The organism is Bradyrhizobium sp. YCK136 (genome assembly GCF_044570075.1).
GTDB classification, from domain to species: domain Bacteria; phylum Pseudomonadota; class Alphaproteobacteria; order Rhizobiales; family Xanthobacteraceae; genus Bradyrhizobium; species Bradyrhizobium diazoefficiens.
In genome coordinates this window covers 2750155-3657659 of record NZ_CP172424.1, presented here as the reverse complement: position 1 = coordinate 3657659, position 907505 = coordinate 2750155, and the positions used below count along the sequence as shown (strand labels likewise).

At 63.9% G+C, this 907505-nt stretch carries 823 protein-coding genes, 6 tRNA genes, 50 pseudogenes and 2 riboswitches; of the genes and pseudogenes, 386 read left to right on the top strand and 493 right to left on the bottom strand.

Features of this window, described 5'->3' with window-relative positions:
- Positions 1-105: 105 nt before the first annotated feature.
- Positions 106-804, bottom strand: a complete 699-nt coding sequence (locus ACFLEY_RS17290; RefSeq protein WP_060907983.1) for a histidine phosphatase family protein — start codon at positions 802-804, stop codon at positions 106-108.
- A 133-nt stretch (positions 805-937) separates the two neighbouring features.
- Here ACFLEY_RS17290 and ACFLEY_RS17285 point away from each other — a divergent pair, with 133 nt between their 5' ends.
- On the top strand, positions 938-1723 hold the full coding sequence (locus tag ACFLEY_RS17285; RefSeq protein WP_028171367.1) for an SDR family NAD(P)-dependent oxidoreductase: 786 nt from the start codon (positions 938-940) through the stop codon (positions 1721-1723).
- 901 nt (positions 1724-2624) lie between these two features.
- On the opposite strand, the gene ACFLEY_RS17280 is transcribed toward ACFLEY_RS17285, so the two are convergent.
- A complete protein-coding gene (locus ACFLEY_RS17280) occupies positions 2625-4436 on the bottom strand; it encodes an AraC family transcriptional regulator (protein ID WP_211434199.1) in 1812 nt (603 codons plus the stop codon).
- On the opposite strand from ACFLEY_RS17280, the gene ACFLEY_RS17275 reads away from it, so the two are divergent.
- Positions 4384-5703, top strand: coding sequence for a YadA-like family protein (locus tag ACFLEY_RS17275; protein WP_211434198.1), 1320 nt, complete (start codon positions 4384-4386; stop codon positions 5701-5703). The genes ACFLEY_RS17280 and ACFLEY_RS17275 overlap by 53 nt on opposite strands.
- Before the next feature lie 97 nt (positions 5704-5800).
- Here the strand turns inward: ACFLEY_RS17275 and ACFLEY_RS17270 are convergent.
- Positions 5801-6541: pseudogene (locus ACFLEY_RS17270) on the bottom strand (IS630-like element ISRj1 family transposase); the annotation flags it as partial.
- Positions 6542-6687: 146 nt separating this feature from the next.
- On the opposite strand from ACFLEY_RS17270, the gene ACFLEY_RS17265 reads away from it, so the two are divergent.
- Complete coding sequence (locus tag ACFLEY_RS17265) at positions 6688-7254, top strand: hypothetical protein (RefSeq protein WP_249163296.1); 567 nt, start codon at positions 6688-6690, stop codon at positions 7252-7254.
- Between the two features lie 126 nt (positions 7255-7380).
- Positions 7381-8553, top strand: coding sequence for an acetylornithine deacetylase (gene argE / locus ACFLEY_RS17260; RefSeq protein ID WP_060912584.1), 1173 nt, complete (start codon positions 7381-7383; stop codon positions 8551-8553).
- A 123-nt stretch (positions 8554-8676) separates the two neighbouring features.
- Here argE and ACFLEY_RS17255 read toward each other — a convergent pair whose 3' ends face one another.
- From ACFLEY_RS17255 to ACFLEY_RS17245, 3 genes are all read right to left on the bottom strand, one after another.
- Positions 8677-9303 carry a LysE family translocator gene (locus ACFLEY_RS17255; RefSeq protein WP_060907988.1) on the bottom strand — a complete coding sequence of 209 codons (627 nt, stop codon included), beginning with the start codon at positions 9301-9303 and terminating at the stop codon, positions 8677-8679.
- Positions 9304-9523: 220 nt separating this feature from the next.
- Positions 9524-10582 (bottom strand): phosphotransferase family protein, encoded by a 1059-nt coding sequence (locus ACFLEY_RS17250; RefSeq protein ID WP_028171363.1) that lies wholly within the window; start codon positions 10580-10582, stop codon positions 9524-9526.
- A 139-nt stretch (positions 10583-10721) separates the two neighbouring features.
- Positions 10722-11957, bottom strand: a complete 1236-nt coding sequence (locus ACFLEY_RS17245) for an acyl-CoA dehydrogenase family protein (protein ID WP_060907989.1) — start codon at positions 11955-11957, stop codon at positions 10722-10724.
- A 325-nt stretch (positions 11958-12282) separates the two neighbouring features.
- Here ACFLEY_RS17245 and ACFLEY_RS17240 point away from each other — a divergent pair, with 325 nt between their 5' ends.
- Entirely contained in the window at positions 12283-12954 is a 672-nt protein-coding gene (locus ACFLEY_RS17240) for a TetR/AcrR family transcriptional regulator (protein ID WP_011088204.1), read from the top strand.
- A 3-nt stretch (positions 12955-12957) separates the two neighbouring features.
- Here the strand turns inward: ACFLEY_RS17240 and ACFLEY_RS17235 are convergent, their stop codons facing one another.
- The 7 genes and pseudogenes from ACFLEY_RS17235 to ACFLEY_RS17205 all read right to left on the bottom strand — a co-directional run bounded on the left by ACFLEY_RS17235 (position 12958) and on the right by ACFLEY_RS17205 (position 19800).
- Positions 12958-13350, bottom strand: a complete 393-nt coding sequence (locus ACFLEY_RS17235) for a RidA family protein (RefSeq protein WP_028171361.1) — start codon at positions 13348-13350, stop codon at positions 12958-12960.
- A 95-nt stretch (positions 13351-13445) separates the two neighbouring features.
- Positions 13446-13661 (bottom strand): hypothetical protein, encoded by a 216-nt coding sequence (locus ACFLEY_RS17230; RefSeq protein ID WP_028171360.1) that lies wholly within the window; start codon positions 13659-13661, stop codon positions 13446-13448.
- Between the two features lie 157 nt (positions 13662-13818).
- Entirely contained in the window at positions 13819-14694 is an 876-nt protein-coding gene (locus tag ACFLEY_RS17225) for a 3-keto-5-aminohexanoate cleavage protein (RefSeq protein ID WP_060907990.1), read from the bottom strand.
- A 4-nt stretch (positions 14695-14698) separates the two neighbouring features.
- Positions 14699-15928, bottom strand: coding sequence for a CaiB/BaiF CoA-transferase family protein (locus ACFLEY_RS17220; protein WP_060907991.1), 1230 nt, complete (start codon positions 15926-15928; stop codon positions 14699-14701).
- A gap of 183 nt (positions 15929-16111) precedes the next feature.
- Complete coding sequence (locus tag ACFLEY_RS17215) at positions 16112-17317, bottom strand: MFS transporter (protein ID WP_028171357.1); 1206 nt, start codon at positions 17315-17317, stop codon at positions 16112-16114.
- A 134-nt stretch (positions 17318-17451) separates the two neighbouring features.
- Positions 17452-18278 (bottom strand): annotated as a pseudogene (locus ACFLEY_RS17210) (3-keto-5-aminohexanoate cleavage protein).
- Positions 18279-18402: 124 nt separating this feature from the next.
- Positions 18403-19800, bottom strand: a complete 1398-nt coding sequence (locus tag ACFLEY_RS17205; RefSeq protein WP_011088210.1) for an MFS transporter — start codon at positions 19798-19800, stop codon at positions 18403-18405.
- 120 nt (positions 19801-19920) lie between these two features.
- Between ACFLEY_RS17205 and ACFLEY_RS17200 the strand changes: the two genes are divergently transcribed.
- On the top strand, positions 19921-20271 hold the full coding sequence (locus tag ACFLEY_RS17200; protein ID WP_179883825.1) for a hypothetical protein: 351 nt from the start codon (positions 19921-19923) through the stop codon (positions 20269-20271).
- A 34-nt stretch (positions 20272-20305) separates the two neighbouring features.
- Here the strand turns inward: ACFLEY_RS17200 and ACFLEY_RS17195 are convergent, their stop codons facing one another.
- From ACFLEY_RS17195 to ACFLEY_RS17180, 4 genes are all read right to left on the bottom strand, one after another.
- Positions 20306-20509 (bottom strand): hypothetical protein, encoded by a 204-nt coding sequence (locus tag ACFLEY_RS17195; protein WP_060907992.1) that lies wholly within the window; start codon positions 20507-20509, stop codon positions 20306-20308.
- A 152-nt stretch (positions 20510-20661) separates the two neighbouring features.
- Positions 20662-21615 (bottom strand): GDP-L-fucose synthase, encoded by a 954-nt coding sequence (locus ACFLEY_RS17190; RefSeq protein WP_028171353.1) that lies wholly within the window; start codon positions 21613-21615, stop codon positions 20662-20664.
- A complete protein-coding gene (gmd, locus tag ACFLEY_RS17185; RefSeq protein ID WP_011088213.1) occupies positions 21596-22666 on the bottom strand; it encodes a GDP-mannose 4,6-dehydratase in 1071 nt (356 codons plus the stop codon). The genes ACFLEY_RS17190 and gmd (ACFLEY_RS17185) overlap by 20 nt, the downstream gene beginning before the upstream one ends.
- A gap of 503 nt (positions 22667-23169) precedes the next feature.
- Positions 23170-23490, bottom strand: coding sequence for a hypothetical protein (locus tag ACFLEY_RS17180; RefSeq protein ID WP_049832405.1), 321 nt, complete (start codon positions 23488-23490; stop codon positions 23170-23172).
- A gap of 564 nt (positions 23491-24054) precedes the next feature.
- Between ACFLEY_RS17180 and ACFLEY_RS17175 the strand changes: the two genes are divergently transcribed.
- The 4 genes from ACFLEY_RS17175 (at position 24055) to ACFLEY_RS17160 (ending at position 30732) form a co-directional block, all read left to right on the top strand.
- Positions 24055-25773 (top strand): TolC family outer membrane protein, encoded by a 1719-nt coding sequence (locus ACFLEY_RS17175; protein WP_060907993.1) that lies wholly within the window; start codon positions 24055-24057, stop codon positions 25771-25773.
- Between the two features lie 191 nt (positions 25774-25964).
- The gene (locus ACFLEY_RS17170) at positions 25965-28220 is read left to right on the top strand and encodes a type I secretion system permease/ATPase (RefSeq protein WP_060907994.1); all 2256 of its coding nucleotides are present in this window, start codon (positions 25965-25967) and stop codon (positions 28218-28220) included.
- A complete protein-coding gene (locus ACFLEY_RS17165; protein ID WP_011088217.1) occupies positions 28210-29460 on the top strand; it encodes an HlyD family type I secretion periplasmic adaptor subunit in 1251 nt (416 codons plus the stop codon). The genes ACFLEY_RS17170 and ACFLEY_RS17165 overlap by 11 nt, the downstream gene beginning before the upstream one ends.
- 234 nt (positions 29461-29694) lie before the next feature.
- Positions 29695-30732, top strand: coding sequence for a transglutaminase-like cysteine peptidase (locus tag ACFLEY_RS17160; protein ID WP_028171350.1), 1038 nt, complete (start codon positions 29695-29697; stop codon positions 30730-30732).
- Between the two features lie 60 nt (positions 30733-30792).
- On the opposite strand, the gene ACFLEY_RS17155 is transcribed toward ACFLEY_RS17160, so the two are convergent.
- Positions 30793-42306 (bottom strand): immunoglobulin-like domain-containing protein, encoded by an 11514-nt coding sequence (locus ACFLEY_RS17155; protein ID WP_060907995.1) that lies wholly within the window; start codon positions 42304-42306, stop codon positions 30793-30795.
- Between the two features lie 345 nt (positions 42307-42651).
- On the opposite strand from ACFLEY_RS17155, the gene ACFLEY_RS17150 reads away from it, so the two are divergent.
- Both ACFLEY_RS17150 and ACFLEY_RS17145 read left to right on the top strand, forming a co-directional pair.
- The gene (locus ACFLEY_RS17150; protein ID WP_028176019.1) at positions 42652-43071 is read left to right on the top strand and encodes a hypothetical protein; all 420 of its coding nucleotides are present in this window, start codon (positions 42652-42654) and stop codon (positions 43069-43071) included.
- A gap of 122 nt (positions 43072-43193) precedes the next feature.
- Entirely contained in the window at positions 43194-43574 is a 381-nt protein-coding gene (locus ACFLEY_RS17145) for a hypothetical protein (RefSeq protein ID WP_249163624.1), read from the top strand.
- A gap of 52 nt (positions 43575-43626) precedes the next feature.
- Here ACFLEY_RS17145 and ACFLEY_RS17140 read toward each other — a convergent pair whose 3' ends face one another.
- The gene (locus ACFLEY_RS17140) at positions 43627-43881 is read right to left on the bottom strand and encodes a hypothetical protein (protein ID WP_028176017.1); all 255 of its coding nucleotides are present in this window, start codon (positions 43879-43881) and stop codon (positions 43627-43629) included.
- Positions 43882-44119: 238 nt separating this feature from the next.
- Here ACFLEY_RS17140 and ACFLEY_RS17135 point away from each other — a divergent pair, with 238 nt between their 5' ends.
- The gene (locus tag ACFLEY_RS17135; RefSeq protein ID WP_028176016.1) at positions 44120-44434 is read left to right on the top strand and encodes a hypothetical protein; all 315 of its coding nucleotides are present in this window, start codon (positions 44120-44122) and stop codon (positions 44432-44434) included.
- 115 nt (positions 44435-44549) lie between these two features.
- Positions 44550-44672 carry a hypothetical protein gene (locus ACFLEY_RS17130; RefSeq protein WP_256380430.1) on the top strand — a complete coding sequence of 41 codons (123 nt, stop codon included), beginning with the start codon at positions 44550-44552 and terminating at the stop codon, positions 44670-44672.
- Positions 44673-44689: 17 nt separating this feature from the next.
- Here ACFLEY_RS17130 and ACFLEY_RS17125 read toward each other — a convergent pair whose 3' ends face one another.
- The 10 genes from ACFLEY_RS17125 to ACFLEY_RS17080 all read right to left on the bottom strand — a co-directional run bounded on the left by ACFLEY_RS17125 (position 44690) and on the right by ACFLEY_RS17080 (position 53906).
- A complete protein-coding gene (locus ACFLEY_RS17125) occupies positions 44690-45703 on the bottom strand; it encodes a formate dehydrogenase subunit gamma (RefSeq protein ID WP_028176015.1) in 1014 nt (337 codons plus the stop codon).
- Between the two features lie 43 nt (positions 45704-45746).
- Positions 45747-46343, bottom strand: coding sequence for a formate dehydrogenase FDH3 subunit beta (gene fdh3B, locus ACFLEY_RS17120; RefSeq protein WP_011088224.1), 597 nt, complete (start codon positions 46341-46343; stop codon positions 45747-45749).
- A gap of 12 nt (positions 46344-46355) precedes the next feature.
- Entirely contained in the window at positions 46356-49298 is a 2943-nt protein-coding gene (locus tag ACFLEY_RS17115; RefSeq protein WP_060912586.1) for a formate dehydrogenase subunit alpha, read from the bottom strand.
- Positions 49299-49300: 2 nt separating this feature from the next.
- On the bottom strand, positions 49301-49519 hold the full coding sequence (locus tag ACFLEY_RS17110; protein ID WP_060907997.1) for a twin-arginine translocation signal domain-containing protein: 219 nt from the start codon (positions 49517-49519) through the stop codon (positions 49301-49303).
- A 29-nt stretch (positions 49520-49548) separates the two neighbouring features.
- Positions 49549-50328 (bottom strand): molecular chaperone TorD family protein, encoded by a 780-nt coding sequence (locus ACFLEY_RS17105; protein WP_011088228.1) that lies wholly within the window; start codon positions 50326-50328, stop codon positions 49549-49551.
- Between the two features lie 132 nt (positions 50329-50460).
- A complete protein-coding gene (locus ACFLEY_RS17100; protein WP_060907998.1) occupies positions 50461-51087 on the bottom strand; it encodes a DUF3306 domain-containing protein in 627 nt (208 codons plus the stop codon).
- On the bottom strand, positions 51084-51602 hold the full coding sequence (locus tag ACFLEY_RS17095) for a DUF3305 domain-containing protein (RefSeq protein WP_028176013.1): 519 nt from the start codon (positions 51600-51602) through the stop codon (positions 51084-51086). The genes ACFLEY_RS17100 and ACFLEY_RS17095 overlap by 4 nt, the downstream gene beginning before the upstream one ends.
- The gene (locus tag ACFLEY_RS17090) at positions 51599-52606 is read right to left on the bottom strand and encodes a DUF6352 family protein (RefSeq protein WP_060907999.1); all 1008 of its coding nucleotides are present in this window, start codon (positions 52604-52606) and stop codon (positions 51599-51601) included. The genes ACFLEY_RS17095 and ACFLEY_RS17090 overlap by 4 nt, the downstream gene beginning before the upstream one ends.
- Positions 52603-53142 (bottom strand): DUF6505 family protein, encoded by a 540-nt coding sequence (locus tag ACFLEY_RS17085; protein WP_028176011.1) that lies wholly within the window; start codon positions 53140-53142, stop codon positions 52603-52605. Before ACFLEY_RS17085 ends, ACFLEY_RS17090 begins: the two co-directional genes overlap by 4 nt.
- Positions 53143-53150: 8 nt before the next feature.
- Positions 53151-53906, bottom strand: coding sequence for a biotin/lipoate--protein ligase family protein (locus tag ACFLEY_RS17080; RefSeq protein WP_249162882.1), 756 nt, complete (start codon positions 53904-53906; stop codon positions 53151-53153).
- Between the two features lie 151 nt (positions 53907-54057).
- On the opposite strand from ACFLEY_RS17080, the gene ACFLEY_RS17075 reads away from it, so the two are divergent.
- Both ACFLEY_RS17075 and ACFLEY_RS17070 read left to right on the top strand, forming a co-directional pair.
- Complete coding sequence (locus tag ACFLEY_RS17075; protein WP_211433597.1) at positions 54058-56028, top strand: 4Fe-4S binding protein; 1971 nt, start codon at positions 54058-54060, stop codon at positions 56026-56028.
- Positions 56029-56077: 49 nt separating this feature from the next.
- A complete protein-coding gene (locus tag ACFLEY_RS17070; RefSeq protein WP_249162881.1) occupies positions 56078-56326 on the top strand; it encodes a hypothetical protein in 249 nt (82 codons plus the stop codon).
- 49 nt (positions 56327-56375) lie between these two features.
- On the opposite strand, the gene ACFLEY_RS17065 is transcribed toward ACFLEY_RS17070, so the two are convergent.
- Entirely contained in the window at positions 56376-57668 is a 1293-nt protein-coding gene (locus ACFLEY_RS17065; protein ID WP_060908000.1) for a c-type cytochrome, read from the bottom strand.
- A 295-nt stretch (positions 57669-57963) separates the two neighbouring features.
- Here ACFLEY_RS17065 and ACFLEY_RS17060 point away from each other — a divergent pair, with 295 nt between their 5' ends.
- Positions 57964-58203: a hypothetical protein gene (locus ACFLEY_RS17060; protein WP_038967506.1), complete on the top strand. Its 240-nt coding sequence runs from the start codon at positions 57964-57966 to the stop codon at positions 58201-58203.
- A 111-nt stretch (positions 58204-58314) separates the two neighbouring features.
- Here ACFLEY_RS17060 and ACFLEY_RS17055 read toward each other — a convergent pair whose 3' ends face one another.
- The 3 genes from ACFLEY_RS17055 to ACFLEY_RS17045 all read right to left on the bottom strand — a co-directional run bounded on the left by ACFLEY_RS17055 (position 58315) and on the right by ACFLEY_RS17045 (position 61709).
- Positions 58315-58524: a hypothetical protein gene (locus ACFLEY_RS17055; protein WP_082755207.1), complete on the bottom strand. Its 210-nt coding sequence runs from the start codon at positions 58522-58524 to the stop codon at positions 58315-58317.
- A gap of 386 nt (positions 58525-58910) precedes the next feature.
- Positions 58911-58984, bottom strand: a tRNA-Gly gene (locus tag ACFLEY_RS17050).
- Positions 58985-59303: 319 nt separating this feature from the next.
- Complete coding sequence (locus ACFLEY_RS17045) at positions 59304-61709, bottom strand: ATP-binding protein (protein ID WP_060908001.1); 2406 nt, start codon at positions 61707-61709, stop codon at positions 59304-59306.
- Between the two features lie 335 nt (positions 61710-62044).
- Here ACFLEY_RS17045 and ACFLEY_RS17040 point away from each other — a divergent pair, with 335 nt between their 5' ends.
- Positions 62045-62758 carry an ABC transporter substrate-binding protein gene (locus ACFLEY_RS17040; RefSeq protein WP_060908002.1) on the top strand — a complete coding sequence of 238 codons (714 nt, stop codon included), beginning with the start codon at positions 62045-62047 and terminating at the stop codon, positions 62756-62758.
- A gap of 9 nt (positions 62759-62767) precedes the next feature.
- Here the strand turns inward: ACFLEY_RS17040 and ACFLEY_RS17035 are convergent, their stop codons facing one another.
- Both ACFLEY_RS17035 and ACFLEY_RS17030 read right to left on the bottom strand, forming a co-directional pair.
- Positions 62768-62971 (bottom strand): hypothetical protein, encoded by a 204-nt coding sequence (locus tag ACFLEY_RS17035; protein WP_060908003.1) that lies wholly within the window; start codon positions 62969-62971, stop codon positions 62768-62770.
- Positions 62972-63010: 39 nt separating this feature from the next.
- Positions 63011-63196, bottom strand: a complete 186-nt coding sequence (locus ACFLEY_RS17030; RefSeq protein ID WP_027549099.1) for a hypothetical protein — start codon at positions 63194-63196, stop codon at positions 63011-63013.
- A 201-nt stretch (positions 63197-63397) separates the two neighbouring features.
- On the opposite strand from ACFLEY_RS17030, the gene ACFLEY_RS17025 reads away from it, so the two are divergent.
- Complete coding sequence (locus tag ACFLEY_RS17025) at positions 63398-63772, top strand: YciI family protein (RefSeq protein WP_028176003.1); 375 nt, start codon at positions 63398-63400, stop codon at positions 63770-63772.
- Between the two features lie 14 nt (positions 63773-63786).
- On the opposite strand, the gene ACFLEY_RS17020 is transcribed toward ACFLEY_RS17025, so the two are convergent.
- Positions 63787-64377: a TMEM175 family protein gene (locus ACFLEY_RS17020; RefSeq protein ID WP_060908004.1), complete on the bottom strand. Its 591-nt coding sequence runs from the start codon at positions 64375-64377 to the stop codon at positions 63787-63789.
- Between the two features lie 124 nt (positions 64378-64501).
- Between ACFLEY_RS17020 and ACFLEY_RS17015 the strand changes: the two genes are divergently transcribed.
- Positions 64502-66556: an ATP-dependent helicase gene (locus ACFLEY_RS17015; RefSeq protein WP_396604975.1), complete on the top strand. Its 2055-nt coding sequence runs from the start codon at positions 64502-64504 to the stop codon at positions 66554-66556.
- Positions 66557-66562: 6 nt separating this feature from the next.
- Here ACFLEY_RS17015 and ACFLEY_RS17010 read toward each other — a convergent pair whose 3' ends face one another.
- From ACFLEY_RS17010 to ACFLEY_RS17000, 3 genes are read right to left on the bottom strand one after another with little or no spacing between them, the layout of a single operon-like run.
- Positions 66563-67810 (bottom strand): amidohydrolase family protein, encoded by a 1248-nt coding sequence (locus tag ACFLEY_RS17010; protein WP_060908005.1) that lies wholly within the window; start codon positions 67808-67810, stop codon positions 66563-66565.
- A 13-nt stretch (positions 67811-67823) separates the two neighbouring features.
- A complete protein-coding gene (locus tag ACFLEY_RS17005; RefSeq protein ID WP_060908006.1) occupies positions 67824-68327 on the bottom strand; it encodes a GAF domain-containing protein in 504 nt (167 codons plus the stop codon).
- Positions 68324-69682, bottom strand: coding sequence for an MFS transporter (locus ACFLEY_RS17000; RefSeq protein ID WP_060908007.1), 1359 nt, complete (start codon positions 69680-69682; stop codon positions 68324-68326). The genes ACFLEY_RS17005 and ACFLEY_RS17000 overlap by 4 nt, the downstream gene beginning before the upstream one ends.
- A gap of 114 nt (positions 69683-69796) precedes the next feature.
- Between ACFLEY_RS17000 and ACFLEY_RS16995 the strand changes: the two genes are divergently transcribed.
- Both ACFLEY_RS16995 and ACFLEY_RS16990 read left to right on the top strand, forming a co-directional pair.
- Positions 69797-70720, top strand: coding sequence for a LysR family transcriptional regulator (locus tag ACFLEY_RS16995; RefSeq protein WP_028175997.1), 924 nt, complete (start codon positions 69797-69799; stop codon positions 70718-70720).
- A 140-nt stretch (positions 70721-70860) separates the two neighbouring features.
- The gene (locus tag ACFLEY_RS16990) at positions 70861-71892 is read left to right on the top strand and encodes an LLM class flavin-dependent oxidoreductase (RefSeq protein ID WP_060908008.1); all 1032 of its coding nucleotides are present in this window, start codon (positions 70861-70863) and stop codon (positions 71890-71892) included.
- A gap of 121 nt (positions 71893-72013) precedes the next feature.
- Here the strand turns inward: ACFLEY_RS16990 and ACFLEY_RS16985 are convergent.
- Positions 72014-72099, bottom strand: a tRNA-Tyr gene (locus ACFLEY_RS16985).
- A gap of 207 nt (positions 72100-72306) precedes the next feature.
- Between ACFLEY_RS16985 and rlmB the strand changes: the two genes are divergently transcribed.
- Entirely contained in the window at positions 72307-73137 is an 831-nt protein-coding gene (rlmB, locus tag ACFLEY_RS16980) for a 23S rRNA (guanosine(2251)-2'-O)-methyltransferase RlmB (protein ID WP_060908009.1), read from the top strand.
- Between the two features lie 115 nt (positions 73138-73252).
- Here the strand turns inward: rlmB and ACFLEY_RS16975 are convergent, their stop codons facing one another.
- Both ACFLEY_RS16975 and ACFLEY_RS16970 read right to left on the bottom strand, forming a co-directional pair.
- Positions 73253-73732 carry a hypothetical protein gene (locus ACFLEY_RS16975; protein WP_060908010.1) on the bottom strand — a complete coding sequence of 160 codons (480 nt, stop codon included), beginning with the start codon at positions 73730-73732 and terminating at the stop codon, positions 73253-73255.
- 44 nt (positions 73733-73776) lie between these two features.
- Positions 73777-74262, bottom strand: a complete 486-nt coding sequence (locus ACFLEY_RS16970) for a hypothetical protein (RefSeq protein WP_011088249.1) — start codon at positions 74260-74262, stop codon at positions 73777-73779.
- Positions 74263-74568: 306 nt separating this feature from the next.
- On the opposite strand from ACFLEY_RS16970, the gene ACFLEY_RS16965 reads away from it, so the two are divergent.
- Positions 74569-75021, top strand: coding sequence for a hypothetical protein (locus ACFLEY_RS16965; RefSeq protein WP_011088250.1), 453 nt, complete (start codon positions 74569-74571; stop codon positions 75019-75021).
- Positions 75022-75184: 163 nt separating this feature from the next.
- A tRNA-Thr gene (locus ACFLEY_RS16960) sits at positions 75185-75259 on the top strand.
- A 19-nt stretch (positions 75260-75278) separates the two neighbouring features.
- Here the strand turns inward: ACFLEY_RS16960 and ACFLEY_RS16955 are convergent.
- From ACFLEY_RS16955 to ACFLEY_RS16935, 5 genes and pseudogenes are all read right to left on the bottom strand, one after another.
- A complete protein-coding gene (locus ACFLEY_RS16955) occupies positions 75279-75692 on the bottom strand; it encodes a GFA family protein (RefSeq protein WP_038967514.1) in 414 nt (137 codons plus the stop codon).
- Positions 75693-75968: 276 nt separating this feature from the next.
- Positions 75969-77807 carry a PQQ-binding-like beta-propeller repeat protein gene (locus ACFLEY_RS16950; protein ID WP_060912589.1) on the bottom strand — a complete coding sequence of 613 codons (1839 nt, stop codon included), beginning with the start codon at positions 77805-77807 and terminating at the stop codon, positions 75969-75971.
- A gap of 99 nt (positions 77808-77906) precedes the next feature.
- Positions 77907-78620, bottom strand: coding sequence for a class I SAM-dependent methyltransferase (locus ACFLEY_RS16945; RefSeq protein WP_060908019.1), 714 nt, complete (start codon positions 78618-78620; stop codon positions 77907-77909).
- A gap of 80 nt (positions 78621-78700) precedes the next feature.
- Positions 78701-79420, bottom strand: a complete 720-nt coding sequence (locus ACFLEY_RS16940) for a bifunctional 2-polyprenyl-6-hydroxyphenol methylase/3-demethylubiquinol 3-O-methyltransferase UbiG (protein ID WP_011088254.1) — start codon at positions 79418-79420, stop codon at positions 78701-78703.
- A 245-nt stretch (positions 79421-79665) separates the two neighbouring features.
- Positions 79666-80010: pseudogene (locus ACFLEY_RS16935) on the bottom strand (methyl-accepting chemotaxis protein); the annotation flags it as partial.
- Positions 80011-80247: 237 nt separating this feature from the next.
- On the opposite strand from ACFLEY_RS16935, the gene ACFLEY_RS16930 reads away from it, so the two are divergent.
- Positions 80248-80436 (top strand): hypothetical protein, encoded by a 189-nt coding sequence (locus ACFLEY_RS16930; protein ID WP_306421876.1) that lies wholly within the window; start codon positions 80248-80250, stop codon positions 80434-80436.
- 3 nt (positions 80437-80439) lie between these two features.
- On the opposite strand, the gene ACFLEY_RS16925 is transcribed toward ACFLEY_RS16930, so the two are convergent.
- On the bottom strand, positions 80440-80619 hold the full coding sequence (locus ACFLEY_RS16925; RefSeq protein ID WP_028175886.1) for a hypothetical protein: 180 nt from the start codon (positions 80617-80619) through the stop codon (positions 80440-80442).
- Positions 80620-80722: 103 nt separating this feature from the next.
- Here ACFLEY_RS16925 and ACFLEY_RS16920 point away from each other — a divergent pair, with 103 nt between their 5' ends.
- Together ACFLEY_RS16920 and ACFLEY_RS16915 are read left to right on the top strand one after the other, a co-directional pair.
- Positions 80723-81112: a hypothetical protein gene (locus ACFLEY_RS16920; RefSeq protein ID WP_182872004.1), complete on the top strand. Its 390-nt coding sequence runs from the start codon at positions 80723-80725 to the stop codon at positions 81110-81112.
- 305 nt (positions 81113-81417) lie between these two features.
- Entirely contained in the window at positions 81418-81672 is a 255-nt protein-coding gene (locus ACFLEY_RS16915; protein ID WP_011088256.1) for a hypothetical protein, read from the top strand.
- A 21-nt stretch (positions 81673-81693) separates the two neighbouring features.
- Here the strand turns inward: ACFLEY_RS16915 and ACFLEY_RS16910 are convergent, their stop codons facing one another.
- The 4 genes from ACFLEY_RS16910 to ACFLEY_RS16895 form a co-directional block, all read right to left on the bottom strand.
- Positions 81694-81936: a DUF6719 family protein gene (locus tag ACFLEY_RS16910; protein WP_011088257.1), complete on the bottom strand. Its 243-nt coding sequence runs from the start codon at positions 81934-81936 to the stop codon at positions 81694-81696.
- A 254-nt stretch (positions 81937-82190) separates the two neighbouring features.
- On the bottom strand, positions 82191-82898 hold the full coding sequence (locus ACFLEY_RS16905) for an outer membrane protein (RefSeq protein ID WP_060912591.1): 708 nt from the start codon (positions 82896-82898) through the stop codon (positions 82191-82193).
- Positions 82899-83184: 286 nt separating this feature from the next.
- A complete protein-coding gene (locus ACFLEY_RS16900; RefSeq protein WP_171901102.1) occupies positions 83185-83619 on the bottom strand; it encodes a hypothetical protein in 435 nt (144 codons plus the stop codon).
- A gap of 196 nt (positions 83620-83815) precedes the next feature.
- Positions 83816-84172, bottom strand: coding sequence for a His-rich protein BRANT (locus ACFLEY_RS16895; protein ID WP_060908021.1), 357 nt, complete (start codon positions 84170-84172; stop codon positions 83816-83818).
- A gap of 251 nt (positions 84173-84423) precedes the next feature.
- On the opposite strand from ACFLEY_RS16895, the gene ACFLEY_RS16890 reads away from it, so the two are divergent.
- The gene (locus ACFLEY_RS16890) at positions 84424-84966 is read left to right on the top strand and encodes a lipopolysaccharide assembly protein LapB (RefSeq protein ID WP_028175881.1); all 543 of its coding nucleotides are present in this window, start codon (positions 84424-84426) and stop codon (positions 84964-84966) included.
- Between the two features lie 108 nt (positions 84967-85074).
- On the top strand, positions 85075-86460 hold the full coding sequence (locus ACFLEY_RS16885) for a serine hydrolase domain-containing protein (protein ID WP_396604701.1): 1386 nt from the start codon (positions 85075-85077) through the stop codon (positions 86458-86460).
- Here the strand turns inward: ACFLEY_RS16885 and ACFLEY_RS16880 are convergent.
- Positions 86450-88012, bottom strand: coding sequence for a S10 family peptidase (locus ACFLEY_RS16880; protein ID WP_060908023.1), 1563 nt, complete (start codon positions 88010-88012; stop codon positions 86450-86452). The genes ACFLEY_RS16885 and ACFLEY_RS16880 overlap by 11 nt on opposite strands.
- Before the next feature lie 247 nt (positions 88013-88259).
- Between ACFLEY_RS16880 and ACFLEY_RS16875 the strand changes: the two genes are divergently transcribed.
- The 3 genes from ACFLEY_RS16875 (at position 88260) to ACFLEY_RS16865 (ending at position 90300) form a co-directional block, all read left to right on the top strand.
- Positions 88260-89039: an NAD kinase gene (locus ACFLEY_RS16875; protein ID WP_060908024.1), complete on the top strand. Its 780-nt coding sequence runs from the start codon at positions 88260-88262 to the stop codon at positions 89037-89039.
- A 109-nt stretch (positions 89040-89148) separates the two neighbouring features.
- Positions 89149-89694, top strand: a complete 546-nt coding sequence (locus tag ACFLEY_RS16870; protein WP_008549760.1) for a response regulator — start codon at positions 89149-89151, stop codon at positions 89692-89694.
- A 27-nt stretch (positions 89695-89721) separates the two neighbouring features.
- Positions 89722-90300: an Hpt domain-containing protein gene (locus ACFLEY_RS16865; RefSeq protein WP_011088266.1), complete on the top strand. Its 579-nt coding sequence runs from the start codon at positions 89722-89724 to the stop codon at positions 90298-90300.
- Positions 90301-90477: 177 nt separating this feature from the next.
- Here the strand turns inward: ACFLEY_RS16865 and ACFLEY_RS16860 are convergent, their stop codons facing one another.
- From ACFLEY_RS16860 to folE, 4 genes are all read right to left on the bottom strand, one after another.
- Positions 90478-91653, bottom strand: a complete 1176-nt coding sequence (locus ACFLEY_RS16860; protein WP_211433595.1) for a DUF2336 domain-containing protein — start codon at positions 91651-91653, stop codon at positions 90478-90480.
- Positions 91654-91824: 171 nt separating this feature from the next.
- The gene (locus ACFLEY_RS16855; RefSeq protein WP_060912593.1) at positions 91825-92904 is read right to left on the bottom strand and encodes a transglycosylase; all 1080 of its coding nucleotides are present in this window, start codon (positions 92902-92904) and stop codon (positions 91825-91827) included.
- Positions 92905-93090: 186 nt separating this feature from the next.
- Positions 93091-93513 carry a phosphoribosyl-AMP cyclohydrolase gene (gene hisI / locus ACFLEY_RS16850; protein ID WP_060908026.1) on the bottom strand — a complete coding sequence of 141 codons (423 nt, stop codon included), beginning with the start codon at positions 93511-93513 and terminating at the stop codon, positions 93091-93093.
- A gap of 27 nt (positions 93514-93540) precedes the next feature.
- Positions 93541-94230, bottom strand: a complete 690-nt coding sequence (gene folE, locus ACFLEY_RS16845; protein WP_011088270.1) for a GTP cyclohydrolase I FolE — start codon at positions 94228-94230, stop codon at positions 93541-93543.
- Positions 94231-94471: 241 nt separating this feature from the next.
- Between folE and ACFLEY_RS16840 the strand changes: the two genes are divergently transcribed.
- Positions 94472-94927: an iron-sulfur cluster assembly scaffold protein gene (locus ACFLEY_RS16840; RefSeq protein ID WP_060908027.1), complete on the top strand. Its 456-nt coding sequence runs from the start codon at positions 94472-94474 to the stop codon at positions 94925-94927.
- A gap of 118 nt (positions 94928-95045) precedes the next feature.
- Here the strand turns inward: ACFLEY_RS16840 and ACFLEY_RS16835 are convergent, their stop codons facing one another.
- Positions 95046-95945 carry a hypothetical protein gene (locus ACFLEY_RS16835; RefSeq protein WP_060908028.1) on the bottom strand — a complete coding sequence of 300 codons (900 nt, stop codon included), beginning with the start codon at positions 95943-95945 and terminating at the stop codon, positions 95046-95048.
- A 248-nt stretch (positions 95946-96193) separates the two neighbouring features.
- Here ACFLEY_RS16835 and yidD point away from each other — a divergent pair, with 248 nt between their 5' ends.
- Both yidD and ACFLEY_RS16825 read left to right on the top strand, forming a co-directional pair.
- Positions 96194-96532: a membrane protein insertion efficiency factor YidD gene (gene yidD / locus ACFLEY_RS16830; protein WP_060908029.1), complete on the top strand. Its 339-nt coding sequence runs from the start codon at positions 96194-96196 to the stop codon at positions 96530-96532.
- Positions 96533-96622: 90 nt separating this feature from the next.
- Positions 96623-96835 (top strand): hypothetical protein, encoded by a 213-nt coding sequence (locus tag ACFLEY_RS16825; protein ID WP_038967523.1) that lies wholly within the window; start codon positions 96623-96625, stop codon positions 96833-96835.
- A gap of 1 nt (position 96836) precedes the next feature.
- Here ACFLEY_RS16825 and ACFLEY_RS16820 read toward each other — a convergent pair whose 3' ends face one another.
- From ACFLEY_RS16820 to ACFLEY_RS16810, 3 genes and pseudogenes are all read right to left on the bottom strand, one after another.
- A complete protein-coding gene (locus ACFLEY_RS16820) occupies positions 96837-97793 on the bottom strand; it encodes a PDR/VanB family oxidoreductase (protein WP_060908030.1) in 957 nt (318 codons plus the stop codon).
- Positions 97790-98311, bottom strand: a complete 522-nt coding sequence (locus tag ACFLEY_RS16815; protein ID WP_011088276.1) for an MOSC domain-containing protein — start codon at positions 98309-98311, stop codon at positions 97790-97792. Before ACFLEY_RS16815 ends, ACFLEY_RS16820 begins: the two co-directional genes overlap by 4 nt.
- A 55-nt stretch (positions 98312-98366) precedes the next feature.
- Positions 98367-99679 (bottom strand): annotated as a pseudogene (locus ACFLEY_RS16810) (MFS transporter).
- Positions 99680-99804: 125 nt separating this feature from the next.
- Here ACFLEY_RS16810 and ACFLEY_RS16805 point away from each other — a divergent pair.
- A complete protein-coding gene (locus ACFLEY_RS16805; RefSeq protein WP_396604700.1) occupies positions 99805-99999 on the top strand; it encodes a hypothetical protein in 195 nt (64 codons plus the stop codon).
- Between the two features lie 36 nt (positions 100000-100035).
- On the top strand, positions 100036-100599 hold the full coding sequence (locus ACFLEY_RS16800) for a helix-turn-helix domain-containing protein (RefSeq protein WP_027549058.1): 564 nt from the start codon (positions 100036-100038) through the stop codon (positions 100597-100599).
- Between the two features lie 21 nt (positions 100600-100620).
- Here ACFLEY_RS16800 and ACFLEY_RS16795 read toward each other — a convergent pair whose 3' ends face one another.
- Positions 100621-101832, bottom strand: a complete 1212-nt coding sequence (locus ACFLEY_RS16795) for a hypothetical protein (RefSeq protein WP_011088279.1) — start codon at positions 101830-101832, stop codon at positions 100621-100623.
- Positions 101833-101834: 2 nt separating this feature from the next.
- Positions 101835-103202, bottom strand: a complete 1368-nt coding sequence (locus ACFLEY_RS16790; protein WP_060908032.1) for an amino acid permease — start codon at positions 103200-103202, stop codon at positions 101835-101837.
- Between the two features lie 328 nt (positions 103203-103530).
- Here ACFLEY_RS16790 and ACFLEY_RS16785 point away from each other — a divergent pair, with 328 nt between their 5' ends.
- Both ACFLEY_RS16785 and ACFLEY_RS16780 read left to right on the top strand, forming a co-directional pair.
- Positions 103531-104856, top strand: a complete 1326-nt coding sequence (locus ACFLEY_RS16785) for an alpha/beta hydrolase (RefSeq protein ID WP_211433593.1) — start codon at positions 103531-103533, stop codon at positions 104854-104856.
- A 75-nt stretch (positions 104857-104931) separates the two neighbouring features.
- On the top strand, positions 104932-105354 hold the full coding sequence (locus tag ACFLEY_RS16780; RefSeq protein ID WP_244651789.1) for a GrlR family regulatory protein: 423 nt from the start codon (positions 104932-104934) through the stop codon (positions 105352-105354).
- Between the two features lie 18 nt (positions 105355-105372).
- Here ACFLEY_RS16780 and ACFLEY_RS16775 read toward each other — a convergent pair whose 3' ends face one another.
- The gene (locus ACFLEY_RS16775) at positions 105373-105762 is read right to left on the bottom strand and encodes a hypothetical protein (RefSeq protein ID WP_011088283.1); all 390 of its coding nucleotides are present in this window, start codon (positions 105760-105762) and stop codon (positions 105373-105375) included.
- Positions 105763-105852: 90 nt separating this feature from the next.
- Positions 105853-107022, bottom strand: a complete 1170-nt coding sequence (locus tag ACFLEY_RS16770) for an MFS transporter (RefSeq protein WP_060908033.1) — start codon at positions 107020-107022, stop codon at positions 105853-105855.
- A gap of 186 nt (positions 107023-107208) precedes the next feature.
- Between ACFLEY_RS16770 and thrS the strand changes: the two genes are divergently transcribed.
- The 5 genes from thrS to ACFLEY_RS16745 all read left to right on the top strand — a co-directional run bounded on the left by thrS (position 107209) and on the right by ACFLEY_RS16745 (position 114144).
- The gene (gene thrS, locus ACFLEY_RS16765) at positions 107209-109251 is read left to right on the top strand and encodes a threonine--tRNA ligase (protein WP_060908034.1); all 2043 of its coding nucleotides are present in this window, start codon (positions 107209-107211) and stop codon (positions 109249-109251) included.
- A 476-nt stretch (positions 109252-109727) separates the two neighbouring features.
- Positions 109728-111782, top strand: a complete 2055-nt coding sequence (locus tag ACFLEY_RS16760) for a YadA-like family protein (protein ID WP_171901103.1) — start codon at positions 109728-109730, stop codon at positions 111780-111782.
- 14 nt (positions 111783-111796) lie between these two features.
- Complete coding sequence (locus tag ACFLEY_RS16755) at positions 111797-112150, top strand: hypothetical protein (protein ID WP_171901104.1); 354 nt, start codon at positions 111797-111799, stop codon at positions 112148-112150.
- A gap of 98 nt (positions 112151-112248) precedes the next feature.
- On the top strand, positions 112249-112812 hold the full coding sequence (locus tag ACFLEY_RS16750; protein ID WP_060908037.1) for a nitroreductase: 564 nt from the start codon (positions 112249-112251) through the stop codon (positions 112810-112812).
- 63 nt (positions 112813-112875) lie between these two features.
- Positions 112876-114144 (top strand): serine hydrolase, encoded by a 1269-nt coding sequence (locus ACFLEY_RS16745; protein WP_060908038.1) that lies wholly within the window; start codon positions 112876-112878, stop codon positions 114142-114144.
- Here the strand turns inward: ACFLEY_RS16745 and ACFLEY_RS16740 are convergent.
- Together ACFLEY_RS16740 and ACFLEY_RS16735 are read right to left on the bottom strand one after the other, a co-directional pair.
- Positions 114130-116592, bottom strand: a complete 2463-nt coding sequence (locus ACFLEY_RS16740; protein WP_396604699.1) for a putative bifunctional diguanylate cyclase/phosphodiesterase — start codon at positions 116590-116592, stop codon at positions 114130-114132. The two genes, ACFLEY_RS16745 and ACFLEY_RS16740, sit on opposite strands and share 15 nt — an antisense overlap.
- Before the next feature lie 405 nt (positions 116593-116997).
- On the bottom strand, positions 116998-117849 hold the full coding sequence (locus ACFLEY_RS16735; RefSeq protein WP_028175857.1) for a LysR family transcriptional regulator: 852 nt from the start codon (positions 117847-117849) through the stop codon (positions 116998-117000).
- A 103-nt stretch (positions 117850-117952) separates the two neighbouring features.
- Here ACFLEY_RS16735 and ACFLEY_RS16730 point away from each other — a divergent pair, with 103 nt between their 5' ends.
- Positions 117953-118945, top strand: a complete 993-nt coding sequence (locus ACFLEY_RS16730) for a zinc-dependent alcohol dehydrogenase family protein (protein ID WP_306421875.1) — start codon at positions 117953-117955, stop codon at positions 118943-118945.
- 58 nt (positions 118946-119003) lie between these two features.
- On the opposite strand, the gene ACFLEY_RS16725 is transcribed toward ACFLEY_RS16730, so the two are convergent.
- Together ACFLEY_RS16725 and ACFLEY_RS16720 are read right to left on the bottom strand one after the other, a co-directional pair.
- Complete coding sequence (locus ACFLEY_RS16725) at positions 119004-119198, bottom strand: hypothetical protein (RefSeq protein WP_018322145.1); 195 nt, start codon at positions 119196-119198, stop codon at positions 119004-119006.
- 299 nt (positions 119199-119497) lie between these two features.
- On the bottom strand, positions 119498-120481 hold the full coding sequence (locus ACFLEY_RS16720) for an aldo/keto reductase (protein WP_028175855.1): 984 nt from the start codon (positions 120479-120481) through the stop codon (positions 119498-119500).
- 101 nt (positions 120482-120582) lie between these two features.
- On the opposite strand from ACFLEY_RS16720, the gene ACFLEY_RS16715 reads away from it, so the two are divergent.
- Positions 120583-121476: a LysR family transcriptional regulator gene (locus tag ACFLEY_RS16715; RefSeq protein WP_060908041.1), complete on the top strand. Its 894-nt coding sequence runs from the start codon at positions 120583-120585 to the stop codon at positions 121474-121476.
- A gap of 192 nt (positions 121477-121668) precedes the next feature.
- On the opposite strand, the gene ACFLEY_RS16710 is transcribed toward ACFLEY_RS16715, so the two are convergent.
- On the bottom strand, positions 121669-122742 hold the full coding sequence (locus tag ACFLEY_RS16710; protein ID WP_211433592.1) for a hypothetical protein: 1074 nt from the start codon (positions 122740-122742) through the stop codon (positions 121669-121671).
- Positions 122743-122990: 248 nt separating this feature from the next.
- Here ACFLEY_RS16710 and ACFLEY_RS16705 point away from each other — a divergent pair, with 248 nt between their 5' ends.
- Positions 122991-124019 (top strand): patatin-like phospholipase family protein, encoded by a 1029-nt coding sequence (locus ACFLEY_RS16705; protein WP_028175852.1) that lies wholly within the window; start codon positions 122991-122993, stop codon positions 124017-124019.
- A gap of 6 nt (positions 124020-124025) precedes the next feature.
- Here ACFLEY_RS16705 and ACFLEY_RS16700 read toward each other — a convergent pair whose 3' ends face one another.
- The 5 genes from ACFLEY_RS16700 to ACFLEY_RS16680 all read right to left on the bottom strand — a co-directional run bounded on the left by ACFLEY_RS16700 (position 124026) and on the right by ACFLEY_RS16680 (position 129188).
- Positions 124026-124454: a CBS domain-containing protein gene (locus ACFLEY_RS16700; protein WP_011088299.1), complete on the bottom strand. Its 429-nt coding sequence runs from the start codon at positions 124452-124454 to the stop codon at positions 124026-124028.
- Positions 124455-124644: 190 nt separating this feature from the next.
- Positions 124645-125460 (bottom strand): rhomboid family intramembrane serine protease, encoded by an 816-nt coding sequence (locus tag ACFLEY_RS16695; protein WP_060908042.1) that lies wholly within the window; start codon positions 125458-125460, stop codon positions 124645-124647.
- 1461 nt (positions 125461-126921) lie between these two features.
- Positions 126922-128121: a hypothetical protein gene (locus tag ACFLEY_RS16690; protein WP_396604698.1), complete on the bottom strand. Its 1200-nt coding sequence runs from the start codon at positions 128119-128121 to the stop codon at positions 126922-126924.
- A 17-nt stretch (positions 128122-128138) separates the two neighbouring features.
- Positions 128139-128888: a hypothetical protein gene (locus tag ACFLEY_RS16685; RefSeq protein WP_211434510.1), complete on the bottom strand. Its 750-nt coding sequence runs from the start codon at positions 128886-128888 to the stop codon at positions 128139-128141.
- 90 nt (positions 128889-128978) lie between these two features.
- The gene (locus ACFLEY_RS16680) at positions 128979-129188 is read right to left on the bottom strand and encodes a hypothetical protein (protein WP_060908044.1); all 210 of its coding nucleotides are present in this window, start codon (positions 129186-129188) and stop codon (positions 128979-128981) included.
- 521 nt (positions 129189-129709) lie between these two features.
- Here ACFLEY_RS16680 and ACFLEY_RS16675 point away from each other — a divergent pair.
- Entirely contained in the window at positions 129710-129862 is a 153-nt protein-coding gene (locus tag ACFLEY_RS16675; RefSeq protein ID WP_396604697.1) for a hypothetical protein, read from the top strand.
- A 649-nt stretch (positions 129863-130511) separates the two neighbouring features.
- Here the strand turns inward: ACFLEY_RS16675 and ACFLEY_RS16670 are convergent.
- Positions 130512-131681, bottom strand: a complete 1170-nt coding sequence (locus tag ACFLEY_RS16670; RefSeq protein WP_060908045.1) for a sensor histidine kinase — start codon at positions 131679-131681, stop codon at positions 130512-130514.
- Between the two features lie 303 nt (positions 131682-131984).
- Between ACFLEY_RS16670 and ACFLEY_RS16665 the strand changes: the two genes are divergently transcribed.
- The 4 genes and pseudogenes from ACFLEY_RS16665 to ACFLEY_RS16650 all read left to right on the top strand — a co-directional run bounded on the left by ACFLEY_RS16665 (position 131985) and on the right by ACFLEY_RS16650 (position 134285).
- On the top strand, positions 131985-132194 hold the full coding sequence (locus ACFLEY_RS16665) for a hypothetical protein (RefSeq protein WP_014494388.1): 210 nt from the start codon (positions 131985-131987) through the stop codon (positions 132192-132194).
- Positions 132195-132317: 123 nt separating this feature from the next.
- Positions 132318-133400 (top strand): annotated as a pseudogene (locus ACFLEY_RS16660) (IS630 family transposase); the annotation flags it as partial.
- A 124-nt stretch (positions 133401-133524) separates the two neighbouring features.
- A complete protein-coding gene (locus tag ACFLEY_RS16655; RefSeq protein WP_025576412.1) occupies positions 133525-133980 on the top strand; it encodes a YidB family protein in 456 nt (151 codons plus the stop codon).
- 41 nt (positions 133981-134021) lie between these two features.
- Positions 134022-134285: a GlsB/YeaQ/YmgE family stress response membrane protein gene (locus ACFLEY_RS16650; RefSeq protein WP_060912595.1), complete on the top strand. Its 264-nt coding sequence runs from the start codon at positions 134022-134024 to the stop codon at positions 134283-134285.
- Positions 134286-134396: 111 nt separating this feature from the next.
- Here the strand turns inward: ACFLEY_RS16650 and ACFLEY_RS16645 are convergent, their stop codons facing one another.
- The 5 genes and pseudogenes from ACFLEY_RS16645 to ACFLEY_RS16625 form a co-directional block, all read right to left on the bottom strand.
- The gene (locus ACFLEY_RS16645; RefSeq protein WP_060908048.1) at positions 134397-135131 is read right to left on the bottom strand and encodes a hypothetical protein; all 735 of its coding nucleotides are present in this window, start codon (positions 135129-135131) and stop codon (positions 134397-134399) included.
- Positions 135128-135544: a phage holin family protein gene (locus ACFLEY_RS16640; RefSeq protein WP_060908049.1), complete on the bottom strand. Its 417-nt coding sequence runs from the start codon at positions 135542-135544 to the stop codon at positions 135128-135130. The genes ACFLEY_RS16645 and ACFLEY_RS16640 overlap by 4 nt, the downstream gene beginning before the upstream one ends.
- Positions 135541-136221 carry a hypothetical protein gene (locus tag ACFLEY_RS16635; protein WP_082755221.1) on the bottom strand — a complete coding sequence of 227 codons (681 nt, stop codon included), beginning with the start codon at positions 136219-136221 and terminating at the stop codon, positions 135541-135543. Before ACFLEY_RS16635 ends, ACFLEY_RS16640 begins: the two co-directional genes overlap by 4 nt.
- A 16-nt stretch (positions 136222-136237) precedes the next feature.
- Positions 136238-137197 carry a hypothetical protein gene (locus tag ACFLEY_RS16630; protein WP_060908051.1) on the bottom strand — a complete coding sequence of 320 codons (960 nt, stop codon included), beginning with the start codon at positions 137195-137197 and terminating at the stop codon, positions 136238-136240.
- Between the two features lie 615 nt (positions 137198-137812).
- A pseudogene (locus ACFLEY_RS16625) lies at positions 137813-138482 on the bottom strand (transposase); the annotation flags it as partial.
- A gap of 125 nt (positions 138483-138607) precedes the next feature.
- On the opposite strand from ACFLEY_RS16625, the pseudogene ACFLEY_RS16620 reads away from it, so the two are divergent.
- Positions 138608-138751 (top strand): annotated as a pseudogene (locus tag ACFLEY_RS16620) (transglutaminase N-terminal domain-containing protein); the annotation flags it as partial.
- A gap of 598 nt (positions 138752-139349) precedes the next feature.
- Here the strand turns inward: ACFLEY_RS16620 and ACFLEY_RS16615 are convergent.
- On the bottom strand, positions 139350-139547 hold the full coding sequence (locus tag ACFLEY_RS16615) for a hypothetical protein (protein ID WP_060908052.1): 198 nt from the start codon (positions 139545-139547) through the stop codon (positions 139350-139352).
- Positions 139548-139900: 353 nt separating this feature from the next.
- Between ACFLEY_RS16615 and ACFLEY_RS16610 the strand changes: the two genes are divergently transcribed.
- From ACFLEY_RS16610 to ACFLEY_RS16600, 3 genes and pseudogenes are all read left to right on the top strand, one after another.
- Positions 139901-140263 carry a hypothetical protein gene (locus tag ACFLEY_RS16610; RefSeq protein WP_060908053.1) on the top strand — a complete coding sequence of 121 codons (363 nt, stop codon included), beginning with the start codon at positions 139901-139903 and terminating at the stop codon, positions 140261-140263.
- Positions 140264-141260: 997 nt separating this feature from the next.
- Positions 141261-141449, top strand: coding sequence for a hypothetical protein (locus tag ACFLEY_RS16605; protein ID WP_129557332.1), 189 nt, complete (start codon positions 141261-141263; stop codon positions 141447-141449).
- A gap of 59 nt (positions 141450-141508) precedes the next feature.
- Positions 141509-141826, top strand: a pseudogene (locus ACFLEY_RS16600) (DNA ligase); the annotation flags it as partial.
- On the opposite strand, the pseudogene ACFLEY_RS16595 reads toward ACFLEY_RS16600, so the two are convergent.
- A pseudogene (locus ACFLEY_RS16595) lies at positions 141805-142431 on the bottom strand (IS5 family transposase); the annotation flags it as partial. The pseudogenes ACFLEY_RS16600 and ACFLEY_RS16595 overlap by 22 nt on opposite strands.
- A gap of 312 nt (positions 142432-142743) precedes the next feature.
- Between ACFLEY_RS16595 and ACFLEY_RS16590 the strand changes: the two are divergent.
- From ACFLEY_RS16590 to ACFLEY_RS16580, 3 genes are all read left to right on the top strand, one after another.
- Positions 142744-143091 carry a VOC family protein gene (locus ACFLEY_RS16590; RefSeq protein WP_082755224.1) on the top strand — a complete coding sequence of 116 codons (348 nt, stop codon included), beginning with the start codon at positions 142744-142746 and terminating at the stop codon, positions 143089-143091.
- Complete coding sequence (locus tag ACFLEY_RS16585) at positions 143055-143315, top strand: VOC family protein (RefSeq protein ID WP_060908056.1); 261 nt, start codon at positions 143055-143057, stop codon at positions 143313-143315. The genes ACFLEY_RS16590 and ACFLEY_RS16585 overlap by 37 nt, the downstream gene beginning before the upstream one ends.
- Positions 143316-143506: 191 nt before the next feature.
- Positions 143507-145573, top strand: coding sequence for a GAF domain-containing protein (locus ACFLEY_RS16580; RefSeq protein ID WP_082755226.1), 2067 nt, complete (start codon positions 143507-143509; stop codon positions 145571-145573).
- 161 nt (positions 145574-145734) lie between these two features.
- Here ACFLEY_RS16580 and ACFLEY_RS16575 read toward each other — a convergent pair.
- Positions 145735-145935: pseudogene (locus ACFLEY_RS16575) on the bottom strand (RraA family protein); the annotation flags it as partial.
- A gap of 109 nt (positions 145936-146044) precedes the next feature.
- Here ACFLEY_RS16575 and ACFLEY_RS16570 point away from each other — a divergent pair.
- A pseudogene (locus ACFLEY_RS16570) lies at positions 146045-146770 on the top strand (alpha/beta fold hydrolase); the annotation flags it as partial.
- A 275-nt stretch (positions 146771-147045) separates the two neighbouring features.
- Positions 147046-147396: an adenylate/guanylate cyclase domain-containing protein gene (locus ACFLEY_RS16565; RefSeq protein WP_309142177.1), complete on the top strand. Its 351-nt coding sequence runs from the start codon at positions 147046-147048 to the stop codon at positions 147394-147396.
- A 72-nt stretch (positions 147397-147468) separates the two neighbouring features.
- Here the strand turns inward: ACFLEY_RS16565 and ACFLEY_RS16560 are convergent.
- A protein-coding gene (locus ACFLEY_RS16560) for an IS3 family transposase (protein ID WP_244433177.1) occupies positions 147469-148682 on the bottom strand; the annotation gives its coding sequence in 2 pieces (ribosomal slippage) (positions 147469-148406 and positions 148406-148682; 1215 coding nt in all).
- 339 nt (positions 148683-149021) lie between these two features.
- On the opposite strand from ACFLEY_RS16560, the gene ACFLEY_RS16555 reads away from it, so the two are divergent.
- From ACFLEY_RS16555 to ACFLEY_RS16545, 3 genes are all read left to right on the top strand, one after another.
- Entirely contained in the window at positions 149022-149423 is a 402-nt protein-coding gene (locus tag ACFLEY_RS16555; RefSeq protein ID WP_060908058.1) for a cytochrome c family protein, read from the top strand.
- Positions 149424-149616: 193 nt separating this feature from the next.
- A complete protein-coding gene (locus tag ACFLEY_RS16550) occupies positions 149617-150960 on the top strand; it encodes an IS1380-like element ISBdi2 family transposase (RefSeq protein ID WP_060907971.1) in 1344 nt (447 codons plus the stop codon).
- A 994-nt stretch (positions 150961-151954) separates the two neighbouring features.
- Positions 151955-152320, top strand: coding sequence for a hypothetical protein (locus tag ACFLEY_RS16545; RefSeq protein WP_249163595.1), 366 nt, complete (start codon positions 151955-151957; stop codon positions 152318-152320).
- A 178-nt stretch (positions 152321-152498) separates the two neighbouring features.
- On the opposite strand, the gene istB (ACFLEY_RS16540) is transcribed toward ACFLEY_RS16545, so the two are convergent.
- The 5 genes from istB (ACFLEY_RS16540) to ACFLEY_RS16520 all read right to left on the bottom strand — a co-directional run bounded on the left by istB (ACFLEY_RS16540) (position 152499) and on the right by ACFLEY_RS16520 (position 158270).
- Complete coding sequence (istB, locus tag ACFLEY_RS16540; RefSeq protein WP_038952109.1) at positions 152499-153266, bottom strand: IS21-like element IS1631 family helper ATPase IstB; 768 nt, start codon at positions 153264-153266, stop codon at positions 152499-152501.
- 4 nt (positions 153267-153270) lie between these two features.
- Positions 153271-155028, bottom strand: a complete 1758-nt coding sequence (gene istA, locus ACFLEY_RS16535; protein ID WP_100214066.1) for an IS21-like element IS1631 family transposase — start codon at positions 155026-155028, stop codon at positions 153271-153273.
- A gap of 139 nt (positions 155029-155167) precedes the next feature.
- Positions 155168-155986 (bottom strand): methyltransferase domain-containing protein, encoded by an 819-nt coding sequence (locus ACFLEY_RS16530; RefSeq protein ID WP_249163605.1) that lies wholly within the window; start codon positions 155984-155986, stop codon positions 155168-155170.
- 299 nt (positions 155987-156285) lie between these two features.
- The gene (locus ACFLEY_RS16525; RefSeq protein WP_396604696.1) at positions 156286-156978 is read right to left on the bottom strand and encodes a Crp/Fnr family transcriptional regulator; all 693 of its coding nucleotides are present in this window, start codon (positions 156976-156978) and stop codon (positions 156286-156288) included.
- A 1055-nt stretch (positions 156979-158033) separates the two neighbouring features.
- A complete protein-coding gene (locus ACFLEY_RS16520; protein ID WP_060910328.1) occupies positions 158034-158270 on the bottom strand; it encodes a DUF6894 family protein in 237 nt (78 codons plus the stop codon).
- Between the two features lie 279 nt (positions 158271-158549).
- On the opposite strand from ACFLEY_RS16520, the gene ACFLEY_RS16515 reads away from it, so the two are divergent.
- From ACFLEY_RS16515 to ACFLEY_RS16500, 4 genes are all read left to right on the top strand, one after another.
- Positions 158550-158942 (top strand): response regulator transcription factor, encoded by a 393-nt coding sequence (locus ACFLEY_RS16515; protein ID WP_211434651.1) that lies wholly within the window; start codon positions 158550-158552, stop codon positions 158940-158942.
- 604 nt (positions 158943-159546) lie between these two features.
- Entirely contained in the window at positions 159547-160995 is a 1449-nt protein-coding gene (locus ACFLEY_RS16510) for a LamG-like jellyroll fold domain-containing protein (protein ID WP_211434557.1), read from the top strand.
- Between the two features lie 90 nt (positions 160996-161085).
- A complete protein-coding gene (locus tag ACFLEY_RS16505; RefSeq protein WP_211434556.1) occupies positions 161086-161529 on the top strand; it encodes a hypothetical protein in 444 nt (147 codons plus the stop codon).
- 372 nt (positions 161530-161901) lie between these two features.
- A protein-coding gene (locus ACFLEY_RS16500) for an IS3-like element ISRj2 family transposase (protein WP_129557650.1) occupies positions 161902-163031 on the top strand; the annotation gives its coding sequence in 2 pieces (ribosomal slippage) (positions 161902-162154 and positions 162154-163031; 1131 coding nt in all).
- A 144-nt stretch (positions 163032-163175) separates the two neighbouring features.
- On the opposite strand, the gene ACFLEY_RS16495 is transcribed toward ACFLEY_RS16500, so the two are convergent.
- Positions 163176-163553, bottom strand: a complete 378-nt coding sequence (locus ACFLEY_RS16495) for a PRC-barrel domain-containing protein (protein ID WP_211434555.1) — start codon at positions 163551-163553, stop codon at positions 163176-163178.
- A 344-nt stretch (positions 163554-163897) separates the two neighbouring features.
- Between ACFLEY_RS16495 and ACFLEY_RS16490 the strand changes: the two genes are divergently transcribed.
- From ACFLEY_RS16490 to ACFLEY_RS16475, 4 genes and pseudogenes are all read left to right on the top strand, one after another.
- The gene (locus ACFLEY_RS16490; RefSeq protein WP_396604695.1) at positions 163898-164332 is read left to right on the top strand and encodes a hypothetical protein; all 435 of its coding nucleotides are present in this window, start codon (positions 163898-163900) and stop codon (positions 164330-164332) included.
- Positions 164333-164532: 200 nt separating this feature from the next.
- Positions 164533-165562, top strand: a pseudogene (locus ACFLEY_RS16485) (IS110 family transposase).
- Between the two features lie 359 nt (positions 165563-165921).
- Positions 165922-166986, top strand: a complete 1065-nt coding sequence (locus ACFLEY_RS16480) for an IS630-like element ISRj1 family transposase (protein ID WP_026192128.1) — start codon at positions 165922-165924, stop codon at positions 166984-166986.
- A gap of 131 nt (positions 166987-167117) precedes the next feature.
- A pseudogene (locus tag ACFLEY_RS16475) lies at positions 167118-167486 on the top strand (IS110 family transposase); the annotation flags it as partial.
- Between the two features lie 231 nt (positions 167487-167717).
- Here ACFLEY_RS16475 and ACFLEY_RS16470 read toward each other — a convergent pair.
- Both ACFLEY_RS16470 and ACFLEY_RS16465 read right to left on the bottom strand, forming a co-directional pair.
- Positions 167718-168365, bottom strand: coding sequence for a LysR substrate-binding domain-containing protein (locus tag ACFLEY_RS16470; protein ID WP_249163568.1), 648 nt, complete (start codon positions 168363-168365; stop codon positions 167718-167720).
- A 130-nt stretch (positions 168366-168495) separates the two neighbouring features.
- Positions 168496-168630: pseudogene (locus tag ACFLEY_RS16465) on the bottom strand (LysR family transcriptional regulator); the annotation flags it as partial.
- A 108-nt stretch (positions 168631-168738) separates the two neighbouring features.
- On the opposite strand from ACFLEY_RS16465, the gene ACFLEY_RS16460 reads away from it, so the two are divergent.
- From ACFLEY_RS16460 to ACFLEY_RS16450, 3 genes are all read left to right on the top strand, one after another.
- Positions 168739-170115: an FAD-binding oxidoreductase gene (locus tag ACFLEY_RS16460; protein WP_211434563.1), complete on the top strand. Its 1377-nt coding sequence runs from the start codon at positions 168739-168741 to the stop codon at positions 170113-170115.
- Between the two features lie 458 nt (positions 170116-170573).
- Complete coding sequence (locus ACFLEY_RS16455) at positions 170574-171638, top strand: IS630-like element ISRj1 family transposase (RefSeq protein ID WP_026192128.1); 1065 nt, start codon at positions 170574-170576, stop codon at positions 171636-171638.
- A gap of 132 nt (positions 171639-171770) precedes the next feature.
- The gene (locus ACFLEY_RS16450; RefSeq protein WP_211434379.1) at positions 171771-172460 is read left to right on the top strand and encodes a hypothetical protein; all 690 of its coding nucleotides are present in this window, start codon (positions 171771-171773) and stop codon (positions 172458-172460) included.
- Here the strand turns inward: ACFLEY_RS16450 and ACFLEY_RS16445 are convergent.
- Positions 172427-172588, bottom strand: coding sequence for a hypothetical protein (locus tag ACFLEY_RS16445; protein ID WP_211434380.1), 162 nt, complete (start codon positions 172586-172588; stop codon positions 172427-172429). The two genes, ACFLEY_RS16450 and ACFLEY_RS16445, sit on opposite strands and share 34 nt — an antisense overlap.
- 135 nt (positions 172589-172723) lie before the next feature.
- On the opposite strand from ACFLEY_RS16445, the gene ACFLEY_RS16440 reads away from it, so the two are divergent.
- Complete coding sequence (locus tag ACFLEY_RS16440; protein ID WP_396604694.1) at positions 172724-177634, top strand: beta strand repeat-containing protein; 4911 nt, start codon at positions 172724-172726, stop codon at positions 177632-177634.
- Between the two features lie 29 nt (positions 177635-177663).
- Here the strand turns inward: ACFLEY_RS16440 and ACFLEY_RS16435 are convergent, their stop codons facing one another.
- The gene (locus tag ACFLEY_RS16435) at positions 177664-177861 is read right to left on the bottom strand and encodes a hypothetical protein (RefSeq protein ID WP_211434382.1); all 198 of its coding nucleotides are present in this window, start codon (positions 177859-177861) and stop codon (positions 177664-177666) included.
- Positions 177862-178313: 452 nt separating this feature from the next.
- Here ACFLEY_RS16435 and ACFLEY_RS16430 point away from each other — a divergent pair.
- Positions 178314-179443, top strand: a protein-coding gene (locus tag ACFLEY_RS16430; RefSeq protein WP_396604974.1) for an IS3-like element ISRj2 family transposase whose coding sequence is annotated in 2 segments (ribosomal slippage) — positions 178314-178566 and positions 178566-179443 — 1131 coding nt in all. Because the reading frame shifts where the segments join, the coding sequence is not laid out codon by codon here.
- Positions 179444-179793: 350 nt separating this feature from the next.
- On the opposite strand, the gene ACFLEY_RS16425 is transcribed toward ACFLEY_RS16430, so the two are convergent.
- Entirely contained in the window at positions 179794-180006 is a 213-nt protein-coding gene (locus ACFLEY_RS16425) for a hypothetical protein (RefSeq protein WP_211434383.1), read from the bottom strand.
- Between the two features lie 162 nt (positions 180007-180168).
- Entirely contained in the window at positions 180169-180300 is a 132-nt protein-coding gene (locus ACFLEY_RS16420; protein ID WP_396604693.1) for a hypothetical protein, read from the bottom strand.
- 312 nt (positions 180301-180612) lie between these two features.
- On the opposite strand from ACFLEY_RS16420, the gene ACFLEY_RS16415 reads away from it, so the two are divergent.
- Positions 180613-180918 (top strand): hypothetical protein, encoded by a 306-nt coding sequence (locus ACFLEY_RS16415; protein ID WP_060908064.1) that lies wholly within the window; start codon positions 180613-180615, stop codon positions 180916-180918.
- 34 nt (positions 180919-180952) lie between these two features.
- Here ACFLEY_RS16415 and ACFLEY_RS16410 read toward each other — a convergent pair whose 3' ends face one another.
- Positions 180953-181159: a cold-shock protein gene (locus ACFLEY_RS16410; RefSeq protein WP_060912597.1), complete on the bottom strand. Its 207-nt coding sequence runs from the start codon at positions 181157-181159 to the stop codon at positions 180953-180955.
- A 387-nt stretch (positions 181160-181546) separates the two neighbouring features.
- Between ACFLEY_RS16410 and ACFLEY_RS16405 the strand changes: the two genes are divergently transcribed.
- The 3 genes from ACFLEY_RS16405 (at position 181547) to ACFLEY_RS16395 (ending at position 182416) form a co-directional block, all read left to right on the top strand.
- The gene (locus ACFLEY_RS16405; RefSeq protein WP_373565440.1) at positions 181547-181750 is read left to right on the top strand and encodes a hypothetical protein; all 204 of its coding nucleotides are present in this window, start codon (positions 181547-181549) and stop codon (positions 181748-181750) included.
- Between the two features lie 183 nt (positions 181751-181933).
- Positions 181934-182146, top strand: a complete 213-nt coding sequence (locus ACFLEY_RS16400; RefSeq protein WP_060908066.1) for a hypothetical protein — start codon at positions 181934-181936, stop codon at positions 182144-182146.
- An 81-nt stretch (positions 182147-182227) separates the two neighbouring features.
- Positions 182228-182416 carry a hypothetical protein gene (locus ACFLEY_RS16395; protein ID WP_060908067.1) on the top strand — a complete coding sequence of 63 codons (189 nt, stop codon included), beginning with the start codon at positions 182228-182230 and terminating at the stop codon, positions 182414-182416.
- 710 nt (positions 182417-183126) lie between these two features.
- Here ACFLEY_RS16395 and ACFLEY_RS16390 read toward each other — a convergent pair.
- Positions 183127-183408 (bottom strand): annotated as a pseudogene (locus ACFLEY_RS16390) (transposase); the annotation flags it as partial.
- A gap of 976 nt (positions 183409-184384) precedes the next feature.
- Here ACFLEY_RS16390 and ACFLEY_RS16385 point away from each other — a divergent pair.
- Positions 184385-184645, top strand: a complete 261-nt coding sequence (locus ACFLEY_RS16385; protein ID WP_060908068.1) for a hypothetical protein — start codon at positions 184385-184387, stop codon at positions 184643-184645.
- Between the two features lie 858 nt (positions 184646-185503).
- Here the strand turns inward: ACFLEY_RS16385 and ACFLEY_RS16380 are convergent.
- The 6 genes from ACFLEY_RS16380 to ACFLEY_RS16355 all read right to left on the bottom strand — a co-directional run bounded on the left by ACFLEY_RS16380 (position 185504) and on the right by ACFLEY_RS16355 (position 191141).
- The gene (locus ACFLEY_RS16380; protein WP_129557335.1) at positions 185504-186100 is read right to left on the bottom strand and encodes a hypothetical protein; all 597 of its coding nucleotides are present in this window, start codon (positions 186098-186100) and stop codon (positions 185504-185506) included.
- Between the two features lie 714 nt (positions 186101-186814).
- Complete coding sequence (locus tag ACFLEY_RS16375; RefSeq protein WP_396604692.1) at positions 186815-187588, bottom strand: DUF5906 domain-containing protein; 774 nt, start codon at positions 187586-187588, stop codon at positions 186815-186817.
- Between the two features lie 230 nt (positions 187589-187818).
- A protein-coding gene (locus tag ACFLEY_RS16370; RefSeq protein WP_129557324.1) for an IS3-like element ISRj2 family transposase occupies positions 187819-188948 on the bottom strand; the annotation gives its coding sequence in 2 pieces (ribosomal slippage) (positions 187819-188696 and positions 188696-188948; 1131 coding nt in all).
- A 37-nt stretch (positions 188949-188985) separates the two neighbouring features.
- Positions 188986-190467 (bottom strand): hypothetical protein, encoded by a 1482-nt coding sequence (locus ACFLEY_RS16365; protein ID WP_396604691.1) that lies wholly within the window; start codon positions 190465-190467, stop codon positions 188986-188988.
- Positions 190464-190844, bottom strand: coding sequence for a hypothetical protein (locus ACFLEY_RS16360; protein ID WP_060908071.1), 381 nt, complete (start codon positions 190842-190844; stop codon positions 190464-190466). Before ACFLEY_RS16360 ends, ACFLEY_RS16365 begins: the two co-directional genes overlap by 4 nt.
- Positions 190845-190847: 3 nt before the next feature.
- Positions 190848-191141, bottom strand: coding sequence for an AlpA family transcriptional regulator (locus ACFLEY_RS16355; RefSeq protein WP_060908072.1), 294 nt, complete (start codon positions 191139-191141; stop codon positions 190848-190850).
- 375 nt (positions 191142-191516) lie between these two features.
- On the opposite strand from ACFLEY_RS16355, the gene ACFLEY_RS16350 reads away from it, so the two are divergent.
- On the top strand, positions 191517-192860 hold the full coding sequence (locus tag ACFLEY_RS16350) for an IS1380-like element ISBdi2 family transposase (RefSeq protein WP_039183842.1): 1344 nt from the start codon (positions 191517-191519) through the stop codon (positions 192858-192860).
- A 157-nt stretch (positions 192861-193017) separates the two neighbouring features.
- On the opposite strand, the gene ACFLEY_RS16345 is transcribed toward ACFLEY_RS16350, so the two are convergent.
- Complete coding sequence (locus tag ACFLEY_RS16345; RefSeq protein ID WP_211434218.1) at positions 193018-194229, bottom strand: integrase family protein; 1212 nt, start codon at positions 194227-194229, stop codon at positions 193018-193020.
- 327 nt (positions 194230-194556) lie between these two features.
- Between ACFLEY_RS16345 and ACFLEY_RS16340 the strand changes: the two genes are divergently transcribed.
- Entirely contained in the window at positions 194557-195111 is a 555-nt protein-coding gene (locus ACFLEY_RS16340) for a PAS domain-containing protein (protein WP_028175850.1), read from the top strand.
- A 232-nt stretch (positions 195112-195343) separates the two neighbouring features.
- Positions 195344-196135, top strand: a complete 792-nt coding sequence (locus tag ACFLEY_RS16335) for a Crp/Fnr family transcriptional regulator (protein ID WP_011088302.1) — start codon at positions 195344-195346, stop codon at positions 196133-196135.
- A 279-nt stretch (positions 196136-196414) separates the two neighbouring features.
- On the opposite strand, the gene ACFLEY_RS16330 is transcribed toward ACFLEY_RS16335, so the two are convergent.
- Positions 196415-196900, bottom strand: a complete 486-nt coding sequence (locus tag ACFLEY_RS16330; RefSeq protein WP_060908074.1) for a phasin — start codon at positions 196898-196900, stop codon at positions 196415-196417.
- A 508-nt stretch (positions 196901-197408) separates the two neighbouring features.
- Here ACFLEY_RS16330 and ACFLEY_RS16325 point away from each other — a divergent pair.
- Positions 197409-197837 carry a cupin domain-containing protein gene (locus tag ACFLEY_RS16325; protein ID WP_011088304.1) on the top strand — a complete coding sequence of 143 codons (429 nt, stop codon included), beginning with the start codon at positions 197409-197411 and terminating at the stop codon, positions 197835-197837.
- A 34-nt stretch (positions 197838-197871) separates the two neighbouring features.
- Here the strand turns inward: ACFLEY_RS16325 and ACFLEY_RS16320 are convergent, their stop codons facing one another.
- On the bottom strand, positions 197872-198678 hold the full coding sequence (locus tag ACFLEY_RS16320) for a transglutaminase family protein (RefSeq protein WP_011088305.1): 807 nt from the start codon (positions 198676-198678) through the stop codon (positions 197872-197874).
- Positions 198679-198877: 199 nt separating this feature from the next.
- On the opposite strand from ACFLEY_RS16320, the gene ACFLEY_RS16315 reads away from it, so the two are divergent.
- Positions 198878-199294 carry a GFA family protein gene (locus tag ACFLEY_RS16315; RefSeq protein WP_060908075.1) on the top strand — a complete coding sequence of 139 codons (417 nt, stop codon included), beginning with the start codon at positions 198878-198880 and terminating at the stop codon, positions 199292-199294.
- Between the two features lie 82 nt (positions 199295-199376).
- Here ACFLEY_RS16315 and ACFLEY_RS16310 read toward each other — a convergent pair whose 3' ends face one another.
- Positions 199377-199766, bottom strand: a complete 390-nt coding sequence (locus ACFLEY_RS16310; protein WP_038967889.1) for a hypothetical protein — start codon at positions 199764-199766, stop codon at positions 199377-199379.
- Positions 199767-199904: 138 nt separating this feature from the next.
- On the opposite strand from ACFLEY_RS16310, the gene ACFLEY_RS16305 reads away from it, so the two are divergent.
- Positions 199905-200426, top strand: coding sequence for a GNAT family N-acetyltransferase (locus ACFLEY_RS16305; RefSeq protein ID WP_028175844.1), 522 nt, complete (start codon positions 199905-199907; stop codon positions 200424-200426).
- Between the two features lie 124 nt (positions 200427-200550).
- Positions 200551-200853, top strand: a complete 303-nt coding sequence (locus tag ACFLEY_RS16300) for a hypothetical protein (RefSeq protein ID WP_060912598.1) — start codon at positions 200551-200553, stop codon at positions 200851-200853.
- A gap of 78 nt (positions 200854-200931) precedes the next feature.
- Here the strand turns inward: ACFLEY_RS16300 and ACFLEY_RS16295 are convergent, their stop codons facing one another.
- The gene (locus ACFLEY_RS16295; RefSeq protein WP_060908076.1) at positions 200932-202869 is read right to left on the bottom strand and encodes a DEAD/DEAH box helicase; all 1938 of its coding nucleotides are present in this window, start codon (positions 202867-202869) and stop codon (positions 200932-200934) included.
- Positions 202866-203210 (bottom strand): hypothetical protein, encoded by a 345-nt coding sequence (locus tag ACFLEY_RS16290; protein ID WP_129557336.1) that lies wholly within the window; start codon positions 203208-203210, stop codon positions 202866-202868. Before ACFLEY_RS16290 ends, ACFLEY_RS16295 begins: the two co-directional genes overlap by 4 nt.
- A gap of 160 nt (positions 203211-203370) precedes the next feature.
- Here ACFLEY_RS16290 and ACFLEY_RS16285 point away from each other — a divergent pair, with 160 nt between their 5' ends.
- Entirely contained in the window at positions 203371-203727 is a 357-nt protein-coding gene (locus ACFLEY_RS16285) for a cupin domain-containing protein (protein ID WP_060912599.1), read from the top strand.
- Positions 203728-203750: 23 nt separating this feature from the next.
- On the opposite strand, the gene ACFLEY_RS16280 is transcribed toward ACFLEY_RS16285, so the two are convergent.
- Together ACFLEY_RS16280 and ACFLEY_RS16275 are read right to left on the bottom strand one after the other, a co-directional pair.
- The gene (locus ACFLEY_RS16280; protein ID WP_028175839.1) at positions 203751-204263 is read right to left on the bottom strand and encodes a hypothetical protein; all 513 of its coding nucleotides are present in this window, start codon (positions 204261-204263) and stop codon (positions 203751-203753) included.
- A gap of 207 nt (positions 204264-204470) precedes the next feature.
- Positions 204471-205622 carry a zinc-binding dehydrogenase gene (locus ACFLEY_RS16275; protein ID WP_060908077.1) on the bottom strand — a complete coding sequence of 384 codons (1152 nt, stop codon included), beginning with the start codon at positions 205620-205622 and terminating at the stop codon, positions 204471-204473.
- A gap of 390 nt (positions 205623-206012) precedes the next feature.
- On the opposite strand from ACFLEY_RS16275, the gene ACFLEY_RS16270 reads away from it, so the two are divergent.
- The 4 genes from ACFLEY_RS16270 to ACFLEY_RS16255 all read left to right on the top strand — a co-directional run bounded on the left by ACFLEY_RS16270 (position 206013) and on the right by ACFLEY_RS16255 (position 210578).
- Positions 206013-207203 carry an MFS transporter gene (locus ACFLEY_RS16270; RefSeq protein ID WP_060912600.1) on the top strand — a complete coding sequence of 397 codons (1191 nt, stop codon included), beginning with the start codon at positions 206013-206015 and terminating at the stop codon, positions 207201-207203.
- A 227-nt stretch (positions 207204-207430) separates the two neighbouring features.
- Positions 207431-208774, top strand: a complete 1344-nt coding sequence (locus ACFLEY_RS16265; protein WP_060907971.1) for an IS1380-like element ISBdi2 family transposase — start codon at positions 207431-207433, stop codon at positions 208772-208774.
- 238 nt (positions 208775-209012) lie between these two features.
- Positions 209013-209624, top strand: a complete 612-nt coding sequence (locus ACFLEY_RS16260; protein ID WP_028176079.1) for a PilZ domain-containing protein — start codon at positions 209013-209015, stop codon at positions 209622-209624.
- Between the two features lie 330 nt (positions 209625-209954).
- Positions 209955-210578: a transglutaminase-like cysteine peptidase gene (locus ACFLEY_RS16255; protein ID WP_038967896.1), complete on the top strand. Its 624-nt coding sequence runs from the start codon at positions 209955-209957 to the stop codon at positions 210576-210578.
- Positions 210579-210700: 122 nt separating this feature from the next.
- Here ACFLEY_RS16255 and ACFLEY_RS16250 read toward each other — a convergent pair whose 3' ends face one another.
- The gene (locus tag ACFLEY_RS16250; RefSeq protein ID WP_060908078.1) at positions 210701-212056 is read right to left on the bottom strand and encodes an amidohydrolase family protein; all 1356 of its coding nucleotides are present in this window, start codon (positions 212054-212056) and stop codon (positions 210701-210703) included.
- A 398-nt stretch (positions 212057-212454) separates the two neighbouring features.
- Between ACFLEY_RS16250 and ACFLEY_RS16245 the strand changes: the two genes are divergently transcribed.
- Positions 212455-212664: a hypothetical protein gene (locus ACFLEY_RS16245; protein WP_028175399.1), complete on the top strand. Its 210-nt coding sequence runs from the start codon at positions 212455-212457 to the stop codon at positions 212662-212664.
- 17 nt (positions 212665-212681) lie between these two features.
- Here ACFLEY_RS16245 and ACFLEY_RS16240 read toward each other — a convergent pair whose 3' ends face one another.
- A complete protein-coding gene (locus ACFLEY_RS16240; protein ID WP_060908079.1) occupies positions 212682-213389 on the bottom strand; it encodes a GntR family transcriptional regulator in 708 nt (235 codons plus the stop codon).
- A gap of 270 nt (positions 213390-213659) precedes the next feature.
- Here ACFLEY_RS16240 and ACFLEY_RS16235 point away from each other — a divergent pair, with 270 nt between their 5' ends.
- The 6 genes and pseudogenes from ACFLEY_RS16235 to ACFLEY_RS16210 all read left to right on the top strand — a co-directional run bounded on the left by ACFLEY_RS16235 (position 213660) and on the right by ACFLEY_RS16210 (position 219230).
- Positions 213660-214646: an ABC transporter ATP-binding protein gene (locus ACFLEY_RS16235; RefSeq protein WP_060908080.1), complete on the top strand. Its 987-nt coding sequence runs from the start codon at positions 213660-213662 to the stop codon at positions 214644-214646.
- A gap of 42 nt (positions 214647-214688) precedes the next feature.
- Entirely contained in the window at positions 214689-215978 is a 1290-nt protein-coding gene (locus ACFLEY_RS16230; protein ID WP_028175401.1) for a PotD/PotF family extracellular solute-binding protein, read from the top strand.
- A gap of 4 nt (positions 215979-215982) precedes the next feature.
- Complete coding sequence (locus ACFLEY_RS16225) at positions 215983-216942, top strand: ABC transporter permease (protein WP_060908081.1); 960 nt, start codon at positions 215983-215985, stop codon at positions 216940-216942.
- A gap of 2 nt (positions 216943-216944) precedes the next feature.
- Positions 216945-217822: pseudogene (locus ACFLEY_RS16220) on the top strand (ABC transporter permease).
- 4 nt (positions 217823-217826) lie between these two features.
- Positions 217827-218558: an aspartate/glutamate racemase family protein gene (locus ACFLEY_RS16215; RefSeq protein WP_060908082.1), complete on the top strand. Its 732-nt coding sequence runs from the start codon at positions 217827-217829 to the stop codon at positions 218556-218558.
- Positions 218559-218735: 177 nt separating this feature from the next.
- The gene (locus tag ACFLEY_RS16210) at positions 218736-219230 is read left to right on the top strand and encodes a hypothetical protein (protein ID WP_028175404.1); all 495 of its coding nucleotides are present in this window, start codon (positions 218736-218738) and stop codon (positions 219228-219230) included.
- 189 nt (positions 219231-219419) lie between these two features.
- Here the strand turns inward: ACFLEY_RS16210 and ACFLEY_RS16205 are convergent, their stop codons facing one another.
- Positions 219420-219818 carry a hypothetical protein gene (locus tag ACFLEY_RS16205; protein WP_060908083.1) on the bottom strand — a complete coding sequence of 133 codons (399 nt, stop codon included), beginning with the start codon at positions 219816-219818 and terminating at the stop codon, positions 219420-219422.
- A 216-nt stretch (positions 219819-220034) separates the two neighbouring features.
- Between ACFLEY_RS16205 and ACFLEY_RS16200 the strand changes: the two genes are divergently transcribed.
- Entirely contained in the window at positions 220035-220265 is a 231-nt protein-coding gene (locus tag ACFLEY_RS16200; RefSeq protein ID WP_038967754.1) for a hypothetical protein, read from the top strand.
- Positions 220262-220426, top strand: coding sequence for a hypothetical protein (locus ACFLEY_RS16195; protein ID WP_165448165.1), 165 nt, complete (start codon positions 220262-220264; stop codon positions 220424-220426). Before ACFLEY_RS16200 ends, ACFLEY_RS16195 begins: the two co-directional genes overlap by 4 nt.
- 2 nt (positions 220427-220428) lie before the next feature.
- Here ACFLEY_RS16195 and ACFLEY_RS16190 read toward each other — a convergent pair whose 3' ends face one another.
- Positions 220429-220959 (bottom strand): gamma carbonic anhydrase family protein, encoded by a 531-nt coding sequence (locus tag ACFLEY_RS16190; protein ID WP_011088329.1) that lies wholly within the window; start codon positions 220957-220959, stop codon positions 220429-220431.
- 86 nt (positions 220960-221045) lie between these two features.
- A complete protein-coding gene (locus tag ACFLEY_RS16185) occupies positions 221046-221375 on the bottom strand; it encodes a DUF6949 family protein (RefSeq protein ID WP_011088330.1) in 330 nt (109 codons plus the stop codon).
- A 222-nt stretch (positions 221376-221597) separates the two neighbouring features.
- Between ACFLEY_RS16185 and ACFLEY_RS16180 the strand changes: the two genes are divergently transcribed.
- Both ACFLEY_RS16180 and ACFLEY_RS16175 read left to right on the top strand, forming a co-directional pair.
- The gene (locus tag ACFLEY_RS16180) at positions 221598-222305 is read left to right on the top strand and encodes a hypothetical protein (protein ID WP_211433758.1); all 708 of its coding nucleotides are present in this window, start codon (positions 221598-221600) and stop codon (positions 222303-222305) included.
- 167 nt (positions 222306-222472) lie between these two features.
- A complete protein-coding gene (locus ACFLEY_RS16175; RefSeq protein WP_060908084.1) occupies positions 222473-222892 on the top strand; it encodes a PaaI family thioesterase in 420 nt (139 codons plus the stop codon).
- 50 nt (positions 222893-222942) lie between these two features.
- On the opposite strand, the gene ACFLEY_RS16170 is transcribed toward ACFLEY_RS16175, so the two are convergent.
- Both ACFLEY_RS16170 and cysE read right to left on the bottom strand, forming a co-directional pair.
- Positions 222943-223161: a DUF3126 family protein gene (locus tag ACFLEY_RS16170; RefSeq protein ID WP_007602550.1), complete on the bottom strand. Its 219-nt coding sequence runs from the start codon at positions 223159-223161 to the stop codon at positions 222943-222945.
- 125 nt (positions 223162-223286) lie between these two features.
- Complete coding sequence (gene cysE, locus ACFLEY_RS16165) at positions 223287-224111, bottom strand: serine O-acetyltransferase (protein ID WP_028175407.1); 825 nt, start codon at positions 224109-224111, stop codon at positions 223287-223289.
- A 275-nt stretch (positions 224112-224386) separates the two neighbouring features.
- Here cysE and ACFLEY_RS16160 point away from each other — a divergent pair, with 275 nt between their 5' ends.
- Entirely contained in the window at positions 224387-225757 is a 1371-nt protein-coding gene (locus tag ACFLEY_RS16160; RefSeq protein ID WP_028175408.1) for a hypothetical protein, read from the top strand.
- Here ACFLEY_RS16160 and ACFLEY_RS16155 read toward each other — a convergent pair.
- Together ACFLEY_RS16155 and ACFLEY_RS16150 are read right to left on the bottom strand one after the other, a co-directional pair.
- Positions 225743-226498 carry an alpha/beta fold hydrolase gene (locus tag ACFLEY_RS16155; RefSeq protein ID WP_028175409.1) on the bottom strand — a complete coding sequence of 252 codons (756 nt, stop codon included), beginning with the start codon at positions 226496-226498 and terminating at the stop codon, positions 225743-225745. The two genes, ACFLEY_RS16160 and ACFLEY_RS16155, sit on opposite strands and share 15 nt — an antisense overlap.
- A gap of 35 nt (positions 226499-226533) precedes the next feature.
- Positions 226534-227670: pseudogene (locus ACFLEY_RS16150) on the bottom strand (hypothetical protein).
- A gap of 305 nt (positions 227671-227975) precedes the next feature.
- On the opposite strand from ACFLEY_RS16150, the gene ACFLEY_RS16145 reads away from it, so the two are divergent.
- On the top strand, positions 227976-228221 hold the full coding sequence (locus tag ACFLEY_RS16145; protein ID WP_007602543.1) for a zinc-finger domain-containing protein: 246 nt from the start codon (positions 227976-227978) through the stop codon (positions 228219-228221).
- 19 nt (positions 228222-228240) lie between these two features.
- Positions 228241-229443 carry an FAD-dependent monooxygenase gene (locus tag ACFLEY_RS16140; protein WP_060908085.1) on the top strand — a complete coding sequence of 401 codons (1203 nt, stop codon included), beginning with the start codon at positions 228241-228243 and terminating at the stop codon, positions 229441-229443.
- A gap of 25 nt (positions 229444-229468) precedes the next feature.
- Here ACFLEY_RS16140 and ACFLEY_RS16135 read toward each other — a convergent pair whose 3' ends face one another.
- Complete coding sequence (locus ACFLEY_RS16135; protein ID WP_060908086.1) at positions 229469-229891, bottom strand: hypothetical protein; 423 nt, start codon at positions 229889-229891, stop codon at positions 229469-229471.
- Between the two features lie 173 nt (positions 229892-230064).
- Here ACFLEY_RS16135 and ACFLEY_RS16130 point away from each other — a divergent pair.
- Positions 230065-230153 (top strand) — tRNA-Leu (locus tag ACFLEY_RS16130).
- Positions 230154-230248: 95 nt separating this feature from the next.
- On the opposite strand, the gene ACFLEY_RS16125 is transcribed toward ACFLEY_RS16130, so the two are convergent.
- Positions 230249-231205 carry a hypothetical protein gene (locus ACFLEY_RS16125; protein ID WP_038967760.1) on the bottom strand — a complete coding sequence of 319 codons (957 nt, stop codon included), beginning with the start codon at positions 231203-231205 and terminating at the stop codon, positions 230249-230251.
- A 278-nt stretch (positions 231206-231483) separates the two neighbouring features.
- On the opposite strand from ACFLEY_RS16125, the gene ACFLEY_RS16120 reads away from it, so the two are divergent.
- Entirely contained in the window at positions 231484-232734 is a 1251-nt protein-coding gene (locus tag ACFLEY_RS16120; protein WP_211433759.1) for a multidrug effflux MFS transporter, read from the top strand.
- A gap of 201 nt (positions 232735-232935) precedes the next feature.
- On the opposite strand, the gene ACFLEY_RS16115 is transcribed toward ACFLEY_RS16120, so the two are convergent.
- Both ACFLEY_RS16115 and ACFLEY_RS16110 read right to left on the bottom strand, forming a co-directional pair.
- Positions 232936-234531, bottom strand: coding sequence for a glycosyltransferase family 39 protein (locus ACFLEY_RS16115; RefSeq protein ID WP_347341930.1), 1596 nt, complete (start codon positions 234529-234531; stop codon positions 232936-232938).
- Between the two features lie 221 nt (positions 234532-234752).
- Positions 234753-236363 (bottom strand): ABC transporter substrate-binding protein, encoded by a 1611-nt coding sequence (locus ACFLEY_RS16110; protein WP_396604690.1) that lies wholly within the window; start codon positions 236361-236363, stop codon positions 234753-234755.
- 270 nt (positions 236364-236633) lie between these two features.
- On the opposite strand from ACFLEY_RS16110, the gene ACFLEY_RS16105 reads away from it, so the two are divergent.
- From ACFLEY_RS16105 to ACFLEY_RS16070, 8 genes are all read left to right on the top strand, one after another.
- Positions 236634-237764, top strand: coding sequence for a M20/M25/M40 family metallo-hydrolase (locus ACFLEY_RS16105; RefSeq protein ID WP_060912602.1), 1131 nt, complete (start codon positions 236634-236636; stop codon positions 237762-237764).
- Between the two features lie 218 nt (positions 237765-237982).
- Positions 237983-238924: an ABC transporter permease gene (locus ACFLEY_RS16100; RefSeq protein ID WP_028175416.1), complete on the top strand. Its 942-nt coding sequence runs from the start codon at positions 237983-237985 to the stop codon at positions 238922-238924.
- 19 nt (positions 238925-238943) lie between these two features.
- Positions 238944-239831, top strand: coding sequence for an ABC transporter permease (locus ACFLEY_RS16095; protein WP_011088345.1), 888 nt, complete (start codon positions 238944-238946; stop codon positions 239829-239831).
- 157 nt (positions 239832-239988) lie between these two features.
- Positions 239989-241638, top strand: coding sequence for an ABC transporter ATP-binding protein (locus tag ACFLEY_RS16090; protein ID WP_097532376.1), 1650 nt, complete (start codon positions 239989-239991; stop codon positions 241636-241638).
- 251 nt (positions 241639-241889) lie between these two features.
- Positions 241890-243395, top strand: a complete 1506-nt coding sequence (locus ACFLEY_RS16085) for a M81 family metallopeptidase (RefSeq protein ID WP_396604689.1) — start codon at positions 241890-241892, stop codon at positions 243393-243395.
- 13 nt (positions 243396-243408) lie between these two features.
- A complete protein-coding gene (locus tag ACFLEY_RS16080) occupies positions 243409-244572 on the top strand; it encodes a M20 aminoacylase family protein (RefSeq protein WP_060908089.1) in 1164 nt (387 codons plus the stop codon).
- 2 nt (positions 244573-244574) lie between these two features.
- Entirely contained in the window at positions 244575-245996 is a 1422-nt protein-coding gene (locus ACFLEY_RS16075; protein WP_060908090.1) for an amidase, read from the top strand.
- 149 nt (positions 245997-246145) lie between these two features.
- Positions 246146-247036: a crotonase/enoyl-CoA hydratase family protein gene (locus ACFLEY_RS16070; protein ID WP_011088350.1), complete on the top strand. Its 891-nt coding sequence runs from the start codon at positions 246146-246148 to the stop codon at positions 247034-247036.
- Positions 247037-247142: 106 nt separating this feature from the next.
- On the opposite strand, the pseudogene ACFLEY_RS16065 reads toward ACFLEY_RS16070, so the two are convergent.
- The 3 genes and pseudogenes from ACFLEY_RS16065 to ACFLEY_RS16055 form a co-directional block, all read right to left on the bottom strand.
- Positions 247143-248117, bottom strand: a pseudogene (locus tag ACFLEY_RS16065) (NADPH:quinone oxidoreductase family protein).
- Positions 248117-248725 (bottom strand): 2-hydroxychromene-2-carboxylate isomerase, encoded by a 609-nt coding sequence (locus ACFLEY_RS16060; RefSeq protein ID WP_060908091.1) that lies wholly within the window; start codon positions 248723-248725, stop codon positions 248117-248119. Before ACFLEY_RS16060 ends, ACFLEY_RS16065 begins: the two are co-directional and overlap by 1 nt.
- Before the next feature lie 159 nt (positions 248726-248884).
- Positions 248885-249586 carry a glutathione S-transferase N-terminal domain-containing protein gene (locus ACFLEY_RS16055; RefSeq protein WP_060908092.1) on the bottom strand — a complete coding sequence of 234 codons (702 nt, stop codon included), beginning with the start codon at positions 249584-249586 and terminating at the stop codon, positions 248885-248887.
- Between the two features lie 109 nt (positions 249587-249695).
- On the opposite strand from ACFLEY_RS16055, the gene ACFLEY_RS16050 reads away from it, so the two are divergent.
- Complete coding sequence (locus tag ACFLEY_RS16050) at positions 249696-250718, top strand: methionine synthase (RefSeq protein ID WP_011088354.1); 1023 nt, start codon at positions 249696-249698, stop codon at positions 250716-250718.
- An 18-nt stretch (positions 250719-250736) separates the two neighbouring features.
- Here ACFLEY_RS16050 and ACFLEY_RS16045 read toward each other — a convergent pair whose 3' ends face one another.
- The 3 genes from ACFLEY_RS16045 to ACFLEY_RS16035 all read right to left on the bottom strand — a co-directional run bounded on the left by ACFLEY_RS16045 (position 250737) and on the right by ACFLEY_RS16035 (position 252763).
- The gene (locus tag ACFLEY_RS16045) at positions 250737-251354 is read right to left on the bottom strand and encodes a hypothetical protein (RefSeq protein ID WP_060908093.1); all 618 of its coding nucleotides are present in this window, start codon (positions 251352-251354) and stop codon (positions 250737-250739) included.
- Positions 251355-251459: 105 nt separating this feature from the next.
- Positions 251460-251987, bottom strand: a complete 528-nt coding sequence (gene gpt / locus ACFLEY_RS16040) for a xanthine phosphoribosyltransferase (RefSeq protein ID WP_028175425.1) — start codon at positions 251985-251987, stop codon at positions 251460-251462.
- Positions 251988-252025: 38 nt separating this feature from the next.
- A complete protein-coding gene (locus ACFLEY_RS16035; protein ID WP_011088357.1) occupies positions 252026-252763 on the bottom strand; it encodes a molybdopterin-binding protein in 738 nt (245 codons plus the stop codon).
- A gap of 277 nt (positions 252764-253040) precedes the next feature.
- Here ACFLEY_RS16035 and ACFLEY_RS16030 point away from each other — a divergent pair, with 277 nt between their 5' ends.
- From ACFLEY_RS16030 to ACFLEY_RS15995, 8 genes are all read left to right on the top strand, one after another.
- Entirely contained in the window at positions 253041-254459 is a 1419-nt protein-coding gene (locus ACFLEY_RS16030) for a circularly permuted type 2 ATP-grasp protein (RefSeq protein ID WP_028175426.1), read from the top strand.
- A 4-nt stretch (positions 254460-254463) separates the two neighbouring features.
- Entirely contained in the window at positions 254464-255408 is a 945-nt protein-coding gene (locus tag ACFLEY_RS16025) for an alpha-E domain-containing protein (protein WP_011088359.1), read from the top strand.
- 128 nt (positions 255409-255536) lie between these two features.
- Positions 255537-256379 (top strand): transglutaminase family protein, encoded by an 843-nt coding sequence (locus ACFLEY_RS16020; protein ID WP_038967763.1) that lies wholly within the window; start codon positions 255537-255539, stop codon positions 256377-256379.
- A 148-nt stretch (positions 256380-256527) separates the two neighbouring features.
- Positions 256528-257373, top strand: coding sequence for an acyl-CoA dehydrogenase family protein (locus ACFLEY_RS16015; RefSeq protein WP_249163007.1), 846 nt, complete (start codon positions 256528-256530; stop codon positions 257371-257373).
- 6 nt (positions 257374-257379) lie between these two features.
- Positions 257380-257727 (top strand): hypothetical protein, encoded by a 348-nt coding sequence (locus tag ACFLEY_RS16010; protein ID WP_309142093.1) that lies wholly within the window; start codon positions 257380-257382, stop codon positions 257725-257727.
- 54 nt (positions 257728-257781) lie between these two features.
- On the top strand, positions 257782-258189 hold the full coding sequence (locus ACFLEY_RS16005; RefSeq protein ID WP_028175429.1) for a carboxymuconolactone decarboxylase family protein: 408 nt from the start codon (positions 257782-257784) through the stop codon (positions 258187-258189).
- A gap of 106 nt (positions 258190-258295) precedes the next feature.
- Positions 258296-259054 (top strand): proteasome-type protease, encoded by a 759-nt coding sequence (locus ACFLEY_RS16000; protein WP_011088363.1) that lies wholly within the window; start codon positions 258296-258298, stop codon positions 259052-259054.
- 25 nt (positions 259055-259079) lie between these two features.
- Positions 259080-259838, top strand: coding sequence for an SDR family oxidoreductase (locus ACFLEY_RS15995; RefSeq protein ID WP_011088364.1), 759 nt, complete (start codon positions 259080-259082; stop codon positions 259836-259838).
- Positions 259839-259843: 5 nt separating this feature from the next.
- Here the strand turns inward: ACFLEY_RS15995 and ACFLEY_RS15990 are convergent, their stop codons facing one another.
- Positions 259844-260578, bottom strand: a complete 735-nt coding sequence (locus tag ACFLEY_RS15990; RefSeq protein ID WP_038967765.1) for a hypothetical protein — start codon at positions 260576-260578, stop codon at positions 259844-259846.
- Between the two features lie 382 nt (positions 260579-260960).
- Positions 260961-262199, bottom strand: a complete 1239-nt coding sequence (locus ACFLEY_RS15985; RefSeq protein WP_211433765.1) for an MFS transporter — start codon at positions 262197-262199, stop codon at positions 260961-260963.
- Between the two features lie 161 nt (positions 262200-262360).
- On the opposite strand from ACFLEY_RS15985, the gene ACFLEY_RS15980 reads away from it, so the two are divergent.
- The gene (locus ACFLEY_RS15980) at positions 262361-263611 is read left to right on the top strand and encodes a NupC/NupG family nucleoside CNT transporter (RefSeq protein WP_060908094.1); all 1251 of its coding nucleotides are present in this window, start codon (positions 262361-262363) and stop codon (positions 263609-263611) included.
- A 150-nt stretch (positions 263612-263761) separates the two neighbouring features.
- Here the strand turns inward: ACFLEY_RS15980 and ACFLEY_RS15975 are convergent, their stop codons facing one another.
- Entirely contained in the window at positions 263762-264289 is a 528-nt protein-coding gene (locus ACFLEY_RS15975; RefSeq protein ID WP_060908095.1) for a cupin domain-containing protein, read from the bottom strand.
- 217 nt (positions 264290-264506) lie between these two features.
- Between ACFLEY_RS15975 and ACFLEY_RS15970 the strand changes: the two genes are divergently transcribed.
- Both ACFLEY_RS15970 and ACFLEY_RS15965 read left to right on the top strand, forming a co-directional pair.
- The gene (locus ACFLEY_RS15970) at positions 264507-265028 is read left to right on the top strand and encodes a tetratricopeptide repeat protein (protein WP_396604688.1); all 522 of its coding nucleotides are present in this window, start codon (positions 264507-264509) and stop codon (positions 265026-265028) included.
- Positions 265003-266631: a tetratricopeptide repeat protein gene (locus ACFLEY_RS15965; RefSeq protein ID WP_396604687.1), complete on the top strand. Its 1629-nt coding sequence runs from the start codon at positions 265003-265005 to the stop codon at positions 266629-266631. Before ACFLEY_RS15970 ends, ACFLEY_RS15965 begins: the two co-directional genes overlap by 26 nt.
- Positions 266632-266639: 8 nt before the next feature.
- Here the strand turns inward: ACFLEY_RS15965 and ACFLEY_RS15960 are convergent, their stop codons facing one another.
- Complete coding sequence (locus tag ACFLEY_RS15960; RefSeq protein WP_011088370.1) at positions 266640-266927, bottom strand: usg protein; 288 nt, start codon at positions 266925-266927, stop codon at positions 266640-266642.
- A 378-nt stretch (positions 266928-267305) separates the two neighbouring features.
- On the opposite strand from ACFLEY_RS15960, the gene ACFLEY_RS15955 reads away from it, so the two are divergent.
- Both ACFLEY_RS15955 and groL read left to right on the top strand, forming a co-directional pair.
- Positions 267306-267620: a co-chaperone GroES gene (locus ACFLEY_RS15955; protein ID WP_011088371.1), complete on the top strand. Its 315-nt coding sequence runs from the start codon at positions 267306-267308 to the stop codon at positions 267618-267620.
- Positions 267621-267662: 42 nt separating this feature from the next.
- Positions 267663-269303: a chaperonin GroEL gene (gene groL, locus ACFLEY_RS15950; protein ID WP_011088372.1), complete on the top strand. Its 1641-nt coding sequence runs from the start codon at positions 267663-267665 to the stop codon at positions 269301-269303.
- Positions 269304-269482: 179 nt separating this feature from the next.
- Here groL and ACFLEY_RS15945 read toward each other — a convergent pair whose 3' ends face one another.
- From ACFLEY_RS15945 to ACFLEY_RS15915, 7 genes are all read right to left on the bottom strand, one after another.
- The gene (locus ACFLEY_RS15945; RefSeq protein WP_011088373.1) at positions 269483-269770 is read right to left on the bottom strand and encodes a GIY-YIG nuclease family protein; all 288 of its coding nucleotides are present in this window, start codon (positions 269768-269770) and stop codon (positions 269483-269485) included.
- 64 nt (positions 269771-269834) lie between these two features.
- Complete coding sequence (gene lepB, locus ACFLEY_RS15940; protein WP_011088374.1) at positions 269835-270581, bottom strand: signal peptidase I; 747 nt, start codon at positions 270579-270581, stop codon at positions 269835-269837.
- 163 nt (positions 270582-270744) lie between these two features.
- Positions 270745-271896 (bottom strand): slipin family protein, encoded by a 1152-nt coding sequence (locus ACFLEY_RS15935; protein ID WP_038967581.1) that lies wholly within the window; start codon positions 271894-271896, stop codon positions 270745-270747.
- A gap of 339 nt (positions 271897-272235) precedes the next feature.
- A tRNA-Asn gene (locus ACFLEY_RS15930) sits at positions 272236-272301 on the bottom strand.
- A 4-nt stretch (positions 272302-272305) separates the two neighbouring features.
- Positions 272306-272375: transfer RNA gene (locus tag ACFLEY_RS15925), tRNA-Phe, on the bottom strand.
- A gap of 203 nt (positions 272376-272578) precedes the next feature.
- Positions 272579-272866 (bottom strand): GIY-YIG nuclease family protein, encoded by a 288-nt coding sequence (locus ACFLEY_RS15920; protein WP_060908096.1) that lies wholly within the window; start codon positions 272864-272866, stop codon positions 272579-272581.
- Between the two features lie 142 nt (positions 272867-273008).
- Positions 273009-273842 (bottom strand): LysR family transcriptional regulator, encoded by an 834-nt coding sequence (locus ACFLEY_RS15915; RefSeq protein WP_028175438.1) that lies wholly within the window; start codon positions 273840-273842, stop codon positions 273009-273011.
- Positions 273843-273970: 128 nt separating this feature from the next.
- Between ACFLEY_RS15915 and ACFLEY_RS15910 the strand changes: the two are divergent.
- The 4 genes and pseudogenes from ACFLEY_RS15910 (at position 273971) to ACFLEY_RS15895 (ending at position 277576) form a co-directional block, all read left to right on the top strand.
- A pseudogene (locus tag ACFLEY_RS15910) lies at positions 273971-274563 on the top strand (cysteine hydrolase family protein).
- Positions 274564-274575: 12 nt separating this feature from the next.
- A pseudogene (locus ACFLEY_RS15905) lies at positions 274576-275209 on the top strand (glutathione binding-like protein).
- Positions 275210-275319: 110 nt separating this feature from the next.
- Positions 275320-276669 (top strand): caspase family protein, encoded by a 1350-nt coding sequence (locus ACFLEY_RS15900; RefSeq protein WP_211433766.1) that lies wholly within the window; start codon positions 275320-275322, stop codon positions 276667-276669.
- Positions 276670-276751: 82 nt separating this feature from the next.
- On the top strand, positions 276752-277576 hold the full coding sequence (locus ACFLEY_RS15895) for an SDR family NAD(P)-dependent oxidoreductase (RefSeq protein WP_060908099.1): 825 nt from the start codon (positions 276752-276754) through the stop codon (positions 277574-277576).
- A 73-nt stretch (positions 277577-277649) separates the two neighbouring features.
- On the opposite strand, the gene ACFLEY_RS15890 is transcribed toward ACFLEY_RS15895, so the two are convergent.
- The gene (locus ACFLEY_RS15890) at positions 277650-278750 is read right to left on the bottom strand and encodes a DUF2778 domain-containing protein (protein WP_038967584.1); all 1101 of its coding nucleotides are present in this window, start codon (positions 278748-278750) and stop codon (positions 277650-277652) included.
- 479 nt (positions 278751-279229) lie between these two features.
- Here ACFLEY_RS15890 and ACFLEY_RS15885 point away from each other — a divergent pair, with 479 nt between their 5' ends.
- The 3 genes from ACFLEY_RS15885 (at position 279230) to ACFLEY_RS15875 (ending at position 283526) form a co-directional block, all read left to right on the top strand.
- On the top strand, positions 279230-280573 hold the full coding sequence (locus ACFLEY_RS15885; protein ID WP_039183842.1) for an IS1380-like element ISBdi2 family transposase: 1344 nt from the start codon (positions 279230-279232) through the stop codon (positions 280571-280573).
- A 488-nt stretch (positions 280574-281061) separates the two neighbouring features.
- Positions 281062-281583, top strand: coding sequence for a FecR domain-containing protein (locus tag ACFLEY_RS15880; RefSeq protein WP_028175444.1), 522 nt, complete (start codon positions 281062-281064; stop codon positions 281581-281583).
- Between the two features lie 56 nt (positions 281584-281639).
- Complete coding sequence (locus tag ACFLEY_RS15875; protein ID WP_060908100.1) at positions 281640-283526, top strand: CHASE2 domain-containing protein; 1887 nt, start codon at positions 281640-281642, stop codon at positions 283524-283526.
- Positions 283527-283570: 44 nt separating this feature from the next.
- On the opposite strand, the gene ACFLEY_RS15870 is transcribed toward ACFLEY_RS15875, so the two are convergent.
- The 4 genes from ACFLEY_RS15870 to ACFLEY_RS15855 form a co-directional block, all read right to left on the bottom strand.
- Positions 283571-285073: a glycosyltransferase family 39 protein gene (locus ACFLEY_RS15870; RefSeq protein ID WP_060908101.1), complete on the bottom strand. Its 1503-nt coding sequence runs from the start codon at positions 285071-285073 to the stop codon at positions 283571-283573.
- Positions 285074-285091: 18 nt separating this feature from the next.
- Positions 285092-286225 carry a glycosyltransferase family 2 protein gene (locus ACFLEY_RS15865; RefSeq protein ID WP_028175447.1) on the bottom strand — a complete coding sequence of 378 codons (1134 nt, stop codon included), beginning with the start codon at positions 286223-286225 and terminating at the stop codon, positions 285092-285094.
- Between the two features lie 244 nt (positions 286226-286469).
- Positions 286470-286673 (bottom strand): hypothetical protein, encoded by a 204-nt coding sequence (locus ACFLEY_RS15860; protein ID WP_110116501.1) that lies wholly within the window; start codon positions 286671-286673, stop codon positions 286470-286472.
- 88 nt (positions 286674-286761) lie between these two features.
- Entirely contained in the window at positions 286762-287142 is a 381-nt protein-coding gene (locus tag ACFLEY_RS15855; RefSeq protein ID WP_011088386.1) for a hypothetical protein, read from the bottom strand.
- 124 nt (positions 287143-287266) lie between these two features.
- On the opposite strand from ACFLEY_RS15855, the gene ACFLEY_RS15850 reads away from it, so the two are divergent.
- From ACFLEY_RS15850 to ACFLEY_RS15840, 3 genes are read left to right on the top strand one after another with little or no spacing between them, the layout of a single operon-like run.
- Positions 287267-288331: an IS630-like element ISRj1 family transposase gene (locus ACFLEY_RS15850; RefSeq protein ID WP_026192128.1), complete on the top strand. Its 1065-nt coding sequence runs from the start codon at positions 287267-287269 to the stop codon at positions 288329-288331.
- 37 nt (positions 288332-288368) lie between these two features.
- The gene (locus ACFLEY_RS15845; RefSeq protein ID WP_011088387.1) at positions 288369-289205 is read left to right on the top strand and encodes a DUF72 domain-containing protein; all 837 of its coding nucleotides are present in this window, start codon (positions 288369-288371) and stop codon (positions 289203-289205) included.
- A 9-nt stretch (positions 289206-289214) separates the two neighbouring features.
- Positions 289215-289676, top strand: a complete 462-nt coding sequence (locus ACFLEY_RS15840) for a DUF488 family protein (RefSeq protein ID WP_211433944.1) — start codon at positions 289215-289217, stop codon at positions 289674-289676.
- Positions 289677-289798: 122 nt separating this feature from the next.
- Here ACFLEY_RS15840 and ACFLEY_RS15835 read toward each other — a convergent pair whose 3' ends face one another.
- The 10 genes from ACFLEY_RS15835 to ACFLEY_RS15790 form a co-directional block, all read right to left on the bottom strand.
- Positions 289799-290713, bottom strand: coding sequence for a PhzF family phenazine biosynthesis protein (locus ACFLEY_RS15835; protein ID WP_060908102.1), 915 nt, complete (start codon positions 290711-290713; stop codon positions 289799-289801).
- 123 nt (positions 290714-290836) lie between these two features.
- Positions 290837-291730 carry an amidohydrolase gene (locus ACFLEY_RS15830; protein ID WP_060908103.1) on the bottom strand — a complete coding sequence of 298 codons (894 nt, stop codon included), beginning with the start codon at positions 291728-291730 and terminating at the stop codon, positions 290837-290839.
- Between the two features lie 22 nt (positions 291731-291752).
- Positions 291753-292994 (bottom strand): MFS transporter, encoded by a 1242-nt coding sequence (locus ACFLEY_RS15825; RefSeq protein ID WP_060908104.1) that lies wholly within the window; start codon positions 292992-292994, stop codon positions 291753-291755.
- A 50-nt stretch (positions 292995-293044) separates the two neighbouring features.
- A complete protein-coding gene (locus tag ACFLEY_RS15820; protein WP_011088392.1) occupies positions 293045-293776 on the bottom strand; it encodes a GntR family transcriptional regulator in 732 nt (243 codons plus the stop codon).
- 130 nt (positions 293777-293906) lie between these two features.
- Positions 293907-294113 carry a hypothetical protein gene (locus ACFLEY_RS15815; RefSeq protein WP_082755240.1) on the bottom strand — a complete coding sequence of 69 codons (207 nt, stop codon included), beginning with the start codon at positions 294111-294113 and terminating at the stop codon, positions 293907-293909.
- Between the two features lie 155 nt (positions 294114-294268).
- Positions 294269-295576 (bottom strand): adenylate/guanylate cyclase domain-containing protein, encoded by a 1308-nt coding sequence (locus ACFLEY_RS15810; RefSeq protein WP_011088393.1) that lies wholly within the window; start codon positions 295574-295576, stop codon positions 294269-294271.
- A gap of 105 nt (positions 295577-295681) precedes the next feature.
- Entirely contained in the window at positions 295682-296845 is a 1164-nt protein-coding gene (locus ACFLEY_RS15805) for an ABC transporter permease (RefSeq protein WP_060908106.1), read from the bottom strand.
- Complete coding sequence (locus ACFLEY_RS15800) at positions 296842-297774, bottom strand: ABC transporter ATP-binding protein (protein WP_011088395.1); 933 nt, start codon at positions 297772-297774, stop codon at positions 296842-296844. The genes ACFLEY_RS15805 and ACFLEY_RS15800 overlap by 4 nt, the downstream gene beginning before the upstream one ends.
- Entirely contained in the window at positions 297771-298559 is a 789-nt protein-coding gene (locus tag ACFLEY_RS15795; RefSeq protein ID WP_060908107.1) for an HlyD family secretion protein, read from the bottom strand. The genes ACFLEY_RS15800 and ACFLEY_RS15795 overlap by 4 nt, the downstream gene beginning before the upstream one ends.
- Positions 298556-299236 carry a TetR/AcrR family transcriptional regulator gene (locus tag ACFLEY_RS15790; RefSeq protein WP_082755241.1) on the bottom strand — a complete coding sequence of 227 codons (681 nt, stop codon included), beginning with the start codon at positions 299234-299236 and terminating at the stop codon, positions 298556-298558. Before ACFLEY_RS15790 ends, ACFLEY_RS15795 begins: the two co-directional genes overlap by 4 nt.
- A gap of 108 nt (positions 299237-299344) precedes the next feature.
- Here ACFLEY_RS15790 and ACFLEY_RS15785 point away from each other — a divergent pair, with 108 nt between their 5' ends.
- The 3 genes from ACFLEY_RS15785 to ACFLEY_RS15775 are packed head-to-tail and all read left to right on the top strand — an operon-like array spanning position 299345 to position 300561.
- On the top strand, positions 299345-299680 hold the full coding sequence (locus ACFLEY_RS15785) for a helix-turn-helix transcriptional regulator (protein WP_011088398.1): 336 nt from the start codon (positions 299345-299347) through the stop codon (positions 299678-299680).
- Positions 299677-300135, top strand: coding sequence for an SRPBCC domain-containing protein (locus ACFLEY_RS15780; RefSeq protein WP_060908108.1), 459 nt, complete (start codon positions 299677-299679; stop codon positions 300133-300135). The genes ACFLEY_RS15785 and ACFLEY_RS15780 overlap by 4 nt, the downstream gene beginning before the upstream one ends.
- A gap of 12 nt (positions 300136-300147) precedes the next feature.
- A complete protein-coding gene (locus tag ACFLEY_RS15775) occupies positions 300148-300561 on the top strand; it encodes a GFA family protein (RefSeq protein ID WP_060908109.1) in 414 nt (137 codons plus the stop codon).
- A gap of 119 nt (positions 300562-300680) precedes the next feature.
- Here the strand turns inward: ACFLEY_RS15775 and adhP are convergent, their stop codons facing one another.
- The 3 genes from adhP to ACFLEY_RS15760 all read right to left on the bottom strand — a co-directional run bounded on the left by adhP (position 300681) and on the right by ACFLEY_RS15760 (position 302726).
- The gene (gene adhP / locus ACFLEY_RS15770; protein ID WP_060912605.1) at positions 300681-301721 is read right to left on the bottom strand and encodes an alcohol dehydrogenase AdhP; all 1041 of its coding nucleotides are present in this window, start codon (positions 301719-301721) and stop codon (positions 300681-300683) included.
- 84 nt (positions 301722-301805) lie between these two features.
- Positions 301806-302216, bottom strand: coding sequence for a DUF2000 family protein (locus ACFLEY_RS15765; protein WP_060908110.1), 411 nt, complete (start codon positions 302214-302216; stop codon positions 301806-301808).
- Positions 302217-302336: 120 nt separating this feature from the next.
- Complete coding sequence (locus ACFLEY_RS15760) at positions 302337-302726, bottom strand: DUF4189 domain-containing protein (protein WP_011088403.1); 390 nt, start codon at positions 302724-302726, stop codon at positions 302337-302339.
- A 187-nt stretch (positions 302727-302913) separates the two neighbouring features.
- On the opposite strand from ACFLEY_RS15760, the gene ACFLEY_RS15755 reads away from it, so the two are divergent.
- The gene (locus ACFLEY_RS15755; RefSeq protein WP_060908111.1) at positions 302914-303405 is read left to right on the top strand and encodes an avidin/streptavidin family protein; all 492 of its coding nucleotides are present in this window, start codon (positions 302914-302916) and stop codon (positions 303403-303405) included.
- 140 nt (positions 303406-303545) lie between these two features.
- Here ACFLEY_RS15755 and ACFLEY_RS15750 read toward each other — a convergent pair whose 3' ends face one another.
- The 8 genes from ACFLEY_RS15750 to ACFLEY_RS15715 all read right to left on the bottom strand — a co-directional run bounded on the left by ACFLEY_RS15750 (position 303546) and on the right by ACFLEY_RS15715 (position 310414).
- Positions 303546-305150, bottom strand: a complete 1605-nt coding sequence (locus tag ACFLEY_RS15750; RefSeq protein ID WP_060908112.1) for an NTP transferase domain-containing protein — start codon at positions 305148-305150, stop codon at positions 303546-303548.
- The gene (locus ACFLEY_RS15745) at positions 305147-305848 is read right to left on the bottom strand and encodes an XdhC family protein (protein WP_028173410.1); all 702 of its coding nucleotides are present in this window, start codon (positions 305846-305848) and stop codon (positions 305147-305149) included. Before ACFLEY_RS15745 ends, ACFLEY_RS15750 begins: the two co-directional genes overlap by 4 nt.
- A gap of 2 nt (positions 305849-305850) precedes the next feature.
- Complete coding sequence (locus ACFLEY_RS15740; protein WP_396604686.1) at positions 305851-306174, bottom strand: XdhC family protein; 324 nt, start codon at positions 306172-306174, stop codon at positions 305851-305853.
- Between the two features lie 11 nt (positions 306175-306185).
- Positions 306186-307388, bottom strand: coding sequence for a VWA domain-containing protein (locus ACFLEY_RS15735; protein ID WP_060908114.1), 1203 nt, complete (start codon positions 307386-307388; stop codon positions 306186-306188).
- Between the two features lie 144 nt (positions 307389-307532).
- The gene (locus ACFLEY_RS15730) at positions 307533-308441 is read right to left on the bottom strand and encodes a MoxR family ATPase (protein WP_011088409.1); all 909 of its coding nucleotides are present in this window, start codon (positions 308439-308441) and stop codon (positions 307533-307535) included.
- A 62-nt stretch (positions 308442-308503) separates the two neighbouring features.
- On the bottom strand, positions 308504-309310 hold the full coding sequence (locus ACFLEY_RS15725; protein ID WP_028173408.1) for a xanthine dehydrogenase family protein subunit M: 807 nt from the start codon (positions 309308-309310) through the stop codon (positions 308504-308506).
- Between the two features lie 36 nt (positions 309311-309346).
- Complete coding sequence (locus ACFLEY_RS15720) at positions 309347-309832, bottom strand: (2Fe-2S)-binding protein (RefSeq protein WP_027560187.1); 486 nt, start codon at positions 309830-309832, stop codon at positions 309347-309349.
- A gap of 135 nt (positions 309833-309967) precedes the next feature.
- Complete coding sequence (locus ACFLEY_RS15715) at positions 309968-310414, bottom strand: carbon monoxide dehydrogenase subunit G (RefSeq protein ID WP_011088412.1); 447 nt, start codon at positions 310412-310414, stop codon at positions 309968-309970.
- 172 nt (positions 310415-310586) lie between these two features.
- On the opposite strand from ACFLEY_RS15715, the gene ACFLEY_RS15710 reads away from it, so the two are divergent.
- The 3 genes from ACFLEY_RS15710 to ACFLEY_RS15700 all read left to right on the top strand — a co-directional run bounded on the left by ACFLEY_RS15710 (position 310587) and on the right by ACFLEY_RS15700 (position 313318).
- Positions 310587-311942, top strand: a complete 1356-nt coding sequence (locus tag ACFLEY_RS15710) for a 3-carboxy-cis,cis-muconate cycloisomerase (protein WP_060908115.1) — start codon at positions 310587-310589, stop codon at positions 311940-311942.
- Between the two features lie 72 nt (positions 311943-312014).
- The gene (gene pcaD / locus ACFLEY_RS15705; RefSeq protein WP_396604685.1) at positions 312015-312797 is read left to right on the top strand and encodes a 3-oxoadipate enol-lactonase; all 783 of its coding nucleotides are present in this window, start codon (positions 312015-312017) and stop codon (positions 312795-312797) included.
- 128 nt (positions 312798-312925) lie between these two features.
- On the top strand, positions 312926-313318 hold the full coding sequence (locus ACFLEY_RS15700; protein WP_011088415.1) for a carboxymuconolactone decarboxylase family protein: 393 nt from the start codon (positions 312926-312928) through the stop codon (positions 313316-313318).
- Here ACFLEY_RS15700 and ACFLEY_RS15695 read toward each other — a convergent pair.
- Entirely contained in the window at positions 313280-313804 is a 525-nt protein-coding gene (locus ACFLEY_RS15695) for a hypothetical protein (protein ID WP_060908117.1), read from the bottom strand. The two genes, ACFLEY_RS15700 and ACFLEY_RS15695, sit on opposite strands and share 39 nt — an antisense overlap.
- A 278-nt stretch (positions 313805-314082) precedes the next feature.
- The gene (locus tag ACFLEY_RS15690; RefSeq protein ID WP_028173403.1) at positions 314083-314268 is read right to left on the bottom strand and encodes a hypothetical protein; all 186 of its coding nucleotides are present in this window, start codon (positions 314266-314268) and stop codon (positions 314083-314085) included.
- A 277-nt stretch (positions 314269-314545) separates the two neighbouring features.
- Here ACFLEY_RS15690 and ACFLEY_RS15685 point away from each other — a divergent pair, with 277 nt between their 5' ends.
- The 5 genes from ACFLEY_RS15685 to ACFLEY_RS15665 all read left to right on the top strand — a co-directional run bounded on the left by ACFLEY_RS15685 (position 314546) and on the right by ACFLEY_RS15665 (position 319636).
- Positions 314546-315463 carry a branched-chain amino acid ABC transporter permease gene (locus tag ACFLEY_RS15685; protein WP_060908119.1) on the top strand — a complete coding sequence of 306 codons (918 nt, stop codon included), beginning with the start codon at positions 314546-314548 and terminating at the stop codon, positions 315461-315463.
- A gap of 59 nt (positions 315464-315522) precedes the next feature.
- Positions 315523-316800 (top strand): high-affinity branched-chain amino acid ABC transporter permease LivM, encoded by a 1278-nt coding sequence (gene livM / locus ACFLEY_RS15680; protein ID WP_373565361.1) that lies wholly within the window; start codon positions 315523-315525, stop codon positions 316798-316800.
- Positions 316797-317630: an ABC transporter ATP-binding protein gene (locus ACFLEY_RS15675; RefSeq protein WP_011088419.1), complete on the top strand. Its 834-nt coding sequence runs from the start codon at positions 316797-316799 to the stop codon at positions 317628-317630. Before livM ends, ACFLEY_RS15675 begins: the two co-directional genes overlap by 4 nt.
- A complete protein-coding gene (locus ACFLEY_RS15670) occupies positions 317627-318367 on the top strand; it encodes an ABC transporter ATP-binding protein (RefSeq protein WP_060908121.1) in 741 nt (246 codons plus the stop codon). The genes ACFLEY_RS15675 and ACFLEY_RS15670 overlap by 4 nt, the downstream gene beginning before the upstream one ends.
- A 150-nt stretch (positions 318368-318517) precedes the next feature.
- Positions 318518-319636: a branched-chain amino acid ABC transporter substrate-binding protein gene (locus tag ACFLEY_RS15665; RefSeq protein WP_060908122.1), complete on the top strand. Its 1119-nt coding sequence runs from the start codon at positions 318518-318520 to the stop codon at positions 319634-319636.
- A gap of 92 nt (positions 319637-319728) precedes the next feature.
- Here the strand turns inward: ACFLEY_RS15665 and ACFLEY_RS15660 are convergent, their stop codons facing one another.
- Positions 319729-320115, bottom strand: a complete 387-nt coding sequence (locus ACFLEY_RS15660; RefSeq protein WP_038967598.1) for a response regulator — start codon at positions 320113-320115, stop codon at positions 319729-319731.
- 225 nt (positions 320116-320340) lie between these two features.
- On the opposite strand from ACFLEY_RS15660, the gene ACFLEY_RS15655 reads away from it, so the two are divergent.
- Together ACFLEY_RS15655 and ACFLEY_RS15650 are read left to right on the top strand one after the other, a co-directional pair.
- Positions 320341-323166 (top strand): PAS domain S-box protein, encoded by a 2826-nt coding sequence (locus ACFLEY_RS15655; RefSeq protein ID WP_011088423.1) that lies wholly within the window; start codon positions 320341-320343, stop codon positions 323164-323166.
- 59 nt (positions 323167-323225) lie between these two features.
- Positions 323226-324224 (top strand): P1 family peptidase, encoded by a 999-nt coding sequence (locus ACFLEY_RS15650; protein ID WP_060912606.1) that lies wholly within the window; start codon positions 323226-323228, stop codon positions 324222-324224.
- Between the two features lie 157 nt (positions 324225-324381).
- Here the strand turns inward: ACFLEY_RS15650 and ACFLEY_RS15645 are convergent, their stop codons facing one another.
- Positions 324382-325167: an EF-hand domain-containing protein gene (locus ACFLEY_RS15645; RefSeq protein ID WP_060908123.1), complete on the bottom strand. Its 786-nt coding sequence runs from the start codon at positions 325165-325167 to the stop codon at positions 324382-324384.
- 254 nt (positions 325168-325421) lie between these two features.
- On the opposite strand from ACFLEY_RS15645, the gene rpe reads away from it, so the two are divergent.
- The 3 genes from rpe (at position 325422) to ACFLEY_RS15630 (ending at position 326823) form a co-directional block, all read left to right on the top strand.
- A complete protein-coding gene (gene rpe, locus ACFLEY_RS15640; RefSeq protein WP_060908124.1) occupies positions 325422-326123 on the top strand; it encodes a ribulose-phosphate 3-epimerase in 702 nt (233 codons plus the stop codon).
- Positions 326124-326427: 304 nt separating this feature from the next.
- The gene (locus ACFLEY_RS15635) at positions 326428-326607 is read left to right on the top strand and encodes a hypothetical protein (RefSeq protein WP_028173399.1); all 180 of its coding nucleotides are present in this window, start codon (positions 326428-326430) and stop codon (positions 326605-326607) included.
- 24 nt (positions 326608-326631) lie between these two features.
- On the top strand, positions 326632-326823 hold the full coding sequence (locus tag ACFLEY_RS15630; protein WP_028173398.1) for a hypothetical protein: 192 nt from the start codon (positions 326632-326634) through the stop codon (positions 326821-326823).
- Between the two features lie 26 nt (positions 326824-326849).
- Here ACFLEY_RS15630 and ACFLEY_RS15625 read toward each other — a convergent pair whose 3' ends face one another.
- The 5 genes from ACFLEY_RS15625 to ACFLEY_RS15605 form a co-directional block, all read right to left on the bottom strand.
- Entirely contained in the window at positions 326850-328283 is a 1434-nt protein-coding gene (locus tag ACFLEY_RS15625; RefSeq protein ID WP_396604684.1) for a serine/threonine protein kinase, read from the bottom strand.
- Positions 328284-328289: 6 nt separating this feature from the next.
- Positions 328290-329030 carry a metallophosphoesterase gene (locus tag ACFLEY_RS15620; RefSeq protein ID WP_011088429.1) on the bottom strand — a complete coding sequence of 247 codons (741 nt, stop codon included), beginning with the start codon at positions 329028-329030 and terminating at the stop codon, positions 328290-328292.
- Between the two features lie 117 nt (positions 329031-329147).
- Positions 329148-329753 (bottom strand): hypothetical protein, encoded by a 606-nt coding sequence (locus ACFLEY_RS15615; protein ID WP_396604683.1) that lies wholly within the window; start codon positions 329751-329753, stop codon positions 329148-329150.
- Positions 329746-330417, bottom strand: a complete 672-nt coding sequence (locus tag ACFLEY_RS15610) for a hypothetical protein (RefSeq protein ID WP_011088431.1) — start codon at positions 330415-330417, stop codon at positions 329746-329748. The genes ACFLEY_RS15615 and ACFLEY_RS15610 overlap by 8 nt, the downstream gene beginning before the upstream one ends.
- Positions 330414-331184: a MotA/TolQ/ExbB proton channel family protein gene (locus tag ACFLEY_RS15605; RefSeq protein ID WP_060908126.1), complete on the bottom strand. Its 771-nt coding sequence runs from the start codon at positions 331182-331184 to the stop codon at positions 330414-330416. The genes ACFLEY_RS15610 and ACFLEY_RS15605 overlap by 4 nt, the downstream gene beginning before the upstream one ends.
- Before the next feature lie 198 nt (positions 331185-331382).
- On the opposite strand from ACFLEY_RS15605, the pseudogene ACFLEY_RS15600 reads away from it, so the two are divergent.
- The 3 genes and pseudogenes from ACFLEY_RS15600 (at position 331383) to ACFLEY_RS15590 (ending at position 333824) form a co-directional block, all read left to right on the top strand.
- Positions 331383-332752: pseudogene (locus ACFLEY_RS15600) on the top strand (histidine kinase).
- 7 nt (positions 332753-332759) lie between these two features.
- Complete coding sequence (locus tag ACFLEY_RS15595; RefSeq protein ID WP_011088434.1) at positions 332760-333413, top strand: response regulator transcription factor; 654 nt, start codon at positions 332760-332762, stop codon at positions 333411-333413.
- A 105-nt stretch (positions 333414-333518) separates the two neighbouring features.
- Positions 333519-333824: a hypothetical protein gene (locus ACFLEY_RS15590; RefSeq protein ID WP_038967604.1), complete on the top strand. Its 306-nt coding sequence runs from the start codon at positions 333519-333521 to the stop codon at positions 333822-333824.
- A gap of 15 nt (positions 333825-333839) precedes the next feature.
- Here ACFLEY_RS15590 and ACFLEY_RS15585 read toward each other — a convergent pair whose 3' ends face one another.
- Positions 333840-334427, bottom strand: coding sequence for a TetR family transcriptional regulator (locus tag ACFLEY_RS15585; RefSeq protein ID WP_028173393.1), 588 nt, complete (start codon positions 334425-334427; stop codon positions 333840-333842).
- Between the two features lie 543 nt (positions 334428-334970).
- Between ACFLEY_RS15585 and purB the strand changes: the two genes are divergently transcribed.
- Both purB and ACFLEY_RS15575 read left to right on the top strand, forming a co-directional pair.
- Positions 334971-336278: an adenylosuccinate lyase gene (gene purB / locus ACFLEY_RS15580; protein WP_060908128.1), complete on the top strand. Its 1308-nt coding sequence runs from the start codon at positions 334971-334973 to the stop codon at positions 336276-336278.
- Positions 336279-336407: 129 nt separating this feature from the next.
- Positions 336408-337624 (top strand): annotated as a pseudogene (locus tag ACFLEY_RS15575) (M20 aminoacylase family protein).
- A gap of 55 nt (positions 337625-337679) precedes the next feature.
- Here ACFLEY_RS15575 and ACFLEY_RS15570 read toward each other — a convergent pair.
- Positions 337680-339533, bottom strand: a complete 1854-nt coding sequence (locus ACFLEY_RS15570; RefSeq protein WP_211434282.1) for an ATP-binding protein — start codon at positions 339531-339533, stop codon at positions 337680-337682.
- Between the two features lie 202 nt (positions 339534-339735).
- Here ACFLEY_RS15570 and ACFLEY_RS15565 point away from each other — a divergent pair, with 202 nt between their 5' ends.
- A complete protein-coding gene (locus ACFLEY_RS15565) occupies positions 339736-341097 on the top strand; it encodes an ABC transporter substrate-binding protein (protein WP_060908129.1) in 1362 nt (453 codons plus the stop codon).
- Positions 341098-341102: 5 nt separating this feature from the next.
- Here ACFLEY_RS15565 and ACFLEY_RS15560 read toward each other — a convergent pair whose 3' ends face one another.
- The 4 genes and pseudogenes from ACFLEY_RS15560 to ACFLEY_RS15545 form a co-directional block, all read right to left on the bottom strand.
- The gene (locus ACFLEY_RS15560) at positions 341103-342428 is read right to left on the bottom strand and encodes an LVIVD repeat-containing protein (protein ID WP_060908130.1); all 1326 of its coding nucleotides are present in this window, start codon (positions 342426-342428) and stop codon (positions 341103-341105) included.
- A 341-nt stretch (positions 342429-342769) separates the two neighbouring features.
- A pseudogene (locus ACFLEY_RS15555) lies at positions 342770-344516 on the bottom strand (caspase domain-containing protein).
- A 104-nt stretch (positions 344517-344620) separates the two neighbouring features.
- Positions 344621-346423, bottom strand: a complete 1803-nt coding sequence (locus ACFLEY_RS15550) for a caspase family protein (RefSeq protein WP_060908132.1) — start codon at positions 346421-346423, stop codon at positions 344621-344623.
- 209 nt (positions 346424-346632) lie between these two features.
- Complete coding sequence (locus tag ACFLEY_RS15545; protein WP_396604682.1) at positions 346633-348540, bottom strand: acyl-CoA synthetase; 1908 nt, start codon at positions 348538-348540, stop codon at positions 346633-346635.
- 247 nt (positions 348541-348787) lie between these two features.
- Here ACFLEY_RS15545 and ACFLEY_RS15540 point away from each other — a divergent pair, with 247 nt between their 5' ends.
- The gene (locus ACFLEY_RS15540) at positions 348788-349870 is read left to right on the top strand and encodes a SecDF P1 head subdomain-containing protein (RefSeq protein WP_060908134.1); all 1083 of its coding nucleotides are present in this window, start codon (positions 348788-348790) and stop codon (positions 349868-349870) included.
- A 252-nt stretch (positions 349871-350122) separates the two neighbouring features.
- Positions 350123-350929 (top strand): Crp/Fnr family transcriptional regulator, encoded by an 807-nt coding sequence (locus ACFLEY_RS15535; protein WP_060908135.1) that lies wholly within the window; start codon positions 350123-350125, stop codon positions 350927-350929.
- A 7-nt stretch (positions 350930-350936) separates the two neighbouring features.
- On the opposite strand, the gene ACFLEY_RS15530 is transcribed toward ACFLEY_RS15535, so the two are convergent.
- Positions 350937-351578, bottom strand: coding sequence for a glutathione S-transferase family protein (locus ACFLEY_RS15530; protein ID WP_396604681.1), 642 nt, complete (start codon positions 351576-351578; stop codon positions 350937-350939).
- A 171-nt stretch (positions 351579-351749) separates the two neighbouring features.
- Positions 351750-352301 carry a cytochrome b gene (locus ACFLEY_RS15525; RefSeq protein ID WP_039185539.1) on the bottom strand — a complete coding sequence of 184 codons (552 nt, stop codon included), beginning with the start codon at positions 352299-352301 and terminating at the stop codon, positions 351750-351752.
- A 173-nt stretch (positions 352302-352474) separates the two neighbouring features.
- Between ACFLEY_RS15525 and murI the strand changes: the two genes are divergently transcribed.
- The 5 genes from murI to rpsD all read left to right on the top strand — a co-directional run bounded on the left by murI (position 352475) and on the right by rpsD (position 356332).
- Complete coding sequence (gene murI / locus ACFLEY_RS15520) at positions 352475-353272, top strand: glutamate racemase (RefSeq protein WP_060908137.1); 798 nt, start codon at positions 352475-352477, stop codon at positions 353270-353272.
- 99 nt (positions 353273-353371) lie between these two features.
- Entirely contained in the window at positions 353372-354106 is a 735-nt protein-coding gene (locus ACFLEY_RS15515; RefSeq protein ID WP_396604680.1) for an HpcH/HpaI aldolase/citrate lyase family protein, read from the top strand.
- Between the two features lie 67 nt (positions 354107-354173).
- On the top strand, positions 354174-354557 hold the full coding sequence (locus ACFLEY_RS15510) for a cupin domain-containing protein (RefSeq protein ID WP_060908139.1): 384 nt from the start codon (positions 354174-354176) through the stop codon (positions 354555-354557).
- Positions 354558-354663: 106 nt separating this feature from the next.
- A complete protein-coding gene (locus tag ACFLEY_RS15505; protein ID WP_211434180.1) occupies positions 354664-355431 on the top strand; it encodes an acyltransferase in 768 nt (255 codons plus the stop codon).
- Between the two features lie 283 nt (positions 355432-355714).
- Positions 355715-356332: a 30S ribosomal protein S4 gene (rpsD, locus tag ACFLEY_RS15500; protein WP_011088452.1), complete on the top strand. Its 618-nt coding sequence runs from the start codon at positions 355715-355717 to the stop codon at positions 356330-356332.
- 19 nt (positions 356333-356351) lie between these two features.
- Here the strand turns inward: rpsD and ACFLEY_RS15495 are convergent, their stop codons facing one another.
- Complete coding sequence (locus tag ACFLEY_RS15495; protein ID WP_157839436.1) at positions 356352-356669, bottom strand: hypothetical protein; 318 nt, start codon at positions 356667-356669, stop codon at positions 356352-356354.
- Here ACFLEY_RS15495 and ACFLEY_RS15490 point away from each other — a divergent pair.
- Positions 356668-357735, top strand: a complete 1068-nt coding sequence (locus tag ACFLEY_RS15490; RefSeq protein WP_028173379.1) for a low specificity L-threonine aldolase — start codon at positions 356668-356670, stop codon at positions 357733-357735. The genes ACFLEY_RS15495 and ACFLEY_RS15490 overlap by 2 nt on opposite strands.
- Before the next feature lie 16 nt (positions 357736-357751).
- Here the strand turns inward: ACFLEY_RS15490 and ACFLEY_RS15485 are convergent, their stop codons facing one another.
- The 4 genes from ACFLEY_RS15485 to grxD are packed head-to-tail and all read right to left on the bottom strand — an operon-like array spanning position 357752 to position 361230.
- A complete protein-coding gene (locus ACFLEY_RS15485; RefSeq protein WP_211434179.1) occupies positions 357752-359014 on the bottom strand; it encodes a serine hydrolase in 1263 nt (420 codons plus the stop codon).
- A gap of 1 nt (position 359015) precedes the next feature.
- Positions 359016-360302 (bottom strand): serine hydrolase, encoded by a 1287-nt coding sequence (locus ACFLEY_RS15480; protein WP_060908141.1) that lies wholly within the window; start codon positions 360300-360302, stop codon positions 359016-359018.
- Between the two features lie 46 nt (positions 360303-360348).
- The gene (locus ACFLEY_RS15475) at positions 360349-360900 is read right to left on the bottom strand and encodes an O-acetyl-ADP-ribose deacetylase (protein ID WP_060908142.1); all 552 of its coding nucleotides are present in this window, start codon (positions 360898-360900) and stop codon (positions 360349-360351) included.
- Between the two features lie 3 nt (positions 360901-360903).
- Positions 360904-361230 (bottom strand): Grx4 family monothiol glutaredoxin, encoded by a 327-nt coding sequence (gene grxD / locus ACFLEY_RS15470; RefSeq protein WP_027548651.1) that lies wholly within the window; start codon positions 361228-361230, stop codon positions 360904-360906.
- A 239-nt stretch (positions 361231-361469) separates the two neighbouring features.
- On the opposite strand from grxD, the gene egtB reads away from it, so the two are divergent.
- Both egtB and egtD read left to right on the top strand, forming a co-directional pair.
- Positions 361470-362768 (top strand): ergothioneine biosynthesis protein EgtB, encoded by a 1299-nt coding sequence (gene egtB / locus ACFLEY_RS15465; protein ID WP_028173375.1) that lies wholly within the window; start codon positions 361470-361472, stop codon positions 362766-362768.
- A gap of 50 nt (positions 362769-362818) precedes the next feature.
- Positions 362819-363790: an L-histidine N(alpha)-methyltransferase gene (gene egtD / locus ACFLEY_RS15460; RefSeq protein ID WP_060908143.1), complete on the top strand. Its 972-nt coding sequence runs from the start codon at positions 362819-362821 to the stop codon at positions 363788-363790.
- 260 nt (positions 363791-364050) lie between these two features.
- On the opposite strand, the gene ACFLEY_RS15455 is transcribed toward egtD, so the two are convergent.
- On the bottom strand, positions 364051-365244 hold the full coding sequence (locus tag ACFLEY_RS15455) for a low temperature requirement protein A (RefSeq protein WP_028173373.1): 1194 nt from the start codon (positions 365242-365244) through the stop codon (positions 364051-364053).
- A gap of 23 nt (positions 365245-365267) precedes the next feature.
- A complete protein-coding gene (locus ACFLEY_RS15450) occupies positions 365268-365504 on the bottom strand; it encodes a BolA family protein (RefSeq protein ID WP_011088461.1) in 237 nt (78 codons plus the stop codon).
- Between the two features lie 195 nt (positions 365505-365699).
- Here ACFLEY_RS15450 and ACFLEY_RS15445 point away from each other — a divergent pair, with 195 nt between their 5' ends.
- Positions 365700-366059 (top strand): DUF427 domain-containing protein, encoded by a 360-nt coding sequence (locus tag ACFLEY_RS15445; protein WP_028173372.1) that lies wholly within the window; start codon positions 365700-365702, stop codon positions 366057-366059.
- Positions 366060-366149: 90 nt separating this feature from the next.
- Here the strand turns inward: ACFLEY_RS15445 and ACFLEY_RS15440 are convergent, their stop codons facing one another.
- Positions 366150-366323 carry a DUF1328 domain-containing protein gene (locus tag ACFLEY_RS15440; RefSeq protein ID WP_007612121.1) on the bottom strand — a complete coding sequence of 58 codons (174 nt, stop codon included), beginning with the start codon at positions 366321-366323 and terminating at the stop codon, positions 366150-366152.
- A gap of 176 nt (positions 366324-366499) precedes the next feature.
- Here ACFLEY_RS15440 and ACFLEY_RS15435 point away from each other — a divergent pair, with 176 nt between their 5' ends.
- The gene (locus ACFLEY_RS15435) at positions 366500-367690 is read left to right on the top strand and encodes an acyltransferase (RefSeq protein ID WP_060908144.1); all 1191 of its coding nucleotides are present in this window, start codon (positions 366500-366502) and stop codon (positions 367688-367690) included.
- Between the two features lie 120 nt (positions 367691-367810).
- Here the strand turns inward: ACFLEY_RS15435 and purL are convergent, their stop codons facing one another.
- Positions 367811-370021, bottom strand: a complete 2211-nt coding sequence (gene purL / locus ACFLEY_RS15430) for a phosphoribosylformylglycinamidine synthase subunit PurL (protein ID WP_060908145.1) — start codon at positions 370019-370021, stop codon at positions 367811-367813.
- 183 nt (positions 370022-370204) lie between these two features.
- Between purL and ACFLEY_RS15425 the strand changes: the two genes are divergently transcribed.
- Positions 370205-370684 carry a PaaI family thioesterase gene (locus ACFLEY_RS15425; protein ID WP_060908146.1) on the top strand — a complete coding sequence of 160 codons (480 nt, stop codon included), beginning with the start codon at positions 370205-370207 and terminating at the stop codon, positions 370682-370684.
- Positions 370685-370759: 75 nt separating this feature from the next.
- Entirely contained in the window at positions 370760-371725 is a 966-nt protein-coding gene (locus ACFLEY_RS15420; protein ID WP_060908147.1) for a DMT family transporter, read from the top strand.
- Between the two features lie 9 nt (positions 371726-371734).
- Here the strand turns inward: ACFLEY_RS15420 and ACFLEY_RS15415 are convergent, their stop codons facing one another.
- The 3 genes from ACFLEY_RS15415 to ACFLEY_RS15405 form a co-directional block, all read right to left on the bottom strand.
- Positions 371735-372709 (bottom strand): tripartite tricarboxylate transporter substrate binding protein BugD, encoded by a 975-nt coding sequence (locus tag ACFLEY_RS15415; protein ID WP_060908148.1) that lies wholly within the window; start codon positions 372707-372709, stop codon positions 371735-371737.
- Entirely contained in the window at positions 372706-373407 is a 702-nt protein-coding gene (gene purQ / locus ACFLEY_RS15410) for a phosphoribosylformylglycinamidine synthase subunit PurQ (protein ID WP_060908149.1), read from the bottom strand. Before purQ ends, ACFLEY_RS15415 begins: the two co-directional genes overlap by 4 nt.
- 251 nt (positions 373408-373658) lie before the next feature.
- Positions 373659-374723, bottom strand: a complete 1065-nt coding sequence (locus ACFLEY_RS15405) for an IS630-like element ISRj1 family transposase (protein WP_026192128.1) — start codon at positions 374721-374723, stop codon at positions 373659-373661.
- Here ACFLEY_RS15405 and ACFLEY_RS15400 point away from each other — a divergent pair.
- Entirely contained in the window at positions 374697-375695 is a 999-nt protein-coding gene (locus ACFLEY_RS15400) for a magnesium and cobalt transport protein CorA (protein ID WP_060908150.1), read from the top strand. The genes ACFLEY_RS15405 and ACFLEY_RS15400 overlap by 27 nt on opposite strands.
- Before the next feature lie 148 nt (positions 375696-375843).
- On the opposite strand, the gene purS is transcribed toward ACFLEY_RS15400, so the two are convergent.
- Together purS and purC are read right to left on the bottom strand one after the other, a co-directional pair.
- Entirely contained in the window at positions 375844-376083 is a 240-nt protein-coding gene (gene purS / locus ACFLEY_RS15395) for a phosphoribosylformylglycinamidine synthase subunit PurS (protein WP_060908151.1), read from the bottom strand.
- Positions 376084-376096: 13 nt separating this feature from the next.
- Positions 376097-376864 carry a phosphoribosylaminoimidazolesuccinocarboxamide synthase gene (purC, locus tag ACFLEY_RS15390; protein WP_008974302.1) on the bottom strand — a complete coding sequence of 256 codons (768 nt, stop codon included), beginning with the start codon at positions 376862-376864 and terminating at the stop codon, positions 376097-376099.
- Positions 376865-377173: 309 nt separating this feature from the next.
- Here purC and ACFLEY_RS15385 point away from each other — a divergent pair, with 309 nt between their 5' ends.
- Positions 377174-377497 carry a DUF1476 domain-containing protein gene (locus tag ACFLEY_RS15385; protein ID WP_060908152.1) on the top strand — a complete coding sequence of 108 codons (324 nt, stop codon included), beginning with the start codon at positions 377174-377176 and terminating at the stop codon, positions 377495-377497.
- 116 nt (positions 377498-377613) lie between these two features.
- Here the strand turns inward: ACFLEY_RS15385 and cynS are convergent, their stop codons facing one another.
- The 4 genes from cynS to ACFLEY_RS15365 form a co-directional block, all read right to left on the bottom strand.
- Positions 377614-378102: a cyanase gene (cynS, locus tag ACFLEY_RS15380; protein WP_011088475.1), complete on the bottom strand. Its 489-nt coding sequence runs from the start codon at positions 378100-378102 to the stop codon at positions 377614-377616.
- A gap of 15 nt (positions 378103-378117) precedes the next feature.
- On the bottom strand, positions 378118-379041 hold the full coding sequence (locus ACFLEY_RS15375; protein ID WP_011088476.1) for an ABC transporter ATP-binding protein: 924 nt from the start codon (positions 379039-379041) through the stop codon (positions 378118-378120).
- Positions 379042-379047: 6 nt separating this feature from the next.
- Positions 379048-379887, bottom strand: coding sequence for a nitrate ABC transporter permease (ntrB, locus tag ACFLEY_RS15370; protein ID WP_060908153.1), 840 nt, complete (start codon positions 379885-379887; stop codon positions 379048-379050).
- Between the two features lie 145 nt (positions 379888-380032).
- Positions 380033-381412, bottom strand: a complete 1380-nt coding sequence (locus tag ACFLEY_RS15365; RefSeq protein WP_060908154.1) for a CmpA/NrtA family ABC transporter substrate-binding protein — start codon at positions 381410-381412, stop codon at positions 380033-380035.
- A gap of 159 nt (positions 381413-381571) precedes the next feature.
- Here ACFLEY_RS15365 and ACFLEY_RS15360 point away from each other — a divergent pair, with 159 nt between their 5' ends.
- Positions 381572-383500 carry a sigma 54-interacting transcriptional regulator gene (locus ACFLEY_RS15360; RefSeq protein ID WP_060908155.1) on the top strand — a complete coding sequence of 643 codons (1929 nt, stop codon included), beginning with the start codon at positions 381572-381574 and terminating at the stop codon, positions 383498-383500.
- A gap of 20 nt (positions 383501-383520) precedes the next feature.
- Here ACFLEY_RS15360 and ACFLEY_RS15355 read toward each other — a convergent pair whose 3' ends face one another.
- From ACFLEY_RS15355 to ACFLEY_RS15345, 3 genes and pseudogenes are all read right to left on the bottom strand, one after another.
- A complete protein-coding gene (locus tag ACFLEY_RS15355; RefSeq protein WP_211433998.1) occupies positions 383521-384399 on the bottom strand; it encodes a sulfurtransferase in 879 nt (292 codons plus the stop codon).
- Positions 384400-384447: 48 nt separating this feature from the next.
- Positions 384448-385580: pseudogene (locus tag ACFLEY_RS15350) on the bottom strand (acyl-CoA dehydrogenase family protein).
- Positions 385581-385615: 35 nt separating this feature from the next.
- Positions 385616-386158: an OsmC family protein gene (locus ACFLEY_RS15345; protein ID WP_011088482.1), complete on the bottom strand. Its 543-nt coding sequence runs from the start codon at positions 386156-386158 to the stop codon at positions 385616-385618.
- A gap of 203 nt (positions 386159-386361) precedes the next feature.
- Here ACFLEY_RS15345 and ACFLEY_RS15340 point away from each other — a divergent pair, with 203 nt between their 5' ends.
- Positions 386362-387054 (top strand): TetR/AcrR family transcriptional regulator, encoded by a 693-nt coding sequence (locus tag ACFLEY_RS15340; RefSeq protein ID WP_396604679.1) that lies wholly within the window; start codon positions 386362-386364, stop codon positions 387052-387054.
- A gap of 106 nt (positions 387055-387160) precedes the next feature.
- On the opposite strand, the gene ACFLEY_RS15335 is transcribed toward ACFLEY_RS15340, so the two are convergent.
- On the bottom strand, positions 387161-388702 hold the full coding sequence (locus ACFLEY_RS15335) for an alpha/beta fold hydrolase (RefSeq protein WP_060908157.1): 1542 nt from the start codon (positions 388700-388702) through the stop codon (positions 387161-387163).
- Positions 388703-388841: 139 nt separating this feature from the next.
- On the opposite strand from ACFLEY_RS15335, the gene mddA reads away from it, so the two are divergent.
- From mddA to ACFLEY_RS15315, 4 genes are all read left to right on the top strand, one after another.
- Complete coding sequence (mddA, locus tag ACFLEY_RS15330; RefSeq protein WP_060908158.1) at positions 388842-389621, top strand: methanethiol S-methyltransferase; 780 nt, start codon at positions 388842-388844, stop codon at positions 389619-389621.
- The gene (locus tag ACFLEY_RS15325; RefSeq protein ID WP_396604678.1) at positions 389618-390595 is read left to right on the top strand and encodes an NADPH:quinone oxidoreductase family protein; all 978 of its coding nucleotides are present in this window, start codon (positions 389618-389620) and stop codon (positions 390593-390595) included. Before mddA ends, ACFLEY_RS15325 begins: the two co-directional genes overlap by 4 nt.
- Positions 390596-390627: 32 nt before the next feature.
- Positions 390628-391380, top strand: coding sequence for a PaaI family thioesterase (locus ACFLEY_RS15320; protein ID WP_060912607.1), 753 nt, complete (start codon positions 390628-390630; stop codon positions 391378-391380).
- 335 nt (positions 391381-391715) lie between these two features.
- On the top strand, positions 391716-392636 hold the full coding sequence (locus ACFLEY_RS15315; protein ID WP_211434000.1) for a hypothetical protein: 921 nt from the start codon (positions 391716-391718) through the stop codon (positions 392634-392636).
- Positions 392637-392657: 21 nt separating this feature from the next.
- On the opposite strand, the gene ACFLEY_RS15310 is transcribed toward ACFLEY_RS15315, so the two are convergent.
- The 3 genes from ACFLEY_RS15310 to ACFLEY_RS15300 all read right to left on the bottom strand — a co-directional run bounded on the left by ACFLEY_RS15310 (position 392658) and on the right by ACFLEY_RS15300 (position 396300).
- Entirely contained in the window at positions 392658-393287 is a 630-nt protein-coding gene (locus ACFLEY_RS15310; RefSeq protein ID WP_060908160.1) for a hypothetical protein, read from the bottom strand.
- The gene (locus ACFLEY_RS15305; protein WP_211434001.1) at positions 393242-394942 is read right to left on the bottom strand and encodes a patatin-like phospholipase family protein; all 1701 of its coding nucleotides are present in this window, start codon (positions 394940-394942) and stop codon (positions 393242-393244) included. The genes ACFLEY_RS15310 and ACFLEY_RS15305 overlap by 46 nt, the downstream gene beginning before the upstream one ends.
- Before the next feature lie 161 nt (positions 394943-395103).
- A complete protein-coding gene (locus ACFLEY_RS15300) occupies positions 395104-396300 on the bottom strand; it encodes a TrmJ/YjtD family RNA methyltransferase (protein WP_060908162.1) in 1197 nt (398 codons plus the stop codon).
- Between the two features lie 337 nt (positions 396301-396637).
- Between ACFLEY_RS15300 and ACFLEY_RS15295 the strand changes: the two genes are divergently transcribed.
- Positions 396638-397852 carry an NADP-dependent isocitrate dehydrogenase gene (locus ACFLEY_RS15295; protein ID WP_011088491.1) on the top strand — a complete coding sequence of 405 codons (1215 nt, stop codon included), beginning with the start codon at positions 396638-396640 and terminating at the stop codon, positions 397850-397852.
- Positions 397853-397978: 126 nt separating this feature from the next.
- Positions 397979-398449, top strand: a complete 471-nt coding sequence (locus tag ACFLEY_RS15290) for a DUF3455 domain-containing protein (protein WP_060908163.1) — start codon at positions 397979-397981, stop codon at positions 398447-398449.
- A gap of 4 nt (positions 398450-398453) precedes the next feature.
- Here the strand turns inward: ACFLEY_RS15290 and ACFLEY_RS15285 are convergent, their stop codons facing one another.
- Both ACFLEY_RS15285 and alaS read right to left on the bottom strand, forming a co-directional pair.
- Positions 398454-399680, bottom strand: coding sequence for a cyclic nucleotide-gated ion channel (locus ACFLEY_RS15285; RefSeq protein WP_028173348.1), 1227 nt, complete (start codon positions 399678-399680; stop codon positions 398454-398456).
- Between the two features lie 4 nt (positions 399681-399684).
- A complete protein-coding gene (gene alaS, locus ACFLEY_RS15280) occupies positions 399685-402363 on the bottom strand; it encodes an alanine--tRNA ligase (RefSeq protein WP_060912608.1) in 2679 nt (892 codons plus the stop codon).
- Positions 402364-402583: 220 nt separating this feature from the next.
- Positions 402584-402674: riboswitch (glycine riboswitch) on the top strand.
- A gap of 145 nt (positions 402675-402819) precedes the next feature.
- Here alaS and gcvT point away from each other — a divergent pair.
- The 3 genes from gcvT to gcvP all read left to right on the top strand — a co-directional run bounded on the left by gcvT (position 402820) and on the right by gcvP (position 407372).
- A complete protein-coding gene (gene gcvT / locus ACFLEY_RS15275) occupies positions 402820-403965 on the top strand; it encodes a glycine cleavage system aminomethyltransferase GcvT (protein ID WP_060908164.1) in 1146 nt (381 codons plus the stop codon).
- A gap of 11 nt (positions 403966-403976) precedes the next feature.
- Positions 403977-404345 (top strand): glycine cleavage system protein GcvH, encoded by a 369-nt coding sequence (gcvH, locus tag ACFLEY_RS15270; protein WP_011088496.1) that lies wholly within the window; start codon positions 403977-403979, stop codon positions 404343-404345.
- Positions 404346-404507: 162 nt separating this feature from the next.
- Positions 404508-407372, top strand: coding sequence for an aminomethyl-transferring glycine dehydrogenase (gene gcvP / locus ACFLEY_RS15265; protein WP_060912609.1), 2865 nt, complete (start codon positions 404508-404510; stop codon positions 407370-407372).
- A 138-nt stretch (positions 407373-407510) separates the two neighbouring features.
- Here gcvP and ACFLEY_RS15260 read toward each other — a convergent pair whose 3' ends face one another.
- The 3 genes from ACFLEY_RS15260 to ACFLEY_RS15250 form a co-directional block, all read right to left on the bottom strand.
- Positions 407511-408443 carry a hypothetical protein gene (locus ACFLEY_RS15260; protein ID WP_249163205.1) on the bottom strand — a complete coding sequence of 311 codons (933 nt, stop codon included), beginning with the start codon at positions 408441-408443 and terminating at the stop codon, positions 407511-407513.
- A 169-nt stretch (positions 408444-408612) separates the two neighbouring features.
- The gene (recA, locus tag ACFLEY_RS15255) at positions 408613-409701 is read right to left on the bottom strand and encodes a recombinase RecA (protein WP_011088499.1); all 1089 of its coding nucleotides are present in this window, start codon (positions 409699-409701) and stop codon (positions 408613-408615) included.
- A gap of 620 nt (positions 409702-410321) precedes the next feature.
- Entirely contained in the window at positions 410322-410531 is a 210-nt protein-coding gene (locus ACFLEY_RS15250) for a hypothetical protein (RefSeq protein ID WP_211434002.1), read from the bottom strand.
- A 1268-nt stretch (positions 410532-411799) separates the two neighbouring features.
- Here ACFLEY_RS15250 and ACFLEY_RS15245 point away from each other — a divergent pair.
- A complete protein-coding gene (locus ACFLEY_RS15245) occupies positions 411800-412042 on the top strand; it encodes a DUF6894 family protein (protein WP_060908167.1) in 243 nt (80 codons plus the stop codon).
- A gap of 214 nt (positions 412043-412256) precedes the next feature.
- The gene (locus tag ACFLEY_RS15240) at positions 412257-412424 is read left to right on the top strand and encodes a hypothetical protein (protein ID WP_171463785.1); all 168 of its coding nucleotides are present in this window, start codon (positions 412257-412259) and stop codon (positions 412422-412424) included.
- A 773-nt stretch (positions 412425-413197) separates the two neighbouring features.
- Here ACFLEY_RS15240 and ACFLEY_RS15235 read toward each other — a convergent pair.
- Both ACFLEY_RS15235 and ACFLEY_RS15230 read right to left on the bottom strand, forming a co-directional pair.
- Positions 413198-413437 carry a DUF2798 domain-containing protein gene (locus ACFLEY_RS15235; protein ID WP_060908168.1) on the bottom strand — a complete coding sequence of 80 codons (240 nt, stop codon included), beginning with the start codon at positions 413435-413437 and terminating at the stop codon, positions 413198-413200.
- Between the two features lie 101 nt (positions 413438-413538).
- The gene (locus ACFLEY_RS15230; protein WP_249162900.1) at positions 413539-413790 is read right to left on the bottom strand and encodes a hypothetical protein; all 252 of its coding nucleotides are present in this window, start codon (positions 413788-413790) and stop codon (positions 413539-413541) included.
- Between the two features lie 520 nt (positions 413791-414310).
- Between ACFLEY_RS15230 and ACFLEY_RS15225 the strand changes: the two genes are divergently transcribed.
- A complete protein-coding gene (locus tag ACFLEY_RS15225) occupies positions 414311-414499 on the top strand; it encodes a hypothetical protein (RefSeq protein ID WP_060908170.1) in 189 nt (62 codons plus the stop codon).
- A gap of 142 nt (positions 414500-414641) precedes the next feature.
- On the top strand, positions 414642-414875 hold the full coding sequence (locus ACFLEY_RS15220; protein ID WP_011088507.1) for a DUF6894 family protein: 234 nt from the start codon (positions 414642-414644) through the stop codon (positions 414873-414875).
- A 9-nt stretch (positions 414876-414884) separates the two neighbouring features.
- Here ACFLEY_RS15220 and ACFLEY_RS15215 read toward each other — a convergent pair whose 3' ends face one another.
- Positions 414885-415139: a hypothetical protein gene (locus ACFLEY_RS15215; RefSeq protein ID WP_038967182.1), complete on the bottom strand. Its 255-nt coding sequence runs from the start codon at positions 415137-415139 to the stop codon at positions 414885-414887.
- Positions 415140-415240: 101 nt separating this feature from the next.
- Positions 415241-415540 carry a hypothetical protein gene (locus ACFLEY_RS15210; protein WP_028173335.1) on the bottom strand — a complete coding sequence of 100 codons (300 nt, stop codon included), beginning with the start codon at positions 415538-415540 and terminating at the stop codon, positions 415241-415243.
- 355 nt (positions 415541-415895) lie between these two features.
- On the opposite strand from ACFLEY_RS15210, the gene ACFLEY_RS15205 reads away from it, so the two are divergent.
- Positions 415896-416360, top strand: coding sequence for a PaaI family thioesterase (locus ACFLEY_RS15205; protein WP_028173334.1), 465 nt, complete (start codon positions 415896-415898; stop codon positions 416358-416360).
- Positions 416361-416480: 120 nt separating this feature from the next.
- On the opposite strand, the gene ACFLEY_RS15200 is transcribed toward ACFLEY_RS15205, so the two are convergent.
- Positions 416481-416774: an HdeA family protein gene (locus ACFLEY_RS15200; protein ID WP_028173333.1), complete on the bottom strand. Its 294-nt coding sequence runs from the start codon at positions 416772-416774 to the stop codon at positions 416481-416483.
- 184 nt (positions 416775-416958) lie between these two features.
- On the opposite strand from ACFLEY_RS15200, the gene ACFLEY_RS15195 reads away from it, so the two are divergent.
- Positions 416959-417201 carry a PilZ domain-containing protein gene (locus ACFLEY_RS15195; protein ID WP_060908171.1) on the top strand — a complete coding sequence of 81 codons (243 nt, stop codon included), beginning with the start codon at positions 416959-416961 and terminating at the stop codon, positions 417199-417201.
- A gap of 57 nt (positions 417202-417258) precedes the next feature.
- Here the strand turns inward: ACFLEY_RS15195 and ACFLEY_RS15190 are convergent, their stop codons facing one another.
- Positions 417259-417486 carry a hypothetical protein gene (locus tag ACFLEY_RS15190; protein ID WP_060908172.1) on the bottom strand — a complete coding sequence of 76 codons (228 nt, stop codon included), beginning with the start codon at positions 417484-417486 and terminating at the stop codon, positions 417259-417261.
- Between the two features lie 170 nt (positions 417487-417656).
- Complete coding sequence (locus tag ACFLEY_RS15185; RefSeq protein ID WP_028173331.1) at positions 417657-417890, bottom strand: hypothetical protein; 234 nt, start codon at positions 417888-417890, stop codon at positions 417657-417659.
- A 153-nt stretch (positions 417891-418043) separates the two neighbouring features.
- Here ACFLEY_RS15185 and ACFLEY_RS15180 point away from each other — a divergent pair, with 153 nt between their 5' ends.
- Both ACFLEY_RS15180 and ACFLEY_RS15175 read left to right on the top strand, forming a co-directional pair.
- Positions 418044-418448, top strand: a complete 405-nt coding sequence (locus ACFLEY_RS15180; RefSeq protein ID WP_038967179.1) for a hypothetical protein — start codon at positions 418044-418046, stop codon at positions 418446-418448.
- 385 nt (positions 418449-418833) lie between these two features.
- Complete coding sequence (locus tag ACFLEY_RS15175) at positions 418834-419166, top strand: hypothetical protein (RefSeq protein WP_038967178.1); 333 nt, start codon at positions 418834-418836, stop codon at positions 419164-419166.
- Between the two features lie 80 nt (positions 419167-419246).
- On the opposite strand, the gene ACFLEY_RS15170 is transcribed toward ACFLEY_RS15175, so the two are convergent.
- The 4 genes from ACFLEY_RS15170 to ACFLEY_RS15155 all read right to left on the bottom strand — a co-directional run bounded on the left by ACFLEY_RS15170 (position 419247) and on the right by ACFLEY_RS15155 (position 424253).
- Positions 419247-419603 carry a carboxymuconolactone decarboxylase family protein gene (locus ACFLEY_RS15170; RefSeq protein WP_011088514.1) on the bottom strand — a complete coding sequence of 119 codons (357 nt, stop codon included), beginning with the start codon at positions 419601-419603 and terminating at the stop codon, positions 419247-419249.
- A gap of 10 nt (positions 419604-419613) precedes the next feature.
- On the bottom strand, positions 419614-422838 hold the full coding sequence (locus ACFLEY_RS15165) for an efflux RND transporter permease subunit (protein WP_396604677.1): 3225 nt from the start codon (positions 422836-422838) through the stop codon (positions 419614-419616).
- A complete protein-coding gene (locus tag ACFLEY_RS15160; protein WP_396604973.1) occupies positions 422835-423824 on the bottom strand; it encodes an efflux RND transporter periplasmic adaptor subunit in 990 nt (329 codons plus the stop codon). Before ACFLEY_RS15160 ends, ACFLEY_RS15165 begins: the two co-directional genes overlap by 4 nt.
- Positions 423825-423953: 129 nt before the next feature.
- Positions 423954-424253, bottom strand: coding sequence for a helix-turn-helix transcriptional regulator (locus ACFLEY_RS15155; RefSeq protein WP_236842090.1), 300 nt, complete (start codon positions 424251-424253; stop codon positions 423954-423956).
- 117 nt (positions 424254-424370) lie between these two features.
- On the opposite strand from ACFLEY_RS15155, the gene ACFLEY_RS15150 reads away from it, so the two are divergent.
- The 6 genes from ACFLEY_RS15150 to ACFLEY_RS15125 all read left to right on the top strand — a co-directional run bounded on the left by ACFLEY_RS15150 (position 424371) and on the right by ACFLEY_RS15125 (position 429557).
- The gene (locus ACFLEY_RS15150) at positions 424371-425657 is read left to right on the top strand and encodes an NAD(P)/FAD-dependent oxidoreductase (protein WP_060908175.1); all 1287 of its coding nucleotides are present in this window, start codon (positions 424371-424373) and stop codon (positions 425655-425657) included.
- A complete protein-coding gene (gene trxC / locus ACFLEY_RS15145; RefSeq protein ID WP_060908176.1) occupies positions 425654-426103 on the top strand; it encodes a thioredoxin TrxC in 450 nt (149 codons plus the stop codon). Before ACFLEY_RS15150 ends, trxC begins: the two co-directional genes overlap by 4 nt.
- Positions 426104-426120: 17 nt before the next feature.
- Entirely contained in the window at positions 426121-426324 is a 204-nt protein-coding gene (locus ACFLEY_RS15140) for a DUF2892 domain-containing protein (RefSeq protein ID WP_011088520.1), read from the top strand.
- Positions 426325-426366: 42 nt separating this feature from the next.
- Positions 426367-426756 (top strand): DUF302 domain-containing protein, encoded by a 390-nt coding sequence (locus ACFLEY_RS15135; RefSeq protein ID WP_011088521.1) that lies wholly within the window; start codon positions 426367-426369, stop codon positions 426754-426756.
- A 28-nt stretch (positions 426757-426784) separates the two neighbouring features.
- The gene (ccoG, locus tag ACFLEY_RS15130) at positions 426785-428224 is read left to right on the top strand and encodes a cytochrome c oxidase accessory protein CcoG (protein ID WP_060908177.1); all 1440 of its coding nucleotides are present in this window, start codon (positions 426785-426787) and stop codon (positions 428222-428224) included.
- A 163-nt stretch (positions 428225-428387) separates the two neighbouring features.
- The gene (locus ACFLEY_RS15125; RefSeq protein WP_211433586.1) at positions 428388-429557 is read left to right on the top strand and encodes a GNAT family N-acetyltransferase; all 1170 of its coding nucleotides are present in this window, start codon (positions 428388-428390) and stop codon (positions 429555-429557) included.
- A 7-nt stretch (positions 429558-429564) separates the two neighbouring features.
- On the opposite strand, the gene ACFLEY_RS15120 is transcribed toward ACFLEY_RS15125, so the two are convergent.
- The 6 genes from ACFLEY_RS15120 to xylB form a co-directional block, all read right to left on the bottom strand.
- Positions 429565-430230 carry a DsbA family oxidoreductase gene (locus ACFLEY_RS15120; protein WP_060908178.1) on the bottom strand — a complete coding sequence of 222 codons (666 nt, stop codon included), beginning with the start codon at positions 430228-430230 and terminating at the stop codon, positions 429565-429567.
- Positions 430231-430301: 71 nt separating this feature from the next.
- Positions 430302-431123 (bottom strand): helix-turn-helix domain-containing protein, encoded by an 822-nt coding sequence (locus ACFLEY_RS15115; RefSeq protein WP_060908179.1) that lies wholly within the window; start codon positions 431121-431123, stop codon positions 430302-430304.
- Positions 431124-431364: 241 nt separating this feature from the next.
- Entirely contained in the window at positions 431365-432312 is a 948-nt protein-coding gene (locus ACFLEY_RS15110) for an ABC transporter substrate-binding protein (RefSeq protein ID WP_060908180.1), read from the bottom strand.
- A 121-nt stretch (positions 432313-432433) separates the two neighbouring features.
- On the bottom strand, positions 432434-433474 hold the full coding sequence (locus ACFLEY_RS15105; RefSeq protein ID WP_060908181.1) for a ribose ABC transporter permease: 1041 nt from the start codon (positions 433472-433474) through the stop codon (positions 432434-432436).
- Positions 433467-434990 (bottom strand): sugar ABC transporter ATP-binding protein, encoded by a 1524-nt coding sequence (locus ACFLEY_RS15100; RefSeq protein WP_060908182.1) that lies wholly within the window; start codon positions 434988-434990, stop codon positions 433467-433469. Before ACFLEY_RS15100 ends, ACFLEY_RS15105 begins: the two co-directional genes overlap by 8 nt.
- A gap of 126 nt (positions 434991-435116) precedes the next feature.
- Entirely contained in the window at positions 435117-436562 is a 1446-nt protein-coding gene (gene xylB, locus ACFLEY_RS15095; protein WP_060908183.1) for a xylulokinase, read from the bottom strand.
- Positions 436563-436761: 199 nt separating this feature from the next.
- On the opposite strand from xylB, the gene ACFLEY_RS15090 reads away from it, so the two are divergent.
- Complete coding sequence (locus tag ACFLEY_RS15090; RefSeq protein ID WP_082757092.1) at positions 436762-436992, top strand: hypothetical protein; 231 nt, start codon at positions 436762-436764, stop codon at positions 436990-436992.
- A gap of 52 nt (positions 436993-437044) precedes the next feature.
- Entirely contained in the window at positions 437045-437443 is a 399-nt protein-coding gene (locus ACFLEY_RS15085; RefSeq protein ID WP_060908185.1) for a hypothetical protein, read from the top strand.
- A gap of 131 nt (positions 437444-437574) precedes the next feature.
- Here the strand turns inward: ACFLEY_RS15085 and ACFLEY_RS15080 are convergent, their stop codons facing one another.
- A complete protein-coding gene (locus tag ACFLEY_RS15080) occupies positions 437575-438135 on the bottom strand; it encodes an SET domain-containing protein (protein WP_011088531.1) in 561 nt (186 codons plus the stop codon).
- A gap of 163 nt (positions 438136-438298) precedes the next feature.
- Here ACFLEY_RS15080 and ACFLEY_RS15075 point away from each other — a divergent pair, with 163 nt between their 5' ends.
- Complete coding sequence (locus ACFLEY_RS15075) at positions 438299-438904, top strand: hypothetical protein (RefSeq protein WP_038967175.1); 606 nt, start codon at positions 438299-438301, stop codon at positions 438902-438904.
- 11 nt (positions 438905-438915) lie between these two features.
- Here ACFLEY_RS15075 and ACFLEY_RS15070 read toward each other — a convergent pair whose 3' ends face one another.
- Together ACFLEY_RS15070 and ACFLEY_RS15065 are read right to left on the bottom strand one after the other, a co-directional pair.
- On the bottom strand, positions 438916-439770 hold the full coding sequence (locus ACFLEY_RS15070) for a hypothetical protein (RefSeq protein WP_129557338.1): 855 nt from the start codon (positions 439768-439770) through the stop codon (positions 438916-438918).
- A 128-nt stretch (positions 439771-439898) separates the two neighbouring features.
- Positions 439899-440630 (bottom strand): TetR/AcrR family transcriptional regulator, encoded by a 732-nt coding sequence (locus tag ACFLEY_RS15065; protein WP_211433587.1) that lies wholly within the window; start codon positions 440628-440630, stop codon positions 439899-439901.
- Positions 440631-440735: 105 nt separating this feature from the next.
- Between ACFLEY_RS15065 and ACFLEY_RS15060 the strand changes: the two are divergent.
- From ACFLEY_RS15060 to ACFLEY_RS15035, 6 genes and pseudogenes are all read left to right on the top strand, one after another.
- Positions 440736-442132: pseudogene (locus ACFLEY_RS15060) on the top strand (carotenoid oxygenase family protein).
- Between the two features lie 144 nt (positions 442133-442276).
- Positions 442277-442531, top strand: a complete 255-nt coding sequence (locus ACFLEY_RS15055) for a hypothetical protein (RefSeq protein WP_060908188.1) — start codon at positions 442277-442279, stop codon at positions 442529-442531.
- A gap of 76 nt (positions 442532-442607) precedes the next feature.
- Complete coding sequence (locus tag ACFLEY_RS15050) at positions 442608-443183, top strand: hypothetical protein (protein ID WP_060908189.1); 576 nt, start codon at positions 442608-442610, stop codon at positions 443181-443183.
- A gap of 12 nt (positions 443184-443195) precedes the next feature.
- Positions 443196-443750 carry an inner membrane-spanning protein YciB gene (locus ACFLEY_RS15045; protein WP_060908190.1) on the top strand — a complete coding sequence of 185 codons (555 nt, stop codon included), beginning with the start codon at positions 443196-443198 and terminating at the stop codon, positions 443748-443750.
- Between the two features lie 106 nt (positions 443751-443856).
- Entirely contained in the window at positions 443857-444153 is a 297-nt protein-coding gene (locus tag ACFLEY_RS15040) for a hypothetical protein (RefSeq protein WP_011088538.1), read from the top strand.
- Positions 444154-444165: 12 nt separating this feature from the next.
- Positions 444166-445086, top strand: a complete 921-nt coding sequence (locus ACFLEY_RS15035) for an SH3 domain-containing protein (protein WP_060908191.1) — start codon at positions 444166-444168, stop codon at positions 445084-445086.
- Positions 445087-445267: 181 nt separating this feature from the next.
- Here the strand turns inward: ACFLEY_RS15035 and ACFLEY_RS15030 are convergent, their stop codons facing one another.
- A complete protein-coding gene (locus tag ACFLEY_RS15030) occupies positions 445268-446923 on the bottom strand; it encodes a fumarate hydratase (protein ID WP_060908192.1) in 1656 nt (551 codons plus the stop codon).
- A 248-nt stretch (positions 446924-447171) separates the two neighbouring features.
- Between ACFLEY_RS15030 and ACFLEY_RS15025 the strand changes: the two genes are divergently transcribed.
- The 3 genes from ACFLEY_RS15025 (at position 447172) to ACFLEY_RS15015 (ending at position 448907) form a co-directional block, all read left to right on the top strand.
- The gene (locus ACFLEY_RS15025; RefSeq protein ID WP_011088541.1) at positions 447172-447651 is read left to right on the top strand and encodes a hypothetical protein; all 480 of its coding nucleotides are present in this window, start codon (positions 447172-447174) and stop codon (positions 447649-447651) included.
- A 291-nt stretch (positions 447652-447942) separates the two neighbouring features.
- Complete coding sequence (locus ACFLEY_RS15020; protein ID WP_165448166.1) at positions 447943-448116, top strand: hypothetical protein; 174 nt, start codon at positions 447943-447945, stop codon at positions 448114-448116.
- Between the two features lie 116 nt (positions 448117-448232).
- Positions 448233-448907: an isoprenylcysteine carboxylmethyltransferase family protein gene (locus ACFLEY_RS15015; RefSeq protein WP_060908193.1), complete on the top strand. Its 675-nt coding sequence runs from the start codon at positions 448233-448235 to the stop codon at positions 448905-448907.
- 304 nt (positions 448908-449211) lie between these two features.
- Here the strand turns inward: ACFLEY_RS15015 and ACFLEY_RS15010 are convergent, their stop codons facing one another.
- Both ACFLEY_RS15010 and ACFLEY_RS15005 read right to left on the bottom strand, forming a co-directional pair.
- Positions 449212-449919: a glutathione S-transferase gene (locus tag ACFLEY_RS15010; RefSeq protein ID WP_060908194.1), complete on the bottom strand. Its 708-nt coding sequence runs from the start codon at positions 449917-449919 to the stop codon at positions 449212-449214.
- Positions 449920-449997: 78 nt separating this feature from the next.
- On the bottom strand, positions 449998-450672 hold the full coding sequence (locus tag ACFLEY_RS15005) for a hypothetical protein (RefSeq protein WP_028173306.1): 675 nt from the start codon (positions 450670-450672) through the stop codon (positions 449998-450000).
- Positions 450673-450988: 316 nt separating this feature from the next.
- On the opposite strand from ACFLEY_RS15005, the gene ACFLEY_RS15000 reads away from it, so the two are divergent.
- The 4 genes from ACFLEY_RS15000 (at position 450989) to ACFLEY_RS14985 (ending at position 454495) form a co-directional block, all read left to right on the top strand.
- Complete coding sequence (locus ACFLEY_RS15000; protein ID WP_060908195.1) at positions 450989-451990, top strand: NrtA/SsuA/CpmA family ABC transporter substrate-binding protein; 1002 nt, start codon at positions 450989-450991, stop codon at positions 451988-451990.
- Positions 451991-452004: 14 nt separating this feature from the next.
- Complete coding sequence (locus ACFLEY_RS14995) at positions 452005-452931, top strand: ABC transporter permease (protein ID WP_396604972.1); 927 nt, start codon at positions 452005-452007, stop codon at positions 452929-452931.
- On the top strand, positions 452840-453679 hold the full coding sequence (locus ACFLEY_RS14990; protein WP_060912610.1) for an ABC transporter ATP-binding protein: 840 nt from the start codon (positions 452840-452842) through the stop codon (positions 453677-453679). Before ACFLEY_RS14995 ends, ACFLEY_RS14990 begins: the two co-directional genes overlap by 92 nt.
- Positions 453680-453769: 90 nt before the next feature.
- A complete protein-coding gene (locus tag ACFLEY_RS14985; protein ID WP_060908196.1) occupies positions 453770-454495 on the top strand; it encodes a Crp/Fnr family transcriptional regulator in 726 nt (241 codons plus the stop codon).
- Between the two features lie 10 nt (positions 454496-454505).
- Here ACFLEY_RS14985 and atzF read toward each other — a convergent pair whose 3' ends face one another.
- The 9 genes from atzF to flgB form a co-directional block, all read right to left on the bottom strand.
- A complete protein-coding gene (atzF, locus tag ACFLEY_RS14980) occupies positions 454506-455891 on the bottom strand; it encodes an allophanate hydrolase (protein ID WP_211433588.1) in 1386 nt (461 codons plus the stop codon).
- Positions 455892-456060: 169 nt separating this feature from the next.
- Positions 456061-457062 (bottom strand): Tim44 domain-containing protein, encoded by a 1002-nt coding sequence (locus tag ACFLEY_RS14975; RefSeq protein ID WP_060908198.1) that lies wholly within the window; start codon positions 457060-457062, stop codon positions 456061-456063.
- Between the two features lie 471 nt (positions 457063-457533).
- Positions 457534-460119, bottom strand: coding sequence for a cell cycle histidine kinase CckA (gene cckA, locus ACFLEY_RS14970; RefSeq protein WP_060908199.1), 2586 nt, complete (start codon positions 460117-460119; stop codon positions 457534-457536).
- A 154-nt stretch (positions 460120-460273) separates the two neighbouring features.
- The gene (gene flhB / locus ACFLEY_RS14965; RefSeq protein WP_028173299.1) at positions 460274-461353 is read right to left on the bottom strand and encodes a flagellar biosynthesis protein FlhB; all 1080 of its coding nucleotides are present in this window, start codon (positions 461351-461353) and stop codon (positions 460274-460276) included.
- Between the two features lie 7 nt (positions 461354-461360).
- Entirely contained in the window at positions 461361-462131 is a 771-nt protein-coding gene (fliR, locus tag ACFLEY_RS14960) for a flagellar biosynthetic protein FliR (protein ID WP_011088554.1), read from the bottom strand.
- A gap of 17 nt (positions 462132-462148) precedes the next feature.
- A complete protein-coding gene (fliQ, locus tag ACFLEY_RS14955; protein WP_011088555.1) occupies positions 462149-462412 on the bottom strand; it encodes a flagellar biosynthesis protein FliQ in 264 nt (87 codons plus the stop codon).
- Positions 462413-462529: 117 nt separating this feature from the next.
- Positions 462530-462838 carry a flagellar hook-basal body complex protein FliE gene (gene fliE, locus ACFLEY_RS14950; protein ID WP_011088556.1) on the bottom strand — a complete coding sequence of 103 codons (309 nt, stop codon included), beginning with the start codon at positions 462836-462838 and terminating at the stop codon, positions 462530-462532.
- A 16-nt stretch (positions 462839-462854) separates the two neighbouring features.
- A complete protein-coding gene (flgC, locus tag ACFLEY_RS14945; protein ID WP_007602149.1) occupies positions 462855-463280 on the bottom strand; it encodes a flagellar basal body rod protein FlgC in 426 nt (141 codons plus the stop codon).
- A 39-nt stretch (positions 463281-463319) separates the two neighbouring features.
- Positions 463320-463724, bottom strand: a complete 405-nt coding sequence (flgB, locus tag ACFLEY_RS14940) for a flagellar basal body rod protein FlgB (RefSeq protein WP_060908200.1) — start codon at positions 463722-463724, stop codon at positions 463320-463322.
- A gap of 351 nt (positions 463725-464075) precedes the next feature.
- Here flgB and ACFLEY_RS14935 point away from each other — a divergent pair, with 351 nt between their 5' ends.
- On the top strand, positions 464076-465056 hold the full coding sequence (locus ACFLEY_RS14935) for a flagellar biosynthetic protein FliO (protein WP_060908201.1): 981 nt from the start codon (positions 464076-464078) through the stop codon (positions 465054-465056).
- Positions 465053-465805 carry a flagellar type III secretion system pore protein FliP gene (gene fliP / locus ACFLEY_RS14930; RefSeq protein ID WP_011088559.1) on the top strand — a complete coding sequence of 251 codons (753 nt, stop codon included), beginning with the start codon at positions 465053-465055 and terminating at the stop codon, positions 465803-465805. Before ACFLEY_RS14935 ends, fliP begins: the two co-directional genes overlap by 4 nt.
- Before the next feature lie 54 nt (positions 465806-465859).
- Here fliP and ACFLEY_RS14925 read toward each other — a convergent pair whose 3' ends face one another.
- The 3 genes from ACFLEY_RS14925 to ACFLEY_RS14915 form a co-directional block, all read right to left on the bottom strand.
- Entirely contained in the window at positions 465860-469627 is a 3768-nt protein-coding gene (locus ACFLEY_RS14925) for a hypothetical protein (RefSeq protein WP_060912611.1), read from the bottom strand.
- Between the two features lie 306 nt (positions 469628-469933).
- The gene (locus ACFLEY_RS14920; RefSeq protein ID WP_038967162.1) at positions 469934-470797 is read right to left on the bottom strand and encodes a tetratricopeptide repeat protein; all 864 of its coding nucleotides are present in this window, start codon (positions 470795-470797) and stop codon (positions 469934-469936) included.
- 53 nt (positions 470798-470850) lie between these two features.
- Positions 470851-471690, bottom strand: a complete 840-nt coding sequence (locus ACFLEY_RS14915) for a FecR domain-containing protein (protein WP_249162901.1) — start codon at positions 471688-471690, stop codon at positions 470851-470853.
- 198 nt (positions 471691-471888) lie between these two features.
- On the opposite strand from ACFLEY_RS14915, the gene ACFLEY_RS14910 reads away from it, so the two are divergent.
- Positions 471889-477159, top strand: coding sequence for a DUF5801 repeats-in-toxin domain-containing protein (locus ACFLEY_RS14910; RefSeq protein WP_396604676.1), 5271 nt, complete (start codon positions 471889-471891; stop codon positions 477157-477159).
- Positions 477160-477181: 22 nt separating this feature from the next.
- Here the strand turns inward: ACFLEY_RS14910 and ACFLEY_RS14905 are convergent, their stop codons facing one another.
- The 5 genes from ACFLEY_RS14905 to fliL form a co-directional block, all read right to left on the bottom strand.
- On the bottom strand, positions 477182-477382 hold the full coding sequence (locus ACFLEY_RS14905) for a hypothetical protein (protein ID WP_039185590.1): 201 nt from the start codon (positions 477380-477382) through the stop codon (positions 477182-477184).
- 661 nt (positions 477383-478043) lie between these two features.
- A complete protein-coding gene (locus ACFLEY_RS14900) occupies positions 478044-478805 on the bottom strand; it encodes a MotE family protein (protein WP_011088566.1) in 762 nt (253 codons plus the stop codon).
- Positions 478806-478815: 10 nt separating this feature from the next.
- Complete coding sequence (locus ACFLEY_RS14895; protein WP_060908203.1) at positions 478816-479262, bottom strand: DUF6468 domain-containing protein; 447 nt, start codon at positions 479260-479262, stop codon at positions 478816-478818.
- Positions 479259-480461 carry a flagellar motor switch protein FliM gene (gene fliM / locus ACFLEY_RS14890; RefSeq protein WP_011088568.1) on the bottom strand — a complete coding sequence of 401 codons (1203 nt, stop codon included), beginning with the start codon at positions 480459-480461 and terminating at the stop codon, positions 479259-479261. The genes ACFLEY_RS14895 and fliM overlap by 4 nt, the downstream gene beginning before the upstream one ends.
- Positions 480462-480490: 29 nt before the next feature.
- On the bottom strand, positions 480491-480991 hold the full coding sequence (gene fliL, locus ACFLEY_RS14885) for a flagellar basal body-associated protein FliL (RefSeq protein WP_011088569.1): 501 nt from the start codon (positions 480989-480991) through the stop codon (positions 480491-480493).
- A gap of 385 nt (positions 480992-481376) precedes the next feature.
- Here fliL and flgF point away from each other — a divergent pair, with 385 nt between their 5' ends.
- The 4 genes from flgF to flgH are packed head-to-tail and all read left to right on the top strand — an operon-like array spanning position 481377 to position 484864.
- Positions 481377-482138 (top strand): flagellar basal-body rod protein FlgF, encoded by a 762-nt coding sequence (gene flgF / locus ACFLEY_RS14880; protein WP_011088570.1) that lies wholly within the window; start codon positions 481377-481379, stop codon positions 482136-482138.
- 16 nt (positions 482139-482154) lie between these two features.
- Positions 482155-482943, top strand: a complete 789-nt coding sequence (flgG, locus tag ACFLEY_RS14875; RefSeq protein ID WP_011088571.1) for a flagellar basal-body rod protein FlgG — start codon at positions 482155-482157, stop codon at positions 482941-482943.
- 10 nt (positions 482944-482953) lie between these two features.
- Positions 482954-484096, top strand: a complete 1143-nt coding sequence (gene flgA, locus ACFLEY_RS14870; RefSeq protein ID WP_028173290.1) for a flagellar basal body P-ring formation chaperone FlgA — start codon at positions 482954-482956, stop codon at positions 484094-484096.
- 3 nt (positions 484097-484099) lie between these two features.
- Positions 484100-484864 carry a flagellar basal body L-ring protein FlgH gene (gene flgH, locus ACFLEY_RS14865; protein ID WP_011088573.1) on the top strand — a complete coding sequence of 255 codons (765 nt, stop codon included), beginning with the start codon at positions 484100-484102 and terminating at the stop codon, positions 484862-484864.
- A 275-nt stretch (positions 484865-485139) separates the two neighbouring features.
- Here flgH and ACFLEY_RS14860 read toward each other — a convergent pair whose 3' ends face one another.
- Positions 485140-485919, bottom strand: a complete 780-nt coding sequence (locus tag ACFLEY_RS14860; protein ID WP_011088574.1) for a 2-keto-4-pentenoate hydratase — start codon at positions 485917-485919, stop codon at positions 485140-485142.
- Between the two features lie 108 nt (positions 485920-486027).
- Positions 486028-487056, bottom strand: a complete 1029-nt coding sequence (locus ACFLEY_RS14855) for an aldehyde reductase (protein ID WP_060908204.1) — start codon at positions 487054-487056, stop codon at positions 486028-486030.
- A 96-nt stretch (positions 487057-487152) separates the two neighbouring features.
- Here ACFLEY_RS14855 and ACFLEY_RS14850 point away from each other — a divergent pair, with 96 nt between their 5' ends.
- Both ACFLEY_RS14850 and ACFLEY_RS14845 read left to right on the top strand, forming a co-directional pair.
- A complete protein-coding gene (locus tag ACFLEY_RS14850; RefSeq protein ID WP_171901106.1) occupies positions 487153-487551 on the top strand; it encodes a helix-turn-helix domain-containing protein in 399 nt (132 codons plus the stop codon).
- 144 nt (positions 487552-487695) lie between these two features.
- Positions 487696-488760 carry an IS630-like element ISRj1 family transposase gene (locus ACFLEY_RS14845; protein ID WP_026192128.1) on the top strand — a complete coding sequence of 355 codons (1065 nt, stop codon included), beginning with the start codon at positions 487696-487698 and terminating at the stop codon, positions 488758-488760.
- A gap of 152 nt (positions 488761-488912) precedes the next feature.
- Here ACFLEY_RS14845 and dksA read toward each other — a convergent pair whose 3' ends face one another.
- Positions 488913-489278: an RNA polymerase-binding protein DksA gene (dksA, locus tag ACFLEY_RS14840; RefSeq protein WP_008554760.1), complete on the bottom strand. Its 366-nt coding sequence runs from the start codon at positions 489276-489278 to the stop codon at positions 488913-488915.
- Between the two features lie 215 nt (positions 489279-489493).
- Positions 489494-490105: an NAD(P)-dependent oxidoreductase gene (locus ACFLEY_RS14835; RefSeq protein WP_211433590.1), complete on the bottom strand. Its 612-nt coding sequence runs from the start codon at positions 490103-490105 to the stop codon at positions 489494-489496.
- A 149-nt stretch (positions 490106-490254) separates the two neighbouring features.
- Between ACFLEY_RS14835 and ACFLEY_RS14830 the strand changes: the two genes are divergently transcribed.
- On the top strand, positions 490255-490626 hold the full coding sequence (locus ACFLEY_RS14830) for a helix-turn-helix domain-containing protein (protein WP_028173285.1): 372 nt from the start codon (positions 490255-490257) through the stop codon (positions 490624-490626).
- A 157-nt stretch (positions 490627-490783) separates the two neighbouring features.
- Here ACFLEY_RS14830 and ACFLEY_RS14825 read toward each other — a convergent pair whose 3' ends face one another.
- Entirely contained in the window at positions 490784-491197 is a 414-nt protein-coding gene (locus ACFLEY_RS14825) for a flagellar assembly protein FliX (protein WP_028173284.1), read from the bottom strand.
- Between the two features lie 270 nt (positions 491198-491467).
- On the opposite strand from ACFLEY_RS14825, the gene ACFLEY_RS14820 reads away from it, so the two are divergent.
- The 4 genes from ACFLEY_RS14820 (at position 491468) to ACFLEY_RS14805 (ending at position 493989) form a co-directional block, all read left to right on the top strand.
- On the top strand, positions 491468-492592 hold the full coding sequence (locus ACFLEY_RS14820; RefSeq protein ID WP_028173283.1) for a flagellar basal body P-ring protein FlgI: 1125 nt from the start codon (positions 491468-491470) through the stop codon (positions 492590-492592).
- On the top strand, positions 492592-492960 hold the full coding sequence (gene flgJ, locus ACFLEY_RS14815) for a flagellar assembly peptidoglycan hydrolase FlgJ (RefSeq protein ID WP_038967161.1): 369 nt from the start codon (positions 492592-492594) through the stop codon (positions 492958-492960). The genes ACFLEY_RS14820 and flgJ overlap by 1 nt, the downstream gene beginning before the upstream one ends.
- A gap of 11 nt (positions 492961-492971) precedes the next feature.
- Positions 492972-493469 (top strand): hypothetical protein, encoded by a 498-nt coding sequence (locus ACFLEY_RS14810; RefSeq protein ID WP_011088582.1) that lies wholly within the window; start codon positions 492972-492974, stop codon positions 493467-493469.
- 160 nt (positions 493470-493629) lie between these two features.
- Entirely contained in the window at positions 493630-493989 is a 360-nt protein-coding gene (locus tag ACFLEY_RS14805; protein ID WP_060908205.1) for a hypothetical protein, read from the top strand.
- A gap of 223 nt (positions 493990-494212) precedes the next feature.
- On the opposite strand, the gene flaF is transcribed toward ACFLEY_RS14805, so the two are convergent.
- The 5 genes from flaF to ACFLEY_RS14780 all read right to left on the bottom strand — a co-directional run bounded on the left by flaF (position 494213) and on the right by ACFLEY_RS14780 (position 504914).
- Complete coding sequence (flaF, locus tag ACFLEY_RS14800) at positions 494213-494581, bottom strand: flagellar biosynthesis regulator FlaF (protein ID WP_008554779.1); 369 nt, start codon at positions 494579-494581, stop codon at positions 494213-494215.
- 294 nt (positions 494582-494875) lie between these two features.
- Positions 494876-497167 carry a DUF1522 domain-containing protein gene (locus ACFLEY_RS14795; RefSeq protein ID WP_011088584.1) on the bottom strand — a complete coding sequence of 764 codons (2292 nt, stop codon included), beginning with the start codon at positions 497165-497167 and terminating at the stop codon, positions 494876-494878.
- 217 nt (positions 497168-497384) lie between these two features.
- On the bottom strand, positions 497385-499673 hold the full coding sequence (locus tag ACFLEY_RS14790; RefSeq protein ID WP_060908206.1) for a DUF1522 domain-containing protein: 2289 nt from the start codon (positions 499671-499673) through the stop codon (positions 497385-497387).
- A gap of 324 nt (positions 499674-499997) precedes the next feature.
- Positions 499998-502277, bottom strand: coding sequence for a DUF1522 domain-containing protein (locus ACFLEY_RS14785; protein ID WP_060908207.1), 2280 nt, complete (start codon positions 502275-502277; stop codon positions 499998-500000).
- A gap of 357 nt (positions 502278-502634) precedes the next feature.
- A complete protein-coding gene (locus tag ACFLEY_RS14780) occupies positions 502635-504914 on the bottom strand; it encodes a DUF1522 domain-containing protein (protein ID WP_396604675.1) in 2280 nt (759 codons plus the stop codon).
- 321 nt (positions 504915-505235) lie between these two features.
- Here ACFLEY_RS14780 and flbT point away from each other — a divergent pair, with 321 nt between their 5' ends.
- Complete coding sequence (flbT, locus tag ACFLEY_RS14775) at positions 505236-505676, top strand: flagellar biosynthesis repressor FlbT (RefSeq protein WP_396604674.1); 441 nt, start codon at positions 505236-505238, stop codon at positions 505674-505676.
- 103 nt (positions 505677-505779) lie between these two features.
- Here the strand turns inward: flbT and ACFLEY_RS14770 are convergent, their stop codons facing one another.
- From ACFLEY_RS14770 to ACFLEY_RS14730, 9 genes are all read right to left on the bottom strand, one after another.
- Positions 505780-507279: an aspartate aminotransferase family protein gene (locus ACFLEY_RS14770; RefSeq protein WP_060908209.1), complete on the bottom strand. Its 1500-nt coding sequence runs from the start codon at positions 507277-507279 to the stop codon at positions 505780-505782.
- Entirely contained in the window at positions 507276-508529 is a 1254-nt protein-coding gene (locus ACFLEY_RS14765) for a RimK family alpha-L-glutamate ligase (RefSeq protein ID WP_038967751.1), read from the bottom strand. The genes ACFLEY_RS14770 and ACFLEY_RS14765 overlap by 4 nt, the downstream gene beginning before the upstream one ends.
- 1 nt (position 508530) lies before the next feature.
- Positions 508531-510174 (bottom strand): hypothetical protein, encoded by a 1644-nt coding sequence (locus ACFLEY_RS14760; RefSeq protein ID WP_060908210.1) that lies wholly within the window; start codon positions 510172-510174, stop codon positions 508531-508533.
- On the bottom strand, positions 510164-510946 hold the full coding sequence (locus tag ACFLEY_RS14755) for a hypothetical protein (RefSeq protein ID WP_060908211.1): 783 nt from the start codon (positions 510944-510946) through the stop codon (positions 510164-510166). Before ACFLEY_RS14755 ends, ACFLEY_RS14760 begins: the two co-directional genes overlap by 11 nt.
- 71 nt (positions 510947-511017) lie before the next feature.
- Positions 511018-512901, bottom strand: a complete 1884-nt coding sequence (locus tag ACFLEY_RS14750) for a flagellar protein (RefSeq protein WP_060908212.1) — start codon at positions 512899-512901, stop codon at positions 511018-511020.
- Positions 512902-512922: 21 nt separating this feature from the next.
- Entirely contained in the window at positions 512923-514806 is a 1884-nt protein-coding gene (gene flgK / locus ACFLEY_RS14745; RefSeq protein ID WP_060908213.1) for a flagellar hook-associated protein FlgK, read from the bottom strand.
- Between the two features lie 34 nt (positions 514807-514840).
- The gene (locus tag ACFLEY_RS14740; RefSeq protein WP_011088595.1) at positions 514841-517105 is read right to left on the bottom strand and encodes a flagellar hook-basal body complex protein; all 2265 of its coding nucleotides are present in this window, start codon (positions 517103-517105) and stop codon (positions 514841-514843) included.
- 270 nt (positions 517106-517375) lie between these two features.
- Positions 517376-517888, bottom strand: coding sequence for a peptide-methionine (R)-S-oxide reductase MsrB (msrB, locus tag ACFLEY_RS14735; protein WP_038967753.1), 513 nt, complete (start codon positions 517886-517888; stop codon positions 517376-517378).
- Between the two features lie 83 nt (positions 517889-517971).
- Positions 517972-519429, bottom strand: coding sequence for an FAD-binding oxidoreductase (locus ACFLEY_RS14730; protein ID WP_211434299.1), 1458 nt, complete (start codon positions 519427-519429; stop codon positions 517972-517974).
- A gap of 195 nt (positions 519430-519624) precedes the next feature.
- Here ACFLEY_RS14730 and ACFLEY_RS14725 point away from each other — a divergent pair, with 195 nt between their 5' ends.
- Positions 519625-520161: a histidine phosphatase family protein gene (locus ACFLEY_RS14725; RefSeq protein WP_028173270.1), complete on the top strand. Its 537-nt coding sequence runs from the start codon at positions 519625-519627 to the stop codon at positions 520159-520161.
- 65 nt (positions 520162-520226) lie between these two features.
- On the top strand, positions 520227-520652 hold the full coding sequence (locus ACFLEY_RS14720) for a universal stress protein (protein ID WP_011088599.1): 426 nt from the start codon (positions 520227-520229) through the stop codon (positions 520650-520652).
- Positions 520653-520956: 304 nt separating this feature from the next.
- Here the strand turns inward: ACFLEY_RS14720 and ACFLEY_RS14715 are convergent.
- From ACFLEY_RS14715 to ACFLEY_RS14700, 4 genes and pseudogenes are all read right to left on the bottom strand, one after another.
- Positions 520957-522086, bottom strand: a protein-coding gene (locus tag ACFLEY_RS14715; RefSeq protein ID WP_129557650.1) for an IS3-like element ISRj2 family transposase whose coding sequence is annotated in 2 segments (ribosomal slippage) — positions 520957-521834 and positions 521834-522086 — 1131 coding nt in all. Because the reading frame shifts where the segments join, the coding sequence is not laid out codon by codon here.
- Positions 522087-522506: 420 nt separating this feature from the next.
- Positions 522507-523585: pseudogene (locus ACFLEY_RS14710) on the bottom strand (PLP-dependent aminotransferase family protein); the annotation flags it as partial.
- Between the two features lie 328 nt (positions 523586-523913).
- Positions 523914-524513, bottom strand: coding sequence for a YdcF family protein (locus ACFLEY_RS14705; RefSeq protein ID WP_060912613.1), 600 nt, complete (start codon positions 524511-524513; stop codon positions 523914-523916).
- 62 nt (positions 524514-524575) lie between these two features.
- Positions 524576-525163 (bottom strand): hypothetical protein, encoded by a 588-nt coding sequence (locus ACFLEY_RS14700; RefSeq protein ID WP_060912614.1) that lies wholly within the window; start codon positions 525161-525163, stop codon positions 524576-524578.
- Between the two features lie 91 nt (positions 525164-525254).
- On the opposite strand from ACFLEY_RS14700, the gene ACFLEY_RS14695 reads away from it, so the two are divergent.
- Positions 525255-525689 (top strand): hypothetical protein, encoded by a 435-nt coding sequence (locus ACFLEY_RS14695; RefSeq protein ID WP_211433839.1) that lies wholly within the window; start codon positions 525255-525257, stop codon positions 525687-525689.
- Positions 525690-525694: 5 nt separating this feature from the next.
- Here ACFLEY_RS14695 and ACFLEY_RS14690 read toward each other — a convergent pair whose 3' ends face one another.
- The 3 genes from ACFLEY_RS14690 to ACFLEY_RS14680 all read right to left on the bottom strand — a co-directional run bounded on the left by ACFLEY_RS14690 (position 525695) and on the right by ACFLEY_RS14680 (position 530343).
- A complete protein-coding gene (locus ACFLEY_RS14690) occupies positions 525695-528094 on the bottom strand; it encodes an EAL domain-containing protein (protein WP_060908216.1) in 2400 nt (799 codons plus the stop codon).
- Between the two features lie 113 nt (positions 528095-528207).
- Positions 528208-529617 (bottom strand): MFS transporter, encoded by a 1410-nt coding sequence (locus ACFLEY_RS14685; protein ID WP_211433840.1) that lies wholly within the window; start codon positions 529615-529617, stop codon positions 528208-528210.
- 219 nt (positions 529618-529836) lie between these two features.
- Positions 529837-530343, bottom strand: coding sequence for a ferritin-like domain-containing protein (locus ACFLEY_RS14680; RefSeq protein WP_011088607.1), 507 nt, complete (start codon positions 530341-530343; stop codon positions 529837-529839).
- Positions 530344-530771: 428 nt separating this feature from the next.
- Here ACFLEY_RS14680 and ACFLEY_RS14675 point away from each other — a divergent pair, with 428 nt between their 5' ends.
- From ACFLEY_RS14675 to garD, 8 genes and pseudogenes are all read left to right on the top strand, one after another.
- Complete coding sequence (locus ACFLEY_RS14675) at positions 530772-531854, top strand: YbhN family protein (protein WP_060908217.1); 1083 nt, start codon at positions 530772-530774, stop codon at positions 531852-531854.
- A 101-nt stretch (positions 531855-531955) separates the two neighbouring features.
- Positions 531956-533908 (top strand): hypothetical protein, encoded by a 1953-nt coding sequence (locus ACFLEY_RS14670; RefSeq protein ID WP_211433841.1) that lies wholly within the window; start codon positions 531956-531958, stop codon positions 533906-533908.
- 326 nt (positions 533909-534234) lie between these two features.
- Positions 534235-535575 (top strand): MFS transporter, encoded by a 1341-nt coding sequence (locus ACFLEY_RS14665; protein WP_028173261.1) that lies wholly within the window; start codon positions 534235-534237, stop codon positions 535573-535575.
- 123 nt (positions 535576-535698) lie between these two features.
- A pseudogene (locus ACFLEY_RS14660) lies at positions 535699-536570 on the top strand (LysR substrate-binding domain-containing protein).
- A gap of 123 nt (positions 536571-536693) precedes the next feature.
- On the top strand, positions 536694-537638 hold the full coding sequence (gene kdgD / locus ACFLEY_RS14655) for a 5-dehydro-4-deoxyglucarate dehydratase (protein WP_011088612.1): 945 nt from the start codon (positions 536694-536696) through the stop codon (positions 537636-537638).
- Between the two features lie 24 nt (positions 537639-537662).
- Positions 537663-539021, top strand: coding sequence for a glucarate dehydratase (gudD, locus tag ACFLEY_RS14650; RefSeq protein ID WP_396604673.1), 1359 nt, complete (start codon positions 537663-537665; stop codon positions 539019-539021).
- Positions 539022-539044: 23 nt separating this feature from the next.
- Positions 539045-540493, top strand: a complete 1449-nt coding sequence (locus ACFLEY_RS14645) for an aldehyde dehydrogenase family protein (RefSeq protein WP_060908218.1) — start codon at positions 539045-539047, stop codon at positions 540491-540493.
- 113 nt (positions 540494-540606) lie between these two features.
- Entirely contained in the window at positions 540607-542148 is a 1542-nt protein-coding gene (gene garD / locus ACFLEY_RS14640) for a galactarate dehydratase (protein WP_060908219.1), read from the top strand.
- 3 nt (positions 542149-542151) lie between these two features.
- Here the strand turns inward: garD and ACFLEY_RS14635 are convergent, their stop codons facing one another.
- Positions 542152-542892, bottom strand: a complete 741-nt coding sequence (locus ACFLEY_RS14635) for a hypothetical protein (RefSeq protein WP_211433843.1) — start codon at positions 542890-542892, stop codon at positions 542152-542154.
- 5 nt (positions 542893-542897) lie between these two features.
- On the bottom strand, positions 542898-543791 hold the full coding sequence (locus tag ACFLEY_RS14630) for a MipA/OmpV family protein (protein ID WP_060908221.1): 894 nt from the start codon (positions 543789-543791) through the stop codon (positions 542898-542900).
- Positions 543792-544131: 340 nt separating this feature from the next.
- Here ACFLEY_RS14630 and ACFLEY_RS14625 point away from each other — a divergent pair, with 340 nt between their 5' ends.
- From ACFLEY_RS14625 to ACFLEY_RS14610, 4 genes are all read left to right on the top strand, one after another.
- Positions 544132-544812 carry a response regulator transcription factor gene (locus ACFLEY_RS14625; protein ID WP_060908222.1) on the top strand — a complete coding sequence of 227 codons (681 nt, stop codon included), beginning with the start codon at positions 544132-544134 and terminating at the stop codon, positions 544810-544812.
- Positions 544809-545420, top strand: coding sequence for a hypothetical protein (locus ACFLEY_RS14620; protein WP_249163072.1), 612 nt, complete (start codon positions 544809-544811; stop codon positions 545418-545420). Before ACFLEY_RS14625 ends, ACFLEY_RS14620 begins: the two co-directional genes overlap by 4 nt.
- An 86-nt stretch (positions 545421-545506) precedes the next feature.
- A complete protein-coding gene (locus tag ACFLEY_RS14615) occupies positions 545507-546172 on the top strand; it encodes a HAMP domain-containing sensor histidine kinase (protein ID WP_249163073.1) in 666 nt (221 codons plus the stop codon).
- 190 nt (positions 546173-546362) lie between these two features.
- Positions 546363-546632, top strand: a complete 270-nt coding sequence (locus ACFLEY_RS14610; RefSeq protein ID WP_028173252.1) for a hypothetical protein — start codon at positions 546363-546365, stop codon at positions 546630-546632.
- A gap of 176 nt (positions 546633-546808) precedes the next feature.
- Here the strand turns inward: ACFLEY_RS14610 and ACFLEY_RS14605 are convergent, their stop codons facing one another.
- On the bottom strand, positions 546809-547165 hold the full coding sequence (locus tag ACFLEY_RS14605; protein WP_028173251.1) for a hypothetical protein: 357 nt from the start codon (positions 547163-547165) through the stop codon (positions 546809-546811).
- A 401-nt stretch (positions 547166-547566) separates the two neighbouring features.
- On the opposite strand from ACFLEY_RS14605, the gene ACFLEY_RS14600 reads away from it, so the two are divergent.
- Positions 547567-548667, top strand: a complete 1101-nt coding sequence (locus tag ACFLEY_RS14600; RefSeq protein WP_236842093.1) for a hypothetical protein — start codon at positions 547567-547569, stop codon at positions 548665-548667.
- A gap of 290 nt (positions 548668-548957) precedes the next feature.
- Here the strand turns inward: ACFLEY_RS14600 and ACFLEY_RS14595 are convergent, their stop codons facing one another.
- Positions 548958-549593, bottom strand: a complete 636-nt coding sequence (locus ACFLEY_RS14595; RefSeq protein ID WP_211433844.1) for a DUF2147 domain-containing protein — start codon at positions 549591-549593, stop codon at positions 548958-548960.
- Between the two features lie 106 nt (positions 549594-549699).
- Entirely contained in the window at positions 549700-550728 is a 1029-nt protein-coding gene (locus tag ACFLEY_RS14590) for an NAD(P)/FAD-dependent oxidoreductase (protein WP_011088624.1), read from the bottom strand.
- 178 nt (positions 550729-550906) lie between these two features.
- Between ACFLEY_RS14590 and ACFLEY_RS14585 the strand changes: the two genes are divergently transcribed.
- Entirely contained in the window at positions 550907-551374 is a 468-nt protein-coding gene (locus tag ACFLEY_RS14585) for a thioesterase family protein (protein ID WP_060908223.1), read from the top strand.
- Between the two features lie 18 nt (positions 551375-551392).
- Here the strand turns inward: ACFLEY_RS14585 and ACFLEY_RS14580 are convergent, their stop codons facing one another.
- Together ACFLEY_RS14580 and ACFLEY_RS14575 are read right to left on the bottom strand one after the other, a co-directional pair.
- Complete coding sequence (locus ACFLEY_RS14580) at positions 551393-551713, bottom strand: 2Fe-2S iron-sulfur cluster-binding protein (protein ID WP_011088626.1); 321 nt, start codon at positions 551711-551713, stop codon at positions 551393-551395.
- A 170-nt stretch (positions 551714-551883) separates the two neighbouring features.
- Positions 551884-552258 carry an Hpt domain-containing protein gene (locus tag ACFLEY_RS14575; protein ID WP_028173247.1) on the bottom strand — a complete coding sequence of 125 codons (375 nt, stop codon included), beginning with the start codon at positions 552256-552258 and terminating at the stop codon, positions 551884-551886.
- A gap of 399 nt (positions 552259-552657) precedes the next feature.
- Between ACFLEY_RS14575 and ACFLEY_RS14570 the strand changes: the two genes are divergently transcribed.
- Complete coding sequence (locus ACFLEY_RS14570; RefSeq protein ID WP_060908224.1) at positions 552658-558369, top strand: negative regulator of septation ring formation; 5712 nt, start codon at positions 552658-552660, stop codon at positions 558367-558369.
- Between the two features lie 68 nt (positions 558370-558437).
- Here the strand turns inward: ACFLEY_RS14570 and ACFLEY_RS14565 are convergent, their stop codons facing one another.
- The 7 genes from ACFLEY_RS14565 to ACFLEY_RS14535 all read right to left on the bottom strand — a co-directional run bounded on the left by ACFLEY_RS14565 (position 558438) and on the right by ACFLEY_RS14535 (position 567485).
- Positions 558438-559091, bottom strand: coding sequence for a response regulator transcription factor (locus tag ACFLEY_RS14565; RefSeq protein ID WP_011088629.1), 654 nt, complete (start codon positions 559089-559091; stop codon positions 558438-558440).
- Positions 559088-562660, bottom strand: a complete 3573-nt coding sequence (locus ACFLEY_RS14560; protein WP_396604672.1) for a NahK/ErcS family hybrid sensor histidine kinase/response regulator — start codon at positions 562658-562660, stop codon at positions 559088-559090. The genes ACFLEY_RS14565 and ACFLEY_RS14560 overlap by 4 nt, the downstream gene beginning before the upstream one ends.
- Positions 562661-562786: 126 nt before the next feature.
- Positions 562787-564277 carry a monocarboxylate uptake permease MctP gene (gene mctP / locus ACFLEY_RS14555; protein WP_028173244.1) on the bottom strand — a complete coding sequence of 497 codons (1491 nt, stop codon included), beginning with the start codon at positions 564275-564277 and terminating at the stop codon, positions 562787-562789.
- Positions 564267-564443 (bottom strand): DUF3311 domain-containing protein, encoded by a 177-nt coding sequence (locus ACFLEY_RS14550; protein ID WP_082755272.1) that lies wholly within the window; start codon positions 564441-564443, stop codon positions 564267-564269. Before ACFLEY_RS14550 ends, mctP begins: the two co-directional genes overlap by 11 nt.
- 225 nt (positions 564444-564668) lie before the next feature.
- Complete coding sequence (locus ACFLEY_RS14545) at positions 564669-565547, bottom strand: MlaD family protein (RefSeq protein WP_011088633.1); 879 nt, start codon at positions 565545-565547, stop codon at positions 564669-564671.
- Positions 565548-565566: 19 nt separating this feature from the next.
- The gene (locus ACFLEY_RS14540; protein WP_028173242.1) at positions 565567-566349 is read right to left on the bottom strand and encodes an ABC transporter ATP-binding protein; all 783 of its coding nucleotides are present in this window, start codon (positions 566347-566349) and stop codon (positions 565567-565569) included.
- Between the two features lie 2 nt (positions 566350-566351).
- Positions 566352-567485, bottom strand: coding sequence for an ABC transporter permease (locus ACFLEY_RS14535; RefSeq protein ID WP_060908225.1), 1134 nt, complete (start codon positions 567483-567485; stop codon positions 566352-566354).
- A 134-nt stretch (positions 567486-567619) separates the two neighbouring features.
- Between ACFLEY_RS14535 and dgcA the strand changes: the two genes are divergently transcribed.
- Positions 567620-568615 (top strand): N-acetyl-D-Glu racemase DgcA, encoded by a 996-nt coding sequence (gene dgcA, locus ACFLEY_RS14530; RefSeq protein ID WP_211433846.1) that lies wholly within the window; start codon positions 567620-567622, stop codon positions 568613-568615.
- On the opposite strand, the gene ACFLEY_RS14525 is transcribed toward dgcA, so the two are convergent.
- Positions 568585-569781, bottom strand: a complete 1197-nt coding sequence (locus ACFLEY_RS14525; protein ID WP_060908227.1) for a major facilitator superfamily domain-containing protein 6 — start codon at positions 569779-569781, stop codon at positions 568585-568587. The genes dgcA and ACFLEY_RS14525 overlap by 31 nt on opposite strands.
- Positions 569782-569856: 75 nt before the next feature.
- Between ACFLEY_RS14525 and ACFLEY_RS14520 the strand changes: the two genes are divergently transcribed.
- Entirely contained in the window at positions 569857-571266 is a 1410-nt protein-coding gene (locus ACFLEY_RS14520; protein ID WP_060912615.1) for a hypothetical protein, read from the top strand.
- Between the two features lie 277 nt (positions 571267-571543).
- On the opposite strand, the gene ACFLEY_RS14515 is transcribed toward ACFLEY_RS14520, so the two are convergent.
- Positions 571544-571939 carry a hypothetical protein gene (locus ACFLEY_RS14515; RefSeq protein ID WP_082755274.1) on the bottom strand — a complete coding sequence of 132 codons (396 nt, stop codon included), beginning with the start codon at positions 571937-571939 and terminating at the stop codon, positions 571544-571546.
- Positions 571940-572050: 111 nt separating this feature from the next.
- Positions 572051-572494 (bottom strand): RbsD/FucU family protein, encoded by a 444-nt coding sequence (locus tag ACFLEY_RS14510; protein ID WP_060908228.1) that lies wholly within the window; start codon positions 572492-572494, stop codon positions 572051-572053.
- A gap of 187 nt (positions 572495-572681) precedes the next feature.
- Between ACFLEY_RS14510 and ACFLEY_RS14505 the strand changes: the two are divergent.
- Both ACFLEY_RS14505 and ACFLEY_RS14500 read left to right on the top strand, forming a co-directional pair.
- A pseudogene (locus ACFLEY_RS14505) lies at positions 572682-574489 on the top strand (caspase family protein).
- A gap of 194 nt (positions 574490-574683) precedes the next feature.
- A complete protein-coding gene (locus ACFLEY_RS14500) occupies positions 574684-575748 on the top strand; it encodes an IS630-like element ISRj1 family transposase (protein WP_026192128.1) in 1065 nt (354 codons plus the stop codon).
- 183 nt (positions 575749-575931) lie between these two features.
- Here the strand turns inward: ACFLEY_RS14500 and ACFLEY_RS14495 are convergent.
- The 5 genes and pseudogenes from ACFLEY_RS14495 to thiD all read right to left on the bottom strand — a co-directional run bounded on the left by ACFLEY_RS14495 (position 575932) and on the right by thiD (position 581828).
- Positions 575932-577274, bottom strand: a pseudogene (locus ACFLEY_RS14495) (IS1380 family transposase).
- Between the two features lie 604 nt (positions 577275-577878).
- Positions 577879-578862: a threonine/serine dehydratase gene (locus tag ACFLEY_RS14490; RefSeq protein ID WP_060908229.1), complete on the bottom strand. Its 984-nt coding sequence runs from the start codon at positions 578860-578862 to the stop codon at positions 577879-577881.
- Between the two features lie 63 nt (positions 578863-578925).
- Positions 578926-579999 carry a glycosyltransferase family 1 protein gene (locus ACFLEY_RS14485; RefSeq protein ID WP_060908230.1) on the bottom strand — a complete coding sequence of 358 codons (1074 nt, stop codon included), beginning with the start codon at positions 579997-579999 and terminating at the stop codon, positions 578926-578928.
- Positions 579999-580811 (bottom strand): UDP-2,3-diacylglucosamine diphosphatase, encoded by an 813-nt coding sequence (locus ACFLEY_RS14480; protein ID WP_060908231.1) that lies wholly within the window; start codon positions 580809-580811, stop codon positions 579999-580001. The genes ACFLEY_RS14485 and ACFLEY_RS14480 overlap by 1 nt, the downstream gene beginning before the upstream one ends.
- Before the next feature lie 216 nt (positions 580812-581027).
- A complete protein-coding gene (thiD, locus tag ACFLEY_RS14475) occupies positions 581028-581828 on the bottom strand; it encodes a bifunctional hydroxymethylpyrimidine kinase/phosphomethylpyrimidine kinase (protein WP_011088646.1) in 801 nt (266 codons plus the stop codon).
- Between the two features lie 310 nt (positions 581829-582138).
- Between thiD and ACFLEY_RS14470 the strand changes: the two genes are divergently transcribed.
- From ACFLEY_RS14470 to ACFLEY_RS14460, 3 genes are all read left to right on the top strand, one after another.
- Positions 582139-584118 (top strand): PAS domain-containing sensor histidine kinase, encoded by a 1980-nt coding sequence (locus tag ACFLEY_RS14470; protein ID WP_244651813.1) that lies wholly within the window; start codon positions 582139-582141, stop codon positions 584116-584118.
- A 42-nt stretch (positions 584119-584160) separates the two neighbouring features.
- Positions 584161-585225, top strand: a complete 1065-nt coding sequence (locus ACFLEY_RS14465) for an IS630-like element ISRj1 family transposase (protein ID WP_026192128.1) — start codon at positions 584161-584163, stop codon at positions 585223-585225.
- A 137-nt stretch (positions 585226-585362) separates the two neighbouring features.
- Positions 585363-585608: an Lrp/AsnC family transcriptional regulator gene (locus ACFLEY_RS14460; protein WP_014493934.1), complete on the top strand. Its 246-nt coding sequence runs from the start codon at positions 585363-585365 to the stop codon at positions 585606-585608.
- 3 nt (positions 585609-585611) lie between these two features.
- Here the strand turns inward: ACFLEY_RS14460 and ACFLEY_RS14455 are convergent, their stop codons facing one another.
- The gene (locus ACFLEY_RS14455) at positions 585612-586535 is read right to left on the bottom strand and encodes a cytochrome c (protein ID WP_060908233.1); all 924 of its coding nucleotides are present in this window, start codon (positions 586533-586535) and stop codon (positions 585612-585614) included.
- Between the two features lie 154 nt (positions 586536-586689).
- Here ACFLEY_RS14455 and ACFLEY_RS14450 point away from each other — a divergent pair, with 154 nt between their 5' ends.
- Positions 586690-587109: a CHRD domain-containing protein gene (locus ACFLEY_RS14450; protein WP_011088650.1), complete on the top strand. Its 420-nt coding sequence runs from the start codon at positions 586690-586692 to the stop codon at positions 587107-587109.
- Positions 587110-587185: 76 nt separating this feature from the next.
- Here ACFLEY_RS14450 and ACFLEY_RS14445 read toward each other — a convergent pair whose 3' ends face one another.
- Positions 587186-587437 (bottom strand): hypothetical protein, encoded by a 252-nt coding sequence (locus tag ACFLEY_RS14445; RefSeq protein ID WP_171901080.1) that lies wholly within the window; start codon positions 587435-587437, stop codon positions 587186-587188.
- Between ACFLEY_RS14445 and ACFLEY_RS14440 the strand changes: the two genes are divergently transcribed.
- Positions 587420-587650 carry a VF_A0006 family four-cysteine protein gene (locus tag ACFLEY_RS14440; protein WP_231166541.1) on the top strand — a complete coding sequence of 77 codons (231 nt, stop codon included), beginning with the start codon at positions 587420-587422 and terminating at the stop codon, positions 587648-587650. The genes ACFLEY_RS14445 and ACFLEY_RS14440 overlap by 18 nt on opposite strands.
- A 9-nt stretch (positions 587651-587659) precedes the next feature.
- Here the strand turns inward: ACFLEY_RS14440 and ACFLEY_RS14435 are convergent.
- The 12 genes and pseudogenes from ACFLEY_RS14435 to ACFLEY_RS14380 form a co-directional block, all read right to left on the bottom strand.
- Positions 587660-588941: pseudogene (locus ACFLEY_RS14435) on the bottom strand (cystathionine gamma-synthase family protein).
- 148 nt (positions 588942-589089) lie between these two features.
- Positions 589090-590379 (bottom strand): serine hydroxymethyltransferase, encoded by a 1290-nt coding sequence (gene glyA / locus ACFLEY_RS14430; protein WP_060908234.1) that lies wholly within the window; start codon positions 590377-590379, stop codon positions 589090-589092.
- A 34-nt stretch (positions 590380-590413) separates the two neighbouring features.
- A riboswitch (ZMP/ZTP riboswitch) is annotated at positions 590414-590499 on the bottom strand.
- 196 nt (positions 590500-590695) lie between these two features.
- Positions 590696-591145 carry a cytochrome c gene (locus ACFLEY_RS14425; protein WP_028173227.1) on the bottom strand — a complete coding sequence of 150 codons (450 nt, stop codon included), beginning with the start codon at positions 591143-591145 and terminating at the stop codon, positions 590696-590698.
- A 125-nt stretch (positions 591146-591270) separates the two neighbouring features.
- Positions 591271-593580: a xanthine dehydrogenase family protein molybdopterin-binding subunit gene (locus ACFLEY_RS14420; protein ID WP_060908235.1), complete on the bottom strand. Its 2310-nt coding sequence runs from the start codon at positions 593578-593580 to the stop codon at positions 591271-591273.
- Positions 593581-593809: 229 nt separating this feature from the next.
- On the bottom strand, positions 593810-594019 hold the full coding sequence (locus ACFLEY_RS14415; protein WP_060908236.1) for a hypothetical protein: 210 nt from the start codon (positions 594017-594019) through the stop codon (positions 593810-593812).
- A gap of 10 nt (positions 594020-594029) precedes the next feature.
- A pseudogene (locus tag ACFLEY_RS14410) lies at positions 594030-594176 on the bottom strand (hypothetical protein); the annotation flags it as partial.
- A 207-nt stretch (positions 594177-594383) separates the two neighbouring features.
- Positions 594384-594518, bottom strand: a complete 135-nt coding sequence (locus ACFLEY_RS14405; RefSeq protein ID WP_373565261.1) for a DUF1127 domain-containing protein — start codon at positions 594516-594518, stop codon at positions 594384-594386.
- Positions 594519-594920: 402 nt separating this feature from the next.
- Positions 594921-596450, bottom strand: a complete 1530-nt coding sequence (murJ, locus tag ACFLEY_RS14400) for a murein biosynthesis integral membrane protein MurJ (RefSeq protein ID WP_060908237.1) — start codon at positions 596448-596450, stop codon at positions 594921-594923.
- Positions 596451-596637: 187 nt separating this feature from the next.
- Positions 596638-597789 carry a DegT/DnrJ/EryC1/StrS aminotransferase family protein gene (locus ACFLEY_RS14395; protein ID WP_039185625.1) on the bottom strand — a complete coding sequence of 384 codons (1152 nt, stop codon included), beginning with the start codon at positions 597787-597789 and terminating at the stop codon, positions 596638-596640.
- Between the two features lie 51 nt (positions 597790-597840).
- Positions 597841-598845, bottom strand: coding sequence for a Gfo/Idh/MocA family protein (locus ACFLEY_RS14390; RefSeq protein WP_028173222.1), 1005 nt, complete (start codon positions 598843-598845; stop codon positions 597841-597843).
- A 185-nt stretch (positions 598846-599030) separates the two neighbouring features.
- The gene (locus tag ACFLEY_RS14385; RefSeq protein ID WP_060912617.1) at positions 599031-600443 is read right to left on the bottom strand and encodes a mannose-1-phosphate guanylyltransferase/mannose-6-phosphate isomerase; all 1413 of its coding nucleotides are present in this window, start codon (positions 600441-600443) and stop codon (positions 599031-599033) included.
- Between the two features lie 7 nt (positions 600444-600450).
- Positions 600451-601440 (bottom strand): SDR family NAD(P)-dependent oxidoreductase, encoded by a 990-nt coding sequence (locus ACFLEY_RS14380; RefSeq protein ID WP_060908238.1) that lies wholly within the window; start codon positions 601438-601440, stop codon positions 600451-600453.
- Between the two features lie 220 nt (positions 601441-601660).
- Here ACFLEY_RS14380 and ACFLEY_RS14375 point away from each other — a divergent pair, with 220 nt between their 5' ends.
- Both ACFLEY_RS14375 and ACFLEY_RS14370 read left to right on the top strand, forming a co-directional pair.
- Positions 601661-602620 (top strand): lysylphosphatidylglycerol synthase transmembrane domain-containing protein, encoded by a 960-nt coding sequence (locus ACFLEY_RS14375; protein ID WP_060908239.1) that lies wholly within the window; start codon positions 601661-601663, stop codon positions 602618-602620.
- Positions 602617-603636, top strand: coding sequence for a glycosyltransferase family 4 protein (locus ACFLEY_RS14370; protein ID WP_060908240.1), 1020 nt, complete (start codon positions 602617-602619; stop codon positions 603634-603636). Before ACFLEY_RS14375 ends, ACFLEY_RS14370 begins: the two co-directional genes overlap by 4 nt.
- Here ACFLEY_RS14370 and ACFLEY_RS14365 read toward each other — a convergent pair.
- The 6 genes from ACFLEY_RS14365 to rfaD form a co-directional block, all read right to left on the bottom strand.
- Positions 603624-603833: a hypothetical protein gene (locus ACFLEY_RS14365; RefSeq protein WP_244651815.1), complete on the bottom strand. Its 210-nt coding sequence runs from the start codon at positions 603831-603833 to the stop codon at positions 603624-603626. The genes ACFLEY_RS14370 and ACFLEY_RS14365 overlap by 13 nt on opposite strands.
- Before the next feature lie 119 nt (positions 603834-603952).
- Positions 603953-604168: a hypothetical protein gene (locus ACFLEY_RS14360; RefSeq protein ID WP_396604671.1), complete on the bottom strand. Its 216-nt coding sequence runs from the start codon at positions 604166-604168 to the stop codon at positions 603953-603955.
- Positions 604169-604285: 117 nt separating this feature from the next.
- On the bottom strand, positions 604286-606199 hold the full coding sequence (locus tag ACFLEY_RS14355) for a nucleoside-diphosphate sugar epimerase/dehydratase (RefSeq protein WP_060908241.1): 1914 nt from the start codon (positions 606197-606199) through the stop codon (positions 604286-604288).
- An 85-nt stretch (positions 606200-606284) separates the two neighbouring features.
- Positions 606285-607571, bottom strand: a complete 1287-nt coding sequence (locus ACFLEY_RS14350; protein ID WP_060908242.1) for an O-antigen ligase — start codon at positions 607569-607571, stop codon at positions 606285-606287.
- Positions 607568-609052: a D-glycero-beta-D-manno-heptose-7-phosphate kinase gene (gene rfaE1, locus ACFLEY_RS14345; protein WP_060908243.1), complete on the bottom strand. Its 1485-nt coding sequence runs from the start codon at positions 609050-609052 to the stop codon at positions 607568-607570. Before rfaE1 ends, ACFLEY_RS14350 begins: the two co-directional genes overlap by 4 nt.
- 12 nt (positions 609053-609064) lie before the next feature.
- On the bottom strand, positions 609065-610045 hold the full coding sequence (gene rfaD, locus ACFLEY_RS14340) for an ADP-glyceromanno-heptose 6-epimerase (protein WP_060908244.1): 981 nt from the start codon (positions 610043-610045) through the stop codon (positions 609065-609067).
- Positions 610046-610204: 159 nt separating this feature from the next.
- Here rfaD and waaF point away from each other — a divergent pair, with 159 nt between their 5' ends.
- Positions 610205-611275, top strand: a complete 1071-nt coding sequence (gene waaF, locus ACFLEY_RS14335) for a lipopolysaccharide heptosyltransferase II (protein WP_060908245.1) — start codon at positions 610205-610207, stop codon at positions 611273-611275.
- Between the two features lie 178 nt (positions 611276-611453).
- On the opposite strand, the gene ACFLEY_RS14330 is transcribed toward waaF, so the two are convergent.
- Positions 611454-612491, bottom strand: coding sequence for a glycosyltransferase family 4 protein (locus ACFLEY_RS14330; RefSeq protein WP_060908246.1), 1038 nt, complete (start codon positions 612489-612491; stop codon positions 611454-611456).
- A gap of 127 nt (positions 612492-612618) precedes the next feature.
- Between ACFLEY_RS14330 and galE the strand changes: the two genes are divergently transcribed.
- The 3 genes from galE to ACFLEY_RS14315 all read left to right on the top strand — a co-directional run bounded on the left by galE (position 612619) and on the right by ACFLEY_RS14315 (position 616290).
- A complete protein-coding gene (gene galE, locus ACFLEY_RS14325) occupies positions 612619-613632 on the top strand; it encodes a UDP-glucose 4-epimerase GalE (RefSeq protein WP_028173210.1) in 1014 nt (337 codons plus the stop codon).
- Between the two features lie 118 nt (positions 613633-613750).
- Positions 613751-615553 carry an ABC transporter ATP-binding protein gene (locus tag ACFLEY_RS14320; RefSeq protein WP_060908247.1) on the top strand — a complete coding sequence of 601 codons (1803 nt, stop codon included), beginning with the start codon at positions 613751-613753 and terminating at the stop codon, positions 615551-615553.
- 35 nt (positions 615554-615588) lie between these two features.
- Positions 615589-616290 carry a fumarylacetoacetate hydrolase family protein gene (locus tag ACFLEY_RS14315; RefSeq protein WP_011088674.1) on the top strand — a complete coding sequence of 234 codons (702 nt, stop codon included), beginning with the start codon at positions 615589-615591 and terminating at the stop codon, positions 616288-616290.
- A 65-nt stretch (positions 616291-616355) separates the two neighbouring features.
- On the opposite strand, the pseudogene ACFLEY_RS14310 reads toward ACFLEY_RS14315, so the two are convergent.
- The 4 genes and pseudogenes from ACFLEY_RS14310 to ACFLEY_RS14295 form a co-directional block, all read right to left on the bottom strand.
- Positions 616356-616815: pseudogene (locus tag ACFLEY_RS14310) on the bottom strand (YybH family protein).
- Positions 616816-616827: 12 nt separating this feature from the next.
- Positions 616828-617757 carry an aspartyl/asparaginyl beta-hydroxylase domain-containing protein gene (locus ACFLEY_RS14305; protein WP_028173206.1) on the bottom strand — a complete coding sequence of 310 codons (930 nt, stop codon included), beginning with the start codon at positions 617755-617757 and terminating at the stop codon, positions 616828-616830.
- 146 nt (positions 617758-617903) lie between these two features.
- A complete protein-coding gene (locus ACFLEY_RS14300; protein ID WP_165448167.1) occupies positions 617904-618059 on the bottom strand; it encodes a hypothetical protein in 156 nt (51 codons plus the stop codon).
- A gap of 145 nt (positions 618060-618204) precedes the next feature.
- Complete coding sequence (locus ACFLEY_RS14295) at positions 618205-619128, bottom strand: LysR family transcriptional regulator (RefSeq protein WP_028173205.1); 924 nt, start codon at positions 619126-619128, stop codon at positions 618205-618207.
- Between the two features lie 212 nt (positions 619129-619340).
- Here ACFLEY_RS14295 and ACFLEY_RS14290 point away from each other — a divergent pair, with 212 nt between their 5' ends.
- From ACFLEY_RS14290 to ACFLEY_RS14280, 3 genes are read left to right on the top strand one after another with little or no spacing between them, the layout of a single operon-like run.
- On the top strand, positions 619341-620051 hold the full coding sequence (locus ACFLEY_RS14290; protein WP_060908248.1) for an SDR family NAD(P)-dependent oxidoreductase: 711 nt from the start codon (positions 619341-619343) through the stop codon (positions 620049-620051).
- A gap of 19 nt (positions 620052-620070) precedes the next feature.
- Complete coding sequence (locus ACFLEY_RS14285; RefSeq protein WP_171901107.1) at positions 620071-620307, top strand: 4-oxalocrotonate tautomerase family protein; 237 nt, start codon at positions 620071-620073, stop codon at positions 620305-620307.
- 32 nt (positions 620308-620339) lie between these two features.
- The gene (locus ACFLEY_RS14280) at positions 620340-621572 is read left to right on the top strand and encodes a YbfB/YjiJ family MFS transporter (protein WP_038967043.1); all 1233 of its coding nucleotides are present in this window, start codon (positions 620340-620342) and stop codon (positions 621570-621572) included.
- Between the two features lie 25 nt (positions 621573-621597).
- On the opposite strand, the gene ACFLEY_RS14275 is transcribed toward ACFLEY_RS14280, so the two are convergent.
- From ACFLEY_RS14275 to ACFLEY_RS14245, 7 genes are all read right to left on the bottom strand, one after another.
- Positions 621598-622239, bottom strand: coding sequence for a phasin family protein (locus ACFLEY_RS14275; protein ID WP_244651819.1), 642 nt, complete (start codon positions 622237-622239; stop codon positions 621598-621600).
- On the bottom strand, positions 622208-622870 hold the full coding sequence (locus tag ACFLEY_RS14270) for an AAA family ATPase (protein WP_060912618.1): 663 nt from the start codon (positions 622868-622870) through the stop codon (positions 622208-622210). Before ACFLEY_RS14270 ends, ACFLEY_RS14275 begins: the two co-directional genes overlap by 32 nt.
- Positions 622871-623012: 142 nt before the next feature.
- Positions 623013-624479 carry an NAD(P)/FAD-dependent oxidoreductase gene (locus tag ACFLEY_RS14265; RefSeq protein ID WP_060908251.1) on the bottom strand — a complete coding sequence of 489 codons (1467 nt, stop codon included), beginning with the start codon at positions 624477-624479 and terminating at the stop codon, positions 623013-623015.
- Between the two features lie 51 nt (positions 624480-624530).
- Positions 624531-624950, bottom strand: coding sequence for a nuclear transport factor 2 family protein (locus tag ACFLEY_RS14260; protein WP_060908252.1), 420 nt, complete (start codon positions 624948-624950; stop codon positions 624531-624533).
- Between the two features lie 169 nt (positions 624951-625119).
- Complete coding sequence (gene ahcY / locus ACFLEY_RS14255) at positions 625120-626541, bottom strand: adenosylhomocysteinase (protein ID WP_011088685.1); 1422 nt, start codon at positions 626539-626541, stop codon at positions 625120-625122.
- Positions 626542-626664: 123 nt separating this feature from the next.
- The gene (metK, locus tag ACFLEY_RS14250) at positions 626665-627861 is read right to left on the bottom strand and encodes a methionine adenosyltransferase (protein WP_011088686.1); all 1197 of its coding nucleotides are present in this window, start codon (positions 627859-627861) and stop codon (positions 626665-626667) included.
- Between the two features lie 63 nt (positions 627862-627924).
- Positions 627925-629280, bottom strand: coding sequence for a hypothetical protein (locus ACFLEY_RS14245; protein ID WP_211433456.1), 1356 nt, complete (start codon positions 629278-629280; stop codon positions 627925-627927).
- 166 nt (positions 629281-629446) lie between these two features.
- Here ACFLEY_RS14245 and ACFLEY_RS14240 point away from each other — a divergent pair, with 166 nt between their 5' ends.
- Positions 629447-631165 carry a caspase family protein gene (locus ACFLEY_RS14240; RefSeq protein ID WP_060908254.1) on the top strand — a complete coding sequence of 573 codons (1719 nt, stop codon included), beginning with the start codon at positions 629447-629449 and terminating at the stop codon, positions 631163-631165.
- Between the two features lie 125 nt (positions 631166-631290).
- Here ACFLEY_RS14240 and ACFLEY_RS14235 read toward each other — a convergent pair whose 3' ends face one another.
- From ACFLEY_RS14235 to ACFLEY_RS14210, 6 genes are all read right to left on the bottom strand, one after another.
- A complete protein-coding gene (locus tag ACFLEY_RS14235; protein ID WP_011088689.1) occupies positions 631291-632409 on the bottom strand; it encodes a cobalamin-independent methionine synthase II family protein in 1119 nt (372 codons plus the stop codon).
- Positions 632410-632430: 21 nt separating this feature from the next.
- Positions 632431-633147: an ABC transporter ATP-binding protein gene (locus ACFLEY_RS14230; protein WP_060908255.1), complete on the bottom strand. Its 717-nt coding sequence runs from the start codon at positions 633145-633147 to the stop codon at positions 632431-632433.
- Positions 633140-633895, bottom strand: a complete 756-nt coding sequence (locus ACFLEY_RS14225) for an ABC transporter ATP-binding protein (protein ID WP_060908256.1) — start codon at positions 633893-633895, stop codon at positions 633140-633142. The genes ACFLEY_RS14230 and ACFLEY_RS14225 overlap by 8 nt, the downstream gene beginning before the upstream one ends.
- Positions 633892-634920 carry a branched-chain amino acid ABC transporter permease gene (locus tag ACFLEY_RS14220; RefSeq protein WP_060908257.1) on the bottom strand — a complete coding sequence of 343 codons (1029 nt, stop codon included), beginning with the start codon at positions 634918-634920 and terminating at the stop codon, positions 633892-633894. The genes ACFLEY_RS14225 and ACFLEY_RS14220 overlap by 4 nt, the downstream gene beginning before the upstream one ends.
- An 8-nt stretch (positions 634921-634928) precedes the next feature.
- Positions 634929-635798, bottom strand: a complete 870-nt coding sequence (locus ACFLEY_RS14215; RefSeq protein WP_011088693.1) for a branched-chain amino acid ABC transporter permease — start codon at positions 635796-635798, stop codon at positions 634929-634931.
- Between the two features lie 196 nt (positions 635799-635994).
- Positions 635995-637173 carry an ABC transporter substrate-binding protein gene (locus ACFLEY_RS14210; protein ID WP_060908258.1) on the bottom strand — a complete coding sequence of 393 codons (1179 nt, stop codon included), beginning with the start codon at positions 637171-637173 and terminating at the stop codon, positions 635995-635997.
- Between the two features lie 528 nt (positions 637174-637701).
- Between ACFLEY_RS14210 and ACFLEY_RS14205 the strand changes: the two genes are divergently transcribed.
- Positions 637702-637986, top strand: coding sequence for a hypothetical protein (locus tag ACFLEY_RS14205; protein ID WP_060908259.1), 285 nt, complete (start codon positions 637702-637704; stop codon positions 637984-637986).
- A gap of 161 nt (positions 637987-638147) precedes the next feature.
- Here the strand turns inward: ACFLEY_RS14205 and purU are convergent, their stop codons facing one another.
- Positions 638148-639011 carry a formyltetrahydrofolate deformylase gene (gene purU / locus ACFLEY_RS14200; protein ID WP_060908260.1) on the bottom strand — a complete coding sequence of 288 codons (864 nt, stop codon included), beginning with the start codon at positions 639009-639011 and terminating at the stop codon, positions 638148-638150.
- Positions 639012-639170: 159 nt separating this feature from the next.
- On the opposite strand from purU, the gene ACFLEY_RS14195 reads away from it, so the two are divergent.
- A complete protein-coding gene (locus ACFLEY_RS14195) occupies positions 639171-640010 on the top strand; it encodes a uroporphyrinogen-III synthase (protein ID WP_060908261.1) in 840 nt (279 codons plus the stop codon).
- A gap of 17 nt (positions 640011-640027) precedes the next feature.
- Here ACFLEY_RS14195 and ACFLEY_RS14190 read toward each other — a convergent pair whose 3' ends face one another.
- Both ACFLEY_RS14190 and ACFLEY_RS14185 read right to left on the bottom strand, forming a co-directional pair.
- On the bottom strand, positions 640028-640708 hold the full coding sequence (locus ACFLEY_RS14190) for a redoxin domain-containing protein (RefSeq protein ID WP_060908262.1): 681 nt from the start codon (positions 640706-640708) through the stop codon (positions 640028-640030).
- Positions 640709-640729: 21 nt separating this feature from the next.
- Positions 640730-644050 (bottom strand): adenylate/guanylate cyclase domain-containing protein, encoded by a 3321-nt coding sequence (locus tag ACFLEY_RS14185; RefSeq protein WP_060908263.1) that lies wholly within the window; start codon positions 644048-644050, stop codon positions 640730-640732.
- Positions 644051-644552: 502 nt separating this feature from the next.
- Here ACFLEY_RS14185 and ACFLEY_RS14180 point away from each other — a divergent pair.
- The gene (locus ACFLEY_RS14180; protein ID WP_028173190.1) at positions 644553-645803 is read left to right on the top strand and encodes an MFS transporter; all 1251 of its coding nucleotides are present in this window, start codon (positions 644553-644555) and stop codon (positions 645801-645803) included.
- Positions 645804-645812: 9 nt separating this feature from the next.
- Here ACFLEY_RS14180 and ACFLEY_RS14175 read toward each other — a convergent pair whose 3' ends face one another.
- The gene (locus ACFLEY_RS14175; protein ID WP_011088702.1) at positions 645813-646487 is read right to left on the bottom strand and encodes a Crp/Fnr family transcriptional regulator; all 675 of its coding nucleotides are present in this window, start codon (positions 646485-646487) and stop codon (positions 645813-645815) included.
- A 337-nt stretch (positions 646488-646824) separates the two neighbouring features.
- Here ACFLEY_RS14175 and ACFLEY_RS14170 point away from each other — a divergent pair, with 337 nt between their 5' ends.
- From ACFLEY_RS14170 to ACFLEY_RS14145, 6 genes are all read left to right on the top strand, one after another.
- Entirely contained in the window at positions 646825-647646 is an 822-nt protein-coding gene (locus ACFLEY_RS14170) for an ABC transporter ATP-binding protein (RefSeq protein WP_011088703.1), read from the top strand.
- The gene (locus ACFLEY_RS14165) at positions 647643-649574 is read left to right on the top strand and encodes a long-chain fatty acid--CoA ligase (RefSeq protein WP_060908264.1); all 1932 of its coding nucleotides are present in this window, start codon (positions 647643-647645) and stop codon (positions 649572-649574) included. The genes ACFLEY_RS14170 and ACFLEY_RS14165 overlap by 4 nt, the downstream gene beginning before the upstream one ends.
- Positions 649575-649654: 80 nt before the next feature.
- A complete protein-coding gene (locus ACFLEY_RS14160; protein WP_011088705.1) occupies positions 649655-650548 on the top strand; it encodes a branched-chain amino acid ABC transporter permease in 894 nt (297 codons plus the stop codon).
- Positions 650549-650551: 3 nt separating this feature from the next.
- Positions 650552-651625: a branched-chain amino acid ABC transporter permease gene (locus ACFLEY_RS14155; protein WP_028173188.1), complete on the top strand. Its 1074-nt coding sequence runs from the start codon at positions 650552-650554 to the stop codon at positions 651623-651625.
- Between the two features lie 46 nt (positions 651626-651671).
- Positions 651672-652955, top strand: coding sequence for an ABC transporter substrate-binding protein (locus ACFLEY_RS14150; RefSeq protein ID WP_060908265.1), 1284 nt, complete (start codon positions 651672-651674; stop codon positions 652953-652955).
- 152 nt (positions 652956-653107) lie between these two features.
- A complete protein-coding gene (locus ACFLEY_RS14145; RefSeq protein WP_028173186.1) occupies positions 653108-653947 on the top strand; it encodes an ABC transporter ATP-binding protein in 840 nt (279 codons plus the stop codon).
- Here the strand turns inward: ACFLEY_RS14145 and ACFLEY_RS14140 are convergent.
- Positions 653944-655098 (bottom strand): AGE family epimerase/isomerase, encoded by a 1155-nt coding sequence (locus tag ACFLEY_RS14140; protein ID WP_060908266.1) that lies wholly within the window; start codon positions 655096-655098, stop codon positions 653944-653946. The genes ACFLEY_RS14145 and ACFLEY_RS14140 overlap by 4 nt on opposite strands.
- An 86-nt stretch (positions 655099-655184) precedes the next feature.
- Between ACFLEY_RS14140 and ACFLEY_RS14135 the strand changes: the two genes are divergently transcribed.
- Positions 655185-656408, top strand: a complete 1224-nt coding sequence (locus ACFLEY_RS14135; protein ID WP_028173184.1) for a phenylacetate--CoA ligase family protein — start codon at positions 655185-655187, stop codon at positions 656406-656408.
- A 271-nt stretch (positions 656409-656679) separates the two neighbouring features.
- Here ACFLEY_RS14135 and ACFLEY_RS14130 read toward each other — a convergent pair whose 3' ends face one another.
- From ACFLEY_RS14130 to ACFLEY_RS14110, 5 genes and pseudogenes are all read right to left on the bottom strand, one after another.
- Positions 656680-657576, bottom strand: a complete 897-nt coding sequence (locus ACFLEY_RS14130) for an NAD(P)-dependent oxidoreductase (RefSeq protein WP_049832474.1) — start codon at positions 657574-657576, stop codon at positions 656680-656682.
- 907 nt (positions 657577-658483) lie between these two features.
- Positions 658484-659044, bottom strand: coding sequence for an HAD-IIIA family hydrolase (locus ACFLEY_RS14125; protein WP_039185975.1), 561 nt, complete (start codon positions 659042-659044; stop codon positions 658484-658486).
- A 347-nt stretch (positions 659045-659391) separates the two neighbouring features.
- A complete protein-coding gene (locus ACFLEY_RS14120; RefSeq protein WP_028173183.1) occupies positions 659392-659595 on the bottom strand; it encodes a hypothetical protein in 204 nt (67 codons plus the stop codon).
- Positions 659596-659718: 123 nt separating this feature from the next.
- Positions 659719-660852, bottom strand: coding sequence for an acyltransferase family protein (locus ACFLEY_RS14115; protein ID WP_082755281.1), 1134 nt, complete (start codon positions 660850-660852; stop codon positions 659719-659721).
- 200 nt (positions 660853-661052) lie between these two features.
- Positions 661053-661489: pseudogene (locus ACFLEY_RS14110) on the bottom strand (cupin domain-containing protein); the annotation flags it as partial.
- A gap of 232 nt (positions 661490-661721) precedes the next feature.
- Here ACFLEY_RS14110 and ACFLEY_RS14105 point away from each other — a divergent pair.
- Positions 661722-662202: pseudogene (locus tag ACFLEY_RS14105) on the top strand (UPF0104 family protein); the annotation flags it as partial.
- Between the two features lie 26 nt (positions 662203-662228).
- Here ACFLEY_RS14105 and ACFLEY_RS14100 read toward each other — a convergent pair.
- The 5 genes from ACFLEY_RS14100 to rfbG all read right to left on the bottom strand — a co-directional run bounded on the left by ACFLEY_RS14100 (position 662229) and on the right by rfbG (position 666651).
- A complete protein-coding gene (locus ACFLEY_RS14100; RefSeq protein WP_049832473.1) occupies positions 662229-663140 on the bottom strand; it encodes a glycosyltransferase family A protein in 912 nt (303 codons plus the stop codon).
- A gap of 57 nt (positions 663141-663197) precedes the next feature.
- On the bottom strand, positions 663198-663461 hold the full coding sequence (locus tag ACFLEY_RS14095) for a hypothetical protein (RefSeq protein WP_129557340.1): 264 nt from the start codon (positions 663459-663461) through the stop codon (positions 663198-663200).
- 233 nt (positions 663462-663694) lie between these two features.
- Positions 663695-664609, bottom strand: coding sequence for an alpha-1,2-fucosyltransferase (locus tag ACFLEY_RS14090; protein WP_063824236.1), 915 nt, complete (start codon positions 664607-664609; stop codon positions 663695-663697).
- Positions 664610-664616: 7 nt separating this feature from the next.
- Positions 664617-665558: an NAD(P)-dependent oxidoreductase gene (locus ACFLEY_RS14085; protein WP_028173177.1), complete on the bottom strand. Its 942-nt coding sequence runs from the start codon at positions 665556-665558 to the stop codon at positions 664617-664619.
- Positions 665545-666651, bottom strand: a complete 1107-nt coding sequence (gene rfbG, locus ACFLEY_RS14080; protein ID WP_039185634.1) for a CDP-glucose 4,6-dehydratase — start codon at positions 666649-666651, stop codon at positions 665545-665547. The genes ACFLEY_RS14085 and rfbG overlap by 14 nt, the downstream gene beginning before the upstream one ends.
- Before the next feature lie 137 nt (positions 666652-666788).
- On the opposite strand from rfbG, the gene ACFLEY_RS14075 reads away from it, so the two are divergent.
- A complete protein-coding gene (locus ACFLEY_RS14075) occupies positions 666789-668042 on the top strand; it encodes a polysaccharide biosynthesis protein (RefSeq protein WP_231166544.1) in 1254 nt (417 codons plus the stop codon).
- Here the strand turns inward: ACFLEY_RS14075 and ACFLEY_RS14070 are convergent.
- The 17 genes from ACFLEY_RS14070 to ACFLEY_RS13990 form a co-directional block, all read right to left on the bottom strand.
- Entirely contained in the window at positions 668039-668899 is an 861-nt protein-coding gene (locus ACFLEY_RS14070) for an NAD(P)-dependent oxidoreductase (protein WP_028173174.1), read from the bottom strand. The two genes, ACFLEY_RS14075 and ACFLEY_RS14070, sit on opposite strands and share 4 nt — an antisense overlap.
- Positions 668896-669597, bottom strand: a complete 702-nt coding sequence (locus ACFLEY_RS14065) for a nucleotidyltransferase family protein (protein ID WP_028173173.1) — start codon at positions 669595-669597, stop codon at positions 668896-668898. Before ACFLEY_RS14065 ends, ACFLEY_RS14070 begins: the two co-directional genes overlap by 4 nt.
- A complete protein-coding gene (locus ACFLEY_RS14060; RefSeq protein ID WP_129557341.1) occupies positions 669594-671144 on the bottom strand; it encodes a glycosyltransferase family 4 protein in 1551 nt (516 codons plus the stop codon). The genes ACFLEY_RS14065 and ACFLEY_RS14060 overlap by 4 nt, the downstream gene beginning before the upstream one ends.
- 114 nt (positions 671145-671258) lie before the next feature.
- Positions 671259-672197, bottom strand: a complete 939-nt coding sequence (locus tag ACFLEY_RS14055) for a glycosyltransferase family 2 protein (protein WP_396604670.1) — start codon at positions 672195-672197, stop codon at positions 671259-671261.
- Between the two features lie 58 nt (positions 672198-672255).
- Positions 672256-673521, bottom strand: a complete 1266-nt coding sequence (locus ACFLEY_RS14050) for a class I SAM-dependent methyltransferase (protein ID WP_039185636.1) — start codon at positions 673519-673521, stop codon at positions 672256-672258.
- Between the two features lie 5 nt (positions 673522-673526).
- Positions 673527-674300: a glucose-1-phosphate cytidylyltransferase gene (gene rfbF, locus ACFLEY_RS14045; RefSeq protein ID WP_060908272.1), complete on the bottom strand. Its 774-nt coding sequence runs from the start codon at positions 674298-674300 to the stop codon at positions 673527-673529.
- Positions 674301-674311: 11 nt separating this feature from the next.
- Positions 674312-675400, bottom strand: coding sequence for a glycosyltransferase family A protein (locus ACFLEY_RS14040; RefSeq protein ID WP_060908273.1), 1089 nt, complete (start codon positions 675398-675400; stop codon positions 674312-674314).
- Between the two features lie 7 nt (positions 675401-675407).
- Complete coding sequence (locus ACFLEY_RS14035) at positions 675408-676358, bottom strand: glycosyltransferase family A protein (RefSeq protein WP_049832467.1); 951 nt, start codon at positions 676356-676358, stop codon at positions 675408-675410.
- Positions 676359-676383: 25 nt separating this feature from the next.
- Positions 676384-677505 (bottom strand): acyltransferase, encoded by a 1122-nt coding sequence (locus ACFLEY_RS14030; RefSeq protein ID WP_060908274.1) that lies wholly within the window; start codon positions 677503-677505, stop codon positions 676384-676386.
- 12 nt (positions 677506-677517) lie between these two features.
- Positions 677518-678276 carry a cephalosporin hydroxylase family protein gene (locus tag ACFLEY_RS14025; RefSeq protein ID WP_028173171.1) on the bottom strand — a complete coding sequence of 253 codons (759 nt, stop codon included), beginning with the start codon at positions 678274-678276 and terminating at the stop codon, positions 677518-677520.
- Positions 678273-679094: an NAD(P)-dependent oxidoreductase gene (locus tag ACFLEY_RS14020; protein WP_049832465.1), complete on the bottom strand. Its 822-nt coding sequence runs from the start codon at positions 679092-679094 to the stop codon at positions 678273-678275. Before ACFLEY_RS14020 ends, ACFLEY_RS14025 begins: the two co-directional genes overlap by 4 nt.
- Positions 679095-679128: 34 nt before the next feature.
- Complete coding sequence (rfbC, locus tag ACFLEY_RS14015) at positions 679129-679671, bottom strand: dTDP-4-dehydrorhamnose 3,5-epimerase (RefSeq protein WP_028173170.1); 543 nt, start codon at positions 679669-679671, stop codon at positions 679129-679131.
- 27 nt (positions 679672-679698) lie between these two features.
- Positions 679699-681030, bottom strand: a complete 1332-nt coding sequence (locus ACFLEY_RS14010; protein WP_082757094.1) for an ABC transporter ATP-binding protein — start codon at positions 681028-681030, stop codon at positions 679699-679701.
- 5 nt (positions 681031-681035) lie between these two features.
- Positions 681036-681977: an ABC transporter permease gene (locus tag ACFLEY_RS14005; protein ID WP_049832464.1), complete on the bottom strand. Its 942-nt coding sequence runs from the start codon at positions 681975-681977 to the stop codon at positions 681036-681038.
- 106 nt (positions 681978-682083) lie between these two features.
- Positions 682084-682599: a transcription termination/antitermination protein NusG gene (locus ACFLEY_RS14000; protein WP_060908275.1), complete on the bottom strand. Its 516-nt coding sequence runs from the start codon at positions 682597-682599 to the stop codon at positions 682084-682086.
- Positions 682596-683240: a winged helix-turn-helix transcriptional regulator gene (locus ACFLEY_RS13995; protein WP_060908276.1), complete on the bottom strand. Its 645-nt coding sequence runs from the start codon at positions 683238-683240 to the stop codon at positions 682596-682598. Before ACFLEY_RS13995 ends, ACFLEY_RS14000 begins: the two co-directional genes overlap by 4 nt.
- Before the next feature lie 394 nt (positions 683241-683634).
- Entirely contained in the window at positions 683635-684084 is a 450-nt protein-coding gene (locus ACFLEY_RS13990; protein WP_396605015.1) for a hypothetical protein, read from the bottom strand.
- On the opposite strand from ACFLEY_RS13990, the pseudogene ACFLEY_RS13985 reads away from it, so the two are divergent.
- From ACFLEY_RS13985 to ACFLEY_RS13950, 8 genes and pseudogenes are all read left to right on the top strand, one after another.
- Positions 683990-684469, top strand: a pseudogene (locus ACFLEY_RS13985) (hypothetical protein); the annotation flags it as partial. The gene ACFLEY_RS13990 and the pseudogene ACFLEY_RS13985 overlap by 95 nt on opposite strands.
- A gap of 37 nt (positions 684470-684506) precedes the next feature.
- On the top strand, positions 684507-685220 hold the full coding sequence (locus ACFLEY_RS13980; RefSeq protein ID WP_396604669.1) for a hypothetical protein: 714 nt from the start codon (positions 684507-684509) through the stop codon (positions 685218-685220).
- Positions 685183-686718 carry a hypothetical protein gene (locus tag ACFLEY_RS13975; RefSeq protein WP_309142071.1) on the top strand — a complete coding sequence of 512 codons (1536 nt, stop codon included), beginning with the start codon at positions 685183-685185 and terminating at the stop codon, positions 686716-686718. Before ACFLEY_RS13980 ends, ACFLEY_RS13975 begins: the two co-directional genes overlap by 38 nt.
- A gap of 237 nt (positions 686719-686955) precedes the next feature.
- Entirely contained in the window at positions 686956-688038 is a 1083-nt protein-coding gene (gene gmd / locus ACFLEY_RS13970) for a GDP-mannose 4,6-dehydratase (protein ID WP_028173166.1), read from the top strand.
- The gene (locus ACFLEY_RS13965; protein WP_396604668.1) at positions 688019-688975 is read left to right on the top strand and encodes a GDP-L-fucose synthase family protein; all 957 of its coding nucleotides are present in this window, start codon (positions 688019-688021) and stop codon (positions 688973-688975) included. The genes gmd (ACFLEY_RS13970) and ACFLEY_RS13965 overlap by 20 nt, the downstream gene beginning before the upstream one ends.
- Before the next feature lie 17 nt (positions 688976-688992).
- Complete coding sequence (locus ACFLEY_RS13960) at positions 688993-690177, top strand: glycosyltransferase family 4 protein (RefSeq protein WP_060908278.1); 1185 nt, start codon at positions 688993-688995, stop codon at positions 690175-690177.
- A 209-nt stretch (positions 690178-690386) separates the two neighbouring features.
- On the top strand, positions 690387-691451 hold the full coding sequence (locus tag ACFLEY_RS13955) for an IS630-like element ISRj1 family transposase (RefSeq protein WP_026192128.1): 1065 nt from the start codon (positions 690387-690389) through the stop codon (positions 691449-691451).
- A 355-nt stretch (positions 691452-691806) separates the two neighbouring features.
- Entirely contained in the window at positions 691807-693000 is a 1194-nt protein-coding gene (locus ACFLEY_RS13950) for a CaiB/BaiF CoA-transferase family protein (RefSeq protein WP_060912619.1), read from the top strand.
- A 94-nt stretch (positions 693001-693094) separates the two neighbouring features.
- On the opposite strand, the gene ACFLEY_RS13945 is transcribed toward ACFLEY_RS13950, so the two are convergent.
- From ACFLEY_RS13945 to ACFLEY_RS13930, 4 genes are all read right to left on the bottom strand, one after another.
- A complete protein-coding gene (locus ACFLEY_RS13945; RefSeq protein WP_231166545.1) occupies positions 693095-693862 on the bottom strand; it encodes an outer membrane protein in 768 nt (255 codons plus the stop codon).
- Positions 693863-694090: 228 nt separating this feature from the next.
- Positions 694091-695608: a tripartite tricarboxylate transporter permease gene (locus ACFLEY_RS13940; RefSeq protein ID WP_028173162.1), complete on the bottom strand. Its 1518-nt coding sequence runs from the start codon at positions 695606-695608 to the stop codon at positions 694091-694093.
- A gap of 12 nt (positions 695609-695620) precedes the next feature.
- Complete coding sequence (locus ACFLEY_RS13935; protein ID WP_028173161.1) at positions 695621-696163, bottom strand: tripartite tricarboxylate transporter TctB family protein; 543 nt, start codon at positions 696161-696163, stop codon at positions 695621-695623.
- Between the two features lie 224 nt (positions 696164-696387).
- On the bottom strand, positions 696388-697362 hold the full coding sequence (locus tag ACFLEY_RS13930; RefSeq protein WP_162603672.1) for a tripartite tricarboxylate transporter substrate binding protein: 975 nt from the start codon (positions 697360-697362) through the stop codon (positions 696388-696390).
- A 147-nt stretch (positions 697363-697509) separates the two neighbouring features.
- Here ACFLEY_RS13930 and ACFLEY_RS13925 point away from each other — a divergent pair, with 147 nt between their 5' ends.
- The gene (locus ACFLEY_RS13925) at positions 697510-698853 is read left to right on the top strand and encodes an IS1380-like element ISBdi2 family transposase (protein WP_060907971.1); all 1344 of its coding nucleotides are present in this window, start codon (positions 697510-697512) and stop codon (positions 698851-698853) included.
- Between the two features lie 1469 nt (positions 698854-700322).
- Positions 700323-700697, top strand: coding sequence for a hypothetical protein (locus ACFLEY_RS13920; RefSeq protein ID WP_060908279.1), 375 nt, complete (start codon positions 700323-700325; stop codon positions 700695-700697).
- A gap of 87 nt (positions 700698-700784) precedes the next feature.
- Here ACFLEY_RS13920 and ACFLEY_RS13915 read toward each other — a convergent pair whose 3' ends face one another.
- From ACFLEY_RS13915 to ACFLEY_RS13900, 4 genes and pseudogenes are all read right to left on the bottom strand, one after another.
- A complete protein-coding gene (locus tag ACFLEY_RS13915) occupies positions 700785-701582 on the bottom strand; it encodes an enoyl-CoA hydratase/isomerase family protein (RefSeq protein ID WP_060908280.1) in 798 nt (265 codons plus the stop codon).
- Positions 701583-701623: 41 nt separating this feature from the next.
- On the bottom strand, positions 701624-702823 hold the full coding sequence (locus tag ACFLEY_RS13910) for an alanine--glyoxylate aminotransferase family protein (RefSeq protein ID WP_028173158.1): 1200 nt from the start codon (positions 702821-702823) through the stop codon (positions 701624-701626).
- A 116-nt stretch (positions 702824-702939) separates the two neighbouring features.
- Positions 702940-704123, bottom strand: a pseudogene (locus ACFLEY_RS13905) (MFS transporter).
- A 55-nt stretch (positions 704124-704178) separates the two neighbouring features.
- Entirely contained in the window at positions 704179-705381 is a 1203-nt protein-coding gene (locus ACFLEY_RS13900; protein ID WP_028173157.1) for an alanine--glyoxylate aminotransferase family protein, read from the bottom strand.
- A 133-nt stretch (positions 705382-705514) separates the two neighbouring features.
- Between ACFLEY_RS13900 and ACFLEY_RS13895 the strand changes: the two genes are divergently transcribed.
- From ACFLEY_RS13895 to ACFLEY_RS13885, 3 genes are all read left to right on the top strand, one after another.
- Positions 705515-706252 (top strand): GntR family transcriptional regulator, encoded by a 738-nt coding sequence (locus ACFLEY_RS13895; RefSeq protein WP_060908281.1) that lies wholly within the window; start codon positions 705515-705517, stop codon positions 706250-706252.
- A 103-nt stretch (positions 706253-706355) separates the two neighbouring features.
- Positions 706356-709331, top strand: coding sequence for an FAD-binding and (Fe-S)-binding domain-containing protein (locus ACFLEY_RS13890; RefSeq protein ID WP_211434354.1), 2976 nt, complete (start codon positions 706356-706358; stop codon positions 709329-709331).
- Positions 709324-709752 carry a heme-binding protein gene (locus tag ACFLEY_RS13885; RefSeq protein ID WP_060908282.1) on the top strand — a complete coding sequence of 143 codons (429 nt, stop codon included), beginning with the start codon at positions 709324-709326 and terminating at the stop codon, positions 709750-709752. Before ACFLEY_RS13890 ends, ACFLEY_RS13885 begins: the two co-directional genes overlap by 8 nt.
- Before the next feature lie 748 nt (positions 709753-710500).
- On the opposite strand, the gene istB (ACFLEY_RS13880) is transcribed toward ACFLEY_RS13885, so the two are convergent.
- Together istB (ACFLEY_RS13880) and istA (ACFLEY_RS13875) are read right to left on the bottom strand one after the other, a co-directional pair.
- Entirely contained in the window at positions 710501-711268 is a 768-nt protein-coding gene (istB, locus tag ACFLEY_RS13880) for an IS21-like element IS1631 family helper ATPase IstB (RefSeq protein WP_038952109.1), read from the bottom strand.
- A gap of 4 nt (positions 711269-711272) precedes the next feature.
- Entirely contained in the window at positions 711273-713030 is a 1758-nt protein-coding gene (gene istA, locus ACFLEY_RS13875; protein WP_100214066.1) for an IS21-like element IS1631 family transposase, read from the bottom strand.
- Between the two features lie 428 nt (positions 713031-713458).
- Here istA (ACFLEY_RS13875) and ACFLEY_RS13870 point away from each other — a divergent pair, with 428 nt between their 5' ends.
- The 4 genes and pseudogenes from ACFLEY_RS13870 (at position 713459) to ACFLEY_RS13855 (ending at position 716152) form a co-directional block, all read left to right on the top strand.
- Entirely contained in the window at positions 713459-713833 is a 375-nt protein-coding gene (locus ACFLEY_RS13870) for a hypothetical protein (RefSeq protein WP_244651824.1), read from the top strand.
- A 330-nt stretch (positions 713834-714163) separates the two neighbouring features.
- A complete protein-coding gene (locus ACFLEY_RS13865) occupies positions 714164-714556 on the top strand; it encodes a hypothetical protein (protein ID WP_028173152.1) in 393 nt (130 codons plus the stop codon).
- A 518-nt stretch (positions 714557-715074) separates the two neighbouring features.
- Positions 715075-715364, top strand: a pseudogene (locus tag ACFLEY_RS13860) (hypothetical protein); the annotation flags it as partial.
- Positions 715365-715561: 197 nt separating this feature from the next.
- A complete protein-coding gene (locus ACFLEY_RS13855) occupies positions 715562-716152 on the top strand; it encodes a hypothetical protein (protein WP_129557345.1) in 591 nt (196 codons plus the stop codon).
- A gap of 1105 nt (positions 716153-717257) precedes the next feature.
- Here the strand turns inward: ACFLEY_RS13855 and ACFLEY_RS13850 are convergent.
- Positions 717258-717584: pseudogene (locus ACFLEY_RS13850) on the bottom strand (hypothetical protein); the annotation flags it as partial.
- Positions 717585-717861: 277 nt separating this feature from the next.
- Between ACFLEY_RS13850 and ACFLEY_RS13845 the strand changes: the two are divergent.
- From ACFLEY_RS13845 to gspG, 3 genes and pseudogenes are all read left to right on the top strand, one after another.
- Positions 717862-718062 carry a hypothetical protein gene (locus ACFLEY_RS13845; protein ID WP_129557346.1) on the top strand — a complete coding sequence of 67 codons (201 nt, stop codon included), beginning with the start codon at positions 717862-717864 and terminating at the stop codon, positions 718060-718062.
- A gap of 240 nt (positions 718063-718302) precedes the next feature.
- The gene (locus tag ACFLEY_RS13840; protein ID WP_231166547.1) at positions 718303-718701 is read left to right on the top strand and encodes a MarR family winged helix-turn-helix transcriptional regulator; all 399 of its coding nucleotides are present in this window, start codon (positions 718303-718305) and stop codon (positions 718699-718701) included.
- A 199-nt stretch (positions 718702-718900) separates the two neighbouring features.
- Positions 718901-719364 (top strand): annotated as a pseudogene (gene gspG / locus ACFLEY_RS13835) (type II secretion system major pseudopilin GspG).
- Between the two features lie 980 nt (positions 719365-720344).
- On the opposite strand, the gene ACFLEY_RS13830 reads toward gspG, so the two are convergent.
- Both ACFLEY_RS13830 and ACFLEY_RS13825 read right to left on the bottom strand, forming a co-directional pair.
- A complete protein-coding gene (locus ACFLEY_RS13830; protein ID WP_249163360.1) occupies positions 720345-720815 on the bottom strand; it encodes a hypothetical protein in 471 nt (156 codons plus the stop codon).
- Between the two features lie 33 nt (positions 720816-720848).
- Positions 720849-721076: a hypothetical protein gene (locus tag ACFLEY_RS13825; RefSeq protein WP_129557348.1), complete on the bottom strand. Its 228-nt coding sequence runs from the start codon at positions 721074-721076 to the stop codon at positions 720849-720851.
- Positions 721077-721140: 64 nt separating this feature from the next.
- Here ACFLEY_RS13825 and ACFLEY_RS13820 point away from each other — a divergent pair, with 64 nt between their 5' ends.
- Together ACFLEY_RS13820 and ACFLEY_RS13815 are read left to right on the top strand one after the other, a co-directional pair.
- On the top strand, positions 721141-721473 hold the full coding sequence (locus tag ACFLEY_RS13820) for a hypothetical protein (protein ID WP_129557349.1): 333 nt from the start codon (positions 721141-721143) through the stop codon (positions 721471-721473).
- A 397-nt stretch (positions 721474-721870) separates the two neighbouring features.
- Complete coding sequence (locus ACFLEY_RS13815; RefSeq protein ID WP_257787575.1) at positions 721871-722002, top strand: hypothetical protein; 132 nt, start codon at positions 721871-721873, stop codon at positions 722000-722002.
- A gap of 270 nt (positions 722003-722272) precedes the next feature.
- Here ACFLEY_RS13815 and ACFLEY_RS13810 read toward each other — a convergent pair whose 3' ends face one another.
- From ACFLEY_RS13810 to ACFLEY_RS13785, 6 genes are all read right to left on the bottom strand, one after another.
- Positions 722273-722668: a DUF433 domain-containing protein gene (locus tag ACFLEY_RS13810; RefSeq protein ID WP_396604667.1), complete on the bottom strand. Its 396-nt coding sequence runs from the start codon at positions 722666-722668 to the stop codon at positions 722273-722275.
- 232 nt (positions 722669-722900) lie between these two features.
- The gene (locus tag ACFLEY_RS13805; RefSeq protein ID WP_028173145.1) at positions 722901-724463 is read right to left on the bottom strand and encodes an AAA family ATPase; all 1563 of its coding nucleotides are present in this window, start codon (positions 724461-724463) and stop codon (positions 722901-722903) included.
- The gene (locus ACFLEY_RS13800) at positions 724460-724939 is read right to left on the bottom strand and encodes a hypothetical protein (protein WP_249163359.1); all 480 of its coding nucleotides are present in this window, start codon (positions 724937-724939) and stop codon (positions 724460-724462) included. The genes ACFLEY_RS13805 and ACFLEY_RS13800 overlap by 4 nt, the downstream gene beginning before the upstream one ends.
- Positions 724940-725162: 223 nt before the next feature.
- Positions 725163-725987 (bottom strand): metallophosphoesterase, encoded by an 825-nt coding sequence (locus ACFLEY_RS13795; RefSeq protein WP_039186016.1) that lies wholly within the window; start codon positions 725985-725987, stop codon positions 725163-725165.
- A 1-nt stretch (position 725988) separates the two neighbouring features.
- The gene (locus ACFLEY_RS13790) at positions 725989-726180 is read right to left on the bottom strand and encodes a hypothetical protein (protein ID WP_039185643.1); all 192 of its coding nucleotides are present in this window, start codon (positions 726178-726180) and stop codon (positions 725989-725991) included.
- 150 nt (positions 726181-726330) lie between these two features.
- Positions 726331-727182 (bottom strand): hypothetical protein, encoded by an 852-nt coding sequence (locus tag ACFLEY_RS13785; protein WP_179883768.1) that lies wholly within the window; start codon positions 727180-727182, stop codon positions 726331-726333.
- A gap of 148 nt (positions 727183-727330) precedes the next feature.
- On the opposite strand from ACFLEY_RS13785, the gene ACFLEY_RS13780 reads away from it, so the two are divergent.
- On the top strand, positions 727331-727624 hold the full coding sequence (locus ACFLEY_RS13780) for a ribbon-helix-helix domain-containing protein (protein ID WP_060908288.1): 294 nt from the start codon (positions 727331-727333) through the stop codon (positions 727622-727624).
- Here the strand turns inward: ACFLEY_RS13780 and ACFLEY_RS13775 are convergent.
- The 8 genes from ACFLEY_RS13775 to ACFLEY_RS13740 all read right to left on the bottom strand — a co-directional run bounded on the left by ACFLEY_RS13775 (position 727621) and on the right by ACFLEY_RS13740 (position 734417).
- Positions 727621-728064 (bottom strand): hypothetical protein, encoded by a 444-nt coding sequence (locus tag ACFLEY_RS13775; RefSeq protein ID WP_211434249.1) that lies wholly within the window; start codon positions 728062-728064, stop codon positions 727621-727623. The genes ACFLEY_RS13780 and ACFLEY_RS13775 overlap by 4 nt on opposite strands.
- 13 nt (positions 728065-728077) lie before the next feature.
- Positions 728078-728299: a DUF4357 domain-containing protein gene (locus ACFLEY_RS13770; protein WP_060908289.1), complete on the bottom strand. Its 222-nt coding sequence runs from the start codon at positions 728297-728299 to the stop codon at positions 728078-728080.
- Positions 728296-729012: a hypothetical protein gene (locus ACFLEY_RS13765; RefSeq protein ID WP_060908290.1), complete on the bottom strand. Its 717-nt coding sequence runs from the start codon at positions 729010-729012 to the stop codon at positions 728296-728298. Before ACFLEY_RS13765 ends, ACFLEY_RS13770 begins: the two co-directional genes overlap by 4 nt.
- Before the next feature lie 198 nt (positions 729013-729210).
- Positions 729211-729423 carry a hypothetical protein gene (locus ACFLEY_RS13760; RefSeq protein WP_060908291.1) on the bottom strand — a complete coding sequence of 71 codons (213 nt, stop codon included), beginning with the start codon at positions 729421-729423 and terminating at the stop codon, positions 729211-729213.
- Positions 729424-729659: 236 nt separating this feature from the next.
- A complete protein-coding gene (locus tag ACFLEY_RS13755; RefSeq protein ID WP_129557351.1) occupies positions 729660-731762 on the bottom strand; it encodes a MobA/MobL family protein in 2103 nt (700 codons plus the stop codon).
- A gap of 219 nt (positions 731763-731981) precedes the next feature.
- On the bottom strand, positions 731982-732773 hold the full coding sequence (locus ACFLEY_RS13750; RefSeq protein ID WP_082755288.1) for a DUF3102 domain-containing protein: 792 nt from the start codon (positions 732771-732773) through the stop codon (positions 731982-731984).
- Between the two features lie 96 nt (positions 732774-732869).
- A complete protein-coding gene (locus ACFLEY_RS13745; RefSeq protein WP_039185647.1) occupies positions 732870-733232 on the bottom strand; it encodes a hypothetical protein in 363 nt (120 codons plus the stop codon).
- Positions 733233-733946: 714 nt separating this feature from the next.
- A complete protein-coding gene (locus ACFLEY_RS13740; RefSeq protein ID WP_129557352.1) occupies positions 733947-734417 on the bottom strand; it encodes a hypothetical protein in 471 nt (156 codons plus the stop codon).
- A 283-nt stretch (positions 734418-734700) separates the two neighbouring features.
- On the opposite strand from ACFLEY_RS13740, the gene ACFLEY_RS13735 reads away from it, so the two are divergent.
- Complete coding sequence (locus tag ACFLEY_RS13735) at positions 734701-735117, top strand: hypothetical protein (RefSeq protein WP_129557353.1); 417 nt, start codon at positions 734701-734703, stop codon at positions 735115-735117.
- Between the two features lie 203 nt (positions 735118-735320).
- Entirely contained in the window at positions 735321-736385 is a 1065-nt protein-coding gene (locus ACFLEY_RS13730) for an IS630-like element ISRj1 family transposase (RefSeq protein ID WP_026192128.1), read from the top strand.
- An 889-nt stretch (positions 736386-737274) separates the two neighbouring features.
- Here ACFLEY_RS13730 and ACFLEY_RS13725 read toward each other — a convergent pair.
- The 3 genes from ACFLEY_RS13725 to ACFLEY_RS13715 form a co-directional block, all read right to left on the bottom strand.
- Positions 737275-738488, bottom strand: a protein-coding gene (locus ACFLEY_RS13725) for an IS3 family transposase (protein ID WP_396604971.1) whose coding sequence is annotated in 2 segments (ribosomal slippage) — positions 737275-738212 and positions 738212-738488 — 1215 coding nt in all. Because the reading frame shifts where the segments join, the coding sequence is not laid out codon by codon here.
- A 512-nt stretch (positions 738489-739000) separates the two neighbouring features.
- Entirely contained in the window at positions 739001-739783 is a 783-nt protein-coding gene (locus ACFLEY_RS13720) for an enoyl-CoA hydratase/isomerase family protein (RefSeq protein ID WP_028173134.1), read from the bottom strand.
- Positions 739784-739913: 130 nt separating this feature from the next.
- Positions 739914-742001 carry a molybdopterin-dependent oxidoreductase gene (locus tag ACFLEY_RS13715; protein WP_060912620.1) on the bottom strand — a complete coding sequence of 696 codons (2088 nt, stop codon included), beginning with the start codon at positions 741999-742001 and terminating at the stop codon, positions 739914-739916.
- Between the two features lie 251 nt (positions 742002-742252).
- Between ACFLEY_RS13715 and ACFLEY_RS13710 the strand changes: the two genes are divergently transcribed.
- From ACFLEY_RS13710 to ACFLEY_RS13690, 5 genes and pseudogenes are all read left to right on the top strand, one after another.
- Entirely contained in the window at positions 742253-743209 is a 957-nt protein-coding gene (locus ACFLEY_RS13710) for a tripartite tricarboxylate transporter substrate binding protein (protein WP_171901297.1), read from the top strand.
- Between the two features lie 15 nt (positions 743210-743224).
- Positions 743225-743692, top strand: coding sequence for a (2Fe-2S)-binding protein (locus ACFLEY_RS13705; protein WP_060908296.1), 468 nt, complete (start codon positions 743225-743227; stop codon positions 743690-743692).
- Positions 743689-745814 (top strand): annotated as a pseudogene (locus ACFLEY_RS13700) (molybdopterin cofactor-binding domain-containing protein). The gene ACFLEY_RS13705 and the pseudogene ACFLEY_RS13700 overlap by 4 nt, the downstream one beginning before the upstream one ends.
- On the top strand, positions 745811-746509 hold the full coding sequence (locus ACFLEY_RS13695) for a substrate-binding domain-containing protein (RefSeq protein ID WP_060908297.1): 699 nt from the start codon (positions 745811-745813) through the stop codon (positions 746507-746509). Before ACFLEY_RS13700 ends, ACFLEY_RS13695 begins: the two are co-directional and overlap by 4 nt.
- Positions 746510-746828: 319 nt before the next feature.
- Positions 746829-747254 carry a CBS domain-containing protein gene (locus tag ACFLEY_RS13690; protein WP_060908298.1) on the top strand — a complete coding sequence of 142 codons (426 nt, stop codon included), beginning with the start codon at positions 746829-746831 and terminating at the stop codon, positions 747252-747254.
- A gap of 331 nt (positions 747255-747585) precedes the next feature.
- Here ACFLEY_RS13690 and ACFLEY_RS13685 read toward each other — a convergent pair whose 3' ends face one another.
- The 8 genes from ACFLEY_RS13685 to ACFLEY_RS13650 form a co-directional block, all read right to left on the bottom strand.
- The gene (locus tag ACFLEY_RS13685; RefSeq protein ID WP_396604970.1) at positions 747586-747711 is read right to left on the bottom strand and encodes a hypothetical protein; all 126 of its coding nucleotides are present in this window, start codon (positions 747709-747711) and stop codon (positions 747586-747588) included.
- 57 nt (positions 747712-747768) lie between these two features.
- The gene (locus tag ACFLEY_RS13680; RefSeq protein ID WP_060908299.1) at positions 747769-748833 is read right to left on the bottom strand and encodes an IS630-like element ISRj1 family transposase; all 1065 of its coding nucleotides are present in this window, start codon (positions 748831-748833) and stop codon (positions 747769-747771) included.
- 578 nt (positions 748834-749411) lie between these two features.
- Positions 749412-750521 (bottom strand): IS630 family transposase, encoded by a 1110-nt coding sequence (locus ACFLEY_RS13675; RefSeq protein WP_060908300.1) that lies wholly within the window; start codon positions 750519-750521, stop codon positions 749412-749414.
- 82 nt (positions 750522-750603) lie between these two features.
- Positions 750604-751410: an SDR family NAD(P)-dependent oxidoreductase gene (locus tag ACFLEY_RS13670; protein WP_060908301.1), complete on the bottom strand. Its 807-nt coding sequence runs from the start codon at positions 751408-751410 to the stop codon at positions 750604-750606.
- A gap of 78 nt (positions 751411-751488) precedes the next feature.
- The gene (locus ACFLEY_RS13665) at positions 751489-752781 is read right to left on the bottom strand and encodes a TRAP transporter large permease (RefSeq protein WP_060908302.1); all 1293 of its coding nucleotides are present in this window, start codon (positions 752779-752781) and stop codon (positions 751489-751491) included.
- Entirely contained in the window at positions 752772-753320 is a 549-nt protein-coding gene (locus tag ACFLEY_RS13660; RefSeq protein WP_011088798.1) for a TRAP transporter small permease, read from the bottom strand. The genes ACFLEY_RS13665 and ACFLEY_RS13660 overlap by 10 nt, the downstream gene beginning before the upstream one ends.
- 64 nt (positions 753321-753384) lie before the next feature.
- Positions 753385-754356 (bottom strand): TRAP transporter substrate-binding protein, encoded by a 972-nt coding sequence (locus ACFLEY_RS13655; RefSeq protein ID WP_060908303.1) that lies wholly within the window; start codon positions 754354-754356, stop codon positions 753385-753387.
- 22 nt (positions 754357-754378) lie between these two features.
- Positions 754379-754537, bottom strand: a complete 159-nt coding sequence (locus ACFLEY_RS13650; RefSeq protein ID WP_161534105.1) for a hypothetical protein — start codon at positions 754535-754537, stop codon at positions 754379-754381.
- 436 nt (positions 754538-754973) lie between these two features.
- Here ACFLEY_RS13650 and ACFLEY_RS13645 point away from each other — a divergent pair, with 436 nt between their 5' ends.
- Positions 754974-755750 carry a cyclase family protein gene (locus ACFLEY_RS13645; RefSeq protein ID WP_060912622.1) on the top strand — a complete coding sequence of 259 codons (777 nt, stop codon included), beginning with the start codon at positions 754974-754976 and terminating at the stop codon, positions 755748-755750.
- A 10-nt stretch (positions 755751-755760) separates the two neighbouring features.
- Here ACFLEY_RS13645 and ACFLEY_RS13640 read toward each other — a convergent pair whose 3' ends face one another.
- The 3 genes from ACFLEY_RS13640 to ACFLEY_RS13630 form a co-directional block, all read right to left on the bottom strand.
- Positions 755761-756489: a Crp/Fnr family transcriptional regulator gene (locus tag ACFLEY_RS13640; protein WP_011088801.1), complete on the bottom strand. Its 729-nt coding sequence runs from the start codon at positions 756487-756489 to the stop codon at positions 755761-755763.
- A gap of 282 nt (positions 756490-756771) precedes the next feature.
- Positions 756772-756900 carry a hypothetical protein gene (locus ACFLEY_RS13635; protein WP_283822461.1) on the bottom strand — a complete coding sequence of 43 codons (129 nt, stop codon included), beginning with the start codon at positions 756898-756900 and terminating at the stop codon, positions 756772-756774.
- 92 nt (positions 756901-756992) lie between these two features.
- Entirely contained in the window at positions 756993-757706 is a 714-nt protein-coding gene (locus ACFLEY_RS13630) for a helix-turn-helix domain-containing protein (protein WP_028174478.1), read from the bottom strand.
- 156 nt (positions 757707-757862) lie between these two features.
- On the opposite strand from ACFLEY_RS13630, the gene ACFLEY_RS13625 reads away from it, so the two are divergent.
- Positions 757863-758180, top strand: coding sequence for a cytochrome c (locus tag ACFLEY_RS13625; RefSeq protein ID WP_060908304.1), 318 nt, complete (start codon positions 757863-757865; stop codon positions 758178-758180).
- A gap of 6 nt (positions 758181-758186) precedes the next feature.
- On the opposite strand, the gene ACFLEY_RS13620 is transcribed toward ACFLEY_RS13625, so the two are convergent.
- Genes ACFLEY_RS13620 through ACFLEY_RS13610 form a run of 3 tightly spaced genes read right to left on the bottom strand, consistent with a single transcriptional unit; the run spans position 758187 to position 761212 of the window.
- Positions 758187-759290 (bottom strand): ABC-type transport auxiliary lipoprotein family protein, encoded by a 1104-nt coding sequence (locus ACFLEY_RS13620; protein WP_011088804.1) that lies wholly within the window; start codon positions 759288-759290, stop codon positions 758187-758189.
- A gap of 3 nt (positions 759291-759293) precedes the next feature.
- Entirely contained in the window at positions 759294-760073 is a 780-nt protein-coding gene (locus ACFLEY_RS13615; RefSeq protein WP_060908305.1) for an ABC transporter ATP-binding protein, read from the bottom strand.
- 2 nt (positions 760074-760075) lie between these two features.
- The gene (locus ACFLEY_RS13610; protein WP_060908306.1) at positions 760076-761212 is read right to left on the bottom strand and encodes an ABC transporter permease; all 1137 of its coding nucleotides are present in this window, start codon (positions 761210-761212) and stop codon (positions 760076-760078) included.
- A gap of 174 nt (positions 761213-761386) precedes the next feature.
- Between ACFLEY_RS13610 and ACFLEY_RS13605 the strand changes: the two genes are divergently transcribed.
- Both ACFLEY_RS13605 and ACFLEY_RS13600 read left to right on the top strand, forming a co-directional pair.
- A complete protein-coding gene (locus ACFLEY_RS13605; protein ID WP_011088807.1) occupies positions 761387-761662 on the top strand; it encodes a hypothetical protein in 276 nt (91 codons plus the stop codon).
- Positions 761663-762151 (top strand): phage holin family protein, encoded by a 489-nt coding sequence (locus ACFLEY_RS13600; protein WP_028174474.1) that lies wholly within the window; start codon positions 761663-761665, stop codon positions 762149-762151. It begins immediately after the preceding gene.
- 110 nt (positions 762152-762261) lie between these two features.
- Here ACFLEY_RS13600 and ACFLEY_RS13595 read toward each other — a convergent pair whose 3' ends face one another.
- The gene (locus ACFLEY_RS13595; RefSeq protein WP_060908307.1) at positions 762262-764955 is read right to left on the bottom strand and encodes a bifunctional acetate--CoA ligase family protein/GNAT family N-acetyltransferase; all 2694 of its coding nucleotides are present in this window, start codon (positions 764953-764955) and stop codon (positions 762262-762264) included.
- Positions 764956-765025: 70 nt separating this feature from the next.
- Positions 765026-765865: a universal stress protein gene (locus tag ACFLEY_RS13590; protein WP_060908308.1), complete on the bottom strand. Its 840-nt coding sequence runs from the start codon at positions 765863-765865 to the stop codon at positions 765026-765028.
- 193 nt (positions 765866-766058) lie between these two features.
- On the opposite strand from ACFLEY_RS13590, the gene ACFLEY_RS13585 reads away from it, so the two are divergent.
- Genes ACFLEY_RS13585 through ACFLEY_RS13575 form a run of 3 tightly spaced genes read left to right on the top strand, consistent with a single transcriptional unit; the run spans position 766059 to position 769589 of the window.
- Complete coding sequence (locus tag ACFLEY_RS13585; protein WP_028174471.1) at positions 766059-767042, top strand: zinc-dependent alcohol dehydrogenase family protein; 984 nt, start codon at positions 766059-766061, stop codon at positions 767040-767042.
- 24 nt (positions 767043-767066) lie between these two features.
- Positions 767067-768599 carry a bifunctional aminoglycoside phosphotransferase/ATP-binding protein gene (locus tag ACFLEY_RS13580; RefSeq protein ID WP_060908310.1) on the top strand — a complete coding sequence of 511 codons (1533 nt, stop codon included), beginning with the start codon at positions 767067-767069 and terminating at the stop codon, positions 768597-768599.
- Positions 768600-768614: 15 nt separating this feature from the next.
- Complete coding sequence (locus ACFLEY_RS13575) at positions 768615-769589, top strand: CHAD domain-containing protein (protein ID WP_060908311.1); 975 nt, start codon at positions 768615-768617, stop codon at positions 769587-769589.
- Here the strand turns inward: ACFLEY_RS13575 and ACFLEY_RS13570 are convergent.
- Positions 769586-771427 (bottom strand): alpha/beta hydrolase, encoded by a 1842-nt coding sequence (locus ACFLEY_RS13570; protein WP_060908312.1) that lies wholly within the window; start codon positions 771425-771427, stop codon positions 769586-769588. The genes ACFLEY_RS13575 and ACFLEY_RS13570 overlap by 4 nt on opposite strands.
- A 210-nt stretch (positions 771428-771637) precedes the next feature.
- On the opposite strand from ACFLEY_RS13570, the gene ACFLEY_RS13565 reads away from it, so the two are divergent.
- The gene (locus ACFLEY_RS13565; RefSeq protein ID WP_060912623.1) at positions 771638-772366 is read left to right on the top strand and encodes a CBS domain-containing protein; all 729 of its coding nucleotides are present in this window, start codon (positions 771638-771640) and stop codon (positions 772364-772366) included.
- 28 nt (positions 772367-772394) lie between these two features.
- Here ACFLEY_RS13565 and ACFLEY_RS13560 read toward each other — a convergent pair whose 3' ends face one another.
- From ACFLEY_RS13560 to ACFLEY_RS13550, 3 genes are all read right to left on the bottom strand, one after another.
- Positions 772395-772853, bottom strand: coding sequence for a RidA family protein (locus ACFLEY_RS13560; RefSeq protein ID WP_060912624.1), 459 nt, complete (start codon positions 772851-772853; stop codon positions 772395-772397).
- Positions 772854-772875: 22 nt separating this feature from the next.
- Positions 772876-774567, bottom strand: coding sequence for a benzoate-CoA ligase family protein (locus tag ACFLEY_RS13555; RefSeq protein WP_060908313.1), 1692 nt, complete (start codon positions 774565-774567; stop codon positions 772876-772878).
- A gap of 149 nt (positions 774568-774716) precedes the next feature.
- Positions 774717-775208 (bottom strand): MarR family winged helix-turn-helix transcriptional regulator, encoded by a 492-nt coding sequence (locus ACFLEY_RS13550; protein WP_060908314.1) that lies wholly within the window; start codon positions 775206-775208, stop codon positions 774717-774719.
- A gap of 278 nt (positions 775209-775486) precedes the next feature.
- Here ACFLEY_RS13550 and ACFLEY_RS13545 point away from each other — a divergent pair, with 278 nt between their 5' ends.
- Together ACFLEY_RS13545 and ACFLEY_RS13540 are read left to right on the top strand one after the other, a co-directional pair.
- Positions 775487-776662 carry an ABC transporter substrate-binding protein gene (locus tag ACFLEY_RS13545; protein WP_211433875.1) on the top strand — a complete coding sequence of 392 codons (1176 nt, stop codon included), beginning with the start codon at positions 775487-775489 and terminating at the stop codon, positions 776660-776662.
- 27 nt (positions 776663-776689) lie between these two features.
- A pseudogene (locus ACFLEY_RS13540) lies at positions 776690-777144 on the top strand (cupin domain-containing protein).
- Positions 777145-777240: 96 nt separating this feature from the next.
- Here the strand turns inward: ACFLEY_RS13540 and ACFLEY_RS13535 are convergent.
- From ACFLEY_RS13535 to ACFLEY_RS13525, 3 genes are all read right to left on the bottom strand, one after another.
- Positions 777241-778491 carry a flavin-dependent oxidoreductase gene (locus ACFLEY_RS13535; protein WP_060908315.1) on the bottom strand — a complete coding sequence of 417 codons (1251 nt, stop codon included), beginning with the start codon at positions 778489-778491 and terminating at the stop codon, positions 777241-777243.
- A gap of 188 nt (positions 778492-778679) precedes the next feature.
- Complete coding sequence (locus tag ACFLEY_RS13530) at positions 778680-779516, bottom strand: enoyl-CoA hydratase family protein (RefSeq protein ID WP_028174463.1); 837 nt, start codon at positions 779514-779516, stop codon at positions 778680-778682.
- A gap of 43 nt (positions 779517-779559) precedes the next feature.
- The gene (locus ACFLEY_RS13525; RefSeq protein ID WP_060908316.1) at positions 779560-780321 is read right to left on the bottom strand and encodes an SDR family NAD(P)-dependent oxidoreductase; all 762 of its coding nucleotides are present in this window, start codon (positions 780319-780321) and stop codon (positions 779560-779562) included.
- Positions 780322-780517: 196 nt separating this feature from the next.
- Between ACFLEY_RS13525 and ACFLEY_RS13520 the strand changes: the two genes are divergently transcribed.
- From ACFLEY_RS13520 to ACFLEY_RS13500, 5 genes and pseudogenes are all read left to right on the top strand, one after another.
- Positions 780518-781336: an alpha/beta fold hydrolase gene (locus tag ACFLEY_RS13520; protein ID WP_060908317.1), complete on the top strand. Its 819-nt coding sequence runs from the start codon at positions 780518-780520 to the stop codon at positions 781334-781336.
- Between the two features lie 7 nt (positions 781337-781343).
- Positions 781344-782598, top strand: a pseudogene (locus ACFLEY_RS13515) (acyl-CoA dehydrogenase family protein).
- A gap of 2 nt (positions 782599-782600) precedes the next feature.
- Positions 782601-784136: a class I adenylate-forming enzyme family protein gene (locus tag ACFLEY_RS13510; RefSeq protein ID WP_060908319.1), complete on the top strand. Its 1536-nt coding sequence runs from the start codon at positions 782601-782603 to the stop codon at positions 784134-784136.
- The gene (locus tag ACFLEY_RS13505) at positions 784133-785221 is read left to right on the top strand and encodes an NAD/NADP-dependent octopine/nopaline dehydrogenase family protein (protein WP_060908320.1); all 1089 of its coding nucleotides are present in this window, start codon (positions 784133-784135) and stop codon (positions 785219-785221) included. Before ACFLEY_RS13510 ends, ACFLEY_RS13505 begins: the two co-directional genes overlap by 4 nt.
- A 3-nt stretch (positions 785222-785224) precedes the next feature.
- Positions 785225-786217, top strand: a complete 993-nt coding sequence (locus ACFLEY_RS13500; protein ID WP_211433874.1) for a 3-hydroxybutyryl-CoA dehydrogenase — start codon at positions 785225-785227, stop codon at positions 786215-786217.
- Here ACFLEY_RS13500 and ACFLEY_RS13495 read toward each other — a convergent pair.
- The 6 genes and pseudogenes from ACFLEY_RS13495 to ACFLEY_RS13470 form a co-directional block, all read right to left on the bottom strand.
- Positions 786214-787260 carry a peptidase M29 gene (locus ACFLEY_RS13495; protein WP_060908321.1) on the bottom strand — a complete coding sequence of 349 codons (1047 nt, stop codon included), beginning with the start codon at positions 787258-787260 and terminating at the stop codon, positions 786214-786216. The two genes, ACFLEY_RS13500 and ACFLEY_RS13495, sit on opposite strands and share 4 nt — an antisense overlap.
- Positions 787261-787298: 38 nt before the next feature.
- Positions 787299-788066 carry an ABC transporter permease gene (locus ACFLEY_RS13490; RefSeq protein WP_060908322.1) on the bottom strand — a complete coding sequence of 256 codons (768 nt, stop codon included), beginning with the start codon at positions 788064-788066 and terminating at the stop codon, positions 787299-787301.
- The gene (locus ACFLEY_RS13485) at positions 788063-788848 is read right to left on the bottom strand and encodes an ABC transporter permease (protein ID WP_028174454.1); all 786 of its coding nucleotides are present in this window, start codon (positions 788846-788848) and stop codon (positions 788063-788065) included. The genes ACFLEY_RS13490 and ACFLEY_RS13485 overlap by 4 nt, the downstream gene beginning before the upstream one ends.
- Positions 788845-789690, bottom strand: a pseudogene (locus ACFLEY_RS13480) (ABC transporter ATP-binding protein). Before ACFLEY_RS13480 ends, ACFLEY_RS13485 begins: the two are co-directional and overlap by 4 nt.
- Before the next feature lie 124 nt (positions 789691-789814).
- Entirely contained in the window at positions 789815-791509 is a 1695-nt protein-coding gene (gene ilvD, locus ACFLEY_RS13475; protein WP_161534077.1) for a dihydroxy-acid dehydratase, read from the bottom strand.
- 77 nt (positions 791510-791586) lie between these two features.
- Positions 791587-792570 carry an ABC transporter substrate-binding protein gene (locus ACFLEY_RS13470; RefSeq protein ID WP_060912626.1) on the bottom strand — a complete coding sequence of 328 codons (984 nt, stop codon included), beginning with the start codon at positions 792568-792570 and terminating at the stop codon, positions 791587-791589.
- Between the two features lie 177 nt (positions 792571-792747).
- Between ACFLEY_RS13470 and ACFLEY_RS13465 the strand changes: the two genes are divergently transcribed.
- Positions 792748-793656 carry an NAD(P)-dependent oxidoreductase gene (locus tag ACFLEY_RS13465; protein WP_179883811.1) on the top strand — a complete coding sequence of 303 codons (909 nt, stop codon included), beginning with the start codon at positions 792748-792750 and terminating at the stop codon, positions 793654-793656.
- A gap of 25 nt (positions 793657-793681) precedes the next feature.
- Here the strand turns inward: ACFLEY_RS13465 and ACFLEY_RS13460 are convergent, their stop codons facing one another.
- From ACFLEY_RS13460 to ACFLEY_RS13440, 5 genes and pseudogenes are all read right to left on the bottom strand, one after another.
- Positions 793682-794245, bottom strand: a complete 564-nt coding sequence (locus ACFLEY_RS13460) for a flavin reductase family protein (RefSeq protein ID WP_011088836.1) — start codon at positions 794243-794245, stop codon at positions 793682-793684.
- A gap of 9 nt (positions 794246-794254) precedes the next feature.
- On the bottom strand, positions 794255-795484 hold the full coding sequence (locus tag ACFLEY_RS13455; RefSeq protein WP_060908323.1) for an acyl-CoA dehydrogenase family protein: 1230 nt from the start codon (positions 795482-795484) through the stop codon (positions 794255-794257).
- 185 nt (positions 795485-795669) lie between these two features.
- Complete coding sequence (locus ACFLEY_RS13450; protein ID WP_060908324.1) at positions 795670-796932, bottom strand: CaiB/BaiF CoA-transferase family protein; 1263 nt, start codon at positions 796930-796932, stop codon at positions 795670-795672.
- Positions 796933-797142: 210 nt separating this feature from the next.
- A pseudogene (locus ACFLEY_RS13445) lies at positions 797143-797577 on the bottom strand (GNAT family N-acetyltransferase).
- Positions 797578-797655: 78 nt separating this feature from the next.
- Entirely contained in the window at positions 797656-797955 is a 300-nt protein-coding gene (locus tag ACFLEY_RS13440) for a hypothetical protein (protein ID WP_396604666.1), read from the bottom strand.
- 710 nt (positions 797956-798665) lie between these two features.
- Here ACFLEY_RS13440 and ACFLEY_RS13435 point away from each other — a divergent pair.
- Together ACFLEY_RS13435 and ACFLEY_RS13430 are read left to right on the top strand one after the other, a co-directional pair.
- Positions 798666-800261 carry an FAD-dependent monooxygenase gene (locus ACFLEY_RS13435; protein ID WP_082755298.1) on the top strand — a complete coding sequence of 532 codons (1596 nt, stop codon included), beginning with the start codon at positions 798666-798668 and terminating at the stop codon, positions 800259-800261.
- Between the two features lie 251 nt (positions 800262-800512).
- A complete protein-coding gene (locus ACFLEY_RS13430; RefSeq protein ID WP_396604665.1) occupies positions 800513-801376 on the top strand; it encodes a Crp/Fnr family transcriptional regulator in 864 nt (287 codons plus the stop codon).
- A 35-nt stretch (positions 801377-801411) separates the two neighbouring features.
- Here the strand turns inward: ACFLEY_RS13430 and ACFLEY_RS13425 are convergent.
- Positions 801412-802541, bottom strand: a protein-coding gene (locus tag ACFLEY_RS13425; protein WP_129557324.1) for an IS3-like element ISRj2 family transposase whose coding sequence is annotated in 2 segments (ribosomal slippage) — positions 801412-802289 and positions 802289-802541 — 1131 coding nt in all. Because the reading frame shifts where the segments join, the coding sequence is not laid out codon by codon here.
- Positions 802542-802784: 243 nt separating this feature from the next.
- On the opposite strand from ACFLEY_RS13425, the gene ACFLEY_RS13420 reads away from it, so the two are divergent.
- Positions 802785-803222 carry a PaaI family thioesterase gene (locus tag ACFLEY_RS13420; RefSeq protein ID WP_060912627.1) on the top strand — a complete coding sequence of 146 codons (438 nt, stop codon included), beginning with the start codon at positions 802785-802787 and terminating at the stop codon, positions 803220-803222.
- A 205-nt stretch (positions 803223-803427) separates the two neighbouring features.
- Here ACFLEY_RS13420 and ACFLEY_RS13415 read toward each other — a convergent pair whose 3' ends face one another.
- The 6 genes from ACFLEY_RS13415 to ACFLEY_RS13390 form a co-directional block, all read right to left on the bottom strand.
- Entirely contained in the window at positions 803428-803847 is a 420-nt protein-coding gene (locus tag ACFLEY_RS13415) for an NUDIX domain-containing protein (RefSeq protein WP_249163489.1), read from the bottom strand.
- 356 nt (positions 803848-804203) lie between these two features.
- A complete protein-coding gene (locus tag ACFLEY_RS13410) occupies positions 804204-805181 on the bottom strand; it encodes a peptide ABC transporter ATP-binding protein (RefSeq protein WP_060908327.1) in 978 nt (325 codons plus the stop codon).
- Positions 805178-806206: an ABC transporter ATP-binding protein gene (locus ACFLEY_RS13405; RefSeq protein WP_396604664.1), complete on the bottom strand. Its 1029-nt coding sequence runs from the start codon at positions 806204-806206 to the stop codon at positions 805178-805180. Before ACFLEY_RS13405 ends, ACFLEY_RS13410 begins: the two co-directional genes overlap by 4 nt.
- Before the next feature lie 18 nt (positions 806207-806224).
- The gene (locus tag ACFLEY_RS13400; protein ID WP_060908329.1) at positions 806225-807136 is read right to left on the bottom strand and encodes an ABC transporter permease subunit; all 912 of its coding nucleotides are present in this window, start codon (positions 807134-807136) and stop codon (positions 806225-806227) included.
- On the bottom strand, positions 807133-808143 hold the full coding sequence (locus ACFLEY_RS13395) for an ABC transporter permease subunit (RefSeq protein WP_060908330.1): 1011 nt from the start codon (positions 808141-808143) through the stop codon (positions 807133-807135). The genes ACFLEY_RS13400 and ACFLEY_RS13395 overlap by 4 nt, the downstream gene beginning before the upstream one ends.
- 86 nt (positions 808144-808229) lie before the next feature.
- Positions 808230-809831 carry an ABC transporter substrate-binding protein gene (locus ACFLEY_RS13390; RefSeq protein WP_060908331.1) on the bottom strand — a complete coding sequence of 534 codons (1602 nt, stop codon included), beginning with the start codon at positions 809829-809831 and terminating at the stop codon, positions 808230-808232.
- Positions 809832-810182: 351 nt separating this feature from the next.
- Here ACFLEY_RS13390 and ACFLEY_RS13385 point away from each other — a divergent pair, with 351 nt between their 5' ends.
- The 5 genes and pseudogenes from ACFLEY_RS13385 to ACFLEY_RS13365 all read left to right on the top strand — a co-directional run bounded on the left by ACFLEY_RS13385 (position 810183) and on the right by ACFLEY_RS13365 (position 814234).
- The gene (locus ACFLEY_RS13385) at positions 810183-810428 is read left to right on the top strand and encodes a hypothetical protein (RefSeq protein WP_143279781.1); all 246 of its coding nucleotides are present in this window, start codon (positions 810183-810185) and stop codon (positions 810426-810428) included.
- Between the two features lie 128 nt (positions 810429-810556).
- A complete protein-coding gene (locus ACFLEY_RS13380) occupies positions 810557-811009 on the top strand; it encodes a hypothetical protein (protein ID WP_060908333.1) in 453 nt (150 codons plus the stop codon).
- Positions 811010-811051: 42 nt separating this feature from the next.
- A pseudogene (locus ACFLEY_RS13375) lies at positions 811052-812115 on the top strand (IS630-like element ISRj1 family transposase).
- Positions 812116-812316: 201 nt separating this feature from the next.
- Positions 812317-812892: a lytic transglycosylase domain-containing protein gene (locus tag ACFLEY_RS13370; RefSeq protein ID WP_309142163.1), complete on the top strand. Its 576-nt coding sequence runs from the start codon at positions 812317-812319 to the stop codon at positions 812890-812892.
- 400 nt (positions 812893-813292) lie between these two features.
- On the top strand, positions 813293-814234 hold the full coding sequence (locus tag ACFLEY_RS13365; RefSeq protein ID WP_211434368.1) for an ABC transporter substrate-binding protein: 942 nt from the start codon (positions 813293-813295) through the stop codon (positions 814232-814234).
- 99 nt (positions 814235-814333) lie between these two features.
- Here ACFLEY_RS13365 and ACFLEY_RS13360 read toward each other — a convergent pair whose 3' ends face one another.
- The 4 genes from ACFLEY_RS13360 to ACFLEY_RS13345 form a co-directional block, all read right to left on the bottom strand.
- Entirely contained in the window at positions 814334-814975 is a 642-nt protein-coding gene (locus tag ACFLEY_RS13360) for a hypothetical protein (RefSeq protein ID WP_129557354.1), read from the bottom strand.
- 78 nt (positions 814976-815053) lie between these two features.
- The gene (locus ACFLEY_RS13355) at positions 815054-815284 is read right to left on the bottom strand and encodes an isoprenylcysteine carboxylmethyltransferase family protein (protein WP_370204558.1); all 231 of its coding nucleotides are present in this window, start codon (positions 815282-815284) and stop codon (positions 815054-815056) included.
- Positions 815285-815680: 396 nt separating this feature from the next.
- Positions 815681-815905 (bottom strand): DUF6894 family protein, encoded by a 225-nt coding sequence (locus ACFLEY_RS13350; protein ID WP_129557355.1) that lies wholly within the window; start codon positions 815903-815905, stop codon positions 815681-815683.
- Between the two features lie 461 nt (positions 815906-816366).
- A complete protein-coding gene (locus tag ACFLEY_RS13345; RefSeq protein WP_082755302.1) occupies positions 816367-819705 on the bottom strand; it encodes an adenylate/guanylate cyclase domain-containing protein in 3339 nt (1112 codons plus the stop codon).
- A gap of 395 nt (positions 819706-820100) precedes the next feature.
- Between ACFLEY_RS13345 and ACFLEY_RS13340 the strand changes: the two genes are divergently transcribed.
- Together ACFLEY_RS13340 and ACFLEY_RS13335 are read left to right on the top strand one after the other, a co-directional pair.
- Complete coding sequence (locus ACFLEY_RS13340) at positions 820101-820340, top strand: hypothetical protein (RefSeq protein WP_162603685.1); 240 nt, start codon at positions 820101-820103, stop codon at positions 820338-820340.
- 570 nt (positions 820341-820910) lie between these two features.
- Entirely contained in the window at positions 820911-821654 is a 744-nt protein-coding gene (locus ACFLEY_RS13335; RefSeq protein WP_060908339.1) for a Crp/Fnr family transcriptional regulator, read from the top strand.
- A 264-nt stretch (positions 821655-821918) separates the two neighbouring features.
- Here the strand turns inward: ACFLEY_RS13335 and ACFLEY_RS13330 are convergent, their stop codons facing one another.
- A complete protein-coding gene (locus ACFLEY_RS13330) occupies positions 821919-822677 on the bottom strand; it encodes a hypothetical protein (RefSeq protein ID WP_171901111.1) in 759 nt (252 codons plus the stop codon).
- A 100-nt stretch (positions 822678-822777) separates the two neighbouring features.
- Between ACFLEY_RS13330 and ACFLEY_RS13325 the strand changes: the two genes are divergently transcribed.
- Positions 822778-823842, top strand: coding sequence for an IS110-like element ISBj4 family transposase (locus tag ACFLEY_RS13325; protein WP_060908341.1), 1065 nt, complete (start codon positions 822778-822780; stop codon positions 823840-823842).
- 616 nt (positions 823843-824458) lie between these two features.
- On the opposite strand, the gene ACFLEY_RS13320 is transcribed toward ACFLEY_RS13325, so the two are convergent.
- The gene (locus tag ACFLEY_RS13320; protein ID WP_244647628.1) at positions 824459-824683 is read right to left on the bottom strand and encodes a hypothetical protein; all 225 of its coding nucleotides are present in this window, start codon (positions 824681-824683) and stop codon (positions 824459-824461) included.
- A gap of 214 nt (positions 824684-824897) precedes the next feature.
- On the opposite strand from ACFLEY_RS13320, the gene ACFLEY_RS13315 reads away from it, so the two are divergent.
- Positions 824898-825401 (top strand): pilus assembly protein N-terminal domain-containing protein, encoded by a 504-nt coding sequence (locus ACFLEY_RS13315; RefSeq protein WP_060908343.1) that lies wholly within the window; start codon positions 824898-824900, stop codon positions 825399-825401.
- A 1551-nt stretch (positions 825402-826952) separates the two neighbouring features.
- On the opposite strand, the gene tnpC is transcribed toward ACFLEY_RS13315, so the two are convergent.
- Positions 826953-828497 carry an IS66 family transposase gene (tnpC, locus tag ACFLEY_RS13310; protein ID WP_224517700.1) on the bottom strand — a complete coding sequence of 515 codons (1545 nt, stop codon included), beginning with the start codon at positions 828495-828497 and terminating at the stop codon, positions 826953-826955.
- Positions 828498-829067: 570 nt separating this feature from the next.
- Here tnpC and ACFLEY_RS13305 point away from each other — a divergent pair.
- Positions 829068-831152 (top strand): recombinase family protein, encoded by a 2085-nt coding sequence (locus ACFLEY_RS13305; protein WP_396604299.1) that lies wholly within the window; start codon positions 829068-829070, stop codon positions 831150-831152.
- Here the strand turns inward: ACFLEY_RS13305 and tnpB are convergent.
- From tnpB to ACFLEY_RS13290, 3 genes are all read right to left on the bottom strand, one after another.
- Positions 831127-831432, bottom strand: coding sequence for an IS66 family insertion sequence element accessory protein TnpB (tnpB, locus tag ACFLEY_RS13300; RefSeq protein ID WP_396604300.1), 306 nt, complete (start codon positions 831430-831432; stop codon positions 831127-831129). The genes ACFLEY_RS13305 and tnpB overlap by 26 nt on opposite strands.
- The gene (locus ACFLEY_RS13295) at positions 831429-831827 is read right to left on the bottom strand and encodes a transposase (protein WP_082757112.1); all 399 of its coding nucleotides are present in this window, start codon (positions 831825-831827) and stop codon (positions 831429-831431) included. Before ACFLEY_RS13295 ends, tnpB begins: the two co-directional genes overlap by 4 nt.
- Before the next feature lie 934 nt (positions 831828-832761).
- Positions 832762-833700, bottom strand: coding sequence for a metallophosphoesterase (locus tag ACFLEY_RS13290; RefSeq protein ID WP_097532616.1), 939 nt, complete (start codon positions 833698-833700; stop codon positions 832762-832764).
- A gap of 214 nt (positions 833701-833914) precedes the next feature.
- Between ACFLEY_RS13290 and ACFLEY_RS13285 the strand changes: the two genes are divergently transcribed.
- Positions 833915-834313 (top strand): CDP-archaeol synthase, encoded by a 399-nt coding sequence (locus tag ACFLEY_RS13285; protein WP_211434592.1) that lies wholly within the window; start codon positions 833915-833917, stop codon positions 834311-834313.
- Positions 834314-834391: 78 nt separating this feature from the next.
- Here the strand turns inward: ACFLEY_RS13285 and ACFLEY_RS13280 are convergent.
- Together ACFLEY_RS13280 and ACFLEY_RS13275 are read right to left on the bottom strand one after the other, a co-directional pair.
- Positions 834392-835521, bottom strand: a protein-coding gene (locus ACFLEY_RS13280) for an IS3-like element ISRj2 family transposase (protein WP_085967151.1) whose coding sequence is annotated in 2 segments (ribosomal slippage) — positions 834392-835269 and positions 835269-835521 — 1131 coding nt in all. Because the reading frame shifts where the segments join, the coding sequence is not laid out codon by codon here.
- A 256-nt stretch (positions 835522-835777) separates the two neighbouring features.
- Complete coding sequence (locus tag ACFLEY_RS13275) at positions 835778-836716, bottom strand: metallophosphoesterase (protein WP_211434543.1); 939 nt, start codon at positions 836714-836716, stop codon at positions 835778-835780.
- Positions 836717-836990: 274 nt separating this feature from the next.
- On the opposite strand from ACFLEY_RS13275, the gene ACFLEY_RS13270 reads away from it, so the two are divergent.
- From ACFLEY_RS13270 to ACFLEY_RS13260, 3 genes are all read left to right on the top strand, one after another.
- The gene (locus tag ACFLEY_RS13270) at positions 836991-837197 is read left to right on the top strand and encodes a hypothetical protein (protein ID WP_060908345.1); all 207 of its coding nucleotides are present in this window, start codon (positions 836991-836993) and stop codon (positions 837195-837197) included.
- Between the two features lie 163 nt (positions 837198-837360).
- Entirely contained in the window at positions 837361-837552 is a 192-nt protein-coding gene (locus tag ACFLEY_RS13265) for a hypothetical protein (RefSeq protein ID WP_082755303.1), read from the top strand.
- Between the two features lie 717 nt (positions 837553-838269).
- The gene (locus ACFLEY_RS13260; protein ID WP_060908346.1) at positions 838270-838572 is read left to right on the top strand and encodes a hypothetical protein; all 303 of its coding nucleotides are present in this window, start codon (positions 838270-838272) and stop codon (positions 838570-838572) included.
- 139 nt (positions 838573-838711) lie between these two features.
- Here ACFLEY_RS13260 and ACFLEY_RS13255 read toward each other — a convergent pair whose 3' ends face one another.
- Entirely contained in the window at positions 838712-839446 is a 735-nt protein-coding gene (locus ACFLEY_RS13255) for a choice-of-anchor tandem repeat GloVer-containing protein (protein ID WP_129557357.1), read from the bottom strand.
- 39 nt (positions 839447-839485) lie between these two features.
- A pseudogene (locus ACFLEY_RS13250) lies at positions 839486-839548 on the bottom strand (hypothetical protein); the annotation flags it as partial.
- Between the two features lie 183 nt (positions 839549-839731).
- Between ACFLEY_RS13250 and ACFLEY_RS13245 the strand changes: the two are divergent.
- Positions 839732-840760: an IS110 family transposase gene (locus ACFLEY_RS13245; protein ID WP_060908347.1), complete on the top strand. Its 1029-nt coding sequence runs from the start codon at positions 839732-839734 to the stop codon at positions 840758-840760.
- Between the two features lie 262 nt (positions 840761-841022).
- Positions 841023-841692: pseudogene (locus ACFLEY_RS13240) on the top strand (SOS response-associated peptidase).
- A gap of 98 nt (positions 841693-841790) precedes the next feature.
- Here ACFLEY_RS13240 and ACFLEY_RS13235 read toward each other — a convergent pair.
- Positions 841791-842039 carry a hypothetical protein gene (locus ACFLEY_RS13235; protein ID WP_027545907.1) on the bottom strand — a complete coding sequence of 83 codons (249 nt, stop codon included), beginning with the start codon at positions 842037-842039 and terminating at the stop codon, positions 841791-841793.
- 347 nt (positions 842040-842386) lie between these two features.
- Here ACFLEY_RS13235 and ACFLEY_RS13230 point away from each other — a divergent pair, with 347 nt between their 5' ends.
- Entirely contained in the window at positions 842387-843409 is a 1023-nt protein-coding gene (locus ACFLEY_RS13230) for a methyltransferase (RefSeq protein WP_060908348.1), read from the top strand.
- Positions 843410-843504: 95 nt separating this feature from the next.
- Here the strand turns inward: ACFLEY_RS13230 and ACFLEY_RS13225 are convergent.
- A pseudogene (locus ACFLEY_RS13225) lies at positions 843505-844939 on the bottom strand (IS1182 family transposase).
- A 144-nt stretch (positions 844940-845083) separates the two neighbouring features.
- Between ACFLEY_RS13225 and ACFLEY_RS13220 the strand changes: the two are divergent.
- The gene (locus tag ACFLEY_RS13220; protein WP_060908349.1) at positions 845084-845317 is read left to right on the top strand and encodes an integrase core domain-containing protein; all 234 of its coding nucleotides are present in this window, start codon (positions 845084-845086) and stop codon (positions 845315-845317) included.
- Between the two features lie 201 nt (positions 845318-845518).
- Here ACFLEY_RS13220 and ACFLEY_RS13215 read toward each other — a convergent pair whose 3' ends face one another.
- Positions 845519-846085, bottom strand: a complete 567-nt coding sequence (locus tag ACFLEY_RS13215) for a hypothetical protein (protein WP_060908350.1) — start codon at positions 846083-846085, stop codon at positions 845519-845521.
- Between the two features lie 551 nt (positions 846086-846636).
- Here ACFLEY_RS13215 and ACFLEY_RS13210 point away from each other — a divergent pair.
- Positions 846637-847701 (top strand): IS110-like element ISBj4 family transposase, encoded by a 1065-nt coding sequence (locus ACFLEY_RS13210; protein WP_039184009.1) that lies wholly within the window; start codon positions 846637-846639, stop codon positions 847699-847701.
- A 532-nt stretch (positions 847702-848233) separates the two neighbouring features.
- Here the strand turns inward: ACFLEY_RS13210 and ACFLEY_RS13205 are convergent.
- Both ACFLEY_RS13205 and ACFLEY_RS13200 read right to left on the bottom strand, forming a co-directional pair.
- Complete coding sequence (locus tag ACFLEY_RS13205) at positions 848234-848707, bottom strand: GNAT family N-acetyltransferase (protein WP_171901112.1); 474 nt, start codon at positions 848705-848707, stop codon at positions 848234-848236.
- A gap of 309 nt (positions 848708-849016) precedes the next feature.
- On the bottom strand, positions 849017-849211 hold the full coding sequence (locus ACFLEY_RS13200) for a hypothetical protein (RefSeq protein ID WP_161534046.1): 195 nt from the start codon (positions 849209-849211) through the stop codon (positions 849017-849019).
- A gap of 331 nt (positions 849212-849542) precedes the next feature.
- On the opposite strand from ACFLEY_RS13200, the gene ACFLEY_RS13195 reads away from it, so the two are divergent.
- Positions 849543-849728 carry a hypothetical protein gene (locus ACFLEY_RS13195; protein ID WP_028174439.1) on the top strand — a complete coding sequence of 62 codons (186 nt, stop codon included), beginning with the start codon at positions 849543-849545 and terminating at the stop codon, positions 849726-849728.
- A 66-nt stretch (positions 849729-849794) separates the two neighbouring features.
- Here the strand turns inward: ACFLEY_RS13195 and ACFLEY_RS13190 are convergent, their stop codons facing one another.
- The 3 genes from ACFLEY_RS13190 to ACFLEY_RS13180 all read right to left on the bottom strand — a co-directional run bounded on the left by ACFLEY_RS13190 (position 849795) and on the right by ACFLEY_RS13180 (position 850821).
- A complete protein-coding gene (locus tag ACFLEY_RS13190; protein WP_011088855.1) occupies positions 849795-849968 on the bottom strand; it encodes a DUF3606 domain-containing protein in 174 nt (57 codons plus the stop codon).
- 97 nt (positions 849969-850065) lie between these two features.
- Positions 850066-850257: a DUF3606 domain-containing protein gene (locus tag ACFLEY_RS13185; RefSeq protein ID WP_060908352.1), complete on the bottom strand. Its 192-nt coding sequence runs from the start codon at positions 850255-850257 to the stop codon at positions 850066-850068.
- A 159-nt stretch (positions 850258-850416) separates the two neighbouring features.
- On the bottom strand, positions 850417-850821 hold the full coding sequence (locus ACFLEY_RS13180; RefSeq protein WP_347341931.1) for a phytanoyl-CoA dioxygenase family protein: 405 nt from the start codon (positions 850819-850821) through the stop codon (positions 850417-850419).
- Between the two features lie 360 nt (positions 850822-851181).
- On the opposite strand from ACFLEY_RS13180, the gene ACFLEY_RS13175 reads away from it, so the two are divergent.
- Entirely contained in the window at positions 851182-852534 is a 1353-nt protein-coding gene (locus ACFLEY_RS13175) for an NRAMP family divalent metal transporter (RefSeq protein WP_082755304.1), read from the top strand.
- A 153-nt stretch (positions 852535-852687) separates the two neighbouring features.
- Here the strand turns inward: ACFLEY_RS13175 and ACFLEY_RS13170 are convergent, their stop codons facing one another.
- Positions 852688-852876: a hypothetical protein gene (locus tag ACFLEY_RS13170; RefSeq protein WP_028174437.1), complete on the bottom strand. Its 189-nt coding sequence runs from the start codon at positions 852874-852876 to the stop codon at positions 852688-852690.
- A 175-nt stretch (positions 852877-853051) separates the two neighbouring features.
- On the opposite strand from ACFLEY_RS13170, the gene ACFLEY_RS13165 reads away from it, so the two are divergent.
- Complete coding sequence (locus ACFLEY_RS13165) at positions 853052-854266, top strand: mandelate racemase/muconate lactonizing enzyme family protein (RefSeq protein WP_060908353.1); 1215 nt, start codon at positions 853052-853054, stop codon at positions 854264-854266.
- 6 nt (positions 854267-854272) lie between these two features.
- Here ACFLEY_RS13165 and ACFLEY_RS13160 read toward each other — a convergent pair whose 3' ends face one another.
- The 4 genes from ACFLEY_RS13160 to rocF form a co-directional block, all read right to left on the bottom strand.
- Positions 854273-854557: a hypothetical protein gene (locus ACFLEY_RS13160; RefSeq protein WP_011088860.1), complete on the bottom strand. Its 285-nt coding sequence runs from the start codon at positions 854555-854557 to the stop codon at positions 854273-854275.
- A gap of 113 nt (positions 854558-854670) precedes the next feature.
- On the bottom strand, positions 854671-855213 hold the full coding sequence (locus tag ACFLEY_RS13155; protein ID WP_060908354.1) for a c-type cytochrome: 543 nt from the start codon (positions 855211-855213) through the stop codon (positions 854671-854673).
- On the bottom strand, positions 855200-856468 hold the full coding sequence (gene soxC, locus ACFLEY_RS13150) for a sulfite dehydrogenase (RefSeq protein WP_060908355.1): 1269 nt from the start codon (positions 856466-856468) through the stop codon (positions 855200-855202). The genes ACFLEY_RS13155 and soxC overlap by 14 nt, the downstream gene beginning before the upstream one ends.
- 164 nt (positions 856469-856632) lie before the next feature.
- A complete protein-coding gene (gene rocF, locus ACFLEY_RS13145; protein ID WP_028174433.1) occupies positions 856633-857610 on the bottom strand; it encodes an arginase in 978 nt (325 codons plus the stop codon).
- Positions 857611-857887: 277 nt separating this feature from the next.
- Between rocF and ACFLEY_RS13140 the strand changes: the two genes are divergently transcribed.
- A complete protein-coding gene (locus tag ACFLEY_RS13140; protein ID WP_060908356.1) occupies positions 857888-858148 on the top strand; it encodes a hypothetical protein in 261 nt (86 codons plus the stop codon).
- Positions 858149-858175: 27 nt separating this feature from the next.
- Here ACFLEY_RS13140 and ACFLEY_RS13135 read toward each other — a convergent pair whose 3' ends face one another.
- Entirely contained in the window at positions 858176-860914 is a 2739-nt protein-coding gene (locus ACFLEY_RS13135) for an EAL domain-containing protein (RefSeq protein WP_211433425.1), read from the bottom strand.
- A 61-nt stretch (positions 860915-860975) separates the two neighbouring features.
- A complete protein-coding gene (locus ACFLEY_RS13130) occupies positions 860976-862223 on the bottom strand; it encodes a FecR domain-containing protein (RefSeq protein WP_211433426.1) in 1248 nt (415 codons plus the stop codon).
- A 130-nt stretch (positions 862224-862353) separates the two neighbouring features.
- Between ACFLEY_RS13130 and ACFLEY_RS13125 the strand changes: the two are divergent.
- Together ACFLEY_RS13125 and ACFLEY_RS13120 are read left to right on the top strand one after the other, a co-directional pair.
- Positions 862354-864149 (top strand): annotated as a pseudogene (locus tag ACFLEY_RS13125) (ShlB/FhaC/HecB family hemolysin secretion/activation protein).
- A gap of 152 nt (positions 864150-864301) precedes the next feature.
- Positions 864302-864814: pseudogene (locus ACFLEY_RS13120) on the top strand (alpha/beta hydrolase); the annotation flags it as partial.
- Positions 864815-864969: 155 nt separating this feature from the next.
- Here the strand turns inward: ACFLEY_RS13120 and ACFLEY_RS13115 are convergent.
- Positions 864970-865113: a hypothetical protein gene (locus ACFLEY_RS13115; RefSeq protein WP_171901299.1), complete on the bottom strand. Its 144-nt coding sequence runs from the start codon at positions 865111-865113 to the stop codon at positions 864970-864972.
- 97 nt (positions 865114-865210) lie between these two features.
- On the opposite strand from ACFLEY_RS13115, the gene ACFLEY_RS13110 reads away from it, so the two are divergent.
- On the top strand, positions 865211-865372 hold the full coding sequence (locus ACFLEY_RS13110; protein ID WP_156149853.1) for a hypothetical protein: 162 nt from the start codon (positions 865211-865213) through the stop codon (positions 865370-865372).
- Positions 865373-865409: 37 nt separating this feature from the next.
- On the top strand, positions 865410-865724 hold the full coding sequence (locus ACFLEY_RS13105; protein ID WP_011088869.1) for a cytochrome c: 315 nt from the start codon (positions 865410-865412) through the stop codon (positions 865722-865724).
- A 194-nt stretch (positions 865725-865918) separates the two neighbouring features.
- On the opposite strand, the gene ACFLEY_RS13100 is transcribed toward ACFLEY_RS13105, so the two are convergent.
- The 3 genes from ACFLEY_RS13100 to ACFLEY_RS13090 form a co-directional block, all read right to left on the bottom strand.
- Positions 865919-866260, bottom strand: coding sequence for a phasin (locus tag ACFLEY_RS13100; RefSeq protein ID WP_011088870.1), 342 nt, complete (start codon positions 866258-866260; stop codon positions 865919-865921).
- 138 nt (positions 866261-866398) lie between these two features.
- Entirely contained in the window at positions 866399-866584 is a 186-nt protein-coding gene (locus ACFLEY_RS13095) for a hypothetical protein (RefSeq protein WP_028174427.1), read from the bottom strand.
- 387 nt (positions 866585-866971) lie between these two features.
- Positions 866972-867436 carry a hypothetical protein gene (locus tag ACFLEY_RS13090; RefSeq protein WP_011088872.1) on the bottom strand — a complete coding sequence of 155 codons (465 nt, stop codon included), beginning with the start codon at positions 867434-867436 and terminating at the stop codon, positions 866972-866974.
- Between the two features lie 196 nt (positions 867437-867632).
- Between ACFLEY_RS13090 and ACFLEY_RS13085 the strand changes: the two genes are divergently transcribed.
- Complete coding sequence (locus ACFLEY_RS13085) at positions 867633-867989, top strand: hypothetical protein (RefSeq protein ID WP_028174425.1); 357 nt, start codon at positions 867633-867635, stop codon at positions 867987-867989.
- A 50-nt stretch (positions 867990-868039) separates the two neighbouring features.
- Here the strand turns inward: ACFLEY_RS13085 and ACFLEY_RS13080 are convergent, their stop codons facing one another.
- Complete coding sequence (locus tag ACFLEY_RS13080; RefSeq protein ID WP_028174424.1) at positions 868040-868615, bottom strand: hypothetical protein; 576 nt, start codon at positions 868613-868615, stop codon at positions 868040-868042.
- A 46-nt stretch (positions 868616-868661) separates the two neighbouring features.
- Positions 868662-869189, bottom strand: coding sequence for a GcrA family cell cycle regulator (locus tag ACFLEY_RS13075; RefSeq protein ID WP_060908359.1), 528 nt, complete (start codon positions 869187-869189; stop codon positions 868662-868664).
- 166 nt (positions 869190-869355) lie between these two features.
- On the opposite strand from ACFLEY_RS13075, the gene ACFLEY_RS13070 reads away from it, so the two are divergent.
- Entirely contained in the window at positions 869356-869964 is a 609-nt protein-coding gene (locus ACFLEY_RS13070; RefSeq protein WP_060908360.1) for a S24 family peptidase, read from the top strand.
- Positions 869965-870065: 101 nt separating this feature from the next.
- Complete coding sequence (locus ACFLEY_RS13065; protein ID WP_060912630.1) at positions 870066-870341, top strand: hypothetical protein; 276 nt, start codon at positions 870066-870068, stop codon at positions 870339-870341.
- A 39-nt stretch (positions 870342-870380) separates the two neighbouring features.
- Here ACFLEY_RS13065 and ACFLEY_RS13060 read toward each other — a convergent pair whose 3' ends face one another.
- Entirely contained in the window at positions 870381-871355 is a 975-nt protein-coding gene (locus ACFLEY_RS13060; RefSeq protein ID WP_060908361.1) for a quinone oxidoreductase, read from the bottom strand.
- Between the two features lie 223 nt (positions 871356-871578).
- On the opposite strand from ACFLEY_RS13060, the gene ACFLEY_RS13055 reads away from it, so the two are divergent.
- From ACFLEY_RS13055 to ACFLEY_RS13045, 3 genes are all read left to right on the top strand, one after another.
- The gene (locus tag ACFLEY_RS13055; RefSeq protein ID WP_060908362.1) at positions 871579-871779 is read left to right on the top strand and encodes a hypothetical protein; all 201 of its coding nucleotides are present in this window, start codon (positions 871579-871581) and stop codon (positions 871777-871779) included.
- Positions 871780-871926: 147 nt separating this feature from the next.
- Positions 871927-872874 carry a MoxR family ATPase gene (locus tag ACFLEY_RS13050; RefSeq protein WP_060912631.1) on the top strand — a complete coding sequence of 316 codons (948 nt, stop codon included), beginning with the start codon at positions 871927-871929 and terminating at the stop codon, positions 872872-872874.
- Between the two features lie 5 nt (positions 872875-872879).
- Positions 872880-874256: a VWA domain-containing protein gene (locus tag ACFLEY_RS13045; RefSeq protein WP_396604663.1), complete on the top strand. Its 1377-nt coding sequence runs from the start codon at positions 872880-872882 to the stop codon at positions 874254-874256.
- Between the two features lie 26 nt (positions 874257-874282).
- On the opposite strand, the gene ACFLEY_RS13040 is transcribed toward ACFLEY_RS13045, so the two are convergent.
- Positions 874283-874465: a hypothetical protein gene (locus tag ACFLEY_RS13040; protein WP_025576443.1), complete on the bottom strand. Its 183-nt coding sequence runs from the start codon at positions 874463-874465 to the stop codon at positions 874283-874285.
- 353 nt (positions 874466-874818) lie between these two features.
- Here ACFLEY_RS13040 and ACFLEY_RS13035 point away from each other — a divergent pair, with 353 nt between their 5' ends.
- Positions 874819-875040, top strand: coding sequence for a hypothetical protein (locus tag ACFLEY_RS13035; protein ID WP_060908363.1), 222 nt, complete (start codon positions 874819-874821; stop codon positions 875038-875040).
- Positions 875041-875048: 8 nt separating this feature from the next.
- Here the strand turns inward: ACFLEY_RS13035 and ACFLEY_RS13030 are convergent, their stop codons facing one another.
- Genes ACFLEY_RS13030 through ACFLEY_RS13020 form a run of 3 tightly spaced genes read right to left on the bottom strand, consistent with a single transcriptional unit; the run spans position 875049 to position 878995 of the window.
- Complete coding sequence (locus ACFLEY_RS13030; protein WP_060908364.1) at positions 875049-876440, bottom strand: NCS2 family permease; 1392 nt, start codon at positions 876438-876440, stop codon at positions 875049-875051.
- A gap of 12 nt (positions 876441-876452) precedes the next feature.
- A complete protein-coding gene (locus ACFLEY_RS13025) occupies positions 876453-878318 on the bottom strand; it encodes an adenine deaminase (protein ID WP_038966716.1) in 1866 nt (621 codons plus the stop codon).
- An 8-nt stretch (positions 878319-878326) separates the two neighbouring features.
- Positions 878327-878995 (bottom strand): TetR/AcrR family transcriptional regulator, encoded by a 669-nt coding sequence (locus ACFLEY_RS13020; RefSeq protein WP_028174416.1) that lies wholly within the window; start codon positions 878993-878995, stop codon positions 878327-878329.
- Positions 878996-879192: 197 nt separating this feature from the next.
- Here ACFLEY_RS13020 and ACFLEY_RS13015 point away from each other — a divergent pair, with 197 nt between their 5' ends.
- Positions 879193-880206, top strand: a complete 1014-nt coding sequence (locus ACFLEY_RS13015) for a formamidase (RefSeq protein WP_011088885.1) — start codon at positions 879193-879195, stop codon at positions 880204-880206.
- 86 nt (positions 880207-880292) lie between these two features.
- Entirely contained in the window at positions 880293-881612 is a 1320-nt protein-coding gene (locus ACFLEY_RS13010; protein ID WP_060908365.1) for a dicarboxylate/amino acid:cation symporter, read from the top strand.
- Positions 881613-881622: 10 nt separating this feature from the next.
- On the opposite strand, the gene ACFLEY_RS13005 is transcribed toward ACFLEY_RS13010, so the two are convergent.
- A complete protein-coding gene (locus ACFLEY_RS13005; protein ID WP_060908366.1) occupies positions 881623-882996 on the bottom strand; it encodes a hypothetical protein in 1374 nt (457 codons plus the stop codon).
- 96 nt (positions 882997-883092) lie between these two features.
- Entirely contained in the window at positions 883093-884367 is a 1275-nt protein-coding gene (locus tag ACFLEY_RS13000; protein ID WP_060912633.1) for an allantoate amidohydrolase, read from the bottom strand.
- A gap of 408 nt (positions 884368-884775) precedes the next feature.
- Here ACFLEY_RS13000 and ACFLEY_RS12995 point away from each other — a divergent pair, with 408 nt between their 5' ends.
- The 6 genes from ACFLEY_RS12995 to ACFLEY_RS12970 are packed head-to-tail and all read left to right on the top strand — an operon-like array spanning position 884776 to position 890611.
- A complete protein-coding gene (locus tag ACFLEY_RS12995) occupies positions 884776-885888 on the top strand; it encodes a BMP family ABC transporter substrate-binding protein (RefSeq protein ID WP_060908367.1) in 1113 nt (370 codons plus the stop codon).
- Positions 885885-886997: an ABC transporter permease gene (locus ACFLEY_RS12990; protein ID WP_060908368.1), complete on the top strand. Its 1113-nt coding sequence runs from the start codon at positions 885885-885887 to the stop codon at positions 886995-886997. Before ACFLEY_RS12995 ends, ACFLEY_RS12990 begins: the two co-directional genes overlap by 4 nt.
- 1 nt (position 886998) lies before the next feature.
- Positions 886999-887922, top strand: coding sequence for an ABC transporter permease (locus ACFLEY_RS12985; protein ID WP_060908369.1), 924 nt, complete (start codon positions 886999-887001; stop codon positions 887920-887922).
- Positions 887923-887947: 25 nt separating this feature from the next.
- A complete protein-coding gene (locus ACFLEY_RS12980) occupies positions 887948-888631 on the top strand; it encodes a cysteine hydrolase family protein (RefSeq protein WP_396604662.1) in 684 nt (227 codons plus the stop codon).
- Positions 888628-890163: an ABC transporter ATP-binding protein gene (locus ACFLEY_RS12975; RefSeq protein ID WP_060908371.1), complete on the top strand. Its 1536-nt coding sequence runs from the start codon at positions 888628-888630 to the stop codon at positions 890161-890163. The genes ACFLEY_RS12980 and ACFLEY_RS12975 overlap by 4 nt, the downstream gene beginning before the upstream one ends.
- Positions 890164-890176: 13 nt before the next feature.
- Entirely contained in the window at positions 890177-890611 is a 435-nt protein-coding gene (locus ACFLEY_RS12970; RefSeq protein ID WP_060908372.1) for a nucleoside deaminase, read from the top strand.
- Positions 890612-890806: 195 nt separating this feature from the next.
- Here ACFLEY_RS12970 and ACFLEY_RS12965 read toward each other — a convergent pair whose 3' ends face one another.
- Positions 890807-891913 (bottom strand): hypothetical protein, encoded by a 1107-nt coding sequence (locus ACFLEY_RS12965; protein ID WP_060908373.1) that lies wholly within the window; start codon positions 891911-891913, stop codon positions 890807-890809.
- A gap of 582 nt (positions 891914-892495) precedes the next feature.
- Here ACFLEY_RS12965 and ACFLEY_RS12960 point away from each other — a divergent pair.
- The 4 genes from ACFLEY_RS12960 to ACFLEY_RS12945 all read left to right on the top strand — a co-directional run bounded on the left by ACFLEY_RS12960 (position 892496) and on the right by ACFLEY_RS12945 (position 897201).
- Entirely contained in the window at positions 892496-894067 is a 1572-nt protein-coding gene (locus ACFLEY_RS12960; protein ID WP_060908374.1) for an ABC transporter ATP-binding protein, read from the top strand.
- Positions 894051-895142, top strand: coding sequence for an ABC transporter permease (locus tag ACFLEY_RS12955; RefSeq protein ID WP_060908375.1), 1092 nt, complete (start codon positions 894051-894053; stop codon positions 895140-895142). The genes ACFLEY_RS12960 and ACFLEY_RS12955 overlap by 17 nt, the downstream gene beginning before the upstream one ends.
- Positions 895129-896046 (top strand): ABC transporter permease, encoded by a 918-nt coding sequence (locus ACFLEY_RS12950; protein ID WP_028174404.1) that lies wholly within the window; start codon positions 895129-895131, stop codon positions 896044-896046. The genes ACFLEY_RS12955 and ACFLEY_RS12950 overlap by 14 nt, the downstream gene beginning before the upstream one ends.
- Positions 896047-896124: 78 nt before the next feature.
- Positions 896125-897201 carry a BMP family ABC transporter substrate-binding protein gene (locus ACFLEY_RS12945; protein ID WP_060908376.1) on the top strand — a complete coding sequence of 359 codons (1077 nt, stop codon included), beginning with the start codon at positions 896125-896127 and terminating at the stop codon, positions 897199-897201.
- 106 nt (positions 897202-897307) lie between these two features.
- On the opposite strand, the gene ACFLEY_RS12940 is transcribed toward ACFLEY_RS12945, so the two are convergent.
- Positions 897308-898657 carry an 8-oxoguanine deaminase gene (locus ACFLEY_RS12940; RefSeq protein WP_060908377.1) on the bottom strand — a complete coding sequence of 450 codons (1350 nt, stop codon included), beginning with the start codon at positions 898655-898657 and terminating at the stop codon, positions 897308-897310.
- 153 nt (positions 898658-898810) lie between these two features.
- On the opposite strand from ACFLEY_RS12940, the gene ACFLEY_RS12935 reads away from it, so the two are divergent.
- Genes ACFLEY_RS12935 through ACFLEY_RS12925 form a run of 3 tightly spaced genes read left to right on the top strand, consistent with a single transcriptional unit; the run spans position 898811 to position 903778 of the window.
- Entirely contained in the window at positions 898811-899638 is an 828-nt protein-coding gene (locus ACFLEY_RS12935) for an FAD binding domain-containing protein (protein ID WP_060908378.1), read from the top strand.
- The gene (locus ACFLEY_RS12930; RefSeq protein ID WP_060908379.1) at positions 899635-902358 is read left to right on the top strand and encodes a molybdopterin cofactor-binding domain-containing protein; all 2724 of its coding nucleotides are present in this window, start codon (positions 899635-899637) and stop codon (positions 902356-902358) included. The genes ACFLEY_RS12935 and ACFLEY_RS12930 overlap by 4 nt, the downstream gene beginning before the upstream one ends.
- 22 nt (positions 902359-902380) lie before the next feature.
- Positions 902381-903778 carry a nucleobase:cation symporter-2 family protein gene (locus tag ACFLEY_RS12925; RefSeq protein WP_060908380.1) on the top strand — a complete coding sequence of 466 codons (1398 nt, stop codon included), beginning with the start codon at positions 902381-902383 and terminating at the stop codon, positions 903776-903778.
- Here ACFLEY_RS12925 and uraD read toward each other — a convergent pair whose 3' ends face one another.
- The 4 genes from uraD to ACFLEY_RS12905 form a co-directional block, all read right to left on the bottom strand.
- Positions 903779-904666, bottom strand: coding sequence for a 2-oxo-4-hydroxy-4-carboxy-5-ureidoimidazoline decarboxylase (uraD, locus tag ACFLEY_RS12920; RefSeq protein ID WP_060908381.1), 888 nt, complete (start codon positions 904664-904666; stop codon positions 903779-903781).
- Positions 904667-904673: 7 nt separating this feature from the next.
- Positions 904674-905609: an allantoinase PuuE gene (gene puuE, locus ACFLEY_RS12915; protein ID WP_396604661.1), complete on the bottom strand. Its 936-nt coding sequence runs from the start codon at positions 905607-905609 to the stop codon at positions 904674-904676.
- A complete protein-coding gene (locus ACFLEY_RS12910; RefSeq protein WP_011088906.1) occupies positions 905610-906023 on the bottom strand; it encodes a DUF3830 family protein in 414 nt (137 codons plus the stop codon). It abuts the gene before it with no gap.
- Positions 906024-906113: 90 nt separating this feature from the next.
- Complete coding sequence (locus tag ACFLEY_RS12905; protein ID WP_038966722.1) at positions 906114-906392, bottom strand: hypothetical protein; 279 nt, start codon at positions 906390-906392, stop codon at positions 906114-906116.
- A 2-nt stretch (positions 906393-906394) separates the two neighbouring features.
- On the opposite strand from ACFLEY_RS12905, the gene ACFLEY_RS12900 reads away from it, so the two are divergent.
- Positions 906395-906853 carry a hypothetical protein gene (locus ACFLEY_RS12900; RefSeq protein ID WP_249163045.1) on the top strand — a complete coding sequence of 153 codons (459 nt, stop codon included), beginning with the start codon at positions 906395-906397 and terminating at the stop codon, positions 906851-906853.
- Positions 906854-907505 lie beyond the last annotated feature (652 nt).

The window sequence follows — 907505 nt, the reverse complement described above, 5'->3', positions numbered from 1 at the left end:
GTTCCGAGGCGATGCGAAGCATCGAACTATGGTGCGCGGTTGCGCACCTGAGAATCTCGAGATTCCGGGTCCGGTCCTGCGGACCGTCCCGGAATGACAGCTTGCTCAGGCGAGCTTCTTGACTTCCGGGCCCGCCAGTTGATGCATCGCCGCGTGCGCATCATCCGCGATCCACGGCTGCTGATTGACCATCGGCAGCCGCCAGACCGTGCGCTCGGGACTCGCAAAATAGTCGAGCCGCGTCACCGAGCAATTGTCGATGTCGAACGACAGCCCCCGCTCCGGCTGGCCGTCGAGCGCGAGTCCCAGCGCGGCCTTGATGGTGCCGCCATGCGCGACCGCGATGATGTCCAGCCCCGCCGCCTCGCTGTTGATCCGCTCGATGGTGCGGCGCGTGCGGTGGTAGAGATCCATGAAGCTTTCGCCGCCGGGCGCGGGCTCATTGATGTCGGCGAACCAGCTCGTGCCGACCGGACGGCTGGCGATGAACTGGGCGCGGTTCATGCCCTGCCAGCGGCCGAGATTCTGCTCGGCGAGGTCCGCTTCCCACGTCATGGACGCAGGCCTTGGAAAGCCGGCCGCCCAGATCGCTTCGGCCGTTTGATGCGTCCGCATCAGATTGCTCGAATACCAGACCGCCTTGCGTGGCAGCACCTTGGCGACAGCATTGAACACGTAGGTATCGCTGGTGTCGCAGGCGATGTCGCTCTGACCGTAGATATTGCCGCCGTCATTGCGCACCGGCGCGTGACGGACCCACCACCACCGTGTCGTGACCACATTCGGCTTGTCTGCGCCTGCCATCGAAACCCTTCCATCCCGTGTGATGTCGCTGTACGTCAGGTGTGAACGTGTCTCAAGACACTTTACCGTTTGAAATCTTGTTTGAAATTCCGTCGCGCGGCAAGCGTCGCGCACGCGTCAAAGGGAGAAACGCATGGGCCGTCTGCAAGGCAAATCCGTCATCATCACCGGCGCCGGCAGCGGCATCGGTCGCGCCGCTGCGCTGCTGTTCACCAGGGAAGGCGCCAGGCTGATTGCGGTCGATCGCACCGAGGCGGTGAAGGAGACCGTCGAGGAGGTGAAGAAGGCCGGCGGTGCCGCGGAAGCGATGGTCGCGGATGCGGGTTCCGAGAAGGACGTGATCGCCGTCATCGACAGGGCGGTGAAGACGCACGGCCGGCTCGACGTGATCTGGGCCAATGCCGGCGTCTCCGGCGGGCTCATCCCGCTCGGCGAGCAAACCGTGGAACACTGGCAGGAGGTGCTGCGCGTCAACCTGATCGGTCCGTTCCTCGCGGTGAAGCACGCGATGCCGCACATGGTGAAGCAGCAGTCCGGCGCAATCGTGCTGACGGCGTCGGTCGCCGGCCTCAAGGCCGGCGCCAGCGGTCATCCCTATGCCGCGAGCAAGGCCGGCGTGATCAGCCTGGTGCAGACCACGGCCTATTCGCTCTCCGGCACCGGCGTGCGCATCAACGCGGTCTGCCCCGGCCTGATCGAAACCGGCATGACGAAACCGATCTTCGACCGCGCCAAGGAGCGCGGCACCGCCGACAAGATCGGCCAGCTCAACCCGCTGAAGCGCCCCGGCCAGCCGCACGAGCTCGCGGCGATGGGATTGTTCCTGGCCAGCGACGAAGCCTCGTATGTCAACGGCCAGGCGTTCCCGGTGGACGGCGGCCTGACGGCATCGATGCCGTATGCGGGCAAGCCGGTTTAGCAAAGTCGTTCTCTACGTTGAAAATGGCCGGGCGAGCCCGGCCATTTTCGGACCGGCGTTTTGCGCAAGACCGCGGCAACACCCTCGCTGTCGTCCTGGCGCAAGCCAGGACCCATAGCCGCCGAACTTGGTTGCTGCGAACGCTGGTGGCCACATCGCGCTTCGGCAACGCTGACCGGGGTGCGGAGGGATTCTGGATTGCTTCGCTGCGCTCGCAATGACGGAGTGTGGGAGACGGCGTCGCTCTTTCAACTCGCATTCCCATCGCAGACACACTTTCGCATCCTCGCGGCCTGTTTCGCCCGAGCTTTGCTTCGTCGCGTCACGCCCAATGAAAGAGGGCGCAGGGAAGACCGGGAGCCGGCTGGCTCCCATTGACCGCCATGCGAGGTGCAGATTGCGCTACGATGCACAGCGGGGAAACAGGGCAACCGGAGACATCCCGGCCTTCCCTGCGCAGTGGTTGGAACGGCTTATGTCGTGCTCTCCCCGGGGAGCGATGCACTATTGCCCCCGTCGCCCTGCGGATGGCTGACACGCGCGGTCCGGTCGGGCCGCACACATCACCGCAGAACTTGGCGCACAGACCCCGGGCGCCAGGACGACACGATTTGGCCGTACGCCGATCACACCGGTCGTGCGCGCGACGTCCTCGCTCACGGTTGCCCGCCCTGCGAAACCCCTCGCGCCGATGCAACTAGCGTCCACCGCCGCCCGGCCCGCGTTCGTGACGATCGCGATACGCCCCTCTTCCTTGGGCCGGAGTGAGGCGACACATACGCCGCTTCCGAATTTCGGTAAAGTAGAATATTTTCGACAAGGCGCGTTGACCGGCATCTTGGGTGTCTTGCCCGACGGGCAACGCAAGGTCTTGTGGCCCGGTTGGCGCCGGCGGCCCGCCTCATTCCGGTGGAATCGTCCCGGCCTGCTCGCGCAGCGATTTCGGCGTGACGTTATAGGCGGCGCGAAACGCGCGGTAGAAGCTCGAGACGTCGAGAAAGCCGCAGCGGAACGCAATGTCCGCGACCGACAGATCGGCGTAGACGGGATCGAGCAGATGGACGCGGGCCCGCCGCAGCCGCGCCGCCATCACCACCTGCGAGAAGCTCTCGCCGGCCTTCGCCAGCATGTGCTGCACGGTGCGCGAGGGCATGCCGAGCCGCCGCGCCACCCGCTCGAGGCTGACCTCGGGATCGAACGCCTGCTTGCTGATCGTCTGCCGAACCAAGGCGAGCCGCGCGCGGTAGACGGCCTCCTCACCGTCCACTCCCTGCACGCCGTCCCTGGCGCCGAGCCAGCGGCCAGTGAGCTTGATCAGGTGCTGCGTCGCCTCCGCGACGCCGCCTTCGTCCAGCCCCGCCCCGTTCGCGATCAACAGCCGCGCATAACCGGTCAGGAGCTGATAGTCGGCACCGGTGCAATCGAGCGGGCGGCAGGCCAGGTCGACCGGGGACAGGCCCCACTCCCTGAAGATCGCGTTCGGCAATTTCAGGCTGATGCAATGGCCGCTGTTCGGGGCAATGGCCTGTGTGCTCGCGTCCAGTACGAGCAGCCCCGCCTGTCCCGGCTGGACATCGATCTCGCGCCCGAGCTGGCGGCCGATATGAGTTGTCGCGCCGATGTTGAAGCTCAGATAGACGTGGTCCTCGTCGTCGCGGTTGATGTGCTTTTTGGTCCGCGCGCCGATAAAGGAGGAGCTGAACATCTCCCCCAGCGCGACCGTCTCGTTCATGAGGAATTTGTGCGTCCCGATGATGCGGGCATCCCCCTCGGCAAACCCCATGTCCATACCGGTGACGATCTGCTCGAAACACTCGGCCCACACGCGAGCGCGAATGGCGGGATCGGTAATGCCGTCAAGCACAGTCGTATCGAAAATCAGGCTCTGAAAGACCGACATCCCCCCGCCCCACAGTTGCAAACGAAAAAATAACACGGAAGAAGAAGAACGGCGCATCTTCCGGCAATAATTTGCAATAGACGCAATGTGGTTGCGTGCCAAGCGGTAGAGGCGGACCGGCCGGGGCGATAATTTCGTCAGCCACAAATCATTGCAGTCGTAGGCCTCGGCCCGATGCGACATGATGTTGAATTGGGCGGGGCCGACAGCGTATCGATCAACCGAGGATCGCAGGTGGCGCGCATCCAATGCCCGAGGCCGATCCTGCCCGGTCCGCATTGTGCGCCTGGTCGCGGTCTTTGCTTTGTCGGCGCTTTGTCTGCTGTCCGGAAAACGGCCGGCGACAGCGCAGTTCGTCTGCGCCACGTCCGGCGGTGCGACGATGGGCGCCTCCGCGGGCGGTCTCGCCAGCACCAACTTCGCCTGTGGACCGAACGCCAACGCCTTTGGCCTCGTCAGCGCCAATTTCGCCGCCGGCGTCAACTCCGACGGCAGCGGAGACGCCAGCTCGAACTTCGCCGCGGGCGTGAATGCAAGCGCGACCGGCGACAACAGCAACAACGTCGCAATCGGCAACGGCGCCAGCGCCGCCGGCGATACCGGCGCGAACGTGGCGACCGGCTTCGGCTCCAACGCCGCCGGAATCGGCGGAAAGAACGTCGCCACGGGCGACCATGCAAATGCCAGCGGCAACAATGCGACCAACATCGCAATCGGCGTGAACGCCGCCGCCAATGGCAACAACATGAGCAATACGGCCGTGGGCTCCAATTCAATCGCCACCGGCACGAATTCGTCGGCGTTCGGCGCCAATGCCCACGCGTTCGGCAGTCAGAGCAGCGCATTTGGCCTCGGCAACACCGCCAACGGCGGCAACAGTGCCGCGCTCGGCACCAACAACACCGCCAGCGGCAACAACAGCGCCGCCGTAGGCTCGACCAACGCCGTCAACGGCGACGGCAGTGCGGCCTTCGGCTCCGGCAACGCCATCAACGGCACCAACTACGCGGCCGTCGGCTCCAACAACGTCGTCGCCGGCAACAACGGCGCGGTTGTCGGCTCCGGCAATGGCGTCACCGGCGACAACACCGCGGCCTTCGGCTCCAGTATCGGCATCGCCGGCGGCAACAACGCGGCTGTCGGCTCCTTCAGCACCGTCACCGGCAGCAACAGCGCGGCTGTCGGCTCCTTCAACAACGTCAGCGGCAATAACAGCGGCGCCTTTGGCACCGGACAGAACGTCCGCGGTAACGGCACGTTCGCCATCGGCGATCCCAACATCGTCAACGGCAACAACAGTTTGGTGTTCGGCGACAACAACACGGTGAACGGGTCCAATGTGGCGGGTCGCGGCGACAACATCCAGCTGGTCGGCTCGAACAACACCATTGCGGCAACGTCCAGCGCCGCCGGCTCATCCGTGTTCGGCAGCGGCAACACCGTCAACGCCACCAATGCCGTGGTGATGGGCAACAACAGCACCGTCTCCGGCGCGTCCTCTGTCGCGATCGGCAATGGCACGGCCGTTACCGGCATCAACGCGATCGCGATGGGCACCGGCGCCGGCGCGAATTTCGACAACTCGGTCGCGATCGGCAGCGGCGCGACCACGACGCGCGCCAACCAGGTCGCAGTCGGCACCGCCAGCAGCACCTACACGATGAGCGGCATCACCTCGGCTGCGAGCAAGGCGGCGCAGTCGGGACCGACACAGCTCGTCACATCGGACGCGGCCGGCAATCTGGCGACCACCTCGCTGGCTGGCCTCGGACTTGCCTCCGCCGGCGACATCAACGGAATCAACTCCCAACTGGCCGCCCTCAACGGCCGCGTCGACAACCTGACACGGGAGTCGCGCGGCGGCGTGGCGTTGGCGCTCGCGGCGTCCAGCCTGCAATTCGATCCTCGCCCCGGCAAGATCTCGGTCTCCGGCGGCTTCGGCAATTTCCAGGGACAATCTGGCCTCGCGGTCGGCCTCGGCTATTCCTATTCGGACGCCATGCGCTTCAACGCGGCATTCACGGCCGCACAGCAAGGCGCCATCGGCGTCAGGGCCGGCGCGTCGTGGACGCTGAACTGAGGATGATGTTACCGACCGATCTTGCGGGCCGCGACAACTTCGAGTGTCCGGATGTTGCCGGACGGTGACAGATTCCGTTTGATCGAACCGCTAGTACCGTGACGCTGTTCATGAAATCGAGAAACTCGACGCGGCGCCGGCGTTTTGAATGGGTCGCGATGATCTTTCCGGTGGCGACTTCGAGCGCCGCAAACAATGTTGTGGTGCCATGCCGCTTGTAATCGTGGCTTTGGCCGGTCAAGGCGCGGCCATTGGGCAACTTCAGATAACCCTGCGCTCGCTCCAAAGCCTGGATCGAGGGCTTCTCGTCCACGCACAGCACAATGGCCTTCGCCGGCGGCGCGACATAGAGGCCGACAACATCGGCGGCTTTGGCCGTAAAGTTCGGGTCGTTGCTCTCGCACCAGGACTTGCGAGCCACCAGGTCAATCTTGTGGCTGCGCAGGAACCGCCAGACATATTGGACATCGACATCGCCCAGCGCCTCGGCCAGCAGGGGGCCGGTCCAGCGCGCAAACCCTTGCGGTGGCGGCTTATCCAGCAGCTTCAGAATCCGCTTGTCGGTCGTCTTCGTATAGATCGGCTGCTTGCCAGGCCGCGGCTTGTCTTGCAGCCCTTCAAGGCCATGGTCGGCATAGCGATGCCGCCAAAGGCTGACAATCCGCGGCTGGACCCCAACTTCCTTGGCGATCGACCGGGTGCTGCGCCCATCCGCCGCCAACAGAACTATCCGCGCCCGCTTCAAATCGCGCTGCAACGTCACCGGTGAGCGACAGCACGCCTCAAGCACCTTGCGATCTTTCCTCGAAAGGTGGACTTCTCTTGCTTCGGGTATCATCCCGACCTTGAATCACGACTCACGTTCCAATAGTGTCGTTGGGCTCGGTTGGTCTGAGGAATAGCGATGCATGTTTTTATTGGCTCGGGTGTGGGAGCCCGACCTGGATCGATGGGATTCGGCGCGCGTGTCGGGGTCAGGCCCGGATGGTGAGGCTGGGTTGGGCCGTGCGCTCGCGGAAATATCTCGGCCTCGCTTTGGGCGTGGTGGTCGCCTTGTCGCCGATCGTGATGAACCCGATCAGCGCCGAGGACGACAAGGCCGCCGCCAAGCAGCCACAGCTTCCCGTCAGCGCCGAGCAGGCGCTGTACCTGATCCGCTCGACGCTGCTGACGCTGAACGATGCCAACCGCTCCGGCAACTATTCGGTGCTGCGCGATCTCGCCGCGCCCGACTTCCAGGCCAGGAACAGCGCCGCCGACCTCGCGCTGGGATTCACCGACCTGCGGCGACGGAATTTCGACCTGTTCTCGGTGGCGCTTGCCGCGCCGCAGCTCTCGACGCCGCCTTATCTCGATCCCAACAAGATGCTGCGGCTGACAGGGTTCTTTCCGACCCGCCCGCTCCAGATCAATTTCGACCTGACGTTCCAGAACGTCGGCAATCAATGGCGGCCCTACGGCATTTCGGTTGCGACACCGCAGGCGCCGCCGGAAACCGCCGCGGCGCCGGCGCCCGCGCCGGCCAAGAAGAACGCGACCCAGAAGAACTGAGCGCATTCGGACGGCCGAGCGGGCTCGCCCCCTGCCCGGCGGGTTTGCACGTCGTGCCGTTCCGTTGGTATGGTTCGTGCAGGCGGCAGAGCCGACCACGATCCCTCCCATCACATGATCCCGAGAATGCTGGACACAAGACCCGACCGGATTCGCAAGCTCCTCGCCGACCTCGTCGGCTTCGACACCATCAGCGACCGCACCAACCTGCCCCTGATCGCCCATATCGAAAGCTATCTCGCGGCGCTCGGCGTCGGCTTTGAGCGCATCGTCGACGAGACCGGACAGAAAGCCTCGCTGTGGGTCACGATCGGGCCGGAGGACCGCCCGGGCCTCGTGCTGTCGGGCCATACCGACGTCGTTCCGGTCGTGGGCCAGGACTGGAGCCACGATCCGTTCAAGCTGGTCGAGCGCGACGGCAGGCTCTACGGCCGCGGCACCACCGACATGAAGGGTTTTGTCGCGGTGTGCCTCGCCATGGTGCCTGACATGGTGGAGGCCAGGCTCAAGACGCCGATTCATCTGGCGATCTCCTATGACGAGGAGATCGGCTGTGTCGGCGTGCGGCCGATGCTCGGCGAGGTCGCCAGGAAGAAGGTCAGGCCGCTCGGCGCTTTCATCGGCGAACCGACGCAGATGCAGGTCATCATCGGCCACAAGGGCAAGCACGGCGTACGCGCCACCTTCCGCGGTCTTGCCCGCCACTCCTCGATCGCGCCCGACGGCGTCAACGCAATCGAATATGCCGCCGAGCTGATTGTCGAGATCCGCCGCCGCGCCGTGCTGCTCGCTGGCAAGAGATCGACGGACAGCCTCTACGACGTTCCGCACTCGACGCTGCTCACCAGCATCGTCCATGGCGGCGCTGCGCTGAACATCGTGCCCGATACCTGCACGGTGGATTTCGAATGCCGCGGCATCGGCATCACCGAGTCGCGCGAGGTGACGGATGCGATCGTCGCCTGGGCCAAGGCCGAGATCGAGCCGGCGATGAAGGCGCGGCATCCGGAATGCGGCATCGATTTCGAGGAGATCCTCGACTATCCCGCGCTCGACACCGCCGCCGATGCGACAATCGTCACGCTGGCCAAGAGCCTCGCGGGGCGCAACGACCACGCCAAGGTCGCCTTCGGCACCGAGGCGAGCCTGTTTGCCAGCATGGCCGGTATCCCCTCGGTCGTGATCGGCCCCGGCGCGATCGCACAGGCGCACACGCCGGATGAGTTCGTGGAGATGTCGGAGCTGTTGAAATGCGCGGGGTTCGTCGAGAAGCTGATCGCGCATTGCGCGAAGGGGTAAGCGACGCTGCCGTAGGGTGGGCAAAGCGGTAGCGTGCCCACCAATGTTACCGCGATCGCGGCAAGATGGTGGGCACAGCGCTGCGCGCTTTTGCCCACCCTACGAGAGCTGGCGCGGGCCACCTCATCTTTCCTGCAACGCCAGCCGCACGCCGACGGCGCAGTAGATGGTCCCAACCACCTTGCCCTGCCACTTCACGACGGCCGGATGGCGGCGCAGGAAATTGCCGAGACGACCGGCACCCACGGCGAACACGACGGTGCTCAACAGGCCGAGCAGCACGAAGACAATGCCGAGGACCGCAAGCTGAAGCGCGGTCGCGCCGTGTTCCGGCCGGACGAATTGCGGCAGGAAGGCGAGGAAGAACAACGCGGTCTTGGGATTGAGCACCTCGGTCAGCACGGCCTCGCGGAATGCGCGACCAGCGCTGATCGTGGGCGCTCCGCCATTCAGCTCGATCGGTGCCTTGTCGAGCATGGCGCGAATGCCGAGATAGATCAGGAACGCGGCCCCAGCATATTTGACGATGCTGAACAGGAGCGCCGAAGTGGCGATGATCGCCGAGAGGCCGACGATCGCCATGCTGGTGTGAATCACGTCACCCGCCGCAATCCCCGCGCCCGTCGCGATACCCACCTTCGCTCCGGAGCTTGCGGCCCGCGCCATGGTGAGCAGCGTGGCCGGGCCGGGAATGAAGACAAAGCCGAGTACGATGAGGACGTAGGTGACGAGGGTGGTGTGGTCGATCATGTAGCGAGCTTACGTCACCGCAACATCGCTGTCATGCCCCGGCTTGACCGGGGCATCCAGTACGCCGCGGCGGCCCGGTTCAGGCACTGCCGGCTCTGGAATACCGGATTGCCCGCCCCAGTGCGCAATTGCGCACAAGGCGGGCAATGACGCGGAGCGTGTCGAGGAATGTGAACCACAAACAAAAAGGCGCGGCCATCGACCGCGCCTTCATAGCTCCTCAGACCGCCCCCGCCTTCTGCGCGTATTCCCATGACGCCTGCGACAGCGGCACGGTGCGCTTGGCGGATTCGAGCGCCTTGGCGTTGGCGGCGGTGCCGTCGCGGATGCGCCCCGCAATGCCTTGCGTGATGCCGGCGAGACGGAACAGGTTGTAGGAGAAGTACCAGTTGAGATCCGGCACGCTCATCCCGGTCGCGTTGCAATAGATCTGCGCGGCCTCCTCCAGGCTCGGTATGTTCAGCGCCTTGAGATCGACGCCCTGCAGGCCCGGCATGATCCACTGCATGAGCAGATAGGTGAAGTCGGCCATGGGATCGCCGAGCGTCGACAGCTCCCAATCCAGCACGGCCTGCACGCGCGGTTCCGTCGCGTGGAAAATCATGTTGTCGAGCCGGTAGTCTCCGTGCACGATCGAGACGCGCGCCTGTTCCGGCACGGTCTTGGGCAGCCATTCGGCGACCTTCTCGAACTCCGGAATGTGCTGGGTTTCGGAGGCGCGGTATTGCTTGGTCCAGCGGTCGATCTGGCGCGCGAAATAGTTGCCGGGCTTGCCGAAGTCGCCAAGGCCGATCGCGACGGGATCGTACATGTGGAGTTTCGCCAGCGTCTCGATCTTGCTGGTGAAGATCTTTCGCCGCGCGTCGGCATCCTGGCTCGGCAGCGCCGGATCCCAGAACACCCGGCCCTCCTCCATCGACATGATGTAGAACGCCGCGCCGATGACGCCGTCGTCCTGGCACAGCGCATAGGCGCGCGCGACCGGAAAGCCCTGTTTTCCAAGGGCCGCGATCACGCGATACTCGCGATCGACCGCATGCGCCGACGGCAGCAATTTGCCGAACGGCTTGCGGCGCATCACGTAGGAGCGCTTCGGCGTGTTCAGCCGGTAGGTCGGGTTGGACTGGCCGCCCTTGAACTGGAGGACGACCAGCGGTCCCTCATAGCCTTCGACGTTGTCGCGCATCCACGCCTCGAGGCGCAGCTCGTCGAAACGATGCCGCTCCTCGACCGGCTTGGTGCCCGAGAACTCCTCGTCTTTCCTGACGCCGTCGGCCACGATGACGCTCCCTCAATTCTTTTGTCCGTCATTCCGGGGCGCCTCGAAGAGGCGAACCCGGAATCTCGAGATTCCGGGTCTGGTCCTTCGGACCATCCCGGAATGACGGCGTGGAGAGCGGCTTGTGCCCTCCCCCATTTTAGTGCGTGGAAGAGTTTGCATACTTCCGAACTTCAAGTCTGGCAATGGCGCGGTTGTGCACCTCGTCCGGACCGTCAGCGAGACGGAGCGTGCGGATGTGGGCGTAGTCCTTGGCAAGGCCGGCCTCGTCGGAGACACCGGCGCCGCCAAAGGCCTGGATCGCCTGATCGATGATCTTCAGCGCCATGTTGGGGCCTGCGACCTTGATCATGGCGATCTCGAGCTGCGCCGCCTTGTTGCCGACCTTATCCATCATGTCGGCGGCCTTGAGGCACAGCAGACGGTTCATCTCGATGTCGGTGCGCGCCTCGCCGATGCGCTGCTCCCACACCGAATGCTCGATGATCTTCTTGCCGAACGCGGTGCGCGAGGAGAGCCGCTTCACCATCTTCTCCAGTGCCTCCTCGGCCTTGCCGATGGTGCGCATGCAGTGATGGATGCGGCCGGGGCCAAGGCGGCCCTGCGCGATCTCGAAGCCGCGGCCTTCGCCGAGCAGGATGTTCTCCTTCGGCACCCGCACATTGTCGAGCAGCACCTGGGCGTGGCCGTGCGGCGCGTCGTCGAAGCCGAAGACGGGGAGCATCTTCTCGACCTTGATGCCTGGCGTGTCGAGCGGAACCAGGATCTGCGACTGCTGCTGGTGCTTGGCCGCCTTCGGATCGGTCTTGCCCATCAGGATCGCGATCTTGCAGCGGGGATCGCCGACGCCCGACGACCACCATTTGCGGCCGTTGATGACGTAGTGATCGCCGTCCTTCTCGATGCGGGTCTCGATGTTGGTGGCATCGGACGATGCCACAGCCGGTTCCGTCATCAGGAACGCCGAGCGGATCTCGCCGTCCATCAGCGGCCGCAGCCATTTCCGCTTCTGCTCCTTGGTGGCATAGCGGATGAACACTTCCATGTTGCCGGTGTCGGGCGCGGAACAGTTGAACACTTCCGAGGCCCAGGTGACGCGGCCCATCCCTTCCGACAGCAGTGCGTATTCGAGATTGGTCAATCCCGCGCCGCGGAATTCATCATCCTCATGCTCGGACGGCGGCATGAACATGTTCCAGAGGCCTTCGGCCTTCGCCTTCTTCTTGAGGTCCTCCAGGATCGGGATCACCTTCCAGCGCTCGCCGCTGCGATCCTGCTCGTCATAGACCGGCACCGCGGGACGTACGTGCTTGGCCATGAAGGACCGCACGCGGTCGAGCCATTCCTTCTGCTTGGGGGACAGATCGAAATCCATGGGACGCTCCTCGTTTTCTCTCGTTCGAACCGGTTTTGCGCCGGACTGTCCTCCCGCTGCATACGGCCCGCAAGCGCGAATGCGCGGCTTGCGAAGCGCACCGGAACCAGATCGCAGTTGCGAACGAGTCCCGATTGCGGATTGACTTTTCCCGGCCTTCAAACGATAGTTTCATACAACTGTTTGAATTGCAACTCCCTCGGCCCTTCGCGCCCACTCGTCATTCCGGGGCGACGCGAAGCGTCGAACCCGGAATCCAGAAGTTGCGGCGCGAGATTCCGGGTTCGCGACGATGTCGCGCCCCGGAATGACGGGATAAAGAGTCATGGCCAGCGATCATACGAGGTCTGCCATTCTCGCCGCAGCCGAACGGCTTTATGCCGATCGCGGCTTCGGCGACGTGACGCTGCGGGACATCGTCGCGGAGGCCAATGTCAACCTCGCGGCGGTGAACTATCATTTCGGCTCGAAGGACGAATTGATCGCGGAACTGTTCGTCTCCCGCTCGATCGCCACCAACCGCGAGCGCCTGCGCGAATTGAAGGCGGCGGAAGAAGAAGGCGGCGGCCGCGCGCCGATCGAGGTGATCCTGCGCGCCCTCGTCGGCCCGACCTTGCGCGGCTGCCTCGGCCCTGAGAACCAGCGCTCGACGGCGGCGCGCTTCATGATCCGCGCCTCGATCGAATCCGTGCCGCCAATCCGCCGCATCAAGAACCGCGAGATCGACCATCTGCGCAAATTCGCCGGCGCGATGCGAAGATCCCTGCCCGATCGCAGCGACGTCGACATCTACTGGGGCCTCAACTTCGCGCTCGCCATGGCCCACCACACCATCCGCGAGAGCGAGCGGCTGACGAAACTGTCCGAAGGCAAATGCGATCTCGACGACGTCGAGGACGTGGTCGCGCGCGTGGTCAGCGTGGCGACGATGGCGCTGACGGCGGGAAAGGCGGAGACGAAGGCGCCGGCACGCGCGCTGGCGAGGGACGCGCGCTAGCCTTCACATCATCGCGATGCAGTCGATCTCGACGTCGAAGGGGGCGAACCATTCCGGCGTGCAGACGAAGATCCGCGCCGGCGGATCGACCGGGAAATAACGCGCATAGACCGCGTTGAACGCGGCGAAGTGCTTCGTCGAGGTGCAGTAGACGTTGCACTTCATGACGTTGTCGAGGGAGGCGCCGGCCGTCTCCAGGCACAGCTTCATCTGTTCCATGATGATCTCGCTCTGCCGCTCGATCGGCGCGGAGGCGATCTCGCCGGTGTCAGGATCGAATGGCGGCAGCCCGGCGACGAAGATCATGTTGCCGGCGCGCGTCACCGGCGAGGTCGGCGCTTTCCAGCGGTCGAGAAACGACGAGATCGGTTCGACGCGGAGCGCTTCGCGTTTCATGGCGGCCACCTTAGGTTCGAGCGAGACTGGCGCCTTGCTACATTATATTGCAGCCGGCATGTTTCGCTTCTGATCGAAGTGTGGTCGTAGCGGGATCAGGCCCGCTGCGGCATCTCCTCGGCCTCTTCCTTGGCGAGCAGCAGCAGCATCTCGATACCCATCTCGCCCTCCTGCGGCGAACGGATGAACTTTATTTCGTCGGCGCTTTGCCGCAGCGCGGCAATGATAGCGACGGCCTGATTGGCGGTTGCCGCCTCGGTCGCCAGAACGGCCTTCTGGTTCTTGGACTGAAACCCGATCGTATAGGACATGCACTTCCCCTCCCGGAACTCGCAGGGAGATCGAATCAGAGTCGCGCGCGGAGCGGAAGCCTGTGTAAGTACGGACCGGGTTTATCTGGGGATTGCGCGCAAGCCTCACGCAAGGCCAGCAAGCGTCACGCTGCGGTCACTTTTGGTTCGACGGCGCTCAGCCGAGCCCAAGCATCGCACGCGCCTCCGCCGCAGTTGCGACGCTCGCACCCAGGCTCTTCAAAATGCCTGTGGCATGCGCGACCAGCTCGGCATTGGTCTTGGCCAGCACGCCCTTGGACAGATAGAGATTGTCCTCCATGCCGACGCGGACGTGGCCGCCCAGCAGATACGCCTGCGCCACCATCGGGAATTCGGCGCGGCCGATGCCGAAGCCTGACCAGACCGCGCCCGGCGGCAGCAGGCCGCGGGCGTAGAACATCGTCTCCGGCGTCGCCGAGAAGCCGTATTTGACCCCGAGCACGAGCGAGAACAGGCCCGGCCCCTTCAGCGTGCCGTCGGCGAACATATCGCGCGCCAGGTGGCAGTCGCCGGAATCGAACAGCTCGATCTCCGGCAGCACGCCGGCCGCCTTCATGCGCTCGGCCATGATACGGACGTTGCGCGGCGTGTTGATCACGACCTCGCCGCCGGAGTTCATGGTGTTGAGGTCGAGCGTGCAGATGTCGGGCTTGAGCAGCTCGACATGCTCGACGCGCTTTTCGGGAGGAAGCAGCGTGGTGCCTGCAGCGGCGATGCGGGGATCCTCGATTGAAGGCACAAAGCGTCCGCCCGGGCCGGTCGTGAGATTGATGACGAGGCTCTTGTTGCGGGCGCGGATTTTTTCCACCACTTCGCGATAGAGGTCGATCGCCATCGACGGCCGACCGGTCGCGGGATCGCGCACGTGGATATGGGCGATGGCGGCACCGGCGTCAGCTGCCTCCAGTGCAGATGTCGCGATCTGCTCGGGCGTGATCGGCAGATACGGCGACTGCTCGGGCTTGGTCAGGTTGCCGGTGATGGCGCAGGTGATGATGGTTTTGCCGGTCATGAAATCAGATAATGCCCTGCTGCTTCAGCGCTTCGATCTTCCCGGCATCATAGCCGAGCTTGCCGCCGAGCACCTCCTTTGTGTGCTCGCCGAGCAGCGGCGGGGCGCGGTAGTTCTTGATCGGGGTCTCCGAGAAGGTCAGCGCGTTGCGGATCAACGACAGCTCCGGCTCGAACTTGTGCTCGGTCTTCACCCGCATGCCGCGCGACTGGACGTGCGGATCGGAAAATACCTGCTCGAAATTGTTGATCGGACCTGACGGCACGCCGGCCTCCTCCAGCCTGTCGAGCCAGTAGGCCACCGGCTGCTTCAGGAACAGGCCGGCGAAGATCGCCATGATCTCCTTGCCGTGCACGACGCGGTCGTTGTTCTTGATGAAGCGCTTATCGTTGGCGAGCTCGGGCTCGCCGAGCACCGCACAGGTGCGCTGAAACTGACCGTCATTGCCGACCACCAGCATCAGCTCGCCGTCGGTGCAGCGGAACACGCCGGCCGGCATGCCACCATTGCCCCAGGTGCCGCGGCGCGGCGGCGTCTTGCCGTTGACGAGGTAGATCTGGAGCCAATGGCTGAGCGAGGCAATCACGGTGTCGAGCAGGCAGACGTCGAGATGCTGTCCGACACCGCCATTGGCGTCGCGATGGTAGAGCGCCGAGAGAATGCCGATCGAGGAATTCATGCCGGTCATGTAATCGACGATCGACGGGCCGACCTTCATCGGGCCCTCGCCCGGCTCGCCGTCGATATGGCCGGTGACGCTCATCAGGCCGCCCATTGCCTGCAGGATGGCGTCATAGCCGGCGCGCGGCGCGTACGGGCCGGTCTGGCCGAAGCCGGTCACCGAGCAATAGATGATTCCGGGGTTGATCGCCTTGATGGTCTCGTAGTCGAGGCCGTAGCGCTTGAGATCGCCGACCTTGTAGTTCTCCATGAAGACGTCGACGTCCTTGGCAAGCTCGCGAATGATCGCCTGGCCCTCGGGCTTGGCGATGTTGACCGTGACCGACTTCTTGTTGCGGTTGGCGCACAAGTAGAACGAGTTGTTGTTGTTCGCCTTGCCCTCGGGGTCGGTCAGATAAGGCGGGCCGAAGGCACGCGCGTCGTCGCCGGTGCCCGGCCGCTCGATCTTGATGACCTCCGCACCGAGATCGCCCAGCATCTGGGCCGACAGGGGCCCGGCGAGCACGCGGGTAAGGTCAAGGATCTTGATGCCTGAGAGCGGCAAGGCCGACATGTCGGTTTCCTCCGGGGAACTGGTGTTGGCGCGGCGGCCCGAGTGCTGAGGTTCGGCCGTGACTGCGCTCCCTGCGGATACACCATTTTCGGGCCTTGAGCACTGCACTCCGGGCATACGGCCATCCCTGCCCCGGCGGCCGGACCGGCCATCGAGAGCGAATTCCGCGCCGTGAATATTGCCTCAGGTTACGGCAGCCGCAGCCACCTGCGGCCGGCGGCGGCCGAGCAGGACCAGGATCAGCACGGTCGCGCAGGAAAACACCAGCGTCAGGCCCAGCGCGCCGCGGCTGCCGAACTGGGTGAGCAGAGCTGCAAGGAGCGGCGGCGAGATCGCGGAAGCGAGATTGAGCGGCAGCGCGATCATCGACATCGCCTTGGCGAACTCGGCCTGGTCGTAGAAGACGAGCGGAATCGTCGCTCGCGCCACCGCCATGGCACCGCTGCCCGCGCCATAGAGCAGGATGAAGGCTGCGACCGCCCAGGTCGCCCCCTCGCTCAGCATCAGCAGCAGCATGGCGACGGGGAGCGCCGTGCCGGCGACAAGCCCGGTCGTGATTCCGTCCCATCGTCCCCCGCCGAGGAAGTCCAGCCCGCGGGCGCTGACCTGGATCACGCCGAGCATCGAACCGAAGGCGATGGCCTGGGCCGGCGCCAGCCCTTCCGCCCGCAGCAGCTCGATGAGCACGGCGCCGAGACCAAAATTCACGAAGGCGTTCAGCGTGATCGCGATGACGACGAGATTGAAGGTGCTTCGCGGAATCGCGGGCGCATCGGAAGGTCTTGCAGCCGAGCCGCCGTCGTCCTTCATGATATTCCGGCGCGGCGCACCAAAGGCATAGAGCGGAAGCGAGACCAGGATCAGCATGGCGGCGTAGACGAGGCAGGTGCCCCGCCAGCCGAAATGGCCGCTGAGAAACGAGGTGGTCGGCCAGAAGATGCTGCTGGAGAGGCCCGTCACCAGCATCAGCGCGCCGATGGCGTTCTTGGCCTGGCGTCCGGCAACCTCGTTGAGCATGATATAGGCACCGGTCGACAGTGTGGCGCTGCCGCCCATGCCGAGAATGACCCAGGCCACGAAATAGAGCAGCGGCTCGCGCGCGAAATACAGAACGACATAGCCCGGCACGGCAACGACGGTGCCCACCATCATCACCTTGCGTGCACCGTGCCGCGCAAACGCCTTGGCGAGCCAGGGCGCGCACAGCCCCATGGTGACATAGAGCGTGGAGGTGCCCGCAAACACCATCGGCAGGCTCATGCCGAGATCGGCCGCAAGGTCGCGGCCGACGATCGGCGGAAGACCGATCGTTCCCCATCCGATGAGCTGGGTGATTGCAAGCACCAGCAGGACCCCGATGAGCCTGCCGTCAGTCTTCAAGAACCGCATTCCAAACGTCGCCTGCCCGGCAGGCGCAGATCGCGCCTGTGGCACTCGTCTTACCCGGAGACTCAGCGCACGGGAACGCCGGCCGCCGAATGGCAGAAGGCAGCCGGGAGCATGTCAGGCGGAGGCAGTAGCCCCTACCGCGCGATCCCGAGCACGGATCGCGCTCGACTGCGGTCGCGACGCGCCGGCCGTGGCGCGCGACAGCCTCGCCCGCGATGGTCACGAGCTCCGCGTTGCTGGCGGCGAGGCGCGTCTTGTCGACCCTGATATTGTCCTCGAGCCCGGTGCGAACCGCGTCGGCGCCGCGCGCGAGCGCCCAGCCCATGACCTCGGCTTGGTGGCGCCCGATCCCGGCCGCGGTCCACGTCGCTTTCGGGATCAGCCGCCTGAGCTCTCCCAGGAGGATATCGAGGACATGCTCGTCCGCCGGCATCGCGTTCTTGACGCCCATGACGAACTGCACGTGTGGACGAGGGTCGATCAGCCCCGCCTCGATCAGGCGGCGGGCGCCATGCAGATGCGACAAATCGAAGATCTCGATCTCCGGCCGGATGCCACCTTCCTTCATGCTGGTGGCGAGGGTCTCGACCAGGGCAGCGCTGTTCTCGTAGACAATCGTCGGAAAGTTCACCGATCCCGTGGACAGCGAGGCCATGTCCGGCCTCAGATAGAGCGATGATCCCCGCGCCGAGGGATCGCGGCCCCGCCCGCCGGTCGAGAACTGAACGATCATCCCTGGGCAGTGCTTCCTGATGCCTTCCTGCACCAGGGCAAAGCGCTCCGGGTCGGAGGACGGCGTCTCGTCATCGTTGCGAACATGGATATGGGCAAGCGTGGCGCCGGCCTCGAAGGCTTGTTGCGTCGACTCGATCTGCTCGGACGGCGAGATCGGCACCGCGGGATTGTCCTTCTTGCGCGGAACGGAGCCGGTGATAGCGACGGCAACGACAACGGGGTTCATCCTGCAACCTCATGATGATCGCGCTCACGCGCACATATTCTGGATCGGCAGCCACGCAGTGCTGCGAAACCCTGCCGCTGCGACAATCATCGATCGCAGCGGCAATCGCCTCATACCATACCCGTCAGGTCGGAACTGCGGCAGCCCCGCTCGCCGCTCCGGCACGCTGCCGCTCATAGTCTGCGCGCGCCATCGGAACGGCTTCGGGATTACCGAGATCCTCAATGTTGATCCGGTAGGTCTCCCGGGCCGTGACGGCCGCCAGCGCGGCGATGATCGTGATGCCGAAGGCGATCGCCCCCACCGTCAACGGAATGTTGGCCGAGCCGGGAGGCGCCACGGTCGCAAACAAAGCGGGAAGCAACGCGGTGATGGTCGTGCCGATGTTCTGCGAGATCGCCATTGCCGACACACGGGTGCGCGTCGGAAAGAGCTCCGGGTAGAAACTCGGGAAGATCGCGTTGTAGCCCTGGTAGACGACGCCCCACATCAGGAGGGACAGCAGGATCGCCAGCGGCACATTCCGGATGCTGATGGCATAGAGATAGCCGAAGGCGAGCAAGCCGGAGAGCAGCGCGCCCACGATGATCGGAGGCTTGCGGCCGACCTTGTCGGAGAGATGGCCGACGAAGGGAATGACGAACACGGCCAGCATGTTTCCGAGCACTGGGATCCAGAGATAGACGTCCTTGGCAAAGCCGATGCCATAGGCGGGCTGGACCGCGTAGGCCGCACCGAAGATGGTCGCAACGACGGGGATGACGTTCATCAGAGCCATGCAGATGACCCTGAGCATGTCGCGCCAGCTCAGCTTGATGGCCTGGACAATGGGCGCCCGCGGCGTTTCTCCCAGCTCGCCTTCGCGGGCAAAGGCGGGGGTTTCGTCGACTTCGCGGCGAATGATGTAGCCTGCGACGATGACGAAGAAGCTGAGCAGGAAGGGAATCCGCCAGCCCCAGCTATTGAAGGCGTCGGTCGGCATATAGGCCGCCAGCGGCAGGAAGACCGCGGCCGCGAGAATTTGTCCGGCCTGCACGCCCTGAAGGGCGAAGCTTGCATAGAAGCCGCGCCGGCCGAACGGCGCATGCTCCAGAATCATCGAGCTTGCGCCGGAGATCTCACCGGCCACGGCAAATCCCTGCACGAGGCGAAGGATGACGAGCAGGATCGGCGCCAGGATGCCGACTTGCTGATAGGTCGGCAGGATACCCACCGCCATCGTCGAGATGCCCATCAGGAACATGCAGACGATGAGAACAGTCTTGCGGCCATGGGTGTCGCCCCAATGTCCGAGGACGAAGGCGCCGATCGGCCGGGCCACGTATCCAACACCATAGGTCGCCAGCGATGCGACGATGGCGACGGTGGGATTGTCCGACGGAAAGAAGATCTGCGGGAAGATCAGCGACGCAGCGGTCGCGTAGATGAAGAAGTCATAATATTCGAGAGCCGACCCGATCCAGCCGCTGGCAGCAGCCTTCCTCGACTGACTCATGTGGTGCATCGCGCGAGTCGTGACCATTTCAAAATTCCTCCCTGGTTTTCTGGCGTCCCGTTGGCGGGCTTCGTTGAAAATTGAGCAGCAATCTCCGGGCGTTCTGCGAAGCTTCGCGAGCGCTGGTCACTGCCGACGGGTGTCTGATTGATCGCGACAATAGGCTTTCGCTGGGCTAACACAATTACCCAGTTATGCGATAAACCTAACATGATGTTATTTGCGTCGGAGCGCGAACGTCGGGCAGCGGGCTCGCGGACCGCGGCTCGGCATGCCGCCGCGGGAGAGCATCGTCACCGGCTCGCTTGCGATCGCCAGCAGCTTTGGTCAGCCCTCCCCGCCAACTCGCCCCCCGCTGAACAATTGCGCATCCGCTCGCTGATGTCGGAAAACGGCGCCATCTTCAGCGGCGGCGTCGAAGCCGACCGCCTCTATTCCAATGCGGGTGCCGAGGTCACGATCGGAATTGCCGCGCGGCGCGGGCGATTGATCGTTTGATGCGGCGCGCAAGAGGCCCACCACACTGACGATGCTAGCTCCCGAGGTCAGCCTCGCCGTCTTCGCGGCCGGGCGCACTGACATGGACCTCGTGCCCCTGCCGGAGTGCCAGCGAGGCGGCGACCACGGCCGCTTCGAACGCCGATTCCTTGGTCGCATATTTGCCGTTGACGTTGCCGTCGTGCAGCACACCCCATTGGTCCCGGACCGGCACGATGGCGTATTGAGCAAGGCCCATTGTCCAAATCCTGTCGCTGCCCGGGTTGCGGCCGCGCGCGAGTTAGCCGTCACCCCCTCCGACCAGCCAACTCGTGCTTGCGGTGAAGGTTCCCATGGGGATTTGTTCTGATCTCCCCCTGCATCGAACAACGCGGGCGAGCAGTCGCTGGATTATTGCGCAGCTAGCTGCGCGGCTTGATACGCCGCATAGGCGCGCTTCAGGCCGTCCTCGAGCGAGGTGGTCGCGCGCCAGCCGAGTCCTGCAAGGCGGCTGACGTCGAGCAGCTTGCGCGGCGTACCGTCGGGCCGCGAGGTGTCGAAAGAGATCTCGCCGCTGTAACCAACGACCTCGGCAACGACGCGCGCGAATTCGGCGATGGTGATGTCCTCGCCGGTGCCGATGTTGATCAGCCCGGCACCGGAATACGTCTTCATCAGGTGCACGCAGGCATCCGCCATGTCGTCGACATAGAGGAACTCGCGCCGCGGCGTGCCGGTGCCCCACACGACGACGCCCTTGGCGCCCGAAACCTTCGCCTCGTGGAAGCGGCGGATCAGCGCGGCGACGACGTGGCTCATCTCAGGGTGATAATTGTCGCCGGGGCCGTAGAGGTTGGTCGGCATCACGCTGATGAAGTCGCATCCATATTGGCTGCGGTAGGCCTCGGCCATCTTGATGCCGGCGATTTTTGCAATTGCATAGGGCTCGTTGGTCGGCTCCAGCGGGCCGGTCAGCACGGACTCTTCGCGCAAGGGCTGCGGGGCCAATTTGGGATAGATGCAGGAGGAGCCGAGGAACATCAGCTTCTCGGCGCCGTTCCGATGCGCGGCGTGGATCACGTTGGCCGCGATTGCGATGTTGTCGTAGATGAACTCGGCACGCAGCGTGTTGTTGGCGACGATGCCGCCGACTTTCGCCGCCGCGAGGAACACGACCTGCGGCCGCACCTTTGCGAACCAGTCGAACACCGCAGCCTGGTTGCAGAGATCGACCTCGCGACGGTCCGCGGTGACGAGCTTGACATCCTCTCCTGCGAGCCGGCGCACCAGCGCGCTGCCGACCATGCCGCGATGGCCGGCGACGTAGACGCTTCTGCCCTTCAGCTCAAACGGAGCGTTTGTCATGGGCAGCGTCCCGTTTCGCCTGTGCCAGATCGCTCGCCATCATCTCCTCGACAAGCTGGGCAAAGCTCCGCTTCGGCTTCCAGCCGAGCACCTCGCGCGCCTTGCTGGCATCACCGATGAGGAGATCGACCTCGGTCGGGCGGAAATAGGTCGGATCGATCTTCACCACCGTCTTGCCGCTCTTGGCATCGACACCGGTCTCCTCGACGCCTGCGCCACGCCACGCGATGCGCCGGCCGACCTGCGCGAACGACAATTCGACCATCTCCCGCACCGAGCGCGTCTCACCGGTGGCGAGAACGAAGTCGTCGGGCTTGTCGGCCTGGAGGATCATGTGCATGCCCTCGACGTAGTCCTTGGCATGCCCCCAGTCGCGCTTGGCCTCGAGATTGCCGAGATAGAGCGTGTCCTCCAATCCCACCTCGATGCGGGCGACGCCGCGCGTGATCTTGCGCGTGACAAAAGTCTCGCCGCGGATCGGGCTCTCATGGTTGAACAGGATGCCGTTGGACGCGAACATGCCGTAGGCCTCACGGTAGTTCACCGTGATCCAGTAGCCGTAGAGCTTGGCGACGCCGTAAGGAGAGCGCGGATAGAACGGCGTCGTCTCCTTCTGCGGGATCTCCTGCACGAGACCGTAGAGCTCGGAGGTCGAGGCCTGGTAGAACCGTGTCTCCTTCTCCATGCCGAGGATGCGGATCGCTTCCAGCAGCCGCAGCACGCCGATCGCGTCGGCATTGGCGGTGTATTCCGGGCTCTCGAAGCTCACGGCGACGTGGCTCTGGGCGGCGAGATTGTAGATCTCGGTCGGTCGGATCTGCTGCACCAGGCGGATCAGATTGGTCGAGTCGGTCATGTCGCCGTAATGCATCAGGAACGGCACGTTGCCGACATGGGGATCCTGATAAAGGTGATCGACCCGCGCGGTGTTGAACGAAGACGAGCGCCGCTTGATGCCGTGCACGACATAGCCGAGCGACAGCAGATATTCGGCGAGGTAGGCGCCGTCCTGGCCGGTCACGCCGGTGATGAGAGCGATCCGCTCGGTCATAGCTATCCCGATCTCCTGGTACCCATTGGCGGGGCGGTCCGCGCGTTCGTGGCCGTCGATGTGACGCCCTTCTTTGACAGAACGGCCGCCCCGGTCAACACGTACGGGACGCAATGGAGATTGAAGCGGGTGAAGCGCTCCGACTCAGAATCTCTTTCCCGTTTTTATACGTAATTCCAAGAAGTTACATCATCCCCAAGTTTCGTGTTGGACGTTCCAGCCGCGGCTCACTTTGGCGCGTGTGCTGCGCAAGACGGCCGGCACCCATGACGCGGCGGGGGGCGCTCGCCGGCGCAGGTTCTGCTCAAACCGGCCATTGTCGATCGCTCGCGGCCTCTGTCCGGATAGCGCCGCACGCATGCCAAGGATGTCGAGCGCTTCACCCACCCAACACGCCGCTTTGAAGTTTCTTCATTCTGCGGCGATGCAGCCGGCGTCAATCGACGTCAGGGAAACCGCATTTCATGCTCGGCACGGATCCTCGAATGAACGGATTTCAGGACCTATTCGTCGTCCGAAGGCTTCACGCCGGCCCCCTCGCCTCGACGGAGCTTTCTGACGAATGCCGCGATCGCATCATAAGCTTGCAGCAACGGCGGGCTCAGAGAAAAGAAGGCGCCGAGCGCGACTGCAATAATCGCGTGACGAAGCGAAAAACCCTCGTCCTCTTCCAGCCGGCTTTTCGGATCGATCAATGCAGGCGACAGGCCGCTCTGTCCTCGCTCGCCATTCGACCTCCGCGACTTCCGCGGGGGGATCATGATCACGGCGAAGAGAACATTGATGAGCAGCCAAATGCCAAGAATAATGAGCAGAGTTCGCATCGAAAATCCGAAAAATATCAATCGAAAAAAAATCAGTCACGTCATTTCTGCGAATATTCGTTCACGCTTTCCGTCACAATCACTAGGTGCCTTGCCGGACGCAAGCAAAATGCGCGCCCTCCTCGCCTAAAGGACCGTGCAGTGTTACCAGCGCCGACGCTCTGCATCGGCGACACCCGCATGCAACGATGGCTGTGATGACAGGCGCCGAAGCCGGCCCGCGTGTCGGCCGCGACCTGTCCTCGCGCTGTGGCAGCGGGCTCCTTCGGACGATCGGTTGAGCGTGAAGCCCGGTTTCTGTTCGCCAATACAGAATGGTCCGCTGGCGGAACAGTACGGGCATCGTGGATCGACAACAGGCTGAGAGGTAAAGCGGCACAGCGGAATCTTGCGCTTCGTCACACCCAGGTTTGGCGCCGCCCTCCACTCCGAAGATAGAGGTATTATTAAACCTCCGCTCTGCCTCCGACGTGGCAGAAATGCGACAACCCGGTACAATTGCTCAATTTTCCCGCATTGCGCCTAGCTTGTCGGTTCAGTCCTTGCGAGACTTGAGGCAATTTCATGGGGGACCCCGCGACCGAATTTCGGAAACGGGCGGAGGTAAAATTGCTCAAGTACATTTTCGTTTTCACAGCATTGGCTGTGGTTCCATGCGGCGGCGCATTAGCCGAACCGTTCTCGATCAATGACGCGTTGAAACAGGCCGTACGTACCAACCCTGGAGTTGGTGAAGCCTCGGCCAACCGCCGCGCTACCGAGAGCGAGCTTCGCCAGACCCAGAGCACGCTGCTTCCGCAGGTTCGCGTGGAAGCGCGCTGGGGTCCCGAAAAATTCGACCAGAGTGCTGCCGTATCAACCGGCACCGCCCTGCCCGTCCCGATCGTCGGAAATGGCTCGTGGCGAAACGGATCGCAGGAATCCGTCGTCGTCCGGCAGATCTTGTTCGACGGCTTCGCCTCGATTCACGACATCTGGCGGCAGACGGCGCGCGTCAACGCAGCGGCTTTCCGCGTTCGCGAGCGGACCGAGTTGATCGCTCTGGACGCAGCGGAAGCCTATGTCGACGTCGTGCGCTATTTGCGGTTGGTCACGCTCAGCGAGCAGAACGTCGTCACCCACGAGAAGATCTTCAGCAACGTCAACACGCGCTTTTCCGGCGGACGCGCCGGTGAAGGCGATCTCGAGCAGGCCCGCGAACGGGTTGAAAATGCGCGTGCGACGCTCGCCGAATTCCGCCGGAGCCTGGAAGAGTCCCGCGCCAGATTCCGCAAGGTCGTCGGACTTGAACCCATCAATCTTCGCTTCCCGGGACCACTGGGCGGCTTGCCCACGACCCGCGACGAGGCCCTTGCCACCACGGTACGGTTCAACCCCACCATTCAGGCCGCGCAGGCCGACGCCGATGCGGCAAAGCATGCGTTTCGCGTGACGGACGGCGCTTTTGTTCCGACCTTCTCGCTCGAGGGCCGGGCGACGCACAACGACAACACCTACCCCTATCTTGGGGTTACTCACGACGACTACAGCGGCAAGGTTGTCATGTCCTGGGATGTCTTCCGCGGCGGTCAGGATGTCTGGCGGCGGTCGGAGATGTCCGAACGTTACGTCGAAAGTACCGCGCGGCATGCACGCCTTCAGCGCGATGCAATCGAATCCATCGACAAGGCTTGGGCAGCGCGGACGGTCACCGTGACACGAATCGCCGCGCTGACGCGGCAACTCGAGGCTGATCGCAAGACGATTGCGGCCTTCCAAAAGGAATATGAGCTGGGCCAGCGTTCGCTGATCGACCTCTTGAATGCCCAGAACCAGTATTTCAACGCATTGGTTTCGTTGACCTCGGCTCGTGGCGTCGTGGTATTCGCCGACTATCAACTTTTGGCGGCCATGGGCACGCTGCTTGAATATTTGAAATCTCCGCCGCCTGTTGACGCAGCGCCGGTGGATCTTGGGGTTTTCGGAACGCCCGACTACAAGGCGCCGACGCTCCGCGTGAAGCTGCCCCAGACCGGTTCCGAACCGCTGAACGTCCCGGTGCCTGCACCGGAACGAGTTACCGCCCGTCTGGGCTACGCGAGCGAAGCGCCCGAACCTGATGCGTTCAAGGATAGATGGCCGACACGATCCAATCTGCCGACCATGGTGGGAGCATCCGAATGGATCACGCAGCGGCGAAGCACCGACGATCCGGTCATATTCAACACCTCTCCCGCTACCGCGTACGCGGCCGATAGAAAGCCGCACTGGCTAGCGACGGCATTCGAGCCGGTTCAGAGATAGTTCCAACTCCGCGAGCGCGTCCGTGATCGGCGAAAGGCGGTTCGAAGATTAACCTTTAGTTGCGCTTTTGCCGATTAACCAAATGATTTCGTGCGTTTTCCGCTATGCTGGAATGACGGTTCGCTTTTCGCTCCGCATCATTTCATTTTGGACATTCGCATTTGTTGTTTCGAGCATCCGAGTCAACGCACATGCATGGCCACTTCGTCGCGGAGCAAGCCGTTGCGTCTGAACCGAAGCAAGCGACAGGTCGCCTCGAAAGCGACGACCCACTTGCATCATCGCTCATTTTCCTGGCGTCGTACCACGGCCGCGCTGTTAGTCGCGAGGCATTGCTAGGCGGCCTGCCGATCCTCGACGGCCGGTTGTCAGTTCCCCTCTATGACCGTGCGGCTCAGCGCGCGGGCCTCCAGACCGAAGCGGTCAAACGGGACATTGCCGATATTCCCGCGCTGGTGCTGCCGGCCGTCCTTATCATGAAGAATGGCACGACGCTGATCCTGCTGGGGTTCGACAAATCCGGAAGCAGTGTCAAAGTCCTCAATCCGTCCCTCAAGGCCGGCATCCCTGAGCTTCACGCGATCCAGACCATCTCGGCCGGCTACACCGGATACGCTTTCTTCGTCAGGGCTACGGTTGAGAGCAACGCACGCGCCGTCGCTGCCGGCGATCTGCCGCGAAGCCATTGGTTTTGGTCGGTGGTCAAGCTGCATTGGCGCGGCTACGGTCACATCGCGCTTGCAGCCTTCCTGATAAATATGCTCGCGCTGGCGACGCCCCTCTTCACCATGAGCGTCTACGACCGCGTCGTCCCCAATGGCGCGCTTCCTTCGCTGATCGCCCTGTCGATCGGAATGGGGTTGGCGATTGCGTTCGACTTCATCTTCCGGACGGTTCGCAGCCGTATGATCGATGTCACCGGCAAGACGATCGACGTCATCCTCGCTGCCAACATTTTCGAGCACGTGATGGGCGTGAAGATGGCGCAGCGTCCCGCGTCGGTGGGCATCCTCGCCAATCAGTTGCGCGACTTCGATTCAGTTCGCGAGTTCTTCACGTCCGGCAGCGTCGTATCCGCGACGGATCTGCTGTTCGCGATGCTGTTTGTCGGGATTCTCTTTGTCATCGCAGGGCCGCTGGCCTGGATACCTCTGGTGATGTTGCCGGTCATGCTCCTGATCGGCCTGGCCTTGCAGCGCCCGCTGGACCGGGCCATGAAACGCCAGCAGGCTGAAGCTGCGGCACGTCATGGCGTGCTGGTCGAATCGCTGTCCGGCCTCGAGACGATACGCGCGACCGGCGCCGAAGCGCGCATGCAAACGGCCTGGGAGCGATCCGTCGCGGCAACGGCCCGCTCGGGCGAAGACGTCCATTTCTGGGCCTCGCTCGCGCTGACGAGCGCCAATACGGCCCAACAGCTCACCAGCCTCGCCCTGATCGTCGTCGGCGTATTCCTGATACTCGACGGCAAGCTCACGGTCGGAGCGCTGGTCGCGGCAAACATGCTGGCGGGGCGCGTTCTGGCACCGATCGCCGGGATCGCTTCGGTGATCACGCGCGGAACGCAAACGCTGAGTTCGCTAAAGGCCATCGATCGCATTATGTCGCTGGAGCGCGAGCGATCCCCTGCGCGTGCCTATGTCTCTCGACAGATCCGTGAAGGCGCGATCGCTTTCGACGGCGTCAGCTTCACTTACCCCAACGCGCCCGGCAAGGCCCTCGACAAGGTATCCTTCAAGATCGAAGGCGGCGAGAAGGTCGGCATCATCGGACGCATTGGATCCGGCAAGACGACTGTGGGGCGGCTTCTGCTCGGCTTCTATGAGGCGCAGGAGGGCCGCATCCTCGTCGATGGTGTCGACTCGCGGCAATACGATCCGTCCGACCTGCGGTCCGGGGTTGGCTTTGCGATGCAGGACACCGAGCTGTTCTTCGGAAAGCTGCGCGACAACATCGCGCTGGGCAAACCCGAGGCAACCGACGAGGAAGTCCTGGCCGCGGCACGGCTGGCCGGCGTCGAGACGTTCGTCGCGGGCCATCCCATGGGCTACGACATGCCCATTTCGGAAGGCGGCCGGAGCCTCTCCGGCGGCCAGAAGCAGGCCATCGGCCTTGCGCGGGTGCTCATCAGGAAGCCGCGGATATTGTTTCTGGACGAACCGACAGCCCATTTCGACATTCGCAGCGAAGCCGAATTTCTCGAGCGCCTGAGGGCGTTGCGCGAAGAGCAGATCACCATTCTGATCTCGACGCATCGGCTCTCACTGCTGAATATGGTCGACCGCCTGCTGCTGTTCGACAACGGCCGACTGATCGCCGACGGCCCCCGCGACAAGGTTCTCGCGCTCCTGCAGGGCAAGCCGGCGCCATCGACGCCGAGCCAGACCCCGATGCCGGCGGCTGCCGAGCACCCCGTCTCACCCATGGCCAGAACCAATGTCGTCTGATTTCGCGTTTGCCAACGATGTTCGGGCTGCCGCCGCGCTTCGTGCGCCGCGGACCTCCCGCATGCTGCTTGTAGCGTCCCTTGCCCTGCTCGCCACGTTCCTGACCTGGGCTCATTTCGCCGTGCTGGATGAAGTCAAGCGAGGCAACGGCCGCGTCGTACCCGCGCGCCAGATGCAGGTGGTGCAGTCGCTCGAAGGCGGGATCGTCGGCGATATCCTCGTCCAGGAGGGATCGATCGTCCAGCAGGGACAATCCCTGATGCGCATCGACGATACAAAGTTTGCATCCGAATTCGGCGAGATCAGGGAACGGCGGGCTGCGATGGCGGCCCGTGTCACCAGACTAGAGGCCGAAGCCAGGGGAAAGGGCGAGCTGATCTTTCCCGATCAGCTTGATCAGGTGGTGCCGTCGGCCGTGGCTACGGAAAGCAGCGTGTTCAAGATGCGCGCGCAGAAACTGGCGCAGGATGTCGACGTCCTGAACCAGCAGGTCGCCCGGCTCGGCGGCACGCTCAAATTGCTGGATCGGGAGCTGGCGTTGACGCGCAAGCTGTACGAGCAAAAGGTGGTGCCGGAAATCGAGATGCTGCGGCTCGACCGCCAGGCGACCGAGATGAGAGGACAACTCGCGGAGGCCCAATCCAAGATCGCGAGCACGGTCTCCTCCTTCCGCTCCCAGGCGGACGAAGATCTTGCGAAGTCCAAGGGCGACCTGGCCGTGCTCGATGAAAATATCAAATCGGCGCAGGACCGGGTCCGGCGAACCGACCTCAAGGCACCCGTGCATGGGATCGTCAACAAGTTGAACGTGACCACCGTGGGGGCAGTCGTGCAGCCCGGCGCCAACGTGATGGACATCGTCCCCCTCGACGACACGCTGCTGGTCGAAGGTCGCATCAAGCCCCAGGACATCGCCTTCATCCGGCCCGGCCAGGACGCCGTGGTGAAGATCTCGGCCTACGATTCCTCCGTCTACGGCTCGCTGAAGGGCAAGGTCGAGCGCATCAGCGCCGATACGATCGTCGACGACAAGGCCGAAAAGACCCCGGATCGCCAGGAGAGCTTCTACCGCGTCATGGTGCGGACAGAGAAGAACCACCTGGGCACGGAGCAGAAGCCGCTCCCGATCATTCCCGGCATGATCGCGACGGTCGAGGTGCTGACCGGCGAGAAATCGGTTCTCGATTATCTGGTGAGGCCGGCCCGCACACTGCGCGACGAAGCCCTGCGCGAGCGTTGAGGCTTCGACAAGGTTAACAGGGCGCAAAGGTCGCGGCGACAATTTGCCGGTCGCTCGAAGCGCGCGATTGACCGCCTTTGCGACAAGGCTGCCGCCCTCCCCCCGCTTTAACCTCACCTAAGCGTCGCAGACCTCAGTCTCGATCCGACAACAGGATCGGGGCGTGGATCGACGCAATAGACGTTGACGACGCTCCCGGCGCAGGGGACGTCGTCTATGACACTGCATTGGGAATTGCAGCGCAAAGGCCTGTGCGCGCTCGGCGTGGGGCTGGTTGCATTGGTCGTTGCCGGCGTGACATCGCCCGCCCGGGCCGATGACGCCCTGGCTCGGGACGTCTTGACTCAAGACGCCCTGACTCAAGACGCCCTGGCTCAGGACGCCCAGGACACTCTCGCTCCCGGCATTGACGCGGCAACGCGTGCGCCGGCGACGTTCTTCCGCATCAACGACGTGCTGGCGAAGCTCGATGCCATGCGCGGCCGCGGGCCGAATGCCGTCCGTCTCGCGGCGCTGACACCTTCCAACATCGCGACCGACGCGGCCCCGGAGCCCAGGCCCGTGCCGGCGAAAGGCGACGAGCCGTTCGGCCTCTTCACCTTCCGCGCGCCCGAAGGCCTGTTGTGGCAGAAATGGCGGGGCCTCGAGACCAGGCTGGTCAGGGACGCAGAGACCCTGAAGCGGTGCGAGTCTGACGCCGCCAATTGCCCCTCGAACGCAGCGCAGTTCCTGCGATTGATCGGCGCCGCGAAAGCGAAATCGGGACGCGCAAGGCTCGACGAGGTCAATCGCGCGGTCAACATGGTCGTCCGCTACGTCAGCGACTATGCGCAGCACGGCGAAGCCGATCGCTGGAGCTCGCCGCTCGAGACCTTCGCCACGGCGAAGGGCGACTGCGAGGATTATGCGATCGCGAAATATGTCGCGCTCCACGAAGCCGGATTTCCGCGCGAGGATCTGCGGCTCGTACTGGTCCGCGACCGCGCGGTGCGGCAGGACCACGCCGTGCTCGCCGCGCGCCTCGAGGGACAGTGGCTGGTGCTGGACAACCGGCGCTCCGAGCTGATCGAGGATTCAGGGGCGACGAACCTGGCCCCGCTGTTCGCCATCGACCACGCCGGCGTCCACCTGTTCGCCGCGCCCTACGCCCAGCACCGGTTCGCCGGTCCCACAGAGGCCGCGCCGGCAGCCAACAATGAAGGCGCCGAATGGGGCGACACGGACGTCGCCGCGGGCGGTGCCTGGCCGGGCGCGCTCCCGCTGCTGATGTGAGACAGAAAGAAAGCGGCTCTCATCGAGCCGCTTCCGGTATCGTCGGCACCTGCCTGTCGGCTAGGCCTGCGCGGCGTGGTTCACCTGCAGATCATTGTCGATGAACAACGTGGCCGCTGGGCCGCTGGTCGAGACCCATTGGTGGAAGACCTGCCCGCCCGCCGAGGTGTAGGTCGCTGCGGTCTCGGAGAAGCCGGTCAGCTCGACGTCGTCGCCCGCCGATCCGATCACGAACAGCGTATTGGCCGTGCCGGTCTGGCTGTTGATCGCGCCTGCCCCGCCGGTGAAAGCCACCACATTGGAAGCCGTCAGACCGTGCAGCTCGGTGCCAAACAAGCTGCTGGCGGAAGCCTCCGCCGTGAGCTGGATGGCTTCCAGGTTGGTCAGGTTTTCGGTCGACAAATCGACGTCATACAGCCGGACGCCGCCGGTGACGTGCGAATTGGCGGCGGAGAGACCGCCGGTCGGCGCGCCACTTACCTGGAACGAGCTGTTGTAGATCGCGCCCTCGTCGATACGCAGGATGTCGAAGCCGGCGCCACCGTTGACGCTGGTATCGTTCGTATCGAACACGATGACGTCGTTCTTGCTGCCGCCCGTGATGACGTCGGCGCCGGCACCGCCGTTCAGGAACGTATTCCCGGTCCCGCCGACCAGAGTGTCATCGCCACTGAAACCATAGACATAGTTGCCGTTGACGCTGGTCCCGGTCAGCGGATTATTGCCGGCACTGGATCCATCCTGCGAGTTCACATAGGTGTCCGCGTTGTGAGCGCCGTCGGGAACGATCTCTGATGTCAGCGCTTCCGCGGTGCTGCCGCTCAGCAGATATTCGATCTTGGTTGTGACACCAGACCCGCCCTTGTCCATCGTAACGTTGTTCAACGTGAAATCGGTTACGTTGACCTGGCTCGTGGCGGTAAAGGCGGCTTCCAGGACGACCTCAAACGTATGCGAGCCGGTGATATTGAAACCCGCATCGCCTGCGAAAGTGGAAGCCTGGCCGGTGCCCTGGAACGTCATAAGCTGCGCGAATGCATCCAGGGGCTGCGCTTCGTCGACAAAGCTGAGAATCGCCTCCTGCACATTGCTGTTCGTGTTGGTCTTGAAGGCACCCGACAGCAGCCTGGCGGCCGGAATGGCCGTGCTGTCGAGGAACGTGGCCACGTTATCGGTGGTCAGGTCGGCGTTGGCAGCGCCCACGCCGCCACCGGACAGGGTCGCTTCCGTCGAGGTTGCCGTGATGCTGAAGTTCAGGTTGTCCGGCAGCGTGCCGGTCAATGGCGCCGTCACGGCGAAGCTCAGATCGATCGTGGCGGTCTGGCCTGTGTTCTGGTTCAGGGCCGTATCGTTGGGAACGATGATGTGGATATCCCCGGTCCCGCTGCTGTAGGTGTAGCTGAAATTCGTGCCGACACCGTTGTAGGTCCCGGCGATGGTGCCGCTGGCGGCAAGGGCGGCCGTAAAGCCGGTCTGCAGGTGGATGTCCAGCACGTGGGTCTCCGACCCGTCGTGCACGTCCCCGAGCGTCGCCTTGACCTGCAGCGACCCGGTCTCGCCATTGCTGAATGCCGAGTTGGTGTCGCTGGCCGAGTCCTTGACGAAAATGATGTGGCTCTGGCCGGTCACCGGTGCGGGCGCATCCGCGACGGCGTCGACGTAGATCGTGCCCGGGGTTGCGGCGCTGGTGGACGTCGTCGCCCCCTGCGCGGCCGTCGCCGTCATCGACACCGTTGCGTCAACGTCGCTGTTGAGCGGCGGCGACATCAGCACCGCAGCCGTCACGGCCGCACCATCGGCGGCACCGGTGATATTGATGGTCAACACACCACTGTTGAACGAAGCGCTGTTGACCGAGGCAGTGCCACCGCCTCCCGTGAGCGCAATGTTGGCCGCCGTCGCATCCACGTTCCATCCGGTGAGACCGGAGACCACGATCTGCGTGACGTGCGAGCTGCCGCCGACGGTCGCCGTGAACTGGATTCCCTCCTGCGTGTCTTCGGGCAAGCCGTTGTTCGGCCCGACGGCAATTGTCGGCGAATAGACGACCGGGACGATCGTCGATCCCGTCGTCAGCAACTGCTCATATTGCGCGCCGTTACTGACACTGTTGATGGAATCGACGATCGAGACCTGGCTGGTAATCTCGGCGTCAGTGTACGCCCTGGTGACAGAACCGCTGCTCGCGTTCGCGGCAATGATGACGTGCTCGCCATTGCTCAACAGGACATCCAGCGGCGACTTCGGCGTGAACGGGCTCAGCCCGCTCGACAGCGTCACTGTATAGGTGATCGAACCGCCGTACTCCGAGATGGTCGTGGTGGAGGTCGTCAGGGTGGCGGTGACCGGGTTGATCGTGTCGGTGATCTGCGTCACCGCGGGCGTGCTGTTCACGACCAGGTGCTCGAAATTACCGCCGCTCGCCGTGCTGATCGTCGCGCTGACCGAGGTCGGGTCGAGATAGACGTCCTCGTTCGGCACGACCGTGTGCACCACCGAGCCGCTGCTGGCGCCGCCTGCGATCGTGATGACGTCGCCGGTCGACAGCGTCACCGTCACCGGCTGGCCGGCCTGCGCCGGATGGCTCAGCGTCGCCGTGTAGGTGATGCTGGTGTCCGCTTCCGTGATGCTCGGCGTCGCCGCCAGGCTCACCGTGGTGTCGTCGATCGTGTCGGTGATCTGCGTCACCGCGGGCGTGCTGTTCACGACCAGGTGCTCGAAATTACCGCCGCTCGCCGTGCTGATCGTCGCGCTGACCGAGGTCGGGTCGAGATAGACGTCCTCGTTCGGCACGACCGTGTGCACCACCGAGCCGCTGCTGGCGCCGCCCGCGATCGTGATGACGTCGCCGGTCGACAGCGTCACCGTCACCGGCTGGCCGGCCTGCGCCGGATGGCTCAGCGTCGCCGTGTAGGTGATGCTGGTGTCCGCTTCCGTGATACTCGGCGTCGCCGTCAGGCTCACCGTGGTGTCGTCGATCGTGTCGGTGATCTGCGTCACCGCGGGCGTGCTGTTCACGACCAGGTGCTCGAAATTACCGCCGCTCGCCGTGCTGATCGTCGCGCTGACCGAGGTCGGGTCGAGATAGACGTCCTCGTTCGGCACGACCGTGTGCACCACCGAGCCGCTGCTGGCGCCGCCCGCGATCGTGATGACGTCGCCGGTCGACAGCGTCACCGTCACCGGCTGGCCGGCCTGCGCCGGATGGCTCAGCGTCGCCGTGTAGGTGATGCTGGTGTCAGCCTCCGTGATGCTCGGCGTCGCCGCCAGGCTCACCGTGGTGTCGTCGATCGTGTCGGTGATCTGCGTCACCGCGGGCGTGCTGTTCACGACCAGGTGCTCGAAATTACCGCCGCTCGCCGTGCTGATCGTCGCGCTGACCGAGGTCGGGTCGAGATAGACGTCCTCGTTCGGCACGACCGTGTGCACCACCGAGCCGCTGCTGGCGCCGCCTGCGATCGTGATGACGTCGCCGGTCGACAGCGTCACCGTCACCGGCTGGCCGGCCTGCGCCGGATGGCTCAGCGTCGCCGTGTAGGTGATGCTGGTGTCCGCTTCCGTGATGCTCGGCGTCGCCGCCAGGCTCACCGTGGTGTCGTCGATCGTGTCGGTGATCTGCGTCACCGCGGGCGTGCTGTTCACGACCAGGTGCTCGAAATTACCGCCGCTCGCCGTGCTGATCGTCGCGCTGACCGAGGTCGGGTCGAGATAGACGTCCTCGTTCGGCACGACCGTGTGCACCACCGAGCCGCTGCTGGCGCCGCCCGCGATCGTGATGACGTCGCCGGTCGACAGCGTCACCGTCACCGGCTGGCCGGCCTGCGCCGGATGGCTCAGCGTCGCCGTGTAGGTGATGCTGGTGTCCGCTTCCGTGATACTCGGCGTCGCCGTCAGGCTCACCGTGGTGTCGTCGATCGTGTCGGTGATCTGCGTCACCGCGGGCGTGCTGTTCACGACCAGGTGCTCGAAATTACCGCCGCTCGCCGTGCTGATCGTCGCGCTGACCGAGGTCGGGTCGAGATAGACGTCCTCGTTCGGCACGACCGTGTGCACCACCGAGCCGCTGCTGGCGCCGCCCGCGATCGTGATGACGTCGCCGGTCGACAGCGTCACCGTCACCGGCTGGCCGGCCTGCGCCGGATGGCTCAGCGTCGCCGTGTAGGTGATGCTGGTGTCCGCCTCCGTGATGCTCGGCGTCGCCGTCAGGCTCACCGTGGTGTCGTCGATCGTGTCCTTGAACGTGACCGTGGCATTGCCGTAGGTCGTGGTGTTCACCGCCTCGAAATTGCCGCCGGACGTGCCGGCGATCGAGACCGGGATGACCTGGCCGTCCACATAGACGTCTTCGCCCTGTGCCGCCTGCGGAGCCGACATTGCGGTAAAACTACCGGCCGCAAAGGTGATGTCCACGCCGTTGTTCAGCGTCACCGTGAACGGCGTCAGCGAGGCGTAGTCCATGTGCGCCGTGTAGACGAACGTCTGGTTCTCGAACACCACGACGTTGTCCAGCGTCACGAAGTTGGTGGTGATCGTGTCGTTGACCGTCACCGTCGCCGTGTCGGTGGTGTCAAGGAGCTCATAATTGCCGCCGGTCGCGCCGGTGACCGAGACGGGATAGGTCTCGTGATCGACATAGGGGTCGTCGCCCTGCACCGCGAACGGCGTCGAGGTGCCCGTCGTCTGGCCATTAAGGATCGTGATTGTCGCGCCGTTGCTCAAGGTCAGCACGAGATTGCTGCCCTGCGGCGCATGGTCCACGCTGGCCGAGATCGTCGCCGTGCCGACGCCCTCGTTCACCGTCACGTCGTTCAACGTCACCTTGGTCGGGTCGATCGTGTCCTTGAACGTGACCGTGGCATTGCCGTAGGTCGTGGTGTTCACCGCCTCGAAATTGCCGCCGGACGTGCCGGCGATCGAGACCGGGATGACCTGGCCGTCCACATAGACGTCTTCGCCCTGCGCCGCCTGCGGAGCCGACATCGCGGTGAACTGACCGGGCGCAAAGGTGATGTTCACGCCATTGTTCAGCGTCACCGTGAACGGCGTCAGCGAGGCGTAGTCCATGTGCGCCGTGTAGACGAACGTCTGGTTCTCGAACACCACGACGTTGTCCAGCGTCACGAAGTTGGTGGTGATCGTATCGTTGACCGTCACCGTCGACGTGTCGGTGGTGTCAAGGAGCTCATAATTGCCGCCGGTCGCGCCGGTGACCGAGACGGGGTAGGTCTCGTGATCGACATAGGGGTCGTCGCCCTGCACCGCGAACGGCGTCGAGGTGCCCGTCGTCTGGCCATTAAGGATCGTGATCGTCGCGCCGTTGCTCAAGGTCAGCACGAGATTGCTGCCCTGCGGCGCATGGTCCACGCTGGCCGAGATCGTCGCCGTGCCGACGCCCTCGTTCACCGTCACGTCGTTCAACGTAACCTTGGTCGGGTCGCTGTCGTCGGTGACCACGAACGATACCGTCGATGCCGACGTATCGCCGTCACCATCGGTCACGGTGTACGTGAAGTTCGCCGGCCCGCCGGTCTTGTAGACGTCGTCGGGCTGCGCAACGAACTTGTAGGCGCCGTCCGCCGTGACCTGGAGACTGCCATGGGCGAGCGCGATCGCCTGGGAATACCCGTCCACACCGAAGGACAAGTTCACCCCGTTGATCTCAGTGACGGTCGCGCCGTCAGCGCCCGGATCGAAGTCGAGCTGTCCGGTGACCGGCGCGGAACCTTCGAGGACATCTTGCGGCGCTTCCGCAAATGCATGCGGACCATCGTCCTGGAAATTGATGTGAAGCCCGGCCGGCGAAACGGCATGGGCGGTGTCGCCATCACCGTCGGTCGCGGTGGCCGAGATGTACACGAGGCCGTTGGTGATCGAGACCTCGTCGTCATAGGCGGCGGGCGTCGAGCCATCGACATTGTGCGCGATCGCCGCGAACTGTGCGACCCACAGATGCCCGTCGGTGTCGACATAAAGCGCGAACACCTTCTCGCCGGTCTGGAGGTTGTTGCTGTCGACGCCCCAGACGATGTTCGGGTTGGCGGAATCCGTGAACAGGAAGATGTCGCGGTTGCCGACCGTGGTGTTCAGCCCGGAATCCTGGCCGGTGAACCCGCCACCGGTGGAATTCGTCAGTTGATAGGACACACCTCCGGCCGGGCCGGGTCCATCCGTGCCGAAATCGGGCGTCGTGAACAGAGTGTTGGCGGCGCCGGTCGACTCGGCGTAGCCGAGAACCGTACCGATCTGGGCGCCGGCAATCGCGACTGTCAGCACGCTCGGAGCGGTCGCGGGATCGACGTCGTTCTCCGGGTTCGGGCCGGACTGCGGAGCGAATCCCGCGCTCTCGTCATGGGTGACGCTGAGCGTGGCGGGCGCGCACACCACGGACGAAATGCCGCTCACCGAGAACGGATGACCGACATTGAGCTCTTGCGAATCGTTCGGGTCGACCGGAAGGGTCGGCGCGCCGTTCGGCGTGCTCGAGAAGGCGACATTGTCGTAATTGGAAATGACGAGACGATTGAAATCGTTCGACGTGTCAACCGTGACGGTGGCACCCTCGTTCAGGCCGACGATGACGACGCCGACCAGCGTATTGCCGTCATACACCGGAATTTTGGTGTAGCTGGCATCCCCGGTCACGGTGACGTCGTTCAGCGTGATCGGCAGCGGATTGCCGTCATCGGTGAAGTCGTTGTTGTCATTGGCATTGAAGACCTGGACGAAAACCGTCGCCGTATTGCTCGGATTGCCCTGGATCTGGTGGATCGTGAACGAGGCCGCATCAACCTCATAGTGCCCATTATAGGCGAAGGTATTGGCAGGGAACGTGACATTGTTGACGAAGTCGAGCCGCAGTATCTCCGCAGCCAGGTCGTTGCCTCCGTGGACCTCGTGGCCCTCGATCGACTGGTTGCCGACGCCAATATCGCTCCCTGTCGTGTTGATCGTGTTCGCGTTCGGGCTATTGCCCTGGCCGACGCCGGACATCAGCACGTCCTGATCGCTCGGACCATCGAGACCGCGCTCGTCGACGTTGCCCGCCTTGATGCCGACATAGCTGAGCGGCGTATCGACGCAATCCTGCGAAGCGGAGATCGTCGGACCAGAATCGTCGATCGAGACGATGGAATTGCTATGGTCGATGACAGTCGCGGTGGCCGATTTCGTGACATGGTCACCATCGCCGTCGGTCACCGTCACGGTCAGCTTCACGCCGACGCTCTGGCCGGCAATCGCCGTGAGCAACGAGATCGACTCGTCGAACAGCGAGGGATTCTCGGGCAACTGGGCCCCGGCAGGCTCCGACGCGTCGTGATCGATCGGCAGGAATTGATCGACCACGAGCTGTGCCGTGGCCGGATCGGTCGAATTCAGGGAGATACGCAGCACGACGAAATCATCGGCCGTGGACAGCGTATCATGACCGACGCGGCCGACGATCTGACCGCCCTCGATCGTCAGCCAGACGGTCCGATGCTCCTGCGACGTGCCTTCGAGCAGGCTATCCGCCAGCGCGGTCGCGACAAGGTTGGTCTTGATGCCGCCCGCCTCGGGCGCGCCCGTCAGGACGAGGCTGAGCGCGGACGTGACGGGATTGACCAGGGCGGGACCATCAGCCCCGTAATCGATCACCGCATTCGTGAACAACGGCGCCAGCAGCCCCGCGCCCGTCATCAGCTCGCCGATCTGAGCCGTCGAGGTCGCGTCCGTCGTGAACGTGACTGTGGCGTTGCCGGTGTCGTCGGCCGTTCCGTTCGGCGCTCCGCCGCCCGACTCGCCCTCGCCGATGTTGTATTGATCCGGCGGCGACCCGTCATGGCCGATCGTCTCGTCCAGATTCAGTGCGAGCGCGACAAGTTCCGGCGTGGTCACGCCGGTGCCGATGGTCAGCGCCGGACCGTCGTCGTTGAAGTGGATCTTGCTCGAAATATCCGCCGACGCGGACGCCGTGTCGCCATCGCCATCCTTGATGGTTACGACGGCGGAAATCGAGCCAGCAGCGAGCGAAACCTGATCGTTCGGATTGGACGAATCGGAGTGATGCAGCGAGAGATATTCGACCACCGACACCTTGCCGGAGAGCGGATCGATGGCCACGGCAAAGGCGGTGGTGCCGCTCAGCTCGGGATGCACGTTATCCGTACCCACCGTGCCGATCACCCGGCCGGCGCTGTCCAGCGACAACGAAATCGCCGTTCCGTCCGTCAACGTCACGCCGGAGTTTGAAGACTTCAGTTCGAGCGAATAGGTGATCGCCGCAGCCGGATCGGGTCCGTCGACGCCGAAGTACGGCAGGATGCTCAGGGCTGCGCCACTGCTGGTCGCGTAGGCGAGCGGTGTTCCGGGCTCATCCGGATCAACGCCGGGGTTGGCAACGTCCGCGAAGACCGCCAGAGGACCCGTGACGTCATTGGCCTGGTTGCCCGGTGTCTCGTCCGCCGTCACCCCGAAATTGCGAGACAGCGTCGCCGCCACCAGCGGGCCGTCGTCTTCGAACTGGATACCACCGCCAATGTTGGCGGACGCCGAAGCGTGGTCGCCGTCGCCGTCGGTGACCGTCACGGTCGCCTTGACCTGGCCGAGGGCGCCTCCAAGCGAGACCGCCTCATCGATATCGCCGCCGATATCAGCGCTGTTATGGTGAAGCGAGACATACTGGACGACGGACACCTTGCCGTTCACCGGATCGATCGCAATCGCAAACGCGGCCGGATCGTTGGTGCTGGTCACGTCATTGCCGGGATCGCCCCCGTCGTAACGGCCGACGATCAGGCCGTTCTCGAGGAACAGGAAGATCTCTTTCCCTTCCGTCGTGGCGAGATTCGAATCGATCGGGCCGGTCGTGCTCTGACCCTGCGCGTCGGTCAGCGTCAGCGAGAAGAGTTGGGCGCCCGTCTTGGCCGCGCCGTCGGTGCCGAAATCCACATTGTCGATGGTGAGCGCGGCGACGTTGCTCTGCGCGTACCCGATCGGAAGGCCAAAGAGAACCTGCGGATCGTGTCCGGGATTGCTGACGCCGTTGAACACGGGCGTGAACAGAATGTCATTGTCGTCGCCGAACGGCGGGCTCTGCAGCAGCAGGGTCTCGTCGTGAACGACCTGGAAAGCCGAATTGGCGGAAACCGAGACCGCGGGGCCGTCGTCCTGGAAGCTGATGCTGGAGTCCTCGGTACCCACGATCTCGATCGTGGCCGAGGACGTCGCGGTATCATTGTCGCCGTCGGTGATGGTCGCGGTCAGCGTAATGCCGAGGCTCGCGCCTTCTCCGACCAGATTGAGGAACTGCGTCGAATCGAAATTGTTGAGGTCCGCGCCATGGTCGATCGCCATGTACTGGTCGACGACGAGCTGGCCTCCCGAGAGGCTGCCTGCGTTATCCAGCGTGATGCGGATCGCGACCGGGCCGTTCGGATCGTCGCCGACATGGCCCACGATCTCGGTGTCGCTGACCTTGAACAGATAGATCGTGTCGTCAGAATAGGTGTGGTTCGGGTCCGTCACCTTCAACGTGGTGGCGAAGCCGCCGTTCTCCGCTTCTTTGGCGCCCGAGAGCGCGAACGAATAGGCATAGTCGGTCGACTTCTCGCCGTCGGTGCCGGCAATCTTGGTGACGTCGAACAGCGCCTCCAGATCGCCCTTCAGCTCGCCTTCGCCGGCCACCGTCTTCAGCTCGCCGATCGGATTGGTGCCGGTCGGATCCGGGCCCGTGTTGCCTGAGACGTCGTCGACCGTGCCGTCAGGAAGACCGTTGGCGCCGCGATCGCCGCCGATCGATTCGTCGAGCGACAGTGTGGCTAGATGGGCCGAACCCTCCACCGGCTGATGCACGGTCACATCAATCGACGGGCCGTCATCCTGGAAGCCGATGCTTGACTGTTGGGGCCCCGCGATCTCGATCGTGGCCGAGGACGTCGCGGTATCATTGTCGCCGTCGGTGATGGTCGCGGTCAGCGTAATGCCGAGGCTCGCGCCTTCTCCGACCAGATTGAGGAACTGCGTCGAATCGAAATTGTTGAGGTCCGCGCCATGGTCGATCGCCATGTACTGGTCGACGACGAGCTGGCCTCCCGAGAGGCTGCCTGCGTTATCCAGCGTGATGCGAATCGCGACCGGGCCGTTCGGATCGTCGCCGACATGGCCCACGATCTCGGTGTCGCTGACCTTGAACAGATAGATCGTGTCGTCAGAATAGGTGTGGTTCGGGTCCGTCACCTTCAACGTGGTGGCGATGCCACCCTTCGATTCCTCCGAGAAGCCGGCGGCGTTGAGAGTAAACGAATAGGCATAGTCGGTCGTCTTCTCGGTGTCCGTGCCGCCATCCTTGACGACATTGAACAGGGCTGCCAGATCGCCCGGGCTTTCGACATTGCCGACATCGGTCTTCATCGTGCCGATGGGATGGGTGCCGGTCGGATCCGGACTCGTATTGCCCGAGACGTCGTCGAACGTTCCGTCCGGGAAGCCGTTCGCGCCGCGGTCACTGGCGATCGATTCGTCTAGCGACAAGGTTGCAAGACGCGTGGGTCCTTCGCTTCCGTCAGCCACCGTCACCAGGATCGTCGGACCATCGTCGAGAAATGACACGCCGAGCGAGCCGGTCGACAGCGCGGTCGCCGTGTTGCCGGAGCCGTCCGTCACCGTCTGCTGCACGAAAACGACATGGCCAAGCTGCGCGCCTTCGCTCGTGTCGGGGGCGGACGCGGTGCCGTGCTTGATGGCTTCATACTGGGCCACGTCAAGCTTCAGGCTCGCAGGATCGAGGTAGAGCTGGAAGGCGACCGCACCGTTCGGATCGGCCACGCCGCCGGCGCCCTCACGTCCGACGACCAGATTGCCCTCGGTGAACAGGAAGATTTCATTGCCGGTGACCGTGGCCTGCAGACCGGAATCGACGCCGGCGAACGCCGCGCCGGTCGAGGTCGTCAGCGCATAGGCGATCGTTCCGGTCCCGCCGCTGCCGAAACCGGCGCTCGACGACGCGATCTCCGAAACGGCGCTTTGGGCCCATCCGATCAGTCCGACGGCGGAGAAGACTGCCGGCAGACCAGCACTGGGCTGATCGTTCGCGCCGTTCAGAATCTGTACATCGACGGTTTCATCGTGGATGACGATCGTATCCGAGAGCGTAAAGCCTGCACTCGGCGGAGTCGTTGCAGGCAGTCCGGCGAATGTCTCGGGATTGAGGGCGAAATTGCCGAGCTGTTCCTGCCCGAGCAGGTCCAACGGATTGCCGGCGTTTAGGGTATCGACCGCAGCATTGGAGAAGTTGGCGCCGCTTCCCTGGGCGTTGCCGTTGCCATCACCGGCTGCAGGCAGCACGGACTGGTCTGTGGTGATGGGGAAGAGGCTCGCGAATTCCTGCACGTTGACGTCGCGTCCGGGCGCCAGCTCGATGGACAGCAGGTGCTGATCGTCGTGTCGGGAATCGAAGACCGGATCGACCGTGATCGTCGATTTGTTGTCGAACAGAATGATCAGCTTCTCGCCGACATGGACGAGCGTGATCTTTTCGTTGGCTATCGCCGAAAAATCGAGCTTGACCTTCTGGTCATATCCGAGATGTACGACCACCGCCTGATCTGTTAGCGGCTTTGCCAGCGTGAAAGTTCGAACTGGAGTTGTGTTGGTAGGAATAGCCGTGCCGGTAGCCTGCGCTACCTGAAATTGTGCGTTCATTATCTGCCCCTGCCAAAACTCTATGCAGTTCAAATCAAGTCTTTAGAAAGCAATCCGAAAAATTTCGCTATTAAGCTATTGTTAACCGAGGCGGGGGTCAACGAAATCAACTAGTTAACGAGGGGTTTTTGGTGCGCCGTGGTAAATTGGCTAATCGGGACACCGGGCGCCGAAAAGGCATTTAGATTGAGCATCTTGCAGCGAACTGACCGGGAAAACCCGGTAAGCGGGAGAGCACCAATGAGGGTATTATTGTCCGCAGGCATCGCAATGTTGTCTGGGTTCGTCGCACCAGCCTTGGCCGAGGACGCATTGTCTCCCGTCGAGCGAACGGTCAAATCCGCCCCCAATAAGGACACGCGGGTCGGCGTCTTCATCAACGTACTACCCGATTGCACGTCAGGTCCCCTGCCGACGATCCGCCTGGTCAATGCGCCCGCATCCGGGAAGGTGACGGTCAAGTCGGCGAAGGTGAAAGCCACCAACTACAAGTCATGCCTCGCGCTGGAGGTGCCCGCCTATGTCGCGTTCTACAGGTCGCAGCCCGACTTCATCGGCGACGACGTTCTGACCATCGAGGTCAAATATGCCGGCGGTCGGACGGAAATTCAGAAGATCACGATCAACGTTGCCGGCCCCGGAGCGCAGCAGAAGATCTAGGCGCGCGACCTCTTCACGATGCTGATCAAGCCGCCGGCCGTGTTGCCATTCATTGCGGTTTGACGCTGTTAGGGATTTTTGCTCTGTTAGCCGGTGATTTTAAGAATCCATTGGGGGCAACGATGCGCAATTTGATGGCCAAGAGTCTCACTGCAGCCATTCTCATCGGAGGTGGCTTGGCCGCCAATCCCGGCGCAGCCACCGCCGCCGATATGGCCCTGCGGGCTTCACCGAGCGCGATCGGCAGCTGCTCGGAACTCGTCTTCACCTGCGAGAACGGCAGGCAATACCCCCTGTGCCCGATCGCGGTGTCCATTGCCGGTGAGGTTGTGACCGCATCGCTGCATACGAGCCACTCCGGCAGCGTGCATGTGCGCCTGGTCCCGATGGGAGTCGGATACCGCTATGCCGGTCCCGGCGTCTGGGTCGACGGCTTCCGCGGCAATGCCTTGCTCAATTTCGGCAAGCACAGCCAGATCGCCTGCACGATCGAGAACTACTGATCGATAGGACCGAGCGGCGCCTCCGCAAGGCGCCGTGCACCGGCCTCGCCCGTTAGCCCTTCGCGCGAACGGCCACCGCCCGCGCTCGCGGGTACATGTAAGCCTTGGGACGGACGTAGACCGGACAATAGTTGTCCCACTGGTATTGCTGCCAATTCCATTTCCAGCAGCCAGCCGCGATCTCGGGATCGGGATACCAGTTCAGCCGATACGGTTCATCACCGAAGGGGTACGGCCCCTGAGCGCTGACGGGCGATGCGTACAAGCAGACGGCGGTTGCGATCGCAACAAAACATGACTTGTACATGACTTTCTCCGAATATGTCGGCATAGTGTCAAACTGGCAGGTCGGGATCAAGCTTGGAAACTTCGGTCGTCCCGGCATTCCCCTCCTCGGCAAGCGGCCAGCCACGATATCACGAGGCCATTCGCCTGGTGCGTGGGCCTCTTTTGGAAATTGTTGACCGGACGCGTCGATCGCAAGCGCGTTCAGAGCATTGCATTCGAAGTGATTTGCCCACTCGCCCTACACACAAGCATTGTTCATGAAACAATCTATTTCCCTCAATGCCAAGCTTCGGTGGCCGGACGTCAAGGACCACTACGTCGTCATCTACGAGGGGCATGTGATCGGCAACGTACATCGGTCCGGAGACAGCTGGTCCTGGTCGATAAGCGTTCCCATGGGCTTGCCTGATTGGTCGGTCGGAAACGCTGCCAGTCTGCACGACGGCATCAAGGCACTCGGCAACGCTTGGGCCGGCATATTGAAGTCGACAAGCGCCGAGCGCCTGCAGCGGGCGTGGGATCTCGAACGAGCCGCGGAGACACGAAACACCGGTTTCGAATCCAACATCTAGTATCAAGACGCCGCGAGCGTTTTGGGGTTCTACAGGTGAACAAGGCGAACCTGCCCAACCACAGCGTTTATTCGCGGCCAGACGTCCTGTATAATACTCGCGAGGAGGGATCGCGATGAAGGCTTTCATCCTTGCCTGTGTTGCGACGATCGTAATCGCGGCGGCTGGAGTTGCCGTTCTCGACAGCATACAGCAACCCGTCGCAGAGGCCTTTGCGACGACAGGCGTGCGTCTCTAAGCAATGCTCCGTCAGCTCTATTCGGCTGCCGACGCAGCAGGGCGAGGCCGCGGCTGAGAATCGTTCGGTCCGCTCCGTGCCAACTCCTGGTCGAGCCACAGGCTATGGTGCTCGCGCGCCCAGTTGACATCCACCTCACCTGATCCCATCGCCTCGAAAGCCCCCTCCATCCCGATTGTGCCGATGTAGATGTGAGCGAGCATCGCGGCGATAAACAGCACGGCCACGACGGAGTGAACGATCTGGGCAATCTGCATGCCCTCGATTCCCGACACGTAGAATGGGAACATGAGCTGATACCCGGTCGCGGCGACGAGACCACCGCCGATCACAACAATCCAGTAGATCCCCTTTTGCCCCGCGTTGAAGCGGCGAGCCGGCGGATGATCGTGACCGATCAGGCCGCCGCCGCGCTTGATCCACTCCAGATCCACCTTGTTGGGGATATTGCCGCCGATCCACATCAGAAAGATCAGCACGACGCCAATCGTGAAGGGAAAGCTCAGGTAGTTGTGCGCGAATTTCGCCCATTGCGACCAATCGGAGAAGGCGTCAAATCCGATCAGCGGAAGCAGCAGCGGCCGCCCGAACGTGATGTTCAGCCCCGAGATCGCCAGGATAACGAAGCAGGTCGCGGTCATCCAGTGCACGAAGCGCTCAAAGGTGTTGAACCGTACGATGGTGCGGCCGGATCGTCCGCTTTCGAGGCGGATCATGCCGCGTGTCAAATAGAAGATCACCAGCACCGCCAGCATGCCGAGCACAGCAACGCCGCCGATCCACCGCAGCACAACGTTGCGGAATTCACGCCACTCACGGCCAGCAGGTTGTATCAGCACGCTGGAGCGCTGGTCGGGGATGCTGACGCGTCCCTGGATCCGATCCATCTCCTGGAGCAACTGGCGCTCGTTGACCGAGCTCGCCGTCGGATTGATCTGCTGGGCCAGCGACGGTGCCGGAGCTGCCATGATCAACAGAAGCAACGCCCACGCGCCGATGGTTGGTCGAATGAACCTTGCAAATGAGGACATGGACTTCTCCCCGGCATCTGTGCCGCGTCGCCCGCGGCCTGCTTCAGGACTCGATCGTCTCGCGATAGGCGGTCTTCCAGCCCCACGCTCCTGAGCCGTAGCCGCGCTTCAGCACGCGCTCCTTATAGATCTGGGCGATGATCTCGCCGTCGCCGGCGAGCAGCGACTTGGTCGAGCACATCTCGGCACACAGCGGCAGCTTGCCCTCGGCCAGGCGGTTCGCACCGTATTTCTCGTATTCCTCCTTGCTGCCATCGGCCTCGGGTCCGCCGGCGCAATAGGTACATTTGTCCATTTTTCCGCGCGAGCCGAAATTGCCGACCTTCGGATATTGCGGCGCGCCAAACGGACAGGCGTAGAAGCAGTAGCCGCAGCCGATGCAGAGATCCTTGGAGTGCAGGACCACGCCATCGGCGGTGGTATAGAAACAGTTCACCGGGCACACTGCCGCGCACGGCGCATCCGTGCAGTGCATGCAAGCCATCGAGACCGATCGTTCGCCCGGCTTGCCATCGGCGATGGTGACGACCCTGCGGCGGTTGATGCCCCAGGGGACCTCGTGCTCGTTCTTGCAGGCCGTGACGCAGGCGTTGCACTCGATGCAACGGTCGGCGTCGCAGAGAAACTTCATACGTGCCATCGTCGTTGCTCCTTATGCCGCCGCGATCTGGCAGAGAGTGACCTTGGTTTCCTGCATGTTCGTCGCGGGATCGTATCCGTAGGTGGTGATCGTGTTGGCGCTTTCGCCGAGCACGATCGGGTCGGTACCCTTCGGGTAGTTGCCGCGGAGATCCTTGCCGGCAAGCCAGCCACCGAAGTGGAAGGGCATCCAGGCAACGCCCTTGCCGACGCGCTCCGTGACGAGCGCCTTCATCCTCGCCCGGGAATTGTTCTCGGCACCCGTGACCCAGACCCAGCCGCCGTCCTTGACGCCGCGCTCGGCGGCGTCGGCAGGATTGATCTCGATGAACATGTCCTGCTGCAATTCGGCGAGCCACGGGTTGGTCCTGGTCTCCTCGCCGCCGCCCTCATATTCGACCAGGCGGCCAGACGACAGGATGAGCGGGAATTGTTTTGCAGTTCCCTTCTCCACCGCAGCCTTCTGCACGGAGAAGCCGATATTGGGCATCCGGAACTGCTTGGCGTCGGGCAGCGTCGGGTATTTGGCGACGAGATCGACGCGCGGCGTGTAGATCGGCTCGCGGTGAACCGGGATGGGATCGGGCAAGCCGAAGGCATTCATGCGCGCCTTGCCGTTGCCATAGGGAACGCAGCCATGCGCCAGCGCGACGCGCTGGATGCCGCCCGACAGGTCGAGCGACCACGACACCGCGTCCGGAGTGGCGGGGTTGACCTTGTTGATCACGGCCATTTCCGCTTCGGTGAGCTCGGTGTCCCAGCCGAGCTTCTTCAGGCTCGCGAGCGTGAATTCCGGATAGCCGTCCTGGATGCCCGACCCCAGCGAGTACGAGCCGTCCGCGAGCAGGCTCACCTTACGCGTCGTGCCGTCCGGCAGCTTCTCCTCGCGCTCGATGCCGAACCGCGGCCGGAACGTGCCGCCGCCATCCATCACGTGCAGATTGGTATTGTAGAGCAGCGGCGTTCCGGGATGCTTGACCTCCGGTGATCCCCAGCATGGCCAGGGCAGGCCGTAATAGTCGCCGCCGACCTCGGGATCGTCCTTCGGCGCCCGCATCGTCAGCATGTCGAACTTCGCCTGGTTCTTCATGTGCGCCTTGAGGCGCTCGGGCGATTGCCCGCAATAGCCGGTCGACCAGCTGCCGCGGTTCATCTCGCGAAGTACATCCTCTGCTTCAGGAAGATTGTTCTCGACCTTGATCTTCTTGAACATCTGGTCGGCGAAGCCGAACTTCTTGGCCAGCAGGTAGATGATTTCGAGATCATCCTTCGACTCGAACACCGGCTTCACAATCTGCTCGCCCCATTGCAGCGAGCGGTTGGAGGCGACGCGCGAGCCCTTGCACTCAAATTGGGTGGCGACCGGGAGAATGTAGACACCATCCTTGCGTCCCGCCTCGACTGCGAGCGAGGCCCAGGTCGTCGGATGCGGATCGGCGATGACGAGCAGCTCCAGCGCCTTCAGGCCATTGAGGGATTCAGGGATACGGGTGATGCTGTTGGAGGCGTGTCCCTGCACGAACACCGCCTTCACATTGTCCTTCTGCGCGACCTGATCCTTCGGCAGCGTCACCGCCTCGAACCAGCGGGTCAGCGGGATGCCGGGGGTTTCCATGATCTGCTTGGAATCGAACCGCGACTTCAGGAAGTCGTAGTCGACCTCCCAAACCCGCGACCAGTGCTTCCAGGCGCCCTCGGCGAGGCCGTAGTAGAACGGCAGCGTGACGATATCGAGCCCAACGTCGGTCGCGCCCTGCACGTTGTCGTGGCCACGGAAAATGTTGGCTCCCATGCCCGCGCCGCCGACATTGCCGGTCATCAGCAGCAGGATGCAACTGGCACGCACGTTGGCGGTGCCGACGGTCTTCTGGGTCTGGCCCATGGCCCAGATCAGCGTGGCCGGCTTTTCGGTGGCAAACATCTTGGCGACGCGCTTGAGCTGCTCGCCGGGAATGCCGGTGACGCGCTCAACTTCTTCCGGATTCCACTTTTCCACCTCCTTGCGGAGATCGTCGAACCCGTAGACCCGCTGCCGGATGAACTCCTTGTCCTCCCAGCCGTTCTGGAGGATGTGCCACATCATGCCGTAAAGCACGGGGATGTCGGTGCCCGGCCGCATCCGCACATATTCCGTCGCGTGCGCGGCGGTGCGCGTCAGGCGCGGGTCGATGACGACGAAGTTGGCCTTTTGCAGTTCCTTGCCCTCGAGCAGGTGCTGCAGCGAGACCGGATGCGCCTCTGCCGGATTCCCGCCCAGGATGACCTGCGTCTTCGCATTGCGGATATCATTGAAGCTGTTGGTCATCGCGCCGTAGCCCCAGGTGTTGGCGACGCCGGTGACGGTGGTCGAATGGCAGATGCGGGCCTGGTGATCGGTATTGTTGGTTCCCCAGAATGCGCCAAGCTTGCGGAACAGGTAGGCGCCTTCATTGGTCATCTTGGCCGAGCCAAGCCAATAGACGGAATCGGGGCCCGACTTCTCACGTACGGATTGAAGCTTGTCGCCGATCTCGTTGATTGCGGTATCCCAGGACACGCGGGTCCACTGCCCTCCGACGAGCTTCATCGGATAGCGCAACCGTCGCTCGCTGTGCACGAGCTCGCGCACGGATGCGCCCTTGGCACAATGCGAGCCGCGATTGATCGGAGAATCCCAACTCGGTTCCTGGCCGATCCATACCCCGTTCAGGACCTCGGCAGTCACCGTGCACCCAACCGAGCAATGCGTGCAGACGCTCTTGCGGACGCTCGCACCCGCGGTGAGCGGACCGGCCATCGCCGCCTCCGCCTTGCGCACGCCGCCGACCGGCAGCGTGCCGAGCACGGCGAGCGCGCCACCGGCGAGACCGGATTTGCGCAAGAAGCTGCGGCGGTCGAGACCGCCGCCCTGCCCTGCAAGGGACTCGGCAACGGAACCATGGCGCAGGGAACGCTGGTTTGCTCGCTTGATCAGCACGGTCAACCTCCCTTGGCCGGATAACGATTGACGCGATAGAAAGCCTTGACGTGATCAGTTTCCTTGTAGCGCGCCTTGCGCTTCTCATCGTTGGTTTCGCTATCGGCCTGCGCGGACCCGACCAGCGGTGTCGCGAGCGTCGCGCCGGCGCCCAACGTGCCGGCGCCGACCTTGCGCAGGAAATCGCGACGCCCGACTGTGGCTTTCGTGTCTTCACTCATCGCATCTCTCCTGGACCCGCCGGTGCAGGTCAGTTGGCGAACGTGAATGCCTCCGCCTCGATCTCGATAAAGGCGCGACCGAGCGCGCCGACCGCACGATAGAAGACGGCGCTCTCCGCGCCCTCGATGTCGGCGAACAGCCGCCCTATCCAGGGCTCGACGTGTTTGACAAAGAATGCGCGCTGCGCCTCGAACGACGTAGGGAAGCGGCCTCCCGCGAAACCTGCCATGATCTCGCACAGGATGGCGGCGTGATCTTCCGGCTCCGAATTATTCGCGGCGCGCTCGATCCCGGACGCGGCGAGATCGGCGCGCAGGCGCGACAGCGGCCGTTCGTTGAGGAATCCGGTCAGATAGTAGGAGGCATAGGGCAAGAGCTCGCCGCGGCCGAGACCGACGAACAGATCGAAATATTCGCGTTCGACCTGCGTTGCGACTGCATTGGCGGCGGCCGCGGCCAGCCCAGCATGCGCGCGCCCGAGTGGCGTCGCATCACCGGTCAATGCGGCCAGTTGATCGAGCAGCCTTCTTGACGGTGCTGCAGACAAGAGCGTCGCGAGCAGCAGATATTCCTGCGCACGCGCCGCATCGACGGGTTCAATCAGCTCATTGGACACAAACGGCTCGCCGTACAGATCAGGCCGCAAGTCTTTGCGCGATACGCCGGTCGCCGCTTCGACCGCAATCACCCGTTGCGCGGGCACCTGGTTCCAGTTCGAAACGGAGGGTTGGCTAATGCCGATTTTGCGCGCAAGCCCAGCAACGCCGCCGGCGGCGTCAATGGCTCGCTCAAGGCCATCATCACGCACGTGGACCTCCCATCCAAGTCCCGGGTGCTGATTTTGCTTTTGCTACAAAGCGCTAGACCAAGCGTAATCCCGGCCCAGCGGAGGGTCAATCGCATCACATAGTCTGAGGCTATGGCCTTTCGTCGGGGAGCCCTAGCGGGGCAGCGCGCCGCCATGCGGGCGACGGGGAAGCGACAGGTGTTCGCCTTCAGTGCTTTCAGGGACCGTTAGTTGCGCTGCAGCAGGAACAGGTGCGGGCTTGGTGGGCGCAGCTTCTTCGGCGACGACCTCGACATTCGATCTCTCGGCCTGGCGCAATTCCCGCGAAGAATCCGTGACTTCAACCGGAGTCTCGGACAGCGCCTCGGCTGACTTGCGGAGGCCGCCGACGATTCTGTCCACGAACGCGGCCAGTTCTGCTTCCGAACAATCCAGCGGACCAAAGCCCGGCATCGCGGTCGGATCGTTGAAGTCCCACGCGCTTTCGGCAAGCCCCACGAAGTCGCGAATGGCGGGATCAGCGCTCCAGGCGCGACGAAGCGCCGCACGCGTCAGCTCCTGCGGAATCCCTTTGCGCAAGAACGCCTTGATGTCGGTCGCCGACGTAATCAAGTCGATCGAAGGCAGGCTCGAGGGGTCGAACTCCGCTTCGTCATCCTTCGCGGCGGGCGGCAGTGCCGACTGCATGTCGTCGCGCTTTGCCGGATCCGATTGCGTCGGGTTCGCCTTTGCGTGCTGCTTGCGACGGGACCAGCGCGTCAGGAACCTATCCTCACTCATTCGTGTCCGCCTTCATGCTGCCGGCGCGCCAGCGCCTCCGGATCGGCCTGCCGCCGCTTCCGTTTGAAGAACTCCCGTTCGACGTGGTGCTCGGCAACGAAGCTTTCAATCTGCTCACGCAGCACGTCCGGCATGGGAACGGCCTCGACCAGATTCGCAGCGGCCCCGGTGAACGCCTCGCCTTCCGCAGGATCGGCGGTGGCGGCAGCCACCGAATAGGGCCAGGTGCCTTCCGCAGGCGACAACACTGTCCAGATGCTCGGACAACCCGAAGCAAGATTGTCGCGATAGCGCGCCGTCTCGGAAATGTAGAGATCGACCATAGTGCTGCCGGCATAGAACAGCGTCGTCCCACCGCCCTCGTCACGGAGCACCGTCCAGGACTTTGTGTCCGGCTCGTCCGGCAGCACGGCGACGGCGCGCCAGACAAAGTCGGTCCACGGCGAGTCCGCCTTGTACCGTCCGACCACGATACCGACGGGGATGCGCACAAGTGGCAGCGCAGCCGGGCTCATGTCACCCTCTCCAGGTGCTTGATCGGCAGCCCCGTCAGCAAATTCTGCGGCTTCATCCGGAGCTTCTGATCGGAGTTCATCGACAGGATGAGATAGACCGGCTCGCCCTGCATCTCGTCTGCGACCGCACTCGCATCTGCAAACGTCAGGCGGAACAATGAAAGCACGCGGCCGGCGCTGCGGTCGTCGAGTTGCTCGCCATGCCAGAGATGGTCGCCGAGCCTGGTCGCATCGGCGTCGAGCCCGACATACCAGGTGAGCCGCGCATCACGCAGTTCGCGCAGCGGCTCAATGCCGACGTCGATCCCGAGCAGATGGGAGATCCAGCGCGCCATCGCCTGCGCCAGCGCCCTCGGCCCGCGCCCGCCCGCGGTGAGATCGAAAGCCATGTCGAAATGGTCGCTTCGGTGCCAATAGTCGTCGGCGTTATCCTCGTTCAAGACGTCCAGCTCGGCATCGGTCACGGCCCCGAGCATCGACATCAGCGAGAGCACCGGGGTCGGGCTCTGCCCACCGACGACCTCCTCATCGCCGAGCAGCAAGGCCCGTTCATGCGGCAGGATGCGCTGTGGGCGGAAGAACAGCTCGGCGGCGCGCAGCACGAACGGGTCATCGCAGCCATCCAGCGCATTGCGCAGGATGACATGCACGAGTTGATTGACGAACAGCGGCGGCAATCCGTTTCCCCCCGACCGGACGGTCGCAAGATAGGCAGCCTCCAGGGTCGGATGCCGCACCAGGAGATCGCGAACGGCAAGCACGAACTGCCAGTTCTCCCGGGCATCCGCATCGACAATCGCTGCGATCTCGTCCGCACTGACCGCCCGGCGGGGAGCGGCAAGCAGCTCGCGGTGCAGCCGCCGCTCGACCGGGCATGCTTCGTCCGGCGGAATCAGCTCGGGCCGGGCGAAATAGACCTTCAGGAACTCATCGGTGACGCACAGCCCGCCGCCCGCCTCGCGATCGAGCAGATGGTGGCCGCATGCGATCCAGAAATCATTCATCGATGCTGCGGCTCCTGGCTCATATCGGCAAGCCTGACATTGCTGTCGGGTTCGACATCATCCTCGGCTTCCATGAACGAGAACGCCTTGCCGTGCCCTTGCCCTTGCCGCAGCTGCAGCCTGCGGAACGACTCGCGGACTTCGCCGTCGCTTACCGAGCGGTGGACGGCAATGAGCGAACTGATCGGATGCGTGCAGAGCGACCGCACGAAGGCGACCTCCTCTTCGGCGGCCGTCCGCGCGGTTGCCGGATCCGGCGCGCCGAAACGATCGATGAGTTGTCCGGCGAGGAGCTCGATCAGCGCCCGGCAATCGCTCTCCGTTGCCGGCACGATCTGCACCAGCGTCGACCAGCCCCAGGATTGCACCCCGAGGAAGCCGCTGCGGAACGCCGCGCGCGCCTTGCCGCTCAACGTCGCCGGATCCTGGTCGCAGAAGCGGAACGCGCCGGAGACGGCCCATTCGCCGGGCTCTGCCGCCGCGTCGAACACGAAGGTGTCGGAGGGATCGAGCGCGATGGCGCGCAGCAGTTTCACGGCACTTGTCACGTCCTTGGCCCTCCGAGCTTCGGATCGAGCCAGGATGGCTTGGCGAGCGCCTTGACGAGCTCGCTCCGCTCAACCTTGCCGGTACCGACGTGACAGGTGAGGAGATCGCCGCTCTCGTCGATGCTGAGGACGGTTCGCCGCTCACGGGGAACCCGGCTGAGATAATCGCGTGCGACGCTGTCAAAGCCATCGACCTGCCAACGATCGATCGCCCGCATCAGGTGCCGCGCAAAACTCTCGGTAACCTGCACGGCGCCCGCTTCGCCGAACCCTTCCTCATCCAGCGCGGACGCGAGCGGATGAACGCCGGGCCCCTGATCGGCCATTGCGACCGTCCGGATCATGGCGCCGAACACCAGCCAGGCGGGCGGCTCATTCTCGCGCGCGGACGATGGCCACCCCATCCGCCCCCCGCCGACCAGCCCGCCGTCGATCTCGACGGAGCCGGGCCAGCCGATCGCAACCGTCTTGTTGGGCGGGGCATAGGCGCGAAGAGCGTCGGTCAGCGCGACCATGCCGGCGTAGAAGGCGCGCCGCGCGGTGCTCAAGAGTTCGCCTGGCTCGAGCACCACGGCGAATTCGGCGAGATCGAACCGCCCGACGCACACCAGCGTGCCGGCGCCGCACTTGGGTGCAATGCCGCAAGCGTGGGCAAAGGCGTCTCCGCTCTCCCGCAGCCGGACGAGCGTGAAGGGCGGCGGCAGCTGGATCGGTTCTACCAGGGAAACGTGGTTGATCGGGGTCGACCGCAAGGCCGTCCTCCACTTTCCTTTTCTTCCCAATAGTGAAAATCTATACGAGGTGCAGGAACGGCGCGAGTCCGGAAGTCGGCGCCGCACTGACGGAGGGATTCACCTGGAGCAGCCAGCGAAGACCGTCCTGATCTGCTCGTGTGAAGACACGATGCGCCTCGACACGGCCGCGATCCGGCGTGGATGCCCCAATTGCGAGATCAGAAGCTTTCGCCATCTCTGCGGCGCGGAGCTCGATCATTTCCGCAACGCGGCAAAGGCGGATGGCCCGCTGACGGTTGCCTGCACGCAGCAGGCTGCGCAATTCACCCATGAGATGGGCGAACGCCCTGGCGGGATCACCTTCGTCAACATCCGCGAGACGGCGGGCTGGTCGCGCGACGGTGCGAATGCGGGCGCGAAGATGGCGGCGCTGCTTGCGGCGGCCGCAATTCCCGCACCGGACTTTCCGCTGGTCACATTGTCGAGTGACGGCATCATCCTGATCTATGGCCGCGACGAGGCCGCGATCGAAGCCGGGCGGCTGCTCGCAGACCATCTCGACGTCACGGTCATGCTCATGCAGCTGGCAGACGTTACGCCGCCTGCCGCGGCAGTGTTTCCGATCGTCAAAGGCAAGATCCGTAACGCGCGGGGACATTTTGGCGCCTTCGAGCTCACGATCGACGACTATGCGCAACCGCGCCCCTCTTCGCGCGACCGCTTCGTGTTCGAGGCCCCGCGCAACGGGGCGACCTCGCGCTGCGATCTGGTGCTCGACCTCTCCGGCGAGCCGCCGCTGTTTCCGGCGCACGACCTGCGGGACGGCTATCTCCGCGCCGATCCGAGAGATCCGGCGGCGGTGCTGCGCGCTGTGCTGGCCGCCCGCGACCTCGTCGGCAGTTTCGACAAGCCGAGATATGTCGACTTCACGCCCAGCCTCTGCGCGCATTCGCGCTCGAAGCTGACCGGATGCCATCGCTGCCTTGACCTATGCCCGACCGGCGCGATTACGCCGGACGGCGACCATGTCGCTGTCAACGCGGACGTCTGCGCAGGTTGTGGGCAATGCGCGGCCGCCTGCCCCACGGGAGCTGCATCCTACGCGCTGCCGCCCGCCGACACCCAGCTGCAGATCCTTCGCGCCATGTTGCTCGCCTATCGCGAAGCTGGCGGCACGCATCCGGTGCTGCTGCTGCATGACGGCGGGCACGGCACGCCGCTGATCGATGCGCTCGCCCGTCATGGCGACGGATTGGAGGCCAACGTGCTGCCGCTCGCCGTCAACGAGTTGACGCAGGTCGGCCTGGAGGCCGTTATCGGCGCATTCGCGCATGGCGCGGCGGCCGTGCGGTTTCTCCTGCGCGCCAAGCCGCGACACGGCGTGACCGGATTGCTGCAGACGATCGTCATGGCCGAGACCATTCTCGCCGGGCTCGGATTTGAGGGCCGACGCGTGGCCACGATCGAAACTGACGATCCCGACAAGCTGGCTGACCAACTGACGGGGATTGGTCCCCTCGCCGGCCTCGACAATCCTGCGACTTTCCGGACGGTCGGCAAGCGCGGCGACCTGCTTCGCTTTGGCCTGAGTGAATTGCATCGCCTCGCGCCCAAGCCGGTCGACGTGATCGCCTTGCCCGAGGGCGCACCGATCGGTGCAATCACCGTTGACACCGGCGGTTGCACGCTGTGCTTGTCCTGTGTTTCGGCCTGCCCGACCGGCGCGCTTCGTGCCGATCCCGAGCGTCCCGTCCTCAAATTCGTGGAGGACGCCTGCGTGCAGTGCGGTCTGTGCCAGAGCACCTGTCCTGAGAAGGTCATCACGCTCACCCCGCAGATCGACTTCCGGGCAAGGCGTGCCCAGGCGCAAGTGATCAAGGAAGAAGAACCGGCCCTGTGTGTCCGCTGCGGCACGCCCTTCGGCGTGAAGAGCACGATCGATCGGATCGCGACGAAGCTCGAGGGGCACCATTGGATGTATCCCACCGGGGACCGCCGGACCGAGGCCTTGCGGATGTGCGCCGATTGCCGCGTCATTGTCATGAGCGAACAGCAGTTCGATCCGATCCAGGACGTTCCGGAACGCGCGCCACCACGGACGACGGACGACTATCTGCGTCAACGCGAGAACAAGGACTAGCCGTATGCCTCGTTTCATGATGGTTTTTTGAACATGCCTCGTCATCACAGTGCTCGCTGGCACAGCCGTCGAGGCCGCCGCCCTCGCCAAGGCGGAAAAGGTCGCGCTCAAGCAGGCGATCGTCGCCTGCAAGGCCGAGGCAAAGGGCAAGAAGATCAAGTGGCTGTCACGCCGGACATACGTCAATCAGTGTGTCGTGACGGCGCTCAAGGAACGTCCCAGCGTCAACGTGGCTCGCATGCTCGAGGAGAACCCGGATCTGACGAATATTCCCGTGGAGCGATGGCCGGGCTATTAGGGCGTTGACATCAAGACCTTGCCGCCTTCGCGCAAGGCGTTGCTGCGGGCTACTTCGACGTCGCACGCGCCAGAAAGTCCGTGAGCGCGCGGCGATCCTCGGCCGAGCCGATCCGCTGCTCCGGCATCTTGGTGCCGGGCGTGTAGGCGTTCGGCCCGATCTCGAACAGTTTTGACACGGTCTCCGGCGTCCAGACGATATCCATCGCCTTGAGCGCGTCGGTGAACCGATAGCCCGGCAGCGAGGCAATCTTCCGGCCGAAGAGCCCCGCAAGCGTCGGCCCGGCACGCTGTACCTCATTCTCCGACAATGTATGGCAGGCAACGCAGGCCCTGAACATTTCGGCGCCGTGATCGCCGACATAGGCAGCGAGCGGATCCGCCGGCGTGCCCAGCACGTTCGACCCGATCGCCGCGCCGGTCAGTGCATTCCAGCGCCTGATCTTGCCGTCAGCACCGCCCGTCAGGAGCGTCGCACCATCGGGCAGGAACGCGACCGACCAGACCGGCGCGCCGAGCCCGGCGAGCGTGCGCATCACGCTGCGCGCCTTGCGATCGACGATCGCAACGGTGCCGTCAATTGCCCCCGTGGCGATCAAAGCCCCGTCTTGCGAGATCGCCAGGGCCACGATCGGCCTGGCGCCAGCCATGACCTCGCCGTTCTCCTTGCCATCGGCGGTCATCATGCGCAGCTTCCCGTCTGCCGCGCCGGTGACGATTTCGCCATCAGGCGAGATGGCGACGGCATTCAGCGGCGCCGGCATCACAACGATCTCGGGGCTGCCGCCTGCCAAGGGCCAGATCCGCACCGTCAGATCGTAGCCAACGCTCACCAGCGATTTTCCATCGGGGGCAAAGGCCACACCGTTCACGCTTTGCGAGTGACCTTGCAGAACGCGCGTCCCACCGTCGGACAGGGATGAAATCCGCACGGTGTGGTCCCACGAGGCCGACGCGAGCTTCGATGTATCGGGCGAAACGGCGAGTCCCACAATGGGTCCCGTATGACCTTCGAGAACCTGGTCCGGCTGCAGTCCGCCCGCCGTCCAGATGGCAATCTGGCCGTCCGCACCAGCCGTTGCCATTCGTCCGTCTCCGAGGAAGGCAGCCGCGTTCACCGCACCCGAATGGAAGCGAAGGACCTGCTCGGCCGACTCGGTTGCCAGGGACCATCGGATCGCTGCCGTGTCGAAGCTCCCCGACAAAACCGTCTTACCATCGCTCGAAACGGCGATTGCGCGGACAGGCCCGCCGTGCCCCGCCAATTGCGCCTGCGCGGGCCGCAGTGGAAGAAGCAGCGATGCCGTCAGAAGGGCGGTGGCGAGACGCAAGGTCAAATCCATTGGCCGTCGGAGACACTCACAGCAAAGCACCCACCGTGCCATTTTGCCCGGCCTTTGCACCATGGCCAAATGCCGTCCCGTGACGTCCCGCGCTTCTTGCCGGCGATCGTTCTGTGGAGATCTTCCGTGGCGTGTCCGTGGCCGACTGGCCTGGCCTCTGGGCAAAAGCGCACCCATTTGATCCAGCTCAACGGGGGTAGCTCATATTCGGTTCCAGGTGCGACAAGCGGCGCCTTGATTGGCGATCGACGTGGTCGCAGTCTTGCGAAAGGCGCCTCAGAGAGCGAGGCCGGACATGCAAGTACACCCGAAAGCCTATCTGCAGCTCATCGCGCGGTTGTGGCACTTTCGCGCGTCGCCGCCGCGAAATCGCGATCCCGACAGCCAGGATGCGTCGGCACTGCTCGTCTACATCGCCGTCGTGTTAGCGCTGCTCTTGGCTGTCCTTGAAATCGACATCCACAGCGCGCAGCTTCAATCCCTGGGACTGCTCGGCGATCCCATCGGGATCAACCCGATTTTCATGGGTCCTTGAGACAGCGCCTGCGACAATTGCTGCGCTCGCGACCCGACAGCCGCTTGAGCCGTCAGAGAACATACGAACCGTCCAAGACGTCCAGCTCGACCACGATTGGTTGAGACGCGTCTACTCCTGTGTTCCCCTTGGAAACACAAGAGATCGATCTACGAAATCTTCAACCGGCAGTTTGCCTTGTTGCGCTTGTCTTTGCATCTCTTGCACCGGCATCCCTGCTACCGATGTGCGACTTACCGGTAATGGATGCGATCGCAGCATATTCGTCGCGGCCACGAAAACCGCGAGCACGGCCAAGCCAGAGATCATCAGGAGCTTCACGCGAACCTCCGTGGGTTCTGAGAGAGTCGAAGCTCTGACTAGTGCAAGACTCGAAGTTCCCGTGTGAGATCTCTCACATCTCTCTTTCTCTTGATCATCTCTTGTTCATCGCCGGGGCGGCTGTTCCTCGCTCCAGTCCTCTGGTGCGCCGTGGAAGGACTGCTGACATTTGCGTTCAATGGTCTTTCTTGACCTCTTGATGCACACGTCACGCAGCGGCCATGGCGCCTGATGTGCATGACGACGATGAAGCAAAGCAAGACGCGCAAGTGAAACGCGTCAAGCGCCGCGCAAGACAAGCGATAGGAAAGCGAACGTCTGTCAGAATGAGAATGCGCGACTTGTCAGAATGGAAAACTCTTGACGCGCTAAGCCATTGAAAACATTGGAGCGGGTGAAGGGAATCGAACCCTCGTATTCAGCTTGGAAGGCTGCTGCTCTACCATTGAGCTACACCCGCATCTCGCGTTCCCCTAACACGGCCGCGCGGCGGCCTCAACTGCCCCGGATCGGTCTTTCCCGCCTCGCGAACAGGCTTGTTCCCGGCCGCCCGCCCCACCTCTTAACGACGCGGGTATTTCGCCCTATATTGGAGTCTCCCGAAACCAACGAAAGGAGGTGATCCAGTGTCTTATCTCAAGCGCTGTCACCTCGCTGGGATCGCCCGCTAAGCTTTGAACAAGGCTTGGCATCGGGGCGCTCTCAGCCCTGGACCAGCGAGCACAAAATCGGGCGCGACGGGGCCTCCCCGCCGCGCCTTTTTCGTGGGCGGGCGCCGCTCAGGCGGCCGGCTCGCCCGCAAGCACCTCGCGAATCTTCTGCGACAGCTCCGACTTCCGGTATGGCTTCTGAAGCAGCGCCACGCCGGGATCGAGATGTCCTTCGTGGACGATGGTGTTGTCGGTATAGCCGGAGGTGTAGAGCACTCTCGCCCCCGGCCGCCGGAGCCGGACGGCTTCGGCCAGTTCCCGCCCGTTCATGCCGCCGGGCATGATGATGTCCGTGAACAGCAGATCGAAACTGGCGCCCTGGTCGACCAGCGCGAGGGCGGCTGCGCCGTCGCCGGCCACGAGCGTGCGATAGCCAAGGCTCCCGAGCTGGGCGATGACATAGCCCTGCACCAGCGGATCGTCCTCGACCACGAGTATCGTCTCGTGCCCGCGCGCCGCGGCGGGCGCCTGAGCCGATCCCGTCCTGGTTGCCGCCTCGCCCTCCGATCGCGGCAGGAACAACCGCATCACCGTGCCTTGTCCCTCCTCGCTCTCGATCGCGACGGTGCCGCCGGTCTGGCGGGCAAAGCCGTAGACCATGCTCAGCCCAAGCCCGGTGCCGCGGCCGACCCCCTTGGTGGTGAAGAACGGCTCGAACACGCGCTCGCGGATGTCGGCCGGGATGCCGTGACCTGTATCGGTCACCGCAATCATCACGAAGGCGCCGCGCATGACGTCGCCGTCGCTGCGCACGCCGTCAAGCTCCCGGTTCGCGGTCTCGAGCGTGAGCCTGCCGCCGTCCGGCATCGCGTCACGCGCGTTGACGGCGAGATTGACGATCGCTGAAGAGAGCTGCGACGGATCCGCCATCGCGGACCAGGCGTCGTCCGCGAGCCGGGTCACGATCTCGATATGCTCGCCCAGGATCGGCTTCAGCAGCTTCGCCGTCTCGACCACGAGGGCGTTGACGTCGATCTCGCGCGGCTCCAGCGGCTGGCGGCGCGCGAAGGTCAGCAGCTGCGAGGTGATCTCGGCGCCACGCGCGGCCGCATCGTCGATGAGCTGCGCGATCGCGGCGAACTGGGGCCTGTCCGCAAGCCCTTCCTGGATGATCTCGATGGTGCCGGTGATGACGGTGAGCACGTTGTTGAAGTCGTGCGCGACGCCGCCGGTGAGCTGGCCGATCGCGTCCATCTTCTGGGATTGGCGAAGCCGCTCCTCGGTCTCGTGCTGCTCGGTGAGGTCGGTGGCGGAGCCGCGATAACCCATGAAGCGTCCGTCGGCCGCGAATACCGGCTGGCCGTTGACGCTGAAATGGCGCACGCGTCCGGTCATATCGCGGCCGCGATACTCGAACTTCCGGAACGGCTCGTGGCGATCCAGCACCGCCATGTGCGCGCGCCATTTCTCCGGCTCGGCGTCGTGGTCGAAGGCGGCATCGGTGCGGCGCTTGCCGATCAGCGCCTTATGGTCCATGCCGAAGGCACCTGCGCGGTCGGATATGTAGGTGAACCGATGATCCGGCCCGGTCTCCCAGAACCAGTCGGACGCGGTCTCGGCATAGTCGCGGAAGCGCTGCTCGCTCGCGCGCGCGTCGCCTTCGGCGCGCTGGCGGATTTTCAGGTCGCGCTCGAGATTCGTATTGGCCTCACGCAGCTCGCCATAGGCCCGCTCGAGATTGGCGCACATGGCGTTGAAGGCGTCGATCACCTTGTCCAGTTCGTCCGCATCGTAGGGCGGCCGGCGCTCCAGGTGCAAAGGCGGCGGCGGCCGCACCAGGCTGTACTTGCTGACGAAGTCGGCGATGGCAACAAGGTGCCGCGTCACCAGGAGATGGAACATGTAGATGATGAACAGCGAGACGAGGAACGTCTTCGCCGCCTGGCTTGCCAGGATGATCAGGGCACGGTGCAGCAATTGCTGATAGACCTCGCTCAGCGTCGCCTCGACATGGAGCACGCCGATCGGGCGCGCGGCCCCCTGCACGGAGTAGTTCAGCGGGTAATCGCGCGTCACGATCGAACGGGTGTTCGGCTCGCCGACCGCGACACGGACCGGATTGGGGCGATCAGCGATCTCGCGCACCTCGGCGGCGCGGATGTCGGGCAGCCGCAGGATGCCGTCGAGCTGGAGCTTGAGCTGGTTCTGGTCGAGATTCCACAGGCTTTCGCCGAGGCTGCCGGTGGTGCTCCGGCCGATCTCGTCGAGCCGCGTCTCGATGACGCCGACCTCGCGGTCATAGTCGAGATAGAGCTGAAGCGCGGTCAGCATCAGCGTGACGATTGAGGAGAACAGCAGCACGGCGGCCAGGAGGCGCGGCCCGACGCCGCTGCGCGACCAGTTGAAAATCCGCGACAGCAACGCTCCGATCATCGCCGGCGCAAACGCGGCGCCGATCCCGCTCAAATCCTGCTTCGCGGCCGCCGGGGCAACGGCGCGGCCGCGCTTGGAATCCTCGTCGCCTGCGTTGCCCATGCACCACGTCCCCGGAATGGCGGCATCCTGCTCCGGCCGGCAGCGGTCGCGAGCAATTCGATCGTTGAGACTTTCCCCTCCACGCGATGCGCGTGGCGATTCCTGTCGGCCCATGGGCGGCTTGAGGTCGGCGGGGTCATATCTTGCGCCCAGCAGCAGGATTCCGGCGCAAACTATCACTTCGCGTGCTAGAATAACATCGGTTAAAGTCCGGAGTCGCCTGCATGGCGGCGAGTGATGGCCGTTGCGGCTGGCGCGCAGGCGCGCGCCACTCCCGGTAGATCGCGCGGGCCTCCGAATCCAGTGGTAGCAAGGCACGACCAAGGAGACGCGTGATGTGGCGGATGGCCATCGCCTGCCTGTCGTTGCTCGCAGCCGGTCCAACGCAGGCGCAGGAGCTGATCCGGCTGGCGCGCATCGCGGACATCCCCGATCAATATGTCGGCGGCGAGATGCTGCGGGCCGTCTACGCCAAGCTCAGCATCAGGCTCGAATTCGAGGACGTCCCCGGCAAGCGGGCACTCGCGCTGTCGAGCGCCGGCGAGGTCGACGGCGAAATCCAGCGGATCGGAACGCTCTCGCGCGACTACCCGACGCTGATCCAGGTCACGCCGGCGATCAACTACATCGAGCCCACGGTGTTCACGACGAAACTGCGTTTCGACGTCGCCGGCTGGAATTCGATCAGGGACTACAACATCGGCATCGTCCGCGGCGTCGGCTCATCGGAGGCCGGCACCCGCGACATGGCCCGTGTCACGGCGACCACCAGCCTCGAGAACATGATCCAGATGCTCGATGCCGACCGTTTCGACGTGATGGTCACCGACCTCTTCAGTGGACTCGTCGCGGTGAGGAAGCTCAATCTCCAGGCCAGGATCTACCCGCTCTCCCCGCCGCTCGAGCGCATCCACATCTACCACTACCTGCACGAACGTCATCGCGATCTGGTGCCGAAGGTCGGCAAGGTGATCGCGCAGATGGAGGCGAGCGGTGAGCTCGCGGCGCTGCGTGAGGCCCTCGTCAAGCAGGTCCTGAGCGCGCCGTAACAGCGCCGCTCAGGTCTCGCGAAGCCGTTCGCGTAACGCCACAGCAGCGATCAGCACGCCAACACACCAGGCCAAGACCGCCCGGTGAGGCTCCTCGCCAAGCAGCACTGTGAAGATGCTCGCGAGCAGGCATGGCGCGATCGCCTTGCTGCTCCGGCTCGCCAGCGAGACCAGGAACGGCAGCGCGGCAACCGATATTTGCAGGACACCCATCAGCGGAGACCGGTCTCGCCCAAAGCTTCAGAAAAGGCTTCAGAAGCCACAGACATTGACCGCGCGCGGGCGTTTGCCGCGGCGGCTCTCCACGATGCGTTCGCCGCCGTTCTCGGCCGAGCTGCCGTAATAGCGGTGATGACCGCTCTGGTCGTGCAAATCGGCGGGCTCCGATTGTGCCGCCCGCCGTGCGTCGCAGATGATCTTGATGGTGTGACCCGACATTGCCGCCTCCGATGGCCTTCCGTGTTCTTGTGGCCATCAGTCGCCTCGGCTTTGGGCAGCGTTCACACCGCAAGGCGGTAATCGGGTTTCAGGACGGTTTCGTCGAGGCCTGCACGACGCAATATTTTGCGCTCGGGGATTGTCGGCGCGGGCCGTCGTGATACGTCCTTTGGACCCGCGCAGCAAAAAAACGAGGTGACGATGCTCTACGCCATCCTGGCCTATCACGTGGAAGACGAGATCTTGTCCTGGACTCCGGAGGAGGACGCCGCGGTCGTGGCCAAGGTCATCGAGGTTCAGGCGCCCCTCAGGGCAAGCGGACACCTTGGGCCGGCCGCCCGTCTGGACGAGACCCGTAAGGCCCGCACCTTGCGCGGCCCCGGCGCGGGCGTGGTGATGGACGGCCCGTTTGCCGAGACCAAGGAGCAGCTTCTGGGCTTCCACCTCGTGGAATACGACACGGATGACGAGGCGATCGCGGCGGCACGGAAGCTGCGTCAGGTCAATCCGAGTGCGGTCTACGAAATCCGCCCGGTCAAGCTTTATGTGCCGGCCGACGGGTTCGGCGCGACATAAGGGAAGCGACCACCTTACGCATCCGGTTCGGTTTGCGCACTGTAGAAGCGCTGGATCAGCAGGCCGCCGAAGGCGATGAACCACACGAAGGGTGCGACGTGCGGCGCAAACGCCGCCACGATCGTGCCCGGGATGAACACGAGCAGCGGAAACAGCGATGCCATGATCTCATGGCGCCAGCCGCCCAGGATCGTCCACCACAGCCAGGCATTGAGGCCGGCGATCGCGGTTAGGTGCAAGCCGTAGAGCACGGCAACGGCGCTGCTCATGGCGTAGTTGGTATAGAGGCCGTTGGTCACCGGCAGCAGCACGATCGAGAGCAGGAAGAACAGGTTGAGGATCACCGCGCCGCGACTGCCCACCGGCTGGCGCGCCAGCCGCCGGTGATGGCTGATCCAGAACACCCCGGCGATGATGAAGCTGAGTGCAAAGCCGGCAAGCTTGCCGGAATAGACATGGGCGAGATCGCTCCAGCCGGGCGCGCCGGCGAACACCGCGGCCTTGGGCAGATCGTAGGCCAGGAGCGTCATGGCGACGCCGAAAATTGTGTTGCTGAGCGACTCCAGCCGCCGCATCTCGAACTGGTCGGGCCTGAGCTCAGTCATGCCGGGCGCGCTCTTCTCGGGCTGGAACCTTGGGCCGTCTTTTCCCTAGGTGTTAAATAAGGTTCCGTCCAGCCGCATTGCGATTCGCGAGCAGATCGCCGAATCTCACGGTTTCACCGGGGCGATTCGTGGCAACTATCTGGACACGCTCAATGCGGAGCAGCGCCGCGCCGTCGAGCATGGCGTGGCCGATGGCGCGACCGTCGGCGCCCCCCTGCTCGTCATCGCCGGTGCCGGCTCCGGCAAGACCAACACGCTCGCCCATCGCGTCGCCCATCTGATCGTTGCGGGTGCCGATCCGCGCCGCATCCTGTTGATGACATTCTCGCGCCGCGCCGCGGCCGAGATGGCCGGCCGCGTCGAGCGGATCGCCCGAAAGGTGCTCGGGGAGAACAACGCGGCGATCATGCGCGATGCGCTGACCTGGGCCGGCACGTTCCATGTCGGCGCGCGCCTGCTGCGCGAATATGCCGAGCGGATCGGCGTCGATCCCGCCTTCACTATCCACGACCGCGAGGATTCCGCCGACCTGATGAATTTGGTTCGGCACGAGCGCGGCCTGTCCAAGACCGAGAGCCGCTTTCCAGCCAAGGGCACGTGCCTGTCGATCTACTCCCGCTGCGTCAACGCCGAGATGGAGATCGAGAAGGTGCTGGGACAGCACTATCCCTGGTGCGTGGGCTGGGCCGCCGAGCTGAAGGGCCTGTTCGCGGCTTACGTCGAGGCCAAGCAGGCCCAGCACGTGCTCGATTACGACGACCTCCTGCTCTACTGGTCGCAGATGATGAGCGACGCGCTGATCGCCGAAGAGATCGGCCGCTTCGATCACGTGCTGGTCGACGAATATCAGGACACCAACCGCCTGCAATCCTCGATCCTGCTGGCGCTGAAGCCCGACGGACGCGGCCTCACCGTGGTCGGCGACGACGCGCAGTCGATCTACTCGTTCCGCGCCGCCACCGTGCGCAACATCCTGGAGTTTCCGCAAAGCTTTTCGCCCCGCGCCGAGATGATCACGCTCGACCGCAACTACCGCTCGACGCAAGCCGTGCTCGCGGCGGCCAACGGTGTCATTGGCCTCGCACGCGAGCGCTTCACCAAGAACCTCTGGACCGACCGCACCTCCGCGCAAAAGCCGCAGCTCGTCACCGTGCACGACGAGGCTGATCAAGCGCGCTACATCGTCGAAGCGGTGCTGGCCAACCGCGAGCAAGGCGCGCTTTTGAAGCACCAGGCGGTGCTGTTCCGGACGTCCTCGCATTCGGGGCCGCTGGAAATCGAGCTGACCCGCCGCAACATCCCGTTCGTAAAGTTCGGCGGGCTGAAGTTTCTCGACGCCGCGCACGTCAAGGATGTGCTGGCGATGCTGCGCTTCGCCGAAAACCCGCGCGACCGCGTTGCGGGCTTCCGCATCCTGCATCTGTTGCCCGGCATCGGCCCCGCGACCGCGCAGCGCGTGCTCGACCAGATGGCGGAGAGCGCCGATCCGCTTGCTGCACTCGGCAAGCTCCCGGTGCCGCCGCGCACCGGCGCGGACTGGACCGACTTCGTCCGCACGACCCAGAATCTGCGCTATTCGGAATGGCCGGCGGATCTCGAGCGCGTGCGGCTCTGGTACGAGCCGCATCTCGACCGCATCCACGAGGAGTCCGAGACGCGTCGCGCCGATCTGATGCAGCTCGAGCAGATCGCGAGCGGCTACGCCTCGCGCGAAAAGTTTTTGACCGAGCTCACGCTCGATCCGCCGGACGCGACCAGCGACAAATCCGGGCCACCGCTCCGCGACGAGGACTATCTGATCCTCTCCACCATCCATTCCGCCAAGGGCCAGGAATGGAAGTCGGTATTCGTGCTCAACGTCGTCGACGGCTGCATGCCCTCCGATCTCGGTGCCGGCACCAGCGCCGAGCTCGAGGAGGAACGCCGCCTGCTCTATGTCGCGATGACGCGCGCCAAAGACGATCTCCATCTCGTCGTGCCGCAGCGCTTCTTCACCCACGGCCAGGCCGCCAAGGGCGACCGCCACGTCTACGCCTCGCGCACCCGCTTCATCCCGGAGCAGCTGGTCTATCTGTTCGAGCGCACCGCCTGGCCCAAAGCCGCCGCCGGCGGAGCCCGTACCGCGGCGCAAGGGCCGAAGATCGACATCGGCGCGCGCATGCGCGGGATGTGGCGGTAAGGCCGACTACGCGTTCAGCCTGTCGAACTGGACCTTGCCGGCCTTCAGCACCAGCGGAATGTGCTCACCCTGGCCGAGCAGGCAGGCGACATCGCGCAGCGGGTTGCCGTCGACCACCAGCAGGTCCGCGATGGCCTCGGGTGCGATCCGGCCGAGCTTGCCCTCCATGCCGAGCACCTCGGCACCAATCACCGTGGCGCTGGCGATGACGGCGCGCGGGCCGAGAATCTCGGCGCGGATGCGGAATTCATCGCTCTGGAGACGCTGGGACGGCCCGAGCAAATCGCTGCCAAACCCCATCTTCACGCCGGCATCGCGATAGATCGCGAGCGACCGGAGACCCGCGTCGCGGACATCGGCGATTTTGGCGACGCTCTCCGGCGGCAGGCCATATTGGGCGCCCTCGTTGGCCAGCGCCTCATAGGTGACGAGCGTCGGCACCACATAGGCGCCCTTCTCGGCCATCAGGCGCGCGGTCGGCTCATCGACGAGATTGCCGTGCTCGATGGTGCGCACGCCGCAGCGAACCGCGCGCGCGATGGCGGCCGCGGTGTAGGCGTGGGCCAGCACATAGGTCTGGCGCCCGCGCGCTTCCTCCACGATGGCGCGGATCTCGTCCTCGGAGTAGCCGAAGGCGCCGACCGGATCGGTCGGCGAGGCAACGCCGCCGGAGGCCATGATCTTGATCTGGTCGGCGCCCATCTGGAGCTCCTCGCGCGCGGCCCTGCGCACGCCGTCGACGCCGTCGGCGACGCGCGCCAGTGCGCCGACCCGCACGCAGCACGGACATGGTGCGTCACTCGCCAGATAATCCGAGCGCGCCCGCATGTCGCCGTGGCCGCCGGTCTGGCTGAGCGCGCGGCCGGAGACGAACAGCCGCGGGCCGTCAGTGAGGCCGGTCTCGATCGCCTGCTTCAGCGCATGGCCGGCGCCGCCGGCATCGCGGACGGTGGTGAAGCCACGCCGCAGCATGCCGCGCAGCAGCAGCGTCGAGCGCAGCGTCACCAGCACGTTGGGCATGTGCACCTGCTGCGCCAGATTGAGCTCGACCGCCACCGCGTGCACATGCAGGTCGATCAGGCCGGGCATCAGCGTCTTGCCCTTCAGATCGATGGTGCGGTCGGCGGTGACCTGGAGCGGCCGGTCCGAGACCTCCTTGATCAAATTGTCTTCGACCAGCACGTGATGTCCGTCCATCAGGTCCGCCTGGAGCGGATCGAGCAGAGCGGCGTTCTTGAAGAGGATGCGGGGCATCGCGGGCGTCCTGTCAGAAGTGGGCCGGCGCAAGCAATGCCGGCAATGTGAGCTGAGCAAAGGGAAGGCACGCGGCGACATCATCCTCGCCGTACCAGCCCGCCTCATGAAGCAGATTGAGCGAGCCGAGCGTACGTCCGCGCCAGCGCACAGGCATGTTGAGCACGCTCTCGCAGCCGAGCGAGGCGATCAACTCGTGGTCGGAGAACACCATGCGCAGATCGGCCTGGGTCCGGCCGATATAGGCCTCGCCGCGATCGAGAACGGCCTCGGTCCAGGGGCCCGGCGCGAGGCGCTTGCGTCCTCCGGTCGGATATGGGCCGGGGAGATTGGAATAGATCCGCGCCGCTTCACCGCTGTCGCCGTCATAGGTCAGGATCGTGAACAGCTTGTGCCCGATCGCCGACTTCACGGCTTCGTCCAGCGCCGCGAACAGCGCATCCGGCTGATCGACCCTGCCCTGCGCCGCCGCGACGGCACAGAGCAACGGATCGGCCTGGCGTTTGGTCGGCGTCATGCAACTTCACCCGCCGCGATCTCTTCCAGCGAACGGCCGCGCGTCGGCACGCCCATCAGCACGACGGTCACCGCCCCGAGCAGCAGCACGGTGGTGGTGACGCCGAACACGCCGGCGAAGCCGAAATTGGGATAGAGATAGCCGACCAGGATCGGCGAGACGATCGCGCCGATGCGGCCGATCGCAGAGGCAAGCCCGGCACCGGTGGTCCTGACCGGCGTCGGGAACACCTCAGCGGTATAGGCATAGACGCCCGCATAGGTGCCGTTCATGAACAGGGACAGGAAGATTCCCGCCGCCATGATCTGCTGGTCGCTCTGCGCGAAGGCGAGCCCGAGCGCGCTGGCGCCGCCGAGCACCATGTAGGTCGCGATCGTCGCCTGCCGGCCGATACGCTCGTTGAAATACGCGGCGCTGAAATAACCGGGGATCTGCGCGCAATAGATCGCGATCGAATAGGCGAAGCTCTTGGTGATGCTCATGCCGTTCTGAACCAGCAGGCCGGGGATCCAGACGAAGAAGGAATAATAGCTGAAGGTGATCGCCAGCCACATGATCCAGGTCATGATGGTGATGCGCGCCTGCCGGCCTGCGAGGAGCGCGGCGAAATTGGCGAGCAGCGTTCCGGTCGCGCCCTGCGGCGCGACGGCTTCGACGACCGGCTGCGGCAGGACATGGCCCTGGCGCGCAAAGCCCGCCTCGATCGTGTCCAGCAAGGCTTCGGCTTCCTTCTCCCTGCCGCGGCTTTCGAGCCAGCGCGGCGATTCGGGCAAGGCCCTGCGCCACCACAACAGCATGACGACCGGCACCGCGGTGATGACCAGCACGATGCGCCAGCCGTTCTCATAGGCGGGCACGATGAAGTAGCCGAGCAGCGCCGCCGCAACGAAGCCGAAGGAGAAGAAGCCGGCCAGTGCGCCGGTGAAGCTGCCGCGGTAGCGCCGCGCGACGAACTCCGCGAGATAGGGCGCGATGATCGCGCTCTCCGCGCCGGTGCCCATGCCTGCGACGACGCGGGCGGCAAAGAAGGACGGCCATGTATCGACCATCGCGCTCACGATGGACGCCGCGCAATACAGCGCAAGCGCGGACATCATCACGGCGCGGCGGCCGATCAGGTCACCCAGCGTGCCCGCCAGCAACGCGCCGAACAGGAAGCCGATATAGGTGCTGCTGCCGAGCACGCCGATCTGCACGCTCGACAGATTCCACGCGGTACGCAGCACCGGCAGGATGAAGGCCAGCACCGCCGCATCCATCGCGTCGAACATGTAGCCGAGCCCGCCCATCAGCAGCAGATGCGTGTGGAAGCGTGCGAACGGAAGGCGCTCGATGCGCGCCGATATCATCGACATGAAAGTCCCCTCAGTCTGGCGGCCCGGCGCTCCGCGTGTCCCTGGGGGGAACCATAGACAAGGAGATATTATCGTCATAATTTATAATCATGATCTAATATATCACCATGGTGAATGTTCGTGTCGTTCCGTGCACTCGACCTCAACCTCCTGAAAGTCTTCGAGGCGCTGATGACCGAGGGCAGCGTCACGCGCGCGGCGAGCGCGCTGACGATGACCCAGCCCGCGGTCAGCAACGCGCTGGCGCGGCTGCGCGACGCGCTCGGCGATCCCCTATTCGTGAGATCCGGCACCGGCATCCGTCCCACCCAGCGCGCCGTGGTGCTGTGGGAGCCGATCGGCGAAGCGCTGGAAAGCGTGCGTGGTGCGCTCGATGAGCAGGTGTTCGATCCCGGCCGCGCGCAGACCGAGTTCAGCCTGTCGATGTCGGACTACGTCTCCTCGCTCGTGATGCCGGACCTCCTCGGCCATCTCGGCAAGGTCGCGCCCAAGGCGCGGGTCCATACCGTCCCCAACACCATCCTGGAGATCGCCGACCAGCTCGAGGACAACAGGGTCGACTGCGTCATGAGCGTCTATGTCAACGAGGCGCAACAACCGGCCGCCATTCGCTCGCGCTCGCTGTGGACCGTCGACTATGCCTGCTTCATGCGGCGCGGCCATCCGCTCGCGGGCATGAAGCGGCTCAGCACGCGCACTTTCCTCAACGCGGGCCACGTCGATGTGAGCCTCGCGGGCAAGACCATGCCGTCCTACGACCTCTTTCTCGCCTCGCGCGGGCTGTCACGCAACCTGGTCGCGACCGTCAATCACTACAGCGCCGCCTACGAGGTCGTGCGCCAGTCCGACCTGATCGCCGTGCTGCCGAGCGACCTGCGTTCGCAATCAAGGCATGCGCCGTTGCTGCACGCCATGCCGCTTCCGCTTCAGGCGCCGCCGCGCATCGTCAGCCTGTTCTGGCACCAGCGCAACGACACCGTGCCGGCGCAGCGCTGGCTGCGCGAGACCCTGGTCGAGATGTTCGCCAGATCCGATTGAACCCGCCGGCGTGATGCAAAACCGGAAACCGTGCCTTTCCCGGAGCGGCATTGCCGAAGCGGCCTCCGCGCCCTAGCTGCACGGCGAGCCATTTCCTCCCACATGACGGGCGCCGCCCGCGTCCTGCAGAGACCCGATCGATGACCGCATCGCTTCAATTCGGACTGGATACCTTTGGCGACGTCACCAGGGACGCCGACGGCGCCATGCTTTCCCATGCGCGGGTGATCCGCAACGTCGTCGATGAGGCGGTGCTGGCCGACGAGCTCGGCCTCGACTTCATCGGGCTCGGCGAACATCACCGCGCCGATTTCGCGATCTCCTCGCCCGAGACCGTGCTCGCCGCGATCGCATCGCGCACCAGGCGCATCCATCTCGGCTCTGCCGTGACGGTGCTGAGCTCGGACGATCCGATCCGCGTCTTCCAGCGCTTTGCCACGCTCGATGCGCTCTCCAACGGGCGCGCCGAGGTGATCCTCGGCCGCGGCTCGTTCACGGAATCCTTTCCGCTGTTCGGCTTCGACCTGCGTTCTTACGAAGCGCTGTTCGAGGAGAAGCTCGATCTGTTCGCGGCGCTGCTGTCGCAGAAGCCGGTGACATGGCACGGCAAGCTGCGCCCGCCACTGAAGGATCAGCTGGTCTATCCCCCCGTCGAGAACGGCCAGCTCAAAACCTGGATCGGTGTCGGCGGCAGCCCGCAATCGGTGGTGCGCGCGGCGCATTACGACCTGCCTTTGATGCTCGCGATCATCGGCGGCGATCCCGCGCGCTTTGCGCCTTACGTCGATCTCTATCACCGCGCCTTCAAGGAATTCGGCCGCCCGGCCCAGCCGATCGGCGTGCACTCGCCCGGCTATGTCGCGGAAACGGATGGAGAGGCGCGCGAGGAGCTCTGGCCCGACTACAAGGCCATGCGCGATCGCATCGGCAAGGAACGCGGCTGGCCGCCGATGGGCCGCGACGAGTTCGTGAACGAAGCCGAGCACGGCTCGCTCTATGTCGGCTCGCCGGAAACCGTGGCGCGCAAGATCGCGGCGACCGCGAAGGCGCTCGGGATTTCACGGTTTCAGTTGAAATATTCGGCCGGCCCCCTGCCGCACGAGAAGCTGATGAAGAGTATCGAGCTTTATGGGCGCAAGGTGGTGCCGATGGTGCGGGAGATGATGGGGTGACTTACGCTCCGAGGCAGTCCGCCTACGCCCTCCGGGCTACGGCGTGACAGCCTTCGCTAGCTTCGCGTGACGATGATTGGGGCTGGCTTGCCCAGCCGTAGCTCGCGAAGCGAGCGAAGGCTGGTGGGGGAGGCAGGACTCGAACCTGCGAAGCCATGAGGCGGCTGATTTACAGTCAGCTCCCTTTGCCACTCGGGACACTCCCCCGCTCGACGGCAGCACAATCGGGCCGGACCTTGCCGGCGGACCGAAGACGGCCATGGAACGTGAAGGCCGCGACAGCCCGGATGGGGGCGCGACCGGGCGCGTTTATGGGCGAAGCGGTGGGGCAAAGTCAACCGAGGCGAACAGCTAAAATCGCCCTCGGAGGCGCTCAAATTGCCATATTCCGGGACCCGTGACACAAGCGAGCCCATGAAGGATCGAAAATTCACCTCCAAGGGCTCCCGCGGCGGGGCTAAGCCCTTCAACAGGCCCGGGAAATCGGCCGGCCGGCCGGCCTGGCGCGACCGTGATTCGGCATCCGACGGGCCGGTCATCCTCTATGGCTGGCACAGCGTCACCATGGCGCTGCAAAACCCGGCGCGGCGGATCCGCAAGCTGACGCTGACCGAGAACGCCGCAAGGCGCCTCGCCGAAGAGAATATCGAGACCCGCGTCACGCCCGAGATCGTCCGGCCCCAGGAGATCGACCGCCTGCTGTCGCCCGACGCCGTGCATCAGGGCCTGCTCGCCGAGGCCGATCCCCTGCTCTCACCCGACATCGAGACCTTGACGCCGGAGGGCATGGTGCTGGTGCTCGACCAGATCACCGATCCGCACAATGTCGGCGCCATCCTGCGCTCCGCCGCGGCCTTCGCGGTGAAGGCGATCGTCACCACCGCGCGCCACAGCCCGGAAGCGACCGGCGTGCTCGCGAAAGCCGCCTCCGGCGCGCTCGAGCTGGTGCCCGTCGTGACGGTGCAAAACCTCGCCCGCGCGCTGACCGCGCTGAACGAGCGCGGCTTCCAGACCGTCGGGCTCGACAGCGAAGGCAGCGAGGACCTCTCAAACGTCGCACTGCGCGAACCGCTGGCGCTCGTGCTCGGCGCGGAAGGAAAAGGCCTGCGGCAATTGACGCGCGAGACCTGCAGCGTCGTGGCGCGGCTCGACATGCCCGGCGAGATCAAGAGCCTCAACGTCTCCAACGCAGCCGCGCTCTCGCTCTATGTCGGCGCGAGCCGGCTCGGGCTGATGAAGCGGTAGCTGCGGCCGCGGACGCAACTACGCTCCCTCGCCCCGCAAGCGAAGAGACACAAACAAGAAACGCCCGTCCGCATGACGCGGACGGGCGCTTCGAAAAACTCAACCGATCGAGTGATCAGTAGTAGCGGCGCAGCACGCGGTGGCCGCAATAGTACGGCGCGGGCGCGTGGCGATGGGCGTAACCATAGCGCGGGCCGTAGCCGTAGTGCACGCGCGGCAGATAGCCGTAGCGCGGGCCATAGCCGTAGCGATACGGACGGTAGTACGGGCGGTGATAGGGATAGGCGGCGGCGCGATAGCCATAACCATAGTTGGCGGGGGCGACGACCGCGTCCTCACGATAGGTCGGATACGGCGCGAAGGCGCCCGGGCCGGTGTAGGTCGGGCCCTGGTTGACGTAGTAATACTGCGTGGTCGGCTCGGCGAGACGCTCATAGGCGCCATAGCCATAGCCGTAACCACCGCAACCGGTGTTGCAGCCGGAATAGACGGGCGCAACCGGCTGGCACGGATTGAAGCCGCAAGCCGCGGCCGGCGCGGCCCCGACGAACATCACGGCAGCCGCCGCGACCAGTCCCGAAATCATCTGACGCATTACTCTCTCCTGTTGATTTCCGTATCTCGGATTTTTGACGTTTCTTAACCCGGCGGCTTGCCGGGCACCTCGGCACGCGGCCGGGGCCGACGATGCTGCGGATTCACATTGATCTCCGGCGCCAGGATCACCGGCGGCGGATCGGCGGGCACGTCCATCTGCGGCGGCAGCGGCGCCGATTGCGCGCCCCAGCTCTGGTGGTAGCTCTCGGCCGGCTTCGGCAATCTGCGGTTCGCGGGCGGCTCGACCTCGAGCCGGCCGTAGCCGGGCCGCAGGCCCAGTGTCGGATAATAATGGCCGACGTCGTCGGGCTGCCGCTCGGCGATATAGCGTCCGCCATAGATCGTCGGCTGCACCTGGACGTTCTTGCCGAGGCCCCAGACACCTTCGACGACGCTATAGGACGCGTCGATGCCATTGATGATGATCGGCACGCCGGGGCGGCCGGGCACGACGATATCGAAGCCGCCGCCGGCAAACGCCGTCGCGGGCAGTCCGATCAGAAAGGCTGCGAGCGCCAGAGCGCGCATGGTGGGATCCCGGTTGTCTGGAACACAACCTAACCGATCGCGGCACAGAGAGGGTTAAGGCCGGCTCACCAAATGCCGGTAAGCCTAACGCGCAAGGGGCGCGGGCCGCTCAAATGCCGCAAGCTGCGCTAGCGAAGCGTTAACGCGGCGCAAGCTCGCCGCACGTGCCGGAGCGCGCAAGGTTGCGTGGCACAAACTGCACATCCTGGGCGGGCTCACGTCGATGTGACCCCGCGTGCGAGAATCCGCGGAACGACTACCAGATGCCGCACTTAGCACAGGTCTCAACAACATGGAGAAAATGCCATGACGAGCCTGAAGCTTCTTGGCTTGGCCGCGATCGTCGCGTCCACGCTGGCAACACCGGCCTTCGCGCAAGCGACAGTCGACAATTCGGGCCGCTGCACGGGGCTCTTCCAGGATCCCAATTGCCAGAATCTCGGTCCCGGCAATGCGACCGCCGACCGCGCCTATCGCCGCCGGCACATGGCCCGCGGCCAAGTGAATCCGAATGATGGAACACAATCGGGCTTCTGGCCGCTCGATACCGCGGGCGCGGTGGCTGGTGCGGCAGTCGGCACCGCCGCAACGATTGCGGCTGCACCGTTCCAGGGCTGGGGCAATTCCTACGCGCGCTATGACAGCGGCGGCCCCGCCTGGTACGGCAACTGGGACGCCTACGCAGCCCGCAACGGCATCGTGTGCAGACCCGGCACATGGTTCAAGGGCGAAGACGGACGGCGGCACCTCTGCCAGTAAGGCCCCGGCCATCAGGCTGAAAGCTTGCAGGCGGCCCGACGGGCCGCCTGTTTCTTGCCGGCGAAACGCCACTGCCAGGTTCTGGCACTTTCCGACCAAGTCTGATATTGCGACGCCCGAGCGGGCGGACAACTCCGGCACATGCCGAGCCCTGCCCCGCGTCGCCGGCTTAGCTCAGCGGTAGAGCAGCGGTTTTGTAAACCGAAGGTCGGGGGTTCAATCCCCTCAGCCGGCACCAGCGCTCGAGGCGGGAGCACTCAGTCCGAATTCTTCTGCGCGCTGCTCTGCTGGAAATGCTGGGCGCCGGTGATTTCCACCCAGGCATGTTTCGACTGCTCGAAAACCGATCTGATCGGTGCCGGATAGTTTGGATCCGCGATGGCGCCAACGGCGACGCCGATCATCGCAGGCAGATTGTCGGGTTTCCACCAGACCGTTGAACCGCAGTCGGGACAAAAATAGTTGCGGACCTTGCCGCCGCTTGCGGCTGTGCGGACGTATTCCTTCGACGCGCCTGAGATCGTGACGGCCTCTGCCGGATAGAAGGCACCGACACCGAACGGCGCGCCTGTTCGCCGCTGGCAGTCAATGCAATGGCAGGCAGCGACGAGGCTTGATGGCCCCGGAAGCGACAGCGCAAGAGCGCCGCAATTACATCGGGCGTCGATCATCGAAATTCCTTCCTCTGGGTTGGCCGGCGGGTGCTGCGGCCCGGATGGAGTGGAGCGCAATACGGGACGGTGTTCCCGCATTCCGCTGCTTGGAGCGCGCTACGAAAGAGCTGTGCCCGTGTTTGAGATGCGAGTTGGATTGACCATGACTTCTCATCTTGCTCCGTCACTGCGAGCGCAGCGAGGCAATCCAGACTGTCATCGCGGAAAGACTTTGCGGTTGCTTCGCTACGCTCGCGATGACGAGTTGGTGGAGCGATGCACCTATGCTCGCCCTCACTCCTTCCCGACCTCGAACGCCAGCAGCACGTTGCCGGCCACGCCGCTCCACTGGCCGTAGCCGGAATTGGTGTAGAGCATGCCGCCGGCGATGACCGGCCCGGGGCCGTCGATCGCGCCGCCATGGGCGGGGACGCCGTTCACGGCCGTATAGTCTCGCGCGGTATCGAACTCCCACAGCAGCTTGCCATCGGCTGTGGCGTAGGCGCGCAGGACGCCGCTGACGCCGCCGGAGAACACGACGCCGGGGATCAGGCTGACCGCCGCCGACAGCGCGGGGCTGCATTGGAGGCGATCGCCGCAGGCGACGGGAGGCACTTCCATCGCAATCTTCCCGCTGGCGAGATCGAGACCGAACAGGCCTCCACCTTGGGTGGAATCCAGCCGCCGCGTGCCATCGTGCAGGAAACGCACGTCGGAGTTCGCGACGTAGATGCGGTCCTGATCGGCGGCCGAGCCCCATTCGCTGCCGCCGAGCGCACCGCCCTTCCCGATCCGCGTCTGCCACAGGATCTTGCCGCCATCATCCGGGTCGAGCGCATGCACGACACCGGACTTCTGCGCGATGGCAAGAACACGCCTGCCGTCGCGCAAGGTCACGAGGATCGGCGACTGGCCGAAATCGTGATCGGGGCCGTGCTCGTCAGGACAATTGGTCCTGTCCGCGCCGTAGCATGCCACGATGAAGGCGTCCTTCGGGGTCGCCTGCTGCTTCCAGAGCAGCTTTCCGGTCGCAAGCTCGAACGCGAGGATCGCATCGGCGGTTGCGGCCGGCGGATTCGAATAGGAATTGCTGGTCGCGACGTAGACGGCGTTGCGCTTCGGATCGACCGTCGGTGCCGACCACACCGCGGCGCCGGACGGGCCGAACAGCTGCGTGCCTTTCGTATTCTTGCCGGTCGGATGCGGCACTTCCGGGATCGTGTAGGCCTGCCACACCGGCTTGCCGGTCACAGCCTCCAGCGCCACCACGCTGCCGCGGAAAGTGCAGCATTCGTAACTGGCTTGCGAGCCGGCGGCCTCCTCGAGCGAGGACACCGGGACGTAGAGCACGCCGGAGTGCAGCGTCGGCGCGCCTGTGATGCGCGCGGCCGGATGCTCCTCGACCTTCGTTTTCCAGATCAGTGCACCGGTCAGCGCGTTCACGGCATAGGCATTGGCGCGCAAGTCACCGAAGAAGATCACGAACTGATCGGTGCCGGGAAGCGGCGCGAAGCTGATCGCTGCGCGCACCGCGGCATCGGTCGCGAATGTCCACAGCGTGCAGCCGCTTCGCGCATCGAGCGCGTGCACCTTGCGGTCGGTGCCGCCGATGAACAGCAGGCCGCCCATGATCGTCGGCGGCGCAAAGGACACCGAGGCGCCGGGAAAGGCGTAAGCCCATTTCAGCCGCAGGCGCGGCACCTCTTCCGCGGTCAGCCCCGCCATGTCGGCCGGCTGGAAGCGGCTGTTGCCAGCGTCGACGCCCCACCCGTTCCAGCGTGGACCGTCAAGCGGCTCTGGAAAGCCACGGACCTGCTGCGTGCAGCGTCCTTCTGCGTCGGCTGCGACGCCGCCGGTCGCAGTCTTGCCAGTGACGAAGGAAGCAATCGCGCGGCGTTCCTCGTCGCTGCGCTCCTTCGCCATCGCGGCCATGCTGCCGGTGGTCAGTGTCCCCAGCACATGATCGAACGACATTCCCTGCATGGCGCTACGGCCCGGCACACGGCTTTGGGCATCGCCGCCATCGTGGCATTGCGCGCAGTGGCTTGCGTAGAGCGCAGCGCCCTCCTGCTGCGCCAGCGCCGGCGCGCAGCACCAGATCAGCATGGCGGCAATCGCAACACTCGGTCTCATGGCGTGCTCCATCGTCACCGCAACGCGAGATGGCTTCATGCAACCCAAAGTGTAGCGCGACGGCATTCGCGGAGGCAACGGGCGTCCCGCGTGCGTCCGTCACATCCCCGTGGCAATGCGGATGCGATCAGGCAATTCATCCAGCCGCCAGAGCCCGAGGCTCTTGTCGCGCCAGCCACCGCCGCCCTCCTCGCAGCGCTCGTTGATCAGTTCGCGCGGCGCCGGCCAGTTGAACGGCGCCGTCGCCATGTTCAGCGCGCGCCAGTCGCCGTCCTCGCAGTCGCGATTTGCATCCCATTCGGGAAACGTCGTGACCAGCAGGAAGCGCGCGCCGCTCGCACGAAAGTTCGTGACGGCGCGAGCGATGTTGTCGAAGCTCAAATGAACCAGGCAGTCGCGGCACAGGATCAAGTCGGCCGCCGGCAGCGTATCGCGCGTGATGTCCGCGACGCGGAAGCGGCCGGCCAGTTCACCTCGTGCCGCGCGCTCGCTATTGGCCTCGATCAGCGACGGCACGATGTCGATGCCGGTGTAGTCGAGATCGAGCTTCATGCGGCCGATCCAGCCCGCATCGCCGCAGGGCGCATCGAGCAGCGAGCGCGCGCCGAGCCGTTGCAGCAGTGCAGGAAGCGCCTCCCGGATCGCGGCCGTGGCGGGATCCTCCGAGCCGAGGCCCGAGACCGAGCCGGCCGCGCCCCACAGGTTCGTCTTCTCGATCCGCTCGAACCGCGCGGCGAGATCGAGGGCCGCGAAATTGTCACGGTCGGCAACGAAGCGTTCGTGGGCGAGCACGGGCGGACGATTGGGGATCATCGGACGCTTCCAAATCCAGATTCCATCGCGAGCGCAGTCTACACGCGAAACGTCGCGTCAGAAATCACAGGCCTTTCCACTCAAGCCGGCTTCTGCCACTCCATCATGTGAAAGTAGGGCACCCGGCGATGAAGGTCGTTTCTGCGGGGGTCGCCGCTTGTGGGCTCCGGTTCGACAAACAGTCGCAGCTGGAGGCCGTGGTCGAGCAGCAGCGTCATGTAGGTGCCGAGCGGACGATGCCAGTTCTGGAGCCGGATGCCGCGCCAGCTCAGCCAGATCGGGCGCTCGTCCATGTAGTGATCGATGGCGAAGCGCATCTCGCCCTTGCGGTCACGTGCCCAGCCGTCGGGCTGGCCCGCGGTGTTGAAGCTGGTCAGATTGGCGATGAGCAGCGTGCCGCCCGGCCGGAGCGCCCCCACCATCTTCGCGATCGCCGTACCGAGATCGGGAATGTCAATCAGGCTGAGATAGCTGACCACCAGATCGAAACAAGCATCGATATCCATCGTCTCGGCACGACCGAGCCGATAATCCCCGCGGGGGTCGAGCTCCCTAGCGCGCGCGAGTAGCGCCTCGGTCGGATCGATGCCGGTGGTGCGGATGCCGGCGCGCTGCATGATGCGGCAGAAGCGTCCCTCCCCGCAGCCGACGTCGAGCGCATTGCGGAAACCGCGGCCCTCGATCCGCGCGCGCATCGGCGCATCCAGCACGAAGCGGCGGCCGTAGTCGCCGTCCTCACCCTGCTCGATGATCCAGGCGGCCGCGGACGCGGCCCAGCCGTCGTCGACATCGTCGGTCATGGGCTGCCTTCGAAGGGGCGCGGACGCCGAACGCCGCGGGGACGGCTACTGATCACAGATTGGATCAGAATTCAACATCAGGTAGCATGCGCACCCGATGCGCCCTACCACGCCCAAAGAGAACGCCAGGATCGCCGCCGGCGCGATTACGGCCGTCGTCATGACGGCCATGCTGTTCGTCATCGCGCTAGCGTTGCTGCTGCCGCAATAGAGACTCTTGGCGCGGCGGATGCCGCCGCGCGGACTCAGGCGGCACGCACCGTCCGGAGGAATTTTCCGACCTCGTCCTTCAGCCGGTTGCTGTCGGTCGCCAGCATCTTTGCGGTCGAGAGCACCTGCAAGGAGGCCGAGCCGGTTTCGGCCGCGCCGCGCTGCACGTCGGTGACGTTCGAGGAGACCTGCTGGGTGCCGTGGGCGGCCTGCTGCACGTTGCGCGAGATCTCCTGGGTCGCGGCGCCCTGCTCCTCGACCGCCGCGGGAATGGTCGAGGACACTTCCGAGAGCCGCTCGATCGTCGCGGAGATGTCGCGGATCGCGTTCACCGATTCCTGGGTCGCGGTCTGGATGCCGGAAATCTGCAGGCTGATCTCGTTGACCGAGGAGGGCAGCTCTTCCGTGGCGGTGGCAACCGAGTGCACGGACCATGTCGCGGCGACGCTGCTCGGCCGCCTGCTTCTCGGGCTGCGCCGCCTTGAGCCGCTCCACTTCGAGTCCGTTGGACTTGAACACTTCGACCGTCCTGGCCATGTCGCCGATCTGGTGCGGAACCAAGCACATACGTCGCTCGTTCTTGCCCCATGCGGATCGGGGCAGACCATCGAGACATATTGTTACTTGGGGCGGTGACGCTGTGCTGCGTCGTCGTGGCCGGCGCTCTTGCGCTGTACGAGCCCGTCTTTGGACAGGCTCCGGAGAGGCAGGTCGCCGACAGCAGGCCGGTCGAGGCCGCAGCCCCGGCGGCGGTCCGGGTGGTCGGTGCGCCCTTCGTGCCCAACGTCAACCCGCGCGAGCGATAGCGCTCACCTCTGGGATGTGCCCTTCGGAGACGTGCCCTCGCCCTCCCCGGGCTGGCCATGGGCCCGCGCCAATTCCTCGGCGAACGCGATCACCTCCGCCCGCTTGTCGGGCGGCAGCGACAGGAACGCGCGAACGAGCCTCAATCCTTCGGCTTCATCCGCCTGCTCTTTTCCGGCATCCATCCGCCCACTGTCGGGCGACCGGGAAAAATATGCAATCCCTCGGAGGATATCTTCTTGATTCGTCCCTCGAGCTTTGGTGGAGTACCCCTAACGGGGGTGGCCCATGAAGTGGATCCGAGAGCGCGACGCATTGATCGCGCAGACACTGGCCTTCGTCCAATCGGTAACCGGCAAGAAGGATGACCTCCATCCGCCGGAAAGCCCGCCTGCTGCATTCGCGGTGACCACGGAAATCGTGACCGTGCAGGCCATCGCGATCGAAACCGACCCGCCACCGGCCGTATCTCCGCCCGCCCCTCAAGCTCGGCCCGTCCAGGTCCCGCCGCCCCGCACGGGTGGCGATTTCCGTACCGAGATGCAGGCCAGGATCGCAAATTTCCGCAAGCATCAGGAGCGGTTCGAGCGCGAGCGCGAGGAATATTGCGCGGCGACCCTGACAAAAGTCCGCGCCGCCATCCGCGACGCCGGCCCTCGTCCACCGGCCGCCAAGTAAGGCAGGCCGTCCGTCTGGCGACCTACAGCCAGGACCAAACCAGCCAGAGATTGGCTGCGCAGGCGCCGAGCAGCGCCACCGTCAGCGGCAGGAGCATGTGCCCGCAGGAGGTTTTCAGGTCGCTCGTCATGGCCGAAAACATCCGCTGATTCCGGCCGGAGAGTCCCAGGGATTCTTTTTTTGGAGATTCAGGACTCGTTTACGACTCAAGGACCCCGGGCACCGCGATCACGGCGCCGTGATCAACCGCCGGCCGGAACCCCTCGCCATTGAAGTCGTTAACGCGCTTTCCGGGAGCGGGAAGAATGCCCTACGCCTTGTTTTGCAACGATGCCCAGATCAGCAAGGCCTATCCTGATGAGTCCGACGTCTGGAAATTGGCGCAGCGGAGCGGTCTCGTCGTGGATGTCAGCGCCGACGACAACCGTGCCGGGCCGCGGCGTGTGCTCGACAACGACTACGAGATTAAGCCCTGCCGGGCAGCGCAGGGCGAGGACCCCGCCACGAACAAGGCGGAGGCCGAGCGCCAGTCCAGGATAGAGCTTCAGTTGAATTTGTGAGGTCGGGCCGGAAGCCGGGGTTCAGGGCGTCGCGGTCGCCAGCGATGCCTGCTCGCCGGCCAGCGCCACGCAGGCCTTGCGGCGGTGCAGCCCGCGGATCGCGCCGGTGACCTTCAACACCTTGCCGGACGGACAGGACGCGTCCTTGACGAAGGCCACCTCGTAAGGTGCCAGCATCAGAGGCTCGGATTTGAGGATTGTTTGAGCAGTGCACGGCCCGCCGACGAAGCACACGAGCACCGCTGCCGACACCAAGATACGCATGACCGTCGTCCCACCAGCCCGATAATTCTCATATAACGCGTTCCGGAGCGCGAGTTCCGTAAGCGGCAAAAATTATTTTTGCTTTACGCCAGCCCCATGACACGCGTGAGAAGGCGCGCGCCGGAATGTTTGCTTGCAAATGACGCGCCAGATGGTTCACGCAAAGCAAAGAACCGGCCGCCAGCACGGGCCGGCACACGAGAAAAGGCCGGCGGGAGCCGGCCTTTGTCAGAGCTGGGATTGCCGCTGGCGGGTCAGTAGCGCGAGGCTGACGGACCACCCCAGCCGAAGCGGTAGTTCACACCGACCTTGACGGTATGCTCGTCCTCCCGGCCGCGGACGCCGACGATGTCGGCCGGCCCGGAGGTGAAGGTGGTGCTGCCGAAATTGTAGTACTGGTACTCGGCCTTGGCCGACCAGCTCGGCGCGAACATGTATTCGAGGCCGGCACCGACGGTGTAGCCGTCCTTGTTGTTACCGGTGGCGGTGAAGCCCTGCGGCACGCCGGCGACGTTGACGCCAAGGCCGCCATTGCGCCAGGCGTAACCACCCTTGGCGTAGACCAGCGCCGGACCCCAAGTGTAGCCGATCCGGCCAGTCACCGACCCGAGCTGGTCGGTATTGGACGTCACCTGCGTTCCCAGCGGGAACGTGACACCGTTGTTGTTGGTCGGCAGCCAGGAATACTGGGCCTCGACACCGACGACCCAATTGGGCGCGAACTGGTAGTCGAAGCCACCCTGCACACCGCCGAGGAAGCGGGCGTCGCTCGACTGGAAGCTGCTGTCGCCGGCGAACGCGCCGCCGACATGGCCGCCGATGTAGAACCCGGTCCAGTTGTAGATCACCTGCGGCGGCGTATAGGCCGGTGCCTTGGTATAGGCGCGCGGCTGGATGTCGGCCGCTGCGGCCGGCGCGGCCAGCGCAAGCAGAGCGACTGCGCCCAGCAAGATCGTTTTCATGATCATCCCCGTTCTTTCAAATTCGACACTCAGGAAACAACGTGGCGTGAATTAGGTTGCTTCGCGGCGATGCCGGAACGTTGATCGTTCGCTACTGTGACGGGGTGGCAACATCGCGATTTTGTTCCGTCACGTTGCCCTGCACCGGCTGTTTTGTCGCCTGCGCAAGGCTTGCCGTAACAATCTGTCGCAAGGCGAACCCGCCCCGTTCAAAGCTCGCCAAAATGTGATCCAGCGGCTCCGGCGACTGCAGTCCTAGCACCAGCCGATGAAGGCGGGCTTTGCGCTACCGCATCATCTTTTCCAGTTCCGGAAAGGGTGCGTAAACCGCACCGGTACAGAGCTCGCTGGCGCGATCGAGAACACGGTCGGCCCGTCCGTTGACGAAGACGACGGCGCGCTCGCGCATGCCCTTGTAGCTGCCGTCGGTCTCGCGGGGCGTGAAGCGCAGGCAGCTCACGTAGAACTGCCGGCCGCCGAGCTCGCGCAACACCGGCTCGGCCATGCCGGCCTCGCGCAAGCCGACCGGATTGTTCAGATAGGCGCGCATCAGGGCGAGCGTGTCACCGCGGAAATTGTCGGGAAAAGGCTGAGGACCTCCAGCCTGGGTCCCATCCATCAGGGTTGGACGGTCACCGTCGCTGCCGAAACACGCTGCGAGCGTCAGCGGCAATGCCAGGATCAATAGCAGGCTCACCGCACGTTTCGCCAATCGCCCCACAGGTCACGCTCTCCGCTCGTTCAGACTCGGAGATGTTCTAGCCCCAAGGTTGCACGAAGGGAATTCGCTTGCAGGCGCACCGGCCCGCCGCCGGTGCCTTGCGCTTTCGCGCAAGGCACCGAGACAGCGGACCGGGCCTGAATTCCGCACGCGGCGGCGGGGCAATGCCAGGGATGCCGCCGCGCGGGATCAGTCGTTAGCTGCGCTTCTCGGTCGTCACCGGCTTGGTCGCGTCCGGCTGCGCCTTCAGCGACTTCTTGGCCGACAGATGCTTGTGGTGATGGCGATGCGTCCGCACGGTCTTGTGCTCGTCGGGCGTGACCGCGGCGTTCGCATTCATCGTCTTCGACTTGGTGTCGACCTTGGCGTCCGCCTTGACGTCGGCGGCCTTGACGCCGGCATCCGGTTTCGCGGCGGTGTTCGACACCTTGGTCTGGCTCTGGTCCGCCTTGATCACCGGCGCGGTCGTGGTGGTCTTGCCGGCCTCGGCGGCGAAGGCCGGGGCTGCGATCACGGAAGCTGCGAGCAAGGCTGCGGAAATGGTCTTCAACATGGTTGGTCTCCTCTTGGAAGGATCTTCAGGCGGGCGCCCTCTCGCCAACCCTTCGATCGTAGGTGGGAGCCTAGGCCTCGCGCGCTGAACCCAGTCTGAAGCCGGTTGCAGGCTTCCGTTCATCTGGATGACAAGTTTGTCATCTGCCCAGGGCGAATAGATCGTGCGAAGCGGGAATGTTTTCGCCCGTTGGGTGTTCCGGTCTTCGGGCAATCGTGTAGGATCGCCACGTTCCATACGGGAGAACTTAGATGCGCAAACTCTCAATGCTTCTGCTGCCGGGGCTCGTTTCCATGACGCTCGCAGCCGGGCCGGTGCTGACCAGCGCCTATGCCGCGGGGAGCGACGAGCCCTCGTCGCCGCCGAAGTCGGACACTTCGACCAAGAAGGGCAAGAAGAAGAGCTCGTCCGTCAGCGATCCGAAATTCCTTGCTGCCTATCGCACCGCCTACACCACGATCTACGACAATCATGACTACACCGGCGCGATCGATCAGTTGAAGTCGCTCAAGCGCGACGACGTCGCCGACGTTGCCAATCTGATCGGCTATTCCTATCGCAAGCTCGGCGACTACCAGTCGTCGAAGGTCTATTACGAGCTGGCGCTGAAGGACGATCCGAACCACGTCCGCACCTGGCAGTATTACGGCCTCTGGCAGCTCGAGCAGGGCAACCGCGAGCAGGCGCAGTATCACCTGAACAAGATCGCCTCGCTCGCCGGCACCGACAGCTCCGAGTATCGCTCGCTTGCCGCGGCGCTGGACAAGCCGACCGGCGCGACGCTCGTCTACTAAGCCATCCCGTTTCCGAACGACGCGAACCGGCACAACCTAGGGGTTGTGCCGGTTCTGCTTTCTCGGCTAGCCTCGCGCACCAATCCTTCCCTCGCAAATCGGTGCGCAATGGACACGTGGCTGCGATCCGCGATCGACTACATCAGCTCCTGGATCGAATTCCAGCAGACGACAATCCAGCAGCCGGGCGTCATCGTCGCATTCGCCCATCGCGGCGAGGTCGTCGCCGAGCATGCATTTGGCGTTGCCAATCTCGACACCGGCGAAAAGCTCACGCCGCGCCACCGCTTCCGCATCGCCTCGCACTCCAAGAGTTTTACCTCGGCTGGCATCATGAAGCTGCGCGAGCAGCGCAAGCTTCGACTCGACGATTCCGTTGGGCAGTATGTCGGCGGCCTGCATCCGCGCGTCGCCGAGACCACGATCGCGCAACTGCTCTCGCACCGCGCCGGGCTGACGCGCGACGGCGCCGATTCCGGACAGTTCATCGATCGTCGTCCGTATCTGAACGCGGAGGAGTTGCTCGCGGAGCTGAAGCTACCGACCGCGATCGAGCCCGGCACGCGCTTCAAATATTCCAATCACGGCTTTGGCCTGCTCGGTCTCGTGATCGAAGCGGTGACGAAGGAGCCCTACACCGCCTGGATCAAGCGCGAGATCATCGAACCCGCGGGTTTGCGCGAGACCGAGCCGGACGCGCTGCTCCCCAAAGGTGCGGCGTTCGCACGCGGTCACACGCGAAAAGTGCCGCTGGGCGAGCGCTGCGTGATCCCCGGCGACAATCCCACACATGCGATGGCGTCCGCCACGGGCTTCGCCGCCACCGCCGCCGATACGGCGCGTTTCTTCGCGCAGCTCGCGCCCAACGCAAGAAAGAGCGTGCTGTCGGTCGCCAGCCGCCGCGAGATGACACGACATCATTGGCGTATCCCGCAGAGTTTCGAGGCCTATTACGGCTTGGGCATCGGCGCCGGCAAGCTCGACGGCTGGGACTGGCTCGGCCATGGCGGTCACTTCCAGGGCTATATCTCGCGGACCTGCGCCATTCCCGCCTGCGAGCTCGCGATCAGCATCATCAGCAACTCCATCGACGGCGCTGCGCCGTTCTGGATGGACGGCGCGATGCAGATCCTGCGAACGTTCAAGACCCGCGGCGCACCCGACCGGCGCGTAAGCGACTGGACCGGCCGCTGGTGGACGATCTGGGGCGCGACTGACCTCGTGCCGATGGGCGACCGTGTGCTCATCGCCAACCCGCAGTTCAACAATCCGTTCATGGATGCCGGCGAGATCGAGGTGACCGGCCGCGATACCGGCAGGATTGCCGCCGCCGCCGGCCATTCAAGTCATGGCGAGCCGGTGCGCCGCGTCCGCGATGCTCGCGGCAAGGTCAGCGACATCTGGCTCGCCGGCGCCAACGTCAAGCCTGCGAGCGTCGTCGCCCGCGAGATCGCGCGCCAATATCCACCGCGCAAGCGTCGGCCTACTCCCTGATCAATCCCTCGACCTCGCCACGAAGCGCCTGCCGCGAGCCGTCGCGCGAATAGAACATGTGGCCGCCGGGATAGACGACGAACTTGATCCGCTGCGTCGCGAAGGCCGGCAACTGGTCGAGCACCCGCTTGGATCCGAAATAGGGCGTGGCGAGATCGAACAGGCCATGCGCGACCAGCACGTTCAGCTTCGCGTCGGCGGCGAGGACCTGCCGCAGATCCGACACCGACTGCGGCGGGTTGATGCCGCGGCCGAAATCCCACTGCCCCTCGACGGCGCCGTTGAGGACTTCATAGGAGCCGTCCGGCCGCCAGTTGAGCTTGCGTGTCAGGACGTCCACCGCGGCGCTCGTCAACGGCGCCTGGAGCGCGTCGCCCGAGGGATCGCCGAAACGCGAATTGCCCGAATCCGGGTAGGGATCGAGGCCGCGGACCGAGGCATCGTAGCGTCCCGTCACCTTGCCGTTCTTGCGGTCGAACTCGCGGCGGAATTCACCGATGTCGAAGCGGCCGGCGAGCCTGCGGCTCACCGCCCGGTCGATGCCGGTGAGCTCGGCGACCTTGTCGGCAAGGCGATTGGTGGCCTCCTTGTCGGCCTCGCCCTTGACGAGGTCGGCCAGGAATTCGCCGCGCGCGTAAGCCTCCACGTCGGCGAGATCGGCGCGCTTGATCGGTCCTTTGGCCTCGCGCGCCACCGCCACATAGCTCGGCAGCGTTGCGACATATTGCAGGAGGCTGGTGCCGGTGAACTCGCGGAAGTCGAGCAGCGGCGACACCAGGATCAATCCCCTGACGCCGACGCCGTGCTGGATCTGCAGCTGGCGCACCACCTTCGGCCCGCGAATGCCGCCATAACTCTCGCCTGCAACGTATTTCGGCGAGACCAGCCGGTCATGCCTCTCGAGCCAGCGGCGGATCACCAGCGCGATCGCATTGACGTCACCGTCGACGGAATAGAAGGACTTGCGCGCGTCCTCGCCGGTCGCAACGAACCGGCTGTAGCCGGTGCCGACGGGATCGATGAAGACGAGATCGGTGAAATCAAGCCAGGTCTCCGCGTTCGGCTTCACCTCGGGCGAGGCCGATGGCGAAAGGGCTTCGCCATCGAGCGGCAGCCGCCACGGGCCCGCAGCGCCGAACTGCAGCCATGCCGAGGACGCGCCGGGTCCGCCGTTGAACAGGAACGTCACGGGACGCGTCGCGCGGTCTGAACCGTCGAGCTCATAGGATGTGTAGGCGATGTCGGCCAGCGGCTCGCCCTTGCCATCGAACACGCGGATCGAGCCGGCGGTTGCGGCGAAGTTGAGCGTGCGACCGGGCAGATCGAGCGTCTGCTTCGTGGTCGAATCCGAGGGAAGACGGTGCGGCTCGGCGGCCGACGGCGAAGCTTGCGGCGCGCTTTGCGTGCCGCCGCCGCGTCCGCCTTTCTGTCCGGCCGGCGCCGCCGTCTCAGATCGCGGCTGCGGCGGATCGTCCGCACGCGCAAGGCCCGCAAGCGCGAAGGCCGACACCGCCAGCACCAGGATCGCGCGGCTCGGCAAACTCGTGGTCATGATCGTTCTCCCTGCCGGCTGTGAGAGCCCGGCGAGCCCAAAAGACTAGCGCAAAATTGCGACGGTTTGGGGGATTGTGGACTCGAGGGCGCCCAAGGAGGCCGATCGGGCTCGAAACGACCCGGTTTCGTCCCGAATCGGCAGCCGCCCGTTTGCCTTGAAGGGCGGTCATCCTCGACAATGCAGGCCCGGGTGTATAGACGAGCCCGGCGGAACTTACTCGAGCCAGCGGCCCTGCCCGGAAGCCATGATCAAGCCAGCGCGCTACGACCGGATCGCCTTCGTCGCCAGCCCGAGCAGCGAGGCGCAGGCCGCCTTCGGCCAGCTCACCAGCGATTATGGCAATTGCGACCCGAACGAAGCCGACATCGTGGTCGCGCTCGGCGGCGACGGGTTGATGCTCCAGACGCTGCACCAGAACATGCACACGGGAAAGCCGATCTACGGCATGCACCGCGGCACGGTCGGCTTCCTGATGAACGAATACTCGACGCACGATTTGCGTGCGCGGCTCGAGGCGGCACAGGAGTCCGAGATCAATCCGCTGCTGATGCGCGCGACCGACGTCAACGACCGCGTCCACCTGCACCACGCTATCAACGAGGTCGCGCTGTTCCGTCAGACCTACCAGGCGGCACGCTTGCGGATCCTGATCGACGAGCGCGAGCGGATGCCCGAGCTGATCGCCGACGGCATCATGGTGGCGACGCCGGCAGGCTCGACCGCCTACAACCTGTCCGCCCAGGGACCGATCCTGCCGATCAACGCCGCGCTGCTGGCGCTGACCCCGATCAGCGCCTTCCGCCCCCGCCGCTGGCGCGGCGCGCTGCTGCCCAACACGGCCTATGTCGTGATCGAGGTGCTGGAGGGCGACAAGCGCCCCGTCGCCGCGGTCGCCGACCACGATGAGGTGCGCGACGTCCGCCGCGTCGAGGTGCTGTCCGACAAGACCATCTCGATGCGCATGCTGTTCGACCCCGGCCACAGCCTGGAAGAGCGTATTTTGCGCGAGCAGTTCGGGTACTGAGCCCCCTGCCCGGCGCCTTGACCGGCGCTTTGGGACGCCCGGTCGCAACCCTTCGTTAACCCCCGCCACGATATGGTTAACGAAGGTTGACCGCTCTGGCCCAGGCGTCATGTTCCGCATCGATTTCAACAAGCTGCGCTTCCTCGTCTGCGACGACAATCCGCACATGCGCCGCATCCTGCGGACGCTGCTGCATTCCTTCGGCGCGCGCGAAGTTTACGAGGCCGAGGACGGCGCCACGGCGCTGGAAATGTACAGCCACTACGTGCCCGACATCGTCATCACCGACTGGGCGATGCCGATCTTCGACGGGCTCGAGCTCGCGCAGATGATCCGGCAGCCGGAATCCAAGGGCAATCCTTACGCGCCGATCATCATGCTGACCGGCCATTCCGAGAAGCGCCGCGTCACGGTCGCGCGCGATGCCGGCGTCACCGAATTCCTGGCCAAGCCGATCTCGGCCAAGGGGCTCTATCAGCGCATCCTCAACGTGGTCGCCAATCCCCGGCCCTTCATCAAGACCAAGACCTATTTCGGTCCGGACCGGCGCCGCAACACCAACTCCGCCTATATGGGCCCTGAGCGCCGTGTCGGCGAAAAGCACGAGGTGCTGCAGCAGCCCTCGCTGCTCGACAAGGCCCGCTCCTCCATCTAGCGCAACGTCTCACGCGAGGCAGGTATCATGGCGAAGAACAGCGCAAAGGACATCGAGGTCACGGCCTTCGCCACGCATCAAATCATCACGCAGCCCAATCCGCTGCGCAGGGTTCTGCGTCGTGTCGAAGAAAAGGACCTGGACGACCCGGTCAGCCGCGCCGAGCAGGCGCTCGCCGGCCTCGCCGGCGAGTTCAAGGACTGGATGACGACAGAGGTCAACCGCCTGTCCGCCGCCTACGTCGCCATCCGCCATGACGGCTTCACCAAGGACAGGCGCGACGAGCTGTTCCGCGCCGCACACGACATCAAGGGCGACGCTGCGACATTCGGCTACCCGGCCGCGGCGGGCGTCGCCGAGAGCCTGTGCCGCGTCATCGAGCACGCGCCCGATCTCGAAAGGGTGCCGGCCGAGCTGTTCACGCACCATATCAACGCCATCCTGGCCATCGTGCACGAGAACACCAAGCTCGACAGCATCAGCGTCTCCGCCGAGCTCAGCCGGCGCCTGCGCAAGGTCGCCGACGACTACCTCGCCGACGTCAACCGCGACCGCCCCGAGCACCTTGAGGTGATCCTGGCGCCGAGCATCGTGCCGGCGGAGTAAACACTCTCGCGTCTTGTTATTGCGAGCTCAGCGAAGCAATGACGGGGCCTCAGGCTGCTCCATCGACACGACCAGAACGAAGGATGGGCAAAGCGAAGCGTGCCCCCCAATCAACATGAGCTGCGTGGAGAGATGGTGGGCACGGCGCTACGCGCCTTTGCCCACCCTACGGCGTCTCTACGCGGCGATCAGATCGTCATAAACCGGATCGACCGTGTCGTCCGCGACCAGCTCGTCGCAGAACAGCCTTGCCTCTTCGCGCGCAGATTCGGTGGCGAAGCGGCGGAGCAGGACCATCAGCGGCTCGGTGGCGCCGCGGTCGGTCTCGCAATGGGTGAGCACGCGCTCGACCATGCGCCGGCGCAGCCGCACCGCGCCGTCGTCGCTGTCGACGAAGCCCTGCTCGTGGCAGGCATCGAGCGCCACCTGGAACGCCGCAAACGTCGCCTCGGGAAGCCCGGCGCGGCGGAGCAGCGCGTGCAGGCTGTTGCCGCCGCGGTCGTGCAGCAGCGCGGTGACGCGCGCCAGCGGCAAATCGGCGAGTTCAGCCAGCGCGGCGTCGAACAGGTCGAGATTGCTCGACAGCAGCGCGCGCAGGATCAGGCCCGCGGTCAGCTGGCCGGTGACGCGCAAATGATGCACCAGCCCCTGCATGTCCTCGCCGCGCGAGCGCGCCGCGATGGTGATGGTGGAGCGGTCGCGCGCCTCGATGGTGATGCGGTCGGCGCGATCGGCACTCAGCCAGTTCCGCGCGACGACGAATTGCGCCAGCGTCTCGGAGAGCTTTGCCACCAGCGCCGCGCGCGTTGCGGCCGGCAGATCCTCCAGCACCAGCATCGCCTCGCGGATCGCGGCGAGATGGCCGTGGCGCTCGACGATGCGGTTCCAGGAGAACGGCGCGAGCTCGGCGTGGGAATTCTCGATCAGCTCGAGCGCTGCCGCCGCGCAGCCGACTTCGGCGATGGCGGCGCAGACCGACACCGGCAGCGCGATGCGGCGCGCGACCGCGCACTGCACCTCGTCGTTGCCGGTTGCGACGATGTCGACGAGATCGGCATCGATCAGCAGCGGAGAATGCTCGAGCACGGGCAGCGCGACGGTCGGCTGGTCCGCCGACAGCGCCCGCACGATCGCCGCCGGGGCATCCGTGCTGCGCGCAAAGGCCTCCGCCATCGCCTGCCGCACCAGCGGCGAGGGATCGTCGAGCAGCATCAGAAGCGCGCCTTCGGCGGCGACGCGATCGTCATGGGACAAGTCTGAGATCAGCCAGGCCCGGGCCAGTGCCCGTGTTGCCTCGGCCCGCTCACCGGCGGGCGCCGTCCTGATCCAATTGATGAACTGCCGAACAATCATGCTGCTTCCGGCTTACACAACAAACGAAAATGGTGACGGCTCGTCACCTGCAACACAAAATAAACCACGACGCTTAACAAAGCGTTCACCATAACTGGCTGGTTTTATTGACGTTTTGTTAAGGGAACCAAGGCGGCCTGTTGACGTGCCCCGGACGCGAAAGGCGAAATGTCAGCTCGAGAACGTGCCGCTGCGATCGCTGAAGAGATCGAGCGGCTGCGGCGGCCGCACATCCGGCGTCGCCGATGCGACCGAGGTCGCGGGCGCGACCGAGGTGAGCGAGGCGTTGTTGCCCCACAATTTCTGCACCGTCGTCGAGACCGGCTGCGTGGCATCGCCGGGCTGATAGATTGAACGGAAGGCCGGCGCGACCGGTGCATTGTCCGCGACTGTCGTCGAGGATGTCGCGCTCACCGGCGTCACGCCGCGCGCATCCGGAAAGGTCTGGAGATAAGCGGCGTTGTCGATCACCGGCGTGGTGGGCAGCACGGCATTTGCACTCGCGACCTGCGTCGTCGACGGCGTGGCGCCATACATCGCCATCGCGCTGCGCGTGGTCTTCGAATTTGCAGCGCTCGCATAGCGCGCGTCCAGCACCGAATAGACTTCGGAGACACTGCGGGCGCGGCCATCCCTGGCGTAGAAGATCGAACGGTTGGCGGATGCCGCGTTGGGAAACAGCCGCGCGCCGACCGCTTGCGGATTGTCCTCGGCATTGGCGATCAGTTTTGCGGCGCCGCCGACGCCCATGAAATGCGCCATGTAGAGTTCGCTGTCGGACGGCCTGCGGCCGAGCAGACCGGTGAGCTTGAAGCTGTTCGACTGCGTCAGCGCCGCCGCCATGCTCGAGGCAGCCTCCGGGTCGTCGCGCAGCTTCATGATCGACCGCTTCGTCACGGGATCGTCGACGGTGTAGGTGCCCGACGAGGTCCTGGTGATGGCGTCGGCGTAGTTGCCATAGCCGAGCTGGGTCCCCGCCTCCTTCACCGTGCCGAGCCAGGTCTGGTCGATGAACTGGTAAAGCCCGTGCGCGGACGATGTCGTGGCCCCCGCCGTCGGATCGAAATCCGATTCCATCTTTGCGGTGGTCAGCATGTATTGGAAGCTGACGCCACTGACGTTCGAGGCCTGCTTGATCGCACCGGCGACACGCGCCCGCGACGGATCGAGAACCGCCGTCTGAGAGGCACTGGAATTGTCGACCGACATGATGAAGTGCCCGCCCCGCGCGGCGTTGAGCGACGCCGGCAATTCGGCGTCCTGTCGTCTCACCGTGAGACAGGTATGGTTAATGCGGGGTTAATTCGGGGATCGCCCCCCTCCCCAAGTCATTCCGGGGCATCGCGAAGCGATGAGCCCGGAATCGATCCAACCCCGCGTGATGCCGCACGATGGATTCCGGGTTCGTGCTGCGCACGCCCCGGAATGACAGAGGGGCTACTTCTTGTAGACCGCGTCCGGATCGAACAGCCTGTCGGCGTCGACAAAGACCAGTTTCGCTCCCCCGTCCTCGGCCTCGACCTTGCGGTAGAAGCAGGACCGGCGGCCGGTGTGGCAGGCCGCGCCGATCTGCTCGACGCGGATCCAGACCGCGTCCTGGTCGCAATCGGTACGCATCTCGACCACGCGCTGGGTCTGACCCGATGTCTCACCTTTTCGCCACAAGGCATTGCGCGAGCGGCTGAAGTACCAGGCCTCGCCGGTCGCGATCGTCTTGCGCAGTGCCTCGTCGTTCATGTGGGCGACCATGAGCACGTCGCCGGTGGCGACGTCGGTCGCCACGCATGTCACGAGGCCGCTTGCGTCGAAGCGCGGCTGGAAGGATATCCCTTCCTCGATCTCATGGGAGTGAGCGGACACAGGAACCTCGCCAGTCAACTCGCGAGGTCAGCGCGTGCCTCGCACCAGGGACAGGAAACGGGCCTGCTCCGCCGGATTGTCGCGGAACATGCCGGTAAAGCGGCTGGTGAACGTGGAAGCGCCATGCTTGGCGACGCCGCGCACCGACATGCAGGTATGCTCGGCCTCGATCAGCACGGCAACGCCGCGGGGCTTCAGGACCTCGTCGATGGCCGCGGCAATCTGCGCCGTCAGATGCTCCTGGGTCTGGAGCCTGCGGGCGAAGATATCCGTCAGGCGGGCAAGCTTCGACAGGCCGACGACGCGCTCCACCGGCGTATAGGCGATGTGCGCCTTGCCGTAGAACGGCATCATGTGGTGCTCGCACTGCGAGGTGAACTCGATATCGCGCACCAGCACGAAGTCGTCATAGCCGGCGGTCTCGCCAAAGGTGCGGTCGAGCACCTCGGCCGGGCATTGGTGGTAGCCCTGATAGAGCTCGTCGAAGGCCTCGACCACGCGGCGCGGCGTGTCCAAGAGACCCTCGCGCTCGGTGTTCTCGCCGATATAGGCCAGCAGCGTCTTCACCGCCGCTTCCGCCTGCGCGCGCGCGGGGCGCGGCTGGTCGGCGCGGACGGCGGCCGCGAGGAATTCGGCAGGGTCAAGCTCGGCCGGGCGGCTCTCGGGCTGCCGGTCGGAGGGCTTGCTCGGGCGGATGGATTTGATCGTAGCGTCCATATCGACTCCGTTCGACGGCCTTGCGGCCGGAGTGTCACCGGCAGACGGGGCGGCAAGCCGCCGGACGCCTGAAGACTACAGTTTTGGCGAAAAAGGTCCGCAATCTCTGACGTCGCCCGCGTGGTCCTGGATCACCACTGCCGGGCCGCTGGACTGTTTTTCCACCCGTTCCGACCCTATATAGGACCCTGGACGGCGCCCGCCAAGGCCGATCCGGTGCGGAAGTGTTGGACTCCATCACATGCTGAACGACATTTATAACAAGCGGATCATCGAGTTGGCCGGGAATATTCCGCGCCTCGGGCGGCTGTCCGCCCCCGATGCCACCGCGACCGCCCACTCCAAATTGTGCGGCTCGACCGTGAAGGTCGATCTCAAGATGAACGGCGACACCGTCACCGACTTCGCCCATGACGTGAAGGCCTGTGCGCTCGGACAGGCCTCCTCATCCATCATGGCAAGTCACGTCGTCGGCTCGACCGCGAGTGAACTCCGTGAGTTACGCGAAACCGTTCGCAAGATGCTCAAGGAGAACGGCGCGCCTCCTGAAGGCAAATGGGAAGAGATCAAGTTCCTCGAGCCGGTGCGCGACTACAAGGCGCGACATGCCTCGACGCTCCTGACCTTCGATGCCGTCGTCGATGCCATCGGTCAGATCGAGGCCAAGGCGAAGCAGCCGGCAACGGCGCAGGGCTGAACCGCCCGCGTCATTCCGGGGCGTCGCAAAGCGACGAACCCGGAATCCGGAGATTACAGCGCGAGATTCCGGGTTCGCGCTACGCGCGCCCCGGAATGGACTGCCAAGATTTAAGATCCTACTTCGGCGAGGCCGCGCTTGGCGTCGCCACCCCACCCGTCGGCACCACGGCTTCCGCCGTCTTGGTCGACTTGGCCGGCTGCTCCGGTTCCACACCGAACCTGGCCTGCGTCTTCGGCGCCAGCTCCGCCATGGCCGGCGCTGTGACGTCCACATGCGGCAGCACGTCGGCCACCAGATCCGTCGTCACGAGATTGGTGAGCTTGAGCTCTCCGGTGTCCAGCTCATGCAGATCTTCCCAGGGCGGGACGCTGAGCGCGAGCGACAAAAGATCGCCGACGCCGCCCATGTCGAAGGTGTATTTGGCGAGCCGGCCGATGTCGCGTTCCACGATCATCAGGTCCTGCGCGCTGTAGTTCGCCGCCTTGGCATCGTCGGCGCGATCGCCCATCCAGATCTGGTGGACGCGGACATGGGCGGCGTCCGGCACGTAGCGCTTCTTGCCGGCCAGCAGCAGGAACACGCACATGGATTCGCAATAGGCCTCGGGCGCGACCGCCGGACGGGCCGACTGCCCGCCGCGGTTCTGAACGCTGATGCCGACCGTGGTCAAAAGCCCGAGATTGCGGAAGCGCCTGCCGAGCGTGATCGCGTCGTTGACCGAACCGCCGCTGGAATCGAGCACGACAGTGGCGCCGCCGAGCTGGCGCCCGCGCGAAAACTCCTCAAAGTCCTTAGGCGTATCGGCGGTGATGATGCCAACCGCACTGACCCAGCCGCGGCAGTTCGGCTCGCAGGCGACCCAGCTGAACTTCATCGGCAGCTTGCGCTCTTCGAGGGCCGCGCCAGCGTGAGCCTTGGTGCCGGTCGTAGCGACAGCTCCGGTCAGGGCGATGCCGAATGCGGCGGCCCCAAGCACCAACCAGCCGCGACGATCAAGGGAGTTCAGAAGTCTCAATCTGGTTCCTTCCCCAAGCCCCAAAGGTCCCCCAACAATCCCCGGTAGCGCCCTCTGAGTCCATCATACAGGCGTATGTTTCTACACTCGGGCGTCATAAAAATGGTATCCGGGGGAATACAGATCGTCCACAGGTACTTGCTGCACTGCTCCCAAAAAGCACGTAAAATATGGCGCGCACACAACAGCTTGCTGTTCCCTGCTCGGGAACCGCGCAACACCTCGCTTAACGTCGCAGCAAAGCGCACATGAAGCATTCAGCCTGCGAGCATTGTTCCACTCCCGTCGAGGGCGCGCTTCGCCTCCTGCGCAGATTCGGTCGCGCGCTGATCTGGCTCTACCGCCATACACTCTCGCCGCTGGTCGGCTACAACTGCCGGCATTTGCCGACCTGCTCCGTCTACGGCGACGAGGCGATCGAACGTTTCGGGCTCTGGGCCGGTGGCTGGATGACGCTCGCGCGCCTGCTTCGCTGCAATCCGTTCGGCACGTCGGGCATCGACAACGTGCCCCTCGCCGCGCCGCAAGACGCACGCTGGTATCTGCCCTGGCGCTACGGCCGCTGGCGCGGCGTCAACGCACCCTAAGTTTGTTGCGGTGCTTGCGCATCGCTGCCCTGAGTGGAACCGGAACTTTCTCCTCGCGTTGTTTTGATGCTCCCGCGGGAGGAAACAACAATGCGCTGGAAAATCAGCCCTCATCTTCACTTCAGACTTGGTCCGCATCCCAAATTCAGTCCAAGGGGGCACGATCCAAGAACAATCGATGTGCTCGCCATGGTCGCCCTGCTGGCGCTCGTGCTCGGCTCCGGCTGGTATCTGGCGACAAGCTTGGCCACGCCGCCCAGCAACACGGCGTTCATCGTGCCGAGCCAGAGCGTGCACTGGTAGCTCAGAGATCCAGCACCAGCCGCTCCGCGTCTGATCCGGCGACGCAAACCATGAGATAGCGCTCGCGCTCATATGGCGACAGGATGCGGTCGCGGTGCACGGGCTTGCCCTCGATCCATCCGACCTTGCAGGCGCCGCAGATGCCCCCGCAGCAGGAGGTTGCGATGTCGATGCCTCCTTCCTGCAACGCGGCCAGCATGGTCTGGCCGGCGCGGACCTGGATCTCGGCGCCCGAGCGCGCCAGTGACAGCGTGAAGGGCTTTGTGTCCGGATCGATGACCGGCGGCGGCGCGACGAAACGCTCGATATGGACATTGGCGGCTGGCCAGCCTGCGGTGACCTGCTCGAAATCCTCAGTCATGCCTTCCGGCCCGCAACAGGCGACCAGCGTGTCCGCCCCGCCCTCCCCGATGAGCGCAGCGAGATCAGGACGCCCGGCCCGGGACGTGCAGTGCACGACGACACGGCCCGCGTCGATCAGTGGCGCGAGATGCGCGGCGAGCGGCACCTCCTCGCGCACGATCAGATGCAGCACGAAGCCGGCATCGCCCGTCTGCACGAGGTGCCGCGCCATCGACAGGAACGGCGTCACGCCGATGCCGCCCGCGATGAACAAATGGCGCGCAATGCCTGCACCGGGATCGAGCCCGCCGCGCGGCAACGAGACGCCGATCACGTCGCCAATACCGACCTCATCGTGAAGCGCGCGCGAACCGCCACGCCCATCAGCCTCACGCTTGACCGCAACAACATAGCGCGCATTGTCGGCGGGCTCGTTGCACAGTGAGTAGGTGCGGACAAGTCCGTTCGGCAGATGCAGGTCGATATGCGCGCCGGGCTTGAAGGGCGGCAGCTCCCAGCGATCGGGGTCGGCCAGCGTGAACAGTTTTGTGCCTGCCCCCGCCTCCTCGATGCCGGTGACGATCGTCTTGATCGTCGTGATCGGACGCACCTTCATGCCGCGTTCCGCACGGTATCGCCGACCTTGACGATGCCGCCTTGCAGGATCTTGCAGTTCAGGCCGGAGCGATTGATGAGGGGATCGAAGATGGCCTTGCCGGTGATCTCCTCGATATGCCGGCACGGCACCGACAGCCGGGTTGCTTCCAGCAGGGTTTCCCCGAGCCAGAAGCGGCGGCCGACCAGATGGTTCAGCGGCACGCCTTCGACCGTGACGTTGCGCCGATGCTCCTCCGGGCCGAGCTCGATGCCGGCATCACGCTTGAGCGCGACCAGCGTCTCGAGCTCGAACAGGGTGACCTGCCGGCCTTCTTCCGGCTTGTGCGAATAAAAACCCTCCTCGTTGCCGATCATGTAGCGGTCGCCCCCGATCCCCCGGCCTGCGACGAGCGTGATCGTTTCCACTGCGCGCATCGGCAGGAACGCACGCGGGGCAAGATGGAGGAAGCGCACCACGCCGGTCCAGCCGAGCTGCGTTGTCGTCTGCGCCGAGCCGGCGCTGATGGTGTCGAGCATGACAAAATCCTTGTGAGAGGCGTTGGCGCGCCGCCGGCAGCGGCGCGCCGCGGGATCAGGTCAGTTCCTTGTTCGCCATTTCCGGCGCGAACGTGGTCGCAGTTGCCGTGATGGCCGCGCAGGCGATCAGCAGCAGCGAGACCGGCCAGGTTGCGCCGCCGCTCCAGGCCATCAGCGACGCCGCGATCAGCGGCGTCAACCCGCCGCTCAGGGCCGCGCCAACCTGAAATCCGAGCGAGGCGCCGCTGTAACGCAGCCGCGCGGAGAACAGCTCGGAGTACCAGGGCGCGCCGATGCCGAACATCACCATCTGGCCGAAGGTGATCGCGACCACGATGGTGCAGATGACGACGGCGGGATCGCGGGTGTTGAGCAGCCAGAACAGCGGAAAGGCAAACAGCGCCGAGAACAGGCAGCTCGCGTAGAACATCGTCTTGCGGCCGACGAGGTCGGACAGCCAGCCGAACAAGGGAATGGCGAGCAGCGCGACCAGCGATGCGGCGAACGCGCCGTTCAGCACCACCGTGCGCGACAGGCCGAGATTAGCCGTGGCGTAGGACATCACGAACACCCCGCCGATGCTGGCATAGGCGATCTCGGAGATCTTCAGACCAACCGCGGTGAAGAACGGCCTGCGGTGATGCCTGAAGATCTCGACCAGCGGCATGCTTGCGACGTCCTTCTTGGCCTGGACCTGACGGAAGGCCGCGGTCTCTTCCATGTTGAGGCGGATGTAGAGCCCGACGCCGACCAGGAGGATCGAGATCAGGAACGGAATGCGCCAGCCGTAAGCCATGAAGTCGCTTTCCGGCAGGCTCGCCACCAGCGCAAACATGCCGATCGCGGCGAGATTGCCGATGGGGTTGCCGACCTGCACCATGCTGCCAGCAGGCCGCGGCGGTGGGTCGGGCAGTTCTCCACCACCATCAGCACCGCCCCGCCCCACTCGCCGCCGAGACCGATGCCCTGGAGGAAACGCAGGCCGATCAGCAGCAGCGGCGCGGCGATGCCGATCTGCTGGTAGGTCGGCAGCAATCCGATCAGGAAGGTGCCGATGCCCATCACCATGATCGTGATCGCGAGCATCGCCTTGCGGCCGACCCGGTCGCCGTAATGGCCGAAGATCGCAGCGCCCAGCGGCCGCGCCAAAAAGCCGACCGCATAGGTGCCGAAGGCGGCGATGGTGGCGAGCGTGGGATTGCCGGCCGCGAAGAAGACCTTGTTGAACACCAGCGCGGTCGCCGTGCCGTAGATGAGGAAATCGTACCATTCGACCGCGGTGCCGATCACGCTCGACCACACGATCCGTCGCAAGCTCGCCGCCTCGTCCGGCGCTACGCTCAGGGTTACGTCGTCTGCTACGGTCATCGATCTCTCCAAAAGGTACCGGCGCCTGGGAAAAGCAGTTGGTTCTGTCGCGGAGCCCATCGGCAGCCGCGGCGGTAAAATCGACCATGTTTACTGTTGGAAATCAACGCCGCGGAACGCGGCAAATGCCGCCGATCGCGGCAGAGCGCATCCATTGCACCATTTTTCGGCTGATTTTCGCGATATACCAGCTTTCATGCCCACAATATCCGCGGCGCTGCTCGAAATTTCCGCGCGATAGTTTTCCTTTGGAATACACCTGGCACGTCCCCGGAACTGCCCTGCGCGCGCCACCGGGCTGGCAGTTCGGCGACATCTGATGCAAAAGAGGCATCAGCAGTTCAGGAGACTCATGCGTGCTTGACGTCAGCAAAGCGACAGCGGTCGGGGCCAATATCCGCCAGGCGCGGATTGCCAAGGGCCTGACGCTGGACCAGCTTGCCAGGCAGAGCGATCTCACGCGCGGCTACATTTCGCTGGTCGAGCGCAACCTCAAGATCCCCTCGCTCGCCGCGCTGCTGCGGATGGCCGCCGCCCTCGAGGTCAACGTCGCGAACTTCTTCGACCCGAACGCCGAGCCCGCGCCGCGCTACACGCTGTTCCGCCGCGAAGGCGGCAATGTCCCGCTGTTCCAGGACACCTTTGGCGTGGTGCCGCTGGCAACCGGCCGCACCCGCAAGATGATGGAGCCGTTCCTCCTCAGCCCGCCGCACAAATCGGCGACGCGCGCCTCGCATGCCGGCGAGGAGCTGCTCTTCGTCGTCAACGGGAAAATTGCGATCAAGCTCGACGGCGAAGAGCTCGTCCTCGGCAAGGGCGATTGTCTGTATTTTTCGGGCGAGACGCCGCACGAGGTCCGGAGCCTCGGCCGGCAGAAGGCGGAGGTTCTGGTCGTTGTCGCCCAGAACGCGACGACGTAACCCCGGACTTCGGCAAATAGCCTAGCGGAACCAGAAGAAACGCCCGGACGGCGGGACGGATTCGGGCGGACGCGGCCGCTTCGGGCGCGGTGGCTTTGGCGTCGGTTCAGCGGACGAGGTGGTCTCCGCCCCCGGCGCGGTGTCGCTTCCCGGCACCTTCACCGACAGCAGCAGATTCGATTCATGCGTGCGCCAGCGATAACCGACGCCGAAATCGATCGGCTGGGCGCGCGCGAACAGTTCGGCATAGCGCTCCTGGTAACGGCCGGGGAATTCGGCGATCGGTCCGAGGTAGCGGCCGAACGGGAAGAACCGCCATTGCCGCGCATTGTAGTTCGCGAGCGGAATGCCGGAATCGTCCTGGATGATGGTGGCGCTGTTGGCCAGTAGCCAGTCGCGGACGACGGTGAAGTTGCCAGAGTGCAAGAGATAGGACGCGCTCTTGAGCAGGCTGTTGCCGGGCCCGAGCGTCTCGCAGAACTTCAGGAATCCAGCCGCGCGCGCGCCGGGATTGGAGAGATCGGTGGAGAAATAATACAGCGTGCGCACTTCACCATCGCTGCCGGCGAAGGTGATGCGGACGCCGCGCGTCGCGTTCGGTCCCGGATTGTCGTTGCCCGCGTGAATCCCGCCCTTGTCGTCGAGCGCAATCATCTCGACGTTGCGGATGGTCTTGCCGGAGCGGGCGAGGAAGACATAGAGGATCGGCAAGGTGCCGTTGACCTGGTTGGCGTGCAGGTCGACCTTCATCTGCTTGGTGATGAAGAAGGAGAAGCTCAGGATCGAGCCGAGCGAGCGTTCGACATTGTAGAGCGCGGCGCCGACCGAACCGCGCGGCAGCCGCGTCAGGTCGGGCACGGCGCCAACCGGCTCCAGTGCACCGAGCACGTAGGTGCTGGCCTTGGAATAGAAGGCGTCGGCGTAGAGGAAGTCCGGGCCGCTGAACATGTAGAACATGGTCGGCCTGGGCGCGGCCAGGTTGACGTCGGACCAGGTGCGGATCTTCGAGAGCTGCCGCTGCTCGAGCTGGGCAAAGGCGCCGTCGAAGAATTTTGCGTGATGCTGCCAGGACGGGTCTCTGGTCAGCGCCACCAGCGGCGAGTCCGCCGATGGCTGCATGCCCGCAAGGAAGCGCGCGGTGTCGTCGAAGGTGACGTCGGCGGCCCGCACGGACGAGACGGCCGCAGCCAGGAGGGCAACAGCGACAGCCGCAATTCTCAAGGGTCGAAACATGTCTATTCGCGATTGTGTGACGTGCCAGCGGCGACCGGCCGCCTGCGGAAAACAGCATAAATCAACAGGCCCGAGAGCATGACGAGCATCCCCGACAGCGACTGCACCGGCCGCTCGGTCAAGAGGTAGTACATCATGAACGCGGTCACGAGCAGGAAAACGAGGGGGGTGAAGGGGTATCCCCAGGCGCGATAGGGCCGCGGCAGGTCAGGATCGGTGATGCGCAGCTTGATCACGCCGGCGACCGTGAAGAACGAGCAGAACAAGAGCGCGAACTGGATGAAGTCGAGCACCGCCTCGAAACTGCGCGTGAACAGCAGCAGGGTCGCGACCGCGAGCTGAAACAGGATGGCATAGGCCGGCGCGCCGCTCGTCGACTTGCGCGAGAACACGCGCAGCGCCGGAATGTCCTCCCCCATCGTCATCATCACGCGCGGACCGATCCACATCATCGCGCTGATCGAGGAGATCAGGCCGACGCAGATCATGGCGCCGACGATCCGGCCGCCGAGGCTGCCGAAGATGGCGCTGCCGGCGACACTGGCGACATCGAGCTGGCCGGCGAGCGCGCCGACCGGCGTGGAGTAGAGAAACACCGCATTCAATGCGACATACAGCACGAGCACGATCAGCGTGCCCGCTAGCAGCGCGCGCGGCAGGTTCTGCTGCGGCATGTTCATCTCGCCGATGATATAGGTCGCCGCATTCCAGCCCGAGAACGAGTACATCACGAAGACGAGGCCTATCGGGAAGGGCGCGCTGACGATATGCGCGAGGTCGCCCGGCTGCGGCGTGAAGGCGATCGGCTGCGGCACGCCGATGATGAAGCCGGCGACCAGGAAGGCGACGATCAGCACGACCTTCAGGATGGTCGAGATCAGCTGGAAGGTCGAGGAGTGCCTGACGCCGGTCAGTTGCACGAGCGAGACCAGCCACACCACGCCGATGGCGAGCGGAATCGGCGGCAGGTCGGGGACGACCGACTTGGCATATTCGCCGAAGGCCATCGCGGCGAGTGCAACCGGCGCGGCAAAGCCGACCGTCGCCGAGACCCAGCCGGCGAGAAAGCCGAAGGCGGGATGATAGGCACGGCCGAGGAAATTGTATTCGCCGCTCGAGCGCGGAAACATCGCGCCGAGCTCGCTGTAGGAGAACACCCCGCACAGTGCGACGATGCCGCCGACGCTCCACAGCAGCAGGATCGAGAAGCCGGACGGGATGTCCTTGACCTGGAAGCCGAGGCTGGTGAAGACGCCGACCCCGATCATGTCGGCAACGACGATGGCGGTTGCGACCAGAACGGAGACACCCGCCCCTCTTCCGGTCAACCGGCCAGTCCAGGGCGCAGTACCCGCATCTGATGCCGTCATCGGGGTCCTTAACCTCAGGCCTCACGTCTCGTGGGAAGCATCGTGCAGTTTGATCCAGTCAATTCAAGCAGGGTTAACAAGGGTTAAATGAGGCAAGGGAAATAGGTATCACGGCACCTTCTTAGCACGGTCCTAGGCGATAAAGCTGCGCAAACACCGGAGAATCCCGTTTCCGATCCCCACAATCACGACACGATTGCGTGGTCCTTTTGAGCGTTCCGGATGTGGGGAAGTTTCTCCGGACACTTAACGTCACCTAAACGCCAGTCGGCTCAATTATCTCAAGATTGCCGCTGGGCTTGTGGTCATGACTTGGGGTCATGGGTGGATGGTCGGGGCCGTTCCGAAAACGAGAGCTGACATTCGTGCCGATCGGACGCCGTCCGATCGGCGCGGTCGTGCGCTCCGGATCGGCATGATCTCAGCCTTGGTGCCGCTGTCGCTCACGCTGGTTCAATGCGGCCAAGCGCCGAATCCGACGGCGCTCGCAGCCAACTCGCAGGCCAATGTCCAGGTCGTCGCCAAGACCAATCCGCAAGTTGCGAGCGGCGACACGCTCGAGGATCGCTTCCCTGCCCCGCAGTTCAAGGAGCGCTTCCCCTCGGTGGGCGAGAGCTTCCTGCAACGGCAGATGTCGGACTTCTCGCCCAAGCGCGCCGTACAGCAGCAGCCGCAGCCGGAGCAGGCACCCTACAAGGTCGCTTCGCTCGCACCGCAGGCGCCCTACCAGCGTCCGCCCCGCGAAGACCTGACGACGCTCGTCAGCATGAAGTCGTCGGCCTTCCCCTATTTCGGCAACAACCCTGCCTCCGACGCGCCGTTCCTCAACATCTCCAAGGGTGACCGCCGCGGCCACCGCAGCTATTCGGGGCGCGTCTACTGGCAGGACGAGACCTACAGCGACAGCCGCGTGCTGGTGCACGTCCCCGAGCATTTCGACGCCCGCAAGCCGGGCGTGATCGTGGTGTTCTTCCACGGCAATGGCGCGACGCTCGAGCGCGATGTGCGCGACCGGCAGCTGGTGCCGCAGCAGATTACCGATTCCGGCGCCAATGCCGTCCTGCTTGCGCCGCAGATGGCCGTCGACGCCGCCGATTCCAGCGCCGGAAAATTCTGGCAGGCGGGCGGCCTCAAGCGCTTCATGGATGAATCGGCCAGCCACCTCGCCCGCCTCACCGGCGATCCCAACAGCGCGCGCGCGTTCGCCAATATGCCGATCGTCATCGTCGGCTATAGCGGCGGCTTCCTGCCGACGGCCTGGAGCCTCGAGGTCGGGGGCATCAGCGACCGCGTCCGCGGCGTCGTGCTGCTCGACGCCGTCTATGGCGAAATGGACAAGTTCGCCTCCTGGATCGCGAGCCACCGCTCGGGCTTCTTCGTCAGCTCCTACACTCACTACACGGCGCGGCGCGACCGCGAGCTGATGAGCATGCTCAGGCAGAAGGGCATCAGCGTCTCCGAGGACATGGACGGCCCCTTGCGTCCCGGCAGCGTGGTGTTCGTCGAAACCGGTGACGGCATCACCCATCGCGACTACGTGAACCGCGCGTGGACGCAGTATCCGCTCAAGGACGTGCTGGTGAAGATGTCGGCGACGCCGGCGCTGGCGCTGACGCGCGTGGCGGCGACCACTCCATCGGCATCGAACCGATAGTCCCGATATTGCGCCGGCCGGTATTTCCGTGTGCTGCCTGCAATTCTCTCAAGCCGTGATCAAAATGTGATGTTGATGGCCGACATCCCCGTGAGCCACCGGATTGTTTCCGCTGGCAACGATCATAGTTTGCCGGCCACGTTGGATTTGGAATTTCTGCGGGGACAGGTCGTGCGTCAGGGACTGTACAAGGTCGACTTCCACACGGTTCACGGAACCGGGTGCGGTGTCGTCTATGTGGTGGATGGCAAAATGCGCGGCGGCAATTCCGCCTTCGCCTTCATGGGCACCTATACGGGCGAAGGCGACGCGATCAAGGTCAAGATCTCGACCCAGCGCTACAACGACGACCCGTCCTTCAAGGGGCTGTTCGGCATCGACCGGATCACGCTGACGCTCACCGGCCGCGAGGACGGCGACGCGGCGGAATTCGAAGGCAACGCGCTGCAAGCGCCGGGCGTTGCCTTCAGGGCTGTGCTGAGCCGGATCAGCGACTAGCCGTCCGGCGTCTTGACCTTAGGTCTTGGGCAGCTTCGGAATGCTCTCGGCAAAACCGTTGAAGCAGGCCAGCCGCTCGTCCTCTTCCTTGAAGAAACGGCAATCGGCGTAGCCCTTGGCCTTCGCCGGCTTCGGCTTCGGCGCCGGCGGGATCACCGCGTCGTAGCAATTGAGGCGGTCCTTGGTGCCGTCATCGAGATCGAGGCAGGCCTGGAGCCGTGCGGCGATCGATTGCGGCTTGCCCTTCGGCGCTGCGGCCGGCTTGGCCGCTGCCTCCTTGGTCCCCGCTTTGGTCCCCTTGGGCTTGACCTGCACCAAGGGCTTGTCCCCCACCATCGGTGGCTTGTCGGCTTGCGCAAACGCGGAGGCTGAATAGAGCACCGCGGCAACCGCCAGAATCATCCTCATCTCAGTCAACTCTCTTTGGTCCCCATGACCGGCCTTCTAGCGCTCCCGCGCGCGGTTTGCCAAGCACCTTGCACGCACGAAAACGCCGGTTCAGGCGGCGGCAGCCGGCCCGGGCCGGGTCAGGATCACCAGCACCAGCGCCAGCACGACGAAGCCGACCGCAACGAAGCCGAGTGGGTGCAGGAGCTCGTGGGCGAACAGCAGCCCGCCGATGGCGGAGCCGACCGCCTGGCCGATATAGAGGACGGAGGTGTTGAGCGCGACGGTGGCGGACGCAAGCGGCGGCGCGGTCGCGACCAGCCGCACCTGCTGCATCGAATTGGTCGAGGCAAAGCCGAGGCCCCAGATCGCGACGGCACCTGCCATCAGGACGAACGTGCCGGCGCCGAGCGCCCAGCCCGCAATGCCCGCAAGCAGCAGGCAGGTGAACAGCAGCGAGGTGCGATAGGGACCCCAGGTATCGACGATGCGGGTCGCGATCACGACGCCGAGGAAACCGCAGAGGCCGTAGATGCCGAACACCATGCCGATTGCGTCCGGCCCCGCCCCGGTCAGCTTCTTGAGCAGCGGGCCCATGAAGGTGAACACCACGAACTGCCCGGACATTTGCAGCATGGTGATCGCAAGCAGCAGCAGAACCGTCCTGTCGCGGCCGACCGCGCTCCAGGTCTTCAGGTCCACCGGCGTGCCCTTCAGTCCGGCAGGCAGGCGCAGCAGCAACAACAAGAAGCTGATGCAGCCGAGCGCGCCGATCCCGCCATAGGCCGCGCGCCAGCCGTAGCGGCTGGCCATGAAGGTGATCAGCGGCAGGCCGACGGCGGCCGCCAGCGACCAGCCGAGAAAGATATAGGCAATCGTGCTGCCGCGCCGCTCCGCCGGCACGATCAGCGCCGCCGTGCCGGCCGCCTGCGGCGTATAGAGCGCGCCGACCGCGAGCATCACCAGGCGGATGACGAGGAGGCTCGCATAGTCGGGCGCGAACGCCGAGGCGAGATTGCCGAAGGCGAGCACCGCCAGCGTGGTCGCAAGCAGCGTCCGCCGTTCGATGCGGCTCGTGAGCCAGGCCGTCAGCGGCGAGCCGATGCACAGCGTGATCGCGCCGAAGGTGATCAGGAGCCCGGCCGCGTGAATGCTGATGCCGAGCCCCGCCGACAATTCCGGCAGCATCCCCGCCGGCGCCAGCACCGAGCAGCCGGTGACGAGATTGCCGAGCATGAGGGCGGTTGGCGCGAAACGGCCGGCGGCGGGGGATTTTTGCATGCAACTGCATGTAGAGCCGGCTTGCCGCCTGTTAAAGGCCGCTGCCCGAAATAGTTGGTGCAAGGCCGCAGCTTTTGCGTGCCACTTTCTTGGAAATGCCGGATTGCGCAGGCCGAATCGCCTGATATATCGCTCGTTCCCGCTTACCTGCGCTCGTTCGCAGGAGTGAGCTTCAGGAGAAAAGCAATGACCGACCAGCCCAAATCCGAATCCGGCTTCCAGTACAGCCTCTCGAATCTGAAGCCCGTGACCCCCGCAGCCAAAGTCACCCTCACCTTCCCCGACGGCGCCCGGCGCGAATACGACAAGAGCATCACCGGCCTCGAGATCGCCAAGGGCATCTCGCCGTCGCTGGCCAAGCGCACGGTCGCGATGGCGCTCGACGGCGTGGTCGCCGACCTCGACGATCCCATCGAAGCCGATGCCAAGATCGAGCTGATCAACCGCGACGATCCGCGCGCGCTGGAGCTGATCCGCCACGACTGCGCGCACGTGCTCGCCGAAGCCGTGCAGACGCTGTGGCCGGGCACCCAGGTCACCATCGGTCCGGTGATCGAGAACGGCTTCTATTACGACTTCTTCCGCAACGAGCCGTTCACGCCTGAAGACTTTGCCGCGATCGAGAAGAAGATGCGCGAGATCATCGCGCGCGACAAACCCTTCACGAAAGAGGTTTGGGATCGCGAAAAGACCAAGCAGGTGTTCCGCGACAAGGGCGAGGCGTTCAAGGTCGAGCTGGTCGACGCCATTCCCGGCAACGAGCCGATCAAGATCTACTACCAGGGCGACTGGTTCGATCTGTGCCGCGGCCCGCACATGACCTCGACCGGCAAGGTCGGCAATGCCTTCAAGCTGATGAAGGTGGCCGGCGCCTATTGGCGCGGCGATTCCAACAACCCGATGCTGACCCGCATCTACGGCACCGCCTTCGCCAAGCAGGAGGATCTCGACGCCTACCTCAAGCAGATCGAGGAGGCCGAAAAGCGCGACCATCGCAAGCTCGGGCGCGAGCTCGACCTCTTCCATTTCCAGGAGGAAGGTCCGGGCGTCGTGTTCTGGCATCCGAAGGGCTGGACCATCTTCCAGCAGCTGATCGCCTATATGCGCCGCCGCCTGACCGGCGACTACAGCGAGGTCAACGCGCCGCAGATCCTCGACAAGGTCTTGTGGGAGACCTCGGGCCATTGGGGCTGGTACCGCGAAAACATGTTCGCGGCGCAGTCGGCCGGCGACGAGGCCGAGGACAAGCGCTGGTTCGCTCTGAAACCGATGAACTGCCCGGGCCATGTGCAGATCTTCAAGCACGGCCTGAAGAGCTACCGCGACCTGCCCTTGCGGCTCGCCGAGTTCGGCGTGGTGCATCGCTATGAGCCATCCGGCGCCATGCACGGCCTGATGCGCGTGCGCGGCTTCACCCAGGACGATGCGCACATCTTCTGCACCGAGGACCAGCTCGCCGAGGAATGCCTGAAGATCAACGATCTCATCCTGTCGACTTACGCGGATTTCGGCTTCACCGGCGATCTCACCGTGAAACTGTCGACCCGGCCCGACAAGCGCGTCGGCACGGATGCGATGTGGGATCACGCCGAGCGCGTGATGGCGACGGTGCTGCGCGAGATCCAGTCGCAGAACGATCACATCAAGACCGAGATCAACCCGGGCGAAGGCGCCTTCTACGGGCCGAAGTTCGAATACGTGCTGCGCGACGCCATCGGCCGCGACTGGCAGTGCGGCACCACGCAGGTGGACTTCAACCTGCCGGAGCGGTTCGGTGCGTTCTACATCGACCATGACGGCGGCAAGAAACCGCCGGTGATGGTGCATCGCGCGATCTGCGGCTCGATGGAGCGCTATATCGGCATCCTGATCGAGCACTATGCCGGCAATTTTCCGCTCTGGCTCTCGCCGGTGCAGGCCGTGGTCACGACCATCACCTCCGAAGGCGACGAGTACGCCAAGCAGGTCCTGGAGCAGGCGCGGCGCGCGGGGCTTCGAGTCGAGATCGACCTGCGCAACGAGAAGATCAACTACAAGGTCCGCGAGCACTCGCTGGCCAAGATCCCGGCACTGCTCGTGGTCGGCAAGAAGGAGGCCGAGACGCATTCGGTCTCCGTCCGGCGGCTCGGCAGCGACGGCCAGAAGGTGATGACGACGGCGGAGGCGATCGCCGCCTTGGTCGAGGAAGCGACCCCGCCCGACGTCGTGCGGGCACGGGGCATCGTTTAGAACCTGCCACTGAACTTGACGAACAGGGCGCGCCTGCCGGCGCGCTCTGCGCGTCTGCACGTCTGCACGTCTGCACGTCTGCACGTCTGCACGTCTGCACGTCTGCACGTCTGGGCGTCTGCGCGTCTGCGCGTCTGCGCAGCAAGGTGGCCGCCCTCAGAGCGCGATACCAGCCCGACTTCCGGAGCACTACCCCATGAATTGGGGATACCGACGTACCGGGCTCCGCGCGAACATTGGTCATGTTTGGTGAACTCGATACGAATTTGCGAGCCGAGCCCGAGGCGGCCGGGTTTCGGCGGCCGGCTTCAGGTGCCGTTGTCGCTCTTGTCATGTTCGCAGTCGGGTTCATTGTCTTGCCCGAAGCTGTCTACGCCGAAACCTGCCTGCTCGATTCCGGCGGTGGCAGCGCGCCCGTTGCCGATTCATTCGCTTGTGGCAACGCTGCATCCGCTTCGGCTTCCAGCAGTACGGCGGTGGGGAACTATGCAGATGCCGCGGGAGCCTATAGTGTCGCGGTCGGTTTTCTGAGTAGTGCGTCGCAAAGCCACGCCACCGCGGTCGGAGCGACGAGCAATGCCAGCGGGACGGATTCGACGGTGGTGGGCTACGGAAGCGAGGCGACAGCAGCGCAGACTTCCGCCTTCGGCTCCTACAGCAGCGCGACCGCCCAGCAAGCCTCGGCTTTCGGTAATTCGAGCACGGCGAGCGGGACACAGTCCTCCGCCTTCGGCGCTTCAAGCACAGCAACTGGCGTAGCCTCCGTCGCCGTTGGCTACGCCGCGAGCGCCAGTGGTGATTACGCCATTGCGTTCGGCCGGCAGAGTCAGGCGACGATGCAGAGCGCGCTGGCGATCGGGCAGAGCGCCGAGGCAACCGGAGCGGACAGCGTCGCACTCGGCTCGGATGCGCTTGCCGACAATTCAGGCGCAATCGCAATCGGCAGTTCCGCGCAAGCCCATCTCGCCGGAACCGCTGTCGGACGGACGGCGCACGCCTATGGCGACTACAGTACGGCCGTCGGGCAAGCGGCGGCGGCAACCGGCCAGGGGAGTTCGGCCTACGGCTACACAAGTGTCGCGGGCGCCACAGCTGCGTCGGCATTTGGCTGGAACGCGCGCGCCAACGCCGTGGACTCGACCGCTCTTGGTTTCAATACAAATGTTTCAGCGGCGGCAATTTCGGGCGTCGCCATCGGTGAAGGTGCGCAAACGACTGCATCCAACGCGGTTGCGCTCGGTTCCAAGTCCGTCGCCAATGTCGCAAACACGATCTCGGTCGGCTCGGCCGGCAAAGAGCGCAGGATCGTCAATGTCGCCGCCGGCACGCTGTCTTCCACCAGCACCGATGTCGTCAATGGCGGCCAGCTCTACACTGCAAACCAGAGGGTCGCCGCAGCATTCGGCACAACGCTCGATGCCGGCGGACAGATGGTTGCGCCGAGCTACATGATCCAGGGCGTCTCCTATAACAACGTCGGCAGCGCGTTCTCTGCCGTGAACGCTGCGCTAAGCAGCACGGCGACCAGCATCAGCAACTTGCAGACGCAGATCGACAACGGGTCGATCGGCCTCGTGCAGCAGAATTCGTCGACTAAGGTCATCGGTATCGGCAGCAGCACGGATGGCACCGTGGTCGACGTGTCGGGCACATCGGGCAACCGCACCGTGACTGGCGTCGCCGCGGGCGCCGTTGACGCGACCAGCACCGACGCCGTCAACGGCAGCCAGCTCTACGCCACGAACCAGACCGTTGCCTCGCTGAGTGCGACGGTGGCCGGCATCGCCGGGACAACTCAGTACACCAAGGTCAACAGCGCTGGCGCAGCGGCCAACGCCTCCGGTACCGATGCGATCGCGATCGGCGGCAATGCGCAGGCCACCCAGTCCGGCTCGATCGCAATTGGGTTGAATTCCGCCTCGACCGGCACCAATGCGATTGCGATCGGCACCGGTGCGGTGGCAACCGGCTCGGTAGCCGTCGGCGCAGCAGCCTCCGCAGGCAATGGCGGCGCGGCCTTCGGCGACGGTGCGGTTGCGACGGGCTCGAACTCGGCCGCGTTGGGCACCAATGCCTCGGCAACCGCGGCCAACTCAGTGGCGATCGGTACAGGCTCGACCAACACCGTCGCCAACACCGTGTCGTTCGGCTCGGCCGGCAATGAGCGCCGCCTCACCAATGTCGCCGCCGGCGTCAACCAGACCGATGCAGTCAATGTCGGCCAGCTCCAGTCGGCTGTCGCAGGCTTCCAGTCACAGATCGGCAGCCTGCAAAGCGAGATCGCCGCCAACCAGCAGGAGGCCCGGCGCGGCATCGTCGCCGCGGTGTCAGCCGCACCGGTGCTGATGCCGTCGGCGCGTGGCAGGACCACAGTCGCAGTGAACGCCGGATATTATCGCGGCCAATCCGGCGTGGGCATCGGCATCTCACATCGCCTGGACTGGACGACGCCGACGGTGCTGTTTGGCGGCTATTCCAATGGCGGTGGAAGCGAGCATATCGGCCGCGCCGGTATGGCGGTCGAGTTCTGACGTTGGTGCCGCAGATGAAGCTTCCCTTCCCGGCCTTCGTGCTGGCCGCAGTCGTGCTCGGCTCCCCCCCTGTCGTCGCGCAACAGCCGCAACAACCGCCGCCGCAACAATTCCAGCCATCGGGCGAATGGGCCAAGCTTCCGCGCATGCAATTGGAACGGCAATTCGCCGGCCCGCTCCAGGATACGGTGGTCCAGCGCTTGCGCGATCCGGTCGACGGCACCATCTGCTATGTGTATCTGCCGATCTCGGCGCCGCACTCGCCGACGACGGCAACGGGTTTCGTACAATACGGCCCGAACGGCATCGGTAGCATCAACTGTATGCCGGGCACGCCAGCTGTCGCTGCGCCGACGAGGCACAAATAGGCCCCGATCACAATCGGTCTAAATGAGCCTGTTCAGTCTCGTGGCCGGCAGGATCGCATGCTATGCGGTGCCCAATTGGTTCCATGAGAGAGACGCCCGTGCCCGACGCCATCGAACTCCTGAAGACCCGCCGCTCGGTCAAGCCGCGCGAGATGACCGGGCCCGGCCCTTCGGAGGCCGAGCTCGAGACGATCCTCACCATCGGCGCGCGCGTGCCGGATCACGGCAAGCTCGCGCCCTGGCGCTTCATCATTTTCGAAGGCGATGCGCGCCAGCGTGCCGGCGAGGTGATTGCGAAGGTCTTTGCGCGGAAGAATCCCGGCGCGCCGGCGGCCGATGTCGACATCGAGCGGAAACGGCTCACCGATGCCCCGCTCGTGATCGGCATCGTCAGCTTCACCAGGCCGCATCCGAAGGTACCGGCCTTCGAGCAGGAACTGTCGGCGGGCGCCAGCGCCATGAACATCGTCACGGCTGCAACGGCGCTCGGCTACGGCGCATGCTGGCTGACCGGCTGGTTCTCGTTCGACCGCGACGTGCTCGACGGCCTCGGCCTCAAGCCGGACGAAAAGCTCGCCGGCTTCATCCATATCGGCACGCCGACCAAGCCGAGCGAGGACCGTCCGCGACCGTTCCTTTCGGAAATCGTGACACGATTTTGATCGATGACATGTTGACGCCCTGAATATCTTGCGGCTTTGATCCCGGCGAGGGAGGGAGCCCAGATGAAGCGGCGTGAATTTCTGGTCGGAGCCGCGCTGCTCGCCGGCACCATGGCGCGAAGCCGAGCCGCCGATATCCCTGCACCTGCGCCCGAAGGGCTCGACCGCATCACGGCGTTCTTCGACAACGAGGTGACGAGCGGCCGGTTGCCGGGCGCCGTGATCATGGTCCAGCAGCACGGCAAGCCGGTCTATCTGAAGACATTCGGCGTGCGCGACGTCAGGACGGGCCTCGCCATGACGCCGGATACGATCTTCGCCATCCACTCGATGACCAAGCCGATCACCTGCCTCGGCGCGATGATGCTGATCGACGAGGGCAAGCTTGCGCTTACCGATCCCGCATCGAAATACGTCCCCCTCTTCGCCGGCACCAAGGTGGGACTGGAGGTCACCGAGCCGGACGGCAAGCTGGAGCTGGACCTCGTGCCCCCGGTCCGTCCCGTCAACATCGAGGATCTGCTGCGACACACCTCGGGCATCAGCTACGATTATATCGGCGGCAAATGGGTCGAGCAGGCCTACAAGGCTGCCAACATTTTCGAGGATCCCTTCAACAACAGGAAATTCGCCGATCGCATCGCAAAATTGCCGCTGGCACGGCAGCCGGGAACGCTGTGGCGCTATGGCCATTCAACCGACGTGCTCGGCGCCATCATCGAGATCATCTCGGGCCAGACCCTGTACGACTTCCTGAAGCAGCGCATCCTCGACCCGCTCGGCATGAGCAGCACCAAGTTTGCACTCGCGACGGAAGACGAACTGGCTCGGATGGCGCGGCCGCTGCCGAACGATTACATCCTGCTCGCCGCCGAGCGCGACCGGCTCGACCATCCCGAATGGCAGTCCGGCGGCGGCGGCCTGCTCTCGACCATCAACGACTATCAGCGCTTCTCGCAGATGCTGCTCAACCGCGGTGAGTTCGAGGGCAGGCGTTACCTCAGCCCGGCCGCCTTCAAGGCCATGACGACCGATCACGTCGGTCCCGGATCCGGCGTCGGACGCGACTATTTCTATTTCCCGGGTGACGGCTTCGGCTATGGCTACGGCCTTGCGGTGCGCACCGATCCCGGCAATGCGAAGCCGCCGCCCCCGGGCTCGATCGGCGAGTTGAAATGGGACAGTGGCAGCGGCACCTATTTCGGCGTCGATCCCAAGCTCGACATGGTCTACCTGATGATGCAGCAGACCCAGAACGAACGCAGCCGCATCACGCCCGCCTTCAAGGCGCTGGTCTACGACTGCTTTCCACCCGCGTTACGCCGCCCGTGAGGCGCGCTGGCCGAAATCCGCCAGCAGCTTTTCGATCTCGGCGGCGGGCCGCGCCGCGCTGAACAGAAAGCCCTGCACCTCGTTGCAGCCTTCGGCGCGCAGCCAGTCGAGCTGGTCCTCGGTCTCGACGCCCTCCGCAGTCGTGGTGATGTTGAGGCTGCGGCCGAGCCCGGAGATCGCGCGCACGATCGCGACGCAATCGGGCCGCTGCGCCAAATCCTTGACGAAGGAGCGGTCGATCTTGATCTTGTCGAAGGGGAAGCTGCGGAGATAGCTGAGGCTGGAATAGCCGGTGCCGAAATCATCCATGGAGATGCCGACGCCGAGCTCGCGCAGCTGATGCAGGATCGCGAGATTGGCATCGGTCTCGGCCAGGAAGATCGACTCGGTGATCTCCAGTTCGAGCCGCTTCGGCGACAGGCCGGACTGCGCCAGCGCCGAGATCACGACCTGCACCAGGTTGCGGCTGCGGAATTGCGCCGGCGACAGATTGACCGCGACCTTGACGTCGACGGGCCATTTCACCGCCTCGGCGCAGGCCTCGCGCAGCACCGATTCGCCGAGCTGGGTGATCAGGCCGATGTCCTCGGCGACCGGGATAAACTCCGCCGGCGAGATCATGCCCTTGTCGGGATGACGCCAGCGCAGCAGCGACTCGAAGCCGGAGATGCGATCGGAGGCGATCGACACCAGCGGCTGATAGTGCAGCTCGAACTCGCCGTTGGCGAAGGCGCGGCGCAGATCGAGCTCCATGTCGCGGCGCTTCTGCGCCTGGAGATCCATCTCGCGCTCGAAGAAATGGTGCACGCCGCCGCCGTCGGACTTGGCCCGGTACAGCGCCATGTCGGCGTTGCGCATCAACTCCTCCGACGTCACGCCGTCGCCGGGCGACAGCGCGATGCCGATGCTGGCGCCGATCACCATCTCCTGGCCGTCGATCTGATATGGCGCCTTCAGCATGTCGATCAACAGGGTCGCGCAGGCGCTGGCCTCGTTCGGCGAGACATCGGCCGCCAGGATCACGGCGAACTCGTCGCCGCCGAGCCGGGCTGGGAGATTGGCGCCGCGGACCGCGGTGGTCAGGCGCTCGGCGACCTCCTTCAACAGGCGGTCGCCCGCCGGATGCCCGAAGGAATCGTTGATGTTCTTGAACAGGTCGAGATCGATGTAGAGCACGCCGACCCGCTTTCCGCCGGCCTGGTCGAGCGCCTGCTTCAGGCGCTCCTGGAAGTATTCGCGGTTCGGCAGGTCGGTGAGCCCGTCGTGGTGCGCCATGTGGGCGATGCGCGCCTCGGCCTTGCGCCGTTCGGTGATGTCGACCACCGCGACCAGATAGCCGTCGCGGTCGTCGAAGGCCACGCGGCGGCCGAAGGTGAGCACCTCGATCTCGCTGCCGTCGGCACGCAGGTGCCGCCAGTTGCGCGAGGAATGATAGGTGTCGCCGACACGATCGAGCGCTTCGGCGTGGCTGTCCCACTCGTCCTCCGGCCAGATCTCGTGCAGCTTCATGCGCAGGAAGGCGGCACGGCTGTAGCCGTAATGCTGGACCGCGGCATCGTTGACGCCGAGGAACTGCTTGGTCTCGGCGTCGAACACCCACATCGGCATCGGGTTGTTGTCGAACAGCAGCCGGAACGAGGCGTCGCGCCGCTTCAACGCGGTGACGTCGGAGATCGTCAGCGAGAGCACGTCGGCGAAGGCGGTGGCGCTGAGCCGGAGATGCCGGCCTTCGTGCTCGATCTCGAGCTGTTCGCCGCGGCCGCCGCGGACGGCCTTGAGAAGGAATTCCATGATGTCGGACGCAGCCAGCAGGGTGTTGCCCTCGCCGATCCGGCGCCACAGCAGGCCGGCACTTGCGACCTTCAGCAGCGTGGCGGCGCTCTGGTTGTGATGCACGATCTGGAGATCGAACGGCTTGCCGCCGGCATCGCGCAGCGTCGCCAGCGAGATCACCGCGTCGTCGGTCGAGGCGAAAATCGCATCCAGCAGATTGTATTGCGTGCCGCGCTCGTTGACATAGGCGCCGACCAGCGTCGCGCCCCAGCGCGAGGCGGTCGGCAGCGCCAGCACATCGTAGGTCCTGACCATGCCGTCGCGCACGCAATGCGCGCTCGCCTGATGCGGCCGTCCGTTCGCAAGCGCAATCGCCGCCGCCTCCGACAGCGCCGTGGCGCAATCGGGCGAGAGCTCGGCGACGGGGATGTCCCAGCGCTCCTCGCCGAGCCATTTCTGCACGTAGCGTCCGCTGCGCGATAGCTCGAGCGCACCGTCGTTCTTCAGCAGTGCGATATGGTCGGCGAGCCGGCCGAGGCTGCCGAGCATCACGTCCTCGTAGCGCGGCAGCCGTTCGCCCGGCTTCAACGCGGCGCGCCATTTGCGCTGAAGCACCGGGATGTCGTCAAACATTTCGGCGGCCGGTTTTCCCGGCATCTTCTTCGCGGCACTCATCGCAGTCCCCAACGCACTTTCCGAGCGCATCCAATGCAGGTGCACTTAACGGCGTGTAAAGAGCGCGCGGGCGCGGGTTCCATTCGGCGATTATGACAGTTTTAAGTCAGGCGTTGGTTAGTAGCCGTTAGAGACTATGACGGTTTTGTTTTTGCGGGCTGCGCGATGAGATGGCGATAGCGTCGCGCCACTCTCAGTGTCGTCCTGGCGAAAGCCAGGACCCATACCCACCGAACTTGGTTGCGGCGAACGCTGGTGGCCACATCGCGCTTCGGCAACGCCGACCGGGGTGATGGGTCCTGGCTTGCGCCAGGACGACATTGGAGAGGTGTGTACAAACTGCATCACCACCGTCATTGCGAGCGCAGCGAAGCAATCCAGACTGTCACCCTGGCTACGAGACCATCATCCCGCCAGCCGCTCGATCACAAGGTCGAGCATCGCGCGCAGGCGGCCAAGGCGCTTGAGGTCGCGGTGATAGCCGACGAAGGTGTCGCGACCGGGCGGCGTCGAGCCGATGTCGAGCGCGACGAGGCGGCGGTCGCGGTCGCCGAGCGGACGCGGCAGCACGGCCAATCCACCGCCGCCGGCGCAGAGTTCGGCCTGCGCCTGGCGGTTATTGCTGCGTGAGGCGATTTCCGCCCTCGGCAGCACGCGCTTCAGCCACACTGCATCGGGCATGTCGGCGAATTCTGCGTTCATGGTGACGACGCGGACGCCGCTGCCGTCGCCGGCGCGCGGCGGCTTGCTGCCCTTCTTGTCGTAAAGCGCGTAGGGAATGTGAAGCAGCTTTCGCGAGATCACCTCGGGTTCACTGAACGGCTTGATGCGGAAGACGAGATCGGCCTCGCGGCGCGGCAGGCTGTAGAGGCGCGCGTCGGTCAGGAGCTCGACAGTCACCTTGGGGTGACGCTTGCCGAAGGCCGCGATCACCGGCGAGAGCATCACCGTCCCGAACCAGTCCGACGACGAGAGGCGCAGCAACCCGTCGAGCTGCGTCTCCGCGCCGGTCGCATGCCGCTCCAATGCGAGCGCCTCCTCCTCGATCCGCTCGGCATGCCGCAGCACGGCGGTGCCCTCGTCGGTGAGGACAAAGCCGTCGGCGGTGCGCTGGAACAGTGTCTGGCCAAGCGCCGTCTCGAGCGCGCGAAGCCGCCGGCCCATCGTCGGCTGGGTCTGACCGATCTTTCGCGCGGCAGCGCCGAGCGTACCCTCGCGGGCAATCGCGAGGAAGATGCGCAGATCGCTCCAGTCCATCAAAACCCTCCCATACATAAATGCACGACAACCGTACATCTTCGTTTCTTTCCATGCAAAAAATAATGGGCATATTGGAGGCCGACAACGGAGCAAGACGATCATGACCGGACACTCGACCATGCGCGCAAGCGTCCTGGAGGCGTACAACGCACCGCCGCGCGTCTCACAGATTTCCACGCCGGAGCTTGGCACCAATCAGGTGCTGGTCCGGGTGTGCGCGAGCGGGATCAATCCGCTCGACACCAAGATCCATGCAGGCTCCGCGGCGCATGCGCGCCATCCAATGCCTGCTATTCTCGGCCTTGATCTCGCCGGCGTGATCGAACGCACCGGGCGCGACGTCACGCGATTCAAGCCGGGCGACGAGGTCTACGGCATGACCGGAGGCGTCGGTGGTGTGTCGGGATCGCTCGCCGAATTCGCGAGCGTCGATGCCGATCTGCTGGCAACCAAGCCCGCCAATCTCAGCATGCGCGAGGCGGCCGCCCTGCCCCTGATCTTCATCACGGCCTGGGAAGGCCTGATCGACCGCGCCTCGCTGAAGGCCGGCCAGAAGGTGTTGATCCATGGCGGTGCGGGCGGCGTCGGCCATGTCGCGATCCAGATCGCGCATGCGTTCGGAGCAAACGTGTTCGCGACGGGCTCAGCGTCGCAGCGCGCCACGATAGAAGGCTTTGGCGCCGTCTTCATCGACCGCGACATCGCGGTTGAGACTTACGTTGCGCAGCACACCGGCGGGCGCGGCTTCGACATCGTCTACGACACCGTTGGCGGCAAGGTGCTCGATGCCTCCTTCGCAGCCGTGCGCCGCTTCGGTCATGTCGTGAGCGCGCTCGGCTGGGGCACGCATGCGCTGGCACCGCTGTCGTTCCGCGCTGCCACCTATTCCGGCGTGTTCACACTGCTGCCGCTGCTGACAGGCGAAGGTCGCGCGCATCACGGGGAGATCATGCGCGAGGCAACACGCCTGGTGGAGGCCGGCAAGCTCGTGCCGCTGCTCGATGCAAGGCACTTCACGCTGGAGAGCGTTGGCGACGCCTACGCACTGATCAGGGATCGTGCTGCGAAGGGCAAGCTGGTCGTTGACGTCTGAGGTTGGGCTCGTAGCCCGGATGGAGCGCGCGTGTCCGGGCCACGGAACGACGGTCGCGCTAGTCCTCGCTGGACGCGGCCGAGCGGTTGCGCAAATAGGCCTGCGACAACAGGAAGAACAATGCGCGCTCGCCATGATATTTGGCGGACGGCCGGGTGCGCTCGAAGCCGTCGGCAAATATCTTGCCGGACTGGTCGCACACCTGCCATCGCCAGCCAAACCGCTTACGCCTGGTGAGGATCACTTCGAACATACCGACGGGCTTGGTCCCTGCTCCTGCCGGTCTCGCAAGCGCACACGCCTGCTCCGGCCTCCCCATTAGACGGATGCCCGACATATAACGCAGCAGGATGGTAAGAGAATAAAATTGATTATCGGAAATGCGTATCTTGCACCGGCTGTGACGAAGTCGCGACGCCCGTGGAATAAGCCGATGTTTGCGGTGTTTTGCGGCCGCTCGGGCGCCTGATAGCGCTGACAGAGGTATTCAAATCAGAACACAGGACGAGGACGCCCGGTAAGCGAACGCTCACCGGGCGTTCATGCACGATGTCAGCGGCCGACTCGCGCCTGGAGATGCGCAGGATAGCGATCGCCCTGCACCGCCACCTTGGCCAGCACGGCCGCGATGGCAGCGAGATCCGCATCCGACAGCGTCACCGCGGCCGCGCCGACATTCTCCTCGAGCCGGTGCAGCTTGGTGGTGCCGGGGATCGGCACGATCCACGGCTTCTGCGCCAGCAACCAGGCGAGCGCGATCTGCGCCGGCGTCACTTTCTTCGCTGTTGCGATCTCGCCGAGCAGATCGACCAGCGTCTGGTTCGATTTTCGTGCGCTGGATGAGAAGCGCGGTACGATGTTGCGGAAGTCGCTCTTGTCGAACGTCGTGCTCTCGGTGATCGCGCCGGTCAGGAAGCCCTTGCCGAGCGGGCTGAAGGGAACGAAGCCGATGCCGAGCTCTTCCAGAGTCGGCAGGATCTCCTGCTCCGGCTCGCGCCACCACAGCGAATATTCGCTTTGCAATGCGGTCACGGGCTGCACCGCATGGGCGCGGCGGATGGTCTGCGCGCCCGCCTCCGACATGCCGAAATGCAGGACCTTGCCGTCGCGGATCAGGTCCTTCACCGCTCCCGCGGTGTCCTCGACCGGCACATCGGGATCGACGCGGTGCTGATAGAACAGGTCGATGCGGTCGGTCTTCAGCCGCTTCAAGGCGGCCTCCGCCACCGCCTTGACGTTGGCGGGCCGGCTGTCGAGCCCGTCTTCGACCTTGCCGCCCTTGAAGCCGAACTTGGTGGCGATCACGACCTTGTCGCGGATTGGCGCCAGCGCCTCGCCCAAAAGCTCCTCGTTGACGAAGGGGCCGTAAGCCTCGGCGGTGTCGAAGAAGGTCACGCCGCGCTCGAAGGCGGTCCTGATCAGCGCGATCGCCTGCGAGGTCTCCGTCGCCGGACCATAGCCATAGCTCAGTCCCATGCAGCCGAGGCCAAGCGCCGAGACCTCCAGACCACTCTTGCCCAGTTTACGCATCTGCATCGCAGCTCTCCTTGCAATCACGTTCGGCTGCGAATTTAGGTCGCGCGCGAGCCTGCGATTAGGTGATAAAACCGGCATGTACTCATGACCCGGATTCATGAATGGCCCGCACCAACGTCAACGACCTCCTCGCCTTCCTCGCGGTCGCCCGCGAGCGCAGCTTCACCCGCGCGGCCGCCCAGCTCGGCGTGTCGCAATCCGCGCTCAGCCACACCGTGCGCGCGCTGGAGGAGCGGCTCGGCCTGCGGCTGCTCACCCGCACCACCCGCAGCGTCGCACCGACGGAAGCCGGCGAGCGCCTGCTGCGCAATATCGGGCCGCGCTTTGCGGAGATCGACGCAGAGCTGTCAGCGCTGACCGCGCTGCGCGAGACGCCGGCCGGCACCGTGCGCGTCACCACCGGCGAACATTCGGCACAGACCATCCTGTGGCCGGCGCTCGCCAAGCTGCTGCCGCGCTACCCCGATATCAAGGTCGAACTCGTCGTCGACTACGGCCTCACCGACATCGTCGCCGAGCGTTACGACGCCGGCGTGCGGCTCGGCGAGCAGGTCGCCAAGGATATGATCGCGGTGCGGATCGGGCCGGAGATGCGCATGGCGGTGGTGGGCGCGCCGGCCTATTTCGCCACGCGCGGCAAGCCGAAGCAGCCGCAGGATCTGACCGAGCACAATTGCATCAACCTCCGCCTGCCGACCTATGGCGGGCTCTATGCCTGGGAGTTCGAGAAGCGCGGCCACGCCATGAAGGTGCGGGTCGACGGCCAGCTCGTGTTCAACACAGGGCTGCTCAGGATGAATGCCGCGCTGGCGGGGCTTGGTCTTGCCTATATCCCGGAAGATCTGGTGAAGCGGGAGATCGCCGACGGGCGGCTGATCCGCGTGCTCGCCGACTGGTGCGCGCCGTTCGCGGGCTATCACCTTTATTACCCGAGCCGGCGGCAGCCGACGCCTGCGTTTGCCGTGCTGGTGGAGGCGTTGAGGTATCGGAAGTGAGGGGCCGCGCAGACGGTGTGCTCCCTCGCCCCGCTCTTGCGGGGAGAGGGTTGGGGTGAGGGGTGCCTCCGCAATCACGGTGAGAGTTGGACTCGCGGAGAGCCCCCTCACCCGGAATCCGCGCTTCCAGCGCGCATTCCGGCCTCTCCCCGCAAGCGGGGAGAGGCGAAGTAGCCGCACCGGTCGGGCTAATTAGCGCGCGACGACTTCCACTTCGCCGTCGACGCCGTTGACGACGTTGAAGCCGCGCTCGTAGACCTTGCCCTCGTTCTTGGCGATGGCGCGGTATTCGCCTTCGGAGAGCACGACGCGCGGGAAGGCGCCAATCGATTCCTTGATGACGTCGCCGCCGGGGGTCAGAACCGACCAGGCGGTGTTGGCGAGGGCCTCGCCGCCCCTGTCGCTGACGAGCTTGAGCGTGATGACTGCGGCGCGATGGGTGATGGTGACGTCGGTGAGCTTGCCGGCCTGGACGCGAATGTCCGAGCGCACCACCGAGTTGGCATCGCCATAGTTTGAGACGATGTAGTAGGTGCCCTCCGGGATCAACACGACGTCGCCGGCGGCGACGTTCGGCACCAGCGAGGCGCGCTCGCCGGATTCGAACTGGCTGCCCTTGTAGATCGCGAACGAGATCTGGTTCTGCGGGATGATGCTGGTGCCGACGCGGCCTTCGATGCGCAGGCCGCCTGCCGGCAGCACGAAGGATTCGCGGTCGGTCTCGGCCTTCAGGCTGACGGTGCGCACCGCGCTGACGAGCCCGAAGGCGACGTGCACGACGTAATTGCCGGGCGGCAGCACGATGTTGGGCGTCGCGTTGCGGTCCTCCCGGATCAGCTTGAACGTGCCGTTCTCGTCGGGACGGTCGGCGAAGACACGCCAGACCAGGCCGCTGGTGATCGGGGCCGAGTCCTTGCCGTATTTCGCGGTCAGCGATAGCACACCCTGTCCCGGCGCCGCCGCATTGAGCGGCGCGGCCGGCGGCACGGTCGTGACCGCGGGTGGCGGCATGCTGGGGGAAATCGGCTGGGTCAGGGTCGGCGGCAGGCTGGGGGGAGCCGCCCCCGGCCCGGAGGGCGGCGCCAGGCTGACGGCGCCGCCGGGGTCGGGCACCGATGCAGGGGGCACCGGCGGAGGCCGATCGGAGAAAAGCTGCGCCTGGGCAACACCTTGCCCCAGGATGACGAGGCACGCGGCAAGGATCAACGCCGGCAGCAGCGATACGCTGCGCCGCCATCCGATGATGCCGTCACCCCCGATAGTCATGCCACCTGCTTTTCACCGAAAACGCGGCAAATTCAAGCCTCTGAAACCCCAGGAAATACGGCCCCGCCACGGTTTGATGGAACCTGGTTGACGCCTGCGTGATTAGACAGGAGGCAACCGCCCCTCGCCATACTCCTGCCCAGTGCCCTTTCCAAAGCGGCATAAACCATGCTTCGCCCCGGTTCTGGCGCAGAGCAGGTGCTATGCCTAGTCTGGTGGTGCGGCTGGCCACGCGTAGGAGAGTTTTGGTGCTGGACAGATTGAAGGGCCGCGGCGCGAATGGCTCGAACAGCGAGAAGATCGGCCTCGGCAGCATCCGCCGGCCGGTCATTGGCCTTGCCCTTGGCGGCGGCGCAGCGCGCGGCTTCGCCCACATCGGCATCATCAGGACCCTGCTCGCCAACGGTATCGTGCCCGATGTCGTGGTCGGCACCTCGATTGGCGCCGTGGTCGGCGGCCTCTACGCGTCCGGCAAGCTCGATACGCTGGAGGAATGGGGCCGCGGTCTGCAAGGCATGCGCAACATCCTTGGTTATCTGGACATCCGCCTCAACGGCTCCGGTCTGATCGGCGGCGAGAAGCTGGCGACCCGGCTCGAGGCAGCGTGCGGCCAGACCTTGATCGAGGACCTCCCGATCAAGTTCGCCGCCGTCGCGACCGAGGTTCGCACCGGCCACGAGATCTGGCTGACACGCGGCCGCGTGGTCGACGCGATGCGCGCCTCCTACGCCCTGCCCGGCATCTTCTCACCCGTGCTGATCGGCGATCGCTGGCTGGTCGACGGCGCGCTGGTGAATCCGGTGCCGGTCTCCGCCGCCCGCGCGCTCGGCGCTGAAATCGTCATCGCTGCAAATCTTTCCAGCGACATCTTCACCTATTCGACGACGGTCTATTCGCACGGCGCGGCACCCGGACCGGCCGCACCTGCGGCCGAAGAGACGACGCCAAAACGGCGCTTCCCGAGATTCTTCTCGCCTGAGAAGACGGTGAAGCGCGAGTTCTTCGGCGGCGGGGACCGGCCCGGCCTCTCCTCGGTGATGGTCGATGCCTTCAACATCATGCAGGACCGCATCACCCGCGCCCGCCTCGCCGGCGATCCTCCGGACCTGCTGATCACGCCGCGGGTCGGCCAGTTCGGCTGGTTCGACTTCCACCGCACCGACGACCTCATCGCATTGGGCACCCGCGCCGCCGAGCGTGCGCTGGACTCGATCCAGGAGGCGATCCACGCGCTGGCGCCGCCGCCCGAGGGCGCGGCGCCCAAAGCCGGCGAGTGACGGCGGTCAGGCCGTCTTGATGTAGTCGCGCAGGGCTTCCTGCTCGGACTCGTATTCCTGGACGCGGCGCTTGACGATGTCGCCGATCGAGATCAGGCCGACCACCTTGCCGTTGTCGATCACCGGCAGATGGCGGAACTTGCCTGTCGTCATCGTCTCCATGAGCTCGGCGACCGTGTCGGTCTCCTTGCAGGTCACGACCTTGCGGGTCATGACCTGGGAGACCGGCTCGTCCAGCGCGCCGGCGCCGCGCTCGCCGATCACGCGCACGATGTCGCGCTCGGACAGGATGCCTTCCAGCCGGCTCTGGTTCATCACCAGCACCGCACCGATCTTCTTCTCACCGAGCAGCTTTATCGCGGCGGCCAGCTTGGCGTCGGGCTCGACGCTCATGATCTGGTGGCCCTTGGTGTTGAGAATGGAACGTACCGTCATTGTCGCCTCCCTGAATCGGAGCCGTCCGCCTTTTGGCAGTCGGGACTTGTTCCTCGAGTCTTCAACTAACAGTTTCAGCGCCGGTTTCACGCTCAGGCGCTTTACGAAGCAAAGCCGCTACCCGCTTGTCGCTTCGGAACATTCTTCACGCGAATGATGGATGAATTCGGGCCGCGCCGCAAGCGCCGCTTCAAATACGGTCTGAAACGTCCTGTGATGACGCATCCGCAGCATCGCTTCGCACGCGCGGTACCGGATCGAACAGCGCGAACAGCAACAGGCCGGCGAAGAAGCCGCCGATATGCGCCTGCCAGGCGACGCTCGTGGTCTCGGCATCGACCCCGATCGCGCCGACGCCGAAGATGATGTTGACGCCGAACCACACCGCGAGGAAGCCGACCACCCGCCCGTCGCGCAGCGCGCGCGACAGCGGCAGGGCTGGAACCTTTGCGGCGGTATCGGCGTCCGAACGGCTGAACGACAGGAAGCTGCCGCGGACGAAGGCAAAGCGGATCGCCGCCGCCATCGCGCCCGACACCGAGGCCGAAGCGCCGATCATCGGCGCCACCGCATGCTCATGGGTGACGAGATGGGCGAGCGCGCCGGCCGCCGCCGTCACCGCGAGAAAGAGGAAGAACCTGATCGCGCCAAAACGCCGCGCCAGCGCGCTGCCGAACGGCAGCAGCCACAGCACGTTGAAGCCGAGATGGGTCAGATTGGCGTGCAGCAGCGAATAGGTGACGAAGCTCCAGACCTTGGCGCCGGCGCCGCCCGGGATCTGCAGGTTGAGCAGCGAGGAATCGTAGCGCTTCGGGATGAAGCCGAAGACGTCGATGGTCCAGTTCTCCAGTTCCGGCGGCAGCAGCACCCGCAGATGGATCAGCGCCAGCAGGACGATATAGGCGGTCAGCGCGAACGGCAGCGTCAGGATCGGCTCGCGCGGAGCCGCCTCAACAAGGGCCGGTACGTCCGGCTGAGCATCGTGCGAATCTTGCGGGGAATCCAAGGCGGCTTCGCTTTCAGGCGCAATCGGAGCGATACGCTTGGAGATAGTCGCCTTTGCCGGCCTCGCGCAAGTGCACAAAAGGAAATCGTGAACGAGGGGCTCGTCTCGAACCGAGCGAGGCACTTGGTCCCGGCTCAGCAGTGCATCGCTAAGGCGCTGCCCTGCGTCCGGGGCACGGAGCCTTAGCGATCCGGACCGATCTCGTGTCCCGGACAAGGTGCGGCACGAAGTGACGCGCCGCCGAGCCGGGACCCAGATTGGCGGCGGGTTCGAATTGTACAACTTTAGGTAGCTGCAACGATCTGCCTCACGCCCATGCAAACCGCCTTCTTCGTCTATATCCTCGCGAGCAAACGAAACGGCCTGCGCTGCGTCCGGGGCACGAGAGAGTGTGCCTGAGAAAGGAAAAGGCAGGGCCCTGGGAAAGCCCTGCCTGTCCGTGTCGGACTTCCGGTACCCCCAGGGATTAAGGTGTATCCCCACCCCTCCCCGCGGCCCGTGACCAAACTGTTTGACGCCTGTGTACAGGCCCCGCCGAGAACCTGGAGAAAAGCGGCGAAGCTTGCGACCGCGGTCACCATAGCAGCGCTGCGGGAGGCGCAAAGCGCATAGTTAATTTAACGTTAACGGGTAGCCCAGCACTAACTGCCTGTAAATGCTTGCGAACCCGTTTGTTCTCCCCTGGGCTGGCTAAGGGCGGGCTAATGCGCTTGGAGCTGCGCAGATGCTTTGACGGTGCCCCGCGGTGCCTTGCACCGGCAAGCGTTGGTCAGCGCACAGGCGGAGCCGCGGCGCTCAACAACCAGCCTCTACAACGTGCCCGTTTGGCCGCTCTTATCTCGATAGATTGGAAGCGATGACACCCGTCGCCCTGCACACGGCCAACACAAAGGTATCGAGATCAGTAGCCTTGGCCTTCCACTGTTAAGCCCGCAAGATTCGCCGCGGGCTACGCCGGAAACCCGCCTTCCGTATCGCGATGCCCGTGCATAGGGCTGCACATAAGTACCATCCTTGCGGGTATAGCCCGAGACCCACTCCGTCTTTGGCCGCGATGTATCGCTACCACTGCCAACCGGTGTGCCACCTCCGCCCCCAAGGCACCCCGCCTGCTCCGCTATTATCGCGACGCTCGTCCCAGCTCGCCGGATGCCCATCGCTCAGGTCGAGCAGCGACAGGAATCCACTTACGCCCGAACGCCTGATCGTGCCACCCGGCAAGCAGTCCATGGTGATGTACGCATCGCCGCTCTACCGCATGGCTCTCGCCGCAATCCTCGACCTCAGATATACACCCGAGCCGCCCCGAGAGGGGCAGGCGCAGTATGAACTTTCGCGAGAGGTTTGGGTTAGGTCGATTCCAGCGGGACATAGAGGCGGCGCTGGCGACGATGCTTTATTCCGACGAAGAGCAGGAGGAGAGACGCCGCATCAGACCACGTCGCAGCCGCCGGGCACTCCCTAATATCCCCGAAAGTTAGCGATGTACTCCCGATACATTTCGGCGCGCTCGTCATCGAGCCCAAACCTGTTGAGCTGCACCCTGCCCCTCGTTCGATCATCTCCATGCATAATGCAACTCAGGTCGGTCGCCTGCTCATGCCGGGCCACGATGGTCTTGGCAACTTCGAGCGGAAGCTCGTTGCTGTAGGTCGGATTGCGGCCGAAATTGTTCTGCGCATGATACAGAGCCGCTCCGTAATCCTTAAGAACCTCCTTGATGTAGACCATGGCCAGGTCGTCAATCTCTCTTGGAGCTTCCTTGTTTCCGAGGATCAGCACCGAAACGAGCCGCGCCACCTTCCAAGACTCACGCTCCCACCCCTGGATCAAACGTTCTTTCAGAATGGCAAGGAAATCCGGCTTGATATATTCGAATGGGACGTGTGGCCACCCATCGAGCAGATACATATCGTACAGGCCGCGACCGAAGAGGCTCCGGACAGTATCATCTTCTAGCCAACGGGTGATTTCTATGCTGTTGACGGCCCCCACCCGGTGAGCCATGTACGCAAACATGATGTCTGTGATCTGCTTAAGGGAATAAATCCCCTGTGACGCTTCCCCCAGGATCGATGTCAGCATCGAGAACTCGGCTTTGGTCGCGTACAGCTCAAGCCACCTAGAGGAGACTCGCCTCAAGCGGACGTCGATCGGGTGCGGTGGCTGCGTCAGCTTCCTCGCGTTCTCCAACGCCACCCGATATCTGGAAACCCAGTACCGGGTCCTGCTTGGCTCCTCCAAGAACACGTCATTATAGGAAGCCTCGATCTCCTGGGCGAACCATTCCTCTTGTTGGGCCTTAACCTTGCCACTACGTGCGTCATCAAGCATCTCGCCCAAATCGCGAAGCACTGGGTGAGTGAGCGCACTTAGCCCAAAGATGACCTTTAGTCTGGCCTTCTCAGCATCTCCCTCGATGATATAGGGCGTTTGTTTGTGCCAAAATATAATCGGCGCAGGATCTCCTACGCTGAACACCCTGTCTCTGTAAGCGTCCGGGACATCACGCGTTACATCGTAGTGGTCCACATTCTCATACAGGAGGAAGGCGCTGATGTTGTAATCAGCGTCCATTTCCGGAACGTACATGGCGTTTCCGGCCTCGAATATTGGCACGCCGATAGAGTCGGCTGGAGAAAGCCGAAGAGCAGCGGTCACCCTCAACCCATCCGGGGTCAAATGTTCACTCCGGCCCTCTTGTAAATCCGTTCAACGGCATCGTAGATCGACGAGTAGTGCTGACTGAGACTCAGCGGCAGCAACCGGTAGGTCTCGATGTACTTTGTAAGCTTTAGCAACGACTCACGCACCCCCTCCGTGCGCATATACTCCTCCGGGATCACGACACCGAGCAGGTCTTCCTTGCGCAGAGGAATGTCTTCGCCGACTTGCACCTCGATGGCTGCGGCGCGGTCATCGTAGTTCCTGGTCGAACCCTCCCGATACAACTTTCCCAGAGCCAGGATTTCAGCATGGCTCATGTCGAGAACGTGCTCGTCCTTGATCCTCTCTTCGTCGACCGATTTGCGATCCACGTACCTGCGTGGGGTGTCGAAATACAGAGAGATGAGCCTCCCGATCAAAGCATCATCCGACCCAAGATCGAAATTCTGCATATCGAAGGCTGTGAGATATGAGGGCATCCTGTTGCGGTCGAAGGCGCCGGTGTCGAAGGGATAGATACGCTTGATCGGTGGCGGTGTCGCAAACCGCATGACGAACACCGACGGAAGCTGCCAGGCAAACAGGTAGCAAAGCTTTTCGCCCTTGAAGACATCGCACCTCATCGCAAGAAGCGTCTCGTCCTGGATGATTTTGATGAGCTTGCTGGATGGCGTGCTATGAACCCATGGCGGACTTTTCGGGTTGGCTAGATTCGAGTTGCTGAGAAATTCACGCAGGCGGACTTCCCGAGGTTTCATCATCTGACCTTAGAGGCTGCGGCAAATCACTACGAAAGCAATTTATCAAAACCGGATCGGACAGGTAGGAGCGTCACCCACTATCCCCACTACTCAACCGAGATGTCGGGCAATGCCGTGGGCAATCAGGAGTACCGTACCCAGAGGTACGAGCACGCCGGCCAGCACAGCTACCAGCATGAGGATAAACCCCCTGTCCCGGCCAAAGGCTCCAACAACCGTCTCCGACTGAGATAGGAGTCCGCCCAAGCCTACCGCGAACCTCGCCAGGGTCGGTTCATGCTTTTGCGTGGCTTTAGCCATGCCCGTCTCCGAAAGTGAGCCTCCGGGAGATCCCCGGCTCGTACCGTAGGACCATTTCCCAGCCGTCAACCGCTAATAACGCACCACGACGACCCCGGTCGGGTTTGCAGTTTGGAAAATCCTCTTTGACGCTTTATCCAACAGCAATGATTATTTCAGCAACCGCAACGCACTAGCCACACAGCGCCCGGAAAGCGCCTTTTTAGCTATTTCAATATGTTATGCATTGCACAGCGGCTGCGGAGCCTACCAAAACCCTCGTCCAAAATTTGGAAAAGTCGTCCGCAGCCACGGATTTGCCGGGTACGGCTGCTTTGTTTGGGCGTGTCCCGGCCCGGGCTGGACGAATCAGCGGGATGGCCCGCCAGCGGTGAACACGAAGGTCGCGCAGTTTACCCCACACCTCTTGCCCCGCCGGCACGCACCGGAAGTCGCGGGCGTACCAGTCCTGATACTCGAAGATGACGCGCTTGTGGGTCTCGTTCACTTGAGCCGGACGAGTCTCTTCGGAGATCGCTTACTTGGTAGGCTATTCCGACCAGAGCACGTTTTTCCGCGCCACCCATTGCTGGTTCGGTGAGTCACCGGGCGAATATCGCGCGCGCGTGACGGCGGGGCACGGGCGGGAGATGCTGAGACGCTCCGCAAGTAAGCTCGGCCGGCGGCACCCTTAGCGCCAGCGTATTGGCTGAAACCGCCCTCGTTGCGGCTTAGAATGGTGCCGAATGTCCGCTTTGCGTCAAAGACGGCATCGGCGAGCGGTCATTGATGTCCGCTTAGGGTCTTGGTCGTGTAAAAACGGCTTCAATGGACGTCGGTCCGGAGCTAGGGACTGCGCCCTGTCTCAAGCGCCGATCGCGGCCATCAATTGCTTGCTCCCAACGATGTTCATGACCCGCGTCAGATTATAGGCCAGGACCGAGAGTGCCATCTCGGCGGCTACTTTTGGGAGGGTTGCTCTCGTCTATGAAATCATCGAGGCATTCGGGCAATAGCGTCCACTGCCCACGATCCGCCCCTTCAATGAAGCGCCTCATCAATTCCCCCCGGAGAATCACGGGGAGAATCATACAGCGGCACGGCGTTTTCACACAGCCAGGGTCACAAGCTGCCCTTGGCAGGCTGCTTCACCTTGGTGGGCTCATCCCCCGGAAGCAGACATTTCCGCTCTCCGAGCGAAGGTCCGCGAAGGGCCACAACCGGACTACCCCACCTCGGCGACGTGTGGGGCTTTGCTTGTGGTCCGCAGGTGTACCATCGGCCGACCCCGCCCGCGATAGCTGAGGCGCAGCCTATCCCGTGCCTACCTCAGCAGGTCCCACTTTACGTTATCAAAGGGAATGTAAGCGTTGTTGTTGTACCCGCGTCGCTGCTGGTCTGATCGACGGTACCGCCAATTTGTCTCGCCAAAGAGGTCATCAGCTTAAGGCCCGATCCGTTTTCGTTTGGATGTTGAATGCCGCGACCGTTGTCGGTCACTGTCAATCGGGCCTCGCCGTAGCCGACGCCTCCCACCAAACTTACGCTGATCCTGCCTCCCTCTGCACCGAACGCATGTTTGATGCTGTTCATCGCAGTCTCATTCAAAATGAGGCCAACCGGGAGGGCGCGGTCGATCGCCAACTCGAGTTCGTCGCACTCGACGTCTACTTCAACCTCATCCACCTGATTGCGGATCGCGCTGCAAAGAGCCCGGATGTAATGGGAAAGTCTGACGATCTGCCCTTCTTGGCGAGGGGCAAGCTGATCATGTGCGAGCGAGATGGCGTTGATGCGGCTGGCCACGTGGTCTAGAGCGCGGTGTGATTCCGAGCCAAGATAGCGGCGCTTCTGGATGGAAATCGAGGACAGGACGAGTTGAAAATTGTTCTTGACCCGATGTTGCATCTCCCGAAGCAAGATCTGCCCCTTTTTAACTTCGGCGACCGCAGCCATAAGGCTTGCATGTTCGTCCGGTCGCGCATCGCGACGCAGTACAGCACCTATCAGCGCGGCGGCGGCGGTCAGAAACTCGGTCGTATCCTGCGAGAAGTCTCTCGGCTTCGTACTGTCCACCTCCAGCACGCCCCATGCGGCACCGCCGATGAGGATCGGGACGTTGCTGACAGCCACAATGCCGTGCTCCGCCAAGAACTCGGAACGAACAAATTCCTTCTGCTCGGCGAAATCTCTGATGCTGACAGGCTCGGCCGTTTGAAAGGCGCGGCCAGGCGGCGAGCGGAGGTCGGCCGACAGCGTGGCGGTGCGGACGGCGCTCTCCTTCCAGCCAACTCCCGCAATCAACAGAAGATCGGACGTGTCTGGACGATATTGAAGCACCTTAACATGGTCGATTTCCACGGCTCGGGCAATTTGCAGCACGGCTTGGTCCAAGAAGCGCTCTGTTCCGGCGTCTTCGACCGAAAGACGACCGATATCGACCAAAATGCGGATGTGGCGCCGGAGTTTGTCCAGCACATCGCCGTCAGTGTGTTCGGTCGGGTGGTCCTCCATTCGTTTCTAACATCGGGCCTCATGAATTGTGCCTAAGTAAGCGCGCCACCAATCGCCAAAGCGCACCGGAATTGCTTGCTTCCGTCGGCAGGACTGGATGGCTGCGCTCCTACGGGAGCGGCAACAGCGTCCGCAATTTAGCCCTCAACTGGTCGACCGAAAACGGCTTGCCGATCGCCAACGTACCTTTGGGGGCTCCAAAAAGAGATGGGATTTCGAGGGGGAAGGCTTGCTGAGCCGAGCTCCACAGGGAACCTCCGCTCCGATGCGGGTTGATTCTCAAGACAAACAGCGAGAGCGAAAATGGGAAACAGTGGCGTGGGAATGCTACTCGGCGATACCTCAGTGACGGCGCTCTGGATGATGTTTATCGGCGCCTTCATCTTGGGTGGCACAATTCTCTATGGCGTCATGAAGACGGGAAGGTTGCGCCGCAGCGAGCGTGCGCAGCTCGACCGAAACACAGAGATGGCGCAGCGCCGCGACGACCCGGAGAAAAGAGCCGCTCGTTAGCAATCGGCGCGTCGAACGGTCAAACGTAAGATTTAGGAACTTAGGCCGGAATGGCGCTAGTCATCTGGAACGCAAGTTCGTCACATTAGTTGATAGCTCGAATCTCTATAGAGGAGAGCGCTTGTGGCGAATGGAGTTGTGCGAGGCCGGCCGATCGCGCCGTTAGTGCTGAGTCCGCAGGAGCGCGCGTACCTAGAGAGGCAAGTTCGTCGTCATCGCGTTGCCCGATCGCTATCTGAGCGATGCCGCGCGATCCTGCGATGCGCGGATGGATTGCCAAGCAAGTCTGTGGCTGCCGAACTCGGCCTGCACGAACACACCATTGGCAAGTGGCGTCGCCGATTTTTGAAGGACCGCTGTGATGGCCTGCTTGACGAGGCACGCCCTGGCCGCCCTCGAACCATCAACGACGATCAGGTTGCTGAGGTGATCGAGCGGACGTTGCGGACGACGCCAGCCGATGCCACGCATTGGTCGATCCGCTCGATGGCTGCGGAAACCGGCTTTTCCCACACCACGATCCGCCGAATGTGGGCGGCGTTCGGCTTGCAGCCGCACCGTGGCCAGACATTCAAGCTATCGAGCGATCCGCTGTTCGTCGACAAGGTACGCGACATCGTCGGCCTTTACCTGTCCCCACCGAACCGAGCCCTTGTCCTCAGTATCGATGAGAAAAGCCAGATCCAGGCCCTGGATCGCGAGCAGCCGGTCCTGCCGATGATGCCGGGCGTACCGGAACGGCGCACACACAGCTATGTGCGGCATGGTACGACCTCGCTGTTTGCCGCGCTCGATGTCGCCTCGGGATTCGTCATCGGCAAATGTTACAAACGCCACCGGGCAATCGAGTTCTTGAAGTTCCTCAAAGAGATCGACGCTCAAGTCCCTGAAGGGATCGATGTCCATATCGTCATGGATAACTACGCCACCCACAAAACACCCAAGATCAAAGCGTGGCTCGCGCGCCGTCCGCACTATCATGTCCACTTCACGCCGACTTCCGCGTCATGGATCAATCAGGTCGAGCGCTGGTTCGCTGAGCTCACCAGAAAGCAGATCCAGCGAGGTGTTCACACCTCCGTCAGGCAACTCGAGGCCGACATCCGTACCTTCATCGATTTGCACAACAGACACCCGAAGCCCTTCAAATGGACCAAGTCCGCAGACCAGATTTTGGCGTCCGTCAAACGCTTCTGCCACAAAGCCCTAGGCCTGAATCGACGTTGCGCTTCGATCCTTCGCGTTTGTCGAGCGACCAGCGACGTTATGCCTAGGAACAGAGCCGGAGCCTCCGAGTTCGGCCTGTGCAACCTTATAACGGAGTTACAAGATGAGCCGCGGAATGCCGTCCATGACCGCACTGCTCGGGCTGCTCGCTATCGCCGGGTATCAGAATCGAGACAAGCTGGCGGAGTTGCTCAAAGGCCCGGGATCTGGATCGCTCGAGCCCGCCAATGCTCAACAGCCGCTGGGCGGCCTGCTCAGCAATCTCACAGGCATGCTGAGCGGTGCTGGTGTCGGAGGTCTACTCCAGGGAGGAATTGGCGAGCTACTGGAGAAATTCAACCAAAATGGCTACGGGGACGCGGCTCGGTCTTGGGTCAGCTCGGGGCCGAATAAGGACCTCTTGCCGACGCAGCTGCGGGAAGCAATCGGCCCCGACGTGTTGGACAAGCTTGAGAAGGAAACTGGGCTTTCTCAGGAGGAGATCCTCGCAAGGTTATCGCGTGAGCTTCCCCAGGCGATCGACAAATACACGCCCGAGGGGCGTTTACCCACCTCGTAGCCTTCCAGCTGGCGCCATTGTTTATTCAGGAGGAGTGGAACATGAGCATTATTTGGACCATCATTATCGGCTTTGTCGCGGGGGTAATCGCAAAATTCATCATGCCTGGTGACAACGAACCCTCCGGGTTCATCCTGACCACTATCCTCGGAATCGTCGGCGCCTTCGTTGCCTCTTACCTTGGCCAAGCCCTTGGGTGGTACCGTCCGGGAGAGGGCGCCGGACTCATCGGTGCCGTGGTCGGCGCGATTATCGTGCTCTTTGTGTATGGCCTCTTCGCCGGACGACAACGGCGCGCGATTTGACGAGCAGAAGACAGGGCTTTGTCCGCAGTGACCTGCGTGCGCAGCATCTGCCTGATCAAGTTCAAGCAAAGGGGGCGCGCCGTCGACTGGCAGCGTCCCCTCTTCGTCTCATCAAGGTGACTTCACCTTGGCACGGGCAGCTGCCGCGGCGTCCATGCCGGCTTGCCTAACTCGGTCCACAACTTCGGCGCTGGTGTCGCTGATTTCTGCGACGACCGTGTCCGAGGCTTCACGCAGGGCCTGCGATACCGCACCGGCCCGCCGATTGAGGTCAACTTTCACATCGTCACTGACTTCGCCGATATACTTGTTCTCGGTCTCGGACGCGCGAAACGCGCCCGCAACCGCTGCACCGATCGCGATGCCCACGACCCCAAGCACGAGGGGCTGCCGTTCAAGCATATCGGTGAGTGACGATTTCGCGCTGCTTATGGCTTCCTTGTCCGGAAACGGATTGCCAAGCTTGCTGAATTTCTCCTGCGCAAAGGCGACGCCCTCGTCGAAACGATCCCGGACGTTGTCGGCGGCTCCGGAGACCGCATCGGAAGCGGCAGCGGTCGCGCCTCGAAAGGTTTCTCCGATGCCGATCGAGCCATCGTCGTCCATTTCAGGTGCGGTCGGAGGCGCCACGGTCTGCTTGACGGCGGATGCCGCCGACCTGAGACCACTCGTCCCCATGTCGGCGACGGGTGCAACGGCCTCCACAGTCGAACGCGCCGCAGTCTTCAGCTTCTGGTCGCCGACCAACAGCCAGAGCGCTCCGCCTCCGATCAGCGCGGCTGCAAGCGGGTTTTCACGGGCGGCCGTCACCAAATTGTCCATAAAACTGGTTTTTGTGCTGCTCATCGCACCATTCCCTTCACGGTGTCCTTATCCCTTTCGAGCTGGCCGATCGTTTCCCGGAGCGCCAGATGACGGACATCAAGCCGGTTGATGCCGACGGCGACGAGCGCGGCGGCGATGGCCGCGGCGATGGCCGCCGACGTCAGATAAGAGACCGGCTGAGACCATCCCGCGGAGATTAATCCTGCGGACAGGGCGAACAGTGCCATGACGATCGCTGGGATCACCAAAATGGCGCCACCTACGATCAAGCCTAGCCCGCCGCCGATCTTCTGAAGTTTGTCGCCAACCTCCGCCTTTGCCAAGTCTATCTCGTTCTGGAAGAGCTTGGCGAACTGCGACATGGCATCGCCGAGCAGCGCCGAGATCGCACTGAACTCGCTTTGACTGGTTTTGATATCGCGCTCGATGCTCATGGTACTGTGCTGCCCTGTGTGGATGAGGTTTGTTGCGTGCTGGAGCCAGGTCGCACGGTCTCCTGAGGCCGGGTTTGTTCTCCCGCCGAAAACGAGGTCCCGCCCGGCTGCTGGGCGCTTCCCGATGACGATCTGTCCGTGGCGTCGCGCCGCTCTGGGGACGACGGATGCCCGCCCGATGCCTTCAGGAAGCGGACCGCAGCGAAGCCTGCCAGCACCGATATCCCGAGAAAGGCCGCAGGCTGACGTTTGGCGAAATCGGTTGCGCCTTCGACGAGATCTCGGAAGCTCCCCTCCCGGATCTTCTGCGCGGCGTTCTCGACATAGTCGGCGGCGGAATCGATGCCACGTGCGGCGAATGGTACGTCGGTCTCAAAAGCTCTGCCGGCTTCGCGGATGTTGCCTCCCAGGCGCGCGACGAAGTCGGCGCCCGACCGCTGCTGCTCGCGCGCCTGGCTCTGGATCTGGTCCACGGTTCCTTCGGCGACCCCCTTTGCTGCATCCGCGGCTTCACCGAATTTGTCTCGCGCAAGATCGGCCGTTGCCTGGAAAGCATCACCGGCGCGCTGCTTCATCTCCGCTCCGGCATCGCCAATCTGTTCTCTCAGATTCTTCGCGGTGCCTTTGTCCTGGTCCTTTGCGAACTGCGTCACGTTGTGCGGGTCTAAATCGCTCATGATGTTTTCCTTTCCTTCAAGTATCGGTTGGAGAGGGACTAAAGGCAGCTTTGACCACGTCGTCGGCAGCCTCTCTCAATGTGTCCGCCATCTTCTGGGTCATACCGCCAACGTGGGAGCCGAGATCAGCCTCGGCGACCTTTTGCGCCGCAACATCGACCGCCGATGTGGCCGCATCTTTCGCCGCCTCGAATCCGGGTTGCGCAGCCGCGGCCGCAGCCTGCTTCACTCCATCGCTTGCCCGCCCCATCACCTTGTCTTCGGCCCTGGTCTCGGGAAGAGCCGCAGCAATGATGGCGCCGATCGCGATGCCCAGGCCTCCGATCAGCGCTGCATTGTCGCCGATGGTCTGGCGGGCCTGGTCAGGCGCGCTCGCAGCGGCATCCTTGATTGCCTCCATGCCGCTCTTGAGTTCTTCACCCGCGATACCGGCAGCCCGAGCCGCGCCAGCGCGCATATCAGCGGCAAGACCAGCGGCCTTATCCTGCGCGTCACCAGCCATCCCGGCGGCCCGGCTTTGAGCGGAGGATAGCGTCTCCTTGGCATCGTCCTGCATGGCCCGAGCGCCCTCCGCCACCTCCTCAAGCATGCGCCCCGCTTTGTCCTTGACCGGGCCCGTCGCCTCTGCTGCGCGATCACGCACTGTCTTCGACGTCAGGGCGAGCCCGGCACCGATCATGAGAAGCGGCAACGGCACACCCCGCGCCAACCGCAGCAACGGAACGCCGACCGCGGCGCCGGCGGCCACTGCGCGCATCGGATTGTCCATGATCTGTTGCTTGAGCCCTTCGACCCAACTCTGGGTCTTGTGGCTGACGTATTCGGTGACTTCGGATTTGATGTGATGCGGCGAGACTTTGTGGCGAATGTCGTCGGCGGTGTCCGATATCTGCTCCTTTAGTCGCCCTACCGTAGTCGCCAGTTCTGCACGGCTGCGCTCGGACTCGCGTCTCAACTCCTCCACCGATCGTGACATCGCGTTACCCTCTTCCTTTATTTTATTTGTTGAGTTTGAGAACGAACTCACGCTTTGTTGAATCGTTCCTCGCGCGGCCTGGCACTTGCTGGTGACTAAAAGAGTGAGACCTTCGCAAAAGGGGGAGCAGCGGTTGACGATCGTGAATTGGGCCGGACACCCCGCTGCTGGGGCGGATCCTCCTGGGAAGAGCCGGTCGTGGGCCACGATTTCGAGTAGCCTGAGTTGCGAACGATCCTTTGGGTTTTCGCGTAGCATTCCCACGGAATGAAAAAGGCCGCTATTGAGCGGCCTGGATCATAGAATCGAGCTTACCAATAATGATGATGGTGCCTCCAGCCATAGTGATGCCCACGGCCTCTGCCCCATCCATAATGATGACCACGGCCACCGGCGATGCCCCCATCCATGGCCCCCGCCATGACCGTGCCCGCCTATCGTAAATCAGCGGGCAGCAAAAGCTGTTGGTATCACCGTACCCGCGAGCATCTTGCACGAGCAGACCGCGTCGTTGAGTAATTGTCCAAGACGATGTCGCATGTCTGTAATGGGTCTTGGTCGTGTAAAAACGGTGCCTAAGGGTATCTGGCCCGGAAGGCAGGAGACACGCAGTTCTCAGGCCGCGATCGCAGCGATCAGCGGCTTGATCCCGACGATGTTCATGACCCTTGTTAGATTGTACGCCAGAACCGAAAGAGCCATCTCGGCGGCTACTTTCGGAAGCGTTTTGGTCAGGAAGTGTGTCGCGCCCATGCGGGCCTTCATTGTGCCGAACGGATGCTCGACGGTCTCGCGACGTTGACGCATAGCCATCGGGTTCGCATCAAGGCGCTGCTGCACAGCATCGAGCAGATGCTCATGCTCCCATCGGGGAATCCGCCGCTCCGCCCCTGTCGTGCACTGAGATTTGAGCGAACAAATTTTGACAGGCTGTGGTCCAGTAGCGCCTTACCCGCTTGCCATCTTCCTCGCCAGTAAAGCGATATGGCAGTTGCTCCCCAGCCGGACAGCGATAGGCGTCTTTCTCCGGTAAATAGACAAAGTCCTGCTTGCCGAAGCGCCCTTCCGACTTGGCGCTAGAAGTCATCGGCTTGGGCAGCGTCACCGTGATGTCGGCCTCGTGGCAAGCGAGGATTTCGGAGCTGCTGAAGTAGCCGCGATCGGCAACGGCCTCGAGCCTCTCGGTCTTTAGAACAGCCTTCGCCTGCCTGGCCATATTGGCAAGCTGAGCCCGATCCGAGCCGCTGTTCGTTACCTCATGCGTGACAATCAGATGGTGCTCGGTAGAGTCACTCAAGTCGGAAACCAGACCTAACAAACGTCAAGACCTGGAGAATCCTTTTAGGGCACTGGCACGCAGCAGTGCTTCTGACGTGATATCGCGATACTCAATTTCAGCTGTAAAAAAGGCTCAGGCCAGTAAAGTTTGGCCCGCATCAAATGCTTTTTCGCCCGCGGGACAGTTTCGATCAGCGGCTGCTCGACTGCCAACTTGCGATAAAGCCGGATCCCATCGAGATCCGTTGGATACACGACGTGTTCGGCAATTGCCTACTGCCATTGCGGCCATCACGTTGCACTGAGCGCCGATCGCTGGCCCGACGATGCCCGGCTGTCAGATATCGAGCCGCGCTTCGTCTGCACCGCCTGCAGCGGGCGTGGCGCCGACGTCAGGCCAAACTTTAATTGGGTCAGGCCGCCGATGCCGGCAATGGGCTATCGATAGCGGGGAAAAACGGCCCCGGCCGTGGGGTGTCGTGGTGGGCGTTGAGGCCGGGGCCGTGGGTGCTTGGACCTTGGGGAAGCTCAAGCAGGTCCGAGCTTACTCACAGCTCTGAGCGCCGTTCTGTTCGTTTCCCAACATTGGCAGTAGTGTTCCGGACAGGAATGGCAAACTCTTGCGCAACGAACGACCGGAAGCTGGCGACCTTGCTGGACGCCGGCCTCAATGCAGCAGCCTCTGCCGGAGCTTTCTGATCATTTCCCGGAGGTCAGCAGCGTATTCTTCAACGGCCTGGCGCACCTCATCCAAGCGTGTCGGCTGAGGAGGTGGCGGCTTAGCTGAATCCGGCTTGTCGGATTGGTTCATGGTCCAGCGAATAGGCGGGACCAAGCGGGGTCATTGAGCTAAATCAAAGACCGATGGAGGCCGCTACTTCGGCGGCTGCAATCCGGGCGAGTTTAGCCACTCGCTGATATGCGCGCCGGTCTCGGCTTGCCGGGCTTTGCGGATCGCTCGCTCGCGCTCGAAACCAGGTGGAAGCGATTTGGCTTCCTCGCGGAGGCGGTGCGCCTGTTCGGCAAGGCGCTCTTCAAGGGACGAGGTTTGCTTGAGGCGGCGTCGCTGCATGGCACGGCTCCATTCCTGAGGGGAAGGCGGGAGCGCGTGATGGCGTTCTCATCATCGATAGATGCCCGAGGGACCGCGCGGTGACAGATTTTTTTTAACACCTATGGCAGGCCGAAGTCTGAGCAATTTTGACCAGCGCGCCATAAAGCGCCAGCGCTGCTGTCCTAATCAAGACACCCGCAGATGGAGCCGCGAATTACGGGTTGATATTCCTTGCAGGAACCACGCGAGCGCGCGGCATTTGAATCTCGCCGGCTCGCTGTCCGAGCTGGCGGAGCGGCCTCGGCCTACCACCGGAAGCCACCCTGAAGCCGGGGCCGTCTCTCCGCCACGGTCTGTGTTGGAGTTTGCGTATGCGTTCCTCGCCCTCGATCGTGCCGGCCGACCGCCTCGACCGCGACATCTATTTGGTCCTCGAGGACTTCGGCGGCCGCGCCGGCTGCGCCTGGCGCGAGACCGACGAAGCCGATACCGACCTCGAGACTATCCTCAGGCATCTCCTGTCCGGCCAGTACGCCTATCCGGTCCGGATTGTGTGCTTCAATCCGGGCGAAGGCTGGTCAAGGGACGCCACCTCCGACGTCGCTGACACGCTGGCGCAGCGCGCAACTGATACCGACGCAGAGGTCCCGTCCGCGCTGCAGGACTTCATTGCCGCCAACGCCACCTCCCGCTTCGACGCGCAGCTCGCGCTGCCGCTACCAGGTGCCGCGTGATGCCAGCCGGAGGAAAGCCGCACGTTGACGCGGCCGTGAAGTGCACGACCTGTGACGGCGTCGGCTGGGTTTCCGAGAACCATCTGGACCGCCCATGGGATGGCCCACGCGCATGCACCTGCGGCGGCGCCGGCGCGCCCTGCCCGGCCTGCAACGCTCCGGTCGACGGCGAGGCGCCGCGGATGCCGGGAGGCTTCCACGTCGAGGTCGACAAAGATGGCTGGCGACACTGAAGCTGCGCCCTTCGGCGCCGACGCCAAGCCGGATCGATCTGATCGAATTTTTGCCTGAATTGAGATTTTTGATTTTGTCGATTGTGAAGTTCTATCTGCCAGTCGTTGAATGATTTACCGGAAGAACGAAGCAATTGCCGTCGGTACACTTTTCAAAATGAGCGAGCTTGGTGCCGCTCGATGTCCAGACCTGGCTCATCGGAGCGGCATCGTCGTCGAAGTGGGCCACCGGACCACGGGCATCACCGTACTGTTCGATGGCGCCCGAAGACCAACTTGCCTGCCCAGAGACTTCATCGCCCCCATCTCGAATGGGACGTTCGTCGCACCTTCTGCAGACGAATGGTCACGTGAGCTTGGGCGGCCGGCGCCCGGGCGAGGTCAGCCAATCGGTAGATGCGCGCCAGTCTCGGCGAGGCGTGCCTTTCTGAGTAACTTCTCGCGCTCAGCGCCGGCAGGGAGATTTGCGGCCTGTTCCTTGAGTTTGGCAGCCTGCTCGGCCAGCCTCTCCTCAAGGGAGCGAACTTGCTTCGCCCTGCGCCGCCCAGCCATGACATGCCTCCTGACATGCTTTCACCATCTTGGAACTGCCAAGGGTAGGTACAGTTCCAAGCGGGTACACGCCCTACAGCACCAAGCTCACCAACCAAAGCGTGAGAGAGCAGCAGAACGCAATCCCAAGATACGGCAATCACTACCTATTATTTTTTTTATGCCAGAAACTCATGTCGCAGTAGCGGTAAGCTTCGCAAGGGAGTGCGACCATGACTGAATTGATCGAATTTGAGCCGCTGATACTCTGTCCAACCTGCAAGGTGGAAATGCGCCTGTTCGGGATCGAAATGGAAAGTTCGCTCCGCGATCTGTTCAGTTTTGAGTGCCCCAACTGCGGAAAGATCGTGGCGAGAAGCCTTCTGGTAGCTCTGCCCAGTGAGCCGAAGATTTCAAACTGAGACCTACTGTATTCGCCAGGGATGAGGCCCTGAATGCGAGCAATGAAGTGCTGTCCTGCCTGCTCGGTGTCGATGGCGTCTCCGACTTCAACGCCCTGCACTCGCGCCGGCACGACGACGAGGTGCAGCTCTACGCATTCGACGTCCTCGCGCTCGGCGGCGAAGATCTGCGCCAGCTGCCGCTGAGCCTGCGCAAGACCAACCTGGCGCGGCTGCTACGCGGTCGGCCGAATGGCATGTTCGTCGCGCCCTTCGAGCCCGGCGAGATCGGCACCGAACTGTTCGGCGCCGCCTGCCGCCTGGGCCTCGAGGGCCTGGTCTCGAAACGGCGCGACCGGCGCTATAGCAGCGGCCGGACGCGGTTGCGAGCTCGATAGAGGTAAGGGCTAAAGCAGATCAGATCGCTGCGGTTGCTTTTCGGCGGGATATTGGCCCACGTGCCTTTCTTCGTGGCAAGCTCCCTGATCCAGTCGGCGTCATAGCCACTGTCGGCAAGCAGCATTGATCCAGATTTGCGACGAGACAGCAGTTTTCCGGCCAGTTGAACGTCGTGCGCCTCGCCAGGGCTCAACGCAAGCCGTACCGGCAGACCATTGCCATCGACTACCGCTTGGATCTTGCTCGTCAAGCCACCGCGTGATCTTCCCATCGACTGGCGCCGGTTCCTTCCAATGCAGGCCGCCTGCTGATGCACACGGACAATCGAGGTGTCGATCATCTGGACAGCGGCATCATGGGCAGTCGCAAGCGCATCTATGATACCGCCCCAGACGCCAGCCCGCCGCCAACGGACGAAGCGGTTGTAGCACGTAGTGTACGGACCAAAGTTCTCTGGCAGGTCGCGCAATGGCGCCCCGGATCGCAAGACCCAGAAGATGCCATTGAGGACACGACGGTCATTCACTCGTGGCACGCCGCGCGACTTATTCGGCAGCATCGGCTTAATGGCAAACCACTCATTATCCGTGAGTTCGTAGCGCATGATTCGGCCCCCTTCCGTCGGATGGCTTGAATCATGGTTCGGCCGTTAGGCTCACTGGTCGCTATGTACCCGACAGCGGACCTATTATGCTCGCCTTGAGTTTTGTCGTTCATGACCCGTAGCGGTCTTAGAGCCACAGGTCGAACCGATGATGATTCAAGACAGGCAGTTTATCTTGTGCGACATTTCTTCTGACCTATTTTGCCGTGGTAGACATGCTCGTGACGATCTAGGGTAGAATTGCGAAAACGATCCTCTTCAGATTTCTGATTTTATCCATTCAACCGTTTTCAAGGGTGAGGAGCCGCTAGCATGACAGCAGCAGATTCGGCACCAGTTGCACCCATCGGGGTAAACCACATTGTGTTGAACGTCCGCAACATTGAGGAAAGTCATCAATTCTGGACGGCGGTCGTTGGCCTACGTCTTGTCGGCGAATTCAGGCAACGACCGGGTCGCAAGATGTGGTTCTATAGCGGCGTGGGTCCCGATGGCCTCCGTCACCACGATCTCGCGCTCGTTGAGAACCCGAACCTGCCGGCGCCGCCTGCCGGATGGCAAATGTGGGACTCGCCCATGGCAATCAATCACATTGTGATTCTTATCCAAACCGCGAGGCGTGGTTGCGTCAGCTTGCCTATCTCCAAAAGATGGGCGTGAAATTCGACCGTCGCATCGATCATGGCATGACGCACAGCCTCTATCTCCACGATCCCAATGGTTATGGCGTCGAGTTGGTTTACGAACTGCCACGCGAAGTCTGGGAGGGCGACATCGACGCCGCACTGAACTTTGCTGAGGTGCGGCCGCACGAAGGGGCCGAATTGCTCGTTGATCGCACCGACGTTCCGGTGTTCGGCACACAATCGAGACCATCGAACTAATCGAAGCCGCGTGTCATGTCGGCTGTCGGGGGCAAACCGGACGCCGATCCTACTTGGCGTCCACCGCTGCTTTTGACCCATCTCGGACATCGGATGGGCTCGTTAATGGCACGCAATATTTTGGAGTTTCTGCCTTCCGGCATAACGCCTTAAGCCGATAGAATGCCTGCTCCTGAGATCAGGGGCTGTATATGGCGCAACGTTCCCCGGAACAGAGTAGTGCACGCAAATTCGGCGGAAAGGCTCCCAAGGCGAAGCGCAAGCCTAAGGCGAAAACCCGGCACCCGAGCGGTCGGTCGGCTGCCGATTTGCGGCGGGAACTTAGCCGCCGTACCGTCGAGCTGGCTGAAGCACGCGAGCAGCAGGCGGCAACCACCGAGGTTCTTCAAATTATCTCGTCGTCTCGCGGCGACCTAGTACCCGTGTTCAACGCGATGCTCGGCAAGGCGATGGACCTTTGCGCTGCCGATTTCGGCGTGCTCAATACATTCGACGGCGAGCTATTCCATACTGCTGCCACGCGCGGGCTCCCTCCCGCCTATGACGAATATCGGCGCAGCCAGCCGCTGGCGTACGGCCCGGGCACGGCACCGGCCCGCCTGTTGCAGGGCGAACCGATTGTAGAAATTCTCGATCTCCGCGAGTCGGATGCCTATCGCAGAGGCGAACCCAACCGGCGCGCGCTGGTCGATCTAGGCGGTGCGCGTAGTATTCTCGCCGTTCCGCTCCTGAAGAACGATCGGGTGGTCGGCAATATCATGATCTTTCGGCAGGAGCCGGCGCGTTTCTCGGAGAAGCAGATATCGCTCTTGAAACAGTTCGCAGCTCAAGCGGTCATCGCTATCGAAAACACGAGTTTGCTTCGTGAGCTGCGCGCCAGCACCGAGGATCTACGAGAGTCGCTACAGCAGCAGAGTGCGACCGCCGACGTGCTCAAGGTCATCAGCCGCTCTGCCTTCGACTTGCAAACTGTGCTGGACACTCTCGTCGAGTCGGCGGTTCGATTGTGCGAGGCGGATATGGCGGCGATTACGCGGCAGAAAGGGAACGAATATTTCCGCGCCGGATCATACGGATTTTCGGCGGAGTTCATGGATTACGTAAAAGAAATCCCCGTCAAGCCGGAACGCTCGACCATAACCGGCCGAACCCTGCTCGAGGGAAAGGTGATCCATGTGCCCGACGTGCTTGCCGATCCCGATTACACTTTTTCGGAAGGACAGAGACTAAGCGGCAATCCCCGGACATTTCTAGGGGTACCCCTTCTGCGCGAAGGCAATCCGGTTGGCGCGCTCGTGCTGTTGCGCCGAACCATGCGGCCGTTTACTCACAAGCAGGTGGAATTGGTCACAACCTTTGCAGACCAGGCCGTGATTGCCATCGAAAACGTGCGTCTGTTCGACGAAGTTCAGGCTCGCACAAAAGAACTCGCGGCTTCCCTCGACGATCTGCGCACCGCGCAGGATCGCCTGGTGCAGACCGCGAAGCTGGCCTCGCTCGGCCAGCTCACCGCCGGTATCGCACACGAGATCAAGAACCCTCTCAACTTCGTCAATAATTTCTCAGCTCTTTCGGCGGAGCTAACGGACGAGTTGAACGACGTGCTCAGATCCGCCGCGCTGACCGACAATATCCGTGCGGAAGTCGACGAACTGACCAAGATGCTGAAAGACAACCTCGAAAAGGTTGTTCAGCACGGCAAACGAGCCGACTCCATTGTGAAAAACATGCTGCAGCACTCCCGTGAAGGATCCGGCGAGCATCGACCTACTGACATCAACGCGATAGTCGATGAGAGCCTAGACTTGGCTTATCATGGTGCTCGAGCAGAAAAGGCAGGCTTCAGTATCGCGTTCCATCGCGATCTCGACCCGTCCGTCGGTATGGCTGATGTCTATCCGCAAGAGATCACGCGGGTAATGCTCAATCTGATATCGAACGGATTCTACGCCACGACGAAACGCAAAGTGGAAGCCGATGACGGCTTCGAGCCGATGCTTTCCGCTACGACCAAAAATCTCGGAGACAAGGTTGAAATCCGTATTCGCGATAACGGCACCGGCATCCCGGAAGAGATCAAAGGGAAAATATTCAACCCGTTCTTCACGACCAAGCCTTCCGGGGAAGGTACCGGGCTTGGCCTGTCGATGAGCCACGACATTATCGTAAAGCAACACGGCGGCAGCATCGACGTCGAGACGGAGCCCGGGCTGTTCACTGAGTTCACGGTCGTATTACCGCGGACAAGCCAAAGGTAGTCTGCCAAGAACCGGTTGACCTACGTCCAATTTTGCTGCGGTGCGTGCGTCTGTTCCTGGCCCAACTCGGACCTCCGGGGAGGTCCGCTATTGCGCCGGTTTCAGGGACAGAGCGGACCTCACAAGCCCTGGCTGCGGCGCGGACTTGCCCTCTTTCGCCTTTAATGAATCTCCGCCGAGCGCATCAGCGCCGCCTTCAGCTTCTCCAGCGAGAAGTCGGGGCTGCGAGCGATCCCCAGAATCGGGGTCTCGCGGCGGCCGCAGAGTTCGGTGGCCTCCGGCAGCTTGGCGGCGACGCCGAGCGCGATCACGATCGCGCCATGGCGGTCGGCATGGATCAGGTCGTCGGACTTCGCCGTCAACGGGCGGTCGGCGGTCGAGCCCGTTAAATTTGCGACCTGATTTCGCTGGCCTGACGCGGAATGAGGTGCGACACTCGCGCCGCGCAGTCTTGTCACGCAGTAGGCCAACATGGTTGACGTCCCAGCCACTCACTACGTTAAAAGTGACGATGTCCATATTGCCTATCAGGTGATTGGCGATGGTCCGCGCGACCTGCTGTTCGTCCCGGGTTTTGTCTCCAATGTTGAAGCGCTCTGGCAATCGCCGGCGCGCACCTCCTTTTTCCGTAGGCTTGCAACATTTTCTCGAGTCATCATGTTCGACAAGCGCGGCACCGGAATGTCCGATCGCGGTTCCCAGATTTTCACACTTGAACAGCGGATGCACGACGTGCAGGCAGTGCTGGATCAGGTTGGTTCCAAGCGGGCCACCTTGTTTGGCGTGTCCGAGGGCGGTCCGATGTCGCTGCTCTATGCAGCGACCTATCCCGAGCGCACGTCGGCTCTGGTGCTTTGTGGCACGTATGCGCGGCGCTCGTGGGCACCTGACTACACATTCGGATGGACCGATGCGCAGTGGAGCACTTTCCTCGATGACATTGAGCACCACTGGGGCACGACGGATGCAATGAGTTTGCTGATGTGGGCGCCCAGTGTTGCAGGCAATAAGCAGATACTTGAGCAAATCGCCGCCTACTTCAGGGCTTCAGCAAGCCCAGGCGCGGCATCTTCGATCATGCGCATGAACCGGGAGATCGATGTCAGAGACATCCTGCCCGTCACGCGCGTACCGACTTTAATTTTGCATCGAACCGATGAGCGCGTCATTGATGTGAAGCATGCGCGTTACATGGCGCAGCAGATTCCTTGCGCCAAACTGGTTGAGCTCAGCGGTCAGGACCATACGGTCTGGTTTGGCAACCAGAACGCAATTCTTGATGAGGTCGAAGAGTTCGTCACCGGGCATCGGCATACAGCCGAGCCAGACAGGGTGCTTGCGACCGTGCTGTTTGTCGACATTGCGGGATCGACGGAACGCGCCGCCGCATTCGGCGACGGGAACGCGCCGCCGCATTCGGCGACGGCGCCTGGCGCGCGTTGCTCGACGCGTTCTATGCCAAAGTTCGGGATGTGCTCGGCCAGTATCGCGGGCGCGAAATCAACACAACCGGCGACGGTTTCCTTGCCACTTTCGACGGGCCAGCGCGCGCCGTGCGTTGCGCCAGCGCAATCGGCGATGCGGTGGGTCCGCTCGGCCTGAAGGTCCGTTGCGGTTTGCATACCGGCGAGTGCGAATTCGTCGCTCAAGATATTGTTGGCATTGCCGTTCATATTGGCGCGCGTGTTGCGGCGCTAGCTGCGCCGGGTGAAATTCTGGTATCACAGACGGTTCGCGATCTCGTAGCAGGCTCCGGATTGACGTTTGAAGAGCGCGGCCGTCACGTTCTCAAAGGCGTGCCCGACGAATGGCGTCTGTACTGAAATGGACCCGCGGAGCGGGACCGGTTGAACCGGTTTGTTAGTTGGAAACGGATCGCTCCTGATCCCTTTCTATCACGCAGCCAGAGACTCTGTCTGCTGGAATTGCTGTGGGCATGTGGTCAACGCGTCAGCGTTGTCCACCATGTCCACAGCCTGCGCGGCCTGCATCCGTTCGCGCCAGACCGCCATCGGCGTGCGATAGCCGAGGGACTGATGAAGGCGACGATCGTTGTAGAAGGCGATCCAGCTCGCGATCCCTGCCTTGGCCTCGCGGCCGTCGGCATAGCCCTTGAGATAGATGTCCTCATGCTTGAGCGACCGCCACAGCCGCTCGATGAAGACATTGTCCATCCAACGACCGCGGCCATCCATGGAGATCTTGATCCCTGCGCCCACCAACGCGCCGGTGAAGGCCACGCTGGTGAACTGGCTGCCCTGGTCGGTGTTGAAAATCTCCGGCGTGCCGTACGTCGCCAGCGCCTCTTCCAGAGCCGCCACGCAGAACGAGACGTCCATCGTATTCGACAACCGCCACGCCAGAACCGCACGGCTCGCCCAGTCGATGATGGCGACGAGATAGAGAAAGCCGCGGCCGATGGGCAGATACGTGATGTCGGCCGCCCACACCTGGTTCGGCCGGTCGATCGTCATGTTGCGCAGCAGATAGGGATAGATCTTGTGGCCCGGCGCCGGCTTTGTCGTGTTCGGCTTCGGTCCCAGCGCCGCGATGCCCATCTTGCGCATCAACCGCTGCACGCGCTTGCGATTGACCTGAAGCCCCTCAGCCTTCAGCATCGCGGTCATTCGCCGCGAGCCCAGGAATGGCCAGGCGGTGAACAGCTCGTCGATCCGCTGCATCAGGGCAAGGTCGTTGTCGTTGGCCGGCTGTGGCGGCCGGTAGACCCCAGAACGGGCGATGCCAAGCAACATGCATTGCCGGCGGATCGACAGCGCCTGGTCGGCGCGATCGAGCATTCCTCGACGGTCCGGCGTGCTCATCTTCCGGACCTCCGCGCTAAAAAATCGCGCTCGACTGTCAGTTGTCCAATCTTGGCGTGCAGCTTCTCGATCTCGCGTTCGCGCGTTTCCTCGCTCTCGCGCCCGACACCCGCGTCAAAAGCCCGGGCCGCCTGGTCCAGCAGCTGCTTCTTCCAGGCATAGATCTGGTTCGGGTGAACCTCATAGCGCTGGGCCAGATCGGCCACCGTCGCCTGCTCCCGCACCGCTTCCAGCGCGATCTTTGCCTTCAACGCCGCGTCGATCTTCCGTCGTGTCTTCTTCGTCATCATGCCCTCCGTCTATCAAACGGAGCGGCCCTTTTCCAACTTAGCCTCTGGTCCCAAAACCGGGGTCCATTTCAGTACCGCGCGGTGACCACCTAGCACGATTTCACCCGCCACGCGGTCAGCGGAATGCCCTCTTCTGGCCCGGCCGCGAAGTGGCATCATTCCTTATTGAGGTCCGTTTACTGGGGCGGAGCGGACGAGATTTGCTCACTCCGAGTTCTTCGCATTTTGACCCAGAGCCGACTGGAGGCAGATGGCCGGTTGAGGCTGGACTTCCGTTACAAGCTGGAATGACTCAGGCGGCGGTTTCTCGCCCTTCGCAGGCGACGGGAGGTTGGCATGAAGCGTATCGGCCGGCTGGACCTCGTGATATCGAGCGCAATGTTGTACCTGCTATCGTCGTCCTCGCTTTCGGCTCAGGACGTTCTCTCGAAAGGCGCAGAGCAACAGTTATTCAACAACGCTTGTCGAACTTGCCATTCGATCCAAAAGGACGACAATCGTCTTGGTCCTAATTTGCACCAGATTATTGGAAGGAAAGCGGGATCGCTGTCGGAGTACAATTACTCGTCAGCGATGAGAGACAGTGATTTCATCTGGGATGAAGCAAAACTCGCGCGCTTCATAGCCAATCCAGATGAGGTCGTTCCCGGGAATAGAATGGCTCCCTACGGAGGTCTTGCGTCCGTTGAGGATCGAAAGAAGATCGTGCGTTTTCTGCAATCGATGCGATCCCAATAAGGCTGTCGCTCACGTGCAAGCGCAAAAAACAGCCCGCCCGGAGGCGGGGCGCAAGATACTGCGTGATCCCTAGCCCGTCTTATTCGTAAGAGTGCGCCTGAGGGCTGGCGAGCGTGGTGTAAAGCGCTGATGCGGCGTAGGATTCGGTTGCGAAGCCACCCCATCACCTTCAACCGCGAACGCCACGCCCGCCATGACCGATGATACGATTCTGCCCTTCTCGTTTCCAGCCATTCACGCCAAGAAAGTCACAGCTGCCTTCGATGGTGGGCGCCTAACCTCGAACGGGGGCGTGATGCTTCTGGCGATGGCCGAGCGGCGTCTCGGCTTGGCCGACAATCTGGCCCGGGTGTTCCCGGATCGGCGCGATCCGACGCGGGTCGTGCACAGCCTGGTCGATATGTTCCGCGCGCGCATGTTCGCGATCTGCTGCGGCTACGAGGACGCCGACGACCTCGATCATCTGCGGTCCGATCCCGCATTCAAGCTGGCCTGCGGACGGCTGCCGGACACGGGCCGCGATCTGTGTTCCCAACCGACGCTGTCGCGGCTGGAGAATGCTCCGCGCCTGCGCGACGTGATCCGACTGACCTACATTTTGGTCGACGCATGGATGGATAGCTACCCGCGCGAGCCGGCATCCGTCACGCTCGACATCGATGATACCTGCGATGTCGTCCACGGCCATCAGCAGCTCTCGCTGTTCAACGCTCATTATGACGAACGCTGCTTCCTGCCGATCCACGTCTACGACACGGAGAAGAGCCGTCCCGTGGCGGTCGTGCTGAGGCCCGGCAAGACGCCGGGCGGCGTCGAGGTGCGTGCCCTTCTGCGCCGCCTGGTACGGCATATCCGGACGCGGTGGCACAACACGCGAATTACGTTCCGTGGCGACGGGCACTATGCCCGGCCGGAGGCCATGGCGTGGTGCGAGACCAACGGCATCGACTACATCTTCGGTCTGTCCGGCACCAAGCCTCTCGCCAGAAAAGTCGACGAGGTCGCCGACGACATCCGCACCCGACGCGCCATCGAGAACCTGCCGGTTCTGCGTGGCTATACCGAGACGCGCCACAAGGCAAAGTCCTGGGATCGCGAACGGCGCACCGTCGCCCGTATTGAGGCGACGATGCTCGGCCTCGACATCCGTTTCGTCGTCACCAGCCTCGATGTCGGCTCGGCCGAGTGGATCTACGACAGCCTGTATTGCGCGCGCGGCCAAGCAGAGAATCTGATCAAGCTGCATAAGACACAGCTCGCCTCCGACCGCACCAGCTGCCGTTCGGCGCTCGCCAACCAGGTCCGTCTCGTGCTCCATACGGCCGCTTATTGGCTGATGCTGACCGTGCGCGAGGCCATTCCCAAAGTCCGGGAATTGGCCGCTGCCGAGTTCGCGACGCTGCGTCTTCGGCTCTTGAAGCTCGCCGCCCGTGTGGTCGAGACCTCGAGCCGCATTCGCCTTGCGTTTGCCGCGGCATGTCCCGAAGCCGACCTGATCTGCGGCTTGCCCGGCGCGCTGCTGCCGCTCGGTCCTTGACCGGCGGGGCGTCCGCCCCCGTTCGCCCAACCCATCCCTCAAGCGCGTTGCAAAGTACCGGTCGTCAGGCGGCGAAAAGCCGAAGGCAATCCTGTGCGCCTCGTCAGACAAGATGTGCGGCCGCATCAATCGGGCCCAAAAGCCGCACTCTCACGAATAGGACGGGCTAGATCACTCTGAGCCGCACGATGCCTCTCCCGTGCTTCTGCGCGCGCTCGGTCTCGCCACACCAACGGTGAGGAGACTGGCATCTGCTGAAGCCTCGACTATTTTTCTTGTTTTCGGGCGTGGCGTCAGAATGTCAATCTGACTGGGAGAAGCCGGCATCCCAGCTAACATGAGCGTCGGTGCAGCCGCGCTCTCCTCCACCCGGGCCGAGCCCAGCACCGCTACTTGATGCCCGGAGATCGGGAAGCCTGTAACTTCAAAAGTTGGGCGCTGTAGTGCGCATCCGTTGGCGTGATTGACGGCCACGCTTCCAATGCTCGAAATGGCGGTCACCATCAGAAACATTCTCTTCATGGGATTTCCCCTCTCTTGGATTAGAAGATATTCCCACCACAAATTCCATACTCATCCTAATCTTGGCCCACTTGAAACCATGTGAACTGCTTCACTTTTGGTCCGAGGCATTCCGCAAAGGTTCAATTGCGTTGAGAAAGGTCAGCGTCGTTGCACTTCCACAGAAGGCCCGTAGCCGCGCCGAACTGACTTCAGGTTGAACTGGCGGAAAACCATTGCTACGTTTCGAGGCTCAATCATTCTTCTGGTTGTGATGGGGCGGGCGATCGGGCTTACTGACTGTCAACCCGTTCAGTTGGAATAGGGAATATTTGGGCCTTGGCGCCCCGCCTCCGGGCGCATTTCAAAGTCGGCTGGGCGATGTCGTTGATGCATTTCCCTCCGTTCCCATTGCCCCGGAGGCAAGTTTATTACTCGGCGTGATCGCGTTCAAACAATTGAATTTTGAACAGGGGCTTTTATGAGAGCCCGGTTGCAGAATACCCACACCGTAAGATCGATGATGGTGGCATTGCTGCTGATGTCCATCCCCGTGGCGGCTCGCGATCCAGAAGGCAAATACGCGCAAGTCGATCCGGAAATGCACAGATGGTTCGAGCAATTGAAATCCGAAGGAGGAGAGGCCTGCTGCGCTCTTTCCGACGGAAATACTTTGCGGGACACAGATTGGCGAAGCCAGAACGGGCATTTCCAAGTCTTTCTTGCGAACGAGTGGATTGACGTTCCGGACGTTGCGGTCGTGAAGGGACCCAACCGCTTCGGGAGAACGGTTGTTTGGCCCTACTATGAGGACGGCCATCCCACTATTCGCTGTTTCATGCCGGGTAGTATGATTTAGGGGCGCGTGGTTAGTCCGGAAATGGCCCATGGCTCAGTTAGTTCGATGCGGCGGTTTGTCTGGAGTTGGGGGGAAAGCCGATTTGCCGGCTGAGCGCCCGGACCCCCGCGGGTCACTTCAAATTCCTCCGGGTGTGGTCAGTCAAATTCCTCCACCCGCGAGGCAGGACAAGGGACTGTTAGTTTGAGTTTGTTTCCCGGGCAAGAGCTTCAGCGGCTTCTTTGAGCCGATAGCTGCGTCCGTCGAACTCAAGCAGATGGCAATGATGCATAAGGCGATCGAGGATCGTCGTGCTCATAGTGTTGTCCCCAAGGTATGCCCCCCAATCCTGCACGACGCGATTGGAGGTGACGATGACGCTGCGGCGCAGTTTGTAACGCTGATGGATCAGGGTCTGCAGCAAAGTGCCGGCGTCGTCGGGGATGGCGCGTGCGAGGAATAGATCGTCCAGCACGAGGAGATCGCAGTCGATGATGGTTCGCAGCCGGACCTCGCGTTGTGCCGGAGAGTTCAGGGCGTAGCGGTGGAAGAAGTCGTCGGTCTCAAGATACTGGACCTTGTGGCTTTGCAGGATCGCCTGATAGGCAATCGCCTTGGCGATGTGCGACTTCCCGGTGCCAGGTTTGCCAACAAGCAGAGCGTTCTCGCCAGCGGCAATGAACGCCAGGGTGTGGAGCTGGAAGCAGGTCTGACGTGGCAGTTTGGGATTGAAGGACCAGTCGAACTCGGCGAGCGTCAGCTTTTCGTCGAGCCCGGATTGCTGGTATCGCCGCTCGATAAGACGGGACTGACGACGGTCCAGTTCATCCTGCAGGATAAGGGAGAAGGTCTCGAGGAAGGGCTGGTTGGCGCCCTGCGCCTGGAGCACGCGCGTCTGCAGCGTGTCGCGGACACCCGACAGGCGCAGCTGTCGTAGGCAACGCTCAATTTCCGGCATGGTCATCATGTGGCTAGGTCTCCAGTTTAAGGTGAGAAGGTGCAGCGGGAGCGCTCGTGGCGCCGGAGTTGGCCGGGGTTGCGCAGGCGACACGAGCGCGGATTGCCGTGGCGTGATCGTCGTGAGCCTCGGCCTGCCGACCATTGTCGTCGGCGTCGCGCCGCACAGCGCGGCTGAAGAGGTCGCCGTATTCCGCGGGGGTACGGATCAGCGGATGATCCTGGGTGAGCGGCGATGCCGGCTGTGGCGTCACTCCAACCTGCTCGATCGCCTGTTCGAACAACCGCTCGACGGTCGCACGCACGTGCTTGTAGCGGTAGATGCGGTTGTCGATGGCGTGCGCGCAGGCCTGCTCGACCAGCCGCGCCGGGTACTTCCGGCCCAGCCCGACAATGCCCCACATCGCGCGCTGTCCGGGGCGCCCTTCGGTGTCGAACACCTGCTGGCACAAGGCCCTGGTCTGCGGTCCGATGCGCTCGGCGCTCGCCAGCAGCACGGCGGTTTGCCGCGACGGGTTGAACGGCCGTTCGCTGGTCGGCAGGACGACAGAACCGGGGTGCGCCATCCGGGAATGAACACGCAGCAGCGCACGGGTGTGGCGATCACGGATCTCGATCGTGGTGGTGTAGATGCGCACGACGACCTGGCTGCCGATCGGCGCGGGCCGCGCGGCGTAATAGCTGTTGTCGACGCGTACGGTGGTGTCGTCGCAGACAGTCCGGACGACTTCGGTGAAGATGCGGAAGGGAGCGACAGGCAGCGGCCGCAGGTGCGGCTTCTCTTCCTGGAACATCGCCTCGACCTGACGGCGCGTGCTGCCGTGGATGCGTTTGGAAGCCCAGTTCTCCTCCCAGTGCCTCAAGAACTCGTTTTGCGCCTCCAGCGTCTCGAAGCGCCGTCCGGCCAGCGCAGTGCCCTGGGTATGTTGAATCGCATTCTCGACGCATCCTTTCCGATTTGGATCGGCCACGCGCGCGGGATCGGCGACCACGGCGTAATGAGCCAGCATCGCGCTGTAAATCGGGTTGAGCTGGGGCTCGTACAAATCCGGCTTGAGGACGCCTTCCTTCAGGTTGTCGAGCACGACATAGCTGGGGACCCCGCCAAAATACCGGAACGCCTCTTCGTGGAGCTGCGCCCAGACTTGTTGGCTGGACTTCCAGACTACCCGCCGGAAGCTGCGCCGCGAGTAGCGTAGCGTCATCACGAACAGGCGGGGACGACGGTACCGCCCGCTCTTCGGATCAACCGTCGGCGCGCCCTCGCCATAGTCGACCTGAGCTTCCTCGCCGGGGAGGAACTCAAGACGATCAAACTGCTCAGGATCAGCGTGCCGCAACCGGCGCACAAACCGCTTGACACTCTGGTAGCTGGACGGAAAGCCAAATTGATCAACCAGGTCCTGGTAAATCGCCTGCGCGTTCCGCTTCAGCCGGACCTGTTCTTCGATCCACGTCCGATGCGCTTCGCAAGCCGAACGGGCCAGGCTGCTGGTGACCGTCGCTTCCGATGTCCCAAAAGCCGGTGGTCGGGGTGGAGGAATTTGGCCGTCCGCGCTCACCGAGCCGGTGGTCACTTCCCCGGGGGAATTTGCCTCCGCACCGGCCCGCAGCGCCTGATAACGCCGGATCGTCTTGCGATCGACACCCGTCAGCCGGTGAATCTCGCGCTGGCTGGTGTTGCGATCAAGTAATGTAAGTACGGTGCTTTGCAGATGTCGCTTCAAGACGTTCAACTCCCCGGCCCCTTGCTGGCTAAAGGGGTCGAACATAAACGTCCTGCCTGACCGGCTACTGCTGTTCAGCGGCGCTGACGGCGATCATCAGGTGGGGGAGTTTCAAGTGACCATACCCGGGGGATTTTGACCGACCCACGGGGCCCGGACTTCTCAGTTTGACCGGAAGCAGACGTCAGCTGATCGAAGCCGTTGCCACGAACGATTGCCGGGGGAATGTCAGCTTGCTCCCCGCCAGCATCGAAGGGTCGAGGCGAGAGGCGGCGTCATCGGCAATCGACATGATTAGGCGCTCACGGTCAGGCGCACTTTTGTCCTTCAAGAGCGCAGCCATCGGCGTCGCCGTGAGCTGAAAGCGGACATAATCCAACATCGAGGGGAACGTGATCTGTTTTGTGACGGTTTCCACATCAACGACATCGAATCCAGCATGCTTCGCCCAAACGCCGACCTCCTGTGCATCGCAAGAGAGATGCTCCGAACGCTTGGTTCGTGACGCCTCTGCTCCGAGGTGCTTGTCGAGAGCCTGCACAAAAACGTGGGCTCCTGGCGTTCTCTCGATCGCGCTGTAGACGCTGAACCCAGCTCGGCCTCTCGGCTTGAGGACCCGCACCATCTCCTTGAGCGCTAGCGACCGATCTGGGAAGAACTGTAGCCCGAGTTGGCAGAGCACGACGTCAAAGCTGTTTGCATTGAACGGCAGGTCCAGTGCGCTACCCTCGACCCATTCAACAGTCGCAGACTTTACCCTCGCCACCGCGAGCATCGCCGCGTTGAGGTCTATGCCGACTAGCCGACCGGCGTGCCCGCGCTGCTCAGCGAGCCTCGCCACGACGCCTGTCCCGCAGGCGATGTCGAGTATGCTTTCCCCACGCCTTGGCCCGACACGGTCAAGCAGATCATTGGCCCATATGGAAGTGATCGCTGGAACGAGGTAGCGCTCGTAAAGCTCCGGTGCGCTGGCATCCATTTGCCAATGTTCATGAGCCGACATGACTTCCCCCACCGTGTCCGGGATTGGAAAGTACAAAAGAGACGCGATTTATTGTCGATGCTACCCACTTGGCGATCCACTGCAAGGCGTCCGAAGGTCTGCTTGGGGCCCTTCGCGGACCTGAACAGCGGGTCCGGCGATGTCCGCTCACAGTGGCAGAGCAGACCATCTATCTGGACCCGCCGACTTCCGAGTTTGACCCGTAGCGGTCGTGAGGCTGTCAGGTTCACAAGCGGGCAAGATGACCCCACGCTGGTGCGGCAGCTAGACCAGAGGGGCAACGTCCGAGCAGGTTCAATTCATTTTTCCTTTTCGGCACGCCTTCTTAGGTGAGGACTGTCGTGCAAGACCACGTTCAGCAGGGAATTATGGACCTCCAGTGATCCGTTGTATTTGATGAACCCAAGCTTGCGGAACTTGTTCATGAACATGCTGACGCGCGACCTGGTGGTCCCGACCATCTCCGCGAGTGTCTCCTGGCTTATCTTCGCTATGACCGGCTCGGGCTTACTCTCCTTGCCGAAGTTCGCCATCAAGAGGAGCACCCTCGCCAGACGCTTCTCACTGGAATTAAAAAGTTGGTCGACCAAGTCCTCCTCGACTCGGGCGTTCCTAGACAACAGGTGAGCCATGAACATCTCAGAGAACTTCGGCTCGTCATGGAGCACACGCACGATAGCTGCCTTTTCGAGCCGCATGATGACGCACTCCGTCACCGTCACGACCGTCGCCACCCGCAGCGGATGCCCATTTAGGCAGCTCTCACCGAAGAAGTCCCCATTTCCGTGGAGCGCGACGACCGCCTCCTTGCCCTGCTCGGAGACGACGCAGACCTTGACCTTGCCCTCCTGAATGTAGAAGACCGCATCACCGGGGTCTCCCTGAGAGAAGACTTTCCGATTCTTCCGATAGTTTGAAACGGTCCTCCCCGAGGCCACGGTGTGGAGGAACTCCTGGACGTCGAAGGGCTGCCTCTTCGTTGCCTTGGCCACGCTTCCCGCCTTTAATTATCAACTGGCTTACATTCTAGGGCAAACCGAACATCAGGAAAACCCGGCCCGGATGTCGGTGGCAGTGTAGTGGCACGTGTCCCCGGCGGCCAAGTGAGCACTAAAGCTCAGACTTCGGCTCCAAATGTGCGCAGACTCGTTCGTTATGGAGATGCCGAACCAAGAGGCGTCCCAGTAACAGGTGTCATCCTTCCGTTCGTATCAGCCGGCGCATTCGAGCCCAACGATATTGAGGCGATGTCCCTGGCTTGTGAGGAAGTCTGCCATTACCTTCATATCAACGGCGACGCGCGGGCTCGCGAGACCATCGCCGCGAGAGTCATCGAGCTGGCCCAGCGCGGCGAACGTTGCCCCACAGTCTTGCGCGACCGGGTGCTTGCGGGAATGAACGCCGGCCCCGGACGATGGCTGATGGGGTTTGGCGTCGTCTCAGGGACGCCCGCTAATGATGATCTCAAGCTGTCCACTTCTGGGCGTTTGTGTTGAAGAAGTCGGCCTGTAGATCGAGGCGCGCCGCTCGAACGTCGCGAATGACCCAAGGAGGACATTCGACTAAGCTGGGAGTGCTGCAGCACGTAAGGTCAGTAGCGACGAGCGTCCTCGACGCGTGATCACTGGGGTTGCGAGCAATTGCCCTAATTTGAATCTAGCGGCGACCTAACTCACTAACGACGCGTTAATTTCTTTTGGCATGTGAGCAATACTGACCAGCGCCGAGCCCAGTGGCAGTTCCACAGTGGGTTCCATCACCGCCCACCACGGCAACTACCGGTGACTGAGAGTTCTGTAACGCTCCCGCCTGATCAAGGCGTGCAACATGTTCCGCCATCCCCGAACGCTATGTCCTATGTGTCGAGCAGAAGCGGTGCTGGCTCGGATTACGCCCGGCCCCTTTGGCTTCGATATCCGGACGTTTGAGTGCCCCGCGTGCAAGGACGTCCACCAACTTGTGGCCGATCTGGTTGATCCGATGAAATCCCCACGAACAACCGGCTGGCTTCACGGTCAACTGCACGCGCCGACGTAGCGGCTGCACCTTATGGGGCCGGGTTTTCGTATGACGGCCTTGAATACACGGGCACGGTGCCAATCTCACGTCCGTCATCGCTGATTATTGCGATGCGACGCTCAGGATCATCTTCGGGCTTATCAAGTGAAACGCCGATGGCCAGCACCGTCGCCCTGATGATTGCAGCGATATCGTCGTCGCAAACAAACCCCGATGAATCAAAAAGCCTGTGGCCGTCCTCGACATCAAAAAAGTACCGGGGCATTGGCAACCTCTAGTGCGCCAAGTGCTTCCAGACAGCATTGTTCCGAATAGGCTGCCGACTAGGGGCCTCAAGCAGACCATGGGAAACTGCGAGGCCGCCCAGAGAGGCATTCGCGTCCGGGCTTTGGTTCACTTTCCCCGTCTGTTCTCTCAAGAAGGGTGTTTTAACCCCTAGTGGGCCCAATTTCATTGTGAGCAATATTGCTCACTTTCCCCGGAACGATAGTCTGTTCCCCGCGTGTACCCTTGCGCTCCTATTGCGGCGCACTGAGGTCCCCGAGTGGAAAACCAACAGCTTTTTATCCTGGTCGTTGAAGACGACCAGCTTGTTCAGAACCTTGTCGAAGACTGCCTGAGCGAGGGCGGGTTCGAGACTGTAGCAACTCCGTCCGGCGAAAAGGCCATTGAGCTACTTGATGCGGCCGAGGGCAAATACCGGGCGCTCGTCACGGACATCAATCTGAAGCCCGGTGAGATCGACGGGTGGGAGGTCGCGCGACACGCCAGAGAGATCGACCCCCACTTTCCCGTCGTTTACATGAGCGGCATCGAAGCAGACGATTGGGCATCAAAGGGCGTACCTAACAGCATCATGTTGGCGAAGCCGTTCGCGCCCGCGCAGCTTGTCACTGCCATTTCTCAGCTTCTCAACGCGATCCCACCAGCCGGGTAAGTGCCGCCTTAGTTGGGCGGCTTGTTTCATTTGCCATTGTGATTCACGTCGCCTGTTGGCCCTTAGCCGAAGGTCGATTGAGCGCGTGTCATGTCGGCTGTCAGGGGCAAACCGGACGCCGATCCAACTTGGCGTCCGCCGCTGCTTTTGACCCGGAGCTGACGGCGCGCGGCTTCGACATTCTTGAACGGTATCGAATCCCTTGGTGGGGCAGCGGGAGGTAGGCGAGCGCGCATGCGGCGCGAAAGAACTCAGGACCAATTTCGCCCCGCTCGAATGGATTGATGAAGATTACCCTCGTCGTCCTGAGCAATCACACCGCCGAATCAAAGAACCCAGTAATCATCCTTGAGTACCCCATCCGCCATATTGCTTTTCTCCTAAGCCGAGAGCATACGCCCACGCCGGCAAGGCATTTCTTGCCATCTGCTGTCCGTAAAACGGCGACGTACCGAGTTCTCCGTTTGCTTCGAAGTGGCAGCGTCGGTGCCATCGGCAGGCCTTTCGAACTTCCGCCTTTCTGAATGCCTCGGCGCGCGCCCGCGTCGGCGTGCGCGTTTTGCGGGCCCACGGGCCGGATCACGCAGCGACAGGAGGAAGCACCATGGCCATCACCGACGGCTTGCTCGCCTATTGGAATTTCGACGGCACCGCCGACGACGTCTCCGGCAACGGCAATGGGCTCGTGCTGATCGGCGACGCGACCTTCGACCAGGGCCTGTTCGGCCAGGGGCTGAGCCTTGATGGAAACGGTCTCGCCCAGGAGGTCGACGCCAACCCCACCTTCGCGTTCGAATCCGGCGATTTTACGGTCCAGATCTGGGCGGAGTTCAACTTCTTCTCCGGCGAACAGACGCTCATCGAAAAGTTCACCGGGGCAGGAGGGCCTGGATGGACCTTCACCATGCCTGTAAATCTCCAATTCTATTCGTATCCAGGTCCGGTGCTGAACGGCGGTGGCGCCCCATCGACCGGGACATGGCACGAGTTCATCATTGAAAGGGCCGGAAGCGAATTCAACATGTTCTACGACGGAAGCCTGGTCGCCACCTACGGCCCCTATTCCGGCGATTTGCCGGTCTCCTCAAATCCGCTTCTGATCGGCGCTCGGACTGATGGTGATGGCGGCCAAGGTTTTCGGCTCAATGGCACGGTCGATGACGTCGCGATCTGGGGCCGGGCGCTGTCCGCGAGCGAGATAGCGGCGCTCTGGAACGACGGGGCGGGGCAGCCCGTCGGATCGGCGACGATTCCGAACAACGCAGCGCCGGCGATTACTTCGAACGGGGGCGGAGAGACGGCGGCCATTTCGATCATGGAGAACACCAGCGCCGTGACGACGGTGGAGGCGACCGATCCGGACGCGGCGCAAGCGTTGAGCTATTCGATCAGCGGCGGCGCCGACGCCTTCTGGTTCGCGATCGACCCGACCAGCGGAGCACTCTCTTTCAAAACCGCGCCCGACTTCGAGAATCCGACGGATGCCGATCCCGACAACGTCTACAACGTGACCGTGCAGGTCTCGGACGGCAACGGTGGTACCGATACTCAGGCGGTTGCGGTCACGGTGCAGAATGTTGCTGGGTCGACGATCAATGGTACCAATAAGGTAAACACACTCACCGGATCGGGCGAAGAAGATTTCCTTTACGGGAAGGGCGGTAACGACAATCTCCAGGGCCTGGGAGGAAACGACTACCTCGACGGTGGATCGGGGAAAGACACAATGAATGGAGGAGCCGGAGCCGACAGGTTTGTCTTTTCCGCCTTCGCGGACAGCACGATTGCCAACTTCGATATCGTGCAAGGTTTCGTTCATGGCATCGACATGATTGATATTGCCGGGATCGACGCGAACGCCTCGAAGAAGGGCGACCAAGCATTTGTGTTCGCCGGTCAAAACAGCAGCGCCATTGCTAACAGCGCGACTTGGTACGAGAGCGGCGGCAATACTTTCGTGCAGGCCGATGTGAATGGCAATACGACCGCGGACCTTCTGATCCAATTGACTGGCACCAATCTCGGTCTCAGCGCGTCGGATTTTTTGCTGTAAGTATATTCTGACGAAATACAGTCTGCGTTTGGTTGGACTGTGATTCCGCCTTTTCCTTTTCGAGACACAAGTCCAAGAGGAGACTGCAAAATGCGTAAGGCCCTTTTTGCTTCGATGTTGGTCGTGGGTTTGGTCGCGTCGGCATCGGCGGACGAGGTGGGCACGATCAAACTCCACAGTGGTTGGAAACTGATCCAAGAACGTGTGGACAAAGGTGTCGCCTACGGCACTCTGTGGGCGATCACGTTCAACGACACGGGCAGCGGTCCTCTGCATATGGCACCTGCTTCCGGCACCTATAATCTTGCACAGGAGACCGGCAAGGGCGAGGGCGAACTCACTTGGGGTACCGGCGACGACCAACTGAAGGGGACGTTTACCATCACGGCTGCTGATGGCAAGGCGACAGGCGAGAACATCGTCACGGGAACTGGAAAACTTGCCGGAATAACCGGCGGCCCTTTTGCGTGTGCTTTTGTGGGCAAGCCTGAAGATCAACAGGCGTGGTGTACGCAGGTGTTTCGGCGGAAATAGGCCGCACGGTTCGTTCAAGGGCAAGCCCGCTCATTGGGGCCAGCTTCCGCGCCTGGACCCTGGCGAGCCCATGTTCAGTACAGCTCTGACCGACTTCGCGATGTCTTCGTCGCAAGTCGGCTTCAAGTTCTTCGACAATGAACCCGAAGCAAACACACAGCGAGCGGGTCACTTAGCCGAAGGTCAATTGAGCGCGGGTCCCAAGGGCTGGTCGATCAGTTGTTCAGTGGGGTAGCTGGCAACACACGACTGGGAATTTTCAGAATGCGCTGCCGAGCATTATAAGAGCTGGCCCCGCAAATTCGGACAGTAGCTTGAGTGGATTTTCTGCCTGACAGCGGCGAGGATTCTTGCTGCGAATCAGGAGCGAAGATGACGAAGAAGAGCCGCCGGACGCATTCTCCGGCATTCAAGGCGAAGGTTGCTTTGGCTGCGGTCAAAGGCGACAAGACACTGGCGGAGCTGGCGCAACTGTTTGATGTTCATCCGAACCAGATCACGATCTGGAAAAACCAGCTCCTGGAAGGCGCCGCCGGCGTGTTTGGGCATGACAAGACATCGGCCGAGACGCCGGTCGATTTGAAGGCGTTACATGCCAAGATCGGCGAGCTGGCGTTGGAAAACGATTTTTTGTCCGGCGCGCTCACCAAGGCGGGCCTGCTGAGCGCAAAGCGATGATCGACCGCGGTCATGATCTTTCTATCGTGCGCCAGGCGAAGGTCCTGAAGCTGGCTCGCAGCACGGTCTACTATGAACCTCGGCCAGTTTCGGCCGAGGACCTTGCCTTGATGCGTCGGCTCGATGAGCTGCATCTCGATTATCCCTTCGCGGGAGCGCGTATGCTGCGATCGTTGCTGCGGCGGGAGGGCGTATACGCCGGTCGCCGCCACATCGCGACGCTGATGAAGCGCATGCGGATCGAGGCGGTCTATCGTCGCCCGAACACGAGCAAGCCGGCTCCGGGTCACAAGATCTACCCGTACCTGTTGCGCGGATTGAAGATCGAGCGGCCCGACCATGCGTGGGCAATGGACATCACCTACATTCCGATGCGGCGTGGCTTCGTCTATCTCGCGGCGGTCGTCGATGTGTTCAGCCGACGGGTCCTGGCCCATCGCGTCTCGATCACAATGGAGGCGGCCTTCTGCGTCGAAGCGGTCCAGGAGGCGTTGGCGAAGCACGGCAGGCCCGAGATTTTCAACACGGATCAGGGCAGCCAGTTCACCAGCCTCGAGTTCACCGATGTGCTGCTGGACGCGAAGATCGCCATCAGCATGGACGGCAAGGGCGCCTGGCGCGACAACGTGTTTGTCGAGCGGCTCTGGCGCACGGTCAAATACGAAGAAGTTTATCTCCGCGCCTACGACAGCGTGTCCGAGGCGCTAGCGTCAATTGCCAAGTATCTGGCCTTCTACAATCAGGGACGCCCTCACTCGAGCCTTGACGGGCGCACGCCCGACGAGGCTTACTTCGGCACGCAAGCTATGGTGATGGCCGCATGACCGTCGCCGACGGTTTTGTCGTCGCTCTGGTCGGGCTACGCCCTCCCGACGCAACGACAAAACCGTAAAGCCCCGCGTTCAGCATAACCCGGCAGGAATCCACTTAAATCCAGCGGGGCGCTGTCCAAACAACCGGGGCCAGCTCTATAAGCCACCGCGACGCTCCCAGTACGTCGGCGTCCCATAGTACTGGTGGGTGCGCGTTTCCCAGTCTCGATCCTGCCATGAGTCATCACTGAACTCAGGCGCGTCTCTCAGCTGTTGCTCGGTGATGTTGGTTCGAAAACCACCAAGCGACGCATCATATGTCAGAGCGGCCCACGGAATGGGATAGTGGCTGTGGCCCAAGCCAACAAATCCGCCAAAGCTCATGACAGCATAAGCCACGCGACCTGACACCTTGTCGATGATGAGGTGATCAACCTCACCGATGTTCTTTCCATCTGCTCCATAAACCTCGGTCCCTTGAACATCTTCGCTTGAGATGCATTGATGATCCGGATGGGCTGTTGCGCGGGCCATGGCTTCGTCTCCCTCACAGGTAGGTTTTGTTGGCTTAACTCGGCCGCTCCAGGGGTGTTCCTAGCTTCGGAGAACATGTCGCACGCCAATCATCAATCTATCGTCGTCGACATCGATTCAAACAACCTCCAGCTCCGATCGCATGGCGAAGACCTGTATCGGAAGGCGAAGTGGGCAAAAGACGAGGATAATGAGGCCGCCAACTGAGCGGCCTTATTTTAGGTAGGCGATTTTAGCCCCGGCGAACTCAGCCACTCGTCAATGTTGGCGCCGCTCTCGCGCGTCCGGAACGGAAGGCGCCACTCCTTTGTTCAATCGTCCAGAGAGTTCAAAGGAGAAGGGCTATGATCGCTAACAGACTTATGATCTTGAGTGCGGTGCTCGCCTTCAGCGCCAACTCCGTTTATGCCGGTCCCTGCACCACGGTGAGCCGCGATGCAGGATCAGGGAACGTTCCGGGCTATACGGGACAAACCACTGGTTCCACAGCAACTGATTCCAAGCAGCAACCGCCGACATCTTCGATGAGCAAAGCCTCGGAGAATACCGCAACGTCGTCGGAAGATGCGCAGCGCCAGATGCAGAGCCAGCCCACCGCTGCCGAACAATCAAAGGCGACCCACCCCGCACCCTCTGCGCAGTCACCGGATCGGACGGCAGGCACCGTCGAGCAGACCCGCCCTGCGCCCACTGAACAATCAAAGAAGGCAACGGCAGGCACGGCCGAGCCTGCACCGTCCCAGAAAAAGGTTACGGCGGCCGACCAGGACTGCGAGTAAGCGCGCGGGTCAATGGTTTCAAGCCCCAGGCTGGCGGGAAAGCGAGACAGTCTATGTCGCGGCTAAGGGCGTGCCGACTGGTCGACGCTCGCGCACCTAGCCTACGTCGGCTTGTGATGCTGTGGACGGCTCCTCCACGGGCACGAGAGTGCCAAGGAGTGGGCGCCGTTTGAGGCTCCCACGATTCGGAGGAGCAAGCTATGCAGTCAATTTCGACAATCGGTCTGGATATCGCGAAGTCGGTCTTTCAAGTGCATGGCGTTGATACAGCCGGCCAGGTGGTCATACGCCGTCAGTTGAGGGGTCGGCACGTCCTGGCGTTCTTCCAGAAGCTGCCGCCATGCCTCGTCGGGATCGAGGCTTGCGCGTCGTCACACTATTGGTCCCGCGAGCTGCAGGCGTTGGGGCATTCGGTGCGATTGATGCCTCCGGCTTATGTGAGACCCTACGTCAAGCGGCAGAAGAACGATGCCACGGACGCGGAAGCGATTTGTGAGGCGGTTACGAGACCCAACATGCGGTTCGTGCCGACCAAGACGGTCGAGCAACAGAGCTGTCTGATGCTTCACCGCGCGCCATCTCTTCATTCGCCAGCAGACAGCCGTGATCAACTCGACCCGCGCCTATCTTGCCGAGTTCGGGATCGTCGCCCCTGTCGGGCGCAGGGGTGTCGAGCAGCTGCTGGAAGTCGTCGTCGATACAGCCGACCGCCGGCTTCCAGAGGTCGGCCGTGCATGTCTTGCTGCTCTCGGCAGTCAGTTGCGAGCACTGAAGGCTCAGATACTGGAGTTCGACAGACGCATCATCGCCTGGCATCGATCAAATGCGACGAGCAAGCGGCTGGATGCGATCCCCGGCGTCGGGCCGGCGCTGGCCACGGCCCTTGTCGCCAGCATTGCTGACCCAGAAGCCTTCCGATCAGGGAGGGATTTCTCGGCCTGGGTCGGGCTTGTGCCGAAGCAGAACTCGAGCGGGGGTAAGGACAAGCTTGGCAGTATCAGCAAGCAAGGCGATCGCTATTTGCGCAGCCTGTTCACGGCAGGCGCACTCGCCGTGATCCGCTATGCCAAGATCCACGGCACCCAGCATCGGCCCTGGCTCACCGCGCTGTTGGCGCGCCGACCAACCAAGGTCGCCGCAATTGCGCTCGCCAACAAACTCGCGAGGATGGCATGGGCGATGATGGCGAGGAATGAAGGCTACAAGGAACCCGCCGCTCTTGCGGCGTAAACGAAATCACACCGGACAGCCCAGTGTGACGTAACGGTTGGGAGGGCGAACAGCACGTAATGCAGTGCCGGTCGATCCGGCGATCAGGACAACCCACATGGGCCACAGCATCATCGAATGCGTGCTTTTGACCGGGATCTGATCCGCGGAGGGCATTATGGCCAGCGGTCATGGGTACCGCGCGAACAGGCCGAACACATGGCTGCTCCGACCAATGCTGCAAAGTGAAGATTCTCCTTGCCAACCCGGAGCCGTCCACACATCGCGTCAGTTAGTCCGATGCAGCGGTTTGTCTGGAGTTGGGGGTAAAGCCGACCTGTCGGCTGAGCGCCCGGACCTCCTCGTGATTCAAGGTCGGGATGATACCCGAAGCAAGAGAAGTCCACCTTTCGAGGAAAGATCGCAAGGTGCTTGAGGCGTGCTGTCGCTCACCGGTGACGTTGCAGCGCGATTTGAAGCGGGCGCGGATAGTTCTGTTGGCGGCGGATGGGCGCAGCACCCGGTCGATCGCCAAGGAAGTTGGGGTCCAGCCGCGGATTGTCAGCCTTTGGCGGCATCGCTATGCCGACCATGGCCTTGAAGGGCTGCAAGACAAGCCGCGGCCTGGCAAGCAGCCGATCTATACGAAGACGACCGACAAGCGGATTCTGAAGCTGCTGGATAAGCCGCCACCGCAAGGGTTTGCGCGCTGGACCGGCCCCCTGCTGGCCGAGGCGCTGGGCGATGTCGATGTCCAATATGTCTGGCGGTTCCTGCGCAGCCACAAGATTGACCTGGTGGCTCGCAAGTCCTGGTGCGAGAGCAACGACCCGAACTTTACGGCCAAAGCCGCCGATGTTGTCGGCCTCTATGTCGCGCCGCCGGCGAAGGCCATTGTGCTGTGCGTGGACGAGAAGCCCTCGATCCAGGCTTTGGAGCGAGCGCAGGGTTATCTGAAGTTGCCCAATGGCCGCGCCTTGACCGGCCAAAGCCACGATTACAAGCGGCATGGCACCACAACATTGTTTGCGGCGCTCGAAGTCGCCACCGGAAAGATCATCGCGACCCATTCAAAACGCCGGCGCCGCGTCGAGTTTCTCGATTTCATGAACAGCGTCACCGCGGCTTTTCCGAACCGCAAGCTTCACGTCATCCTCGACAACCTCAACACCCATAAAAAGAACGAGGACTGGCTCAAGGCCCACCCCAACGTGCAATTTCATTTCACGCCGACAAGTGCGTCATGGCTCAATCAGGTCGAAGTATGGTTTTCCATCTTGCAGGGGCAGTCGCTCAGCGGCACCTCCTTCACGAGCCTCAAGCAGCTTCAGGAACACATCGATGCCTACGTCAACGCATACAACGACAGAGCCGAGCCCTTCGTCTGGACCAAGAAAAAGGTCCGTCAACGCCGTTTCAAAGGCCGCCGTATCACTCAGCTCTGATTCCGGGTACTAGTTTGATGCTGTGGACGGCTCCTCCACCCGGCACATCGGTGCCATGGATGTGGTCGCTGTTAGGGCTCCCACGATTCAGAGGAGCGAGCCATGCAGACGATAACGACAATCGGTTAGATATCGCCAAGTCGGTTTTCCAGGTCCACGGCGTTGACGCTGGCGGCCAAGCGATTGTTCGCCGGCAATTGAAGCGGCGCTACGTCCTGACGTTCTTCCAGAAGCTGTCGCCTTGTCTGGTCGGTATCGAAGCCTGCGTCTCGGCGCACCACTGGGCACGCGGGCTCCAGGCACTTGGTCACACTGTCCGGCTGATGGCGCCGGCTTACGTGAAGCCCTACGTCAAGCGGCAGAAGAATGACGCGACTGACGCAGAGGCCATTTGCGAGGCGGTCACCAGGGCCAACATGCGGTTCGTGCCGACCAAAACTCCCGAGCAGCAAAGCGGCCTGGTGCTGCACCGCACGCGCCATCTTTTCATCCGTCACAGACCTCGGTGATCAATGCACATGGCTGCACCGACTAATGCTGCAAAACGTGAAGAAAGTCCTTACCATCGTCCACACTTGCCCCTTAGCCGACTTAGAATCCACCGCCGTGCCGCGGGTATTACTATTCGTGGGCGAGGCAGGATTACTTGCCGGCGCTGGATTTTGTGCGCTCGGCGGCGAGAGCGGCTTCGACCTGCCTCTGCGCCGTTGGAGTGCGGCGTCGATCCGAGCCTATCGAACCGATAGCAACCAGGCAGAGAATGCGCGAATGACCTTTTCGCGGGGATGGCTTGGCCTGCGGACGACGTAGAACCGATATCCGGGCAAACTGAGGTCAAACGCCTTTACAAGCGCGCCGGATGCGAGTTCGGCGGCCACAAGCACATCGCTGAAAATCCCGACGCCCTGGCCAGCGACGACCGCCTCGATGGCGTGAAGCTCCTCTCGGAAACTCAGATGCTGGATGTCCGTGAAATCTGGCAGGTTGCGCCACCTGCGCTTGGCCACCGAGAACCACCGCTGCCAACTTGGAGGGTCGATGTCAGACGGAAACCAGTAGGAATGAACGAGGACCTGCTTTTGAAGATCCCTCGCATTGTTCAGCCGGCCTCCGGCGGGAAGCAGGTCCGGACTGCACATCGGCCAATACGTGTCGCTCAAAAATTCTTCTGCAATGCCCTCGCGCGGTTCTTGGCGCGACGTGGCATAGCGGATAGCGACATCCGGCGTCTCCCGCAGGTAAGTCAAGAACACTGTCAGTGCCGGTGATATCAAGCGATGCATCGGGGTGCTGTTTTCTCCATTGCGGCAAGCGCGGCACGAGCCATCGAGCGGCAAATGCGTTCGTTGTCGTGATTCGCAGGGCCTGTCGGTCGTCATTGCGCCTGATCGTGCCGAGAACGGTAGCGAAGGCTTCGAGACCGTCGCGTACGACAGGAAAGAGCCGAGCGCCGGCATCCGTCAACGACAGTGGTCTTGGCCTGCGCCGGAACAGTGTCCGCCCGCAATATTGCTCCAACAAACGGATCTGGTGGCTGATGGCAGTCGGCGTTACGCCGAGTTCGGCCGCAGCCTTCTTGAAGCTGAGATGCCGTGCGGCAGCCTCAAACGCCCGCAGTTCGATAAGCGGCGGCAACTTGGTCATGTCCCAGTCTAGATGAATGATATTCATCTGCAAACCAAATTCTTTGAATTTGCCTTTCCCGTAATGAGGATGTGACAGTCGCGAGCCACAACCAAGGGACAGCGCGCAATGACCACAGTTCGATCGGTTGCCGCTGAGGCGGCGGAGTTTGGCAAGACCTTTCGCGGCTCGCTTATGCGGCCAGGCGATGCGGGGTACGGAGACGCAAGAAGGGTCCACAACGGACTGGTCGACAAACGGCCAGCGCTCATCGCGCAATGCCGCGACACCTCCGATGTAATTGATGCGACAGTGCTCGCCCAACGGCTTGGACTCGAAGTTGCGGTTCGCGGCGGCGGTCACAACGTGGCAGGGCACGCTACGATCGACGGCGGCGTGATGATCGATCTGTCGCAGATGAAGGGAATCCGTGTCGACCCCGAACGCCGAAGGGTGCGCGCACAGGGCGGCGTCACTTGGGCGGAGCTCAATCGCGAAACGCAGCGGCACGGCCTGGCGGTCACTGGGGGCGTCGTTTCGAGCACCGGCATCGCGGGGCTGACCCTTGGCGGAGGTCTCGGATGGCTCATGGGCAAATATGGCCTGGCTATCGACAATCTTACGTCGCTCGAGTTGGTGAATGCCCAGGGCGACATGGTACGCACCAGCAAAACCAACGAACCTGACCTGTTTTGGGCGGCTCGTGGCGGCGGCGGCAATTTTGGCATCGCCACCACCTTGGAATATCAGCTCCACCCGGTAGGGCCCACCATTACAGGCGGCCTGATCGCGCACCCGTTCGATCGGAGTCGCGATGTGCTGTCGCTGTTCCGCGACAGCACATTATCGCTGCCGGATGAGCAAATCCTTGTCGGCACGTTGGCTCATGCACCTGATGGCTCGGGCATGAAACTGGCGGCGATGGTGACATGTCATTGCGGTCCACTCGCGGCCGGCGAACTGGCGTTGCGTCCGCTCAAGCAATTCGGCACCCCGGTAATGGATGGGATTGGCCCCATGGGCTACTGCGAACTCAACAGCATGCTGGACGCAGGTTATCCCAGGGGTGCGTTCAATTACTGGAAATCAACGTTCCTGCGCGAACTCAGCGACGACGCAATCGGGACAATGATCGCCTGTTTCGCGCGCTGCCCGACCCCCATGGGGCAGCTTCTCATCGAGCACGTTCATGGTGCTGCAGTTCGCGTCGGCGTCGAAGAGACCGCATTCCCACATCGACACGAGGGTTATAACTTTTTTATCCTGACTCAATGGTTGGATGCTGCGATGACCGATCGTTGCATCGCTTGGACGCGTGATACCTACGCACAGATGAAACCCTTTGCTGCGGCTGGAAGATACGTCAACTATCTCGGGGATGATGAAGGCATCGATTCAGCTCCGGCTGCCTACGGATCGAATTACCGTCGCCTTCGCGAGTTGAAGAGCAAATACGATCCCAAGAATTTTTTCCGAATGAATCAAAACATCAGGCCGTTGGCTTGATTGGCATTTGTCGTCTGTTTGCGGGCCGAGAGGGGTGATTCCGTACATGCCTGGGCGGTGGCTAATTCTGCTCGTGCTTTTTCTTGCACGCACAGCGCTCGCAATTCAATTCCAGGCGGTGGCTCCCCCCCAATCGACAAGCGCCTCGTTTGAAAATCCATAGGTCACAAATGACCGTTGGCTCAAGATCGCTCTCACTCGCGCGCGTCGAAAGGGCGGCTGACGTCGCGACGCTCCAGACGCTCGGCATTTTTTCCGGCGCAGGCTTGCTGCTCTCGTTGCTGCTCGTGATGGGCGGCTTGGTGTGAGGGTGAATCGTGGATCGATGATGCAACCTACGTCGCGGTCAATCAGCCTTGAGGTGACTTAGATGGCGAAGATTCAGTACACGCTGGTTTCGAACTCTTTCCCCCTAGTACCCACTTTTCTTGGAACGTGAGTCGTGATTCAAGGTCGGGATGATACCCGAAGCAAGAGAAGTCCACCTTTCGAGGAAAGATCGCAAGGTGCTTGAGGCGTGCTGTCGCTCACCGGTGACGTTGCAGCGCGATTTGAAGCGGGCGCGGATAGTTCTGTTGGCGGCGGATGGGCGCAGCACCCGGTCGATCGCCAAGGAAGTTGGGGTCCAGCCGCGGATTGTCAGCCTTTGGCGGCATCGCTATGCCGACCATGGCCTTGAAGGGCTGCAAGACAAGCCGCGGCCTGGCAAGCAGCCGATCTATACGAAGACGACCGACAAGCGGATTCTGAAGCTGCTGGATAAGCCGCCACCGCAAGGGTTTGCGCGCTGGACCGGCCCCCTGCTGGCCGAGGCGCTGGGCGATGTCGATGTCCAATATGTCTGGCGGTTCCTGCGCAGCCACAAGATTGACCTGGTGGCTCGCAAGTCCTGGTGCGAGAGCAACGACCCGAACTTTACGGCCAAAGCCGCCGATGTTGTCGGCCTCTATGTCGCGCCGCCGGCGAAGGCCATTGTGCTGTGCGTGGACGAGAAGCCCTCGATCCAGGCTTTGGAGCGAGCGCAGGGTTATCTGAAGTTGCCCAATGGCCGCGCCTTGACCGGCCAAAGCCACGATTACAAGCGGCATGGCACCACAACATTGTTTGCGGCGCTCGAAGTCGCCACCGGAAAGATCATCGCGACCCATTCAAAACGCCGGCGCCGCGTCGAGTTTCTCGATTTCATGAACAGCGTCACCGCGGCTTTTCCGAACCGCAAGCTTCACGTCATCCTCGACAACCTCAACACCCATAAAAAGAACGAGGACTGGCTCAAGGCCCACCCCAACGTGCAATTTCATTTCACGCCGACAAGTGCGTCATGGCTCAATCAGGTCGAAGTATGGTTTTCCATCTTGCAGGGGCAGTCGCTCAGCGGCACCTCCTTCACGAGCCTCAAGCAGCTTCAGGAACACATCGATGCCTACGTCAACGCATACAACGACAGAGCCGAGCCCTTCGTCTGGACCAAGAAAAAGGTCCGTCAACGCCGTTTCAAAGGCCGCCGTATCACTCAGCTCTGATTCCGGGTACTAGTACTAGATTGGGATCTGTCAGTTGACGGTCGATACGCCGCCAATTTTGACGGCAGCACTTATACTATTCGAGACCTTCAAATTGGCGGCACCAATTCACTCTGACAGGAAGCAATTGCCATGACGACTTTCAACGTGACCTCGCTCGGCGTTCCCAATGCCATTGTCAGCGGTTTTTCGAGCGATGGACGCTATGTGTCCTACATCGTCGAGGAAAATGGGATCGCAACTCTTTACGTACGGGACGTGACGAGCGGCGCGACCACGACGGTTGCCTCGACAACAGAGGGCATTGCCGGCGCTGCTATCTCGGCCGACGGGCGATATGTTTTTTACGGCACCGGAGGCTCGTCGACAAATCCGGACGACTCGCAGTTGTGGGTAAAGGACTTGCAGTCCGGCGCGTCGGCCACAGATGTGACGCCTTATTGTCCGCCCCAACCCTTCCCGGGCACAGATGTCGGGTTCATGCCGCTTGCCATTTCCGCAGACGGGGAGCATGTCGTTTATGACATCAGGTACATCGACAATACCCACAACACCCCAAACTTCTTTGGTCAAGCTGTACTCGATGTGACTACCCAAACGGAGACGAGGATAGAAGGTTACAATCATGAGGACTTCAGAATAACGCCCGACGGTCGATTTGTGACCTTCATAGCGGCGGGCGATGATCCTCCCAACTTGACCGTGTTCGATACACAGACGAGATCGGCAACGCATTACGGCAATTACGGCTTCTTGCCTGGTCGTTTGACTCTCGTCGAGGGGGCATCTCAGATGATGGCCGCTTCGTTGCGTTTGAACTGAATGATCAGGTTTATGTTCGCGATCGCCAAAGCTCGAACGTTCTCTGGAGCCTGGTTTCTGAAAATGCCGATGGTGTCGCGGCCGATTCCAGGAGTGAATTTCTCGCGATTTCGGGCGACGGGCGTCACGTCGCGTTCATCAGCGAGGCGAATAATCTCGTAGCCGGCGATGCGGATGGCGATGTTGACATTTTTATCAAGAATCTCGACACGGGCGTCGTTACGCGCGTCGCTTCCGGCGCTGGGGTGCTGTCGGATTTTTCCATGTCATTTGACGGAAGCCGGCTACTCAGCTCCTCAGGCAATTTCTACACTGCCGCGCCGCCTGCTTTGGCGATCACTGAGGTCAGCGGCGACAACTACGTCAACCCGACCGAGGACCTGGTCCCGGTCAAGGTCACGGGCACGTCCGACGCGATCGGCGAGACCGTGCACATCACGTCGCCGAACGGCTCGACGGCGACCGCGCTGGTACAGGCCGACGGGACATGGACGACGTTCATCGGCGCTACCAAAGTTGCGGAGGGAGTCCGCAACTTCACGGCCGACGTTTCCAACGATTTCGGCATTCACGGCACCGCGACCAAATCCGTCGATTTCGACTACACCCCGCCGGCTCTCGTGCTGGAAGCCGTCGCCGGCGACAACATCGTCGCGCGCCGAGAACTCTCGGCGATCACCATCAACGGCACCTCCGATGCCTACGGTCATCAGGTCTCGCTCTCGATCGACCATAAGTTCATTGGCAATGCGCTGGTGACGGCAACCGGCGAATGGAATTTCGTCTATGACGGCACAAACCTGGCGGACGGCCAGCACGAGATCGAATTCTCCGTTTTCGATGACGCCGGCAACAAGAACGACCGGTCGATCTTCTTCGACAAGGTGACACCGCACGATGCCGCGCCGACGTTCTTTGTCGGCGGCGGTTACGTTGTCACGCCTGTCGGCGAACCGTATGACTCAGCAGGGACGAGCCTCGCCATTGCGGTCGACGGGCGGATCGTCGTCGGAGGATGGACGAATAGTGGTGGCGAGTTGCAGAGTTTCGCGGCCGCGAGATACGAAGCGGACGGACATCTCGACGCGACCTTTGGGGACGGGGGCATCGTTATTGCCGCGGCCGGCACGGAATACGACTCTGCCCTGCAAACGGACGGCAAGACGATCCTCGCTGGCTACATTGGCCCAAGCTTCGGGCTGCAGCGCTTGAATGACGACGGCACCCTGGACACCAGCTTCGGAAGCGGCGGCACGGTCACGACCTCTTTCAATAGCGCCCTCTCCAGCGCGATTCTTAGCGTCGTGGTCGATGGCACCAAGATCATTGCTGTGGGGACAGCATTTTATGGTACCCAAAGTAATTATGCGGATTTTGCGCTGGCGCGCTATCTCGCGGACGGCTCGCTCGATCCAACGTTCGGAAGCGGCGGCATCGTCACGACCGACTTCGGGTCTCCGGCCGGGGTAGGCGAAACTGCGACAAGCGTCAAAGTGCAGACCGACGGCAAGATCGTCGTCGGTGGGCTGTCGGCTTTGAGCGACAATGAATCCGTATTTGCGCTGGCGCGTTACAACAGCGATGGAACGCTCGATTCGAGTTTCGGCACGAACGGCAAAGTCCAGACGGCAATCAATTTGTCAGGCGACTTCCTGAGTGAAATCCAGCTGCTACCCGACGGCAAGATCCTCGCCGCAGGATCGACATATGACGGCAGCCAGTTCAAGCTCGCGCTGGTCCGTTACACGTCGTCAGGCGCGCTCGATACCAGTTTCGATGGCGACGGCAAGGTCGTTACCGACCTCATCGACGCCAAGAGCCAAGCGGCGACGGACGTCGTGGTGCAGCCCGATGGCAAGATTCTCGTCGGCGGCTACACCCTCATCTCGGATCTGGACCCAAATGCCTTCAAGGAATTCGCGGTCGCGCGCTACAACGCCAACGGCACGCTCGATACGACATTCGGCGACGCCGGCGTCGTCGTGACGGAGATCCGCGACTCGTCGGTGGCGGTGAGCGTCAGGTTGCAAGCCGATGGTAAGATCGTGGTCGCCGGCGATTCCTTCGATGAAGGAACCTTCTCCCGGGCTTTTGCCGTTGCCCGCTACAACGCGGACGGCAGCCAGGATCCCGAATTCGGCGGCACGAACTCGCTCGGCAACACGGTGAGCTATACCGAGGGCGGCGCTGCCATCGTCCTCGATGCGACGGCGAAAATCTTCGATTCCGATCTTGCCGCGCTCAATGGCGGCGCCGGAAATTACGGCGGAGCGTCCGTGACGCTCGCGCGGTCTGGCGGCGCGAACGCGGAGGACGTGTTCGGCGCCTCGGGTAACCTGGCCTTTGCCGGTAGCAACGTCATGGTCGCGGGCGTCACCGTCGGCTCGTTCACCCAGTCGGGCGGGCAGCTCGTCATCACGTTCGCCGATGGCGCCACGCAGGCGCAGGTCAATGGGGTGCTCGACGCCATTACCTATGCCAACAGCTCCCATGATTTCGCCGCCGGCACGACAACGCCGATCCAGATCGCGTGGTCGTTCTCTGACGGAAATAACGGGCGTCAGGGCATCGGCGGAACGATGACAACCGCCGGCATCACGACAGTGGACGTGATCGCCGACAACAACCTCGGCGTGACGCTCGCGTTCGACAGCGGGACGCCGGATGACGGCATCACCAATGACGGCACGCTCAATGTCACGGGCCTGACGCAGGGGGCGACGTGGAGCTACTCGACTGACGGCGGCACAACCTTCACGCCCGGCACCGGGGCGAGCTTCACGCTGACCGGCGACGGCCCAGAGAATGTGCTGGTGCGGGAGATCGCCCCTGGCAACGTCATCAGCACGGCGACGCTCGCCTTCACGCTCGACACGTCGGCGGCCAAGCCTGCGCTGGCGCTGGCCACCGACAGCGGCACCGATGGCGACGGCATCACCAAAGACGGCACCGTCAACGTCTCGGGCCTCGAAGCCGGCGCAGCCGGGCAGTACTCGGTCGACGGCGGTGCCACCTTCGTCACGGGCACCGGCAGTAGCTTTATGCTGACCGGCGACGGCCCGAAGGCCGTTCTGGTGCATCAGATCGACACCGGCGGCAACATATCCGGCGACACCTCGTTCGCCTTCACGCTCGACACGTCGGCAGCGGCGGCGCCTGGGCTGACGCTGGCCACCGACAGCGGCCGCTTTGGTGACGACGGCGTCACCAACGTTGGCACCGTCAACGTGTCTGGCCTCGAAGCCGGCGCAACCTGGGAATATTCGGACAACGGCGATCCCTTCGTTGCGGGCATTGGCAGCAGCTTCACGGTGACCGGGCTTGGGTCAGGTGATGGGCAACACCACGTGGTGGTGCATCAGACCGATGCCGCCGGCAACAGATCCGCCGACACCTCGTTTACGTTCAAGTTCGACACATTTGTGCAAGCACCTCTCCTGTCGCTACCGGACAGCGGCATCCTTGGCGACGGCATTACCAAAGCCGGCAAATTCACCGTCTTTGGGCTCGAAACCGACGCAACCTGGGAATATTCGGTCAACGGCGGTCCCTACGTCGCGGGCACCGGCAGCGGCATCACCAGTTTCACGGTGACCGGCGATGGGCCGAAGACCGTGCTCGTGCGCCAGACCGATCTTGCCGGCAACACATCCGCTCCTACTTCATTTTCCTTCACACTCGACACGTCGGCGGCGGCACCTGTCCTGGTGCTTGCGACCGACAGCGGCCCGGCCGGCGAGGGCATCACCAATGTCGGCACGGTGAACGTCTCTGGCCTAGAAGCCGGCGCAACCTGGGAATACTCGATCAACGCCACTGGCTTCGTTAAGGGCACCGGCAGCAGCATCATTGTGACCGGCGATGGGCCGAGAATCGTTCAAGTGCGCCAGACCGACGCTGCCGGCAACATATCCGATCCTGCAACGCTTTCCTTCACGCTCGACACATTGGCGGCCGCGCCTGCCGTGGCGCTGGCCACCGACAGCGGCAACAATGGCAGCGACGGCATCACCAAATTCGGTACCGTCAACGTCTCGGGCCTCGAAACCGGCGCCACCTGGCAATACTCGGTCAACGGCAGCGCCTTTGCCACGGGCGCTGGCAGCAGCTTCATTCTCTCCGGCGACGGGCCGAAGACAGTGCTGGTGCATCAGACCGATACCGCCGGCAACGTCTCGACCGACACCAGCCTGACAGTGGCGCTGGACACCCAGGCGCCAGACACGACCATCACGGCAAAGCCTCCGGCCCTGATCAATGCCACCTCGGCAAGTTTCAGCTGGAGCGGGACGGATACGGCGGACGGGAGTGGCGTCGTCAGCTATCAGTATCAGCTCGACAACGGGTCATGGACTTCGACGAATTCGACCTCGCAGACATTCACTACCCTTTCCGACGGCAGCCACAGCCTCAAGGTCGTGGCGATCGACGCCGCCGGCAACATCGATGCGACGCCGGCAAGCTACGGCTGGACGGTGGATACGAAAGCGCCAACCCCGCTGATCACGTCTGAGCTAATCAACAAGAACGGATCCGCTACGCTGGGCGGAACTTCCGAGGCGAACAGTACCATCCAGATTTTTGATAATGATACTCAAATCGGAATGACGACGACTACCGCGTCGGGCGCGTGGACATTCACGACGGGTAAGGAGTCCAACGTCGTTCATACGTTCTCGGTAACCGGAACGGACGCCGCCGGAAACGTCGGCACCGGTACGGGCGCTGCAATTTACGGCAGCAACGGCAATGACACCATCTCCGGCACTAGCGGCAACGACCTGATCACCGGAGCGGCAGGGGCCGACAACCTTGCAGGAGGATTGGGCAACGACGTGTTCGCCTATGCTGCAACGGGTGATTCAAAACAAGCGAAAGCCTCGTTCGATACGATCGCCGACTTTGTATCCGGCTCAGACAAGCTCGATTTTTCGACCATCGCGGGCCTCAACACCAACAACCAGAACGTCACGATCAACATCATGAACGGCGGGCCAACGCCGCAGAGCATCGCCGCCCACACGATCGATGTCGTCATTATCGGAAACAACGCCATCATCTATGCGAACGAGAGCAGCAAATCGGAAACCATTTCCAATGGCCACGAGGACATGCAGATCAATCTGACCGGCGTGACAACCATGAGCGCGTCAGACTTCATATTGTTTCACTAACATTAGGTGCCATCTTTCCCGGCGCAGCGCTACTGCTCCACGACGCCCTTGATCGCCCACATGGCGGCTTCCTCGACCTTGGTCCTGGCGAGGTCGAGCAGCTCCCGTCGCGAAATCGCAATGTGGCGGAGTCGTCCTATGGTGAGCGAGACATTTCGGCTCCTGCTCTTCCGCGGCCGCTTGATCCCGTGCTTTCGCTCGAACGCCTTCGTGGCCTTGTCCTCCATTCGCGATCGGTAGCGCGCCAGGCGCTCGGGATAGGGATATGGGAACGGGGCGACACCCCTTCCTGAGCTTGTAGAACCGGCGCGCCCAGGGACTGCTGCTCTTCGTCGTCGAAGGGATAGAAGGGAACGTCTGGCGCGGACCACTCGGCATGCGCCGGAAGGAAGCCGGGTCGTTTGAGATCGAAGTCCCACCAAATCGCGCAGCCCGTGCGCTGGTGATGGTATTCTGTCGCTAGAGCGCCGATCGTCGCCGCACAGTACATCGGGTCGCGACCTCTGCGCGCGACCGGCGCGAGGATGCCGAGGTTGAGGAGGTCGAAGAGCTCGGATGCTCTCAGCTTCAGGCGCCTGAGCACCTGGTACTAGAGCTGGCCCCGCAAATTCGGACAGTAGCTTGAGTGGATTTTCTGCCTGACAGCGGCGAGGATTCTTGCTGCGAATCAGGAGCGAAGATGACGAAGAAGAGCCGCCGGACGCATTCTCCGGCATTCAAGGCGAAGGTTGCTTTGGCTGCGGTCAAAGGCGACAAGACACTGGCGGAGCTGGCGCAGCTGTTTGATGTTCATCCGAACCAGATCACGATCTGGAAAAACCAGCTCCTGGAAGGCGCCGCCGGCGTGTTTGGGCATGACAAGACATCGGCCGAGACGCCGGTCGATTTGAAGGCGTTACATGCCAAGATCGGCGAGCTGGCGTTGGAAAACGATTTTTTGTCCGGCGCGCTCACCAAGGCGGGCCTGCTGAGCGCAAAGCGATGATCGACCGCGATCATGATCTTTCTATCGTGCGCCAGGCGAAGGTCCTGAAGCTGGCTCGCAGCACGGTCTACTATGAACCTCGGCCAGTTTCGGCCGAGGACCTTGCCTTGATGCGTCGGCTCGATGAGCTGCATCTCGATTATCCCTTCGCGGGAGCGCGTATGCTGCGATCGTTGCTGCGGCGGGAGGGCGTATACGCCGGTCGCCGCCACATCGCGACGCTGATGAAGCGCATGCGGATCGAGGCGGTCTATCGTCGCCCGAACACGAGCAAGCCGGCTCCGGGTCACAAGATCTACCCGTACCTGTTGCGCGGATTGAAGATCGAGCGGCCCGACCATGCGTGGGCAATGGACATCACCTACATTCCGATGCGGCGTGGCTTCGTCTATCTCGCGGCGGTCGTCGATGTGTTCAGCCGACGGGTCCTGGCCCATCGCGTCTCGATCACAATGGAGGCGGCCTTCTGCGTCGAAGCGGTCCAGGAGGCGTTGGCGAAGCACGGCAGGCCCGAGATTTTCAACACGGATCAGGGCAGCCAGTTCACCAGCCTCGAGTTCACCGATGTGCTGCTGGACGCGAAGATCGCCATCAGCATGGACGGCAAGGGCGCCTGGCGCGACAACGTGTTTGTCGAGCGGCTCTGGCGCACGGTCAAATACGAAGAAGTTTATCTCCGCGCCTACGACAGCGTGTCCGAGGCGCGAGCGTCAATTGCCAAGTATCTGGCCTTCTACCATCAGGGACGCCCTCACTCGAGCCTTGACGGGCGCACGCCCGACGAGGCTTACTTCGGCACGCAAGCTATGGTGATGGCCGCATGACCGTCGCCGACGGTTTTGTCGTCGCTCTGGTCGGGCTACGCCCTCCCGACGCAACGACAAAACCGTAAAGCCCCGCGTTCAGCATAACCCGGCAGGAATCCACTTAAATCCAGCGGGGCGCTGTCCAAACAACCGGGGCCAGCTCTTACTCTTCGTACAGTGGCGGATCTGACATGGCGCTCTTCCTTCCGGAGGAAGCCGGCCACGCGCAAGCGGTGTCTGTCAAATTGTGGGAGTTGTGAGTTCTAAAGAAGAGAATTCAGCAGCTGGTTTAAAGCCGCGCCGCGAATTGTCGGGTTTGTTGAACGGCACTTTTGGTGCCGCTCATGACTCGCTTCAGCCGAGACAGACTACCCGCCGACCGGCCCCGAAAGGCTCTCAAGCCCCGCCTCAATGGCAGCGATGTCCTGCTCTACCTGCGCGATCGACGAACGGCAGTCGAAGCCTGTCCTAGCCTTAAGGTCGACAACCAATCGCCGGCGGTGCATCCGCAGATCCTCAAGCGACTGGCGATCCTTAAGCCTAGCATAGCCGTCCACAATCAACTCAATCGCACTCGACATGACCTACCCACAAAACTGGCACTTGCAATGGGGCAAGATTAGCGCCGGTCGCGCAATTGGCGCAACTCCAACATGCTGCCCCTGCGCGCTCCCTCCCCGCACTGGCCCAGGAGCGCTAGCACCATTTGGCGGTGGAGTAGATGTCCTGGCGGATCTATAACGCTAGTGCTCCGTCCGGCCAAGCTTTTGCCGCGACTTCTCCTGTTGCTTCTCGGCCTGTTCCTCCACGTACAACACCACCGTGCGCCGCGCGTCCTGGCGTGAAATTTTCTGGAAATCGATCAGGCGCAGCATCTGGGTAAGAGTTGCGACTTTTCCCCGAAAGTTTGTCAGATCTTGCTGGGCAAGGCAAGCCACCTCGCCATCTCCCGGCACCGGGAGTTGGCACGTTTTATTGCAAATATTTTTCACCCGGCGCCTGGTTGGCACACGCTGCGACGGCTGGTTTGAGCACGATTTTCGATGAATGTAACGAAATACTGAAGCCGCCTTTCGGGCAGCCTCTTTGCATGAGGTGCAGTGCGAAATTGAACTTTTTGCTGGCTTTTCCCACACGAGGGCTTCAGACTTGCTCCCATTGAGAACTCAATTTTTCAGGATATTGCGATGGGAAAACCTGCGGTTTCCCGTGATGCCTTTCGTGGGTTGTTCGCTTTCTATGCGGCGAAGGCTCATCACGACCATAAACCCGAGGGCGAACATTGCCTTTTGAAGCTGTTCGGATCTGCGGAAGACATTCCTGATAGCTTACTCCTGCAGTGGTCGGACCGAGTTGAGCTGCTCGGCTCCGAAACCGTTGGCCGCATAATGGAGCCGCGCGCCCGTCAAATCACGGATGGCAGCGCGCGTTACGACCATGCCAGCGACTTTCTCCACGCGCTCTTGAGAGACCTCGGGAAAAAAGCGCAGTGATCAAAACAGCCGCGCTAATGTTGCGGGGCAGTCGTCAAACGCGCAGATTTTCTGCGCTGCTCTTGCCGCGCTTACGATCAAGTTGGACTTCATAAGAGACCTTCTGGCCCTCAGCCAAGCCCGATAAGCCGGCGCGCTCCACTGCGCTAATATGCACGAAAACATCTTGGCCGCCGTCATCGGGCTGGATGAAACCGAATCCCTTGGTCGCGTTAAACCACTTCACAATGCCTGTCGCCACGTCGGCCTCCCGGTTGAACAATGACAACAGCCTAGGTCGAATGCGTTGGGGCTGACAAGCAAAACCCTGTTTTCTGAGCAATCATCTGATCTAAGCAATGATGAGCTATGACAGGCGATGGCCACGGGCTTGTGAAGTAGTTCACAGATCGGAACAGAAAAGCCCACTACCGTGAAACGAGAGCGCGGGGCGTCGTCCTTTCAAAGACTTCTTGTTTCTGTCATCTAAGTCCGTCAGAAATTAGACAACCGGGATTTATGCCCCGCCGGCAGAATGCCGGCTTCGCGGCGCGGAGATATTGCGACGTCTTGGAATGTTGCCTCGGGGTCGTCTCACCCCGTGAAGCACAAATGGGAATTAATTAGTATCCTTCACGGGAAGACGACGATGATGATTGACGATGAGTTGGCGCGTGCACATGGCAACAACGTTCAACGTTATCGCCGCTTGTTGCAAACCAATCTGACAGAGTTTGAACGCCAGTTTGTTGAAAGGCGTTTGAACGAAGAGCAATCGAAGCTGGAGATATTGGTCCGCTCGTTCTCAAGCGGAGAAATGCTCCGAGACCACTTACATAGCCACCTAGGCTAGGTCGCCTGAGGGGGCCGCAGGGTATAAGACATATGCCCTTCAGCGTGAACCGACGGGCGACCTAGCGTGATGAGTGAAGCTCACCCTGGGCACAGCACCTCTTCCAAGTGACATTGCCACACGATTCTCATTTTCGTCGGGTCAATTGAGCGGCCTGTTTTATAGTTTGAGAGGAAAGTATTCATGGCAAAGGAAAATTGCTTGATCGTTCAGGCAGCTGGGAAACAGTTGGATCTGCTGCGCGGCGAAGCCTCTCGCATTGCAAAAGGGAGCAAGATCGACTGGTGGATCGATCGTGCAGACGCCGGCACGCGCTTCTGCTTTGAAGATGCGAAGGCAAAAGAGATCTTCGCGAGTACTTGCGGCAGCTTCGGCATTCCGTGCCGAGACGGCTAGCCAGAGCACCGCAGGACTGCCCAACCACTTGCGCTCGCCCTTCGGTTGCGGTTGGATCATGGTTTTAGGACTATTGATCCAATGGCCATCCAATTGATTGTGGCGAAGGTTCTCAGAGACGAGCTTGCTTTGCGGGGCATTCGATCCTTAACCGCGGAAGAGTCGGAGGCGATTGCTGCTCGCATCTTTGAGCGGATCACCGAGCTCGAGCTGGAGCTTGCCGCCCGGGATTTCAACATCCCCCCGAGCGGCGGCGACGGACCAACGTGACGAGCCAGGTGTTATGTCCATTTACGATCCACTACGAAGGGAACTGGAGAGCACGAGGGAGCAAACCGTCCGGCTCACGTTCTCGGAAATTGAAGACATTCTCGGAAGGCCATTGCCGGTTTCTGCCTACAAGTTCAGTGCTTGGTGGGGAAATGAGAGCTCGCGCAAAGCGCGTCACACGCAGGCAATGGCGTGGCTGCACGCTGGGTTCGCGGCTAGGGTTTCGCTGAAACAGCGAGCGGTGGAATTTCATCGGCCCTCGGGGCCGGGGGAAACGACCCGGTAAAACCATGATTGTGACCGAAGTCTAAGACCAAGCTATAGCCGCGCGAATGGCGCTTATTGTCGGTACAGATAGGTTTGATCAGCTTCTTTCGAGCTGCCCGGTTCGACGAAGTCGATGGCGACATCCTCTACGTTTTCGCGCGAGATTAGGACGCCGCAGCCGAGATGGAAGACGAGTTCGCGTTACATATTTCGATTATTGCTTCGAAGATCCTAGACCGTGGTCCTGGTTCTGCCGAGACAGCTCATGAAAGCTGATCGATAGCTATCCACAGCGCCCCGCGGGAAGAGGTGGGCAAAGCCGACTGCCCGCATTTGCGAATCCCTGCCCTGTGTTAAGCGCCGGAACGATAAGCTTCGGCGGAGATTCATCCCGCGTCAGTGGAGTTTTGCGATGTTGATGTTCCGGGAGCGACGCCCCACCTTCACGTCGTTTCCGCCGTCATTCGACCGCGGTCCGGCATTGCCCGACCGGCCTGTTTTGTCGGCGTGTGGATGAACTCGATGCCGTCGCTGAATCCGGACACCCGCAATCACCTTGGGCAACTGATTTGTGCCTTGAGTCGCCGCCAAGTTTCGATGGGGGTGGTCGTGCGCAAGTGATTCCAATGCTCGGCCGGGAAGTCGTAGAAGGCCAGCAGCGCGTCGCGGTCCTTGGCGAGGCATTCGACCACCCGGCTGTACTTGGCGCGGTATTTCTCGGCGAAGACTAATCGGAATGGCGCCCCCGGCTCTACGACATATCCTCTCACATGCCTGACAACTCGGCCTTGACCGAGAAGGGTTGTTAGCAAGGTAGCGTGTAACCACAGGGAATTGCCGCGAAATCGGCCGCCGCCCTCACCGAGCAGATTGGATAGACCTGTCCACAATCGCCGGATGTGCCGTGCGACGAGGCTCCCTTTACGGCTGTGTATAGACTGAGGACAACCGATTCGGATTCTTTGTGAGCTTCATATGAAAGCATTCTTTGCATATGCCTCGTCTCTACCCCACGTGCGGCAGACAATCCATGCCGCCCATGGCGCTCTAGCAAGGACGACGCGCGACCCGCAACTTCACCTTTGGGAGGAGAACGATATCTCGGGTCGACCTCTAACGGACCCCATTTTCGATGGCATTGCCAACGCCGACGTTTTGATCGCTGATGTCAGCTCGGTAAGCCCAGAAGTAGGAGCGAATTTGCCAGCCTGCGGGTTAGGTCGGTACGGATGAAAACGCCGAAGCCAAAGCAATGGGCCGAGCGCGAGGTCCAGCAATTGTCCAAGCTGGCCCGGGCAGGAGCTGGCGTATCGAAGATAGCCGCCGAACTGGACCGTCGCGCCTGGTCGCTGAGGCGAATGGCACGAACGATGGGGATACTGTTGAAAAAGTAGCATCGCTGAGCATCGAGTCTGCACTCGCGAGAAACTTTGATGCTGCTTTGGATGAATCTGCGAGCATCGTGGCGAAAGAGAATTAGCCTCCCCCCGCAGAAGCATCGTGAGCAGACTAAACCTGACCAGTTCCAGAATTAACCCGCAGTGCGGACATCAATCTTAATTTGAGTCTTTGATTGCAGCTGCGCATTAGAGCGTTAGTTTTGCGTACCGGACATTGTCCCGTCCGGGTCCACCAGGCGAAGCCCTCGCGCCATCATACTCTCGCGTCGGATTCGTTCGCTGGCCACGCGCGAGTATCATTTTGAAGAGGCCGTCGAAACACGAGACACTCGATCTCGGCGAGATCCGGCGGCAGATCACGGCCCTGCGATCCCGGCACTCGGAAAATCTACGCATCACCTATCTGTTGAACAGGCTGCTGATCAAGATTGCATATCTCAGTGAACCGGAGAGCGCAGCTCACGCGGAGCAGCTGCGCGAAGCGTTCGCCAGAACGATTGCGGATATCGAGAAACGCGTCACGAACGACGTCCGCAAGCCGTCCGTTAAGACTAACAAGTAGATCATTGCGCAAGGCGAGCGCCGGGCTGAGGCTTACCTATAACCGCGGAGGTGACCCATGTATCGCGTAAACGCCGCCTTCGCAGCAACGGGCTGCCGCCGTCGCAAGCGGCGGCCCCGCCCATGAGAGGCCTAGTAAGCGCACCCCCGAGACGCCGTATGCACCCCGCTAGTCCCGCCCAGCAGGCGCGGAGCAGGCGCGTCCGCGCCGCGTGGCCCCGGCCTGCGAACTGGCGTTCGCAGCCGGGCGGGCCGTTAGGTACCGGACGGGGCGTTCGTCGCACCACCGGGGCCGGAATCGGGCTAGGCAGGGCCTCTGGCGCAAGTGGTTAGGCACCCGGTCGGCCCAGCGCCGGGCCTTTGCGGCTGCTGGGCGCTATGGCTGCTGGGCGGGCGGGCCAGAACGGGTCAGCACCAGCATCGCCTGATGCTGGAGCCACCACGGCTCCTTGGGTGCATCGGCGAACCCAGTGATGTGGAGCTTCGTCGCAGCGTCGAAATGCACAGCCTTCGCGCGATAGCCGCCGCCCCGCCTGTGCCGCGCGGCGTCGACGTTGTGACCACTTGTCGAAGATGGCTGCCGCGTGCAGTCTCAATCTGTTGCATCTGACGCTCGGGGTCGAGCGTCGACCAATTGTCGAAGACGCGAGAAATGCGAGTGGTTCTTCTGCATGGCCATTGCGAGGTGAGCGAAGGAGTGGTCGCTCTTGATTGGCGGCGCAAGCGCGCACACTGTTCATGAACGTGGGCCACGCGAAACTGGCTAAGCCCATGCCGATGCCCGAGCGTACTGCCAAACGTCCGCTGAGTTAGCCAACATATTTCGATTGATTAGGCGGTTTTTCAAGTTGCAAGCGGCCTAAACCACGTCGCCGTCAAGCAAGAACCTTCGCGGTAGCAGTGGTAGCGGACCAGCTTCGCTACGATGTATTTCAATCCTGTTAGACAGTCGTTCGTAGGTCCGCCACCGCATCCACTTCGGCTTTGGTGGCACATCCCACTCATCCGCCTCCGGCCCGGCGATGCGGTCGCAAAGCTTGTCTTTCATGTACTGTGCCCGAGCCGCTGGTGAATGGTACTGCGACACATATGCCACCTGTTTGCCCAATGACTTTCGCCCGGCGAAGAATCTTCTACCGGGGAGTGACCACAGCACGGAAACGCAGCGGTGTTGAACGGGACAAACTGCATACCACTGCAGTCCACCAAAGTGACGGGTGCAGCCGATCAGCCGGATCGTCTGATCGATCCAGCTGGCATGAATGCGCATCGTGCCGTTACGTACGTTGTCGACCTGCGTGCTTGTGAGGTCGGCTGAGATTTGCGCTGTGGCTCTCACGTCGCCTTCGTCGTTCAGCCAAGAGAAGTCTGACGGCTTAGTCACCTTTTCGGGTTGAACGAGGCCGTCACTGATTAGTCGATTTATATTGAGCTGAAGCCCCAGTTCGAGGGGCATCCGTTGCATATGTCGCGGCATGTTGTTTCCATCGATTCTGTTACTCTCTACGGAAGCTCTTGTTTCGAATGCGCTAAGCCGGTTTTGAGCTAACCGCGCAATGAGAATGCGACCCACGACGCGCCCGCACCACGGCGTCGGGGTTCGTTTAGGTTTACGACGGCCGCGGTGGTGGATGTGGTGGCGATACGGCTCGGCTCGTATATTTTGTGTACCTGTTACCCGTAACCATACATCCGGCTTCCGGTGGCGGGTAAGCTAGCGAAAAATGCCGCTATTGGCGAGGCAGAGCAGTTGACGGCAGGTGTGTGTGTGGCAATTAGGCAGGGTGTGCCGGGTGTGCCGGGCTAAAGCCGACACAGTCGCAGGGGGGTATCGAGGATTGCGCGTCGGTGGCCGCACCGCGCGTCGCCACGCGCACCCTCGGAGCTACTGGTGATCCCTCGCCCCAGGGGCGCAGAGGGCTAGGGGGGCGCGCGACCCTCTGTATGGCTCCCGCAAGCCAGGCCTGGGCATTGGCAGCGGGCAAGTGCGGGGGGAGCCTACCGGGCTGTGGATAGGCGGCCCGTGCGCGTAGTTGGGCGGGGTGTGCCGGGTGTGCCGGGCCCACGCCCATATATAAATCGCGGGAAGAAAGGGCCTGTTACTGAACACGTCCCCCTTGCAGCCCTTGGGTTAAATTGCCAAACACCCGGCACGCCCAGCCCACCGACTTCAAAACGGCAATTCTTCGTCGGCGTCCTGATCGGTCCCCAGGTCGATGCCGTACACGCTCGGCACCTGTCTCCCCCCGTCGCGCCTCTTGCCCTGCCGCACCCTGCCCTCCGCTGCCGCGTATAAGGCGGCGAAGAACTGCTCGTTACTGAGCCGGTGCAAGCCATTGCTTTGCGCATAGTCGCACCAGTGGCGGTAGATCACCGCCTTTGGCACGCTCTTGTCCGGGTGCAACTCGCAAATGGCCTCGATGAAGCCCAGCACGGGCGACCCGAGCAGCGCCAGCCGCTCCTTCGCCTGGGTGCCGAGTTCCGTCTCGGCGAAGTTACCGCGCTTGCGCAGCCGTCGAAGCCCATCAAGAGCCCAGTGGAATATACCGGGCAGTTCAGGCAGCAGCTTGTCGCGAAAGAGAAGTGGATCTTCTTGATTGTAGAACGACTGCCTCGTGTTCGAAATGATGAATCTACTGGCTAGTGCACCGGAATCGTCTGCAAGCTTCGGCATCACATTCGAGACGAATACGAGTTTAACAGGCAGCGCGCCCTCCCAAGCCGTCATAAACTTCCGATCAATGGTGAAGTGGCCGCGTCCAGTAATCTTCAGCATGTTCTCGGCTAAAAGATCGGTGTCCTTGGGAGAGCTGACCCGCAGGTCGTCCACGACCGCAACCTGCTTCCCGATCAAGGGCGCCAGACCAAATTGCGTACACAGGGACTTGAGCGTCGGTCCTGCCACGGCCGTCTTGGCGAGTAGATGTTGCAGTATTCTCATCATTGTGCCCTTGCCCGACCGCCTGGGACCAATGAAGAAGAATGCTTTTTCCAGCGATGTGTCGGCGGTGAGTAGATAGCCGAAGATAGAGCTGGCCCCGGTTGTTTGGACAGCGCCCCGCTGGATTTAAGTGGATTCCTGCCGGGTTATGCTGAACGCGGGGCTTTACGGTTTTGTCGTTGCGTCGGGAGGGCGTAGCCCGACCAGAGCGACGACAAAACCGTCGGCGACGGTCATGCGGCCATCACCATAGCTTGCGTGCCGAAGTAAGCCTCGTCGGGCGTGCGCCCGTCAAGGCTCGAGTGAGGGCGTCCCTGATTGTAGAAGGCCAGATACTTGGCAATTGACGCTCGCGCCTCGGACACGCTGTCGTAGGCGCGGAGATAAACTTCTTCGTATTTGACCGTGCGCCAGAGCCGCTCGACAAACACGTTGTCGCGCCAGGCGCCCTTGCCGTCCATGCTGATGGCGATCTTCGCGTCCAGCAGCACATCGGTGAACTCGAGGCTGGTGAACTGGCTGCCCTGATCCGTGTTGAAAATCTCGGGCCTGCCGTGCTTCGCCAACGCCTCCTGGACCGCTTCGACGCAGAAGGCCGCCTCCATTGTGATCGAGACGCGATGGGCCAGGACCCGTCGGCTGAACACATCGACGACCGCCGCGAGATAGACGAAGCCACGCCGCATCGGAATGTAGGTGATGTCCATTGCCCACGCATGGTCGGGCCGCTCGATCTTCAATCCGCGCAACAGGTACGGGTAGATCTTGTGACCCGGAGCCGGCTTGCTCGTGTTCGGGCGACGATAGACCGCCTCGATCCGCATGCGCTTCATCAGCGTCGCGATGTGGCGGCGACCGGCGTATACGCCCTCCCGCCGCAGCAACGATCGCAGCATACGCGCTCCCGCGAAGGGATAATCGAGATGCAGCTCATCGAGCCGACGCATCAAGGCAAGGTCCTCGGCCGAAACTGGCCGAGGTTCATAGTAGACCGTGCTGCGAGCCAGCTTCAGGACCTTCGCCTGGCGCACGATAGAAAGATCATGACCGCGGTCGATCATCGCTTTGCGCTCAGCAGGCCCGCCTTGGTGAGCGCGCCGGACAAAAAATCGTTTTCCAACGCCAGCTCGCCGATCTTGGCATGTAACGCCTTCAAATCGACCGGCGTCTCGGCCGATGTCTTGTCATGCCCAAACACGCCGGCGGCGCCTTCCAGGAGCTGGTTTTTCCAGATCGTGATCTGGTTCGGATGAACATCAAACAGTTGCGCCAGCTCCGCCAGTGTCTTGTCGCCTTTGACCGCAGCCAAAGCAACCTTCGCCTTGAATGCCGGAGAATGCGTCCGGCGGCTCTTCTTCGTCATCTTCGCTCCTGATTCGCAGCAAGAATCCTCGCCGCTGTCAGGCAGAAAATCCACTCAAGCTACTGTCCGAATTTGCGGGGCCAGCTCTGATCTCCTGCACCAGCTGAACTTCACTCTCATCACCCCCATAGATCTCCTCAAGGAATTGCTTGAACTGGACGGGCTCCGTTGCTTCCGCGACGTAGTCAAAGCCGAGCGCGGCAGTCGTGAAGAAAGATGGGTCCGGCGGATACAGTTTGTTGTCGCGCAGATCGAGCAGGCCATTTGGGAAAGAAATGATCTCTTCCGGCGGCAATTTTTCTCGACCGCCATCGAGCCATGACGGCGAGACAACATTAGGATCGAGAATCGACAGGGCCTTTAGCGCCGCTAGCGTCTCGGCGACCGAGCTTCGGTTCGGCTGAAACCGCACCTGTACGCGTTCTTTGCCACGAATGGTGGCCGCGCTGTCGAGAAACGTCCAAACATGAGCGTTGACCACGTCCTCGCCGACCGCCGAGTACGCCCCAGCTTGGTAATCCCAGAACGAACCGCGATAGTGCAGCAGATGCGGGCGCTGTTGCTCCCGAAACGTGCGAGCACGCGCAACGTGGTCCTTATCGGAAACTACGATACCTGTGTTGCCGTACTTCGCGATGGCAGTCGCGATGAGATTATCGAGGTATTCGTCCCCCAAATACCTCTCAATATCGCTTGGTGGTCGATCTGCCTTCTTGGGCGCGGCCCGAATGACTTCACGCAAACGCTCCTTGAGTGCCGCGCGGTCCAGCCCCTCGCCACGTAGTCGGGCGTACACCGCTGTCGCGCGCGTCAGCGGACCGTTAATGCCGTCCCGTCCTGGTCCATCGCCGACCATCGCGAGATATCCCTCGAAACCGAGGTGCCCGCCCCGCGGCTTCTCGCCCTCGCCCGAAGGCGGTGGCGGGTCGAACTGCACAAGATCGTCGCGCAGGTCAACGAAGTCCCCATCAACCACAAACGCTTTGTGGTCGGCTTCAGCGTTGCCGAGCGCCCTGCCGTAGTAGAATGATTGCGAGAGCGTGAAGGAAGCCTTATCAAACGCAATCCCCAGCGCGCCCGCAAGGCGTTTCGCATACTTCGCCCGTTCCTTGGGCGGCAGTTCCTGCGAAAATGGCGCCACGACCCGCCACTTGAACTCCGTCTTTTTATTTGACGGCGACGTGTAGGTGAGTGCGCGAATGCCTAACTTCTCGAGCTTGGCGACAACCTCTTGGATGCTGATGAGCTTTTCGTCGTAGTCGAGTTCGAGCCCCGAGACCGAGACTACATTGGCGTCGTTTCGAAGCGACCCCTTAGCAGTCTTTGTCTCACCGAACTCGGCACACTTCAACCAGGGTAATTTCTCCTTGGTATCGGCGACGGTTCGTAAAACGATGTCGCAGATTTCCGGGAGCGACCAGTGCCGCCGCTCGCTCTCCTTCGCCCGATGATCTCGAAACGTGGTAACTACGATCTTGTGCACATTGATGGTCGTGGCAGAGGTGCGAGCGTCCATCATTCGCCACCTCCCTGCGCGAGGAGCATAGCGATGAGGCGCTCGACTATGGCCCCCCAACCACTTTCCTGCAGCCCGAGTATATCCCGCAGCCATTGTTCATGGTCGCTCGGGCGAGCCGAGAGTTGCCGGGCGGCGACTTTCTGAAAGCGGTACAGCGACAATAGTTGTCGCTCCGAGATTGAGAACCTCGGGTGGCCGTTCAATTGTACTCGCAAGCGCCGCTTGCTATTGGCCGTTGGGTTCTTGCGCAGCTCGATTACGTCATGGCCCTCGCCCAATTGGCGGGGTATAAGCACCACCGCTACGTTACCATCAGCGAAGTACTTCAAGTCGGCCGGGCGTGCCGCCGGCCCGGCCGATTTGCTGTTGGGGGCCATGGTTCACGCGGCCCCCGTCAACCTACGATACACACGCGCCGGTCTAGCAAGAATCCAATCGTCGATCTCACTGCCGACCCAGAGCGTTCGCGATCCGACGGCCCGCCCCTCGGGAAATTTTCCCTCACGGATCATTTGCCAGATGAACGGGAAGGTCAGTCCGACCTTTTCGCAGAGTGCTTTCTTCGTGAGAAAATATTCGCCGACGCCACCCGGCTTGCTGATCGTCGCGGTTTCGACGAATTGCGTGAGTTCGCCGCCGTCCTGCTGAACAGCGGTGGATCTCTTCTTAAGCATAGGTGCTCCCATCAAACGGGAGCGCTGAGCGGAGCAAACACAATATGAGCCGCTCAACGCTCTAAGCGTTGAGGCGGCTCCCTTGCTTGCCTTGTTGCTGGTCGGCAGGCCGGCGAACGATTTTGGCCGGGAGAACGCAGGTTAGCGTGGCGGCCGGGAGTGGGCCTACTACAGCCAGCAATACGTAGCTCTTACCCAACCGCTATAAACAAGTGTACCCAAAAGCAAATTAATGTAAAGGCCCAGGTAACTAGCCTGTCTTATTCGTAAGAGGCGCCCGAGAGGCTGGCGAGCGTGGTGTAAAGCGCTGATACGGCGTAGGATTCGGTTGTGAAGCCAACCCCATCACCTCCAACCGCGAACGCCACGCCCGCCATGACCGACGATACGATTCCGCCCTTCTCGTTTCCAGCCATTCACGCCAAGAAAGTCACAGCTGCCTTCGATGGTGGGCGCCTAACCTCGAACGGGGGCGTGATGCTTCTGGCGATGGCCGAGCGGCGTCTCGGCTTGGCCGACAATCTGGCCCGGGTGTTCCCGGATCGGCGCGATCCGACGCGGGTCGTGCACAGCCTGGTCGATATGTTCCGCGCGCGCATGTTCGCGATCTGCTGCGGCTACGAGGACGCCGACGACCTCGATCATCTGCGGTCCGATCCGGCATTCAAGCTGGCCTGCGGTCGCCTACCGGACACGGGCCGGGATCTGTGTTCCCAGCCGACGCTGTCGCGGCTGGAGAATGCTCCGCGCCTGCGCGACGTGATCCGACTGACCTACATTTTGGTCGACGCATGGATGGATAGCTACCCCCACGAGCCGGCATCCGTCACGCTCGACATCGATGATACCTGCGACGTCGTCCACGGCCATCAGCAGCTCTCGCTGTTCAACGCTCATTATGACGAACGCTGCTTTCTGCCGATCCACGTCTACGACACGGAGAAGAGCCGGCCCGTGGCCGTCGTGCTGCGGCCCGGCAAGACGCCGGGCGGCGTCGAGGTGCGTGCCCATCTGCGCCGCCTGGTACGGCATATCCGCACGCGATGGCACAACACGCGAATTACGTTCCGTGGCGACGGGCACTATGCCCGGCCGGAGGCCATGGCGTGGTGCGAGACCAACGGCATCGACTACATCTTCGGTCTGTCCGGCACCAAGCCTCTCGCCAGAAAAGTCGACGAGGTCGCCGACGACATCCGCACCCGACGCGCCATCGAGAACCTGCCGGTTCTGCGTGGCTATACCGAGACCCGCCACAAGGCAAAGTCCTGGGATCGCGAACGGCGCACCGTCGCCCGTATTGAGGCGACGATGCTCGGCCTCGACATCCGTTTCGTCGTCACCAGCCTCGATGTCGGCTCGGCCGAGTGGATCTACGACAGCCTGTATTGCGCGCGCGGCCAAGCAGAGAATCTGATCAAGCTGCATAAGACACAGCTCGCCTCCGACCGCACCAGCTGCCGTTCGGCGCTCGCCAACCAGGTCCGTCTCGTGCTCCATACGGCCGCTTATTGGCTGATGCTGACCGTGCGCGACGCCATTCCCAAAGCCCGGGAATTGGCCACTGCCGAGTTCGCGACGCTGCGTCTTCGTCTCTTGAAACTCGCTGCCCGTGTGGTCGAGACCACGAGCCGCATTCGCCTTGCGTTTGCCGCGGCATGTCCCGAAGCCGACCTGATCCGCGGCTTGCCCGGCGCGCTGCTCCCGCTCGGTCCGTAACCGACCGGGCCTGCGCCCGCTCACCCGCCCCACTCCTCCATCGCCTACAAAACAGCTTGATGTAGAACCCGGTGAGAAAAGGCCGGACGGTCACCCACGCCAGCCGCCAGCCCCCGTCAGACGTCAAGAACGACCGTGCTCTCGTGAATAGATCGGGCTAGCTGGCGCGCTTGGCAAAATTTGGTGTTAGCACGTTGGGTTCGCTGCGCCCGAGCACCGCCATGATCCTGTCCGCCACGGCCGCCATGGCTGCGGCCCTCTCCTTTGCATAGTCGTACTTGTTGTAGTGCACCGAACCCACGTCGGTTGGCAGGTGGTTCTGGAGTCTGTTGACCAGCTCGGTGCTGAAGTTGAGCGATGATGCGATAGTCGCGAACGTCCTTCGCAAGTCGTGCGGTCGTGCCGGCTGAATGCCGCTCTCGCCCAGCTGCCTTGATATTTCGCGCATCGTTTTGTCCAGCGACCGCACGGCACCGACGCCGGTTGGTCCCGTGAAGACAAATCCTTTGGTTCCCATGCTCTCGATGATCACCCGCGCTGGCTCCGACACGAAGACCCGATGATCTTTCTTGTTTTTGACGCCGGGCCACTTGGTCTTTTCCTCGGGTTGCCCCGGCTGCTCCCACCATCCCTCCTTGTCGATGTGCTCAGTGCGCATGCGCGCCACTTCGACGGGGCGCTGCCCCGTTAGCAACAGCACCTGAAGCGCCCTGCCGGGAATGCCAGCGGTCTCGAACTCCGCCCACCACCGGGCAAGCTCCGCCTCGCTCAGGTTGCGCTCACGCGGCTTGAGCTTGTTGAGCTTCGACTCGCCCTTGGTCCACGTGAGGAAAACGGAGGCAGCATTGCGCACCGCGTTCTGCATCGCAGGCTTGCCCGCATACTTGCGCAGCAGCGACTGCATATCCGGCTCCCTAATCTCCCCCGGTCGCAGTTTGCCCCAGCTCGGCTGCACATGGTTCACAAGCAGCCGCTCCGTCTGCTTCCACGCCTTGCCCTGAGGCCCGTTCTTTCGATCTTTGACGTAGTCCGGTATCAGTTCTTCGACGGTGCCCTCCTTCCGCTGAGCCATCCGATCGGCCTGCGGATCGCCGCCGTCGTCCACCTGCACGACGAGCTTGCGGCAGAGCTTGCGCGCATCGGCCACGCCGATGTTGGGAAACGATCCGAACTTGTGCCAGCGCGACTGCCCGTGATGCTGATACACGAAGTTCCAGATCAGCCGGCCCGTCGGCGCTACCCGCAGCGCGAGATGCTCCTGGCGCTTGTCCCACAAGGCGTACCGGGGGCACTTCTGTTCGCGCGCGGTCAGGATGAGGCGGCGTAGCATCAGGTCGGTAAGCTCGACCTTGGTTGGCTGCGTGCGCACTTGCGAAATCTCCTCTGGCTAAGGTCTGGCTAAGGCAGACCACCCAATTGGGGCTTACGGCCATTAATGGCATTAAACGAAAAACCTATGTAAAATCAATATCTTGAAGCGAATTAACACGAAAACTCGAGGCGCTACAACCCCCTGTCGGGCGGCCTAGGTTAATTTAACGTTAACGACGCAAAGACCGGCTTAACAGGCGTGAAAACGCCCCTGCGGCATGGACGCTGCAAATCCCCTCCTGCACAACAACAGAAGGGATCGCGGGTGCACTGAAGCGGGACAGGTCTGTCCCACATGGTGTGGTCCCGGGGTAAGCGTTCAGTCATGAAACATCCGTCGAGCCGCGCATTCTTCGCGTATTGGGACAAGAAGCGCGGCGCTGCGCGGGCCCCCGACCGGGCCGACATCGACCCGGCCGCAGTCCGCGGCCTGCTCGGTGACATCTTCGTGCTGTCCTGCGAACAGAACCTCGGGTTTCCGTTCCGCGTCGCCGGCACGCGCGTCTGTGCGCTCGCCGGGCTCGACCTCAAGGACCAGAGCTTTGCGGCGCTGTTCACTGAGGCCAGCCGCAGCGAGATCGGGGAGATCACGACTGTCGTCGCCGACGAGACGCTCGGCGCCATCGCCGGCGTCACCGCCGCGCGCGAGGACGGCAGCAAGGCGCATCTCGAACTGTTGCTGCTGCCTTTCAACGCCCGACCGCACACCCCCGTGAGCGTGACCGGCGTGCTCGCCCCCTTCGACGACGAATGCGGCGCGCTTGGCCCGTTCACCCTCACCTCCTGGCGCTATCTGCACCAGCCGGAGAAGCTACTGCCGCGCGCCATCCGCAAATTGCAGATCGCACGCGGACTGATGGTGTATGAGGGGTTGCGGTAGGAGCAGCCCTCGTGTCGCGCGCGCAGTCTTTGCAAACGGCCGACCAAGTTTTCAGCGCGCGAGTCGATTGAAGGTCAGACCGCGTCGGCGCGCGGCGCGCGATCCGTTATTGGAACCTTACCTGCCGAAGTGCGTTTGTCCACTTGCCGTGGCAAGTGTCGGCGCGGCAACGCGGCTCGGCCGGTGACGATGCTTTCGCCCGCCGCCGAGCCTCCGTCGAGGGGCTACTCCCGTGATGGAGCGCGCGACAAGAGTTGGTAATCGCCTGTTAGCTGCGTTACCGCCGGCCGACTTCGCTTTGCTTGCACCGCATTTACGGAAAGTACCGCTCCTGCACGACGCAGTGCTCGTTCGATCGGGCGACCGGATCGAGCACCTTTACTTCCCCTGCAGCGGCGCGATCGCCCTCATCATGGAGTTGCCGAACGGACAGACGGCCGCAACCGCGGTGATCGGCAACGACGGCGCCGTCGGACTCATGACGGCGCTCGGCCCCGTCCGATCTCCCCTGACGGCGGTTGTCCGCGTGGCCGGGACCGCACTGCAGATCTCACCCGCGCGATTTCAAGCGGCGCTCGAACGCAGTCCTGCCATCGCAAACGCGGTTCAGATTGTCACCAGGGCGATGATGACGCAATTCTTGCACGTCGCGGCCTGCAACGCGCTGCACTCCGTCGAAGCGCGCCTCGCCCGCTGGCTGCTTCACATTCACGACCGGACGGATGGCGGTGACATCCTGCCCCTGACCCAGGAGACGCTGTCGGAATTGCTCGGCGTACGGCGCACCACGGTCACGCACGTCGTGAGCGCACTGCGAGCATCAAGGGCCATCAAATCCAATCGGCGCGGCCAGCTCGAGATCGACAGGCAACGGCTCGAGGTCGTCGCTTGCGAATGCTACAAGGTGATGAGCCGCAGGATCGATCGGATCGTGTCGCAGGATGCGGTAAGGCTCCTTCACGCCGCGCCGGCGCGGAATGGCTGCCCGCCCCCGGACTTCCCGTTCGCCAAGACCGACTCGTAGACCCAGGCCTCCCTGGCGAACCACTCGTGCGTCGCCGCGCACATCCGGCAATAGGTGCGCGAGAAAAAGACCGCGCTGCAGCGAAACTTGTCGCTATCCACCTCGATGCCTGTCGGAATAGCGCTCCCCGTTTCCGGGCACTTGATCATCACCATACCCATCCCTGATTTCCCTCCAGCTTGGCATCACCTCACGGCGAGGCTGGCCGCCATCGGCTGGACGGCGTCTCTTCTCGCGAAGACGCTCGTCCAGCCGATCCACGTGGCCAGTAGCTTCGATTCAAGCAGCCCTATGCAGAACCCGGTTGAAGCTGTTCTTGATCGGCTCGGCCGTCTCGGTCGCGACCTTCTGGGCCAGATCCCAAAGCTCCCGATTCTGGGCGGAAGCCGCTTCAAAGGTCTTGCGACCGTGGGCGGTGGAGAGGTTCACGAGGTCCGCAAACGACCTCGCATCCGCAAGCTGGGAGAAGAATTCCAGCGCGGAGCTGGTATTGGCGTTGGATATTTCGATGACCTTGGTGCCGTAATCGGCGGAACGCTTGGCACTGGTCGAACAGGCGTCGCAGAGTGCCGCGGTAATCTCCTCGGACGTCACCTTCATCTGCTCGAAATTTGCCTTGGCCCGTGTCGCGGCCGGCGCGGCGAGATCGCCGAAGATCGCCTGGATGTTGAAAAACGGCATGTCGAACTTGAGCTTTGTATTTCCGTTCGCCGTTCCATTCAGCGGAGCGGCTTTCGTCTCGGCTTTCATATCGGCATCACTCACGGGCTTTCATCCTTTCAAGCGAAACTAGATAATGGATTGAAGACTCCCCGACGCGTCCAGGTGCGTGCTGCAACGGGACGCCACTGCCCCTACTTTCACGATGGTGGGATGCTGCTGCGGATATTCCGCTCTCGCCCCCTGCCGGAGCCAACTATGGCCGACGACAATCGACGCTTCGGTTCGCTTTCGGACTCTCGCTTTGAATTTATTCGAATATTGCGACGAAGCGGCGCAGCGAGAATCCTGCGCCCTTAAAGTTGCGGCAATTGCATGCGCCAACTTCAGATCAGCGCCGGCGAGCTATTCAGAGGCGTCGATCCCCGGAGCCGTTTGAGCCGGAATGTTCTACCGCCTGCGCAGCCGGCAAGTTGGTCTGCAACGGACCCTGTGCGACAAATTGGCCGGTCTACGCGGGCTGATGGTGTATGAAGGGCTGCGGTAGATTTCGTTTCGACGCGAGCGAGCGCCACAATCTCGATGCAGCCTCTCTCACCTGGACGAAGCAGCCATGCCCGACATCATCAATTTCGGTACGCTCGAGCTCCGCTTCCTGCACAGCAAGGACGACACCGGCGGCAGCGTCGACATCTTCGAAATGACGTTGCAGCCGAATGCGCGGATGCCGATCCCGCACTATCACGACCGCTGGGACGAAACGATCTACGGGCTGTCCGGCGTCTCGACCTGGACGATCGACGGCCAGCAGACCGATGTTGGCCCCGGAGCCTCAGTCTTCATCAAGCGCGGCATCGTGCACGGCTTTACGAACCGTTCGACGGGGCCTGCGACATGCCTGTGCATCCTGAGCCCCGGGGTGCTGGGACCGCAATATTTCACCGAGATGGCAAAGCTCCTGTCGGCCGGCGCGCCACCCGATCCCGTGAAGATGAAAGAGACGATGCTGCGCTACGGACTGGTGCCGGCGCCGGCCGCGTGAGCCAAGCTCGCCGGCGAATGGAAATGACCGAGCATCATGCGATCTCGTCGGTCCAGACCTTGAAGCTGACCAGCTCGTTCGGGCCGAAGGTCTGCGTGATCGGAACGTCGCAGGCATCGCGCCCCTGAGCGATCAGGACGCGGCCCTGCCGCGGCACGTTGTTGCGCGGGTCGAAAGTGTGCCAGCGCCCGCCGATGAAGGCCTCGAACCAGCCGGCGAAATCGCCCACCGCCCAAGGCTGCGGCGTGCCGACGTCGCTCAGATAGCCGGTGCAATACCGTGCGGGAATGTTCATGCAGCGGCAGAACGCAATGGCGAGGTGGGCATAGTCGCGGCAGACGCCCTTGCCCTCCTGGTATGCCTCCCACGCCGTCTTGGTCGCGCGCGCATGCTCGTAGCCGAAAGCGATGTGGCCGTGAACGAAATCGCAGATCGCCTGCACCCGCGCCCACCCCGGAGGCGTCTTCTCGAACAGCTTCCAGGCGATCTCCGAGAGCCGGTCGGTCTCGCAGTAGCGGCTGCCGAGCAGATAAACCAGCGTATCGGAAGGCAGCTCTTCGATCCTGTGCTGAACCGCCGACGCAACCACCGGATCCGGCAGGCCGCTGTCGCGAACCACGCCATCTGCTGCAAGGCGCATGCGACCGGCCGGCGCGACCATGCGGCTGCACCAATTGCCGAACATGTCCCGATAGGGCGTGATCTCGACCGCAGGCGTGGTGGTCAGGAAGTCCGGCACGATGACATCGGAGGCGCGCGTGAAATGCGTGCCCAGCACCATGATCATCGGAGTCGGTTGCGGGAAATCGTAGAGCATTTCGAATCCGACACGGAATTTCATTCGAAATGCCTTTTTGCTGGGTGTCAGCTCGAAATGGCGATGAATCCGCCGATTACAAGGCATGCAGGCGAACTTGCGCGTGCTCCGCGCCATCATTGCAGTTCGCGCACGGGCTGGCGAGTTCGTTTTGACAGCTTCACCGGCGCGGCCCGCGCGGCTAAGCTGTGCGCCCCAAAAGGATTTGATCTATGGGAAGAGCATGCTGACCGGAAGTTGCCTGTGCGGCGGCGTTGCGTATGAAGTGGATGCGGAGCCCGCGCCCTTCGTGCATTGCCATTGCCAGACCTGCCGCAAGACGCACGGCTCGGCGTTTTCCAGCGTGATGCCAGTGCCACGCGCGGCGTTCCGGTGGGTGCGCGGCGACGAGCTGCTCGCCGCGTTCGAGTCCTCGCCCGGCAAATTCCGCCGCTTCTGCACCCGCTGCGGCTCGCACATCATTGCGGAACGGATCGCGCAGCCGAACGTGCTGTTGCGCATGGGATGCCTGGATACGCCGGTCGCGGGCCCCGCGCGCGCTCACATCTGGCGCTCGGACGCGGCAAGCTGGTACGACCCCAAGGAGGACGCGACGCCGGAACTGCCGGAAGCGGCCGCCAGCCCTCCCCCGGCGCGATAGAGTCCGTCGCGCGACACGCCGCCTGCGCTATCGGGCCGGACATCGCCTGCCACGGCGATCCCCGGCCCGTGCTGTCAATCGCTCACGGCATCGCCAGATGCCAGGCGCCGTTGAGGAAACCGTCGCCGGTGATGTCGCCGGGCTTGGTATCCTTGGCGAAAGTATAGAGCGGCTTGCCCTTGTAGGCCCATTGCCTGGAGCCGTCGTCGCGCGTGATGATGGTGTAGCCGTCGCCGGCGGCATCGCTGGCCTCGGCCTTCAGCACCGGCCAGTTCGTCGCACACGGACCGTTGCAGGCCGACTTGCCGTCCGCGTCCTTGTCGAAGGTGTAGAGCGTCATGCCCTTGGCGTCAGTGAGCACGCTGCCCTTGTCGGTCTTGCCGGTTTTCGTCGGCGGCGCGGCGAACGCGGCGGGAATGATTGCGAGCGACACGGCTAGCGTGAGCGCGAGGCGAATCGGGGATGTCGTCATGATCTCTCCTGTCATGCAATTGGCTTGCATGGGTAGGACGCCGCGCGAGCCGTCGTATTCCTTTGAGCGCGGCAAAGAAATTTTTCGCTGCACGCATCATTGCGCCGGAATAAACTGGAATGAGTGAGACGGACCGACATGAGCAAGCTGCATTGGCGTCCCGCGCACGCCTCCGACCTGCCCGCGATCGGCGCGATCGCAGCGCGCATCCATCCTGGTCTGCCTGAACGCCTCGAGGTGTTCGCGGAGAAGATGCGGCTCTATCCCGATGGCTGCCGTGTGCTCATCGCGGACGACGAGATCGCCGGCTACGGGATATCGCATCCCTGGCGTCGGCACCGGATTCCGCCGCTCGATGGATTCCTCGAACGACTGCCCGATGACGCGGACTGCCTCTACGTGCACGACGTCGCCGTGCTGCCGGATCATCGTGGCGGCATAGCGCGTGCCTATGTCGAAACGATCGAGAACCTGGCGCGCGCGTCGGGCATCGCGGCTCTCGCGCTGGTCTCGGTCTACGCCACGCGGCCGCTGTGGGAACGTTTCGGCTTTCGGCCCGTCACGGCGGATGCGGAGCTGCGCGCAAAGCTCGAATCCTACGGCGCCAGCGCGACCTACATGCTCCGCGATCTCACAGAGCGGTCGAGCGCCGGCACATGAGCTCGCCGTCCGATTCCCCGCTCACGCGGGCGTGAAGCCACCGGCTCGAACCGGTTTCGATCAGCTTCCGTCGAAGGTTCGTGCGAGCCGTTCCGGTCTCGCCGACCCGAGGCTGGAGAATTTCATGAGACTCTCATTGTCGAAAGTTCCTTTCATTGCATGCGTTGCGGCGACCGCGTTCACGGCGACCAGCGCCAACGCGGTGCAGTTGCGGACCTATGGCTGCGACACGGCCTTCTTCGAGGGCTGCGCCGGCTTTGTCGAAGTGCCGCAGCAGCAGGCCGGACGACGCGTCGTTCGCCTCACTCACGATACCTCGCCGATCTACATGAAGCAGACCGACCCTCGCTACAATTCGGCGATGCGTGATGCCGGCGGCGGTGGTGGTGGCGGAGGCGGCGGCGGCGGTGGTGGCGGCGGCCGCTAAGCCCACCCGATCTTGCGGGAACGCCGCTGGTTCGTGCCAGCGGCGTTCATTCGTTCCGGCCAGGACACGCGGGGTATTTCAGCCCCGATGCTTCTTCTTTGCCTTCTTTCCGGGCGCGCCCTTCACAGGCCACGCAGTGACCGCAGGCGGCTGTCCGGCGTGGCCGGGCTTGTTCTTATGCTTCTTTTTCTTCCCGAAAGCAGGAGCATCGTCGAATTTCGGCCCGCGCTCGCCGAAAGCCTTGCTGCGCGGCTTGAATCCCGCCTCGCGCGGGCGATCGTCGCGACGTTCACGATGATCACTGTCACCGCTCTCGCGCCGAGGCGGCTTTGACCGCTCTTCCGAAGGCGCTTGCCGCTGCGGCGCATCCGCCATCGGTTCGAGGCGGATATTGTCTTCCTTGTCCGGACGCTTGATCTTGGCAGCGAAGGAGTCCGCGACCCGCTCGGAAATTTCGAACTCGGTTGTCGTGTCCATGATCTTGATGGCGCCGATGTCGCCCTTGTCGATGCCGCCACGACGGCAAATCATTGGCAACAGCCAGCGTGCTTCCGCATTCTTTCTTCGTCCGATGTTGGCCCGGAACCAGACGCTGCCCTCCGCCATGCCGTGCTTCGACGACGATTTCCCCGATTTGGGGCGGGCTCTTTCGGGGCGATCATCGCTGCCCTGGGCTCGGACATTGTCGCGACCGCGATCGTCGCGCGGCCGGCCAGCCCGCTCGCCGGGATCGATGATGTCTTCGGGCGACGGCAGCCGCGCGCGATAGAGCCGCGCCAGCGCCGCGGCGATATCCTCGGGCGACCGTTCGGCCAATAGCGCCTGCGCCAGCACCAGATCGTCGGCGGTCGTCTCCTCGGTGAACAGCACGTCCTTCATGCGCTCGTGATCGAGCTTGCGGATCTCGTCCGCCTGGGGTGCCGTTCCCCAGACCGCGTCGATGCCTGAGAGATTGAGCAGCAGCTCCGCACGCCGCCGCCGTGCGGGCGGCACCAGCAGGACACTCGTGCCCTTTCGCCCCGCACGGCCGGTACGGCCCGAGCGATGCTGCATGACTTCGGCGTCGTTGGGCAGATCGGCCTGAATGACGAGGTCGAGGCTCGGCAGGTCGATGCCGCGGGCGGCGACGTCGGTTGCTACGCAGACGCGGGCACGCCCGTCCCTAAGCGACTGGAGCGCCAGGGTCCGCTCGTTCTGCGTCAATTCGCCCGATAGCGCGACGACGGAGAAGCCGCGCTCCAGCAGTGCCGCCTGCAAATGCCGGACGGCATCGCGCGTGCTGCAGAACACCAGGGCGCTCGGCGCCTCGAAGAAGCGCAGCACGTTGACCACCGCGTGCTCGACATCGGCGGGAGCGATCCGGATCGCGCGATACTCGATATCGGCGTGACCGCCTTCGTCGCCCGCGACCTCGATCCGGAACGCCTGCTGCTGATATTGCTTGGCCAGCGCGACGATGCCGCGCGGAAAGGTCGCCGAGAACAACAGGGTGCGGCGCGTCTCCGGCGTGGTCTCGAGGATGAACTCCATGTCCTCGCGAAAGCCGAGATTGAGCATCTCGTCGGCCTCGTCGAGGACGACGGCCTTCAATTCGGAGATGTCGAGACGGCCGCGGCGCAAATGATCGCACAGCCGGCCCGGCGTGCCGACGACGATGTGCGCGCCAGCGGCCAGCTCGCGCTGCTCGCGCCTCGGATCCATGCCGCCGACACAGGAGACGACGCGCCCGTCAGCATGCTCGTACAGCCAGGCCAGTTCGCGCTGAACCTGCAAGGCAAGCTCGCGGGTCGGCGCCACGATCAGGGCGAGCGGCGCGCCCGCCCGCGCGAACCGCTCGGTGCCATCAAGCAGATCCTTGGCCAGGGCCAGTCCGTAAGCGAGGGTCTTGCCGGAGCCGGTCTGGGCCGAGACCAGGAGGTCGCGGCCTGCGGCCTCCTCGGTGAGCACGGCGAGCTGAACGGGGGTCGGACGGTCGTAGTTGCGCTCGGCCAAAGCTCGGGCGAGCGGCGGACTCATGGTCGGGAATGACACGGGATAAACCTTGGTTGGTCCAGGCGCGGAACGTCGAGCCGCGCGACCTGAAGCTGCGTGCTCGGCAAATGGTCCGGCCGCACGCGTGGTGATTTGATTTGGACGCTCTTTACGCCAAGCGCGGGCAAATCACCATGCCTATGACGCATGGCTTTGGCGACATCGCGAATAAGCTCACCGGCGGTCCGACCTACTACATGCAGCGTTTCCGGGCCGTTTTGCTGCATATAGTGAGCTTTTGCTCCAAAGCGGCTGATTTTCGCGGCCGCCTCGCTTAAATTGTGCGCGATTGGACGTGCCGGGAATGCGCGCATGATCTCTTCCATCAAACGCACCTGCGGCGATTGCACGCTCTGCTGCAAGGTGATGGCCATCGAGGCGCTGGCCAAGCCCGCGAATGCCTGGTGCCGGCATTGCAAGCCCGGCCGCGGCTGCGCGATCTACGCCGAGCGGCCGGCCGAATGTGAGAACTTCGCCTGCCTGTGGCTGGTCAACGATCTCCTCGACGAGCGCTGGAAGCTCGCGACCTTTGGGGATTATTGGTCTCCGCGCACGATTACGACCTTCAACGATTGCGACGTGATGGTGGTGAAGGTGAAGGGCGAATTCACCTGGCACAAGCACGACGACACCGACGATTTCTTTCTGGTGCTGAAAGGCAATCTGGACATCGAATTGCGGGATCGCACGGTGACGCTCGGCCCGGGCGAGCTCTACGTCGTGCCCAAAGGTGTCGAGCATCGCCCGGTGGCGCGCGAGGAGGTTCACCTGATGCTGATCGAGCCGACCGGCACGCCGAACACGGGCGACAAGGCAACCGCCGCGGCGCGCAAGTTGGCATAGCGGGCAACGCGCCTGGCGCGGCCCTAATCCCTGGAGGTCGCCAGTTTGCTGAAGCTGCCAACCAGCTTGGCTCTTGCGCGCGCAACAGTGTTCTTGGCCGCGCGGGACAGGGCTCGGATGGCGCGCCAGGCTTCGGTCGCCTGCAGCCACGCCTTCGCCGCGGCGTATTTTCCGTACGTCCAGGCAAAAGCGGGAATTCGCATCAGCTTGTCGCGCGTGAGATGAAACAGGCGCTCGACCAGCACCAGCTTGAGCAATTCGCCGACAATGAAAGTCACGGCACCGCTCAGGACCTGACCGGTTGCGGCGAGGTACGCAGCAACCGGCTTGACCGGCTCCAGAAGAACGACGGGCACGGAGAACAAGGCGAGCGACGGATAAGGCGGCAGCGATTTGATCCAGGCGCGCAATCGCCTGAATTCGAAATGCCGCCCGATCCAGCGCCCAATCGGCCTCGCCACGGCCATGAAGACCGCATCCACCAGGAAGTAGATCGCAGCCAGGATGTAAGTGACAGGCTTCAGGATTTGCTTCACGGCACCTCTCCCGCGAAGTGAAAGTCGGAACTTGGGCCTAAGTTTCACCTCTGCGTGGATAGTTCGGGGATATCGGATGGAACTTTTGGGGCATCGCTCCTGCTCAGATCTCCGCGTAGCCTCCAATAGATTGCCGTCTGGGTCGCGGAAGCAGGAAATCCCCGCCAAGGCCCGGGATATCGCTTCGCTCATCCGAGCTACAGATCTTCACTCCACCAGTTCCGGCCACGGCACGATCGTCGACTTCACCGTCTTCATCGCCATCGCATCCCTCACCGCCTGCGCGACGCCCTCTTCCGTGAACGGGTAAATCGTCTGCATCTTCAGCCAGGGGTATTTGCCCGCCGTGCGGTAGAGCATGTCCACGCCGAGCGGCAGGTCGTTGCCGGTAAGGCCCCAGGAGCCGAGCACGTTGAGGTCCTTGGTGCAGATGCGATGCCATGAGGTCTCGATCGAGCCGGCATCGGTGAACTGGCCCATCTCGACATAGGTGCCGCCGTCGCGCAGCATCTCGATGCCTTCGGGGCCGGCGGTCGGATGGCCCGAGCAGTCCATCACCAGATCGGCGCCGAAGCCGCCGACGATCTCGCGCACACGCGCGATGCGCTCTTGCGGTGACTTCAGCTCGTCGATATTCACCGTCGCCTCCGCGCCGAACTCGCGCGCGAGCTTGAGCCGCGGCTCCTCCGGCGCGCCGACGCAGATCACCCGCCCTGCCCCCATCTCTTTTGCGGCCGCGACTGCGAGAATGCCGATCGGGCCGGAGCCCTGGATCACCACCGTGTCGCCCCAGGAAAAACCGCCGGCACGGCTGGCGCGGTTGAAGGCGCGGATGCAGGAAGTCAGCGGCTCCGACAGCGCGCCCAGCCGCAACGACATGTCGTCGGGCAGCTTGTAGATCTTGGTGCCCGGCAGCATGTCGAGGTCGACATAGACATATTCGGCCCAGCCGCCCCACATGTGCGGCGCCTTGTCGAAGCCGAGATAGCGGCCGTAATAGACCGGCGTCAGGCACTTGTTGGCGGTCTGCGGATAATGGATGCAGTAATAGCAGCGGCCGCACGGCATCAGCGGCGGGATCATCACTTTCGAGCCGACGGTCAGCGGCTTGCTCATGAAGTCCTCGGTGAACTCGTCGCCGCATTCGACGATGATTCCGCCGAGCTCATGTCCCAGCGTGAACGGCCAGGGCAGCGGCTTCGGCCAGTGTCCCTTGAGGATGTGCAGGTCGGTGCCGCAGACCCCGCAGGCGCCGATCTTGATCAGCGCAGCCTTGCGGCCGACCTTCGGCCACGGCACGGTGCGGATCACAGGCTCCGAGCCCGGTCCTGCGTGAGTGCAGACGCGGATGTGCTCCATGGTGTGTCCTCGATGCCCGTCTGTTATGATTGATTGGCGCGGGCTGAGGCGAAGCGTATGTGAGATGCGCAGTCGTGCCAAGCGCGAGTCTCGCAGCCCGCATGAGCAAAGCGACACGCGGGAGCAGCGGTCCCGGATTTCGCCGCGCTCCATCCGGGCTACAGCGCCTGCCTGCCACAAGCTCAACCGTCACGAGGTGCGAGCCTTGCGACGCGTCTGCGTCAGGATGACGGTTGAGCTTGCGGCCGCAGTGCATGGCTGATCTCCAAGCACACCCAAGTGTCTTGAGCGGTCGGCGCCGACCGTGTAGGGACGACTTAAGTCCCACCCAGGTGCCCCTTGAACCCCCTTCCCCAAAATCCCGTGGTCGCGTCCGGTTCGTTCGCGGCGATGAAGTCCGTGCCGTATCGTCTCCAGTTCATCGCCTACGTGCTGGCGATGATGGCCGACAATATCGAGCACGTGATCAGCTACTGGGTGGTGTTCCAGAAATTCCATTCGCCGACGCTGGGAGGCTTTGCCGTGCTGTCGCACTGGCTGCCGTTCCTGTTGTTCTCCGTCGCCGTCGGCGGGCTCGCCGACCGGTTCGATCCGCGCCGCATCATCCAGTGCGGCATGCTGCTGTTCATCGTGGCATCGAGCGGCTGGGGCTTCTTCTTCATCACCGACAGCATCCAGATGTGGCACGCGATGCTGCTGCTGGTGATCCACGGCTGCGCCGGCGTGTTGTGGCAGACGCCGAACCAGCTGCTGCTCTACGACCTCGTCGGCCCCGCCGATCTGCCGAGCGCGGTGCGGCTGAACGCGATGGCGCGCTATCTCGGCATTTTGGTGGGCCCGGCGGTCGGCGGCGTCATCATGCTGACGCTCGGCACCTCGCACGGCATTATCTTCAACACGCTGTTCTACCTGCCGATGCTGATCTGGCTGTTCTGGGCGCCGGTCCGCGACAAGAGCGTCGCGGTACGGCGCTTCGCCGTGCGCGGTCTCGCCGACATCGTGCTGACGATGCGCGCCATGGGCACCCAGCCGGTGTTGACGGCGATGACGTGGCTCGCCGGCCTCACCTCCTTCATGATCGGCAACGCCTATCACGCCCAGATGCCGGGCTTTGCCGGCGATCTCGGCCATGGCGATCCCGGCGTGTCCTACAGCGTGCTGCTCGCGGCCGACGCCGCCGGCGCGCTGCTCGCCGGCATCGCGCTGGAATCGTGGGGGCGGCTGAAGGGCACGCCGCGCACCGCGATCCTGCTGGCGATGCTGTGGAGCGCCGCGCTGCTCGGCTTCGCCGCGGTGCGGATCTATCCCATCGCGATCGTGCTGCTGTTCTTTGCGGGGTTCTTCGAACTGTCCTTCAACACCATGGCGCAGGCGCTGGTGCAGCTGAACGCGCCGTCCGACATCCGCGGCCGGGTCGTCGGCCTTTATAATATGGCCGGGCTCGGGATGCGGGCCTTCAGCGGCATCACCGTCGGGCTGTTCGGCGCGGCGATCGGCATTCACTGGTCGCTCGGCCTCTCGGCCGCGGTACTGCTGGCGCTGCTGCTGTGGCTGTATCGGCGGGGGACAAGACAGGCCTGACCGGTCGCCCTCGACCCCGGTCGCGCTGACGGTGGCCGGCCTGGCGGCCGCCGATGTGGCTTTTCGCGCGTATTGCGTGCGTCCAACATCGCTGCACCCGATCCTAACCCGTCTTATTCGTAAGAGTGCGCCTGAGGGCTGGCGAGCGTGGTGTAAAGCGCTGATGCGGCGTAGGATTCGGTTGCGAAGCCACCCCATCACCTTCAACCGCGAACGCCACGCCCGCCATGACCGATGATACGATTCTGCCCTTCTCGTTTCCAGCCATTCACGCCAAGAAAGTCACAGCTGCCTTCGATGGTGGGCGCCTAACCTCGAACGGGGGCGTGATGCTTCTGGCGATGGCCGAGCGGCGTCTCGGCTTGGCCGACAATCTGGCCCGGGTGTTCCCGGATCGGCGCGATCCGACGCGGGTCGTGCACAGCCTTGTCGATATGTTCCGCGCGCGCATGTTCGCGATCTGCTGCGGCTACGAGGACGCCGACGACCTCGATCATCTGCGGTCCGATCCCGCATTCAAGCTGGCCTGCGGACGGCTGCCGGACACGGGCCGCGATCTGTGTTCCCAACCGACGCTGTCGCGGCTGGAGAATGCTCCGCGCCTGCGCGACGTGATCCGACTGACCTACATTTTGGTCGACGCATGGATGGATAGCTACCCGCGCGAGCCGGCATCCGTCACGCTCGACATCGATGATACCTGCGATGTCGTCCACGGCCATCAGCAGCTCTCGCTGTTCAACGCTCATTATGACGAACGCTGCTTCCTGCCGATCCACGTCTACGACACGGAGAAGAGCCGTCCCGTGGCGGTCGTGCTGAGGCCCGGCAAGACGCCGGGCGGCGTCGAGGTGCGTGCCCTTCTGCGCCGCCTGGTACGGCATATCCGGACGCGGTGGCACAACACGCGAATTACGTTCCGTGGCGACGGGCACTATGCCCGGCCGGAGGCCATGGCGTGGTGCGAGACCAACGGCATCGACTACATCTTCGGTCTGTCCGGCACCAAGCCTCTCGCCAGAAAAGTCGACGAGGTCGCCGACGACATCCGCACCCGACGCGCCATCGAGAACCTGCCGGTTCTGCGTGGCTATACCGAGACGCGCCACAAGGCAAAGTCCTGGGATCGCGAACGGCGCACCGTCGCCCGTATTGAGGCGACGATGCTCGGCCTCGACATCCGTTTCGTCGTCACCAGCCTCGATGTCGGCTCGGCCGAGTGGATCTACGACAGCCTGTATTGCGCGCGCGGCCAAGCAGAGAATCTGATCAAGCTGCATAAGACACAGCTCGCCTCCGACCGCACCAGCTGCCGTTCGGCGCTCGCCAACCAGGTCCGTCTCGTGCTCCATACGGCCGCTTATTGGCTGATGCTGACCGTGCGCGAGGCCATTCCCAAAGTCCGGGAATTGGCCGCTGCCGAGTTCGCGACGCTGCGTCTTCGGCTCTTGAAGCTCGCCGCCCGTGTGGTCGAGACCTCGAGCCGCATTCGCCTTGCGTTTGCCGCGGCATGTCCCGAAGCCGACCTGATCTGCGGCTTGCCCGGCGCGCTGCTGCCGCTCGGTCCTTGACCGGCGGGGCGTCCGCCCCCGTTCGCCCAACCCATCCCTCAAGCGCGTTGCAAAGTACCGGTCGTCAGGCGGCGAAAAGCCGAAGGCAATCCTGTGCGCCTCGTCAGACAAGATGTGCGGCCGCATCAATCGGGCCCAAAAGCCGCACTCTCACGAATAGGACGGGCTAACGCGGCATTAACCCTATGCACCTTAGGGTCGTCCCGGACTCCGCCAGGCGGGGGGTCGGGTTGTGAAAATGGCGTTGGCGAACAAAAAATTTCTTCCGGCCGCCGAGGAACGTCGGCGTTTCCAGCGGGTCAAGGTGCACCTGCTCGGCCGCTACATGCTGCCGGACCGCCGGGAATTCCCTTGCCAGGTGATCAACATGTCGCCGGGCGGCCTCGCTTTGCTCGCCCCCGGCATCGGCAATGTCGGCGACCGCGTGGTCGCCTATCTCGACCATATCGGCCGCGTCGAGGGCAAGATCACCCGTATCATCGACAATGGTTTCGCCATGACGATCGGGGCGACGCCCAGGAAGCGCGACAAGCTCGCCGCCCAGCTCACCTGGCTCGCCAACCGCGACATCCTCAACCTGCCGGAGGATCGCCGCCACGACCGTATCGTGCCGCGCAACCCGATCGCGGTGCTGACGCTCGAGGACGGCACCAAGATGACCTGCCGCATTATCGACCTGTCGCTGTCGGGCGCGGCCATCGCCGCCGAGAACCGCCCGCCACTGAAATCGATCGTGCTGCTCGGCCGGGTCCAGGGCCGCGTGGTCCGGAACCTCGAAGACGGCTTCGCGCTGGAGTTCATGCACGAGCAGCCGATCGAGACACTCGAAGAGAGCGTTACCGCGCGGTAAAGCGAAAGCGCGCCAAAACCACTGATTTTCCAGCCTCAAAGGCGGCCTCCGCGATGCGGACGCCGCCTTTTTCGTGCGCGGGGACGGGTCTGTGCGGGTTAACGCGGGACCTGTTTGCGCCTCGGAACGGCCGTTCCGCCAGCGTTTCCGCGTTAATCGATAAAACTTGAATCAATTGCAGTCATTTCAAATTTTATTCGAATTCGATTCAAGTATAGATCGAATTCGCCGCTCATTTTACTTGCATTCGTCTCGACTTGACTTGGCTGACTTAGCGGCAACGCAAAAGCTCCGTGCGAAATGTGGTCCCAACAAGAAACGGGGGCCGCAATGTTTGATTTCAGGGGACAGGGGAAGAGGCTGGCGATCGCCGCCATGCTCTTCGGAATCAGCGCGACGGTGCAGGCCGGTGAGAACCGTCTGCTCTACGCGAGCCTTGGCGACACCACGCGTGCGCCGATCGGCTGGGTCGAGTTCTGTGCCGACAATGCCGCTCAGTGCCAGGGCGGGTCGACGCAACCGCGCGACATCGTGATGTCGCAGACCGCATGGCGCGACCTCGTCAAGGTCAATCGCTGGGTCAACGAGACCGTCAAGCCTTTGACCGACCAGGAGCACTGGGGCGTGATCGAGAAGTGGTCGCTGCCATCGGACGGTTACGGCGACTGTGAAGACTACGTGCTGTTGAAGCGCAAGATGCTGATGGATGCCGGCTGGCCTCGCGAGGCGCTGCTCATCACCGTCGTGCGCGACAAGAAGGGCGAAGGGCACGCGGTGCTGACGGTGAAGACCGACAAGGGCGAGTTCGTTCTCGACAATCAGAACGAGAACGTCGTTGCCTGGACGGAGACCGGCTACCGCTTCGTCAAGCGCCAGTCGCAGAGCGATCCCAATGTCTGGGTCTCGCTCGGCGATACCCGGCCGGCGGTCTCCACCGCCAGCGCCAGGGACTAGCAGTCAGGAACAAAGCGAGTTACGCGACCCGGTCACATCCCCCCCTCCCCGTCCCAGACCGGTTCGCGCGCGGCCAGCCATCCCCCAATGGCTGGCCGCAACTTTTTTGGGAAACAGGGTTTTCAGCGCGGAACGATATTCTTGTAGACCTTGCCGCCCTTCATGATCACGACGAAATTCTTCGCGGGATCTTCAACGAGGGTGATGTTGTCGAGCGGATTGCCGTCGACCAGGAGGAGATCGGCGAGCGCGCCCTCCTCGACCACGCCGAGCTTGCCGGGATAGGGGTTGCGCGGACCGGACAGGCTCAGCAATTCGGCATTGGCCGACGTCGCCATGGCCAGCGCTTCGGCCGGCGTGTACCAGCGCGTCAGTGCGGCCAGCATCGAGCCCTGTCTGTCCGCCAATGCCTTCGAGAACAGGACGTCGGTGCCGAACGCGGTCTTGATGCCGTACTTTTTCGCCAGCGCATAGACGCGGTCGGTGCCGGTGACCACCTGCCGCATCTTGTCCTGCTCCGCAGGTCCGAGCGCGGCAGCCATGGACATATCCAGGAACGGCTGGGTGCTGAGCCAGATGCCCTTCTCCGCGATCAGCTTCGCGCTCGCCTCGTCCATGAGATGACCGTGCTCGATGCATCTCACGCCGGCTGCGATCGAGCGCTGGATCGCGACCGGCGTATAGGCGTGCGTGGCGACATAGGTGCCCCAATTGTCGGCGGCCTCGACCGCCGCCCGCAGCTCCGGCTCGGTGAAGGTGGAGACATCGAGCGGGCTGAAGGGCGACGCCACGCCGCCGCCCGCCGTGAGCTTGACCTGCGAGGCGCCCTGCATGAGCTGCTCGCGCGCGCGAACACGCACCTCGTCGGGACTGTCGGCGACCATGCTGCCGCCGACCTGCTCCATGCGGCTGAGCATGCCGCCGATCGTTCGCGGCAGATCGGAGAGCTGCCGGAAGTCGCCATGACCGCTGGTGATGGTGATGATGGCACCGGAGGGATAGATGCGCGGACCGGCGACGAGGTCCTCGTCGATCGCCCGCTTGAGGCCGAAACTGGGCCCACCCATGTCACGCACCGTAGTGAAGCCGCGCATCAGCGTCGCGGTCGCCTCGCTCGCGGCGAGCAGATTGTTGTAGCCGACGTCGCCGAGGGCCGCGGCCGGCGTCGGACGGACCAGCATCGCGTGCCAATGCGCGTCGATCAGCCCCGGCATCAGCACCCGGCCGCCGCCGTCGATTGCCTGGGCGTCAGCCGTGATGTTCGCGGTCGATATCTTCTCGATCTTCCTGTTCCTGACGAGAACATTGGACGCGGCGGAGAGCGCACCGCTCTTTCCGTCGAATATCCGGACGTTGCGGAACAGAACGGCGGAGTCCTGTTGGGCCCGCGTTTGCGACGAGAGACAGAGGCTCGTTCCAACCGACATGAGCAGTGCGGCGACTCTGAAGAGTCCGGCCGGCGTGGTCAAATCCCGCATATCCAATCTCCACGCAGATACGCCGCTGCGCAGTTCTGGCCGCAAGTTGCCGGAGCGAAAATCAGCCAGTCGCGCGGTGCGCGATGTTATCTGCGGATTGATGCCCGCAAACCGCATCGAGTCAATTTGCAACCACAGGAGATTATGCAAATCAGCCATACGACGCGATGAGCGGCCTGCCCGGCGTCAAGCTCTACAGACAATGGGTAAGCGCGACTGCCGCACATGCGTCGAACTCAAATCAAAACGCGAATATCCGACCAGGCGCGTGATCAACGACAGATTGCAACGTCTTCGCTCAGGAGTACGATCCTGCGCGATCGACGCGACTGCGGGCACTTGGCAGGGGGATTTTTGGCAGAGGGGATTTTGCAGCATCTCAAATGACGAGGCGTAACATGGTGACACAAACGAGTGACGGACACGTCCTGCTGGTCAAGAAGCTCGGCGGACTCTTCGCAATCATCATCGGATGCCTGCTGACCGCGGTCGGCGTGACCTTTGAATCCAGCGGCACGACTTTCGTCGGCGTCCTCTTCCTGGTGCTTGGCGCTGGTTTGCTCGTGCTGAAGATCGTCAGGCGAAACGAAGGATCTTCGCTGCCATAGAAGACCGTGCGGCTCGCTTAGGTGCCCAGCACATCCGCGAGCCGCGTCTCGTCGGCGGCGGGATCCTTCAGGAACAGCTCGGCTTCGATCTCGTTCAGATGCGACAGCATCTGCGCGCGGGCAGCCTGCTTGTCGCGCTTGCGGATCGCCGCGACGATCCCGGCGTGGTGATCGGTGCCGCAGGCCGGCGTGTCGTGGCGGCGATAGAGCAGGATGATCAGCGAGGAGCGCGCGATCAGCTCCTTGAGGAAGCCGAGATAGATGCTGTGGCCACTCATCTCGGCGACGAGCTTGTGAAATTCGCCGGAGAGGCGGACCGAGGCGCGCGCGTCACCGCGCAGCTCCGCGTCGCGTTCCTCGGTGAGATGTCGGCCGAGGCGCTCGAGCCATGCCGGCGACGCCGCCTCACACGCGTGGTCGACGATGGTGGGCTCGATCAGGCGGCGCGCCTCGAACACTTCGCGCGCGTCGGCGGGCGTCGGGCGCGCGACGAAGGCGCCGCGGTTCTTCTCGATGTTGACGATGCCCTCATGCGCGAGCTGCTGGAGCGCGGTGCGGACCAGCGTGCGGCTCGCGCCGTAGATCTCGCCGATCTCGTCCTCGCCGAGCTTCGTGCCCGGCAGCAGACGATGCTCGAGGATCGCCGCGGTCACGCCCTCACTGATCCGGCTGACGCGATCGCTCGCGTCTGGCGCATCGGATTTCTGGCGGGTCTTGGCGGCCATCGGTTCTAGGGGCTTGGGTTTGAGGGCTCGATCGGCGACGTTCGGCCCCGCATGGTAGTCGACCAGCTGTATCCAATCACAGGCGAAACTTTATACAATCCGAGCACATTTTGTGTGCATATTACTGCCTACCCGGCGAGCCGCGCCGCTGCGCCGGATTCGATCTAACGACCTGACTCCACTGCACAGTTTTGGAATTCGGCAGTCTCCGGGCGGTTGGCACGGACCTTGCGGAGAAAGCCGGAGCATCGCCCTCCCAGCGGACACGCCATGGCCACTCCTGCCGCTCTCGAACTGGTCGCCGTCACCAAGCGCTACGACACGACGCTGGCGGTCGACGACGTCAACCTCAAGATCCCGGCCGGTACCTATTGCTGCCTGCTCGGCCCCTCCGGCTGCGGCAAGACCTCGACCCTGCGCATGATCGCAGGCCATGAGGCGGTCAGCGGGGGCGACATCATCCTTGGTGCGCAGAACGTCACCGATCTCGAGCCTGCCAAGCGCGGCACCGCGATGATGTTCCAGTCCTACGCGCTGTTTCCGCATCTGACCGTGCTCGACAACGTGGCATTCGCCCTGAAAATGCGCGGGATCGACCGGGCGACGCGGCACAAGCGTGCCGGCGAACTGCTCGAGCTGGTGGCGATGACCCCCTATGCGGCCCGGCTGCCGGCGCAACTCTCCGGCGGCCAGCAGCAGCGTGTCGCGCTCGCCCGCGCACTGATCACCGAGCCGCAGATCCTGTTGCTCGACGAGCCGCTCTCCGCGCTCGATCCGTTCCTGCGGGTGAAGATGCGCGGCGAGCTGAAGCGGCTGCAGCGCGAGCTCGGCATCAGCTTCATTCAGGTCACCCACGGCCAGGAAGAGGCGATGGCGCTCGCCGACCACATCGTGGTGATGAACCACGGCAAGATCGAGCAGCAGGGCACCGCCCGCGACATCTTCCACCACCCCCGCACCGAATTCGTGGCGCGCTTCATCGGCGGCCACAACGTCCTCAGCGACGCCGGCAACCTCATCGCCGTGCGCGCCGATCAGCTCGGCATCGTGCCGTTCGCCGACGGTGCGTACGGCGCGCCGGCGCTGCTGACCCAGACCGAGTACCAGGGCTCCTACATCGCCGTCTCGCTCACGCTCGACGACGGCACCGCCCTGTTCTCCCACCTCCCCGAGGCTGCCTTCGACGTTCACCCGTTCCGACCGGGCGATCGCGTGCTGGCCACCTGGGATCCCGCCAAGGCGCAGCGCCTGCAATAGCGCCGATCGATCACTGGAATGCGCAACAGAGGAGTGACTGATATGACCGAGACCACCAGGACAAAGGGCGTCAGCCGCCGCACGCTGCTCAAGGGCACCGCGGGTCTCGCCGGCCTTGCCGCCGGCTCCGGCGCCATCACCGGCTTTCCCTATGTGAAGTCGGCCGATGCGAAAGTGCTGCGCTATCTCGGCACCGCCGTGAACGAGGGTGACGACATCTCCAAGCAGTGCCTGAAAGACACCGGCATCAAGATCGAATACATCACCGCGACCACCGACGACGTCACCAAGCGCGTGATGACCCAGCCGAACTCCTTCGACGTGCTGGACACCGAATATTTCTCGCTGAAGAAGCTGGTGCCGTCCGGCAACATCCTTGCCCTCGACGCCAGGAAGATCAAGGAGTTCGACAACATCACGCCGGTCTTCACCAAGGGCCAGACGCCCGGCGGCAAGAAGATCGGCAACCAGGGCACCGCGCCCTGGAAGGTGCTCTATCTCGAAGGCAAGGACTCCAAGAAGTTCGCCACCTCGGCGACCGAGTTCGTCACGCTGATCCCCACCGTCTACAACGCCGACACGCTCGGCATCCGTCCCGACCTGATCAAGCGGCCGATCAGCTCCTGGTCCGAGCTGCTCAATCCCGAATTCAAGGGCAAGGCGTCGATCCTCAACATCCCCTCGATCGGCATCATGGACGCCGCGATGGTCGTCGAAGCCACCGGCAAATACAAATATGCCGACAAGGGCAACATGACCAAGGAAGAGATCGATCTCACCATGAAGGTGATGACCGAGGCCAAGAAGGCCGGTCAGTTCCGCGCCTTCTGGAAGGACTTCAACGAGAGCGTCAATTTGATGGCCTCGGGTGAAACCGTGATCCAGTCAATGTGGTCGCCGGCAGTCACGAAGGTGCGCTCGATGGGCATCCCCTGCACCTTCCAGCCGCTCAAGGAGGGCTATCGCTCCTGGGCGTCGGGCTTCTGCGTCTCCAAGGGCGTGTCGGGCGCCAAGCTCGAATGGGCCTACGAGTTCGTGAACTGGTTCCTGTCCGGCTATGCCGGCGCCTATCTCAACCGCCAGGGCTACTACTCCGCCGTGCTCTCCACCGCGAAGGCGCATATGGAGCCCTACGAGTGGGCCTACTGGATGGAAGGCAAGCCGGCCGAGAAGGACATCAAGGCGCCCGACGGCTCGCTGCTGGAGAAAGCCGGCGCGGTGCGCGACGGCGGCTCCTACGAGGACCGCATGGGCGGCGTCGCCTGCTGGAACGCGGTGATGGACGAGAACGACTACATGGTCCGCAAGTGGAACGAGTTCATCGCGGCGTAATTTGATGGACACGTCAGAGGACATCCTGCAACAGGCGTCCCCGGGATTGATCCCGGGGTCGGGCACAGCGCGCGCCGCAAAGCCGACGCGCCTGTCGCCGTCCTTCATCTCCTGGCTCCAGGCCGGGCCGATGATGCTGGTGTTCCTCGCCTTCTTCCTGATCCCGCTGGTATTCGTCGTCGTCGTCTCGTTCTGGGACTACAACGAATACCAGCTGCTGCCGGCCTTCTCGGGCCGCGGCTACACCGACACGTTCGAAGGCTGCATCGCGCAGCTCCCCGATCTCTGCACGATCGGCAAGACCTATCTGATGACGCTGAAGCTGTGCTTCCTGGTCTGGGCCATCACGCTGTTCATCGGCTTCTGGGTCGCCTACTTCCTCGCCTTCCACGTCAAGTCCAAGACCTGGCAGATGGGATTGTCGCTGCTCTGCACGATCCCGTTCTGGACCTCCAACGTGATCCGCATGATCGCGTGGATTCCGCTGCTCGGCCGCAACGGCCTCGTCAATTCCGGCCTCGTCAAGACAGGTCTCATCAACCAGCCGCTGGAATGGCTGTTGTTCTCCGAGTTCTCGGTCGTGCTGGCACTGGTGCACCTCTTCACCTTCTTCATGGTGGTTCCGATCTTCAATTCGATGGTGCGCATCGACAAGTCGCTGATCGAGGCCGCCTATGACGCCGGCGCCACCGGCTTCCAGACGCTCGTGAACGTCGTCATTCCGCTCGCCAAGCCCGGCATCGTGATCGGCTCGATCTTCGTCATCACCATCGTGATGGGCGATTTCATCACCATCGGCGTGATGGGCGGCCAGCAGATTGCGGCGGCCGGGAAGATCATCGAGACGCGGGTGAACGCACTGCAGTTCCCCGCGGCAGCGGCCAACGCCGTCATCCTGCTCGCGATCACCTTCCTGATCATCACCATGATGTCGCGCATCGTCGACATCAAGAAGGAGCTCTGAGCATGAAGGAAGGACGCCCGCGCTCTTTCTACGTGCTCGCGATCTTCTTCGCGGCCTATGTGCTGTTTCTCTACGGCCCGATGATCGCGATCTACGTGCTGTCGTTCCAGGGGCCGCAGGGCGGCCTCACCTTCCCGATGAACGGGGTGTCGACCTTCTGGATCGCGAAATTATTCCAGGGCACCGGCATCGTCGATCTCGGCGCGGCTTTCCGCCGCTCACTGCTGCTCGGTCTCATCGTGATGATCGTCACCGTCGTGCTGTCCGTCGCAGCCGGCATGGCCTTCCGCCGCAGGTTCAAGGCGCAAAGCATCCTGTTCTACTCGGCGATCGCGAGCCTCATCGTTCCCTCGATCATCACCTCGCTCGGCATCTCGCTTGAATTCCGCATCATCGACGATCTGATCAAGGCGCATTGGAACGAGAATTTCGAGACCTCGATGGGCCTGCTCACCTCCGGGCTCGGCGCGCATCTGACCTGGACGCTGCCGTTCGGGCTGCTCATCATGTTCGCGATCTTCAACCGCTTCGACCCCAGGCTCGAGGAAGCAGCGCGCGATCTCGGTGCGACGCCGTGGCAGGCGTTCCGTCATGTCGTGCTGCCGATCATCCTGCCCTCCGTGATCGGCATCGGCCTGTTCGGCTTCACGCTATCCTGGGACGAGCTCGCGCGCTCCACCAGGCGATCGGAGCGGTGAACACTCTGCCGCTCGATCTCCAGGGCCTCACCACCACCGTGACGAACCCCGACATCTACGCGCTCGGCACCGTGATCTCCGCCGTCTCGTTCACGGTGATCACGCTTGCGCTCGGCACCATCCACGTGCTGAACAAGCGGCAGGCGGCCAAGGGCTCGGACGCCGGCAAGGGGCTGGTCTGATCCGATGCGACTTCACGTCGTCAATCCCAACACCACCGCGTCGATGACGGCGAAGATCGCCGCTGCAGCGCGCAGCGTCGCCCTGCCCGGCACCGAGATCGACGCGCGCCAGCCGACGATGGGCCCGGTCTCGATCGAGGGCTTTTACGACGAGGCCTTCGCCGTGCCCGGCATGCTCGGCTGCATCCGCGAGGCCGACCGAGACGGCGCTGACGCGCACATCATCGCCTGTTTCGACGACACCGGCCTCGACGCGGCACGCGCGGTGGCGAAGGCGCCGGTGATCGGCATCGGCGAAGCGGGCTTTCACATGGCGAGCCTGATCGCGGCGCGCTTTGCCGTGGTGACGACGCTCGGTGTCTCCATCGTGCCGATCGAGGACAATCTGACGAAGTACGGTCTCGCCGGGCGCTGCGCCCGCGTCCGCGCCGCCGAGGTGCCGGTGCTCGCGCTCGAAGAGCGCAACGCCGATGCGCTCGCAAAGATCTCCGCGGAGATCACGGCCGCGATCCGCGACGACCGTGCGGAGGCTGTCGTGCTCGGCTGCGCCGGCATGGCGGATCTCGCCGCTGAGCTCGCCGCAACCCACGGCCTGCCCGTGGTCGACGGCGTCGCCGCCGCCGTGACGTTGGCGGAAGCGCTGGTGCGACTCGGCCTGAAGACGTCCCGGCTCGGGCCCTACGCTGCGCCACGATTGAAGACCTATTCCGGGCCGTTTTCGCCGTTTCAGCCCTGATGGCTGCTTCCGGCGGGGCCTTAGGAGGTCTCAAGGCCAGAAGATCGCTGGTTTTTCGCCCTCAGCCTCTTTTTGGTCCCATTTGTTGCCGAACTGTTACGTTTTCGGGACATCCCGGCGGCCCTTGGGCTGCCGGTCTTCGCCACTCACCAAGTTTCAATTTGGGTTTTGTCAGCGATGATCGATCTCGCACAGGACACACCGTCCAACCCCCTGCTTCGCCTCGGCGCCCAGCCCATCGCGCTGACCGCCGCCGCCCTTCTCCTGTTGATCGCCGGTGTGACTTCGATCGCGATCTGGCGCGCCTATACCGGCGCTGCGCCGGAGGCCGACAGGGTGGTTGCGTCACGGCAGCTCCAGGCCCGCACCGCCCAGGCCTCCGAGCAGCTGGTCGAGAAGACCAAGGGGCTGGAGGCAACCCAGCAGGAATCGATCGACCAGCTCCAGGTCGTGCAGGACCAGCTCCAGACCGTGAAGCGGCTGCTCGCAGCTCAACAGGCCGATACCAAGCGCCTGTCGGAGCAGGTGGCGACCCTGAACGAGTCCATCGACGGCCTGCGCCAGTCCTTTGCCAGCGCCCGGGCCACCGAGGCCGAAACGCCGTCGGTTACCCGCAGGAAACCGGCACGCCACCGCGTCCATGCCAGCGCGCGCAAGCGCTCGCGCGGCTGAGCGGATCACGGCCTGCGGGTTTAATTTTCTCCACTTGTGAACTGGATCACATTTGCCCGTATGATTCCACGCCATGCTCTCCGCTACCGGATGGCGTGAGCCGATTTCAATATCCGGGGCTGGCAAGGTCGTTGACGGTATACTGCGTCAACGACCTTGTTTTTTAGCAGGCTGGCAGGTCTTCCCGCCTCACTCGCAGACGTCGACGCGCCGGTATCGCCATCCCGAAGGCGTCATCACGCGCTTGCGCACGACATAGCAGCCGCCATAGCCGCCATTATCGTAGCCGGTACCATAATAATACGGGTCGCCGTAATAGGGGTACCCATAGCCGTAATAGCCGCCGTAGTAGCCGGCACCGGCAATGCCCGCGCCGATGGCGAGGCCGGGCCAGAAGCCGCCGCCGTGCCAATGGCCGCCATGGCCCCATCCGCCACCGCCATGGCCCCAGCCGCCACCACCGTGGCCCCAGCCGCCGCCATGGCCCCAGCCGCCATGTCCAAAACCGCCGCCCGCCTGGGCCGCCTGCGGCGCCGAGAGCCCGACCGCCGCGACGGTCAGCGCCGCCATCATCATCTTCCGTAGCATCTACTCGATCCTCCGCGTGGACACGCTCCACGCTTCAACGCAGGATCAAGCTAATGCTATCGGGGCACTCGTGACAGCCATCCTGACTCACTTCCGCGCGAGCATCAGCGGCCGCGGCAGATGCTCTTCATCTTCTTGTCGAGCAGACGGTCCGACCACGACCGTTCCGGAACAAATGCCGTCACATCAGCTTGAAACGAGGAGGCAGGCCCGATCATGCGCAAACTGATCGCGTTCGACGAGGACACGTTCGACAAGCTCAAGCAGCTGGGACGCGACCGGATGGCGACGTTCCAAGAGCTTGCGGATGAAGCCTTCGCCGACCTGCTGAAGAAGCATGGCATCCCCATCGATCTCCGGGACGCGTTGCGCAAGAGCGCCAGGCTCGGCGCCGAACCGGACAAGCCGGCCGCGCGTCCGAAGTCCGGAAAGGCCAAATCACGATGACCGATCGCGATCCATTTGCAGAAGGCGAGCGCGCCGCGCGCGACAACATCCCGGCCGAGGCCAATCCCTACTCGGACGGCAGCGACGAACATGCGCTCTGGGCTGCGGGGCACGAGAAGGGCGCAGGCGCGATGGAAGCGCGCGAGTCAGAAGGAAGCTGAATTCACCCGATCCGCTTCAGGCCCTTCGTGAAGCGAGGTCCGTTGGCGACGTAGAACTTCGCCGCGCTTCCCATCCTCTGCACCTGGGCATCGTCGAGCGTGCGCATCACGCGCGCGGGCGAGCCGATGATCAGGGAGCGTTCGGGAAACTCCTTGCCCTCGGTGATGACGGAACCGGCGCCGACGATGCTGTTGCGGCCGATCTTCGCGCCGTTCATCACGATCGAACCCATGCCGATCAGCGCACCCTCCTCGATCGTGCAGCCGTGCAGGATGACGTTGTGGCCGACGGTGCAGTTCTTGCCGATGACAAGCGGAAAGCCGAGATCGGTGTGGCAAGTCGAGCCGTCCTGCACGTTGGCGCCCTCGCCGATCTCGATCCATTCATTGTCGCCGCGCAGCACCGCGCCGAACCAGACGCTCGCCCCCGGCTTCAGGCGCACGCGGCCGATCACGGTTGCGGTCTCCGCGATGAAATAGTTGCCGTCGGCGGGAAGATCGGGCGCCTGCCCGTCGAGCTCGTAGATCGCCATGGAGGTCTCCTGTCACGCTGAGACTGGCATAGCGAAACGGCGGCGCGGAGGCAAAGGGCCACCCGCACCGGCAGCCCTGCAAAGCGTCAGCCCAGGACGCCGGTCGCCCGCAGCGTCATCAGGAAGAAGGTGCCGCTCATCATGCTCCAGAAGCCGGCGATGACGGTCGCCATCATCACGAATTCGAGGCGACGGCTTTCCAGCCGCATGCCGCGCAGCGTGTTGCGCATGATGATGAAGGGTGCGGCGAACACCAGGAACGGCACCGCCGCGAAGGTCTTCGGGGCCACGCCGTCCTGCAACAGGCCGAAGCCGGCGGGCCGCTGCGCGACCGCCTGGTATCCGTTCACGAGTGCGCCAGCGAGCGCGAAACCGATGCCAATCGAGAAGAAGGAATTGAGAGCTTCAGGTGTCATCGGAACGGTCCGCCCTTACGCAACGCCGGAGCTTTCCTGTGACAAATAGTGCCGGTTAACGCTACATTATCCTTAAGGGAAGGTTAACGCCGCCGGCCATCCGGCGCAGGGCCCTCCCCCTTTCCCCGCAGCCGGGGAACGCTCCGCGAAATCGCCGCCGCATGGCATATTCGCCGCTGATTCGTCGGACATCGGCCGACCACGGGCCCACGCGCGCTAGTCATGACGGTGTTTTCGGCAGCCTCCCCTCGGTCCCCCCGGACGCGCACCCGGGCGCATATCGTCCCGATCGTGCTCGGCGGCGCGGCGGCGGTGTGCGCCGTCGCGCTCGTCGCCTATCTGTTGTGGCCGACCTGGGGCACCAGCGGCGCCAACGCTCCCGACAAGCTGCCGGTGAGCGTCGGCGGCACGCTGTTCAACCTGCCGACGACGGCGATCCGGATGAAGATCCAGCGTCACTCGGGGCCGCAGGAGCGCATCGATCTCGACTTCCTCTATCCCTCGCTGGAGCCGCCCGGCACGCCGAAGCACGTCACCGCCGACACGGTGGATGCGTCGTTGCTGCCGATCGACCGCATCTTCCTGTCGATCGCGGCCCATCACGATGCGCTCTCGCCCGAGCAGCGGACCGCCACGATCTATCCGCGCTATCTCGAGCCGGGCGCGACGATGCCCGAGGACGGGCTGACGATGCGGATGTTCCGCGCCGACACACCTTACGGCAGCGAGGATCTCTATTCTGCCGCAAGCCCCGCGCTGACCGCACGCTGCACGCGCGATGCGGCGACCCCGGGCATGTGCCTCTCCGAGCGCCGCGTCGGCGGCGCCGACCTCACCTTCCGCTTTCCGCGCAGCTGGCTGTCGCAATGGCGCGATGCGGCGGAGGCGATGGACCGGCTGACGGCGCAGTTGCGCGGACCGAAGAGCTGAGCGCGACCTCTACGCCCGTGGCGAGACCAGTTTGCCGGGGCGGGCTTGGGGGCCCTCCCGATAAAAAATGTCGAAAACAACCCCATGCACAGTAGCCAAACATCGGCAGCATAGAGTGCTTTCGTATTTTTCGAAGTCGCGCTTGACCCGTCGGGCAAGACAGGGGCATGATGTCAGCATGGGGTAACCGATTGAACGATGCGGCCACACATCTCCCACCGGGCGCCCAGCTGCTGGGACGCGAATGGCTCGGCTTCGACGAGAGCGGGCATGCGCTGATCCGCTTCCAGGCTCAGCCCGCATTCACCAACAGGCACGGGACCATCCAGGGCGGATTCCTTGCGGCGATGCTGGACTCCGCCACCGGGATCTGCGCGCTCGCAGCGCTATCCCCTGACCAGACTGTGATCACGCGGAGCCTGGACACACGCTTCCTGAAGCCCGCAACGGTCGGACCGATCACGGCGCGGGCACGGGTCATCGAGCGGACGGAGCGCGACATGGTCGTGCAAGCCGACCTCGTCGATGCAGAGGACATCACTGTCGCTGATGCCACGGCGCGGCTGCGTATTCTTGCAAGGAAATAGAATGAGGGGTCGCGGTGTGCGCGGCCCCCTTGAGCGACACGATCGCCGCGCTATTCCTGATCGACGAGATCGTCCTCGAGGATCGCCATCTGAAACTGGAACGAGCGATCGTCGTCCTCGTCGTCGACGAACAGCACGCCGATGAACTCCTCGCCGATATAGACCTCGGCGGAATCGTCCTTCTTCGGCCGCGGCACGACGCGGATCTTGGGATTGCCGAATACGCGTTTCAGATACGCGTCGAGCTTCCTTACTTCCTTGACGTCCACGGCAAGTCTCCAATCGAAATCTGGGTTGGCGGGGTTTTAGGCCGAGACGCGACGAACCGCCAGCATGAATTGCCAAAGAATTTGGGGACGGACAGGGCCGGAGAATCCGGCCCCTCTTCTTGAACTCAAAGCCCCATCGCGTTGATCATCTGATCCATGGTGCGCGACGGCTCGGCGCAGCCGGCCTCGCCGACGATCTTGGCGGGCACGCCCGCGACCGTGACGTTGTGCGGCACGGGCTTGACCACGACCGAGCCCGCCGCGATGCGCGCGCAATGGCCGATCTCGATGTTGCCGAGGATTTTCGCGCCCGCGCCGATCAGCACGCCATGGCGAATCTTCGGATGACGGTCCTCGTTCTCCTTGCCGGTGCCGCCGAGCGTGACGCCGTGCAGGATCGAGACGTCGTCCTCGATCACCGCCGTCTCGCCGCAGACGAACCCGGTGGCATGGTCGAGGAAGATGCCGCGGCCGATGCGCGCGGCGGGATTGATGTCGGTCTGGAACACCGCAGAGGCGCGGCTCTGGAGATAATACGCGAAATCCTTGCGGCCCTTCAGCCAGAGCCAGTGCGCAAGGCGATGGGTCTGGATCGCGTGGAAGCCCTTGAAGTAGAGCAACGGATCGATGAAGCGGGAGGTCGCGGGATCGCGATCGTAGACGGCGACGAGATCGGCGCGGAAGGCGTTGCCGAGATCGGGATCGTCGCGCAGCGCCTCGTCATAGGTCTGGCGCACGAGATCGCCCGACAGCGCGGAATGATCGAGCCGGTCGGCGAGACGATGGATCACCGAATCCTCGAGACGGCTGTGATGCAGCACCGTCGAATAGATGAAGGTCGCAAGCTCCGGCTCGCGATGGACGATGTCCTCCGCTTCGCTCCGGATCCGGTCCCAGATCGGATCGAGGGATGCGAGCTTTCCTCCCGGATTGACCTGATGCACTGCCATGGGATCTGCTCTTTCGAATGGGCTCGTTTTGTTGGTTCTATAGCACAGTCTAGGCGACAAAGTCCTGACGGGCTTGCCTGAGAGTGAACAGCACCTTGCCCCGCGAAAGCCGCCAACGCGTTGTAACACAACAATTTCTTCTGACGCCCCCAGGCGGCAAGGTCGGCTAAAAGTGGTCAGGGTTTTGCCAAATTCAAGCCGGGCAGCGTCAAACTATTGGTGAATTCGCTCCCACCCCTTATTGCAGGCATGGTCCGGACGACGACGGAGCGGATTTGACCACCACCACCGATCATTTGCGCGCGCGCCCCGCGGGCTCGTTCTGGGTGCGGCTCGCCGCTCTGGCCCTACCCCTCCTGATGATCGCGCCGGCGTTCTGGAACGGCTATCCGCTGTTGCAGTGGGATACCGGCGGCTATCTGGCGCGCTGGTACGAGGGCTATCTCGTCCCCAGCCGGTCCACCGTGTTCGGCCTCTATCTCCACTCCGGCGAAAGCTTCGGCTTCTGGATCAACCTCGCGATCCAGTCGCTGGCGACGCTGTGGCTGTTGCAGCTCAGCTTGCGCGTCCTCGGCCTGTTGCAGACGTTCCGCTTCGTCGCGATCAGCCTGCTCCTGATCCTGTCGACCGCGCTGCCCTGGCTGGCCAGCATGCTGCTCACGGACATCTTCGCGGGACTGTCGGTGCTGTCGCTGTTCCTTCTCGTCGTCGGAGCCCAGCGCACGTCGCCGCACGAAAAAATCGCGCTGTTCGTCTTCACCGCCTTTGCCGCCGCAACCCACAGCGCCACGCTCGGCGTGCTGCTCGGACTCTGCCTCGCCGGCTGGATGGCGCGGCCGTTCGTGGGCCGCAGGCTTCCGCTCGCCGGACTGGCGCAGGCGAGCATGACCATCGTCGCGGGCGGCCTGATGCTGGTGTCGGCGAACCATGCGCTGTCGGGCAAATGGGCCTGGACGCCGGGCGGCTACGGCGTCGCCTTCGGCCGCATGATGCAGGACGGCATCGTCGCGCGCTATCTCAACGACCACTGCCCGCGCGAGAGCTTCAAGCTCTGTCCCTATCGGAACGAATTGCCGGCGACCGCCGACGAATTCCTGTGGGGCAAGAGCGTGTTCAACGCGCTCGGCCGGTTTGAGGGCATGAACGACGAGATGAGCTATATCGTCGTGCACTCGCTCGCCGACTATCCGGCCTGGCAGGCCGGCGCCGCAATGCGGGCGGTGGGCCAGCAATTGCTGCACGTGGCGACCGGCGAAGGCACCAGCGGCTGGATCCCGCACACCTACGGCATCATCGAGCGCTACATCCCCGCACAGATCGCGCCGATGCGCGCGGCGCGGCAACAGCAATGGGATGTCAATTTCGACTACGTCAACTGGCTGCATGTTCCCGTCGCGCTGGCCTCGATGCTGGCGCTGGTCGGGTTGCTCGCGCATGCGCTGGCGCGCCGCCGGCTCGACGATCTGACGTTGCTGGCGGCGACGGTGACGCTCGCGCTGCTCGGCAACGCCTTCATCTGCGCCGTCATCTCCGGTCCGCACGACCGCTACGGCGCGCGCATGGTGTGGGTTGCGACCTTCGTGGTGCTGATGGCGCTGGCGCGCGCGTTCGGCGACGAGGAACCTAAAGGCTCAGCCGCGGCGTGAGAGAAAATCGAGCACGCCGGTCTTGTAGGCCTTGTCGCCGACCGCGCGCATGTGATCGCGGCCCGGAATGTCGAGCACTTCCGAGCCCGGAATGATGGCGCCGAGCGCGCTGGCCGAGCCAGCGACGTCGTCGGTTGAGCCGACCGCGATCAGCACGGGCACGTCGATGCGTGCAGCTTCGCCCCTGGTCATGAGGTCGCGCGTGCCGCGCAGGCAGGCGGCGAGCGCCCTCCGATCAGAGCGGGTCTGATCGGCAAACGCGCGGAAGGTGCGCCCCACGGGATCGGAGACGTCGTCGAGCGCGGGGGCTTCCAGCGCCTTCGCGACATTCTCGCCGGGCCCGGTGCCCTCGATCAGGCCGCCGATGCCGATGCCGCCGAGGATCGCCGAGCGCAGGCGCTGAGGCTCGTTCAGGGAGAGCCACGCCGTCATCCGCCCACCCATCGAATAGCCCATGATGTCGGCCTGCGGGATGGCGAGATGGTCCATCAGCGCGAGCACGTCGCCGGCCATGGTCGGAATCGAGTATTGCGCGGGCTCGTAGAGCTTTGCGCTTTCGCCGTGGCCGCGATTGTCGAGTGCGATGACACGGCGGCCGTTCTTGCGCAGCTCCGAGACCCAGGTCGGATAGACCCAGTTCACGTTCTTGCTGGAGGCAAAGCCGTGCACCAGGATGATCGGATCGCCCTCGCCTTCGTCGAGATAGGCAATTTCAACGGCGCCGTTGTGAAAGCTCGGCATCAGATATTCCGCGGTGTTGAGGGGAAGGGTTGATTCTAGGCCGGACCGGCCGCACTTGCCAGAGCGGCTTCGGCGGCGACCTGCGCCCGGCGAAGCCGCCTCGCCCGTCTGCGATCGCACCAGGCCTGCGTCAGGCGCTCGGTGGTGGCCTTGATCGAAGACAATAGGCCGAACAGCGTCAGCGCCGCACCGAACAGTCAGAGCGCAAGATCGAACGCGCCGCCGACGAGCAGCAGCGCGCCGCGGCCCAAGAGCTTCATGATCGCGCGGGTCTTGCTGCCCTGCGCTTCAGCAAGCCGCGCCGCGCGCGCGACGTCCTTGGGGCCCTCGGCGATGCGCAAGCTGTCCATCGCGCCGCGCGTGCCGGTCTTCTCGGCAACGCGCGTGACGTCCTTGCCGAGCCGGACCAGGGCACCTGCCTTCTCGGCACGGAACGCGGCCTTGATCGCGCTCACGGTCTGGCCCGGCCGCAGCACCGAGCCGGACGCCACCGCGTTCTGGAGCACCGGCGTGTCGACAACCTCGCGCGCGGACCGGCCGGCCCAGGCCGCGAGGCCCTCGCCGAGCCGCCCGACTTTCCGCGCATCCTTCACCAGCGTCAGGCCGGCGCGCACGGGCGCGGCGCCGCCGATGGACACATAGGTTGCCGCCGTCACCGCAAGGCCGGCGGCTGCAAGGCCTAGCACCAGGCGGTCGGTGTCCTCGCCCATGGCGAGATGCTTGCCCTCGCGCACGACGTCCCTGACGTCGCCGATCACGAAGAGATCGCCGGCCACGGTTCCGGACAGGCTTGCGACATCGTCGGCGCTGCCGGTGACGAGACCGGTCGCGAAGCGCCTGGCGAAATGCGAGGTGGAGTTTTCGTCCTTGACCGCATCGCTCACCCTGGCGAGGAGGTCGTCGGGCAGCGCGATGTTGCGGTCACGCGCCAGCGCAACAAAACTGTCGGCGAGATCGGCATCGCCGGCGGCGAGCGCGGCCTCGATATTGTCCTGAACCAGGCGGTCGTTCTGTCGCAGTACGGCGTCGAGCTTCAGCTCGGACAGCGCGGCCGGATCATCCTGGGCGGCGAGAATCGCGCCGGCCTCGCGGGCGTGCGGCGCGACCTGCGCGAGCATGAAGCTGCATGCCGCGATGCCGGTCAACGCTGTGCTGATTCGCAGCCACTTCATGCCAAGAGCCCGGATGTTCCCAGATCGTTTGCGCCCGAAGGTTGATCTTTTGCCGCAATTCCACTCGTCCACAGATATAGTATGCCAAAATTGCGACACAACGTCCCCGACGAAAGAAGGGCTTCTCTCAGGCCGCAAGATTGTGTCGAATTTGCATGAGCAAATGAGCATGGGGCAGTTGCGAACCTTTCGGTTCCGCCGGGCTAGCAATCATCTGCACCCGCCAGTATGGTCCGCGGCGCCTCAAAGATGCCGCGTCAGTTGTGATTGTGTCTGCCGCCACTGCCACTCCAGGATGAGTTACGATGTCCGACCATGTCGTCCCGCACTTCCATAACGATGCCGGTGTTCCCGTCATCGAGATCGGCTCGCAAGAGTTCATGTGCGTGGGCGCCAACCCTCCGTTCGATCATCCTCACGTCTTCCTCGACCTCGGCAACGACAACGAGATCATCTGCCCCTACTGCTCGACGCTGTACCGCTTCGCGGCCGACCTGAAGGCCGGCGAAGCCCGTCCGCCGGAATGCGTTCTGAAGGACAAGGTGGCCTGACCGCGTCCACCGGTCAGGGGTGGCGCTCTCCCGAACGATTGTCATTGCCGGAGCCGGAATCGGTGGACTGACGGCCGCGCTTGCGCTGGCCGCCCGGGGCTTCCGTATCGTCGTGCTGGAAAAAGCCGAGCGCCTCGAGGAAGTCGGTGCGGGCCTGCAACTCTCCCCCAATGCGAGCCGCGTGCTGGTCGGGCTCGGCCTGACCGAACGGCTCAAGCTGCGTGCCGTCGTCCCGGAGGCGGTCTCGATCATGAGCGCGCGGGCGGGCGGCGAACTGCTGCGCATGCCGCTCGGCGAAGCAGCCTCGGTGCGCGCCGGCGCACCCTATTGGGTGGTGCACCGTGCCGACCTGCAATCCGCGCTCGCCGGCGCGGTCTCCGACCATCCCGACATCGACCTGAAGCTAGGTGCGACCTTCGAAGACGTCGCGCCTCATGCCAAGGGGCTGACCGTCGTCCATCGCAGCGGCACGATCCGCCGCAGCGATCTCGCCAGCGCGCTGATCGGCGCCGACGGCATCTGGTCGACGGTACGCCAGCATCTGTTTCCCGAGGTGCAGCCGCGCTTCTCCGGGCTGATCGCCTGGCGCGGTACGCTCGACGCCACGCAGCTGCCGAAGGACTACACCGCGCGCCGGGTCCAGCTCTGGATGGGCCCGAACGCCCACCTCGTCGCCTATCCGATCGCGGGCGGACGACAGATCAACGTGGTCGCGGTGCTGCCTGGCACCTGGAACAGGCCGGGCTGGAGCACGCCCGGCGATCCGCGCGAGGTGATGGATGCGTTCGCCGCGCCGCGCTGGCCGTCGCAGGCGCGGATGATGCTCGCCGCAGTCGATAGCTGGCGCAAATGGGCGCTGTTCGGCGTGCCCGACGGCTGCCCCTGGAGCAAAGGCCCGGTCGCGCTGCTCGGCGACGCCGTGCATGCGATGCTGCCGTTCGCCGCGCAAGGCGCCGGCATGGCGATCGAGGATGCCGCCGTGCTGGCACGGCATCTGAGCCCCGAGACTGCCGAGAGCACGGACGGCATCGTCGCAGCGCTGAAACAATATGGCCGTGCACGCCAGGCGCGCGTGCGACGGGTGCAGCGGACCGCACGGCAGCAGGGCCGCATCTATCATTTCAGTGGACCGCTCGCGATCGCGCGCGATGTTGCGATCCGGGCGCTCGGCCCGGAGCGCATGCTGGCGCGGCAGGACTGGATCTACGGCTGGCGCCCCTGATGCGAAGCGCTGCAGGCGCGGCGCTTCAGCGGACCGCCTTCCCGGATTTCGGCGCAGGCTTGGCGGCAGCTGCAGGCGCCGGCGCAGCAGCCGGTGCCGGCTCGGGCGGCGTTTCGCGGCACCTGTTGCGGCGCCAGGCCTCTTCGGCCAGCTGCGCCTGACCACGCACCGCGACGTACTCGTTGCGATAGGCGAGTTCGGCCACGACGGCGCCGCCGGCGCCGGTCTGCGCCTTGTCCATCAGCCTCTGCAAGTCCGCGGTGCGGCTGGCGAGCCCCTTGCGCTCGGACTCGAGCTGCTTGCAATCATACAGATCGTATCTTGCCGGATCGGCAAACGCCGGAGCGACCGTCTCGCTCATGCTCGCGCAGCCGGACAGCGCGCCGCCCGCGAGCAGCACGAAAAGCGCGCCGCAAAAGCGCAGGCGATGGGAAAGCGAAGCAACCATGCCGGATGAATAGTCCCCGTGGATTGAGAATGCCTAAAGCAGCAACAGATGTCCGGATTGAGGCTTTGCCTTGTGCGGCCGGCTCGCTTAAGGAAGAACCACCCACCCGGCCCGCGAAGCGCCAATTCCAAACGGCCGAAGGTGGACTTAAGTGTTTGATCTCGTTGGATCAAGCGGGCATGGCGGAATTGGTAGACGCAAGGGACTTAAAATCCCTCGGTGCGCAAGCGCTGTGCCGGTTCGACCCCGGCTGCCCGCACCACGAGAGTTGACGGCGCGAGGACGGCGGATGGCGCCGTCTGCAATCGCATCGCTTTCGTCCCGGTACGCTGACGTCATTTCGAGTCCCGGCGTAACTCAGACGGCGACATTCCGCTCGACCCTGAGCTCCCTGAACACCTTCGTGACCGGCAGGTGAAGCGGCAAATCCGTGTTGGTGTGGTGCCAGCTGAATGGGCACGACTTCTCGATCGAGATTCCCGGCGTCGAGTTGAGCGCGCCGAAGCCATCGATCGTGCCCATCACGTCGACGATCTTCTTGTACCGGGGCGGCATCGCGACCGCCGCAGACACCGTGACAATCCAGAACTTGTCGTCGGGAATGGTCTGTTCGATCGCCGGCTGCTCCCTCAGCTCGTACAGCGCTTCCGAGACCACGAGGTTGCCCTTGGAGTGTCCGGTCACCAGCGAAAAGCTGAAGCGATCATCGGCCAGCAAAGCCATGACCGTCCTTGTATCCAGGCTGACGCGGCCGAGTTCGAGCGGTGATGTCGGCGGACTGACGGTCTCGGGCCGGTTCAGCGCCCGGCTGACGTCGTCCAGCTCCTCGAACTGATGGCGCAGGCGGTTGAGCGTGCCGAACCAGAACCAGCCACCGAGCGCCTCGGTCAGGAGATCGGCAAGCCCGTAGCCCGACACCACGGCAGCAGCCGACACGCCAAACGCGTCGGCGACATTCCGTGCGAAGGCCGCCGCCCCCAGCGCCGAACTGCCGACGCCGGCCACCGCCAGGATACGGACATCGGCGCCGCCAGCATTGGCGAAGTCTTCCACGGTGTTGCAGAGCTTGAGCGATCCGGCGCCGGATGGCGGGACGATCAGGATCGCGCCCTCGCGCGCGAGCCAAGGCGCAGTCTCGTGGGCCTCCTCTTGGGTCACCTTGCCGATGTCGTAGAAGATTCCGTCGAGCACCGCGTTTCTGCGGCGAAACGACTCCAGGGCGGCCTCACGCAACGGCGTCCGGGACTCGAAGATCTCCTCGAAGCTGTTGCGGCCGAGCTGGGCCGTCGCGAGCGAGCGTTGCGTAGAGAGCATCACGGTTCTCCGCAGCCATTCCGGCGACGAATACCGTAGCAAGAATCCTGCCACCTTGGGTGGTATCGCCACGCCGCTTCGTCAGGCTGTTGCCCGAACGCCTTCCAGGCGGCGTGGCCGGTGCAACGGCGCTCGCGCCCCAGCCGACCTGTCCCGGAGCGACGGCGGGCCTCACCAAGCCTTGTCCGCTCCCGCTCCGCCTGACAGCCATCTCAAAACATGGGTTGTGCGCCGCAGCATGGACAATACATAAAGCCTTCCAATCAGAGGTGAGCTTCTTGTCCGACGTCAATGCCGACAGCTGGGTGTCCTCGGGACACCGGCCCATGGGTTTTCCCGAATTCGTCATCGTGATCGCGTCCATCATGGCGCTGAATCCGCTTGCGATGGACATGATGCTGCCGGCGCTGCCCAATATCGGGACCGCCTTCAAGATTCCCGTCGCCAACCATCTCCAGCTCGTGCTGTCGACCTTCCTGATCGGCTTCGGCGTGGGTCAGTTCGTCATGGGTCCGTTGTCGGACCGCTTCGGCCGTCGCCCGGTGTTGCTCGGCGGCATGGCGGTCTATGCGGTGGCGAGCGTGCTGGCGGTTGCCGCGCCCTCGTTCGAGACGCTGCTGCTGGCGCGCGCGCTGCAAGGGCTCGGCACCTCGGCAACGCGCGTGATCGCGACCTCGATCGTGCGCGACTGCTATGTCGGCCGCCGCATGGCGAGCGTGATGTCGCTTGCCATGATGGTGTTCATCGCGGTGCCCGTGATCGCGCCGTCGTTCGGACAGGCGGTGCTGCTCGTCACGCAATGGCGCGGCATCTTCGTCGTGCTGATGCTGTACGGCCTGCTCGCGCTCGCATGGTCCGTGCTGCGGCTGCCCGAAACCCTCCCTCAGTCAGAACGCAGGTCGCTGGCGCCCGTCGACGTGCTCTCGGCGTTCCGGCAGACCCTGACCAATCGCCAGACCATCGGCTATGCGACGGCCGCCGGCAGCGTCATCGGCGCACTCTTCGCCTATGTGTTCTCGGCCCAGCAGGTCTTCACCGGCGTCTATCACCTCGGCCACTACTTCCCGCTCGCCTTCGCTGCGATCGCGGCCGGCACCGCCATTGCCGGCTTCCTCAATGCGAGGCTGGTCGGGCGGCTCGGCATGCGCGTGATCTCGCACGGCGCCCTGACGCTCTATGCCGTGGTCGCCAGCGTCATGCTGGTCACCGAAATCCTGAACATGCTGCCGCTTGCTCTGTTCATGGCACTGTCGGCGCTGATGATGTTCTCGTTTGGCATGATGGTCGCCAACTTCACCGCGCTCGCGATGGAGCCGCAGGGCCATATCGCCGGCACCGCCTCCTCGCTCTACGGCTCGATCACGACGCTGATCGGCATCGTGGTCGGCATGGCGATCGGGCAGAGCTTTGACGGCACGCTGCTGCCGTTCTCGGTCGGCTTCTTCCTGTCGACGCTGGCTGCGCTCGCGATCGTGCTGGTGGTGGAGAAGGGTCGGCTGTTCAAGCCGCATCATCGCCCCACCGCATGAGGAACTTCCGGCCGGCCTCGATGTTGTAGCGCAGCAATTCGAGAGGCCGCCGCCATGGAACCGGAACACCGCGAAGACCCCACCCCGGATCGGCCTGATACGGGGCGTTCCGAGCCAGACGCCGAGCAGGCTGCGTTCAACGCGCCTTTCGCAAGCGAAGGCCTCGAGCGGCTGCGCGATAGCCATTGCTGAGCGCGCAGCCTATTCTGTCGGACGCCGGCTCGCACTGAAATCGTTTGCGCTGCTCTCGGGCGCGGCGCTGCTTCCGCGCGGCGGCACCATCAGCACGACCACCTCCCGCGTGAGACCGGGCCGGCCCCACAGCGTGGCCTGCACGGTGAATTCACGCCTGACGAACTGTCCGGCGCCCGAGGACACCCGTTCCATCCAACGGTTGCAATAGTCCTGGCCGCGGAAACAGAGCGCGGCCCAGCCGCGATCCAGCGTCCTCTTGCGCGGCAAACCCCAAATGTATTGATACGCGAGCGGCCGTGCATAATAGGGATGATCGGGGCTATAGAATGCCGCCGCAAAAGCCAGCGCATCATCGCCGCTCACGGCGCTCAGCGGCTCGCCGGTCAGCTCGCGCCACTCGCGCGTCAATTCGCCGGCCGCCTGCGCGTAGAAGTTCCGGCCCTCTTCGTAGCCGTGATTGTTGCGATAGACGGCATGGATCGGGGCCGCGACCAGGACGGCGGCGAGCGCGACGCCGGCCGCGGTCACCGCGAGGTTGACGGTGTAGAACCGCTCGATCGGATAGCGCGTGCCGCAGACCACGAGAATGACGAACAGGAACAGCCCCTGCAACGCCCACAGCGACGGCAGATCCGTCCCCACCACCAGCGACGTCAGGACCGGCAGCACGATCGTGCCGATCGCAATGTAGAAGAGAAGCCGCAGGCCCGGACTCATCGCCATGAAGTCGGCCGGAAACTGCTTCAGCCGCGTGCCGGCGATGAGCATCCAGGACACGGCCGACACGCTCATGGCCGCGGCCAGCCCCAGCAGGAAATTCTTCGCCTCACCGAGCGAGCTCACAGCGTTGCCGTTGGCGTGAGCCAGCGCATAGGTGAAGGCCGACGCGCCCGTCGTCGCGAGCCAGTAGAGGTGCGGCGACAGCGCCGCGAGCCCGACGGCGACCGAGATCCAGGGCGAAGCCGAGGTGAAATAGGCGCGCCGTGCCGGATGCGCCAGCGCGGCAAAGGCGAAGCTCGCGACGAGAAAGATCGAATAATATTTGCCGACCATCGCGAGCGCCGTCGTGCATCCCACAGCGACCGCCCACAGCTTGCCGCGCGTCTCGAATGCGCGCAGGAAGCACCAGGTCGCCAGCGGCCAGGTCGCGAGCAGCACCGCATTGGCGTTGAAGCGCTGGGCGTGGAATTGATAGGCCGGCGTCAGCATCAACAGCAGCAGCACCAGGACGCGCTTGTGCCCGGTCACGAACTGCCGCGAGATCAGATCGACGAAGAACAGCGCAAGCCCGGCATTGGCCATCGCCAACAGTTGCAGCGACCCGTCACTGAGCGGAAAGACGAAGGTCCATGCCGCCGCGACCCACCCCATCAACGGCGGATGCTTGTGATAGCCCCAGGCAAAGTTCCGTCCGAGCGTCCAGGCCTCGAGCGTATCGGGGTGCAGGCCGCCGCCGGCATAGGCGATGGCCAGATAGAGCGTCCAGATCGCAACGAAGCAGGCGATGAGAAGCGGCACGGCCCAGCCCGCTTCGACGCCGTCGAGCCAGCGCAGGAAGGGCCGGCGCCATCGCGCCGGCGCGCGATCGGACCGTTCGGCCATCGCCTGGAATGCAAAATCGACTGGCACAGGAATCAATTGGGACACGGAAAGTGATGCGCGAAGACGGCACATCTATTTCAGGTTGGAAACAAATAGCAATGATTGGAAACTGGAAGAGTTAAAGGCTCCACGGTCGTCTCGAGCCGGCAAACGACAACGGCGCCGCTGGTGACAGCGGCGCCGCGTGATAATCCGGACGAAAGGCGGAAGGACCCGCCCGCCTACTTCGACTTGTCGACGTTCCAGAACAGGGGCGTTGCGGGGCCGTCGAGCACACCGCTCAGCGATTTGCGCCAGCCGCTCGGCAGCAGATACTGCCCCAGCGGAACGTAGATCACCTGCTCATAGGCTTCTTTCTGGATGTCGGCGGCGATCTTCTTCTGCTCGTCGACCGACGGCGCGCGGACGAAAGCATCCTTGAGCTGCTCGATCTTGGGGTCTTCCGCCCAGCCGAACCAGCCGCCCTTCTTGCCCTGGCCGCCGATCGAGAGATTGGCGATCGGGTTGGAGACGTCGGCCGCGACCCAGTTGGTGAAGAACATGTTCCAACCGCCCTCCTTCGGAGGCTTCTGGCTGGCGCGGCGGCTCACCACCGTCTGCCAGTCGGTCGCTTGCAGGTCGACCTTGAAGCCCGCCTCGCGCAGCAACTGGGCCGCAACGATCGGCTGCGCCTTGAGCGTCGTCACGTCGCCGGGCGCCATCACCACGACCGGAGTGCCGTCATAGCCGGACTCGGCGAGCGCCTTCTTGGCTTCCGCCATGCCATTGCCCTTCACCAGGGTCTCGGCGCCGACGTCGGTCGCGAGCGGGGTATCGCACACGAAGAACGCGCCGCAGACCTTCTGATATTTGGCGTTGCCGACGAGCGCATCGAGAACGTCCTTCTGGTTCATCGCCAGAAAGGCAGCACGGCGCACCTTCACGTTGTCGAACGGCGGATACAGGAAGTTCATCCGGCCGAGCGTCTGGAAGCCGAGCTTGTTCGAGACCTCGATCGTGATCTCCTTGTTCGCTTCCAGCACCGGCAGCATGTCGTACGGAAGGTTCTCCACGAAGTCGATGTCGCCCGACTGCAGCGCGTTCACCGCGGTCTGCGAGTCCGGCATCGTGATCCACTCGACGCGGTCGACCTTCACCACCTTGCCGCCGGAGGTCCAGCTCGCCGGCTCCTTGCGCGGCACGTAATCGGTGTTCTTGACGTAGACAGCCTTCACGCCGGGCTGGAATTCCGACTGCACGAACTTGAACGGGCCCGAGCCGATCTGCTCGGGGATCTGCTTGTCCGGCGGCGTCTCGGCGAGGCGCTTCGGCATCATGAAGGCAACGCGCGATGACGGCTTGCCGATGGAGTCGAGCACGAGGCCGTAGGGCTCCTTCAGCTTCAACGTGATGGTCTTGGCGTCGGTCGCCTCGAGGCTCGCGGTGAAGTCCATGAGCTTCTGGCCCATGCCGTCGACCGCGCCCCAGCGCTTCAGCGAGGCAACGCAGTCTTCCGCGGTCACCGGCGCACCGTCATGCCACTTCAGGCCGTCGCGCAGTGTAAAGGTGTAGGTGAGCTTGTCGTCGGAGATCTTCCAGTCCGCCATCTGCGGCTGGATCTTGAAGTTCGAATCGGTGGCCACCAGCGTGTCGTAGACCATGTAGCCGTGGTCACGCGTGATATAGGCCGTGGTGAAGATCGGATCGATGATGCGCAGATCGGAATGCATTACCGCGGTGAGGGTCTTGCCGGCTGCAAGCACTGGCGAGGCCAGCGCGGTCGAGAGCGCGACGACCGACAGCGCAAGTTTGGAGGCGAACGCGCGAGGCGCCCGGCGCATGAAGTGGAACATAAAAAGTTTCTCCTGACGTGAAACTGTTCAAAGGCAGGTTATTGGTTGGGCATTCGGTTCGTTCTTTGGGCGAACTAACCTCATGCAATGCCTTTATCTTTTCGAGACTTGCAGACAGTGCCGAGCGCGTCAATCCGGTTTCGCTGCAGGCCCAGGCGGCGCGCGCACGGGCTCCCCAGAGATCGGTTTGGCTCTACAACGCTCTCCGCTTGTCCTGCCCCGCGCCGATGCAATGCGCGTTCCATCTTTCGAAGCTTGAGAGACATGACGATGAATCCAGCCAATCTTCCCTTCGATTCCGAGGCGATGCTCGAGGGCCTGCGCGGCTGGGTGGAATGCGAAAGCCCGACCTGGGACGCGGGCGCCGTGAACCGCATGCTCGATATCGCAGCGCGGGATATGGCAATCATGGGTGCGACGATCGAACGCATCGCCGGCCGCCAGGGCTTTGGCGGCGTGATCCGTGCGCGCTTTCCCCATCCGAAGCAGGGCGAGCCCGGCATCCTGATCGCCGGACACATGGATACCGTCCACCCGGTCGGCACCATCGAGAAGCTGAAATGGCGGCGTGAGGGCAGCAAGTGCTACGGCCCCGGCATCTGCGACATGAAGGGCGGCAACTATCTCTCGCTGGAAGCGATCCGGCAGCTGGCGCGCGCCTCCTTCACCACGCCGCTGCCGATCACCGTGCTGTTCACGCCGGACGAGGAGGTCGGCACGCCCTCGACACGCGACATCATCGAGGCCGAGGCTGCGCGCAACAAATACGTGCTGGTGCCCGAGCCCGGCCGTGCCGACAACGGCGTCACCACCGGACGTTACGCCATCGCGCGATTCAATCTCGAGGCGACCGGCCGGCCCAGCCACGCCGGCTCGACATTGTCGGCGGGCCGCTCGGCGATTCGCGAGATGGCGCGGCAGATCCTCGCCATCGATGCGATGACGACGGAGGACTGCACCTTCTCGGTCGGCGTCGTGCATGGCGGACAATGGGTTAATTGCGTTGCTACGATCGCCACCGGCGAAGCGCTTTCGATGGCCAAGCGCCAGGCCGATCTCGATCGCGGCGTCGAGCGGATGCTGGCGCTGTCAGGCACAACCAATGATGTTGCGTTCAAGGTGACGCGTGGCGTCACCCGGCCCGTGTGGGAACCCGATGCCGGCACCATGGCGCTGTACGAAAAGGCGCGCGACATCGCCAGATCGCTCGGCGCCGAGCTGCCGCATGCGAGCTCGGGCGGCGGCTCGGACGGCAACTTTACCGGCGCGATGGGCATCCCGACGCTCGACGGCCTGGGCGTGCGCGGCGGCAATGTCCACACGCTCGAAGAGTATATCGAAGTCGAGAGCCTGGTCGAACGCGGCCGCCTGATGGCAGGACTGCTGGCCACGCTGGAGTGATTAGATCGTCATTCCGGGGCGCGTCGAAAGACGCGAACCCGGAATCTCGAGATTCTTCGATGCTGGCGCGTCGCCCCGGAATGACGCCGCAAGAAAATAACTGGCCGCACTGCAAAACCTGTGGCCCTGATGGCACGGGAATTGCTCAAATGTTAGGCTGATGGCAGAACAGGCAACGACCGCTGCCGCCGATTTGACTCTAATCTGACGGATTCAACTTGCTCGGATATCTCCTTCGCCGAATCTTCGCCGCCGTGCCCGTGATGGGCGTCGTCGCGCTGTTCGTCTTCCTCCTGCTCCGCCTCACCCCCGGCGATCCCGCCGCGATCCTCGCCGGCGACAACGCGACGCCGGAACGGCTGGAGCGCATCCGGACCTCACTCGGCCTCAACGAGCCCCTGATCGTGCAGTTCATCACCTGGGTGAACAAACTGCTGCACGGCGATCTCGGGACGTCGCTGATCTCCAACCTGCCGGTGATGAAGATGATCGGCCAGCGCGTCGAGCCGTCGATCTCGATCGCGCTGTCGACCATCATCCTCGCCGTCATCGTCGCGGTCCCCCTGGGGGTGATCGCGGCGTGGAAGCACGGCACCTGGATCGACCGTTTCGTGATGGGTCTCTCGGTGCTCGGCTTCTCGGTCCCGGTGTTCGTGGTCGGCTATGTCCTGATCGAGGTCTTCGCGATCGACCTGCGCTGGGTGCCGGTGCAGGGCTTCAAGAGCATCTCGAACGGCTTCGGTCCGTTCTTCGAGCGCATGATCCTGCCGACCTGCGCCCTCTCCTTCATCTACATCGCGCTGATCGCGCGCATGACGCGCGCGGCGATGCTCGACGTGCTCGGCGAGGACTATGTCCGCACCGCGCGCGCCAAGGGCATCAATGAAGTCGCCGTGATGATGCGCCATGCGCTGCGCAACGCCGCCGTGCCCGTGATCACCGTCATCGGCACCGGCTTTGCGCTTCTGATCTCCGGCGTCGTCGTCACCGAGAGCGTGTTCAACATCCCCGGCATCGGCCGCCTCACCGTGGATGCGGTGCTGGCGCGCGACTATCCGGTGATACAGGCGATGATCCTGCTGACCTCGCTGATCTATGTCGTCGTCAATCTCCTGATCGACGTCGCCTACACCCTGCTCGATCCGCGGATCCGGTACTGAGGCAAGGATAAGGACAAAAATGTCGGTCGATACCCTTCCCCAGTCGTCCATTCCGATCACGTCGCCGCTGCGGCCGCGCTTCGGATTCCTCACCTCGACGCCGATCATCGCCACGGCGACGGTCCTGCTCGCGCTGATCGTGCTGATCTCGATTCTGGCGCCGCTGATCGCGCCGCACGATCCGATCCAGCTCGCGCCGTCGCAACGATTGAAGCCGACCTCGGCGCAATTCCTGCTCGGCACCGACGCCTACGGACGCGACCTGCTGTCGCGCGTCATCTATGGCGGCCGCATCTCGCTGCTGATCGGTGTCGGCTCGGCGATCCTGTCGATCGTCATCGGGCTGGCGATCGGCCTCGTCTCCGGCTTCTTCAAGCTGGTCGATTCCGTCCTGATGCGGGTCATGGACGGCCTGATGGCGATGCCGAGCATCCTGCTCGCGATCGCCGTGGTGTCGCTGTCCGGTGCCAGCATCTGGACCGTGCTGATCGCGATCACGATCCCCGAAGTTCCGCGCGTGGCGCGCCTGGTGCGCTCGGTCGTGCTTTCGGCGCGTGAAGAGCCCTACGTCGAGGCGGCGATCTCGGTCGGCTCATCCCTGCCGAAGATCATGTGGCGGCACTTGATGCCGAACACGATCGCGCCCCTGATCGTGCAGGGCAGTTACGTATGCGCCTCCGCGATCCTCACCGAGGCGATCCTCTCCTTCCTCGGCGCCGGCATCTCCCCGGAGACACCGACCTGGGGCAACATCATGGCCGAGGGCCGCCAGTACTTCCAGATCAAGCCGTCGCTGATCTTCTGGCCGGGCCTCCTGCTCTCGATCGCCATCCTCAGCATCAACCTGATTGGCGACGCCGCCCGCGACGCCCTCGATCCCCGCATGAAGCAGCGGGAGGGGAAGTGATGACCAAGAGTTCAGTCATTCCGGGGCGCGACGAAGTCGCGAGCCCGGAATCCATTTCACCTCATGTACTGCGGCCCGATGGATTCTCAGGTGCGCAATTGCGCACCTTAGTTCGCACTAGCGCGCGCCCCGGAATGACGAGCGAAAGTTTTGCGGCATGACCAACCCTGTTCTCGACATCAACAACCTCGTCGTTTCCGTCGGCAAGAAGCCGAAGGCGGCGAACATCATCGACGGCATCTCGATCCAGGTGCGCGAACGCGAGACGCTGTGTCTCGTCGGCGAAAGCGGCTCGGGCAAGTCGGTGACTTCGCTGACCACGATGGGCCTGCTGCCGAAGGGCACGCTGGTGCCCACCGCCGGCAGCGTCAAGCTGGTCGGCGAAGAGCTGCTCACCGCGACCGACCGCCGGCTGCGCCAGCTCCGCGCGACGCAGATGGCGATGATCTTCCAGGAGCCAATGACCGCGCTCAATCCGGTCGTGCCGGTCGGCCGGCAGATCGACGAAGTGCTGCGCGCGCACACCAATCTCGATGCCAGGGCACGGAAGAAGCGCATCCTCGACATGATGGAGCAGGTGCGCCTGCCCCAGGTCGAGCGCATCTTCGCCTCCTACCCGCACCGCCTCTCCGGCGGCCAGCGCCAGCGCATCATGATCGCGATGGCGCTGGTGCTCGAGCCGAAGCTGCTCATTGCCGACGAGCCGACCACCGCACTCGACGTCACCACGCAGAAGCAGATCCTGACCCTGATCCGTGACCTCCAGCGCGATCACGGCACGGCCGTGCTGTTCATCACCCACGACATGGGCGTGGTGGCGGAAATCGCCGACCGTGTCGCCGTGATGCGGCAGGGTCGCCTCGTCGAGACCGGTCAGCTCGACGCCGTGCTGCGCAATCCGACCATGGAATACACCCGCAACCTGCTCTCGGCGGTGCCGAGCCTCGTGCCGCGCGCGGCGCGGCCCGAGACCAAGGAACCGGTGGTGCTGGAGGCCAACGACCTCAGCAAGGTCTATAAGGAGCGCGCCTTCTTCGGCAAAGGCCGCGAGGTCGTCGCCGCCGACAAGGTGACGCTGACGCTGCGCAAGGGCCGTACGCTCGGCATCGTCGGCGAGAGCGGCTCGGGCAAGTCCACGGTGGCACGCTGCATCGTGCGCCTGATCGACCCGACCTCCGGCGGCGTGCGCCTGTCCGGTCGCGAGATCTCCGACATCTCGCGTCGCCTGCTCCAGCCGCACCGGCAGAAGATCCAGATCGTGTTCCAGGATCCCTATCGCTCGCTCAACCCGCGCATCACGGTGGGCGAGAGCATCGCGGAAGGCCCGATCAATTACGGCGTCGCGCATGCCGACGCGATGAAGCGCGCCCGCGAGCTGCTCGAGCTGGTCGGCCTGCCGGCCGATGCGGTGTCGCGCTATCCCCACCAGTTCTCCGGCGGCCAGCGCCAGCGCATCGCGATTGCGCGTGCGCTCGCGCTCGATCCGGACGTGCTGGTCGCGGACGAAGCGGTCTCCGCGCTCGACGTCTCGGTGCAGGCCCAGGTGCTGGAACTGCTCGACGAGATCCAGAAGCGGCTCGGCATCGCGATCCTGTTCATCACCCACGATCTGCGCGTCGCCGCGCAAATCTGCGACGAGGTCGTGGTGATGCAGCACGGCCGCGTCGTCGAACAGGGCCCCGCCGCCGAGGTGCTGACGCATCCGAAGGAGGCCTACACCAGGGCCCTGCTGGAGGCAGCCCCCGGCCGCGGCTGGGACTTTGCGAACTTCCGGCCGGTGTCGGAGGGCTTGGTGGCGACGGCGTAACTCCACTCTCTCCTCGTCATTCCGGGGCATCGCGAAGCGATGAGCCCGGAATCCATCAGGCCGCAGACTCTGTCGCATGATGGATTCCGGGCTCGCGCACGTTGCGCGCCCCGGAATGACTGCGGAGCAGCATTCCCAAAACGATCTGACCCTATGCACGGCGCGATTGCTTCTCACCTTGCTCTCGCCGCAAGGGCAAGGCTAACGTCGAAGGCTAGCGCGCGCACTTTCAATCGACTGGACTTGAATTGATGACACGTATCGCCGTCGGCGGCTTCCTGCACGAGACCAACACCTTCGCCCCGACCAAGGCGACATTCGCGGACTTCCAGCATGGCGGCGGCTGGCCGGCGATGACTGAAGGTGCCGACGTGCTGAAGGTAATGCGCCGCATCAATGTCGGACTCGCCGGTTTCGTCGACAGCGCCGAAGCCAACGGCTGGGAACTCATTCCGACCATCGCCTGCGGCGCGAGCCCCTCCGCACATGTCACCAAGGATGCGTTCGAGCGCATCGTGAGGGTGATGGTTGACGGCATCGCAGCCGCGGGCCCGATCGACGCCGTCTATCTCGACCTGCACGGCGCGATGGTGACGGAGCATCTCGACGACGGCGAAGGCGAAATCCTGGCACGAGTACGCCGCGTCATCGGCGAGGATGTTCCGCTCGTCACAAGCCTCGATCTTCACGCCAACGTCACGCCCGCGATGATCGGGCATGCCGACGCGCTGATCGCCTACCGCACCTATCCGCATGTCGACATGGCCGAGACGGGCCGCGCCTCGGCGCGACATCTCGCGCTGCTGTTGAAGACCAAGCAGCGCTTTGCGAAAGCCTTCCGGCAACTGCCGTTCCTGATCCCGATCAGCTGGCAGTGCACCAACGACCAGCCGACCAAGGGCATCTACGAGAAGCTCGCCGCGCTCGAGAGCGACGGGGTTCCGACGCTGTCCTTCGCGCCGGGCTTCCCCGCCGCCGACTTCCGCGATTGCGGGCCGAGCGTGTTCGCCTATGGCAAGACGCAAGCCGACGCCGATCGCGCCGCGGATGCGATCGTCAAGCTGATCGAAAGCCACGAGGACGATTTCGACGGCAAGATCTGGTCGCCCGACGACGGCGTGCGCCATGCGATGGAACTCGCGAAGGGCGCCAGCAAGCCGATCATCATCGCCGACACCCAGGACAATCCCGGCGCCGGCGGCGATTCCGACACCACCGGCATGCTGCGCGCGCTGGTGCGCAACAAGGCCAGCGCCGCGACCGGCGCGATCTACGATCCGGAATCGGCCAAGGCCGCCCATGCGGCCGGTGTCGGCGCCACGGTGACGCTGTCGCTCGGCGGCAAGTCCGGCATTCCAGGCGACGAGCCCTATCGCGAGACCTTCGTCGTCGAAAAATTGTCCGACGGCCGCTTCATTGCGCCAGGCCCCTATTACGGCGGCCGCGAGATGGAGATGGGTCCTTCCGCGGCCCTGCGCATCGGCGACGTTCGTGTCGTCGTCTCCTCGCACAAGGCGCAGCTCGCCGATCAGGCGATGTACCGCTATGTCGGCATCGAGCCGACCGAACAGAAGATCCTGGTCAACAAGAGCTCGGTGCACTTCCGCGCCGATTTCGAGCCGATCGCGGAACAGCTGATGATCTGCGCCGCCCCCGGCGCGATGCCGGCCGATACCGCCTCCCTGCCCTGGACGAAGCTGCGCCCGGGCATCCGCATCAAGCCGAACGGCCCCGCTTTCAATCCCCCTTCACGCTAACCGGACAGGACACATGCCCACGATCGACCGCATCGACGGCTATGCCGACGAACTCACCGCTATCAGGCGCGACCTCCACGCCCATCCCGAGATCGGCTTCGAGGAAGTGCGCACTTCCGGCATCGTCGCCGACAAGCTGAAGGGCTGGGGCATCGAGGTGCATCGCGGCCTCGGCGGCACCGGCGTGATCGGCGTCATCAAGGGCAAGGGGTCGAGCGGCAAGCGCATCGGCCTGCGCGCCGACATGGACGCGCTGCCGATGGAAGAGAACACCAATCTGAAATGGAGCTCGAAAATCCCCGGCCGCTTCCACGGCTGCGGCCATGACGGCCACACCACCATGCTGCTCGGCACCGCGCGCTATCTCGCCGAGACCAGGAACTTCGACGGCACCGTGCACCTGATCTTCCAGCCGGCCGAGGAAGGCCTCGGCGGCGCCCGCGCGATGATCAAGGACGGGCTGTTCGAGAAGTTTCCGTGCGACGAGCTCTACGGCCTGCACAACGCGCCCGACCTCAACCACGGCGAGATCGCGATCCTGCCCGGTCCGGCGATGGCCAGCGCCGACTTCTTCGACCTCCGCATCACCGGCTATGGCGCGCATGGCGCAATGCCCGAACGCTCCAAGGACGCGGTGATCATCGCAACCACGCTGGCGCAGGCGATCCAGACCATCGTCAGCCGCAACGTCGAGCCGCTGCAGGCTGCGGTGGTGTCGATCACCCAGATCCATGCGGGCTCCGCCTACAACGTCATTCCCGGCGACGCGCATCTTTGCGGCACCATCCGCACCTTCTCGAAAGAAATCCGCACCCTGGTCAGCGAACGCATCCGCACCATCTGCGCCGGCATCGCGAGCGCCTATCAGTGCGCGATCGACGTCGACATCCGCGACACCTTCAACGTGCTGGTCAACCAGGTCGAGCAGTCCAAGGTGGTCGAGGAGGTGGCGCGCACCGTCGTCGACCCCGCCAAGGTGATCACCCGCACCCAGCCGAAGATGGGCAGCGAGGATTTTGCCGACATGCTGGAGACCATTCCCGGCGCCTATTTCTGGGTCGGCCATGACGGCTCGGTGCCGGTGCACAATCCCGGTTTTGTGCTCGACGACAAGATCCTGCCGATCGGCGCCAGCATGTTCGCCCGCATCATCGAAACGCGCATGCCGGTCGTTTAGCAATGCATAAAAAGAGTGTCGAAGAGGCGGTCACCTCGCTGCACGATCTCTCCGCGGTCGATCTGATCGCGGGCTATCGCGCCAAGCAATTCTCGCCGAGCGAGGTGCTGGAGGACGTGCTCACGCACGTCGCCGCGTGGGAGCCGCACCTCAAGGCGCTCTATGCGTTTGACCCCGACGGCGCGCGCGAGGCCGCAAAGGCCTCGACCGCGCGCTGGACCGGCGGCGAGCCGTCCGGCCCGTTCGACGGCGTGCCTGTCACGGTAAAGGACAACATCGCGACCAAGGGCGTGCCGGTGCCGCTGGGGGCGGCCAGCGTCAAGCTCGTGCCGGCCGAGAAGGACGCCCCGCCCGCCGCGCGGCTGCGCGAGGCCGGCGCGATCATCTTCGCCAAGACTACCATGCCCGATTACGGCATGCTGTCCTCCGGGCTCTCCAGCTTCCACGCGCTCGCGCGCAATCCCTGGGATCTCAGCAAGAATCCCGGCGGCTCCAGCGCCGGTGCAGGCGCCGCCGCGGCGGCCGGCTACGGCCCCCTGCATCTCGGCACCGATATCGGCGGCTCGGTGCGCCTGCCCGCGGGCTGGTGCGGCCTCGTCGGGTTGAAGCCGAGCTTCGGCCGCGTACCGATCGACCCCACCTATGTCGGCCGCGTCGCCGGCCCCATGACCCGCACCGTCGACGATTGCGCGCTGATGATGAGCGCGATCGCAAAGCCCGACCGGCGCGACGGCATGAGCCTGCCCGCCGAACCCCTCAACTGGAAAGGGCCGGAGAAGTCTCCGCGAAAGCTGCGCATCGGCCTGATGCTCGATGCCGGCGTCGGGCTGCCGGCAGAACGGCCGGTCCGTGACGTTGCCGTGAAAGCCGCAAAGGCGTTCGAATCCGCAGGCAGCGTCGTCACCGAGGTCGACGGCATTTTGACCCGCGAGATGCTCGACGGCCTCGACAATTTCTGGCGCGCGCGGATGTGGGACGATCTGTCCAAGCTGACGCCGGCCGAGCAGGCAAAGGTGCTGCCCTACATCTTCAAATGGGGCGCATCCGGTGCAAAGCTCTCGGGTGTGGATGTCATCCGCGGCTTCAACCAGACCATGGCGATCCGCGCCGCGGCGTCAAAGCTGTTCTGCGAGCTCGACTACGTGATTTCGCCGACCGCGCCGAACGTGAACTATCCGGCCGACTGGGCGTCGCCGACCAACGATCCCATGAGGCCGTTCGAGCACATCGCCTATACCGTGCCGTGGAATATGTCGGAGAACCCTGCGGTCTCCCTCAACGGCGGCTTCGACGCCAACGGCTTTCCCATCGGCGTGCAGATCGTCGGCCGCCGCTTCGACGACATCGGCGTGCTCGGCATGGCCAAGGCCTTCGAGGGCTTGCGCGGCCCGCAGCGGCCCTGGCCGAAGCCGCCGGCACGCTGAATATCCTCCGTCATTCCGGGGCGTCGCGAAGCGACGAGCCCGGAATCCATAACCACCATCGTGAGTATGGATTCCGGGCTCGCGCCAAGAGGCGCGCCCCGGAATGACGTGCTACAGAGAGAATAAGAAACAAAGGAAGGAAATAACCCATGGCGTATGAGACGATCAAATACGAGGTCGCCGAGCAGATCCTCACCATCACGCTGAACCGGCCCGACAAGCTCAACGCCTTCAACGCGCAGATGCAAGCAGAGCTGATCGACGCGTTCGATGCCGCCGACAAGGACGACAACGTCCGCGCCATCATCGTCACCGGCTCCGGCCGTGGTTTTTGCGCAGGCGCGGACCTCTCTTCCGGCGCCGACACGTTTGATCGCGACGCGCGGCGCGGTCCCGTCAAGCGCCTCGCCGACGGCAAGGTCGATTACAGCGATCCGCAGGTGCGCGACGGCGGCGGCCAGGTGACCTTGCGTATTTTCAAATGCCTCAAGCCCGTGATTGCCGCGGTGAACGGCCCTGCCGTCGGCATCGGCGTCACCATGCAGCTCGCGATGGACATCCGCATTGCCTCCGACGCCGCCCGCTTCGGCTTCGTGTTCTCCCAGCGCGGCATCGTGCCCGAGGCCGCCTCGAGTTGGTTCCTGCCGCGCATCGTCGGCATCTCGCAGGCGCTGGAATGGTGCTATTCGGGCCGCGTCTTCCCGGCGCAGGAAGCGCTTGCGGGGCGTCTCGTCAGCAAGGTGGTGCCGCCGGATGATCTCTTGCCGACCGCCCGCGCGCTCGCCAAGGAATTCGCGGCGAAAACCGCGCCGGTATCGGTGGCGCTGATCCGGCAGATGATGTGGCGCATGATGGGTGCGGACGATCCGATGGAAGCCCACAAGGTCGACAGCCGCGGCATCTACGCCCGCGGCCGCTCGGACGACGTCAAGGAGGGCGTGGTGTCGTTCCTGGAGAAGCGTCCGGCGCAGTTCAAGAACAAGGTGTCCAGCGACATGCCGGACTATTTCCCGTGGTGGACGGAGCGGGAGTACAAATAGCGCTCTCGTAGGTCGGGCAAAGCGAAGCGTGCCCACCATTCTGGTTTCGGCTAGTGACAAAGGGTGGGCACGGCGCAAGAGCGCCTTTGCCCACCCTACGGCACCGTCACTCCATCACCAGCGCCACGCGACCGATCGCCTTGCGGTCGATCAGCAACCGCATCGCCTTCGCGTAATCCCCAAGCGGCAGGCGGTGCGAGACGTTGGGGCGCAGCTTGCCTTCCTCCGCCCACTGAAGCAGCGCCTTCAGGCGCACCTCGCCCAGCGCCGGATTTTTCCGCACGGCCTCTCCGGCGCGCACGCCGAGTACACTGGCGCCCTTGATCAGCAGCAGATTGGTCTTGGCCGAGCCGATGCCACCCGTAAAACCGATCACCAGCAGCCGCGCGCCCCAGGCGATGCAGCGCATTGAATTCTCGAACACCTCGCCGCCGACGGGATCGAACACCACGTCGGCGCCGCGGCCGTCGGTGATGCGCTTGACGGCATCGCGAAACGGCTCGCAGTCGTAACGCACGAGATGATCGGCGCCGCGTGCCTTGGCAATCGCAAGCTTCTCGTCGCTGGAGGCGGTCGCGATCACGGTCGCGCCCAGCATCTTGCCGATCTCGACGGCGGCAAGGCCGACGCCGCCACCGGCGCCATGCACGAGCAGCACTTCGCCGGGCTCGACGCGGCCGCGGTCGATCAGCGCGTGATAGGCGGTGCCGTGACCGGCGAGATAGGTCGCAGCCTCCGCGTAATCGAAGGTGGACGGCATCGGCGTGAGCTGCGACGGCGCGACGACCGCTTCATCGGTGAAAGCACCGTGGCGCATCTTCACGATCACCTTGTCGCCGACGGCACGCCCCTCGTCTCCGCGCCCACTTCGGTCACGTCGCCGGCGGCCTCCATGCCGGGCGTGAACGGCAACTCCGGCTTGAGCTGATATTCCCCGGCCGCCATCAGTACATCCGGAAAATTCAGCCCGGCGGCGCGGATCGCGACGCGCACCTCGCCCGGCTTCAGGGCACGCGAGGGATTCTTCCAGCAGCAAGCTTTCGGGCGCGCCGAACTCGCGGCAGACGACAGCGCGCACCATCAGGCCGCGCTCGCCCTGCGGCGCTTGAGCGCCTCGCGGATCAGCGGCAGGCGGTCATTGCCGAAATACATGTCGGTCTTATCGACAAAGATCGTCGGCGAGCCGAAGCCGCCGCGCGCGACGACCTCTTCGGTGTTGGCCTTGAGCTGGTCCTTGATCCCCTGCTCCGAAATGCCTGCAAAGAATTTCTGCTCATCGATGCCAACCGTCCTGCAGATCTCGGCGAGCACCGTGTCCTGCGAGATGTCCTTGTCGCCGCTCCAATAGGTCTCGAACACGGCGGTCGCGAACGGCACCATATCCCGACCCAGCCAGATGCAGCCGCGCATCGCCTTGACGCTGTTCACCGGAAACACCGTCGGCGGCATCTTGATCGACAGGCCGGCCGAGCGCGCCCAGTCCTGGAGATCCTTCTTCATGTAGCGTGCCTTCAGCGGCACCGACTTTTCCCGCTGCGCGTAGACGCTCGGGTTGACCGTGTTGAAGATGCCGCCGACCAGGATCGGCCGCCAGACGATCTCCGCGCCGAGCTCCTTGGCCAGCGGCTGGATGTTGTGAAAGGCGAGATAGGTCCAGGGGCTGGAACAGTCGAAGAAGAATTCGATCATGGCGTTTCCTTTGCTCTTGTCATTCCGGGGCGCGCCCTTTTGGGCGCGAACCCGGAATCCATTCCACCAGTTTTATTGCGGCCCGATGGATTCTCAGGTGCGCAATTGCGCACCTTAGCTCGGCGCTTCGCGCCGCCCCGGAATGACGGGTGCAGCCTACTACTTCTTTCCCAACACTTCCTTCGCACGCTGGCCGAACATGATCTTGCGTGATTCCTCGTCGAACGGCTCTTTCACGAACTTGCCGATCGCGAGCCCCGCCTGCACCGGCGGCCTGGCACGGACCTCGGCGTACCATCGCTTCACGTTCGGATAGTCCTCTAACGTAAAGCCCTGCGCCTTGTGGGTCATGGTCCAGGGGAAGCAGGCGATGTCGGCGATGGAATAGTCGCCGGCGACATAGGCGCCGGTCTTGGCCAACTGCCGGTCCAGCACGCCGTAGAGCCGCGCCGCCTCGTCGCGGTACCGCTCGATCGCGTAAGGGATCTTCTCGGCCGCATAGAGCGCGAAGTGGCCGTGCTGGCCGAGCATGGGCCCGAGCCCCGCCATCTGCCACATCACCCACTGGATGGTGGTGGAGCGGCCGCGCAAATCTCCGGCCAGGAAACGGCCGGTCTTCTCTGCCAGATAGATCAGGATCGCGCCGGTCTCGAAGGCCGAGAAAGGTGCGCCGCCATCTGCGGGTTCGTGATCGACGATCGCGGGAATACGGTTGTTCGGACTGATCGCGAGAAACTCGGGGTTGAACTGCTCGCCCGCGCGGATGTTGACGGGCTTCACGCGATAGGGGAGCCCGAGTTCCTCCAGCATGATCGAGATTTTCCAGCCGTTCGGCGTCGGCGCATAATAGAGATCGATCATCGCCTTCCCTGTCGTCGCCGCTGGAATAGAGAGCGACTTTTGTTGTTCTGTACCTCGACGTTAAGACATGGCAGGAAGAGGCGCAAGATAACCTGCCGGGAGAGCCGCCATGCTGTTTCCAACCACGATCGCCGGCTCCTTGCCGAAGCCCGAATGGCTCGCCGAGCCCAACATGCTCTGGGCGCCCTGGAAGTCGCAAGGCGATGAGCTGCTCCGCGCCAAGCGGGACGCGACACTGATCTGGCTGAAGATCCAGGAGGACGCCGGCATCGACATCGTCACCGAGGGCGAGCAGGCCCGCCAGCATTTCGTGCACGGTTTCCTGGAGAAGATCGACGGCATCGATTTCGCCCACAAGGTCGAGATGGGCATCCGCAAGGACCGCTACAAGGCGATGGTGCCGCAGGTGGTCGCGCCGCTCCGGCTCAAGGGCCGCGTCCATGCCTTTGAGGCGCGCGTGGCGCGCACGCACACGAAGAAGAAGCTGAAATTCACCCTGCCCGGCCCGATGACCATCATCGATACGATTGCCGATCGCTACTATGGCGACCGCGTCAAGATGGCCTTTGCGTTCGCCGAGCTGCTCAACGAGGAAGCCAAGGCACTCCAGGCCGACGGCGTCGATCTCGTACAGTTCGACGAGCCTGCCTTCAACGTCTACATGGACGAGGTCAACGACTGGGGCATCAAGGCGCTGGAGCGCGCCGCGCAGGGGCTGACCTGCGCCACCGCCGTGCACATCTGCTACGGCTACGGCATCAAGGCCAACACCGACTGGAAGGAGACGCTCGGCGCACAGTGGCGGCAGTACGAGCAGATCTTCCCCGCGATCGACGCGAGCCCGATCCAGCAGGTCGCGATCGAGTGCCGCAATTCCAAGGTGCCGCTCGACCTGCTGGCGCTGCTCAAGACCAAGATCGTGCAGGCCGGCGTGATCGACGTCGCCAGCGACACGGTGGAGACCGCCGAGGACGTCGTGAAGGTGATCGACGCGGTGTCGAAATTCGTGCCCAAGAGCAACATCATCGCCACCACCAATTGCGGCATGGCGCCGATGCGGCGCGAGATCGCCGAAGCCAAGCTGATGGCGCTCGGCGCAGGTGCCGCAATGGCGCGCGAGAAGCTGGGATGATGACGGTAAGCCGCTGCGCTAGCTGCGCGCTGTCGGATGCAACGCAGGCCGATAGCCGGCGACGATTGCGCGCAGCGTAGAAGGCGGCGTCAGCAGCTTGGCTTCGGCGAGCTCGCGGTTAACTGCCGCATAGCCTGCCGGCGACCACAACAGCGCCCTGCCCCGCGCCACCAGAAAGCTCTCCTCGCCCTGCTGCACCATCGCGCCGTCGGGCAATTCGGCCAGCGGCATCGGCAGCACGTGCAGCTGCTTCCTGCCGCGATCAAGCCGCTCGCGATGCAGCGCGGCGTCGATCGCCCTCGCGCTGACATCGCTTGCGGCATTCCCCGCTTCCCACGCGCTGCGAAAGCGCCTGGCATCGTCGCGGCGACAGAAGAAACACGGCCGATGGCCCGCGGCAAACGAGGTGGCTTCGTCGAGGAAGAACAGCTCGGTCCAGCTCCGGCGCGCCATCACCGGGCGCCGCCAGCCGCGGAATTCGCAGAGGCAAGTAATCCAGGCCGGCGACGACCAGCGCTTCTTCAGAAGCGTCTTCGTCGCGGGATCGTGGATGATGCCGCGATTGCCGGTGAACATGCCGCGGTGTGGGGTGGCGATGATCTCGCCGGTCGGCGTGACGCGATTTTGCAGGGGCATGGGTGCGCGCCCGTTAAACTGACGTCATTCCGGGGCGGTCCGCAGGACCGAACCCGGAATCTCGAGATTTCGATGCCTTGCATCGCCCCGGAATGTCTCCGTCCCTCACGCCGCTCCGTCGCGGAGCGGCGGGTGATAGGACAGCGCGGTGTCCCAGGGGAAGAAGATCCAGGTGTCCTGCGACACCTCCGTGATGTAGGTGTCGACCAGCGGGCGCCCCTTCGGCTTGGCGTAGACCGTGGCGAAATGCGCATCGGGCAGCATCTCGCGCACCAGCTTGCCTGTCTTGCCGGTGTCGACGAGGTCGTCGACGATCAGGAGCCCCTTGCCGGTGCCGCCGCCGAGTTTCATCGCAGCTTCTGAGATGCCCTTGAGGACCTGAAGCTCGCCCTGCTTGTTGTGGTCGTAGCTGGCGATGCAGACCGTGTCGATCACGCGCACGCCGAGCTCGCGGGCCACGATCGCGGCCGGCACCAGGCCGCCGCGGGTAATCGCGATCACCGCGTGGAACGGACCGACCTCGTTGAGCCGCCAGGTCAGCGCCCGGCAGTCCCGGTGAAACTGGTCCCACGAGACCGGAAAGGCCTTGCCTGCCCGCTCCTGCGCGCTCAGTTCCGGTGCTTCACCGCCCATCATCCTCTCCTGCAAATCGTCGTCCGGCGGCCTTTCTGCTACCGGGTGATGTTCAATCCTGCCAGCATTTCCTTCACCGCGGCCATGGCTGCGGCGAGCTTATCCGCATCCCGCGAACGCACCACCAGATTGGTGTTCGGCTTCGAGTCCTCGTCCATGAAGGGATAGCTGCCGATGATGGTGTCGGGATGAGCGGCGGCGATCGCCCGCAGCGGGCTGCCAATGTCACCTTCCCGCGCATTGGCGCGGACCGATTCGGAGAGCATGCGCACGCCCGATTTCAGCTTGGGCGAGACGATGTCCATCATCGCCTGCATGATCGAGGGCACGCCCGCCATCACGATGACATTGCCGATCTTGAAGCCGGGCGCGAGGATGGTCGCGCTCTGGATCAGCTCGGCGCCGTCGGGGATGCGGGCCATGCGCAGGCGGGCCTCGTTGAGATCCTGCTCGCTCCAGCGCTCGCGGAAACGGGCGACCACCTCCGGGTGATGGTCGATGCCGACGCCGAACGCCTTGGCGACGCTGTCGGCGGTGATGTCGTCATGGGTCGGCCCGATCCCGCCGGTGGTGAAGACATAGGTGTAGCGATGCCGCAGTGCATTCAATGCGGCGATGATGTCGTCCTCGTCGTCGGAGACGACCCGGACTTCCTTCAGGTCGATGCCGATATTGGTCAGGTATTCGGCAATGAAGCCGATATTCTTGTCCTTGGTCCGGCCGGACAGGATTTCGTCCCCAATGACCAGAATGCCCGCCGTGACGATCTCGCTCATGCCTTAAGTCCCTCACCTGTAGCGCCGACTTTGCCGAGGTAACGCGTTGAAGTCACGTGGTTTTGCTGCCGAAATAAGCAGTCCTCAGCCATTTTTTCAGGCAAGCCGCCGGCCATCCCCGGTAAATGCTGCCAGTCCATGCTTATCGCGCTGGCCCGCCCCTTGCTACCACCTGAAAGTCATGCACTCTTGCCGCATGGCCAGGACGTTGCGGTCTTCACCAAGGCCTGACGACCTGTCCAATGGCGCAACGCCTTGCGGGGACAAGTCGGGATCTATGGCAGTCGCGTTTGATGAAATGAACATTCCCGGCGGGGACCTTCGCCCCGCCTATCAGGAGCTGGCTCGCTGGCTCAAGGAGACGCCTCCCGAGGCGCTCGAATATCGCCGCCAGGAAGCTGAGCTCCTGTTCCGCCGGATCGGCATCACCTTCGCCGTCTACGGCGAATCCGAGTCGACCGAGCGCCTCATCCCCTTCGACGTGATCCCGCGGATCATGTCGGGCAAGGAATGGGCGCTGCTGGAGAAGGGCCTGAAGCAGCGCGTCCGCGCGCTCAACATGTTCCTGCGCGACATCTATCACGGCCGCGACATCCTCCGCGCCGAGGTCGTGCCCGACGATCTGATCTTCCAGAACCCGGTCTTCCGCCCCGAGATGAACGGCCAGCAGGTGCCGCACGACGTCTACGTGCACATCGCCGGCATCGACATCGTCCGGGTCGACGCCGAAGACTTCATCGTGCTGGAGGACAATGCGCGCACGCCCTCGGGCGTGTCCTACATGCTGGAAAACCGCGAGATCATGATGCGGCTGTTTCCGGATCTGTTCGCCCGCCACCGGGTGGCGCCGGTCGAGCGCTATCCGGACGAGCTGCTCGCGGCCTTGCGTTCGGTCGCGCCGCAAGGCGCTTCGGGCGAGCCGACGGTCGCCCTGCTCACGCCGGGCGTCTACAACTCCGCCTATTACGAGCACTCGTTCCTTGCCGACAAGCTTGGCATCGAGCTGGTCGAGGGCCGCGACCTCATCATCAAGAACAACGAAGTGTTCATGCGGACGACCGAGGGGCTGAAACGGGTCGACGTGATTTATCGCCGCGTCGACGATGACTTCATCGACCCCCTCACCTTCCGCCCCGATTCCGTGCTCGGCGTGCCCGGGCTGATGTCGGCCTACGCGGCCGGCAACATCACCCTCGCCAATGCGGTCGGCACCGGCATCGCCGACGACAAGGCGATCTACTCCTACATGCCCGACATCGTGAAGTTCTATCTCGGCGAGGAGCCGATCCTGAAGAATGTGCCGACCTGGCGCTGCCGCGAGCCGAAGGACCTCGCCTATGTGCTGGACAATCTGAGCGAGCTCGTCGTCAAGGAAGTGCACGGCTCCGGCGGCTACGGCATGCTGATCGGCCCCGCCGCAACGAAAGCGACCATCGAAGCGTTCCGCGAGAAGCTCAAGCGCGAGCCGGAAGGCTTCATCGCGCAGCCGACGCTGGCGCTCTCGACCTGCCCGACTTGTACGGCCACCGGCCTTGCTCCGCGCCATGTCGACTTGCGGCCGTTCGTGCTGACCGGCAGCAAGAGCACCACGATCGTGCCGGGCGGGCTCACACGCGTCGCGCTGAAGGAAGGCTCCCTGGTGGTGAATTCGAGCCAGGGCGGCGGCACCAAAGACACCTGGATTTTGGACGAGTAGTCAGATGCTGTCGCGTACCGCCGAAAACCTCTACTGGCTCGCCCGCTACGTCGAACGGGCCGAATATCTTGCGCGCACCATCGATGCGACGCTGCGCGTCACCGCGCTTCCCGCCGCCTATATCGGCAAGACCAATGAATGGGACTCGGCGCTGCTGACCGCCGGCGTCGCCGCAAGCTTCTATCAGACCTATGAGGAAGCCAACGAGCACAACGTCGTCGAATACCTCTCGTTCTCGCCGAACAATCCGTCCTCGATCAGGAACTGCATCGAGGCGGCGCGGCTGAACTCGCGCTCGGTGCGCACCGCGCTCACCAGCGAGATGTGGGACACCATCAACTCGGCCTGGATCGAATTGCAGGAGGTCTGGAGCAAGGGCACCTCCACGCGCGAGGACCTCGCAAAATTCCTGCGCTTCGTGCAGGAGACTTCGCTGCGCTTCGACGGTTCGGCCTACCGGACCATGCTGCGCAACGACGCCTACTGGTTCTCGCGGATGGGCGTGCATCTGGAACGCGCCGACAACACCGCGCGCATTCTCGACGTGAAGTACCACGTGCTGTTGCCCGAGGAAGAGCATGTTGGTGGCCCGCTCGACTTCTATCAGTGGAGCTCGATCCTGCGCTCGGTCTCGGCGCTGACCGCCTATCACTGGGTCTATCGCGAGACGCTGAAGCCCTGGTTGATCGCGGACCTGCTCATCCTCAACGACACGCTGCCGCGTTCGCTGGCCAGCTGCTATGGCAATCTCGTGCGCAACCTCGACCAGATCGGCGTCGCCTATGGCCGCCAGGGCCCGGCCCAGCGCCACGCCCGCGGCATCCGCAACCGGCTGGAACACAGCAATATGAACGACATTTTCCAGCATGGCGTGCATGAATTCATTCAGGAATTCATCGCGGACAATTCCAGGCTGGGCGAAATCATCACGAAGCAGTATTTGATCTGATACACGCCGTCATTCCGGGATGGTCCGAAAGACCAGACCCGGAATCTCGAGATTCTCAGGTGCGCAATTGCGCACCATAGTTCGGTGCTGTGCACCGCCCCGGAATGACGCCAGAACAACGGTCCACCATGCGCCTGCGAATCCAGCACACCACGACCTATCGCTACGAACCGCCGGCGACCAGCGTGATCCAGATCCTGCGCATGACGCCGTGCAGCCATGACGGGCAGTATGTGGCGGAATGGCAGATCGACGTCTCGACCGACACCAAGCTCGACACCCATGAGGACGCCTTCGGCAACGTCACCCATGTGCTGTCCTGCGGGCCCGTCGGCGATATCAAGATCACGGCCGAGGGCCTGATCGAAACCCACGACACCGGCGGCGTGCTGCGCGGCGCCGACGAGCGCTTTCCGGCCGGCATGTTCCTGCGCACCACCGACCTCACCTCCGTCAATCCGGCCATGGCCGCAGTCGCGCGCCAGTTGCGCAGCGAGGCCGAGAGCGACACGCTCGGGTTCCTGCACACGCTGATGAGCGAGATCGGCGACCACATGACGTTCGACGAGGATCCGACCAACAGCGGCACGTCGGCGGCGGAAGCCTTCACGCTCAAGCGCGGGGTCTGCCAGGACTACGCGCATATCTTCATCGCCTGCGCGCGCACCGGCGGGGTGCCGGCGCGCTTCGTCTCCGGCCACTTTTTGCGCTCGGACGGCACGGTGCACCAGGATGCCGGCCATGCCTGGGCGGAGGCCTATGTCCCCGATCTCGGCTGGGTCGGCTTCGATCCCGCCAACAGCATCTGCGCCACCGACGCCCATGTCCGCGTCGCGATCGGGCTCGACTATCTCGGCGCAGCCCCCGTGCGCGGCACCCGCTATGGCGGAGGCGCGGAGACGCTGTCGGTGGCGGTCAAGGTCGAGCAGGCCGGCCGCGGCGGGCAATCGCAGTCGCAGCGGCAGAGCTAAATCCGGCGAGATCGCGTCGCGAGACATCTGCGGCGTAATCAAGCCGCTACGTTACAGCTGTAATCCACGACCGCCGCGCTGAAACCGCCCCGTAGCACCATCTATTCAACGTCTTTCGCGATCCGTTTCCGCAACAGAGGTTGAACAGATGCAGCTTCACGAAAAAAACAAAAGCCATTCGGCGCCCCTGCGCGATCCCCACCAAGACATGCTGGTGGGCATCCGGGAGCTCGCTCCCGAGATCAAGGCACGTGCCGCCGAGATAGAAGCTGCACGCCGCATCCCGCCCGACCTGGTGGAGCGGCTGAGGTCGATCGGTCTCTTTCGGATGTTCGTGCCGCACAGCCATGGCGGGCTGGAGCTGGAGTTTCCGGCGGGACTGGAGGTCATCAAGACATTGGCCCGTCTCGACGGCTCGATCGGCTGGATCGCGGCTGTCGCCGGGGTCAGCAGCCTCTTCGTCGCCGCGTCGCCCCCGGAATTGTACAAGCGCGTCTACCAGGACGGACCTGATACGGCGATCTGCGGCTCATCCCAGCCGGGTGGAAAGGCAGAGCGCGTGGCCGACGGCTACCGCGTCAAGGGCCGCTGGCCGTTCGCCAGCGGTTGCATGCATGCGGACTGGATCGGTGGAATCTGCTTTGTCACCGAAAATGGCAAACCGGTCCCCGGCCCGCAGGGCAAGCCACTGCTTCGCGCCGTTATGCTGCCGGCTCGCGACTGGGAGATCGAGGACACCTGGCACGTGGCGGGGCTCGAGGGCACCGGCAGCCATCACGTCACGCTGCGGGAGACGCTGGTTCCCGAGGCCAATTTCTTCGATCTCGATGCTGCCCCGCGCCAATCGGGTCCGCTCTATCGAGCATTGCGGCAATTGCTGCCGTTGGTGCACGGCGCATTTGTGGTAGGCATGGCCGAGAGCACCGTCGATGAACTGCTCGCGCTGGCCAATACCGGGAGGCAGCAATTGTATGCGGCTGTCCCGATGCGGTAGTCCGAGATATTCCAGTACGAACTCGGCCGGATCTCCGCCGAGCTCGGGGCCGCGCAGGCGTTTCACGAGGTCCAGGCTGCCAGTCACTGGCGTCACGCGCTGGCCGGAACGTTGAATGACGAAGACCTTGTCGTCGAAGGGACCCGATCGGCGACCTGGCTCGCCACGACCTGCGTCGGCATCGCCGACGCCTGCTTTAGCCTGGCCGGAAGCAGTGCGGTCTACGACAGCTCGCCGCTGCAGCGGCGCCTGCGTGACCTTCACGTCGCAGCACAGCACGCCCACGCGCAGCAGCGGCAATATGTCGATGTCGGCAAGCTGGCCTTGCGCCGCTCAACTGAACATGCCGGCTGACCGCATGGGGCGTGCTATGATCGCAGGGTCAGATCAGACCCTGCGAGGCCCCCCATGGCGACTGTGAAACTGCTTTCGGACGATGAACTGTCGAGCGAGGCGCGCGCCGTTTTCGACGACATCCGCAAGGTGCGGCAGTCGGATTTCGTCAACAATTTTTGGCGCGCGCTGGCGCATGATCCGAAGACGCTGCGGCGGACCTGGGAGAGCATCAAGGAGGTGATGGCGCCGGGGGCGCTCGATCCCAAGGTCAAGGAAATGCTCTATGTCGCGGTTTCGGTGGCGCATGGCTGCAGCTATTGCATCCATTCGCACACCGCCGGCGCACGAGCCAAAGGCATGACCGAGGCCGAATATGGCGAGCTGCTCGCCATCGTCGGCATGGCTGCGGAGACGAACCGGCTGGTCACGGCGCTCGGCGTTCCCGTCGACGAGGCGTTTCTCGTCGGCGCCGCCGACTGAGGTCAGCCGTCGCGCCCGGGAATGACGACCTCATCCCGGGAATTGGGGTTGGAGCGGCCCCCGAAATTGGCTAGTAATTCCGCGCAAACGCGTTCGGGGACTGGAAATGACCTATTGTTGCGGAATCCTGGTTCGGGACGGTTTGGTGATGATCGCCGATACCCGCACCAATGCCGGCCTCGACAACGTCTCGACCTTCCGCAAGCTGCACATCTTCTCCAAGCCCGGCGACCGCATCATGGCGATCGCCAGCGCCGGCAACCTCGCCATCAGCCAGTCGGTGCTGTCCACGCTGACCGAAGGCCTCGAGGACCCCAATACGGGCGAGATCGAGACGCTGATGAACGCGCCGACCATGTTCCAGGCCGCCCAGCGCATCGGCCGGGCGATCCGGGCGGTGCATGCGACCGAAGGGCCCGCGCTGAAATCCGAGGACGTCTCGTTCGACGTCTCCTTCCTGTTCGGCGGCCAGATCAAGGGCGCGCGCATGCGGCTGTTCATGGTCTACACCGCCGGCAACTTCATCGAGTGCACTACGGACACGCCCTACCTGCAGATCGGCGAGCACAAATACGGCAAGCCGGTGCTCGACCGCGCCATGCATTACGACGTCGAGCTCTACGAGGCGCTGAAGACCGGCCTGATCTCGATGGACTCGACCATGCGCTCCAACCTCGGCGTCGGCCTGCCGATCGACGTGCTGGTGGTGCGCGCCGACGCCTGCGATGCCGATCTCAACCACCGCATCGAGGCGGGCGAGCCCTATTTCCACGATCTGCGCTCGCGCTGGTCGGCAGCCTTGCGCGCCGCGCACCAGAACATTCCGCGCCCGCCCTACAAGAACGAAAAAGAACCCAAAACCTGACAGCTTAGAGAAAAGGCAGGAAACGATGAGTGAAGCAAAAAAGATCGCAGTGGTGACGGGCGCCGGCACCGGTGTCGGCCGCGCGGCCGCGCTGGCGCTGATGAACACCGGCTTCACCGTGGTGCTCGTGGGGCGCCGCATGGAGATGCTCGAGGAAACGGCGAAGCTCGGTCCCGCAGGAAAGAGCCTCTGCGTCACCGCCGACATGACCAAGCCGGACCAGATCGCCGCGCTGTTTGACAAGGTGAAGGCGACCTATGGCCGCCTCGACGTGCTGTTCAACAATGCCGGCATGGGCGCGCCGGCGGTGAACTTCGAGGATCTCAGCCTCGAGCAGTGGCAGGCGGTGGTGAACACCAACCTCACCGGCCCGTTCCTGTGCACCCAGCACGCCTTCCGCATCATGAAGGACCAGACCCCGCGCGGCGGCCGCATCATCAACAACGGCTCGATCTCGGCGCATGCGCCGCGGCCGTTCTCGGCGGCCTACACCTCGACCAAGCACGCCATCACGGGCCTCACCAAGGCGAGCAATCTCGACGGGCGCATGTACGACATCGCGGTCGGCCAGGTCGACATCGGCAATGCGGCAACCCCGATGACCGACCGCATGGTCAACGGCCCCGGCGTGCTCCAGCCCGACGGCACCACCAAGCACGAGCCGCGCATGGACGCCAAAGCGGTCGGCGATGCTGTCGCCTACATGGCCGGCCTGCCGCTGGACGCCAACGTGCTGACCATGACGGTCATGGCGACCAAGATGCCGTTCGTTGGACGGGGCTAAGACCGTTACTGGTTCTTGCCCAGGGCTTCTGACACCAAATGAAGCCCGCGATCCTTGGCCGCGATCAACCGTCGTTGAAATGCGGCCAAGGTCGCTTCTTTGCTGTCGGGCGCAAGTTCGCTGGCCAGGGCAGCGAAGTGGCTATCGGCCTCGTCGAACCGGCCGAGACGCCGCAGCATCTCGCCGGTCAGAAGCCGATCGTCGAGGCGCGCTTCTGCGCTCCTGGTTGTGTCGGCAACGTCCACTGCCAGCCGCGCCAGCAGTTCAGTCGCATAGCGAGTGTAGCGTTCGCCGGTCGTGCCTTCCGCCATCAGGCGCCGGACGAGATCCTGAGCATCCTTGGCGGACAGGCCAGGTCTGTTCACCCGGCTCCGTTCGCCAAGCTCGGTTCGTCCCGCCTCCCACGTCGCCTGCAGCAGCAGACTGGATACTTCCGCGTGAGATGAGCCGGTGTGCTCCATGATCCAGGATGCGCGGTAATAAGGCGTCTCACTCCGGATGCCCTGAAACTCCGGTGACAGAATCAAAGGCCGAAGCCTCTCCAGCTCGTCGTCCTCGTACTTCGCCTTGACGAAGACAAATCCGTTGGTCGGGCAACTCGCGAGCGGCCAGGGGCTTTCAATCGCACCGACCGGCATCCAATCGAGCTGCTTGCCAAAGGACGTGCCGGAGTTCTGCGCGCTGTAGGTGAATTTGACGCCGTCGTAGGGACAGGTCATTTCGACGATGCTTCTGGTCATTGCATGAGCAGCGAAAGCGCCGCCGGCCAGAACGAGCCACGCCAGAACTAGCAGCCTTGATCGCCTGCCCATCTCCCCCTCTATCCTACGTGGAGACCGATCCCTCGGACTACCATGCCGTCCGGAATACGCCGTTCGTGTGGCGCCGCTGAAACGGGCCTCGCTCCTGCCTGACTCAAAAAGTGAAAAACAACCCCATGCACAGTAGGCGTCAAGGGGCGCCAGCAGGCGGTCAGCCGTGGGGGTGACGTGAACTAAAGCCCCGCGCTGCCTCCACAATCGTCATTGCGAGCGCAGCGAAGCAATCCAGACTGCCTCCGCGGTGAGATTCTGGATTGCTTCGTCGCAAGGGCTCCTCGCAATGACGTGGAGAGAGCGGAGTCTACTCCAGGCTCTCCACCCGCCGCAGGGTCGGAAACAGCTTCATCCAGAGCAGCGCCACCGCGACCGTGCAGACGCCGCCGAACACTGCCGCCGGCATAGCGCCGAGCAGCGCGGCTGCCACTCCGCTCTCGAACTGGCCGAGCTGGTTGGAGGCGTTGATGAAGAGGAAATTCACCGCGCCGACGCGGCCGCGCATCTCGTCGGGCGTTGAGAGCTGCACCAGCGAGAAGCGGATCACGACGCTGATCGTGTCGGCGGCGCCGAGGATCGCGAGCGACAGCACCGACAGCCACATCCATGACGACAGCGCGAACACGATGGTCGCGATGCCGAACACGATCACGGCCTGGAACATGCGCAGGCCCACATGCCGCGAGATGGCGTGGCGCGCCAGCACCATGGTCATCAGCAGTGCGCCAACTGCCGGCGCGGCGCGCAACACGCCGAGCCCGATCGGGCCGGTCTGGAGGATATCGCGGGCATAGATCGGCAACAGCGCGGTGACGCCGCCGAACAGCACCGCGAACAGGTCGAGCGAGATGGTGCCGAGGATCGCCGGATTGCTCCGGATGAAGCGAACACCGGCGAAGATGTTGTCGGCGTCCGTGCCCTCCTTGGCGACCGCCTGCGGGCGCGGCCGGATGAAACCGGTCAGGATCATCCCGAGAATCCAGAACAGCAGCATCACGGCATAGGCAAGATGCGGCGCGACCGCGTAGGCAAAACCGCCGAGCGCGGGACCCGTGATGGTCGCGACCTGCCCCGCACCGCTCGCGACGGCCGTTGCCCGCTGGAGCGAGCCCTGCGGCGCGATCAGCGGCAGCAGCGCCGCGGTGGTCGGGCTTTCGAAGGCGCCGGCAATGCCGAGCACGAAGGTCGCGATGAAGATCTGCACTTCGCTGACTGCGCCGAGATAGGTGATGATTGCGAGATAGAGCGCGGTCGCGGCCTCCACGAGCTGGCAGAGCTGGACCACGCGCTTGCGCTCGAAGCGGTCGGCGGCGTGGCCGGCGACGAACACGAGCAGCGCGGTGGGCAGGAACTGCACGAGGCCGACCATGCCGAGGTCGAAGGCCGAGCCGGTGAGGTCGTAGATCTGCCAGCCGATCGCGACCGCCGCGATCTGGCTGGAAAAGCGCGACAGGCTGCGCGAGAGCAGGAAGAACAGGAAGGCGCGGTGGGAGAGGAGCACGCCGGCGCTGACCGGCGGATTTTCGGATATTGGCTGCTCTGGCATCGCCTTTTGGGTCACCCTCGGACCGCTCGCCCCCTTGACGTCGACATGCCCCCGCGTGACTGAGGCGGGCCGGCTTGTCAACAGCCGGGCGTTTCCCGCATGTCCCGGCATTGCGTTTGCAACGCACGCGCGGCCATAATCACAGAGGGTTTGGGGACATCATGCTGCGGCTGCAATCGGCACTCGGCATTTTCGCATTGCTGCTGATCGCGTGGGCGTTGGCAGAGAATCGCCGCGCGGTCTCGCTGCGCCAGGCGGCGATCGGCCTTGTCATGACCTTCGTCACCGCGGCCGTGCTCCTGAAGCTGCCGGCCGTCGCCCATGCCTTCGGCGCCATCAACGACGCGGTCGGCGCGATCTCGGCGGCCTCGCGCGCCGGCTCCTCCTTCGTGTTCGGCTATGTCGGCGGCGGTCCCCTGCCCTTCGACCTGAAGGTACCGGGCGCCGATTTCATCCTGGCGTTCCAGGCGCTGCCGATCGTGCTGGTGATGAGCGTGCTGACGACGCTGCTGTTCTATTGGCGGGTTCTGCCGCCGATCGTGCGCGGCATGGCCTGGCTGCTCGAACGCACGCTCGGCGTCGGCGGCGCGGTGGGCTTGTCGACCGCGGCCAACATCTTCCTCGGCATGGTCGAGGCGCCGCTGTTCGTGCGGCCGTATCTGGCACAGATGACACGCAGCGAATTGTTCCTGGTGATGACCGGCGGCATGGCCGGCATCGCCGGCACGGTGCTGGTGCTCTACGCCACGCTCCTTGCTCCCCTCATCCCCGACGCCGCCGCGCATTTCGTCATCGCCTCGGTGCTGGGCGCGCCGGCCGCGATCCTTGTGAGCCTGATCATGGTGCCGGAGACGTCGGACAAGCGCACCGGCGGCGCGCTGGAGGATCCCGAGATGGCGGTCTCCGGCACGATGGATGCGATCGTGAAGGGCACCGGCGCCGGGATTGAGCTGCTGATCAACATCATTGCGATGCTGCTGGTGCTGGTGGCGCTGGTCTACCTCGTCAACGCCATCCTCGGCCTGCTGCCGCACATCGGCGGCGCGGCGATCTCGTTGCAGCGCCTGCTGGGCCTTGTGATGGCGCCGGTGTGCTGGCTGATGGGATTGCCCTGGGATCAGGCGGTGACGGCCGGCAGCCTGATGGGCACCAAAACCGTGCTCAACGAACTGATCGCCTATGTCGACCTGTCGAAGCTCGCGCCGGAGGCGCTGGACGCACGCTCGCGCCTGATCATGCTCTACGCGATGTGCGGCTTCGCCAACTTCGCCAGCCTCGGCATCATGATCGGCGGCCTAGGGGTGATGGCGCCGGAGCGCCGCGAGGAGATCAACGCGCTCGGGCTGAAGTCGATCGTGTCGGGGACGCTGACGACGTGCTTGATGGGAGCGGTGGTGGGGGTGTTGGCGTAAGTCTCTCCACCGTCATTCCGGGGCGCGACGAAGTCGCGAGCCCGGAATCCATTTCGCCACGCGTGATGAGGTACGATGGATTCCGGGTTCGCGCCAAGAGGCGCGCCCCGGAATGTCGAGAGAAGGGTGCAGCGTCTCCGACGGAGCGCCCTACGCCTTCAGCTCCACCGTCTTGAACTCCGCCGGCAAAATCACCTCCAGCAGTTCCACGTCGTCCGAGTAATCCAGGATCATGTGCTTGATCTTCGGCGGCTGGGTCCAGGCGCTGCCCTCCTTCATCAGCGTCTCGCCCTCGCCTTCCATGTAGGTCTTCACCCAGCCCTTGAGCACGTAGACCATCTGGAATTCGACGTCGTGGAAGTGAAGCTTCGAGACTTCTGCGGGATTGCAGGGGCCCTGCAGCCGGATCACGTGCGCTTGCGCGAGGCCGTGGCTTGCTTCGGCGATACCGAGGTCGCGGTACTTCGCGTAGGCGCGCAGGCCATCGGCCTTGAAGTCTTCCTCGCGGTGATGACTGATCGCGATGCGCTGCTTCGGACGTACGGGCTTCTTCGGAGAGGCTGTGCGCGCCTTCGCCTTGACCGCCTTGCGTGCCGAGGATCGCGCCGCGGCCTTGGTGCCGCTCCGCTTTTTCGCCGCGGCCTTCGTTGCGGGTCTTGATGCCTTTTGCTTGGCCATTGTCTGCCTCCCTGATCTGAGCCGCGCCCGCCGGATGGGTGCAACCGGACGGCAGATTAGCCAGTCCTGGACGAGGCAGCAATTGCAGGGCTTGGATCAGCAGCGCGATAATGGGATCGTTCGTAGCTTGTCCGAAGCTGTCGTCGCGAACGGCCGTCGTCTCGTATTCGTTCCCTCGCCGATTTAATCTCGCCGGGAGATTCTGGGGGATTGATTCATGAGCAACAGCGTAGGTCAGCGTGCATTTCAAAATGCCCGGCTTCAGAAGCGGCAGAAAGCCGATGTGCTGCCGTTGCTCGGGCAGGCCCTCCAGCTGCACAAGCAAGGGCTTCTCGCCCAGGCCCAGGCTGCCTACCGCCAGGTTCTGCAGCTGGCGCCCGACCAATTCATCGCGCTGCATATGCTCGGTAGCTTGGAGTCAGATACCAAAAACTATCAGCAGGCCGAAATTCTGCTGAGCCGGGCGGTTGCAGTGGATCCGCGATCTGCCGATGCTCACATGAGCCGAGGCGTCGCGCTGAACGGGCTACGACGTCACGGTGAGGCCTGTGAGAGCTATCGAAGGGCCCTCGCCTTGCGCCCCAACTTCGCCGTAGCCCTGTCCAATCTCGGTAACGCGAGCGTGACCCTCGATCTTCAGGAAGCGCTCGCATGCTTCGACAAGGCTCGCAATCGACGGAAACCTTGCCGAAGCCCACAACGGCCGGGGCTGGGTGCTCTGCCGTCTGCGCAATTATGACGAGGCCATCGCCAGCTTGAACCGCGCGCTAGCGATCAAGCCCGCCTATGCCTCGGCGCTGGCGAACCGCGCCCTCGCTTTGCAGGAGCTTCTGCGGATTGACGAAGCCATGGCGGATTGCAATCAGGCAATCGCCGTGGAGCCCAACGATATGAACGGGTGGCTCGGGCGCGCCAGTGTCTGGCTCCAGGTCCAGCACATGGCCGAAGCACTGCACGATAGCGAGAAAGCGATCGCTGTCGATCCCGATGCTGTTCAAGCTCACCTGGTACGGGGCATTTGTCTTGCCGCACTTGGGCGGGTCGACGAAGCCCTGGCCAGTTACGACAGAGCCCTTGAAATCGAGCCTGACTTCCCGAGCGCGATCTCCAACAAGATATTCACGCTCGATTTCGCGGCGGATGCCAGCGTCGAGCAGCATCAGCGAGCGCGGCAAGTCTGGTGGGAGCGGATCGGCGCGAAGTTCGCCTCAGAAGCGGCGAGACCGCACGACAACAGCCGCGATCCGGATCGCCCCCTGGTGCTCGGCTATGTCTCGTCGGATTTCAACGCGCATTCGGCCGCGTTCATATTCAAGCCGGTCCTGCAATACCGTGACCGGGCACAATTCGAGATCGTATGCTACTCTTGTTCGTCGAAAGTGGATGCGGCGACCGACGAATTTCAAAAGATCGCCGATCGCTGGCGCGACGCCTCGCAATGGAGCGACGATCGCCTCGCCGCCGAGATCCGCGCCGATGGCGTCGATATCCTGATCGATCTATCCGGCCACACCAAAGGAAACCGCCTCGGCGTGTTTGCGCGCAAGCCGGCGCCGATCCAGGCCCATGGCTGGGGTCACGGCACCGGCACCGGGCTGCCGACGATCGATTATCTGTTCTCCGACCCGGTCGCGATTCCTGCCGCGGTCCGGCATCTGTTTGCGGAAACCGTTGTCGACCTGCCGTGCTTTGTGACGCTGGAGCCGCTGCCGATCGAGCTTGCGCGGGCGTCAACGCCGGCGATCTCGAACGGCTTCGTCACATTCGGTGTCTTCAACCGCATCAGCAAGATTTCGGACCAGGCCGCGCAGGCCTGGTCCCGGATTCTCGAGCGGGTGCCGGGGTCACGACTGCTGATCAAGGATGTTGCGCTGGACGATCAACTGGTCCGCGACAATCTGCTGGCGAGGCTTGCAACTTGCGGAGTGCCGGCCGAACGCGTCGATCTGCTCGGAACCACCTTGCGAGTCGATCATCTGGCATCGTTCAATCGCGTCGATATTGCCCTCGACCCGTTCCCGCAGAATGGCGGCGTCAGCACGTTGGAAGCCTTGCAGATGGGCGTGCCCGTGGTGGCGAAGCTCGGGAACAGTCTGCCCAGCCGTGCCGCCGGCTCCATCCTCACCGCGCTTGGCCTGCCGGACTGGGTTACGGACAGCGAGGAGGCATATGTCGACATCGCGGTGAGCCGCGCGACTGAGATCGACGACCTCGACAAATTGCGCCGCGAGTTGCCCGGACAGGTCAGGGCTGCGCCCGCCTGCAACCCGGTCGCCTACGCGCAAGCGGCGGACGAGGCCTATCGCGCGATGTGGAAGCGCTATTGCAGCAGCGACGCCTGATCGCTGCGTCAATGCAGCCTGAACACGCCGTCCACCGCACGTAGCTCGGCCGGCTTGATCAGCTTGGAATGCGCGACGGTGACCGAATAGAGGGGACCGTCGAGCTTTTGCTGCCAGAACGCCAGGAAATCGGTCAGCGCCGGGAATTTCGGGAAGAGATCGTAGTTCTGCCAGACATAGGTCTGAAGCAGCGAAGGATGATCCGGCATCCGATAGAGAATTTCAGCCGTCGTCAGCCCGTAACCCAGCACCTGTTTCCGGAAGTCGTCGGAAACAACCCCAACCCGCGAGACCATGCCAACCTCCTTTGCAGGAGCGCATTCAGGGGTGGCTTGATCCGGTACGCTGCTTACGAGCCACCCGGTGGAGATGCGCTCACATGAGAGAAATGTGACGCAAACTGATAATCCATCTCAAGCCCAAAAGTTTAACAAGCTGTTGAAATTCAATGCGTTAGCAGCAGAGACGGCTCCGTGCTAATACGGTCCGGCGGACGGTTAACGATGGGAAAGAGATTCTGGCAGCCGGGCCTTCCGAGTGCTTATTTTTCTGCTAGAAGCCCTTGCCCCCGCAAAATTCCTGTCCTATTTCAGCCTCACCCGTGCTAGCACTCGCGGGCACAGACTGCTAACAATCTGAAATCATCAACCCGAGCAATTGCTTAGGAGGACTGCATGAAATTCCGTCCGCTTCACGACCGCGTCGTGGTCAAGCGCATCGACGCAGAAGAGAAGACCGCTGGCGGCATCATCATTCCCGACACTGCCAAGGAAAAGCCCTCCCAGGGCGAAGTCGTCGCCGTCGGCCCCGGTGGCCGCGACGAAGCCGGCAAGCTGATCCCGATCGACCTGAAGGTCGGCGACCGCGTGCTGTTCGGCAAGTGGTCCGGCACCGAGGTCAAGATCGACAGCGTCGATCTCTTGATCATGAAGGAAAGCGACATCATGGGCGTCCTCGACGTCCCCGCTTCCAAGAAGAAGGCGGCCTAAGAGCCCCCTCTCGCCCCCAGCCAACCTCAAGGAAAAATCCAGATGGCAGCTAAAGAAGTCAAATTCTCGGTTGATGCGCGCGACAAGATGCTGCGCGGCGTCGACATTCTCGCCAACGCGGTGAAGGTCACGCTCGGTCCGAAGGGCCGCAACGTCGTGCTCGACAAGTCGTTCGGCGCTCCCCGCATCACCAAGGACGGCGTCACCGTCGCCAAGGAGATCGAGCTCGAGGACAAGTTCGAGAACATGGGCGCGCAGATGGTGCGCGAAGTCGCCTCCAAGTCCGCTGATGCGGCCGGCGACGGCACCACCACCGCGACCGTGCTCGCCCAGGCGATCGTGCGCGAAGGCGCCAAGTCGGTTGCCGCCGGCATGAACCCGATGGACCTCAAGCGCGGTATCGACCTCGCGGTCGAAGCCGTCGTTGCGGACCTCGTCAAAAACTCCAAGAAGGTCACCTCGAACGACGAGATCGCCCAGGTCGGCACCATCTCGGCCAACGGCGACGCGGAGATCGGCAAGTTCCTGGCCGACGCCATGAAGAAGGTCGGCAACGAGGGTGTCATCACCGTCGAGGAAGCCAAGTCGCTCGAGACCGAGCTCGACGTCGTCGAGGGTATGCAGTTCGACCGCGGCTACATCTCGCCCTACTTCGTCACCAACGCCGACAAGATGCGCGTTGAGATGGACGACGCCTACATCCTCATCAACGAGAAGAAGCTCTCCTCGCTGAACGAGCTGCTGCCGCTGCTCGAGGCCGTGGTGCAGACCGGCAAGCCGCTGGTCATCGTCGCCGAGGACGTCGAGGGTGAAGCCCTCGCGACCCTGGTCGTGAACCGTCTGCGCGGTGGTCTGAAGGTCGCGGCCGTCAAGGCTCCGGGCTTCGGCGATCGCCGCAAGGCCATGCTGCAGGACATCGCGATCCTGACCGGCGGCCAGGCGATCTCGGAAGATCTCGGCATCAAGCTCGAGAACGTCACGCTCAACATGCTCGGTCGCGCCAAGAAGGTGATGATCGACAAGGAGAACACCACGATCGTCAACGGCGCCGGCAAGAAGGCCGACATCGAGGCGCGCGTGTCCCAGATCAAGGCGCAGATCGAGGAAACCACCTCGGACTACGACCGTGAGAAGCTCCAGGAGCGTCTCGCCAAGCTCGCTGGCGGCGTCGCGGTGATCCGCGTCGGCGGCGCGACCGAGGTCGAGGTGAAGGAGCGCAAGGATCGCGTTGATGACGCGATGCATGCGACCCGCGCGGCTGTGGAAGAAGGCATCGTCCCGGGCGGCGGCGTCGCTCTGCTCCGTGCTTCCGAGCAGCTCAAGGGCTTGCGCACCAAGAACGACGACCAGAAGACCGGCGTCGAGATCGTGCGCAAGGCGCTGTCGGCTCCCGCTCGCCAGATCGCGATCAACGCCGGTGAAGACGGCTCGGTGATCGTCGGCAAGATCCTGGAGAACAAGACGTACGCCTACGGCTTCGACTCCCAGACCGGCGAGTACGTCAACCTGGTCACCAAGGGCATTATCGACCCGACCAAGGTGGTCCGCACCGCGATCCAGAACGCAGCCTCGGTTGCGGCCCTGCTGATCACCACGGAAGCCATGGTCGCCGAGCTGCCCAAGAAGGGCGGCGCCGGCCCCGCGATGCCTCCGGGCGGCGGCATGGGCGGCATGGACTTCTAAGCGACGAAGTCGTCCCGGACGCGGTGCAGCGCGAAGCGATGCACCGCAGATCCGGGATCTCGCTCTACAAATACGAAGCCCCGGCAGCGATGCCGGGGTTTTTGTTTGTGGCGCAACTCTCCCCACCTCGTCATTCCGGGGCGCGCGAAGCGCGAGCCCGGAATCCATAACCACGAACCTTAGTTGGCTATCCCGGAATAGAGATCATCCCAACTCGGGTTATGCTCCTCGATCAAGCGCGTCTTCCAATCCCGACGCCACTTCTTGAGCTCCTTCTCGCGTGCGATGGCGCTCGCGGGTTCGTCGTAGATCTCGAACAAGACGAGCTTGTCGACGCCATACTTCGTCGTGAAGCCGGGGACGGCTTTGCTCCTGTGCTCGTAGACACGGCGCACGAGATCATTGGTCACGCCAATGTAGAGCGCGCCGTGCTTCCTGCTCGCGAGGATGTAGACGTAGTAGGCCATTCCATCCGCCTGGGGTTATGGATTCCGGGATCGTCGCTTCGCGACGCCCCGGAATGACAGCACCTCACCACACCTTCCCCATCCGCTCGCCTCGCAAGCGGCCGTCGGCGTCGAGCGACCAGAATATCCGCGTCACCTTGCCGACGAGATGGTCCATCGGGACGAAGCCCATCGCCGACATCATGCGGCTGTCGGTGGAGTTGTCTCTGTTATCGCCGAGCGCGAAGAAATGGCCCGGCGGCACCGTGTAGACGCTGGTGTTGTCGAGGTAGCCATTGTCGACGCAATCGTAGGTCACATAGCTCGCGCCGTTCGGCAGCGTCTCGCGCCAGCGCTTGATCTTCGTGCCGTCGTCGGTCCCGCAGACGGCCCCGCCCGCCACGCTCGCCAGCGCGACGCGGGTCACCGGCCTGTCGTTGAGGACGAGTTGCCCACCGCGCATCTGGACCCGGTCGCCCGGCAGCGCCACCACACGCTTGACGTAGTCCACCGAGGCGTCCTTCGCCGTGCGAAACACGACGACGTCGCCGTAGCCGGGATCGGCGGCAAAGAAACGGCCCGAGATCCAGGATGGCGCATAGGGAAACGAATAGCGGTCGTAGCCGTAGGCCGATTTTGCGGCGAAGACGTAGTCGCCGACCATCAGCGTCGGCGCCATCGAATTGGAGGGGATGTTGAACGGCTGGTACAGGAAGAAGCGAAACAGGAACGGCGGCGACCACAGCACCGGAATCAACAGGACCAGGATGACGATCGCCTTCCATTCCCGCGATTGCGCCGAGGGGCGGATCGTTTGCTCAAGAGTGGTCATGGGCCTGCCCTGATCAAGACCGTGATCGTCATCGTGAGATTACGCAACCCTTGCGGGCGCGCAATCCCCTCGCAGGATTTTGGTCGCACGGGCCCGCTTGCGCGTTCACCGCGACAGAGGACAACGCAGATGTGAGGGGCCGCCCGTGGGCGGCCCCTCTGCTTCACGCGCTCTCGGGCGCCTTCAGGCGCACGAGCCGGGTCAGGAGGGCATCGAGGCCCTCGCCGTTGCCGGCATGGAGGTCGATGCGGCCGACCTTCTCGACCAGCCGCTCCAGCGACTCCAGCTCCTTGAGCCGCAGCAGCAGGGGGTTCTCCTCCATCAGGCGGGCGGTGTTCAGGAGCGAACGCGTTGCCGCGGTCTCCTCCTGCCGGCGGATCAGGTTCGCCTTCGCGACCCGCTCCGCCTCCACCACCTTGTTCACCAGCTCCCGGATCTCGCCGGGCAGGATCACGTCCTTGACGCCGAGCTCGGTCACCTCGACGCCAGACTCCGCGATGCGTGCACGCACATAGTCGCGCAGCTCCGCATCCAGCGCCGCCTTCGCAGACAGCACCTCGTCCAGCGTCCGGCCGGCGACCGCCTCGCGGATCGCGAACTGCACCAGGCGGTACAGCCACGCATCCACGTCGGGAACGGTCGCAACCGTGCGCTCGGGATCGACGATCCGGCGGAACGCCGTCAGCGTCACCCGCAGCGCGATGCGATCCTTGGTCAGCATCTCCTGCGCGGTGATCTCGACCGCCTGGGGCCGCAGGTCGAGGCGCTTCACCTCGATCTTGCGGCCGACGGTCCAGAAGGCGTGCCGGCCGGGCGCAAGCCGCTCCACGAGCCGGCCCTCGACGTAGAGCAGGCCCGCCTCGTGGTTCTCGACCACCGCTTCCATCACGACGGTCGAGCGGTTGCGCTCGATCATGGTCAGGTGCCGCGCGCTAACCTTGGGATCGGCGGACACATCGATGCGCTCGACATCGATGCGGGTCGCGACCTTCCAGTAGACACGCACCTGCCAGGGCGTCATCAGATGCACGGGCCGGCCGTCGAGGCTGACGATGGCGATCTCGTCCGCCTTGGTCTCGACCGCCTCGAACAGCTCGGCGGCGAGATCAGGCCGCGCGGCCTTCAGCACCGCGTAGCGATCCGCAGAGAATTCGCTGCGAACCACGTCGAGCACCTCGGCCTTCAGCTCGTGCAGGGGATCGAACAGCCGGTGCTTGCCGGGCGCGAGCACGCGCACGAGCTGCCCGTTGCGCGTCAGCAACGCACGCTCGCCATCCTTCACCGTCACGTTCAGCATCAGCAAATGCCAGGTCATGGCACGCCTCCTTCATGTTGCCTCCGGCCGAAGGCGGCCGGACAGCGGGCTTCGTCAGCAAAGGACGTGAGGACGCGGACGACGCTTCCCGGGAAATCGGCGGGCCTGGGCTTAAGCTTGCGTGACGGCGGGCGCACGCGCGCGATCGCTCGACGCGTGTCGAGCGGTCATGCGGAGCCACCCGGCATCGGCGCAAGCGGTATCTACCCGCGGCGCAAAGCCGGTCTCACAGTGTCTAGGTTCGGACGGAAAGCCTTTCGGCAAAACGGCCGGACTGCGACTGAAGCGCGCGTCCGGTCCTCGTCAGAGGTGTCAGTTTTTCAGGCTGACCCGGAGCGATGGAGCGGGAATCGAACCCGCGACAAGATGATTAACAGTCATCTGCTCTAACCAACTGAGCTATCCTTTGTGCAAGAGACCGGAATCGAACCGATGCCTTCGGGCGTTCAGCCCAACGCTCTCCATGAGCTACGTCCTGCGTTTCTCCTTCATTCGGCGGAACACGAAACCGGAGACCGGCCCGCGCCAGTCGGGATCTCAGAGAGCCCGAACCCATGGCCTAGCGAAGGAGCGGGCTAATAGACGAGGCAGGTTCGGGTTGCAAGGGGGTGGTTAAAGATTTTTCCATTCGTCATTCCGGGGCGCGGCGAAGCCGCGAGCCCGGAATCCATAACCACAAGCCCTAACTGGAGATGCCGCTGTAGAGATCATCCCAATTCGGATTCTGTTCATCGATCAATCGCGTCTTCCAATCCCGCCGCCATTTCTTGAGCTCTTTCTCGCGAGCGATTGCGCTTACCGGGTCATCGAAAATCTCAAACAGAACCAGCTTGTCGACCCCGTATCGCTTCGTGAATCCCGGGACGACCTTGGTCTTGTGCTCGTGGACGCGTCGCACAAGGTCACTCGTTACGCCAATGTACAGCGTGCCGTATTTCTTACTTGCCAGGATGTAGACGTAGTACGCCATTCCATCTGCCTGTGGTTATGGATTCCGGGCTCGGCGCTTCGCGCCGCCCCGGAATGACGACCGGATGTTAGGGGCAGGCGAAGATAGTTTCAACCAACGGATGTGCAGCCACATTTTGCCATCGCGAGATCGAAGCGTGACGTCAACTGCGCGACATCTCCTGGAAACACGCTCTCACCCAGTCGATCGTCACGCGCGTTGCGGCGTCGCGCTTGAGGTGGTTTTGCACGAGCAGCCAGACGTCGCGCCGCTTCGGCAGCAGCGTGGCGCGCAGGCGGCGATCGCCGAGCAGGTCCGTGCAAACATGCTCCGGCAACACGCCGGCGGCCTGATGCGCGCGGATCAGGTTACGGATGACGCGAACGTTGTCGGTGACGCAGCGCGCGCGGGCTTGCTTCATTCGCAGGAATTGCATCTCGGGAATGGCACCGAGCTCGTCCGGATAGGCGCACAGCATCGGCTCGCCCTCGGTCGTAACAGGCTCGAAATAATAGAGCTTGACGTCGCCGAGCCTGGAGATCGCGAAGTCACCCTTGTCGGGTTTGCGCAGCCGGATGGCGAGATCGGCCTCCCAGCGCGAGAACTTGACGTTCTCGCTCGAGGTAAGGAATTGCAGCGTCAGGCCGGGATTGGCGCGCAGGAAGTCGCTCGCGCGCGGCGACAGCACCTCCTCGGCGACCGTGTTGGTGGAGGCGATGCGCAGGCGTCCCACCGGACCTGCCAGGCTCTCGCCGACGCGACCGATCTCGGCGGCATGTGCGGCCATCGCCTCGACATGCGCCAGCACCGCCTCGCAACTCCGCGTCGGCCTGCGGACGCCGTCGGCGGCCTCGAACAGGCGCAAACCGAGCGCACGCTCGATGCGCGACAGCCTGCGCCCGACCGTCGTCTCGTCGATGCGCAGCCGCGCGCTGGCGCCCGCGTAGGTGCCTTCGTCCCTGACGGCAGCGATGATGCGCAGATCGTCCCAGTTCATTGTTTGAGGTTATACCGGCCGGGCGCAGCCTGCAATATTGCAGCCACCCGCTGCAATATCCCTGCATATCGGCAGGCACTCCCGGGGCTATGTTCGCAGCGCCTTTTGCCCCGGAGATTTCCAAGACCATGACGACCGCAAAGACCCTGCTGCAGCTCGCCGGTGCCGATCTCAACCCGCCGCGTCTTGGCGACGCCGCGCTGGTGCTGATCGATATCCGAACGAATATCTCGCAGGCCCTCTCGCGTTGCCCGACGCCCGCGCTGCGATCGCGCGGGCGGCTGCGCTCCTGGCGCGGGCACGCGAGAGCGGAGCCGCGATCATCCATATTGCCCATCGCGGCAAGGCCGGCAGCCTGTTCGATCGCGGCACCGAGCGCGGCGCCATCGTCGCCGAGCTAAGCCCCCGTGCCGGCGAGCTGGTGATCGAGAAGGAGTTGTCGAATGCGTTTGCCGGCACGGATTTGCAGGCGCGCCTTGCCGCAACCGACAGGAAGAACATCGTACTGGCCGGCTTCATGACGCATATGTGCGTCAGCTCCACGGCGCGCGCCGCGCTCGACCTCGGCTTTCGTACGACCATCGACGCCGACGCCTGCGCCACGCGCGACCTGCCCGACGGCCGCGGCGGCACGCTGGACGCCCGGACCATCCACGAGGTTGCACTCGCCGAGCTATCCGACCGTTTCGCGATCATCGCGCGCGGCGACGCGCTGAAATAACGGAGCAACGCGATGCTGCAACTCTATTTCTCGCCGATGGCCTGCTCGCTCGCGAGCCGCATCGCGCTGATGGAAGCCGGCCTCGATGCGCACTATCGTCAGGTGCATCTCTTGACGAAGAAGGTCGTGCACGACGACAGCGACTTCCACCTCGCCGAAGGGCGCGGTGCCGGTCCTGGTCCTGGAGAACGGCGAACGGCTGACCGAGAGCGCGGCGGTGCTGCAATACATCGCCGATCCGAAGCCGGAGACGGGGCTCGCGCCGCGGTTCGCCGATCCCGATCGCTATCGCCTCCAGGAATGGCTGAGCTTCATCGACGCCGAGATCCACAAGGCGTTCCTGTTTCCGACCTTCTGGTACAAGGACGACGGCTCGCTCGCCAAGCCGCGTGCACGCATCGCGCAGACATTGTCGGTACCTGCCGCGCACCTTGCGGGCCGCGAATTCCTCGTCGGTCACAGCTTCACCGTCGCGGATGCCCACCTCACCTGGGCCTTGCTGCTGCTTCGTCCCGCAGGGGTCGACATCGCGCAATGGCCATCCCTGTCGGCCTATCTCGAACGCATGCAGGCGCGGCCCGCCGTGAGGGAGGCGATCGCAACCGAGATGGCGCTGCGCAAGACCGTGGCGGCGAACCCGGCGTGACAGGATGTCACGGCCGGCAAAATTGACGGTTCCATAGCGAGGCCATTGATGCCGGCGCGACATGCGCTAATCTGGAGGGATATTTTTCGATATTTCCCTGGAAGGCATTCATGCGTGCTCCTTCTGGAATTTTGCCTCGATTTTTCCTGGCCCTCCTCGCCTGCTGGCTGTGCCTGGGTCCCGCATCGGCGGAAACGCGGGTCGCCCTGGTGATCGGCAACGGCGCCTATGCCTCGACGGCGCAGCTTCCCAACCCGCCGCACGATGCCGAAGACGTAGCAAGCTCGCTCAGGCGCAGCGGTTTCGAGGTGCTGGAGGGTATCGACCTGCGCCAGGCCGACATGCAGGACCTGACCATCCGCTTCGCGCGCGCGGCGAGCCGGGCCGACGTCGCCATGTTCTACTACAGCGGCCATGCGATGCAGTACAACGGCGTGAACTACCTGATGCCTGTTGACGCCGTGCTGACCGACGAAGCCGACCTGAAACGCTTCGTGCGGGTCGACGACATCGTGAACGACCTGCAACAGGCCAAGAACCTGCGCATCCTGGTGCTCGATTCCTGCCGCGACAATCCGCTGGCGGAAAGCCTCAAGCGCTCCGCGACTCGCGCCGCCTCGCTCGGACGCGGTCTGTCGAAGGTCGAAGCGCCGCGCGGCACGATCGTGTCGTTCTCGACGCAATCAGGGCAGGTCGCCGCCGATGGCACCGGTCGCAACAGCCCCTACACGACGGCGTTCCTGAAGCACATCGAGGAGCCGCAGGAGATCGGCGACGTATTTCGCGACATCAGCAGCGACGTCTATGACGCCAGCGGCAAGACCCAGCTGCCGGAGCTGTCGCTCTCGATCATCGGCAAGTTCTACCTGAACGGGCCGGTGGCGGTCACGGTCGCGCCGGCGGCCCCGCAAGCCGCGCCGCGGCTCGATCCCTGCGCCGCCGCGGAGGCCCATTGGAAGGCTGCGGATGGCATCGGTACGCTGGGTGCCTACGAAGACCATCTCGCCCGATTTCCGAATTGCATCTTCGCAACCCTCGCCAAGGCGCGAATTGAAGGCCTGAAACAGAAGACGGCGCTTGCGCCGGCGGCCGGCAACGCCCGAACCGGCGGCAGCAAGGACTTCGACGGCAACTGGGACGTGACGTTGAACTGCCAGGCGACCGGCAAGGCGCAGGGCTTCACCAGGCCTCTGTCCGCCACCGTTGCGAACGGCGTGTTCCACGCCGAGGCTCAGAGCCTGAACGGCGTCAACCGGCTGGAGATCGATGGTCAGATCCCGCCGGACGGCAAGACGACATTGAGCGCGCGCGGCACGACAGGGGCGAGCACTTACACCCTCAATAACCTGCCGCCCGGCTCGCCCTACGCCTTTACGGTCGATGCGCAGTTCGAACGCACCCGCGGCAGCGGCAAGCGCAACGAGGCGCGTGCCTGCAACCTGGTTTTCGTCAAACGCTGATCGTGCGATATCGCGCAGTGCAGGCGAAGGCGATCGGCCTCGATCCCGCAGCGGACTGACACCTCACGACAGGAAGAAGATCATGACGTCGCATGACAGGGCGAAGGTTTTGGCAGGAAAGACTGCGCTGGTGACCGGGGCGGGGCGCGGGCTCGGTCGCGCCTTTGCGGAGAAGCTTGCCGCGCTCGGCGCCGACGTCGCCATCCACGGCATGCGCGAGAACGGGCCGGCGGAATATGGCGAGGGTACCACCCTCACCGCGGTCGCCGCGGAGATCGGCCGGCAATTCGGTGTCCGCACCCGGCGCGTGCTCGGCGATCTCACCAAGGGTGAGGACATCGCGCGTGTGATAGCCGAGACAGAAGACGCGCTCGGACCGATCGACATCCTGGTGCACAACGCCGGCGGCGACATCGCAGCCGCCGGCGGCAAGCCGGATCCGAACGACGCGGTGAATATCAAGGAGGCCGATGTGCGCGCGGTGCTGGAGCGCAATCTGCTCTCGACCATCCTGACCTGCCAGGCGGTCGCGCGCGGCATGATGGAGCGGCGCCGCGGCCGCATCGTCACGCTTGGCTCGGTCGCCGCCTTCAAGGGGCGCACCAACGGTGCGATCTATGCGGTGTCGAAGGCCGGCGTGACCCACTACACGCGATGCCTGGCCGACCAGCTCCGCCCCTACGACATCGCCGTCAACTGCATCGCACCGGGCGATACCCGCACCGGCCGCTTCCTCGGCACGCGCGCGGTGGACCCTGACCGGATGGTCGAGACCGGCACGCTCGACCGCATCGCGACCGTTGACGAGGTCGCGCGCGTCGTCGAATTCTTCGCCGGTCCCATGGGCGCGTTCGTCTCCGGCCAGGTCCTCAGGATCGACGGCGGCGGACAGTGCTGGCCGGGCTGAAGCGCGTCCACAACGCAGGACAAAGAAAAGGGCCGCTGCAAGCGGCCCTTTTCTCATCGGGAATGAACCGGGATCAATCGACCCGCGCCAGCACCGCGAGCTTGCGGATGCCCTTGTTGCGGTAGGCGTCGAGGAACGCGTAGTAGTCCTTGAACGACACGCAGCCGTTGGAGTCGCCGTTCGGCCCGAGCATGAAGGTGTGCGCGAGCAGGCCGTCGCGGCCGTAGATCGCGCTCTCGCCGCCGATCGGGGTCAGGCGCAGCGCCGGCACGCCGTGGAACAGCGCCTCGCGCGGCTTCAGCGTGTAGATGTGCGGCGGGGTCACGCCGCGCATGCGGACGCGCGAGGAACGGGGATCGTCGAGATTGGAGCCGAGGCCGGAATGCGCCTCGAGCTTGGTGCCGTCGGGCAGATAAACCGTCTTGGCGGTGATGTCGTAGACCGCGGTGTCGCGCTCATAGGGCGCCGAACCGCCGAGCATGGGGTTCTGCTCCCTCGGCGCGATGGACGCGGTCACGCTGGCATCGGCCGAGGCATAGGCGAGCAGTCCGCCGGAGGACTCGCGCTTGCCCCACAGCTTCTCGACCATCGACTGGCGCGGCCCGGTGATCGACATCACCGCGGCCTTGGCGCGATCGGCAAAGGATTTTGGCTTCGCTTCGGGCGCCGGCACGATCTCGGCCGGATCGGCCGAAGCCAGTTGCATCTGCGCATCCGGAGCGCGCTTGGCCTTGGCGGCATCGGCGATCTTTTCAGTGGCCTTGTCAGTGGCCTTGGCCGGGGCGGACGGCTTCAGCGCTTCGGCGACCTTCGCGATCACGCCCGGCTTCGCGGTGTCGGCGACCTTCGTCGCGGGAGCCTGAGCTACGGCACTCGCCGCATTGGATTCCACCCCTTGCGTCGCGGCCGCGGCAAAGCGCTCGTTGAACATCTCGCGCGAGATCGGCGCGGCGACCTGCAAGCGGTCCGGCAGGAGAGCGAAGGCTTCCTTGATGGCATCGCCCGCCTCGCGCAGCGCGACCTTCGGCGCGCGCTTGATCACGGGCTCGTCGTAACCGGCGCTGCCGACGGACGGGTAGACGCTGGCGGCGAAGATGTTGCTGTAGACGGTCCAGCCGGCGCCAAGCACGACGCAGCCGATCAAAGCGGCGCCAAGCACGTTTTTGGTGGTCATTTTCCGGGAAGGCTTCCGATGTGGATTCTTGCCAGGATTCTTGGACTTCCGTGCCGCGTTACTCTGCGCAGCGATACTCGTACTCATTCGCCTTGCGTCCAGGACGGTGTCACTCAGTCCCCCTTCGAAGTGCCGCTGCTGGTCAGGTTCCGGGAACAGCATCTCGCAGAGGGTCGGAGCGTCATTAAGGCGACTTTTAGTTAAATGCGGATTAAGTTCGGGCAGATATGGGGCAACTCGTTAGTGCCGTCCCATTTCGAGAAAAAAGCCCGCAGAACTACGGACTTAGACGCGTCTGTTAACTATAATTCTCGGCTGGATCGGTGCGGTCAGCGGACGTCTTTGACGGCCTCTCTAGCCTGTCTTATTCGTAAGAGGCGCCCGAGAGGCTGGCGAGCGTGGTGTAAAGCGCTGATACGGCGTAGGATTCGGTTGTGAAGCCAACCCCATCACCTCCAACCGCGAACGCCACGCCCGCCATGACCGACGATACGATTCCGCCCTTCTCGTTTCCAGCCATTCACGCCAAGAAAGTCACAGCTGCCTTCGATGGTGGGCGCCTAACCTCGAACGGGGGCGTGATGCTTCTGGCGATGGCCGAGCGGCGTCTCGGCTTGGCCGACAATCTGGCCCGGGTGTTCCCGGATCGGCGCGATCCGACGCGGGTCGTGCACAGCCTGGTCGATATGTTCCGCGCGCGCATGTTCGCGATCTGCTGCGGCTACGAGGACGCCGACGACCTCGATCATCTGCGGTCCGATCCGGCATTCAAGCTGGCCTGCGGTCGCCTACCGGACACGGGCCGGGATCTGTGTTCCCAGCCGACGCTGTCGCGGCTGGAGAATGCTCCGCGCCTGCGCGACGTGATCCGACTGACCTACATTTTGGTCGACGCATGGATGGATAGCTACCCCCACGAGCCGGCATCCGTCACGCTCGACATCGATGATACCTGCGACGTCGTCCACGGCCATCAGCAGCTCTCGCTGTTCAACGCTCATTATGACGAACGCTGCTTTCTGCCGATCCACGTCTACGACACGGAGAAGAGCCGGCCCGTGGCCGTCGTGCTGCGGCCCGGCAAGACGCCGGGCGGCGTCGAGGTGCGTGCCCATCTGCGCCGCCTGGTACGGCATATCCGCACGCGATGGCACAACACGCGAATTACGTTCCGTGGCGACGGGCACTATGCCCGGCCGGAGGCCATGGCGTGGTGCGAGACCAACGGCATCGACTACATCTTCGGTCTGTCCGGCACCAAGCCTCTCGCCAGAAAAGTCGACGAGGTCGCCGACGACATCCGCACCCGACGCGCCATCGAGAACCTGCCGGTTCTGCGTGGCTATACCGAGACCCGCCACAAGGCAAAGTCCTGGGATCGCGAACGGCGCACCGTCGCCCGTATTGAGGCGACGATGCTCGGCCTCGACATCCGTTTCGTCGTCACCAGCCTCGATGTCGGCTCGGCCGAGTGGATCTACGACAGCCTGTATTGCGCGCGCGGCCAAGCCGAGAATCTGATCAAGCTGCATAAGACACAGCTCGCCTCCGACCGCACCAGCTGCCGTTCGGCGCTCGCCAACCAGGTCCGTCTCGTGCTCCATACGGCCGCTTATTGGCTGATGCTGACCGTGCGCGACGCCATTCCCAAAGCCCGGGAATTGGCCACTGCCGAGTTCGCGACGCTGCGTCTTCGTCTCTTGAAACTCGCTGCCCGTGTGGTCGAGACCACGAGCCGCATTCGCCTTGCGTTTGCCGCGGCATGTCCCGAAGCCGACCTGATCCGCGGCTTGCCCGGCGCGCTGCTCCCGCTCGGTCCGTAACCGACCGGGCCTGCGCCCGCTCACCCGCCCCACTCCTCCATCGCCTACAAAACAGCTTGATGTAGAACCCGGTGAGAAAAGGCCGGACGGTCACCCACGCCAGCCGCCAGCCCCCGTCAGACGTCAAGAACGACCGTGCTCTCGTGAATAGATCGGGCTAGGCGCATCCAACCAAGTCATTTTCGTGGTCTTCAATGCGGCCTGACCATAGCGGTGAAGCGTTGCGCGAGGCTGGTCGCGCTAGCCATCCCTCCGTCTTTCGGCGCACCGATGTCAGCGGAATGGCGGCAACGCACACACACATCACACATCGCACTGAGCGCTCATGCAGCACGGCGCCGTGACCGAAAGTTGATCGCGCCGGTCTGGAAAAGGCCGCAGCGACGAAATAGCTGCCAGACCCGGCACTTTTCAGCAGCCTCTGCGCGTGATACGGTACCGTATCAACATCGCCTTGAACTGTGCCACGCACGCAAACGGAGGCTGGCATGAGAGGGATCGCACGTGCCGGGTTTTTCGCCCTGGCGTGGTCGTCGTTGTTGACGGGATACGTGGCCGCGCAGCCCGCCAATGCGGGCTGCACGCCGTCGCCATCCGCCGCCGGCACTCAAACCTGGCGCTGCAACAACGGCATCACCATCGTTGCGGAAAACGGCGCCAGATTTGAACTTAAGGACGCGAACCGCGACGGACATATAGACTCCGTGGAGTTGAGCAGCAAAGCGCTGCTGGTCGAGGTTCCCAAAAAGCCCGGCGGCAATCCCTTCAAGGTGCTGACACCGCAAGCGATCGCCGCGGTGCGGGGCACCAAATGGGCCGTGGACGTCGCCGATGCAAAAACCTCGGTCTTCGTCGCCGACGGCCGTGTCGGCGTCAGCCGCAGGAGCCGCGGACGCGGCGTCGTTCTGGGCCCTGGCGAAGGCGTCGATGTCGAGGCAACCGGTCCATTGACCGTCAAGACATGGGGCCAGCCGCGCGTCGACGCGCTGATGGCAAGACTGGGTCAATAAGGCCCGGACGACAAAGCGAAGAAGATTGCAGTACGTGAAGAAGATTGCAGTACGTAATGACTAGACGCGTTCAGATCCTGGTGGCACTCGTCCTCACCGCGCTGTGGGGTGCAGGCATCTATGCCGCTCACGCCAACGGCCATCTGCGCTTTCTCGACCACCTCGAAGCGACGCTGACCGACCTGCGGACGCAAATCCGCGGCGTGCAGGCTCCGCCCGATCTCGTCACCATCGTCGCGATCGACGACACCGTCGTCAAACGCGGCGGCAGCTATCCCTTGCCGCGCGCCGATCTCGCCCGGATCGTCGACACCATCGTGCAGTTCAAGCCGAAGGTCGTCGCGATCGACCTCCTGCTGGTCGACCGCAGCGCCGCGATCGGCGACGCCACGCTGGCCAACACGCTCGCCACCGGTCCCATGGTCCTCGCCGCCGCGGCGATCTTCCCGTCCGCCAGCGAGACCGTGGAGTCCAGCAGCCAGGGCCCCCTCGCCGTCCTGCCGCAAGCCGAGCGCTTCCTGCTGCCCTTGCCCGCATTTGCCGACCACGCCGAGGTCGGCGTCGTCAACGTCGCGACGGGACAATCCGGCTCGCCGCTCTCGATACCGATGCTGTTCCGGACGCACGACAAGGTCGAGCTGTCGTTCCCCTTGCGGGTCGCGACCCGCGCGCTCGACAAGCCGCTGACGATCGCGCCGGATCATCTCATGCTCGGCGATCGCGCGGTGCCGACCGACACCGACTTCGCGCTGCCGATCACCTATTACGGCCCGCGCCGCACCATCCGTACCGTCAGCGCGCAGAGCATCTTCGACGGCACGCTCAGTCGCGCCGCCATCGAGAACCGCATCGTCGTGATCGGCGCCTCGGTCGCCGGCGGCGGTGATTTCTATCCGACGCCGTTCGATTCCCTCATGCCCGGCGTCGAGGTGATCTCGACCGCAATCACCCATCTCATCGCCGGCGACGGCATCGTGCGCGACCGCAAGGTGCATATCGCCGACGCGCTTGCCGCCGTCCTGCTGCCGGTGCTGCTGGTGGGCTTGCTCGCCTGGCGGCGCAGCGCGCTCGGCATCATGGCGGCGGCGGCGGTGATGATCGCCTGGGCCGGGCTCAATCTGTTCGCGTTCACGCACGGGGTCTGGCTGAACGCCGCGACCACGCTTGCGGCCGCGGTTCCGCCCGTTGCGATCTTTGCCGGCGTGCAGCTATGGGCGGGAGGCCGCCGCACGCAGTATTTCGCCGCCAAGAGCAGGTCGCTTGCGCTCTTCCAGGCACCCGCCGTGCAGGAGTGGCTGGCGCGCGATCCGAACTTCCTGTCGAAGCCTGTCCGGCAGGACGCCGCCGTGGTCTTCATCGATCTCTCCGGCTTTACGGCGCTGAGCGAACGGACCGATCCGGACGCGCTCAGGGATCTCCTGAAGGCGTTTCACGCGTTGATCGACAGGGCGGCCGTCGATTGCGGCGGCATGGTCACCGGCTTTCTCGGCGACGGCGCCATGCTCCTGTTCGGACTGCCGCACGCCATGCCGGATGACGCGGCGCGTGCGCTGAAATGTTCGATCGACCTGAATCGCGGCGTCGAACGCTGGATCGCCTCGCTGCCCCCTGCGATCGGGGGCCAGCTCGGTTTCAAGATCGGCGCGCATTTCGGCCCGATCGTCGCCTCCCGTCTCGGCGAAAGCCACCAGCACATCACGGCGACCGGCGACACCGTCAACGTCGCAAGCCGGCTGATGGAGGTCGCCGCCCAGAACGATGCGCGGCTCGCGCTGACCGACACGCTGCTGGATGCGGCCGACTTCCACGGCACTCCCAACGGCGTCCTGACAGGCCCCCCGCTCACGCAGGTCCGCGGCCGCTCCGGCGTCGTGACCGTCTGGTTCTGGCGCGACCGGCACAGGCCCAGCCAGGCCACCGCCAAAGCCGAGATGATCGACTGAATAGCCACCGCTACCCGCCCAACACTCCGCCGGGACGACGGTGATTACCGCGCTTCCGGTGGCGGCGAACGGTCCAGCACGTCGCCCTTGGCGCCTTCGAGCAGATCGATGCCGTAGGTCTCGATCACGAGCGGCCCGCGCTTGCGCTGCAATTGCGCAACCTGCGTCACCTGCGCAAAGAGATCGTTGACGGCGGGATGGCCGCCCTCACGCAGCTCATCGACATAGAGCAGCTTGCCGGCAAGCTGCTTTGGATCGGGCTCGGGCATGTTGACCCAGCGGATGCGCTGGTTCTGCTGCACCACGCAAGTGCCGCGCGGCAGATAGAAGGCGAGCCAGCCGGTGGTGCCGTAGTCCGGCGCGAGCACGCATGTCGCACCGGTGCGGGCGCGCACGGCTTCGATCTCCGCGGCGAGCTGGCGCCAGCCGACGCCGACGCTGCGCACGGTCGCGTCACGGCGATAGCCGGACAAGATGCCCGTGTTGGCTTGCACGATCAGGGCCGCAAACATCACGATGCCGGCGGGTGCAGCCCAGCGCAGGCAAAAATCGACCAGGCGCCGCGCACGCGGCTTCCACTGCACGAGGTTGGCGGCGGCCGCAGCCGCAATCACGAAGGGCGGATAGACCGGCGCGAACCAGTTGGCCTCGACGCGCGCATGCAGCGAATGCCAGACGAAATAGGCGACAATGGTCCAGAACATCGTCTCGATCAGCACCCGCGAGGCCAGCGCGCCGGCGCGGCGCCAGGTCAGCGCGTGCAGCCCCATCGCACCAAGAATGAAGACCAGCGGGGTCGCGAACGCGATCTGGGTCGGGATCAGCTCGGCGATGAAGACGGGGCGGAAATCCTCGATCCTGGCGCGCCCGAGCTGCTTTGCGAACGAGACCCATTGATGATCCGCATTCCAGAGGATCACCGGCGAGAACAGCGCAAGGGCAACGAGGCCGCCGAGATAGGGCCAGGGCGAGAGGAACCAGCGCCTGAGCTTCGGCACGGCCGCGAGCCAGATCAGGATCGCCGGCCCGAAGAACATCGCGGTGTATTTCGACAGCAGCGCCGCACCGACGGCGGCACCGACCGCGAGCCACCAGACGCCGCGGCCGGTCTCCAGCACCTTGGCGAGGAAGAACAGCACGAAGCTGGAGGCGACCAGCAGCGGCGCATCGGGCGTGACGATCAGCGTGCCGACCGCGGCCAGCAGCGTCGCGTTGAGCAGGATGGCACTGGTGGCCGCGACGCGGGCGCCCCCGAACAGGATCGCGGCCGAGCGAAAGATCGCATAGCTCATCGGCAGCGCGAGCAGGATCGAGACGAGGCGGACGCCGAGCTCGGTGTCGCCGGCGATCATGGTGCCGGCGCGGATGACATAGGCGACCATCGGCGGGTGGTCGTAATAGCCTCCGGCGAGGTTCTTCGACCACATCCAGTAGTAGGCTTCGTCGAAGGTGATCGGCGTGAAGGCGGCAGCGACGAGCCGCAGGGCCACCAGCGCGAGAATCACCAGCGCCGTGTTGCGGACAATCCGCGCGTCAGCCCCGCCCATACCGGTTTCCTTGGCGCGCTATTTCTTGCGCCAGACGAACAGTCCGGACATCGCGTAGTTCCACACCACGCCCATCAGGGCGCCGGCCAGGCCGGCCAGCCACCAGATCGGCTCCTGGTCGTAGACCGAGAAGGCGACGCCGACATTGGCGAGCAGGCCGACGCTGCACACGATGTAGAAGGCGATCAGGCCGCGCAGCAGCGCAAAGCCCTTCAGCCGCTGATCGCGATAGGTGAGGAAGTTGTTGAGGACGAAGTTGCTGGTCATGGCGACGACGGCGCCTGCCGCCTGCGCTTCCGCGAACGGCGCCTTGAACACGTGAAGCCCGATGAACAGCGTGGCCAGGTGCACCACGAGACCTATGCCGCCGACCATCGCGAACAGGATGAAGCGCAGCGAGAGGATGTCGTTGCTCAGCTTGGCCAGCACGAGGCCCAGGAAGTCGAGCGCGACCATGGAATCCAGCTTGCTCTCACCGTGCTGGCGGGCGCCGAAGGTGTAGGGAATCTCGACGGCCCGCAAGCTGCCATGCGCGGTCGCGACCAGGTCGAGCAGGATCTTGAAGCCATGCACCGAAAGTTTCGGCGCCAATTCCTCGAAACGATCGCGGCGGACCATGAAGAATCCGCTCATGGGATCGGCGATCTCGACCCGCAGCATCTTCCTGGCGACCTCGGTCGCCAGAGCGCTGGCGCCGGCGCGCTGCTTGTTGAAACCTTCGCTCTTGTAGCCTTCGATATAGCGGCTGCCGACCACCAGATCGGCCTCGTCGCTGGCGAGCAGCAGCAGCATCTTCGGCAGCTGCGTCTCGTCGTGCTGAAGGTCGGCGTCGATCACGGCGACAAAGGGTGCGCTGGAGGCCAGGATGCCTTCGATGCAGGCGCCGGACAGGCCGCGGCGGCCGATGCGGCGGACACAGCGCACGCGGCTGTCGCGCTGGGCCAGCGCGCGCACGACGTCCCAGGTGCCGTCGGGTGAATTGTCGTCGACGAACACGACCTCCCAGGCGACGCTGGCGAGCGTCGCCTCCAGGCGCCGGTAGAGCACCGTGACGTTGTCGCGCTCGTTGAAGGTCGGGACGATGACCGACAGTTCCGGCCCCTCTTGAGCCTGGGGCGGATTGTCGGGGCCCGGTCTGATCGCTTCATTCATGACGGCAGCGTATATCCGCCGCGTCCTGCGCTGCCAAGCCGGGGTTTCCAAGGGGAAGGGCCCAAATGGGCCCTAAAATGCCAACGACCCCGGAACGGCGGGCGCGCGTACATCCGGCGCAGCCTGAGCTATTCCAAGGTCGTCCCAGCAACGGAGATCGTGACTCAACGTTGCCGTTGACAACTAAGTGGGGACGGCAAAGCCGCTTTTCAAGGGGCAAAAGCACCCTTTTTCAGGCCGACGACTAGTTCGGGACTTCCTTGATCACCGGGCCGCGCGGCGCGGGCGCGGCGGGGGCTGCCGGCGCCATGGCCGCCGGGCCCGGATCGACCTTTGCCGGCTTGGGCGGCTTGCCGTACTGGCCGATCGGCCCGAGGACGACGGCGACCGCGAGCACGACCGCCGCGACGATCGCGCCCAAAATGCCACCCACCGACTCAGACGACATGGAAGCCCATCCCTGTTCCAGATGCGATCATTGATACCACGGATGAACGCGGAGCCGGAAGGGCCACGGGACCGCGACCGCTGTCGACCTATTTCTGCGGCGGCCTATGCTTGATGAAAGCCGTCACGATGTCCTTCTGCGCCGACTCCACCGCCCTGTTCGCGGTCGCGAGATGGGCGCCGGAATCGATGTTCGGATATTGCGTGGTGAGATAGTCGAGCAATGCCACCCGGTAATATTGCCGCTCCGACGGACAGGCGCCCGCAACCGAGCGGCCAAAATCCTGTTCCGACAGGCCCTGATTGCTGTCGCGCGAATATTCCCGCGCCAGGCAATGCCAGTAATCGTCGCGGCCCTGCATGGCGAGCTTCTGCGCGCCCTTGGCGTCGTCGTCATCCGCCATGGCAGAATATGTGATGGCAGCAGACGTCATCATCATGAGCGCCGCCCCCAGCATCAGCATCCGCATCTTGTTCTCCTTCTTCGCAGATGATCTTGTCGGAAGCTTAGACGGGCCGCGGCAACTGGCCAATCACAACTCGTTTGACTAGTACCCACTTTTCTTGGAACGTGAGTCGTGATTCAAGGTCGGGATGATACCCGAAGCAAGAGAAGTCCACCTTTCGAGGAAAGATCGCAAGGTGCTTGAGGCGTGCTGTCGCTCACCGGTGACGTTGCAGCGCGATTTGAAGCGGGCGCGGATAGTTCTGTTGGCGGCGGATGGGCGCAGCACCCGGTCGATCGCCAAGGAAGTTGGGGTCCAGCCGCGGATTGTCAGCCTTTGGCGGCATCGCTATGCCGACCATGGCCTTGAAGGGCTGCAAGACAAGCCGCGGCCTGGCAAGCAGCCGATCTATACGAAGACGACCGACAAGCGGATTCTGAAGCTGCTGGATAAGCCGCCACCGCAAGGGTTTGCGCGCTGGACCGGCCCCCTGCTGGCCGAGGCGCTGGGCGATGTCGATGTCCAATATGTCTGGCGGTTCCTGCGCAGCCACAAGATTGACCTGGTGGCTCGCAAGTCCTGGTGCGAGAGCAACGACCCGAACTTTACGGCCAAAGCCGCCGATGTTGTCGGCCTCTATGTCGCGCCGCCGGCGAAGGCCATTGTGCTGTGCGTGGACGAGAAGCCCTCGATCCAGGCTTTGGAGCGAGCGCAGGGTTATCTGAAGTTGCCCAATGGCCGCGCCTTGACCGGCCAAAGCCACGATTACAAGCGGCATGGCACCACAACATTGTTTGCGGCGCTCGAAGTCGCCACCGGAAAGATCATCGCGACCCATTCAAAACGCCGGCGCCGCGTCGAGTTTCTCGATTTCATGAACAGCGTCACCGCGGCTTTTCCGAACCGCAAGCTTCACGTCATCCTCGACAACCTCAACACCCATAAAAAGAACGAGGACTGGCTCAAGGCCCACCCCAACGTGCAATTTCATTTCACGCCGACAAGTGCGTCATGGCTCAATCAGGTCGAAGTATGGTTTTCCATCTTGCAGGGGCAGTCGCTCAGCGGCACCTCCTTCACGAGCCTCAAGCAGCTTCAGGAACACATCGATGCCTACGTCAACGCATACAACGACAGAGCCGAGCCCTTCGTCTGGACCAAGAAAAAGGTCCGTCAACGCCGTTTCAAAGGCCGCCGTATCACTCAGCTCTGATTCCGGGTACTAGGATGCCGGCCTCCCCTCCACGTCGATGCGAGATCCTTCCGTGGCCAAAACAAAAACCGTGTCCAAAAAATCCGGCAATATCTTCATCGGCGTCGGCGGCTGGACATTCGAGCCATGGCGCGGCGTGTTCTATCCGGAGAAGCTGACGCAGGCGAAGGAGCTGTCCTACGCGGCCTCGAAGCTGACCTCGATCGAGATCAACGGCACCTATTACGGCTCGCAGAAGCCGGAGAGCTTTCGCAAATGGGCGAGCGAGGTGCCTGAAGGTTTCGTGTTCTCGGTGAAGGGGCCGCGCTTCGCCACCAATCGCCGCGTGCTGGCCGAAGCCGGCGATTCCATCAAGCGCTTCTATGATTCCGGCGTGCTGGAACTCGGCGACCATCTCGGGCCGGTGCTGTGGCAGTTCGCGCCGACCAAGAAGTTCGACGGCGCCGATTTCGGCAAGTTCCTGGAGCTGCTGCCGCGCAAGCTCGACGGGCGCGCGCTGCGCCACGTGGTCGAGGTCCGCCACGACAGTTTCTGCACGCCCGACTTCGTCGCGCTGATCCGCGAATTCGAGACGCCGGTGGTGTTCGCCGAGCACGGCAAATATCCCGCCATCGCCGACGTTGCCGGCGATTTCGTCTACGCGCGGCTGCAGAAGGGCAATGACGAGATCAAGACCTGCTATCCGCCGAAGCAGCTCGATGCCTGGGCCCAGCGCTTCAAGGACTGGGCCGAAGGAAGCGAACCGGACGATCTGCCGAAGGTCGACAAGGCAAAGCCGAAGAAGGAGCCGCGCGACGTGTTCGCCTACGTCATCCACGAGGGCAAGGTGCGCGCACCGCACGGCGCCATGGAACTGATCGCGCGGGTGAGTTGAGGATTGTTCATGGCAAAGGCGAAGAAGCTCTTCACCATCGGCTATGAGCAGACGCCGCCCAAGGCCGTGCTCGACGAGCTGGAGCACGCCGGCGTCAAGCTCGTGGTCGACGTGCGCGCGGTGACGTCGTCGCGCCGGCCGGGTTTTTCCAAGAAGCAGTTGTCCGCCGGGCTCGACGAGCGCGGCATCGCCTATGTCCATCTCGCCGCGCTCGGCACGCCGAAGGAGGGGCGCCTTGCCGCGCGCAGCGGCCAGTACGACGTGCTGGAGAGGATCTATTCAAGGCACCTGAAGACGCCGCAGGCGAAGGAAGAGATGGACGAGCTCTCGGCCCTGGTGAAGAAGGCCGGCCCCGTCTGCCTGCTCTGCTACGAGCGCGACCACACCCACTGCCACCGCCAGATGATCGCGGAGGTGATCGAGGAGCGGGATGGGGTGACGGTGAGGAATTTGGCGGGGCGGCAGGTTTAGCTGCGCTGTCATTCCGGGGCGCGACAAAGTCGCGAGCCCGGAATCCATCGGGCCGTAGAGCTAGTGGAGGAATGGATTCCGGGTTCGCGCTGCGCGCGCCCCGGAATGACGGGTTGATGGACCTACCCCTCCCCCACCAGCCTAAACGTCCCCTCCATCATCTGCACGCAGCTGCCGCCGACATGGGCGGAGACAATCTTGCCGTCCTGCTTGCGCACGCGCGTCAGGAGCAGGCTCGGACGGCCCATGTCGAAACCCTGGCCGATGGTGAGCTTCAACTCGCCATCGCGCGCGGGATCGAGATCGGCGAACAGCGCGGCGGCGGCGACCGTGGCGCTGCCGGTGGCGGGGTCCTCGATCAGGCCGCTGGCGCCGGGGAAGAACATCCGCGCCTGCCGCTCGCATGGCGCTTCCGCCGCCGGCACGTCGCGCGTGTAGAAATAGACCGAGAAGGCGCCATCGCGCGGCAACATCCGGCTGAACGCCGCAGCATCAGGCTTGGCCCGCCGCACGGCCTCACGCGACCCCACTTCCGCCACCACGAAGGGCGTTCCAACGCCGACGATCTGCGGGGCATGGCGATCGATCTTGATATCCTCCGCGGTCAGGGAGATGCAGGCCGCGACCTCTTCGGCGGAACATGTCGCGAGGCGGGCCAGCGGCTGCGGCGCGGTCAGCTCGGTGCTGACCACCCTTCCCTGCTCCCGTACGATCTCGACCGGCACGAGCCCCGCCTTCTCCTCGAACAGCAGGCGCGGCTTGGGCTCCCTTGCGATCGTCGCCAGCACGAAGGCGGTGCCGACATTGGGGTGACCGGCAAAGGGCAGCTCCCGCACCGGCGTGAAGATGCGCACCTCCGCATCGTTCGCCTTGTCGCGCGGCGGCAGCACGAAGGTCGTCTCGGAATAGTTGAACTCGGTCGCGATCGCCTGCATCTGCGTCGTCGACAAGCCGCCGGCATCGAGCACCACGGCGAGCTGGTTGCCGCCGAAGGCGCGGTCGGTGAACACGTCGACGGTGATGTAGCGGCGCTGCATCTTTGCTTTCCTCATGCAAATCGCAGCCGCGGGTCGGCTGCATCGCCGGCAGTCTACAAGCCGGCGACATCGTCCGTCATGCCCCAAAATTCGGAGCAATCGGAGCAATTGCGACCGGACGTGTCAGAAGCGGAAGAGCTGATACGGCGATGCCAGCACTTGCGCACGCTCGCTCTGATCAGTGATCAGCGTGTCGAGAAACTGCCGGTTCTTTTCGTAAGCCTGCGACGCCTCGAACTGCGTATGCGGCCAGTCGCTGCCCCACAACAGGCGGTCGAGGCCGTAAGCTTTGCGCAGCAGCGGATAGGCTTGCTTCGCAAAGCTCTCGCCGGCCGCGCCATTGCGATACGGCGCCGAGATCTTGACCCAGACGTTCCGCGTCGCGCCGAGCTTCAGCACAGACTGGAAGCCGGGATCGGCGACACCGAGCTTTGGATCGGGCAGCGCGTAGTGATCGAGCACGACTGCAACGCCGAGATCCAGAAGCTGCGGCGCAAGCGCGGCGAGATCGGCCGCGTTGCGCTGGATTTCGACCTGCCAGCCCATCACTTTCACGCTCGCGAGCAACGCCTTCCATTCGCCGGCAGCGAGATCGGGCAAGGGCTGGCCGACGAGATTGAGGCGAATGCCGACGATGCCGGCGCGATCGAGCATGCGCAGCTCGTCCGCGCTAACAGCGGGATCGACGACGGCGATGCCGCGCAGGCGGCCGCCCGCCTCTTTCAGGCATGCAACCAGATAGGAATTGTCGGTGCCGAGAAAGCTCGGCTGCACCAGCACGCCATTGGACATGCCGTTGCGGTCGAGCTGCTCCAGATAGAGCGACAGCGGCGCGTCGTAGTCCGGCGCGTAGCGGCGGCTAGGTGCGAGCTTGAGGCCGCGGTGAAAGACATGGGCGTGGGTATCGATCGTCGGCAAGGTCGCCTCACTGCTGGCTGTGGTCGCGGCCAGCGTCACGAGCGAGCCGAGGCCCGCGCCAAACTGGCGGCGCGTCAGGCCGCGCTGGGACAATGTCATGGTGGCTCCTCCCCATCCCGCGTCAGGCGCGCGTCGCGGCGGCTTGTTCAAAGACCTTGCCGCGGGTTTCGGGCAGCAGCAGCACCGCGATCAGCACCAGCGAATAGGCAAAGGCCGCATCGATGCCGATCGCAGGTCCAAGCCCGATATGATCGCTGAGGAAGCCGACCAGGAACGGGAATGCGGCGGAGACGATCCGGCCGAAATTGTAGCAGAAGCCGACGCCGGTACCGCGCACGCCGGCCGGATAGAGCTCGCTGAACAGCGCCGCCATGCTGGCGGGGATGCCGGCGGAGAAGAAGCCGAGCGGGAAGCCGAGCACCAGCATCTCGCCATTGGTCAGCGGCGCGAAGATGTAGATCAGCACGGTGATGATGCAGGCGCTGGCGAAGAAGGCGACGTTGACCCGGCGACCGATGCGGTCGCTGATGATGCCGCTCGCCACGCAGCCGCAGAAGAAGGCGACGATGATCACGGCGAGATAGCCGCTGGAGCCCAGCACCGACAGATGCCGCACCTCGCGCAGGTAAGTCGGCAGGAAGGTGGTGAGCGCCGCGTAGCCGCCATGGGCGCCGATGCCGAACAGGCCGCCGATCAGCGTCGCGCGCAACACGTCGCGATGGAAGATGCCCGAGAGCGTCGCGAAGAACGGCGTCTTTTCGCTGGCGATGGCGCGCGGCGGCTCCTTCAATCCGCGGCGGATGAAGATGATGAGGAGCGCGGGCAACAGCCCGAGCGCGAACAGCAGCCGCCAGGCGATGTCTGCGGGCGCATAGGTGAAGACCAGCGCCGACAGCAGCACGGCTGCGCCCCAGCCCACGGCCCAGGCGCTCTGCACCGAGCCGAGCGCCTTGCCGCGATGCTCGGGGCGGATGATCTCGGCCATCAGCACCGCGCCGCAGGCCCATTCGGCGCCGAAGCCGAGGCCCTGGACCGCTTTCAGGATCAGGAGCTGGGTGTAGGTCATCGCGAATGCGCAGGCGAAGGTCGCGAGTGCGAAGGTCGCAACCGTGATCTGAAGCGCCTTGACGCGGCCGAAGCGGTCGCCGAGCGCACCGCCGAGCCAGCCTCCGAACGCGCCGAAGAACAGCGTGACCGAGCCGAGCAGGCCGGCATCGGCCTTGCTGATGCCGAACGCCGCGATCAGCGCGGGGATGGCAAGGCCGAACATCTGGACGTCGAGCGCATCCAGCGCCCAGCCGCCAAAGCTTGCCCAGAACGTGCGCCGCTCCAGCGGCGAGCTTTCGCTGTACCAGTTCGACATTTTTCCTACCCCTGTACTCGTTTATTGCTTGGTGTCGTTGAAGAGCCGCTTCACCTGATCTCGGCGTGGTAGCGGAAGCGGTTGGCCGGCCCGCGCGAACGGCGCCATTCGATCGGCCGCCGTTCGAGGTCGAGCGCGAGACGCTCGATGACAATCAGAGGCGCATGCGCCTCGAGCCGCAGCAGGCGTGCCTGCATCTCGTTGGCGGTCTCGACCGTCAGGATTTCCTCGGCGGAGACCACGACCTCGCCGCAGCGCTCCTCGTAGAGCGGATACAGGAGGTCGCCGAACTCGGCTGTGTCGATGTCGAGGATCGGCGCGAAGCGCGATTGCTGCAGCCAGATCTCTTCGGCGAGCAGCGGGACGTCGTCGATCAGGCGCAGGCGCGACAGGCTGATCACGGGCTCGCCGACCGGGATGCGGAGTGCGGATGCGACCGCCGATGTCGCCGGCACGCTCTTGCGCCTGATGATGCGGCTCTTCGGCACGCGCCGCTCGCCGCTCTCCGACTGGAAGCGAAAGAAGCGGAACAGCGAGGAGTTGAAGCGCGCGCGGCGCACGAAGGTGCCGCGGCCCTGCTGGCGCTCCAGCACGGCATCCGCGACGAGCTGGTCGATCGCCTTGCGCACGGTGCCGATGGCAACGCCGTAATGCGCAGCCAACTCGGCTTCCGACGGGATCGGCTCGCCCGGCCGCCATTCATTGCGGTTGATCCGCGCGGCGAGGTCGTCGCGCAGGCGCTGGTAGCGTGGCAGGCGGTCGTCGAGCGGCGCTGAATTCATATAGTCATATAGATGACTAGATGATGCGAGAGTCAAGCGCTACGAAAATACCGCCGGCGGGAGGGCCGCCGCGGATGACACGAAGCCAGGCTGGCGGACTCCACCAGCCCGGCTTCGTCTGCTGTGATCGTCAGTTCATCGTCGTCGTACTGGGCAGGCAAGGCGGTTGCTTGTAGGGCGCGGAGGCATACGCGCCCACCGCCGGAGCCCTGACGCAGGAGTCGGCCGTCGCCCGGGTTGCAGCGCGCGGTGGGGCGATTTGGCGTGCGGATGCCGCCTGGGTTTGGGCAACGGCGGCGGCGATCAGGGCGGCCGCAACCAGGGTCAGTCGGGTCATTGGTTTTCTCCGGGTGACAAAGGAAAGCCGAGACGTTTCGGCTTCCACCGTGCATGACCTGAAAGCTGCCAAGGATATTTCATCACGCGCCTTCAACGAAACGCGATCCGCTTCAACGAAACGCGGCTCACATTTGAAGGCGCAGGAGGCGGCCCTCACCCCAGCTGAAACACCGCCACCTTCTGCTCGTAGCCGCGCACCTCGACTTCGCCGAGCGCGACAGCATCCTCGCCGTCATCGCCGAGCGCCTCGCGCACGGACGCCGAGATCAGCAGCTGCGAGCCGAACTCCTTGTTCAGCGCCTCCAGCCGCGAGGCAAAGTTCACGGTGTCGCCGATCACCGTGTACTCCTTGCGTCGGGGCGAACCGATATTGCCGGCGACGACCTCGCCGAAATGGATGCCAATGCCGATCCGCAGCGGCCAGCTCGTCTCCGCGTTAATGCGGTCCATCGCGGCCAGCATCTCGCGGCCCGCGGCGACCGCGCGGTGCGCGGCGTCGGAGGCCTCCAGCGGCGCGCCGAACAGCGCGAGGAAGCCGTCGCCGAGAAACTTGTTCACGATGCCGCCCTGGCGGTCGAGGATGTCGACCAGCACCGCGAAGGCGCCATCGAGCCGGTCGACCACCTCCTGCGGGGTGCGCGACTGCGCCCCGGCGGTGAAGCCGCGGAAATCGACGAACATCACCGCGACGCGGCGGAGGTCGCCGGCCGCGCTCGTCCCCTCCGCCATCAGCCGCTCCACCACCTGCGGCGAGACGTGCTGGCCGAACAGATTGGTGACCCGGTCGCGCGCGGTGGCAGCCGCAATGCTCGCGGCGAATTGCCGCCGCAGCTGCGCACCGACGGAGCCGGCGAGCACGCCGCAGACAAGAATGACCGTGCTGCGCACGGCGTGGAAGTAGATCAGGGGTTCACCGGCCTCGCTCGCCGAGTTGTAATATAGCGCGACGGCCAGGAGTTCGGCTGCGGCCACAAATCCCGTGAAGGTTGACAGCCAGAAGTCGAGCCGCAGCGTCGAAAGAATGATGAAGATGAAATAGACCAGCGGCAGCACGAAACCGAGCGCCTGGCTCGCACCCATGCTGCGGATCTGCAGGATCAGGATGATCGTCGGCAGCGACGTTTCGATAAAGGCGCCGACGTAGCGCCTGATCACCGGCAGGTCGCGATCGAGCTTGAGGTTTCGCCTGATCTGGCTGTGGATCCAGACTTCGAAGAGGATGAAACCTCCCAAGAGGATGTATTCGCGGACGAGGCCCTCCGTCCCGCGCCAGACCCGGTTCACCAGAGCGGGGTCGATCAGGAAGGTTGAGGTGAGGAACAAGATCATGACGCAGCCGGTGATGATCAGTGTCCGCACCCGCAACAGCTCGGTGCGCAGCACTTCCCGCGTCAGCTCGCGCTCGAAGTCCTCCGACAAGGCGGCGTGTTGCCGCGCTTTCCTGCTCGCAAACTTGACCATTCCATCCCCCAGTCATTCCGGGGCACGCTAGCGTGAACCCGGAATCTCGAGATTCCGGGTTCGCACGTCGTACGCCCCGGAATGACTCTCAAGGACTAGTTTGCCTCAATCTAGCGTACGGCGGAAGCGCGTCACGGCGATGGTCATAGCGATCAGCATCAGGGCCGCCAGCGCCAGCGTGTCGAACCGCAGATTCTGCATGCTCGCCCCCTTCAGCATGATGGCGCGGACGATGCGCAAATAATGGGTCAGCGGCAAGGCCTCGCCGACATATTGCGCCCAGGCCGGCATGCCGGCGAACGGGAACATGAAGCCGGACAGCAGAATGCTCGGCAGGAAGAACATCATCGACATCTGCATGGCCTGGAGCTGGTTCTGCACGACGGTCGAGATCGTGTAGCCGATCGACAGGTTGGTGGTGATGAACAGCGTCGAGAGCAGCGCGAGCAGGAACAGATTGCCAAGCACGGGCACGCCGAACAGGCCGACGCCGATGCTGATGATCAGGAAGGCCTGGACGAAGCCGACCAGTACGTAAGGGATGATCTTGCCGAACATCACCTCGACCGGCTTGATCGGCATCGACAGCAGACTCTCCATGGTGCCGCGCTCGACCTCGCGCGTGACCGAGAGCGCGGTGAAGATCAGCATGGTCATGGTGAGGATGGTGCCGACGAGACCCGGCACGATGTTGAGGCTCGACGCTGCGGCCGGATTGTAGCGCGCATGCGCCCGGATCTCGAACGGCATCTCCGGGGGATTGCCGATATAGAGATCGTGCTTGAGCGCGGTCTGCACGACCATGCCGAGCGAGCCGATCGCCGAGCTCGCCGCGACCGGATCGGTGGCGTCGGCCGCGACCAGCAGCGCCGGCTTGTCGCCGCGCCGCACCGCCCGTTCGAATCCGCGCGGGATCTCGACGCCGAACAGGACCTTGCCCGATTTCAGCAGATTGTCGAAATCGTCGACGTCGTGCACCTCGTAGATGAAACGGAAATAGGCGGTGTTCTCCAGCGCCTTCAGGATCGAGCGGGTGAGATCGGAGTCCTCCTGGAGCAGCACGGCGCTCGGCAGATGGTGCGGCGTGGTGTTGATGGCATAGCCGAACAGCATGAGCTGCATCACCGGCAGCATCACGATCATCGCGAACGAGACGCGATCGCGCCTCAGCTGGATGAACTCCTTGATCAGCATCGCATAGGAGCGTCGCAGGAAGCCGAAGCGCTCGCGGATTTCGCGTGCGGGAGCCGGATGATCGACGGTGCTCATTGGAAATTGTCCTTGGAGCGGCTCATCAGTTCGATGAACACGTCTTCGAGCGAAGGATGCGAGCTCTGCCAGTGCAGGCCGCTCTTCTCGCGCCACGGCGCGATGCTGGCTTCGAGCGCGGCGACGTCGCGCCCCGAGACGTGCAGCGAGGTGCCGAACGGTGCCACCATGTCGATTCCAGGCTTGCCGGTAAGCTCGGCGGTGAGCCCGTTCAAATCCTCACCCGTCACGGTGTAGGTCGTCAGCGCGGATTTCGCGATCACCTCCTCCACCGTGCCGTGCGCGAGCAGATGGCCGTAGGCGATATAGGCGATCTCGTGGCAGCGCTCGGCTTCGTCCATGTAGTGGGTCGAGACCAGCACGGTGAGGCCGTCGGCGGCGAGCGCGTGGATCTCGTTCCAGAAATCGCGCCGCGCCTTGGGGTCGACGCCGGCGGTCGGCTCGTCCAGCAGCAGCAATTGCGGATTGGGCAGCGTGCAGGCACCTAACGCCAGCCGCTGCTTCCAGCCGCCGGAGAGCTCGCCAGCGAGCTGCTCCTCGCGCCCCGAAAGCCCGATCCGCTTGATCATGTCGCGCGCCGCGTCGCGTGGATCGGCAAGGCCATAGAGCCGTGCCACGAATTCGAGGTTCTCGCGCACCGAGAGGTCCTGGTACAGGCTGAAGCGCTGGGTCATGTAGCCGACCTGGCGCTTGATCTTTTCGGCATCGCGCCGGATGTCGTAGCCGAGGCACGTCCCCTCGCCGCTGTCGGGCGTGAGCAGGCCGCAGAGGATGCGGATGGTGGTGGTCTTGCCCGAGCCGTTGGGACCGAGGAAGCCGTAGATCGAGCCGCGCTTCACCTGCATCGACAGATCGTGCACGACCTCGCGGCCGCCGAACGACTTCGTCAGGCCCTTGACGTCGATTGCGATGCCGTTGCCGCCGTTCATCGCTTGTCCGCCACCGGGGTTTTTGGATTGAGATAGACGTCGATCGGCTGCCCGACGCGCAAGGCATCGGGGCGCGAGGGCCGCGCCTGGATCAGGTAGACGAGCTTGTTGCGCTCATCGAGGCTGTAGATCACCGGCGGGGTGTATTCGGCCGAGGTCGCGATGAAATAGATCTTTGCGGTCAGGTCGGCCGCGCAATTGTCGCAGCCGATCCGCACCGTGTCGCCGATCGCAAGCTTGGGCAGCTCGGTCTCCGGCACGAAGAAGCGCAGCTTCATGTTGCCGGGCGGCATGATCGAGAGCACCGGCCGCTGCGCCGCCACCATCTCGCCCTCGCGGAAATAGATCTGCTGGATGATGCCGGCGACCGGCGCAAAGCCCCTGCGCCGCGCCATCCGCGTCTCCGACGTCGCCACCCGCGCTTCCTCCACGCGGAGGGCGGAGACGGCGGAATCGAGATTGGCCTGCGTGCCCGAACCGGTCTTGTTCAGCGAGGCCGCACGGTCATAGGTCTGCTGCGCGTTGGCCAGCGTCGCCTTGTTCTGGTTGAGATCGGCAAGCTGGAGATCGTCGTCGACGGAATAGAGGGCGTCGCCGATCTTGACCTCGTCACCCTCGCGGATGTTCAGCTTCGTCACGCGGCCGGCTTCGTCCGGGCTGACGAAGATCATGTCGGCCTCGACCCAGCCCTGGAAGCCGGGATCGCGCTTCTCCTTGCAAGCCGCCAGCGCGGTTGCGAAAAGGACGGCCAATGCAAATCTGAAAATTACTTGCGACGACCTCATGTCGTCCTCCGTTCGCCAAAAATCAAATCGAGATGGACGCGCAGCATGTCCCGCGCGTCGAGCGGCGCGTGGCGCTCAAACAGGCTTTGCCAGATCACCGCGATCATCGCAGGTGCGATCAGGATCTGCGGATAGCGCGCAAGGTCCTTCTCGCGGATCTCGCCGCGGGCGATGCCAAGCTCGATCAGCCCGCGCATGGCGGCAACGCCGCGCGAGACCACCTCGCGGTAGTAGAAGTCGGCGACGGAGGGAAAGCGCGGCCCCTCCGCCACGATCAGGCGCACGAGATCACCGCGCCTGGTGCCGATCACCTCCTTGAGGAAGTTGCCGGCGAAGGCTTCGATGAGGTCGCGCACCGAGCCCACCGGCGGCGGCAACGTCGTCAGCCGCGCCACCACAGGCACGATCACGACGCGCACCAGCTCCTCGAACATCGATTCCTTGTCCTTGAAGTGCAGGTAGATCGTGCCCTTGGCGACGCCGGCACGTCTGGCGATGTCGTCGAGCCGCGTCGCGGCAAAGCCGCGCGCAATGAACTCCTCCATCGCCGCCTCAACGATCGCCGCACGCCGCTCCGCCGCGCGGGTGGCACGGTTCGAGGCGGGCGCGGCTTCGAGCATTTGGCTCCCAGCCTGGGCTGCAGATGCCGCGGCGGCTTTGGTGGGCTTCTTCGTCATAGTCAATTTATGACTGACTAGTCAGTCAAAGTCAATTATTGATGCCAGCCAGAGCGGCCGAATTAAATTAGCATTGACTAATGAATTAGCCCTCACTAATTTATCGCCATGATCGAAGCCGCCCCAAACCCCGTCACCACCGTGATGCGCGCCCTCGCCGATCCGACCCGCCGCGCCGTGTTCGAACGCGTCTTCGAGAGCAAGGAGATCAGCGTCGCCGAGCTGACGCGCGGCAGTGGCGTGACGCAAGGCGCGATCTCGCAACACCTGAAGTCGCTGAAGCAGGCCGGCCTCGTTGCCGAGCGCGCGGAGGGCCGCAACGTCTACTACCGCGCCGCGCCGCAAGGACTCGAGCCGCTGGTGACCTGGATGGATCATTACGGCGTCTTCTGGCGCGAGCGCTTCCAGAACCTGCGTGACCTCTTGAAGGAGATCGATCCGTGAGTGCTGCCGAGTTGAAAGCCGAGACCAAAGACATCGTCATCGACGAGGTGTTCCCTCACGTGCCGGAGACGATCTGGAAGGCGTTGACCAGCGCCCAGCTGATCGCGCGCTGGCTGATGCCGCCGACCGGTTTTGAAGCCGTCGAAGGCAAGGCCTTCACGTTCCAGACTACCCCGGGCGGCAACTGGGACGGCGTCATCCATTGCCGGGTTCTGGAGGTCGTGCCGAACCGGCGCCTTGTCTACGCCTGGAAGGGCGGCGATGAGCGCAACACCGGCTACGGCGCGCCGCTCGACACGGTCGTGACGTGGTCCCTCACCCCGGTCGAAGCCGGCACGCGGATCCGTCTGGTTCATGCCGGCTTCGTCCTGCCCATAAACGAGTCGGCCTACACGGTGATGAGTGGCGGCTGGAAGAAGGTCGTCCGCCAGCTTGACGAGATCAGTGGCGAGTAAGGAGTTATCGCGATGGACAAGCCCTATACAGGCGGCTGCGCCTGCGGCGCGATCCGCTATTCGATTGTCGGTGAGCCCATATTCAGCAATCATTGCCAGTGCCGGGACTGCCAGCGGGAAAGCGGCAGCGGCCACGGCTCCTACGCGACCTTCGCGCGCGCCGGCGTCACCGTAACCGGCGAGGCGAAGCACTGGGACATGGTCGGCGACAGCGGCAACGTGAAGACGCGCGGCTTCTGCGCCCGGTGCGGCTTGCCGGTTTACCTGACCTTTGCAGCAATGCCCGACATCTTCACCATCCGCGCCGCAAGCCTCGACGAGCCCGCCCGCTACAAGCCGCAGGTGGTGACTTTCGTCGCGCGCGGCCACGACTGGGATCGTCTCGATCCGGACTTGCCGAAATTCGAAGGTATGCCGCCGGGGTAGGCAGCGAGAGAGCGACGTCCCTTTGATACGAAAAGCATCGCCGCAAACTCGGTGCACCTTTCCCGCTTGCGGGGGAGGGAGCGCACCTCCTTCGCGGCAACGGCGCGTTTCACAACGCACTAGCCAAAATCCAGCACCATGCGGCCTTCGATCTTGCCGGCCTTCATCCGGTCGAAGACGTCGTTGATCTCAGCGAGCGGCACCTTCGTCACTTCGGCCTTGACCTTGCCGTCGGCGGCGAATGCGATGGCTTCGTCGAGGTCGCGGCGGGTGCCGACGATGGAGCCGCGCACGGTGATGCGCTTGAGCACGACGTCGAAGATCGGCGTCGGGAATTCGCCCGGCGGCAGGCCGACGAGGCTGACGGTGCCCTTCCGGCGCACCATCTTCAGCGCCTGGGCAAAGGCGGCGGTCGAGACCGCCGTCACCAGCACGCCGTGCGCCCCTCCCCCGGTTACCGCCAACACATTGTCCACGGCATCGGCCGCGAGCGCGTTGACGGCGAGGTCGGCGCCGGTCTCGCGCGCGAGCTCGAGCTTGTCGTCGGCGATGTCGACGGCCGCGACCTTGAGGCCCATCGCCTTGGCATACTGGATCGCGACATGGCCGAGCCCGCCGACGCCCGAGATCACGACCCACTCGCCGGGCTTTGCCTCCGTCTCCTTCAAGCCCTTGTAGGTGGTGACGCCCGCGCACAGGATCGGCGCGATGCCCGCAAAATCGATCGTCGCCGGCAGTTTGGCGGCGAAGGCAGCCGAGGCGATGACATATTCGGCGAAGCCGCCGTTCACACTGTAGCCGGTGTTGTGCTGGTGCTCGCACAGCGTCTCCCAGCCGGTCTCGCAATATTCACAGGACATGCAGGCATCGTGCAGCCAGGCGACGCCGACGGCATCGCCCACCTTCAGATTTTTCACGCCGGATCCGAGCGCGGCGACGATGCCGGCAACCTCATGGCCCGGTATGAAAGGCGGAACCGGCTTCACCGGCCAGTCGCCGGAGGCTGCGTGCAAATCGGTATGGCAGACGCCGCACGCCTTGACCTTGACCAGAACCTCGCCGGGTCCGGGCTGCGGCACCGGCACGTCCTCGATCACGAGCGGCTTGCCGAATTGTCTGACGATTGCGGCTTTAGCGTCACCATGCGAGGCACCTTTGATTGGGGTCAAACAGCACAAAGTTTGCGCAAGGCTCGCGCGATCGTGACATCACGATGACGACGCGGCGCGAAGCGCGGGATCGTGTCAGCTATGGAACTTGAGGCCGTCGACGATCTTGTCGATCACCTTGCGCTCGGCGCGAACGGCGATACCAACCAGGTTGAGATCGGCACGCGCCACGCCCCTCACCGCCTCGCGATTGGCGGCATCATGCGTGGTCTTGAACATGTCCTCGGTGTAGACCGCCGGCACCACGTTGCGGGTGAGCGCACGGTCGAGCGCGCGCGACAGTGCCGGACCTTCGGCGCCGTAGATCAGGATCGGCTGGCCGATCAGCGCGTGATATGTCGTGCCCGAGGCGTCCTCATAGGGTTCACCGATGCATTCCGGAAAGGCGGCGGCGATGCCGCTGGTGAGGAAAGCCGCGACGTTGAGCTTCTGCCAGGCCTGGAGATCTCTGGGGATCACCACGGCGATCTTGGTATCGAACTGCATACATGTCTCCACAAATCGCATTCCGGGATGCGCCGTCAGGCGCAGACCCGGAATCTGGAGATTATCGCACGAGATTCCGGGTTCGTCGCTGCGCGACGCCCCGGAATGACGGAGGAGAATTCAACCCTTCGCGTCGCAGGCCCAGGCGCGGATCACGCATTCCTTGCCGCCGTATTTGTAGCATTCGCGCGTGGCGGCGTTGAGCGAGGCGGAGATCTTCGGCTTGACGGCATAGCCATAGGCACCGCAAGGATTGGACAGATCGACGGACATCGCCGCGCAGGCGCGCTTCATCGTCACCGTCGTGCAGTCGCCCTTGCACTGCTTCTGCGCCGCCGCGCGGGCCTCGTGCTCGGCGCCGTAATCGAAAGCCTGGCCATAGGCACCGCATTTGCCGACCGCAAACGCGCCGGCGGCGCGTGCATCCGTGATGTGGCGAGCGCCCGCGACACAAACAGACAACGCAAAGAAAAACATCGCGCAACGGCGCGCGACGACATTCGAAGCCATGGAAAAAACCCCTCCCCCCAAGGCAGGTGGAGGGAACTCTAAGCGCGGGACCGTTTCCAGATGGTGAACGAGTGGTTGAAAACCCTGACGGACGTACCGAGCGACCTCATACATTTTTTAGTTGTATTTGTGAAGCGCATCATTTAAAGTAGTTGACTCTCCAAGCAGAGAGCCGGAGGAAACAACCATGCGTCACTTCAACGGAATGCTCTTGGCGATGATTGCGTCGGCGTCCCTGATCGGACCCCTGCCCGCATATGCGCAGTCGGTGAACTGGACCTGGACCAACCAGTATGGCTCGACCCTGGCCATCACCAGCTTCAACTCGAACACGGGTGCTATCGCGGGGACCTATACCAACAACGCTGCAAACAGTTGCGACGAGGGCAAGCCGCAAGGTGTGACGGGTTGGCTGGCCTACGGCAACACGGGCACTGCGATCAGTTTCTCGGTGAACTTCCTCGGCTGCGGATCGACCACCGTCTGGACGGGGCAGTTGAACAATGCGTCGGGATTCCAGGGATTGTGGTATCTGTCCCTCGCCGAAGCCGTGGCGTGGAACGGCATCAGCGCGGGCGCCGACACGTTCACGTTCAGCAGCGGCGACAAGGCCCTCCTGACCAAGAGCGGCGTCGATCTGAAGGCCGGCAGCGAGAAGCTGTCGAACACCAAGAAGTAGGCGAGCGAAGCGAATCCGCTTCGTAGCGTGGGTTAGCGCAGCGTAACCCACCACGCTTCAACGAATGCGGGACCAAGTTGGTGGGGTACGCCCAGCGGACTGCGCTTGCGCGCAGCCGCAAGGCTAACCCACCCTACACACTATCCCCGTCTTGCCGCTTCCAGCGCCTGGGGCGTGTCGATGTCGAGGAACGCGCCCTCGCCGTCGACGGGCACTTCCGCAACCGCCTCGGTGTGCTTGGCGATCAGGTGGCGCGCGCCGACGTCGCCATCGAGCGTCATCAGCTCCCGGAAGAAGCGGCGCGACCACAGCACGGGGTTGCCGCGGCGGCCCTCGCTGACGGGCACGACGATGAGATTGCCGCGGTCCGGTGCGAAGCTGTCGATGAGACGGTCGATCAGGCCGGCATCGATCAGCGGCATGTCGCCGAGGCAAACCACGGCGCCGTCGCAAGCTTCGGGCACGGCCGCGATGCCGGCCTTGACCGAGCTCGCGATGCCGCCGGCGAAATCCGGATTGCGGACGAATTTCACCTTCAAGCCTTGCAGCGCCTGCTCGACCAGTTCGGTCTGATGGCCGGTGACGACGATCACCTCGGATGCCTTGGAGGCCAGCGCCTGCTCGGTCGCGATCCGCACCAGCTTCTTGCCGTCGAGCTCGGCGAGCAGCTTGTTCGGCCCACCCATGCGGGTCGAGCGCCCAGCCGCGAGCACGATGGCGGCGACCTGGCTGTTGCCCTCGATCTCGGGCCTCGCGCGCGGCTGCGGACGCGTGACGATCTCCATCAGGAGCCCGCCGACGCCCATGCCCATCAGCTCGGCGCGGGTCACCTTGATGCCGGCAAGCAGCCGCATCAGCACCCAGTCAAACCCGTTCTCGACCGGCGAGCGCGCGCAGCCCGGCGCGCCCAGCACCGGCACGCCGTCGGCGCGGGCGATCAGCAGCAGATTGCCGGGATCGACCGGCATGCCGAAATGCTCGATCTCGCCGCCGATCCCGGTGACGGCCGCCGGGATCACGTCGCGGCGATCCGCGATCGCGGACGCCCCGAACACGATGACGAGTTCCGCGCCAAGCGCGAGCAGCTCCTTGATCGCGGCCGACAGCGCGTGTTCGTCGTGCTGGACCCGCCGCTCCGCGATGATGCCGGCGCCGGCCGGCGCCAGCCGCTCGGCGGTGACGCGCAGCGTCTTGTCGATCACCTTGGAGGACAGGCCCGGCAGCAGCGTCGAGACCACGCCGACGCGCTTGATCACGTAGGGCGCGATCTTCAGGACGTCCCGGCCGGCCGCCTTCACCGCGGCGTCGCGCAAAGCGCCCTCGACGCCGAACGGGATGATCTTGACCGTGCCGACCATCTCGCCCTCGACCACCGGCTTGTAGGCGGTGAGCGTCGCAAAGGTGATGGCCTCGTCGATATTGTTGATGCGATCGACCGCGGCGCGGTCGATCACCAGCACGCCCGGGCATGCCGCGAACAGATTGGCGCGGCCGGTGAAGGCGCGCTCGACATGGATGCCCTCGCCGCCGACCGCAAGCGCGATACTGGCGGCGGCGATATCCTCGGAGACGTCGCCCTCCTCCATCCGCACCACGACGACGTCCTTGATGCCGGCGCGCTCCAGCGCCTCGACCTCGGCGGGCCCGATCGTCGTGCCCTTCTTCAGCACCAGCGGTCCCTGGCGCAGGGTGTGGACGGTCACCCCGCCGATCGCATCCTTGGGGCTCGCCGGGCCGAATTTCATGCCGCTTCTTCTTTTTCTTTGGGTGGCAGCCGAAGCACCGCCGTGATCTCGGCCATGATCGACACCGCGATCTCCGACGGCGAGACGGCGCCGATCGCAAGGCCAATGGGCGCGTGGATGCGCGCGATGTCGCTGTCCTTGGCGCCCTGCGCCCGCAGCCGGTCGCCGCGCTTGGCATGGGTCTTCCGCGAGCCCAGCGCGCCGATATAGAAGCAGCCGCGCTCGAAGGCGTGCAGCAGCGCAGGATCGTCGATCTTGGGATCGTGCGTCACCGCGACGAAAGCCGTGTAGGCATCCACGTTGAGCGGCGGCAGCGCGGTGTCGGGCCATTCGGCCACCAGCGGAATGTCTGGGAAGCGCTCTGCGCTCGCAAAGGCTGTGCGCGGATCGACGACCGTGACGTCGTAACCGAGCGAGCGCGCCAGCGGCGCCAGCGCCTGACTGATATGGACCGCGCCGACGATGACGAGCTTTGCGGTCGGCGCGTAGACGTTGAGGAACAGCTTTTTGCCGCCGACCTCGACATTGGCGCTCTTGCCCATGCGAAGCTGTTTTTCGAGCTCGACGCGCAGCGGGTCTTTCGCAAAATCCTGCGCCTTGACCAGGCGCTGCTCGCCGCTCTCGGTGTCCGTCACCAAGATCGCCGGGCGGCGCGCGGCGCGCTCGGCATTGAGTTCGTGCAAAATCGCGAGCTTCACGGCTAGTCGACCTTCTCGACGAAGACACGGATGGTGCCGCCGCAGGACAGCCCGACATTCCAGGCGGTCTCGTCGGCGACGCCGAACTCCAGCATCTTGGGCTTGCCGCTCTCGATCACGTCCATGGCCTCGGTGACCACGGCACCCTCGACGCAGCCGCCGGAGACCGAGCCTAAGAACGTGCCCTCGTCGTTGGTGACGAGGCTCGAGCCCGCCGGGCGCGGCGCCGAGCCCCAGGTCTCGACGACGGTGGCGAGCGCGACGCCACGGCCGGCCTTCTGCCAGTCCTCCGCCGCCCTCAGAATGTCCTCGTCGCGATCGAGCATGGGGTAACCTCTCAAGCTGCGGAGCGGATCAGGCTGCGGTGATGCGGCGGCAGCGGCCGGGAGAGCGTCGTGATCAGCTCCTGGATCGAACTCAAATTATGTACCGGGCGGAATTCGTCAACGTGCGGAAGCATCATTTTGATGCCCTGCGCCTTGGCCTCGAAGCCGCCGAAGCGCAACAGCGGGTTGAGCCAGATCAGCCGCCGGCAGGAGCGGTGCAGCCGGTCCATCTCGAAGGCGAGCCTGGAATCGGCCTCCCGCTCCAGCCCGTCGGAGATCAGGAGCACGATGGCGCCCTGGCTCAGGACCCGGCGCGCCCACAATTTGTTGAAGTTGTGCAGCGAGGCCGAGATCCGCGTACCGCCGGCCCAATCCTCGACCGAGGCCGAGCAGCTCGCCAGCGCCTCGTCGGGATCGCGCTGGCGCAGCGCGCGGGTGACGTTGGTGAGGCGGGTGCCGAACAGGAACACCGAGACGCGCTTGCGCGCATCGCCGATGGCATGGAGGAAATGCAGGAACAGGCGCGTGTACTCGTTCATCGAACCCGAGATGTCGAGCAGCGCGACGATCGGCGCCGGTTTCTCGATCCGCCCCAGGCGATGAATGTCGATGATGTCGCCGCCGGTGCGCAATGACGCACGCAGCGTGCGGCGCAGATCGAGGCGCAGGCCACGGGAATCGGGCCGGTGCCGGCGCGTCAGGAGCTCGGCCTGCGGCAGCCGCATCCGCTCGACGGCGCGCAGGGCCTCGCTGATCTCCGCCGCGCTCATCTGGGCAAAATCCTTCTTCTGAAGGATTTCCTTGTCGGAGACCGACAGGCGCAGATCCTGCTCCTGGTGCTGCGGCGTCTCCGTCATGCGCGGCTGCGACATCGCTTCCTGCACGCGGCGCGCACCGGCCTGCGGCTTCTTCTTGGCCTGCTCCGGCAGCGGCACCGAATCCAGCATGTGCTTCCACTCCTCCGAGGCGCGGAAGAACAGGTTGAAGGCCTGCTTGAAGATCAGCGCATGCTCGTGGCGCTTGACGAAGATCGCCTCCAGCGTGGCAAAGACATCGGCGCGGTTGCCGATGTCGATCACCTGGAGCGCGCTCATGGCATCGATCACTGCGCCCGGCCCGACCGGCATGCCCGCAGAGCGCAACGCGCGGGCGAAGCCGACGATGTTGTCGGCGAACTGCTCGGTCTGCTCGGGCGCCAGGTGGTCGATGGCCATGGGTCGTATCCATCCCCTCGTCATTCCGGGGCGCGCCTCTTTGGCGCGAGCCCGGAATCCATTCATCCACGAACTCTGCGGCCCGATGGATTCCGGGTTCGCGCTACGCGCGCCCCGGAATGACGGGCGCAATTTGACGCGAGATCAATCCTCGCTCGTCGCTTCCTTCAGCACCTTCTGCAGGGTGTCGCCCTGCATGCGGGTGATGTCGTCCTGGTACTTGAGCAGCGCGCCCAGCGTGTCGCCGACCACCTGCGGGGTCAGCGAGCGGGCGTCGAGCTCGGACAGCGCGGTGGCCCAGTCGATGGTCTCGGCGACGCCCGGCGACTTGTAGAAGTCCTGGTTGCGCAGCGCCTGGACAAAGCGCACCACCTGCTGCGACAGCTTTGTCGAGATGCCGGGCACGCGCGTCTTGACGATCGCGAGTTCGCGCTCGGCGGCGGGATAGTCCACCCAGTGATAGAGACAGCGCCGCTTCAGCGCGTCGTGGATCTCGCGGGTGCGGTTGGAGGTGATGATGACGATCGGCGGATACGGCGCCTTCACGGTGCCGAATTCGGGGATGGTCACCTGGAAGTCACTGAGGATTTCGAGCAGGTATGCCTCGAACGCCTCGTCGGCGCGATCGAGCTCGTCGATCAGGAGCACCGGCGGACCGGCGACGTCAGGCTCCAGCGCCTGGAGCAGCGGCCGCTTGATCATGTAGCGGTCGGCGAAGATGTCGCTCGACAGTTGATCGCGATCGGTGTCGCCGGCGGCTTCCGCCATCCGGATCGCGATCATCTGCGCGGCGCTGTTCCACTCGTACACGGCCGAGGAGACGTCGAGGCCTTCGTAGCACTGCAGGCGGATCAACTTCCGCCCCAGCGCCGCCGACAGCACTTTTGCGATCTCGGTCTTGCCGACGCCGGCCTCGCCTTCGAGAAACAGCGGCCGGCCCATGCGCAGCGACAGATACGTCACCGTCGCCAGCGACCGCTCGGCGAGATAGCCGCGCGACGTCAGGAGTTCGAGCATCGCATCAACCGATGCCGGCAGGGCGGCTGAAGTCATGAAAGGCCAGTCTTGGTTACGCCCTCACCGGGGCAAGTCGTTGGGCCAGTTGGTGAGGCCCATCATTCCTTGGCATTGGCGGCGTCGACGGCCCGCCGCGTCAGCACCCCGATGAGGTGCGCGCGGTATTCGGCACTGCCGTGGATGTCGCTGTTGAGACCCTCGGCCGGCACCTCGATGCCATCAAGGGCTTTCGCCGAGAAGCGCTTCTTCAGGGCTTCCTCAAACGCGGTGACGCGGAACACGCCTTCGGAGCCGGCGCCGGTGACGGCAACGCGCACGTCCGACGGACGCCGCGCCACGAACACGCCGACCAGCGCGTAGCGCGAGGCCTGGTTGCGGAACTTGATGTAGGCGGCCTTCTTCGGCAGCGGGAACATCACCTTGGTGATGATCTCGTCGGCCTCGAGCGCCGTCGTGAACAGGCCCTGGAAATACTCCTCGGCCTTGAGGCGGCGCTTGTTGGTGACGATGGTCGCCCCGAGCGCAAGCACCGCGGCCGGATAGTCCGCGGTCGGATCGTTGTTGGCGAGCGAGCCGCCGATCGTGCCCTTGTGGCGCACGGCGGGATCGCCGATTCCGCCGGCAAGGCTCGCGAGCGCCGGGATCGCTTCGCCGACGACGGCGGAGGTCGCGACCTCGGCGTGCTTGGCGGTGGCGCCGATCACCAGCGAGCGGCCCTTCATCTCGATCGCGTTGAGCCCCTCGATGTGGGAGAGGTCGACCAGATGCGGAGGGCTCGCGAGGCGCTGCTTCATGACCGGAATCAGCGTGTGGCCGCCGGCGATCACCTTGGCGTCTTCGTTCTTCACCAGGAGGTTGGCGGCCTGCCGAACGGTCCCGGGGCGATGATATTTGAATTCGTACATCTGAATGTCCTGATCGCGGGATGCGCGCGTGTCGATTTAGGCGAGGTCGGATTTCGCCATCGCCTTGGCGCCGGCGGAGATCGAGGCGACGATGTTCTGGTAACCGGTGCAGCGGCAGAGATTGCCTTCCAGCTCCTCGCGGATGGTGTGGTCGTCGACCTCGTGCCCCTTGCGATGGACGATGTCGATCGCGGTCATGATCATGCCGGGCGTGCAGAAGCCGCACTGCAGGCCATGGTGCTCGCGGAAGGCTTCCTGCATCGGATGCAGCGGCGCGCCGTCGGCAGCCAGCCCCTCGATCGTCTTGACCTCGTGGCCGTCAGCCATCACGGCAAGCGTGGTGCAGGACTTCACGGCCTTGCCGTCGAGATGCACGACGCAGGCGCCGCACTGCGAGGTGTCGCAGCCGACATGGGTGCCGGTCAGCCGCAGATTCTCGCGCAGGAACTGCACCAGAAGCGTGCGGGGATCGACGTTGGCCGTCACAGGATTGCCGTTCACGATGAGGGAGATTTTCGCCATAAGCACTCTCTATCAGCGCCCCGACGGGTCCCGTCGAAGCGGTTCTTATAATTATTCCAACCCATCATATGGGCCATTATGCCCCGGGGCAACATCACCCCGGACGCAAGGCGCCATGCCGAAAGGCGATAGCCTTCAGCCCTGTACCGCCTTGGCGAAGTTCGCGAAAAACTCGTCGGCCAGCTTCTTGGCGGCGCCGTTGATGAGGCGTTGTCCGAGCTGCGCCAACTTGCCGCCGATCTGCGCCTCGACGTCGTAGGAGAGCAGCGTGCCGCCGTCCTTCTCCGCCAGCTTGACCACGGCGCCGCCCTTGGCAAAGCCCGCCACCCCGCCCTCGCCTTCGCCGGAGATCTTGTAGCCGTTCGGCGGATCGAGATCGGAGAGCGTCACCTTGCCCTTGAAGCGCGCCGACACCGGGCCGACCTTCATTTTCGCTGTGGCGCGAAAGCCGCCGTCGTCGGTCTTCTCCAGCTCCTCGCAGCCGGGGATGCAGGCCTTCAGCACCTCGGGATCGTTGAGCTTGGCCCACACAGCCTCGCGCGGCGCCGCAAGCTGGACTTCGCCGTTCATCGTCATGGCCATGGGGTGCCTCCCGGGATCGTGCAATTATAATGCTGCTCAAGTAACGCACGTAGGCTGCAAAGGAAAGGGCGGCCTCCGGCCACGTGCAATGCATATTCGCAACTGCAAAAAATCTTGCGCGGTCGGTTTTGGATTGGCACAGGCGGGCCATGATGGTTAGGTCCCGCGCAACATGAGCACAGCCCTCTCCCCCCTGCTCGCGCCGATGCTGTCGAGCGCCGCCATGCGCGCCGTCTGCGACGACCGGTCAACGCTCCAGAACATGCTCGATTTTGAGGCAGCCTTGGCGCGCGCCGAAGCCGCCACCGGCGTGATTCCCGCGGCCGCCGTGGGCCCGATCGAAACCGCCTGCAAGGCGGATGCCTTTGACATCGCCGCGCTGGCCGAGGCCGCGACACGGTCCGGCAATCTCGCGATTCCCCTGGTCAAGGCGCTGACCGCCAACGTCGCAAAGGCCGACGCGGAGGCCGCACGCTACGTGCATTGGGGCGCGACCAGCCAGGACGTCATCGACACTGCGACCATGCTCACGCTGCGCGCCGCCATCGACGCGCTGGACGCCGACCTCAGCCGCGCCATCAAGGGTTTTGCCGCACTGGCGCGCAATCACCGCAACACCGCGATGGTGGCGCGGACATGGCTCCAGCACGCGCTGCCGATGCCGTTCGGGCTCAAGGCCGCCGAATATGCCGCGAGCCTTGCTCGCGCCCGCTGCCGCCTCAGGCGGCTCTCCCGCGAGGGCCTCGCGCTGCAATTCGGCGGCGCGGCCGGCACGCTCGCGGCCCTCGGCGACAAGGGGCTCGCGGTCGCCGAACGATTGGCGCAGGAGCTCAACCTGCCGCTGCCGGAGGCGCCCTGGCACACCCATCGCGACCGCATCGCGGAGGCCGCATCGGTTCTCGCGATTCTCGCCGGCAGCTGCGGCAAGATCGCGCGCGACGTCTCGCTGATGATGCAGACCGATGTCGCCGAGGCGTTCGAGCCGGCCGGCGAAGGCCGCGGCGGCTCCTCGACCATGCCGCACAAGCGCAACCCTGTCGCGGCCGCAAGCGCGCTGGGATGTGCCACCATGGCCCCGCAGCTCGCCGCGACGATTTTTGCCGCGCAGGTACAGGACCACGAGCGCAGCGCCGGCCCCTGGCATGCGGAATGGCCGACGCTGCCTCAACTGATGCTGGTCACTTCGGGCGCGCTCGCCGCCATCGTCGACATCGCCGAGGGCCTGGACGTCGATGCCGCGCGCATGCGCAGCAATCTCGATGCGACGCACGGGCTGATCATGGCCGAGGCGGTCACCTTTGCGCTGGCCGAGAGGATCGGCAAGAGCGATGCGCATCATCTCATCGAGGCCGCGAGCAAGCGCGCGGTCGCCGAGAAGAAGCATCTGCGCGAGGTTCTCGCGGCCGATTCGCAGGTCACAGCGCATCTTTCGCCGGAAAAAATTGCGGCATTGTTCGAGCCGATGGCCTATCAAGGGGCTTCCCAAGCCATGATCGACCGGCTGCTCGACAGCCTCGAGCGAGATTGATTGTTTGAGCATGATCCCTTCGGAAAACCGTTCCACACTTTTCCGGATCATGCTCCAGAACGGAGACGCCGCATGCCCATGATCGATGCCGACGGTTGCCTGATCAACGTCTCCGTCGAAGGCCGCGACGGCGGGCCGACCTTGATGCTGTCCAATTCGCTCGGCAGCACGCTTCAGATGTGGGAGCCGCAGATGAAGGCGCTGACACAGGTGTTCCGCGTCATCCGCTATGACCGCCGCGGCCACGGCAAGTCGAACGTTCCCCCCGGCCCTTACACGATGGAGCGCTTCGGCCGCGACGTGCTGGCGATCCTCGACGATCTCAACATCGAGAAGGTGCATTGGTGCGGCCTGTCGATGGGCGGCATGGTCGGACAATGGCTGGGCGCGAATGCGCCGGAGCGCTTCGGCAAGCTCGTCCTCGCCAACACCTCCTGCTACTATGCCGAGCCGACCAAATGGCTGGAACGCATCGATGCCGTGAAGAAGGGCGGCATCGCGGCGGTGGCCGATGCCGTGATCGCGGGCTGGCTCACCCAGGATTTCCGCGAGCGCGAGCCTGACATCACCGCCCGGATGAAAGCGATGCTGCTCGCCTCACCCGTGGAGGGCTATCTCGCCTGCTGCGAGGCGCTGTCGACGCTCGACCAACGCGAGTTGCTGCCAAAGATCAAGAGCCCGACATTGGTGATCGCCGGCCGCCACGACATGGCGACGCCGATCTCGGCGGGCGAGCTGATCCGCTCGAAAATTCCCGGCGCCAACATGACCATCATCGACGCCGCCCATATTTCCAATGTCGAGCAGCCGCACGCGTTCACCGATGCGGTGGTGGGGTTCCTGACGCAACGCTGATTGCGCCTGTCGTCATTCCGGAGCGATGCAAAGCATCGCCCCCGGAATCTCGATCGGCATTCACAACCTCGAGATTCCGGGTTCGCCTCTTCGAGGCGCCCCGGAATGACTGATCCGGAGAAACAAACATGGACGACCAGAAGCGCCGCGATGCCGGCATGAACGTGCGCCGCAAGGTGCTGGGCAATGCCTGGGTCGACAAATCAGTCGCCAATCGCAATGCCTTCAACACCGATTTCCAGGATCTGATCACGCGCTACGCCTGGGGCGAGATCTGGACGCGGCCGCATTTCGACGAGCGCACAAGGCGGGTGCTGGTGATCGGCACCATGGTCGCGCTTGGGCAATGGGACGAATTCCGCCTGCATGTGCGCGCGGCGCTCGCCGAGGGCGGCTTCACGCCCGACGACATCAAGGAAATCCTGCTCCAGCAGGCGATCTATTGCGGCGTGCCGGCGGCGAACCACGCCGTCAAGGAGGCCTCAGCGATTGTGCAGGAGCTCGGCCTGCTCAAGACCTAGCGGCGCGGCGGCCTCGGCGCTCTTGGGTGCCGCCACAGGGCGCTCGATCACCATCACGATCGCAGCCCCCAGCAGCAGCAAGAGCTCGGTCGCGTGCAGCCGGAGCGCGTCCATCTCGCCGACCTTCGAGGCCATGACCATGCTCGCAAACGAGATCACGCTGCCGATCGCCAGCGCAATGCCGAGCGCCTCGTCACTGCCGCCGTTCCTGCGGACGCGGGGAATGCACAGCAGCGCGAGGTAGATCGCGAAGAACGCCACCACGGTCAACCGTCCCAGCGCCAGCAGCCAGGCCGCGCGCACCGTGTCCATCCCCGCCATCTGGAGATTGTCGCTGAGGAACAGCGCGACCGCGACGCTCGGCCGTTCGTAGAGGCCGTGCACCGGCGCCACCATGATGTTGAAGGCGACGAGCGTCCAGGCGGGGATGAAATAGGCCGCCAGCAGCGCGCCGTTGACCGAGTCGATCCGCCAATTCCTGAACATGCCGCTTCCCGCTTCGCCTGCCACGCGCCTTCAATGGGAAGGCTTTGCCGGGAGCTAACTCGCATCAGTCCGTGGCGGCAATTTAAACCCTTTTTTTACCTTAACAGGGCACCCGCACACGTCGTCATTCCGGGATGGTGCGTCAGCACCAGACCCGGAATCTCGAGATTCCGGGCTCGGCTCTTCGAGCCGCCCCGGAATGACGCCAAGCAACGAAAAAAGGCCCCACCTTGCAGCGGGGCCCTTCTTCACTCCTGCTCACTCACTGGGCTCCCAAACTAGTTGTCCTGACCGCGCTGGCCACCATGCTGCTGGCCGGGCTTGTCACCCTGGCGCATCGGATCCTGCTGCTGCTGTCCGGGTTTCTGCCCACCGCCCTGCTGCTGCCCTGGCTGCTGACCTGGGCGCTGCTGGCCGGGGTTCTGAGTCTGCTGACCCGGATTCTGGTTCTGCTGCTTCGTCATCGGGGGGAGCTCCCTTGTTGGACGTCAGAGGGAAGCTAACAACCGCCCTCGGATTTGGTTGCCACGCGGAACCCGGTTCCTCGCAGCTGCGGAACCGGGAGACGACATCCGGAACCAAATGAGTTCTGTACAAGCCGTTATGCCTAGGCCTGCCCAGTTGCGGCCGCCAGTTCCCTCCTGTTACAAAACGAGAAGAATGCTCAAGGGCTGCCGGGGCCCAAGAACTCTCTCGAAGAGCTCCCTTTGAGCCCGCGTCAAGTTTGGGTAACGGCAGCCTGTGGATTATTTCGCCCAGCAGCTCATCAACGGCCTCGTGCTCGGCTCCATCTACGGCCTGATCGCGATCGGCTACACGATGGTCTACGGCATCGTCGGCATGATCAACTTCGCCCATGGCGACGTCTTCATGATCGGCGGCTTCATCGCCCTGATCACCTTCCTGATCCTGATCTCGCTCGGCGTGACCGCGATCCCGGTGATCCTGCTCGTCGTGCTGCTGGTCGCGATGGCGATCACGGCGCTCTATGGCTGGACCATCGAGCGCATCGCCTACCGGCCGCTGCGGCATTCCTTCCGTCTCGCCCCGATGCTGTCGGCGATCGGCATGTCGTTCGTGCTGACCAACTATTCGCAGGTGGCGCAAGGCGCCCGCGTCAAGCCGATCCCGCCCTTCATCACCGGCGGCTACACGCTGCATGAGAGCGCGGACGGCTTCGTCATCCAGCTCTCCAACATCCAGATCATGGTGGTCATCACAACCATCGTGCTGCTGGCGATCTTCACCTGGCTGGTGTCGCACACGCGGCTCGGGCGCGATATGCGCGCCTGCGAGCAGGACCAGACCATGGCGGCCCTGCTGGGCGTCGACGTCGACCGCACCATCTCCATGACCTTCGTGATCGGCGCCGCGCTCGCCGCGGTCGCGGGTTTCATGTACCTGCTCTATTACGGCCTGGTCGATTTCTTCATGGGCTTCGTCGCCGGCATCAAGGCCTTCACGGCAGCCGTGCTCGGCGGAATCGGCTCGCTGCCGGGCGCCATGCTCGGCGGCCTTGCGATCGGCCTGATCGAGACGTTCTGGTCGGCCTATTTCTCGGTCGAATACAAGGACGTCGCGGCATTCTCGATCCTGATCGTCGTGCTGATCTTCATGCCGACCGGCCTGCTCGGCCGTCCCGAAGTCGAAAAAGTCTGACGGACCGCCGCGTGACAGCCATTCCGCACGAGACCAAGCACGCAAGCCGCACCGCCGGCATCACCTATATCCTGAAGAAATCCCTGCTCAGTGCACTGGTCGCGCTGGTGCTGTTCTCACTGATGGTCGGCGTCCGGACCGAGGCCGGTTCCGACGGCCAGCTCACTTATTGGACGCGCTTCGGCGAGGTCGCAGCGCTTGTCGCCGCCGTGTTCGGCGGCTCGATCGTGATCGAGCTGCTCCGGCAATGGCTCGGCCCGACCGGCGCCGAGAAGCTGGTGCCGCCCGCAGTGCATCGCGGGATGTCGTTCGTCGGCCGCTACCTCGCGCCCGCGCTTTTGATCTTCACGCTGCTGGTGCCCGTCATCTTCTATAACCAGCGCTACATCCTCGACCTCGCGATCCTCGTGCTCACCTATGTCATGCTGGGCTGGGGATTGAACGTCGTGGTCGGCCTCGCCGGCCTGCTCGATCTCGGCTACGTCGCCTTCTATGCGGTCGGCGCCTATTCCTACGGCCTGCTCGCCACCAATTTCGGCTGGTCGTTCTGGATCTGCCTGCCGCTCGCCGGCATCCTCGCCGCGTTCTGGGGCGTGCTGCTCGGCTTTCCCGTGCTGCGGCTGCGCGGCGACTATCTCGCCATCGTGACGCTGGCCTTCGGCGAGATCATCCGCCTCGTCATCATCAACTGGCAGAGCCTGACCGGAGGCCCCAACGGCGTCTCCGGCATTCCCCGCCCCACCTTCTTCGGCATCCCGCTCGACAACAGCGACGACGGGCTCGCCGCCAAGCTCGGCATCGAGTACTCAGCGACCCACCGCATCGTCTTCCTATTCTATTTGATCCTGGCGCTCGCGCTGCTCACCAACTGGGTGACGATCCGTCTGCGCCGCCTGCCGATCGGCCGCGCCTGGGAGGCCTTGCGCGAGGACGAGGTCGCCTGCCGCGCGCTCGGCATCAACACCACGACCACCAAGCTTACCGCGTTCGCGACCGGCGCGATGTTCGGCGGCTTTGCCGGTGCGTTCTTCGCCACCCGCCAGGGCTTCATCAGCCCGGAATCCTTCACCTTCCAGGAATCGGCATTGGTGCTGGCCATCGTCGTGCTTGGCGGCATGGGCTCGCAACTCGGCGTGGCGCTCGCCGCGCTGGCCATGATCGGGGGCTTCGAGCTGTTCCGCAGCCTCGAGACCTACCGCATGCTGGTGTTCGGCATGGCCATGGTGCTGATCATGATCTGGCGGCCGCGCGGCCTGGTCGGCCATCGCGCGCCGACCGTGTATCTGACCAAGGAGCAGGCGATCTCCTCCGACCTCGTCAAGGAAGGGCACGGATGAGCGGCGACAAGATTCTCAACGTCGACCGGCTGACCATGCGCTTCGGCGGCATCGTTGCCGTGCAGGACCTGTCGCTCTCGGCCGAGCGCAAGAAGATCACCGCGCTGATCGGGCCGAACGGCGCCGGCAAGACCACGGTCTTCAACTGCATCACCGGCTTCTACAAGCCGAGCGGCGGCACCATTCGCCTCACCCATGACGATGGCCGGACGATCGCCCTGGAGCGGCTGAACGATTTCCGCATCGCCAAGCTGGCCAAGGTGGCGCGCACCTTCCAGAACATCCGCCTGTTTCCCGGCATGACCGCGCTGGAAAACCTGATGGTGGCGCAGCACAACGCCTTGATGCGGGCCTCCGGCCTCACCTTTCTCGGCCTGATCGGTGCGCCCGGCTATCGCGATGCCGAGAAGCGCGCGATCGATCTGGCCACCGATTGGCTCAGGCGGGTCAACCTGCTCGACCGCGCCGACGATGCCGCCGGCAATTTCGCCTATGGCGACCAGCGCCGGCTCGAGATCGCGCGCGCGATGTGCACCGAGCCCGCGCTTCTGTGCCTGGACGAGCCCGCCGCCGGCCTCAACGCGCGCGAGAGCGCCGCCTTGAGCGAGCTCCTGCTCTCGATCCGCAACGAGCTCGGCACCTCGATCCTGCTGATCGAGCACGACATGTCGGTGGTGATGGAAATCTCCGACCATATCGTGGTGATGGACCACGGCGTGAAGATCGCCGAAGGTTCGCCGCGCGCGGTCCGCGACGACCCCAAGGTGATCGCCGCCTATCTCGGCGCCGACGAGGAAGAAGCCGTGGCCGTGATGGAGAGCGGGTCGTGACTTCACCCACTCCCCTGCTCGCGATCCGCAGCCTTCGCGCCGCCTACGGCAAGATCGAGGCGCTGAAGGGCGTCGACGTCGAGATCAATGCCGGCGAGATCGTGGCGCTGATCGGCGCCAACGGCGCCGGCAAGTCGACGCTGATGATGACCATCTTCGGCAAGCCGCGGGCCCGTGCCGGCCAGATCCTGTACGAAGGCCGCGACATCACCGACGTGCCCACCCACGAGATCGCGCATTTGCGCATCGCGCAATCGCCGGAGGGACGGCGCATCTTCCCGCGCATGAGCGTGGCGGAAAACCTCCAGATGGGTGCCGATGCCACCGGATGCACCGATTCCGAGCGCGACGCGACGCTGGAACGCGTCTTGAATCTGTTTCCACGGCTGAAGGAACGCTACGCCCAGCGCGGCGGAACCCTGTCCGGCGGCGAGCAGCAGATGCTGGCGATCGGCCGCGCCTTGATGAGTCGTCCCCGCCTGCTCCTGCTCGACGAGCCCTCGCTCGGGCTCGCGCCGCTGATCGCGCGCCAGATTTTCGATGCGATCCGCACCCTGAACCGGCAGGACGGCCTGACCGTCCTGATCGTCGAGCAGAACGCCAACCATGCGCTCAAGCTCGCCCATCGCGGCTATGTCATGGTCAATGGCCTGATCACGCTGGCCGGGACCGGCGCCGAGTTGTTGCAGCGCCCCGAGATTCGCGCCGCCTATCTGGAAGGCGGCCGGCACGGCTGAGGCGGGCCATGTGCGGCCGAATGTGGCGAGATATCTCCGCCAATGCCCGTATTTTGCTGGTGACTTCTCCTCGAATTCATTCAAGAATGGCGCCGGTTTGGACCGGGCATGCCCGGCAACTTCCACAGGCGACCACCCGCGAGGTATCTCATGAAATCACTGAAGCTCATCGGTCTGGCATTCGGCGCGTCGATCGCGCTGTCGAGCGCGGCATTCGCGCAGGATGTCACCATCGCAGTCGCAGGCCCGATGACAGGCACAGAGTCCGCCTTCGGCCGCCAGATGAAGAACGGCGCCGAGATGGCCGTGGCTGATATCAACACCGCCGGCGGCATCAACGGCAAGAAGCTCTCGCTCAACGTCGAGGACGATGCCTGCGATCCCAAGCAGGCGCGCTCGATTGCGGAAAAGATCGCCGGCGCCAAGATCCCCTTCGTCGCCGGACACTACTGCTCGTCGTCGTCGATCCCGGCCTCGGAGGCCTATGCAGACGGCAACGTCCTCCAGATCACCCCAGCCTCGACCAACCCGCTCTTCACCGAGCGCAAGCTGTGGAACGTGGCGCGCGTCTGCGGCCGCGACGATCAGCAGGGCCTGATCGCGGCGCAGTACATCGCCAAGAACTACAAGGGCAAGAACATTGCGATCCTCAACGACAAGACCACCTACGGCAAGGGTCTTGCGGACGAGACCAAGAAGGCGCTCAACAAGGCCGGCATCACCGAGAAGATGTACGAGTCCTACAACAAGGGCGACAAGGACTTCAACGCGATCGTCTCGCGCCTGAAGCGCGACAACATCGATCTCGTCTATGTCGGCGGCTACCATCAGGAGAGCGGCCTGATCCTGCGCCAGATGCGCGACCAGGGTCTCAAGACAGTGCTGATGGCCGGCGACGCGCTCGCCGACAAGGAGTACGCCTCCATCACCGGCCCGGCCGGCGAAGGCACGCTGTTCACCTTCGGCCCCGATCCGCGCAACAAGCCGACCGCCAAGAAGATCGTCGATGCCTTCAAGGCCAAGAACATCGACCCCGAAGGCTACACGCTCTACACCTATGCGGCGATGCAGGTCTGGTCGCAGGCGGCCAAGAAGGCCGGCACCACCGACGCCAAGAAGGTGATGGAGGCGATGAAGGCCGGCAAGTGGGACACCGTGATCGGCCCGATCGAGTATGACGCCAAGGGCGACATCAAGCAGATCGACTACGTCGTCTACAAATGGGATGCCAAGGGCGGCTACGCCGAGATCAAAGGCAACGGCACCTAACGCGCTTGCCGGGCCCCAAGGCCGTTATCCAAGCATCATCACGCCCCGGCTTGCCCGGGGCGTTCTTCTTGGGCAAGCGTCCTGGACAAGGGTCAGACAGCTGCGGGCAGTTCGCCGCCCGCCGCGGCCTGGGCCTTCCGCAGCGCTTGCAGGAGATCGTTCGGCCGAAACGGCTTTTGCAGGCAGACCACGTTGGCAAGGTGAGGCGATTGTTCCATGAAATCCAGCGCCGTCATCCCGGACACCGCAATGATGGGGAGGCCCGGCGCACGCTCCCGCAGGCTCGCGATGACGTCGACGCCGCTGGTGTCGCCAAGGAAGATATCGACGATCGCCGCGTCAAACGGGCTTTCCGCGAAGGCTTTCAGCCCGGCCGCACCGCTTTCGGCCTCCGCGACCTCGAAGCGATGGACCCGAAGCACGATCGCGACCATCGCACGGACGTCCTTCTGGTCGTCGATGATGAGAACACGGGGCATAGGGAAGAACTCCCGGATATCGATCAAAATCGATGATTCAAACCTGGAACCCACTCCGGCGGGATGGCATTATGGCACCGTCCAGTAAAGCGCATCTAACCCGACCCCTATTCCGTGGTCCCACCAGAATTAAGTAATCTGTAACCTTCGGTTGAGTCGCGGTCGCAACAGTTCAAGATGTGCGCCCGTAACCCGCTACCATAGCGCCGGCCTGCGGGGATCCGAATGACGTCGATGAAAATGGCGAAGACCGGTCTGCGAGAGGTGGACGTGCCCGCGACGATCGACCGAAGCACATTCCTTTCGACCCTGCCGGCCACCTCGACCGACCGCACCGCCGCATTGGCGATCGTCGGCATATCAGCAATCCTGTTCGCATTGGCCGTCCCTTTCGCGGGTACCCCGCTCCTGCCCGTCCCGGCCTTTGTCGCGAGCTATCAATCGGCCCTCGCCGTAAGCGACATCGTCACCGCGGTGCTGCTGCTGTCGCAGTTTTCGGTCTTGCGGACCCGCGCGCTGTTGTGGCTCGCGAGCGGCTATCTGTTCACCGCCGCCGCGGCGCTGGTTCATGCCCTCACCTTCCCCGGACTGTTCACCCCGACCGGACTTTTCGGCGCGGGCGGGCAAACCACGGTCTGGCTCTACATGATCTGGCACGGCGGCTTCCCGGTGTTCGTGCTGGGCTATGCCTGGCTGAAGGAGGCCGACGGCGGCGCCAGGATCCGCGGCACGACAATCAGGGCGATCTGCGCCATCGTGTTCGGCGTCGCCGCCGCCATGGCCGTCTTCGCCTGGATCGTCACCGCCTGGCACGATCTGCTCCCGGTCCTGCTGCGCGACGGCCACTACATGCCGGCCATGATCGGCGTCGTATCCTTCGTATGGTCGCTCAGCTTTGCCGCCCTCGTCTCGCTCTGGTTCCGCAGGCCGCATTCGGTGATCGACGTCTGGCTCATGGTCGTGATGTGCGCCTGGCTGTTCGATATCGCACTCTCGGCGATCGTGAACGTCGCGCGCTTCGATCTCGGCTTCTACGTCGGCCGCCTCTACGGCCTCTGCGCGGCGACCTTCGTGCTCGCGGTGCTCCTGGTCGAGAATGTCCGCCTCCAGGCGCAGACCGCGAGCATGGTCGGCGCGCTGAAGCGCCGATCGGACGCCGAGCGCGACTATCACGCCGAGCGCGAGCGGCTGTTCACCGCCGTCGTCGAATCCTCCAACGACGCCATCATCACCAAGTCGCTCGACGGCACCATCACGACCTGGAACAGCGCGGCCGAGCGCGTCTTCGGCTACTCCGCCGACGAGGCGGTCGGCCGTTCCATCGACATCATCATGCCGGACGATCAGCGTGACGATGTCGCCGAGAATCTGGCCCGCACCCGCAACGGCGAGGTCATCGACCAGCAGGAGACCGTACGGCTGCACAAGAGCGGTCAACCCATCGACGTGGTGCTGAGCCAGGTCCCGCTGCGATCGACCGAGGGCAAGATCATCGGCGCGTCCAAGGTGGCCCGCGACGTCACCGAGCGGAAGCGAGCGGAGATGGCGCTCAATCGGGAGATCGAGGAGCGCCAGCGCATTTTCGAGACCTCGCAGGATCTGATCCTGGTCACCGATGGTTTCGGCAATTTCATCCAGGTCAGCCCCAGTGTGAAGGACATCCTCGGCTTCAGCCCGGACGACATGGTCGGGCACAGTGCGATCGAGTTCATCCACCCTGATGACCTCGAGAAAACGCGCAGCGAGATGCGCGCGGCCCGGCGCGGCGCGGTCAAGCGCAGCTTCGAGGCGCGCTACTATCACTACGATGGTCACGAGGTTACGCTGAACTGGATGGGCACCTGGTCCGAGCCGGTGCGGCGCCATTTCTTCATCGGCCGCGACCTCACCGAGAAGCAGGCCGCCGAAGCCCAGCTCCGGCAGGTCCAGAAGATGGATTCGATCGGCCAGTTGACCGGCGGCGTCGCCCACGACTTCAACAACGTGCTGACCGTCATCACCGGCACGATCGGTATTCTGGCGGATGCGGTCGCCGATCGTCCCGAGCTCGCCGCCATCACCAAGCTGATCGACGACGCCGCCGAGCGCGGCGCGCAGCTGACCAAGCACCTGCTCGCCTTCGCCCGCAAGCAGCCGCTCCAGCCGCGCGAGATCGACGTCAATGCGCTGACGCTCGAGGCCGCCAAGCTGCTGCATCCGACGCTGGGCGAGCAGATCACCATCATGCCCCAGCTCACCGAGGACGCCTGGCCGACACTGGTCGATCCCGGCCAGCTCTCCACCGCCATCCTCAACCTCGCGCTGAACGCGCGCGATGCCATGCCCGACGGCGGCACCCTGGTGCTCGAGACCCGCAACGTCTTCCTCGACGACGGTTATGCCAGCATGAATCCCGACATCGTTGCCGGCAATTACGTGATGATCGCGGTCAGCGACACCGGCACTGGAATTCCGGCCGATCTGATCGAGCGGGTGTTCGATCCGTTTTTCACGACCAAGGAGGTCGGCAAGGGCACCGGCCTCGGGCTCAGCATGGTGTTCGGCTTCGTCAAGCAGTCCGGCGGCCACATCAAGATCTACAGCGAGGAAGGCCACGGCACGAGCGTGAAGATCTACCTGCCGCGCTCCACCGGCGTGCAGGAGACCGAGTTCGAGGCGCTTCAGAACGCGCCCGTCGCCGGCGGCAGCGAGAAGATCCTGATCGTCGAGGACGATGCTCTGGTACGGCAATACGTCGTGACCCAGATCAAGAGCCTCGGCTACGCCGCGCTCGAAGCCGCCAACGCGGCCGACGCCCTCACCATCATCGACGCCGACAAGGACATCGACCTGCTCTTCACCGACGTCATCATGCCGGGCGCCATGAACGGCCGCCAGCTCGCCGATGAAGCGGCCCGCCGCCGCCCCGATCTGAAGACGCTGTTCACCTCGGGCTACACCGAGAACGCCATCGTCCATCACGGACGGCTCGACTCCGGCGTGCTGCTGCTGGCCAAGCCCTACCGCAAGTCCGAGCTGGCCAAGATGCTCAGGACGGCGCTCGCCAGTTGAGCCTGCGGCATCTCTGCGCTATCGCAGAAGCGAACTCCTCATCAGCGCGCGAGGCCATCTTGAAAAATCTGCTGACCGACATCGCCGGCGTCCGCGTCGGCCATGCCGAGGATGCCAAAGTCGCCTCCGGCACGACCGCGATCATTTTCGATTCCCCCGCGGTCGCGGCGATCGACGTCCGCGGCGGCGGACCCGGCACGCGCGAGGACGCACTGCTCGATCTCGCCAATACCGTCGAACGCGTCGACGCGATCGCGCTGTCGGGCGGCTCCGCCTTCGGCCTCGATACCGGCGGCGGCGTGCAGGCCTGGCTCGCCGAGCAGGGCCGCGGTCACCGGGTTCGCGAAGCCCTGATCCCGATCGTGCCGGGCGCGATCCTGTTCGATCTCCTCAACGGCGGCGACAAGGCCTGGGGACGCTTCTCGCCCTATCGCGACCTCGGCTACGCCGCGGCAGCCGCCGCCGGCACGGACTTCGCAATCGGCAGCGTCGGCGCGGGCTTAGGTGCCACCACCGCGACGTTCAAGGGCGGGCTCGGCTCAGCCTCGGCGGTGACGCCTGATGGCGTCAAGGTCGCGGCGATCGTCGCCGTCAACGCGGTGGGCAGTGTCACCGTCGGCAACGGGCCGTGGTTCTGGGCGGCGCCGTTCGAGGTGGACGGCGAATACGGCGGACGCGGCCTGCCCGACAAGTTCACCGACGACATGCTCCGCATGCGCATCAAGGGCGGTCCCGCCGCGAGCGCGCGCGAAAATACCACCATCGGGGCCGTCGTCACCGACGCGGTGCTGACCAAGCCACAGGCCAAGCGGCTGGCGATGATCGCCCACACCGGCTTCGCCCGCGCCATCTATCCGGTGCATGCACCGACCGACGGCGACGTGCTGTACGCGGCTGCGACCTGCGAGAAGTCGATCGAGCCGCTGGTCGGCCTCACCGAGCTCGGCACCGTCGCCGCCAACGTGGTCGCGCGCGCAATCGCACGCGGCGTGTATTGCGCAACCGCGCTGCCGTTCGGCGGCGCGCAGCCGGCATGGCGGGACCGGTTTGGTGGATAGTTGAACGCCCGTCACACATCAGGTGTCATCGCCCGGCGAAGACCGGGCGATCCAGTATTCCAGAGACGGTTGTGATTAAACCGGAAGGCCGCGGCGTACTGGATGCCCCGCTTTCGCGGGGCATGACAGCGCAATTTGGCGAGAGAGCGTTCTTAGCTCACACGCTCATCGACATCGACGAGCCGGCGGTCGCTGAGGCGCCTTGCCCCTGCCCGCCTTGCCGCTGCATCAACTGCGCGAACAGATCGTAAGCCGAATTAGCGGAGGAGTTGGAGGCGCCCGGGACCGTCGTCGACATCTTGAAGCCGTCGGCATAGGTGACGGTGGTGGTGGTCGAGCCGTCGGCGGCGGTCGTCGTGGTCGAGGTCGATCCGCCGCTCGGCTTCGAGGAGGAATCCGATCCCTCGCCGGAGCCGCTGGCACCGTGGGCATGGCCGCGATGTCCGCTCTTCAGCGCCTTCGACATCTCGTCGAGGTTGACGCTGCCGTCGGAATTCGAATCCAGCTTCGAGAACACGTCATCGGCCTGCGCGAGATTGGTGCCGCCGGCTCCCAGCGCGTTCTCGAATTCGGACTTGGTGATCTTGCCGTCGCCGTCCGCATCGATCTGCGAGAACAGGTCCTTCAGCGCAGCGTCCCGGCGGGTCGAGGACGACGAGTTCGATGAGGTCGAGGTCGTCGCGCTGCTGGTGCCGTCCGACGATTGGCTTTGCGCGGCGATCAGCGCGCTCATCGTCTCCGGCGCGATCTGCGAGCAATTGCCCGAGTTGGCCGACGAGGTCGCGCCGCTGCTCGTGCTGTTGCTGCCGCTGTCGATCGCGAACGGATTGGTCGGCGCGCTTTGCGATGATCCCGTCTTCTGTGTCGAGGACGACGATTTCGGGTTTGTCAGCGACTGGATCGCGTCGAGCGCCGTCGAGACGGCGCCAAGAGCAAACAGCATTGCACAACTCCAACCGATGCGGCATGCCGCGGTCAATGTTCCGGGGAGGAAGTCAGCAAGCGCCGTGCCAGCGCGAAAAGCTCAATGAATTCCGCTTCCAGCGCACCTGGCGCGGCCCAGCAATATCGGCAATTCGTGCCGGTGACGGCAGAAATTTCCGCCCACAGGCAGCGCGCCTGTCCTGCATTGCCCGCCACGGAGGCCCATGTTAGGCGAGACCCATTCCTCTTCCGGCCGCCACGGGAAACAGCGCCATGACCCAAGCCTTCACCCCCCGCCCCCTGGCAATCGCCCCCTCGATCCTGGCCTCGGATTTCTCCAGGCTCGGCGAAGAGGTGCGCGCGGTGGACGCCGCCGGTGCCGACTGGATCCATCTCGACGTGATGGACGGGCACTTCGTCCCGAACATTTCCTATGGCCCCGACGTCATCAAGGCGATGCGCCCGCATACCAAGAAGGTCTTCGACGCGCACCTGATGATCTCGCCCTGCGATCCCTATCTCGAGGCCTTCGCCAAAGCCGGCTGCGACCACATCACGGTCCATGCGGAAGCAGGTCCCCATCTGCACCGCTCGCTCCAGGCGATCCGCGCGCTCGGCAAGAAGGCGGGCGTCTCGCTTAATCCGGGCACGCCCATCAGTGCGCTCGAATACGTCCTCGACCTGGTCGATCTCGTGCTGGTGATGTCGGTCAATCCCGGCTTCGGCGGCCAGGCCTTCATTCCCTCCGCGATCGGCAAGATCCGCGACATCCGCGCGATGACGGCGGGCCGTCCGATCGACATCGAGGTCGACGGCGGGGTCGGTCCCGACGTCGCGGGCGCGCTCGCCGCGGCCGGCGCCAACGCCTTCGTCGCCGGCACCTCCGTGTTCAGGGGCGGCACGCAGGACGCCTACAGGACCAATATTGCCGCGATCCGCAATGCCGCCGCAGGCGCCCGCGGCGAAGCCATCTGAGCCGCATCGGACTCTGCACGAGCGGCGAAAACCTGCGGCTCTTACGGGTGCCGCAGCGCGCGATGCCTAAAATTGCAACTGCGACCCGTACTCATCCGGGCTTCACTGATTCGCGCAAATCACCGCTACTGGCTCCTGCCTGCTTTTGACGGGAGCACATCATGACGACGACCCTGGTTTGGACTGGCGTGGCGTTGTGGCTTGGTTTCAGTGCATTTGTGGTGTTTGGCCCAACGGTCGGACCGGAGAAGGTTGCGGCACGTTCCGCTCGCGTCCATCGCCTTCATCGCCGGGGCTGACGTCCATGCAGATCGCGGTCGTAAAATGTCAGCCGAAGCGCAGGTGCCGGATTCCGCGTCGCCCGCATCCGAGCCTCGATTATTTCTTCGGCCGCCTCGAGCGCGCCGACGGCGCCATGGATGACGATGCCGAGCTCGACAATTCGGAGCTCGACCATTCGTTGCCCTCGCAGCGCCGACACTGAGAACCTCCTTTCCGGATCAAATCCATGAAACCGCATTGCCCGAACTGCCTGAAGGAAATGACCAAGGCATCCGCGTCGCGTAACCTGTTCAATTGCGAGCCCTGCCGCGAGATCATCCAGTATTTCGGCGGCAGCGCGGATCACGGCGAGCCCGGTCCGCAATTCTCCTGGCCCATCCGCCGCAGGCGCACCGGCCATACCGCCCACGCGGCCTGATCTCTTCTCGGCGACGCCGGGCGCGCCTATCCCGCCGCCTCGCCGGCATCGGCCTCATCACCCGCCATTCGCGGCGGCCGCACCACGGTGACGGTGCAGGCCGCTTCCGCGGCCACCTTGGCCGAGACGCTGCCGAGCAGCGTGCGCCTGAATGAGCCCTGCCGCGCCCCGATGATGACGTGGTCGACGTGGTTGACCTCGGCGAATTCCAGGATCGCAGCGGCCGGATCGACCGCCTCCAGCACATGAGCCGACAGCCGGCTCTCGTCCAGCTTCAGCGGCGTGGCCCAATGCCGGAGCGCCACCAGCCGGTCGATATGCTTGTTGGAGCCCTGCTCGTCCAGCGTCCGGTCGATCGCGATGCGGTTGAGCTTCAGGACGTTGAGGCAGGCAAGCCGCGCCGAGGGCAGCGTGGCGAGAATGCGCTCGGCGGTGACGCGCAGCGCCTCGTTCAGCTCGGGCGCGCCTTCCGCCGTGTCGAGCGCGACCGCGAGGATCGGGCTCGATGCGATCTGGGCTGCGACATCCGATTTCGCGCGCGGCTGCATGACGCCCTGGTTGAAGCGGCGCCGCCAGGCGACGCCGAGGGGGTCGCGCTTCATCCGTTCCGAGCGTGTCGTGAGCCTGACCTGGTCCGGATGGGTCAGATCGAAGGCGAGCTGGGACGCCGTCGGATAGCGCCGCACCGGCTCGATCTCGAGACACCGCAACACCACCTCCTGGAGCCAGGGGGGATAGTCGGCGCGCAGTGCGCGCGGCGGATGCGGATCGCGCCACAGCCGGCGCCGCATCGCGCGCAGCGTCTCGCCCTCGCCGAACGGCCGCTCGCCGATCGTGAAGAAATAGAGCAGCACGCCGAGCGAGAACAGGTCGCTGCGCGGATCGTCGCGCACGCCCAGGAGCCGCTCCGGCGCCATGTAGGGCGCGGTGCCGTAAGGCAGGCGGAACTCCTCCTGCAGGAGATCGGGCAGATGGTTGTGGTGCGACAGGCCGTAGTCGATCAGCACCGCCTCGCCGCTCTCGCGGAACATGATGCTGCTCGGCTTGATGTCGTGATGGATCACGTTCTGCCGGTGCAGATCGGCGAGCGCGGTCGCGATCTTCGCAACCAGCAGCCGCGCCTCCTCGTATGGCAGCGGCAGGTCGGCCAGCCGCTTGTAGAGCGTGGTCCCGGGGATGCGCTCGATCACGACATAGGCCTGGTGGGCGAAATCGCCGGTGCCGAAACACGAGGGCACGTGCGGGCCCGCGAGCCGCGGCAGGATCATCATCTCCATCTCGAAGGAGACGATCGCGGCGGCGTCCTCACCCTCCGACACCCGCGGAATTTTCATCAGCAGCGGGACGTCGATGCCGGGATGGGTAACGGTCCACAGCGTCGCCATGCCGCCGGCATGGACGCATTCGCCGATGGTGTAGCCGTCGATCTCCGCGCCTGATTTGACCAGGGGTTTCGGCATCGGCCTCTAGCGTCCCTGCGACAGCCGGTCGGCGAGCCAGGGCGGCAGGCCGTTCTCGCGGATCTTGTTCGCCGCGCTCGCGATGTCATAGGGCACGCGGCAATAGGTGATCTGGCACGAGACCGTGTCGAACAGCACGAAGGATGCGGATGGATCGCTGTCGCGGGGCTGGCCGACCGAGCCGAGCACGGCGAGCCATTGCCGTCCGCGCAAAAGCTGCACCGGGACGTCGGTCTTCGGCACGAAGCTCGTCATCTTCGCCGTCACCGACATCGAATAGAGCGCCGGACGATGAATGTGACCACAGAACGTGACATGGGCGGGCGTCGCGATCAGGCTCTTGGCGGCATCCGCCGTCGAGCGGACGTAGTGCCAGCGCTGGGGACTGGAGGCTTCCGAATGCACGAACAGCCGGTCGCTGTCCGCCACCAGCATTGGCAATTCGGCCAGGAACCGGCGCTGCGCGGCATCAAGCCGGCCGCGGGTCCATTCGATCGCGATCTGCGCCTCGGCATTCATGGTCTCGGCCGAGGAATTGACCGCCTGGTCGTGATTGCCGCGCACGGCCACGGCGCCCCCGGCGACGAGCTCCATCGCGGTATCCACGACCCATTCCGGATCGGCGCCATAGCCGACGAAGTCGCCGAGCAGGATGAACCGCTCTGCGCCCTTCGCACGGGCAACCTTCAGGCAAGCCTCGAACGCCTGTCGGTTGCCGTGGATATCCGAAAAGACAGCGAGAAGCACGCACCCTCCACCCTCAGGTTCTTATCGAAAGCCGATAAGGCCAAATTGAGGGACGTCAAGAAGATGCGCCAGCGCGGGGCCGTTTTCCAGCGTGCCCCCGCCGCGATGGTCAAGGGTCTATTGCTCGTCCTTCGGCGGCATCCGGGGCGGCGGCAGCGGCGTGAATACCGCGCCCTGCGCACCGGCCGGCGGGGCGTTGAACTCGCCGGTCGAGGAATCGCCCCCGCTGGTCTCGAGGATGGTCTTGGGCGTCACATACTCCCGGACCATGTCGATCAGGCTGCCCTCGCCACCGCCGAAATCCGCGGCGCGGCCGCCCTGCGGATGCCCGGCCGCGATCTCGTTCTGCGCCGCGTGGGTCTTGTTGGCCAGCCGGTCGTCATAGGGCACGCGGAAGGCCCGGGGGATGCCGCTCGGACGATTGTCCTCGTCGAGCTGCTCGACCCAGAGATAGATCGAGCCTGGATCGCCCTCCAGCGAATGCGGCTCGACGATGCGGGCCTGGAGCAGCTTGAAGGCAGCAGGCAGCCGGTCGGCGCTGGCCCAGCCGAGCAGCCCGCGCATTTCGGTGAAGCTGACGACGTAGAAAGCGCTGGTCACGACCACCGCGACCGCCTTCAGCGCCCAGTGCAGCCGCGCATAGACCAGCACGGCCAGCAGCAGCGCGCCGATGACGGCATAGGCGACCGACAGCGTGAGGATGACCGTCTGCAGGTTACTCACGGCGTATCCTCACACCGGTCTTCGCATCGACGTCGGCGCCGTTGCGCCAGCTGCTGCGGAACGTCTCCAGCAGCGATTTCGGCCGCTGGTCCACATTGACGACCTTGCCTTCCGCATCGAGCCGGAACCGCACCGCGGTCTTCTCGTCGCCGGTGTGGTCGAGCGTGAACTTGTTGTCGAAAATGACCTGCGCGGTCGGATTGAGCTTCTGCACCTTCACATTGGCCGTCACAGGCTCGCCGGTCGTGGCCACGAAGTGGGAGACGTTGACGGTGTATTCGCCGGCAACGATGCCGCGCACGGTGACGATCTCCTCGCGGATGGGCGAAGCGATCTTCTTGCCGTTGACGATGATGAAATCGTTGGCCCCGCCGCGATCGTCGCGGTCGAGCGTGAGGAAGCCGGCCTCGCGATGGCGATACCAGGCGATGTTGCCGGCCGGATCCTGCACGAACAGGTCGAGATCGTCAGGGTGATTGTCCGGCCAGTCCAGCGTGATCATGAACTCGGCCTTGGAGTCGATCTTGCCGTCCTTCGCATCTGGCGAGACCGCAAGCAGCGCCAGGAAGAACAGGAACGCGATCACCTGGAGCGCCTTGAACAGCATCACGCCCAGGGGATCGAACGGCTCCTCGCGCGGATAGAGACCGAAATCGTCCATCATGACGGGATTCCGGCGCCCTTGCGTTCCAGCACCGGCGTCACGTACGTCTCGGTCAGCACCACCGCATCCGAGAACACCCGCTGGGTCGCGGCGTCCAGCATGTAGTACTGGATGCGGACCAGGATCGAGCCGACGAGGCCCGCCAGCGTCGTGTACATTGCAACCGCCATGCCGTCGCTCATCAGCCCCATCGAGGACCGCATCGCGACCTTGTCGGCGGCATCCAGCCCGGCGATCGGCGCCAGCATGATGATGAAGCCGATAATGGTACCGAGCAGGCCGAGCTTCATCAGCGTGTCCGAGACGAAGGCGCCGAAGCCGTTGGAGCCGCGCAGGCGGTCGGCCAGCGTCCGCAGCAACAGCGTCTGGTCAACCGGCCGGTAATCCTGCGCGGCGGCCTTGGTGACCAGGCTGTCGATATGATCGCGCACCAGTCCGCGCGGCAGAGCCGTCGCGCTCGCATCGAGCAGCTTGCTGCCGCCGGGCGCCGCGAGCGCCGCCCTGCAGCGCCGCGCCGCCGCCCCCTCCCGCGCGATCGTCCGCGTGCGCAGGAAGCAATGGCCGCAGGTGAGGACATAGAGCAGCGCGATCACGCTGGAAATGTAGGTCCGGTCCGAGGTCAGCATCAGGTGGATCAGGCCGAAGCGCCACAACAGCACGACGGCGAAGATCCACAGCCCGGTGAAGATCATCCAGAACAGGAGCGCGCTGCGCTCGGATGGGTCGGCAGCAGACCCTGCGATCGGTCCAATCGTCATCGAACTCATGCTGCACCGCTCCCGGCTTGCAGGATTGTCCTGCAACGATTCCACCCCGATTAGATCAAAGCCGCCACGCCCGGTCCAAAGACCCATGCCCAATCCGGCTTGGGAAATTTGCCCGAGCTGCAATCCGGCCCAAACCCTGCGATTGGCAAGGCGCGGCGGCGTTGTTAGGCTGACCTTACCAAACTTTGGGGTGATCGCATGCGCCTCGTGCTTCAGCTTGTCGCCCGTCTGCTTCTCATTGTGGCGCTCTGCCTGGGCGCGGCGACCGTATGGGCCACGTTCGACGCCTATCGCAGCGTCGACCGGGCGACTGCGGCCTCGGCGCAGCGGGTCGCGCAGGCACTTCAGGCGCTGTACTGGCACGAGCTGTTGCTGCGCAGCAGCAGGGCGCGCGAACATCTGCTGCCGGTTCCGGAGTGGCGCACGCTGGACACGATGAAACTGATCTCGCCCGGCGTCTGCGTCGAGTTCCAGCCCGCCGCCGCATTCGAAAAGCCGCTGTGCGGCCAGAGCGAGGGGCTAGGCAAGGCGCCGCCGCGCTGGTTCGCATCGATCGTGCCGATCTTCCTCGGCAGCCACGCCGAGGTGGTGCGGCCGGTCAGTCCGCGCGCCGCGGCCGCCGGCACGGTGGTTGCGACGCCCGATGCCGCGGCCGCGATCTCGCTCGCCTGGGAATACATCCTCAACGTCATCGACGTCGCGCTGCTGATGGCGACGGCGATTGCGCTGCTGGCGTCGCTTGCGATCGCGCATACGCTGGCGCCGGCACGCGCGATCGTCACCGCGCTCCAGCGCATGGCGCGCGGCCATTATCGCACCAAGCTGCCGCGCTTCCGCTCGATGGAGCTTGCAATGATCGGGGGCGCCGTCAGCGAGCTCGGCACCCGGCTGGAAGAAGCCACCGAACAGCGCGCGGCGCTGACGCGGCGGCTGATCGAGATCCGCGACGACGAACGCCGCGCCCTCGCCCGCGAGCTGCACGACGAATTCGGGCAAAACCTCGCGGCCATCCTCGCTTTCGCCGACACCATCGAGACGGCGAGCGCGAAGCAGAACAGGGAAGACGGCATCGCGCAGGACGCAAGGATGATCTCGCAGGCGACCCATCATCTGATGGCCTCACTCGCGATGCGCTGAAGCGGCTGCGCAATCCCCTGCCCGAGGAGCTCGGGCTGGAGGCGAGCCTCGTCAATCTCGTCGACAGCTGGCGCTCGCAGAGCGCGGCGCGGCCGACCATCCAGCTCGATCTGAGGGGAGATCTTACCGACATCAGCGGCCCGGCCGCCACCACCGCCTATCGCGTCGCCCAGGAATGCCTGACCAATGCGCTGCGTCACGGCGCGGCACGCGAGATCTCGTTGCGCGTCGAGCGGCGCGCCGGCGAGGACGACGCGCTGCTGATCCGGGTCGAGGACGACGGCGGCGGCGATGCGGAACGCGTGGCGCGGTCGGCGGGCTTCGGCCTCACCGGCATCCGCGAGCGCGTCGCAGCCGCCGGCGGGTCGCTGTCGATCCTGCCGGCCAGAGGCGGCCTCAGCGTCGCCGCCACCATCCCGCTCGCCGCGTGAGGCCGAGATGAGCGAGGTTGCGGCAACAGGCATCTCCGTGCTGCTGGTCGACGACCACCCCATCGTCCGGCAGGGCTACCGGCGGGTGCTGGAAAGCCAGGGTGACCTCCATGTCGTGGCGGAAGCCGACAACGCCGCGGATGCCTACGGCGCCTTCAAGGCGCACGATCCTGATGTCGTCGTGCTCGATATCTCGATGCCCGGTGCCAGCGGGCTGGAGGCGATCCGCAACATCCGCGCCCGCAGCCCGCGGGCGCGGATCCTCGTCTTCACCATGCACAACGAGGCCGTGCTGGTGAAGGCCGCCTTCAGCGCCGGCGCCTCCGGCTTCGTCACCAAGAGCAGCGAGCCGTCCGCGGTCGTGAATGCAATCCGCAGCGTCGCCCGCGGCGAGCGCGCCATGAGTGACGACATCGCGCATATCCTGGCCGACGACAGCCTGTCGCCGACCGGCTCAGTGCTGGATCAACTGGGCGAACGCGAGATCGAGATCCTGCGCCAGTTCGCCGGCGGCGCCACCACCGAGCAGATCGCGACGCATCTCAATCTCAGCGTCAAGACGGTGCAGAATTATCACTATCTGATCAAGACCAAGACCGGCGCGCGCACCGATGCGCAGCTCGTGCGGCTGGCGGCGAGTTGCGGGCTGACGAAGATCTAGCAGCGGGGCTGCCGGATTCCTCAAGCGACGTGTTGTTCTTGAATCTGCTGAGCGGGATGGAACGGAGGCCATCCAGCTCCGGTTAGTAGTAGTGGAGGAATCGCCATGAGTAAGGCTCATCACAAGGCAATCGACCATCCCCCGATCATCACCGTAGGCGAGCTTATCGACGAACTTTGCCGCTTGCCCGATACGGCCGTCGTCCACTTCCACTGCCCCATGCTCGAACAGGAACTGACATTCTACCGCCTGCGAAAGCGGTCAAAGGATGTCGTCGAAATCGCGGTCAATGCGTATCCGGAGAGCCCGCCGGTCGTTCCAGCAGCCAACGGCGCGCTTCACCCGCGCAGGCACGCAACTGCCTCGCCCTCCGTTCGCGAGGGCGCGCTTCTTCACAAGGCAAGAGGGTGAGTTAGGCGTCGCGGTCTATGCCGCCTTCAACCCGCGCAGCAGCAGCGCGAGCGTTGCATCGACGCGCGCGGGCAGATCGGCGTCCTTCCACTCGTCGGCATGGGCCGGATGGTGGAAGCGGACGGTGGCATCGAAGATCGCGCGCGCGGTGGCCTTGACGTCGTCCACAGCGAATACGCCCTGCTTCACGCCGTCGGTCAGGATCGCCGCGATCTGGTCGATCATGGTGTCCTTGTGACATTTGACGGCTGCGCAGGCCTCGCGCGCCAGCGTGAGATAGGTCTCGAACATCTCGGGATCGTCGAGCACACGCGAACGCTTGGCGGCGAACAGCGTGCGCAGCCAGCGGTCGAGCCGCACCGGCGCGGGCCCTTCCTCCCTGGCGATCTGGAGCAACGGCGCGTCGATCCGGTCAAGCCAGCGCTTGGCAACGGCCTCGCGCAGCGAGGCCTTGCTCGGGAAATGGCGATAGACGCTGCCGTGGCTCACATCGAGCGCACGGGCAACGTCGACCACGGTGGCCTTGGCAAGCCCGTAGCGCCTGAGCACGTCCTCGGTGACTTCGAGGATCCGCTCCGGCGTCAAGACAACGGCTTCATTCATGCCAGCACCATGTTCCCGCTCGGGGTTCATTTATCCGGCGATGGCGCTGCTTCCGAAGCGCCCTTGCCGGTCGTTCGGAATGCTCTCGCCTCAATGAGGCAGTTTTGCAGCCTGCGCCGCGATCTGGCGCGCCACCAGTAAATTGAGCCAATGCCCAATCGTCCCGGTCAAATTGATGATTTCGGTCGTCATTGTCGTAAGTCTCCATTCGTCCACGGTCCCCTCTCTTCAATTTCGTCCCTCGATCCGCATTTGTTTCGGACCTCAGGGCCTCCGGGGGTAGCCGCGGGACGCCCAATCGGAGCGTCCGGGAACGGATATACACGTCTCGATGACAGATTTCAATATCTGTCAGTCAATGATCCGTGATTGACAGTTACTTTTTTTGCCCCCCGCCCGGCGGGCGGGTCCGGTGGTCATCCCCCGTTACCTTGCCTCCGCCGTTTGTTTCGCCCTCCCCGCTCTGTTAAATCACGGCGTAAAAAACATTTTGGCCGGTGCCGCCCCTCAGGGCCGCCCGCCCACCTTTGCTGGAGCCGTCAGATGATCCCCCGCTATACCCGTCCGGAAATGGCCTCGATCTGGGAGCCGCAGACCCGGTTCAAGATCTGGTTCGAGATCGAGGCGCATGCGGCGGACGCCCTGGCCGAGCTCGGCACCATTCCCAAGGAGGCCGCCAGGACGGTCTGGGCGAAGGCCAAGAACGCCACCTTCGACGTCGCCCGCATCGACGAGATCGAGCGCGAGACCAAGCACGACGTCATCGCCTTCCTCACCCACCTCGCCGAGATCGTCGGCCCCGAGGCGCGCTTCGTGCATCAGGGCATGACCTCCTCGGACGTGCTCGACACCTGCCTCAACGTCCAGCTCACCCGCGCCGCCGACCTGCTGCTCGCCGACCTCGACAAGGTGTTGGCTGCCCTGAAGAAGCGCGCCTTCGAGCACAAGATGACGCCGACCATCGGCCGCAGCCACGGCATCCACGCAGAGCCCGTGACCTTCGGCCTCAAGCTCGCCTATGCCTACGCCGAATTCTCGCGCGCCAAGGAACGCCTGATCGCGGCGCGGAAGGAGGTCGCGACCTGCGCCATCTCCGGCGCCGTCGGCACCTTCGCGCAGATCGATCCGCGGGTCGAAGAGCACGTTGCAAAAGCCATGGGTCTCGTGCCCGAGCCGATCTCGACCCAGGTGATCCCGCGCGACCGCCACGCGATGTATTTCTCGACCCTTGGCGTGATCGCCTCCTCGGTCGAGCGCATCGCGGTCGAGATCCGCCACATGCAGCGCACCGAGGTGCTGGAGGCCGAAGAGTTCTTCTCCGAGGGGCAGAAGGGCTCTTCCGCCATGCCGCACAAGCGCAACCCGGTGCTGTCCGAAAACCTCACCGGCCTCTCCCGCATGGTGCGCGCCTATGTGACGCCAGCGCTGGAGAACGTCGTGCTCTGGCACGAGCGCGACATCTCGCACTCCTCCGCCGAGCGCATGATGGGTCCGGACGCGACCGTGACGCTCGACTTCGCGCTGGTGCGCCTTGCCGGCCTGATCGACAAGCTGCTGGTCTATCCCGCCAACATGCAGAAGAATCTCGACCGCCTCGGCGGCCTCGTGCATTCGCAGCGCGTGCTCCTGGCGCTGACGCAGAAGGGCGCGAGCCGCGAGGACGCCTACAAGCTGGTGCAGCGCAACGCCATGCCGGTCTGGCGCGGCGAAGGCGACTTCCTCCAGCTCCTGAAGCAGGACGCCGAGGTGAAGAAATATCTCACCGACGCCGAGATCGAGGAGCAGTTCGACCTCGGCTATCACCTCAAGCACGTCGACACGATCTTCAAGCGCGTGTTCGGCGAGAGCTGATTATTCTCGTCATTCCGGGGCACGCGAAGCGTGAAACCGGAATCTCGCGCGACGACCTCCAGATTCCGGGTTCGATGCGACGCATCGCCCCGGGATGACGAGAGAACCCAAAAGAAACGGATCCCCCTCATGCCCATCGTCAACCGCATCGCCGCCCTCTCCGACGAAATGGCCGCCTGGCGCCATGACTTCCACGAGAACCCGGAGCTGCTCTACGAGGTCCACCGTACAGCCGGCATCGTCGCCGATCGCTTGCGCGAGTTCGGCTGCGACGAGGTGGTGACGGGCATCGGCCGCACCGGCGTCGTCGGCGTGATCCGCGGCCGCAAATCGGCCTCCGGCAAGACCATCGGCCTGCGCGCCGACATGGACGCGCTGCCGATCACGGAAACCTCGGGCGTGCCATATGCCTCCAAGGTCCCCGGCAAGATGCACGCCTGCGGCCATGACGGTCACACCGCGATGCTGCTGGGCACGGCGCCAACACAAGACTGCCATTTGCCGTGCAGGACCGGACCTCCGCAAAATATCTCGCCGAGACCCGCAATTTCGACGGCACCGCGATCGTGATCTTCCAGCCCGCCGAGGAAGGCGGCGGCGGCGGCAAGGCCATGGTCGAGGACGGCCTGATGACGCGCTGGAACATCCAGGAGGTCTACGGCATGCACAACATGCCGGGCCTGCCCGAAGGCCATTTCGCCACCACGCCCGGCGCGATGCTCGCCTCCTCCGACAACATCCAGATCACGGTCCATGGCAAGGGCGGTCACGCCGGCGCGGGTCCGCACAAATCGGTCGACAGCGTGCTGATCGGCTCGCAGATCGTCAATGCGCTGCAATCGATCGTCGCGCGCAACATCGATCCGCTCAAATCCGCCGTCATCTCGATCACGCAATTCCACTCCGGCACCGCCTTCAACATCATCCCGGAGGTCGCAGAGCTCGGCGGCACCGTGCGCACGCTCGATCCCGAGGTGCGCGATCTGGTCGAACGCCGCATCGGCGAGGTCGCAGAGAGCGTCGCGCGCGCCTATGGCGGCTCGGCGGAGACGAAATACACACGGATGTACCCGGTGACGATGAACCATGCGCGCGAGGCCGGGATTGCCGCCGACGTCGCCCGCGACATCGTCGGCGCCGAGCGCGTCAACGACAAGTTCATCCCGATGATGGGCGCCGAGGACTTCTCCTTCATGCTGGAGGCGCGTCCCGGTGCCATGGTGCTGGTCGGCATGGGCGACGGCAACGAATGCCACCACCCGTCCTATGTCTTCAACGACAACATCCTCGGCCACGGCGCCTCGTTCTGGGTGCGCTTGATCGAGACGAGGATGCCGGCGGGTTAAGGCCGGCTTCGCAGCAGGCAACATTCGCGCAAAGGACCGGGCTGCGCGGAGCCCGTCATCGGGCCGCGGAGCGTTGCTCCGTCGGCTCATCCGCCTCCAGCGGGCGAGATGCGATCTCGTCTGACGCGAGAGGCAGGGTGAACTGAAAGAAGGCGCCCCGCGGCTCGTTTGCACCGGCCCACATCCGCCCGCCATGCGCCTCGATGATCGAGCGGCAGATCGCGAGACCCATCCCCATGCCCGTGGGCTTGGTGGTGTAGAACGCTTCGAACAGGCGGTCCACGTTCTTCGTATCCAGCCCCGGACCGGAATCCCGCAAGGTGACGTGGACGCCGTCCGATGCATCCCGACCGGTGCTGATCACCAACTCCCGTCCCCCCTCGCCGACCGCGGCCATCGCCTCGATCGCGTTGACGATCAGGTTGAGCACCACTTGCTGAAGTTGAACCCGATCGGCCTGAACCGGCGGCAAGCCCTCGGCAAATTGCGTTCGCACCGACACGCCGTTCTTGAACGCTTCGCTGCGTGTCAGCGCGATGACCTCAAGCACCGCCTGGTTGATCTCCAGAGTCTCCTTTTGCGGGGGCGCGTTCCTGATCAGCGCCCGGATCCGGCCGATGATATCGCCGGCTCGCATGCCGTCCTTTGTGATCCAGTCGAGCGTCTGTCGAACCCGCTCCAGATTTGGCGGTTGAGCCTCCAACCAATTCACCCCGGCCTCGGCGTTCGCCACGATCGCGGCGATCGGCTGGTTGACTTCGTGGGCGATCGAAGCGGTTAGTTGCCCCATCGTGGTGACGCGATTGGCGTGCGCGAGCTCCATCAGCGCTTCACGGTAGCGCCGCTCGTGTTCGCGGCCTTCGGCTTCCGCGCGCTTGAGCGGCGTCAGATCGAGGACAAAGCCGACGCCATTCTCCGTACCTGCTCCGAACATGGTCCCGCCGATCAGCACCGGCACACGGCTTCCGTCCTTCCGCACATACTCCTTCTCGAATGGCTGGGCCGTCCCGACCCGCTTCAGTTCCGCCACGGTTTGCACGTCGCGGGCGCGCCATTCCGGCGGCGTGAGGTCGGTCCGATGCAGGCGCCCTGCGTTGAGATCTTCCCGGTCGTATCCCACGATGCGCAGGAATGCATCGTTGGCCTCGAGAATGCGCCCCTCGACTTCCCAGATGATGATGCCGATGATGTTGGCATCGAACAGGCGTCTGATCTTGATATCCCGTGCTGCAAGATCACTCTGGAGCTGGATGTTCTCCTCGGTCGCCTCTCTCCGCCGTTTCGCTTCGAGCCGCGCGAGCGCCAGCGCCGCTGCGGCCAGCGCGACGACGAGGACAACGGCGCCGGCGATCAGCCAGGTCCAGCGTTGCTCGAATGCTTCGGCGCGCGCCTCCCGGCCGGCGAGCCGAAAGCGCTCGTGATCCACCATCTGGTCGATTTGCGAGCGGATCTCGTCCATGCTGCGGATCATTGCCAGCGCGGCGAGCCCGGAGGTACCGGCCGTCTTCAGCAGCTCGTCAATCTCGCGCAGCGTGGCTGTAACGGTCAGCGCCAGATGCCCGGCCCGAAGGCCCTGCAACGGATCGTCCGCGACCAACATCTGCAGCGCCTGAGCCTCCCGCCGCACGCTTTCGTCGGAGACGCCGTAGGCCTTGAGATAGGCGGGGTCGAGGGTCATGAGATACCCGCGCCTTTCAGTCTCCAGTTCCGCGACGATCGCCCGCAGTCGATCGAGCGTTTCGAGGACCTGGCGGCTATGTTCGATGAAGTGATGAGCTGCTTGCCGCTCCTGCCAATATTGCAGGCCGAGGAAGCTGGTCGCGGCAAACAGGGTCACAAGCACTGCGACCGCAAGGATCAGCGGACGAGCAAACCATCGCAGAGGCAGGGCCCGAACAGGAACGGACATTGGCCGTGGGTCTTCGATGCTCGTGTGACCGCGCGTGTTCTGGTGCCGACGCCAGAGCATGATAGGACAATAGCACGGATAGGGAGGTCGGGAACCCGACATTCATCGGGTACGCCAGGCGTGAAGGCCGTGATGTCGCAGGGCTGCGGCCCCGTGCGTGTGCTATGGATGAATGCCCTTGGTCGATTCAAGGAGCATCATCATGGCACAGGGTGAAAACTCACTGAGCCATCCGGCGAGCCGGCGCAGTTTCATCAAGGGACTGGGGGCGGCTGGCGCGAGCCTGACCGCGCTGCCGCGCTGGAGCTTTGCCGAGGATACCGCTGCGGCTTACGCCAACGCCGCGATCGACTGGAAGCAATTTGCGGGACAGACGATCGCGCTTTCGGGCGCGATCCATCCGTGGTCGAATGCGATCACGCCGCTGTTGCCGGAGTTCACCATACTCACCGGCATCAACGTCACCATCGATTTCCAGCTGGAGACCAGCTACCTCGGCGCGCTGCCGATCAGGCTCGCTCGCGGCAGTAGCACGCCCGACGTCTTCATGTTCACGACCTATGGCCAGGGTATCTCGAACGGATGGGTGGAGCCGCTGAACGGGTATTATTCCCAGAGGTCGCTGACCGACCCCGCCTGGTATGACGAGAGCGACCTGCTCAAGACGGCCCGAGCCTTCCCGCTGTGGTCGGACGGCGAACGGTACGCCGTCCCGATTACCTCGGAGGCAATGACCCTGTTCATCAACAGCGATGCGCTGGCGGCCAAGGACCTGCCGGTTCCCCAGACTTTTGAGGAGCTGCTCGTCACCGCCAAGGCGGTCAAGACCAACGGGATGTCGGGGATCGCGATGCGGGCTCAGGCCAGCGGCAATTCCTCCCCACCGGCCATGGGCTTCCTGTTCTCCTACGGCGGGGCCATGGTCGAGCACAACAGGGTCGCTTTCGCGAGCCCGGAGGGGATCGCGGCCATCGAGATGTACGGACAGTTGCTCGGTCAGGCCGGGCCCGCCGGCGTCGGCAGCTACGAATGGTACCACGTGCTGGACGACTTCCTGCAGGGGCGGACGGCCATGGCGATCGACAGCAGCAACTTCGCGACCGACATCTCCAATCCCGCGAAAAGCCGTGTCGCCAACCAGGCCGGGTTTGCAACTTTTCCGCATCTCGCCGGTCGCGGACCCGTCCCCTTCATGTCGCATTGGCAGGCGTGCATCAATTCCAGATCTCGAAACAAGCGGGCGGCTTTCCTGTTCCTGCTCTGGGCGACGAGCAAGGCGACCTCGCTGCGGACCGCCGCAGCGGGGCTGGCGACGACACGCGTGTCGGCTTGGTCGAGCGAGGGCTTCAAGAAGGCGTTCGGCCCGCAGGCCGCCGAGGCGGCGCTGACAAACTTGCAGAATGCCGACGTCGACCGCGCCAAGGCAGTTCTTTTCCATCCGCAGTCGAGACTGATCCTGGACGCCTTCATGATCGGCGTGAATGAAGTGGTCAACGGCGCGAAATCGGCGAAGGATGCGATGACGGGTGCTGCCGAAAGGGCCAATGCGGCGATCCGCGGGTAGCCACCTCATCCCTGATATTGCAGCACGTGCATGCCGGCGTTCCAGTCGGAGACGAACATCAGCCCGTCGGGCCGGACATAGGCGTCGCAGGTCTTAGCTGCGAGCCCGATGTTCGGGCGCGGGTCGACGAGCTTCTTCGGCGTCGGCGGCACCCAGTACGCGACCTCCTTCGGTGCGAAGGCGTCCTTGACGTCGAACACCCTGACGCCGGCATTGTTGTAGGTCGCGAAAATCGTCTCCTCGCTCTGGAACGAGCCCGGACGGTTCTCGTGCAGATTATGCGGGCCGAAGGTGCCGTTCGTGCAGAAATCACGGTCGCGCGGGGTCGGCAGGGTTGCGATCGGCACCGGATTCTCCGGCGCGCGCACGTCGAGAACGAATGTGTGGAACAGGCCCTTGGCGCATTTCTCCGCATTGGCTTCGTCTGCGACGATCGCGAGCTGTCTCTTGGGCAGCGGCAGCGGCGTATGCGTGCCGCCGGCGAAGGGAGGCGACCAGTTGATGTGGGACAACAGCTTTGGATTTGCGGGATCGCTGATGTCGTGGATGGTGAAGCCGCCATCGCGCCAGGCGGCATAGCCGCGATCACCCGCCGTGATCATGTGATGCAGCGCAAAGCGCTTGCCCTTGGGCGTCGCCGGCTCGCCGGCCGCGCGGTTCATGCCCGGCAGCCACCATTTCGCGACGATCTCCGGCTTCGTGATGGTCTTGAGATCGACCACGCACAGGATGTGGTCGGTGAACCCGTCGAAATGCGCCGACACATAGGCATAGCGGCCACCCGGCCACCATAGCCGGTTGATGCCGAAGCCGGGCATTTCGAGGAACGCGATCTCGCGCATCTCGTTCGGCTTCGAGATGTCGTGGATCGAGAGGCCGCAGCGGAATTTCTTCGCCTTGGTGATGCTGTCGACCAGCGTGTTCTCGAAATAGCCGCGCATGTTGTCGTAGGACTGCATCGCGACGATGTTGGCGCCGTTCGCAACCAGCAGCAGGTCTTCTGCCGCCTGCAAATGGTGGGTGCGGGTGTATTGCCCCGCGGTGAAGAAACTGACCGGCTTCAGCGCGCGCGGATCCGTCGCATCCAGGATCGTCACGCCGTCGCTGAACATGTGCCCGACATAGACGTGTTGCCGATTGAACATCACCTGCACGCTGTCAAGCCGGCCGCCGATGTCGCTGTAGGAGATGTGCTGGATGCCCTTGCCGATACCTTCCAGCGGAATCTCCGCCTCTGAAGCCCATGCGGACCTCGACCACCCGGACAGCGCGGCAGATCCGAACACGCCCGACAATTGCTGAAGGTGACGGCGGCGAGAGAACTGACGCATCGATTTCCCCCCAGTTTTTTGGGGGATGATGCGCGCTTGCGGCGAGGCATGCAAGCCTCGCGGTCCGCCCTCACCTCAATCGCGGACTTCTCTGGTCCGGCCAGCCATCACTGAGCTCGCATCAGCGGTGCCGGCGCGCTCTTATAGGCGGAATTGCCGATGACGAGCGCAACGCGCTTCTCGGCCTGCGCGGGCGCGCAGGCGAAGAAAGCTGCAAACATCAATGCACAAACAGATCGAATGATATTCACGCAATCACCCGCGGACCGTGATGCGCGGAATAGAACCAGTCAGACGCACAGAACGAAAAAAGTGTCGTTAGCCTCCCCTCCTGCTACCGTTCAATGGCACACCTCCACTTGTGACATGCCGGCGCTACCCGGCCTTGGATCTCGCTCAATGCGACACCCCTTGGAAACCGGCCTGCATCCAGTAGAAGTGCAGATCATCTGTCCCGAGGCTTGCGACTTTGGGGCAGCAGATTCCGCTTCCTTCCGGCCTTGGTCGCGCTTCCTCGAATCCTCGCGTGTCGCGACCGGCTTCTTCTCCTGGATCTTCTCGCACTCGTTGTCGTCGCCGACGCGATAGCCGGCGCGGCAGGTGATCTTCACGCATTGATCGCCGTCGGCCTTGAAGCCGAAATTGCACACCAGCGGACAAACTCGTCCCGGCTTCGCCTTGAGCGCATCGAGTGCGTCGACGCTCGCAAGTTTCGCGTCGAACTGGGTGCCGGCGTATTTGTTGAACAGTGCCAGCGAGCGCTGTGATGCCGCGCTCCAGTCGCCCTCCGCGGCGCCGGACAGGCAGCCGACGCGGCGCAATTCGCTTTGCACCGACTTCGTCAGATCGGCCGCCGACAATGTCGATGTCGGCGCGGGCGAAAGCGTCGCAAGTTTTTGCTCGGCCTCGGGCATCTGCCGATCGGCCGCCGGCCTTGCGGCCTGCTCCGCCTTCTCGGCGGCCTGCTTCGCGGCGAGCTCGGCCTTGACCTTCTCCGCGGCCTGCTTCTCGGCCAGCGCTTTCGCGGCCGCCGCCTCGGCCACCTTGCGCTCGCGTTCGGCCGCTTCAGCCCTCGCCTGCTCGATCTCCTTTTTCTTTTCCGCCGCGATCCGCGCCTCTTCGGCGGCCTTGGCCGCCGCGGCCGCCTTCTCCTGCTCGGCCTTCTGGGCGCGCTCGGCAATCAGCCGCGCCTTTTCCTGCTCGGCCGTTCTGGCCTTTTGTTCAGCTGCCGCGCGTCTCTTCGGCGCCGATCTTGTTCAGCTGGCCCTTGGCCAGATTCGCGTAGAAGCCCTCCGGATATTGCGCCAGGAATGCTTCCCAGCCATCCCGCGTGCCGAGCTGAAGCGCGAGTTCATAGTCGCGCCTGAGCTCAGACTGCGGATTTGCCTGCGGACCGGTTGCGGCCGGCTTGGCAGGAACCAGCGGCACGTCATCGCCGCCCAGCGAGCCATACACGAAGGGTTCCTGCTTGTTCGCGGTGCTCCTCAGCACATCGTCGCGCACGAAGCCGAACGCCTTGCGCAGGTCCAGCCCGGGCTTTGGAAGGTGGTCTGCAAGCGCCGTGGCGAACGGGCTGTTTCTGGAATCTCCGTCGGACGCCGTCGATCCGGCCTTGGCCGCGAAGGCGATCATGGTGTTGGGGCTGGTCGGCTCGACCTTGGCGAGCCCGCGGCCAATCGCCCGAGAGGCGACCGTCCGCTTCATCGTCTTGGCGAAGGGGTTGTCGCGACACGCATCGAGGATGACGAGCCGAAGCTGTTTGGCAGGCTCGATGCTCACCAGCACGCGATCGATCGGCAAAGCCTCGTCGTAGACGTCGGCGTCGGTCTCAAGAGCGGCATCGGTCGGGATCAGGTAGTTGGTGCCGTCGAGCTCGATGCCGTGGCCGGCGTAATAGATCACCGCCATGTCGGCGTCGCGGACCCTTCCGGCAAACTCACGGAGCGCCCGCCGCATCTCGGAGGCGTTCAGGTCTGTTTTGACGTCGACCGCATCGAAGCCGGCCTTCTTGAACATGTCGCCGATCAGGGCAGCATCGTTCACCGGATTGGTGAGCCGCAGCGTGTTCTTGTACACGGAATTGCCCATCACGAGCGCGACGCGTTTCTCGGCCAGCGCCGGGCTGCAGCAGAAAGCAAAATAAGCAAGAGCTCCGAGCGCGAGGGAGCAGGCCCGAAGAGTATGCTTCATCATCAGTTGCATATTTCGGCGGGTATCTTGATCGTAGGAGTGGCTGGATGATTGGTCGTTCCGAGCCGGCATCCCTTCGCAATCGGCCTGCATCCGGCGTTATTGCAGATCATCTGTCCTGAAGCCTGCGGCGCCGACGGGGCGGCCTCCGTTTGCTTTCGATCCGCGTCCCGCCTCCTCGAATCCTCCCGCGTCGCGACCGGCTTCTTCTCCGGGATCTTCTCGCATTCGTTGTCGTCACCGACGCGATAGCCGGCGCGGCAGGTGATCTTCACGCATTGATCGCCGTCGGCCTTGAAGCCGAAATTGCACACCAGCGGACAAACTCGTCCCGGCTTCGCCTTGAGCGCATCGAGTGCGTCGACGCTGACGAGCTTCACGTCGAACTGGGTACCGGCATATTTGTTGAACAGCGTCAGCGAGCGCTGCGAGGTGGCGCTCCAGTCGCCATCGGCAGCGGCGGACAGGCAGCCGACGCGGCGCAACTCGCTTTGCACGGATTTTGCCAGATCGGCCGCCGACAATGTGGATGCTGGCGCGGGCGAAAGGGCGGCAACTTTTTGCTCCGCCTCCGGTATCTGACGATCAGCCGTCGGCTTAGCGGGCTGCTCCGCCTTCTCGGCGGCCTGTTTGGCGGCGAGCTCGGCCTTCGCCTTCTCCGCGGCCTGCTTCTCGGCCAGTGCTTTCGCGGCTGCTGCCTCGGCCACCTTGCGCTCGCGTTCGGCCGCTTCAGCCCTCGCCTGCTCGATCTCCTTTTTCTTTTCCGCCGCGATCCGCGCCTCTTCGGCGGCCTTGGCCGCCGCGGCCGCCTTCTCCTGCTCGGCCTTCTGGGCGCGCTCGGCAATCAGCCGCGCCTTTTCCTGCTCGGCCGTTCTGGCCTTTTGTTCAGCCGCCGCGCGCGTCTCTTCGGCGGCGATCTTGTTCAACTGGCCCTTGGCAAGGTTGGAATAGAATCCGTCGGGATATTGCGCCAGAAACGCTTCCCAGCCATCACGCGTGGCGAGCTGGAGCGCGAGCTCGTAGTCCCTGCGCACGGCATCCTGCGGATTGGCCTGTGGACCGGTCGCAATCGGGCGCGTCGGGACCAGCGGCACGTCGTCGCCGCCGAGCGAGCCGTAGACATAAGGCTCCTGCTTGTAGCTGGTAGCCTTGAGCACGTCATCGCGCACGAAGCCGAAGGCCTTGCGCAGATCAAGGCCCGGCTTCGGCAGGTGCTCGACCAACGCGGTGGCGAACGGGCTGTTTCGGGAGTCGCCGTCGGACGCGGTCGAGCCGGCCTTGGCCGCGAAGGCAATCATGGTGTTGGGACTGGTCGGCTCGACCTTGGCCAGGCCGCGTCCGATCGCGCGCGAGGCCAGCGTGCGCTTCATGGTCTTTGAGAAGGGGTTGTCGCGGCAGGCGTCGAGGATGATGAGACGGAGCTGCTTGGCCGGCTCGACCGCGAACAGCGCACGCTCGACCGGGATAGTCTCGTCGAGAACGTCGCCATCGGTCTCCAGTGTCGCATCCGTCGGAATGAGATAGTTGTTGCCGTCGAGCTCGATGCCATGGCCGGCATAGTAGATCACCGCCATGTCCGCGTCGCGCGCCCTGCCGGCGAACTCTCGCAGCATGCGCCGCATCTCGCTGGCGCTGAGATCAAGCCTGACGTCCACGGAATCGAAGCCGGCCTTCTTGAACATGCCGCCAACCAAGGTGGCATCGTTCACGGGATTGCCGAGCTTCGGCGCGCTCTTGTAGGCGGAATTACCAATGATGAGCGCGACCCGCCGGTCGGCATGCGCCGGTCCGCAGGCTAGGCCCATCGCAAATATCAACAAAGCAAATAGCCGAAGCGGAATCACTTTGCGTCCCCCCGGATGCAATTCCATGAGACTATTCGGAGTATGGCCGAATGCCAATTCCTCCATATGTGACATTAGTCACACAGGGGCTCGAACGACCTTCATGATCGAGCGGGGGAGCGTCGCCCTTCCGGCGCGGTCAGACCGACGCCGGGCTGCGTTTGGACCTGCTACACCTGCACCACCTCGTGCCGCATCACGAACGGCGCGAGCAGGGTGTGCACCTCGCCCGCGACCGCCTCGCGCTGGTCGGCCGGCAGGCCCGCCAGCGTCACGGTGGCGATCGAGCCGTGGCTGCCATGAGCGCCGACCCTGACCTTGCAGTCGATGCCGCGCGCAGCGAGCGGCGCCAGCACCTTCGTGAACACGCGCTCGGCCGCGTCCCAGCGCAGCTGCGGCTTGAACACCTTGCCGACCCCCGTGACCGGCATCGGATCGATCGGGATGACCTGCACCGGCACGGCGGCGCGCTCCGGCGTGCGCTCGCGCACCCACGCCTCAAGCTCGCCCGGCTCGACCTTGGCACCCGGTTTCAACTGCACGTAACCGACCGGCAGTTCGCCGGCATAGGCGTCGGGCTGGCCGACCACCGCGGCGATGCCAACGGCGGGATGGCGGAACATGATCTCCTCGATCGGCGCCGGATCGATGTTGTGGCCGCCGCGGATGACGAGATCCTTGGCGCGACCGTTGATCCAGAGATAGCCGTCGGCGTCCAGCCGGCCGAGATCGCCGGAATTGACCCAGACCTCGTCGACGAAGGCGCCCTTGTTGTGCTCGTCGTTGAGATAGCCGCCGAAAACGCCGGGCCCCGCCATGATCACGACACCGATCTCGTCCGGCGCGCAGTCGCGGATCAGGCGGCCGTCGGCATCGAGCTGCACGATGCGCACGCGCGCATAGGGCATGGGCAGGCCGACCGAACCGAGCCGGATCGGCCGCGACGAATAAGCGAGCGTGTGCACGCTCGAGGTCTCGGTCATGCCGTAGACTTCGACCACCGGCAGCTTCAGTTTGTCCTGGATCGCCGAGCCGACGGCGACGGGGATCGCCGAGCCGCCGCCGGCGGCATATTTCAGGCTGGAGATGTCGGCATTGCCCGGCGGCACCGCCAGCGTTGCGGCGAGCACCGTCGGCACGCTCGACAGCGCCTCGGGCTTGAAGCGCTCGACGAGCCCCCAGATGTTCTTCACCGCATTCGGATTGCGCCAGCCGCTCGGCGACAGCACGACCAGCGAGCCGCCGCTCGACAGCGTCAGCAGCACCTGCGTCAGCGATCCGCCGACGTGAAACAGCGGCATGCCAAACAACAGGTTGGCGCCGGGCTTGGGTTTCAGCAGCAGATTGAGCGCCCAGGCCTGGTAGACTTGGTTGGCGTGGGTGTGCCGCACCAGCTTCGGCGTACCGGTGGTGCCGCCGGTATGGAAATAAGCGGCGATATCGCTGCCGAGAATCTTGCGTCCGCTGATCAGCCGGTCGGACGGCTGCTGCTTGATCAAATCGTTGAAAGCAAACACGCCGTTCGCCGGGTCGCCGCCACCGAACACCTGTACGATCGCCTTGAGATGCTTGAGCTGCGGGCGGATCTGCTCGACCTTCTGCCAGATGTCGGTGCCGGGCATCGGCCCGAGCGCCACCAGGATCTTCGTGTTCGCGGCCTCCAGGATTTCCGCGATCTGGTGCGGCTCGAGCAGCGGATTGACGGGGTTGGCGATGCCGGCGGCTTCCGCGCCAAACAGCGTCACGAAGGCGTCGGGCACCAGCGGCAGCATGAAGCTGATGACGTCGCCCTTCTCCGCGCCGAGCGCGTGAAACATGTTGGCGGCCTGCGTGACGCGCGCCACGAAGTCGCGGTACGTGACCACAACCGGCGTATCGGCCGGATCGGCGTTTTGCAGGAACTGGATCGCTGCGCCGTCCGGGTTGCGCGCAGCACCTAGCTTGATCGCGTCATAGGTGCTCTCGGCCGCGACGCGATCCGCGTAGGGGACCTGCTCGAAGGCCCGGACCTCTTCGTCAGTCGCCAGGTCCGGATAGTCGTTGCCAATCAGCCGATCGAGCGCGTGGATGCCCGCCATGGAATTCCGTCCTCCCTCAGGTGCATTTCCCCGCCTCCTGTCTTTTGACATTTTGGTCGGCGAGGCCTCGACCGATGGCCGGTCGAGCGCCAACACAATGAGGGATGATTTGCCGTTCGTCCATTGCCTAACGGCTGCAGCGACAGGGCTCATCCGGACGGAATTTGAACCTCCGCGCCCGATCCGGGGACCAAGACCATGCACAGGATTCGCCTGCCAGCGTCCTGCCGCAAGACTTGAGGTCATCATGACTATGCCCCTGCGGGATCGCATCGGACGGCTTACTATTGCGCTCGCCATCGCAGCGGCGATCGCGCTGCCCCGCGCGGGGCTCGCCGAGGACAGCCAGCTCGACAAGATGCGCGCCAAGATCACGGCCTTCATCGCGGACAAGATGGAGAAGCTGGGCGGCTCGCGCATCATCTACAAGGTGGACACCGACGGCTTGCGCGAGAGCGTCGTCACGGATTTGCGCGACGACGTCTACAAGTCATTGCGCGAGGGCAAGATCGCCTTTTCCGGTCTTGCGATCCGCGACGGCGGCGTCGAATTGAAGATCGTGGACGCCAAGGGCCGCGAAGAGCTGAAGCGCAAGCTCGCCTCAGCCGCGGAGGGATTGCCATCGCATGCGCTCGCCATGACCGACGGCGGCGACGGACTGGTCCGGCTTGCGCCGACCGATGCCGCATCCGCCGCGCGGCTGCGCGATCTCGTCGAAGACGCCATCGCCATGATCGAGCAGCGCCTCAAGGATGCCGGCATCAGGCTCGCCAGCGTCCAGCCTGACGGCACGGACCGCATCCGCATCTTCCTGCCCGGCATGATGGAGCCCGAGCAGGTGACCAGGATCTTCGCCACCAAGGTCAAGGTCAGCCTCCGCCTGGTCGACCTCTCGATGCCGGCGGAGCAGGCCCAATCCGGTGCGCCGCCCGCGGGCACAGAAGTCCTGCTCGGTTTCAAGGACAAGCAGCCCTATCTGGTTGCCAAGGAGAGCGCGCTCGACGGCGACGACATCAGCTATGCCGGTCCCGGCTTTGCGAGCGGCACGAAGGACCCGATCGCCTCGTTCCGCTTCAACGGCCGCGGCACGCGGCGCTTCGCCCACATCACCGCAGAGAACGTCGGAAGACCCTTCGCTATCGTGCTCGACGACAGGGTGATCTCCGCTCCCGTGATCCGCGAGCCCATCACCGGCGGCTCGGGCCAGATCTCCGGCAATTTCACCCTGGAGGAAGCGAGCAGCGTCGCCATGATGCTGCGCGCCGGCTCGCTGCCGGGGCACCTCGGCCTGGTCGAGCAGCAGGTGATCCAGCCCGCCAGCAAGCCGTAAGGCGAAGATCGCCTCACGCCCCCTCGTCGGGGGCCTCAGGTCGGTCAACGGCGCCGAAGTCCGCGCCCCGGGGCCGAATCACAGGTCGCCACGGCGATACGCGCAACCAACGGGCAATTGCCGAAACGCACGATCAGGCTAAAATTTGCCTCTTGCGGCATGACGGCCGAAGGCTCCATTCAAGCGGTCGTCATTCGATTTCGGCTATACGAATACCGACCAGGACTGAAGGCCTTACGCGGGGTTAGTACCATGCCGTCCGGCAGCGCAGACATTTCGTCGATCCTCGACCGCATTCTCGATGCGGCGACGGACAACCTCAGGATCGCGAAGATCCTGGTCCAGATGGGCCTCGATCCCAACAACGTCACCTACGACGCGATCTTCAATCGGATGCTGGAGATCTTTGTCCAAAACATCACCCTGGCCAATCTGTTCGCCGCGGTCGGCGCCGGCTTCTTCGTCGCCACCCTCCTGATGCGGACCATGGTGCCCCTGCGCGTCGCCAACATGGTCGGCTGCGCATTCTTCGCCGTGTTCGGCGCGCTCTCCGCCAACGTCTCGACCTTCCTGCTCTATCTGCTGCTGCTTCCGATCAACGCTCTTCGCCTGCGGCAGATGCTCAAGCTGGTCAAGAAGGCGCGACATGCGGCCGAAGGCGACATGTCGATCGAGTGGCTCAAGCCGTTCATGACCGAGCGCAAATATCGCCGCGGCGACACGCTGTTCAAACTGGGCGATCCGGCCAAGGAGATGCTCCTTACGGTCACCGGAAAATTCCTGGTCAAGGAGATCAATGTCGAGATCGGGCCCGGAGCTCTCATGGGAGAGCTCGGCTTCCTGACGCCGGACAACCGGCGCACCGGAACGATCGAATGCGTCGACGACGGCCAGGTGTTGACGATCACCTATGACCGGCTGCTCGAGATCTACTTCCAGGATCCGCAGTTCGGCTATTACTTCCTGGTGCTGACCAGCCAGCGCCTGCTGCAAAACATCGATCGCTTGCAGAAGCAGCTCGCCACGGAACGGGCGGCGACGACGAACAGGATCGCGTGACCGCCGCTCAGCTCAGCAGCAGCGCCATGCCGGGATCGCCCTTCTCCATCGCGCGCCGGTAGGCCGGCCGCGCACCGATGCGGCCGAGATATTTCACCACGTTCGGACAGCGCTGGAGATCATAGGGCTGGAAGTAGCGCATCGTGCTCAGCGAAAAGCCCATCATGATGTCCGCGGTGGTGAAGGTGTTGCCGGCGAGATATTCGGCCTCACGAACCCGCGCGTCGACCAGATCGAAGGCGCGGTCGACGCGCCCTCTGGTCGCGACCAGCATCGGATTGTCCTCGGCGGGCCTGAGCCGGTTCAGGATCATCAAGCGGCCCATGCCGGCTTGCAGCGTGCCGTTGGCGAAGTGAAACCAGTACAAAAACTGCACAAAATCAGGGTCGTCCGGGCGGAGCACGAGGCGCCCATTGCCGTATCTGGCCATGATGTAATCGACGATCGCACCGGATTCGGCGAGCACGAGATCGCCGTCGGTGATGACGGGCGCCGCTCCGATCGGGTGCAGCGCCTTGTAGTCGGGAGGCGCCAGCATGGTGACGGAATCGCGAGCGTAGCGCTTGAGCTCATAGGGGATTTCGAGCTCCTCGCACAGCCAGACGATGCGCTCGGACTGCGACTTGCCGAGATGATGGACGGTGAGCATGGCGCCTCCTGCGGCCGTGGGATGGATCGTGATGCCGCATCATAGCATCGCCGTCACCCATCGAGGCTCCGCTTGCGATGCGTGCGCATCGCAAGCCTCGCGCCTCCAGCGACAACCGCTTCGCGGTTGCGCGGGGATGACGGGATTGAGAGCAACGCGTTTGGGAAAGCCCTACCCCGCCTCGTCCGCCACCATCCGCGTCACGACACGGTCGCGGCGGATGAAGTGGTGCCAGAGAGCGGCGACGACGTGAACCGCGATCAGGGCGAGCAGCACATAGGCAAAGAGGATGTGGCGGTCCTCATAGGCGTTCGCCGCCGCACGGTCGGGAGAAGTGAATTGCGGCACGTGAAACAGGCCGAAGAAGTCCGAATAATCGGGCGCGTGCGCGCCGGAATGCGCCCAGCCAAGCATGATGACCACGATCACGGCGAGATACAGCGCGCCATGGCTGATGCGGGCGGCCAGCCTCTGCCAGGGCTGGCTGTCGGCCGGCAACGCCGGCGTCGGGTTGACGACGCGCCAGACCAGGCGCAGCACCGTGAGCAGCAGGATCACATAGCCGATATCGGCATGGATCGAGCGGTAGAAGAAGCGGTCGGGCCGCGCCGGGATGTGGTTCATCCACCAGCCGAAGCCGATCATACCGATGATCGTCAGCGCCAAAATCCAGTGCAGCCAGCGGGAAACGCTGCCCCAGCCGTTACTGGTGTTTCTGATCATGTCGGCTCCCCGGAATTCTGCGGATATGTCCCCGTCCGCAGTGCAACACCGGTGCTGATAGCGGGAACATGCGGCAATCGCGAAATTGAATCGTTCAAAATTGGCCCCAGGTGCCACCGCCGCAAAACCGCCCCAAAAACCGAATGGTAACCATGACGCTTTAAGGTAACGACGTGACCAATTCCCCGACGATCCTGGTGTTCGATTCCGGCCTTGGCGGGCTCACGGTGCTCCGTGAGGTCGTGGCCGCGCGCCCGGACGCGCATTACGTCTACGTCGCCGACGACGCCTTCTTCCCCTACGGCCACCACGGCGAGGACGAGATCATCGCCCGTGTCGTGCCGCTGATGGGGGAACTGATCGGCACCCATGATCCGGACCTCGTCGTCATCGCCTGCAACACGGCGTCCACCCTGGTCCTATCGCACCTGCGCACCGCTTATTCCCTGCCCTTCGTCGGCACGGTGCCGGCGATCAAGCCGGCCTGTGCGCAGTCGAAGAGCCGGCGAGTCTCGGTGCTCGGCACCAAGGGCACGGTGAAGCGCGAATACACCAAGGCGCTGATCCGCGACTTCGCGCAGGGATGCGAGGTGACGCTGGTCGGCTCGCCCGAACTCGCCTCGCTCGCCGAACGCGCACTCGGCGGCCATCCGATCAGCGACGACGACATCCTTGCCGAGCTCACCCCCTGCTTCGTCGGCGATGCCGCCGACGCAGGCGCGCGTACCGACACGGTGGTGCTGGCGTGCACGCATTATCCGCTCCTGCTCGACCGGCTGACCAGGCTCGCGCCCTGGCCGGTGGACTGGATCGACCCGGCACCCGCCATCGCCCGCCGCGTATCGGATCTGCTCGGCCCGGCTATCGGCGGCATCATGCAGTCCGGCGCCGAAATGATCTTCACCTCGAACCGTGTGCATGACCTTTCGGCCACGCTGACGCCGTTCTTCGGCGGCCGCGCGCTGGCCTGACTTTCGGCGCCAACGACGCGCTGCTAGGCTTCGCCGTCGTCATCTCCGCGCAGGTTTTCTCATGTCGTCCAGACCACGCCGCTCAACCGTCTCCGCCAATTGTGGCGCGAGGGCCGCCCCGCCTTCGGCGCTATCGCGACCATCCCGAGCGTGCAGACCGTGCAGATCATGGCGCGCTCGCTCGACTGGATCATGGTCGATCTCGAGCACGGGCCGATCGGCCTCACCGAAGCGCATGCGATGATCGCCGCCACGACCGGCACGCCGTGCACGCCGCTGGTGCGGATCGCGGCGAACGAACCGTGGCTTGCGAAAGCGCCGATGGACATCGGCGCCTTCGGCATCAATTTTCCGATGATCACGAACCGCAGCGAGGCGGAGAAAGCGGTGCGCAGCGTGCGCTATCCGCCGCGCGGCGATCGTCTCTGGGGTCCCTTCCACGCGCCATTCCGCTGGGGCCAGTCGATGCCGGACTACATGGCCGGCGCCGACGACGAGATGATCTGCATGATCACCATCGAGCATGTCGACGCCGTCGACCGCATCGACGAGATCATGGCCACCCCCGGCATCGACGTCGCGGTGATCGGCCCCGGCGACCTCGCCACCTCCATCAACAAGCGCGGCCAGATGGACGATCCGGAGCTCTTGGAGCTGGTCGCGCGCGCCGAGGCCGGCATCCTCAGAAGCGGCGTGCCGATCGGCGGCGTCGCCCGCACCGCCGACCAGGCCAACGCCCTGGTCGACCGTGGCTACCGCGCCATCGCGCTCGGCTTCGACTGGTCGCTGTTCCAGCGCGGCATCATGGCGGCGTTCGAGGGCATCAGGCGCTGAACAGGCCGATTGCCACCTTGCCGGGAACTGCCGCGCTGCTAGGGTCGGCCCTTCCAGGGAGGAAATAATGCTCAAAAAGACTTTGCTCGCTCTGTCCTTCGCAGGCCTTGCCTTTGCGGCCTTCGCCCAGCAGCCCGCCATCAAGCGCACCCCACTCCAGAAGACCGATTTCCCGGACGGCTACACGACCCTGACCGCCATCGCCGAAGTGCCGCCCGGCGGCGCCGCTGGCCGTCACACCCATCCCGGGATCGAGACCGGCTATGTGCTGGAAGGCGAGGCCGATCTCCTCGTCGAAGGCCAGCCTGACAAGCACCTGAAGGTCGGCGATTCCTATCTGATCCCGGCCGGCGTCGTCCACGACGCCAAGACCCACGGCGATAAATCATTGAAAATCATTGGTATTTACGTCTACGACAAGACCAAGCCGCTGGCGACCCCAGCCCCCTGATGCGGCGAACCGACCGACCCCAAGCGGGTTGGTTCGTGCTAGAGCACGCGGCGAGCGGGCGACCCGCTCGCTGCACATATTTTAGTCCGCAGGAACCGAAAGACCCATGCGCGGGACGCCCAAGACCATTTCGCTGCCGCGCCGCCTGATCTGCGACCTGATGCGCGCGTCGATGGACGTGCCCTTCGTCTCGCTGTCCCGTTCACTCAATATCCGCCCCCTGCTGGAGGCGCGCTCGGGCGCGATGGCGCCCGCCGGCTGGGCGGCGATGTTCGTCAAGGCCTTCGCCCTGGTCGCCAGGGACGAGCCGATTCTGCGCACGGTCTACGCCAAATGGCCTTGGCCCATGCTCTACGAGCTGCCGAAGAGCGTCGCGCTGGTGGCTATCGCGCGGGTCGAGGACGGCGAGGAATGCGTGCTGCCGCAGCGAATCGCAGCCCCGGAGGCTCTTTCCCTGGCCGCGGTCGATGCCGAGATCCGGCGCGGCAAGACAGCGCCGATCAACGACGTTCCCATGTTCCGCAAGATCATGCGGGCGACCCGCCTGCCGCTGCCGCTGCGGCGGCTGTCCTGGGCCATCGGGCTCAATTTCGGCCGGCAGCGGGGCAACTGGTTCGGCAGCTTCGCGGTGAGCTCGGTGGCCGCCTATGGCGGCGGCGAGCTGCATCCCGTCACGCCCGGCCCCTTCATCGTCAGCTATGGGGCGGTCGAGCCCGACCAGACCATCCATGTCGTGATCCGCTGGGACCACCGGGTCACCGACGCCGCCCCCATCGCCCGGGTCTTGACCCGGCTGGAACAGGTCCTGAACACTGAAATCGCTGCCGAATTGCGGGCGGCCGGCCCGAAGCCGATCCGGGTGGTCGGGACTTGACCGCGCAGCGGTCATCCCGGGGCGGTGCGATAGCACCGAGCCCCGGATCTCGAGATTTCCAGGTTCGCTCTTTGAGCGCCCCGGAATGACGGCTAAAGAATTGACAGCGAACCCCAAACTCCCCTAAAAGCCGCCTGCTCGCGGGCCGATTTCGGCCCGCGAAGCGTTTCGCGACCCGTGGTCCTCTCCCTTAAGCTTTGGGGATCGGACCTGTCGGTGCCGGGCTTTGGCCTGTCACACAGGAGGGCGCGTTTCCTCAAACCATGCAACCGAAGAGGACGCGATGACTAAGCGCAGTGAGGCGAAGTACAAGATCGATCGCCGTATGGGCCAGAACATCTGGGGCCGCCCGAAGAGCCCCGTGAACCGCCGCGAGTACGGCCCCGGCCAGCACGGCCAGCGCCGCAAGGGTAAGCTCTCCGACTTCGGCGTGCAGTTGCGCGCCAAGCAGAAGCTGAAGGGCTATTACGCCAACATTTCCGAGCGCCAGTTCCACGGCATCTATGTCGAGGCGAGCCGCCTCAAGGGTGACACCGGCGAGAACCTGATCGGCCTCCTGGAGCGTCGTCTCGACGCGGTCGTGTACCGCGCCAAGTTCGTCTCGACGATCTTCGCCGCACGCCAGTTCATCAACCACGGCCACATCAAGGTGAACGGCCGCAAGGTCAACATCTCGAGCTACCAGCTCAAGGTCGGCGACGTGGTCGAGGTCAAGGAAGCCTCCAAGCAGCTCGCCCACGTGCTCGAAGCCAGCCAGCTCCCCGAGCGCGACACCCCCGACTATCTCGACGTCGACCACGGCAAGATGACCGCGAAGTACATTCGCATCCCCGGCCTCTCCGACGTGCCGTTCCCGGTGCAGATGGAGCCGCATCTGGTCGTCGAATTCTATTCGCGCTGATAACTCGGCACACCAACGTTCAAAGGCCCCGGTTTTCCGGGGCCTTTTTGTTTGGTAGCATGCCATCGATGTCTCGGATGGCCGGCCAGTTCGCCAACGCTCTGCCTTCGGCACTGAAGCGGCGATTCGGGCGTGGGCGGCCCTCTCCCGCGACCAGCAGGTCTGCCGATATCGGGGGCTGTTCGCTCATCCCGATTGCAATATGTTCACAGCGGACACGCCAGACGACATCCTTCTTGCCGCGCGACACCGCATCGCTCAACGTTCCCGTGGCTGAGAAACGATGCACGCAGTACGTCGCAATTGTTCGACTAGATGAAATGACGAGACCAGCCATGCTCTACACCCCGCCCCCGATCGATCCCAAGGCGCCGCCGGTGCGCATCAATCTGCTGTCGGACACCCAGACCAAGCCGACGGCCGCGATGCGCGAGGCGATGGCGCGCGCTGAGGTCGGCGACGAGCAGGTCGGCGACGATCCGACCGTGAACGCGCTGTGCGAGCGCGTTGCGGATCTGCTCGGCAAGGAGGCCGCCGTGTACATGCCCTCGGGCACGATGTGCAACGTCACCGCGACGCTGGTGCATTGCCGGCCCGGCGACGAGATTCTCGCGCACGAGACCGCGCACATCATCGCCCGTGAGGGCGGCGCGCATGCCGCGATCGGCGGCTTCCAGGTTACGCAGCTCAAGGGCGCCGACGGCCAGTTCACGCCGGAGACGTTCCGGAAAGCTCTGCACCCGCGCACGCGCTACCAGCCGCCGCAGACCGTCGTCAGCGTCGAGCAGACCGCCAATATCGGCGGCGGCACGATCTGGAAGAAGGCCGCACTCGACGAGATCGTCGAGATCGCCAGGCAGCACGGCCTCGTCACCCACATGGACGGCGCGCGGCTGCTCAACGCCACGGTGGCGAGCGGCATTTCTCCGCGCGACATGACCGCTGGCTGGGATTCGGCCTGGATCGACTTCTCCAAGGGCCTGGGCGCGCCGATCGGCGGTGTGCTCGCCGGCTCGCGCGCCTTCATCGACGCGGTCTGGCAGTGGAAGCAGCGCCTCGGCGGCTCGATGCGGCAGGCCGGAATCTGCGCCGCCGCCTGCATCTACGCCCTCGACCACCACGTCGATCGCCTTGCCGACGATCATGCCAATGCGCGCGCACTCGCCCGCGGACTGTCGCAGATCGCAGGCATCGAGGTGCAGGAGCCCGAGACCAACCTCGTGTTCTTCAAGCCCGATGGCGCCGGCGTCCCCGGCGACAAGATGGTCGCCGCACTGCGCCAGCGCGGCGTGACGCTCGCGATGATGGACGGCCGCATCCGCGCCTGCACGCATCTCGACGTCAATGCGAGCCAGATCGAGGAAACGATCGGATACGTGCGCGAGATCGTGCGCGGGGCGTAAGTCCCGTAGCCCGCGATCAGCGCCCCATCGCCTGATAGATCAGCGTCTTCAGCGCCAGCTGGATCCGGCCGCGCTGCGACGGGGTCTGCACCATGAATATCCCGAACAGATCGTCTTCGGGATCGATGAAGAAGAAGGTGCCGCCGACGCCGTCCCAGCGATATTCGCCGAGTGGCCATGACGTACCCGCCGGCACCGACGTGCGCACCGCAAAGCCGAGGCCGTAGCCGGAGGACGAGCCCGGATAATAGTTCTGGTCGCGCGCGATTCTGGTCTCCGGTCCGATATGGTCCGACGCCATCAGCGCAATGGTCTCGGGCTTGAGATAGCGCCGGCCGTCATAGGTGCCGCCGTTCAGCAGCATCTGCGCGAAACGGGCGTAGTCGCCGACGGTGCCAACCATCCCGCCACCGCCCGGCTCCCAGGTCGCCGGCCGCCTGATATCGCGGACCTGCGTCGTCGGATTGATGTTGCGGTCCTCCGGCATCGGCTCGGCAATGCGGGGAAACTTGGCGGGATCGGCGACGAAGAATGCCGTCTCGGTCATGCCGAGCGGACCCAGCAGCCGCTCCCTCTCGAACTGGAGCAGCGTCTTTCCCGAGATCACCTCGACGACGCGTCCGAGCACGTCGGTGGAAAAGCCGTAATCCCACACCGTGCCCGGCTGCTCGACCAGCGGCAGCGTGGCGATCTTCGCGGCGAAGTCGGCATTGCTGAGATTGCGGTTGAAGAGCTTCGCCTCGGCATAGAGCTCGCGCACCGCGCCGCCGCCGTAATAGCCATAAGGCAGTCCGGAGGTGTGACGCATCAGATCCTTGATCGTCACCGGACGATCGAGCGGCTCCAGCGCCAGCCCGACCTTGCCGTCCTCGGCTTTCTTTTCGACGCCGACCTTCATGCCGGCAAAGGCCGGAATGTATTTTGAAACGGGATCGTCGAGCGCGAGCTTGCCCTCCTCGACCAGCATCATCGCCATCACGGAGGTGATCGGCTTCGACATCGAATAGAGGCGGAAGATCGTGTCCGCGCTCATCGAGATCTCGGTCGCGACGTCGCGGACGCCAAAATTCTCGTAATAGACCGGCTTGCCGTGCTGCTGGAGCAGCAGGATCGCGCCGGGTATCTTGCCGGTCGCGACCTCGTTGCGGATGTAGTCGGAGACTTTTGCCAAGCCTTCAGGCGAGAGGCTGTGCGCGGGGCGTCCCTCGTAACCTGCTCTCGCGCCGACCACACCGACCAGAACGACGAGCGCCGCGATCAGCGCGCGGCGCCCGTTCATGTCACTTCTCCATGGCTTCATAAACCAACTGCTTCAGTGTCCGCTGCACGCGCTGGCGCTCGGTCGGGGTCTGCTCCAGCAGCACGAAGAACATGTCCTGCTTGGGGTCGACCACGAAATAGCAGCCCGAGGCGCCGTCCCACTTCAATTCCCCGAGATCGCCGGGCGGCGGCGGCTTGGCATTGCCGGGGTCGGTGCGGACCGCAAGGCCGAGGCCGAAGCCAAAACCGTCGCCGGGGAAGTAGAAATAGTCGCGGTCCACGCCGGAGCCCGGGCCGACCTGATCGGTCACCATCAGCTTGAACGTCTCGGGCTTGAGAATGGTCTTGCCGTCGAGGCTGCCGCCATTGAGCAGCATCTGCGCAAAGCGCTCGTAATCGGCCATGGTCGTCACCATGCCGCCGCTGGCGAACTGGATCTTCTTGACCACCGTCGGATCGTTGATGCGGCCGACCCGGAAATCGGCATCGTTCGGCACTGGCTGCGCCAGAAGCTTCTGCTTCTCGGGGGCCGTGACGAAGAAGCCGGTATCGACCATGCCGAGCGGATCGAGCAGTTTCTCCCGCATGATATCTGTCAGCGGTTTGCCCGCCGCGATCTCCATCACCCGCCCCAGGATGTCGGTGGAATGGCCATATTGCCACAGCGCGCCCGGCTGGTTGTGCAGCGGCAGTTTCGCGATGCGCTCGGCGAACTCGGCGAGGTCGAAATCGCCGGCATAGATGTTGGCGTCGCGATAGGCCTTGCGGACCAGGCTGTCGCCATAGAAGCCATAGGTGATGCCGGAGGTATGGCGCATCAAATCGAGCACCGTGATCGGCCGCGTGGGCGGCACCAGCTCAAGCGACTTGGTGCCGTCGTCGGCCTTCTTCTCGACGCCGACTTTCACATTGGCGAAGGACGGGATGTATTTCGAGACAGGATCGTCGAGCTTGATCTTGCCGTCCTCGATCAGTCGCACCGCGACGACGGACGTGATCGCCTTGCTCATCGAGAACAGGCGGAAAATCGTCTTGTCGGTGATCGGCGCCTTGCTGGCCACATCCTGCACGCCGAAGGCTTCGTGATAGACCGGCTTGCCGTGCTGCTGGATCAGCACGGTTGCGCCGGCGATCTTGCCGGTCGCGACCTCGTTCTTGAAGAACTCGCTGACCTTGGCGAGCTTGTCCTGATTGAAATGCGCGCCGGCCGGAATCTCGTAGGTGCCCTCTGCCCGTGCGAACGACATCGCGCCAAGCGACATCAGCGCGCCGCAGGCGAGCGCACGCAGTCCAGACTGTGAAATCATATCCCCTCCCCGGAACATGGCTGGACGGAGTGTACTGACCGCGTCATCAGGCACAAGGGCTGCTGTGTCGTGCTAGCGCCTCGGCATGGAGCCTGGCGCTCGGCTCGGCGAAGCAGCAGAACACCACGCGCGCAACGGATGGCGCGGCAGGGAGCGCCTCGATCGTCGTGCGTACGGCGATCTCCGCCGCCCGGTCGGCGGGAAAGCGGAAAATGCCGGTCGAAATCGCGGGAAATGCCACCGAGGTCAGCTTGTGCTTCCCGCACAGCTCCATCGAACGGCGATAGCAGGAGGCGAGCAGACCGTCTTCGTCCAGCGTGCCGCCATTCCAAACCGGACCAACGGTATGGATCACGTGCGCGGCCTTGAGCCGATAGCCCATGGTGATCTTGGCGTTGCCCGTTTTGCAGCCGTGGAGCATCCGGCATTCGGCGACCAGATCGGGCCCGGCGGCCCGATGGATCGCCCCATCGACGCCGCCCCCGCCAAGGAGCGACGTGTTGGCGGCGTTGACGATGGCGTCAACGCTCAGTGTGGTGATGTCAGCGACAATGACCTCGAACTCAGCGCCACCAATCCGGCGCGTCAGCTGGGTCACGTATTAGGCCGCAACCGCGACGCCCTTCTCGGAGAGGAGCTGCTGCAATTCGCCGGCCTGGAACATCTCGCGGACAATGTCGCAGCCGCCGACGAATTCGCCCTTCACATAGAGCTGTGGAATGGTCGGCCAGTTCGAGAAGGTCTTGATGCCGTTGCGCAGTTCTGCGGATTCGAGGACGTTGAGGCCCTTATAGCCAACGCCGAGGTGGTCGAGGATCTGCACGACCTGGCCGGAGAAACCGCACTGCGGAAATTGCGGCGTGCCCTTCATGAACAGAACCACGTCGTTCGACTTCACTTCGTTGGCGATGAATTCCTCGATGCTCATATCCATGTCCTTCTGGGGCGGAGCCCTCAACAACCACTCCGGGCCGGCTCAGCCGATTTAACCCGATACCTTCCTATATATGTAGCCCAAACCGTTGTGCATCCAAAGTAAAATGGGGGGAAAAGGCCCTGGGCGAGCGGCCTGGGCAGCCCCGAAGCCATTGCATGATGACACGAATATCATCACCGGGGAGGACTTTCATACCGTAACGGAGCCCCTATCTAGGACGAACCTTGGTTTTGGAACCGGGCAACGCCAACAACGTTCTCTTGTCCTGTCTGGAGAAAAACGTGACGAAACAAGCTTCCGCTACGGCCCCCGCCCCGCTTTCGTCACCGTCCTCCGCCCCAGGCAAGCTCGCCCAGCGGCTTCAGGACGCCTTTCTCGCCGTCCGCAACGAGACCGAGCGCCGGGCCGCGCCGCTGTCGCCCGAGGACCAGCAGATCCAGTCCATGCCGGATGCGAGCCCCGCGAAATGGCACCGGGCCCACACCACCTGGTTCTGGGAGCAGTTTTTGCTCGGCGAGCATTGCCAGGGCTATCAGCCCTTCCACCCGGATTTCGCCTTCCTGTTCAATTCCTATTACGTCAGCGCCGGCCCCCGTCATGCCCGGAATCACCGCGGAGACATCACCCGGCCCGGTGCCAGCGAGGTCGGCGCCTATCGCAGATACGTTGATGCGGCGGTCGTCAAATTCTTCCGCGAGGCCGGTGAGGACAAGCTCCGTGCCATCGCGCCACTGGTCGAGGTCGGGCTCAATCACGAGCAGCAGCATCAGGAATTGATGTTCACCGACATCCTGCACGCCTTTGCGCAGAATCCGGTCTATCCGGCCTACGATCCGGACTGGCGCTTTCCATCCGCGACGCGCACCGGCGATGACTGGTTGATCCTCAACGAAGGCATCCACACCGTCGGCCATGTCGACGACAGTTTTCATTTCGACAATGAGAAGCCGGCGCATCGCGCCCTCGTCGGCCCGGTCAAGATCGCACGCAATCTCGTCACCAATGGCGAATGGCTCGCCTTCATGCGCGACGGTGGCTACGCGAACGCAACGCTGTGGCTGATGGACGGCTTTGCTGTGGTCAGCAAGGAAGACTGGCAGGCGCCGGGCCATTGGCGCGAGGTCGATGGCGCCTGGCAGGTGATGACGCTCGCCGGCCTCAGGCCGGTCGATCCCGACGCGCCGGTCTGCCACGTCAGCTATTACGAGGCCGATGCGTTCGCGCGCTGGGCCGGAAAACATCTGCCGACCGAGATGGAGTGGGAGGTCGCTGCGCGCGCCGGCCAACTCAACGATGCCTTCGGCATCGTCTGGCAGTGGACACGGTCGTCCTACTCGCCCTACCCCGGCTACCGCGCCATCGAAGGCGCGCTCGGCGAATACAACGGCAAGTTCATGGTCAACCAGCTGGTGCTGCGCGGCTCCTCGCTTGCAACCCCGGAGGGGCATAGCCGTATTACTTATCGCAACTTCTTCTATCCGCACCACCGCTGGCAATTCACGGGACTGCGGCTCGCCGATTACAACTAGTTCTCATCCGACGATCAATGCGCGCCGGACAGCGCGTTCAGGAGAGTATCATGAATGTGCACGCCAGCGCTTTGGCCGAAGCCCATCTTCCCGACGAGCAGACCACCGCTTTCGCCCGCGAGGCCATCGAGGACCTCTCGCAGCAGCCGAAAAAGCTGTCGCCGAAATACTTCTACGACGCGACCGGCTCGGAGCTGTTCGAGGCGATCACGCGTCTGCCGGAATATTATCCGACGCGCACCGAGCTATCGATCCTGAAGGAGCGCGGCAGCGAGATCGCAAAGATCATTCCGGAGCATGCGGCGCTGGTCGAGTTCGGCGCCGGCGCGACCACGAAGGTCCGCCTGCTGCTGAACCACTGCCAATTCGCCGCCTATGTCCCCGTGGACATCTCCGGCGACTTCCTGAACGCGCAGGCGAACGGCCTGAAGCGGGACTTCCCCTCGCTCGGCATCTATCCGGTGGCGGCCGACTTCACCACGCCGTTCGAGCTGCCCAGGGCGGTCGCATCGATGCCCAAGGTCGGCTTCTTCCCGGGCTCGACCATCGGCAATTTCGAGCCGCATGAGGCGCAGGCTTTTCTGAAGAGCGCGCGCCAGATCCTGGGCAAGGGCGCGCAGATGATCATCGGCGCCGACCTCGAAAAGGACGAGCGCGTACTCTATGACGCCTATAACGATGCTGCCGGCGTCACCGCGCGCTTCAACCTCAATGTGCTGGTCCGCATCAACCGCGAGCTCGGCGGCAATTTCGACCTCTCCGCCTTCACCCATCGCGCCATCTACAATCGCGAGCGGCACCGCATCGAGATGCACCTGATCAGCAAGAAGAACCAGACCGTGCGCCTGCTCGGCACCAGCTTCTCGTTCCGCCCCGGTGAGAGCATCCACACCGAAAACAGCTACAAATACAGCCTCGAGCGCTTCGCCGCGCTGGCCCACGGCGCCGGCTGGCAGGTGCGCGAGAGCTGGACGGATGCGGCGAAGATGTTCTCGGTGCATGCGCTGCAGGTTGCGGATTAAACGCTCTCACCGCTTCCCCCGGACAGCCGGCCTGAGGGCCTATTCAATATAGGCGGTTTCCCTGCGGCGCATCCTTCGAGACGGCCGCCTTCGGGCGGGCTCCTCAGGATGAGGACGGAGTGCGCGGCAGCAGTTTCGAGGAGCACCGAGGCCGATTAGCCTCATCCTCAGGACATCGCGGAGCGGTCGTCTCGAAGGACGAGGCGCGCGCTCGGACCGCTCCGCGAGGCCACGTACGACGCCCTCCGGCCTGCCGTGCTTCAGTGCTCCTCGGCCTCTTCGGGCTTCGATCCCAGCGACACCGATTCCCACACCGCGACCACAATCATGATCACCGTGGTCGCGACCGACAGCCATAGCGGCGAGAGCTCCGCCGCGAACCACCACAGCGCCGCGAGCAGGATGATGCCGATGCCGTGCGAGAGCTGGAGGAAGCCGCGGATCGCGTGCTTGAACAGGATCGTGCCGACCAGGAACACCAGCGGGCCGCCGATCGTGCTCACGATGGTGCGGACGTCGGAATGGCCGGTCGGATGCTTCAGCACCAGTTCGTCCGACACCGCGGTCAGGATGATGCCGGCGACGATCGGCATGTGCAGATAGGTGTAGGCGAGCCGCGCCAGCCGGCCGGATTCTGCGGATTTCGAGATGCGCTCGGAGCCGGCCTCCGCGCCCTTGTGGAAATAGATCCACCACATCGCGATGGCGCCGGTGAGCGCCGAGACGAAGGCCAGGATGTTGTCCGCGGTCCACTCCAACTCGGCAAAGGTCGCGCCGTTGACGACGACGGCCTCGCCGAGCGCGATGATGATGAAGCCGGCGCAGCGCTCGGCCATGTGGCCGCCCTCGACGGCCCAGGCTTCGACCGAGGAGAACCCCAGCTTCGGCACCCAGAATCGCACGGCGGGCGAGACGTATTCGATCGAGAGCGCCACGATCCAGAACCACAGCCTCTCCTCCCCGTGCGCGAGGCCGCCGAGAATCCAGAAGATCGCGGAGCCGGAGAGCCAGACCAGGATGCGGATCGCGTTGTGCCGCACTTCCGTGCGGTGGCGCGGGGTTGCGAACAGCCAGAACGCGGTGCGTCCGACCTGCATGGTTGCGTAGGCGATCGCGAACCAGAGACCGCGGCCATCGAAGGCGGTCGGGATCGTCGTCGACAGCACGAGGCCGCCCAGCATCATCAGGAAGATCAGGATTCGGACCGGCGTCAGATCGGGATTGAGCCAGTTGGTGACCCAGGCGGTGTAGACCCACACCCACCACACCGCCAGGAACAGCAGCGTGACCTCGACGGCGCCGAGCGGCGTGAAATGGTGCAGCAGCGTGTGCGACACCTGCGTGACGGCAAAGACGAAGACGAGATCGAAGAACAGCTCGGCATTGGTGACGCGGCTGGGCTGGTTCGGCAGGATGACGCGAAACATCGCGCCGCGCGGATTGTCCGCAGCCATCATCGGTCCCCGCTGCGATCAGGTCAGGTGCCGGGTACCCCGGTTTGCAGCGCCAGCGCATGCAGCACGCCGCCCATCTGGCCGCGCAGGGACTGATAGACGATCTGGTGCTGCTGGACGCGGGACTTGCCGCGGAAGGATTCCGAGATCACGGTCGCGGCATAGTGGTCGCCATCGCCGGCGAGGTCACGGATCGTCACCTCGGCATCGGGGATCGCTGCCTTGATCATCGCCTCGATATCGTGGGCGTCCATGGGCATTCGGGTCTTGCTCCTTATCTCGGCTGAGATCAGCCTCGTCGTCGAATCGCTGCCGGGGTCCCCGGACCGGCAGGGCCAAACTTAGCGTGAACGGCCTTCTACGTCACGCACTCAGGCACTATATCCCTGATCCCATCAGGATAAAGGCACGACAAAGTGCCGCGCGCGGCAGATTGATCGAAAAGGCGTGAAATCATGAAGCTTCCAGGGCCCGACCACCCCATCACCATCACCCCAAACCCGAAGCGCGTCCGCGTCACGGCGGGCGACATCGTGATCGCCGAGACCAGCAAGGCGCTGACGCTGAAGGAGGCCAAATATCCGGCGGTGCAATATGTACCGCGACAGGATGCCAACATGACGCTGCTGGAGCGCACCGACCGTGTCACCCATTGCCCCTACAAGGGCGACGCGAGCTATTACAGCATCAAGGCCGACGGCAAGACGCTCGACAACGCGATCTGGACCTATGAAACGCCCTTCCCCGCGATGACGGAGATTTCCGGCCACCTCGCCTTCTATCCGGACAAGGTGAAGATCGAGGAAGTGGGGTAGTCTGGAGGCGGCGTCATTCCGGGGCGCGTCGCAGACGCGAACCCGGAATCTCGAGATTCCGGGTTCGGTCCTGCGGACCGCCCCGGAAAGCTACGCCCTGAAGATCGTGAGCCCCAATATCAGCAGCACCAGGAAGATCACGACGAAGACGTAGAACAGGAAGCGGGCGATGTCGGCGGAGGCGGCCGAGATGCCGGTGAAGCCGAGCACGCCAGCCACGATCGAGACCAAGAGAAAGATCAGCGCCCATTTCAGGATCGTCATCGCCAACTCCGACTTGGGCGCCGCACCGCGGCCCTCCAATGCGCGGATGCTAACTTCGCTGCACGGAACTGGTTCCTAACGGCACAGCAGGGTCAAGGCGCAGCACAGACTGCCCTTGCTGAATCGGGTTCCCGGCGGCACAGTCTGGCCGGGACAGGAGCAAGACCGGGGCGGCCATGATGACGATGTCACATTCAGCGACGATCGGTGCAGAGGCTCACGCCGCGCCGAAGAGCAAGACGCGCAATGTGTCGCTCGATCGCGCCCGCACCTTCCTGACACTGGTGGTGCTGCTGCATCACGCGGTGATCCCCTATACTTATTTCGGTCATACCGATCCGAAGTACTTCTTCGGCTTCGACATGATCGTGCTCGCCACCGACAGTTTCTTCATGGCGATGTTCTTCTTCCTGTCGGGACTGTTCGCCTGGTCTGGTATCGCCCGGAAGGGAGCGCGGAGCTATTTGGCAGATCGCCTGCTTCGGCTGGGCTTACCCTTCGCGATCTGCGCCCTTACGGTCATTCCGCTCGCCTATTACGCGATCTCCCTGCGGCACCATCCCGAGATCGGCTTTTCGGAGTTCTGGTGGAATATGGTCACGAAGGGCCCGTGGCCGAGCGGGCCGATCTGGTTCCTTTGGGTCTTGTTCGCCTTCGACCTGGTTGCCTGCCTGTTGCACCGGCTGTCGCCCAATCTGCTCGATCCGATCAATCGCCTCTCGCTATATGGTCGCCGTCGGCCCGCCGTGTTCTTCGCGGTTATGCTTGCCGTCACCGCGGCGTTCTACATTCCCGGGCGGGTTCACTTCGGAGCAGGCAGTTGGTTCGAGTTCGGGCCGTTCTCGGTCCAGCACGGGCGCGTGATGCTCTACGCGACCTATTTCTTTTTCGGTGCCGGCATCGGCGTTGCGCAAATGGATCGCGGGCTGCTCGCTGCAGACGGCCGGATGGCGAGGGTCAGCTGGGACTGGATGGTACTGGCGATCGTTCCCTATTGCCTCTTGTGGGTGCTGATCTTCATCAAGCGCGAAATCCTGGGCAACCCGTCGCCGTTGCCGGACTGGTATGAAGCGCTCTATGCCATCTGCTTCACTGTCTTCAGCGTCGCCATCATGTTTCTGATCCTGGCCTTTTTCCAGAGGTTCAAGCAATCAGGCTCAGCCAAGCTGCTCGATCCAATGCAGAGCGACGCGTACGGCATGTTCCTGGTGCACTATCCGATCGCACTGTGGCTGCAATACTGGCTGTTCGACTACGACCTGCCGGCGATCGTCAAGGCCACGCTCGGGTTTGTACTGACAGTCGCGGCGAGCTGGGCGCTGACGCGAGCGTTGCGGCAGATCCCGGGCGCGACGAAGGTGCTTTGAGGAAACGGCACCGGCCTTCTATCGTCATTCCGAGCGCAGCGAAGCAATCCATCTCACCGCAGGCAGCAGTGTGGATTGCTTCGTCGCTTCGCTCCTCGCAATGACGGGGAGATGGCGTCGCTAGGCCGCCTTCCCGCCCATATACTCCGGCAGCCAGCGCTCGAACGAGGTGCGCAGCGTATCGATCATTACCGGCGCTTCGCCGGCGATCGCGATCGCATCGCCCCCGGTGGTGCCGATCCGCACGCAGGGCACCTCGCAGCCGCGCATCTTGGCGAGCACGCGGCCGGCCTCCGTTTCCGGCACGGTGACGAGATAGCGCGCCTGGTCCTCGCCGAACCAATAGGCCTGCGACACGAGCGCCGTCGGTGCCGCCAGCAGCTTTGCGCCGATGCCGCTCGCCATCGCCATCTCGGCGAGCGCGATCAGGAGGCCACCGTCCGAGAGGTCGTGCACGGCGGTCGCGGTGCCCGCATGGATCATGCCGCGCACGCAGTCGCCGTTGCGCTTCTCGGCAGCGAGGTCGACCGGCGGCGGCGCGCCCTCCTCGCGACCGCAGACGTCGCGCAGGTACACCGACTGGCCGAGCCAGCCATGGGTCTCGCCGATCAAGAGGATCGCCTCGCCCTCGGCCTTGAAGGCGAGCGAAGCGGACTTGGTGAAATCGTCGAGCAGACCGACGCCGCCGATCGAGGGCGTCGGCAGGATCGCGCGGCCGTTGGTCTCGTTGTAGAGCGAGACGTTGCCGGAGACGACCGGGAAGTCCAGCGTGCGGCAGGCTTCCGAGATGCCCTTCAGGCAGCCGACGAACTGGCCCATGATCTCGGGCCGTTCAGGATTGCCGAAATTGAGATTGTCGGTGATCGCGAGCGGCTTGCCGCCGACCGCGGTGATGTTGCGCCAGGCTTCCGCCACCGCCTGCTTGCCGCCCTCGAACGGATCGGCCTCGCAATAGCGCGGCGTGACGTCGACGGTCAGCGCCAGGCCCTTCGGGCCGTCCTGCACGCGCACCACGGCGGCATCGCCGCCGGGGCGCTGCATGGTGTTGCCGAGGATGACGTGGTCGTACTGCTCCCAGACCCAGCGCTTAGAGCACATGTCGGGCGTGCCGATCAGCTTCTCCAGCGCGCTACCTACGCCCATCGGTGCCGTCACCTCGCGCGCGTGCACGACCGGCAGCGCGGCGGAGGGGACATGCGGCCGGTCATAGAGCGGCGCCTCGTCGCCGAGCTCCTTGATCGGCAGGTCGGCCATGACGTCGCCGCCATGCTTGACCACGAAACGCTTGCTCGGCGTGGTGTAGCCGACCACGGCGAAGTCGAGCCCCCACTTCTTGAAGATGGCCTCGGCTTCCTGCTCCTTCTCGGGCTTGAGCACCATGAGCATGCGCTCCTGGCTCTCCGAGAGCATCATCTCGTAGGCGCTCATGCCGGTCTCGCGGGTCGGCACCGCGTCGAGATCGAGATCGACCCCGAGGTCGCCCTTGGCGCCCATCTCGACTGCAGAGCAGGTGAGCCCCGCCGCGCCCATGTCCTGGATCGCGATGACGCAGCCCTTCTCCATGATCTCGAGACAGGCTTCCAGCAGCAGCTTCTCGGCGAAGGGATCGCCGACCTGCACGGTGGGGCGCTTCTCCTCGGACTTGTCGTCAAACTCGGCCGAGGCCATCGAGGCGCCGTGGATGCCGTCGCGGCCGGTCTTGGAGCCCAGATAGACGATCGGCATGTTCACGCCGGAGGCGGCCGCATAGAAGATCTTGTCGGCATCGGCGAGGCCCACGGCCATCGCGTTGACGAGGATGTTGCCGTCATAACGGGTGTGGAAACGGACCTGGCCGCCGACCGTCGGCACGCCGAAGGAATTGCCGTAGCCGCCGACGCCGGCGACGACGCCGGAGACGAGGTGCCGGGTCTTGGCATGCTCGGGCGCGCCGAAGCTCAGCGCATTGAGGCAGGCGATCGGCCGTGCGCCCATCGTGAAGACGTCGCGCAAAATGCCGCCGACGCCGGTGGTTGCGCCCTGGTAGGGCTCGATGTAGCTCGGGTGGTTGTGGCTCTCCATCTTGAAGACCACGGCCTGGCCGTCGCCGATGTCGATCACGCCGGCATTCTCGCCGGGGCCCTGGATCACCCAGGGCGCCTTGGTCGGCAGGCCGCGGAGATGGATGCGCGAGGATTTGTACGAGCAGTGCTCGTTCCACATCGCCGAGAAGATGCCGAGCTCGGTGAAGGTCGGCTCCCGCCCGATCAGCTTCAGGATGCGCTCGTACTCGTCGGGCTTGAGCCCGTGGGCGGCAACCAGTTCGGGGGTGATCTTGGGTTCGTTCTTCATGGATTCGGGGCTTTCGACGGCGTTTTGCCGTTCTTAGGAAGATCGGGGCCTCGCGAAAAGCCCTTTATGGCGCATTTTCCCACTGTCCCACGTTTTGCGGCCGAGGGGTGCGGGAACGGGAATTGCACGGCGCGGACGGATCGGATTTAAGGGCTGAAGACCCGCAATTGAAGGCCCATTTCCTTGCACGAATTGACCAAAATGGCTGCCCCGCCCCGCCCCGAGCTGCATGTCGCGACCGAGGGTGAGTTCAAGGGCTGGCAGACCTGGATCAGGGACAGCTTTGAGAACCATATCGGCCCCTTCTGGCACCGCCTGGAGGCGGACGGCAGCGTCCGCTGCGCCTTCCGGGTCGAAAAGAAGCACCTGAACGGCTCCGGCAACGTCCATGGCGGCTGCTTCATGGCCTTCGCCGACTACTGCCTGTTCGCGATCGGCCGGAACGCGCTGAACGGCCGCGGCGTGACGGTCAATTTCGCCTGCGAGTTCCTGGATGCCGGGCATGAGGGCGAGCTGATCGAGTGCACCGGCGAGGTCACCCGCGCCGGTGGTTCGCTGATCTTCCTGCGCGGGCAGATGGCCTCCGGCGAGCGCCTGCTGTTCACCTTTTCCGGGACGATCAAGCGGGCCAAGCGGAAGTCGCTCCCTCAGCCAAACGCATAGCTCGACGCCTTCCCTTTTGGCGCCCCCTCGCCCAGACTTGCGAGAAGCGCGGTCGCGCCGGGGAGCAAGAACAAGGTGCCGCAGAGCACATCGGGGGCGGGTCGCACGACGGCGTCCGCATCAACGCCGCTGTCGTCCATGGCCGCCACCGGCGCACGCAGCTGGCGCGACTATGCGCTGCTGTTCGCGCTCGCCTGCTGCTGGAGCTCCACTTATCCGCTGGCCAAGCTCGCGCTGGACACCATTCCGCCCATCACCTTCATCTCGGCGCGTTCGCTGATCGCGGCCGCCTTCCTGTTCGCGATCCTGTGGATACGAGGCGTCAGGATCCCGACCGATGCGAAGGCCTGGAAGCTGTTCGCAACCCAGCAGCTGATCAACTCGACCTTCCCGTTCCTGGTCATCACCTGGTCGCAGCAATATGTGCCGGCGTCCAACACGGTGGTGCTGGCCTCGACTACGCCGATCTTCGCCTTCCTGATCACCTCGCTGATCACGCGGCACGAGCCGGCCACGCTGTTGAAGCTCGCGGGCGCGATCCTCGGCCTCGCCGGCACCGTCGCCATCGTCGGCCTCGATGCGCTCGGCGGCTTCGGCCGCGAGATCGTCGCGGAGATCGCGATCCTGCTCGCCACCATCTCCTTTGCCTGCGCGACGATCTTCGGCCTCCGGCTATCCGACTACGACCCGATGGTGGTGGCGGCCGGCTCGCTGCTGTTCGGCGGCCTCATCCTGCTCCCGCCCTCGCTGATCATCGATCAGCCCTGGACGCTGCACCCGACGTTTCAGGCGATCGTCGCCACCATCGTCATGGGCATCGTCTCCAGCGCGTTGGGGTTGATGCTGTTCTACGTCTGCCTCGGCCGGCTCGGCACGCTTACCACGAACGCGCAAGGCTATTTGCGCATCCCGATCGGCGTCGGCCTTTCCGTGCTGCTGCTCGGCGAAAGCGTGCCCTCGAACCTGGCGCTGGGCCTGCTGCTGGTCATGGCCGGCGTCGCCGCGATGACGGTGCCGGCGGAGCGGCTGAAGCGGCGCTAGCGCGAGGCGCTATTGCTTGGCGTCGTCCGCCAGCATCTTCCGGTATTTCTCGACGTCGCGCGTCACCAGTTGCTGAAGCAGCTCCGGCGTATGCTCGTTGTCGTCGGGCGCGACGGTCGACAGGTCGGCAAAGCGCTTCTTGACCGCATCGGTCTCGACCGCGGTGCGCGCCGCCGCATTCAGCCTGGCGATGACGGCCGGCGGCGTGCCCTTGGGCGCGAACAGGCCGTTCCAGCCCTGCGCCTCGAACTCCGGCAGCCCGGCTTCAGACGACGTCGGCAGGTCCGGCAACGTCGCGAGCCGTACGGTCGAGCCGACCACGAGTCCCCTCACCAGCTTCTCGTTGATCGACTGCGAGACCGAGGCCGCCGCGTCGCAGACGCCGTCGATCTGGCTGCCGATCGCATCGGTCAGCGCAGGGGCTGCGCCGCGATAGCCGACCAGCGTCGCGTCGATCCCGGCGGCGGTGACGAAGCTCTTGCAGATCAGATAGTTCGAGGAGCCGACGCCGGCATGGCCGAGATTGATCTTGGCCGGATTGGCCTTGGCGTAGGCGATGAACTCCTTGAGATCCTTCGCCGGAAAATCCTTGCGCAGCGCGATGATGCCGAACGTCTTCGCCACCATCGCGATCGGCACGAAGGAGTCCGGCGTAAACGGCAGCTTCGGATAGATCGTGTAGGTCGCGGCATTGGTGCCGGCATTACCGATCGCAATCGTGTAGCCGTCGGGCTCGGCGCGTGAGGCGCGCGCCAGCGCGGTCGAACCGCCGGCACCCGCAACGTTCTCGATCACGATGGTCTGGCCGAGCGCGACGCTCATCTGCTCGGCGACGGTGCGCGCGATCACGTCCGAGGTGCCGCCGGCCGCGAACGGCACGATCATGGTGATCGGACGCTTGGGGAAATCCTGGGCGAACGCGGCCGTAGCGAACGCAGCGACGGCGGCAGCGACCGACAGCCGCTTCAACACGGGTGAAATCACGCGGCCTTTTCCAGATGCTGGGCGAGACCGGCGAACAGGCCGCGGCCGTCAGTGCAGCCCATGATGTCTTCGACGTGGTTTTCCGGATGCGGCATCATGCCGAGCACATTGCCCTTGTCGTTGACGATGCCGGCGATCGAATGCGCCGCGCCGTTGATGTTGGCGACCTCGTCGACCACGCCCTCGGCCGAGCAATAGCGGTAGAGCACCCGCCCCTCGCCTTCGAGCCGCTTGATGGTCTCTTCGTCCGCCTCGTAATTGCCCTCGCCATGGGCGACGGGCACGCGGATCACCTGGCCGGCATTGTAGCCACGGGTGAACGGCGTGTCGGAACGCTCGACGCGCAGATGCACGTCGCGGCAGATGAATTTCAGCCGCGCATTGCGCATCAAGACGCCGGGCAGCAGGCCGGACTCGCAGAGGATCTGAAAGCCGTTGCAGACGCCGAGCACGAGGCCGCCCTTCGCCGCATAGTCGCGCACAGCATCCATCACCGGCGCACGCGCGGCGATTGCGCCACAGCGCAGGTAATCGCCATAGGAGAAGCCGCCGGGGACGACCACGAGATCGGTGCCTGCGGGCAGCGACGTCTCGGCGTGCCAGACCATCGCGGGCTCGCTGCCGGAGATCAGCCTCAGCGCGCGCGCCATGTCGCGCTCGCGGTTGATTCCGGGAAAGACGAGGATGGCGGCTTTCATGGCAGGGGTTCCGACGGTGACGGGAATCGGGCTGGCCAAAGGGCCAATTCGTGCAGAGACATAGCCATTTGACGGGGATTTTACCAGTGCTAGCCTCGCCGGACGGCCTTGTACACAGGCCATAGCCACGGCGCTTTTGCCTGACGATTTTGCCCGGGATTGCAGCCATGAACGTCCCGTCGCTGCCTGCATCCTCCTCCCAGCCGGTGTCCACCGAGGGCGTCGTCGCCGCGGGTGCCTATTACCCGGAATCAGAGCTGAGTGATACGGCGGCCTTTGAAACGGCGTTGACGGACCTTTTTCTTGGTCCAGACGAAGGGCTCGGCTCTGTCGTTGTATGCGTTGACGTAGGCATCGATGTGTTCCTGAAGCTGCTTGAGGCTCGTGAAGGAGGTGCCGCTGAGCGACTGCCCCTGCAAGATGGAAAACCATACTTCGACCTGATTGAGCCATGACGCACTTGTCGGCGTGAAATGAAATTGCACGTTGGGGTGGGCCTTGAGCCAGTCCTCGTTCTTTTTATGGGTGTTGAGGTTGTCGAGGATGACGTGAAGCTTGCGGTTCGGAAAAGCCGCGGTGACGCTGTTCATGAAATCGAGAAACTCGACGCGGCGCCGGCGTTTTGAATGGGTCGCGATGATCTTTCCGGTGGCGACTTCGAGCGCCGCAAACAATGTTGTGGTGCCATGCCGCTTGTAATCGTGGCTTTGGCCGGTCAAGGCGCGGCCATTGGGCAACTTCAGATAACCCTGCGCTCGCTCCAAAGCCTGGATCGAGGGCTTCTCGTCCACGCACAGCACAATGGCCTTCGCCGGCGGCGCGACATAGAGGCCGACAACATCGGCGGCTTTGGCCGTAAAGTTCGGGTCGTTGCTCTCGCACCAGGACTTGCGAGCCACCAGGTCAATCTTGTGGCTGCGCAGGAACCGCCAGACATATTGGACATCGACATCGCCCAGCGCCTCGGCCAGCAGGGGGCCGGTCCAGCGCGCAAACCCTTGCGGTGGCGGCTTATCCAGCAGCTTCAGAATCCGCTTGTCGGTCGTCTTCGTATAGATCGGCTGCTTGCCAGGCCGCGGCTTGTCTTGCAGCCCTTCAAGGCCATGGTCGGCATAGCGATGCCGCCAAAGGCTGACAATCCGCGGCTGGACCCCAACTTCCTTGGCGATCGACCGGGTGCTGCGCCCATCCGCCGCCAACAGAACTATCCGCGCCCGCTTCAAATCGCGCTGCAACGTCACCGGTGAGCGACAGCACGCCTCAAGCACCTTGCGATCTTTCCTCGAAAGGTGGACTTCTCTTGCTTCGGGTATCATCCCGACCTTGAATCACGACTCACGTTCTATGTCGACGGCCGGCGCGTCGCCAACATCGCCATCAGCGAGGCCTCGAGCTGGCGGGCCAAGCCCGGCCACGTGGTCTGGATCGGGCTGCACGAGCCGGACACGGCCCTGCTCGGCGCCGTGCAGAAGCAGTTCGACCTGCACGATCTCGCGATCGAGGACGCCGCCCACGCCCACCAGCGGCCCAAGATCGAGCAATACGGCGAGGCCCTGTTCATCGTGGCGCGGACGGCGCAGCTGATCGAGGGCCGGATCGCCTTCGGCGAGACGCACATTTTCGTCGGCGAAGGCTATCTGGTCTCGGTTCGCCATGGCGCCTCGACCTCCTACACGCCGGTACGCGAGCGCTGCGAAAGCTGCCCGCGGGCGCTCGCGCGCGGCGAGGACTACATCCTCTACGCCATCCTCGATTTCATCGTCGACAACTACTCGCCGGTGCTCGAGAGCATCCACGACGAGGTCGAGGGCATCGAGGACGACGTGCTCTCCAAGCCGATCAGCAAGGCGCAGATCGAGCGGCTCTACATGCTGCGCCGCGACCTGCTGCGGCTCAGGAATGCGATCGGCCCGCTGGTGGAGGTCTGCCGCCGTCTGGAGCATGACGAGCTGGCGATGGTGCGCGCGACAATGCAACCGCTGTTCCGCGACGTCACCGACCACGTCAGGAACATCCAGGAGCGCATCGATTCCATGCGCGAGGTGCTGGCCTTCGCCTTCGAAGCAAGCCTGCTGGTGGGCCAGGCGCAGGAGACGGCGGTCTCCAAGAAGCTCGCCTCGTGGCTCGCGATCCTGGCCGTCCCGACCGCAGTCGCCGGCATCTACGGGATGAACTTCAAGTACATCCCGGAGCTGCAGCTGGAATACGGCTACTTCATCGTGTTGGGATTGATGGCGCTCGCCTGCCTCGGGTTGTACTGGCGCTTCCGCCGCGTCGGGTGGCTGTGAGCGCGAACGTAGACGTAGCTCCTCATCCTGAGGAGCGCGCCCTCTGCGCGCCTCTCGAAGGATGAAGGCCAAGGTGCGAGAGCCGGGCCTGCATGGTTTGAGACGGCGCATTTCGCGCCTCCTCACCATGAGGGGCGACAAGGCAGGGCTAAACGATCTCGACCCGGTAGTTCTCGATCACGGTGTTCGCCAGCAGCTTGTCGGCGGCCTCCTTCAGCGCCGCCTCTGCCTTGGCCTTGTCGGCGCCGGCGAGCTCGATGTCGAACACCTTGCCCTGGCGGACGCTGGCGACGCCCTCGACGCCGAGCGACTTCAGCGCGCCTTCGATGGCCTTGCCTTGCGGATCGAGGATGCCCGTTTTCAAGGTAACGGTGACACGTGCCTTCACGTCGAAAACCCCTTTAGCTCTTCACCAGCACCGGGCCGGAGCCCGCCGGACGCTCGTTCTCCATGAGGATGCCGAGGCGCTTTGCAACTTCGGTATAGGCCTCCAGCAGCCCGCCGAGATCCCGGCGGAAACGATCCTTGTCGAGCTTCTCGTTCGACTTGATGTCCCACAGGCGGCAGGAATCCGGCGAGATCTCGTCGGCGACGATGATCCGCATCATCTCGTTCTCGAACAGCCGCCCGCACTCCATCTTGAAGTCGACGAGGCGGATGCCGATGCCGAGGAAGAGGCCGGTGAGGAAGTCGTTGACGCGGATGGCGAGCGCCATGATGTCGTCGATCTCCTGGGGCGTCGCCCAGCCGAAGGCGGTGATGTGCTCTTCCGACACCATGGGGTCGTTGAGCTGGTCGTTCTTGTAGTAGAATTCGATGATCGAACGGGGCAGCTGCGTGCCCTCCTCAATGCCGAGGCGCTGCGACAGCGAGCCGGCGGCAACGTTCCGCACCACCACTTCCAGCGGCACGATCTCGACCTCGCGAATCAACTGCTCGCGCATGTTGAGGCGGCGGATGAAGTGGGTCGGCACCCCGATGTCGTTGAGGTGCTGAAACAGGTACTCCGAGATCCGGTTGTTGAGGACACCCTTGCCCTCGATCACCTGATGCTTTTTCGCATTGAACGCGGTGGCGTCATCCTTGAAGTGCTGGATCAGGGTACCGGGCTCCGGGCCTTCGTAAAGAACCTTTGCCTTGCCTTCATAAATGCGACGCCGACGGCTCATTGGGATGTACCGTGTTTTGTTGAAATCCATGAATTTGGTGTGCTCCGGTTGACTAGGATTACGACCCACAGCGGAGCTGCCGTGAACAGCCGGGAACCCGTAGAAACAGAACGGGAACCAAGCCTTTAGGCAACCTATCCGATTGGCTGTCCGAGCACAATCGATCCGGCCGTCCGGCACCAACTTATACCGTTTTGCCTGCGGCTTAACGGCTCGTTGTTTTGCCGATTCGTGCTCCTTATCTAGGCATGCGCCGGGGCTCTCGCAACGAGGGCCGCCGGGTCCAGTCAGCAGGGAATTAAAAAAGGCATGAGCGAGATCAACAAGCGCGAGGAAGGCTTTGAGAAGAAGTTTGCCCTCGACGAGGAGCAGAAGTTCAAGGCGGAGGCCCGCCGCAACCGGCTGCTCGGGCTGTGGGCCGCGGAAAAGCTCGGCATATCAGGGGAAGCCGCCACGGCCTACGCCAAGGAGGTGGTCGCGGCCGATTTCGAGGAAGCTGGCGACGCCGACGTCCTGCGCAAGCTCATGGCCGATTTCGCCACCAAGAGCGTCGTCGTCACCGAGCAGGCGATTCGCGCCAAGATGAGCGAGTTGCTCGCTGTGGCCGCGGCCGAGGTGAAAGCGGGGAAGTAGCGCCGCGCGCGTCCCACACTCGTAGTCATTCCGGGGCGGTCCGTGAGGACCGAACCCGGAATCTCGAGATTCCGGGTCCGATGCTTCGCATCGTCCCGGAATGACGGAGCGGGAGATCACCCCTCCTTGAAGCCATACTCCGGCACGTTGCCGCTGGCGCCGTAATATTTGTACGGCAGGAACTTGCCGCTCATGGTGATCTTGACGCGGTCGCCCTTGGGGTTGGCGACGCGCTCGATCCCCATGTCGAAGTCGATCGCCGACATGATGCCGTCGCCGAATTCCTCCTCGATCAGCGCCTTCCAGGCCGGGCCGTTCACCATCACCATCTCGTAGAAGCGGTAGATCAAGGGATCGGTCGGCGGCATCGGCGTGCCAGTGCCGCGCATCGGCACCTCGTTGAGCATCGCGGTCTCGGCCTTCGACAGGCCGAACAGCTCGCCGGCGTTGGCGGCCTGGGGTTTTGTCAGTTTCATCTGGCCGAGGATCGCGCCGACGATCAGCACCTCCGCATAGCCGCCGATCTGCTCGCAAATGTATTTCCAGCTCCAGCCCTTCTCGCGCTTGATGTCGAGCAGCTTCTCGGTGAGGTCTTCGCGTTTCATGTCAGGGTCTCCTTTTTAGGCAGTGAGTCCGGGACTGGTCCCGGGTGTCCAAGTCTGTCGTTGCTCTTCGCCGCCAGTTGCGACCGTCAGTCCGGGCTTGCCGATATGCACCACGGGCACGTTGCGCGGATCGTGATCGGGCTTCTCGGCCGCGAATGTCTTGCTGCGCGTCACCAGGAAATCGATTATGTGGTTGCGCAGCGCATAGTACAGAGGATGGCGATGCAGATCGGTGCGGCCGCGATCCTTCGGCAGCGGATTTTCAACGACCTCGGCCAGCACCGCGCCGGGCCCGTTGGTCATCAGGAAGATCTTGTCGGCGAGATAGATCGCCTCGTCCACGTCGTGGGTGATCATGAACGCGGTCTGCCCGGTCTCCAGACAGATGCGCCGCACCTCGTCCTGAAGCGTGCCGCGCGTCAGCGCGTCCAGCGCCGAGAACGGCTCGTCCATCAGCATCATTTTCGGCGTGATCGAGAGCGCACGGGCAATACCGACGCGCTGCTTCATGCCGCCGGAGAGTTCCGAGGGACGCTTGTGCTCCGAACCCGTCAGGCCCACGAGATCGATGAAGGTTTGCGCATGCGCCTTGACCTTCGCCCGATCCCAGCTCCGCCATTTCGAGCTCACGGCATAGGCGACGTTGCCGAGCACGGTGCGCCAGGGCAGCAGCGCGTGGCTCTGGAAGATCACGGCGCGGTCGAGGCTGGTGCCCGAGATCGCCTGCCCGTCCACGATAACCGCACCCTCGCTCGGCGCATCGAGGCCGGCGAGAATGTTGAGCACGGTGGTCTTGCCGCAGCCGGAATGGCCGATCACGCAGCAGAACTCGCCCCGCGGCATCGACAGCCAGAGATTCTCGAACACGGTGGTCGTGGCACCGCCCGCACCCGGATAGCGTTTTGCGATGCCTTCGATGGAGATGAATTTGTCGGTCATCGGCCCCTACTCCGGAAACGTGACCATGCGCGTGAAGCGCGCGAGGATCTGGTCGAGCAGCATGCCGACGATCCCGATCAAGAGGATCGCTATGATGACGTTGGTGATCGAGAGGTTGTTCCATTCGTTCCAGACGAAGTAGCCGATGCCGGTGCCGCCGACGAGCATTTCGGCCGCGACGATCACGAGCCAGGCGATGCCGATGGAAATGCGCATGCCGGTCAGGATCGTCGGCGCCGCTGCGGGGAGGATCACCGTGAAGGCGCGCCTGATGGTGCCGACCTCGAACGTGCGCGCGACGTTGATCCATTCCTTGCGCACGCTGGCAACGCCAAACACGGTATTGAGCAGCATCGGCCAGATCGAGCAGATGAAGATCACGAAGATTGCCGAGATCGAGGAATCCTTGATGGTGTAGAGCGCCAGCGGCATCCAGGCGAGCGGCGAGATCGGCTTCAAGACCTGGATGAAGGGGTCGAGCGCCTTGCTCAGCAACGGCGACATGCCGATCAAAAAGCCGAGTGGAATGGCGACGAGCACGGCGAGCAGATAACCGGTGCCGACCCGCGCGATCGAATAGGCAAGCTGGATGCCGAGCCCCTTGTCGTTGGGCCCGTTGTCGTAGAACGGCCGCCTCAGGTGCTCCCACAGCTTGGCGCCGACATCGAGCGGCCCAGGCATGGCGGATTTGCCCTGCGTCGCGGTCAGGCCCATCAGCTTGGCGTATTCCGGGCTCATCGTGGCGACCGGCGCCGTCGAGCGCGTGGCGAGATGCCAGATGCCGAGGAACGCGGCCAGCAGCACGATCGAGACGAGGCCGGCGCGGAGGCGGAGGTTGGTGCTCATCTCCCTCTCCCCGCTTGCGGGGTTGGGGTGAGGGGGGCCCTCCGCAAGGGAGGTGAGAGTTGGACTCGCGGAGAGTCCCCCTCACCCGATCGCTTCGCGATCGACCTCTCCCCGCAAGCGGGGAGAGGTGAAGAGAGAGCGCCCATCACGACGCCTTCCTGATCTTGAAGCTCGCGAGGTAGTCCTCGGGCTTTGCCGGATCGAACGTCTTGCCCATCACCGCGAACGATTTGTACGCGGTTGCCGGCGGCGACAGGCCCATCTCGGTCATCAGCTTCTTGGTGTCGGTCGCCAGATACACCTGCTCGGCCACCGCCTTGTAGTCGACGTCGCCCTTGATCTGGCCCCAGCGCTTCATCTGCGTCAGCATCCACACCGCAAACGACTGCCAGGGGAACGGATCGAAATCGACGCGCTTGGCGTCGGTCTTCACGCCGCCGAGGCCGTCGGCATAGGTGCCGGTCAGGACCTGCTCCAGCACCGTGACCGGCGCGTTGATGTAGTTGGCGGGCGCGATGGCCTCCGCGATCTGCTTGCGGTTCTCCGCCTTCGACGCGTAGGCGGTGGCATCGACGATGGCGCGCGTCAGCGCGGCAAAGCTGTTCGGCGCCGTGGCGATGAATTCGCGGCTGGCGGCAAAGCTGCAGCAGGGATGGCCGTCCCAGATCTCCTTCGAGAGCAGGTGCATGAAGCCGACGCCGTCATAGATCGCGCGCTGGCAGATGTTGTCGGGCGCGAGGAAGCCGTCGATGTTGTCGGCGCGGAGGTTCGCGACCATCTCCGGCGGCGGCACCGAGCGCAACTGCACGTCGGTATCGGGGTCGAGCCCGTGCTCGGCGAGATAGTAGCGCAGCAGATAATTGTGCATGGAGTAGTCGAAGGGGATCGCGAATTTCAGGCCCTTCCAGTCCTTCGGATCGCGCTTGTCCTTGTGCTTGGTCGCCAGAACGATGCCCTGCCCGTTGATGTTCTCGATCGCAGGCACTGCAAACGGAATCGCGTTGGCGCCAAGCCCCAGCGAGATCGCGATCGGCATCGGCGCCAGCATGTGAGCTGCGTCGTATTCCTTGTTGATGGTCTTGTCGCGGATCACGGCCCAGCCGGCGGTCTTCACCACTTCGACATTGAGGCCGTGCTTGGCATAGAAGCCCATCGGCGCCGCCATGATGATCGGCGTCGCGCAGGTGATCGGGATGAAGCCGACCTTGAGGTCCTTCTTCTCCGGCGTGCCGGCCTGCGCGAAGACCTCGGTCGCGGTCTGAAGCGGGAAGAACTGCGACAGTGCGGCGAGTGCGGTCGATGCGCCGACCGATTTCAGGAAGGCGCGCCGGGCCACGTCCTGCGGAAACATCGCGCGCATCACGGCGGAGGCGACGATGCCCTCGTAGCGCTTCTCCTCACTCTCGATCTGCGCGCAGCGCAACGCCGTGGCCTGCTCGTGCTCCGCCGCGGACTGGTGCTGGCCGCAGGCACAGCCGGCTCGAAGGTTGCGATTGGGATCAAACGGATTGTCGAACGTGGACATCGGACCTCCTGCGCGTCATTGCAGAAGGAGTTACGCAAGGAGCATGCCATCGCCTTTCGGTCGGCCAGTGCCTTGATGACGCAGCGCTTTTCATCACACTTGGTCGCTACGAAAAATCGTGATAAACGAGAATTCGTAGTTCGATTACGAGATTTCGTGATGGCAACGACGCCAATGCTCGTTTCCGATGATACCGCCGAGGCGATCGATCCGCGCGTCGCCGCGTTCGAGTCCTCGGTCGAGGCCACGCTGCTGGTCGATCCCTATGCCGACCAGATCATCGATGCCAATCCGGCCGCCTGCGCCCTGCTCGGCTACGACCGCGCGCTGCTGCGGCAGACCAGGGCGAGCACCCTGCACGCCGGCGAGCTTCCGGCCCTGACCGTGTTCACCCAGGCCGTGCTGCACAAGGGCGCCTATTGGACCACGGTGCTCACCCCCCGCCATGCCACCGGGCAAAATCTCCGGCTGGAATATGCCGGCTGCGTGCTGCCCCATGACGGCCGCACGCTGGTGCAGCTCACCCTGACCGATCTCGACGCGCGCCGGCGCCGCAATGTCGATGCCGCCGCCGAAGACCACATGCGCAGCGGCATCTCGACCTGGCAGCGGGTCGAGCGGGTGTTCCAGGACATCGAGCGCGAGAACCAGCTGATCCTGCGCGCCGCCGGCGAGGGCATCTATGGCGTGAACGCGGAAGGCAAGACCACCTTCGTCAATCCCGCGGCCGAACGCATGCTGGGCTGGACCGCCGAGGAGCTGGTCGGCAAGGAGATCCACCCGATCGTCCACCATACCCATCACGACGGCCGGCACTATCACAACCACGACTGCCCCATTTACGCGGCGTTCCGCGACGGCGCCGTGCCTCAGGTCGACGGCGAGGTGTTTTGGCGCAAGGACGGCTCGCCGGCCTGGGTCGAATACACCTCCACCCCGATCCGCGACCGCGGCGTCGTGGTCGGCGCCGTCGTGGTGTTTCGCGACGTCAGCCAGCGCCGCGAGGCCGACGAGAAGCTGCACGCCGCGCTCACCGAGGTCGACCGCCTGCGTGAGCGGCTCGAGCTCGAGAACGCCTATCTCCAGGAAGAAATCCGCATCGAGACCAACCCGCGCGGCATCATCGGCCAGAGCGAGGCGATCCAGAAGACGCTGCGCCAGGTCAAGCTGGTGGCGCCGACCACCGCGGCGGTGATGATCACCGGCGAGTCCGGCACCGGCAAGGAGCTGATCGCCCGCGCCATCCACGAGGATTCCACCCGCAGCGACCGGCCGCTGATCCGCGTCAACTGCGCCGCGATCCCGCGCGAATTGTTCGAGAGCGAGTTCTTCGGCCATGTCCGCGGCGCCTTCACCGGCGCGACGCGCGACCGCATCGGCCGGTTCGAGCTCGCCGACGGCGGCACGCTGTTCCTCGACGAGGTCGGCGAGATCCCGCTCGAATTGCAAGGCAAGCTGCTGCGCGTGTTGCAGGAAGGCAATTTCGAGCGTGTCGGCCAGGAGCGCACCCGCGCGGTCGACGTCCGCGTCATCGCCGCGACCAACCGCGACCTCAAGCAGGAGGTCCAGCGCGGACGTTTTCGCGAGGACCTCTATTTCCGCCTCAACGTGTTTCCGATCGAGACGGTGCCCTTGCGCGAGCGGCGCGAGGACATTCCCCTGCTCGCCCAGCATTTTCTGACGCGCGAGGGCAAGGCGCTGAAATCGAATTTGCGCCTGTCGGAAGGCGATGCGCGGCGGCTCACGCGCTACGACTGGCCCGGCAATGTCCGCGAATTGCAGAACGTGATCGAGCGCGCCGCGATCCTGTCGCAGAACGGCCGCCTGCGCATCGACCTGCCTGATACCTCCGGCGCGCCAGCTCCGGCCGGCACCGCGCGCCAGAAGGCCGACGCGCGGCCCGCGGTCATGACGTCAGCGGAGATGCGCGATCACGAGCGCGCCAATATTCTCGCCGCGCTCGAGGCCTGCGCCGGAAAAGTCTTCGGCCCCGGCGGCGCGGCGGAGATGCTTGATATCAAGCCGACCACGCTGGCCTCGCGGATCAAGGCGCTGGGGATCGCGTCCCGTCCGCGGGCCTTCGGTTAGCGACAATCACGTAGCGACACTCACGCCGCCTTGGTCGTCACCTCGGATGCGATCGGCAGCCGCTGCTCGATCGGCAGCGAGGGATCGCGCGACCATTCGTTCCAGGAACCGAAATACATCCGCACGTCCTTCACGCCGGCGTTCTTCAGCGCCAGAAACGTGTTCGAGGCCCGCGCCCCCTTGAAGCAGTAGAGATAGACCGGTGTGGACTGCGAGATGCCGACGGTGGCGCATTCCGCCAAGATCTCGTCCTTGGACTTGAAGCGCGGGCCTTCGGCAGTCGGCTTCATCATGCGGTACCATTCCAGCCACACCGCGCCGGGGATACGGCCCTTGCGCGGGCAGAAATCCTTTCCATAAGGAGACGAGCTGTCGCCGATCCACTCGTCGACATCGCGCACGTCGAGGATGGCGATGCCGGGCTTGCCGACGGCGCCAAGCATGGTCTTCGCATCGATCAGGATCTCGCCCGCCTCAGGCACGATCGCGAACGAAGCCTTGGCCGGCGTCGGCACGTCCTTCGTCACCGGGAAGCCCGCGGCCGACCAGGCATCGAAGCCGCCATGCAGCACCTTGACCTTGGGATAGCCGAGCATGGTGAGCAGGTAATAGCCGCGGCAGGACTGGCCGAAGCCCGAGTTCATCGACTGCTCGTAGATCACGGCCGTCTCCTTGCCGGAGAGACCGGCGGCGCCGAACGCGTCGGCGAATTTCGTCTTCAGTTCAGTCATGCCCTCAGGCGTCGAGGTCGCGAGGAACGTGAAAATCTCGTGCACGTTGACGGCGCCCGGCAGGTGGCCTGCGGCATAGGCATCGGGGTTGCGGGTGTCGATGACGACACACGGCTCTAGCTTCAAGAGATCGGCGAGTTCGACGGCAGTAATCAGAACGTCAGTCATGGCAGCCTCTCCGTTGAGGTTGGGGGTCTTCGGGTGGACTCGCAAAGATCAGGAATCGGCGAGCATCTTGCGCAGCTGCTTGGTGGCAGGCGTGACGATCGCGACGAAATAGGCCTCGCGCAGGCGTCGCTGCGCGCGGTGGCTTTTGAGATAGCCGCGCGCGCCACAATGCAGCATCGCCGCATGCGCCGCCGCGACGCTGGCTTCGCCGGCGCGCAGGCGGAGCGCGATCACCTTGCGCCAATAGGTCTCCTCCGCATTGTAGGGATCGCGCGCCAGCGCCATGGTCTCGGCCTCGAGCTCGGCGGCGAGGTCGCGGAAGTGCACCGGCTGCTGCGGCAAATAACGGTTGATGTGGCCGAGGGGACCGCCGACCTCGTCCATGATGTTGATGCAATCCCTGATAACGCCGAGCGCCATGCCGGCCTGGAGCAGGATGAAGCCGGCGCGGATCTTCTTGACGAAGGGACCTGCGGGATCGGCGAGGATCAGCTCGTCCGGCACGAAGACGTCGCGGAACTGCACGCCATAGGTGCCGGTGCCGTCCATGGCGAGGAACGGCTTGCAGGGCGTGAGCGTGATGGCGGGATCGGAGCAGTCGGCCAGGAACATCACAGTCCCGGGCTCGCCACTTGCGATGCCCTGATCGTCCTCGCACTGGAAGATGGTGCCGAAATAATGATCGGGGCCGAGATTGGAGACCCAGGGCAGCGCGCCGCGGACGATGTAGCCGCCCTCGACCTTCCGCCCTTTCAGCTTGAGCTTCTCGATGCCGAAGAAGCTCTTCATCGGATTGGAGAGCCCGGTGCCGCCGAGCACCCGGCCGGTCGAGAAGGCATCGCCGAAGCGCCTCGCGAGCTTCATATTGGTGGAGTTGGCGGCGTACCAGACCAGCGTGTTCTGGCACCAGGCCATGAACGCCGTGGCGCGCAGACCTCGCCGATCGCCGCCATCGCCTGGATGGCGCAGCGCAAATCCGCGGGACCTTCGTGCGGCATGTGACTGCCCCACGCGCCGACCGCGCCGAATTCGCGCAGCACCTCGGCCGGATAGACCGAGCCGTCGTCGATACCGGCGGCGAGCGGCGCGAGCTGCTCGCGCGCGATCCGCGCTACCTCGCCTGCAATGGACGGTGCGGGCTGATCCAAAACGTCGACCCGCGATAAAGCCAGTGAACCCATGATCGCCTCCCGCACCTTGTCCTGTTGCCGTCAGCCTAGATGCCGACCTCGAGATTGACCGGACGGGTGAAGGTGTTGGCGACAGGCGACCATTTCTTCACATGGGCGACCAGCGCGTTGATCTCGTCCTGCGAGATGCCCTCGCACTCCATGTCGACCTTGACGCGCACGTCGGTGAAGCCAACGGGCTTGTCGGAGACATCGCCGGTGCCCCACACGGCCGTGATGTTGAGGTCGCCCTCGAGCTCGAGCTCGAGCTTGTTGACGATCCAGCCGCGATGCACGGCGTTGGCGTGCAGGCCGACCGCAAGGCAGGAGCCGAGCGCGGCGAGCGAGGCTTCCGACGGATTGGGCGCGGTATCGTCACCCAGAAGGCCCGGCGGCTCGTCGACGATGTAGGGCTGCAGATTGCGGATGTAGTTGGCGTGGCGGAATTTTCCTTCCGCGACCGTCTTGCATTTCAAGGTCTTGACGACCTTTGGATTGGCCTTGCCGCTCGCGATCAGTTGCTCGAGGCCATTCTTGTCGATGGGCGCGAGGCAACCCGTCAGCACGGTCTTTTGAACGACGGCAGTCATCAGTTTTCTCCCTGGCAGCCGAGGAAATCGGCAGGATACCGAACGGTCTGTTTCCTCGCATGGAGCGTGCCAGAGGCGGCCAAAAACAAAAGGCGAAGCATTGGAGCCGCTTAGCCGGCGCTGCCTGCGGATTGATCAGCCGCCCCTTGCTCAAAGGCGATGCAGATGGGTTGCGCTTTGCGAATCTTTTCAGCGCGGAACAGATGCGGCTTGCTGATGCGGCGTCGCTGCGGGTAAGTTTGGACTCATGGCAAAGACGTCATCGAAGAAGATCTCCGCCCCACGCCGGTGCCGGCGAAGACGAATCCGCGCGCGGGCGCCTCTTGAGCGCCGCGACGCATCTGTTCTGCAAGAACGGCATAAACGCCACCGGCATCGACGCGATCATCGAGGAAGCCGGCACGGCCAAGACCACGCTCTATAAATTGTTCGGCTCCAAGACCAACCTCGTCAACGCGGTGCTGGAGAGCGAAGGCAAGCAGTGGCGCGAATGGTTCATCGGCGCCATGGAGCAAGGCGGCGGCGACGCGCAGGCAAAACTCACGCGCATCTTCCCCGCGCTGAAGAGCTGGTTCGCCGAGGAACGCTTCTACGGCTGCCCCTTCATCAACGCCGTCGGCGAGCACGACAAGGACGCAAAACAATTCCGCAACATCGCGCTGAAGCACAAGAAGATCGTGCTCGGCCACATCGAGAAGCTCGCCGGCGAGCTCGGCTCGAGCGAGCCCGCAGTGCTCGCGCACCAGCTCGGCCTCATCATCGACGGCGCGATCGTCGCAGCGATGATCTCGCGCGACCCGGGCGTGGCGGATACGGCCGCGCTCACGGCCGGCCCCCTGCTCGGCCAGTCCAGGACGAAGAAGAAGCGCGCCGCGGATCAGCTCGAGGCGGTGTAAGCTCGCCATGATCCCGTAGGGTGCGCAAAAGGCGCAAAGCGCCGTGCCCACCAGATCTTCGCGGCCTTGTTGATCGAGATGGTGGGCACGCTTCGCTTTGCCCACCCTACAATGTCCGTTTCATAAATCCCCCGATCGCCGCCAGCACCGGCTGCTGATCGCCGGCAAAGAACCAGTGATCGTTGCCGTCGAGCTCGACGAACTCCGCGCCGCTGATCCGGCTCGCGATGTCGCGGCCGGCCGCGATCCGCACCGCCCGGTCGCCCCGCCGGTGCAACACGAGCGTCGGCACGGCGATCTGCGCCAGGAGATGCCGCACGTCGGCGTCGCGAAACGCCTCCAGCACGGCGGAGATGCCGCCGGGACTCGAGGCCGCGCGCAGCAGCCCCGCCCACCAGGCGCGCGCCTGGGCATCACGAGCCAGGCTCGGCGCAAAAGTTTCGATCCCGACCGGACCGCCCCATTGCGCGACGAGCTGCTGGCGCCAGGCGTCATACTGGCTGGCGCGCAGCGCATGCGGATAGTCCTGCGACCAGCAGCCCTTGGCCAGGGCGCCGAACAGGATGAGCCCGGCCACGAGGCGCGGCTCATCGACCGCAAATTTGATGCAGGCCGGCCCGCACTCGGAGGCGCCGAACAGCACGACGCGGCGCGCATTCGCCGCGCGCAGGACCGTGCCGATATCCTCCGCGGTGACGTCGATGCCAGGGGCCGATCCGACCCGGTCGGACAGCCCGATGCCGCGACGATCGAACACGATCAGCCGCCCGAGCTTCATCAACGACGCCAGAAACGTCCGGCTCGCGGGATGCTCCCAGGCGCGCTCCACATGCGACACGAAGCCGGGCATGACCAGGATATCGAGCGGGCCGCTGCCATAGGTCTGATACGCCAGATGCACGCCGGCGCCCTTCACATAGCGTGTCGCCGGAACGGCGAGCGCTGCCGCCGCGGGACTCATCAGCGCTTCGGTCTCGGCTTCCGGCGCAACCCCGAGCTCGTCGCGCAGCCGCTGCGTCAGCGCCGCGTGGTGCCGCTCAGCCGCGCTTCGGTCACCGGCCAGCAGCAGGCTGCGGATCAGATGGCGGCCATAGACTTCGCTGAGCGGATCGAGCTCGACCAGACGTCCCGCATGCGCTGTCGCGGCAAAATGCTCGCCCGCGGCGTTCTTGTCCTGCACCAGCCGCTCCAGCGCGTTCATGAGCCGCCCCCGCAGCGCCTCCCGGCGGAAGAACGCCCAATCGTCGAATTCGGGACAGTCGTCCAGCGCGAAGCCGGCCAGGAAGTCACTCCGGTAGATCCGGCAGGCCTGCTCAAAGTCGCCGCGGTCGCAGGCGCTCTCGAACAGATGCGTATCGACTTTCAGCGCGATCGCGGGTGACCATCGCACGCTGGCGCGATCAGTCTCGAACACCGGCTGGCCGAGCGTCTGCTCGATGCGGTGAAGCAGCCGCCGCAATCGCGCACGTCCGGTCTCGCCGGGGCTCTCGGGCCACAGCAGCGTGGCCACGACGTCCCGCGCCACAGCACCCTTGGCCTCCGCGACATAGACCAGCAGCGCAAGACCCTTGCGTAAGGCCAGCTTGATCGGGCGGTCGTCGGCATGAACCTCGGGGAAGCCAAATGTTCCCAGCGAGAAGGCCGTCATGGAAATCCTCCCTCCCCGGCCGGGGGACGCTCAGGGGACGGTCCAGCGATAACAGTCGGGTCAGATCGAGCCCGCTCGCCGGTGAGCGATTGAGGCTCCTGCATGCGGCACTGCCGCCGTCCGCACAATAGGAAAAAACATGTTCGCGCGCCTCGCAATCCTGCTCTACGCCATCGTGAGCTATGCCGTATTCACGGTCTCATTTCTCTACGCCCTCGGTTTCGTCGGCAATTATGTCGTGCCGAAGTCGATCGACGTCGGCAGCCCCACGAATCTGGGCGAGGCCATCCTCGTCAACCTGCTGCTGATGAGCCTGTTTGCCATCCAGCACAGCGTCATGGCGCGCCCGGCCTTCAAACGATGGTGGGCCAAATTCCTTCCCCTGGCCTGCCAGCGCAGCACCTACGTGCTGCTCTCCAGCCTGATCCTCCTGCTGCTGTTCTGGCAGTGGCGTCCGATCCCGACGCCGGTCTGGCAAACGAGCGGAATAGCGGCCTGGTTGCTGATCGGCGTGCATTGGCTCGGCTGGCTGATCGCGTTTGCCTCGACCCACATGATCGACCATTTCGATCTGTTCGGTCTGCGTCAGGCTTTCGTCGCGTTCCGCGGGACCGAGATATCAGGTCAATCCTTCAGGACGCCGCTGCTCTACAAGATCGTGCGGCATCCGCTCATGCTCGGCTTCCTGCTCGCGTTCTGGGCGACGCCCGCGATGACCGCCGGCCACTTGCTGTTCACGCTCGCGAACACGGCCTACATCCTGGTGGCGTTGCAGTTCGAGGAGCGGGATCTGATCGCCGAGTTCGGCGCGACCTACCAGGACTATCGCCGCCGCGTTCCCATGCTGGTGCCGCGCCTTTTCGCCCGCCGCCGGACGGACGATCGGAAATCGCCTCGTCCCGTTGGAGCACCCCGATGAAAGCGGTTCTGTGCAGCTCGTTCACCGGCCCTGCGGACTTGCGCCTCAGCGAGATCGACGAGCCGAGGCCTGCCGGCGACGAGATTCTCATCGACGTCCACGCGGCGTCCGTGAGCTTCATGGATCAGTTAATGGTCTCGGGCCTTTACCAGATGCGTCCGCCGACCCCCTTCGTGCCCGGCACGGAAGCATCCGGCATCGTCGTCGCGCTCGGCGACAAGGTCACGGCATTCGCCCCGGGCGATCGGGTGGCGTGCAGCAGCTGGACCGGCGGCTACGCCGAACGGATGACCGCGAAGGAATCGAAGAGCGTGCGTCTGCCCGACGGCGTCGCGTTCGAAGCGGCAGCGACGGTGCTGCACAATTACGGCACGGCCTATTATGCGCTGGTCGAGCGCGCACGGGCGCAAGCCGGCGAAACCGTGTTCATCACCGGCGCTGCCGGCGGCGTTGGACTAGCCGCCGTGGACCTCGGCCGCCATTTCGGCCTGCGCGTCGTCGCCGGTGTCGGCTCCGATGACAAGGCCGCCCTGGTGCGCGGTTACGGCGCCAGCGAAATCGTCAACTACCGCAGCGAGGACCTGCGCGACCGGATCAAGTCGATCACATCGGGACAAGGCATCGACGTCGGCTTCGACAATGTCGGCGGCGCGGTCTTCGAGCAGATGGCGCGGCTGATGAAATGGGGCGGACGGCTGCTGCCGATCGGCTTCGCCAGCGGCGAGATTCCACAGGTCCCGATGAACCTGCCGCTCCTGAAAAACTATTCCATCTTCGGCGTCTTCGTCGGCGCCTGGGCGGAGAGGTTTTCCGCGGAGGCCGCGCGCATGAACGTCACTCTGATGCAATTGTTGGCCGACGGACGAATCCGCCCGCATATCGACCGTGTCCTCCCTTTGGAGGAGGCCGGGGACGCCATGCGCGCCGTGGCCAATCGCACGGTTCAGGGACGAATTGTCCTCAAGATCAGGTAGAGTGTGCCGACGAGGAAGAGAGAACAAGACTGATGACCTGGATCATCATCGACAAGCGCTATTGCGGTCCTCCGAACTCCGGCAACGGCGGCTATGTCTGCGGCCGGCTGGCACGGCACATTCCCGGGGCTGCGGAGGTGACGCTGCGCGCACCGCCGCCGCTGGACCGGCCGCTCGATGCGGTCGCGACCGACGACGGCACATGGGAGCTCCGCGATGGCGCCAAGCTCGTCGCGACCGGGCGGCCGACAAATGTCGAACTGGCGCGGCTGGAGAAAGCCAGCTTCGAGGAGGCCCGCGCCGCCGAGCTGCGGACGCCGGTCAAGCCGCACGAGCACCCGTTGCCGACCTGCTTCGTGTGCGGACCCGCCAGGGCGAAGGGCGACGGCCTTCGCATTTTCGCCGGACCGCTCGGGCGTGATGTGCGGAATGCCGTTCTCGCGGCGAGCTGGATACCGGATCCGAATCTGGCCGCCGAGGACGGCCTTGTCGCGAGCGAATTTCTCTGGTCGGCGCTCGATTGTCCCACCGGCTATGCCTGCAACTACAATCAGGAGAGCGACAGCTTCGACCAGGCGCCGCTCCTGCTGGGACGGATGTCGGCACGCATCGAGGCCCGGCCGCGCCCCGGCGACCGCTGCGTCATCACGGCCTGGCCGACCGGCCGCGACGGCCGCAAGCGCACGGCCGAGGCCGCAGTGCATGATGAAACCGGGAGGTTGCTGGCCGTGGCGCGCGCGACATGGATTGCAGTGGAGCGCGAGGTGCAGCTGGGGTGCGGGTGATGCTCGGCGGGCGACGGGAGAAGCCCCCGCCCCATACCTTTTCAAGAGCAAAAGCGCCGCGGCGATGAGCTGACTTCGGCCAACCAAACGCGATGCGACCAAGCCACGCCGAACGGCCCGTGGCGGGTGTAAGCGGCTCTCCCGAGGCTGTTCACACCTCAATCGGGCATTCTTAACTACCGCAACCTGTGTTACTCTGCCGGCCGTCCGGGCTTCGGACGGCGGCTTCCGCCGCGCTGTGCGATTGCTTCGAAAATCACTTTGGTGCGCTCGCGGCTGCAGTTTCGAAATGCGCCGCCTGCAAAAATATAGTGCTTATGCGATAGGAGTGCCTGATGCGTCTTGCCCCAGCCTCTCTGCTCTTTTCGACCAGCCTGTTTGGATTTTTCCTACTGTGCGACAGTTCGGCGCCGGCGAACCCAACCTACGTCTGTCCCATTGCATCCGCCGCGCTTGAAGATGACACGCTGTACGCATTCGACGGTCGAACGATGACCCCGGTCATTTCCGCGAATGAGTTCGAGGCCCCCCAGCGAAAGTGGACAACTCTCTATTTCGTCGTCAAGACGGCCGGCGATGACCGGGCCGGTGCGATCGTGATAAAGACGGCGAGGCTTGGACCGCAACTGACCTCCGACCGGCCGGACTATGGCCGCGTCTTGTTGCGACGATCCGGCGTCGGCTCGAATTGTGGAAGCCAGCGTTCATATTTGAACAGCGTTTCAACGCTCGCATACGAGGCCTATCACGACCTGGGTTACGATCGCGGCGAGATCCTGGAGCGCCCGGACGGGAGCGACACTGGCCTCACTACTTTGCAACACTTCCATACTGGCTACGACGCAACGGACTATGCTTCTCGTGACCAGAAATGCAGGCGAACGGATGACAAAAAGCGTTACGATGGAAGCTACGAAGCGCGAAGTAACCGCTCACAATTTTCGTTTGTGACAGATATCGTCGACCACGGCATCAGCGGCGCGGCTTCGCAAGCGGCCTCGGGGGGCTTTCGGTGGGTCGCGTCCCTGATTGTTCCTCCAGCTTCTGCCAACAGAGAAAATTTGCGGGAGCGTCGGGTTGAGATCAAGCCCTATCAGACAGTTGCCGGCATCGCTTGCGTACCCTTCCGGATCAGCCCACGAGGCACCGCGCAGGTGATCCGGGTTAACGATCTCGATCGCAGGAAACAGGTTGGGTTCGACTTCGGCAGAGTGAAGGAAATCCGGCTAGGTCCGACAACCGGAGGGGAGCCTTAGAAGCGCCGGCTGCGCGACTCATCAACCAGCGGGCGCGCTCGGAGCCGGAGCAGCAAAAGGCGGGGCCCCCGTCAACCGCCGAACGAAGTCGTCTGCTGTGGCAGCGGCATCCAACCCAAATGCACTTGCCATCATTTCAACGCTGGACCAGCCCAGGTCTCGATATGCCTCGAACTGGGCCGAGTCGAAAAACTGATCGACAGTGGATTGATTCGGGAAATCAGGATATTTGGCCTTGTACCCTTTGGTGGAAAAGCTGAGCTGCTTGATCATTCCCGATTTCAGATAAACGAATGTTCCGGTCTTCGCTTGGTCCGCAATCCCGGCACGGTGCTCGGCAGGATAATCGATCGAGGCCACGAAGTAGGATTTCTTCGCGAACTTCGCGCCGGCCGGATAGCCCATGTCCCCTGCGGGCGCGATGGTATCTGCCTCTGCCTCGATCTTGATGATGACACCAAAATCTTCGCGCACTCGCTGACATACCGAGGCGAGGGCCGACATTGCCGTTGACGGGTCCTCCTCCGAGTCGAGCACGATCACCACATCGCAGCGCCTCCGGATGAGCTCGTAGGCTCCCAGATTGTCGAAGTGCCCTCCGTCGCTCAGCTCGAGAAAATCGCTGTCGCGCTGATAGCCGGACCGAAACACCCCGTACTTGAGGCCCGGCGAGAAATAGTTCGGCGTTCCCCGAGATGCGCCGGGAGCGCCAATCCAAAGGCCGAGGCGACCGTCTGATCGAGGTCGTTGACCAGAATGACGTTGGTGTTGATCAGTGGATAAGGAAGCGGACTGGTCTGTTTGGGTGGCCATATCGCCGCCAACGGCAACCGGTCCGCATCGCTATAATTTGGCGCATCCGCCGCCTTTTGCTCAATCGTCGGCATGAAGGCTTCCATCAGGCGGTCGCGATAGAAGCGATGCAGACCGAGGTAGTTGACGTTGCTCCACCATCCAAAGGCAACTGAAAACACCAGGAGCGCAGCGAAAAACTCGCGGCAATATTGTGCCTGGTCTGCGGTGAGATGTTGCGGCTGGATTAGAAATCTCACTCCAGCATAAGCGATCACGAGTATGAGATAGAGAAAGGCACCGGCCGCCAAAGTGGCCGCGACGCGGGTGGCAAGAGAGGGCGCGAGCCGCTGCGCCTGCACGAAGTGACCATAAAGACCGGAAAGAAATCCGCTGGCGACGGTGAAGATTCCGATCAGCGCCTTTCCCCCGGTTGGATAGCTCTTGGTGGAATCCGCGATTGCCTCGAACACAAAGGGAAGAGATCCGAACGTGAGGCACGCGATCAGGGTGGGAAACCACACCGTCGCGGCCAACTCGTATTTGCGCCGCACCGCATAGTTGACGCCGAACTCCAGTATCCCTGAAAGCTGCAGAATGCCGACAATAATCGCGCACGCGCCGAACAGACCGAATCCGGCGGTCGCAATCAACAGCGCCGAAGTGACGGGATCGACAGTAGCCAGATCGAAACGTGCTCCGAAGTGACCGAACGTGAAGTAGGAGACCAGCAGCCCGGCGATGCCGACGGCGGCACAACGCCCGGCCCGGGCGATGCGGTCACCGCGGTTTTCCGTGGTCTCGGGAGGAATGAGGATCGAGATGATCGCAAGGAATATCGTCCCGATCAGCGCAATCGCCAGAAGCAACACAATGGCGAAAATGAAGACACCGGCAAACGCCGAAACGCAGATGCCGATCCATGGCAACGACAGGGTCATGGCTTCCAGTTTTGGGACGGTTAGCTCTCCCATGGTCCCGTACGATTCGTAGAAGGCGTGAAAGCCGGTGGCCACGAATACGACCAGCATGAACGCGATCGCCAGTGGCAGCCAGAAGAAAACGCTGATCAGAAACGTGCGAAGCAGAACCGCGATTCCCGACCAGATCGAGATGCCGCCGCCTGGCGCGAGAAAGCTGGCGTGCCAGCGCAAATACTTCAGGCTCTCATTTTCACTTGCAAGAGATTGCGTTTGCTCGCTGCCATAGGGAAAGTTTGCGCCCGCGTCGGTGTTGGGATCGTCATGCCATTTCCACTGCACCGCCGACGCGGCATATCCGCCGCCGGACACGCTCGATATGTAGTCGAAATGCTTGAGCAAGCCGCTGTTGGCAAATCTTTGCAATGCACCGAGACAGAACGTCGCCGAGCGAATGCCTCCCCCTGACAGCGCGAGCCCAATCCAGGGGCCGGTTACAGCTCTCTTCCGGCCCACGGCCACAGCAGCGCGTTCATCCTGCAAAACGGCGGCTTCGTGCTGCCGCGCGATCGCTGTGGCCCCCGCCTGCGTCAAGCCCCTTTTTCGAAAAAGCACAGGCGCCCCCACAACCAGCGAATGAGGTGAACAAGCCCGACAATCTTAGCCGCTTGTCCGTGGACGGAAAGGCAAAAGCTGGATTTCGGAACAGTTCAGCCCGCTGAGGCATGGGCCGTGGTGGATAAGTCTTGGGTACTTCAGGTCTTGGACATCATGGACTGGAGAACCGTAAGGCCACTCTCCAGATCCCGCTCCACATCCGCCGCCCGGATCTCCAGCACGCGATAGTCGCGCGCCTCGAGCCACGTCCGCCGTCCCGCGCGGTCCGCCGCGATGGTCTCGCCCTCGCCCGGGTTCACCAACTCGATCGCGATCCGGTGCGGGAACGAGACGAAGTCCGGGATGTGGCGGCCGACCGGGGTCTGGCGCTTGAACTGGCCTGCGAAGCGGCGGTCGCGGGTCAGGGCCTGCCAGAGCAGGCGCTCGGCGTCGGTCGGGTTGCGGCGGAGCAGGCGGGCGAGCCCGCGCACGGTCGAGCCGCTGTCGGGGACACCGCCGCCCTGGCCGTGCTCGGCCAAGAGCGCGCGCAGGCGGGTTGCCTGCTCGCCGTCCAGCACGCCGCCCTTGGCCGGGCCCTTGCGCCCCTCCGCGATCGCCATGACGACGCCATGGAGGGTGTGCATGTCCTGCTTGGTCGGCTCCATCCGGCTGAAGATGTTGCGCAGGTTGACCAGCATGGTGTCGCGCTTCTCGGCCGGCCGCAGGAACTCGACCTTGTCGAGCTCGCGCACGAGATTGTCGAAGAAGGCCTGCATCTGGTGCTGCGAGGCGCGCTCGGAGCGCTCCGGCATGGCGTGTGGCAGCTCGCCGGATGTCGCCAGCTTGAACCATTCATAGCCGATCAGCAGCACGGCCTGGGCGAGGTTGAGCGAGGCAAAGCCCGGATTGACCGGGAAGGTGATGATGCGGTTAGCGAGGCCGACCTCCTCGTTGGTCAGCCCCCAGCGCTCGCGGCCGAACAGGATACCGGCCTTGCCCCCGGTCGCGACGTGCCCGGAGATCTCGGCCGCTGCGGCTTCCGGACCCACCACGGGCTTGGCCTGGTCATGGGGGCGCGCCGTGGTGGCGAACAGCAGGTCGAGATCGGCGACGGCCTCACCGACCGTGTCGAACAATTCGACCTTTTCCAGAATGTAGTCGGCGCCGGCGGCAGCGCGCTGGGCGGCGATGTTGGGCCAGCCGTCGCGGGGGTTGACGATGCGCAAGCGGCTCAGGGCGAAGTTGCCCATGGCGCGCGCGGCCATGCCGATGTTTTCGCCAAGCTGCGGCTCGACCAGGATCACGATCGGACCGTCGAGGGAAAGACCCGCCTTGCTCTTGTCAGTCCCCGACATTTCGTTTCGCTTTCACTCTTCGTCTCAAGGCCTTGGCAAGGCGCTCTCAGGAATTGATTCAAGGCCCGCCGCGAGCCGGCGCGCCCTGCCGCCTGTCGTTTGCCTGTCCTGACGAAATTCTCAAGGGAAATAACGACTTGGATTCGACTTTTGAATCTCTTCTGAAGCCTCAGGCCGGCCCTCGCCGGCGGGCCGCTCCCCGCCCCCCATCTGGGGAAGCTGGATGAGCTAAAAGTGCATAATCCCTTGGCTTTCGCCCGCCGCGCGGCGGTGCTAAGAGGCGGCGGATATTCCCGTGGCGCGCCAATAGCGCCGTTCCCAAGAGGCTTCCCCGATCATGGCAAAAATCAAGGTATCCAATCCCGTCGTCGAACTCGATGGCGACGAGATGACCCGGATCATCTGGCAGTACATCAAGGACAAGCTGATCACCCCGTTCCTGGATGTCGAGCTGATGTATTTCGACCTGGGGATGGAATACCGCGACCACACCAACGATCAGGTGACCATCGACGCCGCCGAGGCCATCAAGAAGGTCGGAGTGGGCGTCAAGTGCGCCACCATCACTCCCGACGAGGCCCGGGTGAAGGAATTCAACCTCAAGCAGATGTGGAAGTCGCCGAACGGCACCATCCGCAACATCCTCGGCGGCGTGATCTTCCGCGAGCCGATCATCTGCAAGAACGTACCGCGCCTGGTTCCCGGCTGGACCAAGCCGATCATCATCGGCCGCCACGCCTATGGCGACCAGTACCGCGCCACCGATTTCAAGTTCCCGGGCAAGGGCACCCTCTCGATGAAGTTCGTCGGCGAGGACGGCACCGTGATCGAGAAGGAAGTGTTCAAGGCCCCCGGCGCCGGCGTCGCCATGGAGATGTACAATCTCGACGACTCCATCATCGACTTCGCCCGCGCCTCGCTGAACTACGGCCTGCTGCGCAACTACCCGGTCTATCTCTCGACCAAGAACACGATTCTGAAGGTCTATGACGGCCGCTTCAAGGACATCTTCCAGGACATCTACGACCGCGAGTTCAAGAAGGAATTCGAGGCCAAGGGCCTGACCTACGAGCACCGCCTGATCGACGACATGGTGGCCTCGGCGCTGAAATGGTCCGGCGGCTATGTCTGGGCCTGCAAGAACTACGACGGCGACGTGCAGTCCGACACGGTCGCGCAGGGCTACGGCTCGCTCGGCCTGATGACCTCGGTGCTGCTCACCCCCGACGGCAAGACCGTGGAAGCGGAAGCCGCCCACGGCACGGTGACCCGCCACTACCGCGAGCACCAGAAGGGCAAGGAGACCTCGACCAACTCGATCGCGTCGATCTTCGCCTGGACCCGTGGCCTCGCCCACCGCGCCAAGCTCGACAACAACGCCGAGCTCGCCAAGTTCGCGAACACCCTCGAGAAGGTCTGCGTCGACACCGTCGAGGCCGGCTACATGACCAAGGACCTCGCGCTGCTGGTCGGCGCCGACCAGCGCTGGCTCTCGACCACCGGCTTCCTCGACAAAGTCGCGGAGAACCTCACCAAGGCGATGGCGGCGTAAGCCGACCGCAATTTCGCCCGACTGGGCCGGACATCATCACGGGCCGCGCCTTTGAGCGCGGCCCGTTTGTTTTTTGAAACCCTTTGCGGAGACCGCTATGTTCAGCAAGCTTGCCGCCCCACCCTGATGCTCGCGGCCCTGATCGGACCGGCGGGAGCTGCGGAGCCGCTTCCCGAGGCCATCGCCGCACCGGGCGAGACCGTCGTGCTGAGCGTCCACGCCGAGGGCGCGCAGGTCTATGAGTGCAAGGCAGCCGCCGACGGCAAGCTCGCCTGGTCCTTCCGCGAACCGGTCGCGACGCTGCTGTCCGAAGGCAAGACCGTCGGCCGGCACTATGCCGGGCCGAGCTGGGAGCTTGCCGACAGCAGCGCCGTGGTCGGCAAGGCCATCGGCAACGCGCCGGGCGCCACGGCCGCCGATATCCCCTGGCTGAAGCTGGAGGTCGCCTCCCGCCGCGGCAGCGGCGTCCTGACGCCGGTCACCACCGTCCAGCGCATCAACACCCATGGCGGCAAGCTCGAGGGTGCCTGCGACAAGGCCGGCGAGTTCAAGAGCGCGCCGTACTCGGCGGACTATGTCTTCCTGAAGAAGGGCTGACCGCTCAGCGGTCGGTGCCCTCGCGCTCCGCCTGCGCCAGTTCCGCCGCGGCGAGATCGCCGGTCTCTTCCAGCCGCGCCTTCGCGGTCTTGTGGACGTGGGCCGCGAGCGTCGGCATGCGCTCGATCAGGGCGTGGAAATCCTGGGCGTCGAGCACCAGCAGGCGCGTCTTGCGAGTCGCCGTCACCGTGCCGCTGCGCTTGGTCTTGTGCAGCAGCGCGATCTCGCCGAAGAAAGTGCCGTCGGTGAGCCGCACATTCTGGGTCGGCAGCGCGATCTCGACCTCGCCGGCGGTGATGAAATACATCGACGTGGCGGCATCGCCCCGCCGCACCAGGATCTCGCCCTGCTCGATGGTGCGCGCCCGCAAGAGCCGCATGATGTCGGCGATCTCCGAGGCCGACAAATGCGAGAACAGCGGCACCCGCGCCAGCATGCCCCAGGTGACGACGAAGTCGCGCCGCTTCACCTCTTCCGCGAAGGCCGTCGAGATGATCGCGACCGGCAGCGCGATCATGGCGAAGCCTGAGATGATCGCGAACACCGAGACGAACTTGCCGAGCGCCGTCACCGGCACGACGTCGCCATAGCCGACGGTGCCGAGCGTCACGATGGCCCACCACATCGCCTGCGGGATGGTGCCGAGCTTGTCCGGCTGCACGTCGCGCTCGATGGCGTAGAGCAGCGAGGCGAAGGTCAGGACCACGCCGATCAGGATGACGATGCAGCCGATCAGCGCCCGCCGCTCGGCGTGCACGGCGGCGAGCAGCGAGCGCATTGCCGGCGAATAGCGGATCAGCTTGAAGAACGGCAGCACGCCGAGCGCCGCCAGCGTCGCATGCCGGCCCGTGGCGAGCACGATTGCCGCGGGCAGGAACGCCATGAGGTCGATGATGCCGAGCGCGGAGAAGGCATAAGAGAGCCGGTCGGACAGCGCGGACGCCTTGCGCTGGGTGTGTCCGGCGACCGTCCACAGCCGCGCGGCATATTCCAGCGCGAACACGATCACGGCGAAGACCTTAATCGCCGAGAACAGCGTGCCGAACTGCGCGTCCAGATCCGGCACCGAGGCGAGGACCATCGCGACCACGTCGAGCACGATGACGCCGATGATCAGCTGGATGAAGCGCGACCCGACCGAATAGGCCAGCGGATCGTGCTCCAGCAATTCGTAGAGGCGATCCCTTAAATTGGGGTCGCGAAGCCCACGTCCTCGCGGAACGAGGCCCACGGCCTCACGCGCCCGCCATGGCTTTTTCGATCGCCGCAAGCGCCTCGGGCGCCTTGGCACCGTCGGGGCCACCGGCCTGCGCCATGTCGGGGCGGCCGCCGCCGCCCTTGCCGCCGAGCGCTTCGGAGGCGACACGCACGAGGTTCACGGCGTTGAAGCGCGCGGTGAGATCGGCGGTGACGCCCACCACGATTCCGGCCTTGCCGTCCCCGGTGACGCCGACGATGGCGACCACGCCGGAGCCGATCTGCTTCTTGCCGTCGTCCGCGAGGCTCTTGAGATCCTTCATCTCGATGCCCTCGACCGCACGCGCCATCAGCTTGACGTCGCCGACCTCGCGCACGCCGGAGGCTGCGCCATTGCTGGCGGCAGCACCGCCGCCCATCGCGAGCTTCTTGCGGGCGTCGGAAAGCTCTCGCTCGAGCTTCTTGCGCTCCTCCATCAGCGCGGTGATGCGCGCCGGCACGTCGTCGATCGAGGTGCGCAGCTCGTTGGCCGCGGTCTTCGCCAGCGCCATGGTGTCGTTGGCGTGCTTGCGCGCGTAGTTGCCCGTCAGCGCCTCGATGCGGCGCACGCCCGAGGCGACCGCGCTCTCACCGGTCAGCGTGATCAGGCCGATGTCGCCGGTGCGCCGCACATGGGTGCCGCCGCAGAGCTCGACCGACCAGCCGAGCGCGTTGGCGCCGCGTTCGCGCGCGGTCCTGCCCATCGAGACGACGCGGACCTCGTCGCCGTATTTCTCGCCGAACAGCGCGCGCGCCCCGGCCTCACGAGCTTCATCGACGCCCATGACGCGGGTCGTGACCTCGTCGTTCTCCAGCACCACGTCGTTGGCGATGTCCTCGACGCGGGCAAGCTCCTCCGCCGTGATCGGCTTCGGATGCACGAAGTCGAAGCGCAGCCGGTCGGGCGCGACCATCGAGCCGCGCTGGGCGATGTGGTCGCCGAGCACCTGGCGCAGCGCCTCGTGGATGAGATGCGTCGCCGAGTGATGGGCGCGGATCGAGGAGCGGCGCGAATGATCGACCTCGAGCTGCAGCGCGGTGCCGAGCTTCAGCTCGCCGCTCTCGACCGTGCCGACGTGGACGAAAAGATCGCCGAGCTTCTTCTGCGTGTCGGTGACGCGGAATTTGACGCCGCCCTCCCCGAGCAGCACACCGGTGTCGCCGACCTGGCCGCCGGACTCCGCGTAGAACGGTGTCTGGTTCAGCACCAGCGCGCCGGTCTCGCCGGCCTTGAGGCTGGCGGCTTCCTGGCCGTCCTTGACCAGCGCGGAGACCACGCCTTCGGCGCTCTCGGTCTCGTAGCCGAGGAATTCGGTGGCGCCGAGCTTCTCGCGCAGCGGGAACCAGATCGCTTCGGAAGCCGCCTCGCCCGAGCCCTTCCAGGACTCGCGCGCCTTGGCTTTCTGGCGCTCCATCGCATCGGTGAAGGCGGACTGGTCCACGCCGATGCCGCGCGACTTCAGCGCGTCCTGCGTCAGGTCGAGCGGGAAGCCGTAGGTGTCGTAGAGCGTGAAGGCGACGTCGCCGTCGAACATGTCGCCCTTTTTCAACGAAGCGCTCTTCTCGTCGAGGATGGCGAGGCCGCGCGTCAGCGTCTTGCGGAAACGGGTCTCTTCCAGCCGCAGCGTTTCCTCGATCAGCTTCTCCGCGCGCATCAGCTCGGGATAGGCCTGGCCCATCTCGCGGACCAGCGCCCAGACCAGCCGATGCATCAGCGGCTCTTTCGCACCCAGCAGCTGCGCATGGCGCATCGCGCGGCGCATGATCCGGCGCAGCACGTAGCCGCGGCCTTCATTGGAGGGCAGCACGCCGTCGGAGACGAGGAAGGCCGAGGAGCGTAAGTGGTCGGCGATGACGCGGAACGAGGCCACGGTCTGCTCGTTCGGCCCGCTGCCGAGCGCGGAGGCCGTCGCGTCGATCAAGTGACGGAACAGGTCGGTCTCGAACACGCTGTCGACGCCCTGCATGATGCAGGCCATGCGCTCGAGGCCCATGCCGGTGTCGATCGAGGGACGCGGCAGATCCACGCGCTCCTCCTTCGTCACCTGCTCGTACTGCATGAACACGAGATTCCAGAATTCGAGGAAGCGGTCGCCGTCCTCTTCCGGCGAGCCCGGAGGTCCGCCCCAGATGTGCTCGCCGCGATCGATGAAGATCTCCGAGCACGGGCCGCACGGCCCGGTGTCGCCCATCGCCCAGAAATTGTCCGAGGTCGGGATGCGGATGATGCGGTCGTCGGAGAAGCCGGCGATCTTCTTCCACAGCCCGGCCGCCTCGTCGTCGGTGTGGTAGACGGTGACGAGCAGCTTGTCCTTCTTCAGCCCGAACTCGCGGGTAATCAGCGTCCAGGCCAGCTCGATCGCGCGCTCCTTGAAATAGTCGCCGAACGAGAAGTTGCCGAGCATCTCGAAGAAGGTGAGATGGCGCGCGGTGTAGCCGACATTGTCGAGGTCGTTGTGCTTGCCGCCGGCGCGCACGCATTTCTGCGAGGTGGTGGCGCGCTGATAGGGCCGCTTCTCGACGCCGGTGAAGACGTTCTTGAACTGCACCATGCCGGCATTGGTGAACATCAACGTGGGGTCGTTGCGCGGCACCAGTGGCGAGGACGGCACGATCTCGTGGCCGTTCTCGGCAAAGAAGTTCAGAAAGGTCGACCTGATCTCGTTGACGCCGCTCATGTTCATCCAATCGGGTGTGTTCGGACCCGCGACCGCCGTCCAAACCGGAAATTAAGGCTGATATCTGCGGGCCAAAGCGCTTTTAGACAAGGCCAGCTTCGCTGTCCAGAAACTGTGCAGAGAGATCAGAGGGTTGCCGCAGGCGCTCAATCCCGTTGAAAGACGCCAGGTGCGCGTTGACAGGCTTGGCTGGCCTGTGGTCTGTACCCATCTGTATCGTACGGCCACGTCGGGAGAGACCGGCTTTAGGCAGCCGGCGCCGAAGGAGCAACCGCCCCGGAAACTCTCAGGCAAAAGGACCGCGTGGCTTTGACAGCATCTGGAAAGAGGCGCCGACGAGCTTGAGGCTCGGACAGCGTCCGCCGACGGGATAATACTCTCAGGCACAGCGACAGATGGGGCTTCGACTGGTTGGCTCGGGGAATCGTCCCCGGGGAACCGCCGAGGGCCCCTGTGATGCTAGCTCACGACCAAGACTCCCTGAAACGTACGCCCCTCTACGACCTTCATGTGTCCCTCGGGGGCAAGATGGTGCCGTTCGCGGGCTATGACATGCCCGTGCAGTACCCCGCTGGCGTGCTGAAGGAACACCTCCATACCCGCAGCCAGGCCGGCCTGTTCGACGTCTCCCACATGGGCCAGCTCCGCTTGCTGCCGAAATCCGGCAAGGTCGAGGACGCCGCCCGCGCGCTGGAACGGCTGGTGCCGCAGGATATCGTCGCCATTGCGCCGGGGCGGCAGCGCTACGCCCAGTTCACCAATGCCGATGGCGGCATTCTCGACGACCTGATGGTGGCCAATTTCGGCGACCACCTGTTCCTGGTCGTCAACGCCGCCTGCAAGGCAGAGGACGAGGCGCATCTGCGCGCGCATCTCTCCGACGACTGCGTCATCGATTCGCTCGCCGACCGCGCGCTGATCGCGCTGCAGGGCCCGAAGGCGGAAGCGGTGCTGGCGAAATTCTGTGCAAAGGCGCCGTCCATGAAGTTCATGGACGCCGGTCCGCATGAGGTCGCCGGCATCAAGTGCTTCGTCTCGCGCTCCGGCTACACCGGCGAGGACGGGTTCGAGATTTCGGTTCCCGCTGCGGACGCCGAGCGTCTGGCCAAAACGCTGCTGGAAAACCCCGACGTGATGCCGATCGGGCTCGGCGCCCGCGACAGCCTGCGGCTGGAAGCCGGACTCTGCCTCTACGGCCACGACATCGACACCGCCACCACGCCGGTCGAGGCCGCGCTGGAATGGTCGGTGCAGAAGAGCCGCCGCAGCGGCGGCGCGCGCGCGGGTGGTTTCCCCGGCGCCGAGAAGATTCTCGCTCATTTCGACCAGGGTGCGGCCCGCCGCCGCGTCGGCCTGCGCGCGCAAGGCCGCGCGCCGGTGCGCGAGGGCGCGCTGCTGTTTGCTGATAGCGCATCCGCCGAGCCGATCGGACAAGTCACATCGGGCGGCTTCGGCCCGAGCCTGAACGCGCCGGTCGCGATGGGCTACGTGCCCACCGCATCGAGCGCGCTCGGCACGAGCCTGTTCGCCGAGGTGCGCGGCCAGCGGCTGCCAATGACGGTCGCCGCCATGCCCTTCGTGAAAAACACCTACAAACGCTGAGGACTTCAGAAATGACCACGACGCTGTACACCTCCGACCATGAATGGCTCGCCATCGAGGGCGATGTCGCCACCGTCGGGATCACCGACTACGCGCAGTCGCAGCTCGGCGACGTCGTGTTCATCGAGCTGCCCAAGCTCGGCCGCGCGCTGAAGAAGGCGGAAGCCGCCGCCGTGGTGGAGTCCGTGAAGGCCGCCTCCGACGTCTACGCGCCTGTGACGGGCGAGGTGCTCGAGACCAACGATGCGCTCGCCGCCGAGCCGGCGCTGGTGAACTCGGATGCGCAAGGCAAGGCCTGGTTCTTCAAGATCAAGATTGCCGACAAGAGCGAACTCGGCGGCCTCATGGATGAAGCCGCGTACAAGGCACACACGGCGTGAGATGAAGCGAACTCTGACCTCACATTCGGTGTCATCGTCCGCGACGGCGGACGATCCAGTACGCCGCGGCTTCTCGGTTCTAGCCGTGATGGCTGCGTTTACTGGATGCCCCGCCTTCGCGGGGCATGACGGCGACAGCGAAATCTAAAGCGAGGACCCATGATGACCGCGCACCGCAAATCCAACGGCGACACCACCAATTTCGCTCGCCGCCACATCGGCCCGTCGGCGCGCGACGTCGCCGCGATGCTGGAGACCGTCGGCGCCAAAAGCGTCGACGCGCTGATGGCGGAGACGCTGCCGGCCTCGATCCGGCAGGCCGCCCCGCTCGATCTCGGCAAGCCGCTGAGCGAGACCGAGGCGATCGCGCATATGGGCGAGCTCGCTGCCCAAAACCAGGTCTTCACCTCGCTGATCGGCCAAGGCTATTCCGGCACGATCCTGCCCGCGGTGATCCAGCGCAACATCCTGGAGAATCCGGCCTGGTACACGGCCTACACGCCCTACCAGCCCGAGATCAGCCAGGGCCGGCTGGAGGCGCTGTTCAACTTCCAGACCATGATCTGCGACCTTACCGGGCTCGACGTCGCCAACGCCTCGCTGCTCGACGAGGCCACCGCGGCCGCCGAGGCGATGGCGCTGGCGGAGCGGCACTCGCGGGTCGAAGCAAAGGCCTTCTTCGTCGACAAGGACGTGCATCCGCAGACGCTGGCGGTGATGCGCACCCGCGCCGAGCCGCTGGGTTGGAATTTGATCGTCGGCGATCCCCTCACCGATCTCGACAGGGCCGACGTGCTCGGCGCGCTGCTGCAATATCCGGGCTCATCGGGCGCGTTGCGCGACCTCAGGCCCGCGATCGCGGCGTTGAAGGCCAAGGGCGCACTTGCGATCGTTGCCGCCGACCTGCTGGCACTGACACTGCTCGCCTCGCCCGGCGAGCTCGGTGCCGACATCGCCATCGGTTCGGCGCAGCGCTTCGGCGTGCCGATGGGATACGGCGGACCGCACGCGGCCTACATGGCGGTGCGCGATGCGCTGAAGCGCTCGCTGCCCGGTCGCATCGTCGGTCTCTCCGTGGATTCGCGCGGGATGCCGGCCTATCGCCTCGCGCTGCAGACCCGCGAGCAGCACATCCGCCGCGAGAAGGCGACCTCCAACATCTGCACCGCGCAGGTGCTGCTCGCCGTGATCGCCGCGATGTATGCGGTCTATCACGGCCCCGAGGGGCTTTCGCAGATCGCGCGCCAGGTGCATCGCCGCGCTGCGGTGCTCGCCGCGGGCCTGCGCAAGCTCGGCTTTGCGGCGCAATCGGAAACCTTCTTCGACACGCTCAGCGTCGATGCCGGCGCCAAACGCGCCGAGATCGTCGCGCGCGCGGCGGCCGAGAAGATCAATCTCGGCGTCGGTGAAACCGCGCTGCGCATCGCGCTCGACGAGACCACCACGCCGGCGACCGTCGAGGCGGTCTGGCGCGCCTTCGGCGGCCAGCTCGCTTACGCCGAGTTGGACGCGACCACGCGCGAGGCGCTGCCGGAGGCGCTGAAGCGCACGACCGCGTTCCTCACCCACCCGGTGTTCCACGCGCATCGCTCGGAGACCGAGATGCTGCGCTACATGCGCAAGCTCAGCGACCGCGACCTCGCGCTCGACCGCGCCATGATCCCGCTCGGCTCCTGCACGATGAAGCTGAACGCGACCACCGAGATGATGCCGCTGACCTGGCCGGAATTCGGCAGCCTGCACCCGTTCGCCCCGCGCGAGCAGGCCAAGGGCTATCACGCGCTGTTCGCGCGGCTGGAGAAGTGGCTGTGCGACATCACCGGCTATGACGCGATCTCGCTGCAGCCGAATTCCGGCGCGCAAGGCGAATATGCCGGGCTGCTCGCGATCCGCGGCTATCATGCTGCGCGCGGCGAGGCGCATCGCAAGATCTGCCTGATCCCCTCCTCCGCCCACGGCACCAACCCGGCCTCGGCCGCGATGGTCGGCATGGACGTGGTGGTGGTTGCCTGCGAGAAGAACGGCGACGTCGACGTCAACGATCTCCGCGCCAAGGCCGACAAGCACGCGAATGACCTCGCCGCGGTCATGATCACCTATCCCTCGACCCACGGCGTGTTCGAGGAGCATATCCGCGAGATCTGCGACATCGTCCACGGCCATGGCGGCCAAGTCTATCTGGACGGCGCCAACCTCAACGCGCAGGTCGGCCTGTCCCGGCCCGGCGATTACGGCGCCGACGTCAGCCACCTCAATCTGCACAAGACCTTCTGCATCCCGCATGGCGGCGGCGGCCCGGGCATGGGCCCGATCGGCGTGAAGGCGCATCTCGCCCCGTTCCTGCCGGGCCATCCGGCGACGCGAGGCGACGCACCGGTCGGCCCGGTCTCGGCCGCGCCGTTCGGCTCGGCCTCGATCCTGACCATCTCCTACATCTACATCCTGATGATGGGCGGCGAAGGCCTGAAGCGCGCCACCGAGATCGCAATCCTCAACGCCAACTACATCGCCGCACGGCTCGATGCGCATTTCCCGGTGCTCTACAAGAACGCGAGGGGCCGCGTCGCGCATGAGTGCATCGTCGATCCGCGTGCGCTGAAGACGACCAGCGGCGTCACCGTGGACGACATCGCCAAACGGCTGATCGATTACGGCTTCCACGCGCCGACCATGAGCTTCCCGGTGCCGGGCACGCTGATGATCGAGCCGACCGAATCGGAATCGAAGGCGGAGCTGGATCGCTTCTGCGACGCCATGATCGCGATCCGGAAGGAGATCGCCGAGGTCGAGGCCGGCCGCTTCAAGATCGAGGCCTCGCCCTTGCGCCACGCCCCGCACACCGTGCACGACATCGCGGACGATGCGTGGGCCCGCGCCTATAGCCGTGCCGAGGGCTGCTTCCCCGACGGCGTCTCGCGCACCGACAAATACTGGAGCCCGGTCGGACGCGTCGACAACGTCTATGGCGACCGCAATTTGGTGTGCTCGTGCCCACCGGTGAGCGACTACGCGGAAGCGGCGGAGTAAGACGCGACGGAAGTTTCGTAGGGTGGGCAAAGCAGAGCGTGCCCACCACATTTGTGCACATTGAGATATGGTGGGCACGGCTCTCGCGCGCCTTTGCCCACCTTACGGCTCTGCCCTCTACCCATCCTACAACCTAGCTTAAGGCGCCACCAGCGAACGACTTTGCCCGTCCCAGCGCCAGAGCCGTTCGTTGGTCAGAAGCGTGCCGCCCCACCAGCGCCGGATCGGATTGTGGCTGCGGAAGTCTTCCCGGCCCGCAAGCACCGCTTTGCCGAACTCCGTCAGCAACAGCCGGCTCCGGCGAAAGGCGGCGTTGCGACCTCGCGCATCGTGCGGGGCAAGCGTCGCGAGCTTCGGATCGAGACCGGCGACCGCCGGCATCGGACCGGACGCAAGCCCTTCGAGCAAAGGGCCGAGCTCCCACTGGTCGTACACACGTGTTTCGAGCAGGCCGCCCGGCTGAAACAGCTCCCTGGTACGGTTGTGTCCCCTCGCAATCAATTCGAGAAGCCGCGCTTCCGTCGCACCCAGTCCGGTGATTGGTGACGGCAGTTCTGCCAGCAATTCTTCCATCGCCGGCTTCAGGAAAGGTAGCCTGGGGAAATCCCTGCTCAGGAGCCCGAGACAGAGCTCAGGCGTTGGCGCGCGGTAGGCCTCCCAGGCCATGCGGGCAACCTCGAAGTCGCGCTCCGTCACATCGAGCGCCCGCACGGTACGCTCGCGGAGCCCCGCGACGTCTGCTCCGAGCAAATCGAAATCGACCAGCCGCAATCGCAGACGCTCGACCATGTAGGGTTCGGCGCGGAGATAGTCGAGGATCCAGACCAACTGCAATTGATTGTTCGGGCTGGGATCAAACCACAGCTCGATGAGCTCGACACCGCAGGTCTCGCAGAACCAGACCAGTCCGAGTTCTCGGTGCGCACGACCGGTCTGGGGCGATTGGACAACAAGATCGGACCACCGCACGTCCGGCTCGCCTCTGAAAGAGCCCCCTTTGAGGTAGTTATCGAGGTGGTGCGACGTCGGCAGCGGTCCTGACACGAACCGAAAGATGAGCGGGACAACCATGTCGGCGCGGTCCGCGTAGGTGTGAGACCGACGCCGGACGAACTGGTCAGGATCATACGCTTCATCGTCGATGCGCCCGCCCCCACACAAAACGAAACGGGCCCCGAAGACGTCGGCAACTCAACGTCCTCAGTGCCCGCTCCTCGCGAAAAACTCTCCGCGTTAAGACTTACTCGTCCGCCGGCTCCTCGCCGTCGGCGTCACGCTCGGGGGTGCCGGCCAGGATCTGCTCGGCGATCAGGCCCGAGTTCTGGCGGATCGCGGTCTCGATCTTGGCGGTGATGTCGGGGTTGGCCTTCAAAAACGCCTTCGAGTTCTCGCGGCCCTGGCCGAGGCGCTGGCTGTCATAGGAGAACCAGGCGCCGGACTTTTCGACGATGCCGGCCTTGACGCCGAGATCGAGGATCTCGCCCATCTTGGAAACGCCCTCGCCGTACATGATGTCGAACTCGACCTGCTTGAAGGGCGGCGCCAGCTTGTTCTTCACCACCTTGACGCGCGTGGTGTTGCCGACCACTTCGTCGCGCTCCTTGATCGCGCCGATGCGGCGGATGTCGAGGCGGACGGAGGCGTAGAACTTCAGCGCGTTGCCGCCGGTGGTGGTCTCCGGTGAGCCATACATCACACCGATCTTCATGCGGATCTGGTTGATGAAGATCACCATGGTGTGGGACTTGTTGATGGAGGCCGTCAGCTTGCGCAGCGCCTGGCTCATCAGGCGGGCCTGGAGACCCGGCAGCGCATCGCCCATCTCGCCCTCGAGTTCGGCCTTCGGCACCAGCGCCGCGACCGAATCGACCACCAGAACGTCCACCGCACCCGAGCGCACCAGCGTGTCGCAGATTTCCAGCGCCTGCTCGCCGGTGTCCGGCTGCGAAATCAGCAGCTCGTCGATATTGACGCCCAGCTTGCGCGCATAGACCGGGTCGAGCGCGTGCTCGGCGTCGATGAAGGCACAGATGCCGCCCTTCTTCTGCGCTTCCGCCACCGTGTGCAGCGCCAGCGTGGTCTTGCCCGAGGATTCCGGCCCGTAGATTTCCACGACGCGCCCCTTCGGCAGGCCGCCGATGCCGAGCGCAATGTCGAGCCCGAGGGAACCGGAGGACACCGCCTCGACATCCATCGACCGATCGTTCTTGCCGAGCTTCATCACCGAGCCCTTGCCGAACTGGCGCTCGATCTGGGAGAGCGCGGCGGCCAGAGCTTTACTCTTGTCCATGGAAGATCCTTCGACGATACGCAGGGCAGTTGCGGACATTGGGTCGTGCTCCTTATGGCGAGGATTCGCTAGGGGGACAAACGATTGGCGAGGCGGGCCGGCGATAAAAGCAATGTACCCTATTTGTTCCTGGTTCGCAATATGTTCTTTTGCGGACTTCGGTACTGTCCGTATTTAACCCCCAGTGTCCTAAGCTGAATTCGGAAATGTCCTAATTTGTTCTTGATCGGACACAACCTGTTCATGCGCGTTTAGGATTAACTCGTTATGGGTGTAGCGTATAAGGGCCGGGGCGTTCCGCCAGAAGAACACCCTGGCCACCAGAAGAACACCCTGAAACGTTCACTTTGGAACAGAAGGCAGGCTGACTGCATATTAAGCTCGCAAGAACTCAAACCCTGCGGTTAGGACCCGTAAAGACCAAGACGAGGTTGTGTCATGAGGCAGCGCCGTCGTTTCACGCAAACCGTCCCTCTTGAGGAGCGACTTTCCGAAGAAGCGAAACGTCTCCGCGAACGGGCCAAAGCCCTCCCCCATGGTCCTCAACGAGAGGACCTCCTGCGCAAAGCCCGCCAAGCCGAGATCGGCTCGCACATGAGCGAGTGGCTCACATCGCCGGGGCTTCAACCGCCAAAGCCAGCGTAGGCGCAAAGCACGCCTCAGGTATCGAGTTGCCCGGCATAGATCCGGATTCGTCCCGGCGTGGTCATTCGCAGCCTGCCCTGAAGAAAGACCATGTAGCTTAGCGCGATCAATCGGGCGCGATGTTTGGCAGGGATCGCAGGCGCAGCGCTATTTGCAGCCGCATGACCGACCGCGAGCAAAGAGGCGAACTCTTCATGGGTGAGCTTTTTCGCTTTTGCGGTCATGACCTCAGCATGAACCGCTTCGGCGATCCTGCATGTTCGGTTTTGCTCAGATCCCTGGAAGTAAATAAATAAAGGCCGCCTCAGTTGGCGGCCAGTAGCCCTGTTTGTCGGCGGCTCCTTCGCTGATCCCCAGTGTCCCAGGCTGAATGACGTTGGGGTCCTTCTGGAGTTCGATCGGCATTAAACCGAATTGGGTCCTGATTCCCCCTCCGCGGGTGTCCTTCTCCGGCACAATGAACCTTGGCATGGCGTGTGCAGACGAAGGATTACCGGGGTTTTGCATCATCCCCCCTGGGGCTGGAAAGCCGCCGCCCGCGCCATATTTGAGCGGGCGGCGTTTTTATTTGCGGACAGCAAAAGGCCCCAACTCAAGGGGAACGGGGAGCTGGGGCCAAGGTACTGGGCCAGCCAAGGCTACCGCCGGCCCAGGCGCATCAACATGCACCAGGGCGCCATCCCCGGGCGATGGGGCAATCGGCTTAGTCAGGATTTGCAAGCGAGTGCCCAACATGCAGCGGCCCCGCCTCGCTGGATGCGCGGTGGGGCCGCCTGCTCTCCGGACTGGGGCTGGATCCGTCCGGTGGGCCAATTCAGCCTATGCCCGTTAGCGGGAAGTCGTGACTGCTCAAAAGGGGCATCCCTCGGGTGTCCCAATTCGGTATTGCGGGTGTCCCAATTGGACAGCACCCGGATTTTGGTGCTGGCAGGAGCGGCAAGGAACCGTCCAAGCCTCTCGCCTCGAATTAAGGCCGTGGCAGTGGCCGGTCTCAGCGGCCGGTTTGAAGATCGCGGAGGCTGATTTGCTTTCGTTGACTTTTCCCGAGGTGGTCAAGATTGACCATGTGTCCGGTAGCGGACATGTCAGACTGTGCCGTCACCGCGCGCCCCCTGGCTTTGATCGGTGATGAGAACGCCACCAGCGCTCCCGTCTCCTCCGGAAAGGAGCAGCGCCATGCAGCGACGCCATGTCAAGCACACCACGTCCCTTGAAGAGCGCCTTGCCGAACAAGCGCAACGACTTCATGCGGAAGCCAGATCGCTTCCACCAGGCATCGAGCGTGAGCGTACAATCCGCAAAGCCCGGCAAGCCGAGATCGGCGCTCACATCAGCGAGTGGCTGAGATCGCCCGGACTGCAACCGCCGGATTGAAGGCTGCAACCAACTGGCAGCCAACTCATTGTCCCCCATCACCGGCCGGGGCTCTGCCGTAGGCGCCGGTGACTGAGAGAGATGCGCGCTCCCGCCTGCATTCTGGAGAGCGCCTGCGATGGCCATCTATTACTTCGACCTGCGCGACGGGGACGAGATTGTTCCCGACGAAGAAGGACTCGAATTGCGAGACCTGCTCGCGGTGCAGGAAGAAGCCGCCCGCGCGCTCGCCGGCCTCTCGTGGGACTCCGTGCAAAACTTCAAAGGCGCGCAAAGTCACAGGATGTCGATTGAAGTCAGGGACACCCATGGCCCTGTGATGCAGGTCAGGTTCGTCTTCGATATCAGCAGGCGGCAATGAGACCGCTTCGGTTGGAGGCCTCTCGGTGAGGCTCTCAGAACTTGCGCATCAACGCCTCTGATTCCGATCTCGCAGCGCCCTTCTTCGACTGAAGCTGACGTGCATCAAAGACGCATGAGCAGGGCGCCGTCATGCTTCCGCAATCTTGCGGCATCGAACCTTTTCGCGGTCTGCGGCTTCTCTGGATTGGACCGCAACAGTGGGGATCTCGGTCATGACGGAAAACACGCACCAGGATGCAACCAGGCGCAATCGCCTGCTGGAGGCGGCGCATGAGGAGATGGTCAAGTTCGAGCGGAAGGAAAACGAGTTCCGCAAGAAGGACCGCCAGGAGCGTGCCGCCGAGCTCCATTTGCCCCTGGACGTGATCAAGGTTCATTAGCGACCGGCTTTGGAGCCGACCAGGCGCGCCGGCGAAGTGACAGGCAGCGCCCGCCTCAGGGACGATCGCATGCTACAGGTACCTAAATACTACCGCCAAATCATTGATCGAACAGCAAAATCCCCGGCCCAGCTACTGTGCATGGGGTTGTTTTCCAATTTCTTGAAAGACAGTGCCAGCCGCCGGCGCATGCCGGCCTGGCCCCGCTGCCATCTCCCCACCCGCGCATGCCGGCCGGACCTACATCAGCGCCAGCAGCCCGATGCCGATCACCAGCACGACGAAGCCAATCGCCGTCGCGGCGGCGAACGACCGCTCTACGTTATCCATGATGCCACCCCGTTGCCGGCGTGCCACGTTTCCCCATGGCAGCACCGGACCTTGCGGAATCTCGCTTGCGGCTGTGGCTCGAGTGTTGCGATCGGGTGACCAAATTGGGACCGGTGCGGGGCCAGTCTGCGGCTCTCTCCCGCGCGGGCCTCGATGCGGCCGTCAGGCACCCGTAAGCCTGATCGCCTAGTGTCGTCCCGCCCGGTGGACCAACACCGGGCCTCCATACCCAACCGACGACCCCGCTCACCCCCGAGCGGGGTTTTCTGTTTGCGGGCATTGGTGGGCGCCGGCCAGGATTCGATTCGCGGACTTGTCAGGCTGTCGTAAGCTCAGCCCGCTAGGGTCGTCCGGCTTATGGTGTTGCAGCCCAGCACCTCAGCCTCCAATAACCTCTGACCCGCCTGGCTCTCCCCGGGCGGGTTTTTTTCATGCCGGCCGGTTCACGAGCCCCTCTCCTCCCGTGTCAGCCGCAGCGAGAAGGCGCGGATCGCGGGCGCCGCCAGCAGCACCACGGGCAGCATCGCGGCCCATGCGATCAGCCATGACGCCATCCAGTGCCGGGCGAACAGCATCGCGCCGTCAGCGGGCAGGCTGGCGATCCCCGCCGCGATCAGCGAGGTCAGTCCGGACTGGAGGACACCGAAGACGAAATGACTGTAGCGGCGGGGAATGCCGAGCATGACGCGCCCATGTTGCTTGCCGTCACGAGGCCAAGCAAGGCACATGCCGGGGCCCGCATCGCGGCGGGCCTGGACTCTTCCCGTTCGATCGGGATCGTCAGTCAGTGCCGCGCGTTGGACAGCGGCGCGCCCCGCATCGGCTCGGTGCGATCGGAGCAGCACGACAATCCTTCGAAGCGCCAGAAGGTGACGAGGCTGGCCTCGCCGCACTCTTCGCAGACGAGCGTCTCGTCACCGAGCATGAAGCGGCCGCGCCTGAATATCGGGGACGACGCCGGATGCCGGCAATGCGGACAGACCAGCGAGAACTTCCGTACACCCCAACGTAACGCAAGACGCCTCAGCCAGTTCACGCGGTCCTCTTCGCTGACGGCGTGCTCGTGCCGTGCTTCGATGTCAGCACAGCATAGGTGCCCGGCACGCAAAAGTGGAAATGCTTCAAGCGCACATGCTCGCTTCGAATAGCCGCGCCCGCACAGTTGCGGTTCCTCACATCTGCGATGGAGCGCAGGATGTCTCGCCACTCCCGCGTTCAACCTGGCATGTCGCCTGCGGCCATCGACGCGAAGATTCCCGGCGCTGAGTCCTGGAGCAACCGATCGTTAACCGATGACCATCGAATGGCCCCGTGGTTCTCCGACCATGAACAGAGTTCCTGAGCCGCGCACAGCTGCATCAGCGCAGCGGGCGATGGACTTGCACCGCTTGGCGGGTTGGCATCTTTCGGAATGCGATTTCGTTTGCTTCGGAGCGCGCGCGCTTTCGAAATTTCCGTGAACTGTCCAAGGCTTAACAGCTGATTTTGCTTGTCCCGGGAATATAATCACGCTCACCATGTTAGAGTGATCGAAGGTGAATCGTGGGGAGGTAACCATGAATCACAGGGGCATCGAGTTCACCGTCGCCAAGACGGCCATTCCTGGAATCTGGCAATGGCAGTTCCGAATCGGCGAGCAGGTCAAGACCGGCAAGACCGAGACCAAGATCGACCAGCTGGCGATCCGGCGGGTGCAGCTGCGCATCGATCGGGAACTGAAGGCCATCGGGCGCAAGACAGCCTGAACAACACGGCCTGAACCGGACGCACCAGATCGGCGGCGCCCCGGCGCATCCCGTAGCCGCCCGGAATTGATCTGCCTGTGGTTTGGGATTGCACTGCGCGCCACGGCCTTGGGGGCGGGGCCGTCACGCGATCGGGCCAGCCATGCCGCTCTATTTCTTTCGAATCCGAAACGGCCGCTATTCCGGCTGTGCGGACCAGGCGTCGGAATTTGCCGATCGCGATTTGGCCTGGAAGGAGATGACCAGCGCCTGCGCCGACATGGCCGCTGGCATCGCCCGCAAGCTCCAGGAAAACTCCGAATGGCACATGGAGCTCCTGGACGAGGCCAAGGAGCCGGTGTTCCGCATCCGCATCGTCGCCGAGACGCTCGACTAGACGCGGACCTCAATCGGCGCTGGGCAGCCGCCGCATGGTGAATTCGATGTCGCCGCCGGGCAGCTCGCGCCAGGTCTCGACCGCGCTCATATAGCCGGCCTTGGGGTAGCGGGCGAAGAAAGCCTGCGCCCTCGCCCGCGCCGCCGCGCGCGGCAGCGTGAAAGTCTCGCGCAGATAGCCGTCGCCGGTGCGCTCGCCCGGCTTGCCGCCGATCCTGCGCCGGCGCGCCATCCGCTCGGCGAGATCTCGCGGACGATCGGCCATGACCTGTCCTCCTCTACGCAACACCTGCCAATAATGTAGGGAACGGGCCGGACGATGAGGAGTTCCGGCCGAAAAGCGCATGCCGCCTCCGGCCGCCAGCTTCAGTTGGCGGCCGTGCCGGTCTTGGTCTTCTTCGGCGCGCCGGTGGTTGCGGCGGACGCCTTCGGCGCAGCCTGCTTCGGCGGATCGGAGCGCATGCCGCCCCAGGGGTCGTTGGACGCCTTGGCGTCCGGAATCTTCTTCAGCGTTTCCTTGTAGGCCTTGTCACGCTCGGCTTCCGCGGCCTTCTCCTCCGGGGTCTTGCCCGGGCCCTCCTGCAGCAAATTGAGATTGGGCATTTGCGCGTAGGCCGGTCCCGCCAGCACGGCCAGCAGCACCGCCGCCATACGGAAAAGCTTCATCTTTGACTCCTTAGACCATTCATGGAGGCGCGGATCGCCCGTGCCTTGTCATCCCAGTGCGGCCGCTGAGGGGCCGCAGGAACCGCTACGATCGGCACGACTTCGGCGCGTGCAGCCAGTCGTCCCAGATCGGGCCGCACCTGGTGCACCCGTTCAGCGCCAGACCAAGCGCAATCAGACAAAAGACGAGGACATACCGACGCAACATAACCCACCCTTACCCAACCAAGGCATCATATCGGGCGAAGTCGGGCATTTTCAAGCCGACCGGACCGGCATCAGACCGGGTGACTTTGCCGCGCCGATCCGCGCAGAATGGCCGAAACATCCGGCAACAATGGAGGACACGACAGCAATGCCATCGCAGCCAGAAGCCGAGTTCGGCATCACCGAGGCCAGACGCATCCTCGGCGAGGTCTTTGCACCCTGGGTCCAGGATCTCAACCTCTCGGTCGAGCGCATCGAGCACGCGCAGCCCGCGGATGTGACGGACTGGCAGCCGGGCGCGCTGCTCCGGATGGCGTTTTCGGAGCGGCTGTGCCGGAACGGCGGCGTGGTCTGCGGCCAGGCGCTGATGGCCCTCGCCGACACCGCGATGGTGATCGCAATCCTCGCCGCCAATCGCGGCTACCGTCCGATGACGACGGTCGACCAGACAACGCATTTCATGCGCGCCGCCACCTCGTCGGACGTGCTCGCAGACGCCCGCGTGGTGCGGCTCGGGCGCACCATGAGCTTTGGCCGCGTCACGCTGCTCTCGGCCGCCGACAACAAGCCGGTGGCGATGGTGTCGAGCGCGTTCGCGATGTTGCCGGGATGAGCCCCACGAAAAATGAAGAGAGCCGCGTGAACGCAAGGCGCATCGCGGCTCTCCATCACGTTCGCATCGAAGCGAGAGGCCGAAGCGCGATTGCGTCCGCACTTCAGTCCGCTTCAAGAGTTACTTGCCGAGGATCTCGTCCGCCGCGGTGACGACGCTGACGGTCGGATTCTTTCCGCAATAGGCACCGAACTTCTTGGCGTTCTCGATGAACACCTCGGTGTCGATGATCGCGTTGTCCTCGTCGCCCTTGTACCAGCCGTCCATCCAGGTCAGCACGACCGCGATGTTGTCTTCGCCGCTCTCGAGGAACTGCTTGCAGGTCATGGTCGAGAGGTCCCACTTGACGGCGTGGGCGGGCATCGACGACAGCGAGAGCGCTGCGGCGAACAGGATCGAAAGCATGGTCTTCATCGGAATCTCCATCGGCGCATAAGGCCACAAAGGAAAGGCTTGTGAGGAAAGTCGTCGGGACGTGACTGACCGCTTCAACGTCGTAAACGAAGTCTGAAGCGCTGTGCAAATAGCGCCAGTATTGAGTTTAGTTCAACGTAATTTCTATGCACTACTTCACAATCATCATTGTGGATTAACGCAGATGACCGAGAAGCGTGCAGCGCAACGCTACCGTGTTTTCAAGGGTGGAACGATCACCTTTGAAAACAACGGCATCGCGTGCACCGTGCGAAACATGTCCGCAGGCGGCGCGGCGATCGACCTCGATGGCCCCGGCACATTGCCGCAATCGTTCACACTCTCGATCGCGCGCGACAATTTCGTGCGGACTTGCCGCCCCGTGTGGCGCAGCGACAGGCGCGTCGGTCTCGCTTTCGTGCAATAGCGCGCACGATGTGAACGACTGTTCGTATCGCATCCACAATGCGGTTATGAGTGCCTGCTACGATGGCAGCGGCGCAAGGCGCAGGCCCGCCATCGCGCGTGCGATCGCCGACGATGCCGCAAACTCTTGCACTGGGACGTTCGAGATCATCGGCGGCGCCGAGCGCCGGAGAATCCTGCCGGCCGTCAGATCGACTGCAACCATCTCGCTCTCGACCGGCCACATCGGCTCGCCGGTGTCCGGGTCGAGCACGACGACAAGACCCTGCTTGGTCGGCCGGATCACGGCGTCGCGCCGACTGTCGCCAGTATCGAGGCGTGCCCGCTATCGTTCGGGCGCTTGTCGCCCCATCGCCACCCCGACGCTTCTCACGCGTTGCCCGGCCGCGACGACGACAAGAACAGCGCGATGCGAGCGGTCAAACGGCACAGGCGTGTCGCCAGTGCCCATCGCGCTCATTTGGGCTTCTTGGCAGGTTCAGGCGGACGGGCTCCGCTCCACGGATCGTACTTCTCCTTGGGCTCCGGAATGCGCTCAAGCGCGGCCTTGTAGGCCTTCTCGTCGACCTTGGGCTTGTTGTCCGTCTTCTGGGCGCCTTCGTTCGGCTGGCGTCTGCCGCCACCCATCTGCGCCTGCGCCGAGGCAACCGTCAGCGCCAGCACCGCCGCCGCTATGACCAAAATCCTCATTGGTGCAATCCCCCTCGTCTGGGATACAAACTAGCCCGCAATCCCGTAATAGCAAATGCCGGGGGTTCCAGGCCTTCAGCAAATCTTGATCGGCCGGGATTTTGCCAGATCGCATTCGTGCCTATCTGTTGGCCCGCAGGGGGACCTTCACGGATGTTGCGGATCATTGCTCATGCGGCGCTGCTGGCCGGCGCGCTCGCGCTCGGTGCCTGCGGCTTTGCCGACAGCCGCGCGCCGGTGCCCGAGTTCATGCGCATGAAGGAAACCGAGCAGCCACCGCCCGAGCCGCCCCCCGACGTCAAGCGCGTGGTGCGCGAGCAGATCGATGTCGTCTTCGTCAACACGTCCTATCCGCGCGAAGTGCACGTCGCCCCGCCGCATCGTGAGGTGCGAGGACCCGGCTGGACGGCCTGCGTCCGCGCGCAGCTCACCTCCGCAACGGGCTCCGCGCTCGGTGCCCAGACCTACATCGTGACCATCAGCGGCGGAAAGGTCGTCGATCGCCGGCGCGCAGAAGCCGACGACATCTGCGGGACCGAGACCTACGAGCCGATCTAGGAACAAGCGGCGCCGTCAGCTCTGTGTAAGGTGGAATATCCTGAGGGCATCCGAGACCAGATCGGCGTTTCCGCTCGCTCAAGCTGCATCATGAAGAGCAATCGCGATACCGGCAGTTGAGGGTGAATGTCATTTGGACGTGCGCCGTTAAGGCAGGCTTGGACGATCATGGCGGCCGTCGGCATCCAGTAGCGCTTCAGCCTCCCCCAGAAAGGAAATCGGCAAACGGCTCCAAGCAATCATGATGATTCGCCGGATTGATGGGTTTCGCCCCCGGGAACATTGCCGACGTGCCAAATCCAGTTCCGGGAAAATCCTGCATTGGGGCCGGAACGATCGCCGCCTCCCATTCTTGTTACCGCAGTGGGCAGTTTCGGAGGAGGATATGATGCGGACATTTTCGATTGCACTGCTGGCGGGCGTCGCGGCCCTCGCTGCGGCGAGCGGCGCGAAGGCTGCCGACATCTACACGACCAGCGAATACGCCAACCCCGATCTCATCCAGGAAGTCCGGCTCGTCTGCGATGACGCCGGCAATTGCTATCGTACCCGCGGCGGGGCGCGCGTGATCGTGCGCGACTCCTACAACACCATGCCGCGCGAGCGCTATTATGAGCGCCGCACCTATCGCGACTGGGACGACGGCCCGCGAGGCGGCGTCGGCATTCGCGCTCCCGGCGTCAGCGTGGGCGTCGGCGTCGGCGGCGACCGCTGGTAATCAGTAGAACCAAGACGGATGGGACCGGACGAGGCAACTCGCCCGGTCCCATCACATATGATTGCATCCGGTCACAGGCGTCAGGCGGCAACCGATTGCTGCTGAAATTGCTCGTAGGCTGCGATCGCATCGGCGGCGTACATCAGCGACGGCCCACCGCCCATATAGACCGCCATGCCGAGCGTCTCCTCGATCTCCTCGCGCGTTGCACCGAGCTTGACGAGGGCCTCGGTGTGAAAGCCGATGCAGCCGTCGCAATGCGCGGCGACGCCGAGCGCCAGCGCCATCAGCTCCTTGGTCTTCTTGTCCAGCGCGCCGTCACGCGTCGCGGCCTGGGCCAGCGCGGCAAATCCCTTCATGGTGTCGGGAATGTCACTCCGCAGCTTGCGCAGATTGGCGGAGATATTCCGGGTGATATCAACGTAGTTCTTGTCCATCAAATCCTCGCTAGCTGAATTTAGTCGTCGTGGAAGCCGCCTTGTGCGGCGTGCGCAGGGCGACGTAGATCGCAGGGATGACGAGCACGGTGAGCAGCGTCGAGGACGCGAGCCCGAAGAGAAGCGAGATCGCCAATCCCTGGAAGATCGGATCGAGCAGGATGGTCGCGGCGCCGATCATGGCGGCAAGTGCGGTCAGCAAGATCGGCTTGAAACGAACGGCGCCGGCTTCAAGCACGACCTCACGAAGCGACTTGCCTTCCCCGCCACTGTGCCGGATGAAATCGACAAGCAGAATCGAGTTGCGCACGATGATGCCGGCAAGCGCGATGAAGCCGATCATCGAGGTGGCCGTGAACGGCGCGCCCAGCAGCCAATGTCCCACCAGGATGCCGATCAGCGTCAGCGGGATCGGCGTCAGGATCACGAGCGGCAGGCGGAAGCTCTTGAACTGAGCGACGACCAGCACGTAAATGCCGAGAATGGCTGCACCGAAGGCGGCACCCATATCGCGGAACGTCACCCATGTGATCTCCCATTCGCCGTCCCACAGCAAAGTGGGACGGGATTCATCGGTCGGCTGACCGTGCAGGCTGATCGCAGGCTTCGGCAGATTGCCCCAATCATGCGCATCCACGCGATCCGCAACAGCCAGCATGCCGTAGAGTGGCGCTTCAAAACGCCCGGCAAGCTCAGCCATCACCATGTCGGCGAAGCGCCCGTCGCGGCGGAAGATCGTCGGCGAGCCCTCCTCCATGGTCGCCTTCACGACCTGGCCCAGCTCGACGACCGTCTTGCTGCCGGGCAGCGTGTTGGCCGGCACCGGTGTCGAGGCCCGAGCCTCGTCCCAGACCAAGTGGCGCTTGCCGAGATGCACCGCGATCTCGATCGGGTTGCGATCCTCGCCACGATGCGAGTAGCCGATCGAGATGCCGCCGAACAATGCCTGGATCGTGTCATAGACATCGCGCTGCTCGACGCCGAAAAACTCGAGCCGGTCCTGGTCGATCGACAGCCGCAGCCGCGGCCGCTTCTCGCCGATGGAATCGTCCACATCGACGATGAAGGGGACCTCGGCAAAGACCTTCTTCAGCTCGGCCGTCACAGCGCGGCGCGTCGCGGCGTCGGGACCGTAGATTTCGGCCAACAGCGTCGCCAGCACCGGCGGCCCGGGCGGCACTTCGACCACCTTGATGCTGGTGCCCTTCGGGATGTCAAGCGCCTTCAGCCTTTGCCGCAGCTCCAGAGCGATATCATGGCTTGCCCGATTGCGCTCGCCGCGGGCAGCCAGGTTGACCTGCAGCTCGCCCATCTCTGGCTTCTCGCGCAGATAATAGTGCCGCACCAGGCCGTTGAAATTGAACGGCGCCGGCGTGCCGGCATAGGATTGTAGCGAGGTTGCCTCCGGCAATTGCCGCGCGATCTCCGCCGCGCCGAACAGCGTGCGCTCGGTCGCCTCCAGGCTCGCCCCTTCCGGAAGGTCGACCACAACGGCGATTTCCGACTTGTTGTCGAACGGCAGCAGCTTCACCGTGACCGACTTGGTCGCGAACAGCATCATTGACAGCAGAGTCGCTATGCCGACGCCGAGCAGGAATGTCCAGGCGGCGCGCTTACTCCGAACGATGGGAGTGGCAAAACGCCGATAGAGCCGCCCCAGCCGCCCTTCCTGGTGGCCGGCCTCGATCCCTGCAACCTCAGTTTTCGGCGCCAGCTTGAGCATGAGCCAAGGTGCTACGACCATCGCTACAAAGAAGGAGAACAGCATCGCCGCCGAGGCATTCGCCGGGATCGGCGCCATGTAAGGGCCCATCAATCCAGAGACGAACAGCATCGGCAACAGCGCAGCGACCACCGTGAGCGTGGCAACGATAGTCGGGTTACCGACCTCCGCCACCGCCTCGATCGTCGCCTGCAATCTCGGCCGGCCGTCGCGCATGCCCCAATGCCTCGCGATATTCTCAACCACGACGATGGCGTCATCGACCAGGATGCCTATCGAGAAGATCAGCGCGAACAGACTGACCCGGTTGATGGTGTAACCCATCAGATTGGCCGCGAACATCGTGAGCAGGATGGTCGTAGGAATGACGACGAAGGTCACAACCGCCTCGCGCCATCCGATCGCGATCGCAATCAGCACTACGATCGAGACCGTGGCGAGCCCAAGGTGGAATAGGAGTTCGTTGGCCTTCTCGTTGGCAGTCTCGCCATAGTCGCGCGTCACCGTTACCTGAACGTCGTCGGGAATGAGGCGCCCCTTCAATCCCTCGAGGCGCCGGCCGATGTCGGCCGAGACCACGACTGCATTGGCGCCGGCGCGCTTGGCGAGCGCCAGGCTGACCGCGGGTACACGCGTCCACTGCCCCTTCTCGTCGCGCGCGTCGTTCCAGACCCGATGCTCGGCCGTATTTGGTCCGATGATGACGGAAGCGACGTCCTTGACATAGACCGGCCGACCGTCGCGCGTCGAGATCAAGAGCAATCCAATGTCGGGAATGCCCGCGAGCGTCTGGCCGGCCGCAACATTGCGCACGACGCCGGCATCGCGGACCTGGCCAGCCAGGAACGAGCGATTGGCGTCCTTCACCTTGGCCACGAGCTGCTGCAGCGTGACGCCGAACAGCGACAATTTTTCCGGATCTGGCTCGACCCTGATCTGCTGCGCTGCGCCGCCAGAGATGTAGGTCAGTCCGATGCTGTCGATCTTTATGAGCTCCGAGCGCAGCTTGTCGGCGAGCTCGAACAGGTCCTTGTCCGTCCAGCGCCCGGCCGCCTCTGGCTTCGGCGCCAGTGTCAATACCGTCACCGCGACATCATTGATGCCACGACCGACGATCAGCGGTTCGGGGATGCCGACTGGGATGCGATCGATATTGGCGCGGATCTTCTCATGGACGCGGAGGATCGCATCCTCCGACTTCGTTCCGACCAGGAACCGCGCGGTGACCATCACGCGGTCGTCCTCGGTCTGGCTGTAGACATGCTCGACGCCGTCGATGCCCTTGACGATCGCTTCCAGCGGCTTCGTGACGAGTTCAACTGCGTCGGGACCGCGCAAGCCATCGGCATTGACGCGGATATCGACCATTGGCACGCTGATTTGCGGCTCTTCCTCACGCGGGATCACCACGACGGCGATGAGGCCGACCACGAGCGCCGCGAGCAGGAACAACGGTGTCAACGGCGAGGCAATCGTCGCCTTGGTAAGCCGGCCCGAGAGTCCGAGATTCACGGCCGCACCAATTGGTCGCCGGCACGGATGCCGGACAGGATCTCAAGCCCATCGGGAAGCGCGGGCGTCGGCAGCTCGCGACCGCGCTGCACCGGCACGTCGACAACCCCGCCCGCCTTCTGAAGCCGCACGTAATCGATGCCGAACCGGGTCGTCACGTAGCCTGCCGGAATGACGAATGCCTGCCGCAAGCCGCCGGAGATCCACACCCGCAGCCGATCCCCGACGAAGTATTCGCCGAGACCCTCGACGCTGGCGTCTGCAATGACACGACCTTCCTCGATCTGCGGATAGACGAGATCGATGACGCCCCATTTGGACGCATCCTCGCCAAGCTCGGCGCCGTCGACCCGAATCCTGTCGCCGGCCTTGAGCAGACGCGCGTGCCGCTCCGGCACCCGCAACCGCAACTTGAAGTGCTGCTGCGCGACGGTGACGATCGCGTCGCCGGACATCACCACAGAGCCGACAGTCACGAGCTTTCTCAACACCCGGCCACCGGAAGGCGCCAGCACCTGACCCTCGCTGAGCTGCTGCGCGATCACGGCGCGCTCGGCGGTCTTCGCGCGCAGCCCGTTCTCGGCGACGTTCAGCGCGGTCCTCGTCTCGTCAAGCTTGACGCGCGGGAGGGTGCCGCGTTCGACAAGGCCTTCGATCCGCGAGAAATCGATCTGCGCCTGATTGGCTTGAGCCTGGAGCGCCTCGATCTGCGCATCGAGGGCCTTCATCTGAAGGGCCAGCTTCTCGACACCAATGATCGCGATCGCCTGGCCGGCAGTAACAGGATCCCCTTCCCCGACATTGAGCTGGACCACAATTCCGCCGATACGTCCGCGCGCGGGCACCACGCTGACACTCTCCACCGTTGCAAACACAGCCTTTTCGTCTGCGACGGGGTGCTGTGTCACGGTGAACGCTTCCGCAGCGGCGAGACCGGTCTGCAGGGCGGTGGCCGCAAGAACCGCCAACAATCCTAGGAGTCGCATGGGGCGTGTCCGGGCAATCATGGAACCATTACACCGCGGCGCGGTGTCCTTGTGTGTGATTTCGTTCAGCTTTATCGGGGTCGCGCGTTGATCTTGCTCAACGCGCCGCAACTTGAGCGCTCGTAGATTTCACTTCGACCTTGCGGACTTGGGTGCACAAAACACCTGATAGAGCGTCTTCAGGATCTCGCGGGCCGGCTCGCTCGCGATCGAATAGAAAATCGTCTGCGCGTCGCGACGTGATGACACAAGGCCATCCTTGCGGAGGAGCGCAAGATGCTGAGAGACCGTGGAGTCTCGCAGGTTCAGGAACTCGGCGAGTTCGCCGACCGAGCGCTCACCCTCGATGAGCTGGCAGATGATGAGAAGCCGGTGGCGGTTGGACAGCGCCTTCAACAGGTCGCTCGCCTGGTCGGCCGCCCGCTCCATGGTTTCGCTATCTATTTTCATACTTGCGTATATACGAATTTATGAATATCTTGTCAAGCGTTGCGGCAGAACAGCCAGGCCCAACTGGCGGAGCCGCTTATCCAGCGGAGGTAACCCATGGCGGAAGTTGTCGTAATTGGAGCCGGTCTTAGCGGGACGCTGATGGCCTATGAATTGCTGCCCCAGCTCGGAAAGGACGATCGTCTGAGCGTGATCTCGCAGGGCGCTATCTATCACTTTGTCCCATCGAACCCCTGGGTCGCGGTCGGCTGGCGAAAGCGCGACGAGATCGAGATCGATCTCGTTGACATCATGAAGCGCAAGGGCGTGCGGCTGCTGACGCAGGGCGCCAAGCGCCTGCACCCGACCGAGAACCGCGTCGAACTCGGCGATGGCACGTCGATCAACTACGACTATCTGGTCGTCGCGACGGGGCCCGAGCTTGCCTTCGACGAGATTCCCGGCCTGGGCCCGCAAGGCCACACGCAATCAATCTGCCACGTCGATCACGCCTCGCACGCCAAGGACGCATTCGAAAAGCTCGCAGCCCGTCCCGGCCCGGTCGTGATCGGCGCGGTCCAAGGGGCCTCCTGCTTCGGCCCGGCGTACGAATTCCTGTTCATCCTGGAAACCGAGTTGCGCCGGCGCAAGCTACGCGACCAGGTCCCCATGACGTTCGTCACCTCGGAGCCCTATGTCGGCCACCTCGGCCTGGACGGCGTCGGCGACACCAAGGGCCTTCTCGAAAGCGAGATGCGCGAGAAGCACGTCAAGTGGATTACCAACGCACGCGTCAAGGGCGTCGAGGCGGGCAAGATGGTCGTCGAAGAGCTCGGCGAGGGCGGCGCGGTGCACAAGACACACGAGCTGCCCTTTGCATATTCCATGATGCTGCCCGCGTTCCGCGGCGTCGAGGCGGTTCGCGGCATCGACAAGCTGACCAACCCGCGCGGCTTCGTGATAGTCGACAAGCACCAGCGCAACCCCGCCTTCCCAAATGTCTTTGCCGTCGGCGTCTGCGTGGCAATCGCGCCGGTCGGTGCAACGCCGGTGTCGGTAGGCGTGCCGAAGACCGGCTTCATGATCGAATCCATGGTGACCGCGACCGCGCTGAATATCGGCGCCCTGCTCCGGGGCAAGGAGCCGAGCGCCCAGCCGACCTGGAATGCGATCTGCCTTGCCGATTTCGGCGATTCCGGCGTCGCCTTCCTGGCGCAACCGCAGATTCCGCCGCGTAATGTCAACTGGTCGTCCAAGGGCGAGTGGGTGCACTACGCCAAGGTCGCCTTCGAGAAGTATTTCCTCCGCAAGATGCGACGCGGCGAGAGCGAACCGTTCTATGAACGCTTCCTGCTCGACAAGCTGAACATCGCCAAGATCAAGGAGGTCCGGACGGGCACATGAGCGAGACACGCCAGATCGTCTGTGGGCATTGCGGGCGGACCAACCGCCTGCCAGCCGAGCGTACGCCGGAAGGCGCGCGCTGCGGCGCCTGCCACCAGCCGATGTTTACCGGCCATCCCATTGAGGTGGACGAGGAAGCCTTTGGACGTCATGTCGTCAACAGCGACATTCCCGTTCTGGTCGACGTCTGGGCGCCCTGGTGCGGGCCATGCCGCGCCATGGCGCCGATGTTCGAACGCGCCGCGCAGCAACTGGAGCCGCAGATCCGGCTGTTGAAGCTCAATTCGGACAACGCTCCTGCGTTGTCGTCGCGCCTCAACATCACCAGCATCCCGACCTTGCTGCTGATGCGCGGCGGCCGCGAGATCGCCCGCCACGCCGGCGCGATGGATGCACGCAGCATTGTGGACCCAAGCCAGCCTGACCCGTTCGTAACGCCAACATAGTCAAAGAGGAGCATGCCATGAATGTCGACAAAGCCGTTCTCGCCTTCGCAGGTTTCGTCGTCCTGCTTGGACTCGCACTGGGCACCTACGTGAATGCGTACTGGTATCTGCTGACGGCGTTCGCCGGGCTGAACATGCTGCAGGCCTCGTTCACGGGCTTCTGCCCCGCTGCGATCGTGTTCAAGAAGCTCGGCCTGAGCAGCGGCTGCGCGTTCTCCTGAGCGCGACGCGGCGAAGACAGCCCAATTCCACGGAGACAGTCCATGACCTATCACTTCTCGAAAACGGTCGACCTGCCGTTCGACGCAGCGGTTGCGGCCACGACCGCAGCGCTGAAGCACCATGGCTTCGGCGTGCTCACCCAAATCGACGTCAAGGATACCCTGAACAAGAAACTCGGGGCCGAGTTTCGACCCTACCTCATCCTCGGAGCATGCAATCCCAAGCTCGCCTATGAGGCGCTGACCCTCGAGGACAAGATCGGTACGATGCTTCCCTGCAACGTCGTAGTTCAGCAGCGGGAGGGCGGCAAGGTCGAGATTTCGGCAGTGGATCCCGTCGCCTCGATGGCGGCGATCGAGAATCCGAAGCTCGGCGCCGTCGCCGGACAGGTTCGCGAGTTGCTGAAGCAAGTCGTCGCCGAGATTGCGTGAAACCATTCGCAGATTGCAGAGGCCGACCATGAGCGACGACACCTTCATCGAGGGACCTCTCTACGAGAAGCGGAAGAAGGTCTATCCGCAATCCGTCCAGGGCCCTTTCCGCCGCATCAAATGGGCGATCCTCTGCGTCACGCTCGGGACCTACTATCTCCTGCCCTTCGTGCGCTGGAATCGCGGACCCGGCCTGCCGGACCAGGCGGTGCTGATCGACCTTCCGCATCGGCGCTTCTACTTCTTCTTCATCGAGCTGTGGCCGCAGGAGGTCTACTATTTCACCGGGCTCTTGATCATCGCGGCGATGACGCTGTTTTTGATGAACGCGGTCGCCGGCCGGCTGTGGTGCGGCTACATGTGCCCGCAGACGGTGTGGACCGACCTGTTCTACGCGGTCGAGCGCTGGGTCGAGGGCGACCGGCGCGAGCGCATGCAGGGCGACAAGCGCTACTGGACGTTCGATCACATCCGGAAGGTCGCGCTGAAGCACTTTCTCTGGATCATGATCGCCTGGTGGACCGGCGGCGCCTGGGTGCTGTATTTTTCCGACGCGCCGACGCTGGTGAAGGAGCTCGCTACCTTCCAGGCCCCGTTCATCGCCTATCTCTGGATCGGCATCCTCACCGCCACGACCTATGTCTTTGCCGGTCACGCCCGCGAGCAGATGTGCATCTACATGTGTCCGTGGCCGCGCATCCAGGCGGCGCTGACCGACGAATGGGCGCTCAACGTCACCTATCGCCGCGACCGCGGCGAGCCGCGCATGTCGGTGAAGAAGGCGGACGCGGCCCGCGCGCATGGCGATCGCGCCGGTGACTGCGTCGATTGCCATCAGTGCATAAATGTCTGCCCGACCGGCGTCGACATCCGCAACGGAATCCAGCTCGGCTGCATCCAGTGCGGCCTGTGCATCGACGCCTGCGACAACGTGATGCGCGAGATCGGCCGGCCCGCCGGCCTGATCGGCTACGATACCGACATCAACATGCAGCGCCGGCGCGAGGGCAAGGCGCCGCTCTACCGCATCATCCGTCCGCGCACGCTGACCTATGCCGCGGCCATCGCCATCGTCGGCGGCATCATGCTCTATGCCCTCGCGACGCGTACGACGATGGACGTCAACGTGCTGCATGAGCGCAATCCCCTCTTCGTCCAGCTCTCGGATGGCGGGGTGCGCAACGACTACACCGTCCGTATCCTCAACAAGGGCGCGCAGCGATCGTTTGCGCTCGAGGTCTCCGGCCTGCCCGGCGCCACCGTTCGCATCGCCGGCATCGAAGCCGGCTCCGACGGCAAGCCCGTCATCGAGGTCGGGCAGGATCAGACCCGCGAGGTCAGGCTGTCGGTGCAGGTCGGTCCCGGCGACCTGCCGAAGACCTCCCGCGACGTCGGCATCGCCATCACCGACACCGCCGGTGGCGGACGCGCAAGCGCCCGCGATCATTTCGTGCCGGGCGAGCAGTAGCTCCCACATGCCATGGCGCATCCGGCGGCTGCCGCCGGATGCTGAACGAGACGTTAACACTACCGCTCGAATTGAAGCGGTATCCCAACGGGATTTTCCAATCTTTGCGCTAAGGATGACCGCGTAACCCGGGCTCAGCCCGCGTGAACGGGGACGACGGGACGTGGTCGACATCGCGCACCAGGCAGCGATCAATCCGGCATCGGCAAAGCATGCCACGACGACGCGCGCGCTCGTCCCGCTTGATGCAATTGAAGCCGGCCAATGGCGCGCGCTCGCGCAGCGGGCGGTCGAGCCGAACGGATATTACCTGCCCGCCTGGGAACTCGCCGTCAGCGCGACCGCGCGCGGCCGCACGGGGGCCTCGGCACTGCCCGCATTCGACGGATCTTCGACGCGACTGATCGGGCTGATGCCGGTGATCTCGCTGTGGCGGGCATGGAAGATTCCCCTGCCCGCGTTGGTGAGCGCGCATCCCTATGGCACGCTGTGCAGCCCGCTGATCGACCGCGACGCGCCGATCGAGGCGGCGACGCGTCTGCTGCAGCAGGCGCGAGAGACCGGCGCGCATGCGCTCGTGCTGAACGACGTCGCGCTCGACGGCGCGGCCATGGCGTCGCTCAAACAGGCTCTCAATCGCGACGGCCTGAAGCCGCGTGTTCTCAGCTCCTACATCCGCGCCGGCCTCGATGCGACGCAGGACGGCGAGACGCTGCTGCGCGAGGCGCTCGGCGCCAGGAAGCTCAAGGAGCTACGTCGCCAGCGCCATCGTCTCGAAGAGCACGGCCCCGTCGTGTTCGAGGTCGCGCGCCGGCCTGACGAGATCGGGCCCGCACTCGAAACATTCTTGCAGCTCGAAGCCAGCGGCTGGAAGGGCAAGCGCGGCACCGCGCTGATCCAGCATGCGGGCGATGCGACCTTCATCCGCCGCGCGGTGCCGGCGCTGGCAGAGACCGCGCAGTGCGAGATCGTCACGCTGCGCGCCGGCACGATTCCGGTCGCCGCCGGCATCGTGCTGCGCCATCAGGACCGCGCCTTCTTCTTCAAGCTCGGCATCGACGAACGCTTTGCAAGATATTCGCCGGGCGTGCAGCTCACGCTCGACCTCACCCGTCGCCTCTGCGCCGACCCCGCCATCGCCAGCGCGGATTCCACCGCGAGCGCCGACCACCCCATGATCAACCCGATCTGGCGCGGGCGCTTTGCGATCGGTGACGTGCTGATTCCGCTGCGGCGGAACGATCCGGTCGTGCCGCTCGTTCACGCAGCACTGGTCGGCCTCAACGCCGCGCACGAGGCCACGCGACGCGTGGTCCGCCGGGTCCGCAAATAAGCGAAACCTACTCCGCCGCCTGCGCGTTGATCTCCGCCGAGACCTGGCGGATGGCGCGGGCGAGCAGGTTCGGGTCCTGCGCGCCGGAGACGGCGTATTTCTGCGCGAAGACATAGGTCGGCACGCCGGAGATGCCCTTCTCGGAGGCTTCCTGCGCGTCGGCCGAGACGCGCGCGACGTCCTCGTCGGTGGCAAGGCGCTTGCGCACGTCGTCGGCATCGAGGCCGACATCGGCGGCCGCCTGCACCAGCACGTTGACGTCGGTGAGGTCGCCGCCATCGCGGAAGTAGAGCTCCATCAGGCGCTGCTTCATCTCGGGCGCCTTGCCGATCGCTTCCGCCCAGAGGATCAGGCGGTGACAGTCGGTCGTGTTGGGCTGACGTGCGACCAGCTCCGGCTTGTAGACGAGGCCCTCTTCGCTCGCGGCCGCGACGACGCGCCCCGCAATGCCCTTATAGGCCTCGACCGAGCCGAACTTCTGAGTGAGATAGTCCTCGCGGCTGATGCCCTCGCGCGGCACCCACGGATTGAGGAAAAAGGGGCGGAAATTCAGCTTGACCGGAACGTCGGGCACGAGCGCCAGCGCGCTTTCGATGCGATGCTTGCCGATATAGCACCACGGGCACACCACGTCGGAGACGACGTCGATCTGGAGCGGTTTCAGCGTGCTCATGTCAGGCGCCTCCTTCGGGCACTTTAAGGGTTCGCCCAAAGATAGGCCGAACCCGGCCCGAGGCAAGAGCGCTATGTCATAGCTGCTGCCATCTGCTTCAGCCGCTCCGCGGTACGCTCGTCGGCCGGAAAGAACGTCTCCAGCGCAAGCTCCGACAGGGTGATGTCCACGGGCGTGCCGAACACCATGGTGGTGGAGAAGAAACTTAGTATCTCGCCGTTGTGGCGCAGCTTGAAGGGGATGGCGACATTGTCGCTCGACAGCGGCGCCGATCGTGCCGGGATCGGGTAGCTCTTCAGGTCGTTGTAGAGCTTGATTAGCTCCGGATCGGCCGTTGCCTCGCATTGCCGGTGCAGCCGCTCCAGCAGATGCCCGCACCACTCCGCGAGATTGACCGTGCGCGGCGCCAGCGCCTCGGGATGAAACGCGAGCCGCAGCACGTTGAACGGCTGGCCGAGCAGCCGCTGCGGAATGCCGTCGAGCAGCGGCGCCACCATGCGGTTTGCGGAGACCAGGTTCCAGTGCCGGTCCACCGCGAGCGCCGGATTGGGCTCGTGTGCCTTGAGGACGAGGTCGATCGCCTGGCGGGCTGATTTCAAGGCGGGATCCTCCAGCGGGCGCTGCGGAAACGCCGGCGCAAAGCCGGCGGCGACCAGCAGCACGTTGCGTTCGCGCAAGGGCACGTCGAGACGTTCGGCGAGCCTCAGCACCATGTCGCGCGAGGGCGCGGCGCGGCCGGTCTCGACGAAGCTCAGATGCCGTGCGGAAATCTCCGCCTCGCCCGCCAGATCGAGCTGACTCATCCGGCGGCGCTGACGCCATTCGCGCAAATGGTCACCGATATGGATCGGCTGGCTGCGTTCGGCGTGCGCCGTGGATGCATGTGCGTTCATGGTCGAAAACCTAGCACGCGGATTTCAGCCCTTCCATTACCCGCGAGGTAATCGAATTGGCGCTTGAGTTCCTGAAATCGCTGGATTGCCGACGCGCGTCGATGTCCGCGCAATGGTCATGCAAGACCATTGCCGGGCATTTCCTGGGCCGTCTTCCGGCGCGCCCACGGTGGCCTCGGACGCGCAGCCTGCACCGTCCAAGCGCCACCGGCCGATAAGTCCCGCGACCGATGCAGAATGACTACTGCGACCGATCCGACGTCCACCCCTTGTACTCGGCGACATTGTCCCGGGTCACAAGTTTCGACGGCAGGAGTTCGACGGTCGATGCCGGCTTCTGGCCATTGAGAATACCGACACCGACCTGCACGGCGCGCCGCGCCATGAAGAACGGATCCTGTGACGCGGAAGCCTGGATCTGCAGCGATGCGGGATCCTTCAGCGCGGCCTCGATGTCGGGCGCGCCGTCCACCGCGGTGATGACGATGCCGGTGCGGTTTTGCTGGCGCGCTGCGAGGTCGGTGCCGATCGCCTGCGGATCGTTGATGGCGAAGATGGCATCGATCTTGGGGAAGCGGGTCAGGTAACCCTGCGCAACGGTGAGGCCGCCCTCGCGCGAGCCCTTGCCGTCCTGGTCGTTGGACAACACCTTGATGCCGGGATTCTTCGAGAAGACGTTCTTGCAGCCGACAACGCGGTCGATCACGGCGGAAACCTGCGGCCCGTTCTCGATGATGACGTCGCCCTTGCCTCCCAGCTTGTCGACGATGTACTGGCAGGAAATTTCGCCGGCCTGGACGTTGTTCGTGGTCATGGTGGCATCGGCGCCTTCGGCCGCGGTGTCGACCGCGACGACGACGATACCCGCCGCCTGCGCCTTCTTGATTGCCGGTCCGATCGCCTTGGGGTCGCCGGGGTTCAACAGGATCAGGTCGACGCCGGCGGCGATGAAATTGTCGATCTGGGTGACCTGCTTGCCGAGGTCGTATTCGAAGCCGACCGTGGTGACCTTCACATTGGGATTGGCCTTCTTGGCCTCGAACTCGGCGCCCTTCGACAGCGCGACGAAGAACGGGTTGCCCAGCGAGCCGAGCGAAACGCCGATCGACTTGAGCTCCTTGGCGAAGGACGGCGCGGTGCTTAGGGCTAGCACCGTCGCGGCGCCGGCAAGCGTGATCGTCTTCAACATTGGCTTCCTCCCTGGTCTGTCTTCATCTCCGGCACGGCTGACCAGTTGCCGTACCGGAATCTCACATCGAACCACCCGCGCTCAGCTGCGCGCCGCACCTTTCAGGTTCTGGCCGAGCCCCTTAGGTTCTGGCCGAGCCTTGCAACCGATAGCGGTCCAGCGCCACGGCGCCGATGATCACCACGCCCTTGATCACATATTGCCAAATGTCCGAGACGCCGGTGAGGATCAGGCCGTTCGAAAGCACCGCGATGATCAGCGCGCCGACCAGCGTGCCCCAGATCGAGCCGATACCGCCGACGAACGAGGTGCCGCCGAGGATCACGGCGGTGATGGCGTCGAGTTCATAGGACTGGCCGAGTTGAAGACCGTTGGCCGCATAGAGCCGCGCCGCCTGCATGGCGCCGCCAAGTCCGGCCAGCAGCCCCGACGCGCCGTAGACGAAGATCAGCACGGCCCAGACCTTGATGCCGGCAAGCCGCGCCGCGCTCTCGTTGCCGCCCACCGCGTAGATGTGCACGCCGAGCACGGTCCGGCGTAGCACCAGCCACGAGACGAGGATGACGAGCAAAGCGATCACCGAGAGCCACGGGATCGAAGCAACGCCCGGAACGAGCGTCAGCGAGCCGTTGCCGATGAAAGCGTAGGGAATGGAAGGATTGAACACCGTGGTGTCGGCGCCGAGCAGCCGCGCCAGACCGCGCACGGCGGTGAGCGAACCCAGCGTCACGATGAACGGCGGCAGGCGCAACAGCGCGATCAGCGCGCCATTGACGACACCGAAGCCGAGGCCGGTGAGAACGGCGGCAGGCAGCCACAGCGCCCCGAGCTCCGGCAGTTTCGAGATCGTCAGGCCGGCCATCGCGGACGCCGCCAGGATCGAGCCGACCGAGAGATCGATGCCGCCGGTCAGGATGACGAAGGTCATGCCCGCGGCAAGCACGGTGTTGACGGCGGCCTGCTGCAAGACGATGCCGAGATTCTGTCCGGTGAAGAAACGGCCATCCGACAGGTAGTGAAAGCCGGCGCATAGCAGCAGCAGCACCGGCAGCATGCCGGCCGCGCGGATCAGAAGCCTGATGCGCTGACGCCTGGTCTCCTGGGCGGCGGCGAGGCCGTTTGCCGTGGCGGCCTTCGCCTGCGTCGATCCGTTATCAGGCATCGAGATGCTCCATCCCCGTAGCAAGTGCCGTGATATCCTCCTGATTGAGCGGCGCCGTCTCGGTTCGGCTGACCTCGCCTGCGATATGTCCCGACCGCATCACGATGACGCGGTCGCAGATGCCGATGATCTCAGGCAGGTCGGACGAGATGACGAGGATCGCGGTGCCGGCCTTGGCGAGATTGTCGATGATCGAATAGATTTCCGACTTGGCGCCGACATCGACGCCGCGCGTCGGCTCGTCGAGGATCAGGATCTTTGGCGCGATGGCGAGAAGCCGCGACAAGAGCACCTTCTGCTGGTTGCCGCCGGACAGGCCCCCGGCCGGCACGCCGACATTGGCGGCGCGGATGCTGAGCCCCGCGAAGGCCCTGTCGGCGCGCTCGCGCGCCTTGTCACCATCCAGGAACCAGCCAAGTTTCGCATCGCGCCCGAGCACCGCGAGATTGATGTTGTCCAGGCATGACATGTCGAGAAACAGGCCGAGCGCCTTCCTGTCCTCCGTCAGATAGGCGATGCCGGCCTCGAGCGCCTCGCCGGGCGTGCGGATGTCGATCGGGCGGCCTTCGAGTTCGAGACGGCCCGACGTTTTTGCCGCCGCGCCGATGATAAGATGCGCAAGCTCCGTGCGTCCGGCACCGATCAGGCCGGCAAGCCCCACTACCTCGCCGGCATGCACGGTGAGCGAGCAGCCCTTGACGCGCTGGCCGTCAGACATGTCGATCGCACTGAGCACAGGGTGTCCCCGCCCCGCCTCCGGGTCATGGTCCTTCTTGTAGAAGGAGGAGACGTCGCGCCCCACCATCAGCCGCACGATGGTATCGGCGCGGATCTCCGGCTTGTCGAGCGAGCCCACGAGACGGCCATCGCGCAAGACGGTGACGCGGTCGCCGAGCGCGTAGACCTCGTCCATGCGATGCGAGATGTAGATGATGGCGAGCCCCTCGGCGCGGAGCTGACGGATCAGCGCGAACAGCCGTTCGCTCTCGCCGGCCGACAGCGCAGTGGTCGGCTCGTCCATGATCAGGATTTTCGACCTCGCGTGCAGCGCACGCGCGATCTCGACGAGCTGGCGCTGGCCCATCGACAGATGCGCCACCAATGTCGACGGCTGGAAGTCCGCGCCCAGCCGTTCCAGGATGGGGCCGACGCCCTGGCGCATGGCGCCGCGCGCCAGCAGGCCCGAGCGCGAGATCTCGCGGCCGAGATAAATATTCTCCGCGACGCTGAGATTGGGAGCCAAAGACAGCTCCTGATAGATGATGGAGATGCCCGCGGCGCGGCCGCCGAGCGGGCCTTCGATCCGCACCGGCCTGCCTTCGATGCGGATCTCTCCGCCCGGATCGGGTCGGTAGGCGCCGGACAATATCTTCATCAGCGTCGATTTGCCGGCGCCATTCTCGCCCATCAGGGCATGGATTTCGCCGGGATAGACGGTGAGATCGACGGCACGCAGCGCCTTGATGCCGAAGAAGCTTTTCGAGACCCCGCGCATCTCGAGGATCGGATCGTTCATCGTGCCTCCCGACGCACAATGCGTTTCCCACCCGCGTCTCGTTTTCTCAGCGCGGTTCGCGCATTAAACAAAACGCCGCGGCACAGGGCAATACCGAACAGACGGGAAAGCGAAATCGAAACGGCGCTAGCGGCGTGGCCGATACAGTTCGCGCCAGGCGGGAAGCCGATCGGCATAGGCATCGACGAGCACGCGATCAGGCTCGAACGTCTCGATGCGTCGCGGCGGCGTGCAGACGGCGTCGATTGCCTCACCCGTGACAGCAAGACGCCCCAATCTTGCCGCACCGAACGCCGCGCCGGTTTCACCGTCGGCAAAGCGATGGATCGGAACATTCAGAACGCTTGCCAGCACCGACAACCAGAACCGGGACCGTGAACCGCCTCCGATGGCATCGGCTTCCGCGACCGCAATGCCGGCATCCGCGAGCACGTCGCGGCAATCCGCGAGCGCGAAGGCAACGCCCTCGAGCACGGCCTGCACGATCGCCTCGCGATCGGTGCCGTGGCTCAAGCCATCGAGCATGCCGCGCACGGCAGGATCGTCGTGCGGTGTCCGCTCACCCGCCAGGTAAGGCAGGAAGCTCACCGGCGAGGGCATCTGCGGGCGCGACCCAAGCGGTGCCAGCAATTCCGCCTCGGCAATGCCGAACAAGCGCGAGATCCAGGCAAGACAGGAGGCCGCGGAGAGAATCGCGCCGGCCTGAATCCACATTCCGGGGATGGCGTGGCAGAACGTATGCACCCCGCGATCCGGGTTGGCAGCGATCCTGCTCGTCGGCGCCAGCAAGGTGCCCGAGGTTCCCAGCGAGATGAACGCGGTTCCCGCCCTGATCGCGCCAATGCCGACGGCACCCGCCGGATTGTCACCGGCACCGCCCGCGAAGCTCGGCCGTCTGACCATGCCCCAGCGTTGCGCGAGTTCGCTGCGCAATGTTGCCGCGGGCGCGCAGCCCTCGACCAGACGCGGCATGTGATCGCGCGACAGGCCGGTCGCGGCCAGTGCTGCATCCGACCAGTCCCTGCGCGCGGCGTCGAGCCACAGCGAGCCCGATGCGTCCGAGACATCCTCGACGGCTTCGCCCGTCAGGACCAGGCGCAAATAGGCCTTCGGAAGCAGGACGCGTTTCGTCGCTGCAAAAACCTCGGGCTCGTGCGTCGCAATCCAGAGCAGCTTCGGCGCGGTGAATCCGGGCATCGCCTTGTTGCCCGTCGTCGCGCGCAAGGCGGGCCAGCGTTGCTCCAGGATGCGGCACTCGGCGACGGACCGCCCGTCGTTCCAGAGGATGCAAGGCCGCAGCGGTCTTGCGCTCGCGTCGAGCAGCGTGGCGCCATGCATCTGGCCCGACAGTCCGATGCCTTCGACCACGGCCAACGCGCCGGCATGCGTCGCCTTCAAGGCATCCAGCGTGGCGAAGGTCGCCTCGACCCACTGCGCGGGATCCTGCTCGGAGTAGCCGGGCCGCGGCGAAGCGGTCGCGAGCGGCCGGCTTTCGCTGGCAATCACGCGCTGCGCGGAGTCGACGAGAACGGTCTTGACCGCCGAGGTGCCGAGATCGATGCCGAGATACATGGATGCGAACAATTGCCGACGCCGGATGGACGACGGCGGTCGGATGGCCCAATCAATCCAAGAAGCCTGATCGCGTCAAGGCAGGCTCTGCCATTCGTCGATCTCCAGGCCGAAAGAGCCGCAGAGCCGCCCCGCTTACCTGCGAGGTAATCGAATTCGGCGTCGCTGCGGCGCATCTTCCCTAGCACAGGAGATGACCATGATCGCGCTGCTGCTCTACCGGACCGTTGCAGACCACCTTGTTCCCTGGGCCATGGCGCTCGCCACCCGCATGCTGGCGCGCAGCCTCAACATGCCCGAGCCGCTGGTGCATTCGACCGGCGACTATGTGGTCGCACAGGTGCTCGCCTTCGAGCACGGCGTCGGAAGGAGCCTCTGCCCGTTCCGCATCGCCCGCCTGCTCAGCGCCTGGTGGCGCGGACTGCGCTGAATTCCACCCCAAGATTCCACCCCCAAGCCCAACCCAAGCAAGGAGACCTACGATGATTGACGCATCCACCTTCCTGCGTCGCGCCCTGCTCGCCGACGCGATCTTCAGCGGCGCGGCCGCCCTCGGCTTCACTTTCGGCGCAGGCGCCGTCGCAACGCTGTTCAACCTGCCCGAAGCGTTGCTGCGCGAGACCGGTCTGTTCCTGATCGCCTACACTGCGCTGGTCGGCTGGCTTGCCGCGCGCGCCGCGGTGCCGAAGCCGCTCGTCCTGCTCGTTGTGGTCGGCAACGCGGCCTGGACGGTCGGCAGCATCGCGCTGCTGCTCTCGGGCGCGGTCTCGCCGAACATCGCGGGCGAGCTCATGGTCGTGGCCCAGGCGATCGCCACCGGCGTCTTCGCCGAGCTGCAATATGTGGGATTGCGGAAGAGCGGGCGCGTCGTGGCGGCGTGAGGCCGCATCCGCTGCTGTCGTCGCCCGGTTTAGCCGGGCGACCCAGTATTCCAGAGACGCCTGAGGGATACGGAGAAGCCGCGGCGTACTGGATGCCCCGCTTTCGCGGGGCATGACACCGCGATGAACGGCTACGCCCGCGCGCTGCCGTTGGCCTTGCCGACGGCGTGGCCGTTGAGCTTCTTCTTTTTGACGGCCTTGGCGCCTGCCTTCTTGGCCTTGGCTTCCGTGCGCGCCTTCACCTTGGCGCGTTCGGCCCGCTCCTCGGCGCGCAGCTTCTTGCGCTTGGTCTCGCAGGAGGCGCATTTGCAGCCGATCGGCTTCAGATAGGCTTTGAAGTAGTCGGTGCCGTAATCGTAGTTGATCTCGTCGCCCGGCTCGATGTTCTTGATGGCACGGATGAAGACCTTGCGCTCGCGCGGGCGAACGTCGGACTCGGCGTTGGGCCGGCAGGAATGGTTGATGTAGCGGGCGAGGTTCTTGCGCACCGAGCCGTCGATGGTCCAGCGGCCGTTGAGCTCGAACAGATATTTGTTCTCGATCTCGTCGTGCGCAGGAATCCGCGAGTCCAGGATCGGTCCGAAATAACGGATGATCCGGGTCCCCTTCTTGATCGGTTTGGTGGCGAAGAGGCCGAGCCCGGTCTTGGAGCGGCCGACGCGATAAGGTTTGTTCGACGAAATGGCTGGCATGATCTGGAGAACGAGGACGCGAACAAGGCCGGACGGGCCCAAGCGAAGCCGCTCTTCTAGAACGATTCCGCGCCGCTGTCAGGTCTCAGGTAGGCCTGTTTGAACCTTGCCCACAATCAAGACGTCTGATGGTACGGAGTTCCCGATGCATCAAAGCCTCATGATGACCCGCATCACCACAACGTGCCTGGCCGTGTTGCTGATGTGCACCGTCCTTGGTGGCGCAAACGCCCAATCCGTGGGCAGCACGTACACTTCGACGGCGCCCAAGGACTGCCGCCAGCTCGGAAAGCCCAGCGAGCTCGACGGCAGCACGACGCGTATGTGTCCCGGCAAAGATGGCCTGATGGTGCTGATCGCCGAGGACGATCTTCGCGAGATCGTCTCGGTCGGGCGCAATCGCAAGGAAGCGGCCGAGGAGCCGGCGGCCAAGACCTGGTTCGCCCCGTTCAATTCATCCGAGACCACCGTCGAGTGGCACGCCGCCGGCCAAAAGCCGTTTGCGATCATCCAGCGCTGGCACATCGCCGACGGCAGCGATCCCGACAAGCAGGGACGGCCAAACACCAAGGCCATGCTGGTCGTGACACGGCTGCCGCCGGGCCCGGTCTGCCATGTCGCCTATGTCGATGCAATCGCCAACCCGAACGCCAATGAGCTCGCGCGTAAGGCCGCGGACGATTTCGCCCGCGGCTTCACCTGCGGCAAGGACGAGGTGAAGGTCATCGGCACGCGCGGCCGCGCCGTCGAGCTCGCGACGATGCGCTAGCTCTGGCTCGATCAAGCTCTCTTTTGGGTCGCACGTTTAAGGTCGTTCAGGACCTTCTCGATTTCATCAAGCGTTCCCCTCCGACTTGTATCGCCGCCAAAGCTATCCCTGAACCGGCCCAACTCGCTGACCGCGGCGTCCAAACTCGGAATGTAAGCCTTCGCATTCTTTCCCTGCATCGCGAGTAGAATGGCTACGAGGGCTTGATATTGTAGAAACGGCTTTTCCGAGCCAACGCGCTGCACCAGCCAGTCCAACATCTCGAAATCGTAACAGATCTGGAGCGTTGCAATGACCATGAGCCGCTTGCCTGGAGAGGCGACCCCAGCGAACTCGTGGCGAAGCGGAAAAAAGGCCTGACCGATTGTACGCATCTTGGAGACCACGACCTCCATAGCGCGCGTTCGGTCATTGCCAGGCGGCATCGACGCACGCACGTGCTCATAATCTGCAGCGAGGGATTCTGCTTGCGCCATGACCACGCCGCTACTTGCGTTTGCCGCCAATTTCTTGACCGTCATCGCTCGTTCGAGTTCTCCCTCCGACGGGCCCGAAAGCAGCTCGGCCTCCGATTTGTTCTGGGCTTCCTTCGCCGATTGCTCGATTTGCTTGTCTATCTTCCGGGATATTTCCGCCCCGAACACTTTGACGGTTTCCACATTACCGAGAAAGCTGGTTACCTGCTGACGGAAAAGGAGCGCGCAAAAGACAGCAGCAGCCGGCCAAGCGACCGCGTTGAGAAACTCGGTGACGCTTTTGAGCAGCTCGATCCCTGAGGGGCCTGCACCACGGGGCGCACCGCCGCTGCCGGCGGCCTTAATCAGCTCAGTAAGCTTGCTCAGTATTTCGGGAGAAATGTCTGACATGGGAAATCTACGGCTGATATGACAGAGAAAAGAACTCAGTATCAGCGAAACAATTGTCCACTTCAAGGTGTACAATTCAATAAAGTCTACCTGAGCCATGAGGCAGAGGTTACAGTCGTCCCGATCGATCAGACGGCCGGCAGTTTTCCCGGCACCGTCGACTTCAAGATCGCTTCCAGGAGTTGTTCTGCCGTCGTCCCCTCGGGCAGCCGCTCGAGGATGTCCGAGAGCCGCCCGTCGAGCAGCAGCGTGGTGAAGCCGTGCACCATCGACCAGGCGCGCGCGATCGCGGCGCCCTGGTCGAGCGTCAGCGCGTCGCCGCTGATCTGCTCCTGCCGCATCGCGCCGATGGCGTTGGCAAGTCCGGCGAAGGAGGCTTCGGCAGCCTCGTGCAGCGAGGGCCTGGAATAGTCGAGCCGCTCGGTGCGGAACATGATGCCGTACATGCCGGGATGGGCCTGCGCATAGGCGACATAGGCTTTCGGCCGCGCCAGCGCGCGCGCGAGCGGCGTGGTCGCGGTGTCGCAGGCTGACGCCATCGCCGCGTTGAACTGGCGGAAGCCGACGGCCGCGAGCTCGCTGAGAAGGCCGGTGAGATCGCCGAAATGATGGGTCGGCGCAGCATGCGATACACCCGCCTCGCGCGCCACCGCGCGCAACGTCAGGCCCGCAAGCCCGTCGCGCTCCAGCACCCGTTCGGCGGCCTGGAGCAGCGCCTCGCGCAGCGCGCCGTGATGATACGGCGCCTCCGTCTTCGCACTCGCCGCACGGCGCACCGGGCGCGATGCCGCGGTCGACGTCGTTCTTCTGGGGGCACGCGAGCTTCGCGCCGTTTCGCCTTTGGTGTCGGTCTTGGCCATTTGCAAGCTATATGACGCAATATTGACAGTGTAAAGATTTCACTTGACCAGAACTGCCGACGCGGCTAATTGATCTTTACGATGTAAAGATAAGGGGGGCACGCCGTGCAGCACGACGCCATCGCTGAGCGCCGCAACAATATCGCGCCGATTCCATTCGAGGCCGACGCGCCCTTCCTCAAGATCATCGGCGAATTGCCGCGCGAGCTGAACGGCACGCTCTATCGCAACGGCCCCAATCCGCAGTTCGATGCGCCCGGCGCGCACTGGTTCGTCGGCGACGGCATGCTGCACGCCTTCCACCTCGAGAATGGCCGCGCCAGCTACCGCAACCGCTGGGTCCGCACGCCGAAATGGCTCGCCGAGCACGACGCCGGCCGCGCGCTATTCGGCGGCTTCGGCCGCAAGCTGCCGGATGCCCCGAAAAACCTCACCGATGGCGGCGTCGCCAACACCAACATCATCTTCCATGCCGGCAAGCTGCTGGCGCTGGAAGAAGCGCATCTGCCGACCGAGATCGAGCCGGGCACGCTGGCCACGCGCGGCTATCACAATTATCGGGGCCGCATCGCCGGCAGCTTCACGGCGCATCCGAAGGTCGATCCCGTCACCGGCGAGATGCTGTTCTTCGGTTACAACGCCGCGGGACCGCTGACGCCTGCCCTCTCCTACGGATCGATCGATGCCGCCGGCAAGGCGACGCGGTTCGAACGTTTCGAGGCGCCCTATGCCAGCATGGTGCACGACTTCATCGTCACCGCGAACCATGTGCTGTTTCCGATCCTTCCCATCGCCGGCAGCATGGAGCGCGCGATGAGCGGACGGCCGCCCTATGCCTGGGAGCCGGACAAGGGCGCCTATGTCGGCGTGATGAAGCGCAACGGCACGGCCAAGGACATCGTCTGGTTCCGCGGTGAAGCCTGCTACGTCTTCCACGTCATGAACGCGTGGGAGGACAATGGCCGCATCATCGCCGACGTCATGCAGTTCGAGGAGGCGCCGCTGTTCCCGCATCCCGACGGCCGGCCGACCGATCCGGAGAAATCGCGCGCCCGCCATTGCCGCTGGACCTTCGATCTCTCGGGGAATACCGATCGCTTCCAGCAGACGTATCTGGACGACCTCACCGGCGAATTCCCGCGCATCGACGATCGCCGCGCCGGGCTGAAGAGCCGTCACGGCTGGTACGCCTGCGCCAATCCAAAACTACCGATGTTCGGCGCGCTGTCCGGCATCGTCCATGTCGACGGCAATGGCCGGCGGCTCGGCCATTATCTGCTGCCGGCCGGCGACACCATCTCCGAGCCGGTCTCGTCGAGCGATCGAGCGATGCAGCCGAAGGCGATGGCTGGCTGCTCGCCGTGGTGTGGCGCGCGCGGGAGAACCGCAGCGACCTCGCCGTGTTCAATGCCACCGACATCGAGGCCGGCCCCGCCGCATTGGTGCAGCTCGGCCACCGCGTGCCCGACGGCTTTCACGGCAATTGGGTGGGAGCGGCATAACCGTCATTCCGGGGTGCGACGAAGTCGCGAACCCGGAATCCATTTCACCGCGTGCTCTGCGGCTCGACGGATCCTCAAACACGCAATTGCGCATCGTAGCTCGACGCTTCGCGTGCCCCGGAATGACGGAAAGAGGAGTTTCCCATGCACATGCCCTCGATCACCGCCGACTGTCTCGCCGTCCTCGCCCTGGCCTGCGCCGCGCTCGCACTCCGGATGACCTGGCTGTGGCGGGGCAGCCATGGCACCTTCAACGGCGGCATCTTGCTCTCCGCCGGCTTCATGACCGGCTGCGCGCTGCCGCTCCTGCCCTGGGCGGAATTGGCCGCGGAGGCATCGGACCAAGTCGTTGCAGGCCTTCATCTTTTGGAGGTCGCCTACGTGATTTTGACACTGTAAAGATATTGCTTGACCCACGCGCGCCCCTGAAGCAGTAATCTTTCCATTGTAAAGATCGGCTCGACCGAGGCGGCCCATGACGATTTTCCTGATCCTCGCGCCCTACGGCGCCTACACCTTCCTGATGCTGGTGACGTCGGCCACGGTCAGCGTCTTCGCGGCCTCCGCGATCTGCCTCGCCACCGTGGCCATCGACGTGGCGCAGGGCCGCTCGGTGAAGATCCTGGCTGCGGGCTCGGCGATCGAGTTCGCCGCGATCGGCCTCTACCTCGCGCTGCTCGACCCCGCGCTCGGCACGCTCGGCGTCAAGCTGTCGGTCGATGTCGGGATCTTCGTCATCTCGCTCGGCTCGATGCTGGTCCGCCGACCCTTCACCCTGCAATATGCGATCGAATCGGTCCCGGCCGAGACCGCGGCGATGCCCGGCTTTCTCTATGCCAATTACGTCATCACCGGCGCTTGGACCGCGGCGGCGCTACTGATGGCGGCCGCCAATCTCGTGCTGCTCTACGTCCCCGGCCTGCCGCTCTGGTCGAGCCTTGCGGTCGCCTTCGCCGCCCGCAACAGCGCGATCTACTTCACAAAATGGTATCCCGAGTATCGCCAGATCAAGTACGGTACGCCGGCCGCCGCGCTGCCCAACGCCCGCTGAACAGGATCGACGATGAAGGACGTATTCGCCCGCCTCGCCTCCGACTTCCTCTCCGCCATCGTCTTCCTTGTCGTCTACCTCATCACCGACAACGTCGTCCTGGCAACGTCGGTGGCGATTGCCGGTGCGATCGCGCAGGTGATCTACGCCCGCGTCAAGGGGCAGCAGCTCAACTACATGACCTATGCAAGCCTCGCGCTCGTCGTCGTGCTGGGCACGGTCACGCTACTGACCAATGATCCCCGCTTCATGCTGGCAAAGCCCTCGATCGCGCATTTCGCGATCGGCGCCATCATGCTCAAGCGCGGCTGGATGCTGCGCTACATGCCGCCGATCGTCGCTGAGACCGTTCCGGAATATGTCACCGCTGCGGGCTATGCCTGGGCGGCGCTGATGTTCGTGATCGGCGCCGGCATGATCGCGGTCGCCGCTACGGGCGATCTGAAGCTGTGGGCGTTCTACATCACGGTGGTCGCGGGCGGCGCCAAGATCCTCGCCTTTGCCGTGCGGTATGTCGTGCTCCGGCTCATCGTCACCAGCCGCCGGCGCGCCGCGGCCCGCGCCTAAATGCCTCCAATGCAGCGTTAGGCAGGCGCGCCGAGTTGGGTTATAGGCTCGCTCAGGACTGGCCGCGGATCGTCGCGGCCCGCCGGGATTTGTTCGGGAGACGGGAATGGCCGTAGACGGCAACTGGAATCTGACCATGACGACGCCGATGGGCGAGCGCAACTCGACGCTCAGCCTGAAGGCCGCGGGCGGCACGCTCACGGGCGCGCAGGTTGCGGAAGGTAACTCCGCCGAGATCTTCGACGGCAGCGTCTCTGGCGACAACGTCTCCTGGAAAGTCTCGATCGACAAACCGATGCCGCTCACGCTCGAATTCAGCGGTACCGTCTCCGGCGACAGCATCAGCGGCGAGATGGGCATCGGCCCGATGGGCAGCTTCCCGTTCACGGGCGCGCGGGCGTAAGGCCACGCAGCCATGCGCGTGCTCCGTTTCATCGCGGCGGCGATGCTGTGCGTCGTCACACAAGCAGCGCGCGCGGATGACACCGAACCGGCGTGGCGCGCAAGCGCGCTCGCCATGGTGCCGGCGGGCTTTGTGGCCGGCACCGCCTATCGCACCGATGGCTCGACCGGTTACCTCGCCGTTTATCCGGCGACATCGAACGATCCGAAGACGCCCGCAAGCGTGTTCGCCGCACGCCAGGCGCTCGTGGTCACACTGACGCCGGATGCGACGCGCGCCGTCTCAGCCGAGCTGAAGCCGCGCACCGGGCCGGACCCGGACAACGACGACACCGATTTCGCAAAACTGCACGCCGATCTCGCCGCCAAGCGTTCGTCGCTGCTCGACGGCACCGAGCCCTGCGATCTCGGCGCCTGGTCGATCGACAAGGACCCGAGCGGTCTCAACGTGCGCGCCGAGCCGTCAGTGAAGGCGCGCGTGCTCGGCACGCTGCCGCCGCCCTACCGGCTCAAGCTCGGTGGCAGCGAGAACACGCCGGACGGCGGCTGGCTGACCGAATTCCGCATCATCGGATTCAAGGACGGCTGGTTTCTGATCGAAGGCGCCAAGCCGCCGGGCAAGGACTACGAGGACGACAAGAGATATCCGCGCAGCGCGCCAAAGCCCTATGCCGGGCGCGGCTGGGTAGCCTCCAACAAGGTCGGCGCCGCCTATGCCAACGGCGCCACGCGCATGGGCGGACTGTTCCAGGCGCCCTTCGTCGATGCCAAATGGATGCCCGCCCAGCGCGAGCTCGGCGGCGCGATCGATACCGACGGCGGCCCCAAGCGCCTGCTCGCTTGCAGCGGTCTCTGGGGCCTCGTCGAGAGCCACGACGGCGTCCGCGGCTGGTGGCGCTCGCTGTGCTCCAACCAGGTCACGAATTGCAGTTGAACTCTTCCCCCTCGCTCCGCTTGCGGGGACGCGACGAGCTTCGCTCGCGCTGAGAGGGTTGGAGTAAGGGGGAGTCTCCGCGAGGACGGTGACAGTTGGACTCGTGGAGAGTCCCCCTCACCCGGACTTTGCGCGACGCGCAAAGTCCGACCTCTCCCCGCAAGCGGGGAGAGGTGAAGAGCTAGCCCAGATTCAACTCCTTGAAGAAGTCGTTCCCCTTGTCATCGATGATGATGAACGCCGGGAAATCCACGACTTCGATGCGCCAGATCGCTTCCATGCCGAGCTCGGGATATTCGAGCACCTCGACCTTCTTGATGCAATGCTCGGCGAGGTTCGCCGCGGCGCCGCCGATCGAGCCGAGATAGAAGCCGCCATATTTCTTGCAGGCCTCGCGCACGGCCGGCGCGCGGTTGCCCTTGGCCACCATCACCATGGAGCCGCCCGCGGCCTGGAACTGGTCCACGAAGGAATCCATGCGGCCCGCGGTGGTCGGACCGAACGCTCCGGAGGCGTAGCCCTCGGGCGTCTTGGCGGGACCGGCATAGTAGACCGGATGGTTCTTGAAATAGTCCGGCAGCGGCTCGCCCTTCTCCAGCCGCTCGCGCAGCTTGGCATGGGCGGAATCGCGCGCCACGATCATGGTGCCGGTCATCGAGACCCGCGTCTTGATCGGGTATTTCGAGAACGTCGCCAGGATGTCCTTCATCGGCTGGTTGAGGTCGATCTTGACGACCTCGCCGCCGAGCGCCTCTTCGACCTGCGGCAGATATTGCGCCGGGTTGTGCTCGAGCTCCTCGAGATAGACGCCGTCCCTGGTGATCTTGCCGAGCACCTGGCGATCGGCCGAGCAGGACACGCCGAGCCCGATCGGGAGCGAGGCGCCATGGCGCGGCATGCGGATCACGCGGACGTCGTGGCAGAAATACTTGCCTCCGAACTGAGCGCCGACGCCGAGCGACTGCGTCATCTTGTGGATCTCTTTCTCCATCTCGACGTCGCGGAAGGCGTTGCCGTCGGGCGAGCCGTGGGTCGGCAGCGCGTCGAGATAGCGGGCCGATGCCAGCTTCACGGTCTTCATGCACAGCTCGGCCGAGGTGCCGCCGATCACGATGGCGAGGTGATAGGGCGGGCACGCCGCAGTGCCGAGCGTGAGGATCTTTTCCTTCAGGAACGCGAGCAGGCGGTCCTTGGTCAGGACGGAAGGCGTCGCCTGGAACAGGAAGCTCTTGTTGGCGCTGCCGCCGCCCTTCGCCATGAACATGAACTTGTAGGCGTCGTCGCCCTCGGCGTAGATCTCGCACTGCGCCGGCATGTTGTTGGCGGTGTTCTTCTCCTCGTACATCGAGAGCGGCGCGACCTGCGAGTAGCGCAGATTGCGGCGCAGGTACGCATCGCGCGCGCCTTCCGACAGCGCGGCCTCGTCGTCACCGTCGGTGATGACGTTGCAGCCCTTCTTGCCCATGATGATCGCGGTGCCGGTGTCCTGGCACATCGGCAGCACGCCGCCGGCCGCGATGTTGGCGTTCTTCAAGAAGTCGAGCGCGACGAACTTGTCGTTCGGGCTCGCCTCGCCGTCCTCCAGGATCGCGCGGAGCTGCTTCAAATGGCCGGGGCGCAGGTAATGGTTGATGTCGCCGAAAGCCGCCTCCGACAGCGCCCGCAGCGCCTCGCGCGACACCACCAGCATGTCCTTGCCCAGGACCTTCTCGACCCGGATACCCTCGGACGAAATCTTCTTGTAGGGCGTCTCGTCCTTGCCCAACGGGAACAGCGGGGTGTGCTTGTAGGGCGGAACGGGCTTTGCGGGGTCGGGGAAGGCGGTGGGAGCGTTCATGGAGCGAATCTCGGGGTTTTGGAGCCCTCGCGCGGGCCCCTGGCATAGAAGCGTTCTAAGCTTTTTTGCCGTAAAGGGAAGGCGTTCCGGCGCGGTCGGGGCATCCCGATTCGACGTCATGACGGTCCTTTTTCGGTCACCGTCGGCCGGACGCAGGTGGCGATGATCGTGCCCGGCAGGCCTTGCGTCCACCCCTTGCGCTCGGCGCGCGACGAAGGTTGAATGCGCGCCCAAAGGGGCTTTTTATCATGATTTTCAAACTGAACGTCCGCGGCGCGATCCTGGTCGCCGCCGCCATCACCGGCCTTGTGACCCTCGCCTCGCCTGCCCGCGCGGACCAGTGCGATGACATCGCAAAGCAGCTTGCGAGCGGCATCGACAGGCTGAAGGTCAACTTCAAGGCCGCCAACATCATCTACCTCACCCACCCGGCGGCGAAGGAGCTCTCGCTCGGCTGCCGCGCGCAGGGGCAAAACTATTCCAACGAGCTCTATGCCAAGGGCGACCGCAAGCCGACGCCGCAGTTCTATGACCTCGTCGCGTCCGCGGCCGCGATCATCTTCACGGTGCCGAAGGACGACACCGCGAAAGGCGCGACGCGCTGCCTGAAGCGCATGGGCCTGCTCCGCGGCGACAAGGTGTCGATGCGCTTCAAGCGCCTCAACATGGATTGCTCGCGCACCAAGACGGAAGCCTCGATCGCGATCACGCGTCCGAAGGACGAGTAGGCCGGCGCGTCTGCCGCAGGCCTCGCGCTTTCCGCAGGCGCGACTCGCGTGTGTCGTAACGTCGCCCGCTGCATACTCCGTCATTGCGAGTCCCTCCGCGGAGACAGACTGGATTGCTTCGCTGCGCTCGCAATGACGGATGAGAGAGTTGGCGCCCGTTGAAATTGCACAATGACAGGCGCGAAGACGCCTCCCACCGCACCAGATCCCTCGCATTTTAACGATTGGCTTGAGGGAAATTTCGCTCCTCGCAGGACAGACTCAATTGTTTCCATGTGTGAGGATTTGTGGATGAGCGTTTCTACCGTTGCGCCGCCGCCGATCGCGATCGTGGTCCCGAGCTACGACACGACCAAGCAGCAGGACGATCAGGCCAAGACCAAGGACACCGACCCGACCTACAAGCCGCAGCCGCCCGTGCCGCTGCCGCCGGGTCAGGGCACGCGGATCGATCAGCTCGCCTGATCCGGCCTGCCGAAGTTGAAGCGCCCGATCCGGTCGATCGGGCTTTTCGCGTGTCCGGCCGCATCTTTGCCGGATAGCCGGGTCAATATGGCGCGGGATTGCCCCGGGACCTGCGCATGATCGCACGGCTCTTGTTGCAGAACACGGTCTTCGTCGTCGCGACGGGCGCGCTGCTGTTCGCGTCCGCCGGCACGCTGCAGTGGCCCGGCGCCTGGGTGATGCTGATCGCCTCCGCGCTACTCGGCCCGCTCTGCGGCTGGTGGCTCTACCGGCTTGATCCGGCGCTGCTCGCCGAGCGTCTCCGTCCGGTCATCCAGAAAGACCAGCCGCCCGCCGACAAGGCGTTCATCGCCGTGTTCGTGCTCGCGATACTGGCCTGGCTGGTCGCGATGGGCCTCGACCGGCGCCAGCTTGCCTCCGGCATGCCGCTCGCTTTGCAGGTCCTCGGCCTCGTGCTGTTCCTCGCCTCGACGCTGTTCACGATGTGGGTGTTCCGCGAAAACTCGTTCGCCGCGCCGGTGGTGAAGCTGCAAGCCGAACGCGCGCAGCACGTGATCTCGACGGGGCCCTACGCGCATGTGCGCCATCCCATGTACAGCGGCATGATCCTGTTCTTCGCCGGCGTCCCGCTGCTGCTGGGCTCGTGGTGGGGTCTTGCGATGGAGCCGCTCTTCCTCGCGCTGCTAGCAGTCCGAATCCGCATCGAGGAGCGCACGCTGCGCGCGGGCCTGCCGGGCTATGCCGACTATGCGATGCGGGTGCGCTACCGTCTGCTACCCGGCGTGTGGTGAGCGCGCATCTCTGTCCCGTGCAACTCCAGGGAAAAGCGCCTGCCCTCCTCCGATCGACTGACGTCGCCGCAACCGAAGCCCGCTAGAGGGAGCCCGCACCCACGTGAACGGGAGACGCGACGATGTTCTGCAAGCCCCCCTGCCCTGACGAGCATGACCTCGCTCCCGCCCCTCATGATTCAAACGATCGATCTGGTCCGGAGCGTTCACAGATGCTCGGGAGCCACGACGCGTTCGGGCGATTGATCGCGCCCGAAACGGCCGGTCCGGAACGGGGGCTGCCGCCAGCCTCCCTCCGGACCGGCTAACTATCGAGCTCCTTGTAGCGCCGGAAGATGCCCTGCTCGTTGAAGGCAATGCGACGCTCGCTCGCAAGGTAGGCCTTGATGTTCGGTCGCGCGGCGACGCGGTCGTGCAGGCCGACGAGGCCCGGGATGTCTGCCTCGAACGCCTTCATGCGCCTGGGGAAGGCATAGCGCAGCCCGGCGACGATCTGGAACAGCGAGAGGTCGACATAGGTCAGCCGGCGGCCGGTGACGTAAGTGCCGCCATTGCCGGCGAGCAGCTGTTCGAAATAGCCGAGATATTTCGGCACGCGCTCGCTCCAGAACTCGGCCGTGCGCTTCTTCGCCGCGGGCCGCGCGTCCTCGTAATAGAGCGAGGGCCCAAGTGGATGATGGGTGTCGTGAACCTCCAGCACGAGATCGGCGATGGTGAGCTGGAGCTGGTGCACCCAGAGTTTGCCTGCTTCCGTCTTCGGCGCAAGGGCGTGGCGGGCGCCCAGATAGAGCAGGATGTTGGCGGTCTGGCCGATGACGAGCTTGCCGGCCTTGAGGAATGGCGGCGCGAAGGGCGGTGTGCCCTCATGCGCGTCCATCATCTTCATCATCGCAGCTGTTCCGCGCGGGCCGCGCGCAACGTCGACGTAGGCCGCACCCGCCTCCTCCAGCGCCAGCCGCACATATTCGCCGCGGCCCTGAATCTCGGGCCAGTAGTAAAGCTCGTACTTCATGGAAACAGTCCGTGATTGCATTGCGGCAAGTGTAGCACGCAACCACGAACTCGATGACGGTGGACGGTGTTCCGCGCCTCAATTCGCCGCGAAGCAATACAGCAGCCCGTCGCCACCCGTGCTCTTCAAATCGGCCTGCGAGCAGCCGCCATCGGGACCGCGCGAGGGGTGCGAGCTGTTCCACGATTTCGACGGCTCGTCGTCACGCAGGCCCCGCCGGTCGGCATGGCCGACCACCGCAGTACCTTGCGTGCTGGACGACCAGTTCTTGCAGGTCTTGTCGTCGCCGGCGGCAAATGCGGTGCCGTCGGGTTGCGTCCCCGTGAGAATGTCGTGGCGGTTCGGCGTATCGCCGACTCCGTTGGAGACCTCACCCTTCTCGCTGAGCGCCGTCTGCTTGGTCAGGTTGTTGGCGGGGCCATGAAGCTCGGCAACATCCTTGGCGATGACCGCGCCCTTCGCATTCTGCCACGGCCCCTTGCCGATGCGGTCGCGCGCGTTGACGGCCGGCTTGCCGTCGGCGGCCTGGGTCGAGAGATAGGCGCGCCAGGTTTTGGCGCCGGCGCCGACGGCCTGAGCGAGCTTCTGGCAGTGCGCATCGGCCCCTTCCAGGCCGCCGAGATCGGCACCCTTGCCCGGCCCGCTCGAGGTCACGAAGAAGGTCATATCGGCTGACTGCGCCAGCACCGATGGACTTGCGAAGACCGCGAGCGCAGCGCCTGCTGGTACGATGACCCTGGCAATAAAGTTCATCCTATCCTCCCGTTTGGTCCTGCGATTGCTCTTGGCTGGCCCGTCTTTGACCCTCTGACACGAACCCGTCACGACGGACATTATTCCGGCCGCCCACCGCGCGTCACCTCGAGCGGAGGCGCGGGACCGGCCGCCCCCGAAGGCCGTGTCGATTAATTGCTTCCCGGGACCGTAGCGCCGGGTGAGCATGCCAGCACGGGCCGATCCTCAAGCGATCGCCCACGGGAGGACGCGGGAGTCCGTTGCGGAGCCGTTCAGGGCGGCATCCGCGATCATATCGGGGCTGCCGCCGGGCGCGGCGCGAGGGGAGATCGTCATGCACTGGAACACCGTCCGCCCAATTGCGGCAATTGCCGGCTATGCCGCGCTTTGCTGCGTTGCCATCGGTCCGGGCTGCGCCTCGGCCGCGGAATTGCTCAAAGCCCGGCTGGCGCAGAACCTCGGACCGATCTCCGGCCTTGCGATCGTCGCCAAATCGAAGGGGATTTTCGAAAAGAACGGACTGGACATCACGGTCTCGAACTTCACGTCCGGCAAGCAGTGCCTGGACACCGTGATCGGGGGCGGCGCCGACATCGCGACGACGGCGGAGGCGCCGGTCACCGCTTCGGCGATGGCAAACCAACCCATCGCCTTCGTCGCCGGCATGGAATATTCCGACCTCAAGACGGTCGTCGCGGCCAAGGCCGGCGTCAAGACCAAGGCAGAGCTTCGCGGCAAGCGAATCGGATTCACGGCCGGCACAGGCAGCGAGGTCTACACGGCGACGTTGCTGAAGTCGGCGGGATTGACGCCCAAGGATGTCACCCTCGTCAACCTGCGGCCGCAGGAAATGCTGCCGGCACTGGCAGCCGGAAGCATCGACGCGATCGACACTTGGGAACCCCACATCGCCAACGCGAAGAAGGCCCTGGGCGAAGCCGTCGCTGAGCTCGATACAACGGGCACCTACTCCGAGACGTTCAACATCGTCGTCATGAGGACCTATCTGGATGCCAACCCTGCGGTGGTCGAGAAGTTCATCGCCGCACTGATCGATGCCGAGGTCTGGATGAAGGCACATCAGGACGAAGCGATCACGGTGGTGGCGGACGCGGTCGGCATGAAGCGGGACGACCTCGCTCCCATCTGGGCCGACTATGTCTACCGGGTGCGTCTCGACGATCGGCTGATCGAGATTCTCAAGACTCACTCCGCATGGCGCCTCGAGAGCGGCAACCATCCTCCGGGAGCGGCGATGCCCGACTTCAGCAAGGTCGTCGTCGCCGAGCCACTGAAGAAGGTCGACTCCGCACGCGTCACCCTCTCGTGGAAATAGGCACCCGCACAGCCATGCAGGACGGCACTTCAGCACGACAGGAGATTGCTCTCCGGACCGACGGTCGCGGTCGGCGGCCGGATTCAGCCCGTCTTCGCCGCCTCAACATTCTGATCGGGGCGCTTTCGCTTCCCTTGTTCGTCGGCCTTTGGGAACTGGTCTCTCGTTCCGGGGCCGTCAACATGGTGCTGTTTCCGCCGCCGACGGTGGTTGCTGCGGCGGTCCTCGAGTGGATACGAAGCGGACAGTTCCTTGGCGATCTGCTGGCCAGCCTCTTTCGCGTCACCACGGGGTTCATCGTGGGCGGCGCGCTCGGCATCCTGCTCGGCATCCTCACCGGCCAATTCCCTGTCATCTCGAGCTTGCTGTCCCCGCTATTCCATATCCTCCGGCCAATTCCGCCGATTGCCTTCGTGCCGATCGTCATCCTCTGGTTCGGCCTGTCGGAGGCGGGAAAACTGTTCCTCGTCGTATGGGGCGTGTTCTTCACGGTTTGGCTTTCGACCCACATCGGCGTGCAGAAGGTCGACCGCGGCCTCATTCGGGCGGCGTTGATGCTCGGCACGCCACGGCGGCAGATGCTCCAGGAGATCGTGCTGCTGGGCGCGCTTCCCTACATCGTGGTCGGATTGCGCACCGCCGTCAGCATCTCCTTCTACACGCTTGTCGCGGCCGAACTTGCCGGCGCTTTCGCCGGCATTGTCTACAGGATCGAGATTGCGCAGCAGAATTTGCAAACGGGCCAGGTCATGGGCGGGCTCGCAGCGCTTCGTTCATGGCCGACCGGCTGTTTTCGGCGCTTGCAGAACGTACCGTCTGGTGGCGCTGATGTCGGGACCTCGATCGATCATGAAACTGGCTCTGGCAAGCTCGCCCGCCTCCGTCGAATCGGCACGGAAACAACCGGCCATTCAAGTCTCAAACCTGAGCATCGTTTTTGACACCAATCGCGGTCAGACCATCGCGGTGGATCGCGTTTCCTTTGACGTGGCGCCTGGCGAGTTCGTTTGCATCGTCGGGCCCTCCGGCTGCGGCAAGTCGACGGTGCTCAATACGATCGCCGGACTGGAAGTGCCGTTTGAAGGCGACATCCTGGTCGAGGGCTCGCGTGTCTACAGCCCGCGCCCCGATGTCGGCATGGTGTTCCAGCAGCCGCATCTTTTCCCCTGGAAGTCTGTCCGCAGGAACATCGCCCACGGCCCCAGGATGCTTGGGAAGTCCAGGACGGAAGCGAATGCCATCGCCGACGATCTGATCGCGATGATCGGTCTCAAGCGTTTCGCCGACGCCTATCCGAACACGCTGTCCGGCGGCATGCAACAGCGCGTGGCGATCGCGCGAGCGTTGGCCAATCAGCCCCGCGTGTTGCTGATGGACGAGCCCTTCGGAGCCCTCGACGCCCAGACCCGGGCGGTGATGCAAGACAATCTGCTGGAGCTGCGCGACCGGATCAAGGCGACGATCGTGTTCGTCACCCATGACATCGATGAAGCCATCGTGCTGGCCGACCGCGTTCTCATCATGAGCGCGGGACCCGGCCGCATCCTGCGCGAAGTCGCGGTCAAGCTGCCGCGCCCGCGGTCGAGTGCCGTCATGGTCGAGCCAACCTATCTTTCCCTCAAGAAGGATTGTCTCGACGTCATCCGCGCAGAAGGGCTGCGGGCGTTCAATCAGTCGGACGCGAGCTGATCGCCCAGAACTCGGAAATCGAGCAGCAGCCGGCAGCGCGCTGGCATGGTTCTTGAATAATCGATGCCGGGTCTCACAGTGGAGCCGGCGATGCACAGGGCGAATAGCGCGATAGCGGCAGGCGTGATGCTGGCCGAGTCGGACAATCTCGTCAGGCCGCTGCCCGGCTTGCTGGACGGTCTCAGCCGGGCCGATTGCAATCGGCTGCGTGCGATCGGACGCGAGAAGGCCCTGGAAGCCGGCCAACTCGTTTGGTCTCAGGGCGACACACAGGCCGGGATCTACCTGATCAGCGAGGGACGCATCCGCAGCTACTATGCGGCGCCGTCGGGGCGCGAGGTCACGCTCGCCTACTGGTTTCCCGGCAACTTCGTCGGCGGCCCCGATATATTCGGAACGGGCCCGCACATGTGGACATCGGTTGCGGCCGAACGCAGCCGGTTGACGTTCATGCCCGGACCGGCGCTGCGGCGGCTTGCGCTCGAATCGCCGACGATCGCCGTCGCCTTGCTGGATGCCCTGGCATTCAAGGCGCGATGCTATTCGGCGATGGCCCAGATGCTCGGGACGCGCTCGGTGACCGAGCGGCTGCACAGCCTGTTGATCTTCCTGTCGCACGTCTACGGCGTGAAGCGCGGCGGCGAGATCGTCGTCGGGATGCCGTTTACCCACGGCGATCTCGCCAATCTCATCGGCTCCACCCGCCAATGGGTAACAGTACAACTCGCGCGGCTCCAGGAGGAAGGCGTGATCAGGTACGACAGATCCGTGATTTCGATCCTGGCTCTTTCGACGCTCGGGCAAGGGATGGAATAATATCCGCCCTTCAGCCGCCAGACTTCAATTCGAAAGCCGCTCGGCCTGCACTGGCCTCGAACCGCCGCGCCAGTCCGATCAGCGCGCGATCATGCCAGGCCGGCGCCAGCAGGGTCACGCCCATGGGCATGCCGTTCGGCAATGTCGCGTTCGGAACCGCCACGCCGCAGAGATCGAGCAGATTGGCGAAGTACGAGTAGTAGCCGAGGCGATTGTTGAGCGTGATCGGATCGCGATCCATCTCCTCCAGCGTGAACGGCCGCGGTGCGGTCGGGACCACCAGCGCATCGATACCCGCAAAGATCGCCTCGGCGTCGCGGCGAAGTCGGTGCAACCGGTGAATGGCACCAAACGTGTCGATCGCTGAATAGCCGGCGGCTGAGCCCAGCACGGTCCTCGTGACGTCAAGCAGGGAGCCGGAATCGATGTCCATCAGCGAAGCGATGGCCGAGTGCCGCTCCGCGACCCAGGGCCCGCTGAACATCAACTCCCCGGCCTGGCGGAACGGGGCGAAGTCCACCTCGATCGCCGTTCCTCCGATCTGCGTGAAACGCTCGCAGGCGCGCTCATAGAGCTCGCCGCATTCCGGCATGCCGAAGCATTCGAGATCGGCGGACGCGATGCGGCCGAACCGGAACGATGGCACCGTCCCTGTGGCGAAGGAAAAGGCCCTGGGCACGCGGCTGTAGGGATCTTCGAAATCGAACCCCTCGATAATTTCGATGATCGCCTCGCCGTCGCTGACGGTATTGCAGAACACCGAGACGCAATCGATCGTCGGACAATTCGGCACCAGCCCGCGTGATGACACCAGCCCAACGGTCGGCTTGATTCCGACGATGTTGTTGAAGCCGGCAGGTATGCGGCCGGATCCGCCGGTATCGGTGCCGAGCGCGAACGCGACGTGCCCGGCCGCCACGGCGACCGCGGACCCGGAACTGGAGCCGCCCGAAACATAGCGCGCGTCGGCAACCGACGCGCAGGGGCCATAGGGCGAACGCGCGCCGGACAGGCCTGTGGCGAACTGGTCGAGATTGGTCTTTCCGAGACAAATTGCGCCGGCCGCGGTGAGGCGTTCGACGCTGTGAGCGGAATGCCAGGGCGTGTAGCTGAACGCCGGGCATGCGGCGGTGGTCGGCATTCCCTCGACGTCGATATTGTCCTTCACACCGAAGGGAATGCCGAGCAGCGGAAGATTTTCGCCCGTCCGCGCGCGCGCCACCAGCTTGCGGCATTCTTCCAGTGCCTCCTTCCGCGGGCGGAGATAGATCCAGCAATTGCGGTCGCGCTCGGCCTCGATCCGGTCATACGCCGTTTCGATCGCCTCCAGCGCCGATGACGAATTCCTGGCGATGGTTTCGTGATTTGTCCTGGAGCGCGCGACAGACTGACTCACCGAATATCTCCTTCGCTGACCGGCAGGCGCGAAATTGCGGGAGCTGCGCGCGGGCAACAAGCAATTAAGTGCTTCGCCCAAATGGTCGGCCGGATCGGGGATATATGCGGCTCAAAGAAAAAGGCGCCGTACCGAAGCACGACGCCCTGATTGTTCAATTCGCTCGCGATCAGTTGGTCTGCTGGATCGCCGACAATTCCCAGGTGCCGCCCGGGCGTCGGGCGAAGGTCCAGACTTCGGTGACCTCACCCGGCTGCTCGCTGCCGGCAACCACAGCGCCGGTGTTGCGGTCGAGCGTCTTGTCGGTGAGCGCGAAGCGCAGCGCCACCGTGGCGTAGTCGGTCTCGCCCTCGCGCCAGGCTTCCGCGAGGTCGCCCTGCAACAGCTTCACGTTCGTGACCTTGTTGACGACGTTGCGCGCGCGGTTCTGGCCGAGGTCCTGCTCGAAATAGGAGACCATTTCCGGCGTCGCGAGCGTGTGCAGCTTGGCCACGTCCTCGTTCGACCATGCGGTCTGGACATCGCCGAGCAGGCGCTCGAACGCCTCATAGTCGACCGGCTTGATCTCGAGCGGCGCGTTGTTGGCGCCGAAACCGAAGCCGCCGAGACCGCCACCGAGGCCGCTGCGATAGCTCGTCTGCGGTCCCGGACCGCTACCTGCATCAGCGTTGGCATAGGCCGCCTGCGGCGTGTGGCGGCGCTGCCACCACGACATCGCCAGCCGCACCACCAACACCACGAGCACGATCTGGATGATCAGGCCCAGGATCGACGACAGGCCGCCGAGGCCGCCGAACAGGCCGCCGCCGAACAGCATGCCCAAGAGGCCTGCGCCGAGGAAGCCGGCCGCAAGGCCGCCCAGGAAACCGCCGCCGCGGCCGAACAGGCCGCCGCGCGCGGGCGCGGTCGCGGCCGAATTCATGCCTGCGCCCGGCTGGGTGTAGGTGCGGTTGAACTGCGAGGTCGAGCCCGGCGCGGTCGTGGTTGACGGCGGCGCCGAATAGGTCCGCGAGCCGCGCGAACCCGACGACATGCCGCCACCGACGCGCGCGTCGGCGGACGAGATCGCCAGCGCTGTCGGCAGCGCAAGCGCCAGCACGACGGCGATCGTCTTGAAGAGACTGCGGGAGCGTTGCGAGAAATTCATGTTCGTTTCCCAAATCCCCGGCATGGGGACGTGCCCCTAAGATGGGCAGCCGGAGCGAAAAGTGAAGCCGGTTTCGGAACTTGTAGCTGCGGCCCTCAGTCGCGGGGATGTGGCAAAAGCCCATATTTGGCGGGGGTTTGGCCGGGCCGCGCGCGAAGGGCCATGGTCGCCCGTTACCGGCGGCCTTTAGGGCTAAAATTCCGCTTTTTCCTCGTCATTGAGCCCTTGCGACAAGGCAATCCAGTCTGGTTCCGCGGAGACAGTCTGGATTGCTTCGCCACGTTCGCAATGACGGTGTTGGGACAATTGCGCGCGGTCTCCTCGATGTCGTCCTGGCGAACGCCAGGACCCATTATCCCAAGAAGCGGTTTGGCGAAGACTGGTCGTTCCGGATTGGCCCCGCGCGCAATCGATGGATCACGCGGTATGGGTCCTGACGTTCGCCAGGACGACGGCGGAGATTGCCGCGCGGTGTGTGCATCCCACGCGCAACGCTCACCCCTGCTTCGTCATCGTCTCCTTCACCGCCGCCACGAGTTGGCTGAGCGTGAACGGCTTTGGCAGGAAGTCGAACTGCTGGCCCTCGGGCAAGCTCTTCTCGAACGCGTCCTCGGCGTAGCCGGAGACGAAGATGAACTTGATATCAGGGTTCTTCTCGCGCATCGCCTTCAGCAGCGTCGGGCCGTCCATCTCCGGCATCACCACGTCGGAGACGACGAGATCGATCGCACCGCTCTGCTCCTCCAGCATCTCCATGGCCTCGACGCCGTTCTCGGCCTCGACCACGGTGTAGCCGCGCGAGCGCAGGCCGCGTGCGTTGAGGGCGCGCAGGCCTTCTTCATCCTCGACGAGAAGGATCGTGCCTTGTCCGGTCAGATCGGTGCGCGGCTTCGCTTCGGCCGTGGCGGGAACGGCTTCCTTCGCGGCGCCATTGGCCGTGCTGACCACTGCCGCGGGCTGCTCGACCTGCACTTCCGGCTCGGCATGGTGGCGCGGCAGGAAGATGTGGAACGAGGTACCCTGCCCCGGCTCGGAGTCGACATAGATGAAGCCGCCGGTCTGCTTGACGATGCCGTAGACGGTGGAGAGGCCGAGGCCGGTGCCCTTGCCGACTTCCTTGGTCGAGAAGAACGGCTCGAAGATCTTGTCGCGGATGTCGGCGGGGATGCCGGTGCCGGTGTCGGCGACCTCGATCCGCACATAGTCCGCCGCCGGCATGCCCTTGTAGGCGAGCTTGCCCGCATCCTCGGTGGCGACGTTGGCGGTGCGGATGATCAGCTTGCCGCCGTCGGGCATGGCGTCGCGGGCGTTCACCGCGAGATTGACGATCACCTGCTCGAACTGGGAGACGTCGACCTTCATCGGCCAGAGGTCGCGGCCGTGGATCAGATCGAGCTTGACCTTCTCGCCGATCAGCCGGCGCAGCAGCATGGTGAGGTCGGAAAGCGCATCGCCGAGATCCAGCACCTGCGGGCGCAGCGTCTGCCGCCGCGAGAACGCGAGCAACTGCCGCACCAGTGTCGCGGCGCGCGTCGCGTTCTGCTTGATCTGCATGATGTCCTGGAACGACGGATCGGTCGGCTTGTGCGCGTTCAGCAGGAAGTCGTTCGCCATCATGATGGCGGACAGCACGTTGTTGAAGTCGTGGGCGATGCCGCCGGCGAGCTGGCCGACCGTCTCCATCTTCTGCGACTGGTTGATCTGGTTCTCCAGCGCGCGCCGCTCGGTGGTCTCGAGCATGTGCACGATGGCGGCTTCAGCGTCGTTCTCGGCAGCGTCGACCGGCGTGACGAAGAACTGGCCCCAGCGCTCCTTGGTTCCTTCCAGCGCCACCTCGACCGGCGCGATGTCGGCCTTGCCTTCGGCGGCCTGGTTGATGGCCGTGATCACCAGGTGGCGGTCACGTGAATTGATGGCGCGGAAGATCGACTTGCTGGCGCTGTCGAGGCCGAGGCCCTGCGCGAGCTTGGCGTAGCGCGCGTTCGCGCGCACGACGTTGCCGCCGCGGTCGACGGTGGCGATCGCCATCGGCGTGTGGTCGAAGAAGCGCATGAAACGCACTTCGGCGGCGCGGTCCGGATCGCTGCGCTCGTCGCGGGCGCGGCTGATCACGAGCGTGCGCGACGGCCCCGGCGCGCCGTCGGCCCCGAAGGCGAGCTTGTGATAGAGCCGCACCGGCATGGTCTTGCCGGTGCGCATGCGCAGGTCGATATCGAAGACCTCGGTCTTCACCTCGCCCGGCACCGCCACGATCGAGCTGAGCAGCGAAGCGCCATCGCCGGAGACGATGTCGGAGAGCTTCAGCCCGCCCGAGCCGATCTCGGCGAGGTCGTAATCGAGCCAGTTCGCCAGCGTCGCGTTGACGTAAGCGAGCTCGCCGGCCGGATTGACCGAGAAGAAGCCGCAAGGCGCGTGATCGAGATATTCGATCGCATGCTGGAGCTCCTGGAACACGTCCTCCTGGCGCTCGCGGTCGCGGGTGATGTCGGCGATCGACCACACCGCGTATTTCGCCTCGCGCTTTCCGGTGCCGAGCGGGCGCACCCGCATGCGCAGCCAGCGGCCCTGGCTGCCGTCATGGCCGGAGATGCGCACCTCTTCCTGCTGCCGCTTGCCTTCCCGGGCGGCCTTCAGCAGACGGAACACGGCTTCGGAGACGTCGGGATTGCCGATGAAGACGCGCTCGACGGGGCGCACGTCCTGCGGGCCCGTGGCACCGGTCAGGGTCAGATAGGCCGCGTTGGAATAGACCACATGGCCGCGCGGATCGGTCACGGCCAGCCCGTCGAAGCCATGATCGGCGATACGACCCACGACTGGATCGTCGAGACTGCGGTCGGCGAAGCGGATGATGCCGGCAGCGAAGGCGAACAGGTTGAACAGGCCGACCATCGCCAGCACGGCGAGGATACCGAGGATATAGGGCTGCGCCTGCGCACGGCCGAGCGTCATCAGCCCGACGGCGACCGCGACCAGGCCGGCGGCCACCAGCAGCACCAGCGCAATGCTGCCCGAGCGCGGCGAAGGCTCGTGCGCCGCAACGGGCTCGCGTGTGAGGTCGTGGTCGGTCTCAGCAGTCATCTCGAGCTGGCGCAGCCTGTCGGCAGAGAATCAACGCGCTGCGGCGCGCGTGGGGTCCTCCCTGCCTGAATCGGACCCGCAGGCGCAAGGGCAGCAAGGGCGAAAGGTACGCTGATTCCCAGATTACGGCCATTTCCGGTACTTTTCGGGTATTTTATCCCCGCCCGGCGCCGAATCCGCGCTTCAGCCGCATGACGTAGCCGATGACCTCGGCGACCGCATGGTAGTGCTCGGTCGGGATTTCCTGGTCGATCTCGACGGTGGCGTAGAGCGCACGGGCCAGCGGCACGTTCTCGACGATGGGGATGTCGTGCTCGCGCGCGATCTCCCTGATCTTGAAGGCGAGATTGTCGACGCCCTTGGCGACGCAGATCGGTGCCTGCATGCCGCGCTCGTAGGACAGCGCCACCGAATAGTGGGTCGGGTTGGTGATGATCACGGAGGCCTTGGGAACCGCCGCCATCATGCGCTTCTTGGCGCGCTGCTGCCGCAGCTGCCTGATCTTGCCCTTGATGTGCGGGTCGCCTTCGGACTGCTTGAACTCTTCCTTGATCTCCTGGAGCGACATCTTCTGCCGCTGGAACCAGCTTCGGTACTGGAAGAAGTAGTCGCCTATGGCGATGATCGCGAGCGCCGCGACCACCGCGCCGAGCAGGTGAATGGTCAAGCTGGTGGTGGCGCCGAGCATGGCGGCCGGATCGAGCCTGACCATCGCCTCCATGCGATGCCGCTCCGGCCACAGGATCGTGCCCATGACCACGCCGAGCACGATCAGCTTGCCGAGGCCTTTCAGGAAGTTCGCGGCCGCCTGCTTGCCGAAGATGCGCTTGAAACCGGCCGCGGGCGAGAGCTTGCTGAATTTGGGCTTGAGGGATTCGGCCGACCAGACCAAGCGGTGCTGGAGCATGTTGCCGGCGACGGCCGCCAGCACCAGCATCAGCAGGGGCACGCCGATCGCCGCAAGCACCGCGAATTCGATCTGCTGCAGCAGCGCAAGCAGGGCCCGGCCGTCGGTCTTGATCATCCAGGAATTGGCGAGCAGGTTGCGCATCGGCGTCACCAGCCCGCTGCCCACCGAGCCCGAGAAGGTCGAGACCACGAGCGTGCCGCCAGCGATCATGAACCAGGTGTTGATCTCCTGGCTCTTGGCGACGTCGCCGCGTTCGAGCGCCTCGTCGAGGCGTTTTTGCGTCGGGTCTTCTGTTTGGCTCTCTGGATCGTTGTCTTCCGCCATCGATCACCTACTTGAGCGGCATCATCTGGTGCATGACACCGATGAAATAGTCCAGAAAGGTGCCCATCATCGCGGTGAGCACCACGGCCAGCACCAGGAAGCCGGCGAAGATCGACAGCGGCACGCCGACGAAATAGACCTGCATCTGCGGCATCAGCCGCGCCAGCACCCCGAGCCCAATGTTGAAGACGAGGCCGAACACCAGGAACGGTCCGGAGAGCTGCAGGCCGAGGCGGAACGCGGCGGCGAAGGCGCGCGTTGCAAGCGAGGCGACATCGCCGCTAGACACGGTCTCGCCCGGCGAGAAGATCGCATAGCTGTCGTTCAGCGCCGCGATCACCAGGTGATGGCTGTCGGTGGCGAACAGCAGCGTCACCCCGAGCATGGTCAGGAAGTTGCCGACCAGCACGCCCTGCTGTCCCTGCGTCGGATCGACCGAGGTGACGAAGCCGAGCCCCATCTGCTGCGCGATCACGGAACCCGCAACCTGGAGCGCCGACAGCGTCACGCGCGCGGTTGCCCCCAGCACGATGCCGATCGCGATCTCATGCAACATCAGCACCAGAAGCGGCGCCAGCGAGCCCATGTCGACGTGATAGGCGCTGCGATGCAGCGGCAGGATGATCAGCGTGAGCAGGAGCGCGATCGACAGCTTCACCCGAGTCGGGATGTTGGTCTCGCCCAGGCCCGGCAACAGCATCACCATCGCGCCGACCCGGGCGAAGACGAGCATGAAGGCCGCCGCAAGCGCCGGCAGCAGCGAGACGTCGATGCGCATAATCTACGCATCTTGCCTCAGCCGCCGATGATTCGCGACGATATCCGCAGCATGTGGGCGTGGAGCGAGTCGGCCATGAACGGCAGCGCCAACAGCATTGTGGCGAAGATGGCCAGAATCTTCGGCACGTAGATCAGCGTCTGCTCCTGGATCTGCGTCAGCGCCTGGAACAGCGACACGATCACGCCGACCACGAGGCCGACCACCATCAGGGGCGACGACACGATCACGATCGTCCAGATCGCATCGCGCGCGACGTCGAGGGTCTCGGGTCCGGTCATTTTCGATTTCTCACTTTGAGTTGTTTGTCGTCATTCCGGGGCTCGCGAAGCGAGAACCCGAAATCTCGGGATTCCGGGTTCGGTGCTTCGCACCGCGCCGGAGTGACGCGCCAAAAATCAGATCGGCATCTTCATGATGTCTTCATACGCCGAGATCACGCGGTCGCGGACCGAGACCAGCGTGGAGACGGCAACGTCGGTGTCGGCGACCGCCGTCACCACGTCCATCACGTTGGCCTTGCCGGCCGCCATCGCCACGGTCTGCGCGTCGGACTTGCGGCCGGACTCCATGACGCTGCCGACGGCGTCCTTCAGGAGCGAGGCGAAGGACTGCCCGCTTGCTTCGCTGCCCTTGCCGGCGCCGCTGTTCTCCAGCACGCGGGCAAGGTTGGCATAGGCGTTGGCGGCAATTGTCGGTGATGCCATGGCTCAAATGTCCTGTTCAGCTCTTGAGGATGTCGAGCGTGCGCTGGATCATCCGGCGCGTCGCACTGATGATGTTGAGATTGGCCTCGTAGGACCGCTGCGCGTCGCGCATGTCGGTCATCTCGACCACCGAGTTCACGTTGGGATATTTGACGTTGCCGGTCGCATCGGCGGCCGGATTGTTCGGTTCGTATTTGGTGCGGAAGTTCGACTGGTCCGGCTTGATCCTGCCGAGGGTGACGACCTGCGCGTCGAGCGTGCGGTCGAGCGCGGAGGAGAAGGTCGGCACCTTGCGCCGGTAGGGATCGCCGCCTGCGGTCTGCGACGTCGAATCCGCGTTCGCGATGTTCTCTGAGATCACCCGCATGCGCCCGGCCTGCGCGCGCAGGCCGGAGGTCGCGATCGCCATCGAGCGGGCAAAGTCGCTGCTGTCATTGGCCATGATGCGCCTCCTCTAGCTCTTCTGTTCCGGGATCATGCTCTAGCCCTTGCCGATCGCGGTCTTGAGCAGACGCAGGCTTTTCGAATAGAGCGAGGTCGCCGCCGCGTAGTCCATCTGGTTGCTGGCGGCCTTCATCATCTCCTCTTCGAGATTGACGGCGTTGCCCGCAGGGCGGGTCTCGAAGCCGGCATTCCTGTTCTGGTCGAAACCCGAGGCCGCGCCCGATGGCGTCATGTGAGACGCGCTGGTGACGGTCATTGCCAGCGGGCCCATCGACCCCGTGACCGCGCCAGCCTTGTCGAGCTTCGGCTCGACCAGGTCGCGCGGCCGGAATTTGGGCGTGTCGGAATTGGAGACGTTCTCGGACAGGACGCGCTGGCGTTCCTGATGCCACTGCATCTTGGTGCGAAGCGCCGACAGCACCGGGAGGTCGTTGATGGACATCGTCGCGGCTCCTTCCGCCTCTTCCGGACCCAGGGTCCGAAGCTAGGCAGAATTTGCCGCCTGTATGGTTAACAGGTGGTTAAGGATGTCACAGATGCATGTCCCGGGCCGGGACACGGATTCGTTCCCCCGTGATTCTACGCCTCCAAAAGTGGCATTAACCCAACCGCTTGGCGGCGCATGCACAGGCCAAGAAGTCGTTTTGGATCGGGCGATTCATAGGTTATTAAGAGTTGGGGACGGCAAAACTTGCCGTGGGACGTTAAGAGAACGCAGTTTGGGGCATCGTAGGCCGGTGGTTGGCGCGTCTGACCATTGGCACGAGAAGAGCGCCATTTCTCGGGGACAAGTATGCAAGGCAGCCCTATCACCTTCATCGTCGCGTTCATCGTCGTTCTGGCGTTGATCGGCGTCGCTGCATGGCTGGTTCGCCGATTCGCCAGCAGCCGGCTCGGCGCCAACACCCAGCGCGGCCGGATGCCCCGGCTCGCCGTGATCGATGCTGCCGCCGTCGATGGCCGGCGCCGCCTGGTGCTGGTCCGGCGCGACAATGTCGAACACCTCCTGATGATCGGCGGCCCGACCGACATCGTCGTCGAGCCCAACATCGTGCGCGCCGCGCCCGGCCGCGACCAGCTTCCGCAGCGTCCCAACGCCGCCGAACCGCCGCGCCTTGCCCCGATGCCCGATGCCGGCAGCTGGGCCGACGAAGCGCCGCGGCCCGAAATGCTCGATCATCCTGAGCCGCAAATGCCCGAGCCGCCGCCGCGGCCCGCGCGCCCGTCCTTCGCCGACGAAGTCCGCCGGCCCGCGCCCGCACTGGCCGAACGCCGCAGCGAGCCGCCGCTGGCGGGCTTTCCGCCCGAGCCGATCGCGCCGCGTCCCGAGCGCGAGCCGCGGCCTGAGCCGCTGCCGCTGCCACCGCGCGTTGCCCGCAGCGAGCCGCCGCTGATGCCGCGTCCGCCGCGCCAAAGCGAGCCGGCGAAGGTGCCGCCCGTGCGCGCCGAGCGCGCGGTTGCGCCGCCACCTCCGCCCGTGCCGCAGGCTCCGCCCGTTCCGCCGCCGCCCCCCGCTCCTGCTGCGCCCTCGAGCGCCGAACAGAATCTGGCCGAAATGGCGCAGCGGTTAGAGGCTGCGCTGCGCCGCCCGGCCGGCGAAACGGTCGCTGCTCCGGTTGCGCCGGAGCCGCCGGCCGCTCCCCCGCGCGCCGCACGCAGCGAACCGCCGGCACCCCCGGCCCCGCCGCCGAAGCCCGCCCCGGAAAAGACCAGCTTTGAGAATCTCGAAGACGAGATGGCCTCCCTGCTCGGCCGTCCGAAGCCGTCTTCGTGAGGCTGCCGGCCCTCCCGCGTAGAGTTCTTTTTCTTTCTGTCCTGATCGGCGCGGCTTCGCTCGCAGGCCTGGCGCATGCGCAGGACATCAGCATCAATCTCGGCGGCCAGGGCGGCGGCGTCACCGAGCGCGCGATTCAGCTCATCGCGCTGCTCACGGTGCTGTCGATCGCGCCGTCGATCCTGATCATGATGACGTCGTTCACGCGCATCGTGGTCGTGCTGTCGCTCCTGCGCACCGCGATGGGCACGGCGACCGCGCCGCCGAACTCGGTGATCATCGCGCTCGCGATGTTCCTCACCTTCTTCGTGATGGGGCCGGTCCTGCAAAAATCCTACGACGAAGGCATCCGTCCGCTCGTCGCCAACCAGATCGGCGTCGAGGATGCGCTCCAGCGCGCCTCGGTCCCGTTGCGCGGCTTCATGCAGAAGAACGTGCGCGAGAAGGATCTCAAGCTGTTCCTCGACCTCTCCGGCGAGCCGCCGCCGGCCACCCCCGACGAGCTCGCGCTCCGCATCCTCATCCCCGCCTTCATGATCTCCGAGCTGAAGCGCGCCTTCGAGATCGGCTTCCTGCTGTTCCTGCCCTTCCTGATCATCGACCTCGTCGTCGCCTCCGTGCTGATGTCGATGGGCATGATGATGCTGCCGCCGGCAACGATATCGCTGCCGTTCAAGCTGATCTTCTTCGTCCTGGTCGACGGCTGGTCGCTGGTGGCTGGGAGCTTGGTGCAGAGCTACGGGGGATGAGGCAAAAGCCACCCTCAGGCGACGAAGCCGGACCTGTCTCGCGTCGCGAGATTGCTACCGCGTCATCTTGATCTGCCGCAGGGCGGGGATCTTCGGCAGCGAGCCGGTGTGGTCGGTCTCTTCCTTGGCCTGCGGCCCGGCTGGCGCGCGGGCGGTGGCGTCGGGGAAGCGCTGCTTCATCTCGCGCAGGAAGCCGTCGAGCGTGTCGACGCTCGCAGCCAGCTTGGCGATCTCGGCGAATTCGGCGCTGGAGGCCGCGGCCGGCTTGCTGGCGATGTCGAAGGCGAGACGGTCGGCGCTCTCGCTCATCAGCGGCGCGTATTTCTCGCGAAAGCGCGACAGGCCGATCGAATCGTCGGCGAGCGCGTAGCCGACGGCGGCGCGGATGATGTCGCTCTTCTCCACCGCATTGAGCGGCTTGAAGTCGCGGAAGCGCTCGCCGTAATAGAGCTCGATCTGCTCGGCGGACTCGCGCCAGCGCCGCGCCGCCCAGAAGATGTCGGAGCGCAGGCGGAGCACCTCGCGTCCGGAGACGTTGGAGACGATGTCGAGCGCGAGATCGTGCCGGCCGACGTCGCTCTGCGCCCGCGCCTCCAGCAGCAGACGCTGCTGCCTGAGCTCGCCGGAGAGATCGCTGATGCGGCTCGCGCGCAGCGCCGAGATCGCCATGTCCGGCCTGCGGTTGGCGAGATAGATCATGGAAAGACGCGCGGCGACCTGGGCGCGCGCGGCGCCTTCGAGGCGGTGGTCGACCTGGTATTGCAAGAGCTCGGCGGCCTGATCGAGCAGATCGATCGAGGCGAGACGGTCGGCGAGACGGCGGATCAGCTCGTCGCCGCGGCGGCCGATCGGCGTCAGCTCGCGGAACTCGTAGAACATCCCGAGCGCCTCGACCGGCGGCAGCTCGTCACCCTTGGGCCCCAGGAAGATCTGCGTGAACAGGTCGGAGGCGAGATCCTGCGCCTGGCGCGAGGCTTCCGCATTCGGCTGCAGCTTCGTCGCGGTGCGCGCCGCCGTGAGCGCGTCCCGGTAGCGCCCGTTCTCGGCATACATCTGCGACAGCATCTGGAGCGTCTTGACCTCGATCGCGTCGCCGCGCCAGGTCATCGACAGCGTCTCGAGCTCGCGCAGCGCGTCTTCCTTGCTGATCTCGTCGCGCTTCTGCCGCAACGCGATCTCGAGCTGCTTGGCCTCGGCCGCGGCCGGCCGGTCGCTCGAGGCGACCGCGAACTTGTAGTCGTCGAGCGCATCCTTGTCGTGGCCGAGCGCCTCGGCGAGCCTGCCGCGCAAAACGGCGAAGCCGGGCGCAGCCTCGGGCGATACGCCGACGATCTCGAGCTCGCTGCGCCGCTTGGAGGCGCCGGCATAGTCCTTCACCTCGAGCGAGGCGCGCATCGCGTCCATCGTCACGATGCGCTGGATGTCGAGCGGCAGCGAGGCGATCGCGAATTCGACGTTCTTGAACTTCTCGCGCGCGTCCGCCCATTTGCCCTGACGCGCATGGGCGAGCGCCTTCCAGAGCTGGGAGTCGTGGCTGTTGCCGATCACGGGATTGGCGAGGTCCTTCAGGCCCTGCGCCGGCCGGCCGATCAGGATGCTCGCGATCGCGTGCATGATCAGCGCGCCGCTCTCCTCCTTGTTGAGCGGATCGCTCAGCATCAATTCGGTCACGGCCTTGGCCTCGTGATACATCGCGCGTGACATGTAGAACTGCGCGAGGTCGAGCCGCGGCAGCGAGCGCAGCGCAGGCTCGACGGCCGAGATCGCCATGATCAGATCGCTCTGGCGCGTCATGAAGTTTTCCGACTGCCCCTTGCGCCAGGCTTCGGGGCTGAAGATCGGGCGCACCGCGGTCGGGGCGCGCTCGGCGGAGATGTCGACCGGCGACAACGTCAGTCCGCCCTTCTTGCCGAGAATGACCTTGTCGGATCCGACCTCGACGCCGACCTCGTCGGAGTTCGGCCGGATCGCGATGCCATGGGCGGATTCCAGCAGCGAGAGATCGACGAGGTCCTGACGCTTGATGAAGCCGCGCACCGGCCGCTGCGCGGTGACAACATAGAGCATGTCGCCGGCGTCGGGATCGGTGAGCTTGTGCAGCAGGCCCGGATTGGCGAAGGGAATCGCGATGTTGGCGAGCGCGGGATCGGTGATGTTGCGCGACATCATCAGCGGCAGCGGCGTCGCCTGGATCTTGTCGGCGAGCGTCAGCAGCCAGTTGGTCTCCTTGCCGACCTCCTCGCTCGTCAGCGAGTAGACCAGCGGCCGGGTGAGACGGATGCGTACCGCCTGCCCCTTGTCGAGGGGGATGCGGCCGACCTCGCCGATCATCGCCCCGCCCTTGGTCCGGATCGCCTCGACGTCGATCGGCTTCGGCGTGTCGAACACCAGCCAGACGGTATCGCCGCGGCGGAACGCCGCCGCAGGCGTTGTGACCTGAAGCGGGAACGTCACGCGCAAGCCGTCGCTGTCGCGGCGCGCATCGACGCTTGGTGCGGCCGGCTGCGGCGCGGCCGGCGCCTCGGCGGGCGCAGCTTTGGCTGCTTCCTTGACCGGCTCCTTCGCCGCTTCCTTCACGACCTCCTTGGGCGCCTCGACCATTGCCGGCTTGGCAGCCGCGGCCGGAGCTTCGGCAACAGGCGGGGTCGGCTTCGCGGCTTCCTTCGTCGCTTCCTTCGCCGCTTCCTTCGCCGCTTCCTTGGGCGCTTCCGCAGCGTGCGCAGCTTCGGCCGCGGGAGCCGCCGCCGGTTTCGGCGCTTCGGCGGCGGGCATCGCGGCAGGCGCTTCCGGCTTCACCTCGGGCTTGATATCGATCTTGGCTTCGCGCGCGATCGTCTCGGAGGTCGGCGGTGCGATCTCGCGATGGGCGTCCTTCTTCTCTGCCGCCGGCTTTTCCGCGGCCGGTGCCGGTCCATGGCCTTGGCTGGCAGGCTTGGCCTGCGCAATCGCGGCCTCCGGCGTCGCAGCCGTCTTGCCCCTGTCCGGCTGGAAGGAGACGTCAACGACGTAGTTCTTCTCGTCGCGGAAGGAGTGCACGTCGGAATCGCCGATCAGCGCGATCTCGACATTGGTCTGGTCGATGTCGGCCTTCTGCTTGATCGAGGCAACGTTCGGCGGCGCGGCGACCACCGCGTCGGCGAGGTCGAAACTGAGGTTGGCGTTGAAGGCGAGCGTGAGCTTCTGCTCGTTGAGCACGGAAGACACGCCGACGCCGTCGGGCATCTCGAACACGAAGCGTACGAAGGTCGGCTGCACCGAAGCGCGCACACGGATCTGCGGACGCTTCCTGGTCTCGGCTGCGGCGCGCTGCGCACGCAGCGCCCGTTCGGCGACGCGCGCACGCTCGGCGAGTTCCTTGACCACGTCCATGGGCAGGCTCGGCGGCGGCCCCTTCCAGCCCTCGGGCAAGAGGTCGATGAAGGTGCGCTCGCCGGCATTCATGGTGTTGACGGTGACGCGCCGCGCCAGCGAGAGGCGGATGGCGCCGCCGTCGGGATCGCGGCGGGCGGAGTTGACGTAGTCGGGCGCCCCCTCCGGAACCCGGTCGACGGGCACGTCGACCGGCCGGTCGAAACGGATGATGAGAATGGAGCCGGCCGTCGTGACCTCGGAGGGAACACCCTCGCCGAGCCTGATCACGAGACGCGCGAAGCCGCCGGCGGCCGAAAAACTGGCCTCGCCCCGGATCGAGTCCGCCCGCGCCGGGCTTGCGGCGATCAGGAGGATGGTTGCCAGCGCAGGTGCGTTGCGGACATGACGCGACAGCCCCCACGCCAGGGCGCGGGCTCGCGACACAAATCCAGCGGCAGCCTTCTGCGCCATTGGCGGCATTTCTTCCGGTTCGACGACCCATACCGGCACATGGCGCCGGCACATGGCGTCGAATGTAGGTTTTGCCAATTAAGGACTTGTTAATGCTGTAATGGCGACTTGATCCGGCTCAGCGCGTCGCGACACCTCGCGTGTGGGCTTAGGCGTTCGCGCTCCAAATCTGGAGAGCAAGTGGTTAAGGAGACGTTAACACCACGTCGTCACCGGCGCCGGGCGGGACCGGCGCGGCCCGGGCCGCAGCCTGCCGTCTCGACAAAATCCTCCACGATGATCGACGAGCCAGATCCAGTCGTGAACTCAGTCGCGACCGACGCCATAATGCGCGAACTCGTCGCCGATGTTGCCCTGAATCGTCTTTGCAGCCGAAATGTCGGAATCTCCGCCAATCGCGTCGCCCTGCTTCAGCTTGGCAAGCCCGCGGCCAAAAAGCGCGCTCGCCAATTCCGGGGCGGCTCGCAAGGCAGAATTGTAGTCGGCGATCGCCGCACCGAACTCACCCATCTTCAGGTGAATCAGCCCGCGCGAGTCGTACACGGCAGCACTGGTCGATCCGGATTGAAGCGCTCTGTCGCAGTCCTCCAGCGCGGCCTGCCAGGCACCAAGCACCGCCCGGGTCCAGCATCGTCCGCTCCGTGCGGCCTGCGAATCCGGCTGGAGACGAATGGCCTCGTCGTAGTCATGCGCCGCGCGCTGGTGGTCATTCTTCTTCAGATAGGCTCCGGCGCGGTTGACGAAGGCAGCGACATAGTCGGGATCGAGCTTGATCGCATCATCAAAGGCTTCGATCGCGAGCTCATACTCGCCTTTCCTCAAGTAAGCCACACCGCGGTTGTTGAAGGCCTTTGCGTATGTCGGCTTGAGCGCGATCGACTGATCGAAATCGCGGATGGCTTTGTCGTAGTCGCCCTTTGCGGTGTAGGCATTGCCGCGATTGTTATAGGCGATAGCCAGAGCTGCCGTCGTACCCTGACTCGCCTCTATGAAAGCCGTGCAGGCATCGATCCGGACATCGAGCGGGGTGGCACCCACCCCGTTGCACGGTTCAATATGACTGAGATAGTTGGTCTTCACCTTGGAATTCTGGGCCGCGACTGGCAAGCCAATCAACAGCAGGACGCCAAGCGCCACTCCGCTTTTTGCGACGGACGATCTTGGTTCCATGTCAGGCCCCCGTCCCCTGAGATCTGGCGATTGCGCGGAGGCTAGAACCAGCGTTAGCACCCGCGGCAGATGTTCAGATTGAGCTTGTGCTCGGCCCTTTGCTCGGGTCGCGGCGCCCCCGTGCCGCCGGACTTCTTCAGATATTTGTTCTTGCCCTCTTCGATAAGAGTGGAAAACCTGGTGGTTCCGTCATCTGAGATTTCGACATGAGGTGTCGTGCCTCGAACGCCCATCGTGGCGACCGGCGTTTCGATCCTCATGTCGCCGGTCTTCGCAACCTGGCCGGCAACAAAGACGAACGTCCCCTTGGTCAGGTTGAAGCTCGTCGAATTGGACTTTCCAGCCGGCTCGTAGACATATTCGTCCAATTTCATGCGGGCGTTGCTCGACAAGTTGAACGAAGTTCCGTCCACGAAGTTGATGCCGACCCGACTGTCGGCATCGGTTCGAACCACATCGCCCAAATAGACCGGATCGCCAATCTTGGTCTGGATGGATTCGCCCGGGACTTTTGCCTGGACAATGACAGCTCCCACATGCTCGATGATGACCGAGCCCTCGGCTGCCACAACTTTCCCGATTGGCTTTGACGACGAATCCAGGACGGCCCGCCGCGGAGAATCGCTCTGCGCCTGGACTGGGTGGGGTGACGAGGCGGCCAGCGCAAGGGCGATACCTGTCACGAGAACAGTCGCTGCGTGAGTGCGCATGGCCCACCCCTTTTTTAAGATGTTGTTTTGAGCATCCGAACGGCTCCGACGGTGTCGGCACCACCGGGCATCATGGCAGACCAGCGGCAACAAACCACGACAGGCAAACTGGTTATTCCGGATTAATCCGAACGGCTGATCGCCGTGCCCGAAAGAGCCACTATCCGTGCCGGGCAATTTCAACGAGCTTTTCCCCCGTGCCGTCAGGCGAAGCGACAGCAATTCTGCCGTGACTGGCCTGGGCGGAATTCTCGGAAACAACGACCTTCAGCGGGCCTGGCCAAGGTTGCCGGCGCAAAATTGCTCCCGATCGCGTGACGCGGCAAGCCAGCAAAGCTACGGCGATGTCTGAGGTCGACGCTGGGCAATCGAGGTCGAACAATGTCCGTCACGCCCGCTGGAAGGCCCGGGGACGAGCGCGAAGCCGCTGCGATCAGGCGTCACCGAGTGAACGCGGCCAAGAGCGGCCCTCTTGATGGACCCGTTGCGCAGATTCGCGAGCGGGCCTCTGCCGGCGGCTTCGGGATGCTGTCGCTCACGGCAATGCTCTTCTCGATGATCAAACAGGTCAAGGCCGCAGACCCGAACGTAACGTTCCTGGATGACGACGCCATTACTTACAAGGACCTTGCGCACGGTGCATACGAGCTTGTGACCAAGGAGCCGATCCCGCGGCACATCATCGTCGAGGATCCCGGCGAAACGATCGTCGTCAAAAAGGTCGGCTCCTCGGTCAGCGTGAACCAGGTCACGAACACGGCTGCTCGCATGGAGGAGTTGCGGGCGGCACAGCAGGACGCGCTTGCCAATCTGGAAGGGCGAGACCCCCACGGGTCGGGCACACCTCCTTTCGTCAAATCCCAGCCGCTACAGCCGATCAATTTCATTCCGCCCGAGGCTCCCGCGGCGCAAGATTTGCTGGCGCCTGTCTCACCGTTTTTCCTCCCTCCGCCTCTGATCATACATCCGCCGCCGACGCTGAACACCGGAGCCGGCCCGGCCGAACTCGATACCGTGGTGTTTGACACATTCACGGCGACGAGCGGGACGTTCACCGCAAGCAGCAGCAACACTGATGCCACACTGACCTTCGGTATCAGCGGCGGCACCAACGGCAACACGGTGTTGGGCGGGGTGACGTATGATGTATCGCAAACCGGCCCCTATGGCACCCTTTACCTCAACAGCGGGAGCGGCGCCTACACCTTCGTCCCAAACAGTGATGCGATCAATGCGCTGAAGGCGCCAACGACCACAAGCTTCATTATCACAGTGGCGGATGGCTCGCTCTTGGTCAGTCAGCCCTTCCCGATCACCCTCAACGGCGTCGAAGATGCGGCCATCATTTCCGGTACGACGACCGGCTCAGCGATCGCGGCCGGTGGCGTGGTCAATGCCTCGCCCGGCACGCTGATCGCGACCGGAGCGCTCACTGATACCGATCCCGACGACCCGCCCAATACCTTTACGGCGATCGGCTCGCCGGCCGCGAGCAAGTACGGCACCTTCACGATGACATCGGCCGGCGTGTGGACCTATACGCTCGACAAGGCCAACAGTCAGGTGCAAGCGCTCCATGTCGGCGACAGTCTGACCGACAGCTTCACGGTGACCAGCATCGACGGCACCGCGCAGGTGGTCACGATCACCATCCACGGCCCGTTGGTTGAGGTGAGCGGAACGACCCCGTCGCTGACGCTCAGCGAGACGCATCTGCCCGCGACGTCCCTTGACGACAACATCGCTGGCTCGGCGCCGGACACGACGCTGACGACGACGTCAGGCGACTTCTCGACGGCGTTCACCTCGGTTCAGGGGGCGGACGGTGCGACGATCAGCTACGCGCTTTCGATCACCGGTGGCAACGGCACGGCATCGGGCCTGATCGACTCGCACACCGGCCAGGCCGACGTGCTGATCCTGAACGGCAACACCATCGAAGGCCATGTTGGCACTACCGGCGGGACGCTGGCATTCACCATCACGCTTGATCCGGCGACAGGAATCGTGACCTTCACCGAGTACCGTGCAGTGACGGAGCCTTCCGGCACCAACCCGGACGGCGGGGAAGGCGTCTCGCTGACCGAAGGGACTGTGACCCTGTCGGCGACGATCACCGAAAAGGACGGCAACTTCCAGACCGCGAGCCGTGATCTCGGCAGCCGGCTGACCATCACCGACGACGGCCCGACGATTGCGGCGACGGGAACGGCTCCGTCGTTGACGCTGAGCGAGACGCATCTGACAGCTACGGCGCTGGACGACAACATCGCCGGCGCGACGCCGGACGCGACGCTGACGACGACGTCAGGCAACTTCTCGACAGCGTTCACGTCGATCCAGGGGGCGGACGGTGCGACGATCGGCTATGCGCTGTCTGTCACCGGCGGCAACGGCATGGCGTCGGGTCTGCTCGACTCGCACACTGGCCAGGCCGATGTGCTGGTGCAAAAAGGCAATACCATTGAAGGCCATGTTGGCACCGTCGGCGGCACGCTGGCGTTCACCATCACGCTCGATCCGGCGACAGGAATCGTGACCTTCACCGAGTACCGTGCGGTGACGCAGCCTTTCGGTACCAACCCCGACGCCGGGGAAGGCGTCTCGCTGACCGCCGGGATTGTGAACCTGACGGCGACAATCACTGACAAGGACGGTGACTTCCAGACGGCGAGCCTTGATCTCGGCAGCCGGCTGACCATCACCGACGACGGCCCGACGATTGGAGGTTTTGGCATCGCAACCATCGTCGCCAAGGACGATCAAGTCGCGAACGGCACCTACAACGTGAGCTTCGGTGCGGATGGCGAGGGCGCGATGCGCGTGGCCGTCCACAATGGCACTGTTAATGGGTACGATCTGGCGACAACGGATCTGGGCGGCGGCATCACGTCGGTACACGTGACCGGGAATGGTGATGACTACACCTTCTATTATACGACCAAGGCGGTGAGCGGCGGCGTGGAGCTGGATGCGTTCTTCACCGATACAAGCGGGACGCTGAGCGATCCATACTTTAGGCTGCTGATCAATCCAGACGGAACCTACACGTTTGACATCGAGACCGTCGGCTTCTTGCAGCAGACGACGGTGACCGGCTCCGATTTCGGAGCATCCGGCAGTGGCCAGCCGTCACTCACCGCTCCGGACGGTCTGCTCGTCATCACCGGCGATTTCAATGGTGCCCCTGCTGACGTCAAAGCGTCGAGCAACGGCATCGCGGTCGGCGACACCGGACTGCAAATGGATCAACACGAAACCTTGAATCTGGCCTTCACGCCGGTGCAAACGGACGTCAGTTTCGCGCTGATGCAGTGGCAAGGAAACGGAGCTGCGGACGTCGTCTTCAAGGTCTTTGCTGGCACCAATGACATCCACGACTTCAGCATAAACATTCCAAAGCCATCGGGTGACGCCCACGTCGTGGTGAAAGAGACTTCGAATCTCGCGCTTGTAAACACTTACTCGTTTGATGGCGCAACTTCGACCTATACGCTCTACGTTGGATCGGAATTCAACCGAATAGAGGTGTCGTACGATCACGCGGTAGCCGGCAACGCTACGTTTACCGTCAACAACATCACATACAGCGAGGGATCCAGGATCCCCAGCACCGATCTGCTGTTTGACGTGACGGCCGTCGACCGTGACGGCGATGCGTCAACGACCGGCCTGCAAGTAGACCTTCTGGGCAGCACTAACGTTGCGAGTGGTGTCACCTTGAGCGATCCCCCACAGCCGGTGACGACTGCCGTCAACGGCACCAACGATGGGGCCACTCTCTCCGGGACCGCGACCGGCTCCATGATCGAGGCTGCGGGCGGCGCGCCTGGCACGCCGACCGCTTCCGGTGCGCTCGCCAACACCGACGTCAATCCGCCCAACACTTTCACGGCGGTGCGCTCGCCGACGGCGAGCGACGGCGGCTACGGTATGTTCACGATGACCGCGGCGGGCCTGTGGACCTACACGCTGGACAACAACAATAGGGTGGTGCAGGCGCTCGATGTTGGCGACACGCCGACCGACACGTTCACCGTGACCAGCATCGACGGGACGACGCAGGTCGTGACCATCGCCGCCCATGGCGCCGGCGACGCCCCCAACGGTTTCGATAACCTGGCCGCTGGACCGGCCGTGACGAGCGATCCTCCCTTCGCCCCTGTGACTCACGGAAGTGAAACCATCGCGGCCGGTGGCGATGTGGGCCAGATCATCTCCACGGGCGCCGGCAAAGATACCGTCAACGGCACTGGCCAGGCTGACATTCTTCATGGCGGCTCCGGCAACGACACGATCAAAGGCAATGACGGCGATGACACGACGCACGGTGGCGCGGGAATCGATGCGGTCAACGGCAACAAGGGCAATGAAGCGATCATCGGCGGATTTGGCGCCGACCAATTGACCGGCGGCGCCGGGAACGACCGCTTCGTCCATTTGTCCGCGGCGGATTCCAAGGCCGGCCAGTTCGGCACCATCACCGATCTCGACCCGGGGTCCGACAAGATCGACTTGACGGCTCTCGGCGGGCTTGGCTTCGTTCTCCTGGCCTTGAGCTCGGCAAGCACGTCCGTGCCGGCTCATACGATCGCCTGGCTCTACGACAGCGCGGCCAATGAAACGATCGTGTATGTCAATCCGAGCGACCAGACCCTGCACATTGGCGATTCCGGCCTGATCGAAATCCATCTGCAGGGCATTGCGACCATCGACGCGTCGGATTTCACCCTGACGCCGGCGGCGGCAGCCGTGCTGGCGGCCGGCAGCGACCCGCTCGATCTCAGCGCAACGACACAAAGCGACGCCACCGCCGTGACGACGACCAGTTCGTCCGAGACCACACTCAGCGACGGCACGCTCCTCGCTGACTGGAACGCGACGGACCGATCAACCGACCAGGCCCACAGCGTCTTTGCCAGTTCGGACCAGTTTGCATGGACCGAACATCCCAGCTTCGCCAGCTCAGACGGGGTGCAGCCGCACGCTGCAGAGATTACCAGCAGTGACGCGGTAACGCCCGCACCGAGCGGGCTGTCCACGATCTTGCACGACGAGGCCGCACCGACGGCGACCAGCTTTGTCTTCGATCAGCTAACGCTGCCCGACAGCACCGATACGACGATCGGAAACAATGACGCGATCGCCGGAAGTGCCCCCATGCCTGAGATTGCTTTCGCGGCGCTGCAAGATGCGGCCGAACAGCTCGCCCGGCACGGGCGTACGCTGGAGAAGGGCAACGAGGACCACGGTGCATCGGCTCCAGACAGCGCCCACAATGCTGCTCATGCCCACGGCGGCGCCAGTCATTCGCTTCCAAGCGAGGCAGCCGGACAGCACGATGCGCCGAAGCACGGCCCGGTGGATGTCGATCCGCCCTCTGCCGGTCATGCAGCGCACGGCTCTGCGCCTGCCGGTTCGCACCAGGTCGGCGACTCCTTTGACTTCAAGGATGGCGCTTCGCATGGCCAGGGTCCGGAGCACGGCGTCCAATTGGATGATCCCTCAGACCCGTCCGGTCATCACGAGCACGCCGGGAAAGCCCACGAATCCGAGGCGGCGTCAATGCACGAACTGTCCCCGTCGCATATTGATCCGGCTCACGGGGCAGGCACAACTGGCGCTCACGTGCTGCACGATCTGATCGTGTGACGCACACAAGGCGACCGTCTCTTCAGTGTTGCGGTCCCGCGCAATCCGGCGCGGAGGAGTTCTCTCGCTCGAGACCAGCGTCATCTTCAGCGTCGCCATCTTCCCCCTGCGGCGGCCATGCATGCTGATGGTCTAGCGCGGATGTCCAGGCGAACGTCATCGCCGCGATGAGCAGCCGATTGACGGCTTCGATTGCGCGTTCTGCTACGGACGAGTAGTTCATAGCTTCCTCCCGCGCTGCGGATTGCGAATGGCGGGAGCCTAGGACGAACTCTGCGGCGCCACTGTACTCCACTTCACATTTGTACGCGTCAACTCATCGCAGCCTCAGAAGATGCCTCTTGCTTCGGCTGCATCCGCAACGCGAGTCGACGTGCCTCGTGCGGCAAGGACGTCAAACTCGCGGCGATCACCCCACTCCCCGGCGCGTTTGATCTGCGTGCTCGGTTGCCGAACAGGCGCGCACAACCTCAGGGGTGTTGCGGTCCATCAACGACTCTGAATCAGATGTGATCATTGCGATGCGAATTCGATTGGTCAACTTTTTGGGGGAGCAATCAATGAGCGAAGAAGCCAACTGCATTGTATGTAGCCAGGCAAGAGCGGTCGTAGCCGTCTTTCCAATCGCGCGGGGTTATGCACTGAAGGTATAGAGTGCTCCTGCTGCCACAGCACCCTTCATCTCGTGACTCGAATGACGAAGGCTGCGCTGATCAAGCAGCACTGCGAGACCCTCCTTCCCGTCGAGAAACCGCTGAGCTCGGCAGGTCGCAGGGTTCAGCAGCGGTTCGCGAGCTAGACACGCAAGGCGTCTAGCCGCGTGCAGGCCGAACGACCGCGCGATTGCGCGCAGGTTGCCGTAACGCGCCGCGGCTCTCGAGCCCTCAATTCGGCTTTTGCGTCGGCTTGCCGTCGATCTTGGGCAGGTCGCCGGCCGAGGCGGATTGATCGCCGCCGCCATTAGCCCGGCGGGCCATTTCGACGGTCAGCCGCTCGGCGGCCTCCGGTGACATCAGCCCCAGGATGTCCGACATCTTTCGCGGCGCGATGGCCGAGGCGATCTCGATCAGCACGCCCATCTCGAGGCGGTCGAACACCCGCGCGGCGTCCTTCGGCTTCATGCCCTCATACATGGTGACGAGGCCCTTCATGCGCTGGGCTTCGGCGGCCTTCTGCTCGGCCTGGGTCGCTGAGATGCGGGATTCCACCGCCTTCATCTCCTCGACCTTGTTCTCGATGCGCTTCTCGGCCGATTTCAGCAGGCTCTCGCGGATGTCGATCTCGCGCTGGCGGGCCTCGATCTCCTGGCGGCGCGACTGCAACCGCTCCAGGATCGCGCGCTCCGAGGCCGAGACCTGCGGCTGGGCTTCCTCCACCTTGACCACGGTGCCTTCGGCCTTGGTCTCGGGCGCGGCCGGCTTCGGCGCCTCCTTCGGCGCGCCATGGGTCGAGCCGGTGATGTCGGGGTCTTCCCGTCCCGTCGGAAAGTTCAGATTCTCCTGCGCCCAGGACTTCTTGGCCTGGTTTGGCTGGTAGTCGAAGACATAGCCGCCATTGATCACGAGGCCCGCGACCTTGAGCGTGGCGAGACCTGCGACGGCAACCAGGACGACCGGTATGACGCGGATGTTACGAAAGGACTTCATACCCCTGACTTCATGCGGCAAGGCCGTTGGATCGTCGGCGCTCGGAGAAGGCTTCGGCCGCAGCCGCCACCGCCTTCGCCGACGAGGGCTTGGCCACCGGCACGGCAACCGGTTCCGGACTGGTCACGGGGCGCGCGGCGATCGCGATCTTGGACAGGCGCCGCACCACGTTGTCGGCTTCGCCCAGCTGCTTGTAGAGCTGGTCCGACATCTGGGTCGCCGCCGCGAGCTGGCTGCCGAGGTTCTCGTTGACGTCGCGCACGGCGAGCTTCAGCCCGCCGATCGCGCGCTCGGCGATCTCGGTCGCGGTGATCAGCTCGGCGATGACCGCCTTCAGCGAATGCTCGTCCGCCTTCAGCCGCGTCAGCCGCTTGTTCAGCAGGATGCAGTAGCCGATCGTGAGCATCAGCAAGATAGCCACAAGCGTCTCGATCGCCATTCCAAGGGAGTGGTTCATGGGGCCTCCATCATCTTGTTCTGCTCGTCCACCTTCTCGAACATCGCAAGTGTCGTACTTGGCTTGCGCAGGGGTTTCGTCACCCTGATCGCGACGCGGTCGCCGACCCGGCCCATGCGTCCTTCGGTGATTGTGACGTCGCCGCAGCGCACGGTGACATTGGCATCCGCGCGCATGTCCAGCGGCAGCGTGTCGCCGACCTTCAGCCGCATCAGCTGCTTGAGCGGGATGTCGGCCTCGTAGAGCACTGCATCGACGGAGATCTCGGCCTGGCCGATCTCGGTGGCGAAATGGCCTTCCCAGACCGGGTCGCGGCCGAACTTTTCGCCCATGAACATCTGGAGCAGGACGCCCCGGATCGGTTCGATGGTCGCGTAAGGCAGCAAGAGCTCGATATTGCCGCCGCGGTCTTCCATGTCGATGCGCAGGCGCACCAGGATCGCGGCGTTGGCGGGACGGCTGATCGCGGCGAAGCGCGGGTTGGTCTCGAGCCGGTCGATCGTGAAGGTCACCGGCGACAGCGGCCGGAACGCCTGCTCGGCGTCGGCCAGCACCACCTCGACAAGCCGCTTGACCAGCTCGGTCTCGATCGTGGTGTAGGGCCGGCCCTCGATGCGGAGCTGGCTGGTGCCGCGGCGGCCGCCGAGCAGCACGTCGATCATCGAGTAGATCAGGTTGGAATCGACCGTCGCCATGCCGAAATTGTCCCACTCCTCGGCCTTGAACACCGAGAGCACGGCCGGCAGCGGGATCGAGTTCATGTAGTCGCCGAAGCGCACCGAGGTGATGCGGTCGAGCGAGACTTCGACGTTGTCCGAGGTGAAATTGCGCAAAGACGTCGTCAACAGCCGCACCAGGCGGTCGAAGACGATTTCGAGCATCGGCAGACGCTCGTAGGAGACCATCGCCGAATCGATGATCGCGCGGATGCCGGAATGATCGTCGAGCGTGACGTCGCCGACGGTGAAGCCGAGGAGGTTGTCGATCTCCTCCTGCGACAGCACCCGCTCGCCGGAGTTCTTGCCGGAGCCGAGGTCGCGGCTACCGTCCTCGACCATGGCCGCCCATTGCAGGGCCATGGTCTCGGAGAGTTCGTTTTCGGCAGCGGCCTTCGCGGCCTCCGCGGGATCCTCGGAATCGAGCGAAGCCTCCCATTGGGCGGCAATCGCATCCTGGTCCATCTGCTCGTTGCCGGCCATGACGCTAGACCATTACCTTCCCTGAGCCGTCACTGGATCACGACTTCCTTGAACAGCACCGCGCTGACCTGGACCGGCGCGACCGCCGCGTTGACACGCTTGGTCAGCTCTTCCTTGAGGCGGAAGATGCCGGCGGAGCCGTTGAGGTCGGAGGAGCGCAGCTCGCGCACATAGGTCTGGAAGATGTCGGTGACGCGCGGCATCGCCGGCTTGATCGCCTCGATCTGCTTTTCTTCCTTCAGCTCCAGCACGATCTTCAGCTTCAGATATTGCACGCGCTCGCCCGGAGCGCCGGCGAGGTTGACCATCATGTCGGGCACCTCGACGAAGGCCGGCGGCTTCGGCGGGGGCGCCGCCTCGGCATGGTGCTCGTCGTCGCCGTGGCGGAAGAAGAAGAACCAGGTCGCCGCGCCGCCGCCGAGGACGGCGAGCAGACCGACGGCCATGATGATGAGCTTGAGCTTGTTCTTCGGGGGAGCGGCTTCAGCGCCCTCAGTGGCTGCGCCGCCTTCCGCTTCATTCTCTGCCATGGTCGCCCGGCTCGCTCATCTCTTATAGGAATCGAAAGAGCGAAGCCCCCTGGCAGACAATGACGCGATACAAATGCCCCAGCGCAATGCGCTCCTCTTGCACGCAAACGCTACGGTAATAATGGTTAACGGAACCTTTCGATTGGGCCGCCACTAGGAAAAATCTGCCGGGCAAACATGGCTAACAGAACCTTTCTGCCGCCCTCCCGCACCCTCGAAAAATCAACAAGACGTTGATATTTAACAATTTTCTACGTTGGCACGGCTTTCGCTGAGAAGGGACCGAGGCCCGGGGGTTTGGGAGAACCTGACGGTCTCGTTCACGGGGTCCGCCAACGCGCTTGGGAGAGCGAGGAGGCAGATCTCACTCAGGGGAGATCTTCCGATGCAGAACGCGCTTCTGATCGGCTTGTCACGGCAGATGACGTTGGAACGGCAGATGGATGTCATCGCCAACAACGTCGCCAATGCCAACACCAACGGCTTCAAGGCCGACCATTCGCTGTTCGAGGAGTTTCTCAACTCGAACGCGCGTGAGGACAATTTCGTCGGTTCCGACCGCCGGGTCTCCTATGTGCAGGACCGCGGCACCTTCCGCGACGTCGGCCAGGGGCCGATGGAGGCGACCAACAACCCGCTCGACATGGCGATCAACGGCAACGCCTTTTTCGCCGTGCAGGCCAATGGCGCCGAGCGTTACACCCGCGACGGCAAGTTCACGCTCAGCAGCACCGGCCAGCTCGTCACCTCCGACGGCAACCTCGTGCTCGGCACCGCCGGCCCGATCACCTTCCAGCCGACCGACCACGACATCAATATCGCCCCCGACGGCACCGTCACGGTGCTCGAGGGCACGGCCAAGACCGACTCGATCCGCGGCAAGATCCGCATGGTGACCTTCGACGATCCGGCCAAGCTCACCAAGCTCGGCGCCAACCTCTACAGCGCCGGCTCGGCCAACCAGCAGGTCGACACCAAGTCCACCGTGCAACAGGGCTACATCGAGAAGTCGAACGTCAACTCGGTCGGCGAGATGAGCCGCATGGTCGAAGTCATGCGCAGCTACACCGCCATCGCCAATCTGCTCCAGCAGCAGAGCGACCTCCACAAATCGGCGATCGAGAAGCTCGCCGACGTTCCGGCCTGATTAGGGGATCACTGACATGCAAGCGCTCCACACCGCTGCGACCGGAATGGCGGCCCAGGAACTCAACGTCCAGGTCATCTCCAACAACATCGCGAACCTGCGCACCACCGGCTTCAAGAAGCAGACCGCGGCGTTCCAGGACCTGATCTACGAGCACGTCCGCCGCGTCGGCGCGCAGGCCTCGGACCAGGGCACCATCGTGCCTGTCGGCGTCGACATCGGCGGCGGCGTCAAGACCGTCGGCACGCCGCGCAGCATGACGCAGGGCACGCTGTCGCAGACCGGCAACGACCTCGACCTCGCGATCTCGGGCGAAGGCTTCTTCAAGATCCTGATGCCGGACGGCACCTTCCAGTACACCCGCGACGGCACCTTCCAGATGGACAACCAGGGCCGCGTCGTCACCGCGCAGGGCAACCCGGTGCAACCGACCATCACCATCCCGAACAACGCCTCCGGCCTCACCGTCAACGAGCAGGGCCAGGTCTCGGTGACGCTGCCGGGTTCCTCGACGTCGGCCGTTCAGGGCCAGCTCGGCCTGACCCGCTTCATCAACAAGGCGGGCCTCCAGCCTGTCGGCAACAATCAATTCACCGAGACGCCCTCTTCCGGCCCGCCGCAGGACGGCACCGCGAACACCGAAGGCTACGGCAAGATCACGCAGGGCAGCCTGGAGCAGGCCAATGTCGACGTCGTCTCGGAGATGAGCGACCTGATCGCCGCGCAGCGCGCCTACGAGATGAACGCCAAGGTCATCAGCGCCGCCGACCAGATGATGCAATCGACCACGGCGCTGTTCCGCTGAGGCAATGACGATGATCCGCACCACCCTCGCCACGATCTCCGCTCTCCTGCTGCTGGCGCTGCCGGCGCAGGCCGCCGACGACGTCATCGCGGCGCCGACGCTGCGCGCGAGCGTCACCGTGACCTCCGACGTGGTGCGGGTCGGCGATCTCATCGACAATGCCGGCTCGGCCGCGCTGATCCCGGTCTACCGCTCGCCCGATCTCGGCACCACCGGCGCGCTGCCGGTCGCGCATGTCCTGTCGGTGTTGCGCGCGAAGCAGGTGATCGGCGTGATGACCGGCGACATCAGGGAAGTCCAGGTCACCCGCCTCGCCCGCACCCTCGCCAACAAGGACCTCGAAAACGCGGTGGCTTCCGCGCTCGAGCGCCGCTTCGGCCTTGGCGATGCCGCCAACATCACCGTCACCTTCGACCGCGGCGTCGCCGACATGCGGCTGGACGCCTCCAACACCGGCGCGCTCCAGCCGGTCGCGACGCGTTACGACGCCCGCGGCGGCCGTTTCGACATCGCCTTCGAGATCAACAACGACAACAATCCGGCGCCGACCAAGCTGCGCTTCACCGGCACCGCGATCGAGACCGTGGAAGTGGCCGTGCTGACGCGCGACATCGACCGCGCCGACCTCCTGAAATCCTCCGACGTCACGCTGGAGCGCCGGCCCAAGGCCGAGGTCACCGGCGAGGCCGCCTCGCGCGACCGCACCATCGGCATGCAGCTGCGCCGGCCGATGCGGGCGGGCACGCCGATCCGCGTCGCGGACATCGTCAAGCCCGACTTCGTGCAGCGCGACCAGAACGTCACCATCATCTACCAGGTGCCCGGGCTCTACCTCACCACGCGCGGCAAGGCGATCGAGAGCGGCGCCGAGGGTGACACCGTCAGCGTGCTCAACCTGCAATCCAAGCGCACGCTAACCGGCGTCGTCACCGGCCGCGGCCAGATCACGGTCCAGGGCGCGAGCCAGTCGCCGCCGATGGCGCCTGCAGTCGAGCAGACCTCCTCGCTCAAGCGTGACGAAACGCCTGCCCCTGCGGCTGCGGCCGCAGCGCTCGCCCAAAGCCTGATCCAGGCGCCCACGTCTCCGGCCCAGATCGCACAAGCCCAGATCCCGCAAGCCCGCGTCTCGCAAGCTCCAGCCAAGTCAGAGTAAGTCATGTCCCCGTTCAGTTCGGCTTTCCGTCCTCGTCGCATCGCGATCTCTGCCCTGCTGCTGGCCATTGGCGCGCTGGCAAGCGGCTGCTCCTCGATCGACCGCCTGTCGCAGATCGGCGAGCAACCGAAACTGTCCGCGATCGACAATCCGACGGCGCAGCCCGGCTACAAGCCGGTGCAGATGCCGATGCCGAAGCCGGAAGTCGCCTCCTACAATCCGAACTCGCTGTGGCGCAGCGGCAGCCGCGCCTTCTTCAAGGACCAGCGCGCCCACCAGATCGGCGACCTGCTCACCGTGACCGTGAACATCACCGACAAGGCCAACATCGCCAACGAAACCCAGCGCAGCCGCACCGCCAAGGAAGATTCGGGAATTACCGACTTTATCGGCAGCCAGACGGTCACGCAGCCGCTCAAGGTCCTGCCCGGCCGCCTTCTCACCACCGACTCGACATCCTCCGCCGACGGCAAGGGTTCGGTCAATCGCCAGGAAGCGTTGCAGACCAACGTCGCCGCGGTGGTCACGCAGGTGCTGCCGAACGGCAACCTCGTGGTCGAAGGCAAGCAGGAGATCCGGGTCAACTACGAGATCCGCGAGCTCGTGGTCGCCGGCATCGTCCGCCCCGAAGACATCCAGAGCGACAACACCATCGACTCCAGCAAGATCGCGCAGGCCCGCATCGCCTATGGCGGCCGCGGCCAGATCATGGACGTGCAGCAGCCGCGCTACGGCCAGCAGGTCATGGACGTGCTGCTGCCCTTCTAAGCCTCTTTAAGAGCTCCCACATCGTGTTCGCGAACCTAGGCGCGAACGACGATGTACTACGCGGCCTCCGGTAGCTCCCCTGCCGGAGGCCGCATGTATTTTGGCGTGGTGCGCCACACTCAACCAGGCCGGTCGTGCGATTATAGCGGCGCAGTTGCCTCAAATTCCGTCATTGCGAGCGTAGCGAAGCAATCCAGAAATGCGCCCGCGGAAGGATTCTGGATTGCTTCGTCGCAAGAGCTCCTCGCAATGACGGAGAAGCGCGGTTGCGCCCCTCACTTGAACTCCGCCTCCACCACGCCCAGCCCGTCCAGCTCCATCCGCACCTTGTCGCCGGCCTTCAGCCACAGCGTCTTCACCAGGCTCCCGGTGAGCACGAGCTGCCCCGCGTGAAGACCCTTGCCCTCGGCGGCGAGATGGTTGGCGAGCCAGGCGAGCGCGTTGTGGGGGTGGCCGAGCACGTCGGCGCCGGTGCCGTGGCCGACCTCCTCGCCGTTGACGATGGCGCGGCCTTTGACCGCCTTCAGGTCCGGCACCGACGAGCGCGGAACCGACGGCCCCAGCACGCAGCCGGCGGCGAAGAAATCGTCGGCGATCAGCGTCGGCGCGCCCATCGTCTCCCACTTCACATAGCGGTCGTCGACGATCTCGATCGCGGGATGATAGGCATCGACGGCCTCGCCGACCCATTCGGCCGTGAACGGCGCCTCGCCGGCGGCAAGGTCACGCTGCAGCCGCACCGCGATCTCGCATTCGACGCCGACCCGGACATATTTGGAAGCCGCGAGCTTCACCCCGCTATCGTGCACGCCCTTCTGGAACACGCCGCCGGCGCAGGGATGCGGGATGCCGATATAGTCCTGCATCACCTGGCTGGTGCAGCCGATCTTGTAGCCGACGAGCGGCCCGGCATGCGGCAGCAGGAGATCATGCAGCGCACGCTGGACCTGGTAGCCCTCGGCCTCGTCGGCTGGCGGAACCTCGAGCGCCGCAAGCGGCGCATGGTTGCGGCGCGCCAGCGCGATCGCCTTTGCGGCTTCGAGAATGTTGTCCATCGGCGCCGCCTCCCACGCTACGCATTCGAGGGCGGCACTTCAGCATCCCCGCTGCGGCCTGACAAGCGCGGCCCAAAGGACGGTCCTAAGGTCGGCCAAACAGCGGCTTCATGCCCTGACCAGGCCAAGCCGGATCAGGCTCTCGGCCGTCGCGAGGATCGCCTCATCGTTGGAACGCGGCTGCCAGCCGAGCAGCGACCGAGCCTTGGCGCTGGTGGAATGCCGCACCCTTCCGAGCATCGGCACGACCGCACGCAGCAGCGGAATCCGGTTGGCGGCCAGGCGCACCAGCCAGTCCGGCGCCTGGAGCCGTGGAACCCGGCGTGCCCTCGGTCCGAGTTCCCGCCGCAGCACCCTGGCGATATCGAGGATCGACATCGCCTCGCCGGAGACCGCGATGAAGCGCTCGCCTTTCGCCTCAGGCGCGGTCATCGCCCGCAGATGCAGGTCGGCCACGTCGCGCACGTCAACCACGCCGAAATAGACCCGCGGCACCGCCGGCATGGCGCCGTCGAGCAGCGATTTGACGATCTCGATCGAGCCGGAGAAGTCCGGCCCCAGCACGGGACCGAAAATGCCGGCTGGGTTCACGACCGAGAGCTCGAGCCCGCCGCCTTCGCGCGCCACGAAATCCCAGGCCGCCCGCTCGGCCAGCGTCTTGGATTTGATGTAAGCCTGCACGTCGGCACCTCCGAGATTGGTCCAGTCGGTCTCGTCGAACGGTTTTTCCCGCGGCTTGTGGCCATACCCGATCGCACCCAGCGACGAGGTGATCACCACGCGCCTGACGCCGGCCTCGCGCGCGGCCCGCAGCACCCGCAGCGTGCCGTCGCGCGCCGGGATGATCATCTCGTCCTCATCCTTGGGAACACTGGTCGAGAGCGGCGAGGCAACATGGAGAACGTAGTCGCAGCCCGCGACGGCCTCACGCCACCCCTCGTCCCGGACGAGGTCGGCGGTGGAGAAGGACAGGCTCTCGGGCGATGCCGCCCCGCCCTCGCGCAGCATGGCCAGCACGTCGGCCTGCCGCTCCGGCCGGCGCACCGTTGTCCGCACCGTGTGGCCGGCGGCCAGAAGTTGCAGGACGACGTGGATGCCGACGAAACCCGACCCGCCCGTGACCAGAACAATGCTCATTGCCAAATTCCCCTCGTTGCACGGGCCGGCGAATTGGTTCCATCAAGGCCCTGCTCAAGGCGGCATCTGGTCACTATGTGCTTGCGAACAAGTAGAATGGATTTCGAGACCGGTATGGAAAACCTGACCAGTGCCTGCGACGGCGACTGCGATTGCAGCCCCGACCCTGCCGTGCTCGCCGACTTCAAGCGGGCCATCCACGCGCTCGGCGGCAAGTGGAAGCTGGAGATCCTGTTCGCGCTGATGAACGGCGCGGTCCGTTTCGGCGCATTACGGCGATCGATCGGCGGCATCACCCAGCACATGCTGACCACGCAGCTGCGCGAGCTCGAGCAGGACGGACTGGTGTCGCGAACCGTCTTCGCGGAGAAGCCCTTGAGGGTCGAGTACGAGCTGACGGATGCGGCCTACGGCCTGTTGCCGGCGTTTAAGGAAATATTGAGCTGGTCCAGGCTTTATGGGGCCGCGCGCCTCGTGGCGTCGCACCAGGCCTGATTGCAGCGATGCTTGATGCAGCTGGATCGGTGTCTCAGCGTTCGAGTCGATCCCGTTGATGCGACTCGCAAAATCTCCCGCACCTGAAGTGAAGGCTGTTTCTCATCCGAACTCACGTGAGCTCGGAGGATGTGACTCTACGGGATGATACCCGAAGCAAGAGAAGTCCACCTTTCGAGGAAAGATCGCAAGGTGCTTGAGGCGTGCTGTCGCTCACCGGTGACGTTGCAGCGCGATTTGAAGCGGGCGCGGATAGTTCTGTTGGCGGCGGATGGGCGCAGCACCCGGTCGATCGCCAAGGAAGTTGGGGTCCAGCCGCGGATTGTCAGCCTTTGGCGGCATCGCTATGCCGACCATGGCCTTGAAGGGCTGCAAGACAAGCCGCGGCCTGGCAAGCAGCCGATCTATACGAAGACGACCGACAAGCGGATTCTGAAGCTGCTGGATAAGCCGCCACCGCAAGGGTTTGCGCGCTGGACCGGCCCCCTGCTGGCCGAGGCGCTGGGCGATGTCGATGTCCAATATGTCTGGCGGTTCCTGCGCAGCCACAAGATTGACCTGGTGGCTCGCAAGTCCTGGTGCGAGAGCAACGACCCGAACTTTACGGCCAAAGCCGCCGATGTTGTCGGCCTCTATGTCGCGCCGCCGGCGAAGGCCATTGTGCTGTGCGTGGACGAGAAGCCCTCGATCCAGGCTTTGGAGCGAGCGCAGGGTTATCTGAAGTTGCCCAATGGCCGCGCCTTGACCGGCCAAAGCCACGATTACAAGCGGCATGGCACCACAACATTGTTTGCGGCGCTCGAAGTCGCCACCGGAAAGATCATCGCGACCCATTCAAAACGCCGGCGCCGCGTCGAGTTTCTCGATTTCATGAACAGCGTCACCGCGGCTTTTCCGAACCGCAAGCTTCACGTCATCCTCGACAACCTCAACACCCATAAAAAGAACGAGGACTGGCTCAAGGCCCACCCCAACGTGCAATTTCATTTCACGCCGACAAGTGCGTCATGGCTCAATCAGGTCGAAGTATGGTTTTCCATCTTGCAGGGGCAGTCGCTCAGCGGCACCTCCTTCACGAGCCTCAAGCAGCTTCAGGAACACATCGATGCCTACGTCAACGCATACAACGACAGAGCCGAGCCCTTCGTCTGGACCAAGAAAAAGGTCCGTCAACGCCGTTTCAAAGGCCGCCGTATCACTCAGCTCTGATTCCGGGTACTAGCTCATTGATCGCGATTCATTTTTCGCGATTGCGGTCGCGCGTTGAAGCGCGACGGCAAGCGACGGGCAATATCCTGACCGCGGCGCGAAATGGCGCCTTGCGTCCAAAAACAAAGAGCCGCATCGCTGCGGCTCTGACTCTATTCGTCGCGATAGACCTTCTCGCGTTTCTCGTGGCGCTCCTGCGCTTCCACCGAGAGTGTTGCGATGGGCCGGGCCTCGAGCCGTTTCAACGAGATCGGCTCGCCGGTGTCCTCGCAATAACCGTAGGTGTTGTCCTCGATACGCTGAAGCGCGGCGTCGATCTTGGCGATCAACTTGCGCTGGCGATCGCGGGCGCGGAGTTCGATGGCGCGGTCGGTTTCGGACGATGCCCGATCGGCGAGATCGGGGTGGTTCACGTTCTCCTCCTGCAGGGCTTGCAGGGTGAGCTTGGACTCTTTGAGGATCTCATCCTTCCAGGCAAGGAGCTTCAACCGGAAGTACTCCTTCTGCCGGTCGTTCATGAAAGGCTCTTTTTCGGTCGGTCGGTAGTTTTTCAACTTTTCCAAGGGCGGCCTATCTGTCTAAGCAACGACTCGCAAACGGAACGGGGTCCGTTGAGCGGGGCGTTATATAGCGGCCTCCTGTGACAGACAATATTTCCCTGATCGCCCAGCCGGCGCCCCCAAGCCCTTGCACAGGAAGGTTTATCCGCAAGGGCCCGGGAGCGGCCGAAGGCCTAGTATCCGACCGTGAAACGCTGCCTCAAATGGGCCGGCCGCTCGACTTCGTCGGCAAGCGCAATGGCGTAGTCGGCGAAGCTGATCCAGCTCTTGCCGTTCGCATCTGCGAGAAGCTGATCGGTCCCGAGCCGGAACTTGGCCGTGCGCTCGCCCTCGACGAACAGCGCCGATGGCGAGATGAAGGTCCAGTTCAGTTCCTTTTCCTGCCGCAGCAGGTCGAGAAAGGCGGAGCCAGCCTCCGCCTCGGCCTTGTATTGGGCCGGAAAACCGGGAGTTGTGACCAGCTTCACGCCTGGTGCAACCTCCAGGCTGCCAGCCCCGCCAACGACGAGGTAGCGGCCGACCTTGGAGTCCTTGGCTGCCCCGATCAGCTTGAGCGCGTCGCTGGCCAAGAAGTGCACGGAACTCACGGCGACGTCGTGCCCGGCCCACAGCCTGGCGAGACCCGCCTGGTCGAGCACATCCCCCTTGGTGGGTGTGACGTTCGGCAGGGCCGCGATCTTCTCGGGGTTCCGGGCGATGGCCGTGACGCTAGGGCCGCGGCGGGACAATTCCTTGGTGATCTCCGACCCGGCCCGGCCCGAGGCGCCGGCGACTGCGATTTTCATGGAAGGTTCCTTTGCTTCTGTAGTAACTGGCAGCGACTAGATATCTCAAAGAAAGCTGGTGTTAAGAGAGCACTTTGTGCTCACCTGATTACGCAGGAGTAACCGGCAAGCGAGCCGGCAAGCGACTTCAATGGATCGAGGACCCGAAGATGAAGCCCGACGTCTATGCGGCGAACTGCCCCACGCGCCAGATTCTCGATCGCGTCGGCGACAAATGGGCGGTGCTGATCCTCCTGCTGCTGCGCGAGGAGCCGATGCGCTTCAATCAGTTGCGTCGCACGATTGAAGGCATTTCGCAGAAGATGCTGAGCCAGGTTCTCAAATCGCTCGAACGCGACGGCCTGATCAAGCGCCGCGCCATCGCGACCGTACCGGTGACGGTGGAATATTCGATCACGCAGCTCGGGCTGACACTCGCCGCGGCCGTCGATCCGTTGCGCGATTGGGCCGAGCAGAACCTGAAGGACGTGCTCGCCGCCCAGCGCCGCTACGACGCGCAGAAGGAGGAGGAAGCGGCGTAAGCCCTTTCTCAAACGTACGCGGCGCGCTCACACGAAATTCCGCTGTCATGCCCCGGCTTGACCGGGGCATCCAGTACGCCGCGGCGTCTCGATTCAAAACTACTGTCTCTGGAATACTGGGTCGCCCGGTCAAGCCGGGCGACGACAGTCTGCCCGACTACGCCTGTCCCGCCTTCGCCAGCTCGACCTCGACGCGCAGCTCGATCTCGGAGAGCACGGAGTCCAGCCCGGGATCGCCCGAGGACGATTTCAGGTTCGCCGCAGCATCGCGCAGCCGCATCACGGTGGACGCGTCGAGATTGCCGGACAAGAGGCCCATCTTGAGATCGTCGAGCACGTCGAGCGCGGTCCTGCCGCGCGCGACCGAGCGCTTGCGGCGCTCGACCGGATCCTCCTCGATGCCTTGCAACGCGAGCAGGGCATCGATGTTGGCCGCTGCTTTCGGCGCCGCAGCCGCTCGCGTCTCCTGCGCCGACGAGGTGTCGGGCAAGACGAAGGTGCCGGAGCCCGTCCGCCTGGCCTGGCTGGCCGGCGTTCCAAGCGTGGTGCCGTTCGGTCCGTAGATGCGCATCGGAAGCAATCCGGGTGATCGATGCCTCACCTTCGCTGTTTTATGGTTAACGGCGCGTAAACAGCCCGGCAAAATCTGCCGACGGGCGGCAGTTTCGCTCCTCAGGGACAACGCCCGCTGACACCGGTCGAAACAGCTTTAGTCAACCTATTCAGCGACCTACGCCCACTGCCCCGCGTTGGCACAGCACTCGCAAGGAAAGCGTCGGACCAGCTCGTCATGGGAGTGTCGAGGATGGTCCGAGATTTGAGGAGCCTCGGGGAGCAGAGGATGCCAGGCGTTCGTTGGGTGAGGATTGTTGGGGTGGCCTGCGCCGCGCTGTCAGCGCTGGCGCTGTCGGTCACGTCCGCAAGCGCGACCTCGCGCATCAAGGACCTCGCCAATATCGAGGGCGTGCGGCAGAACCAGCTCATCGGCTATGGCCTCGTCGTCGGCCTCAACGGCACCGGCGACACCCTCAACAACATCCCCTTCACCAAGCAGTCGCTGCAAGCGATGCTCGAGCGCATGGGCGTCAACATCCGCGGCGCCACCATCCGCACCGGCAACGTCGCCGCCGTGATGGTGACAGGCAATCTGCCGGCCTTCGCCACCCAAGGCACGCGCATGGACGTCACCGTTTCCGCGCTCGGCGATGCCAAGAACCTCCAGGGCGGCACCCTGCTCGTCACGCCCCTCCTCGGCGCCGACGGCAACGTCTATGCGGTCGCGCAGGGTTCGCTCGCGATCTCCGGCTTCCAGGCCGAGGGCGAAGCGGCGAAGATCGTGCGCGGCGTTCCGACCGTGGGGCGCATCGCCAACGGCGCCATCATTGAGCGCGAGATCGAGTTCGCGCTCAACCGGCTGCCGAACGTGCGCCTGGCACTCCGCAATGCCGACTTCACCACCGCCAAGCGCATCGCGGCGGCTGTCAACGACTATCTCGGCGTCAAGACCGCCGAGCCGATCGATCCATCGACGGTGCAGCTTTCGATTCCGCCGGAGTTCAAGGGCAACGTCGTCGCCTTTCTCACCGAGATCGAGCAGCTCCAGGTCGACCCCGATCTCGCCGCCAAGATCGTCATCGACGAGCGCAGCGGCATCATCGTGATGGGCCGCGACGTTCGCGTCGCCACCGTCGCGGTAGCACAAGGCAACCTCACCGTCACGATCTCCGAAAGCCCGCAGGTGAGCCAGCCCAATCCGCTGTCCCGAGGGCGGACCGTGGTCGCGCCGCGCAGCAGCGTCAGCGTCACCGAGGACGGCAGGAAGTTGGCACTCGTCAAGGATGGCGTCTCGCTCCAGCAGCTCGTCGACGGCCTCAACGGCCTTGGCATCGGCCCCCGCGACATGATCAGCATCCTCCAGGCGATAAAGGCCGCCGGCGCGATCGAAGCCGATATCGAGGTGATGTGATGCAGACGAGCATGATCAACACCCCGCGCGCCGCCGCCTCCTCGGCCTTCTCGGTGGAAAGCCGCAACGGCCGGCCCGACTTCGAGCTCGCCGCCGCGCTGCAAAAGGTCTCGCCGCAGCAGCAGGCCAAGGCGCAGAAGACCGCCACCGATTTCGAGGCGATGTTCCTCAACAGCATGTTCTCGCAGATGACCTCGGGCCTGAAGGGCGAAGGCCCGTTCGGCGACACGACGGGCACCGGCGTATGGCGCTCGATGCTGACCGAGCAGTATTCCAAGAACTTCGCCAAGGCCGGCGGCGTCGGCGTCGCCACCGAGGTCTATCGCACTCTCATCATGCAGCAGGCGAAAACCGTCCGCACGGCATAAGGTCAAACGAGATGAACCAGTTCACCGCCTCACGTCAGCCGATGCAAGCGCAGCGCCCGAACACCGCGCCCGGCAACGCCCAGGCGCGCAAGCTCGCCGAAGACCTGATGGATGCGATGAGCGCCCTGCTCGGACTGATCGAGCGTGAGACCGAACTCGTTCGCGCCGGCAACGTCCGCGAAGCGATGATGCTCGAGAGCAGGAAACAGGAGCTGTCGCGAAACTATGTCGGCGCCGTCAGCCAGTTGAAGGCCAACCAGGCCCAGCTCGCGAAATCGGCGCCCGAGCTGCTTTCGACGCTGCATCGGCATCACGATGCGTTCCGCGCGATGCTCCAGGTCAATCTCACCGTGCTCGCGACCGCGCACGCGGTCTCCGAGAGCGTCGTGCGCGGCGTCAATGCCGAGATCCAGAAGCGCAACGTGCCGAACACCTATACGGCCGCGGGACGCCGCGCCACTCCGGGCCCGCGCCACATCACCCCGCTCACCGTCAGCCGCTCGCTCTGAGCGCGCGCAGAAAACAAGCGACAATTTTACGAAAAACCGCGCGGCGATATCGTCGCGCGGTTAGTCACGTTTCCTTACCGGGTCTTCAATCCTGGTGTTCCACGGTTGCGCATTGAGAGGGGTTGGGATTTGACTCGGACGAGGCAACCAGGAGGCTGCCATGAGTACAGATTTCAGCATCAGGCCGGTGGGGATACCGGCCCCCGCGCAGATCATAACGACGTCGAATACGGCGGCGAACGAGGCCGTGCAAACTGATTTGCCGGTGAGCCAGACGGTCGCCGCGAGCGATACGAGCGCGCCCGTGCGCAATGATTTGCCGAACAGCGAGAACATCTCGCGGCAGGTGGTGTTCGACCAGGCCGCCGCATCCTTCGTCTTCCAGGTCGTCAACGACAGGACCGACGCCGTGGTCAATCAGTTCCCCGACGAAGCGATGCTGCGCCGGCGAGCTTATTTCCATGCAGAGGATCTGAAGTCCAAACCCTCGCGTCCGCTCAATACGGATGTCAGCGCCTGACGCTCAGGCGCCGCAAAGGTCTTGTCGGGAATAGGTCGAGCCGGTCGCAGGATTGGTCACGAAGATCCTGATCTGCGCCTTGCCTGTATCCGTCAGCGTGCACTTGGCAATGCCGAAGCGGAACGGGCCGCCCTCGACGAGCCCGGGATGTTGGCCCCCAATAGAACGTTCAACTGATACACGGCCAACCAATGCGCCAGAGGTCGGCCATGACGGGCCTCCATCACGGCCGTCCGGACAGACCGGCAGCGATATTGCGATTGATCTCGATCAGCGGGCGGAAGTGATCGAACTGCGGGCTCATCTGCAGCGCCGCGGTCTGGCTCAGCACGAACACGCTGATGTTGGCGATCTTCTGGCGGACATCGATCGGCTGCGGATTGTTGTCGCGCATCGCCTCGCTCAGGAAGATCGTCCAGAGCTTGCGGTTGAACATCAGCGCCTGCATGGTCTGCTCGCTGAGCGGATCAGCGTTGTTCACCGCATCCTGGAGCTTGTTGGCGGCCTTGAGCAGGGTCTGCGCCTCGATGTCGCGAGGAGATGCGGTGGTCGTTGCAACACGCGCGTAAGCCGAGGCAGCGGAATTCGACATCAATCACACCCTGGAGGTTACCTAGCCCGTTGAACGCGCTTAAGGATTTCTTTCCCAACCCTAGGCAGCACCGCTTAAGATTTGCTTACGTGTGCGCTTGGAAGCACTCCGGATAATTACGGGTCGCGGAGTTTCTTCGTCAGCGCAAAGCTAGATGCACGCACACACGCTGTAAACTTGCTTCGCGTGATGGGCATCAATCTCAGCTAATCCTGCCTTAGCGATCTCCGTAAAAAGAACGGCGGAGCGTTAGCCCCGCCGCGATATCTCGAGTAGCGGTCTTGCGCTGCGAAATTAGCGGAGCAGCTGCAGCACGCTCTGCTGCGACTGGTTGGCGAGCGACAGCGCGGAGACCGCGATCGACTGGCGGGTCGACAGCGCCTGGCTGTTGGCCGCTTCCTCATTGGTGTCGGCGAGCGTCAGGTTCGATGAGCCGGTCTGCAGCACGTTGATCAGGTTCTTGGAGAAGTCCTGACGCACCTGCACGATCGAGAGGTTCGAACCGAGCGCCGAACCTTCCGAGCGCAGCGTGCTCGAGGCCGCGTTCAGGCTGGTCAGCACCTTGTTGGTGGCGCCGTTATCGATGAAGTCGACGCCGTTGACGAGGTTGCTGAGGCCAAGACCTGCCGCGTTGAACACCACGCCGTTGATGCCGAGCGTGGAGCTGCCGGTTTCGTTGAAGACGAGCTTCAGCGTGTCGCCGTTGAGCAGGTTGACGCCGTTGAAGGAGGAGTCCTGCGACGTCGTGTCGATCTGCGCCAGAATGTTGTTGAACTGGTTGACCAGGTTCGAGCGCGCGGTCTGCGCGACGGGATCCTGGACCGGCGGCTGCGCGGTGGTGAAGGCCAGAATGCCGGTGATCGTGCCGCCGACCGTGCCGCCCGCAGTTGTCGATCCGAGCGTCGAGGAGGCATATTCATTGACGGTGGTCACCGTCAGCAAGCCATTGGCGTCGATCGTCGCCGTCAAATGGTTCGCCTGAAGCTGCGCGTTGAGCTGGTCGAGCGTCTTGACGGTGCCGTTGGTGCCGTCGCCGAAGGTGACGTTCACCGGCGTGCCGCCGTTGAAGGAGGTAAAGGTCAGGGTCTTGCCGCTGACACCGCCAACACCGGAGGTGCGCGCCGCGGTGAAGGCGGTCGCCGTTCCCGTGTTGCCGCTGAGGCCGAACGCGTGGAGCGCGTTGCCGGTGCCGGTGATCGACAAGTCGGCGTTGATGCCGGTGGAGAGCGCAAGTTGGCCGCTGCTGTTGACGGACGACGGGATCTGGCCCGCAGTGGTCGTCAGCGACGCCGCGCCGTTGAAGATGCTGGCGGTCTTGACGCCGGTGGCAAGGTCGATCGAGTTGAGCAGGTCGGTGAGCGTCGCGCTCTGGATATAGACGGTCGAGTTGCCGTTGCCGTCCGTGACGATGTTGCCGTTGACGCCACCCGAGGTCACGCTGGCCGCCGACTGTGGCGTCTGGGCGTTCTTGAAGGTGATGGTGTGACCATCGATGTTCAGCGTCGAGCCGTCCTGGACCAGGGTGCCGAGCGAGCCCGCGGTCGTCGACCGGTTCGCGGTCACGTTCGCATTGCCTGCGCCGGTCGCCGTCGTCAGACCGAGCTTGTTGAGGAAGTCAGCCTTGCCGGTCACGCTCAGATCGGCGCCGGTCGAGCTCTTCAGCGTGACCTGGCCGCCGCCCGAGATGGACGATGCCACCTGAAGCGTACCGATGGGACCGGTCGAACCGCTGACAGCGATGGCCGCCGCGCCTGCGCTGATCGTTGCGGTCTTGACGCCGCTGGCGAGGTCAATCGCGCTGAGGACGTCGTTGACGGTCGCCCTGGGCGCAACCGCGGTTCCCTCATAGACGATCGAGTTGCCATTGCCGTCGGTGGCGATGTGTCCACTGGCGTCGAGACCCCAGCCGGTCGGCTGCGTCGTCGGCGGGATACCGGTGCGGAAGGTGATGGTCTTGCCGTTCACCGTGATGGTGTCGCCGTCCGCGGGTGGCGCGCCGAAGGTGGTGGATGCCGTGGTGCCGAGCAGCGTGGCGGTACCTGACAGTACGGTGGTGCCGTCGGCGGCCGTCGCGGCAAAACCGACCGCCGAGCCCGCGTTCGAACCCAGTGAGGCGCCGAGCGCGGCAGTCCCCGTCACCGGGGTCACGCCACCGGCTGCACCGGTATACAGCACGTTGCTGTTGGCGGTTGCGCTCGCGTAGGAGGTCGTTCCGCGCAGATCGGCCGGTGTCGCACCGGGAATCGTGGTGGAGACGTTCGACTTGGTGGAGTAACCGACCGTGGTCTGCAGCGCCTGATTGGCGATCGATTTCGCGCTGTCGATCAGCTTTTGCAGCGAGGTGATGCCGGTGTTGGCGGCCTGGAGCACCTGCACACCGTTGTTGATGCCGTCGAGCAGGTTGCTGATGTCGCTCGCCCGGTTGTCCAACCCCTGCGCGGTGAAGAAGTTGGTGGGATTGTCGAGCGCCGTGTTGACCTTCTTGCCGGTTGACAGCCGCTCCTGCGTCGTGGCCAGCAAGTCGGCCGTCGACTGCAGCGACAACAGGTTCTGGCGAACTGACGCCGAGAGAACGATGTTGGACATTGGCGAGTCTTCCTCTTGAACCGGATACGAATCGGCCGCGCGGTCTCGAAAGCGGGCTTTGGTCCAGTTTTAGGAGGTGTCCTTTAAAGTATGGTTAACGCCGGTTTAAGCGATAGGGTTAATGGCGAATGAACGCCCCTGCCCGCCTCCGGACGCAAAAAAGCGGCGGGGCACAAAACCCCGCCGCTCTATTTTACCAAGTTATTTCCGCTACTTACTAGCGGAGCAGCTGGAGCACGCTCTGCTGCGACTGGTTGGCCAGCGACAGCGCGGAGACCGCGATCGACTGGCGGGTCGACAGCGCCTGGCTGTTGGCCGCCTCGACGTTGGTGTCGGCCAGCGTCAGGTTGGACGAGCCGGTCTGCAGCACGTTGATCAGGTTCTTGTTGAAGTCCTGACGGATCTGCACCACCGAGAGGTTCGAGCCGAGGCTCGAGGCTTCCGAGCGCAGCGTGCTCGACGCGGCGTTGAGGTTGGTCAGCACCCTGTTGGCCGCGGCGTTGTCGATGAAGTCGACGCCGACGGTCAGCGCAGCAAGGCCCAGACCCTTGGAGTTGTAGGTCACGCCGGTGATGTTCAGGCTCGACTTGCCGGTCTCGTCGAACACCAGCTTGAGCTGATCACCATTGAGCAGGTTGACGCCGTTGAACGAGGAGTCCTGCGAGGTCGTGTCGATCTGGTTCAGGATGTTGTTGTACTGAGACACCAGGTTCGCACGGGCCGTCTGCGCAACGCCATCCTGGACGGGGTTGGAAGCCGTCGAGAACGTGAGCGCCGATGTGAGCGTGCCGCCGATCGCTCCGCCTGCCGACGTCGAACCGAGCGTCGATGACGCATAGTCGTTGGACGCGGTGATCGTCAGCAAACCGTTGGCGTCGATCGTTGCAGACAGGTTGTTGGCCTGAAGCTTCGTGTTGAGCTGATCGAGCGTCTTGACCGTGCCGTTGGTGCCGTCGCCGAAGGTGACGTTGACCGCCGTGCCGCCGTTGAAGGAGGTGAAGGTCAAGGTCTTGCCGGCAATGCCGCCGATGCCCGAGGTGCGTGCCGCGGTGAACGCGGTTGCGCTGCCGGTGTTGCCGGCCAAGCCGAACACGTTCAACGCATTGCCGGTGCCGGTGATGGACAGGTCGGCGTTGATACCGGTCGAGAGCTTGAGCTGACCGGAGGTGTTGATCGACGAGTTCGACTGGCCGGTGGCGGTCGCAAGCGTCGCGGTGCCATTGGCGTTGATCGTCGCGGTCTGCACGCCGGTGGCAAGGTCGATCGCCTTCAGCACGTCGTTGACCGTGCCGGCCTGCAGATAGACCGTCGAGTTGCCGTTGCCGTCGGTGAGGATGTTACCGGTGGCACCGTAACCGCTCGGAACGCTCGGCGCACCGGTCGAGCCCGGGATCGGCGCGTTCTTGAAGGTGATGACGTGACCGTCGACGTTCAGCGTCGAGCCGTCCGCGATGGTCGCGCCCAGCGAGGCCGCGCTCGTGGTCCGGTTGACGTTGACGGTGGCATTTCCAGCACCTGTGGACGTCGTCAGGCCGAGAGCCTTGAGCAGGTCAGCCTTACCGGTGACGCTCAGATCCGCACCCGTCGAGCTCTTCAGCGTGACGGCGCCGGCGGCGGCGGTCGAGACCGCAGCACCTGGCTGGCTGGCGCTCACGGCGATCGTCGCAGCGCCGGAGCTGATGGATACCGTCTTCACGCCGCTGGCCAGATCGATCGCGGACAAGAGATCGTTGACGGTCGCCGCCGGGGTGCCAGCAGTGCCGAGATAGACGGTGGTGTTGCCGTTGCCGTCGGTGACGAGGTTGCCACTGACGCCCGAGCCGGACGGAACCGCAGTCGACGCCGGAGCAGCGCCGCTACGGAACGTGATGGTCTTGCCGTTCACGGTCAGCGTGTCGCCGTCGGCCGGCTGGGCGTTGCCGAGCAGGCCGGTCGCGGTCGTGCCGTTGGTGGCGATCAGGGTGATGGCGCCGGTCAGCGCCGTGGTGCCGTCACCGGCCGTTGCGCCGGTGCTTGCAAAGGAGCCGATGGACGCGCCGAGGGTCGTGGTGCCGCTCGCCGCGGTCGTGCCGCCGGCCGTGCCGTTATACAGCACGTTGCTGCTCGCCGTTGCGCTGGCGAAGCTCGTCGTGCCGCGCAGATCAGCGGCGGTCGCACCCGAGATCGTGGTGGAGACGTTGGACTTGGTGGAGTAGCCGACCGTGGTCTGCAGTGCCTGGTTGGCAATCGACTTCGCGGAGTCGATCAGCTTCTGCAGCGAAGTCAGACCGGTGTTGGCGGCCTGCAGCACCTGCACGCCGTTGGCGATGCTATCGAGCAGGTTGTTGATGTCGCTGGCGCGGTTGTCGAGCGACTGGGCGGTGAAGAAGTTGGTGGGATTGTCCAGGGCCGAGTTGACGCTCTTGCCGGTCGACAGACGGTTCTGTGTGGTGGCGAGGAGGTCGGCGGTGGACTGGAGAGAGAGCAGGTTCTGACGAACCGACGCAGAGAGAACAATACCTGACATGACTCTTACCCTTCTGGCTTACGCGTCTTCGTTCGATCGCTTCGGATCGAGTGACGGGGCCAGCGTGCCGCGACATGGCTAACAAAGGGTGAAACGAACCTCGCCTGCATAAGCGCCGGTTCACCATAAGCGGGTGGGAAGCGCGGAGTGAGATGGCAATCAGCCTGAAATCATTGGCAATTCTTTGCGCTTACGCTCCATTAACCATAACCGCTGGTTACTTTTCAGAGTGTCGCCTGCCCTCTCGAAACCTCGAGCGATAAACGAAAAAACGGCGGGGCCGAAGCCCCGCCGCCGGATCTTGCTTGCGATGTCTGCCGCCTATTAGCGGAGCAGCTGCAGCACGCTCTGCTGCGACTGGTTGGCCAGCGACAGCGCGGAGACCGCGATCGACTGGCGGGTCGACAGCGCCTGGCTGTTGGCCGCTTCGACGTTGGTGTCGGCCAGCGTCAGGTTGGACGAACCGGTCTGCAGCACGTTGATCAGGTTCTTGTTGAAGTCCTGACGAACCTGCACGATCGTCAGGTTCGAACCGAGGCTCGAAGCTTCCGAGCGCAGCGTGCTCGACGCGGAGTTCAGGTTGGTCAGCACCTTGTTGGTGGCGGCGTTGTCGATGAAGTCGACACCGCCGGTCAGCGCGGCGAGACCGAGACCCTTGGAGTTGTAGGTCACGCCCGTGATGCTGAGGTTCGACTTTCCGGTCTCGTCGAACACGAGCTTGAGCTGGTCGCCGTTCAGCAGGTTGACGCCGTTGAACGAGGAGTCCTGCGCCGTGGAGTCGATCTGGTTCAGGATGTTGTTGTACTGGGACACCAAATTGGCACGCGACGTCTGGGCAACCGTGTCCTGGACGGGGCTGGAAGCCGTCGAGAACGTCAGCGCCGAGGTGAGCGTGCCGCCGATCGCACCACCCGCGGCGCTCGAGCCGATGGTCGAGGAGGCGTAGTCGTTGGTGGTCGAGACCGTCAGCAGGCCGTTGGCGTCGATCGTCGCCGTCAGGTTGTTGGCCTGAAGCTTGGTGTTGAGCTGATCGAGCGTCTTGACCGTGCCGTTGGTGCCGTCGCCGAAGGTGACGTTGACCGCCGTGCCGCCGTTGAAGGAGGCGAAGGTCAAGGTCTTGCCGGTGAGGCCGCCGACGCCGGAGGTGCGGGCCGCGGTGAAGGCAGTCGACGTCCCGGTGTTGCCGGCGAAGCCGAGCGCGTTCAACGCGTTGCCGGTGCCGGTGATCGACAGATCGGCATTGACGCCGGTCGAGATCTTGAGCTGGCCGGAGGCGTTGATCGACGAGTTGGTCTGGCCGGTAGCGGTCGCAAGCGCCGCGACGCCGCTGGCGTTGATCGTCGCGGTCTGCACGCCGGTGGCAAGGTCGATCGCCTTCAGCACGTCGTTGACCGTACCGCCCTGCAGATAGACCGTCGAGTTGCCGTTGCCGTCGGTGACGACCGCACCGTTCGCACCATATCCGCTCGGAACGCTCGGAGCACCGGTCGTGCCCGGGATCGGCGCGTTCTTGAAGGAGATGACGTGACCGTTGACGTTCAGCGTCGAACCATCAGCGATCGTCGCACCCAGCGAGCCCGAGGTCGTGGTCCGGTTGACGCTCACGGTGGCGTTGCCGCCGCCTACTGACGAGCTCAGGCCGAGCGCCTTGAGCAGGTCGGCCTTGCCGGTGACGCTCAGATCCGCACCCGTCGAGCTCTTCAGCGTGACGGCGCCCGCAGCAACGCTCGAAGCGGTCTGGTTGAGGCTTGTCGCGATCGTCGCAGCACCCGCGGTGATGGAGGCCGTCTTCACGCCGCTGGCCAGATCGACCGCGGTCAAGAGATCGTTGACGGTCGCAGCCGGGGTGCCCGCGGTGCCGAGATAGACCGTGGTGTTGCCGTTGCCGTCGGTGACGAGGTTGCCGCTGACGCCCGAACCGGACGCAACCGCAGTCGATGCCGGAGCAGCGCCGCTGCGGAAGGTGATGGTCTTGCCGTTCACGGTCAGCGTATCGCCGTCGGCGGGCTGGGCGTTGCCGACCAGGCCGGTTGCCGTGGTGCCGTTGGTGGCGATCAGGGTGATGGCGCCGGTCAGGGCCGTGGAGCCGTCGCCGGCCGTCCCCGCGGTGCCCGTGAAGGAGCCAATGGTGGCGCCGAGGGTCGTGGTGCCGCTCGCCGCGGTGGTGCCGCCGGCCGCGCCGCTATACACCACGTTGCTGCTCGCCGTCGCGCTGGCGAAGCTCGTCGTGCCACGCAGGTCGGCCGCCGTCGCACCGGAGATGGTCGTGGAGACGTTGGACTTGGTGGAGTAGCCGACCGTGGTCTGCAGCGCCTGGTTGGCGATCGACTTCGCGGAGTCGATCAGCTTCTGCAGCGAGGTGATGCCGGTGTTGGCAGCCTGCAGCACCTGCACGCCGTTGGCGATGCCATCGAGCAAATTGTTGATGTCGCTGGCGCGGTTGTCGAGCGACTGTGCCGTGAAGAAGTTGGTGGGATTGTCCAGGGCCGAGTTGACGCTCTTGCCGGTCGACAGACGGCTCTGCGTGGTGGCGAGAAGATCAGCGGTGGACTGGAGAGAGAGCAGGTTCTGACGAACCGATGAAGAGAGAACGATACCGGACATTGAGTGTTACCCTTCTGGTACGCAACGCAACAAACTTCGATTAGGATTAATCGATGGCCGGGACGGTGAACGTTGTGGGCTAACAAAGCATGAAGCGTGTCGCTCCAATCCTTGCGCGGATTCACCATACGCACCTCCGGAGCCAAATCGTGCTCGCCGATATCGTCATGATAGGATGATGCTTTTTGGTGCAGCGACGAGGCGTTTGCGACTTGTCAACCATAACTCAGAGTGAGCAATTCGCTGCATCCGAATGCAGCGTCCTCATCGCCGGACGGCACCGCGATGCCGGCGCAAAAAGAAAGCGGCGGGGCCGAAGCCCCGCCGCCGGATCTTGCTTGCGATGTCTGCCGCCTGTTAGCGGAGCAACTGCAGCACGCTCTGCTGCGACTGGTTGGCCAGCGACAGCGCGGAGACCGCGATCGACTGGCGGGTCGACAGCGCCTGGCTGTTGGCCGCTTCGGTGTTGGTGTCGGCCAGCGTCAGGTTGGACGAACCGGTCTGCAGCACGTTGATCAGGCTCTTGTTGAAGTCCTGACGAACCTGCACCACCGAGAGGTTCGAACCGAGGCTCGACGCTTCCGAGCGCAGCGTGCTCGAGGCGGCGTTCAGGTTGGTCAGCACCTTGTTGGTGGCAGCGTTGTCGATGAAGTCGACACCGCTGGTCAGCGCGGCGAGGCCCAGACCCTTGGAGTTGTAGGTCACGCCGGTGATGCTGAGGTTCGACTTGCCGGTCTCGTCGAACACGAGCTTGAGCTGGTCGCCGTTGAGCAGGTTGACGCCGTTGAACGAAGAGTCCTGCGCAGTCGTGTCGATCTGGTTCAGGATGTTGTTGTACTGAGACACCAGGTTCGCACGCGAGGTCTGCGCAACCGTATCCTGGACGGGGCTGGAAGCCGTCGAGAACGTCAGCGCCGAGGTGAGCGTGCCGCCGATCGCACCACCCGCGGCGCTCGAGCCGATGGTCGAGGAGGCGTAGTCGTTGGTGGTCGAGACCGTCAGCAGGCCGTTGGCGTCGATCGTCGCCGTCAGGTTGTTGGCCTGAAGCTTGGTGTTGAGCTGATCGAGCGTCTTGACCGTGCCGTTGGTGCCGTCGCCGAAGGTGACGTTGACCGCCGTGCCGCCGTTGAAGGAGGCGAAGGTCAAGGTCTTGCCGGTGAGGCCGCCGACGCCGGAGGTGCGGGCCGCGGTGAAGGCAGTCGACGTCCCGGTGTTGCCGGCGAAGCCGAGCGCGTTCAACGCGTTGCCGGTGCCGGTAATCGACAGATCGGCATTGACGCCGGTCGAGATCTTGAGCTGGCCGGAGGCGTTGATCGACGAGTTGGTCTGGCCGGTAGCGGTCGCAAGCGCCGCGACGCCGCTGGCGTTGATCGTCGCGGTCTGCACGCCGGTGGCAAGGTCGATCGCCTTCAGCACGTCGTTGACCGTACCGCCCTGCAGATAGACCGTCGAGTTGCCGTTGCCGTCGGTGACGACCGCACCGTTCGCACCATATCCGCTCGGAACGCTCGGAGCACCGGTCGTGCCCGGGATCGGCGCGTTCTTGAAGGAGATGACGTGACCGTTGACGTTCAGCGTCGAACCATCAGCGATCGTCGCACCCAGCGAGCCCGAGGTCGTGGTCCGGTTGACGCTCACGGTGGCGTTGCCGCCGCCCACTGACGAGCTCAGGCCGAGCGCCTTGAGCAGGTCGGCCTTGCCGGTGACGCTCAGATCCGCACCCGTCGAGCTCTTCAGCGTGACGGCGCCCGCAGCAACGCTCGAAGCGGTCTGGTTGAGGCTTGTCGCGATCGTCGCAGCACCCGCGGTGATGGAGGCCGTCTTCACGCCGCTGGCCAGATCGACCGCGGTCAAGAGATCGTTGACGGTCGCAGCCGGAGTGCCAGCGGTGCCGAGATAGACCGTGGTGTTGCCGCTGCCGTCGGTGACGAGGTTGCCGCTGACGCCCGAGCCGGTCGGAACCGCAGTCGACGCCGGAGCAGAACCGGAGCGGAACGTGATGGTCTTGCCGTTCACGGTCAGCGTATCGCCGTCGGCGGGCTGGGCGTTGCCGACCAGGCCGGTTGCCGTGGTGCCGTTGGTGGCGATCAGGGTGATGGCGCCGGTCAGGGCCGTGGAGCCGTCGCCGGCCGTCCCCGCGGTGCCCGTGAAGGAGCCGATGGTGGCGCCGAGGGTCGTGGTGCCGCTCGCCGCGGTGGTGCCGCCGGCAGCGCCGCTAAACACCACGTTGCTGCTCGCCGTCGCGCTCGCGAACGAAGTCGTGCCACGCAGGTCGGCCGCCGTCGCACCGGAGATGGTGGCGGAGACGTTGGACTTGGTGGAGTAGCCGACCGTGGTCTGCAGCGCCTGGTTGGCGATCGACTTCGCGGAGTCGATCAGCTTCTGCAGCGAGGTGATGCCGGTGTTGGCAGCCTGCAGCACCTGCACGCCGTTGGCGATGCCATCGAGCAGATTGTTGATGTCGCTGGCGCGGTTGTCGAGCGACTGGGCGGTGAAGAAGTTGGTGGGATTGTCCAGGGCCGAGTTGACGCTCTTGCCGGTCGACAGACGGTTCTGCGTGGTGGCGAGGAGGTCGGCGGTGGACTGGAGGGAGAGGAGGTTCTGACGAACCGATGCGGAGAGGACGATACCGGACATGACTCTGTTACCCTTCTGGTAAACGACGCTACTGTTACGCGTCTGCTTGGATCGAGATTGACCCAGCGACCGGCGGACCCTGGCGTCGAGACCTCTAACGAAACATGAAATGAAACCCGTGCTTTTGCCGAACGCCGCGTGATTCGGCCGGGGGAAGCCCCGCACGTCGCCGCGCCGCCGCACGGACATGGCGTTGGGAATATTGAGTTTTTTCGCGCAGATGCGGGAGATTTACAGCTCGTTAACTAATTCCGAGCGAGAATCATGCCCTGATAAGCCGCAACGAGCGCTCGGTTACGAAAGCGTTGATGGAGAACAGGCATGGCTCTCAAGGTCGAGCTCAAACCGCACGAACGCATCATCGTCGGCAACTCGGTGATCACTAGTACGGACCAGCGCGCCCGCCTCCTGATCGACGGCGAGAACGTGCCGATCCTGCGCGAGCGCGACATCCTCACCCCGGAAACTGCAAACACGCCCGCCAAGCTCGTCTATCTGGCCGTCCAGCTCATGTATATCTCGCCGGATCCGCAGACCCAGCACGGCACCTATTTCAACCTCGTGCGGGACATCGTCACCGCGGTGCCGAGTTCCTGGCCGATCATCGAAGCCATCAACAACAACATCCTGAACGGCGACCTCTACCGGGCGCTGAAGGATGCCCGCAAGCTGATCGCCTATGAGGAGAAGCTGCGAGGCCAGTACGAGGCCACGCATCCCAAGGCGGAAGCGGACAAGGACGACGTCAGCACCGCCGCCTGATCACGGCGTTCACGCGGCCGAGCCGTGCGAACGACAACGCTGCCCAACGACAACGGCCCCGGATCGCCTCCGGGGCCGTTGTCGTTTCGGCCATGCATCGATGCTACTGCGCCGCGAGCGGCGGCGCCTCGACCTCGATCACTCCCTCGCCAACCCGCCGTGCGCCGAAATCCAGGACGGCCGCAATCAGCGCATCGATGTCCGTCTCGTCGGTGCGGTGATTGACGATCGCGGCGCGGATCGCGAACTTGCCGTCCAGCGTGGTGCCCGATGGCGCAGCGATGCCGGATTCCTGGACATCAGCGACGATCTCGCGATTGACCGTATCATTGGCGCGGTAACGGAAGCAGACGATGTTGAGGTTCACCGGCGCCAGCAACTCCAGCCGCGGCTCGGCCAGCACGCGCGCTTCCAGATATTTTGCCAGTGCGCAGCTTCGCGCGATCACCGTGCCCAGCCGGTCGGTGCCGAACGTCTTCAGCGTGAACCAGGTCTTCAGCGCGCGGAAGCCGCGCGACAGATCGGGGCCGAGATCGCAGGGCCAGACCGTGCCCGCCGCAAGCCCCCTCGCCTCGCGGCTCAGATAGGCCGCCGGCTGCGCAAAGGCCTGCCGGTGCTGCTCGCCGTCGCGCACCAGCAGGAAGCCGGCGTCGTAGGGCACCTGTCCCCATTTGTGGAAATCGAGCGCAATGGAATCCGCAAGCTCGATGCCGCCGAGCAGCGGCGCGAGCTCGGGCGCCAGGATCGCGAGCGCACCGAACGCGCCGTCGACGTGAAACCAGATTCCTTCCTCGCGGCACAGCTCCGCGACGGCCTTGAGGTCGTCGATCGCGCCGATATCGACCGTGCCTGCGGAGGCGACGACGAGGAACGGCTTGAAGCCAACCTCGCGATCGACGGCGATCTGCGCACGCAGCGCGGCGACATCGATGCGATGATCGGCATCGACGTCGATCTTGCGCAGCGCATCGGTGCCGAGACCGGCAATGTCCATCGCCCGCGAAATACAGCCATGCGCGGCACGCGACGTGTAGGCGGTGAGCAGCGCGCCGTCATTGCCGATACCGTGCTGCCGCACCAGCGTGCCGAGTGCGCTGGTACGCGCCACCAGCACCGCCATCAGATTGGCCATCGACGTGCCCGTGACGAAGATGCCGCTCGCACTCTCCGGGAAGGCGAACAGGCGGCGCATCCAGTCGACGATCTGGCGCTCGACCTCGATGGGCATGTGGTCGCGGCCGCCGAGATTGGCGTTGAGGCCAGCGGCGAGCATTTCCGCGAGCATGCCGACCGCAGTGCCCCCGCCATGCACCCAGCCCATGAAGCCGGGGTGGACGTTGCCGGTCGCATAGGGCGCGACATGCTCGACGAATTCGCGATAGACATCGGCGAGATCGCTTGCCTCGCGTGGCACGTCGGCCTTGAATGCCGCGCGGGCGTCATCGGGGATCGGCTGCCACACCGGACGCGCACGAATGTTGGCGATGCCGTCGATCGTCTCGTCCAGCATGCGATGGGCGAGCGCACGAAACGCGCTCCAGTCCTGCGGATCGAGCGAGGTGTCAGTGGCGGCGGCTTGCGTCTTGCGGACGATCTCGTTCATGCTGCACTCTCCTCGCCGGCCCTTGCGTGCCGCGACAGCATTGCCGTGAACGCGGCAAAGATCTTGCGCATCTGCGGCGGCTTGTATGGAAACACGGCCGGCGGATCCATGTTGTGCACGACGGCGGTGTTGTCGGCCTCGAACACCAGCAGCTCGCCGTCCTGATTCTCGGCGCAATCGACGATGAAATAGTCGAGGCCGACGCGCCGACTCATCTCGTCGAGCGCGTTGCGATGACGCGCGGCAAATGCATGATCAAACTCGAGCATGAAGGCGGCTTCTTCAGCTCGCTTCTCTTCACTGAACGCCATGTAGGCGTTGAGATACCAGATGTCCCAGCGGTCGGCGATCGCCATGTGGCAGGCGTAGGGTTTGCCGTCGACCATGGTAAGACGGTATTTGCGGTAAAGCCCGTCGGGGCTCGCGTAGTTGACGAAGCGCGCGACGAAGAAGTCCTGCTCCTGCCGATCAGAGAGATAGGCCGCGAGCGCCGCAGCATCGTCGATCTTCGCGAGCCCGACACCGGCATGCGTGCCGCGCGGCCGCACGATCATCGGAAAGTGCAGTTCGCTCACGATGTCCTTGCAGGCGATCTTCCCTTCCGAAATATCCGACAATTGCGCGCGCGTCACATGGACGGTCGCGGGAATGTCGAGACGGGGGATGCCCGCCAACAGCCGGTACAGCTTGTCGCGATCGAGATTGCCGATGAGCTCGGGGCGATTGAGCAACGGCCGCGGCCAGTGCGGCGCGGCCCGTTCGATGACGGCGAGCGCCTCCCGGCATTCCTCGGAATCGGATGCGACCACGATGGCGACGTCGTGATCAGGCAATGTCTCCGGCAGGCCGACGCCTTTGACCACGTAGAGCGTCAACAACTCGATATCGGAGCCTTCGAGCAGAAACTCGATCGGCGTGTTGCCACCCATGTCGATATCGGCCGCCAGCGCGAGCACGCGCAGGCGGGGCTTCGCAACCGCGCAAGGCGTACGAAACAATTGGTGGAAGGCGAGCACCTCGGTCTGGATCACGAGCCCGGCCTCCTTCTCGCCGAGAAGCTGGGCGATCAGCGACAGATCCAGGCCTTCGCCCGCCTCCGCCGTCCCTTCCGCGATCCGCGCCAGAAGCCGCTCGCGCAACGGATGCAGATCGCCGCCCTCGAAGGCCCGGCGCGTCAACTGCGCAAAGCCGATGCGGTCGGAATAGTCCGGCGCCGTCGCGCCGTTCGGCGCTGAAACAGGATGCAACATCTTAGACCTCGAACACAGGCTTTCCCGGCGCAGCCGCGGCACTGTCAAGCAGCAGCTCGATCTTCACCACAGCGTGGGCGATGCGATCGAGGATATGCTGCAAATTGCGTTGCGCTTGCGCGGCGTCCGCGGACCAGGATTCGGTGACGAGCCGCGCGCCGACGCACAGCCGCAGCGCGGCCTGCGGCTTGCCGTCCGGCTGGTCAAACCGTACTGGCTGGCCGACGAGGCAGCGTTGCGCGGCAACCTGCCGATCCGCCGCACTGCCGTCGATGTCGCCGTTCATGTCACGGGCCAGGGCGCGATGCACGGCGCCGGTCTCGGCGATGGAGACCGGCTTGCCGTCGCGCAGCAGCGTGAACGGAAAGATCGTGGCTTGCGCGAATTCCTCGTCGTCCGTCCCGGACATCCCGATCGCGGCCGGAACGGCCCGAAGCGACGGGGACAGCGCGATCATGCTGTCGATGCCGGCCGCGAGCTCGGCCAGCGCCTTGGCGCGGAATGCGCCGGGCACGGCATAGTAGCTGCCGATCTCGCTGAGCGCCGCCTCCCAGCGCAGCCATTGACCGAAATTCGGCCGGCGCTCGAAGCGCGAGCGCAGCCCCGTCCAGGCCTTCGGCCAGTCGCTGCGGCCGGCATAATCGAAGAAGCCCGGCGCGATCTCGCCGATCCGGCCGAGCGAGCGCGACAGGCCTTTCGGCACCAGCAGCGCACCGCTGAAGGCGGGGCCGCCGAAAAATTTCGAGCCCGTCATCAGCACCATATAGCCGCGGTCGAGATAGGCGCGCAGCCGGCGACGGCCGAGCCGCGCCTGACAGGCATCGACGACGATTTGGACCTTGCCGGGCCAGCGTCGCGCAATCTCGTCGAGGCAGGCCACGCTCGGCGCGCGCCAGCCGAGTTTTGAAGAATCCATGATCTGCAACAGAACGCGCCGACCTTGCGCGAGGCTGGTCTCGACCGCGCGCAGCACCGCTTCATCCGCATCCGGGCGCATCGCAATGCCGGGCGCCGTGTCGAGCAGCGGCACCGCGACGCTGTCGCCGGCGAGCCCCGCCACCGCACCGTCCTTGCGGACCGAAAAGCCGCTCGCCGTCATCGTGCTGAAATGGTGCCCGCGTGCGGTATGGGGCGTCCCGCTTCCGGTCTGATCAGTGCCGACCACGATCGTCACCGGCGAGGCGCCGAGCACCGCGCGTGCCAGAAACAGGGCGTGGAGCTGGGAGTCGGTGCCGGACGGCGAGAACACGACGTCGACGCGCGGCGAGACCTGGAGGTGTCCGCGCAGCTCGTCGCGCATGTCCTCGCAGCGCGCATCGAAGGCGACCTCGACCTCGTCGAACAGGCACTTGTGCATCAGCTCTTCGCGCGCCAGCGCAGCGCGGTCATAGGCCGATTGCGAGATCACCGACGCGGTCGAGGAGGCGAAATTCCAGATCTCCGGCTCCGGAGAGGCCGCGCAGCCATAGGCGTTGACGCGGTCCTTCGGATCGAGCGTCAGGCGCGGATCTCCGCCGCAGACCAGCAGCGTGTCGAGCGGCGTGAACAGATCGCGCAAGCGGTAGCGCGAGCCGCCGTCGGACGCTCGCTCCAGGTCTGCCAGACGGGATGCGCCGACGCTCATCCCGAGAGGCTCACGCCGCATCGGCCGCCGCCGCGGGCGCCGGCGCGAATTGCGAGGCAATGTCGCCGTGGAACACCGATGGCCCAACATGGTCGAGCGAGCTCTGGATGTCGGCCCAGATCTCGCCGCCGATATCGGTCCAGCGCTTGCAGAAGGCGAAGTCCTCGGAGAGATAGGTGCCGGTGGCCGGATCGATCATGCATTCGAACAGCGCGAACCGGTTCTGGCTCGCCGCCAGCGTATCGTGCGAGTGCTCGCGGAAGAATTGCAGGCCGGCGTAGTTCGGATGGCGGCACATCGCCTCCAGCGCGTGGCGCCGGATCATCAGGAAGCCGGTGCCGGCATAGCGCACGCGGGTGAAGCCGTTGACCACCACGATGCGGTCGGGGTCCTCGATCTCGAGCACGTAGTCGAGCGAAGCCGCCGGCACGTCGGCGCGGCCCGCCTCGACCGCGCGTTTCGCCTTGTCCCAGTTGACCCGCTTGATCGGATAGCAGCCCGCGACGACGTCGGCGCCGCATTCGATCAGCCGGAACACCTGCTCCGGCTTGAAGCCGATATCGGCATCGATGAACAGGAAATGCGTCGCCTTGGGATCGTCCAGGAACATCGCGGCCAGGTTGGCCCGCGCGCGCGTGATCAGGGCGTCGCCGTCGCGCAGCAGCACCTTGAGCTCGAGATTGGACATACCGTGCACGGCGCGCTGGAGCGCGAAGATCGAGCTCGCATAGATGCTCGACACCTGCCCGCCGAAGCAAGGCGTTGCCACCACCAGCTGCATCTTGTCCGACATCGAAAGCCCCGCCCCGCTCCAATCCTCACCAAGAGGTAAACAGGCATGGTTAACGGCGCCTTAACGCATCCCTACAGGAACTTGACGAGCGAGAGCTGCGCCAGCTTCGAGGTCACCTGGTAGGAGGCCTGGAGCGCGTTCTGGAGCGACAGGATCTCGCTCGCGACCTGGTCGGGCGGGGCCGATTCCGCCTGGTCGATGATGGTCTGGAGCTGCGCCTTGGCCTGGGTCTGGCGCGTGCTCGCGTCCTTCATCGTGTTCTGGGCCATCGCGATGTCGGTCTGGATGTCCTCGATACGCTGCTGGCCCGGCTGCTGGGTCAGCGCCTGCGTCACCCGCAGGCTCAGCGCCGAGACCTGCCCGCCCGAATACTGCCCGGTCGGCGAGGTCGAGAACGTCCCGAACACGGCGATCGCCTGCAACTGCCGCCGGATCGCATCCTCGTCGGCCTGCGCGCCATATTGCACCGTGACGGAATCGTCGACCCGCGCCATCGCGGTGGAGCGCGGCGAACCGGGCCCGTCATTGCCGAGATACCATTTCACCGTAGTGGCCGAGCCATTCACCAGCGTCGTCGCGGAACTCGCAGGCGAAGAGCCGACGCGCAGCGGCGGCTGCGTCGCGGTGACCGGCGTCGCGCTGAAACCGAGCGAACCCAGCGCCCCGGTATTCGAGCTCGTGATGTTCAGGGTCGCCGCATCGTCCGTGTTGATCGTGATCGAACCGCCATGGATCGTCGAGGGCTTCGAAGTCCCCGTGATCTGGTCGATCTTGCTCATCAGGGTCTGGATGCTGTCGCCGACATTGAGCTGGTTGCCGGTCGCACCCGAGCTGACGAAAGTGAGCGCGGTCCCGTTGACGGTGATCGTGTCGCCGGCGACGAAGCCCGGCGAGATCGAATCCGAGGGGCTCGTGCCGGACAGCGCCGTCGCCCCACTGATCGGTGCGGGTGGAGCCGCCTGGTTGCTCTTCGGAGTACCGATCGCAGAGCTGGCCGTGTTGAAGAAATTGTCGCCGGCGGTCACGGCCGACGCTGCCACAAGCGAGGTGTTGGAGAGCTTCTTGATCGCGGTGTTCAGCGCGGTGTTGAGGTTCGCCGCGGTATTGTTCGGGTTAACCGGGACGCTTGCATCGATCGCAAAGCTGCCGAGCGGCGTCGGCGTCGCCGTCGACGCCGTCAGGTCGATCTGCTCGGTCGTACCATCAGGCAGCGTGAACTGGACGCTCAGCTTGTCGCCGTTGCTGGGATTGGTTCCGTTGAGATCGACGGAGAACGACACCGGCGAGCCGCTCGGGCCGGTGACGGTCGCGCCCGTCAACGTCGAGGAGACCGCCTTGATCTTGAGCCCGAACGGCGATCCCGCGACGTCCTCCGATACCTGCACCGAGCTTGGCGTCGGCTGCGTCTGCACCAGCCGGCCCATGCCGGTGGCGCCGAGATCGGCGGCCTGGCGCTCCGCCATGACGGCCTTGAAACCCGCCTGCGTCGTGGTGCCGTTGATGATGTCGCCGGCATCCGCGACCGACTGCGTGTTGACGGCGGTTCCGGAGAACAGATAGCGGTTGCCCGTCTGCGTGTTGAGCACGCCGACCATCGAGCCGAACTGGGCGGCAGCGGTGTTCTGCGCGACCGTCTGTCCGTTGACGTTGAGATCCTGCGCGGTGTTGGCGGAGCCCGTCTGCACCGTGTTGCGGATCTTGGTCAGCGACTGCAGCGCGGTATTGGCGAGGTTGATGCTGACGTTGACGTTGGTGATGGTGTCGGTATAGGCGGCGATGTTGGAGAGCTGCGCGCGCCCGGCGATCGCAAAGCCCTCGTTGGTGCCCATGCCGGAATAGTTCTGCGACAGCTTGCCGGTCGAGAGCTGCGTCGACAGGTCGGTGAGCTGCTGATTGATGTTGCGGATCTGCGAGCCGAGAACCGACGAGGAGTAGTTGATGCTGCTGATCGACATGTTTCAGAGCCCTGTTACTTGTTACACTTGAGCCTGGATCAACGTGTTCATCATGCTCTGCACCACCGACATCACGTGAGCGTTGGCGGCATAGGCATTCTGGAGCTGGATCAGGTTCGACATCTCCGAGTCCAGGTTGACGCTGGAGGTCGAGTTGAATTTCGCCTGCAGCGTCGAGACCACGACGCTCTGGCCCTGCTGGAGCTGGGTCGCCTGGGTCGCGGCGTTGCCCTGGATGCTCAGGAACTGCTGGAGGTAGTTCGAAACGCTGCCGGTGAAGGGCTGGTTGGCCGAGCCGAGGCCGGTCGTCGGCGAATAGGAGAACACCGCGTTGGTGAGCTGCGAATAAAGATAGTCCGAACGCGTGGTGTCGCCCGCGGGCGTCACCGGCGAGGTGTTGTAGACCGACAGCCGCGTGGGATCGCTGACCAGCTGCGTGTTCACCGCGATGCGCCCGGCAAGGCCGGTCATCTGCGAGCCCGATGCGGTGATCGCGCCGGTGTAGAGCGCCTGCCCGCCGTCGGTGAAAACCGCCAGTTGCGGGTTGCCCGAGGTCAACGACGAGATCGTCTTGCTGATCGAGGACGAGTTGACCTTGGCGAGGCCGGTGTTGTCGTCGGTCACCCGCAGCGTCGTGGCGGTTGCCGGCGACGGGGCGGCGGAGAACGACAGGTGCGAGCCCGACAGCGCGGTGTTGAGCGCCGAGGCGATCGCGCCCATGCCGCCGGAGAAGTTGACGCCGATCCGCATCGGATTGGCGTTGGTCGCATTCTGAAGCGGCAGCGCCGCCGGGTCGGTCACGTTGACGAGCGTGACCTGGCGCTGCGTGTTGGTCGTCGTGTCCGTGTAGGTGATGTTGACCGTGTTGCCCGGCGCCGCCCCGGCAAGGTCCATGTCGAACCCGGCCGGCGGGCCGGAGACGGTGCTGCCGGCCGTGGTCTTGTCGGACAGCGCGCTCGACATCGTGGCGGCGAGCTGGTCGATCTGGTTCTGCGCCTGCACCAGCGTCTGGTCGCGCAGCTTGAGGTCGGCCGCGATCTGGCCCGAGGAAACCACGTTGTTGGCGACGACGTCGACCTGCGAGCCGTTCGGAAGCCTGATGTTCAACGCGCCGACACCGGACTTGGCCGGATCCATGTTGTAGAGCGAGGTCGCCGACAGCGCGCCGGCAGACGCAAAAGTAAATTGCGAGGCGAGCCCGGCGCCGACGAGCTGGATGCCTGTCGTGGTGTAGATGTTGGCCTGGTTCGAGCCGTCGGTGGTGACGCGGACGTCGACATATTTCGACAGCGTGTTGATGGCCTGGTCGCGCTGGTCCATCAGCGTCGCGGCCGAGGGGTCGTTTGCCGACAGGCCCTGGAGCTTGGTGTTGATGTCGGCGATCTGCTGCATCGACGCGTTGGCCTGCTGCGCCGAGGTGCCGAGATCCTGCTCGACGTTGGAGCGCAGCGACTGAATGCCCTTGGTGGTGACGTTGAGCTGCTGCGCCAGCGCCTGCGCCGCGCCCAGCGCAACGGTCTGCGCCGACGACGCACCCGCGCTGGTCGACAGCGCCTGCAGCGCGGTGGTGAACTTGTTCAGCGCGGTTTCGAGCGTGCCGCTGTTGCCGGGCGTGCCATAGACACTCTGAAGCTGTTTCAGGATGTTGGCCATCTGGTCGGCGTAACCGCTGCCGCCGGTCTCGGTGCGCAGCTGGTTCAGCACGTAGCTGTCGAGCTCCCGGCTGACGCCGGTCGTCATCGCCGTCGAGCCGAAGTCGCCGGTGGTGACCTCGATCTGGTTCGGCGTCTGGACGACGTAACCTGGCGTCTGCGAGTTGGCGACGTTCGAGGAGACGATCGAGAGCGCGGCCTGGTTGGCACGCAGACCGCTCATCGCACTGGCGAGGGCTGAACTCAAACCCATATCACTGGCCGCCTTTGGTTACGTCACGCGCCGATCAGCGCAATACGTTCAGGAGGTCCTGCACCATCGAATTCGCGGTCGTGATCACCTTGGTGTTGGCCGAATAGGCCTGCTGGGTCACGATCAGCTTGGTGAATTCGTCGGCGATGTCCGTGTTGGAGCCTTCCAGCGACGAGCCGCTGATGGTGCCCGATGCGCCGTCGATCGCCGGTCCTGACTGTTCGGTCGCGGCATAGGCGCCGCCGTCGAGCGCCTTCAGGTAATTGGTGCCGTTGAAGTGCGACAGCGATACCTGTGCGAGGTCAAGGTTCTGGCCGTTGGAGAAGGTTCCGACCACGAGGCCGTTGTTGTTGACGGCAACCGAGCGGAGCTGGCCCGCGGCGTAGCCGTTCTGGGTGATGGTGTTGATGGTCACCGCGCCGCTGGTGCTGGCATATTGCGTCAGCCCGCCCGAGGAGATGTTGAAGGCGACCGAGCCGAGCGCCTGTCCGCCGACGCTGACATTGTTGATGGTGATGCCCGAACCGCTCGGCGAGGTCAGCGAGCCATCGGCGGCGAAGGTGAAGGCCTGGCCGGTGTTGACCCAGCCGACCGTCGTGCCGGTCGCATTCGGATCGGTCTGGTAGAACAGGTTCCAGGTATCGGAATGGCCCGTGCCCAGCGACGCGCTGTCGGTCTTGGCCCAGCGCAATTGCAGGTTCACCGGCGTGCCCGCGGCGTTGTAGGCGGTGACCGCACCGCCGCTGATCGATTCCTTGGTGAAGGTCGCGATGTCGTTGCCGATCACGCCGCCGGTGCCGGCGGTGCCGCCACCGTCGCGGTTCTTGGTGATGGTCGAGGTGAAGCCGAGCGCGGCGAAAGCCGCACTGTTGGAGCTGGACACCGACAGGTTGGAAACGGTGCCGGTGTTCAGCGTGATCACGCCGCCGGGGCTGATCGAAGACCCCGAGGCGCCGGAGAGCGCGTCGATCTTGCCGAGCAGGGTCGTGATGTTGTCGGTGATGTTGATCTGGTTCGGACCGGAGGCACCCGAGGCCATGAAAGTCAGCGTCTGGCCGTTGACGGTGATGGTGTCGGCGGGCGGGCCTGCCGAAAAGCCGGACGAGAGCACCTCGGCGCCGCCGGCGGTCGCGCTGCCGCTCAGCACCGTGGCGCCGGTGAGCGCGGGCGAGGACAGCACGTTGCCGCCGCGCGTCACGCTGCTGATGCCGAGCGCCGTGGCTGCCGTGCCGCTGCCGATCGACACGTCGGTGCCGGTGCCGGTCGAGATCTGGATGTTGCCGCTGGCGGAGAGCGAGGCCGTAACGCCGGCGCCGCCGGCGGTCTGGATCGCGTTCAGGATGCTGGCCACCGTGGCCGTCGTGCCTGCGCCGAGACCGATCGTGGTGTTGTTGCCGACCGTCGAGACGGTGGTACCACCGTTGAAGGTGATCGTGTTGCTGCCGTTGATCGTCAGGACCTGGCCGCTCAGCGCGGTGAGAATGCTGGAGGCGAGATGCGTGCCCACGGTGTTGTCAAGGGACGTGGAGGTCGAAGCCACTGCGGACGAGTTGTTCTGGAGCGGAACCGTGCCCGTCCCCGTCGTCGACGAATAGGCCGAGCGGATGTTGCCGGTGGCGGCTGCACCGGACACCGTCGCGCTGGTATAGGGCGCGGGCGGCGTGCCCACCGGCAGCGGGTTGGCCTGGAAGTCCGACGGGTTCAGGCCGCCAGCCGCCAGCAGCGTCTTGCTGGCTGCGGTCGAGCTCGCCGCCGTGTTCGGCTGGGTCGGCAGGTTCGCCGCGTACTGGATCGAAGTGGTCGCCTGCGCCGGAATGAAGTTGTTCTGGAATTTCAGGACCGTCGCCACGTTGCCCTGAGGGTTGCCGGTCTTCGGGTCGACCGTGACGCCCATCAGGTAGTAGCCGGCGCCGTTGACCAGATTGCCGTTGGAATTGAGCTGGAAGTCGCCGCGGCGGGTGTAGTAGGTGACGCCGCCGAACTGCGGCAAGTTGTCGACGACGCTAGTCGCCTTCTGGATCGAGAAGAAGCCGTCGCCGGTGATCGCCATGTTGGTCGCGACGGAGGAGGACGAGATCGTGCCCTGGGTGGTGATGGTCGCTTTCGCGTTGGCCGTCACACCGCCCGCGACCTGCTTGCTCGGCACCGAGGCGTCCGGGATGAGATCGACGAAGCTGGTCCCGATGCCCTTGTAACCGGTGGTGGATGAGTTCGCGATGTTGCCGGAAATGTTCTGAAGCGCGTAGGACTGCGCCTGCAGACCACCCACCGAGGTGTTCATTGCATCGAAGATACCCATAACTTTGTCTCCAAATCCGATCTCGGCGGCCGGTCGACCAGGGCCGCAGTCGGGAGAGACAGTCGCAAGGGCTATGCCAAGGCGGGTATTTCTATGAAATCAATGGCTTAAATGAATGGACCCCGGTCGGATGACCGGGGCACAATTGCCGGGCCGGCAACAATTGCCGGGGCATCGGGTCATTCCGGGGCGGTCCGCAGGACCGAACCCGGAATCTCGAGATTCCGGATTCGATGCTCACGCATCGCTCCGGAATGACTCCAGCGAGAGCTACGTCGCGGACGCGGCGGCCGGGTGGAAAACCAGCCCGAAACCGTCGATGCAGTAGCGCAATCCAGTGGGCTTCGGACCGTCGTCGAAGACGTGGCCGAGATGGCCACCGCAGCGCCGGCAATGCACCTCGGTGCGGAGCATACCGTAGGTCCGATCCTCCGTCTTGCCGACATTGCCCTCGATCGGCTGGTAGAAGCTCGGCCAACCGGTGCCGCTCTCGAACTTGGTGTCGGACGCAAACAGCGGCAGGTCGCAGCCGGCGCAGGCGAAAACGCCCTTGCGGTGCTCCTTGAGCAGCGGGCTTGAGCCGGGCCGCTCGGTGCCGTGATTGCGCAAAATCTCGTATTGCTGCGGCGTGAGCTGGGCACGCCATTCGGCCTCGGTCTTCGTGATCTCGAACGTTTCCGCGGCCTTCTCGCCGGCCTCGGCAGGTGTCCCTCTCAGCCAGCGGAAGGCGGAAAGGCCGAACAGGCCGGCGACAGTCGTTAGCAGGATGCGGCGGTCAAACATCTCATTCTCCGTGCGCGAGTCCACGCCCTGAGATACGGGTTCTAACGGCCGACGTTACACGTCCAGGCGCGATTTTTCTCAACTTATTGCGAGACGCTGTCGTCGTGCGAGGCCGGTTCCAAGGCTTCAGTCGCGGGTTTCGGCGGCGGGGCCGGCCGCGGCCGTACACCCGGCGGCGGACGGCGCGGACCGGTGCCGGCAGCCCGGTTGGCTTCGGCCAGCCGCGCCTCGCGTTCCCTGTCCTTGACCCGCGCCCGCTCGCGGTAGCGGGCGAGCGTACCTGCGGCGGCGGAGCTCGTCCTGCCCCAGATCCCGACCAATTGACCCGCGACCCGTCCGGTCGCGCCGCCCGCCCAGACCAGCTCGAACGGCGAAAACAGCCGCCAGCGCTCGTCGCCCCACAGGATGCTGCGCGCGATCATCTGCCCGGCCATGGCCGAGGTGTTCATGCCCTGGCGGCCGAACCCGCTCGCCACCCACAGGCCTTTGCGCAACTGGCCGATCTGCGGCATGCCGTGCACGGTCTGGCCGGTCGCGCCGCCGAACATATCGGTGATCTCGACATTGCCGAACTGGGGGAAGATCGTCCGGATCCGCCGCCTGACGCCGCCTGCAAAGCGCTGCGGCCGTGCGGCCCAGGTGGTCTCCGGGCTCTCCCACATCAGCCGGTCGCCGTCGACGATGCGGAAATGATCGACGCCGTCGGAATCCATCACCGATCCCTTGAAGGCGATGATCTCGTGCACGCGCTCGCCGAGTGGCGCGGTGATGCCGGCATAGCGCCAGACCGGCAGCAGCGTCTCCGACAGGCGCATCAAGGGCGCGCCGAGATGGATGTTGCCGGCGAGCACGATGTGCGTCGCGCGCAGCCGCGCCGACGGCGTGACGATCCGCTTGCGGATGCCGGAATGGTCGATGCTGACCACCGGCGTATCCTCGAAGATGCGGGCGCCAGCCCGCCGCGCCAGCGCCGCAAGACCATGCACGTATTTGCGGCCGTCGACCTGGAATGCCCTCGGATAGTACACGCCGTGGAAGTAATGATCGGTCTTGAGCACCTCGCGGACGCGATCGACCTGCCAGCCCTCGACCTCGGTGTCGAAATCCTCGTGCAGCATCTGCAACCGGCTGATCAACCTGTCGCCGGTGTCGACGTTGGAGACCTCGAGCACGCCGTCGCTCGGGGCGATCCCCGGCATGTTCTCTTCGGTGGCGTTGGCGCGGACGAACTCGGCTCCCTCCTTCGACAGCGTCCACAATTCGCGCGCGTCCTCGAAGCCGATGCGCTCGATCAGCTCGGTGAGCGGCAGCGCAAAGCCCGGCATCACGGTGCCGAGCTGGTTGCCGGAGGCGTTCCAGCCGATATGGCGGCCCTCGAGCACCGCGACACTGGCCCCGAGCCGGGCCGCCTCCAGTGCAATGGAGAGCCCGGCAAGCCCTGCCCCGATCACGCAGATATCGGCGTCGAGATCGAACGACAGGCGCGCGCGCTCGCGAAAGCCGGCTTCTTCCTGGGACACGCTTGTGAAAGTCTCGCTCATATCGTTTTCTTAGAGCATGATCCGGAAAAGTGTGCAGCGGTTTTCCGAAAAGATCATGCTCAGAACAAAAATTTTAAGCGCGATGAGGGTTTGTCCAAATCTCATCGCGCTTTAAAGGACCGATCGGGCGCTTGTCACCTTGTCCTCAACCGGCGCCTGTAGATTATTCTGGACGTGCAACGATTCGAGAGTGCCATGCGCCGTTTGATGCTGCTGCGTCACGCCAAGACCGAGACTGACGCGCCGAGCGGCCGTGACCAGGATCGCCGGCTCGACGACCGCGGCCACAGGGATGCCGCCGAAATCGGCGACTGGATCGCCTCCCATCCCCCCTTCCCCGATACCGTGCTGGTGTCGCATGCCGTCCGCGCCCGGCAGACCTGGGACATCGCCTGGGCGACGATGAAGGGCCGCGTCCCCGCGCCTGAGGTCGAGGTCCTGCCGGAACTCTACGGCGCCGATCCCGCGCAGATCCTAAAATCCATTCGCACTGCAACCAACCCGGGCAACCCGAAGCGGCTGCTGCTGGTCGGCCACAATCCCGGCATGCACGAGATCGCCTTGATGCTGATGGGCGGCGGCGATCCGGCCGGCGCCAAGGCGCTCACCCACAACCTGCCCACCGCGGGGCTTGCGATCTTCGACTTTGACGTCAAGGATTGGGGGGACGTGGCCTACCGCCGCGGCAAGCTGGTGCTGTTCGTCAGCCCCAAGCTGCTTCGATCGGGATGAGACCCGCGGGTCTCGACCGGTTGATGCAGCTGATCGAGAGCTGACTGGAAGATTTGGAGGCGCAGATGTTCAAGTCCATCCTCGTGCCCATCGACCTCGCCGACACCGATCTCGCGAAGCCGGCGATCGCGACCGCGGCAACGCTGTCGCAGACCTGGAGCGGCACGGTGCGCCTGCTCAACGTGCTGCCGATGACGCCGGTGATGCTGGCAGAATACGTGCCGGCCGATTTCGACGAACAGCAGCGCCAGACCTCGGAGGAAGCGCTCGCCATCGTCGCGCGCGAATCCGGCATCGAGGCCTCCCACATCTCCAGCGTGGTCCGCCAGGGCGGCATCTACCACGAGATTCTGGAGGAAGCCGTGCACATGAAGGCCGATCTGATCGTGATGACCTCGCACCGGCCGGCGATGCGCACCTATTTCCTCGGCTCCAATGCCGGGCACGTGGTGCGCTACGCGAAATGCTCGGTGCTGGTGGTCAGGCACTGAGGGCTGCTCCGTAGCCTGTTGTTCCGGGCTACAAGCCCTTGCGTTGCCCGTCGGGCAAAACACCCAAACGACAGGTCAATTCCCGCCGCCCAAAATATTCCACTTTACCGAAATTCGGAAACGGCGTATGTGTCGCCTCACTCCGGCCCAAGGAAGAGAGAGCTGGCCCCGGTTGTTTGGACAGCGCCCCGCTGGATTTAAGTGGATTCCTGCCGGGTTATGCTGAACGCGGGGCTTTACGGTTTTGTCGTTGCGTCGGGAGGGCGTAGCCCGACCAGAGCGACGACAAAACCGTCGGCGACGGTCATGCGGCCATCACCATAGCTTGCGTGCCGAAGTAAGCCTCGTCGGGCGTGCGCCCGTCAAGGCTCGAGTGAGGGCGTCCCTGATTGTAGAAGGCCAGATACTTGGCAATTGACGCTAGCGCCTCGGACACGCTGTCGTAGGCGCGGAGATAAACTTCTTCGTATTTGACCGTGCGCCAGAGCCGCTCGACAAACACGTTGTCGCGCCAGGCGCCCTTGCCGTCCATGCTGATGGCGATCTTCGCGTCCAGCAGCACATCGGTGAACTCGAGGCTGGTGAACTGGCTGCCCTGATCCGTGTTGAAAATCTCGGGCCTGCCGTGCTTCGCCAACGCCTCCTGGACCGCTTCGACGCAGAAGGCCGCCTCCATTGTGATCGAGACGCGATGGGCCAGGACCCGTCGGCTGAACACATCGACGACCGCCGCGAGATAGACGAAGCCACGCCGCATCGGAATGTAGGTGATGTCCATTGCCCACGCATGGTCGGGCCGCTCGATCTTCAATCCGCGCAACAGGTACGGGTAGATCTTGTGACCCGGAGCCGGCTTGCTCGTGTTCGGGCGACGATAGACCGCCTCGATCCGCATGCGCTTCATCAGCGTCGCGATGTGGCGGCGACCGGCGTATACGCCCTCCCGCCGCAGCAACGATCGCAGCATACGCGCTCCCGCGAAGGGATAATCGAGATGCAGCTCATCGAGCCGACGCATCAAGGCAAGGTCCTCGGCCGAAACTGGCCGAGGTTCATAGTAGACCGTGCTGCGAGCCAGCTTCAGGACCTTCGCCTGGCGCACGATAGAAAGATCATGACCGCGGTCGATCATCGCTTTGCGCTCAGCAGGCCCGCCTTGGTGAGCGCGCCGGACAAAAAATCGTTTTCCAACGCCAGCTCGCCGATCTTGGCATGTAACGCCTTCAAATCGACCGGCGTCTCGGCCGATGTCTTGTCATGCCCAAACACGCCGGCGGCGCCTTCCAGGAGCTGGTTTTTCCAGATCGTGATCTGGTTCGGATGAACATCAAACAGTTGCGCCAGCTCCGCCAGTGTCTTGTCGCCTTTGACCGCAGCCAAAGCAACCTTCGCCTTGAATGCCGGAGAATGCGTCCGGCGGCTCTTCTTCGTCATCTTCGCTCCTGATTCGCAGCAAGAATCCTCGCCGCTGTCAGGCAGAAAATCCACTCAAGCTACTGTCCGAATTTGCGGGGCCAGCTCTGAGGGGCGTATCGCGATCGTCACGAACGCGGGCCGGGCGGCGGTGGACGCTAGTTGCATCGGCGCGAAGGGTTTCGCAGGGCGGGCAACCGTGAGCGAGGACGTCGCGCGCACGACCGGTGTGATCGGCGTACGGCCAAATCGTGTCGTCCTGGCGCCCGGGGTCTGTGCGCCAAGTCTTGCGGTGATGTGTGCGGCCCGACCGGACCGCGCGCGTCAGCCATCCGCAAGGCGACGGGGGCAATAGTGCATCGCTCCCCGGGGAGAGCACGACATAAGCCGTTCCAACCACTGCGCAGGGAAGGCCGGGATGTCTCCGGTTGCCCTGTTTCCCGCTATGCCGCGCCTGGCGGCTGCGGCAACGAAGGTCTGCGAACGCCAGTGCGGCGGCAGCGTGAGCCAGAGATGATAGGAGCGCGGGTCGGCGGCGAACTGGTAGCCGGCCAGCCAGCCTTGCCGCGGTCTGCTGGCGGCGCGCGGCGTCGATGCGCTTCAGGCGCGTCAGCTCGGCGACGGTGCCGTCGGCCATCAGCCGCTGCCCCGATGCGAGCGCATGGCCGGAGGCGATCCAGCCGCCGGTGCGGACCGCGCTCATCACGCTCTCGCGCAGACGCGGCGGGGTGACGAGGATGCCGAGCGCAAGGCCCGGCGCGACCTTCTTCGACAGGCTGTCGATCACGATGCAGCGGTCCGGCCCGAGCGCGGCCAGCGGCGTGTCGTCGGCGAGGAAGCCGTAGACGGCGTCCTCGATGATGGTCAGATCGAGCTTCTCGGCGACGCGCATGATGTCGGCGCGCCGCGTCGCGTTCATGGTGACGCCGAGCGGGTTCTGGATGATGGGCTGGAGATAGAGCGCCGACAGGTGCGCCTCGCGATGCGCCTTCTGGATGGCGTCGGGCCGCGCGCCATGCTCGTCCATCGAAATCGGGACCAGCGTCACGCCGAGCCGCGCCGCAATGCTCTTGACGTAAGGGTAGGTGAGCGCCTCGACGCCGCAGCGGCCGCCGGTGGGGACGAGCGCCGTGAGCGCGGCCGCGAGCGACTGCTTGCCGTTGGCGGTGAAGACGATCTGCTCGGCCTGCGGCGCAAAATCCTTGCGCGCGAGATAGGCGGCCGCCGCATTGCGCGCGCTCTTGGTGCCTGTGCTGGTCGAGACGCGCAGCGCGGATTCCAGCGCGTCGACGCGCTCGAGCCCCGCAAGGCTCTTGGCGATCATGGCCCATTGCTGCGGCAATAACGGATAAATGACCTCGAAGGGGCGCAGGGAAGACCGGGAGCCGGCTGGCTCCCATTGACCGCCATGCGAGAAGCGGATTGCGCTACGATGCACAGTCGATCCGCGCGTCGCGCGGCTCGCTCAGCGCCTCGACTTCGCGCCTGATGTCGCCGGAGATGAAGGTGCATCGCTCTATCAACTGATATCTCACTCGCAGACACACTTTCGCATCCTCGCGGCTTGTTTCGCCCGAGCTTTGCTTCGTCGCGTCACGCCCAACGAAAGACGTGCGCAGGCCGGAATCGAGCTGCTCGAACGTGGGCGGGGCGAGCGCGAGCCGCACCGCATTCGGCGCGTGACCATGCGCGATTGCAAAAGTCGAGGACGGCGTCAGCGCGATCGCTCGTCTCGCTGCTCGGCACCAAGGAAGAGGACTTTGACTCGACGGAGTAACCAGCGCGTTTTCGAGCGAAGTGGATGCCGGTTCGCGTAAAGAAAACGCGTCAAAACTAGAATCTTGCCCGTCAGCCCTCCGGCCATTCCGCGATAAAGCCCCTCGCCTTGTACGGCTCGATCTTGTCCCATTCATGCAGGACACGACGGCGAAATTCGACATCGGTGTGCCAGAGCGCGCGCGGCGTCGCAAAGCTGTCGACGGTGAGCAGCATCTTCTCGACCTCGGGCCAGTGCCGGTGCAGCGTCATCGAGTAGCGACGCGCGGTCCAGGTGTTGCCGAGGCAGATCACGCTGCGGATATTTTGCAGCCCAAGCGCCGCGTCAATGACCGGCAGCGAGAAGATCACGTTCTCGCCGGTATTCGTCGCGCCATGCTCCTCGAGGATCCGGTCCGCCGGAATGCCCGCCGCGACCATCGCCGCCTTGATGATGGTGCACTCGGATTGCTCCGAGCCCGGCGTCACGCCGCCGCTGACAATCGACCAGCGGAACAAGCCCTCGCGCCACAGCCTTGCAGCGGTGTCGGCGCGGAGTGCGATGTCCTCGCGGGTGCCGAACATGAACAAGAGGTCGGCCGGCCGGAGCGGCGTGTCGATCAGATGCGTGCGGTTGATCCTGGCGATCTCATCCGCCGCAGGCCGGCGCGTGCTGCAATCCATCGCTGACATGGCCGCACGATGCGACACCGGCACCGGGGCGCGAAGTCACGTTTGATTGCGACCGATTGCAGCTAAGGCAACAAGGCCTTCGGCACGCGATCGAAGCTGTAGCTCTGCGGCTGGTTGCGCCGCACGAAGCCGCCGACCTGCCAGGCGAACAGCGCGGCAAAGCCGAGGATGAACAACGCGCCGGCGAAGGCGTCGATCATGAGCGCGCGGATCAGGAGCCCGGTCATCGCCACCGTCAGCACCGCCATGAACGTCAGCACCGCGGCATAGGTGTTGCGGCCGAGGCCTGCCGTCAGCACCGCGCGGCTGCCTGCTTTCGCCATCCGCGCATGGAGCTCGACGATGAAGTCGCGAAAGCCATTGTCCTGCGGCGCCATCAGCGCCGCAGTCTGCCAGCTCGTCGACAGGATCGCGATGCGGCCGCCACCGCTGCGGCTGACATCGGCGCGAAAGCGATGCTGCTGCATCGACACCGGGCGGAACGACAACCGGATTGCGCTGATCTCGTCGTAGCGCCACAGGCCGGAACGGCCGCCGATGTGCCAGGACAGCCCCGCGTCAGTCAGCTCGAAACGATGCGCCGAACCGATCAGCGACGCCTTGTAGGCATAGCTCGCGCCTGGGGCGCCCTGCGCGTCCGAAACCCGCATCTCGACAATCGATCCCGTCTGCAATCCCGACCGCGCAATCCGGTCTGCGACCCGCTTGCGCGGTCGCCCTCGCCCATCCTACAAGCGGGGCATGGCTGAGACGACCTTTTTTCCGCGCCGCCTGATTCTCGGGGCTGCCGTGATCTGCGGCGTGCTGCTCGCGCTCGCGGTGCACATGCTGGGCGCGCGCTACGGGCTCGACCTCGGCGGCCTCTGGCGCTCCGACACGCATGAGTTCATTCCGGCGGGCGCTGCGATCGCCTGGTGGCTGATCGCCACGGTCGGCTTTTCCGGCGGGTATTTCACGGCGACATTGATGCAGAGCGCCGCCCACGGCCAGATCCCGCAACGGATGCGGCAATTCCTGATCGCGGTCGGCGTGCTCCTGCTTGCGGGCGCCGGCCAGGCGGCCTCGGCCCCGAGCCCGATCCCGACGGTCTCGGGCGTGCTTGCCGGGCTTGCCGCGCTGTGCCTTGGCGCCGTGATGGCATTCTGCGGCGCGCATTTCGCGCTGCGCCGCGGCTAGCCTTTCTAGGCCGAGGCGCGCAGCCGCGGGCGCTCCAGCATCAACGCCACATCCGAGGCAGGCCGCGGCTTGCTGAACAGATAGCCCTGCGCCTGGGTGCAGCCCTCGCGCCTGAGCAGCTCGAGCTGCGCGTCGTTCTCGACACCTTCCGCGGTGGTCACGATGCCGAGGCTGCGGCCGAGCCCGGTCACGGCGCGGATGATCGCCATGGAATCCTCCCGCGTCGCGAGCTCCGACACGAAGGAGCGGTCGATCTTGATCTTGTCGAACGGGAAGCTGCGCAAATAGCTCAGCGACGAATAGCCGGTGCCGAAATCGTCGAGCGAGATCCGCACCCCCATGGCGCGCAGCTCGTGCAGGGTGGTCAGCGTCGCCTCGCTATTCTGAAGCAGCACGGATTCGGTGATCTCGAGCTCGAGCCGGCGCGCCGGCAGTCCCGAGACGGTCAGCGCCGCGGTCACGGATGCGATCAGGTTCGGATTCCTGAACTGCACCGGCGACAGGTTGACCGCGACATCGACATCGTCGGGCCAGGTGGCCGCGTCGGTGCAGGCGGAACGCAGCACGAATTCGCCGAGCTGGACGATGAGTCCGGTCTCCTCGGCCAGCGGAATGAAGTTGATGGGGGCGATCAGGCCGCGCTGCGGATGGTTCCAGCGCAGCAACGCCTCGAAGACGACGACGCGACCACTGGCGACGTCGCGGATCGGCTGATAGTACGGCTGGAACTCGTCGCGTTGCAGCGCTGCGCGGAGATCCATCTCCAACAGACGGCGCGCCTGTGCGCGCGCATCCATGCCGGTCTCGAAGAAGCGGTAGGTGCCGCGGCCGTCCGCCTTTGCGCGGTACAGCGCAAGGTCGGCGTTCTTCAGAAGCTCGTCCGCATTGCTGCCGTCCTGCGGCGACAGCGAGATGCCGATCGAGACACCGATGACGATCTGATGGTCGTCGATCTCGTAAGGCGCCGAGATCACCTCGACGAGGCGGCCGGCAAGGCACCTCGCTGCGGCTTTCTCCGACCGTCCGATCTGGACCACTGCGAATTCGTCGCCGCCAAGCCGCGCCACCGTGTCGCTCTCGCCGACGGTGGCCTTCAGCCTGCGGCCGACCTCCTTGAGCAGCGCGTCGCCGATGGGATGGCCGAGCGAGTCGTTGATGTCCTTGAAGTGATCGAGATCGAGGCAGAGCACCGCGAGCTGGTCGCCCGAACCCGTCCGGCGCAGACCCTGCTCGAGCTGCTCGTGGAACAGCACGCGGTTCGGCAGACCGGTCAGCGCGTCATGACGCGCCATGTGCGAGATCTTCGCCTGCGCCTCCAGCCATTCGGTGATGTCCTCGAAGGTCGCGACCCAGCCGCCGCCCTGCATCGGCTGGTTGACGACCCGGATGGAGCGGCCGAACCGGTTGACGACCTGGCTGGTCGTGCGGCCCTCGCGCGCGTCGACCACGAGGCGCGCAAAGAATTCATCCGCATCGCCCTGCCACTGGCCCTTGGCCTGCTCTTCCCGCAGCACGTCGACCAAGAGGCGGCCGGTCAGCGCGATATCGGTGCGACGAAGCATCGCCGCGTAGCGCTCGTTGAACAGCATGATCTTGCCGTCCGCGTCGAACATGCACAGCCCCTGCGACATGTTCTCGAGCGCGGTATCGAGCACGACCTGCTGGCGTCCCAATTCGCCCTTGGCGCGGCGGTCGAGCACAGCCGCTGCGAGCGCGATCGCGATGATCGCGACGGCCGCGCTGGCGGTAAGGACCGACAAGGAGGCCGGCGGGATCGACATGCCGCTGATGACGATCGAAGGATCCGGCGTCAGCTCCACGGCGCCCATGGCGGTGAAATGATGCGAGACGATGGCGACGGTCAGCAGCACCGTCGCACCGAGCGCATTCGCCACGCCGTCGCGCCGCCCCGCGACGACCAGCGCAAGCGATCCAAAGACGATACCGAGAACGATCGAGACCGCCACGGTGTCGGTCGCCCAGCCGATGCGCGCGGGAATCTCGAGCGCCATCATGCCGGTGTAATGCATTGCGGCAACGCCGCCGCCAACGACGGCGCCACCGAGCGCGACCGGAATCGTCCGCGTCGCTGACACCGAGATGCTCAGCCCGACGAAGGTGACCGCAATAGCGAAGATCAGCGACAGAACGGTCACGGGGATGTTGTAGGCGCCGCCGGCGCCCGGCCCGTAGGCCTGCATCGCGATGAAATGGGTTGCCCAGATGCCGCAGCCTGCGACGACAACGTCCAGCGCGATCCACGATACGCGAGCACCGCCGCTTGCCGCACGCGCGCGCTGGAACAGGCTGATCGCCGCCGCGCTCGCGAGCAGGCACACTGCGCCGCCGAGTGCGACGAGGCGCCAGTCATGCTGGTCCGTGAGACAGTAAAGAACTTGATACATTGCCGGCCCCTATCCGACCCGCACTAGAGCGGGCAGAGATGGACGGTCGGTAACCGGCTATGTGCTGGGTTCGGCGATGGTGAACGGAAGATGTGTGCGTTTGCTCACATTGTTCATCTTCGCGAAGGCGCGCCGATCCCGATCACGGCGGCGGCGAGCAGCAGGACGGTGGCCGATACCACCAGCGATGCGTGCAGGCCGGTCATGAATGCACCTTCCGAGGCCACCAGCGAGCCGAACAGCGCAACGCCGAGCACGCTGCCGGTCTGCCGCGTCGCGTTCAGGACGCCCGCCGCGATGCCGGAGCGCGCCTTCTCGACGCTGCCCAGCAGGGTCGAGGTCAGCGGCGGCACCAGCAGCCCAAGTCCGCCGCTGATCGCGATCATCTGCGCGCAGATCATCCAATAGCTCGTGTCAGCCTCGATCCAGATCAGGCCGAGACAGCCGAGCGCCGAGATAAAGGCGCCGACGACAATGGTCGGGCACGGACCGACGCGCTCGGCGAGGCGCGGCGCCAGCAGATTGACCGGGAGCACCGCGGCCATCATCGGCACGAAGGCGAGTCCGGTCCACCACGCCGACAGCCCGTTGATCCTCTGGAAGTACAGGCTGAGCACGAAGATCAGGCCGTAGATCGCGATGTTCACGAGCAGGCCGACGAGCGCGGTCAAGGTAAACAGCCGGTGACCGAACAGGGACAAGGGCAGCATCGGCTGCGCCGCGCGGCTCTCCCGCCAGACGAACAGCACGGCGAGGACGAGGGCTGAAGCGAAGGCCGCGAGCACGGCCGGATGGTCCCAGCCAAGCGCGCCGCCCTCGATGATCGCGCCGGCGAGCGCCCCCAGCGCGCCGATTGCCGTAAGCTGGCCGGGCAGATCGATCTCGCGCGAGGGCGCGCGCGTAGTCTCCGTCGCATAACGCCAGCTCAGCCAAAGGCCCATGAGGCAGATCGGAAGGTTGACGAGAAAGATCGCGCGCCAGCCGACCAGCGTGATCAGCGCGCCGCCGACGAAGGGGCCCGCGGTCAGCGCTAGGCTCGCTCCGGCAGCCCAGATCGCGACGGCGCGGCCGCGCGCGCGGTCGTCGGCATAGGCATGATTGAGCAACGCCAGCGAATTCGGCACCAGGATCGCCGCCGCTAGGCCCTGGACCAGTCGTGCCGCGATCAGCACGATTGCATTGGGGGACGATGCACAGGCGAGCGAGGCCGCAGTGAAGATGGCGAACCCGGCCATGAAGACGCGCTTGGCGCCGATCCGGTCGCCGAGTGCGCCGGCCGTCAGGATGAAGGCGGCAAAGGCAATGGTATAGGCGCTGACGACCCATTGCAGCTCGGCGACACCGCCGCCGAGCGTCCTGCCCATCGCGTCGAGCGCGGTGTTGACGATGGTGACGTCGAGCTGCACCACGCCATAGCCGAGGCTCATCGCGGCCAGCGTCAGGGAGGTTGCAGGACGAGATGAGGCGCGCGGCGCGCCGGCTCCGTCGTCGAAGGCTTCGTATTTGATGGTGCTTGCTCGCATGCTGCCACCTCGGTTGCAGCCCCACGCGACATATAGGCTTCCGGCCTGCCGTCATGTTTCGACAATGGCCGAAGGATGGATGTGTGGCGAGCGTGCCCACCCGAAACTCGGCGTCGTCGCCCGCGCAGGCGGGCGATCCAGTACTCTGCAGCCGCGCGCGGGGAATGACGACGGCCGAGGCGCGAACCACCGTGCGGCGCTTTCCTGCCTACACCAGCGCTAGCTCGCCGCGCGCAGATTCACCTTGCTCTCGGCGAGCGCCGTGAGCTTCTTGTCGGTCGCCTTCTCTTCCTCGAGCGTCTTGGCGAGCACGGCGGCGCAGTCGCTCCGGCCGAGCTGCTTGGCCCAGGCGATCAGGCTGCCGTAACGCACGATCTCGTAATGCTCGGCGGCCTGCGCCGCATTGATCAGCGCAGCGTCCAGCACCGCCTTGTCGGCGACCTCGCCGGCGGTCTCGTCGGCCTCCTCGATGATGCCGTCGATCGCCGGGCAGTCGACCGCCTTCACCTGTGCGCCGTGCATCTTGAACACTTCCTCGAGCCGCTTGACGTGCTGCTTCGTTTCCTCGAGGTGCGTCAAAAAGCCCTTTTTCAGCTGCGGGTCGGTGGCCTTGTCGGCCATCTTCGGCAGCGCCTTGGTGAGCTGCTGCTCGGCATAGTAGATGTCCTGGAGCTGATGCACGAACAGGTCGTTCATGGTCTTGATGTCTTTTGTGAACAGTCCCATCGTTCCGATCCTCTTGGGTTTCGGGAACACGGGGGCACCGGCTCGCACGAATAGCCGCATATTCCCGCCATGTTCGATTGCTGATGGGGCGCTAACGGGCACGCGGCATCGACGTTCCAAAAAAGCCGGCATCGCTTGCGCTGGAACAATGCCGCGGACGGCACGATATGAAAGCATGCCAATATACGAACGCGCGGGCCTGGCCGGTTTGGCGACTCATATGCTTAACGCGCGTCCGATGTGAACCACATATGACAAAAGTCGCCGGTCCGGCACAGAACCTATCCTTGTCAAGGGCTGCACAAGTCACCGTTTTTGTCTTAAATGAGCTGGATCATGCCTAGCGATCGACGCCTGCCTTTGGCAACCATCGCGCCCGACTGGCCAATGCCTGGCCTTGTCGGTCTTGCCCCCTGCCGGGAGGATGAATGCACGGACTGCTGCCCGCGTTGAAACGCGGCTTCAAGAGATGGATTGGCTGGCGACGGCTCGGAATTGCCGCGAGCGTCTTCATCATCGCCTTCGCAATCACCACGCTGGTGCGGACCCTCAAAGGTATCGATACCGGCGTCATCCTGACCGCATTGACCGAGATTCCCCGCGGGAATATCGGGCTGGCGGCGATCTGCGTCTTCTTCGCGTTCTGTACGCTGACCTTCTACGATTTTTTTGCACTGCGAACGATCGGCAAGAAGCACGTGCCCTATCGCATTGCAGCGCTCTCCAGCTTCACGTCCTATTCGATCGGCCACAACATCGGCGCCACCGTCTTTACCGGCGGCGCGATCCGCTTCCGGATCTATTCGGATTACGGGCTGAACGCGATCGACGTCGCAAAGATCTGCTTCCTGTCGGGCCTGACCTTCTGGCTCGGTAACATCTTCGTGCTCTCGATCGGCATGGCCGTCCATCCCGATGCCGCCTCCTACATGGATCAGCTGCCGTCGTCGATCAACCGGCTGATCGCGTTCGGCGGCCTCGCCTCGATCGGCGCCTATCTGGTCTGGCTCTGCATGGGCGAGAAGCGCCGCGAGCTCGGCCAGAAGGGTTGGAAAGTGGTGCTGCCCTCGGCGCCGCTGACGCTGGTGCAGATCCTGATCGGCGTGGTCGATCTCGGCTTCTGCGCCACGGCGATGTACCTCTTGATACCGGCCAATCCGCCGATCGACTTCCTGTCGCTGGCGGTCGTGTTCATCTTGGCGACGCTGCTCGGCTTTGCCAGCCATGCCCCCGGCTCGATCGGCGTATTCGATGCCGCCATGCTGGTGGCGCTGCCGGAATTCGGCCGCGAGCAGCTTCTGGCGACGCTGCTGGTGTTCCGCCTGCTCTATTTCGTGATCCCGTTCGGCCTCGCCATCTCCATCATGGGCACGCGCGAGCTCTGGATGAACGTGGTCGAGCCCTGGCAGGAGCGACGGCGGCTGGCGGAGGCCTGCGCCCAGGCCAACCTGCCCAAGCAGGTGGCGGCAATGGAGCGCGAGCGGTCGCTGCGACAGGCCAGCAAGCGCTAGGGCGCTGGACGGCGCCCGCAAAAATCGTCAGACAAGGTTGCGGGCGGGGGGAGCAATCCTCTCTTATTTCCGCCTCAACTTTGCCGTTGAACACGCGGGCCATGATCCGACCATCTCTTCGCACCTTCTTCGCGGGCGCCCTGCTGCTTGCCGGGATTTTGACCGCTTTGCCGCCCGAGCGCGCAGTCGCGCAGGACGCCGGCGCCATGCAGATCAATTGGGAGGTGCGCAACCGCTTCCGCCTGTTCCGCGAGGAGCGCGACTTTCTGCTTCATGTGGAGAACGCGCGTAACCGCAGCATCCTCGCCGCCGAACAGTCGCTGGAGCTCCAGAGCGAGGGCCGCGGCTGGGCCCGCAACATGGTCAACCGGCTCTGCATCGACCTCCAGGGCCGGGTCAACCAGCCCTGCACCCGCGACAACGTCAAAGAGAATTACCTCACTCCGATCGACCATCCGGTGACCGTGCGCCTGACCGGCGCGGTGCCGGTCGGCGCCACCTGCGCCTGGTCGTTCGACGACGGCGACGGGCCGCAGACCTCGACCTTCGACTGTGCCGAGCCGGTCAATCTGCGCGTCCGCTACGGCCGGCAGACGGTCGCGAGCCTCGACGTCTCCTCCGGCTCCGATCCGACCCAGCGCGTTCAGACCGAGATCCAGGTCCGCGACATCTTCGTCGCCGGCCTCGGCGACAGCATCGCCTCGGGCGAAGGCAATCCCGACCGGCCGCTGGCGCTGTCGGACGAAGGTTTCTGCTTCCGCTCCTATCTCGGCACCGCCGGCGCGCAGTACTACCGGCCGAGCCGCGCCGGCTATAAAGGCGGCCGCGCCTGCGAGGCGCCGGATACGCTCGCCAACTGGCAGCGCTACGGCGCGCTCTGGTTCAACTCCCCCTGCCACCGCTCGCTCTACAGCTACCAGGCCCGCACCGCGCTGGCGCTCGCGGTGCGCTACACCCACATCGCGGTGACCTTTCTGCCGCTCGCCTGCACCGGCGCCAGCATCGGCGACGGGCTGCTCGGCTCGCAGCGCGCCCGCGAATGCGCGCCCAGCAAAAACGGCAATTGCCAGACCAGCGTGAACGCGCAGGTCGCCGAGCTGCGCGAGGCGCTCACCGCGGCGAAGAAGCGCCAGCCGGACCGCACGCTCGATCTCGTGCTGCTCTCGATCGGTGCCAATGATGTCTACTTCTCGGGTCTCGTCGCCGACGTCATCGTCGACACCGCGACCGAGCGCGCGCTGTTCCGCCGCTCCGGCGTGATGGCGAGCGTCGACGATTCCCGCGATGCGCTGGCGCGCGAGCTGCCGCAGAATTTCGTCAAGCTGCGCGAGGCGCTGAAGCCGCTGGTCGGCGGCGACCTCTCGCATGTGGTCTATGTCTCCTACGCCAATCCGGCGCTTGCCGATGGCGGCGTGCCCTGCCGCGGCGGCCGCGCCGGCTTCGACATTCATCCGTCCTTCAACGCCGATCCGCAGCGCCTCGCCCGCGTCTCGACCTTCGTCGACACCGAATTCCTGCCTCAGTTGAAGGGGCTCGCCACCTGCACCCGGGGCGCGCTGTGCCGCGATCCCGAAGCCGACCGCATGACGTTCGTCGATGCGCATCAGGCAGCGTTCGCCGATCACGGCTTCTGCGCGCATGCGGGCAACGATCCCGAATTCGACCGCACGTGTTTTGCCGAGAACGGCCAGAGCTTCAATCCCGATATCGTGAGCGCGGCGAGCCAGCCGATGCTGTGCGGCCGCGGCGCCTCCGAGTATCGCGCCTATCTGCCGCGCGCGCGCTGGATCCGCGACGCCAATGACAGCTACTTCGCCGCGATGACCTATCCGCAAGGCCTGCCGGCCGCGAGCCAGCCGACCGACATCCACGACGCCACCTGGGGCGTGCTCTCCGCCGTCTATGGCGGCGCCGTGCATCCAAGCGCCGAAGGCCACGCCGCGATGGCGGATGCGGCGCTGCCGGCCGCAAGCAGCGTGCTCGGGCTGGACGCAGTACCGCCGCCCGTGACGCGGGGACTGCTGCCGCAGCTGCTACCGAGCGCGCGGCAATAGAAGCAAGAGCGAGCGCTCTCCACACCGTCATTGCGAGCGCAGCGAAGCAATCCAGAGTCCATCCGCCGAAAGATTCTGGATTGCTTCGCTGCGCTCGCAATGACGCGCTGTGAGTACGAATACTATCTCCCCGAGTCGTCCTGGCTTTCGCCAGAACGACGATTGGGACGAGCGCGGTCTCCATCCTCACGATCGTTCCCTCCCACCTGCCGTTCCATCAATCCAAAAACGGCATCGATCGATACTCCCTTGAACTTGGACACTTTGCCGCGCGCGCCTCTAGGAGTCGTGGTGAGGAAACATTTCGAGTTCTAAGGAGGCGCGTGATGAGCGCAGTGGTGTCCGCAGCGGACGTGAGGAGGTCTCGCGTCAGGCTGTTCATCGTGACCATGTTGTTCCTGGTCACGACCGTCAACTACGCCGACCGCGCCACGCTCTCGATCGCGGGCCCCGCGCTCTCCAAGGAGCTGCATCTCGATCCCGTCGCGATGGGCTGGATCTTCTCGGCCTTCGGGTGGTCCTATGTGATCGCCCAAGTGCCGGGCGGCTGGCTGCTCGACCGCTACGGCTCGCGCCTCGTCTATGCCTTCAGCATCATCGTCTGGTCGCTGTTCACGCTGATGCAGGGCTGGGTCGGCTTCCTCAGCGCCGGCGCTGCCATCGTCGTGCTGTTCGCACTCCGCCTCCTTGTCGGCGTCGCGGAAGCGCCGTCCTTCCCCGCCAATGCCCGCATCGTCGCCGCCTGGTTTCCCGGCAACGAGCGCGGCACCGCGTCCGCCTTCTTCAATTCGGGACAGTATTTCGCGACCGTGATCTTCGCGCCGCTGATGGGCTGGATCGCCCACGATTACGGCTGGCGCTACGTGTTCTTCGTGATGGGCGCGCTCGGCGTGATCATGGGTCTCGTCTGGATCAAGACCATCTACGGCCCGAAGGAGCATCCCGGGATCAACGAGGCGGAGTTCGACTACATCAAGGAGGGCGGCGCGCTGGTCGATCTCGACGCGCCCAAGGAAGAACGTGCGCCTCAGTCCGGCTCCGGGTGGGACCACATCCGCCAGTTGCTCTCCAACCGCATGATGCTCGGCGTCTATCTCGGCCAGTACTGCATCAACACGCTGACCTATTTCTTCCTGACCTGGTTCCCGGTCTACCTCGTCAAGGAGCGCGGCCTGTCGATCCTGCAGGCCGGCTTCGTCGCGACGCTGCCGGCGCTGTGCGGCTTCATCGGCGGTGTGCTCGGCGGCATCATCTCGGACGCCATCCTGCGCAGCACCGGTTCGCTGACCATGGCGCGCAAGATTCCGATCGTCGGCGGCATGCTGCTGTCGATGTCGATCATCGCCTGCAACTATGTCGACGGACATGCACTTGTGGTCGGCTTCATGGCGCTCGCCTTCTTCGGCAAGGGCATCGGCGCGCTCGGCTGGGCTGTCGTCTCCGACACCTCGCCGAAGGAAGCCGGCGGCGTCTCCGGAGGCCTGTTCAACACCTTCGGCAACCTCTCCTCGATCACCACCCCGATCGTGATCGGCTACATCCTGGCCGCGACCGGCTCCTTCAACGGCGCGCTGCTGTTCGTCGGCGCCAATGCGCTGGTCGCCGCGTTCGCCTATCTCGTCGTGGTGGGCAAGATCGAGCGGGTGGTGCTCAAACGTTCCTCCTGAGGGCTCCCGCGGGAGCTTGACCAGGCAACTCAACGGCGGCTCACAAAGCCGCCGTCTTTGTTTTGGGGATGATCGATGCTAGAAGTGCCGGGGAAACGCCTTATTCATCTAAGGCATGTATCGATGTTCGACCTCAACCAGCTCCGCTGTTTCGTCACGGTGGCGGAGGAACTGCATTTCGGCCGCGCCGCCGCGCGGCTGAACATGACCCAGCCGCCGTTGTCGCGGCAGATCCAGGTGCTCGAGCACATCATCGACGCGCCGCTGCTGGAGCGCACCAGCCGTTCGGTGCGCCTGACGCCGGCCGGCCGCAGCTTCCTGCCGGAGGCGCGGCGCATCCTGAAGCTTGCGGAAAGCGCCTCGCAGGTCGCCCGCCGCATCGCGCTGGGCAAGACCGGCTCGCTCAAGATCGGCTTTACGTCGCGGCCTGCCGCGCCAAGCTGCCCGAAGTCGATTTCTCGCTGAAGGAGATGGTCTCCGGCGACCAGTTCGAGGCGCTCAGCTCCAGCCAGATCGACGCCGGCCTGCTCAGGCCGCCGATCGCGCGCCCCGAAGTGGCCAGCCGCCGCGTCGTCGCCGAGCCCCTGCTTGCCGCGATCCCGAAGAAGCATCCGCTGGCGAGCGCCGACAGCATCACCATCAAGGATTTCGACGACCAGCCCTTCGTGATGTATTCGCCCTATGAGAGCCGCTACTTCCACGATCTCCTGGTGGCGCTGTTCACCCGCGCCGACGTGCTGCCGCGCTATGTCCAGCATCTGAGCCAGATCCACTCGATCCTCGCCATGGTCCGGGCCGGCCTTGGCCTTGCCATCGTGCCGGCCGCGGCCGCAAGCCTGAAGATCTCCGACGTGCGGCTGCGGCCGCTCAAGTTGCGCACGCGCGTCCCGGTCGAGCTGTTCATGGTCTGGCGCCGCGATGACGAGAATCCGCTGCTGTCGGCGCTGGTCAAAATCGCCGGTGAATTGTCCTCCGCGGAGACCATGGAAGATTGATGCTGATTTCGCATCAGTCGATATAGGCTTTGGCTTGGACGCGCATCGAACGGTCTCCTAAACCACGGCGCATGGACGCGCAGGCTTGCGTCCTCCACAACACGCAATTAGGGAGCCGCGCCCATGAGCAAGATGACCCCGCAGGAAATGGCCCAGACGATCGGATCGGGCCTCCTGTCCTTCCCCGTCACGCCGTTCAAGGCGGACTACTCCTTCGACGAGGCGACCTACCGCGCCAACATGGACTGGCTGTGCGGCTATGACGTCGCGGGCCTGTTCGCCGCAGGCGGCACCGGCGAGTTCTTCTCGCTGACGCCGACCGAGGTCCCGCAGATCGTCAAGATCGCCGTCGAGGAGACCAAGGGCCGCGTGCCCGTGCTCGCCGGCACCGGCTACGGCACCGCGATCGCCCGCGAGATCGCTGTTGGCGCCGAGAAGGCCGGCGCCGACGGCCTGTTGCTGCTGCCGCCCTATCTCACCCATTCCGAGCAGGACGGCCTTGCCGCCCATGTCGAGGCGGTCTGCGCCGCCGTGAAGATCGGCGTCATCGTCTACAACCGCGACAACGCCATCCTTCAGCCCGACACGCTCGCCCGTCTCGCCGAGCGCTGCCCGAACCTCGTCGGCTACAAGGACGGCATCGGCGACATCGAGCTGATGACCCGCGTCTACACCAAGCTCGGCGACCGCCTCACCTATATCGGCGGCCTGCCGACCGCGGAAACCTTCGCGCTGCCCTATCTCGACATGGGCGTGACGACCTACTCCTCGGCCGTGTTCAACTTCGTTCCGGAATTCGCGACCAACTTCTACGCCGCGGTGCGCAAGCGCGATCACGCCACGATCCATGCCGGGCTGAAGGACTTCATCCTGCCGCTGATCGCGATCCGCAACCGCAAGAAGGGTTATGCGGTCTCCATCATCAAGGCCGGCATGAAGGTGATCGGCCGCGACTCCGGCCCGGTCCGCCCGCCGCTGACCGATCTCACCGAGCAGGAGATTGCGGAGCTGACCGCGCTGGTCAAGAAGCTGCCCGCCATCCGATCGTCACAACAGGCTGCAGAATAACAAGACAACAGGGAGGAGCATGCGATGGCCCAGACTGACATCTCCGGCGCGCCAGTCGCCGGCGCACCGGTCGTCACGGCGATGCAGGTGATCCCGGTCGCGGGCCGCGACAGCATGCTCCTCAACTTAAGCGGCGCGCACGCGCCGTTCTTCACCCGCAACATCGTCATCCTCACCGACAATGCCGGCCACACCGGCGTCGGCGAGGTGCCGGGCGGCCAGAAGATCTGGCAGACGCTCCAGGACGCGCGCGATCTCGTGATCGGCAAGACCGTCGGCGCGATGAACAACATCCTCGCCGACGTCCGCACCGCCTTCGCCGATCGTGACGCCGGCGGCCGCGGCAAGCAGACGTTCGACCTGCGCGTCATGATCCATGCGGTCACGGCGATCGAGTCCGCGCTGCTCGACCTGCTCGGTCAGCATCTCAACCTGCCGGTCGCCGCGCTGCTCGGCGAAGGCCAGCAGCGCAAGAGCGTCGAGACGCTCGGCTATCTCTTCTTCGTCGGCGATATCAGCAAGTCCAGGCTCGACTACGTCACGGGCGAGACCGGCAAGGCGGAGTGGTTCAACCTCCGCCATCAGGAGGCGATGACGCCGGAGACCGTGGTGCGGCTCGCGGAAGCCACCGAGGATCATTACGGCTTTGCCGATTTCAAGCTCAAGGGCGGCGTGCTCCGCGGCGAGCAGGAGATCGAGGCCGTCACCGCGATCGCCAAGCGCTTCCCCAACGCGCGTGTCACGCTGGACCCGAACGGCGCCTGGTCGCTCGACGAGGCTGTCAGCCTCTGCAAGGACATGCACGGCATCCTCGCCTATGCCGAGGACCCCTGCGGCGCCGAGGCCGGCTTCTCCGGCCGCGAGATCATGGCCGAGTTCCGCCGCGCCACGGGTCTGCCCACAGCGACCAACATGATCGCCACCGACTGGCGCCAGCTCTCCCATGCGCTGCGTCTCGGCGCGGTGGACATTCCGCTGGCCGATCCCCACTTCTGGACCATGCAGGGCTCGGTGCGCGTGGCCCAGACCTGCCGCGACAACGGCCTGACCTGGGGCTCGCACTCCAACAACCACTTCGACATCTCGCTCGCGATGTTCACCCATGTCGGCGCCGCCGCCCCCGGCAAGGTCACCGCGATCGACACCCACTGGATCTGGCAGGATGGCCAGGCGCTGACCAGGGAGCCGCTCCGGATCAAGGGCGGCAAGATTGCGGTCCCCGACAGGCCGGGCCTGGGTATCGAAATCGACAGGGCGGCCATCGACGCCGCGCATGACCTCTACAAGCAGCATGGACTCGGCGCCCGCGATGACGCTATTGCCATGCAGGACCTGATCCCCGGCTGGACCTTCGACGACAAGCGTCCCTGCCTCGTTCGGTAAGAAACTTTCCCTGGAGGAATGATATGACTGCGATCCTGAAAAACTTCATCGGCGGCGAATGGGTCGACGGCTCCGGCGTCACCAAGAACATCAACCCCTCCAACACCAACGACCTCGTCGGCGAATACGCCAAGGCCGACAAGGCGCAGACCGAGATGGCGATCGCAGCCGCCAAGGCCGCCTTCCCCGCCTGGGCGCAGTCGACCCCGCAGGTGCGCTACGACGCGCTGAACAAGATTTCTCTCGAAATCCTCGCCCGCAAGGAGGAGCTCGGCCGCCTGCTCGCCCGCGAGGAAGGCAAGACCCTGCCCGAAGGCATCGGCGAGGTCGCGCGCGCCGGCCAGATCTTTGCGTTCTTCGCCGGCGAAGCGCTGCGGCTGATCGGCGAGAAGGGCGCATCCGTCCGCCCCGGCCTCGACGTCGAGCTCACCCGCGAGCCGATGGGCGTCGTCGGCATGATCACGCCCTGGAATTTCCCGATCGCGATCCCGGCCTGGAAGATCGCGCCGGCGCTTTGCTACGGCAACACGGTCGTGTTCAAGCCTGCCGAGCTGGTGCCGGGCTCGGCGCATGCGCTGTCCGAGATCATCACCCGCTCCGGCATTCCGGCGGGTGTGTTCAACCTCGTCGTCGGCTCCGGCTCCGTGGTCGGCCAGACCCTGCTCGATCACCCCGACGTCGCCGCGATCTCCTTCACCGGCTCGGTGCAGACCGGCCGCAAGATCGCGCAGGCCTGCGTGCTGTCGAACCCGATGAAGAAATTCCAGCTCGAGATGGGCGGCAAGAATCCGCTGGTCGTGCTCGACGATGCGGACCTCAAGACCGCCGTCGAGGTCGCCGTCAACGGCTCCTACTTCTCGACTGGCCAGCGCTGCACCGCCTCCTCGCGTCTGATCGTCACCGAAGGCATCCATGACCGCTTCGTCGCCGCGATGGCCGAGCGCCTGAAGGGCCTGTCGGTGGACGACGCGCTCAAGGCCGGCGTGCATATCGGCCCCGTCGTCGACCAGAGCCAGCTCGACCAGGACCTGCGCTACATCAAGATCGGCCAGGACGAAGGCGCAAAGCTCGCCTTCGGCGGCGAGCTGCTCCAGCGCGAGACGCCCGGCCACTACCTCCAGCCGGCGCTGTTCACCGAAGCCAACAACAACATGCGCATTGCGCGCGAAGAGATCTTCGGCCCGGTCGCCGCGGTCATTCGCGCCAAGAACTACGAGGAAGCGCTCGCGATCTCGAACGACACCGAGTTCGGCCTCGCCTCCGGCATCTGCACCACCAGCCTGAAATACGCCTCGCACTACAAGCGCAACAGCGAGTCCGGCATGGTGATGGTCAACCTGCCGACCGCCGGCGTCGACTATCACGTGCCGTTCGGCGGCCGGAAGGGCTCGAGCTACGGCGCCCGCGAGCAGGGCTCCTATGCCCGCGAGTTCTACACGACGGTGAAGACGGCTTATACGTATCCGGGTTGAGACATCGTAGGGTGGGCAAAGCGAAGCGTGCCCACCACTTACGCTCGGTGTGAAGACGGTGGGCACGGCGCGTTGCGCCTTTGCCCACCCTACGATTTCGGAGGCAAGCGCAGATGGACCAGTCAGTCGCAGCGAAAGAGCAGCCCCGCTACATCAAGCTCAACGAGCGCGACAATGTCGCGATCGTGGTCAATGATTTCGGGCTTCCCTCCGGCTCCCGCTTCGCCTGCGGCCTGACACTGCGCGCCTTCGTGCCGCAGGGGCACAAGACGGCGCTGGTCGACATCGCGGAAGGCACACCGATCATCCGCTACGGCGAGGTGATCGGCTACGCGCTCTCGCCGATCCTGGCCGGCGAATGGGTGGATGAGGCGCGCATTCGCATGCCGGAGGCCCCTGCCCTCGACAAGCTGGAAATCTCGACCGCCGTGCCCGCTCCGCTGCCGCCGCTCGAAGGCTTCACCTTCGAGGGCTACCGCAATCCGGATGGCTCGGTCGGCACCAAGAACATCCTCGGCATCTCCTCCTCCGTGCAATGCGTCAAGGGCACGATGGAATATGCGGTGAAGCGCATCCGCGCCGAGCTCTTGCCGAAATACCCGAACGTCGACGACGTCGTGCCGCTGACGCACGCCTATGGCTGCGGCGTCGCCATTAACGCGCCCGACGCGGTGGTGCCGATCCGCACGCTGCAGAACCTCGCGCTCAACCCCAATTTCGGCGGCGAAATTCTGGTCATCAGCCTCGGCTGCGAGAAGCTCGCGCCCGAGCGGCTGGTGCCGGAAGGCATCAGCGATGCCATCGTCCGCATGCAGGACGAAGCCTTCGACGGTTTTGGCGCGATCGTCGATGCGATCATGACACAGGCCGAAGCGCGCCTGAAGATTCTCAACAAGCGCACCCGCGAGACCTGCCCGGCCTCCGATCTCGTCATCGGCCTGCAATGCGGCGGCAGCGACGCGTTCTCCGGCGTCACCGCGAACCCCGCGGTCGGCTTTGCCGCCGACCTCCTGGTGCGCGCCGGCGCCACCGTGATGTTCTCGGAAGTCACCGAGGTGCGCGACGCGATTCAGCTCCTGACGCGACGCGCCATCAACGAGGATGTCGGACGTGCCCTGGTGCGCGAGATGGCCTGGTACGATTCCTATCTGGCCCGCGGCGGCGCCGACCGCAGCGCCAACACCACGCCCGGCAACAAGAAGGGCGGCCTCGCCAACATCGTCGAGAAATCATTGGGCTCGATCGTCAAGTCCGGCTCGTCCGCGATCACCGGCGTGCTCGCGCCCGGCGAGAAGGCGACGCAGAAGGGCATGCTGTTTGCGGCAACGCCCGCTTCCGACTTCATCTGCGGCACGCTCCAGCTCGCCTCCGGCATGACTCTGCAAGTGTTCACCACCGGCCGCGGTACGCCCTACGGCCTTGCGGCAGCGCCCGTGATCAAGGTCGCAACCCGCAGCGAGCTCGCGCGGCGCTGGAAGGACCTGATCGACTTCGATTCAGGCAGCATCGCCACCGGCGAGAAGACCATCGAGGAATGCGGCTGGGACCTGTTCCGCCTGATCCTCGACGTCGCCTCCGGCCGCACAAAACCGTGGTCGGATCGCTGGGGCATCCACAACGACCTCACGCTGTTCAATCCGGCGCCGGTGACCTGAGAGTCACGGACTGTCGGTCAGGTGCATGTCGCCCAGCGTGATGGGCAGGCTGCGCGTGATGAGGTCCGCAATCGCCGCGCGCAGCCGTTCGCCCGAAGCCGAACCGCCGAACGTCTCGTCAACCGGCCCGCTCGGGCCGGCGAGCCGGAGGGTGCCGGTGTTGTCGAGCGGCGCAGCCGCCCGCTTCTCGATCACGTCGAATGACTTGCCGTCGATGACACGAACTTCATAGAGCGCGTGGATCAGGCCGTAATCCGCAAGCAGCGTCCGGTATTCGGCGAGCCCGACACCCTCGACGTTGCGGCCGTTTCCAAGCTTCGACCTTGCCCTTGTGATGACGATGTACGCATCCAGCCCCTGTGGCGTGACATCGCTGCGAACCAGCTCCTTGAACGGATCGCTGCGCAGGAGATTGACGGGCGCGACCGCCGAATCCCTGATCGCGGCGAACGCGGCGCGCCTGTAGCTCACGGCCTGCACGCGGAAGCGTGGGCTCAGCAGCCTCGTCGCCTGCTGGACGATCATCTCGTCCAGCCCCCACGCGCTGATCGAGGCGCTTTGCCCGGTGTTGCCGAGCGCGGTCAGGCCGGCCTGCGTCAGGCTCATCTGCTCGCCGATGGCCGAGACGATGCCGACGGTCTTGATCGCCTGGAGCCGGCTCTCGCGCGTCTCGAACGCCGCGGCGGCACTGAGGACGACGGAAGTCACCGCAAAGGCGATCCATAGAACAACATGACGGCGCATGACGACTATCGAATCCTGAAGTCGAACGAATAGGACGCACCGAGGCCGATCGTGGTCTGGTTCGACGATCCACGCAGCCTCACCAGCGGACTGTCCGCGGCGTCGCCAAGCAGCTTCTCGTATTCGACATAGGCATGGACCTCCCACTGGGGATTGATGCGATAGGAGATCTGGCTGCCGAAGCCGACCGAGTGCGCACCACCCCTGGCATCGTACGTCGGCAGTCCCGACGCCAGCGCCTGCGCCGCATCGACGCCGAAATACGGCGCGGTCGCCTTGGTGCTCTTCCAGGTGAAGCGCGGGCCGGCCGAGATCGTGAGCCTTTGAATCAGCGGCACAATGACGTCGGCGGAAACGTCGGCCACGGTGCCGGTATGGCCACCCAGGCCCTGGCGCAGTTCGCTGCGCAGACGCAACCAGTCGACCGGATAATATTCGACGAAGCCGCCGAGCTCGTATGCGGCCTTGACGTCGCCGAGACCGGTCAGCTCGGAATATTTGTCGCTCTTGCGCGACGAGACGTATTTGAACGCAGGCCCTGCGCGAAAATTGCCGACGTCGAGCAGCGCAATGCTGGCGCTGTCGCGGGGGCCGCGAAACTGGTCGAACGATCCGGCGCGGCGAATGGAAAAGATCGGGATCGGGCGGAATTTCCCGTTGTCCGATCCGACGAAGTCTGGCGTGTATTCGCCGCCGATGCCGACCATGACGGTCCAGTTGCCGGAGGGCGAGGGCAGCATCGGCAGGTCGAACGGCGGGGCCGGGAGCGTGAACGCGGTCTGCGCCGATGCAGACTGAGGGATCGCCATGATCGCGCCGAGTGCGGCAAGGAATACGCTCAGCAAGCTTTGCTGCGCGCGCGCGGCACGATCGAGAGCGGCTTCGTCAAGATGCTTCATTACTGGGCCCCGGACCGGCCCTGCTGGCCGGTCGACTGGTGTGGTCAGGAGCCCAGCATGTGATCCGGCAAAATTGCCCCAAGATTGCAACGGGCAACCGTCCCTGCGACATTCCGCGCGCCAGATGCGCCGCCGGATCAACATTGCCCGAACGTTGCCCGGGCCACGTTCACGCTCCTAACTTTGACCGCGCGCGAGGTGAGCGCTCTCGTCCCTGCCTTTTATTCGCCAAGCTCGCTGCCTTAAAGGGAACCTCGCGCACGAACCGAACTGCCGGAATTCGGCCAGCGAGCGTCAAGGTCGGGGTTTTGTTGCCCCAGCAGAGTCAAGGACGACCCGCGTGCGCTCCCTCGTGATCGAAGACGAACCGCAGATCGGCGCCTATGTCAGCCGCCTGCTCGGGCAATTGCACGGCGTCGTCGACCTTGTCGGCTCGATTGCCGATGCCCGGCAGGCGCTGGACAACTTCAAATACGATCTCGCCATCGTCGACCGGATGCTGCCGGACGGCGATGCGCTCGAGGTGGTCACGGCGCTGAGCCGGTCGCCGGAACGCCCCGCCATCATCATGCTGACGTCCAAGGACGCCAAGGAGGATGTCGTCGACGGCCTCAACGGCGGCGCCGACGACTATCTCGGCAAGCCGTTCGAGCCGCAGGAGCTGATTGCGCGGGTGCGCGCCGTCTTGCGCCGGCCTCGCCTGCTCGCACCCGCGGTGCTGTCGCTCGGCAATGTCGAGCTGCATCTCGGCAGCAACGAGGCGGTGGTCGCCGACACCAAAATCCTGCTGCGGCGACGCGAGGCGCTGATCCTCGGAGCGCTCCTCATGCGCCGCGACCGCGTCATCACCCGCGCCGCCCTGATCGAGGAGATCTACGGCTTCGACGACGAGATCGAATCCAACACGCTCGAAGCGCAGGTCTCGCGCCTCAGGAAGAAGCTGGCCGCGCTCGGCGGCGAGGTCGAGATCCGCAGCATGCGCGGCATCGGCTACATCCTGCGGCTGGCAACGCCGCGATGACGTCGATCGCCCGGACCTTTGCGCTGTCGCTCGGCATCGCCGCGACGACGATTTTCCTGATCATGCTCGGCCTCTTCATCTGGCGCTATCCGATGGAGGAACGCGAGTTCAGGGCTTGCCGGGTCGTGGCCGCCGTTCTCGATCGCGCCACCATGGTCGAAGGGCAAAACCTGACGGTGCGCCCGACGCCCGCCCTCGAAGAGCTAAAGGTGGACAGCCCGAACCTCTGGTACGTCGTGTCCGCAGGCGACATGGTCAGCGAGTACGGCAGCGAACGCCGGCCGGCCCTCCCCTTCGCGTTTCCCTATCACGGGCCTGTCGGCTCATCGGTCTTCAGCACGCTCGACCAGAAGAGCACCTTCTGCCTCGCCGTCGTGCAAAGGGGTTCGCTGCAGCTCGCGATGATGGTCGGCGAGCCTCACGTCCGTTTCGCCCGGCTTGCAAGAAACTTTCTCATCCGCAGTGTCTTTTCGATCACGCTGCTGGCGCTGGCCTTTGCCGCGACCGTTGCCGTCGGCGCGACGCTGGCCGCGCGTTTCGTCTCACGCGGTATCGAACGGGTGCGCTTCGCGCGCTCGCAATCGACCCTGCAGCACCGCAAGGTCTGATCTCCCTGTGCGAGGTCCCTCGCGAGCTGAAGCCGCTGGTCGAGGCGCTGAACCGCGCCTTTGGCGAGATCGACGCCTATATCAGGATGCAGCGCCGCTTTCTCGGCAATGCCGCCCATCAGCTCCGCACGCCTTTGACGCTGCTGCGCGCGAAGATCGACGACGTGCCCGATCCAGCCCTGAAGGTCGAGCTGGTGCGCGACGTCCGCCGCCTCACCTCGCTGGTGTCCGCCATGCTCGACCTCGCGCGCCTGCAAAATCACGCGATCGAGAAGCGGCCGATCGACCTTGCCGAGATCACGCTGGACGTGCTGGCCGATTTCGGCCCCTCGGCGCTGGACGCCGGCATAGAGCTTGCGCTGGAGCGGGCCGACCAGGGACCGTTGCTGGTGCAGGGCGTGGACGCCGCCATCCGCAGCGCGCTCGCCAATCTCGTCGGCAACGCGCTCATCCACGCCCGCGGCGCGCGACGCATCACCGCCACGCTCGATCGCGGCAGCATCTCGATCCACGATGACGGCGCGGGCCTGCCCGACGATGCGGAGCACAAGTTGCTGGAGCCGTTTCAGACCGGCAACAGCGCGGGCGACGGCGCCGGCCTCGGCCTGTCGATCGTCCGCGAGATCATGGCCGCCCACGGCGGCGAGCTGGTCATCTCCTCCGAGCCCGGCCGCGGCACGACGATGCGCCTGTGCTTTCCCGAGGCCGCAGCGACGACCAGGTCCCGGCAGCTCGATCTGCAAACGCGCTAGCGATCGCCTCGGCCCTTCCGTGAAACCGTCCGGAAACATTGGCGCGGAAAACTTCTTCCGCGTTTCGCGCCTGTCGCATCACGCAATCAAATAGAGCGCCGGCGGCGATCGAATGCTCGCACACCAGCGAACCTGTTGCGACATCGATGCGACCAAACCTCCGATTGCCATCTTTCACGGAGATTTTCCAATGCGTGTTCTCTCGATGATTGCCATTGCCGGCGCGATGATTGCGAGCTCGGCCGGGGCGTTCGCCGGCGAGCTTCCTTCTTACGAAATGAAGTCGTTTCCGATCTCGGCAACGCAGGTGCAGGTGCTCGGCGGCGCCGGCGTCGAGGAGCAGTCGGCTTCGCCCGTGATGACCGTCGCCGGCATGCCCGCCTCGCCCGCGCAAGTCTCGGTGCTGTCGCCGCGGGTCAAGCGGCTCGCGAGCGCCGGTTCGGCGAGCGAGGCGCGCTAAGCGTCCGTCACCGGACAACGATCGCATCGTTGAGCTGAAGTTTCCACAACGTCATGGCCGGGCACGTCCCGGCCATCCACGTCTTGCCGAGGCCACTCAGAACGTGGATGCCCGGGACGAGCCCCGGGCATGACGAACCTCTTCCGCGCCGTCAGGAGTTCGGCGCTCGCACGTTTCTACGTCATGCTGCCCGGCATGAAGCAGCGCACGCGCGGATGGCCGTCGATATAGTGCTTCCACACCATGGTGCGGCCGATCTTGTTCGGCTCGGTGATCACGGCACCGTCGGGCACGACCACCCATTCGTCGTCGAGATGCACACGGTAACGCCCCTTGTCGGATTCCCAATCGACATCGGCGACCACGTAGCCGTCGGCATCCGAGCAGCATTGTCCGTATTCGCTGCGCAGGCTCTCGAACCAGGGCTTGAGCGGCGAGTTGGCGTAGCGGCCGTCGTCGCGCGCCAGCGCCGAGGTCGCAAGCAGCGCCATCAGCCCCAGCGGCGCCGCCGCACATAGTCTGGCAAGTCGCATGTCGTCTTCCCGCAGATCGCAATCAGCGCCGCGAGGGACAGGCGCCGCCGTCGGCCCTCCGCACGGTGGCGGCAGGCGTGGAGACGGCGACTCGCTCCCCAGCGGCTTTGCGACAGCTATGCAAATCCGGCGCCAGCGCGCATTCCGGAGAACTACTGCTCGCACGGTGTTGCCCATGTCGGCACGCACGTCCTGCATGCTCCGGGTGCCGGCGATTTGTCGCGCATTTTCGAGGCTTTCCTTGTCGCACCTCAACGTGTACGAACGTGGCCGCGAGACCTATCGCATTTGTTTAACCGGCTGTTTCGATTAGAGAAATCAGGTGACGGCGTGACTGGCATTGGACCGGCAGCGCTATGAGTTCGAGAGAGTTGCTCCCTGGCCAGCAGGACGCGACCGATTTGCCCGCAAACGAGGTGCAGTTTGCGCTGGTGATTTCGCGCATGCTGGAGACGGTGAAGGATGATCCGGAGTTCAGGCGGCAGCTCGTCTACGATCTTGCCCGCTACAAGCTCCAGGAGCAGTTCACCTACGCCGACGCCAAGAACATCGACCAGATGAAGCGGGCGCTCGAGGTCGCAATCGAGGAGGTCGAGAAGTTCTCGCGTGAAGAGGCGCCGCTGGAGCGGTTGCCGCAACATCAACTCACATCGGCGAAGGCGGGCGAGACAGGCGGCCCACTTCTGTCCGCCGACGCTCCGGTCCTGCGATCGGCGATCGAGACATCCAGGCGGCCTGCGATCTCGGGTCCGCTCTGGCCGGTGATGAAGCGTACGGGGGCCATCCTGCTTGCCGCCGGCGCCATCGTTCTTCTCATCTCGCAGCGAGACCATATCGCCGCGCTGCGCCGGCTGGTTTCGTCCCAGGCCCAGGAGATCGCGCTGGTCCCGCCCAGACCGGAGACGACGATCACGGTCAGCAAGCCGGAAATGGTGACCGCCGTCGCACCGCCGTTGAAACCGACGCGCGTGCTTCCAACCGACTACGGCGTCTACGCCTTGATCGACGACAAATCGCTGGCGGAGTTGAATGCGACCGGCGTCATGGCGCCGGACATGCGCGTCGCGATTTCACCGGAGTTCAAGAAGCCCGATCGGCCGCATCTGCCGAACGGCCGCGTCAAATTCATCGTGTTCCGCCGCGACGCCGCACACGCGATTCCCGAACGCGTCGAGGTTCGGGTCGTGGCGAAGATCGCCAGGGAGTTTTCGACCGACGCCGCAGGCAAGACGCTGAATGGCGGAGACGACGTCGGCGTCATCCGCAACTTCGCCTATCCGTTCCGGGTGTCACCGATTCCAGGGACACCCGAGATGCACGAGCTTCACACCGGCGATTCAGAGCTCGAACTTGCGCCCGGACATTACGTCCTGAGCCTGGGCACGCAGGCCTATTATTTCCAGGTCGACGGCGAGATCACCGATCCCCGGCAATGCCTCGAACGCGTCGTTGCCGGCAACGGCACCTTCTATGCGCCGTGCAAGAAGGCGCGGACGTATTGACAATTCCGTAGCCCGGGTGAGCGCAGCGATATCAGGGACAAGTGGTCCCGCATATCGCTTCGCTCATGCGGGCGACAAGAGAATGCGGAAGCAACCTTACTGGATTGCTTCGCTACGCTCGCAATGACGAGATGAGGCGCGCACGTGCCACGCACTCAGCTGTCATCGCCCGCGAAGGCGGGCGATCCAGTACTCCGTGACGGACGTGATTGAATCGAGAGGCTGCGGCGTACTGGATTCCCCGCCTGCGCGGGGAATGACAGCGGCATGTGAAACAACGACTGTAGAGCCTACTGCTTCGGCGCCGGCGCCATCATTGCGCCGCCCTTCTTCGCCGCGGGCGCGGGTGCGGGCTTGGTCGCTGCGGCCTGTGCGGGCAGATATTTGGCGACGATGGCGGGATCGACCTGCGCGATGTTGGCGTCCGGCAGGCGCGTCCAGGTCTCGTCCTTGCCGAACAGGGAGATGCCGAGGAAGCCGCGCATGGTCAGGGTCTGGCCATCGGGGCTCACCGTCATCTTGGCCTTCCAGATATTGCCGTCGCGCGGATTGACCACGTTACCGCCATCATACTTCAACCCGTCGCGCTTCATGTCGCGGATGAAGGACAGGCCTAGCACCGGCGCGTTCTTGCGATCGTCCGTGCACTTCGCACAGACCTCGTTCGGATCGTCGCCGGGCCGCGGGAACGTCTTGGCGATCACGCCTTCGAACACACCGTTGTGGTCGACGAAGAGGAACCATCCCACCGTCTTGCCGTCTTCGACCTTCTGCCAGAGCCCTGCGGCGGTTGGCTGGGCCGACGTCGCAACCGGGGCTTGCGCCGCAGCCGGGCTCACCGCGCCGAGCGACAGCGCGAGCGTGAGGAGCGACAGCGCGAGCGTGAGGAGCGAGAGCAGCCGAAAGCTGGGAAACGGATTCCGCATTATGATCACCTTGCTATTCCACGACTGGAATGGCCGCAGACTACGGCGATTTCGCGAACGGTTCCAGCACCAGAAACATGGGGCATCCTTCCCGCCCCGCTCGCGGTCAGCTGACCCCGAGCTTCTTTTGCAGGCTGGAGGACGAGGTCGTGTACTGGAACACGAGCCGCTTCTCCGGATAGACGTAGCGATGGGCTTTTTGCGACATCAGCGCGCCCTCGTGGAAGCCGCACAGGATCAGCTTGATCTTGCCGGGATAGGTGTTGATGTCGCCGATGGCGAAGATGCCTGATATGTTGGTCTCGAACGCGGATGTCTCGACCGGCACCAGATTGTTCTCCAGCGCAATGCCCCAGTTCGCGACCGGACCGAGCTTCATGGTCAGCCCGAAGAACGGCAGCATGGCGTCGCAGGCGATCTCGGTGACGTTGTTGTCGTTGCCCTTGATCGTCGCGCCGGTCAGCTTGCCGTCAGTGCCGGCGAGCGAAGTGACCTGGCCGAGCCGGAGATCCATCTTGCCGGCTGCGACCAGCGCGCGCATCTGCTCGACGCTGTGAGGGGCTGCGCGAAATTCGTCGCGACGATGCAGAAGCGTGATGCGCTTGGCCACCGGATGCAGATTGAGCGTCCAGTCGAGCGCGGAATCGCCGCCGCCGACGATCAGCACGTTCTTGTCGCGGAACGTCTCCATCTTGCGCACGGCGTAATGCACCGAGGTGCCTTCATAGGCTTCGATGCCCGGCACCGGCGGACGCTTGGGCTGGAACGAGCCGCCGCCGGCCGCGATCACCAGCACCTTGCATTCGAACACCTTGCCGGCATCGGTGGTGCAGCGAAATGCGGGATCGCCGATCTTCTCCACCGTCTCGACCATCTCGCCGAGATGGAAGGTCGGATGGAACGGCTTGATCTGCTCCATCAGCGCGTCGGTGAGCCCCTGCCCCGAAACATGCGGAATGCCGGGAATGTCGTAGATCGGCTTTTCCGGATAGAGCTCGGCGCACTGGCCGCCGACCTTGTCGAGGATGTCGACGAAATGGGCCTTCATATCGAGAAGGCCGAGCTCGAAGGCGGCGAACAGACCGCAGGGGCCGGCGCCAATAATCAGCACATCGGTTTTGATCACGTCGCTCATGTCGTCTCTTTATCGTTATCGGTTGGACGGCGCCCTTTGGGCCGAGGTGACCCTGCCTGTCTAGCCAACGGGGATGGATCAGGGAAGGCATAAAAGCGGGAGCGCCCCGCAACCGCGCCCACTTGCCGGGTCAAAATAACTGGGCTGTAACGAGGCTGGATATGACGGAGATCAATCGGTGAACGCACCAAGCCGCCTCGATACGACGCCGCGCCTGGAGGACTACCCCTACCGCCTCAGCGACAACGTCCGCTTCGGCGATCTCGATCCCAACCAGCACGTCAACAACGCGGTCTATGCCACCTATTTCGAGACCGGCCGTGTCACCCTGATGAAGAGCCCGGACTACGGGCTGACGCCGCCGGGCCTCGCCTGGATCATGGTGCGGCTCGACATCCATTTCCGCGCCGAGCTGCACTGGCCGAACACGATCGAGCTCGGCCTCGGCGTGGTGAAACTGGGACGGACGTCAGTGACCTTCGAACAGGTCGTGTTCTCGCAGGGAAAATGCATCGCCTCGGCGACGTCGGTCGGCGTCATGCTCGACGAGGCGACGCGGCGGCCGGCGCCGCTGGCCGCGGAGATCGTCGAGAAGCTCAGACCCTGGCACAAGCGCGGCATCGAGGTCGCGCCGCCTGGCACCTGACGCAGGGGGACGGTCGGATCAGGCCTGGCGTTCCGGCGTCGACACGACCAGCCCGTCGAGCTCGTCGGAGACCTTGATCTGGCAGGACAGGCGCGAGTTCGGGCGCACGTCGAAGCCGAAGTCGAGCATGTCCTCTTCCATCGGCGTCGGGCTGCCGACCTTCTCGCGCCAGGCTTCGTCGACATAGACATGGCAGGTCGCGCAGGCACATGCGCCGCCGCATTCGGCCTCGATGCCGGGAATGCTGTTGCGGATGGCGGCTTCCATCACGGTTGCGCCGTTCTCGATTTCCACCGTACGGGTTTCGCCCTTGTGGTCGACAAAGTGAATCTTGGCCATGTGTGCTCGTGCTGCCGCGATGTTGGGAATGAAGGAGGGTCCGGGCTGTCCTATAACGGGTCGGTTAGCCCGGCGCCATAGCGTTTTGATGCGAGCTGGATCCCGGTTTGCGGGCAGAAAACGCGTCAAAACAAAAGACTAGAGACACCGCCGTTTGCGGGGGTGCCGGCCTAGTGCTTCAGGATCGCCTCGATGGCGGCGCGGGCCTCGGCCACGGCCTCCTTCAGCGCGGCGAAGGCGTGGTGCCGGTCGTGGCCGGTCCGGATCGCGGTCTCCAGGTGAGCGGCGGCATCCGCTACCGCAAAGGCGCCGATTCCGCGGGCCGAGCCCTTGAGCTTGTGCGCGAGCGCGCCGGCCTCGGCCGGCAAATTGGTCATCGCGGCGAGCAGGCGAACCGCCTGCTCGGCGAACATTGCGAGCACTTCCTGCTCCAGCTCGGCGTCGCCGAGCGTCATGCGGGAGAGGTGGTCGAGATCGAGCGGGCTGTCGACGGGCGCAAGCGGGGGCGAGGGCATCCATTCCATCCGTTGCAGTTCAGGCGTCATGGCGCAGGACCCCGGCATCGCGCGACGGTTCCGCCGGTTCGGCGGTGCGGTTCCTCCCAGCCAAGCATGGAAGTGGTTAACGAAATGTTTGGGCCGCCTTACGTAAATCCGCCCGTTTATTGACGAAAAGTTGCCGCAATCGGCCGAGTCCGGTGGAGAATTGCATTTATTGCTAAGGCGTTACGGCCCGATCCTGTTAACGATGATTAAGATTGTCTTAATCGCGGGCATTTCATTCGCGACGCTCTGCCAATAGGATGTTGGAGAAATTGGCGGACAAGCCGTCCGGGTGGGGACGGCTGAAAGATCCGCGCAAGCGGCATGATCCGGTCTGTGGGCTTGCGTAGCGCGCGGGGCTCGCGGGGGGACGCGTACAAGTAACGAGGGCTCGGACTGAACATGGCGAACACTCCGAAAAAGGTCAAAGACCCGACAGAAGTTGCGCTTTCTGCGATCCAGGAAGCTCTGAACATCAGCGACACCGCTGCGGACACCAGCCGCAACGCCTCGATGCGCAACGAAACGGCGTCTTCGGTGGCGCCCCCGGAGCCCCCGATCTTTGACGAGCCGAGCTTCGAGCCGCGCCCTGCCGCGAACGAGCGGGCCACCGTGTTCGATACGATCGAGGAGCCGCGCTCGACGCGCCGCGCCGCCAATGACGACCGCGAGACCATCGGCCAGCTGCTCCAGGCGCTCCAGAAGGGCCGCCCTGCCCGCAGCGTCTATACCTTCGCCACCATCTTCGCCGGCGTCTGGCTCGCGGCCTGCGCCGCGCTGACCGTCGGCTTCCTGCCCTCGATCCAGGCCGCCATGGGCCAGAGCGGCGGCGTGCTCGTCATCGCCGGCCTGATCGCGATGTTCTTCGCGCCGATCATGCTGTTCTATTTCCTCGCGAGCCTGGTCTGGCGCGGCCAGGAAATGCGCATGATCGCGCAGGCGATGGCGCAGGTTGCGATCCGCTTCTCCGAGCCGGAAGGCTCGGCCTCCGATTCCATGGTCACCGTCGGCCAAGCCATCCGCCGCGAGGTCGCGGCGATGGGCGACGGCATCGAGCGCGCGATCGCGCGCGCCGGCGAGCTCGAGACGCTGGTCGCCAACGAGGTCGCAGCGCTGGAGCGCGCCTACTCCGACAACGAGGTGCGTATCCGCGCCCTGCTCCAGGACATCGCGCATCAGCGCGACAACCTGGTCGGCCAGGCCGAGCAGGTCCGCAGCGCCATCTCCGGCGTGCAGATCGACCTGCGCCACGACATCGCACTGATCTCGGATGCGATCGCCTCGCGCGTCGACGAGGTCGCCAAGAGCATCACCGGCGCTCTCGAAGAGCGCGGCGCCCACATCACCGGCGCCCTGAGCAATGCCGGCGACAACATGATCCTCGCGCTCGGCGAGCGCGGCGGCGACCTGCTCGACCGCCTCGAGGAAGCCAGCAACGAGACCACGCGCGCCGTGCTCGACGCCAGCGAGCGGCTGACCACCAGCCTCAACTTCAAGACCGGCCACGTCCACGACGAGTTCGTCGACCTCGCCGACCGCGTCCACGAGATGCTGAACGAGCGCATCGACCGCATCACCGGCGAGTTCGAGCAGCGCTCCGCCGCGATCGTCGACGGCATCTCCGAGCGCACCGAGCAGGTGCACGACAGCCTGAAGAATTCGTCGGACTCCCTGCTGCTCGAGCTCGAGCTGCGCTCCAACGACCTCTCCGCCAAGATCGACGATGCCGGCAACCGGCTCGCCAACCAGATCATGACCTCCGGCGACAAGGCGAGCGACGCGCTCGACGCCACCGTCAACACCCTGGTCGCCAAGGTCGTCAGCCAGACCGAGACCGCGCACGACTCGCTGTCGCTCCAGATGAGCGCGTTCGACGAACTGGTGAAGAACCAGGGCACCGAGCTGGTCGAGAAGTTCGCCCGCGATTCCGGCACGCTGGGCGCGCTGATCACCCGTCACATCTCCGAGTTCGACCGCACCGTGAAGACGCTCGGCGGCGAGGTCGTGGAGCGCATGGGCCAGCGCACGCAGGACATTGCCAAGACGCTGAAGACCTATGTCGACAATTTCGACACCCGCTTCACCTCGCACGGCGGCCGGATCACGGCCGTGCTAGACCAGCGCCTGATGCAGTTCGAGACCACGGTCGGCGAACGCGTCGCCAACCTCGATGACTCGCTGAACGGCAAGATCACCAGCCTCGACAGCACGATCGACGGCCACATCAAGACCTTCGACCAGCAGCTCGGCGGCCGCGTCACCGCGCTCGAACAGTCGTTCGACACCCGCGCGAGGTCCGTCACCGAGACCATCGACGGGCGACTCAACACGCTCGCCGCGTCACTGACCGACGGTGCCGCGCAGGCGATCCAGTCGATCGACTCCCGCCTCACCCATCTGACGACGTCGCTGACCGGAGGCGCCTCGCAGGCGCTCGAGTCCATCGACTCCCGCCTGACCAGCCTCACGACCACGCTGACCGACGGCGCATCCCAGACGATCCAGACGATCGATACGCGCCTGACGCACCTCACGACCACGCTCACCGGCGGCGCCTCGCAGGCGCTCGAATCCATCGACTCCCGCCTCACCTACCTGACCAGCGCGGTGACGAACGGCGCATCGCAGGCCGTGCAGTCGATCGACTCGCGCCTCAGCCTCCTGACCTCGACCCTCACGGACGGCACCGCGCAGGCGATCGAGGCGGTCGACCGCCGCATCACCGGCGTCACCGAGATCATCGACGGTCGCAGCATGCACCTGACCGACACGGTCACGGCGCGCTTCCAGGACATCCACCAGGCCATCGAGACCAAGGTCGGCTCGGTCGCCAGCGACATCGACGTGCGCGTGGCGCAGTTCGAGGACCTGCTCGGCTCGCGCGTCGAGGCAGTCGCCGGCCGCATCGAGAGCAGCGGCCGCCAGGCCAGCGAGGACATGATGTCCCGCGCCGAGATGATCTCGACCGCGATCCGCTCGCATGTCGAGGACGCCGAGCGTTCGCTCACCAACCTCGTCGTCAACACCAGCGAGACCATCCAGACCGGGGCGCGCACGGCGCAGCAGTCGCTGATGACGGTCTCCTCCGACGTCAACGCCCAGCTCAAGATGACCTCCTCCGAGGTCGAGCGCGCGCTGACCGCGGTCGGCACCGGTGCCGCGAACTCGATCCTGACCAGCGCCCGCGAAGCGCAGTCGACGCTGGTTGCCGCCTCGGGCGATGCCTCCAACCAGATCAAGGGGCTCGCGGCCGACGTCGAACGCACGCTGTCGGCGGCCGGTTCTGCGACCGCAGCCTCGATCCTGGCCGGCGCCCGCGAGGTGCAGACCACGCTCGTCACCGCCTCCTCGGATGCCGCCACCCACGTCAAGACGCTCACCGCCGACGTGCAGCGCTCGCTGTCGCTGGCCGGCGCCACCACGGCGGAATCCATCACCGCCGGCGCCCGCGATGCGCAGAGCGCGCTGATCGCGGCCTCCAGCGAGACCGCCAACCAGATCAAGGCGCTGTCGTCGGACGTGCAGCGTTCGCTCTCGATGGCCGGCACCGCGACGGCCGAGACCATCACGACCGGCGCCCGCGAGGCGCAGAACACCCTGGTCACGGCGTCCTCGGATGCGGCGAGCCAGGTCAAGTCGCTCGCGGCCGAAGTGCACCGTTCGCTCTCGCAGGTCGGCCAGTCGACCGCCGAGACGATCACGACCAGCGCCCGCGACGCCCAGAGCACCCTGCTCGCGGTCTCGGCCGAACAGACCAGCCAGGTCCGTTCGCTCGCGGCCGAGATGCAGCGCGCGCTGGCGACCGCCGGCGGCGCCACCATCGAGGCGCTCACCAGCGGCGTGCGCGAGGCCCAGGGCACGCTGATCTCCGCTTCGACGGACGCGGCAGGCCAGATCAAGTCGCTGACCACGGACATCGAGCGCACGCTGACCGCGGTCGGCGCCGACACCGCCTCGACCATCCTCAACAGCGCGCGTGAGGCCCAGACCTCGCTGACCTCGACCTCGGCGGATGCCGCGAGCCAGATCCGCACGATCTCGACCGAGATCGAGCGCGCGCTGAGCGCGGCCACCGCGAACGCGACCAACGACATCCAGACCAGCGCGCTCAACGCCCAGAACGCGCTGATCTCCGCCTCCAACGAGGCGAGCTCGCGGGTCAAATCGAGCTCGGCCGACGTCGAGCGCTCCGTGCTCGCCGCCAGCAGCAGCTTCGGCCAGGCCATGACCGGCAAGACCGACGAGATCGTCACCTACGTGCAGCAGCAGGCCGACCGTCTGTCGAACATGATCGACGCCAAGCGCGGCGCCCTGGTCGATGCGATCGGCTCCAAGACCAGCCAGCTCACGCTCGACATCGACCGCGTCACCTCGGACGCGCTGAAGTCGATCGAGACGCGCGGCCATGCGTTCTCGCAGACGATGATGGGCAACGGCTCCGAAGTCGCCCGCACCATCAACGCGGCGAGCGAGATGGCCACCGGCGCGGTCGGCAAGTCGCTCAAGGACCTCGAGCAGGCTTCGCGCGCGGCGATCGACCAGTCGCGCCAGGTCTCGATCGCGGCCGTCACCGAGATGCAGGAGACCAGCAAGATCCTGCGCACCGACACGGTCGCCCTGTTCGAGCGTCTGCGCGAAGGCAACATCCTCCTCCAGGAGGTGCTGACCGGTGCGCACGACAACCTGAACTCGCTCGAGCGGGCGCTGGTGACGCGCGTCGCCGACTTCGTCTCGGCGATGAACGACGTCACCTCGCGCAACGGCGCTGCGACGCAGAACCTGGAAGACCAGCTCAACGTCTTCAACACGAAGACCACGCGAGCGCTCCAGGATCTCGGCGAGCTGTCCACCCAGTTCGACGCGCACGGCAAGGCACTCGTCGAGGCCGCCCAGGTCGTCGAGCTGAGCAACAAGAACACCACCGCTTCGCTCGCCGAACGCAAGCAGGCGCTGGAATCGCTCGTCACCACGATCGACCTGCGCACGGCCGATCTCGACCAGCGCCTGTCGCGCTTCACCGGCCTGCTCGATGAATCGCTGGCCGCGGCCGAAGAGCGCGCCCGCGACATCGCCCGCGTCGTCGCGGAGACCGCCGGCGCAGGTTCCGCCGCAATCACCCGCCAGTTCGAGGCGGTGCGCGCGGCCTCCGAGGAAGAGCACCGGCAGACCCTCGACGCCATGCACGACATCTACCGCCAGACCACGGACGAGGCGGATGCGATGTTCAAGCAGTCGACGGAGAAGTTCTCCAACCTCGTCTCCAGCATGAAGCAGATGGCCTTCGAGATGCACAACGAGCTCGAAGCCACCCGCAACGAGCTGCGCCGCGGCGTGCTCGAGATGCCGCAGGAGGCCGCCGAGAGCACTGCGCAGATGCGCAAGGTGATCGTCGACCAGATCGAGGCCCTCGCCGAGCTCAACCGCATCGTGGCCCAGCATGGCCGTGGCCTCGACGTCTCGACGGCGGGCCGCGCCAGCGTGCAGCGCCAGGAAGAGCCGTTGCTGGCGGCCGTCGGCGCTCGCAGCACCGAGACCCGCCTGCGCGACACCGGCAGCGCCTCGACGCTGCCGCCGCCGGACCTCGGCATGCCGGCCACTTCGCGCCGCACCGAAGCTCCGCCGGTTGCGCCGGCTGGCAACGACCAGGGCCGCGACGGCTGGCTGTCGGACCTCTTGAACCGCACGGACGCCAACCAGGGCGCTCCGAACGGCCGCGAGGCCCCGCGCGGCCGCCAGCCTGCACCGGCTCCGCAGCCGCAGGCTCCGCAAGGTAGCAGCAATCCGCTGGAATCGCTGTCGCTCGACATCGGCCGGCTGATGGACCGCAACCTCGCCGCCGAGATGTGGGACCGCTACCAGCGCGGCGAGAACAAGGCCTTCACCAAGCGCCTCTACACGCCCGCCGGCCAGAAGGCCTTCGACGAGGTCGCCCGCAAGTATCGCGCCGATCGCAACTTCAAGGGTACGGTCGACCGCTATGTCGCGGAGTTCGAACGCCTGCTCGACGAAGTCGCCCGCGACGGCCGCGGCCCGCAGGAGCTGCGCAGCCACCTGACCTCGGAGACCGGCCTGGTGTACACGCTGCTCGCGCACGCGGCGGGACGGCTGGGGTAACACTCAAGCCAATCGCGAATAAAAAACGGAGGCCTCGTGGCCTCCGTTTTCGTTTGGATGTCCTGGGCTCAATTGCCGCCGGGCTGACCGAACGACAGCCGCTCGGCCAGGACGGCGGCCTGCGTGCGTGAGCCGACGCCGAGCTTGCGCAGGATGGTCGAGACATGGCCCTTCACCGTCTGCTCGGCAATGTCGAGCTCGCCCGCGATCTGCTTGTTGAGCTTGCCCTCGACGATCATCGCGAGAATGCGGAGCTGCTGCGCCGACAGCGTGGCCATGCGCGCGGCCAGCTCGACATCGGCGCTCTGGATCGAGCCCCGTCCCCCGACATTGGGCGGCATCCAGATTTCACCGGCGAGGATTTTTGTGATCGCGTCGGCCATCTCCGGCAGGCTGAGCGATTTCGGGATATAGCCGGACGCGCCATAGGCAATGGCGCGGCGGATCGTGGCGGCATCCTGCCGCGCCGAGATGATCGCGACCGGCACCGTCGGGAACTGCGCCGACAAGATGAACAGCGCGGCAAATCCCTGAATGCCGGGCATCGTCAGGTCCCACAGGATCAGGTCGATCTCGTCGGACTGGGATGACAGCACGCTCAGCGCCTCGTCGAGCGACTGGCAGGCGACGATGTCGAGATCGGGCAGCACGGTCGAAAGCGCGCTGCGCAAAGCGGCCTGTACCAGCGGGTGATCGTCACCGATGAGGATGCGCATGGTCACGCCGAGGACGTCCTCTGTTTCGCACCGAACTGCCGGCTCAGGGCTTCGCCGCCGAGGAAGCGCCGCAGCGCCGCCGGTTTGACCGGCTTCGACAGGATCGCGCAGCCGCGTGCCCCCGCCTCCTTGCGCACCGCCTCGCTGCGATCGGCGGTGACGACCAGCGCGCGGACGTCGCGACCCGACTTCTGCCTGAGATCATCGAGAAAGTCCAAGCCGCTGCGGCCGCCATCGAGGTGATAATCGAGCAGCACGATATCCGGCGGACTGGCCGCGGCAGCGAGCATCGCTCCGTCAGCGTCCGCAGCGACCAGCACATGGTGCCCCCATCCGCCGAGCAGTGCCGTCAGGCCATCGAGAATGGTCACATCATTGTCGAGGCACAGGATCGTCATCGCGCGCTCGGCGGCCGCGGGCGCCGGGCTTGCCGGCTTGCGCTGAAGCGATGTCCCCGCGCCGCGTGCCAGCGGCACCGTGACGGCAAAGCCGGAACCGCGTCCCGGCCGCGATCGGACGTCGACGGCGTGGCCCAGCAGCCGGGAGACACGATCCACGATCGCAAGGCCGAGGCCCAGGCCCTTCTCCGGTCCGGGCGCGAGACGCTGAAACTCCTCGAAGATCCGCTTCTGATCCTCCGCCGCGATCCCGACGCCGGTGTCCCACACTTCGATCCGCAGGTCGCCGCCGCGCCGCCGGCAGCCGAGCAGGATACGGCCCTTGGGCGTATAGCGCAGCGCGTTCGACAGCAGGTTCTGGAGGATCCGCCGCAACAGATGCGGGTCGCTGCGCACCGCGAGCCCGCAATCGACGACGCGCAGGACAAGCCCGCGCTCCCGCGCCATCGCCGAGAACTCCACCTTCAGCTGCACGAGCAGATCCGCGATCGGGAATTCGAACGGCTCGGCACGAACGGCGCCGGCATCATAGGAGGAGATGTCGAGCAGCCTGTCGAGCACATGTTCGGTCGAGCGTAGCGCCGTGATCGCGCTGCTCGCCAGGTTGCGCTCCTTGTCGACTCCGCCCGATGATGCGGAGATGTGCAGACTCTCGTCGAGCGCGGACAGGAACAACCGCGCCGCGTTCAGCGGTTGCAGCAGATCGTGGCTGGCCGCCGCCAGGAAGCGGGTCTTGCCGAGATTGGCCTGCTCGGCCTCCGCCTTGGCCCGCTCGAGCGCCTCGGTCCGCTCACGGACACGCAGCTCGAGATCCTCATTGGCCCGCCGCAGGGCTTCCGCCGCGCGGTGACGCTCGGTTACGTCGGTATAGGTCGAGACGTAGCCGCCCTCCGCGATGCGATCGTAGACGATCTCGAGCACGGTGCCATCCGGCCGCTTGCGCTCGTACCGATAGGGCCAGCTCTGCGTGGCGACGTCACGATTGACCAGGAGTGCGGCGAATTCGGATGCGGCATATTCGCCGCGCTCGACGTTGAAGGCGATCAGGTCCGCCAGCGGGAGGCCGACACGCACGAAGTCCGGAGGCAGGTCCAACAGCGCGATGAAGCGGCCGTTCCAGGCCGTGATGTTGAAATCGGCATCGAACGCGCAGATGCCCTGCGGTACGCTTTCGAGCGTGCTCTGCAAAAGCGTGCGGTTGAAGCGCAACGCCTCGGAGGCCTCGTCCAGCATCGCCATCGCCTCCCGCCGCGACAGCGAGTGCCCTTCCAGCGAAGCTGCGATCACCACGCGCGCCGACGCCGCGCCGATTGCGCCGGCGAGAAGGTTCTCCGTGAATCGGATCGAGTCGAGATCGACGAGACCCGATGGGTCGAGACGCGGCCCGGTACCGGTCGTGCGGGAGGCGAGATAGCCGTCGAAAGCCGCCGAGCCCCGCTCCACGCCGACAAAACGCAGCGTCAGCGCGCGGAGATCGTCGAGGCGAACCACCACGCGCGACGACAGCTTCGGGACCATCTCGCGGACGACGCCGTCGGCGAATGCGGCGGCCTGGTTGCGCTCGACGGTCGACTGCCGTCCGAGCGTCGAGAATGCCAGAAAACAGACGAGGTTGGCCGCAAGGCTCCACAGCGTCGCATGCGAGATCGGATCGAGCCCGTCGATACCGAACAGCGCGTTTGGCTTGAGCCAGGCGAGCTGCCATGGGCCCAGGCGAACGATCTCCCCGACCGCGGGCCAGAGCGGCGCGGCCGAGGGAAGCAGCAACGTATAGGCCCAGATGCAGAATCCGGCCGCGATCCCGACCGACGCGCCGACCTTGTTGGCGCGCGGCCAGTACAAGCCACCGACGAATGCCGGTCCGAACTGTGCGACGGCGACGAACGACAACAGACCGATCACGGTCAACGGATAGGCCTGGTTGACCAGGCGGTGCGTCAGATAGGCGAGCAGCAGGATGCCGAGGATCGAGAGCCGGCGCACCGCCACCAGCACGGAGGTCATCGGCCGGCTCTGCGCACGCAGGCCGAAGAACCGCGAGCGCAGCAGCAGCGGCATGATGACATCGTTGCAGAGCATGGTGCTGAGCGCGACGGATGTCATGATCACCATGCCGGTGGCGGCCGACAGACCGCCCAGGAAGGCGATCAGGCTGACGGTGCTCGCGTCCGCCGCGATCGGCAGCGAGATGACGTAGGTGTCGGGGTCCATCATGGCGCCGAACCTGGCGAGCCCCGCCGCAGCGATCGGCAGGATCAGCAGGCTGAACAGCGCAAGATAGGCCGGGTAGAGCCACGCCGCGGTGCGCGTATGCGCCGGCGCCTCGTTCTCGACCACGGCCACGTGAAATGCCTGCGGCAGGCACAGGAAGGCGATAGCCGAGATGATGATCGTCGAAGGCCAGACCGGCTGCATCGGGTCGAAGCTCAGGATTCCCGTCAGTTGCGGATCCGATTGAAACTGCGACAGCAGGGCGCCCGGCCCGCCGGACAGCCCGAACAGCACGAACAGCGCGACAATCAGGAACGCGATCAGCTTGACGACGCTCTCGAACGCGATCGCGAGCATCAGCCCGCGATGATGCTCGCTGGCGTGGACATGCCGGACGCCGAACACGATCGCGAACAGCGCCATCGAGGCGGCGACGCCGAATGCGGAGTCCTGCCAGAACCGCAGCGCCTCGCCGCCCGCCCGCTCCGGCTGGAGGATCAGATAATCGAAGCTCTTGCCGACGGCCTTGAGCTGAAGCGCGATATAGGGAAGCACGCCAAGCAGCGATGCGAGCGTCACGAAGGCCGCGAGCACCTGGCTCTTGCCGTAGCGCGCGGCGATGAAGTCCGAAACGGAGGTGACGTTCTGCGCCTTCGCGATCGCGATGACCTTGGACAGGAGCGTCTGGCCGAACAACAGCACCAGGGTCGGGCCGATGTAGATCGTGGCGAAGTCCAGTCCGCTGGTGGCGGCACGCCCGACCGATCCGTAGAAGCTCCAGGAGGTGTTGTAGACCGCAAGCGTCAGGCAATAGCTGATCGCGGCCGCCCAGGAATTTGGCGAGACCAGCGGCCCACCTGCGCTCCGCCGATCGCCCCACCAGGCCACCAGGAACAGCGTGGTCACATAGCCGGCAGCGACCGCAAGAACGAACCACGCCTGCAAGACATCCTCACCCGAGACCATCCGATCCGCCCCCGACGAGCGGCCGGAGCGCCGGGGCGGATACTAGAGTGTTTTCAATCGCATGGAAGGCTATTCATGCCGGAGGGATTGGCGGCCGGAGATCTCCGGCCGCCGGTGAGGCCAACCTCAGGCTGCCTCGCGGGACAGCCGCTCCTGCGGCATGCGCTTGAGCACCAAGTTGACCACGACGGCAACCACGATGTTGAGGGCGAGCGCCAACAGACCGGTGTAGATCGCAACCGGGCCAGCCCCGAGGTCAATGCCGTGCAGCGGCTTCAACCCGTCCGACCAGGCCAGCCACGATCCGCCTGCGAGGCCGACGGCCCAGCCGGCCAGGAGCGCGGTGCTTGAGAACCAGTTCAGATAGAGGCCGAACACCAGCGCCGGCAGCGTCTGCAGGATCCAGAGGCCTCCGAGCAGCTGCAGGTCGAGCGCGAACTGCGTCGGCATCAAGAGGATGGCGAGCAGCGCGCCGACCTTCACCAGCATGGAAGTGATCTTGGCAACCTTCGCCTCGCCCGACGGCGTCACCTTCGGATCGATCCACACCTTCCAGAAGTTGCGGGTGAACAGGTTGGCCGCGCCGATGCTCATCACGGCCGCCGGCACCAGCGCGCCGATGGCGATGGCGGCGAAGGCAAAGCCCGCGAACCAGCTCGGAAACAGCGTCTTGAACAGCGCGGGCACGACGTCGTTGTTGCTCGCGAGCTTCAGTCCCGCCGCATGTCCCATGTAACCCAGCAGCGCAAGCAGGCCGAGCAGCAGCGTATAGGCCGGAAGCAGCATCGCATTCTTGCGAATGGTGTTGCCGCCGGACGAGGCAAAGATGCCGGTCAGCGTGTGCGGGTACATGAAGGCGGCGAGCGCCGAGCCGAGCGCCAGCGAGGCGTAGGGCACGACCTGTGCCGGTGACAGCAGGATGCCGCCCGAGCCCTTGGCGGCGAATGCCGCATCCGCCGCGGTGAAGATCGCGCCGTAGCCGCCGAGCTTCGACGGCACGATCGCGATCGCGGCGATCACCACGATGTAGATCATGATGTCCTTGACGAAGGCGATCAGCGCCGGCGCGCGCAGGCCCGACGAATAGGTGTAGAGCGCCAGCACCAGGAAGGCGAGGACGAGCGGCACCTCGCCGCTCAGCCCCAGCGCCTTGATCGCCACCTCCATGCCGATGAGCTGGAGTGCGATGTAAGGCATCGTCGCAAGCACGCCCGTCGCCGCAACGGCGAGCTCGAGCCCGCGCGAGCCGTAAGCACCGCGAACCACGTCGCCTGCGGTGACGTAGCCGCGCTCCTTGGCGACCTTCCACAACACCGGCATCACCGCGAATACGAAGGGATAGACGATGATGGTGTAGGGAAGCGCGAAAAAGCCGTAGGCGCCGACCGCATAGACCAGAGCCGGAACGGCGATCACCGTGTAGGCGGTGTAGAAGTCGCCGCCGACCAGGAACCAGGTGATCCAGGTCCCGAACTTGCGGCCGCCGAGGCCCCACTCGTCGAGATGGGCGAGCGTCTCCGGCTTGCGCCAGCGCGCTGCGACGAAGCCCATGCCGGTGACGAGGACGAACAGTGCGAGGAAAACGGCGAACGCCGCGCTATCGACATTAGTCAGCACGACGCACGCTCCTGTAGACGATGTAGGTGAGCAGCGAGGTCAGCGGCACCCAGGCGAGCTGGTACCAGTAGAAGAACGGGAAGCCGAGCAGCTGGGGCTCCCGGATATTGTAGAACGGCACGATCATCAGACCGATGAACGGCAACAACAGCAATAGGCGTACCACGCGCTCTCCTCCCCTGTGAGTGAAACGACGCGCGTCCTTGGCGCGCGACTTGAGCGCGATATAGCTGACATCGCCGCTGGCCCCGCCCCCTACCTTGGCTCGGCCAGACCCCCATACTTTCGTATCGTTACCGGACTCTCGCCGTCCTGAGCGGCGCGCACGCCGCGGTCATCGCGCGACGCCGATGCGTGTCGCGCGTGAGACGAATGATGGACGGAGGGACCGCTACTGCCGCTTGCGCTCGCTCGCCGCCGGCTTCGGCGGCTCGGCTGGCGGCGGGGCGGCTGCCGGCGCGCTGTTGCTGGCGCCGAACAGCACGCGGGTCGGGTTGCGGTCGAAATTGTTCACGGCGCGGCTGATGTCGCCGAGGGTGCGGCGGCCGTCCGAGATCAGCAATCCGGAGCGCTTGTCGAAATCGTCGGCGAGTTCGCGGATCGACTTCACCGCCTGGAACAGCTCGCCGCCGTCCTTGCCGCCGGCGAGCGTGTTGAGGCCGAGCATGAGGTTGTCGGCCTTGAGCATCACGCCGTCGACCTTGGCCATCACGCCGTCGATCTTCTCGGAGTTGCGCGCGAGCGAGTTGGTGAATGTCTCGAGGTTCTTCAGCGAGTTCTTCACCGATTCCTGATTGTCGGCGACGATCTTGTTGATGTTCTGGAGCGTGCCGCGGATCGCTTCGGTGACGTCCTGGAGCTTGTTGGGATCGGCGGTCAGCGACGGGATGCCGTCCTCGTCGAGCGGCGGCGGCGGCGCTGCCTCCTCGCCGCCCTTGAGCGAGATTGCGGCGACGCCCGTCAGGCCCTGGAATTCGAGGCCGACCAGGGTGTCCTTGCGGATCGGCGCGTTGTTCTCGACCATGGCGAGTGCGACAACCCGCCGCGGGTTGTCGAGCTTCACCGAGACCACTTCACCCACCCGGATACCGTTGAAATTGACACTGCCGCCGTTGCGCAGGCCCGCCGCCGGGCCTTCGAACACCACGCGCAGGGGACTGCGCTGCTTGGTGGTGTGCAGCGACTGGAACCACAGCACGAAGCCGATCGCCGCGGCAATCACTGCCAGCGTGAACGATCCGATCAGTACGTAATTCGCCCGCGTTTCCATCAGGTACTCCGGCTACCACTCAGCCCATGACCGCGCGGGCGCGCTTGCCATGGAAATATTGCCTCAGCCAGGGATGCTGCGAGGCCTGCATGTCGGCGATCGACCCTGCCGCAATGATCTTACCGTTCCCTAAAACGGCGATGCGGTCGCAAGCGGTGTAAAGGCTGTCGAGGTCGTGCGTTACCATGAAAACGGTCAGGCCCAAAGTGCGCTGGAGCGTCCTCACCAGCTCGTCGAAGTCGCCGGCGCCGATCGGGTCGAGGCCCGAGGTCGGCTCGTCGAGGAAAACGAGGTCCGGATCGAGCGAAAGCGCGCGTGCGAGTGCCACACGCTTGATCATGCCGCCCGAGAGCTCCGACGGGAAGCGCTCGGCGACTTCGGGCTTGAGGCCGACCATGGTCAGCTTGGCCATGGTGATCTCGTCCATCAGCCGCTGCGAGACGCGCAGATATTCGCGCATCGGGAACTGGATGTTCTGCCGCACGGTCAGCGAGGAGAACAGCGCGCCCTGCTGGAACAGCACGCCCCAGCGCCGCTCGACGTTGCGGCGCTGCGAGGTGTTGGAGGAATCGAGGTCGACGCCGAATACCTCGATGGAGCCTGCCACCTTCGGCACGAGGCCGATGATGGTGCGCGTCAGCACCGACTTGCCCGCGCCCGATGGGCCGACGAAGCCGAGGATCTCACCGCGCTTGACGTCGAGGTTGAGGCCGTCGAGCACGCGCGTCGCGCCGAACTGCACGGTGATGTCGCGGACGCGGATGATGGGATTTTGGATCCCGTTTTGAGTTTCCTGGGCCATCGTCACATCCCGATCGAGGCGAAGAAGATGGCGAACACGCCGTCCATGACGATGACGAAGAAGATGCCCTTCACCACCGACGCGGTGGTGTGCTGTCCCAGCGATTCCGCGCTGCCTTGCACGGCGAGCCCCTCGACGCAGGCGACGATGCCGATCACGGCGGCCATGACCGGCGCCTTGACGATGCCGACGATGAAATGGTCGATCGAGATGGCGTCGCGCAAGCGAAGCAGGAAGGCTTCGGGATCGACGCCGCCATAGAGCCAGGCGACGAGTCCGCCGCCATAGAGCGCGGCCATGGCGCCGAGGAAGGCCAGGATCGGCAGCGCCAGCACCAGGGCCAGCATGCGCGGCAGCACCAGCACCTCGATCGGGTCGAAGCCCATGGTGCGCAGCGCGTCGATCTCCTCGCGCATCTTCATCGAGCCGAGCTCGGCGGTGTAGGCGCTGCCCGAGCGGCCCGCGACCATGATGGCGACTAGGAGCACGCCGATCTCGCGCAGCACCAGCACGCCGAGCATGTCGACGACGAAGATGTCGGCGCCGAACCTGCGGAAATGGAAGATGCCCTGCTGGGCGATGATGCAGCCGATCAGGAAGGTGATCAGCACGATGATCGGCACCGCGCGCCAGCAGACCTGCTCCATGTGGTGGACGGTCGAGGTCAGGCGGAACGAGCGCGGATGGATCAGCACGCGGCCGCCCGCCGCGAGCACCGCGCCGAGCATGTCGATCAGGCCCGCAACCGTTCCGGCGACACCGGCCACGGCCCGACCGATCTGCTCCAGCATGCCGGTGATGGTGATCGTGCCGGCGTCGACCACCGGCGTCGCCCTCACCCGCCGGACCTCGTCGACGAGGCTCGAATAATTGGCCGAGAGACCCGCGATCTGCGCCTCGACGGTGCCCTGGGTCAGGCTGCGGCGCAGCCGCTCGATCAGCCACGCACCGAACGTGTCGAGCTTGGCGACCTCGGAGACGTCGATGAAGATGCTCTGGGGGCTGCCGGCCAACTTCTCGGCATCCGCCACCATCCGCTCCAGGACCGGCGCGAAGCTCGCGGTCCAGGTTCCGGTGGCGCAGAGTGCCAGCGCATTGCCCTTCGCAATCCGTTCCAGCTTCGGATCGCTGCTCAAGATGTCCGCTCCCGTGCCGGGGCGGAGGAAATCAGATAGTTGCGCACGCGCCCTTACCCGGAGAAGGTATCCCCAACTGGTTAATGTTAGTTGCTAGAGGTAACTAGCAGGTTCAGATTTCGCCAGAGTTCAAAATGACTTCCAGCAAAGTTCCGGCACTTCGGGCGCGAATCGAGCGCTTTCCCATCGCCGGCAGTTTCACCATCAGCCGGGGCGCCAAGACCGAGGCCGTGACCGTTGTGGCCGAAGTGAGCCAGAACGGCCTCACCGGCCGCGGCGAATGCGTGCCCTATCCCCGCTATGGCGAGACCCCCGAGGCAACCCTGGCCGCCGTCCAGGCCATGCAGGCGGCCGTGGCAGGCGGTATCACCCGGCAGGCGCTGCAAGCCGCCATGCCGCCGGGCGCCGCCCGCAACGCGCTGGATTGCGCCCTGATCGACCTCGAGGCCAAGGCGGCGGGCCTGCGGGCCTGGAGCCTGCTGGACCGCCCGATCCCGGGCGAGCGTACCACCGCCTACACGATCTCGCTGGGCACTCCTGAAGCCATGGCCGCGGCGACAGCGAAAGCGGCGCACCGGCCGCTGCTCAAGATCAAGCTCGGCGGCAACGGCGACGACGCCCGCATCGCAGCGGTGCGCAAGGCGGCCCCCGAATCCGAGCTGATCGTGGATGCCAACGAGTCCTGGACCGAGGCCAATCTGGAGCACAATCTCGCCGCCTGCGACGCCGTCGGCGTCACCCTGGTCGAGCAGCCGCTGCCGGCCGGAAAGGACGACGCGCTGGCGCGGATCAAGCGGCCGCTCGTGGTCTGCGCCGACGAGAGCGTGCACGACCGCAGCTTCCTCGCTCCCCTGCGCGAGCGCTACGACGCCGTGAACATCAAGCTCGACAAGACCGGCGGCCTCACCGAGGCGCTTGCGATGGCGGATGCGGCGCAGTCGCTCGGCTTCGAGATCATGATCGGCTGCATGGTCGCAACCTCGCTGTCGATGGCCCCCGCGATGCTGGTGACGCCGCAGGCGCGCTTCGTCGATCTCGACGGCCCGCTGCTGCTGGCGCGCGACCGCGATCACGGCCTGCGCTATGACGACAGCCTGGTCTATCCGCCGGAGTCCTCGCTGTGGGGATGAGCCTTGAGCCGGTGCCGCGCCGACCAGATCACGAGCGCGCCGGCCGCGGCCATCGCCGCCATTACGTAATAAAGGCCCTCGCCGATGCGGGCGTAGATCGCGCCTGACGCGATCGAGGTCGTCGCGCCCAGCAGCCCGTTGCATGCGGCGTAGTAGCCCTGCCCCCGCGCGATCTGATGCGAGGGCACGCGCTGCACCAGCAAATTCATGGTGCCGACCATGGTCATGCCGAAGGAGAGGCCGTGGCCGAGCTGCACGATCGCGAGCAGCGCCAGCGACGGCTCGCTGGCGGTGACGATCCAGCGCACCACGGCGCTCAGCCCCCCGATCGCCATCAGCGAGGACGGATGCAGCGAGAAGCGCGGCGACAGCGCGAACACGACGATCTCGGCGATCACACCCAGCGTCCACAGCCCCGCGATCGTCAGCCCGCCGTGACCATGGAGCTGCCAGGTGATGGCCGAGAACGTGTAGAAGGCGATATGGCTGCTCTGAATCAGCGCCGCCGAGGCGATCACGGCCCAGAAGCCGGCATCGTGCAGCAGCGCCTTGCCGGCATGCGTCTCCGTCGTCCTCCGCCCGAGATCGTCGAGCGGCTGAAGCCGCAGGCTGGCGAGAACCGCAACGACGGCCCACGCGACGATCACCCAGATCAGGTCGCGCGCCGCGATGCTGTCGACGAGATAGCCGCAGGCGAGCGAGCCGGCGGCGAACGCCGCCGAGCCCCACAACCGCAAGGGTCCGTAATCGAGTCCGTAACGGGCGACACCGCGCAGCGCATAGGCGTCGGTCAGCGGCATCGTCGGCGTCCACATCATGCAGGTCAGCGCGTAGATCAGGAACAGCGCCAGCGGCTGCTGCTGCAGGCCGACGGCCGCAAATCCGATCGCGGTCGCCAGCACCGACACCATGATGCCGGCGCGAATGGCATGTCGCTTTTCGGCGAAGGCCGCGACCTGCGGCAGCGTGGTGAAGCGCGTGATCGCCGGCAGCGCGTTGATGAGGCCGATCCAGGCCGCGTCGATACCGATTGCCTTAAGCCAAACCGGGAAGAAGGGCATATGCGTGCCCAGGACCGCGAAGAAGGCCGAGTAGAACAGGGCAAGGCTCACGGCGAATCGCCGCTTCACGGCGGCTTGCGTGGGGATTTGTGATTCGCCTGCCATCAAACCAATTGCGATTCGGTCGATATCGTGGTGATCGTTACAGTAACGCGCGGTGATTTGCGCGACGAGATTGTCATGGCCAACGAAGCATTCGCCCTCTCGCCCATGTCTGCCCGCGCGGCCGAGCCGAACGAGCAGGATTACGACGCGATCCGCGAAGCCTTCATGGAGACCGCGCGCGGCCGCTGGTTCCTCGGCGAATATGCCAAGCGCAACCGCAATGCCGACACGAGCATGGTGCTCGATGCGGTCGCCAAAATCGAAGAAACCCTTGCGGCACAGCGACAACCCGTCGTCGAGGACCGCCTGCCCGAGGCGCTGGTCGAGATCCGCCGCGCCATCCGGGAAGCCGAGACGATCGCGATCGCGGCGTTCGACCCCGCGGCGATCGAGGCGAGCCTTGCCCCGATCCCGCGCGGCGTGCGCATCATCAAGGAGATCTCCTGGCGCTGGCGCGAGATCGGCGCCGACGGGCGAATCTGCGACCTCATTGATTCGCAGCTCGCCTCGATCGAGGCCGCCTGCGGACAGGTTTCGACCATCGACCCCCGCGTCGAGCTCAAGGCCGCATTCGATCTGCTCAGGGATCGGGTCGAGCAGTTCGATGCCGACGGCGACGCAACGCCGCAGGCGACGGCAGTGCGTTCCTCGGCAGCTCCGGTGCAGGAAGCACCGCCGTCCGTCGCAGAAGCTTCGCCTCTCGCGGCCGCGCCCGCCGCGATGGCGGGCGAAACCGCCGTGGCTTTTGCGGAGCCGTCGCAGGACATCACGGTGGCTGCCGAGCCCGAAGCCGCCGCTGAGACGGCCGGCGACGCTGAAGCGTTCGCAATTGCCGAGCAGGCAATGGATGCCGCCGTCGAGCTGGAGATTGCAGCCGAAAGCCCGATCGCGCTCGAAGATGCCGCGCCGGAAGGCGCAGCTTTCGAAGAGCCCGTCGCGTTCGCGGAAGTCACCGACGAGTTTTCACTCGACGCCGCCGCGGAAGCCGAGGACGAAGCCGTGCTCGCGGCCATCGCGCTGGAGATGGCCGCGCCCGATCCGGAATTCGACGAGATCATCGAGCCGGTCGAGATGGCAGCGGTCATTCCCGAGCCGGTGGCCGCGGAGGTCGTAGCGCCCGTTGCTGCCGTGCTTCCTGAGCCGGTCGCGCCGGAGCCCGCCGCCGCGCCGATCGTGGAGGCGCACGCGGAAGAAGCGCCGATCGCGATGGAATCGCTGGCGCGCCTCACCAATGCCATCGCGGAAGCCGCCGCCGAAGTGATGGAGCAACCGGCCCCGGCCATGGCGGCCACGGCCTCATTCGCAGCCGCGCCGACCGCGCCGCTGCCGATGCCCTCGCCCTTGTCGGCGTCCTTGTCCGAGTCCTCGCTTGGCGCCACCATCCTCGCCAGCGGCATCCTGCAAAAACCCCGCGCGCCCGCCAACGACCCGCTCGCGCCGATCCGCCGCATGACCCAGGCCGAGAAGATCGCGTTCTTCTCGTAAGGGCGCGCTCTCTCAATATCGTCATTGCGAGCGCAGCGAAGCAACCCAGAGTCTTTCCGCGGCCACAGTATGGATTGCTTCGCTCCACTCGCAATGGAGGCGCCGTTGGCCCCGTCATCCTGAGGTGCGAGCCTTGCGATGCGAAGCATGGCAAGCCGAGCCTCGAAGGATGAACGGCCCCGATGCAGCCGGGCCGTCGCCCTTCGAGGCTCGCCGAAGAGGCAAGCACCTCAGGGTGACGGTGATAGATGGACGCTCGCAATGGTGACGATCAGCGTCACCCGCAATTCCATACCGCGCCGATCGGTGTCCGCGTCCAGCACGGGCCAAAGCTGCCGCCGTTGTAGCGGCCGCCGCCGAAGCCGGGGCGGCCGAAATAATGCCACTCGTCATCCCAGCGATAATATTGGGGAACCGGATCGATGTACCAGTGGCGCCGGTCGTTGCGCGCAAGGCGGCGCATCGCGTCCTTCTGCTTGTAGAGCGGAATGCTGTTGCTCAGCGGCTGGCGATAGCCCGGCAGGAAGCCGTAGCCGTGCCAGACCGGCTTGGGGCGCTTTTGAGCGGGCTCGGCGGGCGCGACGGCCGGCAGCAGAGACAGGATGACAGCAACGAATAGACACATAAGGCGCGACATGGATCGACCATAGACAGCCGGTTGCGAGATGACCATTCAAATTCGAGTGCAGAACTGTTTGCAGCCATGCGCAGGATATCGCAGACGGGAATTGCGTCACACCCTGCGTGAGAAGCGGCGATCTGTTGATCGAACGCAAGGCGTCCGCTATCCGATCACGCCCTTGCGGATCAGGAAGCATCCATAGCCCCTGCTGTCCCCGACCTGCACGACGCCAAAGCCCGCCGCCGCCGCGCGATAGAAATCCGGACGCGCCAGCTTGCCGGGAGCGACAGTGCGGCCGGCGGCGCGCTCGATTTCCGCGAGCACCGCACGCTGCACGTCGGGCACGCGATCGGGATCGTCCACCGGCATCATCACGCGCACCGGATCGGGATCGAAATCGTCGAGCGGGTAGACCGACATGATGGCCCGGGCGGCGGTCTCCATGCGCATGCCCGGCAGCTGGATCAGGCGCAGCGAGGATGTCGCAGCGGCGATACGCGTTGCCGGATGATTGGCGTCGACGAAAACGAGGTCGTCGCCATGGCCCATCGAGGCCAGGAGCCAGAGCAGATCGGGCGTCAGGATCGGATCGATCGATTTCAGCATGTGACGGTATTTCCCCTGAAGGCTTGTCTTTCGCCGGCGAAACCGGCCATTCACCATAGCAGGTTCCAAGCGTGATTCAGATCACGCTGCCACCCATGGTGACAGGGATCACGGACCCCGGGCTCGAACGCGGCCAGGCTTCCTCGCAACCAATCTCGCATCGAGATCAGTGCCAGAGGAGCACGCCATGTTCCGCCTAAAGCCTTTCCTGATGATTGCAGGCCTCCTGGGAAGCCTGCTCGGCTTTGCCTGCGGGCCTGTTTCCGCGCAAGTCGCCCCGGTCGAGCCGGCCCCCACCGCGCTGCAAGGCCCGGAGCAGCGGGTGGCGCTGGTGATCGGCAATTCGAACTACCAGAACGCGCCGCAGCTCCAAAACCCCGACAACGACGCCGAGTCGATGGCGAAGTTCCTGAATTCGGCCGGCTTCGAGGTGGTCGCCGCGACCGACCTCACGCAGAACGACATGCTCCGCGTGGTGCAGGACTTTTCCGCCAAAGTCTCCGCGCGCGGTCCGAACACGGTGGCGATGGTCTATTACGCCGGTCACGGCGTGCAGCTCGCCGGCGAGAACTATCTCGTTCCCGTGGACGCCAGGGTCTCGAGCCCGACCGAGCTCGTCAACAATTCGGTGCGTCTGGTCGACGTGATGTCGACGCTGGAGACGATCCCGAGCCGCATGCGCATCGTCATCCTCGATGCCTGCCGCAACAACCCCTTCCCCTCCGTGAACGATGCCGGCCGCGGCTTGGCAATCGTCGATGCGCCGAACGGCTCGATCGTGGGTTACTCGACCGCGCCGGGCGCCGAGGCACTCGACGCACCGGCGGCCACAGCCCCTACACCCAGGCCTTCCTGAACGTCGCGCGCGAGCCCAACGTGCCGATCGAGCAGCTGTTCAAGCGCGTGCGTCTCGCAGTGAACCAGACCACCAGCGGCGCGCAGATCCCGTGGGAGAGTTCCTCGCTGACGTCGGACTTCACCTTCTTCGGCGACACCGCTGTCGCCGCCAACCGTGCGCCGGTGAATGCGCCCGTCGTGCAGATGGCCTCCAACCTGCCGAGCCGTTCGACGCGCCAGGCCTATGACTACGTCGTCTCGGAGGGACGGCCGGAGTACTATCAGGAGTTCATCCAGATGTACCCGCACGACCCGCTGTGCGATCACATCCGGTGGCTGCTCAACAACCTCCTGCTCACGCAGGCCTGGCACAAGGCGGTGCTCGCGAACTCGCCGGTCGGCTACCAGACCTTCTACGACAGCTATGGCAACAGCCCCTACGCCGTGTCCGCGCTGAAGCTCGCAGCCCAGCCGAAGCTGGTCCCCTTGATGCAGGCGACGAAGTTCCTGGCGCCGCAGAACATTGCGCCGACCTTCAAGATCGGCAATCTCGGCCAGCCCAAATACATGCCGCTGCAGCAGGGCAATGGCGGTGGTCAGATGAATGGAAATCTGCCGGTCGTGCAGAAGCCCGTGGACAGCAACGTCATCGGCAAGCTCGGCAATGGCGGCCAGGTCGTCAACCTGCCGGCGGGCAACAACCAGCCGAGCCAGCCGAACGGCACGCCCTCGCAGACCCCGGGCAAGATCGTCACCCTGCCTGCGCCGACCAACACCACCAACAACAATGGCGGCATCGGCAAGATCGTGACGCTGCCCGCGACCAACAACACGCCGAACGCCGGCAATGGCACCCCCGGCAAGATCGTGAGCATGCCGGTGAATGTCGGCAAGGCCGGTTCAACTGTCGAGACCAAGCCTGTCAATGTTCAGACGCAGAACAACCCGAGCCGCGTCAACAACGGCAACACCGGCATCGTGAAGCTCAACAACAACCCGGTGAACAAGGTGCAGGTCCAGAACACCCAGCAGAACAACCACCCGCAGTTCAATGCGACCAACCGCATGGTCAACAACGGCGGCAACAACTTCCGGCAGTCGATGAACCAGGCGCCCGCCATGGGCGGCGGCAACAATCACCGCGGCTTCATGCACTGATCGCGGCAAGCGAAACGACAAAAGGGCAGAGCGGAAACGCTCTGCCCCTTTGTCATGTTCGCGGCACGAACTCTACGGGCTGGCTAGACGCGCACCACTGCGATAGTCAAAAAGGTACACCGACTGATTGAAATCGATAACCTCGATGCCACTAGTACCTTTTCTTGGAACGTGAGTCGTGATTCAAGGTCGGGATGATACCCGAAGCAAGAGAAGTCCACCTTTCGAGGAAAGATCGCAAGGTGCTTGAGGCGTGCTGTCGCTCACCGGTGACGTTGCAGCGCGATTTGAAGCGGGCGCGGATAGTTCTGTTGGCGGCGGATGGGCGCAGCACCCGGTCGATCGCCAAGGAAGTTGGGGTCCAGCCGCGGATTGTCAGCCTTTGGCGGCATCGCTATGCCGACCATGGCCTTGAAGGGCTGCAAGACAAGCCGCGGCCTGGCAAGCAGCCGATCTATACGAAGACGACCGACAAGCGGATTCTGAAGCTGCTGGATAAGCCGCCACCGCAAGGGTTTGCGCGCTGGACCGGCCCCCTGCTGGCCGAGGCGCTGGGCGATGTCGATGTCCAATATGTCTGGCGGTTCCTGCGCAGCCACAAGATTGACCTGGTGGCTCGCAAGTCCTGGTGCGAGAGCAACGACCCGAACTTTACGGCCAAAGCCGCCGATGTTGTCGGCCTCTATGTCGCGCCGCCGGCGAAGGCCATTGTGCTGTGCGTGGACGAGAAGCCCTCGATCCAGGCTTTGGAGCGAGCGCAGGGTTATCTGAAGTTGCCCAATGGCCGCGCCTTGACCGGCCAAAGCCACGATTACAAGCGGCATGGCACCACAACATTGTTTGCGGCGCTCGAAGTCGCCACCGGAAAGATCATCGCGACCCATTCAAAACGCCGGCGCCGCGTCGAGTTTCTCGATTTCATGAACAGCGTCACCGCGGCTTTTCCGAACCGCAAGCTTCACGTCATCCTCGACAACCTCAACACCCATAAAAAGAACGAGGACTGGCTCAAGGCCCACCCCAACGTGCAATTTCATTTCACGCCGACAAGTGCGTCATGGCTCAATCAGGTCGAAGTATGGTTTTCCATCTTGCAGGGGCAGTCGCTCAGCGGCACCTCCTTCACGAGCCTCAAGCAGCTTCAGGAACACATCGATGCCTACGTCAACGCATACAACGACAGAGCCGAGCCCTTCGTCTGGACCAAGAAAAAGGTCCGTCAACGCCGTTTCAAAGGCCGCCGTATCACTCAGCTCTGATTCCGGGTACTAGCTAGCCCGTCCTATTCGTGAGAGTGCGGCTTTTGGGCCCGATTGATGCGGCCGCACATCTTGTCTGACGAGGCGCACAGGATTGCCTTCGGCTTTTCGCCGCCTGACGACCGGTACTTTGCAACGCGCTTGAGGGATGGGTTGGGCGAACGGGGGCGGACGCCCCGCCGGTCAAGGACCGAGCGGCAGCAGCGCGCCGGGCAAGCCGCAGATCAGGTCGGCTTCGGGACATGCCGCGGCAAACGCAAGGCGAATGCGGCTCGAGGTCTCGACCACACGGGCGGCGAGCTTCAAGAGCCGAAGACGCAGCGTCGCGAACTCGGCAGCGGCCAATTCCCGGACTTTGGGAATGGCCTCGCGCACGGTCAGCATCAGCCAATAAGCGGCCGTATGGAGCACGAGACGGACCTGGTTGGCGAGCGCCGAACGGCAGCTGGTGCGGTCGGAGGCGAGCTGTGTCTTATGCACTTGATCAGATTCTCTGCTTGGCCGCGCGCGCAATACAGGCTGTCGTAGATCCACTCGGCCGAGCCGACATCGAGGCTGGTGACGACGAAACGGATGTCGAGGCCGAGCATCGTCGCCTCAATACGGGCGACGGTGCGCCGTTCGCGATCCCAGGACTTTGCCTTGTGGCGCGTCTCGGTATAGCCACGCAGAACCGGCAGGTTCTCGATGGCGCGTCGGGTGCGGATGTCGTCGGCGACCTCGTCGACTTTTCTGGCGAGAGGCTTGGTGCCGGACAGACCGAAGATGTAGTCGATGCCGTTGGTCTCGCACCACGCCATGGCCTCCGGCCGGGCATAGTGCCCGTCGCCACGGAACGTAATTCGCGTGTTGTGCCACCGCGTCCGGATATGCCGTACCAGGCGGCGCAGAAGGGCACGCACCTCGACGCCGCCCGGCGTCTTGCCGGGCCTCAGCACGACCGCCACGGGACGGCTCTTCTCCGTGTCGTAGACGTGGATCGGCAGGAAGCAGCGTTCGTCATAATGAGCGTTGAACAGCGAGAGCTGCTGATGGCCGTGGACGACATCGCAGGTATCATCGATGTCGAGCGTGACGGATGCCGGCTCGCGCGGGTAGCTATCCATCCATGCGTCGACCAAAATGTAGGTCAGTCGGATCACGTCGCGCAGGCGCGGAGCATTCTCCAGCCGCGACAGCGTCGGTTGGGAACACAGATCGCGGCCCGTGTCCGGCAGCCGTCCGCAGGCCAGCTTGAATGCGGGATCGGACCGCAGATGATCGAGGTCGTCGGCGTCCTCGTAGCCGCAGCAGATCGCGAACATGCGCGCGCGGAACATATCGACAAGGCTGTGCACGACCCGCGTCGGATCGCGCCGATCCGGGAACACCCGGGCCAGATTGTCGGCCAAGCCGAGACGCCGCTCGGCCATCGCCAGAAGCATCACGCCCCCGTTCGAGGTTAGGCGCCCACCATCGAAGGCAGCTGTGACTTTCTTGGCGTGAATGGCTGGAAACGAGAAGGGCAGAATCGTATCATCGGTCATGGCGGGCGTGGCGTTCGCGGTTGAAGGTGATGGGGTGGCTTCGCAACCGAATCCTACGCCGCATCAGCGCTTTACACCACGCTCGCCAGCCCTCAGGCGCACTCTTACGAATAAGACGGGCTAGGCACCTGAACCCTTCGGAGAAAGTGTCTGCGCCTGTCGCACTCCAAATCTCTTCGCCTGTCAGGGAAAGACGAGAAATCTGCAGCTCACCGTGGGATATGAGAGCTTCGTGAGCGCAGTCCCAATAGACGCCGAAGCACGTCGCCGGATCAACGCGTCGTGACCATTCCCTCGAACCTGTCGCAAGGTCTAAGCAGACGACTTGATCACCCACCGCGAGATAGATGGCGGTCCACTTCGATGGCAGAGTGTTGATGGACGCCAGAACACCCTCCACTGGCGCCAAAGACCGCGGACCACTTCCCGTCCGCGCGGACTCCGTGAACGGAGTTTAGATGAGCGTTATCAAGACGGATTCCGTACCGTACTTTCGCAGATTGTCCGCGGAGCCAAACGAATACGTCGGCTCATCGACGATCTCTACCTGGCCCTCGCGGGTTTCAAGAACGATGCTACGTCGCAGTAGCAGACTCTCCAAAAATCAAGCCACCAGCTCGGCAAACAAATCCGCATCGACGTTGCCGCCGGAGAGCACGATGACGACGTTCTTGCCGGCGACGTCGAGACGTCCCGCAAGCAGTGCGGCAAGGCCGACGGCCCCGCCCGGCTCCACCACCAGCTTCAGCTCGCGATAGGCGAACGCGACCGCCGCACCGACTTCCTTGTCGGATGCGGTGACGCCGCGCGCGAGCAGCTTGCTGTTGATCGCAAACGTCATCTCGCCGGGGATCAGCGCCATCAGCGCGTCGCAGATGGTGCGGCCCGCCGGCCCATGCGGCTCGCGATGGCCGGCGGTCAGCGAAAGGCCGTGATCGTCGAACGCCTCCGGCTCGGCAACCACGATCTGCGCCAGCGGATATCGCGCCTTGATCGCGGTCGCGACGCCGGCGATCAGGCCGCCGCCGGAGGCCGGTGCCACCACGATGTCGGGGCTGAGGCCCAGCGCTGCCATGTCGTCCGCGATCTCGCGGCCGGCGGTGCCTTGGCCAGCGATCACGAAGGGATCGTCATACGGCCTGACCAGCGTCGCGCCGCGCTTCTCGGCGATGCCGCGCGAGATCGCCTCGCGGTCGTCGCGGTCGCGGTCGTACAGCACGACCTCGGCGCCGTAGGATTTAGTGCGCTCGCGCTTGGACAGCGGCGCGTCCGCGGGCATCACGATGGTCGCCTGCATGTCGAGGATCTTGGCCGCCGCCGCCACGCCCTGGGCGTGGTTGCCGGAAGAGAATGCCACGACGCCGCCGGCGCGCTTGTCCTGCGGGATCGAGGCGACCTTGTTGAAGGCGCCGCGGAACTTGAAGGAGCCGGTGCGCTGGAGCATCTCCGGCTTCAGGAACACTTTTGCGCCGACGCGCTCGTTGAGCACGGGAAAGGACAACAGCGGGGTGCGGATGGCGAAGGGTGCGATCACCCGCGCTGCGGCATCGATATCGGCAGGGCCGATCGGAAGGGGCTGTTCGGTCATGGCCGACCTTATCGCGGCGGATGACGCCCGGGCAAGACACCTCCGCGCGAGGGTTTTTCTTCTTCAGGCGACGAAGCGTGGCTGCTCCGCCCCGTTCCGGCCCGGCAGCACCGCACCGACCGCCCTTATGCTGTCGATAAAGGCCCTCGCCGAGGCCTCCCAGGTGTAATTGGCGGCGAATTCGACGCAGGCCTGCCGGGAGATGTCGAGCGCGGCAAAGCATGCATTGCGCAGGTCATGATCCAGCGCCCCGACCGGTGCATCGCCGATCACGTCGCGGGGGCCCTTCACCGGGAAGGCCGCGACCGGCAGGCCGCTTGCGAGCGCTTCCAGCAGGACCAGGCCGAACGTGTCGGTCTTGCTGGGGAACACGAAGACGTCGGCGGCCGCGTAGATTTCCGCCAGCGCCTCGCCGTGCTTCTCGCCGAGGAAGATCGCGTCGGGATAGGCCTCTTCGAGCGAAGCCCGCGCCGGGCCGTCGCCGACGACCACCTTGGTGCCGGGCAGCTTGAGGTCGAGGAACGCCTCGAGATTCTTCTCCACCGCGACGCGGCCGACCGAGAGGAACACCGGAGCCGGCAGGCAGAGATCGATCGCGCGGGGATGGAACAAGTGCGTGTCGACACCGCGCGGCCACAGCACGACATTGTCAAAGCCGCGCTCGGTCAGCTCGCGGGCGAGCGCCGGGGTCGCCGCCATCACGGCGCGGCTGGGCGCATGGAAGCGACGCAGCGCCCGCCAGATCAGCGAGCCCGGAACCGGCACACGGGCGCGGACATATTCAGGGAAGCGGGTGTGGAAGCTGGTCGTGAACGGCAGCTTGCGCTGGCGGCAATAGCGGCGGACCATCAGGCCGATCGGCCCTTCGGTCGCGATATGGATGCTGTCGGGACGGGCTTCCGCGATCAGCTTCGCGATTCGCGCCGGGCGCGGCATCGCGAGCCGCACGTCGCGATAGCTCGGCATCGCGAAGGTGCGGAACGACTGCGGCGTCAGGAAATTGAACTCGACGCCAAGACCTTCAATGCTAAGACCTTCAACGCTAAGCCCTTTGGCGGCGTCAGCAAGCTTGGTCAGCGTCCGAACCACACCGTTGACTTGCGGGTGCCAGGCGTCGGTCGCGACCAGGATGCGCATCAGGCGGCCCTTGCTGCCACTTGCGGCACCTGCGCGGGCTTCTGCAACTGATCCGCCCAGGTGATGATCTCGAAATGGCCGTCGTCGTGCTCGACCAGCGCGGTGCAGCTCTCCACCCAGTCGCCGCAGTTCATGTAGCGGATGCCGGCCTCGTCGCGGATCACGGCATAGTGGATGTGGCCGCAGATCACGCCGTCGGCGTCGTGACGGCGCGCTTCGGCGGCAAGCGCCTGCTCGAACGCGCCGATATAGTTGACGGCGTTCTTGACCTTCTGCTTGGCCCATTGCGACAGCGACCAATAGGGCACCTTGAACATGCGCCGGAAGAAGTTGACGAAGCGATTCATCTGGATCGCAAAGTCGTAGGCCTTGTCGCCGAGATGGGCGAGCCAGCGCGCGTTCTGCACCACGAGGTCGAAGATGTCGCCGTGGATGACGAGATAGCGCTTGCCGTCCACGCCGGTGTGGACGGTGTTCTCGACCACGTCGATGCCGCCGAAATGCGTGCCGTAATAGTTGCGCAGGAACTCGTCGTGATTGCCGGGGATGTAGATCACCTTGGCACCCTTGCGCGCCTTGCGCAAAAGCTTCTGCACGAGGTCGTTATGCGATTGCGGCCAGTGCCAGCTCGATTTCAGCGCCCAGCCGTCGACGATGTCGCCGACGAGATAGATCGTCTCGGCGTCATGGTAGCGCAGGAAGTCCAACAGAAGGTCGGCTTGTGAACCGCGGGCTCCGAGATGAACGTCGGAGATGAACAAGGTGCGAAAGCGCCTTTCAGGGCTTTCGTCACTCACATCGTAGCTTCCCATGCGACAGCCTGTAACAATATCCCGTGACAGGGGGATGACCGATTGAACCTTTGAGGCACCCTCAGATACGAATCAAACCTCGCCTCGCCCTCCCCGCGAATATCAGTCGCATGCGACAATCAGGCGACACGAAGCGGCCATGGCTGTCCGCAAAAGCCCGGTCCCCGTCGCCTTGTTGGTTAACGGCCGGGGCCGGCGCGCAGCTCGAAGCCGGCGTCAGTAAAATTTGTGAAAATGATGGATCGGCCCGTGGCCGTGGCCGACGCCGAAGCGGTCGGCAGCGGCAATCGCGGCGCTGATCCAGGCCTTGGCGTTGCGCACCGCCTGCTCGAGAGTCTCGCCCTTGGCGAGACCCGCCGCCACGGCGGAGGACAGCGAACAGCCGGTGCCATGGGTGTTTTTGGTCGCGACGCGGGGCGCGGCGAGCGCGATCGTGCTTTCGGACGTGACGAGATAGTCGATGCTCTCGGCGCCCTCGCCGTGTCCGCCCTTGATCAGGACCGCACGGCAGCCGAGCGCCAGCAGCCGGCGCCCCTGGCCTTCGATCCCGGCCTCGCTGGCCGCGGCGGGCTCGCCGAGGAGAGCTGCCGCCTCCGGCAGGTTCGGCGTGATCACCGAGGCCAGCGGCATCAGTCGCATGCGCAGGGCTTCCACGGCTTCGGACGCCAGCAGGCGGTCGCCCGATGTCGCGACCATCACGGGATCGAGCACCACATGGCGCGGCTTCCAGTGTGCCAGCGCGGCTGCGATCGCATCGATGCTGGCGGCCTGGGCCACCATGCCGATCTTCACCGCGCCGACGTCGAGATCGGAGAACACCGCATCGATCTGCGCGGTGACGAAATCAGCCGGCACCGCATGAATGCCGGTGACGCCGCGCGTGTTCTGCGCCGTCAGCGCCGTGATCGCGGAGGCGCCGTAGACGCCGAGCGCCGCGAAGGTCTTCAGATCCGCCTGGATGCCGGCGCCGCCGCTTGAATCGGAACCTGCAATGGTGAGAGCCACGGGCGTCGTCATCGCCGGATACATTGGTTTGAGAGGGACACCGCCATGCCTTGTCCTAGCGTGCCGCGGATGCGCCAGCAAGCCGGGCCGGCCGCGGGCGCCGCGACGAGCTAACCTATGCCGGTCCGGCCCTGGCGAATCAGCCGGATAAAGGCCCGGCCAGCCTTGTCGTCCCGCGAGTGTGCAGATCCCGCGAAATATGCCCTCGGCATCGCCCGGCCTTGGCGCCCATCCCGGTGAGTGAGACGTTTATTGGCGGATTCGTCCAGCGATGCCATGTTGCGGGCCGGCCCCGGCCGCAATCCTCTCGGGAAGCAATCACATGTTGGCCTACCTCGAACGTATCCTCGACTCCTCGATGCTCTCCCCGCACGGCATCTGCCTGCTCTGGGAGCCCGAGCTGATATGGCTGCATGTCGTTTCGGATGCCTGCATTGCGCTTGCGTATTTCTCGATCCCGTTTGCACTCGCGATCCTCGTCACCAAGCGGCGCGACCTCGAATTCGGGTGGGTCTTCTGGGCGTTCGCCGTCTTCATCATGGCCTGCGGCCTGACGCATGTGCTGTCGATCTACACGCTCTGGGTGCCCGTCTACGGCGTCGAGGGCATCGTCAAGGCGCTCACCGCCGTGGCGTCGGTCATCACCGCGGGAGCGCTCTGGCCGCTTCTGCCGAAGATCCTGACCATCCCCTCGCCGTTCGAGCTCCGGCAGGTCCAGGCCGCGCTCGAGGAGGAGGAGAGCAAGAACCGGGATGCGGCCCAGCTCCTCGGCCAGGTTCGTGAAGCCCAGCGCGCGCTGCGCGAGAGCATGACACGCCTCACCGCCGTGGTCGAGACCGCGGTCGACGGCGTCATCCTGTTCGACGCGCAAGCCCGCATTCTCCTGTTCAATCCCGCCTGCGAACGGTTGTTCGGCTATCGCGCCGACGAGGTCATGAATCTCGACATCGGTATGCTGATGTCCAATGAGGAGAGGCCCTCATCCACGGGTCATACGCTGCGCATCGCAACCGGGGAAGCCGCCGGTGTGCGCAAGGACGGATCGACCTTTCCGATGGATCTGTCGGTGGGCCAGGCGTGGCAGGACGGCGAGCTGATCTACGTCGGCATCGTCCACGACCTGACCACGCGCAAGCTGACCGAGCAGCAGCTCCAGCAGGCGCAGAAGATGGAGACGGTCGGCCAGCTCTCCGGCGGCATCGCGCACGACTTCAACAATCTCCTCACCGTCATCATCGGCAACGCGGAGTTTCTCAGCGAACAGCTCAGGGCCCGTCCCGACCTCAGGCGTTTCGCCGACGACATCTGCCAGTCGGGCGAACGCGGCGCGGAGCTGACGCAGCGGCTGCTGGCGTTCAGCCGGCGCCAATTGCTGCAACCCCGCGCGATCGAGTGCCGCGAGCTCTTGACCTCCATGCACAAGCTGCTCAAGCGCACCTTGCGCGAAAACATCGAGATCACGACGGCATTCGGCGCCGGCTCCATCCTCGCCTTCGCCGACCGCGCCCAGCTCGAATCCGCCGTGCTCAATCTCGCGCTCAACGCGCAGGACGCCATGCCGGCGGGCGGGCATCTCACCCTCAGCACCGAGCTCACCGCGATCGACGAGCACTATCGCGTCCAGCATCCGGAGGTGGAGTCCGGCAGCTACGCCCTGATCTCGATCACCGATGACGGCGAGGGCATGACGCCTGACGTCATCGAGCGCGCCTTCGAGCCGTTCTTCACCACCAAGGAGGTCGGCAAGGGCTCGGGCCTCGGCCTCAGCATGGTCTACGGCTTCGCCAAGCAATCAGGCGGACACGTCTCGATCTACAGCGAGCCGGGCCTCGGCACGACGGTCCGCATCTACCTGCCGCATGCCGGCGGCGAGCAGTCGCTCGCCGACATCGAGGCGCGCGAGGAGGCAGCGCCCCGGGGCCACGAAACGATCCTGGTCGCCGAGGACGATCCGTTCGTCCGCTCCTCCGTCACGCTGCGCGTGGAGGCGCTGGGATATCGCGTGGTCGCGGCCGTCAACGGCAAGGAGGCCTTGCAGCAGCTTCGCACCAACCCGGCCATCGACCTGTTGTTCACCGACATCGTGATGCCCGGCGGAATGAGCGGCTGGGAGCTCGCCGACCAGGCCCGGCGCATCCGGCCCGGACTCCCGGTCGTGTTCTCCTCCGGCTATGCCCTGGAGACGCTGGTCGAGCAGGGCCGCGCGCACGCGCAATCGATCGTCCTGACCAAGCCCTATCGCAATGCCGAGCTGGCCCGGCGGCTGAGGGAGGCGTTTGCCGGCGCGCCCCTGCCCTCCTAGTACCCACTTTTCTTGGAACGTGAGTCGTGATTCAAGGTCGGGATGATACCCGAAGCAAGAGAAGTCCACCTTTCGAGGAAAGATCGCAAGGTGCTTGAGGCGTGCTGTCGCTCACCGGTGACGTTGCAGCGCGATTTGAAGCGGGCGCGGATAGTTCTGTTGGCGGCGGATGGGCGCAGCACCCGGTCGATCGCCAAGGAAGTTGGGGTCCAGCCGCGGATTGTCAGCCTTTGGCGGCATCGCTATGCCGACCATGGCCTTGAAGGGCTGCAAGACAAGCCGCGGCCTGGCAAGCAGCCGATCTATACGAAGACGACCGACAAGCGGATTCTGAAGCTGCTGGATAAGCCGCCACCGCAAGGGTTTGCGCGCTGGACCGGCCCCCTGCTGGCCGAGGCGCTGGGCGATGTCGATGTCCAATATGTCTGGCGGTTCCTGCGCAGCCACAAGATTGACCTGGTGGCTCGCAAGTCCTGGTGCGAGAGCAACGACCCGAACTTTACGGCCAAAGCCGCCGATGTTGTCGGCCTCTATGTCGCGCCGCCGGCGAAGGCCATTGTGCTGTGCGTGGACGAGAAGCCCTCGATCCAGGCTTTGGAGCGAGCGCAGGGTTATCTGAAGTTGCCCAATGGCCGCGCCTTGACCGGCCAAAGCCACGATTACAAGCGGCATGGCACCACAACATTGTTTGCGGCGCTCGAAGTCGCCACCGGAAAGATCATCGCGACCCATTCAAAACGCCGGCGCCGCGTCGAGTTTCTCGATTTCATGAACAGCGTCACCGCGGCTTTTCCGAACCGCAAGCTTCACGTCATCCTCGACAACCTCAACACCCATAAAAAGAACGAGGACTGGCTCAAGGCCCACCCCAACGTGCAATTTCATTTCACGCCGACAAGTGCGTCATGGCTCAATCAGGTCGAAGTATGGTTTTCCATCTTGCAGGGGCAGTCGCTCAGCGGCACCTCCTTCACGAGCCTCAAGCAGCTTCAGGAACACATCGATGCCTACGTCAACGCATACAACGACAGAGCCGAGCCCTTCGTCTGGACCAAGAAAAAGGTCCGTCAACGCCGTTTCAAAGGCCGCCGTATCACTCAGCTCTGATTCCGGGTACTAGAGGGCCTTGTAGAGGGGCTTGGCCAGGACCAATCCTTCGGGCAGCCGCGAGGCGGCAAGTTCGCTTGCCAGGCCCCCCCGGTTTTGGCCTATTAGCCGCCAGATATGCCTTCGGAGTGACTGCAATGGTTCCCTTTTTCGTCCAGATCAAATGCAAGCTCGGCCAGTCCTATACGGTCGCCAATGCGCTCGCCGAAGCCGAGATCGCCTCCGAGATCTACTCCACGGCCGGCCATTACGACCTGCTGGTGAAGTTCTACGTCGACAAGGACACCGACATCGGCCACTTCATCAACGAAAAGGTGCAGGTGCTGCCCGGCATCCAGGACACGCTCACCATCATCACCTTCAAGGCGTTCGGCGCGAGCTAGCCTCTAACCAGCATCCTTGCGTTTCGGGCGCGGCGGTCCATCGACCGGCGGCAGCGACTTGAGGTAATCCGCCATCGCCGCAATGTCCTCATCCGACAATTGCGAGGTGTTCTTGATCACGCGCGCCATCGCGCCGCCGGCGCTGTCGCCCTCGGGCAATTCGCCGGTCTTCAGGAAATTGGCGACATCCTTCACGCTCCATTCGCCAATGCCCTTTTGCGTGATGTTCGGCACCCACCCCTCGCCTTCCGGATTGGGCCCGCCGGCGAAACGCTGCGCGGTGATGATGCCGCCGAGCAGATTGCGCGGGCTGTGACACTCCGCGCAATGGCCGAAGCCGTTGACGAGATAGGCGCCGCGATTCCATTGCGGCGAGTGCGTCGCGTCCGCGACGAACGGCCCGCTCTGCATGAACAGCAATTTCCAGATGCCGACATTGCGGCGGATGTTGAAGGGAAACGGCAGGTCATGGTCGCGCACCCTGCCGGACACCGGCGGCAGCGTCTTCAGATAGGCGAAGAGATCGCGAACGTCCTCCACCTTCGCCAGATGATAGGACGTGTAGGGAAATGCCGGGAAGTAGTGCTGGCCCTCGGGCGACACGCCGCGCATCACGGCGCTGACGAATTCGGTCTCGCTCCAGCGCCCGATGCCGTCGGCGGCATCGGGGGAAATGTTGGGCACGTAGAACGTGCCGAATGGCGAGCCGAGCGCCAGGCCCCCGCCGAGCCGCAAGCGGTCGGGCTGGTTGGGCACGGCATGGCAGGAGGAGCATCCGCCGGCATTGAAGATCTCCTGCCCGTTGGCAAGATCCGGCGCCCGGGATGGCAACGGCACGGCCGATGCGGCCGGCGCCGTCAGCCACCAATAGACGCCGAAGCCTGCAACGGCAGCGATCAGCATGACAAGAATTGTTCGTCGCAGCATCGAGGTATCCCATGGAGATCGGCCGAACTTACGGATTCGCCGGTGGCCGCTCCAGCCACGAATAATTTAGATGGTTTGAGCTTGATCCGGGAATAAACTCCTGCGCGCACTGTTTGCAAGTTGACCGCAATCAGACGTCAACAGGGAGAGACCCATGAACAAAGCAATTTTTGCCACGCTGGCACTCGGAGCTGCCGTCGCGTTCGCCGCCCCGGCCAGCGCGGAGAAACTGAAGGCGACGCTGGACGGCAAGTCCGAGGTGCCCGCCACCACCACCAGCGGCACCGGAACGGCCGATCTCGACTATGACGCCGCCAGCAAGAAGCTCTCCTGGAAGGTGACCTATTCCGGCCTCTCCGGCCCCGCCACCGCCGCTCATTTCCACGGGCCCGCCGAGGCCGGCAAGAACGCCGGCGTAGCGATCGCGATCCCGAATGCGACGTCGAGCCCGGTCGAGGGCTCTGCGACGCTGACCGACGCGCAGGCCGCCGATCTGCTGGCCGGCAAGCTCTACGTCAACATCCACACGGCGGCGAACCCGGGCGGCGAGATCCGCGGCCAGGTGACGAAGTAAGCGAAAACGCGGCTTCGTCGCGGAAAGGCCGGACGCAAGGAGGGAGCGTCCGGCCTTTTCGATTCGGGCGAGGACCTTAACGTGCGGGAATGTCCGAACCTCGTGCCTTGCCAGCCTCGCGCGTTCCGCCGTAAACTTCGGCCTCACCAATTTCCAGAGTGGCACCGTGCGGCTCGTTTCCAGCGTTCTCGATCGGCCCGGCGACGCCGGCATCAGAAGATCGGCGCGCGCGCCGTGGCACGTTGTGCCAGGCCTCGTCGCCGCCGGAGCGTTTCTTTGCTTCTTCGGACCGGTGCTCGCGCAGAGCGACATGGAAAAGCAAGCTCAATGCGAGCTGTCCGCAATCCGCGATACACGATCGCCCCTTGCCGTGCAGTACATCCGCTCCGCCTGCAACTGGCTCGTCGTCAACGGCGATTCCCTGTTGAACGCATCCAGCAAGGGCTATTACGTCTGCCTCGTGCGGCAGCTCTCGGGCGCGCAGAGCAACGAGGCTGCCGCGGCGATCATGTCGGCATGCCGCGCGTCCAATCCGCTTTGATCCCCCCGCTCAAGCCGCGTTCAGCGCCTGCGCGAGGTCCGCGATCAGATCCGACGGGTTCTCGATGCCGATCGACAGCCGGATCGTGGAATCGAGCACGCCGATCTTCTGGCGGATGTCGGCGGGAACGCCGGAATGGGTCATCGTCGCCGGCAGGCTGGCCAGCGACTCCGTGCCGCCGAGGCTCACCGCCAGCTTGAGGATTTGCAGCGCGTTGAGGAATTTGACCGCGGCCTCCTTGCCGCCGGCGATGTCGAACGAGAACGTCGATCCCGCCCCCAGGCACTGCCTCGCGAACACACGCCCCGCTGGCGATGCCTCCTCGTGATGACCGAGATAGTGGACCTTGGCCACCTTGGGATGATCGCGCAAATAAGCCGCCACGAGGCGCGCATTCGCATCGGCTTTTTCCATGCGCAGGCTCAGCGTCTCGAGCGAGCGGTTGATCATCCAGCAGGAATGCGGATCGAGCTGGGTGCCGATGGCTCCGCGCAGCGACTTGATGCCCTTCATGATCGCCTTCGCGCCGAGCGGCGCCCGCGATCAGGTCGGAGTGACCGCCGACATATTTGGTCAGCGAGTACAGCGAAAGGTCCGCGCCATGCTCGATCGGCCGCTGAAACACCGGCCCGAGCAGCGTATTGTCGCAGGCGATGATCGGCGTATGCCCCTGGGTCTTTCCGATCGCGTCGGCGATGCGGCGGATCATCGCGACGTCGACGAGGCCATTGGTCGGGTTGGCCGGGGTCTCGATCAGGATCATCGAAACCCGGCCCTTGCCCATCGCCTCCTCCGAGGCCTGCTTGACCGCCGCCTCGTCGATGCCGTCGGCAAAGCCGACAGCGCCGATCGACAGGCGCGCAAGCGTGTTGGTCAGCAGGGTTTCCGTCCCGCCATAGAGCGGCTGGGAGTGCAGGATGACGTCGCCGGGGCGCACGAAGGCGAGGATCGTGGTTGCGATGGCCGCCATGCCGGAGGAGAACAGCGCGCAGCTCTCGGTGCGCTCATAGACCGCGAGCCTGTCCTCGACGATTTCGCTGTTGGGGTGGTTGAAGCGCGAATAGACCAGGCCCGCGCCCATCCCCTCCGGCGGCTCGCGCCGGCCGGCGACGTAGTCGAAGAAGTCCTGCCCGTCTTCGGCGGTCTTGAACACGAAGGTCGAGGTCAGGAACACCGGCGGCTTGATGGCGCCTTCCGACAGTTGCGGATCATAGCCATAGGTCAGCATCAGCGTTTCCGGATGCAGCATATGGTTGCCGATGTGGGTCTTCGACGGAAAGGGTTTTACCATGGCCAGTCTCGCTGTTGACTAGGATCCGCGCCGCGCGTTGGAACTCCAAACATCGTGAGGCAATCGGGAGCGAGATGCGCCGGCATCCAGCAGGTCGAATCAACGCCGCGGCGGCTCGACCGAAGATAACCACTCTGAGAACGATCCGTCAGGCCTTCGGAACAGAATTTGCTCCGGACACCACGCCCGGAACAGGAAAAGCCCGGCACATCTCGACGCACTCTGACCTGAGGCGCGCGACGACCACATCGTTGCCGTTCGCCTGCAGAGCCGCCGCAATGAACTCGCCGATACGACGCATTTCGGGCTCTCCCATGCCACGCGTGGTCGCCGCCGGTGTCCCAAGGCGAATACCGCTCGGCCTGAGCGGCGGGCGCGGATCGTCCGGAATCACTTGCTTGTTCGTGGTGATGGCTATGGCATCAAGCACATCCTCGGCGGCCCGCCCGTCCATTCCGACGGACGCTGCCGTATCGACGACCATCATGTGATTGTCCGTCCCGTCCGTGACCAGCTTCATCCCGCGCTCCATCAGCGCGCCGGCAAGAACCTTCGCGTTGCGCAAGACCTGCCGCGCGTAGACCTGGAAATCCGGGGTCGCCGCCTTCTTGAGCGTCACGGCAATCCCGGCCACGACGTTCATGTGAGGTCCGCCCTGCAAACCGGGAAATACGGAAGCATCGATCCGACCGGCATTTTCTTTCCGGCATAGGATGATCCCGCCCCGGGGGCCGCGCAGTGTCTTGTGGGATGTCGTCGTCATGACGTCGAAGCCGGCATCAATCGGATTGCGCATGACATTCGCGGCAACCAATCCGCCATAGTGGCTCACGTCAGCCATCGTGAGCGCGCCAACTTCGTCGGCAATACTCTTGAATGCCGCATAGTCCAGGTCGCGCGGATAGGAGCTGTAGCCGCACAACACCATCTTCGGACGCGCTTCACGCGCAATCGCGCGCAATTCGTCGAAATCTATCGCGCCGCCGTTTGACGGGTCCGTCTTGTAGCGAATGAAGTTGAACAAACGCCCCATATGGGACACCGGCGCGCCGTGGGTGAGATGACCGCCATGGGACAGGTCCATGGCGAGAATGGTGTCGCCGGGCTCCAACAGGCCGAGATAGACGGCCTGATTCATCGGCGATCCGGAAAGAGGCTGAACGTTGGCGTGCTCGGCACGAAAAAGCGAGCAAGCCCGCTCGCGTGCGAGGCGCTCGATTTCGTCCGTATACTGCTGGCCGCCGTAGTATCGGCGTCCCGGATATCCCTCGGAATATTTATTGGTGAAGACCGATCCGAGCAGCTCAAGCACCTCCGGGTAGGTGTAATTCTCGGACGGAATCAGCTCGACGCCGTCCTGTTGGCGGCGCTCTTCCCCCACAAGGGCAGCGGCGATCTCTTGATCGTTGATGGACAGTTCGTTGCGAAATGACGGCATGCTCGGGCTCCTCAACACGCTGTTTTTCCAGCAGATTGGTTGCCCAGGCGATCGGCGTCGGAACCCTTCGCGCTTCACCGTGGTCGATTCCACGTTAGCTCGCCAGTCGCGCGATAGGACGAATGAGCACGGAGGCTCTTCGTGAAGTACAACCTAGCTGACCTGCGCACCTGCCGCAACTACCAGGTCCGGCAGGCCGTGCTGATTGAAGCAACGCTCGGAGCCGCATGAGCGAAGCGACATGCGGGGTCGCCTTCCCCGGATATCGCTGCGCTCATCCGGGCTACGAGGTCGAGCGTGGAAAAAATTCAGGTGGCTACTTCAACTTCAGCCGATACGTCTCGTGGCAGTCGGTGCAACGATCGTTGATCGCGGTATAGGCGGCCTTGAGGCTCGCGACGTCGGTGATCTTGCCCTTGACCTGCGCGATCGCCTTCTGCACCGGCGGGATCTTGGAGTCGAAATCGGCCTTGTTCTTCCAGACCTTCGGCGAGGCCCCATAGGTCGCGTTCACCACGTCCTGCTTGGGATTGACTTCGAAGGTCTTGGCGATCTTGGCGACGTCGGTCTCGAGATTGGCGATCGCCTCGTCGGCGGCCTTCTGGTCGTAGGGGATATCGCCCTTGGTCATCTTCAGGATGACCGTATAGAGGCTCTTGGCCTGCGAGCGCATCAGATTATCCTGTTGAACCGCGACCTCCTGCTGCGCCATCACGGCGCCCGCGCCCAATAGCAGGGTCGTCACGACAATCATCGTCCGTTTCATTGGTTAGTTTCTCCGACTCGCAGATGCCTTGGGATTGGACCCTCCACCCGCTTCACGGGAGTCGCGATCCATCCATGGATAGAACCCCGCGCGGGGCGTTTATTCCCGCGCGGCAGGATTGTGGCTTACAGGCTGTGACGGCGACGGTGCTCGCTGATGGCGATCCACACCCGTTCCGGGGTCGCCGGCATGTCGATGTGGTCGATCTTGTACTCGCGCCAGAGCCCGTCGACGATGGCGTTGACGACGGCCGGACAGGAGCCGATCGCGCCGGCCTCGCCCGCCCCCTTCACGCCCATGGGATTGGTCTTGCATGGAACGTTGGCGGTCTCGAACACGAAGTCCGGACCATCAGCCGCCCGCGGCAGCGCGTAGTCCATGAAGGTCGCGGTGATCAGCTGGCCGTCACCGGCGCCGTAGACCACCTGCTCCATCAAGGCCTGGCCGATGCCCTGCATGGCGCCGCCATGCACTTGGCCAGCGAGCAGCAGCGGGTTGAGCGTCTTGCCGAAATCGTCGACGATCACGTAGTGGACGATCTTGATGATGCCGGTCGCCGGATCGATCTCGACCTCCGCGACATGGGTGCCGTTGGGATAGGTGCCGTCGGCGCTGGCGAAGGTGGCGCTGCCGTTCAGCTTCGACGGATCGGCGCCCGGCCGCTTGGCGAGATCGGCGAACGAGATCGAACGGTCGGTACCGGCGATGCGCAACACGCCCTCCGATATCTCGAGGTCGCCGGCGCTGGCTTCCAGCGCCTGCGCCGCGATCTCCTTCAGCTTTTGCCCGAGCTCGCGCGTGGCGCGCTCGACGCTGACGCCGCCTGACGGGATCGAAGCCGAGCCGCCGGTGCCGAGACCGGTCGCGATCTCGTCGGTATCGCCCTGACGGACGTGGACGCGCTCCGGCGCCACGCCGAACTGCTCGGCGACGATCTGCGCATAGGCGGTCTGGTGCCCCTGTCCGCTCGACTGCGTGCCGATCAGGACAGTGACGTCGCCATTGGGATCGAGGCGGACGTTGGCCGTCTCCTCACCCATCACGCCGCAAATCTCGACATAGCTCGCAAGGCCGATGCCGCGAATGAGCCCCTGCTTCTTGGCCGCCTTGGCGCGCTTGGGAAACTCCTTCCACTCGGCGATTTCCATGGCGCGCTTCAGATGCGCGGCGAAGTCGCCGGAATCATAGACCTTGCCCGTGGCCGTCTTGTACGGCAGCGCCTTTGGCTGGATGAAGTTCTTGCGGCGGATGGCGTCCGGCGTCATGTCGAGCTTGCGGGCGCAGGCATCGACGAGGCGCTCGATGACATAGGCCGCCTCGGGCCGGCCCGCGCCGCGATAGGCGTCGACCGGCACGCTGTGGGTGAAGATGGTGCGCACCCGGCAGTGGAAGGCCTGGATGTCGTAGAGGCCCGGCAGCATGCCGGCGCCGCCATGCGGGATATAGGGCCCGAAGGTCGACAGATACGCGCCCATGTCGCCCATCAAGTCGCAATCCATGGCGAGGAACTTGCCGTCTTCAGTCAGCGCCATCTTCGCGGTCGTGACGTTGTCGCGACCCTGCGCGTCGCCCATGAAATGCTCGGAGCGGTCGGCCGCCCATTTCACCGCCTTCTTCAGCTTGCGCGCCGCGACCGCCATCAGGGCGTATTCGCGGTACGGAAACAGTTTTGTGCCGAAGCCGCCGCCGACGTCGGGGCAGATCACCCGCATCTTCTCGGTCGGGATGTTCAGCACGTTCTGGCAGAGAATGTCGCGCAGGCGATGGCTGCCCTGGCTGCCGACCGTCAGCGTCAGATGGTCGCGCTTGGCGTCATATTCGCAGACCGCCGCGCGCGTCTCCATGAAGTTCGCGACCACGCGCGGATTGACGATGGCGATCTCGGCGACCGCATGCGCCTTGGCAAAGGCGGCTTCGGTCGCGGCCTTGTCGCCGATCGAAACGTCGAACAGCACGTTGCCGGCCTTGTCCGGCCAGACCTGCGGCGCGCCCTTCTTCACGGCGTTGACGACGCCGGTCACCGCCGGCAGAGGCGACCATTTGACCTCGATCGCCTCGATCGCGTCGCGAGCCTGGTCGATGGTCTCGGCGACCACGAAGGCGATGGAATCGCCGACATGGCGCACCTCGTCCTTGGCCAGGATCGGGTAAGGCGGGCCGGTGAAGGGATCGGTCTCGAGGTTGAACAGGCAGGGCAGATTGCCGAGATCCCCAACGTCGTCGGCGGTCAGGATCAGCGCGACGCCGGGAAGCCCGCGGGCGCGGCTCGCATCGATGGTGTATTTGGCATGCGCATGCGGCGAGCGCAGCATCAAGCAGCGGAGCGCGGCCTGCGGCGCGTAATCGTCGGTATAGCGGCCCTTGCCGCGGATGAGCGCGTCATCCTCCTTGCGCAGCACACTTTGGCCAACGCCGAACTTGATGGGAGCAGCCATTTTTTATCCCGTTCTCATGGTTGTTTTGCCGGCATATTGCCGTGGAAAAAGTGGCAAGGCAAATGGGTTTGGGCGTGAACGTTGATCGCAGGCCGGGAAAAGCACCGTTCATCCGTCAACGGAATTTGCTTGGAAAGGCTGAAGTCCGCTCATTTCCCGTGGGTCCTAGGATTCGGCGCTCCGCCGCTGCGCCCGGTTTCCAGCCCAACCAGGCCACGCCAAATCGAATTCAGCGGATGAATTTCTTCATCATAAGGTACTGGTCGTACGTGATATCCCCGATGCGGATGGCGCCAGGATCGGTGCCGTAGACTTCGAACCCATTCCGCTTGTAGGTCTTGATTGCAGCGGTTGCTGTTAACAAGACGGCAAGATGCACCTGTTCGACACGTGCCTCGGCATGGGGCAAGAATCTCTTTGATGAGCCGATCTCCGACACCTTTCCCTTGATCGTCTTCTCTTACATAGACCGTGAAGATTTGACCCCGGTGCTGCGATCTCTTGTAGGGTGAGACATGGAGGCCCGCGATGCCGATCAAGCTCCCGGATTCAAACGCGCCAAGAATAGTGCCACTGAGCCAGTGGCGATAAGCCATCAGCATCGCTTCACCGCCTTCGTCCTCTTCAGGAGAACCAAACGTTTGAGGGTACTTCTGAAGCGCCTTTCGCGAAAGAGATCCAGATCATCGACAGTCAATCGCCGGACTTCTACGTCCGCCTGAGCAACAGCAACATGTGACGTCATGATCGCCACCTTTCTATTGTAATGGCGCGGGATCGCATAAGCAGAGATTTATGGTCAGTTACATCACACCACGGCCCCACAGGCCCGTCGTGCCATCTCTAAGCCTGTCTATTGCGCGTTCTGGCGTGAGGTAGTCGATCTCGCCACGTGTCAAGCCGATATCCATCAATTCCCTGTCACTCAGGTCCTGCAAGGAGACGCGCGGGCTCTGACGCCGATCCCGAAATGCAAGCCAATATCGCTTGCAAGCTCAAGACGGTGGAGAGGTCGAGGCGAAGCCGCGCAGCATCACCCCCCGTCTCGGAGGTGATGTTAGTCTGTTGCGGTGGCATGGGACGCTCCTGCTGTTGTGCCGGCAGGGAGCGTGGCCAAACAAAAGGCCCCGTCCGATGCCGGCGGGGCCTGGTGGAAAGATGTCGTCGTCGAATTCCTAGCGCGCGACTCCTCCCACGGCCCAGCCGAAGCGGGTCACGTGCATCGAGTTGATATTGCGCACTGATTTGATCATGAGGCGACCGTACCACAGCAATCGTGCAAAATCAAGGGATGTGCGGAGGTCACTTACACCCTGGAGACGAGTGCTACGCTCCGGCGCCTAGCCGCGCACCAGCGCGATCAGCCAGCGGCGGCCGAACAGAACGAGGATCGCGAGCGCATAGACGATCGTGCCCCCGACGGCCAGCAGGACCAGAGCCAATTCGTCCCGGAAGGCGTGCACGGAGGCAAGAGCGGCCGGGCTGAAGCGCGCAATCAGCAAGAAGGCCGCAGCGAGGATCAATCCGGTCAGCAGGAACTTCGCGAGCGACAGTAGCCAGGCGCGGTCCGGCACGAGGAAGCCTCGGCGTACCGCGAAGAACAGCACCAGCAAGAGATTGGTCCAGACGCCGACGGCGGTCGCCAGCGCGAGGCCGATCTGGGCCAGCGATCCCATCAGGGCCACCTTCAACGCAACATTGACGGCGATGCCGGTCAGAGAGGCGCGCACCGGCGTTGCGGTGTCCTTGCGGGCATAGAAGGTCGCGACCGCGCTGCGGATCAGCACGAAGGGGATCAAGCCGATGGCATAGGCGGCGAGCGTGGCGCCGGCGGCGGCGGCATCCGCCTTGGAGAACGCGCCGCGGGCGAACAGTGCGCGCATGATCGCATCGGGCACGGTGATGAAGGCCGCGACGAACGGGATCGAGAACAGCAGCGTGAAGTCGAACGCGCGGCGTTGCGCCTTCATCGCGCCGTCATGGTCGTTCGCGGTGATGCGCCGCGACATCTCCGGCAGCAGCACCGTGCCGATGGCGATGCCGATGACGCCGATCGGGAGCTGGTTGAGGCGGTCGGCATAATACAGCGCCGACAGCGCGCCCGCGGGCAGGAAGGTCGCGATGATGGTGTCGGCAAACAGCGCGACCTGCGTGCCCATCGAGCCCAGAGTCGCCGGCCCCAGCGCCTTGAAGAAGCCGCGAACGTCTTCGTCGAGCTTCAAGGGCGCAAAGCGCGGCAGGCCGCCATGGCGGGCGAGATCGCCGGCGAGCAGGAAATATTGCAGGAAGCCCGAGATCAGGACGCCCCAGGCCGCGGCGTGGCCCGCGGTCGGAAACCAGACGGCAACTGCCAGCGTCATCATCATCGCGACGTTGAGGAAGATCGACGCGGCCGCGGCGCTGGCAAAGCGCTGCATCACGTTGAGCATGCCGCCATAGAGCGTCACCAGCGTGATCAGCAGCAGATAGGGAAAGGTGATCCGGGTCAGCTCGATCGCAAGCTTGCGCTGCTCGGCATCCTCACTGAAGCCGGGCGCCAAAATGCTCATGGCCTGCGGCATGAACAGCCAGGCGGCGATGAGCAGCACGACTTGCGAAGCCAAGAGCAGCGTGAAGATGCGGTCGGCGAACAATTTGGCCGCCCCCTCCCCGCGCTCGCCATGGACATGCGCATAGGCCGGCACCCAGGCGGCGTTGAACGCGCCCTCGGCGAAGATCGCGCGGAAATGGTTCGGCAACCGCAGCGCCACGAAAAAGGCGTCGGCCACCGGGCCGGCGCCGAGGATCGCCGCGAGCATGATGTCGCGGGCAAATCCCGTCAGCCGCGAAAGCAGCGTGTAACCACCGACCGTGAAGATGCGTCCGAGCATGCGTCTGTTTTAGAGCATGGCGAGATCAGGTCTAGGTGCAAACCGCGAGGACGGTCTGCTCCCTCCCCCGCTCGCGGGGGAGGGTTGGGGAGAGGGTGTCTCAACAAGAAAGACTCCCCCAGAGGAGAGAACCCTCACCCGGCGCTTCGCGCCGACCTCTCCCGCGAGCGGGAGAGGTGAACCAAGATCAACCCGCAATCGCCCCGCGCACGGCGGCGATGATTCGCTCCTGATCGGCTTCGGTCAGGTAGGCGTGCATCGGCAGGCTGATGACGTCCTGCGACAGGCTCTCGCAACCCGGCAACCCGCCCTCGGCGACCGGATACTGCTTGTAGGCGGTCTGCTGATGCATCGACTTGCCGTAATAGATCGCGGTCGGCACGCCCTGGGCCTTCAGCGCCGCGGCAAAGCCGTCACGGTCGGTCCCCTCGGGCAGGCGGATGGTGTACTGCGCCCAGACCGAGGTGTTACCGGGGCTAAGGCGCGGCACGGTGACCACGTTGCTGAGCCCGCGCTCATAGCGTTCGGCAACCCGGTTGCGGGCAGCGATCTCGTCGTCAAAAATCTTCAGCTTCTCGATCAGGACCGCAGCCTGCATGGTGTCGAGCCGGCCGGTGAGGCCAAGACGGACGTTGTCGTATTTGTCGACGCCCTGCCCGTGCACGCGGATGCTGCGCAGCGTCGCCGCGAGTTCGTCGTCATCGGTGAAGATCGCGCCGCCATCGCCAAAGCAGCCGAGCGGTTTTGCCGGGAAGAAGCTGGTGGCGGTAGCAAGCGCCAGGGTGCCGAGCTTGCGGCCCTTGTAGCTCGCGCCAAACCCCTGGGCGGCGTCGTCGAGCACGAACAGGCCTTCGGCCTTTGCGATCTCGGCGATGGCGTCGTGATCGGCGGGCTGGCCGAACAGGTCGACCGGAATGACCGCTGCCGGCTTGAGGCCGGCCTTGCGGGCGGACGCGATGCCGCGCTTGAGCGATTCCGGGCTCATGTTGAAGGTCGCCTCGTCCACGTCGACATAGACCGGCGTCGCGCCGGTCCGCGCCACCGGCGAGGCGGTCGCGATGAAGGTGAAGGACGGACACAGCACGGCATCGCCGGGCCCGACATTCTTCGCCATCATCACCATCAGGATCGCGTCGGTGCCGCTGGCGCAGCCGATGACGTGCTTGGCGCCGCAATAGGCCGCGAGCTGCTTCTCGAGCTCGGCGACCTCAGGGCCGTTGACGAACTGGCAATGGTCGAGCACGCGCTTGACGGCCGCATCGAGCGAGGCGCCGAGCCGGCGGCGCTGCGAGCCGACGTCGATGAAGGGAATGGGTTCGGACCGCAGATGCTGGTTCATGGCGCCTTGCTGATTGTCTTGCGAAGTTTGGGAAGCCGACATGGATGGAGATCAGCCGGCGACGCGGCGCGGACCCTTGCGGGCGGGCGACGTCGCGGCGGGACGCGACGGCGTCTCCAGGCACTGCGTGGCGATCTCGAGGCTGGCAACGCCCTCATCGCCCGTGACCGCCGGCGTCTCGCCGTGGCGTACGGCCTTGAGGAACGCGATCAGCTCGGCGCGCAGCGGCTCGTCATGGCCGACAGGCAGATGCCGCATCGAGTAGCTGCCGTCGGGCTTGAAGCCAAAGCACTCGGTGACCTGGCGCGTCAACAGATCGCCCATCACGTATTTGCCGCGGGTCGCGACCGTGACGCTGCGTGCCTTGAACGGCGTCAGCCAGTTGGTGTTGATGTGGGCGAGCACGCCGTTGGCGGTGCGGAACTGGAGCAGCGCGATGTCCTCGCGCTCGGCGACCGCGCTCGACAATTGCGGCTGCACCTCAACGATGTCGGATTCGGTGAACCAGCGGATCAGGTCGATGTCGTGCACGGCGAGGTCGATGACGACGCCGACATTGGACATGCGCGGCGGGAATGGACCGACGCGGGTGATCGCGATCGAGAGGATGTCCTCACCCGCGATCGCCTGCTTGACCGCGGCGACCGCCGGATTGAAGCGCTCGACATGGCCGACCATCAGCGTGACGCCAGCCTTTTGCGCGGCGGCGACGATCTCACGGCCTTCGGCGACCGTGGAGGCGATCGGCTTCTCGACCAGCACGTGGATGTTCTTGGCGATGCAGGCGAGCGCGACCTCGTGATGCAGATGGGTGGGCGCTGCGATGGTGACGGCATCGACGCCGGCGGCCAGGAGCTGGTCGAGCGTCTCGAAGCCCTGGCAGTTGGCAAGCTCGGTGGTGCGCGTCAGGTGCGTCGGCGAGGGATCGACCACGCCGACGAGGGTGACGCCGGGAAGACCCGCGAGCACGCGCGCATGGTTGCTGCCCATCACGCCCGCGCCGACGACACCGACGCGCAAGCCTGCTTTGGCAGGTGCTGACCCTTTGGAACTCATCTGAGCAAACCCCGATTCAACCGCAAATCCCCGGGCCGCTTCTAGCACGGGCGCCACATTTGTGGCGAATGCAGAGCTTCCGGCCCGGACACGATTTGATTCAAAAAGTTACACGTTCTCCGGGCCTTAAGCCGCTGAAAGATACTGCTCTTTCGGCCCGGGTCGCGTGATTCGGAGCCTGCTGGTTACGACCTTTGATAGTCGTCTTCAATCCGGATGATGTCGTCTTCCCCGAGATAGCTGCCGGTCTGGACCTCGATGAGTTCCAGCATGATTTTACCGGGATTCTCCATCCGGTGCACGGCGCCCATCGGGATGTAGATCGACTCGTTCTCGTGCACCGTCTTCACGGTCTCGTTGACGGTGACCCGCGCCGCGCCGCGAACCACGATCCAGTGCTCGGCACGGTGATGGTGCTTCTGCAGCGACAGCCGCCCGCCGGGCTTGACCACGATGCGCTTGACCTGGTGACGCTCGCCATTGTCCACCGACTGGTAGCTGCCCCAGGGCCGATGCACCTTGAGATGCTCCTCGGTGACCTTCGGCGCGACCGCCTTGAGCTTGGTCACCAGGCGCTTCAGGCCGTTGGCATCCTTCTGGCGCGAGACCAGGACCGCATCGGCGGTCGCGACCACGACGAGATCGTCGACGCCTTCGAGCGCGACCAGCGCGGAATCGGTGGTGACGTTGCAGTTGCGCGAATCCTCGAACACGGCGGCGCCGTGCGCGGCGTTGCCCTGCGCGTCCTTCTCCGACAATTCCCAAACCGCGTGCCAGGAGCCGACGTCGGACCAGCCGCAGGACACCGGCACGACGGCCGCGCGCGAGGTCTTCTCCATCACCGCGTAGTCGATCGAGATCGCCTTCGCCGAACCGAACGCCTCGGGCTCCAGCGTCACGAAGCCGAGATCGCGGCCGGCGTTGGTGACCGCATTGGAGACCGCCTCCACGCTCGCCGCATCGACCTTGCGGTATTCGTCGAGCAGGACGGTCGCCGGGAACATGAAGTTGCCGCTGTTCCACAGGTAGCCCGAATTGACGTAGTCGGCCGCCTTCACCGCGTCCGGCTTCTCGACGAAGCGCGCGATTGCGTGCACCTCACCGGAGATCACCTCGCCCATGCTGATATAGCCGTATTCGGTCGCCGGCCGCTCCGGCTTGACGCCGAAGGTGACGATGCGCCCGGCGCTCGCGGCGGTGAGGCCTTCGCGGCAGGCCGCGACGAAGGCGGCCTTGTCCTGCACCACGTGGTCGGCGGCGAGCGCGAGCACGATCGCTTCACTGGCGCGGTTCTGCGCGAACACCGCGCCCGCGGCAATCGCAGGGCCGGAGTCGCGGCGCATCGGCTCGAGGATCACGTCGGCCTCGATGCCGATCTCGGCGAGCTGCTCCAGCACCATGAAGCGATAGGACGCATTGGTGATGACGATCGGACGATCGAACAGCGAGGCGTCCGAGACGCGCAGCAGCGTGTCCTGGAAGGTCGAGCGCGAACCGAACAGCGGCAGGAACTGCTTGGGGCGCACCTCGCGCGAGGCCGGCCACAGCCGCGTGCCGGCACCGCCGCACATGATCAGGGGGATAATGCGTTTGTCCATCGTCATCTCAAACCTTGAAGTAGTCCCGATACCAGGTGACAAAATTACGAACCCCGTGCTCGATCGGCGTTGACGGTGCAAAGCCGGTGTCGCGCATCAGGTCCTCGACATCCGCGAACGTTTCCAAAACGTCTCCCGGCTGCATCGGCAGCAATTCTTTGATCGCCGTCCGACCCAGCTCCTGCTCCAGAAGTCCGACGACATGCATCAGCTCCTCGGGGCGGTGGTTGCCGACATTGTAGACCTTAGACGGCGCATTTGCGGCAGCCGGGTCATCGGCGGGCACCCGATCGATCAGCTTGGACACGACACGGGTTACGTCGTCAATATAGGTGAAGTCGCGTCGCATCCTGCCATGGTTAAAGAGCCGGATCGGCGTCCCCGCCATGATCGCGTTCACGAACAGAAACATGGCCATATCGGGCCGTCCCCACGGGCCGTATATGGTAAAGAATCGCAAGGCCGTGACCGGCAGCCGGTAGAGATGGCTGTAGGACTGCGCCATCACTTCGTTCGCCTTTTTGGTCGCGGCGTAAAAGCTTACCGGATGATCGGTCCGGTCCTGCACGGCAAATGGCAGTCTTGTGTTGGCGCCGTAAACGGAGGATGACGAGGCGTAGACCAGATGACGACAGCCGTTGTTGCGGCAGCCCTCCAGTACGTTGAGAAAGCCCTGGAGATTGGAATCGGCGTAAGCCTGCGGATGCTCGATCGAGTAGCGCACGCCGGCCTGGGCGGCCAGATGCACGACCTTGGCAAACCCGTGTTGTCCAAACAACGCCGCAATGGTCTCGCGGTCGGCCAGATCGGCCTTGACGAACGAGAAGCGGGAATCGCTGCGCAACAGCTCGAGCCGCGCCTGCTTCAGCGCCGGGTCGTAATAGCTGTTGAGATTGTCGAGCCCGATCACGGGCCGACCTTCGGCGAGCAGCTGCCGGGCGACGTGAAAGCCGATGAAGCCGGCGGCACCCGTGACCAAAATCGCCTGATCCATCATCCTGTTCCCAAGGGATCCCTAGCTCGATCGCCTGCGGCGCTTCTTTAGCCGCCGCATCGAGGGGGTCGCAATAGCCCCGCCGCCCGCCATGACGGGTCGGGATAACCGCGCATGATAACCGCTATTGCAAGATCGGCGCCAAGACCATACCAAAGCGGCCTAATTCGGCGCCTCGCGTCGGGTTGCCTCAAATCTTCGCAAACCCTGTCATGCGGGCGAGATGCGCCGAATCCTGCTGTCGACGGCCAAGATCCTGATTTCCGCAGCGCTGCTCTACCTGGCGCTGCGCAAGGTCGATCTGTCCGAACTTTTGTCGCGCTTCACCGTAACCAGCCTGTTCTGGATCGGCATCGCGATCGCCGTCACGTTCCTGCAAATCTTCGTCGGCGTGCTGCGCTGGCGTCAGATCAGCGCCGAATGCGGTGCGCCGCTCGAGCTCGGCCGGTCCATGCGCTACAACGTGATCGGATCCTTCTTCAACCAGACCCTGCCATCCGCGATCGGCGGCGATGCGGTCCGGCTGTGGCTGGTCGCGCGCGCCGGCGCCGGATGGCGTGCGGCCACCTACTCCATCTTCGTCGATCGCGCGATCGGCCTCGTCGCGCTCGCGATCCTCATCGTCGCGAGCCTGCCGTGGAGCTATACCCTCATCACCGATCCGCACGGACGCTCGGCCCTGCTGCTCGTCGACCTTGCCGCGCTCGCGGGTGGCCTCGGCTTCCTGGTCTTCGGCGCGCTGAAGTGGAAATGGCTGAAGACGTGGTGGGCCACCCATCACATCCACGCCTGCGCGGTGATCGCGAACCGCGTGATCTTCAGCCGCAGGCGCGGGCCGATCGTTGCGATCCTGTCGCTGACCGTGCATGGGCTCGCCGCCGTCGTCGCCTGGTGCGTCGTGCAGTCGATCGCCGCTCCGGTCCGCTTCAGCGACGTCTTCCTGCTCGTGCCGCCGGTGATGCTGATCACGATGATGCCGATCTCGATCGCCGGCTGGGGCCTGCGTGAAGCCACGATGGGCCTGGCGTTCGGCTTCGCGGGACTTGCCGCAAGCGAGGGCGTCAACGTCTCGCTGCTGTTCGGCGCCGTGTATTTCATCGTCGGCGCGATCGGCGGCCTGGTCTGGATCCTCAGCGCGGAGAAGGCCGCGCAAGGGTCGGCTCCGATCGGAGTGCCGGAGTGAACCCCGCCGCCGACGCGCTCGCCGCCGTACCCTCGCTGCTTGCCGTTGCGATCGCCGCGCTGGTGTCGGCCATCATCATCTGGACCAGCCGTCCCCTGCTCCAGCGCTACGCACTGGCGCGGCCCAACGCGCGGTCCTCGCATCGCGTTCCGACCCCGCAGGGCGCGGGCATCGCGGTGATTGCCGCGACGTTGCTGGTCGCATCGGCCTGGGCGGCCTGGGCAAACGTCGCGATCCCGCCGTCACTGATCGCTGCGACGGTCGTGATCACCCTGGTGGGATTCGCCGACGACATCGTCTCGCTGCCGGTGCTGGTTCGGCTCCTGCTGCAAGCCGCCGCCGTCGGAGCCGTCGTGTTCACCGCGCCCGAAACGGCGCGCATCGTCCCGGCGCTGCCGCTCGCGCTGGAGCGCGGCCTCCTCCTGCTCGCCGGAATCTGGTTCGTGAACCTCGTCAATTTCATGGACGGGCTCGACCTGATGACGGTCGTGGAAGTGGTGCCGATCACCGCGGCGCTGCTGCTGCTGGGATGGCTCGGCGACCTGTCCTGGCCGGCCGCCCTGCTCGCCACCACCCTGTGCGGCGCCACGCTCGGCTTTGCGCCGTTCAATCGTCCCGTCGCCAAGGTGTTTCTCGGCGATGTCGGTAGCCTGCCGATCGGCCTTCTGCTCGGCTGGTGCCTGCTGGAGCTCGCCTGGCACGGGCAGCCGGCCGCGGCGCTGCTGCTGCCGGCCTATTACCTCGCGGATGCCACCATCACGCTGTTTCGCCGCATCGTCCGCCGCGAACAATTCTGGTCGGCGCACCGCTCGCACTTTTACCAGCGCGCGACCGACCATGGCTTCAAGGTCCGGCGAGTGGTCGGCGAGGTGTTCGCGCTCAATCTCGTGCTGGCACTGCTGGCGATCCTCACCGTTCGCGCCGGTTCGATCACGGTCACGATCGCCTGCCTGCTCGCAGGCGCGATCGCCGTCGGCTTCGTCCTGCGGCGCTTCTCCCACCCTCAGGCGTCCTGAGCCGACAGCGCGAGCTGCAAGCCCCCGTCGAGGGAGACCTGCGGCTCCCAGCCGGACAAGTTCTGCACGGCCGGGAAGGCGCGGTGATTGCGAATCGCGGCAAAGGGCAGCCGCAGTTCCAGGCTCACCGCGCGCGTTAGCAGCGCGAAATTGCCCTTGGCGTCTGCGCCATAGATCAGCGGCGGCCTGATTCCCAAGATCTCATGTCGTTGGCGCGCTAGCGTCCTCAAGCCCGCCTCGGCGTGGCCTTGGACATGCCGTAGAGGCCGCGCGGCGTCACAATGTCTTCTCGCTGAATGGGGTGCAGCCGTCATTGCTACGGCCGTGCACGAGCACCGTGCTGATGAAGATGAACTGGCGGACGCCGGCCATCGCCGCGCAGCGAGTCGGGTGCAGCGTGCCGGCAATGTTGATGTTGCGGATAGAGCTGGACCGAGTGCTTCTCCCGCTTGTGATGCACGTGCGCGGCGACTGCGTCGACGCCTTCGAGTGCGGTCTGCCAATGGGTTTCAGGACCGGTCGATTTGATCACGACCTCGTCGACGCTCCCCTTCCGGGCTGAGCACGGCACGGCGGACCGACCAGCCCTCGCGCGCTAGCGCCGCGGTTGTGCTAAGGTAAGGCGGCAACAATGCTGCCAACTATATGGTCAGGCAGCGGTGGACCCGAATTCCGGAACTGCATCCTTCAGGATGGTCCTGATGGTGGCGCGATCGTCGCGCGCGATCGCCTGCTCGAGCGCCGCAATCCACTTACGCAGCGTCTGCATCGGCGGCTCGTTCGGCTGCGCGGCCATGATGCCGGCGACGCCGATCTCGCGGGTCGGCTCCTCGGAGGCGAACAGGATCTCGTGCAGGCGCTCGCCGGGCCGCATGCCCGTGAATACGATCTCGATGTCGTAGCCGGGTTGGAGGCCGGAGAGACGGATCATGCGCTCGGCGAGATCGACGATCTTCACCGGCTGACCCATGTTGAGCACGTAGACCGAGACGTCCGAACGCTGCGTTCCGAACGCGTGCGCCGCCGCCGTAATGACGAGATCGCAGGCCTCGCGGATGGTCATGAAGTAGCGGACCATGTCGGGATGCGTCACCGTCACGGGGCCGCCGGCCTCGATCTGGGCCTTGAACTTCGGCACCACTGACCCGTTCGACGCGAGCACATTGCCGAACCGGACCGAGATAAGCCGCATCGGCGGCTTGGCGCCGCCGCTGCCTGCGGCGAGATCATGGTCGAGCGCCTGGCAGTACATCTCGGCGAAGCGCTTGGTCAGGCCGAGCATCGACACCGGCTCGATCGCCTTGTCGGTCGAGATCATCACCATGGCTTCGGCGCCGGCGTTGTGCGCGGCGTCGGCAACGTTGATCGAGCCGAAGATGTTGGTCTTGACGCCCTCGCTCCAGTCGCGCTCCAGGATCGGCACGTGCTTGAGCGCTGCGGCGTGAAACACGATGTCCGGCTTGAACTCGGCCATCAGGCGCATGATGCGCTCGCGGTCGCGGATGTCGGCTATGCGCCCTTCGATCGCGGCAGCCGAGCCCTGCACGGCCAGCGCCTCCGTCACCGCGTAGAGCGCCGGCTCGGAATTTTCAACGATCAGGAGGCGCGCGGCGCCGAACGCGACGACGCGCTCGCAGATCTCGGAACCGATCGACCCGCCGCCGCCGGTGACGATCACTGCCTTGCCCCTGATCAGGGCTTCGAGCCGCGCATAGTCGATTGTCTCGCTCGGCCGCAGCAGCAGGTCCTCGACCGCGACGGCGGTGAGGCGCGGCGTATCGCCGCTCTCCAGCGACGGCATGCGGTTGACGATCACCCCTAACTTGCGCGCCCGCATCAGGATCGATTCCGGGTGCGCCTCCGGCTCGAACGCCGACGGCATCATGACGAGGCGCGCAATTGCCTTGTTGCGCTTGGCAAAGTCGCCGATGACGTCCTCGATATCATCGATGCCGCCCAGCACCGGAACGTTGCGGATGAGCTGCCCGCGATCCGAGCTTGACGGCGACAGCATGCCGACCGGCCAGATCCGCTTGATCGCTCCGCTCTCGATGCCGCGGAGCAGCACCTCGGCATCCGCAGCGCGGCCGATCAGCAGCGTCGGCGCGGTATCCTGGGTCCTCGCGTGGCGCCGCACCCGCGTATAGCGGAAGTAGCGGTAAGTCACGCGCAACGCGCTGAGGAAGGAGATCTCAAGGAACCAGTAGAGGACGATCGTCACCTTGCCGAGGAAGAAGGCACCGCGCACATTGGGGGCGACGAAGATGTAGTCGAGCACCAGGAGGGCAACCGTCAGCACGCTCGCGACGCGGATGATGTTCAGCGCGTCAGGCAGCGAGATGAAGCGCCATTTCGTCGTGGTCAGGTTGAAGACGAAGAAGACGACCACGCTGAAGGCGAGGAAGTAGGGCAGGATCTGGAGCAGCAGCGGCAGGCGGTCGTAGAAGCCATCGCCGCCCTCGAAGCGCAGGTAGAATGCTGCGAACAGCGCCGCGGTGGTCGCCAGCAGGTCGTGGAGCGCGATCAGGAAATTGCGCAAGGTGAGATGCGAAAGACGCGTCATCCGCCGACCGATGAATATCCCGTTAGGTGCAACCTGACCGCGCTGATAGCTCATCTCGACAAGACTTGCCAGCCGCCCGGGCCGTTCAGGAACCAGCTTCTCCTACATTTGCGGCTGGCGGTTGAGCCCGGATCACCATGCCGGCGGCGACCCCGACGCCGATGACGTACATCCAGCCCTCGTGGAAGTCGAACAGATGGGAGTTGAACAGCGAGGTGAAGATATTCTGCACGACGACGAGAAGGCCGACCCAGCTGGCAAGCCCGTCGCCACGAAACAGGAGAAGATGGAGGATCCAGATCGCGTAGAGGACGACGACGCCGATGACACCCCATTGCACGGCGACGTTCAGCGTCTGGTTGTGCGGATTGCCGATCACCTCTGCGGAAGCCAGGTACTGTCCGCTGGGTGTCGCGTCGCGCTCGAACAATCCGCGCGTTGAACCCGTGCCGTGTCCCACGATCGGCGCCTCAACGAAGAAGCCGAGAGATTTGCGCCAGAACTCGAGCCGCAAGCCCGCCGAGGTCGGCTCGCCCTTCTCAACATAGCGCGTGTACTCGTCGGCAAACCTGTCGGCGGTCTTGCGCAATTGCGGCGAGGCCTGCCAGGCGAGAACGGCGCTGGCGAGCAGGATGGCGGGGATGATCGCGATGCCGCGCCCCTTCAGGTGAAGCAGCGCGAATACGCCGACCATGATCGGAACGGTGACGAGCGCGGTGCGCGACACCACCACGAAGGCCATGTTGACGAAGAAGCTCAGCGCCAGCGCCGCGAGCAGCCCGGCGAACCAGTAGCGCTTCTGGCGCAGCAGCATCACGATCGGATAGGCAAGCGCCACCGCGCAAAGCGTGAATTCCTGGCTCTGGTCGATGTAGTTCTTGACGAAGATGCCGCGCTCCATGGGGTCGGTCTTTAGCGCGAGGCTCGGGTAGAAAACGACCAGCCACGACATCACCGACAACAACCCGCAAGACACCAGGAAAGCGATGAACACCCATTGTCCGCGCCGCGAGCGCTCGAAATGATAGAGCAGGACCGGAAGCACGAGCAGCTTGACGGTCGGATTGACAGCATAGAAACGCGCGCCCCAGGTGGCGTCCGACCACAGCGTTCCCACCAGCGCGAGCAGGACCAGCGCGATCGGCGCAACGCAGATCGGACGCTTGAGCGACTGCACGAACGCGCGGACGTCGAGGAACGGCACCATGCACAGCAGCATCAGGGCGTTGAAGATGCCCGCAAGCGACGTCGACCAGGGCAGCGAGGCCGCGGTGAGGATGGCAAGCAGATCGACGGTCTCGCTCCAGGCCGCCGGGCTGCGCAGGCGCCGCCACAGCATCTGGCTCGCCGTCTCGCGGGCAATTGCCGTCACTTCGTCCCTCCCCGCGCGCGATGCACCAGCGCCGTCGTGCTGAAACCCTGGAGGATGTCGACCAGCACGACCGCACCGCCGGCGGCCTCGACGACCTCATGGCCGACCACCTGCTCGCGGGTGTAGTCGCCGCCCTTCACCAGTGCAGCGGGCTTGATCCGGGTGATCAGGTCGATCGGCGTGTCCTCCTCGAAGATGACGACGAGATCGACCGCTTCGAGCGCGGCCAGCACCTCGGCCCGGGCGCGCTCGTCCTGGACCGGACGGTCGGCGCCCTTCAGCCGCCGCACCGAGGCGTCGCTGTTGAGGCCAACGACCAGGCGGTCGCAGGCGCCGCGCGCCGCGGTCAGCACCTTGACGTGGCCGGGATGCAGGATGTCGAAGCAGCCATTGGTGAAACCGACCCGCAAGCCCTGCGTGCGCCATTCCGCGAGCTGCGCGTCGAGCGCCGCCGGCTCGAGCACGATCTTCTCCTCGGCCGCGAGATAGGCGTGCGGCAGGATCTTTCGCCGCAGCTCGGCCGTGCTCACAATGGCGGTGCCCAGCTTGCTGACGGCGACGGAAGCGGCGGCATTGGCCACGCGCAGCGCCGTGTCCCAGTCCGCGCCCGCCGCGAGCGAGACCGCGAGCGCGGCGGCGACGGTGTCACCGGCGCCGGAGACGTCGCGCACCTTCACGGGAACGGCCGGAACGTGAACGGCAGCGCCGTTGCGCGGCACCAGCGTCATGCCGTGCTCGCCTTGCGTGACCAGGATCGCCTCGCAATCGGCGAGCCGCATCACGTCCTCGCTGGCATCGACGATGCTCTGCGGCGTGTCGGCGCGGCTGCGGGTGGCCTCGGCAAACTCCTTGCGATTGGGCGTGAGCAGCGTCGCGCCGCGATAAATCGCCCAGTTCAGGCTCTTGGGATCGACGATCACGGGCTTGCCGAGCTTTCGCGCGGCGTCGATGGTGTGGCGGATCACCCGCGCCGTCAGCACGCCCTTGGCGTAGTCGGACAGCAGCACGATGTCGGCGCGCGCGATCTGCGGCAGGATCGCCTCGATCAGCTTCGCCTCGACCTCGTCGGAAGCAGGCTGCGCCTGCTCCCAATCCGCGCGCAGCATGTGGGTGGAGAAATGCTCGGAAACAAAGCGGACTTTTCGCGTGGTCGGCCGCGACGGATCGCACACCAGCACGCTTTCGATGGCAGCCTGGTCGGCAAGCGCGGCCGCGAGCCGCTTGCCCGCATCGTCCTCGCCGACGAGGCCGACGAAGATGCAGGGCGCACCGAGAGAGGCGACATTGCGCGCGACGTTGCCGGCGCCGCCGATATGGATCTCGCTGCGCTGGGCAACGATGACCGGCGTCGGCGCTTCCGGCGAGATCCGCGACACCTCGCCATAGACGAACTCGTCCAGCATGATGTCGCCGATGCAGAGCACCGTGCGGCCTGAGATCGTTTGCGCTAGGGCGTCGAAATCGAGAATGGGCGTCGGCATGATCCTGGAGCCTTAGCGGAAGCGGTCGGGCCGGTCGAGATAATCCCCGACATAGGCCTTCACCGCATCCTCGAGCGTCGTGAAGCCGCCGTTATAGCCGGCGCGGCAGAGGCGATCGACCTCGCTCTGGGTGAAGTATTGATAGCTGTTGCGGATCTGTTCGGGCATGTCGATATATTCGATGTTGGGCCTCGCCCCGAGCGCCGCATAGGCAGCCAGCATCAGTTCCTTGAAGCTGCGCGCCTTGCCGGTGCCGACGTTGAACAGCCCGGACACCGAGGGCGTTGCCAGCAGCCACATGATGACGCGCACGACGTCGTCGACATAGATGAAATCGCGGCGCTGGTCGCCGTCGGCAATGCCTTCGCGAAGCGACTTGAACAATTGCACGACGCGGCCCGCCTTGACGTCGTCGAAGCGCCGCGCCAGCACGCTCATCATCGAGCCCTTGTGGTACTCGTTGGGGCCGAACACGTTGAAGAATTTCAGGCCGGCCCATTGCGGCGGGAGCTTCTCGCCGCGCGCGACCCGTTCGGCGACGGCGAGATCGAACATGTGCTTGCTCCAGCCATAGAGATTCATCGGCCGGAGTTTCTTCAACGCGGGCAGCGACGCATCGTCGTCAAAGCCTGCCTCGCCGTCGCCATAGGTGGCGGCCGAGGAGGCGTAGATCAGCGGCACCGCATTCGCCGTGCACCAGTCGAGCAGGCGCATGGAGAGGCGGAAATTGGTTTCGAACACGAGGTCGCCGTCGGTCGCGGTGGTCGCGGAAATCGCCCCGAGATGGATCACGGCGTCGAGCCTGCGGCCGTTCAGCCAGTCGGGCAGCTCGGCCGGGGGGACGATATCCACAAGCTGGCGCTTGGCGAGATTGCGCCACTTGCCGTCGGTGCCGAGGAAATCACAGACGGCGACGTCGCTGCGGCCGGCGTCGTTCAACGCAGCCACGACATTCGACCCGATAAAACCGGCTCCGCCGGTCACCAGCAACATTCCAACTACCCTGCCCGATGTTTGCGGCCCGATCCCTGCCGTAGCGCATCATTTGCCAAAGTGTAAGCATTTTGGGACCAGCGCTCTCCCGGCTTTACCTGCCGGCCCGGAGCGGCTAACCGAACCGCCACATCAGCTCGCCTTCGGTCCTATTAACGAATGAACAGAGATTCGCAACTTAGTGGAAGCGCAGATCGGAGCGACACCCGCCCGATCCTGATCGTTCCCTACATGTGGATCGGCGATTTCGTCCGAAATCACACCGTGGTACGGGTCCTGAAAGAGCGCTGGCCGAACCGGCCGGTCGATCTCCTGACCACATCCCTGTGCGCGCCACTGGTCGACTACATGCCCGGCGTGCGCGCTGGAATCGTCTGGGACCTGCCGCGCAGCCGGCTCGCCGTTGGCCGCCAGTTCGGCCTGGCAAAGCTCCTGCGCGAGCGGAACTACGGCACGGCCCTGGTGCTGCCCCGAACCTGGAAGGCGGCCATCGCGCCCGCGCTGGCCGGGATTCCGGAAAGGGTCGGCTTCGTCGGCGAGTTTCGGTTCGGCCTGCTCAACCGCTGGCGCTGGGGCGAGAAGAAGCTGCCCCGCTTCATCGATAAGAACGCCGCCCTGGCCCAGCCCGACGGCGCGCCCCTGCCCCCGGAATGGCCGGTGCCGCAATTGCGGGTCCCGGCCGAGGACATCGTCCGTTGGCGGCAGGCCAATGGTCTCAGCGCCGGGGCAGCCGTGGCGCTTGCCCCCGGCTCGGTCGGCGTCTCAAAGCGCTGGACCTACTATCCGGAGGCCGCCCGCTTGCTGGTCGAGCGCGGGCTGGAGGTCTGGGTGGTCGGCGGCCCCTCGGAAAAGGGCCTCGCCCAGGAGATCGTCGCGGCCGGCGGCCCTGATGTCCGCGACCTCACCGGCACCGATTTGCGCAACGGCGTACTGGCCATGGCCGCGGCGGGCGTTGCCATCTCCAACGATTCCGGCCTGATGCACATCGCGGCCGCGCTCGGCACGCCCACCATGGGCATCTTCGGCCCGACCAGCCCCTACCTCTGGGCCCCCCTCAACGGCCTTGCCGCGACCGTGGTCCAGGACAAGAGCGTGCTGTCGTGCCAGCCCTGCCAGAGCACCATCTGCAAGATGAACGACCATCGCTGCATGCGCGATATCGCGGCGTCAGAGGTGGTGGCGATCGCGCAAAGGGTGCTGAGTGAGGCGGGCGCGCGCGTTACGACTTGAGGCCATTGGGGCTGCGCCGATGATGACATCCTGCCAGTGTCTTGCCCGACGAGTCAAATCGGCTTCGTAAAATCCGCAGCGCGGCGACCCCGCCGCCAAGCCATTGATTCCGCTGGCACCGGCTACTGTGCATGGGGTTGTTTTCGCGGTTTTTGTTTGGGGACGCGACAGCGGCGCCTCAGAGCAGCGGCCGATAGACCTCGCCGATCCGCGCCGCTTCGGCATCGAGACTGAACTTTGCGAGCACCCGCGCCCGTCCGCGCTCGCCCATCGCAGTGGCCGCAGTGACGTCCTGCATCAGCGGCTCGAGCGCCGCCGCGAGCGCATCGGCATCGCCCGTCGGGATCAGCACGCCCGTCACGCCATTCTCCACCACCAGCTCGGCCGCACCGGCGCGCGCGGCGACCAGCGCGCTGCCGGCCGCCATCGCCTCGATCAGCGTGAGGCCAAAGCCCTCGTTGCGCGAGGTGAAGGCGTAGATCGTCAGCCGCTGGTACCAGCGCTGCACCGCTTCGATCGGCAGCTCGCCGGTGATGACGATGCGCGACTGAAGGTTGGCTGCCTCGATGCGCTTCTTCAGGTCGTTCGCGAAGGGCGTCTGCTCGGGCGTGACCTGACCGACGATGACGGCGGTGAAATCCGGATAGCGCGGCAGCAACCGGCACATCGCATCGACGAACACGTCAGTACCCTTCTGCGCGCGCACCCGGCCGAAGCAGCCGATCGCGTAGCGGCCCGGCAGCGCGGCTTCCGCGAAGGCAGCAGTGCGATCGGTCGGCGGCGCATAGACGTCGGTGTCGACGCCATGCGGGATCACGGTGGCCTTCACCTTCAGGAACGAGGCCGAGATGTCCGACGTCGCGATGATCGCGTCCATCCGGCGGATCAGCCATCGCGTGATCCAGCTGTGGTGCCGCTGCGCCGCCGAGGTGAAGACGAGTTTCAACGGCCAGCCGAGCGCGCGCAGCACGACGCCGGCGATCATCTCGTTGTTGCGGCGCGCATGCCAGATCAGCGGCGTCTTGCGGCGCCATAGCTTGAGGAAATCGGCACCGCTCAGGCGCGCGATCCCCTCCGGCGCGTCGGAGCCGAACCACGCCGCGCGATATAGTTTCGCCAGCCGCGGCGCCACCATCCGGTTGGTCGCGGTGACCCCGGAATAGCGCCTGTGCAGATTTGGCACGATCACTTGCAGATCGTCCGGGGGATTCGCCACGTCACGCTCCGTTTAGCGGACCCCCTATACGCAACATTAAGCATAGTGACCAGTTCAGCCGCGCCGAAACCCCCTCTTCACCGCGCAAACGTTAACTTGGCGCGTTGCTCGAAGACGGGTGAGATCAATGACTGTTCTAGTCACCGGCGGCGCCGGCTATATCGGAAGTCACACGGTCCTGGCGCTGGCGGAAGCCGGCGAGGACGTCGTCGTGATCGACGATCTCTCCACCGGTTTCTCGGCCTATCTGCCGGAAGGCGTGCCGCTGTTCATTGGCGATGCAGGCGACGAGAACCTGCTCGAGGGTGTGATCGCCCAGCACAACATCGAGAGCATCATCCATTTCGCGGGCTCGGTGGTCGTGCCGGATTCGATGCGCGATCCGCTCGGCTACTACCGCAACAACTTCATGACCGCGCGCAACCTGCTCAATGTCGCGGTCAAGCGCGGCATTGGCCGCTTCATCTTCTCCTCGACCGCCGCCGTCTATGGCGATCCGGACCAGGTGCCGGTGCCCGAGCATGCGCCGACGCGGCCGCTGTCGCCCTACGGCTCGTCCAAGCTGATGACCGAGATCATGCTGCACGACGTCGCCGCTGCCTACGGCATGCAGTACGTGACCTTGCGTTATTTCAACGTCGCGGGCGCCGATCCGCAGGCCCGCATCGGCCTCGCCACCGTCGGTGCCACGCATCTGCTCAAGATCGCAGTCGAGGCCGCGACCGGCCAGCGCGCCAAGATCGACGTGTTCGGCACCGACTATCCGACCCCGGACGGCAGCTGCATCCGCGACTTCATCCACGTCACGGACCTGTCGCAGGCGCACCGCTCGGCGCTCGCTTACCTGCGCAATGGCGGCGCCTCGACGACGCTTAATTGCGGCTATGGCCGCGGCTATTCGGTGCTGGAGACCATCGACGCGGTGCGCCGGGTTTCGGGCCGCAGCTTCGCCGTGCAATACGCTCCGCGCCGGCCCGGCGACATCATGACCATGGTCGCCGACACCAGCCGCATCCGCGGCCTGCTCGACTGGAAGCCGCAATACGACGACCTCGAGACCATCGCAGCCCATGCGCTGGCCTGGGAGGACAAGCTGTACCGCGAGCGCCATGGCGAGCTCCGCCACGCCGTCTCGGCCTAGATTCCATCCAGACGCAAGCCCTTAATTGGGCTTGAAAAACCCCGCTCTAGCGGGCACAGAGGCCCTTCGATCCCTGACGCGCGGGCAGGCTTTGTCCTGCGCCGTCAATGGACTACGGATGGCCCAGTTTCCAAAGAAAATCACCGACGATCCCTATACGGCCGCGGTCCTGATTCGCCGCCTGGTCACGGAACAGGGGATCGTCTATTGGCGGCGTTACCTTGCCGCCTTCGCGCTGATGGCGCTTGCCGCCGGATCGACCGCGGGCGCGACCTACGTGCTCGGCCAGGTCATCAACCAGGCCTATGTCGACAAGAACATCCCGGGCATCGCGATGTTCTCGGGCATCACGGTGATCCTGCTGTTCATCAAGGGCGTGGCGACCTACGGCCACATGGTGATCCTGACCAAGATCTCCAACGCGATCCTCGCCACCAACCAGCGCCAGCTGTTCGCCAAGCTGATGCGCGAGAGCATCGGTTTCTTCTCCGAGCGGCACTCCTCGGAATTCCTGGCGCGGCTGACGGCCGGCGCCAAATCCATCACCGACGTGCTCAACATGCTGGTCAACGCCATTGGGCGCGACCTGCTGATGCTGCTCGCCATGATCGGCGTGATGGTTTGGCAGGACCCGCTGATGTCGTTCATCGGCCTCGTTGCGGTGCCGCCGGCGATGCTGGTGCTGCGCAAGCTGGTCAAGCGCATCAAGGGCCTCGCCTTCAACCAGTTCACCGGCACCGCCGATATCATGGAGACGATGCAGGAATCGCTGCAAGGCATCCGCACCGTCAAGGCGTTCACGCTCGAAGAGACCATGCAGAAGCGCATCGACGAGAACATCGCGATCGTCGAGCGCAACGCCAACAAGATGGCCCGCGTCGCCAACCGGTCGAATCCGCTGATGGAGATGCTCGGCGGCTTCGCGGTCGCCGGCTGTCTCCTTTACGGCGGCTACAGCGTGGTCGCGCTCAACGCCACGCCCGGCGCGTTCTTCTCCTTCATGACCGCCTTCCTGATGGCGACCGAGCCGGCCAAGCGGCTGGCGCGGCTCAACATCGACCTCAACAGCCAGCTCGTCGGCGCGCGCATGCTGCTGGAGGTCGTCGACAGCCCGGCGAGCGAGCATTCCGACGACGACAAGCCGGCGCTGAAGCTGTCGGACGCGCGGATCGAGCTGCGCGACGTCAGCTTTTCTTATCGCGCTGGCGAGACCGTCCTCAACCGCATGAGCTTCACCGCCGAGCCCGGCAAGGTCACCGCGCTGGTCGGCCCCTCCGGCGGCGGCAAGTCGACCGTGCTGGGGCTGCTGTTGCGCTTCTACGAGGTGACGCAGGGCGACATCGTCATCGACGGCCAGTCGATCGGCGCGGTCTCGCGCAAGTCGCTGCGGGCTCAGACCGCCTATGTCGGCCAGGACGTCTATCTGTTCCGCGACACCATCCGCAACAACATCGCCTTCGGCAAGCCGGGCGCGACCGAAGACCAGATCATCGACGCCGCGAAAGCGGCCTGCGCGCATGATTTCATCATGAGCTTCCCGCTCGGCTACGACACGCCGGTCGGCGAGCACGGCACGCAGCTTTCGGGCGGTCAGCGCCAGCGCATCGCGGTCGCGCGCGCGCTGGTCAAGAACGCACCGATCATCCTGCTGGACGAAGCCACCGCCGCGCTCGACTCCGAGTCCGAGAAGCAGGTGCAGGAAGCGATCGAGCATCTCTGCCGGAACCGCACCACCATCGTGATCGCGCACCGCCTGCACACCATCATGCACGCAGATAGCATCCTGGTGGTCGAGGGCGGCGAGATCGTCGAACAGGGCCGGCACGACGAGCTGCTGCGCCGCTCGGGCCGCTACGCCTCGTTCTTCCGCCTGCAACATCACGACGCCGGCACTCTGGCGCCGATCAGCGCAACCGCATAGAGTTCCCTTTACCCTAAGAGCAGCGAGACCGCTTCATGAACGCCGCCTCCTACGTCATCCCGCTTCCGCCCCAGGCTTCGCTTCCCGTCGTCGGTGAAAGCGGCCGCTATCCGGTGCGCCGCATCTGGTGCGTCGGCCGCAACTATCTCGAGCACATCCGCGAGATGGGCAATGACGAGCGCGCGCCGCCGTTCTTCTTCGCCAAGCACGCCGACATGCTGGTGCCCGATGGCGCCACCATCCCCTATCCGCCGCTAACCAAGGACCTGCATCACGAGGTTGAACTGATCGTCGCGATGAAGAGCGGCGGGCTGAACATTCCCGCCGACAAGGCGCTCGACCATGTCTACGGCTACGCCGTCGGCATCGACCTCACCCGCCGCGACCTCCAGATCGCCTCGCGCAAGAAGGAGCGTCCGTGGGAGATCGGCAAGTCGTTCGACTATTCCGCGCCCTGCTCCGCCGTGCAGCCGGCCGCGAAGATCGGCCATCCCGCCAAGGGCAAGATCTGGCTTACGGTCAACGGCAAGGAGGCGCAGAAGGGCGACCTCACCGAGCTGATCTGGAACGTGCCTGAAATCATCTGGCAGCTCTCGCAGCAGGTGAAGCTCGCCGCCGGCGACATCATCATGACGGGCACGCCGGCCGGCGTGTCGCAGCTCCAGCCCGGCGACAAGCTCGAATGCGGCGTCGACGGCGTCGGCACCCTGAAGGTTGCGATCGGTCAGCCGGAATAGGCTGCACGACATCTCGAAATCGAAAGGCCCCGGACATGTCCGGGGCCTTTCTGTTCGGATCGCATCTACCGGGCCTTCACCGGCCGATTGGCGTGGCTCACCTGCGGCACACCGCGATTGAGCGACATGTGGGAATGCACGCACAGCCAGCCGTCGGCGGTTTTGGAGAACACCATCGTCGCCCGGCCCGGACGCGGAAACGCGCTGCCGTCGGGATGATAGCCCGTGCTCGTCCACGGCGCGATCACGGTCGCCATCGCGCCGTCGGGGGGATGCCAGAACCGAGGTCTGCTCGAGCACGAAACGGAAGTCGGCCGTCTTCGGCCAGACGTTGTCCCATTGCGTTGAGACCCATTGGTCGAGGCCCGGGATGACATCGTTGTGCGTGCCGAAAGCAAGCACCTCGGGATGAAACAGCGGCCTTGCCGAAGCGTAGTCGACCTCACGGACATAGCCCGCGAAGGTTTCCAGCCACTGGCGGAAGAATTGCACTATCTCGGTGTTCGCGGTCGGCAAGGGGACCATTCGCACCTCGGTTTACCGCAACGCCGACATCACGATCAGACCGAGGATCAGCGCCGTCAGCGAGTATTTCAGCGTGTAGTAGACGTTGCGGTTCCACTCCTTGACCTTGCGGCTGGCGAGATGGATCTCGTAAAGCTTGCCGAACACCTTGTTGAGCACGCCGACGCTTTCGCCGTCGACGTTCTGGGTCGCCGATGCCTTGACGATGTGATGGCTGACCCAGCGGTTGATCGCGGTCATGAAGCCGAACTTCATCGGGCGCTCGACGTCGCAGAACAGGATGATGCGATTGACGTCGGTCGCGTTCTCCGCGCTGTGGATGAAGGTCTCGTCGAACATGAAGGCCTCGCCGTCACGCCAGACGCATTCGACGCCGTCGACCAGGATGCGGCACTTGTTCGAGTTCGGCGTGACGAGGCCGAGGTGATAGCGCAGCGAGCCGGCAAAGGGATCGCGGTGCGCGCCCAGCCTGCCGCCGGGCGGCAGCATCGCGAACATCGCGCCGTGCACGCTCGGAATCGAATTGAGCAGCTCCACCGTCTTCGGGCACAGCGTGCGCGCCGACGGCAGGAAGTCGTCGTACCATTTCAGGTAAAACCGCTTCCAGCCGCTCTTGAAGAACGAGTAGAAACCCCAGTCGTTGTTCTTGGCGGCTGCGCGGATGAAGCCTTCGTCGAACAGGCGCACGGCCTCGTCGCGGATGGTCTCCCAATTCTCGCTGAGCGGCTTGAGTTCGGGAAACTGCTCGACCGGGATCACCGGCTTGTTCGGCACTGCCGAGCCCGCATACATCAGCACATTGTAGGGGGCGAGATAGGTCGAGTGATCGCCAAGCTGGCGCGCGAAGCGCAGCCGTTGCTTGCCGCGGAAGTGAACGTAGATCGTCGATGCCGCGAGTACATACAGAATGACGAGTTGCGGCGCAAAAAGCTGTTTCAGCATTTCCCCAGTTCCCGAGTGACCCAGCCGGGGACGTGATCTACTCCGAGCCGGCCCGAGCGGCAAGATATTCGCCGGTAGGTTGCAATCACGCTGGGGAGAGCGGGGGTACGGAACCCTGGGGCTGAAACCGGCCGAAACGAGCCGAATTACGCCCGCGCCAGTGCCTGGAGACCCTTGAAGGTCAGGCGCTTGGGGTCGGTTACGCCGGCGAGATAGAGCCGGCGGATGAACGCGATGACGGCGTCGCGGTCGCAATCGGTCAGCGCGACGACGGCGTCGACCGCGATCTTCTGGGCTTCCATTGGGCTCACCTCGGCCTTGCGAGTAACCCCGGCCGAGACAGGCTAGGACTCATCCGTTAAATCGGCGTTAACCGTCAGGGCAGCATCGCCGATTCAGCCCGGCGGCCGTATACGCAAAACAACGCATTGCCGGGCGCGCAGCGGCTCAGCGCGCATTGATGCTCTTCTTCAGCAGCGCGAACTGCTTCTTCAGCCGAGGCACGGCAAAGTCGGTGAACGCCCGCACCTTGGGCACCGAGAGCCGCCCCTGCGGGCAGATCAAATGCGCGGGCATCTCCGGATCCTGGTCGGCGGCCAGTACGATCTCGAGCTCGCCGCGCGCGACCTGCTCGGCGACCTGGTACGAATACATCCGCGCGACGCCGCGCCCGGCGACCGCGGACGCCACGGCCGCATAGGTGCTGTTGACGACGAGCCGCGGCGTGAATTGAACCGTGCGGGCTGCCGACGAGCCCGCCTGTGGCGCGAAGGTCCAGGAATTGGGCAGATGCGCCATCGCCACGATCTGATGCTTGGCGAGATCGCCGGGCTCGGTGATGCGCGGATGCTGCTTGAGATAGCGGGGAGCAGCCACCACGACACGGCTGATCTCGCCGATCCGCATCGCCACCATCGCCGAATCCGCGAGATGGCCAATGCGAAGCGCGATGTCGACGCCCTCCTCGATCAGGTTGACCGCGCGGTCGAACAGCAGGAGCTTTGCCGACACGGTCGGATAGGCGTCGAGAAACGCATCGAGGATCGGCCGCAGCACCATCTCCCCCGAGACCACCGGCGCCGTGATCGTGAGCAGGCCACGAGGCGCCGCGCGCGGTCCGGCCGCGATGTCGTCGGCCTCCTCCAGCTCGGTGAGCACGCGGCGGCAGATCGCGACATAGCGCTCGCCTTCCTCGCTCAGCTTGATCGACCGCGTCGTCCGGTGCAGCAGCTCGGCGCCGACCCGCTCCTCCAGGAAGGCGATGGCGCGGCTGACCGCCGCCGGCGAGCGGCCGAGCTTGCGCCCGGCGGCGGCGAGGCTGCCCTCGTCCACCGCAAGGACGAACACCTTCATCGCATCCAGACGATCCATACGTTCCCGCCGCACCATCAAATTCCGGTGACAAGCTAGGCGTTCGCCCGTGCCGCGACAACCGTCGCCGCGGCCGATCCGGCATTCGTTCGCGCCGCGTAACAGTGTCTGCCGGACAACGTGTATTCGCAGCCGGGCCGCCGCGGCGTACCTCAGCGCGCAGGCCAGCAGCCGCTGGCACGGGTTCTGAAACCCAACAACAGGAGTCCGTCATGGGTATCGAGCAGAAGGTCGCCATCATCACCGGTGCATCGCAGGGCATCGGCGCCGCCCTGGTCCAGGGTTTTCGCGATCGCAAATATCGCGTCGTTGCAACGGCGCGCTCCATCAAGCCGTCGGGCGACGACGACGTCCTCGCCGTTCCCGGCGACATCGCCGACCGGGCCACCGCCGAGCGCGTGGTTTCGCAAGCCGTCGCCCGCTTCGGCCGCGTCGACACGCTGGTCAACAATGCCGGCATCTTCGTCGCAAAGCCGTTCACGCAGTACACCGCCGAGGACTATGCGGCGGTGATGGGCACCAACGTCGCGGGCTTCTTCAACATCACGCAGCTCGCCATCGCCGAGATGGAGAAGCAGGGTTCTGGCCATATCGTGCAGATCACGACGACCCTGGTCGATCACGCCAATTCGAACGTGCCCTCGGTGCTGGCTTCGCTGAGCAAGGGCGGCCTCAACGCCGCGACCAAGTCGCTCGCGATCGAATACGCAAAGCGCGGCATCCGCGTGAACGCAGTGGCGCCCGGCGTCATCAGGTCGCCTATGCATCCGGTTTCGACGCATGCCGAGCTCAGCGCGCTGCATCCGGTCGGCCACATGGACGAGATGTCCGACATCGTCGATGCCGTGCTCTATCTCGAGGGTGCGTCCTTCGTCACCGGTGAGATCCTGCATGTCGACGGCGGCCAGAGCGCCGGCCACTGAGCGCGAGAGGAGAGACACCATGCCCATCGTCACCATTCAAGTGACCCGCGAGGGAACGACGCCGGGCGCGGCGTCACTCACGGCGGAAGAGAAGGCCGCGCTGATCAAGGGATCGAGCCAGCTCCTGCTCGACGTGCTCGGCAAGCCGCTCGATTCCACCTTCGTCGTGATCGAGGAAGTCGACACCGACAATTGGGGCCGGGGCGGCCTGCCCGTGCCGGAATTCCGGCGTCGCCGCGCCGCCCAGACAGGATGATTCGCGCGCGATCGAGCGCGCAGGAGGATGACATGACCAACGCAGATACGAAGCAGCACGTTGAGACCCGGCCGCATCAGCGGCCGGGATCGGAATCACGGCAGATTTGGCGATATGCGGTGGCGGGCTTGTCCGCCTCGCTGGTCGGACTTGGCCTCGCCCGCTTCTCCTACACGCCTCTGATCCCGGCGCTGATCGCGGCAAAGTGGTTCAGCGCGTCGGATGTCGTCTATCTCGGCGCGGCGAATCTTGCCGGTTACCTTGCGGGCGCACTCGCGGCCCGGGCCGTCGCCACCCGCGTCGGCGCGGTCGGCGCGTTGCGTGCGATGATGCTGCTCGCAACGCTCTCTTTCTTTGCCAGCTCCGCCCCGGTGTCGTTCTCCTGGTTCTTCGCCTGGCGCTTCCTGTCGGGTCTCACCGGCGGCGTCATCATGGTGCTGGCGGCGTCCGTCATCCTGCCGCACATTTCTGCCGCGAGGCGCGGCATCGTCGGCGGCGTGATCTTCGCGGGTGTCGGCCTTGGCGTCGCCGCGTCGGGCACGCTGGTGCCGCTGCTGCTGCAACAAGGCCTGCAGCAGAGCTGGTATGGTCTTGGCGCCCTCTCCGCCCTGCTCACCCTCGCAAGCTGGTGGAACTGGCCTGCGGAAACGAAGGCTAGTGCTGCGCCTTTGCATCACGCGAAGCACCACCATGCATCGACGGCGGCCCGCGCGCTGCTGGTCCAATACGGCCTCAACGCGGTGGCGCTGGTGCCGCACATGGTGTTCATCGTCGATTTCGTGGCGCGCGGGCTCGGCCAGGGCATTGCCGCGGGATCGCGCTACTGGGTGCTGTATGGTCTCGGCGCGATCGTCGGCCCGCTCGTCACCGGCCATCTTGGCGACCGGTCAGGCTTCGGTCCGGCGCTGCGCGCAGCCTTCCTGATCGAGGCGGCGGCCGTGCTGCTGCCGACCGTCAGTACCGCGCCGGTTTCGCTGATCGTGTCGAGCGTCGTGGTCGGCGGCTTCACGCCCGGCATCGTGCCGCTGGTGCTCGGACGAATCCACGAGCTGGTCCCGCACGCAACCGAGCAGCAGCGCGCGACATGGAGCCATGCCACCACCAGCTTTGCGCTGTTCCAGGCGGCCGCGGCTTACGGCTTCTCCTGGATCTATGCGCAGACCGGGGGCGACTATCTCGTGCTGTTCGGTTTAGGCGGCGGCGCAGCGGTCCTGGCGCTCGCGATTGATCTCGGCCTCGCACTGATCGTCCCGCGCAGATCCTGAGCGCGATGACGGCAGGCGAGCGGTGCTACCCGGCACCGGGCTTTGTCATGATTTGAGCAAGCGATCGCAGCAGCTCGGTTTGCTTCAGGACCAACTCACATTGCTGTCGCGCATGCGTGCTCGACAGCTCAACCAACTCCGCCAGGGTTCTCGCACGGCCCAACTCCCGCGCATACTCCAAGGTCGCGCCCGCATTGACTTTCATCAGTTCGAGCACGACGACGCGACACTCAGCCGCCGTTCCAATTGCCTCGATGAGGTGGCCTTCTCCGGCGGCGATTCCATTGGCCTCCGATGCCACATCGGCCAGCCGTGGCTTGGCGAGGTCCCTGGCATAATCCAGCGCAGCGTGAGCACCAGTCTTCATGCCGTCCAAAGCACGCGCCTGACAATCCTTGGCGATGTCCACGATGAGATCAATGGTGGTAGTGCCCGGAGGTTCAGGTCTTGCAGCGATGACGCCGGCCGCTTCTTGTACCGGAACAGTCATCGGAGCGGGCGCAGCTTGCGCGATCTGCGGCGCATCTTGCAGGACGGCGGAGACCGAGCCCGGCGGCATCGCCAAGCCCTCGTCGACGGCGCGGCTCACTTCGGCCGCCAGCTCCACCAGCGAGCGACGCCCGGCGCGTGCAACGTCAGCAGGCTGTCTTGAGCGCGGCTTGCCCATGATCATTCGACTCCACGATAAGGCGCTCCGAGATCCAACCCCACAGGGCCGCAATTTCCTCCGAGGCTTTTCCCTCCGGCGCGTACTCGGTTACGCCCAGCCCTGCCCCGAGCGCATCCTGGTGGTCGTTGCGCTGCCCAATGAAGGGGAGCGCAAGCAAGCCGAGCGAGTTGAGCGACGTGGCAGCTTCGCTCAACCGGCCTCCCCGTGTGGGCGCCTGATTGAGGATGAAGGCAAACCGGCGATCGAGCCTGCGGGTAGCGATCAGCGTTGGTATTGCGGCTTCGATATCGGCCGGGCTCGGACGAGCCGGGATGAGACAAAGATCGGCACTGGCAATGGCGCGCGTCGCCAAGGCATTGTTCGTGGCAGCTGTGTCGATGATTGCGAGCCAAACCCCTTCGGCCTTGAGGCGGGATATCACCGGCTCGATTTCGGTGGGATCGGTAACGCAATCGACGCGAGGATAGGGCTTCTCACGGCGCCCTTTCCATCTCGAGATCGTACCTTGCGCATCCGCCTCAATGAGAGCGACGCGCTCGCCGCGCTGCATCGCTGCCACCGCCAGCCCAACGGACAGCGTACTCTTGCCGCTTCCGCCTTTCTGCGTGACCAGAGCAAGGATGTACATGTTCCGCGTTCTCCTCAGGACGGCAACAACGTGGAACTCAGACACCGCCGGAAATAAACTTCTTGCAGCGCAAAAATTCTACCCCAAGTCGCGATTCGTCTCAAGCGATCGCGAGCCTCTCCCGGTGATTTACGTAGCAAGATCAGGAGTATTGCATCACACCGTCGTCGATCCGGCCGAAGCGCAAGGAGACGATGTCGAGGGCATAGTTCTGGTACAGCCGCCACGGCTGCTTCGAGCCCTGCTTCGGCATCTTGGCGACCGAGCGCTGCACGTAACCCGAGGTGAAATCGAGCGACGGCTGCGCGGTGATCGTCGGATCGTCATTGTGCGGCATGCACTGGCGGAAATTGTGCCGGTCCATGTAGTTGATGAGCCGGCAGACATATTCGCAGGTGAGATCGCATTTCAGCGTCCAGGATGCGTTGGTGTAGCCGAAAGCCGACGCCATGTTGGGCACGTCGGCATACATCATGCCCTTGTAAGTCAGCGTATTGGCGAAATCGACAGCGCGGCCGTCGACGCTGATCTCGAGACCGCCGACGACCTGGAGCACCAGCCCCGTCGCGGTGACGATGATATCGGCCGCGAGCTCCCGGCCGTCCTTCAGGCGGATCCCGTCGCGGGTAAAATTGTCGATCTCGCTCGTGACGACGGAAGCCCGCTGCTCGCGGATCGCCTTGAACAGGTCGCCATCCGGCACGAGGCACAGCCGCTGGTCCCAGGGATTGTAGCGCGGCGTGAAATGGGTCGCGACGTCGTAGTCCGGGCCGAGCGCCATCTGCACGCCTTTGAGAATGAGGTCCTTCACCTTCGCGGGCCTGCGCCGGCTGAGCTGGAAGAAGAACATCCCCCACATCACGTTGCGCCAGCGGATCAGATGATAGGCAAGCCGCGCCGGCAGGTTGCGGCGCAATTTGTTGGCGACGGGGTCCTGCGCCGGACGCGACACCACATAGGTCGGCGAGCGCTGGAGCATGGTGACCTGCGCCGCCTTCTTGGCGAGCTCCGGCACCAGCGTCACCGCGGTCGCGCCCGAGCCGATCACGACGACGCGCTTGCCAGCGTAGTCGATGTCCTCGGTCCATTTCTGCGGATGCACGATGCGGCCGGCGAAATCCGCCGCGCCCTTGAACTCCGGCGTATAGCCCGCCTCGTGTTTGTAATAGCCAGAGCACATGAACAGGAAATTGCAGGTGAAGCGCACCAGCTCGGTCGCGCCCTCGCCCGTGATGCGCTCGGCCTCCACGGTCCAGCGCGCGTCCGGCGTCGACCACGCTGCGCGCTTGACGCGATGGCGGAAGCGGATGTGCTTTTCGATGCCGTTCTCGGCCGCGGTTTCGCGCACATAGTTCAGGATCTGCGGCCCGTCGGCGATCGCCTTCGGATCAGTCCAAGGCTTGAACGAATAGCCGAGCGTGAACATGTCGCTGTCCGAACGGATGCCGGGATAGCGGAACAGATCCCAGGTGCCGCCGATGCAGTCGCGTCCCTCCAGGATGACGTAGCTCTTGGTCGGGCATTTGGACTGAAGATGATAGCCCGCGCCGATGCCGGACAGGCCGGCACCGACGATCAACACGTCGACATGTTCTTTGGCTTCGGCCATCGCGTTTCTCCCTCCACACAGGATGGGCGGCGCCGCACCGAATTGCAACCATCAGGTCGCTGCGGCGACCACGCAGGCCGTATCAAAATACTCGTAGAATTCGATCGCCTTGCCGTCCTTGAAGCGCCAGAAATCGAGCTTGGGCGTTTCGGCGAGTTTTCCGGTCCGCTTGTTGATCCAGGCGCAGGAGCCTCGCGCGACGACCGCGTCGCCCTGCGCCACGTATTCATTCATCGTGTAATGCTGCATGCTCCACTCGGACAGCAGCGTGTCGAAATAAGCGCGAAGCTTCACGCTGTCGTGGTATTCCGTGGCAAATGCCAGCGGCTCGACGCCGCGCGGGATCGAGGCAAAGTTGATCTTCGGAGCAACGACGACGTCGAACCAATGGTCGACGCTACCTCCCTTGCTCTCGTTCCACCGGTGATAGGCGTCCTGCAAAATCTTGACGTTAGCGGCCTCGTTGGACATCGCACTTCCTCCACAATGCTTTCGGTGCCAGGCAATATGTGCCGGGCAATGGGCCGCCCGCTGCAAAGGTGGCAGGCTTTTTCTGGCTCTACCTGAGAGCGTATCAGACGGGTGGGCAACAAAAAAGCCCCGGATCGCTCCGGGGCTTTGATGTTTCGATGAGGCTGGCTCAGTAGCGGTAGTGATCGCTCTTGTACGGGCCTTCCTGCTTCACGCCGATATAGTCGGCCTGGTCCTTGCGCAGCTCGGTGAGCTTGACGCCGATCTTGGCGAGGTGCAGGCGCGCTACCTTCTCGTCGAGGGTCTTCGGCAGCACGTAGACTTCCTTCTTGTACTTGCCGTCCTTGTTGTTGGCGAACAGCTCGATCTGCGCCAGCGTCTGGTTGGTGAAGGACGCCGACATCACGAAGGACGGATGACCCATCGCGTTGCCGAGGTTCACGAGGCGCCCCTCCGACAGCATGATGATGCGGTGCTTGTCGGGGAATTCGATCTCGTCGACCTGCGGCTTGATGTTGGTCCACTTCAGGTTACGCAGACCCGCGATCTGGATCTCGTTGTCGAAGTGGCCGATGTTGCAGACGATGGCGCGATCCTTCATCGCGCGCATGTGCTCGATCGTGATGATGTCCTTGTTGCCGGTCGCGGTGACGAAGATGTCGGCGCGGGGCGCGGCGTCTTCCATGGTCACGACCTCGTAGCCTTCCATCGCGGCCTGGAGCGCGCAGATCGGATCGACTTCGGAGACCATCACGCGGCAGCCGGCCTGGCGCAGCGAGGCGGCCGAGCCCTTGCCGACGTCGCCGAAGCCCGCGACCATCGCGACCTTGCCCGACATCATTACGTCGGTGCCGCGGCGAATGCCGTCGACCAGCGATTCACGGCAGCCGTAGAGGTTGTCGAACTTGGACTTGGTGACGCTGTCGTTGACGTTGATCGCCGGCCACAGCAGCGTGCCGGCCTTCTGCATGTCATAGAGACGATGCACGCCCGTGGTGGTCTCTTCGGAAACGCCCTTGATGCTCTTGGCGATCTCGGCGAAGTAGCCCTTCGGCTTTTCCTTGAGCTGCTTCTTCAGAAGCGCGAAGAAGACTTCCTCTTCCTCGGAGCCGGGCTTGTCGAGGAAGGCGGTGTCGCCGTTCTCGGCACGCAGACCGAGATGGACGTACATGGTGGCGTCACCGCCGTCATCGAGGATCATGTTCGGATGACCGCCGCCGTGCCAGTCGAACAGCTTGGCGGTGTAGTCCCAGTATTCGGTCAGCGTCTCTCCCTTGACGGCGAAGACGGGAATGCCGGCGGCCGCGATCGCGGCGGCAGCGTGGTCCTGCGTCGAATAGATGTTGCAGGAGACCCAGCGAATGTCGGCGCCGAGTGCTGCCAGCGTCTCGATCAGCACCCCGGTCTGGATCGTCATGTGCAGCGAGCCGGCGATGCGCGCGCCCTTCAGCGGCTGCTTCGGGCCGAACTCCTCGCGGGTGGCCATCAGGCCGGGCATCTCGGTCTCGGCGAGCGAGAGTTCCTTGCGGCCGAAATCGGCGAGCGAAATGTCCTTGACGATGTAATCGGTGAAGCCGGGCTTCGCGTTCATAGGGGGTTCCTGTTTGTTTGACTCGTCATTCCGGGGCGCTCGCGAAAAGAGCGAACCCGGAATCCGGAGGATCGAGATTCCGGGTTCGCCGCTGTCGCGGCGCCCCGGAATGACGCAAGTGAACTAGAGCGCGCGCTTCAGCTGCTCGACGAGATCGGTCTTCTCCCAGGAGAAGCCGCCCTCGTTGTCGGGCGTGCGGCCGAAATGGCCGTAGGCCGAGGTGCGCGCGTAGATCGGGCGGTTGAGGTCGAGATGGCTGCGGATGCCGCGGGGCGTGAGATCCATCGCCTGCGCCGCCGCCTTCTCGAGCTGTTCCTCCGGCACTTTGCCGGTGCCGTGGGTGTCGATGTAGATCGACAGCGGCCGCGCCACGCCGATGGCATAGGCAAGCTGCAGCGTGCAGCGGTCGGCGAGACCGGCGGCAACGATGTTCTTGGCGACGTAGCGCGCGGCGTAGGCCGCAGAACGGTCGACCTTGGTCGGATCCTTGCCGGAGAACGCACCGCCGCCATGCGGGGCCGCGCCACCATAGGTGTCGACGATGATCTTGCGGCCGGTCAGGCCGGCGTCGCCGTCGGGACCGCCGATGTAGAACTTGCCGGTCGGGTTGATGTGCCAGATGGTCTTCGGCGTGATCCAGTCCTTCGGCAGCGCCTCGCGCACATAGGGCTCGACGATGTCGCGCACCTGGCTGGAGGTGAGGTCCGGCACCAGATGCTGGTGGGAGACCACGATCTCGCGCACGCCAACCGGCTTGCCGTTCTCGTACTGCACGGTGACCTGGCTCTTGGAATCCGGGCCCAGCACCTTCTCGCGGCCGGAGTGGCGCGCTTCGGAGATGAGGCGCAGGATCTTGTGGGCGTAGAAGATCGGCGCCGGCATCAAGTCAGGCGTCTCGTTGGTGGCGTAACCGAACATGATGCCCTGGTCGCCCGCGCCTTCTTCCTTGACCTCACCCGGCTGAAGCGCATCGACGCCCTGGGCGATGTCGGCCGACTGCGGATGCAGCAGAATCTCGATGTCGCAGGTCTTCCAGTGGAAACCTTCCTGCTCGTAGCCGATGTCCTTGATCGCGGCGCGCACGACGCCCTCGATCTGCTCGTTCGTGACGGACTTCGGGCCGCGGGTCTCGCCGGCGATCACGACCTTGTTGGTGGTCGCAAGCGTTTCGCAGGCGGCGCGGATTTGCCACGGGTCGATGCCGGCTTTCGGCCCCTCGCGGTAGAACAGATCGACGATTTCATCGGAGATCCGGTCGCAGACCTTGTCCGGATGGCCCTCGGACACGGACTCGCTGGTGAAGAGATAGGACGCGCGCATCAAGAAACCCCTTGTTCCGCCACTGCACGGCGGTTCGTTTGCGATGTTTACCTTTGGATTATGTCAATCACGCCGGCGCGAGATGACGTAGGATTCGTCAAGAAACCAGAGCCCGTTGTACTTTCTCAGCACGTCCCTGGCGGCATCCAGAGTGCGGCCGTTTTGAGTCATTTCTGCCAACCGGTCGTCCTCGATCTGAGCGACATACACCGCCGCATTCCACGCTGCAAAGGCCGTCGAGGTTCCGATAGTACCCGTCACCTCGTTGGGCAGCGCTTCCATATCATACCTGAAGATCGAGCGGTTGTCCGCGTAGGCATTAAAGTTTAGGTCGCGGCCCAACGATCCGAGCTCGTACTTAACTGCGCGCAATAGCTCATGACGACTGACCGCGAAAGGATTTTCTCCGGGCCAGATTGCCTGGATCATTTCCATGCCCGGATCGTGACCATGGGAGTGAATACCGATCAGGCGCCCCCCCGGCCGCAATGCCCGCGCCAGAGGCGCAATGATCCGCTTTGCCCGGAAATTGACCGAGGACAGCGCACGGTATGGCTGGGATGCAATAACGAGGTCGAAATTGGCCTCGGTCTGGCCCGGCCGCGGAATGGTCGAATCCAGCAGGAACCGGTGATCCTCGCGATAGAGCACCAGGACGACCGGCCGCGCGTAGAGCGGCATGGCCGTGCGCGGGCTGATCGCGGCGCGCCAGTTCTGCTCCAGGAACGGCCGCAGCTCTGCGATCTGCTGCTCGAACTCGCCCGACGAGGCGCCACGTAGCGGAACCTCGTGCCAGACGGTGGCGGCCGCCGCTGCGGGCGATGCCGGCGTGAGCCAGGGCGCCTCCGAATAGAACATGTTGGTGAAGACGAACACCGACGCAGGATGCTCGAAAATGCGATCCGGCACCTTCTCCAGCGTCAGGCGCAGGTCCTCGAGACTGAGCTCCTTGCCGGCGACATAGAACGGCATGTGCGGAAAGCGCTGGTGCGTCGCGCGCAGCACCCGCGCCAGCACCGTGCCGTCGCCGACGCCGGCGTCGAACAGGCGCAGCGCCGGCGGGCGCGGATGGATGGCGGCCAGTTCCAGCGCAACCCGGTCCGCGATCACCCGCTTTTCGCTACAGGTGTGGACGAACAGCAGATATTTCTGCCGGTTCTCGAAGAAACGGAAATTACCACGCGGATCGCGCTTTTCCGGAGGCACCTGAAGGCCTCGTGGCGGCGGCACGCCGCCGGCCATCGACGCCGCCATATAGGCCTGGATCCGCTCCAGCGTGTCGATGGTGATGCGCTTTCCCTCGCGCAGGCGATGCACCAGCTTCCCATCGTTCACCGCGCGCCGGCCAAACGTCGATTCCGCCATATCCGCCTTGCGGCAGAACTCGGTGATCTGGCTCAGGATTTCGTCGTTTTTCATGAGTGGGAAGGTGGTGGGCAGCGATGTTGGGTCCCACCTCTTAGCAAAGTCTGCCCACCGGGGGAATACCCTCGCTTGCTTTACCCCAGGTCCAACGACGGGAGCGTGAACCCCGGCGTACCGCCGGGCAACAAACAAGCACTTCTCCTCTTACGGGACGACCGCCATGCGCCGCCTGCTCGTCGCGCTCTGCCTGCTCACCGTCGTGCTGGGGTCAACGTCGGCCCAGGCGCAGGCGCGCAACCAGCTCGGGCCGCTCTGCACCACCGAGACCACCCCGGCGGACAAGATGGTCGACGCCTGCACCAAGATCATCGCGCTGAAGGTGTTCAAGGGCGAACAGCTAGCGACCGTCTATTTCTGGCGCGCGGTGGGCTGGAACAAGAAGGGCGACTACGCCAAGGTCATCACTGATGCCACGGAGGCAATCCGGCTGCAGCCGAGCCAGGCGGTCTATAACCTCAGGGGCTCGGCCTATTACGACAAGGGCGACTACGACATCGCGATCGCCGATTTCGACGATGCGCTGAAGCTCGGACCTCCCAGCGGCATCATCTTCCACAATCGCGGCAACGCCTGGCGGGGCAAGCACGACTACACCAAGGCGATCGCCGACTACGACATGTCGATCAAAGCCGATCCGAAATCGGCGTTCTCGTTCCAGAACCGCGGCATCTCGAAAGAAGCACTCGGCGATCTCGACGGCGCGCTCGCCGACATCAACCAAGCGATCCGGCTCGACCCGACGCTGCCGCAGCCGCTGATCAACCGTACCTCGATCTGGCGCGCCAAGGCCGATCTCGATCGCGCCATCGCCGATGGCAGCGAGGCGATCCGGCTCGCCAAGGAAAAGCCGCCGGCCAACATCATGACGCCGCCGAACAGCGTGCTGATCTCGGGCTATACCCATCGCGCGCTGGCCTATGAAGCGAAAGGCGACTACGCACGCGCACGCGACGACTACAAGGCGACGCTGGCGATCGTGGCGTCGGACGCCGGCAGTAAGGCCAACCAGGCGACCGCAAAAGTGCGGCTGTCGCTGGTGAGCGATGCAGCTGTGCCGATCCCGCGCGATGCGCCCTCGCCCACGACGCAGCCGACAGCGGCCCCTGCCCCGCAGCAGACCGGCGCGGCATCCGCGCCCTCGCCTGCTCCGGCCGTGCGCGGCACGCGCATGGCGCTGATTATCGGCAACGGCGCCTATGCGCATGTGAAGGCGCTGCCCAATCCACCCAACGACGCCCGCGCCGTCGCCAAGAGCCTGCGCGACATCGGCTTCACCGTGTCGGAGGGCGTCGACCTCGACCGCGCCGCGATGCAGAAGATGACGCGCGACTTCCTGCGCGATGCGGCCCGGGCGCAAGTCGCCGTGGTCTACTATGCCGGCCATGGCGTGCAGGTGGACGGCCGCAACTATCTCATTCCCGTCGACGTCGAACTCAAGCCGGGCACGGCCATGACAGAGGCGATGATCGACATGGACACGATCATGGCCGGCCTCGACGATCAGGTTCGCACCAACATTTTGATTTTCGATGCCTGCCGCAACAACCCGATGGCACAACAGGTGGCTTCAGCCTCTGCCAATCGCGGCATCGAGGGCGCCTCGGGCCTCGCAGCTCCGACGAGCCTCGGCGCCGGGGCGACACTCGGCGCCGGCACGCTGATCGCTTTCGCCACCGCACCGGGCCAGGTCGCGCTCGACGGCGACGGCGCCAACTCGCCGTTCTCCGCCGCGCTATCCCGTCACATCGGCACGCCCGGGCTGGAGGTGCAGCAGATGCTCACGCGGGTGCGGGCGGAAGTGGTCTCGACTACGAAGAACAAGCAGGTGCCGTGGTCGAATTCGTCGCTGCTGGGTGAGGTCTACCTGGCGGAGAAGTGACGATGCGCTTGCGCATCGTCATCCCGGGGTGGTGCGCAAGCACCAGACCCGGGATCTCGAAATCCTCAGGTGCGCAAGCGCGCACCATCGTTCGCGCTACGCACGCCCCGGGATGACGCTGTGCCTCAGTTGCCCCACACTTCCTTCGCGATCTCCACCGCAAGGCTCAGCTTGGCCCACTGCTCTTCCTCGGAGAGGATGTTGCCCTCCTCGGTCGAGGCGAAGCCGCATTGCGGGGACAGTGCGAGCTGCTCCAGCGGCGCGAACTTGGCGGCTTCTTCCAGACGGCGCTTGATGTCGTCCTTCTTCTCGAGCTCACCGAACTTCGAGGTGATGACGCCGACCACGACGACCTTGTTGCCCTTGGGCAGGAAGCGCAGCGGCTCGAAACCGCCGGCGCGGTCGCTGTCGTACTCCAGGAAGTAGCCGTCGTAATTGGTGCCGGCGAGCATGGTCTCGGCCACCGGCTCGTAGCCGCCCGAGGAGATCCAGGTCGAGCGGAAATTGCCGCGGCAGACATGTGTCGTCACCACCATGTCGGCGGGCTTCTCGGCCAGCGCGTAGTTGATGATGCGCGCATAGATCTGCTGGAGACCATCCGGATTGTCGCCGCGCTCGCGCGCCTTCTGCAATTCGTCCGGCGAGCAGAGATAGGCCCACACGGTGTCGTCGAACTGGAGATAGCGGCAGCCGGCGTCATAGAACGCCTTCACGGCCTTCCGATAGGTCTTGCCGAGGTCCTCGTAGAAGGCATCGAGATCGGGATAGACGTCCTTGGAGATCGACTTGCGGCCACCGCGGAAGTGCAGCACCGCCGGCGAGGGGATCGTCATCTTGGCGGTGACGTGGGCCTGGTCGGCGCACTTCTTCAGGAAGCGGAAATGGTCCAGCATCGGGTGGTCGTCGGGGAAGTCGAGCTTGCTGATCACGCGGACCGCATCGTGACGGGTCTGCACGCCGGCGAACTGGATGCCGGTGTCGGGGTGAAACAGCTCGCAGCCGGTGAGCTTGGCCAAGAAGTCGAAATGCCACCAGGAGCGGCGGAATTCGCCGTCGGTCGCAAGCTTCAGCCCGACCGAGGCCTGCTTGTGCACGACCTTCTCGATCTCCATGTCCTCGATCTTGCGCAGATCGTCGGCCGAGATCTCTCCCTTCTCAAGCCTGGCGCGGGCTTCCTTGATCTTGGCGGGGCGCAGGAGGCTGCCGACCTCGTCGGCGCGGAAGGGGGCTTTGGTTCGCTGCATTCTTGAACTCCCGAGGATTTTTTAGTGGGCCGCCGCCCCTGCGACTCCGAGGTGGCGCTCCAGGACCGAGGGGTCGGCCTTCAGCGCAGCGCTCGGGGCGTCGTGGACGATCGTTCCGCGTTCCAACATCACAACACGGTCGGCGAGCCCCAGAATCTTTTGCGCATTCTGCTCGACGATGATCGAGCAGATGCCGCCGGCGCGGGTGATGGTGCCGATCGCCTTCAACAGCTCCTCGACGATGATGGGGGCAAGGCCCTCGGTCGGCTCGTCCAGCAGCAGGACCTTCGGGTTGAGGGTCAGCGCGCGGCCGATCGCCAGCATCTGCTGCTCGCCGCCGGAGAGCTGGTTGCCAAAATTGCCCCGCCGCTCCTTCAGCCGCGGAAACATCTCGTAGACCTTCTCGACCGTCCAGGGACCGGGCCGGGCCACCGCGGTCATGTTCTCCTCGACCGTGAGCGAGCGGAAGATGTTGCGCTCCTGCGGCACCCAGCCGATGCCAGCGCGCGCCCGCTGGTCGGGTCGGAGAATGGTGACATCCGTGCCGGCGAGCGCGACGGTGCCGGCGAAGCGGCGGGTGACGCCGACGATGGAGTTGATCAGCGTGGTCTTGCCGGTGCCGTTGCGTCCGAGCAGCGCCAGCACCTGCCCTTCGGCGAGGCGCAGGGACATCTTCGGCAGCACCACCGCCTCGCCGTAGCCCGCGCGCAAGGCTTCGATCTCGAGCAGGTCAGACATTGACCGCCTCCTCGCCGAGATAGACCGCCTTGACCTGCGGGTCGCGCGCGACCTGCTCGGGCGGGCCTTCTGTGAGCAGCGCGCCGGAGACCAGAACCGAAATCCGGTCGGCGAAGGAGAACACCAGATCCATATCGTGCTCGATCAGCAGCACCGTGACGTCGCGCGGCAGGCTGCCTACGACGGCGAGAATATCGTGGCGTTCACTCTCGGGCACGCCTGCGGCGGGCTCGTCGAGCAGCAGCACGCGCGGCTTGGCCGCGATCGCGACCGCGATCTCGAGCAGGCGCTGCTTGCCGTAGGGCAACGTCACGGTCTGTTCGTTCATGACGTCGAGCAGATGGAAACGCGCGAGCAGATCGGCGATCTCGCCGTTGACGTCGCTGCGCGTGCCCATCCGCCGCCACCAGTCGCCGCCATGGCCGAGGCGCTCGGAGACGGCAAGGCCGATGGTCTCGAGCGGGGTCAGGTCGGGATAGAGCTGGTTGATCTGGAAGGTGCGCGACAGGCCGCGCAGCACGCGCTTGTGCACCGGCACGTCCGTGATGTCCTGGCCTTCCAGCAGGATGCGCCCGGAGTTCGGCTTCAGCACGCCGGTGAGCTGGTTGATGACAGTGGTCTTGCCGGCGCCGTTCGGGCCGATCAGCGCGTGGCGGGCGCCCTGCTCGATTCTGAGCGAGAGATCGCGGGTGACGCGCAGGCCGCCGAACTGCTTTTCGAGGTTCTGGGTTTCGAGCGCGATGGTCATGCGTCGCTCTCCGGCACGGCGACGACCGCCTTGCGACCGGCAACCTGCTTGATGATCAGGTTCGGCACATACAGCACCCAGCGATGCAGGCGCTGGCGGCCGACCAGCACGATCACGACCAGCACGAGGCCGATCCAGAATTGCCAGTATTGCGGGGTGATGGTGGAGAACAATTCCTGGAGCATACGGAACACCACCGCGCCGACCAGCCCGCCATAGAGATAGCCGGTGCCGCCGATGACGAGCACCAGCATCAGGTCGGCGGAGCGCTCGAAGGCGAACACGTCGAGCGAGGCGATCGCGGTGGTCTGGGTGAACAGCGCGCCTGCGATGCCGGCATAGAACGCCGCCAGCGTATAGATCGCGATCAGGCGGCGGTTGACGGGGATGCCGATCGCCGCGGCCCGCAGCGGATTGTTCTTGATCGCACGCAGCGACAGGCCGAACGGCGAATGCACGACGCGGCGGGCGAACAGGAACAACACGAACAGCACGGCCAATGAATAGAAGAAGCCGGCCTTGCCGAACATGTCGAACGGAATCTCGCCAAAGATCGGCTGCATCTCGATGCCCTGCAGGCCGTCGGTCCCGCCGGTGATGTTGGAGAAGCGCTCGGCGAGCGCCTCCAGCAGCAGCGCGATGCCGAGCGTCACCATCAGCCGGGTGAGATCGACGCCGCGGATCACGAGGAAGCTGGTGGCGAAGCCCAGCACCATCGCGGCAAGGCCGGCCACGATCAGCGCGAGCACGGGCTCGTTGATGATCCCGTGAAGAGCAAGCAGCCCCGCCGCATAGGCGCCGACGCCGAAGAAGGCGGCGTGGCCGAGCGAGACGATGCCGGCATAGCCGAGGATGAGATCGAGCGACATCGCAAACAGCGCCAGCCGCAGGATGTCGGTCATGATCAGATAGCGCGTGGGAAATGCAAAGCCGCAGGCCAGCACGATCAGCCAGAAGGCGACTTCGCCATAGTGCCAGCGCGCATGGCGCTGGGCGTGATAACCGACGTCGGAGGAAGCGCTCATCGGCGAACTCAACGCGCGGCCGTGCGGCCGAACAGGCCGTTCGGGCGCCAGATCAGGATCACGATCATCATGGTGTAGATCACGAAGGGGCCCATCTTCGGCACGTAGTACTTGCCGGCGACGTCGCCGATGCCGAGCAGGAGCGAGGCCAGGAACGGGCCGGTGATCGAGGACGAGCCGCCGACGGTGACCACGATCAGGAAGTAGATCATGAACTTCAGCGGGAAATACGGGTCGAGGCCGAGGATCTCGGCGCTGAGCGCGCCACCGAGGCCGGCGAGCCCGCAACCGAATGCAAACGTGAAAGCGAACACCTGCGGCACGTTGATGCCGAGGCCGCTGGCGGCGCGCGGATCGTCAACGGCGGCGCGCAGCCGGCTGCCGAAACGGGTCTTGGCCAGCACCATCTGGAGCGCGATGGTGAGCAGGCCGCAGATCACGATGATCATCAGCCGGTAGCGGCCGATGCCGACGCCGAACAGGTCGAACTGGCCCTGGAGCGCGGCCGGCAGGTTGATGAAGACCCGCGACGAGCCCTGGATGTAGTCGACCGCCGCGACCGACATGAAGGTCAGGCCGATGGTGAACAGCACCTGGTCGAGATGGCTGCGCGTATAGAGATGGCGGTAGAGCGTACGCTCGAGCACGATGCCGATCGCCGCCGACGAGACGAAAGCGAGCGGCAGCGCGGCGAAGAACGGCCAGCCCATCCGGTTGACCAGCACCATGCAGACATAGCCGCCGGTCATGGCGAAGGCGCCGTGAGCGAGGTTGACGAAGTTCATCAGGCCGAGCGTGACCGCGAGCCCGCAAGCGAGCACGAACAGCAGCATGCCGTAGGCAACGCCATCGAACAGGTTGGTGAGGATAGAGGTCATCGTCTCAGCTTGGGTTATCGGTCATGGCCGGGCAAAAGCACGAAGTGCGTCCGTCTTCAAACAAATGTCCCGGCCATCCACGTTCTTGTTTCGGCTCTCGCGTGGATGCACCGGTCAAGCCCGGGCATGACGAGAGCGGGGCGCGAGATCCCGGGCTCGCGCCAATGCGCCCCCCGGGATGACGCGCTTTCGCGCGTCACTTCTTGGTCTTGCCGAGGTCCTTGACGGCTTCGAAGGTCGCGAACTCGACATTGTAGAGCTCGCCGTCGACCTTCTCGACCTTGCGGATGTAGATGTTCTGCACAATGTCGCGCGTCTCGGGGTCGATCGAGATCGGGCCGCGCGGGCTTTCCCACTTCTGGCCCTTCATCGCCTCGACCAGCTTGGTGCCGTCGGTGTCGCCACCGGTCTTCTTCAGCGCCTCGTAGATGAGGTGGATGCCGTCATAGCCGCTCACCGCCATGAAGCCCGGACGAGTGCCGAAGGACTTCTTGTAGGCCGCGACAAAATCCTTGTTCATCGCGGACGGATGCGCCGCCGAATAAAGGTGCGCGGTGACCGTGCCGAGCACGGCATCGCCCATGTTGTTGAGGAGGTCGTCGTCGGTGACGTCGCCCGGTCCGATCACCTTGATGCCGGCCTTGTCGAGGCCACGCTCGGCATACTGCTTCATGAAGTTGCCGCCCTGACCGGCCGGCACGAACACGAAGATCGCGTCAGGCTTGGCGTCCTTCATGCGCTGAAGGAACGGCGCGAAATCGGGATTCGCGAGCGGCGTCTTGACCTCTTCGACCACCTCACCGCCGCCGGCGGTGAAATTCTGCTTGAAGAAGTTCAGCGCGTCGTTGCCCGGCGCGTAGTCCGAGGTCAGCGTCGCCACCTTCTTGATGCCGTTCTTCACCGCCCAGTCGGCGATGATGGTCGAGGACTGCGCCAGGGTGAAGCTGGTGCGCACGATGTAGGGCGAGCGCTCGGTGATGATGGAGGTGCCGGCCGCCATCACGACTTCCGGAATCTTGGCCTGCGTTGCCAGCGGCGCGGCGGCGAGGGCTGCCGGCGTCACGCCGAAGCCGGCGATGAAATTGACCTTGTCGTTGACGATCAGCTCTTGCGCAGCGGTCTTGGTCTTGTCGGGAATCGCGGCGTCGTCCTTGAGGATGATCTCGATCTTCTTGCCGGCGACGGTGTCGCCCTTCTGCTGCATGTAGAGCTTGATCGCGTTCTCGATCTGCTTGCCGGTCGAGGCCTGGCAGCCGGTCATCGGCAGGATCAGGCCGACCTTGACAGTGTCCTCGGCCCTGGCCGGCGCGACGGTTACCAGGCCTGCAACGGCGGCCACCGCGGCTGCCCAAGAAAGTTGTTTGCGTTCGAACATCAGAGTGTCCCTCCCCTTGATTCCCGACCTCTTGTGCGGCGAACCGAGTGCCCGGTCCTTGCCTCACTCTAGCTCATGCGCGAGCCTTATCGCGCGCCACATGGCGTCCTTGGCGCCCCCCTTGTCAATCGGACGTTTGGCGACCATTCGGCGCAAGCCGAGCGTCCCGATTTCCGACGGCGGCGAGTGATGTCGCGGTTACGTCGAGGTGACCCGAACGCCCCGACCTTGGCCGCTTTTATTTGTACGATTGTACAAATAAAATGGACCTGTCAACGAAAAAGCCCCCTCGCCGGGCCAAGCCACGTTGTCGCGAGGCCGGCGCCGCAGTCTAGAAACGCGACGGGCCGCGTGGATGGAAGATTTCGTCTTTCTTTTGCAGAATTGGTACATCCGGGGCCTCGCGCCGGCTCCAACCCGGTAACTTATTACCTACCTCGAATAAGTCTATTTTACCTTGTTGAAGGCTACTCTCGCGGCGCCAGCCTGACCCGGCGTCCAACCAGACCGAACCAGCGCGCCCCCACAATGCCCAAGCCTTTCCGCTCCCTCCTGCCCCTCCTCGCGCTTGCCGTGGGGCTGTCCGGCTGCGGCACGGTCAATGAGAAGCTGTCGGCCGGCGTCGGCGATTACGTCCCGCAATGGGCCGGAGGCCTGCCGGCCGACGCCCCGCCGCGGGCAGGCACGCCGCAATACGACGCCTACATGAAGGAGCGCGAGCGCAAGCGGCTGCTGCCGGCGGCCGATCGCGAGAAGGAAGAGCAGGCGCAGAAGGGCGCGACGGGCACTCCGTCGAGCGGCGCGGTGCGCTAGGTCGGTGCGCTCCCTCGCCCCGCTTGCGGGGAGAGGGTTGGGGTGAGGGGGAGTCTCCACGGGGACGGTGACAGTTGGAGTCGCGGAGAGTCCCCCTCACCCGGGTTGCATCTTCGATGCAATCCGACCTCTCCCCGCAAGCGGGGAGAGGTGAAGACACATCAATCCATAAACACCACGGTCTTGCGGCCGTTGGGGATGACGCGGTCGTCGAGATGGTAGCGGATCGCGCGCGCCAGCACGCGGCGCTCGATGTCGCGGCCCTTGCGGACGAGATCTTCGGGCGTGTCGCGGTGGCTGATGCGCTCGACGTCCTGGTCGATGATCGGGCCCTCGTCGAGATCGCGCGTGACGTAATGCGCGGTGGCGCCGATCAGCTTCACGCCGCGCTCATGGGCCTGGTGATAGGGTTTTGCGCCCTTGAAGCCGGGCAGGAACGAGTGGTGGATGTTGATGCAGCGCCCCGACAGTTTGGCCGACAGATCGTCCGACAGGATCTGCATGTAGCGCGCGAGCACGACGAGATCAGTTCCGGTCTTGGCGACGAGATCGAGGATCTGCGCCTCCTGCTCGCGCTTGCTCTCCTTGGTCACAGGCAGATGGTGGAACGGGATGCCGCCGAAATCGAGCCCGGCATAGACCTCGCGCGGATGGTTGGAGACGATCGCGGTCGGGACCATCGCCAATTCGCCGGTGCGCCAGCGATAGAGGATGTCGACCAGGCAATGGTCGGACTTCGACACCAGCAGCATCACCTTGCGATGCGCGGCGCGGTCGCGCATCTGCCACTCCATGCCGAAGCGCTCCGCGATCGCGGCAAAGCCGGTCTGGAGCGCGGTGAGTTCCACGGCGAGATCGGCCGCGGTGAACACCACCCGCATGAAGAACTTCTTGGTCTCGACGTCGTCGAACTGCTGGGCGTCGAGAATGTTCTGTCCGTTGTGGGCCAGGAAGGTCGACACCGCCGAGACGATGCCGGGGCGATCCGGACAGGACAGGGTCAGGACATATTGATGATCGGGCATGGCTCTTGATGAAGGTTTGGGCAAATGATGCGGAACAACTCGCGATTTGCGCCCTGCTCTATCACCGACCCCGCCCTTGCGCCAATCCCAAGACTTGCTTCTACATAAAGTGCAGAGTCAGGATGAACGGACCATTGCGATTTGTACCGGAGCACGCCCATGGCCGACCGCTTGAACGGCTACCGCATCCTGATCCTGGAAACGCGCGAGGAGGCGCAGTTCTCAAAGCTCCTCGCCGAGCAAGGCGCCGATGTCGTGCAGTGCCCGATGTTCACCATCCACGATGCGCCGGACCCGGCCCCGGTCGAGGCCTGGATCCGCCGCGCCATCGACAGGCCGTTTGACGATCTCGTGCTGATGACCGGCGAAGGCCTGCGGCGGATCATGAAGCTCGCGCGGACCCGTGGTCTCGACCAGGCTCTGGTCGCGGCCCTCGCCAAATCGCGAAAATTCACCCGCGGGCCGAAGCCCGGCAAGGCGCTGCGCGAGATCTCGCTCGAGGCGCAGCAGACCACGGAGAAGCCGACCACCGAGGGCGTGATCGAGATGCTGGGCAAGCTCGACCTGAAGGGGCGGCGCCTCGGCCTCCAGCTTTATCCGGACAAGGACCACAGCCCCCTGACCGGCGCACTCTCGGCGCAAGGCGCCGAGGTCGATACCGTGCTGCCCTATGTCTACGATTCAAAGGCGGCGGATGCCAACATCGTCGCCGCCATCGACGACATGGCGGAGGGACGGATCGATTCCATCGCGCTGACCAATCTCGGCCAGGTCCGCCGCCTGATCGAAGCCGCAAAGGCACATGGCAGCGAAGCGAAGTTGCGCGCAGGGTTGGAGCGGACGCTGATTGCGTCGGTGGGCCCTGCGGTGTCGGGGGAGCTCGCCGCGCATGGCCTGCGCACAGACATCGCACCGGCGGAAGATGCGTATTTCATGCGGCCGCTGATTTCGGCGATGGCCGCAGCGCTCGCCGAGAAACGGCCGAAGGTGGCGGGTTAATCACCAGGCGACGATGCCTAGCTTGCCACCTGCGAGGCGGCCGACATCAACTCCTGGGGGCTCGGAGCCCCGAACATGCGCTGGCCGCCTTCAGGAACCTCGGTAAAGGTCCAGCGCACGATCCCCTCGCGATCGAGCAGGAACTGGCCGAACAGCTGGCCCTGGCCGGTTGCCGCCATGCGCTGATCGGCCTCCATCATCTCGTAGCCGTCCTTGTTGTTGAGGTATTCGGCAGCCGCCAGCCGATTCATCGGCCCCGGCGTTTCGCCGGGCATATCGACCTGCATGCTCATGACGACGTCCATACCCACCTTGCGCGGCCACTCGGTCTCGTGGTCCGTAAACTCGAGATTGGGCAGGCCGAACGCGCGGTGCGAGACCCGCTCGGGGTCGGACGCGGCGAGCAGCTCGGGCAAGGGATGATAGCGGAAGTAGAGCCGCGCGCGTTCGATAGGCGTGTTCACGACCGTGAGACTTTCGACGCCCTTGTCGCGCAGCGCTGCGCCAAGTTGCGCCTGCGCCGCGATATGGCGTCGACAGAACGGGCAGTGCAGCCCTCGAAACAGGCCGATCAATATCGGACTATGCCCGCGAAAATCCTGGAGCGCGATCGTTCCATCGCGTGTGATGGCGTCCAGCACGATGTTCGGTGCGCGATCGCCCGGTTGAAGCGGTCCGTCGACATGAAGTTCTGACATGGTTGAACTCCTTCATATGACCTAGTCGAGAAACGGCAGTACGATCAGCCCGGCGGGATCAAGCCCGTGGCGGGCGCAGACATCATGGGCCAGCGCGAAATATCGGTCGGCCTCGGGCATGTCGCCTCGATCAAGGCTCAGCGTGGCGAGACCATCATAGCATGGAAAAAGCTGCTGCGGTTCGCCGGTTTCGTTCGCCACCTCGATTGCCTCGTTGTAGCAGAGGGCGGCCAGATCGGGGCGGAAATGGCATTGATGGATTTGCCCGAGCACGATCAAGGGCACGGCGAGATGCTCGCGCTGATCGAGCGCGCGGTCGATTTCGATCGCCTTTTCGGCAGCCGGCACCCCTTCTTCGGTACATCTGTCCGTGAAGGTGCAACAAGCAACGGCAAAATTGGCAAGAAGACGCGCCTGGAAGCCGAGATCCCCGATCCGACGCGCGACATCGAGTCCACGCCGGCAGACCTCCACGGCTTTCGCCGGGTCGACAATCGTGTAGAGCACACCGAGATTGGTATAGCCGCGGCAGGCTACGTTGAGGAGGCCGGCAGTTTCGGCGGCTGCAACACTTTGCTCCACCTCGCGCACCGCCTCCTCGTGTCGTCCAAGCCGCGCCAGCGCAACCCCCTTGGTGTTGAGGGCCTCCGCAATGGCACGTGCCGCCTCGAGCCTTCCCTGCTCGTCCGCGTCCGCCGGTACGGACCGTGCATAGCCGAGCGCCTCGTCTGCCCATCTTGCGGCGGCCACGTGATCGCCCGTCCGAAACGCGAGACGGCCGCGCTCCTGCAAGAGATGCGCCCACTCGATGGGCGCGTCGATCCCTCCAAGCAGGTTGGCCGCCTCGGCGTAATGCGTCTCTGCCTTGATCCGCTTGCCGGCGTCCCACAGCAATCGGCCAAGCTTGCGAAGAATTCGCGCTTCGCTGATCCGGTCCTGTAGGGCGCGGTGCCCCTCCAACGCGCTCTGATAGTGCTCCTCGGCCGTGTTCCGGCGGCCAGCCGCGCCACAGAGGTCCGCGATCCGCTCGTATAGAACCAGACGTTCCGGCTCCCGTTCGCCGCCGGCCAACAGCACGGCGAGGGCCTGTTGGTAGAGACGGATGGCATCGTCATTGGCATAGCTGGCGCGTGCGCGATCGCCGGCCGCGCGCAGATAGCGCGCGCCTTTCGGCTTGCTCGCGCTCAGACTGAAGTGATGTCCGAGCAGTATGAGATCTTCGAGGCGCTCGGGCTCATGGCCATACAGCCTCTCGAGCGCCCCACCAATCCGTCCATGAAGCTCGATCCGGCGCTGCAGAAGCAGGTTTTGATAGATCACGTCCTGAAGCATGGTCTGCGTGAAGCGGTAGGTCCGCAGCGAAATCGAATTCGAGCCCGCGATCTCCTCGACGATTTCCGCGTCGCACAGAAGTTCGAGCCCTGCTTCGACCCTTGCCGGCTCGGTTGCCGCCGCACCGAGAGCAGCCGCATCAAAACGCGGGCCGATCACTGCGGCCTCCTGTGCCAGGCGGCGCACCTGATGCGGCAACCGGTCGAGACGCGCCAGCAACAATGCCTGAATGCTTGCCGGAATATCGGCGGCGGCTTCATCCGACGTCATCCGCCACTGCACGCCGTCGCGCTCCAGGGTGCCGGCTTCGATCAGGGCGCGTATGATCTCCTCGAGGAAAAGCGGATTGCCGCCGGCGCGATCGAGGATTCGATTGAACAGACGTCCCGGTGGTTCACGCCAACCGTGACTGAAATAGGCCGCGAGCAGCCTTTGTCCGTCGGCGTCCCCAAGCGGGGGCAGCCGGAGGGTCGCGTGACTGATCCTGCTCGAACCGAACTGGTCCAGTTCCAGCATCGGCCGATGCGTAAACAGCAGCATCAGCCGTGTCCGCTCCAGTCGGTCCATCAGGAAGCGCAACGCTTCAAGCGACACCGCATCGGCCCAATGCAGATCCTCGACGATGATCAGCAGTGGCGACAGTGCCAGGCGGCGTTCGAAGACGGTGCGGATCGCGAAGAATATCTGCCGGCGGAGCTGTTCGGGCTCGACATGCCTGAGCACGGCGTTGGGGTCGCCGAGGCCGAGTACGTGCAGATAGAGGGGCATCAGGCGGTCGGCCTCGTCAGTCGCGAGGCCAAGCTCCGACAGCGCTTCGGCGACCTTCGCCTCCGCCTCGGTGGCGCCCGCCTTCTGCGCGATGCCATAGGCGCTGCGCAGCACGGCGGCGAGTGTGCCGTAGGACTGTTCGCCGAGCGGCGAGCACGCCGCCTGCCGGATCGCCACGCCTGCGAATCGATCCTGATCGCGGATGCGGGCGACGAACTCCCTGACCAGGCGCGTCTTCCCGATGCCGGCCTCACCGACCAGCCGCACCAGTTGAGCCGCGCCGCCGCACGCGAGATCAAGGCTGGCGATCATGCGCGCAAGCTCGGCGTCGCGCCCGATCAACGGCGCATTAAGGCCCAGCGTGTCGAGACCTCGCGCCGCACGGGGCGTGTCGAGCGGCTCCTTCAGACGGTGGACCAGTACGCTGCCCATCTTGCCCTTGAGCGAGACCTCGCCAAGCGAGTCATAGGAGAACGCATGCCGCGTCAGACGGTGGGTCAACGGCCCGACCAGCACCTCGCCCGGAGCCGCCATCGATTGTAGTCGCTGGGCGGTATTCACCGTGTCGCCGGTCACCGAATAGGATTTGGCAACGCCCGCACCGAGCCCGCCCGCGACGACGTGCCCGGTGTTGATGCCGACATGGAGCAGCAGCGGTGAACCTGCATACGCCTTCGCGCGTTCGCTGAGGCGCGCCGTCCGGTCGATCATGTCGAGAGCAGCGCGCACCGCCCGCTCTGGGTCGTCCTCGTGCGCCGCCGGCGCACCAAACAGAGCAAGCAGCGCATCGCCGATGAATTTGTCCACGAAACCGCCGAAGCTTTGCACCGCGGCCGTCAACTCCTCGAACAACCCGTTTTGAAGCGTCTGCATGACCTCGGGGTCGAGCCGCTCGCTCATCGCAGTGAAGCCGCTGAGGTCGGCAAACAGCACGGTGATGGTGCGGCGGTTCGCCTCGCTGTCGATCTTGTCCAGCTGAGGTCGAAATGCGGCTTGAGCCTCCTCCGCCGGCGCGAGCGGCGGAGAGGAGGACCGGATCGGGAGCGTCGTCGGGCTCGTCCGCGCCGATGCCTGCCCGCCTGTGGGGGTCTCAGAGACGAAGGCGCCGCATTTCGGGCAATAGGCGAAATCCGGCGCGCATGGAAAGCCGCAGCCAGGGCACGCGTTCGGTTGCTTCGTGCCGCACTTCGGGCAGAAGGCAAAGCCGCTCTGGACCTCCAAACCACAGCAAGAGCAGTTCATGGGTCAAGACCTCGCGGAAGCCGCGATGGCGCCATCTCCTGGACCTGCCGGACGGGCCCAGGAACCGGGCAAGCATGGGCTCGTCGCACGGGAAGAGCAAGCGGTGGTCGGTTAACGGCCGCGCGCGCGGCCTCACCCCTCCCCGCAACCGGACCGTCTTTCGGTGCTGAGGATAGACACCCCCGGCGATCGTCGCCCGCACTTATCTCGGCCTCTCCGACGAGCTTTCGCGCAAGCCACACCGCCTCGCCATAGCGGTCTCCTTCGCGAGCGACGTAGCGCTGCATCAAGGCGAGCATGTCCTGCGGACCCGCCTGGGAAGGCGACACGACGACGCTCACGAGAAACAGCGCCCCCAGAAGCCGCGCGGCAAACCTTGTGGCGTTCGAGCGGGTTGGTATGCGGCAGCGCTGATTGACACGAGCAGTGTCAGCGCTACGTTGCCGGATTAGAAAGAACAAGAATAAGGGCAGGGAATCGCCGTGAAACCCGTCATTGCATCTTGAGCACATCCGCGCTCGCGCCATTCCGCATCCGCAACTATCGCTTCCAGTGGCCGTCCGACCTGCTCACCTCCTGGGCCTTCGAGATCGAAACGCTGGTGCTCGGCTGGTACATCCTGGTCGAGACCGGATCGGTGCTGCTGCTGACCATTCTCGCCTCGCTGCAATATGTGGGAACGCTGGTCGCACCGGTGCTCGGGATGATCGGCGACCGCATGGGTCATCGCGATCTCCTTGTCGTGCTGCGCCTCACCTATACGGCGCTCGCCTCGACCATCATGGTGCTGGCACTGACCGGCCGTCTGGCGCCACTCAACGTCATGATCATCGTTGCAATCATGGGCTTGATCCGCTCCTCCGATCTCGGCATTCGCAGCGCGCTGCTCGCCGACATCATGCCGGCCAAGCAGCTGGTGGGCGCGATCGGCCTGTCACGGACGACCCAGGACAGCGCCCGCATTGCCGGAGCGCTGACAGGCGCCGGCCTCTTCGCCGTGCTCGGCATTGGGTTGGTGTATGCGGCAGTCGCCAGCCTCTACCTCGTGGCCGCGATTCTCATGTCCTGCCTGACCCGACCGGAAAGGACCGTTGCCACGATGGACCTGCCGGCGAACAGCCGCGCCGTTTCAAAACTGCTCGACGAGCTGAAGGAAGGGATTGTCTACGCCTGGAATGGCCCCGGAATGGGCGCCGCGCTGTGTGTCGCCTTCCTCGCCAATCTCACCGCATTTCCCTTCACGGGCGGATTGCTGCCCTACATCGCGCGCGAAATCTTTCACACCGACCAGACCGGGCTCGGCTATCTCTCGGCCAGCTTCGCCGTCGGCTCGCTGATCGGCTCCATCACGCTCAGCCTGGTCGGCGGCCTGCGCATTGCCCGGCTTCTGATCGGCGCGACGCTGGCCTGGTACGCCATGCTGCTGGTGTTCGTCGAAATCAGGACCATGCCGGTGGCCATGGCCTGCCTCGCTCTCGCTGGCATCGCCCAGAGCATGTCGATGATATCGGCCGCCGTGATCCTGATGCGCACGGCGAGCGCGCATCTGCGCGGCCGTGTCATGGGCGTCCGCATGATGGTGATCTACGGCTTGCCGCTCGGATTGCTCGCGGCCGGCAGCCTGATCGACCTCATCGGCTATTCCGCGACGGGCTCGCTCTATGCCGTCTCGGGGTTCATCGCGATGGCGGCGATCGCGGTGCGCTGGCGCGCGGACCTCTGGCCCCTGCACGCCCCCGCCAATGCGCGATGACGGGGCGCCCTAGTCCCCGTACCCGCGCAGCCGCTCGATATCGAGGATGGTGACGCCGCCATATTCGAGTCGCAGCAGGCCCTCCTTCTCCAGCCGGTTCAGCGCGCGATTGGCGTTCTGGCGGGACATGCCGGAGAGCGCCCCGATCTCCTCCTGGGTGATCTCCAGATGCGCGGTCGATTCCGGATAGAGGATCGGGTTGAACAACGAGGCGATGCCGCGCGCGAGGCGCGAGGTCGCATCGAGCGTACGGTTGACCTCGAGCATGCCGATGAACTGGCCGAGCCGCTCGTTGAGCTGGCGGACCAGGAAGCGGTTGAAGCCGACGCTGTTCTCGAACAGCCACATGAAGGCGCTGCGCTCCATCAGCGCGACACGGCTGTTGCGCAGCGCGACCACGTCGTAGCGGCGCGGCTCGTTCTTGAGCACGCTGCCCTCGCCGAACCAGGCCCCCGCAGTCAGCCCGGCAAGGCTCGCCTCCTTGCCGTCGCGCGACACCCCGCCCATCCGGGCAAGGCCAAAGACCATGCCGGCCCAATAGCCGAACGTGTCGCCGCGCATGAACACAGCCTCGCCGATGCCGTAGGACCGCTCCGTGATTCCGGCGCGAGCGACCTCGATCTCCGCTTGCGTGAGCTCGCGCGACCAAGCGGCGATGCGCTTCAGTTGATCCTCTGAAATCATGATCCCGAAGCCAGCCGCACCGTTTCGTCACTCCGCCCTTCTGTTGCACTGCAACACGACCGCATCGACCGCCATCCGACGAAAGATGAAGGCCGTCTCGCCTGAAAAACTTTGTCGCAGAATTGTCAGGCCGGAGACATTTCAAAATAGCGCTTTCCCCTATTGAGGGCCACCTCGGGCGATGCGGCTTTTGATCCCTAACGGGAGCGAGAGCCTCGCGGGTCCGGTCGAGACCAATAGCTGCATGGTCTGGCCGGCACGACCGTACTAGGATCGCCCGACAGGAACCGACGAAGAGCGCCACAGAAAGCGCCATCACCGGGGAGGGACTTGTTTGGTGGCTACCAGTCTTGAAGTGCGCGGCGTGTCTTTGCGGTTCGGCGGCGTCCGTGCGCTGACCGATGTCGGCTTCGCCATCAAGGAGGGCGAGCTGTTCTCGATCATCGGCCCCAACGGGGCCGGCAAGACCTCGATCGTGAACTGTATTTCCGGCCGCTACAAGCCGACCGAGGGCCAGCTGTTCTATCAGGGCCGCGACATCACCGGCCTGACGCCGAACGCCCGCGCCTCGCTCGGCATCGGCCGCACCTTCCAGAACCTGGCCCTGTTCCACCACATGAGCGTGCTCGACAACATCATGGTCGGCCGCCATCACCTGTTGAAGAACAATTTCCTCACGGGCTCGCTCTACTGGCTCACCGGCGCGCGCAAGGAAGAGCTCGCGCATCGCCGCAAGGTCGAGGAGATCATCGACTTCCTCGACCTCCAGTCAGTGCGGAAAGCGCAAGCCGGCACCCTCTCCTACGGCCTGCGCAAGCGCGTCGAGCTCGCCCGCGCCATGGCGCTGGAGCCGCGCCTCATCCTCCTCGACGAGCCGATGGCCGGCATGAACTTCGAGGAGAAAGAGGACATGGCCCGCTACATCGTCGATCTCAACGAGGAATTCGGGATGACGGTGGTGATGATCGAGCACGACATGGGCGTGGTGATGGACATCTCCCACCGCGTCATGGTGCTGGATTTCGGCCGCAAGATCGCCGAGGGCGATCCGGGTGCGGTGCTCGCCGATCCCCACGTCAGGCGCGCCTATCTCGGCGAGGAGGACGAGGTGCTGGTCGATCCGGACGATGCGCCGCCGGCGCAGGAGAGCGCGGCATGATGGATTATGCAGGCCGCGTCGCGCAGGCCGATACCTATCCCAAAATGCTCCGGCTCAACGCCAGGGAGCATGGCCACGAGATTGCGCTGCGCGAAAAGGATCTCGGGCTGTGGCGTGTCTTCACCTGGAACGACTACCAGACGCGCGTGCGCGATTTCGCGCTCGGCCTCGTCGAGCTCGGCCTTGGCCACAACGACGTCATCGGCATCATCGGCGACAACCGGCCGGACTGGGTCGCCGCGGAAATCGCCACCCACGCGATCGGCGGCCTGAGCCTCGGGCTCTACCGCGACGTGCTGGACGAAGAGGCCTCCTATCTCCTCAATTACGGCGAGGCGCAGCTGGTCTTCGCCGAGGATGAGGAGCAGGTCGACAAGTTGCTCACCCTCGCCGACCGCGTGCCGCGGCTGAAGCACATCATCTATTCCGACCCGCGCGGCATGCGGAAATATGACGACCCCAGGCTGCTGTCGGCGGAGAAATTCGCCGAGCTCGGCCGCGCCCGCGCTGCGCGCGAGCCGGGGCTTTACGACAAGCTCGTCGACGCGACCAAGGGCGAGGATGTCGCAATCCTCTGCACCACGTCAGGCACCACCTCGCATCCAAAACTCGCAATGCTCGCCGCCGGCCGCGTGCTCGGCCATTGCGCGACCTATCTCGCCTTCGATCCGAAGGGACCCGACGACGAATACGTCTCGGTGCTGCCGCTGCCGTGGATCATGGAGCAAGTCTATGTGCTCGGCAAAGGCCTCTTGTGCCGGATGAAGATCAACTTCGTCGAAGAGCCCGACACGATGATGAACGATCTGCGCGAGATCGCGCCGACCTTCGTGCTGTTCGCCCCGCGCGTCTGGGAATCCATCGCCGCCGACGTCCGCGCCAAGGTGATGGACGCCACGCCCTTCAAGCAGCGCCTGTTCGATATCGGGATGAAGTCGGGCCTGGCCGCGCTTGCCGACGGCAAGCGCTCGGGTTTTGCCGACGCCATCCTGTTTCGCGCGCTGCGCGACCGGCTCGGCTTCACCCGCCTGCGCTCGGCTGCGACGGGCGGCGCGGCGCTCGGGCCCGATACCTTCAAGTTCTTCCAGGCGATGGGCGTGCCGCTGCGCACGCTCTACGGCCAGACCGAACTGTTGGGGGCCTATACGCTGCATCCCGAGGGCAAGGTCGATCCTGACACGACGGGCGTGCCGATGGCCGACAGCGTCGAGATTCGCATCGACAATGCCGACGTCCACGGCGTCGGCGAGATCGTGGTGCGGCATCCCAACATGTTCCTCGGCTATTACAAGAACTCGGAGGCAAGCGTTGCCGACATCAAGGACGGCTGGATGCTGTCGGGCGATGCCGGCTATTTCAACTCCAACCGGCAGCTCGTCGTCATCGACCGCATCAAGGATCTCGCCGAGACCTCGCGCGGCGAGCGCTTCTCGCCGCAATTCATCGAGAACAAGCTGAAGTTCTCGCCCTATATCGCCGAAGCCGTGGTGCTCGGCGCGGGCCGCGACGCGCTCGCGGCGATGATCTGCATCCGCTACTCCATCATCTCGAAATGGGCGGAGAAGAACCGCCTCTCCTTCACGACCTACAGCGACCTCGCCTCGCGGCCCGAGGTTTACACGCTGCTCCAGAAGGAGGTCGAGACCGTCAACGCCACGCTGCCGCCGGCGCAACGCATCTCGCGCTTCCTGCTGCTCTACAAGGAGCTCGATGCCGATGACGGCGAACTCACCCGCACGCGAAAAGTGCGGCGCAGCGTCATCAACGAGAAATACGCCGGCATCATCGATGCGATCTACCGCGGCGACGCCGACATCCCCGTCGACACCGTGATCCGCTTCCAGGACGGCACCACGCAGAGAGTGCGCACGACGCTGCGGGTGGTGAATCTGGGCGGACCCGGGCACCTGGCGGAGGCTGCGGAGTGAACTCGCTTCCGATACAGGCCGCACCAGCAAATCGATCCCCCCTCGTTGCGCAAGCGGAGAGAGGCGAAGGATAGCATAACATGAACACCGCCTTCCTCATCCAGCTCCTGGTCAACGGCCTCGTGGTCGGCACGCTCTACGGCGTGGTCGCGATGTCGTTCGTGCTGATCTACAAGGCGACGCAGGTCGTCAATTTCGCGCAAGGCGAGCTGCTGCTGGTTGGCGCCTGGGTGTGCTGGGCCTTGCTTGCGAAATACCAGGTGCCGTTCTGGATCGGCATGCCGATGACGCTGGTGTTCATGTTCGTGTTCGGCATCGCCATCCAGGTGCTGATCCTGCGGCCGATGATCGGCGAGCCCATCATTTCGGTCATCATGGTGACGATCGGCCTCTCGACGGTGCTCCAGGCCACGCTGAAATGGATGTTCGGCGTCAACCCGCAGCCCTTCCCGCGCGTGTTCGAGAGCCAGTCCGTCAGCTTGTTCGGGCTTCAGATCCAGACCGTCTATGTCATGAGCCTGGTGGTCTCGGTCGCCATGATGATCGGCATGGCCTGGTTCTTCCGCGCATCCAAATACGGCCTTGCGATGCGCGCCACCGCATTCAACCAGCAGGTCGCGCAGTCGCTCGGCATTTCCGTGAAAAGCGTGTTCGCGATGGCCTGGGCGATCTCGGCAACGGTTTCAGCGGTCGCCGGAGTGGTGGTCGCCGTGGTGAACGGGGTGTCCTCGGGCCTCGCCGCCTACGGCATCAAGGTGTTTCCAGCGGCGATCCTCGGCGGGCTCGATTCCGTCGGCGGCGCCGTGCTCGGCGGCATCATCATCGGCTTGCTCGAGAACGTCGCGCAATATGTCGACAGCGAGTATCTGCACTGGGGCAATCTCTACGAGATCGCGCCGTTCTACGTCCTCATCATCGTGCTGATGATCAAGCCCTACGGCTTGTTCGGCACCCACGACATCGAGCGGATCTGACCCATGGCCGGCCCTGCCCTCATCCCTGCTGGTGATTTCCGCACCTCCTATGCGGCGGACACCACGATCTTCCCGACGGCCACCAGCCGCAATTTTGCGATCGCAGGCGCACTTCTGCTCTGCCTCGTGCCGCAATTCCTCGGCGGCTACTGGCTCAGCATTCTGATCCAGATCGGCATCTTCTCGATCGCGGCGCTCGGGTTGAACATCCTGGTCGGCTTCACCGGCCAGATCTCGATCGGGCATGCCGCCTTCTTCCTGCTCGGCGCCTTCACCTCGGCCTACATCTCCAACAATGCGCCGATCCCGGTGTTTTTCGCGATCCCGCTCGCAGGCGTCGTCACCGCGCTGGTCGGGCTGGTCTTCGGCATTCCGGCGGCGCGGCTGAAGGGACTCTACCTCGTCATCGCGACGCTCGCCGCGCAATACATCCTGCTCGACTTCTTCTCGCGCGCCGAATGGTTCACCGGCGGCTCGGTACCGGCCAGCGCCAATCCGTTCTCGATCTTCGGCTTCACCTTGCGCGGCGACAAGCAGTATTTCTACGTCGTGCTGGCCTATGTGCTGGCGAGCTACATCCTCGTCACCAATCTGATGCGCACGCGCGACGGCCGCGCGCTGGTGGCGATCCGCGACCATTATCTCTCCGCGGAGATCATGGGCATCAACCTCACCAAATACCGCACGCTGTCGTTCGGGCTCGCCGCCTTCTTCGCCGGCATCGCCGGCGCGCTCTATGCGCACTACCAGCTCGTGGTGTCCCAGGAAGGCTTCGGCATCGAGCGCTCGATCCTGTTCCTGGCCATGATCATTATCGGCGGCACCGGCTCGATCATGGGCACGCTGATGGGCACCGCCTTCGTGGTCCTGCTGCCGGAGTCGATGGAATTCCTCAGCATCTACTTGAAGGGCGGCGCGATCGACAAGGCGCTGTCGCTCAACAACAACATTACCTTCCTGCGCGAGATTGCGATCGGGGTGATCATCATCGCGTTCCTGATGTTCGAGCCTGACGGGCTCGCGCATCGCTGGCGGCAGATCAAGGCGTACTGGAAACTCTACCCGTTCTCGCATTGAGAACGGGTAACTTACGAACCAACGAATAAACAGGAGGAGGCAACCAATGAAGACAAAATCCCTTTTGAGCACTGCATCGCTCGCGCTGGTGATCGCCGCATTCTCGGCGGGCGCGCAGGCCCAGATCGCCATCGGGCATCTCGCCGACTATTCCGGCGGCACCTCAGACGTCGGCACGCCTTACGGCCAGGCCGTCGCCGACACCTTCGCGTGGGTCAACAAGAACGGCGGCGTCGGCGGCAAGCAGCTCAGTGTCGACACCAACGACTACGGCTACCAGGTGCCGCGCGCGATCGCGCTCTACAAGAAATGGTCGGCGCCGGACAGCAAGGTCGCGGCGATCATGGGCTGGGGCACCGCTGACACCGAGGCGCTGACCGGCTTCCTCGCCCAGGACAAGATCCCCGATCTCTCCGGCTCCTATGCCGCCGCACTGACCGATCCCGAAGGCGTCAGCGGCAAGGCCAAGCCCGCGCCTTACAATTTCTTCTACGGCCCGAGCTATTCGGACTCGCTGCGCGCGATGCTGATGTGGGCGGCCGAGGACTGGAAGGCCAAGGGCAGGCCCGGCAAGCCGAAGTTCGTGCACATGGGCGCCAACCATCCCTATCCGAACGCGCCGAAGGCCGCAGGCGAAGCGATGGCGCAGGAGCTCGGCTTCGAGGTGCTGCCGCCGCTGGTGTTCGCGCTCGCGCCGGGTGACTACAGCGCGCAGTGCCTGAGCCTGAAATCCTCGGGCGCCAACTACGCTTATCTGGGCAACACCGCCGCTTCCAACATCTCGGTGATGAAGGCTTGCAAGACCGCCGGCGTCGAGATTCAGTTCCTCGGCAATGTCTGGGGCATGGACGAGAACGCCGCCAAGACCGCCGGCGACGCCGCCAACGGCGTGATCTTCCCGCTGCGCACCGCAGTCAGCTGGGGCGGCGATGCGCCCGGCATGAAGACGGTGATGGAGATCTCCAAGATGTCCGACCCGACCGGCAAGGTCTACCGGCCCGTGCATTACATCGCAGCAGTCTGCTCGGCGCTGTACATGAAGGAGGCACTCGATTGGGCTGTCAAAAACGGCGGCGCCACCGGCGACAACGTCGCCAAGGGCTTCTACCAGAAGAAGGACTGGGTGCCGGCTGGAATGGACGGCGTCTGCAATCCCTCGACCTGGACGGACAAGGACCACCGCGGCACGTTGAAGGTCGACCTCTATCGCACCAAGATCGCGGGTGCGACCGACGGCGACCTCAACGATCTCATGGCCAAGGGCACGATCAAGCTCGAGAAGGTCAAGACGGTCGAACTGCCGCGCAAGGCGGAATTGCTGGGGTGGTGACAGTAACCTTCGACGTCATGGCCGGGCAAAAGCGCGAAGCGCGTCTTCGCGCAGATGTCCCGGCCATCCACGTCTGACCACTCGGCACGAAGAACGTGGATGCCCGGGACAAGCCCGGGCATGACGAGCGCACCAGATTGGCGGCACACCCAATGACCGAAATTCACGAAGCCACTCGTCCCTCGCCCAGTATCGTGCCCGCGCCACCCCTTCTCGGCGTGCGCAACATCGAGGTCGTCTATGACGACGTCATCCTGGTGCTGCGCGGCCTCAGCCTCGACGTGCCCAAGGGCGCGATCGTGGCGCTGCTCGGGGCCAATGGTGCCGGCAAGTCGACGACGCTGAAGGCGATCTCGGGGCTGCTCAAGACCGAGGACGGCGAGGTCACGCGCGGCGAGATCCTGTTCGAGGGCGAGCGCATCAACGGCATCGACCCCGACAAGATCGTCCGCCGCGGCATCTTCCAGGTGATGGAGGGGCGCCGCATCGTCTCCGACATGACCTCGCTGGAAAACCTCAAGCTCGGCGCGTTCACCCGCAAGGACCGCGAGGTCGATGCCGACATCGACATGGTCTTCAACTATTTCCCGCGCCTGAAGGAGCGCACCGGCCTTGCCGGCTATCTCTCCGGCGGCGAGCAGCAGATGCTCGCGATCGGCCGCGCGCTGATGGCACGTCCGAAGATGATCCTGATGGACGAGCCGTCGATGGGCCTGTCGCCGCTGCTGGTGAAAGAGGTGTTTTCCATTATCCAGAAGATCAACCGCGATCTCGGCGTCACCATCCTGCTGGTCGAGCAGAACGCGCGCGCTGCGCTGTCGGTGGCGAGCCACGGCTACATCATGGAGCAGGGCAAGGTCGTGCTCGACGGCACCGCGGACGAATTGCGCGACAACGAGGACGTCAAGGAGTTCTACCTGGGCGGCGCCGGCGACCAGCGCAAGAGCTTCAAGAACCTCAAGAGCTTCAAGCGGCGCAAGCGCTGGCTCTAACCGTCCAACACCTGCTCCGCTTCCGTGACTGCGCAGAGAACATGATAGAACGACGACGCAGGAATGGTGTCGACCAGCGATTTGCCGTCGCGATCGAACTGGTCGTACCAGCCGCCCCGCACGGGATGGCTGAGATAATGCCGCTCGAGCCGCACCAGGGCCGCGCGCGCCTCGTCCGCCGCGCCCGCCTCGCCGGATTCGGCCTGCGCAATCCACGCCTTCGCGATCTCGGTCTGCGGCCACAGCCGGCGCGTGCTGCGACGGATGTTGCCGGCGGCATCACCCTCGTCGATCAGGCAGCCCGTCGCCTCGTCGCGATAGCGCAGCGCGGTCGCCAGCAGCTCCGCACGCCGCTGCCCGGTCGGGCAGCCCGTGATGCGCTCGAATCCCTTCAGCAGCCAGCCCCACTCCGCCTGATGGCCAGGCTCGACACTGACCGGCTCGATCTTCGACCAGTCCTCCTCGAAATACTCCGACAACACGTGCTTCTGCTTGTCGTAGAGGTTGGCGAGGAACAGCGCGAAGAATTCGCCGGCGCGGTTCTGGAACGACAGATCGTGGGTCGCGTCGAAGCACGCGATCATCGCCTCGAACAGGTGCATATGCGGGTTCTGCCGGCGCGGCAGCGAGACCGGCAGCCCCTCGTGGACGCCGCCATGCGGCGAGCGCAGGTGGCCGTCGAGGAAGGCGAGCAGCGTGTCGATCTCGGCGCGAACCTGCGCGTCCTTGTCGAGCGCATAGACGGTCGCGAGCGCAAACAGGATGAAAGCGTGGTCGTAGGCGTCGCGCCGACCGTCCAGCACCGCGCCCTCCGGCGTCAGCCGGTGCACATAGCCGGGCCTGCCGTCGGGCGCCTTCGCGCGTGCCAGCAGGTGTTCCAGCCCCTTCAGCGCGATGCCGCGCCCCTCAGGATACCAGCCCATCTGCGCCGCCTTGGCGTAGCAGTAGATCTGGCGGGCCTGCACGAACACGCGCCGCGGCGCGGCGGCATCCGCCGTGCCGTCGCGGTGCAGCCGGTCGATGAAGCCGCCCGCGACAGGGTCCCAGCCGACCGTCGACCACAGCGGCATCGCGTCGTCGATCATGCGGCGCTTCAGGCGCGCGACGACGCCAGCCGCCTCCCCCGCCGCCTTGATCCGTTCGTCCGCCATCTCGCGCTCTCCACGTCCCGACAATGGCCGTCTGATACCCATGCCAGCGGCGGCGTGCAACGGATGCCAACCCGGAAAGATCAGCCATGACCGCCCATTACGACGCCCTCGAGACGCGCGAGCAAGCCGCGCGCGAGGCCGAGCTGTTTTCGCGCCTGCCGAGCGTGCTGCGCAGCGCGATGACGGCGCCCGCCTACGCCGAACGGCTCAAAGGTGTGGATCCGGCCACAGTGACCACCCGCGCGGCGCTGGCGCGCCTGCCGGTGCTGCGCAAGTCGGAACTGCCGGCCCTCCACAAGGCCTCCGCGCCCTTCGGCGGCTTCGTGGCGGCGGCGCCGGGCTCGTTCGCACGGCTCTTCACCTCTCCGGGCCCAATCTTCGAACCGGAGGGCCGGCAGGCCGATCCCTGGCGCGGGGCACGGGCGCTGTTCGCGGCCGGGTTCCGGCCCGATGACATCGTGCTCAACACCTTCAGCTACCACCTCACCCCCGGCGGCTTCATCTTCGATGCTTCGGCGCGCGCGCTCGGCTGCGCGGTGATCCCGGCCGGGCCCGGCAATACCGAGCAGCAATTCGAGCTGATCGAGGCCTACCGGCCGGTCGGCTATAGCGGCACGCCCGACTTCCTGAAGATCCTGCTCGATGCAGCGGCGACCGCGGGCCGCGACGTCTCCTCGATCAAGCGCGCGCTGGTCTCGGGTGCGGCCTTCCCGCCCTCGCTCCAGGCCGAGATCAAGGCGCGCGGCATCGACGCCTACCAGGCCTTCGGAACCGCCGATCTCGGTCTCATCGCCTTCGAGACGGAGGCGCGCGAGGGCATGGTCGTGAACGAAGGCCTGATCATGGAGATCGTCAAGCCCGGCACCGGCGATCCCGTTGCGGAAGGCGATGTCGGCGAGATCGTCGTCACCTCGCTCGACCCGCATCATCCCTGGATCCGCCTCGCGCTCGGCGACCTCACCGCGGCGCTGCCGGGCTCGAGCAAATGCGGTCGCACCAACATGCGGATCAAGGGCTGGATGGGCCGCGCCGACCAGACCACCAAGGTCAAGGGCATGTTCGTCCGTCCCGAGCAGGTCGCCGAAATCAGCAAGCGGCATTCCGCACTCGGCCGCCTGCGTCTCGTCGTCACGCGCCAGGGCGAGACCGATGCGATGACGCTGAAAGCGGAAGCAGCGGCAGCAAGCGAGGTTCTGCGCGAGGAGATCGCGGGCACGCTGCGGATGGTGACAAAGCTCGGTGGCGCGGTCGAGCTGGTCGGCCCCGGCACGCTGCCGAACGACGGCAAGGTGATCGCGGACGAGCGGTAAAACGCCGGGGCGACGAAGAACACCGGGCGGCGCGTTTCATACTTGCGTGAATTTGGTTTTGACACGCGAGCGATGTTTCGCGGCGGACGTGAGCCGCAAAACACTCTAAAGGGATTCGCGATTCCACTGTCTCTCCCCCATCTGCCGATCATGGCCACCGCGTTCGAATTCTGCCTGCCCGCGGCCGCCAAAGCCGTTCCTTCCGGCCCGACTGGAATCCTAGGTTCGCCGATGCGCAGCCTCTGCGGTCTCGCGTTCGGGAGCTGGAAGCTTAGTCGACGCCGCCGAGGTCCGCCGTAGGCGCGCGCCTGTCAAGTACACCTCGGAATGACGGCTTAAACGGTCGAGGTTTCCATTCGAGATCAGATCTGGCAGGCGCTTGATCGAAGACCATGTTCTTGGCCATTCGCTTCCCCATCTCGGGTTTGATGTGGGGGAATTTACTACGCAAAAGATGAAAGCTCGCCTCCCACAAGAATGGAGGCACCGGCACGATGCATCGGGCTCGATCGATGCCGTCAAAAATGCGACCAATCATTTCGCGATAAGTTATAGTTTCTCCGCCGGGCAGGTTATATATTTTGTTCTCCGCCCTAGCTGTAGACACGGCACTTACAGCGGCAATAGCGCAATCCGCTGCATGCACTGGCTGCCGCAAGCCATGCCCACGACCGCACAATGGGAAAAAGCGGATCTTTGAAATTAAGCTTGCTATCCGAGTGACATTTACATCCCTGCCTTCATCGTAGATCAGAGTCGGCCGCAACACCGTCCAACCAATACCGCGGCTCTCGCAGCCTTCTATGACATCCATTTCTGCCCTCGCGTATTCGGCGAGGCCGGCCCGTTCCTCGGGGTCCGCAGAATCGACTTTGGTCGAAATACTGGTGGTCGTGAAAAGGACGACACGCCTCAGCGAAGGCCGTGCCATGCTGGGGATGGCGTCTGCTAGAAGTCTTGCGCTCGCAGTGCAGTAGATAATCTCAACATCAGGCCACGCAACGCTCTGAGGATCTAAGAGATCGCCTCTGATCCATGTAACGCCTGCCGATCTTCGATGATTTCGCGACAGCCCGGTCGGCCTCTCGCCGGTAACCAAAAGCCGCTCTACAATGCGCGATCCGACTATCCCGGACGCACCAATGACTAAGCTCTTCGATTCCACCATCTTCCATACGCTCAATTCAGACTGATCTGGCTATTTTGACAGGCTACGGAGGCAATGCGCGAACTGCAAGTCTTGCTGATTAAGAAATCAATCCAACGTCTCGACGCGCACCCAGCCTAGACCGCCGATGCCAAGCGCATCGGCGGCTGCGCGCCCCAGATCGACACAGCGGCCGGCTATGAACGGCCTAAATCGGTCGACAGCGCCTCGATCAGCGTGCCTTTCCGCAGATTTGTGACGCGGAAACACCGGCCGAGATCGGCGCGCGAGGGGCGCGCAATGGTGTATGGATCTCATCGGCTCCAAGGCAAATCAATGTCGCCGCGGCCTTTGGCTCGTCTCGGAACCGCCGCAGCAAACTTCTTCGCCGCCAGACGCTTGAGCGTCTTGCCAATGAGATAAGCCGGCTCGAGAGAACCGCCTAGACTGTCGAGTGTCTTCCCTCCGACATGCCCCGAGCGGCGGCGGAGAGGCGATCTGTATGAAAATCACCTATCGAACCGTCATCGAACAGAATAGCGCCTCGTACCTAGCAAGATCCTTGTGCCTGGAGACGATTTCGTTCAACCCTTTTCCGATCGCTTTCTTGAATCCGCCGAGGTTGTTTTCTCGAAGGTCCTGCGCCCAAGTGAGTTCTTGGCTTGCGGAGGTGTCGCCTTCGTCCATTTCGGGATCAGAATCAGGGCGCTAAATTGGGCGGGCCGTATCCATTGGCCCTCGCCTACCTCCGGCAAATCGGATAAAGCCTTGCATTCGTCGGCTATTGGCTGGGCTCCACGCTTACCCATCCCTTGTTTGCGGGCCGGTACTCTTCGCTGCGTTCGCGCGATTGGATTCGAGCTGTCGCTCTGACGCAACTTGCTTCCTTGATTTCGCTAGCGATCAAACGCTCACGAAATCGACGGCATCAATCTTCGGTTCCGGAGCCACCGCGATCCGGCCGTGGTTGCTGCGGGAGATCGGCGGATCGATCTATTAACAGCGGGGCGATGAACGCATGGAGGTTTGACCCGTCAAACATATAGGCCGCGATGCCGGCTGCTTGCGCCGCAGCAAGATCACTCTGCTTGTCGCCGATCATGAAACTAGCGTCGATAGCTACGGGGTACCGCTCAAGCAGAGCTCTAATCATCCCCGGCTGCGGCTTACGACAGTTGCAGCGGACACGGTAACGCTCAACCAGGCCATCAGGGTGATGTGGGCAAAATTCGAACGCATCGATATGGGCACCAACAATAGCAAGCTCACGCGACATCCATTCGTGCAAGTTGCGAACATGTCGCTCCTCGTAAAATCCCCTAGCGATTCCCGATTGGTTCGTCACTACAAACGCAAAATACCCGGCGTCATTGACTCCTTTTACGGCCTGTTGGGCTCCTTCCACCCACCGAACCTTGTTCGGATCAAAAGTGTAGCCGTCGTCCTCGTTGAGGACGCCATCACGATCAAAGAAAACTGCCGGACGTATGGTTTTCAATATCTTCGTTCCCACAGACGACAGCGGTCAGAGTCATACCACGCACGAGCGTGGAGCCGCTCGCCACAAATAGTCTCCCAACGTTCGCCCTCCTGTGCCGAAACTCTCATGCCAACAGGCGGTCAGCTCTCTGTTCCCAAATAGGGAGTGCGCCTGCGATCTGACGACCGGATTAGCTGCTTCATCAGAGACCGATTCTTCGCAGCGCCGCGCATTGGCTAAATTTTCCCTACTCGTTCGCGGATGGAAGCTCGCGACCCGGTCGAAACCATGCCGAAGTGTTTCGACAACACTCTTCAGTTCATCCAAGTCGCTCATAGCGAAGCGAGCAAAGCCTTTCAATACCTACGACGGCGATGCACATGGTCGAGGGCGAGCCGCCGCCTGAGACCGTCTCGTTGCGCCGCGACCTTCTGCAGCGCCTCGTCAATGGCGGATGCGACCTGGCCGACCAGCTGGTTGTCCGCCTCATGGTCTCGGGCAGGCGCGCGGGTCCGAAACGGGCCTTCGGACCGCGAACGGCGAAACGGATTGATCAGCATCGCGCGTCTCCTCCTCGGCCCTTCGCCATGGCGCAATCCATCGCGGAGCAGCCTAGCACGGACGCGGCTCTTTTGGGAGCCTGGACCAGTTGTGGTGCCGGCGCCACGTCCCTGCCACACACTTCACGGCGCAGCACGCCCAATCGGCCTCGCATCAACCACGACGGGAGCATGATCGGCAAGACGCGAACCTCGCGACAATAGGCTTTGCCGCTGGCCAAAGAAGATCCAGGCGGTCGATGAATTCAGTCTCAGCACCGTCGAGACCGCCAGGCTGTACAATGTCGGAGCGATGATCGGAGGCCACGTTCCGAGAAAATGAAAATGGACGGCATAGATATCCAGGGATCGCTGGCCAAGAAACACCAGCGAGCGCTCCAGGAAGGCTGGCAAGCGGCGATAGATAATTCCTGCAAGATCGACGAATGCCAGAGTACCGGCCATGGCGACGATCATGAGGTAGATGCCATTGATCGACCGCGGATGCCCCCAGGAAGGCGGGAAATAAGCGACGAGCGACGACACGTCGGTGCGGTGCCAGAAGGGAACAAGCGCCAGGAAAATCACGTAGGGAAGCGGACGAAGAATAGCCGGCAAACCGCGCGAAAGCCCGATCTGGTAAACGAGGCCGGCGGCAACGTAGGGAAAGTGCAGCCGCGCAAGATAAAGACCAAGCCCGCTGGGAAGACAACGACTGGCGTAGTTCACAAGGACAGTTGCAACGATGAAGGCAAGAGCCTGGGTCCTACGATCGTCCCAGGAGATGGACCAGTTTTCCGGACACAAGCGACGGAACGCAACCACGAGCAGGCCTGCCGCCGTCAAGCCAATGCTGCATTGGAAAAGAACTGGCAGAAACCATAGCCCATTGTCCGGATATTGGATGATCTTGACCATGTAGGAGACAAAGTCACCCGAAGGATTCAGCGCGTAGCTGACAACAGCCCAGGTGAAGAACGGAATGAGAAGACGCTGCGCCTTCCTCCAGAGGTCAAGGCCAAAGACGGAAACATCGATTTGCGCGGTGACGTGCCGTTCCAGGACTTGCCGCTTGAAGAAAAACGCTGCTGTCATGCCCGAAACGAACATGAACATGGGCATGTGGAATGCGTAGATGAATTTGAACGGCCAGTAGTCGTCAAATTCCAGGGTCGCGCCTTGGAACGTATGACCGGCCACTACGGTGAGGATCGCAAAACCCTTCAGGCAGTCGAGAAATCCATCGCGAACCGCGGGTTGCGGCAATCTATCGGACATGCAGCCTCTTTGGAAACCAAGCGCAGCATAACAGCAACATCCGGAAAAGTATGCTGCGGGTTTCCAAAAGGAGCAAGCCGGATCAAAGACCTAAAGCGCGATGGCGGTTCAAAACACTTTCTTTGCCTCTTTGATTCGGTGTCGTCGGCTTTGCCGCCTGCGTACGGTATTCCAAGATAACGCCCCGCGAATTCCGCTCCACGAGCGGTGTAGTCGTCCTCGATGCGGATGATGTCGTCCTCGCCGAGATAGCCGCCGGTCTCGATCAGTTCCAGCATGATCTTGCCAGGATTTTCAAGCCGATGCGCGGCGTCCATCGGGATATAAATCGATTCGTTCTCGTGCACGGTCTTGCTCGTTGACGGTGACGCGCGCAGCGCCCCGCACAACGATCCAGTGCTCTGAGCGATGATAGTGCTTCTGCAGCGACAGTCGCTGGCCCGGCTTGACGATGATGCGCTTGACCTGAGGGCGTGCGCATTGTCGACCGACTGGTAGCTGCCCCAGGGTCGGTGCACCTTGAGATGATCGATGGTGACCTGCGGCGCCACCCTCTTGAGTTTGCCACAAGCCGCTTCAGGCCGTTGGCGTCCCTCTGCCGCGACACCAGCACGGCGGCCTGGGTCGCCACTCGCACATGGCGTTCAAATCGGGCCTGTTGGCAGCATCGATCGGAGTCGGGACCGGGATGATGAAAAAGTCGCAAGCGGGAGCCTGGCGTTCTCGCTAGTCAAACCAGCGTCGCGCGTAAGGTCGGAAGCCTCGACCTCACGGTGCGGTGCTGCCCCGCCTGAAGTTCCCGGACCCTTACGGCATCGATGTCGAACCCGATCACCGGGCTGCCCGCGCGCGCGAACGCCGCGGCCACGGCGTTGTCCGGCGGCCTGGGCTTCCTGCTGCTCGGCCGCCTGCATTGGGCCTGGCTGAAGCACTGGTGGGCGACCAAGCATATCCATGCCTGCTCGGTGATTGCCAATCAGGTGCTTTTCTCAAGGAAAGAGCGGGCCGAAGATCGCCGTCCTCTCGCTCACCATTCACGTGCTCGCGGTGGTGATCGCCTGGTGCTGCGTGCGCTCGATCGCAGCGGCCGGCGATTTCGAGCAGCTGTTCATGCTGACCCCGCCGTTCATCACCATGTTGCCGATCTCAATCGCCGGTTGGGAGGTGCGCGAGGCGACCACGATGGTGGCGTTCGGCTATGCCGGGCTCGCCCAGACCGACGGCACCGTGGTATCGATCCTGTTCGGCGCAGTCTACTTCATCGTGGGCGCGCACGGCGGGCTGGTCTGGATCTTCAGCGCAGAGAAAGCGTCAGGCCATATCGAGGTAGCTCACGCCGTAGAGGACTGATCGCGCGCCGACGTTAGGTCGGCCCGCTATGCCGCGCATGGACCGGGATTTCCGGCGAGGTTCGTGGGCGCCAGGAGCACCTGTCGCAGCTCACGCCACTGAGGCGCAATCGCCGGCGAAATCGGCCTCAACCGACGAAGTTGCATGGATCGGTTCAGGCCGGTGCTTACGGTCGCAATATCGACCGCCGCCTTGACGATGTGGTTTGTCATTCCTGCGAGCACCGGCAGGACTTCGCGGGTCGCAAGCCCATGGCGCCAGAGCGATCCCATGAAGGTCAGGCGGCCGGTAACCAGTTTCCTCAGGGAGAGCCGATCCTGGCGATAGGCGAGCAGCACGGCATCGACGGCGCCCAGCCTGGAGTGTCGGAAGCTGCGTAGCAGGAGATCCTGGTCTTCCGCATAGCCAATGCTGGAATCATATGGGTTGTCTCTGAACCAGGTCGCGCGCCCGCACCAGGTGGGGTGCGGAAACGGAAAGCCGGCAAAAGGCCGCGCCACGATGTCCTGATGGACACGACCGACCGGCAACTCGCCGACGAGCTCACCCGCGCTGGTGAAGACCACGGCGCCGCAGCCGATAAGATCGAGCCTGGGATCCTCGCGCAACCTCGCGACCTGCCGGGACAGACGATCCGGGAAGCAGATATCGTCAGCGTCCATCCGCGCAATGAACTCACCGCGGCTGAGCGTGACCGCCTGATTCAGTCGGACCGCAAGGCACGACGTGCTCGCCTCGCGGACCAGCCGAATGCGCGGATCGTTGAAGCCAGCGACAATGGCACCGCTCTCGTCGAAGGAGCCGTTATCGATGACGATCAGCTCCCAATCCGCAAGCGTCTGCTGCAGCACCGAGCGCACAGCCGCCTCCACGGTCACGGCGCTGTTGCGCATCGACATGATGACGGAAACGAGGGGCGGCCGATCCGGGATGCTCATTTGCAGGCCGGTGATCGCCGCAGTTTTCGCGCTGGCATCACATCGTGGCCAGTAGCGTCATGCCCGGCAGCCCGAGGCCGGACTTGATGACGCAGAAGCGTAAGGGGAATTTTTCCATGGTCTCCTCGACGGCGCGTGATGGATTTCATAGCCGAGCTTGAACGCCTGGTCGCATTCGTAAAAGATCCGAGCGGACACGCCGATATGCGTTCCCCAGTCGAACACCACCGATGGCTTGAGGTGGCATGGCGCGACAGTCATGAGCAGCAATTCGTTCTTCGGGTATGGGTGCGTGCCCGCCACCTGTACGATCTTCTCCAAAAGCAAGCTCGATAGCGTCCAGAAGATCGACCTTGAACTCGGACGCGATCGGGTTGCGGACGGGATCGGGCCAGGAGCTTTTGACAACCTGAGCCTCGACGGTCCGAGACTTGACGGTCCGGGACTTGATGGCCTGAGCCTTGCGGGGAGCTTGCCGACGAACACGCGTGCACTCGGAAGCGGCATGATGCCCCCTTGTTCCGTATCGCGCGCGCTGGTCACTCACCAGTCTATCAGACCAGAAGCCATCCGGGGGGATAAAGATCACCAGTTTTTCGCTTGGCCAATTCAGTCGCCGCAAACCACGCCCGCGGCGCGACGACAATCTTGTCCGGCGCGCGATTGAGCCACGCCCCCCACCAGCTGAAGGAGCTGTTGGCGATGACGTGATGGCGGCAACGCGCCATCAGCGCCATGTCTTCCCAGGGCCGCTCCGGATCGCCGCGGACGTGAACGAGGCGCGATTTCGGCACGAAATTCAGGATCTGTTCCGCCGCGGCAGGATCATCGGAGAATACGAAAAGCTCCGTCCGCTCGCCGATCTCTCCTTCGAGGCGGCCGAGCGCCTCGCTGTAGTAGGGCTCGCCCAGAATGCCGTGGAATTCGGCCGTTCCAGGATTGAGATAATCGCCGCGCCGGACATGCACCGATATGGGCAGCCGGCTGGCTTCGATGCGCGAAAGCACGTCAGCGGCCGCGCCGCCGAACGGCTCGCGGGGAGAAAACCAGCCACGCAAGCTCTCCGTGATCGAGCCAAAATAGCGCTCGCTCTGGAAATAGCCGAACAGCGAGGTCTGCGGCCCGAGCGCCTCGAACGCAGCGTCGTAGTGGAAATGCGGCTCGCGATATTCATGCGGCGACGGTGCAAGCTTCGGCAGGCCCGCCCGCCCGAGCAGCCGATCGATCCGCCCCTTCCATTTGACGGGCGAAAAATTTTTATCGGGCTGCGGCGCAATTTCAGCTTGCGCCGACGAGGCGACGGCCTCCGGCACAAGCAGGCGGTCCAGCAGAAACGAGCGGAGCGCATAATTGCGGAATCCGCTGAGGTCGAGGGCAAGAGGGACGCCATGACGCTCCGCAAGCGCCTTGCCGGCCGCATATTGGAACATCTGGTTACCTAGCCCGCCGATGAGAGACACCGTAATCACTTGGCACCTATTCCGCTGAGTGGGCGCGGCAAAGCACGGCGACCGCAGCACGTACGCCTTCATCAAGCCCGACCGAAGGCTGCCAGCCGAGTTCCGAACGAAGCAAATCTGGCGAGCCGACGAGCCAAGGCTCGTCGTCCCTGCGCATGTTGATTGCACCGAAACCAAGCAGGGACGCATCCGCGCCCATCGCCGCCGCGACGCGCTCGGCGAAATCTCGAACCGAATGGGCGCGACCAGTAGAAACGTTCCAGGTCGCGATGCCACCTTTGTCGCGACAATGCGAATCGGCCCGAAGCATGGCCTCGATAACGTCGTCAATGTAGACGAAGTCGAGGATCTGCGTGCCGGCCGATATGGCAACCCGCTCGCGTTTCGTCAGGCCGCTGACGAGCGCCGGCAGAAGCCTATGAGGTGCTTCACCCGCACCATAGACCTTGAAGAGACGTAACAGCCGGAAATCGGCGCCGTTGCTTTTAGCGATCGCGCTTGCCATGAGTCCGCCGGCCGCCTTCGATGAACCATAGAGCTTGCCCTGCTCTAGGGGCGAATCTTCCGTAAGCGGTTCCTGGGTCGATGGACTTCGATACTCCGAAAAGGTGCCCGCCATGATCATCCGCGCACGCCATTCGGTACAAAGCCGTACTAGGGTCGCCGGTAGCTCCACATTGATACGAATCATCTCATCGATGTCGCGGTGGTTCGGTCGGACACCATAAGCCGCCAGATGGAAGACCGTGTCGAAGGGCGCATGAAGCAGCCGCCGCAAGCCCGTCTCGGTGAAATCGTCGCAGGCAATGACGCTGATCCGGTCGTGCCATTCCGGCGGCAGCGCGCTGGATGATCTCGTCAAAACCGTGACGCGGCTGCCTTCCGACAGCAGGCGAGCGACGAGATGAGCCCCAATAAAGCCCGAGGCGCCAGTGACGAGAACGTTAACGGTCGGCATGATTCCTCAAGGCGTTACGATAGTGTTCGATTTGCCGATCGGTGATTTGCGCAGCGTCTGCTGGATTGGCTGTAAAGTCGCGATACCAGCCAGCGCTCAGTTCGATCGTATCCTTGAAGGATAAAGGGGGCGCCCAACCCAGCAGGCTTCGAGCCTTGGTGCTGTCGAGATGGAGGAAGCGTGTTTCGGGGAAACTGCCGGGCGCGTAGGTAATTTCCGGCGTTGTCCAGCTAGCACTGAGCTGTTCGACCAAATCCCGAACTGTCCGGGCGGCCTCATCGCTCGGACCGAAGTTCCAGTTGTCCGCGGCCAAGCGGTCGCCGCCCAACAGCCGAGCCGCGAGCACCAGATAGCCATGGACCAGCGCCATCACATGCTGCCACGGACGCACCGCGCCCGGGTTGCGCAGCGAGATCGGCTGGCGCTTCGTCACGGCGCGAACGAAGTCCGGGACGATCCGGTCGGCCGACCAATCGCCGCCGCCTATGATATTGCCGCCGCGGGCGTTAGCAATGAGCACACCATTGCCGCGCTCGGCCAGCGTCGCGCGGTAGGAGGCTGCAACCAGCTCGGCGCAGGCCTTGGAGGCGCTGTAGGGATCCTTGCCGCCGAGCGGATCCTGCTCGCGATAGCCCCACACCCAGTCCTGGTCGCGATAGACCTTGTCGGTGGTGATGCAAACGACGCACTTGACGTCCGGCGTGAGTCGCGCCGCCTCTAGCACATGCGCGGTGCCGAGCGCATTGGTGGCGAAAGCCTCGATCGGGTCCGCAAAGGATTTCGAGACCAGCGGCTGCGCCGCGAGGTGAATGACGACCTGCGGCCGATGCCTTGCAATCGCGCCGCGCACCGTGGCGAAATCGCGGATATCGCCGATGGTCGAAGAGATACCGTCTGCGATGTTTGCCGCCACGAACAGGCTGGGCTCGGTCGCAGGTTCAAGCGCAAGCCCCGCGACATCGCAGCCGATGCGCTTCAGCCAGCTGACGAGCCAGCCGCCGGTGAAGCCGCTGTGTCCAGTCACGAATACACGCGCTCCCCGCAATACGAGCTCGAAGTCGAGCAGAGGAGATTCAGGGCTTATGGCACTCATTTACGACCTTGCAGAATGGACACCGATCACCTTAAAGAGAGCACGGGCTGACGAAAAAGTTGCGAATGGGAGCCTGCCCGAGGATCGCCCGAGCCGGGATTCCGACCTGCCCCCCTTTAGCAAGAATGGGACATGCTATGAAAGCCTTCTCAGGCAACGGTTTGATGGACACGGGGTCCCTGTTCTTTAATCCCGAGTTGAGCCGTCTGACCACAAGTCGGACCACCTCGCTTTTTGCCGAGGACATCAAAGCGCACGATGCTGAGCTCAGGTCGGCCATCGCCGGCCGGCGCATCCTGGTGACCGGCGGCGCCGGAAGCATCGGCAGCGCCACGCTCGAGCTGCTGTTCCCTTACGCCCCTGCCGCCGTTCACGTCATCGACCTTGCCGAAAACGGCCTTGTCGAACTGGTCCGTGATTTCCGCTCGCGCCCGCAGTCGCTGGTCAGCGGCGAATTCCGCCTGTTGCCAATCGATTATGGCAGCGCCGCCGCCGAGCGCCTGTTGCAGACGGAGAAGCCCTACGATCTGGTGCTGCACTTTGCGGCCCACAAACACGTCCGGTCCGAGAAGGACGTTCCATCGGTCATCCAGATGATCGACACCAACGTCGTCAAGATGCACCGCTTCACCAAATGGCTGCAGAAGTACGGCCATGGAAAGCGCTATTTCGCGGTATCCACCGACAAGGCGGCGAACCCGACCAGCCTGATGGGCGCGAGCAAACGTCTGATGGAGCATGTGCTGTTTTCGATCGGCAACGAAGGCGCTTCGGTGACATCCACGCGTTTCGCCAATGTCGCCTTTTCCAATGGAAGCCTGCTGCAAGGCTTTCTGTACCGGCTCGCCCGCCGACAGCCCCTGGCCGTGCCGCGTGAGGTACGCCGCTACTTTGTGAGCCCGAGGGAAGCGGCGGAGATCTGTCTGTTGACCGCGGGCGCCGCCGCACCCGGACACATCACCTTTCCCCGACTTGATCCGAACGAACACTTGCGGCCCCTGGTCGATATTGCCGTGGCGCTGCTGCAAGAACTTGGTCTGCAGCCTGCGTTCTACGAGCACGAGGCGGAGGCATGTGCGGCAACCGAGACCGAACTCAAGCGCGGCTCCTATCCCGTTCTGCTGACCCCGCTCGATACCAGTGGCGAAAAACCCTACGAAGAGTTCGTGGCCGTCGACGAGAAGCCAGCACCGACGGACTTCGCCGCGTTGAGCGCGTTGCGATACGTGCCGCCCCCGATCCCCCTCGAACCGGCCCTGGCGTTTTTCGACGAGATCGCGACGGATGCGGGCATGAAACTGGAGAAATCGGACATCGCGCGCCACGTCGCCTCTGTCGTTCCCGGCTTCAAGCACATCGAGACCGGCCGCAGCCTGGACGACCGCACCTAGGCGCCCCGGCCTTTGGCGTGGGCAACCAGGCCACGCAGCCCATCCTCGAGCGTAATCGACGGCGACCAGCCGGTCGCATCCCTGATCGCCGCAATGTCGGCGATCACGTCCGGTATGTCGTTGACGCGCCGGTTGCCACGGCTGACGAACGGTTTGCCGACATTGGCGGCGCTGCGCACGATCTCCGCCACCTGCGCGACCGAGTAGGACTTTCCCGAACCAATATTGAAGACAGCCCCGGGTCTGGGATTCCTGCGAATGCAGTCGATAGCGCCGACGACGTCGTCGAGATGCACGTAATCGCGCCTCGGCGTATCGTCCTCCACCACGATGGCGGCGCTAGAATCGATCGCCTGCTCGACGATGTGCGGAATCAGGAAATTCACCGGCTGTCCCGGGCCGTAGATGTTGAACGGACGCACGATCATCACCGAGACCTGCAGGCATTCGAAGAAGAAGCGGCAGGCGTCTTCGGCGGCCTTCTTCGAGAAGGCATAGGGATTGTTCGGCTTCAGCGGCGCGGTTTCCGGGATCGGCAGCGTCTCGGGAATGCCGTAGCAATAGCCGCTCACATGGATCAGCCTCGCCTGGGTCTTCCGGCAATAGTCGAGCACATTGACCGTGCCGAGCACATTTATGCGGTAGAAATCGGCCGGTTCGCTCCATGATGCCGGCACAAAGGTTCGGCCCGCGAGATGAATGACCCAGTCGACGGTAACGTCTGGAAAGGCGCCTGCCGCTACGTCGAGCACGCCGCGGTCCGGTGCATGGACCTCGACGCCCCGCTCTCTCAGAAGCTGGACGAGCCTGCGGCCAACAAAGCCGCGGCCGCCCGTCACCAGCACACGGTCGGTCACAGGAAGCGCTTCCGGTCCTTCTCGAACTCGATGGTGGCGCGTTCGTAGTCGTCCGGTCGACCGATATCGAGCCAGTAGCCATCATGCCGTTTGACATTGACCGGCTCGCCGGTCGCGATGAGTTTGAGCATCAATTGATCAAACCCGAAGGGGCCGGTCGGCGGGATATGATCAAGCACGCGCCGATTGACGCCATAGATGCCCATGCTTACAAGTTGGGGCAGCTTCGGCTTCTCCCGGAATTCCAGCAGGCGTTCACCCTCGACGCCAAGAACGCCATAGTCCAGGACCTGGTCGCGACTGGTCGCACCGATGGTGAAGATCGCGCCGGATGCGACGTGATCTGCAAGAAATGTTGACAGATTCAGATCACTCAACACGTCGGCATTGATGACCAGAAAATTGTCCGGAAGATCACTGATCAGTCGAAGAGGCGCGATCGTGCCCAGAGGCTCGTTTTCAAGGGAATAGCGAAGCTTCAGTCCCCATCGCTCGCCGGTTCCGAAATAGGCCTTGATCAGATCGCCCATGTGATTGATCGCCAGCGTCGCCCCATCGTAGCCGGCATTCGTTAGTTTGCGGATCACGATCTCCACGATCGGCGTGTCCACCAGCGGGACCAGCGGCTTCGGAAGCGTCAGGGTGTAGGGCCGGAGGCGGGTGCCCCGACCGCCGGCCAGGATGACTGCGTGTTTCATGCTACGCTCGAGATTGGCTGCCCCGGCGGATCCAGCGCTGGCTGATCCCGGGACTGCAGGTCAGTGATACAGACATCGGGCGTCTTGCCCGAAAGAATGTCCTCATAGTACCCGGCAACGACCTCCCAGGTGAAGTGCTTGCGCCACCGCTCTCGTCCGGTCGTCCCCAACCGGGCAAGCATGTCCGGTTTGCGCATGCAATTTGCCATCGCCTTGGCGAGGTTTTGCGGATCGACGCGGGTATAGCCGAAAGTGTCTTTTGAAGCCTCGCAGAGCAGTCCGCTCCCGGTCCAGCGCACGATCTCGTCGGCATTGCCGACCGGAACCGTCAGGAATGGCGTTCCGGCCGCGGCCGCCTCGTACAATACCAGCGGAGAATATTCGATCCGCGAGGCAAAGACGAAGAGATCGGCAGCCATGTAGGCCTGAATCAACTCCGGCCGCGTCAGATCGGTCAGGATCGCCCGCTTCAGCGGTTGCGCGGAGGCTCTTGCAGCTATGCTCTCGATGCTCTCAAGCCGTGCAGATGGCGGCGGCGTGCCCGTGGTCGCTATGTGTGCGCCTTCACGCTGCATATCGGAACAAGGGGCCACGCCGATGGGTGCGCGCGGCCTCCTGCCAAGCTTGCGCAGGGCCAGTTGCTTGATGCCTGGCCATCCTTCGACCCGCGCGATGTGAGCAACGCGCCGGACGGCAGAGTCGATAAAGCGGGCGACGTGACCCAGCCGCGAGTTGACCAGACGGATGACGATAGCCTGGCGCAATTTTTCCAGCGCCCGCCGCACAAGCCGTCGCAACCCGGGCCAGCCCTCGCGCCTGGTCACGGCGACCGCACGAGTAGCTAGGGTCATGGCAAAGCGAACGGCGGCCTTTACGTGCCGGAGATATCCCGACTCGATGGCGGGCCATCCCGCGATCGACAGCAACACCGCGGATCGTCCACTTGTATCCAAGTGCAAGAACGCCTCGACGACGTCGCGATGGCCCTTGGCCTCGATCGGATTGCCGACGGTCATGAACAGGAACGCATCTTCCGGTATCGCCATCCGTTGGCGAAAGTCAGGATCCGCTTCCCGCTCGAAATCGGCCTCGCTGATGCCGTTGGGCAGCACCGTCAAATTAGTCAGGCCGATGTTTCGGACGAAATCGATGTCGCGATATCTTTCGGCGTTGAAGACGAGATGATCGAACTTCTTGAGGATGTCCGGAAGCTTCCGGAAATAGTCCGCGAAATCGGGCTCGTAGAGCCCCGAAAAGCCGCAAGGAATGAATACTTTGCGCGCCTTGATGTCGTCGAACACAGTCCACAGCGCATCAAAGCTCCATTGCTGCGCGGCCATGATGAGGATCGCGTCGACGGGGCACGTCCTGACGAACTCGCGATAAGCCTCGATCTCGCCGTTCAGGCCATAGGCCGACTTCCCGCCCGCATCGAACGCGCGAATCCTGACGCCGTTGACAACCTTCGATCGCCTGTCCGGATGGATACTCGTGGCCACCGTGACGTCATGGCCCCGCGCGGCCATGCGTTCGGCGATCTGCCGCATGACCTCCTGCACGCCGCCTCGGTGCGGCGGATAGGATTCACAGCAAAGCAGGAGGCGCAATCAATGTCCCTTCATTATCCGCAACGATGATTTGCCGCTCAAACGCGATCAACCTTAAATCGGAAAGCCAAATCGACGCAACGCTGTTCTCACGCTGCGAGCGACAGTCCGCGCGCCATTCAGCCGATAGCGATGAATGGCGAAATGATGCCGCAGGTTCCGGCACCAGAACGCGACGGGATCACTGTCCTGGTCAAAGCTCCGATCACCGAAGATCAATTTCCCAGCCATGGCAATTGCAGCACACATGGCTTCGATATCAGCGTCTCGCGACATCTTGTCCGGCTGACCGTGGACTAGGCACGCGATATCCTGATGAACGGGCTGAGGCTGCGGCACGCCGGTCGCCGCAGCCGCCAGGTTTTCAGCAGAGATCAAGATCAGCTTCTCCATGAACGGATTGGCGCCCTCGCGCGACATGCTGGTCGGCACCTCGCGATAGATCGTCAACCGCTCCGGAAGGTTGGCGACCCGAAACTGTCGTGCGATGCGCGACCAAAGCTCATAGTCTTCAGGCGGCTGGCGCGAGCGGTCGGTGGTGTAGACGCCGACCTGATCGAGCGCAGTCTTGCGCATCATCACCGAGGAATGGACGAAATAATTGTTGAACAGTAGCGCGAAGCGCAGGTCCGCATCATTCGTGGGATGATCGTGAAACCGGCCGGTCGGGCTATTCCCGATCCAAACCTCGGCGCGGGTGCCGACCAGCGCATGATCGGGATTGGCATCAAGAAACGCCACCTGCTGCGCGATGCGGGTCGGCAACGCCCAATCGTCGTGATCTTGCCGCGCGATATACCGGCCACGTGCCAGTGAAATGCCGCGATTGAGCGCGGCGGCGAGGCCCCTGTCCTCTTGATGATACACGCGCACCCTTGGATCAGCGACCTGATCGAGGAACTCTCGCGTACCGTCGGTCGAGCCGTTGTTGATCGCAATCAGCTCGAAATCGGTGAATGACTGATTGAGGATCGTGCCGAGCGCCTCCGGCAAGTCGACGCCGCCGTTACGCACCGACAACACGACGCTGACGGTGGGTGCGCGATCCTGATCAGTCATTATATGAATTCTCACGGCTGTCCAGAATCACGGGCTCAGGCACCGGAATGATGAATTGCCCTGTCCAATCGGGAATCTGGTTGATCTGCTGAACGATCTCCTGCCGCAAATTCCAGGGCAGGATGAGAACATAATCGGGTCGCCTGCTTGCAATCTCACTCGGGGCAAGGACTGGAATCCTGGTGCCCGGCAACAGCAAACCCTGCTTATGCACGTTGCGATCCACCGTGAAGGAGATGAAGTCGCGGCCGATTCCGCAGTAGTTGAGCAGCGTATTGCCTTTCGCAGGCGCGCCGTAGGCCGCTACCGATTTCCCAGCTTCTATGAGCTCGATCAGAAGACGCAGCAGCGATCGTTTCAATTGCCGGACCCGATGCCCAAACGTCTCATAGGTGGCAAGCCGGTCCAGACCGGCCTGAGCTTCCTCGCGCCTGAGCTGCTTGACTTCATCAGGCACTTCCGTGCGGTCGTCGTGCGCAACATACAGTCGAAGCGAGCCCCCATGAGTAGAGAGGCGTTCGACATCGACCACCCGCAAGCCGTGGCGCGCGAACAGCGGCTCCAGTGCCAACAGCGACAAATAGGAATAATGCTCGTGATAAATGGTATCGAACTCGACATTGCGGATCATTTCCAGAACGTGCGGAAATTCGAAAGTCGCAACGCCCTTCTCGCCGAGCAAAATCTTGAAACCGGCAACGAAATCGTTGATGTCGGGCACATGCGCAAGCACATTGTTGGCAATGATCAGATCGGCAGTGCCACCCTGCTCGCGCAACCGCGTCGCCGACTTTGATCCGAAGAACGCCACCTCGGTCGGTACACGCCGCAGCTCCCAGGCCGCCTTGGCACAGTTGGCCGCCGGGTCGACCCCGAGGCAGGGGATGCCACGCTGAACGAAATATTGCAGCAGATAGCCGTCGTTGCTGCCGACTTCCACGACGCGAGAGCTGGCACCGAGACCAAGGCGAGCCGTGGCCTTTTCCGCAAAGGTCCTCGCATGGACGAGCCAGCTATCCGAGAAGGACGAGAAGTAGACGTAATCCGCGTGGAAGTGCGTCTCCGGTGTCTCGAAATCCTCAAGCTGCACCAGCCAGCAATGGTCGCAGACAAAGCTCTTGAGCGGATAGAACCGCTCGCTGAGCGAGGCATGTTCGGCGCGAACAAACGCATTCGAAATCGGCGTCATGCCGAGATCCACCAGCACAGCCGTAAGCGGCGCGCCGCAAGACCGACACATCGGAGAGCCAATGGCCATCGCACCTAGCCCCAATGCCGCCAAGGCGCACGACCCGACTGCCAGAGTTCTTCCAGCATCATCTTGTCCCGCAGCGTATCCATCGGCTGCCAGAAACCGTAATGTCGGTAAGCGGCGAGCTGCGCGTCGCGAGCCAACGCTTCGAGCGGCGTCGACTCCCAGGAGGTCTTGTCGCCCTCGATCCGGTCGATCACCGCTGTATTGAGCACGAAGAAGCCGCCATTGATATAGGCATTGTCGCCGGGTGGCTTCTCGACGAAGGATTTCACCGTCGACTCATCGATTTCCAACGCGCCGTAGCGGCCCGGCGGTCGCACCGCCGTCACTGTCGCCTGCTTGCCATGGCTGCGGTGAAACTTGATGCTGGCGGCAATATCGATATCAGACAGTCCGTCGCCGTAAGTGAAGCAGAACGGCTCCTGCGGATCGAGATAGTTGCGCACACGCTTGAGCCGACCGCCTGTGAGCGTAGTCTCGCCCGTATCCACCAGCGTGATCCGCCAGGGCTCGACGCTGCTCTGATGGTAGGTGACGCTGTTCTTCGTGGCATCGATGGTGACATCGGAGTGATGCAGCACGAAGTTCATGAAGTATTCCTTGATCATGTACCCCTTGTAGCCGAGGCAGATCACAAAATCCGTGATCCCATGATGCGCATAGAGCTTCATGATGTGCCAGAGGATCGGTCGCCCGCCGATCTCGATCATGGGCTTAGGCCGCACCAGTGTTTCCTCGGATATTCGCGTACCCATGCCACCTGCGAGAATGACTGCTTTCATTTCATGACTCCCTACCTGCCGCCCCCTGATCCAGGGATTCGAGCTCTAATTCGTGCAAGATTCTGCGCGAGAAGTCGGGAGGCTCGCGCCAGATTTCGCGTGAAAAGTCCGGCGGTTCTGGCAACATTCCGCGCGATAAAGCCGGAAGCGTGGGCCTTCCACGTCTGGAACTCTTGCGACCTTGTCGTCTTCCACTTCTCAAAATCGTGCTTCCGCTCATCGAGGTCGCGCTTCAACTCCGAATGTTCGTAGTCCCATGCAGCTCTGCCCGATGCGAGATAGTCGTACGCAGATCTCACGGCCAGTACCGCCACTGTCAGCGGTCGATAATAGCTATCCGCCGCTGCGCGGTGATAGTTCTCGAAATAAGTCGAGCGCTCTTCCCGCGGATAGATCTGCGAGCGCGGGCTGACCACGGAATCGACGATGTCCGTTGGGACGCGCTTCTGCAGCACCAGTCCATCGTCGATGACGAGGTTGGAGCGACACAAATAGGCATAGACTAGGTTCATGTCGCTGCCCCAGGTCGAGGGGCGATCGCGAAATAGGTCGATCACCCGCGCCAGCTCCTGCCGTCGGAAGATCGAATAGATCAGGTTGGCCTTACCCATGATTTCAGGCTCCCAGAGAAATCGCGCCAAATCGACGAATTTGAAGGCGCTCGATTGGAAGCGTTTGAAACTCGGGTAGGACCGGACAACGTCGCCGTTCATGTTGATATTGACGACCTGACAAAACCAGGCCGAGGCACGCGGATTTCGGTCAAGCGCTGCGACCCCCCGTTCGAGGAAATCGGCCGGCCACAAATCGTCGTCGGAGGCCCAGAGAAACAGCGGAGCCCGCGCCTGATCGTATACGAACCAGAAGTTTTTTTCCGCCCCCAGGTTGGCTTCCTGGCGCATATAACGGAAGCGCGGGTCGGTGCCAGCGTAGCGTTCGCACAATCGCCTGACCGCGGGATTGGTCGAGGCATTGTCCGAGATGATGAGTTCGAAATCGGCAAATGTCTGCTGTTGGAAGCTCTCGAGCACCAGTGCGAGCAGTTCGGGGCGATTGTAGGTTGGAAGGCCAACGGAAACACGAGGTACGCTATCGGTCATCTAACGGTCAGTTCTGTGGAGCCACATGCGACGCAATGGGATGCGACAGGCCAGGGCCGGCCGGCTTCCAGCGCAGGGCCAGCAGGAGTTCGTGCCTGAACAGGCAATACGCGGCGAACTTACGCAACTGCCCGGTCGTTCGCGATTCCAGACCGAGCGCGTCGATTGCCGCGAAATTCTCGTGCATGACCATCTTGTGATATCGGTGCAACGACCGGCAATCCCTGATGTAGTTCTGCCATCCCCGCCAGTTGGGCAGCCGGCCGCCGACCTGTTCCCATCTCGCCTGCTCGCAAACGGTGCGGGGCGCCGTCTTGTAGAAACCGATTTCAGGAATAACCCGTATGTCTCCCCGGAAAGCCAACAAGATCTGCATCGGAATTTCGTTGAGCGTCGCACCGATCCATTCTGTGATCGGCTTGCCGTTGTGAAACAGCGCCTCCCGCCTGAACACGCCGTAGACCAGATTGCCGTAGACGTGCCGGAGCAGATGCTTCACCCGCTCCACCGGCGACCGTGAGGAAAACGCTTTAAAAGGGGCGCCTTCGAAAAAGAACGGAAACAACATCTTCCCGTCGACTTCGTATTGCGCTTCCATCTGGCACACGACGAGCCGGGGATCCGCCTTCAACCGCTCGACGCAGCGCTCGACGAAAAACGGCTCCCAGCGATCATCGTCTGCTGCCCACATGAAAAACTCGCCGCGGGCCCTCGGCAACAGAGAGGAGAAATTTCGCATCGCGCCGATGTTTTCCGGATGCCGGTAATACGTGACCCGTTCGTCTCTGCTGGCGAAATCGTCGACCGTCGCCCGAACAGCCGGATCCGGCGACGCGTTATCCGATACGATGATCTCGATATGCCGGTAGGTCTGGGCTTGAATCGACGCCAGCGTCCGCGCCAGGCCTTCCGTTCGGTTGAACGTCGGTATGCCGACTGTGACGAGTGGTTCGGTCACGCCTGACTGCAAATCATCGAGACGGTCACGCCGTAGCTGCGCTTTTCCGTACGTCCTGGCGAGCGAGCGAGCGACGCAGCCACGCATTGCCAAACGCAATGAAGGGCTTTTCGACCACGAAATATGTGACTGATGATGCGGCTAGCGTGAGGCCCGTTAGAGCCAGGTAAAACCAAACGAAATTTGCCATGGGCGATAGCCAGGAGATATTGACGGGAACTGCGTGGATCAACGCAAGATGCCAAAGGTATCCGCTAAAGCTGATCTTTCCGATCCAAACGATATACTGATTGACGAAGGTAGTGCTACGGAATCTCTCAAGTGTGATCGCAATCCCCGCAAAAGCTACCGCGAAAGAGGCGTGAAAGCCGAATTCGGCCCACCCGATACCGAACCGATAATACGCTTCGAGTACAATGACAACTGGCATGAGCGAGATGAAGGCCACTTGAAATGGCCGGCGCACGACTTCATGCCCCTCATCGCGGATGATGAAGTAAGCCGTCATCCCGATCAGAAACACGGGAAGCTGATGGACGAAGTTCAACGTTGAAAAAACCTGGTATACGACGTTCCACGACTGTGGCGTGACATGTTTTGCCGCCGCTTGGATCGATGCGTAGGCGATTGCGGCCGGCGCCAGCGCAATCAAGGCCGCCACCGCTGCAGCCCGCCATGATTTGATATAGCTCACGAGGATCGGGAAGACGGCATAAAACATCATTTCGACAGCGATGCTCCAGCCACCAGGAACGACACTGCTGAATGTACTCGGCAGAAAGCCGTGCGCGAACAGCGTCGTCAGAATGATATGCGTAGCGCCGATCCCGTCGGGCTCAAGTCCCCTTGGCCCTACCCCGTCCTTTAGGGTAAAGTAGATTATGGCAAGCCAAAACATCGGCGCAATACGAAAGAGCCGCCGAATGTAAAATGCGCCCACACCGTCGGTGCGTCTGTGGTACGACATACAAAGTGTGATCGCGCTCGCCACAAAGAACAGTTGGACGCCGCGTGCGCCTTGGTCACCGATTTGGTAAACATAGCCTTGCAGCCCACCGATCATCTGCGATGAGTGCACAAAAATAACGAGCAGAATTGCGTAGCCGCGCAACGCGTCGATATATCCGTATCTGACTTGGCCGCCCATCGCCGATTCTCTTCAGGCGATTCGCTTGATATAGCTGTCCGGCCAATAAGAGACGCGAGCTGCCGAAACTCCCTCGCGAAACGGCAGCTCGGGCTCCTCGATCCTGAAATCGGGATTCTGCTCTACGAACTGGAGCGCCGCTTGACGCGGATTGTTCCAAGACCAATCGGGCGCCGATCGCGGGGCACCCTCGACCATCTCCATGATACCGTCGCATGCAAGAATGTAGGATCCGACGTTGATCAGCGGAGAATAGGCCGCGAGCTCTGCCAGTACGTGATCCTTGCTGTGCTTCGCATCCAGAATGACGAGCACGCGTTCATCGGGAGCAATCAGGGAACTTACCTTCGCGATCGTCTCCGGCGCTACCGACGAGCCTTCGATGAGCGTTATGCTGGGGAAGAGCTTGTGCTCCTCGATCGCCTTCCGATTGTGTGGACGGATTTCGATATCGACACCGATCACGCGACCGCGCCCGATCACCTGCAACAGCCCGGCATGGAAGATCAGCGAGCCACCGTGCGCAATGCCAGTCTCGACAATGACGTCAGGCTTCAATTGCCATATGAGCTCCTGAAGCCTGATCAAATCGTCGGGCAACTGGATGATCGGGCGCCCCATCCAAGCAAAATTATAGACATATTTTGCGTCCCACGTCGCCCGCAGCCAGACCTTGGAGATCAGCTCGAAGCCCTCCTTTGAGGCAAAAGTGAGCTTGCTCGCTCCATTATCCGGAGAAATCCAGCCGTCTTTCTCATCAATCAAGATCACGTTGAAAACTCCTTGATCGCATCTGGCGTCGACAAGAGCCCAGGCAGATCATCGACAAGAGACCGCGGCTTCCAGTCGAGCAAATCGCGCAGTCGCTGAACGTTGATCGGCTCAAAGCTGACGATCGGACCCGAGCCGAATTCAACTGAGACTCCGGCCTTCCCGAGTTGATCCGCAATTTGTCGGTGGCTCGTGTTTTGGCCGGACGCCACGTTGTAGATCGGTTCCATTCCTTGCACCGCCACCGCCGCGATGGCCCGACATGCATCGTCTATATGTATGTAGTCCTTCGTGCTCGCGGGTGCTTGCATGATCCAAACGCTCCGACGACTGCGCGCATCCGCAAGAATCGACGTCAGAAAATTCGACGATCGATCGTTCCCGCCGTAAACGTTCGAAAGGCGGCAAACGCGGCCGCGATCGCCCGCGAGGCGGAATGTTAGCGCCTCCCCGAGGAGCTTGCTCAGCGTGTAGATACCGTCGGCATCAACGGAAGACGCCGCGATGGACGTCAGTTCGTCCGTCGTCCGCTCGGACTTGTAGAGGCGCGTCGATGAGAGATAAGTAAAGGACGTGAAGTCCTTGCTCGAAAGCAAGTCTGCAAGACATACGACGTGAGCCTGAACGGTTTCGACGGGCTTGCTGCGAAAGTCCGACGTCAGGCCAATCGCGTAGACCGCGTGTCCAAGATCGGCCGGCGTCTGTGCAATGGTGTCACGCGTCACCGCGATCACGTCGGCCCCCGACCGCCGCAGACTCTCCACCAGTGCGGATCCGACGTAGCCCGCAGCGCCGAATACGGTGATCCGATCAGTCATACGGCACACGCTCGAATCTTCAGTCGCCGGATGATCACAGAGTGATGCCCCTGAACGATGGCAGCAGCGCCTTGTCGCGATCGGACATGATCATGGAGTTGAGAGGCCAGCCGATGTTCAGCAGCGGATCATCGAAGCGAAAACCCCGACCAGCATCCGGAACGTAGGCAGGCGTGATTTCGTAGTCGACTTCGGTGTCGTCGACCAACGTCTGAAAACCATGTGCGAACCCTTCCGGAATGTAGAGCATAATACGATTGTCGGCACTTAGCTCTTCACCGTGCCACCGACCGTAGCTTGGTGAGCTCTGGCGCAGATCAACCATAACGTCGAAAATCGCACCGCGCGTGCATCGGACCAACTTGGTCTCGAGATACGGCGGAGCCTGGAAATGCATGCCGCGCAGCGTACCAGCACGCGTGTTGTAGGAGACCGAACACTGGACGAAATCAGATTCGAGCCCATGCGCACGGAAGGTTTCGGCGCAGAATCTCCGGGCGAAAGCTCCACGTTGATCGGAGATCAACTGCGGCACGATACGGAAGGCGCCGGGGAGATGAAGTTCCTCGATAATCATGGGACGTTTCGGTAGGGCGGCGGCTGGTCACACACGGGTGACGTTCCATTCCAGTGATGGCCGAACGGGGCCCGGAATCGCGTCAAACAGACCAGTCGCCCGCAGCTCCGAAACGAAAAAGCGCAGAGCATCCTGCACGTAAAAATGCACCTTCTGAGGATTGACGGACGTCAGCGCCACCCCAACGACAAACGAGCCAAGGTTGAGGAAGCCGCGAGGAATGGACATTGTGCAACTATAGACACCGGGTGCAAGTTCGGAGGTTTGCGGCGGAGAGCTTACAAAGACGTATTGATCCTGCAGAAACACGTGGAAGTTCGGAACCATGACATATCCCGGCTTCAGCACCTCGAACTTCATCTCGATGTTGATCAGCTCGTTTCTGTCGACCGTATCGGTATCATTGAACTGATCGACGACCAGCCGTGCGCTGCAGAGCCGCGCGACGTCATCGCCTGGTGCAATGGCATCCGGGGCAAAAGTCATCGAGGATCTGCCTGCGACCCTCTCGGCCGCGGCTTCTTCCGCCAACTCCAGGGCGCCGTCGTGCGTTTCCGCTTTCCCATGCTTTAGGTGCCTTGCACGCTCCGCCGATACGGCCGCGGCGTGAACGCTCGCGTAATATTGGTCGCAGATCTCGTCCACTGGACCGAACGCGACGATCCGGCCGGCCTCCATCAGGATGGCCTTGTTGCACATCGACCTGATGATCTTGTCGGAGTGGCTCGCCAGAACCATGATGGGACTTCGTCCGATGAAATCCTTCATGCGCGCCTCGGCGCGTTCGGTGAAACGCAGGTCGCCGGTGCCGAACCCTTCGTCCATCAGGATCACGCCGGGGTCGAGCGAGGTCACCAACGCGAAACCGAGACGCATCGTCATGCCCGTCGAATAGGTGCGCACCGGAAGGCTGAGATACTCGCCGAGTTCGCAGAACTCCTCGATTTCCGGAATCTTCGCCTCGATTTGCCGTCGGGTCATTCCGATCAGCATTCCGGAGGTGATGATGTTCTCGTAACCGGTGTCCTCGCCGTCGAGGCCGGGCATGGCGTCGAACAGCGGCGTGACGCGCCCCTCGACCCGAACGGTACCGGAGACCGGATGATAGATGCCGGCCATGAGCTTCAGCAGCGTCGACTTGCCGGCGCCGTTGTGGCCCACAAGTCCGACACGGTCTCCGTCACGCAGCGTGAACGAGATGTCGTTCAGGGCCTTGACGGTGACGCGGTCATTATTCTTGCCCTCTCGCTCGATTGCGCCGCCTGTCGCGCGCTGGAACAGGGCTTTGCGCAGGCTACGCTGCTGCGCTCCATAGATCGGGAAATGCGCGCTCACATTTTCGAAGACGACGGTCGCCACTTCTGTCAGCTCCAATAGGCGATGCGCCTGCGGAAGCGCTTGAACATCGCATAGCTCAACCACCATCCACCGATGCACATCACAATCATGACCATGTAGCTGATCGCGTCCGGCACCCTGCCCATCATCGGCGCGCGCACCACGTCGAGCACGTGATAGAGCGGGTTCAGGTCCACGAACAAGATGCGCCGCATACCCGTCAGCGTATCGGCCGGCCAGAACAATGGTGTGACCAGCATCGAAATCTGGATCACGCTCGTCACTAGTTGCGGCACGTCGCGAAATCGCAGGCAGACCAGCCCCAGGAACAGCGAGATCCAAACGGCATTCAGGATCACCAGCGCGAGCCCCGGCAGCGCCAGCAACAGCGTAAAGCTGATGAGCGAGGGCTTCAGCACCAGCACGACCAGGAAGTAGACAACGAGGTTGTGCAGGAAGACGAGGAGGTTGCGCCAGATTAGGGCGTAGGCGAGGACGGAATAGTCGAACCGGATGTTTCGGAACAACGCCTGCCCAGCGATGAACATGCTGCAGGCCTCCGTGGCAATGGTCGAAACCAGCATCCACACGACCATGCCGCTCGCCAGGAACGGCAGGTATTCATAGATATTCTGGTGCCAGAGTGCCGCGCCGACGAAACCGACCGACAGCGTGTAGATCGCAAGCGTGATCGAGGTCCAGAACGGACCGATCGTCGTCCTGCGATAGCGTCGTTTGACATCGAGCCAGCCCAGTCGCCCCCATAGCTCGCGCTTGGAGAGGCCGCGCACCAGATCCTCGGCGGCGGTTTCTTCCAATGAGCGAAGTTCGGGGTTGAGCTCGCCAACCGGTTCCAAGACCATCGTCATCGTGAGCTCCACGATCCCCGCGCGCTCGCCGCGCGGCTGCCAACCTTGCGCACGGCCCTGCAGCCGTGGCGATTTCCAACCAGAGTCGTCATTCGTCAAAAACGTCCATGCTACCGCAGTCCGGGTGAAAAGCCCTCCACCCGGAGACTCCCAGAGGGAGCGAACACAAAGCGCAGCGATCGGATCGCCGCACGAAAAGCCGCACTCAGGCGGCTGCGACCAGATCCACGTCAAGATGAACGCGGACCTTGCGGCCGAGCATGTCGAGCAGAATGGCGACCCGGTGATGGTCCCCCATTCCGTCGAACAGCCCGGCATTGTCCATGAAGGCGCCTGCAAGCACCCGCACCTTATCGCCAGGCGCGAACGCCGGCCTGGCTTCCATCCTGACAAAGCCGCGCTCGTCCTCGCGCGCCCTCAACGCACCGAGCACGCCGCTCGGCACTGCGGCCGGCTCCTCGCCATTGCAGACGAGATGCGACACGCCCTGGGTCGACTGGATCGCGCGCCAGCGCTGCGTCGCCATGTCGATGGCCACGAAGATGTAACGCGGAAACAGCGCCTTTGCGACGAAATCGACCTTGCGCGCATGGCGCCGGCGCTTCAGGTAGCGCGGCAGATAGATCTCATAGCCCTGGCGCAACAGGTTATGCGCGGCCTTGGCCTCGCCGTTCACCTGGGTCTGCACCACATACCAGCGCGCCTCGACCGCCTCGCTCATGGTGCGCCCTCCGCTTTCCCGTTTCGTTCGCGCAAGCCCAGCAGACCCGGCGCGAGCACCCGCTCCGCACCGCACACCGCGGCGGCCGCGTCATAGGATGCACCGGCGTGCGCGACGTCGGTGACGATCACGGCGTCGAACGCCTCCTTCACCTCGTCATAGGACCTGAAGACATTGACGCCGACAAAGCGTGCAATCTCGGTTGCGGGATCGACGACCGCCACTACCGCAACGCCCGCCTCGACCGCGCAGAGGATTGCAACCTCGGCCAGGTCCGATTGGCCCGCCAGCACCACGCGGGAAAAACCTCTCGCCTTGGCCTCGTCGAGCACGCGCGCGCAATCGCTCTTGGCCAGCCGGAAGAAGGAAAACGAATTGGACAGGTATTGAACCGTGAGACGGGATTTCTCGGCAAAGCCCTGCGGCGTCAGGTAGTAGGCGTAGCGGCCCGCGGGCGCATCGCTCACCTTGACCAGCCCCTTCTTGATGCAGCGCTTGAGGTAGGCATTGACCAGGCCGAGCGCGATGCCGAGCTCGGCGGCGATGTGACGCTGCGAGCGCGCACCATCGCTTTCCACCGAACTCAACAGGCCAAGAACGATTCGCTCGTTCTCATGGTCTGCGTTTAGCAAGCGCTCCACCTCTCAAGCCTCCAGCCTCAGCGAAGGCTACTACCGCGTTCAAGCCGTGAACGTCAAGCGGAACGTTCAAGACGTGAATACATATAATCCATTGAAATCAAATACATTTTTTCCGTAGATAAAATAAGTTTGGCGGGACGATATAGAGGGCGGCGCGACCGGACCGCATATAGCAGGGCAAGATGCCGTCGACGGCGACAACCTTCGAGCTTCATCATTGCGTCAGCTGTCCCATGATACCATTTGCTTTGACGCAAATGGTTGCGGCAACTGGAAAGCATCGGCCGTAGACGAACGGGTTGACCGCGCCGCCGGCAGTTGCGATCCAAGGTCGCGTCTCGATTCAATTGCAGGGCTGGGTACAACCCAAAATTAAGGGTCGATCGCCATCCTCCTAAATCGCGCACAGGGTTCTGTCCTCGAGTAGTTTATTGCGTGATCCCTTCGTTGCGTCGGTCAAAGCCAACGCGCTGGACAGCCGGTTCTGGAAATCCGCGATGAGCTTGAAATCCACCCTCCACGATCCGCTGGACGCTTCGGATCCGTCGGACAGCTTTTCGAGCGGATCGGCGTTCCAGTTGCTGTTGCAACAGGGGCAGTCCGGCGCGCCGCCGACCCCCGTCGTCCTTCCCGCCGAGACGTACGAAGCCCAGGCGGCAGTCAGCGCCTCCGGCCCTGGCGGTCCTGGCTCCGTGGTCGCCGAAACCTCCGGTGGGCTGACCATCAATCTCATTTTTGACACGGCCGCGATGGCTGCGCCTGCCAGTTTCCGCGCCGGTATCGAGCAGGCGGCCGCGCTCCTGAGCTCCGCGATCTCCGACAAGATCACGTTGAACTTCAACATCGACTACAGCGGGACGGGCGGCGGCGCGGCAGCCGGTCCCGATAGCGGCCAATGGGTCAGCTATTCGACGGTGAGAGCCGATCTCATCAACAATGCCTCGCCCGGCGACACCTCATTCAACGCGTTGCCGACAGCATCGACCATCCAGGGCCAGTCGAGTGTCGCGGTCTGGAATGCACAGCTCAAGCTCTGGGGATTGGTTGGAGCCAACGACACCACGACCGACGACGGCACCGCGACCTTCGCAACCGACATCGATCCGAATCTCCTGGTGGGGGTGGCGCTGCACGAGCTGACCCATGCGATGGGCCGTGTGCCGTATGGCCCCCAGCCAGACGTTTTCGATCTCTACCGCTTCAAGAGCCCGGGCGTCAGGCTGCTCACCGACAACATCCCCGCGAGCGCCTCCTATTTTTCCCTGGATGGCGGCTATACGGATCGCGGACTATGGCCGGAACTCCGATCCCAGCGATTTCCTCAACAGCGGCGTGCAGGGCGGAAGCGATCCCTTCAACGAATACTACTCATACGGCACCCTGCAGCAGCTGACCGCCATCGACCTGAAACAGCTGGATGCGCTTGGATTTCACCTAGCCTCCCAAACGCCTGTCGTGATCCAGACCGACGGCACGACGAGCCTGGTGCAGGTCGGATCGGGTTATTTTCTGGACACAGTCGGCAGCAGCAGCGCCGGACCGCAATTAAAGTACAACGGCTCGGCTGTGACAGCCGGCGAGTTCGGAAATTGGACGCCCTATGGCGCGATCCAAGTAGGCAGCGGATATGACGTCGCCTGGAAGAATCCTGGCGCCAATCAGTTCACTGTTTGGAATACCGACAGCAACGGCAACCTGATCTCGTTCCTGGTCGCCGCGGTGCCCGCCAGCAACGCCACGCTGAAGTCGCTCGAGACAACATTCCAACAGGACCTCAACGGCGACGGCACCATCGGCCTTCCCGCCGCGACGATCTTGCAAACCGATGGGACGACCAATCTGATCAAGATGGGCGGGTCTGAACACCGTCGGCAGCCCCAACATCGGACCGGAGCTGACTTACAACGGCTCGCCTGTTGCGGCTGGCGAGTTCGGCACTTGGGTGCCCTATGGTGCGATCCAGGTGGCTGGTGGATTTGATGTCGCCTGGAAAAATGCCGGCGCCAATCAGTACACGGTGTGGGAGACCGACAGCAACGGAAACCTGGTCGCGTTTCTCGTCAGCGCCGTGCCCGGTAGCAACGCCACGCTGGAATCGCTCGAGACGACTTTCCACCAAGACCTCAACGGCGACGGCAGCATCGGCATCATCGCCACGGTCATACAGACCGACGGGACGACCAGTCTGGCCGAGATCGGATCGAATTATTTTCTGAACACCGTCGGCAGCAGCAGCACGGGACCGGAATTAACGTATGGCGGCGCGCCTGTCACAGCCGGCGCGTTCGGCACCTGGGTGCCTTATGGCGCGATCCAGGTGAGCGGCGGCTTCGATGTCGCCTGGGAAAATCCCGGGGCCAATCAGTACACGGTGTGGCACACCGACGGCAACGGCAACCTGGTCTCGTTCCTGGTCAGCGCCGCCCCCGGCAATAACGCCACGTTAGAAGCGCTCGAGACCACCTTCCAACAGGACCTCAACGGCGACGGCACCATTGGCATTCTCTCGACGGTGGTACAGACCGACGGCACGACCAGCCTGGTTGAGATCGGATCGAATTACTTTCTGAACACTGTCGGAAGCGGCGTCACAGGACCGGAGCTGAAGTACAACGGCTTGCCCGTGACAGCCGGCGAGTTCGGCACCTGGGTGCCCTATGGCGCAATCCAGGTGAGCGGCGGCTTCGATGTCGCCTGGAAGAATCCCGGCGCCAATCAGTACACGGTCTGGAGCACCGATGGCAGCGGCAACCTGCAGTCGTTCTTGGTTGCCGCGGTGCCCGGCAGCAACGCCGCGCTGCAGTCACTCGAGACCATCTTCCACCAGGACCTCAACGGCGACGGCACGATCGGTATCCCTGCCGGAACATCACCCGCCGCGGCGCAGCCGGCGCAGGCTTCGCAAACCTCGTTCGACGGCCAGACGCTGACGCTCAATACGCCGTCGGCGTTCAGTGGGCAGCTCGTAGGCTTTGGCGGCGACGGCACGCTTACGGGCTCCGACCAGGTCGATTTGCGCGGCTTCAACTTCTACACCCTGCATACTGGCTTCAACACCGCGTCGGGTACACTCTCCTTGAGCAGCGGGTCGAGCGCGGCGTCGTTGCAGTTTCTCGGGCAATATTCACAGGACAGTTTTCACTTCGCCGACGACGGCAATGGTGGAACGTTGGTCGCCGCCGCCGCGCCTGCCACGCTGGCCTCCGTCGCAAACGAAGTCTCCAACTTCGCCGCGCACGACACCTTCGTTTTCGCGCCGAATTTCGGCAACATCACCCTGCCCGGCTTCGCGCCCGCGACCGATACGCTGCAATTCAGCAAGACCGTCTTTGCCGACGTCACCGCGCTCTTGGCAGCCGCCCATGACGACGGTTCCGGCAATGCCGTCATTACCGACGCCCTCCACGACACCATCACGCTCCAGCGCGTCGCGACCGCCCAGCTCGCCGCCCATCAGAACGACTTCCATTTCGTTTAAGGCGCTGAGACCGGCAACGGACCGCCACCCCGGCCGTCTCCATCCCGTTCCGGCTGCCTTGCCATTAGACTTTGAAAAGCGCCGATGCTATGGCCTTGCTTTATCGAGGCTGCTGGTCGCGCTCGTCATTCCCGGTGCAAAGGAACAAGGGCTGTCAGGCCGAGGCATCGGCGGAGGCGGCAGGGCCGATGCGACGGGGCTGAGGGCGCCGCGGCAGCTGCGTTTGGTGGAGACAAGATGCAGGCACAGGACAAGAAGCGCGTGGCGCTCATTACCGGCGTGACGGGACAGGACGGCGCCTACCTCGCCGAATATCTGCTCGGGCTCGGCTATACGGTGCATGGCATTAAGCGACGCTCGTCCTCCTTCAACACCGCCCGCGTCGATCATCTCTACCAGGACCCCCATGTCGGCAACGTGCCGTTTTTGATGCACTATGGTGACATGACGGATTCGACCAATCTGATCCGCCTGGTGCAGCAGATCCGCCCGACCGAGATCTACAATCTCGCTGCGCAAAGCCACGTCGGCGTCAGCTTCGAGAGCCCCGAATACACCGCCAATGCGGACGCGATCGGCGTGCTGCGCCTGTTGGAAGCCATCCGCATCCTCGGCATGGAGAAAGAGACCCGCTTCTACCAGGCCTCGACCTCCGAGCTTTATGGCCTGGTGCAGGAGATCCCGCAGAAGGAGACCACGCCGTTCTATCCGCGCTCGCCCTACGGCGTGGCAAAGCTCTATGGCTACTGGATCACGGTGAACTACCGCGAGGCCTATGGGATGTTTGCCAGCAACGGCATCCTGTTCAACCATGAGAGCCCGATCCGCGGCGAGACCTTTGTGACCCGCAAGATCACGCGCGGGGTCGCCCGCATCGAGATGGGGCTGGAGGAGACGCTCTATCTCGGCAATCTCGAGGCCAAGCGCGACTGGGGTCATGCGCGGGACTATGTCGAGGGCATGCACGCGATCCTGCAGGCGGATAGCCCTGACGACTTCGTGCTGTCGACCGGCGAGACGCGCTCGGTGCGAGAGTTCGTGGAGCTTGCTTTTGCCGAGGTCGGCCGCAGCGTCGAATGGCGCGGCGAAGGCGTCGAGGAGACCGGCATCGACAGGAAGACCGGCAAGACCGTGGTGCGGATCGATCCGGTCTATTTCCGCCCCACCGAGGTCGATCTTCTGATCGGCGATTCCAGCAAGGCGCGGCAGAAGCTTGGCTGGAAGCCGAAGACGAGCTTTGCTCAGCTGGTGAAGGAAATGGTGGCGGGCGATCTTAGCGAGGCCCGGCTGGAGGTCGCCAATGGCAAGCACGCCGTTTGAGCTGAAGGGCAAGACGGTCTTCGTGGCCGGCCATCGCGGGATGGTCGGCGCGGCGATTGCCCGCCGGCTGGCACAGGAGAATGTCGAAATCCTGACTGCAAGCCGGGCCGAGCTCGACCTGCGCGACCAAGCCGCGCTGTTCGAGTGGTTTGCAAAGAAAAAGCCGCAGGCGGTGTTCCTGGCGGCAGCCAAGGTCGGCGGCATCGTCGCCAACAACACGCTGCGCGCGGAGTTCCTCTACGACAACCTTGCGATTGCGACCAACGTCATCCATGCGGCGCATCTGAACCGCACCGAGAAACTGATGTTCCTCGGTTCCTCCTGCATCTATCCAAAGCTCGCGCCCCAGCCCCTGCGCGAGGACTACATGCTTACGGGTCCGCTGGAGATCACCAACGAGCCCTATGCGGTGGCAAAGATCGCCGGCATCAAGATGGCGGAAGCCTATCGCAGCCAGTATGGCTGTGATTTCATCAGCGTGATGCCAACCAACCTCTATGGCCCCGGCGACAATTACCATCCCGAATACAGTCACGTGGTGGCCGCGCTGATCCGTCGGTTCCATGAGGCGAAGCTGTCCGGAGCTGCAAACGTGGTGGTCTGGGGCACCGGTACGCCGCAGCGGGAGTTCCTGTATGTCGACGATATGGCAGATGCCTGCGTGCACCTGATGAAAGTGCATTCGTCGAGCGACATGGTCAATATTGGCACCGGCGAGGACATCTCGATTGCCGAATTCGCGAAGGTCGTGGCGCGCACCGTCGGCTATACGGGCGCGATCAGCTACGACACCTCTCGTCCCGACGGCACGCCCCGCAAGCTGCTCGACGTCAGCCGCCTCGCCGCACTCGGCTGGCGCGCCCGTACTTCGCTGGAGGACGGCATTGCGCTGGCCTACCGCGCCTATCTCAGCGAGAACAAGCAGGCGACGGAGTGACCGACGGCCCTCATCCGATGACCTCAGGCGCGATCAATCGACCGTCGCGCCTCCTCTATGTCGTGATCGAGGATTGGGCCTTCCTGCTCAGCCGCCTACCGATGGCGCGCGCCGCCCGCGACGCTGGTTTCGAGGTCCATGTCGCGAGCAATGTGAACGAAGGCCGGGCCGCGATCGAGGCGGAAGGCTTTGTGCTCCACCCGATTCCCTTCAAGCGCGGCGGCCTGTCGCCGCTTGCGGCCATGCGTGCGGTGCTTGCGATCCGCAAGATCGAGAACGCGATCGATCCTGCGGTCGTGCATCACTCCGCTCTGCAATGCTGCGTGTTGGGCTCGCTTGCCGCACTCGACCGCGATTTTCCGATCGTGAATGCCATCACCGGGCTCGGCTACATCTTCACCTCGCCGAGTCTTCTAGCGCGCCTGTTGAAACAGGGCATGGTCTTGCTTTTGCCGTGGCTACTCAACCGCAGGCACAGCAACATTCTGGTGGAAAATCCTGATGACCGCGACGCACTGCTGGCACTTGGCGCGAGGCCCGAGCGGATCACGCTGATCCCGGGCTCCGGCGTCGATGCTGACAGGCTGCAGCCGCTGCCCGAGCCTGATGGCCCGATCACCATCGGCTTTGTCGGACGACTCCTGGTCGACAAGGGCATCCGCGCGCTGGTCGCGGCCCATGATCTCTTGCGGACTCAGGGGCACAATATCAATCTGATTATCAGGGGCGATCCGGATCCGGCGAATCCGGCGTCCGTGTCGCCCGACGAGGTCGAATCCTGGATCAGGCGTCCCGGCGTTGCCCGGCTCGGCTATGTCGACAATATCGCCACGCTGTGGCGCACGGCGCATATCGCAGTGCTGCCCTCGCATCGCGAGGGCCTGCCGGTCGCACTGATGGAAGCGGCGGCTTGTGGCCGGCCGCTGGTTGCCACCGATGCGCCCGGCTGCCGCGAGATCTGCATCGCCAATCAGACCGGGCTATTGGTCCCAATCGAAGATCCGCCGGCGCTCGCCAGCGCTATCCTGACGCTTGCGCAGTCGCGGGAGTTGCGCGCACGCTTTGGCGCTGCCGCGCGGAAACTGGTCGAGGACAAGCTCTCGGCGCACATCATCGGCCGATCCATCGTCGAGCTCTACAACAAGCTCAGTAACGAAAAGCGCGCCGCGCTGTCGGCGGCCTTCTCTCCACCCGCACGTTGAAGTGCCGCGCAGCAAACAGCCATGAACGTGCTTACCTCGATTCGGGACGAGGTCGCCGCCATCGTCGCCCCTGCACCCAAGGCAGGGATGATCCACAGCGCGGCCAATCGGATCAATCCCAGCCGTCCGACCATTCACATACCCCTGCGACTGACCGCCACGCGGCGCGGCGAAGTCGGCGAACTAGTGAGTCGTGATTCAAGGTCGGGATGATACCCGAAGCAAGAGAAGTCCACCTTTCGAGGAAAGATCGCAAGGTGCTTGAGGCGTGCTGTCGCTCACCGGTGACGTTGCAGCGCGATTTGAAGCGGGCGCGGATAGTTCTGTTGGCGGCGGATGGGCGCAGCACCCGGTCGATCGCCAAGGAAGTTGGGGTCCAGCCGCGGATTGTCAGCCTTTGGCGGCATCGCTATGCCGACCATGGCCTTGAAGGGCTGCAAGACAAGCCGCGGCCTGGCAAGCAGCCGATCTATACGAAGACGACCGACAAGCGGATTCTGAAGCTGCTGGATAAGCCGCCACCGCAAGGGTTTGCGCGCTGGACCGGCCCCCTGCTGGCCGAGGCGCTGGGCGATGTCGATGTCCAATATGTCTGGCGGTTCCTGCGCAGCCACAAGATTGACCTGGTGGCTCGCAAGTCCTGGTGCGAGAGCAACGACCCGAACTTTACGGCCAAAGCCGCCGATGTTGTCGGCCTCTATGTCGCGCCGCCGGCGAAGGCCATTGTGCTGTGCGTGGACGAGAAGCCCTCGATCCAGGCTTTGGAGCGAGCGCAGGGTTATCTGAAGTTGCCCAATGGCCGCGCCTTGACCGGCCAAAGCCACGATTACAAGCGGCATGGCACCACAACATTGTTTGCGGCGCTCGAAGTCGCCACCGGAAAGATCATCGCGACCCATTCAAAACGCCGGCGCCGCGTCGAGTTTCTCGATTTCATGAACAGCGTCACCGCGGCTTTTCCGAACCGCAAGCTTCACGTCATCCTCGACAACCTCAACACCCATAAAAAGAACGAGGACTGGCTCAAGGCCCACCCCAACGTGCAATTTCATTTCACGCCGACAAGTGCGTCATGGCTCAATCAGGTCGAAGTATGGTTTTCCATCTTGCAGGGGCAGTCGCTCAGCGGCACCTCCTTCACGAGCCTCAAGCAGCTTCAGGAACACATCGATGCCTACGTCAACGCATACAACGACAGAGCCGAGCCCTTCGTCTGGACCAAGAAAAAGGTCCGTCAACGCCGTTTCAAAGGCCGCCGTATCACTCAGCTCTGATTCCGGGTACTAGTTACAATGCGGTTCGGCATCAACCCGCGTCGAATCGAAATCGCGACGAGAACAGGGGAACCGCGTACCTTGCGATAATGTCCGTTCCGGAGCGCGTCGCTCCCCAGACGAGCTGGTGAACGCGCCTACTTTGCCGCTCCATTCCACGATCCCCTGCCTTCTGTCACTAAGCTATTCCGGCTCTACAACAGAATCTATGGCGCCAGCATGAAAGCGAGGCTTCAAAAGACATCAGCTGGCCAACTCATTGAATTCAAGAACCGTGGTCTGCATTGAGCAGGCTTGCTGGATAACTCTCCAGCTCTATTGTCGATCCGAAATCATCCTCTTGGAGCTTTTCCAGATGCCCGTCCCGCATGCTTCACAAGCCCTGTCGCGCTTTACCGTGCTCGATCTGACCCGTGTCCGGTCCGGGCCCACCTGCGTGCGGCAGCTCGCAGACTGGGGCGCCAACGTGATCAAGATCGATGCGCTGACCGAGGATGCCGGCGGTGAGCAGCCGGGCGGACCGCGGCGGGGCTCCGACTTCCAGAATTTGCACCGCAACAAGCGGGCGATGACGCTGAACCTGAAGGACGAGCGCGGGCTCATCGTGTTCAAGCGGCTCGCCGCCAAGGCCGATGTCGTGGTCGAGAATTTCCGTCCCGACGTGAAGAAGAAGCTCGGCATCGACTATGACAGCCTCGCCGCGATCAACCCGCGCATCGTCTATGGCAGCATTTCCGGCTTCGGCCAGGACGGCCCCTATCACAAGCGGCCAGGCTTCGATCAGATCGCGCAGGGCATGGGCGGGCTGATGTCGATCACCGGCGCGCCGGGTGAAGGCCCGATGCGGGTCGGCATTCCCGTCGCCGACCTCACCGCTGGCCTGTTCTGCGCCATGGGCATCCTGACCGCGCTGCTCGAACGCGAGGTCTCGGGCAAGGGCCAATGGGTGCAGACCTCGCTGCTCCAGGCCCAGATCTTCATGCTCGACTTCCAGGCCGCGCGCTGGCTGATGGAGAAAGAGGTCGCCAGGCAGGCCGGCAACAACCACCCGACCAGCATCCCGACCGGCGTGTTCAAGACCTCGGACGGCTACATCAACATCGCCACCACCGGCGGGCGGATCTGGGAGCGCTGCGCGCAGGCGATCGGCGCGCCGGAGCTCTACAGCCATCCGGACTATGCGACCGCGCCGGCCCGCTCGAAGAACCGCGACGCGCTCAACGCCGAGATCGAGAAGCGCACCGTGACGAAGTCGACCGAGACGTGGGTCCAGGAGTTCAACGACGCTGGTGTGCCCTGCGGGCCGATCTACGCCATCGACCAGATGTTCGAGGACGCGCAGGTCAGGCATCTCGGCATCGCGCAGGATGTGCCGAGCGACGAGGACCGCCACATCCGCCTGGTCGGCCAGCCCGTGACGCTGTCGCGCACGCCGAGTAAGATGGTGGCGCGGCCACCGGAGTTCGGCGAGCAGACGGAAGAGGTGCTGGCCGAGTTCGGTTTCGGTAAGGAGGAGATCGCGGAGCTCAGGCAGCGCAAGGTGGTGTAAGCGAACGCCGAGGCGCCCGGACTTCGAACCATGAAAAAAGCCCCGGAAAACCGGGGCTTTTCCATCCGTAACTGCCTGCCGATCAGTACTTGGCTCAGTACTTGGCGACGACCGGGCCCGCCGTGAACTGGTAGTTGAAGCCAGCACGGAGGATATGGTCGCGGAATTTGACGTCGATGTCATTCCCTGTCCCGGCGAAGTAGGTCTTGGTGCCGAGATCGATGTAGAGATATTCTAGCTTCGCCGACCAGTTGGGTGCGAACTTCTTCTCCAGGCCTGCGCCGAGCGTCCAGCCCACCCGGGTCCGGCTTTCCGACACTGTCGCGCCGGTGGCCGATATGGGCGCGCCGACGGGGTCGTTGCCATCGAACGCCTGAAGCGTAAGCGTCGGCGTGCTCGAGAACTTGACCTCGCCGACCGCCAGACCGCCGGTGGCATAGAGCAGCAAGCTCGGATCAACGAGGAAGCCGCCTCGTCCACGGAAGGTTGCGAACCAGGGAAAATCGGTGCTGGTCGCCGTGGACGCCGTGACACCAAACCTGCCGATTCGGATCGTGCCTAGCACGTCGTTCGATCGCCCGCGTTCGCCGGTGCCTTGAATGTCGGCCTCGACGCCGACGACCCATTTCCGGTCCAGCTGCCAATTGTAGCCAACTTGGCCGCCGCCGAGGCCGCCATCCACGTTCTGCTTGGCCGTGCCGATGGATCCCGCGGGAAAGGGCGCGCCGATCACAGCCGTCGCGGTCGTCCTGCCCCAGCTATAGCCGCCGTTCAAACCCGCATAAAATCCCGTCCAGTTATAACCGGGATCGACGATCGGCGGCGCCTTCACATAGGGCCTCGCCGCCAGATCGGCGGCCATCGCGTTCGTCCCAACCAGCGAGGCCGCTGCCGCAATTCCCATCACAATCCGCTTCATAACTTCGCCCCTGCCACAAAAACCAAAATCTGGATGGGACCATACGCCTTCGGTTCCAGCGCGGCTGTCGCGCGGCGGCAACATTTGGAAACAATCGGATGGCGCCAGGACTTGGACTGCGACGTCATCGACAAACTAAGCTTTTGATCTACTTATAGTTTAAGAGCGAATTTACCGTGATGCGGTTTTCGCCCGTTGCGTCCATCCGAAGTGGCCCAGCAGGCCATCGATCAGCGGCCAGAACAGAAGCAGAATCGCCAGCGTGGTAATCGACCCGACCAGCCCGTTCGCCCAGAACACTCTGAGGTCGCCGCCGGAGCCGATCATCGACAGGCGGAATGCGTCCTCGGCACGGTTGCCGAGGACGAGGGCGAGCGTAAACGGCGCCAGCGGAATTCCGATCTTCTTGAAGACGTAGCCAACGACGCCGAAGCCCAGCATCAGCCAGATGTCGAACATCGCGTTCTGGATCGCATAGGCGCCGATCGCGCAGGATACCACGATCATCGGCGCCACCGCCGCAAAGGGCACGCGCAGGATCGATGCGAAGATCGGCACCGTCGTTAGCACCAGCACGAGGCCGACGACGTTGCCGAGATACATCGAAGCGATCAAGCCCCAGACGAAATCCTTGTGCTCGACGAACAGCAGCGGCCCCGGATTGAGCCCCCATACCATCAACCCGCCGAGCAGGATCGCGGCTGTGCCGGAGCCGGGAATGCCGAGCGCCAGCATCGGCAGCAGCGCCGCGGTGCCGGAGGCGTGCGCCGCCGTTTCCGGCGCAAACACGCCCTCGATGCGACCCTTGCCAAAACTCTCCGGATCCTTGGAAAAGCGCTTGGCGAGATTGTAGCCCATGAAGGAGGCCGCGATCGCCCCGCCCGGGGTGATGCCGAGCCAGCAGCCGATGAAGGAGGAGCGCAGCAACGTCACCCAGTATTTCGGCAGGTCCTTCCAGACACCGAGCACGACGCGCAGCGAGATGCTTGCCGCGTGGCCGCGCAGTGCCAGCCGCTCCTCCATCGTCAGCAGGATCTCGCTGATTCCGAACAGGCCGATGACGGCGACGAGGAAGTTGATACCGCGCAAGAGCTCGGCCGAGCCGAAAGTCATGCGCAGATTGCCCGACACCGTGTCCATACCGATGCCGGCGAGCAGCAGCCCCAGCGACATCGAGATGACCGTCTTGTGCTTGGCCTCGCGCCCCAGGCCAACGAAGGAGCAGAAGGTGAGCAGATACACCGCGAAGAACTCGGGCGGGCCGAACTTCAACGCAAAGGACGAGATCATCGGCGCGAGGAAGGTGATCAGGAGCACTGCGACCAGCGAGCCGATGAAGGAGGACGTGAACGCCGCGGTCAGCGCCTCCGCCGCCCTGCCCTGCTGCGCCATCGGATAGCCGTCGAAGGTGGTCGCGACCGACCAGGCCTCGCCCGGGATGTTGAACAGGATCGAGGTGATCGCGCCGCCGAACAGCGCGCCCCAGTAGATACAGGACAGCATCACGATGGCGGAGGTCGGGTCCATCGTGAAGGTCAGCGGCAACAGGATCGCAACGCCGTTGGGGCCGCCGAGGCCCGGCAGCACGCCGACGAAGATGCCGAGCACCAGCCCGACCATCATCAGCACGAGCGTCTTCCACGTCAGCAGGACGGCGAAGCCGTGAAGCAGGAGACCGAGAGCTTCCATCGCGGGTCCGTCCTAGTGGCCGAAGGCCGCTTCGAGCGGCCCCTTCGGCATGATGACGTCGAAGGCGATGTCGAAGGTGACGAACATGATCGCCGTGAACAGGAAGGCGGTGAGCAGCGACTTCCACAGCGCGATCTTGCCGACGAGGCGCATGAAGGCCGCAATCAGCAAGAAGCTCGCGACATAGAGGCCGAGGAACTGCGTCACCAGACAGAACAGCAGCGTCGGCACGAACACCGCCATCACGCGGCGGGCCTGCGCGCGCGTGACGAAGCTTCCGGACGCCGCGCGGCGCGCGACGAGCGCCGCGATCAGGCCGTAGAGGCTGCCGCCGCCGAGGATGACGGAGAGATAGAACGGGAAATAGCCGGGCTCGGGCCCGGTTGCGTCCCAGGAAGCCCCGGTGCGCCAATTGTCGTAGCCGAGCGTGATGGCCAGCGCGAGCAGCAGGAGGCAGACAAGGATTTCGATCGTGCCTGAGCTGACGATGGAGGGCGAGTCCTCTTCAGGCGCGGTCGGATCGTCGACGACGATTTCTATATCGGTTTGGGACATGTGCTGCTTTGCAAAGCCGGAATGATGTCACCTCGCCCCCGCTTGCGGGGAGAGGCAGAGGTCGCATCCGCGGCCGTTTTCTAGGACGCCGAAGCAAAGCCTCGGCTATGGCGAAGCGCCGGGTGAGGGGGACTCTCGGCAGGGACGGGGAAAGCTGGACTCGCCGAGACCGCCCTCACCCCTGCCCTCCCCCGTAAGAACGGGGAGAGGGAAAAGAGAGACGGCTACTTCGCGACGAATCCGGCTTCCGTCATCAGCGCCTTGTTGATGGCATCGTCCTCCTCGAGGAATTGCACCATGTCCTTGCCGGTGAGGAAGATCGGCTTCAACGCCTGTTTCTCCATGTAGTCCTTGTACTCGGCGGTCTGCGTCACCTTGTGGAACAGCTCGACATAGAAGGCCTGCTGCTCGGCCGTGACCTTGCCGGGCAGGAACATCGCGCGCAGCATCAGATACTGGACGTCGACGCCCTCCTCCTTGCAGGTCGGGATGTCGGCCCAGGACTGCGTGTCCGTCACCTTGCTGGTGTAGGAGATGCGCTCCTTGTCGAACACGCAGAGCGGACGCACCTGGCCGGCGCGCCAGACTTCGAGGTTTTCGCTGGGGTTGTTGACGTTGGCCTCGGTATGGTTGCCAACGAGCTGGGTCGCGGCCTCGCCGCCGGACTTGTAGGGCAGATAGGAGAATTTCGCGCCGGTCTTCTGCTCCAGGAACACGGTCAGCACGTGATCCTCGCGCTTGGAGCCGGTGCCGCCCATCTTGAACGGCGAGCTCGCCGCCTTCGCGGCCTCGACGAATTCCTTCACCGTCTTGGGACCGGCGCTGTTGTCCCACAGCACGAACTGGTCGAGCGCGATCACCGAAACCGGGGTCAGCTCACGCCAGTTGAACGGGATCTTCGCCGACAGCGGCAGCATGTAGATCAGCGAATAGGCGATCAGCACCTTGTTGGGGTCGCCCTCGCTGGACTTCATGTACATCAGCGCTTCCGCGCCCGAGGCGCCGCCCTTGAGCGAGACGACCATCGGCTGCTTCATCAGATTGTTCTTCTGGATCGCGGCCTGCATCATTCGCGCCATCTGATCGGAAGCACCGCCCGCACCGGCCGCCACCACGATCTCGACCGGTTTGGTCGGTTCCCAGCCGGCAAAAGCCGGCGTGCCACAAAGCGCGGCCGCCAGCACGATCGTGGCCTTCATTCCATGTCCCACGTGCGTCTTCCCTAACCCGTCTTATTCGTAAGAGTGCGCCTGAGGGCTGGCGAGCGTGGTGTAAAGCGCTGATGCGGCGTAGGATTCGGTTGCGAAGCCACCCCATCACCTTCAACCGCGAACGCCACGCCCGCCATGACCGATGATACGATTCTGCCCTTCTCGTTTCCAGCCATTCACGCCAAGAAAGTCACAGCTGCCTTCGATGGTGGGCGCCTAACCTCGAACGGGGGCGTGATGCTTCTGGCGATGGCCGAGCGGCGTCTCGGCTTGGCCGACAATCTGGCCCGGGTGTTCCCGGATCGGCGCGATCCGACGCGGGTCGTGCACAGCCTTGTCGATATGTTCCGCGCGCGCATGTTCGCGATCTGCTGCGGCTACGAGGACGCCGACGACCTCGATCATCTGCGGTCCGATCCCGCATTCAAGCTGGCCTGCGGACGGCTGCCGGACACGGGCCGCGATCTGTGTTCCCAACCGACGCTGTCGCGGCTGGAGAATGCTCCGCGCCTGCGCGACGTGATCCGACTGACCTACATTTTGGTCGACGCATGGATGGATAGCTACCCGCGCGAGCCGGCATCCGTCACGCTCGACATCGATGATACCTGCGATGTCGTCCACGGCCATCAGCAGCTCTCGCTGTTCAACGCTCATTATGACGAACGCTGCTTCCTGCCGATCCACGTCTACGACACGGAGAAGAGCCGTCCCGTGGCGGTCGTGCTGAGGCCCGGCAAGACGCCGGGCGGCGTCGAGGTGCGTGCCCTTCTGCGCCGCCTGGTACGGCATATCCGGACGCGGTGGCACAACACGCGAATTACGTTCCGTGGCGACGGGCACTATGCCCGGCCGGAGGCCATGGCGTGGTGCGAGACCAACGGCATCGACTACATCTTCGGTCTGTCCGGCACCAAGCCTCTCGCCAGAAAAGTCGACGAGGTCGCCGACGACATCCGCACCCGACGCGCCATCGAGAACCTGCCGGTTCTGCGTGGCTATACCGAGACGCGCCACAAGGCAAAGTCCTGGGATCGCGAACGGCGCACCGTCGCCCGTATTGAGGCGACGATGCTCGGCCTCGACATCCGTTTCGTCGTCACCAGCCTCGATGTCGGCTCGGCCGAGTGGATCTACGACAGCCTGTATTGCGCGCGCGGCCAAGCAGAGAATCTGATCAAGCTGCATAAGACACAGCTCGCCTCCGACCGCACCAGCTGCCGTTCGGCGCTCGCCAACCAGGTCCGTCTCGTGCTCCATACGGCCGCTTATTGGCTGATGCTGACCGTGCGCGAGGCCATTCCCAAAGTCCGGGAATTGGCCGCTGCCGAGTTCGCGACGCTGCGTCTTCGGCTCTTGAAGCTCGCCGCCCGTGTGGTCGAGACCTCGAGCCGCATTCGCCTTGCGTTTGCCGCGGCATGTCCCGAAGCCGACCTGATCTGCGGCTTGCCCGGCGCGCTGCTGCCGCTCGGTCCTTGACCGGCGGGGCGTCCGCCCCCGTTCGCCCAACCCATCCCTCAAGCGCGTTGCAAAGTACCGGTCGTCAGGCGGCGAAAAGCCGAAGGCAATCCTGTGCGCCTCGTCAGACAAGATGTGCGGCCGCATCAATCGGGCCCAAAAGCCGCACTCTCACGAATAGGACGGGCTAATTTCTTGTTCGGATTGGAAATTCAAAGATGAATTCAGCGCCCATTGTGCTGGCGAATTCGGCTGGATTCAAGCCACGCGGCGCAACATTGCTTATGACTTTGGGATGAGAACAACTTATTCAAAAATTGAGTAGAATAAGTCAATTACTACATTGAGCAGCAAGCGCGCGGTCCATGAGTGTCGTTGTGCCGGCAACAGAAACTCAGATGTTGATGAGGTCTGAGCAAGACCTGCGACCGCCCCCCTGATCCACGGAGTGTCGACGTCCGGAGGGGCTAGGGAGACGGTCGCTATGGGCGCGCGTGCGAAGGATTAAGGCCCAGTTGCGAATAAATGATGACAAGTATCGGAGCCTATGCCGCCCGTTCGATCGAATTCAAGACGACGGCTTGACGAAAGAAAGAACGATGCGATACCCGCGCCCCGCGCTGGACTCGGCAGCACCGCGGTTCGCCGACAGCCTTACGCAGATCGGTTACCCCCCGAAGTGTCGGTTCAAGCGGATTTGTCGAAGACAATAGTTGGTAGAAATATGCCGCAGCTTCTCTACATTAACGAGAGATTTGGCCACGACGCGACAATTGTCTTAGACAGCGGAGACGCCTGTTGGATCTCTGTTGGTAAAAAGGGAGTCCTAATACGGTCTCACAAGCATAGCTTTTGGGGCGGATTGCTGGGAGGCCTTTTTGGTCCGAAGCTCTATGAGGAGCGGGATGTCTACCAAGCGCTACGGGTTGCGCAAGCTCTCACGGCAACGTATCCGCCGGTTCCACAAATTGGGTGCAAGGACGTGATATTGAAAGCTTTCTGTACAGCAGTTTGGCACTGCTCTTCACCCGCACGAGTTAAGGTCGCATTAGATGAGCCGGCGCGGCCCGAGGAGTAACGTTGCTGTCCGTCAGCTCCGCTTCGTAAGGCCAATTTTGGTTCCGTGCCCCGAAACGTCCTACAGCCGAACAGCTCCCCGCATCAGCTTGTATACGTCTGTGCAATTTCGTGCTTGCGATTGTCTGGCCCAACAACACTCCTGAAATATGGGTGCAAGGGAGAGTGTTAGCTCGGATCGCAACCCCGAGCGGAGGAAAACGCGGTGGAGAGTGCAGTGGGGAGTGCCCGCCCGTGCCGCTGGCGGCATGGCAAGAGCAGCTGCGCTATCAGATGACGAGCGGAGGGAGATTGCTCGCAAGGCCGTTAAAGCCCGTTGGGCGAGACATTTGCCGCAGGCGACGCATGAAGGCGACATTCGATTTGGAGACACGAGATTGAGGCTGCCGTTCTGACTGAACGATGGGCAGCGAGTGATCACGTACAGTGGCTTCATGATGGGCCTAGGTCGCCTCTCCAAAGGACGTCAGCATCACCGGGGCGGCGTCAAACTGCCTTCTCTTTTGACATTGCAGAACCTAGAACCCTTCATCGGCGAAGACTTTGCTGTGATCGCTAAGCAGATTGAATTCCGCACTAAGCAAGGCGCTAAGGCGTTCGGCTACTCAGCGAACTTGCTTCCGGAGGTCTGTGATGTCTTTGCGCGCGCCCAACGCGCCGGAGTCCTAAACGCCACCCAGCGCTACATCGCTGACCGCGTACGAATTATCTCAGAGCAGCTCCAAGGCTCTGGTACGATACGCCTCATTGATAAAGCTACGGGTTATCAAAAAGTTCGTGAGAAATAGGCGCAGTAAAGGGCCTGAACGCAAATCCGCCCAGGAACTCCCGGACGGGAACAGCGGGCTTCGATAGTTGCAGTATCAATCTGGTTTTTACTTACCCTTCCAGACCGGCGTCCGCTTGTTGAGGAAGGCGTCCATGCCTTCGCGGAAATCTTCGCTCATATAGGCCTTGAGGATCAGATCCTCGCCTTCCTCGCGCGACAGCGTGCGGCGGATGCGGCGGACCGCCTCCTTGGTCGCCTCGAGCGTCAGCGGCGCGTGGCTCGCGACGAGCTTTGCGGTCTCGTCGGCGCGACGCTGAAGCGTCTCGACGTCGGGCACGACCTCGTTGAGCAGGCCGAGGGCGAGCGCTTCCGGCGCCTCGACCAGCCGCGCCTTGAAGATCAGATCCTTGGTGCGGGCGGGTCCCACCAGCGCGACGACGCGGCTGATGTTGGACATCGACAGGCAGTTGCCGAGCGTACGCGCGATCGGAAAGCCCATTCGCGTCGTCTCAGTCCCGATGCGGAGGTCGCAGCAGGCCGCAATGCCGGCGCCGCCGCCGGTGCAGGCGCCGGCGATCGCCGCGATCACGGGCACCCGGCACTGCTCGAGCGTGCCGAGCACGCGGTCGATGCGGGCCTCGTAATCGAGTGCATCCTGCGCGGTCTTGAACGCACGAAACTGAGAAATGTCGGTGCCGGAGGCGAACGCCTTGTCACCGGCGCCGGTCAGGATCAGCGCCTTGATCGAGCGGTCGGCGCGGATCTCCAGGCAGATCTCCGCCATGCGGTCATACATGGCAAAGGTCATTGCGTTGCGCGCCTGGGGGCGGTTGAAGGTGATCCGCGCGATGCCGTCCTGGACGGAGTAGAGCAGGTCTTCGTTGGTCGTCGTCGGTGCGTTCATCGCGCGCTCACTTTCTGGGTTAGTTCAGGCCACCTGCGCCTTTAAGCTACTTGGGCCTTGGCCATCGGCACCACATCGCGTCCCTTCAGGACGTCCATGGCCGCCAGCACGCCGCCGCTCCGGTGCGGAATCTTTGCAAGATCCAGGCCCATCTCGACGCCGGCGAGCGTGCCCATCAGCATCAGATCGTTGAAATGGCCGATATGGCCGATGCGGAACACCTTGCCCTTGACCTTGTTCAGGCCGGTGCCGAGCGACATGTCGAAGTTTTCCAGCACCACCTTGCGGAAGGCGTCGGCGTCGTGTCCATCCGGCACGCGCACGCCGGTCAGCGCAGGGGAATGCGCGGCAGGATCGGCGCATTGCGTCTCCAGGCCCCAGACCTTGACCGCGGCGCGGGTCGCCGCGCTGTGGCGCTTGTGGCGGGTCCAGACGTTCTCCAGCCCTTCCTCTTCCAGCATCTTGACCGCTTCGCGCAGGCCGTAGAGCAGATTGGTCGCGGGCGTATAGGGGAAGGTGCCGAGCTTGTTGAAGCTGATGACCTCCTGCCAGTCCCAATAGGAGCGCATGCCCGGGTTGGCCTTGGCGACAGCGAGCGCCTTCTCCGAGACGGCGTTGAAGCCGAGGCCGGGCGGCAGCATCAGACCCTTCTGTGAGCCTGCGACCGAGACGTCGATACCCCAGGCGTCGTGCTCGTATTCCATCGAGCCGAGGCCGGAGATGGTGTCGACCATCAGCAGCGCCGGATGCTTGACGCGATCGAGCAGCTTGCGCACCTCCAGCGGCGGCGTCACGCAGCCGGTCGAGGTCTCGTTGTGCACGACGCAGACCGCCTTGATCGTGTGCTGCTTGTCGGCGGCAAGGCGCTGCTCGATCTCGGCGAGATCGGCACCATGGCGCCAGTCGCTCGGGATGAAGTCGACGTCGAGCTTGAACTTGTCGGCGATGCCGCGCCACAGCACGGCGAACTGGCCGGTCTCGCACATCAGGACCTTGTCGCCGGGCGAAAACACGTTGACCATCGCCGCTTCCCAGGCGCCGGTGCCGGACGAGGGGAAGATGATCACGGGCTGCTTGGTGCGGAACACGCGCTGCATCGCGGCAAGCACGCCGAAGCCGAGCTCGGCGAACTCCGGACCGCGATGGTCCAGCGTCGGCATGTCCATCGCCCGCAGCACGCGGTCGGGCACGTTGGTCGGTCCTGGAATCTGTAGGAAATGCCTTCCAGTATGCACGGTCATCGGCGTCCTTCCCGGTCTTGCCTTGATTTTGATGGCCGCCGAATAGCACCATTTGACCGGCTTGTCCCCTCTCCTTAAGGCTCCTCCCATGCACAGGCGGCGGACCTCCGCCGCCCCTATTCCGCGGCCACCACCTTTCCGGACGGCAGCCTGCCCTCGACCTCCGCGAACGGACGCTCCGGATGCATCAGGAAGGCGGAAAAGCCGCCGAGCAGCAGCAGCCCCATCGACATCAGGAACGGCAGGTACCAGTTGCCGGTCACGTCGATCACGAAACCCGCGACCAGCGGGGAGACGATGGCCGCGAAGGCCGAGCCGGTGTTCATGATTCCCGAGGCGGTCCCGGAATATTTCGGGGCGATGTCCATCGGGATCGACCACATCGGGCCGATCACGAGCTCGGCGCAGAAGAAGCCGGCCGACAGGCACAGCGCGACGATGGTAATGTCGTGGACGAACAGGATCGGAAACAACGAGAGCAGCGCCCCCGTAAATCCCGCAACGGTGACGCTCAGCCGCGCCAGGCGGACGTTGCGGTCGAGGATCTTGTCCGACAGCACGCCGCCCACGCTGTCGCCGACCACGCCGGCGAAGAACACGCCGGAGGCGAACAGCGCCGCGTCACCGGCCACATCCGGCCGAGCAGCGGGCCCCACGGCACGCGCGGCCGCTCGCCGGTCGGGCGCGGCGGCAACGCGGCGAGCTCGGCTTCGGTGATCGAGGCATGTTCTTTCGGCTCGTTGCGGAAGTACCAGACCCAGATCACGCCCCAGATGAGGCTGACGAAGCCGAGCACGACGAAGGCGCCGCGCCAGGTCAGCCAGAGGATCAGCAGCGCCACCACGGGCGGCGTCACGGCATTGCCGAGCCGGGCGAAGGAATGGGTCAGGCCTTGCGCGAAGCCACGGCGGTTGGCCGGCGTCCAGTATTGCATCGCGCGCGTCGCGGTCGGGAACGTCGCGCCCTCGCCGAAGCCGAGCGCGAAGCGCGCGACGAACAGCGCGGCGAGACCGTTGACGAAGCCGGTCATGATGGTCGCGGCCGCCCAGATCATGCCGCACCAGAACAGCGTCTTGCGCGGGCCGAAATGATCACCGACCCAGCCGCCGATCACCTGGAACAGCAGATAAGGATAGGCGAAGGCCGAGAAGACGAGGCCGAGCTGGGTGTTCGACAGGCCCAGCTCCTTCTGGATCTCGCCCGCCGCCGTGCCGATGGTCACCCGATCGACATAGGTGATGAAATACATCGCGCAGAGCATCGCCAAGACAACATGCGTGGCCTTGAACCGAACTCCCATCTCACCCCTCCCGAATTGCTGTTGTTATGATTGCTGCCCGCGTGTCCCGCGCGACTTAAGTGCCGACCACCTTCAGATGCGGCGACGCATTGCCCTGCGGGCGCTGCTCCAAAAGCTTCATCGCGACATCGACGCCGCCGGAGCGATGTGGCACGCCCGCAACCGACAGGCCCATCTCCACGCCGGTGAGCGCGCCGAGCAGCGTCAGCGCGTTGCATTCGCCGAGATGACCGATGCGGAAGACTTTTCCGGCGACCTTCGACAGGCCCGAGCCGAGCGACATGTTGTAGTTGTCGAGCACGATCTGGCGGAACTGGTCGGCGTCATGTCCCGGCGGCATCAGCACGGCCGTGAGCACCGGCGAGAACTCTGAAGGCTCCTGGCACAGCACCTCGAGGCCCCAATGATTGACGGCAGCGCGCGTGGCCGCCGCAAGCCGCTGATGCCTGGCGAAGACGTTGTCGAGCCCCTCTTCGAGCAGCATCGCGATCGCCTCGCGCAGGCCGTAGAGCAGGTTGGTCGCCGGCGTATAGGGGAAGAAGCCTTTTGCGTTCGGCTTCAGCATCTCCTCCCAGTCGAAATAGGAGCGCGGCATCTTGTTGGTCTTCGAAGCTGCGCGCGCCTTCTCAGAGATCGCGTTGAAGCCGAGGCCGGGCGGCAGCATGAAACCCTTCTGCGAGCAGCTGACGCTGACGTCGACCTTCCATTCGTCGTGGCGGTAGTCGACCGAGCCGAGCGAGGAAATGGTGTCCACCATCAGCAGCGCGGGATGGCCCGTGCGATCGATCGCGGCGCGGATCTCGGCGATGCGGCTGGTCGCGCCGGTCGAGGTCTCGTTGTGCACGACCATGACGGCCTTGATCGCGCGCGCCTTGTCCTCGGTGAGCCTGGCCTCGATCACGGCGGGATCGGCGCCACGGCGCCAGTCGCCGGGAACGAAGTCGACCTCGATGCCGAAGCGGCCCGCCATCTGGCGCCACAGGGTGGCGAAATGGCCGGTCTCGACCATCAGCACCCGGTCGCCCGGCGACAGCGTGTTGACGATCGCGGCCTCCCAGGCGCCGGTCCCCGACGAGGGGAAGATCACCACCGGCCCCACGGTCTGGAAAATCTTCTGGCTGCCCTCGAGCACGGTGCGGCCGAGCTCGCCGAATTCGGCGCTCCGGTGGTCGATGACCGGCATGTCCATGGCGCGCAGGACGCGCTCGGGGACCGGGCTCGGGCCCGGGATCTGAAGGAAATGGCGTCCCTGGTGCATGAAAACCTCCGTGTCGGCGGGTTCTGGCCGGCTCTGGCGACTATTTTGCATTCATTTTTTGTCATTTCAATCGAAATTTGGTATTCGATTGTGGACGTCGACGTGACCAAACGGGCAAACTACTGTGCTGCAAATGAGATCCACGATTCCCGACACCGGGGTTCCGATCACCCCGCCCGCCGGAAACGGCGGCGACCGCCAGGAGGCCTCGCTCCACGACGAGATCCTGCTGCGGCTGCGCGACTACGTGGTGGAAGGCAACATTCCCGACGGCGCGCGCGTTCCCGAGCGCCAGCTCTGCGAGATGCTCGGCATTTCCCGCACACCCTTGCGCGAGGCGCTCAAAGTGCTCGCCGCCGAAGGCCTGATCGAGCTGCTGCCGAACCGCGGCGCGCGGGTGCGCCAGCTCAGCCAGCGCGACCTCGAGGAGCTGTTCGACGTGATGGCAGGGCTGGAAAGCCTTGCCGGGCGCCTCGCCTGCGAGGCCATTACGGACGAGGAAATCACCGCGATCGAGCAGCTGCATTACGAGATGTACGGCCGCTATCTGCACCGCGACATGCACGGCTATTTCCAGACCAACCAGCGCATTCACGAGAGCATTGTCGCGGCCGCGCGCAACGAGACGCTGAAGACGGCCTACGCCAACTTCGCAGGAAGGATCCGCCGCGTCCGCTACTCCGCCAATTTCGCCCGCAAGCGGCAGCGCTGGGCGGAAGCCATGCGCGAGCACGAGGCCATCCTCGACGCGCTGCGCCGCCGCGCCGGCAGTGAGCTCAGCGACATCCTGTTCCAGCACCTGCGCAACAAGCGGACGGCCGTGATCGAGCACCTGACCGAGCCCCAAGAGGACGCGCCGGCCTCGCCCTGACGGCGGCCGGCTTGCTCATTTTGAATTCATAATATAATCGGTCATGAATAATAATGAATAACTCAGCAAGGCTGAGCCTCGCTGGGTCAGTCCGGGATCAGGGATGACAAACGCCTCCTCGCTCGAACGGCGCCTGCGGTCGGAATTGACCGGCGACGTCCTGTTCGACCGCTTCAGCCGCGGCCGCTACGCCACCGACGCCTCGTTCTACCAGATCGTGCCAGCAGGCGTGGTCGTGCCCAAGACCATGGACGAGGCACTGCGGGCCCTGGCGATCGCCCGTGACGAGGGCCGGAAGGTCACCCCGCGCGGCGGCGGCACCTCGCAATGCGGCCAGACCGTCAATGACGGCCTGGTGGTCGATCTCTCAAAGCACCTCAACCGGATCCTGTCGCTCGACGTCGAAGGCCGCACCTGCGTGGTCGAGCCCGGCATCGTGCTCGACGACCTCAACCGCCAGCTGAAAAAGCACGGCCTGTGGTTTCCGGTCGACGTCTCCACCGCCTCCCGCGCCACCATCGGCGGCATGGCCGGCAACAATTCCTGCGGCGGCCGCAGCTTGCGCTACGGCACCATGCGCGACAACACGCTGTCGATGGAGGCGGCGCTTGCCGACGGCACGCTCAGCCGCTTCGGCGAGGTGTCGCGCGATCTCTCCGATATTGATGCGGGCGACAACGCACGGGCACTCTTTCGCGACATGCTCGATCTCGGCACCCGCGAGGCCGACGAGATCGCCGCGCGCTTCCCAAAGGTGCAGCGCCGCGTCGGCGGCTACAATCTCGATGCGCTGGTGCCGCGCAATGCGCCGAACAACATGGCGCATATCTTGGTCGGCTCCGAAGGCACCCTCGCCTTCACCACCAAGGTCGAGCTGAAGCTCTGGCCCGTTATCCGCAACAAGGCGCTCGGCGTCTGCCATTTCGGCAGCTTCTACGAGGCGATGGATGCGGCCCAGCATCTGGTCAAGCTCAAGCCGATCGCGGTCGAGCTGGTCGACCGCACCATGATCGCACTCGGCCGCGACATCGCGATGTTCAGGCCGATCATCTCCGCTGCGATCAAGGGCGATCCGGACGCCGTTCTGGTGGTCGAATTCGCCGAAGAGGACCAGGCCGACAATCTCCTACGCCTGAAGCAGCTCAGCGAGCTGATGGGCGATCTCGGCTTCGGCTGGAATCACGACACGCGCAAATGGGGCGGCGTGGTCGAGATCACCGAGCCCGCGCTGCAGAGCGGCATCGCCGATTTCCGCGCCGCCGGCCTCAACGTCATGATGTCGATGAAGCAGGAGGGCAAGCCGGTCTCCTTCGTCGAGGACTGCGCCGTGCCGCTGCCGCATCTCGCCGACTACACCGCACGCTTGAGCGAGGTTTTTGCCAAGCATGGCACCAGCGGCACGATGTACGCGCATGCCTCTGAGGGCTGCCTGCATGTGCGCCCGGTGCTGAATTTGAAGCTGGAGAAGGACGTCAAGGCGATGCGCGCGATCGCCGAAGAGGCCTTCGCGCTGGTGCGCGAATACAAGGGCTCGCATTCCGGCGAGCATGGCGACGGCCTGGTCCGCTCCGAATTCCACGAAACGATGTTCGGCGAGCGTCTTGTCGCCGACTTCAGGGAGGTGAAGCAGCGCTTCGATCCCGATGGCGTCCTCAATCCCGGCAAGATCGTCGATGCGCCCAGGATGGACGACCGCTCGCTGTTCCGCTTCAAGCCCGACTATCGCGTAGCTGAGCTCAAGACAAAACTCGACTGGTCCGCTTATCCCGGCGCCGGCGGCGGCTTCCAGGGCGCGGTCGAGATGTGCAACAACAACGGCGCCTGCCGCAAGCTCGAGGGCGGCGTGATGTGCCCGTCCTACCGCGCGACGCGCAACGAGAAGGACGTGACGCGGGGGCGCGCCAACACCTTGCGGCTCGCGATCTCCGGCCAGCTCGGCCCCGATGCGCTGTCCTCCGACGAAATGATGGAGACGCTAAAGCTCTGCGTCTCCTGCAAGGCCTGCCGCCACGAATGCCCAACCGGCGTCGACATGGCCAAGATGAAGATCGAGGTGCTCGCGGCACGCGCAGCCACCCACGGCCTGACGCTGCGCGACCGCCTGGTCGGCTATCTTCCGCGCTATGCCGGTCTCGCCTCGCGCCTCGCGCCGCTCGCGAATTTGCGCAATCGGAGCCCGCTGCTGCGAAAACTGTTCGAGCGCTTTGCCGGCATCAGCGCGCGGCGGGCGCTACCCGCCTTCCGCAGCGACGTGTTCGCGCCGCCTGCGGAAACGGTCGGCCCGGAGAGCGGTCGCGAGGTCGTGCTGTTCGCCGACACGTTCAACCGCATCTATGAGCGCGAAAACCTCGACGCCGCGCTGCGCGTGCTCGCGGCCGGCGGTTATCGCGTGCATCTGCCCAAGCCCGCAAGCGGCAGGCGCCCGCTGTGCTGCGGCCGCACCTTCCTCTCGGCGGGTCTCGTCGACGAGGCCAGGTCCGAGCTCGACCGGCTGGTGGCCGCCTTTGCCCCCCTCGCTGCACGTGGCGTGCCGATCATCGGTCTCGAGCCGAGCTGCCTGCTGACGCTGCGCGACGAGCTTGCCTCGCTGCGCAAGGACGATGACGCCAAGGCCATCAGCGCCCATGCGCTGACCTTCGAGGAATTCCTGGTGCGCGAGGCCCAGGCCGGCCGGCTGCAACTGCCGCTCGGCACCGTCGCCGACAAGGCCGTGGTGCACGGCCATTGCCACCAAAAATCGTTCGGCGCCTTCAAGCCCGTCGAGCAGGTGCTGCGGCTCGTTCCCGGCCTTGAGGTCGAGACCATCGAGTCCAGCTGCTGCGGCATGGCCGGTGCCTTCGGCTATGGCACTGAGACCTATGACGCCTCGATCGAGATGGCCGAGCTGTCGCTGCTGCCCGCCGTGCGGCGCGCAGACGAGGCGACGCTGGTCGTCGCCGACGGCACCTCCTGCCGGCACCAGATCCACGACGGCGCAAAGCGCGAAGCGCTTCACGTCGCGCGCGTGCTGGCGATGAGCCTCGATCGCGCCAAGACGAATTCGACTTCTCCAGCTGCAAAGGAACCCAACCATGGCTGAACTGACGCTCGACACCGCCCGAAAGATCCTCGACGCCGCCTTCGCGAAGGCCACCGAGCTGAAGCTGAAGCCGCTCGTCGTCACCATCCTGGACGCGCGCGGCGTGCTCAAGATCGCGGCAGCCCAGGACGGCACCAGCTTGATGCGGGGCGAGATCGCGCACGGCAAGGCCTATGGCGCCCTCGCCTTGGGGATGGGTTCGCGCGCACTGTACCAGCGGGCCCAGGAGCAGGCCTATTTCATCGACGCCGTGAACGCGATTGCCAAGGGCGCGCTGGTGCCGGTCCCCGGCGGCGTGCTGATCATGGACGGCGCGACGCTGCTCGGGGCGGTCGGCGTCTCCGGCGACACCTCCGACAATGACGAGGCCTGTGCCATAACCGGCATCGAGGCTGCGGGGCTAGACGCCAAACCGGGATAGCGCTCGCCCGCGTCGTACGCCACGCACAAGACTGCGTCTATGCCGAAAGTTGCCTGCCGGTTGAGGGAAAACAACATAAGCAGCTCACGCCCAGCTACAGGACAGCCCGACCGCCTGGCACGGCATGGCGAGAGGTTGCCGTCGGCGGGCAGGTTCGGACCATCGATAGGGGCCGCGATCTCAAAAACCACGCTTGTCTCGCCACTAAGACCCGCCGTGTGAGAATTACGGACCGGCTGAAGAAGCTCACCTGTCGAAGTCTGCCAGAGTGTTGGTAGCGGCCGACTGTAGTGACCTAACCGTACGCCACCGGCACATTCGTCTAGATCGCGGCCACGCCAACCTGTCGCCGTCCTCTCCATCGCAGTCGCGTGGCGCGCCGGGCACGAGCTCCCGGTTGGGATAAGCCTCCACCAGAGGATCCGTTGCCTGTGACCGTCTTGGCATTGAAACCGCAGCCGGTGGGCGCTTATGTGGACTTTAAATTGCGATCGGCGGCACCGATTGCAAGCGTCCGCGGCACAGCGGCCAAGCCAAGAGGAATCCAGCCAATTCAAAGTCAGCGCTTGGCCGCGCTGCCAGCTAGCTCCATCGCTAAATCTAAAGCTGCGATCCCGATTTGGTCTGCAGGATGCGATTTGCAGCGTCGATCCATCCACCCGACAATCGCGGCCCCCGCGGGTCACTTCAAATTCCTCCGGGTGTGGTCAGTCAAATTCCTCCACCCGCGAGGCAGGACAAGGGACTGTTAGTTTGAGTTTGTTTCCCGGGCAAGAGCTTCAGCGGCTTCTTTGAGCCGATAGCTGCGTCCGTCGAACTCAAGCAGATGGCAATGATGCATAAGGCGATCGAGGATCGTCGTGCTCATAGTGTTGTCCCCAAGGTATGCCCCCCAATCCTGCACGACGCGATTGGAGGTGACGATGACGCTGCGGCGCAGTTTGTAACGCTGATGGATCAGGGTCTGCAGCAAAGTGCCGGCGTCGTCGGGGATGGCGCGTGCGAGGAATAGATCGTCCAGCACGAGGAGATCGCAGTCGATGATGGTTCGCAGCCGGACCTCGCGTTGTGCCGGAGAGTTCAGGGCGTAGCGGTGAAAGAAGTCGTCGGTCTCAAGATACTGGACCTTGTGGCTTTGCAGGATCGCCTGATAGGCAATCGCCTTGGCGATGTGCGACTTCCCGGTGCCAGGTTTGCCAACAAGCAGAGCGTTCTCGCCAGCGGCAATGAACGCCAGGGTGTGGAGCTGGAAGCAGGTCTGACGTGGCAGTTTGGGATTGAAGGACCAGTCGAACTCGGCGAGCGTCAGCTTTTCGTCGAGCCCGGATTGCTGGTATCGCCGCTCGATAAGACGGGACTGACGACGGTCCAGTTCATCCTGCAGGATAAGGGAGAAGGTCTCGAGGAAGGGCTGGTTGGCGCCCTGCGCCTGGAGCACGCGCGTCTGCAGCGTGTCGCGGACACCCGACAGGCGCAGCTGTCGTAGGCAACGCTCAATTTCCGGCATGGTCATCATGTGGCTAGGTCTCCAGTTTAAGGTGAGAAGGTGCAGCGGGAGCGCTCGTGGCGCCGGAGTTGGCCGGGGTTGCGCAGGCGACACGAGCGCGGATTGCCGTGGCGTGATCGTCGTGAGCCTCGGCCTGCCGACCATTGTCGTCGGCGTCGCGCCGCACAGCGCGGCTGAAGAGGTCGCCGTATTCCGCGGGGGTACGGATCAGCGGATGATCCTGGGTGAGCGGCGATGCCGGCTGTGGCGTCACTCCAACCTGCTCGATCGCCTGTTCGAACAACCGCTCGACGGTCGCACGCACGTGCTTGTAGCGGTAGATGCGGTTGTCGATGGCGTGCGCGCAGGCCTGCTCGACCAGCCGCGCCGGATACTTCCGGCCCAGCCCGACAATGCCCCACATCGCGCGCTGTCCGGGGCGCCCTTCGGTGTCGAACACCTGCTGGCACAAGGCCCTGGTCTGCGGTCCGATGCGCTCGGCGCTCGCCAGCAGCACGGCGGTTTGCCGCGACGGGTTGAACGGCCGTTCGCTGGTCGGCAGGACGACAGAACCGGGGTGCGCCATCCGGGAATGAACACGCAGCAGCGCACGGGTGTGGCGATCACGGATCTCGATCGTGGTGGTGTAGATGCGCACGACGACCTGGCTGCCGATCGGCGCGGGCCGCGCGGCGTAATAGCTGTTGTCGACGCGTACGGTGGTGTCGTCGCAGACAGTCCGGACGACTTCGGTGAAGATGCGGAAGGGAGCGACAGGCAGCGGCCGCAGGTGCGGCTTCTCTTCCTGGAACATCGCCTCGACCTGACGGCGCGTGCTGCCGTGGATGCGTTTGGAAGCCCAGTTCTCCTCCCAGTGCCTCAAGAACTCGTTTTGCGCCTCCAGCGTCTCGAAGCGCCGTCCGGCCAGCGCAGTGCCCTGGGTATGTTGAATCGCATTCTCGACGCATCCTTTCCGATTTGGATCGGCCACGCGCGCGGGATCGGCGACCACGGCGTAATGAGCCAGCATCGCGCTGTAAATCGGGTTGAGCTGGGGCTCGTACAAATCCGGCTTGAGGACGCCTTCCTTCAGGTTGTCGAGCACGACATAGCTGGGGACCCCGCCAAAATACCGGAACGCCTCTTCGTGGAGCTGCGCCCAGACTTGTTGGCTGGACTTCCAGACTACCCGCCGGAAGCTGCGCCGCGAGTAGCGTAGCGTCATCACGAACAGGCGGGGACGACGGTACCGCCCGCTCTTCGGATCAACCGTCGGCGCGCCCTCGCCATAGTCGACCTGAGCTTCCTCGCCGGGGAGGAACTCAAGACGATCAAACTGCTCAGGATCAGCGTGCCGCAACCGGCGCACAAACCGCTTGACACTCTGGTAGCTGGACGGAAAGCCAAATTGATCAACCAGGTCCTGGTAAATCGCCTGCGCGTTCCGCTTCAGCCGGACCTGTTCTTCGATCCACGTCCGATGCGCTTCGCAAGCCGAACGGGCCAGGCTGCTGGTGACCGTCGCTTCCGATGTCCCAAAAGCCGGTGGTCGGGGTGGAGGAATTTGGCCGTCCGCGCTCACCGAGCCGGTGGTCACTTCCCCGGGGGAATTTGCCTCCGCACCGGCCCGCAGCGCCTGATAACGCCGGATCGTCTTGCGATCGACACCCGTCAGCCGGTGAATCTCGCGCTGGCTGGTGTTGCGATCAAGTAATGTAAGTACGGTGCTTTGCAGATGTCGCTTCAAGACGTTCAACTCCCCGGCCCCTTGCTGGCTAAAGGGGTCGAACATAAACGTCCTGCCTGACCGGCTACTGCTGTTCAGCGGCGCTGACGGCGATCATCAGGTGGGGGAGTTTCAAGTGACCATACCCGGGGGATTTTGACCGACCCACGGGGATCGCGGCGAAATCGCCGCCACCTACAATTTCCCTATCGCCACTAACATTTAATCCGCTGATAAAGCCAACGACCCAAGATTCAAAAACGCCTTTGACAACGACGCTCTTGGCTCTGTTCGTCCAGGCCGTGCAGGATTGAGACCCAGCACCGACAATCGTAGCGCCGGCCCTTAGTGGATTTGTCGGCAGAAGCAAGAAGGCGACTAACACCAACAACCTCAGCATCTGATCGGTGACCTATCGCTAGAAATCAGCCTATTGATCTATAGCGCATCTGCCAGTCTTATCGATTGGCCGTTTTGGGCTGCGAGACTCCGCTTTGGGCGATCGGATCGTCTATTTACTCGGCAACCGGCCCCAAAAGCGTCTCCACCCCGCCTCGATTGGCGCGACGTCCTGCTCCATGGTCGGCGGCGAAACCAAGCCCGACGACTATGTCGTGATCTGGGACGAGATACCGATCGGCCGCATCTTCAAGTCGATCGCGGTCGGCGGGCGGCACGGCTGGACGTGGAGCTGCTTTCTGCCGAACGTGCCGCAGCGCTCTCACTTTCGCGGCATCGCGCCGACACTGGCTTCGGCGAAGGCTGACTTCCGCAGCGCATGGGACGAGCTGCAATCGAACGTCAGCTACGACCAGATCTGCGAGGCGCGCCGGCTCGGCGCCGCCCCCAGCCGGCCCTGGCAGGGGTGAGACCTGCACGTGAACGAAAGGCCCCGGCTCGCAGGGGCGGAATGAGCTGGGGTCAATCGGGGGCACCCTTGGGGAAGGGCATCGGGAAAACCTAGGACGGGCACGCGCAGCTGAAAGGAAGTCGAGCGCACCGGTCGTTTGAAATCCTGCAAGACACCGCATCCGTTGCCGATCGCGGTCGAAATTAGCCTTAAATTGGAAGGCGTCCTTCAGCCCAAGGTTTTGCGTTGCTTCCGCGATCCGCTTCGGGATAGTGAGGTTTTAGAAGCAACTAGTTCAGAAAATATCATACTGCCATAGATTTAGGCGGCACTGCCCTCGGAATTGTCTATGCGTACGCTGCTCATCGTTCTTTGCGTCTGGCTGTTGATCAATATTTTGTTCGTTGTCGTCATGATCCCGCCGAGGAAGCCGCGGGCGTCGGATCGCACGATCAGCGGCCCTATGCCGGAACCGATCCGAACTGATGGGGACCCGCCGGACGGTGACCCTCCTGCCTCGCTTCGCCATGTCATCATCGCGATCGGTCTAGGCGTGTTCTTCTCGCTAACGCCGCCGCTCCTCGAAGCGTATGACGCCCTCAGCCGACGGCTGCGGAGAGGACAAAAGGCTGACGAGGGCGAGAAGCGCCAACAGACGCTGGAGCCCATTTGGACCAGACTTCGGGAAGAGTACGACCAGCGCGCGGATGATCGGCCCGGTGAGGATGACAGCAAGGGCTAGACAATAGGCGCCATAGGAACGAGTATCCGCCCCCCCCCCCCGCAACGCCCACCCGCACTTCGCGCAAGCTTGGGATCGGCGCGCGGAAAGCTGACGGAAATTGTCTGGAGTGCCACATGCTGGCACGGGTTCCCAGCGCTCTCCCCGCGTGCCGTCATCGGCGCATTAAGGTTACACGACTCCGCCGAAATCCACGCCTTCCTTTGCAAGCTTCTCGGCCGCTTCGGCGGTCTCAGCCGGCTTCGTGTCCAGGAAGGCATGCTCGGACGCAGGCATGATCGTGCGAAGTTTCCGTCCGTCCGCTCGCCTGATGCGAGCCACCCAGCGACTGGGCCCGCGCTCATATCGCTCGATATGGTACTCTTTGTACGTAATCATGATCCACAGACGCAAACTGCCCCAGAGAAGACCCCTCCTTCTAACTGAGACGGCACCATCGCACAACCGTCAGGGCCGGTTGTCGGCGAGGGGGCGCGACGCCGCCGAAGATGGCCTGGTCGAGGGCGCGGCGCAGGATCTATGCCGGCCTCGCCTCGCGCTTTTCGCCGCTGGCGAATTTGCGCAATCACAGCCACTGCTGCGAAAACTGCTTGAGCGCTTTGCCGGCATCAGCGCGCGCCGGGCGCTACCCGCCTTCCGCAACGACGTGCTCGCGCCGCCTGCGGAAGCGGTCCGCCCGGAGAGCGGCCGCGAGGTCGTGCTGTTCGCCGATACGTTCAATCGCATCTATGAGCGCGAAAACCTCGACGCCGCGCTGCGCGTGCTCGCGGCCACCAGCCAATCCCCAGAACTTGATCGCCGCTCCAGCTGCTTTACTCGAGCGACAGCAACCGCGTTATGCCGGCCGGCTCCGGCGGGATCGCACAAGTGACGGCGCCGTCGCGCTTACCGAAAACTGTCCCGTTAGCTTGGCCGACAATTTTCTAGATGCATTCCATGTTGAACCACCCTGGGATTTCCGAAGGCCAAATCGACGAGCTGCTGGGTCTGCTGGCCTCGAGCGGCATGAAGCGGAAGCCGGTCAAAGCGCTGGAACGCCTCGATCTCAAGGAAACTGATCGGATTGCCGGAGAAACCGGCCGAGCGGCGCGCGGCAAGCCTAATTCCAGACGTGACCGAGAGCCGGCGGACAGGCGGACAGGCCAGCTCGGCCTCGTATTCCGCCTTGCGTTTGGCGTCCCGCGCACGGCCACTCAACTCGCACTCACCGAGGCCAACCCATTCGACAAGGTCCGTAACTTCGACATCCCCCATCGCGGACGCGTTCCCTGGCTGGCCATGGCGATCGCGTATGTGCAGGCGCACGCTCCGGCCGACCTGGTGCCGATGCTGCGGCTCGGCATCATGACCTGCCAGCGCGGCTGCGACATGATCCGGATGGGGCCGGAACACCGCGGGCGCAACAGCATCTGGTACCGGCCGAAGAAGACGCGCAAGCGCCGCCGCGCGTTTCACATCCCGCTCGCGACCGCGGACACGCTCGAACTCGACCGCTGGGCGGAGGCGCCGGTTCGCTTCACCAACCCGCGCTGGCTAAAGCCGACCGATCGCTTCTGCGAAGAACTGTATCTCTATTCGCCAAAGGGCGCGCCCTAAAGCGACGACGACCTGCGCGCGCTGGAATCGTTGGCTGGAGGAGGCCGAGCACGGCCGCGTGCTCTGCAAGCACTGGAAGCTATGGGTCCCCGGCCAGGTCGGAAATACGAGCGGGACATCGGTCTGCGCGGCACCGGCATCTGACGTCGAGCCGCTCTTTGTCTGTGGCGGATTCCGCAACCGGGGGGCTGAGGTCGGGCCTGATTTCGACAGCGGCAAGCCACCGCAATTTCCGGTATCGAAGCACTTAGTGAAGGGCCCGCCAGCGTGAAACGGCGCCCACCCGTAGATTTCCCAGTGCACTGCACAGCGATTTCAGGTAGTGCGTCACTTTAAGCGGGCCAGGCGGTCAGAGAACGGGATGGCCGCGAGTACGCAAATGAACAGTGTTGGGGCAATCCACCAGTATTCCATGGAAGCGCACAGTAGCTGAAGTCGTTGCTGATCGCGATTACTTGGCGGTGTGTTGGTTAAAGTGGGCGAAGGTGGCCAGGGACTGGGTTCTTAGGTATCATTGCGCTTTTCTGCTTCGCAGCGGGGCTCAACCTGCTCGCACTAGCAGTCGGCTCGATCGCATTGGCGAGCAACGTGGTCAACATAGCGCTGAGGCTCAAGGCTCGATCGCAAGGTACCATGCCGGATGACGGCACGATCGTTCCTAAGGTCTTTATGGCTTTCGTCCTGACTTCCGCAGTGTGGTGCGTAGCAGCAAAAGCAGGTTATTTCGCCCCGTAGCAAGCGGACTGCAAAAAGAAACCCGCCAGCCTTGCGAGCCAGCGGGAGTTTATTTGGACTGTAGATTGCGATCAGCTACCGACCGCGGCCCTTCTTATAGGTCAGATCGATCTGCCTGACGAGCCCATCAAATCATCAAATCGGCAGTTGCGGCTCAAAAAGAAAGCCGCCGGCCGCTGCCGGTCACGCTTCCTGTGCAGTCGGCGCCAGCGCTTCGTGTGGGTCAGCCGTTCGATATCGCGGAGGATTAACTCGGCCACCCGGTGACTTCAGGATCCACGACGGGCAGCAGCTCGCGCGCGCTCCGTGGCCGAGAGATCGGCAATTTGCGAGGTACTTACGTCGGCGCGTTGATTGCGGAATGCCTTACTCAATCCAAAGCCGCATTTTCCAACTGATCGGGAGCAAGATTAGGAGCCCCCCTGTCGCGCGAGTGCAGCCGGAAGACGTAGTCGATCGAGGTCGACGAATACGACTGGATGCAAAGCGCGGCCTGGTCGGGCGAGGCGGCCTTCATCATCGCTTCGATTGCGGAGCGATCTAGGCAGGTGTCGTCCCAATGCGAGACGACGATGCCATCTTCCGTGAGATGGTGTGAGGCCAGGTGCGCCAGCGAATTCGCGACAAAATGGCCGTAGAGCAGGTACTCGGAAAATTTTTTCTTCCGGCACAGTGCAAGCACCCAGTTCAAGCCCGTCAGGTCGCTGTCGTCGAGGAGGGCTATCAGCCGCTCGATTTCGTCACGGGCGGCCCGGCGGGCGCGCCCGAGCGGTTGGAAGAACTGCTCGGGGGAAATGTCGGTTCGACGGTAAAGCTCACCAGCAGAATCCGCTGGCCGTTCTGGGCGAGTTTGCCCGTGGCGTGCTATTCACGCTGTCAGCCTTGGCATCTTGAAAACCCTTTATATGGTGCAGGTTTAGAGCCGAGCCGAATTGCAACTTCCGTTTCGGCTCGATTTTCTGTAAACTGAAAATATGAAAAAATCAATTTCCGTAAACAAAAAATCTCGAGGGCGTCCGAAGAAGGCTGGTGGGGTCTATCCCGTCTCCGCTGTCCGATTGTCGCCCGATGTCGCTACTGCCGTCGACAAATGGGCCAGCGCACAGGCGGACCTTCCCTCACGCTCCGAAGCCATCCGCCGGCTGGTCAAGATTGGGCTGAAAGCAAAAAAATGAACTTGTTGCGACGCGGCCTTTTTTGATTTGAGCATCATGATAAACGTCACCGGAACTACTCGATTCTAGCCGTGCTGAACCCGAACACAATTGTGGCCGTCGATGGAGCCGGAGAAGGCAGGCGATAGGAGACGCATCGCCAAGAGACTGAGGCGGCCGCGCGTCGCAAGGCCACCGCGAGCCGCGCCAGCCGCAAAACCGGCCGGGCCAGCGGTGCTAGCCCCTGCGGATCTATCCCATTTGCTCATCGATCGCATCCGGCGGGCACAACTTTGGATGTTCAAAGATGTCAGCCGCCGGCTCGCGGCCTTTGAGATCGGCCCGTCGCAATTCTTCGTGCTGTCCATGATCGAGGCCAATCCGGGCGCCAATCAGTTCGCCATCGCGCAATCGCTATCGATTAATCGCGCTGGAATCGGAAGGCTAGTGGACCATCTGGAGCGGCACGGTCTGGTGCAGCGCTCCGCCTCTGCCGTCAACCGCCGCTACTACGTGCTTTATCTGACCGAAGCCGGCGCCGCACTCTTAGGCCGCTTACGGCCGGCGATCGCCGGATGCGAGACGGCGATCGCCGAAAGGATTGGACCGCGCCGCTTCAGGGAAATGCAACGTGCGCTGGACCGGATGCGGGATCCCTGAAGGAAGCGCACCATCATCCGCGCGGCATTCTCGTCAGAAAGCGGACCTCTAGCTGCGACCATAGCTTGCCTCGATCGAGCGCATGATTGCGCATGCGGAGCCAACTCCTGAGTCGCGGTGTGGGTCAAAGGCTGAGCGGCGTCAATCCACTGTCCAAGCGAGTTTTTCTTGCGGTCTCCTAGCAAGGTCAGGTCGAGTAATGCGCCAACGTCAGCATCGTTTGAATCCGTCAAACCGCTCCCTTCACCGCCTTTTGGTACAGCAGGACGGCTTCACGCTCGTTGAAATGCTCGTCGTGATTACCATCATAGGTCTCGTCGTGGGCCTCGTCGGCCAACCATCTTTCGGAATCGAAAATCAAGGCAGCCAGAATTCAAATCGAAGGCTTCGCCCAGGCGCTTGACCTGCATTAACTCGACAATGGCACGTATCCGGCGACTGGTGTTGGATTGGCTGTGCTTGTGCAGAAGCCGACCAATGTCGAGCGCCGGAACGGCCCTTACTTGAAAGGCAACGTGGTTCCGAACGATCCCTGGGGCAAACCCCTATACGTATGCATTCCCGGGGACGCATGGGTTAGCGTATGACCTCGGATCCCTTGGAGCTGACAGTCGCGAGGGGGGCACCGAGCAAGCTGCCGATATTGCCAACTGGCAGAAATAGTGCGCGTCGCCCGACGACTCACAATTGGGACACATGATGTGCTATCGGCAGAGCCCTGGGCGCCCGGCCGTTCGATTTCGAGCACGATACGCCCGTCCCCATCACGTGACCCATCGCGGCTTCGATCTCCGCCGGTGCAGGGCTTCTACTCTGCCCGAATCGTCGTTGGTGCTTCTTAAATCGGGAAACACCGCCCCGCGACAGCTACAGCGGCCGCCGAGCCGACTAGCGAACTCGTGGGGCCGCCACGCCTCGTCGGGGACGTTTGGCATTCGCCATCACGTGCTGCGCGAGGAGGCGGCGTGCACTCTTCTCCTCGCTATAGGTCTTATCGGTCGGGATCAGCCTGGCTCCGTCTACGATGTACCAATATTTGACCCAGTTTGGACGTCCGTCCTTGAATGGGGGCGTATGGAGTACAAGCTTGGGCCGAGCCGCAACGGGCTTGGCAGCATTTCGACTCATCGGACAACTCCTTGGCGACATCAGGGGATTGAGGATCACTTGGCGGCTTAGTCGGACCTCTGTAGCGAGAAGAGTCAATAACGCCCGACGAGGGATGCGGGGAAAACCGATATTTTGCGCCGCTTCGCGGCCGGGTCACTCCGGTTCACGTTCCGGAGGCCGGGAGCGAGCTTATTCGGCCACAATGAACATCCCGGTAGCGTGCCGAGCGACCGCCTTTTCGGGCCCGAGGTGGCGGCGACCAACAATCTCCACTCTGGTTCGACAATCACAGGGACCGGAGCCGAGTCGAGGTAGGGTTGCCGACGTGTTTGTTACAGTCGGCCGGATCGGCTCCCATTGCGACAACCTCTTCGACGGCAGCCGGCAGTTCGCATATTTCTTCGTCGGAGTTCATTCGTAGCCTGCTTGCTTGCTAAGTTGCACGAGCGTGGTCAAGCTCAGCGGCTGGGCGGAGAGATCGAGATGGACGAGATTGGCGCAGGCGAGCGCCATCACCGTCGGCGCGGGATCGCTTACTTGAGCAGTTGGCCGAGCGGCATTGGCCCCTCGTCGAGGAGGATCTGCATGATGCGAATGCGCAGCCCGATCGGAATAGTCACGTCGCAGTAGGACCAGACCAGGTTCGCGTTGGCGCGGCGCGGTTCGCGCCGAATATCTTCGGCCGTCAAAACAAGCGGCTTGAGCTGGAGTCCACTTAGCGCGATCAACATGAGGCCCTCGTCCTCGAGGTCGCGCATGCGCCGCGCTGGGACAACGTCAAGGAAATAGGGGCCATCCTCATAGTTGACGACGACCGCATCGATCGTGACCTGCGCCAACGCAACGCGGGCTGAGGCGACGTAATCGATGGACCGCACCCGCGGATCGAGGGAGGCCTGGACCAGTGCATCGCGCAGCGCCGGGTGTCGCACCGGGATCGCGGTCGTGGTCTTGATCCAGACGAAGAGAGCGGTGAGGCCCTCGGCCTCTTTTGTGTCGTACATGACCTTGAACGTTCACTCATAAGTGCTCTGCCTTCAGATCTCGTTGATCAGGTTGGGATCAAAGCTCCGGTTGTCCCAGATACGCTGTTGTGGCATCCAGGGGCCGTAGCCCTTGGCGTTCGACGCCACACGCGTTGCACCGATGACGGTATCATCGGACTCGTGGGTATGGCCGTAGACCCAGAGATCGGCGGGCCTCAAGGCGCCGCGCCCGCCATCCGCCGCCGGCCGCATCAAGGCCGTCGCTGCGGTAGGCCGCATTGAGGATATCGTCCGGCCTCGGGGGATCTGACGGTGCCAAAGCAGCGCCAGGATGCGGGGCGTGATGGGTGATCACGACCAGCTTGCCCACGCGCGGCTTGCGCATCTCCAGTTCGAGGAACGCGCGGGCCTGCCGGTGCCGGGCCAGCGCGTGGCTTGGCCGGAAGCGCTCGACATAGCGGCCGATCCTAACCTTGCGGAAATCATTCATCCGTTCGACCGCGACCATCATGGCGCGATGCGGATCGCCGAACAGGTCGAAGTCCGTCCAGATGGTTGCGCCGGCGATCGAGTCGTATCCCTCGGCCGGAACGCGCCGCACCAGGGCGCCCACCAGAGATATTTAGGCTTCCGCGGAATCAATCGCAGTCTCCTTCATTGGAAGCAAGATTTGTGATCTCCTTCGAGGCCCCTGCAACCAAAGCCCAAGCCGACTGGGCATGCGTGGCTGTGAGGACGCGTTGGGCCTTTGCGTGAAGGCAGGTGTTCGAAGACGCGAAATGGATCTCAGAGGCTCAATAAGTCAGCGAGCAACTTTATTACCTCGGTTAGTGTCTATCGCGCAGGCATAATGCCGGTATTATACACGCATCATACGGTGCGATCGGATTTTTGCGAATCAACGCAGACACTTGCGAGGCTAGAATGATGTCTCCAAGCGCGCACGAAAATTGCCCGAGATCCTGATTTCGACGTGAACGAAGCACGCAGCTCGGCAAGACGTCCTCTTCCCTTCCCAAAGTCGCGATCGGGCCTCGGGTGCAAGCCAGGACTGAGCTTCGATCTTGGGGGTGATGATATCTGCGCCCGTGGTCCGGCTCGGCGAAGGGCCGGCCGGGGATTTCGTCGCGGCTGCCGCCGGTCGCGAGTTCAATGGCTTGCGCTTCGGGTTCGTCGCGCACGATCCCGAGGAGCGCGGACAGTGATGCGAGAGAGGATCGCGGCGCTCAGCGGATAGGTACGGCTCCTTCGACTGCTTGTCTTTGCGATTTTGCGGGAAGCGATCTTGCTCGCCGCGAAGGCGTTCGAGCCCCAGCGGCCGTGAGCTATTCTCCATGGAGGAGACCCAATGCAGCCGTGAGGTCGTTTAACCCGAAAACGTCCATCTGTACCTAAGCTCTCCCTCTCCGAGCCGAACATTGTGACGTAGCCGTGTGCAGGTAGTCCGGTCGCTCTTGGTGGAGACAAGGGTCATTTCAGCCCCGCTTCACCACCGGCGCATCGCGCTCGAGCAGACGGCAGGCCTGCTGCAGGGCAGTTTTGATCTCATCCGGTGAGAGCGAGGGATAGTCCACGCGCACGATCTCGTCGGCCGATCTGTTGGCCAGTGTCGCGAAGACCGGCCCCGGCGGCACGCGCGTGCCCCGGAAGACCGGATTGCCGCTCATTACGCCGGAGTACCGCACGATGACCGGCTCATCCGCCGAGAGGCTGCCGGCAATGGTCTCGATAATTGCGATCCGAGCGAGGAACTCCAGCGTGGATTCGCCGGCTTTGCTCTGGCCGCTCCTGATCCGGCGCATCATTCCCGGCGTGACGAGATGAACCCTAGTTCCGAGAATATCGGCGATCATCGCCTTAGCGGTGAACATCTCGGCGGAATCTCCGCGGAGGACGAGCAGCAACTCGCCCTCGCATACTTGGGCATCCAGCAATCTCATAATAAGACCTTGCATAAACGGCTTGTCCAAATTTCGTGGGCTTGCCGACGCTGGACGGGGCGCTCTGGGAGGCCATCGCTAACGTCGAGGGCGATACTACCGGCCCGTGGGGAGCGTTCTGCAGGCACATTGACGAGGCCGATATTCACAGAGCCCACCATCTTCAATTTCTCGCCGCCCGCAGATCGCGCTCGCGCAGGATCGCCTCCACCATGCGGCGCAGCTGCCGCAACGAGCCGCCCCTCCAGTTGTGCGCGATCGCCGCGCGCTCGGTGCCGTCCAGCGGCGGGACCCAAACGGCATCGAGGCCGCGCTCCCGCGCGAGATCGACCATCACGGCCGGCAGCAGGGCGTCGAGGTCGTCGGGAGCCGGGCTCGGAAACGTCACCACGCGAAACCTGTCGCGGATCGGCGAGGGCAGCGGATCGAGGCTGTTCGCCGTAGCTATGTAGGAAACGTGCGAGACATCGACGAGCGTGAGCAAGGCCGGATCGGGAAAACGGGCACTGGTCTCGGGCTCGAGAAAGGCGAGCAAGGCGTCCCAAAGCCGGCCATAGTCGGAGCGCGTGCCGGCCTTCTCCAATTCGTCGATCAACACGAGCGGATTGGCGATTTTGCCTTGCGCGATAGCCAGAAATGCGTGGCAGGGTTCGGCGGAATTCCAGCGCCTGTCCGTGCCGCCGAACACGGCGCCGTCGGCGCGCGCGGCATCCTCCCGCCAAATGCTGACGCCGAGGGTCTCACCGAGCCGTCGGGCGAATCGGCTCTTGGCAGCGCCGGGCGGGCCGACCAACAGCAGGGGGCGCAGGTGGACCGTCGCACGGCCGACGAGATCGGCGAGCGCGAAGTCGATCACGTTCATCGCCCAGGGAAACTCGAATGCCAGCGCGTTGCGGACCTTGTGCAACGGCGGCGCCTCGATCAGCGGCAGGGGCGTGTTGATGGCATGCTTGAGAGGGACCAGGATTTCCTTGAGCTTGGTGTTCTTCATCTCGAGTTCGGACAGGCGGGCGACCATGACGTGGCGCTTGGGAATGGCTTTCGCGTCGACGCTCGCCGGCGCCTCCCCGCCGGCGGACTTCTCGTCCTCCTTCTCAGCTTTCTGCCGGTACTCTTCCTCGAACTGCTGCCGGATCTTTGCCTTTGCAGCAGCGAGGCGGCGCTCGACTATGCGGCCTCCGAGGTAGATCGCGTTCGCCGCTGCCGAAAGGCTGCCGGACAGCATTCCTGTGCAAGCCGGCAGCGCTGCCCAACCGGAGGTGAACTGCTCGATATCGCAGCTGAGCTCCTTCTCCACATGCCCAAGGGTCTCATAAAGAGCGTGAACCAGTGCTTTGCCGACCCTTTGGTGCTCCTCAAGCTGATGAGAACTGCGCGGCGTCGGCAGCGACAGCAACCGGACGCAGTCGGCCAGGCTCCGCAAGTTCGGCTCGTCTCGCGTGACGGCACGATGATCGAGTTCGGCTGCGAGTGCCACTCCGGCATCAAACGTTCGCTCCGAGGCCCAGGCGGCGCTGTGCGGCAGCTGCGGGCACAACTCATGGATCTCTGCGATCAGTCGCTCCGCGACATGCTGGGCTCCGTTGGTGCTCAGCACGGCGTAGCGCAGAAGGCGTGGTAGTCCCTTCAGGCGCTCGTCACAGTCGACGGAATCCGCCGCCGCGCCTGTCGAGACGGCGTCTTCCACGACAGCCGGAAGATCGGCTGTCTCATCCTCAGAGTTCATGCGCGCTCCGCCTGCATGCAGAGCCGGACAAGCGTGGTCGGGCTCAGCGGCTGGGAGAAGAGATCGAGACAGACGAGATTGGCGCAGGCGAGCGCCATCACTGCCACCGCGGCATCACCTTCTCCGTCCAAAGACTTCAGGAGCTGGCCGAGCGCCATCGGCCCCTCCTCGAGCAGGACTTGCTGGATGCGCAGGCGCAAGCCGACCGGAACTGCCACGCCGCTATACGCCCAGACCAGGTTCGCATTGCTGCGGCGCGGCTCGCGCCGGATTTCCTCAAGGGTCAGCTCAAGCGGCTCGAGCTTGAGCTCATCCCATGCGATCAGCACGAGGCCTCCCTCGTCGAGGTCGACGGTGCGTCGCGCCGGCACGATGTCGAGGACATAACGACCATCCTCGCGCTGGAGGACGACGGCATCGAGCGCGACCTGCGCGGAGGCAACCTGGGCGCTCGCGACGTAATCGATGGAGCGCACCTGCGGATCGAGGGACGCCTGAATCAGCGCATCCCGGAGTGCCGGGTGCCGTACAGGGATCGCAGTCGCGGTCTTGGCCGAGATAAAAGAATCGTTGGGGCTCTGGGCGTCTGTCGTGTCACACATACTCTTGCACCTTGTTTTACCGTCATGGAAAGGACGTAAGCACGTCCGCCTGCGTCCGGCCGTCTTCGATATCCGTCATGGCATTCTCGCTGCCCCTTCAGATCTCGATAGTCAGTTTTGGATCGAAGCTCCGGTTGTCCCAGGCGCGCTGCTGCGGCGGCCAGGGTCCGTAGCCCTTTGCGTTCGAAACCACGCGCGTTGCGCCGATCACGGTGTCGTCGGACTCGTGGGTATGGCCGTAGATCCAGAGGTCAGCGGGCTTCAGCGCGCGGCCTCCATCATTGGCCGCCGGGCGCATGAGAGCGGTCAGGTCGCTGCGATAGGCGGCGCTGAGCATGTCGTCCGGCCTCGGGGGATCGGACGGCAGCAAAGTCGCGCCGGGATGAGGGGCGTGATGGGAGATCACGACAAGCCTGCCCGGACGGGGCCCGCGCATCTGCGATTCGAAGAACGCACGGGCCTGCTGGTGCCGGATCAGCGCGTTGGACGGTCGGAATCGCCTGGCATAGCCGCCGATCCGGATCTTCCGGAAATCATTCATCCGCTCGCCCGCGAGAAACATGGCGCGATCCGCGTCGCCGAACAGATCGAAATCCGTCCACATTGTTGCGCCGGCGAAAGTGACATCGCCGATCCGGACGCAGTCGTGCTGCAGCACATGAATGTTCGTGCCGGCTGCCGCCGCTCTCGCCTTCTCGACCGTCCGATCGATATCGGCACCATAGAATTCGTGGTTGCCGGGCACGTAGATCACCGGCCGATCAGGGACGCGTTCGAGCAGCCACCTTACGCCCCGCTCCATGCGCGGGATCAGATCGCCGGCGACCACGAGGACGTCGAACCGCGGCCGCGCATCGGGAGCCGGCAGGTCCCAGCCACGCGTTAGTTCCACATGCAGATCCGACACAACCCATAGACGCACGTCAGTCCTCATCATTGTCGTGGTCATCAAGAGGCTCGACATCAAGCAGCGCCGCCACGAGCTCGTCCGGCAACTCATCGATGCCAAGCGCGAACACGACGTCCGCCGCTCCGCAGAGCGGACATTCATGGCGGTGCGGCTCATAATCGCACGCGCCCTCGCGCTCACAGGCCGCGCACCGGAATCCAGCCATCCTATCGCTCCATTCCTCGCGCAGGCGGGGTGCCCCTTCCGGGGGCACGCGAAGCAAGGCCCCTGCGGTCGACGGATGTTCTCGCTCCGCCCATGGCTTGGCCTTCTGGCAATGCCCATGGTGTGTCCGGAAAGCACCGTGTTGAAGGCGTCAGCATGCTGAGGCCGATCTCTCCAGGCCGCAGATGTCACAGGTCGAGCCCGCGCGCTGGAGGGCGAGGCTGATGGCGTCTTCGATCTTCGCGCGGCTCTCGCCCGAGACCTCGCCCTCCCACTTGATCCAGAGCAGGCCCAGTTTGGTGCCGATGCGGACGAACTTGAAGGTCTCATTGTGCGCCAATGCGGCTTCAATTCTCCGGCAAAGCTGGTCGAGAACATCGCGCCACCCTGCGTTGCAGGATGGATAGCCGAACGACGCTTGAGGCTTGGACTGGACGATCGCGAACAGCTTCGGATGAGCCTGCATGAGATCGATGCGCCAATTCGCTGTGACAGTTGTCTCAGGCCTCCTCGTTTCTCGAACGGCCGGGTCTTCGTCAGCGAAACGGTCGGCCAGGCGATCGTAGCGCCGCGCCACAATCCGGTAGCCGTCCGCCATCGAGACACGGACAAGGTGGACGTTCTCCCGGCCAGACGGGGTTGGAATCAGCTCGCCTTGGACGTGGGCGGCGCAACGGATCATGTAGCCACTGCCGACAAAGCAAAGCTGCCCCTCCGCGCCGCACGACTCGCAGGTGCAGGTGGAGCGTGCCTTGGCAAGCGCAATCGCCTCGTACAGCCTGGCGGCGGTCTGCGGCGTCACGTCCCCGCGCCAGTAGACCCGCAGGCTGCCGGATTTCTTGTCGATCTGGATGATCCGGATCGTCTCGCCCGGCTGCAGCGCCGCTTGCATGCGCGCGCAGACGCGCTCCAGCAAATCGCGCCAGCCGTCGGCGACGTCCGGCAAGGTCCGCGCTGGCGGCGGATCGCCCGCCGGGTGAAATAAATCCGGATAGGCCAGCACGAGCTCCCTCCGCCAATCCCTCTCGTCACGCGCCATCACAATCCCTCGCTACCGCCGCGACCGGGAACGAACCATAAACAAACATACATGTCAACGTTCATCTGTATCCATATGAATATAGGATATGTCCATATCCAACAAGTTACCTATGGCCATTTGGCTGAGCCCGGCCTACATTCGGCCTGGCTTCAAGGATTCGACTACCGGCGAATCCTTGCCCCTGATCACCCACGGAGAGCCCATGGCCGAGCAAGGAAAATCCGCAAAAGCAGGCAAGACGGCGGTCCCGCAGCCAAGACGCAACTTCTTCGCAACCCTCGACGCCGAGCTGATCAAATCGATCAAGCGCGTCGCGCTTGAGGACGACACCAGCGCCTCGGAGATTCTTGAGGAAGCTGCGAGAGACTGGCTCGAGCGGCGTAAGAAGGCGCCCAAGCGCTAGCCTTGCTGGTGGGTCGGCAGCGAGGGCGCGATCGGCTTGTGCGACTTGGAGCGCACCCTCGCAACGAGTTCGATCCCCTCGTGCGTCCTTTGCGCAGCATACATCCGCGCCATGCTCCGCATGCTTCCGCACGGTGCGCCTTCGATCAGCCTTGCGACCTCCTCGAGGGCGGACCGGACCGCGAGGTACTCCGCCGCCCGAAAGGCGTCGGCCGACATCGACCGCCACCAGCTGAGCGGCGAGATCTCGACGAGCGCACGGATGATCGGCGATGAGGCATCAAGCATGCGACCGTCACGGCCCGCGCGCGGATGCGTCGTCGCCCCGCCGGACGGCTCGGTGCTCCTGATCGGCGCGCCGCCTTCACCATGATGGCAGGGAAGACGGGCCTCGCCATCTTGCCGGGGCTGGTGCCCCGGCATCGTCGTGGAATTGGACATCTGGCCGCTCCCCCTACTCCGCGCGCGCGATCGGCCAGGGAGTGCGCGGGCGCACCCACTTGGTGCCGGAGACATGCGCTCCCGCAACGAACTTGGCCGCGACCGCGGCAGAAAAGAAGTGCCAGTCGACCTGAAAGCGCAGGCGATCCTTGATGCCGGCGATCGGCACCACGACACCCATGGCGAGGAGATCTGCGCGGAGCTTTTTGATGTTCTTCCTGAGGCTCGGGGTCACTCGACGTTGCGCACCTCTGAGCCGGACCGGACCACGAACCCCTCTTGGTCGTGGTGGCCGCGCGCCCAGATACCGCAATAATCGAATTCGAGCTCGCCTTCGGGCGGCGGCGCAATCGGCAAGCCGATCTCGACGATCTCGTTCACATCCTGGTTGTCATCGGATTCGACTTCCGCGGGCAGCTCGCCCACAACGTTGGCGTTGAAGATCCGGCAACCGGCATCGAACAGCAGGCAACGGCCATCGGCCACCAGCCGCTCCATCGCTGCGGCCTGTTCGACCAGGCAAGGAAGCCCCCGCGGCTCAACGGTGTTGGCCAAGGTGACCAGACCCACCTGTTTGGCGAGTTCGTTCAGACGGTGTGCAAGGCGGAGCCGCGCCGACCATGGCAGTGTATGCGGCTCCTGCGCGTGGAGCAGGTAGGCCTCCGCGCCAAAGACGTTGGAGGAGTCCGCGGCATGCTCGGCGACGCACCTGACCGCCCGGTTGCTCTCCCCGATATAGGCTTCGTCTCGCCCGACAATGACGTAGCACGCGGACCACAGATTGCAGGTCGCCGCCAGGCTCCTGGCCATCGCCAGGGGAAAGGCGGTGACGACGAGCCGGCCGGCCGGATCGTGGATCTGGCGATAGCCTTCGACGCCACCGAACGGGCGATAGATCGTGTGGGTGCAGGGCTGCACCATCGGGATGGTCTCGTTGGGAAATTTCATGGATCGATCTCTCTGTCCTCTGGGAGATCGCGAGGTCGACTTCGGACCGGCTGACGCACCACGGGACGTCCTGCCAGACATCGCAGGGCGCAGGCGTCATTGCAGCTTGCGTGACATGATCCGCAGAGATCGCGGCCGCCAGGATTGGCGTCCCCGACCCACGGGATTGCCAACGCAAGGCAACGGACCGGGACCGATTCATGCGACGCCGGCGCGCCGCATGACGTCGGGCCTCGCGATCCGTGCCAAGCTGATGGTGATGGTAAAGGTAATGGCGAGGAGGGAGATGCCGCCCACCATGGGCCCGAGATCGGGCATGAATGAGCCGCCGCTCCCATCGGACAGCGCACATTGCATCGGAGAGGACGGAAGAAGGATCGCCGAATCGGCGATATAGTGGCGCTTAGCCATGGCTGACTCCGTGATAGTCGGTTGTGGTTAGGCTGCCGGCGGTGTTGGAAGCACCGGCGGCGGCCGCCTCGCAGGGATCCGCGAGGTGAGCTGCAATATGCGCTTGTTCTCGGAATATTCCAGCCGAACAGAGCGCTCGTTCAATACGTATGGTTAACGACAGCCCCTTGAGGCAGGCTGGTGTTGCATGCCGAGCATGAGCTGATGCACGAGCGCAAGACCGCAGTGTCGGCGCGTCAGGGACGCGGCGCCTGGTAGTCGGGCTCCTCCGTCTCGACCGCCTGACCGACGGCGGGAATTTCGGCAGGCCACTGCGGGATCGGCTGGGGACGCCTCGTCGGCTGCTGAAGCTTCGCGTTCCCAGGCGAAACGGCGCCCTCACGCCGAAGCCCGGACGATTGCCGCGTCTTCCGACGCAGGAATTCGTCAAGCTCTTCGTGAGTTTGCCGCTGCCGCCTGAAACCGACCTCGAGTGCAAGCGCATCGCGCGCCGACCTGCTTGGATCGGGTGCGACCTTCCAGGAATCGTCCTGCGGGAGCATTTCGAGGCCTTCGAAGGGTTGGGACGACGAACCGGCGGTTCGCCGCGCATCGGCACCAGCGGCCCCGCGTGGGCTGTCGTTGCCCGACGTCGCCATGGGCGCAACCGCTGAAGCCAGGCCGGCGACCTCGTTCGGCCGGAGCGGAGCGGTGCTCGGCGCCCTCAGGTCTGCCGGCGATCGAGGAGGGTTGGAGGTCACGCCCACTCTGGGCGGCCGGCGAGCCTCACTGCGATCTCCAGACGTTCGAGCGATCGCCTTGGACGAGAAAGCAGCGGTTCGCCTCACATCATCCCAACCGGCGGCCACGCGCTTCTCACTGTCCGACGTTGCGATCGGCGCAACGACGGATGCCGGCTCGGCGACATTGCTCCACCCGGCCGGGGCGGTGTTCGGCACCACCAGGTTTGCCGGCGATTGAGGATCGCAGCCCACATTCACCTGCAGAGCAGCATCGAGCACCTCCGCCGGCTGCGCGGCAACCTTGTTCGCCTCAGAGTTCGCGAAGAACCCTGCAGCGATCCCGAGCGGATCGTGGTGCGCAATGTCGTCCTTCATCTCGCTATAGTACGCCCGCGCAATGCGATCACGGGCTTCGGCCGAGGGAGCTCGATTGATCATGAACACGCCCTCGGCGGCGCCAGCGATCGCGATCAGATCGGCAAGGCGTGCACCTCCCTCGACCACCAGGCCTGGCCATTCGAGCCGGCGCGCAAACCGCGCGACGATTGCAGCATCTTCCGAGCTGCCGATGTCTGCGATCGTGAAGGCCCGACCGTCGAAGGCAACAGCCGTCCCGCTCAGCGCCAACGCCGGCGAGCCCGATGCCAGCTCCAGCTCATAACCGGCCTCCTGCGCGGCATCCGCAAACCGCCTCAGGATTTCGGCAGCCTCCTCATCATCGTCACGGTAATACACGGCTGCGTTCGTTATCCTTACACTCGCAACCACCGGCCCCGGGGCATGCTTCGCTGCCATGCGATCTCCCTTCGGCTGGCGGCTCGCCTTCAACTGCTCGATCGCCTCGACATGCCTACCTTCACTGTACATGCTCCACAGCACCCGCGTCAGCCGCAGCTCCGGAGCGCCAGCTCCTCTCACATCATTGCGGCGCGGATCGACGTAGGCTTCTACGCCGAGGATCGCACAGCCCAACGTCAGCCTCGCCGCGACAAGGGCCCGTATGTGCCTGCAGCCGTCGCGCCGGAACAGCGTGTTCCAAGGTCGCACCTTCAGACCGAAACCGCCCTGCTTCAGCTCACGTTGCGAGAGCCAGGCGTGAGCGTGCGGATTGGGCTCACCGTCGCTCGCGTCCACGCACTCGATATCGAGCCGCACCGCCATCCCGAGTTCGACGAACGGCAACAGCGCAAACGCCGCAAGCGGCAGCAGCAGCTCACGGGCGACCCCGCGCGGTAACGCAAAATCGAGAACTCTGCCTTCTTGTGCGTTCCGCCGCGTCTCCCTGGAAATGACGGCTTTGGAGAAATTCTCCCACTCGGCGAGCTCCGCTGGCGCCCCCATCGGCAGCAACACGCAGCCTCCGACACGGTAAGGCGCATAGCACCGGTAGTCGACGTGCCCGAAACGATCGTCTGCGGTCGAGCAAGTCTGGTAAGCGAACCGCGCCGCAGCGGTATTACCCTTGCTGGGTTGAATGACGCGGGTGTGGATGGAGCAATGCGACACGTTGTCTCCAAACGTATAATGGACGACGCGCCAACATCGCATCCGCACCTGCAAGTCGGAAATTGCACCCAATTCCCGCTGAGGGCCGCCCTGTTCATCGGCCGCGCGCAATCCAGGCCATATCCATAGCAATCCGTCTCCGCAGAGGCGCTTTCACAAATAGATTGGAAAGGCTCGCTGACGAGCTGAACAGATCTCCGCGCCATCATGGCCGGCCGTCGGAGCAAAGCTCGCGTGCCCGAAGGCATACACATAAGGTCGCGGCCGAAGACGCCCGGCCCAACCCGTCGTGACCTCAAGTTGCATCACCAGGTGAGCAAGACACGCCGCTCAGGCTGCGGGCAGCCGGTGGGTCAATGGCATGCGCACGCGCACACTGTTCTGACGCAGGTCTTTCGCGATGCGCTCCCGAAAGCTCTTCATGAAGAGCCGATCATGTGCCCCCGGGCTAGCCCCGAGGTACTTCTGCAGCGCCATCTTCGTGGCGATGCCGATCTCGTTCGCAAGCATGTTGGATATCGCGGCAGCACCCTCGGACACCGACTCGTCGGGGTTGCCCGCCTTGCTCTTTGCCCGCCGAATGCATTCCTTCACGAACTCGACCGTCAGCCGTTCGCCACGGCGGGCCCGCGCCAGGATGTCGACACAGGTGGCCTCGTCAACCGACGGCGCGGCGAGATCCAGCGCAGCGCTGAGCGGCACGTGATACACATCCTCTCCGTAGCGCTCGTATAGAGCCGCAAGATTCATGTAGAGCTGGGCCGTGCGCGGCTCGAAGCCCGCTTCCAGACGGCACCACTTCAGGAACACCCGACCTGGCAGGCCGGTCTTTGCCTCGGTCAGCGATCTGCCTATTTCCACGGCCGTCCGCGTCAGCAGTCTCACACCCAGGCGGATCACGCCAGCAAGCTCACGCAGCTCCTCCGCCTTGTCCGGCTCAACCTGATCGTAGTTGAACTGCTCCGCGCTCGTCACGATGAGTACTCCTGATGACATCTCTCGTCGCAAACCTCGCTTCAATAATGACAGAGCCCTTTCGAATTTGTCAACAATATCAAAATGATGGCACCTTGCGACAGCCTCAGTGGAGCGCATCGCGCCGAATGCGAAAAATTTTCGCATTCCCTGCCTCGGACAAGGAGCGTGCAGCGGAATCGACTGATCGAAGGAAAGAGTTGCGCGAGGACTGCAGGGACGGCCGCGCCTGCTTGATCGGCCTTACTTGTTGAGGAGGGCCGAACATTCAGACTTGATGGCGACATCCGTCAGCCGATTAACCATCGATTCAAGATGGTCCCGGAAGTCAATCCACCAGGCAGCCTGGCTGTGCGTAACTACATCATCAATTGCAGCCAGGCGCACGGCGAGTACGGTGGTAGCGGCCTGCTCGATGGCCTCGGGGGATACGTCAGCCCCCCGCACTTTGTCAAAACTGAACAGAACCTGCGTTGGTAGTTCGCGCTTAACGATATACAGCCACTTCTCACGAATACGGCTGGCCCATTCGATCTGCTTCTTGCTGCCAATCAGCTTGGTCGCGGCGGCCGCCTCTTTGGTTCGCTGAACCGAATTGGAGACCATGCAATCTCGCTTTGCCTTATGCGCAGTGAGGCAGGCCTCGCACAAAGTACGTCTGGCAGTGCGGATCCTGATCTCCATTAGAGTATCATGCTGAGACTTGACGCGCATTGCAGAGTGCCCACACGCGTGCGTGACCTGCATCTGGGGAGTATTGGCAACCATATCCTTCAGTTCCTGTTAAGAGGACGCCTGGTTGAGCGTCCGGATCTACATCAGATCGCATCTTGATGAAGATGAGCTTTTCAACGTCGCGCCTCTAGAGTGCGGATCGGCAGTCCTCGCGCAGCGCATTGGCTCGTTGGCCTCACCCTCAACGTGCGAACCACCTCTTTCGACACGGCTGTTTCACCGCTCGGCGCGGGAGTCCTCCAGCGTCTGCAGCTCGTCCAAATCATGTCCATCCAGCGCCCCAGTCGGCTCAGCGCACGTTCGCACGGATCAGTGTGCTCACAATCCAGAAGTGACGCGAGGCACTTGCGGTGCGACGCCTTGATCAGTTGCAGGCTGAAAGGAGCATCGCTCAACAGCTTGAGACTGCTGGTCGAGCAGGCGAGACGCTGAACTAACTCCTCGACCGCTTCGTCACCCGGTGCGTGAGCCGTTCGAGGCCCGCGCCGAGCCTCGTCGGCGCGGGGGAAACTAAGGCCTTGTGGGCCGCCTCCATCATGGTAGCGATCCAGCTTGCGATGCGCCCCTGCGCTACAGATGCCGTCTTCAACCGACGCGCAGCCAAGGCTTGCAGGCGCGCGCCAGCTTCAAGAGAAACTGCGCATCGGTTTTCGCTTGAGCGGCCGCTGCAAGATCGAGCGTGGCTACCGGCAATCCGGTCGCGGGCGCCTTCGGTGCGATCGCCATTTTCCCCTTCGTTCTGCGGGGGTTTCGGTTGTTCCCAAGTTGCCACACCTGGTGATGGTCGCCCATACGGGCGCGAGGCACGAGTTCAGCAATCGAATCCATCACCACTGCGTGACACGCCCGCCAAAGGCGTCGCCGGCGCCGCTGGCGCGGCAATTCCGCCTCGCCGGGACGTCCATCCAGCATTACCGAGAGCCGCTGCCCAACCACCAAGTGATCATTGAGTGACACCCAGATCGTCAGCATGGACCCGATCACGTCTTGCCGCACGCAATCCGAATTTGGATCGTCAATCAACACATTGATGATCCCGGTCACAAGCTTTTGCACCGCGGCCTTCGGCCGCAACGTATAATGGACGACGCGGACGCACCAGCATCGCTTGCTCCTGCAAGACGAAATTGCACCCATTGCCGTTGAGGACCACCCTATTCATCCCTCAGGGCTCCAAGGGCGACCTACGCGCCTCCGGCCTGCGTTCTCGCGGCCGCGAGTTGAGTTTTCAACACGCGCCAGATCCCATGGTAAGCTTTTGAGTCAAAAGCTCGAATTCCGATCGCACCGTATAATGCCGGCATTATACCCGCATAATGCCGGCACGATCGGACCTTGAATGACAACCGAATTGGCACCGGGGGACACCCCGCGCGACCTACTGATTTTCAATCCGCGCATCCGCGACCCAGGCAAGCTGGCTCTCAATCACGGCCTGGCGAAATCGAGCAATACTGGACGCCATCCCGAATTACAGAGAGAGCCAATTCGAGAACGTCGCGAGCAGACGCCAACTGCCGGCGCAGACCATGTGTCGTCGTCTCGACAGATGCGCGTGGCAATTGGCTTTCAAAACGATCGATGCCAGGCGGCAGGCTATACCTCTCTAGCGCCTGGCATGCGCATCGCGCTCAAGCTGCCGGCTGGAGATTGTAATCAGGATCGAGCGACGACCGTGATCATGACGGCCTCAAATAATTCGTTCCCTACAGAAAAAATCCCCGTGCTAAATGCTGCCGGCGAACACGCCACGTGAACAGCCTGCGTGCGAGGCGCGAATACGGACTGGGCATTTCGCTCCGGATCAGAACGAGCCAGCCCGAACATAGCACGCTCTGACGTGGGCACCCGCCCGCACTATACTGTGCGACGCCCGCCTCTTAAATCAAGACAAGCGCCTACCGGCTACCCAACTAGTACCCACTTTTCTTGGAACGTGAGTCGTGATTCAAGGTCGGGATGATACCCGAAGCAAGAGAAGTCCACCTTTCGAGGAAAGATCGCAAGGTGCTTGAGGCGTGCTGTCGCTCACCGGTGACGTTGCAGCGCGATTTGAAGCGGGCGCGGATAGTTCTGTTGGCGGCGGATGGGCGCAGCACCCGGTCGATCGCCAAGGAAGTTGGGGTCCAGCCGCGGATTGTCAGCCTTTGGCGGCATCGCTATGCCGACCATGGCCTTGAAGGGCTGCAAGACAAGCCGCGGCCTGGCAAGCAGCCGATCTATACGAAGACGACCGACAAGCGGATTCTGAAGCTGCTGGATAAGCCGCCACCGCAAGGGTTTGCGCGCTGGACCGGCCCCCTGCTGGCCGAGGCGCTGGGCGATGTCGATGTCCAATATGTCTGGCGGTTCCTGCGCAGCCACAAGATTGACCTGGTGGCTCGCAAGTCCTGGTGCGAGAGCAACGACCCGAACTTTACGGCCAAAGCCGCCGATGTTGTCGGCCTCTATGTCGCGCCGCCGGCGAAGGCCATTGTGCTGTGCGTGGACGAGAAGCCCTCGATCCAGGCTTTGGAGCGAGCGCAGGGTTATCTGAAGTTGCCCAATGGCCGCGCCTTGACCGGCCAAAGCCACGATTACAAGCGGCATGGCACCACAACATTGTTTGCGGCGCTCGAAGTCGCCACCGGAAAGATCATCGCGACCCATTCAAAACGCCGGCGCCGCGTCGAGTTTCTCGATTTCATGAACAGCGTCACCGCGGCTTTTCCGAACCGCAAGCTTCACGTCATCCTCGACAACCTCAACACCCATAAAAAGAACGAGGACTGGCTCAAGGCCCACCCCAACGTGCAATTTCATTTCACGCCGACAAGTGCGTCATGGCTCAATCAGGTCGAAGTATGGTTTTCCATCTTGCAGGGGCAGTCGCTCAGCGGCACCTCCTTCACGAGCCTCAAGCAGCTTCAGGAACACATCGATGCCTACGTCAACGCATACAACGACAGAGCCGAGCCCTTCGTCTGGACCAAGAAAAAGGTCCGTCAACGCCGTTTCAAAGGCCGCCGTATCACTCAGCTCTGATTCCGGGTACTAGTACTATCATAAAGAAATCTGACGATACTCCATTGGGATTTGATCTCACCAACTGTCCTGATTAGCGCCACCACCGCCGGCTCTTCGCCTGTATCGATGATCCGCAAAGGGCAGTGAATCGTGAAATGCTGCCCATCAGATCGGAGTCCCCTACAGCACCGGCTCGAGCCTTGGAAGGATAGCTCCGCCTCTCATCTCGGAAGTGTGCTCCCAGTTCGCGAGCGTCCCAGATTTTCCGGCGTGGTTAACCATTTGCATTGAGATGTTGTTGTTCGAGCTAATCTCGTTGGCTACTTAGGTGCCCGATTGTGGAACCCCTTATGTGAGGCGTGGGGGAGTTGAAGTGCGATAACGTAGTGCTTTCTGTGCAATCGCATGTGTTGACCGAGCGTCTCTCCGGAGGCGCTTTTGCTGCTTTCGTCTAATGCATCGCAACGCTGCCTTCTGCCAGCGCGAATAATAGGGTCAGGCGCGCATCGACCGTGATCCCGCATCCGCCACTTCGCTCGTTAGAATTTCGCCGCAAAGGGCAGTGAATCGTAAAATGCTGCCCATCAGATCGGAGTTCCTAGGAGCACCCAGCTTGAGCCTTGGAAGAGCCCCGCCTCTCATCTCGGAACTGTGCTCCGCGTTCATGGGCATCTCGAGACTTTCCTGCGTTGTTAACCATTAGCATTTAGATGTTGTTGTTCGAGCTAATCCCGTGTGCCACCTGGCAATTCGACTGAAGAATCCCTTATGCCACGTGAGGCGTGGGGGAAGTTGAAAGTGCGATAGCGTAGTGCTTTCTGTGCAATCGGATTGAAATGGACCCGCGGAGCGGGACCGGTTGAACCGGTTTGTTAGTTGGAAACGGATCGCTCCTGATCCCTTTCTATCACGCAGCCAGAGACTCTCTCTGCTGGAATTGCTGTGGGCATGTGGTCAACGCGTCAGCGTTGTCCACCATGTCCACAGCCTGCGCGGCCTGCATCCGTTCGCGCCAGACCGCCATCGGCGTGCGATAGCCGAGGGACTGATGAAGGCGACGATCGTTGTAGAAGGCGATCCAGCTCGCGATCCCTGCCTTGGCCTCGCGGCCGTCGGCATAGCCCTTGAGATAGATGTCCTCATGCTTGAGCGACCGCCACAGCCGCTCGATGAAGACATTGTCCATCCAACGACCGCGGCCATCCATGGAGATCTTGATCCCTGCGCCCACCAACGCGCCGGTGAAGGCCACGCTGGTGAACTGGCTGCCCTGGTCGGTGTTGAAAATCTCCGGCGTGCCGTACGTCGCCAGCGCCTCTTCCAGAGCCGCCACGCAGAACGAGACGTCCATCGTATTCGACAACCGCCACGCCAGAACCGCACGGCTCGCCCAGTCGATGATGGCGACGAGATAGAGAAAGCCGCGGCCGATGGGCAGATACGTGATGTCGGCCGCCCACACCTGGTTCGGCCGGTCGATCGTCATGTTGCGCAGCAGATAGGGATAGATCTTGTGGCCCGGCGCCGGCTTTGTCGTGTTCGGCTTCGGTCCCAGCGCCGCGATGCCCATCTTGCGCATCAACCGCTGCACGCGCTTGCGATTGACCTGAAGCCCCTCAGCCTTCAGCATCGCGGTCATTCGCCGCGAGCCCAGGAATGGCCAGGCGGTGAACAGCTCGTCGATCCGCTGCATCAGGGCAAGGTCGTTGTCGTTGGCCGGCTGTGGCGGCCGGTAGACCCCAGAACGGGCGATGCCAAGCAACATGCATTGCCGGCGGATCGACAGCGCCTGGTCGGCGCGATCGAGCATTCCTCGACGGTCCGGCGTGCTCATCTTCCGGACCTCCGCGCTAAAAAATCGCGCTCGACTGTCAGTTGTCCAATCTTGGCGTGCAGCTTCTCGATCTCGCGTTCGCGCGTTTCCTCGCTCTCGCGCCCGACACCCGCGTCAAAAGCCCGGGCCGCCTGGTCCAGCAGCTGCTTCTTCCAGGCATAGATCTGGTTCGGGTGAACCTCATAGCGCTGGGCCAGATCGGCCACCGTCGCCTGCTCCCGCACCGCTTCCAGCGCGATCTTTGCCTTCAACGCCGCGTCGATCTTCCGTCGTGTCTTCTTCGTCATCATGCCCTCCGTCTATCAAACGGAGCGGCCCTTTTCCAACTTAGCCTCTGGTCCCAAAACCGGGGTCCATTTCAGATGTCCTAACCCCGGAATGGGGTGGCAAAAGAGCGTCTCTCCGGAGGCGCTCTTTCTTGCTTTCCAGCCGGAAAGGCGGGCGAGCGCATCGCAAAGGCCCGTTTTGTCCGTTCAAGTAAGTCGTGTCGGGCACGCCTCCACTGCCCTCTAGCATCGTCACGGCCGCGCTTCGACTGCTTCGCCTGATCGTTCGAGGCGCGAATCTCGCTGGCGTCAGGCATCAGTGGCGCACACAACATCCTCTTCGGCTGGCGGCTTCCCTTAGAAGCGGATCCGGATCTCTGAGCCCCCGAGCCTCCTTCAGCTTTATCGTCTGCTCGCCGACTTGTTGACCAGCCGCTTTTGTTCGACCGGAAAATCCCATGTTTAGCTAGCGCCAATGGATAAGATGCGCTTTCCTGACGCTGCCAGCCGAGACGGAGGCTGCAGCACGGCATCTATCTTCCCGGCCAACTCGGCTTGCGCTTCTCGCTGAAGGCCTTCAGGCCCTCCTTGGCGTCCTCGGTCATCGCCAGCAGTGCGATCTGGCTCTCGGTGTAGGCGATGCTTTCGTCGAACGACATCGAGGCAATCGCACGCATGGCGTATTTGCCTCGGCGGATCGCGGTCGGGGATTTGTCGACGATACGGCCGATCAGCCAGTCGACCTTGGCATCGAGCTCGGCCGTCGGCACGACGTAGTTGAGCAGGCCGGCGTCCTTCGCCGCCTTCGCATCGAACGGCTCGCCTGTGAGTGCCCATTCATTGACGAGGCGCCGCGATGCGATCTCCTGCAACAGGCTCAGCACCTGCATCGGAAACACGCCGACCTTCACCTCCGGCAGGCCGAAGATGACGTGATCGGCCGCCACAGCCATATCGGTCATGCACAGCAAGCCAATGCCGCCAGCCATGCAGACGCCGCCGACCCGCGCGATCGCGGGCTTGGTCGCGTTCTGCGACAGGCGCAACAGATCGGCGTAGTCGACATTCGGCCTGGAGAAATCCATCGCAAAGGCCGCACCGGAATTCTGCAAGTCCGCGCCAGCGCAGAACGCCTTGTCGCCCGCGCCCGTCAGCACGATGACGCGGACGTCCTTGTCGTCATGCGCATCGCGATAGCCTTTGGTGATGCCGGCGATGACGTCGCCGTTCAGCGCGTTGCGCTTCTCCGGCCGGTTGATGGTGATCCAGAACGCCTGCCCGCGCTTCTCGGTGACGACGGCTGTGGTGTCGGTCATGGCACGCTCGCTTCCTTGCTCCCGTTTTGCTGCCATTTGCGGCAGGTCGGGCGAGAGGTGCAAGCGCAAACTGCGGCGCAGCGCCGCTTTAGCGCCTCGACACAAATTGCAAGGCAATCGCCATGCGCGCTCAGGTGGCCGCTTTCCTGATCCAGACCTTGTTGTCGTGGAATGCAGCGCCAACGATCGGGGCGATGGTGTCCGCACCGGTCAGCGTGTTGATGCCGCGACCGCCGATATGATTCTTGTTCGGATGCACGGATTCCGCGATCAGGACTCCCCGCCGCACGCCCTCGAACAGCACCGCATTCAGCGTGGTCTCGCCGCGGGTGTTGCCGAGCGTCACGGCGTCGCCGTCGACGATATCGAGGGGGGCTGCGTCCAGCGGGTGGATCATCACGCTCGCTTTGCCCTCGCGCGCCTGTGAGGACGGCGTCTCGTTGAACGTGGTGTTGAGGAAGCTGCGCGAGGGGCTGGTCGCAAGCCGGAACGGATGGGCCTGGTCGGCATGCTCGATCACCGCCCAATGGTCGGGCAGTGACGGCATCTGGTCGACATCGCCCATCGTCTGGCCGAACGGCGGATGCGCCCAGTCCGCCCTGAAATGGAATTTGCCGTCGGCATGGCCAAAGCCGTCGAGGAAATGCGCGGTGCGGAAATCCGGTTGCAGATTGCGCCAGATGTCGGCTTCGAGGCCGGCGATGTCGCCGTGGTTGCTGAGCTTCAGCGTTGCGTCGATCAGTTCGCGCGGCGTCATCTCGAAGCCCTGATGCCTGGCGCCAAGCCGCGGTGCCAGCGCCTGCAACACCTGGTGGTTTGAGCGGCATTCGTCGGGCGGGTCGATCAGCTTGGGTCCAACCGAGATGTGTTGATGGCCGCCGCCGTAATAGAGGTCGTCGTGCTCCATGAACATGGTCGCCGGCAGCACGATGTCGGCCATCAGCGCTGTCTCGGTCATGAACTGCTCGTGCACCGCGACGAACAGATCCTCGCGCGCAAAGCCTTGGGCTACCAGCGCCTGCTCCGGCGCCACCGTCATCGGATTGGTGTTCTGGATCAGCATCGCCTTGACCGGTCCCTTGCCGAGCAGGGCCTCGGCGTCGCCGGTGAGGATGCGGCCGATCTTCGACTGGTCGAGCGCACGCGTGGTCCGGTCGATCGCGTCGTGGCCCTCGATGATGGCCTCGTTGAAGTGCCACAGCGCGTAATTGTTGAAGAAGGCGCCGCCGCCCTCATACTGCCAGGCCCCGGTCACTGCGGGGATGCAATTCGCCGCATGCATCTGCGTGGCGCCATTGCGGCTGCGCGTAAAGCCGTAGCCATAGCGGAAGAAGGTGCGTTTGGTCTCGCCGACGGCCTTCGCAAAAGCCTCGATCTCGGCGACCGGGACGCCGCAGATGGCGGAGGCCCATTCCGGCGTGCGCGCCTTCAGATGCGCCTCGAGCTCGGCAGGGCAATCGGTGTACTTGTCCATGTAGGTGCGGTCGGCATAGCCGTCGCGGAACAGGACGTGCATGACGCCGCAGGCGAAGGCGCCGTCGGTGCCGGGACGCAGGATGATCTTGATATCAGCCTGCTTCATGGTCTCGTTATCGTAGATGTCGACGGCTGCAATCTTGGCGCCGCGCTCCTTGCGCGCCCGCGCGGCATGCGTCATCACGTTGACCTGGGTGTTGACCGGATTGGTGCCCCAGATCACGACGAGGTCGGAGAGCGCCATCTCGCGCGGATCGACGCCGGCGATCTTGCCGGTGCCGATCGCATATCCAATCCGCGCGACATTGGCGCAGATCGTCTGATAGAAGCGCGAATATTTCTTCACATGCGTGAGGCGATTGAGACCGTCGCGCATCACCAGCCCCATCGTGCCGGCGTAGTAGTAGGGCCAGACCGATTCCGCGCCGAACTCGCGCTCGGCCTGGTTGAACCGATGTCCGATCTCGTCCAGCGCCTCGTCCCAGGAGATGCGCGCGAACTGCCCGGAGCCCTTCGGCCCGGTGCGGCGCATCGGATACATCACCCGTTCGGGGTGATGGATACGCTCGGCATAGCGGGCGACCTTGGCGCAGACGACGCCGGCCGTATAGGTCTGCTTCTTCGAACCGCGGACGCGGCCGATGCTGCGGCCTTCGACCACCTCGACATCGAGGGCGCAGGCTGAGGGGCAATCGTGCGGACAGGTCGAATGGCGGATTTCGATCTTGGCGTGCTGGTTCATGTCCCAGTTCGTAACACCAAAATACCGGCCGGCCGAGAGCATTTATCCGGCAACGCCCATGCGATTTGCTCAAACCGCACGCGCGGCCGGTTCCTGCCGAAAGCACGAAATCCGGCCCGGCCACACCGAAAGCCGCCCGATATTCCCGGCGCGATCGACGTTGTGAGGCGTCGACAGTCCGCGTTCCCTGCCGCTACAGTGCGCCCAACAAGAACGATATCAGGGAGGTGGGCGTGACGGCCCGACAATTCATGCTGGCGCTGGCCGCCGGCCTGCTCGGCGTAGTCGCCGCAGCTCCCTCATTGGCGCAGGATTATCCCACGCACGCGGTCAGAATCGTCGTGCCCTTCGGCGCCGGCGGGCCGGCCGACGTCGCGGCCCGGCTGATCGGCAACGCGCTCCAGGAGAGTTTTGGCCAGCCCTTCGTGGTCGAGAACCGCACCGGCGCGGGGGGCGTCATCGGCACCGTCGAGGCGGCGAAGTCGCCGGCCGACGGCTACACGCTGTTGATGATGTCCAACACCCAGACCGCGAATGAATCGCTGCTGACGCCGGAACAACGCAAATACGAGCTGATGCGCGACCTCGCGCCGATCGCGCCGGTGAATTATTCCGATCTCGTCATCGTGGTGAACCCGCAGGTTCCAGCCAAGACGCTGCAAGAGTTCATCACGCTCGCCAAATCGCAACCGGGGAAGTTGAACTACGCCTCCTCCGGCCAGGGCACGCCCTATCACATGGCCGGCGAGCTGTTCAAAGCGATGGCGGGCATCAACGTCGTCCACGTGCCCTACCGCAACAGCGGCGAGGCGCGCAGCGGCGTGATCGGCGGGCAGGTGCAGATGATGATCGACGCCGTGCCGGCGATGGCGCCGAACATCGCCGAGAACCAGGTCCGCGCACTCGCCACCACCGGCAAGCAGCGTTCAACGGTGCTGCCGAACGTGCCGACCGCTGGCGAGGCCGGCACAGCAGGCTATGAGGCCACGATCTGGCTGGGCCTGATGGCGCCGGCCAGCACGCCGAAGCCAGTCATCGACAAGCTCAACGCCGCCGTGAACGCAATGGTGAAACGTCCGGACATCGTCAAGCTCTGGACCGCGCAAGGCGCCGTTCCCATGTCGATGACGCCGGAGGATTTCGACAAGTTCCTGCGCGGCGACATCGAGAAATGGGCCGATGTCGTCAAGAAGTTCGACAAGTCCTGAGGCCGTAGAACGACCATGCCGATTCAATTCCAGCTCAACGGCACGGCGACGGCTGTGGACGCTGATCCAGATCAGAGGCTGCTCGATGTTCTGCGCGACCAGCTCGGCGTTACCGGTCCGCATTTTGGCTGTGGTGCCAATGAGTGCGGGGCCTGTTACGTCATGGTGGACGGCCGCGCGATGGCCTCCTGCGACATGCCGATGTGGTCGGTTGCCGGCAAAGACGTCGTCACGATCGAAGGTCTCGGCACGGCTGAGCAGCCACACGCCTTGCAACGCGCCCTCATCTCCGAACAGGCGATGCAATGCGGCTATTGTGTTTCGGGAATCCTGATCAGTGCGGCGGCCCTGCTGAAGCGCAATCCGTCGCCGACGGAGGCCGAGGTCAGAACGGCGCTTGACCGCAACCTGTGCCGCTGCGGATCGCATAACCGCATGGTCCGCGCCGTGCTGCGCGCGGCCTCGGAGATGGCCAACCCATGACGCCCCCTGCGCCGAAACTGCCGGTCAGCCTCGTGACCAATCCAAGACTGTCGTCCTGGGTGCGGTTCACCGGCGACGGCCGCGTCGCGATCTCGCCCGGCAAGGTCGAGATCGGCCAGGGCATCGTCACGGCGCTGGCCCAGATCGCCGCGGACGAGCTCGACGTCGATATCGGCCGCATCGAAATGATCCGCGCCTCGACCGCAACCAGCCCGAACGAAGGCGTCACCTCGGGCAGCCTTTCGATCCAGCAATCCGGCCGCGCGCTGCGACATGTTTGCGCCGAAGTGCGCCAGCGCTTCCTCGCCGCGGCGTCGGAACGCCTCGGCGTCGATGCCTCGCGGCTCGATGTCGATGACGGCACGATCTCGGGTCCCGGCAATGTCAGGACCAGCTATTGGGAGCTGGCGGGCGACGTCTCGCTCGACCAGGATGCCACTGCTGGCGCGACTGCGAAGACCGCCGTAATGCGTGCCGTGGCAGGGCATTCGATCCAGCGCGTGGACATTCCCGACAAGGTGTTCGCACGGCCGCGCTTCATCCACGACCATGCGCTGCCGGAGCTGTTGCACGGCCGCGTGCTACGGCCGGACATCTCGGGCGCCAAATTGACCGCGCTCGACGAAACAGCCGTGCGCACCGTTCCGGGCCTCGTCGCGATCGCTCGCGACGGCAGTTTCGCCGGCGTGGTCGCCGACAGCGAGGTGGCGGCGGAAGCCGCGCTGAATGCCCTGCGCAAGGGCGCGACATGGTCGGCCGGCGAGCCGCTGCCCGACGAAAACGATCTGGCGGGCTTCCTGAAGAGCCAACCGGTCGAGACGACCACCATCGACACCAGATCGGCCGCGTCGCCACAGAAGGCCGCGCGCACTCTCCGCCGGCAATACACCCGCCCCTATATCGCGCATGCCTCGATCGCGCCGTCCTGTGCGATGGCGCGGTGGGAGGGCGATCGTGTCCACGTCTGGACCCACAGCCAGGGCGTCTATCTGCTGCGCGCCGATCTCGCGATCGTGCTCAGGCTGCCGGCAGAAGACATCGTCGTCGAGCACATGGAGGGCGCCGGCTGCTACGGGCACAATGCGGCCGACGAGGTCGCGCTCGATGCCGTGCTGCTGGCGAAAGCGGTCGACGGCCGTCCGATCCGGGTGCAGTGGTCGCGCCACGACGAGATGTCCCACGCGCCATTCGGCGCGGCCATGGCCATCGAGATCGAGGCCGATCTCGATGCGGACAACGAGATCGTCGGCTGGCGCCATGCGATCTGGAGCAACGGCCACGCGGCGCGGCCGGGACGGGCGGCACAGCCGGCGCTGCTTGCGGCAACCGAGATCGCAAAACCCTATCCGCGCATGATCTCGACGAACCCGCCGGCGGCCAATGGCGGCGGCGGCGACCGCAATTCCGTTCCGCTCTATGACCTCCCGGCCTGGACGATCACGAGCCACCGCCTGCTGACCATGCCGCTGCGCACCTCGGCGCTGCGGACCCTGGGCGGGCAAGGCAACGTGTTCGCGATCGAATCCCTGCTCGACGAGATCGCCGCCCTGCGCGGCGAAGATCCGGTCGCGTTTCGTCTGCGCCATCTGCGCGATGAGCGCGCGAAGGACGTCATTCGCGCCGCAGCCCGACGCGCGCAGTGGAAGCCGCAGAAGCGAACCGGTATCGGCCACGGCGTCGGTTTTGCCCGCTACAAGAACACGGGCGCCTATTGCGCCGCGATTGCCGAGATCGAAGGCACCGACGATATCCGCGTGAGGCGGCTGACGCTGGCGGTCGATGTCGGCGAAGCCATCAACCCCGACGGCGTGATCAACCAGATCGAAGGCGGCGCGATCCAGGCGACGAGCTGGGTGTTGAAGGAGCGCGTCCGCTTCGACCGGATACGCATCACATCGACATTTGGACCGACTATCCGATCCTGACCTTCAGCGAGGTGCCGGCGGTGGATGTCGAGATCATCCAGCGGCCGGAGATCGAGCCGGTCGGCGCCGGCGAAGCCGCACACGGCCCGGTGACGGCGGCGATCGCGAACGCGGTCCACGATTGCCTCGGCGTGCGCGTGCGCGACCTGCCGATCACGCGCGACAAGATCATCGCAGCCATGGAGCTTGCATCGTGACGACAGTGAATATTCTGAGCGGCGGCGCGGCGCAAGGGCTGGTGCGCGGCCTCAGCGAGGCCTTCAAGACGCAGACCGGGTTCGGCATCGACGGCGAGTTCGGCGCGGTCGGCATCATGGCCGACAAGCTGCGTGCGAGCACGCCGGCCGATCTCGTCATATTAACGCAGGCGTTGCTCGCGAAACTTGCCGAGGAGAAGCTCGTCGTCCCCTCCTCGATCGCAGATGTCGGCAGCGTTGAAACCGCGCTGGCGGTCCGCAACCGCGATCCCAAGGTGGCCGTGAAGACTGAAGCCGACCTGCGCGAGGTCCTGCGTGCCGCAGACGCCATCTATGTGCCCGACACCAGGGCTTCGACCGCGGGCCAGCACGTCGCAAAGGTCCTGGATCAACTCGGCATCGCCTACGAGGTCGCATCGCGTCTCAAGATATTCCCGAACGGCGCGACCGCGATGCGGGAGCTTGCGACATCCACCGCGCAAAGGCCGCTCGGTTGCACCCAGGCGACCGAGATCATCGCGACCGACGGCATTGCGCTATCGGGATCGCTGCCGCCGGGCTGCGAACTGGTGACGACGTACACGGCCGGCGTGACCACGCGCGCCGCACACCCGAAGGAAGCCGCCGCGCTGATCGCTTTGCTGACCGGCGCGGACCGAAAGGAGCTGCGCCAGCGCGCGGGCTTTGCCGGCTAGGGCGCGTACTCATAAACTTGCGCTGCACTTCGTATGAGGTCCGCTCTGCCTCTGATAGCGGCGCGTTGGCGCACCTCACCTCAGGTCCGAGATGGGCCAAGAGCAGCCATTGGCATAGTCTGCAAGCCAAATTTGTCCAGCGGGTCGTCGCAGCCGAATGCCCGCGCTTTGACGTAGATCAAATCAGACTTAGCCATTAGTAGTAATTTAGTTTTCGCATGGCGCGCATAGTTTAACGCGGCACGGTGTTCAAGCGTCTGTGTCAAACCAATAGGCGGCCTGCTGGGAAACGACGCTTTTCGAAGGGCGGAGAATTTCGATGACGGTCCGCCAGTTACTCAATGAAAAAGGGCATGATGTTTTTACAATTGGCCCGGACAACACCGTCCTTGAGGCCATACAAAAGATGGCTGACCAGAATGCTGGTTCTTTAGTTGTAATCGAGGACGGAAACCCCATTGGCATCATTACCGAACGACATTACGCACGGAACGTGTTTTTGAAAGGACGTGCATCCCCTACAACTCGTGTCCGTGACATTATGGAGGCGAAGGTTTTATACGCTCACCTTGATCAAACTGTGGAAGAATGCATGGCCGTTATGACTGAGAAGAGAGTTCGCCACCTTCCCGTTATTGATCAGGGCAAATTGATCGGAATTGTATCGATTGGAGATTTGGTAAAAAACATAATCAGTAAACAAGAATTCGTCATTGACCAGTTGGTACAATTTATTCACCGCTAATGCGGATCGGCTATCGCGCCGATCGCGCTTCTGATGTTTTCCGCTTTTGGTGATGGTTAATCGCGAAGAAATCGCCTTGTTTCCTGCAATCGAAGTTGAGTGTAGCCCTGCTCGGGCGGGGCTTCATAGAGTCCGCTCAGGGTCAAAATGCGAAGAACTCGGAGTGAGCAAGGTCAGTCCGCTCTACCCCTCCAAGCGGACCTCGATGAAAGGTGTCGCCACTTCGCGAACGGGCCAAAGGCGACCTTTCAAAGCGCGAAGTTCACTATGTCAGTCAGGTAGTGTCCAAGAACTGCAGGCCAAAGTGCCCCGGATCGGCGGTACAACGTCATCAACAAGCCACCTTCACCACAGCCTCGCCAATATTCCCGAAGCCCGTCCACCAGTGATAGGCTCCAAACAAAAAAGATGTTGCGAGAACCAAGGCAAAGCCGTCATCCAAATAGCTCTGGAGCAGATGACGCGCACAGCGGCGGAATACGATCTCCTCACTTAAGGCGACTAGTACCCGGAATCAGAGCTGAGTGATACGGCGGCCTTTGAAACGGCGTTGACGGACCTTTTTCTTGGTCCAGACGAAGGGCTCGGCTCTGTCGTTGTATGCGTTGACGTAGGCATCGATGTGTTCCTGAAGCTGCTTGAGGCTCGTGAAGGAGGTGCCGCTGAGCGACTGCCCCTGCAAGATGGAAAACCATACTTCGACCTGATTGAGCCATGACGCACTTGTCGGCGTGAAATGAAATTGCACGTTGGGGTGGGCCTTGAGCCAGTCCTCGTTCTTTTTATGGGTGTTGAGGTTGTCGAGGATGACGTGAAGCTTGCGGTTCGGAAAAGCCGCGGTGACGCTGTTCATGAAATCGAGAAACTCGACGCGGCGCCGGCGTTTTGAATGGGTCGCGATGATCTTTCCGGTGGCGACTTCGAGCGCCGCAAACAATGTTGTGGTGCCATGCCGCTTGTAATCGTGGCTTTGGCCGGTCAAGGCGCGGCCATTGGGCAACTTCAGATAACCCTGCGCTCGCTCCAAAGCCTGGATCGAGGGCTTCTCGTCCACGCACAGCACAATGGCCTTCGCCGGCGGCGCGACATAGAGGCCGACAACATCGGCGGCTTTGGCCGTAAAGTTCGGGTCGTTGCTCTCGCACCAGGACTTGCGAGCCACCAGGTCAATCTTGTGGCTGCGCAGGAACCGCCAGACATATTGGACATCGACATCGCCCAGCGCCTCGGCCAGCAGGGGGCCGGTCCAGCGCGCAAACCCTTGCGGTGGCGGCTTATCCAGCAGCTTCAGAATCCGCTTGTCGGTCGTCTTCGTATAGATCGGCTGCTTGCCAGGCCGCGGCTTGTCTTGCAGCCCTTCAAGGCCATGGTCGGCATAGCGACGCCGCCAAAGGCTGACAATCCGCGGCTGGACCCCAACTTCCTTGGCGATCGACCGGGTGCTGCGCCCATCCGCCGCCAACAGAACTATCCGCGCCCGCTTCAAATCGCGCTGCAACGTCACCGGTGAGCGACAGCACGCCTCAAGCACCTTGCGATCTTTCCTCGAAAGGTGGACCTCTCTTGCTTCGGGTATCATCCCGACCTTGAATCACGACTCACGTTCCAAGAAAAGTGGGTACTAGCCCAAGACCAAAAACGATATCGACGACAAGTAGCCAGCCTTGCACTTCAGGATATGCCCCGAGCACTGTAGCAGGTAGGAGACCATTAATGGTTCGTCGGATCCACCCACCCAAATAGTGGTCCGCGAGGACAATGCCGACAATCCAGACGGTCACTTCCCATAGCGCTATTCGAAGTGGTTCAAATCGGAAGGCTACCGTCCGCGCAGCAGGTATAGCGCTCAGAACTGCCAAAGCCCCAAGGCGGCCTGCGTAATCCCAAACGATCCATGCGGCCGGATCGAATTGTTGCAGTCTTACAATTTGCGCCACAACCATTGGGAAAAGGGCCGCCGCGAACCAAAGAGGCGTGGGTATCGAGCGAGCCATCATCATGTATCTTTAGCGCGGCTGATACATTCACCGCAATGCGGCCTAGCGAACGCGGGCACGTCCGCTCTTGGTCACAAGCCGCCGATCACGCTCAAGGTGGCAGACTTCCGCTTTGCGTTGGTAAGCCGACTTTATGAGTATACGCCCTAGTCACCTGAATCTAAAGTTCGCCACATAATGTCTGCTGGGCTTTGTGGCAGAAGCGTTTGACGGACGCCAAAATCTGGTCTGCGGACTTGGTCCATTTGAAGGGCTTCGGGTGTCTGTTGTGCAAATCGATGAAGGTACGGATGTCGGCCTCGAGTTGCCTGACGGAGGTGTGAACACCTCGCTGGATCTGCTTTCTGGTGAGCTCAGCGAACCAGCGCTCGACCTGGTTGATCCATGACGCGGAAGTCGGCGTGAAATGGACATGATAGTGCGGCCGGCGGGCGAGCCACGCTTTGATCTTGGGTGTTTTGTGAGTGGCGTAGTTGTCCATGACGATATGGACATCGATCCCTTCAGGGACTTGAGCGTCGATCTCTTTGAGGAACTTCAAGAACTCGATTGCCCGGTGGCGTTTGTAACATTTGCCGATGACGAATCCCGAGGCGACATCGAGCGCGGCAAACAGCGAGGTCGTACCATGCCGCACATAGCTGTGCGTGCGCCGTTCCGGTACGCCCGGCATCATCGGAAGGACCGGCTGCTCGCGATCCAGGGCCTGGATCTGGCTTTTCTCATCGACACTGAGGACAAGGGCTCGGTTCGGTGGGGACAGGTAAAGGCCGACGATGTCGCGTACCTTGTCGACGAACAGCGGATCGCTCGATAGCTTGAATGTCTGGCCACGGTGCGGCTGCAAGCCGAACGCCGCCCACATTCGGCGGATCGTGGTGTGGGAAAAGCCGGTTTCCGCAGCCATCGAGCGGATCGACCAATGCGTGGCATCGGCTGGCGTCGTCCGCAACGTCCGCTCGATCACCTCAGCAACCTGATCGTCGTTGATGGTTCGAGGGCGGCCAGGGCGTGCCTCGTCAAGCAGGCCATCACAGCGGTCCTTCAAAAATCGGCGACGCCACTTGCCAATGGTGTGTTCGTGCAGGCCGAGTTCGGCAGCCACAGACTTGCTTGGCAATCCATCCGCGCATCGCAGGATCGCGCGGCATCGCTCAGATAGCGATCGGGCAACGCGATGACGACGAACTTGCCTCTCCAAGTACGCCCGCTCCTGCGGACTAAGCACCAACGGCGCGATCGGCCGGCCTCGCTCACCTGCATTAGCCACGAGCTCTCTCCTCTGTAGAGATTCGAGCTATCAACTAATGTGACGAACTTGCGTTCCAGATGACTAGACGCAGATCGTCGCCCTATTTGTGCAGCTGGGTGAGACCGGTCGGCGGCCCGTCGACGGCGGTCCAGCCGCCATCGACGAACAGCGTGCTGCCGCTGACATAGCTGGCGGCGTCCGAGGCGAGATAGGCCACCGCCGTTGCGACCTCGTCGGCGCTGCTCCAGCGGTTGAACACGGTGTGGCCGGCGTAGAGATTGTAGATGTCGGGCCGCTGCTTGAACGGGCCGGTCAGCGCGGTCTCGGCGATGCTCGGCGCGATGGCGTTGACGCGCACGCCGGCATGACCGACCTCGGAGGCAAAGCCCTTCACCAGAAGCCCGATCGCCGCCTTGGTCGAGCCGTAGACGCCAAGGCCCGGTTCGATGGTCACCGCGCGCACCGAGGAACAGGCGATGATGCTGCCGCCCTTCTGCTCGACCATGATGCGGCCGAAAGCCTGGAAGAACCAGACCGTGCCCTTGACATTGAGGTTAAGGACACGGTCGAGATCCTCCTCGGTGTAGTCGAGGATCGTCTTGCGGATGTTGAGCCCGGGCGTCGTCACGGCAATGTCGAGCCGCGGGAACTTCTGCATCACGCTCTTGGCGAGCGCGTTGACGTCCGCAGCGCTCGCGGCGTCGCAGCTAGCAGATTCCGCCCAGCCGCCCTTGTCGCGAATGCCCGCAGCGGTCGCCTCCGCTGCATCGAGCGCCCGATCGGCGCAGACGACACGGGCGCCGAGCGCGGCCAGTGCCTCGGCCGACGACTTGCCGATGCCCGAGGCGGCGCCGAGCACGACGGCCGTCTTGCCGGTGAGATCGAAGAGCTTGCGATAGTCGGTCACGGACAGATTCTCCCTGTTGCTGTGACGCAAACTACGCAAGCGCGGTGCGCCGGCCAAGTGCCGGCGCACGCACGGCAGCTATCCCTTGTATCCCATCAGCAGGCGCGGCAGCCACAGCGAGAAGGCGGGGACGTAAGTGACGAACATCAACGCCGCGATCAGCGCGGCATAGAACGGCAGGATGGTGCGCATCACCGCGCCCACCGAGATGCCGCCGATGGCGCAGCCCACGAACTGCGTCGTTCCGACCGGCGGAGTGTTCAGCCCCAGCGCGCAGTTGATCAGCATCAGCATGCCGAACTGCACGGGATCCATGCCCGCCTTCATCGCGATCGGCAGGAAGATCGGGGTGCAGATCAGGATGGTCGCCGCCATGTCCATGAACGTGCCGAGCACGAACAGGATGACGTTGATGAGCCGGAAGATGATCCAGGGCTGCGTGGATACCTTGCTCATCAGGTCGCCGGCGAAATCGGCCACCTCGTAGAGTCCCATCAGATACTGGAACATGGTGGAGACGCCGATCAGCAGCAGCACCACGCCCGTCGTCTTCACCGCCTTCGCCGCGGCCCGCAGGAAGTTCGGCAGGGTCATGGTGCGGTAGATGAAGAACGTCAGCAGGATCGTGTAGGTGACCGCGACCGCTGCGGATTCAGTTGCCGTGAAGACGCCGGACAGGATGCCGGCCAGAATGATGCCGACGATCAGCAGGCCGGGCAGCGCCGCCGCGAAGGAACGGAAAACCTCGGACCAGCCCGGAAACTTGCCGGCCGGATAGCCGCGCTTCACCGCGACCGCGTAAGCGGCGACCAGCATGCACACCATCAGCACGAGCGCCGGCAGCAGGCCCGCGGCGATCAGCGCGCCGATCGACACCTTGCCGCCTGCGGCCAGGGCATAGATGATCATGTTGTGGCTGGTCGGCATCAAGGCTCCGACCAGCGAGGCGTGGGTGGTGACATTGACGGCGTAGTCGGTGTCGAAACCTTCCTTTTTCATCATCGGGATCATCACCGCGCCCATCGCCGACACGTCGGCCACGGGCGAACCGGATACGCCGCCGAACAGCGTACAGGCGACCACGTTCGACATGCCGAGCCCGCCGCGGATGTGTCCGACGAGATTCTTGGCGAGCTGCACGATCTTGTCGGCGACGCCGCCATGCAGCATCAACTCACCGCTGAAGACGAAGAACGGAATGGCGAGGAACGAGAAGATGTTCATCCCCGACATCATCTGCTGGAAGATGACGGCAACCGGCAGCCCCTCGTAGAGGATGGTGCAGATCGCCGAGAGGCCGATCGCGAAGGCGACCGGAACGCCGAGGATCAGGAAGCCGAAGAAGGAGGCGCCGAGGATGATCAGTTCCATGAGGGGACGACCTCTTCGCCGCGCAGGAGAGCAATGATGTGCTCGATTGAAAAGGACACGATCAGGACGCCGGAGGCGATCAGCGGGACGTAGCGGATGACCTCGGGAAGGCCGAGATTGGGAATCTTCACGGTGCCGACCGACGCCCCGAGAATCCAGCCGTTGTAGGCCATCGCAACGCCGAACACGGCGACCAGAACGTGGATCACGAGCTCGATTTTCTCACGCACATTATCCGGAAGCATCACCAGCAGGCTGTCCATGCCGATGTGTCCGGCATCGCGCACGCCGACGGCGGCGCCGATCAGCGTGACATACAGGATCAGGACCAGCGCAAGGTTCTCCGTCCAGGTCGGGCTGGAGTTGAGCACGTAACGTCCGAACACCTGGTAGAACACGATGGTGACGATGACGAGCAGGCCGGTCACGGACAGATACATGCCCACGCGCGCAACGGGGGCATTGATCCGCGACAGCAGGCCGGTGGACGGGCGTCCGGCGACCTCCTGCTCGTGGCTTGCGACGTGAGGGTCGGTCATTCCCGCATCTCCCTGCGAGGGTCCGGTGTCACCTCGCGGTGACGCCGGACCCGACGCTATGGCCTTACTTCGTGTCCTGGATACGCTTGACGAGGCCCTGCAGCTTCTCGTCGCCGGCGAACTTGGCGTAGACCGGCTTCATCGCGTCGACGAATTCCGCCTTGTTGGCGATCGTGACGACCTGAACACCGGCCGCCTCGACGGTCTTGCGGGACGCCTGCTCACGCTCGTCCCAGAGCTTGCGCATGACGGGCACCGATTCCTTGGCCGCCTTGCGGATCATCGCCTGATCCTCCTTGCTCAGCGTGTCCCAGACCTTCTTGGACATCACGAGAACCTCGGGCGCCAGGGAGTGCTCGGTGATGTTGTAGAACTTGGCTGCCTCGAAATGGCGCGAGGACTCGTAGGAAGGCCAGTTGTTCTCGGCCGCGTCTACCAGACCGGTCTTGAGCGCGGTATAGACCTCGCCATACGGCATCGGCGTCGGGTTGGCCCCGAGGCTCTGGATCATGCCGACCCACAGGTCGGATTGCTGGACGCGAATCTTCAGGCCCTTGAGGTCCGCGAGCGACTTGACCGGGGCCTTGACGGTGTAGATGGAGCGGGCGCCGCTGTCGTAGTAGGCAAGGCCGACCAGGCCCGCGGGCTCCATCGCCGCCAGAATCTCGTCGCCGATCGGCCCGTCAAGGACGTTGCGCATGTGCTGCGTGTCGCGGAAGACGAAGGGCAGGCACAACGCGATGGTCTCAGGCACGAAGTTGTTGAGCGGCGATGCGTTGATCCGCATCATGTCGAGCGCGCCGATCTTGAGCTGTTCGATGGTGTCCTTCTCGGAGCCCAGGGCGCCGTTGGGAAACACCTTCACGCCGAGCTTGCCGCCGCTCGCGGTCGCGAGCTGCTTGCCCATTAACTTGACGGCCTCGACGGTCGGATAGTCGGCGGGATGGATGTCGGCGGAGCGGAAATCGCGTGCGGTCGCCAAGGGCGCTGAGACCGCGAGCACAGCGGCTGCGACGATACCGGTGAGTGTCTTCATCTGGGCTTCCTCCTGAGTTTGATTATGTCGTTGTCGGGCAGTTGCTGCGCGCCGCCTTGGGTCGCTCCACTTCAGGTGTAAAGTCAAGCGTTACAAACGCACCACCTTGGTAGGATTGCGCGGCGGAGTCGAGCGGATTTGACTGGCTGGTGATCGCGGCGACGGAAGGTGCGAGCTTCATCGCGCCGTCTCCGGCGGGACTTGCGCGGCAGGTGCCGGCTTCCCTGAAATCCCGCCCCGCCATCGGCCGATGCCGGATGCGAGGTGACGATGCTCGTCATACCCATCGACGTTCCTCTGGTTCTAGGCTCGGCCGCTATTGGCTGCGGCTTAGAGGTGCGGACGAGACGGTCGCCCCATCCTTGTGCGATGCGCGCTTCATCAGCGCAATGTCGCCAGTCTCGTCCCTAGGGCGGGCGGCATTCTGAGTCCAAGCCAAATCCAGCATCGATCAATGCTGGAGTTGCATCGATCGGCACGCCGTCGCTCCACGAAGGCGATCGGGAAAATGCCCGTTTTTCCGAATATTAACGCACCGACGCGTTACTTGACGCCGCCAGCGCAGCCCCGACAAAATGCTCCGAAACAGACCGGAACATCTCTCGAAGGGAATGCCCATGCCGCGGACGCTGATCGATATCTCCGTGCCGCTCAGAAACGACGTGACGTCCGACCCGCCGGGCAATCACCCGACGATCCACTACATCGATCACCAGCAGGGCCTGCCGCGCATGCTCCAGTTCTTCGACGGCCTCAAGGCGCAGGACCTGCCGGACGGCCAGGGCTGGGCCGTCGAGCAGGTCTCGTTGTCGACGCATAACGGCACGCATCTCGATGCGCCCTGGCACTTCCACCCGACCATGAATCGCGGCGAGCGGTCATGGACGATCGACGAGGTGCCGCTCGAATGGTGCTTTCAGCCCGGCGTGAAGCTCGACTTCCGGCACCTGCCCGATGGTTATGTCGTGACCGCCGCCGACGTCGAAAAGGAGCTCAAGCGCATCGGCCACACGCTGTCGCCGCTGGAGATCGTCGTCGTCAACACCAGCGCCGGCGCCAAATTCGGCCAGGCCGACTACGTCAATTCCGGCTGCGGCATGGGTTACGAGGCCACCATGTATCTGCTCGAGCGCGGCGTGCGGCTGACCGGCACCGACGGCTGGAGCTGGGACGCTCCGTTCGTCTACACCGCGAAGAGATATGCCGAAGCAAAAGACGCCGGCCTGATCTGGGAAGGCCACAAGGCAGGACGTCACATCGGCTATTGCCATCTCGAGAAGCTGCACAATCTCGATCGATTGCCGTCGGCCGGCTTCACGGTCTCGTGCTTTCCGGTGAAGATCGAACGCGCCTCCGCCGGCTGGACCCGCGCGGTCGCCATCATCGACGGTTAAGCGAAAGCAATCACTCGCCGCCGAGGCCGCTTTCGGCGAGCTCGCGCAGCGCATCGGTATCGAGCACCACGATGGCGCCGTGCTCTAGGCGAACCCAGTTGCGTCCGGCCCAGGCGCGCAATTGCTTGTTGATGCTCTCGCGCGTCATCCCCACCATCTCGCTGATTTCCTGCTGGGTGATGGCGAGCGTACCGCTGCCGGAGTCGAACTTGCGCTCTTCGGTGAGACCGAGCAGTGCGCTTGCGAGCCGGCCCGGAAGATTTTGCAGGATCACCTGCTCGACCTGCTGGCTGGTCCAGCGCAGCCGCGCGCAGAGCAGCTCGATGAATTTCATCGCCAGCGCCGGCTGGCTCTTCACGAACGGCAGGAAGTCGCGGCGATCGATGATGTAGAGCTCGCAATTGGTGTTGGCGGTCGCATCCGCCGAACGCGGCGCACCGTCGAGAACCGCGATCTCGCCAAAGATTTCTCCGGGACCGATGAGATTGAGAATGGCATTCCGCCCGTCGGGCGAAGAGGAGGATATCTTTACCGTCCCCGAGATCACCGCGAACAGGTTGTTGCCGGGGTCGCCCTTGGCGGCGATCGTCGCACCGCGCTTCACGGTGGTGTGCTTGGCGTAGCGGCAGAGCTGATCGAGCGCATCCGGCTCCAGATCCGCGAAGATCGGGTGCTTGCGCAGGACCGATAATTTGTTCGCCGCCGATTGTCGGGGGTCGCCGGTCTTGTCCTGAGGCACGCCGCTGGGCTCCTAAGACTGCGAGGCACTGGAGTTCCTGCGTAGTCAGTGTTGCCCGGCATTTCAACCGGAAAGCATGCGCGCGCTTTAAGGCAAATGCGGCGAAAATGCCCGCCGCCCGGCTCAAGGGCGGCATCCGAAGGATGCGCCAATGCGTCCCAGTCGATGCAGAGTTGCAGGCACCGCACGCCGCGATTGCGTTGAGGCGCTGCCGGACAGCCAAGAGCCGGCCGGGCGAGCGTCGGCGCTCAGCGCGTCAGAGGAGGCTTACGATCAGGGGCTTCAGCGCTTGGAATCGGGGTCGAGCCGGCCCGCGCTGGTTTGTCGGTCCGCCCATGCCAGAGCTGCGGCGAAAGTGACGAAGATCGCCACGACGACAATGGTCATCAGCAACGCGTCAGTGGGCATCATGCTCCTCCCGGGTGTTTGAGGGGCATTATTTGCGGCCGGTGGCCGGCGTCATTGATCGGGATCAAAAATCCGAGAGCATCGTGAAAAGCCTGTCAGGCCGCGGCCAAGGCCTCGACGCGAGCCGGGTCGAGCAGGCTGATACCGCCATGAATGATGGCGATCGCTCCGTGGCGTTCAAGCTTGGTGAAGGTGCGACTGACGGTCTCGATGGTCAGGCCGAGATAATCGGCGATGTCCTGCCGGCTCATCGGAAGTGGAACCGTGTCGGACGCCCCCTTGAGCGCGAGCAGCCGCTCGCGCCAGCCAAGCAGAAAGCTTGCTACCTTCTCGTCCGCCGAGCGGCGGCCGAGCAAGACCATATGGTCGCGTGCCTGGCTCAACTCGCGAATGGCCAGCTCGTTGATCCGCCTGAGCAGTTGCGGCCGCTCCTCGATGAAACGACCGAAGGGCGCCTTCGCGAACTGGCACACGGTCACCGCGCCGATTGCATCGGCGGAAAAATTGTGGCGGCCGGACAGATTCATCCCCAGGAAATCGCCGGGCAAGGCGAAGCCGACGATTTGCCGCCGGCCGTCGGGGAGCAGCTTGTACAGCCGCATGACACCTTCGAGAACGTTGTAGAACGAGGTCGTGATGTCCTCCTCGGAGAACACGGTCTCGCCTGAGGAAAAATGGACACGGCGTCCGAGATGCTCGAATTCCCTGAGCTCGGCCGCATCCAGCGACGAACAAACCGCCGATGTGCGTATGGCACAATCGCTGCAGAAATGCCCGTTTGGTTCAATCATGACCACGGAAGGCTTCATCCACCGCTCCTAGCGTCGGTCCAGCTCCGCCCCCCGGCCGAGTCCGCCACACGCACCCGCATTTTACTGCACCCTCACAAACGCGGTTGACCCAGATCAATCCTGGCGGGTCTCCTCTCTCTATTCTGCGCCGAGAGTTCGACGGGATCCCCTTCCATGCTTCAGCACGCGCTCCGCCAGGGCCTGATTGGCCTCTTTCTGATCACGCCTGCGCTGGCGGCGCCGACCGCCGAACAACGCGGAAAGGCCTTTGCGCGGGCCAATTGCGCGCGCTGCCACGCGATCGACCGCGTCTCCGAGAGCCCGCTCAAGATCGCCCCGCCGCTGCGCACGCTGCACCGGAATTATCCGATCGCGACCCTTGGCGAGGCGCTGGCCGAAGGCATCTACACGGGCCACGCCGACATGCCCGCCTTCGAGCTCAGTCCGGACCAGATCCACGACCTCCTGTCCTACCTCAAGACGCTGGAATAGGCGGCCTCACACCGCCAGCACCGTCCAGCCGATCAGTTCCTTGGCGATGCGGGCGAAAGCCGCGTCGAACGCTGCGACCGCAGCGGCCGGTTCGACCTTGTCGAGCTTCTCGCTGGTCTCGACGAGGCGGGACGCGACCACCTTGCCGTTCTTGTCGACGATCCGCGCCGATAGTCCGATCTCGACCCTTGTCTCGCCGTCCGTGGCAATCCGGAAGCGTCTGATGTCGATCAGCAGTTGGTAGTCCGCCTGCCCGAGATCGCTCGTGCGCAACGGCGCATGGGCGATGTCGTAGTTCTCGAAGCTGTCGATCAGCCGCGCCTGCACCAGCTTTGGAATGCTGTCGGCCCAGAGGAAATCGGCAAAGCCTGGATTATCCCCGACCGGCGCAAACAGCATGCGCTGGGTCTGGAGCATCGCGACCGCGGTCGGCTCGGGAATGGCCAGCGACGCAGAAAGCGTCTTGGCGGCCGGTCCGAGGTTCTGCGGCGTGCGCAGGTCATAGGTGATCTTCTGCGCCGGCGCGCCGCCGCCGGTCATCTTCTCGAGACCCGCCAGGATGCCGTCGAGCTTGCCGGTGTTGCGCGCGAGCCCGTCGGAGAACGTCTTGAAATTCGCGATAGTGTCCTTCAGCGGGCCGGAATTGTCCTCCAGCACCGAATCCACCCGTCGCAGCGCATCGCGCGCCGCCTGCGTCATGCTCTGGCCGGCGCCGGCCTCGGCGATCAAGGTCAGGGGCTCGCCGGATTTGGCGACGATCATGCCGCCCTCCAGCGTCACCACCGGCACGCCGGTCAGCCCCTGGAAATCGAGCCCGACCCTGGTGTCGGCGCGCACCGGCGTGGCGGAGGCAACCGAAATCGTCGCATTGACGAAGCGTGGATTGTCCGGCGCGAGCCCAAGCTGGGCCACCTCGCCGACGCGGATGCCGTTGAACAACACGCCGGCGCCAACCAGGAGCCCCGGTACCGGTCCCTGGAATTGCACATGGTAGTTCGTGCGCGGCCCGATGCCGCCGGTGTTGTTCAGCCAATAGATGAAGCCGAACACCGCGAGGATCGCGGCCAGCACGAAGGTGCCGATCAGCACGTAGGGAGCGCGGGTTTCCATGTCTCATCTCATCTCGTGTTGCAGCATCTGCGAGCGCTTGCCGTGGAAATAGGCGCGCACCCAGGGATGCTCGGATTGCAGCAGGTCGCGCATCGGGCCGATCGCAACGATCTTGCCGTCGGCGAGCGCGGCCACGCGGTCGCAGACCGTGGTGAGGCTGGCAAGATCATGGGTGACCATGAACACGGTCAGTCCCAGGGTCTTTTGCAGCGTCTTGATCAGCGCGTCGAAATCGCCGGCGGCGATCGGATCGAGGCCGGAGGTGGGCTCGTCCAGGAACAGGATCGGCGGATCGAGCGCGAGCGCGCGCGCCAGCGCCACGCGCTTGGTCATGCCGCCGGACAGCTCCGCCGGATATTTGTCGGCGTCCTGCGCCCGCAGCCCGACCATTTCGAGCTTGGCGATCGCGATCTCGTCCATCAGCTCCTGCGACAGGACGAGATTTTCGCGCAGCGGAAACTGGACGTTCTGGCGGACCGTCAGCGAGGAGAACAGCGCGCCCTGCTGGAAGAGGATGCCCCATGTCGCGGCCGCGCCTTGCGTGCCGCGGTCCTGCGTGCCGCCAATCTCGTGCCCCATGACCTCAATGGTACCGCTTCGGCGCGGGATGAGGCCGATGATGGTTCGCATCAACACTGACTTGCCGCCGCCGGACGCCCCTACCAGCCCGAGGATCTCGCCCTTGCGAACGTCGAGCGAGAGATGGTCGAGCACCGTCTGGCGGCCGAAGCCGACCACGAGGTCGCGGACGCGGATCGCGAACTGTTCCTGCGGTTCGCCCATCGTCACATCCCGATCGAGGCAAAGAAGATTGCGAACAGGCCGTCGAGCACGATCACCAGGAAGATCGACTTGACCACCGACGTCGTCGTCTGCCGCCCCAGCGACTCGGCACTGCCCTTGACGCGCAAGCCCTCGCTACAGGCGACAATCCCGATCACCAGCGCCATGAACGGCGCCTTCAGGATGCCCACCTCGAAATGGGTGACGGAAATGGCCTCATGCAGCCGTGCGATGTAGATCGCCGGCCCCATGTCGCCATAGAACTGCGCGACCAGGCCGCCGCCATAGAGCGCGGCAATCGCCCCGATGAAGGCGAGGATCGGCAGCGCGATGACCAGCGCCGCAACGCGCGGCAGGATCAGGACGTCGACGGGATCGAGTCCCATGGTCGACAGCGCGTCGATCTCCTCGCGCATCTTCATCGAACCGAGCTCGGCGGTGTAGGCGCTCCCCGACCGGCCGGCGACCATGATGGCGACGATCAGAACGCCGAGCTCGCGCAGCACGAGGATGCCCACCATATCGACGGTATAGGACTCAGCACCGAACCTGCGGAAATGGAAGAATCCCTGCTGGGCGATAATGGCGCCGATCAGGAAGGTGATCAGCGCGACGATGGGAATCGCCTGCCATCCGATGCGGTAGAGCTGGTAGACCAGCGACGTCAGCCGCAGCGACCGCGGCCGGCGCAGCACACCGAAAATGGCCATGAACAATGCGCCGAGCATTTGCAGGAAGATCGTAATGTCTTCCCGCGCGCCGACCGTGGACTTGCCGAGATCGCCGAGCCTGAGCAGAAGCGGATTTGGCGCAGCTGCCGGCGCCGGCGTGTGGCGGTTAACCTCACGCACCTCGTCCATCAGGCCGCTGAAATGATCGGCGACGCCGACGAATTCGGCCGATCTGCCTGACGTTGCGGCCCTGCGCGACAGCTTCTCCAGGACCCAGGCGCCGAGCGTATCCAGCGCGCTGACCCCCGACATGTCCAGCGTCACGGCCCTGGATCGATCGACATCCGCGCCGACCGAGCGGGACAGAGTTTCGAGCATCGCCACATTCGCCGCGGTCCAGGACCCTTGCGGGCGCAATTTCAGCCCGTCGCCAGACGGCGTTGCCAGCAACAGCGGTTCGGAGTTCACGCTTCCACCTCATCGGGACAATCGGTCCCCATTCAGCCGCCACTTCTAGGCCAGCGTGTGGCGGGCGGTTTGACCTGTCTCAAGGGCAGGCCCCTGCCCACCCCTTGACGCAAATCAAGCGCGGTCACGCCGGCGGGTCTTAGGTTCGCTCCATTCAATGGAGACATCAAATCCATGTTCGACAGCGACAGGATGAGCGAAGAACTTCGGACGTTGAAGGTGGACGTCACCCGCCTGCTGAGCACGGCCGGCGAGGAAATGTTCGAGAGTTCGAAGGACCGCGCCGAGGCTCTGGCCGATCAGATCAAGGCCGCGCTTGCCGAGCTCGGCGAAACCGTCAGCGACGAGCAGGAGCAGCTTCAGGGCCTCATCGCGGAGCGCCCGATGACGTCGCTCGCCTCCGCCTTCGCGCTCGGCGTCGTCGTCGGCTTCATGCTGAGGAGACACTAGGTGAATACCGAGAACGTCGTCAAACATCTGCGCGTGCTGTGGCGGACCGACAGGATCATCGCAGACATCAGGCTGCGCCATCTGCTGGTCGGCCTCGGCCTGCGCGCCTTTGCGGCATTGATCGCGGCATTCGGGCTCCTGATGCTGGAGCTGTCGGCCTATTTCGCGCTGGTCCAGATCTGGAGCGCCATTGCGGCAGCGGCCATCCTCGGCGCCGTCAATTTTGCCATCGCGGCGGTCCTCTTCGTCATCGCCGGGCGGGCTCCGTCCGGCCGCGACATCGAGCTCGCCAATGAAATTCATGGCGCATCCATCGAGGCCCTTCAGCTCGAGGCGCGCGCGCTCCAGACCCAGGTGTCGGGCGCGGTGCATCATCCGCTGAGCACGATCGTGCCGGTGCTGGTGCCGCTGATCGCGATCATCGTCAAGAGCCTGCGGAAAACGACCAAGGAGACTGCCGCCGCAACCTCGGCCGAAGCGCGCTCCTGAAGCGCGATGAGATTCGGATGAATCGTCATCGTGCTTTGGGTTGTTGTTTGAGCATGATCTTTTCGGAAAACCGACACGCGCTTTTCCGGATCATGCTTTAGCCGGCGCGCTCAGAGCTTCAGCCGGACGTCGCAGATATCGGGCTCGGTCGGATCCGGTTTGACCTCGAAACCGAGCTGCCGGCACATTTCGAGCATCACGGTGTTCTCCTGAAGCACGTCGCCCGATATGGCCTTCAGCCCTTCGGATCTCGCATAGTCGATGATCAGTTGCATCAGGGCCCATCCAAGCCCCCTGCCCTTGAGATCGGACCGCAGCAGGATCGCGTATTCACCGCTCTCGTAGACCGAGTCCGAATGGAGCCGGACCACGCCGACCATCTCGCCGGTAACCTCGTCGAACGCGATGAAAGCCATCGCGCGCGCGTAGTCGAGCTGGGTCAGGCGCGCGATGAATTCGTGGGTGAACTCCTTCATCGGTGCGAAGAAGCGCAGGCGAAGGTCGTGAGGCGTCACATGACGCAGGAATGCGTGGATGGTCGGCTCGTCGTCGGGGCGCAACGGCCGCGCGAAAATGCGCCAATCGTCCTTGAGCTTGAGGCGGCGCTCCCACTGCGACGGGTAGGCGCGAACGGCGAAATTGGCGGGGCCTGAGCCGGCAAACTTCCGCTGCGACGGCCCCACCGCGACACGGGCGTCGACTGCCGTCACGCCGGTCTCATCCGCAAGCAGCGGGTTGATGTCGAACTCGCGGATCTCAGGGATATCGGCCGCCATCTGCGCGAGCTTGACCAGCACCATGGCGACGGCGTCCTGCTTGACGGCCGGCACGTCCCGGTAGGCGCGCAGCAGCCGCGAGACCCGCGTGCGGTCGATCAGGTCGCGGGCGAGTTGCAGATCGAGCGGCGGCAGCGCCAGCGCCCTGTCATTGATGATCTCCACCGCCGTTCCGCCCCGGCCGAAGACGACGACCGTGCCGAAGGTGGGATCGTCGGCAAGACCGAGGATCAGCTCGCGCGCCTTCGCCTTGACGACCATCGCCTGGACGATGACGCCGCCGATGCGGGCCTCGGGCCGCAGCTTCCTTGCCCGGGCGAGAATATCGGAGGCAGCCGCACGCACCGCCTCCGGCGTCGTCAGATTGAGCACGACGCCGCCGACATCTGATTTGTGCACGATGTCGCGCGACATGATCTTCAGCACGACGGTGGCGCCTTGCGCGAACATCTCGTTCGCGTACGCCACGGCCTGCTCGACGTCGGCGGCGGCATAGGTTGGCACCATCGCGATGTCGTAGGCTTCGAGCAGGTGCTTGATCTCGACAGGCTCGAGCCATTTGCGGTCATCGGCGATGGCTGCGGCTACGATCTGCGTGGCCGCCCGGGCGTCAGGCACGAACGTGTCGGGCATTGCAGGGGGAACCTGGCTCAGTTCCTCGACCACTTCGCGGTGCCGGACCAGATGCATGAAACCGCGCACCGCATCGTCCTCGGTCGGATAGTTCGGAATGCCCCCGCCGGAGAGCGTCTGAATGATCGCTTGATCGGCCCCGACCCAGGCGGCAAGCACCGGCTTTGCCCAACTGCGGTGCTTCTCGCGATATTTGCCGACGAGCTCCGTCACGGTCCTCGCGATGTCGGAAGCCGAGGCGATCGCCGTCTGCACGTTGAGGACGAGAACTGCGTCATTGTCGGGGTCGGCGAGCAGCACCTCGAGCGCCGCCGCGTAGCGCGCTGCATCGGCATCGCCCACGATGTCGACGGGATTTGCGCCGGACCAGGTCGGCGGCAGCGCGTCATCGAGTTTCTTGCGGGCATCCGCCGAGATGGACGCGGGAATTCCACCAAGCTCGACCAGCCGATCGACGGCGAGGACACCGATGCCGCCGCCATTGGTCAGAATGGCGAGGCGCTTTCCGGTCGGCGATTCGACGCGGCCGAGCGTCTCGGCGCAGTCGAACAGCTCGCGCAGATCGGAGACCCGCAGGATACCCGCGCGGCGGAACGCCGCATCATAGACGGCGTCGGCACCCGCAAGCGCGCCGGTGTGGGTCGCTGCCGCCTTCGCACCCTGCGCCATGCGGCCGGACTTCACCACGACAACCGGCTTCACACGCGCCGCGGCGCGTGCCGCCGACATGAATTTACGCGCGTCCTTGATGGCCTCGATATAGAGCAGGATCGCACGGGTCTTGTGATCCATCGCGAAATAGTCGAGCAGGTCGGCAATATCGACGTCGATCTGGTCGCCGATCGAGACGATGCCGGAGAAGCCGACGCCGCGCTGCGCGGCCCAGTCCACCATGCCGGCGGCGATCGCGCCGGATTGCGAAATCAGCGCGAGATTTCCAGCTCCCGGCATGTGCGCGGCAAAACTGGCATTGAGGCTCACGCCGGGCATCATGATGCCGAGGCAGTTCGGCCCGATCAGCCGCATGCCGTATTTGCGAGCCGCGGCGATCACGGCCTCTTGCAGCGATCCCGGCCCATGGCCGAGTCCGGCCGTGACGATCAGTGCGCCCGCCGAGCCGCGCCGTCCGGCCTGGTCGATGATGCCGGGAACCTCCCGGGCCGGCGCGGTGATGACCACGAGCTCGGGCACGAATGCCAGCCTGTCGAGGCTCGCCACTGCGGCAACGCCGCTGATCTCGGCATGACGCGGATTGACGAGGCCGAACTGTCCCGTGAATTCAGCCTTGCGAATGTTCTCCAGAACGGCGCGCCCCACGGAAACCGGACGGGCGCTCGCCCCGACAAGCGCAACCGAACGCGGCGACAGCAGGTTCTTCAGGCGATAGGTGGACATGAAAGCAAATGCGCCCCGTCGGTGGTGGTTCCGATGGTTGAAAGATCAGGCCGGCAAGCTGGCGGCGAGCCTAGTGGGAGATCATAACCCAGCACGGTGGCTGGCCAATGACAGTCTTTGTCACACCACCCCAGACGATCTCGTTCAGGCGCGAATGATGATAGGCGCCCATCACGATCGCATCGATGGCATTGGAATTTGCCCAACTTCCGAGCACCTTGCCGATCGAGCTGCCGCCGCCTTTCGCCGTCTCGAACGAGGCCTGGACACCGTGCTCGCTCAAATGATCGACGAGGGCGGTCCCGGATTGCACGATCGCGTCGGTCTTGTCGTCGGCCACGGTCACCACGCGGACCGAGGCCGCAGCCTGAAGGATCGGCAGCGCGTCACCGACCGCCCGCGCCGCGCGCGCGGAGTGATCCCAAGCGATCATGACTTTCTCGAATTCCGGTCGCAGCACGTCCACATGCTGCTCCGGGCAGAGCAGCAGCGGCCGCCCGGATTCAAACAGGATCGTCTCGATGATGTGCTCCGTTCGGCTGTCGTGCGACTTCACGGGAACCAGCGTGAGATCGCTGAAACGCGCCTGTTCGGCCAGTATCAACGCAATCTGGTCCGCCGGCACCTTGCCCGACCGGCTTTGGGTCCGAACGTTGGCGCGAGCCGCCGCATCAGTGAAGGCATTCAGAAGATGCTGCACATCGTCCGCTCCAAGGGGCCCCTTTGCCACGGCGGCATCGGGATCATCGGGGAGCAGCACCATCGGCCGCACGAAAACGTCTTCCTCGAGCGCGAGCGCGGTGATCCTGGCGCCGAGGTCGGCGGCGACTGCCACGCATTTCTCGATCGCAGCAACGGCCGGTCCGCGCGGCTGGCCGACAAGCGGCAGAAAAACGTCCTTCAGGGGCATCGGGGTTCTCCTTGCCACCAGAATAGGCCGGCTTTCGTCAACACCATTGATCCTCATCAAGCCTTTTGATCCTCAACAAGCCTTGGGGAACCGTCCAGACGGGCAAAGGCGAGCATTGAGGGAGGTCAAGGACTGGCCCCGCGCTGTCATTCTATGGATAGTTCGATCGGAGCGGTTCGCCCCGGAGAGACTGATGCGTGCGATGGTGTTGGCTGCCCCGCGAGCACGGCTGCGGATGGAGGAGCGCCCCGATCCAATCCCCGGCGAAGGTCAGATCCGGGTGAGAGTCAGCGCCTGCGGCGTCTGCCGGACCGATCTTCACGTCGTCGACGCCGAATTGCCCGACATCCGCTACCCGATCGTACCTGGCCATGAAATCGTCGGCCGTATCGATCTCGTCGGCCCCGATGTCGCAACGCATGCGCTGGGTGACCGGGTCGGCATTCCCTGGCTCGGGTTCACCTGCGGAAACTGCCGGTTTTGCCGGGAGGGCATGGAGAACCTCTGCGACCGCCCGCTCTTCACCGGTTATACAAGGGACGGCGGCTATGCAACGCACGTGGTCGCCGATGCGCGCTATGCCTTTCCGCTGGGCGAGGCCGGCGACGACGTGGCTCTCGCCCCTCTGCTGTGTGCAGGCCTGATCGGCTGGCGTTCGCTGGTCCTCGCCGGCCAGGCTGAGAGGCTGGGCATCTACGGCTTCGGCGCCGCCGGCCATATCGTCGCGCAAGTCGCGGTCTGGCAGGGGCGCTCTGTCCACGCGTTTACACGGCGCGGCGATCTGGCCGCGCAGGACCTCGCCCGCCGGCTCGGCGCCGTCTGGGCGGGCGCCTCGGACGAAATTCCCGACACGCCGCTCGACGCCGCCATCATCTACGCTCCCGCCGGCGAGCTCGTGCCGGCCGCGCTGCGCGCCGTTCGCAAGGGTGGCCGCGTGGTCTGCGCCGGCATCCATATGAGCGACATTCCGAGCTTCCCGTACGACCTGCTCTGGCAGGAACGGCAGCTGATCTCCGTTGCCAATCTCACCCGACAGGACGGTCTCGATTTTCTCAGGATCGCTCCGCAGGCGGGCGTGCGCACCGAGACGACCGCATTCCCGCTCGATCAGGCCAACGAAGTTCTGGACATGCTGCGGAATGGACAGATTCTTGGCGCCGCCGTGCTCAGACCCTGACCTTATCTCGGAATACCAGCTTCGATGACAGACGAAACGGCTGCCCAGGAACGGATCTTCACGGCGCTCTGCGCGCATCCGGGCGTGACACGGATCGATACGCATGCCGCGTCGGTGTTTCTCGACGGTAGCCGCGCGCTGAAGATCAAGCGGTCTGTCCGATTTCCGTTCCTCGACTATTCGACGCTCGAGAAACGCAAGACGGCCTGCGAGGAGGAGATCAGGATTAACCGGCCGCTGGCGCCGCAGATCTATCACCGCGTCGTGGCGATCACCGAGGAGCCGGACGGATCGCTGCAGGTCGACGGCCGCGGCCGGCCGGTCGAGTATGCGGTCGACATGTCCCGCTTCGACGAAACCCGGACGCTGGATCATCTGGCGAAGGCCGGCCCGCTGGATGCGAACCTCGCCTCGGCTGCCGCTGATGCCATCGTGGCGTCGCACGCGATGGCACCTCGCGCCGACGGCACGGCATGGGTTGCCTCAATCCCCGGCCTCGTCGATGGAAACGGCGACGGCTTGCGGAAGGGCAACCATCTCGAAGCCGAAGAGATCGAGCAACTCGGCGAAGCCTCGTACACGATATTGCAGCGCCTGCGGCCGCTGCTCGAAGAACGCGGCCGTCAGGGATACGTGCGCCGCTGCCACGGCGACCTGCATCTTACGAATATCGTTGCGATCGACGACCAGCCGGTGCTGTTCGACGCGATCGAGTTCGATGCGAGAATCGCAACTGTCGACGTGCTCTACGACCTCGCGTTCACGCTGATGGACCTGCTGCACCATGGTCAACCGCTCGCAGCCAATATCGTCCTGAACCGGTATCTCGCCGCAACGCCGCCCGAAAACCTCGATGCGCTCTCGGTCCTGCCGCTGTTCATGTCCATTCGCGCGGCAATCCGCGCCCAGGTGGCGCTGGCGCGGCTGACGCGGCCCGATGCCGACCGGACAGGAATTCTTCACGAGGCGCGCCGCTACTTCGATCTCGCGAGGGCTCTGATCCACCCGCCCACCCCGCGCCTAATTGCGGTCGGCGGACTATCGGGCACCGGCAAGTCCGCCCTCGCCCGCGCGCTGGCACCCAACGTCGCGCCGCAACCGGGAGCCGTCGTGCTGCGCAGCGACATCATTCGCAAGCAGCTGTTTCAGGTGGAACACACCCACCGGCTGCCGCCGTCCACCTACCGGCCCGAGGTCACGGCACGCGTCTACGAGGTGCTGGTGCAGAGCGCCCGACAGGTGCTGGCGCAAGGCCATTCCGCACTCGTCGATGCCGTCTTTGCAAGCGAGTCCGAACGGGAGCAACTGGCCGCCATGGCCCGCCAATGCAACGTGCCGCTGAGCGGACTATTCCTCGTCGCCGACCTCGCGACCCGTCAGGCGCGCATCGGCGGCCGCCACGGCGATGCCTCCGACGCCACGCAAGAGGTTGCTGCGCAGCAAGAGCACTATAATATCGGCCATGTCGATTGGGCGACCATCGATGCATCCGGGACACAAGAGCAGACGCTCCAGCGCTGCCGGGACGCAATCGCAGGGCAAAATAAGGCAATCTGATTGACGCGGGCAAGGATGTCGCAACCCACCACGAGTTCGACCGCGACCGCGCGCGCCAAGCCGGCGACGCGGCGCAATGCCCTGCCCGGCCGCCTCAGCCCCGGCATGGCCTGCGATACGGCGTTCCGGATCATCGCCCGCCGCCACCTCGGTGCGGTCCTTGCCCAGCACGACGGCACTTGCCGCGGCGATCCCGACGCGCTGCACCAGATCCGCATCGCACTGACGCATCTGCGCACCGCCATCCGCTTCTTCTCGCCCATGGTGGACGACACGCTGCGGCCGAACGTCTGGGCCGAGCTGAAATGGCTCAACAGCCAGCTCGGCCTGGTGCGGGATCTCGACGTGGCGATCGAGCGGGTCGTCGCCGAGAGTGGCGACGAGCTCGCCGTGATCGCCGAGCTCCAGCACTGGGACGAGAAGCGCGCCGAGAGCCACCGCCTGCTCGCGCGCGCGCTGCAATCCGCGCGCTACAAGCGCCTGGTAGAGCAGACCTCGGCGTGGATCGAGAGCGGGCCCTGGTCGACCCGGCGCAGCAAGGAAGCCGTCAGGTTGCGCCGTTGCTCGCTCGCCGACCACGCGACGGCGCGGCTGACCGAGTGGGAAGAGACGCTGCTCAGGAAGGCCAGGAAGCTGCGCAAGCTCGATGTCGAGAAACGACACAGGTTGCGGCTTCTCAACAAGCGGCTGACCTATTCGATCGAGTCGCTCACGGACCTGTTCGATGACGATTCCCTGGCGAAGCAGAAGTCCATCCTCAAGCAATTGCGCAAGGCACAGAGGTCCCTCGGGCAATTGAACGACGATGCGCGCGGGCAAGCGCTGGCAGCGTCGTTGAACGGCGCCGGCCCCGAGGCCGGCATTCGCTTCCTCGACCGCAAGCGGGAAAAGAGGCTGCTGCGAACCGCCTCTACGGCCTACCGGAAACTGGACAAGGCCAAGCCCTTCCGCTCGTCAGACCTTGCTCCGAACGCGGAGCCTGAGGATTAGCTGTGGACGTAGTCTCCCGGCGCGTCGGGCAGACCGTCAGCACCCCCCACACCGATCGACGGTGGATCACAGGGCTCACCTGAGCGCGCCGCCAGCCATTGGGCCCATTCCGGCCACCACGATCCCTCAACATGCGGCGCCAGCTTCAGCCACTCGTCCGGGCCGACATACGGCGCATCCGCGGCCTTGGTCATGACCTGATAGGTGTGCCAGGGCTCGTCAGGAGGCGCGACGACGCCGGCATTATGGCCGCCGTTGGTCAACAGGAAGGTTACGTCGGCATCAGCCTGATAGTGGATCTTGTAGACGGATCGCCACGGCGCCACGTGGTCGGCGAGCGTGCCCACCACAAACATCGGCGCGTGAATGTCGGAGAGCGAGACGCTCCTGCCCTCGACGCGATAGCGGCCTTCGGCCAGATCGTTGTCGAGGAACAGCTTGCGCAAATACTCCGAGTGCATGCGATAAGGCAGCCTCGTGGCATCGGCGTTCCAGGCCATCAGATCGCTCGGCTGCGAACTCTCGCCCATCAGATAGTCACGCGACAGCCGCGACCAGATCAGCTCGTTGGAGCGCAGCAGCTGGAACGCACCGGCCATCTGCGTCGTGTCGAGATAGCCGCGCTGCCACATCATGTCTTCGAGGAAGGCGACCTGGCTCTCGTTGATGAAGAGCGTCAATTCGCCGGCCTCGGTGAAGTCGGTCTGGCCGGCAAGGAGCGTGATGGTGCCGAGACGGCCATCGCCGTCGCGCGCCATGGCCGCCGCGGCGATCGACAGCAACGTGCCGCCCAGACAGTAGCCGAGCGCATGGGTCTTCCGATCGGGCATGATCCGGCCGATCATGTCCAGCGCAGCCATCACTCCGAGCTTGCGATAGTCGTCGAAGGCAACATCCCTGTCCTTCGCATCCGGATTGCGCCAGGAGATCGCGAACACGGTGAAGCCTTGACCGGTCAGATACCGGACCAGGGAATTTTGCGGCGACAGATCGAGGATGTAATACTTCATGATCCAGGCCGGCACGATCAGGATCGGCTCGGGTCGCACTTGCGCGGTCGTGGGATGATACTGGATCAGCTCGATCAGATCGTTGCGGTAGACGACCTTGCCGGGCGTAGCTGCCACCGTCTTGCCGACGACGAACTGCTCGTCACCCGCCGGCTTCGAGACAGAGAGCAGCCGCATCAGATCGCTGCACCAGTTCTGCCAACCGAACACAAAATTCTCGCCGCCGCTCTGGAACGCCTTTTCGAGAACCTGCGGATTGGTGGCCGCGAAATTCGACGGCGCCAGCATGTCGAGCATCTGGCGCACCGAGAACTCGACGACGGCTTCGTTTGCATGCGACACGCCACGCACGCCGGTCGTGGCATCGTGCCACCAGCGCTCCGACAGCAGGAACGCCTGCGCAAGCAGATTGAACGGCGCGGTCTCCCATTGCGGGTCCTTGAAGCGACGATCGCGTCCCTGCGGCTCAATCACGGACCACGGCTTTTGCGAGGTCGCATGCGCGACGGCTTGCAGGAGCATACCGGTATCGCGAAGACCGTTACGGAACATCTGCATCCGGCGCTCCGGCGCCGCGGCAATATGCGTGCCCCAGTCGAGCCAGGCGAGCGACAAGGCCACAGGCGAAATCCCGCCCGTGAACCGCGCCAGCATCGCATGAAACGCGCGGTCGAAAGGGTACAGCTCCGATGCAGGCAGGGAATTGGCGACGGCCGGCTTCTCAGGGATCCTTTCGGGGATCGTCGCAGGGGCTTCGGCAGCCGAATTGGCGGGGAGAGCCTGTGCCGGCGGCTCTTCGGCCCGTGGAAATACCTTCACGACGCTCATGGCTGAATGATCCTGCGGGCTTCTGATCTATGTCGGCAACAGGATATGGCGACGCTTCCGATACGTGTTGAGCTGCATCAAATCCGGGCACGGATCACAATTGCTCAACCAGGGAGAAACGGCCTGGATCGCTTGACCTGAGTCAAACCACACCCCGACGGCCGGGCTAGGTTTTGCGCATTGAAATTCGACAAGCCAGCGGAGTCGTCCATGCGCGCCCATCAGATCATGACCCGGTCGGTCATCTCGGTCACCCCCGATACCAGCATCGTCGAGGCGGCCAACATCATGCTGAAGCGGCACGTCAGCGGCCTCACGGTGGTCGACGACACCGGCAAGCTCGTCGGCGTCGTCTCGGAAGGAGACTTCATCCGCCGCAGCGAGATCGGCACCGGGCGCAAGCGGGGGCGCTGGTTGCGGTTCATCCTCGGTCCGGGCAAATCGGCCAGCGACTTCGTCCACGAGCACGGCCGCAAGGTCTCGGAGGTGATGACCGCCTCGCCCGTGACCATCACCGAGGACACGGCGCTCGCGGAGATCGTCGACCTCATGGAACGGAACAACGTGAAGCGCCTGCCGGTGGTACGCGGCGACATGGTCGTCGGGATCGTGTCCCGCGCCAACCTGTTGCAGGCTGTCGCGGGGCTCGCCCGCGAGGTGCCGGATCCGACGGCCGATGACGATCATATTCGCAACCGCATCATCGATACCATGGAGAAGAACGATTGGTGCCCGTTCGGACTCAACGTCATCGTTCGCGACGGCATCGTTCACCTCAGCGGCGTCATCACCGAAGAACGCGCACGGCAGGCCGCGGTCGTCGCGGCGGAGAACGTCGAGGGCGTGAAGAAGGTGCACGACCATTTGTGCTGGGTCGACACCATGTCCGGCGTTTATCTGAACTCACCCGAGGACGACGATCTCGCCAAAGCGAGCTAACAAGGCAAGCTGAGGGAGCAAACGCGGCTCAGCGGGGAATGACGGCGGTGGCCTCGATCTCGACGCGCGCCGCCTTCTCGACCAGCCGTACCACCTGAAGCAGCGCCATTGCCGGATAGTGCGCACCGAAGACGGCACGGTAGACCTTGCCGAGCTCCTTCAGGTTCGCGAGGTATTCGTCCATGTCGACGACGTACCAGGTCAGGCGCACGAGATGCTCAGGGCGTGCGCCGGCCTCAGTCAGGATCGCGGCAATGTTGCTCAGGGCCTGCTGGACCTGCGCGACAAAGCCGTCCGCGAGACGCTCGTCGGCATCCCAGCCGATCACGCCGCCGGTGACGACGATCCGCCCGTCGGCGGCCATGCCGTTGGCGTAGCCTTTCGGCACCGGCCAGCCGGCCGGCTGGAGGATCTGCGCCGCCGAAAGCGTGACCTTCTCATCGGCGGTCGACAGCACCGCGAGCTGCGGGCCTTTCGGCGTTGTCACGGACAAATTCTCCGTCCTTCCCTCATTCTGCCGCAACGCCCGACGACGTCGCCGCAGCTTGAGCCAGTTGCCGCAGGGCAAAACGCTTCAACTTGCCGGTCTCGGTCTTCGGCAATTGCGTCACAAACTCGATCGCGCGCGGGTACTTGTAGGGCGCGATCTCGCGTTTGACATATTCCTGCAACTCGGCCGCAAGTTGGGTATCCGGCGTTACGCCGGGCGCGGCGATGATATAAGCCTTCACGATCAATCCGCGTGCCTCGTCCGGTGCGCCAACCACACCGCACTCGGCGACGGAGGGATGCGTCAGCAGCACAGCCTCGACATCGGTGCCTGCGATGTTGTAGCCGGCCGACACGATCATGTCGTCGGAGCGCGACTGGTACCAGAAATAGCCGTCGTCATCCATCAGGTAGGTGTCGCCGGTGATGTTCCAGCCATTCTGGACGTATTTGCGCTGCCGTTCGTCCGCGAGATAGCGGCACCCGGTCGGACCGCGAACCACGAGGCGGCCCATCGTCCCAGGCGGCACGTCATTGCCGGCGTCGTCGACGATCTTCGCCTCATAACCCGGCACCGGCTTGCCGGTTGCCCCCGGACGGATCTCGTCCTCGGTCGCGCTGATGAAGATGTGCAGCATCTCGGTCGAGCCAATGCCGTCCATCAGCTTGATGCCGGTGGCCTTGAACCAGGCATCGAATGTCGGCTTGGGCAGTGTCTCGCCGGCGGAGACGCACTTGCGAAGCGAAGAAATATCCCGGCCCGGAAGCTTGCCGATCATGGCGCGATACGCGGTTGGCGCGGTGAAACATACCGTGGTCTTGTACTGCTCGATCGCCGTCAGGATGTCGTCCGGCGTCGTCTTCTCCAGCACGACGAAGGAGGCGCCGATATGCATGGGGAACAGCACGCCGCCGAAGCCAAACGTGAAGGCGAGCGGTGCGGAGCCGACGAAACGATCCTTCTGCTCGGCGCGCAAGATGTTGCGCGCGTAGCCGTCGCAGACGGCCAGCATGTCGCGGTGGAAATGCATGGTGCCCTTGGGATCGCCGGTCGTGCCCGACGTGAAGGCGATCAGGCAGACGTCGTCGGAGGCGGTATCGACGGCCTTGAACTCCGGGCTTGCGTCGGCGATCAGCGCCTCGAGCGAGTCGGCCGCGCCGTTGCCCCAATAGACGGCCTGCTTGAGACCGGGCGCTGCAGCTTTCGCCTTCTCCATCTCGTCGGCGAGCTTTCCGTCGCAGAGCGCCAGCGTGATCTCCGCCTTCTGGATCGGATAGGACAGCTCCTTGGCGCGCAGCAGCGGCATCGTCGCGACGCAAATGCCTCCGGCCTTGATCACCGCAAGATAGGTTGCGACCATCATCGGATTGTTGGCAGAGCGCAGCAGCACGCGCCCGCCGGTCACGAGACCAAGCTTGCCGACCAGAACATTGGCGATACGGTTCACGAGCGCTTGCAGCTCGCGATAGCTGTAGCTGACCGCGGGGCTGATGACGCAAGGCGCGTCGCCATGGCCCTCGTCGACCCAGCGATCGAGGAAATAGCCGACGCAGTTCAATCGCGGCGGATATTGCAGCTCAGGCCGTGTGAAGATGAAGTCGGGCCACAGCTCGCGCGGCGGCAGATGTTGCCGTGCGAACGTATCGACATGGGCCGTCGCAGCATTGCCGTCAGACGAGCCCGACATTTGAACCTTGGCGGCGTTGGCCATCGCACGCTCCTTTGCGCATGGAAGCACCCGGCAGCACTAACTGGGAAACATTTTAGGCTTAAAACAATTTGGTGCAATAGTGGATTTTGGGCATCCCGTGCATTTTCCTGCGGCAAGGTGGGATTGACGGGCGCATCGGCCCGCGGGACCTACGCCCGGCGGCGGCCAGCCGACTTCTGCGCCGACGCCTTGGTCTTTGCGAGGAGCCGCATCAGCTCGCGCACATCCTTCGGCGTCAGGTCGGCGAAGAGATCGGCGATCCAGGTCTCGTGTTCCGCCGCCATCCGGCGAAACTCGGCGCGCCCGAGCTTTGTCAGGCGGATCACCTGGACCCGGCGGTCGGTCTCCGACGTGCGCCGGTCGAGATGGCCGGATTCCACCAGACGCTCGACGAGGCCGGTGACATTGCCGTTGGAGACCATCATGCGCTTGGAGACATCGGACAGCGTCATGCCATCGGGCGCCTTGTCGAGCTGTGCCATCAGATCGAAACGGGGCAGCGTGACGTCGAACCGCTGCCGCAGGCGGCCGCGGATTTCGCCCTCGATCAGGGTCGTGCAGGTAAGCATACGCAGCCACAGCCGAAGCTCTTCGGCGTGGTCCTCCGGCGTCTCGACGGCCTTGGTCTCGGAATCAAGCATCTGATGCAGTCATTGACGGCAGGCATTGGCGCCAGCACGGATTCCCAACGTTTTGAGCTTCAAATAAATTGAAGCCGGCCGCAAGTCCAAAGCTGCAGCAATCGACCGCACGTCGATTTCTTTAGGCTTCTAGTAATTGGCGCGCCGCTTGCATGCTCGCTGCCTCGCGAGATGGCGGCGTCTTGAGCTTTGCTTGCCGCGGCAGCCATCATCGGCATAAGCTTGTATTGGAGTACGCGGCTTGCAGCGCAGGCCCTGATGTCACGGGGGGACAGATGATGAAGACGCAAACGACCTTGGCCGCAGCCGCCTTGCTGCTCGGCACCGCAATGAGCCCCGCCCTCGCCCAGGAGAAGATCAAGCTCGGTGTGATCGTGACCCTGTCGGGACCCGCCGCCGCGCTCGGCCAGCAGGTTCGCGACGGCTTTGCACTCGCGGTGAAGGATCTCGGCAGCAAGATGGGCGGCCGCGATGTCGAGGTCGTGGTGGTCGACGACGAGTTCAAGCCGGACGCAGCGGTGACCAAGGTCAAGGGACTTCTGGAACGCGACAAGGTCGACTTCGTGGTCGGGCCGATCTTCTCCAACATTCTCCAGGCGATCCACCGGCCCGTGACGGAATCGAAAGTCTTCCTGATCAGCCCCAATGCCGGCCCGTCGACTTTTGCCGGCAAGGACTGCAGCCCGTTCTTCTATGTGACCTCGTACCAGAACGACCAGGTTCACGAGATCCTCGGCAAGGTCGCGCAGGATCGCGGCTACAAGCGCATGTACCTGATGGTGCCGAACTATCAGGCCGGCAAGGACTCGGTCGCCGGCTTCAAGCTCGACTACAAGGGCGAGATCGTCGAGGAATCCTACATGCCGCTGAACACGCTGGACTTCCAGCCGGAGCTTTCCAAGATTTCCTCGCAGAAGCCCGATGCGCTCTTCACGTTCATGCCGGGCGGTCTCGGGGTTAATCTCGTGAAGCAGTACAGGCAGGCCGGCCTTGCCGATAGCATTCCGGTGCTCTCGGCTTTCACGGTGGATGAATCGACCCTGCCGGCGCAACAGGACGCGGCCGTCGGCATGTTCGGCGGCGCGAACTGGGCACCCAATCTCGACAATCCCCAGAACAAGAAGTTCGTCGCAGCCTATGAGGCCGCCTACAACGGCGTGCCCGGCACCTACGCCTTCCAAGCCTATGACGCCGCCATGCTGATCGACAGCGCCATCAAGGGTGTGAAGGGCGACCTCTCCAACAAGGATGCCGTCGCAGCCGCCCTGAAGAAGGCCGACTTCACCTCGCTGCGCGGCGCCTTCAAGTTCAACACCAACGGCTATCCGATCCAGGATTTCTACCTCACCAAGGTTGCCAAGCGCCCGGACGGCAAGTTCCAGACCGAGATCGTCCAGAGGGTCTTTGAGAACTACGGCGACCGCTATGCCAAGGACTGCAAGGCGGCAAACTAAGCCGCATCGCGTTACGGGAGGACTGCAATGAAGAGCGAAATCACCGGCATCACACGGGCTAATGAGGGCATCCAGGGCATTTCCTGGAACATCCTCGGCCAGACCTATGTGCCGAAGAGCTATGCCGAGAACAGCATCTCCTGGCACGCAACGCTGCCGCCGGGCACATTCGTGCCGCCGCACATTCATCCCGACCAGGATGAGTATCTCTACATGCTGGAGGGCAAGCTCGATTTCATGCTCGGCAATTCGGAGTCACAGGCAACCGCGGGCGACCTGATCCGCCTCGGCATGGGCGTGCCGCACGGCATCTTCAACAAGTCGGAACAGACCGCAAAGTGCTGTTCTGGGTGGCGCCGAGCCGCAAGCTGTTCGACCTGTTCTGGGGCCTTCACAACATGAAGGAGCAGAAGCCTGAGGACGTGGTGGCGATGGCCGCCGAGTTCAACATCCACTTCCTGCCGCCGCCTCCCGGCGGCTAGCGGCATGCCCCCGGAAAAGCGCGAGGCGGTTTTCCGGAAAGGTCTTGCTCAATCAAAAAGCCAAAGGGCGATGACGGTTCATCGCCCCTTTGCGTCTCAGGCGCGCACCGCTGCGAGCCCCGGCACCGCAGCGAAGCCGGCCTTGGTGGCATAGCCGCGCACGATCGCCTCGCGCTGGGAATAGCTCAGGACGTTGTCGACATTGTCGAAGCCATCAGGCGCAAGCTGCTCGACGGCGTCGATGACCCCTTCGGGGCCGCCACGCCGGTTGGAGCGAACGATATCGGCGGTCATCGGCAAGCGCTTCTTCTCATATTCGACCAGCGCCTGACGCGGATGCTCGGCGCGCACCAGCGCGTCGGCAAGGCACCGCGCATCGAGGATCGCCTGCGAGGCGCCGTTCGAGCCGACCGGATACATGGGATGCGCGGCATCGCCGAGTAGCGTGACGCGTCCCGAGGACCAATAGGGCAAGGGATCGCGGTCGCAGGTCGGATATTCGTAGAACTCGGGCGTTGCCGAGATCAGGCTTTTCACATCGATATAGGGCACCGAGAAGCGCGCCACATGCGGCATCAGCTCCTCGCGCCGGCCCGGACGCGACCAGTCCTCTTTCCGCGGCGGCGGCGCATTGCCCTCGCCGACCTTCACCAGCACCGCCCAGTTTGTGAGACGGCTCGCGGGGCTCGAGCCCTCCGCGATCGGGTAGATCACGACCTTGGCGTTGAGGCCACCGGCCACGATCATGGATTTGCCGGTGAGGAACAGCGGCCAGTCGCGCGCGCCGCGCCACAGCATCAGGCCGTTCCAGCACGGCGGTCCTTCGTTCGGGAACAGCGTGTCGCGCACGCGCGAATGGATGCCATCGGCACCGATCAGGATATCGCCGCGCGCCGTGTGGATGTGTGCGCCTGAGCGATCGAAGAAGTAAGCCGTAACGCCGCCTTCGTCCTGCGTGAACGCACCAAGACGGCAGCCGGTGTGGATTGCGTCCGCCCCGAGCCGCTCCTCGACGGCGCGATGGATGACGCCCTGAAGGCGACCGCGGTGGATCGAGAATTGCGGCACGTCGTGCCCCGCGTCGATGCCGCGGGCTTCGCGCCAGACCTCCTGGCCATGGCGGTTGAGGTAGTAGAGCTGATCGGTGCGGATCGCGACGTCGTCAAGCTTTTGCAACAGGCCAAGGCCGGCAAGCTCTCGCATGGCGTGCGGCAGCGTGTTGATGCCGACACCAAGCTCGCGAATGGTGTCGGCCTGCTCGAAAACCTCGCAAGCGATGCCGCGCGAGCGCAGCATCAATGCCGTGGTGAGACCTCCGATACCGCCACCGACGATAATCGCCTTCATCGCCCTTACTCCACTCGAAATACGCCAGGCAATGGGGTTAACGTCGCATGGGCGGTCACTCCGCCGCAAGCGGCTTTGTCGCCTCCACCTTGAGCTTGGCCGGGGTCTTGGGCTTAGCCTTAATTCTCAGCTCCCAATTTCGCGCAAGTCCCCCATTGCTGGCCCCTCCACGGGTAAAAGCAACCGCCTTAGTCGCCCCTGAAGACCGGCTTGACCTTGCTGGCGAAGGCCTGGAAGGCACGCTCGAAATCCGCTGTGGTCATGCACAGGGCCTGAGCAACGGCCTCCGCCTCGATCGCCTCCTCCACCGACATCGCCCATTCCATCGCCAGCATCCGCTTGGTCATGGTGTTGGCGAAGGTCGGCCCTTCGGCGATCTGCTTTGCCAGGAGCTGCGCCTGGGGCAGCACCTGCTCCGGCGTGACGATGCGGCTGAAGAAGCCCCAGCGCTCGCCCTCCTCCGCGGTCATGAACCGGCCGGTATAGAGCAGCTCGGAGGCCCGGGACTGGCCGATGATCCGCGGCAGGATCGCGCAGGCGCCCATGTCGCAGCCGGCGAGGCCCACCTTGTTGAACAGGAACGCGACCTTGGCCCCGCTCGCGGCAAGGCGCATGTCCGACGCCATGGCGACGATCGCACCGGCGCCCGCGCAGATGCCCTCGACCGCGGCCACGATCGGCTGCGGGCACGCCCGCATCGCCTTGACGAGATCTCCCGTCATGCGGGTAAAGGCAGTGAGCCCCTTGGTATCCATCTTCACGAGCGGGCCGATGATCTCGAACACATCGCCGCCGGACGAAAAGTTGCCGCCGGCGCCGCTGACAACGATCGTCTTGACCGCATCGTCGAACGCGCAGGCGCGGAAGAAATCAGTAAGCTCCCGGTAGCTCTCGAAGGTCAGCGGGTTCTTCCGCTCGGGACGATTGAGCGTCACCGTGGCAACGCCGTCGACCACGGCCAGCAGGAAGTGCTGCGGCGAATAGTCCGCGAGCGGCAGGGTCACGGGATTGGCTGGTCTGCTCATACGATCTCCTTAGCTTCCTCGTTCTGGGCCTGCGTCGCGCACGCTAGATCTCACCGCCGGCAACGGCAATCGCCTGCCCCGTGATCGCGCCGGCACCCTCGCCGCACAACCAAAGCACGGCGTCGGCCACCTGCTGAGGCGAGATCAGCCGCCCTTGCGGGTTGTGCTTGGCGAGCTCGGCGATCGCCTGCTCGCGGGTTCGCCCTGTCTTCTTCATGATGTTTTCGATGCTGCCGGCGACCAGATCGGTGTCCGTGAAGCCGGGACACACCGCATTCACGGTCACGTTGCTGCCGGCCATCTCGAGGGCGAGCGAACGCACGAGACCGACCACTGCATGCTTGGCCGCGGTGTACGCGCTGACATAGGCGTACCCCTTCAGCCCCGCCGTCGACGCCACCGCGACGATGCGGCCATAGGGGCGATCCTTCATCCCCGGCAGTACGGCGCGAACGGCATGGACCACGCCCATGAAATTGACGTCCATCATGCGCGCAAACAGGGCGCTGTCCGATTTGGAGAACGGTGCGGACTCCGCACTGCCCGCGTTGGCGATCAGAATGTCGATCGGCTTTCGCGCATGCGCCTCCACGATGGCTGCTTTCAGCGCAGCTTCGTCCGAGACATCGGCGACAGCTGCAAAATGCGCCGCTCCCGCGCGGACCGCCTCGTCCAGAACTGCGGCATTCCGGCCGAGCACCGTCACGGTGGCGCCGGCGCCGACGAGGGATGCTGCAATCGCGCGGCCGATCCCACGGCCGCCACCGGTTACCAGTGCGTGCGGCGAGTGCGGCAATCCGGACATGCGCTGGCTCCTTGGGATCTGCTGATCGTGCCTCCGATATATTTTAACCTTCAAACTTTTGCAACGACGGCGCCAGTCGACGTCGCGAAAGCCCACGCGGGAAAGACCGGCCCGAAAATTGCTTTAAGTATAAAATTATCTCTTCCCATCGACGATAGGCCTGTTAGCATCGCCGGGCCCAGCAAGAGGATATCGCGTGCCGCAACCTGCGCCGATGATAACAAAGGACGGACGCTTCGCCTATGAAGCCACCGGCGATCCGGGCGCGATACCCTTGATTTTCCTGCATGGGATTGGCGGCGCGGCGCGCGCCTGGCGGCACCAGCTTGCCACATTCGGCGACCGCTTCCGCGCGATCGCATGGGACATGCCGGGCTATGGCGGATCGGCGCCGCTTGCCCGCGTCAGCATCGCTGCCCTGGCCGATGCGCTCCAGCAATTCATCGAGCAGCTCGTCGTAACAAGGCCCATTCTGGTCGGACATTCGATCGGCGGCATGATCGTCCAGAAATGGCTGGAGCAATCGCCGAAATTGGCGCGCGCGGTCGTGCTGGCGCAGACCAGCCCGGCGTTCGGCAAGGCCGATGGCGACTGGCAGAAATCGTTCATCGCAGCGCGGCTCGGACCGCTCGATCGCGGCGAGACGATGAGGTCGCTGGCGCCCTCGCTGGTGAAGGAGCTGGTGGGGGACAATCCTGATGCGGAAGGGATGGAACTTGCGCGTGCGTGCATGGGAAGCGTACCCGAAGCGAGCTATCGCGCCATGATGCTGGCCTTGATCGGGTTCGATCAGCGCAGCACGCTCAAGGATATTTCCGTGCCGACGCTGCTGCTGTCCGGCTCCAAGGACAACAACGCACCAGCGCCCATGATGGCGAAGACGGCGACCTACATTCCCTCGGCTCAATATGTCGAGCTGGCCGGCGTCGGCCATCTCGCGAACCTCGAACGTCCCGAGGCCTTTGACGAGGCGCTCGGCAAGTTCCTCGACTCCGTCGTTGCAAAACACAGGTGACTGCGCAATGACCATGCAAGTCAGCAAGACGATCGGCGCGAGTGACAAGGTCGTGCTGGATGCACCGATCTTCGATCCCGTCGCGTTCCGCCTGAGCGACGAACAGGCCGGCATCATCGCGCGCGCCCGCGAGATCGGCCAGAGCGTGTTCGCCGGGCGCGCTGCGACCTACGACCGCGAGGCGATCTTTCCGACCGAGAATTATCGCGACCTGCATCGCGTCGGCCTGCTCGGCATCGCCGTCCCCAAGAAGCACGGCGGCCTCGGCGCGAACTACCAGACTTATGCGTTGGCCGCAGCCGAGATTGGCCGCTATTGCGGCGCGACCGCGCTGACCTGGAACATGCATGTCTGCTCCACCCTGTGGTCGGGCCCCCTCGCGGACGATCTCGACATGGACGCGGAGACCCGCGCCGAGCACGAGCGGCGGCGCGATCTATTCGCAGCCCTTCTCCGAAGGCGGTGCGGCGGCCGCCGGCGGCGTCGCCTTCGGAACGCAGGCAAAGCCCGTGAAGGGCGGCTGGATCGTCAACGGCAAGAAGATCTTTGCATCGCTGTCCGGCCACGCCGACTATTATGGCGTGCTCTGCACCGAAATCGAGGAGGGCCAGAAGGCCTCGCGCCGCAACACGCTTTACGTCGCAATTCCGGCGAAGTCGCAGGGCGTCTCCGTCGTCGGCGATTGGGATCCGCTCGGCATGCGCGGAACTGTTTCGCGAACGCTGCTGTTCGAGGACGTGTTCGTCCCGGAGGATTCCGCGCTGATGCCGCGCGGCGTCTATTTCCAAGCCGCGATGCGCTGGCCGCACATGTTCCTGACGCTGTCGCCGACCTATATGGGTCTCGCGCAAGCAGCCTATGATTTCACCGTGCGTTACTTGCGCGGCGAGGTGCCGGGCATGCCGCCGGTCAAGCGACGGATGTACCCGACCAAGCAGATCGCGGTCGCGCAGATGCAGATCAAGCTCGAGCAGATCAAGTCGATCTGGTTCCAGGCCGTCACGGAGGCGCGCGCCAATCCGAGCAAGGAGCAGGTGCTGCGCGCCTACGCCGCGCAATATTCGGTGATGGAGGGGGCCAATGAGCTCGCCGCACTCGCGATCCGCACCTGCGGCGGCCAGGCGATGCTTCGCTCGCTCCCGCTGGAGCGGATCTATCGCGACAGCCGCTGCGGCTCGCTGATGCTGCCCTGGACGGCCGAGCTCTGTCTCGACCGTATCGGGCGCGAGGCGCTGTATGAGGCTGGCGAAACGGACGACTGACGGTGGACCTCTGTAGTCTGATCGACCGCAACGCGGCCTTCGCGCCAGACAAGACGGCTATCGCCTTCGAGGGGGAGCGGCTGAGCTACGCGGCGTTTGCCGCGCGTATCGAGCAGACCGCCACGGCCTTGAAGCAGGAGCTCGGCGTCGGCCGGGGCGATCGCGTCGCGATCCTCAGCCTGAACCGGCCGGACTATCTGGTTCTGCTCTATGCCTGCGCGCGGCTCGGGGCGATGCTGGTGCCCTTGAACTGGCGGCTGGCGATCGCCGAACAGCTCTTCATTCTCACCGATGCGGGCGCCAAGGTCCTGGTGCTCGAGCAGGCATTTGAGGGAGTTCTTTCCGAGCTCGTGCGGACAGCGCCGGGGACATCCGTTGTCGGCCTCGACTTTGCGCCGCCGCGCGGCACGACTTTCGAAAGCCTGCTGGCGCATAGCGACGGCTCCAGCCGAAATCCGCACACCGACCTCTCTTGCCCGCTCCTCATCGTCTACACATCAGGGACCACCGGCCGGCCGAAGAGCGCGGTGCTGCGTCAGGAAGCGCTGTTCTGGAACGGCGTCATGAGCCAGCACATGCACAGCATGACGTCCGACGATCACGTGCTGACGGTGCTGCCGTTGTTCCACGTCGGCGGTCTCAATATCCAGACCACGCCGGCGCTTCAGCTCGGCGCGACCGTCACGATCCACGCCCGCTTCGCGCCGGATACGGCGCTCGCATCGATCGCGCGCGATCGCCCCACGCTGACGGTGATGGTGCCGGCCATCATTCAGGCCGTCAGCGAGCATCCCGCCTGGACCACGGCCGATCTCTCATCGCTCAAGGCCGTGGCCACCGGTTCGACCATCGTGCCGCCGCACCTGATCGACCGCTTTGTCGCGCGCGGCGTTCCCGTGCTTCAGGTTTATGGCTCGACCGAAACCTGCCCCATCGCGATCTATACGCGGCTTGGCGGCGATCTCTCGCGAGAGGGATCAACCGGACTTGCGGGCCTGTGCTGCGAAGCGCAAGTGATTGATCAGGCCGGCCGTGAGGTGCCGGCGGGCACGCCAGGGGAGATCGCGGTGCGCGGCCCCAACGTGTTCTTCGAATATTGGGGGAATGCGGACGCCACGCACGATGCGCTGAACGATGGCTGGTATCGCACCGGCGATATCGGCCTCTGCGACGCCGACGGTTACTTCTGGATCCGCGACCGCATGAAGAACTTGATCATTTCCGGCGGGGAGAATGTCTACCCGGCCGAGGTCGAGCGCGTCCTGCTGGAACACCCCGACGTCAGCGAATGCGCGGTGATCGGCAGGCCGGACCCGCGCTGGGACGAGGTACCGATCGCCTATGTGATCCGGCGATCCGGCTGTCGGCTCGAAGCGGAGGAACTGAGGGCGCATCTCCAGGCGCAGCTTGCACGCTACAAGGTTCCGCGCGACATCGTCTTCGTCACCGACCTGCCGCGCACGGCGCTGGGCAAGGTCCAGCATTTCGTGCTGAAGCAGCTTGATGCGCAATCGCGCGCACGGGGAGAGACATCTTGAAGATTGCAGTTCTGGGCGGAGGAAACGGCTCTTTCGCGGCCGCGGGCGATTTTGCGCTGTCGGGACATGAGGTCCGGCTCTGGCGCCGCGACGCGGATCAGGTCGCCGCGCATCGCGCCGACGGCTCGCGCATTCTGGTGAAGGACCATAACGGCCGCCACGACATGAAGCTCGCGCTGGTGACGACCGACATCGCCGAAGCCATGAACGGTGTCGAACTGATCCTGTGCCCTGCTCCCGCCTTCGCACAGCCGGATATTGCAAGGCTCGTCGCACCGCACCTGCGGGACGGCCAGGTCGTGTTTCTGCCGCCCGCGACATTCGGCTCGATGATCTTCGCGAAGGCCGCCCACGACGCCGGCAACCAGGCCAAGGCGAGCTTTGCCGAAACGGGCACGCTGCCCTGGCTCACCCGCAAGCACGGGCCGTTCGAGGTCGCGATCACGATCCGCGCGAAGCGGCTACCGGTTGGCGTCTTTCCGCTCGACCGGGCGCCGCACGCGCTCGACGTGATCGGACGCGCCTTCCCCGACGCAATCGAACCATGCGGAGATGCGCTGTCCGGCGCGCTGATGAATGCAGGTCCGATCATCCATCCGCCACTGATCGTGATGAACGCCGGCCCGATCGAACATTTCGAGCGATGGGACATCCACAAGGAAGGAACCCAAGCCTCGATCCGCCGGGTGACCGACGCGCTCGACGCCGAGCGGATCGCGGTACGGGAGGCGCTCGGCTACAGTGCACCGCATTTCCCGCTCGCTCACCACTACGCGAAGGAGGGCGAAATCTGGATGTATGGTCGCGGCTCGCATGACCGGCTGACGGACTCCGGCGACTGGCGCGAGCGCATCGTGCTGACCGAGCACCGCTACATGCGTGAGGATTTGCGGCTTGGGCTGTCGCTGCTGGTGTCCGTCGCCGGCCTCGCGGGCGTGGCTACGCCGCTGGCCAAGGCTTTCCTCGCCATCGGTGGCGCGATCTGCGGCGAAGATTTTGCCCAAGGCGGCCGAACGCTCGATACGCTGGGTCTCGGCGGCCTTGGCAAGGCCGAATTGCAGACGCTGCTTCGCAATGGATTTTGATCGATGACCAGTCGCGCCAACATCGCCTGTCTCGGGGCCGGCCGCATGGGGCGCGGCATCGCCGTCGCGTTCGCCTATGCCGGGCACAGGGTCACGATGATCGACGTCAAGCCCCGCTCTGCCGAGGACTTCGCCAAGCTGGAAACGGATGCGATCGGCGAAGTCAGGAAGACATTCGCGAGCCTCTCGAACCTGAGGCTGCTGACCGAGGCAGATGTCGATCCGCTCATCGCGCGCGTCTCGGTTGTGACGGCTAGCCAGAGCGGCGCAGCGCTTGCCGACGCCGGAATGGTTTTTGAGGGCGTCCCTGAAGTCGTCGAACTCAAGCGGGAGGTGCTGGGGGCGGCCTCAAGACAAGTAAAGCCCGACACGATCATTGCATCGACCACGTCGACCATTCTGGTCGACGATCTGTCCGGCGCGATCATGAACCCTCGCCGCTTTCTCAACGTCCACTGGCTCAACCCGGCCTATCTGATCCCGCTGGTCGAGGTTTCGCCCGGCAAAGCCACCGATCCAGCCATCATCGAGGAGGTCAAGGCGCTGCTTGAAGGGATCGGCAAGGTTCCGGTGGTCTGCGCGGCGACGCCCGGCTTCATCGTCCCGCGCATCCAGGCGCTGGCCATGAACGAGGCCGCGCGCATGGTCGAGGAAGGCGTCGCCAGCGCTGAGGAGATCGACAAGGCGATCCGCTACGGCTTCGGCTTCCGCTACGCCGTGCTAGGGCTGCTCGAGTTCATCGACTGGGGCGGCGGCGATATCCTCTACTATGCGAGCCGTTATCTCGAAGGTGCCCTCGGTAGCGACCGCTATCGCGCGCCGGACGTCATCTCGCGCAACATGCACGAAGGCCGGATCGGCCTGCGAACCGGCGCAGGCTTTCTCGATTATTCCGGGCTCGATGTCGACGCCTATCGGGCAAAGCGGCTTCAGGCCATGGTCGACCTGCTCCGGCATTTCGAGCTGGCTCGCCCGCCAGTGCTCGACCGCGACTAACCGAAGACGTCCTGAAGCACGCCGTCCCGCACAACCGCGACGCCGTCCAGCTCGATAGTGGTTCCCATCATCGGCAGGTCGAAATGACCCGCCGTGTAGCGGCCGGCGAATTCGTTCGCGCCGGTCGAGAACAGGAAATTGCCGGAGACCGCACGTATCTCCGTGCCATTGGTGTCGCGTTGATCGTACATCGACAGTGCTTCATAGCGCGCGCCAGGGTTCATGCCGAAACCGACATGCGATACGGCGTAAGCCTCGCGATCGCCCCAGGCGGCAAGATAAGCACGCATCATTGCGGCATCCGTGCCCTCCCCTTCCAGCTCGACGACGTAATCGTCCTTCAACGTCATCTTCACGGGTGACGTCAGGTAGCGCTTGAATGTGAGGTTGATGTCGCCGGGCGCCATCACCAGCGTACCGTTGATCGTCCCGCTCTTGGGAAAGCTGACGACGATGCCGCCCGGCCAATGCGCGAGCGTGCCGGGCTTGTCGGTCCAGCCCCATACGCCGACCGTTGAAGCACCGATCATGTCCACGTCGAGTGCCGAGCCGGCTTTCGAGGTGACCCGCATCCGCTTGGTCCCGCGCAGCATCTTCGCCGCCGCGCGAACGCGCTTCTCGAGTGCGGGGTCCGGCACCATCCGCTCCAGCGCCTCCGGGTGCTCGTTGGAGATCACCAGGATCCGCGCGCCTGCCTTGAGGATCTCGGGCGTCTCCACCGCGTGCATCAGGCCCTCGATGGTGCAATCAACCACAAAGCCGGCCTGCTGAAGCGCGCTGATTACCGGGCCGAGCCGTTGGATCGCCTCGCTCGCGCCTGTCGAACGAACCGGAACGATATTGCGATTGCGCGGCGTCGGCATCACCACATGAAATGGCCGCGCCCCCATCCGCAGCAGCGCGAGTTCCGCCAGATGTACATTCAGCGCACGCGATTGCGTCTCCGAGAGGATCGCCGCGGTATCGCCGGCCTTGACGGCGCATCGTTCGAAAATCTCACAAAATGCGTCGATCCATTTTGCTTCGATGCGATCAGCCAGCATGGTTCACTCCCGGTATCGTGGTTTCTTGTTCCGTCAGATCACGCTTCGGGAAAGCCCCGTAGGAGGTACGATCGCACGACGCCCAGCAGCGCGTTCAGGATCAACCCGAGCAGCGAGATCGTGATCAACGGCACGAACATGTCGACGGCCTGGAACGTCCGGGCCGCCGTGACGAGGGCATGGCCCAGCCCGTCCGTCGATGTGATCATCTCGGCCAGAAACACCACGATGCAGGAAATGACAAGGCCGATCCGGCAGCCGGTCAGGATCGACGGCATCGCCGCCGGCAGCACCACCTTGAAAAGGACTTCATAGCGCGGCGTTCCCGCCGCCATGGCCGACCAGATCAGCTTCTGCTCGACGGTCGAGGCGCCGTAGTAGGTGGACAACAGAATAGGGAACAGCGCATCCGCGGCCACCAGCGTGATCTTCGATCCGTGGCCGAAGCCGAGCAGCAGCAGGAGCGCCGGATAGAGCGCAACCTTTGGCAACGGCGCCAACACGCGGACGATCGGCCGAACCACAGCATCGATCGCGGGACTGGCAGCAGCCGCGATGCCGATGCTGACACCAAGCACGACCGCAATCGCGAAGCCGGCAAACAACCGGATCAAGGTCGCCGCGATCTCCTGCTGAAATGTCCACGTCACGAGCTGCTGGAGCAACCGGCTGAAGACGAACCCGGGCGGCGGCAGCAGGACCGCAGGCGCAAAGCCGAATGACACCAGGCATTGCCAAACCGCGATGACCAGCACGATTGGCGCGATTCCGAGAAGGACATTTGATGGGAGAATACGCGGCGTCATGAGAAGCTCAACGGTATGTCGAACTGAGGCTCGGACCAGCGCACAAGCCTTGCGCGGACCCGCTCGAAGATCGCATCGAGGCAGATTCCCATCGCTCCCACGATGATGATCATCGCAAAGACGGTGTCGTACTGACCCATGTCGAGCGCGTTGAACAGGATGTTGCCGGCGCCGGACTGGCGGGCAATCATTTCGCTGGTGATCATTGTGATCAGCGCCAGCACCAAGCCCGTGCGGCATCCAGTCAGGATCTCCGGCAGCGCCGCCGGCAACACGATGCGAACCAACCGTTGCAAGGGCGAGAGCCCCATGGCCGCACCTGACCACAGCATCTTTTCTTCGACCGCCCTGGCGCCCTCGAAGCTATGATAGATCACGGGCAGGCTGACGCCGAGGAAGATCACCAGCGTCTTGGCGATATCACCGACCCCCAGCCACAGCATGATGATCGGCATCAAGGCCGCTTTCGGTACCGGGTAGATCACCATCAGAAGCGGATTGAAGAAGGCCGCAACTGCGCGGCTGCGTCCCATCAGCAGGCCGAGAGGAATCGAAACAAGCACTGCAACACCGAACCCGATTGCCATGCGGCGGAGCGAGGCCAGGATATTGATCAGCGACTCCTTGTCGCCGAGAATATCCGGAATCGCCCGGATCGCCTCGATCGCCGTCGGAAAGCTGTCGTTCTTCAGCGCGATCGAGGCGACCTGCCATATCGCCAGCAGCCCGATGCAGGCGAACACCGGGGCAGCACGTCTGGCGGAGGTAGCCAGCAATGTCATGACGGCGATCCGGTCTCGTCGACCTCGTCGAACATGCGCTCGATGTCGACGACGTACTTCTGGTAGCGCGGATCGAGCAACAGCTCGTTGCGGCGGCGCGGCCGCGGCAGATCGATATCGATCACCTGCCGGATGCGGCCGGGCGACTTCGACATCATCACGACCTTGTCCGACAGAAAGACGGCTTCGTCCACCGAATGTGTGACGAACAGCACCGTCTTGCGGTCGCGCTCCCAAATGTTCAGGAGATCGTTCTGCAAGCGCGTCCGGGTGTGAGCGTCGAGCGCGCCGAACGGCTCGTCCATCAACAGCACTTCGGGATGGTAGGCGAGCGTTCGAGCCAGCGCCACGCGCTGCTTCATGCCGCCCGACAGCTCCTTGGGATAGAAGTTCTCGTAGCCCTTGAGGCCAACCATCTCAATCAGCGCCCGGCTCTGCGCTTCGGCCTCAGGGATCCGCACGCCCTGCTGACGCGGCCCGTACATCACATTGCCCAGCACGGTCTTCCAGGGGAAGAGCGCAAACTCCTGGAACACCGGCCCGCGATCAGGACCGGGTCCTGTGATCGCCTGTCCCTTGATCTTCGCCGCGCCACTGGTCGGGCTGACGAAGCCCCCGACGATGTAGAGCAGTGTCGACTTGCCGCAACCCTACGGACCAAGGATGGAGACAAAGGCGCCCTCGGCAATCGTTAGCGAGATCTCCGATAGCGCCAGATGATCCTTGCGCGACGAGGTCTGAAAAACCTGCGAGACGCGGTCGATCTCGATGATCGCAGAAGCCGGCTTTTGTGGCGTCACCGCTCCCACCCATTCGCTCGATCTCGAAGGCACGACCTTCATCCCGTCTCTCACTTCACTCGCGCACGAACGTCGCGCAACTTGTCTGCTGGATGTCCTCCGTCAGCGGCAGGAGCTTAGCAAGAAACTTGCCAGACAGGTGGCCGTTCTCGCACAGGTACGCGCGTCATTCGAACCAGGGCCATTCTGCCGGCCCCTCATGGGTAACCGCTCCGCCCGGCGCCTGGCCGACCAGTCGCGCATATTTTGCGAGCGCGCCTGCGCGGTGACGCGGCGGGCGCGGTTTCCAATCACGTCGGCGCGCCGCGAGCTCCGGCTCGTCGACCAGCATATCCATACGCCGATTTGTAGCATCAATCCGGATCTTGTCGCCGTCGCGAACGAGGGCCAACGGACCGCCAACGAATGCTTCGGGGGACACGTAGCCGATGCACATGCCGCGGGTCGCGCCGGAGAACCGCCCGTCGGTGATCAGGGCCACCTTTTCGCCCATGCCCTGCCCGTAGATCAGCGCGGTGACGCCGAGCATCTCGCGCATGCCGGGGCCGCCAACCGGCCCTTCGTTGCGGATCACCAGGACCTCACCTGCCTTGTAGCTGCGGTCGCGAACCGCTGCGACACAGGCCTCCTCATCCTCGAAAACGCGCGCAACGCCCTCGAAGGACTGGCTCTTCAAACCTGCGACCTTGATGACCGCACCGTCCGGACAGAGGTTGCCCTTCAGCACCGCGACACCGCCATCCGGCATGATCGGCGCGCTTGCCGCGTAAACGACCTCGCCGTCCGGCGCGTTGGCCGCGCCATATTCTTCGGCAAGCGTCCGGCCGGTGATGGTGATGCAGTTACCGTCGATGTGACCGCTTCTGATCAACTCCTGGATCACTACGGCGGCGCCACCTATGTCGTAGACATCCTTCGCCGTGTATTTGCCGCCGGGCCGCAGGTTTCCGATCAGCGGCGTCCTGGCAAAGACCTCGCCGACATCGTCGATCGTGAATGCGATGCCGGCCTCGTTCGCGATGGCGGGCAGATGCAGCGCGGCGTTGGTCGAGCCGCCCGTAGCGGCGACGATCGCCGCCCCGTTCTCCAGCGATTTCCGCGTCACGATGTCCCGTGGCAGCGGCCCACCGCGTTCCAGCATTTCCATGATCAGCCGCCCGGCGCGTCGCGAGATCTGCGCGCGCTCGGCGTAGACACCGGGCACCATCGAGACGTTGGGAATGGTCAGCCCCATCGCCTCCGACACCATTCCCATGGTGTTCGCAGTAAACTGGCCGGCGCACGCACCGATGGTCGGCAGGCAGGCGCGCTCGATCCGCTCCAGTGTGGCGCCGTCGATCTCTCCGGTCATGAAGCTGCCGACAGCCTCGTAGGAGTCGAGCACGGTCAGCGTTCGCCCGTCCACGCGCCCCGGCAGCGAACTGCCGCCGTAGATGAAGATCGACGGCACGTTGCAACGAACCATGCCCATCATCACGCCGGGAAGCGTCTTGTCGCATCCGCCGTATCCGATCAACGCGTCATAGGCGAGACCATGAACGACAGCCTCGATCGAGTCGGCGATCAGCTCGCGCGAAAAGAGGGAGAACTTCATTCCCTCGTGATTCATGCTGATCCCGTCAGAGACCGACACGGTCGAGAATTCGCGCGGCGTGCCGCCGGCCTCCTCAATACCTGTCTTGGCCGCGGCCACCTGGAAGTCGTGGGTCATGTTGCAGGGCGTCTGCTCGCCCTTCATGCTGACAATGCCTACCATGGGCTTGGCGATTGCCGCATCGTCCAGCCCCATTGCGCGCATGAATGCGCGGTGCGGGGCCCGGTCGAGGCCGTCTGTCGTTATCCGTGATCGCAACTTCTTCATATTTGCATCACCTTCGTGCGATGTCCCGCACGCGGCGGGACATTGCCACTTCGTCTCTCAAAAGACGGCGCGAATACTTATTGCAGCGGTGCGACGATCGTCGGATGTTTGAATTGTGCGACGTCCAGCTTCGGCAGCATTCCTGTCTCCGCGTAGATGTCCAGCATCTTCTGGATCGCGGGGAAGTTCGGTGCCGCCCCCGGATCACGGCCAAAGTCGTTGTCCTTGAGCAGGTAGGTCTCGAGCACCGGAACAGGCGCCTTCAGCACCTCGGACACGACCTTCAGGGTCTCTTCGCGGTTCGCCAGCGCCTTCTTCATGCCCGAAGTGATGTCGCGAACATAGGCTTTGACCAATTCCGGGTTCTTGTCGACGAAATCGGCACGGCAGGCCTCCAGGATGTGCACGATGTTCGGCATCGCCTGGGACAGCGAGAACAGTTTCCTTGTGCCACCCTTGGCTTCCGCGCGGGCGGCAAACGGCTGGTTCATGTTGACCGCGTCGACGCGGCCCTGGCGCAACGCGTCCTCGGAGACGGCAAAGCCGACCTCGACCAGCTTGATATCCTTGGCCGGATCGACGCTATTCTGCTTCAGGAGCAGGTTGAAAGGCCCTTGCGTGCCGCCGCCGATCACGGAAATGCCGACGGTCTTGCCCTTGAGATCGGCAATGGTCTTGATTGGCGAGTCATCCATGACAGCCCAGTAGACCGAGAAGCCGCCGGGCTTCTCAAAGACGTGCTGAGCCACGATATAAGCCTTGAGATTGCCGCCGACCACACCGTTGGAGAGCGACAGCGGCGCCTGCGTCGCGCAATCCAGTGCGCCTGCCGCCAATGCCTGCGTCATCGGCGCGGTGCCCTGAAGTTGGGTCCATTCGATGTTGTAGGTCTTGCCGATATTAGGAAATTCAGCCGGCCTGCGCATCATCCAGTATTTGGATTCCTCGGCCGGGATGGTCCAGCCAACGCGGATCGCCTGCTGCGCCCGTGAGGGGCTTGCGCCCGCAATCAGGGCCGCCACCGCCCCCGTCGCCAGCATCAACCTCGAAACCGTTCGCATCGCGCCCACTCCGTTGCTCCGGCGCCGACCGGCACCACCCAACCCGACCGGCCCAAATGTTTCATGGTTCAAACAATCAAGCAAGCCATGCAAGCGGTCCGGTTTCGCCGCGGGACGCGCCATGTATGGTAAAGCGGCGGTCGCGTGACGTTGTGCTGCGACAGGAGGAGGCAACCTATGGCTGATGCGAGCAAGGCAAACCCGCAACGCGACGAGCGGTTCGGCTATCTCGGCCTTGGACTCATGGGAACGCCCATGACCCGGCGCCTGCTCAAGGCCGGCTATCAGGTCAGTGTTTGGAACCGATCAGAGGGCAAGGTCGCTCCACTCGTCGAAGCTGGCGCAAGGCACGGAGCCAGGCCCCGCGACGTTATGGCGAGCTCGGACATCGTCTTCATGTGCGTGACGGATGCCGCGGCCGTGGAAGAGGTGATTTTCGGAGCCGAAGGTCTTTCAACCGCTCCCGGTGCAGGCAAGCTCGTCGTCGATTTCTCGTCAATCCATCCCGACGCCGCGCGCGACCTCGCAACGCGACTGAAAGCTGCGAACGGCGCAGGCTGGATCGATGCACCGGTGTCCGGTGGCACCAAGGGCGCCGAGGAAGGCACGCTTGCCATCATGGCCGGTGGAGACGCTTCCGACATCGAGAGGGTGAGGCCCTATGTGCTGACTATGGCCCGCAGGTTCACTCACATGGGCCCCACCGGCGCCGGCCAGACTGCAAAGCTCTGCAACCAGGTGATCGTCGGATGCGCCATGGCCGTTCTCGCGGAAGCAACGCGTCTCGCCGTGAACGCCGGAATTGATGCCAATCGGCTGCCCGAAGCGCTCGCGGGCGGATTTGCGGATTCGATCCCGCTTCAGCTCTTCGTCCCGAGGATGGTCCAGGGCATTCACTCACCGCCGCTCGGCCATATCGCCACGATGCTCAAGGACCTCGATACGGTTGCCGATGTCGCGCAGACGACGTCGACACCGGTGCCGATGGCTACGCTTGCGGGACAGCTCTTCAGGCTGGCCAAGGCCGCGCGAGGCGCGGATGCGGACGCGCTGGAGATCTACAAGCTTTCAGCAACAGAATATTGAGCCACCGGGTGCGACCTGAAACGCGTTACGGTGTTTTCTTGCGTTCATCGTTGGCCACGAACCGGCCATACGCCCCGCGTGCAAACAGCAATGTATCCTTGGCATTGTAGGCATAGGCCTCGACCGCCCCAAGAAAGATCACATGATCGCCGCCATAATAGCGGTTGACGGAACGGCATTGAAAATTGGCGACGCTTTCGGCAAGCACGGGAGCGTTGCCAAGCCCCGGCGTCCAGTCGACGCCAGCGAATTTATCGTCGGACGATTTCGCGAATATATTTGCGAGCGCCTGTTGCGAAGCGCCGAGCACGTGGACGGCAAAATGGCTCGCGTTCTGAAACACGGTCAGGCTCGAAGAATAAACTCCGAGGCTCCAGAGGACGAGAGGAGGATTCAAGGAGACCGATGCAAAGGAATTGCAGGTGATGCCATAGGGTCTTCCGTCGGGGGCGACGGCAGTGATGATCGTGACGCCTGTTCCGTAGGTGCCGAGCGCGCTGCGAAAATCACGGGGATCAATTGGCGAGCTGTCGCTCGCGAGCTCGTTGGCTGGATCTGGAACGGCCGGCTGCTTCGGCAGATCATTCATCGGCCGGCCTCACAGCGTGAGATTCTCGGACGGCAGGCCCAGTGCCACGCGTCCATAATTGGTCCCGGCCGCATCGAAATTGAATGCGAGATGCGAGTTGATCGCGTGCGCATCGCGAAACTGCCGCTGCAACACGCCCGCCGTGAAGAGCCCGCGCGCCCCGCTCGCCGCAAATAGCATTGAGACCGCGTCGGTACATAGATTGACCGAGAAAGCACCGTCACGTCGGTACCTGGTCTTGGTCGCCATGTCTGGAATGTGGCTGCGTCGTGCATCCTCCATGGCATCGATACACGCCGAACGCATGGTCCGACGTGCAGCATCGATCTTGGCCGAGGCCTCCGCGATCTTGATCTGCGTGCTTTGGAAGTCGCTCAGCTTGGCGCGGTTGTAGGTGGAAATGCGATGACGGACGACCTCGATATAGTCGTTCAGGCACGCCTGCGCGTTCCCCAGCGCGACGCCGGACAGGACGTAGGGAAACAGCGAGAACACGGGTAGCGCGTATAACGGATTGGGATTGACCTTGCTTCCGGGCGTCGGGCCGCCGGCAAGCTCACCGACGGCAACCGTCATATGGTCGGCCACGAAGGCCTCCCTGACCTCCACGTCGCAAGACCCCGTACCGCGCAATCCTGCGACATTCCAGGTGTCGAGCACCTTGTAGTCATGTTTCGGAAGCAAGAAGATCCGGTATTCGATGCCGTCTGCTTCATCATCAGAGGAAACCACGCTTGCGAGCATGTTCCATTCGCAAGACGCAACGCCCGAGGAGAACGGCCAGCTTCCGTGCAATTGGTATCCGCCCTCGACCCTCGTGGCGCGGCCCGCAGGAAAGATGAATGAGGATGCAATCAGCACATCCGGGTCGCTGCCCCAGACCAGATCCTGCGCCTTTTGCTCGAACATGCCGAGCATCCAATGATGGCTCGCCAGATTGGCGAGATTCCAGGCCGCCGACGCGTCCGCTTGTCCGAGAAGATCGGCGCAATCAATCAGGGCGACATAGTCGAGTTCGGCGCCGCCAATGCGCTTGGGCTGGAGCATCCGGAACAGGCCGGAGTCGTGCAGATCCCGTTCGGTCTCGGGCGGAAGGTAGCGTAGCTCTTCGGTTCGGGCTGCCCGCTCTCGCAGTCGTGGCACGAGCGCCCGGGCCTTCGCGATCATTGCCGCATAGGCGCGTTCGCCGGATTCCGGCCCCGCAGGCTGGCCCACGCTGGGTTCTTGACCAGGCGCCATTCGCATCCCTCGCTTTCCCACACTTATGCGGCGGGAACCTTGCCAAATCAAGCCGATGCAACACTAACACAGTGGCGTCGCCTGAACCCAGGCTGCTTGAAAGGATGCGATGTCGCGAACAGCCGTGTTGCAAAGCAGCGATCGGTACGCCGCGATGCCCGCCCCTCAAGGTTAACCACTCGGGCTCAGACCGAGGGCTTGCCTGATCCAAAGACACCCCTCTGGGTGAGCTCCGTGATCCGACGCTGGTCGTAACCCAGCGTGTCGCGCAAGACGTTCTCGGTATGCTCGCCCAACAGGGGGGCGGCAACCGGATCAATCGCGCCGGTCAGACTCATGGAAATCGGCGTTTCGATGTTGGGGACCCAGTCTGCCGTAGGATGCGGAATCCGGCTCAAGCGATGGCGGTCGCGGGCCTCGGGTGCATTAAAGCCCTCTTCGACGGTGCGGAGATAGCCGACCGGAATATTGGCCAGCTTCATTTTCGTCATCCAGTTCTCGAGGGTATCGCTCGCAAAGACCTCCGCAATGGCTGCCCGCAAGAGCTCCTTGTTCTCGGAGCGTGCTTTGCGCGTCGCAAATTGCGGATCGGTGATGAGGTCGGGCCGGTTCAGCACCTCGACGACCAGCCGGCGATAGAGCCGGTCGTTGGCGCAGGCCATGTAGAGCGGTCCATCGGAAGCCTCGTAGACGCCGACGGTGGGAGACCCGCTCGGCGAATTGCCGAACCGTCCGGGGTTCTCACCGTTGATCAGATAGGCCATGCCGTAGAAGCTCGTCATCGCCATGGCGATGTCGAACAGGGCCACCTCGACATGCTGGCCGCGGCCGAACCGATCCCGCGCCAGCAGGGCCAAAAGGATAGCGTTACAGGCCGTCATCCCCGTCGCAATATCCACGATGGGCGGGCCGGTGCGGACTGGAGGACCGTCGGCAAATCCGTTGAGGGACATGAAGCCGCTTTCCGCCTGTGTGATCGGGTCAAAACCGGGACGCGAAGCGAACGGCCCGGTGCGCCCATAGGCGGAAATCGAGCAATAGACCAGCCGAGAATTGAGCGGCGCGACCGCTTCGTAGTCTAGGCCAAATTTCTTCATGACCCCGCTCGAAAAATTCTCGACGACCACGTCGGCTTTGCGGATCAGATCCAGCGCGATCTCGCGGGCTTCGGGCACGGCGAGGTCGAGTGCGATACCGCGCTTGTTGCGGTTCAGGCTGAGATAAGCGGCGCTCTCGCCGCCGGTTTCGGCGTGTTCATACGCGCGCGTGTCGTCGCCGCCGTCCGGGTTCTCGATCTTGATGACGCGCGCGCCGAAATCGGCAAGCGTCTGGGTGCACGCCGGCCCAGCAACCACCCGCGTGAAGTCGACGACCAGCAGACCATCGAGCGCCGTAGGCCCTCCCGCCACTCGCGACGAACGTTCCGGCAATTGAGGCTTGGTGGACATCGATAGCGCTCCCTTACATCGGCTTATAATCGCCGAATTTCCTGCAAGGGGAAACTTAAAGCCCGGCGCCGCCGACTTCGCAAGTGCTTCAGCCACGTCGTCTGAAAACGCAAAAAAGGCCCGGCAGCTGTCAAGCTGCCGGGCCTCTCGACATTATGGGCGTGCAGGCCGGCACCGCGTCTCGCGCGCCCAGTTCCGCCGCGTTCCGCATCACGGGAAACACCGGCGCCCCCAAACTCGGCGCAGCCGTTTTCGCCAGTAAAGCGTATGCGACCAGGCCCAGGGTACCTCGGGCTCATAGAGCCGATAGCCAGCCTGCCGGGTTGTCCGTTGTATCCGAGACGATGCTGCCCCATCCGATGCGCCGCCCCCTCGCCTCGATCGCCCGCATCAGCCTGAGTTGAAGCCCCCGCCCCCAATGCCGACGTAGGACACCGACCTGGAGAAGTACCCGCTGTTTCGCGCATACGTCGACGTCAGAACGCCGGCGAAGGCGACCGGATCATCATTGTGATAGGCGAGCCACCACGTACCCAACTCGAATTGCGGCATGACGGCACAATCGAAGAATGTGAGCAGGTGCAGATCGCCGAGGGTCTCGGCGGTCTCCTCGTCGTCCGCATGGACGATGCGAATTCTGTACATCGAATGCCCATACATCGGTTGCCCAACGGGATTGGCTGCTCCTGAGCGCGAACGACGGCGGCCTCGCGTCGTGTACATCTATTTGCCCAATACGACCTTGACGCCGAGCCAGACGGCCCCCATCAGACCGGTGGCAATCACCGTGATCACCGCCTTGAATGTGTAGCTTTGCGCCTGCTCCACACTCTTCCGCCAGCGTCGCAGGTGCTGAAAATCCGCCCGCAACTCCTTCCGGTGATCATCTTCGATTCCAAAAGCAGCCAGCACCGACGCCACCGCCTTCAATACGATCGCATCGATGCTGTCCTGCTGGAATCTGTGCTGCTCAGCCAGCGTTTCGACGACAAGTGCCTTGATTTCGTCTTCCGGCATCTTCACCGCTTGATGATCCTTGCAACATTTTCGAAGCCGCGCTTGGCGAAGTAGAAGGAGACCACGAGATTGGCGGTAATCGCCGCAAAGCCCGCCAGAGCATCAGTGGAGCCAAAGCCAAGAACAGACCGGGAGCTTTGCGAAATAGAGCGCCACGCAATAGCCCATCAGCTTGCCCGGCTCGTACCAGTGCCCGATCTCCGCACCCCAAAGGTCGCAGCGGCGCGGCGCACGTTGCTCGCGCCGCGGGCCGGCACGTTCGCGCGTGCACGGCCAGCAATGGTTCGGACGACGGCGCGCCGATCGGCGCTCCAGGTTTGTCGAGTGCGTGGCCGCAATGCGTTGCCGCCGTCCGATTCCGATCGAGAACGAAAAAACCCGCGGCGGATGCTCTCCGCGCGGGTCAATCAAACTCGTCTCGATGATGTCATTCTGCCGGTGTCTTGCCCGACGAGTCAAATCCTGTGTTGAACGAAATTGTCGTCACACCAGGTGGACATGAAAAAGCCCGCTGCGGATTGTCCCGCGCGGGCCGAACCAAACTCGTTTCGATGATGGCATTCTGCCAGTGTCTTGCCCGACGTGTCAAACACCGTGGGCCGCAACAGGAGAATGACCTTCCTCCCACTTAGATATGTGGTGCGCCAGGGGCTTGCTTCAAGTCCCCGACCTTCGCGTACAACCCCCGCCCGAGCAACAAGTCGAGGGATCACGACATGCCCGTACTGCTTCCGACATCCCGCTCACGCGGCCGGACCGAGCAAGCCCGCGCCGGCAACCCAGCGCCGACCGATCATGCCGTGGTGATCGCCGGCGGCGGCCCGACCGGCCTGATGCTGGCCGCCGAGCTCGCGCTCGCGGAGGTCGACGTCGCCATCGTCGAGCGGCGCGCGGATCAGGCCCTCGTCGGCACGCGCGCCGGCGGGTTGCACGCCCGCAGCATCGAGATCCTCGATCAGCGCGGCGTCGCGGATCGCTTCCTGCGCGAAGGGCAAGTCACGCAGCTCGCCGGCTTCGCCTGGACCAGGCTCGACATCAGCGACCTCCCCACCCGCCACGCTTACGGGCTGGCGCTGCGGCAGAGCCACATCGAGCGCATCCTGGCCGACTGGGTCGGCGAGCTCGCGGTCCCGATCTATCGGAACTTCGAGGTGACGGGCTTCGTTCAGGACGAGACCGGCGTCAACGTCGCGCTGTCCGGCGGCGAGACGTTGCGGGCGAACTATCTGGTCGGCTGCGACGGCGGCCGCAGCCTGGTGCGCAAGACCGCCGGCATCGATTTCGTCGGCTCTGGTCCCACGCTCAGCAACCTCATGGCCGAGGTCGAGATGAGCGAGGCGCCGGCCTGGGGCCTGCGTCACGACGCGCTCGGCTTTCACGGCCTCAGCAAAACGGAGAGCGGGCGCGTGCTGGTCGTCGTGACGGAAGCGACACTCGACCGCAGCGGCGAGCCCACGCTTTCCGATCTCAGCGAGGCCCTCGTCGCCGTCTACGGCAACGACTCCGGCCTCAAGAATCCCGCCTGGATCGCCCGCTTCACCGATGCGGCGCGGCAGGCCGCCTCCTATCGCAGGGGACGCGTGCTGCTCGCCGGCGATGCCGCGCATATCCATCACTCTGTGGGCGGACAAGGCCTCAACACCGGCCTGCAGGACGCCGTCAATCTCGGCTGGAAGCTGGCGCAGGTCGTCAAGGGCACGGCACCCGGCAGCCTGCTCGACAGCTACCATGCCGAACGCCATCCCGTTGCCGCGCGCGTGCTGCGCAACACCATGGCGCAAATCGCCCTGCTCCGCCGCGGCGACGACAGCCTCAAGGCCGCGCGTGAGGTGGTGTCCGACCTGCTCGGCATGGACGAGCCGCGCAAGCGCTTTGCCGCGATGATGAGCGGCCTCGACATTCGCTACGATCTCGGCGAGGGCCATCCGCTGCTTGGGCGCCGCATGCCCGACCTCGACCTCGTCACACCAGGCGGTTCGCAAAGACTGTTCACCCTGCTGCAGGGCGCGCGTCCCCTGCTGCTCAATTTTGACAAGCCGGGCTGCATCGCCATCGCACCCTGGGCGGATCGCGTCGGCGTCGTCGACACCAGCTACCAGGGCCCCTGGGAGCTGCCAGCGATCGGGCCGGTCGCAGCGCCCGAAGCCGTATTGGTGCGACCCGACGGACACGTGGCGTGGACGGGCGACGCGCGCCAGCGCGGGCTTGAGGACGTGCTGACACTATGGTTCGGGCCGGCAGCGCGACATAGCAAACCGAACTCATGCGCACCCTCGAAACGAACAAAGCCCGCGGCATCCCCGCGGGCTTGATCCAAATTCATTTCGACGATGCCATTCTGCCAGTGTTTTGCCCGACGAGTCAAACCTTGGCTGCCAGCACACCCTCCAGGATGTCCGGTTTGCATTCACGAGTGGACGCAAGGTCAGTTACCCGCCTTGTCAGCAAAGGGCCACTTTCGGACTCATGCGCCGCAACAAAAAGCGCCTTCAATATCGCCCCTCGATCATCAATATCCGGGATATATTCGGGGGATACTGACCGCTTTGTGAGAGATGATCCAATGGAGCCCATCAGTGCAGATCTTTCCACGATACTAAACCGCATCCTTGATACGGCGGCAGATAATCTCAGGATTGCAAAGATTCTCGTTCAAATGGGGCTTGATCCCAACAACATCACCTACGACGCACTGCTTGATCGGCTGCTGGAAATTGTGTTGGCCAACATCACGCTCGCCAACATGTTTGCCTTGGTCGGCGCAATCTTCTTTGTCGCTACCTTGCTGATGCAGAGAATGGTGCCGCTGCGGGTCGCGAATATGGTCGGCTGTGCATTCTTCGCAACCTTTGGCGCGCTTTCCGGAAGCGTCGCCACCTTTCTGCTTTATCTGCTGTTGCTGCCGGTCAATGCCCTTCGTCTCCGTCAACTGCTCAGGCTCGTTAAGAAGGCACGTAACGCGACGCAAGGTGACATGTCGATGGAATGGCTCAAACCGTTCATGACCGAACGCAGATATCGCCATGGCGACCGATTATTTAGGAAGGGTGATGCGGCGGCCGAAATGTTTCTCACCGTCACCGGGAAGTTTCTCGTCAAAGAAATCGGCGTCGAGCTTCCCCCAGGGCGTCTCATGGGAGAACTTGGCTTCCTTGCGCCCGATAAGCGACGAACCGGAACGGTCGAGTGCATAGAAGACGGACAAGTCCTGACTATAACTTATGAAAGGTTGCTTGAAATCTACTTTCAAAGTAATCAGCAATTCGGCTACTACATCCTCCTCCTCACCAGTCAGCGTCTGCTGGAAAACAACCAGAGAGCTGGCCCCGGTTGTTTGGACAGCGCCCCGCTGGATTTAAGTGGATTCCTGCCGGGTTATGCTGAACGCGGGGCTTTACGGTTTTGTCGTTGCGTCGGGAGGGCGTAGCCCGACCAGAGCGACGACAAAACCGTCGGCGACGGTCATGCGGCCATCACCATAGCTTGCGTGCCGAAGTAAGCCTCGTCGGGCGTGCGCCCGTCAAGGCTCGAGTGAGGGCGTCCCTGATTGTAGAAGGCCAGATACTTGGCAATTGACGCTCGCGCCTCGGACACGCTGTCGTAGGCGCGGAGATAAACTTCTTCGTATTTGACCGTGCGCCAGAGCCGCTCGACAAACACGTTGTCGCGCCAGGCGCCCTTGCCGTCCATGCTGATGGCGATCTTCGCGTCCAGCAGCACATCGGTGAACTCGAGGCTGGTGAACTGGCTGCCCTGATCCGTGTTGAAAATCTCGGGCCTGCCGTGCTTCGCCAACGCCTCCTGGACCGCTTCGACGCAGAAGGCCGCCTCCATTGTGATCGAGACGCGATGGGCCAGGACCCGTCGGCTGAACACATCGACGACCGCCGCGAGATAGACGAAGCCACGCCGCATCGGAATGTAGGTGATGTCCATTGCCCACGCATGGTCGGGCCGCTCGATCTTCAATCCGCGCAACAGGTACGGGTAGATCTTGTGACCCGGAGCCGGCTTGCTCGTGTTCGGGCGACGATAGACCGCCTCGATCCGCATGCGCTTCATCAGCGTCGCGATGTGGCGGCGACCGGCGTATACGCCCTCCCGCCGCAGCAACGATCGCAGCATACGCGCTCCCGCGAAGGGATAATCGAGATGCAGCTCATCGAGCCGACGCATCAAGGCAAGGTCCTCGGCCGAAACTGGCCGAGGTTCATAGTAGACCGTGCTGCGAGCCAGCTTCAGGACCTTCGCCTGGCGCACGATAGAAAGATCATGACCGCGGTCGATCATCGCTTTGCGCTCAGCAGGCCCGCCTTGGTGAGCGCGCCGGACAAAAAATCGTTTTCCAACGCCAGCTCGCCGATCTTGGCATGTAACGCCTTCAAATCGACCGGCGTCTCGGCCGATGTCTTGTCATGCCCAAACACGCCGGCGGCGCCTTCCAGGAGCTGGTTTTTCCAGATCGTGATCTGGTTCGGATGAACATCAAACAGTTGCGCCAGCTCCGCCAGTGTCTTGTCGCCTTTGACCGCAGCCAAAGCAACCTTCGCCTTGAATGCCGGAGAATGCGTCCGGCGGCTCTTCTTCGTCATCTTCGCTCCTGATTCGCAGCAAGAATCCTCGCCGCTGTCAGGCAGAAAATCCACTCAAGCTACTGTCCGAATTTGCGGGGCCAGCTCTCCGCAGCGAGCTACGCTTTGTTTGATCACCTCGTCGGCAGTGGAAACCACCTTTCTTGGGCGGCACTTGGATGCCGAACCACGGGTACGATTGTTTCTTGCGGATCGTCAGCGAATGGCACAGGTTTTCGCCAAGAAAGGAGCTCGCGCATGACCATGAACAGCACCGGTATCCCCGAAGGTTTCGAACCGCACTTCCGTAAGAGCCCTTTCACCGATCCTTGGGAACCGCTCTATTCGAAGCAGACGGACAAAGCCGTGATCATCGGATTACGGCTGGCCAAGCCGCACACCAATGCACGTGGCAACGTTCATGGCGGGCTGATCTCCGCGCTAGCTGACAACGCGATGGGCTATAGCTGCGCGCAGGCGATTGGCTGGGCATCGTCGCTGGCGACGATCACTCTTGTGGTCGACTTCACCGGCATCGCGCAGATCGGGCAATGGCTCACCGTGGACAGTGAGGTGATCAAAACCGGCAGAACGATCTGCTTCGCGCAAAGTCTAATCAAGGCCGACGACAGTGTAATCGCTCGGGCGAACGCCACGTTTCGCGCAGTGCCGAAGCATGAGGGTGACACTCATCCCCGTTAGCCGTTAATGCTCGCACCACACAACCGGCCTGAAAGAGCTTTCAGATCGATCTAGGTCCGCAACGGGTCACAAGCTGCCCTTGGCAGGCTACTTCATCTTGGTCGGCCCATCTCCCGGAAGCAGACGTTGCGGCTCTCCGAGCGAAGGTCAGCAACGGGCCAACAACGGACGTCGCAGTTGCGGAGCGCAAATCGCAACGACAACCTCATATCCGAGGCCGCACTGCCTCCAGAGCCTTCAGAGCCTCCACCACCGAATTGTAGATCAATTGGTCATCCGGCTTACGGTTCTCTTTGAGCTTTTCCACGTTCGCGCGATCAACCCAGAGAGTTTCTGACACTTTGTCGGTTTCCAGAACTGGATTTGTGAGGTCCCCGTCGACGGTCACGATGAACTGTCGTTCTTCGTAGGGTGTCGGCCCATGGCTCCAATACTTGGGTGTTAGCTCAAGAACGATGTTTTTGAGGTGCCAGCCTGTCTCCTCATGTATTTCGCGGCGCAGAGCAGAAAGAACGTCCTCGTCGTCTTCGACGTGCCCGCCGATCAAGTCCCAACACCCGGGAAACAAGCCACGCGTCGATGAGCGCCTTTGCACAAAGACGCGTCCTCGACCATCAACGACCATCGCGTCCGCAATAAGCTGTTTTCTTGATGGCATTTCGTCGGTGTCGGAGTGCGGTATAGATTAGCCTTTGCGGCGCCCACTTGAGGCCGACGGCTTGGCCTCAAGGTCCAATTTTTAATCCGGATGTCCGAGGTCCGCAACGGGTCAAACTCGGAAGTCAGGCCGTCCGGCTCCTACGTCTGCTTTATCCTCGCGAACGGACATCGCCAGACGCATTCTTTGGGCATCCTGCTCGCCACGTCATAGCGGCGCAGCGCAACCGTCTTCGTTCTCTCGCACGAAGCAGCGTAGCTTGTCCGGCGTAGCCGCTTGCGAAGCCGGACGCTCAGTTCATCGCTTGGCACGGCCAATCGGCTCTAAGCCGCCTGTACTTCCAGGAAACGCTCGGCGTAGTGGCAGGCGACGAGCCGGCTGTCGAGCGGGCGCAAGAGCGGACGCTGCGTGCGGCAGAGATCCGTCACATAGGGACAGCGGGTCGAGAACACGCAGCCTTTCGGCGGATCGAGCGGCGAAGGCAACTCGCCCTTCGGAACGATGCGCTGGCGTTTGCGACCGAGGCCCGGCGTCGCGTCAAGCAAGGCCTGAGTATAGGGATGCAACGACCGCGCAAAGATGCGCTCTTTCGGCCCATGCTCCACTGCGATCCCCAGATACATGATCATCACGTCTTCGGCAATGTGACGCACCACGGCGAGATCGTGCGAGATGAAGAGATAAGCCAGCCCCAGTTCGCGCTGCAGATCGACCAGGAGGTTGAGAACCTGCGCCTGCACCGACATGTCGAGCGCGGACACAGGCTCATCGGCAACGAGCAGCTTCGGCCGCAGCATCAAGGCGCGCGCGATTGCGATGCGCTGACGCTGGCCACCCGAGAACATGTGCGGATAGCGGCCATATTGCTCCGGTCGCAGCCCGACCTTCGCCATCATGTCGAGCGCCTGCGCCCGCCGGTCTTGCTTGGAAAGTCTGGTGTTGATGATCAGCGGCTCTTCGAGTATGTGGCCAACGCGCTTGCGGGGGTTGAGCGACCCATAGGGGTTTTGAAACACGATCTGCACGGTGCGGCGCAATGTCTTCACAGCGCTGGCCGGAGGATTGACCGCATCGACGCCGTCGAGCATCAGCGTGCCGCCGCTCGGCTTCTCGATGAGAGTCACAAGCCTTGCGAGCGTCGACTTGCCGCAGCCGGATTCGCCGACGACCGCCAGCGTCTTGCCGGCTTCAAGCGCGAACGATACTCCGCCCACGGCCTGCAGATGCGCCGGTGGGCGAAACCAGCCCTGCTTGATCTCGTAACTGCGCCTGAGATCGGTGGCGGTGACAAGCGCCGTCATGACACGGACTCGCGCTTGAGGATCGACGCGCCGCCCCCATCGGCCGCGATGCGCTCATCCCGTGTCGGATCGCCGAGCGGATAATGACAACGGATCAGGCCGTCCATCCAGGGGCGCAGATCGGGACGCACCTTGTCGGCCAGCGGCGTTGCATGGATGCAACGCGGACTAAACAGGCACCCCGGCGGTCGATCATTGAGCCCCGGCACCAGGCCAGGAATGGTGGCGAGCCGTCCGCCATCACTCGCCTCCGGGCGTGCCGCCAGCAACGCGGCTGTATAGGGATGCTGCGGCGACGCAAACAGGCTCTGCGTCGGGCGCTGTTCCATGATCTGTCCCGCATACATGACAGCGACTCGCTCAGTCGTGTCCGAAACCACACCCATGTTATGCGTGATGAGGATCAGCGCCATGCCACGATCGCGTTGCAGAGACAGCAGAAGATCGAGGATCTGCGCCTGAATGGTGACATCGAGCGCCGTCGTCGGCTCATCCGCGATCAGGAGCTTCGGATTGCAGGCGATCGCCATCGCAATCATGACGCGTTGATTCATGCCGCCCGAGAGCTGGTGCGGGTAGGCCGACAGCCGGCTCTCCGGGGCCGGAATGCCGACTTGCTCCAAGAGCTCGATTACGCGGCGCCGCGCGGCCTTGCGATCCATCCCTTCATGGACGTGCAACGTCTCGGCCAACTGATAGCCGATCGTGAAAGAGGGATTGAGCGATGTCGTCGGCTCCTGGAAGATCATCGCGACGTCCTTGCCGGTGAGCGCGCACCGCTCGCGGTCGGACAAAGTCTGCAGATTCCGCCCCTCGAACAGCAGCTTGTCGGCTCGGACACGCCCCGGATAGGGCACGAGTCCCATCAGGGCCAACATGCCGACGCTCTTGCCGGAGCCGGATTCGCCGACGATTCCCAGCACCTCGCCTTTTTCGAGCGTGATGTTGACGCCATCCACGGCGCGCACCATCCCGTTCTGGAATGGAAACTCAACCGATAGATTTTCAATCTCGAGCAGCGGCATCAGATCGACTTCAGGAAGCTATCGCTTGAGCTTGGGATCGAGCGCGTCGCGCAATCCGTCGCCCAGAAGGTTGAAGGCCAGCACGGTCACGAGGATCGCCAGGCCCGGAAGCGTGACGACCCACCAGGCCCGGAGTACGAATTCGCGCGCGTCCGCCAGCATGGTTCCCCACTCTGGCAGGGGCGGTTGCGCACCGAGACCCAGAAAGCCGAGCGCGGCCGCGTCCAGGATTGCGGTCGAAATGCCGAGCGTCGCCTGCACGATCAGGGGCGCTGCGCAATTCGGCAATACCTCCCTGAACATCAACCGAAGCCGGCCGGCTCCTGCGACTTTGGCCGCGGTGACGTAGTCCTTCGACACTTCGCTGATCACGGCGGCGCGCGCGATCCGCACGTAGTGCGGCAGCAGCACGATCGTGACCGCCAGCATCGCATTCATCAGGCCCGGCCCGAGGATCGCAACGATCACGATGGCGAGCAAAAGGCTTGGCAGCGTCAAGGTGATGTCCATCAGCCGCATGATCGCGATCTCGATCAGGCCGCGGAAAAAACCCGCGACCAAACCGAGAATCGTCCCGGCGACCACCGACAACGTCACCACCGCGATGCCAATCAGAAGCGAAAGCCGTGCTCCGTGAATGAGACGGGATAGAATATCGCGGCCGATCGCGTCGGTACCGAGCGGATAGACGGTCGATCCGCCCTGCTGCCAGAAGGGGGGCTTGAGAAAGATGGTACTGTTAGTGAGGATCGGGGAATGTGGCGCAACGAAATCGGCAAAGAGCGCGAGCAGAACCAGAACCACGATCACGACGAGGCCTGCCACGGCACCGAAATTTGCTTTGAAATCTGACCAGAATTGCAACAGCGGATGCGGCGGCGCGTTTTCTTGCGCCACGACGACGGGAGTTTCCAAGACTTCGGCGGTCATCTTGTGTACCGGATGCGGGGATTTATCAGCCCATAGGCGACGTCAACCAGCAGATTGACGATCATGACGATCGCACCGATCAAGAGCGTGCCGCCCTGCAGCACCGGATAGTCGCGGCGGTTGATGCCCTCGATCAGCCATTTGCCGACGCCCGGCCAGGAGAATATGGTCTCCGTGAGGATCGCGCCGGTAAACAGGACGCCGACCTGCAGCCCAATCACCGTCACCACCGGGATCAGCGCATTGCGCAATGCATGGATCGCTATCACCCGGGAACGCGGCAACCCCTTGGCGCGGGCGGTGCGGATGTAATCTTCGCCCAGGACCTCCAGCATGGCGGACCGCGTCATACGGGCGATTACGGCGAGCGGCACCGTGCCGAGCACAATCATCGGCAGCACAAGGTGAGACAGGGCCGAGCGGAACGCGCCGAAATCACCAGGCAGCAGCGCATCGATCAGCAGGAAGCCGGTCACCGGTTCGATGTAGTATTGCACGGCGATCCGGCCCGATACCGGCGTCCATCCGAGCTGCACGGAAAAAAGCAGGATCAGCAGCAATCCCCACCAGAAGATCGGCATCGAATATCCGGTGAGCGAGATGCCCATCACGCCGTGATCGAAGATGGAGTTGCGCCGGACCGCCGCGATAATCCCGGCTGGTAACCCGAGGCCTAACGCAAACAGGATCGCGCAGACCGATAGTTCGATCGTCGCCGGGAACAACGTCCCAAATTCGGTAATCACCGGCTCATGGGTGACGATCGAGCGGCCGAGGTCACCATGCACCAGCCGCGACAGATAGAGGCCGTATTGCACCAGAACCGGCTGATCGAAGCCGTACTCCTTGCGCAATTGCGCGTGCCGGGCCGGATCGATGCCGCGTTCGCCCGCCATCGTCTCGATGGGGTCGCCGGGGATCAGGCGGATCAGCACGAACACAAGCAGCGTAATCCCGATAAAGGTCGGAACCACGAGGCTCAGTCGGGTAAAGATGAACCGGATCATGCCGTGCCCAGCCACCCTCCCCCGGAAAGGAAAGGGTAAAGAAAAATGGGCGGAGTCATGCCAAGCTACTCCGCCCCTGTCTCCTGCTATTCCTTGACGTCGACGCCGTAGAAGTTGTGGCGCCCGAACGGCGACAGCTTGAAGTCAATCACTCTCTTGGTGACGGGCTTCAACTGCACCGCGTGCGCGATGGTGAACCACGGCACCTGCTCCTTGAAAATCACCTGCGCCTGCTCGTACAGCTTGGTCCGCTCGGCCTGATCACTGACCGTTTTGGCCTTCACGACCAGGTCGTCGAACGGCTTGTAGCAGAATTTGGCGATATTCGAGCCCGATGCCGTTTGCGCCGAGGCGCAGCCCAGCAATGTGTGCAGGAAGTTGTCAGGGTCGCCGTTGTCGCCGGTCCAGCCGAACATGCCCATCTGATGCTCGCCGGTCTGCAACCGCTTGCGGTATTCGCCCCATTCAAACGACTTGATCTCGGCCTTGACGCCGATCTTGGCGAGGTCGGCCTGCATCAACTCGGCAATGCGCTTGGCGTTCGGATTGTAGGGGCGCTGCACCGGCATGGCCCATAGATCGGTTTCGAAACCGTTCGGGTAGCCGGCGTCGGCCAGAAGCTTCTTGGCTTGCTCCGGATCAAAGGGATCGTCCTTGATGCTGTCGTTGTACGACCACATGGTGGGCGGGATCGGGTTCTTGGCCGCGATGCCGGTCGACAGATAGACGGCATCGATGATCGCCTTCCTGTCGATCGCCATGCTGATGGCCTTGCGCACGCGCACGTCGTCGAAGGGCTTCTTCTGTGTCTGGAACGCGAGATAACCGATGTTGAGGCCGGGCTGCTCCAGCATCGTGACGTTCGGATCCTTCTTGATCGCGTCGATGTCGGCCGGGTTCGGATAGGGCATCACGTCGCATTCGCCCTTCTGGAGTTTGGCCCAGCGAACGGATGCATCCGGCGTGATCGCATAGACGAGGTCGTCGATCTTGGCCTTGCCGCCCCAGAATTCAGGGAATGCCTTGTAACGAATCACGGCGTCCTTCTGGTACTGCACCAGATAGAATGGGCCGGTGCCGATCGGATCCTGGTCGATCTTCTCAGGCGTGCCGGCCTTCAGCATGGCATCCGCATACTCCTTCGACTGGATGGCTGCGTAGGGCATCGCGAGATCGGCGAGGAAAGGCGCTTCCGGCTGGTTGAGCGTTATCTTGATGGTGTAGTCGTCGAGCTTCTCGACCGACTTCAACAATTTCGGCATGCCCATGTCGCCGAAATAGGAATGGTTCGGACTCGTTACCTTGAAATACGGATTGTCGTCCTTCCATTGCCGCTCGATTGAGAATAGGACGTCGTCAGCATTGAACTCCCGCGTCGGCTTGAACGACTTCGACGTCGCATGCCACTTCACGCCCTTGCGCAGGTTGAAAGTATAGGTGACGCCGTCAGGCGAGATCGTCCATTTTTCCGCGAGGCCCGGCACCACTTTCGTGCCGCCGCGCTCGAATTCGACAATGCGGTTGTAGATCGGCTCATTGCCGTCGAACGACGTGCCGGTGGTGTTGACGCCGGGATAGAAGTTCTCTGGGCTGCCCTCCGAGCAGTAAATCAAGGTTTTGGCAGACGCGGTCGAGGCCACAGCGAGCGCCGCAGCGCAGACGCCGGCGAGCAGGGTTGATCTGTTCACTGTCGGAACTCCTGGTGAATTCTCTCGGCGCGGTTGACGCAGGCTGCGCCAAAGACGTCAGAAACGAGATTGCGATTGTGTATTGCAGCTGTCAATGCGTCCTGGGGTGACGGGATGACGTTTCGATGAAAAGTCATCCGACTCTGAAATCGTGCGCAGGTGGGACAGCGGCGATTTTCTGCTTTAGGCCCGAAGGCGGACAAGAACCCGACCCGGTACGAAGGGGTCAAGGCGGCGGTCGAGACAAGCGCCCCTCATGTCCGGACCAGCTCAGACAGCCGACATCGTGAGAGTTAGAGCGCCGTTCGGCTCTGGGCCGATGCTGTTGAAGAAGTCAGTTGAGTTGATGAGGTGATGGGGCGCCAGCGGGCGGGTCAGGCCCAGTTCTCCTACTCTTTCCATTTGGAGGAGCGCGTTCCGGCCTCCGACCTCCTACGCAAGATCGATGTGTTCGTCAGTCAGGCATTGGCAGACGTTCATCGCGAGATGGCTGCGTTCTACAGCCATATCGGTCGCCCATCGATCGATCCCGAGTACGGTCTTTTCAAGCCGGCCAGCTCGACCCGCGTTAACCCTGTCTCTGATCTTCTCACGTAACCGCGCCTGCAGGTTCACTTCTGCCGCTAAGCCGCCTTATTGGATGTTTGCAATTGTTCGCCGATTTTCGGGAGCTTATTTCCGGCAGGCTTTGAGCGAGGCTTCTCGTTCGGAAAGCGTGAAATCAGATGAGAGTGGCTCTCATCCTTGTTGGCCTCGGTACACTCGCGGTGATGGAGCTCGAGACACCACCGCGCACCACAAAGCCTGTGAACGAGCCGCCCGCTCAGGCAACCGTCGGGTTACGCGCCTCACACGATACACTGACGACGGCAGACCGGCTCGAAATCCCGCACATGCAATTTGAAGCGCTGCAGCCCTCGAGCGAGCCGATGCCTCCGCCGCATCTAACAGCGATTGTTGCGCAAGAGCCGTCGAAGATCATCGAGCAACACAAGCGCAGCGCAAGCGAAGAAAAATCCGCAGTCATGCTGCCCAGACCTCGGCCTCGGCAGGAAACTTCCAAGGCAACTGCGAATGCCAATCGCGCCAAATCGGTCGCGGAGGTCAAGCCCTGCCGGTCAGCTGCCTTCGAAGGCCTATTCAAAGCATTGAACCTGTCAACGGGATGCCAGACCTAGTACCCACTTTTCTTGGAACGTGAGTCGTGATTCAAGGTCGGGATGATACCCGAAGCAAGAGAAGTCCACCTTTCGAGGAAAGATCGCAAGGTGCTTGAGGCGTGCTGTCGCTCACCGGTGACGTTGCAGCGCGATTTGAAGCGGGCGCGGATAGTTCTGTTGGCGGCGGATGGGCGCAGCACCCGGTCGATCGCCAAGGAAGTTGGGGTCCAGCCGCGGATTGTCAGCCTTTGGCGGCATCGCTATGCCGACCATGGCCTTGAAGGGCTGCAAGACAAGCCGCGGCCTGGCAAGCAGCCGATCTATACGAAGACGACCGACAAGCGGATTCTGAAGCTGCTGGATAAGCCGCCACCGCAAGGGTTTGCGCGCTGGACCGGCCCCCTGCTGGCCGAGGCGCTGGGCGATGTCGATGTCCAATATGTCTGGCGGTTCCTGCGCAGCCACAAGATTGACCTGGTGGCTCGCAAGTCCTGGTGCGAGAGCAACGACCCGAACTTTACGGCAAAGCCGCCGATGTTGTCGGCCTCTATGTCGCGCCGCCGGCGAAGGCCATTGTGCTGTGCGTGGACGAGAAGCCCTCGATCCAGGCTTTGGAGCGAGCGCAGGGTTATCTGAAGTTGCCCAATGGCCGCGCCTTGACCGGCCAAAGCCACGATTACAAGCGGCATGGCACCACAACATTGTTTGCGGCGCTCGAAGTCGCCACCGGAAAGATCATCGCGACCCATTCAAAACGCCGGCGCCGCGTCGAGTTTCTCGATTTCATGAACAGCGTCACCGCGGCTTTTCCGAACCGCAAGCTTCACGTCATCCTCGACAACCTCAACACCCATAAAAAGAACGAGGACTGGCTCAAGGCCCACCCCAACGTGCAATTTCATTTCACGCCGACAAGTGCGTCATGGCTCAATCAGGTCGAAGTATGGTTTTCCATCTTGCAGGGGCAGTCGCTCAGCGGCACCTCCTTCACGAGCCTCAAGCAGCTTCAGGAACACATCGATGCCTACGTCAACGCATACAACGACAGAGCCGAGCCCTTCGTCTGGACCAAGAAAAAGGTCCGTCAACGCCGTTTCAAAGGCCGCCGTATCACTCAGCTCTGATTCCGGGTACTAGCCCAACGATTTCCCTTTATCGGCGAGATAGCCGACGGCAATCCGCGGCTCCTCGCGCGTTCGTCAGAGCAAACAAGCCGTGCCGACGAAATCCGGCCGCCCCGCCCCGATGAGCGTGGATCCGTTGTCGCCGCGCGGGACTGGCTGTCGGCGGAATCCATCACGCTCGTTCTTGGAGTGGCGATCGGCGTGGCTTTCGTCGTAAGTTTCGTCCTGTTTCGCGACGCGCATTTGAACGGAAAATCGATCGACAGGACGGCCGCCAAGGCGTTGGTCGAGCGCATTATCATAGCCGAGTCCAATGGTGACCCGAATGCAAGGAACAAGCGGTCGAGCGCGACTGGCGCCGCCCAGTTTCTCGATGACACGTGGCTCGAAGCCGTTCGAAGGCACCGACGCGATCTGATCCAGGGCCGCACCGACAAGCAAGTGTTGGACTTGCGGCGAGATGCCGAGCTTGCGCGAGAGATCGCCGCACGGCTGGTCGAGGAATATGCCGCGATGCTGAACAAGCGCAGTCTGCCGATCACACCCGGTTCTCTCTACCTTGCCCATTTCGCGGGACCGGCGGGCGCCGTGGCGCTATTGGCCGGCGCAGAAAGTGCCGATGCTGCTTCCCTTATAGCCGCTGCTGACGCGACGGGTCGGACCACGCGCGAAAAGCTGGTCAACGCCAATCCGTTCCTCAAGGCGATGACGGTCGGCGATATCAAGAGCTGGGCCGAACGCAAGATGGCAGTAGGCAACTCGGCGGGGCGCTCGTGAAGGCCACGTTTCAAGTACTCCACACGTTCCGACCGTTCAGGGTCACAAGCTGCGGTCGATGCACGTTCAGCTCGGTGTCCGGTTTACCAGCGACAGCGGACATCACGGCGTCTCAGGCGCTCTTCGGCTTAGGGGCAATAGGCGCCGTCCTGACCGCCGCCGGTCACGTCTGGTCTATCGCGACAACCGGACGATTTCAGAGCCGGTCTGGGCTTCGCGTTCGGGCCAATAGGGTGCATCGCGTTCGTGCAAGATATTCCGTTCCCACGGTGGTCAACCATGTAAGATGCCGCACCATCAGACCGAGAAATCCAAACGATCATCTTCGGAAGGAATTGCCATGAATCGGCGTAGCATTCTAATGGGTGCCGCGGCGTCAGCTACAGGGCTAGCCCTGACCTTGGGCACGTTGCACGCCCAGCAAGCCGGCAAAGTATATCGGATTGGCGTACTCCTGAACCGTAACAACCCCAGCCCGGAAACCGAATCGCTTCGTACTGGTTTGACGCAACTCGACTATGTCGAAGGAACCAATGTCTTCTATGAGGTGCGTGCTGCTGAAGGACAGCTCGACCGCCTGCCTGGCTTCGCCGCTGAATTGGTCAGGAAGGGCGTAGACGTCATTGTCAGCTATGGCGGTCCGCCAACAAACGCGGCGCGAAAAGCGACCACGACGATCCCGATCGTGTTTACCCTTGTCGCCGATCCGGTCGCCATTGGCGCCGCGACTACGCTTGAGCGGCCTGGCGGAAACCTCACGGGAGTCACCAACAACGATCCCGAACTCCCCGTTCGGCACATGGCACTCCTCAAGGAGATGATTCCGAAACTCGCCCGGGTCGCGATTTTCAGCGACGCAGACATTCCCGGCGCCGACGCCAACGGTTTGGCGCCCATCGACCGCGCCAATGTGGCCGCCGCCAGCGCGGCCGGCCTCAAGCCTCAGGTCCTGAAATTGCGCGGCCCAAAGCCCGATTTTGATGCTGCGTTCAAGGCCATAGCGAACGAGGGCGCCGAGGCGCTGGTGGTGCTGGAAGTCCCAGCCGTTTTCGCTATTCCTAAAACCGTCGCGGAATTGGCCACGTCGCGGCGCATCCCGACGATGTTGTGGGGTGGACAGGCGGACGCGGGCGGCCTGATGTCCTACGGTACAAGTTACACGTCCACATATACGCGCGTACCGGTGTATGTCGACAAGATCCTCAAGGGCGCAAAGCCCGCGGACACCGCGATTGAAGTCTTCTCGAAGCACCAGCTCGTGATCAACCTCAAGACCGCGCGCGAACTGGGAGTGACCGTCCCGGCCGACATGCTGAAACGCGCCGACCGCGTCATCGAGTGAAGATGGGCGTGGATGTTGCCGGTCGTCATGAAGGTTGGATTGCGCAGCGCATGACGAATTAACATTTGTTGCCGCCAGAGACGAGCCGTCCGTTTCGGGTCATTCGCGTCGATTTAGCATGCCCGCAACTACGTCCGGTCTTCCCCAAACAGCCGACGCCAGAGTGAACGTCACGGTTCGATGCTGTGGGCCACTTTCAGACATGGCTCGCTTGCTTCCTCTCTGAGATGGTAACGACCCGGATTGGTGAGCAGCATGCTTTCCCAAGTGAGGTCTGGCTCTCACCAAATGCCCGGAACGAGCCGCCATCGGACCCGCGCGGCGTAATAATGCGTAGGGCCCCGTGGTGACGACGTGCTGGCCGCGGTCGGTCTGGATGCGAATGGCAGAGGAGAAAAACCGGTTCACGCGCATGGCCCATAGTGCCAAGGCATAGCCGGCTGCGAACGTGAACAGGCAAACCCCTTGCAGCCAGTCGGGCACGTTGTCGCTCCAATGGAAACGGCCACGATCGAGCCCCGCAACGATCCAATGCATAAACAGAACGAGCGAGAAGACCCTCAACGCGAGCGGCGGCTTCTTGCCGCCCGGCCGCATGCGTTCGCGCAGGAGGTCCGGATCGAGCGCCGCAAACGAAACGATCATGACGACGGCGAAAATTGCGAGATACGCCCAAAAGCCCGGGATGGCGACCGTGCCGGCTGCCGCGAACAATGCGGCGGCTGCGGCAACCACGAACAAGCCTGCCTTGAGGTAAGCCGAGACTGGCATCCGCTAATTTACCATTTCGGAAGAAGCGAAGTGGTGCCACACGTGACCCTAGATCCACCGCCGCACACGCCCGGCGTAATCCGCATAGGTCCTCCCGAATCGCGCCTGGAGATGCCTTTCCTCCCTCTCGATGGCGAGCTTTTGCACCGCGAAGGCAGCGAGGACGGCAAGCAGCAAAAACCACGCGATCCCTGAGACCAGTCCAATCCCCAGTACAAGTATCGTGCCGGCGAGGTAGAGCGGATTGCGGGCAGCTGATCTACCTCGGATTTTCCGCAAAACAGACGGCCCCAGCTAGGCTGGGGGGCGGGGCTGGGGCCGCCATTCCGCACCGGATGGTAATCGGCGGTAAGGCATCCGGTGAACTGGACCAACCCCCGGTGGAACCTTTGGTTCCCAGGTGTTCGATTCCCTCCGCGAGCGCTGCCAGCATCGAACATACACGGACATACCTACCCCTTAGAGGTAGAAGAGCGTCACAAACGCGAACGCCCGCAGACCATGGGCAGAACTTGAAGTGGCCGCATTAGGGCAGCACCCGGGATCCGCGAAACGCCCTCCAGCCCTTGGTCATTTAGTGTTTCGATACCCTCGCAGCAACCGTTGGTTGGCTCCACTCGAAGTCCGGGCGGACAAGCGACGTCCCTGACCGCCCGCCGGTTCACGCTGGCGGGCTTAATCAGCCCATTTATTATCCAACGGAATGGTGCAAACAGCTGCGCCATCATCGTTAATCACAGAGACCGAATAGTGATGGCCGATCAGCTCCGGGCGAGTTTCGCGCAGCGACCGAGCAAGCCTGATAGCTTCTATCTGCGCCTCCGCTTCGCCTGGAAGTTCATGCACTCCGAAATCCGAGACAAGGCGGGTATTGATGAGCTTGAATGAATACAGAGGCATGGAAAATGTCCGACGAACGCCAAAGCCCCTGCTACCGATAGGAAGCAGGGGCTCGCGGATGGATGGTCCGAGGCTGGGATGTTCCAGGTGTCGCACCAAGGACCCGCGTGATCAGAACGCTTTCGCCGCACAGATGGCCCGCGGAAATGTTGTGCAATTCGCGCAAACAATAGGCCCGGCGCCTCTTTGCCGGGTGAGAAGCGCCGGGCCGATCGCCAACAACGCCCTGATCAGCCTTGACCGCCCCGTCGGCGCGAGCTCCCACATGACTTCCGGTGCGCCCCGGCGAGCGGACATGTTCAGTGCCCATCGTAAGGTCTCAAACGGGCCAACAGGCGACATCATCGCAGGATCTGTTTCTCAGGAATGGGCGCTATGACTTCCACGGGGAATCGGCATCACCCCGTCGTTGAGGACGCATCTGCTAATGGCGGGAAACTGCATCTATTCACATTGTGGTGTCACCCCAATTCCTCCAGTAAGGCCTTCGCCTCCTGCAAATCCGGCGTGTCGAACCCCTCGGTGAACCAGCTGTAGACCGGCGTGAGGAGTTCGCGGGCTTCGGCGTAGCGGCCCTGATCGCGGTGGAGCCGGGCCAGGTCTGCGGCGGCGCGCAGTTCGAGCGACCGGGCTTTTTGACTCTGCGCGAGCGCCCGCGACTCTTCGAGCAGTTTTTGCGCGTCGGTCAACACACCGGGTCCACCTTCGATGACCAGTGCGCGTGCCTTCTGGCGCAGGAGCTCCGCTTCAAGAAAACGCTCGCTCGTCTGCTCGGCGGTTGCCAAACCCTTGCCGACGATTTCTCGGGCGGACATCAGCTGACGCCTTGCCAAAAATGCCTGCGACAGCAGGGCGTAAAGCGCCGTGCTGCTGATCTGATAGCCGGTGCCGACGAACTCGGCCAACTCGCCGCTCACTGCTGCCAGCGAATCCGACGACGGGTCGAACTGGTTCGCGCAAATTCTGCGAACGGCGCGTGACCGGTTGCGCCACAACTCGAAGCCGTGCTCTTCCGACAATGCGAGGCAACGCTCGGCGTGCGCGTGCGCAACGGCCGGCGCGCGGCAGAAGGCGTGGAGAACGGATGCGTAATATGCGCCATAAGCCTCGGTGTGCGGATGCCCGATCGCCTCGGCGCGCTGAAGGGCTACGCCCATCCTGGCCCTGGCCATATCCGGGTAGCCAAGCGCCCACAATGTCCAGCTCAGCTGCAAATTGCCCGCTACACCGGCATCCCAAGCGGTCGCCCGAGTCGCCAAGCTTTCGGCTTCGTCGCACATATCGAACTCGGCGAGACTGCGCTCGAGCATCCGCCGTCCTTCGACGAGACGTCCCATAAACAGCAGCGTCGCTCCGACTGTACGCATCGCGTTGACCGCAGCCGGCCGGTTTTCGGCCGCTTCGGCAAGCCCGAGCGCAGCCGTGAATCCGTCCAGCGCCTGGGGCAACTCGGCGCGGACGAAATGCATATATGCTGACCACTGAATGACGTGCGGATACTCAGGCGTATCACCGAGCCGCTCACAAAGCTCGCGGGCGCGAGTGACGGTTGCCGCATAGGCGTTCGAGCGCACACCTTGGGTGGCGATCAGGCAAGGTCCCAGCACGAACTGCAAGTCGAGCTCGAGCCGGTCATTGGTTGCGCCGCTTGGGAAGCGGCGGACAGCCTCGATGCCCCGGCGCATATGGGCGATCGCCTCGATATTGGCATAGCGCGAGGCGGCGATTTTGCCGGCGCGCAGCCAGTAACCCGCCGCCTTTTCGGGCAGCCCCGCCTCGGTCAGATGATGTGCCAAGGTTTCCGGCTCGGTCTCGACGAGGTGCGCGAAGGATTGCTCGATCGCGCGGGCGATGGCTGCGTGAAGCTGCACGCGGCGGCTCTTCAGGAGCCCGGCATAAGCGGCGTCGCGGACAAGAGCATGCTTGAAGCTGAATAATTCGCCAGACAGCCCGCGGGGGATCACGAGCTCGGCGTGCCGCAATGCCTCGAGGGCGGAACGGAGGCCGTCTTCGGGCATGCCCGAAACCGCCGCGAGAAGATCGTAGTCGAAATCACGCCCGATACAAGCCGCGATCTGCGCCACCTCCTTGACCGGCGCCAAGCGATCCAGCCGGGCCATCAACGAATCGTGCAGGGTCGTCGGGATGGCCAGCGACGGCAGCGGCCCCGCCATCGTGTATCGATCACCCATATCGATCAGCATGTCGCCTTCGATGACAGTCTTGGTCAACTCCTCGATGAACAGTGCGACACCATCGGTGCGGGCGAGGATCTGCTCCAGAATCTCGTCCGGCAGCACCTTGCCGCCAGTGATCTGCTCAACCAATGCCACACACTCACGCCGGCTCAGGCGGGTCAGCGACAATGCCGTGACGTGGGCGTGGCTAGGCCAGGGCGGCATAAACTCCGGACGGGCGGTCGCCAGCAGCAGCACCGGCAGACGCTGCACCCGATCGACGATCGCCGTCAACAATTCGAGCGAGGTCGGGTCGATCCAGTGCAAGTCCTCGAACAAGATCAGCACCGGCTGCTCCTGCGCCAGTCCGTCGACTTGGGCGAGCAATGCCGCGAGCGTCTTCTCCTTGCGCTGCTGCGGGCTCGGCTCCGGTGCAGGGTGGCTCGCCGGCAAAGACAGCAAGTCGGTGATCAGGTCGACCGCCTCGGGCTCGGCGGCTGCGCGAGCCAGCAGTAAATCGAGCTTAGCCAGCTTCTGCTCGGCGGTGTTATCGCGGAGGAAGCCGGCGGCGTGCTCGATCTGGCTGATCACCGGGAACATGGCGCTGTTCCGGTGATGCGGCGAGCAGAAGTAGCGCAGTCGGAGGTGCGGCTCGGCGGCCAGCCCCTCCAGCAGCGCGCGGGTCAATCGCGACTTGCCGATGCCAGCCTCACCGACCAGCAGCACCACTCGGCCTTCGCCCTTCTCGGCTTGACTCCAGCGGCGGCGCAGCAGCTCGACTTCCTCCTCACGCCCAATCAGCGGGGTCAGCGCGATCTCGTGCTGTGCCTCAAATCGGCTTTCGACCGCGCTCTCGGCCACCACCTGCCAAGCGCTGACAGGTTCGCCAAAGCCTTTGAGCGCGACGCCGCCAAGCTCGCGGTAGTCGAAGTAGCCGCCGGTCAGTCGTCGCGTGCTCGGCGCGATCACCACCATGCCGGGCTGCGCCAGCGTCTGCAGGCGGGCGGCGAGATTGGGGGTTTCGCCAACGACACCGCGTTCCTGCGCCTCGCCCGATCCGGTCAGATCGCCGACGACGACAAGGCCGGTAGCGATGCCGATGCGGACCTGCAGGCCACATTCGGTGATCAGCTCCAGCCTCGGTACCGCTTCGACCAATGCCAGACCGGCGCGGACCGCCCTCTCGGCATCGTGTTCATGGGCTCGGGGATATCCGAAATAGGCCAGCACCCCGTCGCCCATATATTTGGCAACGAACCCTTCGAACCTTGCAATGATCTCGGCGACGGCACGGTGGTACGCACCGATGACGTCGCGCAGATCCTCGGGATCGAGCCGCGCGGACAGTTGTGTCGAGCCGACGAGATCGCAGAACATCACCGTTAACTGCCGCCGCTCGGCGGATGCGGCAACTGGAGCGATCGGACAGGCCGCCGCAAACAGCGGCGCCTCACGGGTGGTCGAGGCTCTCGCGGTGAGAGGCCTGCCGCACTCGGCGCAGAACTTGGCATTTGGACGGTTTGCACTACCGCAGAAGGGGCAGCGCGCTTCGACCGCGGCGCCGCAAGCTATGCAGAACTTGCCGGTGTCCGGTGTGTCGGAATGGCAATTTGGACACTCCATGAGCGCCCCCTATCCGACGAGCCGTGTCTACTGTTTCAGAGTTATTGTGGCGCGGCAAGCCAGGACAACTGAGGGCTGCCGCATTCCTCGGTTTCTCAGCATGGCTCCTGCTTTATCGGCTAACTCGGATTCGACGTCCATTTTCGCGGAATTCGCGGCCAGGATCTTTGCATTGCGGGATGTCGGTTTAGGGTCATTTCGGGCTTGGGCACCTCTGTTGCGAAGTCCACTTTACCCCGATGAGCTGACATCGCGAGTGTCAGCTGCAGCAGGATATCGGGTGCCAAGCTTGCGATCGAAGGTTCGTGCCTCTCGCAAGTGGAACCCGAATTGCGCTTGTTCTGTTAGGTATAGGGCGCGCGGCCCCCAACCAGTAAGATTTCCGAGCGAGTCCTATGCCCAAGATCCGCGTTTCAATCCAGGAATTGCAGCGTCGAGCGTTGTTAGAAGTGAGAAAGCAGCCTGGCTGTCATAACGTCCTGGAAATAGCGATCAATCGCGTTACAAAGCACGCTGAAAATAACTGGTCGCTCTGTGTGATCGTAGCGGGCGCGGCAGATGCCAATACCGCCGCGCGCGCCGCGGTTCACGTCCAAACTGTTTTGCGCCGGGACTATGATCTGCTGACGGATTGATCTGCAGTCCATCAAGGGAAGGCGGACATCAAATGGACCGCTAGTGTCCGCTTTGCTGCGCATCACGGACGCAATGCGGACATCGCGCGAGGTCCAAGAAAGGTGCCACTTTCGGACCAAACGACCACCTCGTCGGCATGCGCGGGGAATGCCGCGCATCGTCTGTCTCGGCGGGGCGTGCTGGCAGAATTCCAAGACGCCAGCTTCCAGTAGCTTGTGCGCATCATCGTGCAGAACGCGACGATCGCGGTCCGGGGCATAGTTCGCGCACACTCTTCCGACATCGCCGCGGCGTTTGCCGCGCCCCGGAAATTGGAACTCCCTATGATGTTACCCATACGCATTTTGCAATTGTGCCGCGTAGCGCTGGAATCTAAGTCCTCAATGATCCGGCGAGACAAAAATTCGCCTCGCGATCGCGTGTGTTTGGAGTTCAATTTTTGACATTGAGAGCTTCCGCAGCTGAATTGGATTTCGGGGGCGAAGCGTAGGCGGATTCAAACAAAGTTCGAGGTTGCCGCCCTATGCCGCTCGAAATGCGATGCGGCGGATGGTTCGCGGCGGGCTACAGTGACGCTTTCCAGCGGGATCGGTAACCGACTTTTGGCAGCACTACCGGCGGCGGATCTCGATCTGCTGGCACCCGACCTAGAGATGGTCGCGCTCGATCGGGACTCGGTCGTCTCGCGGGCGGGTGACCAGACCGAGCACGTCCTCTTCCCCCATAGTGGCGCCATTTCTGTGATGATCGACATGGCGAACGGGCAGACGGTCGCCAGCGCCGCAATAGGGCGCGAGGGAGCAGTAGGCACTCTTTCCGTGCTCGGGCCGTCTCCTGCGGCCGTTACCGCCATCGTTCGTGCCGCGGGCACCGCCTCGCGGATCCCCGCATCGCGATTCCACGCCGCTTTCAGCCGGAGCCCCGCGATCCGTCACGCAGTCCAGATTCACTTCAAGGCGATGCTGATACAGCTACAAATCGGCGGGGCCTGCAATGCGCTGCATCCGGTCCAAGCCCGCATGGCGCGCTGGCTGCTCCATCTTCGCGACCGCGTCGACCACGATGTCCTCCCGCTCACCCAGGAGGCGCTTTCGCAAATACTGGGTGTGCGACGAACGACGGTGACGCTCCTGATGCGGAATCTGCGCGCTTCCGGAGCGATCATATCTGAACGGCGAGGCGAGATCGAGATCAACCCTTCGCGGCTCGCAGCGCTGGCGTGCGAATGCCGCGACACCATGCATCTCGAAATCGAGGGGATCTTCTCTATGAATGCAACCCAATCTCGCGTTTTGGTTCTGCCGACGCAGTAAATGAAACGGGCGATGTAGCCGCTTCGGCGCGGCCGGTGAAGTCGGCGAAGACGGTGCTGGATAGCGGATCCTTCGGGCCGATCAGGCCGCCGCCCCATGCCTTGAGCGGGACCTCCCACCTAATGTCCGTTGCGGGGTCAATAGCGTCGGTTTGGCGCTCGGTTACGAACTTCCGGTCTGCCCCTATGAACCGACATGTGGTTGTGCCGCGTCAACGGAAGCGATCGGCCAGAACCGGAAATAGGTCCTGCTATTGCAAACATCTCAATATTTGAGTGCCTCCTGATCGCATCGATCACTACGCCCTTCGGGCCTAGCGGCCGATGGTTCAGTTACGCCCCGTGTCGCGGTGCACTCGCGCTGCTCCGATGCAGGAATGAAGACGAGCTTCTCATTCCTGAAATCAAACGCTCCGAAATAGGTCCAAGTGTCGGAAGGTGTTCCGTTCCAAAGGGTCTCGATGGTGCGCCTCTTTGGATCAACGATGTAGTCGTCATAGGTTGGCCCCAAAACGGCGACCCGTCCGTCATTGATGAGGTAGACGCTCGTTCTGGGCCAGTGCGTCCAATCAAAGGCGGACAGGTGCTGTCTGACCACACCTGCGGAGTTTCTTACGACGAGGTAGCGCCCCGAGTCGGAGCTCCAGTGCAAGTAAAATTCAAGTCCGAGTGTGGCTTCCAAATCAGCAAGCTCGATCTCTGCAGCTTTGGTGGGGATAAGCATCGATCTGACGACGTACCAGGAAGCAGGAATACACAGTGCCAAGATCGGCACCGTGATCAGCACGAGAGCGACTAGCGATAGACGAGCTTCCGTCCGCTGCACTCGCGCGAGGATCAATATCAACAGAACGGCAATGCCAACTGCGCTGACAATCACAATTGAGGCGGACTGTTCCTCGAGGATTAAGGCTCCCGCGTTCCCGAGATTGATTTGGAAACTCATTGCCTGCATCGAAATGCCAGAGGTCCACTTGGTTGCATAATGCCAATATATCAACCCTTCGCGGCGTGGAATGCTCAATTTTTAAGGATCGGACGATGTCCGCTAATGGGATGGTCCGGCCGTGCTCCTGCCCCGCCAGCGATAAGCTGGCCAGGGGCGCCAAGACAAGGAGCACGCCATGTCCCAGACACCCAGTACCGCGATCGCCGTGATCGGCATCGATATCGGCAAAAACTCGTTCCACGTCGTGGGCCACGATACGCGCGGCACCGTCGTGCTGCGGCAAAAGTGGTCGCGTGGCCAGGTCGAGGCGCGGCTCGCCAATATGCCGCCTTGCCTGATCGGCATGGAAGCCTGCGTCGGCGCACATCATTTGAGCCGCAAACTCGCATCGTTAGGTCACGATGCCAGGTTGATGCCGGCCAAATATGTCCGCCCTTATAGCAAAGGACCGAAGAACGACTTCAATGACGCCGAAGCGATTGCCGAAGCCGTGCAGCGCCCGACGATGAAGTTCGTGGCGACCAAGACCGCGGAGCAACTGGATCTGCAGGCGCTGCATCGGGTGCGCGAGCGGCTGGTGTCGCAACGCACCGGCATCATCAACCAGATTCGCGCCTTCATGCTGGAACGCGGGATCGCGGTGCGCCAGGGTATCGGCTTCCTGCGCACAGAACTGCCCACCATCCTTGCGACGCGCACCGATGCCCTGTCGCCACGCATGTTGTGTGTCATCGAGGAGTTGGCAGGCGACTGGCGTCGGCTGGATCAGCGCATCGATAGCCTCTCCGGCGAGATCGAAGCACTGGCCCGTCAAGATCAGGCATGTTCGCGCCTGATGACGGTGCCTGGCATCGGGCCGATCATTTCGAGCGCCATGGTGGCCGCGATCGGCACTGGAGACGTCTTCTCCAAAGGCCGTGACTTCGGCGCCTGGCTCGGGCTGGTGCCCAAGCAGATCTCGACGGGAGACCGCACGATCCTCGGCAAAATCTCAAGGCGCGGCAATCGCTACCTCCGCGTTCTGTTCGTCCAGGCGGCATGGGTGGTGCTGGTCAGGATCAAGAACTGGGAACGTTACGGACTCAGATCCTGGATCGAAGCCGCCAAGAAGCGATTGCACCACAACGTGCTGGCGATCGCACTCGCCAACAAGCTTGCCCGCATCGCCTGGGCGGTGCTGGCTAAAGGACGCGCCTTCGAGCTGACAAGGACCAACGATGCAGGCGTCCGACCCGCTTGATCGTCGCGCCGTGCTCGGCGCGGTCAAGGCGCGGCCTGGCAACGCCGGAGCCAGCCGCAAGCAAAGCGCAACGGCCGGCCTTGACCGCCCGTGCGCGCGACGCGACGCACGTCCTGCGGGCCGGGACGAAGGAACGGCCCCTGGCTCGAACACAGGAACTGCGAGGTAGGAGGAGCAAGCGATGACGTAACCCCATCAACAGGTTCCAGCCGAGGTCTGCGAGAGGATGAGACGAGATGGAGGTTCGGTCTTCCCGGCGCATGCGAACACTGGTGACCCAAATGGCCCAATCGAGGCCTGTCCGCTAATGAGAACGCACGCGCGCTGATATCCATGATGGCCCGGAGAAAATGCTCCAATCAAAGGCCGGATACATTGATGCAAGACCACACCACCTGATCGACGAACCTCTTGCTACGCACGGCCGGACCATACATGAACTCAGAGTGAGCAAAGTCAGTCCGCTCTACCCCACCAAGCGGACCTCAATGAAACGTGTCGCCACTTCGCTCATGGGCCACTAGCTGAAATTGGATCAATCATCGCTAGGTGTCGGCTACGTGCGCTGTAGCGGGCCGAAGGTCGAGCTGGTGTGTCGGCGCGAACGCACACTGGCCTACAGTAGAGGTGCGGAGTCATCAGAAAGACGATTGATCACCGCAAGTGCTCCATCAACGAACGCTTGGCACTCCGCGTGGGTCTTGAAAGTGCCCTTGTACTTCCCCATCAGGAAGACGGTTCGTCCATGGCCCTTTCCGAAGAAGTATTGGCCTACATCTCTCCCGTCTTCGTCCTTGAGCGCAACACTGTCGACGCTTTGGGCTGCCTTGAGATCGGTCATAGGAAGCTTAATCTGCATTAAATACCCCGTGGACTCGCGGCCCGAGAACGCTTCCTAAAGTTAAGGTCACGCTTCCCGAATGATTCTGCCGAGCCCCTGATCTAACAAAAAAAGCCCGGCTAAAGGGTTGCCGGGAGTACCCCGTTAGCGCCATTGGCTGACCGCCTCCCAAAGCATACCCTCCGGCCCTCTACACGGGTAGGGGGGCATCATTATGCGTCTGGTGATTATCGCTTTTGGCCTGCTCATGGCCGGACCCGCGCTGGCTCAGCCGCCGGAAATCCTTGAACCAAAGGACACGATCGATCTGGCGGTCGGGGAATCCAGAACGCTGGTATTTGAAAAGCCGTTCAAAGACCCCACGGTCGTTACCCACGGCACGGCAGAACTGATACCGCAGACCGACCGGAAACTTACCGTATCCGGACTCGCCCCTGGTCGCACCCTGATGATTGTCAACCAGCCCGGCGAGGAGCCGTATATGGCGGCCATCAACGTCACGCCGTCTAGCGGACATCTCATCAAGCTCTACGGGACGGGCGGCAAGGATTACATCGGCTGGTATTGCAGTGAAACCGGGTGCGGGCGCGCGGACCTCGACAAGAAGCTGGCGAACGGCGGGCGCGACCCGGATGAACCATCTGCTGAATCTGTCACAGTGACAAGGCCCACGCAGGACGGCGGCACGGTGTCGACAACCAAGCAATATGGGCGGTAGCGGTCCCTCGGGGACAGCGCACCTGATCCAGTCGTCGAAGTCAGCTATGGGGTCAAAAGCGGCGGTCGGGCGTTCGCATGCGGCAGGTCCGATCTACCTTTCATAGCGGGCCTACTTACGCCCGCGACGCCAACTATCCGTGCGCCGATTCGATCCCCAATAGAGTTCACGCAATAGCCGGGACGCCGCACAAGCCCCTCTCGCGAGGGCCAAATCCGCCGTAGCGCTGAGCCTCGTGATGGAAGGCATGATCCGTAAATTTCCCAAGTGTTGGCAACTAGGCGCGCTGGTTAACTCGGCAGGTTCTGAGCGCCGTACCCATGAAAGCACCGAAGCCAAAGCAATGGGCCCAGCAGGAGCTCCGACGATTGATTAGGCTGGCGCGGCAGGGAGTTGGCGCGTCAAAGAGAGCCGCCGAGCTGGGCCGCCACGCCGGATCAGTTAGGCGGATGGCCCGAACGGTTGGAATACTGGTGAAGAAGTAGCCGTCGCACGCGCTGGTCTGATGAACGAGGCGCTCGCGTGCGGTGCCTTGTAACCCAAAGCCTCGGCTGATCTCCCGCACAAGCCTGATCGCAGCATCAGTGCTGCGGCCATAGAAGAGCGCCCGATCAAATTGCGAAAAATGCTTATTCCAAATAGCGCGATGGCAATGCCCTTGAACATGCTCGTGGACCGGGTTTGAACGATTTAGTCAAAGTTCAAAATGGCCCCAGCCGCAGGATGGGGGCAAACAGCCAGGGCCGGCATTCCCATTCCAAATGCCGCAAATCGGCGGTGAGCGGCACTTTATATTTCAGGCACACAGAAGCTAACGAACTATTTCGCAGGAGTCTTTCGCCGGGGCACTCATCTCACAAGGGCCGCTTCCGATTGCGTGGTACTCCGCTCTCCGGTTGGCTGAAGTGATGGGCCAACTGAGCATTGTTCGAAATAATCGAGGCGCGCATCATTGGCCAAATGCTCCCAAAACTCAGCTTCGGCGAGCAGTTTCCAACTTCGATCAGGGTGATGCGCGGCGGTCTGACGGCACAGCGATGCCATTGCGCGCAGGCGACTTACAGTATCCACCACTACTCCTCCCATTATTTTGTTTTTTGCACCCTATTTTCTATTTTTGCGTCGGAGTCATTATAATTATTACGCAGAACCAATTTTTACTTCTCGAAGCGCGATTCGGCTTTCGTTACGCTTCAAATCGCGTCCCGAAAACAACGGGCGCAATCCGGCGCTTCTCATTCGCGCTCAATTGTCGAGCGGCGGCCAAAGGTGGTTGTCGAGCATGCCGCATATGCAGTGCAAAGGCCTCGTTATGGCCCGTAATTCTACGGAGATTGCGCATCCGTAGCGTTTGGCATCTACTTCAGATTGTTATTATGGCGATTAGCTTTTCAGGCGAGAGGTAATGAGCGTTAAAGCCATGATGGCGACGATCCTCCGTAAGCGACGTTCGCGTCCCATTCGCAAAGGTTTGGCGTGGGGATTGCAGTCTGTTGATCAACGTGTTTGCAAATCGTTGGCGGGGGGTATGGAGGCGGCAACGACGGAGAATTACGAGGTGCGGCCGAACGACCAGGGCAGGAGCTCGTCGATCCGGGACTGCGGGTGACCGGTTGCGATCGCTTTGAGCGTCGCTTTCATCCAGACGTAGGGCTCCACGCTGTTGATTTTGCAGGTGGCGATGAGCGAAGCTATGCGCGCCCATGAACGACCACCTTCGTCGTGACCAGCAAATAAACTATTTTTACGCGTCAGAGTCAGCGGCCTGATTTGATTTTCGACGGGATTGGTGTCCATCTCAACGCAACCATCGTCGAGAAACAAGGTGAGGCCATCCCAATGGTTCAGGAGATAGGCGATCGCCTTGCCCATCTCGCTGCCCGGCGACAGGCGAGCGGCTTGCTCGCGCAGAAACCTCTCGAGTTCAGCGACGAGCGGCCGTGATCGCTCGTTACGGGTCGTTTGCCGAGCCGGGGCGTCGGCGCCACGGATCTCCTTCTCGATCGCATAGAGTGCGGCGATGCGCGCGAGAACGGCTTCGGCGATGGGTGAGCCGGCTTTCGGAGTCGCTGCGATGATCTTGCGCCTTGAGTGGGACCAACATGCGGCCAGCCGCAGCGGCACGCCGCCTTTGCGCTTGGGCCGTGCGAGCCGATGATAGCCCTGGTATCCGTCGACCTGAAGGATGCCGTCGAAGCCCTCGAGGATGCGCTCAGCATGGTCACCACCGCGTCCTGGCGCGTAGTGGTAGACCACGATTGGTGGATCAGCGCCGCCGTGGCCGCGATCGTCGCGCAGGACAGCCCACAGATAGCCGGTCTTCGTTCGGCCCCGGCCCGGATCGAGCACAGGCGCCCTGGTCTCGTCTATGAACAAGCGGCCCGATTGCTTCATCACGACGCTCATGCGCTCGACCAGCGGCGCGAGGTGGAAGGCGACCGTTCCCATCCAGTCTGCCAGAACGGCGCGATCGATGAAGATGCCATGCCGAGCCAGAACCTGCGACTGACGATAGAGTGGCATGTGCTCGCTGAACTTGGCGACCGCCACCTGCGCCAGCAGCGCCTCGGTGGGGATGCCACCCTCCACGAGATGGGCGGGCGCCGGCGCCTGAGCAACACCGGTGCAGCCCTTTGCGCAGGCGTAGCGCGGTCGCACCGTCTCGATCACACGATACTGGGCGGCCATGACATCGAGACGGCGGGAGCGATCCTCGCCGATCTGGACCATCCGGCCGCAGCCGCAGGGACACTCGAGGTTCTCGGGTTCGATCACCTGCTCGATGCGCGGCAGGTGCGCGGGAAAGGCACGGGCAGCGCGCCTGGTCCGGCGGCTGGACGGCGCCGTGCCGGCGCGGCGCGCACGATCGTCCTGGCGTTCCTGGACTTCGGCGATGGCAATCTCGATGTCCTCGAGAACCAGTTGCATCTGATCGGGATTGAACTTCTCCGAGCGTTTACCGAAACGTGCGCGCTCGTACTCCTTCACGAGCAGTTCGAGGCGTTCGACGCTCTCTTTGGACGCAGCCAGTTCACTCTCGACATGAAGGCGCGCCGAGCATTCATCGTCTGCGCGACGACGCTCGGCTTCAATCATCGCTTCCTGCGCGCGGAAGAGCGCGCGCAAATCGGCGGGCAGCGCTGCAAGACGGGCGGGATCAATGGGGGACGGCGGCACATCCGCAAGCTATCATCCCAAAGCCCCGCGCGAAACAGGTTGTCGGGTCTGAGTCAGTTCGCCGCAGCTGGCGTCGCGACAATCCGTTCGCCCACTCGCTTCCAGTTCATTGAGGAATGTCCCTGATAGTGAGTCTGACGAATCATTTCCGGAGGTGGTCGAGGTTCGGGACCCCCACCATCCTTTGTGGGGGCGCTCATATCGAGTGATTAGGAAGATCGGTCAGCGAGGCCGAGGCATTCCCGCTTCGTATGAAGTTGAGTATCGCGCAGGAAGCAGTCTTCTGATTCAAGCAACCGCAATCGAATATTATGAGCAAGAGGCAAATCAGATTAAGCTGAGTATGGAGGCTCTACTCGAGCTTTTATCGACAGCGGATTGTCCCGACGCACATGAGCATGGATCCAGCCGATCTTTGGTCGACGCTGACGCCCGCGCTCCGACGCCAGATCGTCGAAGACGTCGCCGCAATTTTGGCGGAGATCCCTCATGAAGTCCGAGCTGGTCACACCAAGCCACTTGGCGCGCAAAGCCGTAGTCTACATCCGGCAGTCGACGCCCCATCAGGTCGTAAGCAATCAGGAGAGCCTGCGCCTTCAATACGCGCTTCGCCAGCGCGCCCGCGAACTCGGATGGCGTGAGGCGGCCATCGACGTGATTGATGCCGATCTCGGGTTGAGCGGCGCGTCTATAGCACAGCGTAACGGCTTCAAGGAACTCGTTGGCCGTGTTGGCCTGAGTGAAGTGGGACTCATCCTGTCGATCGACGTGACCCGCTTGGCGCGTAATTGTACCGACTGGTATCCGCTCCTGGATATCTGTGGTCTACGTGGCTGCCTGATCGCCGACCGCGATGGTGTCTATGATCCGGGCACTCCCAACGGACGGTTGCTTCTCGGGCTGAAGGGTTCGATCTCCGAGCTTGAGCTACATACGATCCGCAGCCGGCTGACCGCCGGCCTGCTGGCCAAAGCCGAACGCGGCGAACTTGCGGTTATGCTGCCAATCGGGCTGATGCGGGACCCGAGCGGTGTGGTCGTTAAGGATCCCGACATGGCCGTGCAAGGGCGGCTCGGTCTCGTCTTCCAGTTATTCCTGCAGCTGCGCAGCGTTGCCAAGGTCATGCGAGCGTTGAACGAGCGTGACCTGGAACTGCCGCGTCGTGATCGATATGGCGATTTGTGCTGGACGCGCGCGACGCTGGCTGCCGTCGCGGCGATCTTGAAGAACCCCGCATACGCGGGCGCCTTTGTCTATGGACGAACCCGCTTCCGGCCGCCGAAGCGGGAGGGGGCCCTGCCACAAAAGGCTCCGCGGCCGATGGAGGAGTGGCGGATCGTCGTTAAAGATCGATATCCAGCCTATATCGACTGGCCAATTTATGAAAAAATCCGATCCGTCATCAGAGATAACCGAGCCGAATACATGCGCATCAAAACCCGCGGCGCGCCTCGCAATGGCGAGCTCCTGCTCCACGGCATTGCCTGGTGCGCACGATGTGGCCATAAGATGTACGTCCGCTACAAGGGCGGCGGCGAATATGTATGCAATCACCTGCGTACCCAGGAAGGTCAGCCAACCTGCCAACACATCCGCGCCGCCCATATCGATGCAGCCGTTGGCGACGCATTCCTAACCGCACTAGCGCCGGCCGAACTCGATGCCTTGTCGCGCTCCCGCCGGGTGCAGCAGCAGACGAACAATGCGCTACGCTCCAGTGCAGAACGAGAGCTCGAGCGCAAGCGATACACGGCGGCGCTCGCCGAACGGCAGTTCAACCGAGCTGATCCAGATAATCGGTTGGTCGCCTCGGAACTCGAGCGTCGATGGGAAGCGGCGCTAAACGACGTGCGCGCCGCCGAAGAGGCGCTTGCCCGACAGACGCCGCCCAAAGCCATCACACAAGTGGCCATAAGCAAGGAGCTCAACGACAAGGTCATCAGCCTCACCGGCCGCCTCCCGCAGATATGGGGTGACGAGACTATCTCGGATGCGCATCGCAAGGCGTTGTTGCGATGTCTCATCGAAAAGGTCGTTCTCGACCGCGGTGAGCGCGACTTGGCCCTGGCTAGGATCGTCTGGCGGGGAGGCGCCGTGACGGAGCTCGAAGTGAAGATGAGCGTCAACTCCGTCACCAGATTGACGCGAGGCACAGAGATGCGGGAACGCCTTCTGACGCTCGCTCGCGACGGCGTCCCAGACGACAAGATCGCCACAATCCTTACTCGGGAAGGTCACCGCTCTCCCCGTTGCGCCGATAAGGTGCTGCCTATCACCGTTGGGCGGCTCCGTCGTGCCGCCGCCATCAAGGTAACTGCCCAGCGCAGCCGATGGGAGCATGACGACTCATACCTCAGCCCGCCCGAACTGGCCCGAAGGCTCGAGATTCCAGTAAACTGGCTCTATGTTCAGATCCGAACCAAGCGTTTGCTAATTGATCGCCAGCCCAGCGGCGCCTATCTCTTCCCGAATACACCATCCGTTCTTCACGCCATCGGAGACCTTCGAAACCACGTCATCGCGCAACTTGATCTAAGAATCTGTCAGCCTAACAAGGAGGGGCATCAACATTGAACTGCACGCGCGTCAGATGCATGACGCCGTCGCTGATCTGCGGCCACTCGAAACGACCATCGCGGCCAAGGCGCTTGTAGACCAAAACGAGGCCCGTGCCGTCCCATAGCAAAATCTTCAGCCGGTCGGCGCGCTTCGAACGAAAAACCACGATCAGGCCCGAATGCGGATCGAGCCCAAGCGTGTTTTGCACAAGACCGGCCAGCGCGTCGTGCCCGCACCGGAAGTCAACAGGACGCACAGCAAGCACAATCCGCAGTCCCTGCGCCGGAATGATCATGCGCCGCGCTCGATCGCAGTCACGATCTCCGCGATCCGCACCGCCGACACGTCCGCATCCAGGCGGACCGAAACCTTGCCAATCGTAATCTCGACGGGCCCCTCGCTCTTGCCTGACGCCACTGGATCGCTCAGCTCGATCGACACGAAATCCGCCGCGTCGTCCGTGACCAATGCGAGCCGGCCAGCACGCGCCAATCTGCGCCACGTCGTCAACTGCTGGGCCTTCACACCATAACGCCGTGCGACATCACATACCCGGGCGTCGGGCTTCATGCTCTCGAAAACAGCGCGCCCCTTGATCTCCGCAGACCATAACCGGCCTCCAGAACGCGTCCGGCGCGTAAGCTTCCCCACAAAGCCAGCAGCTTCGGCTTCCTCCCCCGATTGTTCCATCGCCTTCAGTCTCCTCTCGGCTCTCTGACAAGCCAAGGATCGCAGAGCGAAAGCCGAAGCGAAACCAGTCAATCAAATGGGAGAAAAGCTCCGCTTACGATCCTCCAGAACCAACTGGCATTGCGCGGCGTGCATTCACTGACGCCATCTGACTGTGAAGAGATCGTGGAGCAGTTGGTCGAACAGCTTAGAGAGCTGGAGCTTAGCTTGGCTGCTCGCGAATTGGCTGGCAAGCAAGAGCCGAAGTAGCGTGATCGAAGGCTAACACCGCCGATGCGGTTGGTCAGTCACGGCGACGCAATGGTATTGCTCGCCACCATGAAATACACTTCAGCTCGCCCTTTAGCCAATCCGGAAAACGCCGCTCCCAAGCTGGTTGAGATCGCCAGCGGCATCCAATCCGTTCAGGACGGGCGCGTCTTGGTGCAACCACATCACACCACTTTGCGAACTCGCCACCGCGCAGGCCTCTGCCCGGTCGAATACAAGACAACCAACAATCAAACAAAGCGCGCAAAGCCCTGTGGTCTACCGCGACAACCGGACGATTTCAGAGCCGGTCTGTGCTTCGCGTTCGGGCCAGAAGAGACTTATGCATTGAGCAGATTGCGAGTTGAATGACAGCGCCCCATTCATCGCACTTTCGTGCCGTGGAGGAGCTGTTCGCAGGACCAACCTCACATTGGCCTATGACTTGTTCGATCGCCTCGTTTCGAAAACGGCGTCAGCGTGGGAAAGCAGGAAATACTTCGAAACGAAATGTCAGGCAGCACGCTGCCATTCTCCCCGTCACCGGTGACATAGGGCCGGTTTAGAAGGAAGCCTCCGTTGCCGAGAGCTGCCTCGGGTGTTGGGGTATTTTTAGTCGGCGAGCTACTTCCCTCCTGACTCTTGTTTCAGGCTCATGTACGTGATGAACCGTATGAGGTCAGCGTCAGCCGCGGCGTAGACTGTGCAAGGTAATTTCCGGCGGGCAATTGATGCGCACGGGAACGACGCTCGAGCCCGCACCAACGGAAGTATAGCCGGTCATATCTCTGTACTGCCAAGGCCCAGCCCCCATCCGTCTTGGTAGCACCGCCTCGAGCTTGATGGGAATGGATCCGGGGAGACAAATCTGACCGCCGTGGGTGTGTCCGCTCAGCATCAGATCAAAGTTGGCATGCGCAGCCTGACGATAGACCTCCGGTGTGTGAGACAACAAGATCGAGAACTCACCGCGGGGTATCGAGAGAGCGGCCTTTTCGATGTTGTCCACTCTGAAGAAATGTGCATCGTCGATTCCCGCCAGATAGATCCGTTGGTCCTTGCGAACGATTGTTTCGCATTCGTTGAGCAGCACGCGAATGCCCATAGCTTCAAGCCCTGGGACCATTTGAATCGTATCGTGGTTGCCGAGCACCGCATAGATTGGCTGTTTCAGATGAGTTGCCACTCGCGCGACGCCATCCAGCGCGGGCTGGAACGGCCCAACAGTCCGCCCCCGATAATCGCCAGTAAGGACACACACATCGTACTGCATGCTGCCAACCAGCTCGATGAGCCTGCTCATGGCAACTTCATTCATATCCACGTGAAGGTCGCTAATGTGCAGAATGGTGAAGCCCTCAAAGAGGGGCGGTAATGTCTTAAACCTCATTTCGTTTCGTTTGACGAGAATGCGTCCTGCGTTCTGTCGTGCACGCCAGTAGAGCCCTGTTGCCTTCAGAACATTTCGAATGATCCACTCGGCCCAAGATGAGTTTTCAAGGTGAAAAAATGTGAGGCCCTGGCCAAATACCTGAGCTTCGTGATCTCGTTCAATCCCCAATCGCTGCCGGGCGTGGAGCGGCCCGAGACGGATCTCGAGTTTGTGCAGAATGTCTTCGTCCACCAGCTAGTCCTTTCGAACGGCCTCCGGGCAGATATGGCGAATTCTCATGAGGCCAAGGTCAACCCGACAGTGGCTAATTCCCACGCTTCCATTGAATGTCGCGCTGGGTCATTTGGCTCGTGCACTGCAGCAAACTGCATCGCTATTCGATCACGTCGGCGCAGCCGAGCAGCGACGGCTTCAAGGATGAGCAACTATAAGCTAAGCTGAAGAAATGCAACTTCTGCATATTCTGCAATTATTAGTTTTAATGACGTTAGCGAACGGCGCACCGATCGTTGCAAAGAAGATTTTTGGCCCACGTTTTTCCTTTCCGCTGGATACCGGCACCGTATTTTTTGATGGGAGGCCGTTGTTTGGGCCATCGAAAACCATCCGCGGTATTTTGATTTCAGTCCTCATCACGACAGCAAGCGCCCCGCTTATCGGTCTGGATCTGACGATCGGTGCAATCGTAGCGGGCGCGACTATGGCGGGCGATTTGTTCTCCAGTTTCGTGAAGCGCCGCCTAAACTACCCGCCGAGCAGCCAGGCGCTCGGGCTCGAGAGCTGGCCCCGGTTGTTTGGACAGCGCCCCGCTGGATTTAAGTGGATTCCTGCCGGGTTATGCTGAACGCGGGGCTTTACGGTTTTGTCGTTGCGTCGGGAGGGCGTAGCCCGACCAGAGCGACGACAAAACCGTCGGCGACGGTCATGCGGCCATCACCATAGCTTGCGTGCCGAAGTAAGCCTCGTCGGGCGTGCGCCCGTCAAGGCTCGAGTGAGGGCGTCCCTGATTGTAGAAGGCCAGATACTTGGCAATTGACGCTCGCGCCTCGGACACGCTGTCGTAGGCGCGGAGATAAACTTCTTCGTATTTGACCGTGCGCCAGAGCCGCTCGACAAACACGTTGTCGCGCCAGGCGCCCTTGCCGTCCATGCTGATGGCGATCTTCGCGTCCAGCAGCACATCGGTGAACTCGAGGCTGGTGAACTGGCTGCCCTGATCCGTGTTGAAAATCTCGGGCCTGCCGTGCTTCGCCAACGCCTCCTGGACCGCTTCGACGCAGAAGGCCGCCTCCATTGTGATCGAGACGCGATGGGCCAGGACCCGTCGGCTGAACACATCGACGACCGCCGCGAGATAGACGAAGCCACGCCGCATCGGAATGTAGGTGATGTCCATTGCCCACGCATGGTCGGGCCGCTCGATCTTCAATCCGCGCAACAGGTACGGGTAGATCTTGTGACCCGGAGCCGGCTTGCTCGTGTTCGGGCGACGATAGACCGCCTCGATCCGCATGCGCTTCATCAGCGTCGCGATGTGGCGGCGACCGGCGTATACGCCCTCCCGCCGCAGCAACGATCGCAGCATACGCGCTCCCGCGAAGGGATAATCGAGATGCAGCTCATCGAGCCGACGCATCAAGGCAAGGTCCTCGGCCGAAACTGGCCGAGGTTCATAGTAGACCGTGCTGCGAGCCAGCTTCAGGACCTTCGCCTGGCGCACGATAGAAAGATCATGATCGCGGTCGATCATCGCTTTGCGCTCAGCAGGCCCGCCTTGGTGAGCGCGCCGGACAAAAAATCGTTTTCCAACGCCAGCTCGCCGATCTTGGCATGTAACGCCTTCAAATCGACCGGCGTCTCGGCCGATGTCTTGTCATGCCCAAACACGCCGGCGGCGCCTTCCAGGAGCTGGTTTTTCCAGATCGTGATCTGGTTCGGATGAACATCAAACAGCTGCGCCAGCTCCGCCAGTGTCTTGTCGCCTTTGACCGCAGCCAAAGCAACCTTCGCCTTGAATGCCGGAGAATGCGTCCGGCGGCTCTTCTTCGTCATCTTCGCTCCTGATTCGCAGCAAGAATCCTCGCCGCTGTCAGGCAGAAAATCCACTCAAGCTACTGTCCGAATTTGCGGGGCCAGCTCTCTCGATCAGGTTCCCGAATCCCTATTTCCGATGCTGGCATGCCGCGACGCGCTTTCATTGACGATCGCAGACATAGCGCTTGGCATCGGGATCTTTTTTATCGGCGCGCTACTTCTGTCTCGTTTTCTATTCCGAGCCCACCTGCGCGACGAACCATATTAGCCCCCGTTAGCCCGAACGAAGGCAGTGCAAGGTGATTTCTGGTGGACAGTTGAGACGAACAGGAACGACGCTCGATCCAGCCACCACAGAGGTGTAACCAGCCATGTCGTGATACCGCCAAGCTCCTGCCCCCATCCGTCGAGGCAATACTGCATCAAGTATGATCGGAATAGATCCTGGCAGACAGATCTGCCCACCGTGCGTATGCCCGCTCAGCAACAACTTAAAATCGGCATGAGCCGCCTGACGATAGATCTCCGGTGTATGTGACAATAAAATGGAGAACTCGCCATACGGGATTTGCAATGCAGCCTTTTCGATATCGTCGGCCTTGAAGCAGTGGGCGTCATCGATCCCGGCTAGATAGATTTGCTGATCGCCGCGCACAATCGCCTCACTCTCGTTGAGCAGCATACGTATTCCCATGGCCTCCAGCCCCGGAACCATTTGGATGGTATCATGGTCGCCCAGAACTCCATAAACGGGCTCCTTTAGATGAGCTCGCAGTCGTGCGACGCCGTTCAAGGTTGCCTCGAACGGTCCAAAGTTCTTCCCCCGATAGTCGCCGGTTAGAACACATAGATCGTAGCGCATGTCGCCGACGAGTTCGATCAGGCGCTGCATGGCAGCTTCATTCATGTCCACATGCATGTCGCTAAGGTGGAGTATGGTGAAGCCGTCGAAAAGCGGTGGCAACTCCTTGAATATAACATCATTGCGTTTGACGAGAATGCTTCCTGTATTTCGGTGTCCCCGCCAGTAGAGACCGGTCAGCTTAAGTGCAGTTCGAATGACCGAATGGACTGGATACCAGCTCCTTATGTGAAAGGAGAGGAGGCCTCGGCCGAAGATTTGTGCCTCGTGGTCCGTCTCGATACCCAATCGCTGTCTGGCATGGAGCGGTCCGAGACGCTCCTCCAATTTGCGCAAGATCACTTCGTCCATGGAACAACTTCCTCCGAAATCGGCTCGACCTTCCATAGACTTGCGGTACCGGCGCACGGTTTCACGCTGCCTTGAGCAGGCCTCGGTTAATATAGTCACCGAGATGGCAAAGCCTGGCTCTCCTTTCCGCGCAATAGACATCGTGAATTCATAAGCCATCAGCTCCGGTCCGCTTTGGTTTACCAGATCCCTTAAGCCTTCTCGTCCGCGAGCATGCAATGGTGGCTGCAGATCGGGGACAAATCCCGACAGGGAAGCGCCAGGGTCAGGCCGCATGGCGGCCTGGCCCGCCATCTCTGAAATGCAATGCCTACAAAACAACGCCACAAACGTCAAAACGCAAGAAATCAAAAGCGCGCTCGTTGCCATCCTCCTCGGCACCGACGCTATCGGTGCCACGCGAAACCTGATTAATATGGTCGCAGTATCCGTCGTCTCGGGCACAGTTCTGCTCGGGCTTCTTGCTGCCAAGCATTTTTGACGAGCAGCAATCGCGTATGCTTTGTTATGGCAGAACTCTGCCTTTGGGCGACTAGTCGCGTTCTCATCTTGACCGGACTGCTTGGGCTGCCACTATCGAGGTGGGGTTAACCCCTTCATTTTTACAGAAAATAATTGCGACTACGCCCGTCGGGAGATGGACGATGACCGAAGAAAGAATTGCTCGTCTACGGCCCCATAAGAACAACATCGATCGGTATCGGCGCTTGCTCAAGACCAAGTTGAGTGAGGTTGAACGGCAATACCTCGAAAAGAGGCTTTCCGAAGAACAAGCTGCAATGAGAATACATTTGAGCGCGGCTGAGCCGCCACCGATTATGGTCGCCCCGAAATGACCACCTCCGCTCGAATACGATCTTACGTTAGCCACACCACGATCTGCGCCGCGGGCAAGTCGTCCCGCTGCATACATACGGCTCGGCACGCCCCTCTTTAATCACGATCTGAGCCGCGTCGCGCCCGGCGACCGTTAGCACTCCGCAAAGGCGCCCGTAATTGCAGAGCTTTGTACCCTCCAGAGCCGGTTTGCATGCGCAAGCGACGCGGCTTAAGCGCGCATCGCTCGTTGCGATGAGAGCTTTCAGCCAATGAGTAGCGGCATCCGCTCTTTTCCGCTCGTCGTCGCAACGAACCAGATCGCCCGTTTCTGGAGTGTTAAAGCCGACAAGACGGTAGGTCCTACCTTCAATCCTTACGGTCTCGCCGTCGATCACCTCGATTGCTTGAGATACTCCGTCATAGCGCGGTGTCGCGCGAGGCGTATCTGGCCAGGCCAAGAACTTTGCGACGGCAACAAACGCGAAAACGCTCGCGGCTGACGCGCCTAAGATTGTGAGCCAGCCTAGGAATGTGCGGCGGCTTCGAAAGGGAATCACGGTCATTGTTTGCCATGCTGATCGGGGCCTCTGCAAGAAATTCTGGCCGTCTCTTCTCTGATAGCTAGATAAGAAACCGCCCCTGCTTTGAGTACCTCTTAATGGTACGCGCACGGTCTACCGTTTGTGCGCCACGAGCGGCATGATGGCGGCACAGTACGCCTTGAGGTAACGACCATGGCCAACGACCGCCTCGTGGAGCCGCCGCCGATCCCCCGCATCCGCAAAATCGGCATCGTCGGGACTGCACTCCTCTTGCTCGTGCCAATGGGCGCCTCCAGCGATCTTGGCGCGGGAGCGCGCATTTCTGAAGGGTTCGGACCGTTCGAGAAATCAGCGAATGAGCGCGTCGCGCATGCCTTCGATGAGTTTAAGGATCTCACATCTATCCCTGACGAGCTGAAGACTGCACTGGCGTCGCTGAGCGAGAGCTTTCAGAGCCCGAAGAAACCGCAGGTTCAGGCTGAAGGCAATGAATGACCTGATCTGAAGGCTGCTACCGTTCGCACATCAGATGCCTTGGAAGAAGTGGCCCATTGGACGACTCGGGACAGCTGAAACGTCCGCTACGCGCGCGTACTGCGATTGCCGCATCTAACTCAGAAGCAGACATCGGATTTCACCTTTCGCGAGTCTGAGAAGGGCCCAATAGGCGACCTCGGATTAACTTCCGAACATGCCCGCGGCAGCGATCTTGAATACTGTACCGTCGTTGGACACCGCTCCTTGCGCCACCTTCGGTCGTGCCAAACACGTTTCCGGAAGCGTCGCGTATCAATGTTCCTGTCGGCCTTCCGCCATCGGCGGATCCCGTAAAACAATGCAGCACGACCTCACGCCAGCCTGTCGGTGTAGGGACCAATTTGAAGACCGTGCCAAAACCGTTCATATCGGGCTTGTCGCCCCCGGATTTGGTCGTGCCGTAAAGTGCGCCGGATTCCCCGACAACGAGCCGACTGTTCGGGACCTGGCCATCGCCAACTTCGCGCTTGAAATGATAGAGCACCTGTTCGGACCACTCGCCGCTGACAGATGGCGTCAGCGAAAACCCGACACCCCCGCCAAATTTGCCGCCGCCGCCTGTCGTGCCATACAGCGTTCCGCCAGTGCCAAAGGTCAGTCCCGCCATTGGTAGGCATCCACCAAAGCAATTTGAACCATCCAACTGCCGAAATGTTTGGATCACCGATTCCTCCCATCCGTGATCAGTTGGAGTGAGTTTGAAGACGGTGCCAAGCCCATCCTTCCCGCCGCCGCTCGTCGTGCCGTAAAGTACGCCTGTACGGTCCATCGCAAGACCACCGTTCGGATAGGCCCCGTCGTTGTCACCGGCAGAACGATGGAGGACCGTCATCGTCCATCCCTCCTGGCCGGGACTCAGCTTGAAGACGATGCCGGCATCCGCTCCGCCCTGGCCTGTTGTCGTGCCATAGAGCGATCCAGAAGTATCGGGGATGAGTTCAGGACGCGCAGTCCCAGAGCATCACGCCATACAAGTGGGGGTTCACCCAAACGAAGAGCGCTAGAGTCCCAAGTGTCAGACCTTCCAAGTAGGCAGTTATGTGCTGGTGTGGACGGCCTCTCATCCCCACGGTTCTATGGCGCTGTCAGCGTCACAACTAGATGAGAGGAAAGTCTGATGAATCTTCCTGTTCGCATCGGTATGGACACTTCCAAGTCGGTTTTCCAGCTTCATGGTGTTGATGAGAATGAGGTGGTGGTGGTCCGCCGCCAGTTCCGGCGAGCCGAGATGATCCGCTACTTCGAGCGGCTTCCACCGGTTCTCGTCGCCATCGAGTCCTGCGGCAGCTCGCATCATTGGGCGCGCCTGCTGCAGTCGTTCGGTCACGAGGTGAAGCTGATCCCCCCTCAGTACGTGAAGGCTTACGTGAAGCGCGGCAAGAACGACGCGGCCGATGCCGAAGCGCTGTGCGAGGCGGTCACCCGGCCGAGTATGCGGTTTGTACCGATCAAATCGAGGGAACGGCAGGCGGCCTGCATGTTAATGACTGTGCGGGAACGCCTGGTCAGCGTGAAGTCGCAGCTTTCCAATGCTTTCAGGAGCTATGCGGCTGAATTTGGCATCGTCGGCCCCGCCGGTCGGCAGAATGTCGCGCAACTTATCAAACGGGTACTCGAGGATGACAGCTTGCCGGAAATGGCAAAGGATCTCTTCCGACTCCAAGCAGAGGAATATGCCGCGGTCGAAGCCCGCCTGGCAAAGATCGAAGCCAAGCTGATGAGGTGGCACCGCGACGATGATGTCAGCAGGCGGATCGCGACGATTCCCGGCGTCGGTCCGATTGGGTCGTCCATGCTAAGCATGAAAGCGCCGCCGCCCGAGACCTTCAGATCGGGTCGCGACTTTGCGGCGTGGCTCGGGCTGACACCTAAGGATCATTCAACTGGCGGCCGGCAAAGGCTTGGCGGCATTACAAAGGCTGGAGATTCTATACTGCGATCGACGTTGATCGTCGGTGCGACCGCACTGCTGAGGCATATTCGAAAGGGCCGTCATAAGCCCACACCATGGCTCGCTTCGCTGCTCGAGCGAAAGCCGCCAAAGTTGGTCGCGGTGGCCTTGGCCAACAAGTTTGCCCGCATCGCTTGGCGCTTGATGATATCGGGCGGCGTGTACAAGCAGCCGGTAGCCGTCATGCCGACTTGATCTGAAATCGGCCCGCGAGCAGGTTGCTCGGCGGATTGCCCACGAACTTGCAGGACGCAGTAGATGGAAGGACCGATCGGTCGATACGCGCGAGCTTCCGAAGATTACACTGGCAACAAGAATGTCGCCCATGTGCTTGGAGCGCGCGTAGCGAACACCATCTCGGCCAGCGGGCTTTGTCCGCGCAAACAGGCCGGACATCTGATAGCAAGCGATCTGGCCAAAAGTCTGCTACAATCCTGACAAGTGGGGGGCCGTCCACATCTGCAATCTCTATTCGATCGCCACCAACCAGGCCGCGATCGCCGACCTCTTCCGAATCGTCCGCCGTTATGAAGGCAACCTGCCGCCGATGCCGGGCGTGTTTCCGGATTACCCTGCGCCAGTCATCCGGGACGTAGGCAACGGCGAACGCGAACTGGTGATGATGCGATGGGGCATGCCGCCGCCGCCGCGCACTGGTGGCCCGCCTGTGACCAACATTCGCAACACCTCGTCACCGCATTAGCGCTTGACTCAAGCCGGAGCGCCGCTGCCTCGTGCCGGTTAATAGCTTTGCCGAATATGCGCCGGAGCCCAATCAGGAGACGAAGAAGAAAGATGTCGTGTGGCTTGCACTCGCCGAGGCACGACCGCTGTTCGCGTTCGCCGGCATCTGGACGACCTTCAACGGTGACCGCGGCACGAAGTCAAAGCCGATTCCCGGACCGCATCAGGTCTATGGCTTCCTCACCACGACGCCGAACGCGATCGTCGAGCCGATTCATCCGAAGGCGATGCCGGTGATACTAACTACAAACGAGGAGCGCGACGTTTGGCGGGCGCGGTGGGATGAAGCCAAGGCGCTGCAACGGCCCCTCCCCGACGAGCGGTTAACGATCGTGGCTCGCGGAGCCGATAAGGAAGATGTGGCGGCTATTGGTGTGGGATAGCTGGCCCAAGTGCAGATCGCCGGCCCCGCCTCGATGGCAGCGAGCGCGGCAGTATTGGAGCAACGGGTGATATGCGGGAACATTGGCCGCGGACGTCCCTACTCCTCCGCCAGCTTCCGCTCGATATAAGCGTCCACCGTTTCGGCAAACGAGCGCTGCACGCCGACCGCGAGGTCGTGCTGGTCGAGCGCATCGCGCTGGAGCACACGCAGGCCGCGCCCGCGGGCGCTGACCGGCGCCGTGTTCAGATATTGATCGATGGCGCCCTTGGCGATCGGGATGGCCTTCGGATCTCCCCTTGCGATCAGGAGCCGCAAGAGGCTCTGGCATTCGGCCAAGCCGGGCATGGGATCAGCGCCTTCAGCCTTGCTGTGATTTCGGCTTCGGCCGCTTGACCGGCTGGGTGTGGGTGCCGAACAGCGCCAACAGGAACGCGACTTCTTCCTTCGAACCGATCTGGATCATGATTGTCTCCTTTGGTTGGTCGAGGCCGACGGAAAAGGAGTTCAGGACAATCGGGTTTCAGGATTGTTTCAGGCGTGTTTCGTCGGGGCCGCCACGTTGCAGATGGCCGCCTGGAGACAAAGCGGAACATCCGCACCGTCGGCCACCACGTCCGCCAAGGACCACGGGCGGAAGTAGTCGGCGACCCGGCAGCCGTGTATGCTGGTTGTTTTCGCTTTGGAGAATTGCCATGACCGCCAATACTCCTGAACAGCTGCCGCCGCACATCCAATTGATCCAAATGGGAGCGGCGGCTACTTCAAGAACCGTTTGCGTCGCTGCAAAGTTGGGACTAGCCGATCAGCTCGCATCTGGGCCGAAGAGCGCTTCGGAACTAGCTGGTCCGATGCAGGTGCATGCACCGTCACTGCATCGATTGATGCGCACTCTAGCGAGCCTGGGCATCCTGACAGAGCAATCGGCGCAGCGTTTTGCGTTGACTACCTTGGGCGAGGCTCTGAAGACCGGTGCGCCGGGCTCTGCAAGATCGTCCCTGCTTGTTTTCGGGAGTGCCTGGCAGCGCGGTGCTTGGGATTATATGGAATACTCTGTTCAAACGGGCAAACCAGGCTTTGACAAAGCGCACGGTATGCCATTTTTCGAATATCTCGCACATCATCCAGAGCAGGCATCGCTATTTAGCGAGACAATGATCGGCCTCCATAATCAGGAACCTCCTGCCGTCGCTGCTGCATATGGATTTTCGGCTTTCAAGACCATCGTTGACGTTGGCGGTGCGACCGGCAACATGCTGGCCACTGTGCTTTCCCGTCATGATGGACCGCGCGGCATCCTGTTCGATCGTCCGCATGTCGTGACTGACGCGCCGGCATTGCTAACTGCCCGGGGTGTAAGCGACCGGGTGACGATAGTGCCTGGTGATTTTTTCCAGAGCGTCCCTGCCGGGGCGGACGCCTACATTCTTTCGCACATCATTCATGACTGGGACGAGGACCAGTGTCTCACGATCCTTGGCCACGTCCGCAAGGCAATGCCCCCCGACGCACGGCTGCTTGTCGTCGAAATGGTTCTTCCATCCGGCGATGCAGCTCATCAGGGAAAGATGCTCGATATGGCAATGCTGGTGCTGCTGGGAGGGCAGGAAAGAACGGAGTCCGAGTATGCATCACTTCTTGGCAAAGCCGGTCTTCGCCTGACGAGGGTCGTGCCCACCAATTCAGCGGCAAGCATCCTCGAAGCAGTGGTGGCTTGAGCGAGAGACGTTTGACGGATGTCCGCTGTGGGTCTTGGTCGTGTAAAAACACCGTTCCCTGGGGAAGTCGGTGAGAAGCTAGGACCGGCTTGGTCTCAGGCTACGATCGCAGCCATCAGCTGCTTGCTCCCGACGATGTTCAAGACTCGCGTCAGATTATAGGCCAGGACCGAGAGTGCCATCTCGGCGGCTACTTTTGGGAGGGTTTTGGTGAGGAAGTGTGTCGCTCCCATGCGAGCCTTCATCGTGCCGAACGGATGCTCGACTGTCTCGCGACGCTGTCGCATGGCCTGTGGGTTTGCATCGAGTCGCTGCTGCACCGCCTCGAGCAGATGCTCATGCTCCCATCGCGTAATCCGCCGCTCTGGCCCGGTCGTACATTGCGATTTGAGCGAACAATTTTGACAGACTGTGGTCCAGTAACGCCGCAGCATCTTGCCGTCTTCTTCGTTTGTGTAGCGATACGGCAGTCGCTCCCCAGCTGGACCGCGATAGGCGTCCTCCCCTGGCAAATACGCAAAGTCCTGCTTACCGAAGCGCCCCTCGGATTTGGCGCCAGACGTCTGCGGCTTAGGCAGCGTTACCGTGATGCCGGCCTCGTGGCACGCGAGAATCTCCGGGCTGTTGAAGTAGCCGCGATCGGCTACAGCTTCGAGTGTCTCGGTCTTTAGAACAGCCTTCGCCTGCTTGGCCATATTGGTGAGTTGTGCCCGATCTGAACCGCTGTTCGTCACCTCGTGCGTCACGATCAAATGATGTTCGGTGTCGACGGCGACCTGCACGTTGTAACCGACGACGCCGGAGCCGCGGCCGCTGGTTGCCATCGAGCGGCTGTCGGGATCAGTTAGGGAGATTTGCTGATCCAGCGAAGCAAGCATCCGCTTCTCGTAGACAGCAAGCTTGCCCATTTCCTCCTTCAGCTTCGTCAGCTTCTCGGTCAGCCTCGTCACCTTGGCGGCCAGCGCCTCCGCCGGCTCCTGCCGGTCGGCCACGTCAAGTTGGCTCAGATAGCGCGCAACGCTCTCCTCCAGCCGGGCTCGCCGCCGCTCCACCTTCGCCCGCGTGAAGTTCTTGTTCCCGGTTGTTCGCCGCGTTGAATTTGCTGCCATCGATGGCGACGCTCGATGTCGCGAGGAGACCCATTTCACGGCAGAGTTCGACGAAGCGTGCACATACCTTGCGCCAAGCCATTGTCTTTGCGGAAGTCCGCGATCGTCTTGTGATCGGGAGTGAGCCGGCCCAGCAGCCACATGGCCTCGACATTGCGTCCGGCCTCTCGTTCGAGCCGTCGGCTCGACTGCACCCGGTTCAGATAGCCGTAGATGTAAAGCTTCAGGAGAACCGAGGGATGGTATGATGGCCGAGCGGTCGCCGCCGGCTCCACTCCCTCGAAGCTTAACTCGGCCAAATCGAGCGCATCGACGAATACGTCGATCACGCGAACAGGGTTGCTCTCGTCAATGAAATCATCGAGGCATTCGGGCAATGCGTCCGCTGCCCACGATCCGCCTGCTCAACGAAGCGTCTCATCAGCTTCCCCCGCAGAATCACGAGGGAATCATAGCAAAGCAGCGGCGTTTTCACACAGCCAGGGTCAAAAGCTGGCGTCGCAGTCGCAGCGGCTAAGTCCGCAAGGGTGAGAAGCGGCCATGCGGAGCTCTCTGGAAATGCCCGATGCTGCCATCATGCCAGTGTTTTACCCGACGGAGCGCCAAGGCTGAAAGCTTCATGAAAACACTCAAGGCCGAACAGATTAACGGCAAAGCCTTTGCCGACCTCAGCGACGCCCGCCGCCACATCAACAGCTTCATCGCGGAGGTCTACAACAAGGAGCGCCTCCACTCGGCGCTCGGATATCAGTCGCCTCTTGAGTTCGAAACCGCGTTCGCGCAAAACAACGTGCGGTAACGCGCGTGACAACCCCACTGTCACTGTAATTATCGTGTCTCACTTCAGGGGTGCAGTCCAGCACTGTCACCGTAATCACAGGAGCGGACCATCTGACCTAAATCATGAACAGAAGAAGAGCCCAGCTGTGGTGGGCTAGGCTCTCGTTCAGCGATTGATGGCCGCCTCAACACCATCTTTACGGCGACATCGGGTTCAGGATCACTTGATTTCCCAGGACGTGTTGTGCGGGATGTCCATCGCAAAATAGTCGCCAGAGCCAGCCAACGCAGGCATAGCTATGCACGCAAATGGTTCGCTTCCGGTGATGCCCTTATACTTACCGGTGCCGCCGGTGATGATATGCGTTCCACAATCCATCTTCGGCTGGGCCTTGTCGAGGTCTCGAGTATCGAAGGTCGAGAAAATCTTGTCGCCGTCGCTGTCGGCGAGCACGCAAGCTCCGTCAATGTATTTCTTGTCTCCGGACGCGACGTTCAGCGCCACGCAGCGTGCTGACATCTTGTCCAGCATCTTCTCCCCCTTCATGTTTTGAGTGGTCCCGACCGCCTCCAGCGTAGTGGCCTTGCCGAGTTCGGCGGTGTCAATGCTCATCAAGGGCCGAAAAATAAAGTGCGTCACATAAGGAGTAGTCCCCTTCTTTTCAATCGGCTCTCCCGCGACAGAGGCGGGGGCAAAGGACACGAGCGCTGCAGCAAAGGCCGTTGCTTTGGTGAGTCTCATCGCTGCGGTGAATGTGGGGACTCTGCGCACGCTGATGAAGTTCATGAGTGCCTCCTTAGATCAAGCGGCGGTTCAGGTCTCCGCCGTGAACTGCCGCGAGTTGAAATCGACCTGCGTATGCTTTCTCCTGTCAAATCGAGTTGCACGCCGGCGCCGAGCGTCAACGTGATCATGCTTTCATGATGCTTCGCCTTGGACTGACGAAGTGGGGATGGTGGCTCCAATCATCGGTTTTGACCTCAATACAAGGCTCAGCCGAACGACCTGGAATATGAACATAATAGCATGGAACGCGGCGGACGTCAGCGTCATGCCCAGAAAACGCAGCGCGCACCGTCAGCTATCCTGACCGAATGCGCTATGCAAAATGCAATTTCTCCGGCTGTCCGAACGAAGCACGGTGCACATGGCCGCAGCGACTCTGTGCCGCTCTTCATGCTTTGCGTCGTTCCGCTTGCAACTCAGGAGGTGAGCATTGAGCGACGTCGATTTCCGCAGCCACCAATATCCGTAATATCCGCTAATGGGATGGTCCGGCCGTGCTCCTGCCCCGCCAGCGATAAGCTGGCCAGGGGCGCCAAGACAAGGAGCACGCCATGTCCCAGACACCCAGTACCGCGATCGCCGTGATCGGCATCGATATCGGCAAAAACTCGTTCCACGTCGTGGGCCACGATACGCGCGGCGCCGTCGTGCTGCGGCAAAAGTGGTCGCGTGGCCAGGTCGAGGCGCGGCTCGCCAATATGCCGCCTTGCCTGATCGGCATGGAAGCCTGCGTCGGCGCACATCATTTGAGCCGCAAACTCGCATCGTTAGGTCACGATGCCAGGTTGATGCCGGCCAAATATGTCCGCCCTTATAGCAAAGGACCGAAGAACGACTTCAATGACGCCGAAGCGATTGCCGAAGCCGTGCAGCGCCCGACGATGAAGTTCGTGGCGACCAAGACCGCGGAGCAACTGGATCTGCAGGCGCTGCATCGGGTGCGCGAGCGGCTGGTGTCGCAACGCACCGGCATCATCAACCAGATTCGCGCCTTCATGCTGGAACGCGGGATCGCGGTGCGCCAGGGTATCGGCTTCCTGCGCACAGAACTGCCCACCATCCTTGCGACGCGCACCGATGCCCTGTCGCCACGCATGTTGTGTGTCATCGAGGAGTTGGCAGGCGACTGGCGTCGGCTGGATCAGCGCATCGATAGGCTCTCCGGCGAGATCGAAGCACTGGCCCGTCAAGATCAGGCATGTTCGCGCCTGATGACGGTGCCTGGCATCGGGCCGATCATTTCGAGCGCCATGGTGGCCGCGATCGGCACTGGAGACGTCTTCTCCAAAGGCCGTGACTTCGGCGCCTGGCTCGGGCTGGTGCCCAAGCAGATCTCGACGGGAGACCGCACGATCCTCGGCAAAATCTCAAGGCGCGGCAATCGCTACCTCCGCGTTCTGTTCGTCCAGGCGGCATGGGTGGTGCTGGTCAGGATCAAGAACTGGGAACGTTACGGACTCAGATCCTGGATCGAAGCCGCCAAGAAGCGATTGCACCACAACGTGCTGGCGATCGCACTCGCCAACAAGCTTGCCCGCATCGCCTGGGCGGTGCTGGCTAAAGGACGCGCCTTCGAGCTGACAAGGACCAACGATGCAGGCGTCCGACCCGCTTGATCGTCGCGCCGTGCTCGGCGCGGTCAAGGCGCGGCCTGGCAACGCCGGAGCCAGCCGCAAGCAAAGCGCAACGGCCGGCCTTGACCGCCCGTGCGCGCGACGCGACGCACGTCCTGCGGGCCGGGACGAAGGAACGGCCCCTGGCTCGAACACAGGAACTGCGAGGTAGGAGGAGCAAGCGATGACGTAACCCCATCAACAGGTTCCAGCCGAGGTCTGCGAGAGGATGAGACGAGATGGAGGTTCGGTCTTCCCGGCGCATGCGAACACTGGTGACCCAAATGGCCCAATCGAGGCCTGTCCGCTAATGAGAACGCACGCGCGCTGATATCCATGATGGCCCGGAGAAAATGCTCCAATCAAAGGCCGGATACATTGATGCAAGACCACACCACCTGATCGACGAACCTCTTGCTACGCACGGCCGGACCATACATGTGGGTCAAAAGCTGGCGTCGCAGTCGCAGCGGCCAAGTCCGCAAGTGTGAGAAGCGGCCACGCGGGGCTCTCGAGAGCGGTCGATGGACGTGTGCTAGATGGTGAGAACCTTGGTCATGCACCAGAACGGAACATCGGTTTGCCCGTGCTCACCGGCAACCTGCTCCATTATGTCCGCTTTGTAATGCCAGCCCATGCGCTCGTAGAAGCGGCGCGCACGTTCATTGCCGACGACACAGTGCAGTTCTGCCTCGGCAACGCCTCCCCTGGCCATCTCAATTTCAGCGGCTGTCAGCAGACTTGACGCAACGCGCGTCCCTCGATGTGGCATCGCCACAAAAAGTTGGCCCAAAAGCTGGCCTCTCCACGCCGAAAACGCCACGACCTCTTCGTTCAACTCCGTTACCAAAGTCGAATGCAGGAGTGCCGTCATCCTTTCCAGGAAAAATTCCATGGACCGACGGATAATTTCTGCGTGGGGCATGAAGGGAGCCTGGGTCTCGTGCCAAACCGCGTGATAGAGAGCGGCCACCCGAGAGATATCTGACGCGTGGGCACGACGGATCATCGCGCTTTCTCCGGTAAGCCGAAGGACGGGTAGAGCGCAGCGAAACCCATCATCCGCTGCATGTGACCGAGCACGCCGCTATCGTCTTCATCGGGTGGGACCGAGCGATGGGTTTCGCAAATGCTCTACCCATCCTACGCGCTGTGGCAATCCTGACATCATGCCAGTGTTTTGCCCGACGGAGCAAACTCTATTTAAATGCAGCAAATCGGATTTGGCGGAATGACAAGGCGGAACATCCGCCCGTCGGCCACCATGTGCGCGAAGGGCCCCAAGAGGCGAGATCCGAAACCGTCAACGATCGCGCTCTCACTGCCTCTGGATGATGTTGGCCGAGCTGGTTGGCTGCGGTGGCGACGCTTCCTGGACCTGCGCAAGGTAGGCCTTGTCGTAATACTCCAGGGCGAGGATATGCATGGCCCTCGCTTTTTCCGGGTCGGATTCTGCTAGAGCCATCCGGGACGCGATTTCGGCTTGCTTCAAATAGTACTCGGCGGTCGGCACGATGGTTTCCCCCAACGACGCCACCTAACGCACAGAATTGCAACTTGTTCCCGGGATGAATTCAAATTTCCGAGGCGGGCTTACCTATTCTGCTCGGGGTCAAGAGCTGGCGTCGCAGTCGCAACGGCTGAAGTCCGCAAGGGCGAGAAGCGGCCATGCGGGGCTCGCTGGAAAATGCCCGATGCTGCCATCATGCCAGTGATTTGCCCGACGGAGCAAACTTTATTCAAATGCAGCAAATCGGATTTGGCGGAATGAAATCTGTTCGCGTCAGGCTGGGACATGCCCTCCCAGGAGGGCGCAACCGGAAAGGTTTTCGGAGAGATCGCCGATGTACTACGTCGCCGCCGCACTGCTGGGGTTATCGGGACTGTTCTATTCCGCGAGCCATCACGAGCTCGGCCAGTTCGGCGCGGACGTGTGCCGCTACGGCGGCACGTTCTGCGACAATCCGGTGGTCGTCTTCACCGGCGCGGCGCTGGCCGCGGTCTGGGGCATGTTCGTCAGCGTCAAGTAGCCGGACGCGGAGTTCACGTCTCGTTGTTCTCATGGCGCTCGCGCACGATGCTGTCGGCGACATGCCCTACCCTGCGAGCTCCTTGCGGACGGCCGCGGCCGAATTGCCGACCTTGTCGACGGCCTTTTGCAGCTCCTCCTTCGACACGCCGAGCGCATGGGTCCAGTATTTGACCTCGAAGGCCTCGTCCATGTTGATCTTGCTGCGGTCCGGCTGCTCGCGCTTCGTCAGATTGTCCATCGGACAATTCCTCGCTTCCTGAAAACGGGAAACGTCGTCATCGGCGCGCTGTTCCTAAATCCGGCCGTTCGCCGGCGGCGTCTGTCAGGCCGGCGGCTTACGCCTCCGGCTTGCCGGGTCGCGCAGCGGCCGCTTCCTTGACGAGGGCCGAGATCGAATTGCCAGACTTGCGAAGGGCGTCGGCGAACTGATCGGGCGACAGCTTGAGGCGCTTGCGCAGGGTCTTCACCTGCACCTTGTCGCTCAAGTCGAGCGCATTGCGAAGATTGGCCGGCTTGAGCCTGTTCATGAGTGTCTCTGCTGGTGAGGGGTGAGGCCGAACCGCGACAAGGCGGGCTTGACGCCGCCGTCGCCGCGATGGTGACTGTCCCGCTCCTTGCGAAGATTCCGTCGCCGCGGAGACAACATGCGCGATGAAGCGACGTTCCTCCGCATCCGGAATTATCGCTCAGGAGGGGATAAACACCTCGCTGGTGTCCATGCGCACGTTGCGGACGGCGCGACAGGCCTCAATGCTCGCCCGATCGCCCGCCGGCATGAAGCTCAGCAACAGCGAGCGCCGCCGCGCGCCGGAGCGGTTGCAGGTCGCCCCATGCGGCAGATCGGCGTCGAACACCAGGATGTCCCCCGCCTCGCCGGCCGTGACGAGCGACAGGGTCTCGTCGGACGCGCCGCGGTCGAGATGACGCGGGACCACGCGCGTTGAGCCATTGTCCGGCCCGTAAGCGTCGAGGAAGACCAGGGCGGCGACGGCCTTCATGCCGGCGCCATCGCGATGCAGGGGCTGGTGGCCGCCGCCCGGAAGCGGCTCGCGGCCCTCGACCTGGGAGAGGAAGAAGGGACCGCCCAGCATCTGCGCCCCCGCCGCCAGCAGCGGCGGCAGGCGGCAGGTCCGCTCACCATCGGATCGAGATCGACAAGGGCGTGGCGCCAGCCGGCGCCCCGGGGGGCCGCCCACTGGTCGCCGGTGCCCACGCCGGAATCGAAAGCCGCGCGCAGCGCATCGCGCCACGCCGCGGGGACTGCGCCGCGCAGCAGGAGATAACCGTCACGGTCGAGAGCCGCAGCCTGCTCAGGCTTCAGGGGATCGACCTTCGTGGGTGCCGGATCACGGTTCATGGCGCTCCCTACAACCTCAACGTGCCGTTCGCAAGGGCTGGCAGCATCGGCTTCAGCAGACGCACGACGCTCATTGTGCAGGAACTTTGCGGCCATGAACGCGCTTAAGATCAGGATTCGCAATTCCGGAAGGTCCGCCCTGAAACACCGCCCCGCCAAGCACGACCGCGCCGACGCACCGACGAAGTCCGAGCCGACGCTGCTGCAACGACTGGGTCCCGGCCTCGTCACCGGGGCGGCGGACGACGATCCATCCGGCATCGCCACCTATTCGCAGGCCGGCGCGCAATTCGGCTACGGGCTGCTCTGGACGGTGTTTCTGACCACGCCGTTCATGATCGCCATTCAACTCGTTAGCGCGCAGATCGGCCGGGTCACCGGAAAAGGGCTTGCCGCCAACGTAATGCGGATCGCGCCGCGCTGGGCGGTGCTGGCGCTCGTCGCCATGCTCGTCGCCGCGAACACGTTCAACATCGCCGCCGACATCGCCGCGATGGCCGAGGCGCTCTCGCTCGTCATCGGCGGTCTCAACCACGAGCACGCGCTGATCTTCGCGGCGGGCTCGACCCTGCTCCAGGTGTTCCTGCCCTATCGCCGCTATTCGCCGGTGCTGAAATTCCTCACCCTGGCGCTGTTCGCCTATGTCGCGACCGCCTTCACCGTGGAGATCCCGTGGAGCACCGCGCTGCTCGCCGCGGTGTGGCCGAAGGCGAATGTCAGCGCCGACTATTTCATGATGGTGGTCGCCGTGCTCGGCACCACCATCAGCCCCTATCTGTTCTTCTGGCAGGCCTCGCAAGAGGTCGAGGAGATGAACCAGGGCAAGCGCGACCAGCCGCTGCGCGAGGAGACGCGGCGCGGCGGCGCCCCTGAAATCGCGCGCATCAAGGCCGACACCACGTTCGGCATGCTGCTGTCGAACGGCATCGCCTTCTTCATCATCCTGACCACGGCCGCCGTGCTGAACGCCAACGGCGTCACCCACATCAATTCGGCGACGGAAGCGGCCGAAGCGCTGCGGCCGCTCGCCGGCGACTTCACCTTCGCTTTGTTCGCGCTCGGCATCATCGGCACGGGCCTGCTCGCGATCCCGGTGCTGGCGGGGTCGGCGGCTTACGGTGTCGCGGAAATCTTCGGCTGGCGTGCCACGCTCGAGGCAAAGCCCGACGAGGCCGCCGGCTTCTACACCATCATCGCGGCCGCGACCGCGATCGGCTTCGGCCTCGGCTTCACCGGGATCGACTCGATCCACATGCTGGTCTGGAGCGCCGTGCTCAACGGCATCGTCGCCGTTCCGATCATGGCGATGATGATGCTGATCGTCTCGAGCCGCGCGATCATGGGCCGTTTCAGGGCCCGGACGTGGCTGGTCGCGCTGGGCTGGCTCGGCACCGCGCTGATGGCGCTGGCAGTCCTCGCTCTGCTCGGCTCGTCGGTGGTCGGCTGACTAACCTTGCGACAGTGCCGCCGAAACCTGCGATGCGATGATGAAGGCCGCAAACACGGCCGGCACGCTGATGAGCCGCAAGAACTGGTCTATCGAAAGCATCGCTGTCCCCCCCAGACAACTGCAAAGACGAAAGCGCCTTCGCTCGCCGCGCTACTTCACCCCTTGCGCAACGTGCTGATCGGCCGTCAGAAACTGATCGGAAATAGCGGCCCCGCTGATTGTGAGCAGCGCCAGAAGCGAGATCATGCCCAGAAATTTCATGGGTGGAGGGTCAGTCCCGATTGTGGCCAAAAACGTCAGCGCCCGGCGCATTTTCGCGACGATCCCCGGAAAGATCATGGCCGTCCCGCCGGATCCCACGGCATTTCCCCGCCAAAGAGGGGCGAGAGGCAGCCTCGGCCGCAGCGCTGCGGGCTTCACGCCGGTCCATGGTTGGCCTAACAGTTGCCGTCAGGACCGGGCCTTGCGACCTGCCACAAGAAAAACAAAGTCCCGCTGGGCGACAGGGAGCGACATGACCAAACCGTCAAAAGCAACAAGCCTTGAAATCCTTGCCTGCGATGCCGGCTGGAGAAACTACCACTTCGTCAAGCTGACGACCGACGACGGCATCGTCGGCTGGAGCGAGTTCGATGAAGGCTTTGGCTCACCGGGCGTCGGCGCGGCGATCCAGCGCCTGTCCACCCGCATCATCGGGCAGAATATCTTCCAGCATGAGCGCATCTACGCCGAGCTGTTCGCCGCCACGCGCCCCGCCGCTGGCGGCGTGGTGGCGCAAGCGCTCGGGGCGATCGAGAACGCCCTGCTCGATGCCAAGGCGAAGTGCCTCGGTGTACCCTGCTATGAGCTGCTCGGCGGCAAGATCCGCGACCGTGTCCGGGTCTACTGGTCGCATTGCGCGACGTGGCGGATCAATCATCCGTCCTGGTACAAGCCGCCGATCGAAAGCCTCGACGGCGTCAAGGCGATGGGCCGCGAGGTGCGCGAGACGAAGTTCACCGCGCTCAAGACCAACATCTTCTCCTACGACGACGGCAAGCCGACCGGCTGGCGGCCCGGCTTCGGCTCACCTTTCGAGCCCGAGATCAACGTGGACCGCAAGATCCTGCGCGACCTGCGCATGCATCTGGAAGCGATCCGCGACGGCGCGGGCCCCGACGTCGACATCCTGCTCGACTGCAATTTTAACGCCAAGACCGAGGGTTACCTGAAGATCCTGCGCACCATCGCGGACCTCGACATGTTCTGGATCGAGATCGACAGTTTCAATCCGGAAGCGCTCGGCTACATCCGCAGGCAGAGCCCGCATCCGATCTCGTCCTGCGAGACGCTGCTGGGCCTGCGCGAATTCCTGCCCTATTTCCATGAGCAGGCGATGGACGTCGCGATCATCGACACGCCCTGGAACGGCGTCTGGCAATCGATGAAGATCGCATCAGCCGCGGAAGCGTTCGAGGTCAACGTCGCGCCGCATAATTTCTATGGCCATCTCTGCTCGATGATGAACGCGCATTTCTGCGCGGCCGTTCCGAACCTGCGGATCATGGAGATCGACATCGATCGCCTGTCCTGGGACCGCGAGCTGTTCACGCATGAGCCGGAAATCGAGGACGGCCATCTGATCATTCCGGACCGGCCCGGCTGGGGCACCGAGCCGAACGAAGAAGCGCTGCGCGCGCATCCGCCGAAGATGAGCGGCGGGCTCCTCAACTACGGTCGCAAGAGCTGACGGGGACTACGGCGTCACCGGATTGACGGTCGGGGACGTCTTCGGCCCCGGCCGCTCCGGCTCGACCGGCGATTTCGGTTCGGTGGGAAGCACCTTGGCGCCGGCGGCGTGTGCAGCCTCGCCCGTGGTTGCATACATCGCGACATGGGCCGGCTGCGTCTTGGCCCGGCTCCACGGCCCATGATCCACGACCAGCATCGCAGCAATCGTCAAGGCGGCCACGATCAACGCGATCACGCCGGGATGGCGAAGCGCCTTGGACATGGAGTTAGCGAAGCGATCAGCTGCCATCGAAGGATCCGTGCTTTTTCCCCTCGCAGGTTAATTCAATGACGTCCCGCGAGTTCCGCCTTCGCCGAAGCAAGTTCCAAGCCAACGCAGGGAACCTCGTCCCCCGCGCGCGTTCACTTTTTGACGTCGGGCCGCGCATCGCCGACAAACCTGTCGCGGTTCGGCATCTTCACGGCCGCAAGCGATTTCGCATCGAGCGTCGCGTCCGCTCCCACCAGCCCGTTCAGGTTCAGGACATAGGCCGATACCGCATAGACATCCTCATCGCTCAGCGATTGCGGCGCGTTTTGCGGCATGGCGCGACGGATATAATCGAACAGCGTCGGCGTATAAGGCCAATAGCTGCCGACGGTGCGAATGGGCCTAGCTGTTCCGATCGTACCTTGCCCGCCGGCGAGCCGATCACCCAAGCCGCCCTCGCCTTTTTCGCCGTGACACGAGGCGCATTGTTGAGCGAACACTTCACGGCCACGGCTGACTGAACCACTCCCGTTCGGCAGATTGCTGCCGTCGCGCCCGATATCGATATTCCAACCCGCGATCTCGGCGGACGTCGCCGGCCGACCGATGCCATAAGGGCTTTGCGCCTGCGCAACGCTCCCAAAGGTGCACAGCATGATTGCTAATGCGATGCCGCAAATCTCACGCCAGCGCATTGGTCACCTCGCCGTCCGCCGCGATGAGCCAGGGCCAGATCGCATTGTTGTGGTAGAAATAATTCTCGCCGCGCACTGCGAGCAGTTCGGCCAGCGTCGGCTGCACATAGCCGGTCTCGTCAATGGCGCGGCTCTGGATCACCGCGGGCTTGCCGTCCCATTGCCACGGCAAACGGAAGCGTGTCAGCGCACGCGTCAGCACCGGCGCTTGCAATCGCGCGTCCTGCCAGCTCCTCCCGTCGTCGACGGACACCTCGACGCGGGCGATCTTGCCGTGCCCGCTCCAGGCGATGCCGGTGACCTCGTGGAAGCCGGGCGCGCTCAGACGCTGACCGCCGGAGGGACGGGTGATGATCGACTTCGCTTCCATGTAGAAGGAGAACTCCCGCGCCGTGCCGTCGGGCAGGAGATCGGTGTATTTCGAAGTCTCCTCACGCGAATACACGGGCTCGGCAGTCACATGCAGGCGGCGCAGCCATTTCACGCTCATGTTGCCTTCGAAGCCAGGCAGGAACAATCGCAGCGGATACCCTTGCTGCGGTCGCAGCCGCTCGCCGTTCTGACTGTAGACCAGCATGGCGTCCTCGAGGCATTTCTCGATCGGAATGCTGCGCGTCAGCGCGGCCGCGTCGGCCCCCTCGGCAACCACCCATTTGGCCTCCGGCTTCAACCCCGCCTCCTGAAGCACCAGCTTCAGGCTGACGCCGGTCCATTCCGCGCAGCTCACCAGGCCGACGAGATCCGATGCCGTCTTGCCATACGGCTTGGTGTAACCGGGATTGCCGGAGCATTCGAGAAAGTGGATGCGCGACTCTGACGGGAAGCGCCGCAGATCGTCGATGGTGAAGATCAGGGGCCGTTCGACAAGGCCGTGGAGCATCAACCGGTGCTGCGCCGGATCGATGGTCGGGACGCCGCCATGATGCCGCTCATAGAACAGCCCGTTCGGCGTAATGATGCCGTCGAGCTCCTGCAAGGGCGTCCGGCTGGACGCCGAGATGTATTGCTTGAGAGCCTTCGAGATGTTCTTGACGACGCCCTTCTCGAAGGGCGATGGCGCACCATAGAGCTGACCTCCCGTCGGCTCGCCCGGTGCCTTCATCCAATCGGGAACATTGGGCGGAAGATTGTCGGTCTCCGCAGCAGCAGTGCTTGTGCCGAGAACGGCACCGCCGACCGCGGCCGAGCCGGCAGTCAGGAAGCGACGACGAGTGGTCGTCACGGGATCATCGTCGGCATGTGTCGTGCTGCTCATTGCGGGCCCCCGGCTGGCGCTGAGACCGCATCAAACATTCTGACGACGGCATTTGCAATTCGCAGCTATTTCAAAAGCAGGCGATTTCGATCAGCGTTGATCTAAATCGCCCGGCAACAACAGCAGTTCCTTTCCTTGCAGCGCACAATCGCCGGCCGCCCGATTCACTCGCCCGGCGCGATCGCATTGCTTGGCGTCGGCCGGTCGGTGATCTGCTGCCCGAACAGGCTGCCGATCAGCTCGACCGCGGTCCGCGCGGTTCGACCACGTTCGTCCAGGAATGGATTGAGCTCAACGATGTCGACCGACCCCACCACGCCGGAATCGTGCAGCAGCTCCATGATCAGATGTGCCTCGCGATAGGTCGCTCCGCCCGGCACCGTGGTTCCGACCCCGGGCGCCACGCATGGATCGAGGAAATCGACATCGAAGCTGACATGCAGCACGCCATTGCTCGCCTTGACCCGCTCGATCACACGGCGGATCAGCACGGCGACGCCGAACTCGTCGATCTGGCGCATGTCGACAACCCTGATCCGGCGTGCGCGCATCAGCTCCTTTTCGAGCTTGTCGATTGACCGCGCGCCGAACAGATCGAGCCTGTCAGGATCGATCGACGCACGCGGGTCATCGCCGAGCAGGCCATCGAGGCCCGGCTCGCCACACAGAAACGCGGCCGACATGCCATGCATGTTCGCCGTGATCGTCGTCTCCGGCGTATTGTAGTCGGCATGCGCATCGAGCCAGAGCACGAACAGCTCGCGTCCGCGCTCCTGCCAATGGCGCGCCATGGCATTGACCGAGCCCATCGACAGCGTGTGATCGCCGCCAAGGAAGATCGGGAGCGCACCGGTTTTCGCGATCTCGTAGCCTCTGCGGCTCAGCACGCGTGTCCAGCGCTGGATTTCGCGGTAATGATTGGCTTTTTCGGGCGGCCTGTCTGCGAGGTCCCTGACCTCGGCCGCCGTGAGATCGCCGTAATCGACGACCTCGAAGTCCAGGCTCTCGAGCAGCGTCGCAAGGCCGGCGGTGCGCAGCGCCGCCGGGCCCATCAGGGTGCCGCGCTGCGAGGCCCCCATGTCGATGGGCGCGCCGAGCAAGGCGATGCGCCGGGCTCGATCCGGCATGGTCCGATCGGTCACGGCAGTCTCCTGACATCCACAAGATCGTGCCAGCCTAACAGAGATTCGTACCCGTCGTTTCACGGGTATTTCCCGGTGAAAAGACGCCGAGCGAGAAGCCGTCCCGGAACAAAATCCCGCGCGCCGCATTTCCCCTGCAAGGCCGGCACCCGCCGTACATTACGGCGCCTGTCGCGGATAGCCAAAGGTCTTCGGACCCGCTGTTCAAAACGAGCGCTCGCGCGGATAGCCAAAGGTGCCGGCCTCATTCCCTTCGTCAGGAGCGGAGTTTACGAATTTGAGCACCGAAATTCCGCAGCCCCCGTCCCAACCCGGCATGGCCGAGCGTGCCATCGACGCCGCGGCCGACGTCTCCCAAACGCTCGGCGAGGTCGCGGGAGGCTTGCGCGCCGCTGTCGACCGCTTGGCGCATGTCATCGACGAAGCTAGAAAGCCGGGTAAACCGCTCGCAACGGTCGCCGCGATCACACGTGAAGCGCCGCTCGCGAGCCTGTTCGTCGCCTTCCTGTTCGGCGTTGCCATCGCCCGCCGGCGTTAGCAATGAAGCTCGCGTGACGTGGGTCAGCTAGGCCGCGGTGACGGATCGGGACTGCGTCAGGAACTGCCGTTCGAAGGCATCCGCGGGCATCGGACGGCCGAAGAAATAGCCCTGCCCTTCCTCGCATCCCATGCTGATGAGGAAATCGGCTGTAGCCCGGTTCTCGATACCCTCGGCCACGACGGTGAGCCCGAGCTGCTTGCTGAGACCGATGGTCGAACCGACGATCGCGGCATCGTCGGAATCGGCGAGCAGATCTAGCACAAACGACCGGTCGATCTTGAGGCCGTCGAGCGGAAATTTCTTAAGATAACTGAGGCTCGCGTAGCCGGTGCCGAAATCGTCGAACAGGACGCGGACGCCGAGCTCCTGGATCCGCTTGAACATGTCGAGCACGCGGCCCTCGTCATGGAGCAGGATATCTTCGGTGACTTCGAGCTCGAGCAGCGCCGGCGTCAGCCCTGTCCCTTCGAGCAAGGCCGCAGCCGCATGCGCGAGATCGCCGGATTGCAGCTGCGACGGCGAGAGGTTGATCGCGATGCGCACGCTGTTGCCGGACAATTCCCAAGCACGCGCCTGCCGGCAGGCCGTCTCCATCACCCAGTTCGCGATCCGCTCGGACAGCGCTGAAGTATTGACCACCGGCATGAACTCCCCGGGGGAGACGTAGCCGCGCACGGGATGCCGCCAACGGATGAGCGCTTCGGCCCCGACCAGGCCGCCGTCGACCAGACGAACCTGCGGCTGGTAGAACAGTTCGAATTCGCCGCGATCCGCGGCAAGCGCCAGTTCGCTCTCAAGCGTCAGACGGTTCTGCAATTCCTGCCTGATCGCACTCTCGAAGATCACGTGGCTGCCGCGTCGCGTCGCCTTGGCGCGGCTCAGCGCGAGATGGCCGTTGCTCAGGAGGTCGTCCGCGTTGTGTCCACCGTCGGGATAGACGGCAACGCCGATGCTGATCCGGACTCGGTGCTGCCGTGTGCCCGTTACAAGCGGCGCTTCGAACGCGCGCGCGATCCGCTCGGCGAACGCCACAATCGGCTCGCCAGCCTCCGCACAATCAAGTGCGATGGCGAATTCGTCGCCGCTGAGCCGGGCGACCGCCGCCTTACCAGCGATTTCGGTCCGGAACCGCTCGGCGACGGCCTGCAGCACGAGGTCGCCGGCCGAATGTCCAAGCATGTTGTTGATCTGCTGGAAGCCGTCGAGCCCCAGCACGAGCAGTGCGACGTCGGAAGACCGCCGCTCCGCCGCGGCGATCAGACCGGTAAGGCCGGCATGCAGCATGTTCCGGTTGGCAAGACCCGTCAGCGCGTCGTGTTCGGCGAGATATCTGACGCGTTCGACCTCGCGCTTGCGGACCGAGATGTCGCGCAGGATCGCTCCATCCTGGAAACCGTCCGTTCCCTGCCAGCCCGAGAAGCTCGCTTCGACGGGGAAGGTTTCACCGTTCTTGCGCCGGCCCTCGAACTCGACGACGACCGCCCCGCCGGGCACGAGGAGCGCCTGGCGTGCGGCATCGCGCATGGACGGCCTTGCGTCGCCGTCCGTCGGCACGGCGCACAGCGTGTCGAACGGGCGGCCGATGATCTCGGCCGGCATGTAGCCGAAGATCACGCTCGCGCCGGGATTCCAGACCGTGATCCGGTGATCCTCGTCGGTGCAGACGAGACCGTCGCCGAGCGACATGGCGATGCGATGAAAGCGGCTCTCGGCGATGCGTCCCAGGAGACCGCGGAAATCGATCTCGTCCAGCGCGATCGCCGTCAGATAAGCGATGATCGCGATGTGGAATAGCGATGTGTCGACGACGAAGGGCCATCTTGCCTGCACGAGGGCCGCGGTCAGCTCGACCGCCGCTCCGGCCGCGATGAGAACCGCAACGCGATATCCCGATGCGAAGCGGCGCCACGAATACATCATGAGCAGGCAGATCACACCCAGGCCGAGGATCATGCCGGCATCGGACGTCCAGCGCAGCATCCGGTGCTGGAGGATCGATTCCGCCGCCAGCGCCTGGAGGACGGGCCCCGAGACGATGCCGCCATTCGGAACGCTGAACCGGTCGCCCAGCTCGAGCGCGGTCGCACCGACGATGATCTTCTTGTCTCTGAGCTTGTCGAGTGTCGCGGTATCGCCATGCAGCACGTCGACAAAGGAGACACGCGGAATGGAGGCCGCCCAAATACTGAAGTCGATCAGGAAGGAGGATCGCCGATTGGCGTCCTGCCCAGCCAGCACGATGGCCATCGACGGCATAAAGGCGTCGCCGAGCCTCTCGCCGACCGGATAACGGCGAACGAGCCCGTCGGATTCGACCGCGACATTGACGACGGCCGGCCACGACTGGTTGCTGAACGACTTCAGGGGGCGATTGACGTGAGCTGGGCCACCATTCGGCGCCGGCTGCTTGAAGGACGGCAGGATCGTCGAGCCGCCGACCTCCCGAAGCGCCTTGACGAACGCCTCGTCGGAGGCCGGCTCCGAGGGCGTGCTGAAATCGACATCGAAAGCCACCTCCTGCGCGCCGGCGCTTTCGAGTTTGTGCAACAGCTCTGCGTGGAGCCGGCGCGGCCAGGGCCACACCCCGATCTGGTCGATCGAGGGCGCGTCGATGGACACCACGACGACATTGCCGCTTGCGGCACGCGATTGCCAGGCAAACCGCAGATCGGTGAGCGCATTGCGCAGCGCGCCATGCCATCCCGTGGACAGCACGACCGCCAGCGCGATCACGACAAGAATATGCGGCCGATGGCGTTTCACTTTGTTCCCCTGCACCGGCGGTACCTGCCGCCAGGCGCTCCCCTATGCCGACGACACGGTCCTAGTGATGGCCCCTGCCCCAATACCAACCGTAGTGGTGGCCATGACTGCCGTCACCGTTGTTGCCGTTATTCCCGTTCCCGCTGTTCCCGTTGCCGTTGTTGCCATTATTGCCGGTGCCACCGCTTCCATTGCTGGTCGCGCCAGTCCCGTTGCTTCTGCTCCCAGAGCTTCCTCCGGACACATCGCCGGTCGACCCGGCAGTGGTCGCAACGGTCGTCGTCGCACTTGACGACGAAGATGTGGCACTGGCCGCAGATACACTGCTGCTGACGGTGACCGCCGTTACGGTGGAGCTGTTGGCGGCTGTGGTCGTGGTGCTCGCCTTCGTGTCGCTCCAGACTGTCTCGGTACCGGTGCTGGCGTTGGCGTTGCGCACGTGCCCCGGCGCAATTGCGCCGTGGGCGAGCCCATGCGTGACCTTGTGGACGTTCAGCTTGACCTCGCCGAGCGAGCTGGAGATGCGCACGACGCCGCCTTTGGGCGCCTGCGCTCCGGCCGCCTGATGCGATTGCATTGGCGCACCGACTGCCTTGGTCCCCTTGTCGATTGGGCCGAGCGCGTGGATCGCATAGCCGCTCGCCGCGTTGCGCGGCGCCGTCAATCCCGATTTCGGCACAGGAATTCGCTCGATCGTCGAGGCGCGCGGCTTGCCATGTTCGATCGGATTGAACGTCCCCGCGCCGCTCAGGCTGAGGCCGGGCTTGCCATGCTCAAAGGCCGTGGCCGCTTGTCCGGGCATGACCTGAGCGATCTGTCCCGTCTTGAAGTCTGAGACTTCGACCTGGCCGCGGAGCACGCCGACCCTGGTGCTGCCCGCATTCACGGTGACGCTGAACTGCGTTCCCTTGACCACGGCGGCGAGGTAGGGCGTCTCGACCTCGAAATGCTTGACGTTACGCTTCTCCACCTCGAGCAGGATCGAACCTGACTGCTGGATGATCGTGGTCGAGAGACCTTCCTTCTTCTCGGCCGGCAAGCCGACCACCGAGTTGGGAGATATCAGTATCGTTTCCTCGCCGCGGACAAGCAGCACGCGTCCGGTACGTCCGGTGCGAATGGTATCGCCGGGCTTGAGCGCCTCCTGCTGATTCAACGACACCTGCTGAGCGCCGCTGGTGGCGACCCAGACCTCGCCGGCGGCTTTGCTGACCGACCAGACGCCATCCTCCGCCGCGAGTGCACCGGAAGCCATTCCCAGGATCAGCGCCGCCGCGAGGGCGCACCGCATTCCAATTCTGCCGAGCATCACGATCCTCAGTCCGCGTTACAGCCAGACCGGACGCGTACCCGAAATCACTCAAGAGAGAATTAGCCGGAACCGGCGAGCCGAACAGCCGCATTAACCAATCGTTGACCATAAAAAACTAAGAAAAATCATGCGGCTAACGAACCCTTACCACCCTATGGGGAGATCTCCGTCAAACTACGGAAACGGGTTCGCGGCGCGTGTCGGGAAGCGGCGTCTCCTTACCGCGTTGGTGCTGTTGGCACCAATTTTCACGGGAGTTCCGCAATCATTCGCACAACAGGCGAACCAGCCGGGTTTTGATCCGCGCCAGCCCGAGAAATACTTTGAAAACCAAACCGAGCGGGAAACACTGAGCCGGCCTCCGGTCAAGCTACCGACGGTCGGCCAGGCCAACACCGGCGGCGATACCAAGCCTCAGTTCGTGCTGCGCGGCCTCAATGTCAGCGGCGCCCGCGCCGTCTCCCGCGACCGCATCGCCGCGGTCTATCAGCCTTATCTCGGCAAGAAGGTCTCGCAGGCGGATCTCGCCGCGATCGCCGGCGCGATCAGCGACCTCTACCGCGCCGACGGTTTCCATCTGAGCCGGGCCGTCGTGCCGCCGCAGGACATCGCCAACGGCGTGGTCCGGATTCAGGTGATCGAGGGCGCCATTGTCCAGGCCGATCTGAAAGGCGATGGCGCCGAGCAGTTCGGCGTGAGGCCGATGCTCAGACCGGTCCTGGCCGAGCAGCCATCGCGCCTGGCAACGCTCGAGCGCCAGCTTTTCCTCATCAACGGCAGGCCGGGCGTCCGGATCATCGATACCGCGTTGGAGGAGATCGGCGGTGCGACCGGCCGCTTCCGCCTCACCGTCTATTTGAAGACCTGGCACGTGTTCACGTCGTTCGGCCTGGACAATCTCGGCTCGTCCTCAGTCGGCCCCTGGCAGACCTATGCGACCGGCGCGTTCAACTCCTACCTCACGCCCGGCGATACGCTGGCGGTCAACCTGTCGACCATTGCCAACGACCCGCGCGAGCTCGGCTTTGCGCGGCTGTCCTATGACGCACCCGTCGGCGTCGACGGCGTGCGCCTCGGCGCGTCCGTCCTCTACAGTGCGGTCCGGCCAGGCGACGCCCGCCGCCTCGACAGCGACATCACCACGACCGAAGCTTTCGAGGTGCGGGCAAGCACCGTGCCCTTCATGTCGCAATCGTCGGCACTGACGCTTACCTTGGCTGGGACCTTCAGCAACGTGTCCGAGCATGACCTTTACGGTCCCTGGTACAACGACCATGTCCGGACCGCGAGCCTGACCGCCGACTATCGGCTCCAGGATCGCTTCGGCGGTACCAATTTCGCGACGCTGACCTACCGTCAGGGCCTCGACGTCTTCGGCGCATCGCATTTCGACGACGATCTGTTGTCGCGCGACGGTGCGTCATCGAACTTCTCGGTGCTGAATCTCTGGTTCACGCGCTACCAGTCGCTCAACGATGCCTGGTCGCTCAAGCTCTCGGCGGCGAGCCAGACTGCATCGCGGCCGCTGTTCACCTCGCAGCAGTTCTATCTCGGCGGCGCGGCCTTCGGCCGGGGCTACGGCGCAGCCGAGATCAGCGGCGACAACGGTCTTGCCGGCTCGCTTGAGTTGCGCTTCGACCAGAAGCTCAATTTCCGCTACTGGACCGGCTACCAGCTCTACGCCTTCGGCGACGCCGGCGCAGTCTGGAACGACGGCTACCGCCTGAGCGACGGCCTGTCGCTGACATCAGCCGGGGCCGGCGCACGGTTCTTCCTGTGGGACGATCTCCAGCCGATCTCGGCGTGGCCGTCCCCTTGAGCTACCGGGCGCCGGACAACGAGCGCCGCAGCCCACGTTTCCTGTTCACGCTGTCGAGCGCATTCCGGCTCTGCCCCGAACGCGGCAGGAGCGGCTGCCTCTAGCTGCAAAGCCCTCATGCCGCGTACCCGGCATGCGGCCCTTTTGCGGCCTTGCGCACAGACTTGCCTAAATTTAATCCCGTAACCTGCTCACGATCGCTCGATCCGGGCGCTTGCAGTGACCATTTTCAGTCGAAAGCGATTGGGACGGAACCATGAAGAGGGTGTTTGCAATTCTGGCGTTTCTTTGCGTCCTCGGCGTCGGCGAATATTTCGTCGTCAGCCGGTTTGCGATCCGCCATGAGCTTTTGACCCTGTTCGATGCCTCGCGCCAGCGGCCGATCTCGGTCGAGATCGCGGTGCGGCGCGACTACGAGACCAAGGCCAATCTCGGTCTCTGGAAGCTGCCGCTCGCCATCATCAGCAACGGCAATACCGTCAAGGCCACCGAGTATTCCTTCCTCGCCAACGCGCTCGCGGCGCGCGGCTATCTCGTTGCCAGCATCCAGCAGGACCTGCCCAGCGATCCACCGCTAATGACCCATGTCGGCCAGCAATATGTCGGCCGGCGTGACGTCTATATCCGCTGCGAGGCCAACATCCTCTTCGCCCTGGGCGAACTGAAGCGGCGGCAGGAGAACGCCGACTACGACCACATTACCCTCGTCGGCCATTCCAACGGCGGCGACGTGTCCATGTATGTCGCCCATCAGCACCCGGAGCTGGTGTCGAAAGTGATCACGCTCGACAATCTTCGGGTGCCTTTCGTGCTCAGCGACAACTTGAAGATCCTGTCGTTCCGCTCGAAGGATCCGCATTTCCTGACCGACCCGGGCGTGCTGCCGACGCCGGAAGAGGCCAAGGCGCGCGGCATCGACATCGTTCACACCGGTGCGCAGCACACCGAGATGAGCGATCGCGGGCCCGACGCGGTCAAGGAGAAGATCCAGGCGACGCTCGACCGCTTCCTGCGCGACAGCGCCAGCAGCGCGCTCGCGCCGGCCGATACGAAAAGTCCGATGATCATGAACCCCGGCGACTATTAGCCGGGGACGCCTTGCGGCAGATCAAGGCGGCTCCGGGCCGGCCACGATAGACAGGGTCTCACAATCTCGGAGAGGCACGTGTCGCACTACATCGAAAGCCTTGATACGAAACGGCTGGGCCTGCCCGCGACAAGGACGCCTGGATTCGTGCGGCATCTGTATCGTTCGACCCGCAGGCTGCTGCGGTCGATCATCGCCCGCATCGATCTCTCCCAATTTCCGGGCTCGTGCTGCGGATGAGCACAGTGGCTGCAAGCGAACGCACGAGGGTTGCCCGATGCACCTGCATTTGAGAGGAATTTGCCTGGTACTTGCCGTGGCCTCGAGTTCCTCGTCCGCTCTCGCCGCCGATGCCGGTCACGGTGCCGACCTCGCCAAGCGCTGGTGCGCAAGTTGCCATGTCGTGGCCAATGGCCAGGCGGTAGCCAGCGCCGACGTCCCTTCCTTTGCATCCGTTGCGCGCCGGCCGGACTTCAGTTCGGAGAAGCTCGCCTTCTTCCTGCTCGACCCGCATCCGAAGATGCCGAGCTTTCCCTTGAGCAGGACCGAAGCCGGCGACATCGCGGCCTATATCGGATCACTGCGTCCATAGAGCGCCGGCCAATCGCGACACTTGTCGCAAAATGCAAATCCCTGCCGGAGGACCGACAGGGATCAGCAGAAAGGATGATGGACGGCGAATGAGAAACCATTCGGTGGCCCATCATGGACCTGCACCAGCATCGAAATGCGGATCTCAATGCTGCGCAAGATCAATTTGTAGGCACGCAGCGCGCAAACCAGGAATCAGGATTTGCCCTTGCCCGGCTGCATGAGACTGCCGGTCATCTGGCGCATGTGATCTCCGGCGCTGGTGAACTGGCTACGCAGGAAGTCGGACTGGATTCGCATCGCTTCCTGAAGGTCGGTGGCATGAACAAGCTTGCGCGCGTGCTCGAACGCCGACTTCATGTTCTGCTCGGTAAAAGCGAGCGCCTGCTTTGACACCTCCGTCCCTGCTCCCGGAACGGATGACATCGATTTGGTGGCGGCATCGAAAAACATGCCGAATGCCTGTTCCGCCTGGTCGATCGTCTTTTCGGCTAGGTCGCGCAGTTCGGCCGGAACTTCGATTTTCGGTTCGATCATGGTCGCACTCCTCCCTTTTTCTTAGCTGAATACCACACTTGCCGGACCACCTTCCAGCGGCGCCCCCGGGGCAAACGTCCCCGGCGGCCCGGCTCGGGCAGGAAAATCAAGGAAAAGGCGTAAGATGCGCGGTCCAGCTCAGGACAGGGGGTGTTCGGGAAGGACTTCTTCGGTGGCGAGGTCTTCAACGAGCTTGATGACCTCGAAACGCTGGCGAGGCGCGAGCTTCAAAAAAGCACGGAGCAGGCGCAGGCTTTCGACAGTGCCGCTCGCCGGCGCGCCGAGCTTGAGGTGCAGTTCAGCCGCGAAATTGAGGTTCTTCATCTCGCACCTATGACCAGCATCGGCCTTCCTGATCCGACATCGTCCCACTCGGGAGCCGAACACCATAAGCGGGCGCCATGGTGAGGACGAACTTTCGGCCAAGGGGGCCCCGGCGGGTTAGCACGCTCAACTACATATCCGAACGGGCGGGCTCAACCGAACAGGTTGTAGTTATGCCAAGAAACAACCCTTCCGGCAAGCCCGACCAGCGGCCTAGCGATGCTTCGTCTGCATCGCACCACCGCAATTCCGGATAACAGGAATATGGACCGTCGACACCCACCTGCGTCAAGAAGCGGCATCAGTCACGCACACGGCCCTGATCGCTGTCAACCTGCGCAGCATTTCGCCTTGTTTCCGGCGTGAATGGGCATTGACGGAGGCGATCTAACGCTTCTTGAGCGTATACACGTAATTGTTGAGTCCCACCTCGGCGGTTGTATCGTCGACGAAATGAACGTCGATCTCGCAGCCGGTCTCCAAAGTCCGGATCGGGGCGCCGGCGAAGCCGAGCGAGGCGGCAAGCGCCTTGGGATCGGCCTTCTTGTCGGCACGTCGCATCTCGTCGAATGCGCCCTGGAAGATCATGTCGGGGCCATAATCCGTCACCTTGTACTGCGGCTTGGCGCAGGCAAAGGGGCGCGGTCCCGAGATTTCTTTCGCCTTCAGGACGACTGTCTTGCCCATCAGACGTGCCCGCTCGGTGTCGTCGGGCTTGCGTTGCGGATCGGCCCATGGCGCGACCACGGCAGCCGTGAGTGTCCAGCTTCCGATGTAGAAGGGATCTGCCGCCGCAGCGGCGCCTGCGGCACCGACAGACACGAGAAGGCAAACAGTTGCGGCGAATTTCATCTGACGTATCCCCTTGAGCCTTCGGCTTGGACTCGCCTGTTCGCTTCAAGGTTCATCGCTTCCGACATGTTTCTGCCGATGAACCGCTGTTCAAGATCGGACGACCAAGCGTTGCGATACGGCCACGCAGATCACGGGCGCCATGGCTGACGGATTCAACCGATTCGGGCGCGCCTCAGCACCAAAGGACGACGGCATGCTTTCTCGCTGCGATCTCATCAAGGGCGCCGCGGTTGCGCTTCTCACCCTCTCGATACAAGGCGCATGGGCGCAGGAGACCAAGATGAATCTGTTCAAGATCGTGACCATCAAGGACGAAATCGTCGTCGGACTGTCGGCGGAGGAGCTTCAGGCGCTCGGCGGCAATGATGCGAGCGCGATTGCGCACGCGCTGGCGCAGAAGGGTGACCTCACCGTCTGGCAATACAACGTGCATCGCGGCCCGAACGGCGAATTGCAGCAGGCGCCGACCGCCAGGATCGGGCTTTTGGCCAACGCCTCGCTCCGTGTCGAGCCCTACACGACGCCTTACCAGATTGTACCGCATCCGTAAGCAGCAGGCAGACCGGCACGCCGGCGGCCGAGACCGCCGGCGTGCCGCGATCATCTGCGCTGGTCTGCACGCTGTGTCCCGGCCTCCGTCGCAAAGCCGTAGATCAGTGCCAGCCGGTCCAGGCATTCGCGAAACCGCCGCGCAAAATAGTCGTTCCAGCGCTGCGTACGGACGGCGCGACGCTGCCCGATCTGATCCATGGTCAGACCCAGGACCAGCACGTCGTGCACCAGCGCGGCGCCGTCGGTGCCGAGTTCGCGCTCGACCCGGTTCAGCCGCAGCACCGCCTGCCGCTGGCTCTCGGTGACGGGCTCGCGTGAGCGGGCGCCATCGACATATTCGCGGGTTGGGTCCATGGCCTGAGGCCCCCGCTCCGCCCGCTCCCAATCGTTCTGGAAGGCGCGCCCGCCGCGGTATTGAGCCTCGTCGATCTGGTGGTGCGAGTGCAGACGGCCGAGCGGATCGCTGCGGATCGACCGGATCGCCATAATCTTCTCGCCGGGATCGAGCGCCAGCGGATTGTCGACCTCGACCTCTGCCACTTCCGCATTGAATGGCACCTCGCGCGACCTCCGGTCGTAGATCTGTGCCAGTTTGTAGGATCTGTTGCGTCGGACACGTCCCACTCGGATACTCCTTGCAAGATTGACGATTGAACGGCTGAGCGCACTTTCAGGCGGCGGAGACCAGCCTCAGCACGACGGGACCCGCGACACGGGCGGAGGCAGCCCCGGAGCGGCGCGTCAGGCGCGCATGCGGCGCGCAATAGCTGGAGCGCGGCTGGCACGGGTGGCCGCAGAAGGCGATCTCCTCCCCGTCCTTGTCGCCGCCATAGGGGTAGCGGCAGTCGGCCTTCGCAAGTTCGACCAGCTGGACAAGGCGCGGCTGGACGCCGACACAGCGCAACTTGACCTGCGCGGCCGGCTTCAGTGCGGACTTCGGCGGCAGATTCAGTAGCGCCGGCCGGCGCGGCGAGAGCAGACCGGCCTCGCCCGGCAGAGACGGCGCGATCGACGGACTCATCACCCATTGCGGCGCAGCGAGTCCGAGCCGCTTGGCGCGGCCGGCGACTGCGCTGCGCGTGTAAGCCGTTCCAAACCTTGCGTTAATCTGTCTTCCGATCTCCGCATAAGACATTCCCTTGAGAAAATAGTCGCGAAGCGCGTCGGAGTGCTCCGACGGCCAATGACCCGGTTCCATGCTGCTGTCCTGTGATGCACCCCCTCCGATCGCACGACCGGGAGGCGAAACACACATTCCGGTATTCCGAAGCGAGAGTCAAGCCGGAATTCTGATATTCATAATTGCATCAATTCCGAATTTCGGATTACAAGAGGCGAGACGATGGACAATCGAGGGAATCACCATGTTGGACGTTGCGATGATCGAGCGGGGCCTGAAAAAGACAGGTAAAAGCAAGGGCGGCCTGGCGGCAGCCATGGGCGTGCGCCCCGGCGCGGTCTCGGAGATTCTTGGCGGCGAGCGCCTGGTGAAGGCCTCGGAGATCATTCCGATCATGGAATATCTCGAGCTCAATCTCGCGCCGATCATGGGGCGCGTGGGCGCCGGCGCCGTGATTGAGCCGGATTATGAGCAGGTTCCCCCGGAGGGGCTCGGCGACATCGCGCTGCCGTTCCCGATCATGGAAGAGACGATTGCATTCGAGATCGTGGGCGATTCGATGCTGCCCAAATACGAGAGTGGCGACGTGATCGTGGTCTACAAGGACCAGCGTCATCCGCTGTCGAGCTTCTACGGCGAAGAGGCCGTGGTCCGGCTCAAGACCGGCGAACGCTATTTGAAGACCATCGAGCGGGGCAAATCCCCTTCCGTCGTCAATCTCAACAGCTTCAACGCCAAGCCGATCGTCGGCGTCAAGCTCGACTGGGTCGGGGAGATCTGCCTCTCCATGCCCAAGGGTCAGCTCGAACGGCTGCGCGCCAAGTCGGCGCGCCCCCGCAAGAAGGGCAAGTAGGCTACCGATTTCTGATTTTTGGAAATCGAACTTGACTTAATTCTGCTTTTCGGAAATACTCTGCCGTGCTCCCGACCGTCGGGGCACGGCAGGATCGTTCCATGCAGTATTTCGTCGTGATGATCGACTACGGGCGGCGCGGCCGCGAGGCGGTCGTCGACCCTGAAATCACGAGACGCGAGGTCATCTCCCGTGTGGCCTCGGGTGAATACCGGAACATCTCGTTCATCCACGAGATCGCGGAGAACTCGGTCGAGGACGTCACCGAGGCCATCCTGGCCGAGGCCACCCTTCCCCACGTTCCGCCTGGAGATGTCGACCTCCACGCAAGCCGCCTCGATCACGCCCGCGACCTGCGCAAGCACGAACGGACGTGACGCGGGCCCGGGCGGTCCGCGTCAGCGTCGGGCAGAACATCACACCAGGAGCACGGTCGATCCCGTCGTCTTGCGCGCGGCGAGATCGGCATGCGCCTTGGCCGCGTCCTTCAGCGGATAGGTCTGGTGGACCTCGATCTTGACCGCGCCGGACTTGACGACGTCGAACAGCTCGCCCGCCATCGCCACCAGGCTCTCGCGCTTGGCGGCATAGGTGAACAGCGTCGGACGGGTGACGTAGAGCGAGCCCTTCTGGGCGAGCAGGCCGAGATTGAGCGGCTCGACCGCACCGGAGGACTGGCCGAACAGCGCAGCGACGCCGAGCGGTGCGAGGCAGTCCAGCGATTTCAGGAACGTATCCTTGCCGACGGAGTCGTAGACCACCGGCACCTTCTTGCCGCCCGTGATCTCGTCGACGCGCTTCACGAAATCCTCGCGCGTGTAGATGATGACATGGTCGCAGCCATGCGCCTTGGCCAGCTTTGCCTTCTCGTCGTTGCTGACGGTGCCGATCACGGTCGCGCCGAGATGCTTGGCCCACTGGCTCAGGATCAGGCCAACACCACCGGCCGCGGCATGGAGCAGGATCGTGTCGCCGGCTTTCACCCGATAGGTCTGCCGGATCAGATATTGCGTCGTCAGCCCCTTCAGCATCATCGCCGCCGCCGTCTTGTCGTCGACGCCGTCAGGCAACTTCAGCAGACGATCGGCGGGGATCAGCCGCGCCTCGGAATAGGCGCCAAGCGGCGAGGCGCCATAGGCGACGCGATCGCCCGGCTTCAGATCGGTGACACCCGGGCCGATCTCCTCGACGAGGCCCGCCGCCTCGCTGCCGAGCCCGCTCGGCAACTGCGCCGGATAAAGACCCGAACGGTTGTAGATGTCGACGAAGTTGAGACCCACGGCGGTGTGGCGGATACGCGCTTCGCCCGGTCCGGGCTTGCCGACACTGACCTCCTCCCAGACCAGGACTTCCGGCCCGCCGGTCTTGTGAAAGCGAATGGCATGCGTCATGGGGTTGCTCCCTTATCGTTGCAGTGAGGGTCCGAGAACCGGATCGGCCTGTGAAATAGGCATTTGATCTGCCCGTTACAGTACAGAGACGTAACAAGAATGTCACAGCAAACGACAAACGCGCGCCGTTCCGCCTCTGTTCGAAAGAGTTGATGACGGCTCCGGGGCAACCGGCAGTAGCTTTTGCGCGGGGTTTGGTGGTCGCCTGCGAAGGAGAGCCGAGATGCCAGCTTATGTACAGCATCATCAGGATATCGAGATCGCGCCTGTGATTTGCCCCACGTGCATAGGGTTCCTGCCGATGTATGTGCGCGAGGTCGAACCGCATTGGAGCCTTGCCAAGATCGACTTCGTCTATGAATGCGCCGATTGCGGCGCCGAGGTCCGGCAGACGATCCGGAAGCCGGCGCTGCTGCGGCACTGACCGCGCGATCGGCAGACCGCTCAAGTATTTGCGTTAAGCGGAAAAAACGCCGTTCACGCGGGTCTGATGTCTCCCAAACGAGACTTGTTCTTTGCCCGGAACGCAGGCAGAACAAGCCTCAAGCAAGACCTTTGGGAGCGCCAATTCGTGGCTGAACAGAAGCCCTCGACCGCGATCGAGGCAGTGGAGAGCGGCCTCGCCGCGCAAGGCTATATTGCCAGCCGGCAGATCGCGACCGCCGTCTATTTGTCGCAGCAGATCGAGAAGCCGATCCTGGTCGAGGGCCCTGCAGGCGTCGGCAAGACCGAGCTTGCCAAGGCGATCGCCGCCTGGCGCGGCATGAAGATGATCCGCCTGCAATGCTACGAGGGCCTTGATGAGGCCAAGGCGCTCTATGAATGGAAATACGCCAAGCAGCTTCTCTATACGCAGATCCTCAAGGACAAGCTCGGCGAGGTCCTCGGCGGCGCGCAGACGTTGCACGCTGCGCTCGATCAGCTCCACGATTTCGGCGACGTGTTCTTCTCCAAGGAGTTCGTCGAGCCGCGGCCGCTGCTCCAGGCGCTCGAGCAGCCCGGCGGCTGCGTGCTGCTGATCGACGAGATCGACAAGTCGGACGCCGAGTTTGAATCGCTGCTGCTGGAAATCCTGTCCGACTTCCAGGTCACGATCCCCGAGCTCGGCACCGTCTCCGCCATTACACCACCGACCGTGATCCTCACCTCCAACAGCGAGCGCGACTTGGGCGATGCCCTGAAGCGGCGCTGCCTGCATCTGCATATCGGCTTCCCCGAGCAGCGGCTGGAGGAGCGCATCGTCGAGAGCCGCGTGCCCGGCATCTCGCAGACGCTGCGCCGGCAGATGGTCGGGTTCATCCACGAGATCCGCTCGCTGGACTTGAAGAAGCTGCCCTCGGTCAGCGAGACCATCGACTGGGCGCGCGTGCTGGTGCTGCTTCAGGCCTCCGAGCTCGACACGGAGATCGTCAAGGACACGCTTAACGTGCTCCTGAAATACGAAGCCGATATCGAGGCGGCCCAGCCCCAGGTCACGACCTTCATTGCCAAGGCAGCACGATCCAACGTCTTCGATTGACGCCGATGCGCGAGAACATCCATCGTTTCTTTCGGGCCGCACGTGGCGCGGGCGTACACGTCTCGCCCGCCGAAAGCATCGACGCGATGCGCGCGGTCGCGCAGGTCGGCTTTTCAGACCGAACCATCCTGCGCGACACCCTGCTTCTGACGCTCGCCAAATCGCAGGACGAGAAACTCGCGCTCGGCGACTGCTTTGATCTGTTCTTCAGCCAGCCGGAGCCGCGGCAGGAGCAGCCCGAAGGCACCGACGAGGATGCCTCGCAGGAGACGGATCAAGCCCCCTCTTCCGGCGCGTCCAGTGATGCGGGCGGCGGTTCGCCGCAGGAGGGACTAGGCCCGCTCGCGCAGATGCTGCTGTCGCAGGATCGCAATGCGATCGCGGCAGCGATCGCCAGCGGGGCCGGCGCCGCGTCCCTGTCCGACATCCGCTATTCCACGCAGCGCGGCATCTTCTCCAGCCGCATCCTCGACGCCATGGGCCTGCAGCGCCTGCGCGACGAACTCGATGAGCTGACCGCAACCAATCCCGCGCTGGCCGAGCGCCTGCGCGCCGCGCTCGACGCCTTGCGCGAAGCGGTCCGCGACACCGTCTCCCAGGGGCTTGCGCTCTATGCCCGCGAAGAGGCCGAAAACCTGCGCAACGAGATCCTGCGCAACGCGCCGCTTGCGCGGATCGAGCGGCGCCAGGTCGCCGAGATGCGCGCCCTCATCCGCCAGATCGCGCGCCGCCTGCGCGAGCGCTATTCCAAGCCGCGCAAGCGCCAGCGCCGCGGGCATCTCGACGTCCGCCGCACGCTGCGCCGCAATGCGGCCTGGGGTGATGTGCCCTTCCTCACGGCGTGGAAGCGCAAGCATCGCGACCGGCCGAAAATCGTCGCGCTCTGCGACGTCTCCGGCTCGGTCGCGCAGGTCTCCGATTTCTTCCTGCTCCTGATCCACTCGCTGCACGAGGTGGTCGACGACGTCCGCTCCTTCGCCTTCTCCTCACATCTGATCGAGGTCAGCGACATTCTGGAATCGAAGTCGCCGGAAGAGGCGATGGCCGAGATCATGTCCAAAGTCGGCTTCGGCTCATCCGACTACGGCTCGTCGCTGGTCGATTTCGAGAAGGATTTCATGAGCGCGCTGACGCCGCAGACCACGGTGATCGTGCTCGGCGATGCCCGCAGCAACAATCTCGATCCGCGCGCCGACATCCTGCGCCGGATCTCCGAGCGCTCGAAGCGGCTGGTCTGGCTCAATCCCGAGGGGCGGCTCGCCTGGGGTTTTGGCGATTCGGAGATGCCCCGCTATGCGACCTTTTGCAGCGTGGTACGCCAATGCGCCACCGCGCACCAGCTCGAGCGCGCAGTGTCCGATATCGTGGCGACTTATCAGTAGACGGGGATCACGTCCGTCGTCTGGCGTCAGGCGGCAGCCAACTCGGCCTGGACGAGGTTGCACTCTCGAAAGTGATAGGCGATTTCGTCGAGCGCGCGCTGCTCCCATTCCTGGGCCTGCGCGAGCCAGAACATCCGGCGCTCAGAATCCAGCGCGGCGCGCTCCCGGCACAGGAATTCCTGACTGCGAATTTCCACCAGCCTGTTCATGCACTCACACTCCAGTTGTGTGAAGCCAATCCCCTGCGAATCAACCTAGCAGAGTCCCGTGCCCCTCGCCTCACGATTTCTGTGCATATTGCGACGCAGAATGGGACAGCAATGCTTGCCGTGCACTGCGATAGCTTTCACCACACGATCAACAGCCAATCATCAATTAGTGATCGCAGGTCGGGACGATAGTCGTGCGCGAACGATCTTAACTCTTGTGGCGCAACGAAGTGCGGCAATTCGTGAAGAGATGTTCCAAACAGCTCACCGAATTCCCGACTCATTGTCGTCGCATGGTCTTCATGCAGCGCCGTTAACAGAGGCGCGCGAACGGTACGATCGCTTGAGGCAATATGAGCAACGATTTCGACTTCGATCTTTCACCCGACCAGTGGGAAGCGCTGAAGGCGCTTCGTAACCCGGTGTCGAACGGTCGCCTCCCGAAGGCTTATGTCGTCGAAAGCCTCGTCAAGTTCGGCCTCGTTGTCATCGATGACGGCGCGCCCGCGATGACACCGGCCGGCCGCAAGGCGCTGGTGCGCGGATCGTGCAAATTGCTGGATCTCGCGGCGTAGGGCGCGCATCAAAAGATCTGGGCAATCACGATCGCGTAAGCGATGAACACGGCGCCGAGCCCCCACACCATCGCCGGAATCTGCGACCGCCGGCCGACTGTCACTTCCAGGGCGATGTAGCTCAGCGTTCCCAGGGCCATTCCGTTGATGAGGTTATTGGTCAGAACGGTGACGAGCAGCGTCAGCACGATCGGAACCGCGTTGCCGAGATCGGTCATGTCGATGCGGGCAAGCCCCTGCATCATCAGCACACCGACGAGCACCAGCGCGGGCGCAGTCGCTTGTGGCGGGATGATGACGAAGATCGGCCAGAAGAACAGCGCAAGGAAGAAGAGCCCCGCAACGGTCAGCGAAGTCAGCCCCGTTCGGCCGCCGGCCTGCACGCCGGTGATGGACTCGATGTACGCCGTGACGACGGAGGTGCCGAGCAGCGGGCCGACGATGGATGCCGTCGCATCGGTGGCAAACGCAGCGGTGGCGTTCGGAATCGAGCCATCGGGCTTGCGCAGGCTGGCGGCACCCGTCACGCCGATCAGCGTGCCAAGCGTCGAGAAGAATTCGGCACACAGGAAATAGAACAGCAGCGGCAGCGCGACGACGAAATGGCTGAAGAGATAGCCGAAATCGAGCGCCATGAAGGTACTGCTCGGCCAGCGGGGCCATGACATGATCGCCGAAGGCACCGACGTCACCATCTTGCCGTTGCCGCCGGGAACGAAGAAGCCGATCAGGGTGAGTACCGCGATCGACAGGATCAGCGCCGCCGGAACCCGGCGCGCCACCAGCACCGGCGTGAGCAGGAGGCCAAACAGCGTCAACAGCACCGGCGGGCTGCGCAGCGATCCCATCGCGATGTAGGTCGACGGGTTCTGGACCACGAAGCCGGCGCCGCGCAACGCAATGAAGACGATGAGCGTGCCGACGGCCGCCTGGATGCCGATCTTCAGCGCTTCCGGCACATCCTTCGCGACTTTCTCGCGCAGCTTCGACAGGCTGAGGATCAGGAACAGAACGCCGGTGAAGGCGACCATGGCGAGCGCACCTTGCCAAGGCATGCCCATCTGCTTGACGATGACATAGGTGAAGATGACGTTCGATCCCATAGCGGGCGCAACCGCGAGCGGCAGATTGGCCCACAGCCCCATCATCATCGAGCCGAAAATCGCGGCGAGTGCCGTGGCGCTGACCAGATCGCCACGATCCATTCCGGCGTTGGACATGATGGCCGGGTTCACGGCGATGATATAGGCCATCGCAGCGAACGTGGTCGCGCCGGCCATCACCTCGCGGCCGACACTCGTGCCACGCTCGGTGAGGCCAAAGATGCGATCGAGCAGTCCGGCGGCTGCGCGCGGCGCCGGCTCTGCGGAGGCGGCTTGCGGCTTCGTCATCTCGTTCATCCAGTTCTCCCCCTACCAGATCACCGGGTGCGCTTCGCCGGTCTGCACGTTGATGAAGCCGAGCGGCGCCTGCTCACACGGCGCCACCAGCACCCAGCTCCAGGGCGCGCAGGTCAGCGTCGCGAACATCAGCCGCTCGGGGAATCCCGGATACCAGCGTGGCCGGTAGGTCGGCTCATACATCCAGTCGACCTTGCGCCCCTCCGCGTAGAGCGCCTGCATCTCGGCATCGAGCGCTTGCGCCGAGCGGCAGCTCATCAGCCCGCCGACCTCGAAGCGCACGGTTGCAACGAGCTCTCCCTCACGCACCAGCGCCCACCCGCCCTGAAGTTCGATAAGCGCGTTCACCGCCTTCGCCATGGCCGCGTCTGAGGAGCCGACCACCCAGATATTGTGCTTGTCGTGCGCCACCGAACAGGCAACCGCCGTCTCCGGCGTGCGCGGTCCACAACCGCGCCAGAACATCTTTGCGATGCGCCCGTCGCCCGAAAAGCGGTCGACGATCGCAAATTTGGTGATGGCCTCGCTCTCGTCGCGCTGCACGGCACCGTCACGCACCGGCAGTTCGAGGGTGTAGAATTCGGGATGCCAATGGAAGGGACGGATCACGGCCGCCTTCATCGTGGCACGGCCGGGCTCGGCTCGCAGTTCGAAATCCTGAGGCTTGATCGAGCGCTTGATGTTGACCGTCTTCGTTGCCCAGTCCGGCCAGACGATCTCGGGCACTTGGCCGATGTAGCGCTCGCCTTCGGAGATTTGGACGCCGTCGGCCCACACTTCGGCGATCGTGAGTTTGCCAACATCCGAAAGCAGCACCACGTCGCCGAAACGGCCTGGAGCCAGGCTGCCGACGAACGGCGTAAGCCGCATGTGGCGCGCCGGATTGATGGTGAGACACTGGATGGCGATTTCCGGCGCGAGGCCGGCCTCGATCGCGAGCCGCGCATTGTGGTCGCTGGCGCCGAGCTCGAGCGTGTGGCTGGCACTGCGGTCATCCGTCGTGAACGCGATCTGCGACCAGTCCTGCAAACCCTTCGCGAGCAGCCATCTGACGATCTCGTCCATGGCATAGACGCGCAGCTCGACGAACAGGCCGCGGGTGAGCTTGTCCCAGGTTTCTTCCGGAGTCTGCACTTCGTGGTCGGACGCGAGCCCGGCCGCCGCAAAGGCGTTGATAGAGGGCAGATCCCGCAAGCCGGAGGCATGGCCTTCGACGACGCCGCGCGCCGCGAATGTCGCCTCGATCATGCCCCAGAGCCGCTTGTAGGACGGATTGTCGGGATTCCAGACCGCTGGCCAGTCCATGACCTCGTCGAGCCCGGTCACCATCAGGCTCTCGGCCATGAAGCGCGCCTGCTCGTCGCGGCCATACCAGCCGCCACCCCATTCATAGGCCGTGGGTGGCACCGCCGAACCAGGCTGCGGAAAGATCTTGAGCGGCGAGCCGCGGCGACGCGCTTCGAACCAGAACTCGAGATTGCGCGCACCGTTGACGTTGGAGAACTCGTGGCTTGCCTCGCAGGTCCAGGTATTGCCATGCGGCAGCACCAGCGCGGCCTCCCATTCCGGCGTCAGATGCGAGCTTTCGATATGCTTGTGCACCTCGCCGAAGCCGGGCACGGCGGCAACATCGGGCCGATGCACCCGCTCGCGGACCTCGCCCGGATAGCTGCCGGCGGGCCCGACCCAGGCGATGCGGCGGCCCTTGATGACGATCTCCTGATCTTCGCTCCAGGTACGGCTGTGCACGTCGAGCAGCCTGCCGACCCGCAAGGAGCGATCGGCCGGCCGGTGGCCGAGCGCCGTCAGCACCAGGTCCTGGCGGATGCGAACCTCGTCGGGCGCAGTGATCAGAAGATCGTCGGGTATCGCATTCATGACCTGCCTCACTCTACGCCGGTACGTTCGCGGCTCGTGGTCCGCGTCCGCGAAGATTTGCCGGCCTTGCCGCCTCGCGCCGCAGCGGCATCGCGCTGCCGGACATCCTTCAGGAGGGTCGTGAGCGCCCACTCGATGGCATCGGCGATCTCGCTGCTGGTCATGCCGAAATCCTCGCGCATCGCATTCCAGGCCAGCACGTTGTTGAGATAGGACGCGAGCGCCTCCGCCTGGCGAACCTCCTTCGCGGGGAGATGTCGCACCAGCGGCGCCATCGCCTTGCGATGCTGGTCGATCAGGTGCCGCCGGAAGCCGGCGCGCACCCGGCGGCCGGCCCGCGTCATCGCAATGGCGCGCGCCAGATGCGGATGGCGGTCGAACCGCTTGCACAGTTTGCGGAAAATCTCCGGCAGCTCGTCAGGCGAGGTGAAGGGAATGTAGCTGAAGACGTTGTCCTCGATCCACTCGCCGGCCGCAGCAAACAGTTCCGCGCGGGTCTTGAAGTGCCGATAGATGGTTCGTTCGGCCACCTTCGCGCGCTTGGCCACCGCGGCCATGGAGATGTCGTCGGCCGCCTCGTCCTCCAGCGTTTCGACGAAAGCCGCAACGATGCGCTGCCGCGTCATCTCGGCATATTCGTCACGAAGACTGGCGATATGTCGCTTTGCTGTACTCATGTCAGAAGTCTGACATCAGGCGATTTGGAGGGTCAAGCCGAGACTTGAGGCACGCCGCGCCGCAACAATGGGCGTCGGCACGCTCGGCCGCCCGCCTGAAAAATGGACTTTTGCGCGTCGCCAAAATCGGATTTGCTCTTCCACGAAACGATCGCACGCAGCGGCGCGGCGCTCTGGTTCCAGCAAGGGAGCTGATCATGAACGGGCTTGGCGGGTTGAACAAATCGCCTGAGGGCGTGGTCATCGGGCTCGTGCAGCTGCAACTGCCGAACGTCGTCACGCGGGCCGATCTGGCAAGGCAGACCGAGCGTATCGTCTGGATGGTCGGCAAGGCGCGCCGCAACCTTTCCACCATGGATCTGGTGGTGTTCCCCGAATATTCGCTGCACGGCCTCTCGATGGACACCAATCCCGAGATCATGTGCCGGCTCGACGGACCCGAAGTCACGGCCTTCAAGAAGGCCTGCGTCGACAACAGGATCTGGGGCTGCTTCTCCATCATGGAGTTCAACCCGCACGGCAATCCCTACAATTCCGGCCTGATCATCGACGACCACGGCGAGATCAAGCTGTACTACCGCAAGCTCCATCCCTGGATTCCGGTCGAGCCGTGGGAGCCCGGCGACATCGGCATTCCCGTGATCGAGGGTCCGAAAGGCGCCAGGATCGCGCTGATCATCTGCCATGACGGCATGTTCCCGGAGATGGCGCGGGAATGCGCCTACAAGGGCGCCGAGATCATGATCCGCACTGCGGGCTACACCGCGCCGATCCGCGAGGCCTGGCGCTTCACCAACCAGGCCAATTCGTTCCAGAATCTGATGGTGACGGCCAATGTCTGCATGTGCGGCAGCGATGGCTCGTTCGATTCCATGGGCGAAGGCATGATCGTCAATTTCGACGGCGCGGTGCTGGCGCACGGCACCACCGGTCGCGCCGACGAGATCATCACCGCCGAGGTGCGGCCCGATCTCGTGCGCGAGGCGCGGATCAATTGGGGCGTCGAGAACAACATCTACCAGCTCTGGCACCGCGGCTATGTCGCGGTGAAAGGCGGCGCGATGGACTGCCCCTATACCTTCATGCAGGACATGGTCGCTGGCACCTTCCGCCTGCCGTGGGAAGACCAGGTCAAGGTCACCGACGGCAGTTCCTGTGGCTTCCCGGCACCGACACGGATGTACGGCAAGACGGCGAAGGCGGCGGAATAGAGCCGTTTTCGACTCCGACCGCGACATTCTGGCACGGTAGTTGCTCCTTTTGACGCCCGAGACGCGCCAAATTGGGGGAGTTCACCATGTCGACCATTGCCGCGGCCCCGGCCGCCGAGCGCAAGCCGCTTTACGCCTCACTGTTCGTCCAGGTCCTGGCCGCGCTGGCGCTTGGTGTCATCCTGGGAATGGCCGTTCCGGACTTCGCGATCGGGCTCAAGATCCTCAGCGACGCCTTCCTGAAGCTGATCTCGATGATCGTGGCGCCGATCGTGTTCTGTGTCGTCGTCCACGGCATTGCCGGCGCCGGCGACCTCAAGAAGGTCGGCCGGGTCGGCGTCAAGGCGCTGGTCTATTTCGAGGTCATGACGACGGTCGCCCTCGTGGTCGGCTTGCTGCTCGCCTACCTGTTCGGCCCCGGCCACGGCATGAACATCGATCCGTCGACGTTAGATGCGAAGGCGCTCAACACCTACGCCGACAACGCCCACAAGCTGTCCGGCGGCGGCATCGGCGCCTTTCTGATGAACGTGATCCCGACCACCTCCTTCGATGCGCTGTCGCGCAACGACGTGCTCCAGGTGCTTTTCTTCGCGGTGCTGTTCGGCGTCGGTCTTGCGCTCGTCGGCGGCGAGAAGGGCGCGCTCGTCACCTCCATCATCGACGCAGCCTCCACCGTGCTGTTCCGCGTCATGGGGCTTATCGTCCGTATCGCTCCACTCGGCGTGCTCGGCGCCGTCGCCTACACCGTCGGCAAATACGGCGTCGGCTCGCTGAAGCAGCTCGTCTCACTGGTGATGCTGTTCTACGTCTCGGTCGGCATCTTCGTGCTCGGCGTGCTCGGGGGCGTGATGGCGCTTGCCGGAATCAACATCCTCAAATTCCTCGCCTACCTGCGCGAGGAGCTCACCATCGTGCTCGCAACGGCGTCCTCCGACGCGGTGCTGCCCCAGATCATGAAGAAGCTGGAGCGCATGGGCGTGAAGGATTCCGTGGTCGGCCTCGTGATCCCGACCGGCTATTCGTTCAACCTCGATGCCTTCTCGATCTACCTCACACTTGCCGTCGTGTTCATCGCGCAAGCGACCAACACGCCGCTGTCGTTCGGCGATCTCCTCCTGGTGCTCGGCGTTTCGCTGATCACCTCAAAGGGCGCACACGGCGTGCCGGGCTCCGCCATCGTGATCCTGGCCGCGACGCTCAACGCGGTGCCGAGCATTCCGGCGATCGGCCTCGTGCTGGTGCTCTCGGTCGACTGGTTCATCGGCATGGCCCGCGCGCTCGGCAACCTCGTCGGCAACTGCGTGGCGACGGTGGTGGTGGCGGCCTGGGAAGGCGACCTCGACCGCGCCAAGGCGGCTAAGGTGCTCGAAGGCGGCGAGACGGTGGACGTAACGGCGGGCTAGCGCTCGCGGATCAATCGTTCCACTGGAGGAGCGGCGTCCCGTACGCCCTCCTCCAGACGGACAGGAAGCGCGGAAACCAGGAGTGAGCTACGGCGCCCTTGTAAGCCCAGGTGCGATATTTCAGACCATGCTCCGAGATCAATTCCTGATAACCGCCATGGACCTCGGTCGCGGTCCGGATGTCCTTCAATATCCCCTGGGCGCAGGCCCGATAGGTATCGCCTCCCGAGAATTCGTCGTAGTCCAGCATGCGATCGGCAAATTCGACGTTGAAGGTCGGCCAGGACGAACGCCCCTGATAGGCGGGAGCTGCGATCTTGTGGATCATCTTGTTCCGGGGATTATCGGCGGATACCAGGAAATGGAAGGTGCTGGGGATGCGAAACCGCGGCTCGGCGAGGATCAGATCCGTCGTGGCCGCGAACAGCGCGCGCTCGCTTGCCTCGCTCATATCCCAAAATCCGCGATGCACGCTGACGAAGTCCAGGGCGACCGATGACACCGGCGAGCCCGCCGGACCATCCAGAGAGTGCCTGATATAGCCGCCCTTGCCGAACAGGCGGAGCAGGTCCCTCTTGTAGTGTCCGAGGTCGTGCCCGGGCAGCCGCTTCAGCTCATTCTCGTCGACGACCCCGAGCTGCACGCCCCACACGAACGTCGTGTAGACGCAGGCGTTGGTGACGAAACGCCTGCGCTCGGCACGCGTGTCCGTCGCCGCGGAGCGCGGCGCGCCGGCGTCGCAGAGCAAATGCCTGACACCGTCGTCGTCGAACGGCTCCAGCTCACGCGCGAGTTGAAGGATCGCGCGCTTCAGGTCGCCACCGTATTCGGCCAGCAACAAGCGGCCGGCATGCGCGCATTGTGACATCGCCAGATAGGACGACGCTCTCTCCTCGGCAGAGATCATCTGCCGCAGGCCGGCCAGAATGCCGAGCAGCGTGTCCGACGGGCGCGAGAAATAGTTCACGCCGAGATACCGTGCGTGTCCCGCCGGGACGATGGTCGTCGTGACGACGTTGGCTCGAACCGCCTCCAGCAACAGACGGACGCTCTTTTCGAGCAGACGCGCCCGCCGCACCGCGTCCTGCGCATCTATGATGGTCTCGGGGTCGAGGACGTCAGGATAGAACCAGGCGAAGTCGCGCGGATAATAGGCGGATGCGTGCGGCGCTCCCGTGACGAGAAAGGACTCGGTCACCGAGAAGGCGCTGTCCATCGAGTGCCGGTAAAGATCCTCGATGGCCGACAACGAAGGATGCGACTTTCTCAGGAATCGATCACCGAGAAAATTGACGGCCTGAAGAGCGTTGGCGACAAAGGTCGCAGCCATCCCCTGGTAAAACCGATTTCCGCGATGTGACGGCAAGGAAATATCGCTGTTCATGTGCGCCTGGTGTCTCGGGATCCCGGCGATGGCCGGCCACCGTTCCAAGCGTGACTGATTCGTGTCTCGTCCCGATGACGTGCGGGCTCCCGATAGTCACTTCGCGCCGGCGCGATCCTCCCGCGGCCTGAAATTCTCGATCACCCTGAGCAGCACCCGTGCGCCGGCGTCGGCGTCGGCGAGCTCGACATGCTCGTCCGGGTGATGGCTGACGCCGCCACGGCAGCGGACGAAAATCATGCCAACATCGGCGATGTCAATCATGGCCATGCCGTCGTGCCCGGCCCCGCTCGGCAGGTCGAACACGGAAACGCCTTCCGCGGCGATCGCCTGCGCGATCTGGTCTTTCAGCCAGGGCGCGCAGGGTGCGGTGCGGTTCTGGTGGGTGACATCGAGCTGGAGCGCCAGCTGCCGGCGCTTAGCGATCGCCTCGATCTGCCTGACGACGTCGGCGACCGCGCGCTTGCGGTGCATGTCGGTCGGCGCGCGCATGTCGATGGTGAAGGACACCTCGCCCGGGATGACATTGGTCGCGCCGGGCCTCGCCTGGATGTAGCCGACGGTGCCGACCAGGCCGCCCTCGTCGGTCCGGCAGAACTGCTCGATCGCGCCGATGCATTCGGCCGCGCCGGTGAGCGCGTCACGGCGCAGCGCCATCGGCACGGTGCCGGCGTGACCGGCCATGCCGTTCAGCCGCACGGCCAGCCGTGTCGCGCCCGCAATCGCGGTGACAACGCCGACGGGCAGGTTCTGTGCTTCCAGCACCGGACCCTGCTCGATGTGCAATTCGAGATAGGCCAACAACTCGCGCCGGGCCCGCGCGGCCGCGCCGACATGGTCCGGGTCGAGGCCAAACTTGACGAGCGCATCGCGCATCGACACGCCGTCGCGATCGCGCGTGTTCAGGACGCTCTCGTCGAAAGTGCCGGCCACCGCACGGCTGCCGAGCAGCGTTGAGGCGAAACGTACCCCCTCCTCGTCGGCAAAGCCAATGACCTCGATCGCGAACGGCAGGCGCTTGCCGCGGCGATTGAGATCGGCGACGCAGGCGATGGCCGTGATCACACCCAGCGGCCCGTCCCATTTGCCGGCGTCGCGCACGGTGTCGTAGTGCGAGCCGAGCATCAGGCAGGGCGCCCCCGGCCGCTCGCCCTCATAGCGGCCGCAGACATTGCCGATCGCATCGAGATGCGCGCTCATGCCGGCCTCACGCATCCAGCCGAGGATGAGATCCGCAGCGGCGCGCAGCTCCTTGCTGAGAAAGATGCGGGTGAGCTTGTCGGTCTCTTCCGAAATCGCGCCGAGCTCGTTGATGCGGCGAACGATCTCCTTGCCGAGCAATGCATCTTGAACGGCGGTAGCAGCACCCATCTCGGTCGAGCTTTCCATCTTCTGGGACCGCGGCGGCGGCGGTCCTGGCGGCGATCGATACAAGTTCGGTGCCAGCAAAATAATGCGGCCGGCGCCGTCCCAATCAGCGCGTGGTTAGCATGAATGCGCCTCGCCGGCAGACTGTCCGACGCCAGTCATGCACATGCGAGAGCTGGTTAAGACTGCTCAACGCCACTGCATACAATAGAACGATATTGCCTATAAATTGATCTGCTATTTTCCTCAGCAGGATTCCAACAAGATATATATCATTTATTTTTCAAATACTTGGATCGCTATGCACACTTCATAGCCTCTGGCACAAAGCTTGCGACAACTTATCCCGGCTCCGCCAAACCGGCGGTGGCCGCGAGATCAAGGCGGGGCATCCGCCAAGGGGAGCAAGCAATGGATATTGGCAGGATTTCACGACGTCATTTGTTGCAGGGCGGCGCGGCCCTCACCCTCGGCGCGGCGGCGGGCGCCCGCCCGGCCTTCGCGGCCGACACCACCATCGGCTTCATCTATGTCGGCTCGCGCGACGACTACGGCTACAACCAGGCGCATGCCCAGGGCGCGGCAGCGCTAAAGAAGATTCCCGGCCTCAAGGTCGTCGAGGAAGAGAAGGTGCCGGAGACCGACGCGGTCGAGAAGACGATCGAGTCCATGATCAATCTCGATGGCGCCACCCTGCTCTTCCCGACCTCGTTCGGCTACTACAATCCGCACATGATCAAGATGGCCAACAAGTTCCCGAAGCTGCGCTTCGAGCACTGCGGCGGCCTCTGGACCGACAAGGACCCGAAGAACGCCGGCAGCTATTTCGGCTATATCGACGAAGCCCAGTACATCTCCGGCATCGTCGCCGGCTACACCTCCAAGAGCGGCAAGCTCGGCTTCGTCGCCGCAAAGCCGATCCCGCAGGTGCTGCGCAACATCAATGCCTTCGCGCTCGGCGCAAAGCTCGCCAATCCCAAGGCGACGACGCAGGTGATCTTCACCGGTGACTGGTCTATGCCGGTCAAGGAAGCCGAAGCCACCAACAGCCTGATCGACCAGGGCGTGGACGTCCTCACCTGCCACGTCGACGGGCCGAAGACGATGGTCGAGAACGCGGCGCGCCGCGGCGCCTTCGTCTGCGGCTATCACACCAACCAGTCGCCGCTCGCGCCGAAGGCGTATCTCACCGGCGCCGAGTGGAATTGGGAAGCGCTCTATCCGAAATTCGTCAAGATGATCGCCGCCGGCGAGAGCATCCCGAACTTCTATCGCGGCGGCCTCAAGGAAGAGATCGTCAAGACCTCGCCCTATGGCGAAGCCGTCTCCGCCGAAGCGCGCAAGCATGCCGACGACATCAAGGCCAAGTTCTTGTCGGCGGAAGGATACGCGATCTTCAAGGGAGGGCTCGTCGACAACAAGGGCAAGACGGCGATCCCTGCCGGCACCGATCGGGGCCAGAAGGATCCTGAACTCGAGAAGATGGACTACCTCGTCGAAGGCGTGATCGGAGCGACTTCGTGACGACGGAAGCGGCGGATTCCACTGAAGCGGTCGGGACGATTGCCCCGGCCGCCGATCCCGGCTTCCTCCAGCGCCACGGCGCGACAATTGAATACATCCTGATCCCGGGCGCGGCGCTGGCCGGCGCGCTCGTGGTCTTCGGCATCTTCGTCGCGATGTTCGGCAAGAACCCGCTCGACCTCTATTTCTACATGTACTACGGCGCCTTCGGCACCTGGTTCTCCTGGCAGAACACGCTGACGCGCGCAGCGCCGCTGATCCTCACCGCGCTCTGCACCGCGCTGCCCGCGCAGCTCGGCATGGTCATCATCGGCGGCGAAGGCGCGCTGCTGATCGGCGCGCTGTCGGCGACCAGCGCCGCGCTGCTGCTTCAGGGCATGCCTCCACTCATCGTGCAGATCGCCATGGTCATCGCCGGCGTGATCGGTGGCGGTCTGTGGATCATGCTATCCGGCGCGCTTCGGCAGTACCGCGGCGTCAACGAGACCATCTCGAGCCTGCTGCTCGTCTACATCGCGCTCGCGATCCTCAACCATCTCGTCGAGGGGTTGATGCGCGATCCCGCCAGCCTCAACAAGCCGTCGACCCGCGAGATCGGTGCCGCCAACATGATCGGCTCCATCCCCGGCACCGACGTGCATTGGGGTCTCGTCTTCGGCCTGATCGCGGCGATCGCCGCCTACATCCTGATCTATCACACCGTGTTCGGCTTCGCCGCGCGGGTCGCCGGCGGCAACATCCGCGCCGCGAAGATCGTCGGCCTCGGCGTCAGCAAGCTGATCCTGACCGTTTGCTTCCTCGCCGGCGGCGCAGCAGGCCTTGCCGGCATGGTCGAGGTCGCGGCCGTGCAGGGGCGCACCAACGCCAATCTCGCGGCTGGCTACGGCTTCACCGGCATTCTCGTTGCGTTCCTGGCGCGGCAAAATCCACTCGCCATCATCCCCGTCGCGATCCTGCTCGGCGGCATCAGCGCCAGCGGCGGCCTGTTGCAGCGCCGCCTGGGGCTGCCCGACGCCTCCGTGCTGGTGCTCCAGGGCATCATCTTCGTCTTCGTGCTGGCCAGCGATGCGCTCTACGGCCGCATCGGATTTTTGAAGGGAAGATCCTGAGATGGCAGACGGATCGATCGGACTCTGGACCGTCCCGCTCGCCGTGCTCGGCGGAGCCATTCGCGTCTCCACGCCTTTCCTGTTCGTGAGCCTGGGCGAATGCATCACGGAGCGCTCAGGCCGCATCAATCTCGGCCTCGAAGGCACGCTGGTGATGGGCGCGATGAGCGCCTACGGCATCTCCTATCTCTCGGGATCACCATGGTTGGGTGTGCTCGCCGCCGGCATCACCGGGGCGCTTCTCGGCGCACTGCATGCCGGCATCTGCTCGCTGCCGCGCGTCAACGACGTCGCGGTCGGCATCGCCCTGATGCTGTTCGGCACCGGGCTTGCCTTCTATCTCGGCAAGCCGCTGATCGAGCCCACCGCACCGCGGTTGCCCGCGATCGATTTCGGCTGGTGGAGCGACATCCCGCAGGTCCGCGCGGCGCTACGCGTCAATGTCCTGTTCCTGATCGGCGTCGCGCTCGCGCCGATCCTTTACTGGGCCTTCCGGACCACACGTTGGGGCCTTCTCATTCGCACCGCCGGCGAAAGCTCTGACGCTGCACGCGCCATGGGCCATTCCGTGCTGCTGATCCGCCTGCGTGCCACCATGGTCGGCGGCTTCCTCGCCGGCATCGGCTCGTTCCTGTCGCTGTTCTATCCCGGAAGCTGGAACGAGGGCCTGTCCTCCGGGCAGGGCATCACCGCGGTCGCGCTTGTCATCTTCGCGCGCTGGGATCCCCTGCTCTGCCTGTGGGCCTCGCTCGCCTTTGGCGGCGCCGCGGCGCTGGGACCGGCACTGCAATCGGTCGGCGTCACCTCAGGCTATCACCTCTTCAACGCCGCGCCCTACATCCTGACGCTGGCGATCATGATCATCACCTGCTCGCCCAAACGCACGCTGACCGGCGCGCCCGCCGAACTCTCGATCACACGGTAACACGCGACACGCAACGAGGTCGTCCATGCCCGAGCGCTACATCAAGTCCGAGCCCTATGCCTGGCCTTATAACGGTGACCTCCGTCCCGAGAACACGGCGCTGATCATCATCGACATGCAGACCGATTTCTGCGGGGTCGGCGGCTACGTCGACAAGATGGGCTATGACCTCTCGCTGACGCGGGCGCCGATCGAGCCGATCAAGAAGCTGCTCGCGGCGATGCGCGCCCAAGGCTTTCACATCATCCATACCCGCGAGGGCCATCGTCCCGATCTCTCCGACCTGCCCGCCAACAAGCGCTGGCGCTCGCGGCAGATCGGCGCCGGCATTGGCGACCCCGGACCCTGCGGACGTATCCTGGTGCGCGGCGAGCCCGGCTGGGACATCATCGAGGAGCTTAGCCCCCTGCCGGGCGAGCCCATCATCGACAAGCCTGGCAAGGGCTCGTTCTGCGCCACCGACCTGGAGTTGATCCTGCACGTGCGCGGCATCGAGAGCATCGTGCTGACGGGCATCACCACCGACGTCTGTGTCCACACCACCATGCGCGAGGCCAATGACCGCGGCTTCGAATGTGTCCTGCTGCACGATTGCTGCGGCGCCACAGACAAGTGCAATCACGATCATGCGCTGAAGATGATCAAGATGCAGGGCGGCGTATTCGGCGCGGTCTCGACCTCCGAGGCCTTCATAGGAGCGATTTCGTGATCATCGGCGAAACGCCTCCGCCCTCAGGCGCGTTCGGCGTCGACGCCATCGCCATGACCATGCGCTTCGGCGATTTCCTGGCGCTCGACAATGTCGAGCTGAAGGTGCGGCCGGGGTCATTCCATGCGCTGCTCGGCGAGAATGGCGCCGGCAAGTCGACGCTCGTGAAGTGCATTATGGGCTATTACCACGCAACCGAGGGCGACATCATCGTCGGCGGCCGCGAGCAGGCGATCGCCAACCCGAAAGACGCTCACGCCCTCGGCCTCGGAATGGTCTACCAGCACTTCACGCTGGTGCCGGCCATGACGGTCGCCGAAAACCTCGTTCTGGCACGTGATGATAATGTGCCGGCCGTGGTGGACTGGTCGAAGGAGATGAAGCAGCTCGAGGCCTTTCTGGCGCGGATGCCCTTCAAGGTGCCGCTCTCCGCAAGAGTCTCAGACATCTCGGCCGGCGAACGGCAGAAATGCGAGATCCTGAAACAGCTCTATCTGAAGCGCCGCTTCCTGATCCTGGACGAGCCCACCTCGGTGCTGACGCCGGCGGAGGCCGACGAAGTGCTCGGCATGCTGCGCGAGATGGTCGTCAAAGGCGAGCTGACGATCCTGATGATCACGCACAAGTTCCGCGAGGTCATGGCATTTGCCGACGAGGTCACGATCCTGCGCCGCGGCAAGCTCGCCGGAGCCGGCAAGGTTGCCGAGCTGACGCCGGACGCGATGGCGCGCACCATGATCGGCGCCGAGGAGCTGACCGTGCAGCCGCCGCGCACCGGCGAAGCCGGCCAGGCGCGGCTGGAGCTGGAAAAAATTCGCGCGCTCGACGACGCCGGCGCCATTGCCGTCCATGACGTTTCCCTCACCGTGCGCGCCGGCGAGATCGTCGGCATTGCCGGCGTCTCCGGCAACGGCCAGCGCCAGCTCGTCGAGGTGCTGGCCGGCCAGCGCGAGGCCGAGAGCGGCGAGGTCCGCGTCGCCGGCGATCCCTATCACGCCAGCCGCGAGGAGATGCGGCGCCACAAGATGTCGCTGCTGCCCGAGGAGCCGCTGAAGAACGCCTGTGTCGGCGGCATGAGCGTCGCCGACAACATCGCCTTCCGCGAGTTCGACCGCGCGCCGTTCGCCAGCGGCGGCTGGTGGCTCAATCGCAGTGCCTTCCGCAACGACGCCATGAAGAAGATCGGGCAGTACAAGATCAAGACTCGAACGCCCGATACGCCGATCTCGGCGCTCTCGGGCGGCAATGTCCAGCGCGCCGTGTTGGCCCGCGAGCTCGGCGGCGACGTCGAGGTGCTGATTGCCGCCAATCCCTGCTTCGGTCTCGACTTCGCGGCGGTGGCGCAGATCCACGCCGAGATCATGGCGGCCCGCAACCGCGGCGCGGCGGTGCTGCTCGTCAGCGAAGACCTCGATGAACTGCTCGAACTGTCCGATCGCCTCGTGGTAATGTTCCACGGCGAGTTCGTGTATGAAGCACGAACCAGCGAGGCCGATCTCACCGTGATCGGTCGGCACATGGCGGGACACTGACTGCGGAGGACCGATGGACGGCGCACGCGACGAGCACTTTCTGCGTCTGTCCTTTGCGGTCGCCCGCCGTTCCCTCACCCATGGCAACCATCCCTTCGGCTGCGTCGTCGTCGCTGCGGACGGCAAGGTGCTGATCGAGACCGAGAACGGCTACATGCCTGATTGCGACGGCACTGCGCATGCCGAGCGCCTCGCGGCCACGCAGGCCTGCCGCACGCTCAGCCGCGAGGTGCTGGCAGAGGCCACGCTCTACTCCTCGGCAGAGCCGTGTGCGATGTGCGCCGGGGCGATCTACTGGGCCGGCATCGGCCGCGTCGTCTACGGCCTCAGTGAGCACCGCCTGCGCGGCGTCACGGTCTTTGCCAGCGGCCAGCGACCGACGGAAGTCGTCGGGCCGCTGCTGGAGGACGAGGCCGAGGTGCTGCACGACGGCGTGTGGACGAAGTAGCCGCCACCACAAACTCGGAAGCGTAGGGTGGGCAAAGGCGCTCTTGCGCCGTGCCCACCATTTGAATGCAATCGAAGCAGAAGTGGTGGGCACGCTTCGCTTTGCCCGCCCTACGGCAGCGTCTTCCCGTAAATACAAATGGCGCCGCACGGGTCATGCGCGGCGCCATCGTTGCAGCTTGGAGTCTTCAGCCGATTAGAACTTCACAGTGATGCCACCGTAGACCGTCGATTCGGTGCAGCTCTTGGTGCTCTGGCCGGTCGCGGCGACCGTGCAGACACCCGCCATGGCGTTGTGGTCGAGACCGAACTTGTTCTGCCAGTAGCGGTAGGCAACCCAGAGGTCGACGAAGTGCGAGTACTTGTCACCCCAGACCGCCTTCGAGGCATCGAAGGTCAGGCGGATCGGTTCGCTGTTCAGCTCGGTCTTGGACTTGGTGCTGAAGATGCCGGTGCCAGACAGCGCGGGAAGGCCGTTCGAGTCGCCCTTCGGTCCGTACCAGCCGGCGCGGCCGCTGATCGACCAGAATTGCATGTTGGGCGGCAGGAAGCCGAGGTCCATGTAGTAGTTGATCTCGACGGCCCAGGTCGGGTTGTAGCTGACATTGCCGTCCGAGTTACACGTCACGCCCGCAACGCCCGGTCCGAACAGGCCGCACTGGGTGAAGGCGTTGTGGTTCGAGAACTCCCAGTACATCAACGGAGCGACGTTGATGTAGCCCTTGTAGGGAAGGTCGAAGGCGAACTGGAGACCGGCGACGACGTCGCGCTTGGCGGGCGCGAGGAAGGTGTTCTCGGTGTTGGCGTCCATGCCGACTTCGAACGAGATGTTGTGCAGCGGCCCCATGGTGAAGGCCTTGGTGTTGAAGATCTCGTTCCAGCCGAAGGTCGAGCGGAACAGGCCATAGATCTCGGTCGCACCCGCGCAGTCGCTGGCGGTGCCGCCGATGTTCACGCCGGGCGCGACGCAAGGGCTGGCGGGGTCATTGTGACCCGACTTGAACATCGAGATGGTGAAGAAGTTGGTGCCGTAGGCCCAGAGGTCGAAGTGGGTGAAGGAGTAGACCTGCTTGGCTGTGGTGCCGTTGATGCTGCCGTCGGGGCGAACACTCCACATGCCGGGGTCGGTGCCCTTGGGCATCCAGGAGAACGTGACGCGGTTGTCGATCACCAGGAAGAACGGGAGGTCGGCCGGCTTCTTGGCAGCCTTGACCGGCAGATCCGCCGCCTGGGCCAGGCCACCGGTAGCGAGCGTAGCAAGTGACAGCGCGGCGGCTGCAATTGCCTTGAAACGAAACGACATCCTGAATACCCCCAGTTTGGACACGTAAAAATGAATGTCCCTTGGGTGCGACACTTGCGCCGATCTCCCGGGGTGAGAAGCCTCAACTTTTTTCAAGGCATGCCGCTTGTTTCGGCAGCCGGTGGCTCTTCTCCGCGGAGTTTTGAGGATTCTTGTGCGCTCCCACCTGCCTGCATGCGGTAAGGCAGGGCGGGCCATTGCCGGACATTCCCGTTTGATTTTGTTTGCTTTTCATGTCGGGGCGAAAGGACAGACATGATGATCGGCGGCCATCGTCACGTCGGCCTGCAAATGCATACGCGCGGTGGCGCGACTTTGCTCAACTCCACGTCAAGCCTGCACAGCCGGTTCCGATTTGGCTTGAACCGTCACAAATTTGCAACAGACGTCACGCGCAAGCCGCGCCCGCAAGGACAGTCCTGAGGCGCTGGAGCACGATCCGCGCACGGCGAGAGCGGCGACTCGCCGTCATCAACCGCCTGCCGAAGCGTTGAGCAAGGGATGACGCTTTTTCACACCTTACGCGGCGGTTCAAACTAGCTCACTATTGAGGCACTTCACCCCATGCAAGCGCATCAGCGAATGTTAGATCCGACGCCTAACGGCCTGCATTCCGGCGAGTCCCCGCTGCTTCAGACGCTCGGGCTCACCAAGCGCTATGGGGATTTCCTCGCCAACGACTCCATCGACATCGATATCTGGCCGAAGGAAATCCACGCGCTGCTGGGCGAGAACGGCGCCGGCAAATCCACGCTCGTCAAGGCGATCTACGGGCTGATCCAACCCAGCGCCGGCGAGATTCGCTGGCAGGGCGAACGAATCGTGCTGTCGGGCCCGTCGGAAGCTCGCAGCCGCGGCATCGGCATGGTGTTCCAGCATTTCTCGCTGTTCGACAACCTCACCGTTGCCGAGAACGTCGCGCTCGGCCTCGATGGGAAAGAATCCTTCAAGTACATGTCGGCGCGGCTGGAGCAGGTGTCGAAGACCTATGGACTGCCGCTCGACCCCAGACGCGAGGTCTGGCAATTGTCGGTCGGCGAGCGCCAGCGCATCGAGATCGTCCGTGCGCTGATGCAGGATCCGAAATTCCTGATCCTGGACGAGCCCACCGCCGTCCTGACGCCGCAGGAGGCCGACCAGCTCTTCATCGTGCTGCAGCGGCTGAGGGCCGAAGGCCGCGCCATCCTCTACATCAGCCACAAGCTGGAGGAGGTGAAGCGCCTCTGCGACACCGCCACGATCCTGCGCGGCGGCAAGAAAGTAGACACCTGCAATCCCCGGCTCGAGACCGCCGCCTCGCTCGCGCGCATGATGGTCGGCGGCGAGATCAAGGAGGTCAAAGCGCCCGCCGGCCGCAAGACCACCGTGCCGCGGCTCGTCGTCAACGACCTCTCGCTCGCGCCGAGCGAAGCGCACGGCGTTCGGCTGGAGCACATCTCGTTCGAGCTGAAAGGCGGCGAGATTCTCGGCATCGCCGGCGTCGCCGGCAACGGCCAGGACGAGCTGTTCGCCGCGCTCTCCGGCGAGCGCCTGTCCAAGGACCCCGGCACGGTGGTGATCGAAGGCATCGCCGCCGGGCATCTGTCGATCACGCAGCGGCGCAAGCTGGGTGCCGCTTTCGTTCCCGAGGAGCGGCTCGGCCACGGCACCGCACCGCGCATGAAGCTGTCGGAGAACGCGCTGCTGACCGGGCACGCCGCCAGCGGCATGGTCCATCGCGGCTTCATCGACACCGCCGCGACGCTGAAGACCGTCGATCGCGCGACCGAAACCTTCGACGTGCGCAAGGCCAAGCGCGATCCGGAGGCTGCGAGCCTTTCCGGCGGCAATCTGCAGAAGTTCATCGTCGGCCGCGAGATCCTGCGCAACCCGGCAGTGCTGGTGGTCAGCCAGCCGACCTGGGGCGTCGATGCCGGCGCCGCCGCGGTGATCCGCCAGGCGCTGCTCGATCTCGCGACCGCCGGCGCCGCGGTGCTGGTGACAAGCCAGGATCTCGACGAGCTCGCCGAGATCGCCGACCGCATCGCCGTGATGTTCCACGGCCACCTGTCGGCGCCGCTCGCAACAAGCGAAGCGACCCGCGAAAAACTCGGCCTTTTGATGGGCGGCAGCAGCCTGGAGCCGAAGGAGGCCGCGCATGCAGTTGGTGCTTGAGAAGCGCGCCGAGCGCTCCAACACGATCGCGCTGGTCTCGCCGCTGATCGCGATCGGCCTGACGATCGTCACCATGACCATCCTGTTCGCGATCCTCGGCAAGAATCCGCTCCTCGCCCTGCATGCCTATTTCATCGCGCCACTGACCGACGGCTATTCGCTCCAGGAGATCGCGGTGAAGGCGACGCCGCTGGTGATGATCGCGATCGGCCTGTCGCTCTGTTATCTCGCCAATGCCTGGAACATCGGCACCGAGGGGCAATTCCTGATCGGCGCGGTCGCCGGAAGCTGGATCGCGGTGAAGACGCAAGGCACTGACGCCGGGGCCTGGGTATTGCCGGCCATGCTCGTGCTCGCAGCCGCTGCAGGCGCGCTCTATGCGCTGATCCCGGCGATCTGCAAGGTGAAGTTCGGCGCCAGTGAAATCCTGACCAGCCTGATGCTGGTCTATGTCGCCGACCTCTTCCTTGATTATCTCGTGCGCGGCCCCTGGCGCGATCCGCACGGCTTCAACTTCCCGACCACCGCCGAATTCGATCCGGTGGCGACGGTGCCGCTGCTGATCGAAGGCGGCCGGCTGCATCTCGGCTCGATCATCGCCCTGCTCGTCGTTGCGGCGGCAGCGATCCTGCTCGGACGAACCATCAAGGGTTTCGAGATTCGCGTAGTCGGCGCAGCGCCCCGCGCGGCGCGGTTCGGCGGATTCAACGCCGACCAGCTGATCATCCTGACCTTCGCGGTTTCCGGCGCGCTCGCGGGCCTTGCCGGCATCATTGAGGTCGCGGGTCCCGTCGGGCATCTCCAGCCCGGCATCTCGCCAGGCTACGGTTTTACGGCGATCATCGTCGCCTTCCTCGGCCGGCTGAACCCGCTTGGAATATTAATTGCAGGTCTTTTTCTCGCACTGACCTTTATCGGCGGCGAGCAGGCGCAGATCGCGATGAAGATCCCGTTGGATGTCACCAAGGTGTTTCAGGGCATTCTGTTGTTCTACGTGCTCGCCTGCGACTCCCTCATCCTCTACCGCTTCAAGCTGGTGTTCCCGAACCGACAGGTGGCCCGTGGAACTGGTTGAAGCCATCATCCTTGCGGTGCTCGCCGCCTCGACGCCGCTCCTGATCGCGGCGACCGGCGAGCTCGTGACCGAGCGCTCCGGCGTGCTCAATCTCGGCGTCGAGGGAATGATGATCGTCGGCGCGGCCTGCGGCTTTGCCGGCGCCTGGCTGACCGGCTCGATTCTGGTCGGCGCGCTGTTCGGCATCGTCGCGGGCGCGCTGATGTCGCTGATCTTCGCGCTGATGGCGCTCGGGCTGGCCGTCAACCAGGTCGCAACGGGCCTCGCGCTGACCATTCTCGGCATCGGGCTCTCCGGCCTGATCGGCGCCGGCTTCGTCGGCGAGCGCATCACGCCGGCTGCGCATCTCGCCCTTCCCGGCCTCACCGACATTCCGCTGGTCGGCCGCGTGCTGTTCGGCGAGGACGCCTTCGTCTATTTCTCCATCGCGCTGATCATCGGCGTCTGGTGGTTCCTGTACCGCACGCGGGCGGGCTTGATCCTGCGCGCCTGCGGCGACAATCACGTCTCGGCGCACGCGCTCGGCTATCCCGTGCTGCGCATCCGCACCTTCGCCGTGATGTTCGGCGGCGCCTGCGCCGGCCTTGCCGGCGCCTATCTGCCGCTCGCCTATACGCCGTTCTTCATTCCGGGCATGACCGCGGGTCGCGGCTGGATCGCGCTGGCGCTGGTGGTGTTCTCGTCCTGGCGGCCGGGCCGGCTCGTGGTCGGTGCTTATCTGTTCGGCGCGGTGACCATCCTGCAACTGCACGCGCAGGGCTGGGGCGTCGGCATTCCCTCGCAATTCATGTCGGCGCTGCCTTACCTCGCGACCGTCATCGTCCTGGTCCTGTTGTCCCGCGCGCGCACCGGCGGCTCGACCGCGCCGGCCGCGCTCGGCACCGTGTTCGTGCCTGACCGCTGAGTTTTCATTTCCGCGGCGGGCGCGATGGGGCGCGCACGCTGCGGATCGTGGCTTTCCCCGACTATCTGGAGATTGATGATGAGAAAATCACTTCTTGCGCTGGCTGCCGGGCTTCTGCTTGCCGGAAGCGTCAGTGCCGCCTCCGCCGCCGACAAGCTGAAAGTCGGCTTCATTTACCTCGGCCCGGTGGGCGACCTCGGCTGGACCTACCAGCACGAACAAGGACGCCTGGCGCTGGTGAAGGAATTGGGCGACAAGATCGAGACCACGACGCTCGAGAACGTCCCTGAAGGTCCCGACGCCGAGCGCGCCATCGAGCAACTCGTCCGCGCCGGCAACAAGCTGATCTTCACCACCTCGTTCGGCTACATGGACCCGACGCTGAAGGTCGCCAAGAAGTATCCGAACGTGCATTTCGAGCACGCCACCGGCTACAAGCGCGACAAGAACATGTCGACCTATTCGGCCAAATGGTACCAGGGCCGCTACATCCAGGGCCTGATCGCGGCCAAGATGTCGAAGTCGGGCGTGCTCGGCTATATCGGCTCGTTCCCGATTCCCGAGGTCGTCTCCGGCATCAACGCGACGATCCTCGCGGCGCAGACCATCAATCCGAACATCAAGGTCAAGATCATCTGGGCCAACACCTGGTTCGACCCGGGCAAGGAAGCCGACGCCGCCAAGGCGCTGATCGACCAGGGCGCCGACGTGATCATGCAGCACACCGACTCGCCGGCGGCAATGCAGATCGCCAGCGAACGCGGCAAGCTCGCCTTCGGCCAGGATTCCGAGATGATCAAGTTCGGGCCCAAGACCCAGCTGACCTCGATCCTCGACACCTGGGGCCCCTACTACATCGAGCGCGTCAAGGCCGAGCTGGCCGGCACCTGGAAGTCCGAGGACACCTGGGGCGGCCTCGACAGCCACATGTTCGCGATGGCGCCCTACACCAACATGCCCGACGACGTGAAGAAGATGGCCGAGGATGCCCAGGCCGCGATCACCGCCGGCAAGCTGCATCCGTTCAAATGCCCGATCGTTGGGCAGGACGGCAAGGAGGTCGAGTGCAAGGGCGGCGCCAATCTCGCTGACGGCCAGATCCTTGGCATGAATTTCTACATCAAGGGCATCGAAGACAAGCTACCGGGCAAGTAGCACGCTTCTTGCATTGCCTGGACCACCTGCTCCTCCCGGAGGAGGTTCGGAGGGGGTAGCCACAAGCACCCGGCACTTGTGGTTGCCCCCTCTTTTTAGTCCGCTCCTATCCCGCCTGCATCGCCCGCGCCGCGGAACTGTGGCGGCGGATGAGATCGGCGACATCCAGTCCCGGAATCGCGCCGTCGATCACGGCCCATTGTCCTGCCACCATGACCCGGTCGGCCCGGTATGCCCCGCACAGCACCAGCGCGGCCAGGGGATCGCCATGGCCGGAGAAACGCAGTTCGTCGAGCCTGAACAGCGCCAGATCGGCTGCCTTGCCCACGGCAATCTCGCCGAGTTCCGGCCGGCCGACACAGGCCGCCGAGCCCTTGGTCGCCCAGCGCAGGGCATCCTTGTGGCTGACCTTCGTCACCCCGTAGCGCGCCCGTTGCAGGAGGAACGCGGCCCGCACCTCCTGCATCAGATTCGACCCGTCGTTCGAGGCCGAGCCGTCGACGCCGATGCCGATCCCGACACCGGCATCCTCCATCTCGCAGACCGGACAGCAGCCGGACGCCAGAAGCTGGTTGCTACAGGCGCAGTGGCTGATGGTCGTTCTGGCCTTGCCGAGCCGCTTGATCTCGTCGGCGTTGAAAAAGATGCCGTGGGCGAGCCAGGTCCGCGCGTTGAGCCAGCCGCATCGCTCGAGATAGTCGAGCGGACGGCAGCCATACATCTGCTGGCAGAATTTGTTCTCGTCCTCGGTCTCGGCGAGATGGGTGTGCAGGCGCACGTCGAGCTTGTCGGCGAGATCGGCGGTCGCGCGCATCAGGGAGGTCGTCACCGAGAACGGCGAGCAAGGCGCCAGCGCGATCTGCACCATCGCATCCGCACCGCGCTGGTGATGTTTCGCGACGACGCGTGCGCTGTCGGCGAGGATCGTGTCCTCGTCCTGCACGACGCTGTCCGGCGGCAGGCCGCCGTCGCGCTGCGACAGGTTCATCGAGCCGCGCGTCAGCAGCACGCGCACGCCGAGCCGTTTTGCGACTCCGACCTCGATATCGACGGACTCCTCGAGCCCCGCCGGGAACACGTAGTGATGATCGGTCGTGGTGGTGCAGCCCGACAGCAGCAGCTCGGACATCGCCACGGTCACACCGAGCTCCAGCGATTCCGGCGTCATCCTCGCCCACACCGGATAGAGCGCCTGGAGCCAGGGAAACAGCTCGCGGTCCATCGCCGCCGGCAGCGCCCGCGTCAGCGTCTGGTAGAAATGATGATGGGTGTTGATAAGGCCCGGCAGCACGACGTGTTCGCTCGCGTCGAACACCGCGACATCCGCGGTCGCAGGCACGCCGCCGGCCGGCACGAGCTCGACGATCCGGCCATCCTTCACCACGATCCCGCGCCCGGCGCCGTCGGCGAGGATGGCCAGGGGGTCCCTGATCCAGATCGGCTTTGCGTCGCTCATGATCCTGTTTCTCCCCACATCCGCTGACGGCAGACCTGCAAGGCGGAGGCCAGCCCAATCGCGTTCCCGCTGCGACTTCTTGTTGCGACTTGGCTCTGGTCTTGCAAGACTTTCTCTCGGTACAAATCACTCGATGCAAGCGCTGGCGCAGCCATGGACTTGAATACCATCACAGCCGTAGCCCATCCGCAAACGCGCGCGCAGCTGCCCGTTTGGACGCCAGGCGATGCTTGGCTCGCAGGCGGCACCTGGCTGTTCTCGGAGCCGCAAGCGCAGCTGACGCGCCTGATCGATCTCACCGATCTGAAATGGCCGGCGCTGACGATCACCGAGAGCCATCTCGGCATCGCCGCCACTTGCACCGTCGCGCAGATCGACGGACTCGCCTGCCCGGCCGACTGGCTCGCAGCGCCGCTGATCAGCCAGTGCTGCCGCGCGTTCCTCGCTTCGTTCAAGATCTGGAAGACCGCGACCGTCGGCGGCAATCTCTGCATGTCGCTGCCGGCGGGACCGATGATCTCGCTCACATCAGCGCTCGACGGCGTCTGCACGATCTGGAAGGCTGGCGGCGGCGAACAGAAGATTCCCGTCATCGACTTCGTCACCGGCAACCAGCGCAACCGCCTGACGCCGGGAGACCTGCTGCGGCAGATCGATATCCCGATTGCCGCGCTGAAGCGCCGTACGGCGTTTCGCCAGATCTCGCTCGCCCCGGTCGGCCGCTCAGCGGCACTCCTGATCGGCAGCCTCGATAGCGACGGCACGCTGGCGCTGACAGTCACCGCATCGACGGTGCGGCCGATCCGCCTCACCTTTCACAAAGCCCCGGACGCGAGCGCGGTTCGCGACGCGATCGTGCAGCAGATCACCGATGACCTCTACCACACCGACATCCACGGCAAGCCGCTCTGGCGCAAGCACATGACGTTGCGGCTCGCCGAAGAGATTCGCGGCGAACTCCTGGGGGCAACGCCGTCATGAGCTTCGAGATCAACGGCAAGACGTTTCCGCAGGAGCCGCGCGCCGGCCAGTGCCTCCGCACGTTCCTGCGCGAGCTCGGTCATTTCGGCGTCAAGAAGGGCTGCGATGCCGGCGATTGCGGCGCCTGCACCGTGCTGCTCGACGGCGAGCCGGTGCACAGCTGCCTGATCCCGGCGTTCCGCGCCGAGGGGCGCACTGTGACCACGATCGAGGGCCTCGGCGGCGAGCACGGCGCGCATCCGATGCAGCAGGCCTTCCTCGATGCGCAGGGCTTTCAATGCGGCTTCTGCACCGCCGGCATGATCCTGACCTGCGCCTCGCTGAACCAGGCGCAGCGCACCGATCTCGGCGCCGCGCTGAAAGGCAATATCTGCCGCTGCACCGGCTATCGCGCGATCGAGGACGCGCTGCTCGGCAAGATCAACGTCGAGGAGAGCGTCGAGGCCGGCGCCGCCTTCGGCCGCAGCCTTCCGGCGCCAGCAGGTCCCGATGTCGTGCGCGGCAAGGCACGCTACACGTTCGACACGCAGATTGACGGCCTGCTGCACATCAAGCTGCTCCGCTCGCCTCACGCGCACGCCAGAATCACCGCGATCGACAAGTCTGCGGCGCTCAGCGTTCCCGGCGTGCATGCGGTGCTGACGCATGAGGACGCGCCATCGGTGCTGATCTCGACCGCGCGACACGAGAAGGACTGGATGGACCCCGAGGACACCCGCATCCTCGACGACGTCGTGCGCTTCATCGGCCAGAAGGTCGCGGCGGTCGTCGCCGAAAGCGAAGGCGCCGCCGAGGAAGCCTGCCGGAGGCTCAAGGTCACTTACGAGGTCCTGGCTGCGCTGATCGATCCAGAGCAGGCGATGGCGCCCGGCGCACCCATCATTCATCCCGACCGCACCACCGAGAACCGCGTCGCCGACGCCAGGCGCAACCTTGCGGCTGAGACCCATGGCGAGTTCGGCGATGTCGCAGCAGCACTTGCCACATCTGCCGTCACCTACGAAGCCACCTTCCACAGCCATCGCGTGCAGCACGCCGCGCTGGAGACCCATGGCGGCCTCGCCTGGCTCGACGCCTCCGGCGTGCTCAACGTCCGCACCTCGACGCAGGTGCCGTTCCTGACCCGGCGCGCCCTGTCCGACATTTTCCAGCTGCCCATGGACAGGGTCCGCGTGTTCTGCGAGCGCGTCGGCGGTGGCTTTGGCGGCAAGCAGGAGATGTTCGTCGAGGATATCCTTGCGCTCGCCGCGCTGAAGACCGGACGCCCCGTGAAGCTGGAGCTCACCCGCGAGGAGCAATTCATCGCGACGTCGACGCGGCATCCGATGCGGGTCCACATCAAGGCCGGTGCCGATGCCGACGGCAAGCTCACCGCACTCCAGCTCGACGTGCTCTCCAACACCGGCGCCTACGGCAATCACGCCGGCCCGGTGATGTTCCACTCGCTGTCCGAGTCCATCGCCGTCTACAATTGTCCGAACAAGCGGGTCGACGGCTACGCCGTCTACACCAACACGGTGCCATCGGGTGCGTTTCGCGGCTATGGCCTGCCGCAGACGCTGATCGCGATCGAGGCCGCAATCGACGAGCTGGCCGGGCAGCTCGGCATCAGCCCCTACGACATGCGCCGGCGCAACATCGTCAAGCCAGGCGACCCCATGCTGTCGCCGCCGCCATCCGAATTTCACGACGTGCTCTATGGCTCCTACGGGCTCGACCAGTGCCTCGATCTCGTCGAGCGCGCGATGCAGGCGGATGGCCCGCGGCCGGAGCTGTCGCCGGAATGGCTGATCGGCGACGGCATCGCGCTGACCATGATCGACACCGTGCCGCCCGCCGGCCACATCGCGGACGCCATGATCGCGCTCAACGACGACGGCGGCTTCGATCTTACCGTCGGCACCGCCGAGTTCGGCAACGGCACCAGCACGGTCCACCGCCAGATCGCGGCGACGACGCTGGCGACCACCGTCGACAGGATTCGCCTGCGCCAGTCCGACACCGCCCATGGCGGCCACGACACCGGCGCCTATGGCAGCGCGGGCACCTTCGTCGCCGGCAAGGCGACGCATGCAGCCGCCATGCAGCTTGCCACGGACTTGAGGGCGGCCGCGGCCGGCGCCTGGCTTTGCGATGTCGGAAGCTGCGCGCTCGAGGACGAGTTCGTCGTGAGCGGCGTCAGGCGCATGTCCTTTGTGGAGCTTGCGAAGCTTGCGCGCGAACGCGGCCAGCCGCTCGCAGCACAAGGCAATTCCGGCGGCACGCCGCGTTCGGTCGGCTTCAACGTGCAGGGCTTTCGCGTGGCGGTGAACAAGGGCACCGGCGAGCTCAAGATTCTCAGAAGCGTGCAGGCCGCCGACGCCGGCGTCGTCGCCAATCCCATGCAGTGCCGCGGCCAGGTCGAGGGCGGCGTCGCGCAGGCGCTTGGTGCTGCGCTCTACGAGGAGATGGTGATCGACGCGGACGGCCGCGTCACCAACGCCAAATTCCGCGACTACCACCTGCCCACCTTCGCGGACGTGCCGCGCACCGAAGTCTTCTTCGCCGAGACCTCCGACACCATCGGCCCCTTGGGCGCGAAGTCGATGAGCGAGAGTCCGTACAATCCGGTCGCCGCGGCGCTCGGCAACGCGATTGCAGACGCCACCGGCATCCGCTTCACGGCGCCGCCGTTCAAGCCGGACCGGCTGTTTCCGGCGCTGCACGATAAATTTGGTTAGGCCTATTTTGGGGGATTCATTCGTGAGCAGCGAGGTCCATCCCGTCGACGAAGTCCTGCCGGTCCCGCGCCTGCTCGCGCTCGGGCTCCAGCATGTGCTGGTGATGTATGCCGGCGCGGTCGCGGTGCCGCTGATCATCGGACGCGCGCTGAAGCTGCCGCCGGAGGACGTCGCCTTCCTGATCAGCGCCGACCTGTTCGCCTGCGGGCTTGCGACGCTGGTGCAATGCCTCGGCTTCCCCGGCGTCGGCATCCGCCTGCCCGTGATGATGGGCGTAACGTTTGCCTCGGTCGGACCGATGCTCTCGATGGCCGCCGCGCCCGACATCGGCCTGCTCGGCATCTACGGCTCCGTCATCGCCGCCGGCCTGTTCGGCATCGTCGCCGCGCCCTTCGTCAGCCGGCTGCTGCCGCTGTTTCCGCCGGTCGTCACCGGCAGCATCATTCTCGTCATCGGCATCTCCTTGATGCGGGTCGGGATCAACTGGGCCGGCGGCGGCCTGCCGACCTTGACGAAGGTCGTCGACGGCGTTGCCGGCAGCTTTCCCAATCCGGCCTATGGGCAATTGCAGGGGCTCGGCATTTCGCTGTTCGTGCTGCTTTTCATCCTCGGCCTGATCAAATGGGGCACCGGCTTCCTCGCCAACGTCTCCGTGCTGCTCGGCATCGTCGCCGGCGCCGTGCTCGCGACCATTCTGGGCGTGATGCATTTCGACAAGGTCAGTGCTGCCTCCTGGGGCGCGCTGGTGATCCCGTTCCGCTTCGGCATGCCGCAATTCCACCTCGTGCCCGTCGTCACCATGTGTGTCGTCATGATCGTGGTGATGATCGAGTCGCTCGGCATGTTCCTCGCGCTCGGCGACATCACCGGCAAGACGGTCGACCGCGAAGCCCTGAGCCGGGGCCTGCGCGCCGACGGCGTCGGCACGCTGCTCGGCGGCATCTTCAACACCTTTCCCTACACCTCGTTCTCGCAGAATGTCGGCCTCGTCTCCGTCACCGGCGTGCGCTCGCGCTGGGTGACGGTGACGGGCGGCTGCATCATGCTCGGCCTCGGCCTGTTGCCGAAGCTCGCGGCGCTGGTCGAGGCGGTGCCGCTGGTCGTGCTCGGCGGCGCGGGCCTCGTGATGTTCGGCATGGTCGCGGCAACAGGCGCGCGCATCCTCACCTCGGTCGATTTCCGCACCAACCGCTACAATCTCTTCATCGTCGCGATCTCGATCGGCTTCGGCCTGATCCCGCTCGCCGCGCCCGGGTTCTTCCGGAACCTGCCGCATGATCTACAGCCGCTGCTGGAGTCCGGCATTTTGCTTTGTGCGGTGGTCTCGGTACTGCTCAACGCCTTCTTCAACGGCTTGGGCGGCGGCGCTGCGGCCGAGGCGGATGCAGCGGCAGTCGCGTCATCCGCACAACATGTCTAGCTAGCTGCCGCGATAGGTCGCGTAGCTCCAGGGCGTGACCAGCAGCGGCACGTGGTAGTGATTTTCCGGCTCGCTGATCGCAAAGCGCAATGGGATCTCGTCGAGGAACGGCGGCTCCGATAGCGGCACGTTGCGCTCGGCGTAATATTTGGCGACGCGGAAGCGAAGCTCGTAGCGACCGATCGGAAGCGGACGGCCGCCGATCAACGGCTGATCGGTACGCCCATCCGCATTGGTGACGGTGCGCGCGATGACGCGGCTCTCGCCGAGACTCGCAAGCTCGATCAGCTCCACCGGGATACCTGGCGCGGGCTTGCCGGCGTGATTGTCCAGCACATGCGTCGAGAGCCGGCCATGCACCTTGAGCTTGTCGTCGGCGACGACGAGCTGGTCGAGCCGCAGCGCCGAGATGCGGCCGATCTCCTCGATCGCACGTCGCGTCTCGGTCTTGGCAATATTGAGCAGCCGCGTTTCGAAGTCGCGCAGCACGGAATCCTTCGTGTGACGGCGCACGCAGACGATGTAGGGGAAGCCGAACTTTTCACGGTACGCATTGTTGACGCGCTCGAACGCGGCATATTCGGCGTCCGACAGCCGGTCGAGCCCGGCGCTGTCCTGCTCGTCGGTCGATTCCGCCGTCAGGCCCGCGGCGCGCTGGGTCTTGTTGGCGAGATCGGGATGCGCCCGGATCAGCGCCAGCTGCACGTCGGGCTCGGCGCTCTGGATCGCGGCCATCAGCGCGGCGTGCAACTGGTTGATGCCGGTGAACGGCCGCTGCCCGGCGAGCTTCTCCGCAATCCACGGCGAATATTCGACGACATTGGCGAGGGCCGCGACGAAGTCGGCTTTGTCGGCGGCGTTGAGATCGGCGAGCGAGATTTGCGACATCACACCTTCACCCGATCTCGAAGGCGTCGGCAGCAAGATGCGCGTGCTTGTCGTGCCAGTGCTGCGCGATCTGGAGCCGCGTCGGCACCCAGACGCGCTCGTGCTTGCCGATGTAATCCAGGAAGCGGATCAACCCCGCGGCCCGGCCCGGCCGGCCGGCGAGGCGGCAATGCAGCCCCACCGACATCATCTTCGGCGCGGTCTCGCCTTCGGCGTAGAGCACGTCGAAGGCGTCCTTCAGATAGGTGTAGAACTGCTCACCCTCGGCAAAGCCCTGCGGGTTGATGAACCGCATGTCGTTGGCGTCCAGCGTATAGGGAATGATGAGCTGCTTGCCCCCGGCGCCCTTGACCCAATAGGGCAGATCGTCGGCATAGGAGTCGCAGAGATAGAGGAAGCCGCCCTCCTCCATCAGGAGGCGGTTCGTGTTGATCGAGGAGCGCCCGGTGTACCAGCCGAGCGGCCGCGACCCGGTCGCCTCAAGGTGGACGCGGATCGACTCGACGATCTCGGCGCGCTCCTGCGCCTCGGTCATGTCCTTGTGCTCGATCCATTTCAGGCTGTGGCTGGCGATGTCCCAGCCGGACTCCTTCATCGCGGCGACGATTTCCGGATTGCGCTTCAGCGCGGTGGCGACGCCGAACACGGTGGTCGGCCATTTGCGCTCACTGAACATCCGCCACAGCCGCCAGAAGCCGGCGCGCGAGCCATATTCGAACATCGATTCGATATTGGCGTGGCGCTGGCCCGGCCAGGGCTGCGCGCCGAGCACGTCGGACAGGAAGGCTTCCGAGGCGCGATCGCCGTGCAGGATGTTGTTCTCGCCGCCTTCCTCGAAATTGACGACGAACTGCACCGCGACCCGCGCGTCGCCCGGCCATTGCGGATGCGGCAGGTTGCGGCCGTAGCCGCGGAGATCGCGCGGGTAGCGGGTATCAGTCACTCAGACTTCCTCGAAGCGGATCGGCAGCGCGCCCTTCCACAGCACGCTCTTGCCCAGCGTCGCCAGATTCTCCAGCCCCGAGGTCACCGTGATGAAGTGATTGCCGGCGAGCTGGCCCATCTTGCTCGCGAAGCTCACGCCGCCATAGGCCATCAGGATCTCGGTCTCGCTGATGCCGCCGGGATAGAGGATGATCTGGCCCGGCGCGGGATAGCTGGTGTGGTTCTCGTAGCCGACGCCGAAATCGAGGTCGCCGAGCGGCATCCACACCGCCTCGCCGCTCCAGCGCACGTGGATGATGTGGCTTTCGAACGGCATAGCCTTGCGGAACGCGGCAACGGTCTTGGGCGCCAGTTGCTCCTCGAAGCGAGCATCGAAGGTATAGTCGCCGGCACGGATAACGAGTTTGCTCATCTCATCTCTCTGGATCGGGGGCTAAAGGCCCCACGGGGAACTTTCAAGCAAAGAGCATTCCATCGGGCTTCGCGCAAGGGGCGCGGCCCCTCACCTGCGGTCGTAGGACCAGCCGAAAATGCCGCTCCGCCGCGTCTCCGGCTCGGGCTCGGCGGCAGGCGGCGGCGCCTCCTTGAGTTCCGCCTGCGGCGGGGGTGGAGGCGGTGCGGGAAGGTTCTCGCATTTCATCGAGTAGACCAGCTTGCCGTCCGCGGTCCGTCCGATCGGCGCGCAGGGGTCCGGATGCGCCGCCGCACTCTTCGGAGTGAGCTTGACCTGCGCCGCGGCCGGCGAGGAGATCAGAAGAAGGACCAGCAGATATTTCGACATCGTTGTCGCCTGAAAACCAATTCGCCCCATTCAACCGGATTGCCGGGGGCAAGTCCATCGGGCCCAACCGGCCGATTGCCGAATATTTAGCCGGGATCAAAAAATTTGCTCGCCGCAACGTGATGGCTGCGCTTCCGATCGTGAGGCCGGCGCTGCTGATATTTGGCAGGGCCCATCGCCATGTCAGCCGCGACGACGAAATCATGTCTCACAGCCGGAGCGTCGTCACGGGAGAAACAACGATGCAAAAGACTTTCGCCATTCTCGGCGCAACGCTGATTGCCGCCGCCACCATCCAGACCGCCGCAGCCAGCGACCGCCACCACGCCCGCAAGGCGCAACCCGCTCCCATCACTCAATCGGTACGCGACTCCAACGCCGCACTCTGGCCGCCGCAGCCGACCGCGCCCGACTGGTCGCGCTACGCCAACGGCGCCATGTCGGCGCCGGCGGGACGGTGATGCTGGAAGCCTAGCGCGATAGAGCGCAACTGCTTCAATGCCGTCATTGCGAGGAGCCCGCGACAAAATTGCGAAGCAATTTTGCGCTGATGCGACGAAGCAATCCAGACCGCCTCCGCGGAAAGACTCTGGATTGCTTCGCTGCGCTCGCAATGACGGAGCGAGACGCATCGGCGTCATCCTCTAACTCGAGTCCCGACTCGCAGACACGCCTTCCCGTCCTCGCGGCTTAATTCGCCCGAGCTTTGCTTCGTCGCTCCACCCTCATTAGCCAAGAGGGCGCAGGGAAGGCCGGGTGCTGACCTAGCACCCGCGGTCCGCTGCGCGAAAGGTAGCGCAAAAGAACCGCACAGCAGCATACAGGTGTAGCCAATCACTCGGCCTTCCCTGCGCAGTGGTTGGACGGCTTATGCCGTGCTCTCCCGGGAGCCGAGTTCGTTCTGGCCTCCCTCGCTCTCGCGAAAGTCGCCGGCACCGCGCCGGTTGACGCAACTGCCGCATTCGCAAGAGCTTGACCGTAGCAACGACGGCCAGGACCACACGGTTTTGCCGTACGCACGGCTCGCTTGCTCGCCGCAGTTTTCCCGGCCCTGTCGACGGAGCAGAAAACTTACAGGCGAGACGAACCTGACAGCGCCGCTCATCTGGCGCG

Bases quoted from the DNA above. Each gene is read 5' to 3' on its own strand.
- ACFLEY_RS17290 (WP_060907983.1), bottom strand. From the start codon at position 804: ATGGCAGGCGCAGACAAGCCGAATGTGGTCACGACACGGTGGTGGTGG.
- ACFLEY_RS17285 (WP_028171367.1), top strand. From the start codon at position 938: ATGGGCCGTCTGCAAGGCAAATCCGTCATCATCACCGGCGCCGGCAGC.
- ACFLEY_RS17265 (WP_249163296.1), top strand. From the start codon at position 6,688: ATGGTGAGGCTGGGTTGGGCCGTGCGCTCGCGGAAATATCTCGGCCTC.
- argE (WP_060912584.1), top strand. From the start codon at position 7,381: ATGCTGGACACAAGACCCGACCGGATTCGCAAGCTCCTCGCCGACCTC.
- ACFLEY_RS17255 (WP_060907988.1), bottom strand. From the start codon at position 9,303: ATGATCGACCACACCACCCTCGTCACCTACGTCCTCATCGTACTCGGC.
- ACFLEY_RS17245 (WP_060907989.1), bottom strand. From the start codon at position 11,957: ATGGATTTCGATCTGTCCCCCAAGCAGAAGGAATGGCTCGACCGCGTG.
- ACFLEY_RS17240 (WP_011088204.1), top strand. From the start codon at position 12,283: ATGGCCAGCGATCATACGAGGTCTGCCATTCTCGCCGCAGCCGAACGG.
- ACFLEY_RS17235 (WP_028171361.1), bottom strand. From the start codon at position 13,350: ATGAAACGCGAAGCGCTCCGCGTCGAACCGATCTCGTCGTTTCTCGAC.
- ACFLEY_RS17230 (WP_028171360.1), bottom strand. From the start codon at position 13,661: ATGTCCTATACGATCGGGTTTCAGTCCAAGAACCAGAAGGCCGTTCTG.
- ACFLEY_RS17225 (WP_060907990.1), bottom strand. From the start codon at position 14,694: ATGACCGGCAAAACCATCATCACCTGCGCCATCACCGGCAACCTGACC.
- ACFLEY_RS17220 (WP_060907991.1), bottom strand. From the start codon at position 15,928: ATGTCGGCCTTGCCGCTCTCAGGCATCAAGATCCTTGACCTTACCCGC.
- ACFLEY_RS17215 (WP_028171357.1), bottom strand. From the start codon at position 17,317: ATGCGGTTCTTGAAGACTGACGGCAGGCTCATCGGGGTCCTGCTGGTG.
- ACFLEY_RS17205 (WP_011088210.1), bottom strand. From the start codon at position 19,800: ATGGTCACGACTCGCGCGATGCACCACATGAGTCAGTCGAGGAAGGCT.
- ACFLEY_RS17195 (WP_060907992.1), bottom strand. From the start codon at position 20,509: ATGGGCCTTGCTCAATACGCCATCGTGCCGGTCCGGGACCAATGGGGT.
- ACFLEY_RS17190 (WP_028171353.1), bottom strand. From the start codon at position 21,615: ATGACAAACGCTCCGTTTGAGCTGAAGGGCAGAAGCGTCTACGTCGCC.
- gmd (WP_011088213.1), bottom strand. From the start codon at position 22,666: ATGACCGAGCGGATCGCTCTCATCACCGGCGTGACCGGCCAGGACGGC.
- ACFLEY_RS17180 (WP_049832405.1), bottom strand. From the start codon at position 23,490: ATGCGAACTCTGCTCATTATTCTTGGCATTTGGCTGCTCATCAATGTT.
- ACFLEY_RS17175 (WP_060907993.1), top strand. From the start codon at position 24,055: ATGGGGGACCCCGCGACCGAATTTCGGAAACGGGCGGAGGTAAAATTG.
- ACFLEY_RS17170 (WP_060907994.1), top strand. From the start codon at position 25,965: ATGCATGGCCACTTCGTCGCGGAGCAAGCCGTTGCGTCTGAACCGAAG.
- ACFLEY_RS17165 (WP_011088217.1), top strand. From the start codon at position 28,210: ATGTCGTCTGATTTCGCGTTTGCCAACGATGTTCGGGCTGCCGCCGCG.
- ACFLEY_RS17150 (WP_028176019.1), top strand. From the start codon at position 42,652: ATGAGGGTATTATTGTCCGCAGGCATCGCAATGTTGTCTGGGTTCGTC.
- ACFLEY_RS17145 (WP_249163624.1), top strand. From the start codon at position 43,194: ATGCGCAATTTGATGGCCAAGAGTCTCACTGCAGCCATTCTCATCGGA.
- ACFLEY_RS17140 (WP_028176017.1), bottom strand. From the start codon at position 43,881: ATGTACAAGTCATGTTTTGTTGCGATCGCAACCGCCGTCTGCTTGTAC.
- ACFLEY_RS17135 (WP_028176016.1), top strand. From the start codon at position 44,120: ATGAAACAATCTATTTCCCTCAATGCCAAGCTTCGGTGGCCGGACGTC.
- ACFLEY_RS17130 (WP_256380430.1), top strand. From the start codon at position 44,550: ATGAAGGCTTTCATCCTTGCCTGTGTTGCGACGATCGTAATCGCGGCG.
- ACFLEY_RS17125 (WP_028176015.1), bottom strand. From the start codon at position 45,703: ATGTCCTCATTTGCAAGGTTCATTCGACCAACCATCGGCGCGTGGGCG.
- fdh3B (WP_011088224.1), bottom strand. From the start codon at position 46,343: ATGGCACGTATGAAGTTTCTCTGCGACGCCGACCGTTGCATCGAGTGC.
- ACFLEY_RS17110 (WP_060907997.1), bottom strand. From the start codon at position 49,519: ATGAGTGAAGACACGAAAGCCACAGTCGGGCGTCGCGATTTCCTGCGC.
- ACFLEY_RS17100 (WP_060907998.1), bottom strand. From the start codon at position 51,087: ATGAGTGAGGATAGGTTCCTGACGCGCTGGTCCCGTCGCAAGCAGCAC.
- ACFLEY_RS17095 (WP_028176013.1), bottom strand. From the start codon at position 51,602: ATGAGCCCGGCTGCGCTGCCACTTGTGCGCATCCCCGTCGGTATCGTG.
- ACFLEY_RS17090 (WP_060907999.1), bottom strand. From the start codon at position 52,606: ATGAATGATTTCTGGATCGCATGCGGCCACCATCTGCTCGATCGCGAG.
- ACFLEY_RS17075 (WP_211433597.1), top strand. From the start codon at position 54,058: ATGCGCCTCGACACGGCCGCGATCCGGCGTGGATGCCCCAATTGCGAG.
- ACFLEY_RS17065 (WP_060908000.1), bottom strand. From the start codon at position 57,668: ATGGATTTGACCTTGCGTCTCGCCACCGCCCTTCTGACGGCATCGCTG.
- ACFLEY_RS17060 (WP_038967506.1), top strand. From the start codon at position 57,964: ATGCAAGTACACCCGAAAGCCTATCTGCAGCTCATCGCGCGGTTGTGG.
- ACFLEY_RS17045 (WP_060908001.1), bottom strand. From the start codon at position 61,709: ATGGGCAACGCAGGCGACGAGGATTCCAAGCGCGGCCGCGCCGTTGCC.
- ACFLEY_RS17040 (WP_060908002.1), top strand. From the start codon at position 62,045: ATGTGGCGGATGGCCATCGCCTGCCTGTCGTTGCTCGCAGCCGGTCCA.
- ACFLEY_RS17035 (WP_060908003.1), bottom strand. From the start codon at position 62,971: ATGGGTGTCCTGCAAATATCGGTTGCCGCGCTGCCGTTCCTGGTCTCG.
- ACFLEY_RS17030 (WP_027549099.1), bottom strand. From the start codon at position 63,196: ATGTCGGGTCACACCATCAAGATCATCTGCGACGCACGGCGGGCGGCA.
- ACFLEY_RS17025 (WP_028176003.1), top strand. From the start codon at position 63,398: ATGCTCTACGCCATCCTGGCCTATCACGTGGAAGACGAGATCTTGTCC.
- ACFLEY_RS17020 (WP_060908004.1), bottom strand. From the start codon at position 64,377: ATGACTGAGCTCAGGCCCGACCAGTTCGAGATGCGGCGGCTGGAGTCG.
- ACFLEY_RS17010 (WP_060908005.1), bottom strand. From the start codon at position 67,810: ATGCCCCGCATCCTCTTCAAGAACGCCGCTCTGCTCGATCCGCTCCAG.
- ACFLEY_RS17005 (WP_060908006.1), bottom strand. From the start codon at position 68,327: ATGACGCCGACCAAACGCCAGGCCGATCCGTTGCTCTGTGCCGTCGCG.
- ACFLEY_RS17000 (WP_060908007.1), bottom strand. From the start codon at position 69,682: ATGTCGATGATATCGGCGCGCATCGAGCGCCTTCCGTTCGCACGCTTC.
- ACFLEY_RS16995 (WP_028175997.1), top strand. From the start codon at position 69,797: ATGTTCGTGTCGTTCCGTGCACTCGACCTCAACCTCCTGAAAGTCTTC.
- ACFLEY_RS16990 (WP_060908008.1), top strand. From the start codon at position 70,861: ATGACCGCATCGCTTCAATTCGGACTGGATACCTTTGGCGACGTCACC.
- rlmB (WP_060908009.1), top strand. From the start codon at position 72,307: ATGAAGGATCGAAAATTCACCTCCAAGGGCTCCCGCGGCGGGGCTAAG.
- ACFLEY_RS16975 (WP_060908010.1), bottom strand. From the start codon at position 73,732: ATGCGTCAGATGATTTCGGGACTGGTCGCGGCGGCTGCCGTGATGTTC.
- ACFLEY_RS16970 (WP_011088249.1), bottom strand. From the start codon at position 74,262: ATGCGCGCTCTGGCGCTCGCAGCCTTTCTGATCGGACTGCCCGCGACG.
- ACFLEY_RS16965 (WP_011088250.1), top strand. From the start codon at position 74,569: ATGACGAGCCTGAAGCTTCTTGGCTTGGCCGCGATCGTCGCGTCCACG.
- ACFLEY_RS16955 (WP_038967514.1), bottom strand. From the start codon at position 75,692: ATGATCGACGCCCGATGTAATTGCGGCGCTCTTGCGCTGTCGCTTCCG.
- ACFLEY_RS16950 (WP_060912589.1), bottom strand. From the start codon at position 77,807: ATGAGACCGAGTGTTGCGATTGCCGCCATGCTGATCTGGTGCTGCGCG.
- ACFLEY_RS16945 (WP_060908019.1), bottom strand. From the start codon at position 78,620: ATGATCCCCAATCGTCCGCCCGTGCTCGCCCACGAACGCTTCGTTGCC.
- ACFLEY_RS16940 (WP_011088254.1), bottom strand. From the start codon at position 79,420: ATGACCGACGATGTCGACGACGGCTGGGCCGCGTCCGCGGCCGCCTGG.
- ACFLEY_RS16925 (WP_028175886.1), bottom strand. From the start codon at position 80,619: ATGGATGCCGGAAAAGAGCAGGCGGATGAAGCCGAAGGATTGAGGCTC.
- ACFLEY_RS16920 (WP_182872004.1), top strand. From the start codon at position 80,723: ATGAAGTGGATCCGAGAGCGCGACGCATTGATCGCGCAGACACTGGCC.
- ACFLEY_RS16915 (WP_011088256.1), top strand. From the start codon at position 81,418: ATGCCCTACGCCTTGTTTTGCAACGATGCCCAGATCAGCAAGGCCTAT.
- ACFLEY_RS16910 (WP_011088257.1), bottom strand. From the start codon at position 81,936: ATGCGTATCTTGGTGTCGGCAGCGGTGCTCGTGTGCTTCGTCGGCGGG.
- ACFLEY_RS16905 (WP_060912591.1), bottom strand. From the start codon at position 82,898: ATGAAAACGATCTTGCTGGGCGCAGTCGCTCTGCTTGCGCTGGCCGCG.
- ACFLEY_RS16895 (WP_060908021.1), bottom strand. From the start codon at position 84,172: ATGTTGAAGACCATTTCCGCAGCCTTGCTCGCAGCTTCCGTGATCGCA.
- ACFLEY_RS16890 (WP_028175881.1), top strand. From the start codon at position 84,424: ATGCGCAAACTCTCAATGCTTCTGCTGCCGGGGCTCGTTTCCATGACG.
- ACFLEY_RS16885 (WP_396604701.1), top strand. From the start codon at position 85,075: ATGGACACGTGGCTGCGATCCGCGATCGACTACATCAGCTCCTGGATC.
- ACFLEY_RS16880 (WP_060908023.1), bottom strand. From the start codon at position 88,012: ATGACCACGAGTTTGCCGAGCCGCGCGATCCTGGTGCTGGCGGTGTCG.
- ACFLEY_RS16875 (WP_060908024.1), top strand. From the start codon at position 88,260: ATGATCAAGCCAGCGCGCTACGACCGGATCGCCTTCGTCGCCAGCCCG.
- ACFLEY_RS16870 (WP_008549760.1), top strand. From the start codon at position 89,149: ATGTTCCGCATCGATTTCAACAAGCTGCGCTTCCTCGTCTGCGACGAC.
- ACFLEY_RS16865 (WP_011088266.1), top strand. From the start codon at position 89,722: ATGGCGAAGAACAGCGCAAAGGACATCGAGGTCACGGCCTTCGCCACG.
- ACFLEY_RS16860 (WP_211433595.1), bottom strand. From the start codon at position 91,653: ATGATTGTTCGGCAGTTCATCAATTGGATCAGGACGGCGCCCGCCGGT.
- folE (WP_011088270.1), bottom strand. From the start codon at position 94,230: ATGGACGCTACGATCAAATCCATCCGCCCGAGCAAGCCCTCCGACCGG.
- ACFLEY_RS16840 (WP_060908027.1), top strand. From the start codon at position 94,472: ATGCTGAACGACATTTATAACAAGCGGATCATCGAGTTGGCCGGGAAT.
- yidD (WP_060908029.1), top strand. From the start codon at position 96,194: ATGAAGCATTCAGCCTGCGAGCATTGTTCCACTCCCGTCGAGGGCGCG.
- ACFLEY_RS16825 (WP_038967523.1), top strand. From the start codon at position 96,623: ATGCGCTGGAAAATCAGCCCTCATCTTCACTTCAGACTTGGTCCGCAT.
- ACFLEY_RS16820 (WP_060908030.1), bottom strand. From the start codon at position 97,793: ATGAAGGTGCGTCCGATCACGACGATCAAGACGATCGTCACCGGCATC.
- ACFLEY_RS16815 (WP_011088276.1), bottom strand. From the start codon at position 98,311: ATGCTCGACACCATCAGCGCCGGCTCGGCGCAGACGACAACGCAGCTC.
- ACFLEY_RS16805 (WP_396604700.1), top strand. From the start codon at position 99,805: ATGCCGCCGATCGCGGCAGAGCGCATCCATTGCACCATTTTTCGGCTG.
- ACFLEY_RS16795 (WP_011088279.1), bottom strand. From the start codon at position 101,832: ATGTTTCGACCCTTGAGAATTGCGGCTGTCGCTGTTGCCCTCCTGGCT.
- ACFLEY_RS16790 (WP_060908032.1), bottom strand. From the start codon at position 103,202: ATGACGGCATCAGATGCGGGTACTGCGCCCTGGACTGGCCGGTTGACC.
- ACFLEY_RS16785 (WP_211433593.1), top strand. From the start codon at position 103,531: ATGGTCGGGGCCGTTCCGAAAACGAGAGCTGACATTCGTGCCGATCGG.
- ACFLEY_RS16780 (WP_244651789.1), top strand. From the start codon at position 104,932: ATGGCCGACATCCCCGTGAGCCACCGGATTGTTTCCGCTGGCAACGAT.
- ACFLEY_RS16775 (WP_011088283.1), bottom strand. From the start codon at position 105,762: ATGAGGATGATTCTGGCGGTTGCCGCGGTGCTCTATTCAGCCTCCGCG.
- ACFLEY_RS16770 (WP_060908033.1), bottom strand. From the start codon at position 107,022: ATGCAAAAATCCCCCGCCGCCGGCCGTTTCGCGCCAACCGCCCTCATG.
- thrS (WP_060908034.1), top strand. From the start codon at position 107,209: ATGACCGACCAGCCCAAATCCGAATCCGGCTTCCAGTACAGCCTCTCG.
- ACFLEY_RS16755 (WP_171901104.1), top strand. From the start codon at position 111,797: ATGAAGCTTCCCTTCCCGGCCTTCGTGCTGGCCGCAGTCGTGCTCGGC.
- ACFLEY_RS16745 (WP_060908038.1), top strand. From the start codon at position 112,876: ATGAAGCGGCGTGAATTTCTGGTCGGAGCCGCGCTGCTCGCCGGCACC.
- ACFLEY_RS16740 (WP_396604699.1), bottom strand. From the start codon at position 116,592: ATGAGTGCCGCGAAGAAGATGCCGGGAAAACCGGCCGCCGAAATGTTT.
- ACFLEY_RS16735 (WP_028175857.1), bottom strand. From the start codon at position 117,849: ATGGACTGGAGCGATCTGCGCATCTTCCTCGCGATTGCCCGCGAGGGT.
- ACFLEY_RS16730 (WP_306421875.1), top strand. From the start codon at position 117,953: ATGACCGGACACTCGACCATGCGCGCAAGCGTCCTGGAGGCGTACAAC.
- ACFLEY_RS16725 (WP_018322145.1), bottom strand. From the start codon at position 119,198: ATGTTCGAAGTGATCCTCACCAGGCGTAAGCGGTTTGGCTGGCGATGG.
- ACFLEY_RS16720 (WP_028175855.1), bottom strand. From the start codon at position 120,481: ATGCAGATGCGTAAACTGGGCAAGAGTGGTCTGGAGGTCTCGGCGCTT.
- ACFLEY_RS16715 (WP_060908041.1), top strand. From the start codon at position 120,583: ATGGCCCGCACCAACGTCAACGACCTCCTCGCCTTCCTCGCGGTCGCC.
- ACFLEY_RS16710 (WP_211433592.1), bottom strand. From the start codon at position 122,742: ATGACTATCGGGGGTGACGGCATCATCGGATGGCGGCGCAGCGTATCG.
- ACFLEY_RS16700 (WP_011088299.1), bottom strand. From the start codon at position 124,454: ATGACGGTACGTTCCATTCTCAACACCAAGGGCCACCAGATCATGAGC.
- ACFLEY_RS16685 (WP_211434510.1), bottom strand. From the start codon at position 128,888: ATGATGAAACCTCGGGAAGTCCGCCTGCGTGAATTTCTCAGCAACTCG.
- ACFLEY_RS16680 (WP_060908044.1), bottom strand. From the start codon at position 129,188: ATGGCTAAAGCCACGCAAAAGCATGAACCGACCCTGGCGAGGTTCGCG.
- ACFLEY_RS16670 (WP_060908045.1), bottom strand. From the start codon at position 131,681: ATGGAGGACCACCCGACCGAACACACTGACGGCGATGTGCTGGACAAA.
- ACFLEY_RS16665 (WP_014494388.1), top strand. From the start codon at position 131,985: ATGGGAAACAGTGGCGTGGGAATGCTACTCGGCGATACCTCAGTGACG.
- ACFLEY_RS16655 (WP_025576412.1), top strand. From the start codon at position 133,525: ATGAGCCGCGGAATGCCGTCCATGACCGCACTGCTCGGGCTGCTCGCT.
- ACFLEY_RS16650 (WP_060912595.1), top strand. From the start codon at position 134,022: ATGAGCATTATTTGGACCATCATTATCGGCTTTGTCGCGGGGGTAATC.
- ACFLEY_RS16645 (WP_060908048.1), bottom strand. From the start codon at position 135,131: ATGAGCAGCACAAAAACCAGTTTTATGGACAATTTGGTGACGGCCGCC.
- ACFLEY_RS16640 (WP_060908049.1), bottom strand. From the start codon at position 135,544: ATGAGCATCGAGCGCGATATCAAAACCAGTCAAAGCGAGTTCAGTGCG.
- ACFLEY_RS16635 (WP_082755221.1), bottom strand. From the start codon at position 136,221: ATGAGCGATTTAGACCCGCACAACGTGACGCAGTTCGCAAAGGACCAG.
- ACFLEY_RS16630 (WP_060908051.1), bottom strand. From the start codon at position 137,197: ATGTCACGATCGGTGGAGGAGTTGAGACGCGAGTCCGAGCGCAGCCGT.
- ACFLEY_RS16615 (WP_060908052.1), bottom strand. From the start codon at position 139,547: ATGCAGCGACGCCGCCTCAAGCAAACCTCGTCCCTTGAAGAGCGCCTT.
- ACFLEY_RS16610 (WP_060908053.1), top strand. From the start codon at position 139,901: ATGCGTTCCTCGCCCTCGATCGTGCCGGCCGACCGCCTCGACCGCGAC.
- ACFLEY_RS16605 (WP_129557332.1), top strand. From the start codon at position 141,261: ATGACTGAATTGATCGAATTTGAGCCGCTGATACTCTGTCCAACCTGC.
- ACFLEY_RS16590 (WP_082755224.1), top strand. From the start codon at position 142,744: ATGACAGCAGCAGATTCGGCACCAGTTGCACCCATCGGGGTAAACCAC.
- ACFLEY_RS16580 (WP_082755226.1), top strand. From the start codon at position 143,507: ATGGCGCAACGTTCCCCGGAACAGAGTAGTGCACGCAAATTCGGCGGA.
- ACFLEY_RS16555 (WP_060908058.1), top strand. From the start codon at position 149,022: ATGAAGCGTATCGGCCGGCTGGACCTCGTGATATCGAGCGCAATGTTG.
- ACFLEY_RS16550 (WP_060907971.1), top strand. From the start codon at position 149,617: ATGACCGATGATACGATTCTGCCCTTCTCGTTTCCAGCCATTCACGCC.
- istB (WP_038952109.1), bottom strand. From the start codon at position 153,266: ATGATGACCATGCCGGAAATTGAGCGTTGCCTACGACAGCTGCGCCTG.
- istA (WP_100214066.1), bottom strand. From the start codon at position 155,028: ATGTTCGACCCCTTTAGCCAGCAAGGGGCCGGGGAGTTGAACGTCTTG.
- ACFLEY_RS16530 (WP_249163605.1), bottom strand. From the start codon at position 155,986: ATGTCGGCTCATGAACATTGGCAAATGGATGCCAGCGCACCGGAGCTT.
- ACFLEY_RS16520 (WP_060910328.1), bottom strand. From the start codon at position 158,270: ATGCCCCGGTACTTTTTTGATGTCGAGGACGGCCACAGGCTTTTTGAT.
- ACFLEY_RS16510 (WP_211434557.1), top strand. From the start codon at position 159,547: ATGGCCATCACCGACGGCTTGCTCGCCTATTGGAATTTCGACGGCACC.
- ACFLEY_RS16505 (WP_211434556.1), top strand. From the start codon at position 161,086: ATGCGTAAGGCCCTTTTTGCTTCGATGTTGGTCGTGGGTTTGGTCGCG.
- ACFLEY_RS16495 (WP_211434555.1), bottom strand. From the start codon at position 163,553: ATGGCCCGCGCAACAGCCCATCCGGATCATCAATGCATCTCAAGCGAA.
- ACFLEY_RS16490 (WP_396604695.1), top strand. From the start codon at position 163,898: ATGATCGCTAACAGACTTATGATCTTGAGTGCGGTGCTCGCCTTCAGC.
- ACFLEY_RS16480 (WP_026192128.1), top strand. From the start codon at position 165,922: ATGATACCCGAAGCAAGAGAAGTCCACCTTTCGAGGAAAGATCGCAAG.
- ACFLEY_RS16470 (WP_249163568.1), bottom strand. From the start codon at position 168,365: ATGACGACCGACAGGCCCTGCGAATCACGACAACGAACGCATTTGCCG.
- ACFLEY_RS16460 (WP_211434563.1), top strand. From the start codon at position 168,739: ATGACCACAGTTCGATCGGTTGCCGCTGAGGCGGCGGAGTTTGGCAAG.
- ACFLEY_RS16455 (WP_026192128.1), top strand. From the start codon at position 170,574: ATGATACCCGAAGCAAGAGAAGTCCACCTTTCGAGGAAAGATCGCAAG.
- ACFLEY_RS16450 (WP_211434379.1), top strand. From the start codon at position 171,771: ATGACGACTTTCAACGTGACCTCGCTCGGCGTTCCCAATGCCATTGTC.
- ACFLEY_RS16440 (WP_396604694.1), top strand. From the start codon at position 172,724: ATGTCATTTGACGGAAGCCGGCTACTCAGCTCCTCAGGCAATTTCTAC.
- ACFLEY_RS16435 (WP_211434382.1), bottom strand. From the start codon at position 177,861: ATGGAGGACAAGGCCACGAAGGCGTTCGAGCGAAAGCACGGGATCAAG.
- ACFLEY_RS16425 (WP_211434383.1), bottom strand. From the start codon at position 180,006: ATGTCGAGTGCGATTGAGTTGATTGTGGACGGCTATGCTAGGCTTAAG.
- ACFLEY_RS16420 (WP_396604693.1), bottom strand. From the start codon at position 180,300: ATGCTGCGCCTGATCGATTTCCAGAAAATTTCACGCCAGGACGCGCGG.
- ACFLEY_RS16415 (WP_060908064.1), top strand. From the start codon at position 180,613: ATGGGAAAACCTGCGGTTTCCCGTGATGCCTTTCGTGGGTTGTTCGCT.
- ACFLEY_RS16405 (WP_373565440.1), top strand. From the start codon at position 181,547: ATGATGATTGACGATGAGTTGGCGCGTGCACATGGCAACAACGTTCAA.
- ACFLEY_RS16400 (WP_060908066.1), top strand. From the start codon at position 181,934: ATGGCAAAGGAAAATTGCTTGATCGTTCAGGCAGCTGGGAAACAGTTG.
- ACFLEY_RS16395 (WP_060908067.1), top strand. From the start codon at position 182,228: ATGGCCATCCAATTGATTGTGGCGAAGGTTCTCAGAGACGAGCTTGCT.
- ACFLEY_RS16380 (WP_129557335.1), bottom strand. From the start codon at position 186,100: ATGCCCCTCGAACTGGGGCTTCAGCTCAATATAAATCGACTAATCAGT.
- ACFLEY_RS16375 (WP_396604692.1), bottom strand. From the start codon at position 187,588: ATGATGAGAATACTGCAACATCTACTCGCCAAGACGGCCGTGGCAGGA.
- ACFLEY_RS16365 (WP_396604691.1), bottom strand. From the start codon at position 190,467: ATGATGGACGCTCGCACCTCTGCCACGACCATCAATGTGCACAAGATC.
- ACFLEY_RS16360 (WP_060908071.1), bottom strand. From the start codon at position 190,844: ATGGCCCCCAACAGCAAATCGGCCGGGCCGGCGGCACGCCCGGCCGAC.
- ACFLEY_RS16355 (WP_060908072.1), bottom strand. From the start codon at position 191,141: ATGCTTAAGAAGAGATCCACCGCTGTTCAGCAGGACGGCGGCGAACTC.
- ACFLEY_RS16350 (WP_039183842.1), top strand. From the start codon at position 191,517: ATGACCGACGATACGATTCCGCCCTTCTCGTTTCCAGCCATTCACGCC.
- ACFLEY_RS16340 (WP_028175850.1), top strand. From the start codon at position 194,557: ATGAAACATCCGTCGAGCCGCGCATTCTTCGCGTATTGGGACAAGAAG.
- ACFLEY_RS16325 (WP_011088304.1), top strand. From the start codon at position 197,409: ATGCCCGACATCATCAATTTCGGTACGCTCGAGCTCCGCTTCCTGCAC.
- ACFLEY_RS16320 (WP_011088305.1), bottom strand. From the start codon at position 198,678: ATGAAATTCCGTGTCGGATTCGAAATGCTCTACGATTTCCCGCAACCG.
- ACFLEY_RS16315 (WP_060908075.1), top strand. From the start codon at position 198,878: ATGCTGACCGGAAGTTGCCTGTGCGGCGGCGTTGCGTATGAAGTGGAT.
- ACFLEY_RS16310 (WP_038967889.1), bottom strand. From the start codon at position 199,766: ATGACGACATCCCCGATTCGCCTCGCGCTCACGCTAGCCGTGTCGCTC.
- ACFLEY_RS16305 (WP_028175844.1), top strand. From the start codon at position 199,905: ATGAGCAAGCTGCATTGGCGTCCCGCGCACGCCTCCGACCTGCCCGCG.
- ACFLEY_RS16300 (WP_060912598.1), top strand. From the start codon at position 200,551: ATGAGACTCTCATTGTCGAAAGTTCCTTTCATTGCATGCGTTGCGGCG.
- ACFLEY_RS16295 (WP_060908076.1), bottom strand. From the start codon at position 202,869: ATGAGTCCGCCGCTCGCCCGAGCTTTGGCCGAGCGCAACTACGACCGT.
- ACFLEY_RS16290 (WP_129557336.1), bottom strand. From the start codon at position 203,210: ATGGAAGAGATCATGCGCGCATTCCCGGCACGTCCAATCGCGCACAAT.
- ACFLEY_RS16275 (WP_060908077.1), bottom strand. From the start codon at position 205,622: ATGGAGCACATCCGCGTCTGCACTCACGCAGGACCGGGCTCGGAGCCT.
- ACFLEY_RS16270 (WP_060912600.1), top strand. From the start codon at position 206,013: ATGAAGTCCGTGCCGTATCGTCTCCAGTTCATCGCCTACGTGCTGGCG.
- ACFLEY_RS16265 (WP_060907971.1), top strand. From the start codon at position 207,431: ATGACCGATGATACGATTCTGCCCTTCTCGTTTCCAGCCATTCACGCC.
- ACFLEY_RS16260 (WP_028176079.1), top strand. From the start codon at position 209,013: ATGGCGTTGGCGAACAAAAAATTTCTTCCGGCCGCCGAGGAACGTCGG.
- ACFLEY_RS16255 (WP_038967896.1), top strand. From the start codon at position 209,955: ATGTTTGATTTCAGGGGACAGGGGAAGAGGCTGGCGATCGCCGCCATG.
- ACFLEY_RS16250 (WP_060908078.1), bottom strand. From the start codon at position 212,056: ATGCGGGATTTGACCACGCCGGCCGGACTCTTCAGAGTCGCCGCACTG.
- ACFLEY_RS16245 (WP_028175399.1), top strand. From the start codon at position 212,455: ATGGTGACACAAACGAGTGACGGACACGTCCTGCTGGTCAAGAAGCTC.
- ACFLEY_RS16240 (WP_060908079.1), bottom strand. From the start codon at position 213,389: ATGGCCGCCAAGACCCGCCAGAAATCCGATGCGCCAGACGCGAGCGAT.
- ACFLEY_RS16235 (WP_060908080.1), top strand. From the start codon at position 213,660: ATGGCCACTCCTGCCGCTCTCGAACTGGTCGCCGTCACCAAGCGCTAC.
- ACFLEY_RS16230 (WP_028175401.1), top strand. From the start codon at position 214,689: ATGACCGAGACCACCAGGACAAAGGGCGTCAGCCGCCGCACGCTGCTC.
- ACFLEY_RS16225 (WP_060908081.1), top strand. From the start codon at position 215,983: ATGGACACGTCAGAGGACATCCTGCAACAGGCGTCCCCGGGATTGATC.
- ACFLEY_RS16215 (WP_060908082.1), top strand. From the start codon at position 217,827: ATGCGACTTCACGTCGTCAATCCCAACACCACCGCGTCGATGACGGCG.
- ACFLEY_RS16210 (WP_028175404.1), top strand. From the start codon at position 218,736: ATGATCGATCTCGCACAGGACACACCGTCCAACCCCCTGCTTCGCCTC.
- ACFLEY_RS16205 (WP_060908083.1), bottom strand. From the start codon at position 219,818: ATGCTACGGAAGATGATGATGGCGGCGCTGACCGTCGCGGCGGTCGGG.
- ACFLEY_RS16200 (WP_038967754.1), top strand. From the start codon at position 220,035: ATGCGCAAACTGATCGCGTTCGACGAGGACACGTTCGACAAGCTCAAG.
- ACFLEY_RS16195 (WP_165448165.1), top strand. From the start codon at position 220,262: ATGACCGATCGCGATCCATTTGCAGAAGGCGAGCGCGCCGCGCGCGAC.
- ACFLEY_RS16190 (WP_011088329.1), bottom strand. From the start codon at position 220,959: ATGGCGATCTACGAGCTCGACGGGCAGGCGCCCGATCTTCCCGCCGAC.
- ACFLEY_RS16185 (WP_011088330.1), bottom strand. From the start codon at position 221,375: ATGACACCTGAAGCTCTCAATTCCTTCTTCTCGATTGGCATCGGTTTC.
- ACFLEY_RS16180 (WP_211433758.1), top strand. From the start codon at position 221,598: ATGACGGTGTTTTCGGCAGCCTCCCCTCGGTCCCCCCGGACGCGCACC.
- ACFLEY_RS16175 (WP_060908084.1), top strand. From the start codon at position 222,473: ATGATGTCAGCATGGGGTAACCGATTGAACGATGCGGCCACACATCTC.
- cysE (WP_028175407.1), bottom strand. From the start codon at position 224,111: ATGGCAGTGCATCAGGTCAATCCGGGAGGAAAGCTCGCATCCCTCGAT.
- ACFLEY_RS16155 (WP_028175409.1), bottom strand. From the start codon at position 226,498: ATGCCGAGCTTTCACAACGGCGCCGTTGAAATTGCCTATCTCGACGAA.
- ACFLEY_RS16145 (WP_007602543.1), top strand. From the start codon at position 227,976: ATGTCCGACCATGTCGTCCCGCACTTCCATAACGATGCCGGTGTTCCC.
- ACFLEY_RS16135 (WP_060908086.1), bottom strand. From the start codon at position 229,891: ATGGTTGCTTCGCTTTCCCATCGCCTGCGCTTTTGCGGCGCGCTTTTC.
- ACFLEY_RS16125 (WP_038967760.1), bottom strand. From the start codon at position 231,205: ATGCTCTCTACGCAACGCTCGCTCGCGACGGCCCAGCTCGGCCGCAAC.
- ACFLEY_RS16115 (WP_347341930.1), bottom strand. From the start codon at position 234,531: ATGGCCGAACGGTCCGATCGCGCGCCGGCGCGATGGCGCCGGCCCTTC.
- ACFLEY_RS16110 (WP_396604690.1), bottom strand. From the start codon at position 236,363: ATGTTCCACTTCATGCGCCGGGCGCCTCGCGCGTTCGCCTCCAAACTT.
- ACFLEY_RS16105 (WP_060912602.1), top strand. From the start codon at position 236,634: ATGAATCCAGCCAATCTTCCCTTCGATTCCGAGGCGATGCTCGAGGGC.
- ACFLEY_RS16095 (WP_011088345.1), top strand. From the start codon at position 238,944: ATGTCGGTCGATACCCTTCCCCAGTCGTCCATTCCGATCACGTCGCCG.
- ACFLEY_RS16090 (WP_097532376.1), top strand. From the start codon at position 239,989: ATGACCAACCCTGTTCTCGACATCAACAACCTCGTCGTTTCCGTCGGC.
- ACFLEY_RS16085 (WP_396604689.1), top strand. From the start codon at position 241,890: ATGACACGTATCGCCGTCGGCGGCTTCCTGCACGAGACCAACACCTTC.
- ACFLEY_RS16080 (WP_060908089.1), top strand. From the start codon at position 243,409: ATGCCCACGATCGACCGCATCGACGGCTATGCCGACGAACTCACCGCT.
- ACFLEY_RS16075 (WP_060908090.1), top strand. From the start codon at position 244,575: ATGCATAAAAAGAGTGTCGAAGAGGCGGTCACCTCGCTGCACGATCTC.
- ACFLEY_RS16070 (WP_011088350.1), top strand. From the start codon at position 246,146: ATGGCGTATGAGACGATCAAATACGAGGTCGCCGAGCAGATCCTCACC.
- ACFLEY_RS16060 (WP_060908091.1), bottom strand. From the start codon at position 248,725: ATGATCGAATTCTTCTTCGACTGTTCCAGCCCCTGGACCTATCTCGCC.
- ACFLEY_RS16055 (WP_060908092.1), bottom strand. From the start codon at position 249,586: ATGATCGATCTCTATTATGCGCCGACGCCGAACGGCTGGAAAATCTCG.
- ACFLEY_RS16050 (WP_011088354.1), top strand. From the start codon at position 249,696: ATGCTGTTTCCAACCACGATCGCCGGCTCCTTGCCGAAGCCCGAATGG.
- ACFLEY_RS16045 (WP_060908093.1), bottom strand. From the start codon at position 251,354: ATGCCCCTGCAAAATCGCGTCACGCCGACCGGCGAGATCATCGCCACC.
- gpt (WP_028175425.1), bottom strand. From the start codon at position 251,987: ATGGGCGGTGAAGCACCGGAACTGAGCGCGCAGGAGCGGGCAGGCAAG.
- ACFLEY_RS16035 (WP_011088357.1), bottom strand. From the start codon at position 252,763: ATGAGCGAGATCGTCACGGCGGGCATTCTGGTCATTGGGGACGAAATC.
- ACFLEY_RS16030 (WP_028175426.1), top strand. From the start codon at position 253,041: ATGGCAGTCGCGTTTGATGAAATGAACATTCCCGGCGGGGACCTTCGC.
- ACFLEY_RS16025 (WP_011088359.1), top strand. From the start codon at position 254,464: ATGCTGTCGCGTACCGCCGAAAACCTCTACTGGCTCGCCCGCTACGTC.
- ACFLEY_RS16020 (WP_038967763.1), top strand. From the start codon at position 255,537: ATGCGCCTGCGAATCCAGCACACCACGACCTATCGCTACGAACCGCCG.
- ACFLEY_RS16015 (WP_249163007.1), top strand. From the start codon at position 256,528: ATGCAGCTTCACGAAAAAAACAAAAGCCATTCGGCGCCCCTGCGCGAT.
- ACFLEY_RS16005 (WP_028175429.1), top strand. From the start codon at position 257,782: ATGGCGACTGTGAAACTGCTTTCGGACGATGAACTGTCGAGCGAGGCG.
- ACFLEY_RS16000 (WP_011088363.1), top strand. From the start codon at position 258,296: ATGACCTATTGTTGCGGAATCCTGGTTCGGGACGGTTTGGTGATGATC.
- ACFLEY_RS15995 (WP_011088364.1), top strand. From the start codon at position 259,080: ATGAGTGAAGCAAAAAAGATCGCAGTGGTGACGGGCGCCGGCACCGGT.
- ACFLEY_RS15990 (WP_038967765.1), bottom strand. From the start codon at position 260,578: ATGACCAGAAGCATCGTCGAAATGACCTGTCCCTACGACGGCGTCAAA.
- ACFLEY_RS15985 (WP_211433765.1), bottom strand. From the start codon at position 262,199: ATGCCAGAGCAGCCAATATCCGAAAATCCGCCGGTCAGCGCCGGCGTG.
- ACFLEY_RS15980 (WP_060908094.1), top strand. From the start codon at position 262,361: ATGCTGCGGCTGCAATCGGCACTCGGCATTTTCGCATTGCTGCTGATC.
- ACFLEY_RS15975 (WP_060908095.1), bottom strand. From the start codon at position 264,289: ATGGCCAAGCAAAAGGCATCAAGACCCGCAACGAAGGCCGCGGCGAAA.
- ACFLEY_RS15970 (WP_396604688.1), top strand. From the start codon at position 264,507: ATGAGCAACAGCGTAGGTCAGCGTGCATTTCAAAATGCCCGGCTTCAG.
- ACFLEY_RS15960 (WP_011088370.1), bottom strand. From the start codon at position 266,927: ATGGTCTCGCGGGTTGGGGTTGTTTCCGACGACTTCCGGAAACAGGTG.
- ACFLEY_RS15955 (WP_011088371.1), top strand. From the start codon at position 267,306: ATGAAATTCCGTCCGCTTCACGACCGCGTCGTGGTCAAGCGCATCGAC.
- groL (WP_011088372.1), top strand. From the start codon at position 267,663: ATGGCAGCTAAAGAAGTCAAATTCTCGGTTGATGCGCGCGACAAGATG.
- ACFLEY_RS15945 (WP_011088373.1), bottom strand. From the start codon at position 269,770: ATGGCCTACTACGTCTACATCCTCGCGAGCAGGAAGCACGGCGCGCTC.
- lepB (WP_011088374.1), bottom strand. From the start codon at position 270,581: ATGACCACTCTTGAGCAAACGATCCGCCCCTCGGCGCAATCGCGGGAA.
- ACFLEY_RS15935 (WP_038967581.1), bottom strand. From the start codon at position 271,896: ATGACCTGGCATTTGCTGATGCTGAACGTGACGGTGAAGGATGGCGAG.
- ACFLEY_RS15920 (WP_060908096.1), bottom strand. From the start codon at position 272,866: ATGGCGTACTACGTCTACATCCTGGCAAGTAAGAAATACGGCACGCTG.
- ACFLEY_RS15915 (WP_028175438.1), bottom strand. From the start codon at position 273,842: ATGAACTGGGACGATCTGCGCATCATCGCTGCCGTCAGGGACGAAGGC.
- ACFLEY_RS15900 (WP_211433766.1), top strand. From the start codon at position 275,320: ATGCGTGCTCCTTCTGGAATTTTGCCTCGATTTTTCCTGGCCCTCCTC.
- ACFLEY_RS15895 (WP_060908099.1), top strand. From the start codon at position 276,752: ATGACGTCGCATGACAGGGCGAAGGTTTTGGCAGGAAAGACTGCGCTG.
- ACFLEY_RS15890 (WP_038967584.1), bottom strand. From the start codon at position 278,750: ATGACCACCAAAAACGTGCTTGGCGCCGCTTTGATCGGCTGCGTCGTG.
- ACFLEY_RS15885 (WP_039183842.1), top strand. From the start codon at position 279,230: ATGACCGACGATACGATTCCGCCCTTCTCGTTTCCAGCCATTCACGCC.
- ACFLEY_RS15880 (WP_028175444.1), top strand. From the start codon at position 281,062: ATGAGAGGGATCGCACGTGCCGGGTTTTTCGCCCTGGCGTGGTCGTCG.
- ACFLEY_RS15875 (WP_060908100.1), top strand. From the start codon at position 281,640: ATGACTAGACGCGTTCAGATCCTGGTGGCACTCGTCCTCACCGCGCTG.
- ACFLEY_RS15870 (WP_060908101.1), bottom strand. From the start codon at position 285,073: ATGGGCGGGGCTGACGCGCGGATTGTCCGCAACACGGCGCTGGTGATT.
- ACFLEY_RS15865 (WP_028175447.1), bottom strand. From the start codon at position 286,225: ATGAATGAAGCGATCAGACCGGGCCCCGACAATCCGCCCCAGGCTCAA.
- ACFLEY_RS15860 (WP_110116501.1), bottom strand. From the start codon at position 286,673: ATGTCGTCTGAGTCGGTGGGTGGCATTTTGGGCGCGATCGTCGCGGCG.
- ACFLEY_RS15855 (WP_011088386.1), bottom strand. From the start codon at position 287,142: ATGCGGATGCTGATGCTGGGGGCGGCGCTCATGATGATGACGTCTGCT.
- ACFLEY_RS15850 (WP_026192128.1), top strand. From the start codon at position 287,267: ATGATACCCGAAGCAAGAGAAGTCCACCTTTCGAGGAAAGATCGCAAG.
- ACFLEY_RS15845 (WP_011088387.1), top strand. From the start codon at position 288,369: ATGCGAGATCCTTCCGTGGCCAAAACAAAAACCGTGTCCAAAAAATCC.
- ACFLEY_RS15840 (WP_211433944.1), top strand. From the start codon at position 289,215: ATGGCAAAGGCGAAGAAGCTCTTCACCATCGGCTATGAGCAGACGCCG.
- ACFLEY_RS15835 (WP_060908102.1), bottom strand. From the start codon at position 290,713: ATGCAGCGCCGCTACATCACCGTCGACGTGTTCACCGACCGCGCCTTC.
- ACFLEY_RS15830 (WP_060908103.1), bottom strand. From the start codon at position 291,730: ATGACATTGTCCCAGCGCGGCCTGACGCGCCGCCAGTTTGGCGCGGGC.
- ACFLEY_RS15825 (WP_060908104.1), bottom strand. From the start codon at position 292,994: ATGTCGAACTGGTACAGCGAAAGCTCGCCGCTGGAGCGGCGCACGTTC.
- ACFLEY_RS15820 (WP_011088392.1), bottom strand. From the start codon at position 293,776: ATGAATTCAGCGCCGCTCGACGACCGCCTGCCACGCTACCAGCGCCTG.
- ACFLEY_RS15815 (WP_082755240.1), bottom strand. From the start codon at position 294,113: ATGACCCGACTGACCCTGGTTGCGGCCGCCCTGATCGCCGCCGCCGTT.
- ACFLEY_RS15810 (WP_011088393.1), bottom strand. From the start codon at position 295,576: ATGGTCAAGTTTGCGAGCAGGAAAGCGCGGCAACACGCCGCCTTGTCG.
- ACFLEY_RS15805 (WP_060908106.1), bottom strand. From the start codon at position 296,845: ATGAGCACCGTCGATCATCCGGCTCCCGCACGCGAAATCCGCGAGCGC.
- ACFLEY_RS15800 (WP_011088395.1), bottom strand. From the start codon at position 297,774: ATGAACGGCGGCAACGGCATCGCAATCGACGTCAAGGGCCTGACGAAG.
- ACFLEY_RS15795 (WP_060908107.1), bottom strand. From the start codon at position 298,559: ATGAGGTCGTCGCAAGTAATTTTCAGATTTGCATTGGCCGTCCTTTTC.
- ACFLEY_RS15790 (WP_082755241.1), bottom strand. From the start codon at position 299,236: ATGACGAAGAAGCCCACCAAAGCCGCCGCGGCATCTGCAGCCCAGGCT.
- ACFLEY_RS15785 (WP_011088398.1), top strand. From the start codon at position 299,345: ATGATCGAAGCCGCCCCAAACCCCGTCACCACCGTGATGCGCGCCCTC.
- ACFLEY_RS15775 (WP_060908109.1), top strand. From the start codon at position 300,148: ATGGACAAGCCCTATACAGGCGGCTGCGCCTGCGGCGCGATCCGCTAT.
- ACFLEY_RS15765 (WP_060908110.1), bottom strand. From the start codon at position 302,216: ATGCAGTTCGATACCAAGATCGCCGTGGTGATCCCCAGAGATCTCCAG.
- ACFLEY_RS15760 (WP_011088403.1), bottom strand. From the start codon at position 302,726: ATGGCTTCGAATGTCGTCGCGCGCCGTTGCGCGATGTTTTTCTTTGCG.
- ACFLEY_RS15755 (WP_060908111.1), top strand. From the start codon at position 302,914: ATGCGTCACTTCAACGGAATGCTCTTGGCGATGATTGCGTCGGCGTCC.
- ACFLEY_RS15750 (WP_060908112.1), bottom strand. From the start codon at position 305,150: ATGAAATTCGGCCCGGCGAGCCCCAAGGATGCGATCGGCGGGGTGACC.
- ACFLEY_RS15740 (WP_396604686.1), bottom strand. From the start codon at position 306,174: ATGCTCGATCGCGACGAGGACATTCTGAGGGCGGCGGAGGACTGGCAG.
- ACFLEY_RS15735 (WP_060908114.1), bottom strand. From the start codon at position 307,388: ATGGCCATCGACCACCTGGCGCCCGAGCAGACCGAGCAGTTCGCCGAC.
- ACFLEY_RS15730 (WP_011088409.1), bottom strand. From the start codon at position 308,441: ATGACTTCAGCCGCCCTGCCGGCATCGGTTGATGCGATGCTCGAACTC.
- ACFLEY_RS15725 (WP_028173408.1), bottom strand. From the start codon at position 309,310: ATGTACGAATTCAAATATCATCGCCCCGGGACCGTTCGGCAGGCCGCC.
- ACFLEY_RS15720 (WP_027560187.1), bottom strand. From the start codon at position 309,832: ATGGCGAAAATCTCCCTCATCGTGAACGGCAATCCTGTGACGGCCAAC.
- ACFLEY_RS15715 (WP_011088412.1), bottom strand. From the start codon at position 310,414: ATGGCCATGACGATGAACGGCGAAGTCCAGCTTGCGGCGCCGCGCGAG.
- ACFLEY_RS15710 (WP_060908115.1), top strand. From the start codon at position 310,587: ATGAGCACAGCCCTCTCCCCCCTGCTCGCGCCGATGCTGTCGAGCGCC.
- pcaD (WP_396604685.1), top strand. From the start codon at position 312,015: ATGCCCATGATCGATGCCGACGGTTGCCTGATCAACGTCTCCGTCGAA.
- ACFLEY_RS15700 (WP_011088415.1), top strand. From the start codon at position 312,926: ATGGACGACCAGAAGCGCCGCGATGCCGGCATGAACGTGCGCCGCAAG.
- ACFLEY_RS15695 (WP_060908117.1), bottom strand. From the start codon at position 313,804: ATGTTCAGGAATTGGCGGATCGACTCGGTCAACGGCGCGCTGCTGGCG.
- ACFLEY_RS15690 (WP_028173403.1), bottom strand. From the start codon at position 314,268: ATGACGAAGCAGCAGAACCAGAATCCGGGTCAGCAGACTCAGAACCCC.
- ACFLEY_RS15675 (WP_011088419.1), top strand. From the start codon at position 316,797: ATGAGCGGCGACAAGATTCTCAACGTCGACCGGCTGACCATGCGCTTC.
- ACFLEY_RS15665 (WP_060908122.1), top strand. From the start codon at position 318,518: ATGAAATCACTGAAGCTCATCGGTCTGGCATTCGGCGCGTCGATCGCG.
- ACFLEY_RS15660 (WP_038967598.1), bottom strand. From the start codon at position 320,115: ATGCCCCGTGTTCTCATCATCGACGACCAGAAGGACGTCCGTGCGATG.
- ACFLEY_RS15655 (WP_011088423.1), top strand. From the start codon at position 320,341: ATGACGTCGATGAAAATGGCGAAGACCGGTCTGCGAGAGGTGGACGTG.
- ACFLEY_RS15645 (WP_060908123.1), bottom strand. From the start codon at position 325,167: ATGCTGTTTGCTCTTGGCGCCGTCTCGACGGCGCTCGACGCGATCCAG.
- rpe (WP_060908124.1), top strand. From the start codon at position 325,422: ATGACCCAAGCCTTCACCCCCCGCCCCCTGGCAATCGCCCCCTCGATC.
- ACFLEY_RS15635 (WP_028173399.1), top strand. From the start codon at position 326,428: ATGCAGATCGCGGTCGTAAAATGTCAGCCGAAGCGCAGGTGCCGGATT.
- ACFLEY_RS15630 (WP_028173398.1), top strand. From the start codon at position 326,632: ATGAAACCGCATTGCCCGAACTGCCTGAAGGAAATGACCAAGGCATCC.
- ACFLEY_RS15625 (WP_396604684.1), bottom strand. From the start codon at position 328,283: ATGCCGAAACCCCTGGTCAAATCAGGCGCGGAGATCGACGGCTACACC.
- ACFLEY_RS15610 (WP_011088431.1), bottom strand. From the start codon at position 330,417: ATGATGGACGATTTCGGTCTCTATCCGCGCGAGGAGCCGTTCGATCCC.
- ACFLEY_RS15605 (WP_060908126.1), bottom strand. From the start codon at position 331,184: ATGAGTTCGATGACGATTGGACCGATCGCAGGGTCTGCTGCCGACCCA.
- ACFLEY_RS15595 (WP_011088434.1), top strand. From the start codon at position 332,760: ATGAGCGAGGTTGCGGCAACAGGCATCTCCGTGCTGCTGGTCGACGAC.
- ACFLEY_RS15590 (WP_038967604.1), top strand. From the start codon at position 333,519: ATGAGTAAGGCTCATCACAAGGCAATCGACCATCCCCCGATCATCACC.
- ACFLEY_RS15585 (WP_028173393.1), bottom strand. From the start codon at position 334,427: ATGAATGAAGCCGTTGTCTTGACGCCGGAGCGGATCCTCGAAGTCACC.
- purB (WP_060908128.1), top strand. From the start codon at position 334,971: ATGATCCCCCGCTATACCCGTCCGGAAATGGCCTCGATCTGGGAGCCG.
- ACFLEY_RS15570 (WP_211434282.1), bottom strand. From the start codon at position 339,533: ATGTCCGTTCCTGTTCGGGCCCTGCCTCTGCGATGGTTTGCTCGTCCG.
- ACFLEY_RS15565 (WP_060908129.1), top strand. From the start codon at position 339,736: ATGGCACAGGGTGAAAACTCACTGAGCCATCCGGCGAGCCGGCGCAGT.
- ACFLEY_RS15560 (WP_060908130.1), bottom strand. From the start codon at position 342,428: ATGCGTCAGTTCTCTCGCCGCCGTCACCTTCAGCAATTGTCGGGCGTG.
- ACFLEY_RS15550 (WP_060908132.1), bottom strand. From the start codon at position 346,423: ATGGGCCTAGCCTGCGGACCGGCGCATGCCGACCGGCGGGTCGCGCTC.
- ACFLEY_RS15545 (WP_396604682.1), bottom strand. From the start codon at position 348,540: ATGGCGGGCATCCACGCGCTCGATCGGCTGATTGGCAACGACTATCCG.
- ACFLEY_RS15540 (WP_060908134.1), top strand. From the start codon at position 348,788: ATGACTATGCCCCTGCGGGATCGCATCGGACGGCTTACTATTGCGCTC.
- ACFLEY_RS15535 (WP_060908135.1), top strand. From the start codon at position 350,123: ATGCCGTCCGGCAGCGCAGACATTTCGTCGATCCTCGACCGCATTCTC.
- ACFLEY_RS15530 (WP_396604681.1), bottom strand. From the start codon at position 351,578: ATGCTCACCGTCCATCATCTCGGCAAGTCGCAGTCCGAGCGCATCGTC.
- ACFLEY_RS15525 (WP_039185539.1), bottom strand. From the start codon at position 352,301: ATGATCAGAAACACCAGTAACGGCTGGGGCAGCGTTTCCCGCTGGCTG.
- ACFLEY_RS15510 (WP_060908139.1), top strand. From the start codon at position 354,174: ATGCTCAAAAAGACTTTGCTCGCTCTGTCCTTCGCAGGCCTTGCCTTT.
- ACFLEY_RS15505 (WP_211434180.1), top strand. From the start codon at position 354,664: ATGCGCGGGACGCCCAAGACCATTTCGCTGCCGCGCCGCCTGATCTGC.
- rpsD (WP_011088452.1), top strand. From the start codon at position 355,715: ATGACTAAGCGCAGTGAGGCGAAGTACAAGATCGATCGCCGTATGGGC.
- ACFLEY_RS15490 (WP_028173379.1), top strand. From the start codon at position 356,668: ATGCTCTACACCCCGCCCCCGATCGATCCCAAGGCGCCGCCGGTGCGC.
- ACFLEY_RS15495 (WP_157839436.1), bottom strand. From the start codon at position 356,669: ATGGCTGGTCTCGTCATTTCATCTAGTCGAACAATTGCGACGTACTGC.
- ACFLEY_RS15485 (WP_211434179.1), bottom strand. From the start codon at position 359,014: ATGAACGGGCGCCGCGCGCTGATCGCGGCGCTCGTCGTTCTGGTCGGT.
- ACFLEY_RS15480 (WP_060908141.1), bottom strand. From the start codon at position 360,302: ATGATTTCACAGTCTGGACTGCGTGCGCTCGCCTGCGGCGCGCTGATG.
- grxD (WP_027548651.1), bottom strand. From the start codon at position 361,230: ATGAGCATCGAGGAATTCATCGCCAACGAAGTGAAGTCGAACGACGTG.
- egtD (WP_060908143.1), top strand. From the start codon at position 362,819: ATGAATGTGCACGCCAGCGCTTTGGCCGAAGCCCATCTTCCCGACGAG.
- ACFLEY_RS15455 (WP_028173373.1), bottom strand. From the start codon at position 365,244: ATGGCTGCGGACAATCCGCGCGGCGCGATGTTTCGCGTCATCCTGCCG.
- ACFLEY_RS15450 (WP_011088461.1), bottom strand. From the start codon at position 365,504: ATGCCCATGGACGCCCACGATATCGAGGCGATGATCAAGGCAGCGATC.
- ACFLEY_RS15445 (WP_028173372.1), top strand. From the start codon at position 365,700: ATGAAGCTTCCAGGGCCCGACCACCCCATCACCATCACCCCAAACCCG.
- ACFLEY_RS15440 (WP_007612121.1), bottom strand. From the start codon at position 366,323: ATGACGATCCTGAAATGGGCGCTGATCTTTCTCTTGGTCTCGATCGTG.
- ACFLEY_RS15435 (WP_060908144.1), top strand. From the start codon at position 366,500: ATGATGACGATGTCACATTCAGCGACGATCGGTGCAGAGGCTCACGCC.
- purL (WP_060908145.1), bottom strand. From the start codon at position 370,021: ATGAAGAACGAACCCAAGATCACCCCCGAACTGGTTGCCGCCCACGGG.
- purQ (WP_060908149.1), bottom strand. From the start codon at position 373,407: ATGAAAGCCGCCATCCTCGTCTTTCCCGGAATCAACCGCGAGCGCGAC.
- ACFLEY_RS15405 (WP_026192128.1), bottom strand. From the start codon at position 374,723: ATGATACCCGAAGCAAGAGAAGTCCACCTTTCGAGGAAAGATCGCAAG.
- purC (WP_008974302.1), bottom strand. From the start codon at position 376,864: ATGAGCCGTCGGCGTCGCATTTATGAAGGCAAGGCAAAGGTTCTTTAC.
- ACFLEY_RS15385 (WP_060908152.1), top strand. From the start codon at position 377,174: ATGAGCGAGATCAACAAGCGCGAGGAAGGCTTTGAGAAGAAGTTTGCC.
- cynS (WP_011088475.1), bottom strand. From the start codon at position 378,102: ATGAAACGCGAAGACCTCACCGAGAAGCTGCTCGACATCAAGCGCGAG.
- ACFLEY_RS15375 (WP_011088476.1), bottom strand. From the start codon at position 379,041: ATGACCGACAAATTCATCTCCATCGAAGGCATCGCAAAACGCTATCCG.
- ntrB (WP_060908153.1), bottom strand. From the start codon at position 379,887: ATGAGCACCAACCTCCGCCTCCGCGCCGGCCTCGTCTCGATCGTGCTG.
- ACFLEY_RS15365 (WP_060908154.1), bottom strand. From the start codon at position 381,412: ATGTCCACGTTCGACAATCCGTTTGATCCCAATCGCAACCTTCGAGCC.
- ACFLEY_RS15360 (WP_060908155.1), top strand. From the start codon at position 381,572: ATGGCAACGACGCCAATGCTCGTTTCCGATGATACCGCCGAGGCGATC.
- ACFLEY_RS15355 (WP_211433998.1), bottom strand. From the start codon at position 384,399: ATGACTGACGTTCTGATTACTGCCGTCGAACTCGCCGATCTCTTGAAG.
- ACFLEY_RS15345 (WP_011088482.1), bottom strand. From the start codon at position 386,158: ATGACTGCCGTCGTTCAAAAGACCGTGCTGACGGGTTGCCTCGCGCCC.
- ACFLEY_RS15340 (WP_396604679.1), top strand. From the start codon at position 386,362: ATGCGGCTTGCTGATGCGGCGTCGCTGCGGGTAAGTTTGGACTCATGG.
- ACFLEY_RS15335 (WP_060908157.1), bottom strand. From the start codon at position 388,702: ATGACGGCCTTCTCGCTGGGAACATTTGGCTTCCCCGAGGTTCATGCC.
- mddA (WP_060908158.1), top strand. From the start codon at position 388,842: ATGTTCGCGCGCCTCGCAATCCTGCTCTACGCCATCGTGAGCTATGCC.
- ACFLEY_RS15325 (WP_396604678.1), top strand. From the start codon at position 389,618: ATGAAAGCGGTTCTGTGCAGCTCGTTCACCGGCCCTGCGGACTTGCGC.
- ACFLEY_RS15320 (WP_060912607.1), top strand. From the start codon at position 390,628: ATGACCTGGATCATCATCGACAAGCGCTATTGCGGTCCTCCGAACTCC.
- ACFLEY_RS15315 (WP_211434000.1), top strand. From the start codon at position 391,716: ATGCGTCTTGCCCCAGCCTCTCTGCTCTTTTCGACCAGCCTGTTTGGA.
- ACFLEY_RS15300 (WP_060908162.1), bottom strand. From the start codon at position 396,300: ATGTCGGGGACTGACAAGAGCAAGGCGGGTCTTTCCCTCGACGGTCCG.
- ACFLEY_RS15295 (WP_011088491.1), top strand. From the start codon at position 396,638: ATGGCAAAAATCAAGGTATCCAATCCCGTCGTCGAACTCGATGGCGAC.
- ACFLEY_RS15290 (WP_060908163.1), top strand. From the start codon at position 397,979: ATGCTCGCGGCCCTGATCGGACCGGCGGGAGCTGCGGAGCCGCTTCCC.
- alaS (WP_060912608.1), bottom strand. From the start codon at position 402,363: ATGAGCGGCGTCAACGAGATCAGGTCGACCTTTCTGAACTTCTTTGCC.
- gcvT (WP_060908164.1), top strand. From the start codon at position 402,820: ATGCTAGCTCACGACCAAGACTCCCTGAAACGTACGCCCCTCTACGAC.
- gcvH (WP_011088496.1), top strand. From the start codon at position 403,977: ATGACCACGACGCTGTACACCTCCGACCATGAATGGCTCGCCATCGAG.
- gcvP (WP_060912609.1), top strand. From the start codon at position 404,508: ATGACCGCGCACCGCAAATCCAACGGCGACACCACCAATTTCGCTCGC.
- ACFLEY_RS15260 (WP_249163205.1), bottom strand. From the start codon at position 408,443: ATGGTTGTCCCGCTCATCTTTCGGTTCGTGTCAGGACCGCTGCCGACG.
- recA (WP_011088499.1), bottom strand. From the start codon at position 409,701: ATGTCCGCAACTGCCCTGCGTATCGTCGAAGGATCTTCCATGGACAAG.
- ACFLEY_RS15250 (WP_211434002.1), bottom strand. From the start codon at position 410,531: ATGACCGCAAAAGCGAAAAAGCTCACCCATGAAGAGTTCGCCTCTTTG.
- ACFLEY_RS15245 (WP_060908167.1), top strand. From the start codon at position 411,800: ATGGCCATCTATTACTTCGACCTGCGCGACGGGGACGAGATTGTTCCC.
- ACFLEY_RS15240 (WP_171463785.1), top strand. From the start codon at position 412,257: ATGACGGAAAACACGCACCAGGATGCAACCAGGCGCAATCGCCTGCTG.
- ACFLEY_RS15235 (WP_060908168.1), bottom strand. From the start codon at position 413,437: ATGCTCGGCATTCCCCGCCGCTACAGTCATTTCGTCTTCGGTGTCCTC.
- ACFLEY_RS15225 (WP_060908170.1), top strand. From the start codon at position 414,311: ATGAATCACAGGGGCATCGAGTTCACCGTCGCCAAGACGGCCATTCCT.
- ACFLEY_RS15220 (WP_011088507.1), top strand. From the start codon at position 414,642: ATGCCGCTCTATTTCTTTCGAATCCGAAACGGCCGCTATTCCGGCTGT.
- ACFLEY_RS15215 (WP_038967182.1), bottom strand. From the start codon at position 415,139: ATGGCCGATCGTCCGCGAGATCTCGCCGAGCGGATGGCGCGCCGGCGC.
- ACFLEY_RS15210 (WP_028173335.1), bottom strand. From the start codon at position 415,540: ATGAAGCTTTTCCGTATGGCGGCGGTGCTGCTGGCCGTGCTGGCGGGA.
- ACFLEY_RS15205 (WP_028173334.1), top strand. From the start codon at position 415,896: ATGCCATCGCAGCCAGAAGCCGAGTTCGGCATCACCGAGGCCAGACGC.
- ACFLEY_RS15200 (WP_028173333.1), bottom strand. From the start codon at position 416,774: ATGAAGACCATGCTTTCGATCCTGTTCGCCGCAGCGCTCTCGCTGTCG.
- ACFLEY_RS15195 (WP_060908171.1), top strand. From the start codon at position 416,959: ATGACCGAGAAGCGTGCAGCGCAACGCTACCGTGTTTTCAAGGGTGGA.
- ACFLEY_RS15185 (WP_028173331.1), bottom strand. From the start codon at position 417,890: ATGAGGATTTTGGTCATAGCGGCGGCGGTGCTGGCGCTGACGGTTGCC.
- ACFLEY_RS15180 (WP_038967179.1), top strand. From the start codon at position 418,044: ATGTTGCGGATCATTGCTCATGCGGCGCTGCTGGCCGGCGCGCTCGCG.
- ACFLEY_RS15175 (WP_038967178.1), top strand. From the start codon at position 418,834: ATGATGCGGACATTTTCGATTGCACTGCTGGCGGGCGTCGCGGCCCTC.
- ACFLEY_RS15170 (WP_011088514.1), bottom strand. From the start codon at position 419,603: ATGGACAAGAACTACGTTGATATCACCCGGAATATCTCCGCCAATCTG.
- ACFLEY_RS15160 (WP_396604973.1), bottom strand. From the start codon at position 423,824: ATGCGACTCCTAGGATTGTTGGCGGTTCTTGCGGCCACCGCCCTGCAG.
- ACFLEY_RS15155 (WP_236842090.1), bottom strand. From the start codon at position 424,253: ATGGAGCGGGCGGCCGACCAGGCGAGCGACCTGTTGAAGGCGCTGTCC.
- ACFLEY_RS15150 (WP_060908175.1), top strand. From the start codon at position 424,371: ATGGCGGAAGTTGTCGTAATTGGAGCCGGTCTTAGCGGGACGCTGATG.
- trxC (WP_060908176.1), top strand. From the start codon at position 425,654: ATGAGCGAGACACGCCAGATCGTCTGTGGGCATTGCGGGCGGACCAAC.
- ACFLEY_RS15140 (WP_011088520.1), top strand. From the start codon at position 426,121: ATGAATGTCGACAAAGCCGTTCTCGCCTTCGCAGGTTTCGTCGTCCTG.
- ACFLEY_RS15135 (WP_011088521.1), top strand. From the start codon at position 426,367: ATGACCTATCACTTCTCGAAAACGGTCGACCTGCCGTTCGACGCAGCG.
- ccoG (WP_060908177.1), top strand. From the start codon at position 426,785: ATGAGCGACGACACCTTCATCGAGGGACCTCTCTACGAGAAGCGGAAG.
- ACFLEY_RS15120 (WP_060908178.1), bottom strand. From the start codon at position 430,230: ATGAGCACGCTGAAACCGCTCCAGATCGACGTCGTCTCCGACGTGGTG.
- ACFLEY_RS15115 (WP_060908179.1), bottom strand. From the start codon at position 431,123: ATGAACGCACATGCATCCACGGCGCACGCCGAACGCAGCCAGCCGATC.
- ACFLEY_RS15110 (WP_060908180.1), bottom strand. From the start codon at position 432,312: ATGTTGAAGACGATCACGCTTGCCGGCGCCGCGACGGTGCTAGCCCTA.
- ACFLEY_RS15105 (WP_060908181.1), bottom strand. From the start codon at position 433,474: ATGCCTGATAACGGATCGACGCAGGCGAAGGCCGCCACGGCAAACGGC.
- ACFLEY_RS15100 (WP_060908182.1), bottom strand. From the start codon at position 434,990: ATGAACGATCCGATCCTCGAGATGCGCGGGGTCTCGAAAAGCTTCTTC.
- xylB (WP_060908183.1), bottom strand. From the start codon at position 436,562: ATGTATCTCGGCATCGATCTCGGCACCTCGGCGGTCAAGACCGTTCTC.
- ACFLEY_RS15090 (WP_082757092.1), top strand. From the start codon at position 436,762: ATGATCGCGCTGCTGCTCTACCGGACCGTTGCAGACCACCTTGTTCCC.
- ACFLEY_RS15085 (WP_060908185.1), top strand. From the start codon at position 437,045: ATGATTGACGCATCCACCTTCCTGCGTCGCGCCCTGCTCGCCGACGCG.
- ACFLEY_RS15080 (WP_011088531.1), bottom strand. From the start codon at position 438,135: ATGCCAGCCATTTCGTCGAACAAACCTTATCGCGTCGGCCGCTCCAAG.
- ACFLEY_RS15075 (WP_038967175.1), top strand. From the start codon at position 438,299: ATGACCCGCATCACCACAACGTGCCTGGCCGTGTTGCTGATGTGCACC.
- ACFLEY_RS15070 (WP_129557338.1), bottom strand. From the start codon at position 439,770: ATGTCAGACATTTCTCCCGAAATACTGAGCAAGCTTACTGAGCTGATT.
- ACFLEY_RS15065 (WP_211433587.1), bottom strand. From the start codon at position 440,630: ATGGCCAAGACCGACACCAAAGGCGAAACGGCGCGAAGCTCGCGTGCC.
- ACFLEY_RS15055 (WP_060908188.1), top strand. From the start codon at position 442,277: ATGCACATGCCCTCGATCACCGCCGACTGTCTCGCCGTCCTCGCCCTG.
- ACFLEY_RS15050 (WP_060908189.1), top strand. From the start codon at position 442,608: ATGACGATTTTCCTGATCCTCGCGCCCTACGGCGCCTACACCTTCCTG.
- ACFLEY_RS15045 (WP_060908190.1), top strand. From the start codon at position 443,196: ATGAAGGACGTATTCGCCCGCCTCGCCTCCGACTTCCTCTCCGCCATC.
- ACFLEY_RS15040 (WP_011088538.1), top strand. From the start codon at position 443,857: ATGGCCGTAGACGGCAACTGGAATCTGACCATGACGACGCCGATGGGC.
- ACFLEY_RS15035 (WP_060908191.1), top strand. From the start codon at position 444,166: ATGCGCGTGCTCCGTTTCATCGCGGCGGCGATGCTGTGCGTCGTCACA.
- ACFLEY_RS15030 (WP_060908192.1), bottom strand. From the start codon at position 446,923: ATGAACGCTCCCACCGCCTTCCCCGACCCCGCAAAGCCCGTTCCGCCC.
- ACFLEY_RS15025 (WP_011088541.1), top strand. From the start codon at position 447,172: ATGATTTTCAAACTGAACGTCCGCGGCGCGATCCTGGTCGCCGCCGCC.
- ACFLEY_RS15020 (WP_165448166.1), top strand. From the start codon at position 447,943: ATGAGCGTTTCTACCGTTGCGCCGCCGCCGATCGCGATCGTGGTCCCG.
- ACFLEY_RS15015 (WP_060908193.1), top strand. From the start codon at position 448,233: ATGATCGCACGGCTCTTGTTGCAGAACACGGTCTTCGTCGTCGCGACG.
- ACFLEY_RS15010 (WP_060908194.1), bottom strand. From the start codon at position 449,919: ATGAAGTACGAGCTTTACTACTGGCCCGAGATTCAGGGCCGCGGCGAA.
- ACFLEY_RS15005 (WP_028173306.1), bottom strand. From the start codon at position 450,672: ATGAACTTTATTGCCAGGGTCATCGTACCAGCAGGCGCTGCGCTCGCG.
- ACFLEY_RS15000 (WP_060908195.1), top strand. From the start codon at position 450,989: ATGCACTGGAACACCGTCCGCCCAATTGCGGCAATTGCCGGCTATGCC.
- ACFLEY_RS14995 (WP_396604972.1), top strand. From the start codon at position 452,005: ATGCAGGACGGCACTTCAGCACGACAGGAGATTGCTCTCCGGACCGAC.
- ACFLEY_RS14990 (WP_060912610.1), top strand. From the start codon at position 452,840: ATGAAACTGGCTCTGGCAAGCTCGCCCGCCTCCGTCGAATCGGCACGG.
- ACFLEY_RS14985 (WP_060908196.1), top strand. From the start codon at position 453,770: ATGCACAGGGCGAATAGCGCGATAGCGGCAGGCGTGATGCTGGCCGAG.
- ACFLEY_RS14975 (WP_060908198.1), bottom strand. From the start codon at position 457,062: ATGCCGGGGATTTGGGAAACGAACATGAATTTCTCGCAACGCTCCCGC.
- cckA (WP_060908199.1), bottom strand. From the start codon at position 460,119: ATGACTGCTGAGACCGACCACGACCTCACACGCGAGCCCGTTGCGGCG.
- flhB (WP_028173299.1), bottom strand. From the start codon at position 461,353: ATGGCGGAAGACAACGATCCAGAGAGCCAAACAGAAGACCCGACGCAA.
- fliR (WP_011088554.1), bottom strand. From the start codon at position 462,131: ATGCGCATCGACGTCTCGCTGCTGCCGGCGCTTGCGGCGGCCTTCATG.
- fliQ (WP_011088555.1), bottom strand. From the start codon at position 462,412: ATGACCGGACCCGAGACCCTCGACGTCGCGCGCGATGCGATCTGGACG.
- fliE (WP_011088556.1), bottom strand. From the start codon at position 462,838: ATGGCATCACCGACAATTGCCGCCAACGCCTATGCCAACCTTGCCCGC.
- flgC (WP_007602149.1), bottom strand. From the start codon at position 463,280: ATGGCCAATGACAGCAGCGACTTTGCCCGCTCGATGGCGATCGCGACC.
- flgB (WP_060908200.1), bottom strand. From the start codon at position 463,724: ATGTCCATCAACGACCTCCCGGTGCTGTCGGCGCTTCGCACCAAGATG.
- ACFLEY_RS14935 (WP_060908201.1), top strand. From the start codon at position 464,076: ATGCAAGGCAGCCCTATCACCTTCATCGTCGCGTTCATCGTCGTTCTG.
- ACFLEY_RS14925 (WP_060912611.1), bottom strand. From the start codon at position 469,627: ATGGCGCAGAAGGCTGCCGCTGGATTTGTGTCGCGAGCCCGCGCCCTG.
- ACFLEY_RS14920 (WP_038967162.1), bottom strand. From the start codon at position 470,797: ATGGAACCAAGATCGTCCGTCGCAAAAAGCGGAGTGGCGCTTGGCGTC.
- ACFLEY_RS14910 (WP_396604676.1), top strand. From the start codon at position 471,889: ATGTCCGTCACGCCCGCTGGAAGGCCCGGGGACGAGCGCGAAGCCGCT.
- ACFLEY_RS14905 (WP_039185590.1), bottom strand. From the start codon at position 477,382: ATGAACTACTCGTCCGTAGCAGAACGCGCAATCGAAGCCGTCAATCGG.
- ACFLEY_RS14900 (WP_011088566.1), bottom strand. From the start codon at position 478,805: ATGAAGTCCTTTCGTAACATCCGCGTCATACCGGTCGTCCTGGTTGCC.
- ACFLEY_RS14895 (WP_060908203.1), bottom strand. From the start codon at position 479,262: ATGAACCACTCCCTTGGAATGGCGATCGAGACGCTTGTGGCTATCTTG.
- fliM (WP_011088568.1), bottom strand. From the start codon at position 480,461: ATGGCCGGCAACGAGCAGATGGACCAGGATGCGATTGCCGCCCAATGG.
- fliL (WP_011088569.1), bottom strand. From the start codon at position 480,991: ATGGCAGAGAATGAAGCGGAAGGCGGCGCAGCCACTGAGGGCGCTGAA.
- flgF (WP_011088570.1), top strand. From the start codon at position 481,377: ATGCAGAACGCGCTTCTGATCGGCTTGTCACGGCAGATGACGTTGGAA.
- flgG (WP_011088571.1), top strand. From the start codon at position 482,155: ATGCAAGCGCTCCACACCGCTGCGACCGGAATGGCGGCCCAGGAACTC.
- flgA (WP_028173290.1), top strand. From the start codon at position 482,954: ATGATCCGCACCACCCTCGCCACGATCTCCGCTCTCCTGCTGCTGGCG.
- flgH (WP_011088573.1), top strand. From the start codon at position 484,100: ATGTCCCCGTTCAGTTCGGCTTTCCGTCCTCGTCGCATCGCGATCTCT.
- ACFLEY_RS14860 (WP_011088574.1), bottom strand. From the start codon at position 485,919: ATGGACAACATTCTCGAAGCCGCAAAGGCGATCGCGCTGGCGCGCCGC.
- ACFLEY_RS14855 (WP_060908204.1), bottom strand. From the start codon at position 487,056: ATGAGCATTGTTCTGGTCACGGGCGGGTCGGGTTTCGTCGGCATCCAC.
- ACFLEY_RS14850 (WP_171901106.1), top strand. From the start codon at position 487,153: ATGGATTTCGAGACCGGTATGGAAAACCTGACCAGTGCCTGCGACGGC.
- ACFLEY_RS14845 (WP_026192128.1), top strand. From the start codon at position 487,696: ATGATACCCGAAGCAAGAGAAGTCCACCTTTCGAGGAAAGATCGCAAG.
- dksA (WP_008554760.1), bottom strand. From the start codon at position 489,278: ATGAACGACCGGCAGAAGGAGTACTTCCGGTTGAAGCTCCTTGCCTGG.
- ACFLEY_RS14835 (WP_211433590.1), bottom strand. From the start codon at position 490,105: ATGAAAATCGCAGTCGCCGGCGCCTCGGGCCGGGCCGGGTCGGAGATC.
- ACFLEY_RS14830 (WP_028173285.1), top strand. From the start codon at position 490,255: ATGAAGCCCGACGTCTATGCGGCGAACTGCCCCACGCGCCAGATTCTC.
- ACFLEY_RS14825 (WP_028173284.1), bottom strand. From the start codon at position 491,197: ATGCGCATCTACGGACCGAACGGCACCACGCTTGGAACGCCGGCCAGC.
- ACFLEY_RS14820 (WP_028173283.1), top strand. From the start codon at position 491,468: ATGCCAGGCGTTCGTTGGGTGAGGATTGTTGGGGTGGCCTGCGCCGCG.
- flgJ (WP_038967161.1), top strand. From the start codon at position 492,592: ATGCAGACGAGCATGATCAACACCCCGCGCGCCGCCGCCTCCTCGGCC.
- ACFLEY_RS14810 (WP_011088582.1), top strand. From the start codon at position 492,972: ATGAACCAGTTCACCGCCTCACGTCAGCCGATGCAAGCGCAGCGCCCG.
- ACFLEY_RS14805 (WP_060908205.1), top strand. From the start codon at position 493,630: ATGAGTACAGATTTCAGCATCAGGCCGGTGGGGATACCGGCCCCCGCG.
- flaF (WP_008554779.1), bottom strand. From the start codon at position 494,581: ATGTCGAATTCCGCTGCCTCGGCTTACGCGCGTGTTGCAACGACCACC.
- ACFLEY_RS14795 (WP_011088584.1), bottom strand. From the start codon at position 497,167: ATGTCCAACATCGTTCTCTCGGCGTCAGTTCGCCAGAACCTGTTGTCG.
- ACFLEY_RS14790 (WP_060908206.1), bottom strand. From the start codon at position 499,673: ATGTCAGGTATTGTTCTCTCTGCGTCGGTTCGTCAGAACCTGCTCTCT.
- ACFLEY_RS14785 (WP_060908207.1), bottom strand. From the start codon at position 502,277: ATGTCCGGTATCGTTCTCTCTTCATCGGTTCGTCAGAACCTGCTCTCT.
- ACFLEY_RS14780 (WP_396604675.1), bottom strand. From the start codon at position 504,914: ATGTCCGGTATCGTCCTCTCCGCATCGGTTCGTCAGAACCTCCTCTCC.
- flbT (WP_396604674.1), top strand. From the start codon at position 505,236: ATGGCTCTCAAGGTCGAGCTCAAACCGCACGAACGCATCATCGTCGGC.
- ACFLEY_RS14770 (WP_060908209.1), bottom strand. From the start codon at position 507,279: ATGAACGAGATCGTCCGCAAGACGCAAGCCGCCGCCACTGACACCTCG.
- ACFLEY_RS14765 (WP_038967751.1), bottom strand. From the start codon at position 508,529: ATGTTGCATCCTGTTTCAGCGCCGAACGGCGCGACGGCGCCGGACTAT.
- ACFLEY_RS14760 (WP_060908210.1), bottom strand. From the start codon at position 510,174: ATGCGGCGTGAGCCTCTCGGGATGAGCGTCGGCGCATCCCGTCTGGCA.
- ACFLEY_RS14755 (WP_060908211.1), bottom strand. From the start codon at position 510,946: ATGTCGGACAAGATGCAGCTGGTGGTGGCAACGCCTTGCTTCGGCGGG.
- ACFLEY_RS14750 (WP_060908212.1), bottom strand. From the start codon at position 512,901: ATGTCGATCAGCAGCATCAACTACTCCTCGTCGGTTCTCGGCTCGCAG.
- flgK (WP_060908213.1), bottom strand. From the start codon at position 514,806: ATGGGTTTGAGTTCAGCCCTCGCCAGTGCGATGAGCGGTCTGCGTGCC.
- ACFLEY_RS14740 (WP_011088595.1), bottom strand. From the start codon at position 517,105: ATGGGTATCTTCGATGCAATGAACACCTCGGTGGGTGGTCTGCAGGCG.
- msrB (WP_038967753.1), bottom strand. From the start codon at position 517,888: ATGTTTGACCGCCGCATCCTGCTAACGACTGTCGCCGGCCTGTTCGGC.
- ACFLEY_RS14730 (WP_211434299.1), bottom strand. From the start codon at position 519,429: ATGAGCGAGACTTTCACAAGCGTGTCCCAGGAAGAAGCCGGCTTTCGC.
- ACFLEY_RS14725 (WP_028173270.1), top strand. From the start codon at position 519,625: ATGCGCCGTTTGATGCTGCTGCGTCACGCCAAGACCGAGACTGACGCG.
- ACFLEY_RS14720 (WP_011088599.1), top strand. From the start codon at position 520,227: ATGTTCAAGTCCATCCTCGTGCCCATCGACCTCGCCGACACCGATCTC.
- ACFLEY_RS14705 (WP_060912613.1), bottom strand. From the start codon at position 524,513: ATGTCAGCGATGGATTGCAGCACGCGCCGGCCTGCGGCGGATGAGATC.
- ACFLEY_RS14700 (WP_060912614.1), bottom strand. From the start codon at position 525,163: ATGCGGGTTTCGGACGCGCAGGGCGCCCCAGGCGCGAGCTATGCCTAC.
- ACFLEY_RS14695 (WP_211433839.1), top strand. From the start codon at position 525,255: ATGGCTGAGACGACCTTTTTTCCGCGCCGCCTGATTCTCGGGGCTGCC.
- ACFLEY_RS14690 (WP_060908216.1), bottom strand. From the start codon at position 528,094: ATGTATCAAGTTCTTTACTGTCTCACGGACCAGCATGACTGGCGCCTC.
- ACFLEY_RS14685 (WP_211433840.1), bottom strand. From the start codon at position 529,617: ATGCGAGCAAGCACCATCAAATACGAAGCCTTCGACGACGGAGCCGGC.
- ACFLEY_RS14680 (WP_011088607.1), bottom strand. From the start codon at position 530,343: ATGGGACTGTTCACAAAAGACATCAAGACCATGAACGACCTGTTCGTG.
- ACFLEY_RS14675 (WP_060908217.1), top strand. From the start codon at position 530,772: ATGCACGGACTGCTGCCCGCGTTGAAACGCGGCTTCAAGAGATGGATT.
- ACFLEY_RS14670 (WP_211433841.1), top strand. From the start codon at position 531,956: ATGATCCGACCATCTCTTCGCACCTTCTTCGCGGGCGCCCTGCTGCTT.
- ACFLEY_RS14665 (WP_028173261.1), top strand. From the start codon at position 534,235: ATGAGCGCAGTGGTGTCCGCAGCGGACGTGAGGAGGTCTCGCGTCAGG.
- kdgD (WP_011088612.1), top strand. From the start codon at position 536,694: ATGAGCAAGATGACCCCGCAGGAAATGGCCCAGACGATCGGATCGGGC.
- gudD (WP_396604673.1), top strand. From the start codon at position 537,663: ATGGCCCAGACTGACATCTCCGGCGCGCCAGTCGCCGGCGCACCGGTC.
- ACFLEY_RS14645 (WP_060908218.1), top strand. From the start codon at position 539,045: ATGACTGCGATCCTGAAAAACTTCATCGGCGGCGAATGGGTCGACGGC.
- garD (WP_060908219.1), top strand. From the start codon at position 540,607: ATGGACCAGTCAGTCGCAGCGAAAGAGCAGCCCCGCTACATCAAGCTC.
- ACFLEY_RS14635 (WP_211433843.1), bottom strand. From the start codon at position 542,892: ATGCGCCGTCATGTTGTTCTATGGATCGCCTTTGCGGTGACTTCCGTC.
- ACFLEY_RS14630 (WP_060908221.1), bottom strand. From the start codon at position 543,791: ATGAAGCATCTTGACGAAGCCGCTCTCGATCGTGCCGCGCGCGCGCAG.
- ACFLEY_RS14620 (WP_249163072.1), top strand. From the start codon at position 544,809: ATGACGTCGATCGCCCGGACCTTTGCGCTGTCGCTCGGCATCGCCGCG.
- ACFLEY_RS14615 (WP_249163073.1), top strand. From the start codon at position 545,507: ATGCAGCGCCGCTTTCTCGGCAATGCCGCCCATCAGCTCCGCACGCCT.
- ACFLEY_RS14610 (WP_028173252.1), top strand. From the start codon at position 546,363: ATGCGTGTTCTCTCGATGATTGCCATTGCCGGCGCGATGATTGCGAGC.
- ACFLEY_RS14605 (WP_028173251.1), bottom strand. From the start codon at position 547,165: ATGCGACTTGCCAGACTATGTGCGGCGGCGCCGCTGGGGCTGATGGCG.
- ACFLEY_RS14595 (WP_211433844.1), bottom strand. From the start codon at position 549,593: ATGCGGAATCCGTTTCCCAGCTTTCGGCTGCTCTCGCTCCTCACGCTC.
- ACFLEY_RS14590 (WP_011088624.1), bottom strand. From the start codon at position 550,728: ATGAGCGACGTGATCAAAACCGATGTGCTGATTATTGGCGCCGGCCCC.
- ACFLEY_RS14580 (WP_011088626.1), bottom strand. From the start codon at position 551,713: ATGGCCAAGATTCACTTTGTCGACCACAAGGGCGAAACCCGTACGGTG.
- ACFLEY_RS14575 (WP_028173247.1), bottom strand. From the start codon at position 552,258: ATGACGCCTGAACTGCAACGGATGGAATGGATGCCCTCGCCCCCGCTT.
- ACFLEY_RS14570 (WP_060908224.1), top strand. From the start codon at position 552,658: ATGGCGAACACTCCGAAAAAGGTCAAAGACCCGACAGAAGTTGCGCTT.
- ACFLEY_RS14560 (WP_396604672.1), bottom strand. From the start codon at position 562,660: ATGGTCTCGGGTGAGGATGTCTTGCAGGCGTGGTTCGTTCTTGCGGTC.
- ACFLEY_RS14545 (WP_011088633.1), bottom strand. From the start codon at position 565,547: ATGGAAACGCGGGCGAATTACGTACTGATCGGATCGTTCACGCTGGCA.
- ACFLEY_RS14540 (WP_028173242.1), bottom strand. From the start codon at position 566,349: ATGGCCCAGGAAACTCAAAACGGGATCCAAAATCCCATCATCCGCGTC.
- dgcA (WP_211433846.1), top strand. From the start codon at position 567,620: ATGACTTCCAGCAAAGTTCCGGCACTTCGGGCGCGAATCGAGCGCTTT.
- ACFLEY_RS14525 (WP_060908227.1), bottom strand. From the start codon at position 569,781: ATGGCAGGCGAATCACAAATCCCCACGCAAGCCGCCGTGAAGCGGCGA.
- ACFLEY_RS14520 (WP_060912615.1), top strand. From the start codon at position 569,857: ATGGCCAACGAAGCATTCGCCCTCTCGCCCATGTCTGCCCGCGCGGCC.
- ACFLEY_RS14515 (WP_082755274.1), bottom strand. From the start codon at position 571,939: ATGGTCATCTCGCAACCGGCTGTCTATGGTCGATCCATGTCGCGCCTT.
- ACFLEY_RS14510 (WP_060908228.1), bottom strand. From the start codon at position 572,494: ATGCTGAAATCGATCGATCCGATCCTGACGCCCGATCTGCTCTGGCTC.
- ACFLEY_RS14500 (WP_026192128.1), top strand. From the start codon at position 574,684: ATGATACCCGAAGCAAGAGAAGTCCACCTTTCGAGGAAAGATCGCAAG.
- ACFLEY_RS14490 (WP_060908229.1), bottom strand. From the start codon at position 578,862: ATGACCGAACAGCCCCTTCCGATCGGCCCTGCCGATATCGATGCCGCA.
- ACFLEY_RS14485 (WP_060908230.1), bottom strand. From the start codon at position 579,999: ATGCGCATCCTGGTCGCGACCGACGCCTGGCACCCGCAAGTCAACGGT.
- ACFLEY_RS14480 (WP_060908231.1), bottom strand. From the start codon at position 580,811: ATGGGAAGCTACGATGTGAGTGACGAAAGCCCTGAAAGGCGCTTTCGC.
- thiD (WP_011088646.1), bottom strand. From the start codon at position 581,828: ATGACGACGCCCGTGGCTCTCACCATTGCAGGTTCCGATTCAAGCGGC.
- ACFLEY_RS14470 (WP_244651813.1), top strand. From the start codon at position 582,139: ATGTTGGCCTACCTCGAACGTATCCTCGACTCCTCGATGCTCTCCCCG.
- ACFLEY_RS14465 (WP_026192128.1), top strand. From the start codon at position 584,161: ATGATACCCGAAGCAAGAGAAGTCCACCTTTCGAGGAAAGATCGCAAG.
- ACFLEY_RS14460 (WP_014493934.1), top strand. From the start codon at position 585,363: ATGGTTCCCTTTTTCGTCCAGATCAAATGCAAGCTCGGCCAGTCCTAT.
- ACFLEY_RS14455 (WP_060908233.1), bottom strand. From the start codon at position 586,535: ATGCTGCGACGAACAATTCTTGTCATGCTGATCGCTGCCGTTGCAGGC.
- ACFLEY_RS14450 (WP_011088650.1), top strand. From the start codon at position 586,690: ATGAACAAAGCAATTTTTGCCACGCTGGCACTCGGAGCTGCCGTCGCG.
- ACFLEY_RS14440 (WP_231166541.1), top strand. From the start codon at position 587,420: ATGGAAAAGCAAGCTCAATGCGAGCTGTCCGCAATCCGCGATACACGA.
- glyA (WP_060908234.1), bottom strand. From the start codon at position 590,379: ATGCCGTCATTTCGCAACGAACTGTCCATCAACGATCAAGAGATCGCC.
- ACFLEY_RS14425 (WP_028173227.1), bottom strand. From the start codon at position 591,145: ATGAAACGGACGATGATTGTCGTGACGACCCTGCTATTGGGCGCGGGC.
- ACFLEY_RS14420 (WP_060908235.1), bottom strand. From the start codon at position 593,580: ATGGCTGCTCCCATCAAGTTCGGCGTTGGCCAAAGTGTGCTGCGCAAG.
- murJ (WP_060908237.1), bottom strand. From the start codon at position 596,450: ATGCTCGGACGCATCTTCACGGTCGGTGGTTACACGCTGCTTTCGCGG.
- ACFLEY_RS14395 (WP_039185625.1), bottom strand. From the start codon at position 597,789: ATGAACCAGCATCTGCGGTCCGAACCCATTCCCTTCATCGACGTCGGC.
- ACFLEY_RS14390 (WP_028173222.1), bottom strand. From the start codon at position 598,845: ATGAGTTCCAAAGGGTCAGCACCTGCCAAAGCAGGCTTGCGCGTCGGT.
- ACFLEY_RS14385 (WP_060912617.1), bottom strand. From the start codon at position 600,443: ATGGACAAACGCATTATCCCCCTGATCATGTGCGGCGGTGCCGGCACG.
- ACFLEY_RS14380 (WP_060908238.1), bottom strand. From the start codon at position 601,440: ATGATGGATCAGGCGATTTTGGTCACGGGTGCCGCCGGCTTCATCGGC.
- ACFLEY_RS14375 (WP_060908239.1), top strand. From the start codon at position 601,661: ATGCGCCGAATCCTGCTGTCGACGGCCAAGATCCTGATTTCCGCAGCG.
- ACFLEY_RS14355 (WP_060908241.1), bottom strand. From the start codon at position 606,199: ATGACGCGTCTTTCGCATCTCACCTTGCGCAATTTCCTGATCGCGCTC.
- rfaE1 (WP_060908243.1), bottom strand. From the start codon at position 609,052: ATGCCGACGCCCATTCTCGATTTCGACGCCCTAGCGCAAACGATCTCA.
- rfaD (WP_060908244.1), bottom strand. From the start codon at position 610,045: ATGTTGCTGGTGACCGGCGGAGCCGGTTTTATCGGGTCGAATGTCGTG.
- waaF (WP_060908245.1), top strand. From the start codon at position 610,205: ATGAACAGAGATTCGCAACTTAGTGGAAGCGCAGATCGGAGCGACACC.
- galE (WP_028173210.1), top strand. From the start codon at position 612,619: ATGACTGTTCTAGTCACCGGCGGCGCCGGCTATATCGGAAGTCACACG.
- ACFLEY_RS14320 (WP_060908247.1), top strand. From the start codon at position 613,751: ATGGCCCAGTTTCCAAAGAAAATCACCGACGATCCCTATACGGCCGCG.
- ACFLEY_RS14315 (WP_011088674.1), top strand. From the start codon at position 615,589: ATGAACGCCGCCTCCTACGTCATCCCGCTTCCGCCCCAGGCTTCGCTT.
- ACFLEY_RS14305 (WP_028173206.1), bottom strand. From the start codon at position 617,757: ATGCTGAAACAGCTTTTTGCGCCGCAACTCGTCATTCTGTATGTACTC.
- ACFLEY_RS14300 (WP_165448167.1), bottom strand. From the start codon at position 618,059: ATGGAAGCCCAGAAGATCGCGGTCGACGCCGTCGTCGCGCTGACCGAT.
- ACFLEY_RS14295 (WP_028173205.1), bottom strand. From the start codon at position 619,128: ATGGATCGTCTGGATGCGATGAAGGTGTTCGTCCTTGCGGTGGACGAG.
- ACFLEY_RS14290 (WP_060908248.1), top strand. From the start codon at position 619,341: ATGGGTATCGAGCAGAAGGTCGCCATCATCACCGGTGCATCGCAGGGC.
- ACFLEY_RS14285 (WP_171901107.1), top strand. From the start codon at position 620,071: ATGCCCATCGTCACCATTCAAGTGACCCGCGAGGGAACGACGCCGGGC.
- ACFLEY_RS14280 (WP_038967043.1), top strand. From the start codon at position 620,340: ATGACCAACGCAGATACGAAGCAGCACGTTGAGACCCGGCCGCATCAG.
- ACFLEY_RS14275 (WP_244651819.1), bottom strand. From the start codon at position 622,239: ATGGGCAAGCCGCGCTCAAGACAGCCTGCTGACGTTGCACGCGCCGGG.
- ACFLEY_RS14270 (WP_060912618.1), bottom strand. From the start codon at position 622,870: ATGTACATCCTTGCTCTGGTCACGCAGAAAGGCGGAAGCGGCAAGAGT.
- ACFLEY_RS14265 (WP_060908251.1), bottom strand. From the start codon at position 624,479: ATGGCCGAAGCCAAAGAACATGTCGACGTGTTGATCGTCGGTGCCGGC.
- ACFLEY_RS14260 (WP_060908252.1), bottom strand. From the start codon at position 624,950: ATGTCCAACGAGGCCGCTAACGTCAAGATTTTGCAGGACGCCTATCAC.
- ahcY (WP_011088685.1), bottom strand. From the start codon at position 626,541: ATGAACGCGAAGCCCGGCTTCACCGATTACATCGTCAAGGACATTTCG.
- metK (WP_011088686.1), bottom strand. From the start codon at position 627,861: ATGCGCGCGTCCTATCTCTTCACCAGCGAGTCCGTGTCCGAGGGCCAT.
- ACFLEY_RS14245 (WP_211433456.1), bottom strand. From the start codon at position 629,280: ATGAAAAACGACGAAATCCTGAGCCAGATCACCGAGTTCTGCCGCAAG.
- ACFLEY_RS14240 (WP_060908254.1), top strand. From the start codon at position 629,447: ATGCGCCGCCTGCTCGTCGCGCTCTGCCTGCTCACCGTCGTGCTGGGG.
- ACFLEY_RS14235 (WP_011088689.1), bottom strand. From the start codon at position 632,409: ATGCAGCGAACCAAAGCCCCCTTCCGCGCCGACGAGGTCGGCAGCCTC.
- ACFLEY_RS14230 (WP_060908255.1), bottom strand. From the start codon at position 633,147: ATGTCTGACCTGCTCGAGATCGAAGCCTTGCGCGCGGGCTACGGCGAG.
- ACFLEY_RS14225 (WP_060908256.1), bottom strand. From the start codon at position 633,895: ATGACCATCGCGCTCGAAACCCAGAACCTCGAAAAGCAGTTCGGCGGC.
- ACFLEY_RS14220 (WP_060908257.1), bottom strand. From the start codon at position 634,920: ATGAGCGCTTCCTCCGACGTCGGTTATCACGCCCAGCGCCATGCGCGC.
- ACFLEY_RS14215 (WP_011088693.1), bottom strand. From the start codon at position 635,798: ATGACCTCTATCCTCACCAACCTGTTCGATGGCGTTGCCTACGGCATG.
- ACFLEY_RS14210 (WP_060908258.1), bottom strand. From the start codon at position 637,173: ATGTTCGAACGCAAACAACTTTCTTGGGCAGCCGCGGTGGCCGCCGTT.
- ACFLEY_RS14205 (WP_060908259.1), top strand. From the start codon at position 637,702: ATGCCCAAGCCTTTCCGCTCCCTCCTGCCCCTCCTCGCGCTTGCCGTG.
- purU (WP_060908260.1), bottom strand. From the start codon at position 639,011: ATGCCCGATCATCAATATGTCCTGACCCTGTCCTGTCCGGATCGCCCC.
- ACFLEY_RS14195 (WP_060908261.1), top strand. From the start codon at position 639,171: ATGGCCGACCGCTTGAACGGCTACCGCATCCTGATCCTGGAAACGCGC.
- ACFLEY_RS14190 (WP_060908262.1), bottom strand. From the start codon at position 640,708: ATGTCAGAACTTCATGTCGACGGACCGCTTCAACCGGGCGATCGCGCA.
- ACFLEY_RS14185 (WP_060908263.1), bottom strand. From the start codon at position 644,050: ATGAACTGCTCTTGCTGTGGTTTGGAGGTCCAGAGCGGCTTTGCCTTC.
- ACFLEY_RS14175 (WP_011088702.1), bottom strand. From the start codon at position 646,487: ATGATTTCAGAGGATCAACTGAAGCGCATCGCCGCTTGGTCGCGCGAG.
- ACFLEY_RS14165 (WP_060908264.1), top strand. From the start codon at position 647,643: ATGATGGATTATGCAGGCCGCGTCGCGCAGGCCGATACCTATCCCAAA.
- ACFLEY_RS14160 (WP_011088705.1), top strand. From the start codon at position 649,655: ATGAACACCGCCTTCCTCATCCAGCTCCTGGTCAACGGCCTCGTGGTC.
- ACFLEY_RS14155 (WP_028173188.1), top strand. From the start codon at position 650,552: ATGGCCGGCCCTGCCCTCATCCCTGCTGGTGATTTCCGCACCTCCTAT.
- ACFLEY_RS14150 (WP_060908265.1), top strand. From the start codon at position 651,672: ATGAAGACAAAATCCCTTTTGAGCACTGCATCGCTCGCGCTGGTGATC.
- ACFLEY_RS14145 (WP_028173186.1), top strand. From the start codon at position 653,108: ATGACCGAAATTCACGAAGCCACTCGTCCCTCGCCCAGTATCGTGCCC.
- ACFLEY_RS14140 (WP_060908266.1), bottom strand. From the start codon at position 655,098: ATGGCGGACGAACGGATCAAGGCGGCGGGGGAGGCGGCTGGCGTCGTC.
- ACFLEY_RS14135 (WP_028173184.1), top strand. From the start codon at position 655,185: ATGACCGCCCATTACGACGCCCTCGAGACGCGCGAGCAAGCCGCGCGC.
- ACFLEY_RS14130 (WP_049832474.1), bottom strand. From the start codon at position 657,576: ATGGTGGAATCGAAGAGCTTAGTCATTGGTGCGTCCGGGATAGTCGGA.
- ACFLEY_RS14120 (WP_028173183.1), bottom strand. From the start codon at position 659,595: ATGCTGATCAATCCGTTTCGCCGTTCGCGGTCCGAAGGCCCGTTTCGG.
- ACFLEY_RS14115 (WP_082755281.1), bottom strand. From the start codon at position 660,852: ATGTCCGATAGATTGCCGCAACCCGCGGTTCGCGATGGATTTCTCGAC.
- ACFLEY_RS14100 (WP_049832473.1), bottom strand. From the start codon at position 663,140: ATGAGCATCCCGGATCGGCCGCCCCTCGTTTCCGTCATCATGTCGATG.
- ACFLEY_RS14085 (WP_028173177.1), bottom strand. From the start codon at position 665,558: ATGCCGACCGTTAACGTTCTCGTCACTGGCGCCTCGGGCTTTATTGGG.
- rfbG (WP_039185634.1), bottom strand. From the start codon at position 666,651: ATGAGTGCCATAAGCCCTGAATCTCCTCTGCTCGACTTCGAGCTCGTA.
- ACFLEY_RS14075 (WP_231166544.1), top strand. From the start codon at position 666,789: ATGAAAGCCTTCTCAGGCAACGGTTTGATGGACACGGGGTCCCTGTTC.
- ACFLEY_RS14065 (WP_028173173.1), bottom strand. From the start codon at position 669,597: ATGAAACACGCAGTCATCCTGGCCGGCGGTCGGGGCACCCGCCTCCGG.
- ACFLEY_RS14060 (WP_129557341.1), bottom strand. From the start codon at position 671,144: ATGCGGCAGATCGCCGAACGCATGGCCGCGCGGGGCCATGACGTCACG.
- ACFLEY_RS14050 (WP_039185636.1), bottom strand. From the start codon at position 673,521: ATGGCCATTGGCTCTCCGATGTGTCGGTCTTGCGGCGCGCCGCTTACG.
- rfbF (WP_060908272.1), bottom strand. From the start codon at position 674,300: ATGAAAGCAGTCATTCTCGCAGGTGGCATGGGTACGCGAATATCCGAG.
- ACFLEY_RS14040 (WP_060908273.1), bottom strand. From the start codon at position 675,400: ATGACCGATAGCGTACCTCGTGTTTCCGTTGGCCTTCCAACCTACAAT.
- ACFLEY_RS14030 (WP_060908274.1), bottom strand. From the start codon at position 677,505: ATGGGCGGCCAAGTCAGATACGGATATATCGACGCGTTGCGCGGCTAC.
- ACFLEY_RS14020 (WP_049832465.1), bottom strand. From the start codon at position 679,094: ATGACTGATCGGATCACCGTATTCGGCGCTGCGGGCTACGTCGGATCC.
- rfbC (WP_028173170.1), bottom strand. From the start codon at position 679,671: ATGATTATCGAGGAACTTCATCTCCCCGGCGCCTTCCGTATCGTGCCG.
- ACFLEY_RS14000 (WP_060908275.1), bottom strand. From the start codon at position 682,599: ATGAGCGAGGCGGTCGAGGCGCGCTGGTATGTGGTGCAGACCCAGGTG.
- ACFLEY_RS13990 (WP_396605015.1), bottom strand. From the start codon at position 684,084: ATGTTGAAGTTCAACGTGATCTTGTCGGAGATCGCGGAGCTCAGGAGC.
- ACFLEY_RS13980 (WP_396604669.1), top strand. From the start codon at position 684,507: ATGGCGGCTATACGGATCGCGGACTATGGCCGGAACTCCGATCCCAGC.
- gmd (WP_028173166.1), top strand. From the start codon at position 686,956: ATGCAGGCACAGGACAAGAAGCGCGTGGCGCTCATTACCGGCGTGACG.
- ACFLEY_RS13965 (WP_396604668.1), top strand. From the start codon at position 688,019: ATGGCAAGCACGCCGTTTGAGCTGAAGGGCAAGACGGTCTTCGTGGCC.
- ACFLEY_RS13960 (WP_060908278.1), top strand. From the start codon at position 688,993: ATGACCTCAGGCGCGATCAATCGACCGTCGCGCCTCCTCTATGTCGTG.
- ACFLEY_RS13955 (WP_026192128.1), top strand. From the start codon at position 690,387: ATGATACCCGAAGCAAGAGAAGTCCACCTTTCGAGGAAAGATCGCAAG.
- ACFLEY_RS13950 (WP_060912619.1), top strand. From the start codon at position 691,807: ATGCCCGTCCCGCATGCTTCACAAGCCCTGTCGCGCTTTACCGTGCTC.
- ACFLEY_RS13945 (WP_231166545.1), bottom strand. From the start codon at position 693,862: ATGGCCGCCGATCTGGCGGCGAGGCCCTATGTGAAGGCGCCGCCGATC.
- ACFLEY_RS13940 (WP_028173162.1), bottom strand. From the start codon at position 695,608: ATGGAAGCTCTCGGTCTCCTGCTTCACGGCTTCGCCGTCCTGCTGACG.
- ACFLEY_RS13935 (WP_028173161.1), bottom strand. From the start codon at position 696,163: ATGTCCCAAACCGATATAGAAATCGTCGTCGACGATCCGACCGCGCCT.
- ACFLEY_RS13930 (WP_162603672.1), bottom strand. From the start codon at position 697,362: ATGAAGGCCACGATCGTGCTGGCGGCCGCGCTTTGTGGCACGCCGGCT.
- ACFLEY_RS13925 (WP_060907971.1), top strand. From the start codon at position 697,510: ATGACCGATGATACGATTCTGCCCTTCTCGTTTCCAGCCATTCACGCC.
- ACFLEY_RS13915 (WP_060908280.1), bottom strand. From the start codon at position 701,582: ATGAACGCACCGACGACGACCAACGAAGACCTGCTCTACTCCGTCCAG.
- ACFLEY_RS13910 (WP_028173158.1), bottom strand. From the start codon at position 702,823: ATGACCGTGCATACTGGAAGGCATTTCCTACAGATTCCAGGACCGACC.
- ACFLEY_RS13900 (WP_028173157.1), bottom strand. From the start codon at position 705,381: ATGCACCAGGGACGCCATTTCCTTCAGATCCCGGGCCCGAGCCCGGTC.
- ACFLEY_RS13895 (WP_060908281.1), top strand. From the start codon at position 705,515: ATGAGATCCACGATTCCCGACACCGGGGTTCCGATCACCCCGCCCGCC.
- ACFLEY_RS13890 (WP_211434354.1), top strand. From the start codon at position 706,356: ATGACAAACGCCTCCTCGCTCGAACGGCGCCTGCGGTCGGAATTGACC.
- ACFLEY_RS13885 (WP_060908282.1), top strand. From the start codon at position 709,324: ATGGCTGAACTGACGCTCGACACCGCCCGAAAGATCCTCGACGCCGCC.
- istB (WP_038952109.1), bottom strand. From the start codon at position 711,268: ATGATGACCATGCCGGAAATTGAGCGTTGCCTACGACAGCTGCGCCTG.
- istA (WP_100214066.1), bottom strand. From the start codon at position 713,030: ATGTTCGACCCCTTTAGCCAGCAAGGGGCCGGGGAGTTGAACGTCTTG.
- ACFLEY_RS13865 (WP_028173152.1), top strand. From the start codon at position 714,164: ATGCGTACGCTGCTCATCGTTCTTTGCGTCTGGCTGTTGATCAATATT.
- ACFLEY_RS13855 (WP_129557345.1), top strand. From the start codon at position 715,562: ATGAAGCGGAAGCCGGTCAAAGCGCTGGAACGCCTCGATCTCAAGGAA.
- ACFLEY_RS13845 (WP_129557346.1), top strand. From the start codon at position 717,862: ATGAAAAAATCAATTTCCGTAAACAAAAAATCTCGAGGGCGTCCGAAG.
- ACFLEY_RS13830 (WP_249163360.1), bottom strand. From the start codon at position 720,815: ATGTACGACACAAAAGAGGCCGAGGGCCTCACCGCTCTCTTCGTCTGG.
- ACFLEY_RS13825 (WP_129557348.1), bottom strand. From the start codon at position 721,076: ATGCGGCCTACCGCAGCGACGGCCTTGATGCGGCCGGCGGCGGATGGC.
- ACFLEY_RS13820 (WP_129557349.1), top strand. From the start codon at position 721,141: ATGGGTGATCACGACCAGCTTGCCCACGCGCGGCTTGCGCATCTCCAG.
- ACFLEY_RS13815 (WP_257787575.1), top strand. From the start codon at position 721,871: ATGATATCTGCGCCCGTGGTCCGGCTCGGCGAAGGGCCGGCCGGGGAT.
- ACFLEY_RS13810 (WP_396604667.1), bottom strand. From the start codon at position 722,668: ATGTTCACCGCTAAGGCGATGATCGCCGATATTCTCGGAACTAGGGTT.
- ACFLEY_RS13805 (WP_028173145.1), bottom strand. From the start codon at position 724,463: ATGAACTCTGAGGATGAGACAGCCGATCTTCCGGCTGTCGTGGAAGAC.
- ACFLEY_RS13790 (WP_039185643.1), bottom strand. From the start codon at position 726,180: ATGGCTGGATTCCGGTGCGCGGCCTGTGAGCGCGAGGGCGCGTGCGAT.
- ACFLEY_RS13780 (WP_060908288.1), top strand. From the start codon at position 727,331: ATGGCCATTTGGCTGAGCCCGGCCTACATTCGGCCTGGCTTCAAGGAT.
- ACFLEY_RS13775 (WP_211434249.1), bottom strand. From the start codon at position 728,064: ATGTCCAATTCCACGACGATGCCGGGGCACCAGCCCCGGCAAGATGGC.
- ACFLEY_RS13765 (WP_060908290.1), bottom strand. From the start codon at position 729,012: ATGAAATTTCCCAACGAGACCATCCCGATGGTGCAGCCCTGCACCCAC.
- ACFLEY_RS13760 (WP_060908291.1), bottom strand. From the start codon at position 729,423: ATGGCTAAGCGCCACTATATCGCCGATTCGGCGATCCTTCTTCCGTCC.
- ACFLEY_RS13750 (WP_082755288.1), bottom strand. From the start codon at position 732,773: ATGCGAAAATTTTTCGCATTCGGCGCGATGCGCTCCACTGAGGCTGTC.
- ACFLEY_RS13745 (WP_039185647.1), bottom strand. From the start codon at position 733,232: ATGGTCTCCAATTCGGTTCAGCGAACCAAAGAGGCGGCCGCCGCGACC.
- ACFLEY_RS13735 (WP_129557353.1), top strand. From the start codon at position 734,701: ATGACAACCGAATTGGCACCGGGGGACACCCCGCGCGACCTACTGATT.
- ACFLEY_RS13730 (WP_026192128.1), top strand. From the start codon at position 735,321: ATGATACCCGAAGCAAGAGAAGTCCACCTTTCGAGGAAAGATCGCAAG.
- ACFLEY_RS13720 (WP_028173134.1), bottom strand. From the start codon at position 739,783: ATGACCGACACCACAGCCGTCGTCACCGAGAAGCGCGGGCAGGCGTTC.
- ACFLEY_RS13715 (WP_060912620.1), bottom strand. From the start codon at position 742,001: ATGAACCAGCACGCCAAGATCGAAATCCGCCATTCGACCTGTCCGCAC.
- ACFLEY_RS13710 (WP_171901297.1), top strand. From the start codon at position 742,253: ATGCTGGCGCTGGCCGCCGGCCTGCTCGGCGTAGTCGCCGCAGCTCCC.
- ACFLEY_RS13705 (WP_060908296.1), top strand. From the start codon at position 743,225: ATGCCGATTCAATTCCAGCTCAACGGCACGGCGACGGCTGTGGACGCT.
- ACFLEY_RS13690 (WP_060908298.1), top strand. From the start codon at position 746,829: ATGACGGTCCGCCAGTTACTCAATGAAAAAGGGCATGATGTTTTTACA.
- ACFLEY_RS13680 (WP_060908299.1), bottom strand. From the start codon at position 748,833: ATGATACCCGAAGCAAGAGAGGTCCACCTTTCGAGGAAAGATCGCAAG.
- ACFLEY_RS13665 (WP_060908302.1), bottom strand. From the start codon at position 752,781: ATGGAACTGATCATCCTCGGCGCCTCCTTCTTCGGCTTCCTGATCCTC.
- ACFLEY_RS13660 (WP_011088798.1), bottom strand. From the start codon at position 753,320: ATGACCGACCCTCACGTCGCAAGCCACGAGCAGGAGGTCGCCGGACGC.
- ACFLEY_RS13655 (WP_060908303.1), bottom strand. From the start codon at position 754,356: ATGAAGACACTCACCGGTATCGTCGCAGCCGCTGTGCTCGCGGTCTCA.
- ACFLEY_RS13650 (WP_161534105.1), bottom strand. From the start codon at position 754,537: ATGAAGCTCGCACCTTCCGTCGCCGCGATCACCAGCCAGTCAAATCCG.
- ACFLEY_RS13645 (WP_060912622.1), top strand. From the start codon at position 754,974: ATGCCGCGGACGCTGATCGATATCTCCGTGCCGCTCAGAAACGACGTG.
- ACFLEY_RS13635 (WP_283822461.1), bottom strand. From the start codon at position 756,900: ATGATGCCCACTGACGCGTTGCTGATGACCATTGTCGTCGTGGCGATC.
- ACFLEY_RS13630 (WP_028174478.1), bottom strand. From the start codon at position 757,706: ATGAAGCCTTCCGTGGTCATGATTGAACCAAACGGGCATTTCTGCAGC.
- ACFLEY_RS13625 (WP_060908304.1), top strand. From the start codon at position 757,863: ATGCTTCAGCACGCGCTCCGCCAGGGCCTGATTGGCCTCTTTCTGATC.
- ACFLEY_RS13620 (WP_011088804.1), bottom strand. From the start codon at position 759,290: ATGGAAACCCGCGCTCCCTACGTGCTGATCGGCACCTTCGTGCTGGCC.
- ACFLEY_RS13615 (WP_060908305.1), bottom strand. From the start codon at position 760,073: ATGGGCGAACCGCAGGAACAGTTCGCGATCCGCGTCCGCGACCTCGTG.
- ACFLEY_RS13605 (WP_011088807.1), top strand. From the start codon at position 761,387: ATGTTCGACAGCGACAGGATGAGCGAAGAACTTCGGACGTTGAAGGTG.
- ACFLEY_RS13595 (WP_060908307.1), bottom strand. From the start codon at position 764,955: ATGTCCACCTATCGCCTGAAGAACCTGCTGTCGCCGCGTTCGGTTGCG.
- ACFLEY_RS13590 (WP_060908308.1), bottom strand. From the start codon at position 765,865: ATGCCCCTGAAGGACGTTTTTCTGCCGCTTGTCGGCCAGCCGCGCGGA.
- ACFLEY_RS13585 (WP_028174471.1), top strand. From the start codon at position 766,059: ATGCGTGCGATGGTGTTGGCTGCCCCGCGAGCACGGCTGCGGATGGAG.
- ACFLEY_RS13580 (WP_060908310.1), top strand. From the start codon at position 767,067: ATGACAGACGAAACGGCTGCCCAGGAACGGATCTTCACGGCGCTCTGC.
- ACFLEY_RS13575 (WP_060908311.1), top strand. From the start codon at position 768,615: ATGTCGCAACCCACCACGAGTTCGACCGCGACCGCGCGCGCCAAGCCG.
- ACFLEY_RS13570 (WP_060908312.1), bottom strand. From the start codon at position 771,427: ATGAGCGTCGTGAAGGTATTTCCACGGGCCGAAGAGCCGCCGGCACAG.
- ACFLEY_RS13565 (WP_060912623.1), top strand. From the start codon at position 771,638: ATGCGCGCCCATCAGATCATGACCCGGTCGGTCATCTCGGTCACCCCC.
- ACFLEY_RS13555 (WP_060908313.1), bottom strand. From the start codon at position 774,567: ATGGCCAACGCCGCCAAGGTTCAAATGTCGGGCTCGTCTGACGGCAAT.
- ACFLEY_RS13550 (WP_060908314.1), bottom strand. From the start codon at position 775,208: ATGCTTGATTCCGAGACCAAGGCCGTCGAGACGCCGGAGGACCACGCC.
- ACFLEY_RS13545 (WP_211433875.1), top strand. From the start codon at position 775,487: ATGAAGACGCAAACGACCTTGGCCGCAGCCGCCTTGCTGCTCGGCACC.
- ACFLEY_RS13535 (WP_060908315.1), bottom strand. From the start codon at position 778,491: ATGAAGGCGATTATCGTCGGTGGCGGTATCGGAGGTCTCACCACGGCA.
- ACFLEY_RS13530 (WP_028174463.1), bottom strand. From the start codon at position 779,516: ATGAGCAGACCAGCCAATCCCGTGACCCTGCCGCTCGCGGACTATTCG.
- ACFLEY_RS13525 (WP_060908316.1), bottom strand. From the start codon at position 780,321: ATGTCCGGATTGCCGCACTCGCCGCACGCACTGGTAACCGGTGGCGGC.
- ACFLEY_RS13500 (WP_211433874.1), top strand. From the start codon at position 785,225: ATGACCAGTCGCGCCAACATCGCCTGTCTCGGGGCCGGCCGCATGGGG.
- ACFLEY_RS13495 (WP_060908321.1), bottom strand. From the start codon at position 787,260: ATGCTGGCTGATCGCATCGAAGCAAAATGGATCGACGCATTTTGTGAG.
- ACFLEY_RS13490 (WP_060908322.1), bottom strand. From the start codon at position 788,066: ATGACGCCGCGTATTCTCCCATCAAATGTCCTTCTCGGAATCGCGCCA.
- ACFLEY_RS13485 (WP_028174454.1), bottom strand. From the start codon at position 788,848: ATGACATTGCTGGCTACCTCCGCCAGACGTGCTGCCCCGGTGTTCGCC.
- ilvD (WP_161534077.1), bottom strand. From the start codon at position 791,509: ATGAAGAAGTTGCGATCACGGATAACGACAGACGGCCTCGACCGGGCC.
- ACFLEY_RS13470 (WP_060912626.1), bottom strand. From the start codon at position 792,570: ATGCGAACGGTTTCGAGGTTGATGCTGGCGACGGGGGCGGTGGCGGCC.
- ACFLEY_RS13465 (WP_179883811.1), top strand. From the start codon at position 792,748: ATGGCTGATGCGAGCAAGGCAAACCCGCAACGCGACGAGCGGTTCGGC.
- ACFLEY_RS13460 (WP_011088836.1), bottom strand. From the start codon at position 794,245: ATGAATGATCTGCCGAAGCAGCCGGCCGTTCCAGATCCAGCCAACGAG.
- ACFLEY_RS13455 (WP_060908323.1), bottom strand. From the start codon at position 795,484: ATGGCGCCTGGTCAAGAACCCAGCGTGGGCCAGCCTGCGGGGCCGGAA.
- ACFLEY_RS13450 (WP_060908324.1), bottom strand. From the start codon at position 796,932: ATGTCCACCAAGCCTCAATTGCCGGAACGTTCGTCGCGAGTGGCGGGA.
- ACFLEY_RS13435 (WP_082755298.1), top strand. From the start codon at position 798,666: ATGCCCGTACTGCTTCCGACATCCCGCTCACGCGGCCGGACCGAGCAA.
- ACFLEY_RS13430 (WP_396604665.1), top strand. From the start codon at position 800,513: ATGGAGCCCATCAGTGCAGATCTTTCCACGATACTAAACCGCATCCTT.
- ACFLEY_RS13420 (WP_060912627.1), top strand. From the start codon at position 802,785: ATGAACAGCACCGGTATCCCCGAAGGTTTCGAACCGCACTTCCGTAAG.
- ACFLEY_RS13415 (WP_249163489.1), bottom strand. From the start codon at position 803,847: ATGGTCGTTGATGGTCGAGGACGCGTCTTTGTGCAAAGGCGCTCATCG.
- ACFLEY_RS13410 (WP_060908327.1), bottom strand. From the start codon at position 805,181: ATGACGGCGCTTGTCACCGCCACCGATCTCAGGCGCAGTTACGAGATC.
- ACFLEY_RS13405 (WP_396604664.1), bottom strand. From the start codon at position 806,206: ATGCCGCTGCTCGAGATTGAAAATCTATCGGTTGAGTTTCCATTCCAG.
- ACFLEY_RS13400 (WP_060908329.1), bottom strand. From the start codon at position 807,136: ATGACCGCCGAAGTCTTGGAAACTCCCGTCGTCGTGGCGCAAGAAAAC.
- ACFLEY_RS13395 (WP_060908330.1), bottom strand. From the start codon at position 808,143: ATGATCCGGTTCATCTTTACCCGACTGAGCCTCGTGGTTCCGACCTTT.
- ACFLEY_RS13380 (WP_060908333.1), top strand. From the start codon at position 810,557: ATGAGAGTGGCTCTCATCCTTGTTGGCCTCGGTACACTCGCGGTGATG.
- ACFLEY_RS13350 (WP_129557355.1), bottom strand. From the start codon at position 815,905: ATGCCTCTGTATTCATTCAAGCTCATCAATACCCGCCTTGTCTCGGAT.
- ACFLEY_RS13345 (WP_082755302.1), bottom strand. From the start codon at position 819,705: ATGGAGTGTCCAAATTGCCATTCCGACACACCGGACACCGGCAAGTTC.
- ACFLEY_RS13340 (WP_162603685.1), top strand. From the start codon at position 820,101: ATGCCCAAGATCCGCGTTTCAATCCAGGAATTGCAGCGTCGAGCGTTG.
- ACFLEY_RS13325 (WP_060908341.1), top strand. From the start codon at position 822,778: ATGTCCCAGACACCCAGTACCGCGATCGCCGTGATCGGCATCGATATC.
- ACFLEY_RS13320 (WP_244647628.1), bottom strand. From the start codon at position 824,683: ATGACCGATCTCAAGGCAGCCCAAAGCGTCGACAGTGTTGCGCTCAAG.
- ACFLEY_RS13315 (WP_060908343.1), top strand. From the start codon at position 824,898: ATGCGTCTGGTGATTATCGCTTTTGGCCTGCTCATGGCCGGACCCGCG.
- tnpC (WP_224517700.1), bottom strand. From the start codon at position 828,497: ATGATTGAAGCCGAGCGTCGTCGCGCAGACGATGAATGCTCGGCGCGC.
- ACFLEY_RS13305 (WP_396604299.1), top strand. From the start codon at position 829,068: ATGAAGTCCGAGCTGGTCACACCAAGCCACTTGGCGCGCAAAGCCGTA.
- tnpB (WP_396604300.1), bottom strand. From the start codon at position 831,432: ATGATCATTCCGGCGCAGGGACTGCGGATTGTGCTTGCTGTGCGTCCT.
- ACFLEY_RS13295 (WP_082757112.1), bottom strand. From the start codon at position 831,827: ATGGAACAATCGGGGGAGGAAGCCGAAGCTGCTGGCTTTGTGGGGAAG.
- ACFLEY_RS13285 (WP_211434592.1), top strand. From the start codon at position 833,915: ATGCAACTTCTGCATATTCTGCAATTATTAGTTTTAATGACGTTAGCG.
- ACFLEY_RS13275 (WP_211434543.1), bottom strand. From the start codon at position 836,716: ATGGACGAAGTGATCTTGCGCAAATTGGAGGAGCGTCTCGGACCGCTC.
- ACFLEY_RS13270 (WP_060908345.1), top strand. From the start codon at position 836,991: ATGGCGGCCTGGCCCGCCATCTCTGAAATGCAATGCCTACAAAACAAC.
- ACFLEY_RS13265 (WP_082755303.1), top strand. From the start codon at position 837,361: ATGACCGAAGAAAGAATTGCTCGTCTACGGCCCCATAAGAACAACATC.
- ACFLEY_RS13260 (WP_060908346.1), top strand. From the start codon at position 838,270: ATGGCCAACGACCGCCTCGTGGAGCCGCCGCCGATCCCCCGCATCCGC.
- ACFLEY_RS13255 (WP_129557357.1), bottom strand. From the start codon at position 839,446: ATGACGGTCCTCCATCGTTCTGCCGGTGACAACGACGGGGCCTATCCG.
- ACFLEY_RS13245 (WP_060908347.1), top strand. From the start codon at position 839,732: ATGAATCTTCCTGTTCGCATCGGTATGGACACTTCCAAGTCGGTTTTC.
- ACFLEY_RS13235 (WP_027545907.1), bottom strand. From the start codon at position 842,039: ATGCCCGGCTTGGCCGAATGCCAGAGCCTCTTGCGGCTCCTGATCGCA.
- ACFLEY_RS13230 (WP_060908348.1), top strand. From the start codon at position 842,387: ATGACCGCCAATACTCCTGAACAGCTGCCGCCGCACATCCAATTGATC.
- ACFLEY_RS13220 (WP_060908349.1), top strand. From the start codon at position 845,084: ATGCTGCCATCATGCCAGTGTTTTACCCGACGGAGCGCCAAGGCTGAA.
- ACFLEY_RS13215 (WP_060908350.1), bottom strand. From the start codon at position 846,085: ATGAACTTCATCAGCGTGCGCAGAGTCCCCACATTCACCGCAGCGATG.
- ACFLEY_RS13210 (WP_039184009.1), top strand. From the start codon at position 846,637: ATGTCCCAGACACCCAGTACCGCGATCGCCGTGATCGGCATCGATATC.
- ACFLEY_RS13205 (WP_171901112.1), bottom strand. From the start codon at position 848,707: ATGATCCGTCGTGCCCACGCGTCAGATATCTCTCGGGTGGCCGCTCTC.
- ACFLEY_RS13195 (WP_028174439.1), top strand. From the start codon at position 849,543: ATGTACTACGTCGCCGCCGCACTGCTGGGGTTATCGGGACTGTTCTAT.
- ACFLEY_RS13190 (WP_011088855.1), bottom strand. From the start codon at position 849,968: ATGGACAATCTGACGAAGCGCGAGCAGCCGGACCGCAGCAAGATCAAC.
- ACFLEY_RS13185 (WP_060908352.1), bottom strand. From the start codon at position 850,257: ATGAACAGGCTCAAGCCGGCCAATCTTCGCAATGCGCTCGACTTGAGC.
- ACFLEY_RS13180 (WP_347341931.1), bottom strand. From the start codon at position 850,821: ATGCTGGGCGGTCCCTTCTTCCTCTCCCAGGTCGAGGGCCGCGAGCCG.
- ACFLEY_RS13175 (WP_082755304.1), top strand. From the start codon at position 851,182: ATGAACGCGCTTAAGATCAGGATTCGCAATTCCGGAAGGTCCGCCCTG.
- ACFLEY_RS13170 (WP_028174437.1), bottom strand. From the start codon at position 852,876: ATGATCTTTCCGGGGATCGTCGCGAAAATGCGCCGGGCGCTGACGTTT.
- ACFLEY_RS13165 (WP_060908353.1), top strand. From the start codon at position 853,052: ATGACCAAACCGTCAAAAGCAACAAGCCTTGAAATCCTTGCCTGCGAT.
- ACFLEY_RS13160 (WP_011088860.1), bottom strand. From the start codon at position 854,557: ATGGCAGCTGATCGCTTCGCTAACTCCATGTCCAAGGCGCTTCGCCAT.
- ACFLEY_RS13155 (WP_060908354.1), bottom strand. From the start codon at position 855,213: ATGCGCTGGCGTGAGATTTGCGGCATCGCATTAGCAATCATGCTGTGC.
- soxC (WP_060908355.1), bottom strand. From the start codon at position 856,468: ATGAGCAGCACGACACATGCCGACGATGATCCCGTGACGACCACTCGT.
- ACFLEY_RS13130 (WP_211433426.1), bottom strand. From the start codon at position 862,223: ATGCTCGGCAGAATTGGAATGCGGTGCGCCCTCGCGGCGGCGCTGATC.
- ACFLEY_RS13115 (WP_171901299.1), bottom strand. From the start codon at position 865,113: ATGATCATCGGACTTTTCGTATCGGCCGGCGCGAGCGCGCTGCTGGCG.
- ACFLEY_RS13105 (WP_011088869.1), top strand. From the start codon at position 865,410: ATGCACCTGCATTTGAGAGGAATTTGCCTGGTACTTGCCGTGGCCTCG.
- ACFLEY_RS13100 (WP_011088870.1), bottom strand. From the start codon at position 866,260: ATGATCGAACCGAAAATCGAAGTTCCGGCCGAACTGCGCGACCTAGCC.
- ACFLEY_RS13095 (WP_028174427.1), bottom strand. From the start codon at position 866,584: ATGAAGAACCTCAATTTCGCGGCTGAACTGCACCTCAAGCTCGGCGCG.
- ACFLEY_RS13090 (WP_011088872.1), bottom strand. From the start codon at position 867,436: ATGAAATTCGCCGCAACTGTTTGCCTTCTCGTGTCTGTCGGTGCCGCA.
- ACFLEY_RS13085 (WP_028174425.1), top strand. From the start codon at position 867,633: ATGCTTTCTCGCTGCGATCTCATCAAGGGCGCCGCGGTTGCGCTTCTC.
- ACFLEY_RS13075 (WP_060908359.1), bottom strand. From the start codon at position 869,189: ATGGAACCGGGTCATTGGCCGTCGGAGCACTCCGACGCGCTTCGCGAC.
- ACFLEY_RS13070 (WP_060908360.1), top strand. From the start codon at position 869,356: ATGTTGGACGTTGCGATGATCGAGCGGGGCCTGAAAAAGACAGGTAAA.
- ACFLEY_RS13065 (WP_060912630.1), top strand. From the start codon at position 870,066: ATGCAGTATTTCGTCGTGATGATCGACTACGGGCGGCGCGGCCGCGAG.
- ACFLEY_RS13060 (WP_060908361.1), bottom strand. From the start codon at position 871,355: ATGACGCATGCCATTCGCTTTCACAAGACCGGCGGGCCGGAAGTCCTG.
- ACFLEY_RS13055 (WP_060908362.1), top strand. From the start codon at position 871,579: ATGCCAGCTTATGTACAGCATCATCAGGATATCGAGATCGCGCCTGTG.
- ACFLEY_RS13045 (WP_396604663.1), top strand. From the start codon at position 872,880: ATGCGCGAGAACATCCATCGTTTCTTTCGGGCCGCACGTGGCGCGGGC.
- ACFLEY_RS13040 (WP_025576443.1), bottom strand. From the start codon at position 874,465: ATGAACAGGCTGGTGGAAATTCGCAGTCAGGAATTCCTGTGCCGGGAG.
- ACFLEY_RS13035 (WP_060908363.1), top strand. From the start codon at position 874,819: ATGAGCAACGATTTCGACTTCGATCTTTCACCCGACCAGTGGGAAGCG.
- ACFLEY_RS13030 (WP_060908364.1), bottom strand. From the start codon at position 876,440: ATGAACGAGATGACGAAGCCGCAAGCCGCCTCCGCAGAGCCGGCGCCG.
- ACFLEY_RS13025 (WP_038966716.1), bottom strand. From the start codon at position 878,318: ATGAATGCGATACCCGACGATCTTCTGATCACTGCGCCCGACGAGGTT.
- ACFLEY_RS13020 (WP_028174416.1), bottom strand. From the start codon at position 878,995: ATGAGTACAGCAAAGCGACATATCGCCAGTCTTCGTGACGAATATGCC.
- ACFLEY_RS13015 (WP_011088885.1), top strand. From the start codon at position 879,193: ATGAACGGGCTTGGCGGGTTGAACAAATCGCCTGAGGGCGTGGTCATC.
- ACFLEY_RS13010 (WP_060908365.1), top strand. From the start codon at position 880,293: ATGTCGACCATTGCCGCGGCCCCGGCCGCCGAGCGCAAGCCGCTTTAC.
- ACFLEY_RS13005 (WP_060908366.1), bottom strand. From the start codon at position 882,996: ATGAACAGCGATATTTCCTTGCCGTCACATCGCGGAAATCGGTTTTAC.
- ACFLEY_RS13000 (WP_060912633.1), bottom strand. From the start codon at position 884,367: ATGGGTGCTGCTACCGCCGTTCAAGATGCATTGCTCGGCAAGGAGATC.
- ACFLEY_RS12995 (WP_060908367.1), top strand. From the start codon at position 884,776: ATGGATATTGGCAGGATTTCACGACGTCATTTGTTGCAGGGCGGCGCG.
- ACFLEY_RS12985 (WP_060908369.1), top strand. From the start codon at position 886,999: ATGGCAGACGGATCGATCGGACTCTGGACCGTCCCGCTCGCCGTGCTC.
- ACFLEY_RS12980 (WP_396604662.1), top strand. From the start codon at position 887,948: ATGCCCGAGCGCTACATCAAGTCCGAGCCCTATGCCTGGCCTTATAAC.
- ACFLEY_RS12970 (WP_060908372.1), top strand. From the start codon at position 890,177: ATGGACGGCGCACGCGACGAGCACTTTCTGCGTCTGTCCTTTGCGGTC.
- ACFLEY_RS12965 (WP_060908373.1), bottom strand. From the start codon at position 891,913: ATGTCGTTTCGTTTCAAGGCAATTGCAGCCGCCGCGCTGTCACTTGCT.
- ACFLEY_RS12960 (WP_060908374.1), top strand. From the start codon at position 892,496: ATGTTAGATCCGACGCCTAACGGCCTGCATTCCGGCGAGTCCCCGCTG.
- ACFLEY_RS12955 (WP_060908375.1), top strand. From the start codon at position 894,051: ATGCAGTTGGTGCTTGAGAAGCGCGCCGAGCGCTCCAACACGATCGCG.
- ACFLEY_RS12945 (WP_060908376.1), top strand. From the start codon at position 896,125: ATGAGAAAATCACTTCTTGCGCTGGCTGCCGGGCTTCTGCTTGCCGGA.
- ACFLEY_RS12940 (WP_060908377.1), bottom strand. From the start codon at position 898,657: ATGAGCGACGCAAAGCCGATCTGGATCAGGGACCCCCTGGCCATCCTC.
- ACFLEY_RS12935 (WP_060908378.1), top strand. From the start codon at position 898,811: ATGGACTTGAATACCATCACAGCCGTAGCCCATCCGCAAACGCGCGCG.
- ACFLEY_RS12930 (WP_060908379.1), top strand. From the start codon at position 899,635: ATGAGCTTCGAGATCAACGGCAAGACGTTTCCGCAGGAGCCGCGCGCC.
- uraD (WP_060908381.1), bottom strand. From the start codon at position 904,666: ATGTCGCAAATCTCGCTCGCCGATCTCAACGCCGCCGACAAAGCCGAC.
- ACFLEY_RS12910 (WP_011088906.1), bottom strand. From the start codon at position 906,023: ATGAGCAAACTCGTTATCCGTGCCGGCGACTATACCTTCGATGCTCGC.
- ACFLEY_RS12905 (WP_038966722.1), bottom strand. From the start codon at position 906,392: ATGTCGAAATATCTGCTGGTCCTTCTTCTGATCTCCTCGCCGGCCGCG.